The organism is Thermogutta hypogea (genome assembly GCF_055386265.1).
In genome coordinates, this window is record NZ_AP042425.1 from 2,018,503 (window position 1) to 2,941,248 (window position 922,746).

General features: G+C 62.2%; 659 protein-coding genes, 7 tRNA genes, 1 rRNA gene and 1 riboswitch (2 of these 668 cut by a window edge). Of the genes, 296 read left to right on the top strand and 371 right to left on the bottom strand.

Features of this window, described 5'->3' with window-relative positions; genetic code table 11:
* A protein-coding gene (locus ACZ5B4_RS07240) for an HpcH/HpaI aldolase family protein (RefSeq protein ID WP_464913762.1) crosses the window boundary here: on the top strand, positions 1–752 show its 3' portion. 40 nt of this gene lie to the left of the window's left edge; the window shows 752 of its 792 coding nt (coding positions 41–792); its start codon lies beyond the left edge, outside the window; its stop codon occupies positions 750–752.
* Between the two features lie 64 nt (positions 753–816).
* On the opposite strand, the gene ACZ5B4_RS07245 is transcribed toward ACZ5B4_RS07240, so the two are convergent.
* The 4 genes from ACZ5B4_RS07245 to ACZ5B4_RS07260 form a co-directional block, all read right to left on the bottom strand.
* On the bottom strand, positions 817–1,815 hold the full coding sequence (locus ACZ5B4_RS07245; RefSeq protein WP_464913763.1) for an ABC transporter ATP-binding protein: 999 nt from the start codon (positions 1,813–1,815) through the stop codon (positions 817–819).
* Between the two features lie 84 nt (positions 1,816–1,899).
* The gene (locus ACZ5B4_RS07250; protein WP_464913764.1) at positions 1,900–3,990 is read right to left on the bottom strand and encodes a hypothetical protein; all 2,091 of its coding nucleotides are present in this window, start codon (positions 3,988–3,990) and stop codon (positions 1,900–1,902) included.
* A gap of 413 nt (positions 3,991–4,403) precedes the next feature.
* Entirely contained in the window at positions 4,404–4,772 is a 369-nt protein-coding gene (locus ACZ5B4_RS07255; protein ID WP_464913765.1) for a MazG nucleotide pyrophosphohydrolase domain-containing protein, read from the bottom strand.
* Positions 4,773–4,873: 101 nt separating this feature from the next.
* Complete coding sequence (locus ACZ5B4_RS07260; RefSeq protein WP_464913766.1) at positions 4,874–5,779, bottom strand: HAD-IIB family hydrolase; 906 nt, start codon at positions 5,777–5,779, stop codon at positions 4,874–4,876.
* 501 nt (positions 5,780–6,280) lie between these two features.
* On the opposite strand from ACZ5B4_RS07260, the gene ACZ5B4_RS07265 reads away from it, so the two are divergent.
* The 6 genes from ACZ5B4_RS07265 to prmC all read left to right on the top strand — a co-directional run bounded on the left by ACZ5B4_RS07265 (position 6,281) and on the right by prmC (position 12,947).
* Complete coding sequence (locus ACZ5B4_RS07265; protein ID WP_464913767.1) at positions 6,281–7,309, top strand: diacylglycerol/lipid kinase family protein; 1,029 nt, start codon at positions 6,281–6,283, stop codon at positions 7,307–7,309.
* Positions 7,310–7,435: 126 nt separating this feature from the next.
* Positions 7,436–8,281, top strand: coding sequence for a 3-deoxy-8-phosphooctulonate synthase (gene kdsA / locus ACZ5B4_RS07270; RefSeq protein WP_464913768.1), 846 nt, complete (start codon positions 7,436–7,438; stop codon positions 8,279–8,281).
* 101 nt (positions 8,282–8,382) lie between these two features.
* Positions 8,383–10,173 carry a tetratricopeptide repeat protein gene (locus tag ACZ5B4_RS07275; protein WP_464913769.1) on the top strand — a complete coding sequence of 597 codons (1,791 nt, stop codon included), beginning with the start codon at positions 8,383–8,385 and terminating at the stop codon, positions 10,171–10,173.
* 309 nt (positions 10,174–10,482) lie between these two features.
* Positions 10,483–10,743, top strand: coding sequence for a 50S ribosomal protein L31 (rpmE, locus tag ACZ5B4_RS07280; protein WP_464913770.1), 261 nt, complete (start codon positions 10,483–10,485; stop codon positions 10,741–10,743).
* 147 nt (positions 10,744–10,890) lie between these two features.
* Positions 10,891–11,967 (top strand): peptide chain release factor 1, encoded by a 1,077-nt coding sequence (gene prfA, locus ACZ5B4_RS07285; protein WP_464913771.1) that lies wholly within the window; start codon positions 10,891–10,893, stop codon positions 11,965–11,967.
* Positions 11,968–12,068: 101 nt separating this feature from the next.
* A complete protein-coding gene (gene prmC, locus ACZ5B4_RS07290; RefSeq protein ID WP_464913772.1) occupies positions 12,069–12,947 on the top strand; it encodes a peptide chain release factor N(5)-glutamine methyltransferase in 879 nt (292 codons plus the stop codon).
* A gap of 40 nt (positions 12,948–12,987) precedes the next feature.
* Here prmC and ACZ5B4_RS07295 read toward each other — a convergent pair whose 3' ends face one another.
* Positions 12,988–14,001 (bottom strand): 3'-5' exoribonuclease YhaM family protein, encoded by a 1,014-nt coding sequence (locus ACZ5B4_RS07295; RefSeq protein ID WP_464913773.1) that lies wholly within the window; start codon positions 13,999–14,001, stop codon positions 12,988–12,990.
* 170 nt (positions 14,002–14,171) lie between these two features.
* On the opposite strand from ACZ5B4_RS07295, the gene xerD reads away from it, so the two are divergent.
* Positions 14,172–15,110, top strand: coding sequence for a site-specific tyrosine recombinase XerD (gene xerD / locus ACZ5B4_RS07300; protein WP_464913774.1), 939 nt, complete (start codon positions 14,172–14,174; stop codon positions 15,108–15,110).
* A 45-nt stretch (positions 15,111–15,155) separates the two neighbouring features.
* Here xerD and ACZ5B4_RS07305 read toward each other — a convergent pair whose 3' ends face one another.
* From ACZ5B4_RS07305 to ACZ5B4_RS07325, 5 genes are all read right to left on the bottom strand, one after another.
* Positions 15,156–15,644, bottom strand: coding sequence for an ExbD/TolR family protein (locus tag ACZ5B4_RS07305; RefSeq protein ID WP_464913775.1), 489 nt, complete (start codon positions 15,642–15,644; stop codon positions 15,156–15,158).
* Between the two features lie 3 nt (positions 15,645–15,647).
* Complete coding sequence (locus tag ACZ5B4_RS07310) at positions 15,648–16,088, bottom strand: ExbD/TolR family protein (RefSeq protein WP_464913776.1); 441 nt, start codon at positions 16,086–16,088, stop codon at positions 15,648–15,650.
* Positions 16,089–16,179: 91 nt separating this feature from the next.
* The gene (locus tag ACZ5B4_RS07315) at positions 16,180–17,025 is read right to left on the bottom strand and encodes a MotA/TolQ/ExbB proton channel family protein (protein WP_464913777.1); all 846 of its coding nucleotides are present in this window, start codon (positions 17,023–17,025) and stop codon (positions 16,180–16,182) included.
* A gap of 275 nt (positions 17,026–17,300) precedes the next feature.
* Positions 17,301–18,320, bottom strand: a complete 1,020-nt coding sequence (locus ACZ5B4_RS07320; RefSeq protein WP_464913778.1) for a tetratricopeptide repeat protein — start codon at positions 18,318–18,320, stop codon at positions 17,301–17,303.
* Positions 18,321–18,406: 86 nt separating this feature from the next.
* Positions 18,407–21,490: a tetratricopeptide repeat protein gene (locus ACZ5B4_RS07325; RefSeq protein ID WP_464913779.1), complete on the bottom strand. Its 3,084-nt coding sequence runs from the start codon at positions 21,488–21,490 to the stop codon at positions 18,407–18,409.
* Between the two features lie 303 nt (positions 21,491–21,793).
* Here ACZ5B4_RS07325 and ACZ5B4_RS07330 point away from each other — a divergent pair, with 303 nt between their 5' ends.
* Positions 21,794–22,846, top strand: a complete 1,053-nt coding sequence (locus ACZ5B4_RS07330) for a hypothetical protein (RefSeq protein WP_464913780.1) — start codon at positions 21,794–21,796, stop codon at positions 22,844–22,846.
* A 54-nt stretch (positions 22,847–22,900) separates the two neighbouring features.
* Here ACZ5B4_RS07330 and ACZ5B4_RS07335 read toward each other — a convergent pair whose 3' ends face one another.
* Positions 22,901–24,253: a Gfo/Idh/MocA family protein gene (locus ACZ5B4_RS07335; protein WP_464913781.1), complete on the bottom strand. Its 1,353-nt coding sequence runs from the start codon at positions 24,251–24,253 to the stop codon at positions 22,901–22,903.
* A gap of 483 nt (positions 24,254–24,736) precedes the next feature.
* Here ACZ5B4_RS07335 and ACZ5B4_RS07340 point away from each other — a divergent pair, with 483 nt between their 5' ends.
* The 7 genes from ACZ5B4_RS07340 to ACZ5B4_RS07370 all read left to right on the top strand — a co-directional run bounded on the left by ACZ5B4_RS07340 (position 24,737) and on the right by ACZ5B4_RS07370 (position 34,979).
* Entirely contained in the window at positions 24,737–26,527 is a 1,791-nt protein-coding gene (locus tag ACZ5B4_RS07340; protein WP_464913782.1) for an arylsulfatase, read from the top strand.
* 161 nt (positions 26,528–26,688) lie between these two features.
* Positions 26,689–28,155: a DUF4832 domain-containing protein gene (locus tag ACZ5B4_RS07345; protein ID WP_464913783.1), complete on the top strand. Its 1,467-nt coding sequence runs from the start codon at positions 26,689–26,691 to the stop codon at positions 28,153–28,155.
* Between the two features lie 45 nt (positions 28,156–28,200).
* Positions 28,201–29,229 carry a creatininase family protein gene (locus tag ACZ5B4_RS07350; protein WP_464913784.1) on the top strand — a complete coding sequence of 343 codons (1,029 nt, stop codon included), beginning with the start codon at positions 28,201–28,203 and terminating at the stop codon, positions 29,227–29,229.
* 82 nt (positions 29,230–29,311) lie between these two features.
* Positions 29,312–30,724 carry a hypothetical protein gene (locus tag ACZ5B4_RS07355; protein ID WP_464913785.1) on the top strand — a complete coding sequence of 471 codons (1,413 nt, stop codon included), beginning with the start codon at positions 29,312–29,314 and terminating at the stop codon, positions 30,722–30,724.
* A gap of 592 nt (positions 30,725–31,316) precedes the next feature.
* Positions 31,317–32,516, top strand: a complete 1,200-nt coding sequence (locus tag ACZ5B4_RS07360; protein WP_464913786.1) for a BBP7 family outer membrane beta-barrel protein — start codon at positions 31,317–31,319, stop codon at positions 32,514–32,516.
* 518 nt (positions 32,517–33,034) lie between these two features.
* On the top strand, positions 33,035–33,574 hold the full coding sequence (locus ACZ5B4_RS07365; RefSeq protein ID WP_464913787.1) for a DUF2617 family protein: 540 nt from the start codon (positions 33,035–33,037) through the stop codon (positions 33,572–33,574).
* A gap of 190 nt (positions 33,575–33,764) precedes the next feature.
* Positions 33,765–34,979 (top strand): argininosuccinate synthase, encoded by a 1,215-nt coding sequence (locus ACZ5B4_RS07370; protein WP_464913788.1) that lies wholly within the window; start codon positions 33,765–33,767, stop codon positions 34,977–34,979.
* Positions 34,980–35,121: 142 nt separating this feature from the next.
* On the opposite strand, the gene trpA is transcribed toward ACZ5B4_RS07370, so the two are convergent.
* On the bottom strand, positions 35,122–35,934 hold the full coding sequence (gene trpA, locus ACZ5B4_RS07375; RefSeq protein ID WP_464913789.1) for a tryptophan synthase subunit alpha: 813 nt from the start codon (positions 35,932–35,934) through the stop codon (positions 35,122–35,124).
* Between the two features lie 87 nt (positions 35,935–36,021).
* A complete protein-coding gene (gene trpB, locus ACZ5B4_RS07380) occupies positions 36,022–37,224 on the bottom strand; it encodes a tryptophan synthase subunit beta (RefSeq protein WP_464913790.1) in 1,203 nt (400 codons plus the stop codon).
* Positions 37,225–37,553: 329 nt separating this feature from the next.
* Between trpB and ACZ5B4_RS07385 the strand changes: the two genes are divergently transcribed.
* Positions 37,554–37,829, top strand: coding sequence for an SHOCT domain-containing protein (locus tag ACZ5B4_RS07385; protein WP_464913791.1), 276 nt, complete (start codon positions 37,554–37,556; stop codon positions 37,827–37,829).
* 406 nt (positions 37,830–38,235) lie between these two features.
* The gene (gene clpX / locus ACZ5B4_RS07390) at positions 38,236–39,540 is read left to right on the top strand and encodes an ATP-dependent Clp protease ATP-binding subunit ClpX (protein WP_464913792.1); all 1,305 of its coding nucleotides are present in this window, start codon (positions 38,236–38,238) and stop codon (positions 39,538–39,540) included.
* 122 nt (positions 39,541–39,662) lie between these two features.
* Here the strand turns inward: clpX and ACZ5B4_RS07395 are convergent, their stop codons facing one another.
* Positions 39,663–40,781, bottom strand: a complete 1,119-nt coding sequence (locus ACZ5B4_RS07395; protein ID WP_464913793.1) for a pyridoxal phosphate-dependent aminotransferase — start codon at positions 40,779–40,781, stop codon at positions 39,663–39,665.
* Positions 40,782–41,426: 645 nt separating this feature from the next.
* On the opposite strand from ACZ5B4_RS07395, the gene ACZ5B4_RS07400 reads away from it, so the two are divergent.
* Positions 41,427–43,307, top strand: coding sequence for a sulfatase-like hydrolase/transferase (locus ACZ5B4_RS07400; protein ID WP_464913794.1), 1,881 nt, complete (start codon positions 41,427–41,429; stop codon positions 43,305–43,307).
* Between the two features lie 238 nt (positions 43,308–43,545).
* Here the strand turns inward: ACZ5B4_RS07400 and ACZ5B4_RS07405 are convergent, their stop codons facing one another.
* A complete protein-coding gene (locus tag ACZ5B4_RS07405) occupies positions 43,546–43,923 on the bottom strand; it encodes a zinc ribbon domain-containing protein (RefSeq protein ID WP_464913795.1) in 378 nt (125 codons plus the stop codon).
* A 918-nt stretch (positions 43,924–44,841) separates the two neighbouring features.
* Between ACZ5B4_RS07405 and glgX the strand changes: the two genes are divergently transcribed.
* From glgX to ACZ5B4_RS07420, 3 genes are all read left to right on the top strand, one after another.
* Positions 44,842–47,034 carry a glycogen debranching protein GlgX gene (gene glgX / locus ACZ5B4_RS07410; protein WP_464913796.1) on the top strand — a complete coding sequence of 731 codons (2,193 nt, stop codon included), beginning with the start codon at positions 44,842–44,844 and terminating at the stop codon, positions 47,032–47,034.
* A 167-nt stretch (positions 47,035–47,201) separates the two neighbouring features.
* Positions 47,202–48,014 (top strand): alpha/beta fold hydrolase, encoded by an 813-nt coding sequence (locus tag ACZ5B4_RS07415; protein WP_464913797.1) that lies wholly within the window; start codon positions 47,202–47,204, stop codon positions 48,012–48,014.
* Between the two features lie 186 nt (positions 48,015–48,200).
* Positions 48,201–48,283, top strand: a tRNA-Ser gene (locus ACZ5B4_RS07420).
* A 943-nt stretch (positions 48,284–49,226) separates the two neighbouring features.
* On the opposite strand, the gene lpxA is transcribed toward ACZ5B4_RS07420, so the two are convergent.
* Positions 49,227–50,105 carry an acyl-ACP--UDP-N-acetylglucosamine O-acyltransferase gene (gene lpxA / locus ACZ5B4_RS07425; RefSeq protein ID WP_464913798.1) on the bottom strand — a complete coding sequence of 293 codons (879 nt, stop codon included), beginning with the start codon at positions 50,103–50,105 and terminating at the stop codon, positions 49,227–49,229.
* 888 nt (positions 50,106–50,993) lie between these two features.
* Positions 50,994–51,064: transfer RNA gene (locus tag ACZ5B4_RS07430), tRNA-Gln, on the bottom strand.
* A 556-nt stretch (positions 51,065–51,620) separates the two neighbouring features.
* On the opposite strand from ACZ5B4_RS07430, the gene ACZ5B4_RS07435 reads away from it, so the two are divergent.
* Positions 51,621–53,300: a SpoIIE family protein phosphatase gene (locus ACZ5B4_RS07435; protein ID WP_464913799.1), complete on the top strand. Its 1,680-nt coding sequence runs from the start codon at positions 51,621–51,623 to the stop codon at positions 53,298–53,300.
* A 32-nt stretch (positions 53,301–53,332) separates the two neighbouring features.
* On the opposite strand, the gene ACZ5B4_RS07440 is transcribed toward ACZ5B4_RS07435, so the two are convergent.
* Positions 53,333–54,118 (bottom strand): 2-phosphosulfolactate phosphatase, encoded by a 786-nt coding sequence (locus tag ACZ5B4_RS07440; protein ID WP_464913800.1) that lies wholly within the window; start codon positions 54,116–54,118, stop codon positions 53,333–53,335.
* Positions 54,119–54,335: 217 nt separating this feature from the next.
* Here ACZ5B4_RS07440 and ubiE point away from each other — a divergent pair, with 217 nt between their 5' ends.
* From ubiE to recG, 5 genes are read left to right on the top strand one after another with little or no spacing between them, the layout of a single operon-like run.
* The gene (gene ubiE, locus ACZ5B4_RS07445; protein WP_464913801.1) at positions 54,336–55,127 is read left to right on the top strand and encodes a bifunctional demethylmenaquinone methyltransferase/2-methoxy-6-polyprenyl-1,4-benzoquinol methylase UbiE; all 792 of its coding nucleotides are present in this window, start codon (positions 54,336–54,338) and stop codon (positions 55,125–55,127) included.
* Positions 55,124–55,819, top strand: a complete 696-nt coding sequence (locus ACZ5B4_RS07450; RefSeq protein ID WP_464913802.1) for a UbiX family flavin prenyltransferase — start codon at positions 55,124–55,126, stop codon at positions 55,817–55,819. The genes ubiE and ACZ5B4_RS07450 overlap by 4 nt, the downstream gene beginning before the upstream one ends.
* Before the next feature lie 52 nt (positions 55,820–55,871).
* Complete coding sequence (locus ACZ5B4_RS07455; RefSeq protein WP_464913803.1) at positions 55,872–56,837, top strand: UbiA-like polyprenyltransferase; 966 nt, start codon at positions 55,872–55,874, stop codon at positions 56,835–56,837.
* A gap of 54 nt (positions 56,838–56,891) precedes the next feature.
* The gene (gene mqnE / locus ACZ5B4_RS07460; RefSeq protein ID WP_464913804.1) at positions 56,892–58,040 is read left to right on the top strand and encodes an aminofutalosine synthase MqnE; all 1,149 of its coding nucleotides are present in this window, start codon (positions 56,892–56,894) and stop codon (positions 58,038–58,040) included.
* A gap of 55 nt (positions 58,041–58,095) precedes the next feature.
* Positions 58,096–60,177 carry an ATP-dependent DNA helicase RecG gene (gene recG / locus ACZ5B4_RS07465; RefSeq protein WP_464913805.1) on the top strand — a complete coding sequence of 694 codons (2,082 nt, stop codon included), beginning with the start codon at positions 58,096–58,098 and terminating at the stop codon, positions 60,175–60,177.
* Between the two features lie 103 nt (positions 60,178–60,280).
* Here the strand turns inward: recG and rnhA are convergent, their stop codons facing one another.
* From rnhA to priA, 3 genes are all read right to left on the bottom strand, one after another.
* A complete protein-coding gene (gene rnhA, locus ACZ5B4_RS07470) occupies positions 60,281–60,814 on the bottom strand; it encodes a ribonuclease HI (RefSeq protein WP_464913806.1) in 534 nt (177 codons plus the stop codon).
* A 237-nt stretch (positions 60,815–61,051) separates the two neighbouring features.
* Positions 61,052–62,833, bottom strand: coding sequence for a HAMP domain-containing sensor histidine kinase (locus tag ACZ5B4_RS07475; RefSeq protein WP_464913807.1), 1,782 nt, complete (start codon positions 62,831–62,833; stop codon positions 61,052–61,054).
* A 275-nt stretch (positions 62,834–63,108) separates the two neighbouring features.
* Entirely contained in the window at positions 63,109–65,400 is a 2,292-nt protein-coding gene (gene priA, locus ACZ5B4_RS07480) for a replication restart helicase PriA (RefSeq protein WP_464913808.1), read from the bottom strand.
* Between the two features lie 383 nt (positions 65,401–65,783).
* Here priA and nadD point away from each other — a divergent pair, with 383 nt between their 5' ends.
* The gene (nadD, locus tag ACZ5B4_RS07485) at positions 65,784–66,386 is read left to right on the top strand and encodes a nicotinate-nucleotide adenylyltransferase (RefSeq protein ID WP_464913809.1); all 603 of its coding nucleotides are present in this window, start codon (positions 65,784–65,786) and stop codon (positions 66,384–66,386) included.
* Positions 66,387–66,537: 151 nt separating this feature from the next.
* Here nadD and ACZ5B4_RS07490 read toward each other — a convergent pair whose 3' ends face one another.
* Both ACZ5B4_RS07490 and ACZ5B4_RS07495 read right to left on the bottom strand, forming a co-directional pair.
* On the bottom strand, positions 66,538–66,753 hold the full coding sequence (locus ACZ5B4_RS07490) for a hypothetical protein (RefSeq protein WP_464913810.1): 216 nt from the start codon (positions 66,751–66,753) through the stop codon (positions 66,538–66,540).
* Between the two features lie 159 nt (positions 66,754–66,912).
* The gene (locus ACZ5B4_RS07495) at positions 66,913–67,077 is read right to left on the bottom strand and encodes a hypothetical protein (protein WP_464913811.1); all 165 of its coding nucleotides are present in this window, start codon (positions 67,075–67,077) and stop codon (positions 66,913–66,915) included.
* Between the two features lie 13 nt (positions 67,078–67,090).
* Between ACZ5B4_RS07495 and ACZ5B4_RS07500 the strand changes: the two genes are divergently transcribed.
* On the top strand, positions 67,091–68,017 hold the full coding sequence (locus ACZ5B4_RS07500; protein WP_464913812.1) for a sensor histidine kinase: 927 nt from the start codon (positions 67,091–67,093) through the stop codon (positions 68,015–68,017).
* 110 nt (positions 68,018–68,127) lie between these two features.
* On the opposite strand, the gene ACZ5B4_RS07505 is transcribed toward ACZ5B4_RS07500, so the two are convergent.
* Positions 68,128–68,631, bottom strand: coding sequence for a hypothetical protein (locus tag ACZ5B4_RS07505; protein WP_464913813.1), 504 nt, complete (start codon positions 68,629–68,631; stop codon positions 68,128–68,130).
* A 389-nt stretch (positions 68,632–69,020) separates the two neighbouring features.
* Positions 69,021–69,476: a hypothetical protein gene (locus ACZ5B4_RS07510; protein WP_464913814.1), complete on the bottom strand. Its 456-nt coding sequence runs from the start codon at positions 69,474–69,476 to the stop codon at positions 69,021–69,023.
* A gap of 759 nt (positions 69,477–70,235) precedes the next feature.
* Here ACZ5B4_RS07510 and ACZ5B4_RS07515 point away from each other — a divergent pair.
* A complete protein-coding gene (locus ACZ5B4_RS07515; RefSeq protein ID WP_464913815.1) occupies positions 70,236–72,617 on the top strand; it encodes a VIT domain-containing protein in 2,382 nt (793 codons plus the stop codon).
* A 194-nt stretch (positions 72,618–72,811) separates the two neighbouring features.
* On the opposite strand, the gene ACZ5B4_RS07520 is transcribed toward ACZ5B4_RS07515, so the two are convergent.
* Positions 72,812–73,507 carry a hypothetical protein gene (locus ACZ5B4_RS07520; protein ID WP_464913816.1) on the bottom strand — a complete coding sequence of 232 codons (696 nt, stop codon included), beginning with the start codon at positions 73,505–73,507 and terminating at the stop codon, positions 72,812–72,814.
* A gap of 977 nt (positions 73,508–74,484) precedes the next feature.
* Between ACZ5B4_RS07520 and ACZ5B4_RS07525 the strand changes: the two genes are divergently transcribed.
* The 3 genes from ACZ5B4_RS07525 (at position 74,485) to ACZ5B4_RS07535 (ending at position 78,874) form a co-directional block, all read left to right on the top strand.
* Entirely contained in the window at positions 74,485–75,888 is a 1,404-nt protein-coding gene (locus ACZ5B4_RS07525; RefSeq protein WP_464913817.1) for an arylsulfatase, read from the top strand.
* Positions 75,889–76,143: 255 nt separating this feature from the next.
* The gene (locus ACZ5B4_RS07530; RefSeq protein WP_464913818.1) at positions 76,144–77,529 is read left to right on the top strand and encodes a transglutaminase-like domain-containing protein; all 1,386 of its coding nucleotides are present in this window, start codon (positions 76,144–76,146) and stop codon (positions 77,527–77,529) included.
* A 382-nt stretch (positions 77,530–77,911) separates the two neighbouring features.
* Complete coding sequence (locus tag ACZ5B4_RS07535; RefSeq protein WP_464913819.1) at positions 77,912–78,874, top strand: alpha/beta fold hydrolase; 963 nt, start codon at positions 77,912–77,914, stop codon at positions 78,872–78,874.
* Positions 78,875–78,892: 18 nt separating this feature from the next.
* Here ACZ5B4_RS07535 and ACZ5B4_RS07540 read toward each other — a convergent pair whose 3' ends face one another.
* The 6 genes from ACZ5B4_RS07540 to ACZ5B4_RS07565 form a co-directional block, all read right to left on the bottom strand.
* Complete coding sequence (locus ACZ5B4_RS07540; protein WP_464913820.1) at positions 78,893–79,678, bottom strand: LysM peptidoglycan-binding domain-containing protein; 786 nt, start codon at positions 79,676–79,678, stop codon at positions 78,893–78,895.
* A gap of 340 nt (positions 79,679–80,018) precedes the next feature.
* Positions 80,019–83,615, bottom strand: a complete 3,597-nt coding sequence (gene secD, locus ACZ5B4_RS07545) for a protein translocase subunit SecD (RefSeq protein WP_464913821.1) — start codon at positions 83,613–83,615, stop codon at positions 80,019–80,021.
* Positions 83,616–83,816: 201 nt separating this feature from the next.
* Positions 83,817–84,194, bottom strand: a complete 378-nt coding sequence (yajC, locus tag ACZ5B4_RS07550; protein WP_464913822.1) for a preprotein translocase subunit YajC — start codon at positions 84,192–84,194, stop codon at positions 83,817–83,819.
* Positions 84,195–84,543: 349 nt separating this feature from the next.
* Positions 84,544–86,052 (bottom strand): Gfo/Idh/MocA family protein, encoded by a 1,509-nt coding sequence (locus tag ACZ5B4_RS07555; protein WP_464913823.1) that lies wholly within the window; start codon positions 86,050–86,052, stop codon positions 84,544–84,546.
* A gap of 231 nt (positions 86,053–86,283) precedes the next feature.
* Positions 86,284–87,351 (bottom strand): DNA polymerase III subunit delta, encoded by a 1,068-nt coding sequence (gene holA / locus ACZ5B4_RS07560; RefSeq protein ID WP_464913824.1) that lies wholly within the window; start codon positions 87,349–87,351, stop codon positions 86,284–86,286.
* Positions 87,352–87,435: 84 nt separating this feature from the next.
* Positions 87,436–88,098, bottom strand: coding sequence for a bifunctional 4-hydroxy-2-oxoglutarate aldolase/2-dehydro-3-deoxy-phosphogluconate aldolase (locus ACZ5B4_RS07565; protein ID WP_464913825.1), 663 nt, complete (start codon positions 88,096–88,098; stop codon positions 87,436–87,438).
* Positions 88,099–88,546: 448 nt separating this feature from the next.
* Here ACZ5B4_RS07565 and ACZ5B4_RS07570 point away from each other — a divergent pair, with 448 nt between their 5' ends.
* A complete protein-coding gene (locus tag ACZ5B4_RS07570; protein ID WP_464913826.1) occupies positions 88,547–89,065 on the top strand; it encodes a hypothetical protein in 519 nt (172 codons plus the stop codon).
* Here the strand turns inward: ACZ5B4_RS07570 and glnD are convergent.
* From glnD to rny, 8 genes are all read right to left on the bottom strand, one after another.
* Positions 89,043–91,664 carry a [protein-PII] uridylyltransferase gene (gene glnD, locus ACZ5B4_RS07575; protein ID WP_464913827.1) on the bottom strand — a complete coding sequence of 874 codons (2,622 nt, stop codon included), beginning with the start codon at positions 91,662–91,664 and terminating at the stop codon, positions 89,043–89,045. The genes ACZ5B4_RS07570 and glnD overlap by 23 nt on opposite strands.
* A gap of 45 nt (positions 91,665–91,709) precedes the next feature.
* The gene (locus ACZ5B4_RS07580; RefSeq protein ID WP_464913828.1) at positions 91,710–92,051 is read right to left on the bottom strand and encodes a P-II family nitrogen regulator; all 342 of its coding nucleotides are present in this window, start codon (positions 92,049–92,051) and stop codon (positions 91,710–91,712) included.
* 199 nt (positions 92,052–92,250) lie between these two features.
* Positions 92,251–93,771, bottom strand: a complete 1,521-nt coding sequence (locus ACZ5B4_RS07585) for an ammonium transporter (protein WP_464913829.1) — start codon at positions 93,769–93,771, stop codon at positions 92,251–92,253.
* A 356-nt stretch (positions 93,772–94,127) separates the two neighbouring features.
* Complete coding sequence (locus ACZ5B4_RS07590; protein ID WP_464913830.1) at positions 94,128–94,712, bottom strand: cob(I)yrinic acid a,c-diamide adenosyltransferase; 585 nt, start codon at positions 94,710–94,712, stop codon at positions 94,128–94,130.
* Positions 94,713–94,981: 269 nt separating this feature from the next.
* Positions 94,982–95,632: a hypothetical protein gene (locus ACZ5B4_RS07595; RefSeq protein ID WP_464913831.1), complete on the bottom strand. Its 651-nt coding sequence runs from the start codon at positions 95,630–95,632 to the stop codon at positions 94,982–94,984.
* 73 nt (positions 95,633–95,705) lie between these two features.
* Positions 95,706–96,245, bottom strand: coding sequence for a DUF2752 domain-containing protein (locus ACZ5B4_RS07600; protein ID WP_464913832.1), 540 nt, complete (start codon positions 96,243–96,245; stop codon positions 95,706–95,708).
* Entirely contained in the window at positions 96,238–97,095 is an 858-nt protein-coding gene (locus ACZ5B4_RS07605; RefSeq protein WP_464913833.1) for a TIGR00282 family metallophosphoesterase, read from the bottom strand. The genes ACZ5B4_RS07600 and ACZ5B4_RS07605 overlap by 8 nt, the downstream gene beginning before the upstream one ends.
* 105 nt (positions 97,096–97,200) lie before the next feature.
* Complete coding sequence (gene rny, locus ACZ5B4_RS07610) at positions 97,201–98,760, bottom strand: ribonuclease Y (protein WP_464913834.1); 1,560 nt, start codon at positions 98,758–98,760, stop codon at positions 97,201–97,203.
* A gap of 962 nt (positions 98,761–99,722) precedes the next feature.
* Here rny and tilS point away from each other — a divergent pair.
* The gene (gene tilS, locus ACZ5B4_RS07615) at positions 99,723–100,742 is read left to right on the top strand and encodes a tRNA lysidine(34) synthetase TilS (RefSeq protein ID WP_464913835.1); all 1,020 of its coding nucleotides are present in this window, start codon (positions 99,723–99,725) and stop codon (positions 100,740–100,742) included.
* Between the two features lie 86 nt (positions 100,743–100,828).
* Positions 100,829–101,041 carry an FmdB family zinc ribbon protein gene (locus tag ACZ5B4_RS07620; RefSeq protein WP_464913836.1) on the top strand — a complete coding sequence of 71 codons (213 nt, stop codon included), beginning with the start codon at positions 100,829–100,831 and terminating at the stop codon, positions 101,039–101,041.
* A gap of 100 nt (positions 101,042–101,141) precedes the next feature.
* Here ACZ5B4_RS07620 and ACZ5B4_RS07625 read toward each other — a convergent pair whose 3' ends face one another.
* The 9 genes from ACZ5B4_RS07625 to mdh form a co-directional block, all read right to left on the bottom strand.
* Entirely contained in the window at positions 101,142–102,413 is a 1,272-nt protein-coding gene (locus ACZ5B4_RS07625) for a hypothetical protein (RefSeq protein WP_464913837.1), read from the bottom strand.
* Positions 102,385–103,860 carry an IMP dehydrogenase gene (gene guaB, locus ACZ5B4_RS07630; RefSeq protein ID WP_464913838.1) on the bottom strand — a complete coding sequence of 492 codons (1,476 nt, stop codon included), beginning with the start codon at positions 103,858–103,860 and terminating at the stop codon, positions 102,385–102,387. Before guaB ends, ACZ5B4_RS07625 begins: the two co-directional genes overlap by 29 nt.
* Positions 103,861–104,088: 228 nt before the next feature.
* Positions 104,089–105,147 (bottom strand): hypothetical protein, encoded by a 1,059-nt coding sequence (locus ACZ5B4_RS07635; RefSeq protein ID WP_464913839.1) that lies wholly within the window; start codon positions 105,145–105,147, stop codon positions 104,089–104,091.
* A 234-nt stretch (positions 105,148–105,381) separates the two neighbouring features.
* Entirely contained in the window at positions 105,382–107,226 is a 1,845-nt protein-coding gene (locus ACZ5B4_RS07640) for a CRTAC1 family protein (protein WP_464913840.1), read from the bottom strand.
* 65 nt (positions 107,227–107,291) lie between these two features.
* Positions 107,292–110,150 carry a multiheme c-type cytochrome gene (locus tag ACZ5B4_RS07645; RefSeq protein WP_464913841.1) on the bottom strand — a complete coding sequence of 953 codons (2,859 nt, stop codon included), beginning with the start codon at positions 110,148–110,150 and terminating at the stop codon, positions 107,292–107,294.
* 359 nt (positions 110,151–110,509) lie between these two features.
* On the bottom strand, positions 110,510–110,740 hold the full coding sequence (locus tag ACZ5B4_RS07650) for a hypothetical protein (protein ID WP_464913842.1): 231 nt from the start codon (positions 110,738–110,740) through the stop codon (positions 110,510–110,512).
* Between the two features lie 334 nt (positions 110,741–111,074).
* Positions 111,075–111,470, bottom strand: coding sequence for a hypothetical protein (locus ACZ5B4_RS07655; RefSeq protein ID WP_464913843.1), 396 nt, complete (start codon positions 111,468–111,470; stop codon positions 111,075–111,077).
* A gap of 353 nt (positions 111,471–111,823) precedes the next feature.
* Positions 111,824–112,678, bottom strand: coding sequence for an alpha/beta hydrolase (locus ACZ5B4_RS07660; protein ID WP_464913844.1), 855 nt, complete (start codon positions 112,676–112,678; stop codon positions 111,824–111,826).
* A 415-nt stretch (positions 112,679–113,093) separates the two neighbouring features.
* Complete coding sequence (gene mdh, locus ACZ5B4_RS07665; protein ID WP_464913845.1) at positions 113,094–114,041, bottom strand: malate dehydrogenase; 948 nt, start codon at positions 114,039–114,041, stop codon at positions 113,094–113,096.
* Positions 114,042–114,381: 340 nt separating this feature from the next.
* On the opposite strand from mdh, the gene ACZ5B4_RS07670 reads away from it, so the two are divergent.
* Positions 114,382–115,593 (top strand): 2,3-bisphosphoglycerate-independent phosphoglycerate mutase, encoded by a 1,212-nt coding sequence (locus tag ACZ5B4_RS07670; RefSeq protein ID WP_464913846.1) that lies wholly within the window; start codon positions 114,382–114,384, stop codon positions 115,591–115,593.
* A 118-nt stretch (positions 115,594–115,711) separates the two neighbouring features.
* Here the strand turns inward: ACZ5B4_RS07670 and ACZ5B4_RS07675 are convergent, their stop codons facing one another.
* The 11 genes from ACZ5B4_RS07675 to ACZ5B4_RS07725 form a co-directional block, all read right to left on the bottom strand.
* Complete coding sequence (locus ACZ5B4_RS07675) at positions 115,712–116,977, bottom strand: NPCBM/NEW2 domain-containing protein (RefSeq protein WP_464913847.1); 1,266 nt, start codon at positions 116,975–116,977, stop codon at positions 115,712–115,714.
* Between the two features lie 178 nt (positions 116,978–117,155).
* Positions 117,156–118,184 (bottom strand): prenyltransferase/squalene oxidase repeat-containing protein, encoded by a 1,029-nt coding sequence (locus ACZ5B4_RS07680; protein WP_464914004.1) that lies wholly within the window; start codon positions 118,182–118,184, stop codon positions 117,156–117,158.
* A 128-nt stretch (positions 118,185–118,312) separates the two neighbouring features.
* Complete coding sequence (locus ACZ5B4_RS07685; protein WP_464913848.1) at positions 118,313–119,083, bottom strand: hypothetical protein; 771 nt, start codon at positions 119,081–119,083, stop codon at positions 118,313–118,315.
* Complete coding sequence (locus ACZ5B4_RS07690) at positions 119,080–122,877, bottom strand: coiled-coil domain-containing protein (RefSeq protein ID WP_464913849.1); 3,798 nt, start codon at positions 122,875–122,877, stop codon at positions 119,080–119,082. The genes ACZ5B4_RS07685 and ACZ5B4_RS07690 overlap by 4 nt, the downstream gene beginning before the upstream one ends.
* Positions 122,878–123,003: 126 nt before the next feature.
* Positions 123,004–125,364, bottom strand: a complete 2,361-nt coding sequence (locus tag ACZ5B4_RS07695; RefSeq protein WP_464913850.1) for a hypothetical protein — start codon at positions 125,362–125,364, stop codon at positions 123,004–123,006.
* A gap of 36 nt (positions 125,365–125,400) precedes the next feature.
* A complete protein-coding gene (locus ACZ5B4_RS07700) occupies positions 125,401–127,611 on the bottom strand; it encodes a VWA domain-containing protein (RefSeq protein ID WP_464913851.1) in 2,211 nt (736 codons plus the stop codon).
* Positions 127,612–127,734: 123 nt separating this feature from the next.
* Positions 127,735–128,640, bottom strand: coding sequence for a DUF58 domain-containing protein (locus ACZ5B4_RS07705; RefSeq protein ID WP_464913852.1), 906 nt, complete (start codon positions 128,638–128,640; stop codon positions 127,735–127,737).
* Positions 128,591–129,643, bottom strand: coding sequence for an AAA family ATPase (locus tag ACZ5B4_RS07710; protein WP_464913853.1), 1,053 nt, complete (start codon positions 129,641–129,643; stop codon positions 128,591–128,593). Before ACZ5B4_RS07710 ends, ACZ5B4_RS07705 begins: the two co-directional genes overlap by 50 nt.
* 262 nt (positions 129,644–129,905) lie before the next feature.
* Positions 129,906–131,480: a glycoside hydrolase family 5 protein gene (locus ACZ5B4_RS07715; RefSeq protein WP_464913854.1), complete on the bottom strand. Its 1,575-nt coding sequence runs from the start codon at positions 131,478–131,480 to the stop codon at positions 129,906–129,908.
* A gap of 252 nt (positions 131,481–131,732) precedes the next feature.
* Positions 131,733–133,868 (bottom strand): outer membrane protein assembly factor BamB family protein, encoded by a 2,136-nt coding sequence (locus tag ACZ5B4_RS07720; protein WP_464913855.1) that lies wholly within the window; start codon positions 133,866–133,868, stop codon positions 131,733–131,735.
* A 226-nt stretch (positions 133,869–134,094) separates the two neighbouring features.
* Positions 134,095–135,129, bottom strand: a complete 1,035-nt coding sequence (locus ACZ5B4_RS07725; protein WP_464913856.1) for a uroporphyrinogen decarboxylase family protein — start codon at positions 135,127–135,129, stop codon at positions 134,095–134,097.
* Between the two features lie 409 nt (positions 135,130–135,538).
* Between ACZ5B4_RS07725 and ACZ5B4_RS07730 the strand changes: the two genes are divergently transcribed.
* From ACZ5B4_RS07730 to ACZ5B4_RS07745, 4 genes are all read left to right on the top strand, one after another.
* The gene (locus ACZ5B4_RS07730) at positions 135,539–136,186 is read left to right on the top strand and encodes a QcrA and Rieske domain-containing protein (protein WP_464913857.1); all 648 of its coding nucleotides are present in this window, start codon (positions 135,539–135,541) and stop codon (positions 136,184–136,186) included.
* Positions 136,187–136,194: 8 nt separating this feature from the next.
* Entirely contained in the window at positions 136,195–136,968 is a 774-nt protein-coding gene (locus ACZ5B4_RS07735) for a cytochrome b N-terminal domain-containing protein (protein ID WP_464913858.1), read from the top strand.
* 61 nt (positions 136,969–137,029) lie between these two features.
* Positions 137,030–138,373 (top strand): cytochrome b family protein, encoded by a 1,344-nt coding sequence (locus ACZ5B4_RS07740; protein ID WP_464913859.1) that lies wholly within the window; start codon positions 137,030–137,032, stop codon positions 138,371–138,373.
* 30 nt (positions 138,374–138,403) lie between these two features.
* Entirely contained in the window at positions 138,404–142,606 is a 4,203-nt protein-coding gene (locus ACZ5B4_RS07745) for a PDZ domain-containing protein (RefSeq protein ID WP_464913860.1), read from the top strand.
* A 57-nt stretch (positions 142,607–142,663) separates the two neighbouring features.
* On the opposite strand, the gene ACZ5B4_RS07750 is transcribed toward ACZ5B4_RS07745, so the two are convergent.
* A complete protein-coding gene (locus ACZ5B4_RS07750; protein ID WP_464913861.1) occupies positions 142,664–143,236 on the bottom strand; it encodes a flavodoxin family protein in 573 nt (190 codons plus the stop codon).
* A gap of 409 nt (positions 143,237–143,645) precedes the next feature.
* Here ACZ5B4_RS07750 and ACZ5B4_RS07755 point away from each other — a divergent pair, with 409 nt between their 5' ends.
* The 6 genes from ACZ5B4_RS07755 (at position 143,646) to purD (ending at position 149,727) form a co-directional block, all read left to right on the top strand.
* A complete protein-coding gene (locus ACZ5B4_RS07755; protein WP_464913862.1) occupies positions 143,646–144,506 on the top strand; it encodes a cupredoxin domain-containing protein in 861 nt (286 codons plus the stop codon).
* A gap of 156 nt (positions 144,507–144,662) precedes the next feature.
* Complete coding sequence (locus ACZ5B4_RS07760) at positions 144,663–145,970, top strand: c-type cytochrome (RefSeq protein ID WP_464913863.1); 1,308 nt, start codon at positions 144,663–144,665, stop codon at positions 145,968–145,970.
* Between the two features lie 74 nt (positions 145,971–146,044).
* Positions 146,045–147,115 (top strand): COX15/CtaA family protein, encoded by a 1,071-nt coding sequence (locus ACZ5B4_RS07765; protein ID WP_464913864.1) that lies wholly within the window; start codon positions 146,045–146,047, stop codon positions 147,113–147,115.
* 203 nt (positions 147,116–147,318) lie between these two features.
* Complete coding sequence (locus tag ACZ5B4_RS07770; RefSeq protein ID WP_464913865.1) at positions 147,319–147,885, top strand: UbiA family prenyltransferase; 567 nt, start codon at positions 147,319–147,321, stop codon at positions 147,883–147,885.
* Between the two features lie 3 nt (positions 147,886–147,888).
* Positions 147,889–148,266 carry a UbiA prenyltransferase family protein gene (locus ACZ5B4_RS07775; protein ID WP_464913866.1) on the top strand — a complete coding sequence of 126 codons (378 nt, stop codon included), beginning with the start codon at positions 147,889–147,891 and terminating at the stop codon, positions 148,264–148,266.
* A gap of 171 nt (positions 148,267–148,437) precedes the next feature.
* A complete protein-coding gene (gene purD, locus ACZ5B4_RS07780) occupies positions 148,438–149,727 on the top strand; it encodes a phosphoribosylamine--glycine ligase (protein WP_464913867.1) in 1,290 nt (429 codons plus the stop codon).
* Between the two features lie 33 nt (positions 149,728–149,760).
* Here purD and ACZ5B4_RS07785 read toward each other — a convergent pair whose 3' ends face one another.
* The 3 genes from ACZ5B4_RS07785 to ACZ5B4_RS07795 all read right to left on the bottom strand — a co-directional run bounded on the left by ACZ5B4_RS07785 (position 149,761) and on the right by ACZ5B4_RS07795 (position 153,059).
* Positions 149,761–150,639: an NYN domain-containing protein gene (locus ACZ5B4_RS07785; protein ID WP_464913868.1), complete on the bottom strand. Its 879-nt coding sequence runs from the start codon at positions 150,637–150,639 to the stop codon at positions 149,761–149,763.
* A gap of 117 nt (positions 150,640–150,756) precedes the next feature.
* Entirely contained in the window at positions 150,757–152,076 is a 1,320-nt protein-coding gene (locus ACZ5B4_RS07790) for a dihydroorotase (protein WP_464913869.1), read from the bottom strand.
* A 23-nt stretch (positions 152,077–152,099) separates the two neighbouring features.
* Positions 152,100–153,059: an aspartate carbamoyltransferase catalytic subunit gene (locus tag ACZ5B4_RS07795; RefSeq protein ID WP_464913870.1), complete on the bottom strand. Its 960-nt coding sequence runs from the start codon at positions 153,057–153,059 to the stop codon at positions 152,100–152,102.
* Positions 153,060–153,680: 621 nt separating this feature from the next.
* On the opposite strand from ACZ5B4_RS07795, the gene ACZ5B4_RS07800 reads away from it, so the two are divergent.
* Complete coding sequence (locus ACZ5B4_RS07800; protein WP_464913871.1) at positions 153,681–156,512, top strand: exo-alpha-sialidase; 2,832 nt, start codon at positions 153,681–153,683, stop codon at positions 156,510–156,512.
* A gap of 115 nt (positions 156,513–156,627) precedes the next feature.
* On the opposite strand, the gene ACZ5B4_RS07805 is transcribed toward ACZ5B4_RS07800, so the two are convergent.
* Positions 156,628–157,599, bottom strand: a complete 972-nt coding sequence (locus ACZ5B4_RS07805; RefSeq protein ID WP_464913872.1) for an ABC transporter ATP-binding protein — start codon at positions 157,597–157,599, stop codon at positions 156,628–156,630.
* Positions 157,600–158,164: 565 nt separating this feature from the next.
* Here ACZ5B4_RS07805 and epsC point away from each other — a divergent pair.
* The gene (gene epsC / locus ACZ5B4_RS07810) at positions 158,165–159,160 is read left to right on the top strand and encodes a serine O-acetyltransferase EpsC (protein ID WP_464913873.1); all 996 of its coding nucleotides are present in this window, start codon (positions 158,165–158,167) and stop codon (positions 159,158–159,160) included.
* Positions 159,161–159,190: 30 nt separating this feature from the next.
* Here the strand turns inward: epsC and ACZ5B4_RS07815 are convergent, their stop codons facing one another.
* From ACZ5B4_RS07815 to ACZ5B4_RS07860, 10 genes are all read right to left on the bottom strand, one after another.
* Positions 159,191–162,154 (bottom strand): hypothetical protein, encoded by a 2,964-nt coding sequence (locus ACZ5B4_RS07815; RefSeq protein WP_464913874.1) that lies wholly within the window; start codon positions 162,152–162,154, stop codon positions 159,191–159,193.
* A gap of 49 nt (positions 162,155–162,203) precedes the next feature.
* Positions 162,204–162,611: an ATP synthase F1 subunit epsilon gene (gene atpC / locus ACZ5B4_RS07820; RefSeq protein ID WP_464913875.1), complete on the bottom strand. Its 408-nt coding sequence runs from the start codon at positions 162,609–162,611 to the stop codon at positions 162,204–162,206.
* A 64-nt stretch (positions 162,612–162,675) separates the two neighbouring features.
* Positions 162,676–164,169, bottom strand: coding sequence for a F0F1 ATP synthase subunit beta (gene atpD, locus ACZ5B4_RS07825; RefSeq protein WP_464913876.1), 1,494 nt, complete (start codon positions 164,167–164,169; stop codon positions 162,676–162,678).
* 80 nt (positions 164,170–164,249) lie between these two features.
* Positions 164,250–165,128 (bottom strand): ATP synthase F1 subunit gamma, encoded by an 879-nt coding sequence (atpG, locus tag ACZ5B4_RS07830; RefSeq protein ID WP_464913877.1) that lies wholly within the window; start codon positions 165,126–165,128, stop codon positions 164,250–164,252.
* 24 nt (positions 165,129–165,152) lie between these two features.
* The gene (gene atpA / locus ACZ5B4_RS07835) at positions 165,153–166,688 is read right to left on the bottom strand and encodes a F0F1 ATP synthase subunit alpha (protein WP_464913878.1); all 1,536 of its coding nucleotides are present in this window, start codon (positions 166,686–166,688) and stop codon (positions 165,153–165,155) included.
* Complete coding sequence (gene atpH / locus ACZ5B4_RS07840) at positions 166,645–167,292, bottom strand: ATP synthase F1 subunit delta (protein WP_464913879.1); 648 nt, start codon at positions 167,290–167,292, stop codon at positions 166,645–166,647. Before atpH ends, atpA begins: the two co-directional genes overlap by 44 nt.
* Positions 167,293–167,389: 97 nt before the next feature.
* On the bottom strand, positions 167,390–168,040 hold the full coding sequence (gene atpF, locus ACZ5B4_RS07845; protein ID WP_464913880.1) for a F0F1 ATP synthase subunit B: 651 nt from the start codon (positions 168,038–168,040) through the stop codon (positions 167,390–167,392).
* 138 nt (positions 168,041–168,178) lie between these two features.
* Positions 168,179–168,535, bottom strand: a complete 357-nt coding sequence (gene atpE, locus ACZ5B4_RS07850; protein ID WP_464913881.1) for an ATP synthase F0 subunit C — start codon at positions 168,533–168,535, stop codon at positions 168,179–168,181.
* Between the two features lie 191 nt (positions 168,536–168,726).
* Positions 168,727–169,575: a F0F1 ATP synthase subunit A gene (gene atpB / locus ACZ5B4_RS07855; protein WP_464913882.1), complete on the bottom strand. Its 849-nt coding sequence runs from the start codon at positions 169,573–169,575 to the stop codon at positions 168,727–168,729.
* Positions 169,576–169,639: 64 nt separating this feature from the next.
* A complete protein-coding gene (locus ACZ5B4_RS07860; protein WP_464913883.1) occupies positions 169,640–170,068 on the bottom strand; it encodes a hypothetical protein in 429 nt (142 codons plus the stop codon).
* 946 nt (positions 170,069–171,014) lie between these two features.
* Here ACZ5B4_RS07860 and ACZ5B4_RS07865 point away from each other — a divergent pair.
* The 5 genes from ACZ5B4_RS07865 (at position 171,015) to ACZ5B4_RS07885 (ending at position 178,462) form a co-directional block, all read left to right on the top strand.
* Positions 171,015–172,280: a DUF4912 domain-containing protein gene (locus ACZ5B4_RS07865; RefSeq protein ID WP_464913884.1), complete on the top strand. Its 1,266-nt coding sequence runs from the start codon at positions 171,015–171,017 to the stop codon at positions 172,278–172,280.
* Between the two features lie 300 nt (positions 172,281–172,580).
* Positions 172,581–173,612 (top strand): riboflavin biosynthesis protein RibF, encoded by a 1,032-nt coding sequence (gene ribF / locus ACZ5B4_RS07870; protein ID WP_464913885.1) that lies wholly within the window; start codon positions 172,581–172,583, stop codon positions 173,610–173,612.
* A gap of 127 nt (positions 173,613–173,739) precedes the next feature.
* Positions 173,740–174,783, top strand: coding sequence for a DHH family phosphoesterase (locus ACZ5B4_RS07875; RefSeq protein ID WP_464913886.1), 1,044 nt, complete (start codon positions 173,740–173,742; stop codon positions 174,781–174,783).
* Between the two features lie 497 nt (positions 174,784–175,280).
* Positions 175,281–175,730 (top strand): QcrA and Rieske domain-containing protein, encoded by a 450-nt coding sequence (locus ACZ5B4_RS07880; RefSeq protein WP_464913887.1) that lies wholly within the window; start codon positions 175,281–175,283, stop codon positions 175,728–175,730.
* Positions 175,731–175,852: 122 nt separating this feature from the next.
* Positions 175,853–178,462, top strand: a complete 2,610-nt coding sequence (locus ACZ5B4_RS07885; protein WP_464913888.1) for a c-type cytochrome — start codon at positions 175,853–175,855, stop codon at positions 178,460–178,462.
* Positions 178,463–178,600: 138 nt separating this feature from the next.
* Here the strand turns inward: ACZ5B4_RS07885 and ACZ5B4_RS07890 are convergent, their stop codons facing one another.
* Both ACZ5B4_RS07890 and ACZ5B4_RS07895 read right to left on the bottom strand, forming a co-directional pair.
* A complete protein-coding gene (locus ACZ5B4_RS07890) occupies positions 178,601–179,155 on the bottom strand; it encodes a Fur family transcriptional regulator (RefSeq protein ID WP_464913889.1) in 555 nt (184 codons plus the stop codon).
* The gene (locus ACZ5B4_RS07895) at positions 179,152–179,427 is read right to left on the bottom strand and encodes a flagellar biosynthesis anti-sigma factor FlgM (RefSeq protein WP_464913890.1); all 276 of its coding nucleotides are present in this window, start codon (positions 179,425–179,427) and stop codon (positions 179,152–179,154) included. The genes ACZ5B4_RS07890 and ACZ5B4_RS07895 overlap by 4 nt, the downstream gene beginning before the upstream one ends.
* Before the next feature lie 1,233 nt (positions 179,428–180,660).
* Between ACZ5B4_RS07895 and ACZ5B4_RS07900 the strand changes: the two genes are divergently transcribed.
* Positions 180,661–180,891, top strand: a complete 231-nt coding sequence (locus ACZ5B4_RS07900; RefSeq protein ID WP_464913891.1) for a hypothetical protein — start codon at positions 180,661–180,663, stop codon at positions 180,889–180,891.
* A gap of 81 nt (positions 180,892–180,972) precedes the next feature.
* On the opposite strand, the gene ACZ5B4_RS07905 is transcribed toward ACZ5B4_RS07900, so the two are convergent.
* From ACZ5B4_RS07905 to flhA, 7 genes are all read right to left on the bottom strand, one after another.
* A complete protein-coding gene (locus tag ACZ5B4_RS07905) occupies positions 180,973–183,261 on the bottom strand; it encodes an alpha/beta hydrolase (protein ID WP_464913892.1) in 2,289 nt (762 codons plus the stop codon).
* Positions 183,262–183,610: 349 nt separating this feature from the next.
* Positions 183,611–183,754 (bottom strand): hypothetical protein, encoded by a 144-nt coding sequence (locus ACZ5B4_RS07910; protein WP_464913893.1) that lies wholly within the window; start codon positions 183,752–183,754, stop codon positions 183,611–183,613.
* Positions 183,755–183,801: 47 nt separating this feature from the next.
* Positions 183,802–184,581: a FliA/WhiG family RNA polymerase sigma factor gene (locus ACZ5B4_RS07915; RefSeq protein ID WP_464914005.1), complete on the bottom strand. Its 780-nt coding sequence runs from the start codon at positions 184,579–184,581 to the stop codon at positions 183,802–183,804.
* A 318-nt stretch (positions 184,582–184,899) separates the two neighbouring features.
* On the bottom strand, positions 184,900–185,166 hold the full coding sequence (locus ACZ5B4_RS07920; protein WP_464913894.1) for a hypothetical protein: 267 nt from the start codon (positions 185,164–185,166) through the stop codon (positions 184,900–184,902).
* 288 nt (positions 185,167–185,454) lie between these two features.
* Positions 185,455–186,327 carry a MinD/ParA family ATP-binding protein gene (locus ACZ5B4_RS07925; protein ID WP_464913895.1) on the bottom strand — a complete coding sequence of 291 codons (873 nt, stop codon included), beginning with the start codon at positions 186,325–186,327 and terminating at the stop codon, positions 185,455–185,457.
* A gap of 140 nt (positions 186,328–186,467) precedes the next feature.
* Entirely contained in the window at positions 186,468–187,676 is a 1,209-nt protein-coding gene (flhF, locus tag ACZ5B4_RS07930; RefSeq protein WP_464913896.1) for a flagellar biosynthesis protein FlhF, read from the bottom strand.
* 169 nt (positions 187,677–187,845) lie between these two features.
* A complete protein-coding gene (flhA, locus tag ACZ5B4_RS07935; protein WP_464913897.1) occupies positions 187,846–189,939 on the bottom strand; it encodes a flagellar biosynthesis protein FlhA in 2,094 nt (697 codons plus the stop codon).
* Positions 189,940–190,737: 798 nt separating this feature from the next.
* On the opposite strand from flhA, the gene ACZ5B4_RS07940 reads away from it, so the two are divergent.
* Entirely contained in the window at positions 190,738–192,063 is a 1,326-nt protein-coding gene (locus ACZ5B4_RS07940; protein ID WP_464913898.1) for a sulfotransferase family protein, read from the top strand.
* A 25-nt stretch (positions 192,064–192,088) separates the two neighbouring features.
* Here the strand turns inward: ACZ5B4_RS07940 and flhB are convergent, their stop codons facing one another.
* The 30 genes from flhB to ACZ5B4_RS08090 form a co-directional block, all read right to left on the bottom strand.
* Complete coding sequence (flhB, locus tag ACZ5B4_RS07945) at positions 192,089–193,177, bottom strand: flagellar biosynthesis protein FlhB (protein WP_464913899.1); 1,089 nt, start codon at positions 193,175–193,177, stop codon at positions 192,089–192,091.
* A gap of 72 nt (positions 193,178–193,249) precedes the next feature.
* On the bottom strand, positions 193,250–194,044 hold the full coding sequence (locus ACZ5B4_RS07950) for a flagellar biosynthetic protein FliR (protein ID WP_464913900.1): 795 nt from the start codon (positions 194,042–194,044) through the stop codon (positions 193,250–193,252).
* A gap of 63 nt (positions 194,045–194,107) precedes the next feature.
* Entirely contained in the window at positions 194,108–194,374 is a 267-nt protein-coding gene (gene fliQ / locus ACZ5B4_RS07955) for a flagellar biosynthesis protein FliQ (protein ID WP_464913901.1), read from the bottom strand.
* Positions 194,375–194,453: 79 nt separating this feature from the next.
* A complete protein-coding gene (gene fliP, locus ACZ5B4_RS07960; protein WP_464913902.1) occupies positions 194,454–195,338 on the bottom strand; it encodes a flagellar type III secretion system pore protein FliP in 885 nt (294 codons plus the stop codon).
* A gap of 94 nt (positions 195,339–195,432) precedes the next feature.
* Complete coding sequence (locus ACZ5B4_RS07965; protein WP_464913903.1) at positions 195,433–195,972, bottom strand: FliO/MopB family protein; 540 nt, start codon at positions 195,970–195,972, stop codon at positions 195,433–195,435.
* Positions 195,973–196,485: 513 nt separating this feature from the next.
* On the bottom strand, positions 196,486–197,223 hold the full coding sequence (gene fliN, locus ACZ5B4_RS07970) for a flagellar motor switch protein FliN (protein ID WP_464913904.1): 738 nt from the start codon (positions 197,221–197,223) through the stop codon (positions 196,486–196,488).
* Between the two features lie 137 nt (positions 197,224–197,360).
* Positions 197,361–197,996 (bottom strand): flagellar basal body-associated FliL family protein, encoded by a 636-nt coding sequence (locus tag ACZ5B4_RS07975; protein ID WP_464913905.1) that lies wholly within the window; start codon positions 197,994–197,996, stop codon positions 197,361–197,363.
* A gap of 229 nt (positions 197,997–198,225) precedes the next feature.
* The gene (locus tag ACZ5B4_RS07980) at positions 198,226–198,993 is read right to left on the bottom strand and encodes an OmpA/MotB family protein (RefSeq protein ID WP_464913906.1); all 768 of its coding nucleotides are present in this window, start codon (positions 198,991–198,993) and stop codon (positions 198,226–198,228) included.
* Positions 198,994–199,101: 108 nt separating this feature from the next.
* Complete coding sequence (locus tag ACZ5B4_RS07985; RefSeq protein WP_464913907.1) at positions 199,102–199,884, bottom strand: motility protein A; 783 nt, start codon at positions 199,882–199,884, stop codon at positions 199,102–199,104.
* A 3-nt stretch (positions 199,885–199,887) separates the two neighbouring features.
* Positions 199,888–200,127 carry a flagellar FlbD family protein gene (locus tag ACZ5B4_RS07990; protein WP_464913908.1) on the bottom strand — a complete coding sequence of 80 codons (240 nt, stop codon included), beginning with the start codon at positions 200,125–200,127 and terminating at the stop codon, positions 199,888–199,890.
* A gap of 123 nt (positions 200,128–200,250) precedes the next feature.
* Positions 200,251–202,704, bottom strand: coding sequence for a flagellar hook-basal body complex protein (locus tag ACZ5B4_RS07995; protein WP_464913909.1), 2,454 nt, complete (start codon positions 202,702–202,704; stop codon positions 200,251–200,253).
* Between the two features lie 119 nt (positions 202,705–202,823).
* A complete protein-coding gene (locus ACZ5B4_RS08000; RefSeq protein WP_464913910.1) occupies positions 202,824–203,273 on the bottom strand; it encodes a flagellar hook assembly protein FlgD in 450 nt (149 codons plus the stop codon).
* A gap of 55 nt (positions 203,274–203,328) precedes the next feature.
* Entirely contained in the window at positions 203,329–205,035 is a 1,707-nt protein-coding gene (locus ACZ5B4_RS08005) for a flagellar hook-length control protein FliK (protein ID WP_464913911.1), read from the bottom strand.
* A 22-nt stretch (positions 205,036–205,057) separates the two neighbouring features.
* Complete coding sequence (locus tag ACZ5B4_RS08010; protein ID WP_464913912.1) at positions 205,058–205,723, bottom strand: hypothetical protein; 666 nt, start codon at positions 205,721–205,723, stop codon at positions 205,058–205,060.
* Positions 205,720–206,172, bottom strand: a complete 453-nt coding sequence (gene fliJ, locus ACZ5B4_RS08015; protein ID WP_464913913.1) for a flagellar export protein FliJ — start codon at positions 206,170–206,172, stop codon at positions 205,720–205,722. The genes ACZ5B4_RS08010 and fliJ overlap by 4 nt, the downstream gene beginning before the upstream one ends.
* 98 nt (positions 206,173–206,270) lie before the next feature.
* Positions 206,271–207,803: a FliI/YscN family ATPase gene (locus tag ACZ5B4_RS08020; RefSeq protein ID WP_464913914.1), complete on the bottom strand. Its 1,533-nt coding sequence runs from the start codon at positions 207,801–207,803 to the stop codon at positions 206,271–206,273.
* A gap of 83 nt (positions 207,804–207,886) precedes the next feature.
* A complete protein-coding gene (locus tag ACZ5B4_RS08025; RefSeq protein ID WP_464913915.1) occupies positions 207,887–208,546 on the bottom strand; it encodes a FliH/SctL family protein in 660 nt (219 codons plus the stop codon).
* 63 nt (positions 208,547–208,609) lie between these two features.
* Positions 208,610–209,713, bottom strand: coding sequence for a FliG C-terminal domain-containing protein (locus ACZ5B4_RS08030; protein ID WP_464913916.1), 1,104 nt, complete (start codon positions 209,711–209,713; stop codon positions 208,610–208,612).
* 99 nt (positions 209,714–209,812) lie between these two features.
* Positions 209,813–211,471, bottom strand: a complete 1,659-nt coding sequence (locus ACZ5B4_RS08035) for a flagellar M-ring protein FliF C-terminal domain-containing protein (protein ID WP_464913917.1) — start codon at positions 211,469–211,471, stop codon at positions 209,813–209,815.
* A 53-nt stretch (positions 211,472–211,524) separates the two neighbouring features.
* The gene (fliE, locus tag ACZ5B4_RS08040) at positions 211,525–211,824 is read right to left on the bottom strand and encodes a flagellar hook-basal body complex protein FliE (RefSeq protein ID WP_464913918.1); all 300 of its coding nucleotides are present in this window, start codon (positions 211,822–211,824) and stop codon (positions 211,525–211,527) included.
* The gene (flgC, locus tag ACZ5B4_RS08045; protein ID WP_464913919.1) at positions 211,824–212,246 is read right to left on the bottom strand and encodes a flagellar basal body rod protein FlgC; all 423 of its coding nucleotides are present in this window, start codon (positions 212,244–212,246) and stop codon (positions 211,824–211,826) included. The genes fliE and flgC overlap by 1 nt, the downstream gene beginning before the upstream one ends.
* 87 nt (positions 212,247–212,333) lie before the next feature.
* Complete coding sequence (flgB, locus tag ACZ5B4_RS08050; RefSeq protein WP_464913920.1) at positions 212,334–212,759, bottom strand: flagellar basal body rod protein FlgB; 426 nt, start codon at positions 212,757–212,759, stop codon at positions 212,334–212,336.
* 378 nt (positions 212,760–213,137) lie between these two features.
* Positions 213,138–214,562 (bottom strand): sigma-54-dependent transcriptional regulator, encoded by a 1,425-nt coding sequence (locus tag ACZ5B4_RS08055; protein WP_464913921.1) that lies wholly within the window; start codon positions 214,560–214,562, stop codon positions 213,138–213,140.
* A gap of 96 nt (positions 214,563–214,658) precedes the next feature.
* Entirely contained in the window at positions 214,659–215,600 is a 942-nt protein-coding gene (locus ACZ5B4_RS08060; protein ID WP_464913922.1) for a sensor histidine kinase, read from the bottom strand.
* Between the two features lie 79 nt (positions 215,601–215,679).
* A complete protein-coding gene (locus tag ACZ5B4_RS08065; RefSeq protein WP_464913923.1) occupies positions 215,680–216,192 on the bottom strand; it encodes a hypothetical protein in 513 nt (170 codons plus the stop codon).
* Between the two features lie 54 nt (positions 216,193–216,246).
* Positions 216,247–218,688, bottom strand: coding sequence for a tetratricopeptide repeat protein (locus ACZ5B4_RS08070; protein WP_464913924.1), 2,442 nt, complete (start codon positions 218,686–218,688; stop codon positions 216,247–216,249).
* Positions 218,689–219,057: 369 nt separating this feature from the next.
* Positions 219,058–219,705 (bottom strand): cobalamin B12-binding domain-containing protein, encoded by a 648-nt coding sequence (locus ACZ5B4_RS08075; protein ID WP_464913925.1) that lies wholly within the window; start codon positions 219,703–219,705, stop codon positions 219,058–219,060.
* A 78-nt stretch (positions 219,706–219,783) separates the two neighbouring features.
* On the bottom strand, positions 219,784–219,939 hold the full coding sequence (locus tag ACZ5B4_RS08080) for a hypothetical protein (RefSeq protein WP_464913926.1): 156 nt from the start codon (positions 219,937–219,939) through the stop codon (positions 219,784–219,786).
* 194 nt (positions 219,940–220,133) lie between these two features.
* Complete coding sequence (locus ACZ5B4_RS08085; protein WP_464913927.1) at positions 220,134–221,339, bottom strand: uroporphyrinogen decarboxylase family protein; 1,206 nt, start codon at positions 221,337–221,339, stop codon at positions 220,134–220,136.
* A 297-nt stretch (positions 221,340–221,636) separates the two neighbouring features.
* Positions 221,637–222,116 carry a hypothetical protein gene (locus ACZ5B4_RS08090; RefSeq protein ID WP_464913928.1) on the bottom strand — a complete coding sequence of 160 codons (480 nt, stop codon included), beginning with the start codon at positions 222,114–222,116 and terminating at the stop codon, positions 221,637–221,639.
* Positions 222,117–222,343: 227 nt separating this feature from the next.
* On the opposite strand from ACZ5B4_RS08090, the gene ACZ5B4_RS08095 reads away from it, so the two are divergent.
* Entirely contained in the window at positions 222,344–223,468 is a 1,125-nt protein-coding gene (locus ACZ5B4_RS08095) for a DUF1559 family PulG-like putative transporter (protein ID WP_464913929.1), read from the top strand.
* Between the two features lie 506 nt (positions 223,469–223,974).
* Positions 223,975–224,049: transfer RNA gene (locus ACZ5B4_RS08100), tRNA-Pro, on the top strand.
* A 727-nt stretch (positions 224,050–224,776) separates the two neighbouring features.
* On the opposite strand, the gene ACZ5B4_RS08105 is transcribed toward ACZ5B4_RS08100, so the two are convergent.
* Positions 224,777–226,129, bottom strand: a complete 1,353-nt coding sequence (locus ACZ5B4_RS08105) for a transposase (RefSeq protein ID WP_464913930.1) — start codon at positions 226,127–226,129, stop codon at positions 224,777–224,779.
* A 386-nt stretch (positions 226,130–226,515) separates the two neighbouring features.
* Entirely contained in the window at positions 226,516–226,653 is a 138-nt protein-coding gene (locus ACZ5B4_RS08110) for a hypothetical protein (protein ID WP_464913931.1), read from the bottom strand.
* Positions 226,654–227,329: 676 nt separating this feature from the next.
* On the opposite strand from ACZ5B4_RS08110, the gene ACZ5B4_RS08115 reads away from it, so the two are divergent.
* A complete protein-coding gene (locus ACZ5B4_RS08115; RefSeq protein ID WP_464913932.1) occupies positions 227,330–227,881 on the top strand; it encodes an MGH1-like glycoside hydrolase domain-containing protein in 552 nt (183 codons plus the stop codon).
* Between the two features lie 1,723 nt (positions 227,882–229,604).
* On the opposite strand, the gene ACZ5B4_RS08120 is transcribed toward ACZ5B4_RS08115, so the two are convergent.
* Positions 229,605–230,003, bottom strand: coding sequence for a hypothetical protein (locus tag ACZ5B4_RS08120; RefSeq protein WP_464913933.1), 399 nt, complete (start codon positions 230,001–230,003; stop codon positions 229,605–229,607).
* 921 nt (positions 230,004–230,924) lie between these two features.
* Between ACZ5B4_RS08120 and ACZ5B4_RS08125 the strand changes: the two genes are divergently transcribed.
* The 18 genes from ACZ5B4_RS08125 (at position 230,925) to ACZ5B4_RS08210 (ending at position 256,959) form a co-directional block, all read left to right on the top strand.
* Positions 230,925–231,695, top strand: a complete 771-nt coding sequence (locus tag ACZ5B4_RS08125; RefSeq protein WP_464913934.1) for a sigma 54-interacting transcriptional regulator — start codon at positions 230,925–230,927, stop codon at positions 231,693–231,695.
* Positions 231,696–231,778: 83 nt separating this feature from the next.
* Positions 231,779–232,531: a vWA domain-containing protein gene (locus ACZ5B4_RS08130; protein ID WP_464913935.1), complete on the top strand. Its 753-nt coding sequence runs from the start codon at positions 231,779–231,781 to the stop codon at positions 232,529–232,531.
* The gene (locus ACZ5B4_RS08135; RefSeq protein WP_464914006.1) at positions 232,531–233,307 is read left to right on the top strand and encodes a vWA domain-containing protein; all 777 of its coding nucleotides are present in this window, start codon (positions 232,531–232,533) and stop codon (positions 233,305–233,307) included. The genes ACZ5B4_RS08130 and ACZ5B4_RS08135 overlap by 1 nt, the downstream gene beginning before the upstream one ends.
* Positions 233,307–233,576 carry a WXG100 family type VII secretion target gene (locus ACZ5B4_RS08140; RefSeq protein ID WP_464913936.1) on the top strand — a complete coding sequence of 90 codons (270 nt, stop codon included), beginning with the start codon at positions 233,307–233,309 and terminating at the stop codon, positions 233,574–233,576. Before ACZ5B4_RS08135 ends, ACZ5B4_RS08140 begins: the two co-directional genes overlap by 1 nt.
* A gap of 169 nt (positions 233,577–233,745) precedes the next feature.
* Entirely contained in the window at positions 233,746–234,897 is a 1,152-nt protein-coding gene (locus tag ACZ5B4_RS08145) for a hypothetical protein (RefSeq protein ID WP_464913937.1), read from the top strand.
* Positions 234,894–235,226, top strand: a complete 333-nt coding sequence (locus ACZ5B4_RS08150) for a hypothetical protein (RefSeq protein WP_464913938.1) — start codon at positions 234,894–234,896, stop codon at positions 235,224–235,226. The genes ACZ5B4_RS08145 and ACZ5B4_RS08150 overlap by 4 nt, the downstream gene beginning before the upstream one ends.
* Entirely contained in the window at positions 235,219–235,428 is a 210-nt protein-coding gene (locus ACZ5B4_RS08155) for a hypothetical protein (RefSeq protein ID WP_464913939.1), read from the top strand. The genes ACZ5B4_RS08150 and ACZ5B4_RS08155 overlap by 8 nt, the downstream gene beginning before the upstream one ends.
* Before the next feature lie 13 nt (positions 235,429–235,441).
* On the top strand, positions 235,442–238,537 hold the full coding sequence (locus tag ACZ5B4_RS08160; RefSeq protein ID WP_464913940.1) for an FtsK/SpoIIIE domain-containing protein: 3,096 nt from the start codon (positions 235,442–235,444) through the stop codon (positions 238,535–238,537).
* The gene (locus tag ACZ5B4_RS08165; RefSeq protein ID WP_464913941.1) at positions 238,531–238,998 is read left to right on the top strand and encodes a hypothetical protein; all 468 of its coding nucleotides are present in this window, start codon (positions 238,531–238,533) and stop codon (positions 238,996–238,998) included. Before ACZ5B4_RS08160 ends, ACZ5B4_RS08165 begins: the two co-directional genes overlap by 7 nt.
* The gene (locus ACZ5B4_RS08170) at positions 238,995–239,714 is read left to right on the top strand and encodes a PP2C family serine/threonine-protein phosphatase (protein WP_464913942.1); all 720 of its coding nucleotides are present in this window, start codon (positions 238,995–238,997) and stop codon (positions 239,712–239,714) included. The genes ACZ5B4_RS08165 and ACZ5B4_RS08170 overlap by 4 nt, the downstream gene beginning before the upstream one ends.
* A complete protein-coding gene (locus ACZ5B4_RS08175; RefSeq protein WP_464913943.1) occupies positions 239,707–241,074 on the top strand; it encodes a protein kinase domain-containing protein in 1,368 nt (455 codons plus the stop codon). Before ACZ5B4_RS08170 ends, ACZ5B4_RS08175 begins: the two co-directional genes overlap by 8 nt.
* Positions 241,071–244,532 carry a DEAD/DEAH box helicase gene (locus tag ACZ5B4_RS08180; RefSeq protein WP_464913944.1) on the top strand — a complete coding sequence of 1,154 codons (3,462 nt, stop codon included), beginning with the start codon at positions 241,071–241,073 and terminating at the stop codon, positions 244,530–244,532. Before ACZ5B4_RS08175 ends, ACZ5B4_RS08180 begins: the two co-directional genes overlap by 4 nt.
* Positions 244,523–246,475, top strand: a complete 1,953-nt coding sequence (locus ACZ5B4_RS08185) for a hypothetical protein (protein WP_464913945.1) — start codon at positions 244,523–244,525, stop codon at positions 246,473–246,475. Before ACZ5B4_RS08180 ends, ACZ5B4_RS08185 begins: the two co-directional genes overlap by 10 nt.
* Position 246,476: 1 nt before the next feature.
* Positions 246,477–249,347, top strand: a complete 2,871-nt coding sequence (locus tag ACZ5B4_RS08190) for a hypothetical protein (protein ID WP_464913946.1) — start codon at positions 246,477–246,479, stop codon at positions 249,345–249,347.
* Positions 249,348–249,513: 166 nt separating this feature from the next.
* The gene (locus ACZ5B4_RS08195) at positions 249,514–252,870 is read left to right on the top strand and encodes a hypothetical protein (protein WP_464913947.1); all 3,357 of its coding nucleotides are present in this window, start codon (positions 249,514–249,516) and stop codon (positions 252,868–252,870) included.
* A 593-nt stretch (positions 252,871–253,463) separates the two neighbouring features.
* The gene (locus ACZ5B4_RS08200) at positions 253,464–254,108 is read left to right on the top strand and encodes a hypothetical protein (RefSeq protein ID WP_464913948.1); all 645 of its coding nucleotides are present in this window, start codon (positions 253,464–253,466) and stop codon (positions 254,106–254,108) included.
* A 58-nt stretch (positions 254,109–254,166) separates the two neighbouring features.
* Entirely contained in the window at positions 254,167–254,670 is a 504-nt protein-coding gene (locus ACZ5B4_RS08205) for a Card1-like endonuclease domain-containing protein (protein ID WP_464913949.1), read from the top strand.
* Between the two features lie 780 nt (positions 254,671–255,450).
* Positions 255,451–256,959 (top strand): outer membrane protein assembly factor BamB family protein, encoded by a 1,509-nt coding sequence (locus ACZ5B4_RS08210; RefSeq protein ID WP_464913950.1) that lies wholly within the window; start codon positions 255,451–255,453, stop codon positions 256,957–256,959.
* 67 nt (positions 256,960–257,026) lie between these two features.
* On the opposite strand, the gene ACZ5B4_RS08215 is transcribed toward ACZ5B4_RS08210, so the two are convergent.
* Together ACZ5B4_RS08215 and ACZ5B4_RS08220 are read right to left on the bottom strand one after the other, a co-directional pair.
* Positions 257,027–258,022, bottom strand: coding sequence for a DUF1573 domain-containing protein (locus ACZ5B4_RS08215; RefSeq protein WP_464913951.1), 996 nt, complete (start codon positions 258,020–258,022; stop codon positions 257,027–257,029).
* 380 nt (positions 258,023–258,402) lie between these two features.
* Complete coding sequence (locus ACZ5B4_RS08220) at positions 258,403–259,530, bottom strand: glycosyltransferase family 2 protein (protein ID WP_464913952.1); 1,128 nt, start codon at positions 259,528–259,530, stop codon at positions 258,403–258,405.
* 414 nt (positions 259,531–259,944) lie between these two features.
* On the opposite strand from ACZ5B4_RS08220, the gene ACZ5B4_RS08225 reads away from it, so the two are divergent.
* Positions 259,945–260,454 carry a YbjN domain-containing protein gene (locus tag ACZ5B4_RS08225; protein WP_464913953.1) on the top strand — a complete coding sequence of 170 codons (510 nt, stop codon included), beginning with the start codon at positions 259,945–259,947 and terminating at the stop codon, positions 260,452–260,454.
* An 11-nt stretch (positions 260,455–260,465) separates the two neighbouring features.
* Here the strand turns inward: ACZ5B4_RS08225 and ACZ5B4_RS08230 are convergent, their stop codons facing one another.
* The 8 genes from ACZ5B4_RS08230 to ACZ5B4_RS08265 all read right to left on the bottom strand — a co-directional run bounded on the left by ACZ5B4_RS08230 (position 260,466) and on the right by ACZ5B4_RS08265 (position 270,966).
* Positions 260,466–262,259 carry a DUF7402 domain-containing protein gene (locus ACZ5B4_RS08230; protein ID WP_464913954.1) on the bottom strand — a complete coding sequence of 598 codons (1,794 nt, stop codon included), beginning with the start codon at positions 262,257–262,259 and terminating at the stop codon, positions 260,466–260,468.
* A 145-nt stretch (positions 262,260–262,404) separates the two neighbouring features.
* The gene (locus ACZ5B4_RS08235; RefSeq protein WP_464913955.1) at positions 262,405–262,713 is read right to left on the bottom strand and encodes a hypothetical protein; all 309 of its coding nucleotides are present in this window, start codon (positions 262,711–262,713) and stop codon (positions 262,405–262,407) included.
* A 193-nt stretch (positions 262,714–262,906) separates the two neighbouring features.
* On the bottom strand, positions 262,907–264,376 hold the full coding sequence (locus tag ACZ5B4_RS08240) for a carbon-nitrogen hydrolase family protein (protein ID WP_464913956.1): 1,470 nt from the start codon (positions 264,374–264,376) through the stop codon (positions 262,907–262,909).
* Between the two features lie 52 nt (positions 264,377–264,428).
* A complete protein-coding gene (locus tag ACZ5B4_RS08245; RefSeq protein ID WP_464913957.1) occupies positions 264,429–265,409 on the bottom strand; it encodes a sugar phosphate isomerase/epimerase family protein in 981 nt (326 codons plus the stop codon).
* A 138-nt stretch (positions 265,410–265,547) separates the two neighbouring features.
* Entirely contained in the window at positions 265,548–266,660 is a 1,113-nt protein-coding gene (locus ACZ5B4_RS08250) for a sialidase family protein (protein ID WP_464913958.1), read from the bottom strand.
* A gap of 276 nt (positions 266,661–266,936) precedes the next feature.
* Positions 266,937–268,373, bottom strand: coding sequence for a bifunctional folylpolyglutamate synthase/dihydrofolate synthase (locus tag ACZ5B4_RS08255; protein WP_464913959.1), 1,437 nt, complete (start codon positions 268,371–268,373; stop codon positions 266,937–266,939).
* Between the two features lie 224 nt (positions 268,374–268,597).
* The gene (locus ACZ5B4_RS08260; protein ID WP_464913960.1) at positions 268,598–270,295 is read right to left on the bottom strand and encodes a FecR family protein; all 1,698 of its coding nucleotides are present in this window, start codon (positions 270,293–270,295) and stop codon (positions 268,598–268,600) included.
* Positions 270,296–270,408: 113 nt separating this feature from the next.
* Positions 270,409–270,966, bottom strand: a complete 558-nt coding sequence (locus ACZ5B4_RS08265) for a sigma-70 family RNA polymerase sigma factor (protein ID WP_464913961.1) — start codon at positions 270,964–270,966, stop codon at positions 270,409–270,411.
* A 1,773-nt stretch (positions 270,967–272,739) separates the two neighbouring features.
* Here ACZ5B4_RS08265 and ACZ5B4_RS08270 point away from each other — a divergent pair.
* Positions 272,740–273,444: a hypothetical protein gene (locus tag ACZ5B4_RS08270; RefSeq protein ID WP_464913962.1), complete on the top strand. Its 705-nt coding sequence runs from the start codon at positions 272,740–272,742 to the stop codon at positions 273,442–273,444.
* Positions 273,445–273,951: 507 nt separating this feature from the next.
* Here the strand turns inward: ACZ5B4_RS08270 and hemG are convergent.
* The 3 genes from hemG to ACZ5B4_RS08285 form a co-directional block, all read right to left on the bottom strand.
* Positions 273,952–275,457, bottom strand: a complete 1,506-nt coding sequence (hemG, locus tag ACZ5B4_RS08275; RefSeq protein WP_464913963.1) for a protoporphyrinogen oxidase — start codon at positions 275,455–275,457, stop codon at positions 273,952–273,954.
* 30 nt (positions 275,458–275,487) lie between these two features.
* Entirely contained in the window at positions 275,488–276,684 is a 1,197-nt protein-coding gene (locus ACZ5B4_RS08280) for an alpha/beta hydrolase family protein (protein ID WP_464913964.1), read from the bottom strand.
* 209 nt (positions 276,685–276,893) lie between these two features.
* The gene (locus ACZ5B4_RS08285; RefSeq protein ID WP_464913965.1) at positions 276,894–277,754 is read right to left on the bottom strand and encodes an MBL fold metallo-hydrolase; all 861 of its coding nucleotides are present in this window, start codon (positions 277,752–277,754) and stop codon (positions 276,894–276,896) included.
* A gap of 966 nt (positions 277,755–278,720) precedes the next feature.
* Here ACZ5B4_RS08285 and ACZ5B4_RS08290 point away from each other — a divergent pair.
* Entirely contained in the window at positions 278,721–279,557 is an 837-nt protein-coding gene (locus tag ACZ5B4_RS08290) for a hypothetical protein (protein WP_464913966.1), read from the top strand.
* Positions 279,558–279,627: 70 nt separating this feature from the next.
* Here ACZ5B4_RS08290 and ACZ5B4_RS08295 read toward each other — a convergent pair whose 3' ends face one another.
* Entirely contained in the window at positions 279,628–281,730 is a 2,103-nt protein-coding gene (locus ACZ5B4_RS08295) for a bifunctional serine/threonine-protein kinase/formylglycine-generating enzyme family protein (RefSeq protein WP_464913967.1), read from the bottom strand.
* A gap of 382 nt (positions 281,731–282,112) precedes the next feature.
* On the opposite strand from ACZ5B4_RS08295, the gene ACZ5B4_RS08300 reads away from it, so the two are divergent.
* The gene (locus ACZ5B4_RS08300; protein ID WP_464913968.1) at positions 282,113–283,294 is read left to right on the top strand and encodes a Gfo/Idh/MocA family protein; all 1,182 of its coding nucleotides are present in this window, start codon (positions 282,113–282,115) and stop codon (positions 283,292–283,294) included.
* 273 nt (positions 283,295–283,567) lie between these two features.
* Here ACZ5B4_RS08300 and ACZ5B4_RS08305 read toward each other — a convergent pair whose 3' ends face one another.
* Positions 283,568–284,248: a zinc metallopeptidase gene (locus ACZ5B4_RS08305; RefSeq protein WP_464913969.1), complete on the bottom strand. Its 681-nt coding sequence runs from the start codon at positions 284,246–284,248 to the stop codon at positions 283,568–283,570.
* A gap of 463 nt (positions 284,249–284,711) precedes the next feature.
* On the opposite strand from ACZ5B4_RS08305, the gene ACZ5B4_RS08310 reads away from it, so the two are divergent.
* Entirely contained in the window at positions 284,712–285,977 is a 1,266-nt protein-coding gene (locus tag ACZ5B4_RS08310; RefSeq protein ID WP_464913970.1) for a Gfo/Idh/MocA family protein, read from the top strand.
* A 169-nt stretch (positions 285,978–286,146) separates the two neighbouring features.
* Here the strand turns inward: ACZ5B4_RS08310 and ACZ5B4_RS08315 are convergent, their stop codons facing one another.
* Together ACZ5B4_RS08315 and ACZ5B4_RS08320 are read right to left on the bottom strand one after the other, a co-directional pair.
* Positions 286,147–286,536 (bottom strand): hypothetical protein, encoded by a 390-nt coding sequence (locus ACZ5B4_RS08315; protein ID WP_464913971.1) that lies wholly within the window; start codon positions 286,534–286,536, stop codon positions 286,147–286,149.
* Positions 286,537–286,995: 459 nt separating this feature from the next.
* Positions 286,996–288,102, bottom strand: coding sequence for an isocitrate/isopropylmalate dehydrogenase family protein (locus ACZ5B4_RS08320; protein ID WP_464913972.1), 1,107 nt, complete (start codon positions 288,100–288,102; stop codon positions 286,996–286,998).
* Between the two features lie 560 nt (positions 288,103–288,662).
* On the opposite strand from ACZ5B4_RS08320, the gene ACZ5B4_RS08325 reads away from it, so the two are divergent.
* From ACZ5B4_RS08325 to ACZ5B4_RS08335, 3 genes are all read left to right on the top strand, one after another.
* Positions 288,663–289,418, top strand: a complete 756-nt coding sequence (locus tag ACZ5B4_RS08325; RefSeq protein ID WP_464914007.1) for an ABC transporter ATP-binding protein — start codon at positions 288,663–288,665, stop codon at positions 289,416–289,418.
* 226 nt (positions 289,419–289,644) lie between these two features.
* On the top strand, positions 289,645–292,959 hold the full coding sequence (locus ACZ5B4_RS08330) for a Gldg family protein (RefSeq protein ID WP_464913973.1): 3,315 nt from the start codon (positions 289,645–289,647) through the stop codon (positions 292,957–292,959).
* A 139-nt stretch (positions 292,960–293,098) separates the two neighbouring features.
* Positions 293,099–295,048 carry a DUF4340 domain-containing protein gene (locus ACZ5B4_RS08335; protein ID WP_464913974.1) on the top strand — a complete coding sequence of 650 codons (1,950 nt, stop codon included), beginning with the start codon at positions 293,099–293,101 and terminating at the stop codon, positions 295,046–295,048.
* 78 nt (positions 295,049–295,126) lie between these two features.
* On the opposite strand, the gene ACZ5B4_RS08340 is transcribed toward ACZ5B4_RS08335, so the two are convergent.
* The 3 genes from ACZ5B4_RS08340 to ACZ5B4_RS08350 form a co-directional block, all read right to left on the bottom strand.
* Positions 295,127–296,800, bottom strand: coding sequence for a CRTAC1 family protein (locus ACZ5B4_RS08340; protein ID WP_464913975.1), 1,674 nt, complete (start codon positions 296,798–296,800; stop codon positions 295,127–295,129).
* Between the two features lie 27 nt (positions 296,801–296,827).
* Positions 296,828–298,225: a tetratricopeptide repeat protein gene (locus ACZ5B4_RS08345; RefSeq protein WP_464913976.1), complete on the bottom strand. Its 1,398-nt coding sequence runs from the start codon at positions 298,223–298,225 to the stop codon at positions 296,828–296,830.
* A gap of 366 nt (positions 298,226–298,591) precedes the next feature.
* Complete coding sequence (locus ACZ5B4_RS08350) at positions 298,592–301,564, bottom strand: vitamin B12-dependent ribonucleotide reductase (protein ID WP_464913977.1); 2,973 nt, start codon at positions 301,562–301,564, stop codon at positions 298,592–298,594.
* A gap of 1,066 nt (positions 301,565–302,630) precedes the next feature.
* Here ACZ5B4_RS08350 and ACZ5B4_RS08355 point away from each other — a divergent pair.
* Positions 302,631–303,326 (top strand): hypothetical protein, encoded by a 696-nt coding sequence (locus tag ACZ5B4_RS08355; RefSeq protein WP_464913978.1) that lies wholly within the window; start codon positions 302,631–302,633, stop codon positions 303,324–303,326.
* A gap of 106 nt (positions 303,327–303,432) precedes the next feature.
* On the top strand, positions 303,433–303,852 hold the full coding sequence (locus ACZ5B4_RS08360; protein ID WP_464913979.1) for an acyl-CoA thioesterase: 420 nt from the start codon (positions 303,433–303,435) through the stop codon (positions 303,850–303,852).
* 53 nt (positions 303,853–303,905) lie between these two features.
* Here the strand turns inward: ACZ5B4_RS08360 and ACZ5B4_RS08365 are convergent, their stop codons facing one another.
* The 3 genes from ACZ5B4_RS08365 to ACZ5B4_RS08375 form a co-directional block, all read right to left on the bottom strand.
* Entirely contained in the window at positions 303,906–305,309 is a 1,404-nt protein-coding gene (locus ACZ5B4_RS08365) for a 3-deoxy-D-manno-octulosonic acid transferase (protein WP_464913980.1), read from the bottom strand.
* An 86-nt stretch (positions 305,310–305,395) separates the two neighbouring features.
* Positions 305,396–309,088: a preprotein translocase subunit SecA gene (secA, locus tag ACZ5B4_RS08370; protein WP_464913981.1), complete on the bottom strand. Its 3,693-nt coding sequence runs from the start codon at positions 309,086–309,088 to the stop codon at positions 305,396–305,398.
* Positions 309,089–309,385: 297 nt separating this feature from the next.
* Positions 309,386–309,571: a hypothetical protein gene (locus ACZ5B4_RS08375; protein WP_464913982.1), complete on the bottom strand. Its 186-nt coding sequence runs from the start codon at positions 309,569–309,571 to the stop codon at positions 309,386–309,388.
* 97 nt (positions 309,572–309,668) lie between these two features.
* Between ACZ5B4_RS08375 and ACZ5B4_RS08380 the strand changes: the two genes are divergently transcribed.
* The 9 genes from ACZ5B4_RS08380 to ACZ5B4_RS08420 all read left to right on the top strand — a co-directional run bounded on the left by ACZ5B4_RS08380 (position 309,669) and on the right by ACZ5B4_RS08420 (position 319,226).
* The gene (locus tag ACZ5B4_RS08380) at positions 309,669–310,550 is read left to right on the top strand and encodes an MBL fold metallo-hydrolase (RefSeq protein WP_464913983.1); all 882 of its coding nucleotides are present in this window, start codon (positions 309,669–309,671) and stop codon (positions 310,548–310,550) included.
* A 63-nt stretch (positions 310,551–310,613) separates the two neighbouring features.
* On the top strand, positions 310,614–312,071 hold the full coding sequence (locus ACZ5B4_RS08385; protein ID WP_464913984.1) for a UTP--glucose-1-phosphate uridylyltransferase: 1,458 nt from the start codon (positions 310,614–310,616) through the stop codon (positions 312,069–312,071).
* Positions 312,072–312,137: 66 nt separating this feature from the next.
* Complete coding sequence (locus ACZ5B4_RS08390; RefSeq protein ID WP_464913985.1) at positions 312,138–313,241, top strand: mannose-1-phosphate guanylyltransferase; 1,104 nt, start codon at positions 312,138–312,140, stop codon at positions 313,239–313,241.
* 69 nt (positions 313,242–313,310) lie between these two features.
* Positions 313,311–314,174 (top strand): segregation and condensation protein A, encoded by an 864-nt coding sequence (locus tag ACZ5B4_RS08395; protein WP_464913986.1) that lies wholly within the window; start codon positions 313,311–313,313, stop codon positions 314,172–314,174.
* A 207-nt stretch (positions 314,175–314,381) separates the two neighbouring features.
* On the top strand, positions 314,382–315,602 hold the full coding sequence (locus ACZ5B4_RS08400; protein WP_464913987.1) for a Gfo/Idh/MocA family protein: 1,221 nt from the start codon (positions 314,382–314,384) through the stop codon (positions 315,600–315,602).
* Between the two features lie 111 nt (positions 315,603–315,713).
* Entirely contained in the window at positions 315,714–316,415 is a 702-nt protein-coding gene (locus ACZ5B4_RS08405) for a HEAT repeat domain-containing protein (RefSeq protein WP_464910777.1), read from the top strand.
* Between the two features lie 144 nt (positions 316,416–316,559).
* Complete coding sequence (locus tag ACZ5B4_RS08410) at positions 316,560–317,960, top strand: HEAT repeat domain-containing protein (RefSeq protein WP_464910778.1); 1,401 nt, start codon at positions 316,560–316,562, stop codon at positions 317,958–317,960.
* A gap of 86 nt (positions 317,961–318,046) precedes the next feature.
* Complete coding sequence (locus tag ACZ5B4_RS08415; protein WP_464910779.1) at positions 318,047–318,475, top strand: hypothetical protein; 429 nt, start codon at positions 318,047–318,049, stop codon at positions 318,473–318,475.
* Between the two features lie 121 nt (positions 318,476–318,596).
* Complete coding sequence (locus ACZ5B4_RS08420; protein ID WP_464910780.1) at positions 318,597–319,226, top strand: hypothetical protein; 630 nt, start codon at positions 318,597–318,599, stop codon at positions 319,224–319,226.
* Between the two features lie 61 nt (positions 319,227–319,287).
* On the opposite strand, the gene ACZ5B4_RS08425 is transcribed toward ACZ5B4_RS08420, so the two are convergent.
* The 5 genes from ACZ5B4_RS08425 to ACZ5B4_RS08445 form a co-directional block, all read right to left on the bottom strand.
* Positions 319,288–320,799 carry a sulfatase family protein gene (locus tag ACZ5B4_RS08425; protein WP_464910781.1) on the bottom strand — a complete coding sequence of 504 codons (1,512 nt, stop codon included), beginning with the start codon at positions 320,797–320,799 and terminating at the stop codon, positions 319,288–319,290.
* A gap of 810 nt (positions 320,800–321,609) precedes the next feature.
* Positions 321,610–323,817: a LamG-like jellyroll fold domain-containing protein gene (locus ACZ5B4_RS08430; protein ID WP_464910782.1), complete on the bottom strand. Its 2,208-nt coding sequence runs from the start codon at positions 323,815–323,817 to the stop codon at positions 321,610–321,612.
* A 792-nt stretch (positions 323,818–324,609) separates the two neighbouring features.
* Positions 324,610–325,182: a DJ-1/PfpI family protein gene (locus ACZ5B4_RS08435; RefSeq protein WP_464910783.1), complete on the bottom strand. Its 573-nt coding sequence runs from the start codon at positions 325,180–325,182 to the stop codon at positions 324,610–324,612.
* A gap of 69 nt (positions 325,183–325,251) precedes the next feature.
* Positions 325,252–326,220, bottom strand: a complete 969-nt coding sequence (locus ACZ5B4_RS08440; RefSeq protein WP_464910784.1) for a sugar phosphate isomerase/epimerase family protein — start codon at positions 326,218–326,220, stop codon at positions 325,252–325,254.
* 120 nt (positions 326,221–326,340) lie between these two features.
* Positions 326,341–327,654 carry a Gfo/Idh/MocA family protein gene (locus ACZ5B4_RS08445; RefSeq protein ID WP_464910785.1) on the bottom strand — a complete coding sequence of 438 codons (1,314 nt, stop codon included), beginning with the start codon at positions 327,652–327,654 and terminating at the stop codon, positions 326,341–326,343.
* A 452-nt stretch (positions 327,655–328,106) separates the two neighbouring features.
* Between ACZ5B4_RS08445 and uvsE the strand changes: the two genes are divergently transcribed.
* Positions 328,107–329,027 (top strand): UV DNA damage repair endonuclease UvsE, encoded by a 921-nt coding sequence (gene uvsE, locus ACZ5B4_RS08450; protein ID WP_464910786.1) that lies wholly within the window; start codon positions 328,107–328,109, stop codon positions 329,025–329,027.
* 212 nt (positions 329,028–329,239) lie between these two features.
* The gene (gene queG / locus ACZ5B4_RS08455; protein WP_464910787.1) at positions 329,240–330,301 is read left to right on the top strand and encodes a tRNA epoxyqueuosine(34) reductase QueG; all 1,062 of its coding nucleotides are present in this window, start codon (positions 329,240–329,242) and stop codon (positions 330,299–330,301) included.
* Between the two features lie 135 nt (positions 330,302–330,436).
* On the opposite strand, the gene ACZ5B4_RS08460 is transcribed toward queG, so the two are convergent.
* The 3 genes from ACZ5B4_RS08460 to ACZ5B4_RS08470 all read right to left on the bottom strand — a co-directional run bounded on the left by ACZ5B4_RS08460 (position 330,437) and on the right by ACZ5B4_RS08470 (position 334,732).
* A complete protein-coding gene (locus ACZ5B4_RS08460) occupies positions 330,437–331,576 on the bottom strand; it encodes a tRNA dihydrouridine synthase (protein WP_464910788.1) in 1,140 nt (379 codons plus the stop codon).
* A gap of 35 nt (positions 331,577–331,611) precedes the next feature.
* Positions 331,612–333,066: a glucose-6-phosphate dehydrogenase gene (gene zwf, locus ACZ5B4_RS08465; protein WP_464910789.1), complete on the bottom strand. Its 1,455-nt coding sequence runs from the start codon at positions 333,064–333,066 to the stop codon at positions 331,612–331,614.
* Positions 333,067–333,229: 163 nt separating this feature from the next.
* The gene (locus ACZ5B4_RS08470) at positions 333,230–334,732 is read right to left on the bottom strand and encodes a prenyltransferase/squalene oxidase repeat-containing protein (RefSeq protein WP_464910790.1); all 1,503 of its coding nucleotides are present in this window, start codon (positions 334,730–334,732) and stop codon (positions 333,230–333,232) included.
* A gap of 976 nt (positions 334,733–335,708) precedes the next feature.
* On the opposite strand from ACZ5B4_RS08470, the gene ACZ5B4_RS08475 reads away from it, so the two are divergent.
* Positions 335,709–335,912 carry a hypothetical protein gene (locus ACZ5B4_RS08475; RefSeq protein ID WP_464910791.1) on the top strand — a complete coding sequence of 68 codons (204 nt, stop codon included), beginning with the start codon at positions 335,709–335,711 and terminating at the stop codon, positions 335,910–335,912.
* Between the two features lie 311 nt (positions 335,913–336,223).
* Here ACZ5B4_RS08475 and ACZ5B4_RS08480 read toward each other — a convergent pair whose 3' ends face one another.
* Positions 336,224–338,647: a dienelactone hydrolase family protein gene (locus ACZ5B4_RS08480; RefSeq protein WP_464910792.1), complete on the bottom strand. Its 2,424-nt coding sequence runs from the start codon at positions 338,645–338,647 to the stop codon at positions 336,224–336,226.
* Between the two features lie 421 nt (positions 338,648–339,068).
* Here ACZ5B4_RS08480 and ACZ5B4_RS08485 point away from each other — a divergent pair, with 421 nt between their 5' ends.
* Positions 339,069–340,427, top strand: a complete 1,359-nt coding sequence (locus ACZ5B4_RS08485; protein WP_464910793.1) for a sulfatase family protein — start codon at positions 339,069–339,071, stop codon at positions 340,425–340,427.
* 107 nt (positions 340,428–340,534) lie between these two features.
* Here the strand turns inward: ACZ5B4_RS08485 and galE are convergent, their stop codons facing one another.
* The gene (gene galE / locus ACZ5B4_RS08490) at positions 340,535–341,527 is read right to left on the bottom strand and encodes a UDP-glucose 4-epimerase GalE (protein ID WP_464910794.1); all 993 of its coding nucleotides are present in this window, start codon (positions 341,525–341,527) and stop codon (positions 340,535–340,537) included.
* A gap of 362 nt (positions 341,528–341,889) precedes the next feature.
* On the opposite strand from galE, the gene ACZ5B4_RS08495 reads away from it, so the two are divergent.
* The 4 genes from ACZ5B4_RS08495 (at position 341,890) to ACZ5B4_RS08510 (ending at position 347,291) form a co-directional block, all read left to right on the top strand.
* Entirely contained in the window at positions 341,890–342,924 is a 1,035-nt protein-coding gene (locus ACZ5B4_RS08495; RefSeq protein WP_464910795.1) for a hypothetical protein, read from the top strand.
* A gap of 23 nt (positions 342,925–342,947) precedes the next feature.
* Positions 342,948–344,465: a glycoside hydrolase gene (locus ACZ5B4_RS08500; RefSeq protein ID WP_464910796.1), complete on the top strand. Its 1,518-nt coding sequence runs from the start codon at positions 342,948–342,950 to the stop codon at positions 344,463–344,465.
* Between the two features lie 92 nt (positions 344,466–344,557).
* Positions 344,558–345,676: a rhomboid family intramembrane serine protease gene (locus ACZ5B4_RS08505; RefSeq protein WP_464910797.1), complete on the top strand. Its 1,119-nt coding sequence runs from the start codon at positions 344,558–344,560 to the stop codon at positions 345,674–345,676.
* A gap of 238 nt (positions 345,677–345,914) precedes the next feature.
* Entirely contained in the window at positions 345,915–347,291 is a 1,377-nt protein-coding gene (locus ACZ5B4_RS08510) for an enolase C-terminal domain-like protein (RefSeq protein WP_464910798.1), read from the top strand.
* Positions 347,292–347,369: 78 nt separating this feature from the next.
* On the opposite strand, the gene ACZ5B4_RS08515 is transcribed toward ACZ5B4_RS08510, so the two are convergent.
* From ACZ5B4_RS08515 to ACZ5B4_RS08525, 3 genes are all read right to left on the bottom strand, one after another.
* A complete protein-coding gene (locus tag ACZ5B4_RS08515; protein ID WP_464910799.1) occupies positions 347,370–347,849 on the bottom strand; it encodes a chemotaxis protein CheX in 480 nt (159 codons plus the stop codon).
* A 380-nt stretch (positions 347,850–348,229) separates the two neighbouring features.
* The gene (locus ACZ5B4_RS08520) at positions 348,230–348,748 is read right to left on the bottom strand and encodes a 6-pyruvoyl trahydropterin synthase family protein (protein ID WP_464910800.1); all 519 of its coding nucleotides are present in this window, start codon (positions 348,746–348,748) and stop codon (positions 348,230–348,232) included.
* A gap of 121 nt (positions 348,749–348,869) precedes the next feature.
* The gene (locus ACZ5B4_RS08525) at positions 348,870–349,229 is read right to left on the bottom strand and encodes an HPF/RaiA family ribosome-associated protein (RefSeq protein ID WP_464910801.1); all 360 of its coding nucleotides are present in this window, start codon (positions 349,227–349,229) and stop codon (positions 348,870–348,872) included.
* A 760-nt stretch (positions 349,230–349,989) separates the two neighbouring features.
* Between ACZ5B4_RS08525 and ACZ5B4_RS08530 the strand changes: the two genes are divergently transcribed.
* The 4 genes from ACZ5B4_RS08530 (at position 349,990) to ACZ5B4_RS08545 (ending at position 354,160) form a co-directional block, all read left to right on the top strand.
* Positions 349,990–350,916: a hypothetical protein gene (locus ACZ5B4_RS08530; protein ID WP_464910802.1), complete on the top strand. Its 927-nt coding sequence runs from the start codon at positions 349,990–349,992 to the stop codon at positions 350,914–350,916.
* Between the two features lie 42 nt (positions 350,917–350,958).
* The gene (locus ACZ5B4_RS08535; protein ID WP_464910803.1) at positions 350,959–351,582 is read left to right on the top strand and encodes an RNA polymerase sigma factor; all 624 of its coding nucleotides are present in this window, start codon (positions 350,959–350,961) and stop codon (positions 351,580–351,582) included.
* Positions 351,583–351,709: 127 nt separating this feature from the next.
* The gene (locus ACZ5B4_RS08540; protein WP_464910804.1) at positions 351,710–352,267 is read left to right on the top strand and encodes a hypothetical protein; all 558 of its coding nucleotides are present in this window, start codon (positions 351,710–351,712) and stop codon (positions 352,265–352,267) included.
* Between the two features lie 237 nt (positions 352,268–352,504).
* Complete coding sequence (locus ACZ5B4_RS08545) at positions 352,505–354,160, top strand: hypothetical protein (protein ID WP_464910805.1); 1,656 nt, start codon at positions 352,505–352,507, stop codon at positions 354,158–354,160.
* A gap of 99 nt (positions 354,161–354,259) precedes the next feature.
* Here the strand turns inward: ACZ5B4_RS08545 and ACZ5B4_RS08550 are convergent, their stop codons facing one another.
* On the bottom strand, positions 354,260–354,412 hold the full coding sequence (locus ACZ5B4_RS08550; protein ID WP_464910806.1) for a hypothetical protein: 153 nt from the start codon (positions 354,410–354,412) through the stop codon (positions 354,260–354,262).
* On the opposite strand from ACZ5B4_RS08550, the gene ACZ5B4_RS08555 reads away from it, so the two are divergent.
* Complete coding sequence (locus ACZ5B4_RS08555) at positions 354,396–355,151, top strand: metallophosphoesterase family protein (RefSeq protein WP_464910807.1); 756 nt, start codon at positions 354,396–354,398, stop codon at positions 355,149–355,151. The genes ACZ5B4_RS08550 and ACZ5B4_RS08555 overlap by 17 nt on opposite strands.
* Positions 355,152–355,518: 367 nt before the next feature.
* Positions 355,519–355,926 carry a GlcG/HbpS family heme-binding protein gene (locus tag ACZ5B4_RS08560; protein ID WP_464910808.1) on the top strand — a complete coding sequence of 136 codons (408 nt, stop codon included), beginning with the start codon at positions 355,519–355,521 and terminating at the stop codon, positions 355,924–355,926.
* Between the two features lie 24 nt (positions 355,927–355,950).
* On the opposite strand, the gene purN is transcribed toward ACZ5B4_RS08560, so the two are convergent.
* Complete coding sequence (purN, locus tag ACZ5B4_RS08565) at positions 355,951–356,634, bottom strand: phosphoribosylglycinamide formyltransferase (RefSeq protein WP_464910809.1); 684 nt, start codon at positions 356,632–356,634, stop codon at positions 355,951–355,953.
* Positions 356,635–356,989: 355 nt separating this feature from the next.
* Between purN and ACZ5B4_RS08570 the strand changes: the two genes are divergently transcribed.
* From ACZ5B4_RS08570 to ACZ5B4_RS08580, 3 genes are all read left to right on the top strand, one after another.
* A complete protein-coding gene (locus ACZ5B4_RS08570; protein WP_464910810.1) occupies positions 356,990–357,532 on the top strand; it encodes a sigma-70 family RNA polymerase sigma factor in 543 nt (180 codons plus the stop codon).
* An 82-nt stretch (positions 357,533–357,614) separates the two neighbouring features.
* Complete coding sequence (locus ACZ5B4_RS08575; RefSeq protein ID WP_464910811.1) at positions 357,615–359,357, top strand: FecR domain-containing protein; 1,743 nt, start codon at positions 357,615–357,617, stop codon at positions 359,355–359,357.
* Positions 359,358–359,405: 48 nt separating this feature from the next.
* The gene (locus ACZ5B4_RS08580; protein WP_464910812.1) at positions 359,406–360,965 is read left to right on the top strand and encodes a DUF4159 domain-containing protein; all 1,560 of its coding nucleotides are present in this window, start codon (positions 359,406–359,408) and stop codon (positions 360,963–360,965) included.
* A 27-nt stretch (positions 360,966–360,992) separates the two neighbouring features.
* On the opposite strand, the gene ACZ5B4_RS08585 is transcribed toward ACZ5B4_RS08580, so the two are convergent.
* Positions 360,993–362,021, bottom strand: coding sequence for a galactitol-1-phosphate 5-dehydrogenase (locus tag ACZ5B4_RS08585; RefSeq protein ID WP_464910813.1), 1,029 nt, complete (start codon positions 362,019–362,021; stop codon positions 360,993–360,995).
* A gap of 284 nt (positions 362,022–362,305) precedes the next feature.
* On the opposite strand from ACZ5B4_RS08585, the gene ACZ5B4_RS08590 reads away from it, so the two are divergent.
* Positions 362,306–362,983: a hypothetical protein gene (locus ACZ5B4_RS08590; RefSeq protein WP_464910814.1), complete on the top strand. Its 678-nt coding sequence runs from the start codon at positions 362,306–362,308 to the stop codon at positions 362,981–362,983.
* Positions 362,984–363,091: 108 nt separating this feature from the next.
* Here the strand turns inward: ACZ5B4_RS08590 and ACZ5B4_RS08595 are convergent, their stop codons facing one another.
* Complete coding sequence (locus tag ACZ5B4_RS08595; protein ID WP_464910815.1) at positions 363,092–364,636, bottom strand: HEAT repeat domain-containing protein; 1,545 nt, start codon at positions 364,634–364,636, stop codon at positions 363,092–363,094.
* A 347-nt stretch (positions 364,637–364,983) separates the two neighbouring features.
* Between ACZ5B4_RS08595 and ACZ5B4_RS08600 the strand changes: the two genes are divergently transcribed.
* From ACZ5B4_RS08600 to ACZ5B4_RS08630, 7 genes are all read left to right on the top strand, one after another.
* Positions 364,984–366,018 carry a hypothetical protein gene (locus ACZ5B4_RS08600; RefSeq protein ID WP_464910816.1) on the top strand — a complete coding sequence of 345 codons (1,035 nt, stop codon included), beginning with the start codon at positions 364,984–364,986 and terminating at the stop codon, positions 366,016–366,018.
* Between the two features lie 226 nt (positions 366,019–366,244).
* The gene (locus ACZ5B4_RS08605) at positions 366,245–366,679 is read left to right on the top strand and encodes an ArsR/SmtB family transcription factor (RefSeq protein WP_464910817.1); all 435 of its coding nucleotides are present in this window, start codon (positions 366,245–366,247) and stop codon (positions 366,677–366,679) included.
* A gap of 52 nt (positions 366,680–366,731) precedes the next feature.
* Positions 366,732–368,189, top strand: a complete 1,458-nt coding sequence (locus tag ACZ5B4_RS08610) for a tetrathionate reductase family octaheme c-type cytochrome (RefSeq protein ID WP_464910818.1) — start codon at positions 366,732–366,734, stop codon at positions 368,187–368,189.
* A 58-nt stretch (positions 368,190–368,247) separates the two neighbouring features.
* Positions 368,248–370,500, top strand: coding sequence for a hypothetical protein (locus ACZ5B4_RS08615; RefSeq protein WP_464910819.1), 2,253 nt, complete (start codon positions 368,248–368,250; stop codon positions 370,498–370,500).
* Between the two features lie 70 nt (positions 370,501–370,570).
* On the top strand, positions 370,571–371,230 hold the full coding sequence (locus ACZ5B4_RS08620; protein WP_464910820.1) for a cytochrome b/b6 domain-containing protein: 660 nt from the start codon (positions 370,571–370,573) through the stop codon (positions 371,228–371,230).
* A gap of 51 nt (positions 371,231–371,281) precedes the next feature.
* Positions 371,282–371,818, top strand: coding sequence for a YeeE/YedE thiosulfate transporter family protein (locus tag ACZ5B4_RS08625; RefSeq protein ID WP_464910821.1), 537 nt, complete (start codon positions 371,282–371,284; stop codon positions 371,816–371,818).
* A gap of 31 nt (positions 371,819–371,849) precedes the next feature.
* A complete protein-coding gene (locus tag ACZ5B4_RS08630; protein WP_464910822.1) occupies positions 371,850–373,136 on the top strand; it encodes a rhodanese-like domain-containing protein in 1,287 nt (428 codons plus the stop codon).
* 32 nt (positions 373,137–373,168) lie between these two features.
* On the opposite strand, the gene ACZ5B4_RS08635 is transcribed toward ACZ5B4_RS08630, so the two are convergent.
* Positions 373,169–376,660 (bottom strand): MFS transporter, encoded by a 3,492-nt coding sequence (locus tag ACZ5B4_RS08635; RefSeq protein ID WP_464910823.1) that lies wholly within the window; start codon positions 376,658–376,660, stop codon positions 373,169–373,171.
* 330 nt (positions 376,661–376,990) lie between these two features.
* On the opposite strand from ACZ5B4_RS08635, the gene ACZ5B4_RS08640 reads away from it, so the two are divergent.
* The 9 genes from ACZ5B4_RS08640 (at position 376,991) to ACZ5B4_RS08680 (ending at position 389,659) form a co-directional block, all read left to right on the top strand.
* Positions 376,991–377,920: an SMP-30/gluconolactonase/LRE family protein gene (locus tag ACZ5B4_RS08640; RefSeq protein ID WP_464910824.1), complete on the top strand. Its 930-nt coding sequence runs from the start codon at positions 376,991–376,993 to the stop codon at positions 377,918–377,920.
* A gap of 307 nt (positions 377,921–378,227) precedes the next feature.
* Positions 378,228–379,265: a metal-dependent transcriptional regulator gene (locus tag ACZ5B4_RS08645; protein ID WP_464910825.1), complete on the top strand. Its 1,038-nt coding sequence runs from the start codon at positions 378,228–378,230 to the stop codon at positions 379,263–379,265.
* A 42-nt stretch (positions 379,266–379,307) separates the two neighbouring features.
* Positions 379,308–381,569, top strand: a complete 2,262-nt coding sequence (gene feoB, locus ACZ5B4_RS08650) for a ferrous iron transport protein B (RefSeq protein ID WP_464910826.1) — start codon at positions 379,308–379,310, stop codon at positions 381,567–381,569.
* A gap of 391 nt (positions 381,570–381,960) precedes the next feature.
* Positions 381,961–383,172, top strand: coding sequence for a trans-sulfuration enzyme family protein (locus ACZ5B4_RS08655; RefSeq protein WP_464910827.1), 1,212 nt, complete (start codon positions 381,961–381,963; stop codon positions 383,170–383,172).
* A gap of 123 nt (positions 383,173–383,295) precedes the next feature.
* Complete coding sequence (locus ACZ5B4_RS08660) at positions 383,296–384,438, top strand: trans-sulfuration enzyme family protein (RefSeq protein ID WP_464910828.1); 1,143 nt, start codon at positions 383,296–383,298, stop codon at positions 384,436–384,438.
* Positions 384,439–384,648: 210 nt separating this feature from the next.
* Positions 384,649–385,893: a DUF6666 family protein gene (locus ACZ5B4_RS08665; RefSeq protein WP_464910829.1), complete on the top strand. Its 1,245-nt coding sequence runs from the start codon at positions 384,649–384,651 to the stop codon at positions 385,891–385,893.
* Between the two features lie 447 nt (positions 385,894–386,340).
* Entirely contained in the window at positions 386,341–387,198 is an 858-nt protein-coding gene (locus tag ACZ5B4_RS08670) for an SHD1 domain-containing protein (protein WP_464910830.1), read from the top strand.
* 281 nt (positions 387,199–387,479) lie between these two features.
* On the top strand, positions 387,480–388,757 hold the full coding sequence (gene cbiE, locus ACZ5B4_RS08675; protein WP_464910831.1) for a precorrin-6y C5,15-methyltransferase (decarboxylating) subunit CbiE: 1,278 nt from the start codon (positions 387,480–387,482) through the stop codon (positions 388,755–388,757).
* 134 nt (positions 388,758–388,891) lie between these two features.
* Positions 388,892–389,659 (top strand): PIG-L family deacetylase, encoded by a 768-nt coding sequence (locus ACZ5B4_RS08680; RefSeq protein WP_464910832.1) that lies wholly within the window; start codon positions 388,892–388,894, stop codon positions 389,657–389,659.
* 65 nt (positions 389,660–389,724) lie between these two features.
* Here ACZ5B4_RS08680 and ACZ5B4_RS08685 read toward each other — a convergent pair whose 3' ends face one another.
* Together ACZ5B4_RS08685 and ACZ5B4_RS08690 are read right to left on the bottom strand one after the other, a co-directional pair.
* Positions 389,725–390,741 carry an RluA family pseudouridine synthase gene (locus ACZ5B4_RS08685; protein ID WP_464910833.1) on the bottom strand — a complete coding sequence of 339 codons (1,017 nt, stop codon included), beginning with the start codon at positions 390,739–390,741 and terminating at the stop codon, positions 389,725–389,727.
* 74 nt (positions 390,742–390,815) lie between these two features.
* Entirely contained in the window at positions 390,816–391,733 is a 918-nt protein-coding gene (locus ACZ5B4_RS08690; RefSeq protein ID WP_464910834.1) for a tetratricopeptide repeat protein, read from the bottom strand.
* Positions 391,734–392,273: 540 nt separating this feature from the next.
* Here ACZ5B4_RS08690 and ACZ5B4_RS08695 point away from each other — a divergent pair.
* The 8 genes from ACZ5B4_RS08695 (at position 392,274) to ACZ5B4_RS08730 (ending at position 404,895) form a co-directional block, all read left to right on the top strand.
* On the top strand, positions 392,274–393,953 hold the full coding sequence (locus tag ACZ5B4_RS08695; protein WP_464910835.1) for a hypothetical protein: 1,680 nt from the start codon (positions 392,274–392,276) through the stop codon (positions 393,951–393,953).
* Positions 393,954–394,059: 106 nt separating this feature from the next.
* On the top strand, positions 394,060–394,923 hold the full coding sequence (locus tag ACZ5B4_RS08700; protein WP_464910836.1) for a hypothetical protein: 864 nt from the start codon (positions 394,060–394,062) through the stop codon (positions 394,921–394,923).
* 66 nt (positions 394,924–394,989) lie between these two features.
* Positions 394,990–395,694, top strand: a complete 705-nt coding sequence (locus ACZ5B4_RS08705) for a MotA/TolQ/ExbB proton channel family protein (RefSeq protein ID WP_464910837.1) — start codon at positions 394,990–394,992, stop codon at positions 395,692–395,694.
* Between the two features lie 89 nt (positions 395,695–395,783).
* Positions 395,784–396,281 (top strand): ExbD/TolR family protein, encoded by a 498-nt coding sequence (locus ACZ5B4_RS08710; RefSeq protein WP_464910838.1) that lies wholly within the window; start codon positions 395,784–395,786, stop codon positions 396,279–396,281.
* A gap of 110 nt (positions 396,282–396,391) precedes the next feature.
* On the top strand, positions 396,392–397,033 hold the full coding sequence (locus tag ACZ5B4_RS08715; protein ID WP_464910839.1) for an ExbD/TolR family protein: 642 nt from the start codon (positions 396,392–396,394) through the stop codon (positions 397,031–397,033).
* Between the two features lie 81 nt (positions 397,034–397,114).
* Positions 397,115–400,672 (top strand): PQQ-binding-like beta-propeller repeat protein, encoded by a 3,558-nt coding sequence (locus ACZ5B4_RS08720; RefSeq protein ID WP_464910840.1) that lies wholly within the window; start codon positions 397,115–397,117, stop codon positions 400,670–400,672.
* Positions 400,673–400,770: 98 nt separating this feature from the next.
* Entirely contained in the window at positions 400,771–403,257 is a 2,487-nt protein-coding gene (locus tag ACZ5B4_RS08725; protein WP_464914008.1) for an ABC transporter substrate-binding protein, read from the top strand.
* 63 nt (positions 403,258–403,320) lie between these two features.
* Positions 403,321–404,895 carry a hypothetical protein gene (locus ACZ5B4_RS08730; protein WP_464910841.1) on the top strand — a complete coding sequence of 525 codons (1,575 nt, stop codon included), beginning with the start codon at positions 403,321–403,323 and terminating at the stop codon, positions 404,893–404,895.
* A 70-nt stretch (positions 404,896–404,965) separates the two neighbouring features.
* Here ACZ5B4_RS08730 and ACZ5B4_RS08735 read toward each other — a convergent pair whose 3' ends face one another.
* Positions 404,966–405,451 carry a hypothetical protein gene (locus ACZ5B4_RS08735; protein ID WP_464910842.1) on the bottom strand — a complete coding sequence of 162 codons (486 nt, stop codon included), beginning with the start codon at positions 405,449–405,451 and terminating at the stop codon, positions 404,966–404,968.
* 416 nt (positions 405,452–405,867) lie between these two features.
* Positions 405,868–407,823 (bottom strand): methyl-accepting chemotaxis protein, encoded by a 1,956-nt coding sequence (locus tag ACZ5B4_RS08740; RefSeq protein ID WP_464910843.1) that lies wholly within the window; start codon positions 407,821–407,823, stop codon positions 405,868–405,870.
* Here ACZ5B4_RS08740 and ACZ5B4_RS08745 point away from each other — a divergent pair.
* The 4 genes from ACZ5B4_RS08745 (at position 407,737) to ACZ5B4_RS08760 (ending at position 416,454) form a co-directional block, all read left to right on the top strand.
* A complete protein-coding gene (locus ACZ5B4_RS08745) occupies positions 407,737–408,276 on the top strand; it encodes a hypothetical protein (protein WP_464914044.1) in 540 nt (179 codons plus the stop codon). The genes ACZ5B4_RS08740 and ACZ5B4_RS08745 overlap by 87 nt on opposite strands.
* A 242-nt stretch (positions 408,277–408,518) precedes the next feature.
* The gene (gene fliG / locus ACZ5B4_RS08750) at positions 408,519–409,514 is read left to right on the top strand and encodes a flagellar motor switch protein FliG (RefSeq protein ID WP_464910844.1); all 996 of its coding nucleotides are present in this window, start codon (positions 408,519–408,521) and stop codon (positions 409,512–409,514) included.
* 195 nt (positions 409,515–409,709) lie between these two features.
* On the top strand, positions 409,710–412,325 hold the full coding sequence (gene mutS, locus ACZ5B4_RS08755) for a DNA mismatch repair protein MutS (RefSeq protein WP_464914009.1): 2,616 nt from the start codon (positions 409,710–409,712) through the stop codon (positions 412,323–412,325).
* Between the two features lie 274 nt (positions 412,326–412,599).
* Entirely contained in the window at positions 412,600–416,454 is a 3,855-nt protein-coding gene (locus tag ACZ5B4_RS08760) for a secretin N-terminal domain-containing protein (protein WP_464910845.1), read from the top strand.
* Between the two features lie 1,080 nt (positions 416,455–417,534).
* Here ACZ5B4_RS08760 and ACZ5B4_RS08765 read toward each other — a convergent pair.
* From ACZ5B4_RS08765 to thiL, 3 genes are all read right to left on the bottom strand, one after another.
* On the bottom strand, positions 417,535–418,284 hold the full coding sequence (locus ACZ5B4_RS08765) for a BON domain-containing protein (RefSeq protein ID WP_464910846.1): 750 nt from the start codon (positions 418,282–418,284) through the stop codon (positions 417,535–417,537).
* A 271-nt stretch (positions 418,285–418,555) separates the two neighbouring features.
* Positions 418,556–419,059 carry a tRNA (adenosine(37)-N6)-threonylcarbamoyltransferase complex ATPase subunit type 1 TsaE gene (gene tsaE, locus ACZ5B4_RS08770; protein WP_464910847.1) on the bottom strand — a complete coding sequence of 168 codons (504 nt, stop codon included), beginning with the start codon at positions 419,057–419,059 and terminating at the stop codon, positions 418,556–418,558.
* 35 nt (positions 419,060–419,094) lie between these two features.
* Positions 419,095–420,015, bottom strand: a complete 921-nt coding sequence (gene thiL, locus ACZ5B4_RS08775; RefSeq protein WP_464910848.1) for a thiamine-phosphate kinase — start codon at positions 420,013–420,015, stop codon at positions 419,095–419,097.
* Between the two features lie 326 nt (positions 420,016–420,341).
* On the opposite strand from thiL, the gene ACZ5B4_RS08780 reads away from it, so the two are divergent.
* On the top strand, positions 420,342–420,674 hold the full coding sequence (locus ACZ5B4_RS08780; protein ID WP_464910849.1) for a HesB/IscA family protein: 333 nt from the start codon (positions 420,342–420,344) through the stop codon (positions 420,672–420,674).
* 120 nt (positions 420,675–420,794) lie between these two features.
* On the opposite strand, the gene ACZ5B4_RS08785 is transcribed toward ACZ5B4_RS08780, so the two are convergent.
* The gene (locus ACZ5B4_RS08785; RefSeq protein WP_464910850.1) at positions 420,795–422,699 is read right to left on the bottom strand and encodes an ASKHA domain-containing protein; all 1,905 of its coding nucleotides are present in this window, start codon (positions 422,697–422,699) and stop codon (positions 420,795–420,797) included.
* A 533-nt stretch (positions 422,700–423,232) separates the two neighbouring features.
* Between ACZ5B4_RS08785 and ACZ5B4_RS08790 the strand changes: the two genes are divergently transcribed.
* The 3 genes from ACZ5B4_RS08790 to ACZ5B4_RS08800 all read left to right on the top strand — a co-directional run bounded on the left by ACZ5B4_RS08790 (position 423,233) and on the right by ACZ5B4_RS08800 (position 426,074).
* Complete coding sequence (locus ACZ5B4_RS08790) at positions 423,233–423,925, top strand: OmpH/Skp family outer membrane protein (RefSeq protein ID WP_464910851.1); 693 nt, start codon at positions 423,233–423,235, stop codon at positions 423,923–423,925.
* Between the two features lie 134 nt (positions 423,926–424,059).
* Positions 424,060–424,935: a UDP-3-O-acyl-N-acetylglucosamine deacetylase gene (gene lpxC / locus ACZ5B4_RS08795; protein ID WP_464914010.1), complete on the top strand. Its 876-nt coding sequence runs from the start codon at positions 424,060–424,062 to the stop codon at positions 424,933–424,935.
* A 74-nt stretch (positions 424,936–425,009) separates the two neighbouring features.
* Complete coding sequence (locus tag ACZ5B4_RS08800; protein WP_464910852.1) at positions 425,010–426,074, top strand: Gfo/Idh/MocA family protein; 1,065 nt, start codon at positions 425,010–425,012, stop codon at positions 426,072–426,074.
* Between the two features lie 53 nt (positions 426,075–426,127).
* Here ACZ5B4_RS08800 and ACZ5B4_RS08805 read toward each other — a convergent pair whose 3' ends face one another.
* Entirely contained in the window at positions 426,128–426,574 is a 447-nt protein-coding gene (locus ACZ5B4_RS08805; RefSeq protein ID WP_464910853.1) for a hypothetical protein, read from the bottom strand.
* 514 nt (positions 426,575–427,088) lie between these two features.
* Between ACZ5B4_RS08805 and ACZ5B4_RS08810 the strand changes: the two genes are divergently transcribed.
* Positions 427,089–428,354, top strand: coding sequence for a beta-ketoacyl-[acyl-carrier-protein] synthase family protein (locus tag ACZ5B4_RS08810; protein ID WP_464910854.1), 1,266 nt, complete (start codon positions 427,089–427,091; stop codon positions 428,352–428,354).
* Here ACZ5B4_RS08810 and ACZ5B4_RS08815 read toward each other — a convergent pair.
* Positions 428,318–428,665: a hypothetical protein gene (locus ACZ5B4_RS08815; RefSeq protein ID WP_464910855.1), complete on the bottom strand. Its 348-nt coding sequence runs from the start codon at positions 428,663–428,665 to the stop codon at positions 428,318–428,320. The genes ACZ5B4_RS08810 and ACZ5B4_RS08815 overlap by 37 nt on opposite strands.
* A 301-nt stretch (positions 428,666–428,966) precedes the next feature.
* Positions 428,967–430,247: a trypsin-like peptidase domain-containing protein gene (locus ACZ5B4_RS08820; RefSeq protein WP_464910856.1), complete on the bottom strand. Its 1,281-nt coding sequence runs from the start codon at positions 430,245–430,247 to the stop codon at positions 428,967–428,969.
* Between the two features lie 1,881 nt (positions 430,248–432,128).
* Here ACZ5B4_RS08820 and ACZ5B4_RS08825 point away from each other — a divergent pair.
* Positions 432,129–432,710, top strand: coding sequence for a hypothetical protein (locus ACZ5B4_RS08825; protein ID WP_464910857.1), 582 nt, complete (start codon positions 432,129–432,131; stop codon positions 432,708–432,710).
* A gap of 175 nt (positions 432,711–432,885) precedes the next feature.
* Positions 432,886–434,460: an Nramp family divalent metal transporter gene (locus ACZ5B4_RS08830; protein WP_464910858.1), complete on the top strand. Its 1,575-nt coding sequence runs from the start codon at positions 432,886–432,888 to the stop codon at positions 434,458–434,460.
* 83 nt (positions 434,461–434,543) lie between these two features.
* Here ACZ5B4_RS08830 and ACZ5B4_RS08835 read toward each other — a convergent pair whose 3' ends face one another.
* The 3 genes from ACZ5B4_RS08835 to ACZ5B4_RS08845 all read right to left on the bottom strand — a co-directional run bounded on the left by ACZ5B4_RS08835 (position 434,544) and on the right by ACZ5B4_RS08845 (position 438,242).
* On the bottom strand, positions 434,544–435,887 hold the full coding sequence (locus ACZ5B4_RS08835; protein WP_464910859.1) for a phenylacetate--CoA ligase family protein: 1,344 nt from the start codon (positions 435,885–435,887) through the stop codon (positions 434,544–434,546).
* A 105-nt stretch (positions 435,888–435,992) separates the two neighbouring features.
* A complete protein-coding gene (locus ACZ5B4_RS08840) occupies positions 435,993–436,520 on the bottom strand; it encodes a 2-oxoacid:acceptor oxidoreductase family protein (RefSeq protein ID WP_464910860.1) in 528 nt (175 codons plus the stop codon).
* 120 nt (positions 436,521–436,640) lie between these two features.
* A complete protein-coding gene (locus ACZ5B4_RS08845; RefSeq protein WP_464910861.1) occupies positions 436,641–438,242 on the bottom strand; it encodes a thiamine pyrophosphate-dependent enzyme in 1,602 nt (533 codons plus the stop codon).
* A 322-nt stretch (positions 438,243–438,564) separates the two neighbouring features.
* Here ACZ5B4_RS08845 and ACZ5B4_RS08850 point away from each other — a divergent pair, with 322 nt between their 5' ends.
* From ACZ5B4_RS08850 to ACZ5B4_RS08860, 3 genes are all read left to right on the top strand, one after another.
* Positions 438,565–440,079, top strand: coding sequence for a hypothetical protein (locus tag ACZ5B4_RS08850; RefSeq protein ID WP_464910862.1), 1,515 nt, complete (start codon positions 438,565–438,567; stop codon positions 440,077–440,079).
* Positions 440,027–440,194 (top strand): hypothetical protein, encoded by a 168-nt coding sequence (locus ACZ5B4_RS08855; protein WP_464910863.1) that lies wholly within the window; start codon positions 440,027–440,029, stop codon positions 440,192–440,194. Before ACZ5B4_RS08850 ends, ACZ5B4_RS08855 begins: the two co-directional genes overlap by 53 nt.
* Positions 440,195–440,455: 261 nt before the next feature.
* Complete coding sequence (locus ACZ5B4_RS08860; protein WP_464910864.1) at positions 440,456–441,502, top strand: hypothetical protein; 1,047 nt, start codon at positions 440,456–440,458, stop codon at positions 441,500–441,502.
* 58 nt (positions 441,503–441,560) lie between these two features.
* Here ACZ5B4_RS08860 and rpiB read toward each other — a convergent pair whose 3' ends face one another.
* From rpiB to ACZ5B4_RS08945, 17 genes are all read right to left on the bottom strand, one after another.
* On the bottom strand, positions 441,561–442,103 hold the full coding sequence (gene rpiB, locus ACZ5B4_RS08865) for a ribose 5-phosphate isomerase B (protein ID WP_464910865.1): 543 nt from the start codon (positions 442,101–442,103) through the stop codon (positions 441,561–441,563).
* Positions 442,104–442,390: 287 nt separating this feature from the next.
* Positions 442,391–443,743, bottom strand: a complete 1,353-nt coding sequence (locus ACZ5B4_RS08870; RefSeq protein ID WP_464910866.1) for an MFS transporter — start codon at positions 443,741–443,743, stop codon at positions 442,391–442,393.
* Positions 443,744–443,997: 254 nt separating this feature from the next.
* The gene (locus ACZ5B4_RS08875) at positions 443,998–445,536 is read right to left on the bottom strand and encodes a YifB family Mg chelatase-like AAA ATPase (RefSeq protein WP_464910867.1); all 1,539 of its coding nucleotides are present in this window, start codon (positions 445,534–445,536) and stop codon (positions 443,998–444,000) included.
* Positions 445,537–445,750: 214 nt separating this feature from the next.
* Positions 445,751–447,088 (bottom strand): Gfo/Idh/MocA family protein, encoded by a 1,338-nt coding sequence (locus ACZ5B4_RS08880; protein WP_464910868.1) that lies wholly within the window; start codon positions 447,086–447,088, stop codon positions 445,751–445,753.
* A 147-nt stretch (positions 447,089–447,235) separates the two neighbouring features.
* Positions 447,236–448,120, bottom strand: coding sequence for a sugar phosphate isomerase/epimerase family protein (locus ACZ5B4_RS08885; RefSeq protein WP_464910869.1), 885 nt, complete (start codon positions 448,118–448,120; stop codon positions 447,236–447,238).
* Positions 448,121–448,200: 80 nt separating this feature from the next.
* A complete protein-coding gene (locus ACZ5B4_RS08890) occupies positions 448,201–449,022 on the bottom strand; it encodes a ThuA domain-containing protein (RefSeq protein ID WP_464910870.1) in 822 nt (273 codons plus the stop codon).
* 300 nt (positions 449,023–449,322) lie between these two features.
* Entirely contained in the window at positions 449,323–450,213 is an 891-nt protein-coding gene (locus tag ACZ5B4_RS08895) for a class II aldolase/adducin family protein (RefSeq protein WP_464910871.1), read from the bottom strand.
* A 60-nt stretch (positions 450,214–450,273) separates the two neighbouring features.
* The gene (locus ACZ5B4_RS08900; RefSeq protein ID WP_464910872.1) at positions 450,274–450,561 is read right to left on the bottom strand and encodes a EutN/CcmL family microcompartment protein; all 288 of its coding nucleotides are present in this window, start codon (positions 450,559–450,561) and stop codon (positions 450,274–450,276) included.
* Between the two features lie 39 nt (positions 450,562–450,600).
* Positions 450,601–451,413, bottom strand: coding sequence for a hypothetical protein (locus ACZ5B4_RS08905; protein ID WP_464910873.1), 813 nt, complete (start codon positions 451,411–451,413; stop codon positions 450,601–450,603).
* Positions 451,413–451,670, bottom strand: a complete 258-nt coding sequence (locus tag ACZ5B4_RS08910; RefSeq protein WP_464910874.1) for a EutN/CcmL family microcompartment protein — start codon at positions 451,668–451,670, stop codon at positions 451,413–451,415. Before ACZ5B4_RS08910 ends, ACZ5B4_RS08905 begins: the two co-directional genes overlap by 1 nt.
* Before the next feature lie 81 nt (positions 451,671–451,751).
* Positions 451,752–453,206: an aldehyde dehydrogenase family protein gene (locus ACZ5B4_RS08915; RefSeq protein WP_464910875.1), complete on the bottom strand. Its 1,455-nt coding sequence runs from the start codon at positions 453,204–453,206 to the stop codon at positions 451,752–451,754.
* Between the two features lie 147 nt (positions 453,207–453,353).
* Positions 453,354–453,677 (bottom strand): EutN/CcmL family microcompartment protein, encoded by a 324-nt coding sequence (locus tag ACZ5B4_RS08920; RefSeq protein ID WP_464910876.1) that lies wholly within the window; start codon positions 453,675–453,677, stop codon positions 453,354–453,356.
* Positions 453,678–453,679: 2 nt separating this feature from the next.
* Positions 453,680–454,867 carry an acetate/propionate family kinase gene (locus tag ACZ5B4_RS08925; protein WP_464910877.1) on the bottom strand — a complete coding sequence of 396 codons (1,188 nt, stop codon included), beginning with the start codon at positions 454,865–454,867 and terminating at the stop codon, positions 453,680–453,682.
* 144 nt (positions 454,868–455,011) lie between these two features.
* A complete protein-coding gene (locus tag ACZ5B4_RS08930) occupies positions 455,012–455,281 on the bottom strand; it encodes a BMC domain-containing protein (RefSeq protein WP_464910878.1) in 270 nt (89 codons plus the stop codon).
* A gap of 66 nt (positions 455,282–455,347) precedes the next feature.
* Positions 455,348–455,653 (bottom strand): BMC domain-containing protein, encoded by a 306-nt coding sequence (locus ACZ5B4_RS08935; protein ID WP_464910879.1) that lies wholly within the window; start codon positions 455,651–455,653, stop codon positions 455,348–455,350.
* Positions 455,654–455,780: 127 nt separating this feature from the next.
* Positions 455,781–456,446, bottom strand: coding sequence for a phosphate propanoyltransferase (gene pduL, locus ACZ5B4_RS08940; protein WP_464910880.1), 666 nt, complete (start codon positions 456,444–456,446; stop codon positions 455,781–455,783).
* 131 nt (positions 456,447–456,577) lie between these two features.
* The gene (locus tag ACZ5B4_RS08945; protein ID WP_464910881.1) at positions 456,578–457,432 is read right to left on the bottom strand and encodes a DeoR/GlpR family DNA-binding transcription regulator; all 855 of its coding nucleotides are present in this window, start codon (positions 457,430–457,432) and stop codon (positions 456,578–456,580) included.
* Positions 457,433–457,787: 355 nt separating this feature from the next.
* Here ACZ5B4_RS08945 and ACZ5B4_RS08950 point away from each other — a divergent pair, with 355 nt between their 5' ends.
* The 4 genes from ACZ5B4_RS08950 (at position 457,788) to ACZ5B4_RS08965 (ending at position 463,298) form a co-directional block, all read left to right on the top strand.
* Positions 457,788–459,284, top strand: coding sequence for a hypothetical protein (locus ACZ5B4_RS08950; RefSeq protein ID WP_464910882.1), 1,497 nt, complete (start codon positions 457,788–457,790; stop codon positions 459,282–459,284).
* Between the two features lie 411 nt (positions 459,285–459,695).
* On the top strand, positions 459,696–460,505 hold the full coding sequence (locus ACZ5B4_RS08955; protein WP_464910883.1) for a ParA family protein: 810 nt from the start codon (positions 459,696–459,698) through the stop codon (positions 460,503–460,505).
* Between the two features lie 64 nt (positions 460,506–460,569).
* Positions 460,570–461,388 carry an ExeA family protein gene (locus tag ACZ5B4_RS08960; RefSeq protein ID WP_464910884.1) on the top strand — a complete coding sequence of 273 codons (819 nt, stop codon included), beginning with the start codon at positions 460,570–460,572 and terminating at the stop codon, positions 461,386–461,388.
* Positions 461,389–461,462: 74 nt separating this feature from the next.
* Positions 461,463–463,298: an ArnT family glycosyltransferase gene (locus ACZ5B4_RS08965; protein WP_464910885.1), complete on the top strand. Its 1,836-nt coding sequence runs from the start codon at positions 461,463–461,465 to the stop codon at positions 463,296–463,298.
* Here the strand turns inward: ACZ5B4_RS08965 and ACZ5B4_RS08970 are convergent.
* From ACZ5B4_RS08970 to argH, 6 genes are all read right to left on the bottom strand, one after another.
* Entirely contained in the window at positions 463,287–464,408 is a 1,122-nt protein-coding gene (locus ACZ5B4_RS08970) for a protein-glutamate methylesterase/protein-glutamine glutaminase (RefSeq protein WP_464910886.1), read from the bottom strand. The genes ACZ5B4_RS08965 and ACZ5B4_RS08970 overlap by 12 nt on opposite strands.
* Before the next feature lie 231 nt (positions 464,409–464,639).
* Entirely contained in the window at positions 464,640–465,914 is a 1,275-nt protein-coding gene (hemA, locus tag ACZ5B4_RS08975; RefSeq protein WP_464910887.1) for a glutamyl-tRNA reductase, read from the bottom strand.
* Positions 465,911–466,990 carry a hypothetical protein gene (locus ACZ5B4_RS08980; RefSeq protein ID WP_464910888.1) on the bottom strand — a complete coding sequence of 360 codons (1,080 nt, stop codon included), beginning with the start codon at positions 466,988–466,990 and terminating at the stop codon, positions 465,911–465,913. Before ACZ5B4_RS08980 ends, hemA begins: the two co-directional genes overlap by 4 nt.
* A gap of 49 nt (positions 466,991–467,039) precedes the next feature.
* A complete protein-coding gene (locus ACZ5B4_RS08985; protein ID WP_464910889.1) occupies positions 467,040–468,179 on the bottom strand; it encodes a sigma-54 interaction domain-containing protein in 1,140 nt (379 codons plus the stop codon).
* 218 nt (positions 468,180–468,397) lie between these two features.
* Complete coding sequence (locus tag ACZ5B4_RS08990; protein WP_464910890.1) at positions 468,398–470,782, bottom strand: HEAT repeat domain-containing protein; 2,385 nt, start codon at positions 470,780–470,782, stop codon at positions 468,398–468,400.
* 404 nt (positions 470,783–471,186) lie between these two features.
* Positions 471,187–472,575, bottom strand: coding sequence for an argininosuccinate lyase (gene argH / locus ACZ5B4_RS08995; protein WP_464910891.1), 1,389 nt, complete (start codon positions 472,573–472,575; stop codon positions 471,187–471,189).
* A 538-nt stretch (positions 472,576–473,113) separates the two neighbouring features.
* On the opposite strand from argH, the gene carB reads away from it, so the two are divergent.
* The 6 genes from carB (at position 473,114) to ACZ5B4_RS09025 (ending at position 481,365) form a co-directional block, all read left to right on the top strand.
* Positions 473,114–476,407, top strand: coding sequence for a carbamoyl-phosphate synthase large subunit (gene carB, locus ACZ5B4_RS09000; RefSeq protein WP_464910892.1), 3,294 nt, complete (start codon positions 473,114–473,116; stop codon positions 476,405–476,407).
* A gap of 257 nt (positions 476,408–476,664) precedes the next feature.
* The gene (locus ACZ5B4_RS09005) at positions 476,665–477,264 is read left to right on the top strand and encodes a hypothetical protein (RefSeq protein ID WP_464910893.1); all 600 of its coding nucleotides are present in this window, start codon (positions 476,665–476,667) and stop codon (positions 477,262–477,264) included.
* A 269-nt stretch (positions 477,265–477,533) separates the two neighbouring features.
* Entirely contained in the window at positions 477,534–477,755 is a 222-nt protein-coding gene (gene thiS, locus ACZ5B4_RS09010; RefSeq protein ID WP_464910894.1) for a sulfur carrier protein ThiS, read from the top strand.
* A gap of 5 nt (positions 477,756–477,760) precedes the next feature.
* Positions 477,761–478,594 (top strand): thiazole synthase, encoded by an 834-nt coding sequence (locus ACZ5B4_RS09015; protein WP_464914011.1) that lies wholly within the window; start codon positions 477,761–477,763, stop codon positions 478,592–478,594.
* A 48-nt stretch (positions 478,595–478,642) separates the two neighbouring features.
* Positions 478,643–480,625, top strand: coding sequence for an ATP-dependent DNA helicase (locus tag ACZ5B4_RS09020; protein WP_464910895.1), 1,983 nt, complete (start codon positions 478,643–478,645; stop codon positions 480,623–480,625).
* Between the two features lie 209 nt (positions 480,626–480,834).
* Entirely contained in the window at positions 480,835–481,365 is a 531-nt protein-coding gene (locus ACZ5B4_RS09025) for a hypothetical protein (protein ID WP_464910896.1), read from the top strand.
* Positions 481,366–481,482: 117 nt separating this feature from the next.
* Here the strand turns inward: ACZ5B4_RS09025 and ACZ5B4_RS09030 are convergent, their stop codons facing one another.
* The 10 genes from ACZ5B4_RS09030 to ACZ5B4_RS09075 form a co-directional block, all read right to left on the bottom strand.
* Positions 481,483–482,445: a hypothetical protein gene (locus ACZ5B4_RS09030; RefSeq protein WP_464910897.1), complete on the bottom strand. Its 963-nt coding sequence runs from the start codon at positions 482,443–482,445 to the stop codon at positions 481,483–481,485.
* Between the two features lie 295 nt (positions 482,446–482,740).
* Positions 482,741–483,583: an NAD(+)/NADH kinase gene (locus tag ACZ5B4_RS09035; protein WP_464910898.1), complete on the bottom strand. Its 843-nt coding sequence runs from the start codon at positions 483,581–483,583 to the stop codon at positions 482,741–482,743.
* A gap of 105 nt (positions 483,584–483,688) precedes the next feature.
* Positions 483,689–485,611 (bottom strand): 1-deoxy-D-xylulose-5-phosphate synthase, encoded by a 1,923-nt coding sequence (gene dxs / locus ACZ5B4_RS09040; protein WP_464910899.1) that lies wholly within the window; start codon positions 485,609–485,611, stop codon positions 483,689–483,691.
* Positions 485,611–486,567, bottom strand: a complete 957-nt coding sequence (locus ACZ5B4_RS09045; RefSeq protein WP_464910900.1) for a polyprenyl synthetase family protein — start codon at positions 486,565–486,567, stop codon at positions 485,611–485,613. The genes dxs and ACZ5B4_RS09045 overlap by 1 nt, the downstream gene beginning before the upstream one ends.
* Positions 486,568–486,594: 27 nt before the next feature.
* Positions 486,595–486,960, bottom strand: coding sequence for an exodeoxyribonuclease VII small subunit (locus tag ACZ5B4_RS09050; RefSeq protein WP_464910901.1), 366 nt, complete (start codon positions 486,958–486,960; stop codon positions 486,595–486,597).
* Between the two features lie 53 nt (positions 486,961–487,013).
* The gene (gene guaA, locus ACZ5B4_RS09055) at positions 487,014–488,564 is read right to left on the bottom strand and encodes a glutamine-hydrolyzing GMP synthase (RefSeq protein ID WP_464910902.1); all 1,551 of its coding nucleotides are present in this window, start codon (positions 488,562–488,564) and stop codon (positions 487,014–487,016) included.
* Between the two features lie 163 nt (positions 488,565–488,727).
* Complete coding sequence (gene eno / locus ACZ5B4_RS09060) at positions 488,728–490,011, bottom strand: phosphopyruvate hydratase (protein ID WP_464910903.1); 1,284 nt, start codon at positions 490,009–490,011, stop codon at positions 488,728–488,730.
* A 400-nt stretch (positions 490,012–490,411) separates the two neighbouring features.
* Entirely contained in the window at positions 490,412–491,800 is a 1,389-nt protein-coding gene (locus ACZ5B4_RS09065) for a Gfo/Idh/MocA family oxidoreductase (RefSeq protein ID WP_464910904.1), read from the bottom strand.
* 291 nt (positions 491,801–492,091) lie between these two features.
* Positions 492,092–492,466, bottom strand: coding sequence for an STAS domain-containing protein (locus ACZ5B4_RS09070; protein ID WP_464910905.1), 375 nt, complete (start codon positions 492,464–492,466; stop codon positions 492,092–492,094).
* A gap of 260 nt (positions 492,467–492,726) precedes the next feature.
* On the bottom strand, positions 492,727–493,719 hold the full coding sequence (locus ACZ5B4_RS09075) for a PIG-L deacetylase family protein (protein ID WP_464910906.1): 993 nt from the start codon (positions 493,717–493,719) through the stop codon (positions 492,727–492,729).
* Between the two features lie 307 nt (positions 493,720–494,026).
* On the opposite strand from ACZ5B4_RS09075, the gene ACZ5B4_RS09080 reads away from it, so the two are divergent.
* Positions 494,027–495,139, top strand: coding sequence for a glycosyl hydrolase family 28-related protein (locus ACZ5B4_RS09080; RefSeq protein ID WP_464910907.1), 1,113 nt, complete (start codon positions 494,027–494,029; stop codon positions 495,137–495,139).
* A gap of 54 nt (positions 495,140–495,193) precedes the next feature.
* Here ACZ5B4_RS09080 and argS read toward each other — a convergent pair whose 3' ends face one another.
* The 13 genes from argS to ACZ5B4_RS09145 form a co-directional block, all read right to left on the bottom strand.
* Positions 495,194–497,176, bottom strand: a complete 1,983-nt coding sequence (gene argS, locus ACZ5B4_RS09085; protein WP_464910908.1) for an arginine--tRNA ligase — start codon at positions 497,174–497,176, stop codon at positions 495,194–495,196.
* Between the two features lie 11 nt (positions 497,177–497,187).
* Positions 497,188–497,598: a ribosome silencing factor gene (gene rsfS / locus ACZ5B4_RS09090; protein ID WP_464910909.1), complete on the bottom strand. Its 411-nt coding sequence runs from the start codon at positions 497,596–497,598 to the stop codon at positions 497,188–497,190.
* Positions 497,599–497,747: 149 nt separating this feature from the next.
* A complete protein-coding gene (dprA, locus tag ACZ5B4_RS09095) occupies positions 497,748–498,878 on the bottom strand; it encodes a DNA-processing protein DprA (RefSeq protein WP_464910910.1) in 1,131 nt (376 codons plus the stop codon).
* 143 nt (positions 498,879–499,021) lie between these two features.
* A complete protein-coding gene (locus tag ACZ5B4_RS09100; protein ID WP_464910911.1) occupies positions 499,022–499,600 on the bottom strand; it encodes an NAD(P)H-dependent oxidoreductase in 579 nt (192 codons plus the stop codon).
* A 97-nt stretch (positions 499,601–499,697) separates the two neighbouring features.
* Positions 499,698–500,216, bottom strand: a complete 519-nt coding sequence (locus tag ACZ5B4_RS09105) for an acyl-CoA thioesterase (RefSeq protein WP_464910912.1) — start codon at positions 500,214–500,216, stop codon at positions 499,698–499,700.
* Positions 500,217–500,310: 94 nt separating this feature from the next.
* Complete coding sequence (gene glgP / locus ACZ5B4_RS09110) at positions 500,311–502,506, bottom strand: alpha-glucan family phosphorylase (RefSeq protein ID WP_464910913.1); 2,196 nt, start codon at positions 502,504–502,506, stop codon at positions 500,311–500,313.
* Positions 502,507–502,967: 461 nt separating this feature from the next.
* On the bottom strand, positions 502,968–506,120 hold the full coding sequence (locus tag ACZ5B4_RS09115) for a flagellin N-terminal helical domain-containing protein (protein WP_464910914.1): 3,153 nt from the start codon (positions 506,118–506,120) through the stop codon (positions 502,968–502,970).
* 366 nt (positions 506,121–506,486) lie between these two features.
* On the bottom strand, positions 506,487–507,992 hold the full coding sequence (gene cls, locus ACZ5B4_RS09120) for a cardiolipin synthase (RefSeq protein WP_464910915.1): 1,506 nt from the start codon (positions 507,990–507,992) through the stop codon (positions 506,487–506,489).
* Positions 507,993–508,051: 59 nt separating this feature from the next.
* Complete coding sequence (locus ACZ5B4_RS09125; RefSeq protein ID WP_464910916.1) at positions 508,052–508,540, bottom strand: hypothetical protein; 489 nt, start codon at positions 508,538–508,540, stop codon at positions 508,052–508,054.
* A gap of 120 nt (positions 508,541–508,660) precedes the next feature.
* Positions 508,661–509,401, bottom strand: coding sequence for a sulfite exporter TauE/SafE family protein (locus ACZ5B4_RS09130; protein WP_464910917.1), 741 nt, complete (start codon positions 509,399–509,401; stop codon positions 508,661–508,663).
* Positions 509,402–509,418: 17 nt separating this feature from the next.
* Positions 509,419–510,678: a hypothetical protein gene (locus ACZ5B4_RS09135; RefSeq protein ID WP_464910918.1), complete on the bottom strand. Its 1,260-nt coding sequence runs from the start codon at positions 510,676–510,678 to the stop codon at positions 509,419–509,421.
* A 245-nt stretch (positions 510,679–510,923) separates the two neighbouring features.
* Positions 510,924–511,268 carry a 50S ribosomal protein L21 gene (gene rplU, locus ACZ5B4_RS09140; protein WP_464910919.1) on the bottom strand — a complete coding sequence of 115 codons (345 nt, stop codon included), beginning with the start codon at positions 511,266–511,268 and terminating at the stop codon, positions 510,924–510,926.
* Positions 511,269–511,677: 409 nt separating this feature from the next.
* Positions 511,678–515,313, bottom strand: a complete 3,636-nt coding sequence (locus ACZ5B4_RS09145; protein ID WP_464910920.1) for a mechanosensitive ion channel domain-containing protein — start codon at positions 515,311–515,313, stop codon at positions 511,678–511,680.
* Between the two features lie 290 nt (positions 515,314–515,603).
* Between ACZ5B4_RS09145 and ACZ5B4_RS09150 the strand changes: the two genes are divergently transcribed.
* The 3 genes from ACZ5B4_RS09150 to ACZ5B4_RS09160 all read left to right on the top strand — a co-directional run bounded on the left by ACZ5B4_RS09150 (position 515,604) and on the right by ACZ5B4_RS09160 (position 519,128).
* On the top strand, positions 515,604–517,097 hold the full coding sequence (locus ACZ5B4_RS09150; RefSeq protein ID WP_464910921.1) for an ABC transporter substrate-binding protein/permease: 1,494 nt from the start codon (positions 515,604–515,606) through the stop codon (positions 517,095–517,097).
* A complete protein-coding gene (locus tag ACZ5B4_RS09155; RefSeq protein WP_464910922.1) occupies positions 517,097–517,840 on the top strand; it encodes an amino acid ABC transporter ATP-binding protein in 744 nt (247 codons plus the stop codon). Before ACZ5B4_RS09150 ends, ACZ5B4_RS09155 begins: the two co-directional genes overlap by 1 nt.
* Positions 517,841–517,934: 94 nt before the next feature.
* A complete protein-coding gene (locus ACZ5B4_RS09160; protein ID WP_464914012.1) occupies positions 517,935–519,128 on the top strand; it encodes a flavodoxin/ferredoxin-dependent (E)-4-hydroxy-3-methylbut-2-enyl-diphosphate synthase in 1,194 nt (397 codons plus the stop codon).
* Between the two features lie 654 nt (positions 519,129–519,782).
* On the opposite strand, the gene ACZ5B4_RS09165 is transcribed toward ACZ5B4_RS09160, so the two are convergent.
* The 3 genes from ACZ5B4_RS09165 to ACZ5B4_RS09175 all read right to left on the bottom strand — a co-directional run bounded on the left by ACZ5B4_RS09165 (position 519,783) and on the right by ACZ5B4_RS09175 (position 525,558).
* Entirely contained in the window at positions 519,783–523,481 is a 3,699-nt protein-coding gene (locus ACZ5B4_RS09165) for a LamG-like jellyroll fold domain-containing protein (protein ID WP_464910923.1), read from the bottom strand.
* A gap of 138 nt (positions 523,482–523,619) precedes the next feature.
* Positions 523,620–524,438, bottom strand: coding sequence for a PIG-L deacetylase family protein (locus tag ACZ5B4_RS09170; RefSeq protein WP_464910924.1), 819 nt, complete (start codon positions 524,436–524,438; stop codon positions 523,620–523,622).
* A 100-nt stretch (positions 524,439–524,538) separates the two neighbouring features.
* Positions 524,539–525,558, bottom strand: coding sequence for an SIS domain-containing protein (locus tag ACZ5B4_RS09175; protein WP_464910925.1), 1,020 nt, complete (start codon positions 525,556–525,558; stop codon positions 524,539–524,541).
* Positions 525,559–526,012: 454 nt separating this feature from the next.
* On the opposite strand from ACZ5B4_RS09175, the gene ACZ5B4_RS09180 reads away from it, so the two are divergent.
* Entirely contained in the window at positions 526,013–527,290 is a 1,278-nt protein-coding gene (locus ACZ5B4_RS09180) for a toxin-antitoxin system YwqK family antitoxin (RefSeq protein ID WP_464910926.1), read from the top strand.
* A 27-nt stretch (positions 527,291–527,317) separates the two neighbouring features.
* Here the strand turns inward: ACZ5B4_RS09180 and ACZ5B4_RS09185 are convergent, their stop codons facing one another.
* The 5 genes from ACZ5B4_RS09185 to ACZ5B4_RS09205 form a co-directional block, all read right to left on the bottom strand.
* Positions 527,318–529,810 (bottom strand): sulfatase-like hydrolase/transferase, encoded by a 2,493-nt coding sequence (locus ACZ5B4_RS09185; protein WP_464910927.1) that lies wholly within the window; start codon positions 529,808–529,810, stop codon positions 527,318–527,320.
* Positions 529,811–529,854: 44 nt separating this feature from the next.
* A complete protein-coding gene (locus ACZ5B4_RS09190) occupies positions 529,855–530,913 on the bottom strand; it encodes a bifunctional heptose 7-phosphate kinase/heptose 1-phosphate adenyltransferase (RefSeq protein WP_464910928.1) in 1,059 nt (352 codons plus the stop codon).
* 39 nt (positions 530,914–530,952) lie between these two features.
* Positions 530,953–531,843, bottom strand: a complete 891-nt coding sequence (locus tag ACZ5B4_RS09195; protein ID WP_464910929.1) for a sugar phosphate isomerase/epimerase family protein — start codon at positions 531,841–531,843, stop codon at positions 530,953–530,955.
* A gap of 495 nt (positions 531,844–532,338) precedes the next feature.
* Positions 532,339–534,159, bottom strand: coding sequence for a sigma-70 family RNA polymerase sigma factor (locus tag ACZ5B4_RS09200; protein ID WP_464910930.1), 1,821 nt, complete (start codon positions 534,157–534,159; stop codon positions 532,339–532,341).
* Between the two features lie 693 nt (positions 534,160–534,852).
* Positions 534,853–535,947, bottom strand: coding sequence for an Lpg1974 family pore-forming outer membrane protein (locus ACZ5B4_RS09205; RefSeq protein WP_464910931.1), 1,095 nt, complete (start codon positions 535,945–535,947; stop codon positions 534,853–534,855).
* Positions 535,948–536,471: 524 nt separating this feature from the next.
* On the opposite strand from ACZ5B4_RS09205, the gene ACZ5B4_RS09210 reads away from it, so the two are divergent.
* From ACZ5B4_RS09210 to ACZ5B4_RS09240, 7 genes are all read left to right on the top strand, one after another.
* Positions 536,472–536,837, top strand: a complete 366-nt coding sequence (locus tag ACZ5B4_RS09210) for a response regulator (RefSeq protein WP_464910932.1) — start codon at positions 536,472–536,474, stop codon at positions 536,835–536,837.
* A 185-nt stretch (positions 536,838–537,022) separates the two neighbouring features.
* Positions 537,023–537,529 (top strand): chemotaxis protein CheW, encoded by a 507-nt coding sequence (locus ACZ5B4_RS09215; RefSeq protein WP_464910933.1) that lies wholly within the window; start codon positions 537,023–537,025, stop codon positions 537,527–537,529.
* Between the two features lie 160 nt (positions 537,530–537,689).
* On the top strand, positions 537,690–538,625 hold the full coding sequence (locus ACZ5B4_RS09220) for a CheR family methyltransferase (RefSeq protein WP_464910934.1): 936 nt from the start codon (positions 537,690–537,692) through the stop codon (positions 538,623–538,625).
* Positions 538,626–539,000: 375 nt separating this feature from the next.
* Positions 539,001–542,045 carry a chemotaxis protein CheA gene (locus ACZ5B4_RS09225; protein ID WP_464910935.1) on the top strand — a complete coding sequence of 1,015 codons (3,045 nt, stop codon included), beginning with the start codon at positions 539,001–539,003 and terminating at the stop codon, positions 542,043–542,045.
* Between the two features lie 102 nt (positions 542,046–542,147).
* Entirely contained in the window at positions 542,148–542,771 is a 624-nt protein-coding gene (locus ACZ5B4_RS09230) for a chemotaxis protein (protein WP_464910936.1), read from the top strand.
* 95 nt (positions 542,772–542,866) lie between these two features.
* The gene (locus ACZ5B4_RS09235) at positions 542,867–543,370 is read left to right on the top strand and encodes a chemotaxis protein CheD (protein ID WP_464910937.1); all 504 of its coding nucleotides are present in this window, start codon (positions 542,867–542,869) and stop codon (positions 543,368–543,370) included.
* A gap of 302 nt (positions 543,371–543,672) precedes the next feature.
* Complete coding sequence (locus tag ACZ5B4_RS09240; RefSeq protein ID WP_464910938.1) at positions 543,673–545,121, top strand: FAD-dependent oxidoreductase; 1,449 nt, start codon at positions 543,673–543,675, stop codon at positions 545,119–545,121.
* On the opposite strand, the gene ACZ5B4_RS09245 is transcribed toward ACZ5B4_RS09240, so the two are convergent.
* From ACZ5B4_RS09245 to ACZ5B4_RS09280, 8 genes are all read right to left on the bottom strand, one after another.
* Positions 545,110–546,243 carry an MlaD family protein gene (locus ACZ5B4_RS09245; protein ID WP_464910939.1) on the bottom strand — a complete coding sequence of 378 codons (1,134 nt, stop codon included), beginning with the start codon at positions 546,241–546,243 and terminating at the stop codon, positions 545,110–545,112. The two genes, ACZ5B4_RS09240 and ACZ5B4_RS09245, sit on opposite strands and share 12 nt — an antisense overlap.
* Positions 546,236–547,102 (bottom strand): ABC transporter ATP-binding protein, encoded by an 867-nt coding sequence (locus tag ACZ5B4_RS09250; protein ID WP_464910940.1) that lies wholly within the window; start codon positions 547,100–547,102, stop codon positions 546,236–546,238. The genes ACZ5B4_RS09245 and ACZ5B4_RS09250 overlap by 8 nt, the downstream gene beginning before the upstream one ends.
* A gap of 53 nt (positions 547,103–547,155) precedes the next feature.
* Positions 547,156–548,034: an MlaE family ABC transporter permease gene (locus ACZ5B4_RS09255; protein ID WP_464910941.1), complete on the bottom strand. Its 879-nt coding sequence runs from the start codon at positions 548,032–548,034 to the stop codon at positions 547,156–547,158.
* Positions 548,035–548,524: 490 nt separating this feature from the next.
* Positions 548,525–549,253, bottom strand: a complete 729-nt coding sequence (locus ACZ5B4_RS09260; RefSeq protein ID WP_464910942.1) for an SDR family oxidoreductase — start codon at positions 549,251–549,253, stop codon at positions 548,525–548,527.
* Between the two features lie 84 nt (positions 549,254–549,337).
* Entirely contained in the window at positions 549,338–550,108 is a 771-nt protein-coding gene (locus tag ACZ5B4_RS09265) for a 3-keto-disaccharide hydrolase (RefSeq protein WP_464910943.1), read from the bottom strand.
* Between the two features lie 177 nt (positions 550,109–550,285).
* Complete coding sequence (locus ACZ5B4_RS09270; protein ID WP_464910944.1) at positions 550,286–551,365, bottom strand: sugar phosphate isomerase/epimerase family protein; 1,080 nt, start codon at positions 551,363–551,365, stop codon at positions 550,286–550,288.
* 101 nt (positions 551,366–551,466) lie between these two features.
* Positions 551,467–552,126 (bottom strand): hypothetical protein, encoded by a 660-nt coding sequence (locus ACZ5B4_RS09275; RefSeq protein ID WP_464910945.1) that lies wholly within the window; start codon positions 552,124–552,126, stop codon positions 551,467–551,469.
* Between the two features lie 68 nt (positions 552,127–552,194).
* Complete coding sequence (locus ACZ5B4_RS09280; protein ID WP_464910946.1) at positions 552,195–552,794, bottom strand: sigma-70 family RNA polymerase sigma factor; 600 nt, start codon at positions 552,792–552,794, stop codon at positions 552,195–552,197.
* 574 nt (positions 552,795–553,368) lie between these two features.
* Between ACZ5B4_RS09280 and ACZ5B4_RS09285 the strand changes: the two genes are divergently transcribed.
* A complete protein-coding gene (locus ACZ5B4_RS09285) occupies positions 553,369–554,847 on the top strand; it encodes a sugar porter family MFS transporter (RefSeq protein ID WP_464910947.1) in 1,479 nt (492 codons plus the stop codon).
* Between the two features lie 104 nt (positions 554,848–554,951).
* Here the strand turns inward: ACZ5B4_RS09285 and ACZ5B4_RS09290 are convergent, their stop codons facing one another.
* Entirely contained in the window at positions 554,952–556,313 is a 1,362-nt protein-coding gene (locus ACZ5B4_RS09290; protein WP_464910948.1) for a TrpB-like pyridoxal phosphate-dependent enzyme, read from the bottom strand.
* Between the two features lie 486 nt (positions 556,314–556,799).
* On the opposite strand from ACZ5B4_RS09290, the gene hydF reads away from it, so the two are divergent.
* The 7 genes from hydF to ACZ5B4_RS09325 all read left to right on the top strand — a co-directional run bounded on the left by hydF (position 556,800) and on the right by ACZ5B4_RS09325 (position 565,885).
* On the top strand, positions 556,800–558,068 hold the full coding sequence (gene hydF / locus ACZ5B4_RS09295) for a [FeFe] hydrogenase H-cluster maturation GTPase HydF (protein ID WP_464910949.1): 1,269 nt from the start codon (positions 556,800–556,802) through the stop codon (positions 558,066–558,068).
* Positions 558,069–558,364: 296 nt separating this feature from the next.
* Complete coding sequence (locus tag ACZ5B4_RS09300) at positions 558,365–558,973, top strand: riboflavin synthase (RefSeq protein ID WP_464910950.1); 609 nt, start codon at positions 558,365–558,367, stop codon at positions 558,971–558,973.
* Positions 558,974–559,004: 31 nt separating this feature from the next.
* Positions 559,005–559,925 carry a 16S rRNA (adenine(1518)-N(6)/adenine(1519)-N(6))-dimethyltransferase RsmA gene (gene rsmA / locus ACZ5B4_RS09305; protein WP_464910951.1) on the top strand — a complete coding sequence of 307 codons (921 nt, stop codon included), beginning with the start codon at positions 559,005–559,007 and terminating at the stop codon, positions 559,923–559,925.
* Between the two features lie 132 nt (positions 559,926–560,057).
* On the top strand, positions 560,058–560,285 hold the full coding sequence (locus ACZ5B4_RS09310) for a hypothetical protein (protein WP_464910952.1): 228 nt from the start codon (positions 560,058–560,060) through the stop codon (positions 560,283–560,285).
* A gap of 696 nt (positions 560,286–560,981) precedes the next feature.
* Positions 560,982–562,160 carry a KpsF/GutQ family sugar-phosphate isomerase gene (locus tag ACZ5B4_RS09315; protein ID WP_464910953.1) on the top strand — a complete coding sequence of 393 codons (1,179 nt, stop codon included), beginning with the start codon at positions 560,982–560,984 and terminating at the stop codon, positions 562,158–562,160.
* Positions 562,161–562,322: 162 nt separating this feature from the next.
* Complete coding sequence (locus tag ACZ5B4_RS09320; RefSeq protein WP_464910954.1) at positions 562,323–562,868, top strand: KdsC family phosphatase; 546 nt, start codon at positions 562,323–562,325, stop codon at positions 562,866–562,868.
* Positions 562,865–565,885: a hypothetical protein gene (locus tag ACZ5B4_RS09325; RefSeq protein ID WP_464910955.1), complete on the top strand. Its 3,021-nt coding sequence runs from the start codon at positions 562,865–562,867 to the stop codon at positions 565,883–565,885. The genes ACZ5B4_RS09320 and ACZ5B4_RS09325 overlap by 4 nt, the downstream gene beginning before the upstream one ends.
* Positions 565,886–565,914: 29 nt before the next feature.
* On the opposite strand, the gene ACZ5B4_RS09330 is transcribed toward ACZ5B4_RS09325, so the two are convergent.
* From ACZ5B4_RS09330 to ACZ5B4_RS09340, 3 genes are all read right to left on the bottom strand, one after another.
* Positions 565,915–567,738 carry a S41 family peptidase gene (locus ACZ5B4_RS09330; RefSeq protein ID WP_464914013.1) on the bottom strand — a complete coding sequence of 608 codons (1,824 nt, stop codon included), beginning with the start codon at positions 567,736–567,738 and terminating at the stop codon, positions 565,915–565,917.
* Between the two features lie 581 nt (positions 567,739–568,319).
* Positions 568,320–569,342, bottom strand: a complete 1,023-nt coding sequence (locus ACZ5B4_RS09335) for a Gfo/Idh/MocA family protein (protein WP_464910956.1) — start codon at positions 569,340–569,342, stop codon at positions 568,320–568,322.
* Between the two features lie 71 nt (positions 569,343–569,413).
* On the bottom strand, positions 569,414–570,919 hold the full coding sequence (locus ACZ5B4_RS09340; protein WP_464910957.1) for a rhamnulokinase: 1,506 nt from the start codon (positions 570,917–570,919) through the stop codon (positions 569,414–569,416).
* Positions 570,920–571,063: 144 nt separating this feature from the next.
* Here ACZ5B4_RS09340 and mutY point away from each other — a divergent pair, with 144 nt between their 5' ends.
* Positions 571,064–572,305, top strand: a complete 1,242-nt coding sequence (mutY, locus tag ACZ5B4_RS09345) for an A/G-specific adenine glycosylase (RefSeq protein ID WP_464910958.1) — start codon at positions 571,064–571,066, stop codon at positions 572,303–572,305.
* Between the two features lie 23 nt (positions 572,306–572,328).
* Here the strand turns inward: mutY and ACZ5B4_RS09350 are convergent, their stop codons facing one another.
* Positions 572,329–572,784 (bottom strand): hypothetical protein, encoded by a 456-nt coding sequence (locus ACZ5B4_RS09350; protein ID WP_464910959.1) that lies wholly within the window; start codon positions 572,782–572,784, stop codon positions 572,329–572,331.
* 268 nt (positions 572,785–573,052) lie between these two features.
* Here ACZ5B4_RS09350 and ACZ5B4_RS09355 point away from each other — a divergent pair, with 268 nt between their 5' ends.
* Complete coding sequence (locus ACZ5B4_RS09355; RefSeq protein WP_464910960.1) at positions 573,053–573,994, top strand: tetratricopeptide repeat protein; 942 nt, start codon at positions 573,053–573,055, stop codon at positions 573,992–573,994.
* A gap of 584 nt (positions 573,995–574,578) precedes the next feature.
* Positions 574,579–576,051 (top strand): prenyltransferase/squalene oxidase repeat-containing protein, encoded by a 1,473-nt coding sequence (locus tag ACZ5B4_RS09360; protein ID WP_464910961.1) that lies wholly within the window; start codon positions 574,579–574,581, stop codon positions 576,049–576,051.
* An 83-nt stretch (positions 576,052–576,134) separates the two neighbouring features.
* Here ACZ5B4_RS09360 and ACZ5B4_RS09365 read toward each other — a convergent pair whose 3' ends face one another.
* Complete coding sequence (locus tag ACZ5B4_RS09365; RefSeq protein WP_464910962.1) at positions 576,135–577,292, bottom strand: peptidylprolyl isomerase; 1,158 nt, start codon at positions 577,290–577,292, stop codon at positions 576,135–576,137.
* 377 nt (positions 577,293–577,669) lie between these two features.
* Here ACZ5B4_RS09365 and ACZ5B4_RS09370 point away from each other — a divergent pair, with 377 nt between their 5' ends.
* Complete coding sequence (locus ACZ5B4_RS09370; RefSeq protein ID WP_464910963.1) at positions 577,670–582,022, top strand: family 78 glycoside hydrolase catalytic domain; 4,353 nt, start codon at positions 577,670–577,672, stop codon at positions 582,020–582,022.
* A gap of 89 nt (positions 582,023–582,111) precedes the next feature.
* Here ACZ5B4_RS09370 and pncA read toward each other — a convergent pair whose 3' ends face one another.
* Genes pncA through ACZ5B4_RS09390 form a run of 4 tightly spaced genes read right to left on the bottom strand, consistent with a single transcriptional unit; the run spans position 582,112 to position 587,128 of the window.
* Entirely contained in the window at positions 582,112–582,897 is a 786-nt protein-coding gene (gene pncA / locus ACZ5B4_RS09375; RefSeq protein WP_464910964.1) for a bifunctional nicotinamidase/pyrazinamidase, read from the bottom strand.
* Positions 582,872–583,594 carry an NUDIX domain-containing protein gene (locus tag ACZ5B4_RS09380; protein ID WP_464910965.1) on the bottom strand — a complete coding sequence of 241 codons (723 nt, stop codon included), beginning with the start codon at positions 583,592–583,594 and terminating at the stop codon, positions 582,872–582,874. The genes pncA and ACZ5B4_RS09380 overlap by 26 nt, the downstream gene beginning before the upstream one ends.
* Before the next feature lie 4 nt (positions 583,595–583,598).
* Positions 583,599–585,617, bottom strand: coding sequence for an NAD(+) synthase (nadE, locus tag ACZ5B4_RS09385; RefSeq protein ID WP_464910966.1), 2,019 nt, complete (start codon positions 585,615–585,617; stop codon positions 583,599–583,601).
* Positions 585,614–587,128 carry a nicotinate phosphoribosyltransferase gene (locus ACZ5B4_RS09390; RefSeq protein WP_464910967.1) on the bottom strand — a complete coding sequence of 505 codons (1,515 nt, stop codon included), beginning with the start codon at positions 587,126–587,128 and terminating at the stop codon, positions 585,614–585,616. Before ACZ5B4_RS09390 ends, nadE begins: the two co-directional genes overlap by 4 nt.
* Positions 587,129–587,640: 512 nt before the next feature.
* Between ACZ5B4_RS09390 and ACZ5B4_RS09395 the strand changes: the two genes are divergently transcribed.
* Both ACZ5B4_RS09395 and ACZ5B4_RS09400 read left to right on the top strand, forming a co-directional pair.
* A complete protein-coding gene (locus tag ACZ5B4_RS09395; RefSeq protein ID WP_464910968.1) occupies positions 587,641–589,413 on the top strand; it encodes an NADPH-dependent assimilatory sulfite reductase hemoprotein subunit in 1,773 nt (590 codons plus the stop codon).
* A 226-nt stretch (positions 589,414–589,639) separates the two neighbouring features.
* Complete coding sequence (locus tag ACZ5B4_RS09400; protein ID WP_464910969.1) at positions 589,640–590,191, top strand: hypothetical protein; 552 nt, start codon at positions 589,640–589,642, stop codon at positions 590,189–590,191.
* Positions 590,192–590,291: 100 nt separating this feature from the next.
* On the opposite strand, the gene ACZ5B4_RS09405 is transcribed toward ACZ5B4_RS09400, so the two are convergent.
* Positions 590,292–592,067: a peptidylprolyl isomerase gene (locus ACZ5B4_RS09405; protein WP_464910970.1), complete on the bottom strand. Its 1,776-nt coding sequence runs from the start codon at positions 592,065–592,067 to the stop codon at positions 590,292–590,294.
* A gap of 348 nt (positions 592,068–592,415) precedes the next feature.
* Here ACZ5B4_RS09405 and ispE point away from each other — a divergent pair, with 348 nt between their 5' ends.
* Both ispE and ACZ5B4_RS09415 read left to right on the top strand, forming a co-directional pair.
* Positions 592,416–593,327, top strand: a complete 912-nt coding sequence (ispE, locus tag ACZ5B4_RS09410; RefSeq protein WP_464910971.1) for a 4-(cytidine 5'-diphospho)-2-C-methyl-D-erythritol kinase — start codon at positions 592,416–592,418, stop codon at positions 593,325–593,327.
* A gap of 26 nt (positions 593,328–593,353) precedes the next feature.
* Positions 593,354–593,929, top strand: a complete 576-nt coding sequence (locus ACZ5B4_RS09415) for a SpoVG family protein (RefSeq protein WP_464910972.1) — start codon at positions 593,354–593,356, stop codon at positions 593,927–593,929.
* A 10-nt stretch (positions 593,930–593,939) separates the two neighbouring features.
* Here ACZ5B4_RS09415 and hemE read toward each other — a convergent pair whose 3' ends face one another.
* Positions 593,940–594,992 carry a uroporphyrinogen decarboxylase gene (hemE, locus tag ACZ5B4_RS09420; protein WP_464910973.1) on the bottom strand — a complete coding sequence of 351 codons (1,053 nt, stop codon included), beginning with the start codon at positions 594,990–594,992 and terminating at the stop codon, positions 593,940–593,942.
* A gap of 326 nt (positions 594,993–595,318) precedes the next feature.
* On the bottom strand, positions 595,319–596,113 hold the full coding sequence (locus ACZ5B4_RS09425; RefSeq protein ID WP_464910974.1) for a hypothetical protein: 795 nt from the start codon (positions 596,111–596,113) through the stop codon (positions 595,319–595,321).
* 642 nt (positions 596,114–596,755) lie between these two features.
* Here ACZ5B4_RS09425 and ACZ5B4_RS09430 point away from each other — a divergent pair.
* A complete protein-coding gene (locus tag ACZ5B4_RS09430; protein WP_464910975.1) occupies positions 596,756–597,115 on the top strand; it encodes a cupin domain-containing protein in 360 nt (119 codons plus the stop codon).
* A 300-nt stretch (positions 597,116–597,415) separates the two neighbouring features.
* On the opposite strand, the gene ACZ5B4_RS09435 is transcribed toward ACZ5B4_RS09430, so the two are convergent.
* Positions 597,416–597,488, bottom strand: a tRNA-Ala gene (locus ACZ5B4_RS09435).
* A 511-nt stretch (positions 597,489–597,999) separates the two neighbouring features.
* Here ACZ5B4_RS09435 and ACZ5B4_RS09440 point away from each other — a divergent pair.
* A complete protein-coding gene (locus tag ACZ5B4_RS09440; protein ID WP_464910976.1) occupies positions 598,000–598,404 on the top strand; it encodes a BlaI/MecI/CopY family transcriptional regulator in 405 nt (134 codons plus the stop codon).
* A 75-nt stretch (positions 598,405–598,479) separates the two neighbouring features.
* Positions 598,480–600,759: a M56 family metallopeptidase gene (locus ACZ5B4_RS09445; RefSeq protein WP_464910977.1), complete on the top strand. Its 2,280-nt coding sequence runs from the start codon at positions 598,480–598,482 to the stop codon at positions 600,757–600,759.
* Positions 600,760–600,927: 168 nt separating this feature from the next.
* On the opposite strand, the gene ACZ5B4_RS09450 is transcribed toward ACZ5B4_RS09445, so the two are convergent.
* The 3 genes from ACZ5B4_RS09450 to ACZ5B4_RS09460 all read right to left on the bottom strand — a co-directional run bounded on the left by ACZ5B4_RS09450 (position 600,928) and on the right by ACZ5B4_RS09460 (position 603,575).
* Positions 600,928–601,581, bottom strand: coding sequence for a TadE family protein (locus tag ACZ5B4_RS09450; protein WP_464910978.1), 654 nt, complete (start codon positions 601,579–601,581; stop codon positions 600,928–600,930).
* A 2-nt stretch (positions 601,582–601,583) separates the two neighbouring features.
* Positions 601,584–602,906 (bottom strand): TadE/TadG family type IV pilus assembly protein, encoded by a 1,323-nt coding sequence (locus ACZ5B4_RS09455; RefSeq protein ID WP_464910979.1) that lies wholly within the window; start codon positions 602,904–602,906, stop codon positions 601,584–601,586.
* Between the two features lie 126 nt (positions 602,907–603,032).
* Entirely contained in the window at positions 603,033–603,575 is a 543-nt protein-coding gene (locus ACZ5B4_RS09460) for a TadE/TadG family type IV pilus assembly protein (protein WP_464910980.1), read from the bottom strand.
* Positions 603,576–604,141: 566 nt separating this feature from the next.
* Here ACZ5B4_RS09460 and ACZ5B4_RS09465 point away from each other — a divergent pair.
* Positions 604,142–605,146, top strand: a complete 1,005-nt coding sequence (locus ACZ5B4_RS09465) for a ferrochelatase (RefSeq protein WP_464910981.1) — start codon at positions 604,142–604,144, stop codon at positions 605,144–605,146.
* Positions 605,147–605,372: 226 nt separating this feature from the next.
* On the opposite strand, the gene ACZ5B4_RS09470 is transcribed toward ACZ5B4_RS09465, so the two are convergent.
* A 16S ribosomal RNA gene (locus ACZ5B4_RS09470) occupies positions 605,373–606,900 on the bottom strand.
* Positions 606,901–607,576: 676 nt separating this feature from the next.
* On the opposite strand from ACZ5B4_RS09470, the gene ACZ5B4_RS09475 reads away from it, so the two are divergent.
* Positions 607,577–608,641 (top strand): hypothetical protein, encoded by a 1,065-nt coding sequence (locus ACZ5B4_RS09475; RefSeq protein WP_464910982.1) that lies wholly within the window; start codon positions 607,577–607,579, stop codon positions 608,639–608,641.
* A 51-nt stretch (positions 608,642–608,692) separates the two neighbouring features.
* Here ACZ5B4_RS09475 and ACZ5B4_RS09480 read toward each other — a convergent pair whose 3' ends face one another.
* Positions 608,693–610,444 carry an alpha-L-fucosidase gene (locus ACZ5B4_RS09480; protein WP_464910983.1) on the bottom strand — a complete coding sequence of 584 codons (1,752 nt, stop codon included), beginning with the start codon at positions 610,442–610,444 and terminating at the stop codon, positions 608,693–608,695.
* Between the two features lie 183 nt (positions 610,445–610,627).
* Between ACZ5B4_RS09480 and ACZ5B4_RS09485 the strand changes: the two genes are divergently transcribed.
* Positions 610,628–612,058 carry a leucine-rich repeat domain-containing protein gene (locus ACZ5B4_RS09485; protein WP_464910984.1) on the top strand — a complete coding sequence of 477 codons (1,431 nt, stop codon included), beginning with the start codon at positions 610,628–610,630 and terminating at the stop codon, positions 612,056–612,058.
* 240 nt (positions 612,059–612,298) lie between these two features.
* The gene (locus ACZ5B4_RS09490) at positions 612,299–616,234 is read left to right on the top strand and encodes a carbohydrate-binding family 9-like protein (RefSeq protein ID WP_464910985.1); all 3,936 of its coding nucleotides are present in this window, start codon (positions 612,299–612,301) and stop codon (positions 616,232–616,234) included.
* 86 nt (positions 616,235–616,320) lie between these two features.
* On the opposite strand, the gene ACZ5B4_RS09495 is transcribed toward ACZ5B4_RS09490, so the two are convergent.
* The 4 genes from ACZ5B4_RS09495 to ACZ5B4_RS09510 form a co-directional block, all read right to left on the bottom strand.
* A complete protein-coding gene (locus ACZ5B4_RS09495; protein WP_464910986.1) occupies positions 616,321–620,229 on the bottom strand; it encodes a hypothetical protein in 3,909 nt (1,302 codons plus the stop codon).
* A gap of 78 nt (positions 620,230–620,307) precedes the next feature.
* On the bottom strand, positions 620,308–620,760 hold the full coding sequence (locus ACZ5B4_RS09500) for an ExbD/TolR family protein (RefSeq protein WP_464910987.1): 453 nt from the start codon (positions 620,758–620,760) through the stop codon (positions 620,308–620,310).
* Between the two features lie 40 nt (positions 620,761–620,800).
* Positions 620,801–621,841, bottom strand: coding sequence for a MotA/TolQ/ExbB proton channel family protein (locus ACZ5B4_RS09505; protein WP_464910988.1), 1,041 nt, complete (start codon positions 621,839–621,841; stop codon positions 620,801–620,803).
* Positions 621,842–621,886: 45 nt separating this feature from the next.
* Entirely contained in the window at positions 621,887–625,057 is a 3,171-nt protein-coding gene (locus ACZ5B4_RS09510; protein ID WP_464910989.1) for a tetratricopeptide repeat protein, read from the bottom strand.
* A 398-nt stretch (positions 625,058–625,455) separates the two neighbouring features.
* On the opposite strand from ACZ5B4_RS09510, the gene ACZ5B4_RS09515 reads away from it, so the two are divergent.
* A complete protein-coding gene (locus ACZ5B4_RS09515; RefSeq protein WP_464910990.1) occupies positions 625,456–626,292 on the top strand; it encodes a M55 family metallopeptidase in 837 nt (278 codons plus the stop codon).
* A gap of 118 nt (positions 626,293–626,410) precedes the next feature.
* Here ACZ5B4_RS09515 and ACZ5B4_RS09520 read toward each other — a convergent pair whose 3' ends face one another.
* Positions 626,411–628,912: a DUF4962 domain-containing protein gene (locus tag ACZ5B4_RS09520; protein WP_464910991.1), complete on the bottom strand. Its 2,502-nt coding sequence runs from the start codon at positions 628,910–628,912 to the stop codon at positions 626,411–626,413.
* Positions 628,913–629,264: 352 nt separating this feature from the next.
* Between ACZ5B4_RS09520 and ACZ5B4_RS09525 the strand changes: the two genes are divergently transcribed.
* Positions 629,265–631,016: an amidohydrolase gene (locus ACZ5B4_RS09525; protein ID WP_464910992.1), complete on the top strand. Its 1,752-nt coding sequence runs from the start codon at positions 629,265–629,267 to the stop codon at positions 631,014–631,016.
* A gap of 99 nt (positions 631,017–631,115) precedes the next feature.
* On the opposite strand, the gene ACZ5B4_RS09530 is transcribed toward ACZ5B4_RS09525, so the two are convergent.
* Complete coding sequence (locus ACZ5B4_RS09530; protein ID WP_464910993.1) at positions 631,116–631,643, bottom strand: FmdB family zinc ribbon protein; 528 nt, start codon at positions 631,641–631,643, stop codon at positions 631,116–631,118.
* A gap of 401 nt (positions 631,644–632,044) precedes the next feature.
* On the opposite strand from ACZ5B4_RS09530, the gene ACZ5B4_RS09535 reads away from it, so the two are divergent.
* Together ACZ5B4_RS09535 and hpnH are read left to right on the top strand one after the other, a co-directional pair.
* On the top strand, positions 632,045–634,213 hold the full coding sequence (locus ACZ5B4_RS09535) for a terpene cyclase/mutase family protein (RefSeq protein WP_464910994.1): 2,169 nt from the start codon (positions 632,045–632,047) through the stop codon (positions 634,211–634,213).
* Positions 634,214–634,249: 36 nt separating this feature from the next.
* Positions 634,250–635,308: an adenosyl-hopene transferase HpnH gene (gene hpnH / locus ACZ5B4_RS09540; protein ID WP_464910995.1), complete on the top strand. Its 1,059-nt coding sequence runs from the start codon at positions 634,250–634,252 to the stop codon at positions 635,306–635,308.
* 88 nt (positions 635,309–635,396) lie between these two features.
* Here the strand turns inward: hpnH and ACZ5B4_RS09545 are convergent, their stop codons facing one another.
* On the bottom strand, positions 635,397–636,662 hold the full coding sequence (locus tag ACZ5B4_RS09545; RefSeq protein ID WP_464910996.1) for a sialidase family protein: 1,266 nt from the start codon (positions 636,660–636,662) through the stop codon (positions 635,397–635,399).
* 198 nt (positions 636,663–636,860) lie between these two features.
* Here ACZ5B4_RS09545 and ACZ5B4_RS09550 point away from each other — a divergent pair, with 198 nt between their 5' ends.
* Entirely contained in the window at positions 636,861–637,595 is a 735-nt protein-coding gene (locus tag ACZ5B4_RS09550) for a 3-keto-disaccharide hydrolase (protein WP_464910997.1), read from the top strand.
* Positions 637,596–637,604: 9 nt separating this feature from the next.
* On the opposite strand, the gene ACZ5B4_RS09555 is transcribed toward ACZ5B4_RS09550, so the two are convergent.
* Positions 637,605–639,662, bottom strand: coding sequence for a hypothetical protein (locus tag ACZ5B4_RS09555; RefSeq protein ID WP_464910998.1), 2,058 nt, complete (start codon positions 639,660–639,662; stop codon positions 637,605–637,607).
* A gap of 183 nt (positions 639,663–639,845) precedes the next feature.
* Positions 639,846–641,150 (bottom strand): prepilin-type N-terminal cleavage/methylation domain-containing protein, encoded by a 1,305-nt coding sequence (locus ACZ5B4_RS09560; protein ID WP_464910999.1) that lies wholly within the window; start codon positions 641,148–641,150, stop codon positions 639,846–639,848.
* 319 nt (positions 641,151–641,469) lie between these two features.
* On the opposite strand from ACZ5B4_RS09560, the gene ACZ5B4_RS09565 reads away from it, so the two are divergent.
* The 3 genes from ACZ5B4_RS09565 (at position 641,470) to ACZ5B4_RS09575 (ending at position 644,527) form a co-directional block, all read left to right on the top strand.
* On the top strand, positions 641,470–642,048 hold the full coding sequence (locus ACZ5B4_RS09565) for a DJ-1/PfpI family protein (RefSeq protein WP_464911000.1): 579 nt from the start codon (positions 641,470–641,472) through the stop codon (positions 642,046–642,048).
* Between the two features lie 182 nt (positions 642,049–642,230).
* The gene (locus ACZ5B4_RS09570) at positions 642,231–643,616 is read left to right on the top strand and encodes a PQQ-binding-like beta-propeller repeat protein (protein ID WP_464911001.1); all 1,386 of its coding nucleotides are present in this window, start codon (positions 642,231–642,233) and stop codon (positions 643,614–643,616) included.
* A 128-nt stretch (positions 643,617–643,744) separates the two neighbouring features.
* Positions 643,745–644,527 carry an NIPSNAP family protein gene (locus tag ACZ5B4_RS09575; RefSeq protein WP_464911002.1) on the top strand — a complete coding sequence of 261 codons (783 nt, stop codon included), beginning with the start codon at positions 643,745–643,747 and terminating at the stop codon, positions 644,525–644,527.
* A 123-nt stretch (positions 644,528–644,650) separates the two neighbouring features.
* Here the strand turns inward: ACZ5B4_RS09575 and ACZ5B4_RS09580 are convergent, their stop codons facing one another.
* The 7 genes from ACZ5B4_RS09580 to ACZ5B4_RS09610 all read right to left on the bottom strand — a co-directional run bounded on the left by ACZ5B4_RS09580 (position 644,651) and on the right by ACZ5B4_RS09610 (position 653,399).
* On the bottom strand, positions 644,651–646,612 hold the full coding sequence (locus tag ACZ5B4_RS09580; protein WP_464911003.1) for a hypothetical protein: 1,962 nt from the start codon (positions 646,610–646,612) through the stop codon (positions 644,651–644,653).
* Positions 646,613–646,767: 155 nt separating this feature from the next.
* A complete protein-coding gene (locus ACZ5B4_RS09585; RefSeq protein ID WP_464911004.1) occupies positions 646,768–647,970 on the bottom strand; it encodes a nucleotide-binding protein in 1,203 nt (400 codons plus the stop codon).
* Between the two features lie 321 nt (positions 647,971–648,291).
* On the bottom strand, positions 648,292–649,986 hold the full coding sequence (locus ACZ5B4_RS09590; RefSeq protein ID WP_464911005.1) for a type II and III secretion system protein family protein: 1,695 nt from the start codon (positions 649,984–649,986) through the stop codon (positions 648,292–648,294).
* A 283-nt stretch (positions 649,987–650,269) separates the two neighbouring features.
* Entirely contained in the window at positions 650,270–651,367 is a 1,098-nt protein-coding gene (cpaB, locus tag ACZ5B4_RS09595) for a Flp pilus assembly protein CpaB (RefSeq protein ID WP_464911006.1), read from the bottom strand.
* Positions 651,368–651,489: 122 nt separating this feature from the next.
* Positions 651,490–651,867, bottom strand: a complete 378-nt coding sequence (locus tag ACZ5B4_RS09600) for a TadE family protein (protein ID WP_464911007.1) — start codon at positions 651,865–651,867, stop codon at positions 651,490–651,492.
* 296 nt (positions 651,868–652,163) lie between these two features.
* On the bottom strand, positions 652,164–652,763 hold the full coding sequence (locus ACZ5B4_RS09605) for an A24 family peptidase (RefSeq protein WP_464911008.1): 600 nt from the start codon (positions 652,761–652,763) through the stop codon (positions 652,164–652,166).
* Between the two features lie 447 nt (positions 652,764–653,210).
* Entirely contained in the window at positions 653,211–653,399 is a 189-nt protein-coding gene (locus ACZ5B4_RS09610; protein ID WP_464911009.1) for a Flp family type IVb pilin, read from the bottom strand.
* A 286-nt stretch (positions 653,400–653,685) separates the two neighbouring features.
* Positions 653,686–653,771, bottom strand: a riboswitch (cyclic di-GMP riboswitch).
* 384 nt (positions 653,772–654,155) lie between these two features.
* Between ACZ5B4_RS09610 and ACZ5B4_RS09615 the strand changes: the two genes are divergently transcribed.
* Positions 654,156–656,528 (top strand): YfhO family protein, encoded by a 2,373-nt coding sequence (locus tag ACZ5B4_RS09615; RefSeq protein WP_464911010.1) that lies wholly within the window; start codon positions 654,156–654,158, stop codon positions 656,526–656,528.
* A 76-nt stretch (positions 656,529–656,604) separates the two neighbouring features.
* Positions 656,605–657,591 carry a histone deacetylase family protein gene (locus ACZ5B4_RS09620; protein ID WP_464911011.1) on the top strand — a complete coding sequence of 329 codons (987 nt, stop codon included), beginning with the start codon at positions 656,605–656,607 and terminating at the stop codon, positions 657,589–657,591.
* Positions 657,592–657,602: 11 nt separating this feature from the next.
* On the opposite strand, the gene ACZ5B4_RS09625 is transcribed toward ACZ5B4_RS09620, so the two are convergent.
* Together ACZ5B4_RS09625 and ACZ5B4_RS09630 are read right to left on the bottom strand one after the other, a co-directional pair.
* Positions 657,603–659,519 carry an adenylate/guanylate cyclase domain-containing protein gene (locus tag ACZ5B4_RS09625; RefSeq protein WP_464911012.1) on the bottom strand — a complete coding sequence of 639 codons (1,917 nt, stop codon included), beginning with the start codon at positions 659,517–659,519 and terminating at the stop codon, positions 657,603–657,605.
* A gap of 63 nt (positions 659,520–659,582) precedes the next feature.
* Complete coding sequence (locus ACZ5B4_RS09630) at positions 659,583–661,868, bottom strand: protein kinase domain-containing protein (RefSeq protein ID WP_464911013.1); 2,286 nt, start codon at positions 661,866–661,868, stop codon at positions 659,583–659,585.
* Between the two features lie 241 nt (positions 661,869–662,109).
* On the opposite strand from ACZ5B4_RS09630, the gene ACZ5B4_RS09635 reads away from it, so the two are divergent.
* Entirely contained in the window at positions 662,110–663,276 is a 1,167-nt protein-coding gene (locus ACZ5B4_RS09635; protein ID WP_464911014.1) for a hypothetical protein, read from the top strand.
* A gap of 229 nt (positions 663,277–663,505) precedes the next feature.
* Here ACZ5B4_RS09635 and ACZ5B4_RS09640 read toward each other — a convergent pair whose 3' ends face one another.
* Together ACZ5B4_RS09640 and ACZ5B4_RS09645 are read right to left on the bottom strand one after the other, a co-directional pair.
* Positions 663,506–664,519: a DUF1559 domain-containing protein gene (locus ACZ5B4_RS09640; RefSeq protein WP_464911015.1), complete on the bottom strand. Its 1,014-nt coding sequence runs from the start codon at positions 664,517–664,519 to the stop codon at positions 663,506–663,508.
* A gap of 79 nt (positions 664,520–664,598) precedes the next feature.
* Positions 664,599–665,084 carry a hypothetical protein gene (locus ACZ5B4_RS09645; RefSeq protein WP_464911016.1) on the bottom strand — a complete coding sequence of 162 codons (486 nt, stop codon included), beginning with the start codon at positions 665,082–665,084 and terminating at the stop codon, positions 664,599–664,601.
* A 443-nt stretch (positions 665,085–665,527) separates the two neighbouring features.
* Here ACZ5B4_RS09645 and ACZ5B4_RS09650 point away from each other — a divergent pair, with 443 nt between their 5' ends.
* Entirely contained in the window at positions 665,528–666,562 is a 1,035-nt protein-coding gene (locus ACZ5B4_RS09650) for a 3-oxoacyl-ACP synthase III family protein (RefSeq protein ID WP_464911017.1), read from the top strand.
* Between the two features lie 143 nt (positions 666,563–666,705).
* Here ACZ5B4_RS09650 and ACZ5B4_RS09655 read toward each other — a convergent pair whose 3' ends face one another.
* The 6 genes from ACZ5B4_RS09655 to ACZ5B4_RS09680 form a co-directional block, all read right to left on the bottom strand.
* Positions 666,706–667,389, bottom strand: coding sequence for a hypothetical protein (locus ACZ5B4_RS09655; RefSeq protein ID WP_464911018.1), 684 nt, complete (start codon positions 667,387–667,389; stop codon positions 666,706–666,708).
* 144 nt (positions 667,390–667,533) lie between these two features.
* Entirely contained in the window at positions 667,534–668,532 is a 999-nt protein-coding gene (locus tag ACZ5B4_RS09660; protein WP_464911019.1) for a GspE/PulE/PilB domain-containing protein, read from the bottom strand.
* Positions 668,533–668,604: 72 nt separating this feature from the next.
* Complete coding sequence (locus ACZ5B4_RS09665; RefSeq protein WP_464911020.1) at positions 668,605–670,182, bottom strand: Hsp70 family protein; 1,578 nt, start codon at positions 670,180–670,182, stop codon at positions 668,605–668,607.
* 207 nt (positions 670,183–670,389) lie between these two features.
* On the bottom strand, positions 670,390–671,361 hold the full coding sequence (locus ACZ5B4_RS09670; protein ID WP_464911021.1) for a hypothetical protein: 972 nt from the start codon (positions 671,359–671,361) through the stop codon (positions 670,390–670,392).
* Positions 671,362–671,466: 105 nt separating this feature from the next.
* Positions 671,467–671,811: a hypothetical protein gene (locus tag ACZ5B4_RS09675; RefSeq protein ID WP_464911022.1), complete on the bottom strand. Its 345-nt coding sequence runs from the start codon at positions 671,809–671,811 to the stop codon at positions 671,467–671,469.
* A 254-nt stretch (positions 671,812–672,065) separates the two neighbouring features.
* The gene (locus tag ACZ5B4_RS09680; RefSeq protein ID WP_464911023.1) at positions 672,066–673,544 is read right to left on the bottom strand and encodes a glycoside hydrolase 5 family protein; all 1,479 of its coding nucleotides are present in this window, start codon (positions 673,542–673,544) and stop codon (positions 672,066–672,068) included.
* A gap of 215 nt (positions 673,545–673,759) precedes the next feature.
* On the opposite strand from ACZ5B4_RS09680, the gene ACZ5B4_RS09685 reads away from it, so the two are divergent.
* On the top strand, positions 673,760–675,100 hold the full coding sequence (locus tag ACZ5B4_RS09685; protein ID WP_464911024.1) for an excinuclease ABC subunit UvrC: 1,341 nt from the start codon (positions 673,760–673,762) through the stop codon (positions 675,098–675,100).
* Positions 675,101–675,378: 278 nt separating this feature from the next.
* Positions 675,379–676,749: a Gfo/Idh/MocA family protein gene (locus ACZ5B4_RS09690; protein ID WP_464911025.1), complete on the top strand. Its 1,371-nt coding sequence runs from the start codon at positions 675,379–675,381 to the stop codon at positions 676,747–676,749.
* A gap of 247 nt (positions 676,750–676,996) precedes the next feature.
* Here the strand turns inward: ACZ5B4_RS09690 and ACZ5B4_RS09695 are convergent, their stop codons facing one another.
* The gene (locus ACZ5B4_RS09695) at positions 676,997–678,106 is read right to left on the bottom strand and encodes a hypothetical protein (RefSeq protein WP_464911026.1); all 1,110 of its coding nucleotides are present in this window, start codon (positions 678,104–678,106) and stop codon (positions 676,997–676,999) included.
* Positions 678,107–678,565: 459 nt separating this feature from the next.
* Here ACZ5B4_RS09695 and ACZ5B4_RS09700 point away from each other — a divergent pair, with 459 nt between their 5' ends.
* The 4 genes from ACZ5B4_RS09700 to ACZ5B4_RS09715 all read left to right on the top strand — a co-directional run bounded on the left by ACZ5B4_RS09700 (position 678,566) and on the right by ACZ5B4_RS09715 (position 685,940).
* Complete coding sequence (locus ACZ5B4_RS09700; RefSeq protein ID WP_464911027.1) at positions 678,566–681,700, top strand: TolC family protein; 3,135 nt, start codon at positions 678,566–678,568, stop codon at positions 681,698–681,700.
* Between the two features lie 89 nt (positions 681,701–681,789).
* Positions 681,790–682,353, top strand: a complete 564-nt coding sequence (locus ACZ5B4_RS09705; RefSeq protein WP_464911028.1) for a hypothetical protein — start codon at positions 681,790–681,792, stop codon at positions 682,351–682,353.
* A 378-nt stretch (positions 682,354–682,731) separates the two neighbouring features.
* Complete coding sequence (locus tag ACZ5B4_RS09710; RefSeq protein WP_464911029.1) at positions 682,732–684,672, top strand: sigma-54-dependent Fis family transcriptional regulator; 1,941 nt, start codon at positions 682,732–682,734, stop codon at positions 684,670–684,672.
* A 77-nt stretch (positions 684,673–684,749) separates the two neighbouring features.
* On the top strand, positions 684,750–685,940 hold the full coding sequence (locus ACZ5B4_RS09715; RefSeq protein ID WP_464911030.1) for a glycoside hydrolase family 5 protein: 1,191 nt from the start codon (positions 684,750–684,752) through the stop codon (positions 685,938–685,940).
* A gap of 122 nt (positions 685,941–686,062) precedes the next feature.
* On the opposite strand, the gene ACZ5B4_RS09720 is transcribed toward ACZ5B4_RS09715, so the two are convergent.
* From ACZ5B4_RS09720 to ACZ5B4_RS09735, 4 genes are read right to left on the bottom strand one after another with little or no spacing between them, the layout of a single operon-like run.
* Complete coding sequence (locus tag ACZ5B4_RS09720) at positions 686,063–686,803, bottom strand: acetyltransferase (RefSeq protein WP_464911031.1); 741 nt, start codon at positions 686,801–686,803, stop codon at positions 686,063–686,065.
* The gene (locus tag ACZ5B4_RS09725; protein WP_464911032.1) at positions 686,745–687,869 is read right to left on the bottom strand and encodes a DegT/DnrJ/EryC1/StrS family aminotransferase; all 1,125 of its coding nucleotides are present in this window, start codon (positions 687,867–687,869) and stop codon (positions 686,745–686,747) included. Before ACZ5B4_RS09725 ends, ACZ5B4_RS09720 begins: the two co-directional genes overlap by 59 nt.
* The gene (locus tag ACZ5B4_RS09730) at positions 687,835–688,434 is read right to left on the bottom strand and encodes a glycosyltransferase family protein (RefSeq protein WP_464911033.1); all 600 of its coding nucleotides are present in this window, start codon (positions 688,432–688,434) and stop codon (positions 687,835–687,837) included. Before ACZ5B4_RS09730 ends, ACZ5B4_RS09725 begins: the two co-directional genes overlap by 35 nt.
* A complete protein-coding gene (locus ACZ5B4_RS09735) occupies positions 688,425–688,967 on the bottom strand; it encodes a hypothetical protein (protein ID WP_464911034.1) in 543 nt (180 codons plus the stop codon). Before ACZ5B4_RS09735 ends, ACZ5B4_RS09730 begins: the two co-directional genes overlap by 10 nt.
* A gap of 788 nt (positions 688,968–689,755) precedes the next feature.
* Between ACZ5B4_RS09735 and ACZ5B4_RS09740 the strand changes: the two genes are divergently transcribed.
* From ACZ5B4_RS09740 to ACZ5B4_RS09760, 5 genes are all read left to right on the top strand, one after another.
* Complete coding sequence (locus ACZ5B4_RS09740; RefSeq protein ID WP_464911035.1) at positions 689,756–690,082, top strand: co-chaperone GroES; 327 nt, start codon at positions 689,756–689,758, stop codon at positions 690,080–690,082.
* A 123-nt stretch (positions 690,083–690,205) separates the two neighbouring features.
* Positions 690,206–691,822 (top strand): chaperonin GroEL, encoded by a 1,617-nt coding sequence (groL, locus tag ACZ5B4_RS09745; RefSeq protein ID WP_464911036.1) that lies wholly within the window; start codon positions 690,206–690,208, stop codon positions 691,820–691,822.
* Positions 691,823–692,877: 1,055 nt separating this feature from the next.
* Positions 692,878–693,975, top strand: coding sequence for a DUF1559 domain-containing protein (locus ACZ5B4_RS09750; protein ID WP_464911037.1), 1,098 nt, complete (start codon positions 692,878–692,880; stop codon positions 693,973–693,975).
* Positions 693,976–694,036: 61 nt separating this feature from the next.
* Positions 694,037–694,159, top strand: a complete 123-nt coding sequence (locus ACZ5B4_RS09755) for a hypothetical protein (RefSeq protein ID WP_464911038.1) — start codon at positions 694,037–694,039, stop codon at positions 694,157–694,159.
* A gap of 343 nt (positions 694,160–694,502) precedes the next feature.
* Entirely contained in the window at positions 694,503–695,456 is a 954-nt protein-coding gene (locus ACZ5B4_RS09760; RefSeq protein ID WP_464911039.1) for a sirohydrochlorin chelatase, read from the top strand.
* Between the two features lie 31 nt (positions 695,457–695,487).
* Here the strand turns inward: ACZ5B4_RS09760 and ACZ5B4_RS09765 are convergent, their stop codons facing one another.
* The 5 genes from ACZ5B4_RS09765 to ACZ5B4_RS09785 all read right to left on the bottom strand — a co-directional run bounded on the left by ACZ5B4_RS09765 (position 695,488) and on the right by ACZ5B4_RS09785 (position 700,686).
* Positions 695,488–696,954, bottom strand: a complete 1,467-nt coding sequence (locus ACZ5B4_RS09765; protein WP_464911040.1) for a pectate lyase — start codon at positions 696,952–696,954, stop codon at positions 695,488–695,490.
* A 67-nt stretch (positions 696,955–697,021) separates the two neighbouring features.
* Positions 697,022–697,900, bottom strand: a complete 879-nt coding sequence (locus ACZ5B4_RS09770) for a DUF1559 domain-containing protein (protein WP_464911041.1) — start codon at positions 697,898–697,900, stop codon at positions 697,022–697,024.
* 99 nt (positions 697,901–697,999) lie between these two features.
* Positions 698,000–698,491, bottom strand: coding sequence for an SsrA-binding protein SmpB (gene smpB / locus ACZ5B4_RS09775; RefSeq protein WP_464911042.1), 492 nt, complete (start codon positions 698,489–698,491; stop codon positions 698,000–698,002).
* Positions 698,492–698,558: 67 nt separating this feature from the next.
* Positions 698,559–699,440, bottom strand: coding sequence for a glucose-1-phosphate thymidylyltransferase RfbA (rfbA, locus tag ACZ5B4_RS09780; protein ID WP_464914014.1), 882 nt, complete (start codon positions 699,438–699,440; stop codon positions 698,559–698,561).
* A 160-nt stretch (positions 699,441–699,600) separates the two neighbouring features.
* Positions 699,601–700,686, bottom strand: coding sequence for a FemAB family XrtA/PEP-CTERM system-associated protein (locus ACZ5B4_RS09785; protein ID WP_464911043.1), 1,086 nt, complete (start codon positions 700,684–700,686; stop codon positions 699,601–699,603).
* 881 nt (positions 700,687–701,567) lie between these two features.
* On the opposite strand from ACZ5B4_RS09785, the gene ACZ5B4_RS09790 reads away from it, so the two are divergent.
* Positions 701,568–703,088, top strand: a complete 1,521-nt coding sequence (locus ACZ5B4_RS09790) for a PulJ/GspJ family protein (RefSeq protein WP_464911044.1) — start codon at positions 701,568–701,570, stop codon at positions 703,086–703,088.
* Positions 703,089–703,206: 118 nt separating this feature from the next.
* On the opposite strand, the gene ACZ5B4_RS09795 is transcribed toward ACZ5B4_RS09790, so the two are convergent.
* On the bottom strand, positions 703,207–704,100 hold the full coding sequence (locus tag ACZ5B4_RS09795) for a DUF1559 family PulG-like putative transporter (RefSeq protein ID WP_464911045.1): 894 nt from the start codon (positions 704,098–704,100) through the stop codon (positions 703,207–703,209).
* Between the two features lie 506 nt (positions 704,101–704,606).
* On the opposite strand from ACZ5B4_RS09795, the gene ACZ5B4_RS09800 reads away from it, so the two are divergent.
* A tRNA-Leu gene (locus ACZ5B4_RS09800) sits at positions 704,607–704,690 on the top strand.
* Between the two features lie 27 nt (positions 704,691–704,717).
* Positions 704,718–704,791, top strand: a tRNA-Lys gene (locus tag ACZ5B4_RS09805).
* A gap of 64 nt (positions 704,792–704,855) precedes the next feature.
* Here ACZ5B4_RS09805 and ACZ5B4_RS09810 read toward each other — a convergent pair.
* On the bottom strand, positions 704,856–705,638 hold the full coding sequence (locus ACZ5B4_RS09810) for a 16S rRNA (uracil(1498)-N(3))-methyltransferase (RefSeq protein WP_464911046.1): 783 nt from the start codon (positions 705,636–705,638) through the stop codon (positions 704,856–704,858).
* A gap of 234 nt (positions 705,639–705,872) precedes the next feature.
* Between ACZ5B4_RS09810 and ACZ5B4_RS09815 the strand changes: the two genes are divergently transcribed.
* The gene (locus ACZ5B4_RS09815) at positions 705,873–706,748 is read left to right on the top strand and encodes an ExeA family protein (RefSeq protein ID WP_464911047.1); all 876 of its coding nucleotides are present in this window, start codon (positions 705,873–705,875) and stop codon (positions 706,746–706,748) included.
* 101 nt (positions 706,749–706,849) lie between these two features.
* Here ACZ5B4_RS09815 and ACZ5B4_RS09820 read toward each other — a convergent pair whose 3' ends face one another.
* The 5 genes from ACZ5B4_RS09820 to ACZ5B4_RS09840 all read right to left on the bottom strand — a co-directional run bounded on the left by ACZ5B4_RS09820 (position 706,850) and on the right by ACZ5B4_RS09840 (position 716,739).
* The gene (locus ACZ5B4_RS09820) at positions 706,850–708,202 is read right to left on the bottom strand and encodes a Gfo/Idh/MocA family protein (RefSeq protein ID WP_464911048.1); all 1,353 of its coding nucleotides are present in this window, start codon (positions 708,200–708,202) and stop codon (positions 706,850–706,852) included.
* Between the two features lie 258 nt (positions 708,203–708,460).
* Positions 708,461–709,996, bottom strand: a complete 1,536-nt coding sequence (locus ACZ5B4_RS09825; protein ID WP_464911049.1) for a sulfatase-like hydrolase/transferase — start codon at positions 709,994–709,996, stop codon at positions 708,461–708,463.
* Positions 709,997–710,120: 124 nt separating this feature from the next.
* Entirely contained in the window at positions 710,121–711,548 is a 1,428-nt protein-coding gene (locus ACZ5B4_RS09830; RefSeq protein ID WP_464911050.1) for a methyltransferase domain-containing protein, read from the bottom strand.
* 741 nt (positions 711,549–712,289) lie between these two features.
* Entirely contained in the window at positions 712,290–712,607 is a 318-nt protein-coding gene (gene rpmB, locus ACZ5B4_RS09835) for a 50S ribosomal protein L28 (RefSeq protein WP_464911051.1), read from the bottom strand.
* A 193-nt stretch (positions 712,608–712,800) separates the two neighbouring features.
* A complete protein-coding gene (locus tag ACZ5B4_RS09840) occupies positions 712,801–716,739 on the bottom strand; it encodes a family 10 glycosylhydrolase (protein WP_464911052.1) in 3,939 nt (1,312 codons plus the stop codon).
* 403 nt (positions 716,740–717,142) lie between these two features.
* On the opposite strand from ACZ5B4_RS09840, the gene ispD reads away from it, so the two are divergent.
* Both ispD and tyrS read left to right on the top strand, forming a co-directional pair.
* Complete coding sequence (gene ispD, locus ACZ5B4_RS09845) at positions 717,143–717,883, top strand: 2-C-methyl-D-erythritol 4-phosphate cytidylyltransferase (protein WP_464911053.1); 741 nt, start codon at positions 717,143–717,145, stop codon at positions 717,881–717,883.
* Positions 717,884–717,997: 114 nt separating this feature from the next.
* The gene (tyrS, locus tag ACZ5B4_RS09850; protein WP_464911054.1) at positions 717,998–719,290 is read left to right on the top strand and encodes a tyrosine--tRNA ligase; all 1,293 of its coding nucleotides are present in this window, start codon (positions 717,998–718,000) and stop codon (positions 719,288–719,290) included.
* Between the two features lie 43 nt (positions 719,291–719,333).
* Here tyrS and fusA read toward each other — a convergent pair whose 3' ends face one another.
* Together fusA and thiC are read right to left on the bottom strand one after the other, a co-directional pair.
* Entirely contained in the window at positions 719,334–721,442 is a 2,109-nt protein-coding gene (gene fusA, locus ACZ5B4_RS09855; RefSeq protein ID WP_464911055.1) for an elongation factor G, read from the bottom strand.
* 325 nt (positions 721,443–721,767) lie between these two features.
* Positions 721,768–723,111 carry a phosphomethylpyrimidine synthase ThiC gene (thiC, locus tag ACZ5B4_RS09860; RefSeq protein WP_464911056.1) on the bottom strand — a complete coding sequence of 448 codons (1,344 nt, stop codon included), beginning with the start codon at positions 723,109–723,111 and terminating at the stop codon, positions 721,768–721,770.
* 541 nt (positions 723,112–723,652) lie between these two features.
* Here thiC and ACZ5B4_RS09865 point away from each other — a divergent pair.
* Positions 723,653–724,411 (top strand): ATP-binding protein, encoded by a 759-nt coding sequence (locus tag ACZ5B4_RS09865; protein WP_464911057.1) that lies wholly within the window; start codon positions 723,653–723,655, stop codon positions 724,409–724,411.
* 326 nt (positions 724,412–724,737) lie between these two features.
* Entirely contained in the window at positions 724,738–725,349 is a 612-nt protein-coding gene (locus ACZ5B4_RS09870) for a thioredoxin family protein (protein ID WP_464911058.1), read from the top strand.
* A 179-nt stretch (positions 725,350–725,528) separates the two neighbouring features.
* On the opposite strand, the gene ACZ5B4_RS09875 is transcribed toward ACZ5B4_RS09870, so the two are convergent.
* Positions 725,529–725,807: a PGPGW domain-containing protein gene (locus tag ACZ5B4_RS09875; protein ID WP_464911059.1), complete on the bottom strand. Its 279-nt coding sequence runs from the start codon at positions 725,805–725,807 to the stop codon at positions 725,529–725,531.
* Between the two features lie 592 nt (positions 725,808–726,399).
* Between ACZ5B4_RS09875 and ACZ5B4_RS09880 the strand changes: the two genes are divergently transcribed.
* The 5 genes from ACZ5B4_RS09880 (at position 726,400) to ACZ5B4_RS09900 (ending at position 734,974) form a co-directional block, all read left to right on the top strand.
* Positions 726,400–727,908 (top strand): sulfatase family protein, encoded by a 1,509-nt coding sequence (locus ACZ5B4_RS09880; protein WP_464911060.1) that lies wholly within the window; start codon positions 726,400–726,402, stop codon positions 727,906–727,908.
* Between the two features lie 84 nt (positions 727,909–727,992).
* Entirely contained in the window at positions 727,993–728,946 is a 954-nt protein-coding gene (gene miaA / locus ACZ5B4_RS09885) for a tRNA (adenosine(37)-N6)-dimethylallyltransferase MiaA (protein ID WP_464911061.1), read from the top strand.
* A gap of 480 nt (positions 728,947–729,426) precedes the next feature.
* Positions 729,427–731,028 (top strand): DUF1553 domain-containing protein, encoded by a 1,602-nt coding sequence (locus ACZ5B4_RS09890; protein ID WP_464911062.1) that lies wholly within the window; start codon positions 729,427–729,429, stop codon positions 731,026–731,028.
* A gap of 156 nt (positions 731,029–731,184) precedes the next feature.
* Entirely contained in the window at positions 731,185–732,606 is a 1,422-nt protein-coding gene (locus tag ACZ5B4_RS09895; RefSeq protein ID WP_464911063.1) for a DUF1501 domain-containing protein, read from the top strand.
* Between the two features lie 28 nt (positions 732,607–732,634).
* Positions 732,635–734,974: a hypothetical protein gene (locus ACZ5B4_RS09900; RefSeq protein WP_464911064.1), complete on the top strand. Its 2,340-nt coding sequence runs from the start codon at positions 732,635–732,637 to the stop codon at positions 734,972–734,974.
* 35 nt (positions 734,975–735,009) lie between these two features.
* On the opposite strand, the gene ACZ5B4_RS09905 is transcribed toward ACZ5B4_RS09900, so the two are convergent.
* Positions 735,010–736,053: a TIGR03009 domain-containing protein gene (locus ACZ5B4_RS09905; RefSeq protein ID WP_464911065.1), complete on the bottom strand. Its 1,044-nt coding sequence runs from the start codon at positions 736,051–736,053 to the stop codon at positions 735,010–735,012.
* A gap of 615 nt (positions 736,054–736,668) precedes the next feature.
* Here ACZ5B4_RS09905 and ACZ5B4_RS09910 point away from each other — a divergent pair.
* The 5 genes from ACZ5B4_RS09910 to ACZ5B4_RS09930 all read left to right on the top strand — a co-directional run bounded on the left by ACZ5B4_RS09910 (position 736,669) and on the right by ACZ5B4_RS09930 (position 745,813).
* Complete coding sequence (locus ACZ5B4_RS09910; RefSeq protein ID WP_464911066.1) at positions 736,669–737,121, top strand: DUF1844 domain-containing protein; 453 nt, start codon at positions 736,669–736,671, stop codon at positions 737,119–737,121.
* 560 nt (positions 737,122–737,681) lie between these two features.
* On the top strand, positions 737,682–739,007 hold the full coding sequence (locus tag ACZ5B4_RS09915; RefSeq protein WP_464911067.1) for a DUF1501 domain-containing protein: 1,326 nt from the start codon (positions 737,682–737,684) through the stop codon (positions 739,005–739,007).
* Positions 739,008–739,091: 84 nt separating this feature from the next.
* Positions 739,092–741,608: a PPC domain-containing protein gene (locus ACZ5B4_RS09920; protein WP_464911068.1), complete on the top strand. Its 2,517-nt coding sequence runs from the start codon at positions 739,092–739,094 to the stop codon at positions 741,606–741,608.
* Between the two features lie 205 nt (positions 741,609–741,813).
* Positions 741,814–744,276 carry a DUF1549 domain-containing protein gene (locus ACZ5B4_RS09925; protein ID WP_464911069.1) on the top strand — a complete coding sequence of 821 codons (2,463 nt, stop codon included), beginning with the start codon at positions 741,814–741,816 and terminating at the stop codon, positions 744,274–744,276.
* 79 nt (positions 744,277–744,355) lie between these two features.
* Positions 744,356–745,813 (top strand): WD40 domain-containing protein, encoded by a 1,458-nt coding sequence (locus tag ACZ5B4_RS09930; protein ID WP_464911070.1) that lies wholly within the window; start codon positions 744,356–744,358, stop codon positions 745,811–745,813.
* 121 nt (positions 745,814–745,934) lie between these two features.
* Here ACZ5B4_RS09930 and ACZ5B4_RS09935 read toward each other — a convergent pair whose 3' ends face one another.
* The 10 genes from ACZ5B4_RS09935 to ACZ5B4_RS09980 all read right to left on the bottom strand — a co-directional run bounded on the left by ACZ5B4_RS09935 (position 745,935) and on the right by ACZ5B4_RS09980 (position 758,820).
* The gene (locus ACZ5B4_RS09935) at positions 745,935–747,863 is read right to left on the bottom strand and encodes an ABC-F family ATP-binding cassette domain-containing protein (protein WP_464911071.1); all 1,929 of its coding nucleotides are present in this window, start codon (positions 747,861–747,863) and stop codon (positions 745,935–745,937) included.
* Between the two features lie 31 nt (positions 747,864–747,894).
* Positions 747,895–748,656 (bottom strand): enoyl-ACP reductase FabI, encoded by a 762-nt coding sequence (locus ACZ5B4_RS09940; RefSeq protein WP_464911072.1) that lies wholly within the window; start codon positions 748,654–748,656, stop codon positions 747,895–747,897.
* Between the two features lie 156 nt (positions 748,657–748,812).
* A complete protein-coding gene (locus ACZ5B4_RS09945) occupies positions 748,813–750,555 on the bottom strand; it encodes an acyl-CoA dehydrogenase family protein (RefSeq protein ID WP_464911073.1) in 1,743 nt (580 codons plus the stop codon).
* 137 nt (positions 750,556–750,692) lie between these two features.
* Positions 750,693–751,724: an electron transfer flavoprotein subunit alpha/FixB family protein gene (locus tag ACZ5B4_RS09950; protein ID WP_464911074.1), complete on the bottom strand. Its 1,032-nt coding sequence runs from the start codon at positions 751,722–751,724 to the stop codon at positions 750,693–750,695.
* Between the two features lie 106 nt (positions 751,725–751,830).
* Positions 751,831–752,745: an electron transfer flavoprotein subunit beta/FixA family protein gene (locus ACZ5B4_RS09955; RefSeq protein WP_464911075.1), complete on the bottom strand. Its 915-nt coding sequence runs from the start codon at positions 752,743–752,745 to the stop codon at positions 751,831–751,833.
* A 407-nt stretch (positions 752,746–753,152) separates the two neighbouring features.
* Positions 753,153–754,871 (bottom strand): sodium:proton antiporter, encoded by a 1,719-nt coding sequence (locus ACZ5B4_RS09960; protein WP_464911076.1) that lies wholly within the window; start codon positions 754,869–754,871, stop codon positions 753,153–753,155.
* Positions 754,872–755,252: 381 nt separating this feature from the next.
* Entirely contained in the window at positions 755,253–755,834 is a 582-nt protein-coding gene (locus ACZ5B4_RS09965) for a thermonuclease family protein (RefSeq protein ID WP_464911077.1), read from the bottom strand.
* Between the two features lie 100 nt (positions 755,835–755,934).
* Positions 755,935–756,237 carry a hypothetical protein gene (locus ACZ5B4_RS09970; RefSeq protein ID WP_464911078.1) on the bottom strand — a complete coding sequence of 101 codons (303 nt, stop codon included), beginning with the start codon at positions 756,235–756,237 and terminating at the stop codon, positions 755,935–755,937.
* 239 nt (positions 756,238–756,476) lie between these two features.
* Entirely contained in the window at positions 756,477–757,535 is a 1,059-nt protein-coding gene (locus ACZ5B4_RS09975) for a YhdH/YhfP family quinone oxidoreductase (protein WP_464911079.1), read from the bottom strand.
* A gap of 121 nt (positions 757,536–757,656) precedes the next feature.
* On the bottom strand, positions 757,657–758,820 hold the full coding sequence (locus tag ACZ5B4_RS09980) for a S1C family serine protease (protein WP_464911080.1): 1,164 nt from the start codon (positions 758,818–758,820) through the stop codon (positions 757,657–757,659).
* A gap of 571 nt (positions 758,821–759,391) precedes the next feature.
* Between ACZ5B4_RS09980 and ACZ5B4_RS09985 the strand changes: the two genes are divergently transcribed.
* Positions 759,392–759,919, top strand: a complete 528-nt coding sequence (locus tag ACZ5B4_RS09985) for a chemotaxis protein CheX (RefSeq protein ID WP_464911081.1) — start codon at positions 759,392–759,394, stop codon at positions 759,917–759,919.
* 40 nt (positions 759,920–759,959) lie between these two features.
* Here the strand turns inward: ACZ5B4_RS09985 and ACZ5B4_RS09990 are convergent, their stop codons facing one another.
* Positions 759,960–760,445: a thioredoxin family protein gene (locus ACZ5B4_RS09990; protein ID WP_464911082.1), complete on the bottom strand. Its 486-nt coding sequence runs from the start codon at positions 760,443–760,445 to the stop codon at positions 759,960–759,962.
* Between the two features lie 620 nt (positions 760,446–761,065).
* Here ACZ5B4_RS09990 and ACZ5B4_RS09995 point away from each other — a divergent pair.
* Positions 761,066–762,430, top strand: a complete 1,365-nt coding sequence (locus ACZ5B4_RS09995) for a DUF1598 domain-containing protein (RefSeq protein ID WP_464911083.1) — start codon at positions 761,066–761,068, stop codon at positions 762,428–762,430.
* A 196-nt stretch (positions 762,431–762,626) separates the two neighbouring features.
* Here ACZ5B4_RS09995 and ACZ5B4_RS10000 read toward each other — a convergent pair whose 3' ends face one another.
* From ACZ5B4_RS10000 to ACZ5B4_RS10030, 7 genes are all read right to left on the bottom strand, one after another.
* The gene (locus ACZ5B4_RS10000) at positions 762,627–762,944 is read right to left on the bottom strand and encodes a metal-sulfur cluster assembly factor (RefSeq protein ID WP_464911084.1); all 318 of its coding nucleotides are present in this window, start codon (positions 762,942–762,944) and stop codon (positions 762,627–762,629) included.
* A 59-nt stretch (positions 762,945–763,003) separates the two neighbouring features.
* The gene (locus ACZ5B4_RS10005) at positions 763,004–763,324 is read right to left on the bottom strand and encodes a Rieske (2Fe-2S) protein (RefSeq protein ID WP_464911085.1); all 321 of its coding nucleotides are present in this window, start codon (positions 763,322–763,324) and stop codon (positions 763,004–763,006) included.
* Positions 763,325–763,422: 98 nt separating this feature from the next.
* Entirely contained in the window at positions 763,423–764,745 is a 1,323-nt protein-coding gene (gene sufD, locus ACZ5B4_RS10010; RefSeq protein WP_464911086.1) for a Fe-S cluster assembly protein SufD, read from the bottom strand.
* A gap of 138 nt (positions 764,746–764,883) precedes the next feature.
* Positions 764,884–766,284 (bottom strand): Fe-S cluster assembly protein SufB, encoded by a 1,401-nt coding sequence (gene sufB, locus ACZ5B4_RS10015; protein ID WP_464911087.1) that lies wholly within the window; start codon positions 766,282–766,284, stop codon positions 764,884–764,886.
* A 120-nt stretch (positions 766,285–766,404) separates the two neighbouring features.
* Positions 766,405–767,223 (bottom strand): Fe-S cluster assembly ATPase SufC, encoded by an 819-nt coding sequence (gene sufC / locus ACZ5B4_RS10020; protein ID WP_464911088.1) that lies wholly within the window; start codon positions 767,221–767,223, stop codon positions 766,405–766,407.
* The gene (locus ACZ5B4_RS10025) at positions 767,220–767,828 is read right to left on the bottom strand and encodes an NADH-quinone oxidoreductase subunit B (protein ID WP_464911089.1); all 609 of its coding nucleotides are present in this window, start codon (positions 767,826–767,828) and stop codon (positions 767,220–767,222) included. Before ACZ5B4_RS10025 ends, sufC begins: the two co-directional genes overlap by 4 nt.
* 109 nt (positions 767,829–767,937) lie before the next feature.
* Positions 767,938–768,678 carry a helix-turn-helix transcriptional regulator gene (locus ACZ5B4_RS10030; protein WP_464911090.1) on the bottom strand — a complete coding sequence of 247 codons (741 nt, stop codon included), beginning with the start codon at positions 768,676–768,678 and terminating at the stop codon, positions 767,938–767,940.
* Positions 768,679–769,094: 416 nt separating this feature from the next.
* Here ACZ5B4_RS10030 and ACZ5B4_RS10035 point away from each other — a divergent pair, with 416 nt between their 5' ends.
* Both ACZ5B4_RS10035 and ACZ5B4_RS10040 read left to right on the top strand, forming a co-directional pair.
* Positions 769,095–770,717, top strand: coding sequence for a sodium-dependent transporter (locus tag ACZ5B4_RS10035; RefSeq protein ID WP_464911091.1), 1,623 nt, complete (start codon positions 769,095–769,097; stop codon positions 770,715–770,717).
* Positions 770,714–770,869, top strand: a complete 156-nt coding sequence (locus ACZ5B4_RS10040; RefSeq protein ID WP_464911092.1) for a hypothetical protein — start codon at positions 770,714–770,716, stop codon at positions 770,867–770,869. Before ACZ5B4_RS10035 ends, ACZ5B4_RS10040 begins: the two co-directional genes overlap by 4 nt.
* 16 nt (positions 770,870–770,885) lie before the next feature.
* On the opposite strand, the gene coaD is transcribed toward ACZ5B4_RS10040, so the two are convergent.
* The 4 genes from coaD to ACZ5B4_RS10060 all read right to left on the bottom strand — a co-directional run bounded on the left by coaD (position 770,886) and on the right by ACZ5B4_RS10060 (position 775,828).
* Positions 770,886–771,407: a pantetheine-phosphate adenylyltransferase gene (coaD, locus tag ACZ5B4_RS10045; RefSeq protein ID WP_464911093.1), complete on the bottom strand. Its 522-nt coding sequence runs from the start codon at positions 771,405–771,407 to the stop codon at positions 770,886–770,888.
* A gap of 388 nt (positions 771,408–771,795) precedes the next feature.
* Positions 771,796–773,538 (bottom strand): Gfo/Idh/MocA family protein, encoded by a 1,743-nt coding sequence (locus ACZ5B4_RS10050; RefSeq protein ID WP_464911094.1) that lies wholly within the window; start codon positions 773,536–773,538, stop codon positions 771,796–771,798.
* A 122-nt stretch (positions 773,539–773,660) separates the two neighbouring features.
* The gene (locus ACZ5B4_RS10055) at positions 773,661–774,716 is read right to left on the bottom strand and encodes a hypothetical protein (RefSeq protein ID WP_464911095.1); all 1,056 of its coding nucleotides are present in this window, start codon (positions 774,714–774,716) and stop codon (positions 773,661–773,663) included.
* Positions 774,717–775,165: 449 nt separating this feature from the next.
* A complete protein-coding gene (locus ACZ5B4_RS10060; protein ID WP_464911096.1) occupies positions 775,166–775,828 on the bottom strand; it encodes a tetratricopeptide repeat protein in 663 nt (220 codons plus the stop codon).
* A gap of 662 nt (positions 775,829–776,490) precedes the next feature.
* Here ACZ5B4_RS10060 and ACZ5B4_RS10065 point away from each other — a divergent pair.
* Positions 776,491–777,660, top strand: a complete 1,170-nt coding sequence (locus ACZ5B4_RS10065) for an STN domain-containing protein (protein WP_464911097.1) — start codon at positions 776,491–776,493, stop codon at positions 777,658–777,660.
* A 56-nt stretch (positions 777,661–777,716) separates the two neighbouring features.
* On the opposite strand, the gene hrpA is transcribed toward ACZ5B4_RS10065, so the two are convergent.
* Positions 777,717–781,652: an ATP-dependent RNA helicase HrpA gene (hrpA, locus tag ACZ5B4_RS10070; RefSeq protein ID WP_464911098.1), complete on the bottom strand. Its 3,936-nt coding sequence runs from the start codon at positions 781,650–781,652 to the stop codon at positions 777,717–777,719.
* A 397-nt stretch (positions 781,653–782,049) separates the two neighbouring features.
* Between hrpA and ACZ5B4_RS10075 the strand changes: the two genes are divergently transcribed.
* Together ACZ5B4_RS10075 and ACZ5B4_RS10080 are read left to right on the top strand one after the other, a co-directional pair.
* Positions 782,050–782,940: a phosphorylase family protein gene (locus ACZ5B4_RS10075; RefSeq protein WP_464911099.1), complete on the top strand. Its 891-nt coding sequence runs from the start codon at positions 782,050–782,052 to the stop codon at positions 782,938–782,940.
* A gap of 51 nt (positions 782,941–782,991) precedes the next feature.
* The gene (locus ACZ5B4_RS10080) at positions 782,992–783,306 is read left to right on the top strand and encodes a gamma-butyrobetaine hydroxylase-like domain-containing protein (protein ID WP_464911100.1); all 315 of its coding nucleotides are present in this window, start codon (positions 782,992–782,994) and stop codon (positions 783,304–783,306) included.
* A gap of 14 nt (positions 783,307–783,320) precedes the next feature.
* On the opposite strand, the gene ACZ5B4_RS10085 is transcribed toward ACZ5B4_RS10080, so the two are convergent.
* The 3 genes from ACZ5B4_RS10085 to ACZ5B4_RS10095 all read right to left on the bottom strand — a co-directional run bounded on the left by ACZ5B4_RS10085 (position 783,321) and on the right by ACZ5B4_RS10095 (position 785,946).
* A complete protein-coding gene (locus ACZ5B4_RS10085; protein ID WP_464911101.1) occupies positions 783,321–783,749 on the bottom strand; it encodes a DUF2784 domain-containing protein in 429 nt (142 codons plus the stop codon).
* A 359-nt stretch (positions 783,750–784,108) separates the two neighbouring features.
* Positions 784,109–784,954, bottom strand: a complete 846-nt coding sequence (hemQ, locus tag ACZ5B4_RS10090) for a hydrogen peroxide-dependent heme synthase (protein ID WP_464911102.1) — start codon at positions 784,952–784,954, stop codon at positions 784,109–784,111.
* Between the two features lie 593 nt (positions 784,955–785,547).
* Positions 785,548–785,946, bottom strand: a complete 399-nt coding sequence (locus tag ACZ5B4_RS10095; protein WP_464914015.1) for a response regulator transcription factor — start codon at positions 785,944–785,946, stop codon at positions 785,548–785,550.
* Positions 785,947–786,352: 406 nt separating this feature from the next.
* Here ACZ5B4_RS10095 and ACZ5B4_RS10100 point away from each other — a divergent pair, with 406 nt between their 5' ends.
* From ACZ5B4_RS10100 to ACZ5B4_RS10110, 3 genes are all read left to right on the top strand, one after another.
* Positions 786,353–786,913, top strand: a complete 561-nt coding sequence (locus tag ACZ5B4_RS10100; RefSeq protein ID WP_464911103.1) for an RNA polymerase sigma factor — start codon at positions 786,353–786,355, stop codon at positions 786,911–786,913.
* 285 nt (positions 786,914–787,198) lie between these two features.
* A complete protein-coding gene (locus ACZ5B4_RS10105) occupies positions 787,199–788,827 on the top strand; it encodes an anti-sigma factor family protein (protein WP_464911104.1) in 1,629 nt (542 codons plus the stop codon).
* Between the two features lie 466 nt (positions 788,828–789,293).
* A complete protein-coding gene (locus ACZ5B4_RS10110) occupies positions 789,294–790,817 on the top strand; it encodes a serine/threonine-protein kinase (protein WP_464911105.1) in 1,524 nt (507 codons plus the stop codon).
* 220 nt (positions 790,818–791,037) lie between these two features.
* Here ACZ5B4_RS10110 and sppA read toward each other — a convergent pair whose 3' ends face one another.
* Positions 791,038–792,102 carry a signal peptide peptidase SppA gene (gene sppA, locus ACZ5B4_RS10115; protein ID WP_464911106.1) on the bottom strand — a complete coding sequence of 355 codons (1,065 nt, stop codon included), beginning with the start codon at positions 792,100–792,102 and terminating at the stop codon, positions 791,038–791,040.
* A gap of 251 nt (positions 792,103–792,353) precedes the next feature.
* Entirely contained in the window at positions 792,354–794,573 is a 2,220-nt protein-coding gene (locus ACZ5B4_RS10120; RefSeq protein ID WP_464911107.1) for a glycoside hydrolase family 2 protein, read from the bottom strand.
* Positions 794,574–795,142: 569 nt separating this feature from the next.
* On the opposite strand from ACZ5B4_RS10120, the gene ACZ5B4_RS10125 reads away from it, so the two are divergent.
* From ACZ5B4_RS10125 to ACZ5B4_RS10135, 3 genes are all read left to right on the top strand, one after another.
* A complete protein-coding gene (locus ACZ5B4_RS10125) occupies positions 795,143–796,543 on the top strand; it encodes an OprO/OprP family phosphate-selective porin (protein ID WP_464911108.1) in 1,401 nt (466 codons plus the stop codon).
* A 103-nt stretch (positions 796,544–796,646) separates the two neighbouring features.
* The gene (locus tag ACZ5B4_RS10130) at positions 796,647–797,330 is read left to right on the top strand and encodes a hypothetical protein (RefSeq protein ID WP_464911109.1); all 684 of its coding nucleotides are present in this window, start codon (positions 796,647–796,649) and stop codon (positions 797,328–797,330) included.
* Between the two features lie 429 nt (positions 797,331–797,759).
* Positions 797,760–799,694 (top strand): trypsin-like peptidase domain-containing protein, encoded by a 1,935-nt coding sequence (locus ACZ5B4_RS10135; RefSeq protein ID WP_464911110.1) that lies wholly within the window; start codon positions 797,760–797,762, stop codon positions 799,692–799,694.
* Between the two features lie 29 nt (positions 799,695–799,723).
* On the opposite strand, the gene ACZ5B4_RS10140 is transcribed toward ACZ5B4_RS10135, so the two are convergent.
* The gene (locus ACZ5B4_RS10140) at positions 799,724–800,518 is read right to left on the bottom strand and encodes a class I SAM-dependent methyltransferase (protein ID WP_464911111.1); all 795 of its coding nucleotides are present in this window, start codon (positions 800,516–800,518) and stop codon (positions 799,724–799,726) included.
* 602 nt (positions 800,519–801,120) lie between these two features.
* Here ACZ5B4_RS10140 and ACZ5B4_RS10145 point away from each other — a divergent pair.
* The 6 genes from ACZ5B4_RS10145 to ACZ5B4_RS10170 all read left to right on the top strand — a co-directional run bounded on the left by ACZ5B4_RS10145 (position 801,121) and on the right by ACZ5B4_RS10170 (position 809,353).
* Positions 801,121–803,154, top strand: a complete 2,034-nt coding sequence (locus ACZ5B4_RS10145; RefSeq protein WP_464911112.1) for a sigma 54-interacting transcriptional regulator — start codon at positions 801,121–801,123, stop codon at positions 803,152–803,154.
* A 119-nt stretch (positions 803,155–803,273) separates the two neighbouring features.
* Complete coding sequence (locus tag ACZ5B4_RS10150; protein ID WP_464911113.1) at positions 803,274–804,449, top strand: twin-arginine translocation signal domain-containing protein; 1,176 nt, start codon at positions 803,274–803,276, stop codon at positions 804,447–804,449.
* Positions 804,450–804,764: 315 nt separating this feature from the next.
* Positions 804,765–806,129, top strand: coding sequence for a KamA family radical SAM protein (locus tag ACZ5B4_RS10155; RefSeq protein ID WP_464911114.1), 1,365 nt, complete (start codon positions 804,765–804,767; stop codon positions 806,127–806,129).
* Between the two features lie 20 nt (positions 806,130–806,149).
* Positions 806,150–806,797 carry a YkgJ family cysteine cluster protein gene (locus ACZ5B4_RS10160; protein ID WP_464911115.1) on the top strand — a complete coding sequence of 216 codons (648 nt, stop codon included), beginning with the start codon at positions 806,150–806,152 and terminating at the stop codon, positions 806,795–806,797.
* The gene (locus tag ACZ5B4_RS10165; protein ID WP_464911116.1) at positions 806,782–807,777 is read left to right on the top strand and encodes a D-alanine--D-alanine ligase family protein; all 996 of its coding nucleotides are present in this window, start codon (positions 806,782–806,784) and stop codon (positions 807,775–807,777) included. Before ACZ5B4_RS10160 ends, ACZ5B4_RS10165 begins: the two co-directional genes overlap by 16 nt.
* A 34-nt stretch (positions 807,778–807,811) precedes the next feature.
* Entirely contained in the window at positions 807,812–809,353 is a 1,542-nt protein-coding gene (locus ACZ5B4_RS10170) for a GNAT family N-acetyltransferase (RefSeq protein WP_464911117.1), read from the top strand.
* Between the two features lie 96 nt (positions 809,354–809,449).
* On the opposite strand, the gene ACZ5B4_RS10175 is transcribed toward ACZ5B4_RS10170, so the two are convergent.
* Positions 809,450–810,781, bottom strand: a complete 1,332-nt coding sequence (locus tag ACZ5B4_RS10175) for a porin family protein (RefSeq protein WP_464911118.1) — start codon at positions 810,779–810,781, stop codon at positions 809,450–809,452.
* Between the two features lie 360 nt (positions 810,782–811,141).
* Between ACZ5B4_RS10175 and ACZ5B4_RS10180 the strand changes: the two genes are divergently transcribed.
* From ACZ5B4_RS10180 to ACZ5B4_RS10205, 6 genes are all read left to right on the top strand, one after another.
* Positions 811,142–812,455 (top strand): UDP-glucose dehydrogenase family protein, encoded by a 1,314-nt coding sequence (locus tag ACZ5B4_RS10180; RefSeq protein ID WP_464911119.1) that lies wholly within the window; start codon positions 811,142–811,144, stop codon positions 812,453–812,455.
* Positions 812,456–812,764: 309 nt separating this feature from the next.
* Positions 812,765–814,291 carry a lysine--tRNA ligase gene (gene lysS, locus ACZ5B4_RS10185; RefSeq protein WP_464911120.1) on the top strand — a complete coding sequence of 509 codons (1,527 nt, stop codon included), beginning with the start codon at positions 812,765–812,767 and terminating at the stop codon, positions 814,289–814,291.
* A gap of 83 nt (positions 814,292–814,374) precedes the next feature.
* A complete protein-coding gene (locus tag ACZ5B4_RS10190; protein WP_464911121.1) occupies positions 814,375–816,009 on the top strand; it encodes an ABC transporter permease in 1,635 nt (544 codons plus the stop codon).
* The gene (locus ACZ5B4_RS10195) at positions 816,002–816,964 is read left to right on the top strand and encodes an ABC transporter ATP-binding protein (protein WP_464911122.1); all 963 of its coding nucleotides are present in this window, start codon (positions 816,002–816,004) and stop codon (positions 816,962–816,964) included. Before ACZ5B4_RS10190 ends, ACZ5B4_RS10195 begins: the two co-directional genes overlap by 8 nt.
* 137 nt (positions 816,965–817,101) lie before the next feature.
* Positions 817,102–817,968, top strand: a complete 867-nt coding sequence (ilvE, locus tag ACZ5B4_RS10200) for a branched-chain-amino-acid transaminase (RefSeq protein ID WP_464911123.1) — start codon at positions 817,102–817,104, stop codon at positions 817,966–817,968.
* A 662-nt stretch (positions 817,969–818,630) separates the two neighbouring features.
* The gene (locus ACZ5B4_RS10205) at positions 818,631–819,182 is read left to right on the top strand and encodes a helix-turn-helix domain-containing protein (RefSeq protein ID WP_464911124.1); all 552 of its coding nucleotides are present in this window, start codon (positions 818,631–818,633) and stop codon (positions 819,180–819,182) included.
* Positions 819,183–819,313: 131 nt separating this feature from the next.
* On the opposite strand, the gene ACZ5B4_RS10210 is transcribed toward ACZ5B4_RS10205, so the two are convergent.
* Both ACZ5B4_RS10210 and ACZ5B4_RS10215 read right to left on the bottom strand, forming a co-directional pair.
* Positions 819,314–820,219, bottom strand: coding sequence for an NAD(P)-dependent oxidoreductase (locus ACZ5B4_RS10210; protein WP_464911125.1), 906 nt, complete (start codon positions 820,217–820,219; stop codon positions 819,314–819,316).
* Positions 820,220–820,470: 251 nt separating this feature from the next.
* Positions 820,471–821,835, bottom strand: coding sequence for a metallophosphoesterase (locus tag ACZ5B4_RS10215; RefSeq protein WP_464911126.1), 1,365 nt, complete (start codon positions 821,833–821,835; stop codon positions 820,471–820,473).
* 411 nt (positions 821,836–822,246) lie between these two features.
* Here ACZ5B4_RS10215 and ACZ5B4_RS10220 point away from each other — a divergent pair, with 411 nt between their 5' ends.
* The 11 genes from ACZ5B4_RS10220 to ACZ5B4_RS10270 all read left to right on the top strand — a co-directional run bounded on the left by ACZ5B4_RS10220 (position 822,247) and on the right by ACZ5B4_RS10270 (position 834,787).
* A complete protein-coding gene (locus ACZ5B4_RS10220) occupies positions 822,247–823,374 on the top strand; it encodes a homospermidine biosynthesis protein (RefSeq protein WP_464911127.1) in 1,128 nt (375 codons plus the stop codon).
* 69 nt (positions 823,375–823,443) lie between these two features.
* Positions 823,444–824,763, top strand: a complete 1,320-nt coding sequence (locus tag ACZ5B4_RS10225; RefSeq protein ID WP_464911128.1) for a DUF58 domain-containing protein — start codon at positions 823,444–823,446, stop codon at positions 824,761–824,763.
* Between the two features lie 28 nt (positions 824,764–824,791).
* Entirely contained in the window at positions 824,792–827,281 is a 2,490-nt protein-coding gene (locus ACZ5B4_RS10230; RefSeq protein WP_464911129.1) for a transglutaminase TgpA family protein, read from the top strand.
* 119 nt (positions 827,282–827,400) lie between these two features.
* Complete coding sequence (locus tag ACZ5B4_RS10235; protein ID WP_464911130.1) at positions 827,401–828,429, top strand: DUF1559 domain-containing protein; 1,029 nt, start codon at positions 827,401–827,403, stop codon at positions 828,427–828,429.
* 103 nt (positions 828,430–828,532) lie between these two features.
* Positions 828,533–828,940: a peptidase associated/transthyretin-like domain-containing protein gene (locus tag ACZ5B4_RS10240; protein WP_464911131.1), complete on the top strand. Its 408-nt coding sequence runs from the start codon at positions 828,533–828,535 to the stop codon at positions 828,938–828,940.
* A 274-nt stretch (positions 828,941–829,214) separates the two neighbouring features.
* Entirely contained in the window at positions 829,215–830,270 is a 1,056-nt protein-coding gene (locus ACZ5B4_RS10245) for a DUF1559 domain-containing protein (protein WP_464911132.1), read from the top strand.
* A gap of 25 nt (positions 830,271–830,295) precedes the next feature.
* Positions 830,296–830,610 carry a hypothetical protein gene (locus ACZ5B4_RS10250; RefSeq protein WP_464911133.1) on the top strand — a complete coding sequence of 105 codons (315 nt, stop codon included), beginning with the start codon at positions 830,296–830,298 and terminating at the stop codon, positions 830,608–830,610.
* A gap of 209 nt (positions 830,611–830,819) precedes the next feature.
* Positions 830,820–831,917, top strand: a complete 1,098-nt coding sequence (locus tag ACZ5B4_RS10255; RefSeq protein ID WP_464911134.1) for a DUF1559 family PulG-like putative transporter — start codon at positions 830,820–830,822, stop codon at positions 831,915–831,917.
* Between the two features lie 103 nt (positions 831,918–832,020).
* The gene (locus ACZ5B4_RS10260) at positions 832,021–832,476 is read left to right on the top strand and encodes a carboxypeptidase-like regulatory domain-containing protein (RefSeq protein WP_464911135.1); all 456 of its coding nucleotides are present in this window, start codon (positions 832,021–832,023) and stop codon (positions 832,474–832,476) included.
* A 310-nt stretch (positions 832,477–832,786) separates the two neighbouring features.
* A tRNA-Glu gene (locus ACZ5B4_RS10265) sits at positions 832,787–832,860 on the top strand.
* A 265-nt stretch (positions 832,861–833,125) separates the two neighbouring features.
* The gene (locus ACZ5B4_RS10270; RefSeq protein ID WP_464911136.1) at positions 833,126–834,787 is read left to right on the top strand and encodes an outer membrane protein assembly factor BamB family protein; all 1,662 of its coding nucleotides are present in this window, start codon (positions 833,126–833,128) and stop codon (positions 834,785–834,787) included.
* A 25-nt stretch (positions 834,788–834,812) separates the two neighbouring features.
* Here ACZ5B4_RS10270 and ACZ5B4_RS10275 read toward each other — a convergent pair whose 3' ends face one another.
* A complete protein-coding gene (locus ACZ5B4_RS10275) occupies positions 834,813–835,490 on the bottom strand; it encodes a Crp/Fnr family transcriptional regulator (protein ID WP_464911137.1) in 678 nt (225 codons plus the stop codon).
* Positions 835,491–835,707: 217 nt separating this feature from the next.
* Between ACZ5B4_RS10275 and hcp the strand changes: the two genes are divergently transcribed.
* Both hcp and ACZ5B4_RS10285 read left to right on the top strand, forming a co-directional pair.
* Positions 835,708–837,003: a hydroxylamine reductase gene (gene hcp, locus ACZ5B4_RS10280; RefSeq protein ID WP_464911138.1), complete on the top strand. Its 1,296-nt coding sequence runs from the start codon at positions 835,708–835,710 to the stop codon at positions 837,001–837,003.
* A gap of 165 nt (positions 837,004–837,168) precedes the next feature.
* A complete protein-coding gene (locus ACZ5B4_RS10285; RefSeq protein ID WP_464911139.1) occupies positions 837,169–837,678 on the top strand; it encodes a TPR end-of-group domain-containing protein in 510 nt (169 codons plus the stop codon).
* A 4-nt stretch (positions 837,679–837,682) separates the two neighbouring features.
* On the opposite strand, the gene ACZ5B4_RS10290 is transcribed toward ACZ5B4_RS10285, so the two are convergent.
* Complete coding sequence (locus tag ACZ5B4_RS10290; protein WP_464911140.1) at positions 837,683–839,068, bottom strand: MFS transporter; 1,386 nt, start codon at positions 839,066–839,068, stop codon at positions 837,683–837,685.
* Positions 839,069–839,438: 370 nt separating this feature from the next.
* Between ACZ5B4_RS10290 and ACZ5B4_RS10295 the strand changes: the two genes are divergently transcribed.
* A complete protein-coding gene (locus ACZ5B4_RS10295; RefSeq protein WP_464911141.1) occupies positions 839,439–840,704 on the top strand; it encodes a cysteine desulfurase-like protein in 1,266 nt (421 codons plus the stop codon).
* Between the two features lie 40 nt (positions 840,705–840,744).
* A complete protein-coding gene (locus ACZ5B4_RS10300; protein WP_464911142.1) occupies positions 840,745–844,707 on the top strand; it encodes a glycoside hydrolase 5 family protein in 3,963 nt (1,320 codons plus the stop codon).
* A gap of 113 nt (positions 844,708–844,820) precedes the next feature.
* Here the strand turns inward: ACZ5B4_RS10300 and ACZ5B4_RS10305 are convergent, their stop codons facing one another.
* Positions 844,821–845,249 (bottom strand): hypothetical protein, encoded by a 429-nt coding sequence (locus tag ACZ5B4_RS10305; RefSeq protein WP_464911143.1) that lies wholly within the window; start codon positions 845,247–845,249, stop codon positions 844,821–844,823.
* A 708-nt stretch (positions 845,250–845,957) separates the two neighbouring features.
* On the opposite strand from ACZ5B4_RS10305, the gene ACZ5B4_RS10310 reads away from it, so the two are divergent.
* A complete protein-coding gene (locus ACZ5B4_RS10310) occupies positions 845,958–847,358 on the top strand; it encodes a sigma-54 interaction domain-containing protein (RefSeq protein WP_464911144.1) in 1,401 nt (466 codons plus the stop codon).
* A 158-nt stretch (positions 847,359–847,516) separates the two neighbouring features.
* On the opposite strand, the gene ACZ5B4_RS10315 is transcribed toward ACZ5B4_RS10310, so the two are convergent.
* Together ACZ5B4_RS10315 and ACZ5B4_RS10320 are read right to left on the bottom strand one after the other, a co-directional pair.
* Entirely contained in the window at positions 847,517–849,232 is a 1,716-nt protein-coding gene (locus ACZ5B4_RS10315; RefSeq protein WP_464911145.1) for a hypothetical protein, read from the bottom strand.
* Positions 849,233–849,623: 391 nt separating this feature from the next.
* On the bottom strand, positions 849,624–851,102 hold the full coding sequence (locus tag ACZ5B4_RS10320; RefSeq protein WP_464911146.1) for a glycoside hydrolase family 140 protein: 1,479 nt from the start codon (positions 851,100–851,102) through the stop codon (positions 849,624–849,626).
* A gap of 337 nt (positions 851,103–851,439) precedes the next feature.
* Here ACZ5B4_RS10320 and ACZ5B4_RS10325 point away from each other — a divergent pair, with 337 nt between their 5' ends.
* The 4 genes from ACZ5B4_RS10325 (at position 851,440) to ACZ5B4_RS10340 (ending at position 857,347) form a co-directional block, all read left to right on the top strand.
* A complete protein-coding gene (locus ACZ5B4_RS10325) occupies positions 851,440–852,897 on the top strand; it encodes an endo-1,4-beta-xylanase (RefSeq protein WP_464911147.1) in 1,458 nt (485 codons plus the stop codon).
* Positions 852,898–853,085: 188 nt separating this feature from the next.
* Positions 853,086–854,342 carry a putative sugar nucleotidyl transferase gene (locus ACZ5B4_RS10330; RefSeq protein WP_464911148.1) on the top strand — a complete coding sequence of 419 codons (1,257 nt, stop codon included), beginning with the start codon at positions 853,086–853,088 and terminating at the stop codon, positions 854,340–854,342.
* Between the two features lie 150 nt (positions 854,343–854,492).
* A complete protein-coding gene (locus ACZ5B4_RS10335; RefSeq protein WP_464911149.1) occupies positions 854,493–856,019 on the top strand; it encodes a PhoPQ-activated pathogenicity-related family protein in 1,527 nt (508 codons plus the stop codon).
* A 161-nt stretch (positions 856,020–856,180) separates the two neighbouring features.
* Positions 856,181–857,347, top strand: coding sequence for a nucleoside hydrolase (locus tag ACZ5B4_RS10340; RefSeq protein ID WP_464911150.1), 1,167 nt, complete (start codon positions 856,181–856,183; stop codon positions 857,345–857,347).
* Between the two features lie 13 nt (positions 857,348–857,360).
* Here the strand turns inward: ACZ5B4_RS10340 and ACZ5B4_RS10345 are convergent, their stop codons facing one another.
* The 8 genes from ACZ5B4_RS10345 to ACZ5B4_RS10380 form a co-directional block, all read right to left on the bottom strand.
* Positions 857,361–857,603: a hypothetical protein gene (locus ACZ5B4_RS10345; RefSeq protein ID WP_464911151.1), complete on the bottom strand. Its 243-nt coding sequence runs from the start codon at positions 857,601–857,603 to the stop codon at positions 857,361–857,363.
* Between the two features lie 89 nt (positions 857,604–857,692).
* Positions 857,693–858,796, bottom strand: a complete 1,104-nt coding sequence (locus tag ACZ5B4_RS10350; protein WP_464911152.1) for an FAD:protein FMN transferase — start codon at positions 858,794–858,796, stop codon at positions 857,693–857,695.
* A 3-nt stretch (positions 858,797–858,799) separates the two neighbouring features.
* Entirely contained in the window at positions 858,800–860,029 is a 1,230-nt protein-coding gene (gene nqrF, locus ACZ5B4_RS10355) for an NADH:ubiquinone reductase (Na(+)-transporting) subunit F (RefSeq protein ID WP_464911153.1), read from the bottom strand.
* A gap of 13 nt (positions 860,030–860,042) precedes the next feature.
* Complete coding sequence (nqrE, locus tag ACZ5B4_RS10360; protein ID WP_464914016.1) at positions 860,043–860,654, bottom strand: NADH:ubiquinone reductase (Na(+)-transporting) subunit E; 612 nt, start codon at positions 860,652–860,654, stop codon at positions 860,043–860,045.
* A 21-nt stretch (positions 860,655–860,675) separates the two neighbouring features.
* On the bottom strand, positions 860,676–861,299 hold the full coding sequence (locus tag ACZ5B4_RS10365; protein WP_464911154.1) for an NADH:ubiquinone reductase (Na(+)-transporting) subunit D: 624 nt from the start codon (positions 861,297–861,299) through the stop codon (positions 860,676–860,678).
* A 70-nt stretch (positions 861,300–861,369) separates the two neighbouring features.
* Positions 861,370–862,197, bottom strand: coding sequence for a Na(+)-translocating NADH-quinone reductase subunit C (locus ACZ5B4_RS10370; protein ID WP_464911155.1), 828 nt, complete (start codon positions 862,195–862,197; stop codon positions 861,370–861,372).
* The gene (locus ACZ5B4_RS10375) at positions 862,190–863,401 is read right to left on the bottom strand and encodes an NADH:ubiquinone reductase (Na(+)-transporting) subunit B (RefSeq protein ID WP_464911156.1); all 1,212 of its coding nucleotides are present in this window, start codon (positions 863,399–863,401) and stop codon (positions 862,190–862,192) included. Before ACZ5B4_RS10375 ends, ACZ5B4_RS10370 begins: the two co-directional genes overlap by 8 nt.
* Positions 863,398–864,825, bottom strand: coding sequence for a Na(+)-translocating NADH-quinone reductase subunit A (locus tag ACZ5B4_RS10380; RefSeq protein WP_464911157.1), 1,428 nt, complete (start codon positions 864,823–864,825; stop codon positions 863,398–863,400). The genes ACZ5B4_RS10375 and ACZ5B4_RS10380 overlap by 4 nt, the downstream gene beginning before the upstream one ends.
* A 680-nt stretch (positions 864,826–865,505) precedes the next feature.
* Here ACZ5B4_RS10380 and ACZ5B4_RS10385 point away from each other — a divergent pair.
* Positions 865,506–868,217, top strand: a complete 2,712-nt coding sequence (locus tag ACZ5B4_RS10385) for a carbohydrate binding domain-containing protein (RefSeq protein ID WP_464911158.1) — start codon at positions 865,506–865,508, stop codon at positions 868,215–868,217.
* A gap of 50 nt (positions 868,218–868,267) precedes the next feature.
* Here ACZ5B4_RS10385 and ACZ5B4_RS10390 read toward each other — a convergent pair whose 3' ends face one another.
* From ACZ5B4_RS10390 to ACZ5B4_RS10430, 9 genes are all read right to left on the bottom strand, one after another.
* Positions 868,268–868,948, bottom strand: coding sequence for a hypothetical protein (locus ACZ5B4_RS10390; protein ID WP_464911159.1), 681 nt, complete (start codon positions 868,946–868,948; stop codon positions 868,268–868,270).
* A 135-nt stretch (positions 868,949–869,083) separates the two neighbouring features.
* A complete protein-coding gene (gene uvrA / locus ACZ5B4_RS10395) occupies positions 869,084–876,235 on the bottom strand; it encodes an excinuclease ABC subunit UvrA (RefSeq protein WP_464911160.1) in 7,152 nt (2,383 codons plus the stop codon).
* Positions 876,236–876,455: 220 nt separating this feature from the next.
* Positions 876,456–877,802, bottom strand: a complete 1,347-nt coding sequence (locus tag ACZ5B4_RS10400; RefSeq protein ID WP_464914017.1) for an alkaline phosphatase family protein — start codon at positions 877,800–877,802, stop codon at positions 876,456–876,458.
* Between the two features lie 69 nt (positions 877,803–877,871).
* Positions 877,872–878,720: a sugar phosphate isomerase/epimerase family protein gene (locus ACZ5B4_RS10405; protein ID WP_464911161.1), complete on the bottom strand. Its 849-nt coding sequence runs from the start codon at positions 878,718–878,720 to the stop codon at positions 877,872–877,874.
* Positions 878,721–878,827: 107 nt separating this feature from the next.
* Positions 878,828–879,733 (bottom strand): UbiA family prenyltransferase, encoded by a 906-nt coding sequence (locus tag ACZ5B4_RS10410; RefSeq protein ID WP_464911162.1) that lies wholly within the window; start codon positions 879,731–879,733, stop codon positions 878,828–878,830.
* Between the two features lie 66 nt (positions 879,734–879,799).
* Positions 879,800–880,657 (bottom strand): sugar phosphate isomerase/epimerase family protein, encoded by an 858-nt coding sequence (locus ACZ5B4_RS10415; protein ID WP_464911163.1) that lies wholly within the window; start codon positions 880,655–880,657, stop codon positions 879,800–879,802.
* A 100-nt stretch (positions 880,658–880,757) separates the two neighbouring features.
* The gene (locus ACZ5B4_RS10420; RefSeq protein WP_464911164.1) at positions 880,758–881,594 is read right to left on the bottom strand and encodes an ABC transporter permease; all 837 of its coding nucleotides are present in this window, start codon (positions 881,592–881,594) and stop codon (positions 880,758–880,760) included.
* A 6-nt stretch (positions 881,595–881,600) separates the two neighbouring features.
* A complete protein-coding gene (locus ACZ5B4_RS10425; RefSeq protein WP_464911165.1) occupies positions 881,601–882,431 on the bottom strand; it encodes an ABC transporter permease in 831 nt (276 codons plus the stop codon).
* A gap of 84 nt (positions 882,432–882,515) precedes the next feature.
* A complete protein-coding gene (locus ACZ5B4_RS10430; protein ID WP_464914018.1) occupies positions 882,516–883,538 on the bottom strand; it encodes an ABC transporter ATP-binding protein in 1,023 nt (340 codons plus the stop codon).
* A 167-nt stretch (positions 883,539–883,705) separates the two neighbouring features.
* On the opposite strand from ACZ5B4_RS10430, the gene ispF reads away from it, so the two are divergent.
* The 3 genes from ispF (at position 883,706) to ruvC (ending at position 886,527) form a co-directional block, all read left to right on the top strand.
* Positions 883,706–884,221 (top strand): 2-C-methyl-D-erythritol 2,4-cyclodiphosphate synthase, encoded by a 516-nt coding sequence (gene ispF, locus ACZ5B4_RS10435; protein ID WP_464911166.1) that lies wholly within the window; start codon positions 883,706–883,708, stop codon positions 884,219–884,221.
* A gap of 139 nt (positions 884,222–884,360) precedes the next feature.
* Positions 884,361–885,914: a cysteine--tRNA ligase gene (gene cysS / locus ACZ5B4_RS10440; protein ID WP_464911167.1), complete on the top strand. Its 1,554-nt coding sequence runs from the start codon at positions 884,361–884,363 to the stop codon at positions 885,912–885,914.
* Positions 885,915–885,978: 64 nt separating this feature from the next.
* The gene (gene ruvC / locus ACZ5B4_RS10445) at positions 885,979–886,527 is read left to right on the top strand and encodes a crossover junction endodeoxyribonuclease RuvC (RefSeq protein ID WP_464911168.1); all 549 of its coding nucleotides are present in this window, start codon (positions 885,979–885,981) and stop codon (positions 886,525–886,527) included.
* A gap of 34 nt (positions 886,528–886,561) precedes the next feature.
* Here the strand turns inward: ruvC and ACZ5B4_RS10450 are convergent, their stop codons facing one another.
* The 5 genes from ACZ5B4_RS10450 to ACZ5B4_RS10470 form a co-directional block, all read right to left on the bottom strand.
* Positions 886,562–887,455 carry an NAD(P)H-hydrate dehydratase gene (locus tag ACZ5B4_RS10450; protein ID WP_464914019.1) on the bottom strand — a complete coding sequence of 298 codons (894 nt, stop codon included), beginning with the start codon at positions 887,453–887,455 and terminating at the stop codon, positions 886,562–886,564.
* A gap of 19 nt (positions 887,456–887,474) precedes the next feature.
* A complete protein-coding gene (gene larB / locus ACZ5B4_RS10455) occupies positions 887,475–888,272 on the bottom strand; it encodes a nickel pincer cofactor biosynthesis protein LarB (protein ID WP_464911169.1) in 798 nt (265 codons plus the stop codon).
* 101 nt (positions 888,273–888,373) lie between these two features.
* The gene (locus ACZ5B4_RS10460; protein ID WP_464911170.1) at positions 888,374–890,209 is read right to left on the bottom strand and encodes a rhamnogalacturonan lyase family protein; all 1,836 of its coding nucleotides are present in this window, start codon (positions 890,207–890,209) and stop codon (positions 888,374–888,376) included.
* A 189-nt stretch (positions 890,210–890,398) separates the two neighbouring features.
* On the bottom strand, positions 890,399–891,649 hold the full coding sequence (locus ACZ5B4_RS10465; protein WP_464911171.1) for a hypothetical protein: 1,251 nt from the start codon (positions 891,647–891,649) through the stop codon (positions 890,399–890,401).
* A 225-nt stretch (positions 891,650–891,874) separates the two neighbouring features.
* Positions 891,875–893,167 (bottom strand): S41 family peptidase, encoded by a 1,293-nt coding sequence (locus ACZ5B4_RS10470; protein WP_464911172.1) that lies wholly within the window; start codon positions 893,165–893,167, stop codon positions 891,875–891,877.
* Between the two features lie 364 nt (positions 893,168–893,531).
* On the opposite strand from ACZ5B4_RS10470, the gene ACZ5B4_RS10475 reads away from it, so the two are divergent.
* Positions 893,532–894,584, top strand: a complete 1,053-nt coding sequence (locus tag ACZ5B4_RS10475) for a thioredoxin-disulfide reductase (RefSeq protein ID WP_464911173.1) — start codon at positions 893,532–893,534, stop codon at positions 894,582–894,584.
* 85 nt (positions 894,585–894,669) lie between these two features.
* Positions 894,670–896,049, top strand: coding sequence for an asparagine--tRNA ligase (gene asnS, locus ACZ5B4_RS10480; protein WP_464911174.1), 1,380 nt, complete (start codon positions 894,670–894,672; stop codon positions 896,047–896,049).
* An 80-nt stretch (positions 896,050–896,129) separates the two neighbouring features.
* Here the strand turns inward: asnS and ACZ5B4_RS10485 are convergent, their stop codons facing one another.
* The 6 genes from ACZ5B4_RS10485 to ACZ5B4_RS10510 all read right to left on the bottom strand — a co-directional run bounded on the left by ACZ5B4_RS10485 (position 896,130) and on the right by ACZ5B4_RS10510 (position 906,960).
* Positions 896,130–898,094: an SH3 domain-containing protein gene (locus tag ACZ5B4_RS10485; RefSeq protein WP_464911175.1), complete on the bottom strand. Its 1,965-nt coding sequence runs from the start codon at positions 898,092–898,094 to the stop codon at positions 896,130–896,132.
* 289 nt (positions 898,095–898,383) lie between these two features.
* A complete protein-coding gene (locus ACZ5B4_RS10490; protein WP_464911176.1) occupies positions 898,384–899,073 on the bottom strand; it encodes a tetratricopeptide repeat protein in 690 nt (229 codons plus the stop codon).
* A 281-nt stretch (positions 899,074–899,354) separates the two neighbouring features.
* Positions 899,355–900,374: a type I glyceraldehyde-3-phosphate dehydrogenase gene (gene gap, locus ACZ5B4_RS10495; RefSeq protein WP_464911177.1), complete on the bottom strand. Its 1,020-nt coding sequence runs from the start codon at positions 900,372–900,374 to the stop codon at positions 899,355–899,357.
* 206 nt (positions 900,375–900,580) lie between these two features.
* Positions 900,581–902,500 carry a carbon starvation CstA family protein gene (locus ACZ5B4_RS10500; RefSeq protein ID WP_464911178.1) on the bottom strand — a complete coding sequence of 640 codons (1,920 nt, stop codon included), beginning with the start codon at positions 902,498–902,500 and terminating at the stop codon, positions 900,581–900,583.
* Between the two features lie 350 nt (positions 902,501–902,850).
* On the bottom strand, positions 902,851–905,496 hold the full coding sequence (locus ACZ5B4_RS10505) for a beta-galactosidase (RefSeq protein WP_464911179.1): 2,646 nt from the start codon (positions 905,494–905,496) through the stop codon (positions 902,851–902,853).
* A 147-nt stretch (positions 905,497–905,643) separates the two neighbouring features.
* Positions 905,644–906,960, bottom strand: coding sequence for a Gfo/Idh/MocA family protein (locus tag ACZ5B4_RS10510; protein WP_464911180.1), 1,317 nt, complete (start codon positions 906,958–906,960; stop codon positions 905,644–905,646).
* A 571-nt stretch (positions 906,961–907,531) separates the two neighbouring features.
* Here ACZ5B4_RS10510 and ACZ5B4_RS10515 point away from each other — a divergent pair.
* Complete coding sequence (locus tag ACZ5B4_RS10515; protein ID WP_464911181.1) at positions 907,532–908,536, top strand: endonuclease V; 1,005 nt, start codon at positions 907,532–907,534, stop codon at positions 908,534–908,536.
* 79 nt (positions 908,537–908,615) lie between these two features.
* Here ACZ5B4_RS10515 and ACZ5B4_RS10520 read toward each other — a convergent pair whose 3' ends face one another.
* A complete protein-coding gene (locus tag ACZ5B4_RS10520; protein WP_464911182.1) occupies positions 908,616–909,803 on the bottom strand; it encodes a nucleotidyl transferase family protein in 1,188 nt (395 codons plus the stop codon).
* Between the two features lie 269 nt (positions 909,804–910,072).
* On the opposite strand from ACZ5B4_RS10520, the gene ACZ5B4_RS10525 reads away from it, so the two are divergent.
* The 4 genes from ACZ5B4_RS10525 to ACZ5B4_RS10540 all read left to right on the top strand — a co-directional run bounded on the left by ACZ5B4_RS10525 (position 910,073) and on the right by ACZ5B4_RS10540 (position 914,903).
* Positions 910,073–910,906 carry a hypothetical protein gene (locus tag ACZ5B4_RS10525; protein WP_464911183.1) on the top strand — a complete coding sequence of 278 codons (834 nt, stop codon included), beginning with the start codon at positions 910,073–910,075 and terminating at the stop codon, positions 910,904–910,906.
* A 76-nt stretch (positions 910,907–910,982) separates the two neighbouring features.
* Positions 910,983–911,627, top strand: a complete 645-nt coding sequence (locus ACZ5B4_RS10530; RefSeq protein WP_464911184.1) for an FHA domain-containing protein — start codon at positions 910,983–910,985, stop codon at positions 911,625–911,627.
* A gap of 131 nt (positions 911,628–911,758) precedes the next feature.
* Positions 911,759–913,777 carry a serine/threonine-protein kinase gene (locus ACZ5B4_RS10535; protein ID WP_464911185.1) on the top strand — a complete coding sequence of 673 codons (2,019 nt, stop codon included), beginning with the start codon at positions 911,759–911,761 and terminating at the stop codon, positions 913,775–913,777.
* A gap of 97 nt (positions 913,778–913,874) precedes the next feature.
* Positions 913,875–914,903, top strand: coding sequence for a hypothetical protein (locus ACZ5B4_RS10540; protein ID WP_464911186.1), 1,029 nt, complete (start codon positions 913,875–913,877; stop codon positions 914,901–914,903).
* Positions 914,904–914,981: 78 nt separating this feature from the next.
* On the opposite strand, the gene ACZ5B4_RS10545 is transcribed toward ACZ5B4_RS10540, so the two are convergent.
* The 5 genes from ACZ5B4_RS10545 to ACZ5B4_RS10565 all read right to left on the bottom strand — a co-directional run bounded on the left by ACZ5B4_RS10545 (position 914,982) and on the right by ACZ5B4_RS10565 (position 921,822).
* Positions 914,982–916,367: a hypothetical protein gene (locus ACZ5B4_RS10545; RefSeq protein WP_464911187.1), complete on the bottom strand. Its 1,386-nt coding sequence runs from the start codon at positions 916,365–916,367 to the stop codon at positions 914,982–914,984.
* A 153-nt stretch (positions 916,368–916,520) separates the two neighbouring features.
* The gene (locus tag ACZ5B4_RS10550; protein ID WP_464911188.1) at positions 916,521–917,825 is read right to left on the bottom strand and encodes an aminomethyltransferase family protein; all 1,305 of its coding nucleotides are present in this window, start codon (positions 917,823–917,825) and stop codon (positions 916,521–916,523) included.
* Positions 917,826–918,072: 247 nt separating this feature from the next.
* Positions 918,073–918,963 (bottom strand): tRNA pseudouridine(55) synthase TruB, encoded by an 891-nt coding sequence (gene truB / locus ACZ5B4_RS10555; RefSeq protein WP_464911189.1) that lies wholly within the window; start codon positions 918,961–918,963, stop codon positions 918,073–918,075.
* A gap of 133 nt (positions 918,964–919,096) precedes the next feature.
* A complete protein-coding gene (locus ACZ5B4_RS10560; protein WP_464911190.1) occupies positions 919,097–919,573 on the bottom strand; it encodes a hypothetical protein in 477 nt (158 codons plus the stop codon).
* A 95-nt stretch (positions 919,574–919,668) separates the two neighbouring features.
* Positions 919,669–921,822, bottom strand: coding sequence for a glycosyl hydrolase family 65 domain-containing protein (locus ACZ5B4_RS10565; protein WP_464911191.1), 2,154 nt, complete (start codon positions 921,820–921,822; stop codon positions 919,669–919,671).
* Positions 921,823–922,276: 454 nt separating this feature from the next.
* On the opposite strand from ACZ5B4_RS10565, the gene ACZ5B4_RS10570 reads away from it, so the two are divergent.
* Positions 922,277–922,746, top strand: partial view of an AAA-type ATPase lid domain-containing protein gene (locus ACZ5B4_RS10570; protein WP_464911192.1) — the start only. Its footprint extends 970 nt past the window's final position; 470 of the gene's 1,440 nt are visible here — the first part of the coding sequence; it begins with the start codon at positions 922,277–922,279; its stop codon lies beyond the right edge, outside the window.

A 922,746-nucleotide genomic window follows, 5' to 3' on the forward strand; every position in this document is an offset into this window, starting at 1 on the left:
AGCCCGCCTTCGGAACTTGGCTGACGCTGGCCGACGAATACATCACGCGAATCCTCGCGAAGCGCGGTTTTGACTGGCTTACGATCGATTTGGAGCACGCCGCGGTCGACTGGAGAACCGCCGCGTCGTTGGTGGGCTGGATCGCGGAATCCGGCGCGGTTCCTTTCGTGCGAGTCCCCTGGAACGATCCGGCTCATATCAAACGCGCGTTGGATTTGGGGGCCTTCGGCCTGGTGATCCCCATGGTCAATACGGCGGAGGAGGCCGCCGCCGCGGTGCGAGCCGCGAAGTATCCGCCCATGGGCGACCGCAGCGCCGGTCGAGGGATGCAGACCTTGACGTTCCATACCTCTTTTCAAGAGTACCTACGCCACGCCAACGACGCGATTTTCATTGCGGCCCAAATCGAAAGCGGTCGGGCCGTGCAGCACGCCCGCGCCATCGCCGCCGTTCCCGGCATCGACGCCCTTTTCATCGGCCCCAATGACTTGCGACTACGTCTGAGGGAACACGAGTCGACGGTCCGGCCGGATGCCTTCGAGACGGCGGTGCGTGAAGTCATTCACGCGGCCCAAGAGGCCGGCTGCGCGGCGGGCGTTCATGCGGCCGACCCTCACGAGGCCCGCCGCTATGCGGACCAGGGCATGACGTTCATCGCGGTGGGAAGCGATCTCGCGATGTTCGAAGCGGAGGCCGACCGTTGGCTCCGTCTCTTGGCTCCGCCCGAAGGAACCTGTGAGGGCGAATCCTGATCGAAGGGCGGAATCTCCGGGGCGACGGAAGACGGCGTCTCGGGCCGCGCGAAGTTGCCGCACATCAGGCGGTGATTCCCCGCGTCAACACCATGAATGCCGTCTCCAAGTTGATCTCCTCTTCGCGGAAGAGCGTCAGCCGGAATCCCGACTGCACCAAGATCTCCGCCAATTCGCTGTAATCGACGTCGTTGGATTTCAGCGCCACGCGCAGCCGGCCGTCCCTCACGTCCAAGGACTCGAGGGCGGGATGCCCTTCCAGGCGGCGCGCGGCCCCATCGACATCGTCGCGGACGCCGATCCATAAGACGATCTTCTCGCGGACGCGGCGGAGCACCTCTTGCACATCCGCGCAAACGACCAGTTTGCCCAACTCGATCATGCCGACCTTGTTGCAAATGTCCGCCAACTCCGGCAAGATGTGGCTGGACACCATGATCGTCTTATCCATCTCGCGCAACCGTTTGAGCAGGGCGCGAATCTCGATCCGCGCTCGAGGGTCTAAGCCGCTCGCCGGTTCGTCGAGGATCAGAACCTCCGGATCGTGCAGCAATACCCGTGCCAGGCCCAGTCGCTGGGTCATACCGCGAGAGAGACTCGTGACGAAGGCGTCGCGCTTATACGTCAAATCCACCAATTCGAGCATCTCTTCGCAAACTTTTCGCCGGCGGGGGCCGTGAATACGGTAGGCGGAAGCGAAGAACTCGAGATACTCGATCACCTTCATGTCGTCGTACACGCCGAAGAAATCCGGCATGTAGCCGATCAACCTGCGGATTTCCTTCGGCTGCGTGTAGATCGAGCAATCGCATACGTAGGCCTCGCCCCAGGTCGGCTGGAGCAGCGTCGCCAACATCCGCATGGTGGTCGTCTTGCCCGATCCATTGGGTCCGATGAAACCGAAGAGGTCTCCCCGGCACAATTCCAAGGTCAATCGATCGACCGCCCGCTTTTCGCCGTAAATCTTAGTCAAGTCAACCGTCTTGACCACCACCGGCTTGACCTTTTCCTGGACGGTAGGGCCGATGGGAGCGACGGACGTTTGGGCATGTGAAGGCGTCATCTACCGTTGAACCTGCTTTACGGAAAGGATTCGTTCCAATCGAATGATGCAACGCCGTTTGGCACGTCGTGCTCGCCGCGGCGACTACTCCACACCTTGAGTAAGGGTGCCGACTTCCGCTCCTCGAACCGGCAAGACTGCGCGAACGTAGGCCAGCGAATCATACTGCGGCGGTCGCCGGCCGGCAGCGCCCCGCGGGTGAATCGCGACCGCGCCCTTCGCGGGATCAAGGTCGGCCCTTGCCAGCAGCACCGCGTTTCCGTTTTCCAGCCAATCCGTCGCGTCGAGGTAGGCGTATTGGGCATTCCACAGTCTCACATATCCGTCACCCCCTGCCGCGCGATAGAACAGCATCATCCGCAAGATATACCAGACATCACGACTCGACCGATCGTATGGCGCCACGACCTGTCTTGCTTGCTGCTGAACGCCTTCCCCCACCGTCTCCACGCGGCGATCGTTGAGCCAAGATCGCAGCTCACGGCGGTCCTCACCGACGCGGGGTCGCCATGAGGCCCCCGGCTCCAATCGCCCCACGAAATAAACCCAACCGCGATAAAGAATCACGGCATCATCCAGGGCGAAGGGAAACGTATTCGTCACGGTTCCGTTCAACAACTGTTGGCGATCGGAAAGCTCGGTTTCAAGCACAGGCTTCTCCGGTTCGCCCTCAATCACGGCCGAAACCGCACGGGTCGCCTTGGCCGCCGCCGGCAATCCCTCCAACTCGGCGAAAGGTCCTGCCTTGCGAACCGTGTAATTCCCCACAGATTCGCTGACATCCAGGGACGCCCCTTCCATTCCACCGAGTCCCCGGCCCGGCGAGGCAAACCATCCCACGGATGCGGATGTCGGACGCAAACCGAGGCCGCTCCAGCACTCCGCGCTCGGCTTCACGTCGAACAACCCCTCCTTGGGCGTGAAGAAATCAGCCCAAGCGATGGTCCGAGCCCGCCCGCCTTCGACATCGACGTCCAGCAGGCTCACCTCGTTTACCAGGACGCCGCCCCCTTTCCACTCCTCCCCGAGTTTCCAGGCAAAGAGGCAGACGGCTGTCAGCATCACGGGAAAGGTCAACCAGGTCCAGCGTCGATCAGGAAGGTACCGCCCCAAAATCAAGTAGTCCAAAGGGCCGACCAGCACCAGATACACGCCTAGTAGAATCGCCACGGTCGAAAAAGGCACGAACGTGACGCCGGGGAAACGCTCGAGTGCCGCGTGCAATTGTCCCGACAAATCATTGAACCCGTGATGCATCAAGGTCCGCTGCTCGCCGACCTGGCCGCCGTGGTTTTCCGCGCGGTCCAGCAGCCGTTCCAGCAGGCGATCCTTCTGCGACCACTCGCGGATGGCCCGATGCGACAGGTCCACCGTGCAAAGAACCACCGTGCCGAAACCGTACTGCCTCCGCAGCACCAAAGGAATGTTCCCCTCTTTGGCTGAAACGATCCCTTGAAACCCCGGAACCTGCACGGCCTTGAGGAAGGCTTCACCGCGGCGAACCACCAATGGTCGAGGGCTTTCGGCGTAGGTCTCCAAAGCCGCGGTCTTCCGCAACTGGATACTGCCCGCAATACCGCCCGGGATGGCCCAGTCCAAGACTTCCCCCGGGGCAAAGAGATGGGCGGCAGACTCATCGACGCTCAAAACCAGACGCCCACCCGAGGCCACCCATTCCCGTAAACCCTGCCACACGTCCCCGCACCGAGATGATCGTTCGCGAAATCGAGTGTCCGCTCCCATGGTGAGCAGGACGGCGGAGACCATTTGATAAGCCGCGGGGTTTTGCGGCAGAGCTTCCGGGGTCGTGATCGTCACCCAGTGAATCCCCCCCGAAATCCGCCCTTGGCGGTTCTCCGCGATCGGCGTGGGCCCAATCTGAAGGATGACCGGCTGTTCAAACGTCGGTCCTGTCGCGGCAGGGCCGACCAGCGAGCGATTCGACTGAACGCTGTGCCGTAGCGTGCGGCCGTCTTCTAGATGCCATTCGACGGTGACGGCGGCCCCAGGCCTGCCTAAGCGCACCAGCGATTCCACGGTCCGCGTTTCGCTGCCGTTGAGCTGGACTCGGCCGAAGGGATACCTGCAAACCGCTCCCTCGCTATCCGGGCAAGAGACGACCAGTTCCCCTGCCCCGCCCGTCGCTCCGCCCGAAAGCGTGACCCAAATCGGCATCCAGAAACCCGGTTTCCATACGCCGCCCCAGCCAAGCTCCACTTTCGCGAGGTGAACGTCGGCATAAATTTCCGCTTTCGCCCGTGCCTCTGGAGCAGCATTCCCCTCTGTTACCGACACGCCAGCAACAAGCAATCTCGCCCCCCCAGCAATGAGGGCAATTTCGGCAAGGAGAGCGGCAAGAAGAGGCAGGAGTTGACGAAAATTCACCGGTTTCACTTACGACCTAGTTTCATTCGGAAATTGGATTCCAGGACACCCCTCTATGGGGCGGCATGGGACAAGCAATACACGCCCCTGATTTGCGATCCATCGGCACGGAGTAATTGTCGCGGACCGGTCACCCCAACTTTACGCAAGATTATCCCCGCGGTTCAGACAAAGTCGCGTTCTTCCGGTACCACCTTGAGCGGCTACGGCTTGCCCCCGTCGGGACACACGCAGACAAACTTGCCACAGCCCGGGCAGCCGCTGCCATATTTTTTCCTCAGCGCCTTTGTCAAATCGATCTGAGCCACATTGGCGATGGTAGTCAACCAAGCAATCACGTCCGCGAACTCGGCTTCGCGTTCTTCTTGAGTACCGCTACGGAGTGCCGCTGCCAGCTCCCCGACCTCCTCCATCAGCCACATGAACGTGCCGTCGATACCGCGGGCCACATCCTTGGAATAATACATCCGCCGTATCAGCGTCTGGAAATCCGAGAAGCTGATGTTCGGGGCGGCCGATCCCTCCGGGTTGTCGGCGTTTTCACTTCGCGAAACGGCGTTCTCCGTCATCATCCCCTCCCCGTCTCTTCCATTCTTCGCCAAATCGCCCACAGCGACCATCCCGGAACCAAGGCTCACCATGGGCGATAACGATGGCCGGAAGACCGCGAAAGCTATTCCGCCTTTCCGCTCCGGGAGTTCATCCGCTCCCTGCGTGGGTGGGGGGCGGCCGGAAAAGGTCGTTCACCCAACAACCAGGCCACCACCTCCGCCAACCCCTCCTGGTCGTGAGTCGGGGCCACGTAGTCCGCGGCTTCCTTAACGACCGGCAAGGCATTGCCCATCGCAATCCCCAGCCCCGCCTCCCGGATCATCGGCAGATCGTTCACGTCATCTCCCACCGCGCAGACCGCGTCCAAAGGCACACCGCGCAGGGCTGCCACGGTTCGAACCGCCGTCCACTTGTCCACCCCCGCAGGGGCGATTTCGCAAAAGAAACCCTCATAACGCGGACTTCGCAAAACATGCGTCACATATTGAGCGGGAAACGTCTCGTGGATCGCGTGCTCCACCCCCAACATTGCATCGCGGTCGCCGATCGTAAAGGCTGCGAAGACCTCCGGCGGGGGTTCCTCTTCGATCCGCGGCCAATAACGCTCGCAATCCGGATTGGCTCGAAGGTAGTCCTGCAAATAGCCGTTGGGAGGATCCCCCGGGTCCAAATAGTAATCGAAGCCCTGATCGAAGGTATCGCCCAGGAGAACCGGCTGAAACCCAAGCCTGCGAAGGAGGCATATCAAGTCCCGCAGGCCGGCTGGGGAAAACTCAGCCCGAAAGAGCGTCTGATGGCTCACGGGGTTTTTGACGATCGCCCCGCTGGAAGCAATGACGGGCACTTCCAAGCCGAGCGATTCCACAAGGGGCAAGGCTCTGCTGTATCTTCGGCCGGTCGCCAAAACTACCTGTAGCCCCGCCGTCCCGGCACGACGAATCGCCCGGCACGTGGTTTCCGTGAGACGGTCTTGACTATTGACCAACGTACCGTCGATATCCACAGCCAGCAGACGATAATCCAACATAGCGAGCACAAAGGAGTGAAGCAAAAGGGTGAAGACGATGAGGGACGCCGACTGTGTTGGGGTATGATCGCAATATCACGACGCCGTTCGTTCCGGCAATCCAGATCGAACGCCACGTCCGGATGTTTTATGCCCCGGCCAAGTCCATGGGGAATAACCATCCGTCAATTTACGCTATGAAGCCACCCAGGAAAACGCCCCTTCCGCAAGTAGAGCGGACGTCGCTTGTGTTTCGCCCGTGCCCCGCCGGTTCGCCGGTCTCGATTTCGCGTCCGCGGTGCGCGACTCCGTCCGGAGCTTGTTCCAAAATGACAAATCGCGTACCCTGTGGAAGTCGGGAGTTGCACACACGACGCCGGACGAGTCGCATCACGATCGCTCGAGCGGATCTCCCAACAGCACGGATCGCCGCCAGCCGCGATCGTCGGCAAACATTGCGTCGCCCCTGGAGCGTCTCTCTTAGCGAAAACAGATCGACACCCAGCACCGAAATCGAAACACATGGATCACGTGTTGCCTCCGCAATCCCTGCCTTCGGACGCGGACCTCGTCATGGTTTTGCACAACCCCAGAGCGGGCAGGCGTTCTTCTCAGCGGCAATTGGACGGTCTTCTGCGAGCGATTCAGGCCTACGGTTACCGCGTCGAGGTCTCCACCGATTTGGCACAAGCGACCGAGACCGCCAATCGGCGTCACGAGCGCGGGGATTTGCGTTGCTTCGTGGGCTTGGGAGGCGACGGCACCGCGTTGGAATTGATCAATCGGTGCGCACCGGGAGTACCTTTGCTGCTCTTTCCCGCCGGAACATCCAATCTTGCGGCATTCCACCTCGGCATCAGCAAGAACCCGAACACGGCCGCCCGCCTCGTTCATGACGGCCGCATCCTGCATTTGGATGCCGGTTCCGCCAACGGTCGATTATTCTTGGTAATGGCAAGTTGCGGGTTTGACGCGGCAGCCGTGGAAATGGTCCATCGTCGACGTCTGGCGGGTTACCGGGGCGGCCACGGCAGTTTCCTCAGTTTCATCGGCCCGATTTTCCAGCTCATGCGAACCTATTCCTTTCCCGAGCTTTCGGTCACCTACACGCTCCACGACGAAAGCGAGGTCAAAGCGATCGGTCCCGTGGCTTGGGCGTTCGTCTTCAACCTGCCCAAGTACGGCTGGGGGCTGCCGCTGACTCCAAAAGCCGACGGCACCGACGGTGAATTGGATATCTGCACGTTCGAACGCCGCGGAGTCGCCCGCGGGCTTTGGTATACCGCCGTCAGCCAACTCATGCTCCACCCCAGGCTTCCAGATTGTCGTCTGGCCCGCGCGCGGCGGATTCGCATTACGGCGGCGGAGCAGGTCAGTTACCAGCTCGATGGCGACCCGGGAGGGATGCTACCCCTCGAAATCGAGGTCTTAGCGCGGCGAGTCCAAGTCGTCGTGCCGGCTCACACGGCCGCCAAGTGGAAATCGCGAACGTGGGATGCCGAATTCGTCCCTGGGCAAGCCGGTAAAATCCGTAGTGAAAAACCCGCATGACGGAACCCTCCGGGCATACGGAACCCTCCGGGCATAAAGGACTTGTGTTCACACATGCCCTTTGCGGCCGGACAAGCATGTGCCGGGTCCGGTCGCATGCCTGGCTTTTTTGTGGGAGGTGTTGAGGTGCTACGGCTTCCCGCCGAAATCGGTCCCTATCGTTGCGGCCCCGGTCAACCCTTGCTGATTATCGCCGGGCCTTGCGTCATCGAGTCGGAAGAACTGACGCTCCAGACCGCCGAGTTCCTCCGCCGGATGGGCGAAGAGCAAGGTTTGCAGGTCATCTTCAAAGCCTCTTTCGACAAGGCGAATCGCACCAGCCTTCGATCGTATCGCGGGCCCGGTTTGGAGCAAGGACTGCGCATTCTAGCGGAAGTCCGCAATGCCCACCGTTTGCCGATTACCACGGACATCCACTTGCCGGAGCAAGCCGTTCCCGCGGCGAAGGTATGCGATTTGCTCCAGATTCCCGCCTTTCTTTGTCGTCAAACCGACCTCTTGGTCGCCGCCGGAGCTACAGGCAGGCCGGTGCATGTGAAAAAAGGGCAGTTTCTAGCCCCGGCCGATATGCGGCATGTCATCACGAAACTTGCCGAAGCCGGCTGCCGTGACGTGCTTTTGGGAGAACGCGGCACTTTTTTCGGTTACGGCAGGCTCGTGAATGACATGCGGAGCATCCCGCTCATGCAGTCTTTGGGCGTACCCGTGATCTTTGATGCCACCCACAGCGTACAGGAACCCGGCGGACAGGGTGAACGATCCGGCGGAGATCGCCGTATGGTTCCCACCTTGGCACGCGCGGCGGTAGCGGCGGGTGCCGACGGCGTCTTTCTCGAAACCCATCCGGATCCCGACAACGCACTCAGTGACGGCCCCAATATGGTACCTCTGAAAGAGCTACCCAGGCTGTTACGACAACTGGCATCCATCCGCACCCTATATCTGCGCGATTTCGCGGAGGACTCGGCATGAGGCGCGTAAGCCTTCGAATATCACCTTCAACCACGAACGGTCCGCGAACAGCGCCTGCCGGTCGCCGGGGATTCCGACTGTTATACCCACGAGAGGGGCGTGTGTCCAGCACTGGTAGCTGCAACCCCGCAATTCGGGGGAACACGCTTCGTCTTCCTAAGACATGCCGGCGGACGTCGTCCGAATTCCGACTTTTATTGTGCCACCTCACCATCCTCTGGCTCACCTTGGTTCTCTCGACGACGATCGGTTGTCGCAAGCCGGCGCAAAAGGAGGAGCCGCCTCCGACCACGAATGCCGGCCAAACGGCCACGCTTCACCGCGACGAGCTGTTCGAAATTGCTATCGACACCCTCAATCGCCTCTACCAATTCGACGGAACGGATATGGCGATTCAGGTCGCCGATCGCTTGGACCAGTGGATCCGCACGCAAAAACCGCTGGAGGATTGGCAGCCCGATCCGCTTTTGGAGACCCTCCCACCCGACATGCGGGAACTGCCGGAAGTCAGGAACCTGGCCGAACTGCATTTCACGCGTGATGACGCCTTTTCGCTGCAAACCGCCGTCTGGCTGCGCGACATCGCGACCTGGGCGCGGGGCGACGGCGTGGACGAGTTATCCCGAGCAAAAGCGCTCTTCGACTGGGTTGTCTTTCACATCCAACTCGATCCGCTCGATAACTCGCCGCAGCTTTCCAACGGGGAGCTTCTCGTCCGAACGCCGTGGCAAACTCTGCTGCTGGGTCACGGTTCCGCCACCGCCAGGGCCTGGGTCTATCTGTTGCTGTGCCGCCAGGAAGGCCTCGATGCGGCCATGCTTGCGGTCAACGTCGCCGCCGAGGGCCAAGAGCCGCGCTGGGAACCCTGGGCCGTGGGCGTCGCGATCGAGGGTAACATCTACGTCTTCGAACCAAGTTTAGGATTCCCCATCCCCGCCGAAGACGGCCTCAAGATGGTCCCCGGCAGGGGCCTGGAGATCGAGCCGGCGACCCTCCAAGAACTGGCGGATAACGAATCCCTCCTCCGCCGCCTGGATGCCGATCCGCGAAATCCGTATCGCGTCAAATCTTCCATGCTACGCTCCGTACAAGTGTTGCTGGAAGGCTCCGCCGCATATCTATCGCAGAGAATGGAAATGGTCGCCCGAATGCTGGCCGGCGGGGAATCCCTCTCGCTCACGGCTCACCCCAGCGACGAAGCGGCGCGGTTCCGGGAACTGTTTGGGGTCGAGGATGTGTCGCTTTGGACGCTCCCCTATCGTGCCTCGCTCCAGCGCCAGGCATTCGCCGCCGAAGTGAATCGCTACCAGGCGATGGATATGCTGCCCTTCATGGTTCAAACGGAAAGCATGATGCCGCTATGGCGCGGGCGTGTGCTCCACCTGAAGGGCGACCTTCTCGGCGAAGAGAGCGCTACGGCGTGCTACCAAGCGGCACGCCCCTCGCAAAGGCTGCTCGACTCCTCCGGCATGAACTCCGCGCAAGAGATGATGTACATCCAAGCCAAACTCAACGCATCGTATTGGCTCGGCCTGATTTCCGTGTGGTTGGGAAATCGCAAGTCAGCCGAGGACCTCCTGATCAACCGGACCGCCTTGTCGATTCCCGGCCAGCCCTGGGAGCCGGGCGTGGCCTACGCCCTGGGACGACTCAACGAAAAACTGGGAGACTACCCCCGCGCTATCACCGCCTATCGTGCCGATGTTCACCTGCCGAGTCGATTCGGCAATCTCGTTCGGGCAAGGTGGATCGAGGAATTGACCGGCGCCAAACCGCTCGACATCGGCGGCACGAACGAGAGCGGCAACAATTCCACGGACGATTCCGCGAAAGACGAAACCGGGACAGAACAGCCGAACGGCTCAACTTCGACGGATTCCGGGAATCCGTAACGGTGACAGGAAAAGATTTTCAGGCTCGGCTGATCCCGGTCGGCTCTTCGCTTCTATCCGTTTTGAAAGCCTCGGCCGGAGTTTCATCCTGCGTCCCATCCCAGGAAACCCAATCGGGGCGATTGAGAAAATCCCATCGCGCCGCTATACTTCAGGTTTGCGGCCTTCCGAGGGACGGCCCGCTCCGGCATTGACCGGTTGAATGCCGCACCGGAGCCAAATTTGGGGGATAAAATACCCCTACACAGGTGGTTCATTCACAAGATTGTATCGATTACCATCACGCCCGATATTTCCGGAGCCTTTGCCATGAAAGAGGGCATTCACCCGAACTATGTGGAAACCAAGGTCACTTGCGGCTGCGGGAACACGTTCGTCACCCGCAGCACCAAGTCCGAGTTAAAGATTGACATCTGCAACGCCTGCCACCCCTTCTTTACCGGCAAGCTCAAATATGTCGACACCACCGGCCGGATCGAAAAGTTCCGCAACCGATTCGCGGGAGGTTATTCGAGCGTGACGAAAGGCCGCAAGAAGGGCCAACAACAGGAGTCGCAAGACGCCGGTTGATCGCCGCGCGGCCGGCTTCCTGCATAAGCTTGGATGCTTCCTACTCGGTGTTCTCCCCGGAAGCCGCTTTGATCGGTTTCCGGCTCCTTGTGGTACGTGTGGACATCCGATGCTCTTCCGAGCGTTCGGCGGCTGTGTGATATTCCCATGCGCAAACAACTGGACGAAAAGCTCGCCCGGTTCGAGGAGTTGGAGCGGAGCCTTCACGATCCCGAAGTGCTCGCCAACCCTTCTCGGATGTCCGCCGTCCTTCGCGAGCACGGCTCGCTGGCCAAATTGGCGACCCGCTACCGCCGTTTCCGGCAGATATCTCAGCAAATCCTAGAGGCCCGTGAGCTGGCCGAGAATTCTTCCGATCCGGAACTCCGCGAACTGGCCGCATCCGAATTGGAAGCACTGCGCCGCGAACGCGAAGAACTTTGGGACGAGTTGCTGGCCCTGACCGTGGGCGGCGAGGACGCCGAACGGACTCGCTGCATCATGGAAATTCGCGCCGGCACCGGCGGCGAGGAGGCCGCACTTTTCGCTCGCGATCTTTTCGAGATGTACCGCCGTTATGCCGAGCTGAAAGGCTGGAAAATCGAAATCTTGGAGATGAATCCCACGGAGTTGGGCGGATTCAAGGAGATTTCCTTCGGGCTGGAAGGTGATGAGGTCTTTCGCCGCATGCAATACGAGAGCGGCGGCCACCGCGTCCAAAGGGTCCCCGAAACGGAAGCAAAAGGTCGCATTCATACCTCTTTGGCGACGGTGGCGGTCCTCCGCGAGCCTGACGACGTCGAAATCGAATTGAGGCCGGAGGATTACCGCCGCGACACCTATCACGCCAGCGGCCCCGGCGGCCAGCACGTCAACAAGACCTCTTCGGCCATACGGCTGACGCACTACGAGACGGGAATTGTGGTGCAATGCCAGGACGAAAAGAGTCAGCACAAGAACTTCGCCAAGGCGCTCCGGGTCTTGAAAAGCCGTATTTACGAACACTATCAGCGAGCGAAAGATGAGCAGCGGGCGGAGGAGCGGCGGACGCAGATCGGCTCCGGAGACCGCAGCCAAAAAATCCGCACTTACAATTTTCCCGAAAACCGCGTCACCGATCACCGAATCAACCTCACGCTGTATCAGTTGAGCAACATCCTGGCGGGTAATTTGGATCCGCTGATTGAAGCCATCCTGGATCACGAACGGGCGGAACTCCGCAGCACGTTCGGCCAACTCGACTGAAGCCGCGACCACGTTATGGGAGCAAGAGGGGGAAGGATTCCCTCCAAAGTCCCCATCCATACAGTTCGGGACAGGGTTTCATCGCCGAGGGGACCAAAGCCATGGCCGAAACCGAAGTCTGGACGATCGGGCGGCTCTTGGCATGGACGACCGACTACCTGGAGCGACACGGCTCGGAGTCGCCCCGGCTCGACGCCGAAGTTCTGCTGGCGACAGCCAAGGGATGCCGTCGCATCGACCTCTACACGGCCTTCGAAGAGGTCGCCTCCGACGAGGTCCGCGCCAAGTTTCGCGCCATGGTTCGGGAGCGAGCGGAGGGTACGCCGGTGGCGTATTTGGTGGGCCGGCGCGAATTTTTCTCTCTCAGCTTTCGGGTCACGCCCGCCGTTTTGATTCCCCGACCGGAGACGGAAGACCTGGTCGTTCGCATGCTGGATCTGGCCAAGGAATTCCCATCCGAGTGCCCCCTGCGGGTCTGCGACGTCGGCACCGGCAGCGGTATCCTGGCCATCTGCGCCGCTAAGCACCTGCCGCGGGCGGAAATCACGGCTGTGGACATCAGCAATGAGGCCCTTCAAGTCGCCGAAGATAACGCCCGACGGCTAGGCTTTTCGGATCGCATTCGGTTCGTGCAAAGCGATCTCATGGAGGCCCTTTCCCCGCAGGATCCGTTCCATCTCATCTGTTCCAATCCGCCGTACGTCAGCGAAGAAGAATTCACCCGTCTGCCACGCGATGTGCGCGACCACGAGCCGTACCAAGCCCTGGTGGCCGGCCCGCGCGGAACGGAGGTCATCGCACGGTTGGTACCGCAGGCGGCGGAGCGGCTCGTACCGGGCGGGTGGCTCCTGGTCGAGATCAGCCCCATGATCCGTGAAGAGGTTGCGGCCATCCTCGAGGGAGAGCCGAGTCTGCAGCCCGGTCCGATGTTGAAAGATTCGGCACGGCGCTGGCGGATTGCGCAAGCTCGCCGGATCTAACCGAAACCACTCTCCTGCCGATCGCTCTGCGACGCCGGCTTTACTCGGCCGCTTCTCGCGATCCCCGGAACAATGCATGCCGCAAGACGTTACGGTCGGAGGTCAACAGTCCGTCGCCTTGATCGTCCGCCAAGATGCGTCGCATGATCGCGAATTTGGTATCAACGGCATCGGCATAGTGCACCAGGAGGGCCTCCGGAAACATGGGCGGTTTGGAGGAACCGTTTTCTCCCCCCTCCTGATGGGCGATGATCACGTGCTCCAACTTTAGTAACCGCTCTCCCGAAAACCCCACCGCTTCCGCCGCCTCGCGAACTAAGTCTCGCCCCAAAATCGTGTGGCCGAGCAAGGCACCATCCGCCGAATAGGTGGTTTGGAGCGGAGAACAATCCAGTTCTCGCAGCTTGCCGATGTCGTGCAAAATGCCGCCGGCGAGAACCAAATCGCGGTCCAGCGGCGGCTGCATGTCCGGGTATTGCCGACGATATTGGTCGGCCAAGAAGAGGCAGATCTCGGCAACGGAACGCGTGTGCTCCAGCCACCCGCCGGGGTAGACATGGTGGTACGTCCTCGACCCCGGAAGCGTCAGGAGCCTCTCCCGCTCTTGTTCGAGAATATACAAGGTAAGATCCCGCAAACCGGACGGCTCCATCTTGTCCGACGCCAAGGTCCGCAATTCCGTGTAGAGTTGCTCTTTCGGGACGGGCGAATCCGGCACGAACTTGGCGGGGTCGAAACCGGCCTCTCGGTCGCTCTCCCGCACATGTCGTATTTTGCGGATATCCAACGTCGGCCCCCACCGCGACTCGCGGAGCAACGCTCGGACCTTGAAGAAATCGCCGGCCTTCCACTCTTTTTGACATGTCGCAAACCACGGCGAATCCGCCCAAACGGCGACTTGAATCTCCCCCGTTTCGTCGCGCAAGGTCAGCAACCAGAACGGCTGGCCGGCCCGCGTCGTTCCGCTTTCTTTGGCGACCAGCAGCAGAAAAAGATCCCCCTCGTCGCCGAGGGACAATTCCCTGAGGGTGCGTATTCCTTGCGTGGAAGTCATAAGGAATCCGGGATGATATAGGGGGTTCGCCGCGATTACGGTCGCTCCGATTTCCGATAAGAGATAGGGCCGACCGCCGCCCTTTCGTTCCTTTCTGAAACGATCGCCTGGGATTTTAATCCCGATTTCGGCGGGAAGAAAGTCGTCCGCCGATCGGTACCGGAATCGCCATGAGTCCCCCGCGACGCAAACTACGACCGCAAAACATCTCGCCCGGCCAAGTCACGCGAAACTGGGAGGAGGACTTTTCGCACTATCTGTCGGCGGAATGCCACCTTTCGGAAAACACCGTGGCCGCCTACCGCCGCGATCTGCGCCGTTTTCTGCAATGGTTGGGGAACCGCTCACCCACCCGCCTCGAGATTCAAGACCTCTCCGACTACGCCGCGTGGTTGCACGGTCGGAACCTGGCCCCGGCGTCGCTCGCGCGGCATATCGTTTCGCTGCGGCTTTTCCTGCGCTATCTGCAATTGGAAGGACTGGTCACCCAAAACAAGGCCGAACTTCTGGGCGGCCCCAAGCTATGGGAACGCGTGCCGCACGTTCTGACGCCGACCCAAGTGGAAGCCCTGCTACAAAGCCCTCGGCCCTACGACCGCTGCCATCACCGCAATCGCGCGCTGCTCGAGTTTCTTTACGCGACTGGTTGCCGCGCCGGTGAAGCGGCCAACCTGCGGATGGAGGATCTTCATCTGGACGAAGCCTATTGCGTATGCCGCGGCAAGGGCAACAAGGAGCGAATCGTGCCCCTCGGGAAACGGGCGGTCGAGGCCTTTCGCGCTTACCTGGCCGAAGAGCGGCCGCTCTTGGCCGCCGCCTCAGGCGGCCATTCGCCCTATGCCTTCCTCTCCTATCGCGGCAAGCGGTTGCGACGAGAACGCATTTGGGAATTGTTGAAATTCCACGCAATACGGGCCGGGATTCCGCCCGATATCAGCCCCCACACGCTACGGCACAGCTTTGCTACGCATCTCCTGGCGGGCGGGGCCGACCTGCGGCACGTACAGGAGCTGCTCGGCCACGCGGGCATCGCCACCACGCAAATCTACACCCACGTGGACTACGCCAGATTGAAGGCCGTGCACAAGCGGTTTCATCCGCGAGGATAGCTCGCGAAAGAAGCGGCACGCCGCACGACATGACGGCGCAAAGCGTCACTCTTTTCGAGGCGGAGCGAATTTGATTTTTTCCACCAGGCGGATGATGCGACCGTCCGAGGCCACGTAACCGGAGACGGCCGTGATGGCCTTCATGACATTCTCGTAGTTGAGGTCGTAGTCGCAATCGAACTCCACCTCGGCGTCTCCGGCGCCCCCGGGGCCGGCCTGATCGCCCACCAACAGGCGAACCTGTTGGCGAAGCTCCTCGAAGCTGCCCAAGCGACGTTCCGACATATAGATTCCCGACAATCGCCCGCCCGCGGCCGCCGTCAAGCGAACCTTGATCGGCGGCAATTGCGAGTCGCTCGGCACGCCCGCGCTCGGCGCCGCCAACGGCATCTTGATAAAGAAATCTCCCTCGGGCGACACGATCTTGAAGGTCATGATGAAGAACGTCAAGAGCTGGAAGACGACGTCGATCATCGGCGTCATCATCAGCTCGATCTTGCCGCCCGTTCGGGTTCCCGAGCCGCGAAACTTCATCGTCTAAGTGCTCTCTTGTTTGGCGCGCAAGGTGAATTTTTCGAACCCAACCGACTGACACGTGCGTATCAACTCTTGCACTCGCCCGGTTTTCGCATAGCGATCGGCGCGAATGATGATGGTCGTATCGCGATAGTCGCCGCCGCGACGTTCCACCAACTGTTTTTCCACTTGCAGAATCGGTACGATGCCGTCCAACGTGTATTCCTCAACACCGTAAAAAACCGTCCCCTTGGACGTCATCTGCAAGGTGATGGGGTAAGCAGGGGCCGTATCGGGCGGCTTGGCCAACTCGCTGGCGGGAAGCCGAATGAGCTGATTTTGATCGCCCTCCGAAAAATTGATCAAAATCATGAAAAAGGCGATCAACTGAAACGTCATGTCGATCATCGGCGTCATATCGCCTTCGGCGTCGGGAATTTGTCGTCCACGCCCATAGCGCATGTGCGTCCACTCCTCAGGCAACGAACCCCCGGGGCATGCGTAGCCCTTTCAAAACCGCCGACTCCGCACGGAAAAGAATCCCGAGAGGTATTCAGGCCTTCTTAGCGCCGACGCTGGAGAACCGCGACATCAACCCTTCGCTCACGATCCCCACTTCAAGGACCAGTCGCGCGATACGATTGCGGAGAAACCCGTACACAATGATGGCCGGAATGGCAATGATCAGTCCGACCAGGGTTGTAATCAAAGCGGTGGAAATACCGCGGGCGAGATCCGCCGGCTTGGGAGTCGTGGTGCTGTTGGCGATCACGCTGAAGGATCGCACCATGCCGTCCACCGTTCCCAACAATCCCACCATGGGGCTGACGGTGCCGATCAGTCCGATGTAGCTCAGCCGGTGCTCCATGCGCATGGCCTGCTCCTCGCCGACCTCCTGCATGGCCTCCACGGCCTGGGCGTAACCGGCCGAAAGCTTCGCCAAGCCCGCCGACAAGACCTGCCCCAGAAAGGATTCGTCGTTCTTCGCCAATTCGTAGGCTTCTTGGTACCGTTTTTCGTTGAAGTGGGCCTCGAATCCGTCGATTAGCGCCGAGGGTATCACGGTTTCGCGACGGCAGCCGACCAAATTCATCACCAACAGGGCCACAAATGAGAACGAAATCGTCAAGAAGGCCAAGGTGTACGTCCAGCCCAGCGATTCGAAGAACCAACGGAGGACCGACTTCTCTTGCGGCCGGGCGGTCTCCGGCGCGGCCGGTGCCGCTTCGGACGATCCAGCGTCCGCGGCCGGCAGCGTGTCGTCGGTCGCCGCTTCCTCCGCATGGACGGCTGTTCCGGAAGCCGGGATCCACCTCGGCAAACCGCCGAGCATCACCAACAACATCACGAGTGAAGCCGCTACCGAGCCGCTCCAGGTCGACAAGAAGCCTCGCCGCATGGAAACCTCCTGGTTGAAGGTCAAAACCCTAAAATCGTGTTGGCATCCGGTACTCTGTTCCGCGATTTCGTCCGTCCCGAACACGGTTCGCTGCACACCGCCTTCAGATTCACCTCGCCGCCCGCTCGACGCGATCTTCGCCTGCGAGGGGGCGGTCCACTTTGAACCCTCTAATATACCTTGCACCGTCGGCGACCGTAAACTCCCGACCGCGGGCGATCTTGGAGCCGTCCAAGTCGCGGCCACGGGTCGTTCCTGCGAGCGGCGGCCCCTTGCTACCCGCCCGAAACGGTGACCTTGTACTGTTCCTTCAGCACGTCGACCGCCTCCGCCGCCCGCTCCGGATGTTGCAGTTGCGGCCAGAGTTCCGCTAGATTCCGCAGGGCGTCGATGTGGGACGGGGCATGGCCGAAATACAGCAAATCGACGTGCAGAAAGGCGATCACGGCATCCTTGGTTTTGCCCGCTTTACGATACGCCGCCCCCATCGTCCCGTACAATCTGCCCATCACTTCGCTGTTTTCCGTCAAGTCGGGCCGCTCCAAGATGGGTTGAAGCATGGCGATTGCCTCCTCAGCCTGACCCTTTTCCACCAGGGTCCGCGCTTTACCGATGGTAGCCAGCAATTTCGGCGAATCATCGCCGCTCAAGGGGACGGCCAAAGCCTTGTCGAAGGCCGCTTCCGCCTCCGCGAATTTGCCCGCCAAGACGTAAGTCCAGCCCGACTTTTGAAAACCCTCGACCTTGAATTCCGGCCAAGGAGCTTCGCCGATCTTACCGAAATACTCCACCGCTTTGTCGTAATTCTTGACGGCGATCAGCAGCTCCGCAATGATGCGGCAGGCGTCCCAATAGTGATAGGAATTGGGGGCCGACGCGAGAAACGTCACCATCGCCGCGCCGGCCTCCTGCGGCGAGCCGGTACCGGCCAACGCGATCTTCCCCCGGCAATAGGCCCGATAGAATTCCACGTCTTGGGCGATCTCCGGCCGCCGCAGACTGTCCGCGGCTATACGATCCAGGGCGGTCAGGGCGTCTTCGAATCGCGAGGTCTCCACGTTCGACCGGGCGGTGCCCAAAGCCGCCGGCTCCGCGTCGTACGTAATACGGAGGATCTGGTTGACGGGCACCGTTTTCGGGCCGGCCGCCGTCTCGACCGTCACCTGCTGGGGAGACATCTGCGTGATGCGTCCACGTACCTGTTCCGAGGAGGTCACCACGGTATCGACGGCGAACGCCGTCGCGTTCCAGATTCCCGCGGCTATGCATGCAAATCCCAACCAACGCATGTTCATGATCGCCAGTCTCCCTGCGCTATTCCGCTTTCCTAACCCGGCATTCGGCGAAAATGCCGCAGCCTGTCCAACCGCTCGCTCGTGCCTCACGACCGCGAGGCGGCCTGATTTGCCGATCGCTGATCGAACGCCCGCAGACCCTGCGGAGACCGTTCCCCCTGTAACTGCTGGATGGTCCTTACGAGCTTATCGTACTTGTCGTACCAATCCTTGCCTCCTAACGACGGATAAAGCAGGTAGGTGCGACGGATATCCAGCAAGGCCTCCTCCAACAATCGTGAGCGTTCATCGCCGGTCTTTTTTTGCGCCAACTTCAAGCGACATAACGCCAAGTTGTAACGGGCCTGATGAAAGACCGTCTCGAACTTCTGATACGACGCGGCTACCCGTTTGGCAATGCCGCCCCAACCCCAAATCAGATACCGCCCGCCTTTTTCGTATCCGCCGCGAATGGCATTGATGTAGTAGTCTTCCTTGCCCGGCTGCTCGGCCCATTCCTGGTAAATTGTGGCCGCCTCGATCTGGACGTCGATGCGATTCTCTTTGCCTGCCCTGTCGATCACGTACAGCACCGCCTCCAGGGCTTTATCGTAGATTCGGAGGCCGCGCAGGACGCCCGCCAGCCGTACCCGCAGGTAGATCGGCGCATCTTCCGGGGCAAAACCCGGCTCCTGATCGGTCCGCTTAATGAGAGTCACGTAACTGGCAAGCGCCTGTTCGTAAAACGACTGGGCCTTCTCCGGGACCTCGGGCCCGCCGGGATCCAGTCCCTTGCCGAGGCTGAAGTACGTTTCGGCCACCCAATTCAAGGAGCGAAAATCGGCACCTTGGGCACGCTGCGAGATGCGCCCCAACAGCGTCGTAAAACCGGACAGCACGGTCTCCAGTTGCTCCGTTTTATTCTCGCTGCGAAGTTGTTGCACTTGTTGCTCCAACTGCCGGCCCAGGCTGACATAGACGGCCGTCAGGCCCTTGCCGCCGGCGGTCTCGTCGCCCGCCGTCACCAAGGACTCGAGACGATCCAAATACTTCATCGCCTCGTCCACCTGCTGAGCAACCACATAGGCGCGAAGGGCCAGTTTCAGTACTTCCTCTTGAAACGCGCGGCGACTGACGGCGGGATTCTGACGATCGATCAATGTGAGCGGGCCGATCGCTTGATCGTTCAAAAGGTCGATCGATTTGTTCGGCTCGCCCATGGTTAAATAGGCTTGCGCCAACAGCAGCACGGAATACTCGACGAAGTAGTCCACGGCCTGTCCGCCGCTCACGGCCGTGCGAACGATCTCCAGGCCCTTTTCCAGATGCTCCCGCGCATCGTCCCGCAAGGCGGTCAACCGGTCGCCGGCCGGCGCGTTGGCCTCCGCAACGGTCTTGACGTAGTCCGCCCAGAGCGCTTGTCCCAAACGCAATTCCGCCCTGCCCCGTCCCCAAGAGTTCTCAGGCAACTTAGCGATGTAGGCCTCGGCCTCATCCATGCGTCCTAGATCGATCGCGGAATCCATCACCGACAATACGGCTTCCGCAGCCTCGTTTTGGTCCGGCCAGCGCTGGACGAGATAATCCGTCAGACGCACCATCCATTGCAGCTCCCACTCGCCGTCGCCGCCCTGCTTCGTCGAATCCAAGAAGAGCTTACGAACGGCCTTGACCGCCACCTCGCCCGCCTTGTTCGATCCCGCCGCCTGCGGGTAGCGACGCGTCAAGAACTCCCCGAGGACCGCACACTCTTCGAGGCGATCGGCATCCCAAAGCAGGTACACCAGTTTGAAGCGTACCGCATTGACCTGATCCATCACGTCCGGCGAGGCGTAACGCAGGGCCGCTCGATAAAGATCGACGGCGGCTTCCCTTGCGGTGTCGGCTTCCCGGCGGGCCTGGTCGGCGTTCGGTCCCTGTTGCACTTGGCTCATCGCGGCGACAAAACGATTCCAAGCCGCGTCTCCCCGTTCCACGGCGTCCGCAAATCCCTGAACCGGTCCTTCGGCCGGCACTTCTCCCGTCAAACCCGCCAAGGCCGCCTGGGCCTCTCCGCGATTCGGATTGGGCAGTCGGGCAGCGGCCTCCAAAAACCGTCTCGCCGTCGCTCGCAACTGCTGCGCCAGACGCGCGTCCTGGTTCTTCTCCGCGGTTTGAGCCAACTCTACCGCCGACATACCCGCCAAGAATTGAAGACGCAACCCGACTTCACCATTCCGAACGTTCGGTCGCGTGTCGTCGAGCCACTCCTGCGCGCGGGCGACAACCGCCTGGTGATTGCCTTGCTTCCGCAGGATCTCGCACAATCGGGCCAGGGCTTCGGTCCGTAACGGCTGCGTTGCCGGATCGTCCGCGGGTAGGGTCAGCGTCTCTTCGAAAATGGCACTCGCCTCTTGATCCTTGCCCAGCTCTTGCAGACAAACGCCCTGTTGCAACCTCGCAACCAAACCGGCGCCGTAATCGGCGTACTTGTCGTAGATTTTTCCGTACTCGTCGGCCGCCTCCTGCAACAATTTCTTGCGGGTCTCGTCTTCCGGAGGATAGGTCTGGGCCAGTTGATACTGTGCGCCCACGTTGTACAACCTCGCCCGCAGGTAATCCCGGTAGGCGGCCTCTCGTTCGCGACCTTCACGGGAAGTGCTGTCGATGACGCGCCCTTGATACGATTCCGCGCGCTTTCGGGTGGCTTCGAGAAATACCGCGAAGGCCTTTTGCGCCTCCTGGACGGCAGTTCGCGCCTGCTCTCGCAACCTTGCGACTTCCGCTTCCGGCTTGCCTTCGGCCGAGGCCAGCGCGGACTTCGCCCGCTCTACCAGGATTTGGGCGAGTTGTGCGTTTGCATCGCCCACCAGGGCATGTTGCGGATGTTCCTGCACGAACTTCTTGAGCCGATCCATCGCCCGGCTCAAGTACTGCTCCCGGGTCAACGTGACTCTTGTCTGCGAGGCGGCCAGAATCCACGTGGTCCCCGCCTGGTAGTCGATTTCCTCTTTCAAATCCGCCGGACAAGTCGGATCGGCCGCCAAGCCGTCGAGGTAATCCACCGCGGTATCGAAATATCCGCGTTCCCGCAAGCCGTCAAGGAATTTGCGATGATTCTCCACCGCCCAAATGCTCGAAGAGGAAGAGCACGTCAGCGACAGCCCCGCGGCCAAGAGGAAAAAAAGCAACGGCCGGCGTGAATCTCTCATCGATATCGATCTCCATCCCGAGTCTCGGAATGCCTACGGCCCTGCACCGATTATCGCCCTCAATTATGGTCGCAACGAAGCCGAGTCCGCAACACCGGTCGGTGCCTCGCATGGCTGTGCGGCCGGACGGAGCAAACGCTTGGCGGACGGCTGGGCGCAAGCTCCTGCTAGTTGCATTCCCACGGCCTGGGGGCGACGCGGGCGCCCGGCCCGCTTCATGACGACGCCGTAACACCTACCAATCACGCGGTACAATTAGAAAGAACACTGCATACCGTTCCGCTCAGCGGCGGCGCGACAAGTATGAGTAGCATGGAAACCATCGGCGTGCGCATCAGGACAGGCACATCGCGTCAGTACACCCACCCGCGCGAACAGCGGCGGCTGTTATTGCTGGTTTTTCTGATCGGCGGCGGCGTGCTTTTGGCCACATCTGCAAGCCAATGGGTGCCGCAGGCAGCGCAGCTCCTGCGGGTTTTGCGGGGGGCGCCGAGCGAGCAGACGCCGCGGTTCGGCCCAAGGAACGGCACCGCTATCGATACGCGATTGCTACCGCTTCCGGACGAGCAATCCACGCAACCTTTGGTCTCCCAGACCGAATCCGAGCAAGCTCCCGCCTCCGCGGCCGGCCATCCGGCGTCCCCGCCCGGCGGATCGGTCTCTCCACAGCCCGAGGCGGCGGAAGCGGCTTCCTCACGGCCGCCTTTTCCGACTGCCGATATCGACTTTTCATCCGTTCAAGACGACCAACCTTTTCGCCCCGCGGAAGCCGACCCCTGGTTCGCGGTCCTCTCGCGTCTCCGCCAAACGGAAGAAGAGACGATCGCCGCCGCGTCACAAGGCTGGGTGACCTTTTCCCAGCTTTATCGCCGCTCTCAAGACTGGCGAGGACGAATCGTGACGGTCAAGGGCCACGTCGTTCAAGTAGCACGGATGCCCGCCCCGAAAAACAACGTAGCGATCTCCGAATACTATCAGGTGTGGTTTCGCCCGGCCGACGAAAACAACCCGCTGGTGATCTACGCTTTGTCGCTTCCTCCGGGTTTTCCAACGGAACAACGTCTGGATGAGCCGGCGGAGGTGCACGGCGTATTTTTCAAACGCTGGGCCTATCAAGCTCGCGACTCGCTTCGCGCCGCACCCGTCTTGCTGGCGAAGGAGATACACTGGGAAGGCCAGGCGCCGGGGAGCGAGGCCGCACCGGTGCCGAATCCCTTGCCTGCCGTGGTTCTTGCGGCGGTATTCGCCGGGGTCTTTGTTTGGTACGTGTACCAAAAGACGCGCCCCAAACCGCGTGGCGCCGAACCGGGAGATTCCCCACCAGCGGCGTCTCGCGGTGTGCAGCACAAGGCTTAAGCTCCCTCGGGACGCTCCCTTGAACGCTCGGCCTTCGGCAGCCGCGGGTGGGGATCAGATTTCGCTCCACTGACCGGGCACCGGAACCGGATACATTCCCCGCTCGTCGGGTAGGACCGGCGGCCGAGATTCGGCCGTCAGGCGATCCACGTCGGGACAAAATTGAAACTCGGAGGCCGCAGCCGCCTCCCAACCGATCACCTGGCCGCTGTGCACGGCCGCACGCCCCATGATGGCCGCCAGATTGGAAAGCGCGGCACGTTTGGCCTCGTTGTGCGGCAAATCCTCGCGAATCGCCCGCAACAAGGCCTTCCACTCCGCCTGCCAAGGGGTCAACTGTTCTTTCGGGGCCTCCCACGCCACATTGTCATCGCTGATCCGTTGATCCTTGAAGATTCTCACCGTCCCGGCGTGGATGGCTCCGGAAAACTGCGCGGCGCACTTGGTGCCGTGGATGTACGTCGCAAAGTGATTGTGGCAATTCGAGGCATAGCGAACAACGTCCAGGCCTTGCGTTCCGTCGGGGAACGTCCACTCGGCGAAGTAGGCATCCAGGTTCTGGCTACGGTCGGCGCTATTGACCGCCCGACCGCCGACGCCGTGGGCGGAGACCGGCAGCGCATCCTTGATCCAGCAAATCTCGTCGATTTGATGGATGTCCATTTCGGCGAAGAGTCCGCCCGAAACCCAGAAGAAACGGAAGAAATTCCGAATCTGCCAGAAGAGTTCCGGAACGTCGGCGGGTTTCGGCCCGAGCGGCCCCACGGCCTCCATCCGATAGGCGCGAATCAGCGTGATCTCGCCAAGCTCTCCGTCGCGAATCCGTTGGATCAATTCTTGGCGGTTGACGGAATGACGGCACATCAGCCCGGCCGCGATTTTGAGGTTCTTTTTCTCGGCCTCCTCGCCTGCTCGAATGACGCGGCGGCAACCCGGCGGATCCGCAGCAAAAGACTTTTCCATGAAAACATGGACTCCTTTGGAAACCGCGTATTCCAGTTGCCCCGGGCGAAAAACCGCATAACCGGTCAACATCGCCACGTCGCCCGGTCGAAGGGCGTCGATCGCCGGGCGAAATGAATCCAGTCCCACGAAGCGACGCTCGGGAGGCACCCGCACCTGGTCGGGAAACATGTCCGCGAGGCTTTGGTGAGAAGCTTCGAGACGGCTTTCGAAGATGTCCGCCATGGCGTAGAGTTCGATCGGCCCCTCGCTGACCGAGAAGGCGTCGCGAACCGCGCCGCTGCCCCGGCCGCCGCAACCGATCAGTGCCAGGCGGATTTTCCCGTCCTCGGCGGCATGAACCGCCGGCACCCCGCCCATCAAGCCCGTACCGGCGACCGCCATGATCGAAGTCCCTGCCAACATGGTTCGTCGATCCAAGGCACGATCCGTACCGGAACTCACGGTTTTTCTCCTCTCGTTGTGCCGTTCCGCCATCTGACAGGCTCCTTTTCAAGCAAACGGGAAGGACTCGACTGGATGACCGTGCGAACGGATGTACGCGGCTTCGAAAGGTGCGTTCGAAGCGTGGGGCGTTCAACCGCCGCTCCCAGCATATCCCACCCGCCGTGCGAATCAAGAACCGGAAGCGCGGCCGGAAAGGCGGAGATGGGGGAATCCCCTGCTCCGCCCCTGAGGTCGGATGGCAGTCCGAATTCCGAGGACCGACGCGGAGCGAGCGGCGATCCGGAACACGGACGAGCCGTGAGCGGACTCCCGCAATGGTTTTCTCTCAGCTCGAACGGTATTCTAAAGGCGCGCCGTGCCGGCAACGTTTCTCATGAACCGCAACGGGCGGACGAACTCGCCGTCCGCACGTCTTGCCCACGATATCGCCGCGGCTGCTGTTCGGTATTGTTGGAACCGGCTAAGGGGAAACCTAGCACGATGGGATCCATCCGACATCCATTTCGGTTAGCGAATCGATCCGAGCCGATCATTCTGACGTTGGGGCTTTTGATCGCGGCCTCCCCGGGACACCTGATTCAAGGGAAAGAGGGGGGCGATGCGAATGCCGCCTCGCCGCAACGCCATCCCAACGTAGTCCTCATCATCACGGACGACCAAGGCTACGGAGATATCGGTTTTCACGGCAACCCGGTTCTCAAGACGCCCAACCTCGATCGCCTCGCAGCCGAGAGCCTTCGGTTGACGGACTTCCACGTAGATCCCACATGCTCGCCCACCCGAGCGGCGTTGATGACGGGTCGTTACTCGTGCCGCACGGGCGTGTGGCACACCATCATGGGGCGATCCATCCTTCGCCGAGATGAGACCACCATGGCCGACTACTTCGCGAGGGCGGGCTACGCCACCGGCATGTTCGGGAAATGGCACTTGGGCGACAACGCCCCGTATCGTTCCATCGATCGCGGCTTTGCTCATGGGCTTTGGCACGGAGGCGGCGGCATAGGTCAAACTCCCGACTATTGGGGAAACACCTACTTTTCGCCTGTGCTGCGGAACGACGGAAACTGGGAGCCGAGCAACGGTTATTGCACGGACGTCTTTTTCGATGCCGCTCGCGAATTCATTGCCCGCAACCGCACCCGCCCCTTCTTCGTTTATTTGGCAACGAATGTCCCTCACGGCCCTTGGCAAGTCGATGACCGATACGCCGCCCCGTATCGCGCCGCGGGCATCGCAAAGGATCTGGCGAACTTTTACGGGATGTTGACGAATCTGGACGAAAACCTGAGAAGATTGCTCGCCGCGTTGGATGAATGGAATCTGGCCGGGAACACGCTCGTAATCTTTATGACCGACAACGGCACCGCCGGAAACGGCTTCAATGCCGGGATGCGGGGCCGCAAAGGCTCCCCCTACGACGGCGGCCACCGAGTCCCATGCTTCCTGCGGTGGCCGCAGCGCTGGCCGCAACCGCGCGCAATCGCCGGTCTGACCGCCCACATCGACGTCTTACCCACGTTGATCGAATTGTGCGGCCTGCCGCAAGGCGACGGCATGCCTTTCGACGGCGTCAGTTTACGCCCCATTTTGGATGGCGAGTTCGCCGGAGCTCCGGATCGAACCGTCTTCGTGCAAGTCAATCGCGTCGAGCATCCCGTGCCTTGGCGGCTGTCCTCCGTGCTCACTCCTCGATATCGCTTGGTCAACGGTGCCGAACTTTATGACATCCTCGAAGATCCGGGCCAGGATCAGGACATCGCGCAATCTCATCCCGAGGTGGTGAGCGAGCTTCGTTCACGCTACGAACGCTGGTACCGCGACGTCTCGTCACGATTCCATGAGTACGTGCCGTTGATTGTGGGGGATCCGCGGGAGAACCCCTCATTGCTGACTTGCCACGACTGGCATGGAGAGCAAGTGCCGTGGGATCAGACGATGATTTCTCGCAATGCGCCCGGCAACGGGTTTTGGGCCGTCGAATTCTCACGCTCGGGCCGATATCGGATCACCCTGCACGATCGTCCGCCGTATGTCAGCCATCCCATTGCCGGCCGGCGTGCGCGGTTGGTCATCGGGGATCGTGAGTGGGTTCAAGACGTTCCATCCGGTGCAACGGCCGTGGAATTCCAGGTAAATCAAACGGCAGGTCTCGCCCGACTCCAAACCTTTTTGATGGAAGGCGATACCGAACTTCGAGGCGCTTATTTCGTCGAGATCGCCTACGTCGACGAAGCAGCGTCCCCCAATGGCGACGCGCAATCTCGGTAATTCCGTTCGTAATACAGGTGGACCACGAGCCGCTACCGGCGGAGGAAATCATCGTAGGCGACCCTGGTCGTGCCGAGCCTTTTCACCGCCCGGCACGGAACTCCGAATCCCTCGGAACTTTCGCGAAGAATTCGCAAGTTATCCAAGTGGAGGTTGGCAAAATGGTTTATCGTCCGGACCGTTCCCGTCTCTTGTTGTCGGTGCTCGCGATAGGTCTCGCATGGAGTCTGTTCACCCCGGTGTCGGCGACGGAGTCAGGTCGCATCCGCGTCGTGCCGGCGGAAATCGACGACATCCTCCCGAACCCTGGAATGGGCTGGCAGACATTCCATCGCACGGCGGATCGAGATGCCAACCTTCCTGACTGGATTCCCTCGACGGTCCACTATGCCCGTTGGGGGTGGAAGGACTTCGAACCTCGGCCGGGATCGCTGAACGAGGATTTTTTGGATGACGTGCTGCGCCGAACGCGCCAGGCCGGCCAACGTCTAGCTTTTCGCGTCATGTGCTGTTCCACAACTCCGGGAAATCCCTACCACCCGGATTGGCTGCCGGAAATCGGCGGCAGGGTCGTCGCCGTCCGCTACCAGGGCCAAGGACCGCTTGACGTACCGGATCTGGATGACCCCGCCACCCTCCGCGCTCACCTCGATTTCATCCGTCGCTTGGGGGAAAAGTACGACGGCCATCCCGACATCGATCACGTCGACCTGGGATCCGTGGGTTGGTGGGGCGAATGGCATATGAGCGGCTGCGAGGGTCTTTCCATGCCCTCCGCGGAAAACCAGCGCAAGATCATCGATGCGTACCTCGAAGCCTTTCGGACCGCGCCGCTGCTCATGCTGATGGACGGGCCGGAAATGCTGGGATACGCCGTTCGCAAAGGAACGGGATGGAGGGCTGACTGCTTGGGAGACATGGGCGGGTTCTCGGCGAATTGGTGCCACATGCGCAATCTTTACCCGCAGACTCTTGCCCGCGCCGGTGCCTTGGTGGCCTGGAAAACCTCGCCCGTGGCATGGGAAACCTGTTGGGACATTCGCAAATGGGTCCAGGAGGGTTGGTCTCTCCGCTACATCTTCAATTACGCGCTGGCCTTGCACGCCTCGTACCTCAACAACAAATCGGCTCCTTTGCCGGACGACCCCGCCGTGCACGACGAAATCCGCCGATTCTTGCGGCGATTGGGATACCGATTGGTGCTTCGCGAGTGGGAACACCCGCGGGTAGCAATCGCGGGAACCGCCCTGAGCATCCGTATGACGTGGCAAAACATCGGCTCGGCACCGTGCTATCGGCCCTATCCGGTCGCCGTCAGGCTGCGCAGCGAACAAGGCGAGAGTCACGTGCACATCTCGGAATTTGCCGTCAATCGTTTGATGCCGGGTCAAACGGCCCAGTTCTCGGGAGATTTCCTGGATCGACCGCCGGAACTACCGCCCGGCGAGCCGGTAACCATGGAAACGGACTTGAGGGTACCCGCAACGCTGCCGCCCGGCGAATATGAGGTTGCCGTAGCCGTTTTGGACGAAGATGGGCAAACTCCGGCGATAAGGCTTGCCATCGTCGGTAGGGAAGACGACGGATGGTATCCGCTAAGCCGGATCTCCATCCGAGGGAGCCGATGAGGCACCACGACGTCCCCGATCCGCGCAGACAACGAGGCAAATGCCATGTCCGAGTTCATCAAGCGGCGTGCGTTTGTGAAAAATGCCGGTGCGGCGGCCGCCGGAATCGTCTCCGCAGCGGTAGGGCGCTCAGCTAGCGCGGGCATCGTGAAAGAAAATGCCGCGACCGGCAACGCGTCCCCTTCGGTCACGGCGGGCTTCCAAGTCGGCGAGCCCGAGGTCCGATTGGAAACGCTGCGCCCGCGCGAAATCGAAGAACGCATGGCTGCCTGCGGAACGCTCTTCCTGCCGATCGGAACGATCGAATGGCACGGGCTCCATAATGTCGTGGGGCTGGATGCCGTGAAAGCACAAATGCTGTGCATCCGAGCCGCCCAACTTGGCGGAGGCCTGGTCGCGCCGCCGCTTTTCGGCGGGGTGGGAGGACTCGACCAGCCCCACACCTTCGTCATGGAGCCGGAGGATCAAACCTTTTCCGTGCTGCTCCGCCCCTGGCTCGAAAAACTCGCCATGGAAGCCGCGCGACTGGGATTCAAGGCCGTGATCATTCTGACGGGTCATTACGGTGCCGCGCAACAGATCGTGGTACGAGAGGTCGGCGCACGAATGACGCGTTGCCTGGGCATCCCGGTACTGGGCACGCCGGAGTATATTCTCGCCCTCGACGAAGGCTACTTGGGGGACCATGCCGCTTGGGGAGAAACTTCGCTCATGTTGCATTTGGACCCGCCGTCGGTAGACTTGTCCCGGCTGGGCGACGCCCCGCATCGGGGAGTCGGCGGTAAAGATCCCAAACAATTTGCAACCGCCGACGACGGAAAACGGCTTGCGGATACCATCATCCGACGATTGTCCGCACTTGGCACGGAGATGCCCAACTGGGATGGTCCGACCCTGCACGCCTTCGCCGACGCCGAAGCGGCCATCGTCCAGCGACAACAAGAGTTGGCCGCCGAGACCGGCAAAGTCTGGGCGGCGTGGCGCAACATCGGCAACGGAGTCCTTCACCGCTACGCCGAGTGCCTCATCGAACGGCGCTTCGACGAGATCAAGGCGATGGCCGAGAAACTATAGATACCGCGTTCCTTGCAGCAATCCCCCCGTTTCGTTCGGCGCGACGCCGAAACCGGAATCCCCGCAACAACAGGAGATCGCCATGTCCCACCGATATCGACGGAGATGGATTGGGGTCACGTCGCAAACGTTCCTGTTCCTCCTGGCGTTCGCCGTGTCGGCATTTGCCTGGGGACCGCATCCGGAAATCACGCGAGCCGCCTTGGACGTGGTTCCTCAATTGGAGGCCTGGGAGCAATCGTTGGGAAAAGAGAACATTGCGGCACTGACGCAGTACTGCTGGATGCCCGACTGGCGAGGTCAAGACCTCGGCCCCTACTACGCCGACGATTACCTTCTCGTTCCTCAACTACCCTATCATGTGTCGCACGTCATGCCCGCAGTCGAGCCCGCGTTCCAGGTGTACTTCTGCCGGGCATTGCAGGCGCTCAGAACGGAGACTCCCGTCAACGCGTGCCGTCAACTTGGTACGCTCCTCCATTTTGTCGAGGACGTGGGCGCACCGCCGCACGCCAAGCCGAATTGCCCCCATCATTCGGAATTGGAAAACTGGCTCGATGCAAAGCAAATCTCCATTCGCGGTTACCAACCGCAGTTGTTGGGCAGTACCGACGACGAAGCATGGCAGGGTCTGAAGCGCCGCATCGAGGGGCTGATCGCCTTTTCCGCCGAAAGGGCCGACCGGGCACTGCCGCTGGTATCCGCACCGAATCCGGACCGCAACGCCGTGGAGCCGATCATCCTGGAATCCGCTTTGGAAGCGGCGAGGGTCACCGCCGATGTGTTGTACACGGTGTTGACGCTTTCGCTTCGTCCCGCCGGCGACCAGGGAACGGCGCTCCGCGGCACGGTAGTCGTTCCTCCGCTCCCCGGTAATGATGACCAAGAGGCCCGCATCGTCCTGCTCGGCACCGATTTTGCCACCCTGGCGGGTCTGTCCGCGGACTCCCGATCGGAAGACAAAACTGAAGACAAAACTTACGTGTTTGCCTTCCGCAATTTGCCGGAGGGGCAATACCGCGTCTTGGCCTACCGCCCAGGCACCGAGGCTCAGGTCTTGGATGTGCAATTGACGCATGGTGTGCCGGCCGTGCTGCATTTTCGATTGGCCCCCACGAACCCGCCGGGCAACTTGGTTTACAATGCCGACTTCAGCCTGGCGACGCTCAAGCCCGACCTGCCTGATCGCTGGACGAAGTCGTCAGTCGACGCGTGGACCGGCACGACCATCGCAATTCAATCGGGCAAGAAGTACCGACTGGGCGCCGTTTTCAGGCAGGCCGATGCCAAGGTGGAGTTTCTCGCTCCACCGGGCAAAAGGGCTGCTGAACAGAATCTTCCGGTTCAACGCATCGTCTTGAGGCCGGCCGGCGGAAACACCTCCGAAGCACTTTTTGAAGCCCCGGCCGGCTATTCTCAGCTCACGGTTAAGATCGTGACCAAGGACGCCCCCGCAACGGCGGTGGAGCGAGTTTGGGTCTGCCTAAAAGACTAGCCAAGACCGGAACGGCGAATCTTTTCGTGTTTCCCAACTTCGGGACGGTCAGGGGACCGAGCGGGCCCGCTCACTTCGCCCAGTTTATTGTATGCGATCGGTTCTCCCGGTCTCCCGCAGGTTGCGGGATGCCGCCCGCCTGCGTATTGCTCACCGGTCCGCGCAACAGGACGGCGGGACGCCGCCACATAAAAGGTCTGTCCCCGGAAACAGCCCGCCTCATACCTCCTTATACCGCATTGCCTCCGGTTCTCCTTCAATCCCAACCGGCGTCCTTTCGGGAAACTCGTGCAGCAATGATCGCAGCGACCTCGCGAAAGTGGGACCGCAAAACTAGGCAAACCACACCGATCGGGCAATTTACTACCGTGCCGTATTGCAGTTGAATCTTCTCAAAACGCCCCAATCGCGAGTTCCGAGCGAGGGTTTCTGACAAAACGAACGTCATTTCCGTTACGGTTTGCCATTCTTTCTCAACTCGCACGAGCCGTTTGTCCGATATTTACGTCGCAACCCCATATTGACCGTTCTGGGAAGACGGCACGTCAAGGCGTCAACCGAACACTTGCGCACATCGAGGTGGACAAGAGCCATGCTATTACGACGCAGCAAACTCTGGCTGACGATCGGGGCGATGGTAGCCCTGGGCAGCATGTCGGCTCACGCTCAAGTTCCCGACATGCAGTACTTCGCCCCTGCCAATCCGAGCACCTTCGGGGGCGGCGCTCGTGCCAATGAAGGTTTCTTCATTAGCGGCGAGTATCTCCGCTGGAGCATTTCCAAGCCGGATGCAGCTTCCGTCGGCGTCGCTCCGCCCGCCTCGCGCACCGTGTACTACGATACCGACGTCTTCCGGGAACAAACGAGCACCGCCGACAACACCTGGATCGGCAGCCGCTTCACGGACGGCAGCCGCGTGGAAGCCGGGTTTATGGAAGACCATCAAGGCTTGATGTTCAGCGGCTTCTTCATGTCCACGTACGGACGCGTCCACAAGCTTTCCAACGCCGATGTGGTCTTCGACGATCCGGAATTCGGGCCGCCGCCTTTCAAACGCATGCTACAGGGCTACGTGGACGACGCCCTCACCGACATCCAGAACCTTCCGGTCACGTTCACGGCTCCCATCGTGCTCGATGACGACGATAACCCCTTGCCGTCCTGGGGGTTGGTCATGGACAACGTCGTCAAGACCTGGAACACGGAGCTGAACTACGTATACCGTTTCCACCCCACGCGTCACGGCACGTTCTGGGAAATCTACCTCGGCGTCCGTTACTTCGAATTCAACGAGGAATTCAATGTGGATGCCTTCGGCGGCATTCTCGCGGACAGCTTCTGGTATACCCGGGCGACGAACCATGTGATCGGCCCTCAGGCGGGGATTCGATTCTTCCGCACCTTCGATCGCTGGACCTTCGAAAGCACCGCCAAGTTCTTCGCCGGTTTCAATTTCCAGAATTACAATCAGTACGGCGTATTGGGCAGTCAACTGGACCCGCTGGCCGGCCCGCAAGAGGATGTGCCGTTGTACATGGGGCCGACGGCCTTCACCAATTCCGCTACGGAAGAAGAGTGGTCGCCCGCCGCGGAATTGCGAGTGGCCATCAAGTATAACGTCACCCGCAGCATGGCCCTCAGCGTGGGCTGGACCGGCATGTGGATGGACGGCATCGGCCGGGCCTCGAACGCCGTGCTGTATCGCGTGCCGAATATGGGAATTACGCTGGATCGCAACAACCAGGATCTGTTCATCAACGGCGTGACGGCCGGCGTGGAGTTCAATCGCTGAAGCGGCGCTTCCCGGAATCGGCCGGGGCAAGTGCCCGCGGTACGGTAAACCTAGAAAAGTACGGCGAGTCGCACCGCCGAAAAACTGCGACGGAAGGTTGAATGCGGCGTAAGCCGGTGTCACACGGATGTTGACGCCGTTTGCCTCGAGTTAGCGACGGAGGCTGCGAATCGACCGGGAAGGATGCCCGGTCGATCGCGTTTCTTGAACGCATCCCCCATCCGCGCCGACGTCGCGAAACCCGTTTGTCAAGCCCGGTTTCGCCGAACCGAGCCGGCGACGAGCCGACGGGGAAGCCCGGCTGGAAACGCCCTTTGTCGGCCCCCAACGCAAGTTTATAATAACGCAAAGAAACGACGTAGATGACGCGATTACGGCCGGTGAATGGCGTCGGGCGTGTACGACGAGATTCCGGCTTTCAGCCCGTGAAACCACACACCCTTTGCCCCCGACGACCGTCTCCGCAATCGCTTCGCCGATCGGGCCGCGTTTGCCAGTCCTCAATAAGGAATATACTTGTGCTGAGTGTTCGTCCCAAAGTCGCCGAATTGGCTTATGTCCTGTACGGACGGCCGCTGCATCCGGAGTTGTTCGAAGTTCATGCCTCACGGACCGTCTCTCGCGGCGACTACCAAGTCAAGATCGACATTACCAACACGGGCCATGTCGTTACGTGGCAGTACGAGGGTTTGACCTGGACCGAGGTCTCGACGGCGGTCAATCACCCCCTGCCGGTGCGTCGCCGTCTGATGTTGCATCAACTCAAGGCCAAGCACCACGACGAGTTCGTCGGCCGCGGCGGGGTCTCGTACTCGATCGACATTCAACTGGAGAACGTCCAGCCCGAGATTTTTTGGATGTTCCAGCACGAACTCAGCCGGGAAGGCCCCGGTCAGGGCTTGTTTTTTCAATTCAATCCCAGCGGCCGCATGCCCTTGGGAGCGATCAGCTTTATCGCCCATCAAGCCCGCAATAAGTCTCTGTGCATTCAGGCCTTTCACACCTTTCCCGACGACTGCGCGCTGGTGCGTAGCACGACGGTGTTCCGGCTGCCATGACGGATAGCCGCCGAACGGGTTCGAAGCGGCTTCGACCGCGCCGTCTCGCTCGTCTTTCAAAGTCCGCAGCGTCGCCTTGTCAGCCGGACGGCGGCGCTACAGAATGAATTTCTCCGCGGCGATTCCGGGACGGCTCGTCGTCCCGACCGCTTGGGCATCTTGATCCTTTCCTGCCGGCAGGGAGCGTCTCATGGCGAGTTGCGTGTTGGCATATTCGGGCGGTCTGGATACGTCGGTCATCCTGGGCTGGCTGATCGAACAAGGTTACGACGTGGACGCCGTCTATGTGGATCTCGGTCAACCGTGCGAGGATCGCGCGGCCATCCTCGCCAAAGCCCGCCTCATCGGCGCGCGGTCCGCGGAGATCATCGACGCCAAAGAAGAGCTGTGCCGCGATTTCGCCTTTCCCGTCCTGCAATGGCAGGCCATGTACGAAGGTATGTATCTCCTCGGCACGTCGATCGCCAGACCGCTCATCTCCAAAGTCTGCTTGCAGGTGGCGAAAAGACGCGGATGCAACATCTTCGCGCACGGCGCCACGGGCAAAGGCAACGATCAATGCCGCTTCCAATTGGCCGCCGAAGCCCTCCAGCCGGGGATCCGCGTCTTGGCTCCATGGCGGCGTGAAGACTTCCGTCGACGCTTTCCCGGCCGCAAAGAGATGATCGCCTATTGCGAGGAGCGGCGCATCCCGGTCAAAGCGACGACCGCCAAGCCCTACAGCTCGGATGAGAATTGCCTGCATATCAGTTACGAAGCCGGCAAGCTCGAAGATCTTTCCGTCAACGGCGTGGAGCTGGTTGAGTTCGGCATGACCGTCTCCCCCCGACAAGCGGCGGAAGAGGGCGAAAAAGTCACCATCGCCTTCGAATCGGGGATTCCGGTGCGGGTGAACGGCGAATCCTGCTCGGCCTACGAAGTCGTACGGCGGCTCAACACCATCGGCGGCCGAAACGGCATCGGCCGCATTGACATGGTGGAAAACCGTTTTGTGGGCATGAAGAGCCGCGGGGTATACGAGTCGCCCGGCATGACCCTGCTTTACTTTGCTCACCGCCAAGTCGAGCAATTGACTTTGGACCGCGACGTGATGCACCTCCGCGACCGCCTCGCACCCGAGGTGGCGGAGATGGTCTACTACGGCTTCTGGTACTGCGCGAAGATGGATGCCCTATCGGCCATGATTCGGGAGATTCAACGGCCGGTGACGGGAGAGGTGCGACTGTCCCTATACAAGGGAAACATCATGGTGGACGGTCGCTCCAGCCCGAACAGCTTGTACGACGAAGGAATCGCGACCATGGAGGGCGGCGGCGAATACGATCAGACCGACGCGGAAGGATTCCTTCGAATCCAGGGGCTGCCGCTACGGGTCCAAGCCCGGATTCGGCCGCGAGCATTTTGATAGGCCGACGCGCCCAAGCCGCCGAACGGCCGATACCCCCGGATGAAACGCGGGGAATGATCGTCCCTTGGGCGGCCATGCCTAAATGGAGAACCGCCGAAAGCCGTCTCGCCCTGATGGCGGTAGTCGGAACGGCGTCGCCTCACTCGGAAGATGGTGGCAGCGCCGCAATCAATTCCGCGACATAGTTGCGAATCTCATCCAGGACTTGCCGGCGGGACTTTTCCGCAGTCGCGGCGACGTGACGAACGATCGCGGACCCCACGATGATCCCGTCCACCACCGGGGCCAGGAGTCGCACGTGCTCCGACCGACTGATTCCGAAGCCCACGCAAACAGGGAGCGAGGTCTGCGTCCGCAACCAGGCTAGATTATCCACCAACTCCCTCGGCAATTCACGGCGTTCTCCGGTAATACCCGCAACAGAAACGTAATAGAGGAAGCCTCTGCCGGCCTGAGCGATTCGAATCGCTCGCGGTCGAGGGGTGGTAGGAGTGATTAACTGCACCAGATCCAGCCCCCGATGATCGCAGGCCTCTCGCAAAGGATCCGATTCCTCGATCGGCAAATCCGGTACGATCAGTCCCGCAACTCCGGCTTGCTCGGCCTGCTCCACGAATGCCGCCAGGCCGCGACGAAACACGACGGCGTAGCTCACCATCAGTACCACCGGGGCGCTCAGGTCCGCGGTGATGGAGGCAAGCGTTCGCAGCACGTCGCCGGATCGCACGCCCTGCGATAGTGCTCGGGTATACGACGCCTGGATGACCGGGCCGTCCGCAATGGGATCGCTGTAGGGGACTCCCACTTCGATCAAGCTGCTGCCCGCCTCGGATAGGGCCCGAACAAGCTCCTTGGTAAATCCAAGATCGGGATCTCCCGCCGTAATAAACGGCATGAAGGCCTTGCGTCCCGTCTTGCGCAATTCGCTAAAAACCTGTTCAATCCTGGACATGGGAGCCTGTTTTCTAGTTGCGTCGCCGTCCGGTGGGCGGACGAAGGTACCTCTAATCATCAACGCGCGGAACCCGCTTCCCGAGGTCTAATCCTTCATTTCCAGCAATCGGGCCACCTCTTGGGCATCCTTGTCTCCGCGGCCGGACAGACAAACCACGATGATCTCTTCCCGAGACCGCTGGGCAGCCAGCTCGATCGCCTTGGCGATTGCGTGAGCGCTTTCCAAAGCGGGCAAAATCCCCTCCAGGCGAGCCAGCGTTTGGAACGCCTCCAGGGCTTGCCGATCGCTGACGTTCGTGTAGATGACCCGGCCGGTTTCTTTCCAGTAGCTGTGCTCCGGACCAACTCCGGGATAATCGAGTCCGGCGGAGATGGAGTGCACATCGGCCGTCTGCCCATCGTCGTCTTGGAGGACGTAGGAGAAAGTCCCATGCAAGATACCGGGCTTCCCGTAAGATAGGGTCGAAGCGTGATCGCCCAATCGTCCGGAGCGGCCGCCGGCCTCGACCCCCACCAGCGCCACGGCCTCGTCCGCGATGAAGGGATAAAACATCCCCGCGGCGTTGCTTCCACCCCCCACGCAGGCCACGATTAGGTCCGGCAATCGCTCAAGCTGCTCCAAGCACTGCCGTCGCGTTTCTTTCCCGATGACCGACTGGAAATCCCGAACGATCCGCGGAAAAGGATGCGGTCCCGTGACGGAACCGAGACAGTAATGGCTGAACTCCACCGAACTCATCCAATCCCGCATCGCCTCATTGATGGCATCCCGAAGGGTTTTGGAGCCGCTTACCACCGGCACGACCTGAGCACCCAAAAGTCGCATGTTGAAAACGTTGGGGCGCTGTCGGCGGATGTCCTCCTCCCCCATGTACACCACACATTCCAAACCGAAGCGCGCGCAGGCGGTTGCGGTCGCGACTCCGTGCTGGCCGGCACCCGTTTCGGCGATTACGCGCCGCTTGCCCATGCGGACGGTCAGCAGGGCTTGTCCCAAAGAGTTGTTGATCTTGTGGGCGCCGGTATGGTTCAAGTCCTCCCGCTTCAGGTACAGCCGAGCACCGCCGCAAAACTCCGTCAAACGCTCGGCGTAATACAGAGGGGACGGCCTCCCTACATAATGGGTATATAGCCCCATCAAAGCGGCGGCGAATTCCGGGTCGGCGGCGGCGCTGGAATACTCGCGGTCCAGTTCCTCCAAGGCCTGAACCAGGGTTTCCGGTACATACCGTCCACCAAAGTTCCCAAATCGCCCCAAAGCATCGGGCACGTCAGCAAGAGAGGCCATCCGAGTAAGCCTTATGTTTCAAATCGATTTGGTCGTAATTCGCAAAAATGTTGCGAGCCGCTCGAATCCGATAGATTTAACCGGGACAATTCCCGCCCTGGCGACGTTCGCGCGAACCTCTGCGAACGACTACCGGAAATTTCGTTCGCGCAGCGACGAGTTGGAAACGGCTCAATGCTTATCGTAAAGGAGGGGCCGGTTTTAGGCAAATCCCGGTGGACCGGATGATCTCTAACGGCAATAATGGTAAGGGTTTTGGTTGGATGCCGGGGCCTACGGTGGGGAAAGCCGGCGCCATTGCCGCTAAAGCCGGCACGAGACGTCCGAGAATGCAAAGCTTCGCCCTCCTGAGCCGCTTGCTTTTCTGGTCCGTGGTGACCTTGGCCATGGTCGGAATCGCGGTCTGGCTGGTTCGACGTATCCGCGGTGATGTCCTGGCCCGAAGGGATAATCGCGATCAGGCCGAGCAAATGCTGCGGGAGTTCACTTCGATGAAGGCCGACGGTCAACTGGATGACCGCGAATACCGTGCCATCCGAGAGCGCTTGCAGTCCGTGATGGGCCCAGGAAAGGCATCGCGTCCCACGCCGGGAAGGAAAGCATGAATCCTCCGGCCTTCGACATCCCCGCATCCCCGCAAACAACCTTTTCGCGACGCGAAAAGCATGGCAAATCCTCTTGGAAACTCCCTGAACCCCGGGATTTCATGCCGGCAAGAGACATGAGGTAGACTTTAACGTACGGATGCGTCTTGATGGTTATTCGTTTGATTTGCCGAGACGGCCATAATCCGCAGCCGGTCAAACCCGGCGTCCGATGACGTTTTTAGCCCCGGCTCGACGTGAGACGGACGGGAGCCCCCCTTGCGATGATCGCAATGTTTCGGGGGTTCATGGCAAGGCGCAGTCGCATCGCGATCGACGATCGCCGCCGACCGCGCAGCCGTACGATCCGGGGGACTGATTCGAGCCCGTAATCCAACCGCCCGCGAGACTTTCAGGACGATTGATCATGCCGACAGGACGGGATTTCACCTCCGGCCGCCGAGGCACCGGTAGTACCAAGAAAAACGCCTTCTGTTCGTTTTGCCGCAAGAGTTACCGGGACGTCGGGCCGCTCGTTGAGGGTCCCGGCGATGTGTACATTTGCGGAGAATGTATCGACCTGTGCCAGTCCATTTTGGACCAGGAGCGGAAGCGACGGGGCACAACCAGACCCCTCTTCGGCAGGATTCCCTCGCCTCGCGAAATCGTCGAAAAACTGAACGAGTTCGTCATCGGCCAAGAGGAGGCCAAGAAGATTCTCGCGGTGGCGGTCTACACGCACTACCGCCGATTGATGCATCACGGATCCTCCGATGTGATGATCGATAAGTCGAATATCCTGCTGATCGGGCCGACCGGTTCCGGCAAGACCCTCTTGGCCCAGACGCTCGCCCGCATGTTGGATGTTCCTTTCGCGATCGGCGACGCCACCACTTTGACCGAGGCCGGCTATGTCGGCGAAGACGTGGAGAATCTCTTGCTGAAACTCTTGCACGCCGCTGATTTCGACGTCGAGGCGGCTCAGCGGGGCATCATTTATATCGACGAGATAGACAAAGTCCGCAAGACGGGCCACAACGTCTCGATCACGCGCGACGTCTCCGGTGAAGGCGTTCAACAAGCACTCCTAAAAATGCTGGAGGGCACTATTTCCAACGTCCCTCCCCAAGGCGGCCGCAAACATCCGGAACAACAATACATCCAGGTGGACACCTCGAACATTCTCTTCATTTGCGGTGGGACGTTCGTCGGCTTGGAAGACATCATCGCGCGGCGGTTGGGCAAGCGAGCCATCGGCTTCAGCTCCACCATGTCGGCGTCCCCTACGGGCGAGACGGTAAATGAAGAGGAACGCAACCGCTTCCTGATGGCTCACGTGACCAGCGAGGACTTGGTTGAGTTCGGGCTGATTCCGGAGTTCATCGGGCGGCTGCCCGTCCTCAGCACTCTGCGACCTCTGAATGTCGAGGCTTTGATCCGCGTTCTCACGGAACCCAAGAATGCCCTGGTCAAACAGTACCAGGAACTGTTCGCCATGGAAAACGCGGAACTGGAATTCACCGAAGCCGCCCTGAGGTTGATCGCGCGAAAGGCCTACGACCGCGGAACCGGCGCTCGGGGTCTACGATCGATCGTGGAAAAGATCATGCTGGACGCGATCTACACGCTCCCCGATCAGCCGCCGGGACTCCGTTACGTCGTAGATACGGACGTGGTGGAGGGGCGCATGCCGTTGGTAGGCCAACCCACCGCGCAACAGAAAAGCGCCTGATGCGGCGGTCCGCACCGGCGGCAGATGCAACCCGATCGTTCGTCTTACCGTCACGATCGCGATCCGGGGGGTGGTCCGCGCCTCCAACCACCGTTTTGCACGGCAGGTCGTCGATCGATGGCTCACCTCTTGACCAGCTTCCGCAGGGCCTCGATCCCGCGATGGATCGTCTCATCCGACGCGGCGTAAGAGATGCGGAAATGGGTATCGCGTCGACTGAATACCCCACCCGGAATGATCAACAGGCCGTGCCGCTCGATGGCTTCCGTGACGAATTCCGTGGCCGTCCCCCACGGAGCGCGGGGAAAGGCATAGAATGCCCCGCGCGGCATGACGAGGTCGTAGAACTCGCTTAGACCGGCGACCAAGAGATCCCGTTTCCACTTGTAGGCCTGATAGGCCGGGCGCATATCGTAATCGACGGCCCTCAGTCCGGCCCATTGCAGGGGATGCGGCGCGCAAACAAAACTGTACTGCTGTAACTTGAGCATCTGCTGCACGATTTCTCGCGGGCCGTGCGCAAAACCAAGCCGCCAGCCGGGCATACCGTGGCTCTTGCTGAAACCCGCCACCACGATCGTTCGCGGATTATACTCCGCGGGGGAAACGAAGGGTTCGTCGTAACAAAAATCGCAATAGATTTCGTCGCTGAGCAGGGCTACGTTCCGCCGCTGGGCAAGCTCCGCCAGGTCGCGGAGCGCCTGCCGGTTCAGCACGATCCCCGTCGGGTTGGCCGGGCTGTTGACGATGATCATTTTCGTCTTCGCCGTCAAGGCCGCCTCCACGCGGCCGACGTCGATCTGAAAGTCGGGGTAAGTATCGACATAGACGGGAATCCCGCCGGCCACGTGGACCAAGGCGTCGTACATCACGAAGTAAGGATCGAAGACGATCACCTCGTCACCGGGATCCACCAGCGTCAACACGGCCAGCATCAGGCCGCCGCTCGTGCCGCTGGTGATAAACAGCTCCCGATCGGGGTCGTTGTATCGCTTCGCAATCTCCGCCTGAAGCCGTTCCCGAAAAGCCGGTACGCCTTGCGTCAAGGAATAGCCGTTCCTGCCCTGTCGAATGGCCTCCGCGGCGCTCTCCTTCAATTCATCGGGGACGTCGAAATCGGGCTGCCCGATGGAAAGATTGATGGGATCCTTCAGTTTGGCCCCCAATTCAAAGACCTTGCGAATGCCTGAAGCGTCGAATCGCGTCATGCGCTGGGCGAGCCACGGATGCCTGTCTGTCATACGAAATGTCCCCAGGATGATGGGAAGGGTCGAAACGATAAATCCCGGATCCTCTTAAGCCCGGCCTTCGTCATCGGTCCCCCGCCTGAACACAGCCGAGCGTATCCAGGAATTCGCACCCGAAGTAGGGCCTTCCCTGACCATTTTCCCTGCTTCGCAGCGCACGATAAGAGCCAGTTTCGCGCAGCGCTGCAAATCCTGCAACCGGTAGGGACACGCAACACGCCCTAGCAAGGGATAGATTCCCCCATCCTGCGACCAACGTGGCACGTCGAGTTTGGCAGGCAAACTACGTGGCCGCCGGATCTCTTTGCGCGTTGAACGCCGCCTTGGGGATACCTATACTAGGCAGAGCGTATAAGCTGGGACAGTTGCTCGGAGGAACGCATCGGCACGAATCGCGAACGTCTCGTTGCCGTTGCCGTGAATCTCGGCGGCGTGCGCCGGCCGCTTGCGGAGGGCTTCCCGGATTGAAGCGGCCCCGTGGAGCCCTTTTCCGTGAGTTTAAAAAGGGGATGCGACCGAGTGATTTTCTTCACGCGACGTTTACATTCCTCAATTCCTCGATTATGAAAACCTTGCAAGGCGTTCCATTTTCGGACGGCGTCGGTGAGCAAGTAATTTTCGTGAATGTGGGAGGCTATAATGAAAACGCGGATCGCGGGACTCTTCCTTGCCCTCTTGGCGTTGCAAGGACCGGTTGTAGCTTTGGAATCGCGTACTGAGGCGACTCCTCGCCCCAATATCCTTTGGCTCACGTGCGAGGACATGGGCCCACAGATGGGGTGTTACGGTGATAGCTATTCCAATACACCCAATTTGGATGCGCTGGCCCGGCGCGGGGTACGCTACCTTCACGCTTGGTCCACGGCACCGGTTTGCGCTCCCGCACGAACCGCAATCATCACGGGCATGTACCCCAGCTCCACCGGCGCCGAACACATGAGGAGTTGGGTCCCCTTCCCACAATATCTCGCGTTCTACCCTCAGATACTGCGTGGTGCGGGCTACTATTGCACCAACAATTCCAAAGAGGATTACAATCTGATCAACAACGGCAAGATTTGGGACGAATCCTCGGGAAAAGCCCATTGGAAGAATCGCCCCAAGGAGAAACCGTTTTTCGCGATCTTCAATTTCACGATTACGCACGAAAGCCGCATTCGCGATCGGCCGCACGATTTGATCCATGATCCGAGCAAGGTCCGATTGCCCGCCTACCACCCGGACACGCCGGAGGTTCGCCGCGATTGGGCTCAATACTACGATCGAATTGCGGAGATGGACGCCCTGGCAGGGGAAAAGTTGAAGGAATTGGAAGAGGCGGGCTTGGCGGAAGATACCATTGTCTTCTTCTACGGCGACCACGGCTCGGGGATGCCGCGGAGCAAACGTTGCGTGTACAACTCGGGCTTGCAAGTGCCCTTGATCGTCTACATTCCGCCCAAGTTCCGGCACTTGGCGCCGCCGGATTATCAACCGGGCGGTACCACCGAACGCTTGGTGGCCTTCGTGGACTTGGCTCCCACGGTTCTCAGCCTCGCCGGGGTTCGACCGCCCAATTGGATGGAGGGGCACGCCTTCCTCGGGCCGTATGCCGCGGAACCCCAACCCTTTCTTTTCGGCTTACGGGGAAGGATGGATGAGCGCTACGATTTGATCCGTTCCGTAACCGACGGCCGCTACGTGTATATCCGCAACTATATGCCCTACTTACCGCTGGGGCAGCATGTCACGTACATGTTCCAAACCCCTACGACGCGAGTCTGGCGGCAATGGTACGATGAAGGCAAGCTTTCCGACCAGCAAGCGTATTTTTGGCAGCGCCCCCGCGCCCCGGAAGAGCTTTACGACCTTCAAAGCGACCCCGATGAAGTTAACAATTTGGCGGGCCGACCTGAATGCCGTGACGTCCAAGCACGGCTGGCGAAAGCTCTCCGCGATCATATTTTGGCCACGCGCGACCTCGGTTTTCTGCCCGAGCCTGAGATTCACAGCCGAGCAGGCACACGCACGCCGTACGACTACGGTCATAGCCGAGCCTGTCCGCTTCCTCGGATTCTGGAGGCGGCCGAAAAGGCGTCCCAGCTCGATCCGCGCGACGTGCCGGACTTGATCGGCTACCTGAGCGACGAAGACGCCGCCGTTCGTTACTGGGCCGCCCTGGGGCTTTTGATGCACGGCGACGAGGCGGTGAAAGCCGCTGAGGGAAGGCTCGGGGAAATGCTCAAGGACGATTCGCCCGCCGCCCGCATTGCCGCAGCCTGGGCCTTAGGGCGATTCGGCGACGACGCCCAACGCGAGCAAGCCCTGCAAACGCTCGCGCCGCTGATTCCGTACGACGACAACGGCCCTTACGTGGCGATGATGGCTTTGACGGTGGTGGACGACCTCGGCCCATTGGCCGCCGGATTGCGGGACGTAGTTCAAAAGAATGCACAACCGGACGTCTCGCCCGTTCACAATCGATTCAAGGACGGCATTCCCCGTTTGGCCGAACACTTCCTTAAAACGGTGGCGCCGTGACGCCGCAAGCGACGAGGCCGTAATTGCGGAGAACCATGGAACCCAATATCCGCGATTGGTGCGGGTTTCAATATCGCCGCGCCGGGAACGCCGGGAGTCGGTTTGCGGCTTTTCAAAAACCAATCACACCCAGCATCCGCCCAGCCCAAGAATACAGCGGAATGCGCAAAAAGGGCGGCTCACGGAAAGATGAGCCGCCCTTTCCTACGCTTTTCAAACGAACTTTTGTCCCGTCGCGCTAGTGCTGGATATTGGTCAAGATTTTATCCAGCCGCCGCAACTCGGCTTGAATCATTTCCACTTCCAGACCGCTCTGAGCCTTCAACTGAAGCACGTCATCGACCAACTGCATGGCCGCCTTCAAACCGCCATGCTGATTGGCGAACTCAATCACCTTATCTTCGGCCTCGGGGTTTGCAACCGGCCGAGCCGCTTGGCCGGGCCGATGGAAAGGGCGAACCGCAACGCGGCGCACTCCGCCCCGTTTTTGGCGCAGAAACTGGTGTCCGCAGTGCGGGCATTGAGTCGCCCTTGCCGCAATGATTTTCCCGCAAGAAGGGCACAACTTACGCCCGCGACCCAGAACCACGCTACCGACTGACGACTTCTTCGGCATGATTCAACTCCTTAAAAAACCGGGGAGCAAAGTGTACCAAAACACCGCTGAAATCCAGCACACACGACGTCCGGGCAGCGGCAAGTACCCGCCTCAAACTGTCACACCTTCCGACCCGGACGCAAGCCCTGATCCACGATTAATCGCGAACCGGAGCAGCACGCCGCGGGCATCCATCCAAATCTCGCGTTGGACCGCTGCCCCCCGATCTCGACCGAAAAAGACGCAACGGATATGCCTCTATTGAACCCGTTAAACGATCAAAACCTTTACTACTATTAATATTTCTAGCAAACTCGCCATGAAACGACAAGTAGTTCCAAGTTGAGAAATTCCCTTCCCTGCCACCTTCGACCTCGTCGGACCAACGCAACCCGTCGCCCGGCTCGCGTTCGGGTGAATGGCTCTTTGCCATCCCCCACCGCCCTTTCGACAAAGACGGCGTTTGCCGCCGCGATCTCATGGTTCCTCCTCCCGCAAGCGAGACCGATTTCTTGCATCTGTATTTCTCTCATGCGAACGGGCCCGGCAACCGGGTTCATCATTGGGCCTGGTCCGCCCTGAATCACGGATTCCGCGGAAAGCCTCGGTCATCGAAACTCTTCGGAATACTCCGATCGGTGGGTGGCCGGCCGATGCATTCTTGCCCACATGCGGCGGCAGCCGATGGGAGGAATGAGGAGCCCTCGCTTGCATTCTCAAGCCGGGCCTCCATATTCCGCCGAGACGGAAGGATTCGCTTTCAACGACCGGGAAAGAATCGGCAAGGCGTGACGGATTTGCCGCCGGGACGCCGGCGGCTCCCACCCCCTGGATCCGCCGTCTCACCGGCCTCGCATGCCGCCACAATCACCACTCACCCTGACGCCGCTGGATTTGGTTTTTTCCGCAAAGTTTCGCAATCGAAGAGCTGACAACATGGCAACAGACACGCATCAATGGTACCCTGGAGGGATTGATTACTTTCTGGGGCAGAGCGAGCAGCGGTTGACTTTATCCATGTTGGCACGACCGACGGCACTGCGATTCGCCCATTCCCTGCCGTACGGCGCCATCCTGCACGAGGACGGCGTCCAATTCGTCGTTTTCAGCCGATCGGCATCCGCGCTCCGTGTCTTGCTTTACCGCAACGTCGAAGACCGCGAGCCTTTCGATATCATCCACCTGAACAGCCAGGACCACCGCTGGGGTGATGTTTGGAGCGTTTTCGTTCCCGGACTGAAGGCCGGTCAGCTCTATCATCTTCAAGCGGATGGGCCGTGGATTCCCGAAGCAGGCCAAAGATTCGACGCCAAGGCCCGGCTCATCGATCCCTATGCCAAGGCGCTAGCCGGCGACTTTCTACCCGCCGCCGACGGGATTATTCGACCGCCCAAATGCGTGGTCGTGGACGACGATTTCGACTGGCAGGGCACGCGGCATATCCGCCGCGACATCTCGGAAACGATCATTTACGAGATGCACGTGCGGGGCTTCACCCGTTCTCGGACCAGCGGCGTCAAATTTCCCGGCTCGTACCTCGGCATCATCGAAAAGATCCCGTACCTCAAGTCGTTGGGCGTCACGGCCGTGGAGCTGATGCCGGTCCACGAGTTCCCCATCTTGGATTGCTTCGGCCGCATGCCGCCGCGCCGCAATTATTGGGGCTACGATCCCCTCGCCTTTTTCTCCCCCCATCGCGGATACGCGGTCAGCAAAGAACCGGGGGCCCAGGTTCGAGAGTTCAAGGAGATGGTCCGCGAACTCCACAAGGCCGGAATTGAAGTCATTCTGGACGTCGTCTTCAATCACACGGCCGAGGGAAACGAGCACGGCCCCATTCTCAGTTTCAAGGGACTGGAGAACCGCGTTTACTACATGTTGGAAAACGGCGGCGGAAAGTATCGCAACTACACGGGCTGCGGGAATACGGTCAATGGCAATCATCCCATTGTCCGGGAAATGATCTTCCATTGCCTGCGTTACTGGGTCCACAACTACCACGTGGACGGTTTCCGCTTCGACCTTGCATCCATCCTCAGCCGAGATCGCGCCGGCAATCTGGTGCCCAACCCACCGGTCGTGGAAACGATCGCCGAGGATCCGCTCTTGGCGGACACCAAGATCATCGCCGAGGCATGGGACGCCGCCGGGGCCTACCAAGTCGGCACCTTCGCCAGTCTGTGCTGGCCCGACGGATTCGCTCATTGCCGCTGGGCGGAATGGAACGGCCACTACCGCGACGACGTCCGGAGGTTTTGGCGAGGAGATCCGGGCATGATGCCCGCCTTCGCCACCCGTCTCGCCGGCTCCAGCGATCTCTATCAGCCGGGCGGACGGTATCCCTACCACAGCATCAACTTCATCACCTCCCACGACGGTTTCACCCTCAACGATCTCGTCAGCTACAACCACAAACACAACGAGGCCAACGGCGAAGACAATCGTGACGGCGACAATAATAACAACAGCTACAATTACGGCGTGGAAGGTCCCACCCGCCACCGCGGCATCGACCTGATCCGACTACGCCAAATCAAGAATCTGCTGGCCACGCTATTCTTGAGCCAAGGCGTTCCCATGCTCCTATTCGGAGACGAATGCCGACGCACGCAACGGGGCAACAACAACGCCTACTGCCAAGATAACTCCGTATCGTGGTTCAACTGGAAACGCGTTGCGCGACACCGAGAGGTATGGCGATTCTGCCAGGCACTGATCCGTTTTCGCCGCAGCGAACCCACGGTCCGACGGCGGGATTTCCTCACCGGCCTGCCGGTCCGACCCGGCGGACTGCCCGACGTCAGTTGGTTCAACGTCCAGGGCGGGCCGGTCGATTGGGCCAACGGTGAGCGGAGCCTCGGCTGTCTTTTGGCGGCATTTCCGCATCGCGAAGACCCCAAGCGTCCCAACCATCACATCATCGCGTTCTTTCACCCTGCGCCCGAGCCTACACGCTTTGTCTTTCCGCCGTACGCACGCAGCCTCGCCTGGCGTCTGTTTCTGGATACCGGTCGTTTTCCGCCCGAGGACATCTATCCCGACTTGGACGGCCCCCCGCCGCCCGCAGACTGGACCTTGAAACTGCCCGGCCGGACGCTCGTGGTCTACGTTTCGCCCGATCTCCTGTAGAATGAAAGCGGAACCACAGCCGTGGCTTTGATTCCGGCCTGCCGCCGGGAAAACGGCGCCTTTCGCGCACTTGCCTTGGACCCGAATGGTCAAGCCCCGGCAGCGGCCGGGAGAATGTCGGCTCGACACGCCCACTGGGCCTCGCTTCGACGGAAACGGGGTGAAACATGCAACACCTTCAAATTGCCGGAATTGATTTGGCGGTCGAGATCCAGGGCAGAGGACTGCCGGTGATTTTCGTCCACGGCTTCCCGCTGGATCACACCATGTGGGAGGCCCAGATCGCGGCATTCTCGAAAGACTTCCAGGTCTTAGCCCCCGATTTGAGAGGATTTGGTGCCAGCGGCACCACGCCGGGCGTTGTAACGATGGAGAGATTCGCAGACGACCTGGCCGAACTGTCGCACTGCCTGGGAATCACGTCGCAGGGTCTGGTAGTGTGCGGCCTATCGATGGGCGGCTACATAGCGTTCCAGTTTCTGCGCAAATATGCCGGGCTTTTGCGGGGATTGGTGCTGTGCGACACGCGTGCCGCCGCCGACACCGACCAGATCCGAGAGAACCGTTACCGACTTGCGACCGCGGTTCGCCAAGAGGGCCCCGATGTCGTGATCCATCAGATGCTGCCCAAACTGGTTTCCGAGAAAACTCGCAGAGAACACCCCGAGTGCGTCTCGCACCTCGAAACCATGATGCGACGCGCGTCGCCGGAGGGAATCGCCGCCGCCGCCCTGGGCATGGCCGAGCGCCCCGACTCTTCCGCCCTGCTACCGGCCGTCCCATGCCCCACCCTGGTGATCGTGGGAGAGTTCGATATGCTGTCACCGCCGGCGGAAATGGAAGCCATGGCCAAGAACATCCCCGGTGCACGATTCGAAGTCGTCCCCGACGCCGGGCACATGACGCCGATGGAAAAGCCGCAAGAGTTCAACATGATCCTACGCGACTTCTTGCGATCGCTCGAATCGCCGACTCGTTAGGCCTTGGGATCGGCCCACGCTCGGGGCTCGGACCCTTCTGATGAGCCATTGCAAGCGGCATGCTGAATGACCTTGCACCATGTGTCCCCGTCGGATTTCTCCGGAATGGAGCAGAATTTCACGGCCTGCTTGTCTAGGCGACCGCTGTGTGCTATCATTACGCGAACTGGGACGTGATCCCCATTCGGAGGGTATGCGAATTGGTGAGCAGCCTGACTCGAAATCAGGTGCCCCTCACGGGGTTGCGGGTTCGAGTCCCGTGCCCTCCGCTGTATTTAGGACTTCTTTTCCCTTCTATCCAACCTGTCTACTCGCTTGGCTTGCGACCTCCAGGACCTTGGTTGCGCCCTCTCCTCTCTGGTCGGCGTTTCGTCTCGCGTCTTATCCGTTTATCTGTATAACCGCCGGGGCGTACTTCAATCCGCCGGCAATGCTTAGTCGGCGGGCAGTCACCGAGCGTTTTCGCATTGAATGTCTCTATCTAGGCCGTTCCGTCGGCGACAGCGAGGCGAAACGGGCCGCCGCCTCGCCGTCTCTTCCTCAGCGCATACGCTACGGACTATGAACCATTAGTAATCACACATCACTTTCTTCACTACTCCTTTTTTGACACTCTCTTTATTCACTTCTTATCCGCCTACGGACGCTCCCATACACGCGACGCCTGCGCCTAAAAACTCTCACTCGATTCACCGCACGCGTATTTATTAGGAGGTAGAGAGAAGCCGTAGACTGCCGCCCGCAGCCGCCCGACAGGGAGGTCAGATACGACGCCGGATGGCACGCGACGTCGGCTCATTGTATTGCATTCATTAAAACGCGCCCGCATGACATGGGCTCTTACATGTATTTCTATCAAGCGATATCGCCGTCGCACGAAGGAGCGGGACCGAGTTGATATCGGCAGTCGGTTATATCCGCCCGGGGAAGCTTATTGACCGTTTATCGGCGACTATAGTTGCTCGTGTTGAGGACGCAGCTCTACGGTCTACCTTAGAACGGCCTTTAAGAAAGGGACACGCCCTGAGGAATTCGACGAAGAAGCGGCGCGGCAGCCGCCCCATCGCATCCTACCCCACGAGGATGCCGAGCCCCCCTTCCAGCCGATCTGGTGCGACGAATCGGATTCACTTCTTAGAAAAAGGATGCCCATCCGTTCTGCACAGATGAGGCGTAATCGTTCGACGGACCGTATCCGGCAGCGAGGTCAAGTCAGCCGGTGACGCGAACGCGCCATTGCCCCTCTTCGTCATCCATCGTTGCGCTGCTCCCGTCGGCTCGCCGTAGCTTGAGCGTGGCTCCTGGAGGCAGCCTGCGCTCGGGGATGATGCCGCGCGTCGTCGTGGATAGGAATTGGTAGAAGAGCGAGGCCGGCGGCGCGGCGAAGTCCGTGCGGAGATGCTCTAAGATATCGTTCCACATCAGACCGCTGCGGTAGATTAGGCGGTAGGCGGCCTTCAAATCCTCGATTGTTTCCGTGGAGAATCCGGCCCGGCGAAGGCCGATTTGATTCAGACCCACCACATGGCTGCTAAGACCGTCGATGGTTACAAACGGCGGCACATCGCGCGTGATATGGGCTTGCCCGCCCACCATGGCCAACGATCCGATGCGGCAAAACTGGTGCACCGCCACAGCGCCGGAAACATAGGCGCGATCCGCCACGGTTACGTGACCGGCCAGCAACGCGTTGTTCGCAAAAATCGTGTTGTTACCGACGCGACAATCGTGGGCGATGTGCACGTTGGCCATCAACAGGTTATTGTCGCCTACCAGGGTGGCGTCCTCTTCCTCCAAGGCGCGATGGATCGTGCAGTTTTCCCGGATGACATTGCCGGATCCGATAACGACCTTGCCCGGCCTCTCAGGCATGTGTACATGCTGGGGCATCCCCCCAAGCACGGCGCCCTCGAACACCCAATTGTTTTCACCCAGCACGGTGCCGGTCTTGATGACCGCGCGGCTTTCGAGACGGCACCGATCCCCGATCACCGTTTCCGGCTCGATGACACAAAACGGCCCGATTACTACGTCATCACCGATGGCTGCCAGGGAACTGACAACGGCAGTGGGATGGATTTTTACGGCCATGGCGCAACCTCCATGTTTCCCGCCAAGGAAAAGCAATTCTTCCAGAAGGATGCCGTGTAATGGCAAATCGCCAAGTGCCTCACTGCCGGCGATCGGCAGCCTTTCGCTCCGGGGCGACTGCGTACCGCACCCCCATGGACCTTCTTTTAGCGTCAATCGCCCCGTGCGGCAAGGCCAAATAGGCAACTCCTCGCCTCCGGAGTTCCTCGCCCAACAGCAATAAACGGATTCGAAGTCATGTACCTCTCATTCGCGACAAACGGCGTCGCATTCTTTCGACTGCTCCCGGCGGTAGCCCCTTGCCCTGGTCCAATCCCAGAAACTCTCGCGCGGCTTGCCGGTCGTGCATCCTCTCCTCCGTTCGCCTTTTCTGTTCGCCGGTCGAAGAGCGATTACCGAGGCCGGCGAGAATAGCGCCTCGACCATCCTGTTTGGCGATCTGCCGGGCCGGCCCGGCCCGGGGCGTCGCTCTTGGGCTAAAACAGATCGATAATCTTCATCAACTCGCCCCAGGGCGTGACCCGGTTCATCATTCGGAGGAACAGGTGCCGCCGGGGGATTTTGCCCCAAGCCCGAGAAGATCGCCTAATGTCCCGATGCAACCCCTCGGCCGAAGGAATTTCAGATAATTGGGGCAAAGGGAGAGACGCAATTTCAGAGCGTAACGGTCACACAAGGCAGAGGCATCCCCTTGATCTAGGGGTAGGGATTAACCCGTCCGCTGGTCATGGAGCAACCGGCCTTGCGACGGCCGTGGCGGAGCAGGAATCGGCGGCAACGGTGCCCACCCAAAGAATCGCAAAGCGACAAGGCAACTTGCCGAAGGGGCGCAATCTCACAAGTCCGCGAGATGTTCCCCTAAGACGGTTGCGAAGCAACACCAGAAAGCTGGGGTACTAGGATTCGAACCTAGACTAGCTGATCCAGAGTCAGCCGTGCTGCCGTTACACCATACCCCAAACTGTGCATCCCAACCCGGGCGGCAGGGCTACGAGCGTCTCGCCTTCATCGCAACTTTGCAAATCCAGCTGCGATACGACGCCTTCAACCTGCGCCCAAAATATCGTCGTTGGGCCCACACCTGTACCGTAACATATTCCGTGCCGTACCGTGCGTCAAGAGCAGGCATCGCCCTACGCCTGCGATCGAAGCTCGTAATCAACTATCGTTTCCCACCGCCTTTTCATCTCGCGGTTCGCGGGATCGAACGGCACATGGCTGCCTCGTCCACCCGCCGATCGGGGATCGGGCACGGCGTCCCTCTCGGACGCAACCGAATGGCATGTTTAGGTATTGTGCATCGCAGCACCGTTCTGCGGACGGTGAATTCAGGCTATAATGCGGCAAATGGCGGCGAATTGAACAACTAAATCGTTCGGCAGCGAGGACGGGTATCCGGCGACGCGCGGAACGCGGCAACCGGGGTCTCGAGGCCGGCCATAACCAACTGAAAATCTCTTTGGGTCGCCCACGCTAAGGAATGTGGCCGACCGGATGTTCCGGGCAATTCGAAGCATGGCGCAACTGAAACTGATCCAAGGCGCAGCTCAGGAATCCGTGTACCCCATCGTCAAGGATTGTACGATCCTCGGACGCCACCCGAACTGCGACATCGTCTTGGAGGTGGGAGCAGTCAGTCGTCAACATGCCCGGATCATTCGCAACGAAAGCGGATACTACCTGGAAGACTTGAATAGCCGGAACGGCACATTCCTTAACGATCAGCGGGTGATCGGCCGGCAGCCCCTCCGCAACGCGGACCGCATCCGCATGTGCGATTTGCTGTTCGAGTTCAGCGACCCCGCGACTGCCGAACCGTTGGACGAACAGGGGGCCACCCGAGCGGCGTGGGTCGACGATGAGGTCGCCCTTCGCTCGGCCTCGACGGTGATGTCCAAACTGGACGTGTCATCGGGCGCGGCGGGGGTTCGGCTGCGGGTCAACCCCGAGGCCAAGCTGCGGGCACTGCTGGAAATTAGTCAAAACCTCGGCCAAGCCGTCTCGCCGGACGAAGTCTTGGCGCGAATCCTCAAGAGCCTGTTCAACGTCTTCCTTCAGGCGGATCGCGGGTTCGTCGTGTTGAAGGACCCTCGTACGGGACGGTTGGTGCCGCGCGTCGTTCACTCGCGTCGACCGAACGCCGGCGAAGTCCGTATGAGCAAGACCATCGTCCAAGCCGTAATGGAAAGCAAGCAGGCGATCCTGTCGGCGGACGCGGCCACCGATTCCCGCTTCGACCTGAGCCAAAGCATCGCCGACTTTCCCATCCATTCGATGATGTGCGCGCCGTTGATCACCAGCGACGGCTCCGTCCTCGGCGTGATCCAAATCGACACCAGCGACCGCAAGCTGCGATTTACGCCGGAAGACCTGGAGGTGCTGGCCGCAGCGGCGGGCCAAGCGGCCGTAGCCCTGGAAAACGCCCTGCTGCATGAGGCGTCTTTGCGGGAAGAAGTCTTGCGGCGGGAGCTCTCACTGGCGCACAAGGTGCAACAGGGCTTTCTGCCCTCTTCACCGCCTGAGGTGGCCGGCTATCGCTTCTTCGACCTGTACGACCCCGCCCATGAGGTCGGAGGTGATTACTTCGACTACATCATGCTGCCGGCAAACCGTTTGGCCGTGGCGCTGGGGGACGTTTCCGGCAAGGGAATCGCGGCAGCGCTGCTGATGGCGAAGCTGTCGGCCGAAATTCGTTATTGCCTGGCGAGCGAAACGTCGCCGATCGAGGCTTTGGCCAAGCTCAATCGAGCCTTCTGCGTCAGCCGCTGGGAGGATCGGTTCATCACGCTGCTCTTGGCCGTCCTCGACCCCGTCGCTCACCGCTTGACGTTCGTCAACGCAGGCCATTGCCCCGGCTTTCTCCGCCGCGAGGATGGTTCGGTGATCCCCGTCGGGGAGAAGATCGCCGGGCCGCCGTTGGGAATCGATCCGTCGACTCGTTACACCGCCGAAACCGTCGCCGTACAGGAAGGCGATCTGCTTCTTCTGTACACGGACGGACTCCCGGACGCCATGAATAGCCGCGAGGAATTCTTCGGGCAGGATCGAATCCTGGATGTGTTGGCCAAGGCGCCGGCTTGCGCCGAGCAAGCGGGCAAGATGTTGATGGCGGAAGTTCAAAAGTTCACGGGCCATCACGAACAGATGGACGACATCTGCATGGTTCTGATGAGCCGAAAACGCTCCGGCGATTGAGCCGCCCCCCCGGAAGTTGCGCCGTGTCAGGCTCACGTCCGCGTAATCCAGCCGGTCTCGCGGCGGTATCGGGGGACGAAGTCAAACCGGTCGAAGGCGGCGGCGTCGAATATGTCTTTTTCCAATCGGGCGGCTACCAACTTTTGGGCGGCCGTGCACTTGCTCAGTTCTTGCGCCAAAAGAGCTTGCGGGATCGGCTCGGCACCGAGCGCGTAGGGTTCCGCAAAAGCCGCTCGCCAATTCTCCCGCGCGGTCAGAGCCTGCGCATTCAATTCGTATCGCAACCCGCCGGCCCGTTCCAGGCGATCCACCAAGAACCCGGCGAAGAGCGTATCGTCTCGCCCATACTCGCCGTCCGTACCGGCGCAAAGCAAGTGCACGTGGGAACTCTCGGCGGCCAATTCACGAAACACGGCCGACGCATTGACGAAAGCGCCCACGAACACGCGCTCCGCTTCACGACAGCGCCGGAACGCCAAGGTCCCGTTCGTCGTAGTAAGTAGGATCCACGCATCGGCCACTCGATCGCCGGAAAACTCCGACGGCGAATTGCCCAAATCGAAACCGTCGATGGGCAGGCAGTTGCGCTCACCGGCCAAAAGCACCGAATCTGCCGGCCGCGATTGCCTCAGCTCCGCGGCGATTTGTTCGGCCTCCGCGACCTCCTCGCAGGGGAAGACGGCCTTTGCCCCCGCGCCGAATGCGTGCACAATGGAAGTCGTGGCGCGGAGGATATCGATCACCACGACCGTACCGACCGTCAGCTCTTCCGGCTCCACAAGTCGAGGCAAGGCATGAACGAAGATTTTGGGTTGCATATTTGCGGACAATCGCTGGAGATAGGGAGCGGTCGGCCGAACGGGGAGCCGGCCGGGAAAACACACTTGCGGGCGATCCTCCGCCGGGGCGTGCCTGCGTCTGCTACCGGACGAAAACCCAGGGACCGCCGGCACGGCAAGGCCAATCGCCCCGGCGCCTCCTCATGGTAGTGAAAGGACGGTCTGAATACCACCCCAACGCAAGGCCACAATTACCGTGAACGACTCGCCCGACTCCCACCGCGAAGCCATGCAGCCGACCGAGCCGTTGGCCGGCACTTCTTCCCGCGCGTCGGCGACGCCGTCGGTTGATAAGAGGGCGTCGCGAATCCGGACGATGTTCGCCGAAATCGCACCACGATATGATTTTCTCAATCATCTGCTCTCCTTGGGCATCGATCTCCGCTGGCGGCGCAAAGCGGTCCGTTTGGCCGGCAATCCTGAGGGAGGGCCGGTTTTGGACGTCTGTTGTGGAACGGGCGATCTGGCTTTGGCCTTTCGCCGCGCGCATCCGACCGGCACGGCGATCGTGGCCGCGGACTTTTGCCGCCCCATGCTGGTCATCGCCAAGGAAAAGTCGGCTCGAAGACGTGGAAGTCCCATTCAGTTCATCGAGGCCGACGCCTTAAATCTGCCCTTCCCCGACAATACGTTCAGTCTGGTTTCCGTGGCATTCGGCCTGCGGAATGTTGCCGATACCGATCGCGGTTTGTGCGAGATGGCGCGCGTCTGTCGGCCGGGCGGAAAGGTACTGGTCCTGGAATTCACACTGCCCACAATACCCGTGGTCGGTAGACTTTATCGCTGGTATTTTCACTGGGTGCTGCCGCGGATCGGGCAAGCGGTGGCTCGGAATCGGCACTCGGCCTACAATTATTTGCCTGCCAGCGTGGAGGAATTTCCTCAAGGGAGCGCCCTGTTGCGGCGGATGGCCGCGGCGGGACTCCGCGACGCAAAAGCATTTCCCATGACCTTCGGTATCGCAACGCTGTACTCAGGGACCAAATGAAACGTCAAATCGTGGTGGCGATTACAGGCGGTAGCGGCGTGGTGTACGCCGTGCGATTGATCGAGGTCTTGCTCTCGGCCGCCTGCGACGTTCACTTGACGATCAGCCGGGCGGGCGCGACGGTACTCGAGGAAGAGTTGGACCTTTCCGTAAACCTCGAGGACTTTCAACCCAACATGCTGCTCCTGGGCGATACCCAGGCTTTGGAGGACTCCAAACTGCAATTGGTCCGATCGTTGGCCGGATTGTCCAGCGAGTCGAGCCACGTATTGTCGGTCGCCACCGGCGAGCCGGGGACTCTTCATTACCATCATTTCCAGCGTCTCACGGCCCCCATCGCAAGCGGCTCGTTCTTGACGGACGGCATGGTCATTTGTCCCTGTTCGATGAGCACGCTCGCGAACATCGTTCACGGCGGAGGAACGAATTTGATTCATCGGGCGGCCGAAGTCCACTTGAAGGAGCGACGCAAATTGATCGTCGTGCCGCGAGAGACGCCGCTATCCACGGCACACTTGCGCAACATGCTGATGGCATCGGAATACGGGGCCGTGGTGTTGCCGGCCATGCCCGGCTTCTATCACGGCGTGGTCGGCGTACGGGACTTGATCGACTTCATCGTGGCGAGGATCGCCGATCAATTGGGAATCGAAAACGCGTTGATCTCCCGATGGAACGGCAAATCACCCTGAATCCCGCGCCGCAATGCTCATCCGTTTCTACGGTCTGAGAGGACGTCGTAACGTGTCGAAGATTCAACCGGCGACAGACCGCGGATCGGCCGACGCGTGCTCCCCTAGCGCGGCGAAAGTCACCGCCGGCGTGGCGGTCGCTTCCAACTCGATGTTCCGAATCATCCGAACGTATCTCGAGCTGATTCGGTTCAGCCACACGCTTTTCGCCTTGCCGTTCGCTCTGTTGGGCGCTGCGATGGCCTGGGCCGAAACGCCTTTTCAGTGGCGGCATCTGGCGGGCATCTTGTTGTGCATGGTGTTTGCCCGAAGCGCGGCCATGGCGTTCAACCGCTTGGCCGACGCCCGTTTCGACGCCCTGAACCCCCGCACAGCCGGACGGCACCTGCCGCGCGGCATCGTGAGCCGGGCTTCGGTGGCCGCGTTCACGGCGATCTCGTCCCTCGGTTTCATCGCATCCACGCTTCTGTTTCTGCCGAATCCTTGGCCCGTCTCGGCCGCCGTACCGGTTCTCCTGTTCCTGTTGAGTTACAGCTTTGCCAAGCGTTTTACCTCGGCCTCGCATGTCTGGCTCGGCGCCGCCTTGGCGTTGTCCCCGCTCGCGGCATACGTCGCTATAGTAGGGGACTTCGCCCTACCGCCCATCTTGCTGAGTTTGGCAGTCGTGTTTTGGGTCACGGGATTCGACATCATCTACGCCTGCCAAGATACCGATTTCGATCGTCGATTCGGCCTGCGAAGCATCCCCGCTCGCTGGGGCGTGTCCGGGGCACTGCGGGCGTCGGCGATGAGTCACGTCTTGTTCTTGGGCGTCTTGGCGGTCCTCGCCTTTACCTACGCGCCCTTCGGCTCAGTTTATCGCGGCGGCCTGATCCTGGTCGGGCTGGTCTTGGCGTATGAGCATCTCCTCGTTCGCCCGGACGATCTCAGCCGACTCAATCAGGCCTTTTTCACGGCCAACGCCGTTATCGGCATCGGGCTTTTTTTGATCGGCACCGCGGACATCTTCTTCCTTTGACACCCCTTCCCCAAGAATCCAACCATTGCAACCCAAATACCAGTGAGAAGTTCTATGTACTATGCCTTGATTGACGACGATCGTGATGCGGCGATTCAGCGCGGTCTGAACCGCATTCACGATAAGCTGATCGCCGGCCGACGGCTGTCGGCGGAAGACGGCCTGCTCCTTTTTCACCCGGAAACCTCGCTCCACGTGGTGGGGCAACTCGCGGCGGAACGCTGCCGCGCCAAGCACGGTCGCACCGTGTTCTACAACCTCAACAGTCACCTCAATCCAACCAATGTCTGCGTGTATCGTTGCAAGCTCTGTGCCTTCTATCGTCCCGCCGGGCACGCGGAAGGTTACTTCCTTTCCTTCGACGAGATCTTGCGGCGCGGCCAAGAGGCGTGGGACGCGGGTTGCACGGAAATGCATATCGTCGGCGGATTGCCGCCGGACCGACCTTTCGAATGGTACGTCGAAATCCTGCGGGTCCTCCACGACGCTTTTCCCAAGCTGCATCTCAAGGCGTGGACGGCGGTCGAGATCGCCTGGTTCGCCCGAATCAGCGGAAAGTCCCCGGCTCAGGTTCTGGAGACCTTGATCCAAGCCGGCCTCGGAAGCCTACCGGGCGGCGGAGCCGAAATCTTCCATCCCGACGTGCGATCGAAGATTTCAGCGGGAAAGGCCGACGCCGACGCTTGGTTGGAGATCCATCGGACGGCCCATCGTCTCGGGCTGCGCAGCAACGCGACGATGCTTTTCGGCCACGTCGAGGAACCGCGGCACCGCGTGGATCACCTGCTGCGCCTGCGCGAGTTGCAAGACGAAACGGGCGGATTTCAAGCCTTCGTCCCGCTTCCGTTTCATCCCCACGCCACGGCATTGGCGCATTTGCCGAAACCATCCGCCATGGACAATCTGAGGACCTTGGCCGTATCCCGTCTCCTATTGGACAACTTCGATCACATCAAGGCCTACTGGATTTCCCTAGGGGTGGGTGTGGCCCAAACCGCGTTGGCCTACGGGGCCAATGATCTCGACGGCACGGTTCGCCAAGAGAGCATCTACCACGAGGCAGGCTCCGACGCCCCCGAGGTATTGACGGTGGACGAACTGTGCGGTCTGATCCGGGAAGCCGGTCGAGAACCCGTGGAGAGAGACAGCCTCTATCGCCGCGTTCGTCGAGACGGCCGGGAATGGGACATCGAGCGCGACTAGCGCGGAGGCTGAAGGAGGCTTCGGCCGGCGTCATCGCCGAGGCGGCCGGACTTTCATGACCGAGAAAACCTCCGCAGAGATACTGAGACAATCCATCCAATACGTGCCGGGAGTCGGACCTCGCCGCGCCGACACGCTTGCTCGCCTGGACATCCGTACCGTAGCCGACGTTCTATTCTTCTTCCCGCGCGATTACGAGGATCCGGGCGACGTTCGGCCCATCTCGCAATTGCAAGAGGGCGCCCTGCAATCCGTCATTGGGGAAATCTGCGAGGTGGAGGCCCGTTCCTCTTCCTCCGGACGTTTCGTCCTGGGAGTTCTCGTGACCGACGGCCGATCATTTTTACGGGCCTTGTGGTTCGATCAGCCGTATCGCCAAGAAATGTTTCGCCGCGGTCAGCGCGTGCTGTTGACGGGCCGCGCTCGGTACAAGGGCATGATGTGGGTGATGGCCCACCCCAAGGCCCACATTCTGGCCGAGGATGAAACGCCCCGGACGGCGCCCCTACCGATCTATCCGCTGACCGAGGGAATCCGGCAATGGGAACTCCGCCGTATTGTGCGGCGCGTGCTCGACGACTATGCCGACTACTTGGAGGATGTCTTCCCGGACGACTACCGGGAGCAACACGATTTGATGCCCTTGCCGGAGGCGGCGCGGACGATCCATTTCCCACCCGACCTTGCCGCCGCGGAACGGGCCCGCCGAAGATTCGTCTACCAAGAACTGTGCATTCTGCAACTGGCTCTGGCGATCCGACGGGCCCGGCAAATGGAATCGGCCACAGCGCCCTGCCTACCCCGTACGGCCAAGATCGATGCCCGCATTCGCCGCCTGCTCCCCTTTTCCTTAACGCCCGCCCAGGAACAGGCCATTGACGAAATCACGGCGGATATGGGGCGATCCGTACCCATGAATCGCCTGTTGCAAGGCGACGTGGGGAGCGGCAAGACCGTGGTGGCCGTCTACGCCATTCTGTTAGCGGTTGCACATCAGCACCAAGCCGCGCTTATGGCTCCGACGGAAATCCTCGCCCGGCAACACTTTCAAACCGTGGATCGGCTCTTGTCGCACAGCCGGGTAAGACGCGCTCTGCTGGTCGGGGGATTGCCTGCCGCCGAGCGCGCCGCATTGCTGGAGCGACTGGCCGCCGGTGAGTTGGATCTCGTGGTGGGCACGCAAGCCGTCGTCCAGGAGGGGGTGCGATTTCACCGTCTGGGTTTGGTCGTGATCGATGAACAGCACAAATTCGGGGTCCGGCAACGTGCGGCGCTCAGGGAAGCGGGCGAGGAACCGCATTACCTCGTGATGACCGCCACCCCCATCCCCCGCACGCTCACCATGACCCTATTCGGCGACCTCGACGTTTCGGTCATCAAGGAGCTTCCGCCCGGGCGAAAACCGGTAAAGACCTATTTGGCATCCCCCGAGCAACGCCCTCAATGGTGGGAATTCTTTCGCCGCAAGTTGCGTCAGGGACGGCAAGGTTACGTCGTCGTCCCCTTGGTGGAAGAGGCTGAAGCATCAGGCTTGCGCAGTGTGGAGGCGGTCCACCGTGAACTTCAAGACGGAGAATTGCGCGAGTTTCGCTTGGCGACCGTACACGGACGCATGACAGCCGAGGAAAAGGACTCCGTCATGCGTCGATTCCACCGTCACGAAATCGACGTTCTTGTTTGCACGTCCGTGGTGGAAGTCGGGATCGACGTCCCCAATGCCACCCTCATGACCATCGAAAACGCCGAGCGTTTCGGATTGGCACAACTGCATCAATTACGGGGCCGGGTTTCGCGAGGAAGATCCGTCGGCCATTGTTGCGTGTTCACGGATGCATCCTCTCCGGAATCACGGCGACGCTTAGAGGCTTTTCGCGACACGACGGATGGTTTCGAATTGGCCGAAATCGATTTCGCCATGCGCGGACCGGGAGAGATTTTCGGCACCCGACAGCACGGTCTGCCGCCGTTCCGGATTGCCGATCTGCTCCGCGACCGCGACATCGCTGAAGAGGCGCGCCGTGACACATGGCACTTGGTACAAGGCGACCCCGGCTTGCGCCGACCGGAACATGCTCGCTTGCGAGCCATGGTACTAAAGCGATACGGAAAAACGCTGGATTTGGGGGACGTGGGATAGCAGCCGGGCCGGTCGGACGGTGCTCGGTCCCCAGCCCTCGACGAGTCACCCTAAGGCTTTCGAAGCACGCCGGACCTGCCCGCGGCCCGCGCTGCCGCGAGTGCTACTCCCCTCGCATCAGTTTTCGATAGGCCTCCACGGCCAATTGGTCGCAGCGTTCATTTTCGGCGTGGCCGGTGTGGCCGTAAACGTGCCGGAATTGGACTTCGTGTTTATCCAGCAATTCGGCCAACCGCCGCCAGAGGTCGTCGTTCTTGACCGGCACCAGCTTTCCCTTGACCTTCCGCATCCAACCGTTGGCGCGCCAGCCGGGCAACCATTCCGAGAACCCTTTTCCGACATACTGACTGTCGGTGATGACGGTCACGCGGCTCCGCCGTCGCAGGGCCTCCAACCCACGAATCACGGCCGTCAATTCCATGCGGTTGTTGGTCGTTTCCCGTTCTGCACCGGATTGGACCAATTCCTTGCCGCTGGCCGGGTGTCGCAGGATGAAAGCCCAGCCCCCCGGACCGGGATTGCCCGAACACGCCCCGTCGGAATAGAGCAGCACCTGCGGGAGGCTCGCGCCCGACCGCCGATCGCTTTGTTTTTGCCGAGCCGTCTCCTCGCCATTGGTCGCCCTTGTTCCGTCCATCAGCTCATCGCCTTGACGTGATGTGGATTCTCATTCCATGAGAATTGTAAATCGACTTGCACGCAGCTCGTGGGCAGGCCTCTGGCGGATTTTTACCGAACGGTTTGGGGCCGCCGGGCGTGAGCGACCGTAGCGCCCCGCAGCGACGCCCTCCTAACGACCAGGCAAGAGGCCGCTTCTTTCGGCCGCAGCACCCGCGAGAACCGCTCCGTGGTCTCCGCCGCCTCGGTCCGGCGGTTACCGGCCTCCGGTGGTCGGAGTGCGACGCAAAGCCGCGGCATCCGTCGTCGCCGGCCGATCGCGGTCGAAACGCATCCGCGAAAAGTCGGAAAGCTCCTCTCCGACCGGCCGATCCTCCAGGTGGCTGAGCTCCAATCGCCACGGCAATCGGACGGTGAATACGCTTCCCCGCCCCAATTCGCTCTGCACGCTGACTTCCCCGCCCAGCAAGCGGCACAGTTCCTTCACGATCGACAACCCCAAACCGGATCCAGGATACTCGCGTTTCAAGGGATCGCCGTCCGGCATGGCGGTTCGCCCTTGGCGGAACTTCTCGAAGATGATCTGGCGATCCTCCTCGGCGATCCCGACGCCCGTGTCGGCGACTCGCATGACCATGCAACCCTGCTGGTCCGGATATACCGAAATGCGGATGGAACCGCCTTCCGGGGTGAACTTGATCGCATTGGAAAGCAGGTTATTGAGAATCTGGGCGACGCGGTTTTGATCTTGAAACATCGGCGGCAGATTCGGCTCGATGTCCACGCTGAGGTCGATGTTCTTCTTTTCAGTCAGGGGCCTGGCCATGTCGCATTGCGAGTGCACGATCTGATCGATGGCGAATTCGGTGGGACGGACCTCCATCCTTCCCGCCTCCATCTTGGCCAGATCCAAGATATTGTTGATCATCTCCAGCAGCATCCGGCCCGATTTTTGGATGTTTTGCACGTATCGTCGTTGTTTCTCATCCAAGGACTGGATGGAGCTGAGCACCTCGCTGAAACCTAGGATGCTGTTCAACGGCGTGCGCAGCTCATGGCTCATGGTGGCCATGAAGTCGCTCTTCACGCGGTTCATTTCGTAAAGTTGCATGTTGAGCTGGGCCACCTCATCCAGTTTGGCATCCAACTCGGCGTTCAGATCGCGAAGCTGGTCTTGCACCGCCACCAGGTGGCTCAACATTCGGTTGAAAGCGTTGGCCAGCAGCTCGAACTCGTCGCGCGTATGGATTCTCGCCCGGAGCGCCGTGTTGCCCTCGGTGATGGCTTCGCTGACCGCTCTGAGATGCCGCAACGGCCGCACGATGACGTAGCGGATCGTCACATAGAAAGCGATCATGGCCAGGAACGCGGTGATGATCGCCACGGCCAGGAGCATGCTCCAGTACTTCATCACGGCGGCCTGAGTCGGGCCGTTCGGAATCGTTACTTGCAGCACCGCCATCAAGTCGCCCTCGCGGATGGGCGCCGAGGCGGTCCCCGTCGATCCCGGCGTATAACCCTCGCCTTCCAGCAGGCGGTGACAGTCCACGCAGGAACGCTCGGCCCAGATCGGCTGATAGTATTGATATTCCCGTCCGCCGGCCACCAGACGCTCGGCAAACAGCATCGCATCCTCTTGGTCGCGTTCCTCCTCCGTCATGCGCGCGAATCGCTGCAACAGTTCCGATTCCAAGGCGTCTTGGGGCGGCCCCCCTTCCGCCGTTTCCTGAAACCGCCGCTCCGGCGGCCGGACGAAACGCCACCGATAACCCTGCAATTCCCGATTCCGAATCACTCCCGTCAGGTATTCTACGAAGTCCTTCCGCGGCTCCATCGCTCGATAATGCGTGGTCAGCATCACCTGATCGACCAACAGGCGAGCCGTGTCGGGATTTTGCCGGGTCACGACTTCTCCCGTGACACGCCAGTACAGCAACACACTGACGGCGATGACCAAGACGAGAAACAGGCCGAAGAGCGCAAGGCACTTGACCTCCAAGCTGGTTTCGATGAGGGCGCGATCCAGGCGGCGACTCATGATCTCGCCGATCCCTTATTCCCTTGCCAATGTTGCCATCGCATCCAATCCACGCGACTCGTCCCGCGACATTACCGATTCCACCAACAGTCCCATGCCTCCTTGCCTTACCCCGGAACGGACGGGCGGCGCCTGCCCAAGCCCTTCTATGATATGCGGTCGCCACCCATGGCGAAAAGCCGTTCCCAACCCTGGCTTGAACTCTCGGCGGGCGGCTACCGTCCTGCCGTCGAAGCGACCGACATGCAACTAGAGCATATCAAACCGACAAGCGATTAGAGCATATCAATCGGGTCGACATCGACGGTGCATCCAATTTCCTCCGGAAGCTTGATATCATTCAAAACCGATCGGATGACTTCCCGAAGGCGTTCGCCCTCCGACGTTTGAATCTGAAAGTGATAGCGAAACTTTCCCCGCAGCTTGGCCAGCGGTGCGGGTGCCGGGCCGAGCAGCCGAAACAACCCCTCCCCGCTTGCCGCGTGCGCCCAGGCTTGGCGAATCCGTTCCGCGAGCGTTTCGGCCGCCGCGCGCGCCGGCTCCTGCCGAGCGGCGTGAACGATGAACCTGATGACTTGCGCGAAGGGCGGATAATGCAGCGCCTGCCGATTGGGCAGCTCCCAGGCGGCGAACCGGTCGTAATCGTGCCGCACCGCCGCCAAGATGGCCGGATTCTCCGGATCGAACGTCTGCACCCAGACTTCACCGCCTTGATCCCCCCGTCCCGTCCGCCCCGCCACTTGCGTAACCAATTGGAAGGTCCGTTCCGCGGCGCGGAAATCGGGAAAGTGAAGCGCCGTGTCGGCGTTGATCACCCCTACCAGTGTGACGTTGGGAAAATCCAGCCCTTTGGCGATCATCTGCGTTCCCAATAGGATACGAATATCGCCGCGACGAAACGCCTCCAAGGCTCGTTCGTGCGACCCTCGACTACGCATCGTATCGGCGTCCATTCGCAGGCACGCCACGCCCGGATATCGAGCACGAATCTCCGCCTCCAGCCGCTCCGTCCCCAGCCCGCTAAAGCGAATACCCTCGAATCGGCATTCCGGGCAGCAAGTCGGCGCCGGCACGCGGTAGTCGCAATAGTGACACATCGCCGTCGCCTCCGAGCGGTGATGGGTGAGGGCGATATCACAATTCGGACATCGCACCACGTGTCCGCAGTGGGCACACTGGATGTGCGTCGCAAAGCCGCGGCGATTCAAAAGAAGGATCACTTGCCCCCCTTCCGCCAACGCTTGGCGCACGGCGGCATCCAATCGCCGCGTAATCGCCCCCTTGTCTCCCCGTTTGCCCTGCGGTCGGCGCAGGTCGATCGTGCGTACCGCCGGCAGGGGGCGATCCTCGATCCGGCGCGAGAGCTTGACTAGCCGATAGTGGCCCGACTGTGCTCCGTACCAACTTTCCAATGAGGGCGTTGCCGATCCCAGAACTAACGGCACGTTTTCGAGCACGGCGCGCTGCAGGGCGACGTCCCGCGCATGATAGCGCGGCGTTTCTTCTTGCTTGAAAGAGGTCTCGTGCTCCTCGTCGAGAACGATCAGCCCCAAATGCGGGGTCGGCGCGAAGACGGCGCTGCGTGCGCCGACGATCACTTGCACGTTGCCTGAAGCGATCCACTCCCATTGCTGCGCCCGCTCCACGTCGGTCAAGTGGCTGTGCAACACGGCCACACGATCGAAACGCGACCGAAAGCGGTATAGCGTTTGCGGGGTGAGGCTGATTTCCGGCACCAGCACCACAGCCTGCCTGCCGTAAGAAACCACTTCCTCGATGGCTTGGATGTAGACCTCCGTCTTGCCGCTGCCGGTAACGCCTTGGATCAACACCGTACCGTGTTTTCCGGAACGCAGCACCTCCAGGACGGCATCTCGGGCAGTACGTTGTTCCTCGGTCAGCGCCAACGGCGGTTGCCGGGCAAAGACCTCACGCCCTGGTTTTCGTTCCCGAACGCGAACCGACTCCTTGCGAATCCAACCGCGACGGACTAGGTTTTGCAGCACGCCTTCCTTGCACCCCGAAACCGCCGCCAAATCCTTCGGGTCCCAAGCCCGATCTTCCTTGGTCAGAATCTCCATAACCTTCCGCTGCTTGGCGGTGAGGTCGAGTGTTTCGAGATCAGCCTCCGTAACCGCCGCGCGGAGAAAAATGCGCCAGCGCGAGCCGGCTTGCCGCCGCACCCCCGCAGGCACGACGGCATCCAAGACTTGCCCCCACTCGCAGAGGTAACGATCCGCAATCCACGCAGTCAATCTCAGCATCGTGGGCGACAGCAACGCCCGCTCGTCCAAAACGCGGTGCACGCTCTTCAAGCGATCCCCGGGAACGCCTTGCCATAGCACCTCCACGCAGTAACCGATCCGTGGCCGGTTCCCCCGACCGAAGGGGACTTCCAGCCGCTTCCCGGGACAAACGTCGTGGACCATCTCCTCCGGCACCCGATAATGGAAGGTGCCGGGTGTCCCTTGCCCAAATACGACCACCGCCACAGGGAGCTCTTCTTGGTCTTCCCAGGGCGTTTCGAGCGGAGAGTTATCGAAGAGCGTTCTCTGTTTTTCCTTCATTCGGTCATCGCGGTGGAGTCGGTCAAGCCAAGCCGGTCCGCCTGTGGGCTGGACGCCGCCACCGCCTCTCCTCACACTCTCGCCGTTAGTTTTTCCGCACGGACTGTCTAAAGGCAGGGGCATTTCCCCATCTTTGCGACACGATACAATAGCTTTGCGGGCGGTTTGGAACGCCGACGTTTCCCTCTCATTCTGGGCGTCCAAGCCCGATTGTGCCAGGTGAAGATCAGCAGGATTTTCGTGCCTTGCCCGAATTGGTCGAAAATTTCGCCGGGCGCGGCCGCGAGGATAGGGCTGATGCGGCCGGGCTCCCTTCCCTCGGCAAGGATGTTGGGCTTTGTGATCGGCGGTGGGGCATCCCTTGCAGTTTGTGACGAAACACCATGCGCATCGGCATCTACGGCGGAACGTTCGATCCGATCCATTTCGGCCACTTGCTGCTGGCCGAAAGCTGCCGCGAGCAAATCCCTCTCGATAAGGTTTATTTCGTTCCCGCCGGTAAGCCGCCGCACAAACGCGACAACGTAGTGACCCCGGCGGTGGATCGCCTCGCCATGCTGGAGCTTGCGATCTTCGGCGAAGAGGCCTTCGCAGCGTGCCGTTACGAAATCGACCGCGAAGAAGTGAGTTACACCGTAGACACCGTGCGGTGGTTCCACGAATCCTGGCCCGAGGCGGAACTTTTCCTGATCATGGGTGCTGATATGTGGCACGACCTCCCCCACTGGCGAGACCCCGAAGAAATCTGCCGTCTGGCCACGCCGGTTGCCGTCTGCCGCCCGGGAGTCCCCGAACCTCAACCCGATGGTTTGCTGCCCCTTCTCCCCAAAGATCAACCGGGGCGGCATTTCTTGCGAGTGGAAATGCCCGCGATCGGCATTTCGTCGTCGGAGATTCGCGCGCGGGTAGCGGCGGGAAAGAGCATTCGTTACCGCGTCCCCCGTGCGGTCGAGGCGTACATCGCCATGCACCCGCTGTATCGGTGAGCCTCCGCAGGCAATTAGCAAATAAGCCGCACACCGTCCGGTCACGCTCACGCGACGTTGTTCGGGACGGCGGCAAGGCAGAGGACATCCGGAAACGCGAACCGGCAGGCCGAAGGTATTGCCAATCGTCCCGGCATAGCGGAGCTGCGGTTCAGGGCGACGGCGCGGGATCCTCTCGCCCGGGCAAGACCGCCCGTAACTGTTCCCACTGCTCCTGAGCCGAGCATGCCGAATCGATGAACACGACGGCTTTTCCCCGCAGCTCGCAAACAGAGCAACCGGCTCCGCCAAGCCATTCCTCTCTGATTTCGTAACCCATTCTTCTCGCCATATCGATCAGATCCCGCACAGCATCCACAGCACCCATCCTTAAGCTCCTGCTCCATCTTGCCCAATCCGTTCGCCGTTGGGATTTGCGGCATGCGGACAAATCTTGCTGATTGTAGCATTCGCGGGTTGAGAGCAGAAGGCAAAATCGTCGATACGATTGTCAGACCCGAACCATGTGCATGCGAAGAATGCACCTTCACCCGATCAAATTGGAGAAGGCATTCAAAGTTTTCTTTTCCAGCAAGATTGACAATACCAAGGCTTTGGCAAATCTGAATAAAACTTGCAAGATTTCGTCCGCTTCGCTTGATGTTCGACTTCGAGCGCAGCAGCGCCCTTCGCCAATATCTGTGACCAGCATCGAGGAATCCTCCGTGGCAGACACAGCTCCCGCTACGCCTGAAGTGAGTCTCGAAGAACAGGTCCGCATTTTGAACGAGCGGCTTCAACGCGCGGAAAGAATGACGGCACTAGGGGAATTGGTATCGACCACCACGCACGAATTCAACAACGTCCTCACCACGATCTTGAATTGGGCACGCCACGGACTGCGGCACAAGGACGACACGACACGAGAAAAGGCCTTGGAGACCATCATCAGCGCGGCCAACCGCGGCAGCAAGATTACGCAAACGATTCTGGGATTAGCCAGGAATCGCTCCGGCGAGATGGAGCCTACCGACCTTCGTACGTTGCTCATGGATACCCTGCTGCTATTGGAGCGGGAGATGAACAAGTATCACGTGCGGGTGGAAGTGCAGACCGAGTCCGTCCCGCCCGTGATGGCCAACGGCAACCAGATTCAGCAGGTGTTGCTCAACCTCTTGGTCAACGCCCGACAGGCCATGCCGCGAGGGGGCCGGCTGACGATCCGCCTCAGGCACGATCCCGAATCTCAAACCGTGGATTTGCAGGTTCGCGATTACGGGACGGGAATTCCACCGGAGGTACTCCCGCGCATTTTCGATCCCTATTTCACGACCAAGAAAGGCCCTGACGCCAGCGGGAAGGGTGGCAGCGGTCTCGGCCTTTCGGCGTGCCGCGACATCATCGAGGCCCATCACGGCCGCATACGCGTGGAAAGTGCCTTGGGCAAGGGTACATGCTTTACCATTCGCCTGCCCGTTGCCAAGCAACCCTTGCCGACCCCTCCCCATGACAACGCTGTAACCGAATCCGCCCCCGAATCGGCCGGCGAGATGCCCAAGTGTCGAGCCGGCGGACGCGCCACGCCGGCCGCTCCGTTCAGCCGCTCGATCGTCTCCCCCGAAACGCCGCGTTCACACTGCGGTGGAACGTGATCCCCTCCCGATCGCACTTTTGCCGGGCAGAATCCAGACAGCCGTTCCGATCCGCCCCAAATCCGCCCAAACATCGTGCGGAAAAAGAGAAGCGAATCGCCCGCAGACGGCTATTGACCGCTCTGTGACGGGATGGGGCTTGGATTCGGAGACGGAACGACCACGCCGAATCGCCCGCCGATCTCTTCGACGATGCGCTGTTCCAAGGCGGTATCTCGGCCCAACGGAATCCAACCGGCATGAGCTTGCATATCGCCGATCGGACTTTCCACCCGATTCAAGGAACCGTCATTGCGGAAAGTGGCCGTGGATGCCGTGGCCCCCGAGGGCATCGCCAAGTCCTCCAGTTCTTTGAAGACTTGTACCGAGATCCAATATCCGCCGTCGCGCGGCGACACCCGTATCTCAGCCCGTCGGCGTACGGTCTGGAAAGTCGCCTCCAGACGCGAATATCGATCTGCGGAATCCCGATGCCAAGGTTCCAACCATGTGGCCGCGATCTTCGGTCGGGTCTCCAGCCTCCCCTCCGTCACCACTCCGCCGAAATCGCGAACCGGCGACTCCGAGGCGACCTCGAAGTAATTATCCACCACATCGACCAGGTTCTCCCACAAGATAAGGGGATCCCTGGCCTGCACGAAGACTGGGTTCGGATAATATGGAGTAAGAATCTGAGGCGTCGCATCAACCAGCCACGGGCGAGCACATCCCGCGCAAATTGCGCACACCGCTAAGATTGCACAAAGCACCCTCGCCGCCACGCTGATCGCCCAGTCCTGCTATCGGCTTGACACGCTCCTGATTCGCTTGGACCGGAAATCCCCGATCCGCCCTGATTTTTCGGCGCGGAGTTTCCCCCAATCGCCCGCCCGAAGCAAGGGCAATTCCAAACACGGAGGGTAAGAGAATCAGGCCGTTCGCATCGACACGAACAACCCGGCGGGCGTTCGACGCCCGCAATCAGCCGTCATGTCGGGAGAGCCTCCCCTTTCCGGCGCAACGATCATCGGGCGTAAACCGGGCGACGAACGGATGTTTTCTGCTTGCCGGCCGTATCGTTCGCCGACAGCGCCCGCTGGGCCTTGCCGAGATCGTTCACCTTAATCACCGCGACGCCGCCCCCTTTGGCACCGATCTCCGTGCCGAAAGAATGATAAGCGTAATCGATGTTCAGCCGCTGCTCGGCCAATCGCTCGCAAATCTTGCGAAAGCCGCCCGGCTGCTTGGGCACGTCCACCAGCAGGACATCGGCCAACTCGTGCGGTAGATTCAACTTCGCCAACACGGCCGCGGCCTTATCGGCATCTTTGGGGACGAAACGCACCGTGCCGCGATCCCCCGAGTCCATAACCACCAACGCCCGGTAGCCGACCTTGGCCTTCGCCATGGCATCCAGGAGTTGGGCCAGTCGCCCCGGCTTATTGATCAACCGTACGGAAACTTGTTTGGCCGTCTCCATCGGCTTCTCCTTTGCAAACGCGAGAAGTATGGATCCACTGGGTACCATCAACGAGCCGTTTCTGATCGTAATTCAACGCCAGTCGCTTCCGCCACCTCCTTTCCCGATAGTCGATCAACTGCTTCGATTCCCCAAACATCTTCCAGCTATCGAAAACCGATTCCGACCACGCCCTGGAGGTCTCCCAGACTTTGCGGGAGAAGCCGCCCGCAGCGTTTCAGACGCCCCGGGCGCTATGTCTTCCCCCACAACAAGCATACGAAGCCCAGGCCGAAGGTCAATCGTCAAGCGGCCTTTTTGAGTCACGTCTCAATCTCCGGAGGAGTCGCTGAGCAATCGGCGAAGGGGGGCCAATCGCACACCCCAAAGTTTCTCTCGCGTCTCACCCGTGCCTGCGCCGGGGAACTCGGCTTGCTGTTGTGTCGTCTAAACTACCGAGGACGGGCGACCCGGGCGCCGCTGCATTTCATGATTCGGCCGTACTCCTGCCCCGCCCCGTCGTCCGCACCCATCTCGGCCCCGTGTTTCAACGCTTTTGCCATCCCGGAGGCCGGGAGCTCCGCACGCAGCAACGCGCTCTTCACCAGGCGAGCTTGCGGGCGCTACAACAAAGGCGACAGACCCGCCCTAAGGGTGGGAAAAATGCGCCGTACCTTGGGAAAAATGCGCCGTACGAGTTTCGTGGGACGAGCCACGATCCAATCATTTTTCGGCAGCGTCAACCTTCTTTCGCGAACGTCCTTTCAAGGAGGTAGCACAATGATGCGGAGACGAACATGGAGAACCGTCCGATGGGCGTTGCCGCTGTTCACGGCCGCGGCGCTCGCCGCTGCGTCCACGGCATCGGGACAAGGGTTCCTCATCGTATCGGACGAAGGCGCTCGGCTGCCGAGGCCGATTATCATTTGGCCTCCCTATCCCCCGCCGCCGCGACCGCCGGTTCCACCCCCTCCTCCGCCCCCGGCCGTCAGCTACAGCGTGGACTCCATTTCGGTACAGGGAAGGATCGACCGTCAGGTGGCCCAAGTGGAGGTTTCCCAAACCTTTTTGAATACCGGAAGCCGCCTGCTGGAAGCCTCCTTCGTGTTTCCTTTGCCGTATGACGGCGCCGTGGATCGCATGACCTTCATGGTGGACGGAAAGGAAATCCCCGCGCGCTTGCTGAAGGCGGACGAGGCTCGGCGGGAATACGAGCAAATCGTGCGGCGTAACCGAGATCCGGCCCTATTAGAGTGGATCGGGACGGGCATGTTCAAGACGAACGTCTTTCCCATTCCGCCCGGCCAAAAGAGGACCGTGTCGATCCACTACACGCAACTGTGCCGGAAACAGGAATCCATGGTGGACTTCATCTTCCCGCTGAGCGCCGCGAAATACACGTCCAAGCCGCTGCGTGAACTCTCCATCAGGCTCAACCTGCGTGCCGAACACGATATCAAGAACGTCTACTGCCCCAACCATGACGCCCGGGTAAAACGCCTCGACGGAAAATCCGTCACCGTGGAATACTCGGCCCGGGATATCGTGCCATTGACCGACTTTCGCCTGATGTACGACGTATCGAGCGACCCCTTGGCGGCCACGCTCTTGAGCTACAAATCTCCCGACGAAGAAGACGGTTTCTTCCTCCTTCTGGTATCTCCCGCCATTCCGGAACAAACCAAGCCCATCCCGAAGACGGTCGTCTTCGTGGCCGATCGCTCCGGCAGCATGAGCGGCAAGAAGATCGAACAGCTTCGCGAAGCCCTGAAGTTCGTGATCCAGAACCTCCGCGAAGGCGACCTGTTCAACATCGTGGCGTACGACAGCGAAGTCGAGCTGTTCCGCCCCGAACTCCAGCGCTACAACGATACGACGCGGAGAGAGGCGTTGGCTCTCGCGGAAGGATTGATCGCGGGGGGGAGCACCAACATCGATGCGGCCCTCCGCACGGCCCTGTCGCAGCTACAAGATGCCGACCGCCCCAACTACCTTCTCTTTCTGACCGACGGCCTCCCTACGACCGGCGTTACGAATGAGATGCAAATCGTGGAGAACATGAGCAAGGCGAATCAGGTCCGTGCCCGCATCTACACCTTCGGCGTCGGCTACGACGTTAACAGCCGTCTGCTGGACCGCGTGGCTCGGGTCGGGCGGGGCTATACGGCATACGTCCGGCCGGACGAGTCCATCGAGGATCATGTGGCCCGGCTGTACCGGCGGATCGAGGCCCCGGTTCTCACGGACGTGGAGCTGGAATGGGAATTCGACGGAGACGGCGGCCCTCCGCCCGTCTATCGACTCAATCCCCAGCCGCCGTTCGACATCTCGGCCGGCGAGCAGTTGGCGTTGACCGGGCGCTACCGGCGTTCCGGCACGGCCAAGGTCGTGCTCCGCGGCCGGATCGGCGATGAAGACCGGCGATTCGCTTTTCCCGTCGAATTCACGGCCCGATCTGGCGACGAATCGACCGCCTTCGTGGAACGCGTTTGGGCGATTCGCAGAGTCGGCGACCTGCTGGACGAAATCGACCTTCGCGGGCGGAACGACGAATTGATCGCGGAACTCACTCAACTTGCGCTCAAACACGGCATCGTCACGCCTTACACTTCGTTTTTCGCGGACGAGAACGTCCCGCTCCACGACTCGGCCGCCAATACGCGCCGCGCGGCGGAACGACTTCGTGACCTGGAAACGACGGAGGGTGCCGCCGGTTTTGCGCAACGGAGGGCGAAGAATGCCCTTCAGCAAATGGACCGTTTCGATGCGGCCGCGGGTTCCTATGCTTTCGCCTTGCCGGAAGCCTCGGTTCCCGCTGGGGCCGGCGCTATGGGAGGGTTGGGCGGCTTCGGCGGAGGGCTGGGACTCCCGCCGGCTCAAGCCTCCGGCCCCTCTTCCCCCGCCGCCCGCGAGATGGCTCAAGCCGCCGCCGGACAAACCATGCGGCAAATCGGGAGCCGAACGTTTTACCGTCGGCAGGGCCGGTGGATTGATTCCACTCTCACGGAACAGCAGCAGCAATCGCCGCGACGGATCAAGCAGTTCAGCGAGGAATACTTCGAGTTGGCTCGGCGTTTCGGACGACAGATCAGCCAATACCTCGTCTTCGACGAGCCGGTTCTGCTGAACGTCGAACAAGAGGCGGTTCTGATCGAACCGTAGAGGCTCGGCCGAAGCATCAAGCGGAACTCGCGTGATCCGAATAGAGAAGATCCGAATAGAGAAACCGGGCGCGGCGGCTGAGGCATATCCCGCCCGCCCGTTCTTTCTCGGCCGGATGTCTTAAGACGTTTGCGCTGGATTGCAAGTCGCCTAGTGATTGCCGGGAGGCGGTCGCGGGTGACACCGCGGCCCATTCAGTCGCAATACCCGCCGTCCATTCCCAAGCAGGTCTTCAGCTCTTCGAACCTGCGAGCATACTGATCGGTAGAGGAGTGGACGTGCTCGGCCTCCGTGATGAATCGTATCTGTTCATCGCAAGGAATGCCGCGAGCCTTGAGAATCCGCTCGAACGGACGCAAATCGGAGCCGTAGGCGATCAGCAGTTTGTGCTCGTCGAACTGGACCTCGACCGGCACGTCGGGATTGAGGACGGCGATCCCGGTACATCCGTCATTCAATAGCAAATCCTCGAACTCCCAGAGCGTGCTCTTCAGCACGGGCAAGTCGATATGCTCGCGATAGAGGTCGTTATGGCCGGGTCGATCGCGATGGTGACTCGTCTCCAACACGACATCGACCTCGGTGCCCATGGGATCGAGCATTTCGAGAAAGACCTCGAACAGTTGCTCCTTGGAAACGGCGGCCATGAGGACCGGGATGGAGGTCCGGCTTTCTTCGTCCCGGTAAACGTCGTGCCGGAACCCTTGGCACGGCACGACCTGAAGATCGTAGGAAGGGCGAACGGCATCGGTCAGCACGAAGCTGCCGTACCGGGCGATCCGCAAGTGGGCTTCCAGTTCCTCTTCGCTGAGGTTCTCGAAGCTGCCCGCGGCCGTTGCCGCGTCCCCCTCCCGCATGACGTTTCGGATGAATTTCTTCAGGAAGCCCATCGGTGCTCTCGAGTCCTGCTGCCTGCTATGTTTCAGCCCTGGAATGCCTGTTCCCACGCCGCTCCCTGAGCGCTGTTGTCCCGGGTCGACCGCACCGGCAATGTCCCACCCGCCACGGGCCGATCGTTCGTCCGATGCGGGTTCGCCTTCACTCCTAAACAAAGGTACGTCACGGTTTTGGAAAGCGCCGCGTTTTTTGCTTTGTTCGCCGGAGGCTCCGGACTTTCGGAAAAACCGTCAGAACCGGAGGCTTGCGCCACCGCACTCCGCGGCGGTGTCACGGAAACGTCCTGAACACTCGCTCAGTCAACACCGCGACCGCCGTGGTTCGTACACGTTCCTTAGTGTTACTCTAGCACCGGATTCGAGACGGTGAGCAATCGAAGGACAAAAACCTTGCCGCCGATCCCATCCTGGAAGAAGCGATGTTCTTATTCCGGCGAGTCTGCCATCCACGCAGACTATTTCCACTGCGTAACCGCACGCGAGACGACGGTCTGTTCCGCGCCGCGAGCGTCCGTTGCGGCCACGAGGAAGCGATGCCCTCGCCACGACATTGAAGTGCGTACGGCAAGCTGCTACAACAAATCCAGTGTGCAACTGCGGAAGCCGTAGCCGAGCCCATCGGAGCCTGAGCCATGTACTCACCCGCCCATCCGTCGCTTCCGCCTCGGCCGGGGTCGCCGTGCAAGCAAGGCAAGCCGATCCCCGCGGAGCGCAAATCTTCTGGGGGCCGCCGAGGTTTGCCGACCGTGCGCGTCACCGCCGTCGCGGGTGCCGCGTTCGCCAAGGCTGGGACGCTGGTCGCGGCCATCCTTTTTGGTGCATGGGCGCTAGCGCCGAGGGCGATCGACGCGGCGTCCCCCGAGTCCGCCCCCGAGTCGAGGCGTCAAACCCGGATTGCCGCAAACGACGGAGGTGCCGAGAACGCTCATTGGAGTGCGGCTCGGAATGCGGAGCAAAGAGCGCCGAACATCGTGTTCATCCTCGCGGACGATCTTGGCTACGGCGACTTGGGTTGCTACGGCCAAGAGAAGATCCACACACCGAACATCGATCGCCTCGCGGCCGAGGGGATGCGGTTTACCCAATTCTATTGCGGCGCGCCCGTTTGCGCACCGTCGCGCTGCGTGCTTTTGACCGGCAAGCACCTCGGGCATGCCGCCATTCGCGACAATTCCGAAGTACAGCCCGAGGGCCAGTTGCCCCTCCCCGCGGAAGAGACCACGCTGGGCGAACTACTCCAGGCGGCGGGTTATCGGACGGCGGCCATCGGCAAGTGGGGACTCGGCCCGCCGGGCAGCAGCGGCGACCCCAATCGCCAGGGTTTCGATCTCTTTTTCGGCTACAATTGCCAACGCCACGCCCACAATTACTACCCCACCTACCTCTATCGCAACGGCGAACGATTGGCCCTCGGAAATCCGCCCTTCGCGGCTCACCAAAAGTTCCCTGCCGATGCCGATCCCCAGGATCCACAAGCCTTCGCAGGATATACCGGCCGGGATTATGCTCCGGACTTCATGCTGGACGAAGCCGTCCGCTTCATCCGCGACAACCAGGATCGCCCCTTCTTCCTCTACTTCGCGTCGCCGATTCCTCATCTCGCGCTGCAAGTACCGGAGAGTTCCTTGGCCGAATACCTCGGCCGCTTCCCCGAGACGCCGTACCTGGGAGAAAAGGGCTACCTGCCCCACCGCACCCCGCGGGCCTGCTTGGCCGCCATGATCAGCCACTTGGATCGCCAGGTCGGCCGAATCGTGGAGACCTTGGAGGAATTGGGATTGGCGGACGACACGCTCATCATGTTCTCCTCGGACAATGGCCCGCCGGAGGACGTGGGCGGCGCGGATACCCGGTTTTTTGCCAGCAATAGCCCCTGGCGTGGTTTCAAGGGCAGCGTCTTTGAGGGCGGCGTACGGGTGCCCTTCATCGCCCGTTGGCCGGGTCGCGTTCCGGCAGGCAGCGTCAGCCGACACATCGCCATCTTTTACGACGTGCTGCCAACCGTGATGGAGGCGACGCAACAGCCGACACCTTCGGACTGCGACGGGATCAGCTTTCTTCCCGCATTGCTCGACGGAGAGCAGCCGAAACAACACGAGTTCATTTTGTACGAATTCTACGGCTACGGCGGCCAGCAAGCCGTACGGATGGGCCGTTGGAAAGGAATCCGGCTGAATTGCTACCAGAAACCGGAAGGGTCGCTCATGCTGTTCGATTTGGATGCCGACCCCGGGGAAACCACGGACGTTTCCGCCGTTCACCCCGACGTCGTCGCGCGTTTGGAGGAAATCCTGCGCACGGAACACCGCGATCATCCGTACTGGGATTTCCAGGAGAAACGGCGTCCACCCCGGCCTGCGGCGGCCGCACGTTAGGGAGCCGGGAATCTCTTGATACCGAAATTGCAGGCTTACCCCGATCGGTTTTTCTCCTCACGGTCGTGCGGCGACGGCACAATGCGGCTCGTTGCTGCGGTCCCGGCCCTTCGAACCGCGGCCTTCGCCGGCCTGTTAGCGGTCTTATGGCCGGCCATCGGCTGTCGCCCCGCAAATCCCCCTCCGGATGCACGGGACCGGCCCAGCGCTGTACGCCCGACCTCCGAGGCTCCGCTGCGGGCCGAATTGTGGTACATGCAATCGGTCTTCGGCCGGCATGTAGGTTACGAACATCAGACCATTCGTGCGGTTCGCATGCCGGAAGGAACGGTGTGGGAGATCCACGGCGAGAATCGGCTCACCGTGAACCGCTCGGGTACCACGATCGAAATCGTCATGAAATACCGCAGTACGGAGACGCCGTTGGGGGAACTGCGCGACTTCGAACTGGAAATGATTCAGGGCCCGCTCCAGACTCGCCAACGGGGCCGGCGTGAAAACAATCAATTGCTCTTGGAAATCGAGACGGCGGGCCGTCGTGTCGAGACGGCGGTGGCGATTCCGCCCCAGTGCGGCGGTTTTCTCGGCCTTCAAGCCGACTTGTGGCAGCGCCCCATGCAGCCCGGCGAAAGCCGAACGCTGAATCTGTTCCTGCCCGGTATGAACGAGGTCGGCGTGGCCCGGCTGGCGGCCGAGGATTGGGAAGCCGTGCCCGTCCGCGACGATGCTTCTCGCTTGCTGAGAATTCGCGTCGCCACCCGGATCGGCGACGCCGCGCCTCTCAACTCCGTTCTTTGGACGGACGACACGGGCCTGATTCGGCGGCAGCGCCTTGAGGCCCTCAATCTGGTTTCCGAGTTGACCGACAAGAAGACGGCGTCGGCCGATCCGGCGGCCATGCCGGACCTCGTGGATGACATTCGTATTCCGGTCGAAGCACCGCCTGAAAACCTTGCCTCCGCCCGAAAAGCGGTCTATCGCCTGCGTTTCCCCACGAACGGGATTGAGCTTACCTCGTTCGCGGATTCCCGTCAGTCAGCTCGTTTGTTGGACGATCGCACCGTGGAGCTCGAAGTCCAGGCTCGGCGTCTGAAGACGGGAGAAATCAAAACGGCGGCCTGCGGCGAAAACGCCGGCGACGACGACCGCAATCCGAATGCCTACATTCAATCCGACGCACCGGAAATCCGGGGCATGGCCGAGACCGCAATCGCAGAGGCCCACCCTGATTCCCCCCTGGCGGAAGCGACGGCCCTGGAGGCCTACGTCCATCGCGTCATGGTCAACCGCAATTACCGCAACGCCTTCGCAACGGCACTCGATGCGGCACGCAACCTTGAAGGCGACTGCACGGAGCACGCCGTACTCTTGGCGGCCTTGGCGAGGGCCCGCGGCTTTCCGGCCCGAGTCGCCATGGGACTTCTGTATCACGAAGGAGCGTTCTACTATCACATGTGGACGGAAGTATGGCTGGACGGCTGCTGGATCCCGCTGGACGCCACGCTTGGAACCGGCGGAGTCGGTGTCGGCCACATCGCGCTGGCGCGGAGCAATCTCACCTCTCCCGCCGCATTTGCCGATTTCCTCCCCCTGATGCAAGTGATCGGACGCATCAAAATCGATGTCGTCCGAGTCCAATAGCTCGGTTTCGCATGAGATCGGGGATTGCCTTGGAAAGGTACGGCACCGCTCGCAAGCTCGCCGCCGGGCCGGCCCCCGCGGACCGCGCGGCCTCTCGGCAATTTGTTCGTTCGCGCGCGGTCTCCACGTTTTCTGTTCGTTGACGGGGGGCATGCGCCAAGTTACGATTCGTAAGAGACGGCGGCCGGTGCAACGGCCGTCCTGGGACGGTTCAAGCCATGCTGAATAGGGGCGAGCGGCAGCATCATTCCGGGGCGGATGGGCGGACGATTGCAGGGTGTTCTCTGTACGGAGTCGGATCATGCGGCAAGAACGTCGGCGTACACGAGGCGGGGGCACGGCATGGCGTCGGCCGAGACCGACAATTGTGGGAGTTCTCACCTTGGGCAGTCTCATCGGCCTGACGGCATGGGAAATAGCAGCGGGACAGCAACCGCCCGCCCCGCCGGCAGCCCCGCCGGCAGCCGCTCAGGCAACTCCCGCGCCGGGTGCCACGCGCCCGCGCTTGCCGGCGCCGATCGAGGTCAGCGGAAGCGACCTCTTGACGAAAGACGGCGTGCAAATTCGTGCCACCTTTTTTCCCTCAACCCTTGGTAAAGAGGCCGTACCGGTCATTCTGCTACACGGTTGGAAAGGGAGCCGGCGCGACTTTGCCCGCTTGGCCCCCGTCCTGCAAGCGGCGGGACATGCGGTGCTGGCGCCGGACTTGCGAGGTCACGGTGACAGCACCCAGCGGATGGCGGGCGGGACTACGGCGACGATTACGGTCGATCGCATGCCCCCTGCCGAGGTCGCCCGAATGGTCCAATTCGACTTGGAGACCTGTAAGGCTTTTCTCAAGCAAAAACACAACGCCGGCGAACTCAACATCGAGAAGCTGAGTATCATCGGCATCGACACGGGGGCCACCGTGGCCTTGGATTGGGCGCGGTTGGATTGGAGTTGGCCGATCTACCCGGGGCTGAAGCAGGGCCAAGACGTCAAGGCTCTGGTTTTGATCTCGCCGCGTTGGTCCGTTCCCGGATTGTCGGTGCAGGCGGCCCTGAATCATCCGGGAGTGCGGCAGCAGATTTCGGTCTACATCATCGTCGGCCAGGAATCCTCCCGCGAGGCGGGCGACGCGCAACGTATCTACAACCTGCTCGCCCGCTATCACCGTGTGCCCGATCCCGGACAAACCGTGGAAGGCCAGGACCTCTTTTTCGTGAAGTTTGCCACCTCTTTGCAAGGCCGTGAGTTGGTGGCCCGCTTCGAGCAACCCGTTTTCGATTCGATCCTGAGCTTTCTGGATGATCGTGCCGCCAAGTTGCCGGTTCCGTGGCAGGAGCGCAGCGGCCGGAAGTAACCTGTCCTGAATGGCAACCTAGGGCCCCGTCTCAGCACCGGCAGCATTGGTGAACCTGCCGATTTCGACCGGTTCCAGCGGAGGCAACTCGGTTCCCATTGCGGTCGAGTCGGGTTCCGATCGCGACTTTGCCTGTGTGACGCTCGCGGCACGAGCGGGATCCACGATCAGCGTCGACCCCAAGGGTAGCAGGTCCGGGGACGGGATGCGGTCGCGGTTGATTTCGTAAAGGATCGGCCAAAGTGAGGCGTCCCCGAGATACCGAGCCGCAAGGGCGGGCAGCGTATCACCGTCCTCGACCCGGTGAACCGCCGCAGTTTCAGCGAGCGACGGAATCCCCGCGCCGTTCTGAATAACCGCGGGATTCGCCCTCGTCGTTACGGCGCCGAACGATCCGGCTCCTATTGCTCCTTCAGCCCTCTCTACCACGCTCGCCGTCTGCTTTCGCTCCATCGCTGCGATTGGCAATTGGCCTGTGAAAAAGCGATTCGCCCGACTCGGAAAGGCAGAAACGATTCTTGGGACCGCCTTTTCCTCCGAGAGATGCGTACCAATCGCCTGAATTTCCCGCCGCAAGTTATCAGTCGCCGGAACCATCCCTCGCGTGGTCAAGATCTCTTCCTCGGGACGGGACGCGGATTGGCCGGCCGGCAGAAGGCCGGCAGGAGGCCGTTCCGAGGACGGCTCAGCCCCCGCGCTGGAATTGGGTTCCTCCCGCATACCCCGCGGATGCATGAGGACGGCCCAGACCGTCACCCAAGACATGACGGCGACAATCAGGAATACCCATAGGCCGCGATCCACAGGGAGATCCTCGAACGGTTGTCGTTGACGACAAGCGTCTATCGGCAAACCATCCGTGAAGCTCCAAAACGCCGAGTCGTTCCTTCCGGCGTCCTACGGTCGGATTAAGGATAAGGCCGGCTCATGACGCCGGCCTTTATACCTAAGATCGGATCCGGTCGCCTGCTTAATGCAGCTCGGTACGGGGCGGCATTTTATCCGGTCCGACCGCTACCGCTTCACCAAGCGGCCTGCCCCCGGGAAATCAGCCACAACCAAATCAGCAGGATGCGTGCGCGAGGCGAGGGAGCGGCTTACGAGATCCGAGGTCCCCGTCGCGTCACTCTTTTCGTTCTCCAATTTAGGAAACGTATTGGGGTGTCTTTGCCTTGACGGCTTGCGATTCAGGAACCGCCGTCAACCACATGAGTATCGGCGACGCAATGAAGATTGAGCTATAAGTACCGACGGTGACGCCCACGAGAAGCGTAAAGGCGAAACCATGAATCCCGGCGCCGCCGCCGATGTACAACACGACAATGACGAAGAGGGTTGTCAAAGCCGTGATCAATGTGCGACTCAAAGTCTGATTGATACTATCGTTGAGCATCGAGACGGTCAGGTTAGGATTCTTTCCTTTGACTTCACGAATACGGTCGAACACCACGATCGTATCGTTGACGGAATAGCCCACAATAGTCAGCAACGCCGCCAAGACGGATAAGCCGATCTTGAACTCCTGGATGAGGAGGAACTGCAAAAATCCCGTCAGATAGGCGCTCAGGGCGATCAAGCCCACCGTGACCAAAACGTCGTGCAGCAGGGCCACGGCCGCGGCCAAACCGTAACTGAACCGCGAAAACCGCACCCAAAGATAGACGATGATGCCGATGACGCTGAGCAATAAGGCATAACCGGCCCGCACCCGGGTGCTCCCCGCTACCTTTCCTCCGATGGTGTTGGAGGACGGAAAATAGGGGATGGCTTCGAATTCGGCACGCACTTGCTCGATCACCTGCATGCCCGTCTCGGGCGGCAAGTCGATTCGAACCTCCCATTCGTTATAACCCGCCGTATCACCACGACGGTATTCACGATTGAATATCTCGTAATCCGCGTTCTTGGCCGGATCGGGAAGTTTCGCCATCTGTCGAGCGACCAAGTCGGTGACCGTATCGTAGTCGATCTTATGATCGAAGATGAGTTTTACTCGAGTCGGCCAGGAACGCGCGGATGGAGCCGCCGGCCGAGTAACCGCCTGCGAACCGGTCTCGGAACGTTGCACGGGGCCGGAGGTCGCGGCACCGCCGGCTCCGCCGTCCGTCGTTGCCGGCCCGGTTGAGACCGGAGTGGACGATTCGGTCTTGGCGTCCGCGCCGCCCGCCGGCGGTTCCGAGCCCGGGTTGTTGCCGCTGCCGTCGGCTACGGGCGCGACGGGCGCGGCGTTGGAGCCCGCTTCGGTTTCCGTCTGCCCGAAGATCCACGGCGAAAGGGCCAGCGCGCCCGGACCGGCCAAACCTTGGCCGCGCGTCGATCGAAGCGCAGCCCCGGTTCCCGTGAGCGGCTGCAACTCCAGGGAATAATGCACCAACTCATCCCCGAAGATTTCACTGATCCTCTTCTTGACCTGGTTCAAGTACTCTTGAGCCTCGACTCCCGGCTCGGCGGCGGTGTTGATCACGAAGCGCCGGTGCGGTTCCTCGCCTTCCAGGCGTACATCGCTCACGGCCAAATCCCGCAAATCCCTCAAACGGTACCGAACTTCACCGATATCCTTCGGCTCCTTGAAGAGCAATTCCACGGCCACGCCGCCCGTGAAATCGATATCCAAGACCCCCTGCCCTCGCATCAACAAGGCACCCAAACCCACGGCAATGACGGCCACGGACCCGACGATCGCATAACGAGCCATGCTCATGAAATCGTACTTGGTCGCGGAGATGACCTGCATCATGGATAACTTCTTGATCCAGCGCTTTCTCTCGAAGATTTCGAACGCCATCCGGGCCAAGAAGACGGCCGTATACAGGTTCAACACCAAACCCAAAAAGAGGGTCACCGCAAAGCCCCGCACTTGGTCGGTGCCCACGGCATACAGGACCGCAGCGGTGAGCATGGTCGTTAGGTTGGAGTCCACGATCGCGCTCATCGCGCGTTCGAAACCGTTGCGAATCGCCATCCGCAATGTGGCTTGGCGGCTCAATTCTTCCCGGATGCGTTCATAGATCAAGACGTTGGCGTCCACGGCCATACCGACGGTCAACGTCAAGCCGGCCAAGCCGGGCAGAGTAAAGGCGGCCTTCACCATGATCATGACGGCCACCAGCATGACCAGGTTGAGGACCACCGCCGCGCAGGCGATGAGCCCGGCGAAGCGGTAGTACGCAATCATGAAGGCAAACACCAGTATGCCCGCGATGATCATCGAGGTCACGCTCTGCCGGATCGTGTCCCGACCCAACTGCGGCCCCGTAATCAAACGGCTGATGGGCTGCGGGCTCAGCATGGCGGGGAGACTGCCCGCCTCCAACACTTGCAACAGGGAACGCACCTCCTCCTGCGTGAAATTGCCGGTAATCTGCCCTTGGGCCGAAATCGTCGAGCGGATGGTGGGAGCGGAATAGAGATAGCCGTCCAGGATGATGCCCAAACGGCGTTCGAAACCCGTATTGGGATCCGGACGGTTCTCGCTGGTCAGCGTGGCAAAGCGTTGCTGCGCGCTACCCACTCGAAGGACGAAGGAGACGCAGGGCCGCCCGCCTTCATCCACGCTCTCTCGGACCCGCAGCAGGTCGGCGCCCGTCACGTCGTGAGGGTCCTTCACCACCAGGACCTGGAGCCACGGTTCGCCGCGGTATTGCCCCTGCCGAACGGCCACCTCCCCGAACGCCCCGATGTTTTGTTCCTGCCCTTTCGCGATGGGAACCCACCACGCCAAGAGATTGCCTTGATCGTCGTACAGCTCCAATTCATCAGGCCCCAACGCTTGAGCCCGTTCGATGATACGACGATGATCCCGAGAATTGGCCAGAATTCGGAACTCGAGAGTCCCCACGCTGCTGATCACGCGTTCCAGCCGATTCACCTCGTCTTCGTCGACCTCCGGCACGATGATCTCGATCTGTCGCGGGCCGAATCGCCGGATGGTGACCTCTTTCACACCCGCCGGATTGACGCGTTTATTCAACGCGGCAATGAGCTGGTCCATATTCACCTCCGGCAGCTCGGCGTCGGATCGTGCCTGAGGTCCGCCGGCTTGCCGCACCGAGCCTTCCACCTCGTATACCAACGTCACACCGCCGCTAAGGTCGATGCCGAGCTTGGGGGGCCAGCGGGTCAACAGCACGAACACCGCCACCGCCAGAGTGAAAAAGAATATGGCGAGCTTGCCTCCGTAATCCGGCAGCCGCATTTGCTTGGCCACGAAGTACCCCAATACGATCGGGACCACTAAGACCAGCGCCAAGGTGCCGAAAAAGACGAGTGTGTTCAGCAGCCGCCCCACAAATCCCGGGGCCTGCTGTTCCCCGGCCGGGGCCTCGGCCGTCGTCTCGGGCATCGCCGGGGCCGGCTGGGCGGCGGGAGAAGCGGCCGGACTCGTGTCACCGGCCGGCGACGGCGGCGAAGCGACGTCTTCTGCCGGCGGTGCCGGTGCCGCGGACTCGCCCGCCTCGGCCGGGGCGGGCGTTTGCTCCGCCGTGGGCGGCGACAACTCCGGCGGCTGTGCACCGTCCTCCCGGCTCGACCCTGCGTCAGGCCCTTCGGACGGCATTTCCAACGTCGTCGCGCTCGCCTCCGAGGAATCCGGAGCAGGCGTCGTGTCGGCCTGAGTAGCCGCAGGCGTAGCGTCCTCGGCGAAGCTCACGCCCTGCCAGGGCGTCCTCATACCCGGCAGAAAAACGAATAACGCCGCGAGGACCCAAAGCTTGATACCCGAACTCAAACGTGCTTGCCGCATGTGTGGATTCTCTAACAGGTTCAATCCTCGGTGCCGCTCTCACGGAAACCGACGCCGGCCCCGTCGGCAATCCTGGAGTTTCAAAATCGGGACGATTCCCCTATCCCCTCAACCGTTCTTGAATGCAACCTACAGCCGATTTCCGACCTTGCGATCTCTCCGGCCGAAGCCGAGGCCCGGGGTCGCAAACGCGCAGCCCGGTCAGCCCTTAGACGGCGACTCCGTCGCCTGCTCGGCATTGAAGACGCGGGCAATTGCCGAAAGCGCCACGCGAATCTTGACGTTGTTGGATTCGTCCACGCGAAGCGTCACCGACGCCTCTTGGCCGTCGCGATTCACATTCGTCACCACGCCGTAGATCCCGCCGATGGTAAGAACTCGGTCGTCTTTCTTGATGCCGGCGAGCATGGCCTCGCGGCGCTGTCTCTCGCGGCGCTGCGGACGTATGAGGATGAAGTAGAAGATGACGATCAGCGGCAACCAGAGACTTAACAGGGTCAACCAAGCTCCGGCACCCTCGCCCCCGGGCGCATTAGCCGCCTCGGCAAAGATCATGAACGGGCCAAGATTACACATCATCCAGCTCTCTTGAAATGCCTGTGGGCGAGAAAAACGAACGAATCACGCACTGTTCCCACTTGCGGACCGGCACCTCCAAGAAGCAGCCACTCCGGGACTATCACTCAAGATTCGTGAAGCGGACTCTGGGAGCCTTCGGGACACCCCACCGCCGGTGTACAAGGAGCCTCCTCCGATAAGGAATCACCCACGCGATGGGCGGCCCCTTCGGAAAACTTCAGCTCAGTATCATAAATCTTCCGCCACCGGCCAACAAGGGGAGAAAGTCTCCCGCAGGCCGGGGTCGGAACGTCACACGAAGCCGGGATCGGCCCAGGATCGGCGGGATCAGCCCCCGCGTCCCACGGCGTCAGACCTTATCCGCCGTCGGGCACTCGAACCCTTCCCGGTACTCACGACGCAGCAAAGCATTTGCATCGGGGGACTCGGGGAACAATTCCTTTTCGGGATCGAACTTTAAGTGGGGGCCGATAGAGATGCGGTATTTCTCCAAATCGACTCCGTTGTCGCTCAAGTGACGCAGCGTGCGGTCCAGCGTGGCCAAGTTATCGTCCAAGCTCTTCACGCCGGCCAGGATGTTCTTGGCCTCCGCGACCGAAACCTTGTTTTGTTCGCCGAGGTAGTAAGAAATATTTCCCAAATGGCTGAGTGCAGCGGAAAGATGCCCCTCCACGGCCTGGGCGTTCAGTTTGCCGGAATCTTCCGCCAAAACGGCGTCGATGAAATTCCGATAGTGATTGCCGCTTCCGCCGAACTGCTTGATGGGCTTCAGGTTCTTGTCGAAGACCACGCAGCGCGTATATGTTTGCTGGACAAGATACCCTTCGCTCCCATAAAAGATGACGCCGATTCGGCCTTCGCCGGTAGTTTGGAACAGGGTATTGATCTCTTCGTCGGCACAATTCTCGACGGAGAGGCCTCGCGTCTCGAAAACGATGCACTTGTCGCCGTAATCGTAGATGGAGACCTCGGTATTGGCGGTGTCTCCCGCGTCGACGTAGGCATCGTCCTTGCGCTCGGCCTGATAACCCAACCGCCCGCCATAACTGATTACGGAGACGGGGTGCGAGGTGATCCCCAAGCCCCAGCGGGCGATATCCGTTTGATGCGGTCCCTGGTTGCCCAGGTCGCCGTTGCCGTAAAGTCGTTGCCAATGCCAGTCATAGTGGAACTGAGGTCGCGTACAACGAGGATTCGTGTAGACCGCCGGGCCGCTCCAGAGGTTGAAATCGACCTCGTCGGGAATCGGATAATCCCCTTTTGGACCGATGGACTTGCGTCGCTTGTAGCACAGGCCGCGAGCGAACTTGACCTCGCCGATGCCGCCTTGCCGGAGAAATTCCACGGCTTCGATGATGGCCGGATTGGATCGGCACTGAGTACCGACTTGGCAAACGCGCTGGTACTTCTTCGCCGCCGCTACGAGGGCCGAGCCTTCCGCGATATCGTGACTGATGGGCTTTTCGATATACGCGTGCTTCCCCGCCTGCATCGCCCACACGCCGCACAAAGCGTGCCAATGATTCGGCGTGGCCGTGCTGATGGCATCCACCGCCGGATCGGCGAATGCCTCGCGCATGTCCAGAACGAGCTTCGGACGATACCCCTTCTGTTTGGCGAGCCCTTCCAACCGAGCTTCGCCCACCTTGCGATCGGCATCGACCAAATAGAGGATTTGGACCCGCGGATCGTCGGCAAAGCCGCTGATGTGCTCACCTCCCCGCCCGCGGATGCCGATGATGGCCATGCCCACCTTATCGTTGGGGTTTTGCGTTCGGGCAATGCGAGGCACCGCCACTGCGGCCGCAAAAGCCCCCATCGACATGCCCACAAAACGACGGCGACTGACGCGCTGCATTTTTCGTCCTCCAATAGCCGTACCGATTTGCTGGGAAAAGCAAAAAGCTCTGACGGGAACTCCCTCATCGCGCCAAACTCCCCCCGATTATAACCACGAAAGAGGAGGCACGAAACGACGGCGCGGGATCGGCCGCGTCCGCTTCCGAAATCGGAGCGTCGTGCCGGCTGCGCCCGGGGCCGCTTCGACGGGAGAGTCAACCGGCGAGCGAAGCTTCAACCCCGAGCGTCTTCAAAGAGGCAAGAATCGGCCGCGAAAGTCCGCCAATTCCGCTTGCCCTAGCAGGCAAATGAAGCGATCCAAGAGTACTCTGGGCTCCGCCGCCGACCCGCCCTTCATCGCCAAGTCAAGCTCGCACAGCCAATCGAGGAGCCTTTCGGCCCTCTTGCGGCCGAGTCTTCGCAATCGCGCCTCTTCATTTTTCAAAGCAAACGGCGGCACCCCGGCTTCCTTCAAGGCCTGATGGAGTGCAGGTCGCGGTCGCTCCGGAGAGGGATGGGCCACTTGATAAGCGGCCATTGCGTAACGCCGCAGCGTGACCGAGACCATCCCCAACACTCCCAACGGCGTTTCGCCGGCCTGAAAAAGCAGGTTCAGTTCCTGCAAGGCGTCGGCGACACGGCCGTCCATGGCTGCGTTGAGAATGTCCCAGACAGCCTTGGTCCGCCAGGTCCCCGTCGCACGGGTCACCATTTGGGGCGTGATGGTTTTCGCCGTTCCCGTTTGGGACAGCTTTTGCAACTCTTGGTCCAGAGCGCCCGGGTTCCCCCCTACCAATTCCACCAGAACCTCGGCGGCGGCCTTTTGAAGCCGCACTCCGTAGACGGCAGTCGCCCATTCCACAAGCCAAGCGGCGATTTCGCCCGGCTTTTTCTTCGCGACGCCGCAGTCCATCAGAATGCCGGACTTGGAAGCCGCAGCAAACAAACGCGTGTTGGCGGGAAATTGATCCAAGATTAGGACGAGAATGCCCGACGCGGGCGGCGATTCCACCAGTCGTTCCAACTGGGTGCGCCACTGGCTGACGAACCAATCGGCCTCCGTCACGACGACCATGCGGGGGCCGTCGGCGAACATACTCAACGTGCTCAGCTCCATCTCCACTTCGGCGAACGATGTCTGACCGCCCTCCAACGCGCGGTAGCTCAGATCGGCGTCTCCTACGCCGAGCACGGCGCGGCGGACTTTCTCCAAGCACAGTCGTTTGAGGTACTCATCGTCGCCGAACAGGACGTAGAGCTGCGCCCGCGGCACCTGTTGCTGAAGCAGAAAGTCGAACGCGACAAGGGGTTTGCTCATGAATAGCGTTGCGAATGTCGTTGCATCGTTCCACGCCACCATGCCCTGCCTAGCGTCCTACCGCGCCGCACGGCGCAAGGACGGTCACTTTCCGCCGCTCATTTCTTCCCGGGTACGACGGACGATCTCCACGTACTGCCGTGCCAGGGCCGTGATGCGGGCGAAGTCGCGATCCTGGATCGCCTTAGCATCGACCAAGGCCCCGCCCACGCCCAAGGCGCAGGCGCCGGCTTTGAGAAAATCCGCGGCCGTGAGCAGATTGACGCCGCCGGTCGGCATGACGCGGACTTGAGGGAGCGGGCCGCGCAGAGCCTTGAGGTAAGCCGGACCCGTGATTTCGGATGGAAATATTTTGACGATATCCGCTCCGGCCTGCCAAGCGCTCAAGACTTCCGTCGGCGTGAGAGCGCCCGGCATCACGGCCTTGTCGTAGCGACGGCACAGCTCGATCACGCCGAGGTGGACGGTCGGCGAGACCACAAACTCGGCCCCGGACAAGATCGCGACTCTCGCCGTTTCCGGGTCGAGCACCGTGCCGGCTCCCACGACGACTCGACTGCCGAGGCGGCATGTCAAATCCTCCAGCACGCGATGAGCGGCAGGCACCGTAAACGTGACTTCCAGGCAAGGAACGCCGCCTTCTTCCAGCGCCGACGCCACATCCGCCAGGACCTCTCCGCTGGATGCTCGGATCACCGCCACGACGCCGCAGTCCAAGATACGATGAAGCGTCTGCTCTTTAGGCATGGGAACGTTACCTCGAAATCGCGTTTCGGACGATTCTCCGAATCCTGCCGGTTGCGAGGATGCGGATTGAAAATTCACTTTAGTGCTCCGAAACGCGGCCCGTCAAGCCGCGATTCGGAAGCGGAGCACGGCGAGAAACCACAAAGCCTTCAAACCGATGCGCCGTTCCGAGAGCTGTCGCCGGCCGTCGGGTCCGCCCGGCACAAACCATGCGACTCCCCTCTCCCTAGTCGCAGGAGTTTGCCGAATCGACACATCGTAAGCTATATCTTTTCAGAGCGGGTCGCGCGCCTATAGCGACCGCCAACTAACCCTCGATTCGAGTCACGGCTTGCGAATCGAAATCAAGCCAAGTCCGATTCCGTTTCCGAATCCATTGGTGTTACCGGCATTCGGGAGGACGTCGTAAGCCCCAATTCTCGTATCACCGCAGAACTGGATCGAAACCATGCCTACCGTGGAAGCGGCCGGTGATGCCGGTTTCTACGAATTGATTCATCGGATCGTGCGGCATTCTCACGGCACATTGCTGGAAAACCGCCGCGTGCGACGGCGCACCCAGTACGCTATGACCCAACGCATCGCTCCGGTCGAAGACGAAGCGACTCAGCGTTTGGGAGATTTCATCCCCGTTCAGTGCTACGATCTGAACGGCGGGGGCATCGCCTTTCTGCTGACCGAGCAACCCCGCTTCCAACGATTGGTCGTGGAGCTGTCTTGTCCCCGAAAAAAGGTGTTTCTGCTCGCCGAGGTAGCGCACACCGCGGCCGTGTACGTGTATTCCAACGGCGACATCATGCCCGAGGAAATGGACACCGGCGACGAAGACGAATCCCCCTACACCCCGGCCCAAGCGGAGCGACGCGTGCTCGTGGGTTGCCGGTTTCTAAGTCGCTGGGAAGAGGGAACGTCACCCGACCACGCGGCCAAGCAAGAGGGAGGAATCACGCCTCCTTCCGCTGGATGACGTCGAGCAGGCGACTCTTGATTCGGGCAAGGAGCGTGGCATCCGATATCCTAGCCCCGCCGCGGTCCGTCACATAAAACACGTCCACCGCCTGGTCCAGATACGTTCCCACCTTGGCTCGCCACACCGAACATCCCTCTTCGAACAACGTCTTGGCGATTCGGTAAAGCAAGCCTGCGCGGTCGTTGGCGAAGACCTCGATAATCGTGAAGTCCGGTAACGAAGTATTGTCGATTTCCACCCGGACGGCGGCCTGCGTGAAATCATGCGGCCGCGCACCGGGCGGCGCCCATCGTTCTCGAAAGACCGGCTCAAATCGGCTCGACGAGGAAAGCGCCCGCAAGAGTTCCGCGCGAATTTCCCGCAATCGCTCGGGCGGCGGTTCCCCGCCGTAATACGCATCCCGGACCCAAAAACGATCCAAAATCAAACCGCGGGGAAGTGTATGGATTTGCGCCGACAGAATGGAGAGGCCGCTACTGGTCAGGGCGCCCGCTAGACGATGAAATACGCCCTCCGCGGCCTTTTCTCGCGTCGCCACGGTCCACACCACGCTTTCCGTGGCGGGCACGAATTCCACGGCGATTGCGACCGGTTGATCGCCCAATCCCGCCAGCAGCTTGAGATCCTCGGCAATACGCCGCGGATCGGCGGAAAGGAGATAACCAGCCGGCAATGTCGGTATGAGTCCGCGAAACTCGGAATCGAGTTCGCGTACCGCCGGTTGAGCCAAGATTTCCTCGCGACGCTCTTCCAGGAGCTCGTCTCCCGCCAGAAGGATATCGCCGGAATCCGAGATGCAGCGCATAGCGCGTTGATACAGCTCGGCCAATAGATCGGCCTTCCAACCCGTCCAATTGCCGGGACCGACGGCCATCAGGTCGACCGCCGTCAGCACGTACAGCATGCGCAGCCGCTCCGGCGAACCGACTTCCACCGCGAAATCCACTACCGGCTTTTCCTCGCTCAAGTCGCGTCGCAAGGCCAAATGATTCATCCGCAGGTGATTCTGGACAAGATAGATCAGATGTTCGGCCCGGTCCTCCGACAAACGGAATCTTTGCGAGGTCTCTTCGGCGATCCTCGCCCCCACCGTGCAATGGTCTTCGTCGCGGCCCTTCCCCAGGTCGTGCAACAGGATCGCGGCATGCAGGATCGCCTTGTCGCGGACGGCGGAATACGTTCGACCAAGCAGGCCTTGATCACGCGACAGTTCCACGGCCCGTTCCAAAGCGATCAGGCTGTGCTGGTCCACGGTGAACTTGTGATACTGATTGAACTGCAACAACCCTCGCGCCGGACCAAAGGCCGGGATAAACCGCTCGAGCAGCCGCAGCGCGTGAAGATGGCGGAGCAGCTCCGGAAGCCGAACCGTGCTGTCAAGCAAACCGAAAAACCTTTCCCGCTCACTTCGCGAGGGTTCCGCAGGAAGTGCCTCGCGGTGCAACGCCAGCCAATGCCAGACGTTGGGAGATATCTCCGCGTCGTATTGCAGCGCGGATTCCATCAACGACAACAGCGGAAGATAATCCCGCGGCGTCCCAGTTTTGACCTCTTGCGATAAGACAATCTCTCCGCCGGCGACACGGACGAAAGGTCCCACCTTCTTCGCGAGGATTTTCCCCCAGGTACGGCGGAGACGGCGGCGAGGATCGACATGGGCGAAAACGCGGGTGCGAATGGCGTCCACTTGCTCCGTAAGGCGAAAATACTCCTGCATGAACTTCTCGACGCCCAACAACCCGCCGCCGGAGGAAAACCCCCAGGCTTCAGCCAGCGACCACTGGGCGGCTCGCGAGAGGGTGTCGTCCGCCTTGCCCGCTGCGCAATGCAGGCTCTGGCGGACGCGCAGCAGGAAATCCTCCGCTTCGCGAATGGCGGCAGCCTCCTCCTCCGTCATGGCATCCGATCGTATGAAGCCCTCCAGTCCCGTGTCCTGAAATCGAAACGCCGCCATCCATTCGATGAACTGGATATCGCGCAGCGTCCCCGGTGAGCGCTTGACATTGGGCTGGAGCAAATAGACGGTGTCGCCGTACTCGGCCCTCTCGCGACTCCGTTCGGCTTCCGCGGCAAGAATCAACCGGGACGCATTTCGCCGCAAGAATCGCCCGAAGCGTGCTCGCCAATCTTGCAGCAAATCCTCGTCGCCCCAAAGCAAGCGAACGTGCAGCAGACTCGTACAAAACCGCGGATCCTGGATTGCCGTCTCCCAAGTCCGGTCCATCGCGCGAACGCTGAACCCCACATCCAGTCCGACGTCATACAGATCGCGGAAAAACGGCTCGCAACTCTTGGCGACGGGGGTGGAATCCCGATCCGCGACGATCAGCAGCAGGTCGACGTCGGAGAAGGGGCACAGGCGTCGTTTCGCATATCCGCCCACGGCTAGCAGGCAAGCCCGCATCGGCATCGCGCCGACAACCCCGACCAAGCAACGGCCCCACAAGGCGAGCACGAGCTCATCCCGCATGGCCGTCGCCGCCGCGGCGACTTCCAACCCCGGCCGGCCGTCGCGTATCATCCTGGCAATTTCAGCCGAATGCGCGGCGGATCGCTGCCTCAAGGCTTCGATGTGCGACGCAATCCGCGTAATCATTGGGTACGATCGCCATCCGTAATCGGCATCGGAAGGCTCCCATCACTATTTCAGGGCCTGATCGTCCGTCTCGCGAGTTCGAATCCGCACGGCGCCGGTGATGTCGCTGATAAAAACCTTCCCGTCGCCCACTTGGCCGGTGTACGCCGCTTCCACCACGGCCTCGACGACCCCGTTCACATCTTCGTCCGGAACGACCACCTCGATCTTGATTTTGGGGACCAAATCCACGCTATACTCGGTTCCCCGGTAGACTTCGGTATGGCCGCGCTGCCGTCCGAATCCCCGAACCTCGACGACCGTCAAACCTTGAACGCCGCGCTTGGTAAGGGCGGCCTTGACGTCCTCCAACTTGAAGTGCCGAATCACGGCTTCGACCTTTTTCATACCGTCGCTCCTTATCAGCGGAGTTGCGAAGCAAATCGAATGAGGGTTATGCCATGCCTGCCGGGAAGACTTTCGATGCCCCGATTTCTACGCTCGAATGCGACTCGCATCCGAAGTCGAGCACGATCCGCCGATCCTCGTTCTCTCGGGGGCCGATCGCCGAATCCTGCTTGGAATATCGACCGGAAACCCGGCATCGTCAAGACGGCCGAGCGGTGGTGTACGGTCCCAAGCTCGAAGCCGACGGCCCGGATTCTACAACGAATACCTCCGGATAGGCGAGCATCCCGTGCTCCGTGATGTCCATGCCCGCCAACTCCTGCTCCGGAGAGACCCGCAGTCCGACGGTGAACTTGATTCCATAAAACAAGAGCAGCGCAAGTCCGAAGGCCCAAACAAATGCGACAACGACGCCCAGGGCTTGCACCGCCAAGAGACTCAGCCCGCCCCCGGTGAACAAGCCGCCGTCCCTGCTGAAAAGTCCCACCGCCAGCGTACCGAGGGCGCCGCAAACACCATGGACGGAAACCGCTCCGACGGGATCATCGACGCGGATTCGATCGAAGAATAGCACGGAAAAGACGACGGCGACACCCGCCAAGATCCCGGTAAGAACTGCATAAGGAACCGGGAGCACGTCACAGCCGGCCGTGATGGCGACCAAGCCCGCCAAGGCACCGTTCAAAGCGAACGTGGGGTCCGGTTTCTTAAAGAGGATCCACGAGGCGATCAGCGCCGCGACGGTACCGGCAGCGGCGGCCAGGTTCGTCGTGACGGCGATGTAGGCAAAATTGCCGCCGCCCACGGCTGTGGTGCTCCCCGGGTTGAAACCGAACCACCCAAGCCAAAGGATGAACACTCCCAGCCCGGCCAGCGGTATGTTATGCCCGGGGATGGGATTGATCCTTCCATCACGGAATTTCCCGATCCGGGGGCCGAGGGCGATCGCCCCTGCCAGACCGGCCCAACCGCCAATCGAGTGAACTACCGTCGACCCGGCGAAATCATGGAACCCCAGGTTCTCCAGCCAGCCGGAACCCTGCCACAGGCTTCCCCAGGCCCAACTTCCGAAGATGGGATACACCAACGCACTGATGACCGCGGAGTAGATCAAATAGGCATGGAAGTGGATCCGCTCAGCCACGGCACCGCTCACAATGGTCGCCGCGGTAGCGCAAAACACGGTCTGAAAGATCAGGAACGCCCACCCCCAGTTGTCCTCTCCACCATCACTGAAGAGGAAGTGGGTGGTCCCAAACAGCCCGTTGGTAACGCCGAACATCAATCCAAAACCCAGCAACCAGAAAACCAGGCTCCCAACGGAGAAATCCAGCAAGTTCTTCATCAAGATGTTGCAGGCGTTCTTCGCGCGGGTAAACCCGATCTCGACCGCCGCAAACCCGGCCTGCATGAAAAAGACGAGGAACGCCGCAAGACAGGTCCACAGGATATTCACGTCCTTAAACAACGCACCGCTCGCAACATGGCCGGTTTCATCCAGCTCCAGTGCGGACGCCGACAGGACCGCCAGCTTTTCGTCCACCGTCATTTCGTCGAAGGGTTTTGCCGTTTCGACCGCCCCTGACGATTCAGAGGGCACAACGTCGGTACCGGCCGCCTCCTCCGCCATCGCGAGGGGCGTCAAGCCCAGCAGCGCCGCCATCACATAAGCGAATCCTCGGAGGATGTTCCATCCACGGGTCTCGGGCAATAATCTCATCGTTTCGCACATCCCATTCGACAGAACGTTCGTTTCCAGTTGATCGCGAAGACGCCTTCGCACAACTCCAGAGCCGACTCGCAGTGTCGAGATGGTTTGGCAAATGCGATTCCTAAAATATCCGAACCCGCCATACGAACACATAATAGGCATTAATGCCCATTATGATCGCACTTTGTGGAGCAATCGCGTTATTGACTCCCAGCACTGGCGGGACAAAACCGCAGAGAGCAGCGAAAAGAACCACGTTCGGGAGCGGGAGCACACACGCTAGCTGAAAACCAAAAAACTGTGCTCACCGCCCCTACGCGGCCATGCCTTTTTTCTGTGCTTTTGTGCACAGTTAAGAGGCTTGCTCAGCCACTGGACGGCTTCTCGCGCGCGGGCGGATCCCAGGGGCTTTCCTTCGTCCCGGCCCGTTTATTCAGCCAACGGGCCAAGACGAAAAGCAAATCGCTCAAGCGGTTAAGAAAACCAAGCGATGTTGGAGACAAGGGAGTACCAAGCGCCAAAGCCTCTCGAATCAAGGCCACGAGGCGTCTTTCCGCGCGGCGGCAGACCGTCCTCGCCACATGGGCGAGTGCCCCGGCTCGGCTCCCACCGGGAAGAATAAACCGCGTCAAGGGCTCCAAGTCGGCATCCAGCCGGTCGATCGCTCCTTCCAATTCGCGGACATGCTCCGCCTGAATGTAGCGCGTCCCGTGGCGCTCGGCGTCCGGAGTTGCCAATTCCGCCCCCAGTTCGAAAAGACGATGTTGGATCGTTTCCAACAATCGATCGATTTCCGAGGGAATGGGCTCCGTTCGTAGCAAGCCGATCCACGAATTCAGCTCATCCACCGTGCCGTACGCCTCGATGCGCAGGCAGTCCTTGCCGACACGGGGACCACGATAAAGCCCCGTTTCCCCGGAATCCCCCGACCGCGTATAAATCTTCGCCATAACTCCGATCACTCCATTATCCTCAACCGCCGAATCAGCCGATCCGTTTCGTGCCGCAAGCCGGACGAGGCACGGCCCTCGCGTCAAACACGACGGCCTCCGGCGCTAACACGATGTGTGACGGACCCTAACGACCCATCCTAGATGGAATGATCGCCGCGATCCCGAGAATTTCAAGTTCCCGACTGCGGATTGATGAACCGCGGCTTCGGCGGCCGTGAGACAAGATGCAATCGCGTTCGCACGTAGGCATGGGAGCCGCTCGATAATCAGCGGTTCAGCGACCTGGCGTCCAACGCCACGTCTTCATTCGGGTCCCAAGAGTGGAACGGCCTCGCGGCGAACTCGGCCAAGACCGTCACGAACTCACGGCGGAAGTCCGGTTCCAAAACCTCCGCAGTGGGGACGACTCCGTTGGGCGGATACTGAATATTATTCAAACGCTTCTCATAAACGCGGTTTCCCGTCGCGCAATCATACGCCTGAACCAGCAACGAGGCCGTGCCCTGATAGACGGTCTGCCCTTTGTACAAACCGAACTCCTCAAGATCGACGCCGATCACATAATCGGCCCCGACCGCCTTGCCGACATCACTGTAGTTCTCCCACGTGTTTTCATCCAACCAGCGTTCCACCTTTTGCTGCTCAATGAATTGCACCTTGGGCAGTTCCCTCGCGAGGATCGCTCGGACGCGCCGCGCCAAATCCTTGTCCACATGAGCATCGCGGTAGGTGAGCGTCACCATCGGTCGGGCAACCACGGCGACTTTCTTCTCCTTTTGGATGGGAAACTCGGCCTGGTTCTTGTAGGCCCCCGTCACCCACATGGCCGTGGCCAAGGCGCTGCATCCGGCGGTCAGCAGCAAAACGGAGACCATCCCGGCCAACAAAGTCACCTTCGGCGTCCGTGCATCTCGCATGGCGTTTCCTTACTTGGGGAAGGACCCGAAGTCCGCTTCTGGAAGCGATCTTCGACGCCTTCTGCCTCGGTTCTCAGCTTCCCATCCAGAGGCGAACGATCCATTCGGCCAAGGCCGCAACAACGAATACCAACTGGGCTGCCACCACGCCTTGCGGCGTCGGCCTTACCAGCCGCCAGCGGCCTTCCAGGGCGGCGAGGGTCAGCCACACCCAAACCGGCAGTGCCGTAATCGCCAAGGCCGACCCCGTCACACTGGCCCGCACGGCCGCAGCCCAACGTCCCCTCACAAAATTGGCCCAAGCGGTGGACATGCCGCACGTGGGGCAACGAATTCCCAAAAGAGCCACGCTGGTGCAGGCCGGTAAACCCAATGACTGATGGCTGCCGTAGCCGCGGTCGGAAGGGACGATAATCCGCGCGACCAGGAAGAGGACCACCATGAACGCCCCTCCCAGCGCCGCCGTCCACCTCTCCGCGGACCGCAATTTCCGGGGATGCGGCGCGCCTGCCGTCACCCGCGCGGCGAGGATCGTGCCCTCGTCGCCCTGCGTGCTTCGCTGCGGCGATCCCGCTTGCGAGGCCGGAGACCCAATCGGGGCGAACTCATGCATGCCCTTTTCCCATCAGCGCGGGGAGGATATCGTTCTCGACCTTTTTTGACAAGGTCGTTTCCCGGGCATCCTCTGCCGACAAAGACAGGCGGCAAATCGCCGTCGCTTTTCCCGTCCCTGAATCGATCTCGACCACCGCCCCGTTCAGCCGCACATCTTCCGTAGCCACGTCGAAGGGGGTGGGTTCGAACGTCCGCGTGGTATGCAATACCCGGTCGATTCTGCGACCGATGATGCTTTCGTGAGGGCCGGTCATTCCCAGGTCGCACTGAAAAGCGGTGCCGCCCGGCAGGATTTGAGAATCGGCCGTGGCGACGTGCGTATGCGTCCCCAGCACGGCGGAAACACGTCCGTCCAGGTAGCGGGCCAAGACTTGCTTGTCGCTGGTCGCTTCGGCGTGGAAGTCGACGAGGATCACGCGAATCCTGCCGCTGAGCTGCTCTAACACGCGGTCCGCGGCGGCGAGATAGCAGTCCACGGGCTTCATGAAAACCCGGCCCAGTAAGCTGATCACGGCCACAGGCTCGCCGTTGGCCGCGGCGAGGATCGTGTATTCACGACCGGGAGCCTCGCGCGGGTAATTGGCGGGGCGAACGATCCGAGATTCCGCCGTCAAGACGGATTCGATCTGCTTACGCGCATAGACATGGTCGCCCATGGTAATGCAATTGGCGCCCGCCTCCACGATTTCGTAATAAAACTCCGGCGTCAGCCCGGAGCCGCCGGCGGCGTTTTCCGCGTTCACGACCACAAAATCGAGCTTGAGAAACCGCCGCAACAAAGGCATCGCGGCGCGGACGATGGATCGCCCCGGCTTCCCCACCACATCACCCACCATCAGCACGCGCACGAAAAAGCCTTTCCATTCACTACGATCATCGCCCCAAAAGCGATGCCAAGCCTCAGCCGGCGCCCCGGTGCATCCTTCCTCCGCCGGCTGCGGAATCGGCCACGCTCAACGCGCGATGTCGGTATGCCGCACTTCGCGCAAGACCGTCACCTTGATTTCGCCGGGATAGTTCAGTCGCTCTTCGAAGGCCCGCGCGATGTCGCGGCAAATCTTGGCCGCGGTCTCGTCCGTGGTCTCCTTGGCGTTGACCATGACCCGTAACTCGCGTCCGGCTTGGATCGCGTAGGCCTGCTCCACGCCGGGGAAGCTTCCGGCGATGCCCTCCAGCTCCTCCATTCGTTTAATGTAACGTTCCAAAGTTTCGCGGCGTGCGCCGGGCCGGGCCGCGCTGCACGCGTCGGCCGCCGCCACCATCACCGTGTACGCATTCTCGACCCGCAGATCGTCATGGTGGCCGATCGCCGCGTGCACGACTTCGGCGGGTTCCCCATATCGCTTGAGCAGCTCCGCGCCGATCTTGGGGTGTCCGCCCTCGGCCTCGTGATCGGCGGCTTTGCCGATGTCGTGCAGTAGGCCGCAACGCCGTGCCAAAGCCGCGTCCAACCCCAATTCGTCGGCGATCATCCCCGCCAGGAACGCCACTTCGATGCTGTGCCGCAACACATTCTGGCTGTAACTAGTCCGAAAATGCAACCGCCCGAGCAAATAGATCAGACGTTCATGCAGGCCGCGGACATCGACTTCTTGCACCGCCGCCTCACCCATGGTGCGGATGTATTGGTCCAGCTCTTGCTGGGTTTCGAGCACGATTTCCTCAATCCGGGAAGGGTGAATCCTGCCGTCGGCGATGAGCTTATTCAAGGCGAGCCTGGCGACCTCTCGGCGGACCGTATCGAAGGCGCTGACGATCACCACGCCGGGAGTGTCGTCGATGATGACGTCCACGCCCGTGGCCTTCTCGAATGCTCGGATGTTGCGTCCCTCTCGCCCGATGATCCGCCCCTTCATCTCGTCGTTGGGAATATCGACCGTACTGGTCGTGGTCTCGGCGGTGTGAGCCGCTGCATACCGTTGGATGGCCGTCAATAGAATCTCGCGACTCTTTTCGCGGCACATTTCCTGCAATCGCTGCTCGTAACGGAGCACCAAGGCCCCCGTTTCCTGTTGCAGTTGCATCTCCAAGACGTCCATGAGCCGCTTGGTGGCCTCTTCGCGGCTCAATCCGCTCACCTCGTGCAGCACCTGCCGCTGCATGTCCAGCAATTTTTGAAGCTCCTCCTTGCGCCGCCCGACCTCCTCCAAACGGTCCGTCAGCTTGCGCTGCGTCGTCTCGACGATGCGTTCCTGTTTCCGCAATTGCTCGGCCTGAGCATCGAGCTCGTCTTCTCGCTTTGCCAAAGCGCGTTCTTTTTGATACAACTCATCCCGAATCTTCTGGAACTCCGCCTCGCGCTGGGCACGCTGCTGAATGTCCTTTTCCTTGATTTCCAGATCCGCCTCGCGCCGGATGTTATCGGCCTCCAGCTTGGCCTGATCCAAGATCCGCCGAGCCTCGGATTCGGCATCTTTGCGCCGTAGGTAGTCGAGCAATTTGACCAACGTCACCGTCAGGCCCGCCACCAAAACGCACAGAACGGCAACGAAAATAGTTTGTCCGGGTGACACAGCTACGTCCTCGCGAAGCTATCGGGGCGAGAACACGGGCGACGGCCGGGCAAGATTACGGATGCGAATCGGCGTCCTCCGCTACCGGCGGACGATGCCGAGAATACGCTCATCCTTCCCCGGAAAAACTGCCGGAGGGATGAGTCATTTCGCTCCGTTTGCTTGCAATCGACAAGCACCGAGAGAGCAGTCAAGACGTGCGAGCGGGTTCCATGTTGAACCCACGCGCGGCAAGGGCACCACGGTTTTCTGGCTCCACCGGCAGAGTGCCGGCCTTTGCCCACCGAAACGGCCGTTTGAGCACAGCGCCGCCTCCGACGTGGCGATCCGGTTCGCTCTTTTGCCGAAAACCGTCGGCGAGGCCCGCGAAAATCGAGCCAGATACCGACGCCGAACTGAATCCCGAGCGGACAGCGAGAGACCCATCGCCGGCGGAGAAAGCTTGTTCTCAGCGTCCATAACTCTCCCGTGGCGATACGCCAATCGCCACAGGATGGTCACTAAGCCGCATAGAATCTGAAGCAAGCCCATCGGTTCCGCCGCCGGTCTCAAGGTCGCGCCGCGCGTTTCAACGTCAGCCAGCCAAATGCCTAATCAACCGTAGTTTGTAGCGTCCGACTCATCTCGGTTTTCCGGTCGATCCCCGGAAACCGCCATGGTTCCCGCCGCCGTTGATGCAACGATACAGCGGTCCAACCAATCCACCCAACGAAAACCTCCCCCAGGGATGACGTCCAAGACGCGCCCGGAGGGTAACCTTTATAATAAAGCTCGGCAGGATCAACAGCAACACCGCTTCAGAGCAAAAAGCGTACCAGGTTTTCCCGATGCAGAAGTCGGAAGCCTTCCGGGCGCTGACGCCTAAGGCCGGAAAGGCAACCCCATGGTGCGCGTGATTTCGCCGGCGGTTTGCCCCGATCCCGCTCTTTCGCCGCGGAGGTTTGGCGGAAAAGCGATCTGAGATGAAACATCCGTTGCAGCAAAGGTTTGAACAGTCCTTCTCGCCTGACAAGTGGCTGGGTCGGCGCATGATCTTGGCGGTTTCGGGCGGGCCGGACAGCATCGCGCTCCTTCGGCTCATCGCCGACGCTTCGCCCCTAAACGAACGCCGTCGCATCCTAGTCGTGCATGTCAATCACCAACTCCGCGGCGCGGACTCCGATGATGACGCCCAATTCACGAATGAGGCGGCTCAGCAGCACGGCTTCCCCTGTCGAATCCTCGAATGCCCTCTGCTTCCCGGGGAAGACATGCACGGTAGCTTGGAGGATGCCGCTCGGAAAAAGCGATACGCCGTGCTCTTGGAACAGACGGAATCGTGGGGGGCGCGCTACGTGCTCACCGGCCATACGGCCGACGACCAGGCGGAAACCGTGCTCTTTCGTCTGGCCCGCGGCTCCGGCCTTCGCGGTCTGGCCGGCATCCCACGAGTTCGGCCTTTCGGAGCGGCCGCCCTGACGCGACCGCTCCTCGCTTTTTTTCGCAAAGAAATCCTCGACTACCTGGAAACTCTCGGCCAAAGCTACCGCCTGGATCGCTCCAACGGAGACCCCAGGTTTCGCCGCAACGCCTTGCGTCACGGTATTTTGCCGCTGCTCCAGGCTCAAGTCTCCGGAACGGCGGCGATCCATCTCAGTCGCTTGGCCGATCTGGCGCGAGAGTGCGAAGATTTTGTGCAATCGCAGGTATCCGTCGCTTGGCCCCGAGTCGTTGCCCAAACTACCGCCGCGTCCCTTCGTCTGGATGTAACCGAACTCCGCAGACTACATCCATTCCTTATAAAGGAAGTTTTGCGTACCGCCTGGCGACATCAGGGCTGGCCGCTACGAGAGATGGGATATCGGCAATGGACGGAGCTGTTGGAAATGGTTCGCGAAGCCGGCTTACCTACCGCCAGGAAATCGCTCGTTCGCTCGCTCCCCGGAAGCATCCTCGCTCGCAGGGAAGGCGAATACCTGGTTTTGGAACATGTGACGGGGTGAGCGGACCGACCTGATCGCCATGGCGATCCTCTTACCCACTATGTCGGAGACTTCCTTCAGGCTGAATTGTAAAGGAGAAAGTATCCATGCCGTTGTACGAGTACGAATGCCCAAATTGCGGGGAACGCTTCGAGTACCTGACACACGGTAATGAATCGCCGCAGTGCCCGAAGTGTGGAAGCCGCCGTTTGACAAAATTGCTCAGCGCGGCCTCAGCGCGCATCGGCAAATCTGCGGATCCACCGCCGTGCGGCAACAACTTCGGCTGCTGCGGGGGAGGAGCCTGCGGGCTGGGATAAAAAGCCCCGCGTTTTCCATCCTCGAATATGACAGGCCGGGCCAATTCGTCCGGTCCCGGCCTGTCGTCCGTTTCCCGCCATTCCGCAACGAGCCCGAAACCTACGGAATCAAGAATGCCATGCCCGTCCAAACTCCGCCTTGAGCCAGGGCGGCACGGACGCTAAGCGGCAAGGGATCGAGAATCCAGGGAGCACAGCTCCCGGGCCGGTAATAACCCAAGGTATAGATGCATTCGTCGGGTGGTTCCAGCCCCATTTTGTACGGCAGAATCGGGACCGTGAGGAAGAAGTGCGCCCCCGAGGCAAACGGCTGGAGGATCGGCCCCAGGTTGTGGCCGTATCGTTCCACACCCACCTGCTCGAAATACAGGGGTTTGTGGCACAACCCCGAAGCTTTCCACGTGAACACCAGCGGTTGCCAATTACGGCCCTCGAATGCCGAAGCCGGCAGCGGGCACATTGTGGGAAATTTGTCGCCTTGCGGGCGAATGTCGTTCGTGATATCCGAGAGAGGCTTGATTTTCCCCTGCGGCGGGCATTCGTCCGCCGGCAGCGCCGTCTTCTGCGTGAGTTGTTCCTCCAACGGTCGCTCGTCCTTCGGGCCGGGCGGCAATTGGTCCATTAACTCCTCAAGCGACTTTTCATCAGGGCTACGCTGACCGGATCCGGGCTGAGGCTGAGAAGCCGTACTGCCGAGCGGCACCGGCGGCGGAATCACCTCCGGTTGCCCATTCGGCGCGGACTGCGAGACGGGACGCTGCGGCATGAGAAGGGGTGGAAGGCCGGCCGCCGGCCGAGCCGCATCCCCGAACGGATCGGCCAACGGATCGTCTGATCCCGCCGAGCCCCCGCCCAGCTCAGCCGGAGAAGGTACGACGAATTGCAGCGGCACCAATCCGGAAGTCGATTCCGCCCGTTCCTCCATCGCCGGCCCGCCGCCAACCGCCGGCCTCTCCGGCCCGCTGCCGTGGCCAATCTCGCTTGCTGAGTCGGCTTGCCCGGCCACCTTGGGTCGAACGGGCAACCAGCGCAATTGAGGAGTCGGCTCGACCCCCGTGTAACCTACGGAACGAACGGCATCGTCGCGTTTGCGGTCGCCCCGCCCCGAACTCCCTGCTCCTGCGCCGCTGTCGAGTGCGCCCAAGTGCCGTACTGCGATGACGCCGGAGTCACCCTCGGTCTCCACCGCGGGAACGGCCCGCTCGCATCGTATTTCGTTGTTCCCGGTTGTGTTTTCGTATCGGGACCGCCATTCGTCGCCGCAAACCGAGGCTGTTCCCACCCATCCCAGAAGCAAACCAAGGGCCAGTACCTTACCGCCTCGATGGCCCTCGTCGACAACATTACCGATCTTCTTCAGCGTACTCCACACTGTAATTGGGCGCTTCGTGCGTGATGGTAATGTCATGGGGATGGCTCTCCCGAACTCCCGCAGCAGACACTTGCAGAAACTTGGTTTTGGTTCGCAATTCGCTGATGTTTCGCGTGCCGCAATAACCCATGCCCGCCTTGAGCCCGCCTACCAACTGATAGACGAACGGGCCCAGGGGACCGCGATAGGGCACGCGGCCTTCCACACCCTCGGGAACGAGCTTGTCGGGTTGATGGCCGGCGTCCTGGCGATAGCGCTCGCTGGACCCCTTGACCATCGCTCCCAACGAACCCATTCCGCGATAAACCTTGTACACGCGGCCGTGAAACAGGATGCGTTCACCGGGGCTCTCATCGAGACCCGCGAACAGCCCACCCAACATCACGGCATGGGCCCCCGCAGCTAGTGCCTTGGTGATATCGCCGGAGTAGCGAATACCGCCGTCGGCGATCACGGGAATCCCATGTTCTTCGGCGATTTCCGTGGCGGCCATAATGGCCGTCACCTGGGGCACGCCCACCCCGCTAATCACCCGGGTCGTACAAATCGACCCCGGGCCGATACCGACCTTAACGGCATCCGCGCCGGCACGAATGAGGGCCTCGGCCCCCTCCCGCGTCGCCACGTTTCCCGCAATGACATCGATATCCCATTGCCGCTTGATTTCCCGAACCGTCTCCAAGACATTCGCCGAGTGGCCGTGGGCGCTGTCGACCACGATCACGTCAACGCCCTTGCCGATCAGGCTTTGCACTCGCTGGTAATCGTGGACGCCGACGGCCGCGCCGACCCGAAGCCTACCCAAATGGTCTTTGCACGCGTTAGGAAATCGCCTCTGGTTATCAATGTCCTTGATCGTAATCAGGCCGGTCAGTCTGAAATCTTCGTCAACCAGCAAAAGTTTCTCCACCTTTTTTTCCATCAGAATCCGCTCGGCCTGCGCCAGCGATACAGTTCCCGTAGCCGTTATAAGATGATCCTTGGTCATAACCTCACGGACTGGGACGTCAAAATTACCTAAAAACCTCAAGTCCCTCCGTGTCACTATTCCAACCAACCTTCCGGAAGCCTCCACAATCGGCACACCGGAAACATTCAACTGATCCATTAATTCCTTGGCCCGAAGTGCCGTTGCATCGGGAGTTAACGTCGCCGGACTGTCGATGATGCCGTTGGCGCTCCGCTTTACCTTCTCAACCTCCTCCGTCTGTCGCTCAATCGACATGTTCTTATGGATAACTCCAATACCCCCCTCTTGAGCGAGAGCGATCGCCATCGCGCTCTCCGTCACCGTGTCCATCGGAGAACTGAGGATCGGAATTCGCAACTCGATGCGGGCGGTCAGACGCGTCGAGACGTCCACGTCGCTCGGCACGACCTCGCTGTAAGCCGGCTCCAGAAGGACGTCATCAAACGTAATCGCCGGCGTAATCGACTTCTTGGCCATGCGCCGTACTCCTTCTACGGTCAAGCGAAAGATGGAGGCAGGAAACCTTCATTATGCGGCAGCGGATCGCAAATTCAATGCGATGCGGCCCGCCGAACAGCGAAATACACGGTCGCCTCATGCTCCGGGACCGTTCTTGTCAGATTCATCCATGCCTAAGTCGATAAGGCGCGTTCCGGAAAAGACGGAAGATCACCGCCCGCAAAGCAATCAGAGAAGTAAGACCGGTCACGGCATGAGAGAGGTGCCCGTGTCCGGCAACAGACCAGGCTCGAGCCAATCGGGAGGCAAGCGATAGATCCGGCGGCCGGAAAGGGGCCATCTCCACGGGATGCCTCTCCGCAGCGAACCTCGCAAGGCATAGTCCACTAGCTCAAAGCTCGTTCTTCGAACGAGTCGGCCGCTTTCGTCAAACTCTTTGGTGGTTTGACAGACCATACCACCGGGGATTTCGCGCACGAATACGGCCAGCGTCGTAGAGGTTCCGCCCGGAAATTTCTGTTCCGTACGAATCTGGCAACCGGAGAACATCGCGGATCCGACTTTGCATGGGATATCCACACTCACGGTCTCGGCGGTCAACTCCTCGAGAATCCGTCCTTCCAGGTCGGTCTTGACGCTCTCCCGTCGCAAAACCATGGCCGACCCTGCGAGCGTGTAAAAGATTTTCGAGCTGAGTTGGGCGGCCGAGCCTTGCACGCGGACCTCCGCCACGCGGCAGGCAAACTCCCGTCCCTGCACCGTCAGCTTTTGCTCCCCCAAATCAACCAGAATCGCATTATCGCCCGGCGGTTCTCCATACACTCCTTGCCGAATCGTCTGCGGTTCGGCCCGAAACCGCTTCCCTGCAACCTCCACCAAGACTTCCACGCGAAGGTTAACGCTTTTCTCGTCCAGCCCTTCCAGGGTGGTTCGGGTATCGGTAGTGAGTACTTCCGCAGTGCCGTCCACGCCCTCACTCGTAGCCCGAACGATCTTCCAAGCTCCGGCTTCGAACCTTCCCCAGGGATGGATTTCGCGCGGCAGATCGGCGGCGCCGACGGCTCCTGCCGGCCCCAAACCCAGCGCCCAAAGGCTGATTGCCATCCAGAAGTAAGCCACGGATGGAGACTTCACCGGCAAATCGTTCTCCGAAACAAAGAAAACCGCCGATCCCGGCACAAGACCATTCGTGCCCAGACCCGGCTTGTGATGCGAGGATTCCGTTCGGGTGGGACGCGAGAAAAATCGCTCGCGTTCGATCACTTTACTCTCGCGATTCCAGCCGTGAACGACCGGTCTCTGCACCAGCACGACTCACAGCGACGCACTGACGGGGCGAAAATGTCGCCCTCCCAACACGCCCTTCAACCGACCAATCGTACAGAGTCGCGGTTCTGCCCCTGCGACGGCAAATCCACTCGACATTATAAACCGATTCCATCCCCTCTTCCACCCCGCGTGGGGGTCTCATTCCCGCGGCGCCAATCCGCCTTCGGGATCGGGTTGCAAGCATTCGTGAGAACCGGGCATGCCATCCACCTAGGGAGTAACACCGCCCACGGCTTGAGATACCGCGGGCGAGTCGTTCTTCGTCTCCTCGGCCCGGCGCGTGACGATCAATTCCCCCTGCGGCGGCCACGAGCTCAATGTTTGCAGCCTGCCGTCCGGCCATCGGATGCGCACGCCGCGGATGAGCGTCCCCTCCGCAATGCCGAACGTGAGCGGCAACTCGACTTGGGCAAGATAGCTCCGGGTGGGCATCACGTCCCGAGACAAGGTCCCCCGATTCGTTTCGACCTCCACCACCGCCCCATAGGCATCGCGGTTCCCCTGGAGATCCCGCAGGGTCACACGCAGAAATCGCCGGGGTGGGGGAAGATCGTTTCTCAGCAACATGGGCGGCCCGTCGATTTGAGTCACCAGAATATCCAAATCTCCGTCGCCGTCGATGTCGGCATACGCTAGACCGCGTCCTACCATGGGGGTGAGAATGTCCGTGCCCACCAGATCGGCGCCCACCGCCACGAACTCCTCGGCCTGCTCCGGGCCGGCGTTCCAAAAGACCTTCGCCGGTTGACGGTAGGATTCGCTTTCCTGCACCAAATGGATGTCCTGCTCCAGGTGGCCGTTGGCGCAGATCAAATCCAAGCGACCGTCCAGGTCGTAGTCCATGAACAGCGTCCCGAAAGTCAAATCCAGCCGGGTAAGAGGGCCGAATCCCGCCGCCACAGCCTCATCGCTGAAAAACGTGCCACCGGGCAGCGAGACGTAGAGCGCCGACATCTCGTTGGCGAAGTTCCCGATCGCGATCCCCAGGCATGGATCATTGCGATAAAAAGCGGCATCGATTCCCATCGCCCCGCGGGCCCGTCCCGTGGAATCGAAGCCCACGCCGGCTATGGTCCCCACTTCCTCAAATGTGCCGTCGCGCCGATTGAGAAAAAGGAAGTTCTGCACCGTGTCGTTGGCCACGATGAAATCAATCCAGCCGTCCCCGTTCACGTCGCACGGCCGCATACCCAGACTTTTCGCCATCGGCTCGCCCGTGGCCGGATTTCGTACCCTGATGCCGGCTTCCTCCGAGACGTCGCGAAACGTGCCGTCGCTCTGATTGAGAAAGAGGCGGCAAAAAGTGCCGGCGAAAGAATGGGGGGGACCGTAGGCCCGCCCGAGACCGGTCAGCACAAAACCCTGCGCCAAGTCGATTTCCCGAGACCATTCCACGTATTGGCAGACCCAAAGATCGAGATCGCCGTCCCGGTCCACATCGGCGAAGGCCGTGGCCGTACTCCAGTCGGCGGAATCCCCGGCCGTCCCCGTCTCGTCGGTGACGTCGCGGAAGACGCCGTTCTCGTTACGAAAAAGATGATTGGGCCCCACGGCCGTCACGTACAGATCCCGCCAACCGTCGTTGTCGTAATCGCCGACCGCCACCCCCATCCCGTAGAACCGTAATCCGCCCAATCCGACCGCCTCCGTGCAATCCACGAATCGACCGTCGCCTTCGTTCCGATACAACGTCAGCGTGCCGCGAAAAGCCGCCAAAGCCTCTTCTTCATAATGGTGCCACGGCCAGGGGCAGCCGCTCACGAAGAGGATGTCCTGCCTCCCATCGTTGTTGAAATCGAAGAACGCGCACCCCCCGCCCAACGTTTCCGGGAGGAGTTTTTCCCCGTAGGCGCCGCTGAAATGGCGGAATCGAATCCCCGCCTCTTCCGTGATGTCGGTGAACGGCACCAGCGGCGGACGGACCGGCGAGGCCGCACGGAAGCTTGGGGCGGCCACGACGGGCCGTTCTAAGGGGCCGGACCGCCGCAGCCAAAGCAAATACGCCGTCCCGGCCGCAATCCCTATCACCGCCGCCGCCGTGACGACGGCCCGCACTATGATCCTCGCTCTCCGCGAGCGTGAGGATTTCAATTCAAGTTCAACAAGAGAATCGACCATCGTCAGTTTTCGCCGGACAAGGAAACCGCCGCGGCCTGCCGGTCAGCACGATCGCTCGCGGTCCCGCCGACAACGGGACGCAGCGGGTAAATCACCACGGCTTCGGCGGCCCGGTCGGCCTCCGGATACCGCCTTCGCGCAGCGGCCACGGCTCGATCGCGCGCGTTGTCGTCCACGCGATATTCCGCGTGCCGTTCGCGATGTCGCTCCGCCCTCTCCGTGTCTCCCAAGTAGCCGTAAATCAGGCTCAGGTTGTAATGGGCGGTGACGTTTTCCGGATCGAGGCTCAACGTGCGTTCGAACCAGTCCGCGGCCTCCCGCAACAAAGTCGCCCGCTCTTCCTGTCGCTCACCGCTTCGCAAACGCCTGGCCATGTCAAACAACGTCTCTCCCAAAACGTTGATCACCTCGTAGTCGCGGCGGAAATCGAAGCCGCGGGATTGCAAGTAGGCGTCGGGCGGACTGAGCACTTTTCGCAACGATCGGGCTGCCGCATCCAAGTTGCCTTGTTGGCGATCGATCAGCGCCGAGAGCCAAGCAGCGGTCCACCAGGGGAAATCGGTTTCCTGCGATTGGACGGCCCGTTGCAAGGCGGCTACGGCCTCGTCCAGATTGCCTTCCGCAAAGTACGCCCTACCCAAATTGAGCGCCCCCTCATGTCGTCCCAAAGCCTCGACCTTCCGAAAGGCCTCGGCGGCTTGGCGTAATTGCGTCTTTCCCCGCAAAAACAAGCCGATTCCGTAGTCGTTCCAGCGCTCCCACTCATCGGCGACCGGTTTCCCGACGGAGTCCTCCCAGTCATGCCCGTCCGAATCGTGTGCGACGACGGGCAATTCGACGGAGTCTTCGGCAAGCACCGCAACGGGCAGATTGTTGCGATAAACCCGGCCCGGCTGTTGACCGGGCAGCGGACGCTCACCCGGTTTCATCTGCCCGGTGACGAATTCCATGAGATCGGCGCTGAACTTGCGGTAAAGAACGGCCGCCCTTACGGTCAGCCGCTTTCCCGCCCATTCCTGGGGCAGCTCGAGCCGATAGTGAACGACCGCGGCCGCGCCCGGCGGAATTTGATTGTCGTAAAGAGGAACAAAAATATCTTGGGGATTCCGCCTCACGATTCGACGGCCTTGACGATCGAGCATGAAAATATTGATGAAATGACCGGCCGGATCGACTCGGCCATCTTCCCCAATGCCGCCGCTCTCCAACAGAAGACCTTGCTGATCCTCTACGCGGAGATGCACCCACACCTCATTCGAGTCCGCCGTACCCTGAGTGAATTGATGCCCGACCGCCAACGTTCGTACCACGACCTCGAGCAAATATGTATTCCCAGCAATCAGCTTCGGAACCCGCGGACGCAGCGGAGCCGACAATTCGCCGTCGATCGTATCCCCCGTTCTGATTCCGAATAAATCGACCCGCAAGCAACCCCGCAAGAATTCTTCATGCAGCCGCACGATATCCTCCCGCCCGCGAAAGAACGGCAGGGCCGTATTCGCGCCGCGAAAGAGATGATCCCGGACCGCTAAGCCCGATACGCCCTCGTAATACTTGGCCCCGAAATCACCGGACGGCTCCGGCGGCATGTGGCACTCGGCGCAATTCTCCTTCGCCGTCTGCGGGTAATAGAAGCTACGAGCACCGTGTCCGGAGACCCCGCTCAGCAGGAAAGAGTCATAATGGTTTTGCCCGCGGAGAAACTTGTAGTCGTTCAAAGCCTCCGGAATGTGCACTTTGTGGCACACCGAGCAGAATTCAGCCGTCTTATGAAAGGGTTTGAGAAACGTCCGCTTATGGAATTCCGGCTTTGCCCGAATCAATTGATGGTTCACCCATTTCAGCAGGGGATCGTCGCTGAAGGCGAAGGGGTAATGGAGCGGCTCCTCGATGACGTAATCCGCATTTCCGCGAACCGAATTGATCTCCACAATGCCATGACAGGCGGTGCACGTCAGACCGGCGTGGGCCGTCGGGTGAGAGACGTCGTCGTAGTTGGGATCATCGAACAGCCCGCTGAAAAAAGGAACCGGATCGTGACAGCCCGCACACCACCTCGCGCGGCGGGGCGAGCCTTCACGCTCCATGGAGAACCGGCGCGTTTCTCGCACGGCCGCAAGGTACACCGGATTATTGAACGAGCTGAAGCGATGGGCGCTCTCCGACCATTGCCGGTGGACGTCGCCGTGGCAGTCCCGGCAGTAGCGGTCATCCATCAGCATCTCGGCCGGGATGAAACCGCCGTTCGCCGTCCGCGCCAGGGAAGGCTCGAAAAAGGCTTCGCCGTCTTGCGGCCGAACGACGCGCCAGCCGCGCGGATCGAAGGGGTGAGCCAACGCGAAGAACAATAGGAAACCCAGCGCCGCGGCAATCCACGTATAGTGTCCCCATCGGCTGCTTCGCTTGCCGGCCTTGCGATGCAAAAAATACCCCACCAGCAAAGCGGCTGAGGCCAACACGTGGGCCCAATGTACCACCGAACGAAGCTCGGGACCGCGAATGACCAGTCCCACAGGTCGCCAAAGCAACAGCCCGCTGACGATCACCAAGACGCAAAGCGCCGCGGAGCCATAACCTAATCGCACTGCGCGAACATTCTTGCTCTTTTTCCCCCTCGCGCTATGTACGAAGATAAACCACGCGAGAGGGGCCAAAAGCACCAGTCCCACCATTAAATGGAGCAAGAAGGCAAACTGGTAAAAGTAGTTCTGAAGGGAGTGCTCGGTGAACCACTCCAACAGGGTGATTCCCAAAAGGTACAGGCTATTGCCGGCGATGAAAGCGAAAAGCCCGGCAACCAGCAGAAACAGGCTGCCGAGCCGGCCGTAGTTGATGCCCTGACCGTTGAGTCGCCTAATCATGACGCAAATTATTCATCCACGGATTGCGACAGATGTCGCTGGCTATATTTGCTATTATTCCTCGTTCCGACCAAGTTGCAACGGATTTGCGCGGCACTTGCCCCAACCGACTCGGATTCCTCCATCGGCAGGGGACGGCGCTACGCCGTCACCATGAGTAACCCGATCGCGCGCTTTTGGCCGGGGATATTTCGCGCCGCGCATCCGCACCGAATGCCGACGATTGTGGGCTGCTTGCTGGGTAACACGGAAGAAACCGAAGGGCCGAAACCTTTCCCGCAGAGAAGAGTAGACTCGCCCGTGGGCGGGATGGAGCCGTGTTGCCGATGATGCCGCGTCTGCGACCCGCGGATCGCCGATCAACGAGTTTGGTTGGCGGCAAGCGGCTTCAGTCCAACTTGCTCGGCCCGCGGAAAAGGATCTTTCTCCACCATTTTCTCGAAGTCACTGTCCGCCGCAAAAAAACGAAGGCGGCTGGACGGCGTCAAGAACTGACCGCTCACGAAGCCCGCACAACCGGTCGCAAAGATGAGTGCGGAAGCGACCAAACCCAGCGAGAACACTCGGTTGACTAGCGCGCTCACGGCCATGATCCTCTTTCCGTTTGCACTCGGCTGGGTCGCCGAGAACCCTCCGCCCCGGCTTTCACTCGTTTCTATTTTCCACGGATCGCGCCCCGGCAATTCGAGACCTTGTTGCTAGGGTCGGGGGCTTTCCAGCTTCATCCAGTCCTGGACCGTCTCCACTTTCGGGGGGCCGTTCTGCGAGGTCATTGCACAGCCCGCGAGGATACACAACAAGAACGCCACGGCCGCCGTGCCCCAAACACCGATCCGAAGTTCCCTTGGCCGCGTCGTCAGCTTGAACATGAACGTTTCGCACTCCGCGGAATTCAGATTGGTAAACTTGGGACTGCCGGAATCCTTACGGCCTGACCGGCTCCAGCGCCATCCAGTCACGAACGGTTTCGACCCGCTGCGGCTCCTTTTTCTTGAAAAGCCCGAAGAACGAGGATTCCTGTTTGGCGGGCTTCTTCGATTGCGGCGGATTGGGATTGTAATAGCCCGACGACTTCGGCTCCTCTTTGGCCCCGCCGAACAATCCTTTGATGCCGTCGGCCGCCTTGCGGGTACCGTTCGCCAAAGCTTCAAACGGATTGGGAAGCTTGGGCAATCGAAATCCTCCGGATGCTTCGGCGGAGCTTCCGGAGACCGAACTCTTGGACGTCGGCCAGGCATGGGCTAAGTTGCTCCACGCCATCGGCACGGCAACGCTCAAGCACAACACCAAGACGAAATACCTCTTGCCCTTGCTGTTCACGGCGCGACCATCTCCCTTACACGGACCTCGTCAGCGGCTGTCCCATCCCCGGCCGCGGGCCGTGGCATCGACCAGGGTCCACACTCCCGATCGACTCCCGAAATCGCGGCCGAAGACGAGAGTATGGATACAGAAAAGTGCGATCGGAATCCAGACCGATTCCAGGCAGCGGGCATAACACCACCGACGGCAATTGTAGCGAGAGATCGGCCCTGATGAGGCCGGAAACACGCCCAAGCCAGCACCGAACAGGCAGGGCTTCGGAGTCGGCAAGCATCCCCGCCAACGCGATTGCATTTGGGATGGTCGCACGACAAGAGGAGATCGGACGGTGCGAGGTGTAGCCCGAAACTTCAGGCTTCCTGCTGCAGCACGTCGCCGTCGGGCAGGGTGCCCTCGCCGTTTCCTCCATTGACGATATCGATCAACCAACGATTCACGTCCGCCAACATCTCGGTGGACAATTCCCGACCGCAGGGATACTGTCTGAGGACGATGTTGATGCCGACCGCGTGGAGGAAACCCAAATCCTGGGCCGCATGAGCGGGGGTATACTCGTCATCGTCGCGCCCCACGGAAATCAAGACGGGCACCTCGCGCACGCCGAAATAGTCGGCCAAGGGCCGCATTCCCCGCGGAGCCGGCCCGCAGAGGGAAATCGCTCCCGCGAATCGCCGCGGACGCCGCCATGCCAATCGCAGGGCCATCGTTCCGCCGCTCCCGAATCCGGCGAGGAATACTCGATGGCGGGCGATGCGAAATCGCCGTAACGAACCGCTGATGGCGTCGTCCACGCGACGCTCGGCTTCCTCGATGCACTCCGGGGTTTGCGGCCAATCCCATCCGGCGCTGCCCGTCGCGTCCACGGCGAAACCACGCGGCGCCACCGCCACGAAGTTCTGCAAATTGACCAGCGGCATGACGTACAGCAATTGCCGTTCATCACAGCCGCCGTGTCCATGCAACCAAATCAACAGCGGATAAGCATAATTCGGCTCGTAATGCAGCGGCGCCAGAACCGTCCTCGCATGGTGCCCCGGCGTCGCGAACCGCTCTCTCGCGAGAGCAGCGTCCTCCGAGAAAAGGGGTTCTGAAAACGACTCCGCGGACGACATCTTGGACAGAGCGCGACGATCCATGGACAGATTCGCTTCCCAATCCTTAATGGCCAAATACCAAGCAGGAAAAACGGCCCGGCGATCGAACACGTCCGGCATTCCGCCGACTGCGACGCGACGCCTGAATCAACGATTAGAAACGGTTCGACACGCAAAATCTCGCTCGCGATCTTGCCGAACGACGAGTTGCCCGGGCCGAGTATTCAAGACTGTACCCCAACGCGCGGCGACCTGTCAACCGTACTTGCGGCATCGCGGCAGCGAGCAAAATTCGCGCCGCACCCGCACGTGACGACGTTTTTTTGCCTGGCCCTTGCGGCGACCCTTCGCTCGCCGAAGTCCGGTCGGCAGCCGTTTTCGCCGTTTCCCCGCATCGACGCGGTAACACCACACGGAAACGGCCCGCCGCCTTTCGATCGCGCAGCGGGCCGCCTGCTTGCACTGCCTTCCATGCAATCGCGCTAGACTATATTCAAGAGATAGCGCGGTGAGGCGAATCCGGTCCCTAGGACCGGACCAATTTGTTCATGGTTTGCACCAGCCCCTTGACCGCCTCAACGCTCTTGCGGAATGCGTCTTCCTCATCAGGCAACATTGCCAACTCGATGATCTTCTCCACGCCTTCTTTTCCGAGGATGACGGGCACGCCGATGTAGTAGCCTCCCACGCCGTACTCCCGGTCGCAATAGGCGGCGCAGGGGAGGAGACGCTTCTTGTCTTTCACGATGGCCTCCACCATTTGCGCCGTGGCGGCGGCGGGAGCGTAGTAAGCACTTCCCTTTTGGAGCAACTTCACGATTTCGGCGCCGCCGTCTCGCGTTCGCTGCGTGATCGCGTCCAGCTTTTCCTTGGAAAGCAACTGCGTGAGGGGTATTCCGCCCACCGAACTGCAACTCGCCAGCGGTACCATGGTGTCCCCATGTCCGCCCAGCAACATCGCCGCGACATCCTCCACGCTGACGCCCAGCTCCATTGCGACGAAGGTCCGAAACCGCGCGGTATCCAACACGCCGGCCTGGCCCATGACGCGGTACGGGGGAAAGCTCGTGACCTGCCAAACGCGTTGCACCATGGCGTCCAAGGGATTGCTGACCACGATGATGATGGCATGAGGACTGGTCTTCTTGATTTGTTCGGCCACCCCGCCTACGATCTTGGCGTTCGTGGCGAGCAAGTCATCCCGACTCATCCCCGGCTTACGAGGGATCCCCGCCGTAATCACCACAATGTCGCTATTCGCCGTGTCCGCGTAATCGACGGTGCCGCGAATGTCGGCATCGAAACCCATGATGGGAGAGGCTTGCATCAGGTCCAGGGCCTTACCCTTGGGCATGTCGCCCGCCTCCGGGATATCCAAGAGCACGATATCTCCCAACTCCAAAGACGCACACCAATGCGCCGTGGTGGCCCCGACGTTTCCCGCTCCAATGATGGAAATCTTGGCACGTTTCATCGGATCGTCGTTCCTTTCTCAAGTGCTTCCCGTAAAGAATGCTTCCCAGTCCGCCGCCGAGCCCACTCGCGCGACGTGTTGCGGTCATGTGACGCCGTACCGGCAACGTCTCGTGTTCCACGACGTTGGCGATCCCTCCCGGGAGCTTGTTATTTTTGCCCACTCGTCGGGAAAAGGAAAGTCCGCGAACGGCCCGGCTCGCCCGCCCCTTGTGAGCCGACTCGCGAAAGGCCAAGATGAGAAGGATTAGACGTGGGGCGGCGGCGCTTTGGTTCGGAAAGCCGTCCCGACTCACGACGCGGCGAAGGACGCCCGGGCATCTCACGGAGAGCTTTCCCCCATGAACATCCAAGAAGTGGTATCGCAATTGAAGGAAGAGCGGGGCGGTCGCATCGTGATGATGGTCGCCGACGGTCTGGGCGGCCTCCCCCTGACGCCCGAGGGGCCGACCGAACTGGAAGCGGCCCAAACCCCCAATCTGGATCGTCTCGCCAAACGGGGAGTATGCGGGTTGATGACGCCCATCAAGCCCGGCATCACGCCGGGAAGCGGGCCGGGACACCTCGGCCTGTTCGGCTACGATCCGCTCCGGTACGTGATCGGCCGCGGCGTATTGGAGGCCACCGGCATCGGCTTTGCCGTCGGCCCCAAGGACGTCGCCATCCGTTGCAATTTCTGCACGCTGGACGCCGAGGGCAAGATCACGGATCGCCGAGCCGGCCGGATCGCGAGTGAAGAAAGCGCCGCCGTGGTCGCCACCCTACGCGCCGTCCGGATTCCCGGCGTCGAAATCTTCGTGGAACCGGTGAAGGAACACCGTTTCGTGGTCGTATTTCGCGGAGAAGGACTGGGGGCCGATGTCGCCGACACCGATCCGCAAGTGGTCGGAAAACCGCCTCTGGACCCCGTTCCGCACGACGAAGCCTCGCGCAAAACCGCCGAGATCGCCAAAGAGTTCGTCGCGCAGGCCCGCAAAATCCTGGCCTCGCAGCGTAAAGCCAACGGTTTGACCATGCGAGGGTTTTCGAAGCGGCCTCAACTCCCCAGCTACCGAGAAGCCTACGGCCTGAAGGCGGCGGCCATCGCGGTCTATCCCATGTACAAAGGCCTGGCCAGCCTGGTGGGCATGAATCTGCTAGGAAAATCGGCCACCCTCGAAGAAGAGATCGACGTCTTGGAGAAGGCGTGGAAAGAGACCGACTACGACTTCTTCTTCGTTCATTTCAAGTATACGGACAGCCGCGGCGAAGACGGCGACTTCGATGCCAAGGTCAAGATGATCGAGACGTTCGATTCCGTCTTTCCGCGCGTCGAGGCCTTGCGACCCGACGTCCTGATCGTCACCGGCGATCACAGCACCCCCGCCAAAATGAAGAGCCACAGTTGGCATCCCGTGCCGACGCTCCTGGTAGCGGATAGCTGCCGCCCCGATGCGGCCCAAGCCTTCAGCGAAAAGGCCTGTCTCCAAGGCGGGTTGGGGCACTTCGAGGCCGTTTACTTGATGCCGCTCGCCTTGGCCCACGCGGGCAGGCTCGCCAAGTTCGGCGCGTAAACCGCGTCGCCCGTCCTCCTGTCGCTCCGCAGGCGGTGTTCTGCCTCCCGCATGCCGCGGCCGGATAAGAGGGAGCGATTCGATCCGTTGCCGCATAACGGCCCACTTGCCGCAACGGTTACCGGATCAATCGTGCGTTGAGCCAGTCCACGTAATCCAACTCGTCGGCCCGCGGACCGAACTCCACGATCAAGTCCAATCGTTCGGCGTTCGCCACGTCGAGGCTGACACGAGCGGGCACCGACGTCGTCCGTAGCGTGTCCGTCCGCCAGACGGTCGATCCGTTCACCAAAATGCGGCAAGCGGCATCGCCTCGTCCCCGCGCGGCGTCGTCCATCACCACCTCGGCGCAGAACCTCCGAACCTGTTTGGCCAAGTCGTAGGTGGCGCGACACGCGCTGTAAGTCCCCAAGCCTTTCAGATACAGCGCCCCGCCGCTCCGTAAATACGCCCCGCGCGGCGTCCGGTCTCGGCCTAGCGGTTGGGGGTACGTCAAATAGGGCACATGCACGTATTCCGTAGGAGCACGATCCGATAGGTAAATCACACGTCCGCCGAACGCGTGCAGATATTTCACCGCCGCCACGAAATCCCAGGTCTCCGGTTGCGTCGCCCGTTCTGCCAAACGGATCCGATGGAGCGACTCCGTCCCGGAGGCCTTTCCCGCTTGACGCTCGATATCCAAAGGATATCTGCCGTTCACCGGTTCGCGGACGATCAGACGCGAACCATCCTGCAGCCCCAGCGCCACCGACCCGGAAACGGATCGCGGAACTCCGGACCCGCGAAACCCCACGGCCGCGATGCGAGATGCCGGCACGTCAACCGAGCCGAAATCACTCACAATCCGAACGGCGGACGCATCTCCCTGAAGGACACGTCCCCGAAGTTCATCGCCGTTGGTAAAGATCACGCGATCGTACTCGCTGTTTCCCGCGGCAATGCGATCCAGCAAACGATCTCTCGCGAGGACCGAGGACGGTGCCGCGACCATGAGGCCGGCCAACTGCTCACACGGCACTCGCAAGTCGCCGACCCGGGCGTGGCGCCAACGAAGCACACCTTTTTCCCAGCCCTGCCAACTGCCGCTCAACAACGTGCCATCGACGAAATAGAGATAATTCCCGCCCGGCTGAAGATCGGGGCACGTCCCCCAACTCACCAAGTCCTCGATGCTTTTCGTGAGGATTCGCGATTCGGGTGCGTCGGCCTCGGGAATGAGCAAACGAATCTCGCCCGCGGGATCGAAACCTGCCAGACCTGCTCGCGACGGCGGTTCGTCGACCAAAAGGCACGGCGCGACTTCCATGCCTGCGTCCGGAGAGTGACTACTTCCGGAAAAAGCGGAGCTGTAAACGGCTCCACGACCGCCCGTCACCAACATGGCCAGAACTCCGGCGACGGCCGTCCGGCGCGAGCAAGGATTCCCCTCGCTCGTCGAGCAACGCCTCTTTGCCGCGAGACGACTCCCAGCCATCAGGACATGACTCCTTGCAATCCGGTTTGCGTAACATCCGTCATGCGCGTATTCCCGGGATCGAGCGGCATCCGGACTTTTCCATTCAACGTTCAAAGATCGGCAAATAGCCGTTCGGGACCTGGAGGATCAGGCACGCCATGGCGGTGCCGTATTCGGGAGAAATGGGGTCGGCCCAAGAGCCGTCGGGGGATTGGCGGCGAATCAATTCATCGCGAATGGCCGGATAATAGCGAATCCACGCATCGCCCCCGCGTTGCCACATGGCTTGCACGGCGTAATAGTGCCCATAGAAATAATACGGTTCCTGCCGGATGACCCCCGGCTGCGGTACGAAGTCGAGCAAGTATCGAATACCGTTTTCGACTTCCGATCCCTCGTAGATTCCCGCCGAGAACAGGGCCATCATGCCGGCGGCCGATCGGGCGAAACCGCTCTCGCCGGGAGTCAGCATGTAGCGGAAACCGCCGTCCGGATTCTGCGACCTCCGCACATAATCGATACACCGATCGACGGTCTCCTTGGGGACGTGCAAGCCGGCATTCCGTGCCGCCCGGAGGGCCATGATCTGACAGACCGTCACGGAAATATCGGCATCCAGCTTCTGCGGCTGATAGCGCCAACCGCCCTCGGCATTCTGCGTGTTCACGATCAAGTTGGTCGCGGCGGCCAGTTTTTCGCGGAGCTCCGGCCGGGACGTCGACCCAAGGCATTCGGCCAGGAACAAAGTGGCGAATCCATGTTCGTACATCGGGCCGCGGCTGGCTGAAGGCGCGTTTAGAATCAGGCCGTTTTCCCGACACTGGTCGAGGATGTATCGCATGGCCCTATCCGTCACGTCCCCGTGCGGGCCGCGGTTGGGAAGACTACCCTCCGCCAGAAAGGCCATGCCGACCAAGGCCGTCACCGCCACATTGCCCCGATATGCGCCGCTGCCGAAAGATCCGTCCTCTCGCTGACGAGCGGCTAAATACTTCAGACCGCCCGCCACGGCCCGTTCCGCCGCAGGAGTCATCATGCCCGCCGCCGCAGCTTCGGCCACGTCGGCGTTACCGGCGAGTTCAGCCCGCGCCGAAGCCCCCGCACCCAACACCACGGCCAGAATCCCCACCATCCGCCACAAGACGGGTCGTCTCCGGCCACGGGTGCGACCAAGTACTCGCTCGGCCCTCGGGAGAATTCTCCCCTCGATCGACCGCGGCAGAGACAGGTCCGATATCCGTCCGGCGACCCTTCGCGTTGTCATTGCCGCCCCTCCGTCTTCGGCAACGTCATCGTCGCTCGCGGGACGGTCATGATGCGGTCCTTCCCGCTCGCGGCGCGCCCTTCCGACAAACGTCGAAAATAGGCTTCGATCATTGGGCGATACTTAGGGAGGAAGGACTCGGCCCCACGCTGCATGAGAATGTCTCGCTCCCGCTGCGGCAGTTCACCCCAAATCCGTTGCAGGACCATCCGCAGATCTTCCGCCGAGTTTTCGCCGCCGCCTTGAGTTTCTCCCCGGCCCGGTTGATTCTCCCCCGGCCTCGCGGCGGTCGCGGAATCATCCGCTTCTTCGGACGATGGCATCGGCGGGGTTTGGGATTGCCGGGCGGAAGCCGAAGCAGACGCCGAAGCCCCTTCCGCCTGGCGAATCAATTCTTCCAAACGTTTCACCACGTTTTGTTGCAATTGACGTGTACCCGGCCCCGTGTCGCCGCTATTGAGTCTCTTTTCGCTTTCTTCCATCCACTGGAGGACTTCGGCAAGCGGATCGCGCGGCTGCTCGGAGGCCGTGCTGGAACGGGTAACGGAATCCGCACTCCGCTCCGCCGCGGGCGCCGTTTCCATCGTAGCCGCCAAGCCATCACTTAGGATGAACCGTTCCATGCTGCCGGAGGGCAAACCCAGGCAAATCGTCAGATGCACGACGGCCCCCATGAACAAGGCGACATCATCTCGGAGATGCCTCCGTTTCGGGGTGATTCTCGCAGCTCCCGGCTGCCTCGGGCGTCGTGAATTTGCTGCGGTCATGGTGTCAGTAAATCCTCCAAACTGCCCGGCGAGCTTGGCGGGATCAACGCGGGCGGCTCGCGCGGCGTCGCTCGAGGCGGAGCCTCACCGGATTGCGACGGCTCCGGTCCCTCGAGGAGTAACTCCAACATGCGACGCAACTGCGATTGCCGTCGGCTCAGGCGGACAAGCTCCGCCGCCGTCTGCCCGGCGGCATCATTGCGCCGCCTCGCCTCCAATTCTTCCGTCCGCCGCAGCAGATCCGATTGCAATTCGCGCACCAATTTGAGTTCCGCCAACATCCGTTGAGCTTGTCGCGCCAACTCCGGATCGACCGGCTGTCCGGATTGTCCTTGCGGTCCCCCCTGCCCTCCGCCCAGTGTTTCCGGTTCCGAAATCGCACGATCGGCCAGCGATTGCGCAACCTTTTCGAGAGCCGCCGCCGCTTGATCCTGAAGGGTCACGGTCGTTTCGTCGAACAGTCGGCGTTCCAGTCTTTGAGCCGCGGACTCCATCGCGGCCTCGGCTTCCTCCAAGATGAAGGTGGCAAACGGCCGGTCCACCCACCGGCTGCGGAGATCCGCCGCCTCCGCAGCCAAACTCCGTTGACGCTCGTGAACCGCAGCATCCGTCCTGTCCCCGGATGCGAGTTCTCTGGTCTCTTGCATCAACTCCTTTTGCCTCGCGGTCAGTCCGCGCAAGATTTCCAATTGCTGCCGAATCTCGGCGGCGGCTTGCCTGAGGGACTCCCGCGCCATGCGTTGCGTCAAATCGGCGAGGGCGCGACGCAGTTCGGCCTCCGCATTCCGGGCCGCCGCCGCGGCGCCCTCCGCGTCCGCCTCGCGCGCGGCATCCGCCGCGCGATTCATGGCACGGGCCGCGTCGGCGGAAGCTTCAGCGGCCGATGGCGCGTTGCCCGATCGCAACTCCTGCGCTATCGACCTGGCCGCCTCAGCGTCCACCGCCTGACGCCTACTGAACTCTTGCCAAATTTCCGGTCGTTTCTCGCCCGATTGCAGGCGGCTCTCAAGTTCCGCCTGCCACTTCGATTGTCGGCCTATCAATTCTTCCAGTTTGCTTGCGGCTTCCCGCCAAACCTCCGCACCATTTTGCGAGATCCCTCCCTCTGAAAACCGCCCGAGCAATTCCCGCAAGTCGGCGATCACCTCCCGTTGCGTTTGCAGTCCTTGGCTCAAACGGTTGTCGTCGACCGCCGCCGCGGCCGTTCGCATGCGAGCCCCAATCGCCGCCTCCTTGGCGCGATCCACGATGTCACGGAATTGCCGTAAGTCCGGCCTATCGGTGTTGCTTTCGGCCGGCGGCGACCGGTCGACGTCTTCCTCCCCCGCCGACAGGGAACCATCCCTTGGTTCATCCCTGCGGTCCGCGGCATCGGCGGCGGGGCGAGCCGCAGCCGCAGTTTCCTCCATCAGGCGATCAAACTCGGCGGCCAAGGCCGACTGTTCCTGCGCGGCATCGCGCAAGCCCTCCAATTCTTTCGGCGACAAGGCTTCGCGCGAACGTCCCACAGTTTGCTGCCCCAAACGCAGCACCCGTTCCGCCAGGGCCTCCTGCCGCTGCACGATGTCTTCCAACCGCCGACGAAGCTCGAATTGTCGGCGTAACACTCCCCAGCTTTCCAGAATCCTTCGCAGCTCTCGTTCCATAATTTGCTGATGCCCGAGCACTTGCTCCAAGACACTCACGACCCGATTCGCGGCTTGTTCGTCAAGGTGAATTCCTTGGGAATCGGCAGCCGCATTCTCGCTGAGAAGGCTCCTCAAGCTCTTGACCGCCTGGGTCAGCCCTTGTTCGGCGGCCTCGCCGTGTTCTTGCTCGAGCCTGCGGAGCGACTCCGCCAACTCTTCCAACCGACGCACATCGGGATGTGCGCCCAAGCCGCCGACCACCAACTCCTGCACGATCCGGCCGATATCCGCCGGCAACCCCACGGCGGGATCGCCCAGGGCCTGTCCGATCCGGCGTTGGGACAATTCCACCGCCGCCAACGTCTCGGCATCCAGTCGGGCCAAGGGAGCGGACGACGACACGCGCCCTTGCCAAGAACGCACGTCTCCCAGTGCTTGGCGTTGAAGTTCCAACAGTTGCGAGAGCTGAGCCAAGATTCGGTTCCGATCCGTCGCCGTCAGATCCAACAATTGCCGCACATCCACGATGCGCAGCGCGATCGAAGCGCTTTCCGCCGTTTGCCCGGCATAGTCCTCCGCTACCGCTCGCACCTCGACGGTCATTCCCGCAGCGGCGTTGATCTCGGCTAGATTCAAACCGGCGCGAAGCGACCGCGATTCGCCCCACTTCTCCCATTCCGACATTCGTTCCTCTCGCTGGGGAGACGGCACGGTCCCCTGGTAAACGGTCCGCGGCGGAAACTCCGCAGGAACGGCCGGGTCCGCACAGATGTATTGAACGCTCCGCAGCGCGAGGTCGTCTCGGGCCGTGAGAAGCAGCGGCACCTCGGCCTCAGGGGTGGAGTAACGAATTCGCCCTGCCGTCTCCAGCCAGGCGGTCGGCGGTTTATCGACGACGGCCCGAATCTCCCAGCGGGGCGGGTCGGGGTTCCTCGTCCCGTCGGCGGCCTCCACGAAGAGCCGGTAACTGCCCGATTCCCGCACCAACCACGGCGAGGATGCGTCCCGGGCGGCGCTCTCCGGAGAGTGAACACCCTGCGTTGTCGCACTCTCGGACTGCGAACCGTCCGGCTTTGCGGGGGCCAAGGCGAAGGAGCGACCGTCGCGGTCGATCGCCAAATCGAACCGTTCCCCGCTGGAGACCTCGATGGTCACTTTGCTCAAGGTGCGATCCGCCCGTCCCTGGGGCAGAACTCTCGTGCCCACCACGGCCTTGATCGCGCCGTCGCTCATTTCTTCCGCCCAGCCCGTGTATTCCGGTGGAACGAGCCGCAGCGACCATTGCACGATTCGCGGTGCCTCCACTACCGTAACTTTGTGCCATTCGCCGTTGACATCGTCACCCCCGCGGATGCGGAAGGCAAAGGAAGAGCGGACGTTTTCCCGCCGGTGCCTTGCCGTCGCTCCCAGTCGTTCCATGACATACGACTCCTCCGGAAGGGAGTCACTCTCGATCCAGCGGTAGTCGATGGTCACATCGTCCGGCAATCGTCCCGACGCCTCTCTCACTAAGACCTCAAAAGTGGAACCTTTGGCCACGCGATCGCTGTACGATTGGACCTCCAAATGGGTCCGTTGCGGCCAGGGAAGATGCAGAAAAGGGTTCAGGAGGCGTGCTGCGGCCGTTCCGGTCGCAACGGGATTCGCCCAAGCCAATGCGGAAAGCACAAGGACGGCCGCCGCAGCCAAGCCGAGCGCCGACCACATTTCCCGCCAGGGTAACGGCCACGGCGGGGGGCCGGATTGCAGCAACAGCTCGGCCTCTTGCAGGGCGGCGGCGCGCAAGGCCGCGGATTCCTCACCGAGATCCCCGTCCGCTGCGGCATCCCCGGAAACGAGCCCGGCGAATTCCACCGCCGCGGCCAGTTTACCGCGAAAGCCGGGAAATACTTTTTCAGCCCAAATCGCCAGAGCGATGGGTTGGATGGACGACGCCAGGGCCGGCAGTAGCCAACGCCGCATGCTTTCACCCGCAACCGCCAGCCACGTGCCGGTCAGCAGGAAACGCATTCCGCTTTCGCGAAAACGGAAAAGATAGTCGGCCGCGCCCAAGACCAGCCCCGCGACGATCACGAGAAAGAGCGTCCAGCCGCCGGCGCGCAGGATCGCTACCCGTCTGAGACGGCGACGCAGTGTCTCGATTTCTCGAATCAGCCGTTCGCTCATGCATTTCCCGCGGCGGTCGCGCCGAAACGGAATTCAACTACCTACCGGAGGCCTCTCGCCGGCCGACGCGCACCCGAAGGCCCCCTGCGACAAGCGGTCAAACCGCACTTGCACTCCTTGTCCATTCTACGCCAGGCCGCGCAACTTTCGGATCAACCATTCGCACGTCAGAAGCCCGAACAAAAGCACGAGAACACCCGGCCGGTTCCAAAGGGTGACGGGCGGCAACCGTTCCACAGCGACGGATTGCCCGGTGGGAAGCGCACGGCTCAACTGCGATAGTTGCCAGGGGCGACAAAAAGCCCCTCCCGTCGTGTTCGCCGCCTCCTTCATTCCGGCAAAATCCGGCTCCGGTTCCTCCATTTCCCTCTTCGGAGGCTCGACCTCGAAGTTTGCCGTCGGTAAAGGCTCGGGGACGATAGGAGCGGCGAGCCATGCTCGATATTGTCCAGGCAGGAGATCCTCCGCTCTGCCCTCGAAGACATGACCGGTCACACCGCGGCGCTCCAGTCGCAATTGGGATCGGGCCGCTCCGTCGCGTTCCAGAAAGACCGTCACCGAGTCGGGCGGGACCGGAGTCCCTTCGCCGGGGCGGAAAACAGCACGCAAAATCACCGGCTCGCCGGGCGGATACACGCGCTGATTGCTTTCCAACGTGGTCCTCCGTTCGCGTTCCAACTTCCCCCGGGCCAAGAATCTCAACGTCTGAATCCAGTAGCGACTAAAGCCGGCCTGACCGCCGCGGTAGCGCCATCGCCACGTCTCGTCGATCGCGTGGAAAAGTACTCTGCCGCCGCCCGCGTATTGGAATACGATGAGCGGCACGGGGTCTCCATTCCAACGGCGTTCCGATCCATGGGCGGCCAATACCCGCGCGCCCGGCTTGAGTTCGCCGACCGGCGCATACCAATACAAATCGGGCAACGACTCCCAAAGCGCCGCGTTCTGACGAGGGTCCAACGCCAATTGCATGCCCGGGCTTCCCATTCCTATTTCGGTGGGTACTACTCGCAGCGGTCCGGGCTTGCCTGCCGGATCAGCGGGCCGAACCTGGTCGCTCTCGAACGGAAACAGAGCCGCCAAGGGAGTTTCCCGAAAGCCCGCCGGCATGAATTGCTCGCCGGCGATGAAAACAACGGCGCCGGACTTCGCCGGATCGCGAACAAACTCCGCGATGTCCTCCAAGGTGGAACGGGGAAACCAAGCGGGATCGACGTCGCCCAGCATGATCACGTCGTAGCGCCGTAACTCATCGCGTCGCATCGGTACGCCCGGCAATACGTTCTTGGCGTCCGAGGCATATTCCGGATCCGCCGACTGCAAGACGCAATCCAAGGACACGCTCGGCTCGCGCAACAAGAGATTGCGGAGATAGCGGTATTCGAATCGCGGCATGCCCTCGACGTACAGGACTCGGATCGGCTCGTCCAGCACGCGTATCGACCGCCGCAGAATATTGTTTTCCTCCCGCAACTCCCCGGCCTGGAGCGGCGTCTCCACCCGTAAGTCCAGCGTGCCCACCCGGTCCGCCTGAAATGCCAAGCGAACGCTTTCGGCGAAGGAATCGCCTTGTACGGTGACCACGGTAGAAACCAACGTTGCGTCGGCGGACTCGTCCACGATGCGAATCGGCACCGCCTGCCCCGAATAACCGTCGGCGACGATGCGGACGTCGGCGAAGACGACATCGTGAAGGAAGACGGTATCGTCCATGCGAAGATCGCTCAAACGGATATCGCGATCGGCCCCCGGGCTGCCCACCCCCACGAAGAACAACGGCGTTCCCCGCCGCTTCAATTCGGCCGCCGTCTCCTTCCAATCCGGTCCTTCGTTGCAAACCCCGTCGGAAAAAACGACCACCGCCGCAGGCGGCGATCCGCGAAGCGCATCCAGTGACGCGAGCACGGCCTCTCCAAGCGGCGAGGTCTCGCGAACAGGCTCCACCTCCGGCAGCTTCCCTTGCGGATCGGCGGGATTCCAGTCGAAACCGCGGCCGCCATCCAAAAAGAACACGCGGACTCGATATCCCCGGCTCCACTGAGCCACCGGCTCCGGCGGCGCCGAGAGAATTCGCCGGACGATTTCGAATCGCGCGGGCTTGCTCGCCAAGCCGGGAAATGCACGATCCAGCGATTCTCTTTCCGTCTTGGAATACCGGTCCTGGAGCGTCATGCTGGCCGAGTCATCCCATATCACCGCCAAGAAGGGCAAGCCGGTCCGCTCAATCATCAAAGTCCATTGCCCCAGCATTGCCAGGACGACCGCCGCAATCGCCAAACGAATCGCGATCAAACCGGCCCGGCCCGCGGGCGAAATATCGCCTTCCTCCCGGCGGTAGAGCCGAACGACGAGAATTACCAAGACGATAATTACCACAACGGTGACCCACACGGGCCACGGCCAGTGCGCGATGAGCTTGACCGCGACGCCTTCGCCCGGCGCAGTCCCTGCCCCCATCCAGCGTTGCAGCCAAAATGGAACGTCCATCTTCGACCGTTCTCTAATGCGCCGGTATTCCCGCTTTCAACCCGACCTTACGGCCAACATCATTTCGAGCACCAAGAGCAACAAGGCGAGTTGGAGCAACCACTGCGCGCCCGGGTTGTAACCGGCGACGGCCTCGCCGGCCGCCGGCCGCCGGTCCGTGCCGCTCCACATCTCGACCGGCACGCCGGGCAGCACCCGATCCGGGAACTCCTCGGGCGACCAACCGGCCGGATCGCTCTCTTCGGCGGGCGGATTGACGGCGAATCCACTCGGCATACCTCGTTCGGCGACGCCGGAAGGGCGCAAGTCCGCGCGGTAAAATCCCGCCCGCGCCGTACCGTCGAAATTCCAGCGCAACATGGCCTTTTCCACCGCGGCGCCGCGACGGATCCGTTGACCGTCCGGAGTCACGATCTCGACGTCGACCGATCCGGAGAGGTTTTTCAAATCGCGTACTTCGCCGATCGTGTCACCTACCGTCACGTTGCGGCGAGCCTGCGTCGGTTCCAATAGGTATTCCAATATCTCTTGGATCATGGGCACGTAGTCCGTCCACGTCGGAAATGCCGTCCAAGTCGCATCCGCGGTGGTCGCCGTCACGATTACCCGGCCGACCGCGACGGCCTCCGTCACGATCAGCGGATCGCCGTTATCCAAAGCCAAGGCCGTCTCCGCATTCGAATCCGAAATCTTTTCCAAGCGATAATAGGCGCGTACGGGGGTCGTCAATAATCCGGCCGATTCCTGCCCTTGAAACGCCCGTAACAGGGGATGGCGGTAACCGAGAGGGTCGTTCGAAGCGGCATCGCGCCGAATGACGGGTCCCAAACGCGCCGGCAAGATGCGCCCTGCTCCCCCCTGCCCCGCCGCCAGGACCCGATTGTAATTCTCCGCGCGCACGCGCTCTCCCAGAAAGAAAGCCACGCCGCCGCCCCGTTTCAGAAAGGCGGATAATCGAGCCGCTTCGGATTCGGTAAACTCCGCAACATCGCAAAAGAACACGGCATCGAACGGCAGCAGATCCGTTTCATCGAAGGCCGCTTCGCTCACCGTCTCGACGGCCACGCGCCGAAATCCCTCCTCTTCACTCGGCTGTAGCGCGAGACGCAGATAGTCGGAGGCACCTTGAAACGGCACATTCGAAGGCCGGCCGTCGACGCACAAGACTTGCACGGCCGGCCGTACGGGCACGACCAAGCGCCGCGCGTCATCCCCTTTCAACGCATCCGGCGAAATCCTCACCTCGACCTCGTGCTCACCCGGACTATCGAAGCGGTAGCTCAGCATCGCCTCCCTCCGCCTTTCACCGTCCCAAGGGAGGATCGATTCGCGGACCAACTTGCCGTCAAGGAACCATTGGACGGAAACGGGGGCAACAAGATCCGATCCATAGCGACGAAAGACGGCCCGCCAGGCAGCCTCCTCGCCCACCGTCATCCCCCCTGATTCCAGCTCCAAATCCGTCACCGCCGCGTTGTCCTGCCACTCGCCGGAAGAGACGGACAACACGGCGAGGCGAGCCGTTTCCGCAAGGAGCCGCGCCTCGCGCTGAAGTGTCGCGGTCACGCTCACGGGGGCCGTCCCCGCGGCCGCCGGCCACGATGCCCGTTGCAAATCCGTCAGCAAGAGCACTTCGAATTGAACGGGCCGGGACGCCTCTTGCCGCGCCGCGGTGATCAATTCCCGGCACCGCGCCAAGGCCGCGGCCCAGTCGGCCCGGCCGTCCGTCGGTTGCAATCGCTGAAGTTCCTCGCGAAATGCGCGCCGGTCGAAGATCGGCCCGGCGAGGGCGAGATCGGGAACGCCCGCCGCGAGAATCACGGAAAAGGCATCCCCCGGGGCGGCTGATTCCACTTGCCGCCCCACGGCGGCCTTGGCGGCTTCGAAGCGCGTTGTTCCTCCTTCTTCCGCCGACATGGACAAGGAAGCGTCGATCACGAAGATGCGATGAGTCCGCAACGTCGCGGGAGATCCGGCGGGAAGCCCCCGCCACACCGGCTCGGCCGCCGCCAAGACCAACAAGACAATCAAGGCAACCCTCGACAAGAGTAACAGCAGCTCCTGCAAGAACAGCCGCAACCGCCTGGGACGATAGGCGGCAAGCAGAAACTCCATCGCCGCCCACTCCGTTTCACGGTGCCGCCGGCGACTCCACAAATGGATCAGCACGGGAATGGCCGCCGCCGCCATCCAACCCAAGAGGGCGGGCTGCAAGAAGCCGAAGGCGAGAGGACGAGTTCCCCACATGCTGATCATTCGTCAAATAACCGTTTCTCACGATACTCTTGCCGATCGCACGGCGGCCGGGGTTCGAAAAAGATCCCAATCCCCGAACCGCTCCTTGAGCAAGAAGCAATTCCAACCTTTATGTCAACCGCGGCCGCGTCTGGATCTCGTCAGCAAGTATTGCGTCAACACCCGATCGAGCGGCCAATCCGTGCGAATCAATAGGTAATCCACACTCAGGCCGCGGCACGTGGCCCGCAACTGACTGAGAAACCGCCCGAATTCACGCAGATAGGCCTGCCGCAGAGATCGCGGGTCCGCCGATTTTTTCGGAAGACCTTCCAGCCCTCGAAACCGGATCGGCTCGCGAAACGAGAACTCCGTCTCTTGCGGATCCAAGACCTGCACCACGATCACGTCGTGCCTGCGATGTCGCAGATGCCGCAGCCCGTTCGAGACGTCGGCGAGCGGCGCGAAGAAATCGCTCATCACCACGATCAGGCCGCGGCGGCGGTAGCGTTCCGCGGTTTCATGGAGCACATGCCCGAGCCCCGTCCTTCCCCCCGGGGAAGCGGCCTCCAGGGCCTGCACCACATCCTTGAACCTCCCCGCTCCGGCGTCGGGTCGCAGCACCGTTTGGACCTGCTCGGCAAAGACCGTCAAGCCCACGCGATCCTGACGGTGCAGCACCAGGTAGGCCAAGGCGGCCGCCGTGCATTGGGCGCACTCCCACTTGCTCCAAGGCGCCCGCTCGCTGCGATAGCGCATGCTCTCGCTGGCGTCGACCAACAAGCCGCACGTCAAGTCCGTCTCTTCCTCGAATCGTTTGAGATAAAACTTGTCGGTCCGCCCGAAGACCTTCCAATCGAGATAACGCAGATCATCGCCCGGCGAATACTCGCGGTGCTCCGCGAATTCGACGGAAAAACCGTGATACGGGCTACGATGCCGTCCGGCCACGTAGCCTTCCACGATCGCTTTCGCCCGCAGCGTCAAGCCTTCAAGCTTTGCCGGCAGTCGGGGATCCAAGAACTTTGGGAAGTATTCCACGGGCGGTCAATTCTTCATCCGGCAAAGGGATCGTGTGCAAGAGGCGGCGAATCAGATCATCGGCACGGACGCCCTCGACTTCCGCGCTGAAGTTGAGAATGACGCGGTGGCGGAGGACGGGCAAGGCCGCAGCGCGGAGATCTTCCAACGTGGGATGTGTTCGCCCCTGAATCCCCGCACGAGCCTTGGCCGCCGATACGAGATACTGCCCCGCTCGCGGCCCGGCTCCCCAAACAACGAAATCGCGGACGAACTGCGGCGCGGTTTCGACTCCCGGGCGAGTCGCTCGCACCAGTTGCAGGGCGTAGCGGGCCACGTGATCGGGGACGGGAATCCGCCGCACCAACCGCTGCATGGCCAGGATTTGTTCCCCATCCAAAACCGGCGCGATCTCCGGCTCCAGGTCCGCCGTCGTCCGCCGAATGATCTCCAACTCGGCCTCATCATCCGGGTAGTCCACCAGGATGTGGAACATGAATCGATCGAGCTGAGCCTCCGGCAGGGGATAGGTGCCCTCCTGCTCGATGGGATTCTGTGTGGCCAAGACGTAGAAGGGCTGCTCCAAGGCATGGCGCTGCCCCCCCACCGTGACTTGATATTCCTGCATCGCCTCCAGCAGGGCCGCCTGCGTCTTCGGCGGCGTGCGGTTGATTTCGTCCGCCAGAATGATGTTCGCAAACAAGGGGCCCGGAACGAACCGAAGCTCGCGGGTGCCCGCCCTCTTGTCCTCTTGGATGATCTCGGTCCCCGTGATGTCCGAGGGCATCAGGTCGGGTGTGAACTGAATGCGATTGAACTTCAACGAAAGGGCTTTCGCCAATGTGCGAATCATCAACGTCTTGGCCAGGCCGGGTACTCCCACGAGCAAGCAATGTCCCCGCGCAAACAGGGCCGTCAACAATTCGTCGATGACGTTCTGCTGACCGACGATCACTCGTCCCAATTGGGCCTTCAGCCGGTTGGCGGCTTCCGCCAGTTGCCGCAGACTCTCCGTATCATCCATTTCGTTTTTGTTTTCCCAAATTCGTGAGGGCATGCCCCGGAAGGCATGCGTCGGTCGTATTCTCCGCTTCTCGATGTCTTCGCCTCTCCGAAGACCGGCACGCAACCTGGCGGACGGCAGAACCTTCTTCGACGCCGCCTGGAATCACGATTCCCCGATTTCGCCCCTTTCCGCTCATTCTGCAAACCCCGGCGCCGCGCTGTCAACCAATCGCACTCGTCCGCCGACCGCATTTTGCACGACCGTGAGCGTCCTGTCCGATTCACGGAGCGTGGGCGTCGATAACCGGTATCAAAGGAGCGGAAAAGTCCGGCTTTTGGTTCCGCGAGAACCACTCCTCCAAAAGCAACCGCCGCTGCGTCGGCGCGGCGGTGCGGTTGCGGTCATTGCGGTCCGGACCGTGTTCCACGCTCCAGCCGTCCCACTCGCGGAATGCGTGATAAGCCCAATCCCAGCCGTACTCCTCGAACAGCTCGATACAGTCTCGCAGATAACGGTAAGCGCTTTCATCCGGCGCCCAGCGGATGGCGCTGAATTCTCCGATATAGATGTGGACCCCGTAATCCCGTTGATAGCGAATCACAGGATCGAGGATCTGCCGCAGCACCTCTTTGTCATAGTACTTTCCGCCGATTTCGCCGGGGTAGTGCAAACCCACCGCCGAATCGTACACGCCTTGATGCGTGAAAGCGTGCGGTTGATACATATGGACGCTGTAGACGATTCCCGGCACGTCCAGGGGTTCAAACCAGTCCAGGCCTTCGGGACTTCCCCACGGCCCCGGTTCCACGATGATGGCGTGGTAGGGATCGAACTCGCGGACGCGCCGTGCCGTCACTTCCGCCAATTCACGCCAGCTCATCAGTCCCTCAGCGACCGCTCCCTCCACCGGTTCATTCACCAAGTCGTATCCCCATACGGCCGGATGCTCCCGGTACCGCGCGGCAATTCCCTCCCAAATCTCCAAGAAGGCTTCCTGAAACTCCTTTTCGTGAAACATGCGGCATTCGGCGGCTGCATTGCGTCCTCCCGGAGGCGTGTGGATATCGATGACCGCCAAGATTCCCGCCCGGCGGCAAGCCTCCAATCCCTCATCCAGACGCTGCAAGGCGGATTCCAGCCAAAGGCGATACTCCGCGACCCCGACGCTATCTGCGGGACTACGTGGGAATCCACCCCAAATCAACTGCCAACGGACGTGGTTGGCCCCCCAATCGCGCCCGAATTCCATCAGGTCTTCGTCCGAAACACGCGGTCCGATCATCGCGCCGCGAAGCCGCGGCAGAGCATGTCCTTTGAATACGACTTCCCGCGGGGATTGCGACGGCGCCGACCGTTGCCGGCCGATGACGCGCACTCGGACGTCATCGAACCACGCCTGTCCCGTGACAGCCTCCAAACCCAAGATCAGCGTCACGTTCCGGGCATTTGCGGGGACGGCAGCCACGTGTTCATGCGTCTTCCAATCCCATCCTCCGCCCGGCAGATTTCGTTGCGGCCAGAGGGTGCCGGTCGGCGTGTCGATCTTCAACATGCACTTCACGCCGTTATACGGCTGCGGCGGCTCGGCAACGTCGGCCGCCTTGATTCGGGCCGAGACCCGAACGCGCGTTCCCTGCAATTTCTCCACCGGCAAGCTCAGTTGCACGCTCCGCGAACCGCGACCGGCTTCGGGGGGAATCACGACGTGCAAACACCATCCTTGTTCGGGATCGCGAACCAAGGCCAGGCCTTCCCCTCGCTTGGGTTCCCAAGGTCCGGGCAAGTCCGCGAGGCGCGATCCATCCACGGGCGCGGACGGCTCGAAATCCGCCCAAAGAATCTCGGATTCATCCATCGCATGGGTGCTCCCGGCAGGCAGACATACCACTGGTATCCCGAAGAAAAACAGGAAGACGCAACGAAATAGCGGGACCCTTCTCACGTTCTCGACTCCTACAATATTCCCCAAAGGTACGGAGGCGGCGTTTCCCTGATCAGAAGATTACCACGTCCTCCCTCGCAACCCATGCTTTCCCCTTGCCCCCGCAGTCGTGCCCGCCGCGTCCGGCTTCCTATCCGCATTCCCAACGTGCTCTCCCGATTTCCGTCATTCAGAGGGCGGGCCCCCGGCGGAAGCCTCGCCGACATCCTCCGGCACGATCTCCGTCTCGAAAGCGGCTATTTCCGTGGCGCCGACAAGGAACAGCGTATCGCCGGCAAAAGCCATATTTCCCCCTCTCAGGCCCCAAGGTTCCAGAGACATGACTTTCACGGGACGACCGGCGGAGACGTCGAAAACATAGATCGCGTCCTCCGTCGGCCAGTAGACGCGATTACCGGCGATCAGCCCCCGTCCGACGCCCATCGGCTCCTTGCCCTCCGGCCAAACAAGCGAGACTTCCCCGGTATGCGGTCCCATCGTCTCCAAAAGATAGAGTCGATCTCCGGATGCGACCAAACGATCCCCGACCACGCCTAGAAGGTACGTAACTCCCTCCAATTCCGTCTCACTCCACCACAATACCTGGCCGTTCGCGGCGTCCAAAGCGAAGACGTAACGACTATCGCGGGGAGCCAGATACAAGACGCCGTTGTGATACAGACAGGGCGAGGGCGATCGATAGCGAAAGATTTCGTTGCGGCTCAAGTCGCCCCGAGAAATTCGTGGATAGGTCGTCAACCAGCGGATGTTTCCCGTGCCGGCCGACACCGCCGCCACGCAGCCCAGATTGGTGGACACGTAAAGCGTGTCGCCGTGGAGGGTCGGCAACAGGTGGTCCATTTCATGAAGCAGGCCCCGCCCGGGTGAATCCGCCGCGCAAAGGAACCTCTGCCAACGGTTCTCTCCTCGATCCGCGGAATAACAGGCGAGGTAAACCTGGGAGGGGATGTCCGATCGCCGCAACAACACGAACACACTGTCTTCGTGGACCAGCGGCGGCCCCTCGAAGGCCCATTCGCGGCCCGGCGGCGTCGCTTTCCACAAGAGCCGCCCTTGCTCCGCGAGATCCACGCAGACCAAGAAGTTCTCCGGCACCTCTCCGCCGCCGGTCAAGACGGGAGCAACGGTGACCGGCAAACCCATCCGAGCAAACAATCGCCTCCCGGCGATCGTGCACGAGAATCGCCCCGGTTCCAAAGTGTTGTACGGCAAGCCCTCCATCAAGCCGGGTTCCGGGAAATCCACCACCACGGGTCCCTCCAGCCCCCACAGCGGCTTCCCCGTCCGAACGTCCCATGCCAGGATTTGCCGAGATGTTGCGACCCAAACGCGATCGTCTGCGGCGGCCGCAAAGTAACTCAACGGAGCGTCCGCGGGTTCGGTACCGCTGCGGACACCGGCCGGCTGGATCCACGCATTGATGGTGCTGACAGGCGGCGGCGGCAAGCTCGCCCTCCATTTCGGTCGCACAATCTCGAAAGCGCGCGGGAGTATCTTGGAACGCGCATCGTTTCCCGCGAAGGTCGGCCAGTCCGCGGCGACCGGCGGCAGCGGTCGGGCGCGGATCTCTCCCAACAAATCCTGCAACACGTTCACATACGCCGTCTCCCGCCCCGCAAATCGTCCCGACTCCGTTGCGAATTTCGCTGTGAACTCCCGCAACTCGCGCTCGGCACGCGCGACGTCACCCTCGAGGATGGACGCCAGAACCAAACGAGCCAAGACGGCCGGCTGTTCGAAGGAACAATCCGCCGTTCCCCACCACGTGTCGCCGCCGGGCGCAGGAAGGAGACGCAGCCAATGGCTGCGGGCGGCCGCGGGATCACCGTCTTGAATCGCCCACTCGCCGAGCAGCCACAAAGCCTCATCCGCCCAACTGCTCGCAGCGCCCCATTCCACCAAGCGCGTCAATTTCTCGTGGTCGTGCTCCGCAGCCGCTTGCCGATACCATACCTCGAACGTGCCGTCCGCAGAGCGACGATACTCCCGGAGAGCCTCCGGCGGCATCCGCGACAGCAATACTTGACCGTACTGTCGCAGCGGCACATAGCGCGGCGATACCCCCGGCATATTCCGCGTGATGGGCACCAACTTGTCGTCCGCGCCCTCGATCAAACGCAGCAGATTCGGCAGGGCTTCGGCGTCGCGTCCCGCGGCAAGGGCTTCCTCCACCTGCCGCAAGCGTCCGCGCAACGCACTATCGATTTCGTCCACGCGGGGCCTTCCCGTCAGTTCATAGACCGGCCCCACCGACGGGATCACCACTTGCCCCCGGACCGATGCCGCAGCGAGGAAAGCCATACAGCAGATCCAGACCGCACAGGTCGAAAACAGGAAGCTCCGGCGACGCCGCACCGGACGAAGCGACGGAACGATAACGCGAAAGCGGCCCCCTCCCGCGACTGTTCGATAATCAGACGGCGGAATCATACTTTCCCTCGAACCAACGCAAACCGCCCTCAAGCTGTGTTTCGGCTTGCTTGCCGCTCGCCGGTACCATCTCCCCCATCGGAACGGCTAGCAGGGCTCATCCACAGGCAGTGACGGCTTCGTAAAGGGCGCGAAGATTCTCGGAGGTAACCCCCGGCGGCGTTCCCCCTCCTGCGGACCAAAGCACTCGCCGGCGGTCCTTCACGGAAGCCTTCGCCTGTTGTACCGCCTGAACGACGTCCTGCGGCGTGCCTCCCGCCAAGACATCCCTCGGCGGGATATTCCCCACCAGAACTAATTCATCCCCGGCCAGCGCACGTATTTCCTCCAACCCATGCTCGTGCGAAAAATTGAAGGCGTTGAAGCCGATGCGTTCGGCGTACTTCGCCGTAATCAGGCCGTGGGCGTCGTTGTGCAGCATTTTCACGGGCACGTCCAACGCCGCGAACACCTGCCTCATGAAAGGACAAGCGAACGTTTCAAAGTCTCGCGGCCCCACAAATCCGATCAAGTCGTCCAGAACCAGAACCCCTTCGATGCTGGGAAAGCATTCCTTCTGATAGCGAAGCCAATCCACAATAAAGCGGCTGACTTTGTCCAGCAATCGTAGGGCACGCTCCGGTTCGGACCGTAGTCCCAACAAAAATTCCGTCTGCCCCAACAGATAGGACGCGATGTTCATCGGACCGCGGCTGACTGCAAAACGGATACGATGGCCTGCCGCCTCGATGCGACCCCGGCAATGTTGCAGCCGTTTGATGACCAGCGGCAGCAGCCCATCCGTTCGGCAATCGGGAACGGTAATGCGGTCCGTTTCCTGCCAACTCAGCAAGACGCGCTCGGCGTGCGGAAAATCATTCTCGTGAAAGCGGCATTTGACACCGAAGGCGGACGGCTCCGTACACATCCCGTATTCCGCCCAGAAGCCGGGCAGAAACCACATGCCGGGAAAGTCCCGCATGACCTTCAGATTGGCGGCCAGCCACGTTTCGTCGTCCGTGAGATATTCGAGAATGGTCGTCCCGAACCACCCGGGTAGCCACGGGCAATCGATAATCAAACCGACCGGCTCCGGCACGACCGCTTCGCCGCGAACCAACCGCAACATATTCTCCCACTGATCGTCGCGCATGAGATTCCCCTTCTTCACCGGGCGGATCCCGGGGAAAGAATAACCTCCCCCGTCCCTCAATGCCCGAGACGGGTGGCGGGACGCGAGCGTCTTCAACCGCGCGCGTCCTGCCGACAGTCACTTGAGTCTCATCCTAACCCTTCGGCCGAGCGTTGCCAAACCGCACCCGGCGATTGCGCACGGCGTTGTGACAAGGATCGAGCGTCGCTTGTCCGCCGGGAACGACCATTCGGTCCGCCATGCGACGATGGGAAACTCCGTGCCGCGACAGACCCTATTGCGACGGATAGCGCGAAAGCCGCCCGCTCGGTGTAAATTAAGAAAAAGACCCCACCCCCATGCCGGGGTCGTGCGTATCAGTATTGTCCGCCGTGGGACGCCAAGTACCTGTTGCTCCGCCGAGGCCGAAATGAACCGTCACGACCAGACGGCCTCCGACGATCACGTCATGCCGGTCGATCCACACTCGAATCACACTTCCGCGGTGCAGACGCTGCGCGCCGACGAAGGCGTGCCGCGTCCTTGGTCCCGCCGCGGCTACCTTCGCACATGTCTTGCAACCATCGCCTACGCGATACCCAAGCTCAGCTTTGGGCTGGGGATGTCGATCTTGGGTTGCATCGGGGGGCTGTGGGCTTTCTTGAGCTTGCGGTTTTCCGTACCGAATACCTCCCTGGGCAATCGACTGCAATTCCGCGCCGGCCGGCTCGCGGAATTCACGGAAGAGGGCGTCCACACTCGATTTCGCGACAGCCACGGCGTTTGGATCGTCTGCCTTCGCGTCGGGGGCACCCGGCGATTGATGGCCTATCGGGCGACGTGCACGCACCTCGGTTGCTTGACCCTCTGGTCCGAAGCGGACGGCGAATTCCACTGCCCCTGTCACGGCAGCGCCTTCAATGCGGCAGGCGACAACCTCCGCGGCCCGGCGCCGCGCCCGCTGGACCTCTGTGCCATCCGAGCCACCGGGGACGGGTACGTGGAGATCGATGCATCCCGCGTCTTCCGCCGCGAGGTCGGCCGGGGCCTGCCCTCCGATTGCTACGTATTGGTCTAGACGGACTCATGCGACTGATTCAACGGATTCGCCGATCCCAAGTCTACCGCAGCGTGATACGACATCCCGCCCCCCGGGATCGTCGGAACCGCGCGGCCGTCGTTTTGACGAATCTCGTGCTCCACCTGCACCCCGTGGCGATCTCGCGCCACGCCGTACGAATCGGCTACACCTGGTGTCTCGGCGGCATCGCGTTTTTCCTCATGCTGGTGGAAACGATCACCGGCGTCCTGTTGATGCTGTATTATCGCCCCACGGCGAGCCACGCCTACGCCGACATGTTGGAACTGCGCGACGTCGTCTCTTTCGGCCTGGTCCGAGAAATCCACCGCTGGGGCGCCCACGCCATGGTGATCATCGTCATGCTGCACATGCTGCGTGTGTTTCTGACCGGGAGTTACCGGCCCCCGCGGGAGTTCAATTGGGTCGTCGGCGTGATGCTGCTTTGCCTGACGCTCTTCTTGGCCTTCACCGGGTACCTGTTGCCATGGGACCAGCTTTCCATGTGGGCGGTGACCGTGGGCACGAACATGGCGGGGGCCGCTCCCTTCATCGGCCACGAAGGCCCCGGTTCCGCATGGATCACCGCCGGCGGTGAACCGCTCATCACACCGCAGTCCGACGTCCGCTACCTGCTGTTGGGAGCGACCGACGTTACCGAAGAGACCTTGAACCGATTCTACGTGCTGCATTGCATTGCATTACCCCTAGCCGTCTTCGCCCTTTGCGGCTTGCATTTCTGGCGGGTACGCAAGGACGGCGGCATCAGCGGACCGTTATGAAGGACCCTTTGAACGGACACCGCCGCGGCATCGCCGCCTCGATCCTCGCTCCACGGCAACCATGATCGACGACCCGCTCCTGTTTTCGCCCCGATCCGCCTCAACCGTTACGGTTTGGCTTTATGCGCTCCTGGCGCTGGTCAACGCCGTTGCCGTCTTCCAAACGGGAAAGGCATGGCGGCGAGAGCGATCCACCGGCCGCTTCCCGCTCAGTCCGGTTTCCTTCGGCCTGTACGCGGCACTGGCGACGGCAGCCCTCGGACTGTTCTTGTTCACCGGGAGATTGCCCGGCCCGCCCGAATCCGTCAAGAGGCTCGTCGACTCCTCCCTTCGCGCGACAACCGTGTGTGTATTGTGGTGGGGCCTGCTGTTCGCATTGATCCTACTGAGGCGGCCGCTGACTTCCCCGAACAGCCGCCCCCACGTCTTGAACATTCCCGCCTTGGCGTTCCTCATCGCCTTGACCGACATCCGATTCTCCGAGCTGGTTTGGCAGCCGGACAACTTCGCCATCGTCCTGATGGTCGCCGCGACGCTGTTCTACTTTTATTCCGCATTGTCGTCCGCCGTTCGGAACGACGATCGAATCGCGCGAGGATTACCGCCGCTCGAAGGCGAGGCCAGGGAAAGGGAGAAGGTCCTCGTCTGGCCCGATCTCGTTTACATCGAATTGATCGCAATGATCGTTGTTACGACGGCACTATTGATTTGGTCCTTAGCGCTGCCCGCCCCGCTGGAAGCACCGGCCGATCCGCTGCATACTCCCAATCCGGCCAAGGCGCCGTGGTATTTCGTGGGACTGCAAGAACTTCTCGTCTATTTCGATCCTTGGTTGGCGGGCGTGGTCATCCCGGCAATACTCGTGCTGGGATTGGTCGCGTTACCGTATCTGGATCCGTCGCCCGAGGGCAGCGGCTATTATTCCATCGCGTCTCGCCCGCGCGTGGCGGGGGCCTTCGTCTTCGGCTTCTTCGGACTGTGGCTGCTGCTGATCGTGATCGGGGTCTTTTTTCGCGGTCCCAATTGGGCTTTCTACGGGCCGTTCGAGTCGCGCGACGTCCCTAAGATCGAATCCACGCGACCGCAGCCGCTTTCGACCCGGTTACGATCGCCCGGCACGGCATTCGATCGGCCTTCCGAAGAACAGCATCGGTCCGGTACGGTTGCGATCTTGTTACGCGAATGGCCGGGACTGGCGACTCTTGTCGCCTATTTTGTCGGCTTACCTCAGGTGCTGCTGCGCGGTCCGACGCGAGCTTTCCGCCGCCGCGTCGGCCTCGTCCGATACCATTTGGCCATGTTCTTTTTCCTTTTCATGATGTTCATTCCGATCAAGATACTTCTGCGGGATGTTCTTGCCGTAAACTACGTTTTGTATTTACCGGAATGGGGTTGGAATATCTGATCTTCTGGACGCTACGCGACGCGATCGGCCATGCATATTCGGGAGGAAACCCACTACAACCTGAATCGGCTCCACGTCATCTTTGCCGCGACCTCTTTGTTGTTGCTGGCAGTGACGGTCGTCTGGATCGTGCGCGACGCCCGCCGACCCTGGAAGCGCTACCAGGCCGAAGCCGCCCGTTTACTCGACGCGTTCGATTCCGATCATCCCCGGGCACCGGGACGGTCCCTTCCTCGCCGCGTGGGGCGGCAAGCAACTGACTTTTTCGGTGAGATACCTCGTCCTACATGGGACGGCGTCATCGGACTGCGCGGCATCAAGATACCCGGCTTCGACCGTGACGGTACGGTACGAGGTCGCGCGCCCATCGATCGTTGTGTCACCTGTCACGTCTTTATCGACTGGTCCTACGATGACCTCATCCCTGCTTTCGACGATCGCCGGGATTTCGCAGGCGTTGTCTCTCGCGACTTCCCATGGAGGGGCTTGTGGGAAATACCTACCGGCGCGGTCAAAATACGGCGCCCCGTCGTTTCGAATTCGACGACCTTGCGGCTTTGGTTGCCCCTTGTACCGCAATCCTCGGGAGGCGAGGTCTCCGCAAGTGCCGCGAACGCCGGTTCCAATGAGGATGCTTTGCCGACAGCGGTGGGCGCCGCAACAACGGCGTCGTCCGTGGAGGCGGCTTGGGCACGTTGGGGACTGGTCTTCGTCGAACCGCCGGCCGGCGCTTCCGGCGCGATGGTCGTGCAAACCGCCCCACGCTCTCCCGCCGCCCTGGCCGAACTGCGTCCCGGTGACGTCATTCTCGAAATCGGCGACACGGCGATCACGAGGGCGACGGAAGTGGTGTCGGCACTCGAAGACTGGTTGCAGCGAGCCGGCGGACCTTCGCCTTCGGGTCGGCTTCAGATGCGAGAGTTCCCGGCCGCCGCAGCCCCGCAACGCCGTGCCCCGTGGGTCCAATTGACGGTGAGGCGCGGACATCCCAATCCGCCGGCCGGTCACCCGCGACCCGATCTGTACCTTTCGGCCGAGAGCCCTCATCCACTCCCGGAATTCGGTTGCACGATCTGCCACGAGGGGCAAGGTCCGGCGACGGAGTTCGTCCACGCCGCGCATTTCCCGACATCCGCCGCACAGGCCCGGCAGTGGCAAGATGCGTATTCTTGGCATCCCGAGGAAAGCTCGCCGTACCCCATGACGCCGGGTCCCTTTCTTCAGCGGAGTTGTGTGGCTTGTCACCGGCACGTCTTCGACCTGGCGGAAACGGGAGATCCCGTGCGGCCCGCCGCGGGCAGATTGCTCGAGGGACGGCGGGCCTTTGAACGCTACGGCTGCTACGGATGCCACGACGTGACCGATCCCAATTCGCCCCATCCCAGCGATCCGGACATCCTTCGCGAACCACCGTATCGGGGAGCCGCCCTCCAACTCCTGACACTCGATTCCTTACCGCAGTCCGTACGACAAGCCGCGGTCGCCTACGTCCAGGGTGTCGAAGACGAAAATCTGCGGCAAAACCTGGCGGCGGGCGTTGCCGCTTGGTTACGATCGGCGTCGCCGGCTCGCCCGACCGCGGCGGAAGACGCGGCCGACAATGCTCACGACAGCCTCGGATCTCACGACAGCCCCGGAGAACCGTACGAAACGCGATTCGCCCTCACGGAGGCGGCGCGTCTGCTGCGGGTGCTAAGGTCCGACCGCCGTGAAGACATGATCCCGCCGCGTGGCCCCAGCCTGCGATACATTGCCCAGCGGCGCGACCTCGCGTATGTGACCCGCTACATCGCAAACCCGACGGCCGTGCGTCCGGACGCCCGCATGCCACAGTTATTCGGTTTATTGGAACACGCCGACCCTCGGCACGCTGGAAAGTTACGCGAGTACGAAGACGTTGAGATCACGGGCATGGCGGCATATCTGACGGCCGGGTCGCCCTCCCCGGAATCCATGTCAGGGGTCCATGCACCGAGCGCAACACCGCGGAGCCTTGCGTCCCAGGAAGATGTGGATGAGGCATGGGGAAGACGGCTGTTCGCGACGCAAGGTTGCCTGGCCTGCCATCGACACCCCGACTTCCCCGAGGCACAATCGACATTCGGCCCCGATCTTGCCGGCCTGTCGTCCCGCTGGAGTTCCACGACGGCTCGGCCCCGCAACGACGGCGATCGATCTTGGAGTCGGGCGGACGACCTCGAGAATCTTGTTGCGTGGTTGGATAACCCTCGGGTGTTCAATCCGCATAGCCGCATGCCGCGACCGCAATTTCGCTCCTTCCACCGGCTCGCGGAGCCGGACGGCGAAGCCAGCCTATCCGGTCTCGTGCCCGACGACGCCGCGGCCGCAGCTTCCGGAATCAGAGGCCGCGATTGGGATCCTTCCGCATTCATCGACGCTATGGCCTCCGATGCCCGGCGGCAAACGATTCTTCGCGCGTTGGCCGCGTATCTGCTGTCCCGCCCCGATTCCGCAAGCTCCGCCGGTCAGGGCGAGGATTCGCCCGGACCGAATCCGTCTCCGTCCGACGCCGCCGTCGACGGCGTCTTCCGCGAGTATTTGGAGAAGCAAGTACCGGACGAGCTTCTCGCGGAGGCTTTGACGCATGGTCTGTCCGACCGAGCATGGGACGTCGTTTCCCCCGCCGCTTGGGCCGATCTAAGGGAAATCACGGCCCCGCTCGATCGCGGCAAGAAGCTGCGGTATATCGGACGCCGCGCCCTGCGGCGCCACGGTTGCCACGGTTGCCACGACATCCCCGGCTTGGAGGACGCCGGTCCCATCGGCCCTCCGCTCGTGAATTGGGGATCCAAGCAGCCCTCCCAATTGGCCTTCGATCACATAAGCGACTATCTCCGCGAAACATCGGCCGGCCGCGAGGATACCGTCGTCCTGTCGCACCATGACGGCCTGCCTCTGCTCATGTTGGCGACCAAGCAGCGAGAGGGCTGGCTCTATCAAAAACTGATATCGCCGCGAAGTTACGACTATCGCTTGGACGACGCGAAGGGCTTCCTGGAACGCCTCCGCATGGGACGGTGGTCTTTTTCTGAGGAAGAGCGCGCGGCCTTGGTGACGTTCGTCACCGGTATCCGTCGCCCCGCCGTTCCGCCGAACCTTCGCCCCTCCGAAACGAGGACCGAGGTCCTCGCTCGCGGGCGCGCGCTGGTCGAGCGTCTCGGCTGCGACCAATGCCACGTGTTGCACCACGAGACCTGGCGAGTCGAGTGCGAACCGAAAGCCCTTCTGCAATGGAACGCTAACGGCGAGATGGATGAAGTCTCGATCGCGCGCGCCCGTTTCAACGAATCATCGTTTCTCGACCGCCGTGGTTTGCTCACGCTGGATCTTGTCGGCTCACCGCAGCGCGACGCCGCCGGAGAGATCGTAGTCGAGGAGGACGATCGGGGACGTCCGCTCTACTTCTTCCGCCTTCGACGTCCGGTCCTGATCGAGGGATCGTTGTGGCGAGTGGAGAGCGTTCCCGTACCGCTCGCCGCGCCGCAAATCACGGCGCAGTCGCCGGCAACCGGCGGTGCGTTCGCAGACCTTCTCTATCCCATGCTGGTCCGATCAGCCGCGGCGGAGGGAATAACCGTGGGCGAAAACGAGGCCTGGGGGTGGACTCCGCCTTCGCTGGCTCATATCGGAGCCGCCGTGCGGGGGGACTGGCTGCGACGGTATCTGCTCGCGCCTTATCCGATCCGCCCCAACGTCCCATTGGCCATGCCGCGCTACGATTTGACGAGTGAACAGATCGACATTTTGGTTGCTTATTTGCAGGCGATCGCTCAAGCCCCGCCTGAGCGGACGCCGCCTCGCGCCGCTCGACTGGCGGACATCGCCCGAAAACGGAGCGATCGCCCCGATTATTTGGAGAAGGCCTTCGGCATCCTGACGGACACCACGACCTACTGCGGCAAGTGTCACACGCCGGACGGACGTCCCGCCCCCGGCTCGGCGTCGATCACCGCCGCGCCCCGGCTGGATGCCGTGGCGGATCGCCTACGCCCCGAGTATCTCCGCGCATGGCTCTCCAATCCGCGAGCCGTCCTGCCCTACACGGCGATGCCGGTGCTGTTTCCCGCCGATGGAACTCCCTTGGATCGCAGCGTCATGGATGCTTCGAGCGGCGAGCAGATGGAGGCCGTTCTCGATCTGTTGGCCATATTGAGCGACTACCTGGCCGGTCTCGGTGGGCCGCACGCCCCCACCGAAAAGGCCGCGCCGTGATGCCGAAAAGAGCGTCACCGAACAAGCCCGCCGTCGTTCGCAGCCGTCGCCCGCCGTCTAGCCGTGGAGCTTCTTGAGCAGCCACGCCATGTTCTCCCCGAGGACCTGCATGGTGCGGAGGCCTTCCTCGTCGCTCCGCACATCTCCCGGCTGAAGACCGCGACCCAAATTCCAATAAATCGAGCCGACGGTAATCATCTGGCCGATCGAGAAGAAGTGGTTGAGGGTATCGAAGGTGTGCACGGCTCCGCCGCGGCGGACGGCGACCACGGCCGCCCCAACCTTTCGGCGAAACAGATCGCCCGCCGCCCTCGCGACCATCCCGGCACGCTCCATGAGCGCCTTCATGTTGGCCGTGACGTCGGCGAAATAGACGGGCGAGGCCAAAATCACTCCGTCGGCCGCCGTCATCTTCTCAATGAAGCCGTTCAGGCCGTCGTCCTCCTGATGGCAGCGTCCCTTTTCCTTGAAGCAACGGTAACAGGCGGCGCAGCCTTTCAAATGCAATCCCGCGAGTTGCACGTGCTCGGTCTCGATGCCTTCCGCTTGCAAAACCCTCAAGGCAGTCTCGACCAGGATGGCGGTGTTCCCGTCCTTGCGGGCGCTGCCGTTAAATGCCACAACCTTCATCCCTCGTCCTCCCACACGGAGTTGTTCCTTCCGGATCCCCAGATCCCGTATTTCAGCAACATAACACGCCTGGTCTCGATCGCCAATCCACGGGAAAAGGTGTCCCAACTGCCGGGGCTGTTCGTGCCGCGAAATACGGCTCCGGATGCGGCGGCTCTCTCGGCGAAGAGCTAAGGGGCGCTGATCCTCCGGGACGACCCGAAGTTGCATCCCGCTTATAATGGAGACATCAGCTCCCCGAATCCGTCGTCTGGGCGATCACGCTTTCCGGTCCGGCGGCCGGTAGCAGATTGGCGCATCGCCGAGCCGTGACGGCATCAAACCGGAAGTCCCGACGCTGGTTCCCGCCGGCTCGCGAGGCGTGTTGCGGGTCGTCCGCGGGGATCGATCCGCTTTCTTGGAGGTCAACATGCAGTTCGGAGGACGGAATCGCGTGCAGCCCAAGGGCACTCTCCGTCGTTCCCGGCGATGGTCCCGTCGGCAGTGGCTCCGCGCCACCGGCACGCTGGCGGGAATCGCAAGCGGCACCTTGATGGCACCGTGGCATTATGCGGCCGCATCGCAGCGGCACGGTTTCGCCGTTCGGGGGCGCTTCTTGTACGACGGGACTCCTCCGGAACGGAGGCAATTGACGGTCGACAAAGACGTGGACTGTTGCGGCAAGTTCGACATCCGCGACGAATCCCTGATGGTTTTTCCGCAAGGCGGCGTTGCCAATGTTTTTGTTTACGTCCGTTCGCGCGGCGTTCCCGTCGCGGTTGCGACCGCGGAAAATCCCCCGCGGCAGGTCCTGCTCGACAATCGCGATTGCATTTTCAAACCCCACTGTTTGGCGTTGTGGTACTTGCGGCAGGATCTGCACATCGTCAATTCGGACCCCATCGCGCAAAACGTGGCCTTCTCTCCGTTGGGAGACTTGCCTGCGAACATTGTGTTGGCCCCGGCCCCCGGCGAGAATACCGAAGCCACCTGGCGTTTTCGACGCGGCCAGACCCAGCCTTTCGTCGTCCTGTGCAACTACCACCCGTGGGAAAAGGCGTATCTCTTGGTCCGCGACAATCCTTACTTCGCCGTCTCCGGCGAAGACGGCGGCTTTGAGATCGCCGGTCTTCCGCCGGGAGATTGGGAATTCCAGCTCTGGCACGAACGCGTCAATTACCTGAATCTACCGGATTGGCCGCAGGGGCGGCGAAACATCAGGGTTGCAGGAGAGGATGTGGACTTGGGCACGATTCGCTTGCGTCCCAGTGATTTGGCCGTCGGCGGCTAGAAGGAAGCACGACGACTCCGACTCAGAGGCGCCGGCATTCGCTCAGGCCCGCCATGTCAACCGGTGCGGCGGACGGTCGCGGGCGGACGGGCGGCAACTCTCCCAAAACCACAGGGCGCGTTCGGGCCGCCCCCGTTCATTCCCTACAATATACGGATGCTCCATACCGATTTCTCGATCCTTGTATCGTCCGAAATGAAGCAGAAGATACCTCAAAACGGCGACTCCGCCGGTGGACGGCAATTCATTCCATGCGGCGATCACGCCTGCTTCGGCATCGTCGGCGCCCGCCGCTCGGCGGCCTCTCAAGCGGCCCTCCTGATGACGGCCATCCTGCTCTTTCTCGGCGGGTGCTCATCCTACAAGCCGCCGGCTTTCAAATTGAACCTGGAGGGGCGAGATCCGACCCGGGTCAAGCCGGCTCAGCGGGAAGCCGTCGAAGAAATGTTGACGGACCTGTTCGGCACGCCCGATGAACCCCGCGTCCCGCCCGGACTGGACTTGGATTTATCGCTGCTGCAACGCGCCGCGGGTCCCATCGGGCGAGACATCACCGGAACGGAACGCGGCCTTTTCCGCAAGCACTGCGTGGTCTGCCACGGTATCTCAGGGGACGGCGCCGGGCCGATCGCGGAAATGCTGAATCCCTATCCCCGCGACTTTCGCCAAGGGGTCTTCAAGTTTACGTCGGTCGCCGGCGGCGCGAAACCGCTCCGTTCCGATCTGCTGCGGACGTTGAAACGCGGGTTGCCGGGCACGGGCATGCCTTCCTTTTCGCCCCTTAGCCCCGAGGACCTGGATGCTTTGGTCGAATACGTCCGCTATCTCAGCATCCGCGGGGAAACCGAGTTGTTCCTATTGCGCACCGTCGTGGACGAGAACGAGCCGCTACCGCTACAACGTCGCTTCGTACTCGAGGAGGGCGTCCGACCGATTGCCGCCCTGTGGCGATTGGCGGAGGAGCAACCGGGGCAATACGTCATCGTGCCCCAACGCCCCAAATTGTCGCCGGAGGAGCTGACGGCGGCGATCGAGCGGGGAAAGGCCCTCTATCAAGAGACCCGAGCCCAATGCGTCAAGTGCCACGGCCCGGACGGACGCGGCGACGGATCCGAGACCGAGTTGTTCGACGATTGGAACAAGGCCAAAAAAGGAATTACCGACGAACAAACGCGAGCATTGGCGAAGTGGTTCGCGCTACCCCTGCAATCGCTCAGGCCGCGGAACTTTCACGACGGCTTGTTCCACGGCGGCGGTCGCCCGGAGGACATTTACTTGCGGATCTACATCGGCATCCCCGGCACTCCCATGCCGGCAGCGGGACCCGCACCGGGAACGCCCGGGGTTTTCACCTCCGACGAAATCTGGGATTTGACGTTCTACGTACTCTCGTTGGCCCGCCGCACGTCGTCCGTTCCGGAAGATGCGACAGTCCCGGCCGGCGCCTCGGCGAAGTCGCGCTGACGGGCCTCCCGATCGGAATCGCTCACTACGGCCTTGGAGCATCCAAAGCCATGCCTCAGAAAGGCGAGAAATCGGTGAAGCAGAGAGGAAATTCACCTTCGCATCGCGCGGGTTCCGCCCAGCCTCTTGACGTGCCGCGGCTGCCGCATTATTTGGCCTGGGCGCTGATGGCGACCGTATTCCCGCTCATCTGGATGGGCGGCTTGGTCACCACCTACAACGCCGGCATGGCGGTTCCCGACTGGCCCAACACGTACGGCTACAATCTGTTCCTCTATCCCCTGGAAAGCTGGCTGAAGACATGGGATGTCTTTCTCGAACACAGCCACCGCCTGATTGGAGCCACGGCGGGATTTCTCACCATCGCCTTGCTTTGGAGTCTTTGGGTTCAGGACGGCCGCCCGTGGATGCGGAAGCTGGGTATCGCGGCCTTGATCGGCGTCAGCTTGCAAGGCACCCTGGGCGGGCTCCGCGTCGTGGGTCGGGAAATCCTCCTCGCCAACATCCACGGTTGCGCGGCCCCCCTTTTCTTCGCGTTCACCGTGAGCTTGGCCGTCCTCACCTCTCCCCGTTGGCGGCGAAGGGAACGCCCCGCCGAGGACGAACCGAACGCCGACGAGAACTTTCGGCCTTTGCGGCACTCGATTCCTACGGCCGTCATCATCGCGCTGCCGGCCCTCGTGTACGTTCAGATCGTGCTTGGCGCGCAGCTCCGACACCTGCCGTCCGAATCGGCCCCCGGCTGGTCCTTTCTCTGGACGATCCTCCATTTGACCGTAGCCGCCATCCTGCCGATCTTGTGGGCCGCATGCTACCGGTTTGCCGTTGGGGTTCCGGCTGCCCTCGCCCTTCGACGGTGGCTTCAGGCCTTCGGATGGCTGCTCGCCGCTCAGATCGCGCTGGGGCTCGGCACTTGGGTCGTCAATTACAACTTCCCGCGGTGGTTTCACGATTGGGTGATGGTCATTCCGTACACCGTCGTTCAAGGCGGGTTGCTTCAAGCGATTGTCACCACGGCGCACACGGCGACCGGCTCGCTGCTGTTAGCCGTGGCCACGGCCTACGCTCTCTGGGCCTTGGCAGCCACGGAGAGTCCGCCGCCGGCTTACGGTTCCGCCACGCGCAATGCGGAGACATCGACCTGAGGCCCGTTTGCCCCGCAGCCGCCCGGAAACGCGTGCCCATACCTCCCACGGAGGACTTGCCTTCCCCGCGGAACATGATAGCAATTCGTAATAGGTGGGTTGTCGACCGCGGACCGCGGCGCGTGTTCCGCACGCCAAGACAATACTGAACAATAAACATATTTACCGGCCTGTACAGGCAGCACCGGATCGAGAGAATTCCCTTGAGTAGAGCTACTCCGAATACCCCCATCATTCAGCCGCGTGAAGCAGCTTTAGGGCAGCCTACCTTGTCGGCGGCCCCCGGCGCGATCGGCCGATGGTCCGCTGCCTGGGCCGATCTCTCTGCCTTGGTACGGCCGCGCATCGTCACGATGGTCTTGTTCACCATGGCCGTGTCCGCGCGGCTGGCAGCCGGACCGCATACCGATATCTGGTCGATCGGACATGCCGTGGTGGGCACGTTTTGGGTGATCGTCGGGGCGGTGATTTTCAACCAGTGGTTGGAGTGGGTGAGCGATGGCTGCATGCCCCGAACGGCCAACCGCCCGCTGCCCGCCGGCAGGATTCGCCCTCGAACGGCGGTCGTATTGGCAGCAGTCGCGACGGCTTTCGGACTCACCTATCTCGCCGCCTTTGGTACGTCCCGATTATTGGGTATGGCCGCCCTGAGTTGGTTCCTTTATGCCGGCGTCTATACTTCCCTCAAGCCGGTTTCCGTTTGGCAAACACCGATCGGCGCCCTGTCCGGTGCAGCGCCGATTCTATTGGGAGCGGAAGCCGCGGGCTGATTGATGAATCCGAACGCCTGGTTCTTCTTCGCCTTCCTGTATCTCTGGCAATTCCCCCATGCCATGGCCATTGCTTCGCTTTATCGCGATCAATTCGCTCAGGCCAACGTCCGTGTGGCCCCCGTTGCGGATCCCAGCGGTCGTACCACGGTTTTGATGGCTTTGGGCGGCGCGATCGCTCTCTTGGGTCTCGGCGGCGTTTGGGCGGTGACGGCCGCCATGCCGGTCTGGGCGACCGTCGTCATAACGGGTTCCTCTTTCGCCAATCTTCTCGTCACCCTGCGATTCGCCTATCGCCCGGACGAAACGGCGGCACGCATCCTGCTCCGCGCCACCGTCCTCCATTTGCCCATCGTTTGCGTGGTCCTGCTCAGCCTCTGACGTTGCGTTCTCGCCGCGAAATTGCGACGCTTCGCCGTCCATCGGCCTAGGCTTCCGTGCCATGCCGGCGAATGAGCGGCGTCGCAACTCCCCCTCGTGAACCTTCTCGTCCACGAGGCCGCGCCGTAAAATCAAGGTTTTGGTCGCTAACGCATAGGATGAGGTATCGCCATGAACGTCCTGGTGATCGGCAGCGGGGGACGCGAGCACGCCTTGGTTTGGAAGCTGAAACAAAGCCCCTCCGCCGATCGCGTCTTTGCGGCGCCGGGAAACGCGGGCACCGCCGAGGACGGAGAAAACGTCCCCATCGCAGAAACGGATTTTCCGGCGTTGATCCGCTTCGCCAAGCAAAACGCCGTGGAGTTGACGGTCGTGGGGCCCGAAGCCCCCCTCGCCCAAGGCGTCGTCGATGCGTTTCACGCGGAAGGCCTCCGCATTTTCGGCCCGACCAAGGCGGCGGCGGAGTTGGAGGCCAGCAAGGTCTTTTGCAAGAATCTCCTCCGTAACGCCAAGATTCCCACCGCGGGCTACAACGTTTTCTCCGATCCGGCGGCGGCCGTCCAGTTCCTGAACTCTCGCGAGGACGGACCGGCGGTCGTCAAGGCTGACGGTTTGGCAGCGGGCAAAGGTGTGATCGTTTGCAACAACCGCGAGGAGGCCGTCGCCGCAGTCCGCGCCATTGCCGAGCGGAAGGTTTTCGGGGCGGCGGGCAATCGCCTGGTCATCGAAGAGCGCCTGCAAGGGGAAGAGGCCAGCGTCTTGGCCATCACCGACGGCCGGAATATCGTGACGCTTCAACCCGCCCAAGATCATAAACCGGCCCACGACGGCGATACCGGCCCCAATACCGGCGGTATGGGGGCCTATTGCCCGGCCCCCGTCGTCACCGACGAGTTGCTTCACTGGGTCGAAGGCAACATCCTGGTGCCCACCGTGCATGCCATGAAACGGTCCGAGCGGCCGTTCTTGGGCGTGCTTTACGCCGGACTGATGATCACGCCCCTCGGCCCCAAGGTGCTGGAGTACAACGTGCGCTTCGGGGATCCTGAATGCCAACCCCTGTTGATGCGGTTGAAGTCGGATCTCTTGGAGATCTTAAATGCCGCGGTCGACCGGCGATTGGATCGCATCGAGTCGCTTGACTGGGACCCGCGACCGGCCGTCTGCGTGGTCATGGCGAGCGAAGGGTACCCGGGCGATTACCGCAAAGGCCACGCCATCCGCGGCCTCGAAGAAGCCGCACGGCTTCCCGACGTCAAGGTCTTCCACGCCGGGACCCAGCTCCGAGCCGGGCAAGTCGTCACCGCCGGCGGCCGCGTGTTAGGGGTGACGGCCCTGGGTGAAAACGTCGCCAAGGCCAAGCTTCAGGCCTACGCGGCGGTCAAGTGCATCCGTTGGGAGGGTGCATGGTGCCGCAAGGACATCGCGGACAAGGCGATTGCCCGCCTCGCCGCGGGCTGACCCGATCGAATTCGGAAATCTCGTTAGCAATCGTTAGCGACGGGGAGGACGCGGCCTCTTTCCGGAGCTACGGGGCCTTTCGCTTTGAGGTTCCTCCTCGCTTTCCCAAGCCTCGATCGGCCTTTCGAGATCTTCCGCGGAGAGGCCGAAGGCCGCGGCGGATTGTCCCAAGATCGACGGTCCGAGCTCTCCGCTCTCGTCCCTGGGAACGTCGCCTTCCGTCTTGACCGATGCCTCGGCCGCGTCGTCACGGGGCTTTGGTTGAGGAGATTCGCGCCCGGAGCTACGACCGACCCCAGTTTCGTGCCGCTCTTCGGGGGTACGAGGGTTCCGCTCCGACACGGCTTGCCGCGAGGCGGAGACCGCGTCCCCCTCCGCCGCGATCGGGGCCTCCGCATCCCGCCGGGAAAGCCCAAACGTCCGCAGCCAGTCTTCCACATCGGCCGCATCCAATGGCTCGCGGGTATCCGGAGCGACTTGCCGCCCCTCCCGCGATCGGTTGCGGAGGCGGCGGCATAACGCGGCGTACCAATCTTCACTGTCGATGAACTTCGCCCGACGCCGCCGTGCCGCCCGTTGCACGCGATGATCGCTGGAAATGACGGTCAATTGCTTGGGGGCCGTGTGCCGAGCTATCAATTGCTCCAAAAGCGTGTCGGCATCGGGATACTGGACGGCAAATCGCACGGTCAAGCCGCGGTAGCATTCCTCGACACGCCCCTTCCGCCACGGACCGTGGGCGTCGAAGACGACCAGCGTGCGCTCGATTTCTTCGGCGGTTAGAACTTCGGCTAGGAAGTCCAGCAATCCTTGTCGGGCACGGTCCAACTCCGGAGTGCCGGGCGGCCCCGGTGCGGCTTCCACGCCGCAGGCATTGAGAAGGTTATAGCCGTCGACCAAAAACGTGATCACGCCATCGACCTTGATGGGATCCTACCTCGCGGGCGTTCGAAACGAGGGCTTCCGCTGTGTCGCTCCCTACCGGCCATACCCGCCGTCTACGCCGGCCCCTAGCCCCCGGCATCACCCTCAACTCGCAAACGGGTAGACGATACGTCCGCCCACCAGTACGGTCTTCGCTCTGCCCTGTAGGGTCCAACCGCCGAACGGCGTGTTTCCGGACTTGGAGTAGAAGCGAGCCGGATCCACGGTCCATTCCACGTCCGGATCGATGACGGTGACGTCGGCGTCGGCGCCCACGGCCAGAGTGCCCTTGGGTATTCCGAGGATTTTTGCCGGATTGACGGTCATCTTTTCAATCGCCTGACTCCAACTGAGGATTCCCGGCTTGATCAGTCGCGTGATCACCAGCCCCAGCGCCGTCTCCAGTCCGACCACGCCGAACGGAGCGCGATCCAGCTCCTGCATTTTCTTTTCCTTGCTGTGGGGCGCGTGGTCTGTCGCAATCACGTCGATCGTACCATCGCGCAATCCCTCGATGCACTCCCGGACGTGATCCTCCGATCGCAGGGGCGGATTCATCTTGAAGTTGGAGTCGAAGCTCCGCAGCGATTCATCGGTCAAAGCGAAATGATGGGGCGTCACTTCGGCCGTCACGCGGACGCCTCGGGCCTTCGCGCGGCGAATCGCCTCGACGCTGCCCAGCGTCGAGACGTGCATGACGTGCAGCTTGCCGCCCGTCGCCTCGGCCAGGGCGATATCGCGGCTGACCATGACCGACTCCGCGGCGGCGGGAATCCCGCTCAAGCCCAGCACCAGCGAGACCTTCCCCTCGTGCATCACGCCGCGCTTGGCCAGTTCGGGAATCTCGCAGTGGTTCAGTACCGGCTTGTCGAACATCAAGCAGTACTCGAAAGCCCGCCGCATCAGCTCGGAGTTTTCCACCGGCGCCCCGTCGTCGCTGAAGGCGACGGCCCCGGCGGCCACGAGCTGACCGATCTCCGCCAGCTCCTTGCCTTCCCGATTGCGACTCACGCAGGCGATGACGAACACGTTACAACGGCGGGCCCGAGCGGCCTTTTGGCGGACGAACTCCACCGCCGCGGGAGAATCCAAGGGAGGCTCGGTGTTCGGGCAGCAGGCCACCGAGGTGAAACCGCCGGCCACGGCGGCGGCCGTGCCGGTCTCGATCGTTTCATCCTCTTCGCGTCCCGGCTCCCGCAAATGGACGTGCATGTCGATCAAACCCGGGGTCACGATGCAACCCGACGCCTCGACCACGGTCTCATCACCGCTCGGAGTAGCATCATAGCCGGCGATGTACCCGTCCTCGACCAGCAGATCGCCCACCCGATCCATGCCTTGCGAGGGGTCGATGATGCGTCCGCCGCGTATCCGTATGCGATTGCCGTTCATGCGTTTTCGCCCATCCGTATCCCACAGCTTCATCGTATGCTCGAACTTCCGGCCCCTCACGCCGCGTTGCCCATTAACAACCACAAAGCCGCCATGCGCACCGCGACCCCGTTGGTGACTTGGTCTAGGATGGCCGAATGGGAACCGTCCGCCACATCGGCGGTGACCTCCACCCCTCGATTGATCGGACCGGGGGCGAGCACCAGAATGCCTTCCTTGGTCCGCTTCAGCCGATTCGCGTCCATGGCGTACAAGCTGACATACTCGGCGACGGAGGGAAAGGGGCGACTCGTCTGACGCTCGAACTGAATCCGCAGCAGGTTCAGCACATCCACCCGGGGAAGAACGGCGTCCAAGCTGTAGCTAAACTCGACGCCCAATTGCGACCATAAGGGAGAAACCAACGTCGACGGCCCGCAGACGATGACGTGCGCCCCCAATTTCTTCAAGCCCCAAATGTTGGAGCGGGCCGTGCGACTGTGCGCAATATCGCCGACCAAAGCCACCGTAAGACCTTCGATCCGCCCCAGGCGGCGCCGGATCGTGAGGATGTCGAGCAATCCTTGAGTCGGGTGCTCGTGTGCCCCGTCGCCGGCATTCAGTACCGAGCAGCGGAGATTCTGTGCCAAAAGATGCGGAGTCCCGGGAGTTTGGTGGCGGACCACCATCGCATCGACTCCCATGGCTTCCAAATTCTTGGCCGTATCGATCACCGTCTCGCCTTTGGATAGGCTGCTGGTGGAAGCAGAGAAATCCACCACGTCGGCCCCAAGGCGTCGCGCCGCCAGGGCGAAGCTGGTTCTGGTCCGCGTGGAATTCTCGAAAAAAAGATTCACGCAGGTCCGCCCCGCCAGCAACGAGAACTTTCTCTCTCCGGCATCGAACGCCCGGCGAAATATTTCGGCCGCATCGAGCAGTCGAACAATCTCCTCGGCCGACAATTCCTCCAAACCCAGCAAATGTTTCCGTCGCCACTGCGAGGCCAATTCCCGCAACCGAGCCAGGTTTTCGTCCATACCGTTCTCGTTCATTCAGTCAGAAGCGGCGAAGCCCCTGGGAGAAACCCTGTCCGCCGCAGTCGCGATGATCGCCGCGCATTACCTGACGATGAGGCGGCATCCGTCCGGGAAAAGAGGAAGTCGCGGCGTATTCCCGTCCTTACGCGCCCTACCACCCTAGCCTTCATGATTCTAAAGCCCTAGCTTGTCACCCGCAAGCGACCGTCGAAGCGACAACCGGAATCACGACGGACAGGACCGAAAATGCTCGTCGCCCCGATCTGAAGCGGATGACTTCCCCCGCGTCGCTCTCCCGTTGCAGGGCATTTCGCCGCGTCGCAATCACCGCGTTGCCACGCCACGCGCCGGCCGCTAACATACGAGCTGCGTAAGGGCATCCGGAAACTTTCCGGCTCGGCACCGGAGGAGCCCCCCTTTTCTGGGCTCAAATGCGGCAAAAAGGAACGGGCCAGCTCAGCAGGGCGGACGTGACAACACGAGCCTCTCCGATAGGGCTTTCACAGTGTTCCGCCCCTGGATGCCCTTGAAAGGTCCGGACAATCTTGACCTTGACCTCGCGAAATCCTCGCCGGTGGGAACGGACATAACGGACGGATAGGAATCGCTGGAGACCAAGCCATGCTGTGCAAGTCTTCTTCTTGGAGCCGTTCGTACGGCCTGTCGCTCATCCTGGCCTGTTGGAGCGCTTTCTCATTCGCATCCGAACCCACACAAGACCGTGGGGCGGAATCCGCCGTCGTACGGCAGGAATTCATCTTTTCGTCGGCCCCATTCTCAAGCTGTCACGCATCGACCATCGCGGAGACCCAAGGGGAATTCGTCGCGGCTTGGTTCGGCGGCGATCGCGAGGGCGCGGATAACGTCGGTATCTGGTTGAGCCGCCTCACCCCGGAAGGCTGGACGGAACCTGTCGAAATAGCCGTCGGCTTGGCGGAAGACGGGCGCCGCTACCCTTGCTGGAATCCCGTCCTTTTCCAACCTCGGCGAGGGCCCTTGGTGTTGTTCTACAAAGTCGGTCCTCGGCCCAGCAGTTGGTGGGGCATGATGATGACCAGCGAAGACGGCGGTCGCACGTGGAGCGAGCCTCGACGTCTGCCGAACGGCTTCCTCGGCCCGATCAAGAATAAACCCTTGGAAATGGAGGACGGCACCTGGATCTGCCCCTCCAGCGAGGAAACGCCCGACTCGCCCAGCCGATGGTCCGTCCATTTCGAACGGACGCGGGACGGCGGGGCGACTTGGGAGCGGAGCGACGTACCTCAAGGCGCGGAACCGCTGGATGCCATCCAGCCCGCCGTTCTATGCGCCGCTCAAGATCGACTCGTGGCGGTCGGCCGAACAAGGCAAGGCCGAGTTTTCTTCACGGCCTCGTTTGACGGAGGCGTGACTTGGGCGCCGCTCCAGCGCACCACGGTTCCTAATCCAAACTCGGGGATCGACGCCGTCACCCTGCGGGACGGACGGCACCTCCTGGTTTACAATCACACGCTTCGCGGGCGATCTCCGCTGAACGTGGCCCTGTCGCGCGACGGTATCGCTTGGACGCCCGTCCTCACCCTGGAGAATGAACCGGGAGAGTACAGCTATCCTTCCGTGATGCAAAGCGCCGACGGTTTGGTCCACATCGTTTACACATGGAAAAGGGAGCGGATCCGACATGTCGTGCTCCATCCGGAAAGGCTCGACCTGCCCGAAGCTGACTCCCGGCAGGCGGCGACTCCGGCCCGGGATTCCGCGCCGAATCAACGGGGCCGTCCCAACGTCGTCATCGTTTTGACCGACGACCAGGGATACGGCGATCTTTCATGCCACGGTAATCCCGTTCTTTGGACGCCGCACATCGATCGCCTTGCCACGGAAAGCGTCCGGCTCACCGACTTCCACGTGGCCCCCGTCTGCACTCCGACCAGGGGGCAACTGATGACCGGTCAAGACGCCTTGAGGAACGGCGCCCGAACCGTTCCCGCCGCAAGCAATATGATTTGGCGGAATATTCCGACCATGGCCGAGCTATTCCGCCGCGGCGGTTATCGAACCGGCTTGTTTGGGAAATGGCATTTGGGAGACCACTATCCCGATCGTCCCGGCGACCGCGGCTTCGAGGAGGCCGTTTGGTTCGGCGGATGGGGCGTGGCCTCCGACGTCGAATTCGACAACGACTGTATCAAGATTCGGTACCGCCGCGGCGATCGCACCGCCGTAGCGGACCGCTATTGCACGGATTTTTGGTTCGATCAAGCTTTCGCCTGGATGGAGAACTGCCGCCGCGAAGGGCGTCCGTTTCTGTGCTACATTCCCACCAATGCCCCGCACAGCCCATTCTGGCCGCCGGAATCACACGCCCTTCCATATCGCTCCAAAGCGCCGCCGCAAGTCGCCGACTGCTTGGGAATGATTGCGAACATCGACGAGAACGTAGGCCGGCTGGAAAACTGGTTGCTGGAAACCGGGCTGCGGGACGATACGATCGTGATCTTCATGACCGATAACGGGGCAACCGTAGGGCGGCGCCTCTACGATGCCGGTCTTCGCGAGGGAAAGGGCAGTTACTACGAGGGCGGACACCGCGTGCCTTGCTTCATTCGCTGGCCCGGCGGAGGTCTCAGCGGCGGCCGCGACGTGGCGATCCCCACGCAAGTGCAAGACATCCTCCCGACGCTGCTGGATCTGTGCGACCTGCGCCCGGACGAATCGCCGACCTTCGACGGCATCAGCCTCGCACCCGTGCTGCGCGATCCCAACGCCCAACTTCGCGATCGGATGCTGGTCGTACAGTACGGCCGACGCGTCGGGGCGGAAAAAAACAATGCCTGCGTGATTTGGGGTCGATGGCGGCTCGTTAACGGGCGTGAGCTTTACGACGTTTGGGAAGATCCGGCACAAAAAAAGGACATCAGCGGCAGCTTTCCGGAAATCGTAGCGAAAATGCAAGCCTACTACGATCAGTGGTGGGCCGCCTTGGAACCGAACGTCTACGCGTATCAACCCATCCTCGTCGGAACCGATCAAGAGAATCCGGTCCTGCTTTCTCCCAACTATTGGGCCGGCGTGGACGTGGATAACCACCATCGTGTCTCGGCCGCCGAGGGCGGTCCGCAGGGCGGACCGTTCCATATCGATGTAACCCGGGCGGGACGTTACCGCATTGAACTGCGACGTTGGCCCTTTCACTGCAATGAGCCGCTCGGCTCCGACGGGCCACGGACGACGGTGGCGGGAAGAAATCTCCGAGACGTGATCCAGAACCGCCGCGCTCTCCCCATTCGCAAAGCCGTCTTGAAAGTGGGTTCTGAAGATAGGACGGCCGACGCCTCTCCGGAGGCTCTCGGTGTGTCGTTTGAACTGCCCCTGGCCGCCGGACGCACCACATTGCAAGCTTGGTTCCAAGACGAGAGGGGCACGGACCTCTGCGGGGCTTTTTACGTGGCCGTCGAGAGGCTCGGCGATTGATTACGCAACCCGCCAAGCATGAGAATCCGCGTCGGCAATGCCGGACCACGCCGCGGACCAGGGGCCCCGGCGGCACGATCCGGCCTCGGGTTGACGATCGCGGTGCCAGGTGCTTTCACGAGGAACGGGAAGAGAGGGCGGTGATATCCCCATCGTGCGAAAGCGGTTTCGTCAAACGCAGGAAAACGTCCTCCAGAGTAGGGTCCTCTTCGGCAAATGAAGTCACGCCTACGCCCGAACGAATCAGGTCGGCCAGTAGGTCGGCCGCCTCCGCATCGCCCCCACGGAGATCAAAGGTTAGTTTCCCAACCTCTTCGTGAACGTTTTCCACGCCGGGTCGATTGGCGATGATCGCGCGGGCCGACTCCAAACCGCCGGGTCCGTCAAGGCAACGCACCACGATTCGGCGAGTGGCTCGGATCGACCGTAAGACATCCTCGATGGGACCGAAACTCAGCAACCTCCCGCGATGGATGATGCCGACCCAGGTACAAAAATCCGCCAGCTCGCTCAAAATATGGCTTGAGACGAGAATGGTTTTTCCTTGCCGCCGCAACTCTCGCAACAATCGCTTCAACTCGATTCGGGCCTGCGGATCCAGACCCGCCGCGGGTTCATCCAGGATTAGGACCGGCGGATCATGAATCAACGTCTTGGCCAGATAAAGCTTCTGCTTCATGCCGCGTGAGAGGTCCGTAACGCGAGCCCGACGTTTCTCCGTCAAGTCCAGCATTTCCAGCAGCCATTCGATGCGGCCTTTGCGAACCGAGCGCGGCAGGCGGTAGGCCAATCCGAAGAAATCAAGGAACTCGTGGACGCGCATCCCGTTGTACGACCCGAATTGATCGGGCATGTAGCCGATATGATGCCGAACCTCCAGCGGTTGGCGAGTTACGCTGTAGCCCGCAACGCGACCATCACCACCGCCGGCCTTGATCAGCGTCGCCAAGAACCGGATCGTCGTCGTTTTCCCCGCGCCGTTGGGGCCGATGAACCCGAACAGCTCGCCGGCCGGAATTCGCAGGTTGAGGCGATCAACCGCCCGAAATGAACCGTAATCCTTAACGAAATCCATCAACTCGATCATGAAAGAATCCAGCGCGGATCATTGCCGAAAGATGGGATACCTGAACCTCACCATTATAGGGCACGACGATTCTGGACGGCACAACCGCCTTACAAGCTGAAACCGCCCTGCGGATCCGTTACGCAACCGGGCTCACGAATCTTCAGCGCACCGAAGCAGACATTTGGGGAAGACCGGAGAAGATAGAATACCCGGAAAGGTTTTTCAGATTTTCACTGATCAACATTTCCGAAAACAGCGCATAACCACGGGCCGCTTGTTTTCTACCCGGGTAAGGCATAGCATAAACAAGGAAGTGGTATACGTTTTGCAGGATTCGTCGCCGAAATGACACCAGTTACTCAAATCCTTGCTTCTCGCCTTTCCCCCCTGTGTTGTCCGGCCTAGCCCGGACCTCTCCGTAGTTTTCTTGTAGTTTTCTTTCCCTACGCCCCGGCAAGCACGCCGCATTTGTCAAGATTTCCGAAACGCCTCTGCTTTTACTTTTTTCACAGTTTCAGTAGGCTTAATGCACGCTGCCTCGTATCGTAAACCTTGACGTCGTCGATTCCATCGAGGTGCCGCAATGGCCACGGACTTTCAACTCAAGGAACGGTTGCCTGAGATCACTTCGAAGATGGTAGAAACCTACCGGAAGTACAAGGCGACGAACCATCTCGGCCATTGTCCGCTTCCCAACTATGACACCGTCATCGAGGCCGTGGAGTGGATGAAGGAAATCCTTTACCCCGGCTATCGGCACCGGGACGGATTGCACATGGGCAACATTGGCTATTACGTGGGCGATCTTGTGGATAAGCTGCATGATGTGCTGACCCAGCAAATCGCCCGGGCTTTACGACATGAGGCCAACCACTCGGCACAATGCGATCCCGTCCGTTTGGCCGATTTCGAAGCAGTGGGGCAGGCCAAGACCGTGGCCTTCCTGAACCAACTTCCCGAGCTGAGCAAGCTGCTGGCCACGGATGTTCAGGCGGCCTACGACGGGGATCCCGCCTGCAAGTCCCTGGACGAGGTGATTCTGTGCTACCCCGGCCTGGAGGCCGTGACGGTGTACCGCCTGGCCCACCTTTTGCACGAGCTGAATGTCCCGCTGATCCCCCGTATGATGACCGAATGGGCGCACAGCCGCACCGGAATCGACATTCATCCCGGGGCCAAAATCGGCCCGAACTTCTTCATCGACCACGGTACCGGCGTAGTCATCGGGGAGACGTGTGAGATCGGCAGCCATGTGAAACTGTACCAAGGCGTGACTCTCGGCGCGCTCAGCTTCGCCAAGGATGCACACGGTCGATTGGTCCGCGGAACGAAGCGACATCCGACGATCGAAGATCGCGTCGTGATCTACGCGAACGCCACCGTACTGGGCGGCCGTACGGTCGTCGGCCACGACTCCGTCATCGGATCCAGCGTTTGGCTCACGCGGTCCGTGCCTCCGCATACGACCGTGACGCTGGAACGTCCCAATTTGTGCATGCGCGCCGAAAACTGCGACGAGCTCTCGGCGGAGAAGAGCCTGGCTCCGGACGGCGACCCAGCCGGCTCCGGAGACGGCTGAGGCGAGACTTCTATCCCTCAAAGTTCCGGCTTAGCGACGGCCGCTACGTCGAAGCGAACGCAAGCCGATGAAGAAGAAGGTTTTGACCGTTACTCCAACCACCGCCAGCGCAAACCAGGAGATCGCCGAGATCCAAGCTCCCCATCGCAGCCCCGGTTGCTCGTAATACCATCGCACCGTCCATTCGCCCGGCGGCAGCGAACAGCCCAGAAAGAGCCGATCGACGCAAAGCGGGGCCGTCACTTGGGCCCTGCCATCTACGTTGGACGTCACTTCCACGCGCCAGCCCGGCATGTATTGCTCGGCAAGTACCAACAACCGAGGCACCGGCGTCTTCACGTGAATGAGAACGGAGCCGGGAGAATAATCCAAGCATTGCGGCGATTCCAAGACCGGTCGGCGGACCGACTGCTTGTGCTCGGGTGCTCGTACATCCCCTTCCCGATCCTGCTCCGAGAAGAGCCCCGCTATTTCCATTACCGGCGGGCTTTCCGGATTGCGAGGGGTGCCGCTGGGAAAGAAGAACTCCTCCGCGTCGTCCCAAAGCGTCCATGTCGGGTCCCCTTTTATAAGGGCTCTCGGATGTTGCTCCACGCTCGCAAAGTCGACTAGGTAAAGTCGCCGGCACCGCTGGTCCGATTGCGGGCACCTTCCCATTGCGGGAGGACTTCGTCTCGCATCATCGGCATCCGCTTTCGTCCACTCTTCAAAGCACTCGGCCCCCAACCGTTGCAAAATCTCGCCGGGCGGTTCCGTCAACCCTTGTTTGGCCATATACCCTTTCACGACATCTAGGAACGCCCGATAACGCACCGGCATCATGGTCCCATAGTGCTGAAGGTTCGCCGTCGCATAAACCATTCCCCAACGTCCGAAGAAGGTTCGGCGATCCCAATCGACCAATTCCTGTAAGCGTTCCGGGGAACTTCGCTGTTGCCAAGAGTCGGGATACCAGAAGAACGGCCGCCAAACTCGCCGCGGCGGCGCTAGCGACAAGGTGCTTGGCAGTAAAGGCGGCCGCACCGGTAAAATCAACGGCTTCGCGGCGAGGGTCAAATCCACCGCGGACAGCAGCATGCAGAACAGCCCCCATCGCCGACCTCCGGTTCCCACGCTCCCGAATCGGATGAGAGATCGCCCCCGTCGGCCCGCGTCGCTTCGAATCTCCCAATTCCAGGCGATCAACGCCGTCATCAATCCCAAGACGGCGGTCCATGAGAACGAAATCAGAACATGCCGAAACGCGCCCGCGGCGCAAAACGGGCCGAAGATCACATCCCCCGGCACCCGCATCGCATCCCACAAACCCGACCATTTCGCCGCGAGCGCCGCCGCCAAGCCGGTGACGCTGAGGATGACCGCGATCGCAGCCGACCAACGAATTCTTCGCGGTGCCGTTCGGCAAAGCTCCACTCCCATCGCCGCCAAGCAGGCAAGGGCAATCGTCAACAGGGGCAACCACTTGCCGGGATAGCGAAACATCGCATAACCCGGAACGATCCGTACCAACCACCAGTAAAGCCCTCCGGCCGGAGGATAGAATGGCCCTGTCACCCAGTCCTTCCCGGTCGTCCAAGCAATCAAGGTATTCATTACGGCCCCCGGCCCGTACCACCCCAGCGAAGCCGCGGCCGCGCTCAGCGCCAACCACGTCAGCCACACGCGCCCCGCATCGTTGTCACCGCCTTCCTTCGCTTGAATCTCAGCGTCAGACTTATGGCCTGCTCCTGAATCGCTCGCCCGGAACTCGCCCGCCGCGTTCGCGCACTGCGGTTCCATGCCGGCGGCGCGACTGGGCCGGATCCTCATTGCCGAAAGGGCCGAAAGAAAGGGAATAACGCCCAGGTACAGACTGGGCGTCCACCACCGCCCCTCATCGACGAAGGCCCGAAGATATCGCTCGTGGACCGGCACCGAAGCGCCGCCGAAGCCGGGCCATAGCAGTTCGGCCAACTCCCAAGGCGAAACGCTGAACGCGTAGGCCGTATCGGCGCGACTATTGCGCAGCGCCGACCAATTGTTTTCGGCGGCGTTCCGTTCAGATGGAGTTTCCCATAATCGGCCCACGGTCTCCTTGGTCAGCAGCATGCGATCACTTTGCCCAGCATAATGCCGGCTCGGCAGAATTTGCACGGCCGCCAGACAAAAGGCGACTCCGAAAGCCGCGGCGAGCATTCCCCCGGAGACGAAGCAAAACGGCAGGACTGCCGCCGACTTGCGCCGGTCCCGGGTCGCGGTGAGCAATCGCCTAGCGGTTACGACGGCCCAAGTGGCGAACGCAACAAGAGCGCCGTGATACGCCGTCTGGGGATCGCCGCCGAGGACGCTCATGGCCGACGCAAACGCGAGGAGCCGCGCGGCGCGGAGTCGCGAAGGCACGACAGACCGCCAAAGCCGCGTTCGGCCTTGCCCGCCGCCGTCGTCCTTCGCCCGGGGCCGAATTTCGGGACCGAGCGACGATTCTTCGGCATGGACGATCCGCCAAGTCGCGGCCAAGATCCAAGGCAGCCAAGCCCCACCCACCAGATAAATGGGATTGTGAATCTGAAATAACGTCGGTCCGGCCAGGGCATAGATCGTTCCGGCCAGGGGGCGCGTTTCCGATCGGCACCCCAGTTCCCCCGCCAGTCTCCCTGCTCCCCAGGCGGCCAAGAGCACATGCATGAGAAGAAAGGTCGCATAGGCCGCGGGATAGGGTACCGGTAGCAGGAAGAGCACGATGCCGGGGTAAAAAGCCGCCGTCGTGCCGTTGGCGAGCAGCGGCGCACCCAGGTTTTCGTACGGATTCCACAACGGCAACCTGCCGGCACGGTACTGTTGTGCCACATAGTACCAAAGGGGGTAATAGAAGTTGCCCCCGTCCCGAAATAACGGCAGCTCGCCTCGGAAGAGTACCGCGGAAAACACCACCCCGATCGAAAGCAGACACAGCGTCCAGCCGATCAAGCTCGCATTTCCGCGGAGCAAGAGATGACGTATCGCCGACCGGACCATGGCGGAGCTTCCCGGCGCGACCGAGGCGACGGAAAAGAGAACGGCGGGCTTACCGACGCGAGGCGGCCCGTCTCGCGGTACGGAGCATGGCGCGGGCCTTTCTTGCGGCATCCTCGCGACGCTGCAACATGTCATCACCGGAAGCCTTGCGTGCCATCACCGCTTCCAAGGCCTCGGCGGACGCCTCCACGTCCAACTCCTCCACCGCCTGAGCCTGCGACGTCATGACGGACACCACGTCGTTCAAGACCTCGACGAAGCCGCCGTCGACAAAGAAGGCACGCAGTTTCCCGTCCGAAAGGATTCGCAACTCACCCGCGCCCAATCTCCCGATCAGCGGCGCGTGGAGCGGAAGCACTCCCAATTCACCGTCGAACAAGGGTACGACCACGCCGTCGGCCGACTGGTCGACCAACTTGCGCTCGGGCGTCACAATAATGACTCGCAGTTTTGCCATGAAGGCACCGTGGCTTTGCGTTTCCGGGAAAGTCGCTCCGTTTCGGCCCAATCGAGACCTTTATTCAATTCTTGGCGTCCGCCTTGAGCCGCTCGGCCTGTTCCGCGGCCTGTTCGATGTTGCCCACGTACATGAAGGCCTGCTCGGGCAAATGATCCCACTTGCCGTCCACAAGCTCCTCGAAGCTGCGAATCGTCTCCGAAAGCGGGGTGATCTCGCCCGGCTTTCCGGTGAACGCTTCCGCCACGAGGAACGGTTGCGAAAGGAATCGCTCGATCCGCCGTGCTCGGTGCACGACCAACTTGTCTTCCTCGCTCAATTCCTCCACGCCCAGGATGGCGATGATGTCCTGAAGTTCGCGGTACCGCTGAAGAATGCGCTGCACCCTCCGAGCGATGGCGTAGTGACGCTCGCCGACATATTGCGGGTCGAGCAAGCGGCTGGAAGACGCCAACGGATCGACCGCGGGATAAATGCCCTTCTCGGCGATCGAACGTTCCAGATAGATGAAGGCGTCCAATTGACCGAAGGCGGCCGCCGGGGCGGGGTCGGTGGGGTCGTCCGCGGGCACGTAGACGGCCTGAACCGACGTGATCGCCCCCCGCGACGTCGAGGCGATGCGTTCCTGCAAGGCGCCCATCTCCGTCGCCAAGGTCGGTTGATAACCCACCGCCGAAGGCATCCGCCCGAGCAAAGCGGACACCTCGCTACCGGCCTGCGAAAAACGGAAAATGTTGTCGATGAATAAGAGCACGTCGGCACCGGTGGTGTCGCGGAAGTACTCGGCCATGGTGAGAGCGGAGAGTGCCACCCGCAAACGCGCGCCGGGCGGCTCATTCATCTGCCCGAACACCATGCAGGTTTGCTCGATCACGCTGCGACCCGTATTGCCGATCCTCGCCTCCTGCATTTCCAACCACAGGTCGTTCCCTTCGCGGGTCCGTTCACCGACGCCGGCGAAGACCGAAAAACCGCCGTGCGAGCTGGCAATACGGGCGATCAATTCCGTCAAGATGACCGTCTTCCCCAGACCGGCGCCGCCGAAAAGCCCGGCCTTTCCGCCGCGCACGAAGGGCGTCAAAAGGTCGATCACCTTGATCCCCGTCTCGAAGATTTCCACTTCCGTGGAAAGCTCCGTCACGTCCGGAGATTCCCTGTGGATGGGCCAGTACTCGTCGGCCTTGACCGCACCCCGATCATCGATCGGCTGCCCGAGGAGATTGAATACCCGTCCCAAGGTCGCCTTCCCGACCGGGACCTTGACCGGCTCTCCGGTATCCAAGCACTTCATTCCGCGGACCAACCCGTCGGTCGTTCCCAGCGCGACGCATCGAACACGGCCGCCGCCGAGGTGCTGCTGGACCTCTCCGGTCAGGTCGATCTTCACGCCTTTGTAGTCCTCACGCACAACGACGGCATTGTAAATTGCGGGCAGTTGATGCTCGGGGAATTCGGCGTCGAAAATCGAACCGATGATCTGCGTCACGCGACCGTAATTCGGTTGTCGGGAACCTTCAACGCCGCTTGCTTTCACGGTTTGAGCCGGATTGGTTGTCATAGTTTGGCCTCAAAAACCTTCCGAAAGTCGGGCTGGATGTGCCGCGCTCCCGTTTCCGTAGCAATCGGAACGGTAACCGGCTACTCGCCTTGCAACGCCTCCGCTCCGCTGACGATCTCCAGAATCTCCGAAGTAATTTGCGTTTGCCGAGCCCGGTTGTACGCCATGCTGAGGTTGGCAAGCATCGAGTCGGCGTTTTCGGTAGCCGTCTTCATGGCGATCATCCGCGCGATCTGCTCCGCGGCCGCCGACTCCAAAAAACAGCGAAACAGACGGATCTTGAACGTAAACGGGACGATTTCTTCCAAGATGCTTTGCGACGAAGGGAGGAACTCGTATTCGGCGTGGTGGAGGCCGCCGTTCTCCTCCTCCGCGAGCGATTGATACGGCAATAACGTCTCAACAATCGGGTATTGACGACTTACGGATTCCAGTCTTGTGTACGCCACATCCACGCGGTCGATGCGGCCGTCGAGGAAATCCTCCATATAGCGCCGGGCCAGCACTTCCACGTCCGTGAAGGCGGGCTTAGCATCAAAATGAATATATTTCTCGTCCACCGGCAACTTGCGGAACTTGAACGCCGACACCCCGCGTTTGCCTGATACCTCGACGCTCAGCTTGGCGTACTCTTCTTGCAATTTCGTTCGTTGCAACACCGCCAGACGCATCACGGCGGAGTTGTATCCGCCGCAAAGCCCCCGATTCGAGGTCAGCACCAACAGCACGGCTCGGCGCCTTTCGGCTCGAGCGTCCAGCAACGGGTGCGCCACCTCCGTTCCGCTCGCCGCCAGGTGCCCCAAGAGAGCCGTCAAACGATCCGCGAAAGCGGACCCCGCCGCGGCACGATCCATGGCCCGCTTGAACCGAGCGGTCGATATCAATTCCATCGTCCGGGTGATCTTGCGGATATTCCGCACGGAGCGACGGCGTCTATCCAGAACCTTGCTTTTTCCCATGACTGCCTAGCTCGAAATCAACGCTCAGGCCAACGCCGTAGCCGGCTCCCGTTTTTGGGCGAAACCGCGATTGAACTCCTTCAAGGCCTCGATCAATCGGGCCTCGTCGTCCGCGCTCAATTGTTTGCTATCCGTAATGCTCTGCCACACGGCCTGATGCTTTTCATGGAAGAAGGCCAGAAATTCTTTTTCCCAGCGGCGCACCTCCGCGACGGCCACCTGATCCAAGAAGCCTTTCGTGCCGGCGTAAATGACCAGGACCTGATCCGTGACGTGCATCGGTTGATACTGGCCCTGCTTGAGCAGTTCCGTCATACGGTAGCCGCGATCCAGGCGGGCTTGGGTGGCCGGATCCAACTCCGTCCCCAATTGCGCGAAGGCTTCCAATTCGCGAAATGCGGCGAGGTCCAAACGCAGGCCGCCGGCCACCTTCTTCATCGCCGGCACCTGGGCCTTACCACCCACCCGAGAGACCGAGATGCCCACGTTCATGGCGGGACGCTGCCCCGCGAAAAACAGGTCGGGCTGCAAGTAGATTTGGCCGTCGGTGATCGAGATGACGTTGGTGGGAATATAGGCCGAAACTTCGCCTTCCAACGTTTCCACGATGGGTAGGGCCGTCAATGATCCGCCGCCCAGTTCGTTGCTGAGCTTGGCCGCCCGTTCCAACAAACGGCTGTGGCAGTAGAAAATATCGCCGGGATAGGCCTCGCGTCCGGGAGGGCGCCGCATCAACAACGACAATTGTCGGTAGGCCTGGGCCTGCCGCGTCAAATCGTCGTAGATCGCCAGCGCGTGCCGTCCGCTGTACATAAAATATTCCGCCATCGCGCAGCCGGCGTAGGGAGCGATGTATTGCAACGGCGCCGGAGAACTCGCCCCCGCGACGATCACGGTCGTGTACTCCATCGCTCCGTAGCGGCGCAGCGTGTCGATGATCTGAGCGACGGTCGAATCCTTCTGCCCGACCGCAACGTAAAAACACTTGACCCCGGTCTCTTTCTGGTTCAGGATCGTGTCGATGCAAATCGCGGTCTTGCCCGTCTTACGGTCGCCGATGATCAATTCTCGCTGGCCGCGACCGATCGGCGTCATCGAGTCGATGGCCTTGATGCCGGTTTGCAGCGGTTCGTTGACCGGTTGGCGTTGGGCCACGCCGGGCGCGGGGCTTTCCACAGGACGAGTTTCCGTCGTCGCGATCGGGCCCCCGCCGTCCAAGGGATTGCCCAGGGGGTCGATGACTCGCCCGAGAACGGCCTCTCCCACCGGCACGCTGAGCAAAAGCCCCGTGCTGCGGACCTCGTCCCCTTCCTCGATCTTGAGGTAATCCCCCAAGATGATGACGCCCACGGAGTTCTCTTCCAAGTTGAAGGCCAGCCCGCGGACACCGCTGGGGAACTCCACCATTTCGCCGGCCATCACGCCCGACAAACCATAGACGCGAGCGATACCGTCGCCCACCTCCAGCACCCGGCCGGTTTCGCGAACGTCGATCTGAGCTTGATATTGCTCGATTTCACTCCGAATAACGGAAGCGATCTCGTCGGCTCTGAATCTCATGGGCACTCCTGTCGATGATTTGCTTGCGAACTCGTTCGAGTTGGACGGCCACGGACGCGTCGAACACCGTATCGCCGACTTCGATGACAATCCCACCCAACAAGCCCGGCTCGACCCTCTGTTCGATGATCGGGCGACGCTCCAACAAGGACTCCAGCGATCGTTCCAGTTCGGCAACGACCGCCGCGGTCAGCGGCACCGCCGTTTTCACTTTCACTCGTACCTGATTCCGGCGGCGAATCCACTCCTCCTGCACCGCGCGAGCGATCGCTCTCAGGCAGTCCAATCTTCCACGCCGGGAAAGAACTTGCAGGAAGTTCAACAGCCGTGCGCTTACGCGACCACCTAGGACTCGCTGCAAGATTCGCGACTTTTCTTCGTGGGAAATGACCGAAGAAGCAAGGATCGCCTCGAAGTCCGGCCAGGGATCCAGAACCTCTCGCACCAGATCGGTCAGTTCCGGCACCAGGGCTTCCGTTTCACCGGCAACCTCAGCGGCATCCAAGAACGCCTCCGCATAAACCGCGGCGATCCTCTCGACGGTGACGTCGGGCGAGAATTCGGCGGCAAATCGTGCATCTTCGGCGTGCATATCCGCGGTCATGGATACCTTCCCTCCACGGCACGGCTCCCCCCATCCTTCTTCTCACCCCGGGGAAACCCGCGCTGGGCCGACTCCTACTTGCGAACCATTATCGGCATCAATTCACGTCGGCGCCGCGAACGGCGCCCAGCGTCGCCACCGCCTGCTCGATCATTCTCACATGGGCGGCCGGATCGAGTCGCGAAGCAATGATCTTGCCGGCCAGATCGACCGCCAAATTGGCACCCAATTGGGAAATCTCCTGCACGGCGCGGTCCGCCGCCTGCTCGATTTCGGCCAACTTGCGGCGGTGCTGGGCCTCCGCCTCTTCCCTCGCCTCTTGCACGATCTGCTGCCCCAAGGCTCGCGCTTCCTGCCGTGCCTTTTCCATCATCCGTGCGATCTCTTCCTGCGCGCCGCTGAGCTTCTTCTGATATTCTTCCAGCAGCTCCTTGGCGCGGCGATGGGCCTCTTCCGCGGCCCGAATCTCCCCGCTCACGTGCTGCTCCCGATCATCCAAAGCGCGAATGATCGGCTTCCAGGCGAAGATCCACAACACGAACAGGACGCCGAGGAAGACGAAAACCGTCCACAGGGCCAGATCCGCCTTGAAATCAAGCGGATTGACGGCCTCGCCCACGCCGCCCTCGGCGGCTCCGCCGTGAGCGTCTGCCGCCGCATGCGATTCCGCCCGCGCAAACTCGCGCGGCGCGATCATCCCAAGCGTCCCCAGAACTAAAGCGGAAAGCACCAGCCAGCGCCCAAACATTTGCATCAGGCTCCTGCGGACAAATTGAGGCTCTACGCCATGGGGTCTCAGACCGCCGCCGGGGAGACGTGCGTCGTAAGGAATTCGCGCGGAAAACCTCGCACGCCGCCCCCGGCCGTCGCTATTCCACCCGGAGGATCAACCCGTGAAGAACAGGGCGATCAAGCAGACGATCAACCCGAAGAACGTCACGCCTTCGATCAGAGCCGCGGCAATAATCATGGCCGTCTGAATGTTTCTAGCCACTTCCGGCTGTCGCGCCATGCTTTCCACGGCGGCACCGCCGATTCTTCCGATACCGTAGGCGGCCCCCAGAATGATCAAGCCGGCGCCGAAGGCACCGCCCAAGAAGATGTAACCGCTGCGTCCCCCTTGCGATTGGGCCTCGGCGGCCGCCGGTTGGTCACCGGCCGGGGTCGCCGTCTCCGCAAACGCCGGCAAGGCCAGGGCCGACAATACCAACGTCATCGCCAAAACGCTCAACAACTTGTTCACGGAACGAATCTCCTTTCTTCCAGGAACACCCGTGCGCGATACCCTGCCGCCGGCGTATCGCATGTCTTTGAAATCACCTTCTCGTCACCCGAAAGCGAGCCGCAGCACGGCACGCGCTGATTCTCTCAATGTTGAGCCTCCGGACGAACCTCCCCAAACCGCCGTCCCGGCCTTGCCGCCGAAATCACGACTCAGTGCTCATGCACCGACATGCCGATAAACAACGCCGCCAGGAATGTAAAAATATATGCCTGCAAAAAGGCCACGAACAATTCCAACATGTTCAGCGCGACCTGCCCCAAAATACTCATGACCGTGACCCCCACCCACAGGATCGTCCACAAGTCGGCGACGGCCGCGATGAAGCCGAGGATCACGGCTAAGACCAGATGCCCGGCAAACATATTGGCCATCAAACGCACGGCCAAGACGGAATGCTTGATCAAGAGCCCCAGCACCTCGATCGCGAACAGCATCGGTTTGAGGATGACGGCCATCACCGCCGGTAATTCCATTTGCGGCACAAGGCCCAGCCAATAGCGGACCGGCCCGAATTGACGCATACCCGCGCCGACCACCGTCAGGAAGGTCATGGCGGCAAGCGCCCCCGTCACGCTCAATGAGCCGGTCGGCGAGCCGGCCCAAGGGATCAACCCCAGAAGATTGCAGAAAAGGACGAAGAAGAAAACCGTCCACAAGAAGGGCAAGAATCGGTCGGCATCATGTTTGCCGATGGCGGGCCGCGCCACTTCATTCCGGATGAATTCCAGCATCGCCTCGAAGAAGTTCGTCAAACGGCCGCGTGGGGGCCGTCCGCCGCGGAGACGCCATGCCAACGGCACGAAAACCAATATCATCAAGACGGCGGCCGCCGCCTCCAATACCATGAACTTGGTCACTTGCAGGCGAAGGGGAATCTCCATCCCAAGCACTTGCACGGTGCCCAAGTCGATCAGAGGCAAATCGATGTGTTTACCAAACGGCAGGTGAAACGAGACCGCATCCTTGACGTGTTCACCCGCGTGCTTGATATCCAACATGCGTTCTTACTCCTTGCGGGAGCATTCCGAGCCGCCCTCGAGACCCGAGTACCGCGGCCGGGCGTCAACGATCACGCAGCTGACCGGTACCAAAACCCTCCCTTTGAAGGGATCGCAGTGTCAGCCAAGACTCTCCGGCGAGAGCAACGACGTAAAACACAATACAATACACAAACGCGGTGATAATGACCAGACGCTCCACGAATATGGAGTATACGCCGACTACCGCCAGCGGGGCCAGTGTTCGCGGCAAGAATCCAAGTACCATGGCCCACACTTTGGCATCGGTGCCGGTCATACGACGTATGATCAGCCAGGCCGTCACCGTTCCGGACAGGCAGCCGAAGGCGGCTACCACGGCCGGCTGATACTCTCCGCTGCCGCTCCCCCGAATCCAGGAAACGGCAGGCACCAAGAGAACATAGGTCACAACAACCGGTAAGCAAAGATAAGCCGGCGCCTGCCACCCGCCGAATTGGGGTTGATTTTGCATCGGAGCCTAACCAAACGTCATTTCATTCGAGCAAATCGTCCTGATGCCGTCCGGACTGGCGATCCAGCCGACGAACGAACGCAATAAACCCGAGAATCGCTGCGGCAAGCCCGAGAATACCGCCCGCAAGTGTGGCCGCCGGCGTAGATCCCAACCATCGATCTAAGAGAAATCCCCCAAATAGAGGCAGCACGAATTGCAAGGATAACCCAACGATCTCCGAACCGATAGCCCATCCCTTTGCAAAGGGAGACCTCGTATCCCGCTTGTTTGACGAGGCTCGACTCCCGTTCTCCGGGAAACGGTTCACCGAATCCCGCCTCGGATCGGAAACCATAACTCACGTTCCCCGCTACCCCCTACCACGGAAACTCCTATTTTCCCCAAACATCCCAATCCATCATCCAGTCCCTTAGGAAAGCATTCGCTGCGGCAATTTGGTCCACGGCAATATAGGTTATTATCGCCTCCGCTTACCACGGCCGCCAACCGAATCAAAGTCGTAAGGCTTGAAATAACAACATCTTACAAATTTTGTCACGTATTTTTTCCCGGCGGCTACAGTGCGAGAAATTGGTTGCGAGTTGTGGTGCTCGTGGGTATAATCAGGTAAGATGTTGCGCTGGCGATACGATGCTGGCATGAGACGGTTTGCATCGACCGAAAAGGCACGCCGGCGGTGGTGCCGGTGGCATCATCGCGATCGGCTTCCCCCGCCGCACCGGCGAGCTGCCACTGATTGGCTTCTGGATTTCCACGGGCACGGATCGCCCCGGACATAAACGCGGTTCCGCCTTTCCGAGGACGATCACGACGGTAAGGCTGAGGGCAATGTCGATATTCGAAGCTTTCCCGAGCCTCTCCGTCCGTTGCGGTGCGGCGGAAACTTCCCTCCCTTGGTTACGCTAATCCGCAACATTTTCGCGGCGTGTTGGAGGTTTGTCCAGTGATTACGGCCTCGCAGCTCAAATTGCATACCGTGAAAGACTTGGCCGAAATGGCAAAACGAAAGGGCATCCCGGGCTGGCACGCCATGCGCAAACAGCAGTTGGTCGAGGCCCTGGTGCGATCCGCCAAACGTGACGAGCGCAAGCGAGGCGGCGTCTCCAAGAGTTCGAAATCGGCGGAAGCCAAGCCCAAGCTCCAGCGGCAACCCCGCCCAAAGGCCGCGCGCGGGGTCTCCGCCGGTCGCAAGATCGAATCATCGAAACCGTCGGAATTGCAAAACGCCTCCGGCAGGAACGGCAAGCCTACCCAAGAAGCAGTGAACCGCTCCGGCGCATCCCCGTCGCAAACCAAGGAACGGCAAAAGGTCAAGGCAAAGCGAACCAACCAACCGGTATCGGCGATTCCCACGGCCAAAATTCCCTCGGCAAAAGACTTGGCTCGCGGGGGTTCCGGGAACGGCAGACCTGTCAAAGATCGCCTGGTCGTGATGGTCCGGGACGCCTATTGGATTCAGGCCTGGTGGGAGATATCCAAATCCGCGGTGGAGCGAGCGCGAGTCGCATTAGCCCAGAACTGGCATTTGGCTCGACCCGTTCTGCGATTGTGGGAGATTCAACAAGACGGTACGAGTCGGGCGGAGCGCGTGCTGGTACGTGACATCGAAATCGACGGCCGCGCCAACCATTGGTACGTGCACGTCGGCACCCCGGACAAAACCTATAGCGTGGACATCGGCTACGCGGCTCCCGAAGGGCGATTCTTTTGCTTGGCCCGAGGCAATTCGGTCACGACGCCGCCTGCCCACTCCGCCGACGTCGTCGACCTCAAGTGGTCCGGCATTCCCGAAGATTTCGACCGCATTTATGCCCTCAGCGGCGGATATGAAGAGGGGTCGGATACCAATGACTTGCGAGAAGTCCTGGAAGAACGACTGCAACGCCCCATGGGCGGAAACGTCGTAAGCCGCTTCGGCCCCGGCGTGGATCAATCGTTGCTTCCTCGACCGCATTTCCTATTCCAGATTGATGCCGAACTGATTCTATTCGGCAGAACGCTCCCCAATTACTCTATTACCGTGCGCGGCGAACCGATTGACGTGGAGCCGGACGGCAGTTTTTCGCTGAGAATCCCCTTGCCTGACAAGCGGCACGTCCTGCCGATCGTGGCGGTCAGCGCGGACGGTTTCGAGGAACGCACGATCGTGGTTGCCGTCGAGCGAAACACGAAGATCATGGAGCCGGTGGTTCGAGAAATGGAGAACTGACCCGGCCTTCTCGTTTCAAGATTGCGGTTGACGTCGCACAACGGTGTTGGTCCGCGCGCTTCTCAACCCCGCGGCATACAGGGGTACCTTTTCCGTCTCGCCAACCTCGGCGGTATAATTGGGGATTCGCGATTGCGACCGCCCGTCACCGAATCGCCGCAAAGTCGCCCCAACTCGAGCCCGGTCGATGCGGCAATAACCTTTGGTTGCGGCAAGCAGGGGACCTTCGGGCGCTCCCCTCGCAAGCAGGCGCGCCCAAGGCGGTTTTTCCAACCAAAGTGCCGAGGATAGTATTCACCAGTGAGAGTTTTCTCGGACTGCGATCATCCCGAACTTCGCGGCTGTGCGTTGACCATCGGAAACTTCGACGGCGTGCATCGCGGTCATTTGGCGTTGCTTCGTCGCCTCCGCGAAATAGCCGACCGCGAGGGAACGCCGGCCGCAGTCATGACGTTTGACCCCCATCCCGCCGCGGTCGTATCGAGTCGTGGCGCCCCGCCGCCGCTGGTTTGGCCGGAACGCCGTACGGAATTGTTGGCGGAGGCCGGGATCGATTTCGCTATCGTCCTGCCAAGCACGCCCGCCTTGTTTCGAACGTCCGCCCGAGATTTCTTTCACGACCTGCTGCGTGGGCGACTCGCGATTCGGGCGATCGTGGAAGGGCCCGACTTCCGTTTCGGGCACGATCGCGAGGGCGACGTCCGGCTGCTGGCGGATTGGTGCGACGATCACGGGATACATTGGGAAATCGTGCCGCCCGTGGAACACGGAGGGCTGCCGATTTCCAGTTCCCGCATCCGCCAAGCGATCCGGGCGGGTCGCGTCGATCAAGCCGAAGAAATGCTTTCGCGACCCTTTGCCACAATCGGAACGGTGGTCCACGGAGCGGGTCGGGGAGCCGCCTTGGGCTACCCCACGGCGAACCTGCAAGACCTGCGAACCGTCATCCCCGGCCCCGGCATTTACGCCGGCTTGGCCAAAATCGACGGTAATACTTACGCAGCGGCCATCAGCATCGGCGGCAATCCGACCTTCGGCGAGGAACTGATCAAGTTCGAGGTTTTCCTGTGCGACTTTTCAGGCGACCTTTACGGACGCGAGCTGGAAATCGTTTTCCTGCAAAGACTTCGGGACGTGCTTCGATTCGACAGCGTCGCCGCGTTGCTCGATCGCATGGCTCTCGACGTGGAAGCTGCTCGGCAAAGGGCTGCCGAATACCTTCAAGGCTGCCGGCCCGATCAGCATTCCTCCGACGGCCGGTCGGAGCCGAGCACGGCCTCTCAATCCAGCGAGTCGTGCAGCCGGTCCGCCGTTCCGAAACAGTTGCCTTGATATTCGAGCGGCTCGGCGCCGCCGAAATCGGCCTTTCAGAAGACTATTGCGTTTAGCGACGAGAGCAAAAGAGGGCGCAACTTTCAATCCGCGGAGCAGGCCCAATCGGCCCCTGGGAGATTTTCGCATGCAAGACGGTAGCAGCCGGAATTCGAGTGCCTCGGATCTCTCACCGGACAACCAAGTGACCATCGATTGGGATCAATTGCGGCGGATCATTCACGATCATCGCTCCTTCCTTCTGACCACGCATATCAGACCCGACTGCGATGCCATCGGCAGTACGCTGGCGCTATCCAACATCCTGCGACGCCTGCACAAGGAAACCGTGTGCCTAGCCGACTTCGAAGTCCCGCCCAATCTGAAGTTTCTCGACCCGACCGGCGAAATTCATCGCCTCGGCCACCCGCGCACGGAGGAGTGGCGCCAGTCCGTCGAGGTCCTCGTCGTCCTAGATACCTCGGCGTGGGCCCAGCTTGGGGGAATGGCGGACTTCTTGCGTGCCTTCCCAGGGACGAAGATCGTTCTCGATCATCACGTGAGCGGTGACGATCTGGGAACGCAATTCTTCAAAGACACGCGAGCCGAAGCCACCGGCCGAATCGTGGCCGAGCTGGCTGAGAGACTGAACGTACCTCTCGATCCCGCATCGGCCAAGCTGTTGTTGGCGGCACTGGCGACGGATACCGGCTGGTTCCGCTTCAATTCGGTGCGAGCCGATACCTTTTCGCTCGGTGCCCGACTCGTCGCCGCCGGAGTCCGGCCGGACGAACTCTATCGGGATCTTTATGAAAACGAGCGAATCGGGCGATTTCGCTTGACCGGCCGCGCCATGCAGCGGGCCGAGACGGAACTCGACGGCAGACTGATTCATACCTACCTCATCCACGGCGACTTCGCGGAGACCGGGGCCGTTTCGTCCGACAGCGAGGATATCGTAAACACGACATTAACGGTCAGCGGCACGCAGTTGGCCGTCATCCTGGTGGAACACACGCCCGGTCGGTTCAAGATCAGCTTCCGCAGCCGTTGCCACGTGGATTGCAGCCGGCTGGCAGCGGAATTCGGCGGCGGCGGGCATAAGGCCGCCGCCGGCGCCACCGTCCTGGGAACGCTGGACGAGGCACGGGCGAAAGTTCTTGACGCCGCACGAAAGGCCTTGCAACAATAGTTAGGCGTCGGGGTGTACCAACCGCTCCCGTTCCGCAAACCCGGGCCTTGCATCGGACGAGGATCCGGGCGCGGGCGCCTTTCCATATCCGTTCCGTTTACGTGCGAGAGCGGGGGCGTTACCGTCAATTATTGCAGGATTAATTACGACGCCAGCCGGGACAATAACCTGGGCCAAAACCGCGAGATGTCGCACAATTCCCCGCCTTCGGGGCAACCCATTGCGCATTTTGCAACGTAATATTGAACGGCCCGGCGGGACAGCGTCCCCGTCATGCGTTCGGCTCGGTCGGGCAATAACCGAAGCGAAAAACCAAACCCGAGGGCAACCGTCGGCCGCCATTTCTGACATCGGGAGACACCATGACTCAAACGGAATCTTGTTGTTCTTGTTGTGGCACATCGCCCGCAGCCGCACCGGTACGCCGCGGCTTTTTGGGCAGCCTCATTGCATGGATCTTGGGGATCGTAGCGTTGCTGCCCGGAATTGGGAGCGGCATGGCGGCCTTCTTAAGTCCCTTGGGGAAAAAGGCTCAAGGCGGGTTGCGCGTGCGTTTGACCTCGCTGGACAACCTCCCTGACGACGGAACGCCCCGCAAGTTTCCCGTCGTAGCGGAGAAAGCAAACGCGTGGACGGTATCGCGTGAACCGGTGGGTGCGGTCTACTTGCGCAAGGTCGCCGCTGATCGCGTAGAAGCCTTGCACGTGGTCTGCCCTCACGCCGGTTGTTCCGTCGACTACAAGCCCGGCGAAAGCGGGTCCGAAGGGCGGTTTTTCTGCCCATGCCATTTGGCCAGTTTCTCGCTATCCGGAAAGAGATTGGATGCGGTTTCGCCCAGCCCCCGCGACATGGACTCCCTCGAAGCGGAAATCGCCGACAACGGCGACGTCTGGGTCGTCTTTCAAAACTTCCAACTGGGCACCTCCGCGAAGATTCCCATGGCGTGATCGGCACGAGTGCCCGGCGGCGGTCGGCAAGGGCAACCCACGTCACCACAAGGAACCGCAAGAGAAGCCCCCTTCGATTGCGACGCAAACAGAAAACATCCCCTCCCCCCAAGGGCCTAACGATGATGAGCAAGCTCGGAACGGGTTTTTCCAACTGGCTGGAAGATCGTATCGCATGGCGCTCTTTGGTGTCGGCAAGTTGCGGCGGCGGATGCGACGCGTACGGCCGCTGCTGGTGGCCGATCGGGCTTTCCATCCTCTTCTTTCTGCTTTGCCTCCAGGCCGTCACCGGTTTGGCGATGTGGTTTTTTTACAGCCCCTCCAGCCAGACGGCGTGGGAAAGCGTTTATTACATCCAGCATCAGTTGACCCTGGGGTGGCTTGTACGCGGCATCCATTTCTGGAGCGCCCAAGTGTTGGTCGGATTTCTCATCGTCTATGTCTTGGGATTCATCTTTCTGCGGAAATACACTGCGCCTCGAGAATTCGTATTCTGGACCGCGCTCATTTTGTTGGGGTTATCGCTGGCTGCCTGCTTGACCGGCGATCTGTTGAGCTGGGACGACGAAGCCTACGCCGCGACGCAAACGCGCGTCAGTTTCTTACTGCTTTTGCCGGGAATCGGCGCCCCTTTGTATCGCTTGGTAGTGGGGGGCCCCGCATTCGGACACCACGCGTTGACGCACTTCTTCGCCATGCACGTGGTCTGCTCCGCCGGATCCTTGATCCTGATCGCCGTAATCCACGCGCTGTTGGCGCGGCGGGCGGGACGACGCGTCGAAGAAATGCCCGACCGCTATCCCGGAGCCAAACCGGATTCCCGCGCGCCCGTCACGCTTCAGGGCGGCGTATGCTTGGCGACAATGGCGGTCGTTCTGGCCTTCGTCTTCCTGCCCGGGGCTCTAGACCCCGCCGCTTGGAAGGCACCCGACCGGCATTTCGGCGTCGAGTTGGGCGCCCCGGCCGATACCGACCCGGCCAATTTTTACGCCGCAGCTCGTCCGGAATGGTCCTTCCGCGGATTGTACGGCTTCGCCAATCTCTTCCCGGGAGAAATCAAGGTCTTGGCCATCTTCGTCATCCCTGGGATTACGGCGCTGCTGTTCTTTGCGATGCCGATTTTCGGCCGCAGTCCGGTCGGCCACGTCTGGAACGTCGTGTTCACTCTGATCATTTTCGGCGGACTGGCCTATTTCTCTTACCAATCGTGGCGGCACGATTGGCATGACGCGGAATTCGCAGCCTCGAAGCAGGCCGCCCAACGCAACGCCGAACGAACGCTGGAACTCATTCGGTTCCATGGCGGCATACCTCCCCTCGGAGCGCTGGCGCTGTTGCGGGCCGATCCCAAGACCCAAGGTCCCAAGGTTTTCGAACAACAATGCGCTAGTTGCCATTCCCTGGGCGTTGCCGGCGAGGAGGGGGCGATCCTGTGCGATAACCCTTCGGCACCGAATCTTCGCCGCTTTGCCGGGCGGGAATGGCTGGAAGGATTCTTCGATCCCGACCGAATCGCTTCCGACGAGTATTACGGCAATACCCGATTCGCCGCCGGAACCATGGTGCGTTACGTCCAAGAGCGTTTTCAAAAGCTCCCCGAGGCCGACCGCAAGGCCGTCATCGCAGCCTTGTCCGCCGAGGCCGACCTCCCGTATCAACCCGTCTCCGATTCCGACCGGGATCTGATCGCTCGCGGACGCGAATTGATCGCCGGCAAGGAGTGCGCCCGCTGCCACCACTTCCATGGCGCGGGGCCGAAAGGCACGGCTCCCGACTTGACGGGCTACGGTTCGCGCGAGTGGTTGATCGGAATCCTGGCCTCACCGCAACACGTCTCGTTTTACGGCTTGCGGAACGACCGCATGCCCGCCTACGTGGAAGATCCCGCTCGTCCCGAGGCAAATCGTATTCCCGCCGAACAATTGGCCATCTTGGCCGACTTCCTAAGAGAAGATTGGGGAGAAGAACCCTCCTCGGCGTCCGCGGACGAAGCCCCGCGGCCCGCAAAGGAACCGGTGATGTTGACACTCGGCAAGTGGCAAGCGCGGGCCGTGCCGCTCCCGGATCGTCCGAGCGGCGATAAGCGGGCCGAGGCGCGCCGGCTGTACCAAAAAGAACTGTGCTCGGTTTGCCATGCCCATTCCGCGGAGGGCGAGGATCATCTGACCGCGGTCAGTCCGTCGGCCCCGGATCTCGGCGGATTCGCCTCCCGCGAATGGATCGCGGGTTTGTTGGACCCCAAGCAGATCGCCACGCCGAAATACTTCGGCAATAGTGCCTTTGCGGACGGCAGCATGTCCAAGTTCGTTCGCGGAAATCTCCGCGAGTTGATCGAAGACATCGGGCAGGAGGAGTTCGACAAGTTGATCGATGCCTTAGCCGCGGAAGCCCTGAAGGATTACGCTTCCGGCGAGGAACCGCCGATGCCGGACGAAGACACGCTGCTCCTCTTCGAGGACTTCACGTGCGCCGACTGTCACAAGTTTTACGATCGAGGCGAGCTTGGGACGGCGCCCGACCTCACCGGTTACGGTTCGCGAACGTGGTTGGCAGAATTCATCTCCGATCCCAAGAACGAGCGGTTCTACCCCGGCTCAAACGACGGCATGCCGTCCTACCACATGTTCGCCGAGCCGGCCAAGAACCTGTTGACTAAGGAGGAAATCGATCTCCTCGCCGAATGGTTGCTGCAAAAGGCCCGTTCCGAAGCGGGCAATAAGCCGCAAGAGTAAAGGACAGGAACACGAGTCCGACCGCTGCGTCCGCCGCACGACGCGGTCCGTGAGCGCGCGTCTCGTTGCGCCGGGGCATATCAAGGGGGGAAGCGGTTTTCCCGAATTGTGATTGGGGGCCGCGGACTTAGGCGAGTGTCACCGCGCGGCGCCGTTCGGCTCGGCTGCGCATCCCGGGTCGCGACCCGGAGGTTGATCTCTCTCCGGCGCCGCATCCCTCTGCTCTTTCCCACAGTTCTCGCAAATGCCCGAAATCAAGAACCGATGAGACATCGCGTGGAAACGGTGCTCGCGGGACACGCGCTCTCGAATTTCGGCTACCAGGGGCGTAAAGAACTCGATGAGGCGGTGGCACACCTGGCAGTACAAATGATCGTGATCGGGATACCCGTAAGAGTGCTCGTACACGTAGCGATCGCGCAGCGTCATGCGGCGGAGTAAGCCCGCTTCCACCAACTCGCCCAGGGTCCGATAGACGGTCGGCCTGCTGACCTCGCGGGAGGCCATCCGGTCGCGGAGGTGAACCATCAGATCATCGGCATCGAAATGATCGTGATGGCTGAAAATAGTGGCCAGGATCAGCCGCCGCTGCGCGGTCATGCGCTTTCCCCTAGCGCGGAGAAACTTTTCGAATCGCTGCTCGGGCGATTCCGGCGCGATGACCGACTGCAAAGGAAAAGGGCTCTCGCTCACCCGATCTCATCCAACAAGCGTTCGACGGCGATCTGCAATTTCTCCTCGGTTTCGTAGACGCCGTTGGCGATTTCCGCCTTGATCTTGGCGATACGATCCCATCGCACGTCGGGCAAGTCGTGAACTTTGTCGAGAAGCCGGGCCGCGTCTGAAAGCTGTAGTTCGTCCTGAATCGGCAAACCGGCGTCGACGGCCTCCGGCCGCGTGATGCGGCCATGCGGCCCGTGCAAAGGCTGAGCACCGTGGATGTGCGACGGACCGTGAATCTGCATGAGCCATCTCCAAGAGTCACAATCCACACCCCTCCCCCCGCCAAGCCGCTTGGTTCAAGCCGCGGTCGGGAGAGGATCGGTTTGCGAGCACGGTGACGTGTCCGAAGCACCGTACTCTTTCTCCACAGGAACTATACTCTAAAACTCATTCGGCCGCCATAGCATCCGCTGAAATCCCCACCGCGGAAACGCTCGGTGAAGCCCAACGATACGATGGGGCGTCGGTCCGCGGCCGATAGAGTGTCCGGGAAAAGCCGTTCCGTGGCAGGCAGCATCTCGCTCCGCATTTACATCTTCGGCCGGACTCACGAAGTCAAAACAGCATTCCATTACGTCGCCCTGTCGTAACGGTGATTCCGCTTGGAATCACGCGTCGTGTTGCGCCGCCGCGAACGCGAATTTCCGTTCGGAGCGACCGTGCCAACCCGGTGATCTGTCGTTGCGAATGTCGGCCTCCGCCCCAACGCCGACGGCGACCGAAACCGTCACCCGTCTTCTCCGCCGGCCTCTAGGCTTCAAGACCGAAACCTTGAATGCCGAGGGGTGTTTGAACCTTTAGCGGACCGGATACCGACGCAACCAACGCCAAAAATGCCCTGCAAGCGGCCGCGTCCCGGTCCCATTATTCGGTCATTTGGTACACACCACCAGCCCGTGGTGATCAGGCCCGACGAGGCGGTTTCCGTTTCGCCGGGCCGCTTTTTTGCGACGGCCTTTTCCAGCCACCACGTCGGCAAGATTTCGAGCCGGCTGTTCTTCCCAACCGCGGGCCGAGGGGACATTTCCTCTCCCGGCCTAGTCCGAGTGCTTGTCCGCCTTGGAGGCATGGCTCCCAGGAAAAACAGCCTCTCCACCCACCATCCTTATCTTGCCCATATTCACGCAACTCATTTCAACGTGAACCTTTTGTACAATCCATCCGTCCAAAAAGCTAGAGACGGAATTCGTCGCCCTGAGCGGTCGATGACGTTTGACGGGGAAGGCATTTGCAGCTCCAACGATTGGACCTCGAAGGCTGTCGGTTTCTCCCTTTTTCTGATTGGAACCGTCCGTTGGGATTTCAGGAGTAGGCATATCGGAGTTATTCTTCACCCCCTATGAGAGGCAAGACCTGTTTTGACCACCCTCGCGGTTGTCAAACGCTATCCGAGGTCGGCTGTTTCGATTAGGATGGAAGTGGTAAGAGCACTCCCGCGGCGCGTCGTCGCCGAGGCCTCTGGCAGGTGAACGAGCATGAAGACGACCAACCACGATTTCGGCCGCCTCATCAGCCGTGCACACGAAGAGTGCGACGAGCCGATTCGCGTGTCGGCCAAGGCGTTCCTCGCCTTCCAGATTCAGATGCAAGCCGATTTAGAGAGCCTGGTGGCCGAATTCGGCAGCCCGCGCCGCCTTCTCCGCATGGAGCGAAGCAAACGACAACAGGCTTCGCAGTCTTCCGGCAAGTCGCCCGACTGGTCGTAATCGATTCGGCCGTGGTACCGCAGTGTGCACCGTTCGGATCGTACCGCTGAAGGCGGCCAGCACACCATCGGCGTTCAGCGATCATCGTTGGGAAACCAGGTTCAGCAACGCGTCCACCCAATCAGCTTCGGGCTTGGCGGGAAGCCCCTGCCAGAGGCGCAGCTTCTCCTCGCCGTCGGTAGCAGCGTAACATCGGCGGACGACGTCGAGATCCTCGGCATCGGTGACCGCGTACCAAAGGGGCCGAGGCGCCGACAGTGACAATAGACCGGGCAAATCGCCGAACTTGGCCGCGGACGGCAAAAAGTCCGGATCGTCCATTTCCGCGACTTGCAGGAAGCGGATAGAGCCGCAGTCGCACACCGCCAAGTCGACGGTCTCGCCCGCTTGGGCACGCGCGGCGGCCACCCAGTGCCCCGCCCCTTCCAATCCGATCACCCAAAGGCGGTCCGCCGGATTCCGCTCTCGCAGGTAGCGCGTCACGCTTAGCAGATCGTGGACCCGTTGTGAGAAAAGCGGAGGATTATAGCCGAAAGTGTAACCGGCGTAATCATCCTTTTTGACGAGTCTCTGCCGCTCCCACGGCTTGCCGTCGCTCGTGAACTCACCCTGACCGAACAAGTCGACGGCCGCCACGCCGATGCCCGCGCGAACCAACCGTTCCAGCAAGGGCGTCAAGCGATCTTGCTCGGCCCAAACGGCGTTCTTGCCTTCCTTCGAAACCCAGATGACGGTCACTCCCACCGGCTGATCGGGTACCAACTCCAGAACCGGGACACATTCCTTGCGGCTCAGGTTTCGCACCAAGAGTCGATCCACCCGAAATCCCCGACCGGCTTGCTCCCCAAGTTTTTCACCGGCGATTTCGTCCGCATTCGGCATGGATCGGCCGAGGATCACGTCCCATGCCCCGCCCACGATGCGCCGGTACTCCTCCCAGCTCGCCGCGTCGGCCGGGAGCAGGGCGTCCATCTGCCGCCGATTACCTTCGTGCCACCGTGCTAGGAGGGCCGCCTCCCATTCTTCTCCGCCGGGCGGGGGCGGATGGTCGGCATCCCAAACCGTTATTTCCTCTCGGGATAGCGGCTGGAAATCCTCCTCGACGATCGGCTCCTCCAGCCCTAGTTCGAGATGCCGATTCATCCAACGGTACATCACGCTCCGCGACACGTAGTTGTAGTTGTGGGGAAATTGAAGCAGCGGTTCGGCCATCACCAAATCCGGCGATCCGTACAGCGTGTAAAGCCGTCGCAACTCGGGAAGGCCCTTGGTCGCGATTTCCTTGGTCCAGTCGTCGGCCGCCGTCATACCGAGCGGTTTGGGCGCAAAGAGGGCCGCGAACTCCACGTTGCCGGAATCGATACGTAGATAGCACGCATTCTCGCAGGTACAACCCCCTTGCATGGCGGTGGACACCATGACGGCCGGAAACGACACTTTCGGTCGCGAATCCACGGCGCAAAGCAAAAAGGTTTGGGTTCCCCCGCCGCTGGCCCCCGTGACGCCGATGCGAGAGGCGTCGACGTCCGGCAGGCCGCACAAGAAATCCAAGGCCCGGATCGAATTGAACGTCTGTAACCCCAACATATTTTGTCCCAGCAACTCCGCCCGCGGACTGAAAAAGCCCCAGCGCTCTGCGGAGTTGAGGTGAGCGCGGATGCCGGGGCGATGCGGCATCTGCCGGCTGTCCGCGTATCCGATCATATCGTAGTGAAAAACGACGCAGCCCATCCGCGCGAGCTGGACGCATCGTGCCTGAATAGGGAACCGACCGCCGATCGGAAATCGCTCGGCCCCCTTTTCGATATCCCGCGCGACCTGTACCTCGCCGGCGTCGTAGAATCTGCCGTCCGGCCAATGGCCGTGCGGCGACAACACGGCCGGATAGGGCGCCTTGCCGCGCGTCGGCCGATAAAGATTGCCCGTTACGTAGAACCCCGGCAGCGACTCGAAATAAACCTTCTCCACAGAGTAGTCGCCGCGATCCACTTTTCCGTAGATCACCGGCTTCAGTTCGGGGCGATCCGGCATGGGCCACAGACCGGCCGCCACTAGGATCTGGCGTCTCACCCGTTCCCGGCGTCTTTCCCACGTCGCCAAATCATCGGGAGGCTGGAACGGGAAATAGTCGTCCAGCGTCTTGAGGTCTCCCAGTCGGGCATCCTCGCGTACCGCCGACTCCCAGTCCCCAGACCGAGCCACGTCCTCCGACTCGGTCGATTCCTCCGCCCGGCCGGTACCGAACGCCGACAAGACCAAGAGGCCGCACGCGACCGCGGCGAGGACGTGCGTCGGCAGCTTTACTGCGACTCCCCAACGCCGCGCGCCATCGCCGCGCACCACTCCCCGCAATCGATGATTCCCAGCCATGTCCCGTTCTCCGCAGAGCTTGCAATATCCGCTCGATCTGCTGCCGGCGGTTATTATGCGAAGTCCGTCGGCAGCAATCAACGGTTGAGAGCGCGGAGCCGGTTGCGTTTTCTCCACATCGCGTTGCTGTAGGACGAGAATAGCTTGGGAAAGGCGTTCCCCGCGGAGCGTGCAAGGCAGGGGGCGCCATTGCCCTGAGGCGAAGATGTTTCACGGCTCTTTGTTCGGGCTGTGAAGCGCGCGGGCAAGATGTGTCGCATCGACCGAATTCGTTCGAGAGCTCCTGGGAGCTGCGATCCGCGGAGACCGGAAAAGCACGAAATAATGGCGTCCCGGGGGAGGCGTCGAATCACGCCCCCTCATCCAAGGCGGGGCCGGCCGCGATGGCGTCCAAGCCGAAGGGCCGTCTCGCCGGGACTTTTCCTTTACCTTCTTCCGAGCCTCCGCCTTCCCCGCCCGCCGACAAGGGAGTTGCAACGCCGACGGCTTTCATGCACGTCCCGCTTCGAGTTGCGGGAAATGCTTGCCGGTTGCCGCGGTTCAGCCGAATTCGGCCTTCCGCCTCTCCAGTTGCTGTTGCAATCGCTGGACGATGGCACTGTGCATCTGGCTGACGCGGCTCTCCGAGAGATCGAGCGTCGCGCCGATCTCTTTCATCGTCAATTCCTCATAGTAGTAGAGGATGAGGATCAAGCGCTCGTTGCGATTGAGCCCCTTGGTGATGAGGCGCATGATGTCGTTTTTCTGGATCCGCCGCGTGGGATCCTCCCCTCGTTTGTCCTCGAGGATATCGACCTCGCGGACTTCCTTGTAGCTATCGGTTTCGTACCATTTCTTGTTGAGGCTGATAAGGTTGACGGCGCTGGCGTCCAGCTTCATCTTTTCCAATTCGGGAACGGAGAGTCCCAACTCCGCGGCCAGTTCGTGGTCGGTCGGCTGCCGTCCCAGTTTTGCTTCGAGGTTGCGCGTGGCCTCGTTGAGCTTGCTGGCCTTGGACCGGACCAATCGCGGCACCCAATCCATGGAGCGCAGTTCGTCGAGCATGGCCCCGCGGATGCGCGGTACGCAATACGTCTCGAACTTGACGCCGCGATCCAAATCGAAGGCATAAATGGCGTCGGTCAGGCCGAACACGCCGGCCGAGATGAGGTCGTCGAGCTCCACACCCTCCGGCAATCGGGCCCAAATCCGCTCGGCATTGTACTTGACCAGAGGCAGATAGATTTCCACCAATCGATTGCGTAGCGACTGGTTCTCGGGATTCTTCTTGAATTCAATCCATAGTTGCTCCACATCCTCGGGAGCCGCAGTGGTGGGCATGGATTCCTCCCTGAAGGTGCCGTCCTGTGTCTTCTGCAATCCATCTCGCCGAACCGCCGTGACCGCCTTCTTTCCTGCTTTACTCACGGCGAATGCACCAGCCTTGGGACGACTCATCCGTGTCTCTCCCGGGTGGTGAAATACAATCGAACCCGCCTTGCCGCAACGAATACCGGGCGGAGCCGCAAGCCCCATCACCTCGCCGCACGCTTCTTGTGCCGTTTCGGGCACCGCCCCTCAGCCCGACTCGCCCTCTCGGTTCAGCCCGGCACACCCGCAGGCATGGCAGGCCGACCAACGTATCCCGGACCTCCGCCGTTACGCGCCGCTTGCCGACGCGGTGGGTGAGTTCCGAGGGCTTTTACCCGATCGCGCCGCCAATTCGCCCCGCAAACGCTGCTCCACAGATTCGCGGATGCTCCGCTCGGCAACGGCTCCGATGATCGCTCCCAACCCTGCGAATCCCCACAGGCTAAACCAAGCTCGTAACAGGATGTCATCCGACGGAGCACCGTGGATCAGTCCGTGGATCAAGACGCACGTCATGGCCAACGAACCGAAAACCCCGGCGTAACGGCGAGACACGAACCTTCACCTCGTCCCAGGGGATATCCGACGCGGCACTTTCGGGTCACGGTCCCATTCGGCGAGACTACGCGGCGGTCGGAGAACGCTCCAACCACATTCTCATCATCCAACCGTTGCGCCCAATCATTATCGACCGAATCGGCCATCCGCTTGAACGAATTCGCAAGATCGCGCATAGCCTGTGGTATCCCGATAGTCGCTTCGTTCGTCGAATTACTCCGCGTTTTCTCCCTGCGCCGCATTCGTACTTCCCCCCGGTGACTCGGCCGCCGTACCCGCGCACGGTCAGGCGGCATCGGCGCGCGGAAGCGTATGCAAGCCGGAATCGTCCTCCCCGCGCTCAGAGGCATCCTTCGCGTCCCACGCGGTCCAAACAGAGAGCACGCGATCCGCCACGCCGTTCAGCTCCCGCAGCCATTCCGCCGCCGATATTCGCGCCGGTTGGGCCGCGTCCGATACGTCTTGTTCGTCCGGAAGCGTCCCCAAGCCCGGCCGAGCGGGAAGGAGCACGTCCTCGGTCACCCGCGGCAGCCCCGCCCAGACGGGGATCTCGACCGCGAGAAACTTTCGGGTTGCGGTCTGTACCCGAGCGGCGGCTTCCGCCAACGGCATCTCCGCCGAAACCCCGTTGAAGACGACGGCGGTCTGCTCCAAAGCCCCGGCCTTGTGGGCGGTTTTCAGCCAGGCGTACGCGCACATCAGGCCGGGCGCGTCCGCAGGTGCCACCAGCAGAATGCGACCTTCACGTAATCGTGGTCCTACGTCGGCCGGCGATCCGACGCCTCCATCCAGGATGCGGATCATCGGTTTGGGAAAACTTGCGGTGAACCCGCCCAAGAGCGATCCGCGCAGTGCACACTCCCCGGAAACTCGGCGTGCTTCGGGGGGTGGAAGCGACCGTTCCGAATCACGAATCCAGCCTGGCTCTCGGGCCGGCGGTTCCGGCAGGCCCTGGACGGCTCCGGAGGCAAGGACGGCGTCCCAACCACGCCGTCGCAGCAGGTCCGCCAGTCCGAAGGCTACGGTGGAACACCCCGCTCCCTCTCGTGCCCCGAATATCGCCAGAATCGCGCACCGCGTCTCCGCTGGAACTGTCTTTTTCAAGCCGTTCCGGCGGAGTACCATCTGTCGCAGGCGAAAGGCTTGATCTTGCTCCATGCGCACGCCGCACCTCGAAACCGCTCTTCTTGAATTGGAACAAGTTTTGGTTCGTCGTCGGCTCGATGTATCGAGTAATTCGCCCCGCCGGACGCGCCCGCGGCAATCCGCAGGCGGCCCGGCGGCGTCTTCTCTCTCCCTCACAATTCCGCGCCGGAAAGATGCTCCAATCGCAAGATCATGCGAGCCAGCTTGCCCGCGTCGGCCACCTCGATGTCGTCCGGCACGTTCTGCCCGTTCGTCAAATAACTCAAAGGCAGCCGCCCCTCGCTGAGCACCGGCAGCAGGCCGCCCAAGGACGGGGCCTCATCCAACTTGGTAAGAAGCAGCGCGGTGGGAGACGCGGTTTGGAAATGATCGATGATCTGCCGCAGCGCCCGGGCGCCGATCACGCTGCTCACCACCAGATGAACTTCGTCGGCCCGTGCCTCGGAAAGCAAGGTCCGCAGCTCCCGGATTTTGATTTCATCCTTGGGGCTGCGGCCGGCCGTGTCGATCAACACCAGGTCCAAGCCGTTGAAGCGCTGCACCGCCTCGCGCATCTCCCGCGGTGTGGAAACCACTTGCATCGGCAAGTCGATGATGTCGGCATAGGTGCGAAGCTGCTCCACGGCGGCGATACGGTAGGTATCCACGGTGATCAGCCCCACGCGGCGATTCTCTCGCAGCCGAAAATTGGCGGCCAATTTGGCGATCGTGGTGGTCTTCCCGACGCCGGTGGGACCGATCAGTGCCGCCACGCGACGTTGGCCGCGGCTCAAGCGAATGGGACCGCACACCGCCAATTCACTCTCCAACATCCGCCCGATGCGTGATTTGAGAATCGACACGTCCTCGATGCGGTCGCGAAGGGCGTCGGAGCGAACCCGTTCCACCCAATCCCGCGCCTCCTCTTCGCTCAAGTCCGCATCAATCAGATCGGTGTAGAGTCGGAACAAGGAGTCCGGCCAATCGTATCCGCTTTGCGACCCATTCCTCCGGCACAACTCGTGCAGCATGTGCTCCATGCTCTCCAGCCGATTGCGAACCTCGAGCACCGGCGTCTCGCCGCGGAAGGCCAAACTTCGGGTCTCTGCGTTGGGGACCTCCAAGGACAATCCGGCCTCGCCGAAGTCCGTCCGGTTGCGTCCCATCGCGTCGCGGGGCGGTTCGACCGGCGGCAAGCGACTGGGGACGTTGACCCCCGCCGAGGCCGTCACCTCGATTTTGCGCGGACCGGGCAACAAACCGAACAACCGAGACGTTCGAACCTCACGAGTCCGTAGGATCGCCGCGTCGGGGCCCAATTCACGTCGCACAAGAGCCAATGCCTCATGCATCGTATCAGCGCGAAACGTGTGCACTTCCATCGTCCGTATCCCACTCTCTGTTTTGCTAGACCTCACCGAATCCGGAGGCATCCCAATTCGAATACCGCAAGTATTTCCCACCACCGTTCACCGACGTCGTTCCCTCAACCCCGGCATCCGCCGTTCCGCCAAATCATCCTCCGGCATCAGGCTCCGGGCACCTCGAGTTTCAACGGATATCCGGCACCATGGCGACGGACTCGATCCTCGTGTCGCGCGTGATCTCGTTGTAGCTCAAGACCACCAATTGCGGCAGATAACCGGAAGTCATCTCCTTGAGCGCCGCGCGAATCTGCGGGTTCACCAAAACGATCGGCGGGCGCTGCGCCGACGTCAATTTGCCGATTTCCTGGGCCAAGGCCCGGCAAATCGCTTCGATCACTTGCGGAGGCATGCGGATAAACAATCCGCGCTCGGTGTGATCGAAGCCGGAACGAATCCGATCCTCCAGTGCCGGATCAAGCGTGATGACCGTCAAACGACCCTCGGCATCCCGGTAGCGGGTACAGATGGTCCTGGCCAACCTGGCCCGAACGAATTCCGTCAACAGAATCGGATCCTTGGTCCGCGGCGCATAATCCCCCAACGTCTCCAGGATCAAGCTGAGTTGGCGAATGGGTACCTGTTCCCGCAACAAGAGCTGCAAGATTTGTTGCACCTCGGCCAAACGCATCAAGTTCGGAATCAAGTCCTCGACCACGGCCGGCGAGGTCTTCTTGAGTTCGTCGATTAGGTGCTTCGTGGCGTCGCGGGTTAGGATTTCGTCGGCATGCCGCCGGATCGTCTCGGTCAAGTGCGTGGCAATGACGGCGGACGGGTCCACCACCGTGTAGCCGTACATTTCGGCGCGTTCTCTCTGCGACGGCTCGATCCACAAAGCGGGCGATCCGAACGCCGGGTCCTTCGTTTCAATGCCCTCCACTTTGCCGCCGGTCACGCCTGAATCCATGGCCAATAGCAGGTTCGGATAGACCTCTCCGGAAGCGACGGGCGCCCCCTCGATTTTGATGCGGTATTGATGCTGATCGAGCTGAAAATTGTCGCGGATGCGAACCTTGGGGAGGATGATCCCGATCTCTGCGGCCACGTTCTTGCGAATGCGGTGAATGCGTTCCAAGAGATCTCCGCCGCGTTTGGGATCCGCCAGTCGGATCAGCCCTACTCCAATCTCCACCTCCATGGGATTGACAATGAGATAATCCTCGATCTTCTCTTCGGGCGGTTTTCCCGCATCGGCTTTCTTCTTGGCCTCCTCCGATTGCTTGCGTCGGTTCGTATTACGGGTGAGCACGACAGCCATCGCGGTGCAACCTGCCGCCAGCGATAAGAGCGGCACCGCGGGGAGTCGCGTGAACACCAATAACCCGAGGAAAGCCGCGGCCACAAGGAGGGTTTGCGGCCTGCCGAACATCTGGCGGAGCAGCTCCGCCGGAAGGTTCACTTCCGTACTGCTTCGCGTCACCAAGAGACCGGCGGCCACGGAGATCAAGAACGCCGGCACTTGACTCACCAGCCCGTCACCGATGGTCAGCTTGGTGAAAATCTCGGCTGCCTCGGAAAAAGTCAACCGCAACTGAACGACCCCGATAAAGAAACCGCCGACAATATTCACTAGAGTGATAATGATTCCAGCGATGGCGTCGCCCCGCACGAACTTGCTGGCACCGTCCATGGCCCCGAAGAAGTCGGCTTGGCGTGTGATTTCTTCCCGACGCCGCTGAGCTTCATGCTCATCGATGATTCCGGCATTCAGGTCGGCATCGATGGCCATTTGCCGCCCCGGCATCCCATCCAAGGCGAACCGGGCCGCCACTTCGCTGATCCGCGTGGCACCCTTAGTAATGACCACGAACTGAATCACCACGATAATCAAAAATATGATGATTCCAACGACGATCTGATCCCCGGCGACAAACTCGCCGAACGTTCGCACGACGCTCCCGGCCGCGTTCAAGCCGTCGCTCCCGGCGCGGGTCAGAATCAGCCGCGTCGTCGCGACGTTCAGCACCAACCGCAACAAGGTGCTCGCCAACAGCAAGGATGGAAAGATGCTGAATTCCAAAGGCGCCCGCACGTACACCGTCGTCAGCAGCATGATGACGGCCAGGGTAATGTTGGTCGCCAACAAGAAATCCATGACGGGGGAAGGAAGCGTCACCAAAAGTACCAGCACGCTGACGACCAAAGCCACCGGGAACACCAGTTCCTGCGGCTTGGCGACCGCCCAAAGGCTCGCGCGGGCAATGGGACTTCCTGTAGCCACGATCCGTTACACCCAAAGAAACATCAACGGCTCCGGAAAAGCCTCGCCGGAGTGCCTGAGAAACCGATAGCGATGGACCGCCGACCACGGCGTAGCACCGCTCTTCGAATCGGGTCGGACGATACCGCAATTTGGGCAAAAAATCCAGGTGAGTTCCGCCCATCCCTCGCGCCCGCTCGCAACCCAATGCGGACCGGCTTGAGGCGGTGTTTGGGGCACGGACGGGCCTTGCCGCAAGGAATGCCCGCCGGTTCGAAAACGTTGCAACATGCTTCCTGAAGTACCCAGCGCCGACGCCCACGTCGAATTCCCTCTCCGTTCGCGGGTGCACGCCGAATCTACCGGAGGTTCCTACAAATCGGCCTTTTCTACTGGGGAACCCGACATTGCTTTGACCGATAACAGGGAATGAATCGTCTCGCGGCGACCGGAGCGAGGGAGACTCCGCGCCGAGACAATGGGGAAAATGTGTCGGTGCGCAGACCTGGCAATGGTAGCAAAGTGGGAGAGTTCGAGATTAACCATGCCGCAAGGGAGATCGGAGAAGGTTGGAAAGATTATTGTTTTTGGGTAACTTTAAGGTGATTAGCCCCCACCGCTCCAGGAAAATGGGCAAGCTAGACTCACCCTACGGCAAGGGTTCGCGCGTTCCATCTCGACGCGATGAAGCAACGACACCGACATCGCGATCGCCCTTGAGCCGCCATTGCAATCTGGGTGCGAACCGGTAGCCCGACGCCCAGTGTTTATGCCTGCCGGTTTCCCCCACACTCTTTACTTTACGGATCAGCGTGCAACATGTCGGAAGCAGGTCATCGGAACGAGAACATCGGCGGCTATCGTGATCGCCCGTGGATTCCCCGTTTTTGGGACGGCATCACCTTCTTGGCTTGGATGCGGGTGCTTGCAGCCCATCGATTCCGAATAGCCCCGAGCCGTATCGGCATGGCCGTGCTGATCGCGTTGATCGGCCTGTTCAACTCCTTTCTCGCTGCCGTGCAGCGGCTAGTCCTGGGACGCAAAATTCGCGAGACGGCGTTGCAGGGAGACCCGATTTTCATCGTCGGTCACTGGAGGTCCGGCACCACGCTCCTCCACGAGATGTTCATCGTCGATAAGCGGCATGGTTACACCGACAGTTACGCCTGCTTCGCGCCGAACCACTTTCTGATCTCGCGACGATTCTTGGCTCCCCTTGTCGGATTGCTGATGCCGAAAAAGCGGCCCATCGACAACATGCCGTTCGGCTGGGAGCGGCCGCAAGAGGACGAGTTCGCCCTTTGCAACATGGGGTTGCCCTCGCCGTACCTCAGCCTCATATTCCCCAACGAACCGCGACGTTATGAACGATTCCTGTACATGGAGGGCCTGACCGCTGACGAATTGGAGAACTGGAAACGAGGCTTCTTGACGTTTCTCAAGAGCGTCACCCTGCAAGAGCGGAGGCGGATCGTGCTCAAGTCTCCGCCGCACACGGCCCGCCTCCGCGTTCTCCTGGATATGTTTCCCAACGCCAAGTTCGTCCATATTTACCGCAATCCGTACTCGCTCTTCCCATCCACCATGAATCTTTGGCGGCGCCTCTCCCGCGACGAGGCCGTTCAGATTCCGACTTACGCTGGGTTGGAGGAATACGTCTTTGAGACGTTTGAAAAGATGTACCAACGGTTCGAGGCCGACCGTGCCCTCATCCCACCCGGCAACTTCGCCGAGGTAAGCTACGAGAACCTGGTCTCCGATCCGGTGGGAGAAATGGAACGCATCTACCGCGAGCTGGGACTGGAAGGATTTGAATCGGTCCGCGAGGGTCTGGGCCAATTCATCCGAGAAAGGTCCGGCTACCAGCGCAACCGATTCGATCTCGACTCAACGACGAAGCACAAAATCAGCCGTCGTTGGCGATTCTTTTTCGATCGCTACGGCTATCCGATCGACGATGCCCCCGCGGCAAACGAAGAGAAGCCCGCCCCGGCCGATGATGCCGCCGACAGCCCGTCACACGCCGGAGGCAACGACTGCCAAGTCCAAGCCTTTACCACGGTTCCCGGCGACACTCCCCCGCGACGCCGTCCTTTGCAGCGTCCCTGGACGGCGGACATCTCGTCGCCGCCGCCCCGCCGATAGAGGCGGCCGCAGCAAGGCGAAAGCGTCAGGCGGCGCGTTGTTGCGGGTTGGGCGGTTTTTTGCCTTTGAGCTGATACACGTACGCCAATACTTCGGCCACGGCCGCGTACAGCTCTTGCGGAATAGGCTGATTGACTTCCACGTCGCGGAAAAGGGCTTGAGCCAAGGGCTTTTTCTCGATGATCGGAATGCCGTGTTGCAAGGCCAACCGGCGGATATTCGCGGCCACCAAGCCGGCCCCTTTCGCCACCACGATCGGCGCTGCCATCTTCTCCGGGTCGTATTGCAGCGCGACGGCCAACTCGGTCGGGTTGGTCACGACGACATCCGCCTTGGGAACCGCTTGATTGACGCGGTTCAAGACCAACTGCCGTTGCACCATGCGGCGGCGAGCGGCAATTTGCGGGTCGCCCTCCAGGTTCCGCAATTCCTCCCGCACCTCTTGCGGCGTCATTTTGAGATCTTGTTCGTGCTTCCAGAACTGGAAGCCGAAATCCAAGACGGCCAACACCAACAGGGCCAAGCCCAGACGCAGCGTGACGCCCATCAGAAGGTCGCCCAAGTACCAGGCTAAAGGAAGCATCTCCAGGTCGGCCAAGCCCAGGATTTCGTCGCGGCGAGAATTGAGATACAGAGCGGCCACCGCGGCGACCGCCGCCAGCTTGACCAGCCCCAATCCCAGTCGAAAGGCGTTACTCAAAGAGAAGATTCTGCCGAATCCCTTGAAAGGGTCGATCCGGGAAAAGTCCGGCACCAGCTTGTTCGGCAGGAATAGGAAGCCGGTCTGGAGGAAATTGGCCGCCGTTGCCACGACCATAATCGCGGCCAGCACAGGCCCTAACACGAGCGCCAGTTCCCAGAGAATCTGGCGAAAGAGTGCCGTTGCGTCGGAAACGTCCATCCGCAAGAACGCTTCGGCCCCAAGATGATAGCGCGAAAGCCGCACCAAAGCCTCCCATGCGGCGCGGCCCGTCATCATCAGTGCCAAGGTCCCTCCCAACAGCACTAGGGCGGAAACCATGTCGTGACTCCGCGCTACCTGGCCCTCCTCGCGGGCTTTTTGCCGGCGATGTGGGGTAGGGTCTTGCGATTTTTCGCCGTTTTGCTCGGGCATGGGCCGCGATTCGTTTGCCTGGTTCCGGCCGAGAACGGCTGAGCGATCCCGATCTCGGCACTTGCTTCGCGATTACCCTCCGGCGGTGCCTGTCGATAGCAGCACGCCGAACATGTCGGCCACGGCCGAATCCAAATGCTGTTCGAAGACCTGGGCGATGAGGCCCACCGTCAAGAGTAAGAACCCGATCGCCACCAAGGAGTTGATGCCGAAACCCAGCATCAGCAAGTTCAATTGCGGCAGCGTGCGGCTGATAAGCCCCAGAACCAGCGTGGCCGTCAACAGGGCGGTCGCGGCCGGAGCCCCAACTCGGATTCCCAGCACGAAGCTCTGCGACACAAGATCGACCAGCAAAGCGGGGTACTGCTCTGCGTTCAGGACTCGTCCCGGCGGCAGAACACGGAAACTTTCGATCAATCCTTCGAGCAAAAGCCGATGTCCGCCTACGGCGAGATACACCATGAGGGCTAGGAGGAAGAGGAGCCGGGAAAAGACGGGCACCTCGGACTCCGCCGAAGGGTCATACACGTCGGACATCATGATGCCGCCCATGCGAGCGACCAACTCTCCGCCCAATTCGATTCCCAGCAGGATGACGGCCACGCCGAAGCCGAGCATAAATCCCAATGCCAGCTCCCCCGCCGTAAGTAGGCCGTAGCCCAGCAGCCCCTGCGACTGCGGCAGGCTTGCTTGGGTTTGTAGGGGCGTGAGGACCATCGCCAAGGAAAAGGCGAACAGCGCCCGAATTTGCAAGGGGATTTCGGACGAACCGTAGCCGGGCGCAGCGATCACCAGCCCGCTGGTACGAAAGAATACCAGCGTAAATAGGAAGAATTGCTGCAAAGCCCAATCCACCAACCAACCCATGCTAGGTCTTGTACCTCACCGGCCCGCACCCGCCGCTCCACTTCGCCTCGTTCTCCTCGCGGTTCAAAGATTGGCCGGTATCTGTTGAATCAACTGCTGCGAGTACTCGATCATGTGCGTCAAGGTCCAGGGCAAGGTCAGCAGGAATATCAACATCATGACCGCGAGCTTGGGAATGAACGCTAAGCTCTGCTCTTGGATCTGTGTTACGGCCTGCAGCAGGCCGATCAGCAATCCCACCAACATCCCGGTCACCAAGACGGGCGTGCCGATCAGGATTCCGATCCACAAGGCCTCGCGGGTCAACTCCACGGCATTTTGTACGTCCATCGAAACACCCTCGGTGCGAGCCACGCACCAATCCGCGTCTTAAACGTCGCCGACCTTCCCGGGGCACGCACGAGCTGACTCAGGCAAAGGGAGCGAAGCTCTCCATCAACATGCCGACGACCAAGTGCCAGCCGTCCAAGAGCACGAACAGGAGCAGCTTGAAAGGCAGAGACACCAGCACCGGCGGCATCATCAACATGCCCATGGAAACCATGACGGAGGAGACCACCATGTCGATAATCAAAAAGGGCAGATAGATCTGGAAACCGATCAGGAAGGCCGTCTTCAGCTCACTCAGCATGAAGGCGGGAATCAAGGCTTGGATGGGGACCTCCGCATAGGTTTGCGGCTCTTGTTCCAATTGCATGTGCCGCAGAAACAGCCATACGTCCTCGCTATTGCCGCAGCGCTCGATTTGCAGGGCCATGAATTGCCGGATCGGCCGCTTGCCGTTTTCCCATGCCTCTTCCAACGAAATCTGCCGACTCTGATAAGGTACGATCGCCTCGTCGTAGACTTGTTTCCAGACCGGGGTCATGACAAACAAGGTGATGAACAGCGCCAAGCCGGTGATCACCTGACTGGGCGGCAAGTTCTGGGTGCCCAAAGCCTGGCGCAGCAGGCCCAGCACTACCACGACCCGAATGAAGGAGGTGGTCATCAAGATGACGGCGGGAGCGAGGCTCAACACCGTCAACAGCAGCATCACTTGGAGGGTGGAGGAAAGTCCTTCGGGACTGGTCCAACGTTCCGGTCCCGCGGTCACGGCGTCCGGCACGGAGAGCTGGAGCGGCCGATTGGATCCGCCGGATTGGGCGATGGCGGGCACGCCCGGCACCAATAACGCCAATAAACAGCCCCACATCCCGATCTGCCGACGCAGAAAGGTGCGAACCGTGCCCCACCGGCTGCCGTGCCGCTCACTGTGCGCCGCGCTGATATGGGAGTTCGGCATCCCTGCCATGATGCGATTCATCTCGTAGGAACCGGGCTGAGGCCCCTCGATCTCAGCAGCCGGCGTAGGGCTGTCGCCGAGACCCTCGCCCTAATCCGCGCTGTCATCCCACATGCTTCGGCAAAGCCTCTCCGGCGGCGTATTGAGCAAAAACCTTGCGAAAGGCGTGAGAAGCGCTCGCGGGCGAGTTTCGGCGCCAAATCGCCAAAAGTTCGTCCACCTCTTCCGGGTCTGTCAACTCGGCCAGGGTTTCGGCCCCGTCCACACTGACGCACGCCAGCACCAATTTTCTTCCAAAGCGCAGGACGCAAAGCCTTTGCCGACCGTTCAGGGGAACCTGGCCCAAGATTTCCACCAATTCGCTGGGAAGGCCGGCGGCTCCCTTCCCGGAAGCTCGCCGCATCAGCCAGGCGAAAATCAGAAAGATTCCCAAAACCACGGCCAAGGCGCTGAAGGTCGTGGCAATCGGCCCCCATCCGGACGGTACGACGCCTCCGCTCCGCTCTTGTTCGGTGCCGGAACGCGGCAAACGCAAGACGCCCTCTTGTGATGCAGGGGCATCTTTACCGGCAGCCGTTTCGGTCCGTTTCGCACCGTTACCGGAAAGAGGTACCGATGACCCATCCGCAGATCCTTCCGGCACGAACGTTTCCGTACTCAGAAAGGCCGCCGGCCGTTCCGGCCGATCTGTCGCCGCATTCCCGATGCCGTAAGCCGAAGGTTGTCCGGACGCCCACGAGGCATTTCCCAGAGACCGCCCCCTTCCGCCTTCGACGGCACCATTTCCCGGTGCCAGGCGGGGGTCCCACGAGCCGGCGCTCCCGCCTGCATATTGCGACACCCCGGCAGCTTGGGATGAAGCGGCCGGTGCGGTCGGCCACGTGGGCACTTGTCCCCAAGCCGATTCGACGAGAAGCATGGCCGCGATGCACGCAACGGTCCCATAGCGAAGATTGCCGCCGACCTTCCCGATCGGTAAGCAAACCCGACGGCAGTCCGTGCCTGAGAAAAGCGTCGTGATCGCTCGCCTCTTGGATAACCGCATCCGTGCCATCCTGTTATCGGAAGTCGCCGCTCCCGTCCCGGCCCATCATGGCGGATTCTCCGGCCTCGGCCGGCCCTTGCGCCCGCACACTCGGGGCAAGCATTCTCGCGTTCACGTCTCGGCCACGGGTTCCTGCCCCGCGACCAACTCAGCGACCCGCACGCAGAAGCTGTCGTTCAACACCAGGACCTCGCCCCGCGCCACCAATCGACCGTTGATGTAGACATCCACCGGATCGCCGGCCAATTTGTCCAGAGGGACGACGGCCCCCCGCCGCAACCTCAAGACGTCTTCGAGATACATCCGTGTTCGCCCCAGTTCGATTTTGACATCCAGCTCGACCTCCTTGATTAAGTCCAAGGTGGCCGTCTCGGTCGAGGGCGGCGCTCCGGCAAATTCGGGAAGCTGGAACGCCATCACCCCCGGGGGTAGCGTCGCATCCGCACTGTTCAACGAGGCGATCGCTTGCTCCGCCTGCCGCAAGAGATACTCCAAATCCTCCCGGGGAATGTCCGCATCGGAGGCGGTCGGTGCCGGATCGGGCGACGGTTGCTTCACAGCCTTGGTCGGCGATGCGGCACGAGCCGTCTTTTGCAGCAGCTTCTCGATTTCGCTTTGGTCGAGTACTTTTTCGGCGTCCTGCTCTTGAGAACCGGCCGGGATTGCCGCGGGCTGAGCCGATGACGCGGATTTCGCCGCGTTGAACAGGGATTCGATATCGCTCTGATCGAGCGGGCTTTCCGCGTTGCCCGCCTGCCGTTCACCGCCGCCGTCGGGCGGAGGCTGCTGTTTGGCCTGAGCCAAGAGCTTTTCTATTTCCGATTGACTAAGTAGATCGTCGCCCGACATGAGAATCCATTCCCAATCCAAGGCCGACCGGTCGCATGGCGACTGACCGCCCGTTCCGTGCCCTTCGGCACCGGTAATCAGCCGCCGGACGCTCCGTAATCTCCGCCGATCCGAACCGCTTCCTCGCAGGCCGGCGATTACTGCTCGATGAACGAAAACTCGCTAAACACCACGGTCCGGAGGTAGGGTTTTCCCAGCGCATGGTTAGTTTTCTCTAAAATCTTCCTTTTGATCAACCCCAAACCGGCATCGGTCAGGTCCGTCAATTCCGCGCTGCGGACGATGACCAGGATTTGATCTCGGAGGCGATTCACGTTCTTATTCCATTGGTCCATAAACTCGGCTGACTGCTTGGAGCCGACGGTCCCCCAAAGGTGGAAGTCGATTCGCAACGTCGTTTGCGTGGCAGGCTGGAAAGAAGTCACGCTGAAGTTCCCCAGATCGACCTCCACCTCTTCTCCCGTCCCCGGAACTCCCAGATTGGCGGTGGGATCCATTTTCGTTTCGGGCACGTCCACGGCCTTGCTTTGTGCCGCGACCTGAGTTTCCGTCGCGTTCGCCAACTGTTCGGGATCCACCGTTCCCGCCGAACTCGAACCGGGAAGGAGAAAGTACGCGGCAATGGCTTCAGCGGCGACCAATCCCATCACGAAGGCCGCCAGTTTGAGCTTGCCCAATAGGTTTCCTTGAGACTTCGGCGGCGAAGCTTCCTTGGAAACCTGCTTTTCGTCGACCTCTTGGTTGTTCTTCTTGGGAGCCTCTTGTTTCGCCATAGTTCGCCCTTCGATAAGACGTCCCGAAACCGCGCCCCTGGCAGGGAGGCGGCTTCGAACTGGGAAGAGTTCTCACTACCTAATGAGAGTATAGGTCACGTCCCGGCATGGTGAGCGGGAGGAAGCGGGAGACCCACGATGCACGAGAAAGGGTAAGCTCGGGGACTAGGCCGCCCCGCCGCAGGAGGGTACGCTACGGAGACGAGGCCCGGATTTCCGATGGGGGATGCTAGGGGGTTACCGGCACGGAGAATCGCCGCAGTTTTTCCTCTCCAGTGCCGCGAAATTCGTCGGTCAACTCGTTGAGCATGGAGATTTCGACGCGGGCGTTCATCTTCCGTTTCTCCGGGGCTGGATCAATCGACAGCGGCTCATTCGGCCCCACCACCGCTATCCGGATCCGCCGCGGGTCGATACCCGCCTCGGTCAACTTTTCCATGACCTTCAAGCATTCAGCGTAGGCCAGGTCCCAGTGATCCCGGTAGGGCGAGTCCGGCGGGAGCGGTCGCGAGGACGTGTGGCCACGAATCTCGATTTTCTGCGGTTTACCGGCCAGCACGTTCGCGATCTTGGCAATCGTCTCGTCAAAGGAAGCTGTAGGTTGACTGGTTCCCTCTTCGAAAAAGATCACGCCGCCGGTCGTGGCGTCGTCACTGGGACGAATCGCGCGGACTCGACTCTCCCGTCCCTCCGGCCCCTTGATCTTGCTGGCTCCGTCGAGCGTCCGAGCCAGCTTTTCCCTGCCCTGGCTGACGGACTTCAAGGGCGTGGCGGTCGTGGGCTTATAATACATCGCGATCTCATCCAGAGAGACATACTTCCCGAATCGCTTCCGCAGGGCGTCGGCGAGAGCCTCGAATTGATCCTCCTTTTTCACTTCGCTCATGGCGGCCAACATGATGAAGAACGTTAGCAGCAGCGACATCATGTCGCCGTAGGTCAAGACCCATTCCGGAGCTCCGCCGCCGCCCGACTGCTCTTGCGCCAATTTACCCATCGCGGAAACTTCCTCTGCTTAGCATGAGCCGGCTTTATCGGGGAACCTCGCGCATCGTCGGCGGTCGGCGGCTCGCAGAGAACCGGCGGCTCCCAGAGAAGCCGTCCGTCACGCCGCCTTCGCACCGTCGGCCTGTTTTCTGAGCTTGGGTGGAACGAAAGTCCGTAGCTTCTGTTCGATGACGCGAGGGTTTTCGCCCGCCTGAATGGCCATGATCCCCCGGACCGCGATCTCCATGCGGATTTGTTCCTGTCGCGAGAGAAAGCCGAGCTTTTCGGCCATAGGGATGGCGATCAAATTGGCCACGATCGCGCCGTACAGGGTCGTTAACAGAGCCACCGCCATGCCCGGCCCAATCGCGTTGGGGTCGCTCATGTTACCCAACATGATGATCAACCCCACCAAGGTGCCGATCATGCCGAAAGCCGGTGCGAATTTGCCGATCTGATCGAGAATCAGTTTCCCGCTTTGGTGCCGCGCGGCGACGGCATCCATTTCCGTGCGGAGGATGTCCTCCATGACTTCCGGACGCGTTCCATCCACCGCCATCTGAACACCGAGGATGATGAAGGGATCGGAAATCTCTTGGAGGCGGTTCTCCAAGGCCAAAAGCCCGTCGCGGCGGGCCGTCTCGGCCAGGGAGACGATTTGCTCGATCAATTTCGAGACGTCATCCTGCTTGTTGAGAAAGACCTTCTTCGCCACGCCGAATAACTTCAGCACGTCTTTGAGCGGCATGGCGATCATCACGGCGGCGATCGCTCCCCCAATGACCATCACCACGGAAGGATAGTCGATGAACGCCTGGAAAGAGGCGCCCGGAGCGATGGCAATGGAAAGAATGATCAGCAATACGCCGCCGATCAGTCCGATTACGGAGGCGATGTCCATATCTTACGCCTTTTCCTCAGCGCCGGTCTCTTTGGGAAAGGAAGACGATTGCGGGGGCGGCATCCAGTGTTTGGCGCGGTGATAGGTAACGGCGCGCCGCACGACCTCGTCCATCGATTCCCGTACGACCACGCGCTCGCCCGTCGTCAACGTGATGTACGTGTCCGGCAGCTCCTCCACGTAGCAGATCAACTCCGCATTCAGGACGAAGGGTTCGCCGCTCAATCGCGTCAGGCGTATCATGATTCCTCCGCCGAAATGACGCCGTCGATCGAAAATGCCGGATCGTGTGCGCAACCGGCCGTGCCGCGCGAACACGGCCGGCCGGATTCCCCTTGGCAAAACATAGCTTACGTCCGGCGGCCATCAACGCCGCAAGGACAACAATTCATCCAACATCTGCTGGGCGGTGGAAATCACCCGGGTATTACCTCGATACATCGACGAGGCCAGGATCAAATCGATCAAGCTGGCCCCGATGTCGGTGTTCGACAACTCCACCGCCCCGGCGACCAAGGTACCGATTCCCTGTTCGCCGGGATTACCGATGACGGGCAAGCCCGAGTTGACCCCTTCCGCAAAAAGATTTTGACCGCGCTGCACCAAGCCGGTCGGGTTGGCGAATCGCGCCAGCACGACCTGCCCGAGGTCGCGCGTCACCCCGTTGGAAAACACACCGCGAATCAGGCCGTCCTCGCCGATGATGAAACTCGTCAAAACGCCGGGCGCGGAACCGTCCTGCCGCGAAACCATGAGCGTGCTTCTATCCGCCGCCAAGCCGGAGATCTTGGAAAAGTCCATTTGGAACTCCAGCGGCGAACGGGCGGAGACATGCCGCCGCTCGATGGAAATGCGGTTATTGGTCGCGGAGACGAAATTCCCCTCGCCGTCGAAGTAGATGAGGCCCGTACCGACTGAAATCTCGCTGCCAGAGATCGGATCATTGTCCGGCGAATCGGCAAACCAGCGATAGACGGTGGAGGTGCTGTCACGGCTTTCCAGCACCGCCGTCAGCCGCACGCGGAGCGGGATGCCCAAGGAGTCATAGACCAAGAAGTCGGTCACCGCGCTCTCGCCCACCGCTTCTTGCAGGGTGGTCCACGGCATGTTCACCGTGCTGGTGGTACCGTCGCTCCGCCGCAGCAACATTCCCGACAAGCCGATATCGATGGCGTTATCAACGCCGTTGTTCGCCGTCAAAATGATGCGGCCGTCCGTGCTGACCAATCCACCCGGGCTGGTGGCCGGTTCAGCCGGCGGGTCAGGCGGCGGCGACTTGGGAATCGGATAGGAGGGATCGTCCGTCGGCACCTGGATGCCCATGGCGTTGACCATGAAGTCGATCAAGTCCTGGACCGTGGAGGTGGAGGAGATGACGAACTCCTTCTCCGCAAGAGCACGGCCGCCTTTTCGCCCGGTAAACTCCAGCACCCCCTCCTGAAATACCGGCTCGTAGCTGGAACCGTCCCGCCGCAACACATTGACCAGCAAGGTGGAGGGAATGATCTTGGGACCGTCCATGTCCAGCGTCGGCTGCGTCGCCAACTGCGCGTCGGACATATTGTCCACCAATACCACGCTCGCATCCGTCACGCCGCTGATGGTGGTCACTAAGTGGTACTGCGTATCCGTGGGATTGTACCGATAGATGTAGCGGTTATCCCATTCCGCGGCGTCGCCCGTCGGAATGTTGGTCAGCACGACGCGGCCGTTGATCACGTTGATGGGATCGGTGATCGGACTGGGCCGGCTGATCCGCCCGTCTTTTTCGAAAGCCACGTAGTACGAGTAATTCCCGCTGAGCAACGTCGTATCCAGAGCGGGGCCCAAGCCGGCATCCGCCGTGGTGTCGGTATAGCTCGCCGTTCCCATGGCGACTTCATCGACGTATTGAAAGTCGCCGCCGCTCCCCTCCACGCGCCGATAGATTCGGATGTGCGAATACATGCCGCTACTGTCGGAGGGGAGGTTCCCCAGTACGATCGAATCCTCTCCCGCCCCGACGGTGTACGTCCGCGTGCTGGAATACACCCCCTCACTGAAAGCGGGCGGATCCGAGGGGGGAGGCGGCGAATACGCCCCCGTGGCGTATACCAAGCGGTATTCGTATGTCGTACCGGGCACCAGCCCGCCTCCGGAGGCGGCGCCGCTGAGCAGCATTCCCCCGACGCTCGGCTCGGAGGCATAGGCGACACTCGCTTTGGTAGTCGGCCGGGTATAGCGTCCGTCGCCCAGCACGCCCGTTTGGATCCGCGCGGCGGTGGTGGCCAAATCTCCCGTCGGCGACAGCGTGCCCTGCAAGTACACGTTTTCCGTGGCCTTGGCCACGGCTTCGGACCCCAAGGGAATCGTGATGGACGCAAGGTCCGTTCTCTGAACCTCGAAATTGTCGTCGATCCCGTAACCCAACACGCGATTGCCGGTAATCGTGACCAGCTCGTTGGCGGAATTCAATTTGAAGATGCCGTTGCGTGTGTACAACCGTTCATTCTGCTGCCCTTCCACGATGAAAAAACCGTCTCCTTGAATCGCCATATCCGTGGGATTGGAGCTGATTTCAATCGTGCCTTGATTGAAATTGGGAGTGATGTCGGCCACCATGGTTCCCAAGCCGATTTGCCTGGGATTGGTGCCGCCCATGTCTTCCGTGGGCATGGCCCCCAAAGCGAGTGTTTGCAGAAACTGCGTGGCGAACGCAACGTTGGAGGCCTTGAACCCCACCGTGTTCGAGTTCGCCAAGTTATTGCCGACCACGTCGATCGTGGTTTCCGACGCCGTCAGGCCGGTCAAGGCCGTCGTTAAGGCCGATGCCAATCCCATGTTCGTTCCTCCGTTTCCGTTGGTTTCCCCCTGGAATCAATCAAACCGCCCGGCGTACTCTCATGGAAAGCAAGTCTTTTCTAGGAGCCGCAGCCGCGGCGAACGGTGCTTTTCCGTCCTCACAGCCCGAGCAACTCCGCCAGTGTCGCGTCGGATTGCCGGGCAATCACCTCACTTACGTTCTTCGAAGGCACCTTCTTATCACCGATGTGCAAATAGACCTCGTTCTTATCCACACTAACGCGTTCCACTCGCCCTTCCACGGCATCGCCGGATTCCGTCAATCCGCGAATCGTCTTGTCGATCAGCCCGGCGGCCGCCGTGAGGTTCTGCGATCGCCCCATGTTTTCCAATGTGGAGACCAGGCGCAGGTTGGACTCGATTTCGCGAATCTGGCTGACCTGCTGCAAGAGCTGGGCGTTATCCATGGGATTGAGCGGGTCCTGATTTTGCAGCTCCGCGATCATCATCGACAAGAAGGAATTCAGGTCGAGATTGCGAAAGGCATCGTTCCCATTTGGGTTTTGGGCCCCAAGCTGTCCCTTGATGTTCACGGCCGACGTTTGCATGTTTCTACTCCCAATCTCCGTCGCGAGACGTTTGCATAAGCGGTCCTTCCGGCCATCAGATGAGGACGTCGATTCCATTCGCGGTCCGCACTCCCACCGCAGTTCCGTCCGCCCGGCCCGGCGGCTCGACGGCCTGCGCCCTCCGCCTGGAAGTCCCCATTTCGTGATGCCGCCTCCCCTGCCCGTCCGAGGGCGGTTGAAAGGCTTGCTGCGATGCGTCTTGTCCGCCCTGCCCCATCAAGTCCAGCTCGAACCGCTCCACGCGGATGCCGTGATCCGCCAAGCGTTGCCGCAAGAGCGGAAGGTGTTCGGCCAACAGGTCGCGAGCCGCGGCCGATTCCGCCTCCATTCGCGCCGACATCACGCCGTCGGTAATCTTCAATTCGACTCTGAGCGAGCCTAATTCGGGCGGATGCAGCCGCAACCGGACATGGCCGCCCCGCTCGTTGGCCGCGCGAAAAGCCTGAGACACCCGCTGCACAAAACGCGCGCGATCCGCCGCATCGATATTGGTCCGAGAACCCTCGCCGTTCCGCCCCGGCGGTGTCGCCTGCGATTCGTAACCCGTCGGCCCGGAGTCCGTCTTCGTATTCCCTGTCCCCGCCATCACAGGATCGGACCTCGCTGCATTCGATTCCGTGGCCGCAACCGCGGGAGCCGCGTTCGCAGCCCCGGGCGCGGCCGGTGAAGCCCCGATGTCTCCCAGAACCGGCGCGACGTTTTGCGCGGCCGCCGGCTTATCCGCAGGTCCCAGCGGCGTGCCCTGCATGACTCTCGCCGGCTGGAACCGGTCGCCGCCGTCCTCGTTTTTCACATCGCCCTTCTGAACTTGCCGTTTTCCCCGACCCCGAGCTCGCTCCGCGGTGCGTGATTCTTCGGTGGTGCCGCGCTCATTCCTTCCAAGCTGGGATACGGAGTCACCGGTCGCATCCAAAACCGGAGCCGATGGCGCTTCCGCCTTTTTTCCCGCGTCTTCCTTAACCTGAGCATCGGGGTGTTTTTCTTCGACCACGGGGTCGTTTCGATCCGTCGGAGGTCGATCGCTCCCATCGCCCTTGAGCTTCCGCCAATCCGCCGAATCCTTGGCACTGCCGACGGCTTGGCGCACGGTAGAGCTTCCCATCGCGGCGGTTTCGCTCGCAACTCCGACTTCCGTGGTCGCCGGTCCCTTGACGCCGTCTCCCTTCGTTTCGACTGCCATCGCGGGCTCCGAATCCCGCGAGGGTGAAGGCTCCGCTCGAAGCCCGCTTTCACCGTGGGAGGCGAGCCGGGTCGAATCCTCGACGGCATGGGCCGCTGTCGGCGGACGGCTCCCCTCTTCGGTCGCCGGCAGTTCGTCACGATCAACCGGGGCCGCATCCAATGCCTCCCTTAGCGACTCCGAATCTTCTCCCCGCTGTTTCGCGTCCATGGAGACGGCTTGGTCGGAAGCCTCGGAATCATCTCCCGACGTCCTCGATGACGGTTCGGCACGGACAGCTTCCGCCTCTTCCTCGTTCTCCGATTCGTCTTCGGCTTCTTCCGCCTTGCGAGGCTCGCGATCCGCCCGCGACGACGAGATGTCCGACGTCTCGGGTTGCGATCCCGTGGATCTCTCGTCCGGCCGGGCCGCGGATGCCTGCCGCGGGGAATCCTTTACGCGCGTCTGCAAGAGTTCCGCAAAGGCGGAATCCGTTCTGAATAGCTTGCCGCCCGGCTGCGCGAAGGTGACCTGTAGGCGTTCCACCCCGACCTTGCCGCGATCCACCGAGATTTCCGCCATGTGTCCGCACTCCTAACAGCAGTTACGGCGAGGTTGCCTGCGCCCCGGCGACTTCGGCCATCACGCCCCCCTCCCGCAGCAGGCGGAGCACCTCGGCAATCTTGTCCGTTTCTTCCGGGGTCCGAAACTCGGAAATGATCTTGCCGCGTTTCGAATCGTTCATCTCCGCAAGCAGTGCCACCACTTCCCGCTCCTCCCCCTTGTTCAACATGTCCAAGAGGAGCAACTTGGCTTGCGCGGGCTTGACGGTCTCCAGCGTGCGTCGCACCGTCTCGCGCCCGGCGGTGACGGATTCATCCTCAACGGCTTGGACCTTCTCTTGGAAGGACTGTTCTCGCTTGGCTAGTAGTTTTTCCTTTTCGCTAAATCGCGTCTCCTCGACCCGAAGCTGATCTTGGAGGTTTTGCAGAGCGAGGGCCTTCAGCTCCAAGTCTCGATAGGCTAGGGCGCGACGTTGCAAGATGGCTTCGTACGAAGGCTCCTCGGCGGGCTCCGCAGGCTCCGGCAGAGATGCATTCACGGCGGCGGGAAGCGACCTCCCACGAATGACGTCCAAGGCTTGCGTCACGCGCTGGGGCGTCACCTTCCAGGCCAGCCACACATGAACGCAGACGATGATCGTGCCCAGGGCCAAGGCCGCCAGGAAATACACCGCCAGCGCCCCCAGAGCCTCCACGATACGAATCACGGATCGACCTCATGCACCGCCGAACGACTTCCGACTTCGTCCAACATCTTGGTTTCCAAGCGATCCTCTTCGCGTCGGTATTCCTCGAACCGTCGATCGCGCAGCATTTCCAGCACGCGGACCTGCCGATCGGCCTCCGCCAGGCGTTCCCGCCTACGCTCGATTTCCTCCTCCACCTGCGCCATTTGCTGTTTCAGGACTTCCCGTTGGGCGGCCACCGTCATTTGATAACGGCGCAAGTGCAGCATCAGATCCACTTGGACCTCCCCGGCACGGGAACAGTCGCGGAGCCGGACGTTCAAACTCTCCCACTCGGCCGCCATCCGGCGCTCATACTCCTCCAAAACCTGCTTGGCTTGAAGTGCCTGACCCAACTCCCTGCGACGATCATCCCGCTCGTTTTCGCGTAACCGTAAGATCGTCTGCAATCGAAAACGGAAGCTCGCCATCGCGTATTCCGTTCGGCCCGGCGCACGCGTCGCTTCGGGCCTGTGTTCAGTTCTCGTAACCTCCCCTCACCCACGACTTTCGCTCACGGTTTTTCGGTTCAGCGCGGCCCGGCCGATCCCAGGGGCTGAGCATTCGGCGCGCCGGCCCCCGGCGACCGGCCTTGCCTCACGGTGCCCGCCCCGCCGCTGTCATTTCCCCGAGCGCTCGTAGGACCGTTCAGTTGCCTCGCGGTTTGCGGTCCGCCGCCGGCCGCGGTAACGGGGCCGGAATTCACGCCGCCGCCTTGCCCATTCATTTCCGGTCGCTGAGCCGCCGATCCGGCCGCGGCCTTCGCGATTTGCTCGGCCAATTGCATGAGTCGGGCCGCCGTTTGGGAGTATTCGGCGCGGTCCCCCATATCCTGCCGCAAGAACGCGTCGATGTCGTCACGCATGGCCAAGGCGGCATCGACCAGGGGATTACCGCCGCGGCGGTAAGCACCGATGGAAATTAGGTCCTCGTGATCGCGGTAGGCGGCCAGCAACTCGCGCAGCTTTAGTGCCGCACGGTTGTGTTCGGGGGGGACGATGTCCGGCATCAAGCGGCTGAGGCTTGCCGTCAGATCCACGGCGGGAAAATGCCCCTTGCCCGCCAGTTTTCGCGACAGCCAGATATGCCCGTCCAACAACCCGCGAACGGCGTCCGCCACCGGTTCGTTCGGGTCATCCCCCTCGACCAAGACGGTGTAGAATCCGGTAATGGCGCCCGCCGGACTCCTGCCCGCCCTCTCCACCAGCCGCGGCAGCAAGGCGAAGACGCTGGGAGTGTACCCCTTGGTGGTCGGCGGTTCACCGGCCGCCAACCCGATCTCGCGCTGCGCCAGGGCGAAGCGCGTGAGTGAGTCCATCAGCAGCAAGACGTCCTTCCCTTGATCGCGGAAATACTCGGCAATGGCGGAGGCGGCCAGCGCGGCCTGCACCCGAAGTACCGCCGGCTCATTGCTGGTCGCCACCACCACGACGCTCTTGGCAAGCCCCTCGGGGCCGAGGTCGCGTTCCAAAAAGTCGTTGACCTCCCGGCCCCGCTCACCGATCAGCGCGATGACGTTGACGTCGGCGGCCGTGTACTTGGCCATCATCCCAAGCAACACGCTTTTTCCCACCCCGGCCGCGGAGAAAATCCCCAGGCGCTGCCCCTTCCCGCACGTCAAGCATCCGTCGATCACGCGAATCCCCGTCGGTAACGGCTCGTCGATGCGCGGCCGGCTGCACGGATGCGGCGGAGCGGCGTCATAATGGACTCGATCGGAAAGGAGCGGCTGCGGCTTGCCGTCCACGGCGAACCCTTCGGCATTGATCACCCTGCCCAACAACCCGGGTCCTACCCGCAACCAGCGGACGGTCTTCGCCAATCGCACGACATTGCCGTGGCGAACTCCTTGTCGATCGCCATAGGGAAACAAGAGCGTCAAATCATTCTTGAATCCAACGACTTCGGCCCGGATGGGGACGGTCCCCTGGCGCTCGATCTCGGCAATCGCACCGATGGGGGCGGGAAATCCGGCCGCTGCGACGGTGATCCCGACGGTCTGGACCACCGTCCCCCGCACTTCCGCCGTCATGATCGGTCGCAATTGTTCCACCCAATCCATGGCTTACCATCCCATCCCCATCGCGACGGCATCCGCCGTTGCGACAGGCGCGACGTCTTTTCCGCATGATCTCCGGCCGTTCGTCAAGCTCCCGTCAATTCCTCTTCGATCCTGGCCAATTGCCGCTCGAATTGCTGATCGATGACGCTGAATTGAGTCTCCACGCGACAGCCTCCGCGAGTAATCGCTTCGTCGGAGACGATCTCGGCCTTCGCCGCCGGGGCCAATTCCCTCAACAGTTTTTCGGCTTGCGGTGCCAAGGCGGCATGATCGAGCGGGTGCAGTCTCAACCGCAAGTGCGGAGCGCCCGCGGCCAGCTCCAAGGCCTCGCGCACAAGCGGCCAAGGCACTTGGGGATCTCGCTCCACTTCTCGTCGCACCAATTTCGCGGCAATGGCCCCCGCCAGTCGCACCGCCCCTTTCTCCCACTGGGAAAGGAAGCTCTGCTTGGCCTCCTCGATCTGCCGCACCGCTTCGCGCAAGGCGGGGAGAAGGGTTACGAGCTTACGTTCCAAATCCGCGACGGCGATTTTTACCGACTCTTGCCGCGCGGCCGCGCGGCCCTCCTCCTCCGCGCGTTTGCGAATGGCTGCCGCTTCCTTATGAGCCGACGCGATGATCTTGGCGGCCTCCCCCCGAATGCCTTCCAGGTATTTCCTTGCTCGGACGCTGAGGTCTTCAAAATTGAAGGGCACGGTCTCTTGCGCCGCCGAGGAATCGCCCGACTTGATCACCGTCGCCATGATTGCCACCACCCATCCGATGCCCGAATCACCCGCCCCGGCCGATACCGCGGCGGGCCCAGGTCATGCGACCTCGCGCACAAAAGTCGCCCTCTCGCCCGGACGCGGACCGCCGTCGCCGCTACGATCGGCGGTCGCTCCACCCGCCGCCGCTACCGGCATGCGGAGATGTCTCAGTTCGGGCGGCACGCGGACGCGTTGCCGGGCGGCCGACCGGCGAGCGATCTCGGCGACGCGCCGCCGGGCCTCCTCGACGTCGCTCAAACGTACCGGCCCCAGTTCCGCCATTTCGCGCCGGACACGATCTGCTTGGTCCGACGGCAATTGGGCCAAGACCCGTTCCTGAAAACCCAAGGGCGTCCCCCACAAGGCCAACACCGCAACTGCCAAGTCGACTTGCTCGAAGATCAAACCCAGCGAGAGATCATCGAACCGAATCAGGTGATTGAACTCAAAAAACGGAGCCGCCGGCAGACGATCAGCCAGGTCCGGCGCCAATTGGGAGATGGTATGGAGCAGCCGGTCGCCCACCGGTTGCGGGGCGTTTTGCAAAATCCCCGCCACGGCGGACCAGCCCGCCACGCGACGGCGCTGCATGGCCACCACATCCGAGAGCTTGGCCTGCAAGGCTCGATCCACCTCCTTGAGGACTTCCGGATCCGTCTCCTCGAGATCCACCAACCGCCGCATGACCTCCACTTGCAGGGTCGGCGGCAATCGGACCAGCACCGCGCCCGATTGCTGGGGCGGAAGATGCGACAAGACCAGCGCGACGGTTTGCGGCCGCTCGTTGAGCAAGATTCCGGCCACTTTGTCAGCCTCCGCGTCGAGCAGCGTACGGAAGGGGCGATCTCGGGTCTCGCCGGTCGCAGCCTCGCCTCCTCCGGTCGCCGGCGACTCCCGTCCGGCGGTCTTCGCCGCGAACGAACCCATCGACGGCGATCGCGGCGCTTCCTTGCCTTCCAAACGGAATTGCACGATCGTCGGCACCATTTGCCGGAACTCATCCAAGACTTGCCGTCGCTCCTGCGGTGAAATCACTCCCAAGTCCATCCATGCGCTTCGTATCTTCTCGGCCTCGCCGGGAGAGAGCCGTTCCAAGAGCAAATCCGCCGCCGCAGGATCCAGCGTATCGATCAAGACGGCCGCCTTACGCAATCCCGTCATTTCCGCCTCCTCTCCGTTTCCACGCTCCTCTTCGAAAGGGCAGGCGTCGGATACTCTCGCGGCGCCATCCGCTCAAACGGCCTCCTGAGTTGCTTCGCCTCACACGGGATTGCCGATCCACGTCTTCAGGATGTTGGCGGCCGTTTCGGGATCTTCCGCGACCAATTCCGCCAGTTCGTCTCGGAGGGATTTGCTGCCGCCGTCTTTCCAGGCTTTCTTCGCTTTCGATTCTCCGCCGGCTTCCGCGGCTTCCTGCTCCTCAGCCCGCGACGCCGCCGCGAGGTTCAACGATCCGGCCGGAGGCATGGATTCGGCTCGGCTCTGAACCGTGGAACGCAGGACCACCAAACTCACCAGAGCCAGCCCCATCAGGCCCAACGTCGTCCAGTATCGACCCACGAATTCCAGTACCTGCTCGCCCATGCCGGGGGGCGTCGGCTCGACGGTCGGCATATCCATGAAATCGGTTATGGTGACGAGCTGATTGGGGTCCGTGCCGTCTTGTGCCTGCGGTAGGAGGGTCAATACGTGCGTGCGAATCTTGGCCAGTTCGTCGGTGCGAATCTTGTCCAATTCCTGGGGGGTCGGCTCCTTCGGAGCGCCGGCGTTATTCGGGTCGGCAGGTTGCGATTGCAGCCACACCTTGCGGAAGTAACCCGCGGGAACGGCCACGGACACCGAGACCTTTTTGATCGGATATCCCGCCGTCTCTTGACGCACCACCGTTTGACCCACGGCGTTTCGCTCCGTCCGCCGGGTCTCCTCTTCAGTTTCGGTAGGACTGCTCGCAGGGCCGGCGTTCAAGGATCGCGGCGTATTGCCTTGCGCCACGTATCCCACGCGTCCTCCCTGCCCTCCGTCCGATTGCCGCGTGCGACTGTCCTCGGTCACGTCCAACGGCACGACCTTGGGATCGAGTTTTACTTGCTCCTGGGTCATGGAACGCGTGGGATCGAGTTCCACATTGCAGCTCACCAGCACGCCCGGCACGTAACCCAAAGCCGCGCGGACTTGCGAGGCGAAGTAGGAATCCCACGATCGTTTGACGGCATAGAACCCGGCCGCATCTTGGGGATCGTTATCGGGCGAGGCGTAGTAATTCGCGCCGGTATCCATGTTGGTGACGACGACGTCCTCGGGCTTGAGGCCGCCGATGCTCCGCGCGACGTAGTAGCGGATGGATCTTACGACGTTGTCGGGCAACTCCTGCCCGCCCACCGGTTTGACGGCCACGCCCGCCGTGGTCACCGTTTCTCTCTGAAGACCGCCTCGCGTCGCTCGATCGAACATTACGACGGCGCTTTGCACGCCCGCCATTTGGCTGATGACCCGCGACAATTCCTTTTGCAGGGCCACCTTCATCCGCTCCTCCAGCTTGAAGCGGCTCTCGAAGGAGCCGGACTCTTTCAACGTCCGCTCCAAGATGTCGAGATAGTTGTACGGCAGGGCGTTGCCCTCGGCCAAAGCGGCCATGTATTTATCCTGCTGCGCCCGGGGGACTCGGATTCGTGTTCCCTCCACTCGGTAGTCATTCAGTCCCTTGGCGGCAAAGGCGGCTTCCATGGCGGGCAAGTCGGCCGGAGTGAAATACTCTCCGTTCAGCAGATAGCTGTCAGGCCCGGATCCGCCGTGCATGAAAAGGTAGCCCAGGCTGATCACCACCACCGCCAGAAGCAAGGCGGACGTGATTCTCGCCCCCGGCGTCATGGAGGAGAAGACGTCGCGAAGCTGATCCCAGGCCTTGTTGATGAAGTCCATCCGTGGACTCCCCTCCGTTATCGTTCAAAGATCGCCGATCGAGTCTGTATCGTTTACACACGTACGGCCTGCAACTCCTGATACGCCTGGACCAGCTTGTTGCGAATCTGCATCATCAATTTGAAGGCGATGTCGGCTTTCTGTACGGCCGTCAGCACCTCGGCGGTCGTCACATCCTCGCCTGCCGCCATGCGCTCCACGGCGGCATCCGCCTCTTGCTGAAGGGCATTCGCCTCACGCACGGACTGCAGGAGAATGTCCTTGAAGCCCTCGGCGCCGCCGCCCGGCTTCGCCTGCAACCCCGCCGCCGGGGGCGCAATCCCCGTAGGTCGCATCGGTCCAATCGCGTTCATCAGGCCAGGATCCTCAACGTCTGCTGGGCCATGTCCTTCGTCACCTCGATCGCCCCAAGATTCGCTTCGTAGGCCCGGGCGGCCTCCAGGGCGTCGGTAAACTCGGTCATGATGTTGATGTCCGGATAAGCCACATACCCTTTCCACGGCCCCTCGCGGATGGCGTCCGGATGCCCCGGCTCGTACTTATAGCGCGGCTGGACTTCCGTGTCCGCCTTGACCGCGGCTACGCGCACTCCCGCCGCGCCGTGGGCGCCGACGCCGGGATCCGCTTGGAAGACCACGTATCGGGGCTGGTAAGGTTGAGGCTCTCCCGCCTCGTTGTGCGTCGTCGTCACGTTCGCGATGTTGCCGGCGATCGCCGTCATCCGGGTACGCTGCGCCACCAAGGCGCTGGTACTGATATCAAGGGCCGAGAACATGAAGCCGCTCCCTTATCGCCGCGTCCGATCTTGCCCGGCCTACGCCGATTCGTTCCCGATCGCGCGCCTTTGCCGAGCGAACAGTCTTTACACCTTTTCGCCAATCGCCGTCAAGAGTAAACGAAACTGACTGTTCATCACCGCCAAGGCCGCGTTGTGCTGCATTTGGTTCTTTACCAACTCGCTCACTTGGTGCTCGACGGTGACGTTGTTTCCATCGTGACGGAGCAGCGTCTTGGTCTGATCGGCCCAGCGTTCGGAGGCGGGGGCCTGCTCTCGCGCGGCGTCCAAATACCGGGCGTCGCCGGGAGACAAGGCGGCGGGCCGATGCCGCGCCTCGATCTGTTTTCGCAGCTCCGCTTGGAAGGCCCCTACCGGCAGGTCTCGTGCCGTGTACCCCGGCGTGTCGATATTCGCCAAGTTCCCGGCTAATACCGTATGGCGAGCTTGAGCGAATGCAACGACTTGTTCCAAGATGGGAATCGTGGTCGATTCGAACAATTTCGAAATCATGCTCAAGTTCCCGCCTTAGCCGGGTCGAAAATCGTTCCACTCGTCGGGACATTCCGGACCGTGATTTTTCCCTCTCCGATCGACGAACGCTCCGCCCATCGCTCGCGGAGCCCGCGTGTTGCAATCCCCGTTCCCAACACGTTCGGCCGGCTCGGCATGTCCTCGCAACGCATGCCGAACCTCTTCCGAATTCAGACCTTGCGTCACCGTGAACCACGCGTTCGATCGGCCTGCTCAACCTCCGCTTCGCAGGCGAACCGGCACTTCTCGCCGAAACGAACGGCGACTTCTGCCGCATCCTCTTCACCGTCTCCGCCGATTGGGAGCCGGCCTATTTCCGAAAGGCCGGTCTCGTGTCTTCACGTAGCGAAGCCGCCTTCAACCCGCTTTCCGAAACTCTTTCGTCCGTGGAGCATAGCCGTATTGCCGCAGCCGATCCGTCAAGGTACGGACGCCGATTCCCAGTGCCTTCGCCGCCTTGGAACGATGGCCGCCGAATTGCTCCAGGGTCCTCTCGATCAATTGCCGTTCCATCTCCGGGATGGTCGTTCCCACCGGAATTTCGGGCAAGGGACCAGGCCGCGACTGCGACTCCGCCGGCAACCACTTCCGCAATCGGTCCGCGGAGATGCGAGGCGTATTCTCCAAAACGCAGAGGCGCGTGACCAGATTTTCCAATTCTCGCACGTTGCCCGGCCAATCATGCTCCGCCAGAACCTCCAGAGCGGATCGCTCGATCTCGGGAACCTCTCGCCCTAAGCGCTCTTGGCAGCGCGAGCGGAAGTGCGCGATCAATTCCGGAAGGTCTTCTTTTCGCTCGCGCAAGGGCGGCACTTCGATCGGCAAGACTGCGAGCCGATAGTAGAGGTCCGCGCGGAACGCCCCCTCCGCCGCCTCGCGTTTCAAGTCGCGATTCGTCGCGGCAATCACCCGGACGTCCACGCAACGCGTTTCACTCGATCCCACCCGTTCGAATGTCTTTTCCTGCAACACGCGAAGCAATTTCGCTTGCAGCGGCAAACCGATTTCCGTCACTTCATCCAACAGGAGCGTGCCCCCGTCGGCCGTTTCGAATCGGCCCGCACGAGCGGAATCCGCACCGGTGTAGGCGCCCCGTTCATGGCCGAACAGTTCGCTCTCCATCAAATGCGGGGCCAAAGCCGGACAATTGACACTGACGAACGGCCCGTAGCGACGTGGTCCGGCGGCGTGGATCCACTTGGCGACCAGCTCCTTTCCGGTCCCGCTCTCCCCGGTAATGAGGACGGTTTCGCTTGTTGCGGCTACCTGCTCGATCTTGGCCCGCAGCTCGATCATCGGCCGACTATTTCCGATCATCACCGGCGGTTCGACAAGGGCGACGGACTTGCCGTCGTGCTTGGTGACGCCGTCTTGCAACAACCGGGCATGGCGCACGGCTTCCGCCGTCAGCCTTTCCAGTTGTTCCAAATCGAACGGTTTCTCGATGTAGTCGAAGGCCCCCATTCGCATCGCCGCCACGGCCGACGACACACTGGCATAGGCGGTGACCATGATGATCCGTGCGCGAAGGCGGCGGCGCTCGAGATGCTTGATCAACTCCAAACCGGACATGCCCGGCATCTTCAGGTCCGTGATGATGCAATCGTAATCCGCCTTGTCGAGGGCTTGCAGCGCTTCGGCGCCGCTGGAACATTCTCCCACAAAGTATCCGCACCTGCGGAGCACGTCGGCGACCGATGCCCGAGCGGCCGCATGATCGTCCACGACCAAGACCGCTCCTCGACCGGAAGCCTCCGCCGCCAGCGCTTGTTTGCGTTTCATGGCTGCCGAACTTTCCTCATCGTTGATCCCTAGCCGATGACGGCCTATTCCTGCTTATCAATCACCGTGGCGCCTTGCTCGTAGGCAAACCGGATCTTACGCCGCACTGCGCTCCGTCGACGGCCGCCCAGCGCCTTGCGAGCCGCCGCCGTCGCAGGCAAAGCCGTGGTTGGGAAAGAGCAGCGTGAAACGCGCTCCTCCCGTGGGACGGTTCGCCACGTCCACCTCCCCGCCGTGAAGCTCCACGATCCGACTCACGATGGCCAACCCCAAACCGGTGCCGCCGTTCTTGGTCGTGTAAAACGGCTCGAATGCCCGGCGCAGAGCCTCTTCTTGCAATCCCGGTCCGGAGTCTTCGGCTTCAATACACCATGTCTCTTCGTTCTTCACCGCTCGCAGTACAAAACGCCCGCCTTGCGGCATGGCATCCAAGGCATTCAAGACCAGATTAAACACGGCGCGGCGCAACATCTCGCGGTCGACTTTGACGACGAACTCGCCCCCCGTTTGCACGATCATTTCCACTCCCTGCGCCGCCGCCTGCGGTTGCAACGCGCCCACGACCGATCTCAGAATCTCGCCGATCGACACCCGCTCCCGGCAGGGTTCTCGCTCCGCCGTGAATTGCAAGAGATCCGTGACCGTGCTTTCCGCGGCGCGATGCGAGGTCTCGATGCACTCCAAGATTTCCAAGCCTTGCGTATCCCCTTCCAAATGCCGCCGCAAGAGGCTGACGTAGAGTGCGACGGGCACCAAACTGTTCCGCAGTTCGTGAGCGATATGGGCGGCCATGCGGCCCAGGTCGGCCAGGCGATCCTTTTGGGCCAACTGACGATTCTTGCGCTCCAATTCATCCGTCAGGCGCTTGACCTCGGCGCGGAGCGCCTCGTGCGTCTTTTCCAACCGCACCGTCGCCGCCTGCCAGGCCTGCAAGACGGCCCCCAATCCGTCCTCGGCCGAGGGCAAGACCCAATCCGCGGCAGGGTTCGCCGCCGGGGTCGCTTCAGCCGCGATTCGCAGCGGGGTTTCGTCATCCATATTTCCAACCTTCCCGAAGCATCGATCGACTCTCGATACTCCCTGCAATCCGCACTTCCCGACGAACCGCACCGGGTGATCAGCCCTCCCACAAGGCGTCGGCGTCTTGGCCGGCACTTTCTTGCCGAGCGTACGCCTTTCTCGCCTCCGCGGCGTCCTGTACCTCTTGCAAGCGACGGCCGACCTCTTCTCTTCTAGCGATCATCCGTTGTTCGCAATGCCGCTCGATCTCCAGAATCTCCGCCAGGAGCCGTCGGCAGTCCTGCAACCTGCCCGCCGTCTCTCGACGCAAGTCTTCGCAACGCCACAACCGGGCCTCGGGCGACTCCTGACGATAAGGGGCCAACTCCGCCTCCAGTCTTTGGATTTCCTGCAAGTAACGCTGTTTCCAGGCGAGCAGCTCCAACAACCCCTCGATGTCGCCCGCGTCCACCAGCTCCACTTGCCTGCGACAGACGCCCAACAACTCCGCAAGGCAAGACTGCTTCCCGCGAACCAGTTCCGCCAAGCGGTCCGCGGAGTTCCAGCTTTCGATGACAATTCCAGGGGTTGGAGGCATCGCGTCCATCATCCGCACGAAAAGGTGGTTCATTTTCGCGTTCGAAATGAGAGCCGACGAAATCCCGCCCCGCCGCCGTCGGCGTATTTATTGCAAAGTCTTTTCCAAGCGTTGAAAACGCGCGATCCAGCCGGCGTTATCCAACACCGTGGCGGCCGCAAAATCCGTATCTCTCGGTAATCGCTGGAGCACGATCTTGGCCTGCTCCAAGGCGATCCGCGATTCCCCTTCCCGCCCCATGGCTTGATAGCAACGCACGATTTGGGCATACGCCTCCAAGACCTCGGGTCGGGATTGGAAGCGGTTGAGCACGGCATGATAGGCCTCCAGGGCCTCCGTGAAGCGTCCCAGCCGATAGCACACGTCCCCCAAGCCGAAATAGGCGTTTCGCAACAGGACCAACTCCTGGTTCAGCAGTTGCCGCTGATTCGCGCGGTCGTTCATCGCCTCGCGGACGGCTTCAAAATGGAACTTGGCCGCCAGGAGACGGTTCTGCGCATCGCGGCGAAGGGGAAGCCGTGCTTCGTCCGCCGTCGAGGCGGTGTCCGAAGACAATCCCAACGCCTGGACGGCCGTCCGACGAAAGATCTCGGCCAATTCGTAGCGGGCCTGCGCCGTCTGTTCGTCTTGCGGATAGCGCGTCACGGCTTCCTCCAGGCGCGGCACGGCCTCCGCATCCTTGTTTTGCTCGTAGTAGAGGTGTCCCAACGCAAAAAGGGACGCTCGCCACTCCCGGCTACTCGGCGCCAACTCGCCGTTCAGGTTTTGCAGCAGGACGCTCTCCGCCTGCGCATAGTCCGCCTTTTCCTGGTAAGCGAGCGCGGCCAGCAATCTGGCCTCGTACGAGGCGGCGTCCTTGGCGTGGAACTCGATGCACTCATTGAGCACCAAGAGGGCCTCGTCCAGCCGGCCCATGGCCAGCAGGCATTCGCCCAGCCGCAGCAGGGCCACCGAGTTCCGTTTCTTGGCCTCATTCCGCAGATACTCTCGCAGCACCCGTGATGCCCGGCTGAAGGACCATCCGGCCAAATAACTGTCGGCCGCGTCCCATAAATCGTCGGGGTAAGCCTTGGTCGCCGCCCGCGTCCTTGCCAATCGCGTAAATTCGTCACCCGCCGATCGGAAGTGCCGCCTCGCCTCCTTGAGCAACCCCTCCACCTTGCCCGCCGGCTGCCCCTCGCCTTGCCTGACCAATTGTCGCGCCCAATCGCGGTGAATTTGGGCGCGAAAGGCGTGAATCTCACTGGCGGCGAAGACCGGGGACATGGACTCCGTAAGACTCAAGGATGCGGCGAATTCTCCCTGCCCCAAATACTGGCGGAGAGCCGCCGCAGTCTCGTCCCGAACTTCATTCAAGGAGACCCAGCGGTTCACGAAGGCGTCCGCGTCGGAAATCCCGCCCAGCACGCCGCGCAGGCCTTCCACCGTTTGTTCGACGCGTCCCAGTCGCCGATTCAATTGGGCCATGCGGAATCGAGCCGCCCAGGCCTCCGGACGGCCGGCAAAGCGAATCCAAGTCTTCTCGTACCCGCTCAATGCGTCGTCGAAATCCCCGGACAACTCGGCACTCCGCGAACGCAGATACGAGGCCTGAGCGAGGAGAGCATCGTCAGCCAAAGCCTGCTTTTCCACGCCGCCCAGAATCTCTTGTGCCTCCGCCATTTTTTCGCGGTATTGCGTCTGCTTCTCGGCAGAGTCGAGCGGTTCGAGCAACTCCGCCGTCAAGAGCGCGACCTGAGCGCGCAACAGGCCGCTTTCCGCGGTCTGTGCCGCCGTGGGACTCAAGCGACGCAGCGCCTCGTCCGCCTCCTCCGGGCGCCGCATCTCGAGCAGGATTCTGGCCCGCTGGCGATAGGCCGCGTTACGGCTCTCGACCGTCAACCGGGGGATTTCCAAGAACTGACCGTTGCTCCGCAACGCCTCCTCCAGATTCGGTTGTCGATCCAGCAAGAAGGACTCGGCCAGCAGCCACAAGACCCGCGGTTGGTACGCGGGATCGAGTCGAGCCGCCTCGCGAAGCTCATTGCGACTTTCGCTGAACCGATTGGAGAAGTGCAGGCTGCGTCCCAGCAGGAACCTGCCTTCGGCTTCCCAGCCCTTGGGAAACCCACTCGTCGCCGCGGCGGAGAGATAAGCGGCACTCAGAGCATATTCGCGGTTCTGTTCGTTACCGCTGATGCGATCTCCTTCCTTGGAGTGCCAGACACCCAAGGCGAACATGGCCGCCCCATATGCCGCGTCGTCGGGATTACCGGAATCGAGGACCTTGGACGCCGACGCTTTTGCCCCGGCGTAATCTTCGGTCGCCAGTGCCTGCAAGATGCTCTCCGCCGTCACCGTCGGCTCTCGTGTCAGCAGCAAATAGGCGGTAACGCCCCCGGTAGCCAGCACCGAAACCGATCCCGCCAGGATGATCCAGCGCCACTTGCGCAGAGCACCCCTCACGACCGGCCCGGTCTTGGCCTCGCCGCCCGGCACGGCTTGAGGAACCTCTTGTTCCGGCTGTTGCTGCGTTTCCTCTTCAACCATGGTCGCCGCGAAATCCTTTCCTACGGCGCGCGATCCGAGCCTGGGACGAATTGGGGATCCCTCCCCTAGTCCGACGGAAATCCAACGGCTATCTACCGAATAGCGAGCGGAAATGTCAATGCGGTTTGACCGGGAAGAAGGCCGAGGACACGCAACCATGCGGGTCGCGTGGGCCGTCGAGAGTACCCGCCAAGGCTCAGAAGTAGCGTAACAACCTTGGTCACACCGGTTAGAAGCGGATTCCGTTCAACACGCGGCGAGCACCTTGCTGCGCCCCGGTCGGCCGGGCGCAACAACCCGTTCGGCGCGACGCGGCGAGCCGTGGCGGGCGCGAAGTCGAATTCCCTCGCGCCGAGCGTCTTGGCACCACTACACTTGGGCGATGCCCGCCGCTTGGCAAGCGAATCGGAGGCCGTCGGCGGCCGTCTTGCCGTAGAAGTCGCAACCCGCCTTTTCGGCCAGCAATTGGCTGGCCGCGGCCCCGCCGACCATCAGTGATAAGCCGTCGCGAAGCCCTGCCGCTCGGATCGCCTCCACCGTCGCCACAACCGAGGAATAGCACGTCGTCAGGAGCAGGCTCATCCCCACTACCGCCGGTCGATGTTCGCGCACGGCTTCCACGAATTTCTCCGGAGGGGCGTCCACGCCCAGATCCACCACCTTGAAGCCGGCCCCCCGCAACATCATGACGACGATGTCCTTGCCGATATCATGCACGTCATGCTGCACGGTCCCGATCACCGCGACGGCCTTGTGGGCCGTGCTCTCGGCGTCGCCCGGTCCCAATCGCGGCCCCAGCTCGGCCATGATGTTTTTCATCATCATGCCGCCGAACATCAAGTCGGGCAGAAAGCACTCTTCCCGACTGAAGCGGTTCCCCAATTCGATCATGCCGCGATTGCATTCGCTCAAGATCTCGCCCGCGGGAACGCCGGCCGCCAATTGCGTCCGCAACAATTCCATCACACGCGGCTCATCGCAGACCGCGATCGCCTCCGCCAAGCTGCTTTCCGCCATGAGAATTCCCCTCCGAAGAATAGGGCCCCCGACCCCTGATGATTCCCCTCATTCCGGATCGGCGGCCGCATGCCGGCCTCAAAACGACAGCAGTACTTGCCAGATATACATGTAACCCAGCGCGTCGATGTCCTGCCACACTCGCTTCACAAGCTCGCCGTCCCCCTGGATGGGCGGCAAGTCTTTGACCTTTTCCTCCCACGGAAAACACGTGCCCGGCGGACGCTTCAACACCGCAGTTTTGTCGGATTTTGAGATTTCGCCACCGTCCATCGCTCCCTCCTCTTAGGATCGTTTTCATGGTTCGCCCGGCGGAAAACTCGGCGACCTCTTCCGGGGCTTCCGGCATGGCCGATCCGCGCCGCGCGGCGACCTCCGCGTCCTCCCCGATTCCGCCGCGGCATGGCGCCATGCCGCGGTCGCACGTTTCAATAGACTCCGTATTCGCGTGCCGCCTCGGTCAGGGCGCGGAGATTTTCCACCTTCGTGTCGTTTTGCATGATGGCCCCCGCATCCAGGATGTAGCCGCCGTCCCGCGCCACGCCGTCCAGCACCTTCTTGCAATACGCCCGAACGTCGTCCGGCGTTCCGAATGCCAGCAGGTCGTTGGGAATGCCGCCGCTGATGCAGAACTTGTGTCCCACTTCGCGGTGCACCTCGAAGATGTCCCCGCGATCCACGTGGTACACGATGCTAAGATCCGGCAGTTGCGCGATGTACTTCAGATTCGGGTTCCACTCGCCCTCGGCGTAGAACAGAACCTGATGTCCCTTCGCCCAAAGGGCCTCGATGATCTCTTTCAGCGACGGCCAGTAGAATCGCTCGAATTGTTGCGGCGAAAGGAAGGGGACGCAGCCGCGATGCATCCACAAGCCGATCGGCACGTTCTTATCCGGGTCGGCGCCGGATAAGGCCACGTGAAACAGGTGCGGCGTCAACGCTTCGCAAGCCTTGAGGACCTTGTCGGGCTGCCGGTACATATCCATGCACAAGCCCCGGTAGCCGCGAAGCTTATCAGCGATGATGTCGAACGGGGCCTTGAGGATTCCGGAGATCGCCGACACCGTGCCGCATTCCCTACGAAGTCGCGCGACTTGGCCGCCCAACGCCCCGAAATAATCCATCATCGCCATCCCGCCGAGCAAGAACGACATGTTGTTCCGGAAGGTGTTGGGCCGTCCCTCCGGCACCACATCTCGCGACACCCGCGGAAGCCAGACGTTCAGCAGGAATCCCGTCGGATCTTCGATCAGGGCGTCGTACTCGTCGGGCCGCATCCACGCGTTATCATCCGGCGGCTCGAGGTATTGGAAGGGAACATTCGGGGGGATATCCACGCCGGGCACGCTGTAGTAGCGCAGGTTGACGGCCTGCACCAAACCCGTCCACACGTAAACCATGTTGGCCACCACGGCGTCCCAATCGAAATCTCGGGCACATTGCAGCGCCGCATCTAGGGCCTTACGGTAGTCGTGGGTCACTTCCTGGATGGTGTACCCCGCGTACACCGCCGTGAATTCAGCGACGAAGGGCCGAATCGGCACCATATCGGGCTTCTGCTTCCGCATGGCCGCCACGTAACGCTTCAGCCGCTGCTGATACCGCTCCTCGATCGCATGAGTATCGGCCGCCATCGCATTCCCCTCGCAAGCATGAAGTCCCCCAACACCACATGATCCCGCGGTTCCCCTCTCGGACACGCCCGCCGCCGGACGGAATTGCATCCGCCCGGCGCCAGGTTGCCCTAGTATGGTGTTTGCGAGTGCGGCGTGTCAACGACCCGGAAACCATGAACCGAGTGCCCAACCGGCCGACCTGACGTACTAGTGAACCGTCACCGGTGCAATTGACGCGCCGGTCGAAAAATGGGACCTCTTGTCCATTGGGGCCCTCTTCCGCCCGCTCCCTCGCGCCAAGCCTGAGAAGCCGAATTACTCGGGAATGTCGAACGAGAATTCATTGGTGCCGGAAGCCTGGACCTCGCATTCGAACGGCGTGTCCTGCCACGAGTTGTATCTCGGCGGCAGGAGCGGTTTCGGAGCCGAGGCATAGGGGTCGGCGGCGGCCTGCTGGGCCTGAAGCTGATCGTAGTCCTGGCCTTCGGGCGTCACCGGGGCCTGAATCTTGGAGACGAGCACCTTATATTTACCCGCCATCGCCCCCTCCGCAATGGCGTTCCCGTCGCCGAAGCTCTTCACCACCGCCACTCCGGAGATGTCGGTCTTGCCCTGCCCTCCTCTTCCATTGGGATCCAAGGGGTGAAGCCGCACATCCGCACCCGGCAAAGGCTGGCCCTTTTGCGTGATCGTGATCTTGACGGGATAGGTCTTGAACGTGACCTTCGGTTCCTTGGAACAACCCAAAACGACCAGGCCGACCGCCAACACCGCACACACAACGCTCGATTTCATGGCATCCCTCCTAAACCAGCGATCTGAAAACCACCCGTCCACGGACGCAAATCCGTTGACGCCGAATACCCTGTCAGTATACTAAAGTTCGTCGGGAAAATGAGACAGCTTGTCTTGCATCTCAGAATTGCTCCGATCGAAATCATTCGCGAGTCGTTCCGAAGCCTCAGGCGGGCTTCCGGTGGTTGGGTGGTGTTTTTTTCTTTATCAGAATTGGAGGTGTCGCTATGAGAAAGCGTAGACCTAGGCAAGCGGGGTTCACCCTCGTGGAACTTCTTGTGGTGATTGCCATCATCGGCATCTTGATCGCTTTGTTGCTCCCTGCCGTTCAAGCCGCCCGGGAAGCCGCCCGCCGATCGCAATGCACCAACAACCTCAAACAGATCGGTTTGGCGCTGCACAACTTTCACGATACGTACAACCGCTTTCCGGCCGCCAACTTCGATCCCTTGTTGGCCCAGCCCGCCAATTCCGGAAATTATCCCAACCAGGCTCATCGTTGGGGCTGGAGCGTATTGATTCTGCCGTACATGGAACAAAAACCAATGTACGACGACCTGTATCAAAACTACATTGGGAAGGTCGACGGCAATAACAACTCCTACAGTCCGTGGTACGGTTTTGTGTATACCCGCACCTGGATGAGCGCGTATGTATGCCCGTCGGACGGCCGTGCCCGGCAGGTGCCGCCGCAAAACAACGGTATGACCCCCATCAGCTACAAATGCAATCGCGGCGATCAATGGTTGAATTGGGATTGGCATGAATCTCGCGGCACGTTCGGTCGCGGCGACAAAGTCTTGGTCGACTTCTCGACGGTTCGGGACGGCGCCAGCAACACGATGGCAATTTCAGAGGCGATCGTGGGTGTCCAAAACAGTCGTCAAGTAGGAGAGGCGCTGGCCCGGGATGTGGGAGCCTACAACAGTGCTCCGCCGTCCTTGTGCCTCCAGCAGGTGGGGGCGAATCGACAGTTTACCGGCAACATCCAAGGGCCGGGCTGGCTGATCGGATGGCGCTGGACCGACGGAAGAAATCCCTACACGTTTTTCTATCCCATGCTGCCGCCCAACGGGCCGAGTTGCGGCAATGACGGCGAGAACTGGGCTATTGTGACGGCGAGCAGCCGTCACCCGGGTGGAGTCAATGTCTGCTTCCTGGATGGGTCCGTACGGTTTGTCAGCGAGACGATTGATGCGGGCGATCCCACCCGGACCGCAACCGCCCCGCCACCCGGCTTCCCACCGCTGGGAAACACGAGCCGACCGCAAGACTACTCCGGACCGTCGCTCTACGGCATTTGGGGCGCGCTGGGCAGCGCCAACGGCCAAGAGTCAGTGCAACTTCCGTAGCCGTCTGATTCGTACTGTTCAGAAAAACTATGTGAGGGAAAGGGTTGCTCCCTGCACGCAGGGACAACCCTTTTTTCGTTCTTGCCACACGTTGCAATGGAGCCGATCGGCCGAGCGAGCCGAAGTGACAAGCCCAGTGATTCGGACCTGCCGTTCCTTCACAACGACGATCTTCTCGGTGGTGCGCAAACTTTCTCCGTGGCATGGCGAACGATAACGACGCTGCAAGGGACCGGTGAGTTTGGTCGATTCCAGTTTCTCCCCCTTGGTCTCGGCACGGCTCCGTTCCCTATTCGCCCGCGGCCACCGGGGCCCTTCCGCATTCGCCCACGGCCATCGGGTCCCTTCCGCCCGTCTGCGAAGATACGGCTCCCATTGACCGCTCCCAACTTCATCGGTATGTTTGAGGAATCGGTGGCGGCGACGGCTTTAGGGGCTAGTTTGCCGCGTGTGCTTGTAGGGTACTGCGAAGTGCCGACACGTCAATTATTTCCCTGGGATTTCCTCGGGGCGTAGCTCAGCCTGGCTAGAGCGCTTGGTTCGGGACCAAGAGGTCGCTGGTTCAAATCCAGTCGCCCCGACTGAAGAAATGCAAGTCGTGTCTTTTCCTAGATTTCGGAATGCCTTTCCATTCTGGAGAGTGTGGGGCGAAGGTCCGTGATTTCGTGGTAAGCCTACCACGAAACCTTGTCAAGGAGTTGAATTGCGGGACTTCGAAGAATTAGATCCCGCGGTATCTTATTCATCCTGCCTCCAGCCAAGCACGTGTCCGCTTCACGGGGCGCGATTCCTGGTTCTCCTCCTACGGTTCGCCTGAAAGTAAACAGGCTTACGCCCGGTTTATGGGTCCGGCTCAGCGTCTAACAGGCGATCAGGACAGTCACGCCTTTTCAGGAATAGTGAGCGCGCGTCGCCAAGGAAGCGGTGGCTATACGACCGGTTCCCGACCATGACATTGGGCTGGTATCGCCCATCGTCTCGCCGGTAGGTGCCATGGAAAACCCTTCTTGAAGTACTGCTTAAGTCCTGGGAACGGTTCACGTCCACAAAGGAGGTGTCGACTCTGTAAATTTTGAGAGTTCGAGGCAACGCGGCGGACAACGGAAGCCGAAATAAGGACGGGAATAAAGGTGCCGGCGTGCAGCAAATCAATGAACTGACTCGCGTTAAGGTTTTTCCACCAGTTCCCCCCTGAAGTCCGATCCGCACGGACAGGAATCCCGAACGGTAAGGAAAGAGCTCGATTCCGAGGGTAGGTGTTTTAGCAGCCCGTTGAAGAACGCGGGTTTTTGTCGTGCGGTCAGGCGGTCAGGCTGCGGTTAGATAGTTCGCGATAGTGGACGAATCCGAGGGATCCCGGTCGGTCTGACGACCGCGTAGGAGGCCCGAAATGTGAATCCACACAAACCGCACAAGAAACACAAGGCCGTTCGCGGCCTGCATCCCTCGCGGCGTCCCGATCCCGAACAGCTTGCGCAGCACCAACCCCAAGTTCCGAGCCGCAGCCGCAATCAGGTAGCGCTTCTGCACCTTCTGGAGCCCTCGCAGCCAACTGCGCCGGCTACCGCCCGTGTCGCAAAGGTGGGCAAAGCTCCTCTCTACCCGCTCGCTTCGCAAACGCTGCAACCGTCGGCTCCGCGCCCGACGGGTCCGCCGCCGGTTGTTCCAGAACGCCCGGCGTGCCTCTGCCGACACCTTCTTCCACCTCCGTTTCCCCCGTGCCTGGCGCTCCGGAATGTACGTCCGCAGCCCCAACCGGTCGGCCGGCTCGAGCGTTTCGGTCGCGTGATACCCCTTGTCCGCTACCACCTCCTCGATCTGGACATCGATCTCGGCCTCGGACAAATGCGTTTGGGCCTCCATCACGCTGTCGACCATGGTCTCGGCGTCCCCTTCGTCGGCCCGGCGGATCGAGGCCGCCAGCACCACCTCCGTCTCCACATCCACCACGTGCTCCGCCTTGTACGCCAAGTGCGTCCGCCCATCCTTCATCTTCGCAATCCGGCTGTCCGGATCGGTCGCCGACACCCACTCCCCGTTCGGCACCCGTTTGTCTTCCCGCTTCCGATCAAACCGCCGCAGGTCTTCCTCCGTAGGATTCGCGACACCTTCCTGTTCTTGCAACAACCGCCGCAGATACTTCTTCCAATCCTCGCCCGTGTCGCGTCGGACGATCGACTTCATCGCCGCGTTCGCCTCCAGCGTGGTCGCATCCACCGCCACCGTCTTGCCCCGCAACAGGCCCTTCTCCGCGACCACCCGCAGCACCCACTGAAACACGTCGACGTGCAGCTCCAGCGGCAACCGGTCACGCACCCGCGTCAGGCTCGAATGGTCCGGTGTCGCCTCCGCCGGCGAGATGCCCAGAAACGCCCGCAACGAAAGACTGTCCCCGCACCGCCAGGCAATCCCCCGCTGCGAGCCGATCCCCTCGAAGTAACCCACCAGCAGCATCCGAAAATAGACTCCCGGCGGAATCGAGGGCCGGCCCAGGCTGTGGTGGTAGTACGGGCGGCACTTTTCCTCGATCCAGCGGTCGAACCCTGCCTCGTCGAGGATTTGATTGAGCCTCCGGTAGAAGACGTGTCCTTCGGACTTGGGCAGGTCGGTGGTGGCCACCCACAGCTCCTGCTGATGATCTCGCCGCTTTCCCAACGCCATCGTCCTGACCTCCTGCATCGCACGATGGCGATAGGATATTCTTGTCCACAAGCTTTTTCAACGGGCTGTTAGCAACGGACTCGCCAGAACGCCTCGTGATAATGCGCGCCCGCAACGCCTCGGCTAACGATCCTAGACCTAAGTTTCCCCAACGTCCCCTTGCGCAACAGCTGGGCAAAGGTCGCATACACGATCATCGCCGCCCCAAGGTTGGCATCTTCCCCGTTGCTCCGCGTGTTTTCCGCTCGTTCATTCCCTATCGTGTCTTGCCCCAAGTCCTACCCGGCCTCCCCCCAACTGCTCGATCATCTGTTCGAGAATCCTCTTGAGCATCGTCCGGAAACGGTCTTCTACCAAGAGGATTTTCAAAGTGGGACTAATTCCAGCTAGGGGACCTTACCTGCCGAGGAGGTTCCGATCAGGCCACAGAGGTCTGCGGCCCCTCGCAATTCGGGCGGGCAGGTCTCCATGTCGGGACGTCGCACGATGGCCCGCGGCAGCAACGTCCCCCAGAAGACATTCACGGGATAGTCGTTGCGTCCCTTGCCGCGGAGGCATGGAGCAATTGCCCATCAGGAATCGCGGCCAAGCCCTCTCGGATTGCGCTGACGGAGGTGCTGTCCTCCAGCAAGCTCCGGGAAAAGGGCTTGCGAATGGCGACCAATACCAGGGCGTTCCTTTCCGCAGCAGGGCGATATGGGACGGACGAAACAGCCTCGTTTTCGCTTCGTACCTAATGCTCGCATGACTTGCGACCTCGTCGAGAAATCGCGAACAATTCCCCCGGAATCATGAAATACCCCCAAAAAACCACGCCCCGTGCGGGGAATGTCGTTTTCACACTCACAGCAGACGAAACTTGACAACTCACGCCGCTGCGCAAAAACTTGCGTTGTCGGCATGCCGCCTAAGAGGCCAGCATTGCGACTGCATCGTCTGGACAACCGGGACACGGCACCATGACCTCTACACTGGCGACAAGGCGATCCTCCTCCCCGCCTTGGAAGTGACAAAGAACTCGGTCGCCTTTTTCTAGTAAACCCAATTTGACGCGAGCGATGAATTATTTCACGGCCCGGACTTGAGCGACGGCGTGGCGGCTCATCCGGACGCCTGCGCGGACGCCGGCGGTTCGAGCCGCATCCTTGACTGGCCAAGTCCAACCCCAATACGGTCTCGGAACCGGCGAGCGGAATCCCGATGATAGCACTTGCCACCAACTGCCAGCAGTACAACGCCTATCGGATCGCTGAGCAAATGGCAACCAAACTCGAGATCCCGGTCGATCCACAATGGTCCGTAAAACCCGAACGTCTCAAGAACGCCATCAACTCGCTGCTGTGGAATCAGGCCGAAGGTTGCTATGGATTTTTGATCGGGTCGTTCGGGACGTGCGACTCGCAAAAAGGTCTCGGCTCGTCCTACGCTTTGCTCTTTGGAGCGGCCGACGCCGGGCGGTCCGAGTCGGTCCTCGCTCATAACTACTTCACGCCAGCCGGTGTGCCTTGCAGATGGCCAAATCTCCCGCGGTACGAACTTCCGGACAGGAGATCGTTCGGCCAGCACATCGGAACGGTTTGGCTGCAAATTCAAGCGTCTTGGTCAGAGGCCGCCGCTCGGGCCGGTGGGGCCGAGATGTTTGGACATGAGTTTTTCAATCCGGCGGCCCACGGCGTGTGGAACAAACAGTTCGTGGAGATCTACCACCCGTTCACCGGGATGCCGTATGGAGGGTTCCAGGAGAACCTTTGACAGGGCATCATCCTCTGGCAGCCGACCTCACGGCAAACCTGGGCCGCGACGGCCTATCTCCGCATGGTATTGCTGGGGCTCGCGGGGTGCCGTTCGATACGGGCGGCGTTCGTTTCGAACCCTGCGTCCCAGAGGGGATTTCATCGATCGGCCTGAAAAACGTCCGATGCCGTAATGCTATTTGCGATGTGGCGATCCATGGAACGAGAACCAAGGTCACGCACTGCCCGGTGAACGGGAAGAGCGCCGATGAACCTATGATCCCCGCCGGAGCGACGGGATGCCAGGCGTTCGCGATAACGGTCGCTCGCTGAACAACGGCCGCGGCACTCGTCGCAACATTCGGCGCCGGCTTGGCGACTAGGTGCACAGTTCGGGGAGGTGGCTTGGAGCGTCTCTTTGAGCGAGGCGGTTTTTCTGGCCCGGCGGCCCAATGAACCAGGCGATTCCGGGGACGTGGTTCGGGCCGCCGCGGCTCGGAAAGCAATCAAGCTGAATGCCGGGGACGACGCACAGCAACCGATGGCCGAGGCGGGCCTATCCCTCCCGGCATTTTCCCGGTCCGTTCATCTGTTTGCCTTGTTGACCGAATGCGGGACGTGCTCCGCAGACCGGTTGGCCTATCAGCTTCGGCTTCTTAAGATGCTACATGCCGCGTCGGCTGAGCGCGTCCCGGGGAGAAAGGCAATGCTTTTCTGGATTGACGTCCGAGGCCGAGCTCTTGTTCGCGTTGGCACCGGCCGCGGCCGCATGGACGCCGAACACTGATCCCGCAGAGATCGTTGAGCCGCTAAGGGCTGCACCACTTCCATCAGAGATTGCCGCGGGATTCCTCGCGGCGGTTCAAGCAAACGATGCTTAGTCGGTGCAGGAACAGTGGCTTCGCTTGGATTAGGCGGCTCAGCGGTTCCTCGCGGGTCAGTAGGTCCCGATCATCTCGATGACGAAAGGCTGGAACGCGTCTGGAAAACCCGACGGTATATCCATGGAGGATGCGCAACTTACTCAAAACAGTACGCCGGTCGAAAGCAGGGCGACGTGCCCCCAGCGAGATAGGTCGCCACGTCGCCGGCCCCAGGGGTTCGGTAGCCGGCCCGTCCCGCGCTTGGATCTCGGCAAGGGCCATCTCGATTGTGCAGGTTGTCCACAACACGGGCAAGGTAGCACGGCCCGAATCGATAGTCAGACTTCTTAAACCCGTGTTCTACCCGGGGCACAGCGGTGATGAGGAACGCGACGCGGTTCGCTTAAACTCATCGACTGTCGGTCGCCCGCCTTGACGCGGCCCCGTGGAACCTCCGATGGTTGCAGGTCAAGTCGACTCCCCGTCCCCCCCCTGTGGCCGCGTTCGCCTTTTGCGAGTGACTCCATGAGTGAACGTCGGACGCTGCTTTGGCGAGGCTAGGTAGGTCACAGTCATCGAATGAGGCCGAAGCGCCCAACTGGTCCCCGGCCTTGTCGATGCGGGCGAATGTCGTGTTGTAAAAGTAGCCGATTTGACTGTTGTACAAGAACATGCCGGGCACGATGCAGCCGCATGTCAGTCGGTGCATCGGCTCGTCGGCCTCCGCCATCAGTCTCTTCGCAAAAGCGGCTCCCCACGCCGACGCGGCACCCATGGCGAGAGCATGCTAGATTCCATAGTTACCGTGCCGAAAAGACGCGGCGGACCGAAGAAAAATATGTCAATGTTGTGGCAGGGCTCTGCAGCCGTGTGACCTATCTACGAGGCGGGCGGCAACGATGTTGCTCTCTTTCTTACCTCATGAGCGCCCGGCCTCTGTCGGTCCGCCTCTCTAAAACGCATCATGAGCGCCCCTAACAACTCCGGCTGATTCTCCTTCACCTCACACACATAGTCGCACCCCACCGCGTGCAATGCCTCTAACAACAGCCGCTGGGCACCCAAAGCACCCCTCCTCAAAAGCTGCACATAATGATCAGCCGTCCATGACTCTCCGAGATGCTTTTGTAAACACCTCACCTCATTCTTTTTCTTCCTCTTCATCACCCACTGACTCATCGTCAGCTTCATCATCTGCCCGACTATATGCAATAACATCGGACTGGCACCATCTTTATCACTCCACTTACGACACACCTTCCCATCCACCGCCGCCATGTAGACCTCTTCACCTCCCGGAGGGTTGTTCCGCAATAACTCCTGTAAGTATTTCTGGAAGTTTCCACTCGCAAACCTGGCAAGGCCCGGGAAATCGTCATGTCACACGGCGGATGCTCACGGGTAAAGCCCCAGCGCTCTTTCTATTCCCGCCGGTGTCCAGTCTCCGAACGGGCCAAGGCCGGCATCTCTGGGATCCGACCCAGTAACCCTAGAAACACCAGAGTCAAGATCGCGCCGAAGGGATGGTGCACCCCACGTTGTTTCCGCGGGTCAGGCACCTGAGCAGACATCGCCGTGGCCTGCCGCAATCCATCCCCCACCATGGCATGGGCGTGCGTGAATCGATATGCAAAGTCAGGCCCGACAACCTCCGAAATCTTTCTCTTCTCACACTTCAACCCCGCCTATTCCCAACGCCTCCTGCCCCTCCGATTGGCGAGAGAAACGAGACTTTACACAAGAACACGTGACACGCAATCGAAATTGTTGACAACCGACTTGCGGATAGTTATGGTTACATCCTACAAGAGCCGGAAGGACTTTGCAGAGATCCTGCGAAGGTTTCTGGAGAAACACGAGAGTGAGGCTTGTTCGGGGCAGAATCGAAGGTTCTTGCAATGAAACGTGCCCGTACGACGGGAAAGCAGCTAGAGTGTAATGCTTCGCCGCGAGGGGAGGCGGTGTTGCCATTGTTAGGCATCGCCCTTTCGAGCTAGTACCTCCCGCCAGTGGACGCCGCCAAGCGGACGCGTCCCGGGCCGCCGCCTCCCATCGAGCCCCGGTGCTGGACGCGGGCGGTGATCCGCGAACGCCTGAGGAGGCCTAGGCCGCTAGCCCAACCATTCGGATTCCGCTGTGGCAGGGCTGAACCACAGGAGCCAAGGAGAAGCTGGATATCGTGGTGGCGGAGGAAGCCGCATGAGCAATTCCCGGCATCCTTGGTTGGATATAGCCCACCTCGCGCTGACGGCCGAGGGGACACGGTCCTTCCCACCCGCTACCCTACCCTATTCTTATCTGTTTCCGGCGACTGTTGAGTGCCTACCCCGAAACACCCCCACAAATTATCGACCCAAGAGACTCTACTTAAACCCCAAATCAAGACACAAGCCTCAGAAGATCTGTCTCCACGTGATTGCTGCAACCAATCGACAATTTCCGAAAGAAGTCGCCGCTCAGCGATTTCGTGAGTGCCTTTTTCATCGGCTCGTTGTCGGTGTTTTCCAGCCTCCCCTCTTGCGTGAGGGAATTGATGCTTTAGGCTCTCTGATCGACTATCTCTTCGACCGAATCAACCGGAATTGCGCCAAGCAAGCGGCATGGGTGCACAAGACTCTTTCTGCGGACGCGAGGAAGCTGCTAGCCCTGCATCTTTGGCCAGGCGATATCCGTGAACCATCGAAAACTCCGGCATTGCAAATTGGCCTACCGGCGAAGTCGTTCACACCAAGGAAATTCGTCAAGCCATGTCCCCGGTTGAGAAGGACGCCTTGGTTGCCGATTCAATCCCTACCCAACGGTCGGGCGACCTCAAACCAAGGGCGGGGCGACGACTTGAATCTCGCTGAGCTCGTCGCAGAGAGTGATCGTTATCACTTGATTCGCGAGTACGACAAGGTCGCCGGACAACATTCGGCAACGTGCAGGCTTGTGGGGCTACCGAATTGTCAGACTCTTGGTGCCAAATGAACGAATTCTGGGTACAATCGCGACGGCACCGGCTGTGCAATTAGAGACAACCTTGACCGCCAGTTTATCAAGGAGTGTGTGTAATGCAAGCTTTCGATCCATCCAAATTCACCGCCCCGGCAGCCAGACCCCTGCCTGTAATTCTCCTGCTCGACGTCAGCGGAAGCATGTCCGGTCCAAAACTCCAGAACCTTAACGACGCAGTGAAGGACATGCTAAGCACATTTTGCGATGCCGAGAACGGCGAGACCGAAATCCATGTTGCCATCATCACCTTTGGTTCAGAGGTGAAACTGCATCAGCCATTGACCAGTTCCAGTAAAATTTCTTGGCATGATTTGTCAGCATCAGGCGGCACACCCCTCGGTACCGCGTTGAAGATGGCCAAAGCTATGATTGAGGACAAGAGTGTGATTCCCTCCCGGGCTTACCGCCCGACTGTGGTTTTGGTTTCGGACGGTCGTCCAAACGATGATTGGCGGCAACCGCTGGAGGATTTCATCAAGGACGGCCGTTCTGCCAAGTGCGACCGCATGGCAATGGCCATCGGCGCAGATGCGGACGAGGGCGTTCTTGGCAAGTTCATCGAGGGAACGCAGAACCGCCTCTTCTATGCCGAGAACGCCAAACAACTGCGGGAGTTCTTCACGTTCGTCACCATGTCCGTAACGATCCGAACGCAGTCGAAAGACAAGAATGTTGTGCCAGATCCAAGCGCCATCGAGGTAAAGCCTGCCACGATTGAAGCAAGGGCAGAGAGGTCGCAGAAGCCGTCGCCGACAAAGCGATCCGACGATCCGGTTTCCGATAAAGAATCTGAAGGAGGGTATTGGTGATGTTCGACGCAAGCAAATTCACGGCACCGAAGGCAAAGCCGTTGCCGGTGTTCCTGTTGCTCGATGTCAGCGGCTCAATGAATGAAATCGTTGACCCTGAGAACGCCCGCAGAACCGGGCAAACACTGGAGAGCGATGGCAAAACATGGGAGCTGGTCGAAGGCGGAACCTCGAAGATACAGATCCTGAACGAGGCTGTCAAAGAAATGATCGAATCGTTTGCAGCCGAGGAAAGGAGTGAGACCGAGTTTCTGATCTCCATTATCATCTTTGGCGACAGCGCAACGCAACACCTGCCGCCGACTCCCGCGTCGTCTGTAAAATGGACGGACATGACGGCGGGAGGATGCACCGCGATGGGTGCGGCATTCTCAGTGGCCAAGGCGATGATTGAGGACAAGCAGGTTGTGCCATCCCGCGCTTACAGGCCCACCGTTGTCCTGGTCTCGGACGGGGAGCCGACGGACGACTGGAGTCGCCCGCTGGAGTCGCTGATTGCCGAGGGGCGTTCCTCCAAGTGCTTCTTTATGGCGATGGGTATCGGCGAGAATCCCGGCCTGCCGGTTCTTGAACGCTTCATCTCGAAGACGCCCATGTTGGCAGAAGTCAATGGAACCGCGATCCGAAATACCGTCTTCCGTGCAACGGAGGCGGACACGATCCATGAGTTCTTCCGCAAGGTCACGATGTCGGTGACGGTCCGCAGCAAGTCGAGCAATCCCAACGCCGTGCCGACATCCGCGAAGGCAAATGCAGACGAAGGGGGGTACTGGTAATGCCACAGGCAGTCGGAGACCCAGATGAACTGGAACGCTTTGCGCGTGCCTTGCAACAGTTCGTTGACTCACTCAACGATGCCGTTGGAAGCCTCGATGGTGCTTTCGCGGCGCTTGGAGACACCTGGCAAGACGAGAAACGGGCGCGGTTCGAGGAGGAATACCATGCGCTCGTCCAGCAATTGAAACAGTTTGATGCCAACGCTTCGGAACAGATTCGGTATCTGGCCGCGCTTGCGGCGCGTTTGCGCGACTATCTGCAATCCTAAAGGTACGACGATGGCGCAAGTTTCCATAGGGCAAGTCGACAACCTGGAGGACCTCATACGCGGACTGGAGTCCGTTCGCGAGGCCCTCGAGACCGCTTGCCGTGAGGAAGTCGCAGCGGCGGAAAGCCGATGCACTGCGGCACGGGAGGAGACGCAAAACAGTGAGAGCATGTTAGAGCAGGCCGAGGAGTCAGAACGGGCAGCACATCAAGTACTGTTTACAGCCCAACAGGAATTTACATCAGCTGAAGGTGTCCTGGCTGCCGCTGAATCCGCATTGTCGTCCTGCCAAGCGCAACCGCCAGATGAAAAGGGCAACGGGCCTGACTGCTCTGGCGAGGAGGCTGCTGTCGAAGCGGCGCAGGCTGCCCTAGATGCCGCGCAAGAAGTCGTAGCGGAGGCGCAATTGGCATACGAAAAGGCCACCGAGGACCGACAGCGCATGGAGGTACGTGTTGAGCGCACTAGGCAGGCATTGTCGTTATCGGAGCAAACGTTCGAACGTATTCATCAGGAATGCAGGTTGCGAATGCAAGAGGTGGACACCTTAATTTATGTCGGAAAGGCACGGCTTGCAACTGCGCAGCGCGCCTTGTACGCCTATCTCGCAACCAATCCACCTGCTGCCCGTTTCTACGAGTGGGTACGTTGGACCCCCGAACCTGGGAAACCGATAACGCCGGATGTCATTCGTGACCGCTTGAACCTCTCCCGCGAAGAGCAGCGGTTGCTGCATGAATACCTCCGCGACCGCAATCCCAGTTACCGCAGTATGGTCGACAAGTTTCGCGGCGAATGGGTAGCCGCCAATGGGGATGTCGAGCGAAACATTGTGAGCCGAAACGTTCGCATCCACATGAGTGGCGAGTTTGCGGAGCAACTGGCTCGGCATGCATTAGCCCCCCTGGGCGGGAAAATCGAGACGCAAGGCCGGACTGTGGTTGGTGATGACGGCAGATACACTAAGACGGACTTGATCGTGACCGACTTGCGCGTTCCAGTCGTCCTCGGTCGCGGTGAAGGCATGGGCGCACCGGTTGGCGGGTCACTGGCCTTTGAAGTGAAGTGCGGCAAAGCGGACTACCTCTATGCCCAAAAGGATCACATGCTCTTTCAGGCAGAGGGCCATAAGCAAGCGGATGCTCATTGCACGCTCTGCTCGCGCGACATTCATGACCTGCCGCCTGAAAAGGAAAAGGAACTGCGCGATGCCTTGCGTGCCGCTGGGTCACCCCTGGTCGGTATGATGCCCGCGAAGAACGATATTGACCACGCATGCCTCGCATTCATACAGCCTGACAAGGAACGTGATCTGCCATGAAGATACGACTTGCGGTAGTCCCGCCCGATGATCTGGCCGACGTCATGCGACTAACAGACGATCTTCGCATCGCCGTCAACGCGGGGGATATGGACGGTGTGGATACTGCCACCCAGAAGCTAATGGCGTCGACAACCAAGATGCGCTCGGCAGACATCGGTGAGGATGAATGGCGTAGATTTCTGGCCGACATCAGGGCGCACAACCCGGCGTTTCAATCCGACTACCTCATTCCCGGAGACTTGTGCAGCCGGTATCTCCCTGACGCAACGACGGACACGATGGTACTCCAAATTCCTTTTACTGAGCGGGAAAGCAATGATGTTTGACGATGCATTCGGGATGGTCGAGCTGTGTGCGGAAACGTTTCGCGGTGGTGTGCGCGACGCGTTTGGGGCATCCATCATCGCCGATGTGCTAGACCCGATCCGCAACCAAATCGGGCTACTCCGCTCCTTGCATGAAGACTTTGAAAGGGTCTCCACGAATGTTGAGCGGATATTGCAGGATGCGCGATCACTGATCCTTTAAGGGGCTTACCGCGATGAGCACAATACCGGCACATCGTGAGTTCGTCTCCACACTCTCCTGGGTTGCGGCATATTACTATGACGGGATCGCCCGGATCGACCGTGAGTGTGATAAAGAACTCAAGAACATCAGCTGCACGAAGGCCTCATACTGCTCACAGGAAGATAGGCTACGCCAAGAAGCTGCCGACCTTGAACGAGAAATCGCGGGGCTCGATCGCAGGATTCACACTCTTGAGCAGAGACTTGTACCGGTTAAAGAAGCTATTGACGCGCTGACTTGCGAGAAGAACAGTCTTGAGCGTCAAATACGGAACAGGTGGCTGATTCAGCACATTATCTACTTGTTTTTGGAGGACAAGGTTAAGCAGAGATACGAGCATTTGATTAACGAGCTCGACACACACACACGAAATAGGTCCGACCTTGAGCAGACACACGCCCGCCTTAAAGCCGCCTGCTCTACAAAAAAGAACACACAAAGCACGTTGCAGAAGCGCCTGACCGCCATCCGTGATGAGCTTGTCACACTAAATGATTTATACAATGATGTGGAACGCCGCAGGCAATCGCGCAAGCACAATCTGTTCACGACCGTCTCTTCAGCGTGGCAAAAGGCGACGCACGACATCGCCCATGAGGTGAGGCTCCTTCGACGGCAACAACCCTCCTTCACTGATCTTGCAGAGGACGATTCATGTGTCGCCGCCGAAATGCCGCATGTTCTCTTCCTCGGGGCCCAAGAGGTGGCGTTCAACCATTTTCGCTGCCTGATCCCTCACGGAGTCGCATTTCCCTTTGAGCGCGCACTCGTATTACCGGAGGACAGACAGTCGCAGCAACGCTTGACGCATCACCTTGTGCTTCGGCTGTTGCAAGCCATCCCGCCCGGGCGATTCGAACTAACGCTGATCGACCCCCTGCGGTTGGGGCGGTCGTTTGAACCCTTTCTGCGGCTCTTGGAAGTGGAGCAGCTGATGCCCCAACGGCGCGCGCTGACTCGCGCAGACGAGATTGAGCACATGCTCGGGAAATTTACGGATGAGATCGAATACCTGATACAGTACAGATTCCAAGGCAGGATTTCCAACTGGGCCGAGTTCAACGCGGCGAACATCGCGAACCCATTACGCTACAAAGTCATACTGCTATTCGATGTCCCGGAGCAGCTCTCCGATAGAAGCCTCTGGTATCTCCAACGATTGGTCGAAAGCGGACCACGATGCGGCATCCTGCCCATCATCGCCGTAAACGGTCAGCGTATCGAAGAAAGGCGTTACGAGCCCCTCTGTGCTGCGCTGAAGCATTCGACCCAACGTTTGGACGCGTACCTCCAGAGCGAGAACAGCGACGGTGGCGGGCTATCGTTCACATATGTGCCTGAGAAATGGCCGCGACAGGACGTCCTGGATACCTTTCTTGCCGCAGTTGCGACACGCTATGCTGAGTGTGGTCGCTTCAGCAAAAAACTTACGGATCTTTGGGTAGAATACGCGCCGGGCAGCACAACAGTCGATGGATTCACAATCCCCCTTGGATGGACCGCTGCTGGGGACATTGTATCGCTGACACTCGGTGCGACAACCTCTGAGCACCATGCTCTTTTGGCAGGCAAGACCGGTTCCGGCAAGTCAAACCTCCTTCATGTGATCATTCACTCGCTGTGCGAGAAGTATTCGCCGTCGGAGCTTGACCTCTACCTGCTCGACTACAAGGAATCTACAGAGTTCACCGTCTATGCAAAACCGATCCTTCCCCACGCACGGCTAGTCTCGACAGAAAGCGATCCTGAATACGGCGTAACTGTGTTGCAGCACCTTGTCGATGAGATGGAAAGCAGAGCAAGGCTCTTCAAATCGGCGGGGGTGCGTGATTTCTCTGAATACCGAAAGGCCCACCGCGCCCCGCTTCCGCGCATCCTTTTGATTATCGACGAGTTCCAGGTGCTCTTCACGGAAGGACGGCAAGTCGCAGAGACGGCAGAGAAATTGCTTACTCAACTTCTTAAACAGGGACGGTCCTTCGGTATTCATCTGCTCCTGGCGACGCAGACGCTGAGAGGCATCAACACATTGTCGTTGGGCGCTTTGATCTCTCAATTGGGCTGCCGGATCGCGCTCGCGTGCGGACAGGAGGACTCCGCATTGATCTTGGGTGGGAACAACTGGGCAGCGGCGGAACTCAAGAGCCCCCCCGAAGGCATTATCAATGACGCTAACGGCGCGATATCGGGCAATGTCAAGTTCATGATTCCACTGGCTGAGCGAGCTTTTTGTCTCGAGCATCTCCAGCGCTTGTCGAAACAGGCCGCGAAGCGCGGCATCGAAATCAAGGGCCGCGTTTTCGATGGCGCGCATTTGCCGCAGAGGCCGGACCTCGGCGAATTCCGGAGTGTCTGCGGGCAGGGCGATGCGATGCTTCTTGGCCACCGACTGACGTTCGCCGCCGATGTGCTATCGGTTCCGCTGATCACGCGACAGGCATTCAATGTTCTCTTCAGCGGCTACAACGACTTGATCCATGACGGACTGCTTGGTTCGTGCCTTGCAAGCTTGTCGTCGTCCGGTGCGTTCGATGACATCCTCTACTTCAACGGGCGGGGAATCGAACCTTCCGGGGGATATGTTGAAGCCTCATTAATGCTCGGAGAACGGTTTAGGGCCGTCAGCGATATCGGCCAACTGCCCTTGCAAGAGGTAGCGGACGCGATAGGCAAGCGGCGCATCGCTCTGATTATTGACGGATTGGATGGGGAAAAAGCTTTGCATCCCGTTCAAACGTTCAAGGCTCCACGACCGGGCGAGCCGGCCGGCCCATCCGACCTGCTGAAGCGAATCGCGGAGGAGGGGCCACGTAAAGGTACTTTCGTCTTTGCGTTCATCGACAACTGGCGGCGATGCGCTGTTCCCTGCAAGGATTTGCTCAACTTGTTCGAGTTGCGCGTGGCCTTCTGCATGAACGAGGATGACGCAGGGGCTCTGGTCAGCGGAGGTATCGGTAAGTTCAAGGGAATTGAGAAACCGAATCGGGCGGTGTTCGTCAACCGCATGACGAATGAAATCCACTGGTTCCGTCCCTACACAGTCAGACCGCAGGGTGCATCATGCTGATTCACCTGGTATGGGACATATCCGGCAGCATGGGAGAGTGGGGGAAGCTCTTGATCGCGCGCGGCGTGGCGCGCGCAATCGAGCAATATCTCCGACTAGGATACGGCACCGCCGAATTGAAGCTGGTTGCATGGAGCAACGAGGCGCGTGTAGTCGACTGGCGCTCTGATCAGGAGTTTCCGCCGGAATTGCTGGTCGCGGGAGGAAATGCAAACGCTTCCGCCCTGGCATCTCTATTCGGAAAGGAACCTGGCGGAAAGGTTTTGCTCCTCACGGATGGTTTCTGGGCGCATGCAGATGCGAAGCAACTGAAATCATGGCAGCAGAGCCTTCCCCCGGACACGCTCCGTATCATCAGAATCGGTGCGGACGCTAATCCTCAACTAAAGGGGAACGATGTTTTCGCCGTCGAAGAATTGTTTGCTGCGCTTGATGGCTGGGTGGAAGGAAGCGCGGCATGATCGTCTGGAGGAGTTTTGGCGCAAGCGTAATCGGCCCCGCTCATGTTGCAAACGGGATGCGGAACCAAGATGCATGGGCATCATTTCATCACACTTGGGGTGATGGCATCGTTGTTTCCGACGGTCTCGGTTCGAAGCCGTTTTCCGATTTGGGCAGTCGCGCTGCTTGTGTTGCGGCGGCACGCGCAATCTATAGTGTTCACGGCACGTCAGAAATAGACCGGACCGTGCTATCTGAACGGATCAAAACGAAATGGATCTCCTTCCTTGCGCCTCTCACCCCTCGCGATTGCGCCGCGACCTGCCTCTTTGCCTTCCGGCTCAACGCCGGTATGGTTCACATGGGCATGCTCGGCGATGGGCTGCTGGCTGCCGTGAGAGCCGATGGGACAATCGCGTCACTGTCCGACGACAAATCGGCAGGGTTTTCCAACATGACAGCCGCCCTTTCGCCGGATGTGACCGCTGAAAACTGGCGTTGGTTATCGATGCCGGAAGAAGATTGCCAGTGCATCTTTCTATGCACCGACGGTGTGTCCGATGACTTGTCCGACGCAACCGGCTTCGTCAGAGAGTTTTGTGCCGCGCATCGGTGTCTTTCCTCGCTATCGGCGTCTCGTCGGACCCGAGAAGCGCTGGAGAAGTGGCCGACGCCCAAGCACAGTGACGACAAGACCGTGGCCTGTCTCGTTCGAGAGGAGGTTGACGATGAATAGCACCGTCAAAGCTCCGGTGACAAGGCCGTTGGTCGACGAATACGGCAATATTCACTATCCTGCAGCAGAACTCGCCCGTGGGGGCCAAGGCGTCGTGTTTCGAACCACCGATGCCGACTTGGCGATCAAGCAACCGCTGGACGCTTCCGGCAACCCGGACAAGAATGCCAATTTGCGCGAGCGCTTCCACAATATCCGGCTTCTGCCGCTACCCTCCCGGATTCGGATTTCTCTACCGCTCGCCATCCTGCGCGATGAACCCGGCTATGTGATGCGACTCTTAAATGGCATGAAGCCTTTTGGGGCGTTTGAGATGAACGGGACGGCACAGAAACATCTCCGCGAAGCGTTAGACAATGGTAGTCTAGCCATGCCTGCGTGGTTGGTGGGAATCCCGGATGAAAAGTTGCGATTGATGCTTCTCTATTATGCCCGCACAGGTTCAACCCGGCGTCGACTCCTTGCGCTCTCGCAGTGCGCATGCATCCTTGCGCGACTCCACAGCACCGGGTTGGTGTACGGCGATGTCTCCCCGAATAACGTCTTTGTTGGTGAAGGCGATTCCGCCGAGGTCTGGTTGATCGACGCCGACAATTTACGGCTCGAAATGAGCGCAGGCGGTAATGCGGTATTCACGCCGCACTATGGTGCACCGGAGCTTGCGCAAGGCCGAGACCACGCTCGTCCCCGCACGGATTGCTGGGCGTTTGCGGTACTAGCTTTCCAATCCCTAGCCCTCAACCATCCGTTCATCGGCAAAAAAGTGCTGGAGCCTGATGGTGACGAAGGCGGTTGGGATACCGATCCGCCGGCGGTGGGGGAAGCTCCCGCCGATATATACGAGCAAGCCTATGCCGGATATCTGCCCTTCATCGACGACGAGAATGACGACTCAAACGCGGCGGTTTCCGGTTTGGGACTTCCTCGCGAAGTCGTAACAACGCATGAGCTCCGCTGCCTTTTCCAGGACACTTTCGGGGTGGGCAGGATGGAGCCGCATCGCCGCCCAACCATGGCGTTCTGGGCGTTGGAGTTGACCCGGGCTTTCGACCGTTCCCTGTCTTGCCCGGGATGCACCATGAGTTACTTCGCGGATACGCATAAGGAATGCCCATACTGCGCAACGGCGCGTCCCGTATTTGCGCGCTTTCGCACACCCAGATGGACTCTTTGTGTTCGTCATGACAGGACGGAGATAGCCCTACCGCACCGCCTCTTCTATCCCTTCTCGCTTGAGCATCACGATGACTCTGAATACGAGGCCGATCTGGACTGGACTAGAAAGATTGCTCGCCCAGTACGGGGAACGAAGCCATTTCCACCCAGCTTGTCCATCGAATTCGTGGAGGCGGTGAAATGAACTTCACAGATATTCCCACCCGGATACTCACGTTACGCATTAAGCGGAAGGATGGCGCTATCGGATCTCTTCCGGAAGGGCCGGTTTTCTCCGTGTCGCCTTGCGCGACCCGGCCAGGGGAGTTTGAGCTGCGAGTCAAAGACGCCCTCATCTTCGCCAAGCCGGTCTCGGATGCCGATGGGCGCCGACTCACTCGAGAACTCGCAACTGGCTGCGCCAATCTTGCGCAGCTTGCGAACCCGGCAAGAGACGGGAGTGTAGAATTGCAAGTTGCCTTCTTCGCCGGGGATTGCCGGGACATGGGATCCGTTGAAGTTGGCGTTGACGAGTATGTCGAAGAGATGTATGCCGCTATTACCCGTTCACACAATCCGCTGTCGGGACCACCCTTATATGAAGCGATTGCACAACGGTGTTGTTACTTTCATGGCGATCAACCCTACTTTTTCTTTTTCGCGGGCCCGGCAATTGACGACGCCCTGCGCTCGGAGGGGAACCAAGAGACTGGCCAGGAGCCGGAAGTATCGGATGGCGAAGAAATTGCGGACAGCAGCGATTTTTACAATGATGAACAGGTTAATACTACTCTAGATTCCTCCTCATGCCGACCGGAGCCGACACGCACGAATTCGTTGTGCATTATCGGTGATGGCATTCGATTTGTCGCCACGGAAGCCGTGCGTCCGGACGGGAAACCCATCTATCTCGTTACAAAATTGACCAAGAATAAGGGCGATCCCGACCGTGCCTTGCAGCTTGCCAAGGGGAAACTGACCTTCGCCGATTGGAAGCAGGCTGGTGAGATCCAGATGCTAACGAAGGCGCAGATGTTGGCCCTCACGCGGAGCGACGGAAGCTATTTAAAGAGATGGGACGAATTCGTAGCGATCGAGGGTGAAATAGTGCTCGCGAGGGCCCGCAAGATTGGCACTTTGCAGTATGCTGACATGACTCCCAACCGCGATGGGACCGTTACGGTCCGAATCGTGCAAGCATCCGACTCGGCCTTGGATGCGCTTGCGGCTCAGGAAGTGGAGTCGTTGGAGCTGGCCGACGGCTTGCCGGAGTATCTGACAAACACGAATCTGACATTTGTTCACTTTGCCAGCGTCATCGAGAAAGAAGCGGAGAACGCAGCCTTTGTCGGCAAGCATGCAAGCCAACGGAAGGAGTCGAAGCCGCACTACGACGTTGCCGACTATGATGAGATTACAAGAACCCTCACGCTGAAGACGGAAAGCTTACCCTGCTCCGGCACGCTAATCCCCTCGTTGGCCGGCCAGATTGCCCAAATTAAGCGGCGGCTGTTTGCCCGGAAGGCCATTCTGGAGGGGCGTGCTGCCAATCCACAGCTTGGGCCCCTGATCGAGGAGAAGGGCGTCATCGCGCAAATCCGTACACCCGGCAAGATCAAGCCACTCTCGGCTTTCGTGACCGATAAGGTATTCCGCAATCCGCCGACGGAGAAACAAAGAGAGGCAATTGCGGTCGCGTTGAACACGCCGGACATTGCGCTGATCCAAGGTCCCCCGGGCACGGGTAAGACGACCGTGATCGCAGCGATCATCGAACGACTGAATGAGCTGGCCGAAAAACGCGGCGCGAGCACCAAAGGGTCGGTTCTACTGACGGGGCTTCAGCACGACGCGGTGGAAAACATGATCGAACGCCTGTCGCTGAACGGATTGCCCGTTCCGAAGTTCGGGAGCCGCTCCGGCCGCGACGTGGATGACTTCAGTGTATTTGAAAGGAAACTCCAAACATGGTGTTCGGAGAGGGCAAGCGCGCTTCGGGCGAAGAACCCGCGTTTGACCGACATTGAGCTCGAGGCACAACTCAAGAACCTCTGCCTGCAATACCTGAAAGCGCCGACACGTGCCTTGGCGCTGAACATTGCCAAGCGGGTCGCCGATATTTCCATCGCCATCATCGGCGAAGAGTGCTCGCGCCGCGCCGCGAGTCTGGTGAACAGACTCACGCTGGAGGAACAACTCAATGCTCGCTGGGTTCCATTGCTGGAAGCTGTTCGGCGGCTGCGTCACCGCCCCGAAGCATTCCTTGATGATGGCCCGGAACGAGCGGCCGATGCGCTATTTGACCTAAGCGGAGTTCTAGAAGCTGATGATCGTAACTTGCTAGAAAGAGCAAGCTTGTGGCGCAGCGAAGACGGAGTCCCCCAGTTCCTCGACACGCTGGCTGCGCTGAAGAAGCGACTGCTCTCCCGTTTTACCGCGCCCCCCATATTTCGCCTCGAGAAGCACAACGACGAGGTCATTGGGTTGGTGGAAGAGGCGAGCACAAGAATCAGAACGGCAGGTCTTTCCGCCAAGGACGCGAGGGCCGCTGCGCTGGCGGAATTCCTGGCTGAGCTTGAAGGCAATCCCTACGGGATGATGGATGCGGTTTCGGACTACGCCTATGCCTTTGCGGCAACCTGCCAGCAGAGCGTCAACAGACAGATGCAAAGGCAGAAAGGAATTGCAACTGATAATCCCGCGGGGGAGTTCAGGAGAATCGAATACGAATACGTAATCGTGGATGAGGCCGCACGAGTAACTCCCCCCGACTTGATGGTTGCAATGGCGCAGGGCAGGCGGATCATCTTGGTTGGCGACCATCGCCAGTTGCCGCATATCATAGAAGAAGAAGTCGCGCGCCAGATGGATAGTGGAGAGACGGGACAGAAAGAATCCGACTGGCTCAAGAAGTCTATGTTCGAGTATCTCTTTTCGGAACGGCTGCAGGCGTTGGAGCAAAAAGACGGCATCCCACGCCGTGTTACGCTCGACAAGCAATACCGCATGCATCCCCTCTTGGGCGCATTTGTCAGTCGCAATTTCTACGAGCGATTTGATCCGTCGGAAAGGTTCGGCTCGGGCCGACAGGAGAGCGCCTTCGCGCACAGCCTAGCGGGCACGGAAGGCAAGCCAGCTGTATGGTTGGATGTTCCCGCCAAGCAAGGCAGGCACAAACGAGAGGGGACAAGCTGGATACGTCCGGCTGAAACAACCGCAATCGCGAACCAACTAACCTCCTGGATGAATTCCAAAGAAGGCCATGATCTCACGTTCGGTGTTATCTCGTTCTACAAGGCTCAAGCGGAACTGATTAGGAAGCAACTTGGCTCACTCGCGAAGTCGCAAGACAGGCTTCGCATCGGCACGGTGGACTCCTTTCAGGGGATGGAGTTCGATGTCGTGATCCTGTCCGTTGTCAGAACCATGCCGGATAATTGGCGTCCCCTTTCCGAGGATGAGGAGAAGCAGGCTAGAGCCCTCTTCGGCCATCTTTGCCTCTACAACCGTCTGAATGTCGCAATGAGCCGCCAGAAGAGGCTGCTGGCAGTAGCCGGCGACTCCGGATTGCTGCGGAACGATCTATCCGCCAGGTTCATTCCGGGCTTGGTTGACTTTTACAACCTTTGTCACACGCATGGAAGGGTTTTGCCATGCCGCTGACACTACTTGATTACGGCAGACCACATCCTTTCGGAGAGACCGTCGGCAGACCCCGGTTCCTGGCATGGCCGGTAAATGTCTATCGAGTGACGTTGCCAAGGTTGTCGGCAGACGGCGATAAGGCGAACCCCTTTGAGCGCGTCATCCTGAAACTGATCGATGCGGGGGCATCGCGCGATGCGGAGTCGCTTGCGCACGAAACATGTCTTCCAAAGGACCTCGTGCAATCCGTGCTCCTGCGTCTTCTGGACAAGGGGTATATTGACGAATACAACCAGATCATCAAACAACAGCGCGACAGGTGGGCAAGCGATGATCCCGATTCGAAAGAGTTTGTCACCGCTTGCGTATTCCGTGAGCTCGCAACGGGAAGGATTCTCCCGCATGTCCATCTTATGAAAGACAATCCGCTCAAAAGGAAGGAGGAAGGGGGAAGACACCACCTGACGATTCGCCTGGATAGAGTGCATAGAAACAACCGGCCTGCACCCCATGATGTTATCGTGGCGTTGCGTACGATGAATAAGCGATCAGTCGCATTCGGCTCCGAATGCCGTTTGCCCTCAGTGCGGCTTATCACCATCGCCCATGAGGCAGAGCTGTATCATCTCGATTGCCCGATTGCTATCCAGAGGAGCGATGGTGAGTTCCGAATCGCAGACCCGTTCGGTAATGGGTTTTCGCTTGTGCTCGAGAGTGCTTTCAGTTGCCTGCTGGAAAAAGACGAACGCGTTCGCGATTGGCTGGCCGATTGGAAGACTAGTTTGTCCACCAGAGAGCCGAACAATGTGGCAGCAGCACATCGACAATTGTATGACAGCGATGCCAACCGGGCTCGCTACCCGAAGCTCCTTGATAATCTGCGATTGGGACACAATAGACAATTCCGTACCATCGAACAGATTTTCGCGGCACTCGAGTGGTCGCTCTTCTACAGTTGCGCCCAACGGCCATACGCCTCTGCGGTGCAAAAGCTCAAGCTGACCCCCCAATCCGAACATCTATCTCTCCTGAAAAGAGCGGCGGAAGAGCTATACCTTGAGTGGCCGACGGGCGGTCTATTCCCAGTTAGGGAAGGCAAGCTGCAGGACTTCCTTACAGGCAAGGCGGAGATGGGAACCGTTCTAAGCCTGTCACTCTTGATGGCAGCCGGCGATGCGTCCCACCCGTTGCGCCAGATCGCATCGGACCACCGGAATTTCATCGTACGATTACTCAAGATCAAGAAGGACCGTGACGAATCGGGACATGGAACCGGCAGGGTGCGATCAAGCGATGTAGAGCTCCGTGATGAGGCCTTCATGCGTGAGTTCGTGACAACTCTGCTGCCTACCGTTCGATTCTCGGAAACTCCTGCCGCGGGTGCGAATCGAGAGGCGGTTTTGGACGCGATGATGGATGCCCGCACCAGCATTCAAAACGAATTCGGATTCGCAATGTTCAACCGCCTCGGGACCACTCTGCAGGATCGCATAATTGTCGCCGAGCAGTTTTGGCTGTCATGCAGTGATGGCGATGATGCACTTGCGTTCGCTTGCGACCTTTACGCTGCCCTGCAAGCTGCATTCCGCAGGTCTTTAACCGGCGCGTTATCGCCCGATATCGGGGAGTCGGAATACGTAACAATGGCGAAGAAGAACGCTGCGGAGTGCGGGCTCGGGGATCTTCCCGAATGCCTGTGTACAGTAAAGCGAACCGCGGTCCGCGACACCCTCCTTGGGAACGACCAGACGCTGCAGTCCTGCGTCGTCGCATTTCTCCTGGTCTCATCAGACGACACTTTGAAAGCAATTGCGCAGACGCATCCGTCATTTGTTGCCGATGTGGCCCACGTCATCGAACGGCGAGGCCATGGCAACGAACCACTGCCTTTGTCAAGGGATGCCATTCGGAGTCTGCGGAAGTCAGCGTACACGACGATCAAGACACTACAGGAGGCGTAACATGCGACTCTTTTGGGGGAAAAGCGAGGCCGAGCTAAAGAAGCTCGCTGCAGATCTAGAAATACGGAAGCTTGATCTGGAGAACCGCGAGAGTGCCTTAAGATCGGCACAGTCCCATGTTGATCATGAAAAGGCCTTGCTAGAGAAGGAGCGCGTGCGGTTAGACACTGAAAAAGAGCTATTTCGGAGCCTTGTAAATAGGGAGCGCGATGACTTGGCGTCCGAGAAAGCCGAGTTGGAAGCGCGTCGCCAGGACATTGCCAAACTGGAAGCCGAAGCTAAAGCAGGATTTGTACAGAAACAACGCGACGCCTTCCACGAAATAGTCGAGCAACGCATGGCGGAACTCGACGCTCGTCAGAGAGAATTGGACACAAGTGAAGAGCGGCTACAAGAACAATGGAAAGCGTTTTATGATGCTGAGGGCGCACTTGCCAGGCGTGAACTCGCTGTGACGGAGCGAGAGCAGAAGGCTGACGCCGGGTTTGCGGACATAGCGAAGGCATTGGCAGATGAAGCCGCTCGCCAGCACCAGGCGAACCGGGAAGAGGCAGAACGATTGCAAAAGCTGGCTGACTCATTGGCAAACGAACGCAAGCAACTTGAGGATCTCAAAGCCCTGTTGGCTGCACGCGAGGCAGCCATTCTCGGCGCCGAGCAGAAGCGCGATGCGGGATTCGCTGATGAACGCGCCGCCTTGGCTGCCGAATTGCGGGATCAACGAGCAACGGTGGAAACAGAGCTAGATAGGTATCGACTCCAGAGGCTTAACGCAATCGACCAGGAATTGGCTAATCTCAAGACGGAACGACTGCGGGCGATCGCCCAAGCGGAGAATGCTGAACGTGAGCGGATTCGGGCGGAGATCGCGGCGGAACGCGAGGATTGGGCCAAGCAGCATCACGCCCAGCGCAAACAGTTAGAAGCCCAGCGAACCGACCTCGAGAAGCATAAAGGCGCTGTCTTGGCCCTTCAGAGCGAACTCGAAGGTCGTCGGGTTGAACTGGAGACATTTGAAAGGACAATCGAACTCAAGGAGCAGCGTTTAGAACGCCTATGGCAGAAACGCAATGACGCACTCAATGATGAACTTGAATCGCACATCGACGAAGAGCGACGTTCGATGGAATCCGAAAGACGGGTCTTCAAGGAGGAAAATGCTCGTCTGCGCGAAAGTCTTCGCATCCAGATGGAACTGGTGAACGCGTTCGATCAACTGCGGCAGCAATTAGGCGACCGCGATCCGGCCGACGTTCTTCGGGAGCTCAATAGCAAGGCTGATGAACTGAAGCGACTGCGCGAGGAACTCGCCTCTCGTCCGACCGAGGAGATGCGCGAACGATATCAGGCGCTTGAGGCGGAAGCAAAGTATCAAAAGGCACGAGCCGATGACCTCTCGCGACAAATCGCCGAAAATAACGCATCTGTAGCCGAAGCAGCTGAACTTCAAAGGAGAGTTTCCGCACTCATCGCCGAAAACAAGTCGCTTGAACAAAAGGCCGCCATCTTCCAGGGCGCAGCCAATGAAGCTCAAGCTGAACTGGAACGTCTCCGCGCTGCATACGAGCGTCCCGCCGAGGTTGCCGCGCGCTACAAGGAGATTGAACTGCCCTATATCACCGCTGACAAAATTACACGCCCCCAAAGGGACGATGGTCTCGATGAACTCACTTGGCTCACAGCCCTTGAAAGAGCGTGCGACAATTACGGCTTGCATTTTCACCCAAGAATCCTGAAGGCATTCCACACCGCCCTGAAGACGGCGGAATGGTCACCGCTCACGATTCTCGCGGGAGTCTCCGGCACAGGTAAATCAGAACTCCCCCGCCTATACTCGCATTTCGGCGGGCTAATGTTTGAGCCGATCTCCGTCCAGCCGAATTGGGATTGCCAAGAGTCCATGCTTGGCTTCTTCAACTCCATTGATAACAAATTCGACGCCCAGCCGGTGCTACGATTTCTCGCCCAAAGTCAGAAGAGGTGGGTCCAGAAAACCGACGACGACGAGGGCTATCCAGGGCTTCAAGACGCAGTCTGCCTCGTCCTCCTCGACGAAATGAACCTTGCGCACCCAGAACTCTATTTTGCTGAGTTTTTGAGCAAACTTGAACTTCGTCGCGGAATGAAGGGAACCGATGTGCCGAAGCTGCCGGTGAAGATCGGAGCTGGAATGCCGCCTTACCAGCTTCCGCTGGGCCGCAATGTGTTGTGGGTTGGAACCATGAATCAAGACGAAACGACGAAGGCGCTATCCGACAAGGTCTTGGACCGTTCCATTATTATCTATTTCCCGCGTCCGACAGAACTTAAGCGACGCATTACACTCTCACCATTGGACGAGAAGAATCGGGGCTCTCTTCTTCACAAAGCCGCATGGCAATCCTGGCTGGCGCAAAGCAGCTCCTTTTCCGAGGACGATATCAAGCCGTTCAAGTGCTTTATCCAGGACATGAACAAGGCATTGTCGGTTGCGGGGCGGGCCATCGGACATCGGGTTTGGCAGTCCGTCGAATACTACATGGCAAACTATCCCGATGTGCGCGCAGCGCAGAGGACAGGCGATAAGGATGCACTCCATATCGCGCTCCATGTTGCCTTTGAAGACCAGCTTGTACAGAAGGTCATGCCGAAGCTTCGAGGCATCGACACTCGCGGCAAAAGCATGACCGATTGTCTCGAGAAAATACGAGACCAAATCAATCTTGGCATCGGCGGAAATCCGTTCCACCTCGCGGAGGATTTCAATCTCGCCTGTGAATTGGGATATGGTCAGTTCATCTGGCAGTCGGCGAACTACTTGACCGAGATGGAGACAGTCCCTTCCCCACCCGCTACGAATGCGCGTGGGGTCGAGGCGCGTGCTTTAAACTGACTCACGACAGTCTCGGCGGCATCCGAGTCTACCTAGGTGGATGTGCCAGACGGGCAGTCTCCATTGAAGAGGGTACTGACGTCAATCCCGTCTCCAGGCCAGATCAATGGCGTTTCGAAGCGATCCGGCAGTGTTTGTGAGAGGCCCAAATACAGAAAGACGCCAAATGAACCTGAAGGCACTCTACCGATCAGCACGCTTGGACGGGGCGAAAGGCGAGGCGGCTCGTCAACTTCTAGCTCAGACGCACTGGTTCACGGTCAATGCCAGCTTCGACCCCAAGACAGGGGACGCCCTTCCTCAACCGTTGTCGGTATACCTCACCAAGCTCGTAGAGCCACGACAACCAAAGAAGGGAGACATAACTCAAGACCGTCTGTATCGGATCGCGGAGCACGCCCGTCCCGCCATTGAACGCCTCTTCCGGACTCTCAACGAAAGCCCACGGCGAGAATGCACGATCCTGCCGGTCAGGGCCGTGCGGGAACTCGATGCAGGCAGTTTCATCAAGCTCAGCACGCGTCCGGGACGCAACATCAGGGAGAAACTGGCTGGCAAGCCCTATCTTCAAGCCGTTCGTCGCTTTCAGTCCGTTGATCTGCCCGAGAATCGCCTGCTGAAGGCCTGCGTCTTCCGGCTGGCGGAACTACTCACATTGCGTTGCGATCTGCTTGGTGAACCGGAAGACGAACTGCTCCCTAAGATCGAATCGTGGCTCACTTCCGATCAAGGGCGAGCGGTCGGGCCCTGGGAAAATATTCCGCCGAATAACACACTTCTATCCCACCGTGACTACCGCCGTGTTTGGGATACCTGGCGACGCCTGCAAAGTCTGGATGACGACATTGCACGTGATCTTACACAACTGGATAGACGCTGCGAAACCATGAAGCGGTGGCTGGACTACGGACGCATGTATCGTGAGGCGACCTACATATTTGCGGAGATGCCCGTCCTATTTGATTACGACGAATTCATAATTCGCACTTGGACTCCCGAGCCGATATTTCACAATGCCCCACACAGCTTGCGCCGGTCCAGCGAGAGTCCGGTAGTCAATACTGTGGTATGCGTTGACCTTGCGGAGATGCGTCCGACATTTGCATCTGCACATGAGACATCTCACCACTTGACTGCCAACTATGTATGGCAGCAATGGAAGAATGCCACCATCACCGTCGACATCGCACTCTTCGCCTCCGATGCTGTCTGTCTTCATCGAGATGCCCACACGGTCAGTTCACACGATCTGTTCTTCCACAATGGCAGTATCCCTGATCATCTCTTGGATCGTGCCGCCCGGGCCTTCGCCGAGCGATTGCGCACGACATTCCGGACCGACAAGCTTATTTGGCTGGTTCCAGATAGTGTCAATGATTTTGAACTGGAAGTAGTCCGGCGCAATCTCAATGCTCACTTCCCCGGTGCTGAACCTCTTCCGCGTAGCATTGCGGCGCTGTTCGAGCACTTTGACTATTCCTGCATCACAGACGACGGCTATCCCGTGGTTATCGTTGATACGATTGGCGGCATAGCCTGCGCCACGATGTTGATCGCCAGGTTTGATGCCGATCTCCAGAAGCGACTTCCGGGGACCAGGGGATACTACTGGGAGCGTTGCCCGCCGGTAAAGCTCTCCCAACGCGACACCGAGCAAGACCTACCCTACGCCATGCCCACGGTGGACAGCGACGGGGTGTGGCGCCAGAGCGGTCCCCAATCCCGGCAGCCGCAGCTCACTGATCACAAGGTACTGAAAGATGACAAGCGCGTTGGGCACTTCGAGTTTTGCATCAATGTATCGCATAGCCCCTGCGCGGGCGGCCTCCGAGTCTACGAATGGCAAACACGGGCCAGCGACATTCCCTTGTGGAGAGATCGGATTCCCGAACTTGCGATAAAGAGTTATGTCAACGGTTATTATCGACGCTTTTGCCTTGTGTCACGCGGCACAACAGTTAAGCCCGTCCGCGGAGAATCCGTCCTGATACCCATCGAGGAGCGATTCACACTGCCGGCCGGAAGACGCTTCTACCAGTTCCCTCTATCCCAAGGGGAGAACGCTGCCGAACTCAGATTCTCCGCCCGCCTTGATTCGCCTGCATTCCCGCTGAAGTCCAACACCGAATGCACACTCACTCTGACCTTTCAGTACGGAGATGATGAGCCCTACACCTTGACGTTCACCCCGCTGGACAGGTCATTCCCACCCGTCCGCGCCACCTGGGAACGTACGGTTGGAAGGATTATAACCAACGCCCCTGCGCCCAGCTACCCATCTCCGCTCTCTTGGGACGACTTACGTCGGATGCCGAAACGCGACAGCAAGGAGACGCAAGATCTGCTGAAGTGGGCTATCTCCGCAGTTGACCGTTTGGATCACGACTTGTTCATCCGTCCCCGGCGAAGGACCGTCGGCTTGCTAACGACTGCATGGCGCGTCGATAAATACGGCGGCTATTATGCTTTTGCCGAATGCGCAGAAACGAATGAAAGGGTGTTCCTGCACCAACGCAGCTTCCTTGACGGAGTCGACTACGCTTTGTTTCAGGTGGGGGCTCAGCTATCGTTCGAACTTCAGAAGCGAGATGGGGGATATTCTGGCTGGAATATTGCACAACCCGATTATCAGGAGACAACACGACTGCGGCAATATGAGGGCGATGCAGTTGATGACTTGATTAGGACTATCCGCAGACGACTCTATTTCCCCATCATACAGGTATGGGGCGATGGTCGCTCGATTCAAGACAGACATTGCCCGCCACAGTTCGCCAAAGCGGCCGAAAAGCGAATCGCGTACCTGGCTGGCCTTATTGACATCGAGGCGTTGGGGCAGAATATAAAGAGAGAGTTGTTGTTCCTGCTTGCTTGCCTTCATAGGGACGCGCCGGGCGCATGCGTCGAATGGCTTATTGAACAAGTTAACAATGAAGACATTCGCGATCCACGAGCCGTTGGCTTCGCGTTGGGTGACGTCTCTCAGGAGTGGCAGCAATACATCTTTGACCGTCTCGCTTCAAGTCCGCGCAACGATGCTGTCAGTGTATTTGCCTACGCCATCTGGCGGGAGCCGCACTTCATTGAGCGTTACTCGTTGAGTCAACTGAAGGTGTTGCTCGATGCGCTGTCGCAACGGCTAGCCAACAGCGCCCCCCCACGAATGGGGTCCGTTCGAAAAGAGGACCAACGGAAAAGACGGAGCTGGGTGCGCAAGACCGCCGAACCGTTGGAGCTTCTCCTCGGGCTGTTGCGCACCCGCGATTCGAAAGATCCCGACATCAGAATGCTTCTGCAACCTCATCAACAAATAACGAAGCAGTTTGCGGAACAGGTTGACCGAATTGAGGAGGCTCTTGCTAAGACACAAGTGTCATTGTATTCCCGCGTCCAAATCAACATCCAGAAGCCTGTGGGCATCCGCACCCCGGATTTGCTCTACGCTTTGCGTTTGTATCTCACGGGTGACGATGGTGCCAACGCCATTCATATCACCGGCATTTCAGATATTGATGACGACTGAAAGGGGTACTGTATGAAGCACTATTTGCTCACCTAGTACGGAATCACCGAAGTCCGCGTTGCACTCGGGCTGGAACCAACCGATGGCCCCATTGTGAGCGCCCTCAGGGTCAGAAAGTACTCTGTCGCTGACACACCCTTTGCAAATCCCCTAGATTTCCGGATGAAATGCGTCTGAAGGAGGAGCAGTAGGTAACTTTGGATTTGAAGACCCGCCTTTAGTTTACGCGCCACAGAGCACAGCAGATCGGGGATGCGCTGAGCAATCCGGAGCTCGGGACGCCCTTTTCACGGAACGGCTGATGACAGAACTGGCGGCCGACGGAGTATGCTGCAGCGTTCAGATTGTTCCGCTGGAATTGAGACACCTAACGACGCGCCGGGGGCCCTCGATGCCGCCGCAGCTGCGGCAAGCTCGCCATTTCGGATGCATCCGAGAAGACGATAACGACCCGCATCAGCCCAGGAGCATCGATCACGGCCTACACGTGGGCGCTGATTGCACGGGCGCATCCCCAACACAAGATCGCCGTCATCGCCAGTTCGGAGCCGCGCCTGCCACCGGAGACAATTGATCTGCCCAAAGAGTTGCTCATGCCGGATGTTGCCGGGCCCCGAACTGCCAAGGCGTCCGAGTCCGACGTGATCTTGCATCTGCTCGGACGGGAACGGATGCCCATCTATTTTGGCATGCTTCAGTTCAAGGCGGGCCTTCACGTTTTCATCACGACAAAGGATTACCAGCATGCGGCCAATGTCCTGTCGCGTTGTCTTCCCGAGGCTTGCCGGAGCAGGACCGTAAACATCCAGGATCCGTTCAAGCCAGACGATACGCGGACGGCGATCCAGCGGCAGGTGTCCAAGTTGCCGCCTGCGGCACGGGTAGCGGTGAATCTGACGGGCGGAACAAAGCTGATGTTCGCAGGCGCGTTGGCCGCCTGCTGGAAGCGTGGTCTTGAGCCGTCTTACTTTGAGATCGAAAACCACAATATCATCTTTATCCGCGACGGTGTAACCGCCCCATTCATCGGTGCTAAGTCCGTCGCCGACTTTTTTGTCCTGACTCGCTTCGACGTCATCACGAATGGCCGATGGGAAGAAGAACCCTTGCCGCGCACCACGGATGGATGTAACCAAAGAGCTGCGGGATGCCAGACAGACGCTGGGCAAGCTCTACCAGACGTCCGAGTTTCGCAAATAGCGGGTTCCTTGGGGCAAGAGGCGGAACCCGCCGTTTAGTTGGAAGTGGGGAGATTCGGAGGCGTCTTTTGACGCGAAGGATGATGCGACTCTCGTTTTGTGCGGCAGGCGCCTGGATGTCCCTGCGTGCGACAATTCTGGGCAGTATCTTGGCGGCGGGTGGCTTGAGGAGTACGTTTTCACGCTATTGCGTGATCTCGAAGAGCGAGGGCTGATCCATGATCTGCGTATTGGAATGCAGGTGGATTACACGGGAAGAAATCACCACGCCAAAGAGCCGCCTCGCGGCGAGTTTGACTATGCTTTCATCGATGGAAAGCGATTGTGGCTTGTGGAGTGCAAGGCAGGAAACGTCAAGCAGGAGGATGTTCAGAAGCTGGAGAACCGCGTGAAGACTTTCGGGGGGCATTGCTGCAAGAGGGATTCTCGTCTTATCGTTCCCCATTGTCCCCGCACTTGTGAAGCGAACCCGTCCTTCAATTGCGATCTGTGCTGCCGTCCACGCCGTAGAAGTGAGGACGGATTTACTTTAACGCACGATTGCGTCATGATAATTGTGACGTCGGGGGCAGAAGACACCAACCCACCGATTGTAAGCTAAGAGGTTGGAAACGTAACACGATAACTATGAATCCCCTTGATGTGCCACCGCGCCTTGTCACATGTCATCGCAGTCTGCGACGATTTTAGAATGCAGAAATGTCACCGTAATCCACAAGATCACCAGACTGTCAGAGCTGTTTTGCGCGGAGTGTACGATCAGATTGGGGACCAAGAGGTCGCTGGTTCAAATCCAGTCGCCCCGATTGAAACAAAGCTGAAACAACGCATCGTTAAGACTTTTTCTCCTTGGCTTGGCTGCGGTCTCCTTTCGCACCGCCGGGTTTTCATCACACGTGCCAAGTCATCAGCAACTTTTCTGAGCGGCGTCGGCCCTCGGACTCCGGAATCCGGCAGGCGATTGTTAACCATGGGCGTCGGCGGAAGCGCCAACCATACATGCCCCGCGAGGCCCCTTTTTTTCGCTTATCCCGCCGCTTCAAGGCAAGGCCGTCCACCCCAGATTCTTGGCGCTACGTCGTACATCGCAAGCCCGCTGCGGGCGCGCCAAATGACAAATCCTCTTTTCGACACGAGGCCGAGCTTTAGCCTACCCTTTCGATACGAGGCGGCGATTTCTCGCACGGTCCCCGAACGGGGACATTTCCGGTGCTCGCCCGCATGATCGTCACCGACTCTTGATTTCGCGGCGCATGTGCGTAGGCTAAGGGGACGTGCTGCATCGCGCCGTCCCGTGCCTTCCTCGTGGAGTTCCCGCATGTTTACCCGCCGTTTTGCAAGGTTCCGCTCCCCCAAAGCACGAGGCGGATTCCCTCTTTTCGTGGTTTCGGCCCTCGCGGCATTCGGAGGAACGGTCTTCGCCGCGGATCAACCGCAATGGGGAGAGCGGTTTACTCGGAACATGGTTTCGGCGGAAAAGGACTTGCCGGCACGGTTCGATCCGGAAAACGGGGAAAACGTGCTTTGGTCGGCGGACCTGGGCACGGACAACTATTCCTCACCGATCGTGGCGGCCGGGCGAATCTACATCGGAGCCAACAATGCCCGACCGCGTGATCCTCGCATCCAAGGCGACCGCGCGGTGCTTCTCTGCTTGGACGAAAGGACGGGTGAATTGCAGTGGCAGTTGGCAGTGCCCAGATTGAGCGACGACCCCTACAAGGATTGGCCCCGAATCGGCATGTGCTCCCCGCCCACCGTCGACGGCGATCGCCTGTTCACGGTCACCAATCGTTTCGAAGTGGTATGTCTGGACGTGAAAGGCCAGAGCGATGGGAACGACGGGCCGTATCAAGACGAGGGTCGTCACATGGCGCCGGACGGCGAGCCGCCTCTTGAGGTCACCGGAACGGATGCCGACATCATTTGGCTCTTTGACATGCCGACAGAGGTAGGAAGTTATCCGCACGACGGAGCGCACGCCTCGATCTTGATGGACGGACGGTTTTTGTACATCAACACGGGCAACGGGGTGGACAACACGCACCGCACCATTCGCGCCCCGGAGGCCCCCAGCCTCATCGTGCTCGATAAGCGGACGGGACGTTTGGCGGCTCAAGACGGCGAGAGGATCGGCCCGAGAATCTTTCATGCCACGTGGTCGTCCCCGGCCATGGGCGAAATCGGGGGCAAACGGATCGTTTTTTTCGCGGGCGGGGACGGCGTGCTGTACGGTTTCGAGGCGTTACCGCAAGATCTTGCGGAGGGGCCCGTTCGAACCTTGAAGCGCGTCTGGCGATTCGATTGCGACCCCCAGGCCCCGAAAACGGACGTCCATCAATACATCGGCAACCGACGGGTCAGTCCCAGCAACATCAAAAGCATGCCGGTCTTTTACAACGGCCGCATCTACGTGACGGTGGGCGGGGACATCTGGTGGGGTAAACGGGAAGCCTGGGTTCAGTGCATCGACGCACGGGAAGAAGGGGATGTCACGGAAACGGCCCTCTTGTGGTCGCATCCCCTCCAGGAGCATTGCTGCTCCACTCCATCGATTGCCGACGGCTTGGTCTTCGTTGCCGATTGCGGACGGACCGTTCATTGCCTGGACGCGGAGACCGGCCGACCCTATTGGACGCACGTGATGCGCGGCGACGCCTACGGTTCCACGTTGGTAGCCGACGGCAAGGTGTACGTTGGTTCGCGGCGCGGCGATTTCTATATCTTTGCCGCGGAAAAAGAGAAGCGCATCTTGGCCGAGATCGACTTGGGAAGTCCCACGGCTTCGACCCCGACGGCCGCGAACGGCACGCTTTATGTAGCGACTTTGACGCGATTGTTCGCGGTGCGGGAGAAGGCGGCCTCCGATGCCGCCGACCGCCGGCCGTAGCTGCCGCGTCGGCCCACGGTCGAAGATCATGCGAGTTGCCTGCCGCACGCTCCCGCCGATTATTCGACTACTCGACCTTTCCCAATACCGGCACGCGGATCGTCTCATAGCCGGCCAAATCGGTGCGAACGATGATTTCGCCGCGAATATCGCCGGCTCGGCCCGTGGCTTCAAACGTCATGGGGATGACCGTAACGCTTTTCTTGCCGGTGGGCGTCACGAATCGAAAGCGGGAATCGGGACCTTGGACCTCCAGCACTTGGAACGGCTCGCGGGCCTGGATGACGATGTTGCGAGCCAAGGTGGCACCGGACTTCACCACGCCCAGCAAGACTTGCGAAGGTTGAACGCTGACGGCAGCCACAACCGAACCTTCCACAGGCAAACTGATGCGTTGGGCGTCGCTGCGAACGTCATTGGTGGTCAAATCGATGCGTTCCGAGAAGTACCCCGCCGGGGCGTCCGCTTGCAGCGTGACCGTAATTTCGTATCGCACCTGCCCGCCGCCGCGGGCCGTCTCAACCAGCTTTGCATCCAAGAAGGGCACGCTCGGCACGGCTTGAACGATTTGCCAGTCGTTGCGGCCCGCGTAACTGAGTTGCACCTTGCGGGCGGCGGTAGTACCCGCGGGAACGCCGGAAAACAATACTTCGCCCGGCTCGAATACCACGTCGCTGCGAATGTAGACGTAGGTATGCAGTTGCACTTCGGCGGGAAAGGGTTTATCGAAGGTCACGGTGATCGTGGCATCCTTGCGGCCCATGAAGGCCCGGGTGTCCACCGTAGCGATGATCTGGCCGACCTCGTACGTCTTCAGAGTGTCTTTGGTGAACCGCGGTTGCGTGCAGCCGCAGGTCGTTCGCACGTTGGCGATGTGGACGTCCTCGACATAGAGATTCTTCAACGTAAAGACATGCTCGACCTTGGCGCCCCGGGCCACCATGCCGAAATCGTGCTGAAGGTGGTCGAACATGGCGGACGCCCACTCCTGGCTGAAGCAGAGACGCCCCGTGCCGAAAATCATCACGGCCGTAAGAGCAGCCAACCCGAATCGCGTTTTCATGGCACTTACCATCGAAGGAGGGTCATTGAGGTAGGTAATTACGGCAAGGACGCAGGACCACGAATAGCGGTCCGAATCCATGCTCAAGAGCCCGTTCCGTAACACTCCGGAGCGGCCGTAACGACCGGTTGATGAATGCGCAGCGCTCCCTCAACCGGATTATCGCCTTTCTCGGCAAACCCCTCCGGAAGCGGATGATACTGATAGCCGCAATCCCAATCAATGCCGACTGCACCGTGGGCCGGACCTCTCCTGCCCTGCCCCGATTGCAATACCGGGGCGCTTTCCCGGGGCCGCAGCGATTTCCTGACATTCCCCGAAGGCCTGACGACGCCGCGCCAATTCTCCCGCAGGCCCGTTGATGGCAATGACCGATTCCGCTAGGCGTGTGTGCCCGTACGAATCGAATCAGACCCCAACGTCGCTCCTGGGATCGGGCTTTCGAGCGGCTGATTGTGAGGAAACGGGATGACGGACGGCGGTTTCCGCGGCTGATCCGCGACCGCCGGCGAAACCAAGGTGGTATACGCGAAGCGGAACGTTTCGCCGCCGGGAACGACGACCTGGTACAAAGGCAGGATCCGCTTCCAGCCCGTCGTGCGGATCAACTGCTCGGCCAGAATTCCCAAGTTCCACATCGCCAGGGCGAAGAACCACGCGATCTCGGCGGCAATCAAGAGCGCCGCCCGAACGGTAACCCCGCCCGCCGTTCCAACGATCCCGCAAAACATCAAGCCTAGTCCGAAAACGCCGGAGGCAATCGCGGCGTGAGAAAACCGGCTCAAAGGCGTGCGGCGTCCCCGAGGGAGCGAAGCGAGAACCGCAAGGTCGCGCAAGACGCGAAACGTCCTTCGCAGTCCGTATTTGGTGCTGCCGGAACTTCGCGGACGATGCCGCACGTCGAGTTCGACCGATCTCGCCCCCAGCGCATCGGCTAAGACAGGGATGAACCGATGCATCTCGCCGATCAGCTCCAATCGTTCGGCCAATTCGCGGCGCATGGCCCGCAGGGCGCAACCCAAATCGTGAACCTCGGTGCCGGTAACGCGGCGAACCAGCCAATTGGCGACCGAGGAAGGCAAACGGCGGGTCCAAAAAGCGTCTCGCCTTTTCTGCCGCCGCCCGTGAACGACGTCGTAACCCTGCTCCAAGACACGGATCAATCGCGGAATATCGGCAGGATCGTTTTGCAAATCTCCGTCCAGGGTCACAACGATCCTTCCCGCCGTCGCGTGAATCCCCGCCGCCAAGGCCGTAGTCTGCCCGAAATTCGTCGCGAAACGCACGAGTTTGACCCGGGGATCGCCCGCGGTCACGGCGAGCAACCGCTCCCAAGTCTCGTCCCGGGATCCGTCGTCCACGAAGCAAATCTCCCAGGAGCGCCCCAGCCCCTCCAGCACGCCGACCAGTTCTTCGTACAGCGGCCGCACATTGCCTTCCTCGTTACACAACGGGATCACCACCGAGATTTCCGCTACCGCGACGGCATTGCTGAAGGACTGGTACATGCGATCTTCCTTGACAGCCGGGAGTGCAGGCCTTCTCCCGCCTCCAAAAACCCTTCCCCGCGTGTCCAGGAAACCTTCACCGATCCCCCGGAGGGTCCGAATCCGTCAAAACACGATCGAAAACGCCCCTCCCCCGGATAAGGGTATCGCTCCGGGAAATGGGGAGGGCCCGTCCGGCGGAATTGCCGACCGCCCGCATCTTACCGATTTCCGCCGATTCACGGCAACGCTGCTTTACCCCCAATAATGGCTACTGCTTTTCCTTCGTGAAAGGGTTAGACTACTCCCAGACATACCGAAAAGGACGGTATCAGAACGCCGCGTGGATTGCGTTTCTCTCGCCGTTGTCGTTTTCAAGCCCGGACTACCCGAGCGCGCGAGTGTTCAGTCTCTTTCCCCGAAAGGATCGTCGCCATGTCAGCCGGTCATAAGTTCGCTTTGGTATCGTTGGCGGCAATCGTCACAGCGTCCGCGGTCGCAGTCGTCGCCCACGCGCAACTGGGATCTTCCGCCGATGCCCGGGTCCGCAAGGTGATTGAAGCCGTCGGTTGGAAATACGAGGTTGATTCCGACGGCGACTACACGATGGTCTTTCGTTTCGACGACGACCGAACGCAACTCGTCTATGCCAACAGCAAGACGGTGGAGCTGGGTAATATGGAAATTCGGGAAGTCTGGGCGCCCGGTTTCAGAGTCCCTGCGGACGCCACGGCTGAGATGCTGATGGATCTGTTGCGAGATAACAACCGCGTGAAGGTCGGGGCGTGGCGAGTCATCAAGTCGGGTGATGACTTGGTGGCCGTGTTCACGGCCCAAATCTCGGCCGACGCCGATAAAGAGACGTTTCAAACCGTCGTCCAAGCTGTCTGCACGACGGCCGACGAGAAAGAAAAGGCGGTTACCAGCGGCAATGATGATTTTTAAACGATTCCCCTTCACTCGGCCCGGATTTCCCCCGCGGCGGCAAACACCGCCATCTCGGCCAGGCCGACGTTCGGCGTTCCCGGCTTGACGCCCGTGATCGCGAATGCCACCCACCACGCTTCGCGCGGGGGAAAGGCGATTTCCAGGCCCTCTCCCGGACCGTCGGGTAACGGCGGAACGGCGATGGTGGTGCCGTCGCTGAAAATCAGCATGCCGGCGGTGATCTGATCGAGGTCGTTCGGCCGGTCGAAGAGCCAAATCCGGTCGATCGTCTCGGGTGAATCCCAGGTCAACCGCACAAAAGCCGTCTCCGCCTCGCCCAGGCCCGCCCACTCCGTCTGCGGGCTGTCGGGAAAACCTGCCGCCGAACCATCGCACAAGGCCTCGGCCCGATAACCGGGATGCACGGAACTCACGCTGATCTTGGCACGGCGGGCGACATTCCGCGGAGACATCCAGGGCGAGTCCTCGCACGGCTCGTCCGGGGAAATCAGCCGAATCTCTTGCAGGCACATACCGTAACGACTCCCCGGCGGATTCGAGCGAATCTTCGCGTCGTTCCAATTGGGCGCAAAGTTGGCGGCGTAACAAAGCCACATCGTGCGACCATCCGCAGAGATGAACCGCGAAGGCAGATTCAAGAAGTAGGCCTGCTCGCCGAAGTGGTACCAATACTTGACCATACGATAGGGACCGGTGATGCGATCGGCTTCCAGCACGTAACTATTGAAGAAGCCCGCCGTATTCGTGCCGTCGGTGACGCACATCAAATATTTTTTCAAGGGAGCGTTGTAAGTGATCGTCACGCATCCCATATTGTCGTCCCAACGAACGATCGGCCGAATGGCGGAAAAATCTCGGCTCCAAATCGGCCGGCCGTCTTCATCGTCGCCGGCATAGAACTCGTAAGCCGCCGGATCGTTGAGGCTTTCCGGCCCCGGCGAGACGCGAAGAAGGTAGATTTCGTCACCGGTAATCCAACTGTTGTACCCGAAGCGGCGATTCTCAGGCCCTCGTGACGCCCCGTGCGAGACCAGATAGACCTTGCCGTCCGGCGAGTGCTCCAGCTCCCGACCGAAGTCCACCACATGGGCCGCGCCGATCTTGACCGGCCGCCCCTCCAGTCCCGACTCGCCGAAAAGAGGATTTGCCGGAGAGTGCGGACAAGGCGTCCAGGTCTTTCCACCGTCGCGCGAGACATGAAATCCTACCAGCGGCCCGAGCCACGGCCAGTTGTAAACGACGCCCTCTTGCTCGACCCGGCCCGAGGGCGCCAGAGCGTAGGTTCCGATGTACCACACGCCGTCGAAAAAGAGATTCGCCGAAGGATATCGCCCATGATACGGCAAGGCGGAACCCGGTATAACGCCGGGATCTATCACCTGGAGATGGAGTGGGTCGTCGCCGACGATCACCGCGTGCCCCACGACGGCCCGATCACCATTCCCCGAAATGGCGACGACATCGCCCACTCTTCCGTCCGTGAAACAAGAATAGAGCTTGTCATCTGCCGCCCAAGAGGGATACCAAGTATCGGCTCCCGTATACTCGGCGTGACGTCCGGTAAAGCCCACTTCCACGAAGTCTGAAGAACGGGTGAGCGGGCAATCCGGAGGCGGTTCCGAAGGCCAAGTGAAATACTTTGCGGGCGGCGGAGCCGCGATTGTGCGGAAGGTAGCACCGCCGGTTCGCAAGGTCGGCTCCTGCCCTGCGGCCGGCCCTCCGATCAGAAAGATCGTACACAATATCGCAACGAACACGCGCCCCAAGCCGCCGTCATCCATCGTTTCGAGTCGGTACGTCATGGCTCTTTCCCATTCCCCAAGTGAAAAGACGGTCCTGCAAATCCGGCCGTGAAAGAATACGACCAGGACTCCCCGAAACGCCATCACGGCCGCCAAGGCATTGCTAAAGAGTTCGGATCCTCAACTCCGCGAAGGGATCCGCCCCCTATTCCTGCTTGACGTCGAAGACGTCCCCTTCCGTCACGGGATGCCGGTCGGCAGGGGTTCCGCTTTCGTGTGCCTCGGTGTCCGCCGCGCCGGCGGCCGAAGCGGGCTTGGGGCCCGCGCTCGGACGTTTCAAGAAGGCGATCCAGCCCATGACGCCTTTGGCGTCTTTATAGTACTCGAAACCGACCAACTCCCAGCCGTGCTGTCCTAACTCATTCAACTCGTCTTGCAACGCCAATTCGGATCGCCGTACCGTGTAAAGGTACTCCCAGCGCTGCTGGGCCGTGATAACGGCAGTCTTGGTCATCACCGCTCCCCTCCCTTTTCATCGCCGATCACCTGAGCCAAATCTTGCCGACAAACGCTGTCTTCCCGCCGCCCCTTGGTTCTTAGCAAAAAGGATGACGGCCGCACCCCGCGACGGAGACCGACTTGCTCCTTGCGGACGGCCCGACGACGGATCGCATCAGGATTCGCGGCCGACCGGGAAAGGACACGCTCTATCGCGGAATGTCCCTCGATTCCGTCAACGGCCCATAGGTGCGCGGCATTCGATGCCGCGGTCCGATCGTTCGCCAATCGCCGACCCAAGGTAGCAGATGGCGCTCCTCCAGGTCCACTTCCGCCCAGAAAACACCTTCCCGGCCTTCATTGCGCGCCAACACCCTCCCCAAAGGATCGATCACCAAGCTGCTGCCGTCGTACACGGAGGCAACCAGGTAGAAACCGCCGTCCCTTGCTCGAACACGGAAGACGTTTTCCCCCTCTACCCGTCCCTCTTGATCGGGAAAGGTCGTGCCCCAGGTCGGCGCGAAGACGACCTCCGCACCTTGGATTCGCCACATCGCGGCGACCTCGGGGAAGAACCAGTCATAGCAGATCTGAATGGCCACCCGGCCGAAATCGGTTTCGAAGACCGGATAATCGCCGCCCGGCGTAATACCCTGCCGCCATTCCTCCCGAGGCAGGTGAACTTTGCGATACCTGCCTGCTAACTTGCCTTGGCGATCGATGAGTACGGCGGTATTGTAAAGCGTATCGCCGTCGCGCTCGTACAACCCCGCCACGATCCAAAGGCGGTTTTTCGCCGCACATCCTCCCAGGTATTCGGTGGACGGTCCCGGTACCGGCTCGGCCACGTCGGCCATGGACTTGTTCGTCCCCACGACGGTAATACCTTCGCCCAAGCACACCGCATCCAGCCCCAATTGTCCCGCTTGGTCGATGTATTGCGCGAACCGCTCCAGGTTGGATTGCGGTGAGCCGTTCCGCGGCCGGAAATGGATGGTTCCGATTTTCACGGTCCGTCCGGCCCGCGGGGCCGTTTCACGAAATACCACATCCTCCAGACGGACGCGACCGCCGCGGAGCCACTTGACCTCCAGCGAGATTTCCGCGGCATCGGCGTCCTGCGGAGCAGCGAATACGTCTTGTAGCGTGAATACCACGGTATCGGAATCGGCCGCTGACTGCCGGCACTCCCTCGCCTGCATTCCCGCCGGATGTGTCGGTTTCCCTTGCCGCAAAAACGTCACACGAGCCAATACCGCGGCCTGGATCGGTTCGCTCAGATTCCACGCCGTTCCTCGCAATTCGAGAAGATACGACCGCCCGCCCTGAACCCGCTCGACCTTTTGCGAGATCGCACCGACGGCGAACGGGCGGTCCGGTGACGCCCACAAGACGCCCTGCTCCTCGAAGACGGGCATGATCTGCGCCGGACTGAACGCAGGTTGGAAGACGCTCCAGACTTGATCGGGCTGAAGCGAACCCTGCGGCGAAAACGTCGGACATCGGAGCAGGTTGGTCGCGGCGGGTTCTTCGGCAAACGTCGCCCTACTCTCAACCGAAACACCCCACAGAAGAGTTCCCCCCAGCAGCAAAACCCAACCAGCCGGCGGGATCGCAAAGCGAGCTTTTCCGCTCCCCTCTGTTTCCCAAACTCGATCGAGCGCCGTTCCGCGCACCATGGCCCGACGTCCTCCCGCACGCATCTCGGTCCTCAACTTGCTATCGCTCGGTCTACTGCACGTATTCGAAAAGGACATCGGCCTTTCTCGCCACCTCGAACAGATAGTTTTTCGATGCCTCGTACTCGGCCGGGCCCTTCATGTGCTCGATCATCAAGGGAACGTCGGCGGGCAGCGTTGCCAGACGCCGCAGGTATGTCACGTAATCGATTTCGCCCTCGCCCAGCGTCACTTCTACGAAGTGGACGTTCATCTCCACTTCCCATTTCAGGTCCTTGGCGTGGCAACTGACGATCCAGGGTCCCAGCTTGTCGAAGCACTCGTTAAGCAAACCTGTATTGTCGTAGAACTTGGCCGGGCTGTTCACCAAGTTGCACGGATCCAAGTGCACGGCGAATGCCTCGCGATCGACCGCCCGGATCATGCGAAGATACGAGTCCGGGCTGTCCGGCAGCGACCACCCCATCATCTCGTACGCAAATTTAGCGTGCTTCGGCTTGACTGCGTCGATGATGCGGCGGGCATTCTCCACCGCGGCCTGGAAAAACTCCTCGGATAGGTTCTTGGGGTGCGGCCCGAACCAAACCGTCGGGTTAAACGAGCCGGCGATATTCACGCAGCACCGGGCGCCGACTTCCTCGGCAATCGCCAGTCCGTCCATGACGCGCTGCATGTTTTCCCCTCGCTTCTGCGGATCGGCATCCAGCAGATTGCACCAGACCCCGACTTCCGCAATCACGACGTCGTGCTGTTGGAAGCCTTCGCGAATCTCGCGAAGCCGATCCGTTTCCTGGATTCCCACCGGCGGGCAGTAAGCGGCTCGGTAGCCTTGCTCGCGGTGCAAGCGGGCCAGTTCCGCGGGGTCCTTGGGGGCATGAAACACGGGGGCTCCCAAGCGGATGGGATGCTTCGCGCCGGTCACCGGTCGGTCGCCCGCCGTGGTCGGCGGCGCCGCGCCTTCGGTCGTACGCAACATTCCCGCCGCCATCGCCGCGCCCGTCGTCTGCAAAAAGCCTCGTCGCGTGGTGCTCATCGAGCTTGATCCTTTCGATCGGTCATTCATTTCTCGCGATATACCGCTCTATTTACATGTTCCGCGAACCTCGCCAAGCGGCAGCTTCCGACCGAGTTCGGCATACCACAAAGTCGGCGGCCGTCGGTCCGGAACGTCTTACTTAGGTTCCAACCAAGAGAGATCCACGCTGGTGAACACGATCTGCTGATAGGGATGCTCCGTGCCTTTCTCCCAAAGTATGCCGAGGGTTCCATCTCTTAGAACAGTCAAATCCGAGTAGGCGGCCGGCCCGTCCCAAATCGTTCTGGGATTCTTGAATTCCGGGTCACCGTCATACGAGGTCCACAACGTCAGGCCCTTTCTCCCCGGTCCTCGCGGCCCCGAGAATACCATGCGATCGTGTCCGCCGCCGTCCGCTCGGCAGGTGAATCGTTCTATCGCGCACATCACGGGCGTAATCGCCGGCCCCGGCCCGATCGGGACCCAGGTCGTTCCGTCATCGCGGCTTTCGTACAACAAACGCCGCGGGCCGGATTGTTGGCGGCAATCCAGCCGGATCGTTCCGTCGCATTGCTGCGCCAATTGCGATTCATCGCTGCCTGCTTCGTTGGGTAGAATCGCGCCGCGCTGCCACGTTTTGCCGTGATCGTCGCTAAACAAAATGAAATTGCGATAGGGGGCGAATTTCCAGCAGGGAACCAAGAGACGCCCGCTCGTCGATTGGATGGCTCCGCCCGGTCCGGGGATGGTGACTCTCCATTGCGGATCGCCGTAGTCGCGAGCCGTGCGAGAAATGTCGATAGGCTCGCTCCAGGTGGCACCGTTGTCATCGCTGTAGCGAATCAAGTTGCGGACGTCATCCGTTCCCGCCCGAGCCGCGTGCGTGCCTCGCCCCGGTTCGCAGCGGACGTAAAACAACCACACTCTGCCCGTTTCCCGATCCAACAACGGCGCGGGATTCGCGGCGGACCAGAACTTGCCCGGGGCCTCGATGACTTGCATGGGCGACCAACTTCGCCCGTCGTCCCGGCTCCGCTTCAAGACCAGATCGATCTCTTGGCCCTGACCGCCGGGATCGGAAAGGTTGTACTTGCGCGCCTCGGCAAAGGCCAACACGGAACCATCGGCGGCCGTCAGCACGGCGGGGATGCGATAGGCGAAATAGCCGTTTTCCGCTTGGGAAAACACCACCGTTTCTCGAGGGTATTCGTCCGAAAGTACCGGCGTCGTGAGGCACAACAGGACCGCCACTATGAACGTCGCTCTCATTTTCAATCTTCCCTCCGTTCCCCGCAGAAACGGCACGCTCGTGCATGAAGGCAACCACCCACAACAATGTGATCTTACGAACGGCGAATTGCAAGCCGCAGCCGGTGTTCTACCACTTCCGAGGCAACATCGGCGGGAGGACACATCCGGCCGCAACTCGGTCGGCATCCGCAAACGCGCAGTTTTGCACGACAAGACCAGCGAGCACCGGCGAACCGCGTGCCCCGATGATGAGAGTAAATATTGGTTCGTCTGTCAGGCCATTTCGTCGGATTTCTAGATGTCCGTCTCTTGCAGGACCCGGCCCATCTCGGCGGCCAAGAAGAAGGAGCCGGTGACGCAAACCAAATCTTCGGCTCGCACCGCCGCGCGCACGGCGCGCCATGCCTCCCCGGCATCAGGGCACACGATGAAACGGCCCGGCATGATGTTTTCGGCGGCGGCCGACAAGATATCCACCGGCAGCATCCGCGGATTGCCGTGATACTGCGTGAGCACGAAATAGTCGAAATGAGATGCCAGGAGCCGCAGCATGCCCGCATAGTCCTTGCCCTGAGTGGTCCCGAACACGACCCATTTTCGACGGGCATCGAAGCACTCGCTCAGGGTTCGGCACAGCACCTCGACCGAAGCCACGTTGTGCGCGGCGTCCATCACGACGACCGGTTTCCGCCGCACGACCTCGATTCTGGCGGGAGGGGCGACGTTCGCCAAGGCCTCGCGATACGCCGTCACGGGAATGCGGAGACCCAGGTCGTGCTGCATTCGTCGCACGGCAGCCACGGCCAGCAGGGCGTTTCGGGCCTGATGCTCTCCCACCAGCCGCAACTCCGATTGGAGAAAAAACGGGCTGTCTTCCGGAAGGCGTACTTCCATTTCGACCCAGCCGCGACCATCGCCCAGTTCCAGGTGCCGCGGCGACCGATAACGATACGAAAGATGTTCCGGATAAGCGATCCACGGGGCTCCCCGTTTGCCCGCCACGCGGCGGATGACTTCTCTCGGCTCAGCATCGGTAACGCCGCTCACCACGGGAATTCCGCGCTTGATGATCCCCGCCTTCTCCCACGCAATCTGTTTCAGCGAGGTCCCCAAGATATCGGTGTGATCGTAGCTGATGCTGGTGATGACGGAGACGGCGGGTCGGCACACATTGGTCGCGTCCAATCGGCCGCCCAACCCCACCTCCAGCACGGCGAGATCGACGCCCTGCCGCGCGAAATGCAGCGCGGCCATCGCGGTTAGAATCTCGAAGTAGGTCGGGCCGCCCTCGCCCATACTCTCCCAGCCCGCATCCATCTCCCGAACCACCGGCCGGATTTCCTCAAGCAGTCGATCGAAATGCTCGGGCGGACAGGGACGCCCGTCCACCGCCAGCCTTTCCTCGACTTGCAGCAGGTGAGGCGACGTGAACACGCCCACGCGATAGCCCGCCGCTTGCAGGATCCCCGCCGCCATGCCGGCCGTCGAACCCTTCCCCTTCGTTCCCGTGACGTGCAAAATCGGATAACACCGATCGGGGTTGCCCAACCGATCGAGCAACTCACGGGTGCGGCTCAATTTGAAAACCTTGCTCCGCAGCGGTCCGCCGGGGATGGTCCTCTCGAAATTCGTACGACTGAGCAAAAACCCTCGCAACTCGGCTTGCCGCAACTCACCGAGCCGGGGATTTGCGCCCGATTGGGGCGGATAGGAGGTGGGATTTTCCGGCATCGTTTCGTGATTGAGGGAGAAGTGAACCGGAGTGCTGGAATTCGGATCGTAGCCTTGCCACGGGTATGGCCTTCGGCAAACGCGCGGCTAGGACCTACCCTTATTGTCGCGGAAAAGAATCGCTTGCCAATGAGTCCCTTTCCCGCCGGGGCCGGTAGGGAGGCGTTTCGCCGCCCGTAAAAAGACCCGACTCACAACATCGAGGCGCGGCCGGCTCACGGCGGTCACGGATTGCGGACCAGCCGAGCATGGGGTGGATAAGGCACAATCGTGGTGATCGTCTCGCCCGCCGTTTGGCTTGGCAGCCATGGCGACACGACGCCGCGCCACGTCTTGGCCAGTCGCAACTTATCGAGATACCAGCGAGACGCCGTATCCACGCGAAAGAGTACGGTATCCGGCAACGAATCAGGTGAAGCCGCGCGAAGGACCAAGTCCCAAGCGTCCGGCTCAACGTCGTTCGGCGGTTGCTCACCTGGAAAAACGCGGACGAATACCTCCGTGCGTCCCTGCTCATCCGCGGCGAGCTTGACAAGACACAAATACTCCCGCCCGGTCTCCAAGGGAAGCGCCCTGCGCACGGCTGCCTGCTCGGCCCTCGCGAAGACGAGCTGCCGATCGACCCATAGGCCGACCGTAATCGGGTCCGTTCTGGGATTATCGGCGGCGTCCAAACTGACGGAGAACCATCCGCCTTGCCCGTTCGACGCACGATCCCATTTCACGATGAACCCCAGGTAGTACACGGCATTGCGATGGAGCACCAAGGCATGCGCGAGCCGGCGGTGAAAGACGGCTTGGCCTTCCACGCTGAGGACGCCCGGTATTTGGCGCAGGCCGTTGCGAGACAAGCCGAACCACTGGTCGGCAAGAATGTTGGGCACGTCTCCCGGCCCGACCACCCAACGCCCGCTCCAGCCCAATCCATCCTCGAATTCCGCGCCCCGCGCGGCAACCAACGCAACGGGGTCCGGCGATACGGCGGAGAAATCCTCCTCGGCCAAGACATCGTCCGTGCCGGCTGTTGGAACGGCCGCCAAGGGCGCGGCAAAACGCTCGGTCTCGAACGAGACTGGGGAGCCGGATTCGGCCTGCGGCGGAAAAACCCGGGCCTGGCCGGCCACGACGGTCTCGCGAGAAAGACGCTTCCTGCCGTCCGCCGACATTCGCTCTCGGCGGACCTCTCCCAAGCGAACGTGCAGGGCGCAAGTGCCGTCCCGGCCGACTTCGACGCTGAATTCGGACGCCCGGTGGACGAAGACGGCATCGCCCGCCAGCAAGCGGAATCTCCCCGCCGACTCATCCGCCCGTACCAGGGCCCGGCCGAGGAGCAGTTCCGCATCCGTCCCGGACCGGATTCGCAGCCGTGTTTCGCCCTGCAAGAGCACCCGCTGTCCGCCGTCGAAGAGGATTTCCGCGCTCCCTTGGCTCAAAGCCAAAACGTCGTTGGGTGCGAGACGCCGTCCCTCGACCGGAATCGGCGTCCCTTCGACCGCGGCCCCCGCCCAACGCGCTATCGTGGCGACATGTTCCGCAACTTTCGGTGCCTCGGCAGGCGAGCCCCTTGCCGATAGCCTTCCGAGCAACCAGCCGGCCAAGACCGCGATTAGAACGCCGGCGGCGATGACTAGAGCCCAAGAGCGAGGAAGAGCCGCCCTGCCTCGGGAGGACCTCCTTGCCGTGGAAGTCTCCTCTTTGACCATGGCGACAATCCGCGACATCTGCGCATCTTCGTTTTGCCCCATCGCCAAGGCGCGCAGACCGGCGTGCATGTCAAGATAATCGAGGTAGATGCTGCGGGCCTCGGCGCTGTGCGTCAGGATTTCCTCCAAACGGCGATGCTGGGCGGGCGAGATCGTCTCGTTGACGACCGCCTCCAGCAACACCAGCAATTCTTCCCGCGTCTTGCCGCCAAGCATCATCGTCGTCCCTTACGGAGTCGGCATGTGTCCGACAACCGTCACCCATTCAGCGCGCACCATGGGCGCAAAATATCACCTCCGAATGCATCCACGAGAAATGCTCGGCCCGACCTTTAATTCTCGGTCAAAGCCCGCTGCATTCTTGCATACAGCTTCCTACGGATAAGATTCAACCGATTGTAGACGGTTTGCGTCGCCTTGCCGCGCTCTTCGGCGACCTCACGAATGGGGCGCTCGTCTGCATACACTTCCATGAGAAGTTTCCGTTCGGTGGACGGCAGATCCTTGAGACACTCCCGCAAAATCTCCAAACGGCGGTCGTCCGAACCGCGCCGCGCCTTTTCGACCGCCAAGGTGTTCAGCAGTTCATCGTTGAATTGCAAGCGACTGCGAGCGGAGACCCGGAAGAAGTTGCGCACCTCGTAATAGGCCACACCGCACGCCCACGCGAAAAAATCCGCTTCCGGGTCAAAGCTGGAAAACTTTCGCCACAATAAGAGGCTCACCCTTTGAAAGATGTCGCGGGCGTCCTGTTCGTGCGGCACCAGGCTGTAGATATACCCGAACAAACGTTCATGGCACCGCGAAAACCGCGCTACGAACTCCTCCGTTTCCGTCCGCGAAGAAACAGCCGATCCGTCAGCCGCCATGACATCTTGATTCCAGCCCATGGCATCGCTCCTGCTAGTCATCGGTGACTGCGTGCGCCGTGGCGCGCCGCATCATCATCTCTCGCATCCAAGCGATCCGGGCAATCCGTTACCGACGGCATGGAAGCACATGGCGATCCCTGCGCCGCTTCCAAATGTCAAGCCGTGCGTACGTCCTTGATCGGCTTCCTGAGGAATACCTGAATCCGTTTTCCACGCAGGTCAAAGGGGGAAACTGGACTTTTTGTCTTCGTCCGGCGGGTAATCGTTGGTGGGCTCACGTCACGATCGGCTCGTGCGTCACGCTTAAATCGTACTGAACCGATATCATTTTACCGGCAAATTCCCGAAAATCGACCCTTTACCCCACTACGCGGGGGATTCCGTCTCGGAGGCAAGAAGTCCCGCTCGAACCGGATCTTGGCCGCATCCTACCGGATCTCGGCCGCACCCTCTATATTTCCGCCGTTGTTTTCTTGACCGCCATTGGTCGGCCTCAGCCGGGATCACAGAATCGCGGCGAAGGCCACCGCCGCTTATCGAACCGCCATTCTCATACCAATCGCCCACAGTCGGCTACCAATCGCCCACAGTCGGCCCAGGCGGCTGCGATTGTCGTAATGAAAAAGGAATTCCCGGCGTTTTTCGGCCTTGCGGCCGCGATCTTCTTTCGGTAAATCTTGGTCCGCCTTGTACGATTTGAAAAGCGAACGAGGCAAGGATGCCCACTTTGCTTCGGTCGTCAAAAAGGATTGGGCGATACAACGCGAGTCCTCGATAGAGTTTTCCTCAACCCGACGATCCGCGTCGCCCGAAATAAAGATAAGAAGCGAACAATCGGCCTTGCGATGAAACGAACGATTCGGTACATCGCAAGCACGAATGACCGCGAGAACATGCGATTGGGCTCGATCAGCCGATACCAAACGCCTGACGCGGTCGAGATTCCCACCTGACAAAACATCCTACCAGACACAATTACCCACCTTATGCTCTCCACGCACGCGCTTGCCGACACGATTGCCCGCGCAAGCAGCACCCCGTGACCGGCAAGACACGATTGGTCGGCATCATCGCCTCGGCGATTCGGCCGACCGACGGCGGGGGAGCGAGACAGGAAGGCCCGATAGGCGGCTGGGTCGCGGAAAACCGGCCCGGCCGCGGAGTCAGCCCGACAACGCCGCGAGTGCGATGCGGTGCTGAAGCGGGCCGCTCCGGGTGGCAACCCGTGCAAAGCGAGCGTCCATCCCGGGGATGACGCCCGCCGCATCAGGGATCGGAGGAATCATTTCGCTTTGGAAGGAAATCGCAAAGGCTGACTAGAGAAAAGTTCAGGCTTTGCATCCCGAGAAAGAGTGAGTTCCCTCGAGCTGTTTCGAGGTCCGGATTGTAACTAGGGTTTTCACACTAGAAAACCTTCGTCGGAAAGGAGGTGCATCGCAAATAGAAGCGTCCTTGCGGCCTGTGCCGCGGGGGGCGAAGCGTGACACGTCGATCCCCGCCCCCCAGATCCCACCCGTATGCCTGGCCGAGCATCCAGGCGCCCCCTAAGGGAGATGCAGGCTCCCGCCGCTCCGACCGGAGCACCCACCCATAACCTGTAGCGATTCCCCGAGTGAGTCGAGCGTCCGTGAGGTCCCCTTCACGCACCGAGAGTCGATAGCGAGTAGTTCTAGTGTATTTACACTAGTCACTGCTTCGACGGATGATCTCGGGAATCGGTCCCGGAAGTGCGGAGAGCGTTTCTCCGCCGGAAGTTTGATGAGGTCTTTCGTTCCACAAAGGAGAAGTGCCATGACTCGTATCGCCGCCCGTTGCTGCCTCGCCGTCGCCGCCGCCGCCTTGATCGCCGGTCACGCCCTCGCCCAGAAGCCGACCTCCTATACCATCCAAGAGGTGCGGAACGATTCCGAGATGGTCAAAGCCCAGGCCATGCTCATCCAGGCTCAAGCGGCGATGGTCAAAGCGATCGCCGACGCCCAGGTTCAGCAAGCCCAAATCGCGAAGACCATGACCGAGGTCCAAGCCATGCGCATGGACAACGCCCTCAAGCACACCAAGACCTTCTACGAACGGCGTCAAACTCGGGACACCTATTTCGCACTGCGACAGACCCCCAGCCCCGGTGACAGCAAGCACGCCGCACAGCCCGCCGCGATGACCGTGCAAAAGCCCATGAACCGCTTGACGGTCGCCGAATTCGATCCCGTCACCAAGGTGATTCACTGGCCGGACTGCCTGCTGGGCGATCGCTACACCGCCGCTCGCAATGAGATCGAGGGGTTGTTCGCCGCCCAACGACCCGGCGAGAACGGAGCCGACAGCGTGTTCTTCGCCAAGGTCAAAACGGCCACCGATCGCATGGCGGATCTGCTGCGTGCCGAAATCCGACAACTGCCCGCAGCGGAATACCTCGCAGCCAAGCGGTTCCTGGACGGCCTGCGGAACGAAGCCCTGGCTCCCGCCGTCGGCAACCAGGTCGCCATGAACGGCAACTGAACCGCGAACCACCAAGACGATCACCCAACCAAGTTCTCACCCCACCAACACCTACCTCAAAACCCTACCTAAGCTACCTACCCAAGAGTTACCTACCCTGAGTTATCCTACCTGCAAGCGACACCATCTTCGCGGCACCTGCACGACGAGTCACCCCTGACGAACACGCGAAGAACGAAGCACCTACCTGAAGCATCTTTACCCCAATCGAGAATCCCGACCGAACAAACGTCACCCAAAGCCGAAAAGGCCGTTCCCGACGAAGCCGTGACCGAACCTTGACTCCGCGTGAGCAAGCCTGGGTCAACGCCGTGCCAAGCGTGGTAGCTCGGAAGGAACAGCCGGACCGTGGCCGGAAGTGACGGAGTCGCAAGCGAAGCCGGAATCGGTTGAGCGACACGCGGCTCGAACAAGCGGTCGGGATTTTCATTTCTTGTCGCGGTGTCGTCTCGCCACGGTCCCGCCGGCGAGGGAACGAACGCCCGTGAGAAGTCGGCAACGGAATCCTCAGAATGCGGGCGGAGGAGCGAAATCCTCCGGCCGGGCTCGGCCCATCGCCCAAGCCGCCGCCAATCGCCCGCTGCGTATGCAATGCGGCATGCCGACGCCGAAATAGCCGTTTCCGGCTAGCCCCAAACCGGGGTGCTGCGATAATTCGCGGCGAATCTCGCGCAACAAATCGAGATGCCCGACGGCGTACTGCGGCATGGCCGCCCGCCAACGAAACAGCCACGTCTTCAGGGGTGGGCCGTGAATCGCCAGGAGCCGTTCCACTTCCGGCAACAGCAACGCCCGCAAACGCGTCTCCTCCATATCAACCAGGTCCGGTCGCCGGGCTCCTCCTGCAAACACACGAAGCAGCACCGTTCCCGGCGGGGCTACATGGGGATACTTCCGGCTGCTGAAGCTGATCGCCAAGACGGGACTCTTTTCCACGGACGGGACGACGCAGCCGGAGCCGTCGAGCGGATGGCCCACGTCCTCGCGACGATAGGCCGCCGCCAGGATCGCGCTCCCCGTGTATTCGATCCGCGCAAGGAGAGCCGACAAGCCGGGCAGAAAGGCCTGCGTCAATGCCGCCGCTGCATGGGCCGGCACCGCCAGAACCACGCCGTCGAAAAGCAGCTCCCGGCCGTTCGCCAAGGTCAACCGCCATTGACGCTCGCAGGGCGAAACCGATTCCACCCGCGTGGAGAGCCGAAGAGCCTCCGGCGGAAGTCGTGCCGCGATCGCATCGAGGAGTTGGCGCAGGCCGTGCCGCAAAGTCACGAACATGCTGTACCGCGCCCCGCTCTCGCGCGTCAGCCTTGGTGATTCCGCCGCGGCCCGCGCCTGTTTTCGACGCTCGGCCGCCTGAGCCCGCATGGCTCGAATCAGACTGCCGTAGCGCTTTTCCATGTCGCGAAACCGTGAGAGCGTGGCCAGCAGGCTGAGCCTCTCCGTATCGGCCCCGTAGACCGCGCTCACAAGCGGCTCGACCAACCGCTGAAAGACTTCGTTGCCCAACCGTCGCCGCGCGAAATCAGCCATGCTCTCGTCGCCGTCGTCTCGTCGCGGAGGAAGGAAATACTCCGCGGCGGCACGGAGCTTGCCCAGCGGCGAAAGCAAGGGAGTCAAAGCCAGCGGCAACCAACGCGTCGGGGCCAGCATCTGGAACCCGTCCGGCAAAGGATGCAACTTTCCGCGATGGACCACAAAGGCGCGCCGGGCGTCGGGGTTCGTCGTCACCAGCGACTGGTCCAAGCCGAGCCGGCGGCACAGCTCCACGCCCCAAGGCAGGGTCGTGATGAAATTGTCCGCGCTGCGTTCGACCTGGAAGCCGTCCTCGCTGACGGTCCCCAGGACTCCGCCCGGCTCCGACGCGGCGTCGAAGACCTCGACGGAGCAAGGGGCGGCTGTTTCTTGCAACTCCAGCGCGGCGGCGAGCCCGGAAATACCGGCACCCACCACAGCAAAGCGCCGCGGCGGCATCTCGGGCGGGGTTCGGTCGGGAGAGGCGTTCATTTGATCCATTACGAAGCTCGCCGACGCAGGGTTCCCGGACTACGGTCCCTCAAGCCAGGACGTGCTGACCATCGCTCCGCGAGCATCCCTGACCGACAAAAACAAGGCTCGCACCGGAGCCGCCGGGATCTCGGCCACGACTCGGTCGTTCTCAATCCGCGCAGGTTCCGTAATCCAGTTGCGTTCCTGCCAGGGGCCTTCGTCGCGCGTGTAGTGCAGCTCCGCGGATACCGGCGGCACGCGACCGCGGACTGCGGCCACGGCGCGGCCCGACTCCAACCGCAAGTCTCCCAGCTCGGGCAAAGGCTCGCCGCCGCGCAGCACCGAGTCTACGAACCAACCGATCTCCTTCGGCGCCCAACCGTCCGGATGGCTGTGCTTCATCCTTACTTCGATGCGAACGGCCTTCTTACCGGCCACCAAATCGAAGGACTTTCGATAGCTATCCAGGGGGTAGGCGAAGTCATTGGTCCCGTTAAGGAAGAAAATGGGGCATCTTACCCGACCCAAGTATTGCGAAGGATCGAAATACCGCACCCAGCGGTCTCGGAGTTCCGGGTCCATACCTTGGAAGGTCTTCAACCAGACGCTGTTTTCGTGCAGAAAGCCGCACCCATAGACGGGCACGGCGGCCGCGAAGCGGTCATCGACACCCGCCGCGATGCAGGTCAAATAGCCGCCCCAACTGATTCCCGTCACCGCAATCCGCCGCGGATCGACGCCCTCTTGCGCCGCAAGAAGCGAATGGACGCGGACCACGGCCGCAATCGCATGATAGGTCCACATCCGCCCCACGTCGGCATCGTCGAACGGCGCGAACTTGTCCGCGTCCGACTGCCCCGGCCCACCGTCCGGCAGGCGGCTGCCGTCCGGACCGCAGCCGGCCAAATCCATGGCGATGGCCGCGTATCCCCGCTCCACCCACAATTGAACCCATTCGCGAAAGGCCTTTCCGCCGCCGCCGTGAACGAGCACGATTCCGGGCAGCGGCCGCTCGCCGTTATCCGGACACCCATACCAGGCGAAAACCCGCGTGGGTCGTCCTTGATAAGGCTCGCTTCGAAAGTAAACCTGGCGCAGGCCGTCGACCGTCTCTCCCCACTCGTATTCCGGAGTTTGGCGCAGCTCCGTCAGATTCCAGGGACCGACGCGATCCGATGGGCTATCCGCGACTTGAGCGATGACCGCCGCCCGCATCGTCAATAACGCGGCCCCTACCGCGACGTACCATGCCATCCTAGAACCGCGCGATCGCGCGGTCATGCTTGCGTAAACCATAGTTCATCTCCCTGGGCTGATATCCTAAGCCTACCGGCACAACGCCACGCCGCATCAAGGGACGTGATGCGGCGTAAGCGGCCGCATGCCTCGGCAGGCGTTCGCCGTAATGCCCCTCTTCAGTCCGCCTTGCCAAGGGTAGAGCTGTCCCGCGTATCGCAAGCGGCTCACAACCAAAGATACAATCGGCTGTCCAACATGTCGGGCAGTCGCTTGCGAACGTAGCGCTCTACTTGATCGGGATGATAGCGGATGCTGAAATGGGACGCCACGATCAAGGAGTTCCGAAATCGCTCGCGGCGCTCGATCAGGTCATCGAGGTGAACGTGCCCGAACTTATAGATCTTCTCCTTGCGATGTTTGGAGGCAACGAAGGTCAACTCCATAATCAGGACCTCGGCCTGGTACAGATCGGGATTGGCGTCCAACACATCGATCCGGCTATCGCCAAGGTAGGCGAGCCGAGGGATTCGCACCTCTCGCGAGACGGCCACGCCGCTTAGAGCCATCTCTCGAATCTTGGCCTCGGGCTGCCCCACCAATTCGTCGAGTAACTTCCTTCGCCGCTCCCAAACCAGGTAACCCAAGGACGGCACGGTATGGTAAGTAGCCACGGCCTGAACGACCAACTCTCGGGAAAGTTCAATCTCTTGGCCGGGAGTCAGCCCCTCGATACGGCACGGCAGTCTGCCGCGATCCAGCCTGCTGACCGCGTGGAGCACCCGCTGTACCCCCTCCACGATTTCCTCCGGCATGTAAATGGCGGGCGGCTCCATCTTCATCATCCGCCGCCGCGCCACGTAGGCGGGCAACGCAGCGATGTGGTCGATGTGCGCGTGCGAAATGAACCAGTTGGGAGTTCCCATGAACCGCCAGGGTTGGTTTCCCAAGTCGAAACCCAAGCGGAACTCCGGAATCCTCCAGTAAGTCTGGAAGGCCGCCCGGGAATAGCCTTCGATCGTGAGCGAACGATATTTCAGCCGCCGGACCGGCAAATCCTCCAACGGGTTGTCTTCGTGCTCGGACAAAATTGCCTCCTGAATTGACGGTGCCATCGAACCGCGCCGTGCGGCGAATCCTCGCAAGTCGGGGCAGTTGTCGCGAAAGCGAGGGCTGCCCGACGCGAGCACCCGGCGAAACGGTCGATTATACGATTGCGGGTCCCTGTTTGCGTAGACGCCGAGGGGGACCGCCGTTCCACGTCGTGCCGTGCGAACGACTTCGATCGAATGCGTTTGAAAAGGGCTTCACGCCGTGAGAAGCAGGACAGCGCAAAAAAAGGCCCCCGGAAGAGGCGGCGTCCCAGGGGGGAAGGACTGTTCGCATTCCGGGAGCGATTGGAGGTCGTTGAGAATCGGAAACCCACTTCGGCGGACTCCTGCCGCCGAAAGACTCACCGTGAGCGCACATCCCGCGGCAAAGCCCGGCCTCCATGCCGGTTTCCCGGCGGGAGCTCGCGGGACGACGACGCCCAAATGCAAGCCTCACCGCCGAGTGACTTCCGCCGCGGACGGGGATTCGTTCCCACGACCCGGCTGCTTTCATAAAACGCGTCGCCAAGATACCGACCATCCGGCCAAACGGTCAAGAGCGTTTTTTTCACGCGATTCGAGCGGCGAGAAGAGGTAATCCGGGGACCGATTTCGGCGTCGCGCCGGTTTCGGAGGCGATTCCCGCCTGGCGAATCCATTTCGACCGCGGCCGGGGCAAGGCCGGACGCCTTTCGCCGATTCGCCCCGATCGAAAAGCGGCTTCAGGATATTGCCTTTCTATTTTCGAGCGATATACTCAAAATCGCATCTGTGAAATTCCCTTTTTTCTGTGCCGGTCTGCGCATCGATCGACATCGGCGCGTTGATATCTTTTCTCCACATTACGGCAAGCGATGCAGGGGTTAGGTTCCCAAGCCTTTTCCCATGAGCAAGGCATGTACGGTATTCCCATGCTGCGGGTTGCGGGGGATCTTTCGGTTCTTCAAAGTGGAGGGCAGTTCCATGAATCGTGTGGTCACCGCTTTCTTGGCCGGCGTCTTGATGATGATACCTTGGGGTTTTGCCTCTGCGAGTCAGCCCGACAACGGAGCGGGCGACCAGGGGTGCAATTGTGGGCGAGAGCCGTCCGCGGAGGACTCGAGAGGCGCCACGTGTGTGTGCCTATTCTACGAGTTCGCGATCTATGTCCCCCCGCCGCCCTCCGATCCCATTTACTATTACTCCGGAATGTGCTGCAACCCGAACTGGGGGGGAACTTGTACCTATCTTGACACCATTCGGCGGCGCACCGGCACCAACCAATGTCGGGTAGAGAACGGCCAAGTGATATGTCCGACCGATCCTCCCGAAACCAGCAATTGCTTCCGGGAAGTATACAGGGCCGTTGCCGCCGCAACGGAAAAATCGCATCCCCCGGAAAAGCCCATTCCGATATCCCCACCCCATTTGGGTAAAGTCGGCGCGAAGAAGATTCCGCCCGGAAGGGATGTCGTAACGTTGATTCTTTATCCCGAATATCCCGGCAAGTTTACAGCGAGTTACGTTACGGATTTGAAAGCGGGAAGCAAGATCCTTCGCGTAAAATTGCAACTATTGGAATTGAAGGTCCCAGTTATCCCGGGCGGCCCTGAGGTGGAAACGGTGAAGATAGGGCTGGGTCGCCAGTGCGTCGGACAGCCGCCTGACGCCGTGCCCATCCATCCCGCCAAAGTAACTCCGATACCGCCAGCTGGTAATAACGCTGAGGAAACGAAGCTGGTCCTCATCGAACACGACGGAACCGTCTATACGGTCCTTCTCGAAGATTCGTTCCCGCTGAAACCGACGCCGGCCGACTGACAGCCGACCGCTGACCAAGACAGTTTCCGCTTGCGGCTGCGGGCAAACCGGCAACGGCCGCAGCTAACGGCTAAGGATTGATGATCGCCCCAAAATCTTCCGGTCGCAGGCGAGGCTTCGCGCTTCGGACACAGCGAAAGCCAAGGCCCGGTTTACGATTGCTGTCGTGCACGACCATTCGGGGCGGTGGCAGCGTCGGGTCGAAACGAATATCCGCTTGCCGCTCTAGCACCGCAGGGTCTCCCCCGAACACGATTCTCCCGGCAGGAACAGCGACCGCGACGTCTCCGCGCCCGACCTGGGGTAGCTTCATCCGGCTAAGCGTCCATTCTGCGACGTTCGACGACAGCCCGAAGATGGGATGGCGCGGGTCCACATCCAATCGGTCCCCGCAATCCACGCCGACGGGGCCGAACACCCAACTACGAGTTGCCCCGCCCTCGGACTCGGTTCGTCGGGCCTTGGGGAGCATCGATGCCAGCAGCTCATATTCCGCAGCGGTCGGCAAACGCTTGCCTAGCGACTCCGCCAAGCCCAAGGCCTGATCAAAACTCAAGCAACCCACGGCATCGTCTTGGCCAAGCTCACCGCTATAGCACCCTTCCGTAAGTCTCAAATCGAACTCCTCACTTGCCTGGCGCACCGAGAACTCGGTGGTATCGACGAAAAAGGGCGGGACTCGTTTTCGAGCGGGCAGGGCCGTCGTGGTCAAGGCCCCGAAATCCGTAACCTCGCCCCCGGGGACGTACGCCATGCCGACCGTTGCGTGACGAGGGGGGATATTGATGTCGGGCAAAACGATATTTCCGCCCTCTTTTCGCCAATAACGGTGCGAGGCCGGGGTAGGCGTATCCTCGTGCTCATCCTTCGGCACATGCCGGAAGACCTCATGGAATCTCCCATCATCCAGATAAGCAACAACCAAATAATCCCCGCCCGGCAGGAAGTTCGTAACAGGACTGACGCTCGGCCCGATCCCTTGTTCCGGTAACGGCTCCCCCGTCTGTTCGTCCAGCGGGAAAAACATCACTTTGGCACCGGATGGAATCGTCTGGATGACGACTTGCTTGAGGAGGGCGCGCGACTCACGCCAACGCTGATACGTCGCAAACATCAAACCGAACGCAAAGAGCAACACGATGCCTGCGGCCAAGGCGGGCATCGGATTGCGGCGTACCCAGCGCCACATTCTTTCCAGCCGCCCGACCCTCTTGGCCAAAATCGGTTTGCCGGCCAAGTAACGGCGGAGGTCCTCGGCCATGTCCCCGGCGGATGCATACCGTCGCTGCGGCTGCTTGGCCATCGCCGTCAGGCAAATGGTCTCCAGGTCGCGCGGAATGCGTCGGTCCAAACGCCGCGGGGGCGTCGCCTCATGGTGCTGAATTTCGTCAAACAGGCCCCGCCACGATTCCGCTTGGAAGGGGAGCCGCCCGGTCAGCATCTCGTAAAGGATGACGCCCAGCGAGAAAACGTCGCTCCGCGAGTCCGCGTCGCGCGAGCCTCCGCGGGCCTGCTCGGGCGACATGTAGGCCGGCGTGCCCAAAATCACCCCTTCCGCCGTAACCGTCGAGTCGGCCGAGTCCTGTTTCGCGATGCCGAAATCCGTAACATACGGCCTGCCCGAGCCATCCAGCAGAATGTTGGCGGGCTTGAGGTCGCGGTGGATAACGCCGGCCTGATGGGCGTGTTGGAGTGCATCCGCCACCTGAAGACAAATCTCGGCCGCTTCGCAAGGGGTGGGACGCCGCGAGGCCAGACGCTCCGCCAAAGTCGGTCCGTCGATGAAATCGGCCGCGATATAAGGCCGACCCTCAACCATGCCTACCTCGTGGACGGCGACGATGTTCGGATGGCGCAGCCTTGCCGCCGCCCGGGCCTCGCGGAGGAACCATTCCCGCGTCGCGTCGTCCATTTGATCCGTGCGGGGGACTTTCAGGGCCACCACGCGCCCCAGTTGCGTATCCAGGGCCTTGAAGACCTCGCCGAAGTGCCCCGTTCCAACGTGGAGCAACAGTTTAAAATGCCCCAGCGGCTGCAATTCCTTCGGCGAGTACGTTGCAGTCTCCGAGAGGAACGTCAATCGCTTGCCGCATTTGGAGCAGACATCGGAGTGGAGGAACTCATCGCCGTTCCATTCCACGGTCGTCGAGCAAAACGGGCAACGGACTCGCATGGCATTCGGTATCGATAGATCGGTAGGAATGACCCTTAGCCGCAGCGAGTTCCCGGGTGTCGTGCTTTCGGCGGGAGACATCCAAAGTCGTAATACCGCCAGTATTATAACAACCGCGATAACGGCAATGCAAAAGACGCAAAACGGCATTCGTCTCCGCCCTCGAAAGGCACACGTGTAGCCGTTGACATGGCCGACCGTTGGGACGCGGACTCGACGATACATGCCTCAAAGCGAAACCCGACGGGGAAAAAATCCGCGCGTCTCGGCCCCGGTGCCGCGCCGGGGTGGGACCTTGTAAACGCCGCAGGATGCGTTATAAAAGAGCATCCAGCGGTCTCGTCGGAGATTCCGGTTCATGAATCACGCGGAGGAATCAGCCATGGCAACCATCAATGTGGCCCTGATCGGCCAAGGCTTCATGGGACGCTCCCACTCCAATGCATGGGGGCAAGTGGCCAAATTCTTCAAGCCGCCCATCAAGCCCGTCATGCACACAGTGTTCGGTCAACCGGAGGAGAATCCGCAGGCCTTTGCGGCAAATTGGGGATGGCAAAACGCATCTACGGACTGGGAGGCCTTGGTAAAATCGCCGGAGATCGGTTTGGTGGACGTGGTGACCCCCAATTACATGCATGCGCCGGTCGCCAAGGCCGCCATCCTGGCGGGTAAACATGTGGCGTGCGAGAAACCGATCGCCGGGACGCTGAGCGACGCCCGCGAAATGGTCGAGGCCGCTAAGAAGGCGAACGTCAGAACTTTCGTTTGGTTCAACTACCGGCGTTGCCCCGCCGTGGCTCTCGCCCATCAATTGGTTAAGCAAGGCAAGATCGGTGAGATTCGACACGTTCGCGCCACCTATTTGCAAGACTGGGCCGACGAAAACGTCCCCCTCTTGTGGCGATTCGACAAGACCCTGGCCGGTTCCGGCGCCCACGGCGACCTGAACGCCCACATCGTCGACATGACGCGATTTGTGACGGGGATGGAGATTGTGGAGATCGCCGGCGCGATCGCCGAGACCTTCATCAAGAAGCGCAAACTGCCGACGGGAGTAGCGGCCGGCGGTATCGCCTCGGGACGGGCCGGCGTCGATCAGTGGGGCGATGTCACGGTCGACGACGCCGTGCTTTTCCTGGCAAGATTCTCGAACGGCGCCGTCGCCAGCTTCGAGGCCGCGCGCCAAGCCACCGGCAATCAGAATCGAAATACCTTCGAGATCAACGGCAGCAAAGGCTCCCTGAAGTTTGATTTCGAACGGATGAACGAGCTCTTGTTTTACGACGCCACGTTGCCCCGGGCCGTGCAGGGCTGGACCAACATCATGGTAACGCACGGCGGCGACCATCCGTATGTCGCCAATTGGTGGCCGGACGCCCACATCATTGGATACGAACACGGTTTCGTCAATCAGGCGTTCGATATCCTCAAGGTCTTGGCGGGCGAGCAACCGACGGTACCGCTCCCGGACTTCGAGGACGCGTACAATACGCAGCGGGTCCTAGAGGCGGCATTGATTTCCGCCGCGGAACGCCGGCCCGTAAACCTGGATGACGTGAAGTAACAAGCAAAGCGTCAAGACAACAGGCGGTAGGCGGTTTCTCGATTTACCTCAAACACTTCGGAATGGGGAGAACGCCGAAATCGCCGCTTCGACTTGCCGCAACCTAAGTCTTGTTGTCGCGAAAGGTTGGAATCACCACCCTGCTTAGACTCGCCACTTGGTCTTACATCCACAAGCAGGGCGTTGCCGCGAAGAGGAAGTCGCGCACTTCAGGGCGATTGGGAGGTGAGGAACACATTCCCAATCGCCCGCTTTTTTGGCCTTCTCCCGCCGTTACTCGCGGCTTCGACCGGTGACCAAGAGAAGGTAGTAGAACAAGGTCAGCACGGCCTGTAAGGTCGCCGCCACATAGGTCAGGGCCGCCGCATTGAGGACCTTGTTCACGTACGCCATCTCCTCCCGCGGTACGATTCCCAGCGCAACCAACTGCTGCTTAGCCCGGTTGCTGGCATTGAACTCCACCGGCAGGTTCACAAGTTGGAAGAGAACGACGGCCGAGAACAGAATCACACCGGCCCAAGCCAACCATTGCAGCCCCAAGCCGATCCCGAAAAGCAGGGCCAAAAGGCCGATGTTGCTGCCGAAACCGGCTACCGGCACGATGGCCTGCGTGAACACCAACGGCGCATACGCCCGCGCGTGTTGAATCGCGTGTCCCGCCTCGTGGGCTGCAATTCCCACCGCAGCCAAGGTATTTCCCCGATAGACGTCGGGGCTTAAACGAATTACCCGTTCCGCGGGGGAATAATGATCGCTCAGCTCGCCGGGCGTCACTTCGACGGCCACGTCCTGGAGTCCCGCCGAATCTAGGATATAACGCGCCGCCGCCGCGCCCGACAAAGACGCTCGCATCTGCGATGCCCGCGCATAGGTGCTCCGCACGCGATAGTTTGCCCACAACCCCAACAACAAGGCCGGGGCAATCAAGATGAAATACAGCGGATCAAAAAACATCGTTAGCTCTTTTCCCTATCGCCCGAAACCATTTTGCACGCTGCTGTCGCAGCTCCCAACACCCTTTTTCGACGAAGCCATGATAGCTGGGGCCGGAGCGAACGACCGCCACTGCGTCCACTAACCAAATCTTTTGAGGGGGAGGCTACAACTCTCATTCATTGCATTCTACGTTATCGTTGCCCCGCGGCCAGCCCTTGTTGCGTCGGCTCGTCGATCGGTCCTCTCCGTAAACCGGCTTCTTTCCGGAGGCCGCCCCCTTGCCCGCAACAACTCCCTGCGATCCCTAATTGCATCTTGCGGTGATGGAGGCTAACATTGCTGACGCAAAGGGGAACCCCCGTCACGGAACCATGGCCGCAGTTGTGCCGGTGCTGTTCCGCGCGGAGGCTCGCACGTCACCTACCCGTTCGTCAAACCCCACCGTGGTCCACCTCTACCGGTTTCGAAAGGATCGCACACCATGAAGGGTCCCCAAATCCAACGCAGGTCATTATTGCAAGGTCTGGCTGCGTCCACTTTCGTCGTGCCCTATTGGGTTTCCGGCCGGGCGTTGGGGCTGGAAGGAGCCGCACCCGCCGGCGAGCGCGTGCTGACCGGCCATATCGGCGTCGGAGGTCGCGGCAGCGATCTCTTGCGAGGCTTTCTGACCAACCCCGGTGCTCAACCCGTTGCCGTGGCCGATGCCTATCAAGATCGACGCGAGGCCACGGCGGCCGCCATTCAAGGCAAGGCTTACGCCGATTTCCGCGAATTGTTGGCCCGCGACGACATCGATGCCGTGGTGATCGCCACGCCGGATCACTGGCACGTCCCCATCGCCCTGATGGCGGCCAAGGCCGGAAAACACGCCTACGTCGAAAAACCTCTCGGCCTGACGATCGAGCAGGATTTGATCTGCCGGAACGTCTTTCAGCAAAAAAAGCTCGTCTTTCAATACGGCACGCAGCAACGCAGCTCGGCACACTGCCGATTCGGTTGCGAACTCGTGCGGAGCGGAAAGATCGGCGAATTGAAGCGGATCGAAGTGATCGCCCCTGACGGCGGCGTGGGGGGAGTGACGGACCCGACCGATCCGCCGCCCAACCTCGATTACGAGATGTGGATCGGCCCGGCTCCCATGAAGCCGTATACCCCCAGCCGCTGCGTCACCCCCGGCACGTACTGGATCTACGACTATTCGATCGGCTTCTTAGCCGGATGGGGCGCCCACCCGTTGGACATCATGGTTTGGGGCTGCGATGCCGATCTGGCCGGGCCGATGACTTTCAAGGGATCCGGCGAAATTCCCACAAAAGGCCTGTACGACACCGTCATCCATTGGGATGTCGCCGTGCAAATGGCGAACGGGGTAGAGATGACCTTCAAGCCGGGCAGCGACTCGACCAAATTCATCGGAACGGAAGGCTGGGTCGACGTTCGCCGCTCAAGCATCAGTGCCGAACCGAAGTCTCTACTGGACATCAAGTTAGGTCCCGACGACGTGCATCTCACCGTCAGCCCGCGCCACGACATCAACTTCACGGACTCGATCAAGGCCGGTAAAGAGGCGATCGCTCCCGTGGCCGACGCCGCGCGATCCGACATCATTAGTCAAATGTGCGACATCGCAATCCGCCTGGGACGCGAGGTAACTTGGGATCCCAAAAAGGAAGAGGTTGTGAACGACGCAGAGGCCTCCGCCATGATGCACCGCCCGATGCGCGAACCTTGGCGTCTGGAGGTCTGAGCCACGCGCCGGGCGGACCGATTACCGATATCCCGCAGCTAACCGGGCTTCACCGTGTTCACAAAAGAAGCGGCCTGCGCAGCGCAGGCCGCTTCTCGTTGCAACGAAGGTCAAAACGGAAGCCCATTCGCCTCGGAGGCCACGGTAGCCCTCCATCCGCGACATTCTTTTACCAACCGATCGAGAAGCCGACCCGCGGGCCGTAAATGCTTACCGAACCGTGCCCCGACGACCGATAGCGGTAGTAGTCGTACCCCCTGTAGTACGAGTGGGAATGCCCATAGTGCGGGACCGCAACGGGCGGGTGTCCCGGGAACGGAACGACCACCGGCGGGTGATGCGGAACCGGAGGCCGAATCACCACCGGCCCACCGTAGCAGCTCCCACGATAGGGCGGATAGCCGTGAGCTGCAAAATGCACCGCAGCGTGCGGGCCGGCACCGGAGCTCCGCACCACCGTCGTGCTGCGGGAACGCTGGACGGAAACCTGATCGGCCCAAGCCTGGGAACCGATCGCCAACACACCAATCACCGCAAGACTCATCGTAGCCCAACGCATCGCCGTGTCCTCCTCTGAAAAGGAACCTGGGTCATGGATTTCGCGACGCCGTCCGTCGCAAACCTGCCGTGCCAGTTCCTCCTCTGTGCAAGCGACATTCCATTGATCCAAAGAATCCATAAGTCGTTATAGAATAGTAATAAAAGAAAAATCTCCAGCATGAGCACGGCGCTCATTCTGGAGATTGCGCTATCCAATTGATGTCACAGAGAAGTCAAATCGATTGCGCACTAATACCCGGGCGGCGTCGATCCACCCCCGAGCTAACGCACAAACCGGAAAGGAGGACGAAGAACCGGCTGCCTCTCAGCAACTGCGTCGGTGCCTTCCGTGCGAGCTTCCACAGAATGTTATCGTAATCGGATGGGCCGGAATTACCGTTTTTTCCGGAATTTCCCCGCCGCTACTCGATCTCGCAGGCGCACAGGCTCCCAAGCCGCTTGCGCCCGTGGCGACCGGTCACACTCCCTCGGCGATTTTCCGGCAGATGGCATCCGCCATCTCCTGCGTTCCTACCGCCGTGGGATCATCCCGATTGGGTTTCATATCGTAGGTGACGTCTCGGCCTTCGCGAATGACTGCCGCCACCGCCCGTTCGAGTCGGTCGGCCGCGTCATTTTCGTTCAAATAGCGGAGCATCAAGACAGCCGACAAGATCAGCGCGGTCGGATTGACCTTATTCATCCCTTTGTACTTCGGCGCGCTGCCGTGCGTGGCCTCGAAGACGGCTCCTTCGTCGCCGATGTTGGCGCCGGGGGCGACACCCAGCCCTCCGATCAGGCCGGCCGCCAAATCGCTGAGGATGTCGCCGTACAGATTGGGGAGTACCAGTACGTCGTAAAGCTCCGGCTTCTGCACGAGCTGCATGCACATGTTGTCCACGATCCGATCTTCGAATTCGATCTCCGGATACTCTTGGGCAACGCTCCTCGCGACTTCGAGAAACAGACCGTCCGTGAACTTCATGATGTTGGCCTTGTGAACGGCCGTCACTTTCTTGCGACCGTTCGCCTTGGCGTATTGAAAGGCAAATCGCACAATCCGCTCGGTCGCGGAGACGCTGATCGGCTTGACCGAAATCCCGGTTTCCGCCGAGCCGGTCTTGATCTTTCGATCGGTGGCGATCCGGTTGATGACCTCGATCAACTCGGCGGTCGCCGCCGCCCCCCGCTGGAACTCCACGCCTGCGTACAGATCCTCCGTGTTTTCTCGCACAATGACGAGATCGACGGGGACGCTCTCGAAGAAGGTTCGGACGCCGGGGTAATACTTGCACGGCCGGAGGCATGCATACAACCCCAGTGCCTGGCGGAGATAGACATTGATGCTGCGAAAACCCGTGCCCACCGGAGTCGTAATCGGCGCCTTCAACGCGCAGCGCGTTCGGCGGATGCTTTCCATGGTAGCATCCGGAAGAGGAGTCCCCACTCGCTCCATCACATCCACGCCCGCCTCTTGAACGTCCCAACGAATCTCCACTCCCGTGGCATCCACGCAACGGCGAGCCGCGGCCGCCAGCTCCGGACCGACACCGTCGCCCGTAATCAACGTGACATCATGCGGCATGGATGCGTTCCTCTCCTTCCTTCGTTCTCTCGTTGCAAAAAAATCGTTGCTCAAATCGGCTTTCCGGTCCGAAGTCGGGACGCCCGACCCGATACAAGGGCCCGGAGGCCGGTTCGCGGGGTAAATCCCCTGCCGAAGCTCCGGCAAGACAATCGATTTTACCAACTGCCGACGAACAATAAACCCATCGCGCGGTGATTGCGGACCGCCCCCCGTCATTTCCGCTAGAGGAAGTAAGCAACACGGGAGCCGGTATCGGCAACAACTGCACTGTCGGGGAAGTCTGGTAAAGGCCCGTATGGGAAACTATAATCATCACTTTGTACGCCTCCGGGAACGCCACCCCGCCGGAGCCGGCGCTGAACGACGGACGTCGTTTCCCAGCAGCGCAACCGTCCATGCCGCCCGCCGATTACGCGAGCGGCCCTCAACATTTTTTCGCCGAAGGCATTCCGACGGGTCGCGTCGCCGTGGTCGAGGCCATTGCCGTAATATCGGCCTGCCGCGACCATCACCATTCGCTCGATGAGGCTTCTTTACCGCAAGGGGAGTCGAACAAGATGGCTGCAAGAGAGAGTCGGCCCATGATCGAGGCCGTCGGCCTTTCTAAGTATTACGGCGACTTCGCGGCGGTGGAAAACGTCACGTTTTCCATTCACGACGGTGAGGTTGTGGCCTTTCTCGGTCCCAACGGCGCCGGTAAGAGCACGACCATGAAGCTGCTGACGGGCTACCTGGCCCCGTCCGCCGGGACGGCGCGGATCGCCGGGTACGACATGTCTTCGCAGCGACTCGAGGGATCGCGACGACTCGGTTACCTGCCGGAAAACGGCCCCTTGTACCTCGACATGCCGCCCATCGCCTTGCTGCGATTCTTCGCTGAGGCACGAGGCATTCCTCCCTCCGAACGCACCGCCAGAATTCGCGAAGTCGTGGAGCTTTGCTCCCTGGAGGGCGTGTTGGGCAAGCCCATCGGCAAGCTCTCGCGCGGCTATCGTCAACGGGTCGGGATGGCGCAGGTGCTTCTCCACCAACCCGACGTGCTCATCATGGACGAGCCGACCGCGGGTTTGGACCCCAACCAAATTCACGAAGTCCGCGAAACCATCCGTCGCTTGATGGACCAAAACAAGACGATCTTGCTATCCACCCACATCCTGCAAGAGGTCGAAGCCATGGCCACCCGCGTGTTATTCATCAACGAGGGACGCCTGGTGTTCGACGGCTCGGTGGAGGCGGTGACGCGCGGCGGCCGCCCGCTCGATCAGTGGTTCCGCGAAATGACGACCGCGGCCGAAGAGGCGGTCGCCACGTGACGGAAGCGGGCCCCCCCGCGCCGGCCTTGCCGGGTTCAGGCGGAGGTGCCTCGCGCGGACCGCTCGGTGAATTGATGGCAGCTTCGACGCCGCTGTTTCCTTACAACTTTCGCGGCCCATGGAACGGACGAGGACGACGTTTTTCCGCCCAAGCGATCGGGAATCTCCAGCTCGCGTAGGCCACATACAACCTTGGGTGCAAACCGATTCGGAAACGGGTACGACCATGAACACGAAGGTCTTGCTTGCGGTTGTCAAACGCAACTTTCTGAGTTACTTTGCCAGCCCCACGGCTTACCTATTCATCTGCGTGTTTGTGGCTTTGAGCACCATGGCGGCCTTTTGGCCCAACGACTTCTTCGACGCCAACCTGGCCAATCTCGACCAGCTCAATAAATGGTTTCCATACGTCATGCTGGTCTTCATCCCGGCCGTGACGATGGGAATCTGGTCCGACGAGCGGCGGCAGGGTACGGACGAACTCTTGCTGACCATGCCCGCCACGGATTGGCAAATCGTGCTGGGCAAATACCTGGCGGCCGTTTCGATTTTTACCGTCTCGCTCCTGTTCTCGCTGGTTTGCAACACGGCCGTGCTGTTTTCCCTGGGCAATCCCGACGTCGGATTGTTGGTAAGCACGTACATCGGTTATTGGCTGGTGGGACTGGCCATGCTCGGCGTGGGCATGGTGGCGTCGTTCTTCACCGCAAACCTGACGGTGGCCTACATCTTGGGCGTCGTCCTTAATGCCCCCGCCGTGTTTCTCAACGCGGCCGACGCCATCCTCCGCCACGACGTAGCCCTGGAAGCCAAAGGCTGGAGCATCAGCGAACAGTTCGGCACGTTCGGTCGGGGTTTGATCACGCTGTCGGCCACCGCCTATTTCATCGCCTTGGTCGCGCTGTCGCTGTACCTCGCCATGGTGCTGATCGGTCGCCGCCATTGGCCCACGGGAGAATCGCGTCTCCCCGCCGGCCTGTTCTACGGCGTCCTTCACTTCTGCTGGATCGGCAGCGTCGTAGTCTTTTGGGTCTTTTTGCGAGACCGATTCTCGGACGTGAATCTGCTCATCGTGGTGCTGGCCGCCGCCTACTTCTTAGTGCATGCCGGCTTGCTGTACCTTTGGCAATCGCGCCCCAATCGCGGGGCCATGACCACCCTCTCGCTGGTTCCACCTGCCATGCACGTGTTGTGCGTATTGGTCGTGCTGGGTGCGGCCGCGTTCTTGGGCGGGAACCTAACTCGAGGAGAAGCAGAATCCCCTGCCACATTTTGGATTCTGCTGGGCATCTTGCTGGCGCTGCACGTCTTGTTTTTCCTAGGTTGGTGGCTCTTCCCGCGGCAGACCTCCTTGATGCCCGCCCATTTTACGATCCGCGCCGCGGCCTTCGGCACACTGGCCTTGGGGCTTGTCGCCTTGCTGCAAACGGCCGACTTGCGTCTAGACATGACCAGCGAGCGACTCAGCTCCCTTTCTCCCGAAACGGTAAATATCCTGCGATCCCTCAATCCCGAGCACCCCGTGCAAATCGAGGCCTTCGTCAGTTCGGAGGTCCCGGAGAGCTACATCCAGGTCCGTGCCAACCTGATCAATCTGCTGCGGGAATTCCAGGCCCGCGGTAAGAATCTTCGTGTGCGAATCAACAATACCGAACCGTACAGCGCCGAGGCGCAGCGAGCGGCCGACCGCTTCAACATCACGCCGCAACGCGTGATGGCCATGCAGCAGGGGCGCTACACCGAGATGCGGGTGTTCCTCGGCGTGGCCTTCACATGCGGCCTCGAGAAGGTGGTGGTTCCGTTTATCGATCGCGATATCCCGGTGGAGTATGAGCTGATCCGTTCCGTGGCCACCGTCACGCAGCAAAAACGGAAGCGGTTGGGGATACTCGATACCGATGCGAAGTTGTTCGGCGAATTCGCGATGGGCGGGGGCGAAGGCCGTTGGCCCATCGTCGACGAGCTGGAAAAACAATTCGAAGTCGTGCGGGTCGCTCCCGCCGACCTGGTAACCAATGACGAGGAATGCGAGAAGGCCGGCATGAAGGTTTTGGGCCTGGCCGACGCCGCGGAGGAAAAGATCGTCGACCGCGGCCGCGAATTGCTGAACATCAGCGAACCGCGCGAAAAGCTTTCCCCGGATCAGGTCACTCAATGCAAGGACCGCGTGCGAGAGGAGGCCTTGAAGCTGGGGCGATTGGACGTCTTGTTGGCGGTCCAACCTTCCTCGCTTTCGCCGGACGACATGAATCGGTTCCTGGCCGCGGTGAGCTACGGGCAACCCACCGTGATTTTCGAGGATCCCATGCCCATCTTCGCCTCCAGCGTCCCCGCCACATCCGATGAGCGGCGGCCGCCCATGCAGATGATGATGTTCGGGGCACGACCGCAGCCCAAGGGAGACATCACCGCTTTGTGGCGCAAATTGGGAATCGATTTCTCCGCCGACGAAATCGTTTGGCAGCAGTACAATCCTTATCCCAAATTGGAACTCTTCCAGCGCAATCCCGAATTCGTGTTCATCAACCGCAATTGCGGGGCGGACGAGCCGTTCAACCGCGAACAGGCCGTCACGGCGGCTCTGGAACAGGTGCTATTTCCATTCCCGGGTTATTTGACCCGCCTGAACAATTCCACCATGAAGTTCACGCCGTTGACGCGTACCGGCCGAGTCACGGGCACGGTTCGCTTCAACGACGTTTTTCGCATGGACTTCTTGACCGGACGGCGGCAAATCAACGATCAACGACCGCGCCGTGCGACCAAAATGGAATATGTTTTGGCCGCCTTGATCGAGGGCACGCTGCCCGAACTCAAGGTCATCGCCGGGGGAGAACAAAGCGATCCCGCCGCCCCGCCCTCCGGAAAGGTGGAAGAAGTCGCCGGCAAGACGCATCCCGTTCGTGTGGCGCTGGTGGCGGACATCGACATGCTGCACGAGACCTTCTTCCGCCTGCGACAACAGAAGGATTTGCCGGGGCTGGACGTGCGGCTCGACTTCGACAACGTCACGATGGTGCTGAATCTGCTGGACCAGATGGCGGGCGAGGACCGGTTCATCGACATTCGCAATCGCCGACCCAAGCACCGCACTCTCACGCGCATCGAAAAAGCCACTGAAATCGCCCGGCAACGAGCGGCCGAGCAACGGCAAAAACTGCAAGACGCCTACGATCAAATCGAGAAGGAAGAGCGCGAAAAGCTGGATCAAGCCGTGAAAAAGCTCGAAGCCGATATGCAGAAGCAGAACCTCAGCACGGACGAGATCGTGCGGCGCGTGGCCATCGCTCAGCAGCAGGGCGAACGGCGGATGTCCGCGCGGATGGAGGAAGAGCGTCAAAAACGCGATCGCGAATTGGAACGGATCGAAACCGAACTGGCGCTCTATGTGCGAGGCCTACAAAACTCGTACAAGATGGCGTCGGTTCTCATTCCTCCGCTGTTCCCCCTGGCCCTGGCCGCCGTGATTTTCGTATGGCGCAGGGCCAAAGAATTGGAGGGAGTCCCCACGCGGCGTCGAGCCCGTCGCGGAACGACCTGACCGCGTGAATGCCGTCCCGCTGCGAGTTTGGGCAAGGCACACGTAATTCGATTTCGGAATTTCCATTTCGCGTCGATCAGCACTCAGCCGCTTCCGCCTCGTTTTCGAGCGGAACGCCGCCCAAGAGGAGTAGTTCTCCATGACCGAAACCCGTAAGACCTTTCTTTTCGTCGGTGCGACGCTGGTCGTCTTGGCCGTTGCCTGGTGGGTGCGATACGTCCCTCCTGCCGGCGACGTCGGTGACATGCGCGGCAAAGTCCTCTTTCCCTCGTTCTCCAATGCCCTTGACGCGGCGAGTTTGGAAATCACGGAATACGACCCGAACTCCGTCGGCATCAAGACCTTTAAGGTGGCGCAGGTCAACAATCGCTGGTCGATTCCCAGCCACGACAATTATCCGGCGGATGCCAAGGACCATCTGGCTCAAGCCGCCACGTCCCTGATCGGATTGACGGTGCTCGACGTCGCGGCATCCTCGCCGACTCAAGAGGAGTTGGCGATGTTCGGCGTTGTGACCCCCGATCCCGACAAGACGACTCTCGGCACGCGCGGCATCGGCAAGAGGGTGATCATGCGCGATGCCGGCGACCGCGTCTTGGTCGATATCATCTTGGGCAACAAGCTCAAGGACGATCCGCAACTGCGTTATGTCCGCGTCAGCGGGCAAGATCCCGTCTACGTCGTCAAGCTTTCCGACGACAAGCTTTCCAGCAACTTCGGGGACTGGATCGAGAAAGATTTGTTGAAACTCAATCCGTGGGACGTCAAGGACGTGCAACTGCACGACTATTCGTTCGACAGCCTCACCAGCGGCATCGAGCCGCGATCACAAATCGTCTTGAAGTACGACGATCTCGGCAACCCGCGCTGGAGCCTGTCGCAAGACTTGGCGTTCGATCCGCAAAGTATGTCTTGGAAACCCCGTTCCCTGGCGGACGACGAGGAACTGGATACCGCCAAGTTGGACGCGCTCCGCACGGCCGTCGACGATCTGAAGATCGTGGACGTCCGCAAAAAGCCGGAAGGGCTGAGCGCTTCCTTGAGCAGCGACGGTTCTTTCGCCACGAACCAAGAGGCGCTTGCCGACCTCCAGCGGGCCGGCTTCTTCGCCACCTCGGCCGGGCAGTTCTACCGCATCTTCCCACCCCTCGGCGCACGCAAGATCGACATGAACGGGATGGAAATCATTTCCAGCGAAGGCGAAATTCGCGTGGGTATGAAGGACGGGGTACGATACCTGCTCCGGTTCGGGCGGATTCTGGAGGGTCAAGGCGGGGATGCGGAATCCGGCAGCGATCAGAACGTCAATCGCTTTCTGCTGGTCACTGCGGAGTTCGACCCGCAACTGATCCCCGAGCCGGAATTGGAGCCTTTGCCCGACCTGCCGCCCGAACAGGCCGCCCCGAGCGAGCCGCAAGCCGGGGAGACTCAGAACACGCCTCCGGACGATGCGACCGCCCAAGCCGGCGAGACCGGCGAATCCAAGGCCGAAGACGGCCAAGACGGCCAAGACGGCCAAGACGGCTCCCAGGCCGAGAAACCTGCCGGCGAAGCCGCGGAAAAGAAAACCGAGGACGTCAAAGCGGAACGCGAACGCATCGAAAAGGAGAATCAGCGGAAGCGCGACGAGTACCAGGAAAAGCTTAAGAAGGGCGAAGAGCGGGTCAAGGAATTGAACGCCCGCTTTGCCGAGTGGTACTACATCATTTCCGATGAGGTGTACCGCAAGATTCGCCTCAGCCGGCAAGATATCGTCAAGAAGAAAGAAGCGACGCCCCCCGCCCCCGGAACGCCATCCGAGAACGGCGGCGCTACGCCCGAGGAAACGCCCGGGGAAAAGGAATCGCAACCCGCGGCAGCGGATGCTTCCGCCAATGAGACGCAAGCGCCGCCCCCCGCTGCGGAGTCGACGGAGCCTCCGAGTGGCGAAATGCGTGCCCCCGAGCCGCCGTCGGAAGGGGCTTCGTCCGGCGGTACTGTTTCTCCGCCGTCGGAGGGTGGACGAGACGAGTCCGGCGGGCCTTCACAAACCCCCGGCTCCGCCGACACCCAAGGTGACACAACGCCCGGCGAGGCGAGCGTGCCTTAGTTTTGGGCTGGCCGGAGACGCCGGCCGTCCCCCCCGACAACCGCTCAGAAGGACGCCGCCCGCGGAATGACGCAGCGATCAATGTCCCTTCGAGGGACGCCATCCTGCGTCCTTTTCTACGGTGATGATTTGGTCGGCGGGGATGTTCTCAACGACTTGCGTCCCGCCGCCGTGCCATTGGATTTCGATTCGATCCACTCTGTCGCGTTCGCCTAAACCGAAGTGGAGCCGCATCCCCCAGTGGCTTTGATAGCCGCGGCCGCTGTGAACCTCGTCGTACTGCACGAGGTCGCCGGCCGTCACTTTCACGCGGCTCCCCACGCCGAACCGATTGTAATCGGAGCGGCGGAGGTCGATTTGGATCCAGTGATTACCGTTTTCCGTTTCGTTTCGCAGGACGTGGGCCGGGGCCTCCGAATTCAAAACCACCACGTCGATCCTTCCATCCGCATCGAGGTCGCTCAAGGCGATGCCGCGCGTCGATTCCACCAATCGCGGCAGGTCGCCGGCGCTCGCCGAGACGTCCGTGAACTTGCCGTTGTCGTTGCGTAACACGGCATTCGCAACGCGGTAGGCGGTGGTGTCGTCGAGCTGCTCGATCTTATCGTTGATGTGGCCGATACCGATGAAGATGTCTTTGTCGCCGTCATTGTCGAAGTCGGCGAAGCCGCAACCCCAGGTGACGTAGGGATAGGCCTTGCCTCCCGCGCCTGTATGAAAGGTCACGTCTTCGAACATATCGCCCAAATTGCGATACAGGACGGGCCATTCGCTCTGATAGTCGGTCATAAACAGATCGAGCCGGCCGTCGTTGTCGTAATCCCCGCAGTCCACGCCCATGCTGGCGTTCGGATCGCCGTACCCGTTGTAGGCGACGCCGCGTTCGACGGCCTCTTCCGTGAAGAAGCCCTTGCCGTCGTTGATGAAGAGAAAGTTTTCTCGGACGTCGTTGCCGACGAAGATGTCGGTGTCGCCGTCGCCGTCGAAATCGCCCGCAACCATGCCCATCGCCGTGCCGCGAACCGCCCCGATGCCCGAGCTTTGCGTCACATCCTCGAAGGTTCCGTCCCCGCGATTGCGATACAAGGTATCCTGGTCGGGCTGGTACTCCTCGGGACTGCCGTACACGGGAACGCCCGTCAATTGATGGAAGACGTGCAGTTCGTCGCGGAACACGATGTAGTTGCCGACGTACAAGTCCAGCCATCCGTCGCCGTCGATATCCACGAATAGCGCGCCGGCCCCCACGCGATTGCCGTTAGCGGTGCCGGTTTGCCGCGTTACATCCCGGAAAGTCCCGTCGCCGTTGTTGCGATAGAAGACGTTGGGGCCGTAGTTGTTCACGTAGAGATCCAGTAGGCCGTCGTTGTCGTAGTCAGCGGCGGCCACCCCCAGACCGAATCCCTTGTCGCCCACGCCGGCATGATCCGTGACTTCCGTAAACCGGAACCCGCCGTCATTGCGATAGAGGGCGTTGCGCGGCGGTGTCGGGAATTTGCAGCCGGGGAGCGGTGCCGCGTTCAGGAAATAGATGTCGTCGTCCCCGTCATTGTCGTAGTCGAAAAGGCAAAGCCCGGCCGTGACCGTCTCCACCAAATAATATTTGCCGCAGCCGCCCCGGGTATGAACGAAATGCACGCCGGAAGCGGCGGTCCTGTCTCGAAATACGATCGGCGCGGCGTCGTTCGCTATGCCCGGTATTGTCGTTATTCCAAGCAGGATGGCCGAAAGAAAGCAGGTCCGAACTCGCAAGCAGTTTCTCCCAATGGGGCAAAAATTTCAGCGATTTCCGCCTCGCAGCATCTCGTACAAGCGATGGGCTTCCGGGCTCTGCGGGTCGCGTTGCAAGAGTTGTTGTGCGATCCGCAATGCCGAATCCCGATCCCCCGCCTCGGCGCAAGCCACGGCCAAAACCAGGAGGTTCTCCTTGGTGGGGGCCAAGCGAACGGCGGCGTCGGCCGCCCGCAACGCTTCGGTCTTCTTATTGCCCATGGTCAGGTAGGTCTGAGCCAACAACGAATAGGCGTCCGCGGATTGCGGCGCCGTTTCGATCCAGGTTTGAAAATCCTTCTCCGCCCCGCCGTAGCGTCCGGTGCGCAAGAACAGCAGACCGCGGGCGCGGAGCAATTCCGGATCCCGAAGCTCCCATCGGCCCAGCTCGTCCAACAGACTGAACACGCGGCCGAGCCGGTTCAGATTCTGATACAGCACCCCCAGCTTCAGCCGCGGAGCGGGATCGTCGGGAACCAACACGGCGGCAAACAGCCAGCAACGTTCGGCATCCTCACTGCGGCCCTTGTTCGCCCAAATCTCCCCGGCCCGCTGGAAAACCGAAGCCACGGTCCGCCGCACGAATTCCTCGCTTTCGACCTGAAGGATCGCCGCGTTGGCCGCCATTTCGCGACCCTGCAATTCTCGAAATCGGGTTCGTGCCTGCTCGGCCTCTTCCTTTCGGCCCAAACGGCTCAAGCTGACGGATAGGGCATAATACGCACGGGTATAGTTCGGTTCCAGCCGAATCGCTTCGCGGAGGGCCGCCGTCGCCTTCTCGTGTTCTTGCTTTTTCTGATAGGCCTGTCCTTGAAAGAACAGGGCCTCCGCATTGACGGCCCCGACGGCCTGCCCCGCTAACACCGCCTCGATCGCGGCGTCGTACTGCCCTTGCTCGAACAGCACCGCAGCCAAAAGCCCCCGCGCCTCGACCTGAAGCGGATCGAGTCGCAGGCACTCGCGGCAAAGACGCTCGGCTTCAGGATAGTCCCCTTTCCGCCGGGTTACCGCAATCATCGGGACATAGGCCCGTATGAAGTCCGGGCGCAACGCCAGACACCGCTTCCAGATCTCCACGGCCTCGTCATTTCGTCCCGAGAGCCGGTGGACCGTGGCTTGCAAATCCAGAGCTTCGACGTCGTCGGCAAAGGCTTCCGCCAAACGCCGGGCTTCCTCTTCGGCCTGAGATTTCATCCAATCGCCGGTGAGCGGCTCGGGCAACGCCGGGAATGGCACAGGCTCCGCTGCCACATCGGCTCCCGCCTTTGCGGTGGGGACGGTCCCCTGTTCGTCTCCCGCCGCCCCGGCCGAAGAATCCGCCGCCGGTCGGCATCCCGCCGGCAGAAGCAGGGCGCACACCGCCGCGAATAGACCACCCCGCAAACGTACACTGGAAACGACGTCCATGATCATCGATCGCTAGGAAAAGATCGCCTTCCTCCCGCCATGAAATCAGCAAACTGTCGGACTATGTTCGCGAGTCGATACGGCATCGGGGGAGACCGCGACCGCCGGGCCGAGATCATGTACGTATTGTACCCCCGCAACCGCGATGGAAACCACGGAGCGCATCGTCCGGATCGCCATCCACGATCACCAGCCCGTCTCCCGAAGGCGACCCCGAATCGCAGCCCCCCTATGCCCCCGCGGAAGTCCAAGGCGTCCGGAACAAAAACGACCGCCGGCTGCCGCCGACGGTCTTGCTTGTGAGTTAGGCAGTATTTATCCGCCGCGGTCGATATCCCGCGAGCGGTCCGATACCGGGAACGGGGATCACGAGCAACCCATGCTGTGCCCGCAGATGGTGCAAACGAAACAGGCTCCGCTCCGGCGCGTCAATCCACCGCACTCGTCGCAAGGCGGATTGTCCGACTGCATCTCCATAAAGCCCGTCAAACGGTTGGCGGACGGCGCGGCAATCACGGTCGCATTGGCGGGATGCGCACCGTTCCCCGACTTGGCGCCGGGCTTGAACACCGCGGCGGTGCCCCGTTCTCGTTCAAGCGGCACAGTGCCGGCAGTCGCACCGGGCTTCGCCGCCCGATCCTCTCCCCCCGTTCCGGGAGCACTTTCCGCCGCGTAGCCGTTCGACTCGCCCGAGACCGGTTCCTTAACGAACTCGGCCTGCCGCTGCTGAGATTCGCGATATCCCGGCAGGAACGTGATTCCCAGCCAACGGAAGATGTAATCCACGATGCTGGTGGCGGTACGAATCTCAGGATTCTTGGTGAATCCCATCGGCTCGAACCGGGTGTAGGAAAACTTGTTGACATACACTTCCAGCGGGACGCCGTATTGCAGGCTCATCGAAACGGCGGTTCCAAAGCAATCCATGAGACCGCCGATGGTGCTCCCTTCCTTGGCCATGGTGATGAAAAGCTCGCCGGGACGCCCGTCCGGATACAGTCCCACCGTGATGTAGCCCTCGTGACCGGCCACGGAGAACTTATGGGTGATGGAATTGCGGGTGTCCGGCAATCGCTCGCGTCGGGGCGGCGGCACGGTCTTTTCGTCCTTTTCGCCCTTTTTGGTCACCAGCGGCTGGACACTCTTGGAACCGTCGCGGTAAACGGCCATGGCTTTCAACCCCAGCCTCCAACCTTCCATGTAGGCCGCCGCAATGTCCTCCGGCTTGGTCTCGCGCGGCATGTTGACCGTCTTGGAGATGGCCCCCGAGATGAACGGCTGCGCCGCGGCCATCATGAGGACGTGGGCCCGCCACGAGATCGCCCGCGTGCCGCCGCCCACCGGACAGGCGCAATCGAACACCGCGAGGTGCTGCGGATCGAGGTGAGGGGCGCCCTCCACCGTGTCATGTCGATTCACGTATTCGGTAATCTCGGCGATCTGCTCGTCGCTGTAGCCCAGCGTCTTGAGCGCCAACGGGATCGTCTGATTGACGATCTTGAGCATCCCGCCGCCGGCTAGCTGCTTGTACTTGACCAAGGCGAAATCCGGTTCGATCCCCGTCGTGTCGCAGTCCATCATGAAGCTGATGGTGCCGGTCGGTGCCAGAACCGTCGCCTGAGCGTTGCGGAAACCGAAGCGTCGCCCGCCGGCCAAAACCTCGTCCCAAATCTTGCGGGCGGCGTTTTTCAAGTAATCGGGCGCGTGTTTCAGCTCTTCCACCTTTTGCCAATGCCGCTCCATCACGTCCAGCATCGGCTGGCGGTTTTTCTCGAATTCGGCGAAGGGACCGACGGCGGCCGCCAATTCCGTGCTGGTGCGGTTGGCCGCCCCATGCATCAAGGCAGTGATGGCGCCGCAGAGACCGCGGGCCTGGTCCGAGTCATAGGGCAGCCCGCTGGCCATGATCAAGCTGCCCAGGTTCGAATACCCTAGGCCGATCGGCCTGAACATGTGGCTGTTCTTGGCGATCTTGGCGGTGGGATAGCTGGAGTGATCCACCAAGATTTCCTGCGCGATGAACACGATGCGGCAGGCGTTCACGAAGCCGTCCACGTCGAACCGGCCGTCCTCGCGACGAAACTTCATCAGATTGATACTGGCCAGATTGCAGGCCGAGTCGTCGAGAAACATGTACTCCGAGCAGGGATTGCTGGCGTTGATTCGCCCGGAGTTGGGGCAGGTATGCCAGCGGTTGATCGTCGTGTCGTACTGGATGCCGGGATCGCCGCACGACCAGGCGGACTCGGCCATCTTCTGCAGCAATTCCCGGGCACTGTAGGTGGGGCCTTCCTTGGTCGGATCGGTCACCCAGTGCGTCGTCCAAGGCCGATCCGCCTCTACCGCTTCCATGAACTCGTCCGTCACACGGACCGAAAGATTCGCATTCTGGAACAAAATGGAGCCGTAGGCCTCTTCGGGATTGTAGCCCTGCTGGATCAACAGCCGCGCTTTCTTCTCCTCCCGCGACTTGCATTCGATGAACTCCAGAATGTCCGGGTGATGGACTTTGAGCGATTGCATCTTGGCCGCGCGCCGCGTCTTACCGCCGCTCTTGACCACAGCCGCGATTTGATCGTAAACCCGCATGAAGGAAAGCGGCCCCGAAGGCTTACCGCCGCCGGAAAGCTTCTCGCGATGCGATCGCAACGTGGACAGATCGGTCCCCGTCCCCGATCCGAACTTGAAGAGCATGGCCTCGCTGCGGGCCAGCTCCATGATGTCCTCCATGTTGTCCTGGACGCTTTGGATGAAACAGGCGGAGGCCTGCGGGAATTCGTACGGATTCTCCGGCTGCACGCCCCGATTCACCGCGGGATCCCATCTCCAATTGCAGGCCGCCCCGCGAATACCGTATTGGTGATACAGCCCCACATTGAACCAGACCGGGGAATTGAAAGCCGCGTGCTGATGCAGGCAAAGCCAGGCCAATTCTCGATAGAACCGTTCGCCGTCTTCCGCTGAGTAGAAGACCCCGTCGGCGATTCCCCAGTCCGCGATGGTACGGCACACCCGATGAACCAGTTGCCGCACGCTGTTTTCTCGCTGCGGTGTGCCCAACTCGCCGTAGAAATACTTGCTGGCCACGATGTTGGTCGCCAACTGACTCCACGTTTCCGGGACCTCGCAGTCCGGCTGTTGGAAGTGGGTTCCTCCCGCCTCGTTCTTGATTTCAGCGGTGCGCCGAGTCCAAACGACGGTGTCGAACGGACTTTCTACGTCCGCCGGACAAAAGCGAGCATCGATTTTTAAGCCGAGGGGAGAGAATTTGGCCGCCGAAGTCGCGCCGCCGTGAACGTTTTCGCCGAGTGTAGCGTTTCCGCGTTCCAATTCAGCCATGCTTCTGCACTCCATGCAAAGGAAACCATTTCCGGAACACCGGAGCCGACAAGCTGCAATCACCCGCGTATCGGCTCACACCAAGTAGAATAGCCAAGGACTAGAACTCACCAGTTTTCAGCCCGGGACGGGACACCAAGCACATCCCCTCATCGAGGTATCGCTGGTTTGCTCCCAACCCGACCTAAAACCAACGTCCAATGAGCGAATCCACCCGCCGCCATCGGTCACGCCGGGGGGCGATCCCGAATTGCGTCCCCAACGCGAAACACATCCTCAAAAACTTTCCCCTCTTCAGGGAGGGTGCCTAATTCCACCCAATACAACTATAGGTAGTATTGGCCAAAGATTCAACCACTACATGCTGTGTTCGGTACAGTTTATGGCTATGGACGAGGTTGTCAACGGGCGCCCGGCAATTTGCCATAAGTTCCAGCGAGGGGCCGACAAATGGAAACGCCTCCGCACGAGCGACGCGGGCGCGCGCCCACGAGACTGAACCGTAAGTCGCTATGGCTCTTGGTTTTGGGAATTCGAGCGGGTGGAATCGATTCCCTCGCACTATTTCGAGAAAAATATTCCTACCCAAGCGACTGGGATTAGCTGGTTTCCAATACGTACTGCCTATTTTCACAGATACCCGGTTCCTTCTCTCGCCCTGAAAAGGCACTATCCGGTTGCTGGGAAGTCACCGGAATTCAAACGTCCCAAACGCGACAGGCTGACCGCCCAAACTGCCGGTAACAAACCAACGATTCACATGCAGTCGGCGACGCAGCTGCCGCACCCAGCCTGACAAGGCAAGACCGGGAGACGACTCCAAGACCGCAGCCGCGCGTAAAACTGCTCTCCTCTCGCGCCGGTTTTTGGTACTTCCGACCGTCGCCCACGGCCGGTGATGTTGTACCCGGCTACCCCAAGTAAATCCGGGGGTAATTCCGGGCGTCCTCTTTCGTTTGCTTCTCGACCCGTTAAAATGGAGCCGACACTCGCGGAGCGAACCGCCGAGTTCGGGCAACTCGGCGATGTGGTTTCACGATGAGTCTTGAGGAAAGGGGGCCGAACAATGAAACATCTGGTTAAAGGGGCAACCGGTCAAAGGCTTACCACGTCGTCGCCATCCCCCCTACTCTTCCCAGCCTTAGGTCTTTTGGGTTCCACGCTGGTGCTCGGCTGTTCTCGCGAAGCCATCGATAGCCTGCGAGCCGCGCCGCCTTCGGCATCGGAACAGATCGCAGTCCCGGAGCCGATTCCGCCGCAACAAACCGTGGGCGGACCGGCGGACCTTTTCGTGCATCGGTCGACGGAAGGTGAATCCGAGACCAGGGTTCTGCCCCCCAGCGAGAGCAGTGCTTCGGCTCCGCGCGGCCTGCCCACCGCCGATGCGCATGGACCGACGCTGGGTGAAATTGCGCCCACGATCATCGCCGCGGCCCGACCGGTTCATTCGCAACCGACTGCGGAAACCGTGCGCTGGGTCGATCTGACGTTGCCGGTCTCCCTACCACAGACCGGTCCCGAAGGTACGGTGATGAGCTTCGGCGTCGAGTACCGCCTGCTTGCCGAGGCGCCGCGCGACCAAACCTACGCGTGGATGATTCAATCCCGCACGGGAAGGGTTTTTCGCTTGGACGGCTTGCAACTCGACCGGCAGGGAAACCTTTTGACGATCGTCGCGGAATGGCGCCCCGAAGACGGTCCGTTTTGTACCTGGATCGAGGACGCCATGAGACGCCAGGTTTCACAGAAACTCGATTTTTGAGGCTCGGTGGGAGATTGCCGCATCACCGCCCTTCGCCCCCCCAAAAAAGCCTCCCGGATCGACTCGGGGAATCGGCCGTCCTATTGGAAGGAATTCAGCCGCGGACATGCTGACTGAGCACGAGATCGAAATTCGTGTGCGTTATCCGGAGTGCGACCCGGGAGGCTTTTTGCACCATAGCCGGGTCTTCGTCTATTTCGAGATGGGACGTACCGAGCTGTTGCGGGCTTCGGGCGACAATTACCGTCGATGGGAGGAGAGCGGGCTGTACGCGGTGGTCGTGCAAGCCGAATGCCGTTACCTGAAACCGGCCCGATACGACGACCTGCTACGACTTCGCACCATCGTGCGGCGCGTGACGGGCGTGAAAATCGAGCACGAATACCTCTTGTACCGCGACCAGGATCTCCTTTGCCGCGGACGAGTCGTCCTGGCCCTTGTGGACGCTGCGGGGCAAATCCAGCCCATTCCCGAAGCCATGCAGGCGGTCAACGCGGAATCTCGCCCGACCGACCGATCCCGGTAGCCCAGCCGCGTCGCAGCGACTTAACCGGGAGTCTCCCTACAACGAAACGGCCCTCATCCCGCCGCCCTGTAGGCGGGCCGATCGCGGACCTGGGTGTCCTCTTCCGTCATCCGGGCCGGCCGAGCCTCCAACCAGGGAGCCAGCAGGGCGAGCGTGCGTTCGATGGCCCCGCGATGGGACAAGACCAGTTGCCTTGCCCGATCTCCCAGCGAACGACGATAGTCCGGCGTCTCCAGGCATTGGGTGACGAATTGCTGCAACTCTCCTTGGTCACGGACGACGACGGCCGCCTCCGCCGATAAGAACTGGCGGACCACGTCGCGAAAATTCCAGGTATTCGGCCCGAAGCACACTGCCGCCCCGTAGCCGGCCGGTTCGATCATGTTCTGCCCGCCGCGGTTTCCAAAGCTGCCGCCGACAAGCGCAATATCGGCCAGCCCCCACCAAGCCGCCAATTCACCCACGGTATCGACTAGCAATATGGGGTGAGCCGGAAGACCGTCGCTCGTCGCTCTGCCGTTCGCATCGGCAGCCGCGTCCGTGTTCTCGGGCGATTCTGGGGCGGGCCCCAATCTCGAGCGACGCAGCCAAGGCAAACCGCTCCGCGACAACATCTCGGCCACCGCATCGAATCGCTCGGGGTGGCGCGGTACGATAATCAGCCTGAGTTGGGGGAAGCGCCGGTGCAGCTCTTGGAAAACGGCCAGCGAAAACTTCTCCTCTTCCACCTGAGTGCTACCGGCAATCCAGACGATCTCATCCGGCCCGATTCCCGCGAGGCGGCGGAGGCGGACCGTGGCCGGATTGTTGCGATCCGTCTGCGCTCCGTCGTACTTCATGGAACCGGTGACGTGGACGGCCGACGCAGCGGCGCCAAGTTCCGTGAATCGCCGCTCGCCTTCGGCATCTTGCACCGCAACCAGGTCGAACGCCTCGAAGATCGGCCGAAATAGATATCGGCCGCGTCGGTAGCCCGCGAAGCTCTTATCGCCCAGCCGACCGTTGATGATCGCCAAGCGGACACCTCGAGCCTTCGCCGCGCGAATGAGGTTGGGCCAAATCTCCAACTCGGTCAGCACTAGTACCGAGGGGCGGATTCGCCGGAAGGCCCGCGCCACGGCCCAAGAGAAATCGAGTGGAGCGTAGAACACGGCCAGGTCCGGAAAACGCTTGCGAGCCACTTCCATTCCGGTTCGGGTCGTCGTGGAAACGACCACTTCCCAGGCGGGATAAGCCGCCCGCAGCGCCTGAATCAGGGGAGGAAGAAGATTGACCTCGCCCACACTGACCGCATGAAACCAGATACAAGGACGACGGTTGTTTCGGCGCGGCACGGCCCCGAACAGCCGCTGGTTCCAGCCGGCTCGATACTTGCCGGCCTTGACGGCTCGGTACAGCAGCACCGGGCTGACCACAAGCAGCAACAGGAGATAAGCGGCGTCGAACAGGATCGACATGGGAATTCCCTTTCCCGGTAGGCGGCCGACGCGCCGAGGCTCACCTGGGCAGGAGGAGTGCAGGTCCCCCCCGCCCAGCGGCGCCTTCAGGCAACGCCCCGCTTCTTCATGCAGCAATGCTTGTATTTCTTTCCGCTTCCGCACGGACAAGGATCGTTGCGTCCCACTTCCTGGGTCCGTTTACGGAAGGGCTGCTTTTTCTCGGCTTGTTGCGATCCCTCGATGGCTTGCTGTTGTTGTTGGGCAATCTCGACGACGGCGTTCTTCGCCGACTCTTTTTGCGCCTCGGTCTCTTGCCACATGGAGCGGACGAATCGCTCGTCCATCTGCTCCACGCGGAAGACTAAGTCCGTGATGCGTCGGGCGGTGGACTCCCACATCGCCTCGAAAAGCCGCATCCCCTCCCGCTTGTACTCGACCTTCGGATCGACCTGAGCGTAACCTCTCAGGCCGACGCTGTTGCGGAGGTGATCCATCACCAAGAGATGCTCCTTCCACGCCCCGTCGAGCGTGTGCAGGAGCAGAAATCGTTCCATTTTCCGCATTTCCGGGGCATAGCGGTAGTTGAAGGCATCCCGGAATTCCCACTCCAGGTCGCGGCGTTCCATCCGCGTCACGTCGTCCGGAGTCAGCCGCAGGTCGAGGTGCTCCGCCGCCCAGCGACAAAAGCGATCCAACTGCGGATGGTCCGGCGGAACCTTGGCCCGAGGATCGTCCCCCATCCCTTGGAACAAGGAAAGCAACAGCGCCGTGCCTTCCTCGCGGAGTCTTTCCGCCTTCTCGAATTGGCGCTCCGAGGCGTCCAGGAGAATATCCCAGATTTCCTGCCCGGATTTATTCTTGAGATCGTCCTCGGACAACTCCACGTGGAACCGGCTGCGGGCCCAGGCCAGCAGGCCTTCTCGATCGTAGACGCGATGCCCCGAGGCGTCACGACCCGAATAGTGCGCCAATCCCGCACGCAGGGGGAACTCGATTTCCTTGCGGCGATAGGCCTCCAGGGCCTTTTCGAACACCAAGTCCTTGACCGCCGGCGGTTCCAAATCGCGCAGCTCCTCGAGGTTCAGCTCGATGCCGAACTTTCCCCGCACCCAATTGACGCTGCTTGCCAGGCCGAAGTCGGGGTCGAGAAATCTCGCGCCATCCTGAAGATCGACCTCGCGAATGGCGGCTTGCACTTTTTCCAAAAGCACATCGAGAAGTTCTTCGCGAGGAATTCGGCGAATATCGCGTTCCTTGACGTCCACCTTCCATCGAGCGGTGATGGACTTCGCCAAGGCTTCCCAATTCCAATCCTCCGGATCGGCGTCTTCGGGCAGATTCTCCTCGATCAGATCGAAAAGCTGGCTTTCCGCCATCCGCTCGGCCTGGTCACGGGCGAAGGCCTCCGCCGTGGAAAACTCCATGCCGCGGAAGTCCCGGGCGTGGAATTCGGTGGAAAGCTGTCGACCCGCCCATTCCGCGAACATCTCCGCGCCGTACATCTTGGCCAAGAAGATGCCCAAATGATGGTCGATCTGCTCTCGAATCATTCGCGTCACGAGCGCGCGGCAATCCGCTCCCTCCAGGATGTTTTGCCGATAGCTGTAGACGCGTTTCCGCTGTTCGTCCATCACCTGGTCGTATTCGAGCAGATTCTTGCGAATCTCGAAGTTGCGTTCTTCGACCTTTTTCTGGGCGCCCTCGATGCGCCGCGTGACCATGCGACTTTCGATGGCCTGGCCTTCCTCCATACCCAGGCGGGTGAGGACGTTTTTCACCCAATCGCCGGCGAAGATCCGCATCAGATCGTCTTCGAGCGAGAGGTAAAACCGGCTGCTGCCGGGGTCTCCCTGACGACCCGAGCGCCCGCGCAACTGGTTATCGATGCGGCGGGCCTCGTGCCGTTCGGTTCCGATCACGTGCAGCCCGCCCAAGGCCACGACTTCGCGTCCCTCGGCCTTCATCTGCTCGCGTTTTTCAATCTCTTGGACGAGGGCATCCCATTCTTCGCGCGGGACGTCCAAGCGGGTGGGATACTTGTGCTGCAAGACGGCCCAAGCCATGGCCTCGGGATTGCCGCCGAGGATGATATCCGTCCCGCGCCCCGCCATGTTCGTGGCGATGGTCACCGCCCCCTTGCGCCCGGCCTGAGCGATGATTTCGGCCTCCCGGGCGTGATGCTTGGCATTCAGGACCTGGTGTTTGATGCCCCGCCGGCTCAACATCTCCGAGAGCATCTCGCTCTTTTCCACCGAAACGGTGCCGACCAGGATCGGACGCCCCTTGCGCTCGACGTGATGCAACTTGGCCTTGGGAAGAATTTTCCGCTCGCCTTCCTTGGTGATGAAGACGATGGAGTCGTCGCTCTCCTGCTTGATTTCGCCGATCTCGTATTCGTAGCGCGAAAACCAGACCGTGTCCCACTTGTGCATCCGTTCGATCTCTTCGACGATGGCCTGGTATTTCTCGCGGGCCGTACGATAGATGACGTCCGGATGATTGACGCGGCGGAGCGGGCGATTGGTCGGTATGGCCACGACTTCCAGCTTGTAGATCTTCCAAAACTCGTTCGCCTCCGTCATGGCCGTACCGGTCATGCCGCAAATCTTATCGTACAGGCGAAAGAAGTTCTGGATGGTGATCGTGGCGAGGGTCTGCGTCTCCTCCTTGATCCGCACATTTTCCTTGGCCTCGACGGCCTGATGCAGACCGTCGCTCCATTGCCGTCCGTGCATCAGCCGCCCGGTGAATTCATCGACGATGATCACCTCATCCCCCTGCACGACGTAATGTACGTCGCGCTTGTAGAGGTGGTGGGCCTTCAGCGCGTTGTCGATGAGATGCGGCCACTCAAGGTTGCCCGCCGTGTAGAAGCTCTCCACGCCGGCCAATTCCTCGGCCTTACGGATGCCTTCCTCGGTAAGGTGGCAGGTGCGATCCTTTTCGTTGATCTCGAAGTGCGCCTCCGGTTTGAGCTGCCGCGCGATCTGATCGGCGCGGCGGTAGCGCGAGATGTCGTCGTGGGCCGGGCCGGAAATGATCAGCGGCGTCCGCGCTTCGTCGATCAAGATGTTATCCACCTCGTCGATGATCGCGTAGTGCAATCGCCCCTGCACTTGCTGCATTTCGGCCGGAAAGCGATCATCACCGCGGGCGGCCAATCGCATGTTGTCGCGGAGGTAGTCGAAACCGAACTCGTTGTTGGTTCCGTAGGTGATGTCGCAGGCGTAAGCCTTTTGACGATCCCGCGCGCCCATATCGTGCTGAATCGCGCCCACGGTCAGGCCGAGAAACATATAGAGCGGCCCCATCCACTCCATGTCGCGCCGGGCCAGATAGTCGTTCACGGTGACCACGTGAACGCCCTTCCCCTCCAAGGCATTCAGGTAGGCGGGCAGCGTGGCGACCAACGTCTTGCCTTCGCCGGTGACCATCTCGGCGATGCTGCCGTTATGCAAGACCATCCCGCCCATCAACTGCACGTCGAAATGGCGCATCCCCAATACGCGACGGGAAGCCTCGCGACAGACGGCGAAGGCCTCGACCAAAAGATCGTCCAGCGATTCGCCGGCCTCCAATCGCTTGCGGAATTTGTCCGTCTGTTCCCGCAGTTCCGCGTCCGTCATCTTTTGGTAGCGCGGCTCCAAATCATTGATCGCCTGCACCTTCGGTTGCAACCGGCGAACATAGCGCGCGTTGGCGGAACCAAAAACGGCGGTGACGCCGCGATCCACGGCCTGGCCGACAACCGTGATCGTGTCCGTGACCGCGTCCCAAAGGCGTTCCAACAGCTCCATCGGATTTAAGCCCTGATATTGAAAACGGCTTGGATTTCCAGGGATGGGTTATTACCACCCATTTGGGAGGGTTGTGTCAAAAAGACAGGTTACCCCGCTTTTACAGGCACAACTAGCGATTGTAGCAAACGCCGTGCCGATGCAAAATGACAGCCCGATGCCATGCCCGATTCGTCTTCGCGGCGCATCGTGTCCGTGATCGCAAATTACGAGCTGCACGCAATTTATCGGATGGCCCGCAAAGCGTCAATCACGAACGCCCGGGCAATGCTCCTGAACGTTCGTTCGGAGTCGCCGTCAGAGCGGCTCTCGCGACTTCCCAACGCCCAGATTCGGCTCCTTTTCGCCCCAACCCCGCGGCGAACCGTCGCTGAAATCGCCGAGGTACCCCGGCGGATGGAGCCTCTTGCCGCCTCCCGCCGGCGATCCACCCAAAGCGGGACGATGCACCGGATCCCGGCCCAACTCGAAACGTTTTCGCAAGCTCTCTTCGGTCGGCAGCATCGCTTCGGTTATATTGGAAGTGTTTGTCAGCGATCCCCCTCGAAGCATTCCCAGGGGCGCAGACAAGTGGGATTCGATGGATACCTATTACCGCAAGCATACCGTGACCAAGACCAGCCCCGTTCGTTCGCTGTCGCCTGGAGAAATCGTATTCCTGGGAACCGGCACCTCGCACGGCGTGCCCGTGATCGGTTGTCGCTGTCCCGTCTGCACCAGCGAGGATACGCGGAATCGGCGCACGCGGTGCTCGTTGGCGGTGGGTTTGCCGGAAGGCACGATCCTCATCGACACCCCTCCCGAATTGCGATTGCAACTCGTTCGTGAAGGGATTGCCGATCTCCGGGCCGTGCTTTACACCCACGCGCATGCCGATCACCTGTTCGGGTTGGACGACCTGCGCGTCATCCCCCAATACCTCCAGGCCCCCGTCCCCGTGTACTGCGAAGCCTATGTGCAAGCCCGCATTCGCAAGGCATTCGACTACGCCTTCGAGGAGGGTGCTCCGGCGGGCGGCGTGCCCCAGCTCGACTTCGTGACCATCGAGACGGAATCGTTCGATCTCTTGGGAGCCCGGGTGACCCCTCTGCGACTGAAGCACGGCCCGTGGGACGTGCTGGGCTTTCGCTTCGGCGACGCCGCATACTGCACGGACGTCAAACAATTCCCCGAGGAAACGTTGCAACGCCTGCGGGACCTGGACGTTTTGATCCTGGATTGTTTGCGTCACGAACCGCACCCAACGCACCTCTCCGTCGATGAGGCCCTGGCGATCGTCGAGCTTTTGCGGCCCCGTCGCTGCTACTTGACGCACCTTTGCCACCGTTTGGACCACGCCGCGTTCAGCCGCCAACTGCCGCCGGGCGTACAACCGGCCTACGACGGTCTGCGGATACAAACCGAATTGATGCTGCATCCGGACGGCGCTCGGAAGCTCTCTTTGCCGTCCGTGGAATCCTAGAACTAGAAGCTGGAATCGCAAGTCGTCCGCGGACAACTCCTGCGGATTGATGGAGTGTCAATGATGTCGGGATCCGATAGAACGGGATTCGATTCATACGAGTATTGGACGCGTCGATTGGCGGAATACGGCCAGGATCACCTTTTGGCTGCGTGGAACGACCTATCTCCGGACCGCCGCGAGAGGTTGCTCGCATCGCTTCAAGCCGTGGACTTCGACCTCATTCGCCGGCTCTATGAAGATCGCGAGAACAAGCCCGACTTCGGCTCTCTTTTGCAAAACGCGACTTCTCCGCGCGGACCGAGGCTGAGCGATCGGGCCGACGCCGCTCGGCGCAAGGCGGCCGTGGAATGCGGCGAAGAGGCCCTCCGAGGCGGACGTGCGGCCTGCGTCCTGGTCGCGGGCGGCCAAGGCTCGCGGCTCGGGTTCGAGCACCCCAAGGGAATGTTCCCCATCGGCCCCTTGTCCCGCCATTCTCTTTTTCAAATCTTCGCGGAAAAGATTCTCGCCCGAACAAGACGCTACGGCCGCCGCATTCCGCTGGCCCTGATGACCAGTCCCGTCACCTACGCCGAAACGGTCGATTATTTCGAACGGCACGAGCGTTTCGGGTTGGGCGATGATTTGCACGTTTTTTGTCAGGGAACCATGCCTTCGGTGGACGCCCACACGGGCAAAATACTGATGGCGGGACCGGACACGCCGGCTCTCAGCCCCGACGGCCACGGCGGCATGCTTGCGGCGATCCATCGCAGCGGCATCTTGCAGCAATTCCGGCAAGAGGGCATCCGCCACCTATTCTATTTTCAGGTCGACAACCCGCTTCTGGACGTGGCAGCCCCGGAATTCATCGGTTGGCACATCCTTTCCGGATCGGAGATGTCCACCTTGGTGGTCGCCAAGCGAACGCCTCTCGATAAAGTCGGCAATGTCGTCCAGGTGGGCGACCGCTTGCACGTCGTCGAATACAGCGACCTTCCCGAGGATTTGTCCACCAAGCCGGGGCCGGACGGCAATCCGTTGCTGTGGGCGGGCAGCATCGGAGTCCACGTCATCGACGTCGATTTTCTCTCGCGCGCGGCCGATTTGGCGGAATTCCTGCCCTTTCACGTCGCGCTCAAAAAAGTGACGTATTACGACCCCGTGCAAAAGGCGGAGGTGCGACCGGAAACCCCCAACGCCGTCAAGTTCGAGCGATTCATCTTCGACCTCATTCCGCACGCCAAGCATGCGATCGTGATCGAGGTGGACGAGGACGATCAATTCGCCCCCCTGAAAAACGCCCCGGGTGCCGAGCGCGATACGCCGGAATACGTGCGAGACCGAATGTCGGCCAAGTGCCGCCGTTGGCTTGGCGAAGCCGGATGTGAAACGGTCGGAGAGCCGATCGTCGAGATCAGCCCGCTTTTCGCGGTGGATTCCTGGGAGCTGTCGCAAAAACTGCCGCGAGGCACGCGAATCGCAGCACCCACTTATTTCGGCCCCGAGGGACCTATCACGGCCGCAATTCCGGCCGAATAGACGCCCTGCGGACCGTCTCGCGAGTGACCACGGGATCAAAAACGATTTGCGCGAGGACTCCCAACCATGTTGCACGCGGTAATCTTGGCGGGAGGAACGGGAACCAGGCTTTGGCCCGAGAGTCGTGCGGCCAAGCCCAAGCAACTCCTCGCGATTCGGGGAGATCGCACGTTGATTCAAAATGCCGTGGATCGGCTGGGCGACCTGGTGCCCTTGGATCGAATTCTGATTTCCACGACCCGCGATCTGGCGGGGCCTCTGCATGAGTCGTTGTCGGTGCTACCGCGAGATGCCTTCGTTTGCGAACCTTATCCCCGCAATACCGCGCCGTGCATCGGCTTGGCGGCGGTGCACCTCTTGCGGCGCGACCCGGAGGCCGTGATGGTCGTCATGCCTGCCGACCACATCATCGAACCGCCGGAGCGATTTCGCGCCGCCCTTCGCGCGGCCCAAGCCCTGGTCAGCGAGGATCCGTCCCGACTCGTCACCTTCGGGGTGGTGCCGACGTATCCGTCGCCCTCATTCGGTTATCTCCAGCGCGGCGAGGCCGTGCCCGCGCCGGCCTTGGCGGGCGTCGAAAACCCGCCGCGGGTGTTCACCGTGGCCGGCTTCCGTGAAAAGCCTGCCCCCGAGACCGCCCAGGAATACCTTGCGTCCGGGCAGTTCCTTTGGAATGCCGGAATCTTCGTTTGGCGCGCGGACACGATTTTGCAGGCCCTCCGCCGGTATCGCCCCGCAGTGCATGAGCGACTGCAACGGATCGCCGCGGCCGCGGACGGCCCGAAGTTCGCCGAAATCTTGGATGGCCAGTTCGAGGCCATGGAGAAAATCTCGATCGACTACGCCGTCATGGAAAAGGCCGACAACGTGGTCATGATCGAAGCCGATTTTCTTTGGGACGACGTGGGGGGCTGGCGGGCCATGGAACGCCTTTATCCGCAAGACTCGAACAACAACACCATCGCCGCCGAAAAGGCCCTCCTCATCGAAGCCACCGGCAATATCGTCCGCTGCCGCGATCCGCGTCGGCTGGTCGCGGTGCTGGGAGCGCATGATCTGGTGATCGTGGTCACCCCCGACGCCACTTTGGTCGCGGACAAACGGCGGGAGGAGGAAATTCGCAAGGTCTTGGCGGAACTGGAGAGGTCGGACTGGAAGGAATTCGTTTAGCGGCGTATTCTGAAGTCGTATCGTGAACGCCTCTGCGCGCCGCAAGTCCTGCCTTCCGAGCTGCAAAACATGGATTTTCGCGTACAGCTCGATGTCTTCCGCGGGCCGTTGGACCTCCTGCTTTACCTCGTCCGTAAGAACGAGCTGGAAATCACCGAGATCTCGGTCGGCCGGATCGCCGAGCAATTCCTGGAATACCTGGATTCCGGCGTGTCGCTCGACGTGGATACGGCGGCCGAATTCCTGGCCATGGCCGGCTGGTTGGCCGAGATCAAATCCCACGAGGTTCTGCCGCACCAAGAATCCGCGATCGAGGCGGAAGAGCCGGCCCGCGACGAGCTGGTCCGTCGCCTTTTGGAATACAAAAAGTATCGCGACGCGGCGTACGAACTGGAGGAGAAGGCACGGGCCTGGCAGCAGACCTTTCGCCGGCTCTCCGACGATCTGGGTAGTGTAGAACGCAATCCGGCCGAGGAGCCGCTCCAGGACGTCCAACTCTGGGATTTGGTCAACGCTTTCGTCCGCATCGTCAAGGAATTGGATTCCGCGGCTGCTCCGGCCATCGTTTACGATGACACGCCGATCCGCGTCTTCATGGAGCGTATCTATCGCCGTCTGCAAACCGAGCGGCATATCTCGTTCAGCCGGCTGTTCGAAAAAGGGATGCACAAGTCCACGCTGATCGGCATTTTTCTGGCCTGCTTGGAGCTGGTTCGCCACGGCCAGGTCCGGTTGGAACAGGGAGAACTCTTCGGTGAGATTCATCTGTACCTAAGAGAAGACGCGTCCCCGGACACATCATGGCAGGACGTTTCCGATTACCGTGCCCGGCCGGAGCACGAGGAATCGGGCGATGCGGCGTCGCCGGATCCGTCCGCGGCAGCTCCGTTGCAATCCGAAGTCGCACCCGAGGACGATCCCCCCTCCGCGTGAAGTGCCTGCGTTTCGGAATCATGGAACGCCTCACGGGCATTTCTCCGCCGTCCACGGGCGATTACCCGACGGCGTGCGAACATGCACGCGGTTATGGACTTTCCGCGGCAACGGGGCTTAAATGGATTGCTGTCCTTCCTGCCCGGTTCGGCTTCGTCTCAGCGGGAGACGCTCCGCGGCATCGTGCTTTCCGAAAAGGAGAAATCCATGGGCGTTTCATCCAGGACTAGTCGGCGGAGTTTCTTGAAGACGTCAAGCGCCGCCGTGGCGTTGCCCTATATCATCACAACAAAGGCGTTGGGCGACGGCGAGACCCCGCCGGCCGGCGAACGCATCGTGATGGGAGGTATCGGCATCGGCAACATGGGGCGCGGGGATATGGGAGCCTTCCTCGGCCGCCCCGACGTCCAATACGTGGCCGTCTGCGACGTTCGCAAGAGTTTTCGCGAACAGGCCAAAGCCAACGTCGATAAGCATTATCAGAACGGCGATTGCAAGGCCTACAACGACTTCCGCGACGTGCTGGCTCGAACCGACATCGACGCGGTGCACGTGGCCACGCCCGACCATTGGCACGCCATCATCGTGATCGAAGCCTGCCGCAGCGGCAAGGACGTTTATTGCCAAAAGCCCGAGACGCGGACGCTTCGCGAAGGGCCCTTGATGGTCCAGGCCGCCCGGCGCTACGCCCGCGTCGTGTCCGGCGGCAGCCAGCGCGTGCTCGAAGACTATCGCGACGTGGTCAACAAATGCTGGGGCGGGGAGTTGGGGACGATCCGGTGGATCAACGTCAACGTCGGCCCCCTGTCGCAGCCCTGCTATTTGCCCGCCGAGCCGGTTCCCGACGACATCGACTGGGAGATGTGGCTCGGACCGGCGCCGTGGGCTCCGTACAACAAAGCGCGCTGCGACGGAAACTTCGGCACCAGCGGCGGGAGCTGGCGATCGTACATCGACTATTCCGGCGGAGGAATGACGGATTGGGGCGCCCACCACTTCGGAGGCGCCACCTTCGCCGTGGACGTCCGCGAATTGCAACCCCAAGAGGTCATCTATCACAACGAGAACGGGCGCGAATTCCTCGAGTACCATTACCCCAACGGCATCGTGCTCTACCACAATCGTCCCGATACGGGCAACCTCCAAGTGGAGGGCACGCCCGGCGAACGCCGCGATCCCAAGCCCGTCCCCGGCTACAAGGGCACCGGCGGCATTTACGGCGATTTCATCGAGTGTGTGAAGACGCGCGAGAAACCGTTCCGAGACATCGAACTGGCGATCAACACCATGGCCGTTTGCCACTTGGGCATCATCGCCTACACGCTCAAACGGTCGTTGAAGTGGGACGCGGCGAATCAGCAATTCGTGAACGATCCCGAGGCCGACCGACTGCGCGACCGTGCCCGCCGGGAACCGTGGGTCTTGTAGTGTCCGGCATGACCACGGGTTACCACGACGGCGTGCGTCCCTTCCGGTCGAAAACCGCCTTACCGGCAACCACATCGTTTGAATCACCATTTTCCCAAGCGAGGATATGCCATGTTGGAAGACGCTTTTGAAGCCTTGAAAACGTTCGATTGGGGTTCCGACCCCAAGGTATTGAAGCCGATCGACGATACGATCGCGGCTTCCCACGGCGACGCGGCCGCGCGCCGGGAATTGGAAACCAAGCTGCTGGACTCGCTGCAAAGCGGAGTTTCTCGCGCCGCCAAGGATTTCATTTGTCGCAAGTTGACGATTATCGGGACTGCCGCAAGCGTCCCGATTCTGGCCGGCTTGCTGGCGGACGCCGAAAACTCGCACATGGCCCGGTACGCGCTGGAACGGATCGAGTCGCCCGAAGCCGCTCAAGCCCTGCGCGAAGCCTTGCCGAATCTGAGCGGGCAACTCAGGATCGGTGTGATCGGATCGCTCGGCGTGCGTCAAGACACGGCGGCGGTGCCGGCTCTGGCGAAGCTGCTGACGGATTCCGATACGGACACGGCCCGCGCGGCCGCCTTCGCCTTGGGGGATATTCGCACCGCGGAAGCAGCCCAGACCTTAACTTCCGTCGCCGTATCCGAAGGAGCGCGATCCGCGGTCGCGGACGCCGTGCTCGCCTGCGCGGAGGCTCTCTTGGCCAAAGGCGAAAAGGCCCAGGCGATCGTCCTGTACCGAAAGCTGACCGGCGAAGATCAGCCGAAACAGGTCCGCTTGGCCGCCACGCGCGGTATGTTGGCCGCCGCCGGTAAATCGGAGTAATCGTTGCCCTTGAAGTTTCCCCAGACATGGAAGACGGGTGCGGCCGACCGCGAACCGCTTCGGTTTCCGCATCGCACCGCCGCCGCGAATTGCGTCGCATCCGTCTTCCCCTCCATTCACGTATCCGGCCGGGAGTCTATTTTGATGGCGCGGTTCTTCTACGCTTGGTTGCTCGCCCCGTGTTTGATGCTTGCCGTCTCGCGGGCAACGTGTTCGGCTGAAGTTGCCGCCGGCGCCGACACCGAAGCCTTGCAAATGGTTTTGGAATTCCTGCGAGATTCGGACCGCGACATCCGGGGATTAGCCTTGGAGCAGATTCGCAGCGAGTTGAAGGGGGACGTCTTCACGCGGCGCTTTGCCGAGGAACTGCCGCGACTGGCTCCGGAAGCCCAAGTCGGCCTGCTGGGGGCTTTGGCGAATCGGGGCGACAAGGCCGCACGCCCCGCCATCCTGTCCTTGCTCCAGGGCGACCACCGGCCCGAAGTCCGGGCAGCGGCGATCCGCGCGTTGGCATTCCTCGGCGAAGCCGGCGACGCCGAAGTCATCCTGCCTTCGCTCCGGGCGGAGATTGAAGAAGAGCGAATCGCGGCCCGCTTCGCGCTGGCGAGGTTGCCCGGCGAACAAGCCGGTAAGACGATTCTGGCCGCGGTCGATAAGGCAACCGGGGACCAAGCTACGGATTTGATCCAACTGCTGGTGGAACGGCGCGACACGAACGCCGTGCCCCGGTTGTTGGAGCTAGCCGCCGGCGCGGATCCCCTCAAGCGAAATACGGCCTTGTCCGCGTTGGGCGAGCTGGCCGGACCGGAACAGCTTGCGCCGATGTTGCGAATCGTACTCGCTCTGCCGGCGGGCCGCGATCGCGAAGCGGCGGAAAAGGCCGTCATGTTCCTCTGCGGGCGAATCCCCGAAGAGCGGCGGGACACCACGCTGACCTCAGCCCTGGAGCGGTTCAGCGAGGGCGATCAACGCCTCTTGCTCCCCACGCTCGGCCGTGTGGGCGGGAAAACGGCTTTCACAAAAATCGAAGCCGCTCTGCGATCGCAAGATCCGGCTTGGCACGAGGCCGGCATTCGCGCCATCGCCAATTGGCCGAACGGCTCCGTCGCCGACCTCCTCATCGAATTGGCGGAGCGGGACCCTCATGCTTCCCACCGCACGACCTGCCTGCGGGCTTTGATTCGCGTCGCCCCTTTGGCAGACGACCGCGATAACTCCCAGAAACTCGAGTTGCTGAAATCGGCCATGAAACTCAGCACTCGGGACGAAGAACGCATCTTGGTCCTCCAACGCGCTCAAGCGATCCGGGACGTGGCTACGCTGAGGTATCTGGTCACGTTTCTGGACCAACCCGCCTATGCCCAGGCAGCGTGCGAGTCGATCGTGGAGCTGGCCCACCACCGGGAGCTCCGCGACGCCAACAAGCCCGAATTCGAATCGGCCCTGGACGCCGTCATCCGAACCAGCAAGGACCCTATCGTCGTGGAGCGTGCCAATCGGTACAAGAGGGGCCAAACTTGGGTTCGTCCCAAGGCTTCGCCATGATTCCACGGGCGGAACGAACCGCCGGACGGCATTCCACGTATCTGCCCCCTGTGGACCAAGTCTAGGTTATCACAAGGTGCATCGCCATGACTCGCATCGCCTTCCATCTGTTTCCGTGCCGCTATCTTCCTTCGCGGCGAATCGGGCCGAAAGCGGCCGGGTTCCTCCTGCTCTTGATGTTCGCGGCAATCTTTTCCGGCTTTTCCGGCTGTGACTCTCGGCCCCCGCTTGAGGACTTGGGGGAACTGGAGTTCTCGGTTCCGAATCTGCCCGGCATGGGAGAGCCGTTCGTTCTACCGAACGGGGAAAAGGTTACCCCGCGAACCGAGGAGGACGAGATGCGTGAGGCGATGATGCGGCAAAGCCCGAACTTGCCGGTACCGGCCCAGAAAGAACCTGCCGCCGACGGACCGGCGGCCGGAAGCGAGCCTTCCGCGGTGCCCGCCGGCAGCCCCTCGCAAAATGGGAGTTCCGACGATTCCGATACCCGATCTGATGCCGGCAGCGGAACTTGAGATGCGCGGAGACCTCCCACCGGAAACGATCCGCATTTGAATTCCCCGAGAACCGCAATTAGCCTGAAGAAAAGACGACTTTGCGGTGCTTTTCTCAGACGCCTTGGCGGGACGGGTTCCAATGCTGCGATTCGATTTCGCGACGCCGCTGCTGTTAGCCGCTGCCCTCTGCTGGGTCCCCGTTGATACCGGGAAGTGCGCACGGTTAGCCGCCGGAGAGCGGTTCGGCCAAGGATTCGCGGGATTCCCGATCGGCGGAGTTTCGTCGCTGGGTGCAATCCGAATCCCCGAGTTTCCCGGTTGTTACCGGGCGATTTGGCCCAACTTCACCGAGGAGTACGATTCGCGGCCGTATTTCGTACGCTACCCCGTCACGCACTACGGCTACCGAACGCTGATCTCGAACGGGCGATTCCTCTATCGTTCCGATGTCGCACGCCTGTGGCCGCCCGGGCGCCTAGCATTTTACGCCGCGCAGCGGCCGTGGTTCTGGTTTTCCCCCGACCACGCCATGCCGCTCACTCGTTCTTCCGTCACCCCTCATGAGCATCTCTCCATTGTCACGCCGCCGCGTCACGCCGTTCCTATCTTGGTTTTGAATCCGTTTGCGGAACGAGCGACGACGGAAGAACGTGATGAAGCCGGCAACATGTCGAAAGCCGGCGATCGGACCGCGGTCGTTCGCTGGGAGAACAGCGAGGCCGTCCGCCCCCTCCGTATCACGAATCCGCACGTTGTGGGTGCGAAATGAATCGCCGCACCGCCGCCGTCGCGGCGTTGGTGCGGGCCTCTCGCATGTCGCGGCTCGTCCCTCAGGGAGCGCTGCGACCGGATTCGCGGATCGTACCGAGCACGGCGCGCAATTCGGAAACGATTTCGGGCCGAGCTTGGAAAAGATTCACCTGCTCACCGATGTCGTCGCGAAGGTTGTAAAGCTGTCCCGCCGGCGCGCCATCAGGCACGCGGTTTTCGGCCAAGCTCCACCCACCGGAACCACGGCAGTCGAGGAATTTCCAATCGCCCCGACGCACGGCGAATTTGCCGTTAATCGAGTGCATCACGACGGGCGGCCGATCGACCGTACGGGCTTCACCGGTCAGCAGCGGCAAGAACCCGAAGCTGTCCTCGCCGCATGTTTCGGGCAGCGTATCCCCCACGATCTGAGCGAACGTGCCCAACAAATCGGTCAAGCAAATCGCGGCTTCGCAGGTCGTCCCGCGTTCGACCCGGCCCGGCCAGCGGACGAGAAACGGTACGCGGTGGCCGCCCTCCCAAATGTCCGACTTTTGGCCGCGAAAGTGGTAATTGGTGGCGTGTTGATACTTTTGAAAGAACGGGCGAATGGTCATCGTTGAGCCGTTATCGCTGGTGAAGATGACCAGCGTATTCTCCCGTATTCCCAAATCGTCAATCGCCTTCAGAACCCGGCCCACGACGTGATCCACTTGAACGACGAAGTCTCCGTAACTACCGGCTTGACTCCTTCCTTGGAACTCCGGAAGCGGTAACACGGGCGTGTGGGGGGCCGTCAGCGGAAAGTAAAGGAAAAGAGGTCGCTCGGGTGACTTTTTATGTGTCTCCGTCAGCCAGCCGACGGCTTTTTCCGTCAAGACGGATAGGACCTGGTCGTGTTCAAAATCGGGCGATTTCTTACCGGCACGCCAATTCATCGGAAAATCCTGCCCTTGCGTATCTTCTTCAGGGATGGCGGTAACACGGTCATTGTCGATGTAGCAGTAGGGCGCCATGTCGAGAGAAGCGGCGATACCGAAGAAATAGTCGAAGCCGACCGTCAGCGGTCCTTCTGTGATGGGACGGGTGAAATCGACGCCCGGATCGTCGGTCGTATAGTCCTTGTCGGTCACCGGCGTCCCCTGGGCCGACTGCCAACCCAGCCCCAAATGCCATTTGCCCACGGCGGCCGTTGCGTACCCGTGAGACTTCAATAACGACGCCAAGGTCGTGCGATTCGGTTCGATCAAAGGCCGATCGAACCCGTACAAGACCCCCGACTGAAGTCGCGTCCGCCACGCATACCTCCCCGTCAAAAGCCCGTAGCGGGTCGGCGTGCACACCGACGAAGGCGTGTGGGCATCGGTGAAACTCATCCCCTCTTGAGCAAGTCGGTCCAAGTTCGGTGTCCGGATCTTGGAATCCGGATTCAAGCAAGAGAGATCGCCGTAGCCCAAATCGTCTGCCAAGATGAGCACAACATGGGGCAAATCGCCCCGGCCGCCCTGCGTGTCGCTCGCCCCGGCAGAGACGGCAAAGACTGCGTTCAAGAGAACCGCGAAGGTCAAAACCTGGAATCGTGGGCTAAGCATTTTCGGCCTCCTCTTGCTGGTTATTCGCCCAAGACCTCGCCAAAGTCAATCCGAATCTCCTCGAACCGAGAAGTTTATCCTCCACCATCGGGATTGTCACCAATCGGCTCTCTCCGAAGAAAAAGTGACGGTGCTTGAGCGGCACGCAAACAATCGGAACACGAATGAAGTAAGTTGCATACGCGGGCGTCCGCGGAAGTTACCGACCGCATACACCACATTATGGCGACCGCTTTTGGTGGTGATTCATCCCGGCTTGACCAACGCGGCCATCAATTCCGGCGGGGTAAGCGGTGCATAAAGACGCGCCGCGGGCCTTCGGTCTGGCTTTGCGGGCCAAGCACGGCGTCTCCAGGATACGCTCCCCATCCTCGGCTTCTCCCTCAAGGGCTCATTTTGCAGAGGTCCTGAGGCAAAACGCACAGGGAAGTGAATTGTCACGAGGTGCATCCGTGTTTTACCGGCCGGAATTATGTCCCGACTGAGGCCGGCCGATTCTACCGATGCGGGCTTATTTCCAGCCGACAAAAGGCAAAGAGTCGCGCTTTTAGGCTATTCGCCCCATTTCTTTCCCGTGACTGGGGACAGGATTGAGTCCTCCTCAGTCCATGATGACCGCAGCGACAACGAACCAACGAGGCAGGAAATCCGCCATCGCCGACAGATAATCCCCGCGCCAGAATCCGCTGACAAGAGCGTGCCGAAATCACTACCATGGGCACCAAGCCGCGACCTTTCGCCCCCACGACGCATGAAACGCAAGGCTTGACCGCGCTATGCCCACACCGGCACAAACTCCGTTTTTCTGAGTCAATCCTCCCCCGTCTGTGCGGCTCGCGAGGCGATTTCCTCCGGTGTCAGCACGCGGCTATACAGTCGCACCTCATCCAGTTCACCCACAAAGTGGGCGGCGTGGTCCACGTCAAAGTTACCCACAACGATGGGGCGGTTGTTATTGCGGACACTCCCGGGGCGCTCCATCGTGCCGACTTCGTGACCATCCATATAAAGCCGCATGGTGGTCCCATCAAACGTGCCGGCAAGGTGGACCCAACGGCCTTGTGGCAAGGGCTGATTTCCCACCAAATGATGACTCCAGGCCGTAACCGGAATTTGCAAGCTGGGTCTCCCCTGAAGAATGCCAAGACGAAAGCCCGACGTCTCCGCACCGCCGAAGACCCGATTGATGATCCACCTGTTGTCCTGCTCCGGCTGATCGGTACGAATCCGGCATTCCACCGACAACTGCGACCAGTCCGGGAGTCGGTCGTCGGTGGGAACGATCATGCAGCCGCCGCGACAATCGAGGGCCATCCCCCGCCATCCCTTCACGCGTTCGATTTGGTGGAGCGTCCCTCCCAGGCGATGACCGGAATAGTCCAACGCTGCTACCTCATCTTGGTTTTCGTCGAACGTCCAGTAAGCGACCAGGCCTTCGTCGGTGACGATGGGTTTCACCCACCTGCGAGCCGTTTGCCGAATCTCCCGTTCCCGCTGATAATACGCGCGAATCGGCAAATCATAGGGACCAAGGCCAAGATCTTCGGGAAGGAGGTCAAGATGCGGCGCAGCGTCGCCGGCGAAAACGCGACGGACGGCATCCAAATAGCCAAAGCCGAATTCTCGATAGGGCGCGATGTAATGTCCCTCCCCCCACTCGTTCCAATTATCCAACAGGATGATGCGACTTCCCAATTGCTCGGAAGGTAGCGTCTTGGCGAAGGCTTTCGCTTCCCGCATCAGCCTTTCGAAATCCTCCGGCGGGAGTTTCCAGATGGAGCCTTCATCGCGCCAACCGCTCCATCCCTGGGAGACCGTAATTACTTGCGGCAAGATGTTCAATTCCTGCGTTTTCTTGATATAGTCCATCTGGGCGCGGAGGGCTTCCTCGGGACTGGGGTTATTCGGGATCGGCCAAACGTAGGCAAATGTGTAATCAAGCCCCAGGTCTTTCATCAGTTGCAGGTGTTTCGGGTTGGTCCCACGGTATTCGCCCAGGAGGTATACCCCGTCGAATCCCGCCCGGCGGCAGAGCTCACGGACCTTGGCAAAGGCTTGAGCGACCTTGTCGATGCTGCCCAGGTCTTGGATGAGATACTCCGGCCGATAGATGAAGAGCAAGGGCTTGTTGTCCATGACCAGGTAGTTCGGACGGCGGAAATAATTCTCGATCCAGTAGGGCAGCAGGTTTTGGAGGAGGTCCTCTTCATCGGCAACGCCGGCAATCCCCCGATTCTGGTTCTCCCACATGATGGTAAATCGTATCTTGTCTTGAAATCGGGAGTGAAATAGGGCCTCGTGAATGGCACTGGACAGCCGGGTTTCCACGGGCCCACCTTGGCTAGCTCGGTACCAACAATAGATGAAAAACGAAATCCCGTGATCCACGGCCCATTTTGTTTCCCAATCGGCAACCTCCGGTTGCTCCTGGCAATAGAATCCCAGGGCCGGCGTCCTTTCGGGATGTCGGATGACGTTTCTCCACATTTCCGGCCTGTCTTTTTCCCACAGGGGACAATTGTGGGCACCCACCAGCATGTCCGTAACCACCGGCTGTGGCTCCGGGATTTTGTCTGCTTTTTGGACGGCGAGAGCGGGCAAGAAGAGCAGACTGAGTGTTTGCCCAAGCGGCGTTCCACCTGCCGGGTTGACGTTGACCGCCAAATCGTGCCGGCCTTCTTTGAAAGCCTGCACCGTCCACGACAGGGTGACCTCCCCCGCCCCGTCGCGAAACGCAAAAGCTGTGCTGCGGTCCCCATTGATAAGTTCCACGACAGGCGGCAAGAGAAGTTCAACCGTTCCCTCTTCGTCGCGGTCACCGTCATTGCCCAGTGTCAGTTGCAAAGTGATAGGTCGCCCCGCCCGACAAACCGGTACATCCGGCTGAAACTCCGCGACCTTGATCTGAGCTGATCCGAGAGCGGGCCCCAACGAAAAGGCAGCAAGAAGGATAAACAACCGGGTTGTGGCAGCCGCACGACCCCAGGTGATTGCATGCTTCGCGGAGTCTTTCATCATGACCGTATTCCTCTCAAATTGCGGATCTTGCATGGCCGGACCAACGCTCAAACAAATTGATGCTTCCCGGGACCTCTGCAAAGTCGTTTCGAATCGCCCGGCGGTGTGAAGTTTACCCCCCGCAATCGGGATTGTCAGCAATTGGGTGAGCTGTTTGCAACCTGCCCTTTCCGCAGCCACATCCTCTCCCTCCGCAAACGCTTGCGTGAACCGGAAACCGGCAGCGAAAGCGAAGGGCGGGAAAGGTTAAGCAATCATCGGGATTGACGGCGGCTCTCGATTCACGCCGGGCCGTGCCACGGGGGGCGGCGAGGCACTGCGACGAGTAACGGCCCCGCATGGAAAGGCCCGTCCCCGGGGGGCAGGACCAGGATCGCTCGCCCACAATGCTGCGGCACGCTTCTTGAGAAAAGGTAACGGTGACCGGTTGGCGCGTGAAGAATCGGAAAACGAATGAAGTGAGTTGCGTACGATCGCATCCGCGGAAGTTACTGACGGCATACACCTGCCTGTGGGAACCGGACTTGGTGGGAGTTTCGCCAGGTTAACCGGCGCGGCCACCACAGGGATGCGACTGATGGGGTGCGTGGAGCATGGAGCCTCACCGAGAGCGCGTGGTCCTCCTATGCAGACCGATCGTCGGCCCCATGAAACCCCTCCAATACTTGATTTTCCCGTCGAAAACGGACGTTGCGGAGGTACGCAGTACTGCTCTGGCGACCTTACCGCAGCGAAACCTGCACCCGCCGGTACCGCACAAGCATGGTGGGGAACCGCCCTCGCAATTCCTGCTCAGGCATCGGCGGCTTTCCCGCGCCGGGCTTCCAGCATCCGAATCCACGGACCGATGTAATGCCCGTGATCGTGATAGGTGCGTCCGCTCACCAAGTTTCCGTCGATGACGCATGGTTCGTCAACGAAAATGCCGCCGCACACTTCCAGATCGAATCGGCATTTGGGAACGGTCGCCATTCGCCGGCCCTTCACGCACCCGGCATAGGCCGGAATCTCTACGCCGTGACAAACGCACGCGATCGGCTTTCCCGTCTCAAAGAAGTGCCGCGTGATGCGGACCAAGTCTTCGTCGTACCGCAAATACTCCGGCGCACGTCCGCCGGAGAAGAAGATGCCGGCATACTCCTCGGGCCGCACGTCACGGAAGGCAACGTCCGCTTCAATGGTGTACCCTTCCCATTCTTTTGTGATGGTCCAACCAGGCTTCACTTCGTGGAGGACCATCTGATAGCGCCGTTTCTCGGGGGCCGCCACCACGGGACGAAAGCCCGCCTCGATCAAACGGTAATAGGGATACAGCGTATCCACGGTTTCGGTGGCATCGCCGACAACAATCAGGACTTGCTCCATGAATCGAATCTCCGTCATCGCAATCTTAAAATGCGGCCTGGATATCTTCGCCGGCCACGAGCGTCGGACCTACGAATCGCAGCTCGCAAGGCATTGCTCCAAATACGCCCTCGCCCGATTCACCTCCTCCGTGACCTCCGCCACCGTCTCTCGGATCAGCCGTCCGCGGGGATAGGGGTGCATGAAGATGGAGGTAAACCCCGAGTACTTCCCATTGCGGAGGGCTTGAAGCAGAGGCCGAAAGTCCAGCGGTCCTCTGCCCGGCATCTGCAAGAGTTCGTCCTCCGGCGGCATGGCCGTCATGCAACCCTTGCCGTGCTGCCAGGCATAGAAGACGGCAATTCTGTCAGCCAAGGCACGAATCAAGTCCGCCTGCAAGTCGGCATCCTGCGGCAAATGATACGGGGCGAAAGCGATTGCCAGCCGCGGGGAGGGGGCCGACTCGGCGAGCCATTTCATCGAGTCGGGTGACTCGATCAGGCTGTTGCCGTGATTCTCAACGGCCAAGGTGACGCCGCATTTTTCAGCGACCTCAAGATGCGGTTTCATCGCTTCGACGAACTCCGCGACGGCGCGCTTCAAATCCGCGCCCGACAATCCCTTCGGCCCGGCGGCCCCCGTCACGATCAGACCGCACCCCATCCGTTCGGCCAATTCCATTTCCTCTTTCAGCCGAAACGGCCCAAGATCGTAGCGCGTGAGGCAGCCCAGCTTCACTTCGCTCCGTTCCAGCAAATCCCGAAAGCCGGATTCTCCGATCTCATCCAATTGCTCGCGCTGACTCCCGTGGACTTTGGGCCACAAGTCGAGATACCGCGCGCCGGTCTTACCGACCTCCGGCAAGATTTCCCTCACATCCGTGTAACCGTAAAGGCAGGAGGCCAGGAGATACTTGAGACGAAAGGCCCCCGCGGCGGGCGGCACCGCCTCGGCGGTCTGCGCCCTCCGGATCGAACCGACAACCAAGGCCCCGGCGGCCGTAGCCGCCGCAAACTCTCGCCTCGTCCACCTTTTCCTACCCTGCTTTTTGAGATTCATAATTCTCCGTTCCAGCACCAGGTCCGGATGCCGCCGTCGTTTAACCGAAAGAACGAAGGAAGCGAAACGCCTCCGTGCGCCGCCAACCCGCCGCGGCCGCCTTTTATGCCGCTGCGGCCGTCAAACGACCTCGAACCCCTTGCGTTGCGGCCGGGATAGCATGGCGTCGGCTTCGGCGTCCCCCACGAATGTTTCCGCTTGCGCGTCCCATCGCAAAGGCCGGCCGAGGCGAATCGCCAGGTTGATCAGGTGGCACGTCGTGGCGCTACGATGCTGGCTCTCGCAGTCGGAGATGGGGCGCCGCCGCTCGCGGACGCAATCGAAGAAATTGCCCATGTGGTTGACGATGGCGTCCAATTTTCCCACCCTTTCCGGCCGCGAGAGATTGTCGAAGTCATAGAGCCGGAATCGGTCGCGAGGCAAAGGGTCGTCTTGGAGTGCATCCACGGGCGATCCCGTGATCGTTCCCCGGTTGACGAACAACCGTCCCTGCTCTCCCTCGAACAGGACGCCGACCCGGCTTTGCTCGTCCACCAACAGTTCGACACCGCTCGGATAGCGAACGATGCCGCGAAAATCGATCGGCACGTTATAGCCGTTGGGAATGTTGGGGAGCTTGCCTTGGCCGTCGATCTCGACCGGCAACTCGTTGATACCCCATTGGGCGATATCGACGTCGTGCGCGCCCCAATCGGTCACCTTGCCCCCCGCGTATTCGAACCACCAGCGGAATGTGTAATGGCAGCGTTCTTCCACGTAGGGCACCTCCGGTGCCTGTCCCAGCCACAGATTCCAATTGAGGGCTGCGGGGACGGGCCGTTCGGGGAACGGTCCGCCCGTGGGGTTCGGGCCTACGCCCACCGATACTTTGCGGAGCTTTCCCAAGCGTCCCGCGCGCACCAGCTCGACAGCCAGGCGGTAACGCGCATCGCTCCGCTGCCATGAACCGACCTGGATCACGCGGCCCGTTTCTTCCGCCACCCGGCGAATGATCTTGCCCTCGTCGATCGTCAGCGTGATCGGCTTTTCGACGTAAACGTCTTTGCCCGCTCGGCACGCGTCGATGGTCATCTTGGCGTGCCAATGGTCGGGGGCGCCGATGAGGATGACATCCACATCCTTGCGATCCAATAATTGCCGATAATCCTCGAAGATGAGCGGCGTGCTGCCGAATCCCGCCCGGGCCTGTTCGCGTACGTTGCGGTCCACATCCGCGATGCCCACGACCTTGCCGTGGTTTTGAGCGATCAGCGTGATCACGGTCCCTTGATAGCGCATTCCGATGGCGCCGATGCCCGGTCGCTCGTTCGGCGAGCCGGCCTCCGTCATACCCAGGGCGGTTGCCGAAATGAAGCGCGGCGGCACCAAGGTACCAGCGGCCGCCGTCGCCACTCCCATCATAAATCCGCGCCGACCGGTCCTGATGTTTCCCATAATTCGCTCCAACTTGATCCAAAATGGGAGGTATTTCGTACAAAACAGGGAATGGCCACCGCATTCAATCGGATGCGGCGTTCAACCGGGGTTTGCTTGCCGAGATTGCGGCCGTCATTATGTTCCGGTATTCGAAGCCCTGTCAACGAGATGACGTGATGGAATCGATCGAAGATTGCGACGTTACGCGAAAGGCGATCATCTCGCGAGATATCCGACTCGCCGCCGAATCGGCACCGCACCGCCCAACCGCGGCGGCCCGCGGTAAGAGGGGCGGCGCAACGGCGAGATGCACCCGATGGGCTGACACCATCGCGCAACCATAGCCGTCGCGCGAACATCGGCTTCGGCCGGGTCTCCGCCAAGTGAGAAGTGCGACTCTCGTCCGGGCAGCGCAACACCGCAGGCCAACAAGCGGCTCTCGAAGTCGGACCTCGTCAGGAAAGGCGATCATGATCCGCCTGGGACTGTGCTGCATATTCCGCAAGGAACCCATCCGATTCCGTACGACCACCGCTGCGGCTGTCGCTCGCCTATCCCGTTCGGAGGCGTCGGCGCGACTCGCCGCCCTCTGCTCGGCCAATGCCGACTCGTTGATGCAGGCCTTCCGATTCTGCGTTGCAAACGGCATCGGGTGCTTTCGCATCTTGAGTCAAATCTTGCCCCTCAAAACACACCCCGATCTCGGCTACGCCGTGGAAGACCTTCCCAACGGCGAAGAGATCGTGCGTCGGCTTCGGGATTGCGGGCGATTCGCGAGCGAACACGACCTGCGAACGACCTTTCATCCGGACCAGTTCGTCGTGCTCAATTCCCCCCGGCCTGAGGTCGTGCGGAAATCTCTGGAGGAAATCGAGTACCAAGCCGAGGTGGCCGAATGGGTCAACGCCGATGTGATCAACATTCATGCCGGCGGTGCATTTGCCGATAAGGCGGCATCGTTGCGCCGGCTCGCGGACAACCTTAAGCATTTGTCACTCCGTGCCCGATCCCGCTTGACGCTGGAGAACGACGATCGGACTTACACTCCGACCGATCTCTTGCCCCTTTGCCGGGCCGAGGGGATTCCGCTCGTCTACGACGTGCATCATCACCGTTGCAACCCGGACGGTATTTCTGTGGAAGAGGCCACCGATCGTGCCGCGTCCACCTGGGACCGCGAGCCGTTGTTCCACATCTCATCGCCGCTCGACGGTTGGAAAGGAACGAAGCCCGAGCGGCATCACGATTTCATCGACGTTCGGGACTTCCCGGATTGCTGGCGCCGGCGAAGAATCACGGTGGAGGTGGAGGCGAAGGCGAAGGAGGCAGCGGTTTTGCAATTACGACAAGACCTGACGCGCCGCCGCGTCGCAATTCGAGATCCGGGTTGATCCGCCGAGTCCTCCCGGCGATGTCCCCGCCCGGCTCGGGCTGAGAGAATCACAAGCCCCTCGGCTTGTGTTATCGCCGGAACGGCCGAAGAATGAACGAAACCCGCGGTGAGGATGCCAATCGCTGAGCCGCTCTATTCCGTCTGTCTTCATGCCGATCGTTCCCAAACCGTGGGCACCCGTCATTTTCGAGTCCGTTGATGTTCGGAGATGTGAATTCACGAACGGAACGTCTCAAGGCGTTCGCAATCGAGTCGGGCTTCGTCGCGGTCGGCGCGGCACCCGCGGTTATTCCCCCGCACTACCCCGAGTTCCTAGCCTGGCTGGAAGCCGGCTACCAGGGCGAGATGGTCTATCTGTCACGTCACGCCGCCGCGAGAGAACACCCGCGACATGTATTGGACGGCGCCCGCAGTGTGCTGATGGCGGCCCTACCCTACGGCGAGGCTGTGCCGCCGGCGGCTCCCGCCGATGCCGCGACGGCACGCTACGCCCGGGGAGAGGATTATCACCGCCGCGCGCGAAGGCTGCTTCGCGCCCTGCTCGCAGAAACGCAACGATTGTTCCCGGGCGCGAAGGCACGCGGCGTCGTCGACACCGCGCCGCTCCTGGAACGCGAGTTCGCACAATTGGCCGGGCTGGGATGGATCGGCAAGAACACCATGCTCCTGCGGCGGGACTTGGGCAGTTGGCTTCTCCTCGCCGCGCTGATCACCGATGTGGAGCTGGCGTATGACGCGCCATTCTCCGCCGATCATTGCGGCCGATGCACGGCGTGCCTGGATGCCTGCCCCACCGGCGCCCTGATCCAACCTCGCGTATTGGACGCGCGGCGCTGCATCAGCTATTGGACCATCGAATTTCAGAGGAGCGTTCCGGAACAGTTGCGCGCCGCCATCGGCGATTGGTTCTTCGGCTGCGATATCTGCCAAGAGGTTTGCCCGTGGAATCACAAGGCGGGAGATCCCCTCGCCGTGCCCCCACCCGAACACGATAAGCCCGAAACCTTTACCCTTCGCGAGCTGTTCCGACTACCCGAGGAAAGATTCCAAGACCTCTTCCGCCCCACATCGCTGTGGCGAGCCAAGCGTCGGGGCATCCTCCGCAACGCCGCCATCGTGCTGGGAAACCGGCGCGACGCAAGCGCTTTGCCCGAATTGACCGCAGCCGCCCGGGACTCGGACGAGGTCATCCGTTCCGCGGCCGCTTGGGCCTTGGCCCGAATTCGCGGCACGACCGCCCCCACGGAGCCTTCGTGCCGGGTTCCGCCGTAGTGAATCGGCCGCCTCGTTCGCCGCGGATTCGCGAGGCACGCTGCGGGACGCCGCGCCGGAATGTACCGCTCGGCCGCAAAGCCGACCGCCGATTGCCGCCCTCGATGCGATCCGCCGCCCAAAACAGGTTCGCTCTCAGCCCGAAACATCGGCGGCTTCCGCAAAATCGCACGCGCTCTCGGATGGAACGGGCGGGGGTTTGCGAAGGCCGGGCAAGTCCACGCCGTACCAAATCCGCAGCAGATCGTCCCAGTCGCTTCGGGTCTTCAGGCGAGCGAGCGATGGACGGACGGCCTCGCCTTGGGGATGAATCTTGGCGTATTGAAACGCGAAGTTCCGCATCACGGACACGGCCCGATCGGGACCGTAAGCCGCAACGGCCAAGGAAAAATGCTCCTGCAAGACGTGTCGCTGCTCGAAGACCGAGGGCGGACGCGGCATCGGGCGCCCCTCGAGGACGGCCCGCAGTTCGGTGAAGAACCAGGGATAGCCCACGGCTCCGCGCCCGATCCAGAGCCCGTCCACGCCGGTCTCCTCGGCCATGCGGCAAGCACGTTCGGGAGAATGCAGGTCGCCGCTGCCGATGATCACGCGGTCGGGCCGTCGCCGCCGGAGCCGGGCCAAAAACTCCCACTCAGCCGTTCCCCGGTATCGTTGCAGGACGGTCCGCGGGTGGACGGTAATCGCCGTGACACCCAGGTCCCATACGCCTTCGACGATCCGGTGGAAATGCTCGACCGAGGCCTGTGTGTCGTCCAAGCCGCGGCGGAGTTTCAAAGTGAGGGGAATCTCCGGCGGGAGGGCATCGCGGACGACGGCCACGACGTGCAAGGCCTCGCGCGGATGTCCCAAGAACCATCCGCCCCGGCATTTCCCCAACACTTTACGCACGGGACAGGCGAAGTTGAGATCGATCCAATCGAAGCCTCGGGCGGCCAGAACGCGAGCGGCTTGTGCGAAGACCGCCGGATCGTCGCCCATCAACTGCGCGCCGCACGGATGATCTTCGTCGTCCACGCGAATGAATCGTCCCGCCTTGCTCCCCTTCGTCACGGACATCACGAACCGATCGAGGAGCACTTCCGCCACGGCGAAGCCCGCGCCGAAACGCCGGCAGAGCACTCGGAACGACCAGTCGCTATAACCCGCCAAAGCCCCCAGGCCGGCGGGAAAATCGATGCCGACGTCGCCGATCTTCAACGGCCGTTGCAACACGGTATCGTTCTCGGGTCCCTCTCCGATGGCAAGGTTTTCGAGCGGATCGCGCGGGGACATCGAGCGAGAGGCCTCCAGCACGCCCCCGCGGCGGACTAGGTCAGGACCGGGCAAACATTGAACCAAGTCCGTCCCTGCCGGTGCATCCATTCCTCGGAATACGGCGGTCCCCAACCCCCGGCCTCGTACAACTCCAATTGCGGCGGGCCGCCGGCATCCCACGCCGCTTGGATGGGGTCGATGATACTCCATGCCAGCTCCACTTCGTCCGCGCGAGCGAAAAGGCTGGGGTCCCCCATCATGACATCCAGCAGAAGGCGCTCGTAGGCCTCGGGCATTTCCCCGGCGAATTTCTCGCGGAAATTGAAATCCAAATCGGTCAAACGCATCTTCATCCCCGCGTCCGGGACTTTGGTCTGAAAGTGGATCTGAATTCCCTCGGCGGGCTGAATCTGAAGGACCAAGCGGTTGGCCTCGTGGATGCGACGCGGCCCTCCCTCGAACATCATGTGCGGCGGCTCGCGAAACTGGATCACGATCTGCGTCGTGCGGCAGGACATGGCCTTGCCCGAGCGGAGATAGAACGGCACGCCCTGCCAGCGCCAATTGTCCACGTACAGTTTGACCGCGCCGAAGGTGGCGGTCTCGCTCCCCGGAGGAACATTCGGCTCATCCCGATAGCGGCGATACTGCCCGCGGACGGTTTGCACGGCCACATCCTCCACCGTCAGCCGGCGCACCGCCCGCAGCACCTTGACCTTTTCGTCGCGAATGTCGTCGGCATTGACGCGGCTGGGCGGCTCCATGGCGGTCAACGTCAGCAGTTGCAGCAGATGGTTTTGAAACATGTCTCGTAGAATGCCGGCCGATTCATAAAACGCCGCCCGGCGCCCCACCGGCAAATCCTCCGCCGCGGTGATCTGCACGTGGTCCACGTAACGACGATTCCAGAGCGGCTCGAAGATCGTATTGGCGAAGCGCAGCACCAAGACGTTGCTGACGGTCTCCTTTCCCAGGTAGTGATCGATGCGATAGATCTGGTCCTCGGCAAAGACCTCGTGAACCTTGGCATTCAAGCGCCGCGCGGATTCCAAATCGCGCCCGAACGGCTTTTCGATCACCAAGCGACGGGGGGCCTCTCGCTCGGCCGCCATGCCCGCCGCCCCCAAATGGAGCACGGTCGGTTCGTAGAACTCGGGACTGAGCGAGAGGTAGTACATGCGGGCGTGAGGGCGTCCCTCCTCCAGTTCACCCAGATAGGTCCCCAGCCGCGCAATGTCCTCCGCACTCAACACGTCGCCGCGTTGATAGAAGACATGGGGCGAGAATTGCTCCCACATCTCTTCCGAAAAATGGCCGCCGGTGAATTGGGCGACATGCTCCCTCAACGATTCCCGCCAACTCTCGTGCGTGAATGGACTGCGGGACAGCCCGACGATGCGCGTGTTGCGAGGCAAACGGCCCTTGCGAAAAAGCTCGTATAGAGCGGGGATCAACTTTCGCTTCGTGAGATCTCCCGAAGCGCCGAAAATCACCACGGTGTGTTCCATGTTCGATCCCTCAACCCAGCCGCAAACCGCTCGATCTCCCGGCCGCCGTCTTTCTAACATGGTACGAAGAAAACCGTCGGGGGCCAGTCCTGCTCGGTCGCGAGCAGCAACGGCGGCCGCCGAAATCGCGGCGTTACCGGACCCGTCCCTTGCGAGAACCCCGTTAGGGCCCGTCGGACGGTTGAGTCAACCGCGCCGGTGCCGCGGCGGGTTCCGCCGGCTCCGTCCCCGAAGCCCCGCCGATCACGAACTGGAAGGGATTGGAATAGAGGGGGAGATGACGGTAGTACACTTCCAGGCAGTAGATTGTGAGACAGGTCACGTAAAGCCGCCCGGCCTCATTGGCCCAGGCATCTTCCGCGGGCCGCCGCGGATCCCAACTACCCGCCTCGGGTCCGGACTTGACTTGTTGATCCGGTAGCGCTTGCCGCATCACGCCGTTCCACTGTTTCCAGTGCTCGCCCTCCATGTGGTGGCAGGCTTGCGCCGCGTAGTACCAGAAGTAGACGTCGCGCTTGTTTTCTTCAAAGCTGATCAAATTGACGGGCTGGGTAATCCAATCCAGACCCTTGATCATGCGATCGTCGGTTCTCGGCCACCCCAGGTACTGCCGCATCAACAGCGCCTCGGCCGTCATGGCGAGGGTCGCCTGGCGCCCTTTCTGATAAGGGTACTTCGCCCCATTCTCCAAAGCCACGCGATCCAGGAATCGCTCCACCCGGCGCAGGTTGTCGGAAGGCACTTCCAGGCCGGCCATGCGGGCACTTTGAAGCGCCATCACGATCCAGCCGGTCACGGAGACGTCGCTGTCTGCGTTGGGGCTGTAACGCCAGCCGCCCTCGTCGCTTTGCGACCGCAACAAGTGCTCGATCGCCTTGATCGCCGGCTCGCGAAACCGCTCATCCCGCGTCATCCCCAAGATTTCACACAGGGCGATGGTGCACTGCCCCTGCGTGTAATAGCGATGGTTGAATCCGCCGGAGTGAAAGAAGTTCCCCTCGCCGTCCTGTTGCTGGAGCAACCAGTCCCATCCGCGGCGTACGTTCTCGCGGAAACGCCCCTGCTTGTGCGTATGCCCGGCGCCTTGAAAGGCCAACAGCGCCATGGCCGTCGCGGCGGCATGGTTCTCTTCCTGCCCGCCGGCGGAATACGGACCCTGCAAACTCCAAGAACCGTCTTTCAACTGCTGCCGCGCCAGCCACTCCAGCCCGCGATTCACGGCAGCTTCCGTCAAGGCCGTGCCGCCGTAGGCCGCCAATAGCGATCGCTTGCGTCCCTCTTCCCGGCCCTGGAGCGCGTAGCCGATGGCGGCGGCCTGGACGTCGCTGGTCGCCGTCACGCCGTTCTGCACCATCTCCACCGACGGCGGCGCGGCGAAGGGATTCTCGACCTCCGGCAAGTCCCGCGGCGTGAGAATCGGCTCCTCCACGTTTTCGGGATCGTTTCCCGCGAAAGGCGAATCGAATTCCAACTGCTCCCCCAATTTCTCGGCATAGATCTCCGCGGTCAGCTCCACATCCCGTCGCCACATCTGCGGCAGCATGATGAGGGCCAACACCACCATCAAAAGGGTGTGAAAGATCGCGCTGATCAGCCACGGGGGGGCATATCGAACGGCCGCTTCCGAGAGTTCTTCTTCCTCGTCGGTCGGGTTTGGAATCCCCACCAAATCCCGCCAAGTGCGACGCCGGCGCCGTTCGTTGTCCGCTTCCCGGTTCGTTGCGGCAGACTGTCCGGAATACGGCCGAACCGGTTGCCTCCCAGCGGAAAACGCCGCCGCACCCACCATCGGTTGCACACCCCGGCCCCGGCTCGGCCGTGATCGTTCCACTCCACTATTGGGGGAGATAGAATGCTGCGGAGGACTGATCCGGTCTGCGAACGATCCGCTATGGCCTCCACTATGGGCATAGGGGCTAGCATCTCCCGGCGGGTTGGGAAGGATCGGCGATTCACTCGACATCGCAAGACCGACGAAACAGACAAGCTAAAATGGATCGACAAACCGAACCCGATTTCGGGGCCGGCGCCTCGGGAAGCTTCGAATCCTCGCTTTCAATCGCGGGAAGTCAGCACACCGGGCACACGCAGATCGTCCGAAACACGGTATTAACATCACTTAATCGACCGCCCCGTCCCCCTTCGGAGTTTACCACACGCCGGAGAGGCCCACAACGCAATTCCGCGTCGCAACACACTCCAACGCTCCACGCCCCTCACTATGGAACCAAGTACCCCGAGATTCGAGCCAAGCTCATCCGAAGGTTTACATACCATAGAGGGGATTGGCTTCATGCTCTGTGGTGTATTGAAGCCTTTTACGACGAAAATCCCCTGGCAAAAGTCGTCCCCCTTGATACAATTGCGAAAATTTCGCTATGCTTGCCGTTCGATTTGTGCCGCTTCGCCCTTACAGCAACGTTCCAGGCATGCGGGCTTGGGGCGTTTGTGCGGTTTTGACCGAGCGATGTCGGCATTTATGGCGTATAAATCGTTTAGGGGTGCACGCGACGAACGGCTTGCTTGCCCCGGCCGATTGGGCGTTTTATTTTTTCTCCACATCGCAACATCGAACACTGGGTCGGCTGCCGAGATTTTCGCATTCCATGTTGTCGGCTCACCTGCAATCGAGGTTTTCGTGAATGGACGGGCGAACGGTATTCATTGAACGCGGGCCCAATGGGACCATTTTAGTTCGCGTGCCATCGCGACCGATCGGCGGGTATCAACCGCCGGACGCCGTCTTCACATTCCGCTGCGGCGATCCCCAATTCGAATACTGGATGGTGCAACTCGGCCACCAAGAATCGCCGGCACGAACCAACACGGTCACTTCGCCCTCCTGAATCCTCGGCCGGTCTCTCTCGACCGTACCGCGCTTCCGACCTCGCCCTCCTTCCGACTAATCCGCACGATCCGCATCCTTCGCGTTTCAGCTCCGCCGCCCTCTGGATTCCCGCGGGATTTTACTTGACTTGCCGGAAGCGTACCCCAGGGTTTAGTAGCGGTTACGCCATCGCGCATTGCGTGACGGCGCCCGTGTTCGGCTTTCTCACCCCCGTGTTTCAGGGCAGGAGCGTCCCGGCCGCGGATGCCCTGCCCGCCTTCGTAGATCTCCCGTGCTTTGTCGAGGGACTTCTCTACCGGGCGTTTGGGCTCAACGCGATTCGTCGCCTGCCGGCGGGAAACGCAGATGCCGCTGCAAGAAGCGGAACGTCCCCACACCGTGAATCGTGTGCGGTCCGGGAAACCATTCGATTTCCGTTCTTTCGGGGATTCCCAATTGAACATACAGGAGGCGTACCTTGGCGTACTCGTAGGCCACGGCCTCGTCACTGGACACGCCGTCGAAGTGTCCCCGTTCCACCATGAAGGGCCGCGGAGCGATGAGAGCAGCCATTTCCGCGTAGTTGAACGTCTCCCCCAAATCGAATTCAAAGATCTCGTACTCCCCCGTGCCGACATAGCTGTAGCGACTGCTCGTGGAGGCATTCTTCCAGATCCACTCATTGAAATCGGCGGAGCAGATCGACAGGCAATACTCGGGCACTACGGCGGGCACGCGCATCGCCGTCTTGCCCCCGTAGGACAACCCGTAGAACCCGATCCGGCTTGCGTCCACATAAGGCAAACTGCTCAACCATCGTAAGATTTGGCGATGCTGCGCCACGATGACGGCGAACAGCGTCTTCTTCAAGGGATACGCCTTTCTCTGGAGCGAGCGGAAGCGGTCGCCGAAAATGTAGGGATTCTGCGGCGCGAACACGACGAATCCTTGTTCCGCCAACCGTGCCGCAAAGTCGTGATAGGCCCTGTGATCTCCGGTAATGGTATCCTGGGGTCTTCCCTCCAATCCGTGCTGGCAGACCACCACAGGCCTCTTTTCGCCCGCCGCAACACCCTTGGGAACCAACAGCACTCCGTAGGCGAAGACCTCGTCGAACACGGGAATGACCACTTCGTAGCCGGACCACGTCGGCATATCATACGCGCGGCGCGACCTTGCCGCCGGCGGCGAGAGGGCGTCCTCGAAGCGACCCAACACTTCGTTTTCGAAGTAAGCACGATACCATTCCACCGTCTCGGCGTGACTCTCCAGCGAGCTGCGATCCAATCGGGCCAAAAACGCCCGCCGCACTTCAGCCGACCGCGCCAAGACTTGCTGACTGTGGCGATCCAGTTCGTGGATTTGTTGCGTCATGCGTTGCGTAGCATCGGGAAGCGGCTCTTCCGTTCGCTGCGGGGATTGCTCTTCCGGCGGAGCCTCCGCAATACCCAGCAGGCCCGCAAACCGTGCCAGGCATTCCGCCGTGGCGTATCGGCCGCGACCGTCTCCGCTGACAACAAGGTGCCGACGATCGCTCCGCGTGGGATCGGCAAGGAACTCCTCGGCTCGCTTCCACTCTTCCACAACGGCCTGCGGATCGGGCGTAGTAATGCTACCCGGAGCGCCGCCCAAGCCGGGGGGAAGGACGAAATCGGGCGCTCGACAGACTTCCACCACGCACCCTCGATCGGCCAATAAGCGGAGAATCTCCGCATCTCCAAAGCGATCCAGCCTCGCGAAGACGTTGCGATCTATCGGCTCCCGCCACATTTCCTCTCGCGGGCCGAAGTAGCCGCTGATACAGACCGCGTCGATCCGCGGGTCGACCGCCGCCGCATACATGGCCAACATCCCGCCTTCTCCCCACCCGATGACGCCGAGACGAGCCTCCGGCGAGGACACGCCGCGGAGATAATCCACGCCGGCCAGGATCTTCTGCACCTCGTATCCGATCACATGACGCCCCAACTCATAAGCCGGGCGATAGATGAATTCGCGATGGGTCAGCCGTACACTTCCCCGTGGAGCGATCTCGCGACTGATGAGCGTCGGCACCAGCACGCGGCAACCGGCGGCGGCCAATCTTGCCGCGTAACGGCATTCCGGGGGTACCCCTTCCACCAAACCCGCCGGCATCTCCGGCGTCATATCCGCATCCGGGATCGCCACCACGCCCGGCAGCGAATCCTTCCCTTCAACCGTCGGTACCAACCATAAGCCCTCGCCCGTCACGTCTTCGAAGGCGTGCCAACGGACCGCATAGATTTCATATCCCGGACCGATACCGATCCGGCCGGAACGGCCGGGCGAGGCAATCACCTGCAACTGAGGCGACTCGACCCTCGCGTCTTTCATCCCCAGAATCTTAGCCAGCGCCGCCCTCTCTTCCGCCAAAGGATCGGCATTTTCCTCCGCCGCTTCGGCCTTACGGAGTTGCTTGCCCCGCCAAACCTCATCTCGGCGGGACCTGCTCTCCGCGGTCTTTCGCGTGAGGAAGGCGTCGATGCCGTCCACCATCCGCGACGCGATATCGTCCGACCAATCCAGTAGCGTCGTTCCCGGGAGTGCGTCGCCGGACGGCAGGGCCGGCCTTGCCTCATCCGCCCAAGCCTGCCGGGACCATCCTCCCGACGCAACGGCCAGCGCTGCCGCCGTGACCGACACCAGGCCGACCCAGGCTACCAAACGGACCGGCTTGTCCGTGAGGTCGGCAATATCCGCACCCGCACCATGCCCCCCTTCGAGCAGACGCATGGACAACCTCCTATTGCGGCTCGCAAGCCGCCGCACGGGGATCAATGATACACGGAGCCAAAGACCGTGGACATCGGTCGCCGCGACCAAGGGCCGGCCGATTGGCACACTCGCGGCCGGTCGCGACCGATGCCCGATCGCTTCGCGACATCGGGCCAAGCTCGGAAGTCACGCCTTTTCTTGTTTTCTCGCTTCGGTTGGAAATTGTGCGCCGAACGGATAAGCCTTGGCAAGCGTCGGCCCCATTTCGCCGAGCGAAATCGCGCGGTTCGTTGACGAGCCGCGTTGAGTGGAGTAGTCTGAGCCTTTGGTTCCAACCGGAACGGCGGCAGGCCGAATCGGAATGTTTTGAGCGCCATCCTGGGGAGAACGCGTCGCGCTACCGCTTGGTGAACTTGTGGTTTTTCGGGGAGGCTTAACCGTGGATCGAAGAATATCTCTTGCCGGACGGCTCGTGGCGGTCGCCGCCTGCTGTTTGCCGTGGAGTTGCGTTCCGACGATGCACGCGGCGGAGCACGGGAGTGCTACCGGTCGGCTCCGTCCCAACGTCGTGATGATCATCTCTGACGATCAAGCTTGGAACGACTACGGTTTCATGGGCCATCCAGTTATCCGTACTCCGAACCTGGACCGCCTGGCCGCGCAGTCTCGCCTTTTCACCCGGGGCTACGTCCCGGCCTCCCTGTGCCGCCCTTCACTGGCGACGATGATCACGGGCCTTTACCCGCATCAACACGGCATCACGGGCAACGATCCGACCCTGCCCGACCCAAAGGTCAACAGCATGACGGGCCGCAAATTACCGCAATACGCCCGCTATTACGAGACCTTGATGCATCGCATGGAAATCCACCCGACGCTGCCCCGACTGCTTGCGCAAAAGGGCTACGTCTCGTTCCAGAGCGGAAAATGGTGGGAAGGAAATTTCGCCCGAGGCGGATTCACCGAAGGCATGACCCACGGCGACCCGGCTCGCGGCGGACGTCACGGCGATGAGGGTCTGAAAATCGGGCGGGAGGGCATGGAGCCGGTCTTTGATTTCGTACGCCGAGCCAAGGCGAGCGACAAACCGTTTTTCCTCTGGTACGCGCCCTTCTTGCCGCACGCCCCCCACACGCCGCCGCAACGCATTCTGGATCGCTATCTGGCTCTCATTCCGAGCGAGGCCGTGGCCCGATATTACGCCTCTTGCGAATGGTTCGACGAGACGTGCGGTCAGCTCTTGCAATTTCTCGAGGCTGAGGGACTTTCTTCGAATACCGTCGTCGTTTACGTCTGCGACAACGGCTGGATTCAAGATCCCGAAAAGCCGCACCACAGTTTTATGCCGCGTTCCAAGCGTTCGCCCTACGAAGGCGGCATCCGAACTCCGATCATGGTTGCTTGGCCGGGCAAGCTTGCGCCGCAACGCAATGAAACAACGCCGGTGAGCAGCATCGACCTGGCCCCGACCATTTTGCGGTTGTGCGGGGCGCCGGTGCCGGCGGACCTACCGGGCGTGGATTTGCTGGACGATCAGGCACTGGCCGCCCGATCGACCGTCTTCGGCGAAGTTTACGACCACAACGTGGCCGACGTGGACCACCCGACGAAGAGCCTGCAATATCGCTGGATCATCCATGGCGACCGGAAGTTGATCGTGCCGGTCGACCCGACCGTTCCAGCCGAGCTGTACAACGTGCTCCAAGACCCCCACGAGGAGCACCCCATTTCAGACCCGGACCTGGAGGCGAAGCTTCGCCGGGAACTCGATGCCTGGTGGAGCGGTGCGGAGGAATAGACGCGAAGAAAGTGGTTGGCGATCCTCCCGCAAGACGGCGCCGGCGGGCGCGTACCTTTTCCCCGGCGCGGACGGGAAGTGACCTTTTCGACGGCACTACCGCGGTTTCAACCGGAAGCGTAGCCTTGGGGGTGCCGCGCGAACCAGTTCCAAGCCGTGGCCATGATGGCGTCGATATCGCGATACTTCGGTTCCCACCCCAATTCCGCGCGGATCTTCGAGGCGTCGGCGTAGAGCACGGCCGGATCGCCGGGCCGTCGCGGGCCGTATTCCATCGGCACGGAACGGCCCGTCACTCGCTGTGCGGAGTCGATCACCTCGCGAACGGAGTAGCCCTTCCCGATGCCCAGGTTATAGATGCGGCGGTCTCCCGGTCGAAGCGAGGTCATCGCGGTGACGTGGGCCGCGCAGAGGTCCTCGACGTGAATGTAGTCCCGGATGCACGTCCCGTCCGGCGTGGGGTAATCCGTGCCGAAGACGGTGATCTTTTCCCGTTGACCCAAGATCGTCAACAAGATGGAGGGGATCAAGTGCGTTTCCGGATCGTGGTCCTCGCCCAGGGAGCCGTCGGCCGCGGCCCCGGCCACGTTGAAATACCGCAAGGCGGCATAGGCGAACCGGCCGTCCGCCTCGGCTTCGTCGGCAAGTATGCGTTCCACGAAATACTTGGATCTTCCGTAGGGATTGATGGGCCGCTGCGGCAACGATTCGACGATGGGCACTTGTTCGGGTTCCCCGTACGTGGCGCAGGTGGAACTGAACACGATGCGGCGGACCCCCGTTTGACGCATCGCCTCCAGCAAACTGATCGCCCCCGCCGTATTGTTGGCGTAGTACTTCAACGGCTCCGTGACCGACTCGCCCACGTAAGCCAAGGCCGCAAAATGCATGACGCAATCGACCTGATGCCGTGCGAGGATTTGCCGCAGAGTCGGACCGTCCGCCAAGTCGGCGTGGTAAAAAGGGACATCGCCGGGCACGGCCTCGCGATGGCCGCGATACAAGTTGTCCAGCACGATCGGTTCGTGGCCCGTCTCACGCAGCGCTTTCACGGCGTGCGATCCGATGTAGCCGGCCCCGCCGGTCACGAGAACTCGCATTCCAAGGTACTCCGTCGCTTACCCGAATTCGTTGCGATACCCCCGCATGGGGGCTCCGTCAACATGCCATCTCTACAAGTCTAGCTCGCGCCGAGCGCCTCCATAATGGGGATCGTTGCACACGCTGCGCGGCCGGATAACGCCGTTCATGACTCGTAACCGCCCCCAAAAATCTGCTCCGCCTCGCCCTGGCGTTCTCGGCCTAGTAAGCTACTCATCGGAGTCGGCTTCGGATCGCGCGTCAAATCAAACGGTCCAAGCGGCCCTCCGCCATTCCTGGGTTGCCCACTTGCAACCCTCACAAAGAGCAAAGGCGTTATCGACACTTCCAATAGGTCGCAGCTCGCATGGGGAACCGTCGCATGAAGGTCAGTCTATCGGTCGTACTACTCATAGTGGGAATGGTTTTGCCGCGGCCTGCCGCCGGCCGGGAGCCGGACGCCGATGCGAACGCAGACACTCCCCTTCTCATTCGCGACGGCTTGGTCGTCGAGTCTCTGGGAAAGCGATACACACCGGACCCGCGGCGCGTCATCGTGAGCCAAGACCAGGCCGATCAGGGAGGCAGCACCAGCGTCCGGAACACGGATGCCGATTATCTCGTATGGAAACCGGCCGGCTATTTCCAGCGTAATCGCGACCTCGGGCAGGTCTTCACGGCGCCCCACGACGTTCAACTCGATGCGATCGTCGTACGCACCGGGCCTTCCGATGCGGCCGTCGGCTTCGGCGCTCCCGGGGCGCCCGTTTTCGTGCAATTCTGCGAAGTCGTCGGCTCTCCCGTTCTGGACGAAAACGGAACGCCGTTCGGGACTGACGCGAAGCACGGATTTTCGACGAACCACCGTTGCGACGACGTCCTGCGAGGCGTTCAATACCGCCCCATCCAAGTCGTCTTAGGAGGAACGTTCCCCGACCTCTCACCGACTCGCGACTCAAGCGGAAAACCGACCACGGAGCTCGCCGGACGCTTGACTTACTTGCGGTGGCAACTGATCGGCGCCGCACGCCCCCGTCTTGCGGCCGGAAAACGATACGCGTTCGTGCTGGGGTTCGAAGAAGCCGCGAAAGAACGCTATTTTACGTTGGCCAATGCCAATGCCGCCGGTGTCAACGCCCCCGCGCGGCTCGGTGACGACCACGACCGATATCGCGACGGTTGGGCCGTTCGTCGGGAAGGCGATGGTTCGTGTCCGCCGACCATGATCTCCGGCCTCGCTCCGCCGCGTGATCCGACGCTCTTCGGACAACTTCTCCGAGAAGCGCTGTTTCCGGAAAATCCGCGACGCTTTTGCCTCTCTCCCACGACCGACGGCTACCCGGATGTTGACACGTACCGAGACTTGGAATTCTACTTGGAATCGAATTCGTCGGATTGTAACAAGATCTTCCGCTGACCTCGAAACAGGAATTGAGAGCCATGTCGGACCGCCGAGAATCCCCGCCGACAACGACTCCGGCCAAGTCCCGATTCCGAACATGCCTGACGGGACTCGCTTTGGCGACGATTTGTCTTTCGTCACGCTGCACCCAAGGACAAGATTTGAATTTTACGGCTGTGCGAGCGGAGGTCGATTTCGGAAGTCGCCTCCGGGAATGGGACGGATTCGGATTCAACTACGTAGAGACCGCGCAGACGAGGGATTATTCTTCGCAACCGCAGGATTACGGCGGCTTGAGCCTCCTTTCAGAAGACGATCGCCGCGAGATTATCGACTTGGTCTTCGGCGATGATGGATTACGGTGCGGCCTTTTGAAGATGTTCCTCGACCCCTTCCACCAGGACGAACCGGGCGGAAAGTACGATCATGCCCGTACGACCCAGTGGATGCGGTATTTCGCGCGGGAGGGCGTCAAGAAGGCGCGACAATCGGGCCGAGATGTCTCCATTATCACAACCCTCTACGGACCGCCCGCCTATATGACACGCCAGAAAACCTTGCGCGGCCGGGATCTCGACCCCGCGCACAAGAGCGACTTGGTGCACTATGTGGTGGACTGGGTGCGATATCTCCGCCAAACGGAAGGGCTTCCGGTGCGGTACGTTTCACTTCACAACGAGGGCGAGGACTGGCGGCGATGGACGAAGGCCGGGTTGACCGATCGTCCCAGCCATGATTACAACCTCTTCTGGCCTCCGGAGCAGGTAACCGAGTTCATTCCGTTGCTGTCTAGCGCGTTGAAGGAGGCGGGATTGGCCGACGTGGGCGTCACCTGCGGCGAGCCGACTAATTGGTACCGCTTCGACGCCTGGGGATATGCCGACGCGATCACCGACGACTCCGATGCCCTGAGGCAACTAGCCCTGATCACTTCCCACGGCTTCTACTCCGGGACCTACGGCCAATGGTTCGGCGAGCATAAGAGCGCCGGGATCGACAAATTGCGAGCCCTCCGTCCCGATCTTCACGCTTGGGTGACTTCCACGAGTTGGAGTCAAATGGACGCCCGAAATATCAAGGAACACCACGGAAACACTTACACCGCCAAAGTCAACGGCATCATCCCTTGGGCCGGCATTCAGCGACCCTCGCAATGGATCGGCGGCGATCCCAATCCCGGCTCGGCCTTCACGGTCCATGAAGACGGCTCCTGGGAGGTGCGGCGAGGCTACTGGTTTTACAAGCAAGTAACCACGGCCGGGCAACCAGGAATGGCCGTGGTACGTACGTCCGCCATGGATTCCGAGATTGCCGTCATCGCGTTCGACGACAACGGTACGGAGAACCCGGATGCATTCGTCGTGGTCAATATCGGCAGTGACAAGAAGGTCTCTCTGCGAATCAAGGGTACTTCCGCGACATCGTTCACAGCATTTCGCACCAACCAAGAGGGCACCGAAAAATTCGCCGCCCTCGGTTCGCAAGACGTGGAATCCGGAGTCTTGATCTATGATGCCCCCGGCGGTTCCACCACCACTTTCTTCGCTAAAGATTGAGCGCGTCGGCAACGTCGTCACGGCAGCCCTGCGTACAGCGTCCATTGAAGCGAGTGAACTCGATGCTCAACCTTCCGGGAGGGATGAGCCGTATGATTTGTCCTCGCTGTAAAAAGCCGCTGGAGAAAAAGGTCACCCCGAAAGGCTCCTTCTTCGAGTGCTCCGAATGTCGCGGTCGAGCGATCAACTGGGCTGTCGTCAGGAGACGTGTTCGCAAAGAGGTGGTGCGGCACATTTGGCAGGAGGTCAGGGAGAAGGCCCCTTCCTCCGCCCTCGCCTGCCCCGCCTGCCGCCGGAGCATGAGCCTCGTCGCCGTCGGCGTCGGTGACCATTCCTTGGAAATCGACCTTTGTCAGCGCTGCCAGTTGGCCTGGTTCGACGCCGGGGAACTGCAAAGCCTTCCCACGAGTGAGAGCTCCCCCGCCTTAAAGCGGGAGTTTCCGCCCGAAGTGAAAGAGAAACTCGCCCTCTTGGAATTGGAGCGGATGCGCCGTCTAGAAAGTCAGGCTGTCGCCGAGGACGAAATCCCGGACAACCCTCTGCATTGGTTGATCGGCCTGCTCGGCCTTCCCGTCGAGCTGGACGCCCCGGCCGTCCGCTGCCGGCCTTGGATCACCTGGGGACTGGCGGCGGCTTGTATCGCGATTTTCTTCGCCACCAGGCACGACACGCCCGGTTTCGCCGAGGCGTTCGGCATCATTCCCGCCGACCTCTTCCGCTTGGGCGGCTTAACCATTTTCTCCGCCTTTTTTCTGCACGCCGACATTTGGCATTTGCTGGGCAACGTGTATTTCCTCGTGGTCTTCGGCGACAACACCGAGGACCAGCTCGGGCGATTACCCTATCTCGGCCTACTGATCCTCGGCCAACTCTTCGGCGCGCTTTCCCACGCTCTATTGGTGCCGCACTCCACGGTCCCCTGCATCGGGGCCAGCGCGGCCGTCTCCGCCGTGATCGTCTCCTACGCATTGAGTTTCCCCAATGCCGCGATCGCGGTGATGTGGCGCCATTACCTTTTCTTTCGTTGGCTGCGCTTTCCCGCCGCGGTGGGGCTGATTCTGTGGATCATCCTTCAAGTAATCCTAACCTCGCTCCAAGCCCAAGACCTCACCAATGTATCGGCCGCGTCGCATCTAGGGGGCGCCTTGGTGGGCATGATAATCTGGACGATCTATCGCCTTCAACGCGGCGGTGACGGCGGGAATCTCTGACATCGAGGTCGCTAGCGCCTGCGCCCCAGTGCGAGATCCTTTGCCCGAAAACGAGCCGGCGAACAGGGCACCGACCCTCTCCCAGTTTTTGCGGCGGCGGCTTTGCCGATCTTGCCAAAGCCGCTCGTCGCGGCGCACAATAGTCTCGGGCATGCAGCCGCAGACTCACTTTCCCTGCTAGCGATCGCCCACCCACGCACAACGCAAATTCCGGCGAAGACCGCTTGAGGAGCCGATCATGGCCAAAGATACCGATGTCCGAATCGTATCCGTGGACACCGCCACAGAGGAATACGCTTACCGCACGCCGATGAAATTCGGGGGCCGCGTCGTGGAAGGCGTAATTCTTCGTAACGTGGTGATCGAGGTGGAAACTCGCCGCGGACTTCGCGGACGCGGATTCGGCTCCATGCCCGTCGGCAACGTCTGGGGTTGGCCCAGCAACGTGGTACCGGCCGAGGATACCCTGACCGCCATGACCCGAATGGGCGAGCACCTAGTCTCTCGCGTGGCGGAGCATAAAGGCTGGGGCCATCCCCTGGAGATCACGCCTGATTGGGCAGGCTATTATGACACCGCGGCCGAAGAGACCGGGCAGGAATTGCGCTTGCCGGAACCCATGCCCAAGCTCGCTCGCCTGGTCGTCGCAAGCCCCTTCGAGGCCGCACTGCACGACGCCTACGGCAAGGCCCTCGGCAGGAACTCGTACGACCTGCTGGGCAAGGAATTCGTCAGTGCCGACCTGGGACATTTCCTCTCGCCCGAATTCGCCGGAGAATACTTGGACGCCTACACGTTGCGGAGACCGAAGGATCGCATGCCGCTGTACCACCTGGTGGGAGCCTTGGATCCGCTCACCGACCAAGATATCCCGCAGCGTCTCAACGACGGCCTGCCGGAGACGCTGCCGGAGTGGATCCTTGCGAACGGCTTGACCCATTTGAAGATCAAGCTCAACGGCGATGATCTGGATTGGGATGTGCACCGCGTGGTCGCCGTGGATCGGGTCACCGCGGAAACGCAGTCACGACGGGGCTGCGACCGCTGGTTCTACTCGGCCGATTTCAACGAGCGGTGCAAGTCCGTGGATTACGTCCTCGAATTCATGGCCAAGGTGCGGGAACAGACGCCCCAAGGATTCGAGCGGCTGCAATACATCGAGCAGCCGACGCACCGGGATTTGCGTGCCCACCTGGAGAACAAAATGCACCGGGCGGCGGCGATCAAGCCGGTAGTCATCGATGAATCCCTAGTGGACTACGAGAGCCTGATGTTGAGCCGCGAATTGGGGTATTCGGGTGTGGCGCTGAAGGCGTGCAAGGGGCAAACGGAGGCCCTGCTGATGGGCGCGGCAGCCCAAAAGTTCCGCCTGTTCCTCTGCGTGCAAGACCTGACCTGCCCCGGCTATTCCTTCCTGCACTCGGCCTCCCTGGCGGCTCGCATCCCAACGGTGGCCGCCATCGAGGGCAATGCCCGGCAATACTGTCCGGCCGGCAATCGCGGATGGGAAGATGCCTATCCCTCCATGTTCCGCATCCACGAAGGTACGGTAGGCACGGGGATTTTGACCGGCTCCGGCCTCGGCTTCGAGCCGATCGCGACCGGCATTCGCTAAGGCCCTGCCGATCGCACAGACCGTCGCGGTCGCGCCGTCTCCGGCCGGGTCACAAGAGGCATCGGCACCCCGTCGCCTTCACTCCGCGGCGCAGGCGACGGGAACCGGCGCCAAACCCACTTCCAATGTGAGCGGCCCCCACTCCGTTTCGAAACTGATGCAAATAGGCGTTACATTAGAAGGAAAATGAACTTCGTGGTCTTTCCCGGTGATGACGTTGGGGAGACTGACGGCCAATTCGTAGACTTCCAGTTGGGCCTTCGCCCCGCCGGCCACCATGTTGGTCAGCTCGCCGACGGCGTCGAGAACGTCCGCATCGACCTCAGTCGTCTCGGCCAAAAGCAAGGTGGACGCGGCCCTCAGCGCCACTTCTCGCGAGAGGCTCAGGACGACCGTTCCCACCGCCTTGCCGGTTAATCCGATCACGCCGCTGATTTCATGCGACGAGCGACCGCTCTCCTTGAGACTCAGTTCACCCCGCCGGACACGGCAACTCAACATGGTCTGAAACGTGTTGTTCAGCGACGTGATGAACGGGTTGATGAACTCGGCTCGCATGGAAGGAATGCTCCCTGGTATTGCTCGTGCCGGAGAGTTGGTGCCGTCCGCGCCGTTCGTCTCGGTTTCCCGGCTCCGGCGTAGCGGAGCCACGCGCCGGCGGCCGTGGCGTCTCCGCCCCGTTCGCGACGGAAACCATAAACGACAAGGCCGTTCAGCCGCGGAAGTCGTTTGCCGCAAACAACCCTGCGACGCCCCTCGCGTCTTCGCAAACGTAGGTTTCTCCCGCCGGGGAGTCAAAGCCCTCCGGATGATGGGAAAGATTCTCGCCGGTGGGGCATGCGTGGAATCGTCAGAAAGCGCACAACCGGACTGCCGAAAGACGAGCGAGCAAGCAGGGGTTGCGGCCTCAAGGCGCTTCGTCGATCCGTCCCACCCAATCAGGGTGCTTCTTCGATGCGTCCCACCCAAACGGCCGAGAAGGCTTCGGACTCGAACAGCTCCACCCGCAGACTATCGACCCGCGCCCGCGGGAAATCCGGGGCTTGCTGCAAGGCGGCCCGAACGGCTTCACCCAAATAGGCGACGAGGTGTTCGGCCGTGGTGTTCGGGAGGGGTAGGAAACAGCAATCCTCCCGGGGCAAACAGCGCCGCTTTCCGGCGGAGACGAGTTGCACTTCCCCGTCCTTTTCCACGACGCCGATCCAAGATGAATCGCCGGGAACGAGGACGCGGTGATCGAGGGGAAGGAGGATTTCCCGGACGATCTGCTCCAGGCGGAGAAAATCAAAAAGAAGACCGGCCGGCGACGGTCGGCCGGTCAGTTCGACGACGACCCTGTAGTCGTGGCCGTGAAGCGTCTCGCACGTGCCGTCGTCAAAGCAAATAAAATGAGCGGCGCTGAACCGGAAGTGCGGCGACGCCGCACGGATGGTTGCCGATGGAACGGAATGCGTCACGAGTTCGCCCGATCATCTCCGTCGCGGGACCTGTGTTCGGACCGCCGATCCCTCGCCGACAGGCAGCGCCCGCAGCACCGCCTTGCCGTCCCATCCATCCCCGTCCCTTTTCTTACCGTAATCAAGGTAACTCGGGCGAGGCCTCCGGAAGCGTCCCGGCCGACGCAACGCCCTTTCGCTCCCGACGTTTCTCCAATTCCCGCCCCACCACCTGGTTAAGCCGGTCCGCCGCACGATTAATCACCGTGACCAGATCGGCGTCACGATCTTCAATCTTGATGAGCTTTCCTCCTTTCAGAGAAACCAGAACGCGACACTCCTTGTCAACGCCCCCTCGCGGACCATTCACGTCTTCGAGGACGACTTCCACGCTGTTGATCCACCCGTTGAACTGGTCGACGGCGAAATTGATCCGACGTTGGACCAATTCCTGCGTGGTCTCATCCAAATTGACGCGACGGGTTAAGACGCGGAGTTCCATGGTACCCTCCTCTCAAACCGCGAGAAAACGAGGACGTCCCCGCCGGACGTCCTGACGGTTGCGCAAAAGAAGCATCCATTCGGCCCCGGAAAAGAGAAAGACGGAGCAATACGGGATGCGGGACTCGGCATCGGTTCTCCCGAACTTACCCATCCCAAATGCATGGGCACCCCCGAGAAGAAAAGCCGCGCTTCCATGTCGAAAAACGGAATCCTGCATGGAGCGACCGAAGGGGCCTCTCGGTCGCACGCTATCGCGTACCATATCCTATCCGTGTTTCCAGCATAAACAAGCCTTTTCCATAATTGTAGTGCGCAGCAAGCAGGAAAACCGACTCGAACCACCATTTTGGAGGGAATCGGCGATTTTCGCCGCCCCGACATACGCCGTTTCTAAGGACGCAGGAAGATTACTTCCGGTTCGGCTTCTACTCGGCAACCTTCGAATTGGAGCTGCTTGGCGGGGTCGTTTCGATTCCCACAAGCGGCCGCCCACTAGGATCACCCTCCGGTTCCGTCTTCCAGCGCTGATCTTTAACCTAAGCCTGATCCTTAACCTAGACGCCTCCGGCGGCCCGCCTATCGTAGGCATGGACCGCATTTTGCGAAACCGCCCGGTCGAATGCGGTGTATACTGTTACGCCTGGACGTAATCCAGAGCATTATCGCGACTCGTTTGCCGGTGAGCAGTCCGGGTCTGCTATCGGAGAAGCCGGCGGCGTTCCACGTTTTCCTCAGACCCATCGAGGCCGATCCGATCCATGATGGTCACTAGCGGCGGATTATCCCGTACCGTTTTGTGCTTGGCGGTGTTCAGTGTCGCCTTGACGACGCGGCTCGCCCACGGCGATCCGCTCGATTGGGGACTGCTACCCCAGAATTGGAATTGGTGCGCGCACCTCGATGTCGACAATTTGAAAAAGTCATCCGTGGCAGTCCAAATCATCGATCAAATCGTCGATCAAAACGCTGATCTGCGCAAACTGCGCGAAATTCCGCTGATCGGCTTGAACCCCGGCGAAGACATCCAAAGCGCCACGATTCTCGGCACGGGCTTCAACCCCGAGAGGGGCATCGTCCTGCTGCGAGGACGCTTCGACCAGAAGCGTTTAGCGGCCCTGGTTTCACTTTCCCCTCGCTATGAAACGCAGTCCTTCGAGGGCAAGGTGTTGCATCGGTGGTGGGACCAGGACCAGAACTCCTACATGGTAGGCACATTTCTGAGTGAAGACCGACTGGGCTTCGGCAAGGATGAGGCCGCGCTCCGCGCGACGATCACCGCCATGGCCGCGAATCGGACGGCTCCTGACCCGTTTTTCGTAAATGATCCGCAGACGTTTTTCGTCTTCCATGCCCGGGGTCTGGACGACCTGCCCGTCCCCTTCGCCTCGCCCATCGTGAAGCGCAGCCGACGCTTGAGTCTGGCCGTCGGGCAGCGAGAAGATCAAGCGTTCGCCATTTTGGCCGCGGAATTCCAATCGCCGAGCACCGCCGCCGACGTGCGAGACGTGCTTGCCGGGCTGGCGGCTTTGGGGCGACTGCAAAACGCCGATCGACCACGGATTTACGAGTTGTTGCAGGCGATGCGATTCACGGCGGAAGGGAACGTCGTCCGCGGCGAATGGCAGGGATCGTCCGCAACCCTGCAAACGGTTTGGGAAAAGGACATCGTTCCGAAGTTGCCATAGATTTTTCTCCCCGGCAGGCGCAGAAAGAGATTGCATCACAGGATGTCCGCGGTGCAGGAATCGGAAGTGCGATGCGACCTCCAATCGCTGTCCGATGAGCAGTTGGCTCATCAGGCGCAGGAGGGCTGCGCCGCGAGTTTTGAGGAATTGGTGCGACGCTATCAGGTACCCATCCTCCACTTTTTGCGACGCAGGGCCTTCGACGCCGCCGACGTGGAGGATATGACGCAAGAGACGTTTTTGCGCGTGTATCGTAAGCTGCGGCATTATCGCGCCGACCGCGCGTTTCGGCCGTGGCTGTTTACGGTGGCCTTTCGCGTCGCCCTGAATGCGGCGCGTGACAAACGCCGAGCCGAGCAGGCTAAACCGATGGAGAGTCTCGTGATCGAGGCCCCCCCGGCGGCTCGCGACGGAGAGGAACGCGAAACACACTTGCGGCTATGGAACATCGCTGAGGACGCCTTGACCGAGCCGCAATTCACCGCTTTGTGGCTGTTTTATGTGGAGAAGTTGAGCGTTCGGGAAATCGGTTACGTCCTCGGACGAACCGCGGCGTCGGTAAAGACTACGCTGTTTCGGGCGAGAAAGCGACTGGAGCCCTATCTCCAGGAGTTTACCGCGGAATGGGAACGGCCGATCCCGCCCGCAACGGAAGTCGGCCCGTGAGGAGAAGATGGAATCGTGAATCGCTCGTCGGGAGCGGCGGGTGAGCGCGGGCCCCGGCCCACGATTGCTTGGGCCTGTATGGACGCCGTCGTTACCGTTGGTCGTTGATTTGATGAGGGAAGTTCCCATGCGGGATTCGACGTCTTCCGATGCCGATCGCGGGTCGTTCGCCGACTCGCGGTTGGCGGCGCGCCTTCGGCAAGAGGCACTCCAGGATCGCCCCGTGTTTTCGCCGTCGCTCCACGCACGGATCATGCGGGCGGTGGAAAACGAAGCGACTTTGGGGAACGGCGGCGGCCGCCTCGTCCTCTTTCGAGGCGAAGATAGCGCATGGAACCTGCGGCTGGTTTTTTGGGGCGTGATCGCCGCAACCCTGGTGATCGGTTCGGTCGTCTTGTGGTTCGGCTTCAATGGCGGTGATTTCGGCGGCGTAGCGGCTTCGGGAACCGGGGGGGCTCAAGTCGCGCAAGATGCCGCGGCTCCGCGACCGGACTCCGCCACCCCGCCGCCCGAGGTCTTGGAGACCGCGTCGTTGCTTCCCGATATCGCCATCCGGCAATTGCAGTTGACGTTGGTTCAAGTTCAAGACCGGCAATGGGCCTATCTGGATCACGATGCCGCAGTGGCCAAGCGTCTGGTCGAAAGCCAATTTCCGACCGGTTTGGCGGCGGCTGATACTCCGTGAACCTAGCCGGGACGCGCGACCGCCGCATCGCGTCCCCAAAGCTTGGCGCAAGATACGCACCAAGGTCGGCATACCCTGAGATCGGCCAAGCAAGCCGTTCTCCCCGGGGCAATCACGGGGCCTTGTCCGGCGGGGCTCGACCTTACCCGGTAACACGTTCGAGGACAAGCGTGTATCGCGACATCCGTCGCTTGGAACCCAAGTTCGCTGTCGTTTTTTCTCTGGAGGAGTCGTGCCATGAGAAGTAGATTGTCGTTCCGAATCCTGGCGGCCGCCGCCCTGGCGGGCGTGTTAACCGCCGCGGTTCCATCGGTAGCCGTGGAGCCGATGGGCGTCGTTCGATTCGCTCCGCTCGATGAGTGGAATCGAATTATGGACGGGATCGAGGAGGTGAGCGGGGATTCCGACGTCGGCAAGGCGTTGGCGCCCGCCCGAATCGGTCTCGCGATGGCTCGTGGGAGCGGGATCGACGCATCCCGTGACTGGGGCTTGGCTTGCCTGCCCGTCGGCGACACCGCCGGTGTGGTCTTGATCGTGCCCGTCAACGACGTGGAACGGCTCCATCAGACGGCGAAGCCGGCGATCGAAGAGTTTGAAGAGCTGGGCGGCGACGTGTATCGCGTGAAGATGGGGGGGCGCAACTTGTTCTGTGCCCTGGGTACCGGCTGGGTCTATGTTTCGGAAAAAGCCGAGGCTGTGACGGAGATGCCTAGCGATCCGTCCCCTTGGTTCGAAACCTTGGAAGGAGCGGGATTGGTGGCGGTTCGGGCCGACCTCGCAGCCGTGCCCCGTACGCAGGCCGAGAAGGTCCGCAATTGGCTCCGCAAGCAGGCGCGCGAAGCATTGCATCAACAGCCGGGCGAAAGCGACGCCGTGTTCGAACTTCGCAAAGCCGCGGCCAAACGCATGGAAACCCTGCTTTGGGAGGTTCTCGGACAGACCGAAACCGTCAGTTTTACCATCAACTGGGATCGTGATGCCGGCAAGGTCGTCCTGACGAGCGTCTGGAAAGCCCAAGATGGGACGGAGTTGGCGGATTGGTTCCGCAAGCAAGAGGGCCTCATCAGTCCGCTGCCGATGCTACGATCGTATCCGGGCACGCTTTCCTACCTCGGCTGGAATTACCTTTTCCCGGCCGCCTCCCATGCTGAGCTTGCCGCCGCCGGCCAGGTGATCAGCGCTGAATTACATGCCCAGCTCGACCGCAGTTTGCCCGATCCGACCGAGGCACAATTCGCCAAAGGCATGCTGGACGATTTCCTGCGGTTGTTGGGCGAAGCGGCTGCGAGCGGCCGCTCCGAAGGCGCCGTCGCCGCACTCAGCCGAGACGACGAGCTCTACCTGATCGCGGCCGGGCGCGTGCCTGATCCGAGCGGAGTCGAGGATCTGGCCGGCAAGATCGTCGAGGCGATTCAAGCCAAGGCCCCGCAGGCCGTGGTCTCCGTCCAACCCAACGCCTTTGCCGGGGAGGACTTCAAGATTCACCTGCTGAAGTTGAGCATGCCGGAGGAAGCGGCGAGGAATCCGGATCTGCAACGGATGTTCGGCCCGACGCTGAACCTTGCCATGCTCGTCTCGAAGGAATACGTGGCGGTGATCGCGGGCAAGGATGCGGAACCGATGTTGCGATCCCTTGTCGAGGAGGCCGAATCGCTCGGTCCGCAGGTGTCGCCCGCCGTGGAAATGCGGCTCAACATCGAGAAAGTCGTAGCATTCGCGTCGCGGTTCGTGCCCGAGCATCAGAAACCGAAGCTCGCCTCGGTTCTCGCTCTCTTCGGCAAAACTTCCGACGACGAGCAAGTTCGGGTCAAGGTGACGTGCCAAGGTTCCGAGGTCCGCAAGACCGTCGAGATCGATCAGGCCGTCTTCCAGATTCCGCAGGTCGCTAGGTAAGAAGATCGGCTTCGGCCCCGTTCCTGAAGGAACGGCGGCTGCATTTCGGAAAGCTCGCTCGGCCCGACTTCGGTTCATGCCGTCGTCGGGCCGCTTGCTTCACCGCGCGGAGCTTACCGACGCCGACACGCGCATCATCTTGACCACACTGAGGATGGGGCATACACTGTCAACAGGCTCTTCGACCTCGGCCGCCGCTTTTTCCAAGTCCGCTCCCCAGGGGTGATCCGATATCGTGAAACGGGCCATCATCAGCGACATCCACAGCAACCTCGAGGCGTTGCAAGCCGTCCTCGCCGACGCCCGATCCCAGGGCGTGGAAGAAGTCTATTGCCTTGGAGACATCGTGGGATACGGCCCGAATCCGCGCGAATGCGTGGATTTGGCCATGCAATGTAAGGTCTGCCTCCTCGGTAATCACGATCAGGGCGCCCTTTTCGATCCCGAGGGTTTCAACGTGGGGGCGGAACGGGCGATTTTCTGGACCCGCGAGCAGTTGGAGGACGTCAATTCGGCCTCCCCGGCGGCCTTCAAGCGTTGGGACTTTCTGGGGGAACGGCCGCGCGTCCACAAAGAAGGTCCGATCCTCTACGTACACGGCTCCATTCGCAATCCACTCAACGAGTACGTGTTTCCGGAGGATATCTACCAGCAAAGCAAAATGGAGAAGATCTTCTCCATGATCGAGTGGATTTCGTTTCAGGGGCACACCCATGTTCCCGGCATCTTTACCGAGGACCTGGAATTCTTCTCGCCGGAGGAACTGGACCGCCAGGAGTTTCGCCTGGACGAGAATCAAAAACTGATGATCAACGTCGGTTCGGTGGGGCAACCCCGTGACGGCGATCGCCGGGCGTGTTACGTAATTCAAGAGGACGGCCTGGTGCGTTTTCGCCGCGTCGAGTACCCCGCCGAAATCACGCGGGAAAAGATCCTTGCCATCCCTGAGCTGGACAACCGCTTGGGAGACCGCCTCCTCGAAGGACGATGAGCGGCGGACAAAGAGCCGACGGGGCAAGTTGGGAATCGGCCGGTAGGGCGGTTCGCGGAGGGCGTTTTCTCGCCCGTTACCATTTTCAGGCGGATTTGGATGACGGAGCGGATCGTGCTGAGCGTGTGCCTCTTTCCACATCCGCCCGCGGGCCAAGTAGGGGTACGGTCCGACGCAAAGCCGTACGTCGCGTCACGTTATCACCCGGCCGCCGTTCGGTGGAGAACTTTGCCGCCGGCCCTCTTGCCCGCCGCCCTATGATAAAGAGTCTCACCTCTCGCCTGGACGTCTCGATCATGACGTCGGCCCCGGATGAGAAACAATTTCGGTTGCGATCCGCACCCCTCAACGAAAGGAGCTTCCACGCATGTCGGACATCACCCTGGAACAGGCCCAAAAGGTTCTCGCCGCCGCCCTAAAAAAGTCCCAAGAGATGGGGGTCAAGATGAACATCGCGGTCGTGGATGCGGGCGCGAACCTCAAGGCCTTTGCCCGCATGGATGACGCTTGGCTCGGCTCCATCGACATCGCCATTCGCAAGGCCAGGACGGCCCGATTCTTCGACATGAATACCGGCGAAATCGGCAAATTGTCCCAACCCGGAGGCTCCCTCTACCATATCGAACACTCCAACGGCGGACTCATCACCTTCCCGGGCGGCGTTCCTCTGAAAGGCGCCGAGGGGCGCATCATCGGGGCGATCGGCGTGTCGGGCAGCACCGTGGAAGACGATCATGCCGTGGCCTTGGCCGGCGCCGCCGCCTTGCATGGTTGACGACACCGACAGGGAACGCCGCGACTATGCCGGCAGGGCACCGCCCCCATGCGCTACGGTCAGCACGCGACGGCCCTCCACGCGAATCCGATCCTCGGCCAAAAGTTGCAGGGCCTCGCGCAGGGCCAGCCGCTCTTCGTATAGGATGCGGCGCTCGAGTTGTTCCACCGTGTCGTCCACGGAAACCGGTACTGCCTTTTGCAGAATCACGGGACCCCGATTGTAGGACTGGTCCACAAAAAAGATCGTGCAGCCGCTCACTTTGACGCCGCGGGCCAGTACGGCCTCGTGGATGCGCCGTCCGTGCAGCGTTCGATCCGTGAAGGCGGGAGCCAGGGCCGGATGCGAGCTGATGACCCGATGCTGAAAATCTTCCGGAATCGTCAAATGGACGCTGAAACCGGCCATGACCACGATCTGCACCTCGTTGTCGCGGCACAGACCGAAGATGGCCTTGCTGTATTCGCCGCCGTCGAGGAAGCCCGTCCGCTCCAGAACCTCCACCGGGATACCCCGGAATTCGGCGTGTTGCAGTCCCGACGCGTTCGGGGTACTGGCAAGGACCAAGCGGACATCCAAATCGATCAAGCCGTTGTCCACATCATCCAATAGATCATGGAGCGTGCGACCGCTGCCGGAGATCAGAAAAGCCACGCGCAAGGGTGACCGTTCGGTCGTACGGTTGATGCGTTCTACAGAATCGGCCATCGTAACCGTCCCTCACTCGAACCGCTTTTCTTTTTCTTCTCAAGCCGCCTTCTTCTCAAGCCGCTCCGGAGTGCAGCGTCGGGGGACCGCGCGATCGCTCCGCGGCACGTCTGGCCTGCCCGGCCCCGCCGCCGAAAACGATTAGCCGATCCTCGTCAAATCCGGTTTCCCTCCATTCTAACGTTTTGTCGCGCCGCTCTGGGATAGCGACCTGCCGCGAAATCTCGTTGAATAGCCTTGGGTAACAAACCACAATCTTTTCAGGGCTTCCCAAATTTCGTGTCCGATTTTTCGTTCCCGCCCGGGATAAGAGAATAGGGGCCGGAACAGTACCTCCCAAGCGGTCCGTCCATCCATGGAGATACGTGAACCAGGCGATTCCGCCGAGGCAGGCGAGGAGTTCGTGCGGCTCTGGACGGTCGCTCAGCGGAAGGTCTTTTTGTCGATTTTCGCCCTGGTCCATAATTTGGCCGACGCGGAGGAGATTCTGCAACAGACGAGCGTCGTGCTCTGGCGGAAATTCTCCGAGTATCGACGCGATCAGGATTTTACACGCTGGGCGTGCGGCATCGCGCGGTACGAGGTCCTAAAGCACCGTCACGCGCGGGGAAAGGCCGTCCTGCCGATGTCCGACGATTTGGTTGAGCGATTGTCGGCCGCCACGATCCGCGAAATCGACCATTGGGACCGCCGCCGCGACGCCTTGCAGCAGTGTTTAGAGGAACTGCTACCCCGGCACCGAGAATTGATCCGGATGCGGTACGAAGAGGACTGCCGTCCCGAGGGCTTGGCCGTCCGTTTGGGCCGAACGGCGGATGCCATTCGCCGGACCCTCCATCGCATCCGTATGCGGCTGCTGGAGTGCATGGATCGCAAACTGGCCCACGAAGAGGCTTAACGCCTCAGCAGGCACCTAAGCAGTCGCCGCCGCCGGCGACGACGATCCCGCTGATTACGTCGTGAATGGAGGAACTCGAGTCTTGACCAGGCAGGCTTGGCAGCCATCGCCGCACGAAGAATTAGGTCGGCTCGCCGCCGCCTTGTGCGACGGCGTATGCACGGCCCAAGACTTGCTGCGCCTCGACGAATTGACGCGCGATCCGGAGGCCCTTGCGTTTCTAAGCCGCTACCTGATCTTGGTAGGCGAACTGCACTGGTCGAGTGTGGGAACGGCGCGGCCGAAAACCGGGGCCGACCGTACGGAACGGCCGCCGTCGCTTTCTCAACCTTTCGAACCCCCAGCGGCTCATTCCGGTTCCCGCGTTGTTCGGCGAGTGGCGGGAAGCATTGCGGCTGTGGCAGCCGCGGTCATGCTTGCCGTCCTGTGGTGGACATCGCCCCGCTCGGCGCCGGCGCCCGCTAGGGAGGCCGCTCGCCTGTTAGGCTCGTTCTCCTCGCTCGATTCGACCGAAAGTCCCGCCGCCCTGTCGGATTGGGCATACGGCGAGACCAAACGCATCGGCGGGGGCGTGGCCGCATGGAACCTGCCCAACGGCAATGGTTGGATCCTGGAGGGTCCCGCTGCGGCAGTTCTGGAAACCCCAAATCGGCTGCGTCTGGAGCAAGGTCGAGCCGTTTTTCAAATCGTGTCGCCCGGCGAGGGGTTCAGCGTCGAGACTCCGTTCGGCTCCTTTATTGATCGCGGCACTTCGTTCGCCGTAGCGGTGGACGAAACGGGGGCGGAAATGCACGTCTTGGCGGGTGCGGTGGAGTGCCGTTCCAGTGCAGGCACCGCCGACCGCGCCAAGTCCGATGCGAGTTCGCAAGGCGTCGCCCACGACTCGGTCCGCAGCGGGATCCCTCAGGACGATTGGCTGCACGCCGGCCAGGCCGTCCGGTTGGATGCGGAAGGGCGCCGGCGGCCGATCGCTTTCGCCGGCGGCCGGTTCATCCGGGAACTGCCTTGCCGAGGAAGCTCCGGCACGCTGCAATTCGCCGCCCTGCGCGCGGAACACGTGCTGCGGGTCTTTTCCTTCGAGTCTTTGGACGACCGTTTCCGGGATCGGATCACGGGCGAACCGCTGCTGCGAACCGTTCTCAAAGGAGGCGGCGATCCGGCAGCACTCAACCTCGTGCCGGGTTGGGGTAGCGGCGCCGAAGCCGTCCGGATCCAACGTGGAAACAACAACGCGGTCGGGGCGGCCCTCCAGACGGAGAGCGTCTTCACGCCGCCCGGCTTTTTCTCCCTCGAGGCGATCTTCCGCTACGACGGCTTTCCCGCCGGTGACGGCGCGGACGCCGTGGGAAGCCTGCTTGCCACGCGATGGAATTCCGACCGGGTAAGCTTCTTCCTGGCCACGGCCGGGGACGGCACCCTGATGCATCTCTTCGATGCCCGCGAAAATTGGTTGGTCACGGACGGCCGCCTGGAACCGGGTCACTGGTATTACGCGGCCGCGGCCTTCACCGAGCGCGATGATCGCATGATCGTGACCACCTGGCTGGCCGACTTGAGCCGTGGAGAGCGGCGATTGCGTCTCGTCCTCGACCGCGGTCAGGCCGTGGGTAGACCGGCGGCCGGTCCGCTGGCGATCGGAAAGGGCTTCGATTCGGCCGGCGCCCACGCCTACGCTTTTCCCGGCGCCATCGACGAGATCGTTCTTTACAATGGAATGGTGGGAGAAGAGGTATTTAACAAGCATTTGGAACTGCTGGTCGGCGAAAGCCCCGCCGTGCCTCCGCTACCGCAGCCGGGGGCGGGATCCACGGCCGGCAAACGATAGCGTGAGACGCTCCCAGACCGATCCGGAATTACCAGAAGAGGTGATGCCATGTTGGAAGCACGAGACCGCAAGCATTCGCGCCGCCGGTTTTTGGAGACCATGGGAGTCAGTTGGGCGGTAGGCCAGGCGGGAGGACTGGGCGTGCCCAGTCTCTTGTTCGGGGAGGAGAATTCCGGCCCCATCGATTGCGGTCCTCCCCCCAAAGCCGCTCCACAGCACCGGACGGGCGGCGAATCGTTCCCTCCCCTGCCGCTGCCGGTCACGCCCCTGCGGCGCTCGGAGAAAAAGCGGCCGCCCAGCCCGCCGGCCTTGGTCGGAAAGATGGCCCTCGGTCCCGTCCGCTGGGTCACCCGCGAAGGTCAACGGGTCATGTATCGCGACTGGATGACCGATCCCGCCGACGTAACCACGCTCTTGGAATGGACCAACGAAAAGTTGGGCATCAACTATCGGGCGATGGAAACCGATTTCGCCCACTTCTCGTATGATCCGCGGGAATTGCCGGCCCTGCTGTTCTCGGGCCACAATTCCTTCCAATTATCGGACGACGTGCGAGCCAAGCTGGCTCGTTACGTCATGGACGGCGGTACGATCATCGGCGACGCCTGCTGCGGATGGGACGACTTCGCCCAATCCTTCCGCCGCGAGATGGAGCTGATCTTCCCCGACCGGCCGCTCCGCAAAATGCTGCCGGAAGAACCGCTGTTTTCGTCGTACTACCGGCTCGGCTCCTTCACGTATCAAAAGGCTGACGGTTCGCAGTACGACGACTCTCCCTGTCTGGAGTCGATCGATTTCGGTTGCCGCAGCGGCGTCATTTTCTCACCCGCGGACATGAGTTGCGGCTGGGACGGCCACGACCACCCGCGGGGACTGCGATTGGTCATCGACGTCGCACGGCAGGTCGGTGCCAATCTGATCACCTATATCCTCGGCTCCTATCAATTGGCGAGATTCCTCAGCACGACCAAGGTGTATTACGAGGCCGACGCTCCCTCGCGTGACGATTTCGTCTTCGCTCAGATCATGCACGACGGGGATTGGGACCCCGACCCCTCCGCCGTGCACAACCTGCTCAAATTCGCGCGCGACAACTCCACGCTGGAAGTCAAGTTCAAGCGGCAAAACGTCCGCTTGAACGACCCGCGGGTGGCGACCTATCCCATGCTTTACATCACGGGCCACCGCGAGTTCGTGTGGAGCGACGAAGAAGTGGCGATGCTGCAAAGATACCTGAAGGCCGGCGGACTGCTCTTGGCCGATGCTTGTTGCGGTCGCGTCTCCTTCGACCTCGGTTTCCGCCGCGAAATCGCCAAGGTCTTTCCCGATGCCCGCCTGGAACGCATCCCGCTCGACCACCCTGTTTATCACAATTTGTTCGATATCCGGCGCGTGGAGTACACGCCGCGGGTGCGTGAGGACTTCGGCTCACTCGAAGCCCCGGAATTGGAGGGCATCAGCATCGACGGTCGCTTGGCCGTGATCTACAGCCGATTCGACCTCGGCAACGGCTGGGAGCAATTCCCGCATGCGTACTCATACGGCCTGAAGGACGAGGCTGCCCTACAAATCGGCGCGAACGCCATCGTCTACGCCGTGACGCACTGAGCGGCGATTGCGTCCCGTCGCAAACGATCACGGAGCCAGCAAGACCTTCATCAGCGGCTCGCGGCGATGGTAGAGGACGTCGAACCACTTCGGCCCTTCCTCGAGCGGAGCCGTCCGGCTGATGAGCGGGGCTACGCTGACTTTGCCACCCGCCAGCAGTTTCAGACAGCGTGCGTAGTCGGCTTGGGATGCGCAGCATCCCAGGAGGGCGTACTCTCGGGTGACCGCGGCTTGCAACGGTAAAGGCACCTGCGGGGCGAGGTTGCCGACCAACCCGCACGCGCCCCCCTTTTCCAACAAACTGAGCGAAAGGGCGAGGGATTCGGCCGTTCCCACGGCGTCGAAAACGACCTCGGCGAGCGATACGCCGAAGCAATCCTTCAAACGTTGCGGCGAGGCTTCCGCAGGAGACAAGACCGCTGCGGCCCCCAGCTCTTGCGCTAAAGCGCGGCGATATTCATCCGGTTCCACCACCGCGACCGCTCGGCAGCCGGCCGCGCGAGCCGCTTGCGCCACGAGCTGCCCGATCATGCCCCCGCCGACCACGACCGCCAAATCACCGAGTCGCGGCCGTACGCGATCCACCGCGTGAATCGCCACGCTTAGCGGTTCGATGAGGGCCGCTTCCTCGAACGTGACGGGATCGGGAATCCGGTAGACGATGAGCCCCGGCACCGCCACCAACTCGGCGAATGCCCCATGCCGTCGATACTCGCCGCACGAAACCCCCAAGACGCGCCGGTCTTCGCAAAGATTGACCCGGCCGCGCAGGCAAAACCGGCAGCGACCGCAGTAGATCGTGGAATCGAACGTCACGCGGTCGCCGGGCGCCAAACCGTTGACCCGCGATCCCGTCCGCTCCACGATCCCGGCCGCCTCGTGCCCCATGATGACCGGCGGGATGCGTCGGCCCGTACTCCCGTCCATGCCGTGCACGTCGCTGCCGCAAATACCGCAGACCTTGACGCGGATCAACACCTCGTCTTCCGCCGGCTCAGGCGGCGGCACTTCTTGCATCTCCAACCGTCCGTATTCCGTCAACACCAGGGCTTTCATGCGAAGGCCTTTCCCGTTGCAAAACATCTCTAGCATCTCTTGATGAAAGAAGCGTCGCCCTTGGCGGTATCCCAGGCCCAGGCCGCGACGCCCCTACGCCACGCGGCCCCCCTCCGAGCCGATCGGCCCTGTAGCGATGGGCCGAGTCACATCTTTTCTCGCCCACCCTCCCGCGGCAACACCGCCGCCGACTTTTCCTCACATTGACGTCGTGCCCCCTTTCCTACGAAGATGAAGCCGTGCGGAGATTTGCCGCGGCAGCTTAACGGAAGATGGAGAATTATGTGGTTAAACGGCTGATCTGGTACGGGGTCCTGACGCTCGTCGGCATCTTGCTGCTGCTCCTGATCGGCGGGGCCGTGATCTATCACCTGGCAACGCGCGTGCCCGTATTTTATCCCACTGCGAAGGCGGATCCCAAGGTCCAAGCCGCACTCAATGATCGATTCCTGCAAAAGGCCTCCGCACTGACCGGCGACTTGCAACGCGAGGGACGCTGGGACCTGCGATTGACGGAAGACGAAGTCAATGCGTGGCTGTCCGTGGATTTGCCGAAGAATCACCCCGACCTGTTGCCCTCCCATTTTCGGGAACCTCGAATCCGCATCGGGCGAGAAGAGCTGACGGTCGCTTGCCGCACTGAGTGGGCAGGCCGCTCGGCCGTGCTTTGGGTTCGAGTCCGCGCACAACTAACACGAACGGACGTGCTCCAGATTCGTCTTCGCAAGGCCGGGATCGGTCTCTTGCCGGTCTCCACGGCATCCCTCTTGCATAGCTTGGAGGAAGGTCTCCGGCGAGCGGGCGTGGACGTTCGCCGCGAAGAACACGACGGCGAGCCGGCGCTAATGATTTCTTTGGCGGCTTCGGATCCGGAAAGCCGACGCCGCGTCCATGTCGATGCTGTGGATCTCACGGACGGCCATGTCTTTATCTCGGGTACGACGGAAGAACACGGCCGCTGAACGCACGCCCACCCTGAGGCGGAAAAACGCAACTCGCCCGAATCGAGCCCCCTAATGTCACGCGGGGCCGTCTTCAAGCCCGTTCACAACCGCATCCAAGCTCGCCGCTCACCTAGTCGCGGTCGCGGCCGAGCCTCCGCGAATCCTTTCCGAAATCGCGCGAATGTCGGGCGACTCATCGGCCCGGCACGACGAAATCACCCAATCGCGAATCGAGTCGTTGGCGACGGATCCCAGCGCAATCAGCGCTTCCCGCCGAACCGCCGCGTCGGAATCGACGGCAAGTTCAAACAAGAAGGGCAAGGGATCGATGTCGGGAATCGTCCACAGTCGGGCAACCGCTTCTCGCCGCTGTTGCGGCGAGGGATCGAAGACCAAGCCGCCCGCTTGAATCACACCCGGAGAGCGTACACGAACTCGGAGGGCTTCCGCCGCGAGGCGCCGCTCCTCCAGCGCCCCGGAAACGAGCCGCAAAAACAGGTTCCGAATCTCGGGCGGAATAGCGTATTCATGAGGCAGGTCTCGCCTTCGGGCATCGACGCCGGCAAACCGACCTGACAGAGCCCGCAATCCCTCATCGAGCGGTGAGGCCGCCGCTTCGCCCTCGGGAATCGCCTCGCGCGGCAAGCCCCGGTCGCTCGACGAACGGTCGCCCGCTCCCGAGACGTCTTCGGTGGCGGACGTCACACGAACGGCGTCCCGTCCCCCCGGCCCGAAAGATCGCTGCCCCGACGAAGTCGGCAGGTCGAGCGAGTAGACAGCCCGATCAATCCCCGCCGCTCCATCCGACCGTCGTGACGGGGACGATGCACTCTCCGCGAAAGCCCCATCATTCGATAGGGAGTGCGTTGCGAGACGCGTTTTCGTCCCGGCCAATTCGGCATCCGTAAGGACTCCCGGATCGGTATCCCAAGCGGTTCCTTCGGCTCGCCCCGGCGGCCCTTCCGACCGCACGCCCAGACGTGACCCGCTTTCCAGACGCACTCGCGTCGCCGCCTCGCCCGATGCAGCGATCTCCCGGCGCTTGTCACGCTCTGCCTGGAGCGGCTCTGTCTCCCCCCCTTGATCGGGTAAACTGCCGGGTAAAGCGGCGTCGCGCCCCGCCTCGTTCTCCAGGCCGGCCGCCAAGGCCTTCAACTGCTCTAAACGGCTGGGTGAGAGCATTCCTGCTTGGCGTGGGGAATTCAGGATCACCCGCAACAACGGGCAGGCGGCGGATCGCGTCGCCTCGCCCCAATGTGGATACTCCGCCAGCATCGTCCGGACCACGGCCTCGATACGAGCGGAGCGCGATGCGACGTCGCTTTCCGTTTTCAGTTCTCGCCAGATCGCCCTTTGGGCCGCTTGGACCACGCCGTTTTCCGAACTGCCGAGTGCCCGAACAACGGACGGCAACCCTGCCGGGCCTAACTCGGCCAGTTGGGCAATGATGCCCTCCGGATCGCGACACGGCGGCGAGAGGAGCCGTCGCTCCAACGCCGCGGCACGCCTCGCGTCCCAGACATCGGGAAGTCGGGCAATCGCGGCCGCCCAAAGCATTACGAAAGCGGTCCAGAGGAGGAACCGCAGCGCACCGCGGCCGGTCGCGGGTACCGCTACAGGAGCAGCCCCCCGTCTTCTTGCCCGTTCGGCGGCGACACCCGCGTTTCGCATAAACTCCGGCTCGTGTGCTTTTTCACAGCCGCGGACAGTACGGCAACTGCGACTGCGACTCAACCGCCTCGGCAAATCGGAAAAGTCGTCGCGACCGATTCGGCGACTGAGTTCACGGCGGATTATCCCAACCGGGCAATACCGCCTCAAGAGTAAATCGGCCCACGCCAGATCACCCATGCTCGCGAGATAGCGCAGCCCACCCGTCTCCCCAGACAACGCTGTCGCTTTTTTGCTAGCCGGAATAGCCTTCCCATGCCGAATAGAATCCGTAGGTCATGAACCTTGAATCACCGTGACGTCGGCGAGTGGCCCCGCCTCGCCCTCACTGACAAAAAGGCACCGCGTTGAAGCGAAACCACCCGCCCAGCATGCCGGAACCGATGATTACGACGCGCCGCACGCATCTCGAAGCCCATACGTCATCGCCCCGGTCGCTCGCAATCCGGCATTTCGGTCGCTGGGTTCGACCCAATGCCGAATTGGCGGCCATCTTAATGACCCTCGCGTTCGCCGTCCGCGGTTTTGCCGCAGATCCACAGGCGTTCTCGCCTCACCATCCGCAGACCCGGCAGACCGCGGAAATCGGGCTAACCGGCGGGACTTCCGACCGCGACATCAAGCGCGCAGCGATCGAGCAAATACCGTGGGAAAAATTGTCCCCCCCCAACCGCGAACGCGTTCTGGAGGTAGTGAACCGCTCGGCGATGTTCCGCAGGATGCCCGGCCGCGTCATTCAATGCGAGCCGGAGTTCTATCAATTCCTGGTCGAAAACCCCAACGTCGTGGTGGGTGTATGGCAAGTTCTCGGCGTCACCAAGATGCGATTGGAGCCGCGAGGGAACGACGGCTATCTGATGGATGACGCGGCGGGCACGGTGGCCCATCTGCAATACCTCCTCAGTTCGCCCAACTGCCACGTCGTGTACGCCGAAGGACAGTACAGCGGCCCTTTGATGTTTCGACCCGTGCAAGGGCGCTGCGTCGTCGTGCTCAACAGCACCTACCTCCGCGAAAACGACGGCACGGCCTACGTCTCCGCCGACCTTGATCTGTTCGTGCAAATCGACCGCGCCGGACTAGAGCTGCTCACGAAGGCCATGAACCCCTTCTTTGGAGCGATGGCGGAAAACAATTACCGGCAGACGTTCGCCTTTCTCGGATCGCTTTATCGAACCGCGGCGGTTCGCAGCACCGCCATGCGGCGCCTTGCGGAACAGCTCACCAACGTCTCGCCGGCCGTCCGCGAACAATTCGCGAGCCTCATCGCCGATGCCGCCCGACGCGAGTCGGAGAATCAGACCCGGGAATCGGATAGCGCAACAGGGCCCGAAGTGGCGGAAACCCCCAATCAAGAGGGTCCCGTAATGAGGATTCGTTGAAATGGTGCGGAATCGTTGAACCTGGGTCGGGGGATCCGGATTTCGAGACTCCGGTGACGTACCCGGACCGGACCGGGTCTTTGATTGCACCATCAGCGTGAACGCAAACCACCCAAAATGGTAGTGCGACCGAAAAATTTTTCTTGATCCTTTATGTGCGCAGTTGCGTATGTTTTAATGTACAAGTATAATGATACTGGAATGGGGCTTTTGTAGGAATTCGGTCATGCTCCCCGGCGACGAGTGCAATTTGTTGGTCACGCTCTTCCGTGTCCTCGCCCATCCCACGCGGCTGCAATTCTTCTGCCTACTCCGCGAAGGCGAAAAAACGGTCACGGAGTTGGCTCAGGCCACGGGCGTTCCGCAACAAAACGCCTCGCAACACCTCCGGTTGATGCGAGAATGCCGCGCGGTTCGCACGCGGCGGCACGGGCAGCAAGTCCTGTATCGCCTCGCCGACAAGCGATTCGTACAGGCCACGGAGATCCTACGAGAGGCCATCCTCGGCACCATGAAAGACGATTTACCGATGGCTCTGCGGACGGAATTGGCGGCTGTGGCAAGCGTCCCCAACGAGGTTGTGGCGTCATCCTCGGACGCGGGCGCGCGCCCCTCGCCGGCGCGGGACGGAGCGCCCTTCCCCAGTGACGGCGATCCGTAACTAGGCTCGGGGGCCCGGGATGGAATTCGATTCGGCGGTGGAGGCTACCGCGATGAATCTCGTGAAACCTGCGGCAGTGGTCGTCCTAATCGCTACTCTCACAGGAGTTGCGTGGGCCGCTTTGCGACTTGTGTCTCCCGTTGAACGGCTTGGGGTTGATCAGCCCTGGCGGCACGTGCCCTCGCCGTCGCCCCACATCGATCACACAGCCTTCATACCCGACGGGTTGAAGACAGGCCCCGACGTCACGAAAACTTGCCTTGCCTGCCACCCCAAGTCGGCTCAGGAGGTTATGGCCACCAATCACTGGACGTGGGCCGGGCACCACGTGCGCGACCCCCAAACCGGACAAGTGCTGAGCGTGGGCAAACTCAACCTCATCAATAACTTCTGCATCGCCGCACTGCCCAACATCCAAGCCTGCTCGGCTTGCCATGCGGGCTACGGCTGGAAAGACCCGGAATTCGATTTCGCGCGGCAGGAGAACGTGGATTGCCTCGTCTGTCATGATCGAACCAACACCTACCAAAAGGGCTTGGCGGGCATGCCGCAGCGGGATGTCGATTTGACGGCGGTGGCTCGGAGCGTCGGTCGACCCACGCGACTGAATTGCGGCCAATGCCACTTCAAAGGGGGCGGCGCCGACGCCGTCAAACACGGTGACTTGGACGGCACGATGTACTTCCCGCCGGAACGCATCGACGTCCACATGGGCCGCCTGCGTTTCGAGTGCGTCGATTGCCACCAGACCAAAGAGCATCGCATCCCGGGCTGTGCCATGTCGGTCTGCACGGAGAAGATCGATCGCGTCGCCTGCACCGATTGCCACAGCGACCGTCCCCACGGCGACGACCGGTTAGACTTTCACACCGCTACGATCGCTTGCCAAACGTGCCATATCCCCAAAATGGCCATCGATGCCCCGACCAAGATGTATTGGGACTGGTCGGCGGCGGGACGTGACGACATCCCCGAGGACCCGCACGTGTACCTCAAGCAAAAGGGAAGGTTCGTCTACGCTCAGGAGATCGCCCCCGAGTATTACTGGTACAACGGCCGAGCCGAGCGCTATCTCACCGGTGGGCGAATCGATCCGACGCAAGTGGTTGCGATCAATCGTCCTCTAGGCGGCCCCGGCGACCCCGAGGCCAAGATTTGGCCCTTCAAGGTGCACCGCGGTCGGCAAATCTATGACCGCAAGTACGAGTACCTCCTGACACCGCGGACTTGGGGACCGGGCGGGTTCTGGACGGAGTTCGATTGGGACAAGGCCTGCCGCCTGGGAAGCCAGGACACCGGCTTGCCGTACAGCGGCGAGTATGGGTTCGTGGATACGGAGATGTATTGGCCGTTATCCCATATGGTTCAGCCCAAGGAGCGCGCCCTGCAATGCGGCGATTGCCACGGCCCCAACGGTCGCCTCGACTGGGAGGCGCTGGGATACCCCGGTGATCCGATGTTTCGCGGCGACCGCCGGGCGGTCGGTCTGCTGCCCCCGGACCGCCGCTAAGCTCCGCCGTCTCGCCGCTCGTTAGGATTGCTGATCCGATTGCCGAAGGACCCTGGGAATGCAACGCGTCGATCGTTCGCTCGGTCGTTTTGCCGCCGTCGTTGTGTCGGCGTTCGCGCCGCTCCTCGCGCTGGCGCATGCGTTCGGAGAGCAGCCGAGAACCCCTGCAATGCAGGTCCGAGCATCCCGGGAGGACTTCCACCCCGCCCTGCCGTTGCTCGACGACCAAGGACAAAACGTTCTTTCCTCCCATCGCCCGGTCTCTGCCATGAAGACCTGCGGCGCCTGTCACGACGCGGAGTATATCTCCCGACACTGCTATCACGCCGATCTCGGGCTTAACGCGCGTTTCCTCCCCGGGTCCTTACCGGGGGCCCGACATGCTTGGGATTACACCCACGGCGGAGTAGGGAGCTGGAACCCGCTCACTTACCAACGTCTTTCTCCACCGGGCGACGACAAGCCGGATCTCGGGCTTGCCGATTGGCTGCGAATTTTCGGAAACCGGTACACGGGCGGAAGGCTGGGCACCGTCGGTTTCGGCGACACGCCCCTGGCGGGCCGGTCCCCCGACTCGAGAGAAAGAACCGCCGAGGCCGGGGACTCCGATTCGAAGCAGGCATCTTCCGAATCGCCGAACACAGCTCGATCGCCGAGTCCGGACGCCGGTTGGCAGCCCGATTTGCTGACCACCGACCTAGGACGAAACGCCCCGCAGCCTTGGGATTGGTCTGCCTCCGGATCCATGGAGTTCAATTGCTTTCTGTGCCACCTCCAACAGCCCGACAACATCGAACGCGTGCGGGATATCAAGAGCGGCGCCTTTGGCTGGGCGACCACGGCCACCTTGTCTCGGTCGGGCATCGTAGCCAGGGAAGAGCACGGATGGACATACCTGCCGTCGGCCTTCGATGCGGACGGAAAGGAGCAATCCCCGACCTTTCGCTTGGTCCGGCCGACGGCTGAGCATTGCGGGCAATGTCACGGCAAGGTTCACGTTGGAAACCGACCGCTGGAAATGGACGTGTCGCTGTCCGATTGGTCCACGCTCACCAAAGGCCAGGTCTTCTCGGGCCAACGGATGTCCGATTCGGCGATCAACCTGCGCAACAAGTCTCGGCTTTCGCAGCCTTGGGACGTGCATGCCGCCGCGCTCTTGGATTGCCGGCATTGCCACTTCTCGCTCGACAATCCGGCGTTGTTCGATCCTCCTTCGAACGGCCGTCCGAAGCACCTCGCGTTCGAGCCGAGACGACTTTCCTTTGGAGAATATCTTAGACAGCCAAGCCACCAATTTGCCAAAGGTGATACGCCTCAGAGCGGAATCGCCCCCGAATTCTCCGGAACGATGCGAACCTGCCGTGATTGTCACCGCGCGGACGCATCGCATGACTGGCTGCCGTTTCGGGCCGTGCATATGGCACGCCTGGAATGCGAAACGTGCCATGTGCCCATGGTTCACGCCCCCGCCGTCCGTTCGATCGATTGGCTGACTCCCCATGACGGCCGACCCGCGATCGAATGGCGCTGTCTGGAGCAAGCGAGCGGCGCGAACCCGCAGACCATCACGGGATTTCGACCCGCCATCCTCCCCCGGCGATCGGCCGACGGACGCCTGCGGCTGGGGCCCTACAACGTCATTCTGGCAAGCTATTGGCAGGAAAACGGTCCTTACACTCGGCCCGTACGGCTGTTCGATCTAGCCGCGGCACTCGGTTCGCCTACTTCGCCTACTGTTCCCGATGATCCGGCAACCGATCGCGGCGGAGCCGCGTCGCCGCTGGAGATTGCCGCCGGGTTACCGACGCCGGCTCGGGTCGAAGACGCCGCACCGCCCGACCTGGCAGCGATCTCCCGGCGCCTGCACGAGGCGGGCGTGAAGTCGCCGACCGCTCGATTCGAGCTTTATCCTTTCGCCGTCCATCACGGCGTTCAACCGGCGCGATCGGCCGTCCGAGACTGCGCCGCCTGCCACAGTTCCCGGTCCATTCTCGGCGCAACCTTTTCGCTCCGCTCCGGCCATCTACCGGACAAGCAAGTCCCGACTTTGGTGCCCCAAACGGGCATCGCGCAGGCCTTCCGAGTGAACTTCCCGGGGCATGAAGACGGGGAAGTCAGCCTGCAACCGATACCCGAGAAGGCGGGCTTCTACGTGTTTGGCAAGAGTCGAAGCCTCTGGGCGGACATCCCCGGCGCGGCCGTCCTGCTGGGCGTCGTTATCGCCGTTCTAACCCACGCATCCTTGCGCATTCGCGCCTCGCGGCGGAACGAATCCCGCCCACGAATCGCGGCGGAAGACGCCGCCGGGTAATCATCGCCGCACGGAGGGCATCGCCGGCATCCTCCCAATCCGTAACCGAAATAATGGAATCCGAGCAATCATGGCACGCCTTCGCATCTACACGCTTTACGAACGGGTGTGGCATTGGTTTCAGGCACTGTGCATCCTCGGCCTGATCGTTACCGGCTTCCACATCCATTTTCCGGACGCGTTGGGACTGTTTTCGTTTTCCGCCGCAATTTGGATCCACAACACGCTGGGCTGGATTCTGGTTTTGAACGCCTTTCTAGGTTTCTTCTATTACCTCACTACCGGAACCATTCGCCAACTGATTCCGGAACCCCGTGAGTTTCACGTCTTGGCCTGGCGGCAGTTTCGCTACTATCTCCACGGCATATTCCAGGGCGAGCGGCACCCGCTGGAACGCTCACCTCTGCGGCGGCTCAATCCTTTGCAGCAGGCAACCTATCTGATCATTCTGAACGTCCTCTTGCCGTTGCAGATCATCACCGGACTCGGACTTTGGTTCATGCAGTTCTCCCCGGATCTTCTGGATGCCGTCGGCGGGCTGGGCATTCCGGCGGGAATCCACATGCTGGGAGCCTGGCTGTTCACCGCCTTTCTCCTGGCTCATGTGTACCTGATAACCACCGGGCCGACCCCGTGGGCCCATCTCGTGACCATGATCACCGGATACGAAGAGATCGAACCGGCCGGCGAGACCGACGCGCTCGGACCATCCGGCGAGCCAAGCACGTAATCGAACATGTCGGATCCCGCAAGCCCTGCCTTCTTCAGGAGCACAGCCACGATGGAAGAACCCGCGCGAAGCGAAAAAAAGCCGACTCCCTATTGGAATCCCTATGTCGCCGGGGTCGCCCTCGGTGCGGTCCTATTCACGGCGTTTCTGGTCTCCGGAAGCGGCCTAGGGGCCTCGGGCGGCGTCGCGCGTTTGGTGGTGCAAGGCCTCAAGTCGATCAGCCCGTCGATGGTCAACCAAAACCACTATTTCGCCGGCATGGGCGGTGGCCACACCAATCCCCTCAACAACCGCATCGTCTGGATGGTCTTTGGTGCGATGGCGGGCGGATTCGCCTCCGGCCTGTTTTCGGGACGGCTCAAGGGGGAGATCTGTCGCGGACCGCAAACTCCCCCCGGCCTGCGCTTGGTCGCCGCCTTTGCCGGGGGATGCCTAATGGGTTGGGGAGCCGCCATGGCGCGGGGTTGCACTTCCGGACAGGCCCTTTCCGGCGGAGCCGTCCTTTCGCTCGGCAGTTGGGTCTTCATGCTGATGATCTTTGCGGCCGGCTATGCGTTGGCCCATCCGCTCCGCCGTCTGTGGATCTGACAAACGGCGAGCTTTTCCAGGAGAATCCGCGATGTTTCCGCTCCAATTATCCGGCACCGTCGACGTGCTCACGACCGTTCTGATCGGTTTCGCCTTCGGATTCGTTTTGGAGAAAGCCGGCTTCGGCAATTCCCGCAATCTCGCCGCGCAGTTTTACCTCTCGGACATGCGGGTATTGAAGGTCATGTTTTCGGCCATCGTTACGGCGATGCTGCTGATTTTCTCCGCGTCGGCGCTGGGTTGGGTCGATTTCGAGAGGATCTTCGTGCCTCCGACCTACCTGGGCGCTTCCCTGGCGGGCGGGGCGGCACTGGGAGTCGGCTTCATCATCGGCGGCTATTGTCCGGGTACCTCACTGGTCGCCCTGGCTACGTTCAAGTGGGACGGGCTGGTCTTCGCCTTCGGCGTGGCATGCGGCATGTTGCTCTTCGGTCTGACGGCGCCGAGCCTGATGACCTTTTGGACTACGGCCGGTGCCATGGGCCGCGTCACCATTTTCGAGTGGTTGGGCGTCGAGGCCGGAATCGTCGTTTCCGCGGTGCTGCTGATGGCGATCGGGGCCTTCTACTTGGCTGAGATTGCCGAGGCTCGCATCGTATGGGCTAAGCCGCCCGTGGCGGGCCGCCCCAATTCCCCCACCTTTCTCCGCGCCGCGGTCGCCTGCGGCTTTGCCGCGGCCGGTGTGGCTCTCGTCTGGGGCCAACCCGACGTGCAGCGAAAGATCGCCTGGAACCAAGCCGACCTCGACGCGCGAATTCGATCACGCAGTGTCTTCATCGATCCCGCCGAACTGCTCCACCTGATCCACAACAATCAGGTGGAGCGGCTCCTGCTCGACGTCCGGGACGAAAGCGACTACAACGTCTTCCACCTCAAAGATGCCGTCCGAACCACGATCGCGGAAATCGATCAATTCTGGGTCAAGAGCATTCGACCGGAGCAGGTCATCGTCGTCATGTCCAACGACGAAGCCCGGGCGGTGGAGGCGTGGAAGCACCTGGCTGTCCATCGTGGAATCAATGCCTACGTTCTCGCGGGAGGAGTGAATCGCTGGTGCGAAATCTATTGGGCGGGCAACTTCGAGGCCCCGGGTCCGGAGTTTCCCGCAGCAGGAGACGACCGATTCCGCTACGCCGACGCATTCGCCAAGGCGGAGAATCCGGCGTCGCAGCTCCTGCTCGTCCGATTCTCGCCCGCGATGGGAGATCGCGATACCGCGGCCCGTCCCGGTGCCGAGTATCTCGCCCGGCGCGAATTCCAAACCAAGATTCGACTGCTGCGAGCGGTCAAAGCGCCTGGGGGCGGTTGCGGCGGTTGACGTTCTCGATCGCGTCCTTCACCGGTCCGGCTTCAGACTCTCCGCGTCTCCGCCGCGACGCAAGCCATCGCCAGATCCTTGAGCGCCTTGAGGTCCAGCTTTCCCGTACCGAGCACGGGGATGGTCTCCACCCGGTAAAAACTATCCGCCGAGGGAATCCAGAGCGGCGGAAGATTGCTCTCTTGCAAAGCGGCCACGATCGCTTCGGGCGAGTTTCGAAGTTCGGTGAAGAGCACCACCAGACGCTCCCCTTTTCTCTCGTCGGGGACCCCGGTCACGGCGAACGTCAAAACATCCTCATCGCCGCTTTGCTCGACCCTTCCGATCTGCTCTTCCACGGCCAGATGCGGGACCATTTCGCCCGCGATCTTGGAGAAGCGACTGAGCCGGCCGGTAATGGTGATGAATCCGTCGGCATCCAATTGGGCCAAGTCGCCGGTTCGGTACCATCCGTCACGAACGACGGCGGCGGTTTGCTCGGGTTCGTGCCAGTAGCCCTTCATTACATTCGGGCCTTTCACCCATAACATGCCGGGCTGCCCCAGTCCCAGGTCCTCGTCGGTTTCCAAATCCTTGACCTTGACGGCCACCCCGGGAATGGGTCGTCCCACCGTGCCCGGCTTGGAGGCGGTAAACCACGGATCGCGAACGCGAGACGAAGGAATGTTGGAGGACACGACCGGCGATAATTCGGTCGTCCCGTAGCCCTCGAGCGGGCGAATGCCGAATTTTTCCTCGAAGGCGTCGGCCACCTCGGGAGGCAGTTTTTCCGCGCCCGTAATCAAGACCTCCAGCGTCGCGAAGTCCTCCGGTTCGCAACGCCGGATGTACGAGCGGAGAAACGTCGGCGTCGCCACCAGGATTGTAGCCTTGTGCTTGCGGCACAGGTTTCCCACGGGGCGCGGCTCCAGGGGGCTGTAGTGATAGATCACCTTGGGCGCGAGCTGGAGCGCCGACCACAAGGTCGTGGTGTATCCGAACGAGTGGAACAGGGGGAGAATACCGCAGAGAACATCCGATCTGCGGAGATGCAGGATTTGATCGAAGGCCGTCACATTCGAGCCGACGTTGCGGTGCGTGAGCATCACGCCCTTGGGCTTGCCCGTCGAACCGGAGGTGAAGATGATCGTGAGCACGTCCTCGGGATCGATGGTATGCAGCCGCAGCACGCGTTCCAGCAGGAACGACGGCACGAGGAGCGCCGCCGCAAGAGAAGCGAGCTTGTCCCAAAATCGAATCTTCGGCCGCACGTCCTCCAAACACACGATCTCAGCGTCGAGGTCGAACGAAAATCGCTCCAGAACGCGGCGGCTGGTCAGCACGTGCTTCAGGCCGGCCGTGTGAATGCAGTGATTGAGCAACTCCGAGGAGAGCGTGTAATTCAAATTGACGGCGGTACGGCGATCGAGCGCCAGAGCCGCGTTCACGACCACCCCGCCGACCGAGGGCGGCAAGAGCACGCCCACGTTGGGTTCGTCGTGGGATAGAACTTCCCGTCGCAGAGCCCGCCGCAACACCAGCCCCATCGTCAGCAGCGCAAGCCCGCGAAGCTCGACGCCCGAGCTGTCGGCGACCTTCTTCTTCCACGGCACGGACCGCGCGGCGCGGAGGAAACGTCGCACCGGAACGATATGCCGCGGAGGTTGTCGCCGCACGGCCTCTCCGCTCAATTCTTGGACCGCGATTTGCGCTTCGAGAGGCGACTTGCACCCGAACAAGGGCTTGCCGATATATACGGTGACGCGGCGTGCCCATAGACGCGGCACTTTGAAGAAGAATCGCCCCCCGGAAAAGCTGAAAATACTTCCCCAAAGCCCGTCGATGTAAACCGGTATGACCGGGACGTCTTGCCCGCGCGCGAGTTTCAGAAACCCCGGCTGAAAGCCTCGCATTTGCCCCGTCCTGGAAATGCCGCCTTCGGGAAAGATGCCGACCAAGCCGCCGGACTCCAGAGTTTTCCGCGCCTCGCGCAAGCCCGCCGCCAAGCTTTTCGAGCCGGGGACGATCGAAATCACTCCCGCGCCCGCCCGCAGACGGCGAAGCAGCGGTGAATCGACGTACTTGGCATGCGCGATCATGCGAATGGGCCGGGGCATGGCCAAGATCATCAGAATCCCGTCCAGCCAACTGATGTGGTTGGAGACCACGACGGCCCCACCCGTAGCCGGAATATTCTCCAACCCCACCACGCGCCATCGGTACCGCAATCGAAAGGCCCATCGAAAGAGGACGCGCAGGGTATCGACGGGCGTCAAAATCACGATCGTGACGAATACCGGCGCGGTCAGGATCCCGGCCGCGACGAACATCTGCCGCGACGACAGCCCCAACCAAGAGGCCAATAGGCCGAACACCGCCGATCCCAACAGCATGCCGGAAAAGCTCAAGAAGTTGTACGCGGCGAGGATTCGCCCCCTTTCCTCGGGAGGGCTTTCGTACTGAAGCGTGGCAATCAAGGGAATGTCGTAAAGCCCCGCGAAAGAGCCGAGCAGAAACAAGAGTATACAGGCGACAAAATAGGGGTACGAATTCCAGTGACCGGTCCCCTCCGGCAACAAGGCGAAGGCCAGCGCGGTCAGCATGATACCCAGCGCCCCGACGGATACCAGTCCGCGTTCGATCGTGCCGTGCGACCATACGCCGGCCAGGAGGCTTCCCAACCCGATCCCCAAGGTAAGTACGCCGAGCATCGGTCCGACGTAAGCCTGCCCCTCGCGTCCCACCAACTCGGGCACGGCCAGCTTGTCGATGGTGAGCTGAAGGATCAAACCGAGCGTCCAAAAGTAGGCGCTGCCCAACCCGGCCAACCACAGGATGCGATGCCGGAACAACTCGCGGAGGTCGCGAAAGGCCTGAGCGAACGGTTGCCAAGGGATCGGACGGCCGGGATCGGCCGGCGGCAGCGGCCGCACCATCAGGCTCGCCAGCCAGCCCGTCGTTGCCACCCCTAACAGCACCGTGGCGTGAATCCACCAGCGATACTGCCCGGGACCGCAGCCCAATTCCGCGGCCAGGGCCTGATCGACGCACGTCGTGAGCGAATAGAGCCAATTGCCGAGCGAACCGCCGATGATGACCGCCGCCATCGTCGTCAGGCCGATGATCCCGTTGGCGGCGGAAATATACCGCGGGGCGACGATCTCCGGAATACTCCCGTACTTGGCGGGGCTGAAGAACGCACTTTGCGCCCCCATCAAGAACAGTACGACCACCAGAAATATCAAGTTGCCGGTGAGAATGGCGACGACGCCCAACCCCATCAGCACGATTTCGGCCAACTTGGCCCCCACCAGGACGCTTCGTTTGCTGAAGCGATCCGAAATGCAGCCCGCCCAACCGGCGAGCAAGATAAAGGGCAACAAGAACACGAACGACCCTACGGCCCGAGCCACGTCCGCCGACTGCTGCAACTGGCTGGAAACCAAGTCCTTGCCGATCGGGATCAGCAACCAGCGGAAGATGTTATCGTTCAGCGCCACCGTGAACTGCGTGACCAGGAGCGCGATGAAACTCCCTGACCACATCCCGGTTTCGGAAGGCGACGCATTTCCCGAGGGAGTCGGACCGTCTTTCGCTTCGATCATGCGGAAACAGCAACAAAAGGACACCAGGGAAAAGGACGGCGGGCAAAGACCGGGAAATCGGCTCGGAATTTAACGCATCCTATCAGCAGCGATTTTTCGCGGCAAGGGCCGCGAGGGCAAGGACGCGCCGCCGCATCGCGGCGCCTCGAGGCGATTCTGAGAGCCCGATCCGTGCACAATCGTCCCCGCCGCGATAAACTGCTAACATAACTTTCTAAGGACGTCGTACCGACCCGTTGAGACCGCAAACACCACCGGAGAAATCACACCATGAAACGGACGATCTACCCCCTCGCCTTGTTTGCCTGTCACCTTTCGGTTGCGTCGATCGCGCTCTCGGCCGACCGGCCGACCTCGGTCGATGAGATCGTGCCGCCGGGCACGGAAGTGCAGATACTCGGCGAAGGGTACGGCTTTTGCGAAGGTCCGGCCGCCGACGCCGAGGGAAATGTCTACTTTTCGGACGGCAAGAAAGACTCCATTCATATCTACCGGCCGGGACACGGCGTCGAACTCTTCGTCGACGACAGCACGGACGCCAACGGCATGATGTTCGACGCGGAAGGCCGCCTCCTGGTCTGCGAGGGCGCCGCATTCCGCGTCGTGGCCTTCGACGTGAAAACGAAAGAGAAACAAATTCTCGTCTCCCAAATCGACGGTACCCGCTTCAATGAACCGAACGATCTGACGATCGACCGGACCGGGGGATTCTACTTCACCGATCCCAACTACCGGCATCGCGGACAAGAGACTGTGATGAAGGAAGACGTCTACTATGTCGATCGCGACCGCCGGGTCCGCCGCGTGTCCACGGTCTGCGTTAAGCCCAACGGCATTCTGTTGACGCCCGACGAGCGGACGCTTTACCTGGCGGACAACGGGACCGGCATCATCTACAAATACCGTGTCACGTCGCCCGGAATGCTCGCCGACGAATCGAAGTGGATCGATCTCGGCGGACCGCGTCCCGACGGGATGACGCTCGATGAATTCGGCAATCTTTACATCGCTTGCGGCGGGGCGGGCATCAAAGTCTATTCCGAGACCGGCCGGCCGCTGGGCACCATCCGCGTCCCGTACGCCTCCAATTGCGTTTTCGGCGGCCCGGACTTTTCGACCCTCTACGTCACTTCCCGTGACAAATTCCTGGGCATCCCGACGCGGGTGAAAGGAGTTCCGCCGCTTTGCGCCGCCAAATAGAGCCGGGACATCCGAACCGTCTCACGATCATTCCGGTCTTTCTCGGCAGGCCAACGAACAAGCCGGCGCCGTTCCCGGCTCGCAAATCGATCAGGCCGACCGAACCGGCGACCGCCCGTACGATAGAATTGATAGGATCGGAATGCCGCAACGGGCACCGATCCGCCGGTCGTCGACGCGGGAGCGTCATTCGAACGCCCGGGCTTGTCGGCGATGATTGCGGCGCGGGGACGGCGAATTTGAGTCGAGCCGGACGTTCGTCTCCCGCGCCATGGCAATTCCATCACGGTTTTCGAGGATCACTCGGGTGTCGCTGATACCGATTCCCTCTTGGTGGAAACGCTGGAGCGAGTCTTTCCGCCCCGGCGTTCGCGAACGGGTCCTGTTCGAGGACGCACTCAAACTGTTGCATGACCGCCACTCCGAGGGATTGCCGGCGAGCGTGGATGACTTTGCTCGGTCGCTTCGCGTCTCTCGGCAAAAGGCGGAACAGGTCGTCGCGCGGCTGGAGCAGATGGGATTATTGGCTCGGGACGCCGCGGGCCGAATTCGGGCGACGGACGACGGCCGCCGTGAAGCGATTCGCATTGTGCGGATTCACCGACTTTGGGAACGCTACTTGGCCGAAGAAACGGGAATCCCTCCCGACGATTGGCATCGCCGCGCCCATGAGCTGGAACACCTGACGAACGACGAGGATCTGCGGGCGTTGGAACGCAGTCTCGGCTTCCCGCAATACGATCCTCACGGAGACCCTATTCCCTCGGCGGGCGGCAGTGTGCCTCCGCCGCGCGGCGACCGCGTCGAACTGGCCCGCCCCGGCGACACCCTGGTCATCAGCCACTTGGAGGACGAGCCGCACGCGCCGTACGCCGAATTGCTTTCGCACGGCTTGGCCGTGGGCATGCCGATCCGCTTGGATCGCGTCGGCGAGGACTCGGTGCGGTTGGAGTCGCAAGGTCAAACGGTGCAGATCACGCGCGACGCCGCGCGGAACCTCTGGGTCCGCCGCGCGGAATTGCGGCCCGACCAACAGGCCATGTTGGACGGGCGAACCTTGGCGGCGGTGGAGGTGGGGGAATCGGCCGTCGTCCGCGGCCTTTCACCCCGTGTTCGCGGTTTGCAGCGCCGGCGGCTGCTCGACCTGGGATTCGTCCCCGGAAGCGTCGTGACACCCGAGTTCCGAAGCCCGGGCGGCGACCCCACGGCCTTCCGCGTCCGGGGCACGTTGATCGCCCTGCGAAGGGATCAGGCCGCCCTGATCTTCGTGGAAACGCCCGCAGCAACGGCCGCTGCGGGAGATACGGACCGGCGCGGTCACCCCGCGGAAAAAGCCTCCGACTGACTTGGACTGACGTACGACGCGATTTCTTCGCCCGAACGACACATGAATACATCCTCGTGCGGAACCTGCTCTCAATCACGCCGTCCCCAGATTGTGCGGCTGGGCATCGAGTTGGACGGCTACGATTACGTGGCGGCTTTGGCGGGCAACCCCAATACCGGCAAGAGTACCGTATTCAACGCCTTGACCGGCCTTCACCAACACACCGGCAATTGGCCGGGAAAGACCGTCACCCGGGCCGAGGGTGCGTTCGCGTATGAGGGCCGCCGATTCAAGTTGGTGGATCTGCCGGGAACCTATTCCCTCATGGCCACCAGCTTGGACGAGGAGGTGGCGCGCGATTTCCTGCTCTTCGGTCAACCCGACGTGACCATCATCGTGGTGGACGGTTCCCGGCTGGAACGCAACCTGAACTTGGTCCTGCAAGTGCTGGAAATCACCGATCGGGCGGTCTTGTGCCTGAACCTCATGGACGAGGTCCGCCGCCACGGCATGGAGATCGACACACAGCGTCTGGCCGCGGAGCTGGGAATCCCGGTCGTTCCCGCATCCGCTCGGTTCGGAAAAGGGATCCCGGAACTCATTCAGACCGTGCACGATGTGGCCACGGGCAAGATCACGTGTCAGCCCAGGCGCGTCGGCGGACAGACACCCGGCTTGCAACGCGCGGTACAGCAGATTTCCAGCAGCCTGCGGGAGGTGTTTCCGCATTTGACGAACGCCGACTGGGTCAGCCTGCGGCTCTTGGACGGCGACCCGCGCGTGACCGAAGCCGTTCTCTGCGGCGAGTTCCGCGAGCTGAAAGACGCCGAGACGCTGCTGGGAGAAACCGCCGCGACGAAAGCCTCCGCCGTCGCGGAAGCAGAGATCCCGGCGCCCCTGCGGCAACGTCTCGAATCGATCCTGGAGCAAGCCGGCAAACTCCGCTGGGAGATCGGCATGGACTTTCATCAGGTCTTGGTGGAAGCCGTGTACGCCGAGGCCGCCCGCATCGCCGGCAACGTGGTCCGCGTCCGGCGCGAGCCCTCGGCCGAGGACTGGGATCGGCGGCTCGACCGCATCCTCACCAGCAGAATCTATGGCTATCCCATCATGATCGGGCTGTTCCTGATCGTGATTTGGCTTACCGTGCAAGGCGCGAATTACCCCTCCGCCCTGCTCTCCGCAATCCTGGTGGATACGCTCCATCCCGTGCTTCGTGATGCGGCCCTATGGGCGGGCGTGCCGGGCTGGATTCGCGGACCGCTCATCGACGGCGGTTATCTCGCCATGGCCTGGGTCGTCAGCGTGATGTTCCCCCCGATGGCCATCTTTTTCCCCATCTTTACCTTGCTGGAAGACTTCGGCTACCTGCCCCGCGTGGCGTTCAATCTCGATCGCCTCTTTCGGTGGGCCGGCGCCCACGGCAAACAGGCGTTGACCATGACCATGGGCTTCGGCTGCAACGCCGCCGGCGTCGTCGCCTGCCGCGTCATCGACAGTCCTCGAGAACGGCTGCTGGCCATCGTGACCAACAATTTCTCCCTCTGCAACGGTCGCTGGCCGACGCAAATCCTGCTCGCCACGATATTTCTGGGAGCCCTGGCGCCCCCCTACTTGGCCGGTATCGTCGCCACCCTCGGCGTCGTCGGCGTGGCCATGTTGGGAGTCGTGTTCACATTTCTCGTCTCGCGGGCGCTCAGCCGCACCGTGCTTCGCGGCGAGGTCTCCACCTTCCACTTGGAACTGCCCCCTTATCGCCCGCCGCGACTGCTTCAGACTCTGTACACCTCCTTGATCGACCGGACCCTGATCGTGCTAGGGCGCGCCGTGATGTTCGCTTTTCCCGCCGGTATCGCGATCTGGCTGCTCGCCAACATCACCCTCGCGGATCGCTCCTTGGCCGAGCACATCATCCGTGGCCTCAATCCGCTGGGCCTGGCGGTGGGGTTGAACGGCGTGATTTTGCTGGCCTATATCATCGCCATCCCCGCCAATGAAATCGTCATCCCCACGGTCTTGATGCTGACCGTCCTGACGACGAACCTGTCGGGTGTCGGGGCGGCGCCGGGCGTCTTGTTCGAACCGCAAGACGTGGCCGCCACGGCCGAAATCCTGCGGCAAGGCGGCTGGACCACGCTGACCGCCGTTTGCTTGATGCTGTTCAGCCTGCTGCACAACCCCTGTTCCACCACCATTTACACCATCTACCGGGAGACCGGCAGCGTCAAATGGACCGCCCTGTCCACCCTGCTGCCGATCGTCCTGGGATTTGCCGTCTGCTTCGTCGTCCGTGTATCGGCCGGGATTCTCCTGCCGGGTTAACAAGCTGCGACGCATGGTCGCCGGGACGAGGTCCCGCCCTCCCGAGACTCGGACGCGAGGCCGGCGAGCCTCGGCCCAACATCGCGCCCGATCGGGACGCTCCCCGAGGCGTTTCCCAAGGCGTCTGCTTGCCGCCCGACCTGCGCGATGATAGAATGCACAACCTTGGGATTTGTGGCCGCTTGCAGCCAGCTCTGCTAAAGTGCCGGCGTCGCTCTTCGGCGTGCCCGGGAGCAACGATCCAACACCGATCCAGATATGCCGCGACGGCCCGGTTGTTCGTCGCGGCTTTTGTTTTTGGATCGGTGCGGCGGAGAGCTTGCCGCGCACGTTTTTCGGGGATCGTGCCTTGATCCATGCCCTGCATCCAACCATCGAGGTGTGAACGCTCATGTCCGACTCCGCGAGTCCTCTTTCCCGGTCCGCATCCGACGCTCCTCGCTTGGCCACGCTTTGCGTGCACGGCGGCGAGGATCGCTTCAAGCCCTGCCATTCGATCACGGACCCTGTTTTCTTCACCGCCACCTACACCTTCGAGAATACCGCGGCCGTCCTGGAGTACGTGGAAAAAAAGCTGCCGCGCGACGAATACGGTCGTTACAGCAACCCCACGGAGCGCGTCTTGGAACAGAAACTGGCCGCGATCGAGGGCGGTGAATCGGCCGTCGCCTTCGCCACCGGCATGGCCGCCGTTACCTGCTATTTGATGAGCAAGGTCCAAGCCGGCGACGAAATCATCTTGTTCGATGAGTGTTACCATCGCAGCCGCGAGTTCTGCACCAAGGTCCTCGGCAAGTACGGCGTGGTCACGCATCAGATCCCGGCCTGCGACTACGAGAAGATGGAGGCGGCCATCAACCCCCGCACCAAGCTCCTCATCAGCGAATCGCCGACGAATCCCCACCTCAGCGTCGTGGACTTGGAACGATTCGCCGCACTGGGGAAAAAGTACGGCATCGAAACCATGATCGATGCCACGTTGGCCACGCCGTACAACGTTCGCCCGTTGGAATACGGCATCGATTGCGTCCTCCACTCCTGCACCAAGTATCTGGGCGGGCACAACGACCTTCTGGCCGGTGCCGTCATCGGCCGCAAGGAAGTTTTGGAGCCGGTCCGCAAGCTCCGCGGCGTGATGGGGGTGAATTTGACGTCGCAAGCGTCCTATCTGTTGCTTCGCGGCCTCAAGACCTTCGCACTTCGCATGCGGCAGCACAATCAAAACGGCCTGGCCCTGGCACAGTTCTTGGAGCGGCACCCTCGCGTGGAAAAGGTGTATTACCCGGGCTTGCCCAGCCACCGCGATTACGAGATCGCCCGGCGCACGATGCGAGGGTTCGGGGGTCTGGTAACGTTCCTGGTCCGCGACGCAGACGCCGAGGCCACGGCGCGGATCGTGGATGCCGTGCGTATTCCCCGCATCGGCCCGAGCTTGGGGGGCGCCGAATCCTTAATCGAACAGCCGATCTTCATGAGCTACCACGACTTCACCATGGATCAGCGGCGCGCCGTCGGGATTCTGGACAACATGATCCGCGTCTCATGCGGTCTGGAAGATACCGAAGATCTGATCGCCGACTTCGCCCAGGCCTTGGAACACTGATCCGCGGTTAGTACGCGCGTCCGTGCGATCGTGCCGCAACGCCACCCATGATCGCGACCGCGCGGCGACCGATGAGCCGATCGGATTGCTTTCCGGCCTCGCAGCCTTTTGAGCCAAAACCATATGCACTTTCGAACCAAAGCCATCCACATCGGTAATGAACCGGACGCCACGGGAGCGGTGGTCCCGCCGATCTATCTGGCCGCTACTTTCGTGCAACCGGGAGCCGGGGACTGGGGCGCCTTCGACTACTCCCGCAGCGGCAACCCAACCCGTAAGGCGTTCGAAACTACCCTAGCGGCGTTGGAGTCCGGTTGCGGCGCACTGGCCTTTTCCTCCGGAATGGCGGCCGTGCATTGCGTCACGATGTTGCTCAAGAGCGGCGACCACATCCTGGCCGGGCGGGACCTGTACGGCGGAAGCTTTCGCCTCTTCCACAAGATCATCGACCGCGCCGGGATTGACGTGACGCTCGTCCCTACGGAAGACCTGGACGCGGTCCGGGCGGCCGTGCGCTCGAACACCAGGCTGCTCTGGATCGAATCCCCCGGCAATCCGCTACTCACCATCACGGATATCGCCGCCTGTGCCGAGATCGCCCACCGCCACGGGGCCTTGCTTGCCGTGGACAACACTTTCGCCACGCCGGTTCTCACCCGCCCGCTGGAGCTGGGGGCGGACATCAGCATGCATTCCGTGACGAAATACATCGGCGGCCACAGCGACGTGCTGGGAGGGGCCTTGATTGTGCGTGACGAGGAGCTTTTCCAAAGGCTGTATTTCATCCAAAACGCGACCGGCGCGGTCATGGCCCCGCTGGAATCCTACCTCAGCGGCCGCGGTTTGAAGACGCTGGAACTTCGGATCCGTGCCCAATGTCAAACCGCCGAGGCGATCGCCGCGTTCTTGGCTTCCCATCCCCGCGTCCGAAGGGTCTTGTACCCCGGCTTGCCCTCCCACCCAGGCCACGAGATCGCCCAAAAGCAGATGTCGGGCGGCTTCGGGGCCATGATTAGCTTTGAGCTGCAAAGCGGCTATGACGAGGCAAAGCGGGTCGTCGAAACGACGCGTCTCTTTCAGCTTGCCGTCAGCTTGGGGGCGGTCGAATCTCTGATTGAACAACCGGCGTCCATGTCGCATGCCAGTTACGACCCCCAGGTTCGCCGCGCGAATGGAATCAGCGACGGACTGATTCGCCTTTCGGTGGGTCTGGAGCACGCGGACGACCTGATCGAAGATTTGGACCGCGCCTTGTCCGCAGCGTAATTCCCCCCAGAAAACTCCTACAAGATCCCATCCATCTCGCCCATCTTTGCAATCATTCGACTCGTTTGAGCAATCTTTTCTACTTAGGAAGACTTTTCCGAAAGTTTTGACTCTGCCGGTGACGATGTCTTTTCCGGCACATTAGGCCACGGGAGCGCTGCTCCGATGGCCGGGAAGACGATTGCCTCCGGTAATGAGAGAGATCATGTCATGCTCCGTCCGCTGAAAACCCGCCTGACAATCGGCGCCGCTCTTTTGATGCTGTGGGCTATCCCCGGAATCGGCCAAGAGACGGACTATATCGCGCGGACGCAAAGTCGTTGGGCCGATCGGGCGATTCGCTCCAATACGTCGCCCTATGAAGCCGGAGGGGGCGTCCTGTCTCATGCAGGCGAATTGCCCCCCTCGCGTGCCCGGGTCGTCTCCGACCGACCCGTTTCGACCGGCGCTCGCTATCTCCGCGCGTCTCAGGAATCAGGACCGATCGAGACCATTCCCCCCGGTGAACTATTGGAAGGGCCGATTCCGGACGACGAGTCGTCCGTGCAGTACGAAGAAATGGCCCCAGCTTGGGGCGGTCCGGCCGGCGATTACGGTCCCGGCTATTGGTACCCCGGCTATTTTCTATTTCAAGGCGCCTGGATTGACGGGCTGAGCGTCCACGCAGGCGTGCACGGGTTCAAAGGCCCCATGGACCTGGGCGGCAACGGCAACTTCGGCTTCCACGAAGGGCTGAACTTCGGCGCCCCGATCGGCGGCCCGTGGGGGATCGGTTATCAAGTCGGAGCCCAAGTAACACACAGCGATTTCGCCGGCAACCAGGCGTTGACCCTCTTCGACCCCAACGCCATCACGGATCAGGATCGCAACCAGTTTTTCCTCACCGCGGGCATCTTCCGCCGTCCCGACTGTGGGCGATGGCAATGGGCGGTCGCGGTCGACTGGCTTCACGAAGATTTCTACGAAGACGCCGATTTCCTGCAATTGCGGCACGAAATCTCATTCCTGCTGGATGATTGCCGCGAAATCGGCTACATGGGGATGTACGGTCTGAAAGACAGTGAAGTCACCATCCCACGCGAGAACATCCAAGCCGCCCCTGCCATCCTGGATCTTTCGGTACTGGATCGCTACGGCTTCTTTTACCGTCGCAAGTTCGAGGAGGGCGGAGAAGGCCGCATTTGGGCGGGTTGGTCGGGCTACGGAGATGCCTTCATCGGCGCGGATGCCGTCGTGCCGTTGGGGCGCAGTTGGGCCCTCGAAAGCAATTTCGCCTATCTCGCCCCCAAAACCGGCAGCGGCCTGGACGGCCAGATCGACGAGAGCTGGAGCCTCAACATCGGCTTGGTCTGGTACCCACGGCGTCCCGTGCAATGCGCTCTGTCCGACCCGTACCGGCCCGTCTTGGGCGTGGGCGACAACACCAGCGTCATGCTCCGCGGACGGACGCGTTAGCCGCCGGGATTGGAAACCGAAGGTCGCCGGCGGCTGGAAGCCCCGGTCCTCTCCGTCCCCATCGGCGACGCCTCCCACAGCACACCCCAGGACGGAGTCGAGTCAACTCCAACTCAGCCCTCAACCATCGCGGCCGCCGCAGAGGCGGCCCGATTGCTTTCTTGCCCTGACCTGGAGCCGAGACCCCTGCTGTTCTATTCTAGCCAAGGGGAAAGCCTCTTCCCCAGCGGCCAATCACGCTCATCCGGCCTAAGTTTCTTGAACCACCCATTCTAACAAGCTAGACTTATACATGACCTCCAGTTTGCATCTCCAACCTTTCGGTTGGAGAACGGCGTGGTTGAGCCGTGCGTTGCGATCCGGCCTCTCCCCAAACAGGCGTTCTCTGCGGAAGATCGCGACGTGATCGGCGGATTTGACTTTCCCTTTTGAGAGGAGGCTACGACGATGCGTTCCAACATGTTGTGCTTGGTTCTGTTGGCCTGCGCCGGAGTCCTTGCGGCGCGACCGGCTTACGCCTGCAAGCTTTTCGGACATAGGTTTGTCCGACTGCACTGTCCCAGCGTGGCTTGCAGCCTTCCCGTGGACTGCTGCGTCCCTCAGGATTGCGGAGTGACGAGCGAGCCGGAAGCGCAGGTCGCGACGCCCGATGAGACCACGGCACCGGCACCCGCTCCCATGGAATCCCCGTCCGACGTTGCACCGGAGGCTCCGGCCCCGGCACCTGCGGAGACCCCGGCAGCTCCGGCTCCGGCCGAAACGCCCGCTCCGCCGGCCCCCGCGGCTGAAGCGGCTCCCGCTCCGGAAGCCCCCGCCGCTGAGATGGTGCCCCCGGCCGCCGAGGCTGCTCCGCCCGCTCCGGCTGAGCCTGCCGCTCCCGCCCCGGCGGAAGCTCCTGCCCCGGCCCCGGCACCCGCGGAGACCCCGGCTCCTCCGGCTCCGGCCGAAACGCCCGCTCCACCGGCCCCCGCGGCTGAAGCGGCTCCGGCTCCGGAAGCACCCGCCGCTGAAATGGCGCCCCCGGCCGCCGAGGCCGCTCCACCCGCTCCGGCGGAAGCTCCCGCCCCGGCTCCGGCACCCGCAGCCGAAGCGGCTCCGGCTCCCAACCAGAGCGGGTATCGGATTTGGACGGACGACACGGGGATCTACCATGTCACCGCGCGATTCGTCCAAACGATCGAAGGCCAAGTCGTTCGCCTGCAAACGCCTTCCGGCGCCTTCGTCCGCGTCTCCTGGAATCGGCTTTCCCCGGCCGACCGCGACTATGTAATGAGTCTGACCGGCCTGGCGGTCAATCAGCGGTAACAAGCCTTCGCAGGTTGCCGCAACCCGGAAGCGTCGCAAAACGACTCCGCAGCATTTTCTGAGAACCGCGCCGAGCTTCGAGCGATCGGCAGCGGTTCTTTTTTTCCCGGCCTAGCATCTTGCGACTCCCACGCGGCGCCGACGGTCTAAAGTCGTCTTTTCCCGCCGAGGCCTCATTGTCCCACGGAGCGTCTCGGTCATAAAATCGACATTGTTCGCTCGGGACGGAAGAACCGCCCGAGGGTAGCGCACCATCACCGTTTCATCGAGGAGGGTACACGGTGACGCAAGTCGAATCGCCGCGGCGGATTCATATCATCGGAATCGGTGAAGACGGCTTGGCGGGCCTGACGGAGCATGCCCGGAAACTGGTCGCCTCGGCCGAACTCTTGATCGGGGATCCGGATTGCTTGGCCATCGTCCGGGATCTTTCCACGCCCAAGCTGGAAATCTCCAATAGTTTGCAAGAGATCGTCGCTCAAATCACCGCCCATCCGGAAAAACGGATCGTCCTTCTCGCGGTGGGAGATCCCTTGTTCTACGGCGTCGCCCGCTACCTGTGGGAAAAGATCGGCAAGGATCGCTTCGAGGTCGTGCCGCATGTCAGTACCATGCAGTTGGCCTTTGCCCGAGTCAAAGAAAATTGGGAGGACGCGTATCTGGCCAATTTAGCGGATCATCCGCTGGAAGAGGTCATCTCTCGCATCCGTTCGGCGGACAAGGTCGGGCTCTTCACGACGGAAGAGTTTCCGCCCAATCGCTTGGCGGAACAGCTTTTGGCCTGCGGGTTGGACTATTTTTCCGCTTACGTCTGCGAACACTTAGGGGCCCCCAACGAGCGCGTCACCTCCGGCGAACTGCACGACATCGCCGCGCACACCTATTCACCGCTCAATGTGATGATCTTGGTGCGGAAACCGGACGTCCCCGATCGCCCGCTGAAACAATGGGGCAAACGCCTGTTCGGTAATCCCGACGAGACGTTCTTGCAATCGAAACCCAAGCGGGGGCTTCTCACCCCGGCTGAAATCCGCGCCATCGCGCTGGCTAAGTTGGATGTCGGCCTGCGGAGCATCGTTTGGGACGTCGGAGCGGGCAGCGGATCGCTCTCCATCGAGGCCGCGCAAATCGCACGCGAGGGGACCGTCTTCGCCGTGGAAATGGACCCCGACGATTACGAGCTTCTCCGCGAAAACGCGCAACGGTTCGACGTCCCGAACCTGAGGCCGATCCCGGGACGAGCACCCGAGGCTTGGACGGGACTGCCCGATCCGGACTGCGTCTTCGTCGGCGGCAGCGGACGCCAAGTGGTCGATCTTTGCCAAGCCGCGTTCGGGCGACTTCGTCCCGGTGGGCGATTGGTCGTAACCATGGGCAGCGTGGACAACGTCGCTGAATGCCAGCAACGGATACGCACCCTGACTCCGCACATCGACGTCCTTATGATCAACCTCGCGCGAGGCTACTATCAGCTCGATCGCGTCCGATTCCAAGCCTTGAACCCGACGTTCATCGTGGCAGCCATCAAACCGCTGCCCGAAAACCGCAAGAATGGATGACTGCGTCTTCCATCCCCTCGGCCCCCTGCCGGATGTCTCCCGCAGAGCGACGGACGGCGATGGAACCTCCACGGAAAACCTCCGACCCGCTGTCGGAACCGTAACATCAGAGGATTTTTGCACATCAACGCCGCATGAACGAGAAGAAGACGTGGGATCAACGCGGGGAGGATGCGCCTCTGGACGTGCTTGCCGTGGGCGCCCACCCGGACGACGTAGAGATCGGTTGCGGGGGGATCGTTCACACCCTGAGCCGTCAAGGCTACCGAGTCGGGATCATCGACTTGACGGACGGAGAGCCGACGCCGCAGTCGCCCGGCCCGGAAACCCGGCTGGACGAAGCCGCGGCTGCCGCAAGGACGCTGGGGGCCTGCGTCCGCGTGACGCTCGCCTTGCCGAATCGCCGCCTATTCGATGACTTCGAGGCGCGATGCGCCCTGGCGACGGAATTCCGACGCTACCGCCCGCAACTCGTTCTCTGCTTGGGCGGCGATACGCCCTTTGCGTCTCCCGATCACGAGGCCGCTCGCCGGATCACGGAAGCCGCGATCTTCTACGCCAGGCTCTCGAAATGGGATGAGCACTTTGAGAACCTGCCGGTTCACAACATACCGCACTATTTGTTCTATTTCCTGTCGCTGCGGCAACTTGCCCCACCCGCCGAAAACCTCCTGGTCGTGGACATTTCGGCGAGCTTGGATGCCAAGCTCGCGGCTGTGGCCTGTTATCACACCCAATTCGGCCATCGTCCCGAGATCCTGGATCGCATCCGCGACGTCAATGCCCAGCAGGGCCGCACGTGCGGCTATGCGGCGGGGGAAGTGGTCGCTCATCCCACCACCTGGGGCACCCAAGACCTGATGGCTTCCGTTCTCGGACGCGCGGTTCGCCCTACTTCCTAGGCAGGGCAAGACGTCTTCCCCCGGCCTGTACCGGCCGACCGGAATGACGCCCGGAGGCGGAGCCGTCACCTCAAGCCCATGCTCCGCTTCCAAGGCCGATACCGTCGCAGCGATTCCAACACCTCGGTCATGTCGCGCGGCAACGGGGCCTCAACCGTCATCCTTCCGCCGGTGCCGGGATGATCGAAGCTCAAGCGATGAGCATGGAGCGCCTGCCGAGCTAACACAACCTCCCCGTCCGGCACGCCGGAAACCAGCTCCCCTCGCGTGATTTCGGCCCGACCGCCGTATTGGCGATCGCAGAGTACGGGACACCCCACGTGAGCCAAGTGGATGCGAATCTGATGCGTACGACCTGTCTTGGGATAGGCCGAGACCAAAGCGAAGCCCAGAAAGCGTTCCTCGACGCGGTACAAGGTCTGAGCGGATCGGGCATCGGGGTCGTGGCGGCGAATCGCCATCTTCTCCCGCTGTTGCGGATGCAAGCCGATCGGCTGATCCACCCAATCCGCGTCCCGATCGGGAACGCCGGCAGTGATCGCCAGGTATTGCTTTTCCACGGTACGCGCGGCGAACTGCTCGGCCAGCCTGCGATGCGCCAAGTCGTGCTTGGCGACCAGAATCGCCCCGCTCGTATCCCGATCCAAGCGATGCACAATGCCCGGCCGATTCGGCCCCCCCAAGCTGCTCAGGCGTCCCCCGTACATGTGTTGGATCGCTCCCGCCAGCGTTCCCGACCAATGCCCGCGGGCCGGATGGACGACCATCCCCGGCGGCTTGTTGACGACCGCCAGCCAGTCATCGTCGTAGAGCACATCCAGCGGAATCGGCTCCGGCTTCGGACACTGCCGGGGGACCTCGGGGAGCGTCACCGTGACGGTCTGTCCGGGCTTCAAACGATAGCTCGGCTTGGCTCCCTTCTCATCCACCGTCACCCCGCCTTCGGTAATAACTCGGCGGAGCACCACCCGACTATAGGCCGGAAAATGCAGGACAAGAAATGCATCGAGTCTCCAGCCGACGTGTTCCGCACCGACCACCAGACGAACCGGTTTCGTCTCGGGTGAAAAACCCGTCGTCATGGCAAGCAGACCTCAACCGGCGCAAGGCCCGGCGAAAGCAGTTGAGCCGAATTACCGGAGCCGCACGCCGTCGCTTACGGCTGCGGAGAACCGCCGGCATCGCCGCTCGGAAGAGTCGGGTTCGCGGGCGTCTTGGTGCCTTCGGCGGAGTTCCCCGGTTCAGCCGTCGGCGGCTCCATCATCGGCTCCCCGGCAGCGGAAGATGCTTCGTCGGCTTGAGGCGGCGAACTCGTCGCACCGCTCTCCCCCGATCCTTCACTTGCGGCAGGCGGCACCGTTCCGGCGGCGGGCGGCGGCGGCAAGGCCCCGGGATCGAACGGCAAGTCACCGGGAGAAAAACCGCCCGGCGGAGGACTCGGGGTCGGCTCGTAACGTGCGAAGAAATCGTAGAAGCCCTGCACGTCCTGACGCTCCAGCTCGTCGGCACGACGCCGAGCCAGCGTTGCGAAGCGCCCCTCCGGAAAGCTCTCCGCCAGTTCGCGGTAGAGCTTGACGGCCCGATCTAACTCGCCCTGCCCTTGCCGCGATCCCGCGAGCGATTCATAAGCCCGAGCCAATCCCCATAGCATCCGCTCTTTCAATTCCGGCCGCCGCACTTTGTCCCTAACCGCCAGGTAACCGTCGATCGCCTTTTGCAACTCCTGCACGGCGTCGGCTTTGTTGCTGAATAGCTGCGCACAACCGATCTCCAAGTGAACGTCCGCGGCAGCGACTTGCGCCCACAGCGCGGCTTCACTCCCGGGGTATTGCTCGGCAACGGCCTCCAAATCGGCGGCCGTGCCCTTCTGCATGGCCTGATAAAGGGCTCCCCATGCTGCTTCACGATTCGCCCGCGAACGATTCGAAAAGACATACCACGCGGCGATGATCAATACGACCAAGACAACTGCGAGCGAGAATGCCCGGGCATAGGGCGCCGCCTTCTCAGTCACATCGGCCAACCAGCGAGCCAATAGATTATCGTGCAACTCGTGACGCCGTTCGCGTTTCATGGCCTTTCCGTATCGTATGAGGACCTAGTTCCGGCCTGCGGACCGCTCGGAGAAGGTTTCCGCGTCACCGCAAAAATCGCAAAGCTAGGAAAGTTTTGAATATAGGTGAAACGAGACCGTTTCGTCAAGGCAAGGTCGGCGTTTAGGAATCCGGCCTTGTCGGGCGCTCCGTCGCCGGGCTTACCGGCCAAAATGATCTCCATCGCCATGAAGCGCCGCCGGCAGGTCTCCGGCAACCGATCTCCGGGCGTCCTCGCAGGACTGCAAGGACGGGCACGGTCGCCATTGATCGCCCGCGCCGCGAAGCCTCGCCACGTATCAAGATTTGCTTGCGTGTGGCGGGCGGGTGTGTCTGCCGCTACAATGACGGGAGCCGCGTAGGCGTGCAGGAACGGCGTGCAGGCACATAGTTCGCGCATGGGAGCGGTCCTTTCGACGGAGCGGACCGCGCGGTGCCCCTCGACGGGCGACTTTTCTCTTCGGAGCGGAAAGATGGCGCGGCGGCAACGCCCTAATCCGAAGCGGCAGGATGCGGTTCGGTTGCAACGATCCGACCGTTATCCGCCCAAGGGAAGCGACTTCCTCGGCAAGGGTGCGCGCATTGCGATCGGCGTTCTTCTTGTTGCGATGTCGGCGCTCTTGATCGGCGGCCGAGCATGCGGTGAGCGATGGACGCCCGAATCGCCCGAGGTCGTTCAGGCCGTAGAGCGGGCCTTGGCCTACCTGGAGAAGGGCCAGGATGCGAGCGGTGAATCGCGGACGGGAGCCTGGGCCTTGATCGGGTTGGCGTTCCTCAAGAGCCACCGCCCCGCCGATCATCCGCTTTTGGTGCGCGCCGCCGACGAGATTCGTCGCCGGATTCCTCCCTCCGGTCGCCCGCAAGATTTTCCCATCGGTACGTGGGATATTTATAGCACGGGCTTGTCGCTGATTTTTCTCTGCTCCTACGATCCGGTCCGGTATCGGAGCGACATTCAGGCCATCCTCGGTTATCTGGCATTTCGGCAAAAGCCGCACGGGGGATGGGGCTATCCTGCCGGCAGTCCGCACGAACTTACCGGTGACACCTCCATGACGCAGTACGCCGTGCTCGGTTGCTGGGAAGCCGTTCAGGCGGGGATCCCCGTACCGGGCGAAGTCTTGAACAAGGCCGCCGAGTGGTTGATCCGCACGCAAGACCCGGGCGGCGGCTACGCGTATCAGGGGCAGGTGAGTCCTACCGGACAATTGATCCCGCAGTCGGGCGTGCGGATCGGCATGGCCGTTGCCGGCATGTCGAGCGTGTACGTGCTGGCGTCGCTGGCCGACATGCGGCGGCTTTCCTCCGACGAGGACGAAGCCTTGCCCCCCGCCCTGCAAAGGATCGAGGAGGAACGATCGGCAGGACGGCTCCGATCGGCGATTCCCACGGCGGCTTTGCGGGGAACGATCCAACGAGGCAATGCGTACATCGAACGCAGCTTCCAAATGCCCTCCGGCATGTACAACTACTACTATATCTATTCCGTGGAGCGCTATTTCACCTTCCGCAGCTTGGTGGAAGGGAACCAGGAAGAACGCATTCCCTGGTACGATTCGGGAGTCGAATATCTGTTGAAAACGCAAGCCGCCGATGGGAGCTGGAGCCATCAGTGCGGCCCCGTTTGCGACACGGCCTTCGGCATTCTGTTTCTCGTTCGTTCCACCAAGCAAAGCGTGGAGCGCGTGCGGGATTTCGGGGCGGGGGTTCTGGTAGGCGGGCGCGGCCTGCCCAAAGACACCGACTCGGCCATCATCAAAAACGGGCAAGTGGTGGCGCTGCCGCTGAGGATCTCGGTTGAAGAGCTGGCGGCGGTGCTGGAGTCGCCCGATGCCGAACGCGCAGCCGCGGCCTTGGACGCTTTGCAAGCCATGCCTCGCGACGAGGCGCGCCTGTTCGTGGCCAAGAACGCCGAGGCCTTGCGACGCTTGGCCGGCGGCGATTCTCGCGAGGCGAAATTGGCTGCCATCGCGGCCATGGGGAACGGCGGGGACCTGAGTTTGGCGCCGGTGCTCATCGACGCCTTGAGCGATCCCGACCCCGACGTAGCCGTCGCTGCCGATCGGGCCTTGCGCCGCCTGGCGAGGCGGCCCGGCGAACCGCCGGCTTCGGGCTTCAACGATACGCAGCGACAGCTCCGCATCCGCGAGTGGAAGCAGTGGTACCAGGCTATCGCGCCGGATGCGGAATTCGACCGCTGATACTCGCACTACCGAAGGGAAAGGTACTTCAACGCGCTTGGTTCGGTGGCTGGGAGACGCAAGAATTGAGCGAATGCGGGCGGCCGAATGAGGGTACGATGACGTGGTGAGCAATCCGTCGGAATTGCAGGTCCGTCCTTGGGAAGACGCGGGCTACCAGCTTCGCGTTTCCGCCTTCGATCGCGCCGTGGCAGCGGTTCTGTCGCTGTTGGTGGTGGTCGGCCTGTGCGTTTTGGCACTCGTCATCATTTGGTGGACGGGGAGGAGTCGCGGCACACAGGCGGCCGTACCGGTCCTACTCCAAAACATCGGCACCGGCGGGGCGCCGCTCGGGGATGATCTCCAAGTGGACACCGACAATCCAGGCCAAGAGGAGGAATTGGAGGACCCCGTCCTGCAAGACAGTCTGGCCTCGGTGAGCGACATCGTGGCGGCCAAATTGGCGGATTTGGACAATCCCCTGATCGCGGACCCGAACTCCACGCAGCGGGGCGGCCCCAAAGGCGATCCGGTCCGCGGCGGCGGCACCGGCGGTTCCGGCACGCCCCGGCGATGGGAATTGATGTTCGACAAAGGAAACACCCTGGATACCTACGCCCGACAGCTCGACTTTTTCCAAATCGAGTTGGGCGTGCTGTTGCCGGGAAATCAAGTTCGTTATGTTTCTCAACTCTCGTCTCCCGCGCCTGTGGTCCGCGACGGGCCGGCGGAGGCGGAGAAACGGTTCTACTTGACCTGGCAACAAGGGGAATTGCAGGAAGCGGACCGGCAATTGCTCGCCAAAGCGGGCGTGGACGCCGGGCGGCGCATCATTCTCAAATTCCTTCCCCCGGACCTGGAGGCGAAGCTCGCGGCGCTGGAGCGGGCCCATGCCGGCGCCAAAGCGGATCAAATCCTTCGCACGCGCTTCGGCATTCGTCCGCAAGGGAACGGCTATGCCTTTTTCGTCCTGGAACAAACCTATCGCTGAACAAACCTATCGCTAGACCTGGAATCGTGCGACCCTAAACCCGGCAGGAATCTTTCGAGCAGAATCATGAAGCTGGATTTGACAAGCATCACGTATTACCTGGGAAACGCGGACTACGCAGCCTTGGCCCTGGTGGCGGTGTGGGGAGCCTTCTGTGTGGTGATGGTCCTGCGGCGCATCGCCCAGACGCGATTTCGCTCCGAAGCCGCGCAGGAAGAGTTCCTCAGCCGCGTCGAAGAGATGCTCCAGCGGCAGGAATTCGATCGTGTGATCGCGGAGTGCGAGAACGACGGCCGGGCGTTGCCGCAACTGGTCCGACTGGCCGCACTCAACCGACGTCTCGGGCTGCAACGACTTCGCACCATGTTGGTGGAACGATTCCAGCGCGATGTGCTGGGGGATTTAGACTACCGTCTGTCCTGGATTTACACCGTGATCAAGAGCGCCCCGATGTTGGGGTTGTTCGGAACCGTCCTGGGGATGATGGGGGCCTTCGCCAAATTGTCCGGCGGGGAAAAGGTCGATCCCACTCAATTGGCGGATGACATCAGTCTTGCGCTGGTGACCACGGCCGTCGGATTGGCGATCGCGATTCCCTTGGTGCTTTGCACCGCATCCGTAACCACGCGCATCCGGCAGTTGGAAGATCTGGTCGGCTCGGGACTGACCCGGTTGCTGGAGATTCTGCGGAGCGTGGGCGTGCGGAGCGATATTCCGCTCCCGCCGCCGGGCGGCTCGGCGGAGCGCGTCTTTCGGTCGGATGTCTCGTGACGGAGACGCGTCGCTCGGCCGGCCGCCGGCCACCGAGGGGAATGCAAGGAACGACGGAGACCTCCGCGGCATCCGAGGGAGGATCGTGCATGAGAGCGAACGACCAACGAGTGTCCGTGGCTTTGCCCGGCGACGCGGGCGAGCTCATCGCCTTCCGTCGTCCCAAACGGGAAGAGGTCGATCTCGACATCACTCCCATGATCGACGTGACGTTCCTGCTTCTGATCTTCTTTCTCGTTTCGGCGACGGTGGAGACGGCCAAAGCCGTGGACTTGCCGCCGGCCAAGTTCGGCAAAGGGGTCGGGGTGCAAGGTTCGCTGGTGATTACCGTGGCGGATCGCGGCCCCACCGCCCCACCCGCGGTTTATCTGGCGGACGGCAAGGTCGGCGAACCGCTGCCCGACGACCCGGACATGCAGCGAGAAATGATTCGGCAGGCCGTTACCGAAGCCTTACAAACCGGGAAGTCGAATGTGCTGATCAAAGCCGAAAGATCGCTGCGCCATCGCGAGGTGGCCCGCATCATGGAGAATGCCGCCCAATTGGAAGGTGTGAAGTTGTACATCGGCGTCCTGGAGCGAGAGTGATGAACGGGTCATCAACTTTCTACGACGCGGGAGCCGTTACGAAAACCGAACGGATGGCATTGATCCGGAGAACACGGCGCGGCGGGCGGATGGGCTGAAGAATATACAACATGGTGAAGATTCGTTGTTCCCATTGCGGCCAGGAAATCACGGTCCCGGAAACGTCGGCCGAAGGGCGGATGGTGTGTCCGGTCTGTCGAGGCGATTTGGCAAAATCCGCGGTGGGCGGCACCGGCCCGATCTCCCGCGGGCCCAAACCTCAAGCGCGAGTCCCGGACAGGGACGCCGGCTCGGAGGTCGTGGTCTTTCCTCGCACGGAAGCGCCGGAGGACGTCATGGACATGACTCCGATGGTGGATGTGGTATTTCAGCTTCTCATTTTCTTCATGATGACGGCGGCGTTCAGTCTTCAAAAGTCACTGGAAGTGCCGCCCCCCGATCCGACTGACGAGACCGCCCAATCCCAAACCCTGGAAGAACTGGAAAACGAAAATGATTTCGTCATCGTCCGGATCGACCGGGAGAACGTGGTGACGGTCGAGGGACGAGACGCCCCCAGTGAACAAGATTTGCTTACGAAGCTGAGAGAGGCTCGGAATGGAGCTGCCGGCGGGCGAGCGACCCGCTCCGGAATGTTGGTTCTGGCCGATCCGGCTTGTCGGCACGAGACCGTCGTGCGGGCCTTGGACGCCGGAAATGCCGTCGGTATGGAGCGCATCCGCTTGGCGACCGTGGAGGACACGGAGTTTTGACGTTGCAAGGTTCCGGCAGAGCCGCGCCGCCGTCCCAGACGGCGGGAGAGAGGGTGCCGATTGGTCCTGGAATGACGCTGCATGATTCCCGCTGAAGAACTGCTCAAATTGTTGCAAGAACGCGACCTCGTGCCGCCTGAGGTGATTCAGCAGTTGCGCAGGCAGGCCGCCGAGACCTCGCGCTCGCCCAAGCCCCTCTCCGCGGCGATGGCGGCCAAGATCCTCGTGGATCAAGGGTATCTCTCGCGGTTGCTGGCGCAGCGATTGATGGCGGCGGCGGAAAAGGAGTACGAGGAGAAAACACAGCGTCACCGCCCCGAGCCGGTCGTCTTGAAAAAAGTCGAACCGCCGCAAAAGAAACCGGACGACGACCGGGCGGAGTCGGGCGAGGACGAAGACCTGGAACTGGCCCCGCTGGAGGATCCGGACGATCTCTTTGGGCCCCCCTCCCGGAAGAAGACCGGACGGCAGGCCAAATCCCGTGAGTCGGCCGCCGGCGAAAAACCTGCTGCGGCAGCGGCAAAACCGCCCAGCTCAGCACCGGAGGGGACCTCCGCGGCTGCCGGGGGCGTCTCGCCCGGGCTGGATGCCGCCCTTCCCGCCGGCCCGGAGAATCTCTTCGAGGAATTGGCCTTTCCCGGCGGAGCGACGCCGACGGGGACCGCGCCCCTCGCCGCCCCCTTTGCCTCCGTGCCGCGACGGCGCAACGTCTGGGATTCGCCTCTGTTGCTCCTCGGCGGCGGGGCCTTGTTGCTGCTGGTCTTCGTGGGCGTGATCGTCCTCTTCTCGCTCAATCGGCGGAGCGGCGACGAGGTGTTGGCGGAGGCCGAGGCCGACTATCGCGCGGGATCGTACACGCAGGCGATCCATAAGTATCAGCGCTTTCTCAAGGACTTCCCCAAACATCCGCAAGCCGGGGTTACCCGGGTGAGGCTGGGACTGGCGCAAATACGGCAAACCCTGAGCGGCGACTGGATGGAAGTTTGGCAAGCCACCCGCGGCGTCTTGGAAGAGATCGCCGTGTTGCCGGATTTTCACCCGGAGGCGGACGCGGAATTGACGGCCGTCCTCCCACAGATCGGCGAGGGACTGGCGGCGTCCGCTTTTGAGCGCGCGGATGCGGCGAGAATCACGGCAGCGGAGCAGGTCTTAGCCGCCATTCGGCGATACGTGCCCCGGGAAAATAGGCCCAGCAAGAAGATCGCGGATATCGAGAACCTGCTGCAATTGGCGCAAAGACGCATTGCGCTGAACCAGGAACGCAGCACGGCGCTCGACAAGATCCGCGAGGCGCGAGCTCGCGACGCGGCCGACGAGGCCTACGAAATCCGCAGGCGGCTCGTGCGCCAATTTCCCCAGTTGGCGGATGATCAGGAAATAGCGGCGGAGATGTCGGCGATGTGCGGCCCGCTCCGCGACCGCGTCGTACGGGAGGAGCTCCCGTCCGTGCCGGCGGAAAGCGAGCCGGAAAAAAAGGTGGAGGAAACCGCCTTCTTCGCCCTCCTTCGCGAGGGTCGGGCTCCGATCGCCGAAGATCAGTTCCTCCTCGTCGAAGCCGAAGGATGCGTTTTTTGCCTGGAGGCGGCGACCGGCCGACTGGTGTGGCAACGTTACGTAGGAAGTGGGACGCCGAACGGCCTGCCGCCGACGGAATTGCCGCAGGTCGAAGCGTCGGGCGCGCGGGCCGCCGTGCTTCTCGATCACCGCCGCCAGGCGCTGATTTGGGTCGAATTGGCGACGGGCAAGGAAATCCGCGCGATCAAGATGCCCGGCGAGACTGCTTGGGGTCCGCGTCTCATCAGCGACGCGATCCTGGTCGGCGGGGCGGATTCGGGCTGGTTCGTCGTCGATGCGGCGACCGGCCAGGGACTGCGGGCAATCCGATTTCCCGTGGCCGTCCGCCTGCCTCCCGCCTACTCTTGGTCGCCCGACGCCGTCTTGGGTTCCCTGTGGTTCGCCGCCGCCGAGCACTCGTACGTCTTCGCGCTCAGCGAGTCCGGAGGCAAGTCGGCGGGGGTGATTTACACCGCGCACGATCGAGGGGCGCTGGTCCTGCCGCCCGTCACCATGGATCGCTACCTCCTGCTTCCCGAAGTCTTGAGCAACGACGCCTCGCGGATCGCGGTTTGGAAGTGGGACGCGGAGGACGGAGCCGAACGGGTGCAGCAACTTGCGTTGAGTGGTCGCTTGGCCGGGCCGTTGCAAGTCGCGGGGAATCGCTTGCTCCTCGAAACGGCCGATGCGGACGTCATCGTGTTCGAATTGCGCGGCGATCCGAAAACGCCCTTGGTACGGATCGCGGAGGGCAAGACCGCCTCGCCCAAGTCCCCGGGGACGGATTGGGAGGTCCCCCGCTACGTGCTTCTGGAGTCGGGGATTCTGTTGGCTGCGGATACGGCGCTGACGCGATTCGACCTTCAGGCGGCGGCGAGCCGGATCGTGCCGCAGTGGGTGGCCGCCGAAAATATGCCCGCCTTGCAACCGCCGCGGCTCGTCGGTGACGCCGTCCTTCATGTCTATCGACGGGTGGGGCAGGCAGGCGTTTTCGCCGCGGCTGTCTCCGTCAAGGACGGCTCGTTCTACTGGGAGACGCGGCTGGCCGATCCGATGTCGCTCCCTCCCAGACTCGAGAACGGCGCCCTGCGAACGGCCACGGTCGGCGGCTCAGTCTGTCTCCTTCCGCTCGAAGTTGAAGCGGGGTCTGCCGGGTCGATGCCCGTCCGCTTGGCCGCGCAGCAGATCGAGGGAGCGGCGGAGGCAGTTTCGCGAGGAAACCGCACGATCCATCGCACCCCGCTCCCCGCGCCGGGGATCGAGGCTGCGGCGGCCGAAGGCGATCGAGAGATCACCATCCGGGAAGCCGATGCAGCCTCCCCCAAAGTCCGCCGAATTCCCCTGCCGATGGAAGTCGCCGGCCCGATCGCCTCGCTCGGTCGGGAATTAGTGGTTCCGTTTCGCAACGGTTCGCTGGCCCGGCTTGATTGGACGGCCGGCCGATTGTCCGGCGATCCCTATCAGACGCCGGCGAATCCCGGCAAATCGGTACGCTGGACCATGGTACTCGCTTTGCCGGATCATCGCGTGGCGGCAGCGCGCGAGGATGGCCGCCTTTGGCTGCTTTCCGCCGCGGACGGCGGTTGGAAGACGCAACACGAAATCTCCTTCCAGGCCGCGCTCGTCCCGCCGGCGGCGGTGCTGACGACCCATCTTTTTGCCTTAGATACGGAGCGGCGACTGAGGGTCGTGAACTTGCAAACCGGCGAAACAGTGCTGAGTGAGACTCTCGACGAACGCCCGGTCTGGGGGCCGTTTACCGTGGGTGAACGCGTATGGCTGGGTACCGCAAAAGGGAACGTTCTCGCCTGGGACGACCAACCGGCTCGCGTCGATGACAAACCCTTGGGAGAAATGCCGTGGGTGGGGCCTCCGATTGCGTGGCGGAATTATTTCCTGACCGCCTCGAGCCACGGCGAGCTACTGTTGCTGGAGCATAATCAAGGGGCGATCGTCGAGCGGGTGACCCTCGGTGGTGTGCCGATCGCCGGTCCCGCCGTTTGGCAAAATTGGGCCATGGTCGGACTGCGAGACGGCCGGGCCGTCCGTGTGCGATTGGATCAATTCGCCGCCGCCGGACCATGATGTGCGCCGGCGTTGACGACCGTGAAGGCCGATCACAGCCGGCGTCAGGGTGACGACCTCGGCAACGCTGCGATTCGAAATACGAGAGCGTGAACGTGATGATGAGCGGCTTACCATCGGCACGGGAAACGCATCGCCGGCTCCATGCGGAGTTGGGGGTCGCGATGTGCTTCGCCGCCGTGGCCCTGATCGGGGTTATCGTCGGGGTCATCACCGGGTTCGCATGCGCGGAAGAGGCAACACCGGGGGATTCCCCGCCATCCGATATTCCGCTGTTTGAGCAACCGCCGTATGACCTGATCTTCCTCAACGCGGCGAACAATGACGCGGTTCTCAAGGTTTCGCCCCTGCCCTTCCCGGATCGCAAGAAGCCCTCGCCGCTGCCGAGATCCGGATTTTTGGAGGTCGAGCTGTTCGATCAGCCGGGCGAGCGCTTTCGCGCCGCTTGGCCGCAGATCGTTCGCATTCAATTGTTCGAGGAGATTTTGGTGGAGGAAGCCCGGCGATTGATCGAACAGAAGGACTTCTCCGGGGCTTGGGATTACATCGAGTACTTGCACGCCAACTATCCCAAGGTCGAAGGCTTGGACGCCCTGCGGCAACAATTCTGGTTCGAGGAGGCGATGGCGTCGATCAGCCGCAAGCAATTCGATCGCGCCTATGGAGACCTTCGCAATCTCTTCGCGGAGAGGCCGGACTACCCGGGATTGAGCGAGGCCGTCGGGCAAGCCGTGAACGGCCTGGTCGATCGTTATTGGGAACGCTCGGAGTATGCAGCCGCTCGCCAAGTCGTGGACGGTCTGGCGAGCCTATTTCCGGAGCACCCTGTGGTCGCGGCGCGCCGCGCGCAATTCCAGGCGGAGGCGGGGTCGCTGCTCGCGGAGGCGGAAGCGGCGTTGCAGCGGGGCGACTTTCGACGGGCCGATCTCTCGGCTCGCCGCATGATGGCCGTGTGGCCCCAATTGCCCGGCGCGGCGGATTGTCTCCGTCGCGTGCAGACGGCCTACCCGCGGCTTAGGGTCGGGGTAACGCTCGCTCATCGAGATCTCGATCCGGTCTCGCTCACGGATTGGTCGGCCCGTCGCAGCGGGCGATTGGCGGCCCGCTGCTGGGCGGAGTGGTCCGGCATCGGGCCGGAGGGCGGTATCTACGCCACTCCGTTTCACACCATGCAAAGCCAAGACCTGGGGCGGAAGCTGGTCTTTACCGTGACGGCGTCGGATCGCCAGGGAATGATTTCCGGCCCCGCCGTCTCCGACTTGGCCGAGCTTTTTTGGGCCATGGGAGACGCCGCCGATCGCCGTTTCTTTTGGCCGTGGGCCGGTCTTGCGCAAGAACTGGCCGCGGGGGCGCCGGGCGAGTTGATTGTGCAATTGCGACGCCCGCATGTCCGTCCCGAGGTCTTCTTGCGGAATACCGTTGCGAGCCGCTGGGCGGCGATGTCGGATCCGCAGACCGTTGCAGCGTCCGCGCGATTGGGCGAGGACGCCCCCGGCTCCGCGCGCCTGGAGGACGACGGAAGGGCCGCACCGGGCGGGAAGCTCGACGCAATCGGGCCGTATGTCCTTGATCCGGCAACGACCTCGGACTCGCGGTCCGAAGTCACCGTTTTTTTGGCGAATGACGCCTACGATCAGCGGACGCCGGGGCGACCGGCCGAAATCAACGAAGTCGCCTTTGCCCGCGGCCGCGACGCCTTGGCAGCGCTGCGGCGCGGCGATTTGGACGCGGTCGATCGCATCAACCCCTGGGAACGCACTTTGATCGAAGGACGGACGGATCTGGAAATCCGGAGGTATGCCGCGCCCCTGGTCCACATGCTGATTCCCAACCTTGGCCGGCCGTTCCCCGCCGACCGGGATTTCCGTCGAGGCCTACTGCTGGGTACCGATCGCGAGCGGATTCTGCGGATGCTTTTGGACGGACGATCCGAGGAGGGGTGCCGCGTCGTCAGCGGGCCGTTTCTCGCGGGTACCCGGCGGGCGGACCCGTTGGGGTACGCCTATGACGACGTTCTGGAGCCTCGGCCGTATCAGCCCGCCGCGGCTCTGGCTCTGTTGCAAGTGGCGGCGGCTCAGGCACGGGAAGCCGCCCGCAAGCAGGGCCGACCGCCACCCGAAGGCAACACGCTCACTTTGCGTCTGCCGCCCCACGAAATTGCGCGCGAGGCCTGCCGGGAAATGGCGCGGCAGTGGCGGCTCTTGGGTTGGGAAGTCCGCCTGATCGAGACGCCTCCTCGCGATTCCACGCCCGCTTCCGAGGATTGGGACTTCCTGTACGTCGAAGCGGCCATGTGGGAGCCGGCGGGCGACGTCTTTCGATTGTTTTCCTTGCCCATGTTCGGCGGCCGACTCAGTCCCTATGTAACGCTCAGCTTGGCCCGTGTTACGGAGGCCGCCGACTGGCCCGAGATGTCGGCCCGATTGCGGGCGGTGCATCGTGCCGTGTACGACGATGTCGCCGTCCTTCCGCTCTACCAATTAACGGATTATTTCGTGATCCGCAAAGGGATCGAGGAGGTTCCCGCGCAGCCCGCGGTCTTGTATCAAGACGTCGAAAAATGGGGCGTCGTACCCGGGCAGTGAGAGACACCACCGACAAGGCATGAGGGAATGTGTGACATGCGGCGGAGGTCGGGAGACGAGACGATGGGTCAGCCGAGGCGAAGCCCCGACATTGCCCGGGGGCGGTCGCCCGGACTGTTTTTATCCGCTGAGCCCGCCGATCGCCGAGCGATGGCCGGCGGCAGGTACGGGGCGGCGACGCGATTGGGGGCCGCACGGCTCGCCTTCCTCCGCCGGTGGTTGCAGCGAATCCTGATCCTTGCGTGCTCTTTTGCGGGCGGATTCGTTGAGCGTCCTCTTGGTTCCGCGGCGATGGCACAGTCCCTTTGGGAGTGGACGCCCTACCGTGTGGAAATCTACCTGGCCGTGGAGGACTGCCCGGAGCTGACTACCGCCGATGTGGTGCGATTGGCGGCCGATCTGCAATCGCGCCTCGAGTTTCGTTTGGGTGCGAGCTGGGAACCTCGCGTATCGCCGATTTTCGATGAGGCGAGCAGGTTGTTGTTGCCCGACCTTCCCGCCCTCCCGCCCGAGGAATTGCCGGCGGAATGGCGGCGACTGAAAACCGCCGACAAGATCATCGTGATGCGGCTCGGAGCGGCGTATGACGGCCTTTGCGTGTCGGCGAGGCAATGGGACGTGCGGGCCGAGCAATGGGGGCCGTTGATCCGCACGGCGGTCCCCCATGAGTCGGCCGTTCCTGAAGCGATCCTGCAAGCCATTCTAGAGAGTCATGTGCCCTTGGCCGCCGTGCAGGTCTTGGAGGACGGCGGCGTTCGGCTGCACCAACGCGGAGTCGCCCTCGCCGCGCAGCAAGGTCGGGAAGCGGAGGAACGGACCCCCGTCTACCACGTGCTGGCCCGGTATGAAGATCGAGATGGTAACGCCAGGGCGGTCGTCACGCTTCCCTGGACGATCCTGCTACCGAGGGACCGCGACGACGGGGCGGGGCTGCCCTGCGAGGTGATCTCCGGGGTACGGAATCCCCTCACGGCTCGACGCCGCGGCCGGGTGGAACTGCTGGCTTGGGGGCGACGCCCGCCGGGGGGAGCGACCGTATTGCAACTTCTGTCGCGAGATGAACGCAAGAAACCTCTGGCCGACTACGATGTGTTCGCCCAAAAACCCGAGGAGGCGACATTTCGCTGGGTGGGACGAACGGATTGGGACGGACGAGTGTCGATAACCGACCCCGAGGGGACGCCCCTCGTGCTGGCGATCAAGCACGGAAGCCGTTTACTCGCCAAGCTGCCCCTGGTGCCCGGCATGGTCTCGGAAACGGCCGTCGCGATTCCGGACGACGATCCCCGGCTGGAGGCCGAGGCCGCCCTCCGCGGCATTCAGGACGAACTCGTGGATTTGGTCATCCAACGGACGGTACTGCTGGCCAAGGTCCGCGCGAGGGTCGCCGAGGAAAAGTGGGAGGAGGCGGCCGAACTACTGGATCGAGTACGTAGGCTGAAGTCGCGCGAGGTATTCTCCAGCGAAATCATGCAGTTGCAGCAGCGCATCGACTGCCCTGAACCGACGGGCCGCGGACAAGTGGACAAGATGTTCAATGAGGTCCGACGCCTGGTGAACCAGTACCTCGATCCGTCCGAATTCGAGAGGCTGGTTCAGCAAGTGTCCAGCCGCCGGCGCAACCCTTCGTCTGGATGAGCGGAATGCGGCCCCGGGTAGGATCTCAGGGCGGCGCCCCGCGAAGGCCGCCCGCGCGGACGAGGAACTCTCACGTCATCAAGTCGGACCTGCGGCGTTGATCGCGATGGATGACTTGAACGCGACCGGCCAACCGGTCCACGGCCTCCCGCGGGGTAAGATTGAGCAAGAGTCGGTTCTCCGGCGTCCACGCCAGGCCGTCATAGCGAAAGAGGGCGACCCCGGCTCGCCGCCTCACCTCGTCGTCGTCACACGGCAACCATTCTTCCGGGCAAACCAACGAGACTGCCACGATCGCGGTAAGGCCGCCGGAACTGCGGTCGCGAATGTAGGTCACCTCGTCGTCGAACTCGAAGGCCGCGGGATCGTCCTGTCCCATATCGGCGGCGACGGCCATGGCGAAGCGGGCCTCGAGACTTTCACGGTGCCGATGGAAACGACGGCGGGCCTCGGAAAAGCGAACGCGCGCCAGCAAACGATGACCTGCCCGCACGCCCCCGGCGATCGCGAGCGATGTCGCCGCTACGGCCGTCAATAGGATCCAAGGATCGTCCATGCGCGCCCCGTCGGTCTCGTATGCGCAGGCGTGGAAATCGGCCCGATTGCCGCCTCCTCATTCCATTGTATAGCGGTGAAGACGGAAAAACGCAATCAAGTCGTCAGGGCCGCCCGGGCACTCGCCGCCCGGCTGGAGCCGGCCTCGGCCGAGTCCGAAAAGTGAAAATAGGCCGGATTCCTCCGATGATATGGGACGGCATGACGACCGAGGTGCTCGATTCCCGGCGTGCCGTTCGTTACGGTCGTGAAAACAAACGAGTCTGGGACCTCGCACCCGCGGGGTCCCAGACCGTTTCCCGAAATTGGGAGGCGTCCTTTTTCGAGCAACCGCGCGCCGCCGTGCCGCCTTCCTCTCTTTGGAGCCTTGCGACGCCGGCACGCGGCTTCCCGGCCGATCGTTTGGACCGGCGGACATCACGTCTTGAAGCCCGACACCAACTGCCGCAAGGCGTCGGCCTGCGCGCCCAACTCTTGGCTGCTGGAAGCCATTTCCTCGCTGCCGGCGGCCGACTGTTCGGCCACCAGGGCGATGCCCTCGATAGCGCGACGGACTTCTTGGGCCGTCGAGTTTTGATCGGCCGCCTTCTGGGCGATCACGCCGATTTTCGCGGCCGTTTCCTCCACGCTTTGCAGAATGCCCCGCAACGCCTCACCCATGCCGTCGCTCAATTCCGCTCCCTCTTCGACCAGCCGAGTAGATTCGCGAATCAACTGAGCGATCTCTTGGGCGGCATGATTCGACCGTTCGGCCAATTTGCGGACTTCATCGGCGACTACGGCAAAGCCCATCCCGTGTTCACCGGCCCGGGCGGCCTCGATCGCGGCGTTCAAAGCCAGCAGGTTCGTCTGCCCGGCAATCTCCGAGATCACTTGAATGATGTCGCCGATGCGCTTCGAGCTGTCCCGAATGGCGTTCATGGCGGTGATCGACTTGTCGACGGCGGCCCCGCCTTCTTTGGCGGAATGGCTGCTCTTTCGGGCAAGCTCGTCCGCCTCGACGGCCAATGCCCGCACCGCCTCCACGGAACGGCTCAATTCCTCAATGGCCGCGCTCATCTCCTCCACGCTCACCGATTGAGCTTGAGCACCCTGGGCCACGGTTTGGGAGCTTTCCGCCACGACCTTGGCGCCCTCCGTGAATTGCTCGGCACTCTCGATGACTTGGTGGATCATATCCCGCAACTTCTGGATGAAGTTGTTGAACCAATGGGCAAGCTCCCCGATCTCGTCCTTGCTATCGATCTGCAATCGCTTGGTCAGGTCGCCTTCCCCTTGGGCTATGTCCTTCAGCATATCGACGGCCCGGTGCAAGCCGGCCACGGTGCGGCGAGCCGTCCATGCGGCCACAAACGTGCACAAAACCAGAACGGCGAACCCTCCGCCCATGGTCCAAAGCATCATGCCGTTCATGGCGACGTCCACACGCTGCAAGGAGTCTTGGAAGTCATCTTCGTAGGCCCCCGCGCCGATCACCCAATCCCACGGCTCGAAGTACGTCACGGCGGCCACCTTCCAGCGGGCATGAGCGTCGCCGTCGCTTTTCCAGGCGTACCGTTCCACGGCGCATTCGCCGGGCTTGAGCTTCGACGCGGACTCCACGATCGTGCGAATGAAGTACCGACCGTCGGCGTCCTTGGCGTCCCAGATGTTCTCACCGTCCCGCTTTCCTTGTTGCGAGATGACATACTTCCCCCGTTCCTCCCCGCTGCCCTGCAACACGTATACGTAACCCGACTTGCCGACCTTGATGTTCATGATGCCTTGACGCAGCTCCGCCACACCGTCGCGCGGAACGCCCACATACAGACATCCCACGACATTCCGGCCTTCGTCCAAAATCGGTTTATAGGTGGTGATGTACCAAGCGTTCACGACAAAGGCTTTGCCGGTATACGTCTCGCCGCGGAGCAGCGCCGTCACCACCGGATTCGGCTTGCCGTCGGGATTGACGGCCGGTATGTAAGTACCGATGGCGCGTTTGCCTTCGGCCGTAGGGACATTGGTGCAAATCCGCAGCATGTCGCCTTGAGCATTCATGCGTTGAAAGATCGTGCATCTGGCCCCGGTCAGCTCATGAACTTTGTCAACAATCGGCGACGGAACGGTCGGATCCGTGTTCGGGTGGATCGGCGTCTCCCCGAGCGTCACCTGGGGCAGCTCCACGGAATGCGCAGCATTCGTAAACTGGTTGACCGCCTGCCAAGCCACCGTCTCATTCCGAAATCGAATTCCGCCGTCTTGGGCGATCAGTTCGTCGGCCAACTTCATGGAGTTGCCCCGTGCTTGCAAAAGCGACCGGTGATAGACGTTGAGCATCTGCTCCACATCGAGCGCGATTCTCTTGCAGGATTCCTGCCCCAAGGCCGTCACTTCCGTGGAGATCTGATCGCGCTATCGCCCCTTATTGGCAAACAGCAGCCCGACAATGGCGGTTGCCGTAACGACAATACCCCCGACACTCGTGGCGACGACCTTGGTTTGAAGTCTCATGGCCAGGTACCTCCAAATCCCTCCAACAAACAAAAAAGAAAACTACCGGAAGCGCAGCCGACGACGGTGCCGGCATTACAGCGCCCTTCGGAAAAGCCTCTCCGCGGCGCACGCGGGCCGCTTGCTTTAGCGGGAATGGTGGGAGGAATAGGCAAGAAAAGGAGAGAGATCCGCGAACGGGATGCCTTGCCAACGCAGCCGATCCTCCGTCTGCCCGGCGGATTTCCACACTCCTTGCGTTCCATCATGAACCACCTTCCAAGGTACCGTAGTATGCCAATTTACGCCGTCAAGCGGAGCTTTGCGCAAAACGGCAAAATTTTCGAATTGTGATAGCAAGCTGCGGTTTGAACCGCCCGAATCGATTGTAAGGATTACACGGCCCTTATAACGCTTTGCGGCGTTAGATTTTACGCGGTTTTCCGGCTCCAACCGGCGGGAAACATCGTTTCAAGCCGCACGGAGTGCATACCGATGGTGGAGATAGGGCCGCTGTATCACGACCGCACCGCCTGTGCGCCGGCGGCCATGCCCATCCCACAATTAGCGTGCCACTACCGGGAAACCGCCCAAATATGCCGGGAGACATCCGCAAGGCCGCCATCCTGTTGATGAGCCTGCCCCGCGAGCAGGCCACGCAGCTATTGACGCGGCTGGAGCCGAAGCAGGTCGAGGCGGTCACGATCGAAATCGCACGCTTGGGCCTGGTCTCGGCGGAGGATCAGGAACAGGCCCTCCGGGAATTCGCTCAGGCCAATCCCTCCTCATTGCCGGGCGGCAAAGGCGGACTCGACGTCGCCAAGGAATTGATCGAGCAGGCCCTGGGCCGCGCCGCCAACGCCACGCTGGAGACGGTGCGGCAATCCATCGAGGCCCTCCCTTTCGCCTTCCTCCAGAAGGTGGACAGCCAAAACCTGCTCACGTTCCTGATCGACGAGCACCCGCAGACGATCGCCCTGATCCTGTCGCACCTCCCTCCGCAGCACGCTTCGGAGATTCTCCGCGGTCTGCCGCCCGAAAGGCAGGTCTCGGTCATCAAACGCGTTGCCACCATGAGCCAGACCAGCCCGGACATCATCCACGAGGTCGAGGCCGGCTTGGAATCGCGGATGTCCAGCGTCATGAGCCAGCGTTTTGAGAACGCCGGCGGCGTCCCCACCGTGGCCGAAATCTTGAACGTCATCGACCGCGCCACGGGCAAACACATTTTGGAGAGCCTCGCGCAGGACGACCCCGACTTGGTCGATGAAATCCGCCGCCTGATGTTCGTCTTCGAGGACATTACCAAGCTCAGCGATCGCGATATCCAAACCCTGCTGAAGCACGTGGAAAACTCGCAGTGGGCCATGGCCTTGAAGGGCGCCAGCGACGAGCTGAAGCAGAAAATCCTCAAGAATATGTCGAGCCGTGCCGCCACGCTGTTGCAAGAAGAGATGGAGTACCTCGGCCCGGTACGCGCTTCCAACGTGGAGCAGGTGCAACAGCAGATCGTCGATATCATCCGCCGCCTGGAAGACATGGGCGAAATCACGGTTGCCGTGAACCAAGAAGAAGAACGGCTCATCCAATAGCGGGGGAACTCGCGGCACGGGCCTGATGCGCGACCGACGCTCGGGTATCCGGGCCGCTCCGTCACGGCGTCCGCTCCGCCGGTTAGAGGCGGCCCCTTCCCCCAACTCCGACGGCTCTTGTCGCCGTTCGGCGACGTTCGGACTCCCCTTGAGGCTGCCGCCGCGGCTGCTAGCATGGACTTCATGAGCGAAGCCCTGACTCCCATGATGCGGCAGTACCTGGAGGCCAAGAAGGCGTGCCCCGACGCCGTCCTTCTGTTTCGCATGGGCGACTTCTACGAACTGTTCTTCGAGGACGCCCGGATCGCCGCGAAAACGCTCAATCTGGCTTTGACCAGCCGGGACAAAGGGGAAAACGGCACGCCCATGGCCGGTTTCCCGCACCACCAGTTGGAGTCCTACCTGGCCAAGCTGATTCGGGCCGGCTATCGCGTGGCCGTGTGCGATCAGGTCGAAGATCCGCGGCAGGCCAAGGGCTTGGTTAAGCGGGATATCACGCGCATCGTCACGGCGGGAACCCTGACCGACGAGGCCCTGCTCGATCCCAGGGAACCGAACTACTTGGCTGCCGCCGTGGGGGACGATCCCGTCGGGTTGGCTTGGGTGGACCTCTCCACGGGACGCTTTCAGGCGGGGACTTTTCCCCGTTCCCAGTTTCCGGACGCGCTGGCACGTATCTCCCCGGCCGAGTGCCTCGTCCGCGAAGAGGACGACCGGCTGATCGGTGAAACCTGCGAGGGAACCCTGGTGACCAAACGTCCCGGCTGGGCGTTCGCCGCCCCGCGCGCGCTGCCCCTTTTGGAAAAACACTTCGGAACTCGCGGTTTGGAGGGTTTCGGCTTTACCGACACCGCGGAGGACATGCTCGCAGCGGGCGCGGCCGGGGCGATCCTCGACTACCTCCAGGAGACCCAGCGGACTTCTCTCGCGCACATCGACCGCCTTCAGCGGTTTCAAAGCGGGACTTACTTGGAGCTGGACGAGGCGGCACGTCGCAGCTTGGAAGTCCACCGCACACTCCGCGACGGACGCCGGGAAGGATCGCTGTTGTGGGTGCTGGATCGGGCGGTCACCGCCATGGGTTCGCGCCGGCTTTCGGAATGGCTGGCCTCGCCCCTCATGCAGTTGGAGGCCATTACCCGGCGGCACGACGCCTTGGCCGAGCTGTTGCGCCGGCCCGACGTCTTGGAGACCGCTCGTGATGAGCTCCGCACGGTGCACGACCTGGAGCGCCTCTTGGCCCGCATCACCACCGGACGCTGTAGCCCCCGCGACCTCGTCTTCGTGGCCAAGACGCTCGCCCGAATCGCGCCCTTGAAACAGCTCCTCGCCGATGCTGTTTGCCCCCTGTTGGGCGAAATCGAGGCTCGGCTGGATCCTTGCCGCGAGTTGCAGGAGGAATTGTCGGAAGCTCTGGCGGATCCTTGTCCCTTGAGCGCCACCGAGGGCGGCCTGATTCGCGACGGCTACCACCCCGACTTGGATGAATGGCGGTCGCTGGCCCAAGGCGGCAAACAGTGGATCGCCGCATATCAAGCCAAGGAAATCCAACGGACCGGCATCCCTACGCTGAAGGTGGGATACAACAAGGTGTTCGGGTATTACATCGAGGTCACCCAAGCCCATCAAGACAAGATTCCCGCCGACTACATCCGCAAGCAGACGCTGAAAAACGCCGAGCGCTTCATCACGCCCGAGCTGAAGGAATATGAAGACAAAGTCTTGAAGGCGGACGAACAGGCCAAGGCCCTGGAATATGAACTGTTTCTCCAGCTCCGCCGACGCGTCACGGAGTTCCACGCCCGTATCCGCGAAACGGCCTCGGCCGTAGCAGACCTCGACGCTCTCGCAGGCTTGGCGGACCTGGCCCGTCACCGCAACTATTGCCGCCCGGAGCTGACCGAGGAGCCGGTCCTCCAGATCATCGAGGGGCGACACCCCGTCCTGGATATCACGCAGCCGGAGGGGACTTTCATCCCCAACGACACACGTTGCGGCGGAGAGGACGGCACCATTCTGCTGATTACCGGTCCCAATATGGCCGGCAAAAGCACCTACATTCGCCAGACCGCTCTTCTTGTTCTCATGTCCCAAATCGGCAGCTTTATCCCGGCCAAGAGTGCCGTGATCGGGATTGCCGATCGCATCCACGCCCGAGTCGGCGCCGGCGATGAGCTTTCCCGTGGACGCAGCACGTTCATGGTGGAGATGATCGAGACGGCGCGAATTCTCAACACGGCCACCCCCCGAAGCCTCGTGATCCTCGACGAGATCGGCCGAGGAACCAGTACCTACGACGGCATTTCCTTGGCCTGGGCCACCGTGGAATATCTGCACCAGCGGGTCGGCTGCCGAACGCTCTTCGCGACACATTACCACGAATTGACGGATCTGGCTGAAGTTCTGCCCGGATTGCGGAACTTCAACGTGGCGGTCCGGGAATGGCGCGACGAGGTCGTTTTCCTGCACAAGATCGTGCCGGGGGCGGCGGACAAGAGCTACGGCATCCACGTCGCCCGGCTGGCCGGTGTGCCACGCGTCGTCATCGACCGGGCAAAGGAGATCTTGGCCCAGCTCGAGGACGAACACCAACTCACGCCTCTTTCCGTCGTTCCGGACCAGGCCAAAGCTCAGCCGGCGCGCGAGGTCCAATTGACATTCTTCGAGGCGGTAGACCACCCGATCGTGGAGGAGATTCGCGATTTGGATTTGACCCAGTACACGCCGCTGATGCTTTTCGACAAGGTTCGGGATTGGCAAGAGCAACTCCGGGCAGAGCGGAAACCGGCTCACCTCCGTCGCCCCCGCTGACTCAAACAGCACTTTTCACCTATCCGCCCTGTTATTCGCACCAATTGGACACGTAGCCGGCCAATCTTGCGCCTCCTGCAGTCCCCGATTTCCGGTCACTGAATTGGGCGATCCCTCCCACGCGATGCCCCGATTGCGGAGTTTTCCTGGAGGAATGGCGAAAGTTTGCCGATTCTTCTGATCGCGCGGGCTGTGCGTGTGGCGCAGAGTATTTCTGCACGAAGAGAATGGTTCAAGGACTAGAAACCATCGTTTTCCAGGCGAGATCGTCCCAATGACCCAACGAGCCGATGCCACATCCCACCGAGCGCGCCCGTCCACTCCGACTGGGAAGCTTCTTGTCTTGCTGTTCGCGGCCCTGGCGGCCCCGGTCGCCGCAGCCGAGGATACCGCTTTTCGCGCCTATCGTCTGGAACACGTCCCACCGAGCCAGGCGGTGTCCGCATTGCAAGCAGTTCTCCCCCCCGGCGCCGAGGTTATCGCTGACGAATCGGGCAACCGCGTCTTGATCGGCGGTGGTGACGCCGCGCAGCAGGTGGCGGCGGACGCCCTGCGTGCACTCGATCGCCCCGCGCTGCCCCCCCCGCCTACCGGTAATACTGCCCTCCCGTCGCCTCAAACCTTGGAGGTCAAGACGTTTCAGCAGCCGCCGCAAACGCTGGAATCGACCGCGGCCGCCCTCCAAGCGCGATTTGGAAACGATCCTCGAGTGAAGATCATCACTGACGCCCGAACTTCGCAGATTTTGGTCGTGGCACCGGCGGACGTTCAGGCGGCGGCCGCTCGCTTCCTGGCCGATCCGTCGAGATCTGCGCCGACCGTGGCGGCCGGCATGGCGTCCCCCGCTCCTTCCCCAGGGCTACCCGCCCAGGCTGATGAAATTCGGTTGCGGAACATCCCGGCTGCCGCCATGGAAAACCAACTTCAACAGATGCTCGGGACCCGCTTGGAAACGGCTGCGACCGGCGGTTCGCTTGCACAATACCGCATTACCTTGCGATCGGGGGAAACGCTGCAATTCCAAGTGAATCGCACGGCCGACACGATTCGGGCAAGCGGACCAAGCTGGGCCATGCCCGCATTTCGGCAATTGATTGCGGCGCTGGACTCGCCTGCAACGGCACCCGGAGTTACCACCCGCCTGGCCTCCTTGAGTAACATTCCGGAAGACAGCGCTCGGCGGGCCGCCGAGGCCGTCCGCATGGCCAACGCGGAGGGAGCCTCGCCGTCCGCGAATGCCGCGTCGGAAAACCGGCCCCGTCTTCGGCTTGCCCAAGCAATCGAGGCGGATACGCAAAACATCGATGCAGCCCAACCGGAGCCTTCGCAACCGGGAGAAAACGGCCAGGAAGCGGCCCCCGGCGAAGGACAACCCGGAACGGGCACGGCCGGGGAAGGCGGTCTGATCGGCCCCGTCCAGATCGAGTTCCTGGAGGGACTGGACGTCCTCGTCGTCCGCGGCAACCGTCGCGACGTCGAACGCGTGATGCAGATCATCCGACAAATCGAGCAACTGAGCACGGAGACGGAGCCGGAAATCCGAGTCGTCCCCATTCAGCACGTCGATTGTCAATCCCTTATCACCATCGTGAGCCAAGTCTACCAGCAGGTCTTCGCCACACGCCGCGGGACCGTCAGCATGACGCCGCTCGTCAAGCCCAACGCGGTCCTGTTGGTCGGCCGCCAAGAGAGCGTCCGGACCGTGCTGGAGCTGATCTGGAAACTGGACAAGCCGGTCTCTCCGGAAACGGAATTCCGGGTATTTCCGCTGCGGCACGCCTCCGCCACGGCCATGGAGCAACGCCTGACCACCTTCTACCAAGACCGCTCCGGCCTGGGAACGCAAGTCCAAGTGACGTCGGACTTCCGCACGAACTCGCTGATCGTGCAAGCCGCCCCGCGCGATATGCAGGAGGTGGCCGCGATGATCGAGCGGTTGGACGTCCCCTCCGCAGAGGCCATCAACGAAATTCGCGTCTTTACCCTCAAGAACTCTTTGGCAACGGAGCTAGCCACCGTGCTCCAGCAAGCGATCACGAATCAATTCGGGGGTCAAGGCGCGCTCCGGCAAACCGCCATCGGACAAGTAACCACGGCTCCGAGCGGAGCGGCAGGGCAGCAGACCAATGAGCTTCGGTCCACACGGCTACGATTTCTGACGCTGGACGCCGAAGGCCGCAAGCTGCTGGAGTCGGGCATTCTCACGGACGTCCGCATCACCGCCGACACTCGGGCCAACGCCGTGATCGTCACGGCCCCCGCCGACAGCATGCCCCTCATGGAGGCCTTGGTCAGCGAACTGGATCGACTCCCCTCCGCCGAGGCCCAAGTGAAGGTCTTCACCATCGTCCACGGCGACGCGCAGACCTTGGCCGACATGCTGCAATCGCTGTTCGGCCAAATCACGACCCAAGCGGCGACGCAACAGCCGGCCTTTCGGACCGGCGCTCAAGAGGGCGAAAGCTCGTTGATCCCCTTGCGGTTCGCCGTCGATCCTCGCACCAATAGCATCATCGCCACCGGCTCGGCAGGCGACTTGACCGTCGTCGAGGCCATTCTCCTCCGGCTCGACGAATCGGAGATCCAGGAACGCACCACGCGGGTCTTCCGCCTGAAGAACTCCCCCGCCAATGACGTCGCGACGGCCATCAACAACTACTTGACGAACGAGCGGCAAGTCCGGCAGTTGAACCCGGATATCTTGAGCACCTTCGAGTTCGTCAGCAAGGAGGTCGTCGTCGTCCCGGAACCGGTCAGCAACAGCCTGATCGTCAGCGCGACGCCCCAGTATTTCGACGAGATCGTAAGAATCGTGGAGGACTTGGATGAACGCCCTCCCATGGTGCTGATTCAGGTTCTCATCGGCGAGGTGCAATTGACCGACAACGATGAGTTCGGCATCGAACTGGGCATCCAGGATTCGGTGCTCTTCAATCGGAGCGTGGCGGGCGTGCCGGGATTCCTGTTCAACTCCACCGGCCCGCTGGGCAACAATACCACCGCTCCGGGGCCCGACATCGTAGGAGCACAAGCGATCTCCAATTTCGGCGTGGGTCGCGGCAACTCCACGCTGGGCTTCGGCGGCATGGTCCTGTCGGCATCCAGCGAGTCGGTCAGCGTGTTGATCCGTGCCTTGCAACAAAAGCGGCGTCTGGACGTGCTCAGCCGACCGCAAGTCATGGCCCTGGACAATCAGGCCGCCTTCATCCAAGTCGGTCAGCAAGTCCCCACCATCACCGGAACTTCGGTTACGCAGAATACGCAGGTCAACAGCGTCAGTTTCACGAACACGGGTTTGATCTTGCTGGTGCGACCCCGCATCAGCCCGGACGGCCAAGTCGTGATGGAGATCAACGCCGAGAAATCGGACGTCGGTCCCGAATCCGAAGGCATTCCGATCTCGGTTTCGGCATCCGGTCAAGTCATCCGCTCACCTCGAATCAACACGACCCGTGCCCAAACCACGGTCAGCGCGGCGGACGGCCAAACGATCATCCTGGGCGGCTTGATCACGAAGAGCGTCACTAGCACGAATCGTCGGATCCCGGGTTTGAGCGACTTCCCCATCCTCAAACACTTGTTCCGCTACGATGCCGAGGATTGCATCCGAACGGAGCTTCTCATCGTGCTCACGCCGCACGTGGTCCGGTCGGAGAGCGACGTGGAACGGATCCGTCAAATCGAAGCCGCCCGCATGCACTGGTGCCTGGCCGACGTGGCGGCCTTCGAGCCGGATATCGTCAACGGCGTTCCGACGCCGGCACCTGCTCCCGCCGCCGGTCAAGGTGTGCCGCAAGAGATGTCCCTTCCCTCGCCGCCGGGATACGCCGCGCCGGAATTGGTCCCCGTCCCTAATCCACAGACTCCCAACGGCGGGCCGAGCAACTCGACGCCTTTCCGGCCGGAGTCGTCGCCAGGCTCGTCCCGTCTGATGCCCGGCCGGGCGCCGGCTCATCCCGCCGCCGCGGCTGAAACTCCCGTCGGGAATCAGCCCGCTTGGCACGAACCTACCCTGGATTCGAGCAACGCGTTCTTCGTGGACGAGCCGCCCCCCTCGGTTTCCCAGCAGGCGTTTCCGCCCGCTCCGCTTCCGTCTTCGACCCTGCCGGGAGGCGTATCCAACCCGTGACATCGAGAGCACGAACAATGACCGCCCCCTCACGGCCCCTGGAAACGGAAAGAACGAGTATGCCGGCACAAAGTATCCGATCAAAACCCCAACTGCGATTGATTCCGGCTGCGGCCGTTTTCATCACGATTTTGTCGGGCTGCGCTCGATTCGACCTGCGACGCAATATCCCGTGGCAGCAAGAGCCGGAAGGGCCGCCCGTTTCGGTAGTCGCGTTTTGGACGGACGCCGTGCTCGAGCGGAGCGGCGGACCTCCCTACCGTGGTTTCGGAGGCCGCCTCCTGTTCTATTCCCGAGACATGACGCGCTCCATCCGCGCGAAGGGGACGTTAGTCGTCTATGCCTTCGACGACGACCTTCCTCCACCGGAAAACCTCAAACCGATTCGCAAATTCGTCTTCACGGCCGAGCAGATGGCCCAGATGGAATCCGAATCGAATATGGGACCGTCGTACAGCGTGCTGATCCCCTGGGATCAGTTCAGCCCGGAACCGCAACGCCTCAGCCTCATGGTCCGATTGATTCCGGAAACGGGCGGGTCGGTCATCAGCGAACAAGCCCGAGTCTTCCTGCCCGGCTTGGCCAATCCAGGGTTGGCTTCTCCCAAACCATATTCCCCTGACGCATACGCCGGTTCGCAGAAAGGCGATGCATCGCCCAAAATGCAAGGACCGCGCAACTCCGTCCGGCAGACTTCCTATACCGAAGCCGTCTCATGGCCCGAGGCAGCTTCGAGCGGGACCGCCCCGGTCCGCTCGGCGAGTGACTCCCTGGCGGAGGCCAATGGCGAGCAGTCGCAGCGCATGCGCACCCTGACGCTCAGCCTCGGGAACGGCACAGGCTTGGGTCATGGGTCGGGGAGCGGGCCGACCGAAGCTCCCCAAACCAACCATCCAAAGCAGACGAGCGCCGACTCGCGCGAAACCACAACAGTTCGGCTTCGGGAAGAAGAGGCCGCCGCTCCTTCACGCATCCGCATGGAGTCGACGGCGGAAGCCACGGCCGATCCGAACGGATCGAACTGGGGCTGGGCAAGTCCGACCGGCGCCGCAGAAATTCCGCCGACCCCGGGGCAAATGATTAGGGAGCCGGCACAGCAACCGTCAAGCGGTTTTCGACCCGCTCAATTCCCGGCTCCAGGAGGGCCAGCCGCTCCGCCAGCAATCGCTCCCGATCGGATGGGACGGTCCCTTGAAGCACCGCCGTTCGGCCTTGCACGCTGATTTCCACGGCCGCGCCCGGCATTCGAGAGACGGCAGATGTGAAACTCTTGGCGGCGACGGCCGCCGGCTCGATCTCACCGCTACCGGCTTCCAGTTGCGGAACATCGAACCCGATCCTCAATGCACTCCGGATCGGGTCCTGCTGATTCCGACCTGTTCGGGCTCGCGATGTCATGGTGCGGTTCCGATTGCCCGACAGACCGCTCAATCCCCGCGTGTTCAATCCGAATGATGAAATACCGCCGGTGCTGGTCCGCGTGCCGGTCCGCCCGGTATTCCCTTGCAGCAAACTCATGACGTTGCTGATATCGCTACTATCCGCCCCTACAAACCCCTGATTGGTGGTCGAACCTAGCATTTGGGACGCGGTGTTGACGTTCCCCAGGTTCATGAATTGTCCGGACGTCGTGTTCAGCCCCGGGGTTGTGGAAGTACGACCGGAGCTGCCGGAAAACCGAGAACTGCTTTGTGTCGAAAGGTTGGAACTCAAACCGCCGAGATTGCTGCTGAGTTGCGCAAACCCCGGCTCGGCCGACAAGAAAACGCATACCGCGCCCAGGGCCGCGCCGGACACCAGCCTGCTTTGAACCCATTCGTACAACCGCATGGCGAGCGGCTCCTATCGCAAATTGAGCGGCGAAGAAACGTCACGCCGACAATATCAGCGCCCGCAACCTCCCCATTTTGTAAACCCTCGTCGCGCGAAACAGTTCCGTCGCGCCTGTTCACGCAGGGGCAATACAATCCACTTTTACTGTATCGGAGGGTCTTGTCAGCCGCATTGAACGTTTACCGTCCAGACTATTTCCCTTCAAACCCGGCCAAAAGAAGGGGTCGCGTGCCTAACCGCTACGCAAGGCGGATGATACGAAAAATCATCAAGAATCTTGCAGACGCAAGGCCCTCACACTCGCCGCGTACCGGGGGTGGCAAGCGACGACTCGAACCGTACGGCTTTCCGTATCCCGTATCTCGATGAAAACGTCCACCCTCTCCGGTGGGATGCAATCAATTACCCGATCTGCCCATTCGATTGCGCAGACCCCTGATCTAGCGAAATACTCCTCCGTCCCCAAACCGATAAACTCGCTTGCGTCTTTCAGGCGGTACACATCGAAGTGGTACAGCGGCCGCCGGCCGGGGTATTCCTGGACCAAAACGAACGTCGGACTCGTGACTGATCGCGGATCACAGCCGCACCCCTCGGCCAAACCTTGCACAAACCGAGTCTTCCCCGAACCCAGCGTGCCCATCAGGGCGACCACTGCCGGATCGGGCAACAACCGTGCCAATTCGCGTCCCAGCTTTCGGGTGTCTTGCTCGCCGAGAGTGACGAATACCGCCTCGGTCACAAGGGGTGGATCGCAAGCTTTTCCCATCATCTCTGACATCGTCGCTTTTCAAGATCACCGGCTCTTCATGTGAGTACGTGCACGAAACCTTTCGGTTCCAAGACCGTGCGCTTCTGGCCCGCTTCCAGCCAAAGCCCTTTCTCCTCGACGAACTCCCCAATATCGGTCAGCGGGACGGAGAGCGGCTGGTCATGGAGCATGCGTTCGGCCTCGCTCGGCGGCACCGCCAAGATTAATTCGAAGTCCTCCCCGTCGTGCAAGGCGCGATCCAAGGCCTTCCCGCCCTTGCGCGACGTCTTCGCCAAGTCCTGCGCCGCTTTGGAGATCGGGACTTTCTCGGCGCGAATCACCGCTCCGCATTGGCTCTCCACCAAAATGTGTGCCAGGTCCGCTGCAAGGCCGTCGCTGACGTCGATCCCCGCGTGTATCTCGTACGCCCGGTACAGGTAGACGGCCTCCCAAACTCGCGGCTCGAAATCCAAGTGCTTCCCGAGAATGGATCCGCCGAACTCACCCGTAACGATGATGCGATCACCCGGTTTCGCACCGCGTCGCCGAATTCCTCCAAACGGCGGCGGTGTCCCAATGGCCGTCACGCTGAGGACCATCGGACCGTCCCAGCTATTGGTATCCCCGCCCGCAACGCCGACCTGATATTCTCGAGCAAGGCTCAAGATGCCTTCATAGACCTTTTCCGCAAGCTTCGCCCCCCCCTTACGCGGCAAGACCATGCCCACCAAACAGGCCTTGGGTGAAGCGGCCATCGCGGCCAAGTCGCTCAAATTGACGGCCAGGGCCTTGCGTCCGGCCTTTTCCGGCGGAATCTCGGACAACATAAAGTCCACGCCGTCCATCAAGACGTCCACGGTTACGACGCCGTGCTGACCGGCCAGGTCCAAAATCGCGGCGTCATCCCCAATACCCAGGCGGACGCAAGGGTACGCGGGAGTCCGCTGCCTCAATCGCTCGATTAGCTCGAATTCCATGATTCCCGATCCCGCCGGACAGATCCGAATCGACCTCGCCAAGCTCACCCTTCATTGTCGCAGTAAAGGAGCCGTCCGGCTATACCGCGTAGCGGCGAAGGAGGCGGATCTCCGACGCGAGTCCGGCACAAACCGCTAATCGAGACTTGGCCCGCCATCGGTCGTTGCGTACCATAAGAATTGATCGCGGAAGCATCCGGCCGGTCCGACCGGCGCAGCGACGTCGGTCGGGGAACGGATGGAAACAGCCGAAACAGTCTACGGTCCCAGATTGCGGGTTTAACCAGCTTACGTGTTTAGTAAGAAGCCTCGGAGGTATCCAACGTATGGCAGTGTCTTTAACTCCCACCGCCGCATCGGAAATCAAACGTATTTTCGAACAACAGAATATCGAAGAAGGAACCGTCCTACGGATGGGGATCAATGGCGGAGGTTGCTCCGGCCTTCAATACACGCTGGGCTTCGATACGGAGTACGATAGCAAGCTCGACGCCCGCTATGATTGCAACGGCGTGCCCTTGGTCACGCGAAAAAAATACGCCCTGCATTTGGACGGCACGGTGATCGACTTCATGAGCGGTCCGATGGGCAACGGATTTGTGATCGATAATCCCAACTATCCGCGCGGCGGCGGTTGCCCGGGCTGCGGCGGGCACTGACCAGACCGACGCTCCTCGCTGTCGCTTCTTGAACTGACAGCCTCTGCGAACGCCGCTCCCGGTTACCGGACCGCACCATCGGGAGCGGCGGCGAGAGCGAGTGCTTTAAGAACGTGTGCTTTACGAACCGGAGCCGGCGGGGGTCTGCGGCTGAGGGAAGATCATCGCTTCGGCGAAAGCCCAGCGGAAGTCGGGATCCAGCGACAGATCCACGTGCTCGGTCCGTTCGGCAATACTCTCTACCTCCTCCCTGGCATCTAGCGACAGGAGCGTCATCCTCGCTCCCAGCAACGACGTATTCCCGCGGTACAAGATCCGATCTCGCGGAATATCGCTGGGAAACAAACCGATCCGCTGGGCATTGCGTCGGCGGATGTAGTTCCCGAAACCGCCCGCCACATATACCGCCTGAAGATCACCGGCACCGATGCCCGCCTGTTTGAGCAGGACGGTGATGCCCGCCCGAATCGCCCCGGAAGCCAGTTGCAACTGCCGGATATCCCTCTGGGTGAGAACGATCGGCACGCCCGGACCGCGTTGTGAATCCCAACTGACCACGAAAGCCGGTTGACCTTCGAACGATGTGATCCGCTCGAGGAAACTCGGAGACAAGTCGCCGCGCGAACCGGGATCGCCCGCCAATCGGCCGTCAGGACGTAAGACGTCGGCCTCCAATAGAATCGCCAGAAGATCGATGAGCGCCGACCCGCACAGGCCGCGCGGCGCACCGCCGCCGATGACCTGGCACGCAATGTCTCGCGCGGCGGGATTCCAGATCACCCGTTCGATCGCGCCTTCGGCTGCCCGCATGCCGTGGAGAATCCTGGCGCCTTCAAACGCGGGTCCCGCCGCCGTCGCCGCCGCCCGGAGACGACCTCCGGCAAATAGCACGATCTCACCGTTGGTGCCGATGTCCACGAGGATCGCCGGCGACTCTCCCGCAAGCATTCCCGTGGCCAAAATCCCACCCGCCGTATCCCCGCCCACAAAACCGCCGATCACCGGCATGACGTAAACCTGCCCGGCCGGATGGATTTCCAACCCCAACTCGGCGGCATCCACGGACAGCCCGTGCCGCAAGACGGGCATGAAGGGATAGCGCCCCAGCGAAGAGGGATCCAACCCGCAAAACAAGTGCTGCATCGTCGTATTACCGCTGACGGCCGCGGCATAGATGCGATCTCCGGTTATCCCGTTCTTCGTCGCGACTTCACGAATCATTTCGTTGAGCGCGTCCCTCAAAACCCCTTGCAAACGGCGGAGGCCGTCCTCGCGCTCCACGGCCGTTTGGATGCGGGAAACCACATCTTCGCCGAACTGGATTTGCGGATTGAGCCGAGCGCTGACCGCGAACTCCTCGCCCCCGTTCAGATCGACCAGGGAAGCAACCAGCGTGGTCGTTCCCAAATCGACGGCCAAGCCGAAGGTGGTGCGGCGGGTGTCGCCCGGCTCGATCGCCGCAAGACGATCTTCCACCACCACGGCGGTGGCTTCGTCGCCGACGGCCCGGATTTCGCCGAGCAAGCGACGCGCGTCCGCCAACCGCCGAATCGGTGCGCCCGCCAACTGCTCCGCGAAACTCAGTTCCGCAAGGGGTGCCCCTGCCTCGCCGGGTCGGCCGTCGCCGCCGGCCTTGTGCGAAGTCCCAAACACTTTCCGTACGGGGCAGCGTCCCTCCGACCGCGAGGAGCTGGCGACCGCCGTGAGAATCTGGTGGGTTGACTTGAGGAGCGAATCCTCCGGGATTTCCACCACCATCGGGCCGTCGACCGTCAACTGACACGCCAGGCGTACGCCCCGGCTCAGCTCCTCCGCGGACAAGTTGTCGCGTTCCGCCTCGTTCGGCGGCGGGGCTCCCTCGAGCACGATCACCCGGCACTTACCGCAGACTCCTTCTCCCCCGCAAGGCAAATCCAAGTTGATTCCGGCGTCCAAGGCTGCGTCCAAGAACCGGCTGCCCGTCGCTACCGACAGTTCACGTTGCATGGGGCGCAGATGCAGCGGAACAGAATTGCGAGCAGGCATACGGCGACCTCATTCGTTGCCCCGGCGACGGCGAACTCCATTCCGGCATGGTAAGGCAGGCCGAGAGACGGGTCAATGAATCGGCATGTTTTCTCCAGGGAACCGGCCTCTCGCCCGTCGCCCCGCTGGAATATCGATTGGGCCGAAGTATCCGCATCGTCGGAGAGACACCGCAACCGAACGGGAACCGAACCAACGCCGGCGGTTCACAATCCCCAGCGGCCGTCCCGCGATCGCCGGTAAACCGGGCAATTCCTTGAAACCGGGCAAGTCCACCGACCGCCGCGGCCTGCAATCATGGGTGGTTTCCTGGATTCTGGCCTTTACGCAACCGATTTCAATCGGCAGAATACAACGGCCGAGACACAGCACGGCGGATAGGCATCCTCGGATCGGCCTTCGGAAGCGACAGGCGGTCGCTTCCAAGCCGAGCCCCGCGGCCGGAGAGACGGAAGGGACGCCTCGCTCCGAGCCCGGAGGCGTTTCGGCCCGCCGAGACGTTCCTGACAAGCCTTTTTCCAAGGAGGGAAAAAGTGTCCAAGACCAAGTGGATGGGAATCGGAATCCTCGTCGTCGGTATCTCCGTGGCCACCATGTGGAAGTTGGGGGCGCAACAGCCCGGCGTGCCGGCCCCCCAGACCCGCAGCGTTCCCATGGTGCGGAACGTGGCGGTGGTGGACATCGACTACATTTTCAAGAACCACGCCCGACACAAACAGCAAATGGAAGCGATCCGGGCCGAGGCGGCGGCGGCCGAGCAGTGGGCCCAACAGGAGCAGGCGTCCTTGAAGGCCATGGCCGAACAGCTCAAGGACCACCAACCGGGAACGCCGACCTACTCTCAGATCGACGACGCGCTCCTGCGCCGTCAGAAGGAATTCGAGGCCGACGTCCTGAAAAAACGCAAAGACTTGATGCTTCGAGAAGCCAAAGTCGTCTACGGCACTTACCAGGAGATCGTGGGCGAAATCCAGTACTTCGCCGCCGCCAACGGCATCACGATGGTGTTCCGCTTCAACGGCACCGAACCGGATCCGAATAATCCCGAAGACGTGCTCCGCACGATCAATCGCTGGATCGTTTACCAAGGCGCGGAACTGGATATCACTCCCATCATCCTACAGCGTCTCAACGCTCGGGTGCAAACGGCGACCGCCCCGGCGACATCCGGCGGAGCCGCTCCGGGTGCCGGTTACGTTCGTCCCGGATCGACGGGGCTTCGCTGAGCAATCTTGCCGCGGAGGCAAGTTCCAGGCGTGCGAAGTTTCGGCGCACGGAGGCCCGTGGTCGCGATCCGCGGCTTCGGATCCTCGAACCGCCGACGAATACCTGATTTCCTAACATTGGATGGCAACGCTTGATGTTTTCCCTGCGCAACCAGCAAACGATCGCCGCCCCCGCCGCCGTGGAAGGATTCGGTTATTGGAGCGGCCAGGACGTGCGGGTGGAGTTTCATCCCGCCCCGATCGATACGGGTATCGTGTTTGTGCGAGCAGACCTCCCGCACCAACCGCAAATCCCGGCGCGGTTGGAATACCGCATCGACCAGCCTCGCCGCAGCACGTTGGAGCGAGACGGGGCTCGCGTCGAGATGGTGGAGCACATCATGGCGGCGCTGGGCGGCCTTCAAATCGACAATTGCGAGGTCCGCGTCACGGCCGCCGAGATGCCCGGCTGCGACGGCTCCAGCCTGCCGTTTGTGCAGGCCCTCATGCGCGCCGGCATCGTTGAACAATCCGCCCCCCGGGTCCTTCGCAAAGTCACCGCCGTGGTACGTATCGACGAGGACGCGGCCTGGTTCGAGGCCAGGCCGAGCACCGGCGGCGAACTTTTTATCCGGTATCTCCTGGATTACGGCCCCCGCGGCCCGATCGGGCGACAAAGCTTCGGCCTGCTCTTGACGCCGGAATCCTTCTGCAAGGAATTGGCCCCCTGCCGTACCTTCATGCTGAAGTCGGAAGCCGATCAACTCTTAGCCATGGGCTTGGGACGCCGCACCACGCCAAAGGACTTGCTCGTCTTCGGCGAGAACGGACCGATCGATAATCGACTGCGGTTCCCCGACGAATGCGTTCGCCACAAACTGCTCGACATGGTTGGGGATCTCGCTCTGTGCGGTTGCGACCTCATCGGCCGGTTCTGCGCCTATCGCGGAGGTCACCGGCTGAATGCCCGGTTGGGAACCGTACTGCTGCAAACCACGGCGGAAACCCAACGCATTCGTCATTGTGCTTAAACCCCGGGACGCAAGGCGGGACGGATCCGCCGACTCGCCGTGCACGACCCGTTCAGACCGCGAGGTCGACTTTCGTGGAACCCTTACGCGTCATCGTAATCGGAGGCGGACGGCTGGGGCAGTTTCACGCCGCCAAGCTGGCGGCCCGCGCCGACGTCCGTCTGATCGGTATCGTGGAACCCTCAGCCGTACGCCGCGGCGAACTCAGTCAGGAGGGCTTTCCCGTATTCGCCGACGCGAGCAAGATCCCCGGCGAAGTCCAAGCCGCCGTCGTGGCCGCGCCGACGACCCTGCACGGCCGGATCGTCCGCTCCCTGCTTGCGGACGGAATCGATGTCCTGGTCGAGAAGCCGATCGCGTCGTCCGCGGCCGAAGCCCGACAAATGGTCGCCCTCGCCGAAACGGCCGGCCGCATCCTGCAAGTAGGACACATCGAACGATTCAACCCCGCATTTGCCGCGGCCGCGCAAAACCTTGCTGCGCCATGGCTGATCGAGGCCGTGCGTTGCGGTCCGTTCACGGGTCGGTCGCTCGATGTCGGCGTCGTTCTGGATTTGATGATCCACGATCTCGATCTGATCCTCAGCCTCACCAACAGTTTCCCGACCTCGATCACGGCATCCGGCCGGGCGCTCTTAGGCGGGAACGAAGATGTCGCTGAAGCCCGCATCGAGTTTGAAAACGGCTGCATCGCCGTGCTCCAGGCTTCCCGCATCACGCGTCAACCCCGGCGCGAGATGAAAATCTGGTCGCGCGGCGCGATCGCCCAGATCGATTTCGCCGCCGGGAAGGTGTCGCTCACGCGCATCCACCCGGACCTCCAGGCCGGCCGATTCCGCCCCGCCGATCTGCCCGCTGCGGAACTGCGACGGATTCAACCTGAATTCCACGAAGTGTACATGCCGGAAGAGATCGTGGTCTGCGAAAAGCGGGATGCCCTGGCCGCCGAGATCGCCGACTTCGTAGACTGCGTGCGCACACGCCGAGCCCCGGTCGTAGACGGCGCGGCAGGCCTGGCCGCGCTCCAAATCGCCGAGTCAATCCTCCAGGCGATCAGCGAGGGCGAAGTGATCCGGCCGCTGCACGGCCCGGTCGTAGCGCCCCTCGCTTCGCCCGACCGCCGCGCCGAAGCCGCCTGATCGCAAGGCCCGGCCCTTCGGTCTCCGCGCGCTACGGCCAAGACTCAAGCCGACTAATCGCGTGCCCCGAGGTCTTGAACGTAGGCCTCTTGTACCAGTTCGTTTTCGGCATGTTCGTGCCGAGCCAGCTCGTTCTTTAAATCCAAGTAACGCGCGCGGACGCGTTCCCACCAGTCGGGCGAACCGTGACCTTCGCTTTCTGCGTCAGCCGCAAGACGCTTGGCGGCCTCCACCAACGGGGCATGCTCCGCCAATATTTTGTCCGCCTTCGGCTGAAGATGCGGTGCCCGCAACATGCCCTCGTCGAAAAACCGTTCCGCTTCTTCGAAAGCGAAGTGCGCCTCCAAATGCACGGGCAACTCCGACAGCAACCGAATCACCTCCTTCGACTGCCGATCGCGATTGGCGAGTGCCGTCTCAAGCTCCGCCAAAATACTTTCGATACGCTCGTGTTCTTCAAAGAACCGTTTCGTATCCACTCGATCCCCCGGATTTCCCATGATCGTGTCCCTCCCTCAGCCCCACATTCCCGAAAACGACTCGATACGCATCCCGCGTATCAACAGCTCCCACACATTTTTCGTTTCCCGCACGGCGCGATGTTTCCCGGCATCGCTCTTGCGCCGGCTATCGGCCGATTCCGTACTCTCGCTACTTTGTTCAAAGCTATTGTAGAGAAACGCGGTATCAAAAAGAAACCCTGCGTACCTTCGCCCAAGACAAACCGTTCTCGACTTTAGGTTCGGGCACCTGGGCGTAAACCTTGAGAATTGAAAACATCTGGGAAGGAAAAACAAAACCGGAAGAATAACACGCGATTGTTGGATGCGGTGGAGAAGATATACTAATAACTTTACGCCGTTCCAGTAACCGATAATCCTACAGAGGGGTTGGATACGGAATCTCACCCTCCACACGCCGTCTTTCCGCCTTGCGTTCGGAAGACTCCCTCTTCATACGCCCCGGCCGCCTTAGACCGGCGCGCCTTTATCCTCAAAGCCGTTGAGACTTCGGATGCCCTTTCGCGAGACCGTCGTTACAGGAATTGGAATCGTATCGCCCATCGGGATCGGGCGTGACGCATTTCGTGCCTCGCTGCTCTCCGGAATCGGTGGTGTCGGGCCGATCACGCAATTCGATCCGTCGGGGCTTCCGGTCCGCTCGGCCGCGGAAGTGCGAAACTTCGATCCAAAGCAGTTCGTCCCGCAGCGGAAAAGCCTCAAGGTCATGGCACGCGACGCCCAATTGGGGGTCACGGCCGCACGCCTTGCGCAGCAAGATTCCGGGCTCGATTCTCAGCCCATCGATCCGGACCGCTTTGGAATCGTTCTGGGGGCCGATCGCATTTGCGGTTCGCTGGAAGACAGCGAGGCTCCCTATCGGGCCTGCATCGTCGACGGCCGGTTTGATTTCGGACGCTGGCCCGTCGAAGGCATGGCCGCCACGTTCCCGCTGAGCTTTCTCAAAGTCTTGCCCAACATGATCGCCTCGCACGTCTCCATTGTGCTGGATGCACGAGGTCCCAATAACACGATTCACCACGCTGAGGTCTCTTCGTTGCTGGCCCTGATCGAAGGAACGTTGTTGATCGAACGGGGCCTGGCCGACGTAGTGATGGTCGGCGGCGCGGCCTCGGAAATGACGCCTTTCGACTGGAGCCGATTTGCCGTGATGGGCCGCCTGTCCAACCGTGCCGATCAGGACGGCCAAGCTCCGCGTCCTTTCGATCGCATGCGAGACGGCGAAGTCCGTGGAGAAGGCGCCGCCGTTCTGGTCTTGGAAAATGAAAAGCACGCCCGGAAACGGGGCGCCGAGATTCTCGGTCGTATTCGCGGCAGCGGTCGCGTCTTCGCCCGGGACCAACACGGGCATGGGGTCGCCGCGGCCGTCGCGCGGGCGGTCCGCTCCGCCCTGCAAGATGCCGACGCCGATCCTCGGTCCCTGGGATATGTCAACGCGGACGGTCGTGGGGCACGTCAAGAAGACGCTTGCGAAAGCCGCGCCTTGGCCGAAATATTGCCGGACGTCCCGCTGACCGCTCCCAAGTCGTTTTTCGGGAACGCGGGCGCCGCTACCGGTGCCATGGAATTGGCCGCCAGCCTCGTCCTAGCCGCCGAGAAAATGGTACCGCGTACCCTGAACCACGAATTTCCCGATCCCGAATGCCCCGCCCAAGTCATCAGCTCGGCGGAGTATCGCACGGACAAGAATCTCTTTTTGTCGCTGAACTACACCACAGCGGGTCAGGCGGCAGCCGTCATCGTCGAGACCACCGCATGAACCCCCGGTGCCGTCACGCCTCCGCGGACGGAGCGCGCACGGGTATCCCACCGATACCGGCTCAACTCTATCGCCAGGACGATGACCGCGATCGTCAGCGCCAGGAGAGATAGCCCCAGCATCACCGTGAAAATGCTGGTCTGCTTCAGACGCGCGAACAAGCCGGGACGACGCGGCTTATCTTCCCGACTTTCCGGAGCTTCCGCTTCGCTTGCGGGTCCGGACGCCGCCAAGTCACTCGCCGTGCCGCCCGTGGGTCCGCCCAGATTGAAATCGTCGAGATTGAACGGGTTATCTCCAGCATTCGACACGGGTAATCCTCCGAAAGAACCGGGATTGTGTCGGTCCGCCCGGCACATCGCCAACCGTATTCGAAACGGTTGCTTGGGACCATCGCTTCCGGTAGCTACCCAAATGGCAGGCGAGGCCCATTCGCGATTGCGGCGCCGACCAAAACCTACACTTCGAGTATAACTTCGAAGCAGGCCCCGCGCCAAAAAATCCCGCCCCCCCTCATGGGCGCGACCCCAAAGGCCCTAGAGATTCCCTTCTCCGGCAGGGGGCAATTTCCGTCCCGAGTTGCGAGAATCGCGGTGGAGAGGGTTCGGAAAGTCACTTCTCGCCGTTCGCCCGGGCGATTGCGAAGTAACCGTAGAAAGTCTCGTTGTCCCTGAGAATGAAGAACTTTAGGGGTAGAAAGCTATCGAAGTCGGGCCGCTGGATGATGTACTCCACATTTTCCACGGACACCGTCTCCCAGAGATGCATTCCCACCAACACGTCGCCGGACCGCAAACCTTGGGCCGCCGCCGGCCCACCGCTCCGCACATCCGTAATCAACAAACCGCCGCGGTAACGGGTATTGAACTTGGCCTGGAACTCCTCCGGGGGAATGGGAGCAAGTCGCAGTCCCACCAACTCCCAAATGCGATCGCTTTTATTCCCGCCCGTGGGTCCGCCTAAGACGAGCGTCAACTCCTCCTCCGAACCGCCCGAGCGAAGGACGGCCATTTCCAGCGATTCACCGGGCCGCCGCTCCAACAAGGCCCGTTGAAAATCGAGTTCGTTCGAGATCGTCGTCTCCTTGATACTGAGAATCGTATCGCCCGGCCTCAACCCCGCCTGGTCCGCCGGACTGTTCGGAAACACTTCGGCCACAGACAGCCCGGACGTCGTCCCGCCCGACGGGGCGAAGCGGAGTCCCAGCAAAATGCTCTTTTGGTTGATTTGCGCCAATAACCGTGCGGCCGCTTGAACGACCCGATCCACCGGAATGGCGAATCCGATGCCTTGTGCTCCCGCTCGGACGGCGACGTTTACCCCGACCATCTCGCCGTTGATGTTCAACAGGGGCCCTCCGGAGTTGCCCGGATTGATGCTGGCATCGGTTTGGATCAGGTCTTCGTAAAACTGGGAGTCGCTGACCTGCACGGCCCGATGCAGGGCGCTCACGATGCCCCGAGTGGCGGTGTGTTCGTAACCGTAAGCGTTCCCCAAGGCAATGACCGACTCTCCCGGCATCAAGTCGGACGAGGTTCCGATCCGGATCGTCTGCAACGGCCGATCGGCGTCGATCTTGATGATGGCGAGGTCCGTCTCGGAATCTCGCGCGATCAGTCTCGCGATGTAACGGCTCCCGTCGTACAAATTCACTTCGATCTCGCGGACGCCGTCCACGACATGATGGTTGGTGATGATATAGCCGCGTTGATCGATGATCACGCCCGTCCCCATGCCGTTCACCCGTCGCGAGGCGTCGGTGCGGGACGCGGCAACCCCGGCCGTGGTTACCAGGGTCTTTTCCCCGCGAATGTTGACGACCGCCGGCCGAGCGTTGCGAATGGCGACCACGATCGGGGTCTCGCGCAGGTCCTCCGCACCCAAGAGCGGCATCGGAGATCCGAAACCCAAGATTGTCCAAAGAACAACGCACCTTGCGATCGTTTCGTAGCGGCGTGTGGATGGCATAGCAGGGCAGGCCGACAGTCTTGGGTTGAAGGTCCGCGCAAACGCTGTGACCGCACCGGAATCAGGTGGCGTTTCCGGCCTAGAATCGTTACATCGGAACGACGCCTCACAGCCTTGACCACGGTAACCCCATCCGGAAAACTCGAATGATCTTGCCCCGTCGATCAACTCCATGCAGATGCCACAGTATGCCGGTACCCCAATGCCGTTGACAATCCGCTCGCCTTATCAAATCCGCACACCGCTCTTGGAAATCGGCGAGCTGGAGATCCGGGGTCGCGCTCGATCCTACCGCCGGAGCTAAGAATAAGAATGCTGAGCGAAAGGATTCCGTATCGAGGTCGACTAGAACGGCTGTCGAGGAGATGTGCCGGAGTTCCAGACAGGGATGGGCACGCCGGGGCCTATTCATGACGCCGCGATGCCACGTCGGCTCTTTTTGCGAGCCGACCTCGGGGCACGTCAACGGCGTACGCCGGCTTGCCGCCGGCCTTGGTCGCCTGAATGATCGGACGAAACGGTAACCCGAGGGCCGTCGCCGACGATCGGCGCCGCAGGGAGAAAGACCCAGGCCGGACTCCCGCTCCCATCGCCGGTACGACTCTGGGATGAAGCTTCGGGAGGTGCCTGCCCGACTCGAGGAGCCCCCTTCACGACTGCGTCATCGGCGGGCCGCCATCCGGCGCTATCCCAAACCCGGGCCGTATCTTCGGCTTTCCCAGGCACGCCGCGATCCGAGGAATCCCACGAATCGCCGGGCGGAAGCGGAGCAGGCGTCGGGATCACCTCCGGCCCGGAGCGGCTCGGCAAAGCGCCGTCTTGCCTCTTTTCCACTCCTCCTCGCCCCGGGGAATTGTCGCCGGATCGCTCCGATCCGGGTGCCAAAGGTGCGTTCTGACCGTACTCAATTTCATCCGGCATTCTCGACGCATCGGCGTTATCGGACCGCGGAGGGGTGGGATTTGGATAGAAGACGGGACGGGTAGGCAGGGGGAAAAGCTCATCCAGGATCGGCGGCGGCGTCGGACCGGGGGGAATATCTTGTTCAGGCCCCCCGACGATCCCTTCCCGAATCAGCCAGCCGACATCGCCCACCAAGCCCTGGATACGGCACCGCACGCCGTACAGTCGGCATCGCCACCGCGGACACGGCGTAACACATTTGCCCGCATCACGGCAGCTCTTGGAAATGCGAACTTCGTCGGTACCGCATGGGTTGGGAAAGGCCCCCCCACTCGTGACTGATCCGCGGTGCAGCGCGCACCCGCTCACTCCGCTAATGCCCAATAGCATTAGGCAAGCGAACCATGCGGGCAGAATTCGGAGCGCCACGACGACCACGATTCTTGATCCGATGGGAGTTGCCGTACGCCGAGCCGAGACAAACCATCTCGCCATCACAACTTGCATCGGCAAATGAACCTTCGGAATCAACAAAACCAGATCAACCGAACAATTCAACGGAAACAGTTTTTATTGCGCATACATCGCACACAATCAAAACAACGCCATGCCTACAAAACCACCCATCTTTCCACAATCTCGCCCTCAGCAATCTTCCCCTGCGACGCTCTGATCCCACCCCGATGGGTGCCGAGGTCCGAAGCCGTTCCCGATCACGGAGCAATCCGCAAAATCTGGGGAAATCCTGCCGATTAATGGAAAAGTTGCGGTTATAGCAGATATTTTGCCGAAAGACATTTGGGAACGACCGCCCATGGACGCTGGAATTGAAAACACGACCGCTCCCAAACGAAAAGCACCGCCGCGGCGAATCGTTCAGCGGTAGTATTCGAGGAGTGAATTATGCAAGCCAAGGTCTGGCTGTACGTCTTGGCCACCCTGATCTTTCTGACCGGCTGCCGCATGTGCGCCAGTCCCTACGACTATTGCGGACCGACCCTGTCGGGGCGCCCGGGGCAAGCTGCCTGCGTCTCTTGCTCTCCGCTGGCGCCGAGGGCCGGATCGGCCGTCGCGCCGGCCCCGGACGAAACGTTGCTGACCTACTCGAACGATCCGAGTGACGTTCCCGTCGTCTCGGACGCGGCGACTCCTTTCGCGACGCCCGACGAGCGGTTCGAAGACCGTCCCAGGTTATCCAGCGAGCTGCCCGCCCGACGGCCCTCGCCGTTCGTGCGGTCGACCGAACCCGTGATCGATTTCGGGGTTCCGCCGGAAAACATCATTTCCATCACCGATCGCAAATTGGAGGACGCCCCGGAACTGGATGCCTCGCCATCACCGCCGGCAGCACCTCCGACCGCCTCGCGAAGCCTCGTCACCTCACGCCCTAGCGCCGGCGATGCCCCTCGTCGCACAATCCCCGCCCGGTCGGTTTCGGACGACGGCTGGACGGCACGGGGTCATCGCCCCGAACTGCTGCGATGACGCACCTCGGTATCACCCGTGAGAATCGCCGCCGTTTCCTACCGTTGTTGAGCGACGTGGTTGCACGCGCCGAGACCTCCGTGCAAAGATAGGGACATCTTTTCCGCTCTTCGCCGCGCCGACTGCGTGGGGGAGCCGAATAACCGTTCGTGCCCTATCTTGCGGAGAACCGTCCGTGAGCGTCCCGACTTCATCCTCCGCCGTCCCCCCTCCTAATTCGGACGTCCAGTCGCCGCCGACCACATTCGGCCGCATGCTCCTCAGCATGGGCCCGGGGATGATCATCGCCGCCGCCGTGGTCGGATCGGGAGAACTGATCGCCACGACACGAACGGGGGCCGAAGCCGGTTTCGCATTGTTGTGGCTTATCATCATCGGCTGCGTCAGCAAGGTGTTTGTGCAGGTGGAATTGGGACGCCACGCCGTGGTCACCGGGCAGCCCACGATGGCCGCCCTCAATTCCCTGCCCGGGCCGCGCGCTCGGGTCCATTGGATGCTGTGGTATTGGTTGGCGATGTTCGTCGTCAGTCTGGCGCAATTGGGCGGTATTGCGCACGGGGTGGGGCAGGCCCTGGCAATCGCCCTGCCGTTGAACGGGAGCTATCAACGCCTCCTCGACGCGCAAGAGGAATGGAACCGACAACAGGCCGCCCCGCCCGCGCAGGAGAACGGCCCCAAGGCGAGCGAACCGAACGCCGAATCCCTCGGCCCAAAGCAGCACCCTGCTCCAGCCCGGCCGGACTACGGCACCCAGGGGTTTCAGTTGACGGACGACATCCTCTGGGCGGCGATCATCTGTTTGGGCACGATCCCGATCCTCGTACTCGGTCGCTACGGGACCATTCAATGGGTCTGCACGATTTTGGTAGCCGCCTTTACGGCGGCCACCATCTGGTGCGTCATCGCGCTGCAATTCCAACCGGACTGGGCCATCTCCCCGGCCGATCTCGCCCACGGCCTCAGTTTTCGTCTGCCGTCCGGGGTCGATCGCTGGGTCGCGCTCGGCACGGCGCTGGCCACGTTCGGAATCATCGGCATGGGCACGAACGAATTGATTACCTATCCCTATTGGTGCTTGGAGAAGGGCTACGCCAGACACGCCGGCCGACCTGACCTATCGCCCGACTGGATAACGCGTGCTCGGGGTTGGATGCGCGTCATGCAGTGGGACGCCTTTCTCTCCATGATCGTGTACACCTTCGCCACGGCGGCGTTCTATATGCTGGGGGCGGCGGTCTTATCTGGGGCGGGCCTGAAACCGGAAGGTTCGCGATTGATCGTCACGCTCAGCGAAATGTACGCCCCGGTCTTCGGAGCGTGGACCCAGGTGTTGTTCCTGGCGGGAGCCGTGGCCGTCTTGTATTCCACCTTTTTTTCCGCCACGGCGGGTCACGCACGGGTAGCATCCGATGCGCTCGCGCTCTTCCTCGGCCGAGAGCCGCGTCCGGCTCAACCGCCGCCGACCTCTTGGGTCATCGCCTTCAGCATCGGCTTTCCCCTCTTCAGCTTGGCGACCTGCCTTCTCTATCGCGAGCCGGTGTCGTTGATCATCGCCAGCGGTTTCATGCAGGCGATCATGTTGCCGATGCTGGCCGGGGCGGCGATTTTCTTTCGCTATCGCGCCTGCCCGCCGCCCCTGCGCCCGGGCAGATGGTGGGATATTCTCTTGTGGATTTCGGCCGGGGCCTTGTTGGTGGCCGGAACCGCCGGAGCTTTTTTCGCCCTTCGGCCGTGGATTTTCCCCCGCTAGGCCGCCCGGGAATCGGGACATGAGCCGAGAATCCCGTCTCGGCAGCGCCACCGGGCGAACCGTTCGCGTCGGCCCGCGGTTCGTCAGGCTTCGCCGCGCAGATCCAGAACGCGACGCGCTTTGCCCTCACTCCGCTTGATGGTATGCGGTTCCACGAGTACCACTTCGGCCCGAATCCCGATCACGCCTTCCACAGCCCGCATCAACTTGCGGCGCAAGTCCTCCAATTCCCGAACCTTGTCGCTGAAGACGGCGGAGGTTACCTCGACTTGGACTTCCATTTCGTCCAGGCCTTTTTTGCGCCGCAAGACGATTTGATAGTGGGGCAGCGTACCCTCGACCGTCAAGAGGGCCGTCTCGACTTGCGAAGGAAAGACGTTCACGCCGCGAATGATGAACATGTCATCACTGCGATGGGAGATGCGGGCGATGCGTCGCACGGTTCGCCCGCTGGGAGACGGCTCGGTAATGAATCGCGTGATATCCCGTGTGCGATAGCGAATCATCGGCATCGCCTGCTTGCTCAACGTCGTGAGCACCAGCTCGCCCGCCTGCCCGTCCGAGACCGGCTCGCCGGTTTGAGGATCCACGATTTCGGGGTAGAAGTGGTCTTCAAAGATATAGAGGCCGTCCTGCGTGACGTCCTCTGAGGCGACTCCCGGCCCGATGATTTCGCTCAGTCCGTAAATGTCATAGGCCTTGATGCCCGTCTCGTCCTCGATGCGCCGCCGCATGTTCTCGCTCCACGGCTCGGCGCCGAAAATGCCGGCGCGAAGCGGCAGGCTCCGCATGTTCACGCCCAATTCCGCCGCCCTTTCGGCGAGATGGAGAAAATAGCTGGGCGTGCAGCAGATGGCGGTCACCGCGAAATCCCTCAAGATCATGATCTGCCGGTCGGTATTGCCGCCGGAGGTCGGAATTACCGTCGCGCCCAAGCGCTCCGCTCCGTAGTGGGCCCCCAAACCTCCCGTGAACAACCCGTAACCGTACGAGTTTTGGATGATGTCGTTTTCGTTCAAACCGACCGCGGCGAAGGTCCGCAGCATGACCTCGCTCCAGGTCTCCAGATCGCTCTTGGTGTACGCCACCACGATCGGCTTGCCGGTCGTGCCGCTGGAAGCATGAAGGCGGACGATGTCCTCCATCGGCCGAGCGAACAGACCGAACGGATAGTTGTCCCGCAGGTCGTTCTTGACCGTCATGGGCAATCGAACGATGTCCTCCAGCGATCGGATGTCTTCCGGAGCGATTCCCAGTTCGTCAAACTTGCGGCGATAGAACGGGACATGCGTGTAGGCCCGGCGGACCGTCTTCTTGAGCCTCTCCAATTGCACGGCGCGGAGCACGTCGCGCGGCACGAAGTCCATGGCGCAAGCGGGATGAATGGCTCGCGAAGTTTCGGGGGCCGAATGAGGTAGATGGTTCATCGCCACGGCTGGCTCCGTATCTTTTGCGCTGGTTCTTGTCGGCCGTTCCAAACAAAAGAAGCCGTACCACTTCCCTCCGCGTGCGACTTGCAATCGCCTCGGCGATTAGTCCGTCGATCGGAAGCGTTCTCCTCGGCGGCGTCCCAGCTCGAATGCGGCCAGGTTGACCTCGACCAACTCGGGTTTGAACTGCCGACGCAGGGCCTGATGCCAGCAATCGGTCGGAATACAGTCTTCCAGCAGCCGGCTGAGGATCCCGAGGAGCGCCGAGTTGGCCGCTCTTCGGTGCGGCAGTTCGTCCTCGGTTATCGCATCCGGTGCGATCAGGACGCCGCCGGCTCGGAGCCGTCCGGAGTTCGGCTCGACTTGGTCGGGCGCCAAGACCACCAAATAGTCGGCCTCACCCGACGGAACCATGGGGCTGAAGATCCGCGGTCCGAACCGCACGTCGCTAGTCACTCCGCCGCCGCGTTGGCTCATCCCGTGGACCTCGGCCTTTTTGACGTCGTAATGCGCCAAGAACGCCGCATCCGCCAAGATGTCCGAGGCTTTGATGACGCCTTGCCCTCCCAATCCGGCAACCACCACATTGACGACAGAATCCCCGTCCGGCTTCATGGCAACGGGCCTCATCCCTTTCATTCCAATTGCTTGAATTGCTTTTCGGCGGAAATCACTCGAGGCGAGCGATCACGGCAACGACGGCCGACGGAACTCCGACTGCGTCCCTCGGCTCTCACCCATCCCGCCTCATCACGGCGCAAGGGGCGCGGCGTCGCACGCGGTCGATCTTTGCGCGGCGATCTCGTATTGACGGATTTTTCCCGCCGCCAAAAGACAGGTTCGCCGGGCGATGATGACGGACAATTCCGAGCCGGCCAAGGCGGTTCGGATCGCGGTTTTCAATCCCTCACGATCACTCAACGGATCGATGGTGCGCACATTCGCGATTCCCAACGCCTTGCACAAGTTCTCGAAATCCACGCGTCCCGTCGGCTCGTGATTCAGGGTTCGCCCCGTGCCGGGGTGCTCCTGCATGCCGGTCATGGCCGTCGTGCCGTTATCCAAAATGAGGACCACATGGCCGGTCGGCGGCGGATTGTATACCATCTCCACCAAGCCCGGAATTCCCGTGTGCACGAACGTACTATCGCCGATGATGCTGACGACCCGCCGAGCCTGTTCCTCCGGCAGGACATGGCGCAGACCCAGGCCCATGCCGATCCCGGCGCCCATGCACATCAAGGCGTCGATCGCCTGAAAAGGCGGCAGGACGCCCAGCGAATAGCAGCCGATATCCCCCGCCACGATGCAGTCCAACTCGCGCAGGACCTCCATGGTGGCCCGGTGGGGGCAGCCGTTGCACAATTGCGGCGGTTTGACCGGCGGCGGCACGGATTCCGGTGAGACGTCGCCCGCGACGATGCGGCGAACCCGCGCCACATCCAGTTCTCCGAAGCGGTACATCTCGGGCTTGCCTTCCACCCAAATACCCGCCGTGCGGATCTGCTCGACCAGATACGGGTCGCCCTCTTCAACCACCAAGCAGCGGCGGCAACGGGCCGCAAACTCCCGGATGCGTTCCAGGGGCAGTGGGTGCGTCATTCCCAGCTTGAGAACGGCGGCCTCCGGCGCGGCCTCGCGGACGTGCATGTAGCTGATCCCGGAGGTGATGATCCCCAGATCGCCCGCCCCCGGATCCTCTCGGACGAACCGCGGCGACTCACTCAGGGTCGCCAGCGACTGGAGCTTTTCTCGCAACCTTTTATGCGCCCGGCGCGCGTAAGCCGGGATCATTACGTACTTTTCCATATCGCGGACGAAACGCGGCTCCTCCGGCGGGTTGAGCGTCTCGCCCGGCGTCACCACCGTCTTCGAGTGACACACCCGCGTCGTCATCCGCAACAGGACAGGCGTTTCCCACTTCCGCGATATCTCGATCGCCGCCAAAGTATGGTCATACGCCTCTTGCGAATCGGAAGGCTCCAGCATGGGAACGCCGGCCGCCACCGCATAGCGGCGATTGTCCTGCTCGTTCTGACTGGAGGCCATGCCGGGATCATCCGCCGAGACGATGACCAACGCCCCGGGCACCCCCGTATACGCCACCGAGAATAACGGATCGGCAGCCACGTTCAGCCCGACGTGCTTCATCGTGACAAGAGCATCGGCACGCCCCAGGGCAACGCCGATGGCCACCTCGAGCGCCACCTTTTCATTCGGCGCCCATTGAGCTTTACCGCCCAATTCGGCGAAATTCTCCAAGATTTCCGTCGATGGAGTCCCCGGGTAACCGGTTCCAAGCGACACGTGCCCATGCTTGGCCGCCAGGGCGACCGCTTCATTGCCACTCAAAAATAAGCGACCCTTGCCTGACAAGTCGTCCTCCCGGATTCCCTGAGCTCGAACCCGACCGGTCGCGCCTCCTGTCACATACCGGTCACTCGTCCCCCCGCCCGCGAATCCGGGCGTACAAGAAAACGAAAACCATGATTTTATAAAAGTTGCAGCCTGTTCGCAACGAAACGCACAAGCGGCGAAAAATAGGATATCTGTGTCAAGATTAACGAAGAACGTGACGATAACAATCTCGCCCTTCGCACGGTGGGGTGGTTTTGCGCCATGCTCCCGTTCACGGCAAGGTTCAAGCAATACCCAACACTAGGATCGAGACCTCATGGCCGCGCTTGACCCTCTTCCCTCCAAGACCGTACGGACTTTCTCCATCAGCGATCGACCGTGGTGGAAATTCGTCGCCGCTTCCCTTGCAGTCGTCTGCTCCCTTGACCCGTGGGTTTTGGGGCAAACTGGCGCAGTCATGCCCCCGTTCATGCCCGGCCAACTATACTCCGCGGCGCCGCCGGCTCAGAATATCGAACCGGAATTCGGGAACGCTGTTTTTCCCCACGGTGCCGAACCGCTCCCTTCGGCAAGCCTCGTGTCGCCCGTACCTGCGCTTCCGTCATCGCCACAGCTATGGTCTCGCTCGGAAATCGCGGTTGACCCCGCAGCTCCGCAGGGGACGCAGCCCAACGTCGCTCCAGCGGCCACCTCTCCCGCCAGTCTGTCACCCACCCAATGGATGGTACAGCCGCAGTCCCCCATCGCCGAACCCCGCTGGGAAGACGCCGCGCAAGCCGCCGCCTACGAATCGCCCTATGTCACCCGCGAAGAGTTGCAACAACAGATGCAGGGCCTCTCGTGGCGTAAGGGTGCGTTTCAAATCACGCCTTACGGTCGCATCACGGTAAGCGGTGTGTACGAAACGGAGCGCACCTATTTGGGCGACTTCGCCCTATGGGTGGAATCCCGCGACGTTCACGGCGAGAGCGGATTCTTTTTCGACGCCAAATCGACGCGACTCGGGCTGGATATCGCCGGCCCGTCGCCCGAGCAACGACCCGACATTAAGCTCGGCGGCAAGGTCGAGCTGGACTTTCAAGGCGAATGGGTCCTGAAAAACAAGTCCGGCGTGCTCTTTCGCCAGGCCTACATCGAGGCCAAGAACGAGGAATGGCGGGTTCTCTTTGGGCAAGCGTGGGATTTGATGTCACCCCTCTACCCCGGCATGCTGAATTACGTGCCCGGTTCGGGCGTCGGCAATCTAGGATACCGCCGAGCGCAATTGAGGCTGGAGCGCTATTTCGATCTCTCGGAAACCCTGCTCGTCACGGCGCAATGGTCGGCCAATTCGAACATCATCATCAATCCGCCCGCCTCCACGAATGTGGTGGGCACGGAAGGGGGTTGGCCCGATTTTCAGGGCCGCATCGCCTTTACGCTCGGCGACCGCCAGATGCCCGAATGCCGGCCGATCACCCTCGGATTCTCCGGTCACATCGGCGAGCAATACTGGGACTTTCGACCGCCCAATCCCGATCCGATCTCCAACCTGTCGCGCAAGACGTGGTCTTTCAACGTGGATTTCGATTGGCCGATCACGGACCGGTTGGGATTCCAGTGCGAGTTTTTCACCGGTGAGAACCTGGCCGCCTACATGGGCGGGATCTTACAGACCATCGACCGCGGCACGCGCGCCCGTCCTTTCCAACGGCGGTTGGTTCGACGTCCGGTTCGACTGCACCCCGCAGTGGCATTGGCATGGGGGTTTCTCCATCGACGACCCGCTCAACCGCCGCATGACTTCCGGCCGCAATTACAACCACGTCTATTACTTCAACACCGTGTATGACTTCACGAAGCAATTCAATCTGGGGTTCGAGGTGAGCTTTTGGGAAACGCATTACATCGGGCTTGCCCCGGGCGAAACGGCGCGTTTCGAACTCCAGGCCAAGTATGCGTTTTGATCCGGCATTCCTCGCAGCCTTCGCAGTGCGCTCATCTCGGCGACGTGACCCGGACGGTTTTCGATCGCCCTTCCCGCGCCGTGCCCGAGCTTCCAAGGCAGTCGCCGGGATCTGCGCAACCCTGAGCGGCCGATGGTACACTGAAGACGTATCTTCATCCGAAATCCGGCCCCCAAGACCGGGTTCCCCGGCCGGATCATCTCGGGGTGAAAAGCTCGACAATCCAAGCGCGACACGAAAACCGCTGTTGGGAGCGATGCCATGAGCGACTCCGCCGAATTGCCGGAAGAACGAAGACCGTCGGACTCGGAATCCGCAGGCGATGCGTCTCAGTCGGACCATCCCGTACCCATGTCGCCGAGCGACGCGCGCGCCGACGAAACCGACGAAGAAACTCAGGACCTGCTCTTGGAGCTTCCCGAGGACGAGTTGCTCGATTTACCTCAGGCCGAGGGCGTTACCATCACCCAGCGGACGGACGCCGGCGAAGCCGATGAGGCGTCGCGGAACCCGTCGCCGCAAAGGATGGAGGAAGACGTCCTCGATCGACGCGACGATGATCTGGCAGGTGACACGGCCATCTTCCCCCGCGGTGCTGAAGCCGGCGGTGAATCGGACGCACCGGTCGAAGAATCCCCTTCGACCGGTCCTGACGCAAGCCCCGCTCCCAGCGCAATTGCGTCCCCGGAGACCGCAGCCGAATCCGAGGAGGATCGCCAAACCGAAACCGTGGCATCCGCCGTGGAGTCGCCGGAATCCCCCATCCTGGTTCGCGCACCCGAGGGGGCCGACGTCTTCGCCTTGAGCGAATTAATCCTCGAGCCGTCGCGCCGGCCGTTAGGGGCGACTGCCGCGCGCTGGATCGGTCGACTCCTGAAAAAGCTGGAAGAAGCCTCACTCCAGACCGGCGAGACGGATGAGCCTTCTATCGACGCCTGGATTCGTGAGACCGTCGAGCCGTCCATCCAGACCGGAGAGGCTCCCGCGGAATCCCAGGAACCCTTCGTGTTTGCCGCATCCGAAGTCGCGGAAACGACCTCCGTGCGGAGTCGTCTGCAAGGAAACGGCAGGAAGAAATCCCTCCTCCGCGAGCTGCTGGGCATCGTCTTGGGCGGCTTGGGCGGGCTGCTCATCGCGTACTACGCTCTGAATTGGTTCGGCGGCCCTCAGTACGACTTCGCGAGTATCCCCTTGCCGGGCGTCAAACATACCTATCGTCACGCCCCGCCTTGGTTGAAGCCGTATCTTGAGCCGAGCAAGCATCCTGCGCCCAAGGAGACGGGAGACGCCTCCTCGCAAGATCTTTGACGACATCTTGGACGAGGGCGATTGCCTTCCCCGGTCGCGATCGAGAGACGTCGCGCCGTCATGCTCTCTTAGGATGCGGGAAGGAGGCCTCGTGACGGCCGTTCCGGCATTCCAATTCGGCGATCTTGCGAATCCGCCGCAGATGGCGATCGCCTTCGAACTCCGTACGGAGCCAGACATCCACCAGCCGGTCCGCCAACTTCGGCCCAAGAATATCGGCCGCCAGGCAAAGCACGTTCAGATCGTTGTGTCTACGACTGACCTCGGCCGTGATTTCGTCGTGACACGGCGCCGCCCGAACCCCGGGGAACTTGTTGGCCACGATGGCCATTCCCAATCCGCTCCCACAGATCAAGATGCCCCGATCGACGAGCTTTTCGCTGACTTGACGAGCCACATTGGCAGCGATCTCGGGATAATCCACGGCATGGGCGCTGTCCACCCCGACGTCCACGACGTGAACGCCCAGTCCTTCCAAGAAGACGATCACCTTGTGGCGCAGCGCGGAGCCGCGATGATCGCTGCCGACCGCGATTCGCATGTTGCTGGAAGCCGTTCCGATCAAGACCATTTCCTCCGGCAAAACCCGGCCGCGGAACACGGGAGGATTCGGCAAAGGACAGTGGACGAGCCAATATCCAAATCTATCCCGTGTATTTACATAGGGCAATGGAAAAGCCTCCTGATCCCCCAATAAAGGTTAACCCCATCGAGGGACCTTGTCGGCGCGAGCGTCTCCGCCAGGCCTTAATTAACATTTAAGCCAATATCACCTGTCATCGGTTGCGTATTAGCTTCCTCGATGGTCTCAACAGCCCAGGTAACCGGCAGGACTTGGCTCGACTGAGGAGTAATTTCAAGTGGATGGCCGTACCCGACCACCCTACGTCACGTTTGCGGCGGGCCGCGGTCGATCGAAACCAACTCCCCGTTGACGGCGGTAGTTTTAGCGGCGGCTTCGCCCGCTTCCGCCGCTACGGGGCGTTCCTGCACGGGAGCAATGAGGTGCAGCGCGCCCACGCGTCCCAAATCCGGCCACAATTTCATCACCGCGACAACCGCGAGTATCGCCCCGGCGCCGCCGAACAGCACGGAGCCGACGGGACCGAAAAGTCGGGCCGTCACGCCGGACTCCACGCCGCCCAAGTCGTTGGACAGCACGATAAAGACGGTATTGACGGCCGAGACGCGGCCGCGCATACCATCGGGAGTCAACATTTGAACCAGGGTGTGCCGTACCACCACGCTGACGTTGTCGAAGGCCCCGATCAAGAACATCATGCCGAGTGAGAGGGCGTAGTTTCGGGACAGCCCGAACACGATGGTGGCGACGCCGAATCCCGTCACCGCCAAGAGCATATTTCGTCCGGCTCGTTGCATGGGGGGCAGATGCGCCAGGAGCATCGCCATCACGATGGCGCCCGCCGCCTCGGCGGAGCGCAACATTCCCAATCCGGTCGGCCCCACACGCAAAATGTCCTCGGCGAAAACCGGCAAGAGATAGGTGACGCCGCCCAGCAACACTGCGAGCAAGTCGAGGCTGATCGCGCCGAGAATCATGCGATGGCGCAAGACAAAGCGCAGCCCTTCCCAAATGCTTCCAGCCGATTCCGATGTTGCGGACCCGCGCCCTTGAGCCCGAGGTCGGACGAACACCATCAACAGCAACGATACGCCGCGAAACCACGCCACGGCAGCCAGGGCCGTGGCGGCGTCTTTGCCGGGGCCCATCAGCAGCCCGCCCAAGATCGGTCCCGTCATGGTTCCCAATTGAAAGATGCTGCTATTCCAGGCCACGGCGTTGCTAAAGTCGGCGGTGGGTACGATTAACGGAAGGAGCGATGCCCGCGCGGGAGTCCCCATCGCTTGCGCTGCGGCGGCCAAGGCCAGCAACCCATAAATCCAGCCTACTTGCCCATTGCGAACCACCGCCCACATGGCGAGGCTGGTCAGCGTGATGACGGCCAGGGTGACGATCACCAGCAGTTTGCGATCGAAACGATCGGCGAGGTGCCCCCCGATCAAGGCCAAGAAGATCACGGGAAGCGCCTTGGCCATGCCCAGCCACCCCAGCGCTAGGGGATCGGCCGTGCGATCGTAAACGTACACGCCCAAGGCCACCAGCTCGATCTGCGAGGCGAAGACCATCGCAAACCAGGCGGGAGCGTACGAACGGTAGCTGGGAGAACGCCACGCGGCGTAGGCGTCGCGGCGGGCGTTGTCGGGCGACGAAGAGGACATGGGTTCAACGAGGTGTTTTCACGGCGAAGGAGGTCCACGGCCGGGACTGAGCATGAGCCTGGCAGGCAAGACCGCGCCGCGAGATTCAACCGACGGCACGGCCGAGAAAGCTGCCGCGTGCCGTGAGAGCCTCGGAGCGGCTCCCTGCAACGGCGGAGGCATGTTTGCATCATACCCCCGATCAAGGAGATCGTACATTGCCCCGCCCGAATGCCCGACCACGGCACCAGGGGCATGTGATGGCACGCCCGGCTTCAGCGAAAGATGTTCCGGTCCAACATGCGGTACTGAATCGCCTCGCTGACGTGGACTTCGCTGATGTCGTCGCTTCCATCCAAGTCGGCGATGGTACGCGCCACACGGAGGATCTTATCGTGAGCACGCGCGGAAAGTCCCAACTCCATCATCGCCGCCTGAAGGAGTGATTTGGCGGTGCTACCCAGCCTGCAATGCTTGCGAATCTGCTGGTGGGACATTTCGGCGTTGCATCGGGCGCGGCTCCCCTGCAAGCGCCGCTGCTGCCGTCGGCGAGCCTCGACCACGACGCTCCTCGCCTCCGCGCTGGAGGTCCCCTCTCGCCCCCCGGACAGCTCTTGGAAGGGCACCGCCGGAACCTCCAAGTGGATGTCGATGCGATCCAGCAGCGGCCCCGATATCTTGGCCATGTAACGTTCGATCTGCGGTACCGTGCAATGGCACGACCGGCGGGGATCGCCGCGATAGCCGCAGGGGCAGGGATTGAGGGCCGCCACCAACATGAAGTTCGCGGGAAAGGTCGTGCTGAAGCTCGCTCGGGCGATCGTCACCGTCCTTTCCTCCAGCGGCTGACGCAGCACCTCCAGGGTTCGGCGGTTGAATTCCGGCAATTCGTCCAGGAAAAGGACGCCGTTGTGCGCCAGGCTGATCTCGCCCGGCGTGGGCGTGGATCCCCCGCCGACGAGACCGGCATCGCTGATGGTGTGATGCGGTGCCCGAAACGGTCGGACCGCCAACAGCGGCTTGTCCGGCTGGACCTTGCCGAGAGCGCTATAAATGCGCGTCGTCTCGATGGATTCGGCGGGGGTCAAATCGGGCAGGATGGTGGGCAAACGCCGGGCCAGCATGGTCTTTCCGGAACCGGGCGGCCCCACCATCAAAAGATTGTGTCCTCCCGCCGCGGCCACAATCAGCGCCCGCTTGGCCATCTCCTGCCCGCGCACGTCCGATAAATCATCCTCGTAAGCGGCGTAGCGGTGGAACAACTCCTCCAATTGCGAGGGATGCGGCGGAATCTCCAAAGCACCGCCCAAGAATGCCACGGCCTGGGTCAAGGAATCGACGGGGACCACCTCGAGATCCTCGACGATAGCCGCTTCCGGGGCATTGTAGCGGGGAACGACCAGGCCGCGACACCGCCCGGCCTTGGCCAAAGTCATGGCCATGGACAAGGCTCCGCGAATCGGCCGAACGGTGCCGTCCAGGGCCAATTCTCCCACAACGGCATAGTCCGCCAAACGGAGGGGATCGAGCTGGCCCGCCGCCGCCAAAATGCCGAGCGCGATCGGCAAATCGAACGAGGCCGCCTCTTTCGGCAGGTCGGCCGGCGCCAGATTGATGACGGTGCGATTCTCCGGCCGCTCGAACCCCGAGTTCACAATCGCCCGATCCACGCGATGAGTGCTTTCGCGGACGGAGGCTTCCGCCAAGCCGACGATCACCGTCTTGGCCAATCCGGAAGGCGAGACATCCACTTCCACCTCCACCGGGACGGCGTCGATCCCGAGGAGGGTCAAGGTCGTAAGCTTTGCCAGCATATTCTCACAGCCCCGGCGGGTCCGGTCATGCAATCCAGCCGGTTATTCTGGACCTTTTTGGGAAGCGGAACAAGTCACAGGCTGGGGCATTTCCCGCCGCGGGAAAACACCGACTCCCGCGGAAGGCAGAAAAAAGACCGCTCGCGACGTCGGCACGGACGCCACGAGCGGCGAGATCGGCACCTCTCGCAACGCCGGAGTCGCCGCTTACGGCTTACGGCCGGCGCGGTCCGGCAATCCACTCCAGATTGGTGATGCCCGGCTTCGGCAGGGGATAATTCCCCGTCGCGTCCGGCAGCGTGGGCGGCTCCATCGTCAACGTCGTGTCCTCCGGCAGGGGCCGATAGGCGAAGTCCATGGCCGCCACTTCTTCGAATCGCAAGGGCTGGCCGGTGTAGACCGCCAGTTGCCCCAACACGGTGACCATCGTGCTCTTGGCCATGTGGTAACCGCTGTTGTAAGGCTGCCCTTTGCGCACCGAATCCATGAGCGTGTTGATCTCGGTTTGATAAGGATCGTTTTGTTGTCCCTCGAACTTCCAGTCGGTCTCGCCTTTGATCCGTTTTTGTCCCAAGTAACACACGCCCTTGCTACCCATGATGATGTCGCCGGCGTTGCCGTAGGTCCCGCTTTGGGTGCGGCACATGGCATAGACGCGAGCGCCGCTGGGGTATTCGTAGACGACGGTCTGATTGTCGTACATGTCGCCCAGCCCTTCCCCGAACGAGGCGGCCCGTCCGCCCAACCCGAATGCCCACTCGGGCATTTCCTCCTGGAGCGCCCAGGTCACGCGGTCCATGTTGTGGACCAACGATTGGGGGACGTCGTCACCGGAGAGCCAGCAGAAGTGGTACCAGTTCCAAAACTGGAATTCCAATTCGGAGTGCTCGGGTTTGCGGGCCATGACCCGGTACGGCCCGCGGAGGAACATTGCCTGAACCGCGACGATATCGCCGATGATGCCGTCGTGAATCCGTTTCATCGTCTCCTGCCAACCCACATCGAACCGGCTTTGCAAGCCCGACACGAGGCTCAGCCCCTTTTCCTTGGCCAAATCGCAAGCGGCCTGCATCCGCCGCACGCCGACCGGGTCGATCCCATGCGGTTTTTCCACGAAGACGTGCTTGCCGGCCTTGATCGCCTCCTCGGAGTACATGGGATGGAACTTGGAGGCGCAGGCGATGAGGACCACGTCGGACGCCTCGATGACCTTCCGGTAGCCGTCCAAGCCGGTGAAGCGATGATCGGCGTCCGCGACGACGCGATCCGGCGCCAAAGCCCGCAGGTTCTCGTAGGCGGCGTTGACCTTGGCTTCAAACACGTCCGCCATCGCGACCAAGCGGATGTCCGGTCCGGCATTGAGGGCTTGTGCCGCCGCGCCCGAGCAGCGCCCGCCGCAACCGATCATTCCCACCCGAATGACGTCGCTCCCGGCGGCATGGACGCCGCGTGCTAAGGCCGCTCCACTGAAGACGGCCGCCGTTCCGACCGCCGATTTTTCCAGGAAAGTACGCCGCGTCAACGAAGACTGGGGGGATGCCTGTTTTTTCATGATTCCGGCTCCGGTGAAGAAAACTCGAGTCCGCCTTCCGATCGAATCATCCCCGAACCTCCGGTTCGAGGGCCGTTTCCCATATAGCCCAAAGGGCCTCCCGCGCCTTTCCGGGGCCGTCGCGCCGCAAGCGGATCGCGGAGCGTCTCACGCGCCCCCTGGGCCGGTCTCTTCCGGAATGCCCAGCTCCCGGAGCGTGCCCCGCAGCCATTGCAAGGAACGCTCGATCATCGGCCCGCCCCGGCCTTCGCACTCCATACTCAAGGGACCGTTATAACCGTGATCGCGGAGGATCGTCAGCACCTCCCGAATGTTGTCGGCATTCACGCCCTCGCCGATCGCACAGTGACTGACCGCTATTCCCGTCTCCTGTCCGCGCACCGCCGCCGCCAACGATGGGCTCACGTCCTTGATGTGGACGTGATGAATCTTCGACGCGAACCGCCGCGCGAATTGCACGGGGTCTCGGCCCGCGATGAAGGAATTGCCCGTGTCCAGATTCAGCCGCAAGAACGGACTGTCGCAGAAATCCAGCATTTCGGCCAATCGGTCGGGATTGGTGGTGAAATAACCATGCACTTCGATGTTGATCGTGATTTCGTAGGCCTCCGCGACCTCGAGGATTTGCTCGTAACTGCGCCGCATCAGGGCCATGGCCTCGTCGTCGGAAAGCCCCTCGGGGCGATCCAGACCGTCGGTGGTGGCGATTCTGGGGCAACCGGCCAACTTGGCCCAACGAACGGCATGGAGCACGTACGGGACGCCGTAGAGCGGCCCATCCTTGCCGGACAGCGGATACGCGGCGTCGATCTGTGAAAAGGCCACGCCGTACCTTTCCATTTTGCGTCGCAGCAGCAAGGGGTCCTGGTAAAGCGCCACATGCGGCTGATAACCCAAACCGTGAATCCAGCTCACGCCGTCGATCACGCCGCACTCGATGAAATGCACGTCGTGCGCTTGCGCCCATTGCAAGCACTTCTCGAAATTCCAGTAAGAGGAGTTGAAGGCATCCGTGTGAAAACTGATTTGCATGTTCTCGCCGCTCCTGTCATGTCGTCCCCAAGTGCGCTTATCCTGCCTCGCGAGGCGATCGACGCGACTGGGCATCGCGTCTACCGCGCGGCCGACCACATGCAAGCGCGACGGTACAACTCTTGCACGTGAGAATTACGGAGAGCTTGAACGTCGTGCCCCAGAACGCAGTGAAAAACTCTGCCTTTGCCGACGTTCAGCGTAAAGGCCATGGGATAGACGCGGCCGTCCACGCGAGAAACGGCTTCCGCCAGCACATGGATGGGCGTGTCGCCGGACAGGCACGTGTACAACTCATCCACCGTCTCGAAATTCGGCAGCTCTTTGGTGATCGGGTGATTCGAATCCGCGATGACGACTTGGAAGGAACCGTGAGGATCGTGCCCGCGGAGCGTCGGATCCCAAACCCGACCGGCCAACTTCTCAAAATCGTCTTTGAATTCTTGGAACGCCCCGCAGGCGAAATGCACCAGCACCAAGCCGCCTCCGCCCTTCACGAAGCGATCCAGGGCGTCGAATGCCGCTCGGCCCGGCACATTCGGGTCGTAGTTCTTGAAGTGCATCACGACGGTATCGTAACGCGACCAGTCGATGCGATCCATTTCGGCGAGCTTGTCGAGGACCTCCACCCGAATTTTGCCGCCTTGAGACAAAGCCTCGACCAGAACGGGCGTGGTCTCTTGCCACCGATGCCCCGGATAATCTTCGCCCGTAATCACCAAGCAGCGCACGGGTGCGGAGGGAGGCGGTCCATCGTCCGCGCGGTTCGACGATTCCTGCGCGGCGGCTCGCGCCAGAGATGTGGAGATCGCCACGATCAGGACCATCCCCATGAGCTGTGCCGCGGCTCGTGCCCCGCCACGATGGTACTTTCTAAACAGTCCGCGTGAGTTGAGAGACATGGCAGGCAGTTTCCTCACCGGCAGAATCCGTGAGCCGCAGCGGCACGCACAACCGCCCTTAGCATAGCGGAGAGCAAACCGCAGTCAAGACTGCCGACCGGTGCGTCGTCGGCGGTGGAAAGGAGAACGGACGCTCGCCGGCGTTCTTGCCGTCGGAATTGTTGCCGATCGTCCGCAGCGAACACCCGCCGATGACCGCGCGGCAACGGCCGAACGAGACGGCGGCCGCCGCCGAGAAAGAAAGAAAGAAAGAAAGAAAGAAGGCGTCATCTCCGCCGGCACCGGCGGCAGAGAGCGTCTTTACGCCCGCGTCCCGGACTGCAAGGCCTGCATGACGCGATCGGTAATGGCCTGGATTAGGGCTTCACGATCGTCATCGTTTACGGCTTTTCCATCGCCGTTGGGCTGAGTCGAAGGTCCTGCACATGATGAGCCGTTCCGGAACCGCGGCGGATGGAAGACCTGCTGATCCACGCCGCTTTGCTTCCAACTATCGCGGAAGACGTCGTTGGCGCACAGCTCGCAGTTCTGGAGTTCCATGCGCGGGTCTTTGTAACCCAGCTTCTCCTTCAAATTAAGAAGTGCTTTGGCTTCGGGTTCCGTGAAGTAGTTCACGCGTCCCAGACCCTGTGCCAGCATCAACATACGGCAATACGCATCCAAGATCTCGGTGTACCAATACGCCTGCTCCACCGAGTTGCCGAAGCTGACCGTACCGTGATTCGCCAGGATGATCACGTTGCTCTTTCTCACGAAAGGCAGGATCGTATCGGCGAACTCTTGCGACCCGGGCGTGGCATAGCGTGCAATGGGGACCTCGCCCAGGAAGATCTCCACTTCGGGCAGCACGCACATGGGCACGGCCTCCCTCGCAATTCCGAAGGCGGTCGCGTGCGGCGGATGGCAGTGCACCACGGACTTGATGTCCGCCCGAGATTTCATGATCGCCAAATGGAGTTTGATTTCGCTGGTGGCCTTTCGCCTCCCCGCGATCTGCTTGCCCTCCATATCCACGATGCACAGATCGTCGGGCTTCATAAAGCCCTTGCAAATCATCGTGGGTGAGCACAACACCTCGTTCTCGCCGATGCGATACGAGATATTCCCGTCGTTGGCGGCGGCAAACCCTCGCTTATACAACCGATCGCCGATTTCGCAGATTTCTTGTTTCACCTTGTGCACGTTCACCATGGTTCCTTATCTCCGTTTTTCGTTTTTCCGATTGCGCCGCCGTCCTCATCCGGTCCGAGTTTACGGTAAAGGCCGGACCTCGATGTGATCCAGGATGGCCGCCGCATAGGCGTCGATGGGCTTCGGCTCGTCGAACGGCTGGGCCGCCTCCCGCCCCTCGCTGAACGCGACGTAACAGCCTTCGTGCGACGACATCTCGTCGTAAACGACCAACTCCTCGGCTTGCGCGGGCAGCTTGTTCAGCAAGTTGTCCAACGATAACGGCACGACCATTTTCAAGACCGCTCCGCGAAGCGAGGGATGCGCTCGATTCAAGGTCACCTTGCCGATTACGGTTCCGACTCGCACGTCCGGCCCTCCTTGGGCGATTCCGTCGCTCACGGTCGCTCAGCTCAAATGCGGGGCGAAGGCCTCGGGACATCGGCGGGGCGACCGCACGAACTCCATGATCATCCGTTTGATTTGAAAAACGCCTTGCCGCGCATCGGCCACGAGCACGTTCGCTCCCACCGCGGCGGCATCGAGGGCGACTTCGTTCGGGCGTCTACCCGCCACGGCCCGCACGCCGCCCAAGCGATTCGCCAAACAAACCCCGGCTGCGGTAAGCGAGGTCACCACGACCGCTCGGCCGCCCGGTCGACGAACCGCCTCCGCCGCCCGCTGCGAGGCCCGGACCATGCAATCCATCTCTTCCGGCGCGATCCTCAGGCCTTCGCCGCGAAACAGGCCGCTCAATTGCGCGGCCGAAATGCGCCGCGTCACCAGCACGATGGGTAGGACATCGGCCGCCGCTTCGGCGACGGCTTCGGCTCCGGCCCACCCCGTAGCGCCCCCCGGCGTGGGAACCGGACCGTACGTCACTACGATTTGCCGCTGTCGTAACAGATCCCGCGCCGAGGGCGTCAAGATCGCACCCGGCCGAACCAAGAGGCGTCGCATGCCGTGCAGCCGATCCTCCAGGAGAGTCGCCGTCACGACCCGTTCCGGAATCGCAAGTTCCCCCTCGCGCGACGAAACGATCCGAGCTTGCGGTGCCGCCGGGACTGCACCGGCCGCCCTCGGCGTCGCCGGTGCGCTCTCGGGAGCGCGATCCCGCGCCGTGCCGTCGCTGCCGCCCGCCTCCGCCCCCAGCGCAGCCAGCACCTCGCGCACGATGCGTTCCAAAGTCGCGCCGTCCGGTATGTCCTGGAACTCTTGCATCAGTCGGTAATCCCGATTACCGCCCAACGAACGGGCGTCTTTTTGTCATTGAGCACGGTTTGCGTGTGCTTGCCGTCGCTGGAAATGATGACCTGATTCCCGATACCCGCGCCCAGATGATCCACCGCCAGAACGGGATCGCCGTCCGGGGAACGGCCGTCCGCGGCCATGGGTTGAACCAACAGCAGCCGCCACCCCTTCATGGAAGGGTGCTTGATCGTGGCCGTTGCCGTTCCTACCACGCGACCCGCCAACATCCCCGAGCCTCGCCGCCTTTCTCGTCACCTGTACCGCCGGTTCCGCCATGTTCTCCGAAGCCCGCTCCGGAACCGCCGTGGTCAGCGTCCCAGAATCCGCAGGCTGTCGATCATCGCGCAACGGCGTTCTCGGGTAAACGTCAGCGGCGTCGTGATCCCTTCGCCGGTCGGGCCGGCGATGGAGAAGGACAGATAACCTTCCCCGCCGAGTCCCAACCCCGCCATGCAAGGTCCGTTCTTCACGAAGATCGTCGTGTCCAAGGCCCGACCCATCTTCGTCATGTTGACCACGTCGTGGGAATGGATGATGGCCGTATGCCGGAAACCGTGCTCGCTGAGGCGGGCCCGTTCGATGGCTTCGTCCACGTTTCGGCAGCGAACGAAGGGAATGAACGGCATCATCTGTTCGATCTGAACGAAGGGATGCTCGAAAGCCGTTTCGCCGAAGATCAATTCCACGTCGTCGGCGATGCGGCGTCCCGCCGCCCGCGCCAGCACCGCGGCATCTTGGCCGATGAAATCCTTGACGGGCACGTCGTGCCGAGCCTTGCCCTCGCCCACGGTCGTAACGGCCTTGGCGGTCAAGGCCTCGATTTCCGAGGCGTTGAGGCGGACGGCCCCGGCACGTTCCATCGCCGCCATCAAATCATCGAAGATGCTTTCCACGGCGAAAACCTGTTTTTCGCCGATGCAAAGGAGGTTGTTATCGTACGATCCGCCTTGGATGATGCACCGCGCCGCGCGATCCAAGTCGGCGGTTTCGTCGACCACCACGGGGGGATTGCCCGGGCCGGCCACGATCGCCCGCTTGGCCTGCTGCAAGGCGGCTTTGGCGACGCCGGGACCGCCCGTTACGCACAAGAGCGCGATGTTGCGATGCTTGAAGATCGCATTGGCCGTCTCCAAGGTCGGTTCCGTGATGATGCAAATTAAGTTGTCCACCCCCAGATCGCGATAGATCGCCTGGTTGTATCGCCGCACGCCCTCCGCCGCCACGCGTTTGCCGCTGGGATGCGGGTTGAAAACCACCGTATTGCCCGCCGCCAACATGCTGACGGCGTTGCCCGTGAGCGTCGGCAAGGAATGCGTGACCGGTGTGATCGCCCCAATCACGCCGAAGGGTGCATGTTCGATGACCGTCAAGCCGTGGTCGCCGCTGAAGGCCTCGCTCCGCATGAATTCCACGCCGGGCGTCCGCTCGCCGAGAGTCTTGAGCTTTTCGATCTTGTGCGGCAAACGCCCGATCTTGGTCTCCTCCATTTCCATCGTGCCCAGTTCGACGCACTGTTCGACGGAAATGCGGCGAATGTGATCGATTGCTCGCTTACGCTCCTCCATCGTGCAGCGCGACAGCCGATCGAAGGCCTCGGAGGCCGCGGCCACGGCCTCATCCACGTCCGTGAACAAACCGAGGCGGCCCTGATAACTGCGGACGGCCGGGCCGGGCGCCGACGGCATCGCTGCCGAGCCGTTGCTCTTCAGCCGGTGAATCACTTCCTCCACTACCGAACGCACGAGATTCTCATTGATTTGCATCGCACCGCTCCTCACGGAATTCGCCGCATCGCACGGCGATCGAGATCTATCGTTGCTTCCGCCATCGCCTCACAGGCCCACGTCGGAACGCCCGCCTCCCACGGAACTCCCCTCGGACGGCCGAGCCGTGCCATGTTGCAACGGCGTTCAGGCCCCACGGCCTCCGTCCTTGCTGTACACGCACGTGTCCTTGACGTGCACCTGATCCACGATCGCGATAATGACCGTATCCACGGGCAGGTTCTTGGTCTCGGGCGTCAGCCGGGCGCTGGAACCTTGCACGATCAGCACCAGTTCCCCCTCGCCGGCCCCCACGGTATCCACGGCCACGAAGGTCCTTCCGGTCCCCTTCAGGTGCCCGCGCGTCTCGGGGTCCAAGCGATACGGCTCCACGGTCAGGAGTTTGTGGCCGACCATCGAGCCGACTTTCTGCGTGGCGATCAGCGTACCTGTAACTCGGGCCAAAAACATGCTCAGCCTCCCGCCTGCAACAGGTCGCGGACTTGTCTCGCCACCATCAATTCTTCATTGGTCGGCATGGTCCAAATCCGAACACGGCTTCGCGGATCGCTGATGTCGCACTCTCCGCGCGCTTGCCGATTCTTGTCGGGCGACGGCACGATGCCCAGTTCTTCCAGGCCCTCGCAGACGGCCGCTCGCAACTCTGCGTCGTTCTCACCGATTCCGCCGGTGAAGACCACCACGTCCGCCCCGCCCAATTCCACCAGACAGGCCCCCAGGTAGTGGCGGATCGAAGCCGTGAAGACTTCGATCGCCAGGGCGGCCCGGCGGTTGCCTTGGGCGGCGGCCAGGCGGATGTCGCGCATATCCGTGCCTACGCCGCTCAACCCCAACAGCCCCGACTTGTTCGCCAAGGCTTCCAGCGTCTGCTCCAAGGTCCATCCGGCCTTGGCCATCACAATAGGGATCGCGAAGGCATCGAAATCGCCGACCCGATTGTTGTTCGGCAGGCCGGTCTGGGGACTCATCCCCATGCTGGTGAAGACGCTTTGCCCGTTTCGGATGGCGCACAGCGAACTGGACCCGCCGAGGTGGCAGGATATGACGCGAAGATCATTTCGGCCCAGCAGTTCCGCCGTGCGAGCGGCGATGTAGCGGTGGCTCGCCCCGTGGAATCCCCAACGCAGCACCTGCCATTCGGCCCACTCATAGGGGACGGCATAGTAGCGATTCCGATCGGGCACCGTGCGATGAAAATCGGTCTCGAAGGCAGCCACCAACGGGATGCCGGGGAGCCTCTCGCGGAGCAATCGCATCGCGCGGATATACGGCGGATTGTGCGCCGGGGCGGTGGACGACATTTCCTCCATGGCCGCCAACACGTCTTCCGTGACCCGCTGCACGCCCGAAATGCGGCCCCCATGCACGGCCTTGAAGCCGATGGCCGACACCTCGGCGGCATCCTTCAAACATCCTCGCTCCGGATCGGTGAGCTGGTCCAAGCAACATCGCACGGCCACGGCATGATCGGGGACGCGCATCGTGCTCTCCAAGCGTTTCCCCGCGATCTCGGCCGAAACGGGACTCGCGTCCGCGCCGATGCGTTCGATGCCGCCCCGCGCAAGCTGCCGTTCCGTCTCCATGTCGAAGAGACGGTACTTGAAGCTCGTCGATCCCAGGTTGGCCACCAAGACCTTCATGCTCCGTCCTCCTCCCAGGACATCCTATCAAGGGAAAGCCGACGCTCTCGGCGACGTCCGGCGAGACGATGCCAAAAACCCGCCGCGGCACACGGGGCCGCCCCGGTCGCGACGGCGCGAAGTCCTGCCGAAAGCCGCGCCGCTTCAGCTCAGGTAGGCGGCGATCACGCCGTCCGCGGGCCGCGGAATGATGTGGCTGGCGACCAACTCGCCGACTTGCGAGGCGGCATTCGCGCCCGCCTCGACGGCGGCCCGAACGCTTCCCACGTCTCCCCGCACGATCGTCGTCACCAATCCGCCGCCGATCTGCACGCGCTTCACAATCTGGACGTTGGCGGCCTTCGCCATGGCGTCCGTCGCTTCCATCAATGCCACCAAACCCTTCGTTTCGATCAATCCAATGGCGTCTTGCATGGGGGCAATACCCTTTCTTTTCTCAATGGTCCTGGTTCGTGTACTCTTGCGCGGCGTCATGAGCGGTCAATCCGCCTTGGATTCCTTGGTCGCGGGCGCCGGCAGCACGGCCGAAAGCTCGTCGTGCGGGCGAGGAATGACCTGAACGCTGACCACCTCGCCGATCCGCGCCGCGGCCGCCGCTCCGGCGTCGGTGGCCGCCTTGACCGCCGCCACGTCGCCCGTGACGAATACGCTCACCAAGCCGCTCCCCACCTTATCCCAGCCCAAGAACTGCACGTTTGCCGCCTTGAGCATGGCGTCGGTGGCTTCCACAAGGGTCACAAAACCCTTGGCCTCAATCATGCCTAAAGCTTCCATGGATTTCGCCATCGTCTTCTACTCCAGGGGTAGGAACCAAACCGAACTCACGTTTCCGAACCGGTACGGTACGACCAAGTCGAGAGCCGTCCGTTTTCCCATACCTTGTTTCCGTCGCGGTTTCCGTCGCGACTGCGACTCAGGGCTTGAACAACTCCACGCGAACGGCATGGTCGATGTCCGCCGCGTTGCCCTCGTCCGTGTCCAGATGCACTTCCAACTTGCTGGTTTCGTCCGCCCGAACCAGCAAACCCTCGTACACCGTCGTGCAAGAGCCGGATTCGATCCGCAAGGACATGCGATCGCCGTCCTTCACGCCGTAATAATCCGCGTCGCGGACGTTCATGTGCACGTGCCGCTCCGCCCGAATCACGCCCTGCTTCAAATCCACCACGCCGGCCGGGCCCACCAGGACGCAGCCGGGCGTGCCGTCGATCTTGCCGCTGGGACGCACCGGGGCTTCGATCCCCAGGGAGATGGCATCCGTAAACGCCAGCTCAACCTGGGTCCGCGAACGCGTGGGACCGAGCACGCGAACGCTCGGCAGCATCCGCCGCCGCGGGCCCACCAACATCACGGTCTCCTCCGCGGCGTAAAAACCGTCTTGATACAACGGTTTCATGGGCGTCAACTGATGCCCCTTGCCGAAGAGAGTCTCCACGTCCTCTTGACTCAAGTGGCAATGCCTAGCCGAAATACTGACCACCAAGTCGGGCTTGTCTTTCGGCCCGCCCAATAGCTGCACCACGATTTCGCGGACGATTTTTTCGACCTGCGAACGGTCGATCGGAGGCGCAATACTCATAGCTCTACCGTTCCCTTATCCTGGCTCTTGGCAACTCCCCGCCGGGCTGTCGCTCACCCGCCGACGACCGCCGCGACTTTCCTTGCTCCCTCTCTCACAGAACCCTCAGGCCGCGCATCGAGAGCGGGCCTTCAACCGCTCCGCACCGGCGCGTCCACACTCTCTCCGTCGCCCAAATCGGCCACGGGAATCGCTTGCCGCTCCTGCACCGCCGCCACCAGCAGCCGTACGCCCGCCGACTCGATCTTCGTCCGCCAATCGGCGCTCAAACCGTCGTCCGAAACCACGTACCGAACGGCATCCAACGGACAGAGATGGGTCAGACTACAGTGCCCGAACTTGGAGCTGTCCGCCACCACGATCACTTCGTCGGCGGCCTCCATCATGCGGCGCTCCGTCCCCACCAACAACACGTTGTTGTTGAAGAATCCCTGTTCATTAACCGCCGCGACGGACAGAATCGCCTTGCGAACACGCAACGACCCGATCATGGCGTCGGCCAGCGGCCCCTGAGCCACACCGCTCCGCGGACAAATACTACCTCCTAAGAAGACTAGGTCACTGATCGGGCTGGAGGCAAACAAATTGGCGACGGGAAGCGAGTTGGTAACGACATGCAGCGGCACGCCGGTCAACAACCGCGCTACCTCATAAGTCGTGCTGCCGCCGTCCAGCAGGATGGAATCTCCCGGCTGGATCAACTCGACGGCCGTTCGCGCGATGGCCTTCTTTTCGGCCCAACGCATGGGCTGCCGCATTTCGAAATGGGGCAGCTTGGGCGAACTGCCGGTATACAACACCCCCCCATGGATGCGGTGCGCCTCGCCTTCTTCCTCCAGCGCCTCCAAGTCCCGCCGGACCGTAGACTCCGACACTCCCAGCACTTCGGTGAGCTCGTCCAAGGTGGCGAAGTGCCGCGCGCGAATCAGCTCCAGAATCTGCTGCCGTCGTTCTTGAACGGTTAGGGTCGATTGACTGGGCGGCATTGCGTTCTTCCCGGACCGATCATCCAACCACGCAGCAAGGACTCGCAAAGTCAACTCAAACAACCCCAATTATGGCACGGTGAATGCACTCTGTCAACAAATGAGCGAAATCTATCACGATTCGCTCAAGCGATGCCACATTTCTTCCAATGAAATCTGCGATTAATCCCACCCCTAAGCTGGTGCGTCACGACGAAGCCGGGTCCAATCATTCGGCAATTCCCGTAATTTCCGAATAATCCTTAAGGTTTTCCCAGATTGCGTCCGATTGTTGCTTCCAGACGACGAACCGCGTGCATGCGCGGAGTTCGTCCTGACCGCCTCAAACGACCCCAGTCTTCAAAGCACGATGTCCATGAACGAGCAATCGAATCGTCACGGCGAGGTCTCTCAGACGCAATCCGTCGCGGCTTTCGGGCCGAATGAGGCGTCGGCAGGTCCGTGTGCGGTCCGCGTGCGATCGTCTTCCTCGGATGCCCGAGCGTTTCGTCCCAGCGTGCTCACAGAACTGCCCGACTTGAGCCGCCCGGAAAGCGATCTCGAAGAATTGGAAACCATCTCGAACGGAGGTTTTGCGATGTTGGAAAAGCCGGTTTGGCGGGGCGTCGCCCTGGGAAGCGTCGTGATCGTCCTTCTGGCGGCGGTCTGGTTCTTCTCCGGACGCGGGCGGAACGATTCGGGAGGCGTAACCGATAGCAACGGCCGCTGGCAAGTGCCCGTTCCCCAACCCGACGCCCCCGAGGCCCCGCGATGGGGCTCGGACCTGACCTCGTCCCCGACTTCCGCACAGCCGGGCGTCGGTCAAGCGACCGCCACGGCCTGGGACGGTTGGAACTCCCCAAGCACCGCCGGTCCCGTTGCTCAGACCGCGGCGCCCTCCAAGTCCCCGTTAGGTTTCGATCTGCCGCCGGGAAATCGATGGGGTGACGCGGCAATTACGGATGCGGGTTCACCCCCGACCGGCATGGCCGCCCAACAGCAGTATGCTCCGCCCGGCGCCGCCCTGCCCGTTCCCAGCTACGCCCCGCAGGGAGTATCCGCGTTTGCATCGCGGCCGCCCGCCTGGAATGATCCGGCCTCTTCGCAGCCCCCGCTTCCGGCGGCTCAGCAGCCGAGTTGGGCGAATGCCGCTTCGAACAACTTTTCCGAAACTCCATCGGCGGGTGCCGGGCAACCATCGGTCCAGGACGGGCAACCCTACACGGTTCAGAACCCGTACTATCAACCTTGGACCGGTCCGCAGGCGGTAGCCCAAAACTCCTCCGGATATGCCAACTCGACGCCGTCGTCGGGGCCGACCTGGGCCGCTCCATCGTCGCAGACCGCCGCTCCCACCATGCCGACGACTTATCCGCAGGGTGCGTACTCGCAGGCAAGTGCGCAGTCCTACGGATACCCTGCTACGCCACCCTACGCTTCACCGGCGGTCGATGAACGCGTCGCCTTTCGCGGGAACGGCCGAGACTCGGGGTCGCCGGACGCCGGCTACGTCCCTGCTTATTCTCCCAACCTGAATCGCCCCAGCGCGCCATCGTGGAATCAAAACGCGTCGCCCAATTCCGCGTACCCTGCCCCGTCGGGTGAGGCTTCCGGTTGGGGCCGACCGGCCGATCCCTCTCTACCCGCATCCGGCGGACAGCCCCAAGTGGTTGATCCGGCGGTGGTTCGGGCCGATTATGCCCGGACGAGCGTCCCCGCTGCGACGGGATACCCGGTGGTACCGAATCCGTCCAACCCAACCTACACCCCGGCCCCGTCCGCCAATTCGTCGCCGTACTACTATCCGTCCACAAGCGGGAGTCCTCCCGTTTATCCGCAGACTTCGACCTCCACGTGGAATACGTACCGTTGAGTCGCGAAGTCCGCCTAGGTGCCGGAGCATCTGACGGACCGCAAGTCCCCGTTTGGTAGGTAGCCGAACCGTTCACCCCAAGAGATCGCCGCCTTGAACGGCCGAGAAAGGTACGGCGACCCAAGGCGGGAGGATGCGACGATGACGCGTATCGATCAGGCATTCCTTCGGTCCATGCCGGCCTGCGAACCGGAATCGGCGCCGTCCGTGGGTGAATCCGGTGGGCCGAAGACCCGTCCGGCGGAATCCCACCGGCTCGCACGGAGTCGTGTAGCGGCCCCCCACTTCGCCCTTCGCGGCAACGCGGCAGCCAAGAAACAACGGGCATCCCAAGAACGGTTCAATCCCGAACCCATGGCAAATCGCGAGGAGGCACCGCCCTCCTCATCCACCTGCACGGAGAGGCAATCCATGGCTATCGACACCCGCAGCGAAGCGAAAGACATCTTACCTCTCCCCACCTCCCAAATGCCCCTCGGCCGCGGCAACTCGGAGTCGGCTTTCCGGCCGTCGCTGGAAGTGGACGCCTTTCTCGTCCCTCCGATCTGCCGCAAGATGGTGGATCGATTGGGGTCGACGGGCCTGGCTCCCGTCGCTCAGGCTCTGGCGTCGGCGGCCCGACGCGGTTGTGCCATCGGTGGCTTCGTAGGCTGGGGCGCCGCAAGCGGCTGCACCACGACGGCCCTCAGCACCGCACTCCTTTTGGCGGATCGCGGTAAACGGGTACTTCTTGTGGACGCGGCCGACGACACCGCTTTGACGTCGCTGCTGGGGCTGGACCTGGAATACGGCTGGGACACGGTCCCCGATCAATCCTTGCGAGAGCTCGTCATTCGCTCGCTCGAAGATCACTTCGACCTTTTACCGAAATCCACCCGGGCAGCGCCGAATGCGCCGGGCGACACCCCGAAACATTCCGGCCATCCTCTGTGGCGGCGTTTGGCGGATCTGACTTCCCATTACGCGTTCATCCTGATCGACGTGGGGAGCGAGCCCGCCGAGCTTCATGCCCCGCGACGAATTCCCGAGGGAAGCGCCGTGCCCCTCCCGCCTGCGCGCGGAACCGCCGATGAGACGGACCTGGCCGCCGCCTGCGACGTCCTGTTCTTCGTTCGCGACGTCCGGCGACGGCAGGAAGCCGATTTTGCGCCACCGCCCGGCACTTCGCCCACAAGGCGGCCCCGGACTTTCATCATCGATAACTTCGCGCCCGGCGCCTAATCGAGCCAACCACACCTTCGGCAAGTCTTCGCGGTCTTCGCCGGTCCATGCATGAGGTGCGACGATGTACGAGAGTTACTGGGGCTTGCGAAACAAACCGTTCGGCAACGACGCCGCGGGCGAGTTCTTCTTTCCGGCCGAAACACATCAAACGGCCATGCTCAAGTTGCGCTACGCGATCGACAACCGTCACGCCGCCGTCTTGTTGCTCGGCCCCTCCGGCATGGGCAAGAGCTTGCTCATCGGTCGGTTGCGACGATCCCTGCCCGACACGTTCCGCCCCATTATTCACCTGGCATACCCGCTCCTGTCGCCGGCGGAGATCCCGCTTTATATCGCGTCCGAGGCCGGCTGGGTTTCCCACGGCGGCGCCCTTTCCACCCCCGTCCTCTTGCAAGGCCTGGAACGCGGTCTCCGAGAAGTATCGCGCCGCGGTGAGCGGGCCGTGGTGATTCTTGAAGAGGTCCAGCTTTGGACTTCCGGGCGATTTTGGGAAACGCTGCGAACCCTCATGAATCTTCCGGCTGCCGAAGACCCCGCCTGGACCTTCGTCCTATCGGCCCAACCCGAGATCTTGCCGGTTTTGCGGAGCCTGCCGCACCTGGAAGAGCGATTCACTCTCCGCTGCCGGCTGAAACCATTCGACCCCGACGGCACGCGGCGCTATATCCGACACCGCTTGACCGCGGCGGGATCTACCCGTGAAATCTTCGTCCCGGATGCCGAGAATCTGATCCACGATCTTTCCGGGGGCATTCCCCGGCGCATCAATCGCCTCTGCGATCTGGCCCTCTTTATCGGTTTCGCCGAAAAGCTGGAGAAAATCGGGCCGGAGCATGTCGAGGCCGTGCAAGAGGAACTGACCGCAGTAACCGTCGAGTAGCCCCCGCCCGCCATACGCGCCGCCGTTTTCTCGAGGCCGAGACGGCGATCCCCGCGGCGCCGTATACTCAGGGAATGTCGACGGAGCCCTTTTTCGCCCCTTCCTTGCGACGATTCCATCGCGCCCGGTCCGACGGCATTACCGCCGTATTGACGGGGGGTATTCTCGCTGCGCTCGCCGCTTTGGTCCTGCTTGTCACCTCGCCCCTGCTACCCATGAGCTGGGATGAGGGCGACGCTTTGGACCGGGCGGATGCCATTCGCGGTTGGTTCTCGCCCGTCGCATCCCCGGAACATCTGCCGCGGCCGCTGACGGTCGAGGGTATTCGCCGGGGCTGGCCCTTCACCACGACGCGAGAAGGACACCCGGCGTTCTACGGACTCGTCATAGCCGTCGGGCACGAACTCGCCCCGCGCTGCCTCGATCCGTTGACGCGCTATCGCTTCGGCCCGATGCTGCTGTTCGCCCTTGCCTGCGGCGGCCTTGCGGCGAAGGTAGCCCGACACTGGGGACCGCTCGCCGCCGCGGCGGCCGTGCTGGGAATTCTACTACAACCCCGGTTGTTCGCTCATGTCCATTTCGCGTCGTTCGACGGCCCTCTCACGGCATGCTGGTTGCTTACCTGGTCGGCGTTGCCGGAGAATCATCCCACGCTCCCCGCATCGCACCGCCTTCCGACGGTTCGGCTACTGCTTTGCGGTACGGCGCTAGGGCTGACCATGGCTTGTAAAGCCAGCGGATTTCTCGCCGTCCTGCCGGTCGTCTTTTCCCTGGCCCTAGTTTTCGGCCGACGTGCGTACATTCCGATTTCCATCGTCACGGCGACCGCAGCGACGGTTTTCTACGCGATCAATCCGCCGCTTTGGGCTCATCCCGTAAGCGGTTTGGTTCGCTTTTTCGATCTCAACCTGAATCGCGCGGCCCAGCCCGGTCTGAATATCTCGATCTGGTTCGGTGGGAGAATGTATAACCTCGACCACCCCCTGCCTTGGTATAACACGCTCTTGTGGACCGCCATTGCCGTTCCTTTGCCTATCTTGACGTTTTTCCTTGTCGGCACGGCATGGGTTCTCACTTGCCGATCACGCCGGCGCGGGGGAGTGATCCTTGGTTTATTTTGGCTGGCGCTGATTCTCGCCCGCGCCGTGCCCGGGACGCCGCCCCACGACGGCATCCGCCAATTTCTTCCGTCTTTCGGTATGCTGGGCGTCATCGCCGGGATCGGACTCTCGGGCACGTACCGATGGTACCGCCTCGTGATTCGTCGCCGCGGTTCGGAGCGTCCCCTACGGCACGGCACGCAGGCCACGTCAACCGTGAAATCCGCGCGCTTCCCATACGCTGTCCCGGCACGCAGCCCGTCCCAGAAGCTCCGTTCGGCCGCCGGTCTCCTCGGGATCATTCTCGCCTTGTTTTATCTGGCGCCCGTATACGCCTTAGTGATATACACGCCGCAATGGTTATCGTTCTACAATTCCCTGATCGGCGGCGCGGGAGGCGCTGCCCGGGCGGGATTCGAAGCAACCTATTACTGGGATGCCCTGGACGACGAGGTGATTCGTTGGCTTAGCGAGCGGACCTCGCACGATGAGGCGGTCTTCCTAGCGACCTATCCGCGGTGGAACCTCCGCCGGTTGCGGACATGGAATCGCATCGATTGGCAAGCCGCTTCGGACCCCGAGCAAGCGGCTTGGTACGTCGTTCAAAATCGTCCCAGCGGTTGGAGCGAAATCGATCGCCTGCTTTTTGCCGAGGGTACCGCAAGCTTCGAGAAGCGAATTCGGCGACTCGGCCCCGCATCGCCGGTCCTGCTCAAGGTGTTTTCCCGGCGAGAATACCTCAAACTGCGAGAGATCGCGCCGGGGCGAGCACGGTCCCAGTCGCCGCCGCAAGGTCTTTCACCGCGTTAAGGCCGCGTGCAGAAAACGTTGCTCGACGAACTGGGTGATCATCCGCGCGCCCTCGTGCAAGGCGAACTGGCGGTCGACGTTGCCCTCGACGTAAGCGACCTTGTTCATGCCGTATACGTCGGAGGTTGCCTCATCCTGCCCGAGGACGAATCCTCCCGCCGCGCGAATGTCCCGACAGCCTTGAGCCCCATCCCGGCCCATGCCGGTCATGATGACGCCGAGCGTACTTCTGCCGAAGACTTGGGCCGCGCTTTTCATCAGGACGTCCACGGAGGGCTTGTGCCCGCTCACCGGTTCGCCGTTGAAGACGTGCAGTCGCGCCGTGCCTTTGCGCCCCCGCACGGCCATGTGGTATCCGCCCGGGGCGATGTACACGTGATTGCAACGGAGAGGGTCCCGATCGCAACCCTCCGTCACCGAGAGGGCTGAGCAGGCATTCAGCCGCCAAGCAAAGGGCTTCGTGAATTGGGCCGGCATGTGTTGCACGACCACGATCGGCGGCATGGGCGGCCGCAAGGCGGACAGCAGCGCCGTCAGCGCCGGAGGACCGCCGGTCGAAATGCCGATCGCAATGCAGGTGTTAATCAGACCGGGCGGCTCATGCGCGGTCTCCGGTTTCGGCACGCTCGATCCCGACGCGATTGCGGCGGACGCGGGCGAGCTTCGCGTCGCCATGCGCCGGCGATTGCGCACAATCCGTTCGATGTCGGCGGACGCCGCAAAGCGAATCTTACGGACGAGTTCGGCGCCCAGGACGGCGGAAGCCGCCATGCCGTTTTCCGGTTTGGAAACGTAATCGATGGCGCCGCATTCCAAGGCATCCAGCGTTATCGCGGCCCCGGCCTGCGTCAGGGAACTGACCATGATCACGGCGGTAGGACGCACTTGCAGGATGGCGTCCAGCGCCCGGAGACCGTCCATGCCGGGCATTTGAATATCGAGCGTCACGACCGTCGGCTGGAGTCGGCGGACCATCTCCACGGCTTCGCGCCCGTCCGAAGCGGTGCCCACGACTTCGATTCCGGGCGCCGATTTCAAATGATCCGTGATCATCTTCCGCATCAAGGCGGAATCGTCCACAACCAGCACTCGGATTTTCGCGCCGGCCATCGGTTACCTTCCCATTCCCCGAATCTCGATCCGCGTCACGAGACCGCCCGCCGGACGACGCGTCACGAAAAGCCGCGTCAACGCGACGCGCTCCGGCCAAGAACGGCTGCATTTTCTAAACAAACATGGCTCTTGGAACGGATCCGAGCGGGGGGGATCGACTCTCGGAGGGGTTTTCATCCGGCGGGGATAACCTCACACTCCGCATAATCGGCAGATTCACGCCTGCGTTCATTCCGGCGGCTTATGGAACAGGCCCCGCAAAGCATCCAGCAGGGCACGCGACGTCCCGCGGCGAAACTCGTCCTGAAGGCGTCGCAACGGGCGATGGAGCAGTTTGTTGAGGATGCGGTCCACCGTCTCCTCGATCTCTTCGCGACCGGACTCCGGCAGATCGGAGAGCTTGTTCCACAGGCGTTGCAATTCCTCGCGCTTGATTTCCTCCCAATCCTGCCGGATGCCGCGGATCACGGGGCCCGCTTCCCGGCCGTGCAAGCGTAACAAGAGGCTCTCCACCTCTTGCTCTACGATCCGGACGGCGGCGGGTATCTCCCGGTCGCGGAATTCGCGATTCCTTTCGCAAGCCGTCTTCAGGTCGTCCAAGCAGTACAAATAGACGCCCGATAACCTCGCGGCGCTCGGTTCGAAATCCCGCGGAACGGCCAGATCCAGGACGAAGAGAGGCCTTTCCGGTCGGGCGGCCATGGCCGATTGCAGCATAGCCGCGGTAACAATCGGACGTTCCGAACCGGTCGTGCTGATGATGAGGTCGGCGTCGGCCAGCAAGCGGGGCAGTTCCTGCCAGCTCTCCGCTCGCCCGGCCCAGCGAGCCGCCAATTGCTCGGCCCGTTCCCGGCTCCGGTTCACCACCGTAATCGTCCGCGCACCCTCTTCTCGGAGATAACGGAGCGTCTCCTCGGCCATCTCGCCCGCTCCGATGACCAGGGTTTTCTTGTCGTCGAAACGCTCGAAGACGGCGCGTGCGAAATCGCCGATCGCCACGCTGGGAATGCTCGTCCTCCGCAGTTGGATCGCCGTCTCGGCGGCCACGCGCTTGGCGGTCTTGGCCGCTGCTTGAAAGGTGAGGTGCAAGATCGGCCCGACCGTCCCTTCCTGCACGGCGATTTGATAGGCCTGTTTGACTTGGGACGTGATTTGGCTTTCCCCGAGAACCATGCTGTCCAGGCTGGAACAGACGAGGAAAAGATGCTCGACGGCCTCCCGGCCGACCATATGGTAGATTCCCCCTTCCAGGTCTTCGACCGAAATGCCGTGGAATTCCGTCAAGAAACGGATTATTTCGTCGGGCGGGGGAGCCTGCGGCAAGTCGGTGGCCGTGTACAACTCGACCCGATTGCAGGTGGACAGGAGCACCGCCTCCACCAGATCATACCGTCCCTGCCAGCGCACCAGAAAAGCCCGCGTCTGCTGAGGACTAAATGCCAGTCGCTCCCGCAGCGCGATCGACGCCGTGCGATGGTTACAGCCCACGATCTGCAAGATCATGCCGAACGATATATCAGCGCGGTTCCTGCCGTCGCCGCCTTAAGGCTGAAGGAAAATTTCGCCGGCCGCGCACGCTCGCGCTCTCCGCCGGTTGCTCTTGTTGCGCGTTCCTCCCCGGTCGCCGCGTCGGCCCAACGTCGCGGCCCCGGCCATTCGGTCCGAACGCAGTCCGCAATTCCGGCGGGGGACGACATCCACGAGGACCGATTCGCGGGGGCTTGCGGCGCTCGGCGTTCCTTGCCGTGCTGAGTCCAGCCGGAGAGCATGAGGGCCAAAGCCAACACCAAGAACACAAAGCTCAAAAACGTGAGGTAGGCCACCTTGCGACCCTCCCGCAACGGTCGATAAACGCTGCCCAGCAAAACGGTGCCGCTGAGCCAGGCGAACATGGCAAACGTGCTGACCACCACGGGATCATTCCAAGGCAAGGCGGAGTCGCCCGATTCCCCGGCGATTGCGTTCAGCACGATTCCGGAAAGAATGCCGAGCGACAAGCAGCCGATCGCCGCCAAAACGGCATGGGCGTTGGCCCTCTGCAACCACTCCAAGCTGGGCGGGCGTATCCGAGTGAAACCTACAATCCCTTTTTTCACCCTGCGGACTTGCCAGAGATAGACGCTACCGGCCACAATCGCGACCAGAATGCACAGCGTCGCCCCCATGAGGGACAAACCGTGCACGAACCCCCAAACCTTCGAGGCCGCGCCGCGTTCAAAGGGGACGGGATCCGCCAAGAAAAAGCCCACGCCGAGCAGAATCAAGACCAACGGTAGGAACAAGGCGGCGAAGGGAAAGGCGGGACGAAAGGCCATCCACGCGAGACACACCGCCGTCAGCCCCCACGCCAGGCCGAAATACCAGTCCTGTTTGACGGCCAAGAAAGCCCCCGCGCTCTGCAATTGATTCCAAATCACCACCGCGCGATAACCCAGAAACGCCGTATGCACAAGAAACCCCGCCAGGACCATCCCCACGGCGAGCCCGCGGACGGGAAAGCGCAAGATCGGCCGCGCTAATTCCAAGGCCAGTGCCAAGGCGTAAAGCAACGTCACCCAGCCGACCAAGGTTTCCATCATACGCGACGCCCTTTCCGCACTCCCCAACGCCACCTCGCCGGCCGATCCTTCACGGGAACCGCGAATCACCGGGCGGCGCATCCTCCCGGCCCTTGAACTCCGCCAAGCCGTACTGCCGCAGTTTCTTGTGCAGAGTGTTGCGATTCATTCCCAACCAAGCCGCGGCTTTGATCTGAATCCCGCGACAACGTTCCAACACCTGAGCCAGCATTTCTCGCTCGAGTTGTTCCACCATCCGATCGTAGATATCTCCGGCCTCCGGGTCGGCTTGAGCCAGAACGGCATCCACGAAGTCCCGGGCGATCGACTCCACGGTGCGACGGCGGGACCCAAGGCGCGGCCCTTTGCGGCCTAGGACGGCATGGGGCAACAGTTCCATCCCGATTTCGTCCCCGCGCGCAAGAATCACCGCGCGCTCGATGTAATTCTGCAATTCGCGGACGTTCCCCGGCCAATCGTAATTCTGCAACGCCTCCATGGCCTCGGCCGTAATATGCGGAACGTGGCGGCGATTCTTTTCGTTGTACAAACGGAGAAAATGACCGACGAGGAGCGGAATGTCCTCGCGACGTTCGCGCAAGGGGGGCAAGTAGATCGTGACCACGTTCAAGCGATAGTAGAGATCCTCGCGAAAGCGCCGCTGCTCGACCTCTTCCAAAAGATCGCGATTGCTGGCGGCGATGACGCGGACGTCGACGCGAACCGTCTTGGCGTCCCCCACCCGTTCGAATTCGTGCTCTTGCAAGACGCGCAGGAGTTTGACCTGAAGCTTGGCGGTCGTGGAATCGATCTCGTCGAGAAAGATGCTGCCGGTGTGGGCCGCCTCGAATCGCCCCGTACGGTTCTCGATGGCTCCCGTGAACGCTCCGCGGACGTGGCCGAACAGCTCGCTTTCCAACAGGCTTTCCGCCAACGCCCCGCAATTGACGCGGACGAAGGGACCGCTCTGTCGCGGGCTGAGTTGATGGATGGCCTTGGCGATCAATTCCTTTCCCGTCCCGGTTTCCCCCAGCAACAAGACCGAGGCGTCCGAGTCCGCCACCTGTCGGGTCAAGCGATAGACGTCTCGCATGGCCGCCGATTCCCCGATCAACTCCGGAATCGGCGGTGAATCCTCGCTTCCGGCCCCGCCCGATCGTCGCCCGAGCGGGCGGTCACCTCGTAATTGGATTCGCGGATCGTCCAGCATGGCGGATGCTCGGCCGGCTCCCAGCCCGGTTAACCGGCGACAGGGGATCGAAATGTCTCGCGGCTAGAAGCTCCGGGCGGGTCAGGTCCCCCGGCTCGCTCCTCGGTTTCATTGTAGAGAATCAACCCGGAGCAAGAGAAAGGGGAGCACGCATCCTTCGGCGTCGCGGACTCCGGACCGGCCCGCAGGAGCCGGCCTCTCCGGGCCGCACCGACCGCTCAAGGGCGCTCCGCCGTGGTTTCGGCGCGACCTTGACTGGGCATTTCGATGTAATCGAGGATCAATCCCAACAGCTTTTGCGTCACCCGATCCAGCCGCTCACTTTGGTTGTAGCGGTCGTACTGGCGGAGGATTTGTTGCCGGGTCAATTGGAGGCCGCGTTTCATGACCGCCTCGCCGAAAGCGGAGACGGCCTCCGCGCGGAGTTCCGGCGGCCATTCCAGACGCGAGGCGGCTTCCACCAACTCCGCCTGAGCGCGGGGAGTAGCCAATTGTCGCAAGATGGTCAGTCCGGCCCTCTCCGCTCCCGAAGTGTACAAGGTACGAACGGCCAGGTTCTCCAAGTCTTGCAGCGGCACATTCGGGCCGGAATCGCCGGCCAAAGCCGAAATCCTCTCAATTGCCGACGCCGCCAGCGCTTTCCGCCATGCGGGGCTCCCGCCGTCATAGTTCGGCAGGGCTTGCAGGCGTTCGACCATGGCCGCTACGTCACCCGGCCGATACGGTTGCGCGAACGACAGGACCATGGAGTCCGTCTCCGCCAGCCGATCGGCTTTGGGCAAGAGATCGGGAAGGGCGTAGACGCCGATCGGCAGGCGCGCCGTCCGGGGATCCGCCCGCAGCCGCTGCACCAAGAATTCGACGCGCGGATCTTGGATATCGGCTGAAATCAATACGAAGACCACGTCCGGATCGTCGGCGACGGATCGCAACAAGGCCGTGCCGCCGCCCGCCGTGTCCCCGACCTCGAAGCCGAGTTCTTTCAAATCGCCCACGATCCGCATCGCCCTGGGCTGGTCGCCGTCCGCCACGACCACCCGCCGCACCCCGCGCGAAGAAGCGAAATAGAACAATTCCCGCAGGATGGTGGAAGAATCGGGGAAACTCCCGCGCAAATCCAGGGTCATCGCCGTCTCCACCGCGGCCCAGCGGACGCGACGATCCGGAAACCGGAGGGCTTTCGGCAGAGGCGAAGCCTCGGCGAAGGCGGCCCGCACTCGTTCGGCGGGCGCTTGATGGGCATACCAAACAATACCGGCCCAAGCGCCGCCGGCCCACCCGCGGCTCAGGCAATAGTCAATCGCCTGCAAGGCCGAAGCCCCTTCGTCGCTTACCGGCTCGTCGTATTCGGCCATCGCCGCGGCGACGGCCGGGCCTGCGTCGGCGACCGCAAGCATGGGCTTCGAATTCGCATCCGCGGCGGGTGCGGCCTGCTGTTCGCGTTCCGCCGCCGTCCGAAGCAATTCGAATCCGATCTGCTCCAACCGCAGGGCCAAGGCACCCAACTCCAATTGCCGGTCGCCCGGAACCAGCTCGCTCGCCTCCGCCGCCAAACGCGCAGCCGTCCGCCGCCGGATCGCCGCCGGAGGCAGCGCTATCTCCTCCACGTTCGATGTGTTAGGGTTCCAAAAAAAGAACGGCTCCGCGATTCCCTCGTCGGACGCCGCGGTGGTCAATCGCGCCTCGGCCTCCGCGGCAAGCAGACGCGCGGCCTGCACGGCCGTAGGCAACCCGGACTGCAACCGCGACAAGGCCCCTTTGGCCGCCTGACGCACCGCGTCGTCGCGGCGATCGGACAGGGCGGGGGCGAGCAGGAACAGTGCTGAATCGCGTCCGCCGATCTCACCCAGCAGTTCCGCGGCCGCCCGTTGTTGGGCCGCATCCCGTGCCTGCAATAGCGCAATGAGGTATTGCCCGGCCTCCTTGCGCAGCCGTTTCAGCACGAAAACGCACCGGCCGCGTAATTCCCCCTGGGGGCTCTCCGCCGCCGCTCGAACCAACAGGGGCACGGCCGCCGTTCCGGCTTTGGCCAAATCCTCGGCCGCCTGGTACCACGTATTCCCGGTCCCCCTGAGTTGATCCACCCAAGCTTGCAAGACGCTCGCGTCCTGGTAGCGGCGATTGACCGCGGCGAAGATCATGTCGGAGACCTGCTTGCCCGCCGGAGCCAGCGCACCGTCCGCGCCAAATCGAAATACCATGGCCGGACCCAACTCTTGGTGCAACCGTAGCAACTCCCGCTCATCGGGTGCGGCCGCGAGAAATTGCTCCAACATCTGCTTGGCTAAGTCGGGGCGCCGGAGTGCTAACAACGCGGAAGCCGCCTTGAGCAGTTCGCGAGGAGTCTGCGGCTTGGCGGCCAACACCATGGCCACCGCCGGGTCCTCGGGCGGAGGGGGAACTTCGACCTCGCTTGCCGGTTTTTGCGCCGGCTCCCGCGGCGCGCCCGCCGCCGGAGCGCCTCCCGCTGCCGCAAACGGGTCTTCCTCCGCGGCCCCGGAAACCGCCACGACAACCTGAAAAACCCCACCGATAACGCATAACGCGATTCCCGCGACGTGCGAGACCGATCGGGTACGACGTGGGTTTCTGGACGGCGACATGCACGCTCTTCCGGTTGCTAAAATCCAGTACCACATGGGGCAAAGTAGCGCAAATCGAAAACTCGCCCCCGGCAATGCAAGACCGCTTCTCCCGGGTGTGCGGCTCGCCGGGACAAACCGTATCAACGGATCCCGACAAAGGTGCGGCTTCAGCAAGGGCGATCAGGCATATCGAGCAAACAAACCGCAACTCTTATCTAATTTAACTCGATTTTGCCACAATTTCTGCCCGAATCTCTCCGCCGACCGCAAAACGGAATCTTCGCGACACTATTCACGGCGAGAATTCCCGGTCAGGACGAAAATGTTCGCGGCCCGGCTGATCCTTCGGATTCGCCGGTCAGGGGTCCTTTTCCTGCCGGTCCACGTCGCTATTTAGGGCGAAGGCGTCCCCCCCTAGACGGCTACGTCCGATCGGATTCCAGTCGCTCTTTCCAGGCGTCAACTTGCCGCCGCACCTGTTCCGGGGCCGTGGAGCCGTAACTCTGCATGCGTCGGACCGCCTTGTCGGGCCCGAGAACCTCGCGTACGGACTCATCCAGCGACGGGATCACCTCTTGGAAGACCACGAGCGGCAAATCCGCCAAACGGCAGCCGCGTTCCATCGCCGCCTGAACCAAGCGCCCTACCGCTTCGTGCGCCGACCTCTGCGGGACGCCCCGCAGGATCAGATACTCCATGAGGGTCGTCGCATCGAGGTAGCCGCGGTCCAGTCGTTCGTTCACGGCCGGGCGGTTGATTTCGGTTTGGGCTACGAGAGGCGCCGCCAGCTCTAAACACGAGCGTACCGTGTCGCAGGCATCGAAGACGGGCGCCTTGTCTTCCTGGAGGTCGCGGTTATAGGCCAAAGGCAGGCCCTTCAGCAGGACGAGCATCTGCTGCAACGAACCGATCACCCGCGCCGTCTTGCCCCGAATCAACTCCAGGACGTCCGGATTGATCTTCTGCGGCATGATGGACGAGCCGGTGCAAAAAGCTTGCGGCAACCGCAGGAAATTGAATTCGCAGGTGGACCACAAGATCCATTCCTCGGCCCAATGGCTGAGATGCACGGCGATCAGGCTCAAGCAGAAGAGGAACTCCGCGGCGAAATCGCGGTCGCTCACCGAGTCGAGGCTGTTGGCGGTGGGTGCCGCGAAACCCAGCGCGCGGGCCGTGGAATCGCGATCGATAGGCAAACTGGTTCCCGCCAGCGCGGCCGATCCGAGCGGGCAAAGATTGACTCGCTTGCGGCAATCCAGCAAGCGTTCGCGATCGCGATCGAATTTCTCGCAATAGGCCAGCCAATAATGAGCCGCCAAGACCGGCTGAGCACGCTGCAAATGCGTGTATCCCGGCAAAATGCAGTCCCAGTCGCGTTCGCAACGTTCCACGAAGGCCGCCTGAAGCCGCCGGAGCGAAGCAAGCAAGGAGTCGATCGCGTCCCGCACCCACAATCGAAAGTCGGTCGCCACTTGATCGTTGCGGCTCCGGGCCGTGTGGAGCTTGCGTCCCGCGTCGCCGATCCGGTCGATCAACGCCCGCTCGACGTGCATGTGGATGTCTTCCAGTTCCACGCGGAAAGGAAAACGCCCCTCGGCGATCTCCCGCCCGATCTCATCCAGGCCCTGCGTGATCCGAAGGCATTCCTCCGCCGTGATCAACCCCACCTCCGCCAGCATTCGGGCATGGGCCTTGGAGCCGGCGATGTCCTGTTCGGCCAACCGCCGGTCAAAGCTGATGCTTTCGGTGAATAGCTCGACGCGCCGATCCGTCGCTTCCCGAAAGACCCCTCCCCACGGTTTGTCGGTCACCTTATTCCTCGTCGCAGCAAAGAAGGTTTCGCCGTCCGTCGCGGCGCGTTATGGTATTTCGCCGGCGAGCCGACCGCTCAAGAGTGACTCCGCCGACCGGTACGCTTATTCTTTACCACTCTAAGTGGGGCCCGACGCAACGTCAACGAACACCGCCGCCTTGCACCCGCCGCCCCAAGACCGGCTTGGAACGTTGTTCTTGCGTATGGCAACGCCGAGAGATGCCTCCGGCGGCGGTCCCGATCGTACGCGTCCCGTAAGCCCCCAAGGGGTGGTGTCACTGCACAGCGCGTTCCGATACCATGGATTCGATGCCGATTTGTTGTGAAGTTGAGCGCGCTCCCTCGACCGCAAGGCGGCCGTTCTTAACGGCAATCACGCTCCCGTGAGCTCCCGTCGATCGGTAAGTCTTCCGCCGCGGTGAAGATATGCGCGCGGGTCGGCGGCCCCAGCGATTTCGAAATCGGGCCCCGTCGGCCTTTCCCGCCTCGCCTCCCAAACGGACCTATTCGGCAAGGCACCAGGAGAACCCAACACCGTGCCACGACGTGATGACATCCGCTCCGTGCTGCTGATCGGCTCCGGGCCGATCGTCATTGGGCAAGCTTGCGAATTCGATTATTCCGGCACTCAGGCGTGCAAGGCCCTGCGAGAGGAAGGTTACCGGGTCATTCTCATCAATTCCAACCCGGCCACGATCATGACCGACCCGGAGATGGCGGACCGCACGTATATCGAGCCGGTGACGTGGGAATTCGCGGCGAAGGTCATCGAAAAAGAGCGGCCGGACGCCCTGCTGCCTACGTTGGGAGGTCAGACGGGCTTGAACGTGGCCATGGACCTCCACCGCCACGGCGTCTTGGATCAATACGGTGTGCGGATGATCGGCGCCGATTCGCAGGCCATCGCTAAGGCTGAGGAACGCGATCAATTCCGGTCGGCCATGCAAAAGATCGGACTGGAGGTCTGCCGGGGCAAGACCGTCCGATCGCTCGCCGATGCCCGGCAGACGCTGGTGGAAATCGGACTCCCCTGCGTCGTCCGGCCGAGTTTCACGCTCGGCGGCAGCGGTTCCAGCGTGGCCTTCAACTTGGAACAATTCGTCGAAAAGGTCTCCTGGGGATTGACGGCGTCCCCCATCAACGAGGTGCTGCTGGAGGAGTCGATCCTGGGTTGGAAGGAATTCGAAATGGAGGTGATGCGCGACGCGGACGACAACGTCGTGATCATCTGCTCCATCGAGAACTTCGATCCCATGGGCGTGCACACCGGTGATTCGATCACGGTCGCCCCCGCTCAAACCCTGACGGATAAGGAATACCAGCGGATGCGCGACGCATCCATCGCCGTGATTCGCGAGATCGGCGTGGACACCGGCGGTTCCAACATCCAGTTCGCGGTCCATCCCCAAACCGGCCGGATGGTGGTCATCGAGATGAATCCTCGGGTCAGCCGTTCCAGCGCCTTGGCGTCGAAGGCCACGGGCTTTCCCATCGCCAAGATCGCCGCCAAGCTTGCGGTCGGCTATCGTTTGCACGAACTGGCCAACGACATCACGCGGCGGACTCGGGCATGCTTCGAACCCACGATCGACTACGTCGTGACCAAGATTCCCCGCTTCGCCTTCGAAAAGTTCCCGGAAGCGGACCCCGAACTGGGGACGCAAATGAAAAGCGTGGGCGAGACGATGGCGATCGGTCGGTCCTTCAAGGAATCCCTGCAAAAAGCCCTCCGCGGACTGGAGGTGGGGACTTTCGGACTGGGCTGCGACGGCAAGGATCTTTGGGGCACGCCGCGGCAACCTTCGCCGGAGGAGATCCGTGCCAAGCTGGCGCATCCGAACGCGCAGCGAATCTGGTACATCCGTTACGCCCTCAAGGCCGGGATGAGCGTCAACGACATCCACGAGCTGACCGCCATCGACCCATGGTTCCTGGAAAACATTCGGGAAATCGTGGAGATGGAAGGCACGTTGCGGGGTTTCTCCGACATCCAAGAGATCCCCGACGACATGCTGCGGCAAGCCAAACGATTCGGCTTCTCGGACCGCCAGCTAGCCCACATTTGGAATCGCACGGAGACCGAAATCCGGGCTGATCGAAAAAGGCGCGGCATCGTGCCCGCTTTCAAATCCGTCGATACGTGCGCGGCCGAGTTCGAGGCCTATACCCCGTACTATTATTCGACCTACGAGGACGAGGACGAGGTTCCCGCCAAACAGCCCGGCAAGAAGCGGATCATGATCCTCGGCGGGGGGCCCAACCGCATCGGCCAGGGCATCGAGTTCGACTACTGCTGTTGCCACGCCAGTTTCGCCATGCGGGAGCTGGGCATCGAGTCCGTGATGGTCAATTCCAACCCGGAAACCGTCTCCACGGACTATGATACCAGCGACCTTTTGTTCTTCGAGCCGCTCACGTGCGAAGACATCCTGAACATTCAGGACCGCGTTCAAGCGGACGGCGTGATCGTGCAATTCGGCGGGCAAACGCCGCTCAATCTGGCCCGAGCGCTCCAAGTGGCCGGAGTGCCCATCATCGGTACGAGCGTCGATACCATCGAAGATGCGGAGGACCGGGAGCGGTTCGCGGAACTGCTGAAACGTTTGAATTTGCGGCAACCGCCGAACGCGATCGCCCGGACCATCGACGAAGCCCGATCAGCCGTCCGCCGGATCGGCTTTCCCGCCTTGGTCCGTCCCAGCTTCGTCTTGGGCGGTCGGGCCATGGAAATCTGTTACGACGATCGACAATTCGAACACTTCGTGAAAGAGGCCTTCGACGCGTCCGACGGCCAACCGGTGCTGATCGACAGTTTTCTGGAAGACGCCGTGGAGTTGGACGTCGATGCGATCTCGGACGGGCAACGGGTGATCGTGGCCGGCATCATGGAACACATCGAGGAGGCCGGCGTGCATTCCGGGGATTCGGCCTGCGCCTTGCCTCCCTACAGCCTGCCCCGGCCCATCCTCAACGAAATCATCGAGGCCACGAAAAAGATGGCCGCGGCCATGAGGGTGGTGGGCTTGATGAACGTGCAATACGCCGTCAAACGAACGGACGGGGTTCCCGTGCTCTATGTGCTGGAGGTCAACCCGCGTGCCAGCCGCACCGTTCCCTTCGTGTCCAAGGCCGTCGGCAAGCCCCTGGCCCGGGCTGCGGCCAAAGTCATGGTCGGCGTCTCCTTGGACGAGCAAGGCTGGACGGAGCCCCTCCCCCCTCGCCACGTGTCGGTCAAGGAGGCCGTCCTCCCCTTCATCAAGTTTCGCGGCGTGGATATCGTCCTCGGACCGGAGATGAAATCGACCGGAGAGGTGATGGGCATCAGCGATCGGTTTTCGGTGGCCTTTGCCAAGAGCCAGATCGCAGCCGGCACCATCCTCCCCATGAGCGGAAAGATCTTCATCAGCGTGGCCGACCGCAACAAGGTTCACATCGCCGAGATCGCACGGCGTCTGGAGAAGATGGGCTACGAAATCCTGGCCACCAAAGGCACGGCCGATCGCCTGGAGGCCGCCGGCATCCGGGTCGAACGGCTGAAAAAGATTCAGGAGGGTCATCCCAACATTCTCGATCATATCCTGAACGGGACGGTCAAGCTGGTGATCAATACTCCCAGCGGCAAGGGCGCAAGGACGGACGAAGGCCGAATCCGCGCCAAAGCCATCGCCCACGGCGTCCCGTGCATCACGACGATTCCCGCCGCGGAGGCCGCCGTACGCGCCATGGAGGCCTTGCACGAGGGAGTCTCCTTCAACGTGACCGCCCTCCAAGACCTGTTTCCCGACTACCAACGCGCGGCTGGTCGGCCGACCGACTCCGCCCTTGGATAGAAACGGCCGAGACCGGGGCGCGAGCCCTCCAAGCTGTGGCGGGGCATCGGAAGATGGGCCGCATCCATCCACGGCCGTACCGTTGAGCCGCCGACTTCGCCGGCTCGCAGCCCTCGGCGGTCCAATCGGACAATCCATCTGTTCCCGACGCGGGGAAAGCGTTACCATGACAGGGGAGTGGGAAACCCGTCCAACGGGCGCTTTTCCGATTATCTCAAGGCCTGCGTTTTGGAACTGAGCGAAGGGGAGAGAAGCCCATGTTACGCCGAGTAGGACCTTGGCTGGCGGTTTTTGTGGTGGGAACGGCGTTCGGGTTGGTGACCGCGACGCTCCGTCCCCAGGCTTCCGTGCATGCTGTGGCCACCGATCGCGCCTCGAACTTTGCGATTGCGACCGGAGCCTTGGATAACGGCGTGGAGGGCTTTTTCTTTCTGGACTTTCTCACCGGCCAGCTTCGCGGGGCGGTATTGTCCAATCAAACGCGGAGTTTTCAAGCCCTGTACGAAGCGAATGTGTACGGAGACTTGCTTTCTTTCATCCAGATGAAGAATGCCGAGATTCAAGCGGCGAATGCGCAAGCCCGGCGCTCCGGCGGTACTCCCCGCCCGGAAATCCAGGTTCCCCAGACACCGAACTATCTGATCGTGACGGGGCTGGCCGATATTCGTCGCGGTCCGTCCGTGGGCGTGCGTCCGGGGCAGTCCGTCATCTACGTGGCCGAAACGAACACCGGCGTGGTCTTGGCCTATGCCATCCCTTGGTCGCCGGAGAGCCACTCCGCCAATCGCCCCTTCAGCAGCCCGTTGCAACTGTGGGCGGCCGACCAGTTCAGCACGGTCGTGCTGCGGACGGAATAGCTCCCGCTTGCCTGACGCGATCCGCAATCGCATTGCTACCGCCGGGCGGCCGGTGTCTGCCGTTGGGTCTGCCCCCAATCCGCGCGCTTCGAACGCCGGCGGGTCTTCTCGAGCCGCACGCGGGGACGATGCAGCTCTCCCTGCCGCCCACGCCGCCGGTCTCGCCCCCCGGACCGCTCTTCGCATGATGTGTGATAGAATGCGTACAATATGACAAGTTTCTCGATCCCTGTTTTCCTTCGCCCGGTCACCCCCAATCGACTCGCCGCATGAGTGAAAACACCCCCACTGTAACCGTAGTGCTGAATGGAGAAGAGCGGGAGATTCCGGCCGGAATCACGGTCAGCGAGCTGCTCCGTAGGCTCGGCCTGGCCGGCAAACCCGTCGCCGTAGAACGGAATCTGCAAGTGGTACCGCTTGCCAAACACACCGAAACCGGCCTTCAAGCCGGGGATCGCTTGGAAATCGTCACCTTAGTGGGAGGAGGTTGAACCGCATCATGGCCGAGATTGCAATGGATGGACCGCTTACCATCGGTTCGCACACGTTTCGCAGCCGCCTGATCGTAGGCACGGGCAAGTACTCCACCTACGAAGTCATGCAACAAGCATTGGAATTGTCAGGCACCGAGTGCATCACGGTGGCGGTCCGCCGCGAACGTCTCTTGGATTCTTCCGGCAGAAACATTCTCGAATTCATCGACACGCGGCGCTACACCATCCTGCCCAACACGGCCGGATGCTTTTCAGCCGAGGACGCCGTTCGGGTGGCGAGGCTCGGCCGCGAAATCCTCTCGCAACTCGACAATCCGGGCGCCGATTGGGTCAAGCTGGAGGTCTTGGGAGACAAGAAGACGCTCCTCCCGGATCCCATCGCCACGTTGCAAGCTACCGAAATCTTGGTCAAGGAAGGCTTTCAGGTTCTGGTTTACACCACCGACGATCCCGTCACGGCCAAGCGATTGAAGCAGGCGGGGGCCGCCAGCGTGATGCCGGCGGGCAGCCCCATCGGTTCCGGACAGGGCGTGCTCAACCCCAACAATATCCGCATCTGCCTCGAGTATCTCAAGGAAAACGACCCCGATTATCCCGTGATCGTGGATGCCGGCGTGGGGACCGCGAGCGACGTCACGTTCGCCATGGAGTTAGGCGTGGACGGCGTGCTGTTGAATACCGGCATCGCTCACGCCAAGGATCCTTTGCGGATGGCGATCGCCATGAAGTCCGCCGCGGAGGCCGGCCGCTTGGCCTACTTGGCGGGCCGCATCCCCAAACGGCTGTACGCCACGGCCAGCAGCCCGACCGAAGGCGTGATCGCCGCCGGCGCCTGAAGCCTTGCAGAGTCCCGCTCGCCCGATTCGCCGATTCGCGCGCCGTTTATGTCCTCCGCACGAGAAATCCTGGGACCGCAAGGCCGCATCGCCGCCCGGCTGACGCGGTACGAGGCTCGCCCGCAACAACTTCAGATGGCGGAAGCCGTTGAAGCCGCCCTTCGCGAAGGTCGGCATCTGCTGGTGGAGGCGGGCACCGGCGTGGGAAAGAGCTTCGCCTATCTGGTTCCCGCCATTTTAAAAGTGACCGCCGGCGACGACTCCCCGACCCGATCGCGTCCCGCGGTCGTATCCACGCACACGATCAGCTTGCAAGAGCAACTCCTGCACAAGGACATCCCCTTCTTGCGGAGCGTCATGCCGTACGAGTTCACGGCCGTCTTGGTCAAAGGGCGAGGCAACTACTTGAGCCGGCGGCGGCTGGCCAATGCTTTGAAACGGGCGCGGACCCTGTTCGCCGACGAGGAGGCCGAACAACTCCTGCAAATCCAAGCTTGGGCCGAAACCACGCAGGAGGGTTCCCTGTCCGACCTACCCTTCCAGCCGCTGCACGCCGTGTGGGACGAGGTGGCCAGCGATCACCACAATTGCCTGGGAACGCGCTGCCCCAACTATAACGAATGCTTCTTCTATCGCGCTCGGCGACGGATGCTACACGCCCAGATTCTGATCGTCAATCACGCCTTGTTGTTCACGGACGTGGCGCTCCGCCGTCGCAACGTCTCCCTCCTGCCCGACTACGACGTGCTGGTCGTGGACGAAGCGCATACGATGGAGTCCGCAGCCGCCGAACAATTGGGGATGCACTGCACCTCTTCGCAGATTCTTTACCACCTGAACAAGCTCTTCAACGAACGGACGGGCCGCGGTCTGCTAGCGCGGGCGGGCATGGCCGAATCGCGGCGGACCGTGCAAGACTGCGTCTATCGCCTTGACGATTTCTTCGCCCAAATCATGGATTGGTACGAACGACAGCAGCCCGGCAACGGTCGCGTCCGCACGCCGCAACCCTTCCGCAACGCCCTCTCCGAAGGCTTGACGCACTTGGCGGGCACCGTGGCGCGGGAGGTGCCGCCGGACTTGCCCGCCGAGGAAAAACAGGATTTCCTTGCCGCCGCCCAGCGATTGGAGGACTTGGCCTTTACGATCACCTCGTGGATCGAACAACGGGAACCGCAAAGCGTTTATTGGGTCGAAGTGGAACAACGTTCCCGGCGTCCGCGAGTAACACTGGCCGCCGCCCCGCTGAGCGTGTCCGAAATCCTTCGAGAACAGCTCTTCGACGAGGTTCCCAGCGTGATTTTGACGAGCGCCACGCTGACGGTCGGCAAACAGGGGTTTACGTTCTTTCGCTCCCGCATCGGCCTGGGAAACGTGGAGACGCTGCAATTGGGCGGCCCCTTCGACTATCGGGAGCAAGCGTCCCTGATTCTGGTCAAGGACATGCCCGACCCCGCCGCGGACGCGACCGCACATCAAAAGGCTTTGGTACGTCTGTTGCCCCGCTATATCCGTCGAACGCAGGGCCGGGCATTCGTTCTCTTCACCAGTTACGACATGCTTCGCAAAACGGCCTCCGCTCTCGATCCCTGGTTCGCCGAGAACGGTTATACGCTGTTTTCCCAAGCCGAAGGCCTTCCCCGCCGCATGATGCTGGAGAAATTCAAGGTTGCCGAGCGGGCCGTGCTCTTCGGGACCGACAGCTTCTGGCAAGGGGTGGATGTTCCCGGCGAAGCCCTGCAAAACGTCATCATTACCCGACTCCCCTTCGCCGTGCCGGACCGCCCCCTCATCGAGGCTCGCTTGGAGGCGATCCGCAACGCCGGCCTCAACCCATTCAGTTCCTATCAACTCCCCGAGGCCGTAATCAAGCTCAAGCAAGGCTTCGGGCGCCTGATCCGTACGCGCGAGGACCGCGGCATCGTGGTCATTCTGGATCCCCGGATTTGTACCAAGTCCTACGGTCGCGTGTTCTTGCAGTCCTTGCCGCCCTGCCGCATCGTTGAAGAGAGTGTCTTCGATCCGCAGTAGCGTCACGCGGCTTCGACTCTCGATCGCGACAAGTCGGGCGACCGTGAACGGGACCGGGGGCAAGCCACGTTGCGGCGATTGTCGGCAAGGGCGCGGCACGCTAAATTGCCGGGTGTTGCGGCAAGTCCGATCTCCCGCCGGCGTAGGGGATCGGCGCTTGCCGCCGCAGCCGTAAACGCCTCATACACCACATTCGAGAGAAGCCGAAAATGGAATGGTTGTTCGGAGACCCGACCTATGTCTACATCGGCCTTCTGATCGTGGTCGCGATCCTCGGCGGGATGTACGTCTCGACCGTAAAAAAGGAATTCCTGTGGGCGGGCGTTAGCGCTCTCGGTTTGATCGGCTTGGTGTTCTTGGCCGATTACCTGGTGGTCACGGATCGCGAGGCGGTACGGCGGACCATCGACGCCGGCATAGCAGCGCTGGAGGCCAACGATCTGTACTCCGTCCTCGATCTTCTCGCCCCGTCCGCGGAAGCCACCCGCCAACGGGCAAGCTGGGCCTTGAATGAGGTCCGCTTCACACGGGTGCGCGTGTCCGGCGTCAAGATTACCATCCACCGCGAGCAGAACCCGCCCACCGCCGAAGCCCAATTCTTCGCCGTCTTCCGCTACGTGGATCGATCCGGGTCGACCGTGTACGGGACCTACGCCGCCAACTTCCGTGTCATCTTCGAGAAAGTGGACGATCGCTGGCTGCTGACCGATCACTACGAATGGCAAACGGCCGGCCTGTAACGGTCATCCGACCAAGCCGCGATAGCCGCCGTGATGTCCGCCGCATGCACTTCGGCCCTGGCCTCCCTTGCCCCGATTCTCTCGCTTCCGCGAATCGGGCGACGACGCGGAGGCGGATTACTTCCGTTGCGATGCGGCTCCGGGACGGGCGGCGGCGACGGGACCGGGCACGAATTCCTCCTCGAATCGCGTGGCGTAGTGCAGACGGCTGGTCTCGCCCTGAAAACCCACCACGGACCGCTCCAGGTCCATCTCCTGGGATACGATCCGCCCCGCTTCGATGTCGAAGCGGACCGTGCCCTCATTGATCCGTTGGATCAATTGCACCTCGACCAGAGGGTCGTCGATCGGCGTGAGCACGACGGTCTTCAACCCGATCTCCGCCACACCGGACTTGACCGATTGCAGGGTGAATTTCTGTTGAACCTTGATCCGTTTGATGGTCCCCGACCGTAGCGGCACTTCCACCTCATACGGGAAAGACCAGGATTCACCGACGGCGACGGGTTCTTCGGGAAGAGGGACGGTCAGCAATCCCGGCGTCTGGAAGGCCTCCGTCTCCAACTGCTCGCGCTGCCGGACCCGACCCAGCGTGTCAAGGGTGATTCGGGCAAGAGGTTTTCCGATGGTTTTGGCGACGCCTTCGAATCCGGCCGGCGGCGGATCGGAGGAGGTGCTATCGAACCGTACTTCGCTGCGCCCGCTCAATCGCTGCGTCATGCGGACGTCCCGTACCGATTGCTCGAAGACGCACGATCCGTCCGGGAGCACCTCTTGAATGCGCCAGATCTTCGTGGAGATGCTGTTGGTTTCCGCCGCCTGCTCGACGTCGGCGACGGTCGTCCGCACGTTGGCCCGATGCGTCACCCGCCACTGCAACTGTTCGCCCGGGTTAAACCGGTATCGCAGCAAATGCCGCGGAGCGGTCGCTTCCTCCGCCTTCAAAACGCGGATTCCGCCCTCGGCCGCAAACACGAAGATCGTCACTGCCAGGACGCCGATCATCGCTCCCCGATTCGGCTTCGAGATGAGCGGGACGGCCCATCCGCTTTTTCTTTCCCAGCCGTCTTGATGCAGCATCGGAATCATCTCCTTTCGATTCCCGTAGTCGGCGAGAATGCCTTCGGCTAGCATCGCCCGACGGTCGCCGGCAGCGCCGGCCGGCTCCGCACGGCGGAAACACGGAGGACCTCCCAGGAGAGCCGCCGCGCAGCCCGTGAGAGTCGTCCATCCGGCGTCTTGGGCTAACCGAAACGATGCGGCGTCAACTCACCGCTATTGGGGTTATAGGAAGAATCGGCGGATGAGCAAAGACCATTTACCCCCACATTCGGCCCGGTTGCAATGAGGCGTCGTCGGGGGGGGCAAGGTACCGTTACTCCTGCCACTTGGAGCGAATCCGACCGCCCCAACCGAGTTTTTCGCGGAGCGTTCGGTAGTAACTGTGTCCCGGCGGCCGCACCAAACGGAAGCGAGGCTCCGCCCGGGATACCCGGACGCGATCACCGGGTAGAACCGTCTCCGTGACCCTGCCGTCCACCACAAGCGTCGTATGCTCTTGCGGCCGTCGCACCGAGAACTCGTAAACGCGGTCCACCGAATCCACCACCGGACGGTTCGACAACGTGTGCGGGCTGATGGGACAAATCAAGATGGCGTCGAGATCCTTGCGCAAGATCGGCCCGCCCGCGGACAGGGAATGCGCCGTGGAGCCGACGGGCGTGGCGACAATCAACCCGTCGGCGCTGTACACGGTCGCCGCTTCCCCGTCCACGAAAAACTCGACGTCCAGAATGCTGAACGGCGGCCCATTGAGAATGGCGGCTTCATTCAACACCAACTCTTGGACCACAGGCTCCCCGTTTCGGATCAGACAGCAGTCCAACATCAAGTGCTCGACGACGGGCAGCGGTCCCTTTTCAGCCAGGGCCAAGACCGGCTCCAATTCGTCGGGCGAGACGTCCGCCAAAAATCCCAGTTTCCCGAGATTGACGGCTATGACCGGCAACTGGCGCCGCCCCATCTGGCGCGCCGCCCGAAGGATCGAACCGTCACCGCCCAAGACGATCACGTAGTCGGCGGGCAAGTCCGAAAGATCGACTTCTCCGCCGAAGTCGACCGCGGAGATGCGGGCATAGTGCTCGATCACCGGCAACAGGCGTTCGGCTTGAACCCTCACGTCTTCGCGCCCTCCAAACCCCAGCACGATTACGTTCATGAAAGGGTTCCTTTAGCCGCGGAGGTGACGAATCGCCGAGACCTGACTGCCTTAACCCGGTGCCGAACACCCGTGCCGCCCGTGTTGTCGCCGACCTCGGCAACTTCAAAGAATCGCTTCCGTCCGCGGAACGGGACCGGCTAGGCCGCGTTCGGCGGCCATCTGCGAACCCAGATCCGCGATAGCGCGGGGGGTCAGTCCCAGTGCTTCCAACTGCTCGGCCCGTTCGGCATGCTCGATGTAGCGATCGGGTATACCCAGCCGGCGGATATGCGACGTCTCCAATCCGGCGTCATTGACGGCCTCCAAAACCGCGCTGCCGAAACCGCCTTGTAGTACGCCCTCTTCGACTGTGATCACCACCGGGAATTTTCGCACGGCATCCAGAATCAATTCCCGATCCAGCGGTTTGACGAACCGAACATTGACCAAGCCAAACTCCCAGCCCTCGCTCGCCAGCAGCTCGACGGCCTGGACGCAAGCACCCAAAAGCGCCCCGCAGGAAAGGATGACGCCGTGCCGGCCGGCGCGAACCCACTCGCCTTTTCCGTGCCGCACCGGGTTCACCGGTCGCGGCACGCGTTCAGCCTTGGCCTTGGGGTAGCGAATGGCGGCCGGACCGTCATGCTGCAACGCGAACTTCAGCATCGGCAGCATCTCGGTCGCGTCTCCCGGCGCCATCACGGTGAGGTTGGGAAACGGACGGAGGTAGGCGATATCGAACACGCCGTGATGGGTGGGACCGTCGGCACCGACGACGCCCGCCCGATCCAACATGAACACGATGGGCAAGTTTTGCAGCGACGCCTCTTGGAAAATTTGGTCGTATGCCCGTTGCAGAAACGTGCTGTAGATATCCACGATCGGGCGCAAACCGGCTTTGGCCATCCCGCAGGCCAACCCGACCGCGTGAGACTCGCAAATGCCGACGTCGAAGAAGCGGTCGGGAAAGCGGTCCCGTACCGGTTCCAGCATATTGCCTTGACACATCGCCGCCGTGATGACCACCACGCGTCGATCGGACTCCATGGCGGTTAAGACGGCGTCGCGCGCCGCCTCCGTATAGGATACGGACGACCCGTTACGAAACTGCACCTCGCTGCCGTTGATGCGTTCGAAGGGGGCCGGAGCGTGAAACGTCCGCGGATCCTTTTCCGCCGGCGGGAAACCGTGCCCTTTTTCCGTGATGACATGCAGGAGGACCGGCCCGGGGTATTGTTGGACCATGCGGAGATATTTTTGCAGGGCGGCCAGATTATGCCCATCCACGGGCCCTACATAGCGGAATCCCAACTCTTCGAACAGCATGCCCCCCAACATCCCGGCTTTCACCGCGTCGCGGAGTTGGTCGAAAAGCTTCTCCATGGAATCCCCGACCAGGGGAACCTTGCCCAGCAAACGATAGAGTTCCTGCTTGAAACCCGCGTACAACGGCATCATCCGCAGCCGGTCGAGATACTCGGCGACGCCGCCGACTCTCTGACAAATGGACATCTTGTTATCGTTCAAGACGACGGTCAGGGGTTTCTTCAACCAACCGGCGTGGTTCATAGCCTCGAAAACGATGCCGGAGGGAAACGCGCCGTCGCCGATCACCGCCACCACGTGCCGCTTTTCGTCCGGCCGCAAGAGATCGTCGCCGCACTTCAGCCCCACCCCCGTGGAAATACTGCATCCAGCGTGGCCGGTCACGAACAAATCGTAAGGGCTTTCGGCGGGATTGGGATAGCCCATCAACCCGCCCTTGGTCCGAATCGTGTGGAATAGCGGATACCGGCCGGTGACCATCTTGTGCGGATAGATTTGATGGCCGGTGTCCCAAATCAGGCGATCACGTTCGAAATCGAAGACCGTGTGGAGGGCCAGCGTCAGTTCGATGACACCCAAATTGGAGGCGAAATGGGCCGAGCGCGTTCCCAATAGGCGGCACATCGCCTCGCGCATTTCCGCCGCCAACTGCTGCAATTGGGCGACCGACAGCTCTTTCAAATCCGCAGGCGACTTGATGCGAGAGAGCAAGGAATCCATCAACGCTTCCGCTCCGCGATAAAACGAGCCAGGGCCGTGAGATGGCGAGCATCGGCGCCGAGACCTTCCACGGCTCGACAGGCCTGGTCGACCGCGGCCGCCGCGCGGCGACGACTTTCGTCGATACCCAGCAGCCCCGGAAAAGTCAGCTTGCTTCGGTCCTGATCCTTGCCGAGCCGCTTCCCCACAACATCTTCCTCACCTTCTACGTCGAGAAGGTCATCCGTGATCTGGAACGCCAGGCCCAGGCACCGACCGTACTCGGCCACGGCGCGGCGCCGCCGGTCGTCGGCCCCGGCGAGGACCGCGCCCAGCACCAGCGAGACCTCAATCAGAGCGCCGGTCTTTCGCCGATGAATATGTTCCAGCAACTCCGGCGAATGCCCCCCCTTTTCGGCCAGGATATCATCCACCTGTCCGCCGACCAGCCGGCACGGACCGGCGGCCTCCGCCAACAAGGCACAACACTCCCCCGCCTTCTCCTTAGGAGAAGTATGCTTGGCGAGCACCTCAAAGGCAAGTGTCAAAAGCGCATCACCCGCCAAAATCGCCGTGGCCTCATCGAATTGACGATGGCAGCTCGGTCGTCCCCGCCGCAGGTCGTCATCGTCCATCGCGGGAAGGTCGTCATGGATCAGCGAATACGCATGGATCATCTCGACGGCACATGCTGCGGGAAGAGCGTCCGAGATGCGTCCCCCGCACGCCTCGGCGGCGAGCAGCACCAATAGTGGACGCAACCGCTTGCCCTCGCCCAAGAGGCTGTAGCGCATGGCCTCACGGAGCCGAGACGGACAATCCTCCGGCAATCGCGTGAAGCCGTCCAGCGCGGAATCGACCGACCGCCTCAATGCGTCCAGGTGGAGTTGTGTATCTTCCCAACAGACGGTGCCGGCCATGATTCCGTCGCTCCCCGGTTCCTCATCCCCGGCAGCCTCGATTCGCTTCCGCTGCATCGAGACCGTACCTTGAAGATCGTCTCCTCAGCCCGGTCCGGGCCCCTGCTCATTTCCCGAGTTTGTCCAGGTTCGTGCGTCGCGCCGTTTGCTCCGCGACTCGCGTTTTTCCTCCAACGAGGCGTCCTCCTCGCGATACGCTTGCAAGATCGGTTGGCCCTCGGCGTCGCTGCCCGTCACGATCTGAATCCGCTGCTCCGCATCCATCAGGAGCCGGTGGCAGACTCGGACCAGGCGAACGCCTTTTTCATACTCGGCCAAGGACTCCTCCAACCCCAATTCCCCGCTCTCCAGGCGGAGAACGATTCTCTCCAGATCCGCCAAAGCCTCCTCGAACGACGGCCGCCGCTCTTCGGAAGGACTCTCACCGGTCTCCGCATGATCTGGTGCCACTGCCGGATCCTCCCTGCCCTGGAACCGCCCCCGACGCCGCCGACCGGCCGCAATCATTCCCACTCGATGGTTGCCGGCGGCTTAGAACTGATATCGTACACCACGCGATTCACTCCGGAAACCTCGTTGATGATGCGGGTGGCGATTCGGGCGAGCAAATCATACGGCAAGCGGGACCAATCGGCCGTCATGAAATCCTCGGTATCCACCGCCCGGATTGCCACGACATCCTCGTAGGTCCGCGCGTCGCCCATCACGCCCACCGATTGCACGGGCAAAAGCACGGCGAAGGCCTGGGCGGTCTTGCGGTACCAGCCCGCCTTGCGAATCTCCTCCAACGCAACGGCATCCGCGCGGCGAAGAATCTCCAATCGCTCCTTCGTGACCTCCCCCACGCACCGCACGGCCAAGCCCGGTCCGGGAAACGGGTGCCTCCAAACGATGTCCTCCGGCAACCCGAGCTGCAAGCCCAATTGCCGGACTTCGTCCTTGAACAGGTCTCGCAGCGGTTCGATCAGCTCGAAGCTCATGTTTTCCGGCAGACCGCCCACATTGTGGTGCAACTTGATCGTCGCCGCCGGACCGTCTCGCAAGCCGCCGCTCTCGATCACGTCGGGGTACAGCGTGCCCTGCGCCAAGAACCTGGCATTCGGAATTTCGGCCGCCGCTTCACTGAAACAATCCACGAACACGCGGCCGATGATGCGGCGCTTTTCCTGGGGATTGACGACCCCTCGCAGGGCTTCCAGAAACCGCTCTTCGGCACGCACGACGTGCAAATCGGTGCGAAAATGTTCCGTGAATTCCCGGATGACGCTTTCCACTTCTCCCTGGCGGAGTAAGCCGTTGTCCACCAGGATGCACGCCGCTCGGTCCCCAATCGCACGGGATAAGAGCGCAGCCACGACCGAGGAATCGACGCCGCCCGACAACCCGCAGATGACTCGGTCCTCCCCTACCCTCTCGCGAATCTCGGCCGTCACCTGTTCGGCGAAATCCTCCAAACGCCAGTTGCCGCGGCAACCGCAAATATCACGGACGAAATTGCGCAGGATTTGCCCGCCCACGGGCGTGTGCGTCACTTCGGGGTGAAATTGCAACCCGTAGAGCGGCCGCTTTCGGTGACGGACGGCGGCGAGCGGGCAGCTCGCCGTGGCGGCCAACGGCACGAAATCCGCCGGAATTGCGGTGACCTGATCGCCGTGGCTCATCCACACCTGGAACTCCTCCGGCAGGCCGCGCAGCAAGTCGTTTTCCTCAAGCACGCGGCATTGCGCGCGACCGTATTCCCGGCTGCGTCCGCTTTCGACCCGCCCCCCCAAAGCCTGGCACACCAACTGCATTCCGTAACAGATTCCCAGGATCGGTATCGGCAATTGAAACAGGTCGGGATCGCAGCGGGGACTGTCTTCCCCCTGAACACTGGCCGGACCGCCCGAGAACACCAAACCGCGAGGCGCGATTTCGCGAACCCTTTCGGCCGAGATGTCGTGCCGCACGATCAGGGCATACACATTCTGCTCGCGAATCCGCCGCGCGATGAGTTGGGCGTATTGCGAGCCGAAATCCAAAACGAGAATCTTCTCTTCGGTCAGGTCGGTCATCGAGAAAAACGGCTCCGCATCGCCTCAAATGGTCCCGCTTCCCAGCACCGCATCGAAAGGAAAAAGGGCGAACCCGCCGAGGGGACCGCCCTTGATGTTCCGGAATCATGAAACCTCGACTTGGGACGCTCACGTGGAATCTCGCGTCCGCGAGGCCCTCGCTTCACCGTTTCGGGAACAGCGTTCCGCCGTAGATCGCCGTATCGCCCAGCATCTCCTCGATCCGCAGAAGTTGGTTGTACTTCGCGATGCGATCGGTACGCGAGGCGGAGCCGGTCTTGATCTGACCGGTCCCCAAAGCCACGGCCAGGTCGGCGATGGTGGTGTCCTCGGTCTCACCGCTGCGGTGACTGATCACGCAGGTGTACCCGGCCCGGCGCGCCATGTCGATGCACTCGAGGGTCTCGGTCAAGGAACCGATCTGATTGACTTTGATCAGGATGCTGTTGGCGACGCCCAACTCGATGCCTTTGGCCAGTCGCTTCGTATTGGTGACGAACAAATCGTCGCCCACGATTTGCACCTTGCCTCCCAACTGCTTGGTCATCAAGGCCCAGCCGTCCCAATCGTCCTGGTCGCACCCGTCTTCGATGGAGCAGATCGAGTATTTCTCGATCCAAGAGTCCAGCATTTCCACGACGGCGGCGGCGGAGTACTCTTTTCCACCCAACTTGTACACGCCCTGTTTGCCCTCCACGGCCAATTCGCTGGCGGCCACGTCCAAAGCGATGAAGACCTGCTTGCCCAGCTCGTAACCGGCGCGATCGACCGCCTCCTGAATGCACTTCAAGGCGTCTTCATTGCTCTTCAAATCGGGAGCGAAACCGCCTTCATCGCCCACGTTGGTGGAGAGATTGCGATCCTTCAACACCTTGCGCAGGTTGTGGAACACCTCGCAGCCGCACCGGATCGCATCGGCGAAGCTGGTAAAACCCAACGGCATGATCATGAACTCTTGGATGTCCACGTCGTTGTCGGCATGGGCTCCGCCGTTGATGATGTTCATCATCGGGGCCGGCAAGACGCGCGCCCCGACGCCCCCCAGGTAACGGAATAACGGCAAGCCGCAATAATCGGCGGCCGCGTGTGCCGTCGCCAACGACACACCCAGGATGGCGTTCGCGCCGAGCTTGCTCTTGTTGTCCGTACCGTCCAATTCCAGCATCCGCCTGTCCACGCCGACTTGGTCCAAGGCATCCATGCCGCAGATTTCGTCGGCCAGCTCTTCGTTGACGTTCGCCACTGCCTTCTCGACGCTCTTGCCGAGGTACTTGGCCGGGTCCTTATCGCGAAGCTCCAAGGCCTCGTGCGTCCCGGTACTGGCCCCGCTGGGCACCGCCGCTCGCCCCGACGATCCGCCCTCCAGCACCACGTCCACTTCCACGGTCGGATTGCCGCGGCTATCCAAGATCTGCCTAGCACGAATGTCAGCAATGGTGGAACTCATGGGTCATCCTTTCTCAAGCCCTTCGGAAGCGGAGTCGCACATTCTACACGGTGAACGCCGGATCTCTTGGACCGGATTTCTCCTAAGTTCTTTCCCACAACGGGAAAAAAACAGTCCTCCGCGACGATTGATCATTACCCCCGGTAAACTCGCCGTACTCGCATCGGCAACGCCCTTATTATGTCATCTCCCACACCGGTCGAACAGGGTGCACCCCCCTTTAGATGCAACCCATGACCGCTACGGGACAGCCGGATCGACCAGGCAGCATCGACGCTCCCATCGCCGCGCCGAAAACGAAAAAGCGAGCGTCGTGCCCGCCGGGCAGGACGCTCGCCGGATGTCGGTCGCCCGTGCGCTTTCACGCGTACTGCGCACAGCGCCGAGGGCCTAATTAAGATCAATACTCGCGGGAGGTGGTGATCCCCGGCATGGGGACGGGATACTTGCCGTCCGGGCCGGGCTGCAACGGAGCGGGAGAATCCTCGGTGAGCTGATCCAACCCCGGCGCCATCTCATGATCGCTGTTCAGGATGTCCTCGTAAGTCACCTCTTGCCCGGTATGGGCGGCCATGCGGCCCATGGAGGTCACCAAGCTGGCCCGGACGCCCCGCTCCACTTCGTTGTGCGGCTGATCTTTCAGAATCGCCGCGATCAGGGCGTTCCACTCGTTTTGATAGGGATTCTGTTCCTCGGGAGCGACCCGGGATTCCCAGACCTGCTGCGAGCGGTCCGGCAATTGACCCTTGAAAATGGCCGAGGGCATGCCGCAATCCCCGTTTCGCGACGCTATCGCCGAACCTTTCGATCCGTGGAGATAGCTGGAATAGACGTCCTGGCAACCCGTCATGCAGCGACCGTCGAAGGACATCTTGCTGCCGTCCGGATAGGTGTACTCGATCGCATAGACGTCGAAGTTCTGATCGACGTAGGGCACCCCTTCCGGACCGATGCGGTAGTGCCGTCCGCCCAGGCCCTGAGCCTTGATCGGCCAATCATTCTTAAGCCACGACAAATGGTCGATGATGTGGATGTAGAAATCGCTGTAGCAGCCGCCGCCGGCCCAAAGGAAGCTATGGAACCGCTGCACTTGGTATCTCAATTCGCTGATGCCCTCCGGCTTGGGCAACGAGGCGAAGAAGCCGATGGGCCCGTGCATCCGGTAGCCGCGTTGATGGATGATCTCGCCGATCTCGCCATCGTGCACGCGCTTCGCCAGCTCTTGCAGGGCACGGCTGTGACGCGACATCAAGCCGACGCCGACCTTCAGATTCTTCTCCACGGAGCGCTTGGCCAACTCGAACATCCGCCGGCTGGTCGGCCCATCCACCGTCACCGGCTTTTCCATAAAGACGTTCAAACCCTTCTCGATGGCGTAGGTGAAATGGACCCAACGGAAGGCGGGCGGGGTCGCCAAAATGACCACATCTCCCGGGCGCAAGCAATCCATCGCCTTGCGATAGGCGTCGAAACCGAGGAACTTCCGCTCCTCCGGCACCTCCATCTGCGAGGCGAATCGTTGATGGAGGCTTTCGTAACAACCGGTGAGTCGATTGGGGAATACGTCGGCCATGGCCACTAACTTGATGGGCACGTCCTTTACGGACATGGCATTCTCCGCCGCCCCGCCGCCGCGCCCGCCGCATCCCACAAGCGCGATCCGAATCGTGTTATCCTCGGCGGCGTGAACGCCCGAGAACGCGGCGCCGGCCAACGTCGAGGCCACCGCGACGCGACCGGTGGTCTTCAAGAAACTACGGCGAGATGCCCCGGAAAGAGGCTGACTCATGGGGAAACCTCCGACAGATGGAACGTGAGAGCGGTAACAACGACGGTGGGCGCCGCACCCAACGCGGTTTACGCGGCGCACGCCCTATTTTGACACGCCCCGTGAGGATGTCAACATGCCGCTCTCATGCCGGCAGAGGTCCTACCGCCGACAAACGCGAGCTTGGCCGGGGTGGTTGCATGCACGGCGGCTTGCGCTAACCCACCCGCCCGGCTCGCACCTCCGCGAGACCCAACCGAACGATCTTCGTAGGGTGCTTCGTAGGGGCGCGGAAGGCCCCGGCATGCCGCCTCAGCGCGGCTTCGGGGCAAAGCTCCCCATGACCGCCTCTTCAAGATCGTGGAAGGCCGGCAAAACCGTGCTCAAACCCAATCGTTCGAGCAGATCTCGATCCTTATCGGCCAAAGCGCAGAGCCGCAGCAATCCGCCGCTAGCGTCCACGAATCGATGCACCGCCAGAAGCTCGTTGATCAGAAACGCGCTCAAACTCTCCAGCCGATCCAGTTCCAAAACCACACGATCGGCGAGGCATCGGTCGATCAACTCGCACAAATCCTTGGCCAGCGGCGTGCGATCCGCGTGGCGATCGGGCGGGATGCATTGGATCACCAGCCAACCTTCGCCCCGCCGTACCTCGAAGTCCCAACCCGTCCGTACGGTCTTCATGGCATCCTCCCGGCCGAAAAAAAGAGAAACAGAGGCCTACGCTCAAGCGAAGATGCTGATCGGAGGAGATGGTCCAAGGGTTATTGTAGCCCTCGGCCGAGCCGGGCCAATCACCCGAAAGGGTTGAGCGCACGCCGCGTCGGTGCTATCGACACAATACCGCCGCGGATGCATGCAGTGACGGCACCGGAATGCCACAGAGTCGAATTCCTGGGAGCCGGTCTGCGGTGGGAGTGATGCCTCGTCCGCCCGTGTTCTTCTCACGACCCGGCCGGAAAGAACGGAAACAGCTTGCGGATTTCGTCCCGCGAAGGTTGCCGCCCGTACTCGCACACCTCGAAGGCTTCGGCATACTGCACTCGGGAGCCCGCCTCACGGCCGTAGAGTTCGATCAACTTGTCGCGGAACCTCTCGGCGGTGGCCGCAAAACGTCGACGAAAGTTCTCCCGGACGCGCTGCCTGGCCGCCTCGTATTCCTCGGGCGTCTTGGGAGCCGTTTCGGCCGACCCCAACGCCCCGCCCTCCACGAACTGCGATTCGATGGCGACGAGGGCGTCGAGCTTCTTTTCGATCACCGCGTCGATGGCAACCACCACGTCGCCGCGGAAGGGATTGGGGGTCTGAAAGCGATCCTCGGAGAAAAGATAGACGGGGTTGCTCTTCAACGGCGGAACATCCGGACAGAAGAACGGCACCGCGACCATGTAGGCGGAATCCTGCATCAGCACTCCCGTGTAACGGTGATCCGGGTGATAATCGTTGGGCCGATGCCCGATGACAATGTCGGCACCCCAGAGGCGAATCAGCCGCGTCATGGTGCGACGGTTCTCCAAGGTCGGCATCAATTCTCCGTCGTGGATGTCGAGGACTTCCGTGGTGATCCCCAGGATTTCGGCGGCCCGTTGCACTTCGCCGATTCTTCGCTGAGCCAACGGGCCGCCCGCCATACCCCAATGCCCGATGTCTCCGTTGGTCATGGAGACGAACTTGACGGCATGGCCCTGCTCCGCCCATAGAGCGGCCGTGCCGCCGGCGCGAATCTCGCAATCGTCCGGGTGCGCGCCGAAGACGATCACGCGGATGGGGCGCGGTTCTTCAGCCGCCGCCCGCGGCGAGCCCCAGAACGTCTCCAACACGAACGCGCATAACACCAAGATCCCGCCCCCCACGCTCAACAGTTTGGTGCGACGGAAGCCATGAACGCCGATCCGCCCACAACTCGGCGACGCTCGACGGATGCGCAAACTCTTCATGCAACGGTTCCCCCCAATGGACCCAACGTAACAAAGAACCCTCTCTCGATGCCGAAACTCAACCGGCCGTCGACAACGGTACAATCTATCCGCCGACACGATCCGCGGCAAACGTTTTCCCGTCTGGGAGAGGATGCCACGTTCCGCGGGGTCGTGCCGCAAGGACACCGGTTGCGGTAGGGCGTGCTTCCGACCGACGGACCGCTCCGACGGTTCCTGGTGATTGCGATTGATTGCCGCGGTGCTTACCATGACGTGCCGAACGGGACCGAACCATATTACGCTGCTTGGATGGGAGCGATGCCCGATGCAAAGGCAGATCCGTAACGCACGGAAAGGCCGGCGAGTTCTTTTGTTGGCGGCATTGGTGGGCGGCATTTCGATGGCGGCCGCTCACTTGCCGGCGGGTCGGCATCTTGCATGCGCGTACGAGGCCGCCGACACTGTCAACGTGAAAGCCGCGCCGTACGGGGCAGTGGGAGACGGCATCACGGACGACACGCTTGCCATCCAGCGGGCTATCGACGATCACGCCGCGGTATTCCTTCCCAAAGGCACCTACGCGGTCTCCAAGACGATCCGTCTCCGCCCCGAGACGCGATTGATCGGGACCCATCGCTGTTTCACGTGGTTGCAACCGATGGCCGCGCCGGGCGGTGATTTTACCGATCCGCAAAACCCTCGTCCCGTGGTGGAAACGGCCGATGACTCCGAAGCCGTGACCGCCTTGGCTTTTCTCGGCATCCGATCCTTGGCGGATTCGCAGGCGGCGTATTGCCTTCATTGGCAAGCCGGGAGACGATCGATCTTCCGCGACGTGAACATCGAATTCGCCTTTCGCGCCCGGCCGCAAGGGCTGACGGTGCCGGAAGACGAGGCCGAACTCTCGCGGCTCTTCCGCCATCCCTTGGTCTTGGTGGACGGCAACGGCGGAGGGCGATGGTACGACTTCCACCAGGAGAGTTCCTCGGGGCACGGGCCGGAGTATCGGCACATCTTGATCCAAGGCACGCGGCAACCCCTGCATATGTATCAGTGCAATCCCGAGCACGCACGCAGCCGGGCGAATCTGGAAATCCGCGACGCCGAAAACGTCTTTCTCTACGGCGTCAAGGGCGAGTATTACCGCCCCATCGTGCAAATCACGGGCAGCCGCCGCGTGGGGATTTTCGGTTACGGAGGGAACGCCGCCGCTCCGCCCGGCGGAGCGCTCTTCATCGTCGAAAACTCGACCGATTTCGTCCTGGTCAATCTCGTCGATTCACCGCGATTTCCCGGCGGACGACCGGATACCTACTTCGCGGGCGACGGCGTCGATCCGGAGCTTTGGCACATGCTCATCGAGCGGACGGCGGCAGGCCGAGAAATCCGAACCGCGCCCTTGGAACGCCCGATCCTCTACAAACGCGGAGCCTGGTAATCGAGCCGCCGCTGCCGGGGTTTTCGCGGAGAGACGGCGGCAACGCGGACCGGCCTACATCCGATCCACGGTTTCGATCCCCAAGAGTTGCAAACCGCGGCGGATGACGCGGCCCGTCACGTCGCACAACAGCAAACGACCGGCGCGGACCTCCGGCGACGAGGCCTGGAGCACGGGGCACTCCTGATAGAACGTGGAAAAGCGGTTGGATAGATCGAACAGATACGCGGTAAGTTGGTGCGGTCGATAATCCTCCAAGACCAAGTCCAGGGCCTCGGGAAAGCGGAGGATCTCCAAAATCAGCGCCCGTTCCGCCGGATGCGTCGATCGGATATCCGCCCCGCTCGCACGCAAGGCCGCGACGTCGACGCCCCCTTTGGCGAAAATATTTTGAATGCGGGCGTAGGCGTACTGCATGTACGTACCCGTGTTCCCCGTCATGGCCAACATCTTGTCGTAGCTAAAGACGTAATCGCTACTGCGATTTTGGGACAGATCGGCGTACTTCAAGGCGCCGATGCCCACGACTTCGGCCACGCGACGGCGTTCCTCGGGCGACAGCTCGGGGCCCTGCGGTTTGGCGTCGTCATTGGCGGCGACGATCGCCGCCGCCCGACGCACGGCCTCATCCAACAGCGACTCCAACCCGACGGTATCACCGGCCCGTGTGCGGAAGGGCCTGCCGTCCTCCCCCAGCACCGTGCCGAAGCTGACGTGCTCCAGCGTCACGTCACGGTAGCCCAGCATCCTCGCCGCGGCGAAAAGCTGCCTGAAGTGCAGGCTTTGGCGATGATCGACCACGTACAGCACGGCGTCGGGGTGCCAGTTCTCCATCCGCCATCGCAGCGTCGCCAAGTCGGTGGAGGCGTAGAGAAACGCCCCGTCCTGTTTGCGAATGATCATCGGGGCGGGCAGATCGTCGAAGAAGATGCAGACCGCCCCGTCGCTGATTCGGGCGATTCCCCGCCGCAATAGCTCCTCGGTCAAACCGGGCAATTGATCGTGGTAGAAACTCTCTCCCAGCGTGTGGTCGAAGCGAATGCCCAAGCGTTGATAGATGCGCTCCATTTCGTCGCGGCTGTGCGGCAAGAATTCCCGCCACAGCCGGAGATTCTCCTCGTCGCCGGCGTGCAGTTTCGCCGTTTCGGCCAACACGGCCTTGCCGATATCCGGGTGCGCGGCGGCCCAAGCGGACCACTGGGGATCCCGCTCCACCTCCTCCACCAAGGCCTTGGCGGCCTGCCAATCCCGCTCGGCATCGGTCAGCGCGACCTCGGCTCGGCGCAGTTCCTTCTCCACTTTTGCCCGAGCCTTTTCATCGGCGGCGATTTGTTCGCGCAGCTCTTGCACGGCGGCACGGCGCCGTTCCACCTCCGCCTCGCGCTCGGGCAGCGCCGCCTTGCTCTCTTGGTAGTCCATCAACCGCCGGACCACGCGGTAGATCCGGGCCAACTCGGCCACGGGATTGCTGCGGTAGCCTTGCGGGTCGAGAAAGTGCCGGTAGCCGTAAAGGATCATCCCGAATTGCGTGCCCCAATCACCGATGTGATTGTCGCTGATCACCCGGTGTCCGACGAATTCCAGCGTCCGATAGAGCGCGTCCCCGATGACCGTGGAGCGAATGTGACCCACGTGCATCGGCTTGGCGACGTTAGGAGCCGAGTAGTCGAGAACGAACGTCCGCGGCGTTTCCACCGCCGGAACGCCCAACCGCTCGTCGTGGATCAGCGCATTCACGCGGCGGATCAGATAGTCGTCGTTCAAACGGAGATTGATGAAGCCCGGCCCCGCCAATTCCGGCGGCTCCGCCAGATCGGCCACGTCCAGCCGCGCCACGATTTCGGCGGCCAGCTCACGCGGCTTTTTTCCCAGCCGCTTGGCCAGCGGCATGGCCAAATCGGCTTGGTAGTCGCCGAATCGTTCATTCTGACTGCGATGGATGAGGGCCAGGCACTCCGCCGTGGAATCGACCAGACCGCTCAGCACCGCATGAAAACGCGCACGCAGTTCGCCCAGAACACTCTTGCCTCCGGACACGCCGCACTCCTTCAGGGCATTTGGGGGGATGATGACGGGGAGAAGTCCACGCGTCGGGCGCCGGCCCAAAGGTCCTCCAACGCGTAATACGCCCGCAATTCCGGGTCGAATAAATGCACCACGACGTCGCCGTAATCCAAGAGAATCCAGCGGCTGTCGCCCACCCCTTCCAAGCCGATGCGTCGGGCGCCCTCCCGTTTGGTCAGAACATCGTCGATGTTTTCGCTCATGGCGTGGAGTTGGCGGCGACTGGAACCGGTAACGATCACGAAGTAATCGAAGAAGCCGGTTTGCTCCCGCATGTCGAGGATGACGATATCCCGGCCCTTCAGCTCCGCCGCCGTTTCCGCGGCCGCCAAGGCCCGCCGCAGCGATGCCCCGGCGGCGTCGCCCTCGTGAGATACCCTTTCCGCAAAACTCACCCGGCCGAACTCCTTCTTCGACGAAAACGTGCCATGAACCGCCGAGCTTGCGCACGCCTCGCGCCCGCCGGCATTGCGAAACTCCGCCTCGATTCTTTCATTCTAACCAAGGCCGAAATCGTGGAACACGCGGGGCGAAACCGTCTCGGCTAGAACCGCTGCACCATGGTGCCGCCCACGCGACGTACCAAGCGCCGCATTTCCAGGACGCTCAAGGTGGCCAAGACCTGGGAGGCGGACAAAGCGGTGGCATCGATCAAGCGATCGATGGGCACCGGATCGTCATCCAAGACCTGGAGGATCTGCCGCTCGATGGGATTGAGCGTCAGTTCCACCGGCTTTCGCACGACGGCATCGCCGGCCTTGACCGGCCGAACCAACGGCCCTAAATGCTCCAAGACGTCCTCCGGCGATTCCACCAGCGCCGCCCCGTCGCGGAGGAGGCGATGGCATCCCCGGGCCTGCAATTGGTCCGCGCGCCCCGGCACGGCAAAGACCTCCCGGTTCTGCTCCATCGCATGCCGAGCGGTGATCAAAGCTCCGCTTTTTTCCCCGGCTTCGACGACAATCGTCCCCAGACTCATCCCGCTGATGATACGGTTCCGTTGTGGAAACCGGCCTCCATGGGGTGCCGCGCGGGGCGGGAACTCGCTCACCAAGGCCCCTTGTTGGAGGATATCTTCCGCCAGGTTGGCATGTTCCGGAGGATAGACGTTGTCCACGCCGCTGCCGAGCACCGCCAAGGTCCGCCCCCCGACAGCCAAGGCCCCCCGATGCGCGGCGGCGTCGATGCCCCGTGCCAGGCCGCTGACCACGGTCAGCCCCGCTCGTGCCAAACCGCCCCCCAATCGTTCCGCCATCGTCAAGCCGTAGTGCGAGGCATGGCGCGTACCCACGACGGCGATCGCCAACTCGTCTTCCGGCTTGAGTTCACCGCGAACGAACAGCAGCGGCGGCGGATCGGGGATTTCCCGCAGCAAGCGCGGATACCGCGGGTGTTCCTCCCAGAGGACGTCGATCCCGAGGCGCGAGCACTCGTCCAGGACGGCGGAAGCCTCCTCGACGGCCGGCGGCTGCCGAAGACCGCGAATCAGGCGCGGCCCTACGCCGGGCACTCCCGCCAAGTCTTCCCCGGATGCCTGGAACACACCCTCCGGTGTACCAAACCGCGCTACGAGAAGGTGATACGTCCGCGAACCGACGCCCGGCACCAGCGCCAAACGCACCACCGCCAGCAGCCGCCGCCGGTAAGCATCGTCTGGAATAAACGCCGGTTCCATCGCATGCGTCCCGTCTTCCGCCGGCTCTTTCGGTCTCACCTCGCCGACCGGCCGCCTCCCCAGCGATCAAGTCCGAGGCCGCGACCGATCTCAAACGCCCATTCGACGCACGGCCGGGCGACTTCGGAAACGGCCGCGGGCCCTCACGCCGGGAACATCTCGCGGACCAACCTTTCCACCTCTTTCAGCCATTCCGCTCGCTGCTCCGGGCTGCTCATCACAATCGACTCGAAGTTGCGGCGGCGGAAATCGTGCAAGCCGCAAAAACCGAAGATGCAGTTCTTCCAAAGGTTTTCCAAGGGATCGCCGTACAACCGCAACTCGTCTTCGCGAGGCGTGTTCGAGGTCGTTATCACCAAGGCCCGCTTACCCTTCAGATAACCGATCACTCCCTCGGCCGAGATATCGTAGGCCACGCCTTGACGAAACACGCGGTCCACCCATCCCTTCAAGACGGCCGGCGGCTGCCCCCACCAGTTGGGATGGACGATCACATAACCGTCCGCCGACGCCAGTTCCTCGCAGTGGCGGCGGATTTCCGGAGGTACCTCGGCGTTCTTCGGAATCTGCTCGTGCGGAAGAATGGGATCGAATCGTTCGGCATACAGATCGTGATAGACCGTCCGATGACCGGCCTGCTGAAGAACCGCCAACGCCGTTTGCGCGATCGCGTCGCAAAAACTGCCTTGGCGCTGATGTCCCAAAATCACCAATACGTTCATGAGTATCCCTCCCGTTTCCTTATCGCCGGCATCGGCAACCGTCGGCCGCGGGGCGGGGCATGCGGGCGGCTTACCTCCTCCGCGGGCAAGAACGGCCTCATGGTAACCGATCCCGCGATGCCGCAACGGCAGTCGTGCTCGCCTCGCCCCCCTCGCCCGAACTCCGGCGGTTTCGGTCCATCACCGGCGAGTAAGGCGCCACTTCCTCTCCCGCGGCGACAAACGCGTCGATCACCTCTTGGGGAATGCGGCAGGGTTTGCCCGTGGCGTAGGCCACGTAGGCCCAATGCGTTTCCGCGCGTGCCAAGAGCAGTGCGTCCGCGGCACGGTAAATGCGGTACCGGCGCACGGAAGTCACCTTCTTGAAGCTCGCCACCCAGGTTTGCACGACGACCTCGTCACCCAACCGCGCCGGCTCCAGATACTCGATGTAATGCGACCGCACGACCCAACCGCTACCCAGGGCCAAGTGCCGCCGACCGGGCCAACCCTGGGTGTCGGAGTGGGCCACGGCGGCGTCCTGAAGCCAGCGCACGTAAACCACGTTGTTCGCGTGGCCCAGCAGGTCGATTTCGTCGGCCCGCACTCGGTGTCGATACAAGAAGACGTCCGGCATGCGTTCTCGAATTCCCCATCGCGACCTGGCAACCGCCGCCCCATACCGGCGGCACCCTTGCCGGATTACACGAACGGTCACGCAAGACCCGCCCTCAACCCATCTCGGCGCTGACGCCGCCGGCGGCAGGCAGGTATGCTAGTCTTACGTAATCCGCGACCATTCGGTGCGCGCTGAATCGCCATGCCAAGGAACTGATGGAGTTCATCATGCGGCGGAGCCACTGCTGCGGCAGGCCGTTCTCATCCACGTCATAGAACATGGGGATGACCAAGTTCTCGAGCACTTCGTAGAGGCTTTGGGCGTCCCGGCCGTCGGTCACGTTCGGATCGGAATGGCTGGTTCCGGAGCCGATCGCGAAACCGTTCGCCCCGTCGTAGGCCTCCGCCCACCAGCCGTCCAGGACCGACATGTGCAGCGCCCCGTTGAGAACCGCCTTTTGCCCGCTCGTCCCGGACGCCTCCAAGGGCCGGCGGGGATTGTTCAGCCACACGTCCACGCCCTGCACCATGTGCCGACACACGTTGATGTCGTAGTCCTCGATGAACACGATCCGGTGGGCGAAGCGAGGATCCTTCCGCAAATTCGCGATCCTCTGGATCAACTCCTTGCCGGGAACGTCGCGAGGGTGCGCCTTGCCCGCGAAAATGAACTGGACGGGCCGGTGAGGATCGTTCAATAGGCGGTTCAACCGCTCCTCGTCGCTCAGCAGCAACGTCGCTCTCTTGTACGTCGCGAAACGCCTTCCGAACCCGATCGTCAAGACCGTGGGATCGAGCACGCTCCGCGCCATTTCGATGACTTCGTCCGGTTCCTCGCGCCGGCGGCACTGGCGACTGATGCGGCGGCGGACGAACGAAATGAGCTGCGTCTTCAACGTCAGGTGCGTTTCCCATAATTCGCCCGGATCCACCCGGAAAATGCCCTGCCAGACCTCCGGTTCCCCCATGCGTTGATACCAGTCGGGCGAGAAGTAGCGGTCGTAAAGCAGCTTCATCTGCCAGGCCAACCAACTGGGAATATGCACGCCGTTGGTGATGTGCCCGATCGGTACCTCGTCCTCGATCCGCCAACTGTAGAGCCGCGACCACATATTGCGTGTGACGCGACCGTGCAGCGCGCTGACGGCGTTGGCCTTGTGCGAGCACTTCAGGGCCAGCACGGTCATGCAAAACGTCTCGCCGCCGTCGTTGGGGTTGACGCGTCCCAAACCCATGAGTTGATCGTGCGAGATGCCCAGGGCGTCGCGGAGCGGTCCCAAGTGCTCTTCGATCAAACCGCCGTCGAAACGATCGTGTCCCGCCGGCACCGGCGTGTGGGTGGTAAACACGGTGCTGTGAGCGGTTTCGCGAAAGGCATCGTGGAAGCTCAAACCGTCGTCCATCATCCTTTCGCGCATCACCTCCAATACGGCGAACGCGCTATGCCCTTCGTTGAGGTGATATACGCCCGGTTTGATTCCCACGGCCCGCAGCGCGCGCACGCCGCCCACTCCCGCCACCAATTCCTGCCGGATCCGCGTGCGATTGTCGCCTCCGTATAACCGGCTGGTAAGATCGCGATCCTCAGGACTGTTGCCGTCCACGTCGGTATCCAGCAGATAAACGCTGACCCGACCGACACGCATCAACCAGACCTTGGCCCTCAAGACGCCCGTGCGGGTCTCGATCTGCACGACGATGGGGCTCCCCTCCTCGTCCGTGGCCAGCTCCAGGGGGAGTTTCTCCACACGGACGTCGATATACTCCTCCTCCTGCAAGCCTTCGTGATTGAGATGCTGCTTGAAATATCCCTGATCGTAGAACAACCCCACGGCCACCAGGGGTACGCCCAAGTCGCTGGCGCTCTTGCAATGGTCGCCGGAGAGTACCCCGAGCCCGCCCGAGTAGATCGGTACCGACTCGTGAATGCCGTATTCCAGAGAGAAATAGGCGACCGGCTTCGATCCCAATACGCCCGCGTTCGTCCTCGCCCAAAGCGGCCGCTCACTGAGGTACTCCTTGAGCCGCCGATACGCCTGGTTGATGCGGCTGTGCAGCGAAAGCTCGGAAATGCGGATTTCCAAGCGTTCCGGCGTGATTTCGGACAGCAGCGCAACGGGGTTGTGATCCAATTGCCGCCAACGGATCGGATCCAATTCCCGAAACAGATTGATCACGTCCGGCTGCCAGGTCCACCAGAGATTCTTCGCCAAAGTCAGGCATTTCTGGTACATCGTGTCGGCGGAAAGGGAAGTCGAGATGCCTTGCATCCCGGTCTTCGACGCCAACGTATCCATGGGACCCATCATTCCGTATGCTCCTGTCTTTTTGCCGCTTGCCAGGAAACCAAGCAGGGAGAACTGATTCCGGAATTCTTACCGCGATCATCGCTCGCGTGTGCGGGCGAGAATCCATCATATCAAAGCGGCACTCCCCATGCGTGGGGAGTGCGCCGCGATTAAAGCATCTCCGAATTGTACGAAAAAGCGGGCCGAAGCTCTATACGGGAAGAAATGAAAAGAGCCGCACCTTGCCGACCAACCAATCCGGACGTCGGCCCCCAGAGGTCGGGCAAGCGTAGCGCCTTCCAATAGCAATATACCGAGCTTTGGACACGGATCGAAGGGCCGAGCGCCGCGCAGTCATGCGGACTTCAAGGCTCAAACCCGAACGGGAAGGGAGCGTCTCGGCGCTCGTAGGGCGGGTCCGCGATCCGCGCCGTCGCTCAATCGGCCGGCGGACGAAAGAAGCGGTTCGGCCGGAAGCGACATTATTGTCGCAACAAGGCGAGGACGGCTTGCGGATTCTGATTCGCGATGGACAGTACCGACACACCCGACTGAACTAGGATTTGGGCCCGAGTCAAAGCCGCGCTTTCCGCCGCAAAATCGGCGTCGCGGATGGCGCTTTCCGCCGCGGTCAGGTTTTCCAAGGCGTCGTTCAAGGAGTTGATGTTGGTCTCGACCGTGGTGCGTTGGAAGGCCCCCAGCCGCCCTCGGAGCGTGGTAATTTGGGCGATCACCTCGTCGACCACCGCCGCCGCGCCATTGACGTCGCCCGTCAAGGATTTGGGACCGCCGGATCGTAATTCGAACAGCCGCCCCGCTACACCGCCCAATTTCGCGGTGTTGACACTCTGAATCCCCAGCCGTGCCTGCTGGTTGGATACGACGTCCGGCCCTAGTTGGAACTGAGCACCGCCGCCCACGATGCGGAAACTTGTCGTCGTCCCGTCCGCAAGGGTCTCGAAGATCGAGAATGTAAGGTCCAAAGCAGCCGTATTGATGGAAGCCTGCAAGCCTTTGCCCACGGCCCGGATACCATTTACCAGAACATCCACGTCGGTTCCGGCATTACGCGTCGACACCCGATCGTCTTGATCGGTAACGGTAAAACTCGTGCCGTTGAGCGCTCGCACCGAAACAAACGCGTCGGACCCGTACTCATTCGCCTTGAAAACCAGTCCGGTCGTGGCGGCATCGCTATTGCCCAACAGGGCGGCGCCCCATTCGCTGCCGACATCCACGACGCCGCCGGAGAGTTCGGCGTAGTCGGAAATGGTCACGGCAGCCGCACCGGTACCGCCGGTACCCACCGCCGCCGTGAACAGGGCCGAGGCCGTGCTATTGTTGTTGATGGCCGTGATCACCTGGTTGGCCGTGCTCACGCCCGACTGGATGCCCACCGTCAGGGTCTTCGTGGCGGCGTCCCAGGTCACCGTCTCGGATCCGGCCGTGGCGGTATCCTCGAAGACCAGCCGCACGCCGTTGTAATCGGCCCCGGGCTGCACCGCGGTCAGTTTGATCCGGGCGTTGCGGCCGTTCACGGCGTAGGTCGTGCCGGAGGCCTGGGCGTCTTGGAGCTGGGTCCCCGCCGTGGCGAAGGCCAGATCGCTCGTGGTCGGCGCCAACAGACCGGAGCCGTCGCTCCCCTCGGCGTTGCTCACGCTGATCCCCAAGGGGGCCAGGGCGGTCGCATTGGCCGGATTGTTGAAGTAATCGATCAGGTCCTGGGCCGTGGTCGTGACCACGCCGTCGGCGGTGGTCGCCAGGTGGATCAGGATCGTCCCTTCGCTGACCACGCCGCCCGACGTCGTGGCCAAGGTGCCGGTCATCGAGGTGTGGATGTTACCCGTACCGTGGCTCGTGCCGAAGTGCGTGGCGCGGAAGAACTTGCCCGCGTAGCTGTCGTTGTTGAGCAGGTTCACCACCTGCGCCGCCGTCACGCCGCCCGTGATGTCCACGTTGAACGTCAGGGTCTTGCCTTCCGCATCCCAGACCACGGTGTTGTCCGTGCTGTCGTTGAAGACGATGTTGACGTCGTCGTATTCCTTGCCCTTGAACCGCGAGGTGATCTGGAAGGTGCTGTTGGCGTTGACGCCCTGCACCAGGGCCGAGGCGAAGCCGGTGACCTGCGGATCGGTGGCCAGATCGACGCTCAAGGCCTCGCCCGGCGTGGAGACGAAGCGGATGTTGCGGGAGCCTTCCGGCCCGAGGAACTGGAGCCGGTTGTTGGCCTCGGCGGTGCCGTAGTAGGCGTATTCCTGGAACTCGCCGACCGTGCCGTAACCGTTGTTGCCGGAGGCCAGCGAGGCCGTGACCACGGCGGCGGCGGCCGAGCTGTTGATGGCCGCGACCACGTCGTTGGCGGTGGCGATGACGTCGCCGCCGGTGACGCCCCCCGCGGTGGCGAAGCCGGCCCAGGCCCCGTCGGCGGCGGCCAGCGTGCCGGAGCCGTCGGACTCGCCCACGTGCGCGGCCGTGAAGAGGGCCGAAATCGTGGCGTCGCTATTGATGGCGTTGACGAGGTTGGCGGCCGTGGTCACGCCGTCGTTGATGCCGATGTTCAAGACCTTGGTCGTGTGATTGTAGCTGAGCGTGATCGGGCCGCCGGTGTCGGTGACGTTGAGCGTGACGCCGTTGAACTCCTCACCCTTGATGTCGGCGGTGAGGCTGATGGCGTTGTTGGTGCCGGTCGGATTGACCTCGCCCGAAGCCGCCGCCCATTGCCGCGTGCCGAGTTGCACCTCGAGCAGGGCGGGTTGCGTTCCCGTGGCGGCCGTGTACGTGGCGGTCGTAGTCGCGGAAGAACCCTTCACGTACTTCACGCGGATGTCGCCGGCCGCCTGGCCCGCCTGGTTGGCCGTGATCACCACATCGTTGTCCAGGCCGAAGCTGGACGTGGTCAGCGCGCCTTGAGTCGCCTCTTGTTGAACCTCGGCCACCACGCCGGTCGCGTCGGCCACCAGGTTGATGGCTCGGGCCATGTCCTCGACCTTGCTACCGGCCGCGAAACTGAAGGCCTCGAATCCCTGCTTTCCGCCGATCTCCAAGACTACGTTGCTCGCAACGGCGCCGAAACCGTACTTCAATTGCGCGCGGGTCGCCTGCCGCACGATCGTGACGTTGACTCCGATTTCGTTGTTGGAGCCGAAATTGGCCTGATCGATTTGCAGGTCCTTGAGAACGGTAGGGTCCAACCCTTCGGTTACGAAGTCGAGACTCCCATCCAGCAACCGCCGCCCCTGGAATTGCGTCACCTGGGCGATGCGATCGATGGCCTCCAAGGAGGAATCGATTTGCAATTGGTTGGCCTGAATCTGCTCTGCGGACATCGCCCCCTTGTTCGCGGCCTCGGAGACCAGCCCGCGGATGTCGTTCAGCAAGGAGCTGACCTGCCCCAAGGCGCTATCCGCCGTGGCGATCATCTGGTTCGCCCGTTGGCTGTTCGTGATGGCCTTTTGGATGCTGGTAATGTCGCTGCGCAGGGCTTCGCTGGCGATCAAACCGGCGGGATCGTCCTTGCCGGTGTTGATTCGCAAGCCGGTGCTCAGTCGCGTCAGGGCTTCCTGCAATTGGGCCTGCGATCTCGCCAACGTTTTTTGAGCAGTAAGGGAGCTGACGTTCGTGTTAATCCGAGTCATGGTAGAACGATCCTTCCTGCGATGCCCGCACCCTCGCGTCGATCGCCGTGAACATTACCGACGAACCAGACCGACTTTCCCTAAACGGAGAGGGTTGACGCGCGAATCCCGCTGCGACCTCCCGAGCACCTCAATCGCGCCGCAATTGGTGTTCACGATCGTGCCGCAGTCAATCCGCCATCGCCCTGAGCAAGCGCCGATACCTGAACACGATCGCTGCTTACGGTTTTATCGAAAAGAACCAAAGGTAAGATTGAGCACAATCATCCGGGTTTGCCGACATTCCGGATCCGTCGTCACAGGTAGCTTTAACATAGGAAACCTAGGGAAACTGCGCCCGCAAAACAACCTTGCGGGCACCGATCGCTACAGGAGAGGACTGAGTAGTTTCGCCAGGTTGATCCATAGGCGGCGCGGCCAAACACGATCGGGGAGCGAATTTTCCCGCAAGCGCTGCGACAGCAAGAGATACCGCTCTTGCAGGCGGACCAATTCTTCCACGGCGGCCGGAGAGTAAAGGAGGAGGTTCAGCTCGAAGTTGAGCAGAAAGGACCGAATGTCGTAGTTGGCCGACCCGAAAATCGCGAGCCGGCCGTCGATGGTGGTGGTTTTGGCGTGCAACAACCCCGGCAGGAAGTAATGAACGTTCACCCCCTCGCGAGCCAGCTTGGAATAGTAGAAGGCCGAGGCTGCATCCACCACGGGATGATCGCTCTGCTTGGGGATGACCACATCCACCCGCACGCCGCGGTACGCCGCCAGCCGCAATGCCATCATCAAGGGTTCGTCCGGAATGAAGTACGGCGTGGTCAGAATCACCCGTTCCCGAGCCAAAAACACGGCCTTCACGAAAATGTCTTGAAACAATTCCCCCGGCATGTCGGGACCGCTGGGTAGCACCTGGAGCACGGAATCGCCGGCCGCTTCCGCGGGCGGAAAATAGCGAGGCAGGTCCAACCACTCGCCCGTCTCGTGAAACCAATCTTCCAAAAACAACAGTTGCAAGTGATGGACGGCCGGACCGACGACTCGGGCTGTAATGTCGTGCCAGCGTCCCGCCTTCTTGTGGCCGTAGGACGGTTCCACGATGTTTTGCGAACCGGTGTACGCCGTACGACCGTCGATTACCGCCAGTTTTCGGTGGTTCCGCAGGTCCAATCGGGCAAAGGGAACGCGATACAATCGGACGGGCAAGGCGGGCACCAATTGCACCCCGTGTCCCCGCAGCTCGGCCCCCAGCCTGCGGAACATCCGCCGCGAGCCGACGGCATCGACCAAGACCCGGCAAGTCACGCCGCGTTTCGCCGCCCGGATCAAGGCGTCCCCCACTCGGCGTCCCAGGTAATCATCCCGGAAGATGAAGAAAAGAAGGTGCACGTGATCCCTCGCCGCGTCGATTTCCGCCGCGAGGCGATCCACCATCAATTCGGCATCGCACAAGAACGCCACCTGATTCCCCGACGAGACCGGCCAACCCGTAAACCGTTCCACCAGCGACACCATCGGCTGGAAGTCGTCGGGAATGAGCGGATTCTCGGGCGGCACATCTTGAGGGCGGTAACCCTCCGTGCCGTCGTCCTCGTCCGCAACGTGGACTTCGGTGCTTCGCCCCACTGTCCGCGGCACCGCCCGCTGATTACCTCGCAGATCGGCAAAGCGGCTCCGCCGCTGCTTCCAGCGCTTGCGTCCCAGCCGGTTTTCCCCAATCAGCAAGTAAGCGGCCAGCCCCGGCCAAGGGACAAAGAAAATCAGAGCCAACCAGGCCAAACAGGTGCTAGGGCGAGGCTTGCGAAGAACGATCACGGGCAGCATGATCAACCGGATCAGCCACTCACTGGCAACCCAAAAGATCGTCCAGCCGCCCCAATCCATGCGAGTTCGTCCGGGATTTTCTACGGCACCTCGCGAACAGGTAGTCGCATCGTGGACGCTTATTCGACGCGATCCTCCCTCCCGGTTCCGTTCTCGTCGAGAGAACGATCGCCGATCTTTTCGCCCTCGGATGGCAGCGCTTTGCTCCGCGGCTGTGCGGCGCTCTTCTCGTCGGCGCTGGTGCGCGACGAATGCGCAAGCTCGGGGGGCATCTCCGGCAGACTCACCCGAACCTCTTCGGGCGGAGCGTAAACGGGCCAATCGTTGCGGTCGTTGGTCTTGAACACGCGGTCCGGATTCAAGGCCCCGCCCTTCACGCGAACTCCCAACGGGCCGGCGTTTTCCGGAACGCAGGTCTCCGCGAGCGAGCGGGTCGCGTGTGATTCCCCGGACTCGACGGCGGAATTCCCCCGCTGCGTCGACCTCGCCTCGGCCGAGACCGTCGCGGGTTCGCGGTGAGGGGCACATCCGCCGCAAGACAGCCCCGCCAAGATGGCTGAAAAAATCCCAACCGTAACATGGATTTCGCGGATCAAGAATTCACCCATCCTCGCCCCAAAAATACCTTATCGGATTCCCGAAGTCACCCGCCGGGGGTCGATTGCCGTGTCCGCAATCCATCCAAGTGCTCCCGCCTCCGAGCGCGCGGCGGGCCGGCTTCCACGGATCTATCCCAGGAACAGCCATACCGCGGCCAGTCCCGCCAGGCAGAGGATCAGGGCATCGAAGATGCGTTGGGAAAAGCGATGGAAAGCCCATCGCCCAAGGACCACGCCGATCACGGTCATGGGAATGCCGTACATGGCAAAAGCCAGCGTTTCCGGCGTAATCATCCCCTCGATAGTATAAGGCACAACCTTGATGAGGTTCACCGTGAAGAAAAAAACGGCACATGTCCCCATGAAGCGGTCTTTAGGCAACTCTTGACTGAGCAGATAGAGGGTCATGACGGGGCCGGCCGCATTGCCCACCATCGTCCCGAACCCCGCCAAGATACCCACTCCCGACGTGAATGCCCAACCGTGCGGCACGCGATCGGAATTGAAACGGCGGCGCAGCAATTCGACGGCGAACATGATCGCCACGAGCATGCCCAACACCGGCCGGAGTTGATTCCCTTCGATCACGCGCAGAACGCCGAAACCGATTGCCAATCCGATGGAAACAGCCGGAAACAGACGCCACAAACGGGACCAAGAGGTGTATCGCCAATAGCACGCCACCGCCACGACGTCGCCGACCAAGAGGATCGGCAACATGGCGCCTACGGAAAGCTCGGCATTGTGCCGAAACGCCTGCGCCATCAAGGCCACGGCCAATACCGAAGTGCCGGGCATACCGGTCTTTGCAAAGCCCATGCAGATGGCGGCCAGCCCGCCGAAGATGTACAGCGTCCAACCCGGTGGCATGCGACCGCCCTATCGTCTCAACGGCCGGCCATGGCCTGAGCGAGAATTTGAGCGGTACTCTCACGCATAATCCGCGGGTCCACGGGACGATTCTCCCGGAGAGCGGCCCGAATCTCCTTTCCGGAAATCGAAACCGGTTTCTCGTTCGGGTGATGCTCCATCAAGTCGACCCGTCCCACCGATTCGTAATACGCCGCGAAACCCACGCACAACGGGCGAATCTTCAGTTCCCCTTTCAACCCCTCAAAGATGTGCTGGGCGTCGAAGTCTCCCCAAATAGGCGTGCCGTCGTGATAAGGCGCGTCGGCGTGCTTCCTGCCGATGATGATGTCGGTAAAACCGAAATTCTGCCGATAGATGGCGTGCATCACCGCCTCTTTCGGCCCGGCGTAGAACATCTTGATATCCAAGCCCAGTAGGATGACACGATCTGGGACCGACTCGTTGCGGGGCCCCCACAGCGACGGGTCGCTATCGCCGTCGCCCAAGGCACGCCGGGTGATCAGGGCTTCGTACGTTTGCATCCGCACCTCGGCCGGGACGTCGTCCCCCTTCGTCTCGCCGATGAGGGGATTCAGACAAGCGCCCGCGTTGTAACCCTGTCGTAAGAGCTGCTCCAGCCCGTAGACCAAGGCGTACTCGTGGGCTCGGTGCAGGGGATTCCTGGTTTGAAACGCCACCACGCGTTCCCAGCCCTTGCTCCGCAGCAGCTCGCGGACTTCGCTTGGTCGAAGGACGTATTTACCGAATCGGGGGTGCTTGGGTTGCGGCAACACCCAGATTTCCCCGCCGACCAAGTAGTCTTTGTCGGCATCCCCCTTCAGAACCATATCCCCACCCGGGTGATCGGTTCGCTCCGTAAGGTAGACCCTCGCCAGGTATTTCCGCTTGTCCCACGGAAAAACATCCGTCACTTTCAGAATGGCAACCGGGTCGCCGCCGTTCGGTGCTAGCGCCACCTCCTGGCCCGGGCGGATGCTCTCCGCCAGCTCCTTGGTAACGGGGAATGACAGCGGGATGGTCCAGGCGAACAGCTTACCCTGATAGTCAATGACCGACTCTTCGAGCACTCGGTCGTAGGCGTCCCGATCCATCGGACCGGTCAGCGGGCTAAGCGCCCCGTCGCCAAAACGATAAACGGTCGAAAGGTCGGCATCCGAAACCGGCAAACGCACCAATTGCTTGGCTCGGGCGAGAAATTCCTCACGCTGCTCTTCCGGAACAGTGCGGTTTACCGGCTCAGAAAGACCTCCGTGAACTTCGATCAGACCTGACATTCGCGACCTCAGAAACAATATTAAGATTGTAAACACACTGAACTAATGGACCAGCGATCCATTGTACCCGGCGCAGGCCGAAATTGCGAGGCGGCAGACCGCGCCCCTTGCCCGACGGCGCAATTCAGGAGGCGTCGGGCCCTACTATCGAGCTTGGAAACTGCGGGCAGGCAGCACAAATGACGTCGAGTCCAGCCCAGCCGGCAACGTCAAGCTGTTGCCCTGACCCATCGAGCCGGAGACGATCAGCCCGCGTGGATTTCTGCAATTTTCACCCGCAAATAGATCTGACGGTGGCCGCGACGGCGGCGATAGTTCTTGCGCCGCCGGAACTTCTGAATGTAGATCTTCGGCCCCATCGTCGTTTCCAAAACGTCGGCGGTGACCTCGGCTCCCTCCAAGGTCGGCTTGCCCAGACGCAAACCGTTGTCGTCTCGAACCGCAAGGACCCGCGTAAACCGAATCCTTCGCGGCGAAGCCTCGTCTCCGGCGGGGGTCACGGGTGATTCATCAGCACGATAGTCGATATCGAGGACCTGGCCCTCTTCGACCTTGTACTGCCGGCCGCCGTCTTCAATGATCGCATACATACACGAATCCTCAAAAGGCTTGTTCCAACCCCCAACGACAGGGCAAGCACCCACAGTCACTATTTTTCAAACCCACCACATCGTCCAAACCCACCACATCGCCGGTTCCCAGCCCGTGAATAACACCCCCTCCACGGGGCAGCGGACCCCGCCACCCGTCCCACAAAGCCGATGGATGGAAGCGATGATTGTCCGGAGGAACTTGAGAGAATCTTCATTTAACCCGGTCTGGGAGCACACTTCAAGGGCCATGCTTGAGCCAAGCCCCCAGTGACCGCCCTTTTTTCGCCTCTATCAGCCAGGCAATCACACAGATCACCTAAGGCTTGATGCGGTTCCCATGAGACTATGAGACTCGCGACCGTATGGAACGCCCGGTCGCCAAGCCGGTGCCGACGGCGGCCGCGCCCTAACCCTTACGGTCGTCTTCGTCGGTGAGTTTCTTTCCGTTTTCGCCGGCACCCTGGGATCCGTCATCCTTTGGCACAGCCTCCCTGCCGGCCTCACCTCCGGGAATGGTCGGATTCACCTGGTGCAAAAAGACCTCGCGGTGCGGGAAGGGAATCTGGATCCCCGCCTCCGCCAGCTTGTGCGCGGCCTGCGCGTGCAGCGAATTGATTGCCGGCAGGCGGTTTTCCAGACTGGGGAGGTAGGCAAAGAGCTTGAAGTTCAACGAGCTATCACCGAATCCCGCAAATAGGACGGCCGGCGGGATTTCCTTCGTAACGTAGGGATTCTCCTCCGCGACCCGGGTAAGTATTTCGATGACCCGTTCCGGATCCGTACCGTAGGCCACTCCGACCGCGACCTCTACTCGATTGACGGCGTCGGAAAGCGTCCAATTAAGGATGCGCCCGGTTATCAAATCCTTGTTCGGAACGATCAACTCCTTCCGTTCAAAATTGAGCAACGTGGTCGCCCGAATACGGATTCGCGACACGACTCCCGAGTACTCCCCCAGGGTCACGACGTCGCCGACCCGAATGGGGCGTTCAAACAGCAGGATCAGGCCGGAAACGAAATTGGCGAAGATTTCCTGCAAGCCGAACCCCAACCCCACCCCCACCGCTGCCACCAGCCATTGAACCTGGGACCATCCGATGCCTAGCTGACCGAACGCCCAAACGACGGCGATGATGGTCACGAGGTATCCCACCAACGTGTCGATGGCGTAGCGGAGACCGGTATCACCCCGAATCTTGGGCGGCAGGGCGATCTCCATCAGCCCGGGAATATTCCTCGCGGCGACGATGCCCGCCGCTAGGATCAACCCCGCCAGGAGTAAGTCTCCCAAGGTAATGGCCCGCAACACCGGCACATCCACCAGACCGGCGGTGCCGTCCGCGGCAGTGCGCGTTTGCTGGACTGCTCCGGCGATGTGCCACAACGTAACCTGCCGCAAGATGCCCAGGGCGGGCAACACATCGCCCCAAATCCACCCCAGGCTGATAATCGCGATCACGATTTGCACCGTGGAGAAGAGCTTTTGCGTTTGCAAACCAATCAACGTCAGGTCCGGTTCCGGTTCCGCCGGAATACTCAAAGGGCTGCCTTCCGCAACTTCCTGGGCGGCAGCGCCGGCGGCCGTTCGCCGCCAACGATCGAGCGCCAGTCTTCGTTTGCGGACCAAGGTCCAGCGCGAGAATAACCCGCCGATAACGCCCAGCCCGACCGGAACCAGCAGGGTGTTTCGCAATCGTTCGGCTAATTGAACGGCGGTGTAGTGATACCCTGCCAAGGAAGCCGCCGCCAAAGCCGCCAACGAGAGTACCGCAAAAGCGGAGAGTATGCCGCGGAAACGATAGAGCCACAGCGTCGGACTCGCCTCTCCCACCGCCTTCATGAATTTCCCGCGGGGGTGAAGAAGAAGCCCCGACATCACCGCATAAAGAAGCAAGAGAGCCGCGAACAACAGCCGTCCCGGGCCGTTCTGCCAACGCTCGTCGCCGGCGGCTTGCACGGCACGCCAAAGGAAGACCAAGATCGTCCCCGAGGGCACAAACCATTGTAGGCGCCGGTAGACGCACCGAGTCGCCGTCCCGGGCCAATCGAAATGAGCCTCGGCCAAACCGTGCTCGCGACAAAGGTGGCGCATCCAATCAAAAAGGTAGTAGAACAACGCCGCATAGCCCAAGCCGACCGCGGTCGGCCAGGCCGTCGCCACGACGAACGAGGGCGTGGCCAGCCGCCAAGCCAAGAACGACAACGGCAAGACCACCGGCAACGGCAGAAGGCAGGTAATGACCAGAGCCTTCCAAGTGGGGGAAAACCCTCGATAGGTGCTGCCGGCCGCCTGCTTTCCCGCCTCTTGCAAGCGGGCGCGCAGGGACCGGTATCCCAGGAGCAGCAACAGATAAGCGCACGCCGCCGCGCCCCACAGCCAAAGTCGGCCGACGGCGTCCGCCAGCAAGACGCCCAGCAAATCCTGCGCGGTGTCGGGCCCCAGCAACAACCGCACCACCCCCAGGGTCAAACGGAGCTGTTCCCAAAAACGCTCCGTGAAGGCCGGCGCGCTGCGAATCCATAAAATGTGCTCATCGATGAAAGAGGTGTACTCTCCGGCCCGGCGGATAATGCTCTGCTGAACGTTGTCCAGCTCGACGAGATCATCCAGGTAGTCTTGGTACAATCGCAACTGTTCTTCGATCAAGCGATATTGCTCTCGTACCAACTCGTCGATCAAAGGCCACCACCGCAAACGCAAATCGTAATCGGCGTCAGCCGGTATCCTGCTTCGCCACTCCTCAATGGTTTGTTCCAGCGGCGGCAGCGCGGCGTGATTTTCGCTCAATTCGATCGTCATCCACTGGATTCTGCGAATTTCCTCTTGCCGGTCGGCGATCTGTTTTCGCAGCGCCCTGAGGTCGGGGAGGGACGCCTTTTGGGCTTGCAGCCAGACGCCCAACGCGCCCGTCAACCCGACCTGCGCCATCCGCTCCTTGGCCGTATCGAACCGGCGACGAATGTCGTCCAGGGTGGCCCGGGCCGCGCTCAGTTGTTGCTCCGTTTTTTCCACGCGGGCGACCATGTCCCGAACATCGCTCGCCAACTCTCGATTTTTCAGCGCAGGGGCGCTCAATTGCGGCGGCAATTCCGAGAGGCGGTCCTGACTCTTGGTCAGCGTCTCTTCCGCGACTTCCTTGCGCCGCTTGGCCAACTCCTCCCTGAGGCGTCGCACCCACTCTTCCGCAGCGTTGAACTTTTGCGTCGCGACGCGTCTCCGCAGCGGCAACAAGGTCTCGTTGGCCCGATCGTAGAACAGCACCTCCTTCTGCCGCGCTTCGATCTCTGCGGTAGCGGACTCGATTTGAGCCTGGGCCAGCCGCCGTTGGGCCTGCATCAGCGCAGCGGGGCTGTCGGGAGCGGGCGGTTGGGCCAGTTGCTCGCGCGCCGCTTGGAGCCTTTTCTGAGCGGCCTCGATCAAGGCCGGCGTGTCGCGTTTCACGGCGGCGCGGCGCGGCCCCTCCGTTTCCAAAGCGTCGCGCGCGGCGCGGGCTTCCGCCAGGGCCGCCTCCGCGGTTTGCAACAGCGCTTCCATATCGGCGGGCGATGCCTCCGCCGGAATGCTTTGCGGCGGCGCGCCGGCCGCCGCCAACTCCGCCTCCCAACGCTCGATCTCGCGGGGAAGCTGATCCAGCTTGGCCTGAAAGCCAGCCGCCTGGGCGCGAAACTGGGCCGCCGCCTCCAATTCCTTCAGCGCCTGCTGGAGGACCTCCTCGGCCTGTAGCCGGGCCGTCTCCGGCAAAGACGGATCCGTCCGCACCGTCGCCAGAAGAGCATTCACACTCTCTACACTGAGGGCGGTCGGCGCCGTCGGGTCCGCCGACTCCTCCGGCGCGGGAGGCATGGGTAGCGGAAGGAGGGCCGGTTCCGCCGGATCATGCGGTCCCTTCTCCGTGCCGGTAGCACTCGGCGGCGGCTGCGCGGAGATCGCCGGTTCGGCGGCGGCCGAGCGCCGACCAAGCGGCACCATCAGCGTCGCCGACCAGAGAATCCAAAGCCAAACGGCGGTCCGTCCGAACTTGACGCCTACGCTGGCACGCATGGCACCTCGATTTCACGGAATTTGGCGACGAAGCCCCTTCGCCGAATCAGCGCGGCGATTTCCGTCGCTTTTGCCTCTCAACGCCGATTGATTATACCGCCGTGCGGCCTTCTCCCGAACGCCGAATCCGCCCCGCCGTCACGCTTGCGGTACGATTCGGCCCCAATGGGCGGGGGCAAGCGGTCCCGCCCGTCCTCGCGACGCAGAAGAAGAGAAACTATAATTCCCACGATTTTCGTCGCATTTCCCAAGCTGAGGTTCCCTTTCATCAGCAGTCGTGAGAGCCGAGCGTGGATCTCTTTCAACGTCGATTCTTCGGCCTTGCTTGTGCCGGCATGGTGTTCGTCGTCGCCTGGACCGGCTCCACCGTTCCGGCTAATGACGATCCTTTGCGATGGGCGGCCGATGCCGAGGGGGGCGCGCCGTACATTTTTTATGATCCGCAGGATCCCGGCCGCGTGGTCGGTTTCGAAGTGGATTTGGCCGAGGCGCTCGCGCAACGCCTCGGCCGGCGCATCCAATGGGTGCAATACGACTACGCCGGACTGGTCAGCGGCCTCCGGAGGGGCGACTTCGATTTCGCCATGAACGGCTTGGAAGTGACGCCGGACCGCGCCAGGGCGTTACGGCTTTCACGCCCGTACTATGTCTACACCCTGCAAACGGTGGTCCGCGCCGAAGAACGGCGTTTCTCTTCGCTCGAGGCTCTATTGGCCCTGAACGGCAGGGTGGGCACTCTCGAAGAGACGGCCGCCCAGCGACTGCTGGAAGAGATGGGGTTTCGCCCGGTACTTTACGGGAACCAAACCGAGCCTTATCTCGACCTGGAGATCGGGAGGCTTGACGCGGTCGTGATGGACCTGCCGATCGCCGTGTATTTCGCTCGGCCGAATCCGCGGCTCCGATTTCTCGGCGAGCCTTTCGGAAAGGGCTACTATGCCATCGCCTTTCGCAAGGAAGATGAGACCCTCGCAGCGGAGGTCGATCGCGCCCTGGCGGATCTGGCCGGCTCCGGAGTCTTGCGCCGCATCTACGAACGTTGGGGCCTTTGGAACTCCGCGCAAGAGGCGCTCGAATACTGGGACGCGACGGACGTGACGGCGGAGGCGGGACGAAACTGGACGCCCTCACGTTACGTGCCGCTTTTGCTGCAAGGCGCCGCTGTGACGGTGTTCTTGACGATCACCAGCATGGCCGCGGCGATCATCCTCGGCCTGCCCATCGCCCTATTGCGACTCTACGGTCCGCGGCCTCTCCGCTGGGCGGCCACCGCCTACATCGAGTTCTTTCGTGGGATCCCGGTCCTCCTCCTGCTGTTTTTCATTTACTACGGGCTGCCTTCCTTGGCCGAACAATGGGCCCTGCCTTGCTCCTTGCGGTTCAGTCCCTTTCAGGCCGCCGTGCTGGGGTTCGGGCTGAACTATGCCGCCTACGAAGCGGAGATTTACCGCTCGGGGATCGCATCCGTCGCGCACGGTCAATGGGAGGCGGCCGCATCGTTGGGTATGAGCCGCACGGTAACCTTTCGCCGGATCATCTTCCCTCAGGCCGTGCGTGTGATCCTCCCTCCCATGACCAACGACTTCATTGCGCTCTTCAAGGATACCAGCATCGTCAGCATCGTCGCCGTGGTAGAATTGACGAAGCAATATCAGATTCTGGCGAAATCGAGCCTAAAATATTTGGAGATAGGCGCCGCCACGGCGGCCTTGTATCTGGTCATGTCGGTTCCGCTCGGTTTGCTGGCCCGACGTTTGGAACGCCGATGGGGAAAGGGTCTTTGATGGCGACCGATTTGGACATCGAGATCCGCGGGCTGCAGAAGAACTTCGCGGGGCGTCCCGTTCTCTGCGGCCTGGACCTGCGCTTCACGGCGGGCGAAACCGTGGCCGTGATCGGCCCGAGCGGTGCCGGAAAGTCCACCTTTCTGCGATGTCTCAACGGCCTTTGCTATTTCGACGCCGGAGAAATCCGGGTGATGGGCCATCGCCTCCGCCCCGGCCCGCATCCCGCTCCTTTCGCGGTACTTCGCGAAGTCCGGCGGACGCTGGGGATGATTTTCCAAGATTTCCAGTTGTTCCCCCACTTCACGGCCATGCAAAACGTGATGGAAGCCCCGCGGCAGGTTCTCGGGCTGTCGGCTCGGCAGGCCGCCGAAAGGGCGGCGGCGTTGCTGGATCGCGTGGGCATGTCCCATCGCGCCCAGGCCTATCCGCGGGAACTGTCCGGCGGGGAAAAGCAACGTGTGGCGATCGCCCGGGCTTTGGCCATGGAACCCCGCGGACTGCTTTGCGACGAGATTACCAGCGCCCTCGATCCCGATTTGAAAGCGGAGGTTCTAGCGGTCCTTGAAGACCTGCGAAACGACGGCATGACCTTGATTTTGGTGACTCACGAACTGACGTTTGCCCGCCGAGCGGCCGATCGCGTCATCGTGCTCCAAAACGGCCGGGTCGCGGAAGACGGGCCGCCGATCGAAGTCCTCGGCGGCGGCCGCCGGTCCGTGGCCGCGTCCACGGCCCATTGAGTCTCATGGCGAGTCTCATGGCGAACCGGATACCCTCGGTGAAGACACCGCTACGTTGATCCTGATTCATCTTCACACGTTCATCTTCACACGCATGAACATCGACCTGAACCCCACGCCTCTCAATTCGCTTCAAAACAGGAAACGCACGCGGACCGTCCGCATCGGCTCCGTCCGCATCGGTCGCGGCCACCCCATTGCCGTCCAAAGCATGTGCGCTACAAGAACGCAGGATGTCGCCGCCACGGCGGCCCAAGCTGAGATGCTGCGAGAGGCCGGCGCAGCGGTGGTCCGGATCGCGGTGGACAGCGAGGCCGACGCGCAGGCTCTGGCCGATATCCGCCAACGGACGACCGCGTCTTTGACCGTCGATTTGCAGGAGAATTATCGGCTGGTGGTTCGCGTGGCGCCGCTGGTGCAAAAGGTGCGCTACAATCCCGGTCATCTTTATCATCATCAAAAGGAAGTTTCCTGGCAGGACAAGGTGCGATTCATTGCGGAGGCGGCCGCCCGACACGGCTGCGCGCTGCGGGTGGGCGTCAACTGCGGCTCGATCGATCCCGCCCTTCAGGAGAAATTCCCGCCGCATGACAAGCTCTCTCCCATGCTGGAGTCGGCGTTGCTGCACTGCGAGCTGCTGGATCGCTTGGGCTTCGATCAGTACTGCGTCTCGCTGAAGGATTCCGATCCGGCCAAGGTGGTGGAAATCAATCGTCGTTTCTCGGCGCAGCGGCCCGACGTGCCTTTGCACCTGGGCGTCACCGAAGCCGGCATGCCGCCGGAGGGCATCCTCAAGACGCGCACGGCCTTGTTGCCCCTCCTTGCCGAGGGCATCGGCGACACTCTTCGCGTATCGTTGACTTTGCCCAATCCTCGAAAACACGAAGAGGTGACGGCCGGGCTGGAAATCGTTCGCGACGCGGCGGCCGGACGCATCACCGCAGAGCCTTGGACGCCGGGACGACTCAACATCATCAGTTGCCCCAGTTGTTCGCGGGTGGAGAACGGGGCCTTCGTGGAGTTGGCCGAGCAAGTCCGGGAAATGACGCGGTATGCCGCCCACGCCGACGTTACGATCGCCGTGATGGGCTGTCGCGTCAATGGTCCGGGCGAGACGGATTCCGCCGACCTCGGTTTGTGGTGCGGTCCGCGCTACGTCAATCTGAAGCGCGGCTCCGAGACGCTGGGGAGCTTCACCTACGATGAGATTCTGCCGCGTCTGAAACAGGAATTGGACGCCATCCTGATGCACCGCGAGGCGGAAGGCGGCTCTCGGCCCGCCGGTTAGCCGTCGACCGAGGCCCGCGCTTGGTTTTCCCTCAGCCCCCGGTCCCGGAAAGAGGCACTTTCGGCTTAAGAAGCGACAGGGCCGCCGCACTCCCTGTGCGACGGCCCTTTCTCGTCATTGTTCACTCGCGGGCTTGACCCGACCGTCTTGATCCCATCCGTGGGGCGAGACGGTGGGAAGAAAGCCGTAGCAACCCGATCAGCACTTCTTCTTGGTTGCTTTCTTAGCGGCCTTCTTCGTGGTTGCGGCCTTCTTGGTCGCAGCGCCTTTGGCAGCCTTCTTTGCCACGGTTTGAACCTCCGTCCATTGGCTTCACGGTGAGACGGCTTCGACCACCGAAGCCGATTCAACGGGCCACCTCACCTCACCGTGTTTCGTCCCCAATCCTTCCGACTCGTTTTGCGCGGACGCCGTTCTCGTTTCAAGCCGCCGATTTCCAAGATGTTCCCGGCTTCCGTCAAAACGTTGCAACCGTGTTTTTGCGGCAACGATGCATCAACCGTCTTCCCGACTTCGCGGCATCTTGCCGCCGATAATCGTGCGCCGCCGAAACTCCCCGAGAATCACTGCAAGCAGCACTTTCATCGATTCAATAAAGTTATATCGGCGGCGCGAAAAATTTCAATCGCAAAAAGCCCCTTCAATGAAGATTTCCTATCGCGGTCGCTCGGCCTCTGCGCGAAGGCCGAGCTTCGGATCACGGACATCGCCGCTTTCCGCTGCGTCATCTACGGGTCCCGGGCGAACCATCCTTAAGGCCGTCTTGATCCGCGGGCGAATCGCCAACCAATCCACGCCTTGGAATTCGGGGTCGGGTATCTCGCGTATCTCCTCCTCGCCGCGATACGGCGTCATCGCATCGACCCAAGCTATGATCCGCAAGAGGCTGACCTCATCCACCTTGATGCCGTAATGGCGTCCGCTCGCGCAGAGTTCGACCAACGGGCTGTTGTACGAGAGAGCCGTCATCGGAGCCGGCGTGCGGTAAGCTTCCGGGTCGGTTGTGGCGTAACCCTCGACGATCAAAGGATTGGCAATGCCGAAGCCCGCCGGAATGACCTCCGGCTTGGAATACGGTTGCCCCCACGTGGGTCGGCCGATCAGCAGAAAATACGGCTCGGCGAATCCGAGGAACCCCGGTCGAGGAGTCAAGTCGAGCACGGCCGTCGCTTCGCCCTGGCCTTGATGACACGTGCCGCAATAGCGGTCCAAGACCGGCTGCACATACCGCGGATAGCTGACGGTGCGGTCTTCCCAAGGCGGCGGGGTGATCGTTCGCGGCGTCGCTCGCAAAGCCAAGCCGCCTTCGTCCGGCATCGGCGCGCGGCTGTGCGACTCATGACAACCCAAGCAACCCCGGCTCTCACCCGGCATGACGTTCGCGAAACTGCGCATGGTTTGCAGCGCGCGTTGCCGTTCATCCAGGAGTTGAAAGTGCAGCGGGATGCCGGAGGGCGCATAGAACGCCGCCGAGCCGTCCTCCTCCAAGGGAACGGTGCCCAGCAGCCGCTTCACCCCGTCGGATTGCAGCGCCGAAACGACCGGGCCGGTCGAAATATACGGCCTTTGGTGCCAATAGGTATAGGTTTTATGGTCGATGGTCCAGACCCTCAGGAATTTGGCGCGGCCGCGAAGCTCCGGCGGTGCATTTTGGTAAACGTTGCCTGTGTAGATAATTCCGTCCGATGGATGCTCTTTCGTCTCGCGAGTCGGCCACTTGACCTGGTCGGGTAGAACCTGCGGCCGCCTGCGCGGGCGGAGCGGCATCGCGTACCAAATGTTATGCGTCCCCTCATAGATCAGCTCGCGGTTGCCGTCCACGTCCATAAGATAGAGAACGAATTTCCCTTCTCGTTCTGCGGATACCAAAAACAGACGCTCGGAAAGCGGATAAGGCGAATAATAGGCCCGGTAGCGACCGTACGATTCATAGTTCTCCGATTCGCCCGGGTCGATCGGTCCGTTTCCCGATTCCGGCCAAGGCAATTCCCGCGTCACCTTAGTCAAACCGTGGGGGAAGTTGAAGCCGCGGTCCGGATCGACGATCCCCACCGCGCCGGAGAACCAATCGTGGTGCGCACTGCCGGTAAACATGACGCGGCGGCTGCCGGGAATGACTCGGGCGTCTTTGAGCAGGTCCGGCCACACGCTCTGGTTGCCCCAAAACACCTGCGTCTGGGTACCGTCCGGGCGAACGGTCCACAGACTTTGGGCGCGCCACAGCGGCTTATCCGTGTACTCCCATCGCGTGTAGAGGACGCGGCCGTCGGGCATCACGCTGGGCAAATAGTCGGGTTCGTTGTTGGCGGAAATCAAATAGATGTTTCGGCCGTCGCGATCGCATCGGGCAAGAATGAAGGCGTTGGTCGGCGGCATGCACCGCACATACGTGTTGCCCCGCGTCGTGGTGAACAGAATGTGCTCTCCGTCCGGCAGGTAGATGGGATCCAAATCGTCGTACGGACCGTCGGTCAACTGCCGACAAACGCCGCCCTCCGCTGCGACTTCGAAGATGTGGAAGGACTTTTCGTTGTGCGGTTTGAAGCAGAAGAGCACATTTCGGCCGTCGTAATCCACGTCCGGACGCCAGAACGAGCCGTGCAAAGGGGCTTGGGGGGCCAGTTGCCGCAACTTGCCGTCCGGTCCCAGCCCTTCCAGCACCAAGAGCCGACCGCCCGGCACCGCCATATAACCCAGGCGATGCCGCGTTTCATGCCGCCATTCCGAACCTTGCGGGAAGGGTTGGTCGATGAAGACGAGGCGGTCGAAGTCCACGGCGGGGTCCAGGAACATCAACTCTCGTTTCCATCGCCGCAGACGGAAATACAAGTCCGGTCGCTCTCCGGTTTCGGGAAGTTCCGACACCAGAGCATCGATTTCGCGGCGGCAAACCTCGATTCGCGACCGTTTTTCTTCGTAGCCTAATGCGGAGAGCGCAGCCGCCGTCCGTTCCGCCAAGCGCCGCGTCCGCTCCGCCTCGTGCCGAATCCGACCCGCCGCGGCCGCACCTCCCACCTGATGCAACCAGTCCCGCTCCAAAACCGCTTGAGCCTCCGCCGCCGTGAGGCTTCGCGTCTCCGGTGTCTGCGGGGGCACGTACGGCGCCACGGCCTCTTGGAGCCGCGGTCGGTAGCGAATCTCGGGACCGGCCCTCAGAATGAATTCCACCCAGGCCGGCGAATCGTCCGGCGTATGCCTGTCGACCAAGTCTTGATAGCCGCGGCCGACTTCGTCGATGTGCCTCCAGTATTCCCGCTCCGCATCGGTCGTGCGACGCCATTGCTCCTCGGTAAGGGGACGATACTCGACCAAAAGGGCGTACACGCGATCCGCCGCCTGTCGCCAAGACTTTTCGGCCGAGGGCAGGACGCAGGATGCCGGCGGTTGTTCCGTGTAACGGCTCAGGGCCTCCACCTCCTGCGGAAAATCGGCCTGAAAGCAACGGATCAACAGCGCGGTCGCATCGGCGGTAATCGCATCCTGAGCGTTTTCCGACCGCTGCCGCACGCCCGAGAGGGTCTCCAAGAATGTCCCTTCGCGGCGATAGACCGCGGTCACCCATCGGGCGGCCTCCTCCTGCCGAGCCAAGATGATCTGCAATCCTTTACGGTGCAGCGCCGCGATTTCCTCAGCCTCTAAAGCCCGATCGTAGATGCGGAGGTCGTCCAGCCGGCCCTGAAAATTCTCACCGCCGTTGAGCGAACCGATGCATCCCGGGGCATCGCCGCCGGACGTGATCGTTCCCGCCCGCTCCAATTCGCTGATCTTGCGGCCGTCGAGATAGACGCGCATCACGCGACCGTCGAACGTGGCCGCGCAGTGGTGCCAGCGGCCGTCCATCACCTCGGCGGTCCGGATCGGGGCGTCGCACTCCACATAACCGCCGATGTTCAGCCCCAAGGAGAGAATGGTGCCATCGTTTTGGAAGGAAAAGAGCAGCCGCCGGTCGCCGTCCTCCTTGCGAAAGATCTCGCGATAGCCGCGGAGATCGGTCGGCATCACCCACGCCGAAAACGCGATCGCCGTGGCGAGCCGATGCGGCATTGGGCCGACGGTGGCGATCCGATGATCCCCCTCCAAGTGCAGGGCCGTGCCGAATAGTCCGTCAACGAGGCGGACGCCCGCGCTCCGGTCGCCCGTGCATTCGGCATGCCAACCGCCTCGCCCCGAATCGCGGCAGACGAACGCACTGCCGTCGTCAAAGGTCCAATGAAAGAGCGGGGCATCAAGGCAAACCGCCTGACCGGGCCCGTCCGCGGACGGCTTGCCGAGAAGCGAGGTTTCCTCGCACCGACCCGCGCTGCCGACCACGGCCGCCGCCAGCAGAACCGTCCATCCCCAAGACCGCCGCATGAGCGCCCTCCCCTCTTATTGAGGCATTCGGCAACGGAGTAACCAGTGGGTTCCCATGGAGAGCCTCGGGCCGAAGCCGGGCCCCGGCTTACCAGGCCCGGCACGGCCGCCGCAGCGCGATCTGTTTCTTCGCTCGACTCAAAACAGGTCGGCGTACTTCTCCGGTGAATAGAAGTTGAACTCCACTTCCCGGATATATTCGACCGCCCCGGTGCGACGTTGGACCTCCACCAGGGTCTCGATCTGCTCCTGGCTCGAAAAAGCGCGAATCGCGCCTAATTTGCGTTCCAAGAATTCGGGCGGCGCCGAAATCCGAATCTGCGGCGGCGAAAGGAAATCGCAATACGTCGCATACTCGTAGACCCGCGGAACCTGGGCGATGGGCGGACCGAGCTCCGGCCAAATATTACCCTGGGCGTGAAAAAGACTAATCAGCGCTTCCTCATAGACGATGCGATGATCGGGGTGCAGATCCGTGGGAGTGGGCAGGAACACCCGGGTAGGGCGAAGACGGCGAATCACGTACGGAAAGGCGTTTTGCAGGCCGCTGGCCCCTTCCAACTCCGTCGGATCGCCGATTGTGGTGAAATGCCGGCCGCGGTACGGATTCAAATTGCAATCGGGAAAACCGAGAAACTCCAATTGCTCCAAGGGGAGGCCGAGAATCCGATAGGCTTCGCGCGACTCGTCCGCCCGAATGCGGGTGATGGTACGGCGTTGCGGCAGCCGGCAGTAACCCATCCGGCCGTCGGTCGTTATGACCACATGGGCGGCCACACCTTCGGCCAGGGCGGCCTGAAGCGTAATACCGGCACCGATCACGACATCGTCGTCATGCGGCGACACGAAGAGCCAAGTCTCGCGTCCCTCCTCCCACGGGGAGAACACGTCCGCGACCTCGTCGCCGTGGCGAGGCCCTTCCGCCGTCCGCTTGCTATAAATGATGCCGCCTGCCATACAAGACCGCCTTCTCCGAAACCTCCCATCGCCGAGTCGTCGACATCTTGCCCGCGCCTTGTCATCTTCGGCGAGCCGTCCGGCCGGAAGCCCGTTGTCGTCAACCGGGGAAAACGTTGCCGATCTTTCGCGCCCTCTCCGCCTTGTCCAGATTGATTCCCAACGCCACGCCGACCTCCACCAGCAAATTCCAACCGGCCAATAACTGCAAGATGGTGTCGTAACCGGATAGCTTAGGGATGCGAATGGTGGGGAAAGGCGTCTCCTCGGCGGAAACGGCGATCACCGTCATCCCCACGCCCTCCGCCAGCACCTCTCGAAATTTCTCCATCTCCGCTGGAAAGGGATCGATGAGTACGACGACCTCTTCCGGGCGCATGACCTCCTCGATCCCGTGCACGGCGTAGGTGCCTTCGAGATAATCGCTTTTCTTGTGGGTAATCTCGTTGGTCTTGAGCGTCAATTCCTCCGCCACGCCGGTATTGCGGCCCGCGAAGTAAATGATCGGGGCCGCCGCCACGCGATCGATCAGCTTGCCGTCCAAGGGCATCTCCAAAACCATCCGGGCGGCATCGCTCGCGGACTCCCTCTGAGCCATCAAGGGAGAATCGGTTTCCGTTTCGGCCAACATGGCCCGGTAGAACAGGGCCTGCTCGACGACGCTTTTCGTGGCGGCCACCGCGTTTTCCGACCCGCACGTCAGATAGAAGCAACGAACGGCGACTTCCTCCAACTTCACCCCTCGGTGGGCGGTCAACCCAAATCGCCGCTCATGGCCTTCCTCGGCCAACTGCGAAAAGAGCGCGATGACCTCTTTGGTGCGCCCGCTGTTACTGGCGCCGAACACGGCGAAACGGCTCAGCTCGTATTCCTGGGCTTGACGCGCCCCTTCCGTCACGATCTGCCAAGGACTTCCCAGTTTGAGATTCTCGTAAATGGTGTTCTTGGCGGGAAAGATTCGGCTGGACCCCTCGCCCGTCAACAGTAACCGACGCGCGGCGTGTACTTCCACCGCCGCCTCTTGCGCCGGAGCCGGATCGAACCTACGAATCACATCCGGCGTCTCCATCATCTCTTGAACTAGGGCGAATTCCTTATATCGCGAATCTCGTAAATTCATCGGTCCCTCCAACCTTCATCTCCCGGAGCCGGCGACGTGCGCTCTTCGATTCCGCCGATCTCCCGCCGACACGATCAGGATTTACCGTTCTCCCATGCATCTTGCCTCGCTCTCCGTCTCCTCGGCGACATTCAGCTCGTACTGAGTATAAGAGACCGGCCGTCAGCCAACAACACGCCGCCGCCGTGAATCGGAGAAGCGTGCGTTCTCACGGGCACGCAACGACGGCAGTCGCCCTCCGCCGTCCTCCCAAGGTGCCGACAACCACCTCCCCACCTCTCCCAAAACGGGTGCTTCCGGCAGATGCGTCCCTCTTCAGCGTGATTGGACCGGGGCTGTCCAACCGGCCACGATAAACTCGGTAGGGAGCGTGGGGGAAGTCGATCCCGCATCCCATGCAGCCGGTTGTACTTTCGCGTATTGGGGCACACTCATGAAGGAGGAGGGCGTCAACATGAGCAATTCGAGAACACCACGCATCAATCAATCGGGCCGCGACCCCGCCGTCGCACTGCGGAAATGCGGAGGAATGCGGCGACCGGGCATCACGCAAGCTCTCCGTTCGTGGGCGACCGGCGCAATCGTCGTCTTTGCCGCGGGGACGGGCGCGACCGGCCGCTGTTCGGAGCTCGCGACACTCGCCTATTCCGCCGATGCCTCGCCGCATGTTCGCAGCTTACCCGTGTCCCAACCTTACGGCCGATCGCCGGCCCAAGAACCGAGCTGGATTCGCATCACGTCCATGCAAATCCAATTCACGGTATTTACGCTTCCGATCAAGGACCGGAGTATCCCGATCCGCCCCCAAATGGTCACCCCCACGGTTGCCATCGAGACATTGGCGAGCCGAGTCGACACGACGCTCAAGTTCGTGCAGGCCGGGCTGAGCGGAAAACCGATGGTGGCCACTCAACCGTTGGTGTTCGTCTTCGCCGATTCGGACGCCGGAGACTCCGCCGCCCCCATCCTCGTCGTATCTTTCTTTCGGGGATATCTCCACGGCCCCCTCTGGCTTCTCAATCCGGAAACCGGCAATCCGTTGTATTTCGGGGAATACGAAAAGGGCATGCGATCCGGCCGTTTCCTGGTCTACCATCCCGAGGGTTTGGAAGGGCCGCAATTCTACGGCGAGTACAAGAACAATCGCAAGCACGGCGTTTTCCTGGTATTTGAGGCCGGCCGCCCGGTTTATGCCGCCTTATATCAAGCCGATGCGCCCCAGGGCGAATGGTTGGTGGAATGGTCGGGGAACGGGGAGCCGCAACTCATTGCCGCCGCCGCTCTGCCTCCGGAACAAGTGGAAATCTTACGGCGATGGCAACGCAAGACCAACTGGGCCGACAGCTTGATCCAAAACTCCGAGCCGCCGATCAAGCAGCTTGTGGTGCAGGTCTTCCGCAAAATCGACCTCGAAATCAAACGCGTTCTCGCAGCCTCCTTCAGCGTCGCGGCGCGCCAAAGAATCCTGAATCGTTACGAGCAGCTCGCGGCGGCGCAAAAGGCCTTTCACGCCACGGTCTTGGAAAGGGCCTCCGCGGGAACCGGGGGCTCCGCGATTTACGGCAGCATTGCAGCCGAGGCCCGCGTTCAATTGGCAAATGCAGCCATGCGCAATATGAACGCGGCCTTCGGTGCTTTGTCCGTGAGCATGGAAGCTCTCACCAATCAATTTCGGCAATCGGTGTTGATCGTGATTCGCGAGACGTATGTGCTGCTACAGGAGGATGTGTAGCGTAGCCCCCCCGAGACGTCCGAAGGTTTACTCTCCGGCAGGCTCCAAGTCGCTCAGCGTTAGACGCAGGAAGTCGATCTGCTGATACGGATGGGCCTGTCCCGTCTCGAACAGCAGGCAGATGGTCCCATCTTCCAGGACCGCCAAGTCGCTGTAAGCGGCGGGGGCGCGGGAAATCACCCGGGCGTAAGGCCAGGTTTTTCCTTCATCGTAGCTGACGCGGAGGGTCATGTTCGCCCGACCCGGCCCGCCCGGTCCGCTATGCAAGAGGACCTGCGGCTGTTCGGAAAACCCGATCATCGCCGCTTGGCAGACGGGACAATAGACCGACTCATTCCAAGTCGGTTCGGACCAAGTTTCCCCGCCGTCCGCGCTAACGGCGAAGGCCCGGCAATTCCTGCCGAGGTAATTTCGCATGGTCAGTAGCAGACGCCCGTTCTTCAGCTCCGCCGCCTGACACTCGTTCATACCCCAGGCCGTCGGTTCGCCGCGGCGAAAAGTCTTGCCGCCGTCATCGCTGTAAAACATGTGCGAACGGCCACGTTGCTTCCAATCCCCTTCTCCTCCGCGCACGCGGTGATCGCAAGGAAAGACCAACCTCCCGGCATGCGGTCCGAACCGCAACTGGATCCCATGGCCCGGCCCGGTGGCATACCAATCCCAATCCTCGGCCTTGACGTCGGCCGTGATCTCCCGCGGCGTAGTCCAAGTCAGGCCGTCGTCTTGCGTAGAGGTCACGAAGACGCGATCGTTATTGCGGCAAAACGCCAACCACAACGTACCGGTTCGGGCATCCAGGACCGGGCAGGGGTTGCCGATCGTGATCGGCGCATCCCCGCCCTCCTCGTAAATCAGCGTCGGTTCGCTCCACGTTCGTCCTCCGTCCACCGAACGGCGGAGCAAGAGATCGATATCTCCGTCATCTCGGGCGCTGCTCTTGCGGCCCTCGCAGAAGGCCAACAAAGCCCCCGTGGACCCCACCGCCAAGGCCGGAATCCGATAGGTATGGTATCCGCCCTCACCGGAGCGAAAGAGCGTGGTCGCTTCGGGGATCGGTTGCTCGCGGGGCTTCCAGGGAACGTCGCGCGACGCCGCGATATGCCGTTCCAGCAACTCTTGCATGAGCCGCAGCTCGTCGGGCCGGCGGTCGCTCAAATCCGTCGTTTCCCGCGGATCCGACGCCAAGTCGTACAATTCGTCGCGCGGCGGGCGATCCTTGGGCGGCAAAGGTCGAACCAGCTTCCAATTTCCGCGGCGGGCGGCCCAGATCCAGCGTCCTTCTTCCAATCGCACCCAGAACAAATTCCGCGGAGGAGTCTCCTCCCTCTCGCCGGCCAAGATCGACAATAAGCCGACGCCGTCCACGTCCGGCGGTTGGGGAATCCCCGCCGCGTCCAGGACCGTGGCAAACAGGTCCATCGTGACGGCCACGGCGCTGCTCTGCGTCCCCGCGGCGATCTTGCCGGGCCAACGGGCGATCATGGGCACACGGATGCCGCCCTCGTACATGGTGCCCTTGCCGTCGCGATACGGTCCGTTGTTTGCGCCGACGTTGAGTTGCCCCCCGTTGTCGCTCGTGAAAAGAACGAGCGTGGTCTCCTCCAGCCCCAATTCCCGGAGCGTGTTCAAGACCCGACCGATCCCCGCATCCAAATGTTCGATCTTGGCCGCCAATGCGGCGCGCCGGACCGGCACGTCGGGATGCCGCTGCCGATAGGCGGCCAGAGCTTCCGCGGGAGGTTGGATGGGGACATGGGGAGCATTGTAGGCAAGGTACAAGAAGAACGGCTTGCGCGACGATCCCCGCTCGCGTGCCGCCCAAGTCCGCAGGTAATCGCACGCCCAATCACTGAAAAGATCGCTCGCATGACCGACAGGATCGATGACCTGCCCGTTTTGCCGCATGTAGTTCAGTCCGTGGCGGCGATGCGTCCAATAATCATCCATCATGTCGCCCAGAAAGCCGTGAAAGAATTCGAATCCTCGGGCGTTGGGATGATCGGCAGGAGTCAAACCGAGATGCCATTTTCCGATCAGCGCCGTGGCGTAGCCGCGGCGAGCTAGAAACACCGGCAGAAGCTGAGCCTCGGGAGCCAAGCTGCCCCAAGAGTTCCGCGGATGCGTGCGGATGACGCCGGGCACGCCGACGCTTTCGGGATAACGGCCGGTCAACAAGGCGGCCCGCGTGGGTGAACACACCGGGCAGTTCGCGTAGAAATTGGTCAACCGCATTCCGCCGGCCGCCAGCCGATCGAGATTCGGCGTATCCAGATCGGCGGCTCCAAAGCAGCTCAAATCGCCCCAACCCTGGTCGTCCGTCAAGATCAAAAGGATGTTGGGAGGAGGTTCCTCGCCGCGACCGAATTCAGCCCTTCCCAGGCCCATTCCGATCGCCGAGAGCGTACAGAGCAGCGGCACCGCCACCGTTCTCAGTAACCGGCTTCTGAACATTCTGCCGCCGTCCGCAATCCGCGGGGTGCGACATGACGCCGCCGGAGACGACATTCCCGGTAATCGCATGGGTGCCTCCTCTTGGCTTTTAAGAAAACGGGGATGGTAGGCGCTTAACCGCCCGCCTGCGATGCGCGCCAAAGCTCCAAACTCGGTGCGAGTTCCTCCGGCCGGGCGGTTCCCGTCGTTGCCAACTGCCGGACGGTGATCGAGGCCGCCAAGTTTCCCAACAGGGCGGCCTCCGGCAGGGAAGCCCCGCAAGCCAAGGCGGCGACCGCCGCGGCGGTGGCGCTGTCGCCCGCACCCGTTGGGTCCACCGGCCCCGGCACCGGAACGCCTGGGACCCAGGTCGGCTCCGGATCGCTGACCAACATCCCGGCGGCGCCTAACGTCACCACCACCGGTGCGGCGTTGGCCTCTCGCAAATCGTGGAGCGCCGGCAGCAGCGTCTGCCAAGGCGGCTCCGCCGCTTCATCCATGGGAGCACGCCCTAGTAGTTCGTGCTGATTGCACTTGGCGATCAGACCGTGAAATCGGCGAATCCTTCGGCGACTATCGACCCAAAAAACGACGCTCGGCCAGATCGCCGCGCGTTCCGTCAAAAAGCGCCGCATCTCAGCCGTGACGACGCCGCAATCCTCCTCTCCGACCTGATCCAGCACGACTAGGGCATCGAGGGTCGGAAGAAGATAGTCCACGGACTGCGCAATCCGCCGCACAACCTCCTCCGGCAGCGGTTCGCGGTTCTTGTGATCGTAGCGCGAGTGCTCGCCTTGGAGCGTAGGATCACCGGCATCCCGAGGTTTGGTATAGGTGGGCGTCATGCGATCCGGAACGACATGCAAATGGCGCGTCGAGCATCGCAGAGCCGTCAAGTCTTTCCGAAGATCGTAGGCCTCGCCGTCGTCGCCCGTGAATCCGACGGCTTCGATCACGCCCACTCCCAGGGCCGACAAATTGCAGACGACCGTTCCGGCCGCCCCCGGGCTGTGTCGGACTCGAACTACTTGATGCGCCGGCTTGCCCGTCTCGACGCTGATTTCTTGCAGGCCGGGATCGACATCGAGGTACTTATCCAGGAAGAAATCGCCCAGCACGCCGATGCGGAGGTCGGAAAACCGTCCCAGCCACTCCCGCAATTGCGCTTCTTCGAAACCGCCGAATCGCCGCATATTTTTCCCCAAGATCGGCCGGCCGCGCCGAACAAGGCATCAACTCGCAACCTTGGCTCGGGCTGCGGCAATCATCCGCCGCCAGACCTCCTTTTGCTCCCGCAAGGCGGCAACGCGATCCGGCGGTTCCGTACGGCACTCCAAAAGAATCCAGCCCGCGTAGTCCATGCCCACCAACAGATTCATCAATTCCTGGTAGGGGTAGTCGCCCAGATTCAACTCGCGAACATGGACCGTATCCGCCAGTCGATCCTTGACCAGATTGAAGTTGTACTCCAATCCCTCGCCCTGCAAGTCCTCGGCATTCGAGTTCCAGCAGACCCCGACGTTCGGATGCGTCGCCGTGTCCATGATCTTCTTCATGATCGGCAGCGGGGCGCATCCGCCGTGGACCTCGAGCCGAATCTTCTGCCCGTAATCCGCGGCGAAGGCCGCCACCTCGTTGAGGGCCTCGCCGATTTGCGCAATCGTTTTCTCGGGGGGAACGTTTTTCGGCAAGTCGTTGGGCTTGACTTTCACGCCCAGGCCGCCCACGTCGTGACTCAACTTGATGAACGCTTTCGTATCCTCGATCGACTTTCGCAAGACGGCGGGATCGGGATGATGATAATCCTGGTTGCTTCCCAGGCCGACCAATACCACGGGACTATCCGCGAATCGCTTGCGGACCTCGGCCCGTTCATCGGCCGAAAGATTCGGTTCGACTTTGTGCGCGTGCTGCGTCCGCAACTCCACGCCCTCGATGCCGGTCTTCTCGCAGTTGGCGATCAACGTGGGCAAGTCCCAATCGCGCCCCCAGAGGTAAGTCACCAGCCCCAGCCGCATCTTTTCCCCCGGCGCTCCCCAGGCCGTGCGTCCGGCAGTGAGCGCTGCACATGAAGCGAGTCCCGTGGTCACCAAAAAGGTGCGGCGTGAACATTGGCGGATCATGAGATTCTCCTGCAAGGAACTTTCGCGCAGCATACCGCGGCTGCCATATCCGACGACGGTTCCCAACCGGCGGCCCACGGACACCGGGAAGTCGCTGCGCCCGGCACTGAGGAGCGTACCATCCCCTCGGACGATACCATCGCGACGACTACCAGTTTAACCGGCAGCGAGAGCAAGACAAGTTGCCGGGAGGTCCGTCGCTTGCAAAAGTGTTTTCCGCCGGAGGAAAGCCAACCCCTTCCGTGGGTCTTCAGCGAGAGGCGATTTGTTGCCGTGCCCGGAGGAAAGTTCCCCTCGCCGATTTCACCGCCGGCCCGCGCCGAAGGCTCCAGGCGGGTGGACCGTCGCGGCGGCACGGACCGACGACGAGACGAGGCGGCAAGGCGCCGCGATAACAACCGTGGGAGACTTCGTCCGCGGCGAGCCGGAAATCCGGTCCGAAAAACGATCTCGCCGATCGCGAATACGACCGGCGGGCAATGCCGCAATGACGTTTCACAGCTCGGCGTCGAGATGGGCGTCCGGCGTGCTTTGTCCGCGTGCCACCAGGGCGTCCACGAACCCGGCCAATTTGCGCGAACGCACCGGATGACGCAACTTGCGGATGGCCTTGGCTTCGATTTGGCGCACCCGTTCGCGTGTGATCTTGAAGATTTTTCCCACCTCTTCCAGCGTATAGGCGTAGCCGTCCGCCAAACCGTAACGCAAGCGGATGATTTCCCGTTCGCGATAGGACAGATCGGCCAGGGCCTCGCTCACCGACCGCTTGAGCAAATCCATGTTCATTTCGTACAGCGGATCGTCTTCGCGGTAGTCGGCCAAGAAATCGCCCAAGTAACTGTCGTCGTGCTCTCCCACCGGCTGATCGAGCGACAACGGCTGACGGCTAATCTGCAAAATGCCGCGAACGTCGTCCGCATTCATCCCCATGGCCGCCGCCGTGGCGTCCAGCGTGGGGGCGACGCCCGTCTGTTGGGTCAATTGCCTGGCGGCGGACTGGATGCGCCCGCAGACGTCGATCATGTGAACCGGCATGCGAATGGTCCGGCTTTGGTCGGCCACCGCCCGCGTAATCGCCTGCCGAATCCACCAGGTGGCATATGTGGAGAACTTGAAGCCGCGGGCATACTCGAACTTGTCCACCGCCCGCATCAAACCGGTATTCCCCTCCTGAATCAAATCCAAGAAGCTCATCCCGCGATTGCGGTATCGTTTGGCGATCGAAACCACCAGCCGAAGATTACCGGCGGAGAGGCGCCGCTTAGCCGCGTCGTATTCATCGGCATATTTCCGCACCGCGTGGAGCAGGTTCCGCAGCGTGGTCGGGCTTTCCAACGTCATGCGCATCAAATAGCGCAGTTCGCGCCGCAGTTCCTGGGCATAGGGGGTGGACCGGCCGTCTTTCAAGGCGTTCAATTCCCGACCGATATGATCCATCCGTGCCGAGATGCGATTGAGGCGATCCAGCAGCGGTTGCAACTTCTGCGTCCGCAGGTCCAGCTCCTCGATCAATCGCACGGCGCGATAACGGCGACGCATCAAGCGTTCGCGAGCGGCCCGGCGCACATCCAACGGCAATCGCCGATTCATCATCACCAGGAAGTCGGCGCGATTCTTCTTTTGAATGGCACGCAGCGTCGCCAGATTCGGCTCCAGAAGTCGCATGATCCGGCGTTTGCCCCGCAGATTGGTCACGGAGACGTCCACCGTGCGATCCAATCGGAGTTTGCCGTCGCGGACTTTTCGCAGAAGCTCGATGGCGGCGTTGAGCACGAAGTCGGTCGCCAGCATGGCGTAGCGGAAACGACGCCTTGCCCGCTCGATGTCACGGGCCGCCTCCAACTCCTCCTCGCGCGAGAGCAGGGAGATTTCGCCCATCTGCATCAAGTAAATGCGGATGGGATCGTCGATCCGGTCATCCTGCCCCGTGTGATCCACGTCCAATTCGCCGTCATCGAAGGCGGCGGCTTCCGCCCCGTCACCCTCCGCATCGGAATCGAGATCAAACAAATCATCGCCGTCATCTTCCGGATGAGAATCGGCGGCAAGCCGGACGTCGCGTTCCTCCTCGTCTTCATCCGGAAGGGCCAAGTCCGGCGCGACGGCCTTTCCACGGATCGGCAGCAACGACGTCGCGTCGTGACCATTGGTGCCGTTGCGACCATCGGCCTTGGCCCGGCCGCCCTTGCCTTTGGAAGAGACGCCGGAAGTCGCATCCTGCGAAACGCTGCTGGGTTTACGGGTGGAAGCGACGGCTTTTCTGGTCTTGGCCAAGGTTGTGTCCCCCAACAGGCGGTGATTTCGAGATGCTTGCATGGGCTGAGTGTTGCCTGATGTTTCTGGGAACGCACATCCTGTGCCGGACTCCCCTCCTTTCGGGTAAAACACCTTAAAGCCAATTTTTATAAGCACTTACAGAAAGCGCACACTTCCGACATCCCTCCGTAGCGTGCGGGTCGTGTTTCAACAACGAAACACGTCCGGCAACATGCTGCCCGACCGCGCCGAGATTCGCATCGGCGACAACCACCGGACCGAAGCCAAGCAGATGCGCTCAACGCCGCCGAGCGGCTGCCGTTCACCGGGCCTGACGTCCCGCTTTCCAAACCGCTCAATTCGATACATTTGGAATAAATGACAATTTCGGGAAAGCTTAACAATTTGAGCAACTTGGGTCAACTAGCGCATCAAGTGACTGTGCATGAAACACAGAAGGAAGAGTTTTCGCGACCCAGACGCCCACCGGCGCCGCTCTCCCCCCGGTACGGCACTGCGGGGCCCAATCGCAAAGGATCGAGGCAGCGGCGGAGGAACGAGGGGCGAGGAACCATGTCAAGAGGCGTCAAGAAACGCCGACCCCGCGAGCAAATTGCTCGCGGGGTGCGACGGGTTCCTTCAGTGGAGGTGTGGGTGTGTCAGGTTATCGTCGAGGCGACCGCGACGCCCAATCTTCCGACCGAACGCTTCGAGTCTTGGACGGCATCGCAATCCCGTCCGGCTACGTCCAACTCAGAACCGAATTTCAGCCCGACCGACCAAACCGTCAAAGGTAATGGTGTCATTGAGGTCGCTGAAGTTGTTGGCTTGCACGCCTCGAATGAAGGTATCCGCATCAACGGCGTTGAACCAAGCGCTGACCATGTATCCGGCGCTGAAGAAGCATCGGCCGCCGGGGCTGGTCCAACCGACTCCCAATTCCAAATCCAAAATCGGCACGACCTTACCGGTCCGCCAGGTCACGTCCACCACGGCCGGGTCGAACGTTTGGTTCTGCGTGTAGCGTGCACGAAAATCGCCGGCCACGAAGCTGGCGGCGCTGCGGCCGTACACCAGCCAACCGCTATTCTTGGCATGGCGTTCGCCTTCCAAGCCCAGGCGGATACCGCCGCCGTAGAAGCGAACGTCCGTCGTCACGTTCTCAATGCCGTTATTCTGGTAGGTGGCGGCGAAATCCTGCTCCAGTTGGGCGTATCGCGCACCGACCAACCAATTCAAGGAGCCGTAGCACGAAGAGCGGAAGACGTGCCGGTAATCCGCGTCGATCAATTGAAAATCGACGTCGTTGCTGGCCGCGCCGCGGAGAAAGTCGGCGGAAGCGCTGGCCATAGCAGGATGCGAAACCAGGGACCGCAGCACCAGCGGCGCGTCGGTCTCGATCGCATCGTCGGTGTGGCTCTCGAAGAAGGTGTACGACGCCCCCACGCTGGAGCATTCATCCAACGCCCGACCGATTCCGAAGCGGAAACCAAGATTGTAATCGATATCGGCATTCGCCACGCGGCCCACCTGCACCGGCACACCGTCGTTCACAATCGCACCGTTGATCGGCACGGCCCAGGGCACGTCGGCGTCGCTGGGTTTCAAGTACAGGGCTTCGCCCCACACCTGCCACAGCGGCAGGCAGGCGTTGGCGTCGGGCGGACAGACATTCATCGCCGGCCCCGACTGAGACGCGCCGTTACCATCTTGGAAGCCGGTTTGGATGACTCCGCCGTAGCCTTGCCAAGGCGGGGCCGTTTGATAACCCGGATCAGCCCATTGAGCCGAAACCAAACCCGTCATCCCAACCCAGATGACAATCGAGGGAACCAACTTGAGTCTCATACCTCGCCTCATCCTTGAAAAGCGAAACCTTCCTGCAAAACGATCCTGACCGACACCGCCCGGTGCGCGTTCATAGCTGCCGCTTGTATCGGATGTATCGCCGCAGAATACGGAGCGTAGCCAAGAAATACCTAAGCACCGACAAAGTTCACGCAAACGCCCCGTTTTGCCATCATTTGCGACGCGAACGGTCGGGCAATTCAGTGTGCGGATTGGACGTCCCGGGGTTCGGCGCTGCCGCCGATACGTTCCCTATAGCCCGCCCACAATGCCCAATATTCGATTCCAAGGAGACCAACTCCGGCATCGGCATCATTTGACAACTCCCTGATGTGACCTAGCTTTATCCAGACGGCGGTGAAAGACGCAAAACCGTTCCGGCGGTCCTTCACCGTGACTTTTCGTTTCGGCCATTCGCCAAAGGCTCATCGAGCGGCAGCGGCACTCGGGTAAAGGCGCGCCATTCTCGTCGCACGGCTTTCCCGACCCCCTGCAAAGGTCAGTTCTTTTCAAAAGGAGGTCCCATGAGCGCTCGCGTTTTAGTCGCCGACGACTCCAGCACCATGCGCAAGATCATCATTCGCTCGCTTCAGGCGGTCGGCGTGCCGGAAGCGGTGGAAGCAGCCGACGGTAACGAGGCTGTCAACCTTTTCCAGCCGGGCAAGTTCGACATGGTGTTGACCGACTGGAACATGCCCGGCAAGTCCGGATTGGAGGTGATCCAAAGCATCCGATCGCAAGACCCCAACGTACCGATCATCATGATCACCACCGAGGCGGAGAAAAGCCGCGTGCTTCAGGCCATCCAGGCCGGCGTATCGGATTATCTGGTCAAACCGTTCACCGCGGACACCCTGCGGGAAAAGCTGGAAAAGCACGGCTGCGGTTGATGATGCGCGCGTCCGGCAGGACTTCGTGCGGATGGATTCGGGCATCGCCGCCGATTTCCGTTTGTTCCTTACCCAGCGTCGTATCTCGTGACCTATGTTTCAGTAACCGCCGAATTCGGTCCGTAGTCCCGACCCATTTCGCCGGGCGGCCGTTTCGTCCAAGAAAAGAAGAAAAGGAGAAGTCCATGAGCACCGCGCTTCATGAACAAGAGGCCCTCGTTCAGGAACTTGCCCATCGCGAAGGCAGCGGCACGCTGCAACTGGTCAGTTTTCGCTTGGGGCAAGAGGAATACGGCGTTGAGATTACCAAGGTCCAGGAAATCATCCTGATGGGTGAGATCACCAAGGTACCGCAAACGCCCGAATACATCAAAGGCCTCATCAACCTGCGAAGCTCCGTCATCCCGATTGTGGACCTTCGCTTGCGTTTCGGCCTGCCTCCGCAAGACACCACGGACGAAACGCGGATCATGGTGGTCAACGTTCGCGGCAAGACGATCGGCATCATCGTCGATGCCGTGAGTGAAGTGCTGCGGATCAGCAAGGACCAAATCGCTCCGCCTCCCCCGACCGTCGCGGGCTTGGGCCGCGAGTATCTCACCGGCTTGGTCAAGTTGGACAAACGCCTGCTGATCCTCCTCGATATCGAGCGCATTTTGGACGAGCAGGGCGAATCGGTGGGCGACTTTTGATCGCGATCCGAACCGCCGGGCAATTCCCCCCACGGATTCGAGATAGTACAGCCCAAGGGCCTCCATACCGACGCGACGCACGGCGTCGGCCCGCGGCGAGGACCGTGCGGCCGACGCCCTGCCCTACCGCAGATTGGATCATCGCTCTCGGAGGATCGAGATGTCCCTGATGCCGAAGACCGGTTCGGCTTTAAAGCCGATCGCCCCGATCATCGCGCAGCCCTTGCGCCAAGTTACGGATGAAGAATTGCGGCGTTACGCCGATCTGATCTATCGTCGAACGGGGATCAAAATCTCCCCCCAGAAAAAGACGTTGTTATCGAATCGCCTGGGTCGGCGACTCCGAGAGACGGGTATCGCCACGTTCGAAGAGTATTACCGGTACTTGACCGGCCTGCCGAACAGCCACCCCGAGTGGGACGCCTTTCTGCAAGAGATCACCACGCACGAAACGTTCCTCTTTCGCGATGAGGGGCAGTGGCGTTGGTTCAAGAATCAGTTTCTGCCGTCCATCGCCGCGTCGCAACCGGAAGGCATCAAACAACTTCGCATTTGGTCGGCGGCGTGCAGCACGGGCGACGAAGCCTTCACCGCCGCCCTATGCATTGCGGCCGCCTTTCCCGATTTGAGTCGTTGGCGTGTGCAGATTCTGGGCACCGACATCGGCATCGGGGCCGTGCAACAAGCCCGGACCGCGACTTTCGGCGAACGCGCCATGCGTCTGGTCCCCGAGGAATACAAGTCTCGTTACTTCGATAAACTCCCCAACGCCGAGGTCTGGCGTGCCAAGCCCAAGCTCACGGCCATGACGACCTTTCGGCAACACAACCTCATGGAGCCGCTGCGCGAACGGCCGTTCCATCTGGTGTTTCTCAAGAACGTCTTGATCTACTTCGATCCGCCGTCCAAGCGGGTGGTGCTGAACCATGTCAAGAGCCTGATTCTTCCCAACGGATATCTGGTGGTCGGCGCGGCCGAAGGCGTCGGCGACCTGATGTCGGACATGACGCGCATCCAGCCGTGGCTTTACCAACGTCCGGCGGAGCCGCCGGCGAAAGGGATCGCGAAGCCCTTTTCTCAGGCTTCGGCCCGCTGAGCCGCCCCTCGACGGTCGCCTTATCCGCTCCGCCCGACGATTCGGACTCCGATCTTGCCGCCGTGTGTCTGCGGCTCTCCCATGCGTCCAAGTTCTCCGGTAGCGACCCGCACGAGGGGAGGCTCGGGCCGCGGAATTTCATCGTCGTTCCATTTCCCGGTCCGATCCTGAATTCGGCCTTCCCGACGGAATTTTTTTGTACACCGGCGTGCGCGCCGAGAGTGAGCTAAGTTTCCGTAGACGGCTTGCTTAGCGCCTGCCGCTTCGCGTGCCCGCCACGTTTTCAATCCGTCCGATTCCGCCCCCTTGCAGGCGGCGCGTCCTAGAATCCTCCGCACTCGTTGCCCACCACAATCGTCACCAAAAGGATTGGTCATGGCTGCAACGGATCCCCTGCCCCGCGATGAAATGTTCGAAGCCTTGCTCGGCGATTTTCTCGACGAATCCGGCCAGCATCTGGACCGATTGAACGAGAATCTCTTGCTCCTCGACGAAGGTATCCGGGAGCAAAGCGAGCAAGGGCGGACGTGCGATATCGAGGTTTTGAACGAGATGTTTCGAGCGGCCCACAGCCTGAAGGGCCTCTCGGCGATGCTCGGATTGACCGACATCAACCAACTGACTCACAAGGTCGAAAACGTCTTCGACGCCGCGCGGAACGGACAATTGGTCATCGACCGCGGCGTGATCGATTTGATGTTTCGCGCCGTGGATCGCCTGTCCGCCATGGTGGACGCCCTGCGCGAGTCGCCGGAAGAGCCCATCGACGCCGAGGCCGAGATTCATGACATCGCCGAGCTTCTCCGTCGCGCGGGCTGCGAGAAAAAACAGAGCTCGCAGAACGACGCCGAAAAGGCGTTGGCCGACTTGCAGCGAGCGGAGGCCGCCGTCGCCGAAGCCATGGGCGATGCGTCATCACCATCCGCTGAAGCCGCCGCGGTTTCCGCAAGCACGCCGGTCCCGCCGGCGGAACGGTCCGCCCTGACGGAAGCCGAGCAGCTTTTCGCCGAGGTCCGTGACGACGGCGACATCGATCCGCAATACGTCGCGATCTTGGCTGACGAACTGGATCAAGGAATCGATACTTTGACGGAGACCTTGCTCCGTGTCGAAGGCGGCGGCACCAGAGAAGACCTGGAATCGTTGCTTTGCACGGCACACCGCATCAAAGGCTCGTCCGCGGCGGTCGGCTATCAGCGAGCCGCGAAACTGGCGCATCTCATGGAAGACTTGCTGCAAGAGATGCGTGACACGGGCAAGCCGCTCATGCCCGACGTCAACGACGTACTATTGCGATGCACGGACGCGTTACGGCAATTTGCCGCAAGCCTCCGCGGCAACGGCACGGAAAGCCCGGACTTCGTCGAAGCAGCCGCCCGATTGATCGCCTTCCGCCGACCCATCAGGGCCGGCGATGCCGCGCATTCCGAGAAGTCGAGCCTGCCGCAAACCCCGGGCATTCCCGAAGAATGGATCCAAGCGGTCGCCGAGGCGGCCGGCGACGCACCCGCCGTGGTGGGCATCGTGCGATTCCACGCCGATGTTCCGCTCCCCGGATTGAAAGGCAGATTGATCCACGAAAAGCTGTGCCATGTGGGCACGGTCTGCCGGTTTGCGCCCGATCCCGACAAACTGGATCAACTGGAAAAACTGGATGCGGTCCAATTCGGGGTCATCACGGATCAACCGCTTGAGGCGATCGAGCGTGCGGTCCGCGTGGGCGGCGTGCTCAACGTCATGCTGCGCCCCGTGGGCGGCCTCGTCACCGAGGGAAGTTCCGCAACGCCCGAAACGGCCTCGATGCCGCTTCAACGCGCCGCCAAGCCGGAATCGCCTGCAATTCGGCAGGACGCCGACGGCGAGAAACCTTCGCCGGTCGCTCGGCAAACCGGAAATGACTCCCGCGCCCAAGCGCCGTCCACGGCAGCCGGCCCCCGGCCCGCCCAGGTATCCGGGAACCACTCGGCAGCCGCCGACAAGACTTCGCGGCCGGACGCCAACGGTAAGAACAAGCCGAATGATGCGGGGAAAACGGGCGAAACATTGCGGGTCGATATCGAACGCCTGGACGACCTGATGAATCTGGCAGGCCAGTTGGTCATCAGCCGGGCGCGGTTCTTCGAATTGGGGGACAAACTGAAAGCCCGCGCGGGAGACATGCGGGCCGTGCAGTTGCTCCGCAGCATCCAGGACACGCTGACTCGGGTTCTTTCCCGCAACGATCGCCGCGTCTCCGGTCTAGGGGAGGTCGAAGCCCATCTCCGCCGCATCGAGAAGGACCTCCAGGTCTTGCACGAGGAGATGGCGTCGCTGTTGGAGATTCGCGCGGCGGTCAATCAACTTTCCGAGGCGATCCATCAATTCGACCGCATCACCGATGACATTCAACGGAGCGTCATGCAGACCCGCATGGTGCCCATCGGTCCCTTGTTCCAGCGATTCAAACGCGTCGTTCGCGACGTCACTCGCGCCAACGGCAAGACCATCCAATTGGTTATCCGCGGAGAGAAGACCGAGCTGGACAAGCGGATGATCGACGAACTCGGCGACCCCTTGATCCACCTGGTTCGCAACAGCGCGGATCACGGCATCGAACCGCCCGAGGAACGCAAGAAACTCGGCAAGCCGATGGTCGGGACCATCACCCTCGATGCGTACCAACGGGGCAATTCGATCGTCATCGAAGTCATCGACGACGGCAAGGGTCTCGACGCCGATCGCATTCTCCGCAAGGCGATCGACCGCGGCCTCGTTTCGCAAGGGGACGCGGAAAAACTCAGCCGCCAGGAGATCTACCAAATGATCTTCCTGCCCGGCTTGAGTACCGCCGAAAAAGTCACGGAGGTCTCCGGCCGCGGTATGGGCATGGACATCGTCAAAAGCAAGATCGAAGAGCTGAGCGGTGTCATCGAGTTGGATAGCGCGCCGGGGGTGGGCACCAAGGTTTCCATCCGCCTGCCGTTGACCTTGGCCATCCTCCCGAGCTTGCTGGTGGAAATCGGCGCCGAGGTGTACGCCATGCCGATCGAGGTCGTGCGCGAGATCGTTTGCGCCCGGCGGGAAAACATCCTGACGGTGCACGGCCTCCGTACCGCCCGCATCCGTCAACGCGTCATTTCACTCGTGGAACTGGACGAACTATTCCGGGGGCTGGGAAGCCGCCGAGACTTCGGGCAAGATGCCGCGGAGACGACGCTGGTCGTGCTCGGCGATCAAAACCACGAGTTGGGATTGGTCGTCGATCGCGTGCTCGGAGAACAAGACGTCGTCATCAAATCGGTGGCGGAAAACTACCAGAACGTGCCGGGCATCGCCGGGGCCAGCATCCTGGGCAACGGCCGCGTTTCGCTGATCCTGGACGTCGGTGCCCTGATGCAAGCCGTGGTACGGCGCGGCGCGGGAAACTTTGCCACACAGTGACCCCCGTGAAATCCGATGTGAAATCCGAATTATCCGGAAAAAGTGCTCACCCATCCCGAAGGTATAGGCTAAGGTTTTGATGTGGAAAGGAAATTGACGACCATGACCACTCTCACCAATAACAGCCGTGCGGCGGCGTTGGAACCCGTCTTCGCGGCAGCCACCCACGAGGCCTCGACCGCCATGTGCCGTTGGACCAACGGCGAAATCCAGCTTTCGCTGGACGAGGTCTTGGAAGTCCCACTGGATCGCGTGACTCAAGTCTTGGAGTTGGGCGACGACCTGCTGACCATGGTTGCGCTGGATTTGCTGTCCGATTCCGGGACGGTCATCCTCTTGATCTTCGACGAGATCAACGGCCGACAGTTGGCTTCCACCTTGCTCCGGCAACCATGCGATCCCGGCACCGAGTGGTCGGAATTGGAGAAGTCGGCCTTGACGGAGACGGGCAATATCCTGGGCTGCGCCTACATGAACGCCCTGACGAAATTGGTGGGGCGCCCGCTCGTGCCCTCCCCTCCCTATTTCATCCAGGATTACGGCGCCAGCGTCGTCGAGCAGGCCTTGATGGCTCAAGCCATGGAGTCGGACACGGTGTTGGTGTGCCGCACCGGCTTTCACCGCCGGGACGAAGAGTTGAACTGGCACGTGCTCTTCCTCCCGTCCGTTTCATTGCGGCAAAACCTGGAACGTGTCATGGCACGTACCCCTTCGCTAAAGGGTTGACATATTCCCGCAAGACGGCAGGGTTCCCGACGGGCACGGGCCGCATCATCCGGCTGCAATTCCCACGGGACCAACGGATATTAGGAGTGGAACTCATGTCGATTTCCGCAACCGTCGCCACGGATGCCAAGCAGATAAAGACGCTGTCCGTGGGAATGGGCCAAGCGCTAGCGGGCGACCGGCAGACGCAATTGACGGCCATCCTCGGCTCCTGCATCGCGGTCGTGCTGTGGCATCCTCGCATGAATCTGGGGGCCATGGCCCACGTCGTCTTGCCCGACTCGCACGGCAAGAGCGACATGCCCGCCAAGTTCGCCGACACCGCCGTGCCTCACCTCGTGCACATGCTGGAGGGCAAGGGCTGCAACCGAAGCGGCTTGACGGCCAAACTGGCCGGCGGGGCCTGCATGTTCCGCGGCGGCGGTCCGCTTCAGATCGGCGACGACAACATCGCGGCCTGCCGCACCCACCTCCAGCGAATGGGGATTCCCATCGCGGCGGAAGACCTCGGCGGCACCACGGGACGCAAGGTAACGATGGATTTCGCGACCGGCCGTTTGACGATTGAAATCGCCGGCAAAGTCGCCCGGGTCATTTGAATCGCGACGCTCTCTCATATCAAGGCCACCGCCCTCGTCCGGCGTCGGCCGATCCACGGAACGGTTTCGCTCCGAGGCCGCGTCCCTCCAACCCTTCGGATGACGAACGAGAACGAAAGCCCCACGCCGCGGCTTTCGCACGGCTCTCATCCTTTTCTCTTCGATACCGAGATGGCGGACGACCTTCGGGCGGAGAACGCCGCGAACCCCTTGCGAGACGTTCCCCCGCGCGGTAACACTGATTGCCTATCCGGCGTAAGCCGCAGCCCGCATATTGGATTCGAAGCCAGGGAGACGCCGACATGACCCCGCCGCCTTCACGCCGCGATTTCTTGACCTGGACGGCCGGCGGTTTGACCGGCGCCATTGCCGCCCGTTCGGACCTTGCGGCAGATGGGCCGGAAGCGATCGCGGAAAGCCGTCTTTCCGAAGGTGCCGGTCTGCTGCGAGAACAAGCCCGCGACGTGCCGATCGTCGAATCCGCCGACGTCGTGGTCTGCGGTGGGGGGCCGGCGGGAGTCAGCGCCGCAATCACGGCGGCACGTGCCGGTGCCAAGGTCCGCCTGCTGGAAGTTCACGGCTGCTTGGGCGGAGTATGGACCGCGGGACTCCTCTCGTGGGTCCTCGACTACCGCAACAAGACCGGCATCATGCAGGAAATCGCCGCGCGGCTGGAAGCCCATCGGGCCGCCGTTCGCGTTCCCGAGGGCGCGGGTGCGGCGTTGGCGTATCGCCCCGAGGCCATGAAGCTGCTCCTGGAAGAGATGTGCGAGGAATCCGGGGTGAGAGTGCAACTCTTCACGCGCGTCTGCGCAGCGCACGTGGACGAGAGCGCGACGTTGCGGCTCGCGGTTTCGGAGTCCAAATCCGGACGCCAAGCTTGGCAAGGCAAAGTCTTCGTCGATGCCAGCGGTGACGGCGATCTGTCCTCCTTAGCAGGCTGCCGTTTCGACTACGGAGGCGAGAACGGCGGGCCGGCGCAACCCATGAGCATGCTCGCCGTTCTCACCGGCTTGGATCCCGATCAAATCGCGCCCTTCGTTCGGGGGCTGGCGGAACCGATGGGCGAACGGAATCCTAAGGGCAGGTTGCTGGCTGAGATTCGGCGCGGGGGACATGACCCGTCCTACCAGGCGCCCACACTCTTCTACTTGGGACGTGGGTTCTTCGCCATGATGGCCAACCACGAATACGGTGTCTGCGGGTTCGACGCCGCCCAGGTGACGGACGCCACCATGCGTGCGCGGCGCGAAGTCCACCGCATCGTCGAAGCCTTGCGGGGTCTGGGCGAACCTTGGAGCAACGTGGAGATCGCCGCCACCGCCGAGCAGATCGGAGTCCGCGAAGGGCGCCGCCCTTACGGCAGGTATCGAGTTACCGCTTCGGACTTGATCCGGGGTACGCGCCACGAAGACGGCGTGTGCACGGTGACCTTTCCGGTGGACATCCACTCCCCCGACCCGACGAAGAACAAGGCGATCGAAGCCCCCGATTTTCGTGCTCAGCCCTACGACATCCCGTTCCGCGCCTTGCTTTCGGCGGACATAACCGGGCTGCTTTTCGCGGGACGGTGCATCAGCGGCGATTTCACGGCCCATTCCAGCTATCGCGTCACCGGCAACGCCGTTGCGATGGGCGAGGCGGCGGGGGCCGCCGCGGCCTTGGCCGCCCGGCGCGGCATCCCCCCGCATGAACTTCCCTGGCCCGACGTAGCCGAACTGCGACGGGACCTCGCCCGCTCAACGGAATAGGCCCGGCAATATCCGCCCGTCGTTTTCGCCGGTGCCCGGGATTTGCGGCACGCCTTTCGTGCCCGCGTTGCGTTCCAAGGCCCCGCGTACCCCGAGCATCTCCGGATGCCGCGCGATCTTGTCGCTGAATACCCGCATATCGCTAATGATGGGACGCAAGTCTTGCGTCAACTGCTGCACGTTGCCCATCGTGCGATCCAGCTTTTCATACAGATCCGGGTCGCGAATCAAGCGCCCCAACGTGCCGTCTTCCTGATTCAGGTTTCGGCCGAAGGTCTCCAATTCGGCCATCAACTGATCGAGCTTCTGCAAGCTCCCATCCAGCCGCTGCACGATGACGGGTCCCCGCTCCGAGAGGCTGTCGGTGAAGCTGCGGAGATTTTCCAGGTTTCCGCGGGCGGCCGCGATGGTCTGATTCGTCTCGTTCAACGTCGCGCGAATGTCGTCCACCAAAGTGGGGACGCGGTCCAGGGCCTCCTTCAGCCGCGCCTTGAGCTCCGGATCGCCGACCAAGTCATTGGCGTTTCTCACGGTCGCGCGAGCTTCCACCACGGTGTCGTTGGCGTTGCGAACCAAGTCCGCCACGGCCTGGCGATTGTCGTCGATCACGCTGCTGACGGAGCGAACGGCCCGACCCAATTCGTTACTCGTGGTCGTCACCGAGTCGATCGCCGTGACGAGCCGCTCTTGGAGATTGGTAAAGACCACGACCGGATCCGGGGGAACGATCCCCTGCATCACGTCGCCCTCGCGGACGGGATCCGGGGGGGCGTTGGGATCCGATGAACGCGAGAATTCCAACATCGAGTCGCCCAAAATGGCGCGATTCAAGCGGCAAACCTCGTTGTGTCGAAGGAGGTACCGGCGCTCAATCCGGGCCGTCACCAGAACTTCGCCATCCGGCGTCAACTTGACTTCCGTTACGCGTCCGATCACGATTCCGCTCTTACGCAACGGGGTGCGTTCGGCCACCCCGGGGGCTTCCGTGAACTTGATGTAAATGGTGTATTCGGAGGGGAAAGGCCAACGCCATTCCCCGAAGGTAACGACCAGAATGGCGGCGATCATGATGCTGGCCAGCACCATCACGCCGATCCGAAATTGCATCAGCCGTTCATCCATGGCCGGCCTCTCCTAACGCGTTTTGTCGGGAGCGCATTTCCATGAGCCGCTCGCCGGCCTCCCCACGAACGAACTGGATCACGCGGATGTCGGCCGCCTCCTCGATCGCCTGAGGCGGGCCGTCATAAAGGATCTGCCTTTCCCCCGGTTCCAAGCGAGCCAAGGGGTATAACATCACGACGCGATCCGCCACCTTGACGGCCGTCCGCATGTCGTGCGTCACGATGATACTCGTTACGGAGTGCGCGGATCGCGTCCTCAGCATCAGCTCGTTGATGACGTCGCTCATGATCGGATCCAGGCCGGTCGTCGGCTCGTCGTAGAGCATGACCTCGGGCTCGAGTGCCAAGGCACGGGCCAGGCCCACCCGTTTCCGCATTCCCCCCGACAGCTCTCCCGGTTTTTTCGTCAGGACCGATTCCGGCAACCCTACCTCCGCCAAGCGCCGGAGCACGACCTCGGCGATCCGCTCCCGACTCATGTCGGTATGTTGCCGCAGGGGAAAAGCGATGTTCTCCCCGATCGTCATGCTGTCAAAGAGCGCGGCCTGCTGAAAGACGAAACCGAAGCGGGTTCGCTGCCGGGCCAATTCGGCCGCCGCCAATTGCTGGAGATTCCGGCCGTCGAAGAGCACGCGACCCATGCTCGGCCGCTGCAAGCCCACGATCGTCTTGAGCAAGACCGTCTTTCCGCAACCGCTCTCACCCAGGATCGCTACCGTCTCTCCCCGCCTTATGTCCAGGTTGATGTCGCGGAGCACCGTTTGCCGGCCGAAACAGACGTGCAACCCCTCGATTCGCAGCAAGGGCGAATCGCCGTCGGCCGACGTCGTCATGGCCTCCGCCGTGGATACCGCCATGTGCCGGCAAGCCCTCTCCCTACAAAACTCATACCCGGGCCGGCCTCACGCTCCTAGACCAAGCGAGGAGCGGTGGACCAAAGCATGCCGTAGATCGCCTCGAGCATGATCCCCAAAACCAAATCCAGCAAGAGAATCGCCACGAAGGAATGAACGAAGGCGTACGTGGCGGCGCGGCCCACGCCCTCCGCGCCCGGCTCGCAGTGAAAGCCGTGGTGGCAGGCGATCACGGCGATCGACGCCCCGAAGAAGAGCGTTTTCGCCGTCCCGGCCGCCAAATCGAACAGTCCCACGTATTGAGCGGAGTTTTGCAGATAATAATACGCATCGATATTGAGGATGTGGACGCTGTAGAAATAGCCTCCCACCACGCCCATGAAGTCGGCCATCAATGTCAACGCGGGAATCAGGAACAGGCAGGCCAGGAATCGCGGGACGACCAAGTAATGGATCGGGTCGGCCCCCATCACGGTCAGGGCGTCGATTTGCTCGGTAACTCGCATGGTCCCCAATTCGGCGGCCATGGCGCTTCCCACGCGGCCGGCCAGCATGGTCGCGGCCAGAACCGGCCCCAATTCGCGGACCAGCGACATGTTGATCACCGCTCCCAGCCGCGTCTCCAAATTCAGCATCTTGAACTGGGCGTAACTCTGGACGGCCAAGACCATGCCGATAAACATACCGGTCATGGCGACGACGGGCAGACTCAAGACCCCGATATGATAGAAATTCCAAAGGATGGTCTCCCGCTGCGGCCGCTTGCTGACCAGCCAGCGCAGCATGCGGCCGGCAAAGATCGAGACACTCCCCAAGGCTACCAGCCATTCGATCGTCCGATCCCCGACATCCGCCACCCATTGGGCGAGGTCGTTGACCAGGGATCCCGGCGCCCCGGGCAAACCGTCACCGCTAACCTGAGTTCCGGAACTCATGAAGCCTGGTTTCCTCGGCTACTTGCCGGCGAACTACCTACGGCAGGTCGAGCCTTCCGTGCTGCCCACCGTACGCGTCACTAGCGCAGCACATACCGACCGGGCATGCCCTACCGAGTCATACTTCGTCGTCTTCGGCGGTTCGACTTGAACCAATCGTGGCAGGATAATCGAATAATGCGACTAGGCTATTTAGGCCGAGATTGCCGCAGCCGGCTACCGGTAGACACAAGGCAGCCCCCATTTAGCGACCAGGCGGCTTCGCAATGCGTTCACGTGGATCGGCCGCAAGAGCGCGCGGCCTTGCACGAGATCTTCGGCTGAATCGGCCGCCGCCTCGCTGCGCGATGCCTGGAAGGACGCGCTCCCTCGCGTGCGCTTTCTGACGTAAACCCTCCGCTCGGTCGCGACTTCGGCTTGGAAGGGATCTCACCCTTCCCCCTCGCCGATCGATTCCATCTTTTGGCCACAGAGGGACGGAAGAGTCCGCTCAAGCATATTCCTGATAGAGCGGAGTCATGATCACTTCCCAGACATGCGCCCGGGGCGGCAATTCCGCGATGGTCGCCACGATTTGTGCGATGTCCTCTCCTTGCAGCATCGCTGCGCGGCGTTCTTCGGGGACGGGCGTCGGCCGCTGCTCCAAGATCGGCGTATTGACCTCGCCGGGACAGATGTTCGTTACTCGAATGCCGTTCTTCCGCTCTTCCAGCCCCACGGCGAAGCTGAGGGCCGTCACGGCGAATTTCGAGGCACAATAAGCGGTTCCCGCCAATTCCAGCGCCCGCTTGCCGGCGATCGATGAGATATTAACGATCAATCCGTCGCGCGCCGCCCGCATACCGGGCAAGACCGCTCGCATGCAATTGTAGGCGCCGGTCGCATTGACCGTCAGAACGCGATCCCAATCCTCGGGAGCCAACTCCGCCATGGCGCGGCGGACGACATTGATCCCCGCCGCATGAACCAAAATCGCAATCCCTCCCAATCGGCGGGTGACGGCCTCGACGACCCGTTCCACGGCGGCACGGTCGCCGACATCGCACGGGAAAGGATGCAGGGGTCTTTCGGGCACCGCGGTCGCCGCGGCGCGGAGCTTTTCCGCCGTCCTGCCGACAATGGCAACCTTGGCGCCCCGGTCGGCCAAACAGCGAGCCACCGCCAAACCGATCCCGCTTCCTCCCCCCGTGACCAAAACCGTCTTGTCAGTCAACGCCATCGAAGCCGGCTCCTTCTCGAGGCTGATTCCGACGTTGGAAAAAACACCGCCGGCGAGGACGGCCGACCGCGGACAAGGCCTCCGTCAGCGGCAATGGACGCGGTTTCGCAAGCGAGCGAGAAATCGGGACAACAGTCCGCACCGCTTGGCCGGGGCGCTTGCCAACGCCGTCAGGTCACGAATCCAGACGTTGCGGAACTCGACCAAATGTCCGTGGTTCTGCACCGAAATGTAGCCGCACAAGGGCTTGCCGCGAAGCTGGTCGATCTTGCTTTGATCGACGTCTTGAACCAACTCCCCGTTGAGAACGACGCGAATCCTCGGGCCTCGGGCCGTGATTTCCACGACATTCCATTCGCCCGCCGGTTTGATCGCGTTCTTCAACGGGGCCACATACCGGTAGAGCGACATACTGGAGTGGACATCCGGCGTCTTGCCCGCGTCATCGAAGATCTGCACTTCGAATCCCGATATCGAGGGTCGCGTGTCGGGCTTTTTGGGATCGTACTTATCGGCTCGAATGCCGATGCCGCTGTTGCAATTGGGCGACATACGGAATTCCAGGTGCAAGGTAAAATCGCAGAAGGTGCGGTCGAAGCGAAGGAATCCGAAGCCCTTGCCCGCGCAGACGATCTTGCCGTCCTCCACGAACCAATTGGGCTTTTCTTGGTCGCCCTCCTTAAAAGTCGCCGGACCTTCCACCACCCAGCCGGACAAGTCGGAGCCGTTGAAAATCGCCTGCCAAGCAGGCTGAAGGGGCGCACCGCAACGCGGCCGAGCCTCAATGGTCGTCGCCCAAAGCAAGGCGCCGGCGCACGCCGAGAACGTCATCCCCAACCAAATTGCATGCTTCACGGTGCCGATCCTTATGCTGCAAAAACCAAGAGCGAAAAATACTTCCGGCTGGCGCCGGTGTTTCTACCTTCACTCTAATTCAAATCACGTTTCATGTCTCGGGCCGACCGTAGCCTGAACCAAGGCGACAGGAACGGCCGCTTCGTCCCGCGGCGGGCGTCGGCACGCAGAACCTCTTCACGCTCGCGCAACGGGCGAGAATCGACCGCTGCGCGTGATCGTCGCTTGAAGATTCTTCAGCAGTCGGACCTCGCGCGAGACCGTCTCGACTGCTTGCTCCGGGGTCAGACCGCCCAGCGCCTCGTTTTCGATGCAGAGGTCGTTGGAATAGCCCGCCTTGCGGAGGATAGCGAGCACGCGCCCGAAGTCGATGTCGCCGCGGTCGATCGGACAATGGAACTCGGCGTAACGGTATCCCATCGGACGCCGCCGGTCACGATCCTCCGGCGGATAGGCGATGCTCTTGCAATGCGTGTGGAAAGCCCGGGGAGCGAAGGTCTCGTAGATTCCGTATAGCTCACTCAACGGATGACCGAACCAATAGAAATTGCCAGTGTCCAGGGTCAGGCCAAGATGGACGGAATCGACCGCGGCGAACAAGTTGTTGAGGAACTCGGGATCGTTGGTCGTATTGCCGTGGTTTTCGATCGCCCAGCGTACGCCGGTCTCCGCGGTGGCGGCGGTCACCTTCTTCATCATTTCAGCGGCAAAGGCTGGGAACTCCTCGCGGGAAAGCCGCCGCGGAACGACGTCAATACGGACGGCGGGAATGCCCATCGCTTGAGCCGCCGCCGCCGTCTTGCGGCACCACTCCAGTTCCTCTTCCGGCCGCTCGTCGAAACGATTGTGCATGCATAGAGCCGTGATCTTCCGGCCTGATTTCTGCAAGGCGTCGCGTAGCCTCGCCTGTTGATCGCCGTCCGCCAGGCCGTGCGAGGCGTCGCCCTCGAACAGATTGGGCAGCTTCAACTCCTCCGTAATATCGCATTCCACGCCGTCCACGCCGAAGGCCTCCATCGCGGCCCAGCAGTCGGACTTGCCGGTCCGGCGCAGCATCACGTCCCGGCAGGTTACCGGCCAGGCTTGGGGTGTAACGTCGGCCGCTGCGGCCATCTCTCGCCTCTCGGCCGAGACCGAACCGCCCGCCCATGCCGCGTACGCCGCCGCGCCCCATGCGGCGGACCTCAAACAAAAATCTCGGCGAGAAACACCTTGGGATTCAGACCGACTCAAGTCGTCGCGGTTCACGCTCTTCATCGCTGCGGTTCCTCAATCGGGGAGAGACGGTGTCCGTCAAACACAACCGGGCGGGCGCGGAGCCGAGGTTCTCCTTCCGAGATCGGCGCCGCATGCCCCCATTATCGTTGCGATGCCGACACGATCAATAGGATCAAGCCCCCCACGGTTACAATCGCGGCTGCGACGGCCCATTGCAACCAAAACCGTGCCGCCCGCTCGGCTTCGCGAGCCGCCCGATGCTGCTGCTCTTCTCGGTATTCCAGGCTGTTCTGAAATTCGAGGCGAAAGACCTGACTGCAAAACGGGCACATGGCGTCACGTCCCAACATATCTTGGGGCGTCTCTAGGACGTGCCCGGCGGGACATGGGATGTGAACCGGTCGCTGCCTTTCCGCCGCCTGGAAAGGCGGCCGATCCCCGAAAAAAGTCTCCGCGCTGCCCGACTTTCGCTCGGTCGTCGCCGCCTCCCCGCTCTCGAAACGATGATCCGATGCTTGTTCACCGGGCGAGTCATCGGCCACCCCCTTGCCCGACGCAAGGTCGAGAAGCGGCGACTCATCTTCCGCGCGAGAAACCGCATCGAAATCCCGACCAAGAGGCCGCCGGCGGTCGTCCTCGAACTCAGACCCAAGGACCGCCGTATCCGCCGCAAGCGAAGACGCCTTCGCCGGGGGAATACGGAGCGTTGTGTTGCAATAGGGACACACCGCCGCCCGGCCGACATGCCGCGCATCGGCCTGAAGGAGATGCCCGCTGGGACAAAAAAAGTGAAACCCCATCGCCGTCCCTGCCTTCCAAGAGTCCGAGCCTTGACACCCGGTACGCGCCCCCCGTCGGACGATCGCTTTTACTCTTCCAAGGCCTTGGCCGTGTCTTCGGATTCCAACCGCTCCCGCACCAGCGCTAAGACGCGATAGACCGTCCGCTCCGAGCACTCCATTTTGCTGCTAATCTCTTGGATGGAGTAGCCCGCCAAACGCAGCAGGCAAATCCCCCATTGCATCTCATCCAGCCCCCGTGTCACGTATTCGATCACGTCTTGCGCCGCCACCGTCTCATCCGGTAACGGTTGCTCGAGCTGAAACTCGTAGTGCCGCTCATCCAACTCGTGCGGGGGGCGACTTTCGCGCCGAATGTCGCGCCGCTGGGCGAAAAATCGGCGGCGATACTTGACGCACTTCCTCCTCGTCAGCCGAGCCAGAAGTCCCCACAATTCGTCGGAGCTTTCCAAGTCAGGCCGCTTCTTGGCCTGAATTTCCGCCAGGGTGGCGAAGACCGATTGAATGATGTCCTCTTCATCCACTTTGCGACGAACGCCCCGCCCCAAATTCCGCCGCGCAAACGCCATAAGGCGCCGCGCGAATCGCTGAAAGACGGCGGCGATCCCTTCACCGTCCTTTCCCGGTGGCTCGCGGCCCGGCTGATCGACTCGACTCTGTTCCGGCACACAAACCCCCTTTCTCACTCGGTGCAGCCTCATTCCAAGAAACGAGGGGCCTCCACCCAGTCAAATCGCAATCAAGCCCCAAGTCCACCCCTTTACAGAGGGGTATAGCAGGATTTTTCGGTTTGACGAGGATTTCCCTGGCAGGTTCTCGTCGCGTTTTGCCATTAGCAGGGAAGGAAGCACTCGCATCGATCGGGGGAAGTTCCATCGGGTTCGAGTTCAAAGCGGCCGATTTGGGCCGCGATCTCCTAACACCTGTCATTACGAACGGGGTGGGGGCGGGGCAGGACAGGTGTTAGGGGACTGCGGCCCACAGCCTGGGAATCTGCCCAGGCTTATCCCCGTCGTCTCGCTCGCCGTCGCATTTGTTCCCCACGCAAGCCTCAATCGCCCCGCCGCCGACATTCGGCTATATCGCTTGCCGTTGAGGAACTTTTCTTCTCCCCCACCGTGATGCTTGCCGCATTATGCACGCTTCCGCAGGGTCTTCGATCCGCTTGGTGATAGGCGACGGTCGATTCCCCGCGGTGATTCTCCCGGCGGTGCCCTTGCGAACCGCATCGCGGCGGCTACGATGGTTTCCATTCGGGACAACACTCCGCGGCCGGCCGAGACGCAGGGCCGCGAATCCGCACCCACGACCGGAAGGGACTTCCAGATGACCAACGATGCAGCGTCCGCGCCCTCGTCTCCTCCACCCTTCGAGGGCAGCCTGCCCTATATTCTCCTCCTCACCGTAGTTGCGGCCCTGGGCGGCCTCCTGTTCGGCTACGATACGGCGGTGATCGCGGGCGCAATCGACTATCTGCAAGAGAAATTCAACCTCTCGCCGGGCATGAAGGGCTGGACCACCTCCAACATCCTGCTGGGCTGTGCGGTGGGCGCCGCGTTCGCGGGGCCGCTTAGCGACGCTTTCGGTCGCAAGCGGCTCTTGATTTTGGCTGCCGTCTTTTTCGCCGTCTCCGCCGTCTGGTCGGCGATTCCGAACACCCTGACGGAATTCATCCTCGCCCGCTTCCTGGGCGGTTTGGCGGTGGGAGCTGCGGCCATCGTCTCTCCGCTGTATATCGCGGAGATTGCACCGGCTCACCTTCGCGGAAGGCTGGTCGCCCTCCAGCAAATCGCCATCATCTCCGGGATGGTCGTGGTCTCCATCGTCAACTGGATCATTGCGCTCCAGGGCGATCACACCTGGAATGTGGAATCCGGATGGCGTTGGATGTTCGGCTCCGAAACGCTCCCCGCCCTGCTGTTCCTCCTTTGCCTGTTGGTCGTACCGGAAAGCCCCCGTTGGCTGCTCAAACGAGGCCGCGAAACGGAGGCATTGTACGTCCTGGCACGCCTGGGCGGGAAGCTCCGCGCGGTTTGGGAGGCGGCCGAAATTCGCCGCGCCATCGCCGAAGAAACCGGCCGCTTGGATGAACTCCTGCGGCCCGGTTATCGCAGACTCCTGCTCATCGCCATCATTCTGGCTATCCTGCAACAGGTAACCGGCATCAATGCCATCGTCTATTACACGCCCACCATCTTCCGCAGCTCGGGCAGCACCGACGCCTGGGCCTTATTCTGGACCATCATCACGCAGGCCGTAAACCTCGGGTTTACGCTCATTGCGATCGCGATCGTCGATCGGCTGGGTCGGCGGCCGCTGCTCCTGCTCACTTCTGCCGCGATGGGCGTCTCGCTGGTCCTCTTGGGCACGGCGTTCTACGCAGGATTGCCGCAGCTTTGGGTGGTGGCGTTCGTCCTGCTGTATATGGCTTCCTTCGCCGTCGGGATGGGCCCCGTGGTCTGGGTCGTTTTGGCGGAAATCTTCCCCACTCGTACCCGCGGCTTGGCCATGGGCATCGCCACGGTCGCCCTGTGGCTGGCGGACTTCCTCATCACCCAGACGGCACCCATGATGTACGCCGCATGGGGACCGGCTTTCGCCTTCTGGAGCTACGCCGTGATGTGCGCGGTATGCCTGGTCTTCGTGTCCGTATTCCTCCCCGAGACCAAGGGCAAGACGTTGGAGGAAATCGAGCGGATGTTCCTCCATCGTCCCAAATGACGGTTTCCGCCGTTTTGCCCGTCCCCAGCGGCGCTCAAACGGCGTCCCTTTTGTACCGGGCGCTTGCCGGTATCGTGACAGCCGGACGGATCGTCGCCGCGACCTCAGCCGACCTGCGGGAGCTCCGCCAACGCCCGGCGAATACTCTCCTGCGGCAATTCGAAATCCTCCAACTCGCCGTTGAAATATCGGTCGTAGGATCCCAAATCGCAGATTCCGTGACCGCTGAGATTGAAGAGGATGCACTTCTCCTCGCCCGTCTCCTTGCACTTCAGGGCCTCGACGATCGCGGCGCGGACGGCGTGGGAGGTTTCGGGTGCGGGGATGACGCCTTCGGTTCGGGCAAACATCAAGGCCGCCTCGAAACACTCTCGTTGGTGCAAGGATATCGCCTCGATCAGCCCCAGCTTGGCGCCGAAGCTCACCATGGGGGCCATTCCGTGATAGCGCAGCCCTCCCGCATGAATCCCCGCCGGCACAAAGCTGTGTCCCAGCGTGTGCATTTTCAACAGCGGCGTCAGCATACTGGTGTCGCCGAAATCGTAGCGGTATTCGCCCCGCGTCAAAGAGGGGCAGGCCTTCGGCTCCACGGCAACGAAGCGGATATCCTTGCCGGCGATCTTGTACCGCACAAAGGGAAACGCCAAACCCGCGAAATTGCTCCCCCCGCCGACGCAGCCGATCACCACGTCGGGGAAGTCTCCCGCCTCCTTCATCTGCTGCTCGGCCTCCAAGCCGATGACAGTCTGATGCAGCATCACGTGATTCAACACGCTACCCAAGGTGTAGTGCGTGCCGTCGTCTTTCAAGGCCACCTCGACGGCCTCGCTGATGGCGATTCCCAGGCTGCCCGGGCAATCCGGATCCTTCTCCAAAATGGCGCGGCCGCTGTCGGTCTCCTGTGAGGGGCTGGGACGCACGGACGCTCCCCACACATGCATCATGGAGCGACGATAGGGTTTCTGGTGATAGCTCACCTTGACCATGAAGACCTTGCACTCCAAGTCGAAGAAGGAGCAGGCAAAGGCCAGGGACGACCCCCATTGCCCGGCCCCCGTCTCCGTGGCCAGGCAACGGATTCCCTCTTTTTTGTTGTAGTAGGCCTGGGCCACCGCGGTGTTGGGTTTGTGGCTGCCGGGAGGGCTATGACTTTCGTCTTTGAAATAGATGCGTGCCGGCGTTCCCAGCTCCTTTTCCAGGTTGCGCGCCCGCACCAACGGCGTCGGTCGCCAAATGGCATAGATGCGACGAACCTCCTCCGGAATCTCGATCCAGCGATCCGAGCTGATCTCCTGCCGCACCAACTCGGCAGCGAAAATCTTCTCCAAATCCCGCGGATCGAGCGGCTGTTTGGTCCCCGGGTGAATCGGCGGGGGCAGCGGCTCCGGAAAGTCGGCCAACAGATTGTACCAGGCCGTCGGCAGGTCCTTTTCGCTCAACAAAATGCGCTTTTCATTCCCCGGCATTTGGCTCACCTTCCGCTACTGGATCCGAATTCGAGAGGACAGGGAGGCTCCCCCGGACCTGCAATCATCCATTGCCGCTGTTTCCGGCGTCCGACGGGCAAAACGAATCATCACGCCGCCGGAACGCATCGCACGGCATCATCGGCCGCCAAACCTGGTCGCCGATCTCCCCGAGAACGACCTCCGATCCACAAACCTTTCAGCCTAATTCAATGCTCGGGGTTTGTCGATTGGGTGGCATCATTCCGTCGCAACCCTGTGGAAGTGCCCCGGTTGCAGGCAAAAGAGCCGCCACCGCCTGGGTCCCACGGAAGCCTTTTCAGCGTCCCCCACGACCGACAGCCTTTTTCGGCGCCTGCCACCGTCGGCACTCCGAGGTCGGCGGCGAACATGCGGCTTCTACCGGACGTAAAACCGGACGTAAAATGAAAGCATCATCCAGATTCGGCCGAAGGCAGGCGGTCCGCCGTCGCAGCGAGGAAACGCATGTCCTCTCCACGCCAAGCCCCCAAGAGCTTCCGTCTCCATATCGGGATTTTCGGCCGCCGAAACGCCGGTAAGTCGGCACTCTTAAACATGCTCACTCGGCAATACGTCTCCATCGTTTCCGACGTGCCGGGCACAACGACGGATCCCGTCGAGAAACCGATGGAGATGCTTCCGCTAGGGCCGGTCTTGTTCATCGACACGGCGGGCGTGGACGACGAGGGGACTTTGGGAACCGCCCGCGTCGCTCGCACCCGCCAGGTTTTGGACCGGACCGACCTTGCCCTTTTGGTTCTGGATGCGGGCCGCTGGGAAGCCTTTGAGGACGAATTGCTGGCGGAATTCCGAAAGCGAGGCATCCCGGTGATCGTGGTCTGCAACAAGTGCGACCTCGCCCCGCCCCCGCCCGATCTGACGGCCCGCCTGGAATCGGAACAGATCCCCTGGGTGCCCGCCGCGGCTGCCATAGGGCAGGGTCTGGAGGATATCCGGGCGGCCCTGGTCCGCTGCGTGCCGGACGACTTCATCCATACCCCGCCGTTGATCGCCGACCTCGTGCCGCCCGGCGAAACCGCCGTCCTGGTGATCCCGATCGACAAGGAGGCCCCCAAGGGCCGAATCATCCAGCCGCAAGTCCTGGCGATTCGCGAGCTTCTCGATCGCGGTTGCGTTGCCCTGGCGGTCCGAGACACGGAACTTCGGCAAGCCTTGGATCGCCTAGCGACTCCCCCCGCCCTCGTCGTCACGGACAGCCAGGCCTTTCGCCGCGTGGCGGCGGATACCCCGCCGGAAGTCCCCCTGACTTCCTTCTCGATCCTCTTGGCCCGCCAAAAAGGCGACCTCGCTCAGTTCGTGGAGGGCGCGCTGGCCATCGACGACCTGCGACCCGGCGACCGCGTCCTGGTGGCGGAATCCTGCTCCCACCACCCCATCGCCGACGACATCGGCCGCGAAAAGATTCCCAGGTGGCTGCAAGAACACGTCGGCGGAACGCTGCATTTTACGACCGTTCAAGGCCGCGACTTCCCCGATGACCTTGCGTCCTACAAGCTGCTGGTTCATTGCGGGGCCTGCATGTGGACCCGCCGCGAGGTCCTCAACCGCCTCCTTCGCTGTCGCGCAGCCGGCGTTCCCGTCTGCAATTACGGCATGACGATCGCCTACACGCTGGGCTTGTTCGACCGGGCATTGAAGCCGTTTCCGGAGGCCGAAAAAGCCTACCGTGCAGCCCGACTTCGCCGCAAGGCGTCCGTTGCGACGCCGCCATGATCGATGCGCAAAATCTTCCGGCAACCGGCGATCCTTTTTTCGCTCGGCTTGGTCGGATTCGCGGCATCTCGCCTCAGTCGAACGGGAGATCGCTTCCCCGCCAAGCCGTTTCCCGATAGCATCAAGTTGATCGGGCCGTGCGTCCCCGAACCGACGGCCGCTCCGCGGGCGCCCGACGCGACACAACGCCCGAACGCCCGTTGAGCACGAGAACGCCGCCGGGGCCGCCGGTAAGGCAACCGCGCCTTTCCATCCGTACCCCCATCGCAACAATCTTGCAGGCTGAGGAGTTTCCTATGTTTTCCGGAATCGTGGAGGCCCTGGGAACGGTCGCGGACATGCTGATGGAGGGGCCGGGCTGCCGCCTCGTCGTCCGAGAACCGCGGATCGCCGCCGAGACCAAGGTCGCGGACAGCATCGCCGTCAACGGTTGCTGCCTGACCGTCATCGACGTTGCGGGGGATACGTTCGCCTTCCAAGCCGGCCCCGAGACGTTGCAGCGAACCAATCTGGGCGAGCTGAAGAAGGGAAGCAAAGTCAATCTGGAACGCTCGCTCAAGGTCGGCGAACGATTGGGAGGCCACTTCGTCACCGGCCATATCGACGATGTAGGCTACTTGGCCGACCGCCGCGATCACGGCGAGTGGTCGTTCTTCCGCTTCCGCATCCCGCAACGCCTCAGCCTTCAGATGGCCTCGAAAGGCTCCATCGCCGTGGACGGCGTCAGCCTCACCATCGTGGATAGTGAACCCGAAATGTTCAGCGTGGCCTTGATCCCGTACACCTTGGCCGTTACGACGCTCGGCCCGCTGAAGATGGGCGACAAAGTCAACCTGGAGACCGACGTCCTAGCCAAGTACGTCGAGCGGCAATTGCAAGGCCTCGTCCGCCGCTCCGAGGGCTGAGTCGCAGCGTGATTGCGGAGTCCCGCCGTTGATGTCGGAAACGCCCTCCACTCCTTCGCCGCGTCAAACGCTGAGCTTCCTGCGGGAACGTTTCGCCGCCGAAGGCATTCGCCCCAAACACGATCTGGGACAGAACTTCCTCATCGACTTGAACCTCTTGCACTTGCTCGCGGACACGGCGGCGGTCGGTCCCGACGATATCTGCCTGGAAGTCGGCACCGGCACCGGCAGCCTCACGTCTATTCTGGCCGACCGCGGAGCCTTCGTGATCTCCGTGGAACTCGACCCGCGCATGCACCGCTTGGCCGCCGGCTTGCTGGGAAACCGCCCCAACGTGCGGCTCTTGCTGCACGACGCACTGAAAAACAAGAATCGCCTGCATCCCGCCCTCTTGGATGCCTTGGAGCAAGCGCGAGCCGAACATCCCGACAAGCAGTTCAAGCTGGTCGCGAATCTTCCCTACAACGTGGCCACGCCTCTGATCAGCAACTTGTTGACGCTGGACCTTCCCCCGCGCACGATGACCGCAACCGTGCAGCGCGAGGTGGCCGAACGACTTATCGCTCGTCCGGGAACTCGCGACTACGGCGCCCTCAGCGTCTGGGTGCAAAGCCAATGCACGGCGGCCGTTCGACGTATGCTGCCGCCTCAGGTCTTTTGGCCGCGTCCCAAGGTCTTTTCGGCCATCGTCCACTTAGAGTTTCGCTCAGCGCTGCGGGGACGAATCCCGGATCTTCCCTTCTTTCATCACTTTGTCCGCGAACTGTTTCTCCACCGCCGCAAGCTGCTTCGCGTCCAATTGGCGGCGATCTCGGGAGGGCGATTGGACAAAGCCGCCGTGGATCGAGTTCTAGCCGAGGCGCAACTCGACCCGCTTTGCCGCGCGGAACAATTGGGGGTGGAAGACCTGATCCGCTTGGGTTGCTGCTTTCAAAGGGCCTTGGAAGCATAAGGCCCCTCGTCGCGGACCGTTGACGACGCCGATTCGTTCTGACTAAGGTAGGAGATGACCGCGGCAATTGCAAAGTTCCCTTCCGCGGCCGATTCGAAACCTGCAAGTCGCACCCAAAGGCTCGGCAAAGCCATGCAGTTCATCGAGATGTCGGGAAGACAATTGTTGCGGTTGGTAACCGAGGGGGGACCCTCGCCCGAAGAGTTGGCCCGCATCGGCCTGAAAGAGGACAGCGTCGTCCGCGTCAATCGGCAAGGCGACATCGAGCTTCGCCGCCCCGACCGCTGGGACTTGATCGGCGGCTTGATCGGGGATTTTGAATCCCGAATCAAGCGTGAAACGGGCATGGACTGGGTTTGATCGACCTATTCTACGCGCGAACCCGGCATGCCGCAATTCCGGGCTCATTTAAGCCATATCATGTTTACGCAGTCATCTCAAATCGCCCAAACACACTCCCCTTGACCCAAAGCTCCCGAATTCACCATTACCCTCAAATCACTCTTTATTCGGAAGCCACCCTTCCCACTATCCTGAGTTTGGACAGCGAAGGGGTTGCGGCTGCCGACCAACTCCCCATTTTCGCAGCGCAACGCTATTTAGAATGATCGTTTGCCATCGAAAACGGCTTGCCTCGATGCCGGTTTCCGCAATGCGAGCAGCCCAACCGAAAGGGTGGTAAGAGCCTTCCGTCGGAAGACGGTTACGATGCTAAATGCTTTGTCGTCTCCGCGGCCGAAGATGGGTGTCGCTTGCGATGCCATCCCGGTATGGACGGCCCCCCCGACGAAATAATCTTCGTCGCGTCACCTTCAAGAGCAGATCGCTCCGACGTATTGCCCAAGGAACGACCCACTCCGTGGCGTTCGTCCGTAGATGTGACGTTCTCCGGCCGCTGGGTAGAAGAGCCTCGCCCGCGGCGAAAGCGAGTCGCGTTGTGTCTCCGACGCCTTCCCGCTACAATGCGGGGCGCCTGGACTGGTCGCCTTACGGTCCCCAGGCGCGTCAAGAGTCTCGAGAATCCATTTCCAACCCGAGATCAAGGATGGATCGGCGATGGGCACGGATGCGGCGCGCTCATTACGTTCGCCTTTGGAGCAGATTCGCTTTGGACGGGAAATCCTGCTCTACGAGAGCGGCATTCTAGCCGATCTTGCGCGGCGTCTCGACCTTTCTTTCAGCCGAGCTGCGGAATTGCTTTTCGCCTGCCGCGGCTGCGTGATCGTCTCGGGCATGGGAAAGGCGGGAATCATCGGCCGCAAGATCTCGGCCAGCCTGGCATCGCTGGGTACGCCCAGTCATTTCGTTCATCCCGCCGAGGCCGTCCACGGCGATCTGGGACGCATCCGCCCGGAGGACGCCGCTCTGGTCCTCTCGGCAGCCGGCGAAACGGGGGAAGTACTGCGCCTCGTGCCGATCTTGCGGAGTTGGGGGGTGCCGATCATTGCCATGACCTGCCGGGCCGGGTCCTCCTTGGCCAAGCAGGCAGACGTAACCCTCTGCTTGGGAGACATCGAAGAGGCGGGCCATCTTCGTTTGGCGCCCAGCGCTACCACCACGGCCATGCTGGCCCTGGGCGATGCCTTAGCCCTGCTTCTGAGCAAACTGCGGGGATTCCGAGCGGAAGACTTTGCACGCTTCCACCCCGGAGGCAGTCTCGGCCTGCGGCTCAGCAAGGTCGAGGATCACATGCGACCGCCGGCCGAGTGCCGCACGGCACCGGAAGACGCCACCGTGCGCGAGGTCGTGGTCGCCACGCGCCGACCCGGGCGTCGCACCGGCGCCGTGATGCTCGTGGATCGTTCGGGCCGGCTGACCGGGCTGTTCACGGACAGCGACCTGGCTCGAATCCTGGAACGCAAAGACGAGACGGCCCTCGACAGTCCGATCTCGAATTGCATGACCAAAGCCCCGATTTGCGTGCCCGCCGGCACCTTGATGTCGCAGGCCGTCCGCATCCTGGCGGAGCGCAAAATCAGCGAACTGCCGGTCGTGGACGCGGAACATCGGCCGGTCGGCATGATCGACATCACCGACATCATCGGTCTCTTCCCGGATCATTTGCGCGCGGAAGAGGGCGAGGAATACGGCGTCCCGCACCCGCCGTCGAGCTGCAAGAGGAATGAGACGGTCGCAGGAGGGAACGGAGAAAAGTGGTGCATCCGCATCCCGCTCCAGGATCCCGGTCCGAACGGTCTCGCAAGCCGTTCACCGAAGGGAGGCGACGGGGCGTGACACGGCTCGAGGGGGAGCCGACACCGCGACGCACCCCATCGGCACCGTCGCGCATGCACGATACAAGCCGCGCGAATTCCCGGCTTCGGCGGCCGAAGCCGTCGCCCGCGATGATGCTCGATCCCCGCAACCAGCACACGTTTCGTAACCGGAGCCGTTTCCATGGACCTCGCAGCGCGATGCCGCAACGTCGAAGTCATCCTTTGCGATGTGGATGGCGTACTCACGGACGGGCGGCTCCTTTTCGACAATCAAGGCATCGAGACCAAGGCTTTTCACGTCCGCGACGGCATGGGGGCGCGGCTTTGGAGGCGAGCCGGGCGACGCATGGCCTGGATCACGCAGCGCAGTTCGCAGATCGTGCGCATGCGCGCGACTGAGCTGGGCGTGGACCTTTTGCGGCAAGGCGTGCACGACAAGTTCTCGGCCTCGCTGGAGGTCTTGGCGGAATTGGGATATGCGCCCGGTCAAGCCGCGTATTTGGGCGACGATCTCCCTGACTTGCCCATCCTCCGCGAAGTCGTCCTCGGCGCGGCGGTGGCGGATGCCGCGGAAGAAGTCCGTGCCGCGGCACACTACGTGACGCGAGCGCCCGGCGGAGGCGGGGCTCTTCGCGAGCTGGTCGAGTTGATTCTCAAATCCGACGGGGAATGGGACTCCGTCCTTTCCGCGTACCAAGGCGGCTGGATACCGACGGGCGAACGATGAAGCAACGGGTTACGAGAGCCGTAATCAGCTTCGCGGCGATCGCCGTTTGCTATTCGGCGTACGCGCGCCTCGTCGTCCCGCTCATCGAGCCGCCGTTCGATCCCGCCGCGCGCAATCTCGGACAACTGGAGCCGCTCTCCGACGTGATCCTCGACGCCCGGCTGGCCGAGCTGGCGCCGCTCTTCCCGCGACGCACCGAGATGCTGAAGAACGCGAAGCTCTTGGAAAGCGATCAGGTCAAACTCCTGCTGCAAGATTACCGCAACTTGGGAGACGGTCGCGTCCTGATTCGGCCTTGCGTGTTGGTCATGTATCCGGATCGCGAGACCGTGGCGGGCGGTCCCCGCGGTTCCCGGCAGATCATTATTCTGGAAGCCCCGGAGGGGGCTGTTTTCCAATTCGATCGGCCGTTTCAGTTGGGCGCCGGACGCATCGGGCGTTTCGTCAGCGGCCAATTGCAAGGTGCCGTGGTGCTTCGCAGTGCGGGCGGCGACGGCACCGACGCGACGGCCATCCGCGTCACCACCCGAGACGTCACCATCACCGAGCGACGGATTTGGACGACGCAGCCCGTCGAATTCTCGTGGGGACGCAACCGCGGACGCGGTTCCGGCATGGAGCTGGTCTTCGCCGGCGGCAGCAGCCTATCCCAGGTCACGGATGCGGGCTGGCATTCGTTGGGACTGGAACGCTTCGTCCTGCGCCACGTGGACCGGCTGCACTTGGAAACCGTCGCCTCCGGTGAAGCCTCCTCGGGCGAGGCGGAGCGGAAGGGCGGCGATGCTCGCCGCATCGTGGAAGTCGCCTGCCGCGGACCGCTCTCTTTCTTTCCCCAACAAGGCACCCTGACGTTGCAAGAGACCGTCGAGGCGGCGTTCAGTCGCGGCGAGGGCCCAAGTAACCGTCTGCGGTGCGACCTGCTCACTGTTTTTCTCGCCAAAACACCGCCCGCCCCGGCCGCGGCCGCTGAAAGCGACGCAGCCCGCCCGCCGGCGAACCCCGCAGCGGCTGTGCAAGCGGTCGATTGGCAAATCGAAGGTGCGGTGGCCACGGGGCGCCCGACCTCGGTGACACTCGGACTCTGGAACGCGGAAATCCGCTGCGACACGCTTCGCTACGACGCGGTTCGGCAACTGCTGGAGGCCGAGGCCGGCAACGGCGTGGAGTTCACGCGGCCGGGCGGCCGTCTCCGTGCCCCCGTCGTCCGCGGCCAATGGGAGGACGGCCCGGAAGGCCCGATGCTGACCCGCGCCGTCGCCGAAGGCGGAGGAGATTTTCGCGTGGAACTGCCGGGCAAGGCGGGCGATTTCGTGGAAGGCTCATGGCGCAGCCGGTTATCCGTTCAACGTGAAGGCGAAGAGCTTGTAACGTGGATGTCCGGCAACGTCCACGTGGATTCTTCTTGGGGGAGCCTCGCCGCGAGTGATCTCTGGCTTTGGTTGGGGCGTCTCGCGGCGACGACGCCCACGGCCGCGACGCCGGCTTTCATGCCCCACCTTGCGCCCCGGCGGATGCTGGCGCGCGACGGTGTCACGATGCAATCCCCTCGGCTCGATGCCGACGTCTTCGAGCTGCAAGCCTGGTTCGTGCCGTCCCCGTCGCATCCGCCGGCCGACGGTTCCCCGGAATCGAGCGGCCCGGGCTCACCGCCCGCCGCGTATCTGCGTGCCTCTCCGGCCGGAGCCCCGGGGCAATCGCACTACAAGACGGCTGGACGGATCCTGCGCGCGGAAATCGCCCTCGCTCCGGCGACGGCCGCGCTCAACGCCGTGTCCATGGACGGCGACGTCCGGATCGAAGAGGACGTCACCCCTTCGCCGCAACTACTGCCGATTCGTCTCCGCGGCGAGCATGTGGAATTGACGGACGTTTCGGGACCGTTTCTCACGATGTCCATGACGGGCGGTCCCGCGGCGATGGAGGGCCGGGGCTTCGGACTCAGCGGGAACCAAATCTTTTTCGATCGATCCAGGAACCTCCTTTCCGTGGCGGGGCCGGGCGGCATGCGGTTGCCCCGCACCGACGGCCCGACCTCCGGCGCGGCCGGTTTTCTCGATTTGGCCTGGGACGAAGGCATGTCCTTCGACGGCCGCATCGTCTCGGTCCGGGGAAATGTTCGCGGCAACTCCCCGCCGCAGCGCATCGCGGCGCGATCCCTGGAGGCACGGCTGCGCGAGACCGTTTTCTTGGGATCCTTCGACGCCATGCCCAAACCGCAATTGGCATCGCTCTCGGCGGACGGCGAGGTTCGTTTGGAAAACGAGCGCCCGGACGAACAAGGCCGGCGGGCAGCGTTGGATATCCTTGATCTTCCTCGTGTGGAGCTCGACATGACAAGCGGCGCGATCGAATCGCCGGGGCCGGGCCTGCTCCGGACCTTACGTTCGCCGGCCGCCCTTCCCGGCTCGATGCCGCCGATTCCGGGAGGCACGACCGGCCAAGCCCGCGGCTCGGTCGGACCGACCGACGCGGCCGCCCCGAGCGACTCGGCCTTGCCGCGCGACCCCGCCGAAGTCACCGCTCTGTTCGTCCGTTTCCACCAGGCTCTTCGCGGAAATCTGCTGCGGCGAGAGATCACCTGCTTGGGGCGCGTGACCGTTACCTACGGCTCCGCGCCGTCGTGGGAGGTGACGGAATTGCCGAGCGATCCCGCGCGGCTCGGCCCTTCCGGCATGATCTTGGAATGCCGCGAACTGACCGCCCGGCAGATTCCCGACCCGGCCGCCGGTCGGCCGCAGTTGGAGCTGGAGGCTTTAGGCAACGTCACGGCGGAGGGCGCCGCGTACACCGCCCGTGCGGATCGCGCCGCCTTGAACGAATCGAAAGCGCTGTTGATCCTCGAAGGGGGCGGTCAAACGCCGGCCGAACTGTTTCGGCAAGAGTACGCGGGCGGTCCCCTTCAGAGAACGGCGGCGCGACGCATCTTTTATTGGTACGGCACGCGGACGGTGAAGATCGACGGCGCTCAATCCCTGGAGTTGAGCGGCTTCTCCGAATCCGATCGATTCCCGCGTTGAAAACGGCTCGGCGCCGATCCCGGCCCGTTTCAGGGGATCATGCGGCCGCCGGAGGAATCCCACCCCACGGCGCCCGGAGATCGCGCGACCATTCCCCGAGCGACGTTCAATCCGGCCTGGAGAACCGTGTCCTCACTCGGCGACATGGCTCCCGTTGGGTCCGCCTTGGCCGTATCTCGCCCCTCACCGATCGGTCGCCATCCATCCACGGGACGCGCCACCTGCTGGACAAGCACGTCCGGCTCCACGCCGCGATGGGCGTAGGGGCGACCTTTGGGTGAATAAAACTTGGAAGTGGTAAGTCGCACGCCCGCCTCCGAATTCGCCAGCGGAAAGATTCCCTGAATCGAACCTTTGCCGTAGCTTCGGGTGCCCACCACGGTGGCGCGACCGTTTTCCTGCAAGGCCCCGGCGAATATTTCCGCGGCACTGGCACTTTCGCGATCCACCAAGATCACCACGGGAATTCCCCAGCGGGCCGGCCCTTGCGCCGAGTAGGTCAGGTTCTCTTGCGGCACGCGACCGCTGGTGGCAACGATGATGCCTTGCGGCAAGAACCGATCCGCGGCCTCCACCGCCGCCGTCAATAGGCCGCCCGGATTTCGTCGCAAGTCGATGATCAAGGACTGCATCCCTTGCCGGATCAGCTCGCCGACGGCGTCGTCGATCTCCTTCGGCGTGCCTCGTTGGAAGCCGGCCACGCGCATGAACCCGACGGCCGCCGCCGGATCCAACATCCGCACGTCGGTCACGCTGGGAACGTCGACGCGGGCCCGCTCCACGCGCACCGATTTCAATAAACCGCCGCCCGTCCGAACCGTCAACTGCACCACGCTCCCCTCAGGCCCTTGCAGCATGTTCGCGGCTTGGTCGGTGGACATTTGAGTCACCGACTTCCCATCCACCGCGGTGATGCGGTCTCCCGCTTGGATACCGGCCTGCTCGGCGGGACTCCGCGGAATGACCCGCACGATCAAGAGCGAGCCTCCGTCCGCCTTCAATTCCACGCCCAATCCGACGAAACGCCCTTCGATCTGCGAATAGACTTCCGCAAGCTGGGCCGGCGTGAGATACGCGGAATAGACGTCCAAGGAGTTCGTAGCGCCGCAAAGGTATTCCAAAACCGCGGCCGGAACCGGCAGCCCGATCCGCCGATGCAGCCACCGCGCCGCCTGCGCCACGACCTCCCGTGCCTCCGCCCGAGTACGAACCCAATCCGCGGATGCCGCCTGCCGCAATTCGCCGGCCAAGGCGATCGCCGCGCCGGGCTCCAGCTTGACGCCGTTGCTCGACAAAAACTTCGGCTCCAACAGGGCCAGTTCCAATTCGTGGGTGCCCTGCTCCACGAGATACCGCCAGCGAGGCGATTCCACATAGTGCGATTGGATTTTCAGCAGCACCTCTTCATACAAGCTCAGGGCCGCGGCTTCGTCGATTTTGCCCACCAGCGACAAAAAGGACGGATCGCTGTAACGCCGCGCCACGTCGTGCCGCAACCGCACTTCATGGAAGCGGCTTTGCAAGACGATGCTTTCGGGGAAATCGCGAAGGGCTTCCTCGTAGATCCCCAGCGCTTCACCCCAGCGCGATTGCCGCTCCAATCGCAGCCCTTGGTCGATGACCGATCGCACCTCCGGAGGCTCGCTCTCTTCGAGCGACGGAAGCGGCGATGATGCCGCGGAAAGCGTCGGGGCGGCTTTGCCATCGGCGGATAAAATCGGCGGGAGCGGCGGCAACGCCCGCTGCTGCGCGGTCGCCGACAAGCCGCAGCTCACAATCAGCCAAACCGCGATCGCGGCCCAAAACCGCGCTCTTCCGACCCCCGTTTCCGCCGCGGAGCAATTGCCTTCCATCACGGTGTCAAATCCTTTGAAGTCCCGGCGATGGATTTGGGATCAACATCGCGTCCAACCGAGTTTGCCGAGGGGGAGACGCGGTCGGGGGGAAACACCGAACCCCGTGCTCGGCGAACCGCGCCGCCTTTTTCGCGGGATGGTCACCTGCGGATACAGCGCGATCCGGGGACCGCGTGCAAAGTCCCCTGGGGAATATAGCCCACGGTTTCGAGGCAGTCAAAAACGGGAGAGCAAGAAGCGGGCTGCAAGCTCGCCGTTACCGGCAAAACCCCGCCTCACGGGATCGCTTTTTTCGGCGGGCGCAAGGGTTGACGCGCGGCCCGCCGCGGCCGTCACCCACCACCGCCGGTCGTCATACGATGGGAGGCTTCCCGAACCGATACGCGATGAAGAGTCCGATTTTTCCGCCGGGAACGAATCTTCCAAGAGGGCGGGCTTCGCCGCGCCTGCCGCTATCCGCCGCAAGCACATCGGTCACGCCCGATCGACGTCCGGACGGAACCGCACCCTCCGGCAGCCCCGTTTCCGCGAATTGCCGAATCCTTGCAAGCTCCGGTGAAACAGGCGAGGGAATCCCGTCAGACTTTGACAGGCCGCCGCTTTACGATGGACTCCGTTTGCTTGTGGGCCAAGAGCAGGGCATCGCGGGCCAGCGTGCCGTCCAAGAATTGCGAGGGGGTGCCGGCCTTGACGCAGCGAACGACCTCGGCCAATTCCGCCGCGAAATCATCCACCGGATCGCGGGCGGGGATCTTCGGTCGTTTGACCTTGCCGTCCTCTGTCAGCACCGTCACCGGCATGTTCATCCACGAATCGAACACCAATGTGGCCTTTTCCAGATGAATCTCGTAACCGTTGGTGAAAGGCCGCCCCTGTTGCCGGATCACCCCGCTGGTGGCCGAAACCGTCCATTGCGGATCGTCATACAAGAAGTGCGAGTTGAAGAACTCGGCCACCTCGCCCCGCATCCTGCCCACGGATTGCACGCTTTTCGGCATGCCGAAGAGCAGGCGAATGAAATGGGCGTCGTGGATGTGGAGATCGACGGCCGGACCGCCGCAAACGTTGGGATCGTAGAAATCCTTGAGCCAAAGCGGATCCGAGATGACCCGGGTGAAGTGTCCGCCCAACGGTTTGCCGTACTTGCCGCTCGTCACCGCATCGTAGGCGAAGTGATAGGCGGCGAAGAAGGGCAAAACATGTCCGATCAGCAGCAGTTTACCTTTCTTCTTGGCGGTCTTGACCATCGTGTCGGCCGCGGCCGTCGTCAAGGCGATGGGCTTTTCGCAAAAGACGTGCTTGCCCGCGTCCAGGGCGGCCAACGCGGCCTCCGGGTGCAACGACGGCGGCAGACACACGTCCACCACATCCACGCCGGGATCGGCCAAAAGCTCATGCAGATCGGAATACTTGGCGATTCCGGCAAGATCCATCTTGCGGCCGGCCGGACCGAAGTTGCCTTTGATCCCGCGCCAATCGCCCGCCAATCGCTCGGGGATCTTTTCGCAAATCGCCGTGACCTTGACGCCGCGGACCTTCTGGTACGCCAAGTAGTGGATCATCCCCATGAAACCGATGCCGACAATGCCGACGCGAACCATGCGCAATCTCCTTTGAACCTAATCACGGGTTTTCCGGACCGAATCCCGATCGTGGAACATTCATCGCACCCTCATGACGTCGATCCATGCGACGTCTTCTCCAAGACCGCCAAGAACCGAGGATAGGCTTCATCCCAGGCGGCGGTGTCGCGGGGAACATATTCCTCCAGGGGAAAGCTCTCGCGGATGACGTCGCGGGCCTGAGCGATATCGGCGACTTCACCGGCCGCCACGGCCTGCATCATGATATTTCCGATGGCGGTCGCCTCGATGGGGCCGGCCAAGACTCGCCGCCCGCAGGCATCCGCCGCCGCTTGGCACAGAATACGATTCTTGGTCCCGCCGCCGACGATGTGGATGGTCTCCAAGCGGCGCCCTACCAGGGATTCGCACATACCCAGCACATGGCGGAACTTCATGGCGATGCTGTCCAAAGCACAGCGGAGGATTTCCCCTTCCGAAGTCGGAACGCGCCCGCCGGTACGCTCCACAAACGCCCGAATCGCCGCCGGCATATCGGTCGGAGCCAAGAACTCGCTCGCATCGGGATTCACGAACGCCGCCAACGAGGGCGACCGTTCGGTCAGGGCGTTGAGGTCCTCCCAATCCCAGCTCTTGCCGCCCTGATTCCAGACGCGCCGGCACTCCTGGACCAACCACAAACCGGTGATGTTCTTGAGCAGCCGGATCGTCCCCCCCACGCCGCCTTCGTTCGTGAAGTTCAGCTCCAGCGAACGCTCGTTGATAACCGGCTCGGGGACCTCCACGCCCATCAAGGCCCAGGTTCCCAAACTGATGTAGCACCAATCCAACCCTTTGCCCGACGCAGGCACCGCCATCACGGCACTGGCGGTATCGTGCGAACCGGGCAAAACGACCTGAGCGCCGACCAATCCGTTTTCCGCCACAAGGCTTTCCCGCAACGGTCCCAACACCGTGCCCGGCGGAACGATTTCTCCCAAAAAATGCGTCGGGAGACCGAGCTGCTGAAGCAGTTCCACCGCCCAACGTCGCTCCCGAGGATTGTAGAACTGCGTCGTGGTGGCGTCCGTGAATTCGTTGACTTTTTCGCCGGTCAGCATCCAGTTGAAGAGGTCGGGCATCATCAGCAGGCGCTCGGCCGAATCCAAAAGGGGCGAGCGTGAGACCTTCATGGCCAAGAGCTGATACAGCGTGTTCAACTGCATGAATTGCAGGCCCGTTTGGCGGAAGATTTCCTCACGGGGCACGGTCTGGAAAGCCAGTTCCATCATGCGGTCGGTGCGCCGGTCGCGGTAGTGATACGGATTGCCCAGCAGTTCGTCATTCCGCCCCAGCAAGCCGAAATCGACTCCCCAGGTGTCGATGCCGAGGCTCGCCACGGCGGAGCCGAATCGGGCCCCGGCGGCGTGCAACCCGTTGCGGATGTGCGTCCATTGGGCGAGCACGTCCCAATACAAACGGCCCAAGACCTCCACGGGACCGTTGGGGAAGCGGTACACTTCCTCCAAGCGGAGCCGTCCGCCGCTCAGGCAGCCTACGACGTGACGGCCGCTGGACGCACCCATGTCGATCGCTAAGAATGCCTTGTCGGCCATAACGAACCTCGATCGGCGATACCGAGAAGCGAGTCTCTTCGCCCGGCCTCGCGGAAGCATCGCCGCGGTGCGCGGGCCGATCCAACACCCATGCAACGTAGCATCAACATAAAAAAAAGCCTGTCTCGGGGAAAGCCCTACCCTATGCGCCGAACGCCCCAACGCCCTGCAAGCCGTTCGCTCACCCAGTCATGCGACCTGCCGTCGAACCCACGCCGCCGCGCTGCGTTCCAACGCCGTTTGATCGCGTGGTTTCGCCGCCACGCTCGATCGTTTCCCTGGCGAGAGACACGAGACCCCTACGCGATTTGGGTCAGCGAGATCATGCTCCAGCAAACGCAGACGGCCACGGTGGAACCGTATTTTCGCCGCTTTTTGGCCCGCTTTCCCGACGTCGCAACCCTCGCCGCGGCCCATCCGGACGAAGTTCTGCGGCTTTGGGAAGGCCTGGGGTATTATCGCCGCGCACGATCACTGCACGCCGCTGCGCGACAAATCGTCGAACTTCACGGAGGCCGGATACCGGACGATTTCGAGCGTCTGCAATCGCTCCCCGGCATCGGGCGCTACACGGCCGGGGCGATCCTCAGCTTCGCCTTCGACCGGCCCGCACCGATCCTCGAGGCCAATAGTCGCCGCGTGCTCCGCCGATTATCGGCCGCCCCCGGGCGTCCCAACGGTACGCCCGACTCCTTTCTTTGGGAATACGCGGAACGGTTGGTTCCCCGGCAACAGGCAGGCGTCTTCAACCAAGCGCTGATGGAGCTGGGCAGCCTCGTCTGTCTGATCCGAGATCCTCAGTGTCCGATTTGTCCGGTCCACGAGTATTGCAACGCATACCGTCTGGGTATTCAGGATGACGTCGCCGAAACCTCCGCGGCGTCCCGGACGACCGTGCTTCACGAACTGGCCATCGTCATTCGCCGGCGTCGGACCGTGCTTGTGCTTCGCCGAGCCGAAGGCGGACGTTGGGCCGGCATGTGGGATTTCCCAAGAGTCGACGTCACGCAGGAGATCGCTCGCCCCGAGCGGCGTTCGAATCCCATCCCTTCGCCGGATCGCGTGGAAGAATCCGTCCGAAGATCGCTGGGGCTGTCCATCCGCCTGGGATCGCACTTTCTTCGCTTGCGGCATGCCGTAACGCGATTCCGAATTACGGTCGATTGCTTCCTTGCGGAAGCGGTCTCGGCAGAGGGGACTCCGCCGAAAGTGAGCCTTATGGAACCGGGATGGAGCGACGCGACTTGGCTCGAGCCGTCGGCTTTGGAACGGCTCCCGCTGTCATCGCCCGGTCGCCGCATCGCCGCCGCTCTTCTAGCGCACATGGAATCGAGCAACGGCAATAAGCCCCGGCGGCACGTCGCTTCCCCGCGACGACGGAAGTAATATCCCCGGCTCGGACGGCCGGCTCAATCCCAAAATGACAGTTTGGGGATATAGCTCAAACAACTCGCCGTGAGCGCCTGAAAAACCCGGTCCAAGCTCTCAAAATCGCGGTCCGCCGCTTGACAAAAGAATACGAACGTGCCGCGATCGGTCCGCACTGCTTGGACGCGGGAAACACAAACCAGGTCCAGGTAGAAGAAATTCATTTCGGCGCCGACGAGTTCCCATTCGCCCACGCTTCGCACATACGGTTCCGATTCCAGGGAATCGTACTCCTGACGCATGGCCGTTACCGCCGCCTCGACCATGCCTTGCGGTTCCGCATGGCGCGGGTGGAGACTGACGGTCCAAAAGGCCCCCGTCGGGCTGTAGGCCGTCACCGAATGCTTCCCCTCCAAATACCCCTCTTCTTCCACGGACCAGTTCGTGGGGTACAGGAAGCGAATGCCGTGATGATTGAACTCGAGCGGCTCGCTCACACCAACCTCCAAAAATCGCCCCGCTCCACAGGGGGAAGCAAGCTGGCCATGCCGCCGAAAGAGAACCCCCATCAAGAAGGATGGACAGTCCACTATTAAGGTGCATCCCGCCGGTTTCGGAAACTCAACTAGCGAAGTCGCACCGCATATGTTACCATCCTGCCCCGAACGGACCAATCACGCAAGCGGCACCCCTGCGCGCGGTCGCCCCCCGCGGAGGGAGATTGCATCCTCATCCGCGGAAGGCGTCGACCAGAATAACCAACCCATGCGCTCGCGAGAAAGACTCCTGCAAAGGACGGCGTGTTGGACCGCCCTCGCGGCCTTCTGGCTGTCCGGTTGCAGTCTGGTTCAGCGCCACACGCGCCCGCTTCGGGAGCTGGAGGTCAGCCGCCAATTGACCCGCGAGGCCAATTTCGCCCTGGAACGCGGGGACCTCCAAGAGGCCGATCGACTCTTGGTCCAAGCCTTGAGGCAAAGCAGTACCGACGCCGAGGCTCGCGCACTCTATGGAGAAGTGTTGTGGCGGCTGGGCCGGCGCGAGGCGGCGCTGCAACAGTTGAAAACGGCCGTCCGGCAGGCGCCGGACCAGGCCCCCATCCACCTGCGATTGGCCGACAAGTATTTGGCCTCCGGCGACGCGGAGCTTGCCCAACGTCTCACGGAGACGGCCATCCGCCTCAGTCCCAACAGCAGCGCCGCGTGGCTCATGCACGGCAGGGTCTTACAGGCCCGAGGTCAGACCGCAGCCGCGATCAGTGCGTTGCAGCGTTGCCTCGATTTCAACCCCGAGGAGACGGAGGCCCTCGCCCGGCTGGCGGAATGTTACCAGGCCTGCGGACAACCGGATCGGGCCTTGGCGGAATGGCAGGTCGCCCTGGAAAAATGCCGCCCGGGACAAGAACCGGTCGAGTGGCTGGCGGCCGTCGCCCAAGTCTATCAATCGCTCGGTCGTCACGCCAATGCCGCGGAATACTACGCCCAAGCCGCGGAAAGAGGGAACGGCAACCCTGACCTCCTCGTTCAAGTCGCCCTGGCGCGTCTCCGGACGGGCGACCGCGTCGCCGCCCTCACCGCGTTGCATCAGGCCCTCGCGAACGATCCCCAAAATCCTGCCGCCAATAGCTTGCTTCAGCAATTGAGCGAGGACCGGGTGATCCTTACCTCCGGCGATGGACCGGCTTCCTCGACCATCATTTCAAATCCCTGAACGGAAGAGCCACGGGAACTGCTAAAACCGGTAGGGTCTTCGCCCGATTCGCGGGCCCGGAAATCCGCGGGGTTCGCACGGCGTGACCTGTTTGGCCCGTCGCGGGCGGCCATACCGTCGCAAGTCCTAACCGTAGTTTCGCCCCGGCCTCATCGAGGGACAACGGCGGGACCTACTCCTTTGACATTTCACGCCGCAGTCTCGTGCCGATAATGCAAGATAGGGAGCGATCCCGCCGTTAGCTTCGCGGTGTGTCGTCCGTCCGTGCGACGGACCGAGACTTGGGCACGAGGCGTACGCGAACATTGGAATCGAAACCGCCGCGGTCTGAAGGCCCCGAAAATGCAGCCCACCCGGCCAAACTGGCACAGGGTGGAAAGACCGCCGCGCGCCATCACAACGACTCCTCAAAGGAAACATCCCGCACCACCCAAATACCGCAGCCAACGCAGCCATCGCCAAGACCACAGACTTCCGTCCCGGAAAAGGGAGCTCGCCGAGTTTCGGATTCGGCCCGCAATGCGTCTTTCGCACCCATTGCCCCGCCTCAAGTCGGAATGCCGGTCGGCTCCCCGGCGGACGGCTTGGCACCGACATCAGCCACCGATTCGGCCGCCGAAAAACGGCCCGGTTCGCGCATCCACTGGGAGCTTCTCGGTCGCCCCTGGGCCAGTGCCGTCATCAGTGCCGTCGTCCATGCTCTGGCCGTGATCCTGCTAGCGATCATCACGATCCATATCCGGCAAGGATTGGGCGAGGTCTCGCTGGTTGCCGTGACCGAGTCACCCGGCCGGGTCGAAACGGCGGCCGAAGACCTGATTTTGGAAAGCCGGGACACGACGGACGAGTTGGTCAACCCGCGTTGGGATTCCTCGTCTTCGCAGCGCGACGTTGCCGACCTACTGGCTGTTACGGCCGATCAGACAACAGCCCCGGCCGCCGACGCCGTGATTACCGAGACCGGTTCCTTGCCGATCGATCCGCTCCGATCGTACAGCCGTCCGAGGGGCGGCGGGTTAGACGGTCGTTCACCGGAAAAACGGGCACAACTCGCCGCGGAAGCAGGCGGCACGCCCCAAAGCGAAGAAGCCGTGGAGCGCGGTTTGCGCTGGATTGCGGCTCACCAAAGCCCGGACGGCGGCTGGACCTTCGACCTGAAAAAGAGCTACTGTGCCGGCTTGTGCGCCAATGCCGGCACGGAGGCCAGCACCACGGCCGCCACGGGGCTGGCGCTGCTGCCCTTCCTGGGGGCGGGCTATACGCACACCCAAGGCGAGCACCGAGAAACCGTCCGCAAAGGCCTGTACTATTTGCTTCGTCGGGGTCGAACCACGCCGGAGGGTCTGGACCTGCGAGAGGGAACCATGTACGCCCAAGGGATCGCCGCCATCGCCCTTTGCGAGGCGTACGCCATGACGCACGACGAGGCGCTCCGCGATCCTGCTCAGTCGGCCATCCGCTTTATTCAGGCCGCCCAAGATCGCCGCGGCGGAGGCTGGCGTTACGCTCCGGGAGAACCCGGCGACACCACCGTCACCGGCTGGCAGTGGATGGCGCTGAAGAGCGGTCAATTGGCCGGCTTGGCGGTTTCGCGTTCCACGCTCTATGCCGCCGACCGCTTCCTCGACAGTGTCCAATCGGAAGGAGGCGCGCAGTACGGATACTTGACGCCCGAATCGCGGCGAGCAACGACGGCGGTGGGGCTTTTGTGCCGCATGTACGGCGGGTGGACGCGGGGACATCCCGCACTCGCCCGCGGCGTTTCCAATCTCGCGACGTGGGGCCCCTCCCCCGTGGACATCTATTACAACTACTATGCCACCCAAGTCCTACGGCATTGGGGCGGTTCGGACTGGAAATTCTGGAACCGCTCGATGCGCGACTACCTAGTTGCCACGCAAGCCGTGCAAGGCCACGAAAACGGAAGCTGGTACTTCGACGACGAACACAGCCGCGTCGGCGGCCGTTTGTACACGACGGCCATGGCGGTCATGATCTTGGAAGTCTATTACCGCTATCTGCCCCTCTACGGCGAGGAGGTCTTCCCGCCGTTTTGAGACCGCTTCGGCCCTTGCGCCGGACACAAGGCGACTTCCTCCAGAGGAAGCCTCCCTACCGCGACCGAGCCCGGAAGCAAAGCTCACGAGCCTAGCTTCTTCACGGCGTATTCGTGCGGTCGTTTGCGCAGCACCTGGGCCGAAATGATCTTGTCGGCCGGGGGTGCGTTGGGATCTTGCGGATCGCGATCCTGAAGCTTCTCCACCACGTCCATCCCCGAGATCACGCGACCGAAGACCGTGTGCTTCCCGTTGAGGTGCGGAGTAGGTGCGTAGGTGATGAAGAATTGCGAGCCGTTGGTATTGGGCCCGCTATTGGCCATGCTGAGGGCGCCGCGGTAATGGCGTCTGGCGTTGGGCGCGGCGCACTCATCGGCGAAGCGGTAGCCCGGGTCGCCCGTGCCGTCGCCCTTGGGGCAACCGCCTTGCGCCACGAAGCCGGGGATCACGCGATGGAAGGTCAACCCGTTATAGAACCCCTGCTCCACCAACTGCACGAAATTGGCCACGGTGTTCGGCGCTTCGTTCTCGAACAACTCCAGCACCACGTCCCCCTTGGAAGTTTTAAGGAGCACGCGGGGCAGATCGTCGGCCTGCGCCTCCGCCTCGCGAATCGCCTTTTCCTTGGGCCAATCGGCGCCGTACTCTTCCGCTGCTTTTTGAAAGTACTTCAATTCTTCCTCCTCGATACCGGCATCACTGAGTTTCTTGAAATAGATCCGCGCTTGCTCGAAGTCTTCCGTCGCAAAAGCCGCCTTCGCCAGCGCGAAATGGACGGGCGGCGTATCGACTCCCTTTTTCATCAACTTTTCACCGAGGGCCTTGGCCTGCTCAAACCGCCCGCTCTCCGCATGATCGACGGCCACGTCGCAAAGCAGGTCCACGATGTCGCCTTGGGTTTGCGGGGCCTCATCGAAGGCGGCTTCGGCGGCGGCGATCAATTTCGGCAAGGCGGCCTGCGCCTTCTCCACCCCGGCGTCATACTGCGCCCGCAGTTGGGCCATCTCGGCCGGACCGGCCGAGCGATACTTCAGCCTCAAGTCTTGCAGTTCGGCCAAGAGCGAGTTCCACTCCTGGAAGATCTTTTGGAATTCGGCATTTTTCGGACCGCCGGCGGGCGCAGAGGGCGCGGGTTGGGCGGCCGCTTGGGCCCATGCCGTACTCTCCGGCACGCCCCACCAAACCGTGCCCGTCACCAAAATCGAACACAACGCCGCTACGCGCAACACCAGTTCTTTCATGGGAAAAACAACCGTGATCCAAAGGAAGGAAAGCAAACGGCGCGACCGTCATCTCCCACATGAATCGGAGCGATCAGGCCGCGAACAACGCCACGCTATGCTCACGCTAACAAATATCTTCCCACGCGACCAGTCCCTGTCGCGCCGAATTGCTTTCTCCCCTCGCCTCGCCCGCATCGCGCCGGCCGGAAAAACGGACGACGCGTGGATCCACCTTTGCCGGGAGAAGTTCGCAACTCGCCGAACGCTCGGGCCTACGCTATAATCGCCAAGCATTGGCGGCCATCAGCGCGATTCGTTTTGGATGGGCCTCGCCGCGGAGTTTTCCCACCGCTACACGCCAAACGCAACATGACACCGTTAGGAGGAAGCATCGCATGCATCGGTTTCGCGAGATCAGCTCGGCCACGTGCAGACTTGTCCTACTGTTTCCATGGGCATTGCTGCTCGCTGCCATTGGAATGCCCACGCGGTGCTTGGCGGAGCCGGTCATCGTGGGAGTGGCCGATTTGCGGTGCGAGTACCGCGTCGATCCCCTCGGCATCGATCTGCCGCATCCGCGACTGAGCTGGCAGCTCGTCTCGCCGAGAAGAGGCGAAGTTCAGACCGCCTATCAGATTTTGGTCGCGTCTTCGCCATCCTTGCTGGCCGCCGATCAAGCCGATCTTTGGGACAGCGGTAAGGTCGAGTCCGACCGTTCCATCCAGGTGCCCTACGGAGGGAAACCTCTCCGCAGCGGTCAGGAATGTTACTGGAAGGTCCGCGTCTGGGATCGAGAAGGCCGACCTTCCGCATGGAGTCCCATCGCCCGCTGGACCGTCGGCTTGTTGTCTCCCGAAGATTGGAAAGGCAGATGGATCGGTAAAGACGAGTCGGAGACGGCATCCGGCCTGATCCGGGACGTAACATGGATCTGGCATGGCGACGATCCCAAGTCCCCGCCTCCCGGCAAACGATGGTTCCGCCGGGGCTTCCAACTTCCCGAGACGGCCGCTTGCCGCCAAGCCCGGCTTTGGGTGGCCGCCGACAACTTCGCCCAGATCTTCGTCAACGGCCGATCCGTCGGCCGTGCCAATAACTTTCGTGCCGCCGCCGATTTGGACGCCTTGGAGGCACTTCGCCCCGGCCGAAACGTCCTGGCGGTGGAAGTGGAGAACGCCGGCGACTCTCCCAACCCCGCCGGTCTCTTGGTCCGACTGAGCGTGGAGTTGGAAGACGGCCGCACCGTCCTCGTGGTCAGCGACGCGGACTGGAAGTCGTCCGCTCAATCGGCGGACGGCTGGCAGAACGCGGACTTCGATGACTCCGCATGGAAAACCGCCGCCGTCGTCGGACAGGCGGGCGCGGCACCTTGGGGTGAGGTCTCCGCTCCGGAAGCCGACAGCCGCCGTCTGCCCGCCCGTTGGCTCCGCAAGGAATTCTCGCTCGATAAGCCCGTGCGGCGGGCCGTGGCCCATATCTGCGGCCTGGGGCTTTCGGAACTCTATCTCAACGGCGAAAAGGTCGGTGACCACGTCCTCTCGCCCGGCTTGACGGAATACCCGAAGCGGGTGTTCTATGTGACGCACGATGTCACGCGGCAACTCCAACCGGGACAAAACGCCGTGGGCGTGGTTTTGGGAAACGGGCGTTACTTTGCCCCGCGCCTCCGCGAACCGACCCTGACCCAGACGTACGGCTTTCCCAAATTGCTGTTCCAAATGGATGTGGAATACGAAGACGGCACGCGGGAAAGCATCGTCAGCGACGCAACCTGGAAGCTGACCGCAGCCGGTCCGATCCTGGCGAACAATGAGTATGACGGCGAGGAGTACGACGCCGGACTGGAAATGCCCGGCTGGGACCGCCCCGGCTTCGACGACGAAAAATGGGAGCCGGCTCAACTCGTGGAACCGCCTGCCGGACGGCTCGTCGCCCAAAATATGGAGCCGATTCGCGTCACGGAAACGCTTCGGCCCAAGGCCGTCCGCGAAGTCCGCCCCGGCGTGTTCATCTTCGACATGGGCCAAAACATGGTGGGCTGGTGCCGGTTGCACGTGGAGGGGCCCCGCGGGCAAGTCGTCCAGCTTCGCTTCGCCGAAACGATCCGCGAGGACGGGTCGCTGTACCTCGATAACATCCGCGGAGCCAAGGTGACCGATCGGTACATTCTCAAGGGAACGGGGCGCGAAGTCTGGGAACCGCGGTTCACCTATCACGGTTTTCGCTACGTCGAAGTCACCGGCTACCCCGGTCGCCCGGAGCTCGACGCCATCGAAGGCCGCGTAGTCCACGACGACATGCCGATCGCGGGGGAATGGGCAAGCTCCAACGACTTGCTCAACCGCATCTACCGCAACGTATTCTGGGGGGTGAGAGGCAATTATCGCAGCATCCCCACCGATTGCCCGCAACGCGACGAGCGGCAGGGTTGGCTGGGCGACCGGTCGGCGGAATCCAAGGGCGAGACCTTCCTGTTCCTGAACGCCCCGCTGTACGCCAAGTGGCTGCAAGACATGGCGGACGCCCAGAAGGAAAATGGCAGCGTTCCCGACGTGGCCCCCTCCTACTGGCCGATCTATTCGGACAACGTCACTTGGCCCTCAAGCCTCATCATTATCCCGGGCACGCTGATCGATCAATTCGACGATCACGAGGCTTTGGCTCACGTTTACCCGGCCATGGTGCGATGGATGGACCACATGGCCGAGTTCTTGGAAGACGACATCATGCCGCGCGACCAATACGGCGACTGGTGCGTTCCCCCCGAGGCCCCTCACCTGATCCACTCCCAAGACCCCGCCCGGCAGACGGCCAAACCTGTTTTGGGTACGAGCTACTTCTATCACTGCGCTCGTCTGATGGCGGGTTACGCGCGGGTACTCGATCGCGCCGACGACGCCGCTCGATTCGACGCCCTGGCGGAGCGTTTGCAACGGGCATTCCAGCGTCGATTCCTGGCGCCCGAACGCGATCATTACGATAACGGCTCGCAGACCTCCAGCGTCCTTCCCTTGGCCTTCGGCCTGGCCCCGGAAGCCGATCGCCCCGCGATTTTCCGTCACCTGGAACGCAAGATCGTGGAAGAGACTCGGGAGCACGTGGGCACGGGCCTGATCGGCGGGCAGTGGCTGATGCGGACGCTGACGCGAAACGGGCGGGTCGATCTGGCCTACAAGCTGGCGACGCAAAAGACCTATCCCAGTTGGGGATACATGATCGAGAAGGACGCCACCACCATCTGGGAGTTGTGGAACGGCGACACCGCCGACCCGGCGATGAACTCCCACAATCACGTCATGCTCGTCGGCGACCTGGTCATCTGGATGTACGAACACCTCGCCGGGATCGCCGGCGACCCTGATCGGCCCGGTTTCAAACATGTCCTGATGCGGCCGGAGATGCCGGGCGACCTGGCTTGGGTGCGAGCCGTCCACCGCGGTCCCTACGGCCCGATCGTGAGCCATTGGCAGCGCGACCAAGGGCGATTCGAATGGGAGGTCGTGATTCCCCCCAACAGCTCGGCCACGCTTTGGGTGCCCGCCGGCAACGGCGAGCTTCTTGAAAGCGGTGAACCTATCGCGCAGCGCGACGGCATCCGATTCCTTCGCCGCGAAGGCGATCGCATCGTGTTGGAGATCGGGTCGGGCAGCTATCGGTTCCAATCGTCGCAAAACTCCGTGAGCCGCGCGACGCGGGACTCCGCCCGAGCCGATCAAGCGGATAACGTATCGGCATCCTATCAGTCCGGAGGGCAAGCCGCGACCCGCCGTTCTCTCCGCATCCTGCCCGCCGCTCTCGTCCTGGAAGAGGATAGCCGGCCTACCTCGCCCTCGGCGATCGGCCTGGGATGCCCGGATCCCGCGGTCATCGCCGACGAAAAAGGTGGCTATTGGATTTTTTCCACAGGCAATGGGATTCCGATTTGGTACTCCACAAACTTGAGAGAATGGAAATTGGTCGGTCGCGTGTTCGCGGAAGACGTACCCGGTTGGGCGAAAGAGCAGATCCCCGGCGCCCGCAACATCTGGGCCCCGGACATCCGGTACATGAACGGGAAGTACCACCTCTATTACTCGGTCTCGACGTTCGGCAGCCAGCGCTCGGTGATCGGGCTGGCCGTCAACGAGACGCTGGATCTCCAGTCGTCGAAGTACCGCTGGGAGGACCGCGGATTGGTGCTGGATTCGCGGCCCGGCCGGGACGACTTCAACGCCATCGACCCCGCCCTTTTTATCGACACCGACGGCGGAGCCTACCTGTTTTGGGGATCGTACTGGACGGGAATCAAGGCCGCGCCGATCGATCCGACGACGGGCAAGTTCCCCTCGGATGCACCGCAGATTACGGCCGTCGCCGCCCGGCCCTCAGCCAATCCGCCGGCCATCGAAGGGGCCTACGTCATTCACCATGACGGCTGGTACTACCTGTTCGTTTCCTACGACTCGTGTTGCGACGGCCTCCGCAGCACGTACAACATCCGCGTCGGACGCGCGAAGGCCGTACTGGGACCGTACGTCGATAGAGAAGGTCGGCCCATGCTGGAGGGCCACGCCACGCTCGTCTTGGAAAGCTCGCCACGGTGGCGAGGGACCGGCCACAACAGCTTTCTGAGCACGCCCCAAGGCGGCTGGCTGGTTCACGCCTGCTATGACGCCCAAGCCCCCCGCGAAGGCCGCATCCTCAACATCCGGCCCGTGCGGTGGGTTGACGGTTGGCCTACCGTGGGCGAACCGATCAACCGCCCCTAGTCGCACCTGTCGCAGCCGGAACCTCTCGGCAATTCCCGATCCCCATTCCGCCATCCGAACGGGGAAGACGGCCCGTTTTTGCAAAAAGATCACCGCACGTCGAGGACGGCGTCTGCGTCAACCAACTCCGCTCCCGCGGCTGCCATTTCGCGCAAGGCCTTTTCCACGTCGTCCGGCTGAAGTCCCACGCCGCGGCAGGCATCACGAATCACCGCCGCTCGGTAACCCAGCACCAAGGCGTCCAAGACGGTCCATTTGACGCAGTAATCGGTCGCCAATCCGCAAACGTACACCTGATTGACCCCCGATTGGCGCAAGAACTCGTGCAACCCGGTGCTGCGCCTTCGCTGATTGTCGAAAAAACCGCTATAGCTGTCGATCCGCGGGTCTGTGCCTTTGCGAAAGACGCGGACAAAGCGACCGGCATCCAATTGAGGGTGAAAAGCCGCTCCCGGGGAATCCTGCACGCAATGGACGGGCCAGAGAACCTGCGGCCCGTCCTCCAGCATCGCTATGTCGCCCGGCTGCTTTCCCGGATGATTGGCCGCGAAGCTGATGTGATTGAGGGGATGCCAGTCCTGCGTGGCCACCACGAGCGGGAAGCGCTCCGCCAGGCGATTGACTACGGGCACGATTTCATCTGCCTGGGGCACGGCCAACGCCCCGCCGCCGCAAAAATCGTTTTGCACATCCACCACAATCAGAGCCGCCGTGTTCGGGTTCATGCTTCCCAACGGGTATTCCGCCCGTCCTCCGCCCGCTTGAACCGCGTCCTCGATGCGTCTGATCCGCCACAATCGGGTACGAACTGCGTCTGCGGATTCCCAGCGACACCGCCCCCACTCGGCTTCATAGCCCAAAGCCCAGCCCGTCAAAGCCGAGCCTTTCCAACCTGCGATAGTTGGGGAGATTCCACCGACACCGCATGAGCGACGCCTGCTTGCCACCGCCACCTTTCGCGTGCCGAATGAGGCCGTAGCGCCGCAACCGCGTTAACAGCTCCTCCGTCTCCACCCGGCGGCCGAGAATGGCACGATAGACCCACGCCAGCGTCTCGGCCTCGAATTCCCCGGGCAGCAATTCCGCGCCGAAGGGACCGCTCCGCACGGTCCGTCGCAACGCCTGCCACGTTTCCCGCACGATGAGGTCGTGATCGAAGGCCAAAGCCGGCAGCCGACGAAGGGGGAACCAAGCCGCCGCCTCCGCATCGTCGCCCGCCGCAGGCGCATGCTCGTGTTTCCACACCACGGCCCGAAAGACCGCCGATATCGTGCGTCCGCGAGGGTCCCGGCCGGGATCTCCGTACACGCCGACGGGAATCATCCGCTGGGGAGTTATGCCCGTCTCCTCGACCAACTCGCGGCGTGCCGCGGTTTCCAGCCGCTCGTCGATCTCCACGAACCCGCCCGGCAAGGCATGGCAGCCGGCAAACGGCTCGCGGAGACGCCGAATCAGGAGCACGTTCAGCCCGGGAAAACGCCGCCTCCCAGCACACGCCGGAGGGCGAGGTATCCCGAACACCACGCAATCCACGCACACGGCGGGCCGAGGATATTCGTAGGTGAACGGCACGGAGTCAATCCCGTCTTGCTTCGGCGGCGCCGTCGGACAAATCCGCCACGACCCGTTTCAACTCTTCCAACTCGCGCTCGAATCCGCCGGAAAGGATGGGAAAACGGCACCAAGTCTTGGGATCGAGATTCTCGTCGTCCACATGGAAGGACGGTGCGTAACGTTCCCTTTTCCATTGATTGCGGCACCACAAGCGGAAGAATCGCTCCACCCAAACGCCCATTTGCGCCGAAGAGTATTCCGGAAAGTGTGCCCGCGCCAAATGGAAGACTTCCACCGGCGGCAGCTTGTCCAAGATCGAGGCCCGCTCGATGAAATCCAGCACGGGGTACGGCATCAAGTCGCCTTCGTCGGTCTGCCCCGAATCGCCGGGCCGCAATTCCGCCGTCGGGGCCAACCGATTCACCGCGGCCAGGGCGGGCACGGGATGCAATCCTTCCGGTCCCTGCCGTTCCAGCCATCGCAGCCATTCCCGCAGGTAAGTCTTGTTGATGCCTGCGATGGGGCTTAAGCTGCCGCAGGTGTCGCCGTCCATGGTGGCGTAACCGACCGCCGCCTCGGAGCGATTGCTGGTGGCCAAGAGCAGCGCTTTCTTGACATTGGCCAAGAGCCAAACGCCGGGGCCGCGCGCTCGGGCCTGGATGTTCTGCAACGCCAAATCGTCTTGTTCCCAAGTCAGCTTTCGCCCCAGCACTCCTTCAATCATCGACACGTAGCCGCGCACCAGCGCCTCCACGTCCACACAAGCCATGGACGCTCCCAACGAGCGGACCACTTCCTCGGCGGCCGCTCGGGTCGTCTCGCTGCTGTTGGCCGTGGCCTGGTACACGCAATGCACCAAACGGCTGATCCGTTCGGCGTGCGTCGCGGTCTGGCGCAAATCCGGAATATGGGCAAGGGCCCGGCAAAAGCCCTCGTGCCCCAACTCTTGATACGCAGCCTCGATCATCAAGCAGGCCAAACAGGCCACGGCGGAGGAATCGGCCCCGCCGCTAACGCTGACGACGAATCCGTGCGATCGGCTCTTGCGGAGATAATCGAACAGTCCCAGCATGATCGCCCGCGCGAACTCCTCTTCCTTGAGATGGGGGCCGCTCTCCCAAGCCGGGAGCTGGGGTGATGGCAGGTACGGCTCGATGCGGGGGAACTGCAAGGCCGCCGCCGGTTCCGCTCCCCCGGCGGAAAAGTCCGGTTCGAATCCGCCGTTCCGGGCCCGATTCATGCGGTTCACGGCGGTATCGAAAACCGCTCCCGTCACCAGCACCGGCCGGAAGGAAAAGCGCGGCCCGGCGGCCGCCAACCGCCCGCCCGTCCCGATCAACACGCCGCCGTCGTAGATGATGCGTCCGGCCTCGTTGCCCAACAAATTGGCGTACACATACGCCACATGGAAGGCCCGCGAACCCTCGGCCACGAAGCGCTTTCGTACATCGTACTTGCCGAAGGCGAAGTGGCTTGCACTGGGATTGAGGATGACGTCCACGCCCCGCCGCGCCATTTCACCGCCCGGCCGCTGCGCCACCCAGGCATCCTCGCAAATCTCGAAGCCCAGCCGCACCCCGCCCACGTCGAAAACCAAATCGCCGATGGGATAGTTTCGACCGCGGACGGCGACTTCGTCCCGCACGCCGCGCGGCCAAGGCTTGAACCACCGCGGCTCGTAATGCAATCCGCTGCCCGCCAAGTGCTGCTTGGGACGAAACCCCAAGATGCGCCCATCCACGATCAAGCAGGCCGTATTGAAAAGGGCCGTCTTGTGGTAAATGGGCATGCCCACCGAAACGGCGATCCCCTCCGTTTGCGGAACAATTTCCTCCAAGACGTCGAATACCGTCTCTTGGAGCTGCGTCCCGTGGAAGGCGTCCTCGCATCCATAGCCTGTGATGCAAAGTTCCGGCAGGCAAAGAATAGCGATGCCATCTTCCCGGGCAAGCCGAACGGCCTCCGTGATGTTGCGCGCGTTCCCGGCCCAATCCAACGGAGTCTGGTTGAGGGCCGCACCGCCGACCTTTACCCAAGTCATGGAATCTTCCTCCGTGCCATCGCCGCGGCGGCCCGTCTCCTGCGGCGCAACGCCTCGCTCAACACCACGGGATAACGATCGGGCCGCTCAAGGCGACGTACCCCCTCCGGCAAGCTTGCGAGTTGCGTCCGGGCATATTCGCGGATCGCCTCCAGCGAGCTTGAAGGCTGCACCGGTCGCCCCTCTTCCAACAGGGGAACGAGCAGGTCCTCCCCACGGCAATCGCCGCTGCGCAGCAAGTCCCGCGTCTCGACGCCGTTCCGGAAACGCCCGGCCGCGTCCGCCGCGTCCGACGGACCGTCGCGGCGGTCATAGATCACGTCGCAAACCGCCCGGTCTCCGGCGTAAAAACGGCGTACTTGCGGCAGCCCCGGCAGACTGCGTTTAACGCGATCGTTGGAGATCTTCGCCCGATCCTCCCATGCACCCTGCTCATCGGCGACTGCGGAGAGCTTGTAGACGACCGACAGGGCCGGTTCATCGAACGCCGTGACCAGTCGGGTTCCTACCCCCCAGGCGTTCACGCGGGCGCCCAGGGCCTTCAATTCGCGGATGCGATATTCGTCGAGGTCTCCCGACACCACTACCGCGGCATGGGCAAATCCGGCTTCTTCCAGACGCCGGCGGGCCTCGCGGCTCCACCCCGCCAGGTCCCCCGAATCCAATCGCACGCCCTGAATCGGAATTCCGTCCCGCCGCAATTCGTCGGCCGCGGCCAAAGCACGCGACAGGCCCGCCTCGGTATCGTACGTGTCCACGACGAAGATGCAGTTACCCGGCACGGCGCGACCGTAAGCCGTAAAGGCCTCCTTCTCGTCGTCAAAGGCCATCACCCAGCTATGGGCCATCGTTCCTCGCACGGGAATACCGAAGGCCTGTCCCGCGGCGACGTTGGACGTCCCGGCGCAGCCCGCGATGTAGGCCGCTCGCGACGCGGTCAATCCGGCATGCCACCCCTGAGCGCGACGCAGGCCGAACTCCACCACGGGATCGCCGTCGGCCGCACTGCATATCCGCACCGCTTTCGTCGCAACCAACGAGGGAAACCCCATCAGGTTGAGCAGCGCGGTTTCAACCAACTGGGCCTGCAATAAGGGACCCTCCACTTGCAGGATCGGTTCATTGGCGAAAACAACGGTCCCCTCGCGGACCGCGCGTACGTCGCACCGGAATTGCATTCGCACCAAAAACTGCAAGAATTCCGGCTGAAACAACGGGCGACCGTCGCCGCTCCGCAACGAAGCCAGGTACTCGGCATCCTGCTCGGAAAACCCAAACTGCGTCAGGAAATTTTGCACCGACTCCTGCCCGCAGGCGAGAGCGAACCCGCCGCGAAAGGGGTTGCGGCGAAAAAACAGGTTGAACACGGCCCGGCGTTCGGACCACCCCATCAGCCAATAGCCCTGCGCCATCAACAGCTCGTAAAGGTCCGTCGCCATGGCCGGGGGGGGAATGCCTCCGCCGTGGCGATCCCGAAATTCCCATTGACTTGACGGAACAGGTTGCGTCATGAGGCGTAATCCACGCAAGGTACCTCTTTACACAGCACCACAGGGCTATCCTTGCAACGTGCGCTTTGCTTGCACAATTCTAAAGCAAACCGGCAGGAGCGAGAGAGTACCTCGCCCATCGAATCGCCAAAATCACCGTCTTGCCCCACGATCATCGCGGCAGTACAATTGACAGAGCCAAATGATCACTTTCTTGATAATATCGCTAACTATTTGAAATCGGTTCGCTTCGGCATCCGCTTGGGCCGAACGCGTGGTCGAATTATCGACGCCCGTTGCCACCCCCAGGCACCCGATGTGACAATAGTTGGTTTCAGGTTGCTGCTTTTATCGTTGTATGACGGCATCGATGCTCCGCATCCCGGCGCGGTTTGGTCGTCAAGCGCCAACCATTGCGCGGAACGCGGGTATCGGTTGCGGTCCGAAGTCCCGGCAAGTGCCGCCCTTCGTCACGCTTTATCACGAAAAGATCGGACACATTCAAGACTTAACACATCCCTTGGAATCTCCCCATGAGTGAGAAATCGAAACGTAGCCGTGTGGAAGAGTTGAAAGAAGCCAGCCGCTACCTTCGCGGAAAATTGCCGGAGGAATTGGCCAACGATCAGCCCGCCTTCACGGAGGACACCGCACAAATCCTCAAACACCACGGATCCTACCAGCAGGACGATCGCGACCTCCGCAAGGCGAAAGGCCCCGACGGGAAGCCGCTCGGCAAGGCGTATTCGATGATGGTACGGGTCAAGGTGCCCGGCGGAAGGTTGACGTGGCAGCAGCTCCTCGCGCAACTCGATATCTGCGATGAACTCGGTAACGCCACCGCCCGCATCACCGACCGGCAGGATCTCCAGTTGCACGGGGTCGTGAAGGGACACCTCCGCGAAACGATTCGGCGCATCAACGAAATCCAGTTGACCACGCTGGGGGCCTGCGGCGACGTGGTGCGAAACGTCATGGCTTGTCCCGCTCCGCTTCATCACGACGGAGTTCGGGAAGAATTGCAGAAGGCGGCCCTGGAGATCACGCGACATCTGCTCCCGCGGACCCGCGCGTACCACGAAATTTGGCTTACCGACCCGGATACCGGCGAAAAGGTACGCGTGGACGAAGAACCGCAATCGCCCGCCGGAGAGGTGGAGCCGATCTACGGGACGACGTACCTCCCCCGCAAATTCAAATTCGCCCTGGGGCTGCCCGACGATAATTGTGTGGATGTTTATACGAATGATGTGGGACTTCTGGCCGTCGCCGAGCGGGGACGAGTTACCGGCTACAATGTCCTGGTGGGCGGAAGCTTGGGTGTAACGCCCAGCAACAAGCGGACGTTTCCCGCCCTGGCTCAACCTCTGGCCTACATCCCGCCCGAAAAATTGATCCCCGTTGCCGAGGCGATCGTCAAGGTACAGCGGGATTTCGGAGATCGCACCGATCGAAAACGGGCCAGGCTCAAGTACTTGATCGCGGATCGTGGGCTGGATTGGTTTCGGGCGAAGGTAATCGAATACCTGGGTGAGGAATTGGCTCCGCCTCTGCCCATCCAAGTCACCGATCACGACGACCACATCGGTTGGTTCGCGCAGGGCGACGGCAAGTGGTTCTACGGTCTCAACGTAGAGAACGGGCGGATCCTGGATCGCGACGGTTTCCGGCTCAAATCGGCGCTCCGCGCAATATGCAACCGACTGCAACCCGGGATCCGGTTCACCGCCCACCAGAGCATCCTATTCTGCGATTTGGAGGAAAGCGATCGGCCCGTGTTGGAGGAGATTCTCCGCCGGCACGGGGTCCCGCTGAGCGAGACGATTTCGACGGTGCGGCGGTGGTCGATGGCCTGCGTCGCCTTACCCACCTGCCCCTTGGCCGTCACCGAAAGCGAGCGCGTGCTGCCGGCTTTGATGGATCACTTGGAGCGGGAATTGGCGGCCCTGGGACTACAGGATGAGCGATTCACGGTGCGCATGACGGGATGCCCCAACGGCTGTGCCCGGCCCTACAACGCCGATATCGGTCTGGTGGGCAAGACGCTCAACAAGTACACGATCTTTCTAGGCGGCCGCGTGCAGGGCGACCGCCTCGCCCAGATTTACCTGGATGTCATACCCCTGGAAGCCGTCGTGCCGACTCTTGTACCCGTCTTCCGACTCTTCGCCGCGCATCGATTCCCCGACGAATCATTCGGCGATTTTTGCCACCGCTTCGGCATGGACGCGATCCGTGCGGCTTGCGCCCCCAACGAAACGATTGAGGCGGCGGCGACGGAAACGGCGACCGAATGCGAGTCGTGACCCGCGATTCCGATCCGGCGGCGGCCGCCTGCCCCGAGTGTACGATGGAGAAGGCGTCGGGATCACGGTCTGGCGCGGTTTGAACTCGGCGGCCTCGGTCTGCGTAAGGATCGCACCGCTTTAACCGCTTGACGGCGATCCGGACGACCCTTTTTCCTGGGTGTCGCCGCTCGCCGCGGCAAGCAGTGAGATCAACCGGGATCCTACGGGCGCAAGGCGACGATTCATGTCTTACCGTTTGCAGTGCGAATGCGGCCGCGAGCTTTTCGTGAATCTTCACCAAGCCGGCAGCGAAGTACGTTGCCAATGCGGTCGTACCCTGCTGGTGCCTTCGCGGCGGGCCTTGCAATCGCAAGACTCGGCCGCCGAAGACATCGCGGGAGATGAAGCGGAAGAACCCAACCCCGCGGTCGTCTGGACGCGCCGGTTTCGCGCCTTGGGTGTCGCGATTTTGCTCATCGCCCTGGCGGGAGCCGTCCTGCTTTTCTTCACCCGACCCGAGAAGCCGACGATCCTCGGCTGGCCGCCGGCCAACACCTACCGATTTTTCCGTGCGCTGCAAAGCGGTATCGACGCTCCGCTGTTCAATATCGAGGCCGATTACTTGAAGCGTCTGCAGTTCCACACGGCCATGCTCCGCGTCAACCTTCTGCTGGGGGTGATCGGCTTTCTCTTGGCCGGTGCAGCAAGTCTGGCCCTGTGGCTCGAACAACGTTCCGCCGGCCGGCAAGAGGAAACGGGAGGGACGGACCCTGCGGAGAAAGACGCCGCGAGTTAACGTTGGTGCCGGACTTCCGGACCGCCGATTACTGAGGACTCGCCCGATCCCGACAGATCGGCACCGCGCTTCGCCCATTCTTTCGCAGCGGTTCGAAATGCTATCGCCTTGAGACGCCGTCCCCCGGGCGTGGCGACGAATCGTAGATCGTCCAAACGGGAATCTCGCGGCGGAGTTTATCCAGATATTCCACGATCTTTTCCTTCTCCCGCTGCTCCTGGAGTTTCTCGCGGATTTCAGGTTGGGCTTCCTCGAACGGAATGCGCCGGGCATCCTCGCGTTGGCGAACCCGCACGATGTGGAAACCGCTTTCATCCTCCAAGATGGGGCTGAGTTGTCCCACCGGCAGCCGAAAAAGGGCCTCTTCGAGTACGTGCGAGCGAAGACTCCCCTGCACGGTCCACTCGCGAATGCCGCCCTGAGCCGCGGTCGGGCCCTCGGAACCGTTTCTCGCCACATCCTCGAAAGGCTCGCCGGACAGCACGCGATTCCCCAAGACCGCCAGCAAGTCTCTGGATTGGGCATCGCTGCGATCCGGCCGCTTGCGGATCATGAGTTGCTCCCACAGGACCCTACCGGGGCGTTCAAACTCAGCAAGATGCGTGCGATAGTATTCCAGCAGCTCCTCCGGATCGACGGCCGTCACCTGTTTGGGCTTTTCGCCGCGTTGCTGCTGAAGCCATTGCCTGGCGATTACGCTCTCGATGAACGCGGTCTTCTCTTGTTCCAGAGAACTGCCCAGGGACTGCAATTGCTGCTCCAATTGCTGCCGGGAGTTCAGCCCCAGAGACTTCAACCGCCGCGGGACTTCGCGCTCTTCGAATTCCTTGCCCAACTCTTCCCGAAAACGGTTGAGGGCCTCGGGCGGGATGCTCCGGGCCGCGTCTTGATAGATCAGCTTGGCCTCCAGACGGCGGCGGAGCAATTGCTTCATGATCATTTGCTTGTAGCGTTCTTCCTCTCCGGGAGGAATGCGATCCTTCATCTCTTCCAGGATTTCATTGGCCGCGCCGAGCAGCTCGCCCGCCAAAATCACCTCCGAGCCGACTCGTGCCAGGAGCGTCGCCCTTTCGTACGGCACATAAGCCAGGGATGGCGGTTCCGTGGATAAAGCGAAACGGTCATCTTGCGGGGCGGCGTCTCCGCTCGCTGTGACCGCGGAAACGGGCGGCGGTGCTGCGCCGTCCGCGGCTGTGAAGGCTGCCGTACCCACGATCGGGCTTCCCGCGACGGGATCGGCATTCCATGATTGGACTTCGGAAGCCGCACGACCGGGGCCGCTCGGGCTGTGCGCGCCGCGCGAGACCATTCCCGCCCCCGGCATGCCGCCGGCGGCCGCCGGCGGCGCTACGGAAGGAGTCGGCGCGGAAGCAGGAGGATACGCCGGTTGCCGCCAAGGCGGATCGGGGCGAGATGTCGCCGGATAGAGCACCGCTCCGCCGACGTCAGCCGGTTCCTCCATGGGGGCTTCAAAAACGACCTCGGGTACTTCGGCATCGCGTTCCCCGATCCACGAGGGGGCCGGGGCGGGAAGGCTTCCGCCCAAGGATCCCGCAGGGGTTCCCCCCGACGGGGATGATGCGCCCGACGAAGGCGGAATCGCATCATCGAACCGGGGAGGCCAGCTCGGGCGCCGCCAAGTGAAACCGGACTCCGCGCGGCGGTACGGGCTGAGCGACAAATTAGCGCCTTCGCCGACCCGTGGGTTGGCATCGGCCACAACGCCGCCGCTCTCCGCGGCACGTGCGGCGGCGAAGAGTCGCGGCAGGCAGCGAACGGCCCAATCAGGCGCTTGACCGCCTCGCCCCAGGATGCGCAAGCCCAGTCCCGTTGCGATCAAAATGCCTGCCAGTAGTATGCCTCGGATTCCACGCACGCCGGAACTCTTCCTGAATTTTGGTCAACGGCCGGGGTTTCTAAGCCGCGCTTGTCGATCTTGTTAGCCGCACGGTCGGTGCGATCGTCCTACCAAAGCGCAGATCGTCATCGACCGACGGAACTCCGCAGGCACCGATTCTGGGCGGGAGTATAAATTCGTCGGCCCCAACGCGCCAATGGCGAATCCCCTCATTCGCCGAACCTCCGCGAGCCGTCCCCATCCGAATGCGAGCACCGAACCACGCTCGAAATCCCCCCTTCTGTATTGACTTCGCCTCCACGTGATTGCTAGAATCCCCAATGTCTCGGGAGGGGATCGGATCGTCCCTAGAACGGCGGACAAGGAATGCAAGTCCGACGTACCGAATCAGGCTGGGAAATCGATGCTCCAGCCAAACTGAATCTCTTCTTGGAAGTGGTCCGCCGCCGCTCCGACGGCTATCACGATATTGAGACTCTTGTCTATCCGATCGATCTTTTCGATACCTTGGTTTTCCGGCGGATTCCCGAGCCGAGGATCGAGTTGACGGTGCGATGGGCAACGCACCATGCATTTTCGGGAGCCGCAACATTGGGGCATGTTCCGGCTGATGCGACCAATTTGGTGTATCGCGCGGTTCAGCGGGTTCGAGAATCAGCGGGCATCTCCGACGGGCTGCGCGTCGATATCTACAAGCGGATTCCCTCCGGCGCCGGGCTGGGAGGCGGATCCTCCGACGCCGCCGCCGCCCTCCTCGGCGCATGCTTGACGTGGGGGTTGAATCACGATCTACTACCGTTACCCGATTGGGCGGCGGAACTCGGCAGCGACGTTCCGGCATTCCTCCAAGCCGGGCCGTGCGTTTGCCGTGGACGGGGAGAACGCGTCACGCCGGTAGCGGGCGCTGGCCGTTGGCACGCCGTCGTCGTTCGGCCGCGTTTCGGCTTGTCCACGGCGGAAGTGTATCGGGCATGTCGGCCGCCTCGACAACCGCGAAACGTCGAAGACTGCTTGAACGCCCTCGCGAGGGGCGAAACATGGCGCATGGCTACGAGCCTTTTCAACCGCTTGCAAGAGGCCGCGGAGAGTCTGGCTCCGCAACTCGTCGATCTGCGTCGCCGCCTGGAGAGCGAAGGGGCATGGGCGGCACGAATGACGGGGAGCGGCTCCTGCTGCTTCGGGCTGTTTTCTCATCGGGCATCGGCTTGGGCGGCCGCTCGTCGCTTGCAGGCTGACCCTGATTTCGCCGCCGTTTTTGCCGTCCAGGGTTACTCCTAGTGCTCTCGGAGGAAGGGAGGTCGGCCGTGAAGATCACCGAGATTCGCATCAAGCTCATGGACGAACCGGGGGAACGCCTCAAGGCCTTCTGCTCCATCACCTTCGACGATAGCTTCGTGGTTCGAGATCTGAAGATCATCGACGGAGCCGGCGGTTTATTCGTCGCCATGCCCAGCCGCAAGCTGACGGCTCGCTGTCCCGCCTGCCGCACCAAGAATCACCTGCGAGCACAGTATTGCAGCCACTGCGGCATTCGGCTTAAGGAACAGCCGGTGGCCAAGGATGAGGAAGGACGGGCCAAACTCTACGCCGACATCGCCCATCCCATCAACCCCAAGTGCCGGGAAATGATTCAGTCGCGGGTCCTTCAGGCCTACGAAAAAGAAAAGGCGCGGTCCATGCTGCCCGGCTACGTCCCTTCGTACGACGACTACGACGAGGATCGCACCGCCGAGGCGGCCGAGCCGATCTCGCGACCGGAATCGCAGCATAAGGCCCACGCCGATGAACAAGCGGTTCCCCCGCCGCCGCACAAGCCGCCCGAAACCATTCCGCAACACCGGCGCGAAGGTGATTTGGGGGCCGAAAGCTTCTCATCGTAACGAGATGGTTTCACGGCAATTGCGCGGGGTCCCAGTCGTGTACGGTCTCGATCAGGGCTAGGACGTTCTCCACCGGCGTGGAGGGCAATACGCCGTGGCCGAGATTGAAGATATGGCCGGGTCGGCCGCGCGTCTCGGCCAATACCTCGCGCGCCCGGCGCCGCACGACCTCTTCCGGTCCGAGTAGCACGGCGGGATCCAGGTTCCCTTGAATCCCCCGATCCTCGCCGATCATCGCCCACGCCTCGGACAACCGAATGCGCCAATCGACGCCGATGATGCCCCCCCCCGCCTCCGCCTGGAGCGGAATCAGGGCGGGATTTCCGGTCGCGAAATGAATCACCGGGACCTCAGCCGGCAAGGCCGCCAGCAAACGCTGCGTGTGCCGCAACACGTAGCATCGATAGTCGTCGGCGGAGAGGCACCCCACCCAACTGTCGAAAACCTGCAAGGCTTGCACGCCGGACTCGCATTGGGCGATCAGATAGCGGGCGACGGATCGCTCCAACTTGCCGAGCAAATCGTCCCAGGCCTCGGGGTGGGAATACATGAAACGCTTCACGTTTTCGAAAGATCGCGAAGTGCGTCCCTCGATGGCGTAGGCGGCCAGAGTGAAGGGAGCGCCCGCGAATCCGATCAGCGGCATTGCGTCGGGTAGGCCGGCCCGTGTGCGGCGGACGGTCTCCCAAACGAAGTCCAGCGAGTCCATGTCTTCCCATTCCCGAAACCGAGCCACGTCCCTCGGCTCCCGGATGGGATTGCGCAAGGTCGGCCCTTCATCCGCCCCGAAACGGAGCTCCAACCCCATCGGCTCCAGGATCAGCAACAAATCGGAAAAGAGGATCGCCGCATCCACCGGCAGTTGCTCGACGGTGAGCAACATGACTTGAGACGCCAAACGAGGATCGCGGCACAATTGCAGGAAAGACACCTGCTCCCGAATGCGCCGATATTCCGGCAGGTAGCGTCCGGCCTGCCGCATCAACCAGATCGGCACGCGGTCGACGGGTTCCCGGCGGGCGGCCTTCATGAAACGACTGTCAAGCCAGGCGGGGGCAGCCATCGTCGCCCTTTTCCCTCCATTTCCCGGGGCCGCGGATCCCACGCCGCCGGACCGACTTGCGGTTCCGGCCGATGCCGTCTGCCGAGTTCGGCTCGCCGGCGGCCCATGATCGTATCATACCTCCCGGAATTCCCTCGGGATAGAACGCCGGATCCACGATCGTAAATCGGTACGACGCGAGACGCTTCCTTCGAGACGCCGCGTCCCGCAAAGCGTCAAGAAAAGGCTGTCGCCCACGGGCCTTGCGGCTCGTGGGCGACACGCCCGTTTTCCTCTGAAGCTCACCGGCCTTGATCTTGGTCAAGGACCGGGGCGCGAGTTACGGATCACGCATCCGGAGTCGGAGCCGCAGGCAACGGGGCCGCGCCGTTCGAAGGGGCGGCGGCGGGAGCGGATTGCACACCGCAACCGCAGTCGCTGACCGGGGCGCACGCGCCGCACTTGGGCCGCGGGCCGAACACGTTCTTCAGGAAGTTCAACACCGGACGATCGCAGGACCGGCAGCTCGGCTCGCAGGCCGGCTCGGCACAAGCCGGTTCACAAGCCGGCTTTTCGCAAGCAGGCTCGCAAGCGGCCGGGCCGCAGGCGTTGCATTCGCCCACCGACGCGATCTTACGGAGGAGGTTCCGAACAGGCTGCGGATTGCATTTCGGCGCACCGCAGGCCGGTTCGCAAGCAGGCTGCTCGCAAGCCGGTTCGCAAGCCGGTTTCTCGCAGGCAGGCTCGCAAGCGGCCGGGCCGCAGGCGTTGCATTCGCCCACCGACGCGATCTTGCGGACCAGAGCCCGAACAGGCTGCGGACGGCATTTCGCGCAGCCGCAAGCCGGTTCGCAAGCCGGCTCGGGGGTCACGCACTTGGCCGGTTCGCAGGCCGGAACTTCGCATGCCGGCGCACAGCGACGGCTGGCAAACAAGTCCTTCAGTCCCGCAAACAGATCGCAGCGGTGCCGCGGTGCGCACACGTCGCAGGCCGGCTCGCAAGCGGCCTCGCAAGCCGGCTTGGCGCACGCCGCGCAGCCCTCATCCAAACTCACCATGCGGCCGATGAGATCGGCTCCCTGGCTTCGGCCGCAAAGCATGGCGCTGACCATCAGCGCCCCAAGCAGCAGTTTCGTCTTCATTGAGCGTTCACTCCTGTACATCTAGGGGGGACGTGGTGTTCCATTCTGTCGGCCCCAACCCGAGCTCCGCACACGGCCGTTGCGCGACGCGCTCCTGATCGGTCAGTGGGTTCTCCCATGGGTTAGAACCGACTGGGATGGATTAGGGTCACAGAGCGGGAAACACCCACGTCTCTCCAACCCGATCGACGTCAGAGCCGTCGGACCAATCCATGATCCGATGAGAACCCTCGGCCATCTGACGCGTGCGAGACGGTACGTGTTGCAACCGCTTTCGACCGCTCGCGTAGGTGCCTCAGTTACCGTCATCGGCATTCCAATCGAATCCCCTTGAAGGTACGTAAGTGCTTTCCAACAAAAGGTTTAGTATTCCGTAAAGGCGATCTTTTCCGCCGCCAAAACCTAGGCATGATCGGCAATTTGTAACGCATCAAAGCACGACGAAAACGGCCGTATCGGCCACGCCTTCGGCAATGTCCAAGCATCCGTTAAATTTTGCCAAGCGTGCTATTCTTGTCGATAACGACGTATCCGCCGCGATTCCCCCAATCACATGGCCGACTCGACCGGCTCGGCGGAAGAGGAAAAGTGCGTTTCCGTGAACGATTCCGACAAGAGCGCACGTCATGTACAATGACAAGCATGGATAAACCGCCCGCCTACCGCATCGTGCAATTCGAAGACCTGCCGGGCATCCCTTGCCCTTGCGGCACGGCCCGCCGGGCCTTCACCGATCTGCCGGAATATCCCGCCACGCTCCATCGCACGCAGATCACAGGCGAAGCCGCAGCCCACTATCATCGACGCTTGACGGAAGTGTATTACGTCCTGGAGTGCGACTCGGGGGCGGCGGTGGAATTGGACGGGCAGCGGGTTCCCGTCCGGCCCGGCACTTGCATCCTCATCCCGCCCGGCGTGATCCATCGCGCGCTCGGGCGCATGACGATCTTGAATTTCGTCGTGCCGAAGTTCGACCCGGCGGACGAATTCCCGGCCGATTGAGGCTCGCGCGGCGAAACGGTTTTTTGCGTGGAATAGAACGCCACGCCTGCATCCCGTGACGCATCAGCGCAGCGCGCTACCGACCGTCCGGGAAGAGCGAAGAGAGGTATTCACCTCTCTTCGCAATTGGTGACAAGGGACCGAACGGATCCTATCCGCACGTTGCCGAATAGGTGGGAGGCCGTTACCATTTCGAAAAAAAACGCGGCGCGAAAGGGGCAACCCACTCTCGCGCCGCGTTTTGATTCCGCTATTCGCTCGCATGGCCGGGCGAGCGAACCGGTCCGAAAATTGTTCAGGTGGAGCGGAGGGGAGTCGAACCCCCGACCTCTAGAGTGCGATTCTAGCGCTCTCCCAACTGAGCTACCGCCCCGCAAGGGATTCTCGGTCGCAACCGCTGCGAGGACCGATTCGCATGGAGGGAATCGGCACATTTCTCGCACCGGCATCGACCGGAAACTTCGCGAGTCTTCTCGCAATGACAGAATCTGAAAATCTGATTCTATGCCTTTCTCCGCGGCATGTCAAAGGCGGGTGAATGCAAAAGCCGATTGCGTCATCCCCGCGCCGCGCTCATGCTCAAACTTGCGACGGCGTCTGGGATCGGTCGGTGGAACGCTGAAGGGCCACGGCTCCGTCCCCGCCATGGATCGAGCTTAAGCGCCGCGCCGAAAAGTCTTTTTCGCTTATCCCACCGGCCGCGGCAGCACTGCGTTCGCTTCGGCTGATTTGGCCATCTCCCGTGACACCGGCCGAAAATGGGATCTTGACAGGCGAAAACTACCTTGGTAGTATTACCACAGTAAACGAAAGCGCGGCTCGTCCACGCAACCGTCCGTCCCCTGACGAAGCATCGGAATCCATTCGTCTTTCAGGAGGCACTCATGCGTCCCGGAAAACTGCGGCTGGGAGACCTGCAGTTGAACATCCTTCGGGTCTTGTGGCAGCGGGGGGAGTGCGGCGTGACGGAGGTGCACCGTGCGCTCGGGCCTTCCTCCTACGCGTACACCACCGTCGCCACCATGCTGCGGAAAATGGAGGCCCGCAAGCTCGTCGCCCACCGCCTGGACGGGCGGCGGTTCGTGTATTTCCCCTTGGTAAAAGAGGACGCGGTGGCTCGATCCGCCGCAGCCGAGTTCGTGGATCGAATATTCAAGGGGAGCCTCACCGCGGCGGTTTGCCAACTGTTGGATTCGCGCGACGTCAGCCGCGAGGAACTGGAGGCCTTGGAGCGTTTGATCGCGGAACGCAAAGACTTGGAAACACCCCAGCAGCCCGAGTGTTCGTAGAGATGGGCAATCCACGGTGAATTCGACGTGCGGGAAGTCAACGCCTCCGATCGCAACTGAACGAGGTTTCGAATCATGCAAGCGGCGTGGTATCTCCCTTGGGTGTTCGCCGGCGTAACGGTGGGGACGGTTTACCTGGCGGCGATTCTCGTGGAGCGGATTTGCCCGGCGCCGGTCCGACGCCGTGTGGTGTGGCAAGTCGCTGCGGGTTGCAGCCTCGCGCTGGGGGTAGCCGCTCTGACCGGGCTGGATCGGGCGGTCGGAACCTTGCTGCTGGACAGCCTTTTCCCTCACTCGCAGGCATCCGCAACGACTTTGCATTTGCCTATCGCTTCCGGCGTCGCCGCCGATGCCGATGCCGACCCGGCGTTCACGGGCGGCACCGAAAGTGACCGGTCGGATGCGCGGTCTGGGATCCCGAACCCGACCTTCAACCATCCTGCCGCGGCAACCGACATCGGCCGCGCGTCGCCGTCGCCGGGCGAAGCGCCGGAATCGGGAGCGTATTGCAGCCCTCCTGCGCACGCCGAATCGTCAACCGAGTCGGCGGCAAGGATCATGGGGGCCGATATAACCCGCGCGTCGCTTTTGGGCGGCATTTGGTTGCTGGGCGCCTTCGCCGTGTGGCTCCGCCAGCAATCGGCCTATCTGCGGTTGAGATCGGCCTGCGTGCCGAAACGCAAACTGACCGACGGACCGATCCCCAAATTCGTGGCCGGTTGGGCCGAACAACTGCAATTGCCGCCGCGGATCCCCGTTTACCTCTTGCCGGGGCTGAAGACGCCCGCGGCGTTCGGCATCTTTCGCCCCGCCCTCGGGTTGCCGGAGCAATTCACGACGACTCACCTCGATCCCGCGGAGCAGGCGATCTTGCTCCACGAATTGGCGCATTTGGCGTCCCGGGATCCGGTTTGGCGCTATTTGGCCGGTCTCGGCTCAGCCGTGTTGTGGTGGCATCCCGCGGCCTGGGTCATCCGTCGCCGATTGCACTGGGCCTCCGAGCTTGCGGCCGATGAAGCATCGCTCCTGCTTACGGACGGCCCGCGTCAACTCGCGCGCGGCCTCTTGCGTTACGGGCGGATCGTCTGCCCCGGCCTCAGCTCGGTGGTGGGCGTCGGTGGAGACGGTTTTCGCTCGGTCCTGGCACGCCGCGTCGCGAGACTGATGAGCCTATCGCAATCCACGAGAGAACCGGATCGACGCAGCGCCATGCGGACTGCGTCGACGACCACAATCGTTGTGACCGCGCTGGCGGTCGTTTTTTCCACGGTTTGGGCGGGAGCCCTCGGGCCGCTGCCCCAGGAAGAAGGAGGAACGGTTATGACCAGATTCGCAGCATCTTGGCGAGGTTCGTTGTCGGCGGTGACGCTGGCAGCGCTCCTCTCCCCTTGGAGTGCGACGGCGGAGGAGGGCCGTCGCGAAGGTCCGCCCCCGAAGGCCGACCGGCCGCCCGCGATGGAACGGGAGCGGGATAGAGCCCCCGAGCGAGATCGCGGACCGGATCGGGAACGCGGGGATGGTGAGCGTCGTGAAGGCATGGATCGTCCCCGACCGCCTCAACCGGATGCCGTCCGAGAGGAAATCGAGCAGGCCATGCGCCGAATTCAGGGTGCCCAGGCCGAATTGAAAGAGCGAGCCCAGGCCTTGCGACGGGAAATGGCAGGGGCCTCCGATGAGGCGAAGGCCCGAATCCGGGAGGCCATGGAAGGGCTGGAACGTCAAATGCGCGAGCTTGAGGCCAAGAAACGCGAAATCATGGAGAACTTCGCACTCCGCCGGCCACCGGAAAAGCCGGACGGCTTCCCTCCGATCGAGCGGCTGGAACGTCGGCTGGACGAATTACGGAAGGAGATCGCGCGAGCCCGTGAAGAAGATCGCATGGACGCCGTGGAGCGACTGGAAAAACAGATCGCCGAAACGGAACGTCTGCTGCACATCGCTCGCGAGGGCGGTCCCAGGCCGCCGGAAGCCGGTCCTCCCGGTCCGCCTCCCGAAGTCTTGGAACGCCGCATTGCCGAGTTGCGAGAGCAACTCGGACGCGCCCTGGACGAGGGAAAAGAGGAAATGGTGCGCGAGTTGGAACGGCGCATCGAGGAATTGCATCGGCAATTGCGAGCCCGCGCGGAAGGACGTCCCCTCCCGCCGCCGGTACCACCGGAACGCATGGAGCGTGTTCGCCGAGCCGCGGAACTGCTGAGGCGAGAAGGTCTGGGCGACATGGCGGAACTCTTGCTCGAATCGGCGCGTCCGAAGCCGCCGGGGCCGCCCGCACCTCCGCCGCATCGAGACGGTCCTCCTCCTCCGCCGCCGCCCCCGCACCACGACGGCCCCCCGCCGCCGCACGAGCCGCGTTAACTCCAAGCGGCTGAAATCCGGGCAGGACGAACACGCCTTTCGGCACGAGAAGTCTCCCCAGACCCGGACGGCCGATTGATCTGCACGTATTCGCTACGGGGAGAGGACTGCGGTCCTCTCCTTTTTTTCGCGAGATTAAGCGACCGCAGCGCGCCGTGCCTCGGGACCTTAATAACAATGGCAATCCGGGCGCGGCGTAATAATGGCCTGATCCTCGAATTCGCGGTCCGCCATTGCGCTGACCGTGAACTTTCTGCCCGTAAAATCGATCGCACAATGCTTCAACGCATTGAGAAACGGGCGGTGACTCAAGGAGACGCAAAGGGTAACGCGAATCTCGCCCGGTGCTAACGTCGGCAATCCGCTGATGTCGCAAGGCAAGTCGCCGCGAACCTGTACGGGAGAATCCGATAAGGGGTCCTCCAAGACCAACGTCATGGCCGGACCGACGCTCAAGCCGTGCAAACGCAAGACGTTGTGTGCCGAGAGTACGGTGGCCTCGATGTCGGCCCCTTTGGCCGCCTCCCGCGCGGCAACCGTGGCGGCATGCACGATGGTTTGCTCGACCAGCATCAAGATTCCGAATTGGATGACGGCCAAGAACGTCAATACCAGCACGGGCAAGATCAGCACGGCTTCCAAGGTCAGCGAGCCGCCGCGCCGGCGACGCCGGCGACAACCCGGCCCGATTCCGGTTCGGCGGCCGCCCGCCTTCGCCTTCGAAGCCTGCGCCGCCGATTCCGAGCGTCCCGTTTCGGCAAATCGCCCCGCACAGGACGAAACCTCGATTGGAGGGATGATGGATTCCGGTCTGATGTTCATCCTCACGGTCCCGGGCAGATGTATTGGTCCACTCGCACCAGATGCGGCCGACGTTCAGCACACGAATAGGCGGCGATGGTGAAAGCGGTGATTCGATAAGCGGGTATCGCAAGCCCGAAAAGGCGGGAAATAGGACTGGGGACTTCCATCACGGCTTGAGCTCGGACGGCATATTGGGTTCCCCCGTTGCCAACGATCTCCACGTAGGATTGCCCGTTGTTCCCCGCCGCACTTGCCGGCGGACACGGCAAGTCGGGAATCCCCGAGGGGTGGACCGGACAGGTCCCGGAGCAATCATTCGAGGTCTCGGTATTATCGAAAAAGACCCCGGTGACGGGCGGCAACGGCGTCCCGTTGATCGCGAAGACCACCGTCACCCGCACCCGGTCTCGTCCGATTCCGTCGCCGTCATCCTGTCCGGTTCCCTGGGAAACACCCGTCGTTCCGGCTCCAAAACGGATGCGGTCCCCCGGTTCAAAGCCCAGGTCGCCGGAGTTCGGGTCGGGAAAGAAATTGATCGTCAGGGTCGGCGATGTTCCGCCGGTCGGCACGAACTGCACCTGGTTGGCGGGATCGGTGAAACCGAAGACGTCGGTTTGGCACGGCAGGATGGGAGCGGGCGAATCGTCGGAGAGGATCGGCCCTGCCGAGGTGAAATTGAAGATGCCGCTCCCCCCGCCTGCCTGAAGATCGATCGTCACCGACTGGATCGTTAACCCGGACGGGGCATCGGGATCGGGACGAAACGCAATTCCCCAGGCGTTATCTTGAGCCAAATTGCCCTGCCCCTGGGCCGAGGCGTCGATCAATACCGATCCGGGGCCGCAACCGGGCCGGATCCCCGCGTTGAACGTCAAGGGACAGTTCGGATCGTCCGTCACGATCGCGCCGAAGATCAGGTTGCCTTCCGGCAAGACCGTTCCCCCCGGCCTGAAGACCGTGGCCGTACACGTCAGGTTCTGATTGGGGTTGGCCGGCCCCGCTGCGGGATCGTAATTCAGCCCCAAGACCAGTGGAAAACCGCGAACCGTATTGCTTGCGGCATAGGCCGCGCCGGTCTGTCGCGGCATGTAGGTATCGGTACCGCCGGACTCGGCCCAACTCTGCACGGCGGCCAAGGCGGCCGATTCCAGGCCGTTTTCCAGTTCCACCCGCGCCACCCACAAATGCCCCATTTCGAAGACGAAGGCGAACAACGTCAAGAAGATGGGCAACGTAAGGATCAACCACAGCGTCGAGAAGCCGCTGCGGTCGCGGGGGAGGTGTCCGCCGCAGCCCCATCGCCGCCGTCGCCCGTCGCGCCAAGCACGGCTCGCAACAGCCACGACCGATCTTGTCGAAGTCTGACGATTCATAAGGGGTCGCCGCATGAGGCTGATATCCGGTTTCACCGCGCGATCACCGAACCACCCGGTCGGTAGCACGGCACTCTTCACAAGGCCAAGCCACGATCACAAGGTGTAATGAAAAACGTTGGAAAATGCCGTGACCTTGCCGGGCAGTACCAAGTGCAGACCGCAGAACCGCAGGAGGTCCGGCATGATCGCCGCCTGAGGTACGATCACAATCACCCGCACATACCCGCCCGGGGGCGGCGCGGAGAGGAAATCGACGTCGACGGAAACGTCCGGTGATTGGAGCAAGACGGGACTACCACCGAGATTGTGTTCCAACACGACGGCCGCAGTGTGAATACCGACACTCGCCAATTGCTTGCTCACAGCGTCCGTCACCGCGGCCGGGACGGGATCGCCGGGCACCGCGGACAGACTGCCGGCTCGAGACGCCGCCAAACCGCCGATGCGTGCCGCCAGCGAAATCTCCTGCATATTGGCGAAGTATTTTCCGAATTGGACCGCCGCCAAGATCGCAATCAAGATCAGCGGCAGCACCAACACCAATTCCAAAATCAGCGTGCCGCGCCGATGCCGCATGGCGTGAACCGCCAATCGCCCCCGGCTTCCCGCTCTTCGGCGAATTCGGGACTCATCCATCGCGAAGACCTCTCTTGCCGCGGACCGGCTCCGGACCCCATGTGCACACAACGTCCGCTCAGCGGATGTCGCTGCAAATTATGCAAGTCATGAAGTGCAATTCGTGTGCCCGACGTCTGCGTTCTAAGGAAACTTAGCTCGCGGACGGGGGACGTGCGCGGTACGATTGCCACGGATGTTCCGAGCACGTACCCGGAGCTGGTACCCGGAAATGGGCTCGGCGGTCCAAGACGCAGCCGCCAAAAACGGATCAAGCGGTCAATCCGAACCCTCGGCCGCCGCCAAAATCCGATTCCCGCGCGATCCGGGCTGAAATTTCCGTTTGGGCGGGTAATAACGTTCCGGCGCCGGCTGGAGAACGAGAGCAAAACCGACTATCCGCGCCCGCCGCCTCGATTCCGCCGACCATGTTGCGGCATTGCAACAGGAATCGCTGAGAGAAATCATCATCCCGGATTGGCTCCCGCCCGTCGCACACCCCCGCCGCCCCGCCCCGGGCGTATAATGGCTAGACGTTCCCTGACCCGAGAGTAATGTCGACCGAGAATCAGCAAAAATCACGCCCCATGACTGTGCCATGTCTCTATGACGCCGTGCTCTTGGTTTCATTCGGCGGCCCGGAAAAGCCCGAGGACGTGATGCCGTTCTTGGAAAACGTGGTTCGCGGTCGTCCCGTGCCGCGCGAACGATTGTTCGAGGTCGCGGAGCATTACCATCACTTCGGCGGTCGCAGTCCGATCAACGACCACTGCCGCAAGCTCAGGTCGGCCATCGAGCGGGAATTGGCAACCGGCGGACGCCCTCTGCCGGTATTCTGGGGCAACCGCAACTGGCACCCATTTCTGACGGACACGGTCCGCGAGATGGCGGATCGCGGCGTGCGCCGCGCCTTGGCGGTCGTCACCTCGGCGTTCGGTTCTTACTCCGGTTGCCGTCGCTATCTCGAGGACATCGAAGAGGCTCGCCGCAACGTGGGGCCTCATGCCCCGCAAATCGACCGCCTGCGTCTTTTTTTCAACCACCCCGGTTTCATTTCCGCGTGGGTCGATAGGATTGAAGACGCGAAGCGCGAACTGACGAGCGCCCGGCCGCTCCTGCTTTTCACCGCCCACAGCATTCCCACGGCCATGGCTCGTTCCGGGCCGTACGTCGAGCAACTCCGCTCGGCGTGTCGGATCATTGCGGAGCAATCCGGTCTACCGAATTGGGAGCTGGTCTATCAAAGCCGCAGCGGTCCCCCGCAAGTGCCTTGGCTGGAACCGGATATCTTGGATTTCCTCCGCGATTTGGCCGCGGTTCCTCCAGCGCCCCAGGTCATCCTCGCCCCCATCGGCTTTCTCTCCGACCATATCGAAGTGCTGTACGATCTGGATGTGGAAGCGCGAGAGCTTGCTCAACAGCTCAACATTCCCATGACGCGGGCCAGGACGATCGCGGATCACCCCGTGTTCTTGCGCGGATTGTGCGAAATGATTGAGGAGCGACTGTCGGGCTCCGACGAGCGCCGTACCGTGGGCGACCTGCCGGCTTGCCCGGACGTCTGCCCCATCGATTGCTGCGCCGCCCGCTAGCCGCGGCGAATCGCCATCACGCCCGCTCGGAGCGCAACGTATCCGGTCTGCGATACCGGAGCATGAACAGGCGAAGGGAGTCGCCCGGGCGGGAGAAATAAAAAACCCCGATGCGGCGAACCGACATCGGGGGGTATAAGCCTAGTAGCGTGCGATGAGCCGATCGTATGCCGAGCATCCGGCTCCATGTCGTCGAGCGTGAGACTCGACTAGCTGAAATCCTTAGAAAGGAGGTGATCCAGCCGCAGGTTCCCCTACGGCTACCTTGTTACGACTTAGTCCCAATCGCGGAGTTCATCTTCGGCACCTGCCTCCCTTGCGGGTTAGCTCGGCGACTTCGGATGCCCCCCACTTTCGTGGCTTGACGGGCGGTGTGTACAAGGCTCAGGAACACATTCACCGCGGCATGCTGATCCGCGATTACTAGCGATTCCGGCTTCATGCAGGCGAGTTGCAGCCTGCAATCTGAACTGGGGCGCGCTTTTTGGGATTTGCTCCCCCTCGCGGGTTTGCTTCCCTTTGTACGCGCCATTGTAGGACGTGTGCAGCCCTGGTCATAAAGGCCATGAGGACTTGACGTCATCCCCACCTTCCTCCGGTTTAACACCGGCAGTCTCGCTAGAGTACCCGGCATGACCCGATGGCAACTAACGACAGGGGTTTCGCTCGTTAAGGGACTTAACCCGACATCTCACGACACGAGCTGACGACAGCCATGCAGCACCTGTGCACGTTCCACCTCAAAGAGGCGTGGCCCCGCTTTCACGGGGTTAATCCGTGCATGTCAAGACCAGGATAAGGTTCTTCGCGTAGCCTCGAATTAAGCCACATCCTCCACCGCTTGTGTGAGCCCCCGTCAATTCCTTTGAGTTTCAGCCTTGCGACCATACTCCCCAGGCGGAGCACTTAACGGTTTCCCTACGACCAAGAGATCATGGAGAATCCCTCGGTCTAGTGCTCATCGTTTAGGGCTAGGACTACCGGGGTATCTAATCCCGTTTGCTCCCCTAGCTTTCGTGCCTCAGCGTCAGAAAAGACCCAGTGAGCCGCTTTCGCCTCCGGTGTTCCTTGGGATATCAACGCATTTCACCGCTCCACCCCAAGTTCCGCTCACCTCTATCTCTCTCGAGCTTCACAGTTTCGAATGCAGTTCCTCGGTTAAGCCGAGGTATTTCACATCCGACTTGCAAAGCCGCCTACGCACCCTTTAAGCCCAGTAATTCCGAGTAACGTTCGGACGGTTCGTCTTACCGCGGCTGCTGGCACGAACTTAGCCCGTCCTTCCTCTGAGGATAGGTCAAGCCGACCCTGAGGGCCGACATTTCCTCCCCCCTGACAGCGGTTTACAACACAACGGCCTTCGTCCCGCACGCGGCGTCGCTCGGTCAGGCTTGCGCCCATTGCCGAAGATTCTCGACTGCAGCCACCCGTAGGTGTCTGGGCAGTGTCTCAGTCCCAGTGAGCGGGGACATGCTCTCACACCCCGTACCCGTCATAGCCTTGGTGAGCCTTTACCCCACCAACTAGCTGATAGGACACGGGCCCCTCCTCGGGCGGAATCGCACCTTTGGTCCGAAGACGTCATCTGGTATTACCCGCAGTTTCCCGCGGCTATCCCAGTCCCGAGGGCAGGTAACCCATGCATTACTCTCCCTTTCGCCGCTCGAGCACCCTTGCGGGCCTCGTCGCACGACTTGCATGCCTAATCCACGCCGCCAACGTTCACTCTGAGCCAGGATCAAACCCTTCAATTGATGTTTGCTTACCTCCCGAGGAGCTTATCCTCAAGAAGATGGCTAACCGTTTGAAAGATCTGATCGACGCTGCCGTGGTCGCCCATGGCAGCTTACGTGATCCGGTCGCACCGGCACACGTATGGGGCTACATCAACACGCTACTAAGTTTTCAAAGATCGGCGGTTGCTTCTGGCTGACCAAGCCTTTCGTCAACCGGCATTTCTAATTCTATCGCGCCGCTTACGACTGTCAACGGGTGGTCCCGACGACTTTTTCCCGTTGCGGCCCCGGGTCATCCCGGCTTGCTGCGGCCGCCGCCGCGGGTGAAGGTTGAAGGCTTCCAAGTCCCACAGCGGAAAAGCTTATGTTACCTGAGCCCGCCCCGCCGTGCAAGCCCCCGCCCGAGTCGTCGGCGGTATTTTTCACTCGCGGCATCGCGCTCCACGCGTTCAGGCGTGGAATGCCGACCTGCTCAGGCCTAGCAGCCTGTTGAAAAAGTGTTTGCTAGCACAACTGGTAGCGGTTGCAATCGGCTTCCACCCACGACGGCTTGTGCAAGCGTTTTTGTTTTTCAACAGGCTGCTAGAATAACATTGATCTTCGGCAGGCAACGCCTCGGGCTTGAGTCTTTGCCGAGCGGCCGGGCGTTGCCCAAAACCTCATCCCGGCAACCTTCGGCGGGAGACGACGACCCATGACGGGACACCGCGACTCGCACTCGCCCACGTCCCACACGGTTACTATCTTTGTTACCGTGGCGGGCATTCTTGTTGCAGCTCGTTCCGTCAATGTGCTCGCCCAGTCATCCGACATCACGCCCGCCGCCCCTTCGCCGCAAGCCGCCGTCTCGGTCGGCGGCACGTCGGTTTCCGATTCCTTCTTCGAAATGCAAGGCATTTCGTGGAGCCTGACCGGTCCCAACTGGTTCGCCCGATTCGGGCCGCGGCCGCCTGTCTCCTCTCCCCCCTTCGGCAACTTTCCCGGTGATGCCGGCGCGTCCGTCGGCTTCGGGATGCGCGGCGAGCGCGTCCAGGGAGAGTTCTTCGGCCGCTGGTCCCAAGGGTACCGGAGCGCGGCGACCTTCCAAAGTCCTTCGCTCATGCTCTCCGACGGTGCGTATGGTTGGTGGTGGGACGCCTCTGCCACGCCCTTTGTGATGGGGGTCGTGCCCATTCTGGGTGATCGGCCCGGCGCAGCGACCGGGTTGCCGCCGCTCCACGAACCGCGACCGACCGTGCTCGAACGATCCGAGGCCTTGTCCGCAACGACCCCGACGGAAATGCCGCGGATTCGACCGCACAACCAGGCGACCGGGCGGAACATCGACCCAACGGCCGACGCAGTACCGCCGCGGAACGACGGGGTTGTCGATGCCGGGTTATCGGGGCCGACTGAGGAACCCGCCGGTGATGCTCACCCCGCGACTCCGGCCGCTCAGCCCCGGTCCGAAGCTCTTGTGTCGGCTGAAAGGAGCGACGCGCCCAGCCTCTCGATGGCCGGCCGCGGATGGTCCACGGCGGTCAGCGAGGGACTGGGCGTGGAAGAAGCGGAGAGACTCCGCGCGGCCGAATCTGCCGCTCAGAACCGGGAAGCGGATACCCTCCTGCGCAAGGCTGCGGCCGCTTTCGAAGCAGGTCGGATCGGGACCGCGGCGATCTATTGCCGCATGGCGTTGGCCCTCGCGAGCGGCGCGACGCGTGCCGAGGCCTTGCGACTTCAAGACCGCATCAGCAACGCCCGCCGACATCCCGGCCCGTGAGTGACGATCGTGCTTCGGGCAGCGGCGAAAGCGGGGAAGCCGACTGACCGTTCACCGCGAGGGTTTGCCGACGAGCTGAAACTCCCAAAGCGTCGGGCCCTCTGCGGCTTGGGTGATTTCGAGGCGAAAACGCCGGGCCACGACGGGCGGGAAATCGACCGCGCAATTCTCGCCCACGGTCGCGCCCTGGTGGCAGGTGATCCAATCGCCGTCCCGCTCGGCCAGGATGCGAAAGGCCCGGATTCGCCCGGGAAAGGCCTCATGCATCCATGCCCGGCTCACCTCGCACGGCGCTTGCAGATCCACTTCCAGCCAAGCTTGTTGCGTGCCCGCGTCCGTGGCCCAGCGTGTGTCCGGGTCATCATCCAGGGCCTTGTCCGGGCCGAATTGCTCGATCTTGTTTTGAAAGACGTTGGAGGCACGGGCCGGTTTTCGGACGCTGATCGCCCCGGCCGCCCCGACATTCACCGGCGGGATCGCCAAGGCATCTCCGTCGAGTTTCAGTTCGATGACCGTGATCAGGGGGTCGGCGGTGTCCAGATTGAGAGTCAGGCCCGCGTCCGTTTGCTCCCACCGCAGATTCCCGCCGGAATGGACCGTCGCCCGCACTACGCGAGCGGGAATCGGCGGCAGCGTCAGCGCACCTTCGTTCGGCCAAGCGAAGACGAAGAGGAAGATCGAATCGCCTTTGCTGGTGGAGGCACCCCATCGACCGGGCTTGAACGGTCCGCCCCGAGTGCCGTATACGCCGTCACCGTACCGGGCAAGCCAGCGGCCGATCTCGCGCAGGCGTTCCGCCTGCCGCGGCTCGATCCGGCCGTCCGGCATCGGGCCGACGTTCAGCAGCAGATTGCCGTCGCCGCCCACCGTACGAAGCAGAATCTCCAGACACTCGCGCAGCGACTTCAGTTGGTCGTCCGGTTTCCATGCCCATTGTCGGCAGATCGTCATGCACGTTTCCCATGGCCGCTCACGATCGAAGGTGCCCACCCGCTGCTCCGGCGTGTCGAAATCGCCGCGGAACTCGCCTTCGGCCGTAATCCCCTCCATGCCCTTACGGCCCTTATCGACACGATTGTTGACGAGGATATCGGGTTGGCAGCGGCGGATGTGCTCGTAAAGCGCCTTGCCGTACTCATGGGTCCACGGTTGTTCCCACTCGCCGTCGAACCACATCACGCCCAGCGGGCCGTATTTCTCGATGATTTCCCGGGTCTGATTGTGAAGGTACTCGACGTAACGCGGCATATTGGGGTTGGGTTTGGCGGTCCTGCCTCCGGGCGAGCCTAACGGATAATCCGGATGGTACCAATCGCAGATGGAATGATAAGTACAAAACATGATGCCCCCCCGGCGGCACGCGTCGGACAGCTCACGCAAAATATCGCGTGCGAAGGGCGTGGACATGATGTCGTAGTCGGTATACGCCGAATCCCAGATGCAGAAGCCGTCGTGGTGCTTGGACGTGATGACGAGATACCTCATGCCCGCCTCTTTCGCCAAGGCGACCCATTCATCGGCGTTGAACTTCTCGGGATTGAACTGTTGGTAGAGGGAATCGTACTCCTCGACGGGGACCTCCCGGCCGCGCGACCAGCCGATCTCGGTCCCCTTCAGGCTGACCGGTCCCCAATGAATGAACAGCCCGAAACGCATGGCCTGCCAACGGGCCATGGCCTCCGGATCAGGTTTGCCACCGGTCCCGGCAGCGGGGTCTTGCCCGTCAAGCCGCCCTCCGGAAAAGCTCCCAACGGACAGCACGGTCAAACTCACCAACACAAGCCACACACTTCCGGTTCGCATGATTTCCCTCCGCGGATTCTCCCCAGCGCTGAACTTATCCCGCGTCTTCGCAGAGACTTTTCAATGCGGTTAAAATACTTGCTCGCACATCCCGACGCAACTTGCGCGTCGACAGGACGCTGGAATTCGTGCTCACCCCGCGTACCAAGCGGGAAACCTGCAATCTGACACTGGGAGACCACCATGCCCCGGCGCCGCAAATCGAGGCTGATGATTCCTTTGCCGCTGATGGCCGCGTTGCTTGCCGTGCCGAACGGCTGCGGAAGGCAAACCGACACGTCGAACGCCCCCACCGTTTCCGGCGAAACAAAGGATGCCCAACGCTCGATCGGCAGCGTCGACGCCGGTAAAGAGGACACGAACCGCGAGCAGGAATGGTACCGGGCATGGCAGTCCGGAGACGAAGCCGGCGGCGAATCCGTCCCGCCGCCGTGGCCCGAGATTTTCCAAACCCTGACTGCCTCGCAAGCGGCCTTCCAGTTCGATCCCCAAGGCCGGCTCGTGGGCGTGGATATGGCGTCGCGTCGCAGGGTCGGCGGCGATACGGAGATCCGCGCGGCGATCCGAATTCCGCATTTGCGCCGTCTGGCCGTATCGGGCTTCGGCGTTACGCCCGAGGGCGTGCGGCTGTTGGCCGCCTGCACGACCTTGGAGGAGCTGGCCTTGGAAAACACCAAGATCGACGACGCGGCGCTGGCGGAATTGGCGGCGCTACCCAACTTGCGCTCCCTCAACCTGCGACGATCCGTGAACCTCACCGACGCCGCCGTCGAAACCTTGACGCGGTTTCCCAAGCTGGAACAACTGTACCTGCACGACAACGGTTTCTCCGCCGAGGCCCTTGCCAAGCTGACGGCCCTCGGGCAATTACGGCTGTTAGACCTTCGCGGTTGCCCGGGCGTGGGCGTGGAGGTCTTAACGCAGATTTGCGCGCTTCCCCGGCTTTCCGATTTGCGGATCCGCGGATACGCCATCAACGATGCCTGCATGGAGGCCGTCGCAAAGTGCCGAAACTTGTCGGCTTTCACCTTGGAGGAAGCTGCGGTGACGGGGAAGGGGCTCGCCCTTTTGGCCGGCCTCCCGCTGGAGTCCCTCACCCTCTACAAATGCTTCACCGTCCGAGAGGAGGATTTGGCCGTCCTTGCCGAATTCCCGCAGTTGTCGCGATTGTCGCTGCGGGATATGCCCCTCCGCGGCGACTTCTTACGGCATCTCAACGCCTCGCAACTCACCGAGTTGCGTTTGTACCAAACCATGGTGGGCGACGGTAGTGCGGAGCACCTCCGCCACCTGAAGACCTTACGCCGTCTCGATCTCTCCAAGACCCTCGTCGGCGACGCAGGCTTGAAGGCCGCGGCGGAACTGCCGGCCCTACGAGAACTGCTGCTTGCGGAAACGATGGTGACGGATCAAGGCGTCTCCGTGTTGGGACCATTGCCGGCGTTAGAGATCCTCGACTTGACGGGCAACCTCGGCGTAACCGATCAGAGCGTGCCGATTCTGCAAAACATGCCCAACCTCAAGACGGTCTTCTTGGACGGCACCTCGGTAAGTCGGGACGGCCTGGGTCTGTTGGGCGGCCGCGCTCAAGCCTCCCTTCCGCCGAACGAATGAATGCCGCGCGGATCACCTGCCCCGTGCAGGCCGCAACGATGAGCAAGGTCTCGCGTAAAACGCGGTTGAATGCGGTTGCCCGGCAAACCACGATTTCCGCCGTCGCCGCGCAACTCGCACTCCGCCCGCGAAGTCCGTAGCGCTTGACATGCGCGGCTCTTCGTGGACAATCGCAGTCGGTGAAACGGGCCGTGAAGAGCCGCGGCGCGGTCTCCTTTTTTTTCGAGAAAGGCACACGCTATGGCGACGCAATCGTCTCTTGCCGGGCACACCGGCGCTCTTACGACCGATACGACCCGGACTGAACGCGGTGGGAATCGCCGCAAGCCATCCCTGTTGGGAATCCTCGTAGCGGCATGTTGGGGGCTTGTTTCCGCGGCACACCCGCCGGCGACGTTCGCTCAAGCGGCTTCTCCGGCCGGCGGGGAAGTTCGGGCCTGGGAAGATCAATTGACAATCCCCACCTACACTTGGGTCGATGACATCAATCCCAAGTTTTGGGCCTTGGAGGGCGGCCCCCGACTTTCCACCACCGTACACGGCTCCATCGTCTATCCGTACACCATGCAGGATCACCTGCTCCGCGAAAAAGGCGATCGCACCTACAAGGCCCTCTGCCTCGAAAACGAATATCTCAAGGTCGTCTGCCTGCCGGAGCTGGGGGGACGCACCCATTCGGTCTTGGACAAGACCAAAGGCGAGGAGATGTTCCACCTAAACGGCGTCATCAAACCGGGAATGATCGCCATGCGGGGCGGGTGGATTTCCGGCGGCATCGAATGGAATACCGGACCGCACGGCCACACGGTAACCTGTTTATCGCCGGTCAACGCCTGCGTCGGACACCATCCGGACGGATCGGCGTACCTCTTCGTCTCCAACACCGAGCAAATTTTTCGCACCCGCTGGACGGTCCGTTTGACGCTCCGTCCCGGACGCTCGTATTTGGAAGAGGAGATCACCCTGTACAATCCCACGGACGGCGTGCATCCCTACTACTTCTGGAACTGCACGGCGTTTCCGAATCGGCCGGGTACGCGGTTCATTTTCCCGATGTCGTTGGGAACCGACCACAATGCCCGCGAGTTCTTTCGCTGGCCGATCCACGAGGGCCGAGATCTGACGTGGCTGAAGAACTATGAGACGTACGCATCGGTCTTCGCGGTGCAATGCACGCACGATTTTTTCGGGGCGTACGACGTGGATGCGGATCGGGGGATCGCCCAGTTCGCCGACCATCGCAGATTGGGCGGAAAGAAGGCCTGGACCTGGGGCGAATGGGAATTCGGCAAGGTGGCGCAGCAAGACCTCACGGATGAGGACGGGCCGTACATCGAGGTCCAAAGCGGTCCCTTGCCCACGCAGTCGGACTACGGGCGATTGAACCCGAGGGATCGCGTGACCTGGCAGGAGTGGTGGTACCCCGTTCACGGCTTGGGGGACGGTTTTGAATTCGCCACGCGCGAGGCGGCCGTCAACGTCCTGCGTTTCGCGGATCGCACTGAAATTCGCGTCCTGCCGACGGGCCGCTACCCCGACGCTCGGTACGAGGTTCGGCAAGGGGGGCAAGTGCGAGCCGAAGGCAGGGCGGACCTCGTTCCGGACCGCCCGACGGTGGTCGCGCTTTCGCCGCCCCCGGCAGCCGATCAGCCGCTGCGGATTCGCATCGTCGACGCCCAAGGCGGACTTATCCTAGAGTACGAAAGCCCGCTGACGATTCCACGGGTAGATCCGCCCGACCCCCGCACCTTCGCCGAAAAGCCGGATGCCGAAAAAACGGCCGACGACTGGTACGCGTTGGGAGCCAAGCGAGATCTGGCGACGGACCGTGCGGGGGCTCGGCAAGCGTATTCGGCCGCACTGGAACGCGAGCCGGACCACGCCTCCGCGCGGAAAGCCTTGGCCGTGCTGGATTTTGAGGCCGCGCGGTACGACGAAGCCCTCCGACACTTGGAGCGGGTGCTTCAAGCCGACCCTAACGACGGCTGGGCCTGGTTTTACGCGGGTTCCTGCCACCTCGCGCAGAATCGCCCCGAGGACGCCGCCCGCTGCGCTGAACGTGCCTCCCAATGCCCGGAAACAGCCCTGCTCGGCAACGACCTGCTAGGACGCGCCGAGTGGCGGCGAGGGAGGCGAGACCGGGCCTTGCAGGCCTTTCAACAGGCAGTTCATATTCAGCCTTCCGATTATCAGGCGCGTGTTCACCTCATGTCGGCGCTGTGGGCAATAGGGCGCAAGGACGAAGCCGAGCGAGAAGCCGGGTTGCTCTCCGAACTCGATCCTACCGCCCTCTTGCCGCGAATCATTCCGGCCCTGCGATCGCCGGAGGCTTTGGAAATCGCAGCCCGTGAGGCAAGGCTTTTGTTGGGCGAAATCGAGTTCGAGGCCCTGGAAGCGGCCCTCACGCTGCACGCCTTCGGCATGGATCACGAGGCGACGGAATGGCTGCGGGCGGCCTGCCGCACCGACGCCCCGGAAGAGGCGACCGGGTTCATGCCGCTCTACTATCTGGCCCATTTCTCGGCGTTGATCGGCGACGAGGATGCCTCGCGGCGCTACCTCCGCCGGGCCGCACACACCGCCAAAGAAGGCGTCTTCGCATCCCGACCGGAAGAGCTGGATGTCCTCCGGTACGCGGTGCGGGAGAATCCGCAGGACGCCCAGGCCCGCCTGCAACTGGGATGTCTGCTGGCCCATCTGGGACGCCCGGATGAAGCGGCGCGGTGGTGGCGTGAAGCCGTCACCCTTGCGCCGGGAAACAGCATCGCCTGGCGGAATCTAGGATTGGAGGCGGCGCATCGCAACGATCTGAAGGAAGCGGAAGCCTGTTACCGCAAGGCGATCGCGGCTCGTCCCGACGATCAGACCTTGTATCGCGACCTTGCCGAAATCCTGATTGCGTCCCAGCGCCGGCCGGAGGCGATCTCCCTGATTCAAGAAATGCCGCTCGCACTGCCGCGGCGGTCCGAAATTACCACTCTGCTGGCCCAGTCCTTGGTGGACGAAGGACGCTACGACGAATGCGTCCAACTACTGGAGGGCACGCCGTATTTCACGAATTGGGAGGGTCAAGACATCGTGTGGCGACTGTTCAATCAGGCACATATCGAGCGAGGAAAACAGCGTTTGCAAGCCGGCGACGCCGCGGGAGCGTTGGAAGACTTCGAAGCGGCCCTGACTTACCCGCCTAATTTGCACGTCGGCCGCTCCAATAAACCGATCGAGGCCCCGGCCCAGTATTGGCGAGGCACGGCCCTGAAGGCCCTCGGCCGGGAAGCTGAAGCCCGGGCGGCGTGGCAAGCCGGCGCCGAAGGGGTCGACGTCCCCGGCATCCAAAACGAATTCCGCGAAAAATGCCGCCAAGCCCTCCAGTCGCTCGGCGCCCAATCCGCGGCGGAACCGCCCGACGCCGCCGAACGAAACGTGCTCACGGTCGGGCACACGTCCGTCACGGCGGCCGCCGCTGCGACGCACGCCGCGGCCGAGGCTCGCCCGGATGACCCGGATGAAGAATTGCCCCTTTACGTCTGCCGCAAGATCGATCGCGATCTGGAAGTCTCGGGCAAGGTCGACGATCCTCTGTGGGAAATCGCTGAGGTCGCCGAGTTGCGGGATACCGTCACGGGCAAGCCGGGGCGCTACCGCACCACCGCCCGGCTGCTTTACAACGCGCACTATCTCTATCTCGCCTTTCAGTGCGAGGACGAGTATGCCTGGGCCACGCTCACCGAACGCGACGACCCGATCTACGAAGAGGAGTGCGTCGAGGCCTTTCTTTGCCCTTCCGGAAAGACGCGCCAATACTACGAAATCAACGTCAGCCCGCGGGGAACGGTGTTCGACGCCTTCATCCTCAACGGTCGGCCGGTAGGCGGAGACCGTATCCACTTCCGCGGATTGAAGGAGTACACATGCGAAGGTCTGGTGGTGAAGGTGTCCGTCGACGGCACGCTCAATCAACGCGGCGCCAAGGGTTGGTCGGCGGAGTACGCCATCCCTTTCACCTCGCTGATCGGAGCCGACGAGATCGTTCCCCGTCCGGGGGAAACATGGCGGATGAATCTCTTTCGCATCGACGCCCCGGAGAAGGAACACCCCGAATACTACGCTTGGTCGACGACCGGCGCCGTCGACTTCCACCGACCTTGGCGTTTCGGTACGCTGCGATTCCAATAGCCGCGGCGCTCCGCGGGATTGAATCGCGGCGATCACTCCATGGTCGGGCCGGCCCCGGGCCGCGAGCAGCCGCTCCGGGCAGGCCGCTAGGGTTGGTCCGCCTCTAGGGTCTTATACAGCGGCAGGTGGCGGTAGTACACTTCCAAGATCAGGGCATGGACGGCCGTCACGTAGAGCCGTCCGGCCTGTTCCGCCCAGCGATCCGGGACGGGTTGCATCGGATCCCAACTCCCGGCGAAATCCCCTTCCCGAATCTGAGTTTCCAGCAGCATGGGCCGAATGCGATCGTTCCAGGCGCGCCAGTAATCCCCTTGCATTTGGAACATCACCTGGGTGGCATAGTACCAATAATAGGCGTCGCGGAGGCGATATTGCGGAGTACCGAGGTCGGGCAGTTGACCGCGGAGGAAATCCGCGCCCTTCACAAGCGGCGGATGCGTGCGGTTCCAGCCCAGATAGATCCGCATCAGCAGCCCCTCGGCCGTCATGGCGCGGTTGGGAACGCGCCCGTGGATCTGGCTCGGCGTTTCGCCCGCATGAGGATTGTACATGTATCGGGCGCCGTCTTCCGTTTGGGCCAGATCCAGCCAATGCGAAACCTTTTCAAGGACGGGGCGCGGAACGTCGAAGCCCGCCATTTCCGCACTCTTTAGGGCCATCAGTTGCCAGCCGGTCACGGAAGTATCGCTTTCCCGTCGCGGCTCGTAACGCCAGCCTCCGTATTGGGCGTGTTGAGATCGCACGATGAAATCGACGGCCTTTTCTCCCGGCTCGCGGAGGGCGGGGTCCCGCGTCATCCCATAGGCTTCGCACAATACGATGGCGGCCAATCCGTGCCCGTAAAACCTTGTGAACGGGTCCGGATCGGCGGCGGGAGAGTAGAGTCGGCCGTCCGCTTGCTGATGGGTCGTCAACCACTTGAGACCCCGCTGAACGACGTCTTGGTATTTGCCCTCGGTATGCGTGTAGCCGGCACCCAGGAAAGCCAAGAGAACCAACCCCGTGGCCGACGTATCGCCCTGCATCGTCCCGGCGGCGAACGCCTTGATGTCGAGTCCGGATTCGGCCGGGATGGCGTGCAAACTCCAATGTCCGTCGGGGAATTGGAGCCGGGCGAGGAAGGCCAAGGCACGCTCCACCGCCTCCTCGGTCTCGGGACCGCCGCCGAACTCAGCCGCCCGTTGTCCCCGCCGCGTGGGACTGCGTTGCATGAAGGCTTCGGCCGGTTCCAAGGGAGCCGTACCGCCCAAGGCTGAGGGGACCGGCGTCGTGCGGCGAACGGCTGCAAAGCGCGATGCCGAATCCTGTACCACGTCGCTTTCCGGACGCGAGAACCTCCCCGGCAAGCCGACGCGGGTGGATGACGGGCCACCCACGCCGCCGTCGCCCAGGGAATCACTCCGCAAAACCGGCAATCCGCCTTCCCTGCGGACGGCCGTCAAGCCCGTCGCGGCAGGTTCGGCGCCGCCGCCCGGGCCGTTGCCCGGAAGACCTACCATCGCCGCTTCTTCCGCCGGCCCCGGGCCGAGGGAGGAGGGCAAGCCGGGCGTCACTTGCCCGCGACGGACCGGCCCGCTCCCGATCGGCAGCGCCGCCGTCGGCTCGATGTCCCCGCCGCCTGGAGTTCTCGGCGGTCCCGCATCACGCCCGAAGGTTCCGGACAACTCCGAAGCCGAGGCCCCTCCCGGTCCTTCTTCCACTCCCGATGCGTTGCCGCCGCGTACGGGAGCCCCGGCGGCGTTTCCACGGAACCGCAGATCGAGCGTCGCGGTCCCGTCCGAAAGGCCGTTTGCAGACGCCATGGTACCGTCCGCGCCGGAGCTCTCGCCCGGCCGCGCGGCGATGCTCTCCGCTGCCACGGCCCCCGCCGTGCCGCCGCTCAATGCGGAAGCAAGCGACGGTCCTCGCCCCTGCCCGGCCGCCACGCCGTCATCCCCGAGCACTCCCGAGAAATCTTCCATCCTTTCTCCCGAACCGCGTGGGCCGCCCATGATGCCGCTTCCCGAGGCTCGGTCACCTTCACTCCCGCCCAACCGACCGGCGGTAAGGATATCGAGAGGGCTGTCGCCGCCCAACCCGCCGCGGACCTGGGGAGCGGTCCCGCCCCCGGCGACAGCCAGGGCGCTTTCGTTGGGCACAGCTCCCATGCCGCCTAGGGCGCCGCCCCCTCCCGTGCCGCTCCCTTGAGAGACAGCCGCCGGCTGCGCATCGGCGACCATTCCCGGCTTCCCCGGAGCGGTCAGTCTCGCGCGACCCGCAGCTCGGATGCCCACCTCCCCCAGCGCGACGACGCCTTCGGTTGCGGCCGTTTCTCCGCGCCGGGCCGATACCCCACTCGTCACCCCTGAAGCGCTCAGCGAAACCAGCGGCGCATCCGTCCCGGCACTCGACGACAAAGCCCCGCCTGTGGACAAACGCGGCGTGCCGGCATCTCGGGCCAAGACGCCCGGCGACGAATCGATTCGCCCAGGATTGCTCACCGGGGCGGTCCGCGGCGACTCCGCGGCGGCCGTCGGTAAGCCTGCGGCGCCGCCCACGGCGCCCGGCGATCGCTCGCCGGTAATGCCTGCCATCAAGGGCGCTGCTCCGCGGTCTTCACCGGCGACCGTCCGACCCGGCGAATGCGGGCGGAGGTCGGCCCGGGGAGCATCCCCGATGGCTGCCCCGGCCTCTCGGAGCGGACTGCTCGCCTCCGCCCGGCGGCCGTCATTCACGGCGGGAGAGGGCGACGGTTGCGTTCGCGCGACATCCTGCGGACGAACGCCGGCAACCGTTTGGGCCGCCTCCGCCGGTAAACCTCGAACGGTAGGAGCACGAGCCGCAATCGATTCCGTCGCGGCTCTCACTTCGTACGGCTCCGAACGCGGCGACAGGACCGGCGCCGCCCGCGGCGCAGCGGGTTCCACCGCGACCGGCGATTCCTGCGTCGTAGCGATGCGGATCGGATCGGTCTGCGATGATCGTTGCGGCGGCGAAGGAGCGACCTCGAGGTTCCGCTGCGGCGTACTCACGGTCACGCGGGCTGCTTCCACCGCGGACGCCGATCGTGGCGAGGCACTCGGCGACGGTCGCGAGGTGGGCGAGGTCGGCGCAACGTCCGGGTTCGCTTCACTCCGGGCAGGCCGCCCCGCCTCCGGTATTTCCGGCCTCGGGCGATCGTCCGGTTCGCGCAGCGGTGTCCGCGGCTGGAATTCCCGGCTCGCCTCCTGACGCGCAACCTCGCTGGAGGTGGGCTGCGGCTGTCGGGCGGGCGGAGCGGGAGTCGGCCGAACCGGCGATGTGAGTAGCGGCTGATCGGCTTGCGGCTGATGCTCGAACACCTGCCGTTCGGCAGGCCGAGACGGCGTCTCCGCACGGTGCGGCGCCGTCAATTCCACGCGGGGCGGCGGCACGGCTTGCGGATCCGGCGGCATCTCGGCCTCCGTCTTGCGATCTCGCGTGGGATCCGGGACGGGCGTCAAGGGTGCGGCGGGCGACGGCGGCGTAATGTCGGGAGACGTCAGCGGCGACTCCGTGGGAATCGCCCGATCATACTCGGACGGCGCACCCTCGGCGTCGGTCGGTGCCGAGAAATACTCTCGCAAGATGACCCGTTCTTCTTCAGCCTCGGCGCCGATCTCCTCCGCCTGCCGCTGCGCCGCCAGACGCAAATACTGCTCCCGAAGCATGACCGCCAAGATCATGTGTAAAAGCAGGCTGACGATGACGCAGAATTGCACGCGGCGTGCGGCGCGGCCGCGCAGGAGAGCCGTCGCCCAAAACAATCCCGCCACCAACAAGGCCACCACCGACAACCGGAAGAAACCGTTATGGAGTAAGCGAGGATCCCAGAAATTGTCGGTGGTTGCGTAGACTATCCCTGCGGTAAAGGCGGCGAAGATCACAATCGCCAGATTCACCGGCCAGACCTGTTCATCGAAATCCGCCAACCGATCCGGCACCATCGGCCGAATCACTTGGCGAGTCTTGGGCGGCGGTGGATGGGATGCACTCATCGAAGATTACGATCGATTTCTCTGCTACAACGGTCCCGAATCGGACCGAAGATACCGAAGCGTCGGCGGCAAGACCGCCTAAGGCCCGCTTGAAGACGGCGGCCCCTGCCCGCTCCCGCCTTGCTGCGTGGCCAAGAGGTAATCCGTAATGTGCGCCTTCTTGCACGCATTGATGGCCGTGACGACGGCCTGCAAGCGGCAATTCTCATCCGCACGAATCACGACCGACGTTCTGCCGGGATTGCTGGACCAAGCGGAGAGCAGCATCTCCTCAAGTTCCGCCGACCCCATCATCCTGCCCGAAACGAAATAGCGTCCCTGCCGGTCGATATTGATGATCAATTCGCGCGGCCTGGCGATCATGGGCTGGGCCTCGCTGGCATCCGGAAGCTTGACGGGCAACTCGCGCTCCTCCTCGGCGAACTTGGCCGCCACCAAGAAGAAAATCAGCAGATTGAACACGACGTCGATCAACGGCGTCATGGTCAGGGATTCCAGGGCGCGACTTTTATTGCGGATGAGGATCGCCATCGGATGGAAAGCTCCGGCCCTCGGCGGGGCGTCGAACGATTCAGGCCTTGGTTCCCCTCGCCGGCCCGCTCGAAGCGGCGGCCGGGACCACCGGCGGAGGCGGCGGGACCACCGCGTCGTTTTCCACGTCGGGGCGCAATCGTCCCTCGAACCGCTCCAGTTGGGGCAGCAAACCGAGCAGCGATTCATCCAGCCGGCGGAGCGAATTCTGGATGCGGCCCTCAAAGTAGTGCGCCAAGACCGACGCCGGAATGGCCACGCACAAGCCCGCGAACGTCGTCACCAAAGCCGTGTAAATGCCCTGCGCCAGCATTTCGGCGCGATTGGCTCCCGGCGGCAAGTGCGAGGTGACGAAAAACGCCTGAATCATGCCCTGGACCGTGCCCAACAGTCCCAGCAGCGGCGTCACGGCGGCCGACAACGTGAGGAATCGCACGTTGGAGTACAAGCGGTCCGCTTCGCGCTCGCCGGCTTCCTTCATGGCTTGCTCGACCTCGCTGAGGGGCCGGCCGACCTTCATCAGCATCGCCTTGAGGATGTTGGCCGCCGCGGAAGGATATTGTTGGCACAAGCGGTAGGCCGCTCGGGGGTCGAAGCCTCGCTTCTCCTGCGAGATCCGGCCCAAGCCGGTAATCAGCGCGTCGGGAAGAATCTTGCGCTGACGCAATCCCAACACCCGCTCGAAGCCGAAGACCACCGTCAGCACCGACATCAGCGTGATGGGAATCATCATCACACCGCCGCGAAAGGCCAAGTCCAAGACGTTGATCTGCGGCACGGTCTGCGACTCAGGGGAATTCGGCTGAGAACCGGCTCCGTCTTCGGGCGACGGCGCGGCGAGGGCCTCCTCCGCGCGACGCTCGGCCTCGCGGAAGGCGTCCGCCGCCCCGCCCGGCGGATTCGCGGGCTCCCGCACCGGATCACTTGGAACGGCGGGAGCGACCTGATTTTCCGACAACGGCTCCCGGGTTGGAGTCGGCGGTTGCGCCAAGACATGAACCCCGCACACGGCGACGGCCGCCGTCAAAACTGCCACCGCCGCCCGACGCCGCATGGCATCCGGTATTCGCCGATCGTGCACGATCCGACCCTCCTCGCACATGACGAGCGGCGTGCGCCGCCCGCGTCACTGACGTGTCAACCCTTCCAGCTTAGCCTGCGCATCCCTAACTTTGTCGCTCTGGGGGAACTTTTCCAGCACCTCGCGGTACAACTGGGCGGCTTGCTGCGGTTTGTTCAACAATTCCAGACACAAGGCCGCCTCGAACGTGGCGTCGGCCTGGACCTTGGCCAAGTCCGGAGACTCGAACCCGTAGGCCACCCGGAAAAAGCTCTTCACCGCCTCGTCGTATTTCTTCTCCAAGAACTGCAATTCGCCGATCATGAATTGGGCCTTGGCTCCGGTCACGCCCTGGGACCGCGCCGCGGCTTGCGAAAAGTAATCCAAGGCCTTGGCGTTGTCGCCTCGGTTGCGATACACGTTGCCCAGCTCGTACAGGACCTCGGCGGCTTCCGGAACGTTCGGATAATCCTTAAGACATTGGGAAAGCAAGGCGGCGGCCTTGTCCCACTGCTTGAGCTGCGCGGCCGCTTGGCCGGCATGGAGCCGATGCAAAACGCGGAACGCGTCGCTGGAGAGTTGCGGCAGCTTTTCGTAGGCGGCCAGCGCTTCGGCGTACTTGCCCCATTGGAACAGCGATTCCGCCTCCATGAATTGGGCGTCCGTCGCGAGCGGTCCCCGCGGATAGGTCGCGCGCTGATAGGCAAACGTCTTTTGGGCGTTTTCGTACTGCTTCATCTGATAGTACGCCCAGCCCAGTCGGTGCGACGCCTTTTCCCCCAACTCCGATTGTCCCGCGGTTTGTACGGCCTTATGGAATTCCTCGGCCGCCTTGAAATAGTCGCCGGATTTGTAGAACGCTTCGCCGGAGTGATACCGCGACTCCGCCGCGTGTTCGCTCTCAGGGAATTGCGCGATTAACTTGCGGAACATCTCCACGGCCTCGTCGTTGCGGCCCTCCAACTTCCAAGCCCAGGCCCATTGATAAAGCACGCGATCGGCATCCGGATAGTCGGCATGCTCCGCGGCGAGCTTGGAAAACGTGGCGGCCGCCTCCGCGTACTGTTTCAGGTCGATTTGCACGAGGCCCAGCGTATAGAGTGCATCGGCGCGGTCCAAGGCTCCGAGGCTCCCCTGCAAGGCCGTTTGCAATTCCTGGACGGCACCGGCCGGATTCCCCAGTTTGCGGAGCGCAACCGCCCGCACATAATGCGCCTTGGCCGCCGTTTCCGCATCGGGATTCCTCGCCAACAGTTCCGCCAGCAGTTTCTCCGCGTCCTGAGCGCGATCCTGCTTCACCAGCGTGCAGGCCAATTCGTACATCGCGCCGGGTACGAGCGCCCCCGCGCCGGGCGCCTGGATGACGGCGCGATACGCCTTTTCCGCGGCTTCGAAATCGCCCAACGCGAAACAGTATTCGCCCAAACGAAATCGTGCACGATGCGCCAAGGGGCTGCCGGGAAATTGGCCGACCATCTTTTCCAGCACGGTTCGCGCATCGGCCGTCCGGCCCAACCGCCGGTAACTGGAAGCCAAGAGGAGCAACGCTTCGTCGGCGGGCGACGCATTGGGAACCTTGGCCGTCGCTTGCAGGAACGACTCGGACGCCTCTTGGACCTTGCCCGACTCCAACTGGCTGCGGCCCAGAAGGACGAACGCCGCCGCCAAATCCTCCGGCCGCGTCCACTGAGTCACTAAAGGCGTCAAGGCGGCTATCACGACCTCGTGTTTTCCCGCCAATTGCAGGGCCAACAATTGCCGCAGCCGCCATGCCACCGCTTGCGGATGCGAACCGTATTGTTTCAAGAGAGCGTCATACAGAGCCGCCGCCTCGTCGTACTGGGCCTCCAGCAACCGCGCCTCGGCCGCGATGTGCATGACCTCCGGCGACAAGGGATGCCCGGAGAAGCGTTGCAGGAACTCTTGCGTCAATTGCCAAGCTTCGGGCCCCTTCTCCACTTGCAAGGCGGCGTAAGCCGCCGCGTACAAGGCCTCGGCCGCGGCCTTGGCGTCCGGATTCTGCGCCGCTGCGCGATACTCCGCGATCGAATCGGCCCGGCGATCCGGAATCTCGTATAGGGCGTCGCCGCGATCCATGCGCAACATGGGGCGAGCCGACTCCGGGGCCGCCTGAAGCTCGGCGTCCCCCAGCAATTCCAAGACCTTTTGCGGTTGATTCTGCTTGAGGAAAACGCGCGCCGTCCAGTGCAAAGCCTCGGCACGCAGTTCCGGGACCTCCAGCGATTTCCTCAGCAACGGCAACGCCTGGTCGTACCGCCCGGCCAAGTACCAACATTTCCCTGCCGCCAACTCCGCCCGGGTCAAGAGCCGGGACTTCGGAAATTCCTTCGCCAGCGAGGCGTAGATCGCAGCCGCGGCGTCGTATTGCCGCAGTTGGACCAGGCAATCGCCCTCCCGAATCCTGGCTTCATCGGCCGCCGGAGCATTCTTGTCGGCCGCCGCCTCCGCAAAGGCTTGCCGTGCCTGCTCAAACTCTCCGGAAGCGTACAGCACCTCGCCTAAGCGGATCCGTACGTCGGTCGCCAGGGGCTGCGCGGAATATTTCTCGAGGAATTGCCGGTAGTATCGGGCGGCCGTCTCGCGATCGCCGGTCTCCTCCGCAGCGAACGCCAACGCATACGTCACGTTGGGCGCCAACTCGTGACCGCCGAAATCCTGGAGAAACCTCTGATAGGCGGCAGCGGCTTCGGCCTTCTTCCCCAGCAGATAATCGCACTCGGCGCGGTAGAAGATCGCTTCGGCCCGGAGTTTGCCTTGCTGATAAGCGGCCAGGTAGCGGTCCAGGGTCGCGGCGGCTTGCGGAAGGCGTTCGGCCTTGCCTTCCCGGCCCGCCTCCAAGAGAGAGGCCCCCAAGTATAACAACGCCGACTCGCGCAAGTCGGCATCCAATTGGGCGTCCTTTTCCGCGGCCTGAAAGGCCTCCACGGCCGGCTCGTACCGCTTGAGTTGGAAGAGACACACGCCCAAGTAGTAGCGTGCCCGCCCGGCCCGGCCGTCTTGGGGAAAATCGCGGAGAAATCCCTGCCACTCCTCCGCCGCCAGATCCCACGAGCCTAGATTGTGCAGCTTGACGGCGGCATTGTAGCGGGGCACGGCGCCGGGGGCCTCCTCGGCCCATGCCCGGGGCAGCGACGGCCGACCCATCGCACCCAACAGTCCGCAGCCCAGCAAGAAAACGCCCCCCCATCGCACAAGCCGGTGCGTTCCGCGTCTCATTCTTCGTCCTCGTCGCTCTGTTCCGCCAAAGGTGGGCACGGCCGATCCACGGTATCGGTTTCCCCAAAGTTCGGTTGGATTCCTTTCGCCCCGCACGATCGAACCTTGCGCTTATCTTATGCTCCCGCCGACCTTGGGGGAATACAAGCCGCGGCCTCAACCTCGTCATACGTTCCTCGCCTCTCTCGCCCGAACAAGCGAGCCCCGGTCGCACCAAACCGTTCGCGGGCGCCTTCGATCCTTTGTAAGCGTTGTCGGGGACGCTATAATGCCGTCGCCATGCCTGCGGGCAAGAGATCCCTTGCCGTCGCGGTCGCAACCATTGGGCTTCCGCAATGGCCCGCCCGGATGTTCCCGTTTCGGATTTGCATGACCCTGGTTATAAGGAAGAGCCGCCCATGCGCACGACACGCTTCTTCGCCTTGACGGCGATCCTGATCGCCGCAATCCTGGGCACTTCGGCAAGACGATGTTCCGCCCAAAAGATTTACATCCTGACCGATCTGGAGGGTGCCAGCGGAGTGTACAAGTTCGCCCAAACCCGAGAGGAAGGGCCGCTGAATGAGCTGGCCAAGGAATACTTGATGGGCGATATTGCGGCCGTCGTTCGCGGTCTACGAGAAGGCGGCGCCACCGAGATCGTCATTCTCGACGGCCACGGTTCCCAGGCCTTCGTGCCGCACCTGATGGAGCCGGGGGCGACCTATATCACCGGAAAACCGCGCCCCTGCTTCATGTGCGACCTGGACGAATCCTTCGCCGGCATCGTGCAATTGGGCGCCCATGCCATGATGGGGACGCCCGACGGAGTCCTCTGCCACACGCAGTCCTCGAAAACGGAAAATCGATACTGGTATAACGACGTGGAATCGGGCGAGTTGGCCCAGGTCGCCATCATCGCGGGCGCCTACGGCGTGCCCACGATCATGGTCACGGGAGACGAAGCCGCATGCCGCGAAGCCCGCCGATTCTTCGGCAACGAGGTCGTCACGGTGGCCGTCAAGCGAGGCTTATCGCGGGAGGCCGCCGCGCTTTATCCCTTCCAGGAAACGCGCGCGGCGCTGTTCGAGGGGGCCAAGAAGGCCATGACCGTCATCGGCCAGTGCAAGCCCTACCGCATCGAGGTACCGATCCGGGCCAAGAAGCAATGGTTGATCTTCGACGCCGACGGTCAGAGCCGCTTGCAAACCAAGGAGGGCATCATCGAGGATCCCCTGCAATTGCTCAACTTCTAAGCCCCGCCCAACACGCCACGACATGCGAGCAGGCACTCGCCCCATTGCTCGAAACCATAATCGCGAACCGGCGTCAGAGGCTTTCGCCGGTTTGCGATTCGGCCGGGCGACGCACGCCTCACGGGTTAGACTGCACGCCGCGGACCTCTACTTGCGCAATCAGTTTCCCGGCGGAATCCCAGCGCCCCACCGTGACCGCTCCCCGGGCTTGTAATCCACCCGCAGAGATTGCGGCGGTGTCGTCCGTCGGGAATAGGGCGGCCACGCGACCATCGGCCAATTCCGCCTCCAAGAGATAACCGCCCGGGATGCTCTTCAACTCGGCACGCCGGCCGACGGTTTGATTCGTTCGTTGCGGGCGGAAGACCGTCACGAACTCGATCCGCTGTGTCGGGTTGGGCGTCTCCGCCGTCACGTGCCATTCGCGAAGCTTGATCCGTTCCCGCGGGTTCGGGTCGTATTGATCGGTCTGCGTGAAGATCAGGCCGCGGGGCGTGAGAAACTCGACGGGACAAAGGACCGGGCCGCTCTTGGCGACCAACCGATTGTCGCCCAATTCCATCTGCTCCGGAGAATGCAACCAATACTGGTATCGGGCCGGCCGACGGGCCGCCAGCCGATCGAAGACCACCACCAGCTCCGGTTTCACGAACAGGATGGTCCGGGTATAGCGGTCGAGCAGGCGGGGATCGGCACCGGCCGCCGGCTTGGGATCGCGGTAGCAGTCTCCCGCTTCGCCCTCCACGGCGTCGATCGCGGGCGTCGTTACAAAGGCAGTGATGCGGCCCTGCGTCGCGGCGGAGTGCGGGACCTGGCCGATGCCGTCCACCGTGATGTTATTGACCGACCGCGTGCTCCACATCCAGCGGACGTGGTGATCGCTGCCGTAAACGTCGCGCCGACCGCTCGATACGAAGAGCCGTTCGCCGTAAGCACTGAGCAGGAAGGAATTGTTGGCATCGTATCCGTGCGATTGCAAACCGAACGGGCTGGACTTGAACATCACCTGGACATTCTCCCGGCCGTCCAAGAGCGTGGTATTGAGCGCCGCTTGACCGATGCCGCGAAAAACGCGAGAAGTCGGCAAATCGACGGGGGCGGCAGGCTCCACGGCCGGTAAGACACCGCGGATGAAATCCCAAAATTCCTTTCCTTCCGGCGGCCCGCCGAGCTGCTCCACGTACCACTGCCAATGCGAATTGCGAGCTTGAGCCGCCAAGACCGCCATCAGCGGCATGTTCTGAGCGGCGCGCCGATCCGGTACTAAGTCGCCGAATCCGCCTCCCACGGTATTGGGCGGCATCAAGTACAGCGCGTAGTAGCCGGCCTTGGAAAAATAGGGCTTGCGGAAGGCGTCGATGCCGAATGTCGCCCGCATTACATCCGCCCACCACGTGAAACGCTCGATGTAGCTGACCCAGTAACTCATCCCCTCGTGCCAACCGCCGTCGTCGTCGCACCAAACGGGATAGGTGTTGAAAAAGACGGTCAGAGCGAAATAGGTCCAATCGTCGGCTTCAGGGATTTCGCCGTGAAAGGTCACCCCGACCTCACCCAGAAAATGCCATGCCCGATTGCTATGGCTGGCGTACGGCTGCCACAAATGGCGGGGGCAAAGGTGGTTGTACATCTCGCGACCGCGAACCGTCATGACTTCGCGACACTTTTGCCGCTCCTCTTCCGACAGAAGGTCGTACACGAAGGTATAGGTGCGACAAAAGTAGTAGGCATAAGGCATCCCGGCTTCATCGTTGTAACGATATCCCGTGGCGCCCAGCGGATCCCATTGAGCGCAGTCCATCAGGATGCGTTTCGCCAACCGGCCATACTCGCGGTTGCCGCCGATTTGGTAAGCGAATCCCAGCCGGGCGGCCGTCGCCAAGGCCCGAATGGTGTATTCGCGATTGCCCCACCAGATCTTCACCCACTCTTCGCTCTTGGTCGTCATCCCCGGCGGATACTTGGGCGGCTCCGCGGTTTCCGGCGGGCTCTTCAGAGCGGCATCGCAGGCGCGAACCAAGCGGTCCCACAATTCCCGCTGCGGACCTTCCGCCGAGGCTCGCAGGCGAGGCAAATCCTCCGGCCGCACGAACAATCGCGGGTGCTGATCGGGAATGCGGGCCAGGAGTTCTTCCCGGTCCGGCATCGGCAACTCCACGATCCCTTCCGGAACCGCAAAGCGCCGCGTCCGGCTCCACGCCGTCTTTCGTCCCTTTGCGTCCGTACCGCGATAGCGCCAGTAATACTCGCCGGGCGGTAACGTCCGAGGCGGCGTGTGCACGTTCCAAGGGATGTTCTGGGCGGAGTAAGCGGGCCGACTGAACGCTGCATCCTTGGCCACCGACAATTCCCATGATTGGATCCCGCCTTGCGGTCGCCAAGAAAAGGCCGGCGGATTGACTGCCACCGGCGTCCCTTCGTCGGGACGAAAGCCCCATTCTCCCGGCTTGGCCGGCGACTCATCCAAGGCGATTTCCGCAGCGCCGACCGCGCTGCGTTCCGCTACCGCCACCGAAGTCCGTGCGATCCCCCATGTCGCCAACACCACCGCGAAAGCGAGGCCGGCCCGCATCCAGGCTCTGCAACAACGCGAGACGATAACCTTTGCGTGCACCTTCATGACAATCCTCAAATCTGGTCGGTCTCCGATGCCGGCCGACAACGGCCGGTCGAACGCAGCGACGACTCGAAAACGGGTGGGAGCAAGACGCAGCGGGCAGGTCCTCGAGGCAATCCTGGGGATGCCTACTTCCCGAAAACTCGAGGATACTCAGGCACCCTTCTTGAAACTCATCCCTCCCCCTGATGATTACGGCACTTCCAGCATAGCCGGAAGCGAGGCCGACGCAAGAGGACAACAAAGGCAAAGCTTGCCCCACGAACGCGTCTCGAGTATAAGGTAAACCATCCGGTGCCATCCATAAGAGACGGAAGCGGATTCCTGATCGCTAATCGGACAACGGAGAGACGACATGGCTCCGCACCCTAACGGCTCATTCCTATTCCGGGCCTTCCTTCTCGCGGCGCTGACCGGCGTACCGTGCGCCGTGCCTTTGAGCGCGGACGCTCCGCCGGACCGCATCTTCCACCACGGCCGCATCGTCACCGTGGACGATCGGTTTCGCGTGCTCGAAGCTCTGGCCGTGTCCGGTGATCGCATCGTTGCCGTGGGAAGCAACGAGGAAGTCCTGGCCCTGGCCGGCGAGCACACCGAAAAGGTCGATCTCCAGGGCCGCATGGTGCTGCCCGGCTTGATCGATTCGCACAGCCATCCGCCGCCCGCCTCGGTGTACGAGTTCGATCACGAGATCCCCACCATGAATTCGATCGAGGAAGTGCTGGCGTACATCGCCGCGCGGGCCCGCGTCGTGCCCCGAGGAAAGTGGATCGTCGTGCAGCAGGTGTTCATCACCCGACTGAAGGAACGTCGGTTTCCGACGCGGCAAGAATTGGATCGCGCGGCGCCGGAACATCCCGTGATGTTTCGCACCGGGCCGGATGCCGCCCTCAACTCTCTCGCCCTGCAAGCGTGCGGCATCGACCGGGATTTTCAGATTACCGATGGACAGCCGGGCTTCATCGAGCGCGACCCGCAGACCGGCGAGCCGACGGGCATCTTGCGAAGTTGCACCCGGCTGGTCAAATCCTCCACCGCCGACCGGACGCCTACCCGGGATGAACGCCGAGACGCCCTGCGAAAGCTGCTTCGCGCTTACAACGAGGTCGGCATCACCGGGGTCACCGATCGCGGCACCACGGATGCCTCGCTGGAGCTATACCGCGAACTTTGGGAACGCGGCGAATTGACTTGCCGCATGTTCCTCACGTACTCGGTCAATGCGCAGCAGCCGATGGAAAAGATCGAGGAGGCCATCGCACGGGCGGCGTCGCATCCATTGCACGATTATCACCCCTGGGTGTGGCTCCGCGGCGTCAAAATCTACTTGGACGGCGGCATGCTCACGGGCAGCGCCTACATGCGCGAGCCTTGGGGTGTCAGTGAGATGTATGGAATCACCGATCCGGAATATCGCGGCGTCCTCTTCTTGGAGCCGGACAAGCTCTATCAAATCGCCAAGGCCGCCCTTTCTCACGATATGCAACTGACCGCCCATGCGGTGGGCGACGGGGCGGTGCTCGCGCTGGCCGAAGCTTATGCCCGCCTGGACCGCGACTTCCCCGTCCGTCCCCACCGGCCCTGTATCTCGCACGCCAATTTCATGAGTCCGGAAGCCATCGACCTGATGGCAAGACACGGCATCGTGGCCGATTTGCAACCCGTCTGGCTGTATCTCGACGGGGCGACGCTCCAGGCCCATTTCGGTATCGACAGGCTGCGTTATTTCCAGCCCTACGCCACGCTGTTTCGGGCGGGCGTGATGGTGGGCGGCGGCTCGGACCACATGCAAAAGCTGGGGCGAACGCGATCCATCAACAGCTACGATCCCTGGCTGGGAATTTGGACGGCTCTCACGCGACTTCCCCGCTGGACCGATGCCCCCCTCCATCCCGAGGAACGCATCACCCGGGAGCAAGCGATCCGGCTTTATACGATCAACAACGCCTTCTTGACCTTCGAGGAAACCAAGAAGGGGTCTCTCGAAGCGGGCAAGTACGCCGACTTCATCGTCATCGACCGCGACATCCTGGAATGCCCGATCGACGATATCCGCGAAACGCAAGTGCTGGAGACCTGGGTCGGCGGCCGACGCGTCCATCCCTGACGCATCCCACCGGCCTTTCGTGCCGTCGCTCGGACATCTCTTCCGCTCCGCCGGCGGATTCGCGGCACGGTCCGGGTGCGACGGGAAGGCCCCCGGCGATCAGTCCAAATCGTAGATCTTTTCGTCGACGCGAGGCGGGCGGATGTGACGAACCACCTGCTTCAGGCTACCTCCGCTCTGCCGAAAGAGCGGCTCCTCCTGGTCGAGCTGATCACCCAGCTCCTCTTCGATGGCCTCAGGGTCCTCGCCGGCCTCCATGCGGCGGATGGCCTCCTCCATCGCCCCGCCGAACTCCATCCCGGTGGACTGCGAAAGCTTCCGCATCAAGCGGGCCATTTGACGGGGGTCTTCCTCGTCCAGGCTTTCCGCCTCTCCCGCCAGCTCCATCAGGGCCTGTTCCAGCTTATCCTCGTCCAAGCCCGGCGGCAGAAAATCATCGTCTCCCTCCCCGGACTCCCGATCCGGCGCATTCTTGCCGGCACGCCCCACCGCGAAACGTGAGACTCGGCGTTCCAGCTTGGGTCGGCCGCACTTGGGACAATCCGGCCGTTTCGTCGTGTTGATGCGACGCGAAAAGAAGCTGTAGACCGTGTGGCAGTCCGCACAATAGAACTCGTAGATAGGCACGGAAACAACCTCCTCGTCTCGCTGGACCTTCATGCCGAGAGGATGATCTACGCAACACCTCGCCGGTAAAGCGGCAAGTCGGGGCCGGGCCCCGACGGCGGGCGCCGCAACCGCCCCACCTCTATTTTCCTCGGGCCGCGGGAAACGGCCAAGAGCGATCGGCCGCCCCGATGATCGGCGCCCCCTCGGCTGCGGACGCTACAGGGCACGAAAACCCGGCGGCCATGCCGAGTACCGATCGGCACGAGCGCGCGGAGCCTTCGCCGCCGGAAACGCTCTCGAAATGGGCGTTCTCACGGCGACGGTTCGCGGCTTGCTCCTTGCCGACCGGCGACGAATCGCGTAAACTCATCTTGCGGTTAAGGATAGCCTCCTCCTCGTATTACAAGGACGCGCCATCCATGGGACGTTGGAACGGATACAACGGGCGGAGCGGACGGTTGCCGCCTTCTCCCCGAATGGCATTCGGCCCCGAGCCGGAAAGCGAATACGATCTGCACGCGGAGTTGCGTCGCGTCGTCTGCGGCGCGAGGCAGCAGCTCCTGACTCGGCAGAGCGCCGAGGGCTTTTGGCAGGGGGAATTGGAGGGCGACGGCATCCTCCAGAGTGAGACCATCTTGGTGCTCGCCTTCTTCGGAAAGGAGCGATCCCCGCTTGCGGAAGCCCTCGCAAGGCGGCTCTTGGACACGCAATTGCCGGAGGGCGGTTGGGCCTTGTATCCGGGCGGCCGGGCCGAAATCAGCGCCTCGGTCAAGGCCTACTTCGCCCTCAAGTTGACCGGCCACGATCCGGCGGCCGAACCCCTGCAACGCGCCCGAGAAATGATCCTCTCCCTGGGCGGAGCGGAGCGGGTCAACAGTTTCACGCGATTCTATTTGGCGATGCTGGGCCAGATTCCCTATTCGCTTTGCCCGGCCGTCCCGCCGGAACTGCTCCTGCTGCCCGCTTGGTTCCCCGTGCATTTGCACGCGCTGAGCGCTTGGTCGCGGACGATGGTGGTGCCGCTATCGGTGATTTGGGGCAAGAAGCCGGTGCGACCCCTGCCCGCGGAACTGGGGATTCGCGAACTGATCCTCCGCCCGCCCCATCAATGGCCGCCGATCCGAAAGCCGGGTGAAACCATCCGGTACGGATTCGGCTGGGGAGCCTTTTTCCGCGGCGTCGATCGCCTGTACAAAGCGATAGAGCGTCGCGGGCGGCCGCCGGGGCGCGAACGGGCGCTGCGTGCGGCCCAGGACTGGATGCTGCGCCGCATCGACGCCGGCGACGGCTTGGGAGCGATTTATCCGCCGATCGTCTGGAGTCTCATCGCGCTGGACGCCCTGGGGGTTTCCGCCGACCATCCCGCCGTCCGCAAGACGTGGCGCCAATTGGAGCGGTTGGTCATCGAGGATGAACACGGGACTCGCGTCCAGCCCTGTCTTTCGCCGGTATGGGATACGGCGATCAGCCTGCGTGCCCTTTTTGCGGCGGGCGCCGACGGCAACTGCGGAGCGGTTCGCAAAGCCGTAGCCTGGTTGATCGACCAACAGATCACCGTCCCCGGAGACTGGGCCGTGACCGTCCGCGCCGAACCGGGGGGCTGGTGCTTCGAGCACCGCAACGATTTCTACCCCGACTGCGACGATACGGCCATGGCGCTCATGGCCCTGCACGGCTTCGTCAGCGGCACCTGCAACGAGCACTTCCCTCAGCCGTTCAACGTGATCGACGAGCATAACGCCCACGCCGCGGCCGCATTCGCTCGGCGGGGCGGCGACGAAGAGGAGGACTTGTTGGAACGGGCCACAAACGCGATTCATCGCGGTTTGAACTGGCTGCTCGCGATGCAGAACGACGACGGAGGCTGGGCCGCCTTCGACCGCAACAATTGCCGGCGATTCCTTTGCCATGTTCCCTTCGCCGATCACAACGCCATGATCGACCCCAGTTCGCCGGACCTGACGGGCAGAGTCCTGGAGGCCCTGGGGATGCTGGGCCGTCGCGTAGGCTGCTTTGAAGTCGATCGCGCGGTCCGCTACCTCCGCCGCCGCCAGGAACCGGACGGGAGCTGGTTCGGCCGTTGGGGCGTCAACTACGTGTATGGCACGTGGCAGGCCATCACGGGACTCCGCGCGGCGGGCGTGCCGGAAGGCGACCCCGCCGTCCAAGCCGGCGCCCAATGGCTCATCACCCATCAACAGGCCGACGGCGGATGGGGCGAATCGCCCGATACCTACGATCATCCCGAGCGACGGGGACGCGGGCCGACGACGCCTTCGCAAACCGCCTGGGCCGTGCTGGGTCTCCTCGCCGCGGGAAAGCACACGCATCGTGCGGTCTTGCACGGTATCCGTTTTCTCGTCGATCGCTGGTCGCCTCAAGGCGGCTGGGACGAACCCTACTTTACCGGGACGGGATTTCCTCGAGTCTTCTACTTGCGTTACCACATGTACTCGCTTTACTTCCCGCTGATGGCCTTGGCGAAGTTCGCAGCATCGGCGGGCCGCGAGACGCAGCCGCCGCTTCGCCCCGGACTTCGCGTCGTCACGCCCGCCGAATCGCCGCGCGAAAACCTCCGCACGGCCTGAGCCGGTTTCCACGAACCCCGTCCCATAGGTCATTCCATGCGATTTCCCTTATCCCTGACACGTTCACTCAGCGCGTATCTTTTGCGCCAACGCCTGGCCGGACGCCGTCGTTTTCCCCTGGTCTTGATGTTGGAGCCGCTGTTCGCCTGCAACCTTCATTGCACGGGCTGCGGACGCATCCGCGAGTATGCCGATCTGATGCGAAAGCGGATGACGCCCGAGGAGTGCCTCGCCGCGGCCGAGGAATGCGGCGCCCCGGTCGTCAGCATTTGCGGCGGCGAGCCGTTGATCTATCCGCACCTGGTCGAAGTCATCCACGGACTGTTGCGGCAAAAACGACACATCTATCTGTGCACGAACGGACTGCTGATCCCGCGAGTTCTGCCCCACATTCCGCGAACGCCGCGCATCACTTGGAACGTCCACATCGACGGCATGGAGCAAACGCACGATGCCATCGTGGAAAAGCCGGGCGGATTCCGCGAGGCCGTGGCGGGCATTCGCGCGGCCAAGGAGGCCGGCTTCCGCGTCAATACGAACACCACCATCTACCGCCGGACCGACATGCACGAGATCGTGTTGCTCCTGGAATATCTCACGGAATGCGGCGTGGACGGCTTCCTGCTCTCGCCGAGCTATCCCTACGAGGTGTTCTACGGCGGGGGACGCGTGCCCCTCCCGTCCGCGAAGGGAGGCGCCCATGACTCGCCCGACCCCGACGCACTCTTTCTCACACGGCAGGAAATCCAAGCCAAATTCGCCTCCGTTCGCGATCGCCTGCGGCAATTCCGGCTCGTGACCTCCCCGCTCTATCTGGATTTTCTCTGCGGGCGACGCGAGCTTTCCTGCGCGGCCTGGGCCAGTCCCACGCGTAACTTGGCCGGCTGGAAATCCCCCTGCTACCTGATCACGGACGGGCACTACGCGACCTTCCGCGAATGGCTGGAAAAGACGGATTGGGACGCATTGGGACCCGGCCGCGACCCTCGTTGCGAACATTGCATGGTCCACTGCGGCTTCGAGACGGGGGCGGTGGTGACGGCCCAGCAATCGTTGCACGATACCCTGGCCTTGGCGATGTGGCAATTCGGCTGAGCGGCGAATCGACACATCGCGCCCCCCGCTCCCTCGCGCATTCCTCGACCAAAGGTCCGAGGCCGTGCCCCCTTGGAACCGGCTAGGGTCAGCCGCCTGGGAAGAGGCGATTGGACCGTACCCAGTGAATCCGGGCAACGAAGACGCTCCCATCGCTGCCGTAACGTTCCACCCCTTTCGGTTGCATCCATTCGGCGACGGTGACCCAAGTCTCGTCCGGGGTGACATCGACGACGCCGAAATTGCCCAGCCGGGCCCCCCGTTCCGGCACCAGAATACGCTCGGTGTCACGGATCACACAGAGTCGCCGGGGATCGACCTGGGCCATGAAAAGCGGCGCCCGATGCCGAAACACATGGTCGTTATTCGCGCCTCGGCGGGTGTAGACCAAGAACAGCCCCTCGCCGTGCGTGACCCAATGCGCCTGCGTATTGTAACTCCCCAGCTCTTGACCGTCGTCGAAGCGCCATTCGCGAAGCGGTTCAAATTGAAGCCCGTCTTCGCTGCGAGTGACGTATGCTCGCCGATCGTGCCGGATCGTGAGAAAGAAGGCCCCCTCGAATCGCGTCAAGGACGGTTCGCCGATGCCGCGGGTATCGTCCTCCACGGCCAACACATCCCCGTGGCTGCGATAGGCCAAAGTTCGTCCGTCGAACGAGCATTGCAGCACGGTCACGCGGGAGTTGCGACCCGGCGGCCTAAAATACACGGGCAAGAGAACGGTTCCGTCCGGCAAATCGAACCGCTGGGTGGATCCGGCCCCGCAGTTGGCAAAAACTGCCGGGTCCGGCATGGCCAACTTTCGCCACGCGGACCATTGATCTCGACCAGGGTCATAGACCGAGTAGGCGGTATGCCGCGGGCGCTCGCTCGCGACCTTCCAATCGGGCGTGTAAACGACGGTGTGCCCGGTTCCCAACAATCGGCCGGTCACCGCATGGTATCGCGGCCAAAAATCGCTCACCGCCACCGGCCGCGTTCGGCCCTCGATGTCCTCATGGCGCAGAGCCAGACCGGACGATTCCACGGGAGCGGTCCAAGTCTCGCCCAGGTCATCGGTACGCTGGACGTACATCGCCTTGAAGACGTCGCTGCCCGACAGATCGAGCGTGTTCATCGTCATCACGACCCGCGGAACACCATCCTTACCGGCGCCGGGAACGATTCCCGCCCGCGGGTGGCACCAACAACGCTCTCCATCGAAAAGCCGTGCGGAAACGACCCGATCCAGGCGGTAAGGCACGCCCGGACCGGAATCGAAACCCAATGCCGACGGATGCATCCCAAAGAGGAACCGTGCCGACTCCACCCCGGCTATGAGCGAGGCCTGCAAAAAGCGTCGTCGATCGGACATGGACCACCTCTTCTTCCGGCGTCGGCCGTCGCGTCCCTAGTGACGGGCTATCGTCCGCGGCTCGCAGAAGTATAATCACTTTCGGCGCGAACCGCCAAATTCCGCCTTACGGCGCGTCGTCCCTCACGATCCGGCCGGACATCGCGCGTCCGCACCCGACATCCGGCAACGTTCCATTACTACTCGCGGAGGTGAGCCATGAAGCGTGCATCGCCGGTAGTTTTGATGACGGCGGTCTGGCTGGGAGGCTGGTCGATCGGCGCATCGACCGCAGCATTGGGCGACGAAGCCGCGGAAACCGCCTGGCGTAGCCTGTTCGACGGCAAAACGACCGAGGGTTGGCGGGGGTACAAGATGGCCCGCATGCCGCCGGGCTGGAAGGTCATCGACGGGGCCTTGGTCCGCGTGCAAGGGGGTGCCGGCGGCAAGGGAGCGGGCGGAGGCGATGACATCATCACCGTCGAGCAATTCGATGATTTTGAACTCGAGTTGGAGTGGCGACTGATGGATCGGGGCGGCAACAGCGGCATCATCCTTCGCGCCTCCGAAGACGCCGTGACCTCGTGGCATACCGGACCGGAGGTTCAAGTGCTCGACAACGCGGCGTACCCCGGCCGCGATCCGCGGCAGTTGGCCGGCGCGTGCTACGACCTCTACGCCCCCGCCAAGGATGTCACCCGACCGCTGGGAGAATGGAACCAGGTTCGTATCGTGGCCCAAGGCAAGCACATCGAGCATTGGCTGAACGGCGAAAAGATCGTCGAATACGAATTGGGAAGCGACGACTGGAACCGTCGCGTCGCCGACAGCAAATTCAAGAATATGCCCCATTTCCAAGAGCCGCCCGCCAAGGGCCACATCTGTTTGCAGGATCACACAAGCCGCGTGGAATATCGCAACATTCGCATTCGTCCTTTGAAGAAGACCGAATGACGGCGGAGGTCACGGCCGTCGCGGCATGGGCACCGCATCGAAGACCGCGACCTCGAACGGCTCGAGTTCGAAACGATGCGGTTTGCCGGCCTGCACCTCGATGGGACTTTCCTCCCCATCCCGCCAAGGGCTGACAAGGCGGTAGATCTCGGGAGCATCGGGAGGAAGTTCGAAGGCCTGCGCCACGTCGATTTCGATGATTCGCGTTTCCGCTGCGGGATTGCGGAGGGCGAGCACGGCCCCGCGCGGCTGCCATGCGGCGAAACCATAAGGTTGCCCCTCGCCCGGGTCTCCGCCGACCCAATGCACGTCCACCAAGATGTCCGCGTTTTTCGCCGACCAACGGGCCCCTTCCGCCAAGACGTCCCACATTTCGGGCGTTAGCAATTGAGGTCGTACGTACAGTTCCTGCAACTGCGTGCCCGACGCGAAGAAGGACCGCACCTCGCTCTTCCAATCGGCGAGGTCGTCGGAAAGCCCGGCTGCGGTGCCGAATCGGCTGTGCACGATCCCCTGCGTCATCAGCGAATTGAGGGGATAGAGCGGCGCTCGTCCGATAACTTGCCGAAACACGATCATGTCGCGGTAGGTGATCCATTGCTGCCGCCGAGAGCCGGATCCGTGGAATCCCATGTCGTACCCGTCTCGCCAAATGGAATCCACGTACAGAAGCCAAAAAGGAGACGGCCAAGTCCCGGTCGTAGCGTTGATGAAGAGGTCCGGCCGATGCCGGCGAAGGTCGCCCGTCAGCCGGAGCAAGGCCTCCACGTCCCCCGCGAATTCATCGCCGGCGCCGCGGGAATCCAACCCCTGGGACAGGCCGTCGAACTTGAAGGCGTTGACGCCGTAGCGATCCACCATTTCCAAGCAGACGTCGCGGAATCGGGCATAATACTTGGGTCCGGCCAGCGAGAAGCCGTTGCGATTCGTCTCGAAACCTTGCGATCGGCCGTATTGCAGGCGGGCTTCTTTCCATTCTCCATAGCCGCCCCAAGGAGACAGCCAAACACCCACCGCGCCGCCCGCCCTCTCCGCCGCCGCTCGAATCGCGGCGAATCCCCGCGGAAATCCGTCGTGAAAGCCCCAAAGAGTCCGCGGATCGTCCCAGCCGTCGTCCCATAAAAAGCCGTGGAGCCGCACGCCGCGTTCCCTGACCAAATTCCGCTCGAAAAGGTCGATCACCTCTAGGCATTCCTTTTCATCCATCCTGACGCCGGCCCAAGAGATGTCGTACCAACTGTTGTAATGGAGAAAGGGCGTGTACGGCCGCGGTCGCTCCCGTTCCAGATAGTAGGTGAACGCCCGGCGTAACCGGCCGGCCGGTGATACGCCGATCACGCAGGTCCGCGAGAACGATGGAGGCCCCGCGCCGGACGGAAGCGGCGGGAGCTTGGCGGAGCAAACGACGGTGCCGTCGTCGATGACGTTGTTTGCCGTGGGGTGCTCGCATCCCACGAAGACGTTGCCTAGTAGCACCGGCGAACCATCCACGTTACCTACCGTTCGCGCACCCGGCGCGGCAACCCGCAAGAGCGTCAATGTTGCCGATTCGAGCACGTTTTCCTCGGCCCGGGCGGTGAACTCTTGGCGGACATAGTTTGCGCCGTCGCGAAGCTCGGACGCCCAGTCCAGCGCTACACCGTACTCTGGGGAACGAAGCGAGACGCTCGCCCTCCAGCCGCCCTCGCGATCTGCCGATCGCGAAGCGGCGGGGTTGGGCGTGAGTTTTTCCAATCGCATTTCGTCGGTTGCGACGAACGACGCGGCGGGGAGCATCGTGCCGTCCCCCAGCCGGAGCGAAAACGATGCATCCGGCGCAACGTCGATTCGGGTGTTCGATGCCTTGTCCTCGATCTCACTCAGGCCGAGCCGCCCGGATTCCCATCGCCAAACCACGCGGAGGGCATCGTTCTCGAGAACAAGACGCGGACCTTCGATTCGCGCCTCCGCCCGTCCCGGGGGATTTCCCGGATACGTCAGAGCCTCCACCGAGGATGCGATCGCCGATCCCAGAGCGGCGGCCAAGACTGCCATCAAGCATCCTCTGAAGCGCATACCGATTTCCATGACTCGTCTCCACGCCGCCTTTGGCTCGTTGAAATGCCGGCGATCACCGTCCAACATCGCGAGACTCAAGCCAGCGCCATGCCGCCGCCGGGTCGGCGGCGGAAACTCGTCGCCATGCATCCCGGGAAGGGAAGCTTGCGGCCTGCGCTGCATCCGCGCGTCGACGCCCGGCCAGGTGTTTTCTCAAGCAGAGGAATCCTTCGGCGGTGATTCTGCGCCCCGATCTTTGTCGTATTCCGCCGACTCATTCACGTCCTCCGCCGGCGCAAGTACATTCTCGGGCGAGGCCGCCGTCACCCGGTCGGACCGCTCGGCGATCGTCGGAAGCAGAGACTTCTTCCCGATTCGCGGGCCCAGGATCATGGCGATGGCAAACAGCCCCAACGTCTCCGCCGTAATGAGAACGCCTTGGTATTTCGGCCAAACGGCGCAAACGATGGTCGCCGCCAAGACGGCTCCGGCGGAGAGCATGATTCCGATCGCGAGTCCCCAGCCGGCGAGGAAAATGGTTCGGACTGTGACAAGTAGGATCGGCGCCGCCGCCGACAAGACCACCGCGTAGCCCAAGGGCAGGTACTCTTGGGCGTAATACATCAAGGGATAACTTCCGGCGAACAGCCCCACGGTCAGCAACAGCATCCAACGGTCAAACGCAGGCCGCTCGGCCGCCAGGGCCATCAATCCGGCAGCAAGACCGAAAAAGACGATACTCAGAGGTCCCAGCCAGCGAAGTTCCCCGAGCCGATCGACGGGAGCGATTCCCAGCACATCGAGTTGGATGGCCCGCCCGAAAAGGAGGCGATCGTATTCCCAGACGTACTCGGCCCCGCCGCCGGAAGATCCGACCTGAGTAGGCTGGAGGGAAAGCTCCATCAAACGGACGTCGGAGCCGCTCGTCCTGAGCTTGAGCGACAACTTGTTCTCGACGCCTCCGGGGGGAATATCGAGGCGAAAGACGCCGCGTCCCACGGCCGCATAGGTTACCTCCAACGGTTGGGGCGTTTCCTGGAGCGCGACCCGACATTTCAACTCACCGCTGGAAACAGCGACGGCTTCGCAAGGTTGCCCATTCAGTGTAATCTGTAGCTCCGCCAAGGAGATGATCTCGGGAGGCAAAGGCAAGGACACCAGACATTCGCTTTCGGCGTTGGTCGGCGATCGCGCTTCGATATTTCCTCGAAATCGAGCCTCATAGATGGAAACCGGCATCACGGTTCCCACGCTTAAGCGAGGAGTCAAGGTCACTTCCGCCTGAAGCGTCACGATCTTTGCCGCCGAAACCGGCGCGGCCGGTTCCGCGCCCGTTTGCTGCGTCGCAGGAGCGAACGCGGCGGCCCCCTGCTCCGGCGGCGCGGACCTCAGCGCCGATTGCCGCGCGGCCTCCCGGGCGGTCTGCACGGCGGGAAGCAAGAGTCCGATTAGTACGCCGATGATGAGAATCACCACCAGCAGTTCGACGAGCGTGAATCCCCTTATTTTCCGCCGCATGAGGACACCTCCCGATGAGAAAAGCCGACCGTCCCCTTTCCGCGCGATCCCCGCAGCGACCGTAGTATATTCCGGTCGCTCCGCACCGGCAATTTTTTCCCAGTCAAAGCGGTGCACGAAGTCGGCTGCGTACGGCGGTTAACACCGAGGTCCGTCTGGCCCTTGAGATTGCAACTTGCGCCCGCGATAATAGAATGCCCCTCGATTGAGGAGGACCGACGCCCGGATCGGCGTCCTACACCAGGAAGAACCTCCCACCCGGTCGTGCGGCTCCATCGAACGGCCGTCGACGGCCCCGGATACGCCTTAGGAGAAGCCCATGAAAATCCTGATGCTCGTCGGCGATTACGTGGAAGACTACGAGGTCATGGTCCCCTTTCAAGCGTTACAGATGGTCGGCCTGACGGTTCACGCCGTATGCCCCGGCAAGAAGGCGGGCGAGCGAGTCCGGACCGCCGTTCACGATTTCGACGGGGCGCAAACCTACTGTGAGCGACAGGGCCACGATTTCGCCGTCAACGCCGATTTCGAGGCCGTCAATCCGGACGATTACGCCGGCCTGTGCATCCCCGGCGGCCGAGCGCCGGAATATCTGCGACTGAACAAACGGGTTCTGGAGATCGTCCGTCGCTTCGCGGAGGCGAAGAAGCCGATCGCGGCGGTCTGTCACGGCCCGCAATTGTTGACGGCGGCCGGCGTCTTGAAGGGCCGGCTCTGCACATGCTATCCTGCCGTCGGACCGGAGTTAGCCGCCGCCGGAGCCACCTACGTGGAAATCGACTTAGACAAGGCCTACGTGGACGGGAACCTGGTCACCGCCCCGGCCTGGCCCGCCCATCCCGAGTGGTTGCGGCGATTCCTCGAGGTATTGGGCATCACCATCCACCTGCCCCAGTGAATCCGCATTCGGAGCTTGATTTCGCGATGCCTGGACGTTCGCTTCGCATTCCTAGGTACCGCGCGGTGCCGCGGAAGGAGTGAGCAGCCCGGCTCCGCCGCAAGGGCGGCCGTCCCGCGTCAACGATCTCCAACCGTCGTGAATCTTTCGGTCCCGGAAACCACTTTTCGGAAGAGAAGACTATGGCTGTGCAATCGCTGTTCCTCGGCTTCCTCCTAGGGCTTGCGCCCCTGGTTCTGGCGTGTTCGCAACACGCCGACGCCCCGTCCGAATCGGGGAAAGCGGCGTCGGTTCCGTCGGTAAGTCCGGCAACCTCGTCATCCACAACGTTGGGAACCGCTTCGACGTCGTCGAGTTCGGTCGCGCCGACCGGCACGTCGGCCGTCGGCGCCGCCCCAGCAACCCAGTGGTTGCGCTTCCACGGGCCGCGGGGAGATAACATCTCGGACGACACGGGCCTCCTGGAAACCTGGCCCGAGGACGGCCCGCCGTTGCTCTGGAAAGTGGAGGGCATCGGCAACGGTTTCGCAAGCGTCACGGTTTCGAACGGACGCATTTACACGGCAGGCAACGTCGAAGACCGGCTCCTCATTACGGCCCTGGACATGGACGGCAAAATCCGGTGGCAGAGGCAAAACGGCCCAGCTTGGACCAAGAATTACCCGGGCGCACGAGGGACGCCCACCTTGGACGGCGATCGCGTCTATCACCTCGGGGCATCGGGCGATCTGGTTTGCCTCAAGGCGGAGGACGGTGCGGTAGTTTGGAGCACTAACATCCTGGAGAAGTTCGGCTCGGAGCCGCCGGAATGGGGACTCGCCGAGTCCGTACTGATCGACGGAGATCGCGTGATCTGCACGCCGGGCGGCCCCAAGACCTGCATCGTTGCGCTCGACAAGATGACGGGCGAAACGGTTTGGCAGTCGGAGTCGGCCGACGGCGACGGCCCCTCCTACGGCACGCCCCAGTTGGCCGAATGGGAAGGACTGCGAATCATCCTCAATATGACGGCCAAGGCCCTGGTCGGCGTGGACGCCGTTTCCGGCAAGCTGCTCTTCCGCTATCCCCACGAAACCGCCTACGACGTCAATGCCTGCATGCCGCTCTTCCACGACGGCAAGGTCTTCGTCAGCACGGGCTACGGCAGCGGATCGGAACTGATCGGTTTGAAAAAAGAAGGCGATCGAGTCACCGCCGAACGACTTTGGGAGAACAAGGACCTCGACAACCATCACGGCGGCGTGATCTTATACGAGGGGTTTCTCTACGGATCGAACTTCCGGGGAAAATGGATCTGCCTGGACTGGAACACGGGCGAGACGAAGTATAGCGAAAACGGCGTCGGAAAAGGCTCCGCGACCCTCGCCGACGGAATGCTGTACACTTATAGCGAGCGCAAGAAGGTGGGATTGGTGCCCGCCGTGCCCACGGCCCACGAACCGGTCGGCTCCTTTACCATTCAATCGGGCGAGCGCGAGCAATCGTGGGCCCATCCCGTGGTGCTGGACGGGCGGCTCTACTTGCGGCACGGCAATTTGCTCTTTGCCTATGACATCCGCGCGAAGTGAATGCGCGGCGCCTGTACGCGGCGACGAGCACGCAGCGCGAGCCTTTCGTCGCGCTGACGCGACTCCCCTTCGCCCATGCGATTCGTTCGAGCTTCAGTCAACGGTACCCTAAAAAGAGGACTTCAGCGATGATGCAGCGACGCGAGTTCGTGGCGGGTTCGGCGGCGGCATTGGTGGGCGGCATCGCTTGGCAGGCTTCCGAAGCCGCGGAAGATCGCCCTATGAGGCAACTGATGGAATTGCGGCACTACGCCCTGGCATCGGAGGCCAAACGGGAGCAGTTGGAAAAATTCTTCGCCCAAGCCGCGATTCCCGCTTGGAACCGGATGGGAATCCAGCCCGTGGGCGTGTTTCGATCCGTGGAAGCCGACGACTTCGGTCTCCGCGTCCTGCTGGCTCACGGATCGCCGCTGACGGTGGTGACGGAGTCCGCCCGATTGATGGAGGACGCGGCTTACCTGGAAGCGAGCAAGGATATCCTGCAAGATTCCTTCGACGATCCCGCCTACCAACGGATCGAGAGCAGCCTGCTGCTGGCGTTCTCCGCGATGCCCAAGGTGGAGGTGCCCACCCAGGCCGCCGGCCGGGTCCTCCAGCTTCGCATTTACGAAAGCCATAATCTGGCGATGCACCTGAAGAAGGTGGAAATGTTCGAAGGCGGCGGGGAGTTGGAGATTTTCCGCCGGGTCGGCCTCAACCCCGTCTTTTTCGGCCGGGCCTTGATCGGTTCGAAGCTGCCGAACCTGACGTACATGCTGGCCTTCGACGACATGGACGCGCAGAAGGCGGCCTGGGATGCCTTCCTGAAAGATCCGCAATGGACGGAGCTGAAGGCTCGTCCCGAATATGCGAACACGGTCTCGAACATCACGAACATCCTGCTCGCGCCGAGTCCCGGTTCGCAGATTTGACGGCGGCATCGAAGAACGAACGGATTTCACCGCCGGCTTGATCCGGCGGTGGACGCCTCGGAGAATGCGCCGCTCGCGGCGAGAAAAGGCCGATCGCCCCGGGCGATTCGCACCCGGCCGACGCTATTCGGCTTCCCTAAACTCGACCTTACCGTGCTGCGACACGCTCGCGGAAAAGATGCGGCCGCCCGCACGCACGGTCAGCGTTCCGGAATCCCACGCTTGAGAAACAGGGGCGTCTTCGGCCTGCGCATCGAGCGCGCGATAAACGTCGAAGTGCTCCTCCGGCCGGAAGGGAATTCCATCGCGCTCCACGAAAGGCAGACTCCTCTCGCCGTCGAACCTGACGCGCAACGCCTGCCCGGAAATCGATTGGTAAAGCACTTCTCGATCGCTTTCCAACCGGCGAAGATCGAGCGAAGCGTCGCGGACACGAGAGTGAAAGGCATCCAAGTCGCTGAAGTCGGGGTTTTCGCCGACCTCCAGGATAAGGCCGCATAGGCCCGCCTTGTCCGTTTGAGCGGCCAGGAATTTTTCGTCCGCGTAGATCGGCGGCGGATTCTCCACCCACGGCTGCCACGGTTTCAGCCGAAATGTCCGGATCGCGATGAAGGTCTTTTCCAGCCCGATCGAGAATCCGTCCTCCCAAGTCCGAACGGAGGCACCCCGAGGAAATTGCAAGAAGAAGGTGTCGCCGGGCCGGGCATCTTTCATCCACACCAAAACATTGCGGTACTGCGCGGTTCGTTCATCGGCTCTGATGGCGGCATGGGAGCCGGGAGGATTGGTTTGCAGAATGACATAATCCAATCCGCGATGCGAGTTGCATGCCCCCAGGCTCATCACGCGACAGTTCTGGGAGGATGCCTCGGCCGGAAAATCCGCCGCCAGACTTCCCAATTGGTAGGTCCGAGCGATGAATAGCGTTTCCCAATATCGCGGCCGCTCTCGCCCTTGCGGCGACGACCAGTAGGCGTAGGCGGGTTTGGTATTGAGCATCTCCACGGGCCGACGAAAGTTTTTTCGCGCTAGATGCACTGCGGCTTGGGGAGGACGATAGCCGCTCGTCACGGCATGGATATCATCCTCGTAGGGGCGCGGATCCGGAAGGGGACAATCCCCAAACCACAGATGCAGCATGTGCGAGGAAATCGCACCGAAGACCACGTTTCCGCCGCCGTAATCGCGGGCACAGGGGCCGAGCATCCCGCCCCGATAGTACTTCAGCGCCGCGGCCGTGGAAAGCCAATCCAGGGCGGCCTTGGCCAAGGCCTTCATCCTCTCGTCTTTTGCAAAGTCGTAAAGGTTCAACCACGCAGATAGGCCGTGGGTGAGGTAGTTCTCCGAATCCCACTCGCTCATGCCGACGCGATAAAGTGAAGCGGCGTAATCGACCAGTTTTTGACGGTACCGTTCCTGCGTTTCTCGATTGCCGGTCTCTTCGGCGAAAAGGTAAACGGCGACTTCTCGCATGATACGGAGATTATCCGTGGACCGTTTGTCCACCCAATACCCCCGAATCTCCGGCGTCCAGCCTTCGCCGCCGCGACCGCGCCCGAATACGGGATGCGGCCGTTCGGCGGGGTCGTCTGAGGTCCAAATCTTCGCGGCCCGATACATCCGCATCCGATAGTCCGGATCGAGTTCACGGCCGAACAAGAAGTACTTGCGGACTTGATTCTTCAGAGTGAAGCAGGGATATAAGTCGATACCCAGCGTGTGGGCGTGCCATGTCTGGGCATCCGCGTCCTCGGACTGGAGGAAGGCGACGGCGAGATCACGGTGGCCGGCCAAATAATCGAACATGGCCCTGGGGTAGCAAGCCTTCTCGCTTTCGAAGAAGGTCGTACCGTAGCGGTCTTTGCCGCCGGAATCGAAGGCTCGTACGGCATGGGCCGCCCTTTCCTGAAAGGCCCGCTCCCACTCTTCGGGCCAAGAGTTGCACAGGTGTTCCGGCGGCGTAGGAAGGGGAAACGATGAGGCCTGCGGCGAGTTCGATTGTCCTCCCCAGGCAGTGACGACAAACACGAAGACACAGCCGATCGTCGCATGCCAAGCGCATGCCGCAAAAGCCTTGGCCGTCATCAGACGAGTCTCCCCGAATGGCGATGCCCGCAGCTCCAAGGCGGCTACGAGTGACTCCGCCGAGCCGCGTCGAATCGGATGATCCGCTATCGGATCGTGCGGAAGATATTTTACGAGACGGCCGAATCGAGCGACAACAGCCCGACCAATGGGCGTTAGCCGCCGCTCTTGCCGGCCCAGAGGCGGAACAGCCCTCGGCCGACCTTCTTTTCGCCCTCTTTTTCCTTTTCGCCGCAGAGGGCTTCGGCCAACTGCAAGATCGATTGCGTGACCGCGGAACGCGGCGCCTGCTCCAACAGCGGCACTCCGTTGTTGCGGGCCTCGCTACAGGCGCGGTAGTCGTTGGGAATCTGCCAGTAGATTTCCCGATTGATGATCTCCTGCGCCTTTTTCAACGTGATCTGGCCGTTCTCCATGCCCGACCGATTGACGATGATTTTTACCTTGTCCGCCATGCCCTCCATGTTCTGGAAGGACATCATTAACCGCACCACGTTCCGCAAACACGGCAGGTCGAGCTGCGTGACCAAGAGGACCTGATGCGCCATCTCCAGGGCCATCATATCGACCGGGGTAAAGGCCTTGGAAAGGTCGAGTACCAAATGCGTGAACGTGGCCTTGAGCAGACCGATGACCCGCTGCAAGTCCTCGGCACTGAGCAGCTCCACGTCTTCCAATTGCACGGGGCGGGGCAGCAAGAACAGCCCCGAAGCATGCTTCGTCAAGGACCGTTTCAAGAGCGAGTAGTCCAACCGCGTCACATTTTGCGCCACGTCCACGATCGTGTAATCGGGAATCGTATCCAGCAAAACGTCCGCGTCCCCCAAGCAAAGGTCCAGGTCCACCAAGGCCGCGGCGTTCTTTTCGTTTCGGGCGAGGGCGCATCCCAGGTTCACGGCCAAGGTGGAGACGCCCACGCCGCCGGTCACGCCGATCATGGCGATGACCTGGGAGCCGCGCGCCTTGCTCTCGCCGCGACCGAATTTCCGCTCGCTGATTCGTGCGATACCCGTCAATAAGTCCTCGATTCGCACCGGTTGGGGCAGGAATTCCTTCGCTCCGGCGCGCATGGCCTGAAGAATGAGGTTTCCATCCTTGCTGGAACTGACCACGAACACGGCGCAGTCGGGCGAGTTCTGCGTCACCCGGGCCACCAACTCCAACGCCTTCTCCGGATCATGGTCGATGGCCACGACACCGATATCGGGATTCGTCTGTGCGACGACGTCGGCGAAAAACTCGTACCGTGAGCACTCGGCATCCAACCAGATCATTTCCAGGCCGAGGAGAAGACGCTTCAGTTCCTCCCGACTCGAATCTTGAGGATCGACAATCGCCAGTCGCAGGACGTTACTCATGTGGTTCACCCAATTTCCATCGCGCGAGGCAAAGCGGCACGACCGATATGGAAAGCCGACGCGCCGATGCCGGCCCGATCCAGAGCCCGGGCAGGCCGATGCGCGCGGACCTCTCCGCCGGCCCGCCGAGGCGGTTGGGGGCGGCATGCGCGACCCGTCCTTCCCTTATCTCTTGACAAGTATGGCTTACGAATGCGTCGCGCGCAGCGGCAAAAGTCGCCGCACATCGAGTTGGGATTTGGACGCACCGGCGGTCACGACGCCATGTCGCCGTGCATGCTGTCGCTTCCCTCGTGCCGTTCCTCGCGCCGAAGAATCGTGCTATTCGTCATAACCGACCCTGCCCTTGAAACCGGGCAGCGGTTTGACGCCGCCGGCTTCGGCGGGGGCGGGCGGGAGCTTGGCCGCGGCCGGGGCGGTATTCGCGCCGGCGGACGGCCCGGCGACCGGCAACTTGGAGGGCACGCGATTGAGGACCGGGCCGCCCGGCGGAGCGGTCTCCATCACCGGCGCCGGCGTCGGCGCGGCCCCCTGCGACGGCGGAAGCACTTCGATTATCCCAGCGTCTCCGCCGGGGCAACCGCGCTGGACCTCGATCAGGCCGCCGAAGTAAAGCTCCGAATCGGTCGGACTGGAAGTGCTCATACCCGGTCCGCCCGGCGGGACCTCTTCGGGATTCATGGCCGACACCAATTCCGGCGTCACCAAGATCAACAGTTCCACATCGTTGGTCCGCTCGACGACGCGACGGAAAGGCACTCCGATGTACGGTACGTCGGAAATCCAAGGCAATCCGCGCCGCTGAGCCTCCACCCGAGTCTCCACCAAACCGGCGATCGCCAGGGTCTGGCCCGCCTTCATTTCCACACCCGTATCCACTTCCCGAACCCGCAGGCCCGGCACGGTCGTGGAGTTGATCACCACCGACCGCGCCGAATCGATCTCGCTGACCCGCGGGCGAACCTCCAAGCGAATCTTGCCGTTGCCCAACACGATGGGCACGAAATCGACCTGCGTGCCGTACTTCTTGTATTCGATGGAAACCGTTCCCAGGCTCTGCGGCACGATGATGGGAAACTCGCCGCCCACCTGGAAGAACGCCGGCCGACCGCTGACCGTCACCAGGGTAGGCTCAGCCAACACCTTCATGAGGTTGTCTTGCCGCAAGGCTTCCAGGACTCCGAAGAAGGCGTCGCTCCCGTCGATGACGCTGAAGAAGAACGTCTCGGCGCCGGAGGTTACCGCCGAGGCCGACGTCCCGGCAACGGCATCGGCCGCCGTCGCTCCGCTGATCAATCCCGAGACGCTGGAACGTACGATGTTCTGTCCCGAAATCTGCGTCCAGTCGAAGCCCAAGGCGCGCAGCTTGGTGCGGGAGACCTCCATCACCTTGACGTGCAACAGGACCTCGTGCACGCCTCCCAGAGTGAGATTGTTGATGACTCGGGGGTAGTACTCTTGTGCCAACTGCATGATGCGGCTGACATGCTCCGGCTGATCCACATAGCCCGACAGCATGACGCCGTTCGATATGGGCACCACACGAATGCTGCAATTGGGGAACTGACTCTCGATCAACAGGGACAGCTCGCGGGCATCGCCGAAGACGATCACGTCGATGGAATAGATGGCCCCCGCTTCATCCCACAGATTGACCTGCGTAACTCCGGGTTTCTTGGCGAAGATTTGAATTTGATTCGGCGACAGGGCCGTCAGTTGCAGGATCTCCGGGTTGTTGACTTGCGCTTGTGGGATTCGTTTGTCCAAAGTCAAGATGCGGCTGGTATTGACGGTCAATTCCTGCCGCTGATTGGACTCGGTGATCTTGCAGACGACGGTGCCCGAGCCGAGCGCGGCTCCCGACGGCGGACCGATCGACGCGGCGGCGGACGGCGGCAGGGGCGCGACCTCCTGGGCAGAAACCGCCCCGCGTGGGAAAGCGGCGTACAGACAAGCCGCGAAACATGCCACCGGAAGACTGAAGTTCCGGAAGAGTTGGGAAAGGCTCCGCATCATCCGTGACCATCCTTGTGTTCGGGGAACGGCTCGCGTCCCGAAAGGCCGCGTCACCGCTCCGAATTCTTGCATCCGCTGGGGCGCGGCCTTCCGTGCCTCGCCCACCATCCGCTTCGTGCGTAGTCCGTCGCACGACGCGCTCGGGGGTTCCGTGACGATCCGCGCAACCAACTCTCTCACGAGGGTCGCGCGCCCTCACGGCAACCGTTTGCCTCCCCTCCATCTCCTCGCGTTCATTGCCCTGTTCGGCGTGACTGCAACATTCCGTTGTTGTTATTTCTTGTTATTGATTTCTCGGTTCATCCGGCTGCGGCTCCGCGGGATCGGGTGCGGGATCCGGCGGCGTCGGGAGCGGCAAATCTCCGGAAATCCCGCCGGCGGGAGCGTTGGAGCCGCCGTCGCCCGTCAAGCCGGCCGAAACCACCTTCCATCGTGCGGGCACCGGGCCGGCGGTTCCCTGGTTCGGTTCCTCCTCCAGGATCAGGTCGTTCACATCCGATCCGGAGATGATTCGAACGGGCCAAGTATTGGCACCGGGGCTTGCTTGCGGCGGTGTTTGCGATTGTTGCATGGAGTCCAGGAACTGCGCAAAGGCATCCTGCGGCTGCGTCCTTTGGCCGGGCACCGTCTCCTTGTCGGGATCGCCTTCGCCCGTCGGCAGCCCCAGCAATTGCGCCGGTTCCACGCCTTTGGTCTCCGCGGATTCCACATCGCCCAAACCGCGCATCACCAGCCGTATCTGCCCCAGCTCCGAAGCCGCCGTCAAGATCTCCGCCTGCTCCGGCGTCACCAGGAGCGAGACGGTCTTGGGATTGAAGGCCTTCGCCTCGTCGTCTTTCAACTCATACTTGTCGTCGATCGCGAAAACCTTGATGTTCTGCAAGATGGTGCGCGTGAAATTCTTCACGATCCCCCGGGCTGGGTTCGCGGAGAAATGCACCACCACATCCACCCGGTCGCTGGGGCGAATCATGGCCGAGCTGCCGCTCACGGGGTCCACCTTCACCGAGACCACGCGATAGCCCTTGGGAATCCACGGCGCTGCGCCGGCGTCCACCGCGCCCTTGGCCAGCAAGTAACCGTCCAGGATCGGCGAACCCTTGAATATCTTGGTCTTGGTACGTCGATCTTCGATGCCCGACAACTCGAAGATCGCCCCCGCGGGGATTTTGCTCTTCGGCCACTCCTCCAATTTGATTTGCGTTTCCCGGATCAATTCTCCCATCGGGATGTCCTCCATGGCCACCAAGATCGCCTGCGTCTCCTCCGTCGGGGCGGCGACGACGCGGTCTCGGGTCGCAAGGACCTGCTGCACGCCGACGGCGGCCACCAGTCCGCAACCAATCGCCAGGGCGAGAAGAATCAACGATTTGGTACGCATGGGAAAATTCCGAATCTCGGGCTAGTCATGATCGGGTTACCGGCGCGTCCACCTCCTTGTGCATGCCTTCATTCCGCGTTCCGTCACGCGATGCCTCACCCTCATCCCGCGTTCCGCGGATGCTACTGAACGGTCTCGCGCCGCATGGTGGTGACGGCTGACAATTCCACTCCACCTAAGAACATTGGCGTCGGAAGCCAACTAACTTGACTGAAGGGTACACGAACCGTAACGGTCACGGGCTCGTCATAACCGGCTTGACTGGGAGGATCCGGTGTAATCGTCACGGTCGCGTTCCTCACACCGCCGCTCGTCAAATAGGCTTCCACCGCGTTCATGACGTCCGTCGTCGTGGTACCGTCGAGGACGGCAATGCGGGCTCCCTCTCGGGAGGCATTCGTGATGACCTGCTGGACCATCACCATCCGCCCGATCTCGATCATGCCCAACAGTAAGAGGAAAAAGAGCGGGGCCACCACGGCAAATTCAACGGCAGCCACACCCAACCGTTCTTTTCGGCACGATCGATACACTTTCTCCAATCCTCTGACACGTTTTATTCCGAACATACTCTCACATGACTCCACGCACCCGCCATTGGGTGGGGCTGCATTCGATATCTTGGAGCGTTTGGCACAAGCGGAAAAGACAGGCAACATACGCAGCTTCATGGCACCACCTCGGTGAAAAGCGAACTCAGGCGCGAAGAAAAGCAGTCTTGGGGTTAATCTCTCTCGGTGAATAGGGATCCGGCCCTATGTGTCCGTCGCTGCGCATCTTTCCCCTTAGTCCGACCTCATACGGGCAGCCCCACTCCAATTCCGGGAAAGAGCATGCCTCGCACAATGAAATACCCGATCGTTCCCATTGCGATCGGAATGCCATAAGGCAGCAAGAGCATCCGCGGTTTACGTTCGGCGGCAATCGCGGCCAATTTTTCCGGGTTGCGAAGCACCAGGATTTCCGTGAGGATGGCGAAGAACTGGTTTTTGTGATGTTTCCACGCCCGACGGTAGAGGACCATAATCACCGCCAGCACGGCACCGACGATGACGGTAGCGACAAAGGCCCAGAACGTGTGAACCATGCCGACCCAGGCACCGACGCCGGCCAGCAGTTTGACATCGCCGGCACCCATTCCGCCGATGGCGTAGGCAGGGAAGAGCAGACCCAGTCCGACGGCGGTCCCGGCCAGACTCCAACCCAATCCTTCCCATCCGCCAGCCCAGCCGCTGAACGCCCAGCCGGCGAGGATCATGGGGAAGGTCAACCAATTCGGCACCTTGAGCTGCCGGCCGTCGATCCAGGCCGCCACGATCAGGGTAAGGCTGACCAACCAGCACACGACCCAAACGGGCCACGGTCCTCCTGCTACTTCCGTCAATCTCTCCAACATGATGTCCGCTCCCAAGAGCTTGCTTGAAATCGACCGTCTCTGTCAGACCTGTTACCAATTCGCGGCGACGAGGCGCCAAGACGCGCACCGCCCTGCGGTCCATCGGTCCTCCGGCAAGACCGCCCGTCACGGGTCGGCGCGTCGTCGTTTCCGGGATCGCCCCTCGGTCACCAACGGACCGTGAAAAGGAATTGCAGGGCGGCGGCCGCCACCGAGATCGCGACGATCGCGGCCGGCAAGGCCTGGAGAAACAAATCCGGGGACGTGAGCCGATCCATGGTTGGCGTGCCTTTCCTCTCGTCTTTCGCCGCGTCGTTACTCCCTGAAAAAAGCATAGGTCAAAAAAACGCCCCTCGGAGAACATGAGGATCTCCGAGGGGTTGTTCCCGCTTAAACGTTCACCCGACCGATTCGGCGGGGCGCCATGCCTGGCATCCTTGCAGGGGATCAGCTCGGAGCAGCGGCGCTCACGGACTGTTGGATCGTGTCGAAGGTGTCCCGCGCGGCCGTGCCCAAGGAGCTGATGGCCGTCAGACAGACGATCACGATCAAGGCCAGCATGACGGCATACTCCACCGCGGTGGGTCCGTCTTCCGAAACGAGGAAACGATGCAACTTCTGAGCAAGCAACCTCATACAGTTCCTCCAAGACAAGCGGGTCTTTGCCGACCGATTACCGCGGCGACGCGCCGCGATCGGCAGGGAAAAGTAGGGATCGGAGGGTACCCGTCGCCTTGCGGCGACGCCGGCCTGCCGTGTACCTTCCGGACCCCGAACAAACCGAACGCTGGTGCCTCTTCCCCTTATGCCGCGATGCCCATCCGCTCGGACGGACCGAGCCGGACGGCGCCGCCGCACCGGCACGATTCCCGGTTGTCGGCAAGCGGAAGCCCGGGGTTCACACCCCGAACCGCGTCACCCTTTCGGCAGCCAGGCTGCCGCCCTCGCTGGCGAGTTCGGCCCTTGGCTTTGCGCCCCGGCCTTGCGACCGGTTTGCCCTTTCGAGGATGAGGCGTGCAGGCCGTTCGCGGCGAGTGCGGACCGGCGACGCCGAAGCATCCCGTTCACGTCCCAACTCGCCAGACAGCCTTCAGGCCGTCCTGCGGCTTGACCCTTCGGCTTGGTTTTTCTCATCGCCTTCGAGTCTCGCCTCTGTAATGAAAGCTAGGTCAAAAACGGCCGAAGTCAAATTGCAAACTTGAGCCTTTTTTCGGCGGCGGGCCGGAAAAACTCCCGGCCGGCGATGCGTGATAGCGGCTTTGCCGGGTCTGCGGCCCGGAAGAGCAACGCCGCGGCGGCATTCTATACTTGGAGAGCGCGGGCCAACATCGCGTGCGGCCGTCCTACGATTCCGTTTGCATTCCCTCGCGTAATCGCAAGGTATCCCACCTCATGTCCCTCTCGTGGATCGCCGATGTCCCACGATCGCTGCGCGGCGGCTCTCCCGGATGGCAGGCTCGCCACGGCGGCCCTCATGAGCACCTCACGGCCGTCACCGCCATCGCAGCGGCGGTCGTCGTGCTGATTCTCATGGCGCTACCGGCCGTTATGGGAAACGTTTATACCCGCGATGACCTCGGCGCCTATCACTTGCCGCTACGATATTTCTATGCGCAGCAATTAGCCGCGGGCGAATCGTTCGACTGGCACCCGGGGCTTTTCGGCGGCTTCTATCTGACGGGGGAAGGCCAGCTCGGTTCTTATCATCCGTGGCATCTGCTGCTTTACCGATTTCTTCCTCTGCCCGCCGCCTTCGCCGCGGAACTGCTTTCCTCCTATGGGATCCTGTGGGGCGGTACTTTCGTGCTTATCCGTCGCATGACCCGAGACCGCGCGGCGGCTGCCTGGGCCGCCTTGATCTTCGCGTTCGGCGGATTCTCCTTTTTGCGCTTCGTACATCCGAACGCCGTGGCCGTGGTCGCGCACCTCCCTTGGCTGCTGTGGATCGAGGATCAACTCCTGGCGGATGCGGCTCGCCTATCGCAAACCGATCGGCCGCGAAGAACGACCGCCCGGCCGCGCAGCGGAGGGCAGCGTCTGCTACGACTGTGGTTGGGATACGGCGTCCTGACCGGTTCACAGTGGTTGCTGGGATATCCGCAATATGTGTGGTACTCGTCATTGGCCGAAATTGCTTGGTTCATGGCCTGGTTCATCGCCTGGTGCCCGGCTTGCACCCGCCACCGTGAATGGTTTCGTCGGCCGAGCATGGGCCGATTCTTGGCGGTGTCCGTGTTCCTCTTGGCTTCCGCGAAGTGTTGGGGCCTGGCCCTGGGAGCCGTTCAATTCCTGCCCACCTGGGAAATGCTTCGCGATTCCGCCCGAGCCGCGGCAACTCCGGAGTTTCTCGCGAGCGGCTCGTTGCATCCCGCCAACCTCCTTCAGCTCGTCGCTCCCTATCTGTTGCGCGATCGCGTCGTGGGCGGCAACACGCACGAGATGGGTCTTTACCTGGGAGCGGGTCCTTTCTGCCTGGCCTTAGCGGGCTGGGCGATCCCTCCCAAGCGAAGACGCGACCGAATCCTTCCGGCCGCCTCCGCGATGGGGGCCATCCTTGCGATCTTGGCGGCGGTCGGGCGATATGCGCCGCTCTTCGCCCTCCAGCAGATGCTCCCCTTTCGCTGTCCCAGCCGAGCCATCGTCCTGTTTCAATTCTGCGCGGTGATCGCGGCGGCATACGGATTACAGTCCCTGCTTCGGCTTTCGCAGCGATCCGCGAAACCGGATCGCGTCCAGCGGGCCGCTTTTTGTCGCACGATTTGTGCAATTGCGGCGGCGAGTGCTTGTGCGGCCGTCTTCCGCATCTTCTTGCCGCGATGGATCGCGCTCCCTTGGTCGGAGGTCGCGGGTGCCCTGGCGGGTGCCGTGCTGTTCTCTTTGGCGGCACTGGCAATCGCGGCGGCCGCACACGGATACCGGCTCGCCTTGGTCGGGCTGATCCTGCTCACGGCCGGCGACCTGGCGGCCTACGGCCTGAGTTACGCGGTTTGGCGGCAGATTCAGCCTTTCGAAGCCTGGCGGTCACGGGCGGCGGTTCCGCCCCTCAGCGTGCCGGACGCTGATTCCTTGCCGAGCCGAGTGGTGTTTTTGCCTGATGCCGCCGGGTCGTCGCCTACCGCAGTAGGCAATGAGGGCTTGGTACAAGGGCTCCGCCGCATGGACGGATACGCCGGCTTACCGCCGCGCCGTGTGCTCGACATGAATAGCCTCGCAGCGAGAAGACTTGCCTCCGTGGGCTGGGTGGGAAGATGGAAGTCGTTCGCCCCGGGGCGCCTGACCGTAGTGTGGGAAAGGTCTCCCCATCCCCTACCGCGATTTCGCACGGTCGGCCGAGTCGTGGTAGCATCTCCGACGCCCGCCGTCATCGAGGCCGCGGTCTCCGGGCACGCCGCCGTGGTCGAAAAACCGGTGAGGGTTTCGCCGCACGCGACCGCCCGGCTCAGCATCCTCGATGATCGCCCCGGCCGCGCGGTTGTTGGCGTACAGGCATCCGGGCCGGTCTTGCTCGTCGTATCCGAGGCCTATCACTCGGGATGGCGCGCCGCCGTGGACGACCGTGAAACCGAGGTGCTCCGCGTGAACGGTGACTTCATGGGTTGTGTGGTACCGCCGGGCAGACATCGCGTCAGCCTGGCGTTTCGCCCTTGGAGCCTGACCTTGGGACGCCGCATCAGTCTCGCGGCGCTCACCTTGTCCGCCGGAGTTTTCCTCTTTTCCCTGCATCCGCCCGGTGGTCGCGGACGCAAGCAGAAGAGTTTAAATTGAAGGCGTCGCGTCGCGGAGGCCTGATTCTTTCCCAACGGCCGATACGATTTGCTGCGTTCAAGCTGGGTAAAAGGTTATGACGCTCTTCTACTACGATTCGATCTTCCTGCTTCACCAAACGGGGTCGCACCCCGAGAGCGCGGACCGGGTTCGCGGAATCCCCGATCGTTTGGAAGAGCACGGTTTGTTGCAGCGGTGCGTCCGCCCGCAATGGAAGCCCGTTCCGCGAAACGTGTTGCAACTCGTGCATTCTCCTCGCTATATCGACGAGGTCTGGTCGTTGGCCAAGGCGGGCGGCGGCGACCTGGACCACGACACGGTGTGCAGCCCCGATTCCTACGACGTGGCGATCTCCGCCGTGGGTACCGTGTGCGACGCCGTGCGGCGCGTAGTTCAAGGCGAGGACTGCCGGGCCTTGTGTTTGGTCCGGCCGCCCGGACATCACGCCTTGCGCGATCGGGCGATGGGGTTCTGCATCTTCAACAACATCGCCGTCGGCGCTGCGACCGCGGTCTGGCAGTTGGGGTTGGATCGCGTCTTGATCGTGGATTGGGACATCCATCACGGAAACGGCACGCAAGCGGCTTTTTGGGAAGATCCCCGCGTGGCCTTTCTCTCAATCCATCGTTGGCCTTTTTACCCCGGCACCGGCGACGAGGACGAAATCGGCGAGGGAGCCGGCTTGGGCTACACGCGGAACGTTCCCGTCCGCTTCGGCACCCCACGCTCCGAGTATTTGCATCGCCTGGGAGACGCCCTCGACGATTTCGCCGCCAAGATCAAACCTCAGCTCATTCTTCTCAGCGCGGGTTTCGATACGCATCGGCTCGACCCCGTGGGCAACCTGGGATTGGAGACGGAGGACTTCGGTCCGCTGACCGAAATGGTCCTGGATTTGGCGGAAGTCCATTGCGGCGGGCGCTGCGTCAGCGTCTTGGAAGGCGGTTACAACCGGCAGGTCCTGCCCGACTGCTTGTCGGTCCACCTCGGCGAAATGGTCCGCCGCGACGCTCCGACGGGTGAATCACCGAGGGAGGGCGATTCGGAAGCGGCGGCCGGCTGACCCCGCTTGGTTTACTTCCCGTCCAGCGTGATCGCCCCGTCCCAATGAGGCGGCGGCCGCCGATTGTGCCGCGCGATATGCATGGTCAAGAAGTCCGCCGCCGGATCGGCCGCGGGCAAACGATGCAGCAATTCGAAGGCCTCCTCCCACTTCCCTTCCGCAAAGGCATCCACGGCGGCGTCGCACCAGCGGAGGTGCTCTTCCTTCAGTACGGTTTCACCGCTCTCGGGCGGAAGAAGCTCGCTCACGGTGACGCGCCTCTCCATTCCGTAGGGACGCACCACCGCCAGTTTGCGCGTCCTTGCCGCGGCGGGGGCCAACCGGCGGCGAACATATTCCGCGGTCGCTTCGTCGATCAAGATCGGCACGCGGAAGACCTTGGTGATGCCTTCCAGGCGGGATGCCAAATTGACGGGCGGGCCGAAAACCGTGACCTTGGCATGATCGGGAGTACCGATCTTGCCCGCCACGGCCGGACCGTGCGCAATCCCAATCCCGACGTGGAATCCGGCCAACGGACTCTCCGCCGACTGCGAAGCGGACTCGAATTCCCGGCGAATCGCCAGGGCGGCTCGGCACGCCCGGGCAATGCCGTCCTCCTGCGGCAGGGGCCAACCCCAGAAGCCCATCGCGGCGTCTCCCTGGAAATCCCCGATGACCCCGCCTTCGTTCAAAATGCAACGCGTCATGACTTCCAGCGTCACGCTGACGCGCCGCAGCAGCGGCAGCAATTGCGCGGCGCTTCGTTCCGACTCCAAACTGAAACCGCGCAAGTCGCAGAAGAGCACGGTCACGTCCACCTCGCGCGGTTGCAACAGTTCCTCGGGATCGCCCTCCGCCAGTCCCTCCAGGACGAGGGGCGAAAAGAACTGCGAAAGCACGGCGCGGTGGCGTTGCAATTGCCGCAATTGCAGGAGCGAGGCCGTCATGGAGGCCACCAGCTCCAAGAACTTGACGTCTTCGCGGAGATCGCCGGCCCCGCCGGAGGGCGGCATGCCGTCGCTTCGGAGTCCGCCCGCCGCGTAGATCGCCCAATGCGGTAGGCCCTCCAAAAAGATGGGCGTGCAGGCCGCCCAATCCACGTTTTGGCGCGCGGTATAGACGGAAAACTCCTCCCGGCGATGACTCGGCGCCGTGCCTCCCTGTCGGTTCGGCGCGGCGCCGCCCGACCCTTCGCCGCGATGTTGGAGCCAATCTCCCGACCAGACGTGCAGCAGGCTCTGCTTCTTCTGCCAGGTTTCCAAGATCAGGCGGCGACTGGGGCGAAAATCCCCGGCCGTCAGCAAGCGGCGATCCCATTGCAAGATTTGGATGGCGGCTGCGGACCGAGCGGCGGCCGAATTCGGCGCGGCCGGCTCCCCGTTCCACGACCCGGCAGCCTTCGCCTCGTCCACGCGAACCACGGCGACCGCTTCCGCATTGGGCATCCCGGCCAAGACCAGATTCACCAAGCGGCTGCACATCTCCGCCTCGGTGGCCGCGGATGACAAGGCTTGCGTCAGCCGCGACAGCACCTCCAGGCGATGGTTGGGGTTGACGAAGACGATTTGCCGCAAATGCTGCGGCGAGAATTCTTGCTGCTGCACCGGGTCGGGATGATCCGCCGTAATCCGCGCCTCCTGCCGGACCAGGGTCAAGGAGGTCCGTCCGATGACGAAACACTCGCCCAAGGCAACGGTCGCCGTCTCCACGGCCCGGCCGCGGAAGAACACCGGGTTCCTGGCCTGGGGAAGCTTCCGCACATGCAGCCGGTCGCCTTCCAGCAACAACTCCACGTGGACACGGGAGATGTGCGGGTCCCAGGGGACGGACCAAACCCCGGCCGCCCGGCCCAGCAGTACGGGAAGGCCGGCGGGCAGCGGTCTCCGCCAGCGGTCCTCCGCGTCTTCGCCTTGCGCGATCAGATGGACGGCGGACGGTTCACCCATAGCCCATGACCTCGTCAAGCCGCTCCGACCGGCGGAGCATCCTCGTTGCCGCGCCGCCGGATCTCACGGCCCTTCCTTCCTCGCGATTTCCCAATCGTGCGTACTCTCCACGGTGCGGCGCGTCGGGGTCAAAGAATCCGCACTTCGAGTCGGCGTTCGCGGCAGCACCTCCCATTCCCAATTGTCGGCGGGGACGGGCGAGACCTCGCGCAGCAATCGCAGCGCCAACGTCCACAAACCGAGCAGAATCACCATCACCAACCCCGCCGCGATCAGGCCGAACTGGAAGAGCTTTGTCCGCATCTCTTGCAAGGGACGAGCCAGCGCGGAGTCATAATCCTCTTGCACCAGCACCCGCCAGCCCGTCGCTTGCGGAACCTCCCGGTCGACGCGTTTCAGCTCGACCTCGGCCTGCTGGGCCAGGTAGCGTCGGGCATAGGCCGCTCCCAAAGGGTCCTTGCCCAAGGGATCGCGGAAATCCACGGCCGCGGACGGAGGCTGCGCCCCCCCGTCGAACACCGGCGGCAATTCCGTCTCCGCGATTCGGTAATCCTTGAAACGATCGGGCAGGCGACCTTCGCGCCGCAGGATTTCGTCGAACAAAGGATGCTGCAAGATCATCCCCGGATAATCGCCCGGCCGCATTTCCACCAACACCGGAAACTGCGACGGGTTGCCCTGCAACTCCACGAAACGCGTCACGCGGACGGTGAGCGCCAACACGCCCAGGAACTCGCCCGTCGCCGGATCCCACACCGGCGTCGCCACGGCGGTGATCCACAGGTTGCTGGCGTCGCTGCGAAACACGGCCGAGAGCTTCGTTTCCTGCAAATGGGAATTGGGATCGCCGGGTCTCCAATTCCGTTCCTGATCCCGATCGCGGCCCGTGAAAAAGCTCCGCCACGCGTAATTACGCCCGATGGTTTGGGACCGCGGGACGCGCGTCACCGAGATGCCGCGGGCATCGCAGAAAAACCAACTCGCGACATCGTCGCTCGGCCGCTCCTCTTCGCCGTCGGCGGGCGGGCTCATCCACCTCGGCAACAGGGCCTCGAATTCGTGCTGGAATCGCAGCCGCGCCGGGTGCCCGCGGAACCGCTCCTGAAGCTCCTCCAGTTCCGTCTCGTCGGCGACGGGCCGGCTCAAGGCATCCAACAAAGGGCGGATTTCCTGATCTTGAAGAAAGTCTCGCACCGCTTGCAGAAACCGGGGATGAACGGCCAACTGCTCCACCGCATCGTAGCGACGCCGCAATTCCTTGCCCGCCAGATCGGCCACGTATTCGGCCATCAAGCGGTTGTTTTGCAAGGCGCGGACGGTCAGATTCTGCTCCGATCGCGTGACGGCGGTCGCGAACCCGCGCCAAGCGAAGACGGCAAAGACGCACAGCAACAAAACCGGACCGAGGAAACCCAGCACCAAAAGCGGCCGCCGCGTCCTTTGCAGGGACCAGGCGTCCAGCGCCGCCAGCACCGCCGAGACGCTGGGATATCGCTGCTTGGGATCGGGATTCAAACACCGCTCCACGATGGCCGCCAAACCGCGGTCCACCCCGGGCACCTTCCGGTGTTCCGTCGGCACTCCCGACTCCACGATCCATTGCCGGTACGCCGCCAGCCGTTCCTCCAGCTCCGTGATCTGCTCGATCCGCGCGGCCGCCTCGTCATCCCGGTGGGGCGGCCTACCCGTCAACATGCAGTACAATAGTCCGCCCAGACCGTAAATGTCCCAGCGTGCGTCGGGCACGGAACGCAGGTCGGCCTGCTCCGGCGCCATGTAGAACAGGGTCCCCAAGGCGGGCAATTGCTCGTGCGACAGCCGCGATTGGCCGAAGTCGCCCAGCCTCGGCTTGCCGTCCTGATCCAAAAGGACGTTGGCCGGCTTTAGGTCGCAGTGCAGCACCCCTTTGTTGTGCGCATGGAGCAACCCGATCGCCACGTCGCGAAACAGACGCACCGCCTCGGCCGGGGGCAGCGGCCCCGCCGCCAACCGCTCGGCGAGCGACCCCTGCTCCATGAACTCCATGATGTAGTACGGAGGATCGGAATCCCAACCGACCGCAATCAGTTGCACGATATAGCGGTCCGCCGAGAGGAAGACGAGCTTTTCGACCTCGCGCGACAAGAGCGACCAGTCCAGGCCGCCGCGATGGGCGTAGAACTTGACGGCCGCGCGCCGACCCGTATTCCGGTCCAAGGCCACCCAGACTTCGCCGTACGCCCCCACACCCAGCAATCGCTCGATGTCGTAGCCGGGCACGTCGGCGGGCGGCCGACGACGCTGCAAACTCATCTCTTGCGAGATGCGTCTTGCCGTTCCGTTCTGCGGTATTGTCGGTTCGTCGATCATCAAGACGGACCTACAGTGCTCTCTCCGACCCATTCGCCGCGTAGCCCGGCCGGGCAATGCCGCCCTCGTCCCGCGCAGACCTATTATCGCAAGTATATCAGCTTTGCCGAAAATACGCTTCGCGGCAGTCCGCCGGCGGCATCCTATTTGGAACCGGAAAGCCGCCCCGACGTGCTAGACTTGGCACAGTGAGGAGTAGTGATCCGTTTCCAGGCCCTCTCCCTCCCGCCGCGAAATCTCGATGAAGCCAATCCCGCCACACTCGGTGCCGCATCGGAGACGCATCTGGTTGCGGTGCGTCCAGGCGACCGTCGGCTTGGGGGCGATTGTTGTGCTCGTGTCGGCGATTCGCTGGGCAGGCCGCGATATTCCACCCGCCCCGGCCGCCACCGGTTCCCGTGGTGCAACCGCCGTAACAGCGTCCGAACGGACCGCGCGTCCCTCATTCGATCTCGCCCTTTACGAGGCGGAAGTTCGCCGCATGCAAAAGGGGGAGCCTTATTACGACGCGGCGGCGGCCGAGCTTCCCGCCCGAGGCTATCCCACCAAGAGCGTCTTCAACTGGCGACAGCCTTTGCCCATGGCTTTGATTGCCGTCTTGCCCCGCCCGGATGACGCCCGGCTCATCCTAGGAATGCTCGGCGCAGGCATCCTCTTCCTGGGTTACCATGTGGTTCGGCAGGACGCGGAACTTTCACCCGCCGCGACAGCCTGGGTCGTGCTGACCGTATTCTCCCTACTGCCGGGCATCCTGCCGACGCTGTATTACTCCTCGGAACTGTGGGCCGGGAATCTGATCCTCCTGTCGCTGCTCCTGGGGGCCTCCGGACGGACCTTACCGGCGGTATTCGTCGGCACGACGGCCCTCTTCTTCCGTGAACTCGCCCTGCCCTACTGCCTTTCCGCCGCGGTTGCCGCATGGATGGGCGGCCGGCGGCGCGAATCTCTGACGTGGTCGGCGGGGATGCTCGTTTGGGGGGCGTTTTTCGCTTGGCACCTATCGCAAGTGATGGCTCGCATCCCGCACGATGCCACGGCCTCACGCGGTTGGCTTTGCGGCGGTGGAGTCGATTTCGTTCTCTCCACGGCCCAAATGCACTTCGTTCTGGTACTCCTCCCCCGGTGGGCCACCGTGGTCTACGTCACCTTGGCCGCCGTGGGATTCGTGGGGGCTAAGAGCGAACTCGGGCGGCGCGGGGCCGCCGCATGCGCCGCCTACACGGCCTTTTTCGCCCTCGTGGGACAGCCGTTCAACCAGTACTGGGGCCAGCTTTGGGCGCCGCTGTTGTGCCTGGGCGTAACACGGTCCTTGGCGTTGGGAATCCGTTTCGGCGGCGGAATGCTTCACGGCACCTACCGCCTTCTACCGTTTTCTCGTCGCTTTTCGGGCACGAAGAGTGCGGTCTGACCGGTTTCTCGGAAATCGAGGACGCCGGCCCTTTTTCGGCCGAAACACCCGACCTGAAACACGTCCCAACAAGAAAAGCTTCCGGCAGAACCGGTGTACCGGCTTGCCGGAAGCTGCGAAACCCTCACCTGCACGGCCAAAACGCGGCCCAACAGGCGTAAGAAACGCATCCTAGCCGCAGGAACGGCGTTCGCCCGGGGTTCGTCCGCCCGTGCGAATCAATATCCGCTCAATATCCGCCGATGTTCGTTTCACCGCCCTCGCGGGTGGAAAGGGCCCGGTAAATCAAGAGGTCAATGGTATTGCTGATGAACCGGACGCTACCGTCACCAAAGGCGAAATTGCCGCCGCCGGGGTGAAAGCTGCCAAAGGCCCCGTTGTTCCGACCGGTCCCGATGCCCCCGCCGCCCGCCGGATAGGTGATGCCTTCTCCCACCGGCGTGTTGAGCGGATTATCCGTGGTTCGCAACGAATCCGCGTGCCGACCCGCGATCCACCAACGGTTGGTCCCCTCAGCCGTGTGCGATTTGATCACCTCCCCAAAGAAGAACGTGTTGCTGAGCCCGTCCAGGCAGTCCGAAAACTTCATGGATCGGATGTACATGAACATCCCCGTGTTCCCCGCTTTGACCGCCCCGCTGATTCCGTTGCTCGGGCCGATCGAACCGGAGCACAGGGCGTAAGTGCCGGTGGAGTACTCGGGGGTTCCGGTACGGAACGGTTCGTCGGTCGAACTGGGGCAGACGAAGACCGAGGGTCGGGTACGGAAAACCTTCTGATAGTTCGGGATCGTGTTCAACCAGCCGGAGGTGGAAGGCCCAAGATTGCATCCCGCCGGTTGTATCGTTCCCAATTGAAAGCCGTTGAGGGAATCGTAGAGGTTCTTTTCCTCCATGTAGGGAAGCAGCATCACGAAGCCCGAGGTCCCTTGCCGCTGGTAGTCGTATTTGATGTTTGCGCCGCTGGTGGGGGCCAATCCGTAATAGTCGGAGCAGTCGGAACCCATCCTGCCCGGCGGGATCGACTTCACCGCATCCTCATAGTTCGCCGTCGCCAGCGCGATTTGTTTGAGATTGTTGGTGCACTGGCTTCGCCGCGCGGCCTCCCGAGCGGCTTGCACGGCGGGCAGCAACAAGGCGATCAAAATGCCGATGATGGCGATGACCACCAACAACTCGACCAGCGTGAAACCGATCCGCGATCGGTTCCCCTGTGTGTTCCGGGAAAACGGTCTCGAAAACATGGCACGACCTCCTAAAGAAGGGAAACAGAAAAAGGCCAACCTCTCGCGTCGCGTAAAAACGCGGCATTCTCTTGTACACTCAGAAGATGTTCGGATCGTTCGACTCGGGCCTGACTTGACCGGCCGGCACGTTGGTCAATGGACCGGTCAGTTCGATAGTCAGTGAATCCGTCGGCTTGTCGATGGTCACCGTCAAACCGCTCCCCTGCGGATCGGAGTACTTTTCGGGAATCAGGGAGATGCTCTCCGTCCCAACCATGGCTCGCATGGTCACCACCACCTTGTGCGTCCCGACTGGGCAGCCATCCTCCTTTTCGAAGGTGGTGAGGGTGAACCTGCCGGTCTGGGGATCGATGGTGCCGGTGGCCGGCCTCGTACCCTCCGGGATCACCTGGATAAAGCCGGGCACCCCCGTCGCCAGAGGCTTGCCGTCAATCAATACTTGCCCGGAGACCTTGACCAGCTTCGGCCCGCCCGTGCCGCATCCGATGAAAACCGGGCCGACCATGGCGATCAAAGCCAGACCGGCGACCGCCTGCCAACGCACACATCTAGAACCTTTCATCCAGTTCGACCTCCCGATTGCTGACGCGTCGATACCTAAATAGCCACAAAAACGCCCACCATGGCGCAAAAACGAGGCAAAATCACACTCGTTTTTCAACCCCCGTCCAGGGAAAAAGTTTCGGCGAGGTATTTGGCAGATCTTTCTTTGCTATTTGGATTGACAGAATCGACGGAACTCGGGAGACGTTTGGTCGCGAGGGCGAACTCACCGTTTGCAAGCCTACGTTCCGGCGGGGCTCCGCCGCCAAGGCGGGGCGATCACCCGCCGGGCCCATCGGCCCATTTGCCAACAAGGCGAGTTCGGTTATACTGACGCAATGTCTCGTCCGGGTATCGGCCCCCTTGCTTGGTCAGACTTGCCTCCCGGTTTGAGTATATCAGGATTGCACCGAAATTCCAGCGATTTGCGTCTTTCCCAGCGCATTCGCCTCACGAGGTCTTATGAGTCAGGCGCCCATTCAGCGAGAAATTCCGTATGTGGCCCAACGGTCCCGAAAGGGCCGTATCACGGGGGTCAAAGTCGTCGGTTTGGGAAGCTGGGTACCCGAACAGCGTGTCCGGAACGAAGACTTGGCGTCGCAGGGTTACGATGCCGATTGGATCGTCAAACGGACCGGCGTGCTGGAACGGCGCCACGCTCCGCCGGGGATCGCAACCAGCGATATGGCGGCGGAGGCGGCGCGGCGGTGCATCGAGCGGTCGGGCTGCAATCCGGCCGACATCGACTTGATCCTGTTGGGCACTTACACCCCGGACTTCACCATGCCGGCCGCGGCGGCCCTGGTGCAAGATAAATTGCAGCTCTGCGCTCCCGCCATGGACATCCAGGCGGCCTGCACGAGCTTCATGTACGCCCTGATCACGGGCATGCAATACGTGGCGGCCGGCGGGGCCAAGCTCCCCTTGGTCATCGGCGCCGATTGCAATTCCCGGGTGTGCAATCCCGCCGACATGAAGACCTACCCCATCTTCGGCGACGGCGCCGGCGCCGTTTTGCTGGCCCCCGGCGATGCCGATCAGGGTTTGATCGCCTTCAGTTACGGGAGCGACGGCGCGGGTTGCGACCTGCTCTATCGGCCGGGCGGGTCCTACCGCGCGCCCGGTCCCGCCGAAGCCCTCAACGGCTATCCATTCCTCTTCATGGAAGGCCGGCCGGTCTTCAAGTGGGCCATCCGGATGCTTCGCCAAACCGTCCACGATGTCCTGGAGTCGGCGGGCGTGACGCTGGCCGAGGTGAGCTTGGTCATCTTCCACCAAGCCAACATCCGCATCCTCCACGCCGCCGCCGACGACCTCGGCATTCCCCATGAAAAGTTGTACAACAACCTCGATCGTTACGGTAACACCTCGTCGGGCAGCATCCCGCTGTGCTTGGATGAAGCCGATCGCGAGGGGCGTCTCCAACGCGGCGACCTGGTGCTCCTGAGCGGCTTCGGCGGCGGGCTTTCGTGGGCGACGGGCATCTTCCGCTGGTAGCCGCCTCGCGGACGCCCTGCCTTCACTCCTTTCCGCAATCACGGCGTGACCGCGTCCCGCATTCCCTCACCGCAAGGGAGGCGGCGGTGCGCGCCCCATTCCATTCCGGACCCAGAAGTCATTCTCCGTCAAGCGCCGGAACCTCATGTCGCCGTCTCGGACTTCGAATCGGCCGAAGGCTCCGTCGCGGCGTCGGTGAAGTACACGGGCGAATACGGCCGGAGCAGCCGCGGTCGGCTCGGCCTAAAAGGCTTGCGGAGAGGCACTCCGGCACGTTCCTGGCGCTGTGCTTCCAAGACGTTCGCCTTGGTGATACGGGGATGTTCCACCTTCAAAGCCGCCAGGATTTCCTCGACGTTTCGCCCGGCATCGCTCCGCATCAATCTCCGCGCGGCAATGACCCAGCGGCGGCGGACGTACGATTCCCACATGCGGCGGTACTCTTCCTTCCGCCGTGTGTTCTCTTGAATCAACGCGGCAAAGGGTTCCCGGCACGCCAGCAATACGTAGTCGGCCACGAGCACCCAATCGACGTACGGCAATCGTGACGCGGAAATCGCGGTCGCGTCCGCCGTCGCCCCGTCGAGCAGAGGCAAGTCGCACGGTTCTTCGCCGCCTTGCGACGGAGGGTCGGCCGACGCGACGGCCTGGCGGACCTCGGCGGCGATTCGGACCCGAGCCAACCCCGCGTCGCCGTTACATGCCAGATAGATTTCCCGGCCGCGCTCCCGCCAGCGGCGATACGATTCGTACGAGCGGGCGATCCATTGCAAGATCGCGGCGGTGGGATCGGCCGTCTTGACGCTTGCGGATTTCTTTCGAGCCATAGATTCACTCTCGGCCGGTTCGCGATCGCCGGGTCGAGGTCCGCCGCGGGGCGAGCGCTCGTTTCGACGGATGCGACCACGTTCGGCCGGCCGCCGACTTCGTTCCACCGCTTCCCCGCGGCCGGTTCGCCGCTCGCAGTCCGCTCAGAGCTTGCGATGCACGTAGTAGAACGTCCCTGCTCCCGCCGCGAGGCCGACGATCACCGCGACGACGATCATACCGAAGACTTTCCCCGGATCGCTCGCACCCCAAAGCAGCATCTGTACCAGCATGGCGAAAATGACCGCCATGTTGAACGCCAGGATGCCGAACTGGATGGCTTGTCGGGTCGCCGCGGCCGGATCCTGCGGCTGCCGGGCGGAGGAGGCTGCCTCGGCGGCCCGTTGCGCTTGAGCCGACGCCCTCACGGCCGCCGCCTGCTGGGCCTGGGAATAGTGCCGCGTCACGGCCGCATTGATGCTTCCCGGCGTCGTCAACAATGTCCGCACGGGCAGGCCGAATCGCAAGCGAAGCTGTTCTTCCACATCCGGGTTGATCGGGAACGGCGACGCCACCAAGACCTGGTTGTCGTCGGTCATGACGGGAATGACGGAATTCTGTCGCGCGAAGGTGGCCGGAACCTGCTTGACGAGCGCTTCATCGACCGCCGTCTCCTCGAGGTCGATGTACGGCAGCCCCTCGGATTCGGCGTAGGCTTGAATCACCACATCGGGCGGGGCCAGCTTCTGTTGCACGATGGCATCGCGAATCTCCAAGCCGACCGCCTTGGCGAAACGCCGTGCCCGCTCCAAGTCTTCCGGCGCAAGCACCTTTTCGGCGAGAAGGATCTCCTCCAGGGTGCGGCGGCGCCCCTCGCCCACGTCCTTTCGGCCTAGAACGGCGTCGTATTCCCGTTTCCGCTGGGCATCCGTCAAACAGAGCATGGCCTTGGCCAGCTCATTCAGCAACTCCTGGGACTCGAACGCGTAGTCGCCCGACGCGTATTTGCGAACATGCGCATTGAGCTTGCGGTACTGCGATCGAATCTTGCCGACGTCGTCCTCGAAAAGTTTCAGTCCCAGCAGTCGATAGTAGTTGACCGGGCGTTCCGGCTCCTCGATCCCCAACCACTCGCGATAGACGTCGATCGGCTTCTTGGCCATGCCGGTATTCCCTTCCATCTGTCACGGCGATGCGATGCCGGCGAGGGCGCCGCGACGTTCATTCGACGACGTTCATTCGACTTTGTACTGATCGGCCAGTTGCTTCAAGGAATCCACATCCTCCTCGCGCAACCCGCCGCGACGTTCGATCTCGATTTGGGCTTCGCGGCCGGTGGTCTTGTCCCGTGCGGTGACCACGACCCGCCCCTGCGCGGTGAATGCGTAGGAGACTTCGACGGGCGAACCCTTGGGCAATCCGTGCGGCAGGTCGGCGATGCGGCACTTGCCCAGCAGGGAGCAGGCGAACGGATCAGGAGCGTCTCCCTCCAGCACCTGCACCGTGATCCGCTCCTGGTCGTCCTTGGTGGTCTTGAAGATACGGCGGACCTCGATGGGAATCCGGCTGTTGCGCGGGATCATGACGTGGTTGACGGTCTTGCCGCTCTTGGGGTCCAGGGCCACGATGCCCAGACCGTGAGAGTTGACGTTCTCTTGCTGCACGATGGCCAATCGCCGCCGGATGCGTTCGGCCAGCTCGCTTTCCGTGCCGCGATACTTGGCCTCGAGGATGGCGGCGTGAATGGCGGCTCCCTGGGCCACGGCGGTGTGGGGCGAAATGCCGGTGTACGGCTCGCGCTGCAACAATTCCTTGAGCATCCGCGGGACCTGGGGCATGAGCGTGGAACCGCCCACCAGAACGACGGCCTCCAAATCCTGCGGCGAGATGCCGGCCTCGTCCAGCACCAGCATGGTGGTGTCGGACGTCCGCTGCAAGAGGTCGGCGGTCAGTTCCTCGAACAGCTTGCGCGTGACCGGAATGTCCATGGCCTTGTCGCCGAATCGCACGTGAACCACGGTCTCCTCGCGGTCCGTGAGATCGATCTTGGCCAGGTCGCAGTCGTTTCGCATGATTTGAATCTGCTGAGCCGACTCGCGAGGGTCCACGCCGTGCCGCTTCTTGAACTCCTCGGCACAGTAGTCGAGCAAGCGATCGTTCCAGTCCACGCCGCCTAATTGCACGTCGCCGTCGGTGGCCAGCACGCGGAAGTGGGTGGGCGTGTACTCGACCAAGGTCACGTCGAAGGTGCCGCCGCCCAGGTCGTACACCAAGACCTTACGGGGCGTTTCCACTTTGACGTCGGGATTGCCCAACACGCCTTCGTGCCATGCGTAGGCCAGCGTGGCCGCCGTCGGCTCATTCATGATGTCGATGACGTTCAGTCCCGCGATGCGACCGGCGTCCTCGGTGGCCTTGCGGCGGGCGTCGTTGAAGTAGTAGGGAACGGTCACCACGGCATTGCCGATCGTGCCGATCCGCCGCTCCGCGTCCTGCTTGAGTTTCTTCAAAATCAGGGCGGAGATGAATTCCGGCGAGATCTCCCGGCCGTCGAAGGTACGGCGAAAGTCGGGCACGCCCATGTATCGCTTGATCCGCTCGACGACGTTTTCCGGCGACTCGAAAGCGGCCCGTTCGCGGCGGGGCCCCACAATCACGTGGCCGCTCTCCGCCAATAGGATGACGCTCGCCGTCAGTTCATCGCCGTCGTCGTTGGGCAGCGTAACCGGATTGCCCTCATCGTTCAGAATGGCGATCTCGGAAAAGGTGGTTCCCAGGTCAATGCCGACGGTGTGGCCAGGTTCAAAGTGCATAGCGATTGTTCCCGAGAAATACGAAAAGCAGGGTATCCCGACATTGTGGACCCATGAACGCCGCGGAGACGTCGCGTCGGGCGACTCCCGGCGGCTCCGCGGAACGGGCATCCTGCCTTGGCGGTCGAGCGAGTCGTGCCCGTCCGACCCGGACGTTCCCTCGGTCGACGGTCGGGGCGTTGTCCCCCGCTCCGCCGCCGCCTTTTTCTACCTTAACAAAGAATCCACGTCTTGCAGCACGTCGTCTACCGATTTTTCCTTTTTCTCTTCCTTCTTCTCCTCTTTCTTCTGCTCTTGCGGAGCCTGCGGTTCCGCGGGCCGGGTCTCCGGCTGAGCCTCGGGCTGCGGCTGCGGTTCCGCTTCCGGCTTAGTCTCCGCCGCGGACGGCTCCGGCTGCCGCTCGGGCGTCGTTTCCGCGGGCTTGGGGGCCGGTTTGCTTTCCGCCGGTTTTTCCGGCGCTGCGGCCGGCTCGCCTTCGAGCGACTCGCCCTCCATTTCCTCCACCGCCGAAAACCTCGTACCGTTGAGGATACTCAAAAACGCCGGCTTCGCCAAATCCATGATGTCGGAGTTGGCCCACAACTGAAACCGGTAGCGTCGCCCTCCGCGAACCGTGTCGAAATAGAGCTGGTCCAGGATGGTACCGAGACTGTCTTTCACCTTGACCCGGCGTTGATAGACGACCCCGACCATTTGTCCGATGCGTCCCGGCCGAACGGTCCCGCTTCTGCCGGCGGCTTCCATCTCCGCCGCCACGAACTTCAGGTATTGCTGCACATTTTTCGCCGTCACATCGCGAAACTGATCGCAGTCCTCGGCCGTCACCACGACCGACGGATAGGGCGCCGACGGATCGCTCTGAAAACGAACGATGAATTTCGTGCTGCGAGGCGACACCGCCCAATTCTTGGGCGGAGCCATTTCCAACCGGCCCTCGTCCAACAGCGGCAGGTAGTCGCCGAGCGGCGGCATGTCGGGCTGCGCAAGGTCCGGCACGGAAGGTCCGGCGGCGTCCGGCTGCCCTGGCGAAGGTTTGGAACAACCTCCCGCGGCAAGCCCCCCCAGCCCCATCGCGGTAATTAGGATGAGGACGATCCATCGCGGCCTATGCGTCACGTTCATCCGAATCCTCGCTGCCACTACGTTGTCCGCCGGTCGATCGGCGAGATCATGCCGCATCGAGCACAGGCTCCTCGGCGACGCCCACCGGGGCGATCCGCCCCAAGTCGGGTACGACGGTCCTTGCCGGGACACGACTGACGTCCGCCGCCCGCCTCGCACGCTTCAGGATTCCACTTCGACCTGCTGCTTGACGAGCTGCACGAAATGCGGCACTTTCTTGCTTTCGGTCAGCTCTTTGGCCGCCTTTTCGGCATCGGCACGGCGGGAATAGTTGAAAGTCTGAACCTGGACCATGGTCTGGTTGAAGACTCCCCACACGGCCACCAGCTTGTACGTCTTGACGGCCTTGGCTCGACTCTTTCGGGGAGTCTTGGCGGCGGGCTTTTTTGCGGCCTCTTTTTCCGCGCCGCCCTCTTCCGACGACTTCTCGCTCTTTTCCGCCTTGCTCTTTTCCGCCGCTTCCGCCTGTTCTCGCAACGCCTTGCGATCCAGAACTCTTCGCGCCATCGCCAGTCCCTTCGCAAAAAGAAGTTTCCCATCGCGGACGAGCTAGCAGCCCCCACCCCAGCGATGGGCCGGGACACCCAGGCTTTATCATACCCTCTTTCGCCCCGAATCGCCAGTCGCAGCCCCGCTCGCAGCGGGGTGGCCGGACGGACAATGCGGACTGCGGCGGCACGTCAGGCCGTTCGGTCGCCGTCTTCAAACGGCCGATGATCGGAAGCCCAACTTTCCTCGGACGGTTCGAAGTGCCCTCCAACTCAATTCCCTTGCGCCGGCCGGTTGCCGCCTCCCTCGATGCGTACTACAAGAGAGCGTTGAAACTCCGGCAGCGCAAGAACGGCATGGCAGGCCGCGGGTTCACTCTCGCGGTCGGTCCACGGGTCGTAAAACCGCACGGTGCTCGTTCCGTTCCACTCCCCCACCGACGCCAAGTCCAACCTAGCATTCCGGATCACCTCCGGCGGGCGCTTTTCCGACAATTCCGTCCGCCAGGTGTTTTCTCGATCGCGGCACCAGAGGAGCGTCAGCCGGCGGCCTTTCAGTCCCAAGATCAGCAAACGATCGTCCGGAATCTCGAACGGCTCGAAGGCCTCGGCAATCGGATCGACGTTGCGGACGGCGCGGCGGAAGCGGCCGAATTGCCACCACAAATCGTTGCGATCGACGTACACATCCCAATGCCAGATGTGCCCGGGTCCGGCCGCTCCGGCAAAAAATGGAGCAAACAGCACGTCGTGAAGGATGATGCCGTCTCGGTCCTGGGCATAGAGTTTGAAGGGGCCGGTGTGGGACGGTTCGACGGCCCCGCTCTCCGCCAAAAGGACCGGCTTTTCGACCCCATAGGAGCGGAGCTCGCGGACGGCTTCGGCTGCCAACACGGCCGCGGGACCGTGGCACACCTCCCACGCGGCTCCGAGATCCAAATAGCGATGGACTTGCAGCACATCATTGCCCGGCAAGAGACAAAGACGGCGATATCTTTCGCGCTTATTCTCGTGATCGAAGCTCCCCAGACTCTGCATGGCCAAGTTTCTTGGAAACAGCCGATGCAACTCGGGCAGCATCTCCGCCGACCACGGTTCCCAGACATCGACCCGAACGGCGTCCATTTCGTTCCACAATTCCCAGCCGAAAACGATGGGATCATCGCCGTAGCGGTCGGCGTACCACGCCAATTTCCGTTGGTAGGCCCGACGTCCCGCTTCTCCGCGAAAGAAGTCGGCGGTATCGACGGCCGGACCGCCGTTCGCTTGCAAATGCATGGGCTTGGCCGCCCAGGCTTGCGTACCCTCGCCCAGATGCCGAAAGTGCTCCGTACACAGTTTCAGACGAATGCCGTGTTTCCGCGCTAGGGCGAACAAGGCGTCAATCCGCCGAGCTCGTTCCTCGTCGAACTCGCCGCTGCGACGATGCTCCACGTCGAAAAACGGATTGCTCAACCAGATGCGAGCGAAGTTGCCGCCCTCGACGGAGAGCTTGGCAAACCACCTCTCCAGCCCCGGCAAGCCGTCGGCCGGAGCACCGCACAGATTCAGGCCGATCGGGATGTAAGGGCTTCCGTCGGTCAATTCGAAATAGCGACTGTTGCGCGGGCTGACCCGAACGTAGTCGCGCACGGCGTCGTCGGCCGCTTCCGCAGCGGGATTCCTTGCCGCGCAAACCGCGAGTAACGCGAGTAATACGATCGGCAAGAGCGTGCCGGAGCGGGCTGCCTGGTGATTGATCGGCGCTTTCATTGCGTCATTCCTGTGTTTCCAATGCGGTCGGCGGAATCGGGATCCGTGGGGGCCGGAACCGGCGATAGGAGAAGGCCCCCGCCGACCCCGGACTGTACCGAACGTGATCATCATAATTGGCGGTTCCAAGACGCTTCAAGCGATTTCCCCGACCCCGTTCCGATTCGCGACGAGACGTATAATTACGGTATCGACGCCAGGGAGGACGGAACCCGATGTCCGATGGGGAAGCCCAACCAGAAGTGACGCCCGCCGCTCTCAAAGTACGGACTTTTCCGCACAAGCCGGGAGTCTATTTGATGAAGGACGAGGCCGGCCGGGTCATTTATGTGGGCAAGGCGAAGGACCTGCGCAATCGGGCGGGAAGTTATTTCCTCAAAGCCGCCGCCGTCGATCCCCGCACCGCGCAACTCGTCCGAGAAATCCGCGATATCGACTACTTGGAGGCGGAGAGCGAAGTCGATGCCGTCTTGATGGAAGCGCGGCTGATCAAGGACATCCAGCCGAAATTCAACCGCGAGTTGAAGGACGACAAGACCTTTCCCTATTTGGAAATCCACATCCGCGAGGATTTCCCCCGCGTCCTTTTCACTCGGGAACCGCAGGAACGAGGCACCAAGCTTTACGGTCCTTTCACCAGCCCCCGAGCTTTGCGGGGCGCGATTCAGGTTCTCCAAAAGATCTTCAAGTTTCGCACCTGTAACTTGGACATTGAGGAGAGCGATCCGCGGTGGCGGTGGTTTCGCCCGTGCCTGCTGGCATCCATCCATCAATGCACGGCGCCGTGCAACTTGCGGATCAGCAAGGAGGAATACCGCCGCTCGATTCGGCGGCTTCAACGGTTCCTGGAAGGGCATAAGCACGAGTTGCTGTGCGACATGCGGCGCGAGATGAAAGAGGCCGCCGCAGCCCTACGCTTCGAGGAAGCCGCCAAGCTGCGCGACGAGATCGAATACTTGGAAAAATTGGACGAACGCGGCAAGCTCGACGTGCATGTGCAGCCCGAGGTCTTTCACGTCGATCCCCGCAAGGGCTTGGCCGCCTTGCAGAAAGTTCTCAAGCTCCCCGAGCCTCCGCGTGTGATCGAGGGGATGGACATCGCCCACCTGGCCGGCAGCGAGACCGTGGCCGGCGTGGTGCAGTTCCTCGACGGTCTCCCCTTCAAGCCGGGCTACAAGAGATTCCGCATCCGCAGCGTGCCGGGCGTGGATGACTACGCCTCCATCCGCGAGGTCGTCCAGCGGCGTTTTCGGCGTCTGCAAGACGACGGCGAGGAGCCGTTGCCGGACGTGCTCTTGATCGACGGCGGCAAAGGGCAACTCCACGCCGCGACGGCGGTCCTGCAAGGGATGGAACGCCGCCCCGCCGCCGTTCTGGCCTTGGCCAAACGGGAAGAGGAAATCCACTTGCCCGACTCCGCTGAACCCTTGCGATTGAGTCGGCATTCGTTCGCCCTGCGGCTCTTGCAATACGTCCGCGACGAGGCCCATCGTTTCGCCCAACATTACCATCACCTGCTCCGCAAGCGGTCCACGCTGGGCGGCCCGGACCGTTGACACCGTTGACCGTATCCTTGGAGCGATCCGACGCCGAGGCTCGGCGAGGATGGCGGCGGCTTGGCAAGCCCCACCCTGGGTCCGTGAACCTCCCGGGAATTCTTGTTACACTAACGGATGGCGTCGGCGAGGGGGAAAGTGCCGGTTCGCACGCCGCGTGGGACGGGCCGCGATGGTGGCGTATCCGAACCACGATCCACGTAGCCGTCGTAACTGGAACGCCGTTGAAGACGCCTCGACGGCGGAGGTCACATTTCCGTTCAAGGGGAATGCGGGTTATGTCCAGGAATCGCACGTCACGTCGTCGTTTCTTGCAGGGTACCATCGCCTTGGGAGCCGCCGGGATGATTCTCTCGCCGCGGCGGCACTACGCGAAGGGCTTCGAATCCGCCAACGAACGGCCGGTTTTCGCGACGATCGGGCTTCGCAATCAAGGCTGGGAGATTACGCAGAAGACGTTCCGTTTCGCCGATTTCGCGGCCTTGGCCGACGTGGACGCCAAGGTGCTGGCCGAAAACGTGCAGAAGACGGAACAGCGGCAGGGCAAGAAGCCCGACGCCTACAAAGATTACCGCGAAGTGCTCGATCGCAAGGACATCGACGCGGTAATGATCGCCACCCCCGACCATTGGCATACCAAGATCGCGGTGGAAGCCATGTATGCGGGCAAGGACGTGTACTGCGAGAAGCCGTTGACCCTGACGATCGACGAAGGCAAGCTGATCGAGAAGGTCGTCCGGGAGACCGGCCGCGTCTTTCAGGTCGGCACCATGCAGCGGACCGAGTGCGATAAGCGATTCCTATTGGCGGTGGCCCTGGTCAAGCACGGTCGGATCGGAAAGGTAAAAAAGGTCACCTGCGGCATCAACGGCATGGAAAGCTCCCCGCCGATCCCCGAGGCCCCCGTCCCTGAAGGCCTGGACTGGGACTTCTGGCTCGGGCCCGCCGAGAAGGTGCCGTACCGGGCTTTGCCGGAGATGCGTACCGGCTACGGCGGCGGAGTCCCCCTCTACAGCAATTGCCACTATTCGTTCCGCAATTGGCACGAGTATTCCGGCGGCAAGCTGACCGACTGGGGGGCCCATCACGTCGATATCGCCGTTTGGGCGATCGGCGCGAGCGACACCGGCCCCAGCAAAGTCATCCCGCTCGACTACGCCTTGGCCTGCGAGTACAAGGACGGCTATCCCGTCGTCCACGACCGTTACAACGTGGCCACCCATTTCAATATTCGCGCTGAAATGCCGAACGACGTGGAACTGCTGATCACCAGCGAAGGCGACAACGGCATCCTCTTCGAGGGCAGCGAGGGCCGCTTCTTTGTGAACCGCGGTCGCATCAGCGGTAAGCCCGTGGAAGATCTCCAAGATAACCCCTTGCCGGAGGACGCCTTGGAGCAGCTTTACGGCGGACCGATCAGCGCGAACCATAGCGCCAATTTCATCGAGGCGATGCAATCCCGCAAGCAGCCCATCTCCGACGTGTGGTCGCACAATCGCATGTTGGAAATCTGCCACCTGGCCAACATCGCGATGCGTCTGGGCCGCGGGCTTCGCTGGGACCCTGTCCAACGCGAGATCGTGGGCGATGCCCAGGCCAATGCGTTCCTGGCGCGCGAGAGTCGCAAGGGATTCGAAATCAAGATTTGAACCCCGGACAAATCAATCCGACGGCGGCCGGGACCTCCTGACGGTTCCTTCGGCCTCGTCGGCGCCGGCTTGTAGTCGGCTACTCGGAAATCGGCCGGTGAAGCAATTCGCCGGCCTTTTTTCGTACCCCCGATCGAAGACCGCGGGACTCATCCGAGCGACGGAGAAACGCGGAACTCGAGTGACGGCCGACCCAGCCGGCCGAGAAGAGACTCCGTCCGCCCGCGGCCCGATCGACGGCCGACCCTTACGGCGTAGCCGCCTGGGCCATGGCTCGGGTCTGCTGCTCGATCCGTTCAATCGCCTCGGCTTGCAGTCGGGCGATTTCGAGGGCTGTCCGGCGGTTTTCCTGAATCAAAGCATCCCGCCGCACCTTGCAACACCCCAAAGCCTCCTCCACGTCCTGAAAATATTGAGCCACGGCATCGCGCTCCGTCGTGGCGCGGTCGAGATCCTGCTTCAATTGGGCAATCTCGGCGTCCCGGGCCTGCTCTTCGCGCTGGGCGTCCGCCAATGAGGCCTTCAGCATCTCGAGATTTTTGTTCGCAGCCGCCAAGGCGTCGATCAAATCGGCGCGGCGATAGTGAAGATAGGATAGCGCCCACTCATAGTCGCGGAGTTTGCGTTCGAACAGCGGCGATTGGGGATTGGTCGGATCGCCGGGCTTTCCGTCGTTCACGTATTCGTTAACGACCGACGGCGGCAACATCCGCGCCAATTCCTCGGGATTGACGCCGGCGAAAATCTCGTGGTCGTCGGTGGGCAGCAATTCCGTGACGGTGAATCCCGCCTCCGCCGCCTGAGCGCCCTGGACCGCCTGTTGAATCCGTTGCATTTCTCGCGGCGTGATCATGGAAAGGGATTCCACGACGACCTGGGCCGGCTGATCGCCTTGCCGCGGGGCCACGGCAGCCACGCGAAACTTGCCCAAGTAGCGTCCCCCGTCCTGCGGCAACCGTTCATCGAAAAGATAGACTTGGGAATCGACGGGCAGCTCTTGTACGTCGGTCAAACCCGCCAGTCCCAGAGTCTCAAAGACCAGACTGACTTGAACGATGTCACTCCCCTCGGGCGTTTTATTGACGGCCATCTGCATCGGGCGGCAATTCAACCATACGCGGCCGCGCTGCGACACGTACTTGGCCAACTCCACTTTGACCTGCCGCAGGCCCCGGCGCGTGCCGTCGCCCTCACGCAGAACCGTTGCCTCGGCCTTGAGTTGCGCCAACTGACCTTCCAACTTCTTCGCAGCCTCGCGCCATGCCCGATGCGTCGCTAACGCCCGCATCCCGAAGTACCACATGGCGAGGGACGCAATCAGGATGAGGCAGACGAGGATTTTGTTCCAAATGCTCATTGCGGTCCCACCAACCAGCGACGGCCCCAATACCGGGACGGAAAGTTTTTCCAACTGCGATGAGGCGATCCCTGCCGAGCGGACCTCGCCGAACCGACGACGCGGCACCGCGAGCGATGACAAGCGGAGAATGGTGGGCCGAAGCCCATCGGGGCCGACCCGTGCCGTCGGAATCCCCATGCCACCCAGCCTTTAGCTCGATGGTATTTAGGGGCCTCCCCGCTGTCAAGCTTTAACCATTTCTCGCACGTCTTCCCATGTTACCAAGACTGCACCGCCACTGCCACCATTTTTATCGCTACCTCGGGACCATACCAAACAATCGTTTAAGTTTACCCAGACGAAATACCGAACCAATCTCAGCAAGATACGGTTGCCATCGGGCTGGAACTACCTATTGGGCAAACTGCAACGTGCCAACGGCCGTGTCTTTCACCTCGTTTCAAACGGATCAAGCTCATGGCTGAACTGCGGAGTCACCATGTTCGACGTTTTTCAACGCTGGGATTTGCACTCCTAGCATGTGTCACCGGCGCAACACTCGGATGTCACCGCACGGCTTACCGGCAAAAAGCGGACTCGGAGGTCGCGCAACTGATCGAGCGCGGCCAAGTCGACTCGCGATGGGATTTGCAAAAGACCGGAATCTATCCCCGTCGCGAATCCCGCATGTACGACCCTTTCTGCCCGGATGCCGAACCCATGCCGCCGGACGATCCCGTCTCGCATCAGCTCATGCACCGGGTGGACGGCAAGAAGGGCTGGCCGCACTGGCATGATAACGGGGACACATTCTACGTGGAAAACCCCTTCTGGAGGGCTTATCTGCCGCGGGACGAGCGCGGCGTGGTGGTGCTCGATCGTTCCAAGGCCGTCGAGCTGGCCCTGGTCCACTCCCGGGACTATCAACGGAATCTCGAGAACCTGTATTTGTCCGCGCTCAACGTGACGGCGGAGCGATTCCGGTTCGACGTCCAATTCTTCGGCGGCAATTCCACGTTTTTCACGGCCGACGGACCGGATCGTTCGCCCGCCGGCTCCATCAGCCGAATGAACGTGGATACCGACGCCCAAGCCCGAAAACTCACCGCCACCGGCGCGGAACTCCTGGTGGGCTTCGCCAACTCCCTGGTGTGGCAATTCTCCGGCTCGGATTCCTACGCCTCGGCCTCCATCCTCAATTTCTCGATCCTGCAACCGCTATTGCGGACGGGCGGGCGAGCCGTGGTCCTGGAGAGCCTGACTCAGGCAGAGCGAGCCCTGCTCGCGAACATCCGCCAAATGGCACGGTACCAAAAAGGGTTCTATCTGCAAGTCGTGACCGGAACCAGCCCGGGAGCCGGCCCTTCGGCGGGTAATCTGGCTATCGGGTCGCTGTCGCCGCAAGTCAGTGCGGGTCGCGGGGGGGTTCTCGGCCTGCTGCAAAGCCAGGTACAAATCCGCAACCAAGAGCAAAACGTGCTCGGCCTTCAAGGGGTGTACGAGTTGTTGCTGGCCGCCCACGAAGCCGACCGCATCGACCGCTTTCAAGTGGATTTGGCCCTGCAATCCCTGTTGAACGCGCAAAACCGGCTGATGAGTCTCCGCGCGGCCTACGAAACCCAATTGGACGCGTTCAAGGTCCAACTCGGCCTCCCACCCGAGGTCGCAATGGAAATCGACGATCCCCTCCTCCGTCGATTCGACCTCATCGACCCCGATCTATTGACCGCGCAGCGGGAGGCCAACGAACTCCTCCGCCAGTTGCGAGACCCGCAGACCCCCTTGCCCGCGGATTGGACCGATCGCCTGCGTTCGATCCAAGCTTCGATCCGACAGCAAGTGGACATCGTGAAAGCGGATTTGGAGCGACTTGCCGCGGCCGTGCCGCAAAGGGAGCAGAACATCCGCGAGTTGTACAGCGGCTCCGATTCGGTCCTGGAGGGCGGGGTTGAAGTCGAGAAGGCGATCCAAGAATTGCGTTCGCGATTCAACACCGTGGTGGAGAACTACCGCCTCTTGCTGGAAGGCTCGGTGCCGGGCGTCCGCGGAGAGGTTCGCGCCGAGCGCAAGCCGATGCGCGAAACGCTCCAACAGATGCAGGAGTTTCTCGATCATCCCGACGAAGTCTCTCAAAAACTGTTGACCGACTTGGAAGCCGCGACGGCCCAATTGCGGAGTGAGTCGGAGACGGCGGCCGCCGAAGTTCAGCGATTGGAAAAACAACTGGAGTCCGCGGAAGAAGCGGAGTTGCCCCTATTGGAACAGCAATACATCGACGCGAGAGTCCGAGCGCAAACCGCGGCCGATCGCCTCGCGGAAAAGGAAAAGGAGCTGGAGGCCGCCAAGTCCCAGCCTCGGCAAGTTCTGGCCTCCGACCTCTTGGAACCGCTCATCATCCAGCTTTCCGATCTGTCCCTGATTCAGGTCCGGGCGAGATTGGACCAAGTGGCGCTCACCCCGGTCACGCTGTCGCCGGAAGAGGCCCTGGAAATCGCCCGCCGAAATCGCTTGGACTGGATGAACGCACGAGCGGCCCTGGTCGATCAATGGCGCCAGATTCAAATCGCCGCCAATCGTCTTCGCAGCGATCTGGACCTGACCTTCAGCGGCGACATGCAGACCATCGGCGACAATCCATTCGGCTTTCACAGCACGACGGGAGAGCTGCGGGTAGGCCTTCGCTTCGACGCCCCGTTGACCCGGCTGGTGGAACGGAACCAATATCGCGCCGCGTTGATTTCGTACCAGCGTGCCCGGCGCGACTATTACGCCTTCGAGGATCAGATTTCGCAGAGCCTGCGAGAGACGCTGCGCAACATTCGGCTCAGCCAGAATACCTTCGAGTTGCGGCGATCGTCGGTCTTGGTGGCTATCGCCCAATCGGACGTCGCGGGTGAACGCTTGCGTGCCCCCCCGCAGCCAGGCGAAACGCCTCGCTTCGGTGCGACCACCGCGCGCGACGTCGTCCAAGCCCTGTCCGGCCTGCTGGACGCACAAAACGCGTTCCTCGCCGCCTGGGTCGAATACGAAGTGCAACGGATGTCGCTGGACTTCCAATTGGACACAATGCAATTGGATGATCGCGGCCTGTGGATCGATCCCGGGCCGATCCGCGGCGGTCCGTTCGTACCGGAGGAGAACCCCGGCGCGGCCCAACCCCAAGTCCCGCCCGCCGAGCTTCCGAACTTCCCCGTCACTTCGACGCCTCGCCCGGCGGAAGACACGACCGGCCGCCGGGCCGCGGCGACCGCCGCGGGGACGCAACCCTCGGGCGGAGAGGACGCAGCGATCGCAGCATCTCCCACCCTGCGGAAACTGGCGGATCGCATTCAGCAGGCGCGCAGCGGCGTGCCGGCGGCGCTGGCGGTGACGGCCGCACCGTCGCCCAACGCTCCGTCGGCCGCGCCGTCTGCCGCTCAGGCAGTCTCGAATTCCTCGATCATCCCCGTGAGCGGCCGAACGGAGGTTTCCGGCGGAGTCGCAACGGCACAGGCCGTGGAAAGCAAGGCCCCCAAGGATCCCTCGCGCCTTCCCGACGAGTTCCTTCCGCCGATCGAAATGCTGCTGGATGCCCAGGAGGCCCCGGGGGATTCGATATTCGCATCGCCTTGAGAGCGGAACACGCCCCGCGGGTACCAGGTCCCGCCCGGGGCACGTTGTGAAACAACCGAAGAGTGAAAAAAGTGAAAGGAGCGCCGGCGATGAAAGTCGGGCCGAGTTTGTGGCAAGTCCTGTTTCCCGATGCCAAGGATCGCGTCCACGGCTCTTCGGGGACGGCCAAGACGGCCGCCGCGGAGATGCCCTCGCTCCTCGATGCACCGGGTGCCGCGGGGGACTCCGATTCCCCATCACCGGCCTCTCTCTGGGGACTGCTCACCTCTCCCCCGGCCAAGCCCGCCGAGATTTTGGCACGCTACGATCTGACCGACATTACGCCGCGCGAATTCTCCCAAATGCTGGATGAACTGCATCAGGCCGGGCTGCTGACCGACCAGCAATTCCAGGAACTGAGCGAAATCCGCAATGACTTGGCTTCAGCCGACGTGTTGCCCCAGGAGAAGATCGACCTGCTCGATTTTTACCGCCGGCTTTTGGAGAAGGCCGAACGCCTGGGCACCGACGACACACCCGACGAAACGGCCGGGCAGGTCGCCGATTGGCGACGGCGATTGGCCTGGCTGGAAAAGCTGGCCTCGGCACAAAGCGAAATCGTCGCCGCGAAGACGGATTCCGACGGCGTCCTTGCCGTAGACGCCTGGGTCTGAGCCGTCTTGCAAAGCGCCGAACCACTCAGGAGGGCCGGCGCCCCAACCGACTATTCCCCTATTCCCCCCGCGGTTCCCGTTTTCTTCAACACACCCGCCGGCGACCGACGGGGACTTCCGCCCGCGCGCCGAGGCTGCAAGACGGTTTACCCAGCTCTTTGCTCTTTGCCGGAGGGCTTTGAAAAGTCCCCCCATCCGGGAAGGCGGGTGATAACGCTTCGCCCTTTCGACTGGTTTGCGGCTCCGCCCAGGCTGCGATACAATACGAGCCGTGATCGCCTCCGGGGCAAGCACGGGCAATTGTGCCGGCCCATCGGGTTCAAGGAAGCGGTCGCGCTTGTCTTGAGCGTTACAAACACCGACGCGGGGAAGTCGATCATGGAAGTGCTGAAACTCGATGGCGCGCAACGGATGGAATGGGAACGCATCTTGCGACGCATTCTCGCCGCGGCTGCCGATTGCCAGGATTTCAACGAGCTGGTACGCCAGATGATCTCCTCTCTGCGCGAGGTCTTGCAGGCCGAGACGCTGAAAGTCGTGCGGCTTCGGGACGATCGCGCGGAAATCATCGCCTCCGTCGGAAATGGGGTGGAAGGCGACGAACGGACCGCGACCGAGCGACTTTTGACGTTGGACGCGGGAGAGCAATTGCGACTGCTCGCGCAGTTCCCCGGGTCCGACGCCGACGCCGCCAACGAGGAGTTGCTGGCGGAAGCGGCCGACACCCTCGGCGCCGCCTGGCGCATCATCACCCATCGTCGCCGGTTGCAAGAGGATGTGCGGCGAAAAGAGACGCTGCTGCAAATCACCAACCGGTGGTACCAGGCCCGGCAATTGCGGCCCCTGTTGATCGAGATTACGCGCGCTGTGGCGGAGTTCGTGGGCGCCGATCGCGCCACCATTTTTCTCTGGGACCGCGAAGCCAAGCAATTGGTGGGTCGACCGGCGCTGGGAGTCGATGACGAACTCCGTATTCCGGACGACCGCGGCATCGCCGGTCGCGTCCTCCGCGAGCAGCGGCCCATCCGCGTCGATCGCGATTCTCCCGCTCAGGCCTGGATCGATCAACAGGTCGGCGCCCATCTGGGCTACCGCACGGAGACCTTGTTGTGCGTGCCGCTGTCGGATCGGGCGGGCAAAACATTGGGAGTCTTCCAGGTCATCAACAAGCGCCACGGCGACTTTACGAAAGAGGACGAAGAGGCCCTTGCCCGATTCGCCGAGCAGGCCGCCGCCGCCCTGGAAAGCGTTCGCGACTACGAGGAGTTGCTCACGGCCCGGCGGCGCATCGTGGACCAAGCCGCGGAGGGTGTGCGGCTCATCGGCCATTCTCCGGCCGTTGCGGAACTTCGCAGCCTGATCGAAAAACTGGCGGCGACGGATCTGACGGTCCTGATCTTGGGAGAGCACGGGACGGGCAAGGAAGTCGCCGCCCACCTGATCCACTATCTCAGCGCGCGGCGCGAACAGCCCTTTGTGGCGGTCAATTGCGCGGCGATTCCCGAGGCCCTGGCGGAAAGCGAACTGTTCGGACACGAAAAGGGGGCTTTTACCGACGCGCGGCAGGCCAAGCCCGGCAAGTTCGAGGTCGCCGCGGGCGGAACCATCTTCCTCGATGAGATCGGCGAGCTAAGCCCGGCCGCCCAAGCCAAACTCTTGCGCGTTTTGGAGGAACGGACGATCACCCGGGTCGGCGGGACGCAGCCGATCCCCGTCCGCGCCCGACTCTTGGCCGCCACCAACCAAGACCTGGAGACCATGATCCGGGAAAAGCGATTCCGCGAGGACCTCTTTTTCCGCTTGAACGGAGTCACGCTGCGGATACCGCCGCTTCGCGAGCGAGGTGATGACATCCTCCTGTTGGCCGAGCACTTTCTGGCGGAGTTCGCCGCTCGGGCGGGGCGTCCTGTCCCCCGACTGACGCCCGCCGCCAAAGCCCGCTTGATGCAGCACCCCTGGCCCGGCAACATTCGCGAATTGCGCAATTTGATGGAGCGGGCGGCCTACCTCTGCTCGCAATCGCTCCTCAACGCCGATGATTTGGGGCTGGATCCCAAAGACGTCGCCGGGCCGCCTCGGATCGCTCCCCACCTCCCGCTATCCGAGGCCACGCGGCGATTTCAGTCCGAATACATCTTGCAAACCATCGCTTTTACCAACCGGAATCTGGCGCAAGCGGCACAAAGGCTGGGTTTGCACCGGGCCAATCTCTATCGCAAGATACGCCAGTTGGGCCTGAAAATCCCTCGCGACCAACCGAACGCCGAAACACCCGACCCCGACGCATCCGCTTCGGACGCGGCGAACGGCCAAACCTGAGACCATCGTCCGGGACGCGACCGGCACCCGGCGGCCGGGACGAACGACCGCTCCCCCAAGTGCGCAGAGGCCCTACCATGTCGCGATCATTTCTCACCTTGGTCGGCACTGCGGCGACCGGTCCCGTCCTGGCGGCGTGCCTGCTTGTCGCCGCCTTTTCCTCCGTCCATGCCCAGGAGAGCGTGCGGACGGCACCCGTCAACACAACGCCGGCAAGAGTTGACGGTCCCCGCATGGAAGCGATTCGCGTTTCTCCCGACGGCCGTGACTTCGTCTACGCACAAACGGGCCGACGCTTCATCGCCTGGGGATTCAACTACGACCATGACGCGGCCGGGCGATTGATCGAAGACTATTGGCGCGACGAATGGGACCGCGTGGTCCAAGACTTTCGCGAGATGAAGGACTTGGGCGCCAACACGGTCCGCATCCATTTGCAGGTCGCCCGATTCGTCAAGTCGCCCGACGAGATCGACTCCGCCGCTATTGCTCAACTGAAGCGGCTGGTGTGTCTGGCGGAAGAAACGCGGCTGTATCTCGATATCACGGGATTGGGCTGCTACCACAAGAGCGACGTTCCGGCCTGGTACGACGCTTTGAGCGAACAAGACCGCTGGACCGTCCAGGCGCGATTCTGGGAGGCGGTCGCGGAAGCCTCACACGACAGCCCGGCCGTCTTTTGCTACGACCTGATGAACGAACCCGTCCTGCCCGGAGAGGGACAAGTCGCAACCGAGTGGTTGCCGGGGGAATTCGGCGGCAAGCACTTCGTCCAGCGATTGACGCTCGATCCGGCGGGGAGAACGCGGGTCGAAATCGCCGAGGCCTGGGTCGCGCGGATGGTCGCGGCCATCCGAAAGCACGATCCCGAACGGCTCATTACCGTGGGCATCATCCCTTGGGCACTGGTGTTCCCCGGCTCCAAGCCGATCTTTTATTCGCCCGAGGCGGGCAAACACCTCGACTTCGTCAGCGTCCATTTCTATCCCGAGACCGGCAAGGTGGAGGATGCCCTCCGCGCCCTGGCCGTGTACGACGTGGGAAAGCCCGTGGTCGTGGAGGAGATGTTCCCCTTGCGATGTACGCTCGACGAACTGGACGCCTTCGTGGAAGGCTCACGGTCCGTCGCCGACGGCTGGATCGGCTTCTATTGGGGCGAAACCGTTCCGGAATTGAAGGAGCGTAGCGGCGATCTCACCGCAGCCGTCGTCCGCAATTGGTTGGAATACTTCTCGAAAAAGAGCGCAAGCATCCTCCCGGCCCCATGAGCAAGACGCTCCGCCGGGGAAGCGTACCGTTTCGCTTCGGCATCCCGAACGAGGCCTTGCCTTGAAGGGGAATCCGCCTGACTTCGCGCAGCTCGCGCTGTCTTGCCCGCAACTCGCGGCAATCATTTTCCGTCAATGTTTTCCTTGACGATGCGTGCCGGAACTCCCGTCACCTGCACGTGATCCGGCACGTCGTGGGTCACCACGGTCCCCGCTCCGATGACGCTATGCGCGCCGATTTTGAGGTGATCCAAGATCAAGGCCCCCATCCCGACGTAAGTTCCTTCCCCGATGCTACAGCAGCCGGCGACGTTCACCCGTGGTTGCAGCGTCACGAAATCCCCGATTCGGGTATGGTGGCCGACCATCGCGGCGCGATTCATCAAGACGTGGCGTCCGATTTCGGCGTGGGCTCCGACCAGGACGGCCGGAGCGGCAAGACAGCCTTCCCCAAGTCGGGCCTTTTTCGAGACTCGCGCCATGGGGTGGACGACGGTCGTAAAGCGGACGCCCCGCTCGGCGGCCTGTTCCACGAAGATCCGGCGATGCGTGGTTGCCAGCCCGGCGATTGCGTAGCAGCCCGGTGCACGGTCGGGCAATTCGTCGATCCAGAAGACGGGCCGGTCCTCCAGCGGCTGTTCACAATGGCTGCGGTCCATGTTTTCCACGAATCCCACCACGCGCACGCCGGGAATATCCTCCACCCAATCGCAAATCTCGACCGCCAGCGTCCGTGTTCCGAGGATCAGCAAGGGGACGGTCACGCCCGTGTCGTGGGCGGTGTCGAAGCGGCGAAGAGAACCCTCATGCGGCGCGACGCGCGGCGTCCCAGCCGGAAGCAATGACTCGCGTAACGTAGTCAATGTGTTCCTCCTTGAGCATCAAGTGCATGGGAAGGGATAGGACCTGCCTCCAAAACCGGTCGGCTTGCGGCAGCTCGCATTGCTCGAACATGGAGTAGGAATCGTTACGGCGGTAATGAACTCCCACATCCACCCCCGCTGCGCGGAGCTTCTCCACCAGCCCGTCTCGATCTTCCGCCAAAACCCAGAACAAATGATGGCTGCTCTGCCGGTCCGGCGCGTAGTCGGGCAGGCGGATGCCGGGGACGCTTCTCAGGGCTTCACGGTACATTTCCGCCAAGTGCCGACGATAGGCATTCTGTTGGTCCAGGTGCCGCAATTGCTCCAGTGCCACGGCTGCCGCAACGTCGTTCATGTGGTATTTGAAACCCAGCTCGGTGACGTCGTAGTCCCAGTGGTAGGCCCGCGGTTGCGAGCGATGGTAAGTGTCGCGGTCGATCCCCATCCATCGGAGCCGCTTCAGTCGTTCGTAGAGGTCGGGGCGACGGACCGTCAGCGCGCCGCCGTCCCCCACGGCCAGATTCTTGACGGCGTGGAATGAAAAGGCGTGCAAGTCGCCGTAGCTGCCGATGCGCCGACCGCGATAACTCGCCCCGCAGGCATGGGCACAGTCCTCGATGACGGCCAGACCATGCTTGGCGGCCAAGGCGTAAAAGGCCTCCAAATCGCAGGGATAACCGCCGAAATGGACCAACATGATCGCCTTGGTGCGTTCGCCGATGCGGGCGGACACCGAATGCACGTCCAGGTTTCCGGTACCCGGTTCCACGTCGGCAAAGACCGGCCGACACCGCTCGTACAAAATCGCGTGGTTCGTGGAGACGAACGTGATCGGCGTGGTAATCACCTCCGAGCCGGGCGGCAACGCCAGCACCCGCATCGCCAAGTGCAGAGCCGACGTGCAAGAGTTGAGCGCTACGCAGTACGGCGTTCCGACGTAATCCGCGAAGGCCTGTTCGAAGGCCGCCGTCTTCGGACCGAGTCCCAACCAGCCCGACCGCAAGACTTCCGTCACGGCGGCGACGGCCTCTTCACATACCACGGGACGAAACAAAGGAATGCGCATGAAACCAACTCCCCAGTCGGACCATGGAATGATCCCAGGAATGCTCGTTCTCCAGAAACCGGCGGGCCGCCGTGACGATCGCCGACCGCGCTGCGTCATCATGCAGGTAGTGCTCGACGGCATCCGGCAACTGCGAGACGGCGGCTTCCACGTAGTGCTCTCCCGGGCGGTAGGGGCTGGGATCGCGAATCGGCTCCGAAACGACCAATGCTCCGCAACCGACGGCCGTCAAAAAGCGGAAACCCGGCATATCCCAGGGAACGGTGTTGACGTTGAGCACGATTTTGGTGCGACTGAGAAGTCGTGTGCGCTGCAATCCGTAACAATTCCGATCCACCGCCGAAAACCGAATGCCGCGCCGCCTCAACTCCTTGCCGAGACCGTGCAGCAGCCGCACGCGTCGCGTGTGCCGCAGTGCCCCGAGAAACACCACGTCGTAATCGCGGGGACGGTCCAGGTCCCAGCCCTGCCCGCCGGCATCGTTGCCCATCGCGGGGTGAAATCCGAGCGGCAATTCCGTCACGGCGACCCCGCGGCGGCGAAGAAACTCCAGCCTTACCGGCACGGAAGCGGCACCTGATCGAGAGTGCCGCGCTGCACCTCGCGCCGAATGAAGCTCCAATACCGCGAAAGCCGAGCCACGGTCGCAGCGCCGGGTTCCACAAATTCTCGCCCGCACGGTCCCAGCCCGGCCAACCGCCGCAAGTCCCGACGATGTGCAAGTCCGATGCATTGTCTGCGGAAGGGAATCATCCCGCGGACGAAGCGTTGCAGAAACGCCGGACGATGGCAACCATCCCGGCGGGCGATTCGAAGGCCGAGCTTCTCCGCCTCGGGCGGCAAGTCCGGCGGAGGCAAGGGGTCGAGCTGCCATAGGAGAGTGGGTGGACGGTGTGTGCCCAGCCGTGCCGACGCGTCGGCGTAAGGTTCCAGCCCCTCCCCGTTACCAAGCCAAAGCAAGCCGTCCCAGGCCCGACGCAAAACGTCGGACGGCGCGATACGCTGAACCTTGAAACCCTTCGGCTCCAGACCCACCTGAATCAACCTGATCAATTCGTCCCACAGGGCGAACGGGGCCGCCGCAATGCCCAGAAGCAACCGGGTACCCCTGGGACCGAATACCCGAGGTCTCGCCTGAGTTGATTCCGGACTGGTGAAGGACATCCGAACCGCCGCGTCAAAAAATGGTAATCGATCTCGATTCGACCTCGAACAAACCGGTCGGCGGACATGCGGTTGCCGGCAGGGAAAGGAAAGCAATCTGGGACCGCACGACCAAGCCCCGGACCCCGCCCCTGACTTCACCCACGCATCCAGCGCGCTCCCATGCGGCCGGTTAAGAGGCCATGACTTGCCGCCCAATGGTGGGGCATTGTAGCGAGCTTTCCTAAAACTCGGAACGTCGATTGCTTACGTTTCGGGGCCATTTCCAAGTGCCGGCCGCGTCGTCGTTCGGACCGCTTGTTCACACGGCCCGATTTGCCATCAGCCGACCCTCACCAACGGCGGCGGGTGGATCGCTGCCAATTTGGCAGTTTTGCCTCCGCGGCACCGTCGCCTTTGGCACGCCGAGCGCCAACGAGTCGCCGGTCCGCGTAAGCGAAACAGAGATGCAAAGGCTTAAAGCATCGATATTTGTGGAGATTTCAGATTAAGGGCATGGCATTTGCAAATCGTGGAGGCTCAAACCCGTCCTCTGCGTCGGGCGTGGGGGTTTTTAGAACGGCAGGGCGTCGCGACCGGCGCCGGTTCCGCTCCTCACTATTGGATTTTGACGTCGCGGCAGTTCGGGCACTTCGGACGATATCCATTCGCCGGGTGCTCAACGGCCGACTTGGTGACACGGTTCGGATACGTTTTTTGAGCCTTTGGAGGGTATGAAACTCATGGCGAAAAAGAAGGCGGAAGGCAAACAGGACGCTGTCCTTCAGTTGCAGCCCTTGGCGGACCGCGTGGTGATCGAACGCGAGGAATCGGAGGAGACGACGCCGGGCGGTATCGTCCTGCCCGATACCGCGAAGAAGCGCCCGGCCCGGGGTACCGTGGTCAGTGTCGGACAAGGGCGGCTCTTGGATGACGGCACGCGAGCCGCCATGCAAGTCAAGGTCGGCGATCGCGTGATCTTCAGTTCGTATGCCGGCGATGACTTCAAGATCGGCGATCGGGAGCTGGTCCTTCTTCGAGAAGAAGACATCTTGGCCGTCGTGGAATGATCGAGCGGGGGCGGGTCGTCCCGCGATCTCGCCCCTTGATGGGAACAAGAACTCCGGCGGAAGAAACTTCATAGCGGTGACATCCGTCGAGGATTTGGCACGAGCATAAGGAGTACACGATCCATGGCAAAGATGATTGCATTCGATCAAGAGGCTCGCGACGCCCTGCGTCGCGGCGTGCACAAGTTGGCGCAAGCCGTGAAGGTCACGCTGGGGCCGCGCGGTCGCAACGTGATCCTGCAAAAGAGCTTCGGTTCGCCCACCGTCACCAAGGACGGCGTTACGGTGGCCAAGGAAATCGATCTCGAGGATGTTTACGAGAACATGGGCGCCCGCATGGTCCGCGAGGTCGCGTCCAAGACCAGCGACGTGGCGGGCGACGGCACGACCACCGCGACCGTGTTGGCCGAGGCCATCTTCACGGAAGGGCTGAAGGCGGTCGTCTCCGGCATCAATCCGATCGCACTCAAGCAGGGCGTGGACAAGGCGGTCGATGATATCGTCGCCAAACTCAAGTCCATGTCCATCCCCATTAAGACCAGCAAGGAAATGGCGCAAGTGGCCGCCATCGCCGCCAACAACGACATGACCATCGGCGAGCTTCTGGCTCAAGCCATGGACAAGGTCGGCAAGGACGGCGTGATTACGGTCGACGAGAGCAAGAGCCTGGAGACGCAGGTCGAATTCGTGGAAGGCATGCAATTCGACCGCGGCTATCTCTCGCCCTATTTCGTCACTGATCCCCAACGGATGGAGTGCGTCCTCGAGGACTGCTACATCCTCATTCACGAGAAGAAGATCTCCAACGTCAAGGAGCTGGTGCCGCTGCTCGAGGCCGTGGTCAATGCCGGCAAGCCGCTGCTGATCGTGGCGGAGGAAGTCGACGGAGAAGCCTTGGCGACGCTGGTCGTCAACCGTCTCCGCGGCACGCTGCGCGTCTGCGCGGTCAAGGCCCCCGGCTACGGCGATCGCCGCAAGGCCATGTTGGAGGATATCGCGATCTTGACCGGCGGTACCGCCTTGTTCGAGAGTTTGGGCCGCAAGCTGGAGCACGTCACTTTGGCGGAACTCGGCCGGGCCAAGAAAGTCGTCGTCGATAAGGACAACACGACGATCATCGAAGGCGCCGGCAAGAGCGAAGAGATCAAGGGCCGCATCGAGCAGATCCGTCGCGAAATCGAAAAGACCACCAGCGACTACGACCGCGAAAAGCTGGAAGAGCGGTTGGCGAAGCTGGCCGGCGGCGTGGCGAAATTGAACGTCGGCGCGGCGACGGAGGCCGAAATGAAGGAGAAGAAGGCCCGCGTCGAGGACGCCCTGCACGCCACCCGTGCAGCCGTCGAGGAAGGCATCCTCCCCGGCGGCGGCGTGGCCCTGCTGCGAGCGGCCGCCCAATGCAAGGGCGAAGGGCTCTCCACGGAGGAAAAGGTCGGTTACGACATCGTTTTGCGGGCTTGCCGCGCCCCGATTTCGCAGATTGCCGCCAACGCCGGCCAAGACGGCAGTATCGTCTGCGAAAAGGTCACGGAAATGAAGGGGAACATGGGCTACAACGCCTTGACCAACACCTATGAGGACTTGGTGAAGGCGGGCGTGATCGACCCCACCAAGGTCGTCCGCACGGCTCTGGAAAACGCGGCCAGCGTGGCCACGCTGATGCTCACCAGCGATGCGCTGGTTGCGGAAAAGCCTAAGAAGGAAGAGAAGACGCCTCCGCCCGGCCCCGGCGGCGACTTCTGATCCCCGAGCCGGGAATACTCCCGGTGACATTCAACCATTCCGACGGGACGCCCGATCTTCGGACGTCCCGTCCTTGCTTTTGCGTGAGCTCCGCACTATCCAAAGAATTGTCTCATCAACAGAATGGCCTAACTCCATCACGCGGCCACGTCAGGAGCATAGCTTCCCTCGCCGCTTGACTGCTTCGATCCCTGACTTTACAATATTGAGACTCAAGACCATCACGAACGCCGCAAGCTTATCTCGCGATAAAATTCTGGGAATCACGCAAACTGAGACTCGTGCTAAGCGTGTGGCTTCCAGCCTCCACGCTCGCTCTCGAGTTGCACCATTCCCTCACATGCCGAGATTCGCACCTGGGTAGTTGCGGCGGTTGCGATTATCATGTCGGACAACATGATGAGCAACGCCAATTCGCCCAGGTCGGTGCTTGTGAAAATCACGCTTGTAGTCTCCCATGCGTGGAATTCGCACCGGTCCACCAAGTGCTCGGAGCCTGTTCATCGCAAGCGACTCGCACGGAACGAATTGGTGCAGATTCTCGTTTAGACGATCAGCATGACCCCGACCGCTGCCCAATCTGCCGCTTTCTGAGAAGCCCGATAGCTCGTGGACAGCCGTCGCGTACACCTTTTCTCCACCATTGCGTCGGTTTCACATCCGCCGGCCAATCTCCCAGCCGGATCAAGCAGGACCTTCCGGCCGGAACCATTCGAGGCCCACCGCGCCGGCTTCTCAATTGGGCTTGAGTCCGGTGTGACTCTTTCTACCGGTTCTACCGGTTTTCAAGCGGCGTAGCGATTCGTTCCCGCTGGTTGGGACATCGGCAGCGCAACGGTTAGCACTGCGAGTGCGCCGCGCTTAAGGCTGTCCTGCAACCGTGTCTGAATGCACCTCCGCGGTACGCGTTGCAGACACGGAGCATCAGCATCCCTCCATTAGATCACGATCGCCAAGGTTCTCTCTCCGAGTCAACCTTGCGGCGCATGCTTTGCGATTGCAACGCGCTCCGAAGGATGCTGACGTGAGACCCAAACTCTTTGGAGATAGCTCTGATGCAATCCACCAAAACCAATCCCCGGCACAGGCTCCCAGTCGCGTCGCGACCTAGGCCGGCCGGTTCCGAAATGCGGGGCCGCGTGGTCGGGCCGGTAAAGCCCGCGTTCACGCTGGTCGAACTTCTCGTGGTCATCGCGATCATCGGCATACTGATCGCGCTGCTGTTGCCGGCGGTGCAAGCCGCCCGTGAAGCGGCACGGAGGGCCGCGTGCACCAACAATCTCAAACAGCTCGGTTTGGCCCTGCACAATTATCACGGCGTTTACAACGTCTTTCCCGGCTTGGGAACCACCTCGGCAACCAGCTTTTCCGTCCAAGCCAAGCTTCTGCCCTTTCTGGAACAAAAGCAGTTGCAAGATTTGATCGATTTCACGCAGCCGCTTTACGTCACCTATGGTAGGGGGCAAACCGTCCTGAATCCCGCGCAGGCCAATGCGGCTCGTACCGTCGTCTCGGTCTTCCGCTGTCCCAGCGATGGTGCGGAATCGATCTATGAGGAGAATCCCGGCTCGTTCGTGGCCGGGGGTAATTACATGGTCTGCATCGGCACCGGCACCGGTACCTTTTACGACCTCCGCTACAAGACCGACGGCACATTCTACTACGGCTCAAATCTGGGGATACGGGACATGATCGATGGTTCCAGCAATACCATGGTCATATCGGAGACGCTGCTGGGATCGCGGGAGCGGCACACGGGTGCCGTCACCGCGCGAAGCATGCGGGAAAGGCTGATCTGCTCCATGCGCGGCTCATTGAATCCTGCCCCGCAGCCCGGTCTGGCCGGTGTTGTGAATCCCAATCTCGAATCCATTACGAGCACCTGCACCAACTGGTTGGGGAATCGGGGATTCGGCTGGATTGCAGGAAGAACGACATCCACGACCTACACGGCGTATCTTCCTCCGAATGCTTCCGCCGCGGACGCCACCGCCCACGGCCTCGGCTTTATCGGAGCCAGAAGCCGCCACCCCGGCGGAGTCAACACGCTGATGGGTGACGGCAGCGTGCGATTCGTGGCAGAAACCATCAATCTCGCAACTTGGCGAGCCATGGCGACGCCGCACGGACACGAGGTCATGCAAGCACCCTAGTGCTCGCCCGATTGGGAGCCACTGTTGCCCGAGCCGGTTTTCCCATTAGGAGAAAACATTGATGAAAATTGCGACTCTCTTCGCCGCCGACAAGGCAAGTGCCCACAAACTCGCCGAAATGATCCTGCAACCATCCGAAGGCGACTTTCATGGCGCTGATGATGTGAGAGCTTTTTTCCAATGACCGCATCGTCGGCTCAAGCCGGGGCAAGCCATTCGCCTCCGGCCCAAAGCTAAGCCTCGGAGCTGATTGCTGCGCAATCAATCCGCCATGCGGTATGGGTTGGTACGGGTACGTTCGAAGAATGCGGCCGGTGGTAGGTCGTTGCGCAAGGCCCTGTCGAGGGAGTCCGTCGGGATGTTGATTCAGCTCCACCAAGCTCCGTCGTCAACTCCTGCGACCATTGGATCCCATTCGGACCTCAAGCTACGGTCGCCGAGACTCGCGCGAACCTATCACCCAGGCATTCCAAGGCAGGTAAGTACAGCGAGGTTTTCGAGGACTGACTTTTTGAAAGGACCATCTGATGAAGTTTTCACGAAGACGCGTTTTGCAAGCATTACCGGGTGTGATGCCGATCGGTGCGATTTCCCTGGCAGGCGTGAGCCGGGCACAAGAAACCGACCACTCGGAGAAAGTGGGGCTTCTCCTCATCGGTCACGGTTCGCGCTCGCCGCAATGGAACCAATCCTTCCTGGAGTTTGGTGATCGGGTGGCCAAGCCGGCGGTGGAAGAGAAGGGTTTCACGGCAGTCCGAACCGTGTTGATGGAGTTCGCCTCGCCCAGCATCGCGGATGGATTGCGTGAATTGCAAGACGCCGGTTGCGAGGCCGTCGTGGCCGTGCCTGTGTTCGTTACGGTAGGACACCACACCCTCTTCGACGTACCCGCGGCGTTGGGGATCTATTATTCCCGACATTCCGTCGAGCACTTGGCCGAAGGGGGAACCGGCATCGCAGCCCCCCGAGTCCCTATTCTGTATACCGCCGCGCTGGATGAGGGAGACCTTCTCGAGCTGTATGTACTCTCGGAAATCCGAAAGCTGTCCCAGGATCCCAAGAACGAAGGTCTGGTATTGCTGATCCATGGAGACGCCGAACAAAAGCCGCTCTTGGAGAGGCGACTGCGGAACCTCATGCTATGGTGTTGTGCACAATCGGGAATTACCTTCGCCAATCATGCCTACATCGGCGTCGGGCAAGGCTTCGAGCACCACGGATTGCCTGTCTTGATCGAGGCCGCCGAAAAGCGGTCGCGCGTCCTGGTGATCGGACTGTATGTATCGCTCAGCGCGGAATCGATTCTACGCCGAAGCGCCGCGAGTTCGCCGCGGATCCAAGAGCGTCTGAAGGACCGCGACATCGCCTTCTCTCAAGGAACTCTGCTGAATTTCCCCAAGACCGTAACCCATGTCTTGGAGATTGCAACACAAGCGGCGAACGCCCGTGCAAGCGCGCACGATCCGTCGCACCGGCATTGAAACGCCGCTCCCCAAACGAGCGCACTGGGCTCTACTGCGTTGCGCAGGCAATGTAGCGGGCTAGGACGCCCAGATTTCGTATGAACGTTTGGGTCCTGACGATCCGCCCGACCACGGCGTCGGGCGGAGCCGTTTTGAGCCGGCCTTGTTCCAGCCAACGGCCGGGTGCGTCGAGTTCTGCCATGACCCCTTGCGCCTCCGCCGCCGCCGAGGGCGACCAACGCGGCGGAGCGGTGTGTTGCTCCATCGTCGGCCGCGGGCCGCCTTGGATCGCTTGCGTGTATTCCCGCTCGATGGCCGCAAGCTGACTCCCCACCTTGAACGCGTAGTGCGTGGGCGTGTCGCGATCGCTGTAGGTCAATCGGTAATCCGAGGTGAAGAAGAGCGGCCGGTTGGTCTTCAGCTCGTAGAAACGGGCTAGGCTGCCGTCCGGTAGGGTGGAGCGGCGCAAGTAGTCCAAGGCGGCGGGAATGGCGGATAGGAAGCGAGGATCCCCAGTCTCGTGAAAGAGCACGATTAACGTCCGCATCGCGCCCTGGGACTCGCCGCCCGTGATAGCCGGGGGTTCGAACTTGCGTGCCCAACAGGGCTGCATCCGCGCGTCGTACTGTTGGGCCCAGGCGGGCTGAGGCTCCGGCATGTGGGCCTTGAGCAGGAACTCTCCGGCCTGACGCGCAGCCGCCCCATAGCTTGCATCTCCATAGATGCGCCAGGCTAAAAGCAAGGTCTTCAGCGTGTCGGCGTGCGCATTGTCGTTGAGCGTATAACAATCTTGGTACGAGGTCCCCGGCCATTCCCGCGACCAAGCCTCGGGATAAGAAGCCGGCACGTCCGGGTAGTCTTCGGGCCGCGGCGGCGTGGAAAACCGCTGGGGCCAACCGCCGTTGGGACGTTGGACTTTGAGCAAGGCCGCCAGACCGTACATCACGGCCTCATGCACCGCCGCATCGCTCATCGCGGTTTCCCGATCGTACTCCATCAGGAATCGCAAGGCCGACTGCGTGGTGTCATCATCGAGGGTGGATGTATCGGCGGCACAATCACCGCCCGCCGGAGCCGTTCGGTAGCGGTAACGCACCCGCGCTTGCGGGTCGAACTCGATTCGGTAGTCCCATCCGCCGGAAACGAGTTGGCCTTTCACCAGGGCTTGGGCCGTTCGCTCGGCCGCGCGAAGGCACACGTCCTCGCGAGTCCAACGATAAGCCTGGAGCAGGGACATTCCCACACTGGGAGTGCCGGGCGGTTGCACCCAAGCAGTCAGCGGCCCGGCCTTGCCCTCGCCTTCCCGCAGGCTGAGGTCCTCGGAATAGGCCCAGAGGTAGCCTCCTTCCACCGCGACCTCTTCGTCGAAGAACCGCACGGCCCTCCGGAGCGCTGCCCGAGCCTCATCGACGGAGGGAGCCTTGCCCGCCGCGATTTCCTCGGCCCAAGCGCACCTGGCTCCACCCACCCATCCGGCCGTTAAGACCACGTTTTGGCAAAACGTTCGGCGATCCATGGAAACACATCTCTCTTTCAGCTCGGCGCTTGCCGGACGCAGGCGTCGCGCGAACCGCTCTTGCCGCTCATTGAAGCTGATCGAAGCTGACAGCCTCGCCACCATTGCGCGTCAGCATCGCTCGCACGGTTTCCACCGGCGTGGAGTAGGGTAGGAAGCGGACGCTCCCGTCTGCAAACAACACATTGATTCCGAAGGGATGGCCGCGACGATGCTTCGGCTGACGGAACCAGGCTAGGAACTCTTCCACCGTGATATCTCGCGGCTCCGCCCAGCGTATTTCCGAATCCGGCCAGTCGACGCAGAGAATGGTATTGCTCAAACCATCGGTGATGTCGCCGAAAGAGACGATCTGATCCGGATCCGCGATCATACCCGGACCCACGACCCGGACGTAGTTCGTGCGTACCAGAGGCCCTTCGACCGAAGGGCAGTTGTATTCGGGCACGACCGTATTCACGACCAACGCGTTGTCGGGTGCGTCCCAGGGTTGGCTCCGGTCGTAACGCTCCAAGAGTGCCTGCTGGTCCAAGTACGGCAAAATCAAGGTTCGCCAACTGGTAACCGCCGGATCATCGGCGGCCGCCGGCGGAAAGCAATCGAACTCGTCGTGGTAAATCTGCATGGCCAGGCCGATCTGTTTCATGTGATTGAGGCACTGACCACGCCTCGCGGCTTCTCGGGCCGCCTGCACGGCGGGGAGCAGCAAGGCGATCAAAATGCCGATCATGGCCACGAGGACCATGGTCCCGGCCAGGACCACCGCCAGGATCACGACCCAGAAGGTCCGTCTTCGAGGAGAATCCGCATAGGCCGGCGTAAAACCTGCCCCGCCGGGCACTTGGACGGGTTGCCCGCACCTGCCGCAGCGACCGGTCGTCCCGGCGTATTGATCGGCGGCTTCCATGGAGTTACCGCAATGGGGGCAAAAGAACTTGACGACCATCGCCGATCCTCCCGTACTGTGACCTCATCCGAAAGCGCGACCGGCCGACCGTGGGTCGCTCTCCGCGGCCTACGGCGGCGGCGTTCATCCGAGTACGATTCAACGATAGCGATGAACGGCTCGGCGAATCTCTCGCGCCGTCTCTTCCTTCTTCAAGACTTCGCGCTTGTCGTGGAGCTTGCGGCCGCGACAAAGCCCTAGCAGCACCTTCGCTTTACCCCGCTTGAAATACATGCGCAGCGGGATCAGGGTCATCCCCTTTTGCGCGGCCTGCGCGGCGAAACGCTTGATTTCCCGGCGATGCAGCAAGAGCTTGCGCGGTCGCTTCGGCTGATGATTGAACTGGTTGGCCTCTTTGTACTCGGGGATATCGCAATTGAAAAGCCAGACCTCGCCGTCCTTGATCCTGGCATACGATTCCTCCAAGGAGGCCTTGCCGCAACGCAGGCTTTTGACCTCGCTGCCCAACAGGGCCATGCCGCACTCCAGCGTCGCCAGCACGTCGAAATTGTGCTGCGCCTTGCGGTTCCGGCAAATCAACCGCTCGTTGTCGTGCTCGGCGTCGGTCGGTTTGCGATTCTTGGCGTTCATCGATCCGTCAGGAGAGGACTTCTGCCTTGGAGCCGGGGGAACCGCCCGTCGCCCTCCGGTCGGCATGTCATGTTCGGCGTTCCATCCGCAGCATCTCGCGCAAATATTCACCATAACTGTTTTTGTAGGCCGCCGCGAGTCGCTCCACCTGGGCCGCGTCGATGAATCCCTTGCGATACGCGACCTCCTCCAAGCAGGCGATTTTGAGTCCTTGCCGATGCTCGATGGTCTCCACGAAAGTCGAAGCCTCCAGCAGCGATTCGTGCGTTCCGGTGTCCAACCAGGCGAATCCGCGGCCGAGAAGCTCCACGTGGAGCTTGCCTCGCCGCAGATAGATGTCGTTGACGTCGGTGATTTCCAGCTCGCCGCGTGCGCTGGGCTTGAGGTTCGCGGCGATTTCCACGACCTGATTGTCGTAGAAATAGAGGCCGGTGACGGCGTAGTTGGAAGGCGGGTCCTTGGGCTTTTCGACGATCCGCACGGGCCGCCCCCCCGCGTCCAACTCCACGACGCCGTAGCGCTGCGGATCACGGACCGGGTAGGCGAAGACCGTGGCTCCTTCCGCTCGCGACGCCGCGCGGATCAACATCCCTTGGAATCCCTGCCCGTAAAAGATGTTATCCCCCAACACCAACGCCACGTGATCCCCGGCGACGAAGTCCCGCCCGATGATGAACGCTTGGGCCAATCCCTCCGGCTTGGGCTGCACGGCATATCGAATCGAAATGCCGAGTTGCGAACCGTCGCTCAACAGTCGTTCAAAGAGGCCGATGTCCTCCGGCGTGGAGATCAGGAGTACGTCGCGGATCCCCGCCAGCATCAACGTGGACAGGGGATAATAGACCATGGGCTTGTCGTAAATGGGCAAGAGCTGCTTACTCACCGCCCGCGTCAAGGGATGGAGCCTTGTGCCCGCCCCGCCCGCCAAAACAATACCCTTGGTACACATCACGGCCACTTTAGTCGGCTCCTACGGAAGAGATGGGATGGACCGATCGGCAAAGAGGGACGCCTCGCCTGTTTGCGGCGGAACGGCCGCAAACGTCCCTGCCCCCAGCGAAATGATAGCACAAAGGGGCATGCCAAGCAGCCGCGCGGAAGCCCCACCGCTAGGGAATGCCCCGCACGAGCCAGGGACCGATCAGCCGGGTCAAGAACACGGGCAATCGCCGCCATGCGGCGATGAGAAGGCGGTACTTGCCGCTTTCCGGACGCATATCGGAGATCTCTCCCCGGCGCACATAGTACTGCCAAACGGCGGGAAACTCGCAAGCTCCCCACTGCCGCTTGAAACGATGTGTGGGACCGCCCACGGTGCTCCGCCCAAAATCGAAAACCGTCTGTCCCCGCTCGATCGCTCGACGCAGCAGGTGCCAATACATGAACATGTTGGCATTGGTCCAATGGAAGGGTCGGAGCGACGAGGCGCTGGGAACCTCCGTGACTCCTCGGCCGTGCAAAAGCAATCCGCATGCCAGCGCCCGGCCTTCGTGCCGGACGACGCACAGCTCGGCCTCGCCCGGAAAACGCCGCAGGATGCCGGCGAAGAGCGAGCGCGGATAGACGGGCGTCCCTAAATCGCGCATGTTGCGGCAAAACACCGCGTAAAACTCCCGCAATAGCGGTTCCCCGCCCCAGTCAACGGTCAACCCCAGCTTCTCGCCTTTGCGTACTTGATTTCGGACCTTAGGCGAAAAGGCCTTCCACAGGGCGTCCGCGGAGCCGGGCAACTCCAGCCGCATGTGAACCTTGCTCGTCAGCCGAGCAGAAAGAGCAGGATGCTCCACCGCCTGTTCATGCCGCAGCTCGAGATAGCGAACACCCAAGGAATCGGCCAAGTTCACCGCCTGATCGATGAGACGAGCCGTCGCCCCCCGTTCTCCCAACACCCCGCCGTAATTGACGTAGGGAAGGCCGACCAAGAATCGGCCGAAGATCGGTCCGCGCACCAACGCCAAGGGCAAGACTGCGCTCCACGGCGGGCTCGAATCCCCTTGCCGAACGCCGGTAAGATCCGCGGTCGATACGGCAAGACAGAACGGCCGATGGCCCAACGAGGCGTGAAGTATCCCCAGCCATGCGGGATGCCGCGAGAGCAGGACCTCGTCCGACATCCGGAAGAACCGCTCCATCTCCGGAGCCGCCGCGATCGGATCGAGGGAAATTACGGCTGGAGGATCGGCGGCATCCGGCATGGTCCGCCCTCACGCTTTGGGTGCGGATGAAAAAGCGGGCAGGCCCGGTAGAACCGGCGGGAGGCCGGCAATCCTAAAAAGAAGCGATGTCCCGGCAAAGCCGTGCCTCAAAGAGCGCGTACGCGGAAGTGTTCGGGAGGACGCGGCCCCTTTTCGTGACGCGCTGCCGCCGACAATCGCCCCAGATGGAGACCCGAGCCTGTACTTTCCCGAATCCACCCAGACACCGACCGCAGCGCCGATGCGAACGGTCACTTCTTGCGGTGCCGAATCTTGGCCCGCATCCTTCGTTTCTTGCTCCCGATCTTCCTGCGACCTTTTCCCGTCTGTTTTACACCCACGGAACGCTCCGAAATCCAGGATCCCGAACTATTGGAAAACCGACCACTCTTCGCGCACAATGAGAGGCTGACGCCTCGTGGAAACGAATCTCAAGGCGGATTGAGCAAGGGGAAGACCCAACATCCACCTTGAAGCGGCACCCCCGGCCCGGGTGAAAAAATAACGAGCCGAAGTGTTGAGTATACCACTTGCGGCTGGGGATGGGCAAGTGGCCGCGTTGTACGGTCTGCGGCTGGATTGATCGGCCAGGACGCCAATGCGGGCGGCGGACGGCGGGGAGCGACCCCGGCCGCCCGGAGCCATTCCCGGCACGTCGTCTGCATTTGCCCGCGACCCAGGCCGCAATCCACCGATCGCGAGGCAGGGATGCGGACAACCACCGGATGTCCCCGGAAGCCTACGAGCCAAACGGCATACGACAATTTCCGTCTTGAGGCAACTGCTCCGTGTACGGAACAACGAAAGGAAATATAATGTTAGAGGGCAGTCAAGCGGGCCGGCCGTGGGCAAACCGCTATCGCAGAATCTTGGAGGTCAGAATGAACCGGCCCATCCGCCGGGGGCGGCAGTTGCGCCCCGCACGTCGCGGTTTCACGCTCGTCGAAATCCTGCTCGCCACGGTAATCGCCCTCATCATGCTGGGGGCGGTGGTGACGGTCTTCGCCTCCGTCATGCAGAGCATGACCCAGACGCGGGCCGTTCTGGAAACGGCCGACCGCCTTCGGTCCGCCGCCGAACTCTTGCGTTCCGACCTCCGCGGGCTGACGGTGATCCCCGTCCCGCCGCGAGATCCGGCCCATAACGAGGGGTATCTCGAATACACGGAGGGGCCGACGGGCCAGGCCGGCGCAGCGCCGATCGCCGTGAACTTGGACGACCTCGATCCCAACGGTCTGCCGTGGCCGGATTCCACGGTGGGCGACCTCGACGACATGCTGATGCTGACCGCCAGGGCCGCCGATCGTCCGTTCGTCGGCCGGTGCCGCAACAACTTTACGAACACGGTCATTACGGTCGAATCCGATGTGGCCGAGATCGCGTGGTTCGTGCGAGGGAACCGCCTCTACCGGCGCCAACGACTGGTGGCGCCGAAAACGGCAAGCGTGGCGGACCAGAACGGGAACGGCTTTTTGGATCCCGGCGAATGGGGCGACGCACCGCAAAACTTCCATCGCTACTTCGACGTCGCCTTGCATCCGCAAGTGCTGGCCAACGGAGGCGTGGGTTGGACATTTTCCACCCTGGGCGATCTCACAAAACCCGAGAATCGTTACGCCCATCAGATCGGCAGTCCCACCTCTGCCGGCGCCTATCCCTTTCATCCGCACCGCATCGGTTGGCTTCCGCTCGGCTTGCCCACCCTGGCGGAGAGTGCATCGGCCGGCATGGCGACCACGTGGCTGGCGTCGGGTATTTTGCCTTCGCAAACCTTGAACCTCCGCCCTGCGCCGAACCACGTCTTCGACGCCTGGACGAACCCCTACCCCGCCGTGGAGATCGACGAGAGGACCGGCTTGCTGCGAAACGTGGGACAACTCTATCGAGAAGCCGAGGATCTCGTGCTCACCAACGTTCTGTCGTTTGACGTTAAGATTTGGGACCCCGCGGCGCCCCTCAACGTGGTGAACAGCGATGTCGTCAAGCCGGGCGATCCGGGCTACCCGCTCCCCCCGCCCGGTCCCGCCGCGACCGTGCCGCGCGGTGCGTTCGTGGACTTGAACTATGCCGGAGCCCCGGGCATCTCGGCATTTTCCGGTCCCGGCGACTCCGAGTTTCTAGCCCGATGGAACTGGGCACCCGGTCAAAGCTGCGTGTACGACACCTGGTCCAACCATTACGAGCGAGACGGTCTGGATCAGGACGGCGTCTTCGGCCCGGATCAGGGAACGGACGGTTTCGACTACAATTACGACGGCCGCGTCGACAACATTGTCGAACGGGAGGCTCCCGCTCCTTACAGCGAGCCTTGTCGCGGGCTGCAAATCGTGATTCGCGTCTTCGAGCCTGACAGTCGCCAGATTCGGCAGGTCACCGTGGTCCAAGACCTCTTGCCGAAATGAAGCACCCCTGCCGCGACGCTGCTTGAATGCTCACCCCGCCGCGTCTTGATGCGATGGCATGGAACGATCTTACGCTCGGGCACGCGTGTCGGATTCGCGCGTAGGCCCCCCAAGCTCCCTACGGCTGCTCCGCCGGCAATCCTGCGGCTTTGCTGTCCGGCGTCATCAAGTGCTGGTAAACCGAATAGTCGACGTCGTCCGTGATAAAATCCACATGTCCGTCACAGAAGACCACGTTGACGCCGCCCGGGTGATTACTCGAGGGTCGAGGAAGCGGCCCAGTGTTATCCTTGCAGCGGTTGATATGCCCGCACGCCCCCGGCGACGCCAGCCACCACAGGCCGACCTCGGCTTCTAAGGTCACCGGAGCGCCGGAACTGAATCGCATCCAACTTCCCGCCTGGAGGTTTTCGCTCGCCATGATCGTCCGCTGGGCACCGTCCGGAATACGATCCGTCCTGACTTTGATCTGTTGAGCCACCGGAATATCGTTCGCATCGTGATTGAAGAAGACGCCGTAAGCGGAATCTTCGGGATGCGGGCTACCGCTAGGAATGGGATTCGGCATGGTCGTCCCGTCTTCGATACCGCAATTGACGGCATAACCCAACGCGGCGTATTGGCCGGGCCGGGGATTGCTCGGGCAAACCAACTCGGCGATTTGAAAACCGCTGGTGGCGGGATCGGGAAACCCGGACGCCGGTGCGAAATCGCCCACGCGGACCAGCCGCCACATGTCTTGCCGCCCGATGTTGGGCAAAAGCACGGCCGCCCAACTCAACCCCGGCACCGCGCTGAAACTGTTCTTGTAGCCGGGCAGAAAGCCCTTTTCCGACTCGTACGTCAGGCAGGCCTTGCCGATTTCGCCGAGGCGGTTCTGGCACTGGGCCGATCGTGCCCGCTCCCGCGACCCTACGATCGCCGGCAACAGCAATGCGACCAGGATGGAGATGATCACCACAACGACGAGCAACTCGACGAGCGTAAACGCTTGACGACGCGAACGGGCCATGATCCCATACTCCTTTCCCACTCATCGCCGGCCCGGCGAGGTCCTCGCACGAGGATCCGAGGCTTGCCCCTCTAGATTGTATTGTGACAACCCGGTGATCGGGAATCCAGGAATCCGTCCGGTTATTGCAACATTTTTTCGCCGGCTTCTCCCGACACGCCGCGCCGCAGCCGTTGGATCGTCAGCGCCGGATCGCAGGCCGCGGTAAGAATTCGGCGGCATCGGCAACAGCCGATTCGGTTTCCCCCGGCACGTGCCGTGCGGCCGTTTCCCTGTTCGGCCGCGAATTCGTGAAAAGGCCGCCGACTGGAAGCTGCCCCGTTTGGCCGGCCTCAGGGAACGCCGTCTCTCCATCTCACCGTAAGTCGCAACATCGACGCGACGTTAATACAAGAATACACGCCGAACCATGCCCCCATGGGGTACCGCGGCTTGACGTCCCGGAGGAACGGGATACATTAAGATTATCCGCACTCGATCCGACGAGGAGCGGCCGGTTATTGTGCGCGGGAATGGCGGAATTGGCAGACGCGCTAGGTTGAGGGCCTAGTGGCCGCAAGGCCGTGGAGGTTCAAGTCCTCTTTCCCGCACTCCCGGCGTCGGCCTTGCGCGCCCTTGCCCCCTTAGCTCAGCCCGGCAGAGCAGCTGACTCTTAATCAGCGGGTCGTAGGTTCAAATCCTACAGGGGGCACCTTGGAGTCCGCTTTTCTCAGCAGCGTGAATCGCGCGGGGACGGTTGATCGGACGTCCGAGCTTTAGGACGTCAGTTTCACGGCCAGCACGATCGCGGCCGTTTCGGACCGCAACACTCTGGGGCCGAGATCGACCCGGCGCCACCCCAAAGAAGCCGCCGCCTGAAGCTCATCCGGCGTAAAGCCTCCTTCCGGCCCGACAACCGCGACACGTGCGGCAGGTTCTGGATACGGCCCCCCAAGCACTGCGGCGGATCGAACTTCGCTTTCCACACGGCGTGCTACTGAATTCGAAGCCTCGCTTGCGCCACCGTCTGCTATCGCTTTCGGACACGCCCCCCCCGGATGGGCGATCCATCGAACCTCAGTGCTCGCGTGATCGTGCAGAAACGATGAAAAGGCGGTCGGCGCGGCAACCTGCATCAAACGATTGCGCCCACACTGCTTGGAGGCCTCGATCACCGCGCGTTCCAACCGGAGGACGGCGGCCGCGGTAGGACGAACGACGGTCCTTTCCGTGACAATGGGCACAAGAGCCGCCACCCCCAATTCGGTCAGCTTTTCGACGAGGAATCGTTCTCGCTCACCCTTAGGGAGGGGTACGCCAAGCGTCACCCGAAACGGCGACTCTCGATCCACCTCTTTCCGATCGAGGATGCGTAAACGCACCTTCTTGGGGAGTATCTCGGCCACCTCCGCTTGAAATTCGATGCCGGTACCGTCGAAAAGCGTGCAGCGATCGCCGGGCCGAGCGCGCATCACCCTCATAAGGTGGTGCGCCTCTTCTCCCTCAAGAGTGGCATTATCATCAACGACGGGTCGATTGAGAAAGAATCTTTGAGACATTTTGCCGCGATGCTCAGGGCGTTTCCGGATGAAGAAACCGCGATGATTTTACCGAAGATGAGCGATGAGGAAAAAGTGCCGCCGGACGATTGCGAATGCCCCCAATGCTCCGGACGTCCCAGGGAATGGATTGGTAGCACGCTCCGTTCGGCGCGTACACCCTTGTAGCGCCGCCGCAAGCCGGCGTGCCGCCGAGCAGTGCGCGGATCATCGATCGAAAGGGAGCGCCGTCTCGTGACCGGATCCGAAGCCTTCACGATCCTCGACTATTGGGGCCTTACGTCTTCTCCCTTTCCCGTTCGCCCGGCCCGCGGGGGAGTCCTTTGTACGGCATCGCAGGAAGAGGCCTTGGCTCGCATGGAGTTCATCGTCCGCCACGGACGCGGCGGCGGCCTCATCGTGGGAGCGGAAGGAACGGGAAAGACGTTGCTGCTGGAAATCTTCGTGACGCGGATCCGCTCTGCCGAGGCCTTTCTACTAAGCGCGGTGGGCATGGACGATGCGGAGCTGCTGCTTCGACTGGCGGAGAAGACCGGCGGCTTGCCCTCCGCGCGCCGCGATCCGTGGTATCTGCGGCAGGCCGTCGAGAGTCGGTTCGCGGCGGCGGCCTATCAACATCGCCGTTGGGTCTTGCTCCTCGACGACGTGGCAGCGGCGTCGCCGGAGATCGCGATCGCCTTGACGTACTTGTCGCGATTGCAATGGGAAGATTGCCCGCCGCCCGGCATATTCCTCACCGCACGTCCCGACGAAATCCGCCGGATTCCGCGGCCATGCTTGAGTCTCCTGGACCTACGTATCGAGCTGGAGCCGTGGGAGCCGGACGAGGTGGAGGCGTACGTCGCCCGGCAAGTCCGAGCCGCCGGTTGCGAAGATTGGAAAGCGGTTTTCGATCCGGAAGCCGTACGGAGGATCGCGGAATTGAGCGGGGGCATTCCCCGGGAAGTCAATCGCTTGGCGGATTTGTGTCTGACCGCAGCCGCGGGCGCCGACGTGCGGCCGATCCGTCCCGAACTCGTCGACGCCGTCCATGAGGAACTGTATCCCCAACGCGAACCGCCGGACACGGCTCGGCGGCGGTCGCGCGAATGGGAAATCCGCGTACACTAAGCAGGAAAAGCCGGCGGTGATCGCTTCGTCCCACCGCCGACTCGGCGTGCTCTCGGCGGCCGATCCCAGTCCGTCTCGTCCGGACGTCCCCAAAACCGCTTTCAAAAGGCCTTGGTGAATCCGGGGAGGGCGATCGGATACCGCCCCTGGGCATCGGCCTGCACCGGCGCGGGATCGTCCAGGCTGGTCCATTTGTCCAGATCCGGGGCCAAGACCAGGTCGGAGTTCAAGGCCTCTTCGAAGGTTACCTCTTGGCCGGATTCGATGGCCATCCGGCCCAAGATGGCCGTCAGGCACGACTTGGCGCACCGCTCGGTCTCGTTATAAGGGAGGTCCTTGCGGATGGCCTCCACAAGGAGATCCAACTCATACTGATAAGCATTGGCGGGCGGCCCTTCGTACTTCCAAATCTCGTTTTCCGCGGACCGCACGTGCGTCTTGTAGAGTCGCGGGTCCGGGATCCCTTCGCCGAGGACGCCGGAGCCTTCCGCACCATGGATGATATCGCCGAAAAAGCCCCAGCAATTGGCCATGTGCCGGCCCTGAGCGAAAAGTCGGGTACCGTCGGCGAACGTGTATTCGGCCGCGTAATGGTCGAAGAGCTGATCCGGCTCATTGCGGACTTGCCGTCCCCCCTGCCCTTGGCACGAGACGGGCCAGTCGTTCTTGACCCAGCAACAAACGTCGATATTGTGGATCAGCCAATCCACGATGAAACTGCCGTTCAACCACGTGAAGCAGCTATAGTTGCGGATTTGATGGGCCAACTCGCTCTCGCCCGGTTTGCGGGGCGAAAAGCCCACCGGCCCGTGCGCCCGATAAGCCCACGCCGTGATCACCTTGCCGATCGCTCCTTCGTGGATCTTGGCGACAATCTGTTCCAGCGGGATATAGTGTCGGCTCATCAAGCCGCCGGCGATTTTGAGATTCTTCGCCTCGGCGGCCTTGCCCGCGGCAAGGACCCTGCGAATGCCCGGACCGTCGACGGCGAAGGACTTTTCCATGAAGACGTTGCGTCCCTGCTGGACGGCGTATTCGAGATGGAGCGGGCGGAAGGCGGGGGGCGTGGCCAGCAGCACCAGATCGCCGGGATTCAAGGCATCGATCGCCTTGCGATAGGCGTCGAAGCCCGTGAACTGCCGATCCGGCGGAACGTCCATCTTGTCGGCGAATTGGCTTTGCAAGTTTCGCAGGCAGGCCTGGAGTCGATCGGGGAAGACATCCGCGAGGGCGATGAGCTTGATCGGCCCGGAGGTGGTGGACAAGGCGTTGGCGGCCGCCCCCGTCCCGCGCCCTCCGCATCCTACCAATGCCACCTGAATGGTGTTGTTCTCGGCGGCATGAACGAAGCGGGCCAAGGATGCGGCCCCAAGCGTTCCCGCAGCAGCAGCCGTTCCCATGCGTAGGAAATCGCGTCGATGCGGTTGATACGGCTTAGTCGCGTCGTGAGCCATGAGAATCGCCTTTCGCTGAGACAAAATCGGGTAGGCAGGAAGTACCGGCGTCTCGCAAAGCCGGTGCGGAATGGAGCGATCCGCTCCGGATCCGCAGCCGCCGGCTCGCAATCGCCGGTTCGGCAGTTCGCACTATAACGCGTGCGGCACGGGACGACAACTCACGCGATCAGTTTAATCGCCCGGGGAAGGCGACGCAAACCAAGGCACGCCGCGAAACCTTTCGGCGGTGCTTTCGCACGCCACGGCCGACACGCTTCAAGACCCTGCGTGCGGTCCGACCACCCGCGGGAGAATGAGACGCCCCAGCTCGGACAGCGCAACCGGCTCCCACGATTCCCGAGGTTCCGATTGGCCCGGGAATTTGATGAGCAGCGGTACGTGGCGTCGTTCCGGCGCGTCAGGGTTTTTCGGGAGGAGCGGATCGCGACGCCAACTATGGTCCGAGGTGAACACGATCAATGCGTCATCGAATCGCCCGGCGGCCTGGAGATGCTCCACGATTTCGCCGACGCGGCGATCGAGCAATCGCAAGTGCCGAAGGTAGTCCTCCGGCGTGCCGTACATCGTATCGAATCGCGAGTCGTAAGGCCCCCGGTAGCGCCCTTCTTCATCGAAAACGAACGGCCCGTGCGGCAGCGGCCAGTGAAACACCGCGAAAACGTCAGTCTGATTTCGATCCAGAACCCGAAACGTCTCCTCGACGATCGTTGTTACGTGACGCCGCCAATGACGGCTAAAGTGGATCGCTTGATAGCGGCGGTAGACCCAGCGCGAGAAGGGGTCCGTGATGAACTCGAGGTTGTACATCGCCAGTTCCCAAGTCCTTCCCGGCAAATCGGCGCGCTTCGGATCGTTGGGATATCCGCGGGCGGCGAAGGGACGCCCCCGGAAGAGCGTATGATAGGGATGATAGAAGCCGATCAAAATGGATTGGTAACCCGCCCGCGCCGGCCCGTCCAACAAAGTCGGCATCTCGTCCAGGGGTCGCAACCGGGAGTCGGTCCGCCAGACGGCATTTCCGCCGCGGAGCCCCAGCTCGCCCTCCGATTCCTGTAGTAGGAATCGGGGCAGCGAAACAAAGGTCGTATCGGCGGGCGAGAGAGCCCGATGGTAGACGTTCGCCCGTCGGGCAAAAGCCGCGAGATTAGGAAGCTGGGGTAGAAACTGCCCGTTCTCCAGACTCCGTTGGTACGACCATTCGTCGAAGACGAAGATGTACACCGGCGTCCGCGCGGTAGCGGGCGAGGCACCGAGAGCCGGCGATTGCGTCGTCGCAATCGGCGGGGAGTCCTGGCGGTCCCAGGGCGTCCACGAAAGCACCAAAAAGACGTAAATCACCGGGAGGGGCCACATCACCCGGGCAAAGACGGCGGCGACCTTCCACGCGCGATCTCGCACGAAGGCCAATGCCGCGGCGATGATCGCCCACCCCAACCAAAAGACCGGGTCGTACTTGCGCGTGAACCCCACACCGACAAAGGTCGAAGTCAACCAAGAGAGTACGAGATCGGCCAAGAGCAGGACGAAAACGAGTCGGGCCGCCCGCTTGAACCATTCCGCCCGAATCTTCGATGCTCCCCAGGCTGCGAGCGCAACCGCTAAGGCGGAGCAGAAGACCCCGAGCAGGATCGCGCCGGCGTCGAGGGGACTCCAGAAATCATGATAGCGATTGCGTTCGGAAGCCCAAGAGCCGATCTGGGCCGCGTACAGCCATCCGGCGCAACCCAGCCCCAAGGCCGCCCATTTGCCGATCGGTCGCAAGGCGTCGGACAGGCCGCGAAGCCGAATCATGGATCGATCCTTTCAACTCAGTCGCACCCGTCGATTCGGTCCGGGGGTAACGCACGGCGCGCGATCGCATCCGGGCAGAAGGACCCCGCGATGCCCCGAGCCGTTCCAGCGCTCTCCCTCGGCTTCAACGTTTTCGCATCCAGAATAGGATTCGCTTGGAGTGCGGCACCGCGTACTCCTCCACGACGGCGAATCGCTCCGCGAAGACCCTGCGGCACGTCGCCGGGGTCAAGTGCTGGAAGGAGTCGTGCCGAAACCGGGTGAGACGTTGAAACATATCATCGTCGGGAGGGACGAACTCCAGCAGTAAGTGTTCCCGCGTCAGATCGTCAAATAGGTCGCACACGGCGGCCAAGCTGAGGTTGCCGCTCACGACGAGGTGGTGGATCAGGGCCAAGGCAAACACGCAGTCGGCCTGCGCCCGTTCGTAGAAGCTGGGACGTTCCGCCAGGCGGAAGCCGAGCGCCGGGCTGGGGCTGGTGACATCGACCACCAAGGGCAGGATCGACGCGGCCGCGTCCTTGGCCCGGCGATAAAGGACGTCGATCGATGCGGGGTCTTGATCGACCGCCGTAACCGCGCAACCCATCTCCGCCGCCGACAAAGAGTATGCCCCCGTGTTGCAACCCAAGTCCAAAACGGTCGCCGGAGAGGTCGCCCGCAACATCCGACGGACGAAGGCTTTCTTACCCTCTTCGGCCTCGGCGTCGTAATTGCAAAGCGTGGAGTACCTTGCCCACAATCCCGTGGGACGATACGCATTCCGGAGCTTGACGATCTTGCGGCGGAGCCGTTGCAAGTTCATCCGGACCGGCTCGCGATTCACGGAAGGCGGGGCTGCATGGGAGAGGGCGCGTCCCGGACGCCGTTCCGCAAGTCGCTCCAGCAGCCAAGGAATGGTCACGTCCAACCACAGCGAAGGACGCCAGCGACCGAACGAGCCGAAGCTCCGAACCACGGCGTTCGAATCCCGGCCGTCCAGGTTTCCCAAGAAGTACGATCGCAAATCCCAGCCCCGATGGCGATGCAAGAGCAGCGGGTACAAGAACGTGCGCTGGAACTGGCCGAGTGCATACCAAAGATCCAGCCGGTGCGGCCGCTCGATCGAAGGCAAATCGATGAAGACCGGGCGCGTGCCGCGAAACTGCACGTTGAAGGGAGTGGCATCCTTGAGGGAGTATCCGGCTTCGATCGCCTCCAACTGGAGATCAAGCGTGAGCACCGCCGCGTCGGCCAGCATCGAAAACGACCACTCGTAGGGGAAGCTGACGGGCGATATTCGTTCATGTTCCAGAAAGCGGTGATAGCCGGGATGCTCGGCTTCCAGCACCCCTCGCAGGGACGGCTCGTCCACGAACCGCGACTTCACCAGCAGGCCGCGCTCCACCCACCGCGCAAGCAAGCCCGACGTTTCCAGCTTGGACAAGGTCTCGAAACAGGCGTCATCGATGGCACGAAAAACGCGGCCTTCACGAAAGAAAACGTAACCGGACGGATCACGATAGGAACCGCGGACACGCTGAGACCGATTTACGGCTGGGCAGGTGCTCATCGTCGAAAGACCTCGAAGACGCGAAGTTCCGTGAGTGTTCCGTGAATGTCCGTCACGGCTCCGGCCTTAGCCAAGAGACCGGGGCGAGGTAAGCCGGGGAAAGAAACTTCCGTTGGAAAGTTGCGCTAGGCCGCCCGTCGTTTGGTCGCGGGTGTATCAGCGCTTGGCGGGAAAGATGGTTCCGCCGCTTGGGAGGTCCGCGATCGCGGGGAAAACAGACCCTTTACGAAGGCCGTGATCCGGCCGAGAAAGGCCACGCTGCCGATCAGGCCGGCGAGCAGAACCTGCAATAGGATTGTTCCCGAACCTGGATCGATGTACCCGAGAATGAGAAGGTCGCCCATGGCCCGTCCTTGGAAATTGCACTAATGCCTCCGGCACGCCCCCGAGAGCCGTCTCGAGGACTGCGAGAGACGGGATGAATCGGCGATCTATTAACAAAAACCGGCTGCACGGGCAACGCCGATTCGTTTTCCGCGTACCGAACGGCCCGGTTTCAAACGCGGCATCCGCCATTGGGACGCACTCCGTCCCGTCGGGAAACCGGACTGCGATGGCGGTAAAAAGTCGGCGACGGCAAGACCGACGGCACAAGAACTGTCGGAACCATCTCCGCCCATCACCTGCGAGAACGGCGGCAGGCCGACACAACGGACCGGATTTGCGGCGGCAACGAGAGCTACGCTGACAGCCGTCGCGCCGACGCCATGGCCGGGCGATCCGGAAGGGAAAAGCGGGCAACTATTTCTTCTTGCCGCCTTTGCCGGTTTTGGCCCGGGCGGCCAACAAGGCCTGGGCCTCGGCGGGAAGTTGGAAGGGCCGATTCTTGATCCGCTTGGTAATTTTTCCCGCGCGGATGCACTGCGTGCACACCCGGACACGCCGCGAGGTCCCGTTTTCGTCCGTGATGCGGACGCGTTGAAGATTCGGGCGGAACTTCCGCGGAGAAATCCCGGTCACTTTCGTACCCACGCCGCCCAGGTATTTCGCCTTACCGCGGGTGGTGACTTGGTTTCCGAAAGAGGGGTGCTTTCCGCAGATTTCGCATTTTTGAGGCATGGAAGGAATCTCCAACGCACATTTCGTGCCGTGCAAGATTCCTCATTATGGCGTAACGCGTCCGCGGCTGCAAGGGCTTCAAGATACCTGATGCGAGCTACCCCACGCTCTGCGAGACGAACCGGATCTCCGGCACCCGCTAACGCGAACGCGAGTCCGCGCGCTTTCCTCCGAGCAGAGACGCCGGAAGGTTTTAAAACCGCAACCGTTCGGGCAGCAGACCGCGAATGCGGTCCATGAATCCGGCCGTCTTCTCCGGCTGCTTTTGCGGCGGCGGGTTCCGTACTTGCGGCTGCGGCTGTGGTTCCGTCTTCCGGCCGACCATGATATCCGCACGCGGGACGTTATGAACGAGGTACTGCGGCCAAAAGCCCTCCAGCATCCGAATACAGTCCGCGATTTCACCGTTGTGGAACTTGGCTTCCAGGGGCGCAATCAGTTTGAACAGCTCCAAACGCTCCGGTTTGGTGAAGGCCAAATCGCACAATTGCACGTCGTCGATCCAGACTTCGCCGGGACCGGTCAGGGCAAATCGCAATTGCAGCGGAGACAAGCCCGTCATCGGCAGGTCCCTGACTTCGATAACGATCGGAGACCAGGCGACATCCACGGCCGGCACGCCGCGGCCGGTGGGGGAGACGCCCACCTCCGCGAACCGCACGAACGGTTCACCGCGTTGTTCCCCGGCCAAGACCACGCGCAACGGAGGCTGCCAACGAGCGTCCCGAGTGCGAACCCACAGCGAGATCGTGAGGCGTCCCGTCCGGGGCGAGGGGAACGGCCGACTGACGACGCTGACCTCGGGTCCGTTCGAGACCATATAGAGCGAACTCTCGCCGCCGTGCTTGACGGCGCGATCCAGGCGAATCTCTCCGCCGGCCGGCGCGAGAGCATTCCAGCCGTGAACGGCGGCCTCTCCGTTCCGCGGCTCGAACTCGGCGTTTTCCAACGCGACATAGGCGGGGGGAGAGCTTAAGGTCGCCGCCCGCTCATTCAGTTCTCGAACCAGCGCCTCGACGGCCTGCGTCGTTTCCGGCGGCCAAACGACTTTCACCTCTTGAAACGACACGTCCGGCGATGAGGCGCGCACCGCCAGCAAATCGTAGGGATCGAGTTCCAGCGTCCAAACGGCGGTTCCGTCCTCCCCGCGCCTCGGCGGGGCCAAGGTGCGTGCTCCGCTCAGCTCTCGAAATGCCGTTCCGGCCGGAAATCGGAGTTTCGCTTGCACGGTCACCGGAAAGGCTGCCTCATTGACGCAATAGAAAAACGATTCCGATCCCCGCCGAGCCTTGCGAATCCGCACCGGCTGTGTAGTCCCGCCGACTTCCTCCGGGGCGAGGTCCTGGAAGGGCAAATTCGGCAGGCGCCGGTAAGCGGCAAACCATGTGCGGAGGATCGGCTCCTGTCCGCGCGGTATCCGCCAACCGCCGTCGCACATGATTTGGGCATCGGTTTCCGCCAAAGCGCGGCTGAATCGGCGTCTGGCCTCCCAACCGCCCGACGTCGGCTGCGTCAAGATGGACAAATACGAGGGTTGAATCGGACTGACCGCGTCGAAGCCCGTCAACCGCAACTCTTGCGGAGGGTGGTAAAACAAGACCCCCGGCACCGGTGACTGGGAGCCTCCCTGCAAACCTAGTAGCAGTTGGGCCATCTCGTATTCCGAAGATCGCACACTGAAATCGGCAAAGCCGACCACGCGGCGCGGCTGCAAGAACACGATGTTCGGCTGGGTATAGAAGTTGCGCGGTTGCAAGCCGATCTCCAAGCCGACTTGCGTCGGGTCCGGCCGGTCCAAGAGGCTCGGCCGCAATCGATCCTCCCAATCGCGGCCGACGAACATCGTGGGCGCCAACAAAAGCAGCTTGCCGTCCGGCCGCACCGCCGCCAACTCTTGGTACACGCGGGTATAGAAGCTTTCCAGGCGTTGGGCACGCCAGCGCAGCCATTGCGAGCGGTAGCGTCCCAGCAATAATTCGGCGCGCACGGCAAACCGATTCTCGCCGGTCTCCGGGAGGTCGACGCCGGTCTCTTCCTCGAATCGCGCGGCGGTGGCGTCGTCCATGCCCCATTCCGGACCGGGCAGTTGGACATAACCGTAAGCCGAGATCTGGATTCCCAAGCCGGCCAAGGAAGGATGATCGCGATACCGTTCCAACAGCTCGCGAACCGCGGCCAAGATTCCCTCCTGGACCTCGGGCTGAAGGATGTTGTAGTACGGCGCCATGCCGCGGTAGGGAGGTTGAACCTCATGCAGGGCGCGACCGTCGGGGCCGATCCACCGCCAACCCCGCTTCGCCGTCCCGCCGCGACCGATGGCGGTCTCCAAATCCGGCAACGGCATGGAGAAGTCCACGGCCGGTATGAATGACAGGCCTTCCCGGTCGAAGAGCCGCAGGAGGACTTCCGGAAGGTCCTTTCTCACCGGATCGTCGCCGTCCGGCGCGAAGCATCCCGAGTCGAATCGTGGGGTGGGGCGCAGTACCCGGCTGGGATACAAGGCCGTCCCGTCGGCCGCTACGGACATCACCAGGCAGTTGTATCCGCCGTAGTTCAAATACTCGGTCAGGCGCGATGCGGCCAGGAAAAACGTCCGCCAATCTTCGATTCCTTGGCGACGGAACGGGCCGGGGACATCCGGGCCTTGAAACTCGGCGGCGAATAATGGGCGGTGGAGATAGGCGGCGATCCACCGCTCCGTGGGAAAGACCTCGGCGGGGAAGAGCTCGGGCAATCGCCGCCAACCGGCGTAGACCTGAATCTTGCCGCGGACCAACGGTAGGTCCGGCCGTCCGGCGGCCAAAACCAAGAGCGGATGCTCCGTCCGCGGCCAAAAGATGACATGGTGCCGGATCCAATCCGATCGGGCGGGAGCGCCGATCCCGTTCACGCCCGCATGAACTCCGCAATCCAACGTGGGCGGGTGAATCGCCCCCGCCGCGTTCGGCTCCAAAATGCTCACCGCCATGACCTGCTCGACATCGGCGGGAAGCTCGATTTCGAGGACGTGCGGCAAACCAAGCTCGCGGACCGGCAAGGAAAGTGCTTCCCAAGCCGGCTCCGCGCCGGCGGACGTCAGTTCCACCATGGCGCCGTTGGGGCCTTCACGCGTGCCGCGGCGGCCGCTACCCAAGGCGTCGCCCCGATTCCAAACTCCCAATCGCCCAAGATGCTGCGCGATCAAGGGAAGCCGCTCCCAAATGACGGGGTTGGTGGCCGGTACCGCCTCGCCGATGACCGTCAAGGTTCCCACGGGAGATTCCTCGACCGGTTTACTCCTGCCCAGCACCACGATCTGCACCCGTCGCGTCGCCAGCACCGTCGGCGCGGCGAAGGGCCGCATCACGGCTTCCGAAAGCCGCGGTCGGCCCGTGGAAACCACATCCAGGATGATCTCGTAGACGCCTTCCTCGCGCGGGGCCGTCAAGCGGATGGGTATTTTTGCGCCGGGCATGAAGGAAAAGTCGTGCTGAATCGCCGCGGCGGGTTCTCCCGTCCCGCCGAACCGCGGCAACGCGATCTGGGGCAGGACGCTCCGCGATCCCTCTTGCGCATTTCCGCTCCACCGGGGCCGCGCTAATTCCGCGCGGAGCATCAGTCTCGCCCCCGGCGCCGCCACCCCCCGCGGTTCCACCTCCAAGTCGATGGCTTCCTCGGGGTCGAACACCAAGTGCGGTCTCGAAAGAGTGACGTGCAGAGTGTCGCCCGGTATCCGCTCCACGAAGAGCCGATTGCCTTGGCCGTCCAGATCGGCATGGAAAACCGACTGCTTCGCCAGATCGCCCAACCGGAGCAACAGGGGCGAGCTTGCCGGTTCGCTTCCCGCCCCGACGGAAACGCGAACCGTGGTAGCCTCGCTTCCTTCCACCCAGATATCCACGCCGTCGAAGAATCGCGGCGAGGGAGCGCCCAACCGAAGCCGGCCGTTCAGCCAAACGACGGCTGCCGCTTCATCCACCTCCGACCCGATGGGACGCCAATCGCGAATCGAACCGTCGCTCACGGCGATCTCGCCGCGCCAGGCGAGGGGGGTTTCTCCACCCCAAGAAATGCGTAACCCCACCTCCTCCGCCCAAACCGCACCATGCCGAGCGGCCGACAGAAGCAGGACAGACCAGACCAAGAACGGCACGACGCAAGCTCGCCGGCGAGGCGCGCAACGCTCTTCCTCCGACGAGGGCGAAACGGCCTCGGCAGCAAGGGATTTGGGTCGGTGAGAGTTCGGACCTCCTTGTCCGAGCATAGTCCCCTCTGCGCTCCCTGCACGAGCGAACGATGCCGACCGTGCAAGCTACGCTTCCTTGCGAAGATCCCACCGGTTGGAAGGCAGCACGAGTCCGGCGGTGGGCGACATTCCAGCACGCGGATTATAGTGATCCGGCTCCGATCCAAGCTATCCCATTTTTTCCATGCCCGACTTGCGAGGGGCATCCTCCGGTATTGACGAGGAGCATGGGGCCATCGCCTTGACGGGTCCGAACGCTGGGGGAAAATGAAGCTTTCGCTCCACGGCGTGTGAGAAGAGAGGCTAAATCGTGTCGAAATTCGCAGTGATCTTGCCGGCGGCGGGGGCCAGCTCCCGTTTTCGCGACCGAAGCTACAAAAAACCCTTCGCCCCGTTGGCCGGTCGGGCGGTTTGGCTGCATTCCGTTCACCGCTTCCTGCAACGGCCGGATGTCGTCCAAGTCATCGTCGCCGTGTCTCCCGACGACCAGGAGTTTTTTCGCGAGAAATTCGCTTCGGAGATCGCCATTCTCGGAGTTCAGGTGGTGGAAGGCGGCAAGGAGAGGGCTGATTCCGTGCGCCATGCGCTGGCCGCCGTAAAGCCGGAGGCCGACTTCGTGTGCGTCCACGACGCCGCCCGACCTTGTCTGGCCGATCCCTGGATCGACGCCGTTTTCGCGAAAGCGGAAGAGACGGGCGCCGCCATCCTGGCGATCCCCGCCGTCGCGACCCTGAAGCAGGTGGGAGCGGATGAGGTGATCGTGCAAACGCTTCCTCGCCAAGGGATTTGGGAGGCCCAAACCCCCCAGGTCTTTCGCCGCGATTGGCTGATCGAGGCGTGCGAGAAAAGCGGAATCCAGCCCGTCACCGACGATGCCCAATGGCTCGAAAGGGCCGGCCGCAAGGTTCACGTCGTGCCCGGTTCGAGTTTGAACATCAAAATCACGACCCGGGAAGATCTGCGATTGGCGGAGAAGATCCTGGACGTGCTGCCGAAACCCCGACTCGCCGAACCGCGGCACCCTTTCGCGGATGACGATCTTTGGCGCTGACGGCCCCCAAGCGTGCTCGTTTTAGGAGCCTGTGAGCCCCGCCCGAAAGGTGTTTCGCCGCGGATTCTTATCAGCCGTCCTCGGCATCCTCAGAATCAAAAGAGCCTAACAACCATGCCCAACTTCGACGTTGTAGCGGACTTGCGTCTCCGCGGTTTGATCCACCAGACGACGGACGATGCCGGCCTGGCATCCTGGCTTCTGCAAAAGTCGCGAACGCTGTACGCGGGGTTCGATCCCACGGCGGACAGTCTCCATGTCGGTCACCTGATGGCCCTGATGATCCTGCGGCGTTTTCAAAAGGCGGGCCACCGCCCGATCGCCCTGATCGGCGGGGCCACCGGCATGATCGGCGACCCTAGCGGCAAGAGCGAAGAGCGGAAACTTTTGTCCGAGGAGCAACTGCGTCACAACGTCCGCTGCGTGGAACGGCAACTCCGCCGCTTTCTCGATTTCCAAGGCTCGGCCAATGCCGCCCTGCTGCTGAACAACTACGACTGGATGGGGCAATTCGGCTACTTGGAGTTTCTGCGCGAGGTGGGCAAGCACTTCCCCGTCAATGTGATGCTCACCAAGGATTCCGTCCGCCAGCGGCTGGAGCGGAGCGATGCCGGACTCAGCTACACCGAGTTCAGTTACATGCTCCTCCAGGCCTACGACTTTGTTCATCTCTTCCGCCGGTACGAATGCGAATTGCAAGTGGGGGGAAGCGACCAGTGGGGCAACATCACGGCGGGAATCGATCTCGCCCGGCGATTGCACGGCGTCCAGCTCCACGGGCTGACCTGTCCGCTATTGACGAAGAGCGACGGCACCAAAATGGGCAAAACGGAGTCCGGCGCGTTGTGGCTCGACCCCGCAAAGACCAGCCCTTATCGCTTCTATCAATACTGGATCAACGTCGAGGACGATCTGGTCGAAAAGTGCCTCAAGTATTTCACCGATTTGCCGGTGGAGGAGATCGACGACGTCGTTTCGCGGCATGGCGCCGCGCCGGAGCAGCGACTGGGGCAACGCACGTTGGCGACCGAGTTGACTCGGCTGGTGCACGGCGCGGAGGGCTTGGAGGCCGCCGAACGCGCGACCGAGGTCCTATTCGGCGCTCCCATCGAACGGATTTCCCCTCAAGAATTGAACGATATCTTCGCCGACGTGCCGAGCAGTGCCGTGCCTCGAGGATTGCTGGAGGGCGAGGGCTTGCCGCTGATCGACGCCTTATGCGCAGCCGGCTTGGCCAAGAACAAGAGCGATGCGCGGCGCGTGATCCAGCAAGGCGGCGCCTACGTCAACAACGTCCGCTTCGGCGACCTGGACGCCCGGCTGACGGTGCGCCATTTGGTGGGAGACGCAGCCGTGGTCCTGCGCGCCGGAAAGAAGCGCTACGCCCTCCTGCGCTTCGATTCCTAGGAACGCGTGTGACTTCGCGGTATCCGGAAGGGAATCACGGCGATCAGGAACCGACCCCCGCGGTCTGTCGTTTGCGGCGTTGAGCGATGATCTCTTCCTGAACGGAAGACGGCACGCGCTTGTACCGACAAAACTCCAGCGAGAATGTGGCCTGTCCCTGCGTCAAGCTCCTCAACACGGTGGCATAGCCGAAGGTTTCGGCCAGGGGCACTTCGCCGGTGATTCGGGCGATCGGTCCCATGACGGTGGAGCCGGTGATCAACCCCCGCCGCCCGATCAGGTCGCCCACCACGTTGCCTTGGCAGGCCTCGGGGCACTCGACCTCGATCCGCATAATCGGCTCCAAGAGGACCGGCTGCGTCCGCGGGAAGGCCTCGCGCATGACCGTCTGGGCACAAATCTGGAATGCCAGGTCCGAGCTGTCTACCTCGTGATACGAGCCGTCTTCGACGAGGACATGCAGACCGACGATGGGATAACCGGCCAGGGGCCCCTTCTCCAGCGAAGACCGCAGCCCCTTTTCGATGGCCGGGATGTACTGTTTCGGGATCCGCCCGCCGACGATCGCCTCCTCGAAAAGAAAGCTCTCTTCCGCGTCCTCGGGGAGCGGCTCCATGCGGCCGACGATGTGGGCGTACTGCCCCGAACCGCCGGTCTGCTTGCGATGGCGGACGTTGAATTCGGCGGGCTGGGTGGGCGCCTCGCGGTAATTGACCTTGGGTGCCCCAACCACCACTTCCACTTTGTATTCGCGGCGGAGGCGTTCCACGTACACGTCCAGGTGCAACTCGCCCATCCCGGCGATCAAGGTCTCGCCGCTCTCCTCATCGGAAAGGATCTGGAGAGTGGGGTCCTCGCGGCGGAATCGCGACAAGGCCTTGGCCAAGCGATCCGCTCCGCCTCGCTCCACCGGCATGATCGCCATCTTGATGACCGGCTCGGGGACGAACATGCTCTCCAGGGTGCCGAATCCGGCGAGCGAGGAATAGGTATCGCCGCTGGCGGCGTCGATACCCAGCACGCCCACGATGTCGCCCGGACCCGCCCCCTCGATCTCCTCCCGCTTATCCGCGTGCAATCGCACGATCCGGCCGAAACGCTCCCGTTTGCCGGTTCGTTGGTTGTAGTACGATTCGCCCTTGGCGATGCAGCCTTGGTAGATGCGGAACAACGTCAACGCCCCATAGGGATCCTCCACCAACTTGAAGGCCATCGCCACCAGAGGTTGATCGGGGTCGGCGGAAAGCGCCAGCGTCGGCTCGGTTCCTCCCGGCGGAATCGCCTTGACTTCCGTCTCGGCGGGCGAGGGCAGCAACCGGACGACCGCGTCCAGCAGCGGCTGAACGCCCTTGTTCTTGAAAGCCGAACCCAAAAACACCGGGGTCAATTGCAGGCTGCAAACCGCTTCCTTGGCCACACGATAAATCAGATCCAGCGACGGCTCCTCCTCGGCCAACAGTACCTCCAGCAGTTCGTCGCTGTACATGGCCAGCGATTCCAGCATCTGCCGCCGTGCCGCCAACATCTCCTCACGCATGCCGTCGGGCACCGCTTCGCGGCGGACCCGCTCGCCCTCCTCGCCGTCGAAATAGACCGCCTCCTGCGTCACCAGGTCGATCACTCCCTGGAAATTCGATTCGCGACCGATCGGCAATTGCATAAGGACCGCATCGCAGCCCAGCCGATCGTGCAACTGCTTGACGACTTTCCAAGGGTCGGCCCCCACGCGGTCCATTTTGTTGATGAAGGCCAGCCGGGGAACGTGGTAACGCCGCATCTGCCGGTCGATGGTCAGCGATTGGGCCTGCACGCCGCCCACCGCGCATAGCACCAGAATCGCACCGTCCAAGACGCGGAGGCTCCGCTCCACCTCGACCGTGAAATCCACGTGGCCCGGGGTATCGATCAAATTGATCTTCTTCCCCAACCAGGAAACCGACGTAGCCGCACTCGTGATGGTGATTCCGCGTTCCCGTTCCAGCTCCATATAATCCATGGTGGCGCCGGGCCCCTCGCCGCGGACCTCGCCCATGCGATGGATCCGACCGGAGTAATACAGAATCCTTTCGCTCAGGGTGGTCTTCCCCGAGTCGATGTGCGCAGAAATCCCGATGTTTCGGGTATTATCGATATCTTGCCTGTCAAAACCCATAAGCTAACCGTTCGACGCCAAACCACGCCCTGTTGAGTCCGCAAGCGCCTGCCGTCGGGCAAGCGCGAAACCATCAATTTTACCCGCCGGCCGCTATTCGGTCCAATACGGACACCGCGAAATTACTTGGCCGGTTTTCGCGTTTGCCGGTCCCCGCAACGAACGCCGACGGAGACGCCGCCAAATCTGTTCCGGCGCCGCGCTGCGGGTCGAGAAGAGACGCCGCGGCCATGCGATCGCGCAACGACCGCGTCTGATTCGCGTAAAAGAGGCCCGCGCCGTTCCGCCCCGCGGCAGTCCCGGATCGCCATTCAAATGATGGGCTTTAGGTGGGGAGTTGTTTCACCTCCTCGGCATCTTGGGGCAAATCGGATGCCTCCCGCAACTCCGCGATATCTTGCGAAAGCCGCATGGAACAGAACTTGGGCCCACACATGCTACAGTACTTGCTGGTCGGGCTCGTGCCAGGTCGGGCAGACTCCTGCCACAACCGCCGGGCCGTCTCCGGATCGATCGCCAGGCGGAACTGTTCCTCCCAATCAAAGCGGAATCGGGCACGACTCAGGGCGTCGTCCCAATCGCGGGCGCCCGGACGGTGCCGGGCAACATCGGCGGCATGGGCTGCGATCTTATAGGCGACGACCCCTTGCCGTACGTCTTCCAAATTCGGCAGCCCGAGATGCTCCCGCGGCGTAACATAGCACAACATGGCGGCCCCATACCAAGCCGCCATCGCCGCACCGATGGCGCTGGCGATGTGATCGTAGCCGGGCGCAACGTCGGTCACCAGCGGTCCCAGTACATAAAACGGGGCCTCGTCGCACCACTCCTGTTGCAGCCGGATGTTTTCCTCGATCTGATCCATGGGCACGTGGCCGGGACCTTCAATCATGACCTGGCAACCGCGTTCCCTGGCCCGCCGCCCCAATTCGCCCATCACCTTCAGCTCGGCAAACTGAGCCTCGTCACTCGCATCGGCCAAGGAACCGGGTCGCAACCCATCGCCCAGGCTCCACGTGACATCATATTGACGCATGATGTCGCAGAGGTCGTCAAAATGCGTATATAACGGATTTTCTTCCCCGTGGATGGCCATCCACTTGGCAATCAACGATCCGCCGCGGCTCACGATACCTGTTACCCGCTTTTCCACCAAAGGCAGGTGCTCTCGCAAGACCGCGCAGTGGATGGTCATGTAATCCACCCCTTGCGAGGCCTGAAGCTCAACGACATCCAGAAACTTCCGGACCGTCATGTCGGCGATGTCCGGGATTTCCTCCACCACCTGGTAGATCGGCACGGTGCCCACTGGAACAGGGGACGCGGCGATGATGTGCTCGCGAATGGTATTGATATCCTTGCCGGTCGAAAGATCCATCACGGTGTCCGCCCCGAGGTTGACCGCGCAGAGCACCTTGTCCAATTCGCAATGCAGGTCACTTTGCAGGGCGGAGTTGCCGAGATTGGCGTTAATCTTGGTGCGGCAGGCGATACCGATGCCGATCGGCTTCAGCCCCTTCTCCAAATGCACTCGGTTGGCGGGAATGACCATCCTTCCCCGCGCCACCTCGTCGCGAACCCGCACCGGGGTCAGCCCTTCCGACTTGGCGACATATTCCATTTCCGGGGTGATCTCACCGGCCCGGGCGGCCTCAATTTGCGTCCTCATTCCACAATCCCTAAATTCCGGGTATGCCGACTGATTCAGGCTCAGCCGACTCTCGATTTCCTCCAATTATCCGATTGCAAGCCTCGGCAGCATGTCAAACTGAGAGCTTGGTAGTTCCTTCCGTTGCTCGGCCGGCCCAAAATGTCCATCAGGCGGCGTTTCGACACGGCTCTCGAGGGACCGCAGCAGTTTCGCGCTTGGTTCAGGAGCAAGCATGGTCGGGCGAGGCGATCATGCCTCGATCCCAACCACCGACACGCCTCGCCCCTCTTCACGGCGGTGCGTCGGGAGCAGGCCGGGCCTACTTGCCCATGCACGGCGTCTTCCAGCCTTGCAGATGCTTTGCGCCCTTTTCGTCTGTACAATTCGACATAACAAACCACGCGGTCGATCTACATTCTATGCCAACCGTTTTACGCTAACCAGTCGTTCCCTCCACGCGCGGATCGGCGGGATGACTTGCGAGGCGCACAGCCGGGACTTGGCGAACGTTTTTGCACCCAATTTCTTTATTTCTTTTCAACCGGGAGCGTGTTTTCCAATGCCGCTCAGAAAAATCGTGCATATCGATCCGGAGAAATGCGACGGCTGCGGCGAGTGCATACCGTCCTGTGCGGAAGGGGCCATTCGGATCGTCAACGGCAAGGCCCGGCTGATGGCCGACGCCCTTTGCGACGGCTTGGGCGCGTGTCTGGGGCATTGCCCCCACGGCGCGATCACCATCACCGAACGCGAGGCCGACGCGTTCGATGAACGGCTGGTACACGAGCATCGGCTTTCCTCGTGTCCAAGCATCGCAATACCGACTTTGACCGTGTTGCCGCCCGCCCCCGCCCCGACCGGTCCGACTCTTCCGACGTCGGCCGCCGTTCCCGTGACGCCCGGAAAACGCATGGATTCCTCCTCTCCCGGCCTGAAAAACTGGCCCATTCAGCTTCATTTGGTTTCGCCCACGGCCCCCTTTTTCCAAGACGCGGACGTGCTATTGGTCGCCAATTGCGTGCCCTTTGCCGTGATGGATTTCCACGAGCGATTCCTGCGTGACGGTGTATGCCTGACGGCCTGCCCCAAATTGGATGATACGCGAGGCTACAGCGAAAAACTCGCGGCCATCATGCTGCATGGGCGCATTCGCTCGCTGACCATCCTCCGCATGTCGGTACCGTGCTGCGGCGGACTGCTGCGGATCACTCAGGCGGCCCGGCAGGCGGCGGGAGCCGTCACGCCCCTGCGCGAAATCAGCGTGTCCTCGCGCGGTGAGGTGACGGCCGACAAAACCTTCTCGGAACCTTGCGCCTAGAAATCGACGCGGTATCTCCCCATCTCGCACGGGCCGGCCGAAATCGGTCTGTTCCTGCGCAGACCGGCATGGCGACGAGACGTCAATCCCTCCGATTGCGAGAAATCCCCCATCGCTTTGTGGGGTTGCCGGAGGCAATCGCCGGAGTAAGATTTGCTTGCTCGTCGCCTTCCACGCCGTGAGCAAACGCATGATTCGGGCGGCAGATCCGCTCGTGCCAAAGCGCTGGAGGCAGCGGCCCGGACGGCCCACGGAAACATCGCGTGCCCGTCCGTGAACGCAGGTGCTAGTGACGTGTAAGGTTCTTTGAGATGGAGGTGATTTCGATGTCGCGCATGCTGGGTGTGATGTTGTCGGGTACCCTTTTCGCCGTGGGGCTTTCTGTTTTGACCTCCTGCGCTTTCGCGGAGGAACTCACGGAAATCAAGGTCGGCGCCGAGGCGCCCGATTGGTCCGGGATCATCGGCATCGATGATAAACAGCACTCCTTGGCCGACTACTCCAAGGCCGAAATCGTGGTGCTGGTATTTACCTGCAATCACTGTCCGGTGGCTGTGGCCTACGAAGATCGCCTCGTCGCCTTGCAACGCGACTACAAAGATAAGGGCGTGCAGGTCGTGGCCGTCAACGTCAACAACCTCCCCCAGGATCGTCTCGACCAGATGAAGATTCGGGCAAAGGCTAAGGGATTCAACTTCCCGTACCTTTACGATTCTTCGCAGAAGATCGGCCGCGACTACGGGGCTGCGGTTACGCCGCACGTGTTCGTGCTCGACAAGGATCGCAAGGTCGCCTACGTGGGCGCGATCGATGATAACATCAAAGAAAAGGAAGTGAAGCAGCACTATCTGCGTGACGCTTTGAACGCCCTGCTGGAAGGCAAGGCCCCGGCCGTAACGCACACGAAGGCCTTCGGGTGCGGTATCAAGTACGAGTGACGGGCTTCGCCCCCCGGGCGGGCCGCGCGGCACAATGATGCTCGATCGCCCCGACCCGTCCGGCTTACTGCTGCGTTCGCAGATTCTCCATGGCACCGAGCGAGCACGCTCGGTGCTTTTTTTCGCCCGCGCGCCTGCCTCCGCAACAGGCGGCCGATGGGCAACGCACGCCGCCAGAATCACATGCCCTGAGCGGACATCGAGCGATCATCGGGATCGGACTTGTCGTCCCTCCCTGGATCGGGGTTTGCCCGGGTCCTTCGCGACAGGTCTTCGATTCCCGATTGGAGGCGTTGCCGGGCATACCGGAGGAGCCGTCGCGCCCAACGAAACTCCAACCCCAAAATGCCCAGACCCAGCGGAATCACCAGGATGGCCGGTCCGGGCCCGACAACCATGATGAGTCCTATGAGCAAGACCGAAAAACCCACCAGGGCGACGACGAGGCGCCGCAGCATGCGGTATCCGTGTTGGACGGCCCATCGGACCGCCCAGTTTGCCCCAAGAACCGGCGGCGATTCGTCCGCGGACTTCGCGTCGGACGCCCGACCGTCATCCAAACGATGGGAATCCGTAGTGTGCGGTTTCGTTTCGCCTGCCGCAACGAGATCGTCACTCGAATGCTCAGAGCCGAACGATTTCACAACGTCGCCTCGGCTTGCGTTTCTTTATAGTCTCTGACGAGAAAAAGGCATCACCCGGATGGGACCGTTCCCATAAGGCATTGTAGCCGCACGCGGAGACTGCTCCGCAAGTCGCCCCGACGTCAATTCGCGACGCATACCCTCCATGGGGCAATCGGCAAGCAAATGGATTCTTTCACGCCCGACGGCGAGCCTCCGCGCTCCCGGGGATGAAAACCTTGACACCGCGGCCCAAACCGTCCATCATCGGCAAGATCGAGCGAACGGTTGAGCCCCCTTCCGCCCGCAACGCCCGATTGACCGTGCCGAGCGGCAACGCAAGGCAACTCCGCGAATCACCGAGCTTTTCGGGTATCGGGCGGCGTTTCGAAACTTCGAACCTTGAGTCCTGGGGAGGTTGTCCGTCATGCGCGGAACGTATCTTCGCGGAACGCATCTTCATTGTTCGGCCTGGTGGTTGCTTCGGCTGGGAAGTCTGGGAATCGGCGTTGCATCGCTGCTCGTCTGCGCCGCACTCGGGCCGATCCGCGCGGTGGGAAGCGAGACACCTGCCGATCGACCCAATATCGTGCTTTGCATGGCGGACGACCAAGGTTGGGGGGATGTGGGCTACAACGGTCATCCCGTGCTCAAGACGCCCAATTTGGATCTCATGGCGCGTGAGGGCTTGCGATTGGACCGATTTTACGCCGCCGCGCCCGTCTGCTCGCCGACTCGCGGCAGCGTTCTCACGGGCCGGCATCCCAATCGTTTCGGGTGTTTCTCTTGGGGACATACCCTCCGCCCCGACGAGGTCACCGTCGCGGAAATCCTAAAGCGGGCCGGCTACGCCACGGGGCACTTCGGCAAATGGCATCTCGGTTCCGTACGAAAGGACGGCCGACTCTCCCCCGGCGCGATGGGCTTCGAGCGATGGCTTTCCACCCCCAACTTCTATGACCTTGATCCTTTGATGAGCGATCAAGGCACCGTCGTTCGCAAGCACGGCGACAGTTCCATCATCGCGGCCGAGGCGGCGGCTGAGTTCATTCGCGACGCCGTCGCCGAAGGACGGCCGTTCCTCGCGGTGGTGTGGTTCGGCTCCCCGCATTCGCCCCACCGGGCGCTCGAGGAGGACCGCAACCTGTATTCCGACCAGCCCGAGGCCGTACGCGACTTCCTGGGCGAAATCACGGCCTTGGATCGGGCGGTCGGACTGCTGCGGCAGACCCTCCGCGACTGCAACGTCCGGGAAAACACCTTGTTTTGGTACACCAGCGACAATGGGGCCATTCCGCAGGGTTCAACGGGCGGCCTCCGCGGGCGGAAGGGTACGCTGTGGGACGGCGGGTTGCGGGTGCCGTGCGTGATCGAATGGCCGCGCATCATCGATCGACCACGCGTCAGCGATTTCCCTTGCGGCACCGTAGACATTTTGCCCACGGTGGCGGACGTGGCCGGCGTCCCCCTGCCCCATCGTATCCTGGACGGAATCAGCCTGCGCCCCTTGTTGCACAATCGACTCGGCGACTCCCGCCGCGAAAAGCCGCTGGGATTTTGGGTGTATCCGGTGGCTGGAATCGTGACCCCCAGCGAAAGCATCTTGGCCGACCTCCTGGCGGAGCAAACTGGAGAAAAGCCGGCCTCGCCCCCGCCGGAGGAGGAGTCTCGCCCCGCGAAGCGATACCCCGACGACATTGGGCCCGGCCATGCCGCCTGGTTGGACTGGCCGTACAAGCTGCACCGCATCCCCAATAAGAACGGCGGCGTGGATTGGGAACTCTACGACGTGCAAAAGGACCCCGCCGAGACTGCGAACCTGGCGGACGAAGCGCCGGATCGTGTGCGGAGCATGGCCCAAGCCTTGGAGGTATGGCAGCGTTCGGTCTTGCGCAGTTTGAACGGCGAGGAGGACCGTGAGAATCCGCAGCCGTGAAGGTCGGCCGGCGCGAGCCGGCCGGCGCCGCCGAGATTGAGCAGGCCGCCCTGATCTGAATTCGCAACCAACGAAAGGCCTCGGATGGAATCGGCGGGCGAACTACGGATCTCGCTGGAGAATTGCTGGTTCTTGACCGGGCCGACCGCGTCGGGCAAGACCGAGGTCGGCGTCCTGCTTGCCGAACGCCTCGGGGCCGAAATCTTGTCCATGGACTCCATGGCGGTTTACCGGGGAATGGACATCGGCACCGCCAAGCCGGACGAGGAAACCCGCCGCCGCATCCCGCACCACCTCCTCGACTTGGTTGATCCGTGGGAGGAATACAGCCTTGCCCGGTACTTGGAAGACGCAGCCGCGGCCGTGGAACAGGTACGCCGGAGGGGCAAGCCGGTACTGTTCGTGGGAGGGACTCCGCTCTATTTGAAGGCGGTCCTTCGCGGCATCTTTCAAGGCCCGCCCGCCGATCCCGAGCTGCGTCGCCGGCTCCAGAACGAGGCCGCCCGCCATCCGCCCGGATTCCTTCATGCCCGACTGGCCGAAGTCGATCCCCAAGCCGCCGCGAAGCTGCACCCCCACGATCAGCGGCGGATCGTTCGGGCATTGGAGGTGTACCAAACGACCGGGCAGCGCATCAGTCAACTTCAGGCCCAGTTCGACCGGCCCCGTTCGGAAGCGATGGGCCGCGTCTTCCAACTCCACCTGCCCCGCGAGCTGCTCTGCGCACGGATCGAGCGCCGAACCGACGCCATGTTCGCGCGGGGGTTTGTCGATGAGGTTCGGCGGCTACTCGATCACCCCAAAGGTTTGGGGCCCACGGCATCCCGAGCATTAGGATATCAGGAGGTCATCGTTTTTTTGGCCGGGCAAGGCTCGCTTGACGAAACCATCGCCCAAGTCAAACTTCGGACGCGGCAATTCACCAAACGGCAGATGACGTGGTTCCGCCACTTGGAAGAAGTGGAAGCGATTCCGGTTTCGCCCCAAGATTCCCCCCATATAATCGCAGGGAGAATCCTTCTGAAGATGGGTTTTTGATGCCGTTTGCGTGGCTTGCAATTGCCGCGGCCGGGAAGTGGAGCCGCTCCCCGCCGCTCAGTACCGCCCGATCGCCGCACGGCGGATCGTGCGCCTGTGGACTCGCCGTTCATTAAATCCATAGGGCAAGTGTTAGCGTGCGGAGCGCCGCCGGGTTATTAGGCGGAGCGCCGCCGGGTTATTAGGTTGAGAGCGGGTCGTGATCGCCTGCCGATCGCGACGTCGGAAAAACCCCACGGGCAACAGACAGCCGAGCCGCCGGCGGCTTTTCCAATGATGATCACAAGGGAGTCATCGCCTTGTGGTGCTTATCCCGTCGAGGCGACGCCGGGAAGGCGATATTGCGGCGAGGAGATCGGCGTCACCATGGTTCGCTGAGTTATTGATTCGAGCTTTTGTCCGTTTGCCGTTCTGCCCACTCCCCGTCCGCACCGGCCGCTCGGCCTATCATGACGAGGACCAAAACGAAGGACGAGGTGCATGCGTCGACTTCTCCCTTTTCTAATTTTCCTCGGTTGTGCCGGCGGCTGGAGCGAGGCCCCGGCTACACCCCGCCCCGGAGAAATCCTGCCGCCCTTCGAGTCGGCGGGAGAATTCGTTCCGGCCAACCGCATCGACGAACTGACGGCCGCGAAATGGAAGGAGCTGAATCTGACTCCTTCGCCGCTCTGCTCCGACGCCGTCTTCATACGTCGCGTCTATTTGGACTTGACGGGGACGCTGCCGTCGGCCGATGCGGTGCGGGCCTTCCTTGCCGACGGCGATCCCCAAAAACGGCAAAGGCTGATCGAATCGCTGTTCGGCACCGATGCCTACGCCGACTACTGGGCCATGCGATGGGGAGACATCCTTCGCATCAAATCCGAGTTTCCCATCAATCTTTGGCCCAACGCGGTCCAATCCTACGGCAAGTGGGTGCGAACGGCCGTTTTGGAAAACATGCCGTACGACCGCTTCGCCAGGGAATTGCTGACCACATCCGGGAGCAATTTCCGGGTGCCGCCGGTCAACTTCTATCGCGCCGCTCAAGATCGCAGCCCGGAAGGAATCGCACAAACCGTGGCCTTGACGTTTCTGGGCGCGCGGGCGGAAAAATGGCCCAAAGAACGCCTGGACGGGTTCGCCGCATTCTTCGCCCAAATTGGTTACAAACCGACGGGGGAGTGGAAGGAAGAAATCGTGTGCTGGGATCCGACCCAGGCCCTCGCCAAGCCGGGAAGCACGGCCAATCGGTCCCTGGTCGGGGTCCTGCCGGACGGTACCCGCGTGCCCTTGCCGGCCGGAAAGGACCCCCGAGAGGTCTTCGCCGAGTGGCTGATCTCGCCCGACAATCCGTACTTCGCCAAGGTGGCGGTCAACCGCGTTTGGGCCTGGCTTTTGGGGCGGGGAATCGTTCACGAGCCGGACGACTTTCGCGATGACAATCCGCCCGCCAATCCCGAATTGCTCCAGTATTTGGCCGACGAATTGGTGCGATCCCAATACGATCTGCGGCATGTTTACCGTCTGATCCTCAATTCGCGGACCTATCAGCTTTCGTCGATTCCGCGGAGCTCCGATCCACGAGCCGCGGCCCAATTCGCCTATTATCCGGTTCGCCGGCTGGAAGCCGAGGTTCTGATCGATGCCATTTGCGACATCACCGGCACCAGCGAGGATTACTGGAGCATGATCCCGGAACCGTACTCGATCATTCCGCCGGGGCAACGGGCCGTTGGCCTGACCGACGGCAGCATCACCAGCTCGTTTTTGGAATTGTTCGGCCGACCGCCGCGCGACAGCGGCTTGACCTCGGAACGCAATCCCCGGTTTACGGCGGACCAACGTCTGCATTTGCTCAATTCCAGCCACATTTACCGCAAACTGGAAAATGGGCCCGGCTTGGCCTGGCTGCGCGAGGGTACTTGGAACGAGGCGACCATCCGCCGGATGTACCTGACGATACTCTCTCGCCCGCCGACCGCAGAAGAGTTGAACGCCTTGCTCCCGGCGGGGCGCGGCCGTGCCTTCCGTTCACGGGACTTGGCCGTGGACGCTGCTTGGAGCCTCATCAACAGCACGGAATTCTTGTATCGACACTAAATTCTTGTATCGACACTAATCGGTGAGCGGAGGGGCGTTCCCCCGCGGCCGTACCTGCGTGGATGATGCACGACGAGCGACATAGAACCTGCGAACCGAGAAGACGGCAACCGCCGCAGTTGCCGCAAGGGAAGATTTCCTGACCGAGGAGGATGTATGATGCGACATGATCTGGCGCATGTGATGCTGACCACGGAGGGATCCGGAAATTGCGAGTCTGCCGGCGGGAGGCGGACGCTCGATCGGCGGGCCGTTCTGCGACGGGGGATTTTCGGCGCGGCAGGCCTGTTGTGGGGCACTCGCATGGCCTGGGGTTTCGCCCCGCACCTCGAACCGGCCTCCCAAGCGACACGGGGCAAGGCCAAGGCCGTCATCCAGATTTGGCTCTGGGGCGGACCGGCCCATACCGACACCTTCGACCCCAAGCCCGACGCCGGCTACGATTACTGCGGACCGCTCGACAAGCCCATCGCGACCAATGTGGACGGGATTCGCATCGGCCAATTGCTCCCGGAGTTGGCCAAGATGGCCGACAAGTACTCCGTGATCCGGAGCATGGCCCACGGGGTCAATGCGCACGAGACCGCCTCGTACCTCGTGCAAACCGGCCGGATGCCCGGCGATCGCTACGTGTATCCCTGCGTGGGCGCCGTGGTTTCCTATTTTCAAGGGCAACAGGCCCGCGCCGAATCCCAGGCATCTGAAAGCTTAATCCCTCCCTACATCGTGCTGACGGAACCGCAGGGCCGATTCTCCGAGGCCGGCTTCCTCGGGCCGCGATACAAACCCTTTGCCACCGGCGGCGACCCCGCCCGTACGCCCTTCGCCGTGGAGGGCATCGTTTCCACGGCCGTCTCCACCGAGCGACAGAAGAGCCGCCGCGAGTTGCTGCAAAGGCTGGACACCTTCCGCAAAGCCATGCAAGACGAACCGAACATCGCGGAATTCGTCCAAGCCGAAGAGACGGCCTACGATCTGATCCTGGGCGACAGCGGAAAGGCCTTCGAACCCGCCGAGGAGCCTGACGACGTTCGCGAACGTTACGGCCGAAATACCTTCGGACAATCTTGCCTGGTAGCCCGGCGCCTGGTCGAGCGCGGCGTCCGGTACATCACCATCAACTACAAAGGCTGGGATACCCATAAGCAGCACTTCCAAATCATGCAGCGGAAGCTGCCGGAGCTGGACCGCGGGTTGTCGGCCTTGCTTTCCGATCTGTCGGATCGCGGCTTGCTGGATTCCACGATTGTTTGGTGTTGCGGCGAATTCGGGCGAACGCCCAAGGTTCTGTGGGAACCGCCCTGGAGCGGCGGCCGCAACCACTGGGGCCGAGCCTTCTCCGTCCTCGTGGCCGGCGGGGGCTTCCGCGCCGGGCAAGTCGTCGGCTCCACCGATGCCAAGGGCGAAGAACCCAAGGACAAGCCGGTCCATCCCACCGATCTCATCGCCGCCATGTATCAGCTCTTGGGAATCGATCCGACCGCCTCGCTACGGCATCCCTCGGGTGACATGGTCCGGCTGACACCCGAACCGGAAGATGGAAAACCGCTGTGCGGGCATTTGCGAGAAATCTTGTGAGATGCGAGTTAGCTTGGAGACGATCACGATGAAAGCCATCCGATCGTGGACGGCGACGGGCATTCTGGTTTGTGCCGCGGCGTGGTGCGGGCCGACCGTTTTCGGGCAGCAGCAACGCGCGCCGGGGCTCGGTTACGTCTACCCCGCCGGAGGACGCGCCGGCACAACATTCCAAGTCACGATCGGCGGCCAATTCCTGGACGGCGTTCACCAGATCGTTTTCGCCGGCGAAGGTCTGCCGAATGACGGCATCCAGGCCAAGGTCGTTCGGCTCATCAAGCCGCTGACGCAAAAACAAGTCAACGACTTGCAAGAGAAGCTCATGCAATTGCGGGACCGCGTCCGCGAGGAGACCAATCGCCGCCGACGCATGGGCCTGCCCGCCGACTACATGTCGATCTTGATCGACGTGGCCAAGGACGCGGGCATTTCCGCGGAGGAGATCCAGGCCCTGGAAGAGTACCGTCGCATCCGCAACGACCCCAAGCGGCAGCCCAATCCCCAGATCGCCGATCGCTTGATCGTGGAGATCGCGGTTGCGCGCGAGGTTCCTCAGGGCACCTATCTGCTGCGGGCCGCCTCCCCGGCCGCCATATCCAATCCGCTGCGTTTTCAGGTGGGACCGTGGCCGGAAATCTCGGAGCAGGAACCCAACGAAGGCGACAAGGCGTACCGCATCACCGCCGCCTTTCCGCTGGTCATCAATGGCCAGATTCTCCCCGGCGACGTCGATCGCTTCCGGTTCTCGGCGAAAAAGGGGCAGCACCTCACGGCCGTCGTCTTCGCGCGGGAGTTGATCCCGTACCTGGCCGACGCCGTGCCGGGCTGGTTCCAAGCGACGCTCAGTCTGCAAACGGCGGACGGCAAGGAGCTGGCCTATGTGGACGATTATCGCTTTCACCCCGATCCCGTTCTCAGGGCCGAGATACCGGCCGACGGCGACTATGTGCTGGAAATCAAGGACTCCGTGTTCCGCGGTCGCGAGGATTTCGTGTACCGCATGGCGGTCGGCGACATCCCGTTTGCCACGGCCGTCGAACCGGCGGGACTGCGGCAAGGCGAGACGCGAACGTTCCGCCTGGACGGTTGGAATCTCTCCGCGCAAACCCTGAGCATCTCCGCGGCGGATTTGCCGCCGGGCATTCATGCCCTCTCCCCTGCGCGGATGAACGGCGCCCTGGGCCGGGTCTTGTTCGCCGTGGATACCCTTCCCGACATCCCGGAGCAGGAGCCGAATGACTCGCCCGCTCAGGCCCAAGCCGTAACGCTCGAAACCATCATCAACGGCGTGGTGGATCGCGTGGGAGATCGCGATTTCTACGTCTTCCCCGGGAAAAAGGGCGAAGAAGTCGTGCTGGAAGTCACGGCCCGGCGACTCGGATCACCCGTCGATTCGTTCGTCCGCCTTCTGGCCCCGAACGGCGAGCAGGTCGCCATGGGTGACGATTGGGAGGACAAGGGCGTCGGCTGGTTGACGCACCACGCGGATTCCTACGTGCGCGCGGTATTGCCGCAAGACGGCGACTATCGCGTCGAGGTTCGGGACATGCAGCAAGGCGGCGGGCAAGACTACATCTATCGCCTGCGGATCAGCCGGCCGCAACCGGACTTCCAATTGCGAGTCGTGCCCTCCTGCCTCAACGCTCAGCCCGGCATGACCGTTCCCGTGGACGTCTATGCCCTTCGCAGAGACGGTTTCGACGGTGAAATCCGGCTGAAGATCGCGGGAGCGAGCGACGACCTACGGCTGTCGGGCAACCTTATCCCCGCCGGCCAAGATCGCGTACGCATGACGCTTACCGTTCTTCCCTCAGGTTCTCCCGGCCTACTCAGGCCCAACCTGTTGGGAGAGGCGCAAATCGCCGGAAGGACCGTCACGCGGCAAGCCGCCGCGGCCGACGATCTGATGCAAGCGTTCTTCTACCGCCACTTGGTGACGGCCGACCCCTGGATGATCTTCGTCGGCGGTCGATCGCGCTTCACGCCTGCCTTGACGCCCGTCAACGTCCTGCCTCTCAAGTTACCGGTAGGCGGCACCGCGGCCGTTCGTTTCAACCTCCCACGTTTCGCCCGCAGCGTCAACATCGCCGCCCTCCAGTGGGAGCTGCTGGAACCGAACGAGGGAATCTCCCTCGGGAAGGTATCCGTATCGCCGGACCGCGTCTCGGTACCGGTGCAGGCGGCTGCGGAACTGACGCCTGGATTGAAGGGAAATTTGATCTTGCAGCTCTTCTCGGAGCAGAAACGGCCGAATTCCAATCAATCCTTCAAGGTCTTTGTAGGAGTACTGCCCGCGATTCCGTTCGAGGTCGTGCCCGCCGGTGACACCGCGGAAAGCTCGGACTCCCGCGACCCCGGCCGATCATAGTCCGTCGCGCCGCCGGCCCGGAAGCCGTCGCCCCCTTAGCGCGGCAGCTGCGGTGTCGGTCGCGCGCCGAGGCTGGGGGCGGCCGTTCCGCTCGGAGCCGGTCCCGACGACTCGACCGTCTGCGACCAGCTACGATCCGGCAGGTTCGGCTTGAACGGATCCTCCTTGAACATCCGCAAGGGGTCCACCGCGTTGACTTTCAGCCGCTCGAACTGATAGACCTTGCGCGCCTGCGTGCTGGGGTGGGCGCTGGGGTAGAAGAGCTGGAGGGCGAAGACCTCCATATTGGGCAGCTTCAAGATCAGCTCCGCCTTCAGGAAATTGGCGGCCTCCTGCTGATACTTGGGGTGGGCCTCCAGCCAAATCTCATCACGCACGTTGTTCGGCGTGATGATCCGCATGTAATAGCGGCGGAGCAACGACTCGGCGCTCGCCCCGAACAAAAACGGCAACGGACCTTCGGTGATGGCCTTGCCGCGGAGCTCCGGCGGCAGCACCGTCTCCACGACCTGCTTGGTTTCGAAGCGATATTCGTAAATGGAACGGCCGTCGCACAGCCATCGCTCGGGCAGCACGGCGGGCTGGAACCGTCCCTCGCGGACCTCCTCATCAACCCGGAATAAGCCCTTGTCCGGCGCCGCATAGAGAATCTTGCCGCGACTGATCCGAGCGGGTTCATTCGGGGATCCGGCCACCGGATCGAATTCCCAGCGGGTGAAATCGCACTCGAAGGTCTTGATCGCCGCGCTGCGTTCCTCCCACGCCTTCAACACGCGTTCCAGATTGGCCTGCTCGGCCGGCGAGAGGACGAATGGCGGGGGAAGGAGGGTGGGTTGGGGAGCCGCCGCCCGGCCCGGCGCCGCCGCCTCGGCTCCCGCAGCGGGAACGCCGGAGGGTTGGACGTACGGTGAAGGGCCGCCGCCCGCCGACGGCAGGCCTCCCGTCGCTCCATACTGTTGGGCCTGGGCCGATAGGCATGTCAGAGCGGCCGCCAGCATCCCCAAGGCGAAGATCGTCCTTTTCCCGTTTCGATCGCCGTCTCGGCGGCACGGTCGGTGATGTATCCTCGTGCAAGGCATCGTTGATCCTCCCTGATTCACGCGGCGCCGGGCATTTACAACGTGGGGATCGCGCGGACAAGTCCACCCAAGACCCGACGCCGGCGCCTCGAATTGTATCACGCCGACGGATTTTCACCGATAGCACTTCGACGGTCTCGCCTTTCGGCGGATTCCCACCGTCGCAGATGAAGAAATTGGGGCGCCGGCGGATCAGCCGTCAAACGACGCGACGCCGTCGCCTGCCGAAGAAATGCACGGGCAGAAACGCCACGCTAACTGTCCCAGACCGGAAACTAACATGTGCCATGAGAGAGCACCCAAGATCACAATCGATCCTAAGCCCTTAATGAACTTGCCCAGCCCAATGCATTTGACCCGGCCTAACTGTTCCGCCCTCATCATTGTTACTTAGAACTGCGATAGATGCCTGTTTTTTGCAGGCGACCACACCTTGGCATACCGCTGCACGACGCCTTGACATGCCCCGTCGCCCGGCTCGAATAATGAAGGAGGAGGCGGCCGGCACCGCCCCGCGCGGCCGCGAACGGCCCATACTCGGGTAATGTGGAGGAAAACGAGCTCGACGAAAGATTTGGCCCCTCTCGCCATTGCGCACAACAAGGAGGCAGCAGCATGGCCGACGAACCGGAAATCACGTCGTCCTTGCATTCGGCCGACCGACCGACAGGCGCGGCCGCGGAAAAGAAAATCATCGTGGACGAGGATTGGAAGGCCCAGGTCGAAAGGGAACGGGAGGAGCTTCGCGCGAAACAGACCAAACATACCTCCGGAACGGCTTCTTCAGCCCCCGACGATCCCCCGCTTCCACCACCCAGTATTACCTCTTTGGCGGGGGTGCTGGCCTTAGAAGCCATGAGCTGCCTCGGTTCGCTACCGGATCCCATCTCGGGCAAGATTCACGTTCGACTCAATCGCGCTCGGCATCTGATCGACACCATCGAGTTGCTGCGTCGCACGACCCAAGGCAATGTTTCGCCCGAGGAAACGGCTGCTTTGGAGCAAATCTTACACGAACTGCGATTGGGCTTCGTCCAAGTCCAATCCCAAGTTGCGACCGGCGGATGATTTCGGGCAAATTCATTCCGCGGCCGTAGCCGATCTCCTCCGCCCGCGCGAACAAACGGCCGAGCCGAACCCCCGAATCGACATCGACGGGGATACCGGTTGCCAAAGTGTCCATCGGGCCGCAGTCGGCGTCCGAAAAAAAGTTCGCCGGAGTCATGCGTCGGTCCCTGATCCACGGGCCCGGTTTCTCAGTGGACAACCCGCCTCTGATTCAGGCGACCGCACGGCAAAACCGGTCCCGGGCTCGCGGTCGCCTCATCCTGGGGATCTTGCTTCGCGCTGATTATTAACTACAATGGCTGACATAAATAGCGACTAAGAACTTGCTGTCCCGGTCGCCACCCCACGCTCCCCGCACGAGCCAAGCTTTCCCACCCGGTCGCAGCCATGTCGCATCGTCCACACACAGGGTCGCCGGATCGGAGTTGCTTTCAGGCCGGTCGGCCGCTCGCCGGCGTGCCCGTTCTCTCGGTCGGGAAATTCAATCAGGCTCCAACCGTCCTGCCGCGTCGTCCCGCATCAGTTTCACCGCACTTTCGTTCCACGTTTGGGAGGTTTTTATGGAACGGTCACCTTGCAAGGGAAATCCGTTTTTCGGATCGAGCCGCCGTGAATTCTTGACGGTCGGCGCCCTGGGAATGCTCGGCATCACCCTGGGGGACTTGCTCCGGGCGAGGGGTGCCGTAGCCGAGGAAAACGTACCGGAAACTTTCGGCAAGGCCAAGGGAATCATTCACATCTTTTTGCCGGGCGGCATGGCCCAGCAGGAGTCGTTCGACCCCAAGCCCTACGCGCCCTTGGAATACCGGGGTTCTTTCGGCGTGGTCAAGACCAAGCTTCCCGGGGTGGTTTTCAGCGAGACGTTACCGCGGATCGCCGACATCGCGGACAAAATCACGGTCGTGCGCTCCATGTCGCACGGCGAGGCGGCCCACGAGCGCGGGACGCACAACATGTTCACCGGGTATCGGCCCAGCCCGGCCTTGGTCTATCCATCGCTGGGTAGCGTGGTCAGCCACGAGTTGGGATCCCAGGCCGGATTGCCTCCTTACGTGTGCATTCCCAACCAGCCCGACCCGTTCGCCGGGACGGGCTACTTGGGAAGCGCCTTCGGCCCGTTCAGTCTCGGCAGCGATCCCGCGCAGCGGAGCTTTCGGGTCCGCGACCTGGGGCTTCCGGCGGGCGTGGACGAGTCGCGATTCGCGCGGCGCCGCACCGCCCTCGATGCGGTAAACGCCCATTTCGCGTCGCTGGAAAAGGCCGATGCCGTGCAAGCCATGGACAGCTTCTATCAGGCTGCGTACGAGCTGCTCAGCTCGCAATCCGCGCGGGAGGCATTCAATTTGGAGGCCGAACCGGCCGAAGTGCGGGACCGCTACGGCCGTCATGAGGCAGGGCAGCGCCTGCTCATGGCGCGACGGCTGGTCGAGGCCGGCGTGCGCGTCGTTACCGTGTCCTACGGCGGCTGGGACTTTCACCGCGGAATCGTGGACGGCACCAGGCGGTTGATGCCCGCCCTCGATCAGGCCTTTGCGGCCCTGATTCAAGATCTCGATTCCCGCGGCCTGTTGGACGAAGTCATCGTGATGCTATCCACCGAGTTCGGCCGCACGCCGAAGGTCAACGGCGATGCCGGCCGCGACCACTGGCCGCGCGTCTTCAGCATCGTTTTGGCCGGCGGCGGGATTCAACGGGGCTGCATTCACGGGGCTTCGGACGCCACTGCCGCGGAACCGGATGCGGACGCCATGAACCCGGCCGACCTCTTTGCCACGATTTACCACCTGTTGGGCGTCGATCCCCGCAAACTGCTCATGGCGCCGGGCGGCCGGCCGCAGGCCATCGCACCCGCCGAAGGTGACGTGCGACGTTCCATTTTGGTCTGACTCCCGCCCACGCAAGGAAACGGCGATTCCCGGTCTGCACGGTGTCGCCGGCCTTCCGCCGCATGACTACCAAGAGGACCCGCCATGACTCCCCGACAACGACATCCCGCGACGCAGGCAACCGACTCCCTCGCCTCCCCAACCTCTCGGGACGTTTCCATCGGCCCATTGACGTGGTCAAGGTTGCCGCATAGCCGTCCGCCGCTGCTCGTCGTATTGCTAGGACTGGCGGCATGGGTTTCGTTGACGGCCGGGACCGAGCTGCGGGCGGCCGATCCCGTCTTGCGGCGGACCGTGCCTCAAGGCGTCACCCGCGGCGGCGAAACGGACCTCGTCCTCGAGGGTGAGCGGCTGGACGACGCCCAGGAGGTCTTCTTCTACAAGCCCGGGATCACGGTGCAAAGTGTGACGGCCGAGGCCGCGAACCGCGTCAAATTACGGCTTTCGATCGCACCGGATTGCGCGCTGGGAGATGTCGGGTTGCGTTTGCGGACGGCGACCGGCATCAGCAACCTCATCACGCTGTCCGTTGGTTCGCTACCCATCGTGGACGAAACGGAGCCGAACGGAAAACCGGAAGAGGCGCAGGGCATCCCCTGGAACGTCACGGTTCACGGAGTGGTCTTGAACGAGGACGTCGATTACTTCCGCATCGACGGGAAAGCGGGCGACGTGCTGAACGTGGAGGTGGAAGGGCTGCGTCTGGGAGAGTCGTTCTTCGATCCCTATCTGGCCGTGACCGACGAACGCCGCTTCGTGCTGGCGGCCGCGGACGACAGTCCCGTGGCGAGACAGGACGCCTGCTTATCCGTCCGATTGCCTGCCGACGGAACCTATTTTATCGAACTCCGCGAAAGCGCCTTCGGCGGGTCGGAAGCCTGCCGCTATCGCTTGCACGTCGGGCATTTCCCGCGTCCCACGGCCGTATTCCCCACCGCGGCCAAACCCGGCGAAAACCTGAAGTTCGAGTGGCGGGACGGAACCGGTAACACCTGGGAGCAAGAGCTGTCGCTGCCGGCCGATGCGTCGGGCACCACGCCCGTCTTTGCGGAGCGCGAGTCCCTGCCGGCGCCGTCGCCCAATTGGGTGCGCGTTGCGAGCTGGGAACGCGTCCTCGAAGCCGAACCGAATGATGCCTTCGATCAAACCACCGCGTTCACCGCTCCGGCCGTTCTTTGCGGCAGGATCGGCACCCCCGGAGATCACGACCGTTTCCGCTTTCCCGCTAAGAAAGGCGAGTCCTGGGATATTCGCGTTTATGCCCGTGAGCTGCGCAGTCCCTTGGATTCGGTCCTGACGATCTCCCGGGCGACGGGGCAAGGCGTGGCAGGCAATGACGACGCCGTCGGGCCGGACAGCCAGCTCCGCTTTACCGCGCCCGATGACGGGGAATACGTCCTGTCGATTCAGGATCAGCTCTTAGCCGGCGGACCGGACTACATCTACTGCGTGGAAGTGGCGCCGATCAAACCGCAGTTGCTCATCACCCTGCCCGAACGCACGGTCTTCAGCGATATCACGGCGGCCGTTCCCCGCGGCAACCGCCTGGCAATCATGGTGGCCGCCCAGCGGACGGATTTCGATGCCGAAACCGTACTGCAATTCGGCGAACTGCCCGGCGGGTTGTCCGTGCAAGCCGACACCATCCCGGCGGGAGTCGGCGCCGTGCCGGTATTGATTTCGGCGGATGCGTCGGCCGAGACGAACGGTCGGCTGGTGGATCTGATAGGGCGGTCGACGGTGGGAGATCAAGTCGTGGAAGGGCGGTTGCGACAACGCACGTCCTTGATCCGCGGCCAAAACGACCGCGAAATCTGGAATTATATGTCGGATCGGCTCGCCGCCGCGGTTACGGCGCCGGCACCGTTTTCGCTGGAGATCATCCAGCCCAAGGTTCCCATCGTGCAGGGCGGCACCATGCGGTTGAAGGTCGCCGCGAAACGGAACGAGGGCTTCCAGGCACCGATCCAACTGCAAATGCTCTACAATCCGCCGGGGCTTTCCACGCCCACCAGCGTAACACTACCCGGCGACGCCCAGGAGGTCGTGGTACCGATCACCGCGACCGCTCAGGCCGCCGTGGGACGCTACAAGGTCGCCGTGTTGGGTACGGCGGACGTGGGCAGCGGCGCGGTCACGGTCTCCACGCAGTTGGCGGATTTGGAGGTGGCCGCTCCCTTCTTCGCCTGCGAGTTCCCCAACATGGCGTTGGAGCAGGGCCAAGGCGGTCCGTACCTCGTCCGTGTTCAGGTCGCGCGGGAATTTCCGGGCGAAGCCACCGCAGAGTTGGTCGGCTTGCCCCCGGGAGTAACGGCCGAACCCCAGAAACTGACGAAAGACACCACCGAGCTGAAATTCCCGCTTCAGACGTCGGCCGATAGCCCGCCGGGGCAACACAAGTCGCTCCGTTGCGTTGCGGTCGTCACCGTGGACGGTGAACCGGTCGAGCACCTGTTCGGGCCTGGGGAGTTGGTGATTCAAAAGCCCGCTCCGCCCAAGGCCGATGCCCCGCCGGTTGCGCAAGCGCCGCCGCCCGCCGCCCCGGCCCTCAGCCGCCTCGAACAACTGCGGCAAAAGCGCCAGACCGCGGCAGCCCCATGACTCGGGTTTTGATTCCGACTAACTCCCGTATTGATGCCCCGCTACCAAAGCTCCCACGATTCCGCATGAGGCCTTCGTCATGATCGCATTACCGGGTTGTCTGCCATCCCAACACGCGGCTCCAAGCCGCGACAGGTCCGCCGCATTCCCGGGTCGGTCCGGCCGAATCGCCGGCGTCGGTCGCCCTCCCTTCCAGAGCCGGGCCGTGACGTTCCGGCACTACGTCGCTGCGCTAGTAATTGCACTAGTAGTGCCGTCGGTGACGATGCAGGGGGCGTCGCAGGGCCGGGCGCAAGATGGGCCGAACGCGACTGCGAACCTCCAACTCCACGCCTTTCCTCCGGACATCCGCCTCGACAACGGCCTCGATTACCAAACGTTCATCGTAACGGCGGTTCGTCCGGACGGCGTCACGCAAGACGTTACCGATGCCGCCGAAAAGGAAATTGCCGACCCCGCCGTGGCCTCCATCGAAGGGAATCGCGTCATCCCCGTCGGCGACGGGCGGACCGCGCTGACGGTTCGCCACGCCGGCCAAGAGGTTCAGATACCGGTATCCGTGCAAAATGTGGCCGCCAAGCCTCCAGTCAGCTTCACGTTGGATGTGATGCCGGTCCTCTCCCGCGCCGGTTGCAACACGGGAGGATGCCACGGCGCAGCCCGTGGCAAAGACGGGTTCCGTCTTTCCCTCTTCGGCTACGATCCGGCCGGCGACCACTTCCGCATCACGCGCGAGCTTCCTTTCCGCCGCGTCAACCTGGCCGTCCCGGAGGAATCGCTTCTGGTCCAAAAGGCCGTGGGAGCGGTGCCGCACACCGGCGGCAAGCGATTTGAACCCGACAGCCGATCGTATCGCGTGCTGGTCGAGTGGCTCCGCGCCGGGGCGCCCTACGACGGCGACCAGGCACCCAAGGTGGCGGACCTGGAAGTCTTTCCCGCGTCCTCCGTCTTGGAGGGAACCGGCGCCTCGCAACGTTTGGTCGCACGGGCCAAGTACACGGACGGCACGGACCGGGACGTCACCGATTGGGTGACTTTCATCTCCAATAACGACAACTCGGCTGCGGTTACCGCGGACGGTCGCGTAACCGCGGGGAAGCGCGGGGAAGCCTTCGTTTTGGCTCGTTTCGAGGGCAAGACCGTCGCTTCGCAAGTGCTCGTGCTGCCCGCCGATCTGCAATACGCGCCGCCCCAAGAGACGCCCGCCAACTACATCGACGAACTGGTCCTGGCCAAACTCGCCAAGCTCCGAATCCCCCCCAGCCCGATCTGCGACGACGCCACGTTTCTCCGCCGCGTCACGCTGGATATCGTGGGCCGCCTCCCGACCGAGAACGAATGGCGAGCATTCATGGCCGACGGTTCGGCCCAAAAAAGGGCTGCGGTGATCGACCGCCTGTTGGAGCAAAAGGAGTTTGCGGAGATTTGGGGGATGAAATGGGCGGAACTGCTGATGATTCGATCCAGCAACACGGTCAGCGTCAAATCGGCCTTCCTCTATAACCAATGGCTGACGGAAGGCATCGCCAAGAACACCCCCGTCAACGTACTCTTCCGCGAAATGCTCGCGGCCGGCGGCGGAACGTTTCGCAACCCCGCCACGAACTTCTACCAGGTGGAAACCGACACCTTGAAGACGACGGAAAACGTCGCGCAGCTCTTCATGGGCGTCCGCATCCAGTGCGCCCAATGTCACAACCATCCCTTCGACCGTTGGACGATGGACGACTACTACGGGTTCGCCGCGTTCTTCGCCCAGATCGGCCGCAAAACGGGCGAAGACTACCGCGAAACCATCATCTTCAATCGCGGCAACGGGGAAGTGCGGCATCCCGTGGATAACCGCGTGATGAAGCCCAAGTATCTGGGCGGGGCTGAACCGGAGACGGCCGGCAAGGACCGCCGGGAAGTGCTGGCCGAGTGGCTCACGTCGCCGGAGAACCCCTTCTTCGCCGTGAACCTCGGCAATCGCATCTGGGCACACTTCTTCGGTATCGGCATCGTGGAACCGGTGGACGACGTCCGCGTGAGCAATCCGCCCTCCAACCCCGAGTTGTACGAAGCCCTCGGCCGAAAGCTGGTCGAGTACGACTTCGACTTCAAGCGGTTGGTTCGCGACATCTGCAACTCCAACACCTATCAACGCTCGTTGGAAAGCAATCCCACCAACGCAGAGGACACTCGCAACTTCGCCCGCGCCATTCCCCGCCGAATCCAGGCCGAAATCCTCCTCGACTGCATCAATCAAGTGACCGAGACGCAGGAGAAGTTCCGCGGCCTGCCCGCCGGGGCGCGTGCCGTGCAGATCGCGGACGGGGCCACGTCGAATTACTTTTTGACCACGTTCGGGCGATCCTCTCGCGAGTCGGTTTGCGCGTGCGATGTGAAGACTTCGCCCACCCTATCGCAAGCCCTCCACCTCATCAACGGTCAGACCGTCGAGACGAAGATCCGGCAAGGCGGCTTGATTGCACAACTGTTGCAGTCGGGAAAGACGCCGGAGGAAATCGTGGCGTCACTTTACATTCGAGCCTTCAGCCGCGAACCCACCGCTGAAGAACAGGCTCGGCTGTCCGAGATTCTCGCCTCGGCGCCCAATCCCCGGGAAGGCTTGGAAGACATCTTCTGGGCCGTTCTCAATTCCCGGGAATTCGTGTTCAACCACTGAAGCCGGACGATTGAACCGGAGACCCTTGCCGCCGCAATACGAAGGCGATCTTGCCGCGGACACATTGAGGAGCGTACCCATGCATGTTTCGTCCTCTTGCCGAGGAAACGTTCTTCGCAGGATTAATAAGCCGATCGCGACCTTCGGCGTGCTCGCCGTCGCTTGGGCGGCGATATCCCACCGCTGGGCGGCCGCGGCCGAAGGCGAGGATGCGGCTGCGGAAAAAATCACCTATGCGGACCATGTCCGACCCATCCTGCGCGAGCACTGCTTCCTCTGCCACAATCAAAACCGCGCCCAAAACGATCTCAAGTTGGACAATTACGAGAATCTCATGGCGGGCGGGGCATCCGGTCCGGCGGTGGAACCCGGCGACGCCGAGAACTCCTACCTGTACATGCTCGTCAGTCACAGCGAGCAACCCTTCATGCCGCCCAATGCGGACCGCTTGCCGGATGAAAAACTCTCGCTCATCAAACGCTGGATCGAAGGCGGGGCTTTGAAGGACGCTGGATCCACGGCCGCCAAGCCCAAAAACCAAATGGATTTGTCCCCGACCGCGGCCAATCAACCGGAAGGCACGCCGATCATGCCGGAAGACCTGCCGAAGACCCCGGTAACCACCGTGGCACGGCCCGGAGCCGTCACCGCCGCGGCTTCCGCCCCCTGGGCTCCCCTCACGGCCGTGGCTGGGCAGCATCAAGTCGTACTTTACAACAACGAATCCGGAGAGCTGCTGGGAATCCTGCCCTTTCCCGAGGGCACGCCGCATGTCATCAAGTTCAATCGAGCCGGTTCCATCCTGCTAGTGGGCGGAGGCAAGGCCGCCCTGCGAGGCATGGTCGTCCTCTTCGACGTCAAGACCGGCAACCGGCTGGCAGAGCTGGGAGATGAATTGGACGTGGTGCTGGCTGCGGACATCTCGCCCGACAACAAGCTCGTCGCCCTCGGCGGCCCGCAAAAGATCGTCCGGGTCTATCAAACCGCCGACGGAAACGAAATCTACTCCATCAAGAAGCACACCGATTGGGTGACCGCCCTGGAGTTCAGCCCGGACGGCGTTCTGCTGGCCACGGCGGATCGCAGCGGCGGCGTATCCGTTTGGGAGGCCGACACGGGACGCGAATACCAGACGCTGGCCGGCCATCCCGCCATGGTCAACGATCTGAGCTGGCGTGCCGACTCCAATCTGCTGGCCACCGCCGGACAAGACGGGACCGTGCGACTCTGGGAAATGGAGCGCGGCAGCCAGGTTCGCAGCATCAACGCCCATGCCGACGGCGCCACCGCGGTCGAGTTCTTCCGCGACGGCAGGCTCGCCACGTGCGGCCGGGATCGCCTCTGCAAGACCTGGGATGCCGCGGGACGGCAGATTCGGCAGTTCGGCCCCCTGCCCGATCTGGCCATGGTCGTCACCGTCTCGCACGACAGTGCCCGCCTGGCGGCTGGAGATTTCGCCGGCGATTTCATCCTCTGGAAGACGGAGGACGGCCAAGAGTTGGCCAAACTGGCGACGAACCCCGCCGCGCCGCAATGAGCCGGCTTGACGCTCCGCCCAGCCTCGTTTTCCGCGCCAAGCCGCCGCCGTCCGCTTCGGTCGATGTCCCTCCCGGTTTCGCCTGGGGAAAGCGGCCGCCATGCGCCGGCTCGGGTGATTCTCACGTATTGAGTTCGACCGCCTCTTCCCAATGGGCGTAGAGCCGTTGCAGCTTCTCGGCCAGTTCGTCCAATTCGGATTTGAGTTGCTTCACGCGTTCCCCGCTGCGATGGGTCTCCGGCAAAGCAAGCTCTTGATGGATGGCCGCCACCCGATTCTCATGGGCCAGGATATCCCGTTCGATGTCCTCCACCTTGCGATAGGGAAAACGTCGTTTCGGTTTGGCCTGATCTTGGTTGCCGGAAAGGGCATCCCGGCCTCCCGCTCCTGTTCGGCGCGAGTCGCGGTCGGAAGCGGAAGCGGCTTGAGACCGAGTGCTGAGCGTGCTCTCCGCCGCCGCGGCGTACGAAGAGTAATTCCCGTACACCACCCGGACGTGATCGCCCTCGAAGACCAGCAGGTGATCGGCCACCTGATCGATGAAATATCGGTCGTGGCTGACGAAGAGCACCGTCCCGTCGAAGCGACGGAGGGCCTTTTCGAGCGCCGCCCTGGCCCAAAGGTCCAAATGGTTGGTCGGCTCGTCGAGGACCAGGAAGTTGGCCTTGGCGGCCGTCAGCCGGGCGAGGGCCACGCGGCAGCGTTCTCCGCCGCTGAGTTGGCGCAGCGGCCGCACGGCCCGATCTTGCGTGATGCCGAACTTGGCCAGCAGGTCGCGACGCCGCTGTTCCACCAGGTCCGGGTTCACGGTATCGGTGGTCAGCACGGCGTCCACGGCGGGCACGTCCTCGTCCCAGTCCTCCAAGTGCTGATCGAAGTAGCCGATCTCGACGTTGTGACCGCGAACGACCCGCCCCTCGTCGGGCGCGACGCGTCCCAGCAGGCACTTGAGGAGCGTGGTCTTGCCGCAACCGTTCGGCCCCAGAATTCCCCAGTGCTCGCCCCGGGCGATCTCGAAATCCAATCCGCGAAAGAGCGGCTTCTCGAACGATTTCCCGAGGTTCTCCACGCGGAGGACGACGTCGCCGCTGCGTTCGGCGGGCGTGAAGGCGATGGGCGGAGCCTGAATCTCCCGCGGCGGAGGCACCGGCTCGATCCGCTCCAGCTTTTTTCGCCTGTCTTGGGCTTGAGCCGCCTTTTGCCCGTAGTGGTGGCGCCGGATGAACTCTTCCGCTTTGGCGATTTCCTCTTGCTGCTTGGCATACGTCCGCTTGGCCACCAGCAAGCGTTCCTCCTTTTGCTTGAGGTACGCCGAAAAGTTGCCCGTATAGCACTCCACGGTCCCGCGAAACAGCTCGGCCGTGTAATTCGTGACGCGGTCCAGGAAAAAGCGATCGTGACTGACGATGATCATGGCCGCCCGATGCTCGGACAGAAATCCTTCCAGCCAGCGAGCGGCGTCGATATCGAGGTGATTGGAAGGCTCGTCCAGCAACATCAGATCCGGCTCGGCCAGCAAGAGCCGGGCCAAGACCAGGCGATTCTGCTCGCCGCCGCTGAGCCGGGCCGCCTCCTGCTCCAGCATCGCCGGCGTAAAACCCAAGCCCTCCAGCACCCGCTCGATCTTGTGCTCCAGATGGTAAGCGTCCAGGCGGTGGAGTTCTTGCTGAAGAAGATCGAATCGCGCGGCCAAACGGCGATGTTCGTCGTCCGCCATCGCGCGGGAGAGCCGCGCGGCGGTCTCTTCCGCTTCGCGCTGGAGACGATACAACGGTTCCAGCGCGGCGGCGGCCTCCTGCCGCACGGTGCGTCCCGGCTCGAACCGCGGGTGTTGCTCCAAGTAGCCGATACGCGGTGATCCCACCGTCTCGCACACCCCGCCGTCGGCTTCCTCTTGCCCGGCGATGATCCGCAGCAGCGTCGTCTTCCCAGCCCCGTTGGGGCCTACCAGGCCGATCCTCCGCCCGGCGAAGACGTCCAGGTTCACACCGTCCAAGACCGGTTGCGGGCCGTAACGCTTGCGGAGACCTTCGATGTGAACGAGCATCATGGCGGAAGGAGACTCGGGCCGTTTCCGCCCGTCACAAGCCCACGATGTTGTAACCGCAATCGACGTGGACGACCTCGCCGGTGATCCCGGAAGATTCGGACCCCAGCAAAAACAGGCCGACGGAGGCCAGTTCCTCGAACTCGACGTTCCTGCGGAGGGGGCTTTTTTCCGCGGCATGCCGCTGCATCTCGTCGAAACCCGAGATGCCGGCCGAACTGAGCGTCCGCACCGGGCCGGCGCTGACGGCATTGACGCGAATCTTGCTCGGCCCCAAGTCCCAAGCCAGATAGCGGACGCTGTGCTCCAAGGCGGCCTTGCACACGCCCATCAGGTTGTAACCCGGCATCACCTTCTCTCCGCCGAAGTAGCTGATGGTCACGATGGAACCGCCGTCCTCCATGAGCGGTTTGGCGGCGCGGCTGACGGCCACCAGGCTGTAGGCCGAAATATCCATCGCCAAGTGCCACCCCTCTCGAGTCGTTTCGACATAGGGATTGCGGAGCTCGGACGGCGGCGCGAAGGCGATGGCGTGCAGGGCGAAATCGAGCCGGCCGTAGGCGTCGTCGATGGCCGTGAAAACCTCCGCGATATTATCGTCCGATTGGACGTCGCACGGGAGCACCAGCTTGGGTTCGTGGGACTCCACCAAGCGTTTGACGCGCCGCTCGCTGGAGGGGCCGGGCAAATGGGTATAGACCAACTCCGCGCCCTCGGCGTGCAAACGCTCCGCGATCGCCCAAGCGATGCTGCGATCGTTGGCCACGCCCATGATCAAGCCGACTTTATCTTTCATCAGAGCCATCGTTCGCTAAACCCTCGAAACGGCCGCGCACGTACCACCCGTCGCCTGGGTTGGGAATTATACGCGGCGAATCCTGCCGAGACCGAGCTTCTCCATGGGAAGCAGCGCGCCGTCCTCGGCCCGGTCGCCATCCCGTCCCGCCGTCCCTCAAGCAAGGGACGGCACCGGTCCCGCCAAGACGTCGTACTCGTCCAAAGGAGACGTGTCGCCGCTCAGGATTTGGCGGCAATTCATTTCCAGCAGGGGCATGCGGGTATCGATGAATCGCCGAGCGACCCGGCGCTTGCGGTCATTGGCTGCCGCTTGTCCCAACAGCAAATGCCCCACGATGACGATGATCGCGGAATCGACCAGGCGTCGCCCGGCAAGATCCAAGAACGCCGTCGCCTGCGATTTGGCGAACTGAACGGCCTCTTGAATCCGTTTACGACCTTCGATCAGCCGTTGCTTCAACTCTTCGAGCTGCGGATCCTCGTAGGACTTGCCTTCGTGCTCGGCCGTATAGCTCTCGAAGGATCCCGAGGCCACGCCGCGGACCGCGGCCACGATCTGCAATTGGCTAGTCCCCTCGTAGATCGTGGTGATTCGGGCGTCGCGGAGGTAACGCTCCGCCGCGTAATCCTTCATGTACCCCGACCCGCCGAGAACTTGGATCGCATCGTTCGAAACCTGGACGCACATCTCGGACGCGTAGTACTTGCTCATGGGCGTCAACATGCCGTTGATACGCTTGAGCGTACGGCTGAGCTGCTTCCGCCGCTTTTGCTCGTCGGCGGGGAGGTTGTCGACCGTTTCCAAGATGCGCAGGTTGTTGTTCTCGAAGTCGCAGATGCGGCTGGTTTCGTAGGTCAACGCGCGGGCCGCCTCGACCGCGATCTTCATCTCCGTCACCAATTCCGCCACGGCCGGAAGACGCTCGATCGGCACGCCGAATTGCTGCCGCGTATGGGCATAAACCCGGGCCAGGCGGAAGGCCGCCTCCGCAATGCCCAACGATTGCGCGGCGATTCCGACCCGGGCGCCGTTCATGAGCGCCATCACGTATGTAATCAAGCCGCGTTGACGTTCGCCGATCAACCGGGCCGGCGTATCCTCGAAGACCAACTCGCACGTCGGCGAGCCGTGAATGCCCAATTTCTCCTCCAGGTGTCGGACGCGGACGCTCTCGCAGCGTTCCGTGATGAACAGGCTCAAGCCGCGGCCGTCGTGAATGTCCGGTTCGCTCCTCGCCAGCACCAGCAGGATTTCGCCGCAACCGTTGGTGATGAATCGCTTGACCCCGTTCAACCGCCAAACACCTTGCTCGTCCTGATACGCGCGGAGGCGCACCGCCTGCAAGTCGCTCCCGGCGTCGGGTTCCGTCAGCACCATGGCGCCGGTCACCTCACCGCACGCGAAACGGGGCAGGACCTCGTCCTTGATCGTGTCGTCGGCGAAGGCGTTGATCGTCTCGGCGATGCCCTGGAGGCCGAACAGATTCATGAAGGAAGCATCCGCCCGGCTGACGATTTCCGTGGCCATCGTGTAAATGATGTTGGGACAATTCAGCCCGCCGTACTTTCGCGGCAGCGTGAAGCCCATCAAATCCGCCTGAGCCATCCGCCGCAGATTCTCGCGGACCAGGGGATGCAGGGTGACGGTCCCATCCTCGTTGAGCGTATTGCCCTCCCGATCCACGGTCTCGGCGTGAGGCGCGATGACGTCGGCGGCGACCTGGCCCACGATCTCCAAGACGCGACGGTAGTTGTCCACGGCGTCTTCCACGTCCGTGGGAACGTAATCCGCGTCACCGTTCCGGGCGTACGCCTCCTGCGCGGAAGCCACCTCCCGCAGGTCGATATGATCGAACAGGAATCGGATATCTTCGTTATCCAGGAAAAAATTACCCACGTTGGTTCTCCCTCAAGCGGGTCCCGTTTTGATGGGGCTGAACTTCGATCACCTTTCGCCAGGGCCGGCGAAGCCGACGGGAGGGCGGCTCGCGAAGGCTCCTCCTTCGTCGCATCGCCCGGCGGCTTGCCGTCGTCTCAGCGACGTTTTTCCCGCAAGGCCTTGATCATCATGGGAATGACCTTCTTCAAATCCCCGACGATTCCGTAATGGGCGACGGAGAAAATGGGAGCGTTGGGATCGGTATTGATGGCGATGATCTTGGCGGACTCCTCCATGCCCGCCCGGTGCTGCACCGCTCCGGAGATTCCCGCCGCGATGTACAGCGCCGGCCGAACGGTGGTGCCCGTCTGGCCGATCTGATGCTCCTTACCGATATACCCGCCGTCCACGGCCGCGCGGCTGGCCCCGACCGCACCTCCGATCGCGCCCGCCAACTCGTGAATGAGGCGGAAATTCTCCTTGCTGCCGACGCCGCCGCCGCCCGCCACGATCACCCGAGCGCCCTTGAGATTCACCTTCCGCGGTTCGACGTGCCTCTCCAGCAGACGCAAGGCCAGGAGTGCTTCGTCCAACTCCACGGTTTCCTCCACAATCTCGCCGTTGCGGTCGGGATTCGGGGGAAGCATGGGCATGACGCCCTCGCGGACGGTCGCCATCTGCGGCCAGCGATCATAGTTGACGATGGTCGCGATGATATTGCCGCCGAAGGCGGGCCGAATTTGCAGCAACAGATTGCGGTGCGTCTCCTTGGTCTTCGGATCGGTCACGTCGCCGATCTGGAGGTCGGTGCAATCGGCCGTCATCCCCGCCCGCAGCGCCGAAGCCACCCGGGGCGCCAGGTCTCGGCCCAGCGGCGTGGCCCCGTACATGACGATCTGCGGCCGGCGGCGTTCGACGAGCGTCGTCACGACGCGAGCGTAGGGCAGCGTCTGAAAATGGGCCAACCTGGCGTCGTCCACCACATACACCCGGTCGGCACCATGCGCGATGAGTTTCTTCGCCAGGCCCCGTACCCGATGCCCCGGCAGGACCGCTCCCACCGGAACCTTCAAGGTGTCGGCCAATTGCCGAGCCTTGCCGCAAAGCTCCAAGACGACATCGTGCAGCGAGCCGTCTTCCTGCTCCGCATAGACCCAAACCTCGCCTTGCCGGTTGACATCAATCATGGCGTTTGCCGTGTTCGTGGAAAGGACTGCTGTTTGCCTGGAACGATGATCTGACGTATTCCGAGCCGTGCTCGCCGGTGCGCGACGGCCGAAGCGTGACGCCGGGTCAACCCAAGGTGCGTTCAACGATCAGCTCGTGGATCAGTTGCCCGATGCCTTCTTCGGTCGGCGGGATCTCGGTGAACCCCTTCTTGGAAAGAACGATGGCCTGCACGCGAAAAACCTTGGTCGGCGAGCCGGGCAGACCGCAACGGTCCAGTTCGGCGTGGATGTCGTCCAGATTCCATTGCTCGATGAGCAGGCCCTGACGGCGGAATTCCTCGATGCGCCGTCCGATTTCGTCCTGGATCTCCTCGTCGGAAACGCCGCCCAGAGACTTCTTGACCTCGGCCTCGATCTCGGCGGGCACTCGTGCCCGCTTATACCGCATGACGCGCCGGGCGGCCGGAGGTCGCGGCTGATTGGCGGTGGCGATCACGGTGATCAAGGCGGGCAAACGGACTTCCACCAGTTCCCAACCGTTGCCGACGTTGCGGCGGATGCGTGCGCGGTCGCCCTCTAGATGGACCAATTCCTCGAGGTAAGTCACCTGCGGGATGCCCAGCTTTTCCGCGATCTGCGGCCCGACCTGGGCGGTGTCGCCGTCGATCGCCTGTCGGCCGCACATCACGATGTCGTAGCGCCCGATCGTCTCGATCGCCCGGGCCAAAATGTAGCTGGTGGCCAAGGTGTCGCTGGCGGCGGCCCGACGGTCCGTGAGAAGAATCGCCCGATCCGCCCCGCGAAACAAGCAATCGCGGAGGACGTCGGCGGCCTTGGGGGGCCCCATGCTGATGACCGTCACCGTTCCGCCGAACCGATCCCTCGCGTCCAGGGCCGCTTCCAAGGCGTTCAGGTCTTCGGGATTGAAAATCGTGGGGAGGGCGGCACGATTCACGGTACCGTCCTCTTTCATCGCCTCGGCCGTCACATTGGCCGTGTCCGGAACTTGCTTCACGCAAACAATGATGTCGTAAGGCACTATCCGCTCTCCACGATGCAAGGGAGCCTGCCGGATCGGAAACGTGGGAACATCGAACCTGCCGCGGCAAAAGGGATTGCTGATCGGCAATAATCCGTGCCGGCAGGATCGAAAGGCTCGGCAGCGCCGGCGCGGCGACTCCGCAATGGGGAGTACGGTTCAGCCGCCGTGCGGCACGTCGCCCAGCCCGCCACCGCATTATTCCCGGTGGTAAGATGGATATTGTAGCCTAACGAAACGGAACGCAGAACGCCAGTTGCCCCCCGAATCAACGGAAAAAGCGGGCGGTTTCCGACCAGGAAAACCGCCCGCCCGAGTGGCAAAATCCCATCCCAAAGCGTGGCCCGGTCGCTACTACCGCCTGCTCGTCGCCGGCGATTGCCGACCGGAACTCTTCACTCCCCCGATCAAAGGAACAGGAACGTGGTCAGGACAAACAGCGGGATCAGGATGCAAACACTGTAAACCATGTAGCCGAAGAAACTGGGCATCTTGATGCCGCGCTTTTCAGCGATCGCACGGACCATAAAATTCGGCCCGTTCCCGATGTACGTGTTCGCGCCCATGAACACGGCCCCCAGGCTCACCGCGACCAGCAAAGCGTGGTCCACACCGTTGCCGGGCGGAACCAGCTCGGTCCCCCCAAGCGTCCGCGCGGTCTCGAAGAAGACCACGTACGTCGGGGCGTTGTCGAGGAACGACGACAAGACACCGGTCGCCCAGAAGAATTGGGCGGGCGAATGCAGCCCCAATTGCGGCCCCACCACGTGCAGAATCTGCAAGGGCGGCTGCATGGTGATGAAGATGCCGAAGAACAAGGCCGCCACCTCGATGATCGCCGCATAGTTGAACTGATTGGCCCGGCGGGAAGCCTCGTCCCCCAAGATCAGCGATACGGCAACCAGCCCCAATTGAACGATCTCGCGGAGATACAGCGGCGGATGGAAGTCCGTGCCCGGGATCGCCTTGGTCGGATCCAGCAGCGCGACCGCCAGGACCACGCCGACCAAAAGCGGCAAATTCGGCCACACACCGCTGATCCGCATCCCGCGGACCTGCTGCGCATCCGCCGCCAGATCGGGCTTGGCCTCGTGCGGATAGAAATAGAGCGTATCCCATAGGAAATAGAAGGCCAACAAACATCCGTTCACGAACAGCCATTCCTTCCACAATTGGAAGGTCCACAGGAAAGGCACGCCGCGGAGATAGCCCAAGAACAACGGCGGATCGCCGATCGGCAGCAAGCACCCGCCGCAATTGCAGACGACGAAGATGAAGAACACCACCGTGTGTACGATGTGTTTGCGTTCGGAATTGGTGTCCAAGAGAAGTCGGATCAACAGCATCGCCGCGCCGGTGGTGCCGATGAAACTCGCCAAGACGCCGCCGACCGCGATGATGGCGGTATTGACGATGGGTTTGGGGCGCAGGTCGCCCTCGATGCGGATACCGCCGCTGATGGTGTACAAGCTGAAAAGCAGCACGATGAACGGCACATACTCGCCCAGAATGGCGTTGGCGAAGACCGCCCAGGTGTTTCCCCAATGCAGCCCGGAGGACGACGGTTCGCTCAGATAATGGGCGGGCCAGTGTCCCTCGACGGGATGCGGGTAGATGAACAGGTAATAAGCCAGGGTCACCGCCGCCAGCGCCGATGCGACATAGAAGCGGTGGAGATTGCTTTCCCACCAATGCTCGGTCCACGGCAAGAGTGGAAAGACGGCGATCACCAGTAGCAAGGCCGCAAACGGCGCCACCATCCAGTAAGGCGGATGTTCTTTCGCCGTCGCGTGCTCGGCCTGATTCTCGGCTTGCGCCGGCACCTGTTCGCCCGCGGATTCTTGTCCCGCGTGCGGCGATTCGGCGTTCGCCTCACTCTCCCCCTGCGATGCAGCGGTCGCCTGATTGTGAGGGGATTCCTCCCGGACATCCGAAGCCGCTTCGCCGTGATGCCCCTCGCTCGTCGTCGCGGCCTGATGGGTGTGACTTTCGGCATCCACGATCAAGCGCGTGGCTTCTTGCGGCCAGCCGGCCACCAAAGCCGCGGCATAAATCACAAACAACACGCCCAGGGCGTACACCAATCGCCTTTGCGCCTGGGGAGACGTCACATGTTCGTGCGACATACCGGTTCCTTTGTCTGCCGGAAGGAGGGTCGGCGGTCCCCGACTCAACCCGATGCAAGGGAAGGCGGCCCGGTCGTGGAATCTCCCAACGTGCCCGGCCGCCTCTCGCGCCCGGAAACGTAGTACTCCGCGGCCGTTCCGATACGAACGGCTCATTCCCGTGCCGCCAAGCTCAAGAAAACATAGATCGTAATTTTCGATCATTCGGCCCTGATCCACCAGCCGGGGCAGAAGGCGCGATTGAGGGAATTCCACCGAGAATGGCGATTCGATCGGCTGTACCGGCCGCGCGGGCCGCGTCGCGCGAGCCGCGAATGGATACACGCCGAGCGCGCCGTTGAGAAGGATCCGGACGTTGAGCGAGATCCGAATGGATCGCGTTTAAGGTTCGGCGGCGTCTTCCTGCATCCATATTCCGCGGCGTGCCGCCCTCGCTCGCGCTTCCGCCGCAAGGAGCCTCGCTTTGAGACTTTGGGGGTAGGAATACTGCCGATCCACGCGCGCCAGACCGGCTTCCACCAAAGCCTCGTTGATGCAGATATCACCCGCCCAGGCGACTCCCAACAGCCTTCCATACTTGTCCCGCTTGTTCTCCGTCTCCAACCGAATCCGATCGCCCGCCGCGCGGACATAATCCCGCACCGCCTGCGATGCCTCGGGACCGAACGGCTCGACGGGGCTGTTCGGCTTGACGGACTCCGGGGCGTCGATTCCCAGTAGGCGAACGCGCTCGCCGCCGGCCAACAGCAGCGTGTCCCCGTCCACAACGCGTTCCACCGCGTACTCGCCGCTTGCCGGCGGTTCGGAAGGGCTGCTCGAAAACGGATTCTCGCCGCGATGAAGCAGCCGCAACAAGAGCAGGATCAGAGCGACCAGGATGAGCGCCCCGGGCGACCAGCGACGGCGCGACCTAGGGAAGAATGTGGCGGGCGATCGGCGGGCGGAGCGACGACGAGACGCCATCAACGGCCTTCCGCGAAGGAGAAGCAACAACCAACGGACCTCGCCCCACACCGGCGACGCCCTATCGGCAAGACCGACCGACCGACCATCGAGCGGAGGCTCAATTGTCACTCATACCGAGAGCGCGAGCCGCACCGCGTCCCAGGGGATTTCGCAAGAAACGCTTGCGGCACTTGGAGCACAAATCGAACGTCAGAACCACGTGGGCCGGCTCGAACGCCTCGTCGTCGTGAATTTCGAATCGTTCCAGGAGATCGTGAATCTCTTCCAGATGATCGCGGTCGTCCGGTTCGTCCTCTTCCATCGGATCGAAGGCCGCCGCAATCTCGATCTTGACTTGGTAGCGAGTCTCGCTGACGGGATCGATTTCCCGCTTGCACAAATCGCACAGGTAGCGAATCATCGGCCGCTCTCCCTTCCAGCCCGGCTAATCCGGTCTCGCCACGAGCCCTAACCCCAACAAGTTCATAGTAATAGCCGGAACGATATGGGAGCAATAGCGGATTTCACGACTTTTTTCGCGACCCGCAACATTCCGTTACGGGCCTGGTTATCGCTTGACAAACGGCCGTGCGAACGTTCCGCGCCGAGACTTCATCACCCCTTGCACACGTGCGGGAACTGCTCAAGGTCGCCGCCGCCTTAGGCGTTATCGACATGCCCCGGCGCTACGTCACCGCCGATCTCGATCACCACGCGTCCGATCACGTCACCCGCCAAGATTCGGCCGAAATAGGGCTCCAGCGATGCGAGCGTCACCACGCACCGCAATTCCGCCAGTCGATCCACGCGCCAGGGTCCGGACAACATCGACCACATCCGCCGCTTGAATTCAGGCTCGGCATACGCGGCATCGATGCCGGCCAAGGTGACTCCGCGCAAGATGAAGGGATAGACGGTCATTTCGAGCCGATTGCCGCCCGCCAATCCGCAGGCCGCGGCGCAACCGCCGTGCTTCAACGAGCGCAGCACGGTCGTCAGAACGCGGCCGCCGACCGTATCCACGGCACCGGCCCAACGGCCGGAGAGCAGCGGTTTTTCGCTTGCATCCTGCATGTCGCCGCGAGAGAGGAACTCGGCGGCGCCCAGGCTTCTCAAGAGCGGGACGGCCTGCGGTTTTCCCGTCACGGCCGTCACGCGAAAGCCGAGCTTGGCCAAGACGGCCAAGGCGATACTGCCCACCCCGCCCGAGGCGCCGGTGACGACCACCTCGCCTTTCTCCGGTGTGATGCCGTGATCCAGAAGCGCATGGACGCACATCGCGGCCGTCAGTCCGGCGGTACCGTAGGTCATAACTTCCAAGAAAGAAAGGGCGTCGGGCAAAGGCAGCACCCATTCACGCGGCACACGAACATATTCGGCATAGCCGCCCCACCGTCCCGCGCCCAAATCGTAGCCGGTAACCACGACCGCATCTCCCGGTGCGAAATCGGACGTCTCGCACCGCACGACCGTGCCCGCGACATCGACGCCGGGTATGTGGGGAAAGCGTCGCACCACGCCGGGATGACCGTTCGCGGCGAGGGCGTCTTTGTAGTTCAGTGAAGAGTAGGCCGTACGAATTAGAACCTCACCCGGTGGCAACTCCTGCAAGGGCCGGGAGACGAGGGAACGGCGGACCGTGCCGTCCTCCGTTCGCTCGACCCAAAGACAGCGAAAGGATTCCGGCAAGGCAAAGGATTGGGCGCTGGGTTCCGTCACGGCCGTGGATTCTCCAAGCGATGTGTCGCCGTCGCGGCCGGCTGCGCAGGCGAGTAAGAACCCGCAACGCCGCGCATACCAAGATCCCCGGAAGGCACCCTTTGCATCCGGCGACGCGGTTTCACAAACCGGCCGAATCCGGCCGCGAAACGAGCTTCGTCTTCACCGTAAAGATTTGCCCCGCCCGGAACACCTGAAGCTCCACCTCCTTGCCGATCTCCGAGGTATTGACCATGTAGACCAGATGGGCGTCGTCTTCGACGATGCGCTCGCCGAAGCGTAAGATGATATCGCCGGGTTGAAGTCCCACGGCGGAGGCGGGCGAGTCCGGCGTGACCGTGACGACGCGGGCTCCCACTCGGGCATCGAGACCGGCCGCTTGCGCCGCCGCGGCGTCGAATCGCGCATCCAGCGAAACCCCGAGGAAGGCCCGCCGCACCGTCCCGGTTTCCGCCAACTGCCGTGCAACCCAAAGGAATGTGTTGATCGGGATGGCGAAGCCGATTCCCTCATTGCCGCCCGAATTGCTGGCAATCGCCGTATTGATGCCGACGACGCGACCTCGCAAATCAACCAGCGGGCCGCCGCTGTTGCCCGGATTGATGGCGGCGTCCGTCTGAAGGAAATCCTGAAGCCGCACATTGGAATCGCCCAGGTCCAAATCCCGTCGCCCTTTGGCGCTGACGATCCCGAACGTCACCGAATGGCTCAGCCCGAAGGGGCTGCCGAATGCCAATACGAAATCGCCGATATCCAGTTGGTCGCTGTCGCCGATCTCGGCCGTTACGAGATTGGGTGCGGACACCGTAAGCACGGCCACGTCCGTCGCCGGATCGCTGCGGATTTCGGTGGGTTGGATCAAGCGCCCGTCCGCCAAATGAATCCGTACCTTTTCCGGCTCGGCATCTCGCACCACATGGCGATTGGTCAAGACGCACAACCGGTCGCCGAGCTTGACAAGGATCCCCGAACCGGCCTCTTCGACGGGTCTTGCCGACCCCGATTGCAAGGCCCGGCGTCCCGGCACCTGGGCTTCGATATGCACCACGGCCGGCCCCACGATCTTCGCGACCAAGCGGACGACGGCCGATTGGGCCTCCAGGACGGCCGCCTTCTCCGACAGTTCGCGGATCAGCGCAGCCCGAGTCTCTTCGCTCACGGGTCCGTACTTCTCCAGCGCCGTGGGCACGGCCGGCCGACCGACCGCCGACTGCGCCCAAGCCGCGGACAAACCGACCATGAGCAATAGGCAAGACGAAGCCGCCGCCATCACTGCAAACCGCACGAGAAATCGAGATCGTCTTCGCGCATGTAGTGGCATAGCTCGGACCCAATCCAACACGGAACCGTTCACCGACCGTCAGCGCCCCGCACCCGTCGAAGCCGGCAATTCTCTTGTCGCCGGATCGTAGCGGGCGCAACTCCCACAACGCTCTTGTTAGGGGTGAAGTTCCGGCGAACTAACCAACCCCTCGCCGCGGTGCGAGTTCCTCTTGCACGGTGAAGCCGGCCGGAAACTTCGGACGCTTTCCCAATTGTAACCCGCCTGCGACCCGCCGACTAACCGATCGCAGGGAGAATCCAAGCGTGAGGCGTCTCGCCGGCAACCCGTCGAGATTCGACGGCGACTTCACCAAAGTTTCGACACGGACCGGATGTGAACATGCGGTTTGTAACGATCAGGAAGATTGGATCGGTGGGCGACCGCCCGGCGCGACCGCATTTCGCATTCCCGTCGAATGGAGCCGGAGAACCATAACGCACAATTGAAAAGATCCCGCACGGAAAAGACGGAGAAGGCATCCCGGTGGCTCGGATCCGTGACCGCTTTTGGCACCGCTTCAGGAAATCCCCACATGAGTACGCTGACTTTGCCCGACTCCGTGGTACCGCTACCCAGTGATCCGGTCTTAGCCCACGCCATTGCCCAGGCCGTGAAAGAATCCCTGACCATGTGCCAGGCGGAGACACGGCTGGTCGGTCTCAGCGCCGTGCCGGTCTATGAGCCGGGCAGTGTAACCGCCGTCGTCGGCCTTCACGGAAAGGTCTCCGGCTTTCTCACGTTCAACGCCTGCGAACAGGTGGCAATGAATCTCGCGGCGGGCTTTCTCCAGGAACCCATGGAGAAGCTCAACGGGCAGGTCATCGACTGTGTGGGTGAGATCGCTAACCTGATTGCCGGCGGTGTCAAGAAGCGTTTGAGCACGACCGAGTGGGCCTTCAACTCGGTCACGGTCCCCTCCGTCATCATCGGCCACAATTATCAGATTGCCTACGCCAAAGGCATCCAATACTTGGCGGTCACTTTCGAGCACCACAACGCCGACGCCCTCCTCTTGGAACATCGACTGCTGCAAGTGGCGGTGTCTCTCGTCCGGTTGTAGCCGAGGCTACCCCGAGCGGCCCGATCTCGCTCCGAGCCCGTCAACCGCCTCGAATCGGAGCGCCGGTCATGGCCGTCGATTCCGCGGGATCTTGTTTCGGGCTCAACCCCTCCCGCAGAAACTGGAATAGCTTTTGCACCGGTTGAGCACCGACCACACGGCGGAGCTTTTGACCAGAACCTTGCGGCGGAAAAATGACCACTTGCGGCAAGGCCCCGCCCCCCGTAATCGCTTGAGCCAATTTCGTATCTTGATCGTAATCGACGCGGGCAAAGACGCCGTTCTGCAAGATGGGGCTTTTGGGAAGATTCGGGAACACCGCCTCGTCCATCTTTCGGCAAGCCGGACACCACTCCGCGCCCACGAACACGACCAGCGGCAATCGCTCCTCTTGAGCGCGGCGATAGGCCTCCTTGTAAGAAGCGAACGACACCGCGGGCTCCGTAGTGTCGAACGATACAGCCGAATCGGCAGCCAAAGCCATGCTCATCGTCAGCACGAGACTCGTAACAACTCCCGGAACCATGTCTCTACCTCCGCAAAGTGCAAGAGCCGTTGCGACCTCGCGGATTCCGTTCCACAACATCGGAAGGCAACAAAGGGGGGATCGCCCGTCATGGGCCACCGCTTCCGCAAAGCCTGCGAAAGCCTCACAGTCTAAATAGATCTCTTCGCTTTGCAAGCTGAACGGATGCGCGCCCTGCTTTTGGTGCTTATCCACCTAGCCGTTTTTGCCAGGTCGATCAGCCTACTCCCTACCCCTCCCCGGGATACCCTCGATTCTCGATCGCTGACAACTCCGAAAGGGTATTCCCGATCATGGTGTAGGAAAACTGCGGTCCGAACGGGAACTCCGGCCGCATTCAAAGCGACAATTACACGGCGGCTCGCGCCGGATTCCAGTCCCCGAGAGGGTTTTCTTGGTTGCAAAGAAGCGGAGCGGGAATTAGCTTAGAGAATTGGCGAGAGATTGGATGTTTAACAAGGATACGCAATGTATTTTGCGGCCCGTTACCGCGCCGGAAACACGACGAAGTCCCACCCGATCGTGGCTTCTCGGCCGACGGGCAGCCGGAATTCGACGCTCCGTTCTAAAGTGAAAAGCTAGCTTCAAGATCGCGATCTTGTCCTGCGAGGAGAATGTCCATGTTGCGCGCGGTACGTATTCCCGGGGGTTGGGTAGCGGCGGTCGCCCTCTTGGCCGCATGCACGGCGCTGGGGTGGTCGAGCACGGCTCCGGCTCAGGTCACGTTGGACAACGGCCGAGCCGTCGGCGGTGTGCTGATCGATGCCAACGGCTTGGTGCAGAGTGCATCGCCGGACGTTCTGCGGGAGGCGCGAAAGGTTTGGGAGGAGAACCTGGCCCAGCCTCCGCAGGCATTGGCGCAGGCTGCGCCCCGCCGCAGCATCTCGCTTCGCAAACTGGATGCCGAGCTTACTGCGTGCTTGCAAACCGGACGCCCCATTCCCGACGAAATCGCCCTGTTGGGCGGACTGACGCGAATCGAGTACGTGCTGGTCTACCCGGAACGGAACGATATCGTGCTGGTGGGACCTGCCGAAGGTTGGAAGTACAATGACCGCGGCGTCATCGTGGGAAGCGAATCGGGGCGGCCGATTCTGCTTTTGGATGACCTCATGACGGTGCTCCGCGCCGTCTTCGCTCCGCAACCTTCGGTCATCAGTTGCTCTATCGACCCGACGCCGGAAGGGGTTCGGGCGGTGAATGCGGTGACGCGGGGACTCCGCGGCCCCGTCAACCCCGCCGCCGTGGCGAAGATGAGCGCCCAGGCCGCCGGCCCGCAACAGGTCACGCTCAGCGGCATCCCGGCCGACAGTCATTTTGCCCGAGTTTTGGTCGCCGCCGACTACCGCATGAAGCGGATTTCGATGGGAGTGGATCCTTCGCCGGTTCCCGGTCTGACCAGTTTCGTATCGTTGGTGAAAGGGGCCTCCCGGGCGCCCGGCGGGCCCATGCCGCGTTGGTGGCTGGCCCCGGATTACGAACCGTTGCTGAAGGATGAAGCGGGCATGGCATGGAAGCTGCAAAAGGCCGCCGTCAAAACGATGGTGGAGGCCGACATCTACTCCGCCGAAGGGGTTAGGGAAAAGACCGTCGAGGCGGCGCCGGTCCATCGTCGCTGGGCCGAAATGATGACCGGCCACTACGAAAAGCTGGCCTTGGCGGAACCGGTGTTCGGCCAAGTTCGGAACTGCATGGATTTGGCGGTCGCGGCGGCGCTGATCCGCAACGAAAACCTGCTCGGCAAGGCTGGGCTGCAACTGCCCGGCCTGATCGGCCAAGAAGTCCCCACGGCCCAACTTCCCGCCCCCAAGGCAGTCCCGGCCGAGGCGGTCTTCGCCCGCGTCGGACAAAGCTGGATGTTCGTGACCGGCGGCGTGATGATCGATCCTTGGGAAATCGCGGGGCGGTCGCAAAACGACGCCTCGCTGGCAAACGCTCGGAATGAAATCGCTTATCCCGAGGGAGACGCCTGGTGGGCTAACTGAACCCACGTTCGGCGTCTGCCTCTCGCCCCGATCGCATGGGCGACCGACCAAGAGCATGCCGCCGTGTTGCACGGCGGCTTTTTTTCACGTCCAAGCACGGCTCGTTGCAAGCGTGAGGCCTTACCCTCGCCTCAAGTCGGAGATGGGAGCGCCGCCCTACCAGCCCGGCCGAACTTTCAGCCGCCTTGGTGAAAGATCAGAACATCCCCAGGGCGTCGCGGGCATCGTCCGACATGCGATCCGGCGTCCAGGGCGGCGAGAGCACCACCTCCACCGAGACCTCACCGACTTCCTCGCCCAACTGCCGCAGGACGTCCTTGACGTCGCGGACCATTTGCGGCCCGGAGGGGCAGGCGGGACTCGTCATGGTCATCTTCACGTGGATGTCGGTTTTCTCGTCTCGCGGCGTCACCTGTACCTCATAAATCAGGCCCAAGTCCACGACGTTGATGAACAGCTCGGGATCGGTCACCTGCTTGAGCGCCTCGAATACCGTCTGCTCGCAAATCGCCACGATCGGTGTTCCTTTCTTGCCGGGTGACGGGAGATGTGCGGACTGAACGATCGGTCGCGTCAGGATTCCTCATTCAGGCGGATCCAAACTTCGTCCCCGCGAACGATGACTTCATGGGCAGGCGTGGATTTGACCGCGGGCATCGTTTTGGCGTGTCCCGTGCGAATGTCGAATTGGGCTCCGTGGCGGGGACAAATGATCGTGTGACCCCGCAAATCCCCGTCCGCCAAGGGTCCGCCGTCGTGCGTGCATACGTCGTCGATGGCCCAGAACGTCCCCGAGACGTGAAACAAGGCGATGAACCGACCGTTGACCTCGAAGGCCGCCTTACCCGGGTCGGGTAATTCGGACTTCTTGCACACGAAAACAGGCTCTCCCATGGCATGCACCTTCCGTAAGACGGATTTCGGCCGGAGCGGCGCGCCCCGGCCAATCCCCCATCATATATTCGTTTTCCGATGCTCCCGCCGCCGAACGCTCAGCGATACTCACGGACCTTCCGGCCTATCACCTCCGCCAGCGCCTCGCGGACGCTGTCGATGGAAATTCTGTCGAAAACCTGCTGGAAGAAACCGGTGACGATCATCCGAGCGGCCTCCCGCTTGGTCAAGCCGCGGGTTTGAGCGTAGAAGATTTCCTCATCGTCCACCCGGCCGGCCGTCGCCCCGTGCGTGCAGCGAACGTCGTCGGCCAGAATCTCGAGACCGGGAATGCAGTCCGTTCGCACGCGATCGCTGAGGATGAGGTTATCGTTCCGCTGATAGCCGTCGGTCTTGACGGCTCCCTCATCCACGCGAATCATGCCCCGCCAAACCAGGTGCGATTGATCTTGCAGGGCGCCCTTGTACAAGAGATCGCTGCGGGTGAACGCTTGCTTGTGATGCTGCAACGTATGGTACGCCAAGTGCCGCCGGTTTTCGGTGAACATGACGCCGTTGACGATCGCCTCGGCATTCTTTCCGTCGAGAATCAAGTGCTGATTCACCTTGGCCAAAAAACCTCCCAAGGCCCCCAGCGTCCATTCCAAATACGCCCCCTGTTGCAGCACGGCCTTTTGATGGGCGAAATGCCAAACCGCATCGTTCCAGTTCTGGAGATTCACGAACCGCAGCTTGGCCCCGGGCTTGAGAACGATCTCGATTCCGCCGCAGTACAGTCCGCTCCCACTCGGATCGACGCTCGCCGTCTCGGAGACCAAGGTAGCCTCGGCCCCTTCCTCGAGGACAACCAATAAGTGACCCAGGTCGCTCTGGTCCGAACTTAAGGCGGAGAGCAGAAACAGCGGCTCATCGACCTTGACGCCGCGGGGGATGTAGCACAATCCGCCCCCCGTCCAAAAGGCCGCGTGCAAGGCCGCGAAGCGGTCGTAGCCCACGTCCAAGATGGAGAATAGATGCTCCCGGACCAATTCCTCGTGCGGTCCGCAGGCGGAATCCTCCAAGCAATCGAAAACCACACCCCGCGCGGCCCACTTGGGAGATAGTCGGCCCGAGACTTTCCGTCCGTTCAGCGTCAGCAATCGTCCCCCGGGAGCCAGAAGCGGTTCCAAGACGGAGGCCACTTGCGGCACGGACTCGGGGGCCGGACTCAGCGGCCCGAAACGATGCAAACGGAACATCCGCAAGGGCGTCCGCCGCCACTCCTCCATGCCGGAGTCGGGAAGCGGCAGGCGTTCGCAAATATCCATCGCCCGACGTCGTAGGGCGGAAAGCCACGCCGGCTGCTTGCGCGCGACGATCCGTTCTTCGAACTGATCGCGAGTGAAGCCTTGATCCGAGACCGCGGAAGAAGTCGAACTCATGTTTGAAGTTTCTCGGCTAAAAATGCGCCACTGGGGATGCTGCCTGATCAACGCCGCCGACAGCCTTGGAACTCGCAACGGCCGAGGCCTGGGCCGCGTTCGGGAATCAACCGCCGGGAACGGCCTCCGTCGCCCCGCTCAACCGACGCTCCCCTCCATTTGCAGCGAGATGAGCCGGTTCATTTCGACGGCGTATTCCATGGGCAATTCCTTCACCAACGGCTCGATGAAGCCGGCGACGATCATCGTTCCCGCCTCGGCCTCCGTCAAACCGCGGCTGCAAAGGTAGAAGAGCTGTTCCTCGCCGATCTTGGAGACGCTGGCCTCGTGACCGACCATCACGTCCTGCTCTTCCAATTCGATGTAGGGGTACGTATCGCTGCGGCTATGCGGATCGAGAATCAGGGCGTCGCACACGACGTTGGCCCTGGACTTCCTGGCCCCGCGGTCGATTCGGACCAGGCCGCGGTAGCTGGAGCGACCGCCGCCTTTGGAGATCGACTTGGAGACCACCCGGCTGGACGTGTGGGGAGCACAATGTACCACCTTGGAACCGGCGTCTTGATGCTGCCCGCGATTGGCGAAGGCGACCGAGAGGATTTCCGCCCGAGCACCCGGCTCCAACAAATACACGGCCGGATACTTCATCGTCAGGCGGCTGCCGAGGTTGCCGTCCACCCATTCCACCAAGGCGTCGCGATAAGCCGTGGCCCGCTTGGTGACCAGGTTGTAAATGTTGTTGGCCCAGTTCTGAATCGTGGTGTAACGCACCCGCGAGCCGGCCTTGGCGATCACCTCGACCACCGCCGAGTGCAGACTCTCGCTGCTGTAAGTGGGAGCGGTGCAACCTTCCACGTAATGGCAGGAGGCTCCCTCATCCACGATAATGAGCGTCCGCTCGAACTGGCCCATCTGGGCCGCGTTGATGCGGAAATAGGCCTGCAAGGGGAACTCGATGTGCACCCCCGGCGGAACATAGATAAACGAGCCGCCCGACCACACCGCCGAATTCAAGGCCGCGAATTTGTTGTCCGCGGGGGGAATGACGGTGGCGAAGTATTCTCGCACCAGGTCCGGGTAATCGCGAACCGCGGAGTCCATGTCCGTGAAGATCACGCCCTGCTTGGACAGGTCCTCGCGCAAAGAGCCGTAAACCACCTCGCTCTCGTACTGCGCCTTGACGCCCGCCAGGAATTTGCGTTCCGCCTCCGGAATACCCAGCCGCTCGAAGGTCTGCTTGATGTCCTCCGGCACTTCGTCCCAGGTGTGCCCTTGGCGGTCGGTGGGCTTGATGTAGTAGTAGATGTCCTGAAAATCGACGTCGATCTTGCCGCCCCAAGTGGGCAACGGCTTGGACTCGAAGATCTCCAGGGCCTTCAGGCGGAATTCCCGCATCCACGCGGGCTCGCCCTTCATCTCCGAAATCTCGGCCACGATGTCCGCGTCCAGGCCTTTCTTGGCCTTGAACACGTACCGTTCTTCGCTCCGAAAGTCGTACTTATTGACTTCGCCCAATAGCGCGCGCGTTTCAGGAGTCATGGACGCCTTCCTTCCGTTTAGGTCTCGCCGCGGCGAGACGCGATACCGGCGACGCTCGATCGCCGCGATCTGATCCACGCAACCGAATTCCCCTCGTCACCTCCGCGGGCCGCGGCGCGCCTAGCGCGCGGTTTGCTCCGCCAGCATGGAGGCCTCCTCGGCCGCTGCATCCGGATACTTCCGCCGAATCTCCTCGTAACCCGATGCGTGCAGATACTCGGCCAATTCCCGACCTCCGGTTTCGACGATCCGGCCGCCCAGCATCACGTGGGTAAAGTCCGGCGGATTGTGTTCCAACAAACGTTCATGGTGGGTGATGATCAACAGACCCATCTCGTGCCCGCCGATCTCGGCGATGCTTTGACTGGCGAGCCTCACGGCGTCCACATCCAGGCCGCTATCCGTCTCGTCGAGGACGGCGAAGCGGGGACGGAGCATGGCCATCTGAAGAATCTCCGCGCGCTTCATCTCTCCGCCCGAAAACCCTTCATTGACGTAGCGCCGCGCGAACTCGGGATCCATCCGCAATTGATCCATCTTTTCCCGCAATTCCTTGCGGAACTCCCGCATCGAAATCAGCTCTTCGCCCTCTTTCCGTTGCGGATTACGAATGTTGCTGACGGCGTGCCGCAAGAAGTCGGCGACTCGTACCCCGGGGATCGCCACCGGTCGTTGAAAGGCCATGAACAGGCCCATCCTGGCGCGTTCGTGCGGCTCCAACTCCACCAGGTTGACGCCGTCCAGCTCGATCCGCCCTTGAGTGACCTCATAACGCGGGTGCCCCATGAGGGCTAGGCCGAGGGTCGTCTTGCCCGAGCCGTTCGGCCCCATCAAGGCGTGCGTCTCGCCCCGTCGAATGCGGAGGTTCACGCCCTTCAGAATGGGCTTGCCATCCACGGAAACGTGCAGATCCATGACGGAAAGTACGTCGCGATTCATTTGCTCTTCACTCTTTGGTGATGAAAAACGAGTTCAACGTCTTGAACCGGAACGAAACCCGAGTGCTGCGGCAGCAGCGGTTGCGAATCCGCTAATGGCTGAGGCGAACCCTTGCGGGGTCGCGTGATCCGCCGGTTTTGGATCATCTCTTGCAGTCGCATCAGCCCTTCCAGCAAGGACTCCGGCCGTGGAGGACATCCCGGCACGTACACATCCACCGGAACGACCAAATCCACTCCCTTGACCACGTGGTACCCGTATTCGAAATACGGCCCGCCGCCCAACGTGCACGCCCCCATGGCAATCACGTATTTGGGTTCGGGCATCATCTCGTAGAGCCGGCGGACCCGACTCGCCATCTTGAACGTGACGGTACCCGCCACGATCATCAAATCCGACTGGCGCGGCGTGGCGCGAAAGGCCCCCGCTCCAAACCGATCGATATCGTAACGGCTCGCACCCGTCGCCATCATTTCGATGGCGCAGCAGGCCAAACCGAAGGTCATCGGCCAGAGACTCCCTTGCTTGGCCCAATTGACGGCCTGCTCCAGGCTGGTGATCACCAAGCCCTCTTCGTATCTTCCTTCAATCCAGGGTTGCGTCATTTGCGGATGACCTGTTCGGTATTTCTTCGGCGCTGGGAGCCGCCGAACGGATGGTGGGACGAACCGAGGGGCACACCGGCGTACGCCCGCTCCCGTACGCCAGTATAAATCAAGCGTCGGCCGGCTCAAACCGGCAGCAAGTCCCGCCGTCCAACCGGCATTCCGTGAGCTGCATATCGGTTCCCAGCAGTTCGGAAAGATATGCCAACTCGACCTGGCAGACGTCGCGGTCGCTCTCGGCCAGTTCCGGATAAGGACACGCCCGGGCGACCAAAGTCGGCAATCCGCGCGGACCTCTGGGAGCCTCGGCCACACCGAGCGCCCCCGCGACGCCCACGCCCACCCCGGCATCGCCGGCCCTCGCCTCAGCGCGACGCGTCTCACGGCCGCCCGCGGAAGAAGATCCCTCATGCCACATCTCGAAGGGAATTCTCCGCCCTTCGAGCAGGCGGATCAGTGATCGCATCCTTTCCAAGGTGCTTCCTCCCGAAATCTGGCCCTGGTAGAGCCTCGCCAGTTCCCTCGCCACGCCCCGCAACACTTGCTGCTTGACGGTTGGGTCCTGGATGCTCTGAACGCCGCGCCAAAGCGCCACCGCCAGGTCGGTAAAATTGGACCCCACCTGGAGCATACCCTTCCGGGTCAGCTTATACACGTGTCGCGGGCGTCCCCGGCCTTCCCGGACCGAATCTCGATCCACCGCCCCATCGGCAACCAGCCGCGAGAGCCGCTGACGGATGGCCGTGTCGGTAACTTGGAAGGACTCCGCCAACTCCGAGACCGTACACGGCCCCGAAACCCGAAGCAATTCCAGAATGTCCAGATCGGACTCACCGAAATTCCAGCTCATTCCGCGACCTCCGGGGCAAGCCGACCCATCCACCACCCAATTTAAGTAGTCGATCTGCACCGCAAGGGCGGATGCAGCCACATCGCGGTCATGTCCAACCCCTGCGACCGAAGCCCGTTGGTGACAATTCCCACCTGAAGCGACAATTCCCACCTGAAGCATCGTACGCATTAAATACATTTAAGGCAAGGACAATTGCACAAAATCATTCCCGACTCGGAGCCGAGAATTCACGTGATTCGGCTTGAGAATCGCTGACGGAATAGATTATTCTGGCTGTTTCGTACCGCAGATTCCCGCCGGACGCCGCGATCGTTGGGGCGACGGCCGGGTTTCGCGGCAGGCCTACGGCGTGCGCGCAGGGAGCGTCCTAGGCGGTGAGTCGGCCCACCTTCTCGCGAATGGGATTCGCACCGATGCTGGACTTCCGACCCAGAGACAGTTGGACGAGCCGAATCGGCGTCATCCTCGCCGTTACCGGAAGTGCGGTAGGGCTGGGCAATTTCCTGCGTTTCCCCGGTTTAGCCGCCAAATACGGCGGCGGGGCCTTCATGGTCGCCTATCTCTGCGCCTTCCTCCTCCTCGGCTTGCCCATCGCTTTTGCCGAGTGGTCCATGGGGCGTTACGGCGGGAGGCACGGTTTCAATTCCTCACCCGGCATCTATCGCCTGGTCTGGAGGAACCGCGTCGCCCCGTACTTCGGCATCCTGGCCATGATCGTCCCGGTCTGCATCTACATGTATTACGTCTACATCGAGGCCTGGTGTTTGGCCTATTCCGCTCGCTACCTGTTCGGAGCGATGGACTTCGGCGCCGATCCCGCCGGCTACGAACGGTTCTTCACTCACTTCGTGGGCATCCACGCCCACGGTGAATCCCTCAGCACCCCCGGTGAAGGCCTGCTCGGCTCCGCCGTCTTCTTTCTGATCCTCTGTTTCGTGCTCAATTTCACGTTGATCTACCGCGGCTTGAGCAAGGGTATCGAGTGGTTTTGCCGCTGGGCGATGCCCGCCCTGATCGTTTGTGCCGTCCTGGTGCTGATTCGCGTTTTGACGCTGGGCACGCCCGACCCCGCCAAGCCGGACCAAAACATCCTCAACGGCCTGGGATACATGTGGAACCCGGTCAAACCCGGCACCACTTTTTGGCAAGAACTGGCCAACGCCGAAATGTGGATGGCCGCCGCGGGACAGATTTTCTTCTCGCTCTCGGTCGGTTTCGGGATTATCATCACCTATGCCAGCTACGTTAAGAAGGACGACGACATCGCACTTTCCAGCTTGACCGCCTGCGCCGGCAACGAGTTTTGCGAGGTCGCCCTGGGCGGCTTGATCACGGTCCCCGCCGCGTTCGTGTTTCTCGGGCCGCAAGTGGTCCAGAATCCGCCCGGCACGTTCGGTCTGGGATTCATGGCCTTGCCTCACGTCTTCAGCCAGATGCCCCTGGGCAACGCAGTGGGGTTCCTATTCTTCTTTCTCCTGTTTCTGGCGGCGGTCACCAGCTCGCTTTCCATGCTGCAACCGGCGGTGGCCTTCCTAGAGGAGGGTTTGGGGCTGAATCGCAAGGCATCCGTCGCCCTGCTCGGCTTCATCACGGCCTTGGGATCGACCGGCGTCGTCTTCTTCTCCAAAGATTTAATCGCGCTGGACACCCTGGACTTTTGGATCGGCACGTTCTGCCTGTACGCCCTGGCGGCCTTTCAAACCGTTCTCTTCGGCTGGGTTCTTGGAGCCAAGACGGGCATGGAGGAGCTGCGGCGGGGCGCGGAAATCCACATCCCCGAGCTTTTCCGCTATGTCATCCAGTACGTTACCCCGGTCTATCTTTTCATTGTCTTCGGATTCTGGTTACGGCAGAATATCTTCGTCGGCACGGCGGATGATCAGCCGAACCGCCTGAGGCAACTCGTCACGGACCCGGTGGTGGCGGCCGTCATGATCTTCGTGGCAGCGGTGGCCGTTCTTTTCGGGATGTTCATCGCCCAAGCCGTTCGCAATTGGCGGCGCGCCGAAGCGGCCGGAGAGGAGGTGGCGATATGACGCTGGGCGGCTGGATTGTGATGAGTCTGTCGGTCGGCGGCGCCACGGTCCTCTTGGCGTGGTGCCTCTATAAAGTTCTGAGCAAGCCGGGCAGCGAACAACACCTCCACGGTCAAGTGGACATCCACACGCCCGACATGGACGCGCCCTAGCGCCGTTCGGCGGCGCTCAACCGGCGGCCGCCCCACGGCGCTGCGCCATTTTGGCGCGCACGGCATCCACGACGCCGGGCGGGAGAAAGCGCGACAGCTCCGCGTCGGAAGCCACCGGCGCGATCTCCTTGATGAGCGAGCTGGAGACGTGGGCCAGTTCGCCGTCGGCAATCATGAACAGCGTTTCCACGTCCGGAGCCAAACGCCGGTTGGCCATCATCATCGTCAATTCGGCGGCGATGTCGGTGATGGGGCGAACGCCGCGAATCATGACCCGGGCGCCGCATTCCCGCACGAAGTTGACCGCCAAACCGCGAAACGGGCGAATCTCCACGTTGGTCAAACTCTCGGTAGCTCGGCGGATCAACTCGATCCGCTCCTCAGCGTCGAACATCGGGTTTTTGTGGATGTTCACGCCGATCCCGACGATCAAACGGTCGAAGAGCCGGCTTGCCCGCTCCATCACATTCAGATGCCCCAGCGTCACCGGATCGAAAGAGCCGGGGTAGACCGCAACTCGAGGGTTCAGCTCGGACATGGAATACGTCCCAAACAGTGACGGCCTCCTCCCCTATCTTTTCGCATTCTACGAACACGCCGCGGCCCGCCGCAATGCCGCGCGATGACCGCCCCGACGATGGGCGCGGAACGACCTTAGCCGCGACTGCGAACGCCGCCCTGCTTTGGGACTCTGAACAAGCCTGCGGAGTGCAGCCTCAACTTCCTCGCAAGGATGGGGAGCCGACGCCCGACGCAGCGCCGGCTCGCTCCAACGCTCCGCCGGCACCGTGAAGAACGCAGGAAGCCGCACATCCGGCAAACTCGCCGAAGCAGCACTGCTTACGCGAATTCGCGGGGCCCCGTCAACGCTGCACGTCCAGCAGCCGGGGAGACGCAAAGCCTGGACCGAGCATCGCGAAAGCCGGCTAAACGGTGATCTGCGGCTTGTCCCCCTCGGGCGTTTCGTCGCTGTCGGGATCGAACCAGGCGGGGTCGAAATCGATCCGCAGCCCCTGCCTCGCCGCGATGTTCGTGGTCAGTGCGATGACCGCGTCCCCCAAGGCGACCTTGGGGTAGCATCGGGGATGAATCTCGGGATCGGTGGCATTGGGGTTCTTGCGAACGCACCAAGCCCAATGCTCGATCTCCTCTTTGTAGCCGCGGCTGACCTGGGCCGTGACCATGCCGCCCAGTCCCTCGGACTTTTTCTGAGCCGGTCCGCTGGCCTGCGTGTCGAGCGTCGGCCCGCCCTTGCCTTCGCTCACGCCCACACTGGCCGAGGTATCCGATCCGGCGTAGACCATGGCTTCCTGCTCCCGCTCCAAGATCAACGTCCCCTTGGTGCCGAAGACGATTTCGCCGTAGCCGCCGAATCCATTGCCGTTGATGGAGGCATATTGCACGCCGATCTTCTTCAGCTTGCCCAGCGGATCGTTGGGATCATAACCGGGCAGCGGAAATTCGATGATGCAGTAAACGTGGTCCTCAACCTCGCGATCGAGCGGGAAGAGGGGACGGTTGCCGGCCGCGGCCACGTTCAACGGCAACTGCTTTTGGCCGCCGTGCGCCGCGGCGATGAAGATGGAAGCGGCATCGAGTTGGTGGCTTCCCAGCTCGGCCATCAGGCCGCCGCCGGTCCGCTCCCATAACCGCCAACGGATCAACTCCTCGATGGCCGGCCGGAAATACCTCTGATCCCCCGCTTCCAACGTCTTGTCCTCGTAGCCGAACTCCTTGGCGGCCTCGATGATCTCCTTATCGGCGATTTGCGCGGCCTTTTGGGCGACCAGCTTGGCCCATTTTTCGGCCTCCTTCATCCGGCCGGCCTTTTCCGCATCGGCCAAGCTCCGCTTGTAGGACTCCAACTCGCGAATCAACCGCGTGCCCGTCGCATCGTCCGGTTTGGAGCCGGGAGGCAGAGGCTGGGCCCAACTATCGTTGCCGGGCAGATTTCCGCGATGCCACTGCGCCCGAATGTAGTGCAAATCTCCCAACAATCCCCGCCGGATGGTATCGGCCGCGTTTTCGTAAAGAATGTTGTAATGACGCTGGTGGCCGACGGCCAAATGCACGCCGGCCTGCTTGGCCAACCGTGCCATGTCTTTGCACTGGGAGACCCGCTGCGCCATCAGCTTTTCGCACAGCACGTGCTTGCCCAACTTCATGGCGGCGATGGCGGCGTCATCGTGCAGATGCAGCGGCAAACCGATGATCACCCCGTCGATGTTGTCCTTCTCGTTCTCCAGCAATTCCTCGAAGGGTCCGTATACGCGAACGTGTTTGCGGGCCTCGTCCTCGGTCTTCCAGCCGTACACGCCCATCAAACCGGGTCGCGCCGCCAGCGCCGCCTCGCTGTAGTGATCGCCGTGGAATGCCCGATGCACGTTGTACGGCCGAATATCGGCGATGGCCACGATCTCGACGAACTCCGGGTTGCACGCCCCGATCAAGACCTGACCTTCATCGCCGGTCCCCAAGACCGCCACGCGAATCGGCTTCCCGAGCGTGCTTTCGTAACCGAAGTAGAACGCTCCCAGACTTCCGCCCGCCGCCAGGCCGGTCAGTACGCCCGTCTGAATAAAATCCCGCCGCGTCACTTGGATGTTGTCGCCAACCACGCGGTTGAAATTAGCGATACCCGTTTGCCGTTCTTCCGGAGTCAAGTTCATGATTACGACCTTTTCGGGATAGCGATGGTTCGAGTCGCGGGAACTTCATCGAGTCGATTATCGTCCGCAGGGTCGCATCCTGTACGCGCGAAAGGGCGCGGTGCAGGAAGCGCCGAAGGCAACTACGCGGAGGCGGCCTCCTCACCGCTCTTCTTCGAAACCGGTTTGCAGCAACATCCGCACAGGTTGCGCATCGGCAAACAAACCCAGTGATACAGAAAATAATCCAACCCCGCCCAACGTCCGACCGGTAAGGCCGCCAAAGCCAGCAGGGCCATCATTTCCACGAAATTCTTGTCCACCAACAGGGCGTGCCCGACGATCTCCGGGGTCTTGGGGACGACGGTCGGCCAAGGCCATTGCGTCATCACGACGAAGGCCAGAAAACCTGCTCCGCCCAAGGCCGCCAGCCGGGTCAAGCACCCCGCCATCAGCCCCAACCCGATCAGCGTCAAGGAGTAAGTGACCGTCTTGTTCAATAGCTCGGACCGCGTGGCGACGAACGGGACGGGTACCGGCAAGTATTGCGTCTCGACCAGCGCGGCCTTGAGGCGGCCTCTGCCCTTTTGTTGCTGCGTCAACACTTCTTCATACAGGGCGGTCCAATAGTGGTCGCCCATGGCGTCCATAGCCCGCAGCCAACCGTTGACCTCCGCCCGCAAGGCTTGCTGCCGCTCCCAGAGCCTTTCTTTCTGGAAATGGGCACCCTGGTTTCGCGACCCTCTTTCCTCGCGTTGGAAGCGGTCCAAGCTATCGAAATAGCCCAAAATGGCCTGCTGATTCTCGGCCAGGTAAACCGCCAAACTTTGTTTGTAACGGTTGCAGATTTGCTCCGCCTGCCGCCGCTGCTTCTCATCCAGCCGATAATACGTGGCAAAACGATTGAGGGCCTTGTCCCATGCCCGTGTGTACGCAGGAGCCTGCACCGTCACCCCGCCCGACTCGCCCTTCACGACCTGGAGCCGTTGCCGGCCGTCGATGTCGGGGATCATGGCATAAAACACGGGCGCGAACGGACCTTTGGCCTGCGTCAGAAACGGCTCCGCGGAAAACGTGTCCGAGTTGGCGATCTTCCAAACGCCCTCGTACAGAAAATGCCAGCCGATGGTCACTCGCAACAGCACCAGGAGGACGACGGCCGTCAAACCGATTTGAAAGCTGGAGCGGTTCAGGACCAACCTCCTTCCGTATGCGATCGGCACAAGTCCGATCATCTGTGTACAGGCTGGAAACTCTCGCGATTCAAGGGAGCAGCGAGGTTCCGATAAATGGGGCAGGATGGCAAGAACAAGCCTCTATTGTATTTCCCGTCGCGATTTCCGCTACCGGGTCGACGGAATTTTTTCGCCGAATTTCTCGTTAACCAGGTCCCCCGCCGGTTAAGACGCAAAGCTAACCCGCGAATTTCGCCCAAACTCACACGTCCCCACATCCAAGCTCAGATATTTCGCCGGGGCAAGCGGATCCCTTCGAATTTTCGCGCCCATCCTCCAGCTCAAGGGAGGAACAGCGCTCACCCATTTTTGCCAGCCCGACTGGAGGCAATTGGGGTCTGCTGGGGGAAGTGTCTCCTATTTTTACGCCGCCACCCGCGCTGGGGTTCGACGCGTGTCGGTAGCAACGGAGACTACGCATCCTCAATGAGGCGTTGGAGTCGCGCGACCTGGATCCGGACGGCTTCCAAGTCGGGATTCAATTTCAGGGCGCGGTGGAAGGATTCCAGGGCCGAGACGGGATCCTGCAATTCGAGGTAGGCTTGCCCCAAGCCCGCCGCCGCGGCGAAGTGGTAGGGATTGAGTTCCAGCGTCGTACGGCAGTCGCGAATCGTCTCCGCGAAGTCGCCCAACGAAAAGTGGGCGATGGCCCGTTGATTGTAGGCCTCCGCAAAGTTGGGTTCCTTTTCGATCAAGCGCCCGGCCCGTTGAATCACCTCTTGATACCGGTGCGCGGCGTTCAATCGCACGATCCCGGTCAATTCCCGCTGCTGCGACTCGGAACCGAACCGCATCCAAACTTTACGGATGCTGGTCTCGGCCAAGACTCGGACGTTGCGATCCGGATCGGACAAAGCCTTCCCCAAGGCGGCGTTCGATTCGTAATCTCCCAGATAACCCAATGCCAAGGCGGCGGCGCGGCGGAGTTCGCGCATGGGATGCGCCAGCAGACGCTGGAGCGTACCCTGGGTGTATCGGCGACTGACTTCGTTGACGAAACGCGCCGTTTGCTGGTGTTTGAGGTATTCCTCGTAGACCAACCCGAGCAAGGCCGTGCGGGGAAGATTGCGAGACACCGGAGCGCTCCTGAAGAAAAGCCGATTCCACCAACCGAGGGTCGTCCAACGCCGTCAGCCGCAGCGCTTCGTGCCGTTTCGACCCGCGTTCACCGCCTGCCGCCGCGGCCGCTGCCATGCAAGCACCGCGCCGGTCCGGTTGGAACGGGCGGATGGATCCGAAGCATCCATCGCGGCGCAAGGCCCATTAGCCTCGATTGTAATCACCGGCAGCACTTAGTTCCAAAAGATTCCCTCAAGTTGCACGGCCGCGGTGCCGACACGAACCCGATCCGGGCTGACTGATGATAGGGCTGAAAACGATGCCAGAGGTCGCTCCGCACAGGGCCGATCCTACGGTTCCGGCGTCTCCCCGCTGAGCCTGGATTTGGCGGGCTGCGCGGCCGGGCTGCTATATATAATCCATTGAAGGCCCCTTTCATCGCCAGGGTCGTTTCGGCTGCTTAACGGAAAGGCGTTGCTGCGACCGCCACGGCGCGGAGGCTGCGCGGGTGTAATAGTCGGTGTAATAGTCTTCGCCCAAAGGCGACCGCACGGCGCGCAACAACGCCCGCGGTTCGCCCTTTGAGTACCGGTCCATGACAAGTCGAGAGCGCGCACCGCTTGAGCATCGGCCGACCGCAGCGGAGCCCGGGTCTTTCCCGCTTGCTCGCGGCGGCACGGTGAGCATCATCCTCGTCGCCGTCCTCGGTCCCCTACTCTGGGTCGTAGCCCCTTCGCCTGCCGCCGAGCGTTCGCCTTCCGTTCCATCGGACTACGAACGGCGGCTGGATCGGCCGTGCGGCGTGTTCTGGACCGACGTGCCGCTGCGGCGGGGTCTGATGCGGCTGGGAGAAGTGCAAGGCGTGCCGATCTTTCTCGATCGCCGTGTCGATCCGGATCAGCGTTTGACGCTCTCCCTCGACGCCCCCAGCCTGCGTCAAGCCTTGGAATCGCTGGCGGAAAGGCTCTCGCTGGGCGTCTCGTATTTGGATCCGATCGTTTATCTCGGCCCTCCCACGGCTGCTTCCCGGCTGAGAACCTTGGCCGCGTTGCGTCAGGACGAGTTTGCCCCGCAGGACCGGCGTCGTACTTTGCGAAGGCCGGCCGCGTGGCCCGCGCTCGGAACGCCCCGTGAAATCCTTCGCGACTTGTGCGGCGAGGCCGGTCTTTCCCCGGAGAACTTGGAGGATATCCCCCATGACCTGTGGCCGGAGGTCCGCCTCCCGGCGATGCCCTGGACGGACCGCATGACGCTGGTCCTGATCGGCTTTGATCGCACGTTTCGGATCGATTCGGCCCGGAATACCGTCACCTTCGTCCCGATCACCGCGGAACCGACATTGACGCGGCGTCTTCCGCTGCCCGCAGGTTCATCTCCCAGTGAGATCCTCGCACAACGTTGGCAAGAGGCCGTCCCGGGCGTGCGGGCTGAGATCGCCGGAAACGAGTTGATCGCGCAAGGACCGCTGGAGTCGCTGGAGAGGTTGGGCGAATTGCTCCGCGGGGCCGACCGTGGCGTAACCAATCGGACGACGCCCGCGGTCACGACCTCGCCCGGCGGACCGCCCGCATCGGCGGCATCCGACCCCTTTCTATCCCGGCGTTTCACGGTCCGGCAGGGACAAGGGACGCTGGACGGCGTCATCCGCCAACTGGCCGCGCAACTGCAAATGGACTTGCAAATCGACACCGTCGCCCTGGCCGCCCGCGGCATTCGCTTGGATCACAAAATCACCTTCGCCGTGAACAACGGAACCGTGGACGACCTCTGGCGCGCCGTGTTGGAACCGCACGGGCTGGCCTTCGAGCGTCGCGGGCGAGCGATCCGCATCTTTCCGGCCGCCCCCTGAAAGAAAGCACGGCGACGGCGTAGCGGCTGCATCCGACGGTTCCCGGTCGCCCCGGTTTACCCCCGGACCTTCGCCCATTGCCGATCCAACCGCTGCGGCGAGACGGAGAAATCCGTCCCCAACGACTGCGCGAACAGAGAGACGCGATACTCCTCCAGCATCCACCGGAAGCGAATCAGCTCGGGATCGAAGACGTCCAATTCCTCGTGCCGTTTGCGCCGCTCGCAAAAGGCTTGCCAATAGGGGCGAAAGGCAGCCAGCGCTTGCCGGTCGCGAAACACGCCCCCCAGTTTCAAGGCTTCGATCCGGCGACAGACGGCCTTGAAATAGCGCGGATAGGCTCGCAAGCGGCTCCACGGGGTCTGGGTCAAAAACCCCGGTCGGGTGAGTTCCGCCATTTGCTCCTCCATGTCCGCCCGCGCCTCCTCCCACTGCGGCGATTCCGCGGTTTCGAGCGCTACCTTGGCTTCGTGATACCGTTCCAACAGGGGTCGGATGAGCGTCAGAACCTCTTGAACGGCCAAGGGCAGACGCTTCAGTCCGCGCCGCAGCAGATCGTCGAATTGCTCCTGCGTCCGCGGCAAGCCGCCCCATTGGCCGATCTCCCAGGGACCGACCAGGGTTTCGTCGAGGAACGCGCGGTCCGCCAACAGCAGTTTCAATTCCGCGGCGAAGTCGAACTCCGGCAAGGAAACGCTGAGCAATTGCAGACGGCGCCGGTCCGCGAATTGATCCCAATGCGGATCGAGCCGCGACTGCATGGCAAAGGCCAGCAATCGCCGAATGCCGAAGCGCGAGAGGACGGCCGCCCGCCCCGGGCTGTCCGCCAACCGCAACGAGACGGCGTCGCCGACATCGACCAAGGCCGGATAGGCCCGCACGCGGATGCCTCCTCGCATCACCTCCACCATCTCCGGCAGCACCGACCATTCCCATCGGCGGAGGCCGTCGCGGTGCCACTGGGGATCGTCCACGGCGGTGAAGGCCCGGCCGACCTCGGCCCCCAAGGACCGCCGCAGCGATTCCCAATCGCGGCCCACCGCCAAGGGTTTTCCTTCGCCGTCGACGACTCGAATGCAGAACTGCATCTCCGCGGGAAGCTTATCCAGGCGGAAATCCTGGGGCCGAATATCCTCGCCGGCCAACCGCGCCAAGACCTCCGCCACCGCCGGCAGAAACCGGCCCTCGCCGAATTGCAGCTCCCGCACCGCCCGCTCCGCCGATTCCTGAGCCGGAATCAATTTCCGCCGCAACTCCTTGGGCAACGACTTGATCAAGGCCGCCACCTTTTCTCGCAACAATCCCGGCACGAACCACGCCAAACGCTCGGGATCCAAACTGGGGAACAGCTCCACGGGTACGGTCAGCGTGATGCCGTCGTCCTCTTCGCCCGGCGCGAAACGGTACCGCAACGGCACCGGCGTCGTGCTGACCACCAGATGGTCGGGAAAGGCCTCGGGAGCAGCGGCGGGGTCTTCCCGCACGACATCCCGGGACGACATGTGCAAGATCGACCGGTCCTTCTTGCAGGCCTCGCGCCACCAGGCCAGCAGTCCGCGAAGGTCATACACGTCGTGCGGAATGCGTTGGTCGTAAAAGTCGAACTGTGCCCACGAACCGAGCAGCAGATCGACCCTCCGCAAACGAACCTGAAGCTCCTCCATTTGCTTGACGAGCCGGCGATTGTGCTCGAAGAAAGCGGCTTTGCATTCCACGTCGCCTTCCACCAGGCCGTGCTGGATGAGCATTTCGCGGGCCGCGGCGGGATCGATCGGCCCCAAAGCCATGCGCCGCCGGGGGACGACGGGGAGGCCTTGCAACGTGACCTTTTCGTGAATCATGGCCGCCCCGTAACGGCGGCTCCAATACGGGTCCACGTAATCCCGGCGGATGAGATGCGGGGCGAGATCCTCGATCCAGGCGGGGTCGATGCGGGCGCAAGTCCGCAGATAGCGGCGACCGGTTTCGACGATTTCCGCCGCCACGACCCAATGCGGTTTGGTTTCGAAGAGCGCCGAACCTGGCCAAAGATGGGCCTTGCCGCCGCCCGCCGTCTGATACTCGTTCCCTTGCTTGCGATAGGCGGTATTGGTGAGAAAACCGGTCAGGATGGCGCGGTGGATCGCCGCATAGTCCCGCGTCCGCCGCTGCGACGCCACGCCGGCCTCCCGTACCAGGGCTTGCAGCTCGCGGTAGATATCGGCCCATTCCCGCAAGCGATTATACGAGAGATAGTTCTGCGCGCAAGCCTTCTGCAATTGATTCCGCGAGAGCTTGGCTTTCAAGTTCTGATAGAAATCCCAAAGGTTGAGATAGGTCAAGAAGTCCGACTGCGGGTCGTGGAAGCGGGCGTGCGCGGCGTCGGCGTCGGCGGCCCGGTCCTGCGGTCGCAGCCGCGGATCATCGACCTCCAAGCCCGATGCGATGATCAGGACCTCGTGCAAAGAACCTTCTTCGCGAGCCGCGAGAATGATCCGCGCGATGCGAGGATCGACGGGCATGCGAGCCAATTCTCGGCCGAGGGGGGTCAGCTCGCCGTCCTCATCCAGGGCTTGCAGCTCCCAAAGCGTTTTGAAGCCGTCGCGCACCGCGTCCGAGCGCGGCGGGTCGAGGAAGGGGAACGTCTCCGGATCTCCCAGGCGCAGAGCCTTGAGCTGAAGGATGACGTTGGCCAGATTGGTCCGCACTATCTCCGGGGGCGTATAGCGGTCGCGGCGTTCGAGATCGGCTTCGTCATACAGGCGGATGCACACGCCCGGGCCTTCCCGGCCGCACCGGCCCTTCCGCTGTTCCGCCGAGGCCTGCGAAATCGGCTCGATGGGCAGCCGCTGCGTCTTCGTGCGAGGGGAATAGCGGCTGATCCGCGCCACGCCGCTATCCACCACACACCGAATGCCGGGTACCGTGAGCGACGATTCGGCCACGTTCGTGGCGAGGACGATCCGCCGGCGGCCGTGCGGGCGAAAGATCCGCTGCTGCTCGTTGACGGAGAGCCGGGCATACAAGGGGATGATCTCGGCTTCTCGCAGCCGATCATCGCCCGACATGCCTCGTGCTCGCAGCAATCGGGCCGTCTCGTGGATGTGGCGCTCCGTGGGCAAGAACACCAAGATATCCCCCCAGGTCGCCTGGAGCATCTCCTCCACGGCGCCGGCCACCTCGTCCTGCCAATTCGGTTCCAGAGCGGGATCATCCAAGACCGGCGGTCGATACCGCACCTCGACCGGGTACATCCTCCCGGAGACCTCGATCACAGGGGCCGGCACGCCGTCCAGGGCGAAATGCCCCGCAAATCGCCCCGCGTCGATCGTGGCCGACGTGACGATCACCTTCAAATCGGACCGCCTATCGAGCAACCGGCGGAGGTATCCCAAGAGAAAATCGATGTTCAACGATCGCTCGTGGGCCTCGTCGATGATCAGCGTATCGTATTGCTCTAAGAAGCGGTCGGTCTGCGTTTCGGCCAACAGGATGCCGTCGGTCATGAGCTTGATATAGGTCTCCGGACCAGTGACGTCGGCAAAGCGGACTTTGAAGCCCACCTCCTTACCCAGCGGAACGCCCAATTCCTCGGCGATGCGAGCGGCCACGGACCGGGCGGCGATCCTCCGCGGCTGGGTGTGCCCGATCATCCCCGCGATCCCGCGCCCGAGCTTCAGGCATAACTTGGGCAATTGCGTGGATTTGCCCGAGCCGGTTTCGCCGCAAACGATGATCGCCCGATGAGCCTGGAGTGCGGCCGCGATATCATCGAGGGCGTCCAGAATCGGCAGGCCGCCGGAGAATTCGAATCGCGGAACGCCGCAGGCACGCCGGGCCCGGCGGGCGGCCGAGGCCTCCGCTCGTTCGCGCAGCCGTTGCAACGCCGCCTCGCCCCGTCGGCCGCTTCCGCCGTTTCGCGCCAATCGCTCCAGAGCGCGGCGCAGGGGAAAACGATCCGCCAACATGGCATCCGCCAAGATCCCGCGGATTTCGTCGATCGAGGCATTCATGGAAACCTGGGAGAGAATAGCATGGGCGCAACACTCGCCAACCCCGCTTCGGGGCGCCGGGGAATGGAAAGATTCGCCGCTCGCCGACCGACAAACCGCCGAGTCCGCCTGCCGAACCGGCCGCCTCCTCTCGCCACGCCCGCAGCATCTTCCATGTTAACGCAATGCGGAGAAGGCGTTGCAGCCCCGCTTCGGGGGAGAAATCCACCACCGCGGTACGGCAAACTCCGTTCGAATCGCGGTTACAATACCGATTAGCCGGTTACCGATTAGCCGGTTTTCGTTTGCAGCAGCACTTCCGCAACCAAGCATTGCGGACGCCGGACATCGTTCCACGTGGGCGAAGGGTCCTCACTCGAGGCCTTCCCAACGGCGTACTACCTTTGGAATCGTCGCGATGGTCTTGCACCACTGGCTGAGATCCCAGATTCAGGCAACCGCAGGGGAAGCCTTGCGGCAAGCCCTCAGCGAATCTCTGCACGGGCCGGACCGCGAATCCGACCAGGCGGAAGCCGGCAACCGCCGTCAGGACTTGCAGGAGTTTTCAGTCCGAGTAGGCATCGTCGCGGCCCTGCCGTCCGAGGCCGACCCGCTGCGCAGGCGGATGGAGGATGCGATCGAGCTGGCCGGCGACGGTTTCGCCGCGTGGATGGGAAGGATCGGTGGGTGTCCCACGGCGATCATCACGGCCGGTCCCGGCGAAGAGGCGGCCCGCCGCGCCGCTTCCGCATTGATACTCGGGCACCGACCGCGCTATGTATTGGCCGTGGGTTTCGCGGGCGGTCTGGTCCCGCAACTGAGCCGCTACGATATCTTCATCCCGGACGTGCTCTTGCACCACTCGGGAAAAAAACTACGGCTCGATACCCCGGCCGAACCTGCCGAAGGGTCTGCCGACTCCACCGTCGCCCGAACATGGAAGACGGGACCGCTGCTCACGGTACCGCGCGTCATCCGCGAACCGGCGGAAAAACGTCGATTGGCTACCGACTTCGGGGCCTGGGCCGTCGATATGGAGACCTTTGCCGCGGCCGAAGTCTGCCGTGCCGCCAAGGTCCCCATGCTTTCCGTCCGCGTCATCACCGACACCTGGGAAGATCGTCTCTCCAAGGAGGTGGAATACCTGTTGGAAAAGCGGTATTTCGCCCAACAACTCGGGTTTGCCGCGGGGGCGGTGCTCCGCCGCTGGGCCACCTTAAAAGAGCTTTGGCGGCTGTATGAATATGCCGTAAAGGCCGGCGACCGGTTGGCCGATTTCCTAGTCGCCGTGCTGCCGAATTTTTCTTGATATTCCCGGCCGAAAGGTCGGCGGACCATTCCATGGAGGTAACCGAACAAGATGTCTCAACCGCGTCCTTTGGAACTTGGCTTGGAAGGAGCGGATCTGGTCATCGCATGGAGCGATGGGCAGCGCCGCCGCTACTCGCCTCGGCGACTGCGGGCATTGTGTCCTTGCGCCGGCTGCAACGAAGCGCGGAGGCACGCCGTACCCGCCTTGCCCCTCGACGCGCCGCTGGCCGACATCCCCGAAACCGTCACCTTCCGTCTGGTGGAACCGGTCGGCAACTACGCCTACAAGATCGGATTCAGCGACGGTCACGACACGGGAATCTATACCCTAGAGAAGCTCTACCAATGGGGCGAAACCGCGTAACCGCCGGATGCCGTTCACCGAGGGCCGGCGTTCCGTCCCGGCAGTCGCCACCAGGCGGGCCGCTCCGGTGGGACCAAGAGCGTCAACAACACCGTCACTGCCGCCACCAAGGTATACGCCGTCACGAACACCCACGGAGGCGCCTCGCAGAAAAGAATGCGGTCGATCCAATGTCCGACGAAGGAGCCGGGGTACACGTCCACGGCGGCGAGCGTTCTTAGGTGTTTTTCCAGCGTCGTCAGCGGGCATTCGATCTCCAGCCAGGCTTGATAGGCCACGATGCCGATCATCGCCAAATGGATGACGCGGGGCCAGAACTTCCGAACCCACCTCCAGCGGAAGAAGAATCCCAGGGGAATCAGGACCAAACCCAAGAGCACCGCCGCGACATACGCGAAGTGCACCGCGATCACCACATCGGCAAGGTAGGCGTAAACACGCATGTTCCCGGTTGCCCTCCGGTTGATTGCCGATCGTTCCGAACCATGGCGGAGGATCGATCGGACTCACCTCGCGGATTCGGGAGCGTGCCCAACCGGGAGATGCTCCCAAGCGGCACCGTCTTCCCCCGCTACGGCGATCGATCGCTTGCCCGCAGAAAGCCCCCAGCCGAGCACCCCCCTACGGATTAGATGCGCCGCGAGTGCCGGTTATTCCCGGCGCCGGGTCAGGGGAGGGTTTACCAGGCGTGCCGGGCTAAGCCGGGCCAAATAGAACGGCTCCGCCAAATCGGAAGCCCCAGCGGCGGGGCGGACCGCGGCAGACGATCCGAACACGGGTTCCGAGCCATCCCGGCGAAGGATCACTCCCGAATCCGGCAGCGGTCCAAGATTTCACGCGGGGGCATAAGGTAACCGCTGTAGAACGGGCCGAACTCGGCGTACTTGGCGCTCGCCTCGTCGTACCGCATGCGGTACACGATATCCTTGAGGAACTGGGGGTTGCGCGCCCAAAGAGAAACACCCCATTCCCAATCTTCCAAACCGATCCCGACGGTCACCAACTGCGTGACCTTTCCGGCAAAGGCGATGCCGCTTTCGCCGTGCTCGGCCATCAATCGCTCCCGCGTGGCGAAATCGAGCAGGAACCAGTTGGCCTCCGGTTGCCGTCGCTTGTTCATGGGGTAAAAGCAGTAGGCGGGCCAGCTCGGCAGGTCCGGCTCAAGCCGCTGGCGACGCATGTATTCCAACCGCTTGGAGTACTGAGCCAGGCGACGCTCGAATTCTTCCTCACCGCGCTTCAGCCCCTCCTCCTCCAAACGGTGGGCATACCGCTGTTCATCCGGCAGGTATTCCGACACCTCGGTCAGCGAGACGAACGACCAAACCGGGCAGATCGCCGGCCCCAACGAGCCGTACAACAGGTCCTGGTGCACGGCGTCGAGCTTGAGCGGGTCGGGGTCCAGCATCATGATGCCGAAGTCGGCCTTATGCCCCATCACCAAAAACGTCTGCATGCGAACGGGTCCGCCCTCCCGCCCCGGTGACAGCAGATCACAAAACTCGCGGCACCCGTCCGCTCGCTCCGCCGGTCCCAACGTCCGAAATCGCATCCGATCGAAACGATAGAAGACGTGCAGGCAATGCCAACCCTCGGTCGGTGTTAACGAGATTTCCGGTCGCGGCGCCGATTCCAAACGATCACTCATGATGACTTGTCTTGCTCTCTTACTAGACCACTGCTCTAAAGCCGGAAACGCTCCCGCGACCAAGAACGCGGAAGCGTCCCCCGAAGCCCCTGTCGTGCCGCGGCCGCCTCCGATTCGCGAAAAGAGACGCGATTGCCGCTCCCCGCAATCCCGGATGCGCCACGGCGTTCAACTTGTGGCAATTATTGGAGAGAACAAGCCGGCGCGACAAGCGAGCACCATTCCCGCAGCGTTCCCCGAGATATCGGGCGGCCGGAAACGCCGGACTCAAAAACCGATGCGGCAACCGAATCGACGAGGGGGCGGTGCATAATCCCCCAAGCCGTGTGAATCGGCCCAACAGCCGACCTTAAGCAGAATCGGGAATCGGTCGCCCTGTTCCCGACGGAGACTGTGCCGGCGGAATAAATGGGCGAACGCGTCGGAGCGTGCCCCGCCCGGCGATGATCGAAACGTTCGCGGGAGGGTACGTCTCGCTCCCGGAAATGGGGCTTTTCAGCGGATGCCCTCGGCGGCCATCCTCACGCCAAGGACGGAAAGAGACGGAGGCGTATTAAATCGCCCTTCCGCATCGCGCCGCCGCGAGGCGGAAGTCAGCCCAAGAGCCGTTGGACACTTTCGATCAACCGATCCATGGGGAACGGTTTGCGGATGTAGTCGTCCACGCCCAACATCTCGGCATAGGCCTTGTGGCGGTTGCCCTCGTTGGCGGTGATCATGATGACCCGAGTCGGAACCTTCCGCGTCTGGCGGAGACGCTCGAGGACCAAGAAACCGCTCCGCTTGGGCATCATCATGTCGAGGATGACCAGATCGGGATCTTGGGTGTCGGCCAGGTTCAGCCCCTGGTTACCGTCGCGGGCGACCAAGATTTCGTAACCCAACGCTCCCAGCGCGATCCGCATCGACTCGACGATCTCAGGATCGTCGTCCACGAGCAAGATGCGTCGTCGTTGGGTAGCTTTTTCGCGCGAATCCATCTCTTGCGTCATGGCGGCGTCCTCGGCGGGGCGGTCATCCGTTTCGGCGAATCTCGAGGGGGACATCGTGGCGGACCTTATTCGGTGTGGAGGGCAATCCGAGAGGACAGCCCGACGAAATGGCTCCAGCCGGAACTCCAAGGCGATCCCGCCCTGAATTCCGAAAAGCACGTCGTTCCAATCAACATCTTCCAGCATCCTAAGTCATCATGCAAGCGGAATATACCCACATTTAAGAGGGATTATGGCAACTCTCTGTGGTTAATTCTCCCTTGCCGTTAATGCACCCGCTTCACCTACCGCCGGCCGCGGAAACGGATTTGACATCCCGAGGTGGAAGGGTCATGATGTGAAATACAGACGGGCCGGGCCGCGGAACTTCTTCTCCCGAAGATGCGTCTCATTTTACGGATTGGCCGTGAACGACATCGAACAACTGATCCAGGCCACGCTGCAAGGAGACTCGGCGGCGTTCGGGCGGGTGGTGCAAAAGTACCAAGACCGCCTGTACAACACCATGCTCCACGTGGTCGGCGATCCTGATGAATGCCTGGATGTTGTTCAAGAGGCCTTCGTCCAGGCATACCTCAATCTGGCGTCGTTCGCGGGTCAGAGTGCGTTTTACACCTGGTTGTACCGCATCGCGTTCAACGTCGCGGCGACCCATCGCCGTAAGAAAAAGCCGGTCCAATCGGTGGAAGCCGTCCACCACGAGTCGGGACACGAAATTCCCGACCGGGGGCCGGCCCCCGAGATCCCTCTGGAACAGGAAGAGCGCTGCCGTCGCGTGCGGGAGGCCATCGCGACCTTAAACGAGGAACATCGGGCAATCCTCGTGCTCCGCGAGATCGACGGCTGTTGTTACGAGACCATCGCCGAAATACTGAACGTCCCTATCGGCACGGTCCGGAGTCGCTTGCACCGCGCTCGCCTCATGCTTCGCGAAAAACTCAAGGAGGCTTATGCCGACCTTCTATAAATGATTAGAAATAAAGTCGGGTATCAACTTGCTGCCATTGTCAAGAATTTACGACTCCCATATTCATCATTTCTCCGAAAAATCACGAATTTGAGGGAACTTTATAGGCAACATCGGGCATCAAAGGCGCGGATCGGTCGCGTACGCTTTGATTCGCGCCGTGCCGCCGAAGTGGGGGCCGGATTCCCGTAAAGTTATTCCGTCGCTGTAGGTCGATTTGCTTACATTGAACGGTCTGATGACAGGAAATAGGGTGGGAAATCCCCCCACCCAACGAGCCGTACCATGAAAGACGTGCCGGAAAACGAACTGTTCAGCGCCTATCTCGACGGCGAGCTTACCGCCGCAGAACAGGCCCAACTGGAGCAGTTGCTGGCCGGCAGCGAGTCCGCGCGGAAACTTCTGGAAGAGTTGCGTACGCAAGCGAACATCCTTCAGTCCTTGCCTCGGGTGAACGCCCCCGTCGATTTGGCGGATCGGGTAGGGGCCGAGATCGCACGCCGTACCGGGACAAGCGAGAAGAATCGATTCCCTTCGCAATCGGGCGAAGCGGGCTTGGCCAAAACGCCTCCCGTCGGCTCGTCCGCGCGAGACGAAAAGTTGGCGGAATCGGCTACCGGCAGTGCTTGGACGCCCACGGCGATCTTGCGCCGGCTCGCGCAACCTCGGAACCTGGGTTGGGCCTTGATCGCAGCCTCCCTCGCCTTCGTGATCTTCATGATGGACGCGGCCCGGCAGTTCCACGATCGCCGCGTCGATCAGGTCGCCCGCGCTCCGGAAACACAGAGCGATCGCGATGCGTCCGCGCCCTCCGACCTTGCCATCAAGGCGTTACCGGGCGAAATCGCAATGGAATCCGCCGACGAGCATCGTGAGGGCATGGCCGAAGCCGAGGGCGTCACGGCCGCTTCCCGCCCGGAAAGGTTGCCGGCGACACGATCGCGGCGGTCCGGCGGCGCCCTTGATTCGGCAGAGAAGTTGGCCCACAGCGAATCTCAGGCGGAAGCGGTCGGCGGGGGCGACAGCATGGGCCTGGGGGGGTTCGCGTCGCGGGGTCCGGCTGCCGGGACGGCGCCCGCGGAGGCCCAACCGGCCGACGACTCCCCGGTCGCGCGGCGCGGTTCCACTTCCGGCGATTCCGGCGTGACCATCCTGCGGCAGTACGATTTGCAAGGACCGCCTGCCATGCCGCAAGTGCCGCGCGTGGTGCCCGTCGAAATCGTCTGCCGCCTGACGTCCCAGGCCGATCCTCAAGCCGTAGTCGCGCGTGTGATTCAGCGGCGCAACTCCGTGCCCGATTCGGCGGATGCATACAGCGGCTGGGAGTTCGCGGCGGCGCAAGCTCGCGTCCCCGGCGCGGCCGTCGAGGCTTGGGAGGTCCCGTCCGACGCCATGGGGGCGCCCCTCGCCCGCTCGGCGGAGGCCGGTGCGGCCGGAGGAGCCGAACCTTCCCGCGACGCTGGGACATCCATGGGCGAACCGGAAGTCCATACCTTCGTGGAATCCGAGGAAAAAGGCGGCGCCGTGGTCGTCGAGTTCACCGGCGGATTGTCACAAGTCGAAGCGGTATTGGCTGAGCTGGAAAGAGAGCCGGAGCAGGTCGCCGACATCACGCTTCCCACCGCTTTGGGCTTTGTGCAGCGCCGGATTCGAGAATCGGCATCCGAGGCCGTGAATGGCGTCGCGCGGCGAGCATTGGCCGAGGCCGCTCCTTTGGCGGCCGTGCCGCCCGCGCCGTCGGCTCCCGGCGCTCTGCCGCAACGCGAAAAGTCCGGGGCCGCTCTCGATTCTCCCGTACAGCGCCAAGCGCCGGTGCCGACGTTGTATCGGGTAACGATTCGGCTGGTACCTCCAACCGGCTCGGAGCCGCAAGCCCCTTCCCCACCCTCCGAGCCGCCTCCTGCGAAGGAGTGACTCGCGCGGCCTTCAACAGCACGCGTCGGCCCCTATTCTCGTCGCAATGCGCCGCGATTCGCTAGGGAAACGATAGGCCGCAAAGATCCCCGCCCAGTCGCTGGCAGACTCGTGCAGCGTCGCAAACCGAGCGGCGCGCGGGCCGTGCGATGATGCCCGGAGTCCCGCCGCGCGGGCCGGACGGGACGGAGCGCGTCCCTTGGGGCGGAGCGCGGGGAATCGTCTTTCTTGAAGCGCCCTTGAAGCGCCGCAAATCGATGGCTCGCGCCCCATCACGGCCGAGATCAATGCAAACGGCCGCCGGAACTTTGCCGACGGGTAGCTTCGCCGCGGCCTCCGTGATACTCTGATGTTAGGAAGCGAGGTGGAGTCGAATGCCGCGAAGGGGCAGCACGCGGCGAGGGGAGCATGGCGGCCCTCGCCCCCGTCGGCGGAGTCCGCCCGCCGGTTTGCGGAATCCCTCACCATGACGGTCGAACAGTTTCTCGATCTCGTCCTTCGCAGCCAACTGGTGGAGCGCGACCGGTTGCAGCGATTCCTAGCGCAACTGCCGCCCGAGATCAATAAAAGCGTCCTCACTGCGGAGGAGATGGCGGACCATCTTTGCCGCGCCGAACTGCTCACCCGTTGGCAAAGCCAAAAATTGTTGGAGGGCCGCTACAAGGGCTTTTTCTTGGGCAAGTATCGCCTCTTGGATCACCTCGGAACGGGCGGCATGAGCAGCGTGTACTTGGCTGAGCATGTCCTGATGCAGCGGCGGGTGGCGATCAAGGTCTTGCCCAAGCATCGCGTCCAAGATTCCTCCTATTTGGCGCGTTTCCACCGCGAGGCGCAAGCCGCCGCGGCCCTGGATCATCGCAACATCGTCCGCGCCTATGACGTGGATAATGACGGGGTCAATCACTACCTCGTCATGGAATACGTGGAGGGACGCGACCTCCAGCGGATCGTGAGGCAAGACGGCCCCTTGCCGGCTCACTTGGCGGCCGATTATATCCGCCAAGCGGCGGAGGGACTGGCGCACGCCCATCAAGCGGGCCTGATCCACCGCGACATCAAGCCCGCCAATCTGCTCGTCGACGGCAAGGGCACCATCAAGGTCCTGGATTTGGGGCTCGCCCGATTTACGGCCGACGAGGCGGCCTCGCTGACCATCGCCTACGACGAGAACGTGTTGGGCACGGCCGACTATCTGGCGCCCGAACAAGCCATCGACAGCCACGGCGTCGACGCCCGCGCCGACATCTACAGCCTGGGGTGTACGCTGTATTTCCTCCTGACGGGCAAACCGCCTTTTCCGGAGGGATCGCTACCGCAGCGGCTGATGAAACACCAGAAAGAAAGGCCGCCGGACATCCGCCAGACCCGTCCGGACGTGCCCGAGGATCTAGTCGCCATCTGTTTCAAAATGATGGCCAAGAAGCCCGCCGACCGCTATGCCTCCGCCGAGCAGGTCGCCGCCGTGCTTACCCAATGGCTGACCGATCACGGCTTCACGATCAGCAATGGGAGCGGCCGGGGTAGCGCCATTGTACAAAGTCTCCGCGAGGAATCGCCCCCCGCGGCCGACAAACCCGCCTCGTCGAGCAAACTGCCGTCCGCCAAGCCGCTTTCGGGCGGAGGCTCGCCGAGTCGCGTCGGGCCGAAATCCCCGACCGCGGAAACGCCCGCGGCGACCGTGCGCACGAGTGGGGCCTTCCCTACCGTCCAGAAAGACGGCGGCAAGAACAAGAAGGACGATTCGGGCAAGTCTTTGCCGTTACCTGTGGCAAAGCCTCTCGCCGAGTCCCAATCGCCGTCGCAGCCTGCCGATTTCCCGGGACTCCATATCGAAGAAGACCCGCTCCTGAACCTGGTGCGGTCGGGACGGGTGACGGGCAAAGGTCGGTCCGTCGGCCCGCCCATGCCTTGGTGGCTCTGGGCGGTCGGCGGTTTGGGATTGGTCGTGTGCCTCGTGCTGGCCGCCTACCTCTTTTGGGTCCGCGGTTGAAGGGGCGGAGAGGCACCGCACCGTCTGAAAGCCGCTTCCCGCGCGACTCTCTCGCACCCGCCGGCGGGGTGTCAAAATAACGCGCCCGGCTGTTAAGTAACGGCCCGCTCTACCGCCGGTCTGCGCGGGACGCCGAGCATCGCACCGCTATCGGAGGACTGCGATGCGCAGTGACCGTCGACCGGTACCACTCCCGGAGGAACGCTCCCCCGCGTCGGCATCAATGGCTGCTGTCCACCAAGACCGGAAGTCGGCTGAAGAGATAGAACGGGCGAGGCACCGCCGCATCGAAGAGAACGCGCCAATCCCATTCCGCGTGCGGCAGCCGCGAGCTGATGGATTCTCCCAGCACCAGGTCCGCCAGCGTCGGTTCCTTTTGATACCGGACGACGTTGACCTCATCCGGGTCCAGGCCGGCCAATTCGATGGCGCGGTCCACCGCGTCCTCGAGGAAACCGATTTCGTCCACCAGGCCGGCATCCTTGGCCTGTTGAGCCGTGAACACTTGCCCCGTGGCCAGCTTGTCCAATTCCTCCGGTTTTTGCCGAAAACGGGGCCGACCCTCACGAACGATCTCCTTGAAGCGAGAGAAACTGTCATCCACCAATTGCTGGAAGATCGCCCGCTCTTCCTCCGTCATCGGGCGAAGGAAGCTGCCCATCCCTTTGAGTCGATGGCTGGCGATGGAATCCTCCTTGATTCCCAATTTGCCGGCCAACTCCGCGGCGTCGTAGTGCGGAATGATGACGCCGATCGAGCCGGTCCAGGTGGTCGGTTCCGCGAAAATGCTCTTGGCCGTATCGCCCACCGCCATCGAGATGTAATAGCCTCCACTGGCGGCGACGGATCCCATGCTCACGACGACCGGGATGTCCCGCTCGCTTCGCATCCTCTTGAGGTGGTGGAGGATGTAATCGGAGCCGGTCACCGTGCCGCCCGGCGAATCGACCCGGAGGACGACGGCTTTGACGTCCTCGTCCTTCATCACCTGATCGATTTGATCCTTGGCAAAACCCTCGCCATCCAAGATCAGACCTTCCAGGGATAGGATGGCGACTTTGTCCGCAGCCGATGCGTTGTGCGAAAAGTGTTTTTCTCGTACCTTGCTCGGCTCGAGCCCCGACAGCCCCAGGGCAGCCAACAAGACCACGTTGGCGAAGAGCGAACCCATCAAAAACAGCCCCAGAACGATGATCACCCAGGTCGGCCGATTGGAACGATTCGGTTGCGGGGGAACGACTTGCGCGGTCACGACGCCGTCCGGCGGATAGAAGGAACTCATCATGGCGTTCACCGACTAGATCGAGGGATGGCAGTTGCGGACGATGGAACCGGCCGGCGGCTCGAACGCTGCCGCGATCGCGATCGAAGTGTGCCCCTCAAAGCGATCTCGGATCCCCGATCGGGCGGCAGGCGGCCGGCAGAGCCGTGCCGGCAGGTCTATCCTACCTATTGTAGCTCAAAGAGGATCGCGCGTGCCCTACCATATCGGCGGGGGGCCGTCTCGCCGGCCGCGACCGAGGCGCCCAATCCGCCCTACGGGGCCGTCTCTTCGACGACCGCCAAACCCAGGTCGATGTACTGCCCGCCCGTGCTTTGACGGCAATGCACCGCCACGACGTTCTTTCCCGCCCTGAGCAAACCGGCCGATGCGGCGTTCAGCGGGACGACTTGATAGTTCGTCGTATAGCCGGACAAGGAGCAGACTTTTTTCCCGTTCAGAAAGACTTCGGCGTCCTCGTCATGATGGATGATGAGCTGGACTTCACCCTGTTGCGGAACGGCGGGAAGCTCGAAGGATCGCCGCAGCCGGATCTCGGCCGTCTTCCACGGGGTGCGCACGACGGCGCCGGGCGTGCCTTCCGTGCCAAAGCCGCCCGGACCGGTCTCCCAGCCTGAATCGTCGAACTCGGGGGCCGTCCAATCGGCGGGCGGGGTCTGGAGCGTGTACCGCCAGGTCTGCGGACCGTGCTCCGACGTCGGTACCAGCACGGATACTTTGGGTGGCGGCAAGTAGAGTTTGCGGGCGGCCGCGGCGGCACGGTCCACGTCCACCTTGGCCACTTCCCGATCATAGGTCATCAAACCGTTGACCTCGATCTCGACGTCCGAGGTCTGAGTATACACGGCGGCGCACAGGCCCTGCCCCACCAGGGGACGCAATTTCGTCAGCAGTTGGACATAGGCTTCGGTCAGACTCTCGCGGTCGGGATAGGCCACATAACCCCAATTCTTTTCGGCCTGCCAGGTGTGGCCGGCCAAGGGGAGTCCCAGCCCGCCGAATTCCCCGAGGACGCCGGCCCGCCGTTCTTCCACCGGTCGCATGCCCGGCCCCGGGTAATTGTGCATATCGGAAAGATCGCCGCAACCGTTATCCGTCCAACCGCTGGCCTCGTTGACCAGCCGGCTGGGATCGTATTCCTTGATCCACGAAACGACGTCGCACGTGTCATGCTGCCCCCAACCCTCGTTGAACGGCACCCAAACGATGATGCTGGGGTGATTCCACCGGGCATCGATCATGGCCTGCAGCTCGCGCCGGAAATTCGCCTTGGCGGCGGGATCGCGGCCGCTGTCGCCGGAAGGCATGTCCTGCCAAACCAGTAACCCCAGCCGATCGCACCAATAGTACCAGCGTTCCGGCTCGTACTTGACGTGCTTGCGGGCCATGTTCATGCCGTATTTCTTGGTCATCTCGATGTCGTACTTCAGAGCCTCGTCGCAAGGCGCGGTGTATAACCCGTCCGGCCACCAACCTTGATCGAGCGGACCGTACTGGAACAGGGCCTTGCCGTTGAGCATCATGCGCGGAATGCCTTGCTCGTCCTTGGCCACCTCGATCTTGCGCATCCCGAAATAGCTCCGGACCTGATCCACCGCATGATCGCCGTCAAGAAGCGTGACTCTCAGGTCATAGAGATTCGGTTCGTCCGGCCACCACAGTTTCGGGTCGTCCACTGCGACCGCAATCGCCTCGTTCGAGAGCCCCTCGGCCTGCGACACCGCGCGTCCCTCCCATAGGACTTCCACGCGGACCGGGTGCGATCCCTCGGCTTGCGCCGTCACATGAACCGCGCGGTGATCGACGTCCGGGATGATCTTCAAACCTCGGATGTAGGCGGCGGGTACCTTCTCCATCCACACCGTCTGCCAAATCCCGGTCACCGCCGTATACCAGATGCCCTTCGGCTGAAGCACTTGCTTGCCGCGGGGCTGGGAGCCTGCATCGGTCGGGTCCCACACCGACACCACCAGTTCGTTTTCCCCCGGCTTGAGGGCCGACGTGGCCTCGAACGTGAATGGATCGTAACCTCCGGTGTGATCACCAAGACGTTGACCGTTCAGCCACACGACGGCCTGCCAATCCACCGCACCGAAGTGCAGCAGGAGTCGCTCTCCCTCTTGTAGCGACGGTACCGAGAACGTGCGGCGATACCACAATCGTTGATCGGGAGAGACGGGCTTGCGGACGCCGCTAAGGGCCGACTCCACCGCGAACGGCACGAGAATCCTGCCTTCCCAGACCTCAGGCTTGCCCGACTCGCGGGGAACGATCGCGTATTCCCAAAGCCCGTTGAGATTCGTCCAATCGGACCGCACCATCGTGGGGCGAGGATACTCCGGCCAGACGTTATCCGGCGTCACTTGCTTCGCCCAACGGGTAAAGAGCGGGTTGTCCGCAGGCTTCCAATCCTGAGCCGAAACCACGCCGACGACGGCTCCCAACACCAGGCTCGTGGCCCACAGTCGCATCATACGGTTGTTCCTTGTATCTATCCTTGCGGCACGGACGACAACATCCGCCTTGTGGCGGCCCGAAAAATCTTCACAGAAATCCCAAGATAGTCGGCTGGTCTGCTCGACGCAAGCAACACTTACGCAAAGGCACATTCTTTCGGCGATCACCATCGGAATTCGGACGGTCGCGGAGATCGGCGCAGAAAAGCGACCGACCGGAGCGGAACGACCGTCCGCGGCACGAGATGCCCAGGGCGACCGCGATTTCCTCGTAACTTGCGGGCCGGCCTCCTGCGTATTGAAGGAAACCACATCACCGCTCGCATTTTCGGGGGTTTTCCCGACGAAGAAATAGGCAAGATGTATCGGCCGGGGAAAACTACTTTTTTCGCGCATACCGATTTGACCGATGCCCTAATTGTGGTCGCATCGTCTCCAAAAATTCGCGCTGGATGGGCCGCAACGCGAGACCGACCCCGTAAAAACGGAAAGGCATCCGAAAGAGTGGAAGTTTCCACTCGGTGCCAAGGTCCGGAATGGACCTGCAAAACCTCGAGAATTCTGGTTTTTCTCACGGAGGGAGTATCATGAGGCGACTCAACGGAATGTGGTGGTTTTTGGGAGGGTGTCTGGGCGCCCTGATCCTGGCCCCATGGGCCGGCGCTCAAGGCTTCCAGCAGTTGCGGCCGATCGACCCATCCTACATGGTGGGCGGAAACTACGCCGCGGAGCCGCAACAGGCGAGCGCGGACGACTTGGCCCAACGTGTGGCGGATTTGGAAAAGGCCCTCGGCGACATGAAGGCCAAGGAAGCCGAGGCGAAAAAGAAGGCCGCCGAGAAATTCTCCGTCTCGGTCGACGGTCGGGTCTTCGTCGATAGCGTGTTCTTCGGCCAAAGCGCGGGCAGCGTGACCGCCTTCGGCGACGCCCAGGACACCGTGCAATTCCGCGCCGCTCGGTTGGGCGCGCAAGGCTCCGGATTCGACGTCTTCGATTACAAGATCGAGGTCGACTTCGCCGGACGCGACAGCACCAACGACCAATCCACCGCCTTCAAGGACGTGTATCTCGGCATCAACGATCTGCCTTTCCTGGGCCGGGTCCAGATCGGCCATTACAAGGAACCGTTGAGTTTGGAAGAGTTGACCAGTTCGCGCTTCATCACGTTCATGGAGCGCAGCCTTGTGAACGTCTTCGCGCCCCAACGCAACGTGGGTATCGCCGCCTATCGCGTCTCGGAAAACGAGCGGTTCACCTTCGCTTTCGGCGGCTTCCGCACCATCGGCGACAAACCCCCTTATGTGGCGGACGACGACGGCGGCTACGCCTTCACCATGCGGGGTACCTATCTGCCCTGGTACGACGAGGCCACCAACGGCCGCGGCCTGCTGCACTTGGGGCTGGGCTACAGCTATCGTGACGTGGATGACCCGAATCAACGAATTCGCGCTCGGGCCGAGACCAACGTCGGTCCCTACATCCTGGATACGGGCGTCATCGCCGGCGTCGAGGATTACCAATTGCTCGATCCGGAAATCGCCTTCGTCTACGGGCCGTTTTCCGTCCAGGCCGAGTACATCGCCGCGTTCTACAATCGCGCGGGCAACGACGCCGACTTCCACGGCGCCTACGTGCAGACCAGCTACTTCCTGACCGGGGAACATCGCCCGTACGATCGCAAGAAGGGCGCCTTCACGCGGGTCAAGCCGTTCGAGAACTTCTTCCGCGTCCGTACCTGCGACGGCAACATCGAGATGGGCAAAGGCGCTTGGGAGTTGGCTTATCGCTACTCGTGGCTCGATCTCGACGACGCGGACGCCCTAATCTTCGGCGGCAACAGCAGCGACCACACCGTGGGCGTCAACTGGTACCTCAATCCGTACACGCGGTTGATGTTCAATTACGTTTACGCCCAAGTCAGCCCGGCGAATAACAACGCCGACAGCGACCTGAGCGTCTTCCAGATGCGAGCTCAATTCGACTTCTGACGACCGCGCATCCCGGCGTTTTTCGAAGGGGATTCGTCCAGTGAACGCAAGACATCAGCTTCGGCAGCCTGTAACGACACGCTGTCGAAAAGGAGTTCGAAAGATGAAAGCGATCGGCGTGATGGCGTTGATGGTGGGGCTGTGCTGGGGCCTTCCCGCGATGGTCCAGGCCCAAGAGGCGGATTGCGGTGCGCCCGGCCGCTGCGCGGTCTGCGGCCAACCCGGCCCCTGCCAACAAAAGGTCTGCACGATTCAGTGCGGTGTGGAGAAAGTTAAGAAATCGTGCTGGTGCGTGGAAGTTGTCGATATCTGCACGATGCGGCCGACCCTGCCCCGGCATACGGGTTGCACCGACCCGGCCTGCGGCTGTGATCCGGGAACGGATTGCGGCAACGGTTGCGAGGCGGGCGTCGCTTGCGGCGATTCCGGATGCGGCGTGTGCGGCCGAGGCGGCCTGCTGGGCCAATTGGGCAAGACTCCCAACGCCGTGATTCCTCCGCAACCGGGCAAAGCTCGAACCATCAAGAAACTGGTGAAGAAGGAATACGAGGTCGAAAAGCCGGTATACAAAGCCGTCGTGCAATGGGTCTGCGCCGACTGCCTCGCGGCCAAAGCCTGCGGCGCGTGCGCCGGCGGAAGCGAGCCGACCCCCGCCGTCGAGGAAAGCAAGCCGTTGCCTCAAGCCCCGGCACCGGACCCGGCCCCGGCGGAAAAAGCGGATCAGGGTGCTCAGCAGACGGCCCTGCTGGCTCCCATGCCGCCCCTCCCGCCGTTGCCGCCCATGTAACTCGCGGCGGAAAGGCTTAGAAATGGAACGGAGCCTTTACCCGGCTCCTCCGAAGTCCAAAATTCACGCTACGTCCTCGACCGGCGCCGGTTAGCAAACCGTCGCCGGTTCATTTTTTCTTGGCCGGTTCGTGGGGCCGGTTCTTACCCCGACGCCGGGCCGGCCGCCGAAAAATCAACGACGGGGGATGGGCGGCATTTTCGCTCTTGCCAAAATAGCCGCATTGACCTTCAATAAGGGGGCCTCAAGGATCGCCCCATTCCCGCAGCTTCGTTTCTGCGATCTTTCGAGGCCGTGCGCGGTCGCGCGGCCCGGTCGGATCGGCACCGGCCCGCCGGTCCACGCCGTCCCCCGTCGGTCGCTATTTCCCGGATGGTAAACGGCGGCCGACCAGGAAAGGATTCCGCTGGTTTTTCAGGAGGAAAGACGGTGCACGAACGGGCGCGCGTCCATCGTTCGCTCCCATTCCGCGGAGCTGCGGTCGTACTCATCACACTATTCGGCCCATGTTTGGGAACAGGCGCCGCCGCGCCGCCCCATCCTTTTGCCGGGCGGACGGTCCTGCTCGACTTCTATGCTTCGTGGTGCGGCCCTTGCCGCGATATGGTCCCCACCGTCACCGAGTTGGAGCGGCTGGGTTATCCGGTGCAACGCATCGACGTCGACCGCCAACGGGACTTGGCGGAACGATTCGGAGTCCATTCTCTCCCCACCTTCATCATGTTAGTGGACGGTCAGGAGGCGGGCAGACTGATCGGCGGACAATCCTTGGCGACGCTGACGGAACTTTGCCGGCGCGCACCTCGGACTGCGTCGCCGGTTTCCCCGGCGGAAGCGGAATCCCCTCCGCCAGGGACTGCGGTCGCGCAGGCCGAACCCGCGGCGGGCAGCGGGGTATCGGCGAGCCCGCGCACCGACTCGGCCCTCGGAACCGGTAACTTGCCCGGCCTTACGGAGGGCGTGCGCTACGCCGCTACTACCGAGGCCGACCTCACGGCGGTCACCGTTCGGATTCGCATCGCCGATGAGAGCGGCCGCTCCACGGGGTCGGGAACGATCATTGACGCCCGAGGCGGGGAGGCTCTGATCCTTACGTGCGGCCATCTTTTTCGCGAGTCGAAGGGAAAGGCTCCGATTCGCGTGGACTTGTTCGGACCGCAACCGGTCAGCGATCTGCCGGCCGAGTTGCTGGACTACGATGATCGTCTCGACCTGGGCTTGGTCACGATCCGGCCGCCCATGCCGGTGGTGGCGGCCCGAGTCGCTCCGCCCGGCTTCCCCCTTTCCCAAGGCGACCCGGTCTTTACGGTCGGTTGCAACGGCGGAGCCCCCCCCACCGTGCGACAAGGCACGATCACGGCGCTCAACCGGTACTTGGGGCCTGCCAATATCGAGGCCTCCGGGGCGCCCGTCACCGGCCGCAGCGGCGGCGGACTCTTTTCCGCGGAGGGTTTCTTGATCGGCGTGTGCAACGCCGCGGACCCCCAACTCGATGAGGGCATCTATGCCGCTCTGAAAGAGATCCACGCTCGGCTCGACCGCTTGGAATTGAGCTTCGTTTACCGGGGCCTACCGGTGGACGACGTGCTCGCCTCAGGATCGCCCTCCGCCCGATCGCCCGGCGTGGCGGCGGTGAGCGCCGTCCGCGGAGATATCCCCTCCGTTCTCGGATTGCCGCCGAGCGAGAAAACCGACGGCGGTGATCTCCCGCCGATTCAGAATCCCGCAAATACCGGCGCCGACCTCGCCGCGACGAGCCTTTCCGGCCAATCGCCCGATCGCGAGCGGGCGGCTATGTTGACCGTGCAAAACGGCATGCCGCTGCCGATTCCCCTGAATGACCCGCCGCTGCAACCCGTCCAAGGTATCGAGCGAAACCGCGAGCCTGGGACGACGGCGCTGGTCCCTCCCTCGCGAAGTCCGGCCGTCGGCTGGAATAGCGTCGCCTTGACGCGAGAGACGCCCCCCGGATCCGGCGTCGCAGCCGTTCCGGCTCGGACGGCACAGCCCGGCTTGGACGGCCTGACGGCGGAGGAACGGGCCGCGCTCGAGGAAATCGCGCGGCGTCGCGCGCAGGGGTACGAAATCGTCTGTGTCGTGCGTCCGACGGATGATGCGACCGGGCCGAGTGAGGTCATCGTCTTGCGGGACGCCTCGCCCGCCTTTCTGGCCGCCTTGCAAAGCACGGCAAGTCCGGCCTCGGACCGTTCCGCAACCGCAAACCGGCAGGTGGGCGGTACGTCCGTCCGCAACGGCACAACCTCCGCACCGGGAGGAGAATCGCTCGCGGTCACCACCGGCAATCGGCCCACGAGCTCGACGGTCGTCCTTCCCGCGGTCGTATTGCCGGGACCGGCAAGGTAGCGCGATCTCGCTTTCGTTTCTCGCGCCTTTCAACGCGATCCACAAGCCAGGACCCAGCCGTTGGCGCGGACGGATCCGAAAAACCATGCCGCGGCGAGCGGCCCATTGCGTTCCACGCTGAGCGGCACCACCTGCTTGACGACCAAGCCCGCGCTTCGCAGGTCACGGCGCAGCTCGCGCCAGGTGAATGCGTGAACGTAGACGTTCGCCACGCCGTGATACTCGAAGAAGCGATCGCCGAAGTCTCCCCGCCGGAGCAATCGGGTTTGCAGCCAATGCCGCCACAGCCAACTGCGACCGGCGGGCGTCAGGAGGTTGTACCAAACGTTGTGGACGTGCAAAATGAACGTCCCGCCGGGCTTCAAGATGCGTCGGACGTGCGCCAACACCCGCCGACGATGCTCTCGCCCGTAGATCATCCCAAGCGTGCTGAAAAGGCAGAGAACATAGTCCGCCGACCGGTCGGCCAGGAATCCCAGCTCTACCAGGTTGGCTCGCACGGTCTGAACCGTGACGTTGGCTGCGCGGGCTTTCGCCCGCACAATCCGCAACATGTGGGGCGATAGATCGACGCCGACCGCGCAAAACCCCCGTTTCGCCAAAGGAATCAACACTCTGCCCGTGCCGCAACCCAAGTCCACCACGACTCCCGGTTTTCGGCAGTGCCGGGCAATCACCTGCTCGTCGAACAAGAATAACCGGCTGCCTGCGATCGTGTCGTCGTATTCCTCAGCGATGTGGGCGGCATGGGCATAATCCCACACCCCCTTCGCCACCCCCGGCGGAAGAAGCCATTCCGGACGTGATCCATCCTTCTCGGTCACGGGGGCGCTCCGATGCTGCGACAAGTCGATTCACGCGTCAGAATTGCGAGGAATTTCGCGAGTAGCTCCTCCCGTCCCGGGCAACTCGGGAGAAACGATTTCAGCGACCGTACGGCTTTCGTTCTCCTGCCGACGCGGGCGCGGATGCCATTTCCCGACAACGCCACCGCTTCCCTTTCAGTGTACATCGAAACCCATGCTTTCGCTTCGAGGTGTCAGCTTAGAGCAAGCGGCTCGGCCGGTCGAGCATCTCCCCGAAAAACGGCACCTTTTGTGTTGATTTCCTCCTTGACGGAGCGCGGCCCTTAATCGCGCGGAACGCCTTTGGCTAAAACGCAGACTCAGTCCTTGCGTACCCTCAAGCAACGCGGTATTTCCTTCATGCGACCTGCCGCCCCAAACGGGACTTGCTCCGCACATCCGCGCAGCGTTCCCCTGCCTTGCATGCGGCTTTCGTCCCTGCCCAAGCACGGCGCTCGCGGCTCGCCGAGAACTGGCGTCCGCCGCGGACTTTTCGGTAGAATGAAGGAGCGGCCGAGACACGCATGCCGCCGCAAGGCGGTCGGGCTTTCGCGTCATCCGCAAACTGTGAGGGATGAAGGTTGACTGAAATCGCTTATCTGGTCATCCGGGAAGGTTCGAAATGGACGGACGTATTTCGCCTCGTGCCCGGCCAGGTCATCACGATCGGCCGAGCGCCGACGAACCAGATCATCATCAAAGATGACCGTTGCAGCCGCAGTCACGCGGAGTTATTCCTTTCGGAGGGCCGGTGGGTCATCCGCGATTTGGAGAGCCGCAACGGCACTGTGGTGGGAACGCAGCTCATCAAGAAGGATTGGCCCTTGGAATCCGGAGACGTCATCCGGATCGGGCGCTCGCAACTAGTCTTCGTCCGCAATCTGAGCGACGCGTTTCCCGAGGGGGGAACGGTGCCCGGCCGAGAGGCCTTCGATCTCCCACCCGCCGTCTCTAACGAGCCCTCCGAGAGCGACGTGGATGTCTTGGGCGGGTATGAACCCACCACGATTACGCATCGGAGAACCCGCACTTCGCTGCTGGATGCGGATGAGAGCAATGAACCCGCCGTGGCGGAGGCGGGTCGGGCCGCCGCTCGTCTCTGCCGCCTAGCCTTCGAAATGGGAAAGGCCCCCGATGCTCCCACCATCGCCGGCCTGGCTCTCGACGTGCTATTCGAAATGACGCACGCCGACGGCGGCGGGGTCCTGTTGCGGCCGCGCGGCTCGGGGCGAATTTCCGGCGGAAGCGACCTGAAATTGGTGGCCTCCAAAACCGGCTCGCAGTGGGCGTATCATCGCGTCTCCAATTTCCTTGCCGCCACGGTGCTCCGCGAAGGGGAGGCGGTCCTGGCTCGCAACGTCCTCGACGACAGCGCCATCGCCAGCCGGGACAGCAAAGGCGAAATCCACGCCGCCAGCGTGATCTGCGCCCCCATCCGGCGCGGCCCCGAGACGCTGGGCCTGATCCACTTATACACGACCGATGCGGCTGCGGCCTTCACTCCCGAAAACTTGGAATTCACCCTCGCGGTCGCCGAGACGGCCGCCGTCGCCCTGAACAATCTCAACCGGCAAGAGGAGTTGGCCGAAAACCTGACCCAGGCCAGGACCGAGAACGTCCAACTCCGCGAGCGGCTGGGCGTGCAGAGCGAGTTGGTGGGCCGCAGCCCGGCCATCCGCACCATTAACGAGGAGATCGCCCGCGCCGCCGCCACCCGGGCCACCGTGTTGATCCGCGGCGAAAGCGGCGTCGGCAAGGAACTCGTCGCTAGGGCCGTCCACTATTCCAGTCCCCGCAAGGCCGGACCCTTCGTCTGCATCAACTGCGCGGCTTTGTCCGAGGAATTGCTCGCCAGCGAGCTGTTCGGGCACGAAAAGGGGTCCTTCACCGGCGCCTTTGAGCGGAAGGTCGGCAAGTTCGAGTTGGCCCATCAAGGGACGCTGATGCTCGACGAAATCGGCGAAATGAGCCCCGGCATCCAGGCCAAGTTTCTTCGTGTCCTGGAAGGGCACCCTTTCGAGCGGCTGGGCGGCAGCAAGCCGATCCAAGTCGACGTCCGCGTCATCGCGGCCACGAATCGGGATCTCGAAAAGGAGGTCATTCAAGGGCGATTCCGCCGCGACTTGTTTTTCCGCTTGCGGGTACTCGAGATCGTCGTCCCGCCCTTGCGGAAACGCCTGGAGGACGTACCCGAGCTGGCCTACTACTTTCTCAATAAATTCCGCGAGGAGACCGGCCGCAAGATCAAGGGCTTCACTCCCGCCGCCATGGATCGGCTGACCGCCTACCGCTGGCCGGGAAACGTCCGCGAGCTGAAGAACGTCATCGAGCGGGCCGTGGTCCTGTGCCGAGCCAACCTGATCGACGCCGACGACCTCCTGCTTTCGAACCTGAGCACGAGCGGGGACACCGCCGATGCCGCGTCGCAGGAGCGCGGCTATCGCCCCTGCTCCTTGGCGGACATGGAACGCGCCCACATCTTGGCCACGCTTCGCCATACCGGCTGGAACAAGAGCCGCGCCGCCTATATCCTGGGGATCGAGCGATCGACGTTGGATCGCAAGATCCGCCGTTACAACCTGGAACCGGAGTCGCGGTCCGCCGCGTCGCCGTGAGACCCGGCGACTCCGCGGCGACTCCGCGCGGGCCGAACGGACGGGAGCATCCTCGCCCGCTCCGCAGCCGGAGCGAGCGCGTCGGCATTCCTTTCCCCGTTAGTCTTGGAAGAAAAGCCATGAAACCCGCTTGCTGCTCTCGGCGCTCCTTCTTGGGAGCCGCGGCTGCCGGAGGCCTGGCCGTAACGTTCGGCAAGTGCCTGGCCGCTCCGGATGCCTTGGTCATTGAGGAACCGGTGTCGGGCGCCGTCCTCCACCGGCGACACGGCCGCCAAAGCGACGACGGACTGGAAATCGAAGTCCGCGGCACCGCTCCCCTGGAACAATCGGTGCTGGTCAACGGACGGCCTGCCCGACGGGCCGGAAAATCGTTTCGCGCCTCCGTCACCCTCCGCGAGCACGAAAATGAAATCCTGGCCGTCACGGAGGGCTTCGCCGGGCGGCAAGAACACCGCATCCGCGTCATTTGGGATCGGCACAGCCGGCCCCGCTACCGTTTCTCCATCGACGACAACAGTTTCTTCCTCCGCGACATCGCGCAGCAGCAATATGCCTCGCTGTTCGACTGCTGGTATCTCGCGATGCTCCGCGACCTGAACAAGAAGTACGGCAGCAAATTCGTACTGAATATCTACTTCACCACCGGCGACGACTTCGATCTGACGCAGTTCCCCGACCGATACAAGTCGGAGTGGGCCGACAACGCGGATTGGCTCAAGCTGGCCTTTCACGCCCGAGCCGACAAGCCGGACCGCCCGTACCAACATGCCTCGCCCCAGCAATTGGCCGCCGACTTCGACGCCGTGGCCGAGCAGATTCTGCGTTTCGCGGGCGAGCAGACCTATACCCCGCCCACGGTGATCCATTGGGGCATGGTGTTGCCTGCCGCCCTGCCCGTCCTTCGCGAGCGCGGCGTCCGCGTTCTGAGCGGTTACTTCCAAAAGATCGGCGACCTTTGGGACGTGAACTATCACTTCGACGCCGAGCGTAGCGAGTACCTGTCGCGCCACGACGCTTGGATGGACTTCACAAGCGGCATTGTGTTCTCTCGCGTGGATATCGTCTGCAACAGCGTCCCCGTCGAACAGATCGTGCCCACCCTCGCGCCGCTGGCGGAAGATCCCAACACCGCCGAGATCATGGACATCTTCACCCACGAGCAATACTTTTGGCCCTTCTATCAGCGATACCTGCCGGACCATCCCCAGCGGCTGGAGACGGCCGTACGTTGGTTGACGGAGCAGGGTTACCAGCCGGTGTTCTTCCACGAAGGTTTTCTGGGCGGGCCGGTGTAAGAGCTTCGGGGAATCGGCGGCAACCGCAATCGGATCCGCTCGCCGGGGCCGAGACACCGACCCTTCCCGGCGGTTGGCGGTTCGGTATCGAAAGCCGTTTCCGCCGTTCCGCCCGCCGCAGTCCGCCGCCGTTTCGCGGAGAGGTGAAAAAGCGAAGAAATCTCCGGCTTCTGCCGATTTGTACCTCTTGACAAAACAAGGGCAGGTTGCAATCCTTCTTGGGATCAACAACATCACCGGCTATGCAAGGCCGACCCGCGAGTCGGAGCACGGGCAACGAAGGAACTAGCCGCCTTCACGCCGGTGAGGTGCAGGATGTCATCACCTATGGCCGCCGTGGATGCCGACGCAATGCCGTCGCTCCCGGGTGATGAGGAACCTCCCGGTTCCCAGATCACCATCGAGACGATTTCCCTTTCCCCCGCCGCTACTCGCGGCACGTTCCGCCGCCTTCCCCTGATAGGCGAGCCTTCCACCGAACCGGCCGCAGAGCCGGCGGTCTCCCGTCGCCCCAAGACGGACCCCCGTGTTCGACAATTCCGTCGAACGTTCTATCGCGACGTTCCGGACAAACTGTGGAACGACTGGCACTGGCAAATCAGCCACCGCGTTCGCACCTTGCAGCAGATCGAGCGTTTGCTGGTGCTATCACCGGATGAGCGAGAAGCTTTGGTGCGGGCGGGCACCAAGCTGCCGGTGGGCATTACGCCCTATTACATGGCCCTGATCTCGCCCCACGACGCGAATCAGCCTCTCCGCCGGACCGTGCTCCCCAGCATGGCGGAATTCGAGGCCTCGCCCGGCGAGGCCCAGGACCCCCTGGCAGAAGACGACGACAGCCCCGTGCCGGGATTGGTGCATCGTTATCCGGATCGGGTGCTGCTCTTGGTACACGATTTCTGCTCGACCTACTGCCGCTACTGCACGCGGAGCCGCGTCGTGGGCCACGGCGAGATCGCGTCCACCCAAGCCCGGTTGCAGATGGGATTGGATTACATCCGCCGCACGCCCCAGATTCGGGACGTGCTCCTGTCGGGCGGGGATCCCCTCACGTTGAGCGACGAAAAGCTCGGCTGGATTCTGTCGGAATTGCGACGGATTCCCCACGTCGAGTTCGTACGATTGGGCACCAAGGTGCCGGTCGTTTTGCCGCAGCGCATCACGCCCGCCCTGTGCCGCATGCTGCGCCGTTTCCACCCCTTGTGGATGAGCATCCATTTCACGCATCCGGACGAATGCACGCCCGAGACGTTCCAGGCTTGCGGCCGTTTGGCGGACTCCGGAATCCCGCTCGGTTCGCAGACCGTCCTCCTCAAGGGCGTCAACGACGACGTGGAGACGATGAAACGGCTGATGCACGAACTGCTCAAGATGCGGGTGCGTCCGTACTATCTGTACCAGTGCGACCCCATCCTCGGCTCGGCCCACTTTCGCACTTCGATCGCCAAGGGGCTGGAGATCATCGGCGGTCTGCGGGGCCATACGACGGGTTACGCCGTGCCGCATTTCGTGGTCGACGCGCCGGACGGCGGCGGCAAGATCCCTTTGTTGCCCGACTACGTGGTCGGCCGCGAAGGCGACGATCTGCTCTTACGGAACTACGAGGGCAAAGTCTTCCGCTATCCCGATCCGGTGGAAGCCTGCTCCCCCACGAACGCGGAATCGAACGTGGAATCGTAAAGCGCCGAGGAGCCGCTGCCATGAGCCGCAAAGAACCGCTGTGCGTCCGCTGCGCGCAGACGCAGCGAACGTGTTGCCAAATCTGCGAAATCTACATCACGCCGGGTGATCTCGAGCGCATCGCCGCCTACACCGGCGAAAGCGACTTCCATGAGTATCGCCGGCCCGTCGATCCCGAGTATCTGGACCAAGACGACGATCCCCTTTGGGCGGCCTGCGTCTTTCGACCGGACGGCACGCGTCGCGTTCTCCGCAGGACCGACTCCGAAGGTTGCGTCTTCCTCGGGGCGAACGGCTGCCGTTTGCCGCTGGATGTTCGGCCGTTGGTTTGCCGCCTTTACCCCTTCGAATACACGGAACAGGGCTTGCAATCGGTGCGCGGCAGGATGTGTCCGACCCGGTTGCTCGCCGCCGGGGAAACGCTGCTCGAATCGTTGGACATGGACGCGGAGACGGCGGAGGTGTGGCGACGGCAGCTTTACGCGGAAATCCGCCGTGAATTGCCCGCGTCGGCCGACCTCCCGGCAATCACCGCCCATGCGGCAGGGCCGCCACCGGCGCCGCGTCCGCACATTTCGTCCCCCGAATCCACCGCGGTCGCCTCGTCGGGGTCGATTCCCAAAGCCGAGGCCGTCCCGAAAACACCCTCGCCATGCACATCGGTTTGACCTACGACCTCCGCAGCGAATACCTGGCCGAGGGTTGGAGCGAGGCGGAAACGGCCGAATTCGATCGTGACGACACGATCGAGGCCATCGACCTTGCGCTCCGTCAGAACGGTCACACGACGGATCGCGTAGGGCGGCTGGGCAAACTGGTGACCCGGCTCGCCCGCGGCGACCGTTGGGACCTGGTATTCAATATCGCCGAAGGAATGGTCGGAGTCGCCCGGGAGGCCCAGGTGCCCGCCCTCCTCGACGCCTACCGCATTCCTTACACCTTCGCGGATCCCGCGGTGCTGGTGCTGAGCCTGGACAAGGCCTTGTGCAAACTGGTGGTGCGCGGGGCGGGTCTGCCCACGCCGCCCCACTGGGTCGTCAAGACGCCGAGCGACGCGGACCGAATCCCGCCGCGGTTCCCCCTCTTCTGCAAACCGCTGGCGGAGGGAACGGGAAAAGGCGTCTCGGAAGATTCCCTGGTCTGCACCCGCGAGGCCCTTGCCAACCAGTGTCGCCGCCTGTTGGCAGAGTTCCGCCAACCCGTGCTCGTGGAGAAATACCTGCCCGGGCGAGAGTTCACGGTGGGCCTCCTCGGCACGGGAGAGGAAGCGACGGTCTTGGGCACCTTGGAAATCATCCTCCTTTCCACCGCCGAGCGTCATGCGTACTCCTACATCAACAAGGAGTTTTGCGAGCAGCACGTCCAATACCGTTTCGTCTCGTCTCGCGATCCCGAGGTGGCGCAAGCCGAACAAATCGCGCTGGCCGCCTGGCGCGTGCTGGGCGGACGGGACGGCGGGCGCGTCGACCTGCGATCCGACGAGGAGGGCCGGCCGCAATTCCTCGAAGTCAACCCACTCGCCGGTTTGCACCCCCAGCACTCCGACCTGCCCATGATCGCCGCGGCGGTGGGAATGCCGTATCACGAATTGATCGGCCGGATCGTCGATTCCGCGGCCAAGCGAGTCGCCGGTCCCGCGCCGTCCTAACGCCCGCCGCCCCGTCGGCCGAGAGAACGTCACCGTGCGAGTGCTGATCGTTCACCACGCCCTGTCCCCGCATTCTTCCCCGGATGACCACGACGTGCTGCGTCAGGCGGAGTTCGTACGTCACGGCCTGTTCCGCTTGGGACATGCCGTCGATATCCTGACGACGGATCTGAATTTGCGGCGATTCAGCGAAGACGTCCTCCGCCTCGCGCCGGATGTCGTGTTTCACTTGGTCGAGTCGCTGGGAGGCACCGACCGGCTGCAATACCTTTCGGCGGGCGTCTTGGATGCGCTCGCCGTTCCCTATACCGGAAGCCCCACGCAAACCCTGTTTGAGACCAACGATAAGCTGCTGACGAAAGCGCGGCTCCGCACGGCGGGTTTGCCCACGCCCGACTGGATCGACCCGGCCCGGCCCGAGCCGTTCGCGACCGCGGCCCGTTCCGGGAAAGGCTATTTGATCAAGAGTGCGTGGGAGCACGCCTCGGCGGGCATCGAAGAAGCCGTCCGCCCCGCGGCTACGGCCGAACAGTATCGCAACCTCCTGGACGCCCTCGACCGCATCACCACGCAAACGCGACGCCCTTGGTTCGCCGAGGAATTCATCGAGGGCCGGGAATTCAATCTCTCGATCTTGGGCGGCAACGATCGCCCCGAGGTGCTTCCTCCCGCCGAGATCGATTTCTCGGCCTTTCCTCCGGAGAAGCCCCGCATTGTCGGCTACCGGGCCAAGTGGGACGAAGACTCGTTCGAGTATCAGGCCACGCCCCGCCGCTTCGATTTTCCCGCTTCCGATCAGCCTCTCTTGACGGAGCTGGAGCGTTGGGCCGCCGCGTGTTGGGACCTGTTCCGATTGCGGGGATATGCCCGGGTCGATTTCCGCGTGGACCCGGCCGGCCGCCCCTTCATCCTGGAGATCAACGCCAATCCCTGCCTTTCCCCCGACGCGGGCTTCATGGCGGCGGTGGCGGCGGCAGGCTACCGGCCCGAGGACGCCTTGGAACGCATCCTGGCCGACTCGCTCCGCCCCGACCCAAAACCCTCCGCACGCGACATCGCCCGCGTCCCGGATGCCGGGCGGGATCCGCCCGACGACGATCGAACCCGCTTTCGCCGCGAAGTCCTCCCCACCGACGTCGAGGGCGTACGGCGCCTCGTTGCCTCCACCGGTTTCTTCCATACGGACGAAGTGGCCCTCGCCGCCGAATTGGTGCAAGAGCGCCTGGCCAAAGGCCCCGCATCCGGCTACGAATTCATCTTCGCCGACGATTCCCGGGGACCGGTGGGCTATACCTGCTTCGGGCCGATCCCTTGCACGCGGCATAGTTGGGATCTGTACTGGATCGCGGTGGCGCCGGATCGGCAGGGATGCGGATTGGGAAAGCGTTTGATGAACGAAACCGAGGCCGCCGTCCGCGCAGCCGGCGGAGAACGCATCTACATCGACACCTCGAGCCGCGAACAATACGCCCCCACACGGGCCTTCTACCATCGCTGCGGTTATCGTACGGCCGCAATCTTAGAGGATTTCTATGCCCCCGGCGACGGCAAGGTGATCTTGGAGAAGCGGCTGTAGCCCCTGAACTATTCGCATTCCGTGAGACGGCTGTGCTCGGCTTGAGTATACAAACACGAGGCTTCGGCCGAGGTCGGGAGGCAAGCCACCGTGACCTCAGTAGCCCGGGTTCCAGGGCCAGTACCGGCGACGCGGACCGCCCCAGCGAAACTCCAGACCCGCCGTCAGCGCCAGATGATGCGTCACGTTGAACCGGCTGGGAAACATGATATTGTCCGTAAACTCCAGCCGGAAGACGGGGTCCGTGAGGCGGCGGAACTTGATGCCGAAACCCACCGGCATGGTAAAGTACGTCCCCTCGTACGACTCTCCGAAGCGGTCGGTGAAGTCCATCCGCGTCAGGCCCGCCCCCCACAGCAAATAGAATCGGGCGGGGTGGTAGTCGGTGGGATAGTAGAGCAGGCTCACGTCCCATTGAAAGGCGGTCGCATTACGATCCGTGAATTGCCGCCGCAAGGGGTCGGTGACGCTCAGCCCGGCCGCGTCGTCGGCGGCGGAACGCGCGACCACGGCAGCGAAGCTGTCGCTCAGTTCCAAGCTGCCGAAGGAAAGCCGGGTCTCAAGGCCCAGGTTGGGAGCGAAGTCCCAGCCCAGTCGCCCGGTCCCCACCAAGCCCGCCTTCTCTTGCACCCAGTCGTCGATCAAGGCCGTCCCTTGGAAATACCCCACCGCCATCCCGCCCGAAATCGGCTCCTCCAGCCACGAACGCCAAAACTCGGGGGATTCCGGGGGCGCTGAACGGCCTTTCAGCCACCGGCGCAAGGGGCCGGGCGGCGGCTCCTGAACCACAAGTCGATAATTAGAATCCTCGCCGCGATCGGCCGACGATCGGCCGCTGGGGAAATGCCGTTCCACAACGCCCGTCACCTCACCCTCGACTTCGCCGACCGCATCCTCGCCGATGGGTGTCCGCCCTGAAATCGGCGACGTCGGGTCGGGAGCGAAAAAGGGCCCGTCCTCGGACTGCCAATCCACCGTAGCGAAACCTGCCACCGGCGGCCTGCGTGCAATATCGGCCGACTGTGGTGGCGGCAGAGGGCGAACGGTTGCGCCCGGAGAGGACGTGGTGATCCCCTCCGCGTCCCTCTCGGCCGAACGGCCGGCGGTCTCACGGGAATGCGTCGCAGGGTACTCGGGCGACGCAAAATCCGGGGGAAACGGGGCGGAGCCGCCGGATGAATCCAATCCGTCGCCGGGATCGGGCTCGGGAAAGGCCGGCAGCGGAAATGACCAATCCGCACCCGCCGTGACCGAAATCGCCGGGAACCACGTCGCCGCCAGCACGGCCAATACCGCCGCCGCGGCCAAACGGCCCGTTCGGCAAGCCCAATCACCCTGCGGCGAGAGTCCCGGGCAACGGCGCGTCGCCGCTTTGCGGCGGGTTCCCGCCGAAAAGCAACGTCCGCGCTGTAACTGAATCGTTCTCACCGGGAATCCTCTTGCCGGGAAAGGCGAGCGAGTGCTCCCCGATCCGATACGTCTCCCGAATCTGCCGCGCACAGGCCCCCCCGCCTGAACGACGGAATCCGTCCCGGGAGCAGCATGGCACGCGCAGTCGATGACCCGCGGGACCATGAGGCGGGGGATTATCGGCAAGCCCTTACCGCGTGTCAATCCCACATCGCGGCGAATGCCGAGCGGCAACAGCTTGAAGTTCCTCCGTATGCTATGATTCCTTGTCCTGAAAATCGCTAACGGCATAGCGCGGAGGCGGGTATCCGCCGGCATCGGAATCCAGGCCGCCCGGGCTGAGCCGGCAAGACCTAACCCATTTGGAGGAGTCTTTCGGTGAAGATCGCCATCGTCGGGACGGGTTACGTGGGTTTGGTGACGGGGACCTGTTTCGCCGAAACGGGCAACGAGGTCGTCTGCGTGGATTGCGACGCCGAAAAGGTCCGCACGCTCCAATCGGGGAGGTCCACGATCTACGAGCCGGGCCTGGAGGAGCTGCTGAAACGCAATCTGGCCGCCGGGCGACTGCGATTCACGACCGACCTGGCTTCCGCCGCCGGCTGGGCCAAGCTCGTGTTCCTTGCGGTGGGAACGCCCCCCAAGGACGACGGCTCCGTGGACCTCTCGTATCTGTGGACCGCGGTGGAACAGATCGCGCCGCACCTCCGCCCGGATGCCGTCGTCGTTCTCAAGAGTACGGTCCCGGTAGGCACCAACGCCTCCGTCACGGCACGACTTCGCGAATTGACCGGGCGCCACATCGACGTGGCAAGCAACCCCGAGTTTCTCAAGGAAGGCGCGGCGGTGGAAGACTTCATGAAGCCGGATCGCGTGGTCATCGGGGCGAGGCGGGAGGAGGTTTGCGAGCTGCTTTGGGACCTTTACCAGCCCTATCTGCGGACGGACAAGCCGCTGCTCTCCATGTCGCCGGAGAGCGCCGAGATGACCAAGTACGCCGCCAACTCCCTCTTGGCAACCAAGATCAGCTTCATCAACGAGATCGCGGCGATCTGCGAGCGGACGGGGGCCGACATCAACGACGTGCGGCGGGGCATCGGGCACGACAGCCGGATCGGTTTCGCGTTCTTGTTCCCCGGCGTGGGCTACGGCGGGAGCTGCTTTCCCAAGGACGTGCAAGCCCTCGCCGCGGTGGCCAAGGCCCACGACGTCCAACCCCGCATTCTCGAAGCCGTCCACCAGGTCAACGAATTCCAGAAGGGCACGCTGATGCGGAAGATCCGCGAGCATTTCGGCGGGGCCTTGTCGGATAAGACCATCGCCGTTTGGGGATTATCTTTCAAGCCCGCCACGGACGACGTTCGCGAGGCCCCGTCGCTGGTGCTCATCGACGCCCTGCTGCGGCACGGCAGTACGATTCGGGTGTTCGACCCGGAAGCCATGGAGAACGTCCGGCGGCGTTACGGCGAGCGTCTGATTTACGCATCGCAGCGCGATGAAGCCCTGGACGGGGCGGACGCGCTGGCCGTAGTCACGGAGTGGAAGCAATTCGTGCATCCGGACTTCGACGAGATCAAGCGGCGGATGAGACAGCCCGTCATCTTCGACGGACGCAACATCTACAACCCCTACCGGATGCGAGACCTGGGATTCACGTACTACAGCATCGGCCGCCCGCCGGTCCGGCCGTGACCCGGCATCGCGACGCCGACGCATCGATCTCGCGGCGCCGGCGAGAAACCGCAACGGCCGAGCTTGCCATCCGCCATGATAGTTACGGCGCTATCACACCGATACGGTTTCTTGCGGCCGCACTGGCACGTCGATGGCTCCACCCTCTATCGGCGGGTTTCCTCGCCGTTCACCTTTGCCGCACCGAACATTTGCGGTATGGTTGATTTTTTGAGACCAATCGGCAAAACCGGCCCGGTTGCAGCACCCGCCGCGCCGTAACTCGGGCGGCGAAAGCGACACCGCCTTTTTTGGACAAGGAGCCTTACCTTGAGCGTTTCCGGCCATACTTCCGGGGGGAACGACAACGAACTCAGCCCGTTGGAGGCCGCCAGACGCGAGAAAATGCGGCGTCTGGAGGAGCTGGGAATCGACCCGTGGGGACATCGTTTCGACGGGCATCAGGCCATTGCCGCCGTTCGCGCTCGCGAGAGTGAGATCGAGGCCGTCCCGGCGGGCGATTGCGCCGTCGGGCAACCGCCGGAGCTGCGCGGTCCCCAAGTCCGCGCCGCCGGCCGAATCATGCTCCTCCGCCGTGCCGGCAAGATCATGTTCTTGGATCTTCGGGACTGGTCCGGAAGAATCCAAATCCTGATCGGCAAGGCTCAGGTGGGCGAGACCAATTGGGAATTGGCCCAGTGCCTCGATTTGGGCGACCTGTTGGGCGTGGACGGGGAACTCAAACGCACCAAGACCGGCGAGTTGACGATCTTCGCCCAAGACCTGACGTTCCTCGCGAAGTCCCTCGAAACGCCGCCCGAAAAATGGCACGGCTTGACCGATCCGGAACTTCGCAACCGCATGCGCTATTTGGATCTGGCGTACACGGAAGGGGTGATGCAGCGGTTTTTGCGGCGGACCAAGATCGTGCAATCCATCCGCCAAACCCTGGGCGAGGAAGGTTTCGTCGAGGTGGAAGGGCCTACCCTGCACAGCGTGGCGGGCGGCGCCGCGGCGCGCCCCTTCGTCACGCACCACAACGCCCTCGACATGGACCTCTTTCTCCGCATCGCCTTGGAACTGCACCTCAAGCGGCTGTTGGTGGGCGGCGTCGAGCGGGTCTACGAGCTGGGCCGCGTCTATCGCAATGAGGGCATCAGCCCCCGGCACAATCCCGAATTCACCATGCTCGAGGTCTATCAGGCCTACGGCGACTATCAAACCATGATGGACCTGACGGAGCGTCTCATCGTCCGCGCGATCCAGGCTACCGATCAGCCCCTGCAATTGCCGTGGGGAGAAGCCGTGATCGACTTCACGCCCCCCTTCGCTCGGCGGCGATACGACGATCTGCTTCGGGAATACCTGGAAGTCGACCCGAGCGATCCGGCCGCGCTGAAAGAGTGTGCGCGGAGTCGCGGCTTGGAGGTCGGCTTCAAACACCCCGACGTGTTGAAGAATGAACTGTTCGAGGAATTCGTCCAGCCCAAGCTGGTCGGACCGATCTTCGTCATGGATTATCCGGCGTCGATCTGCCCCTTGACGAAGCGGAAACCGGGGTCGCCGGAAATCGCCGAGCGATTCGAGCTTTTCGTGCAGGGCATGGAGCTGGCGAACGCCTACACCGAGCTGAACGACCCGGACCTCCAGGAGCGGCTTTTCAGCCTGCAATTAGAAGGTCTGCCCGAGGAAGAGTCGATGGCGCGGATGGATCGCGACTTCATTCGGGCGTTGCGATACGGAATGCCACCGGCGGGGGGACTGGGAATTGGTATTGACCGCTTGGTGATGCTTCTTACAAACTGTCAGAGCATTCGGGAAGTCATCCTGTTTCCGCTTTATCGCCCCGAGGCGTAGTCGGGCGAAACGGGACCTTTGCCGAAAACGCCCGCGCCGCCGCACGGCTTCCCAGAGCGCCGCCGCGGTCGAAACGCCGTCAAATGGTCACGGAGGACCGTGCCGCGATGTACGTCTTGATGCTTTGCTGGCGGTACCTACGGACGCGGTATATCGCCTTGGCGTCCATCATCAGCGTGATGCTAGGCGTGGCCACCATGATCGTGGTGAACAGCGTCATGCTGGGCTTCACCCGCGAGATGGAGAACCGCCTGCACGGCATCCTCTCGGACATCATCTTCCAGTCGCGGAGCTTGGAGGGATTCCCGGACGCCGAGTGGCACATGGACCAGATTCGTCGCGTGGCCGGCGAGGACATCGAGGCCATGACGCCCACGGTTCTTGTGCCCGCCATGGTCAACCTTCAAGTCGGCGAGCAGTGGATCACCCGGCCCGTGCAACTCATCGGGATCGACGCGGCGACCCAAGGGCGGGTCAGCGATTTCGGGCATTACCTCCAGCACCCGGAAAACCGGCGACAACTGAGCTTCGAGCTTCGCGACGGCGGTTACGACGTTCGAGATCACCAGGGCGGACCGAATGATCCTACCCGTCCCGAAATGGCCGATGCCGGATGGAAATACCGCCGCCGCATGGCTCAGCTTCGCAAGATCATGCGGGACATCGAATCGTCGTCGGCGGAGGTACAGGCGGTCGGCGGAGGCCCAGCGGCCGACCTCGCCGCGGATTCCGCGCCGGTCCCCGCGGCCGTAGCCGGCGCCGGCGAGACGACGGGCGGACCGGCCGACGCCGTCCCCACCAACCCCTTCGCCCGATTCGGTCCGCGCGAGGAGGAGTACGTGCCGGCCTTCGATCCGGCCCAATCGCAATATACCGGCATCGTCTTGGGAATCGGCCTGGCCACCTATCGCAAGGAGGGACGGGATCGCTTTCTGGTGTTGCCGGGCGACGATGTCACCGTGACCTTCCCCACCGCCGGATCGCCGCCCCGCATCCATCGCGACTATTTCACGATCGTGGACTTCTACGAAAGCAAGATGAGCGAGTACGACTCCAATTTCGCGTTCGTGCCCATCGAGACGCTCCAGCGGCTCCGCGGCATGATCGACCCTTCGACGGGACGCAGTTACGTCAACGCCATCAGCATCAAACTCAAGCCGGGCCGCGACATGAACGCCGTCCGTGACCGGCTCCGCGCAGCCTTCGCCCCGCAGTACTACTCCATCGACACCTGGCGCGATAATCAAGGCGCTCTGCTGGCCGCCGTACACATGGAGACCGCGATCCTCAACGTCCTGCTCTTCTTGATCATCTGCGTGGCGGGGTTCGGAATCCTGGCCATCTTTTTCATGATCGTGGTCGAAAAGACCCGCGATATCGGCATTCTCAAGGCCCTGGGCGCGTCGTCCGGCGGCGTGATGAGCATCTTTCTGGGCTACGGATTGCTGCTGGGATTGGTCGGCTCCGGCGTGGGATTGGTCATGGGGCTGCTGTTCGTTCATTACATCAACGAAATCGCGGACATCCTGGGGCGTCTGACGGGCCGGCCCGTGTTCGACCCGGACATTTACTACTTCTACAAAATCCCGGCCATCGTCGATCCCTTCACGGTGGCGTGGATCGTGGGCGGAGCCATGGCGATTGCGGTATTGGCGGGAATCCTTCCCGCCTTGCGCGCCGCGCGCTTGCACCCGGTGGAGGCACTGCGATATGAATGATATCCGCGCTGCGCGACGTGATACCGACTCGGCATCGCCTGCCATCTCCTATCCGGCCGGGTCCGCGGCCGAGACCTTGTTGCCGGACGGCGGCGCACCCGCTCGTATGACGAACATCGGCTTGGAAGACGCGACCTCGGATAGCGGATCGGCTACGAAGCGCCCGCCCACCGTGCCCCCCGCCCCGCACCTCCGCCGGACCGACCGGGAGTGCGTTGCCGCCGCGCCCCGCGAGCAGCCGGAAAACGCTTTGCCCCACGTCGAGCCGCAACTCCGCACGACGGGCTTGGCCAAAGCCTATCGCAAGGCCGCGGTGGAAATTCCCGTTTTGCGCGGCGTGGACCTCGAGGTCCATCCGGGGGAATTTCTGGCGATCGTGGGCCAGAGCGGATCGGGAAAGAGCACGTTGCTGCACCTCTTGGGTCTGCTGGATCGCCCCGACCAAGGAAGCATCCGGCTGGCCGGTTCCCGGATCGACGACTTGCCGCCGACGAAACGCGATCACCTGCGGAACCGGTGCTTCGGAATGGTCTTCCAGTTCTACCATCTTTTGCCGGAACTGACCGCCCTGGAAAACGTCATGATGCCGGCCATGATCGCGACCAAACCCTGGACGGGATTTCGCGAACGGTCGCGACTGAGACGCCGGGCGATGGAACTCCTGGAGCTGATGGGTTTGTCTCACCGCGTGAGGCACCGACCGCGAGAACTATCCGGCGGTGAGATGCAGCGCACCGCCATCGCTCGGGCATTGATGAATCGTCCGCAAATCCTCCTGGCCGATGAACCGACGGGAAATCTGGATCAGGCGACCGGCCGGGAAATCTTGAAAACCCTGCGAACCTTGAACGGTAGCGAGAACCTCACTATAGTCATGGTTACGCACGATCCCACCATTGCGGCGCAGGCGGATCGCGTCGTACGTCTTCGCGAAGGCCGGGTCGTACCGGCCTGATGTCGCATCATATCGATCGAGGCAGGCCCCCGAATACGCGGACGCCCCATGTCTCGGATAAAGCTCCGGGGCCGGCCGCGTGAAGCTTCGTCCGGCCTAGTGCAGAAAACATGCTTCAGAGGGATGGAACGCGCGGAATGGCTCTCAAAGTCTTCATCAGCGGGAAGTTTTACGACAAGGACGACGCCAAGATCAGCGTCTTCGATCACGGTCTGCTCTACGGAGACGGCGTATTCGAAGGCATCCGCAGTTACGCGGGCAAGGTCTTTCGCATGCAGCAACACTTGGATCGGCTTTGGGACTCCGCCAAGGCCATCTGGCTCCAGATCCCCATGAGTAAAGAGGAGATGGCCGCCGCCATCGAGGAGACCTTGCGGATCAACGGAATCGAAGACGGTTACATTCGCGTGGTCGTCACCCGCGGTGCCGGGACCTTGGGTCTAGACCCCAACCGTTGCAGCCATCCCCGGGTCATCATCATCACCGACCACATCTCGCTCTATCCGAAGGAACTGTACGATCAAGGTTTGGAGCTGATCACCGTCAGCACGATTCGCAATCACCCGGCGGCGCTCAGTCCGCGCATCAAATCGCTGAATTACCTCAACAACATCCTGGCCAAGATCGAGGGCCTCCAGGCGGGCTGCATCGAGGCCTTGATGCTGAACCACAAGGGCGAGGTGGCTGAGTGCACCGGCGACAACATCTTCCTCGTGCGGAAAGGGGAATTGCTGACGCCGCCGAAGGAGGCCGGCATCCTGGAGGGAATTACCCGCGACGCCGTCATCGAGTTGGCCTGCGAGTCGGGGATCGCGGTCCGGGAGATTCCGTTGACTAAGCACGACGTGTACATCGCCGATGAGTGCTTCCTTACCGGAACGGCGGCGGAGGTCGTTCCCGTGGTGAAGGTGGACAGCCGTCCCATCGGCGACGGCAAGCCCGGCCCCGTCACCCGCGACCTCATGGCGAAGTTCCACCGATTGACTCGCAATCACCGCTCTTAGAACGGCAAGTTTTCGCCGGGCGATAAGGCCGCTCGCGTGAGAAAAATGCCGAGCTTGTCGACCGGCCCGGGTCGATTATAATGATGGTGTGGGCGAAGCCGTATTTCGGTCGGTCGCCCATTCGTCCAAGGGCTATAGCGTTTCGATTATTCCCAGCTCCGGCACGCTATCCGATCGGTACGTGCCGAGCCGCCTCCGCTTTTTTTCGGTCGACGGCGAACCGTAATCGCCGACGCCATATTCGTGCGTTCTGTTGCGTGTACGACAGAGTCGGTCCCAAGGTTCGTGCAACGGTGGAGGTGTGGTCGAGTTCGCGCGATGGATGACGTTCGTCGGCAGTGATCGTTCCCGTTTCCGTTATCTTAAATCTCTTTTATATTTTGCTCGTTTATCCACTGCCGCTTGAGGAAATCGGTCTCATTAGCGTGTCTTGACCGCGTAAGCGAAATGCACGGAGTGCATGCCGTTCGCCCTTAAAACGGTGCAGCCGTTCTGCGGCGAACAGGTCTGCGATCCCCCCATCACCGTGGCCGATTCGGAACGGCCGTCTCCGTCGGGAAGTGGTCTCCGCCGACTAACTTTTCATGGCGTCTGACTCCGCTTCCTTTCATTCTTTTCTTGCGTCGCCGGTTTGACGTTGTGCCGGCGACAAGGAGGGTCTTATGCGCCTCCTCAATTCCGTGATGACGGGGCAATCGATATCGCCGCCCGTCGTCCCAGCCGTGATCAACCACGATACGGCCCAACTTTCCGGTGGTTCCCAGCTCTCCTGCCCGCCCCGGCTTCACCGCCTGTCCGAGGTGCGTCTTCGCCAAGGCGTCTCCTTGCGGACCATGGCGCGGCGGATGAACGTGGATGTCCGCACCGTGCGCCGCGAAGAAGATCCCGCCAACGATCTTCCACTATCGGTCATTTACCGCTGGCAACGGGCGCTGGAGGTCCCTCTGACGGAGCTGCTGTCGGAGATCGAGGAACCCCTCTCCGCGCCGGTTCTCAAGCGGGCCAGGCTGTTGCGCTTGATGAAAACGACGATGTCGATCCTTCGCCGGACGCGGCAACGGTCGGTGCGACTGCTGGCTCAAATGCTGGCGGAACAACTGATCGAAATCATGCCGGAGTTAAAGGACGTGAATGCTTGGCATTCCCGCCGCCTACGCCCCAAGCAGGCGAAGCTCGGCCGGTCGGCGCTCCGCCGCTACCGATTTCGAGCTTAGCGCGGCCGACCGCGAAAGGATTGCGACCGGCACCGTCACCGGGCTGAAAGTCGGGGGCCCGGTATTGCCTCCGTATGGTGCGAGCCGCATCGGGCCCGCGCCGAACGTGCCTTATGCCGCCTAGGCGCCGCTCATAGAAGCGCCGCTTGGCGGCGGATTTCCAATACGATGGCGGTCCAATCCCAGTCGCCTCGTCCCTGGGCCAACGACGCCAGGTAACGGTCGCGGATCAGGCTCAACAGCGGCATGGGCGTCCGGGTTTCCGCGGCGGTCTGGGCCACCAGGGACATGTCCTTCGCGCCCAAGGCTAACCGAAAGAGCGGTTCGCGGTGTTCGCCGCTCAAGAGGTGCTTCCCGTAGCCTTTGTAGATGAAACAATCGAATAGAAACTCGGTAATGGTTTCGAAAAAGGTCTCGGCGGGCAAGCCGCTCTTTTCGACGAAGGCGAAGGCTTCGCCCAACGACTCCACGACGGCCGCGATCAGAAAGTTAGACGCCAATTTGGCCGTATGAGCGGCCTCCGGTGCGTCGCCCAGCTCCAAAACCCGCCTGCTGATGCACTGCAAAATGGGCTTCACGGCCTCGCGCGCGGCGGGGGGACCGGAAATATAAAATGTCTGCCGTTTGGCGGCCACGGTGTCCGGTCGGCCCATCACGGGACAGGCCAAGTAAGTGCCGCCCTCCTCGCGGTGCCGCGAGGCAAGTTCAGCCGCCGTCTTGGGAGAGATCGTACTCATCGAGACGTGGATCCCCTGTCGTCCCAGTCGGCGAAAGACGCTGCCGTCGGCAAAAAGCCCTTGCAAAGCCGCGTCATCCGAAACGCATGTCATCAGAATACCGCTCGGCGGAACCGCGTCGGCGGGCGTATCCACGCGGACCGCGCCGAGTTTTACCAAAGGTTCCGTCTTTTCCGGAGTTCGGTTGTACACTCGCACGGAATAGCCCTCGGCCAACCAATTGGCGACCATGGCGGCCCCCATCTGGCCGATCCCGATGAACCCCAATGAAAGCGACTCCTTGGAAAGCGAAGTGTCCACCGCGTCATCTCCTCAAAACCAGGGAAATCTCGCCGTTCACCCGGCGGCCGGCTTCATACCCACACGATTCGCCCTGCGGACGGGCCTTTTTCACCAACGAAAAACCCCCGCGTGCACCCGGCCGGGGCCATGGGTCATTCTGAACCTTCATCCGGCGGAAGAAAACCCCACCGCACCAACGCAGGGGCATCGCCCCCGCCTTGAACCGATCGCCGAGATCTTCCCTAGCGAATCGCCGCCGGGCGGCCGCCTTAGATAGACTCGGAGGCCATGACCGAAAACGATCGGGCTTCGTCGATCATTGATCCTTGCGTCGGGGCGATGCTCGCAAACGGCGACGTGCTCGCCGCGTGCAGGACGATGCAAGCCACCTCGGGAGGGCAGAAATAGCGAATGGGAAACTCACCGCCGACGCCCCGGGTCACGTACATCGCGGTCGGCGGACGGTAGAACGCTCCCGCCGAATAGCGGATGCCCGACGCACACGGCGTCAGGATGGGTCCCAGCCACGGCATGCAAATCTGGCCTCCGTGCGTATGCCCCGCCAAGACCAAATCCACGTCGTTGCGGGCGGCCCAGCGGAGCTGATCGGGCGTATGGGCCGATAATAGGCGGAACGGCCGGTGCGGATCCCCGTTGACGGCGGCATGAAAATCCGGAGCGCCTCCCCACCACGGCCGCTCGTCTCCGCCCAGCAGAAGTACGTCGCGACCGATCACCAGACGCTCCACCCGCCCGCCCAAATCGACCAAACCGGCCCGGATCAGCCGGTCACGAATTCGCGCGGCATTCAAGCGAAAATCGTGATTGCCGAGGATGAAATAGACGCCGTGCTTGGCTTGGAGGCGGGCCAAGACCTCCGCGGCATGTTCAAGACAGTCCTCGTGGTCGACGATGTCGCCCGTAATCACGGCCAGGTCGGGCTGCCGCGCGTTGGCGGCGTCCACGACCGCTTCGTAGAAATCCAGGTGGATGCGGCCGCTGAAGTGCAAGTCGGAAAGATGCAGCACCGTCAGGCCGTCGAGACCGGGCGGCAACCGCTCGAGCTGAAAACCCACGTCCGTGAACTCGCAGAGCGAGGACTCGTTGCCCGGCAAACGCAGGACGCGGCTATGGGTCTGCACGCGGGAGCGGGCAGGCCGCCGCGGGTAATCCGGCGCACGGGCGCTGCCCGACAGTTTCGGACGCACGGCCTTCAACGGCCGGGAACCGTTCTCCGGAGTAGGCGCGGGCACCGCCACCCTGGCGCTGAGCCGATGATAGCGGACCACGGGCGGATGCCCCTTCAAGCGGCGAAAGACGCGGACCGCAAGGGAGTACGGCAAAATCGCCCAGCAGAGCAATACGTACGCATTGGCGACCCAGGCGATCAGCGTGTCGGCGGACGTCGGCCAACCCGCTCCGCCCGGCCAGGTCCAAAGCGGCAGATCGCCGCGGACGAGACCCACCGTAAACGCGGATGGGATCGCTGCGCCTACGATTACCAAGAAGGCCGTGGTTTTGCTACACACGCCGTAGGCCAAACCGCAACCGTGCAGTCGGTTCCAGAGGACGGCCCACAACACGACGTGCCCCGCCATCGCAACCAGGGCACCGACGAGAACCCAAATGTGCATGATTCCGAAAGAAGCCTGGCTGTTTGCTAAAAAAAGAAAAACGTCCGCGCGGGATGAACGAACCGGGACTTGCGGCCTGATCAGCCGGTCGATTTCACCGAAGAAGCTCGCCTCGGCCTTTCCGCCGCTCTCGGGCTTCGAAAACCGAATGCTATGCGCGGAGGCATCCGCTCCGTGCCGCGCAACAATACTATGATTATTGTCGGCGCCCGGTCGCGAGAAAAGCGTGAAAACCGGTCCGCAGCTAGTCAAGAGGCGATCGCCGCGTCGCGCCTCCATCCCGCACCGGTTCTATCGTCGGCTTTCCTGTGCCGCCGGTTTGCAAGGCCTTTTCTTTCCGTTACCCTTGAAAGTCTGTATCGCGACGGGTTGCTGGCCCATTCCATGGGAAAGGTAGGGAGATTGGCTCTGATGAAATGCCCCCGGCAAGAACGACATCCCCGGCACGATGATTTCCTTTCCAGTCGGCGCATTTTCCCCCCGGGTTTGACCGGCAAGGAACCGCTGGCGGACGTGTTGGACACCGTTTTCCTGGCCTACAACGGTGCGCGTCTCCGTGAAGGCGCCCAACTTTTCGTCCGGAAGATGCTGGAACCGGAGGTGACGGTCGGGATGTCGCTGGCGGGCGCCCTGACTCCGGCCGGATTGGGTGCGTCCTGCGTGGTTCCCCTCATCGAGGCGGGTTTCGTGGATTGGATCGTCTGCACGGGCGCCAATCTCTACCACGATTTGCACTTCGCCTTCAACTACCGTTTGGTGGCGGGCGACTTTCGCATCGACGACCGAACCCTTCACGAGGTCGGCGTGGTCCGCATCTACGACGTGCTGCTCTCCCTCGACGAATGCCTGATCGAAACGGACCGCCGGGTCCAAGAAATGCTCAATCGGCCCGAGTTCCAGCGGACTCTCAGCACCGCCGAGTTGCACTACCAGATGGGCAAGTACGCGGCCGAGGCGGAGGAAAAGGCGGGGTTGCCGCACGTCTCGGTTCTTGCGGCGGCCTACCGCAACGGCGTGCCGATCTACACCAGCTCGCCGGGAGACTCCACCATCGGCATGGTCGCCGCCGAGCGTTGGCTGCACGGCAGCGCCCTGCGACTCGATCCCTTGGCGGACGTCAACGAGACGACGGCCGTCTACTATTGGTCCAAGACCGAGTACCGCAAGTCGGCCGTCCTCATCTTCGGCGGCGGCAGCCCCAAGAATTTCGTGCTTCAGACCGCGCCGCAGGCTTCGGACATCTTGGGCCTGGATACGCCGGGCCACGATTACTTCCTGCAATTCACGGACGCCCGGCCCGATACCGGCGGCCTGTCCGGCGCAACCCCCCAGGAAGCGGTGAGTTGGGGGAAGGTCGATCCGGAACATGTACCCGACTCCGTGGTTTGTTATATCGATTCGACCGTGGCCATGCCCCTGGTGACGGCTTACGCCCTTGCGCGGCGGCCTCCGCGCCCGCCGAAACGCCTTTACGATCGGCGAGCCGAGCTGTTGGAACGACTGCGGCAGGCGTGCTTGCAAGCGAAAGCCGGCGATTGACCGATCGGAGCGAGTTTTCGTTTCCGGCCGGCGGCCGCAGGCCATGCGTGCGCCTACAATAAGAGGCATATGGATTCCGCCGTATCCCGCGTCCGCGTCCGACCCACTCGTCAGGGGCTTTACTATCTAGCCCTGGCGATCGGGATTTTTTTGGCGGCCTGTTCGCGCCAGGTCAACATCCTGCTCTTAATGGCGGGCTTCGTGGCCGGCCCGTGGATTTTCGGCTGGTGGCCGGCTCGAAACAATCTGCGGGGCTTGCGCTTACGCCGGCGTTTGCCGCGGGGAATTTGTGCGGGCGATCTTCTGGTCGGACGGTTCGAGGTCGAAAACGCGCGACGCCGCCCACGCTGGTCGATCCGCATCGAGGATACGGTCCGGAGAACGGCTCCCAACGGCGATTCGCTGAGCTTACCCGCCGCCGTGGACGTCACGGCGCTCCTCCGCTTCGTCGCCGGCATGGAAACCCGGAGCGCAACCTTCCAGGGGCGTTTGCCTGCCCGCGGGCGTTACGAATGGGGGCCCCAGCGTCTCAGCAGCCGATTCCCCTTCGGCCTCTTTGAAGCCTCGTGCACGGTCGAGAGCCGCGAATCTATTCTTGTTTACCCTTGCCTGGGCAAGCTGACGCGGCAGTGGTTCCAACGGGCCCACCCCGATTACGACGGCCGCGCCCGGCGCGAAACCCGGCGCCAGCGCATGTCCGGCGATTTCTTCGGCCTCCGCGAGTGGCGGTCGGGTGACAGCCCGCGGCATATCCACTGGCGCAGCTCCGCGAGACTCCAGCAGTTGTTGGTGAAGGAGTTCGATCAACCGCGCAACGAGGATGTGGCGATTCTCTTGGCCTTGTGGGAGCCGGTAGCGCCCACCGCCGTGGAGCGCGAACGCGTGGAGGAGGCCGTCAGCTTCGCCGCCACCGTGCTCGACGACCTGTGCCGCAGAGGCGGCGGCAACGTAAGCCTGATCCTATCGGGCGCGGAGGTGGAACGCATCACCGGTCCCGCTTCGCCCGGCTTGCTCGATCGCGCCATGGAGAGCCTGGCCGTGGCGACGGCGACGCATCGCGATCCGCTGCCGCCGCTCCAAGCGGCCTTCCGCTCCGCCCACACCGCCGCCGAGGTCATCTTGGTCACCACGTATCCGCTTGCCGTTACGGCGGACGGCGGCAACGGCTCGCCGACGAACGGCATAAAGCCGGACCTCCGGTTCGCGGCGCCGGGCCGATCCGTTCGGGTGCTGGACGTCGCCGAGGGGGGACTGCGGAAGTACTTCCAATTCCAGCCGGGAGCGGCGCTCACGGCGGCGAGTGGAGACGGCGGCTTTGCAGCGGCCCATGCGACTGCGGATGGCGAGGCGTCGCATCACCCGGCCGCCGCCTCGTCCTCCGGAGATTGACCGCGCCATCATCGTTCCGAGATCTGCCATGCACCGGTGGGAGCTTGCCAAAATCGAACGGCTGTTGCAAGCGTGCACGGCCCTTTTGGCGGCCCTCGGCACCACGCTTTTGGGCATGGGTGAGCAGAGCGCCCTGCTGCCGTCGGCGGCCGCGACGGCCTCGCTCGCATCGTTCGTTCTGACGGATCGCCTAGGGCTGCTCCGCCCGCCGCGCTGGCTGACGAACACGGCCATGCTCGCCGCCCTGTTCTTGGTCGCCTCCGAGGTCTTCCGCTACCAAGGCACCATGCAGGTCCTGGTCGTGGCGAATTTCCTCGTCTATCTCCAAATCATCTTGCAATTCCAGAAAAAGGACGTGCGGATCTACCGCTACCTTCTGGTGATCAGCCTGTTCCAGGTCGTCTCGGCGGGAGCGTACTATCAGAGTTTTCCCTTCGCCTTTCTGCTCACGTTGTACTTGGCCGTCGGCCTGACCGCGTTGATGCTGCTGACGATTTACGAGCAGGCCCTGCGAACGCCGCCAATCGCCGCCGCGGGCAGCGCCTCCGCGGGTCGGGATGCGAACGAGCCTGCCTTTATCTCTCAACCTGCCGAGTTCGCCGGGTCTGCCCCACGACGCGGTCTGGTCGAGCTGAACCGCTCGCTGCTGATAAGAATTTTGCTGTTGGCAGGGGGCACGATCGCGTTCGCCGTGCTGCTTTTCGTTGCCGTGCCGCGTCTCAGCGGCGGGGCCTGGCAGGGAGCCGGAGGGCGCATGGTCCGCGGCATCGGTTTCTCCGACCAATTACGGTTGGGAGAGGTCGGTTCCCTCTTGGAGGACTCTTCGCCCGTCATGCGTGTGCAATTGGAGGACGCCTTCACGGGCGAGCCGGTCTCGCGCGGCGGCGCCATCTACCTCCGCGGCGCTTCGTTCGCCCGTTACGCCGACCGGCGCTGGCTGGACCCCTTTGCCCCCTGGTCTCCGGTCATGACTTCGCTAGCGCCGTTGCGTCCGCAACCGGGTCGCCGCTTTGTCCGCCAACGCATCACCTTGGAACCGATCGAAACGCCGGAATTGTTCGGCATTTGGCCCTACGGGGCGGCCGGAGACGGCGAGTTCATGTACGACCCCGTGCAGACGCGGATCTTTCGAATCTCCGGCAGCGCCGAGCAGCGGACCACCTACGTCTTGGACACGACGGCTTTCTCCGGCGAAACCCTAGCCGACTGGGCGCCGGCCTTGGAACCGGTCCACGTGCCGCTTTTCCTTCAGGTCCCCGAAGACATTTCACCCGAGGAGTGGAATCGCCGCATGGAACGGCGGAGCCTGCCCTACGGTTTTTGGGGAGCGCCGCCGCGAGTGCCGCCGCCGCCCCCTCCGCCCCCCGGCGGCTGGGACCGGCTGCGACGCCTGGCGGACGATTGGGCGGCGGAATTCGCCCGCGAATCCCCCGAATCGCCCAACGACCATTACCGCCTAGCCTTGTTTTTCGAGCGCAACCTGGCCTCATCCGGACAATTCCGCTACAGCCTGGACTCTCCGCCCCGCAACCCTGTCTTGGATCCCGTCATCGACTTCCTGACCGACCACCGGGAAGGCCATTGTGAATACTTCGCCACGGCCCTGGCCTTGTTGCTCCGCTGCCGCGGTGTTCCTACCCGCGTGGTCATCGGTTTCAAATGCGACGACTACAACCCCCTGGGCGACTTTTACCAAGTGCGGCAGCAGGATGCCCACGCCTGGGTAGAGGTCTATTTGGCTCCCGACAAGATTCCCGAACGATTCCGAGCCGAGGCCCCGGCCGAGTGGTTCGCGAACGGGATTTGGCTGCGTCTGGATCCCACGCCGCCGGATCGGGACGCCATGTCCGCCGCTCGCAACCCCTGGAACCGATTCTCTCAGACCTTCCACTGGCTCGACTTCGTGTGGCTGAAATACGTGGTGCAGATGGATCGGCCCCGTCAACGCGAGGCGGTCTATCAACCGGCGGTCGCCAAGTCGCGTCAACTGTGGCAAACGATTTGGGATCGCACCTTGGGGCGAGAAGAATTGGCAGCTCGACGGCGAGCCGCGTTTGCGGCCCTGACTTCCCCTGTCGGCCGAACCGTAACCGTCTTGGCCGCGACGGCGTTCGCTCTCATCGCCCTCGGCCTGTGGATTTTGTGGCGGTTTCCCATCCGCCGCGCGAAACTGCTGCGCAGGCTCGGCGTGCGCTCCGGTTATTTGATCTCGCCCAAACGCTTGGGGCTGGAGTTCTACCACGAATTCGAGAAGATGTTGGCCGCCCACGGACGCCGACGCCCGCCAAGCCTTACGCCGCGACACTTCATGGAAGAGGCCGCCGCCGCAATTTCCCCACACCCCGAAGCAGCCGACTGCCACGCGGGGCTGCTGGAATCGGGCAACCGAATCGTCGATCTCTATTACCGGGGAAGGTACGCCGGGCGCTTGCCCGGGCCCGACGAAACCGCCCTGGCTCTGGACGCCCTGGACCGGTGGCGGTCGGCGCTGCGCCGCACCTCGCAACCCCAACCATAGCGGTGGCCGCTGCCGTTCCCAAGTACGGCAAGCCATTTTATTGACAACAATATAAATCCAGTCTAGAATCCGGCGGGGAGCGATCGAAGCTACATTATTTTTTCTCAAAGGAGAGTGACATGATCGAGCACCCGTCCCGGTTCAACCGACCTCGGCATGGTTCCCGCCCGAGGGCGTTCACTCTGGTGGAGCTGTTGGTGGTGATCGCCATCATCGGCATTTTGATCGCGCTGTTGCTCCCGGCCGTGCAGGCCGCCCGGGAGGCCGCTCGCCGGTCCCAGTGCACCAACAACCTTAAGCAGATCGGCCTCGGCCTCCACAATTACCACGACGTCTTGAAGACGCTGCCGCCCGGCTCGTTCAATCTCCGCGAGGCGTGGCCCTCCAACGGCACCAACTGGCGATGCATGATTCTGCCCTACCTCGAGCAGAAACCTTTGTACGATGCTCTTCAATTCCGCAGCGATCAGCCGTACACCTTCATGGGCGGGGGGGCGGCCGGCGCCAATGCCCTGTATGGCAATGAGGTCCTGCGGCGGCTTCTAATTCCCGTCTATCGCTGCCCCTCCACCAACATTCCGCAGTTCGACAATCAGAATGATCCCGTCGTTAACAATGAACAAGAAACCATGATGATTACTTACGCCGGCATTCAAGGGGCGGCTCGACCCGTTCCGGGGCCGGATCCTGCCGCCGGTACGCGGGACTGCGGACACGGTTGGTCGTGCAACAATGGCATGATGCCCGCCAACGAATGCTACGGTCTGGAGTATTGCCGCGACGGCACCTCGAACACCATGTTGGTGGGTGAGCAATCCGGCTTGGTGCAGCGGAAAAACCGTACCTCCAACTACTACGGCGGATGGTACGGCAGCCGACATCCGCGCCCGATCGGCGCCTCCTCGTGCGGCGACCTCTGGCAGACCGGCACCACCTGCGTGAGGTTCGGACCGAATTCCCAGATCGTTCAGACCGGCGCCACCGAAAACAAGTATCGCAACAACACCATCTTGAACTCCGAGCACCCCGGCGGCATCAACGTCCTGTTCACGGACGGCAGCGTCCGCTTCATTACCGATACCATCGACTTGATGGATTTGAAGCGATTGGCTTGCCGCTTGGACGGCGAGCCGACTCCCAACTTCTGAGTTCAATCCGTCGGCCAGGCGGAATCAGCGCAGGGCCGGCTTTTCGGGCCGGCCCTGTCTTATACCTTAGTTCCTGCATCTCGGTTTTCAGGAGAAAAGCGCTATGACGCGGGGGAACGCGTACGCAGCGGTCGTGGTTTTTTTAGTCATCGGCTGCCTCGTAATCGGGTGCGGACGCCGGTCCAAGCCGACGGGCACGGTATCGGGTACCGTCACCTTGGACGGGAAGCCTTACGTCGATGCCTCAGTGATCTTCTTCAGCCCCGCCACCGGCCAGGGTGGTTCCGCCAACATCAACCCCGACGGAACCTTCCAGCTCTCCAAGCCGATCGAGGTCGGCGAGTACATCGTCTATCTGGCACCGCGTCTGGAGGAAGACCCGGCGGCCGAACCCAAACCCGTCTCCATCGACAGTACCGTGCCGGAAAAATACTGGAGCGAGGCCACGAGCGACATCCGATGCGAAATCAAACCGGGCACCAATCAGATTCCAGTGGAACTGCGTCGCTAGCCGGAGCAATGTCGCGGTCATCCCGACCAGGTTTGCCTCCGGCAACGGCAATGCGCAAATCGAGTGTACCAATTCGTTGACACGACGTTGTCGCAGGGGTAGTATCATTCATTAGAGGGGGCTAGCAGCCTGTTGAAAAAGTGTTTGCTAGCACAACTGGTAGCGGTTGCAATCGGCTTCCACCCACGACGGCTTGTGCAAGCGTTTTTGTTTTTCAACAGGCTGCTAGGCGTGGTGGTTGTGTTTTTGCTTGTTCTCATTCAGGAGAAGTGTCATGTGCTCACTCATCGATATCGTTCGGCGCCGGAAGTGGTTGCCGGGTAAGGAGGGATTCACCCTCGTGGAGCTGTTGGTGGTGATCGCCATCATCGGTATTTTGATCGCGCTGTTGCTCCCGGCCGTGCAGGCCGCCCGGGAGGCCGCTCGCCGGTCCCAGTGCACCAACAACCTCAAGCAATTGGGGCTGGCTTTCCACAACTATCACGATGTGTACAAGGTATTCCCGGCCTATCAATACATGAATACCCCGACGACCTGGAACTCGTGGCGGGGTCACGGGGCGCTGACGATGATCCTGCCCTACATCGAGCAGCGGGCGTTGTACGACCAAATGGATTTCCGGTTCGAGTGGGATAACAACAACGAGTCCAGCATTCCCACTGCGTCCGCTCCCACGAATTTCTGGATTTCCCAACGCAAAATCGACGCTTTCCTCTGCCCCAGCGATTCGCCGTACCCGGATCGTGCTTACGGGGGCAACAACTACATGGTGTGTGGGGGTGCCCGCCGAGGGTTCTACGACACCGGAGCGGCCGTGCCGGCCAGCGGAGTCTTTTTACGGCGAGTGGAAACCGCCATGGCCGAAATCTTCGACGGCTCCAGCAACGTCATCATGCTGAGTGAACAAATCAAGGGGGACAATCAGGGAGGTTCCTTGACCCTCCGTCGCGACTTCACCAACAATAACCCGCTGACTCAAGATCAGTTCCCGCCCGCTGACGCCATCGAGGCCGCCGGGGTCACTTGCGACTCGAACGCGACGGCGTGGCATCAGAGCAATGCGGGACGGCAATGGAATGCCAGCTTCCCGGGCTTCATCGCCATCAATACCATCGCCCCGCCCAACTGGAAGCACATCAGTTGCTGCGACGGCGGAACGTTCGGCTACGCCTGCGACCGCAACGGCATCGTCCCGCCCAAGAGCATGCATCCCGGCGGCGTCAACGTCACTGTGGCGGACGCGTCCGTGCGTTTCGTTTCCGAGACGATCGATCTCACGACCTGGCAACGTTTGGGCGGCCGGGCCGATGGCAATCCCGTAACGTGGTAACGCTCGACGGAAGGAAATACCGACTATGCTTACTTTGCGATGGTTCGTCGCCGGGCTCCTGGCGGCGACGGTTTTCGTGGGCTGCGGGCAAAGCACTCCGGCAACCAAGGTGCAACCGCCCGATCCCAACCAAGAAATCCGATCGGCCTTGCAGCAAGTGGCCGAAACGGGCATCGTCGATAGCGGCCTGATGGTCGTGCGCGAGCGTTTGGAGGCGATGCGGGAAACGGACGCCCCCAAGGCCCAAGCCTTACTCCAAGACCTATCGCAGCTCGAATCGATGACCGGCAACCCGAACCAAGCCAAGGCCAAGGCCGCGGAAATGCTTGGAAAATTGTAGCCGCTCTTTCGGCGAAGAATCGATGAATTTTCTTGTGAAGCGAGCTGCAAGCATGCGATTACAGCTCCCTTTTTTCTAAACCTTTCATACACCTGACGATTTCCTTGAAAAAATTCGCTGAATATCGTACGTTTGAAAAGGAGATGGAGCTTCAGCGGATATAAAAGAATTTGCGTTAGTTTTTCTAATTTTTTTAAGGATGTTTTGCTATGACGCATTTCACTCATGCACAAGAAGCCGGAGTTTGGAAACGAAGGTCGAAGGGATTCACCCTCGTAGAATTGTTGGTGGTGATCGCCATCATCGGTATTTTGATCGCACTGTTGCTCCCGGCCGTACAAGCCGCCCGGGAGGCCGCTCGCCGGTCCCAGTGCACCAACAACCTCAAGCAGATCGGCCTGGCCCTCCAGAATTACCACGATACCTACAAGGTCTTTCCGGCCTTAGGGGTGCGAACCTGCCGAGGACGCTACTACTCGTGGGCCATGATGATTCTGCCCTATGTGGAACAGGCCCCGCTGTACCAGGCATACATGGCCCAGGCGATGACTCCAGCCGGCCTTCCCGAACCGTGGACGACCGATCCCAACCACGCCACTTGGGGCCCCTTCGTTCGCGATTATTGGCTGAAAGACATTCCGGCCTACCGCTGTCCTTCGGATCAACGGGTGACGAACCGTGGGGAAAGCCCTTCGCTTCTCAATTACAAGGGCTGCGTCGGCGACGATTACCACCAAAATCACTTCCGGCCGGACCAGAACGGGCGCGACAACCGCGGCGTATTCCAATGCGAGCGGTGGATCGGCATGGAATCCATCACGGATGGCACTTCGAACACGGTAGCGCTGGGTGAAATGGTTGCGGGCGGCGACCCCTACGACGTCTTGGGGGGTGTCGCACTCAACATGACCGCCTGGAATCCCGCGGCCTGCCTTGCCCGGGTCGATCCCACCAACCCCAAACGTTTGATCGCGCCGGTCCGCGCCGATTTTCGTCCGACGGGCGGTCGGGCTTGGGACGGCCGGCCTTATTTCGTCGGTTTCGCCACCATGGTGCGTCCCAACGGTCCAAGCTGCCACTGGGGCGGCGTGGACGGCAATGAACACATGGGCACCCTCTCCAGCTTCCATCCCGGCGGCGGAAACGTAGGCTTGGCGGACGGCTCCGTCCGTTTCATCTCCGAGACCATCGACACCGGCAACCAGGCCGTCGATGACGTCGATTCGCCCGGCTCCCGCCCGTCGCCCTGGGGCGTCTGGGGCGCGCTCGGCAGTCGCACCGGCGGCGAGACGGTGCAGATGCCGTGATCGTGGGTTTGATCACGCGGACTTCCCGTAGCCTTCGGCGGCGTCCTTGCACGGCGTCGCCGAGGGTGCTCTCCCGAATTACTCTCACTGGAAGGCTGGTACCATGCTCCAATTACGTTGGCTCAGCGTGCTGTGCGTTGCGGCATTATTGGTGGGATGTCAAAAAGGTCCCAAGACGGGAACCGTGGAGGGCATCGTTACCCTGGACGGCCAACCCCTCGCCGATGTCATGGTTACCTTTACGCCCGTCGAAGGCGGCATGGCTTCCACCGGAACGACGGATAATTCCGGCAAGTACACCTTGGTGTACCCGGGCGGCAAAGGCGCGGTGCTGGGAAAACATAAGGTCTCGGTGAGAACTCTGCCCAAGGCCCAAAACCCGGCCGAGGTCTCTTCCGATGATCCCAGCTACGAGGCCGCGTACTCGGGCGGCGCACAAAGCCCGAACACCACGGCCTCGGTCGAACCGATTCCGCCCAAATACAACGTCCAAACCGAGCTGGAGTTCGAGGTCAAGGCCGGGCACAACAAGATCGACCTGCCGCTGACCACGAATTGATCCCTTCCAGGCCGTGCGGCGGCTGGACGATCGACTGGGCGGGACGGCGCGAGGATGCCGCGCAACAGGCCCGAAAAGCGACCGCCCGCCTCCCATGACTGCCCGACCGGCAAGCGTCCGGTGCCGAAGCCTCGCAACAGGCCCGAAAAACCATCGGCCGCCTCATACCCATCACGACCAAGAACCCGGCCCCGCACGCTCGGGGCCGGGTTCTTCATTTCCATTCGCCGGTCCGGGGACGCCGTTGACGCCTCCCCTGGTAATTGCGATAATTAGGGTTCCATGCCTTCCGTGAAACGGAAAGCATCGCGGCCCCGTCGTCTAGCCAGGTTAGGACACAGGCCTTTCAAGCCTGCAACACGGGTTCAAATCCCGTCGGGGTCACTTTGAGTGATCGCACTGCTGCACTCTAGCGCGCGACGTCTTCTGCGGCGACCGCGCGCGTCATGCCGTCGTACTCCCAATTCGCTCGCTTCTTGCGGTTCCGACCTCGCTCTGAGGTGCCGCCTTGTCCGCTCGCTGAGCCGCGCTATCGCGCTGGTGGCATGCTTCTCCTCGGCAGGCGATAATTCATGAGCGCGGACGGTGCCGTGCTTTCCCGCTGCAACATTCGCCCGCTTTCAAGCCCCACGATCAAGGCGATGACACGATGCGCGACTTGATACCCGATGCTCTCTCCCCGGCGGTGTTTCGGCGGCTTGCGGCGATAAGCCTGCTTTTGGTCGGCGGGGCCGCAATGGCCGAGCCGCCGAGCCTTCCGGAGGGCGCTTGGCTGCCGCCTTTGGACCGCAACCACGTTTCCGCCGCCCGCGGGCTCCCCGACCGTTGGGCTGTCGGCGAGATCGACCGGAAGACCGGGGAATGGAAAGGTGGAGACCGGGCGGAAAACATCCTCTGGGCGTCGCGTCTGGGGAGCGAGACGTACGGTTCGCCCGTCGTTTGGAGGGACAAGGTCTTTTGCGCGACCAATAACGGGGCGGGCTACCTGCCGCGGTTTCCCGCCGAACAGGACCTGGGCTGCCTATTGGCGTTTTCGCGGGAAGACGGCCGCTTTCTGTGGCAATACTCGGCCGAGGTCCTTCCCGACTCGCAGCGCAACTGGCCGCTGCAAGGCATCTGCTCGACGCCGTGGATCGAGGGCGATCGGCTATGGATCGTCACGAACCGCGGAGGCGTGGCATGCCTGGATACCGAAGGATTTCTCGACGGCGAAGACGACGGCCCGACCGCCGACACGACACGGGACGACCACGAAGCGGACGTAGTCTGGGAGTTCGACATGATCGGCCGGCTGGGAGTCGTCCCGCGATTCATGACGTCCTCGGCACCCGCGGCGGTCGGACCGTGGATCTTCGTCGCCACCTCCAACGGCACGGACGACAAGGGGCGGGTCGCGAATCCCGATGCTCCCAGCTTGATCGCGCTGGATAAGACCGGCGGCGAACTGCAATGGGCGGATGCCTCGCCCGGCGCCAACATCTTGGAAGGGCAGTGGTCCAGCCCGGCCTTTGCCGTCATCGCGGGCGTGCCGCAGTTGATCTTTGGAGGAGGCGACGGGTGGGTCTACGCCTATGAAGTCGATACGGCGGGGAAGCGACCGCCCTCGCTCTTGTGGCGATTCGACGCGAACCCCAAGGCCGCACGATTTCGCGAGGCCGGGCTGGGAGATCGCGACTACTTGGTGGCTCCGCCGGTGGTTTGCGGGGATCGCGTTTACCTTGCGACCGGGTGCGATCCGCAGTGGGGCGAAGGGCAAGGGCGGCTGTGGTGCATCGATGCTCGGAAGCGCGGCGACCTCAGCGCGGAATTGGTCTTGGACTCCGCAAATCGGCCGGTACCGCCCCGCCGCGAGATCGCCGTGGACCCCGCGGCCGGTGAAAAGGTGGTGCCCAATCCCAACAGCGGAGTGATTTGGCTGTACACGGGCGACGACTTGGACGGCGACGGCAAGCGGGACGTGGAGGAAACCTTTCACCGCGCGCTCGCCGCGCCCGTCGTGACCGAAGGCCTGGTGTTCGCCGCGGACGCGACGGGTATCGTGCATTGCGTCGACGCGGAGAACGGGCGGCTGCTGTGGAGCCACGACATGTTCGCCGCCGTTTGGGGTACGCCGCTGGCCGCCGATGGAAAGGTGTACGTCAGCGACGAAGACGGCGATACCGTGGTTTTCGCCCTGGCCCGTGAAAAGACGGTCTTGGCCGAGAACGCGCTCGGCGAACCGATCTACACGTCTCCCGCCGCGATCGACGGCATCCTCTATTTCGCGGCGCAAAAGCACCTCTTCGCCATCGGGGCTCCGCCGCAGCGGTAGTCGGCATCAACAGCGGCAAACGGAATCATACGTTACCCGCGGCCTCCGCTTCCAATGCAGGGCGATCCAGAATGCGAATGGCGCCGCGACCCGCCGCCGCGATGATACCGGCGTCTTCCAGACGTTTGAGCGTGCGCGAGAGGGTTTCGCTCGTGATGTTGAGTTGCGACGCCAAGTGCTTTTTCAAGGAGGGCAGGCGAATGATCCCGCCGTCTGCCGCCGCCGCGAGCAGCCATCGGGCCAGGCGTCCGGCCGCGTCGCGGAGCGTGACGTCCTCCAGCAATCCCACCAGGTGCCGCGTCCACACGGTCAAACCGAGGAGCAGTTCCAGGCAGAGTTCGTGATCCTCATGCATCCAGCGGCGAAACGGATCCTGCGGCACCAGGGCGCAGAGGGCGGCGGTGACGGCCTCGGCGTTGGCCGGGCACTCGAATCCGCCGATGGCCGCCACCTCGGCGAAAGTCCCGCCGGGACCCACGATATGCAGCACCTGTTCCCGGCCTTGCGGCCCGCGCTGGAAGATGCGCACCAGGCCGCTTCCGACGATGTAGATACCCGGGCACGCCTGCCCCTGCCGGAAGATCAATTGTCCCTTGCGGAACTTGGCCAAACGCGACATCGCGAAGAGACGTCCGAACCGCTGCTCGTCCAGGCGGGAAAAAAAGGGGCAATTTTGAAGGATGTCGACCAGTTGCGACGCCATCGTCAGGTTCCGCGACTTTTTTTGAGAGAAATCGACGGCCGCTTGATCTAGATCAATTACCGGCCGGACGGCAAACCGTATTATACGAAAGAGCAGGCGGAACCGCGGTCGGCGATTCATCGTGCGAATCAACGCCGTTCCGCAAGCAGCGACCGACACGGGCCGCGCCTCGGCCCGAGGATTACCGGATTTCACGTTTTTGGAAAGGAGTATCGGGATGTTCTGCAACCAATGTGAACAGACGGCGAATTGCTCCGGCTGCGTGGTCAGCCCGGGGATTTGCGGTAAGGACCAGGACGTGCAGTCGTTGCAAGAGACGCTGCTGTACGGCCTGAAGGGTATGGCGGCGTACGCCAACCACGCGCGGCGCTTGGGCATGACCGATGAGTCGGTCAACGCCTTCATCGAGGAGGCCCTCTTCGCGACCATGACCAACGTCAATTTCGACCTGGAGAGCCTCTTGGAGTTGGTGCTGGAGTGCGGCAAGCACAACCTGCGCGTCATGGAGTTGCTGGACGAGGGCCATGTGCGGCGCTACGGCGAACCCTCCCCCACGACGGTGCAAGAGGGCACGCAAGCCGGGCCGGGGATCTTGATCACCGGGCACGACCTCCGCGATCTGGAGGACTTGCTGAAGCATTGCGAGGGGACCGACATCAAGGTCTACACGCACGGCGAAATGCTCCCCGCCCACATGTACCCCAAGCTCCGCGAGCACCCCAATCTGGCGGGTCACTACGGCGGGGCGTGGCAGAAGCAACGCCGCGAGTTCGAGGACTTCAGCGGTCCCATCGTGGCCACCACGAACTGCATCTTGATACCGAAGGACAGCTACAAGGATCGGGTCTTTACGACGCGGGTGACGGCCGTGCCGGGAGGCAAGCGGCTGAAGGGCGACGACTTCACGCCGGTGATCGAGGCCGCCAAGCGGTGCCCGCCCTTGCCCGATCACCGCACCGGCAGTTCCGTCGTGGGCTTCCATCACAACGTCATCCTGGGAATGGCCGACACCATCGTGCAGGCCGTCAAGGACGGCAAGATCAGCCGCTTTTTCGTGATCGGCGGTTGCGACGGGGCGGAGGTCGGCCGCAACTACTTCAGCGATTACGCCCGCGCCACGCCGCCCGACTCCTTCATCCTCACCCTGGGATGCGGCAAATACCGCATTCGCAACCACGATTACGGGACGTTACTGGGGCTGCCGCGGCTGTTGGACATGGGACAGTGCAACAACGCCTACGGGGCGATCAAGGTCGCGGTCGGGCTCGCCCAGGCCTTCAACTGCGGCGTCAACGACCTGCCGCTCACCCTGGTCGTGTCGTGGTTTGAACAGAAGGCGGTCGCCGTCCTGCTCACCCTGCTTTATCTGGGAGTGAAGGGGGTGACCATCGGCCCCAAGCCGCCGGCTTTCATCACGCCGAACGTGTTCCGCATCCTGCAAGAGAAATACGACCTGCGATTGATCGGTACCAACGCCGAGGCCGACTTGAAGCAGGTATTGGTCGCGGCGTAACGCGAATCGCCGTTCCCGAACGTTTCATCGTCACGGTCATGGGGGCGAATCGACCACGGTTCGCCCCTTTTCTGTGCTGCGGGCACCGCCTAAAGTTATGGCAGGACCGTGATGAGGTGAGACAGGGATTTTCTGGAGGCGGCCGGCCCGGTAGGAGATTCCGCCATGGCGGCTTCGCGCGAGAGCATCGTCCGCAGCAAAACACTGCGGGAAGCCGAGGGCTATTTGAGCCTGGGGATGCCGGAGCACGCGCTGCGAACGCTGGACCGAATCACCCCGAAGGAAGACGATTGGCTGTGGCGTCTGTTCCGCGGCGAGGCCCTTCGCGATTTGGGCCGCTTCGCCGAGGCCGTGCCCTTTTTGGAAGAGGTGATACGCCTCCGCCGCGATCGCCCGGAGGCCTATTTGGCTCTCGGATGGTGTCACAAACGTCTCGGCCGGATCGACTTGGCCTGCGCCGACTTGGAAGCGGCCTTGGCCGTGCGACCCGATCACGTCTTGGCGATCTACAATCTCGCCTGCTATTACAGTCTGGCGGGCAAGGTGGAGTCCGCCCTGGATTATTTGCGCCGGGCGCTGGAGTTGGAACCGGAGCTTCGGCTCGCCGTTCCCGAGGAAAGCGATTTCGATCCCATCCGCGACGACCCCCGCTTCGCCGCGCTCTTGAACGGCTAGATCGTTAGGGGCGCACCATCGCCTCCCGAACTGCGGCACGGCGAATCGCTTGGCGGAGGACGGCCGCGGTGACGACCAAAAGTCCCGCCGCAGACCAAAAGGGAAGCGAGGCCGCCAGTCCGCGTAACTGGAAGGCCGCCAAGACGCCGACAATACGGGCAACCGCGGAGAGGCTATTGGCCAAGCCGAACACGCGTCCCTGCCGCTCTTGGTCCGACTGTCGCGAGAGGAGTCCCTGGACGGCGGGTACGACGAAGGCCATGCCGGCCGCTACGACTCCCGCCGCCAGGATGACCAACACCGCGTCGGCCCAAGGTCCGTCCGCTCCCAGAGCCATCAACACGAACCCGCCCACGGCCGTAATCAGTCCGACCGCCGCCAAGCGACCTTCCGACCAACGGCGGGCCAGCGGCCGGACGACGACTCCCTGCATCACGGTCTGGATCAATCCGATCAGGGAGAACACCGCCAGCAAGGGCGCGCCGCCGTACTCCAAACCTAAAAGCGCCGCCAAAGTCACCGAGAGCGTGGCCTCGAATCCGGCGAGCGCGAAGACCGCGATGAACGTCGTCAGCAACAGCAGCAAGACGACCGGTTGCCGTGCGGTCTCCCGCCAAATCTCGAGATCCAGGATCCGGAACAGCCCGGCCTCCGCGGCGGATTCGACGGCGGTCGGCTCGGAGGCATCCGGCGAGGGCGCGGCCGAGGTGCGTCGGGCGGAGAGCGATTCCCGTAGCTTGAAAAACGCCAGCACCAGGGCCAAACCGGAAAACGTCGCGCCCGCCAGGCCCGGCCAGGGACTGAGCGCCGCGTTCCGGGCATCACTCAACAGCAGCGTGCCCGCCCCCAGCAAAGGCCCAAACGTGAAGCCGAGACCGAAGGCGGCGCCGATCAGGGCCATGCCGCTCGCCCGCCGTTGCGGCGGCGTGACGTCCGCGATGTAGGCTTGCGCGGTGCCGATGGTCGCGCCCATGATACCGGCCCCGATCCGTGACAAAAACATCCCCGGCAGGCTGCCGTAAAAACACGCCAAACCGAAGAGACCGTAACAGATCGTCGAGCCGGTCAGGCCGAGCAAAAGGACGGGACGGCGCCCCACGCGATCGGATAGCTTGCCCCAGTACGGGCTGAAGACGAACTGCATCAGGGAAAAGCAGGTCATCAGCAGGCCGAGTATCGCATTGGCGGCCGCCTCGGAATAGCCCTGCAAGAGATGCTCGGCATACACCGGCACCAGCGGAAGGACCATGCCGAAACCCAGCAGGTCCACAAAGACCACCAAAAATACGATCAGCAAACCGGTTCGATCGCCGTTGCGCCGGGCATCCGACCGGCCGCACGACGCGACGGACGAATCCGCGGTATCGGATTCAAGCGCACTGAAAACCATGTTGCAACCATTGCCTTTGCGACTTTGGGAACGTGAGAACCGGAGCATCCGCTCCACACCGACGTGTCGGCGGTTCGAATCGCTTCGGATCAAGGCCGGCTCGGCATCGCCCCGGATGTAAGGCGGTGAACGGCCGGCATTGGACCGGCATTGGATTCGAAACCCAATTTTACGCAAGACGCCGAACTCCGGCACGCTTGGGCGGGGATATTGTTCTCGCGCGCCTGCCGGACGACAATCGGCGAAGAGCATCCAAGAACCGTGCCGTCGACGTTTGGCATCGGGCGGACACGTCGTTCCGCCGCGCGCCGTGCTCGGAAACCGGCAGCCGCCCCCGGCCGGCGGCGAAAGAACTTGCCGGAGACTCGCCATGGACCGTGATTCTTCTCTGCCTCGCCCGCTGGACGTTTGGGAATGCCGGCGTCAATTTCCCGCCTTGAGCAAGCGTGAAAACGGCCTGCCGGTGACTTTCTTCGACGCCGCGGCCGGAACGCAAGTCCCGCACGAGGTTCTCGACGCCGTCGTCCGTTACCTCGTGGAAACCAACGCCAACCACGGCGGCATGTTCGCCACCAGCCGGGAAAGCGACGCCCTCTTGCTTGCCGCCCGAGCCGCCCTGGCCGACTTCCTGGGAACGGATGATCCCGACACGATCGTATTCGGCGCGAACATGACCACCTTGACGTTCGCGTTTTCCCGGGCGCTTGCCCGCACATGGAAGCCGGGCGATGAAATCCTGTTGACCCGCCTGGAGCACGATGCCAACTTCACCCCTTGGGTCCGAGCGGCGGAGGAGGCCGGCGTGCAGGTGCGCGTCGCGAATATTCGGCCGGAGGAAGGCACGTTGGACCTGGACGATTTCGCCCGAAAGCTCACCCCGCGGACGCGTCTGGTCGCGGTAACGGCGGCCTCCAACGCCATCGGGACGCTCACGCCCATCCCGGATATTGTTCGGCATGCCCACGCCGCGGGGGCCTTGGTCTTCGTCGATGCCGTGCATTACGCGCCCCACCGATCGATCGACGTGGCCGGCTGGGACGCCGATTTCCTCGTCTGTTCGGGATACAAGTTCTTCGCCCCGCATATGGGTGTTTTGTGGGGCAAGCGTCGGTTCTTGGAGTCCTTGCCGGCGTACAAAGTGCGTCCCGCTCCGAACGGGCTTCCCGATCGCTGGATGACCGGGACGCAAAATCACGAAGGAATCGCCGGCGCGGCGGCGGCCGTGGAGTATTTGGCGGAAATCGGACGACGGTGCGATCCCCTCGCAACAGGCCGCAGGGCCGCCCTCCAAGCAGCTTTTCATGCCATTGCCCAACACGAACAAGGGTTGGTCGCGGCCCTGCTGCAAGACCTGGCCGATTGCCCGGGGATTCGTGTTTGGGGTATTCCCACGGCCGACGCCGAGCGCCGTGTGGCGACCGTCTCGATCACGCACAGCCGGTTGCGTGCCCGGGAACTGGCAGAATACCTGGCCGCGCGGTCGATCTTCACCTGGCATGGTAACTTCTACGCCTTGCCGTTGACGGAGGTCTTGGGCGTGGAGCCGGACGGCTTGCTGCGGATTTCGATGGTGCACTACAATACCCACGAAGAAGTTGCCCGCCTGATTTCCGCCCTCCGTGAACTCGGCCCTTGACTGAGCGAATTTCCCTTTCCGTGCCGCCGAGGTTTCCGCGATGTTGAGCTCAAACCGGTTGATGTTTGGTATCGCCGCGCTGTTGTGTACCTGCACGACGGCTCCGGCTTGGGCCGGCGACGCCGAAGGCGGTACCACTTCCTGGACCGACTGGAGTCTCCGGAACGCCGCGCTCGTTCCAAACGCCGACTCGGACCAACCCCCCGCCCTGCTCTGCCAAGACGCGGGAGCCTCGGCCGTTCGCACGTTCCTCGCCTGGCCCAACACGCCGTTCCGCGCGAAGGTGCGCGTTCGCATGGAGGACGTGCAGCCCATGGCGGGCGGCGGCTTTGCCTATGCCGCGGTCTACGAATTCGACGAAAACGGCGAACTGATCGCGTTTCGTGATTTCGTTCAGACGACGGGTACCCACGACTGGACCGAGTTGGAGACCGAAGGAAAGACCCACGAACACACGTTTTCCGTCGAGTTGCGCCTGGGGCTTTATCAGGCGACGGGAAAGGCCTGGTTCGAACCGGCACGTTGGACCTGGATGACCGATCCGAACGCCATCACCGATGAGCGCAAAGGCTCGCATTTCCCCAATACGGCGCTAATCCTGGATGAGCCGGAATTCCCCGGCAATCCCGCCGCTCCCGATCCCCGGGGCTTGGCCGATCTGCTGGCGCAGGCGGGCTACCGGCCCCGTTTCATCCGGGCGGAGGACCTGACCTCGGCCGCGGCGTGGGAAAAGGCAACCGCCGACGCCGCCTTGCTGGTCCTCCCCAACGGACCCTGTTTTCCCATCGAGGCACGACGAGGGTTGCTCGCCCTTTTGTGCCAAGGCGTTGACCTGCTCTCCTTCGGCGGTTATCCATTCGACATGCCCTTGCGGCACACGGAACAGGGCTGGGAAATTGTCGATTTGACGCAGCCCAGCAGGATCACGCTTCTCAACCGCGATCCCGGCTTCGAAACGGTTTCCGAGCCGGGACGCCCGGCGGCGTGGCACGACGCGACGGGCAACCCTTGCCCCATCGTAACCGGCGAAGCGGCGGAAGGGGTTCGCTGCGCCCTGGTTCAAGGGCAAGACGGTGAAGGCCTGAGCTACACGCAAACCGTGACCGCTGTCAAAGCGGGTCAATGGCTGCGACTTTCCGGCCGGATCAAGGCCGTGGACATACAAGGCGCCGGCTACGCCTTTCTCGCTTATTACCCCATGGCCGGAGGCGAGTGGCGATCACCCGGGGATATCGCCCAAGTGCGAACCGCCCGTGATTGGCGGTCATCGACTCGCCAGTGGCAGTCGTTCACCCAAGACTTCCGCGTTCCGCCGGGCGTGGACCGAGTGGAGATTCGGTTCGGGCTGTATCGCGCCTCCGGGACGGCCTATTTCGACGACATTCGGCTGGAGGAGGTCGAATACGCGCCGCGTTTGAACACGCGATACGGACGTCCGAGTGACGGATTGCTCGTATCGCCTTGGCAACTTGGCATGTGCGATGCGGATTACCCACTGCGGCGAACGGCCCGCCTGACCGCGCCCGGCTGGGAAGCCGCCGTCGCCGCCGGAGGCTTTTCCGCAGTGGGCGTCTTGAACGGGAATGCCCGCTGGATCCCGCTCGCGGCTGCCGAAGATCGCTTCGGTCGACAATGCGGCACGGCGGGCGCGATGATCGTGCACGCCGCGGGGCGATTCCCCGGTTCGACGTGGACCTTTTTCGGCGTGGACAACGTGGACCTCACTCAACTTCCCGGCTTCGGGGAACGTGTCCTTCTGCCGGCCCTATCGCGTATGCGACGCGGCCTCTTTCTCCACCGCGTGCAAAGCCGCTTGGCCTGTTATCGTCCGGGAGAACCGGTGGAAATCTCCTGTTCGGCCCGGCATCTTGGAACCGAGGCTTTCGCCGGATTCCTGACGTGGCGCTGCTCCGCGGAAGACTCGGCCGAGGTGTTGGACGAAGGACGGCAGGAGGTCCGCCTAACGCCGGGAGAGACCGCCGTGTGGACGATCCCGCTGGAAAAGGCCGCGGCTTCCTCCGGATTGCACCGCGTCGCCGTCCGCTTGCAAGACGCTTCCGGCAACATCTGGGACGAGCTGTCGGCCGGGTTCGTCGTTTGGGACGGAAAAAACTTTGCCCACAACATATCGTTCAGCTACGCCGACAACTATTTTACCTGGGACGGCCGGCCCGCATTTCTCTGCGGCACCACCACGTGGTCGAACTGGTTCTTCTCGCCGTCGCAATCGGACCCGCTCTTTTGGGCCGCGGAACTCGCCCGGATGGCCGACTACGGAATACGCATCAACGCCAACTTGCAGACCTGGTGGACTCCGCCGTACGAACTGACCGAGCAAGATTGGCGGAAGCTGGACGCCGCGATCTATTTATCCCACCGCGCGGGCGTGATTCATCGAGCAGGGCTTTTCATCGGACAGGATGTGGCCGTCGATGACGCCCTCTTGGAGCGGCAGGCACAATTTACGGCCGCCTTTGCCGCGCGCTATCGTCAAGCCGAAGGACTGATCTACTATCTCAACGGGGATTATCAACTCCGACCGCAGTCGCCGGAACAACAGCAACTGGATTGGCAGCTAGCCCAAACGCGCCATTGGAATGAGCGATTGACCGGCGCCCTACGGTCGGTCGATCCTCGCCATCCGATCGTTAGCGAATACTATCAGAATCCGAGCGGCGGACTGGACGTACGGCAAACCTTGGACGGCCTGGACATGGCCGAGATCGGCTATTTCGACAAGCCGGACCGCGACCTGAGCCGATTCCCCGCCGTGTTCAAAATGACCGATCATCGCCTTCGGGGAAAATCGGCGGCCGTCGGCGAATTCGGGGTCAAGACGCATCCCGCTTGGGAGCCCAGCCTCGGCGGCGGGGGATACCACATACGGCGGAGCGTGGAACAGCAGAATCGCTTATTCCTGACACTGCCGCAGCTCACCTTCGGCTTGGGCGGAGCTACCGCCCGAAATTGGTGCTGGCGGGACGATGATGATCGCATCTTTCCCTGGGGTTTAACCCACACCTGTGACGGAGTCCCCAGAGACGCCCTGCGGTACTACCGCGCCGCCGCCTTGTTGCTCCTCCGGCTGCAACCGCGATGGACGAAGCCGGAAGTCGTGCTGGTGGCCTCCGATAGCTCACGGCGGACGGTCAACGACGGGTTCTCGCCGTACGATTTGGCCGCGGCCGATGTGCTTGTCCGCCTGGGCGTCGATTTTGCCGTCGTCAGTGATTTGGATCTTCGGGAAGGGGATTTGCGCGGGGTCAAGGCGGCGTTCGTCCCCAGCGAAACCGTCTCCGACAGTGCCGCACAAATCCTCAACTCTCTGGAGCAAGCCGGAAGCCTCACGGTGTGCCGTCAGCATCCGGCGGCAATGGCCGATTCGCCCACCGATCAGCAAGCGGAATCCCTGTTTCTCCCGCTGCCCGAGGTGCGACGGCGTTGGGCCGATCTGCTCGACCGAGCCCGTGTGGCGCGTGTGCGGGTGCGACCGGACGACCCGGCCATAGCCGTGATGCCCGTCGCATTGCAAGACGGTGCCGCCGTAGTGCTGGTCAACACCGGCGAACAAATGCAGCGGTTGCAGGCCGCCTTCCCCGATGGAAAATCGGTGGAAATGAGCCTGGCCCCCTGGGAGCCGGGCTTGGCGGCGTGGAACTCGGCAGGCGACGTCCTCGCCCTGGAAGGCGGATCGGTGCTAAGTTGCGACGGGCGGCAAGTGGCTGAATCCGACGGCCACCTCTTACTGTGGTCGGTGGAAACGCCGCATGATCGCGATACCGACGTTCGCACCGCCCCGGATATCTTTCTCGTCCCCACGACCGCCCGCAACATCCATCTGATGCGTGCCGACGATGGTTTCGACACGGCCGAAGTGGGTGAATTCCGAAAGGGAAGCTGGCACCGACTGGAGGAGATTCCACTCCAGGCCGCTGAAGGCGGAATCCGCCTACAAGTCCCTGCCGATTGCCGGGGCGAGTTGATTCGCATCCGCAGGCGCTGACCGTCTCGGCGATCCGTCGAGGAACACGGGCCCATGCGGCGCTCGCCGCGACGCATCGCTTGCTGATCAGGCGAGATCGTGGCAAGCCGAGCGGGAAAAGCCTCGCCCGTCGATCATTCGGCGTGCATCTTAGGATCGGGGAGCGGGACGATGCTTTCCGTTACGACGGCCGCACCCCCGACCGCAAAGGCTTGCGGTTCGTGGGGTTCCGCGTGCCACGGATACTCGAAGTAGTGGCGGTAGTTATACGGCGCCCGATAGTAGTATCCGTGAAAGGCCGGGTAACGGTGGATGGTTCGTGGGTTGCCGGGATAGCAGCCGAATCGCGGCTGATAGCAGGTCTGCGGCATCGGGCCGAACCAATCGCCCAGCCATGTCTTGCCGGTAGCCGAGTTGAGGTGCCCTGCTTTGGCAACGGGCACGGCCGCCGAACCGTCGCCGTAAACTGCCTCCTCCGTCGCAAGGTATCCGGACGAAACCGACTGGCCGTACGCCTCGGTTACGCCGAGTAAGATGGCCAAAGTGATGACGGCCGCTCGCATGAAATCGTCCTTTACCGTTCTTGATCCAAACCGCTGTGGAAGTTTCAACGTGGGAGCACTCACCTGCCGCGCAAGCGCGGCACCACCCCGCCCTATGGTATAGCCCGCAAAACAGCCCGCGCTGCCGCGGACAGAGTTTTCGTTTCTACTGACAAAAATCGGCTTGGAGAGGCCCTGCGGACAGAAAATCACTCCGCCGCCGTCAAAGATTCGCATAACCACGGAACCCAGCATTAAAGCAGGTATCAACCCCCTATTAAGAGTATGTTTCCGTGCGAATGCCTAACCGGCGGTGAACGCGCAAGGTCGGATTGTTCCGGTTTTGCGTTCCAAACCGCCGACAATCACCACCCGCGACACCCAAAACGTGGAGAAAGTAAGGATCAAGGTTGAAGAAATGGGTTGGCTAGGTAATATGGAAAACCAAGCAAGCGACGTTGTCGCAGCTTAACAGAGCGACGGCCGTTGTACCGCATCGAAAACATGATGGTGTTCGCCGCTTATTACACTCGTTTGGGGAATTCGCGAGATACCGCCTCGTCAAGCGACTGATTCTTTTCTCTTCACGTCGGTAAGGCGATCCGGCGGATGGCGAGCAGCCGTCGCGCCCGTTCGGCCCGGCACTGCGGCTGTAACCACCAAGAGTGCGGCCGAACGCTTCCGCCGGAGAGGCTTCGTCGAATAGAACTTGCCGGAGACGATCTGCTCATGGATTCCGCTCTCGTCGTCATCTCCAAAGACCGTGCGTTGGTGGAAGAGCTGCGTCAAGCGACCGCGGATCGCTTCGACGTGATCGCCATCGACTCGCTCGAAGCCGGCTGCACGGTCCTCCCCGCGGAAATCCGTCCCGCCGTCGTGGCGCACATCTCGCGCAACATGGTCAACGGCTATCGTCCGCAGGAATTCTTCCGGCGATTGCGGGAGGTCGAATCCGCCGCGCCGATCCTTGCCGTTCTGGACGACGGCTGCCCCCCGGAAATCCGAGAGAAGGCCGCGGAAAACGTCCAAGCCTTTTTGCAGCGGCCGTTTCAAACGGAGCGGCTTTTGAGCTTGATCCGGGCGCACTCGCCGCTGGAATACGAACTCGCGGAGTACTTGCGTCGGCGTCCGCACCGGGTTCTTCGTGGAAGGTGCCGGAGCTACGCCACCTTTTCCCCGCGCATGTTCGACATGATGGACGAGCTTCGCGTGGCCGCTCAACACGACGTGACGATCCTCTTAAGCGGCGAGACGGGTTCCGGAAAGAGCAGCCTTGCCCGGGTCATTCACGATATGTCGGGTCGTTCCGCCGGTCGCTGCCTGACCGTGGCCTGCGGCGCCTTGCCGCCCAATCTCATCGAGAGCGAGCTGTTCGGTCACGTCAAAGGGGCGTTCACCGGCGCGGACGGCGAACGGCAAGGAAAATTCGCCGCCGCCCAAGACGGAACCTTGCTCCTGGACGAAATCGACGTCCTGCCGCCCGACCAGCAAGCCAAACTCTTGCGGATCATCGAGACGGGCGAGTACGAACCAGTCGGAAGCAACGACACGCGGATTTCCACCGCCCGACTCATCGCGGCGACGAACACCGATCTGGAACAGCTCGTTCGAGAGGGCAAATTCCGTCGCGACCTCTACTACCGGTTGAATATCCTGAGTTTTCGCATTCCTCCGTTGCGGGAGCGCCCGCACGATGTGGAATACCTGGCTCTCCGCTTTGCGGCCCAGCACTCCAAAGCTCTCAAAGTGCGTATCGAATCCATCGAGCCGAGATTCACGGCCGCATTGCTGGCCCACTCTTGGCCCGGCAATGTACGCGAGCTGGAAAACGTCATGCGCCGGGCCGTCTTGTACTGTCGTGACGGGGTTTTGCGCCCCTGCGACCTGCCCAGCACCATCCGCGGCGCACTCGAGGAAGAACCGAGCCTTGCCCCGGACTTCGGCTGGACGGCGGGGGGAACTCTGGCGGAACAACTGGAGGCCGCCGAGCGCCGCATTCTTGCGGAAACGCTGCGACGCAACGGCTATCACCGCCAGGACACCGCCCGAGAATTGGGTATCTCCCGTATCACGCTCTACCACAAAATGCGGAAGTACGGCCTATTCGAATGCATGGCGGAGACGGCGTGAGTCGGAAAGCGACCGAACCGCCGGACCGACGAGAACCAGCTTGCGGATTGTCGACAAAAAGGCCCGAGCGTCCCGCAACGACGGCAGGGACCCTCGGGCCGTGCACTCTTCTTGGGCCGCGCCCGCCCGAAGGCCGACGCGATGCCCCGCATGTGGGATCAGAAGCCGTCCGGAGAGAACCCTTGGCCGGCCCCCGCCATCCTCTTCCGTACGGCGGCGCCGATCAGCTTCAGCACGTCCTCGCCGATTTCGATTCGCGTGAGCGATCCGTTGGCGATCAGCTTGCCTTCGGCGCGAATCTTGTCTCGGTCGCCGCTCATACCGCTGAGCAATTCCTCGAGCTCAGCCCCGTCGGGGCCTTCATCCGAAAGAGCCAACGCAAACTCCAAGAGCGGCTTCAGCGCGATCCGCAACCGCGTTGAGACATCCACAGGCTGCCGATCCACCGACGCATCGAGCGCGGCCTTCAGGTCGTCGACCGCGTTGCTCCCCGCCGCAAAGTAGATCGCATGTTCGCCCACGCCGAGCACCGCTTGCATGTCCTTGCCTTCGAGGAACTCGGCGAATTGCGGCGATTCCTCGGCGATCGCCGCATTGGGCAATTGGAGAACATGGAAGCGAACGCCGGCATGGGTTTCGGCATCCAACTTCACAATCTCGGCCAATTCGGGGTTCTGCTGCTTGGCCTCGTTGAAAAACTCCTTCACCCGCGTCTCCAGGGCAGCAGGATCGTCGAGCACGATACCGCCCACGATCGCGAGTTTCTCCCCGGTCAGGGAGCCGGACAGGGCGATATCCGCCCCCTGCTTCTCCATCGTGGCCGCCAACTGCGAGAAGACCTGATCCACGATCTCCATGACCAGCTTGCGCTCCTTGGCGTTCAGGTCACCGTCCTTTTTCAGGCCGGCGGAGATCAGTTTCTTGTAATCTTCCAATTGTTGCTTCATCAATTGCACGGACTCGGGGGTGTACTTGGCGACGGTCTGCAAGACCAACGTGTCGTCCGATCGGAGGAAGCCCGCCAAGGCGGTCGTCAAATTGTTATTCGCTTCCAACTGCCGCGACATCTTCGTGTTGGGCAGGACGGTCATTTGCAAATCCAGGCCGAGGGTGCCGGCCGAACCGTCTAAGTTCATACCGACCGTGATCGTATCGAGTTCGTTGAGGGCGTCTTGCACCTGTGCCAGCGACTGCATGGCCATCCGCTGTTGCAGTTCGAACTCCTCCGGCGACTGCCCCGGCTCCGGTTGCATGCCCTGCTGCATGCCCTGTTGAATCATGGCCAGGCCGAGCTGCCGGTACATCGGGGGGATGCTCTGGATGTTGACCTTGACGGCTACATCGTAGCTGCCGGCCAACTCTTGCAACACGGCGGGATCGGCCGGGACCGCCGCCAGCGACTCTTTGCTCATACCCAGCACGACCCAACCGTTCCTCTCGACCGCGAAAAACGTCTGCTGCGGCCCTTGAACGGCGTAGACATCCCCTTGTTTCTGGGCCGTGATACCGAGCTGCGACAACAGCTTCAAAAGATCGTCGAGCTTGGTGACGGGCACCAGTCCGAAAACGTGGAAGTCCATGCCGTCGGTCTGGACGACGACGCCGGCCGGTCGCTTGGCGTCCAGACCGGGAATGCCATCACCACCGCCGGTCTGGGCGGCGATCATGGCCTTCATCATCTGGCCCAGTTCCGGATTGCCCGCCAATTTCCCGACGTATTCCGCATCCTCCATCAGCCGATCCACGCCGCCGATCGCCACGGCGCCCACCGTTTGCACGGCGGTATTCTGGGCCGCGGCAACAGCGGGCAGGCCCAACAGCGCAATCGCGCCGCAGACTGCGGCCGCGCCAAACATAGCCTTCAATCGAGACATTGCGGTTTCCTTTCTACATCCATTTCACCAAAAGCTACGGCCGCATGCCCATTCGGGCAACATCCATACGCATTCCGATTCAACGTCTACACCTTTTCTCGCCGGACGGTTACCAGAAGTTTTTCCCAATATCCGATCCGGCAACATCGCGTGCGTTCGCCCAATCCTTTCGGCGGTCACCCCATTTCCAGCACGCAGCGGGGCAGACTCGCACGCCTCGCGCGGGCGGATATCATTCCTTCGAAAAAGCCGGGGCAATATTTCACTCGCGGAACAGAGAAAACGCGCCGGTCCGGACACCCTTGGATTATACGAAGTCTAGGTCGCCGGGACGACCAAGGGCCTCGGTTCCTCGAGCGGCAGCCCATCGCGGTGGTGCGCGGCTTGCCCCTCACTTTCCGCCGTTGACGTCGGCCTGCCTCAGGGGCGGCAGTTCGACGGAGGCGTCATCGAGAACCAACAACCAATCACGGCCCCTTCCCTTGCCGGGGGCGGAAAACGACATCGTTCCTTCCCACTTTCGTTTGTCGATCGGACGCACTTGCCCGTTACGCGGATCAAACCACCAGCCTCGGATTTCGCGGCCGGCCGGTTCCCACCGCACCGTCACGTCCCCGCCGGTCGGCAAGTAAATCAGGGCAAAGGAACCGTCCGACGCACGAGCCGCACGGCGATGGTCGGCGCCCTGCCCTTCGTGGCCGCGAATCAGTGACTGATCGGGAACAAGTTTGTAATACGGTCGTTGCAAGAGAACGGAACGCATCAGCCCCATTTGTCCACTACCGGGGTGACGCAAGGCTTCCTTCCACGGCGTGCGGGCATGCGAAATCGGCTTGCGCGGCTGTTCGAACATCTGCCAAATGTTATGATCCCCGTACGTGTGCCCGCACGCCCCGCTCAGCATGGACCAATAGGCCGCTTGCCGCACGTCCCAATCGTCGAACCAACCTGCATCCGCTCTCCAATTCACGGGATGATCCTCGTACCGAGGCTCACCGTCGAGTACGGGCTTGACCGGTTGGAGGTCGCGCAGGGCTAGGGTGGTCCGATAATTCGGCAGATTGGGAGCGGAATGCCCTGACTGGAACATATTGAAATCCAGCCAATCGTCAGCATGGAACCATTGCGCGGAATGCGACCCGCCCATGGGGTGGTACGTCAGCAAGTGACGCCCGCCGTCGCCCTCCTTAAGGCCTTCCGCCATCGCCCGAATCACGGCCAAGTGGCGAGGATTCTCCGGGTTACGATCCCCGCCCAGAATCCAGATGATGGGCTTGTCCCGGTAACGGGAACCGAGCCATCGCCCGTACGTGCGGGCATTTTCCGGCGTGAAGATTTCCGGGCCGACTCCCCATTTCTTATTCCATTTGTCGCCCCATGTCGGCAACATTCCGATGAACAATCCCAGCTCCTCCGCCCGGCGGACAATCCAATCGACGTGGTCCCAATAATCGTTTTCGGGGCCTTCTTGTACGGCGGGACGCGTCGGATCATTGTCCACCAGCGGCTTGTGTCCGTAGGCGTTCGGCGTGTGTAGGCCGTCCAGCTCGGCCAGCGCCACGGCCTGTATCACCGTGAAGCCTTTCCTCGCACGGTCGCTGAGGTACAGATCGGCCTCTTCGCGGTTCAAACGATGGAAAAGCTCCCAGGCCGTATCGCCCAAATAGAAAAATGGTTGCCCCTCCGCCGTGACGATGTATCGGCCGTCGGAGCTGACTTTCAGTTCCGGCGATCCGTTCGACGCGACGGCGGCAGGCGTTGCCGCAAGCGCCGCGAGCAAGGCAACCAAGGCCGCCGAATACGGCCGCCCTCCTTGCCGCCTTCTGGTGTGCTTGCAAATACTCCAACCGCCATTCAGGAACTTCACCATGTCGGACTCCCAATCCCCAATGTCCTCAAAACGCCTTCGCTTTTTGCCGCCCGTTCGTTGCGGCCCCTTCTACCCCTATCCCGAGCAAACGCAATTTTCTCGACAACCCGTCTCGCGAAGAAGCGGAGTTTTGCGGAGGAACGGATCCTCTTGCGGCCGAATCGCCCGGAACGGAAACCGAATCGCCCGGAACCGAAAAGTTCTCGCGGCATGTAGGTGCACGAACATCCGCAAACACGGTACGATTATACCCGAGGGCTGCCCCCAAACAACGCTGCCCCCAACCAAGCGGAACTCGTGATCTTGCAAAAGCGCACTATCTAAAAGGAACTGAGCGATGAAACGCCGCCCCAACACGGCTGACCGAAGTCAACGGTTCTTCCTGTGCCTCTTGTGGCTCATTTCGCTTGTGCTCATGCCGCGGCGGATTGCCGCCCAAGACGTTCCGGCTCCGCCGCATGACTCCCCGGATTTGGCCGCCTATCGCGCGCGATGGCAGACCCCCGAAGTGCAAAGCCGTATCGCGGAGAACATCGAGCGGCATCGTAAAGAAAACGTTTCCTGCCGGGTGCTCGGAGCCGACGGCAAGCCGCTGCCGAACGTCGACGTCGAAGCTCGGCAAGAATCCAACGCATTTCTATTCGGCTGCAATGCCTTCGTCCTCGGGCAACTGGATTCACCCGAGAAAAACCGCAAGTACGAAGAGGCCTTTGTGCATATCTTCAATTTCGCTACCGTGCCGTTCTATTGGGGAGGCGTGGAACCGGTCGAGGGCGAGTTGCGTTACGCGGAGGGCAGCCGCGACATTTGGCGCCGCCCCCCGCCCGATCGGTATATCCCCTGGGCGGAAAAGCACGGTTTGACTCTGAAGGGTCATCCGTTGCTTTGGCACGCCTACAATCCGCCGTGGCTCCCCAACGACGCAGAGAAGTTGAAGACGCTGTACCAAGAGCGTTTTCGCCAAATCGCGTCGCGTTACCGCGACCACATTCCCATCTGGGATGTCGTCAACGAATCCCTGGTCTGCCCGGCTACCTACCCGCTATACGATCCGGATCGGTCGTACGTGGCCTGGGCGTTCAACCAAGTCGCCGAGCTGTTTCCCCAGGAAACGATCCTGATGATCAACGAGGTTACGTCGTTCAATTTCCCGCCGGCCTCCCGCAAGTACGAGGAGCAAATTGCCGGGCTATTGACGGCGGGAGTGCCGGTCCGCGGCATCGGCCTGCAATTTCATTACTTTCGCCGCTCGGCCCTGGACGCCTATGTGAAAAGCCCCCATTGCGACCCGCGCGTGCTGCTGGAGGTTTACGACCAACTGTCGCGATTCGACTTGCCGCTATATATCACCGAGATCACTATTCCCTCGGCGGGAGAAGGGGGCGAGGCTTTGCAAGCCGAGGTCGTCCGCGACCACTATCGTCTGTGGTTCAGCGTTCCCAAGATGGCCGGCATTACCTGGTGGAACCTGGGCGACGGCACGGCAGTCCAAGGCGAGAATGAGGCCCGGGGCGGCCTGCTCGACGAGAACCTCGACCCCAAGCCTGCGTACCGCGAGTTGGAACGCCTGATCCGCACGGAATGGCGAACTCACGTGCGCACCAAGACCGACGAGAACGGTCGGGCGGAGTTCCGCGGATTTGCCGGGAAATACTCGATCCAGGTCGTTGCCGACGGAACCGCCGTTTCCACCGTCATCGACGTCCGACCCGCTCACTCGAATCGATACACGATAACCCTGCCGCGGCATGCCGACGGATTGGCGGTCGTCCAACAGGAAGCGCGAACCGACTGAATCGAAGGATTCACAGCCGCCGAGGAATCGCGATCGGCTTTGACGGGATTGCGCAGAATAAGGTACTTTTACATATCCCGTTTGTCGCACGGGGGCCGGCTCGGTCTCGGCCTCGCCCGGGAGCGATCGGGCCGCGGTCTCGGGTGCGACGCAGTCCGTCCAGTTGGAAGGGCCTTTCGAAAATAGCCATGGAAATCGTCCTCTTCGAAGATTCGGTGGTAGCGCAACTGTATCCGATCACCGTGGGGCGTCCGGCCTTCGGCGTGACGGTGGGGGCTTACCGTTTCGTGGATTTGGCGCGGCGGCTGGGGGGACGCTTGTCCGCCCTGGTACGGCCGCACCTGGCCGAGATTACAAAGCTCGATTACGATTTGCCCCAGGCCGACCTCTCCGCCGATTCCATCTTGTTTCTCAACGCGCGGGCCGTCCCGTCCGTTTCCGCCATGCGGCAGTTGGAGCAACGCGTGCGGACGGGGGCTTCCGGCGTCGTCACGTGGGAGGGTCAGGTCGTGGCCGCCAAGATCGACCGTTCCTCCGCGGCCGACATCCCCCTGCCTTCCTTGGCCTCGCTCACGGGCGCCCCGCCCTCCGATTGGAAGCGGTTGGCCGAATCCCTGGCCCTGCCGGACTGGGATATCGCGTGGCCGCTCATGGAATATCCCCACCACGTGGTTCAATACCACATGGAGATGATCACCGAGCATTTGCACGACCGCATCGCCGGCGGCAATTATCGGCAGTTGAAGGACGGCCTTTTCACGGCGGACAACGTTCACATCGGCGAGTACGGTACGGTGGACGCTTCGCAAGGCCCCATCGTCATCGAATCCGGCGCCGTTATCGGGCCGTACTGCCTGCTCCGCGGGCCGGTCCACATCGGAGCCAACGCCAAGGTCATCGAATACGCGGCGCTGAAGGACAAGGTTACCGTCGGCCACACCACCAAGATCGGCGGTGAAATCGAAGCCGCGGTCATCGAGCCCTATTCCAACAAGCAACACCACGGCTTTATCGGACACAGCTATTTGGGAAGCTGGGTGAATCTCGGCGCGGGCAGTTGCAACAGCGATCTGAAAAACACCTACGGCCGTGTGAGCATGGAATACGACGGCAAGCGCGTCGCCACGGGCATGCAATTCCTCGGCTGCATCATCGGCGACTATTCCAAGACGGCGGTCAATACGGCCGTGTTCACCGGCAAGGTGATCGGCGTTTGCTGCATGGTGTACGGGTTCGTCACCACGAACGTGCCCAGCTTCACGAATTATGCCCGGGTCTTCGGCCAAATCAGCGAGGTTCCCGTGGACGTGGCCGCCGCCGGACAGCAGCGGATGTTCCTGCGCCGCAACGTCACTCAACGCCCGTGCGACGTGCAACTGATTCGCGACATGTACGAACTGACCCGCCACGAGCGTCGCTTGGGCAGCGAACCCTTGGTCCTCTGAAGGCGCTCGGAAGCGGCGCGCCGGCGGGCCGCCGACTTCGCGCGCTGTACCGTTCTCGCCGCTTCGTCTATAATGCCCGTCTGCTTCGGTGACCCTCTCGCGGTCCCGTCTTGGATTTGCACCGATCGTAGCCTTGGGAGAATGCTGCTGATGACGACCTTGACCGCCCCGCCGCGCGTTTTTTTTCCGCCCCCCGCTTCTCACGGATCGACCAAGCGGACGGCCCGTCCGCGCGTTCGCGCGCGTACCGCCGCAGGGCTTCTCGCGATCGTCGTGATACCGGCGGTCTGGAGCCTGCTCGATACGACGCGCTCGGCTTCGGCCGCACCGCCGCAGGTCGATTTGCCTGAGAGGACCGCTTTGGACGATTACGTGGCCGAACCGGACGCGGCTTACGCTTGGCGGGTGGTCGGTACGCAAAAAGTGCCGGGCGGCACGGTTTTCACCGTGGAGATGACTTCGCAGACCTGGCGCACGGCCGACGAGGTGAGTCGGCCCGTCTGGACGCATTGGCTGCTCGTCGCCAAGCCCGACGTAGTTCGATACTCCACGGCCTTCCTCATGATCGGCGGGGGCCGAAACGGCGGCTCACCGCCCGACGCCGCAAATAGTCCCATCCTTGCCGTGGCAGCCGCCACGGGAACCGTCACTGCCGAATTGCGCATGGTCCCCAATCAGCCGATGATCTTTTTCAATGACGGCAAGGAACGATTCGAGGACGACCTGGTCGCCTACACTTGGACCAAGGCGTTGGAGACGGGCGACCTCACATGGTGTGCCCGCTTTCCCATGGTCAAATCCGCCGTGCGGGCGATGGATACGATCCAGGCCCTTCTCCGCTCCGAGCAGGGCGGCGGCGTCGAGGTCCGCGATTTCGTCGTGGCGGGCGGCTCCAAGCGGGGCTGGACGACCTGGCTGACCGCGGCCGTGGACCCCCGCGTCAAAGCCGCCGTTCCCATCGTCATCGACGTCCTCAATTGCGAGCCTTCGCTGCGGCACCATTACGCCGCTTACGGTTTTTGGGCGCCCGCCGTCCACGACTACGTCGAGCACCGGATCCTTCAGCGATTGGGGGATCCCAAGGTGACCGAATTCTTGAAGGTGGAAGACCCCTATTTCTACCGCCACCGCGTGAAGATGCCCAAGTACGTCGTCAATGCCGCGGGCGATCAGTTCTTCCCTCCCGATTCATCCCAGTTCTATTTCGACGATTTGGAGGGCGAAAAGTACCTTCGGGTCGTTCCGAATGCGGACCACGGCCTGAAGAACAGCGACGCGCTGCCGTCGATCATCGGCTTTTACCGCCTGATCTTGGACGATGCCCCACGACCGCGATTCTCGTGGCGGTTTCACGGCGAGGATACCGTGGAGTTGGAATGCACGGATCGGCCGGGGAAGGTGCTGCTTTGGCAGGCCACGAATCCCGATGCGCGCGATTTCCGCTTGATGACCATCGGCCCCGCTTTCACGTCGCGGCCGCTGGAGTTGCACGACGGCCGGTGCGTCGCAACGGTAACTCGCCCCGAAAAGGGCTGGACCGTCTATTTCGTGGAACTGACGTATCCGGGCAAGGACGGCTTCTACTTCAAGGTCACGACGCCGCCGCGAGTCGTGCCGGACACGCTCCCCTTTGCCGACGCGATCCTGCCGAGCACGAACGGCCGCGCCGGGGAATGAGCCTCCGGAACGCCCTGCAACCGATCAGCAACCGATCAGGAACCGCCCGGCGCGAGAACGTTGCCGAAAGGCCCCGGCAATCCGCAGGTTCCGACCGGCGGGCCACGTTCGGCCGTGGACGACGCCCTCGGTTGCGGCGTATCCGCTTTGCGAGGTGAATCATGTCGCGTCTGCCCTTGCGTATCCCGGCTCTGCTCGCGGCCATGTTGGCCGGCTCCGCGATCCATTCCTTGGGATATTGGGCAACGGCCGATGAGCCGGTCCCCATGATCCACGTCACGGACTTATATCGCCCGCACAACGACCCCGACGATCATTGGGATTTGGCCTGCGTCTATGCCTTGGCATTTCAATCACGCGCGGAATTGCTGGGCGTCCTGATCGACTATCCGCTGCCGGGAGCGGCCCACGATCCCGACGTTGCGGCCGTAGCCCAAATGAATTATGTGACGGGCAAGTCCGTGCCGGTCATGGTCGGATCGCCGCGGATGCATGATGCGCCGGCCGCGGAAACCCCGGCGAGCGAGGCCGATCTCCGAGGCGTCCGCGCCCTGCTGGACTGGATGCGTCGCTCGGCCCGGCCGGTCGTTATCAATATCCTCGGGTCTTGCCGCGACGTGGCGATCGCCGGCCGATTGGAACCGCAATTGTTCGCGGAGAAGTGCCGCGGCATCTACCTGAATGCAGGCAGTGGAACCCGTGATCCGCGGAAGGCCGCCGTCCTCGAGTGGAACGTGCGTCTCGATCCGGCCGCCTATCGCGCCATCTTCCATCTTCCCTGTCCCATCTACTGGATGCCCTGCTTTGAAGAGGTCCCGACCCGGCCGGGGGAAGCCTTCAGGGTGGGCGAGTTCGGCACATTCTATCGGTTTCGGCAGGGTGAGATCTTAGCGGATGTCTCTCCCTCCGTGCAGAACTTCTTCCTCCACATGTTCCTTCACGGCGGCCTCCTCCGCGACGACCAAGGTACGCCCTTCGTACCGCGGACCGACTGGCTGCGATTCCTGACTTCTCAACCCAATCCCGACCTCGTCGCCCGAGTCGCCGCGATGGATCGCAACATGTGGTGCACGGCCGGATTTTTCCACGCGGCCGGCCTCACGGTAACCCAAGACGGCGAGATCGTCCCCGAACCCGAAGCCGCCGCACCGGTTTTCACGTTCGATCGCGTCACGGTGTCCTGCTCCGAACAGGGCGTGACGCACTGGGAAAACGCTGAAGAGACGGCCGGGCAACCGCCCCGGTTCATCTTCCACGTGCGCAATCCGTCGCGTTATCCGGCCGCCATGACGGCCGCCATGCGATCGCTGCTCCTCACCTTGCCCTGAGCGAGGTCGCCCGTCACGTCTGTTCCCGTCCGGCACTGCACGCGCCGCAATGCCCCGCAGCCTGCCGGACCGGAAGCCGCGGACCGCCGGCCGGCACCTCGCCGCCGCAAGGGCGGTCTTGCCGCCGCCGGGATTCCAATATCTCGGCTGCCGTCCGACAATGGCAGCGGCCTCGTCCCGAGGATCGGATCTGAGCCCACGCCAAGCAGAGAAAGACGGCCGAGAACACCGGCAACGTCACAAGAAACGTCATCATGGCCGCCCTTTCCGTCCTCCCGAGGTGACGGACTTCCCGCCTTTCAGGCCGCCCGGCGATCGCACCGACGACCATCCGGAGCCCGATTGTCATTTCGTTTCGCGGAGGACGAGTCCGCCGCGGGCGGGCGAGGCCATGCGCGCGGCAAAGCCGGGGGTCATGCGGCTTTCAAATCCCGCCCCCTTCCGTTCGATCAACAGGACGTCCAAGCCCTCCCGTTGAGCCGTCGCCCAGGCCTCCTCCGGTCCCATAATCATCAGCGCGGTGGCCCAAGCGTCGGCCGTCATGCATGACGGATGCAGGACGCTGACCGAGGCCAAACGATGATCGATGGGCCGGCCCGTCCGCGGATCAATCAAGTGACTGAACCGCCGCCCCTCGCTTTCGAAATAGTTGCGGTAATCCCCGGAGGTCGCCAGCGCCGCGTCTTCCAATCGCAAAACGGCTTGGGTTTGACGAGCATCGAGCCGCGGCGCCTCGACGCCCACGGCCCACGGTAATCCGTCGGGGCGACGTCCTTTGGCGCGAATCTCGCCGCCGATTTCGACCAAGTAATGCTCAATCCCAATCGCTTCCAAGCATTCCGCCACGCGATCCACACCGTAACCCTTGGCGACGGCAGCCAAATCGACGGCACCGCCCTCGATCCCGCGGCGGACGGCGGGCGGACGGCTCCGCAATTCGATACGTTTCCAATCGACCCGCTCCCGCGCGGCCCGAATCGATTCCGCATCCGGAATCGCCGCCTTCCGTCCCGCTTCGGCTTCGCCTCCCGCTGGGCCGAAATGCCAAAGGCGAACCAACGGCCCGACGGTGATGTCGAGTGCGCCTCCCGATCGCTCGCACACCCGCAAGGCCTCCTTCAAGACGGTCGCGGTATCCGGGGAGATCGGTTGCCAAACATCAGCGGGCGCCGCGTTCCAGCGAGAGATCTCCGATCGCGGATCGAACGCCGACATCTTGGCGTTGATCTCTTCCAGGACTCGCTCCACCTCGGATTGCACTTTCTCCAAGGCAACACCGGCGGGTAACTTGTGCAATTTGATGGAATACGTCGTGCCCATGGTCGTGCCGCTCCAGGAGACGGCGGCGTGGGGCGAAGGCGGCCGCATGAAAGCCGACCACACCGCCGCGATGATGAGGCCCGACGTTACCACGCCCGCGCGTCGCCAAGGCCGCGTTCGGTCCGCCATGGTTCATCCCCCGAAATCGTCGAAGGCGATGTTTTCCCGTTCCACGCCCAGATCGTCCAGCAATCGCAGCACGGCCTTGTTCATCATCGGCGGCCCGCAAAGATAGTACTCGCAGTCTTCCGGAGCGGGGTGATCCTTCAAGTAGCAGTCGTACAAGACCTCGTGAATGAAGCCCGTGGGGCCGGCCCAGCGGTCCTCCGGTTTCGGTTCCGAGAGCGCCGGATGCCAACTGAAGTTGGGGAACTCTCGCTCCAGGGCCTCGAATTCCTCCATATAAAAGGCCTCCCGCAAGCTGCGAGCGCCGTACCAGTATGAGATCTTTCGGACGGTACGCCGGCGTTTCAACAAGTCGAAGATGTGCGATCTCAACGGCGCCATGCCCGCACCCCCGCCGATGTAGATCATTTCGGCGTTGCCTTCCCGGGGGAAAAAGTCGCCGTAGGGGCCTGAAACCAGCACGGCATCGCCGGGCTTGAGGTTGAACAGATAGCTCGACATCAGTCCCGGCGGCACACCGTCGCTCCCCGGCGGCGGCAAGGCAATCCGCACGTTCAGCATGATGATGCCTCGCTCCTCCGGATAGTTGGCCATGGAGTACGCCCGCGTTACCGGCTCCCGGGTCCGCACGCGATACCGCCACAGATCGAGCCGGTCCCATTCCTCGCGAAATTCCGCGGGAATATCGAAATCCCGAAAACGAATCTCATAGGGCGGAGCCTGGATTTGCACATAGCTTCCGGCACGAAACTCGAACGGCTCGTCGGCCGGCAGCTCCAAGACCAACTCCTTGATGAACGTCGCCACGTTGCGGTTGGAACAAACCGTGCACGTCCATTGCCGGACGTCGAGGATCTCCTTGGGGATGGAGAGCCTCAAATCTTGTTTGACGGTCACCTGGCAAGCCAACCGCACCCCCTCGCGCATCTCGCGGCGGGTCATGAAGGGGATCTCGGTGGGCAGTATCTCGCCGCCGCCTTCCAGCACTTTGACCTTGCACTGCCCGCAGCTGCCGCCGCCGCCGCAAGCCGACGGAACGAAGATGCGATGTTCGGCCAAGAGCGGCAGCAGCTTGGCCCCCGGCCGGGCATGGAAGGAATGCGTGGGAGATCCGTCGATGTCGATCTCGACCTCGCCCCGCGGAAGCAACATCGCCCGGGCGATCAAGATCACGGTCGTCAAGGCCAAGACGACGGTCGAGAACATGCCCACACTGAGACCGATTTCGATCAACATGGCTTGGCCTCGTTCACAGTTGAATTCCCGAGAAGCACATGAACACCATGGCCAGCAGCCCTACCGTGATGAACGTGATTCCCAGGCCGTCCAGACCTCGCGGCACGCGGGCGTACCGCAACCGCTCGCGGACCGCCGCCAGCATCACGATCGCCGCCGCCCAGCCGGCGCCCGATCCAAAACCGAACGTGACGCTTTCGGCCCACGTGTAATCTCGCTCCACCATGAACAGCGACCCGCCGAGGATCGCACAGTTCACGGTAATCAGCGGCAGGAATACGCCCAACGCGTTGTAGAGCGAGGGAAAGAACCGATCGAGGACCATCTCCAAAATCTGCACCATCGCAGCAATGACCCCGATGAACGTGATCAGCGAGAGGAAGGACAAATCCAAATCGGGGAACCCGAAACGGGTCCAGGCCCCGGCGCGGAGGAAGTTCTGATAGACCCATTGATTGACGGGGACCGTGACGGTCTGCACCACGATAACGGCAATCCCCAGCCCCACGGCCGTATCGACTCGCTTCGAGATCGCCAAATACGTGCACATGCCGAGAAAAAAGGCCAGGGCCGGATTCTCGACGAACATCGCGCGAACCAACAGGCTCAGATGGTGTTCCACCATGGCTTCCCCCATGCTCGCCTTCTAGGCATGATCTCGGATCAACTTCTTGCCTCGCGAATTCAGCGCCCAGATCAGCAGCCCGATCAGAAAGAACGCGCTGGGCGAAAGGAGCATCAATCCGTTCGGCACGTACCATCCCCCGTCGGCGGCCAAGGGCAGGATCGTATGCCCCAGCAGCGTTCCCGAGCCCAGAAGCTCGCGGACGGCGCCCACCGCCGCCAGGACCGCGCCGTATCCCAAACCGTTCCCGAGGCCGTCCAACAGGCTGGGCAGGACCGGGTGTTTCATCGCGAAGCCCTCCGTCCGCCCCATGATGATGCAATTCGTGATGATCAGGCCCACGAAAACCGATAACTGCCGACTGATGTCGTACGCGAAGGCCTTGAGAAACTGATCCACGACGATCACCGCCGAGGCAATGACGGTCATCTGCACGATCATACGAATGCTGCCGGGAATCCAATTCCGAATGAGAGAGATCAGCGTGCTGGAAACGCCGGCCACGAAGACGACCGCTGCGGCCATCGTCAAAGCCGTGGACAACTTCGTCGTCACGGCCAGGGCCGAACAAATCCCCAAGATCTGGACCGTGATGGGGTTATTGCGAATGATGGGATCGGTGAGCGTCCGCCAATGCTTCCCCATGACCGATGTCCTCCCTCACCAAGCGATCCGCCCCGTTGCTTTTCCCTTCGCCGGGGTCTCGCCGCCGTCTTTATGGCGCCGAATCCGCCGACTCCGCCGAGTCCTCCAATTCCGCCGACTCCGCCGCCCGCTCTCGCCGCAGTCGCTCCAAGAGCGGCCCGTACCCTTGCTCCCCCAACCAGAACCGCACCAGATTGGTGACGCCTCGCCCCGTGAGCGTTGCTCCGGAGAGACCGTCCACCTGATGCTCGGCATGGGGTGCGTCGGGGGGAACGCGACCCTTCACCACTTCCAGTCGAGGCTGCCCCGACGCATCGAAGACCCGTTTGCCGATCCATTGCCCTTTCCAACGTGGATTATCGACCTCACCGCCTAGGCCGGGCGTCTCCGCATGTGCGAAAAAGCCGAAACTCTCCACCGTGTTCAGGTCCGGCCCCAGAGCGATCAAGCCGTACATCGTGGACCACAACCCTTTGCCGTAAACCGGCAGGATCACCCGACGTAAGCGGCCGTTTTCTCGCAAGAAATAGACGACCTGCCGATTGGGACGGCGGCGAATGCCTGCGATGTCCTTTTCCGCGGGGAGCGATCGTGCGCCCGACGGCTCGCGCAAGAGCACCGCCGGATCGAACGATTCGGGATCCTCGCCCGGCACCGGCTCGCCCGTCTCCAGGTCCACGACCTCCGCTTCCAAGCGGGCGAACAGGGCATCGATATCGGCCTTTTGATCGGGTTCCAACAACCCCGCCGCCAACAAGACGTTGCGTTTGCGGTCCAGCCGGCTATTGCGCTCCTGGATCGGGCGGAGGGTGACGACCGCGCCCGCCACCATCATCGAGCATATGAGGCACACTCCCAACGCGACGGCAACCGTCTTGACGATCGAATCGTTAGGCATGGCGCAGCTTCCTTCTTCGAACGTGCGCTCGAACGACGTAGTAGTCGAACAGCGGCGCCGTGATGTTGCCGAACAAAATGGCCAGCATGGTGCCCTCGGGAAACGCCGGGTTGACGACGCGAATGAGGATCACCAGGACGCCGATCGTCAGCCCGTAAAGCCACTGCCCCAAGGAAGTCATGGCCGCGGTCACGGGATCGGTGGCCATGAAGACCAGCCCGAAGGCGAATCCGCCCAGAACCAAGTGCCAATGCGGAGGCAGGGAGTACATGGAATCGGCGGCGGTCCCCAGGCTGTAGAAGAAGGCCGCCGCTGCCATCGCACCGAGCAACATGCCGGTCATGATGCGATGCGAGGCGATGCCCGTCGCCAAGAGGACGGCCGCCCCCAATAGGCAGGCGGCCGCGGAGGTCTCGCCCATCGATCCGGGAATCGTGCCGATGAAGGCATCCAACCACGTCGTTTGAGCCGCCACGGCCGACATGCCCCCCGTCGCCGCCGCGCTGAGCGGCGTTGCCCCGCTAAAGCCGTCCACCGCCACCCAAACTTCGTTCCCCGAGATGGCGGCGGGATAGGCGAAAAACAGGAATGCTCGAGCCGCCAAGGCGGGATTGAGAAAGTTCCGCCCCGTTCCCCCAAACATCTCCTTCGCAAAGACGACGCCGAAGGAAATACCCACCGCGACCTGCCACAGCGGAATGGCGGGAGGCAAGGTCAGCGGGAAGAGAAGCCCCGTGACGAAAAAACCTTCGTTAACCTCATGTTTGCGGAGAATCGCGAAGAGGATCTCCCAGCTCAACCCGACGACCATCGTGACCGCATAGGCGGGCAAGAAGTAGGCGGCCCCATGCGTCACGTTGGCCCAAAAATCGGCCGGGTCGTAACCCGCTCCGACGCGATCCAAAATTTGGTATCGCCATCCCTCGGGTGGAGCGCCGCCCCGTGATTGCAGCACGCGATTGGCTTGCAACCCCGTGTTGTACATCGCCATCAAGACGCAGGGCATCAAGGCCACAAGCACGACGCTCATCAACCGCTTGTAATCCAAGGCGTCGCGGACGTGGCACGTTCCATCATTCGGTTCTCCCGGCGTGTAGAAGAAGCTGTCCACGACTTCATAGACGGGATAGAGCGGATGGAGACGCCTTCCCGGCGCGAACCAAGGCCCCATTCCATCCAGCAGCTTGCGGAGCAGTCGCATCATTCGTCCCTTTCGATGGCGGTCAACACGCTGCGGAGCATGGTCCCGTAATCCTGCTTCCCGGGACAAACGAAGCTGCACAAGGCCAGATCCTCTTCTTCCAATTCCAGGCACCCCAAGGCCTCGGATTCTTCCGGGTCGCCGTTTTCCAAGGCGCGCAAGAGGAACGTCGGCAGGATGTCGAGCGGCATGACCTTTTCGTAATTGCCGATCGGAAAGACGGCCCGCCTTCCTCCGTGCCTGCCCGCATCCATGGCGAATAAGCGATCCTTGCCCAAGACCGCCCCCACGGTGACGGGGCTGACGGAGAACTTGCCGAATCCCGGGGCCAGCCAACCGAAGAATTCCCGCTTCACGGTGCCGGGCAGGACGCTGATTTGCGTGTGATACCGGCCCAGAAAGGGCGCCGCCGGATCGAGCAGCCGACCTCCCAAGACGGAGCCCGAGATCACCCGCGGATGGGCTTCCCGCAATTCCCCCCGCAATAGTTGCGAAAGGTCGGCGCCCAGGCGAGTCCGTAATAACCGCGGTCGTGCAACCGCCGGCCCGCCCAGGGCCGCAACGCGCGTGTGGTCCGGCATGCCCGTGGTAAACAGCCGTCCGATGGCGGCCACGTCTTGATATCCCAGGTACCAGGCCGTCCTTCGCCGACCGACCGGCGACAGAAAGTGGATGTGCGTGCCCGGCAAGCCGGCCGGATGGGGTCCCGCAAAGGCCACGCTCTCCCAACCCGGCACGTCGGTACCCGGGATGTCCTCATCGGGCGCAACGCACACGAATTTGCGGGGCACCGCCAAGCGACCCAAGACGCGCAGGCCGCAATGAAAGTCCCACGCCCGGTCCTTCAACACCACGGAAGGTCGCGCGCTCAACGGATGGGTGTCCACGGCCGTCACGAACAGCGCGTCGGCGGTCGAATCGGGCGAGGGAATGCGGCCGAAAGGTCGCATCCGCAAAGCGGTCCACATGCCCGACGTTTGGAGCACGATGCGGACCTCCTCCTCGTCCAGCAATTCCAAACGTCGATCATCATAGATGGGGAATTCGAGCGGGCGATCATCCGTCACTTCGATCACGACGGCGATCAAGCGCCGCTTTTCCCCCCGCAGCACGGCCGAGACGAAACCGCCGGCGGGAGCGGCGAAGCGGATTCCCGGATTCGTCTTGTCAATCCATAACGTTTGCCCCTCCCGTACCCACTCGCCCTCCGTCACCAGCAGCCGCGGCTTGAGGCCGTGGTAGTCCATGCCCATCAGAGCCACGCGGGTGACCGGACCGGCCTCGTCGATCCGCTGCGTGGGAACGCCCGCGATCGGTATATCCAGACCGCGCCGCACGACGACCGTTCGCGTCGGGACCGCCTGCCGAGTCGGCACCCTCGTTTCCACGGGAGAGGTTATTCGCTCGTCCAAAAGCCGAAGCATCATCGTCTTGCCCTCCCGATTCCGAACCTCGGCGCGCAATCCAAGCCGAACTCCAAGCGTGACCGACAACCACCGGAAGCGGCGTTGCCGCGGGCGACGGTTCGCGAACGGGCGAACCGTGATGCGGACACCTGCGGAAGGTAAAGCGGCGGGGCTTCCTCGCGAAAACACTCTACGAAGAAGCGATACAGGACGCCGTGACCAAGCGGCCGTTGCCGCCCTCCTCAACGCGTCACGGCGGAGCCGAGAGGCCGGCGAATCCACCGATTCGCACACTCGCCTTCGACTCACACTTTCTACGTGCCACGCCGCAACGGAGTTCGCGTAAAGGCGCGAACTGTGGGCCGAGAACGCACGCCAAGGAATTCCGGCGGAATATCGACAAGGCACGGCGGCGTAATGCTATGCCGCGATTATCGGCGTTCGAAGAAACGACCTGCGGTAAGTGCCGACCGCACGGGGCCGTCCTGTCGATGATTGGCTGCGACCGGCCGAAACGTCGATCGCGAAAGAAGAGATCCTGCCTCCCCGGCGCGATGCGGAAAAGCGTTTGCGGCAAGGCTTGCCGGGCATTAAACTGCGCGACGCGCTAGCGTTCGAGCCGACGCGTGCAGGTCGCCCGTCTTCATTTTGCCCGACCCCAACCGTCACAAAAACCATCCTACCCGCCTGGGAGATCCCACATGATGTGCCCACAACCGCGGCATTGGATCCTTATGCTTTCGGTGATCTCCGCGCTCTCCCTTGCGTGCCCGGCTCGCAACGCCTCCGTCCTCGGCGAAGAGACGCAGGGCGTCTTCAATGGAGCCTTCGAGCAGGACGCGAACGGGGACGGCATCCCGGACGGATGGACCACGGCCGGGCGAGCCGGCGTCCGCCAAGAGCTGCGGATCGTGGAGGATGCCCGGCGGGGAAAAGTCGCCCGCCTGACCTGCACGGCGTTCGAGTCCGGATTCCCCGACAGCCACGTCATGCTGGCCCAGCTCGATCGCGTGGCACTCCGGCGCGGTCAGTGGTATCGGTTGAGCCTCTGGGCCAAAGGAAGCGACATCGAATCCGGCTCCGTGAATGTGGCGATCGTCAATCGCCGCGTTTGGCGCGAGAGCGGATTGCAGGACACCTTTACGCCCTCGGAAGACTGGGAGCCGTTCGCCTTCGACTTCCGCGCCGCGGATGACCTGGCTGCGGCCGACAGCCGGTTGCAAATCTACTTCACGGGCACCGGCGTGCTGTACTTGGACGACGTGGTGCTCGAACCTTCCGACGGCCCCAAGTACGATCGCGAGCCGATCCTCCCCTTCGAGGGCAACGTCAATACGCTGCCCAATAGTTCGTTCGAGTGCGGTTCCGGCGGTTGGGGCGGTTACTCCGTCATCAGCGGCGGGTGGGCGGCCAACTTATTCTTCCTGCCGGGCGCATGGGACCGATCCGAAGCGTATCACGGTCAAGCCGCATGGCGATTGACGCTGGATCCCAACGATCGTCCCACGGCTTACTTCGACTACTTCGACCCGCAGGTTGCGCCGCTGAAAAACCCCATGGTCGCACCCGTCGGGTGGATTCCCGTCGAGAAGGGAGCCAAATACGCGGTCTCGGCCTACGTCAAGGCCGACGCCGAGGATCTGCCGGTCGGCATCGTCGTCCGCTACGGTAACGGGCGGACGTCTTCCCGCTTCTTTCGAGTAGGAAAAGATTGGCGGCGGATCGAAGCCGCGTTCGAAGCCCAAGACGGCTACGCCTTTCCCGCCGTGGGTTTCGCCTTTTCGGACGAGCCTTCGGCGCGTGCAACGCTGTGGATCGATGCGGTGCAATGGGAACGCGGCGATCGTGCCGGCCCCTACCGCCCGCGAAGCGCCGTCGAGGCCTGCCTCTCGACCGAACAGGTGGGGAATATCTTCGCGGAACCTTCCGCCGGGCTTTCCTTCCAGCTTCGGGCCGCCAATTCGACCGACGCCCCCGGCGTCCTGCGCGGCGTGCTCAGCATCACCGATTTTCGCGACCGCGAAGTTTATCGAGAAGACGTTCACCTCGCCTTGCCGTCGCGGGAATCGTCCTGCTTACGATGGACGCACATCCTGCCGGGCAGGAAGGGGTTCTACCGCATCCATTGGCAACCCGAAGCTGATGCGTCCCAATCGCTCCGCGCGGCCGTGGTCGCCGCGTTTTCCCGAGAGGATACGCGGTTCGGCATGAACCACGCCTTTCCCTGGAGATTTCTGCTGGAACTGTCCCACACGGCCGGCGTGGGTTGGTGGCGCGATTGGTCGACCCAGTGGCGGTTGGTCCAAAGCGCCCCGAGCGCACCGTTCGATTTTCGCATCCCCGACGTTCAAATCGATCGCGTAATAGCGGCGGGCGGCAAGGTCGTCGCCCTGCTGCCCTTTCCCTCCGCCCCTTGGTCGGCATCCGCAGATACGGACAAGATCGAATCCGAGACGCGCGGAAACGACTACCTCCGTCGGCGTCTCTTGGTCGCTCAGAAGCCGCGCGACCTGAACGAGTTCGCCGATTATGTCCGGGCGAGCGTCTTGCATCTTCGCGGCCGGGTGGAGGTGATCGAAATCCTCAACGAACCGATTTACACCGATTACGCCCTGCCGCAAAGCTACGGATACACGACCTCCGACTACATCGAGCTGCTGCGCACGGCGTATCAGGCCGCCAAGGCCGCCGATCCCGGCTGCACCGTGGTGGGCGGAATCGCGGCCCCGCCCGACCATCGATTCGTGCGCGAATTCATCGATCAAGGCGGGCTGCAATGGTGCGACGTCATGAATCTGCACATGTACCCGCACCGAGGCGATCCGATCGCCTACCAGGCCGCATTCCGCGACTGCCGCGAGCAGATGGCGGCGGCGGGGCACGCCCGCGACGTCTGGATGACGGAAATCGGTTGCTATGCCGACGACGACCCCGCCGTGCGGCCGTTCCGCGTCGGCGATTCGGCCATGCATCGCGCCCTGCGCCCCAGCGAATTGCGGGGCGCGGTCGATCTGGTCAAGTTCGCCGCCGTACTCGGATCCGGCAACGTCACCAAGGTGTTCTACCACGCGGGAACTTGCGGCGCGTTGAATGAAGACACGGCCGGGAACGTATTTTTCGAGTACGGAGGTGCGCCGCGCAAAATGTATGCCGCGCAGGCCGCGCTATCGCACTTGCTGCCCGCCGACGCCCGCTTCGTCCGCAAGTGGACCGATCCGCCGGGGCTGCATGCCTTCGAGTTCCAATCGCCGCAAGGTACCACGGTGATCGCTTGGTCGGCAGGCAAGGAGGAAACGGCCTACACCGTGCCCGAGGGTTGGACCGCCTTCGATTTGATGGGGAATGCGATTGCGGGTAAGACCGTCGCCATCGGCCCGATTCCCGTCTACCTGGCGAATACGCCGGGACCTTGAACCATCCTTTGCCCGCGCCACGCCGCCCTAACACGAGGCTTGGGGGACGCTCAGAATACCAAGTCCACGGCGGCCCAAAGGCTGGGGTCGGAAGCGTAAGGCAACGGCTCGCCCGAAGAGAAAACGCGCGTCCCCACATCCGGGTCGTACACGACGTATTGCAAGCCGATCCGAGAAAACTCCTGGGGCTCGTATCCGGTCAGCGCCGATCGAGAGACGAATACCTCCAGCGACCAACCATCGTCGAGGGGCTTGGCAACGGCCTCCAACGCATCCGGCGGGACCGCGTGCGGCATGGCCTTGGCGTTGGGCACGGGCACCCACGATGCCGTCGGAGCCAATCGCCCGGAGGCCACGCGACGCATGCGGAAGTCGAAGCGGTGGCAAAATTGGCCGGCTCGGTGCACGTTGCGGACGTCCCGCGTATCGATATAGAGCTGGACCGAAGGGCCGTCGGACGAACCGGATCGAGCCGGCGAGGGCACGGTTCCCCGCCCACGCCGAAGCTCGAAAGCGAACGCCAGCCCCTCCTCGCTCCAAGCCGCGCGAACATCCAAGCCGGATGGGGAATGGTCAAGACTCGGCAAATCGGGCAGACGATAGCTCTCATCCAGTCGGGCGCCGGACGACGTCCACAGGGGAGACTTCCGCCGGCAACAGACGGTAAAGCGAAACAACTGCCGTGCCGGCAGGTGGAGTTCCGCGATCGCTCTCCGCAAGTCATCCGTCATGGAATCACTCGATGATTTCGATGCCGAACCGTATTCTTCGGAGGGTCACTCGATTCGCCGCGTCGTAACTTCCGCAAATGCAGTCTGAGAATCAGGCATGGCAATATCCGCTATGTGGACGATCACGCCGACCTCTTATGCGTCTTCGAACGGTAGTGTGGATTGCCGAGCCGGAGCGGCCAGCCAGTCCCTCGCCGTCGATACCGCTTCCCGCAGAAAGGCCGCCAATTCCGGGTCGGACAGTTGCGCCCTATGCGTAAAGATTACCCGCACCCGATCTTCTAATCGATGCTGAGCACGCAATTCCGTGTCGAAGGGGAGGGCCGTCAACCGCCCCTGCGTGAAATGCGATTTGGGTGCGCGAAACACCAGATCGAGCGATTCCGATCGCTTCGTGAGAAGGTGGCCGAAAATCGGGCCCGATTCACCGAACCGGAAGGGAATGGACAGCCGATTTCCCGGGATGGGCACCAGGGTGGAATCCAATCCCAATAGGAGGTTCAACACGCCCTCCACCAAGCTGATCTCCCATTGCAGGCGTCTGCGGCTGACGAAGCCCCGGGGAGAGGTGTGCCAAGCCAACCCCAGCTTACCCCAAGGACGCAAGGCGTCGCCGAGCGATCCCTTGCCGCCGTCGCCGATGCGGAAATAGCCCTCGATCGCCTGATCCAGGAACTGCCGGAATTCGGGCCGATCGACTTCGCTCCACGACAGGATCCCCAATTCCACCTCTTGACGCGGTCGAATCAAGGTGACCTTGGTGCGGTTCTCGGTGCCGTACACCGGGATATCGGGGATGAGGTTGAACGGTTTGAGGTCCAAACGGGCCGTCAGCTCATCGCGCCGGAAGGTGTTCGCGGCCACGCGGAATTTGAGCTTCAGCAGCCACTCCTCGGCGGTCATGGCATGGAGAAACCAACCGCGCGAAACATCGGGGCCGATGATTTCCACGATGCTGCGGTGATTCCAATTGACCGGGGCGAAGCGGCCCGTCGCTTCGATCCATTCCACCACGGCTTCGAGGATGCGTCCTTCCCAACGGCGCGGTCTGCCGTTGCGGGCGATTCCGCCGTGGATATGCCACCGCGGACCGTCCACCTCCCACGGGGCCTTGGCGGATCGGCCGACCTCCTCGATCTCCATATCATCCGGGTTGCTCCGCATCTCCGCCTGGGGATCGAACCTCGCGCGCTCTTCGCAGGGACCGGCCGCCAGGACCGGCTCCAAGACCTCCGCCGTATAGGAACGGAAGGGCGGCCCTGCCGTGCCGGCTCTCTTGCGGCCGTTGCGTCCCGTTCTTTCCCGCCGGGCCTGTTCGTGGCGCACCACGTCCTCGGGGGTCCCCACGGCCACGACGTGCCCGCCCTCGTCGCCGGCCTCCGGTCCCAGATCGATGATCCAATCGGCCGTCTTGATGACGTCCAGGTTATGCTCGATGACCACCACCGTGTTGCCGAGGTCCGCCAACCTTTGCAACACGTTCAACAAGCAGCGAACGTCCTCGAAGTGCAAGCCGGTGGTCGGTTCATCGAGCAGATAGAGCGTGCGTCCGGTGTCGGGCCGGGCCAGTTCGGCGGCCAATTTGACCCGTTGGGCCTCCCCGCCCGACAGCGTGTTCGCCGGTTGACCGAGCTGCAAATAGCCCAGCCCCACATCGCAGAGCAGTTGCAGGATGCGGCGAATGCGCGGGATGTTGAAAAACAGCTTCAGGGCGTCGGCGCACGGGAGATCGAGTACGTCGGCGATCGACATGCCGCGATACCGCACGGCCAGCGTCTCGGCGTCGAATCGCCGCCCGCCGCAGGCATCGCAGGGGATCCAGACGTCCGGCAAGAAGTGCATCTCCACGCGAACCTTGCCGGCGCCCTCGCATTTCTCGCATCGCCCGCCCGGCACGTTGAAGCTGAAACGCCGCGGCGAAAAGCCGCGGAGCCGGGCCTCCGGCAACCGGGCGAAGAGTTCCCGAATCAGATCAAAAACGCCGGTAAACGTAGCCGGCGTGGAAGTCGGCGTCTGCCCCAACGGCTGCTGATCGACGCGAATGACCTTGTTGATCGCCCGCACGCCGCGAATCGAATCGTGGGCGCCGGGCGCCGTCTGCGCCCCGTGCAGCCGGCGAGCCAGGGCCTTGTACAAGATATCCTCCACCAGCGAACTCTTGCCGCTGCCGCTGACGCCCGTGATGACCGTCAACGTGCCCAACGGGATTCCCACGTGAATCCGTTTGAGATTGTTTTCCCGCGCGCCGACCACTTCCAACCAACCGTCCCCCGGCGGCCGTAACGACGCCCACGGGGGCGACTTCCTGACGCCGCCGCTCGTCCAATCCTGGACCGGATCAGGGAGCACGTCCTCGAGACGAGGCATCCGGCGATTGCTGGGAATGGGGACGGCCTTCTTGCCGCCGAGATAGGGTCCGGTCACGGATCGCGGAGATTCGGCCACGCTCCGAGGCCGGCCCTGGGCGACGATGTCGCCGCCGTCGCGACCGGCCCCCGGCCCGAAATCGACCAGATGATCCGCCGCCGCAATGACCTCGCGATCATGCTCCACGACCAGCAGCGTGTTGCCCATGTCGCGCAGCTTCTTCAGGGCCGACAGCAAGCGCCCGTTGTCCCGCGGATGCAGGCCGATCGTCGGTTCATCCAAAACGTACAGCACTCCGCACAGGCCGCTGCCCGCCTGCGCCGCCAAACGTATTCGCTGCGATTCTCCGCCCGAGAGCGTGGGAGCCGGGCGATGCAGCGTCAAATAGTCCAGTCCCACATCCACCAAGAATTGCACGCGCGAGCGGATTTCCTTCACGATTTCGCCGGCGACCTGCCGCTCACGGGCATCGAGCCGCCAGCCCGCAACCTCCGCCAGGAGCTTTCCCAAGGGAAGACGGCACCAGCCGTCGATCGTTCGGCCGCGAAATTGGACGGCCGCCGCATCCTCTCGCAGTCGGCTCCCGCCGCACACGGCACACTCCATTTCGCCCGTGAACGCATCCAGCTTGCGCCGCAATTGCGGGCTGCCTCGCGTCAGTTCGTCGAACGCCGGAACGATCCCCAGGAATTGAAAGCGAAAGATCTCCGGATCGCGTTCGTCCTCGCTCTCGGCCGCGGAGCCGTTCACATCCGATCGACGCACCGCGAACCAGCGCATTCCCGTCCCGCGGTAGAGCACGCGGCGGTGGTCGCTCGACAGCTCTGCGAAGGGGATATCGACCGGAACGCCGGTTTCCCGCCCGAGCACGGTCCAGGCCGCGCGGAGCAGCGGCGGCGGGACCTCGGGACCGAAAAGCAAGGCACCGTCCCGCAGACTGAGGCGAGCGTCCCGGATGAAAAGCTGGGGATCGGTCCCGGATTGCACGCCGAGTCCTTCGCAGGCGGGACACCAACCGAGGCGACTGTTGAAGGAGAAATGCTGCGGCCCCAGCGGCTCGAAACTGCGCCCGCACGATCCGCAAACCGCCGACCTGCTGTGAATCTCGGTCTTCCAGCGCGGCTCCGGCAAACGGTCATCGACTTCGGCCAGAACCAGCACGCCTTTCCCCAAGGCGAGGGCGTTTTCCACGCTTTCCGCCGTGCGGCTGCGTTGGTCTTCGGCCACCACGATGCGATCGACCACGGCCTCCACGCGATGGTTGCGGCGGCGGTCGAGGGTCGGCGGCTGATCGAGGGAATAGGTGACGCCGTCCACGCGGATGCGGGCATACCCCGACGCCCGCAACTCCCGGCACAACGACTCGAAATCATCGCCCGGCCCCAGTTCCAAGGGCGCCAGCAGCAGGATCCGCGTCCCCGCCTTGCGGCGCATCACCTTGTCCGTGATCTCATCCGTGGTCTGCGTGCCGACGGGCAAGCGGCAGTCGGGGCAGTGGGCTTGACCCAGCCGGGCCATCAACACGCGGAAGTAGTCGTACACTTCGGTCACCGTACCGACCGTGGAGCGCGGCGTATTGGCGGCGTGCTTCTGCTCGATGGCGATGGCCGGCGAAAGCCCCTCGATGTGCTCCAGCCGCGGTTTCTGCATTTGATTGACGAACTGCCGCGCGTACGTGCTCAAGCTCTCCACGTAACGGCGCTGCCCTTCGGCATAGATGGTATCCATCGCCAAGGAGCTCTTGCCGGAACCGCTCAATCCGCAAAAGACGGTCATGCGATCGCGCGGGATCTCGACGTCGATATGCTTCAGGTTGTGCTCGGCGGCGCCGCGAATCACGATCTTACGATGCGCCGCGGCTTGCTTGCCGTCGGCCTTCAAGCTGCGGAAGAAGTCGTCGCGGCCGGCGCCGTCCCGGAGGGCGGGAAGGGTGTGCCCCGCCAGCAGCGGCCGCAGAAACTTGCCGGTGTACGAAGCGGGATTTTGCGCGACCTGCTCCGGTGCGCCTTCGGCCACAATCCGGCCGCCGTCCTCGCCGCCTTCCGGTCCTAAATCGATGATCCAGTCGGCGGTCTTGATGACTTCCAAGTTGTGCTCGACGACCACCACGGTGTTGCCGCCGTCGACAAATTGGTGCAGGACCTTGAGCAGATTCTCGATATCGGCGAAGTGCAAACCGGTGGTCGGCTCATCGAGGAAGTAGATGGTGCGTCCGGTGCTGCGTTTGGCCAGTTCGCGAGCCAGCTTGACGCGCTGCGCTTCGCCCCCGGAAAGCGTCGGCGAAGGCTGCCCCAGCTTGAGATAATCCAACCCCACCGCCCGGAGCGTCTCCAACTTTTGGCGAATGGGCGGAATGTTCTCGAACAGCTCCATCGCCTGCGGGACGTCCATTTCCAGCACGTCGGCGATCGACTTGCCCTTGTACGTAACCTCCAGCGTTTCCCGATTGAACCGCTTGCCCTCGCAAACGGAGCAGGTGACCCAGAGATCGGCCAGAAAGTCCATCTCCAGCTTGACGGCGCCGTTGCCTTCGCAGGCCTCGCAGCGCCCCCCCGGCACGTTGAAACTGAATCGGCCCGGCGCGAAACCTTTGGCCCGGGCCGCCGGGAGCTGCGAAAACAATTTCCGGATTTCGTCGAAGAGCTTGGTATAGGTGGCGGGATTGGACCGCGGCGTACGACCGATCGGCGATTGGTCGATGGCGATCATCTTGTCCAGATGCTCCAACCCGTCGATCGCGTCGTGCCTCCCCGGCGTTCCCTTCCCTCCGTTGAGCCGAATGTTCAACGCCTCGACCAGAATATCGTTGACCAACGAACTCTTGCCCGACCCCGAGACTCCCGTCACGCATACCAACAACCCGAGCGGAATCCTGACGTCGATTCCCTTGAGGTTATTGTGCCGCGCGTTGCGCACGACGAGAAAGCGATCTTGCGGCGTACGCCGGGCGGCGGGCACCGGAATGCAGCGACTCTTCCCCAGGTACCGGCCCGTCAGGCTGCGGGGATTCTGCGTGATCTCCTCGGCGGTCCCCACGGCGACGACCTCCCCGCCGCGAACGCCGGGCCCCGGTCCGAAGTCCACGATCAGATCCGCCGCCCGCATCGTGTCCTCATCGTGCTCCACCACCACCACGGTGTTGCCTTGATCGCGGAGCCGGGCCAGGGTTTGCAGCAGGCGATCATTGTCGCGGGGATGCAGCCCGATGGACGGCTCGTCGAGAATGTACGTCACGCCGACCAGACCACAGCCCACTTGGCCGGCCAAGCGAATCCGTTGCATTTCGCCGCCCGACAACGTCGGGGCGGGCCGCGCCAACGTCAAATAGTCGAGTCCCACGTCCGCCAGGAATCGCAGCCGACCACGAATCTCCTTCAGCGGCTCTTCGGCGATGCGCCGAGAGATCTCGTCGAGTTCCAGGTCGCTGAAGAACGCCTGGGCGTCTTTGATGGAAAGTCCGCACACTGCCGGTAGACTCAGGTCGGGCGTTTCGGCAAAACCCGGAGCGCGGGTGCGAATCTTCACGGATCGCGCTTGCGCGTTCAGTCGCGCCCCGCCGCACGCCCGGCACGGCAACTCCTCCATGTATCCCGATAGCCAAGCTCGGAAGACGGGATCGTGCGTCCCGTACCAGTAGTCCTCCAAATCCGGAAGGATGCCGCGGAATTCCACCGTTTTCTTCGACACGCGGCGACCCGATTTGAAAGTGAAGGTGACGGCGAGGCCTTCTTCCAGCCCGTACAGAAAGGCATGTTGCACTTCGGGCGGCAAGTCCTCCCATGCCGTTTCCAGCGCCGCGCCTTTTTCCAGGCCGTAGCGTTTTTCCAAGTGCTCAGCGACGTACTCGAACGTCCGCCGCATGACCGGATCGATTTCCCGCCACGGCGGCAAAATCGCGAGGCACCCCTGCTGCAAGGACTTCGCGGAGTTCTTGATGACCCGCTCCGGCACCAGCGCTTGCGTCACCCCCAGTCCGTGACACGTGGGGCACATACCCTCCGGACTGTTGAAGCTGAAAAGCTGGGGACTCGGGGGGACGAAACTGAGTTGGCACGGGACGCAGGCATACTGGGTCGAAAACATCATCTCGACCGGACCGGTCCTGCCGTTCACCGAACCTTGCCCACGCGACGCTCGCCGGCGGGCAGCAGGCGACTCGGCCGCCGCGCCGTCTCCGTCGCTTTCCCCCGGCAGGTCTTCCTCCTCTCGCAAGACAAGGACGGTGCCGTTTCCCACCTTTAGGGCCGACTCCACGGCCTCGGCTAAGCGTCCCCGGGTCGCCGACTCCACCTTCAATCGGTCGATAACCACCTCGATATGGTGCTTCATGTGCCGCTGGAGAGAGATCTCCTCATCCAGCCGCATGACTCGGCCGTTGATCCTGGCTCGGTTGAATCCTTGCTTCGCGAGGTCGGAAAGCACATCGCGGTGTTCGCCCTTTTGTCCCGACACGACCGGCGCCAAAACCAGAACGCGACACCCGTCGGCGTCCACGCGGATGCGTTCCACGATCTGCTGCCGTGTCTGCGTGGTAATCGGGCGACCGCACTGCGGGCAATAACCGGTCCCCGCCCGCGCATAAAGAACGCGCAAGTAGTCGTAGACTTCGGTGATGGTACCGACGGTGGACCGGGGATTCTGCCCGGCGGTCTTCTGGGCGATGGAAATGGACGGGCTGAGCCCCTCGATACGATCCACATTGGGCTTGGGCATTTGGCCCAAGAACTGCCGCGCGTAGGTGGACAGGCTTTCGATATAGCGCCGCTGCCCCTCGGCATACAGCGTATCGAACGCGAGCGAGCTTTTTCCCGAGCCGCTCACCCCCGTCATGCAAATCAAGCGATTGCGCGGCAATTCGAGCTTCACGTCCCGCAAGTTGTGCTCGCGGGCGCCGTGAATCGAGATATGGGTAGCAGCCATGCCGGAAACGTACCTGCGGACGTAAGCGGGTTTCAGAGGAGGCCGGACCGAATCGTCAATTATAGGGACCGTGCCCGAGAGGCAACAAGGACGCAATTTGCGGGATGGAAATACCTTGGCGCCATGGTCCAAGGCGTGAGGCGTCCGCCGGTACTGCGCCGGGTTTACACGAGCCCCTCCTCAAGGCGAACCACGCCCCCGGCGTGCGGCGGAGTCGATTTCACACCCCCGGCATCGTCATGCCGAATGCCTTGAGCACCATGTGAAACACATCCCGATCACGAACCTGCCCCTCCGGTGCCAGCCCGGGTTGCGACGCCACGACGACCGTCTTTTGCGTTGCGTCCCGCGCGGGCGCCCCGTGGGATCCTTTCACAAGAGTCGCATCCAGCGGTATGCCCCTGATGGTGGGATCGAAGAACAACTCCACCGGATCGTAGCCGGGCTTGCGGTGGATGTCGACCTTCCGCGCGAATGGGGGGGCTCGGCGGTCGTCCAGCCAGTAGTAGTAGGCCTGCCAGCTTTCGGGGCTGGAGACGACGACGACCTCGCCGCTGCGAGGATGGTCGATGTGGTAGCGGCCGAGTCCTGCGCCGGCCAAGACTTCGGCCACACCCTCGCGCCCTTGGAACAGCTCAACGACCCGTCGCACAACGTCCGGTTCGCCGTGCCGCACGAAGATATGCGAGCACTGGTGGTCGGCCAAGGCCCAGGCTTCGCTTTCGGCAGTGTCTAGATATTCCCCGTCGCTCCCTTCCAAGACTTTCAGCAGGCCCGCCTCCCGCAAAATGCGGTTCGGATATAGGACATGCCGCACCGGGGTCATCGCGTATTCGCCCGCCACGATCCATAGCGGATTCACCCCCAGGACCTCGCGCATTCCCTCTTGGAGGCGTCCCAAGGCCGCGTCCAACTCTTGCACGGCCTCGTCGGCTTGCGGGGAATCCGGCCCATGCTTTTGGGCCGCATAATCGAGATGCGGCACGTAGATGTAGAACAAAGCGGGCCGATACAGCCGGGCCGCTTCGATCGCCGACTCGAATATCCACTGCGTGGATTCGATGCCGGCCAGCGGGCCCCAAAAGCGGTGCAGCGGAAAATCCCCGAACCGCTCGCGAAGACTCGCATAAAGTTCCTCCGGACGCGTGAAACACCACATCTTTTCCGACCCGTCCGGGAGGTGGATGGGCGCGGGCGTGCAGACGTAATCCGCCCCGCATTCCTTGCTGTGCAAGGGGAACCATACGGCCGTGGGAATGCCCTGTTCGTGGTGATAAAGCAGGTCCCACAATTGCGGCGCCTCGATGCACTCGTTGGGCGAGGTCCACATCTCGACCTCGTCCCGATCCCGCCAATAGAACCCGTTAGCGATGACGCCGTGGTCCGCCGGTGCGCGGCCCGTCGTCATGTTGGCCTGCACGGGGCAGGTCAGAGCGGGAAAGCCGGGCGTCAAGTCGGCGATCTCGCCCCCCGCCGTCATCTCGCGGAGATTCCGCATCTTCTCCACGTCTCGCTCGCGGAGGTTGGCAACCGACAGCAAGACCACGTATTCCGCGCGGGTGTTCATCACGAACTCTCTCCTAACCACATCCCGGATACCTCTTGTTCCACGTCGCACGTTCGCCACGTTGACGTGCTACGCCCTCGGCAACGAATCGAGCCGCGGTTTGAGAAAGGCGTAGGCTTCCGCCGCCGCCTGCAATCCCAAATGCCCATGGCGGCTCAACTCCACGGCCAATGCCCCTTGATAACCCATTTCGTGAAGGCTTCGCAAGACTTCCGTCCAATCGACCTCACCTTGCCCGAGCATCAAGTGCTCATGGGTGCCGCGCCGCGCATCGTCCAGATGGACGTGGATCAACCGCTCGCCGCAAAGGCGGAGGTATCTCCCGACGGGCAATTCACCCTGGCATTGCAGATGGCCGATGTCCAACGTCAAGAAAAGGTTGGGATGCCGTACGCGGTCCAAGAGCCGCAAACCTTTTTCCGTAGTGTCGATCCACATGTCGGGTTCCGGCTCGAAGGCTATCTTGATGTTGTGATCGGCCGCATACTCGCAGGTTTCCCTTAGCCCTGCCGTCAAACGTTCCCAAAGCGCGGACTCGGAGGACGGGTCGTCGGCGACGCGGCCGGACCAAAGCGAAACGCAACGGCTGCCGAGCGCGACCGCACAATCCACCGCATGGCGATAGAAGTCGAGCCGTCGCCGCCTTTCTCGGGAATCCGCCGTCATCAGGGAAGGTTCATGTTTTCGCCAAGGATCGAGCAGAAAACGGCCGCCCGTCTCGATGGCGGAATCCAAGCCGTAACGATCCAAGACGGCTTTCAAGTCGGCGAGTTGCCTCGGAGAGTGCGGGTGATTCGGGGCGAGCAGGTAGTGATCCACGGTCAAAGCCACGCCTCGGTAGCCGATCCGGGCCAGGCCGGCGACGGCAGCCAAGGGGTCGTGATGCGGCAGCCCATTGGTGTTGTACGCGGGGAACATGACTTCGTCTCGCAAGGATCGCGGATGGAACGCCGCAACGTGGGCCGCGAACACGGTCCGTTGAAGCACGCCGGTAGGCACGGCCGATGCGTGCCTGCGGCCATCCTTCACGTGGAGTACAGCCAACGGCCCAGCCATCCGGCGGGCAAGATCAAGGCCAAGACCGGAATCGCGAGTACCGGCCCCGCTACTGCGAAAACCGCCGCGGCGTCCAAGACCACGACGGCCAAGATCGCCTGCGTGACCACCAGTTGCACCCGTCGCGGTTGCGGGTTCTGGACCGCCCACAGGGTTCGCACGGTCAGCCACAGCGCGATCAGTGCCAGCAACGCCGCCCAACGCCAACGATCCACCGCCACGTTTTCGTAAACCATCCCGAAGATGCCGAATACGGCGATTCCCACCAGCCAATGCGTCCAGCCCAACGCCAGGTAGAAGCGTGACGAAACGGCCGTCTCCTGCCTCGCGAACCAACTGATGCCCGCGATGTAAATCCCCATTCCGACGGGCAGCGCCCAGTGCGGCAGGGTCCACACTAGGGCGGCGGGACTCATGGCCAAGAGCCAGTTCAGGCAGCGGCACAGCCCCATGGCGGCGGGGCCGAAAAGCCGATTCTTGGCAACCAAATTGTAGAAAACGATGCTCGACGTTAAGCAAACGGCCGTCACGGCGGTCGCCGCGGAGGACAGCACCAAAGCCACCGCGAAGGCCGCCAGCGTTCCGCCCGTCAACAGGACCACGGCAAGACGGAGGGCCGCTCGGGCGGAGACCGCCCCCGACGGGATCGGCCGATGCGGCGCCTCGCGAGCATCCCGATCGCGATCGACCCAGTCGTTCAGCGCCACCCCGCCCGCGTAGAGGCACAGCGAGGAAAGCACCAAACCCAGGAGCGTGTACTCGTCACCGCCCGTTCCCGCGGCGGCGGCCACCGCCGTCCCGGCCAAGACGTCGGCCGCCGTCGTAAACAGATTGGGCAGGCGGATCAACTGCAAATAACCGCGGATAGGATTCATGGGTATCCTCTTCCGCCGCGCGCCGAGGTCCATGCGAAAACTGCGTGGGCCGACATGCTGACGGCTTCAACCTCCCGCCGAGGAGTCGCCAAGCAACCGCTTCAAGTACGCCAGGGACTCGGCACCCGCCTCGTCCGGTTGATCGAGATACGGATACAGCTCGACGGTGACCCAGCCCTGATACCCGGAGTCACGGATGGCGCGCAATACGGCCGCCAAGTCGATCGCCCCCCGGCCGGGAACCAAATGGCGATGTCGCCGGTCGGGCGGGATGTCCTCGATGTGGTAGTGCCGTGTGTGGGACGCCAGTAGGGGGACCCAGTGCTGCGGCTCTTCGCCCACGCAGAAAAAGTGCCCGATGTCGAAGTTCAAGCCCAATCGAGGCGAATCGACCCGCTCCGCAAACTCCAGGTATTGCTCCGGCCGTTCGATGAGGAGTTCCGGCTCGGGCTCGATCAAGAGATCGACGCCCAACCGCTCGGCGGTTTCGACGCAAGGCATCAACTCATCGTAGAAGATTTGGAGGGCATGGCGTCGGGAATAGCCCGGCGGAATCGGACCGCCCGGCTCCGTCTGAAGCCCCGGCGCGCCCAGGGCCGCCGCCAGCTCGATCGCCCGCTTGGTATGCTCTCGGCGAATCGCCCGATACTCCCAGCTCGGCTCGATCCACGAGGGGTGCCAATACGGCTGCCGAGGATCCGCGACGGCATTCATCATGAAGGCGTTGATGTTGGCGATTTGAAGGCCGTGGCGATCCAGGGTTTCACGGATCGCGTCGGCGGTGCGAGGAAGCAGCCCGGCAGGCCAGGCATGCGGCACGTCCGCCAACAGTTCCAGGCCGGCGAAACCGAGGGCGGCGATGCGCCGCGCCGTCTCCTCCAGGGAAAACCTCATGTAAGCGTTGGAGCTGTAGGACCATTTCATCGAGCGAAATACCTTCTTGCGAGCAAGGACGCCTTTTCACCGGCGTTCCAGGGTGAAATTCCGGATCGAGGCGCCGTTCGGATATCGCCGAGCATCTCCCCTAGCTGCTCGCGCTGCGGTAACTCCGCAGGGCAAGGGTGAAGATCCAGCGACAGACGGCGAAACTCGCGGCCGCGGCGACCGGAGCGCCGAGCGCGAACAACCAGTCTCCCGTTGCCTGCGGATAGAGCGGTCGCACCAGTACGCGGGCCGGCACGTTGACGGCCACCAACACGGGAATGATAAACGAGAAAAACCAGCGGATCGGACTTCCCAGCCGGCCCTGGTAGATCTCCATGGGATAGCGGCTGAAGCTCACGATGTAAAACCAAAAATCCAAAAGCGAGGTATTCCGCCCCAGCCATACGCTCACCGCAGCAAAGCTGAATAGCAGACTGTACAGAATCACCACCCCGCAAATCAAGAACATCCCGTAGAGGGCCGCTTGCAACGGCCCGATGGGGGCTTGGATATGGGACGCGGAAACCAGCACCAAGGCAATCCCCACCAATAAGTTCCCGCTGCTGGACCATTCCACCCGCTGCAAGGAAACCAGGAACTGTGTATCGATGGGCTTGAGCAGGGCGAAGTCGAGCGTGCCCGTGCGAATCATCTCGCCGAATTCGTCGCCGTTGGTCATGAAGAACATGCCGGTCACGCTGTTGATGATCAGGCCCGTGCCGGCGAAGGCGAAGAACTCCCATTTCCCCCAACCCGTACCCGCGCCGATGGAGGGTGTATATTGGAAAATCAACAGATAAAAACCCAGGTTCATGAAGACCCACGACAGCGACGAGGCGAGTTCGATCAGGAAGTTGGCGCGAAAGGTCATGTCGCGGATCAGGCTGTTCCGCGCGAAGGTCAGGAAGACGGCCCAGGGACGAGCGAAGCGCGTCATCGACGATCACCCTCCGAAGGCGCTATAGCGGCGGGTGCCGCACCGCCAAGCCCAACGAGCCGACAAGAAGAAAACCAGCGTCCAGACCGCTTGCACGGCCAACCCTTGCGCCAAGGCCGCGCCCTGCACCTTCCCCAAGAACACCGCCGCCGGAAAATACGCCAGATATTGCAGCGGAATCATTTTCACGGCCGTCGCCCAAGGCTGCGGCAGCATGTCGATCGGGAACATGTGGCCCGAGAAAAAGAAACTGAGCAGCATATAGATGAACAGCAGCGAGCTGACCTCCAAGAACCAGAACCCCAACATGCCGATCGTGGCTTCCAGAAAGAAGCCCAGCAGGAACGCCATCAGCAGCGAGGCCGCGTACGCCGCCCAAACCCAACCCTGGGGAGTCTCCACGAAAAAGCCGCGGCACAAGTAAAACACCAAGGCGAACGGGATCAATGCCACGCCGTAATAGACCAGCTTGTGCGCGGTCCTGTACAGAAACAGGAAAAGCAGCATATCGACCGGCTGTACCAAGAATCGCTTGATGGTCCCGGAACGAATCTCGCGCGCGATGCCGGAGGCCAACCCCGGCATGCTGGAGAAGGCGCGGCTGAGCATGGTCAGCAAATAATAGGCCACCATGTCGTGATAGCGGTATCCGGCCACGGTGACGTCGCCGGTCATCACGGCCTCCATCGCCGAGAACACGGCCGCCCAGAGGAAGATTTGGGTGACGATCGGCAAGAACCGCATCAACGTCCCCAGCATGAAGTCACCCCGATAAACGAGGCGCTCTTCCATGCTGATGCGAAGGATCGTCCAGGCGGTGGATGCCGTGTTTGCCATTGGTACTTTGAAAAACCGGCTCGGCACGGGGTCGAGGATCTCGGAGGGTTCCGCAACACCCGGCGGGCCTTCCGGCGACGGGGCTTATGAATGGGCAAGCGACACCGAAGTCGCCGCTTCGTCCGCCCCTTGAGCGGCCGAAGCGAACAGCGACGAAACGACTTCTTCCAAAGGCGGATCTTCGACGCTTACGTCGTCGGCGGCGTACCGGGCCAACAGTTCCCGCAACGTCGCCGTGACCACCTGCCGATCGACGCGCAAGCGTACCCGCGGCGGCTCCTGCGACACGATCCGCCCGAATCGCTCCAAATCGCCGGGAATCTCGCCGTCGCTGAACAGCACCGAGATGATCTTGTATCCGCCGAAGCGCTCCACCAATCCGGCCAAGGAACCGTCGTAGATCAATCGCCCGCCCGCGATCACGATCACGCGGCGGCACAGCGCGGCCACATCCTTCATGTAGTGGCTGGTGAGGAGGATGGTCGTCCCCCGCGTCTGCTGGTAGTGCCGCAAAAACTGGTGGATGGTGAACTGCGCCGTCACGTCCAGCCCGATGGTCGGCTCGTCCAAGAACAACACGTCGGGAGAATGCAGGAGTGCCGCGATCAATTCCATGCGCATCCGTTCGCCCAGCGAAAGCTCGCGAACCGGCCGGTTCAAGAGCGACTCGACCTGCATCATGCCGGTCAGCTCGTCCAAGGTACGGCGAAAAACCGCTTCCGGGATGTCGTAGATTTGCTGATGCAGCCGAAAGGACTCCGCCGCCGGCAAATCCCACCAAAGCTGGTTTTTTTGGCCCATCACCAGGGCAAAACGCCGCCGATAGGCGTTCTCACGCCTCCAAGGGGTATATCCCAGTACCGAGGCCGATCCGGACGTCGGCGTGATGATTCCGGATAACAGTTTGAGGGTCGTGGTCTTCCCCGCCCCGTTCGGCCCCAAGAACGCCACGAACTCCCCCGGCTCCACTCGCAGGTCGATTCCCCGGACGGCCTCCACGTCGCGATATTCACGGCGAATCAACCCCACCAGAGATGGAAGCAGGCCTTCTTTTTTGGAGTAAACGCGATAATGTTTGGTGAGTTTGTTCGTCTCGATGGCATACATCATGCCCTGATTATAGTGGGCCGTCGAAAGCGGCGGAAAGTGGTGCGATTGTACGACCGGCCGGGCGGCGATATAATCCGTTTCGCGTTGCGGCCGCGACGATGCCGCATTTTTGCCGGTCGCTACCGCTTGCGGCGGGGCATCACCGGCATCCAAGTGGAAGTTGAATGGACGCTCCAAGAGAGGGAAACGTTTTGGAATTCCGTGTAGGGCTGGGGCATGACACCCACCGCCTGGGTGGGTCCGGGCCGATCATGATCGGAGGCGTCGCCGTTCCCTTCGACCGCGGGGCAGTGGGACACAGCGATGCCGACATCTTGCTCCACGCCGTGACGGATGCGCTGCTGGGAGCCGCCGGGCTGGGGGACATCGGACAATGGTTCCCGGACACCGATCCCGCCAATAAGGGTAAGGATTCCGCCGACATGCTTGCTTCGGCCTGGGCGGCGGTGCGGCAAAAGGGCTGGAGCCTCGTCAACCTCGATGCCATTGTCTTCGCCCAGCGACCCAAGATCGCCCCGTATCGGCAGGCAATCCAACGTCGCATTGCGGAGATTTTGGGCGTGGAACCGGAACAAGTCTCGGTAAAAGGAAAGACGGGAGAAGGAGTCGGTCCGATCGGAACGGAAGAGGCCGTCGCCGCGGAGTGCGCGGCCCTATTGATCCGTGAGGAACGGCGGTGATCCTCCGGCGCGTCATGGATTGCCCGACTTCCCGGCGCGGTCGCCGGACTCCTTGGCTTTCCACTCCCCGGACGACGATTCGGCGGAAGGTTCTCCGCGAAAAACAGGAACAATAAGACTCGCCGCTCAGGTGCCGCGTATGATCCAGGTTTACAACACGCTGACCCGTCAGAAAGAGCCGTTTCAAACGATTCGACCGGGAAAGGTCGGCATCTACCTATGCGGCCCCACGGTGTACAAGCCGAGCCACATCGGTCACATGGTCGGACCCGTCATTTTCGATGCCATCAAGCGATTCCTTCGTTACTGCGGGTACGACGTGACCTGGGTCGTCAACATCACCGACGTGGACGACAAGTTGATCGCGGAGAGTCAACGCCGGGGGATCGCGATGTCGGCGCTGGCCGAGGAAATGATCGCCGATTATATGCGGAACCTCGATGCGATGGGGATCGATACGATCGACCATTTCCCCCGAGCCACGGAGAACATCGAAAACATCATCCGCTTCGTACAGGATTTGATCGACCGGGGATTCGCCTACGAATCGCAGGGGGACGTCTATTTCGATGTGGGTCGTAAGGCGGACTACGGCAAGCTGAGTCGCCGCAGCCTGGACGCCATGATCCACGACGGAGGCGAAGGGGCGGACCGCAAACGATCCCCGTACGACTTCGCCCTTTGGAAAGGCGCCAAGCCGGGCGAACCGTCCTGGCCCAGTCCCTGGGGGCCGGGCCGGCCGGGTTGGCACATCGAATGCTCGGTCATGAGTTGCGGCCTGCTGGGCGAGACCTTCGATATCCACGGCGGCGGCTTGGACCTGGTTTTCCCCCATCACGAAAACGAGATCGCCCAAAGCGAAGCCCGCCACGGCAAGCCGATGGTTCGATATTGGCTCCACAACGGTTTGATGCAGGCCGCCGACGAAATCGGCAAGGTGGGCGGGCGCGCCACCCGACCGGCGGAAGACGATTTGGACGCCCAATCGGCGGGCAAGATCAGCAAATCCAAGGGTGCCGCTCCGTTTCGAGAATTGCTGCAAGAGTTCTCGGCCGAGACGATCCGGCTGTTCATCCTGTCGTCGCACTATCGCCGCCCGATCGAGTTCAGCGAACGCCGTCTCCGCGAGATCGAGACCGCCCTCGATGCGTTCTACCGCTTTTTCGAGCGGTTCGAGCGAATCACCGGCCGATCGTTCTACGTCCTGCCGGCTCCGACGCGCCGCGAAGACGGGGATCGGTCGCCCGGTGAAGACCCCTTCCTGCGCGACGTCGCCGAACGCCGAAAGCGTTTTCTGGAGATGATGGACGACGATTTCAACACGGGCGGCGCGATCGGTGAACTCTTCGAGCTCCTCCGGCGCTTGAACCGCTTCGTGGACGAGCATCGGCTGGAAGAGCCGACACGACGCTGCGCCGACTTGCTCGAGGCCTTGACGCGCGGGGCGACCGTGCTGCGGGAATTGGGCGCGATTCTCGGCATGTTCCGCAAACCGGCCGTTTCGGAGAAAGACAAACGCCCCGACGACGGCTTGACGCCGAAATTGCTGGACCTCTTCGTGGCGATCCGCTCCGAAGCCCGTAAAGCCAAGAATTTCGCCATGGCCGACCGCATCCGGGACGGCTTGGCCGAGCTGGGAGTCACACTGGAAGACCGCCCCGACGGGACGCTATGGCGTCTGCGCAACGACTAGCACTCCACGGGCGGCCCGCCACCGTTCACGCCGGCGACGCGAAACGAGCGAGGAGAATTCTCCCTTGGCCCAGGATCTCAACGGCCGATATCAAATCTTGGGGGTGGATCCCGGCCTCAACGTGACCGGCTACGCCGTGATCGAATCATCGCCGGAGGGGCTGCGTTTTTGCGAGGCGGGCGTCATTCGGGGCGGCAACGGAGGCTTGGGACCGCGGCTGGCATCCCTGTACTCCGGCCTGCGCGAACTGATCGAGACATATTCTCCTCGCGTGATGGCCCTGGAAGAGTTGTATTCCCACTACGACCGTCCGCGAACGGCCATCTTGATGGGCCATGCCCGCGGTGCCCTCTGTTTGGCGGCGGCGCAAGCCGATGTGGAAATCGTGTCCTACGCCGCCACGCAAATCAAGCGGCTTCTGACCGGTTCCGGCCGTGCACCGAAGAATCAAGTGCAACGGGCGATCCAGCGTGAGCTGGGGTTGCCGGCGCCGCCCGAGCCTCCCGACGTGGCGGACGCCCTGGCCATCGCCATCTGCCACCACTATCTGCGGACGAAAACGGAGTGGATGCAGGCGGCCGGTTTGTCGGGCCATTTGCCCGGCAAACGTTGACGCGCACGACCGACATCCGCCGTCGGCCCGAAGGTCAACCACCTTCCGTCGCGCGGAGAAAGGCGCGGGGCAAGAACCGCACCAGATCGGAGGCGATCATTCCTTGGTGCCCCAGCTCCGCGGCCGCCAGGTCGCCCGCCGTTCCGTGCAAATGGACTCCCAATTGCGCAGCGGAGAAGGGATCGAAGCCTTGCGCCCCGAGGGCGGCGATCAGACCGCACAGGACATCGCCCGACCCGCCCGTGGCCATGCCGGGGTTGCCGGTTCGGTTGAGGTAGCGCCGCACGCCGTCGGTCACGAACGTCCGGTGCCCCTTCAAGACCAAGACGACCCGCCAACGCGACGCGCAATCAGCCGCCGCCTCCCATTTTTCGTCCCAGGAGCGGACGCAGGCGGCCGAGGGAACCAAGCGGCGGAATTCGCCGGGGTGCGGAGTCAATACCCGAGGGCCGCCGGGCTCCGGAAGCGTGCCGTCGCCCCGTGCCAGGGCGTTCAGGGCGTCGGCGTCCACCACCATGGGCAGGGGACACTCTCGGTAGAGCCGTCCCACGAGTACGTCCAGCCCGAGCGACCTTCCCAAACCGGGCCCCAGGACCACCCAGTCGCATCCCGCCGCGCGGCGACGAATCAGGTCGTAGGCCGCCGCCCGCACCCGACCCTTCCGATCCGCGGGGAGAGGAAAGACCATATAAGAAGGCTCGAAACCGGCGGTGATTGCCAAACAAGGCTCGGGGACGGCTACCCGCACCAGACCGGCGCCGCCTCTCAAGGCCGCCATTCCGGCCAAGGCCGGGGCGCCCGCCATGCCCAGGCTGCCGCCGATGACGAGCACGGTCCCGAAATCCCCCTTATGCGACTCGGGCTGCCGCGGCGGGACCTTCGGCAGCGGTTCCCAACGTGCGGCGTCTTGCGGCTCTGCCGGGATCATCACGGCCTTTCTCCGCTACTCAACCGGTCGCCGCGCCCTGCTTGCTCCGCCGCAGCGCGGCATTCTTCGCAATCAAGCCGGCCACGTAGCCGCCCTTGAAGCCCGCGTCGATATTGACCACGACCACATTCGCCGCGCAGCTATTGAGCATGCTGAGCAAGGCCGAGACGCCGCCGAAGTTGGCGCCGTAGCCGACACTGGTGGGAACGCCGATGACGGGACAGGCCGTGAAACCGCCGACGACGCTCGGCAGCGCGCCCTCCATGCCGGCCACCACGACCACGGCGTCGGCATCTCGCAGCAGATGCAAATTCGCCCGCAAACGGTGCGGCCCCGCCACGCCGACATCTTGCACGAACCGCACCTCCGCCCCGGTCCAAAGAACCGTCTCCTTGGCCTCCTCCGCCACCGGCAAATCGCTGCTCCCGGCCGTGACGACGGTTACGATCCCGCGCACCTTATGCTCCTCGGCCGAGGACGCGAGCGGAACGCGAAACGTCCGCGCCACCGGGTTATATCGGGCTTGGGGAAATCGTCGCAGCAGGACCTCCGCCTTCTCTGCGGACACGCGCGTGGCAAAAGCATCGGCTCCGTTGGCGATCAACACGGCGAGAATCTTTTCCAACGCTTCCACCGTCTTTCCCTCGCCGTACACCACCTCGGGAAAGCCGCAGCGCCCGGCCCGGTCCAAATCCACCTGCGCCTCGCCCACATCGGCGATCCCCCACGAGGTGGCCCGATTCACGAAGTCTTCCACCGGCATCCGCCCGGCGACCAACTGCTCGGCCAATTCGCGGAGTCTTGCAGCGTCGAACATGTTCGCCTTTCGGGAAATGGAAACCTTCGCCCGGCCGAGGGCGCGTATCTCCCCTGCCAACCCGACCGAAACGTTCGGCGATGGACTCCCCACCCGCCGTGTCAGCGGGCGGGCGTGCTCGCCATGTCGTAACTGAGCATGGGGCACTGATAGTAGCCCATCGCGCCCATGACCACGTTGAGCCGATAGATCGGGTCTTGCAGCAGGCAGTCGCGGCGGTCCTGGGCGGGAATGGTCGTCACGTAAACCCTCAACTCGCCCGGCAGCGACATGATGATCTCTTCTCGCCAGTCACCGATCAAATCGACCGTCGCCACATACGAGCCTTCCAGCCGGGGGGCAAGCTCCGCTCCTCCATAATCGCGGATGGCCCGACCGAGGATCAATTCTCTTTGCGGGTCCGCGTCCCAATAGACGACCCGCGGACCGAACCCACCCAAATTCTCCTCGCTGATCACCTCGCCCTTGGCGCTCCAAAGCTTGGCCCAGGCGAACTTCTTCTCTTGGTCGGTGTCGGCGCTGTAGCATTCGGCGCCGGGATAGCGGGCATCGATGTCGCTGCACATCCCGTAGCTGTGCACATGCCGGGTGGGGCCGTCGTAACCCCACAGAATCTTGCCCGTCGCCGCCTCCACCATGCACATGCCGTTCTTGGGCTGTCGGGTTTCGATGCCGTAGTACATCTCCAAACCGGGCAGCGCGGGATCGAGATCGCCGACGTAGAGATGGTCGGGATGCCCCAAGCCCACCGACCACAGCGGCCGCCCGTCGTCATCGAGGACCACGGAACCGAGAATCACCTCGTCTTTTCCGTCGCCGTCCACGTCGGCGGCCTGGGTCCAATGGGCGCCCTGCCCCCACCACAGCTTTCGCGCCGCGGCGTCGTTACCGGCTTCGCGATTATCCCAGCGCCACTGCTCCTCCAGCTTTTGTTCCCGGTAGCGATACGCCACGACGATCATGCGGTTATAGGTACCGCGGAGGACCAAAAGCGACGGCGTCTTGCCGTCCAGGTACGCCACCGCCAACTGGTTGCGGGAGGCGTAGTTGTAACTGGGGAACTCTTCGCGGGCGGGCCAAGCCGTTCGAGTAACCTCGCGGCCGGTCGCGCCGTCCAAAATCGTGCAATACTCAGGCCCGCTCTGGACGCGGCCGTCGGAATCTCGGGGATCGCCCTCGCCCGTCTTGACCGCGACTTCAGCCTTACCGTCGCCATCCAGGTCATGGACCACGTACGGCGAATACCAGATTCCCCGCTCGATGGCCCAGCCCAGATCGTAACGCCAAAGCCGTTTGCCCTGTAGCGTGTACGCGTCGAGTTTATAAGTATCGGGGCTGGGCTTCCAATACTGCTCGTAGGGGTCGATGTTGTCGGCGGGGTGCTTGATCACAAGGTCGAGCGCCCCGTCGCCGTCCAAGTCGGCGATCCCGACTTTTTGAACCGTGACGCCTTCATCGAGGGGGATGGAAACATACGGTCTCGCCCCTTCCGCCACCACGACCGCCGCGGCTTCGCTCGGCCTCTGCTCCGGGCGACCCACTACCGCCCGCACGAAATAGCGCAGGTTTCCCCGGGGCGCGTTGATGTCGCGAAAGTCGGTGGTTTTCGTGACCGGCCTCGCGGTCAAACGAACCGCTCTGGCTTGACCGATTTGCCGGAAAACGTGAAACCCCACTCCGGAAGGATCGCTCTTCAACAGCCGCCAACTGACGTGCACTTGCCCCTGCTCTGCCGCAACGGCAACGACCCCGCGGTTCAGGTCTTCTCGCTCGGCGGCGGATACCGGCAGCGGGGAGAAAGCCCCAAGCAGGCCGACCGCGGTAAGGACCGCGGCGACACCGAAACTCAAACGGGATGGGGAACCACACATTCCCGCGTGGGAAACCGTTTCCACGAACGTCGGAAGCGACTGCGGCCGTCGGCGGGCAGAGAACATGGCGGGACCCTCCCAGGCTAAAGGCTGGAACACATCACGTAGCCACGGCTACCACGGCAACTTGGGATCGCCGCCGCCGAATCCAGCGCCCGACGGCGGCGGTTCACGTATTACAACATCCCCTGCGATTCCCGGAACCGGAGGGAATTCAGTGTGCAATTCGGTGTGCATCGACGCCGCGAACGGCCGTCAACCTCGCTTGTACTCGCCTACGTTGGGGACGCGGGGATGGACGTCCGGGCCGAAATACCGCAAGCCGACCAGCGGCTCGGTCCCGGTGTTTTCGATCACGATGCCGGCTCGGGCCGCTTCGTAAGTGATGAAGACCTCGTCGTCCGGCTCCTCACCGAAGCGGATCATGACCGGCGTCTGCAAGCGGAGCGAGCCCATCTTTCCGCAACCCTGGACGGTGATCCAACCGCTGGCCCCGGGATCGCGGAGGACGCACTTGGCTCCCGGCATGACCGTCAGCTCCTTGGCCGAGAAGAGCTGCTTCCCGTCCACCAAGCCGTACACGATCCATTTGTCGACGTATCCGTCTCCGGAATTCTCCTCGTCCACGATCGGTTCGAGGTAATTGTGCTCCTTGAAGTACGGATCTACGTTCTTTTCCCAATCGAGTTGGCTGATGATGAAGTCCAAATCGTGGTGCTTCTCCTTGGGAACGTCCTTGACGCACAGTTCCCAAGGCACGGCACGTCCTTCCACGAGGGACTGAAACATGCCGAAGACGTCGGAACCCCATTGCGGCTCGTAGGTGCAGCGGGACCCGGGGGCGTGCAGCACCCCGGCGGGAATGAGCCAGCCCGTCCCCGGCTTGAGCCGATACGCCCGCGACAGGTCCAGAATGCCGTTATCCCCCTTGTTCCAATCGGCCAGGCATTTCTTGACCTGATCCTTGGTGGTCCCCGGCTCCAAGCCCATGAAGGTGTAGTCGAAGTGGTTTTCGGCCGCATTCAACTGGGGCGGGAAGTAGTAGGCTTCGGGCTTGCCCTCTTGCCCGGTCAATTTGGCGAATTCCTGGGTTTGATGCATGTGATGGGGGATCGGCCCCGCATTGTCGAAGAACTTGGAATAGACGGGCCAGCGATGATACTTTTCCCAGATAGCCGGTCCGACAATCTTGGCTTGTCCTTCCTCGACCGCATCACGAAGCAGGAACTTCTGACCGTTGCAGCGGACCCAGCTCAAGCCCTCGTCCCAATTCCGGTTGTCGTTGGCGGCCTCAGTGGTGCTGGCAAACCATCGCTCGTCAATGCCGCCGCGATGGGCGCCCAGGGCGTACAAGTCTTCGTTCGCCAACTTGATCCGCCGACCGGGGTGAAGGAAGCTCCGCGGGACCCAGGTCGGAATCAACCGCAGCAAGCCTCCGCCGACATCCATGGCCTCTTGCAGAACCTTTCCCACATTGTCCTTTTTCACGATCGTTGACGTGGCCATCGTTCCAAAGCTCCTTTAAGATGCCGGTAGTACGACTTTCCGCACGCTGACCGATTCGAAACCTCCCCTCGCGCTCGAAAAGCACGGGAAGATAGCCGCACAATCTACCGCCGGTGCGCTATGAGCGAGCCCGCCGGCGGCCGATCAAGCCGCCCGATACGGCGTTCCGACATTATTATGCCGAGAACCCGTCGCGGGCAAGCATGGTGACCGTCCTTTTGGGGATTACGCGCCGCGTCCGCTCCGGTCGAAGTATTCCAAGGCCTTTTCGACATGCCGATCCCGGAAGTCATCCGGCACGTTCTCGAATCCCACCGGTTTGGAACTTCCCGCGGTGCGATACATGCCCCGCAGCGCCCGGGCCAGAATCTGCAATTCCACCTCCTTCTCATCCAATGCGACTTCGTAACCGGGATCGGGTTTGACGCCCCAATCGTCCTCGGGTCGAGCGTGGACCGAACGGTGAATATTCTTCCCGCTGGGCCGCCGGTACGAAGCCGTCGTGAGCTTCAGCCTTCCCAAGCCGGGCTCCATGTCGAGCAGCTCCTGCACCGTGCCTTTGCCGAAGGAACGCTCGCCGATGATCACCGCGCGTCCGTGATCCTGCAAACAGGCCGCGACGATCTCGCTGGCGCTGGCGCTGAAGCGGTTGATCAGTACGGCCAAGGGGGTGTCCGGGCAAATCGCCTTGCCCGAGGCGGCAAACCGTTCTTTGACGACGCCGGTGCGCGTCTGCGTCGTGACGATCACGCCGGAACGGACGAAGGCATCGCAGACTTCGACCGCCACGTCGAGCCTGCCTCCGGGATCGCTCCGCAGGTCCAGGATGATGCCTCGAACGCCCTGCTCCATCAGCCGTTGCAAGACCTCGCGGAGCCGGTCGTCCGTCTCGTCGGCAAAGGTGTCGATGCGGATGAACCCGATGTCGGGACGCTCCGGCAGCGTGTAATTCCATGTGCCGTCGGCATTGCGGGTATCGCCCAGCACGGTTTCGCCTTGAATGATTTCACGGGTCAAGGACAAGCGTCGCGGTTCGCTTTCGCCGCGCGATTGGACGGTCAGCACGACCTGCGAGCCCGGCTCTCCGCGGACGAGGCGGCTGACTTCATCCAAATTGGCGTTGGAAACATCGTGGTCGTCCACCGCCAGCAGGCGATCACCGGGCCGAATACCCGCTCGCTGCGCGGGCGTCCCCGGCAGGGCCGTCGTGACGATCACGCCCCGCGTATCGGGGTCTACGTGAATCTCGATTCCCACCCCGCCGAATTGGCGGTCCAGCTCTTCGTCGAATTGGGCCAGCTCTTCGTCGCTGATGTAGGCGGAATAGGGGTCCAGCTCGTCCGCCATTCCTCGCAGGGCCGCCTCCGCGAGTTCCTTTTGCGACCGCGGCTCAAGGGCCTTCTGATGTATCTGCTCCAAGGCGTACATCAATGCCCGGCCGTAGGGCGAGCTGCGAAACGCACACAACAGCGAAAAGACGACCGTAAACAACAGAATCTGAAGATTGCGTCGCGGCATAATTCAAGACGCTGGAATGAATCGTATTCAGGAAGGATCGCAACGACGTTCCCCGACATCAGGCAGCACCGCGAGAAACCGCGAGGCCGCGCCCGACTATCTTGACGGAGTCTCCCGTCTCGCCGACGAAGGCAATCGCCCGCCGGGTCGGGCGCCCCGCCGAGCAAAACGGCCGCTTGCCTCTTATAATACCGTTTTCGCGGAAGAATTTTGCCCGGTGCGCCGACGTTCAGGACCGGAACCGTCCGAGGAGGACCGCGGCGAAGCCCGCAGAAAGGGAAGAGCGGCCTCCAGCCCGCGCGTCTCCCTCGCGCAGAGACGCCGAGCGACGGACTCAGAAGCCGAACTTATAGGAGAACGAATCGTGGCGGATGTCGAGCGTGTGATTATTATCGGCAGCGGACCGGCCGGCTGGACCGCAGCAATTTACGCCTCCCGCGCCGCACTGCAACCTCTTCTCTTCGAAGGCGCGATTAGCGAAAAGAATGCGCAGCAGGGCACCCTGCCGCTGGGCCAGTTGGCCCTGACCACCGAAGTGGAGAACTTCCCCGGTTTCCCGCCGGGCGACCTGTCCTCCTTCTTGGAAAGCTCTCTGCCCGAGGAACGCCGAGGCTATCTGCCGCCGCACGGCAAGCACGGGGTGAGCGGCCCCGAGTTGATGGAGCTGATGCGGGCTCAAGCCGTCCACTTCGGTACCCGCGTCATCACGGAGGACGTCACGCGCGTGGATTTCTCCGGCCGACCCTTCCGCCTGCAAGCCTCGGACGGCAAGGAATACCAAGCTCAGGCCGTGATCGTGGCGACGGGCGCTCGGGCCAACTATCTAGGCTTGCCGTCCGAAGATCGATTCAAGAATCGCGGGGTCAGCGCCTGCGCCGTCTGTGACGGCGCCCTGCCGCGATTCCGCAACCAACCGGTGGCCGTCATCGGTGGAGGCGATTCCGCCGTCGAAGAGGCGACCTATCTGACGCACCATGCCTCCAAGGTCTATTTGGTGCATCGGCGCGACGCCCTGCGGGCATCCAAGATCATGGCCCAACGCGCCATGGACAATCCCAAGATCGAGATCATCTGGAATCGTGTCGTGGGCGAAGTCTTGGGCGATGACGAAAACGGTGTTACCGGTGTCCGATTGACGAGCACGGTGGGGGAAGAAGACCTGACGCTGGAGGTCCGCGGGATGTTTCTGGCCATCGGCCATACCCCCAACACCGACTTCCTGCGAGGACAACTCGAACTGACCGAAAAAGGCTACGTCAAATGGACCAAGCCCTTCCGCACCTACACCAGTGTGGAAGGCGTCTTTGCGGCGGGAGACGTGGGCGACGACTATTACCGACAAGCGGTGACGGCGGCGGCGAGCGGCTGCATGGCGGCCTTGGACGCGGAGCGCTGGTTGGCCGCCCAGGGCATTTGACCCCAATCGGCCGCGCTGCCCAACAGCGACGACCGCCGACGACCGAGGCAATCCAGCCGCTGCATCACCAGGAGGATTCCCGGACATGGAGACCCTCACTGTACGCGAGGCGCGATCGCCCTCGGCCGTGGGGCGCGAAGTCCGCCTGCAAGGCTGGGTTCGCACCCGACGCGACTCCAAGGGAGGCTTCAGCTTTTTGGAATTGAACGACGGTTCGTGCCTGGGCAACCTCCAAATCGTCGCACCCGGCGAATTGCCCAACTACGAGTCCGAGATCAGACGATTGACCACCGGTTGCAGCATCCTGGTGGAAGGCGTGGTCCAGGCGTCGCCCGGTGAAAAGCAGGCCGTGGAGGTCCTTGCCCGCCGGATCGCCGTCCTCGGCTGGGCGCCGCCCGAATCCTATCCCCTCCAGAAGAAACGGCATTCCTACGAGTTTCTGCGAACCATCGCCCATCTCCGCCCGCGCACGAACTCCTTTGGGGCGGTGATGCGGGTCCGCAATACCGTCTGCCGTTCGATCCACGAATTCTTCCAGGAGGAGGGGTTCCTCTACATCCACACGCCGATCATCACCGCCTCGGACTGCGAAGGGGCGGGCGCCATGTTCCGCGTCACTACCTTGGATCCCACCGCCGCACCGCCCGCTAAACCCCAGGACGACTTCTTCGGCAAACCCACCTATCTCACCGTCAGCGGACAGCTCGAAGCCGAGGTCTTCGCCTGTTCCTTAGGCAAGGTCTATACCTTCGGGCCGACGTTTCGGGCGGAAAATTCCAATACCACACGGCATTTGGCCGAGTTTTGGATGGTCGAACCGGAGGCCGCCTTCTTCCAACTGGCCGACAACATGGATCTCGCCGAGCGGTTCCTCAAACGCATCTTCCGCGACGTGCTGGAACGCTCCTCCGAGGATATGGAGTTCTTCGCCCGCTGGGTGGAGCCGAGCGCCGTCACGACCTTGGAGCACGTCCTGCAAGAGGAATTCGTCCGTCTTACGTACACGGAAGCCGTGGAGATCCTGCGGCAATCGGGCCAAGACTTCGAGTTTCCCGTCGAGTGGGGCCGGGATTTGCAAGCCGAGCACGAGCGCTACCTCACCGAAACCCACTTCCGCAAGCCGGTCATTCTGACCGACTATCCGCGGACCATCAAACCGTTCTACATGCGACTCAACGAGGACGAGCGGACGGTCCGCGCGATGGACGTCCTTCTTCCCCGCGTGGGAGAAATCATCGGCGGCAGCCAGCGCGAAGAGCGTCTCGACGTTCTAACCCGTCGCATGGAAGAGCAAGGGCTTCGCGCGGAGGATTATTGGTGGTACTTGGACCTGCGGCGATTCGGCACGGTACCGCACAGCGGTTTCGGGTTGGGATTGGAACGGGCCGTTCAATTCATCACGGGCATGGGCAACATCCGCGACGTCATTCCCTTCCCTCGCACGCCGGGCAGCGCAGAGTTTTGATTTTCCGCCCCTGCGCACCGCCGACCGCGTCCGCGCGACGCTGTGCCGACGATCGAGCCAGGTCGTCGGGCGCCCCGGCTTCAACGCACGATGGACCGCGCGGGCGGTTCGGCGAAACGGACGGGCGATTCCTCGCCTGCCGGTACGGGAGCGGGCGTCGGCCGCTGCGAATCCAAGACCGCCACGTGCTCGGCGGTAAGCAATCGCCGCTCCCCGCTGCCTGAGAATTTGCCCATGACTCCCACCGTTCGGCCGACGTACGAGCGGACGACCGTGCCCGGCGCCGGATTGAGATAGGCCAGGACGCGGCCGTCCTCATCGGTCAAGGCGTAGGGCGGATCGCCCGGCCGCCGCACGTGTGCCCGAATCAGTCGGCCGACCGCGTCGAATCGCCGCCGGCGAAGTTCCATGAGTTCGCGAGCGATTTCCTCGCGGGTGGGAATGGGACGGGATGCCTCGGCCGCCGGTGACGTATCGACCCCGGCGACTCGATTCGTCGAAACCCCGTCGGCGGCGGCCCCTACGGCCGCACTCGCTCGGACCACGCCTTCGGAAGCGAAACCATTCGACGGGATTCCCGCGGTCGTGCTCCCCGGCGGGGGTGATGACGGCCATGCCATCGCGGTGGGCGGCGGGGCAATGCGCGTCGGCCTTTCGGCGACGGGGAGCGGCGGAAGCAACATTCCCGAGGGGACGGGGCCTCGCCCATCCGACGCCGCACGCACTTGGGACGACGGCCCGGCCGCGACGCTCGCTTGCCCTCGCCCGGCGTCTTGCATCACGCCCCGCGACTGCGCCGCAACCCTCTCCGCCTGCGCGATTTTCTCGGCGAGCTTGGCGGCCCGATCACGAGCCTCACCGTCGGGGGCCGCCGCCCGCAAATCCACCGCCCGCTGCTGCAAGTCCGACAGATTCCAATCCTCGGGCCGTTCCGTCAATCGGGCGGCCAAATCCAATTCCAGGGCCTGAGCCTGCCGTGCGAATTCCTCCGGCGTCCAAGGCGCGATGTTGCGACTGGGTACGACCGGCCGGCTGAATCGCAGGTCCGGGGAAAGCCCGCCGGCTTCCCGGCCGAACGCCGCCGAGGAACGTTCCCGCATCGATCCCGGCGACTCTCCCGGCCCGGTCATGGGACGCCAGCCGCCGGCCCCGCCATCCGCCGGCAAGACGCCCGATGTCGCGACCACGCCCGAGCCCGATCCGTCGGCGGAATTCTCGGACCGCGAATCGTACGCGGCCGCGATCGGACGGGAGCCGACCGCCGTGCTCGCCGCGACGGACGAGAGCTCCAACGTTGCCGGGTCTCCCGTGCCGTCGGCCCCGGCATTCCGGCCGGGATCGCGCGGAATGGGAACCGTGGGAATGCGTTGCGGCTTAGGCTCCAGGGATCGGCTCGTCAATTCCGTTTCGCCGCCGCTACGGTCGGTGACGGCCGGCGTTTGCGCATAGGTCCCCGCAAGAGACCGCTCCGCAGCAAGCGGAAGACCGGATCCCGCGGCGGCAGGCGGCAAAGGCTCGCCGCTTCCAGCCGCTCGCAGCGATGAGCTATGAATCCACCGGAACTCCCCCGAAGGCGGGCGAATCTTTAACCAAGTTTGCTCCGCGGACACTCCGTCGCGAGAGGCGTCCCCTACTCGGCGAGCGTCCAGCACTTCCAACAATTCTCCCTCTTGCAAGGTTACGTGCGAGAGGCTGCGATCGGGCACGTCCACGCCGCCCACATAGCAGGCCACCCCCGGCCGGATTATCTTCGCCAAGCCGTTGGGCAAGAGTTGCGCGGCATCGGCGAGCACCCAACTGTAGCTGCCATCCGGCGGACGGATGGCACACCAACCCCCGGGATCGTGCCGATACACATCCACCTCCGACCCGAACGCCAGGTAACCCGTCACCGGATAGGCCTGACCGGGACCGCCGCGCACCCGCGCCTCGTGGCTGACCACATAGGCCTTGTAGGGAAAAGTCGCGGCGACGGCTTCCACGGCGACGATCACCGTCGACGCGAATATTACAGGCACCACCCAGGCGAAGCGCCGAGTCTTCATCACGGGACCGTCCTCTCACCTTGGAAAGGCACACGGCGGCGGAAAAACGCCGTCAGCCGAATGCGCGCAGGACCCTCGAGGTTTCCCGGCTCCAACCGCCATGATCCGTGCGCCTCCCCGCGCGGGACCGCGATCGTCCGGGAATCCGCCTTGACGGCGGCTTATACGTGATCCGGGAGGATTGGGCAAGAGCGATCCGCCGGGCGAAGGACGCGGCGAAGGACGCGGCTGGAAGTGATGCCAAAAGGCGGAGGGAAGAGAAACTTGCCGCAAACCGTAGCATGTCGGCTCAGGCAGCGGCGCGGCGGGCTCCTCCTCCGTCCCGCACGGCAGACAACGTGGGCGAAGCCGGCTCATCGTCGCCGGAGGGTGATTCCAACTCGTCCGATTGCAAGGGAACCTTCCGAGCTTCGGCGGGCGGGGAAACCGGCGTCCGAACGTCCGCCGCCGCGATGGCGACCCGCTTCTCCTCCAACAGCCGTTTTTCCCGCTGGATTTCGGCATACCAGGGTCTCGCTGCATCCAGCTTTTCCAATTCGCGGAGCAAACGGCCGGCCTCATCCAGGCGACCTGTCCGCCGCCACAGCGAGACCAAGAGGAGCAGGGCTTCCGCATCGCGGGGGTTGCGGTGCAAGAGGCGGCCCAACAGATGCTCGGTTCGCGACCACTCACCGCGAAGATAGGCCTGCAAAGCCGTGGGGAAAAGGTCCTCGCCGGGCAAGGGCGCGGCGGCCCGGCGTCGGCGCCGGTCGCTAAGAACCGCCCAATACACGGAATAGGCCCAGCCTGCCGCCAAGAAGAACCAAGCCCCGCGGGTGAGCAAGGACGGCCAAATCTCCGGCCAAACGAACGTCGCCACGAGACAGAGATGAAACAAACAGGCGAAGGCCGCGGCTACGAGAAAGGTCCCCCAGCCCGGTTCCAAAATCAGGGGCACGGCCCCCGGCCACAAATAGAGGAGCCAGGTCCTCCTGACCATTCCCCACCGCTCCTTGCCAACGCGAAACCGTCCAGCCGAAGTGGATTTTAGCCGCTTGAATCCGGGCAAGCAAGGCAGAAAAGGCAAGCCGCTCACGTGCGATCGGTCAAAGCAAAACGATTTCCGCCACGCCGCCGGGACCGACGGCCGTCGCACCCCCGCGTCAAAGAAAGACAGCGACCGAGACCTTTGCCTCGACCGCTGTCTTTTCGTCGAAAACATTATCCCTCGCCGCCCGCGCGGTTCGCGGTAGGCTTTGGGATGCGGGGTATCGCCGCGACTTATAGTTTCGCCAGCCGTTCCACCAAGTCCACGGTCCGGCAGCTATAGCCCCACTCGTTGTCGTACCAGCTCACCACCTTGACCAGGCTGCCCTCGATCACTTGGGTCCAGGGGGCGGCAAAGATGGAGCTGTACGAGCAGCCGATGATGTCGCTGGAGACGATGGGGTCCTCGGTGTAGAGCAGAATGCCCTTCATCTTGCCCTCGGCAGCCTCCTTGACGGCGGCGTTGATCTCGGCGGCTTCCACCGGTCGCTTCAATTCCGCCACCAAATCCACCACGCTGCCGGTGGGGACGGGTACCCGCATCGCAATGCCGGTCAGCTTGCCCTTCAATTCCGGAATCACCAACCCGACGGCCTTGGCCGCCCCGGTGGAGGTCGGAATGATGTTGGCCGCGGCCGCCCGGGCGCGATACAGGTCCTTGTGAGGCAAATCCAGGACCCGCTGATCATTCGTGTAGGCGTGAACGGTGGTCATCAAGCCGCGGACGATGCCGAACTTGTCGTTGAGCACCTTGGCGACCGGGGCCAGGCAGTTCGTGGTGCAACTGGCATTGGAGATGCACGTGTGCTCGGGCTTCAGTTGGTCGTCGTTCACGCCCAACACGCAGGTGAGGTCGGGCGTATCCTTGGCGGGAGCGCTGAGGACGACCTTTCTGGCACCGGCCTTGAGGTGGGCGCCGTAGCCCGGCTTGGCGTCGTCGCCGCGGGCCGTGAACACGCCCGTGCTCTCGACCACGACCTCGGCCCCCAGGTCCTTCCAAGGCAGCTTGAAGGGGTCCTTTTCCGCACAGACCGGGATCTTCTTGCCGTCGATGATCAGATTCTTGTCATCGAAGTCGACGGTCCCCTTGTACATGCGGTGGACGCTGTCGTACTTGAACAGCATGGCCAGGGTCTTCACGTCCGTAATGTCGTTGATGCCGACGATTTGGAACAGGTCGGGCTTTTCCATCATGCGGCGCGCGACCAACCGACCAATACGACCGAACCCGTTGATACCGACGCGAATGGCCACAGGATACTCTCCTTACTCCAAGAACCCCAGAAATGCACCCGACCGCCTAGTGCGAGCCGGGTCCCTCCAAGACGGAATCCGACGACTACAGGATACGAGCGCAACCCCGCTCCCGGCACGTCGGTCTTAACCATCAGAGAATACCGAATTCCCGGATTATATCGGCTTGCCGACTTGCCCACAACCGCCGGAGCTTCGGGAAACCGTCATCGGAGGGCGACGGTTTCGGCAGGATCGGCATCCGCCACAATCGGATCAGGCTCCGGCTCACTGTGTGGTACGGGGCCTCGCAAGAACGCCAGGACGCCCTCCACCACCAGCCACACCGCCATGGCCAGCACGATCACCGTGGTTACGAATAGCGACCACTTCTGCTGATGGTAGAACTGGATCAAGTTCCAACCCATGGCCCAGGTGGTCATCTCCAACATGAAAAGCATGGGGATCAGCGTGTACCACACCACGCGGCGCTGTTGATAGAGATAGACGCTGACCACTAACAAGGCCAACCCCGCCAAGAGCTGGTTCGTCGTGCCGAAGAGCGTCCACAAGGCCTTTCCCGCGGGCACGACGGCAAAGAAGCCGATGCCCAGCACCGCCGCCAGGGAGGCCGCGACGCGATGCGTCAGCAGGGAAACGCGCAACGATCGGCCGATCTCCTCGACGTTGAATCGCAGGAGCCTCGTTGCCGAGTCCAGGGTGGTTAAGGCGAAGGCGGTCACGGTCACGGCGATGAAGGTCCGGCCGAGCGGGACGGGAATACCGACTTGCGACATGAGATTGGCCCCGCCGCGCACGACCGCGTTGAGTTGCTTGGCCAATCCCCCGCCGCCGATGGCGCTCCAGCCGGCGTACAGGCCCCCGTCGCCCCAATCGGCTCGGCTCAAGGCCGCCGTGCACGCCGCGATCACCAGGACCGCAAGGGCGGCCTCCGTCAGCATGGCGCCGTAACCGATCGGCACGGCGTCCGATTCTCGATTCAATTGTTTGACCGTGGTCCCGCTGGAGACCAGTGAGTGAAAACCGCTGGCCGCCCCACAGGCGATCGTCACGAAGAGCAGCGGAAACATGGGCGGAGCGTCGGGGACGTTCCAGCGGATCATGGGGGCGTCGATTTGGGCGAACTCGCTCCCGGTGAACGCCGCCATCGCCAAGCCGAACCCCAAGAGCAGCAGCGCCACGTAGAGCTGAAAGCTGTTGATGTAGTCGCGCGGTTGCAGCAACAGCCAGACGGGTAGGACGGACGCCAGGAAGGCATATCCCAGCAACGCCGCGATCCAGGCGTAATTGATTTTCCACAGCACGGTTCCCGGCCGGTTGATCGCGCCCAACTCGGCGACGGCTTCGCTTTCGCCCCGGGCCTCGAAAAAGTCCACGGCCGCCCGCGCGCCATAGGGGCGATCGAAGCCGGGGCGACCCATTTCCGGTTTGGCGGCCTTGGCCTCTTCCAGCAAGGATTGGGTTTTCGGCGAGCAAAGCCAGGCGTAACTCAAGATCGGTCGCTCGACGCCGTAAACGATCAGGCCCGCGAAAATCGCCAGCGCCACCACCGTGGCGGGAACCAGGGGCACCTTGAGCCGATAAACGGTCAGGCCGAAGATCACCGCCACCACCATCAACCCCGCCGCCGGAATGACGGCATCGGGATTGTAGTTGACGAACATGTCGGCCAACGTATTGCAGAACGCCCCCATGGCCAACGACATGAGAAAGAAGATGATCAGCAGGGCCAACAGCCTCGCCCGTGAACCCATCAGGTAGTACGCCACCTCGCCCACGGATCGTCCCCGATGCCGAAGGCTGATCAGAAGCGATCCCAAATCGTGAACCGCCCCGATAAGGATGGAACCGAAGACGACCCAAAGCAAAGCGGGTACCCAGCCCCAGATGACGCCGATGGCCGGCCCGAGGATCGGCCCCAACCCGGCGATCGAGGCGAAGTGGTGCCCGAAAAGGATGGGGATTCGGGTCGGCACGTAGTCCACGCCGTCCTGCATCGTATGCGAGGGCGTGGCGCGACGCGGGTCGAGTCCGAAGACGCGTCCCAAGAAGCGTCCGTACGTGAAGTAAGCCGCCACAAGCACGGCGATTGCCGCCAGCGCCGTCACTGCCGCGTTCTCGAACATGGCCGACCTCCACGAAACGCCTCACCGCACCGGCGGGGTTACGGACGAAGCTGCGAAGAAGGGGCGCGGTCTACCATCGACGATGGGCTACATACGACCCCGACAAACCCGGCCGCGCGCCTTCCAAAATACAGCGCGCCTCAGTAACCGGCAACAGGTATTCGACGGCGTATCCCGACGCCGATCGAAACGGATCTGGGAAAATTGCTGCAACACCGCCCGGCATCGGTGACGAGCATTGCTGCCGCAAGAGGACGGCCCCACCGTCGAGAGCGCCCTCGCTCGCCAAGCACGGCTCCGCGGTACGGCGAAGCGATCGCAAGCCCCGAAGCAACGTCGATCCGCCGCGTTTAAGGTGAGCCGATGCGGAGGACCCGGGTAACGCCCGGCTGCAAGTCCAGGGTTATCCTCGGTCCGATGCCCACGGCTTGCCCCGTCAAGAGGTCGATCACCGGCCCCTGGGTCGCGGTGTCGATCTCTACCGGGCCGTCGGCGGCCGCATGGAGCACGACAAACGGGCCGTTCGCGTAGACGTTGCAATCGGTCCGGGTAAACAGGTGAACCCCGGCTTGCCTTGCAACCAGACGGACCAGCTCGCTCGTCAAACCCGGCGGCCCCACGAACAGCGAGCAACCGCTGCCGGTTCGGCGCAGGGCCACGGCCGGCGTTCCGTCCGGATACACGAATAGGGTTTCCTCCGGCTTCGCATCGACCGGCGCAAACAGCGGCCGGACGGCTTGTCGGACACCGAAGTCTTGGCCTAATCCGAGCCGTTTTCCCGCCTCGGTCGGCACGGCCCAGGCCTCCGCTTGGACGGTCTCTTGCAGGCGGAATCCGGTCAACTCTTGCATCGCCTCGGGCGGGGCGATCCGGTCCGGTTCCTGATAACCCGGCGCGTAGCACCAGATTCTCGCGGCCCCTTCCGTCTTGGCGATCAGCGCCCGGCGCTGCTCGGGAGACAGGCACCAGGGGGTGAGGAACACGTACATTTTGGCCTGCACGCGTCCCGTCGCCACGTCGTCCAGCAAGTATTGGCCGTAGGGAGCTCCCATGCGTCCCAGGGGTCGGCGGACTTCGTACACGGCCGGCCGAGTCAGCGCGTTGCCCCCGGCGGCGACGCGAATCATGCTTTCCTCGTCGATGACGGCGGCGACCTCGGGCCGAAAGGCCCTCGGCCGTTGCAGCAAGGCTTCATCGAGAGGTCGCAGGGCCTTCATTTGAGCCCACAGGGCCGGTTCGTCGAACCACCCGCTCGCGCCCAGATCCATCCACCAGGTCCCGAAATTGCGCACGGCGCATTGGCCGGTGTTGCGAAGCAGCATGGCGTTGGTTTGCTCCAAGGTATCGGCGCCGTCCTGCCAACCGGGAAAACGGCCGGTAGCGATGTGGGTGCGCGTGTCGTCTTCGTAGAGCCACATCTTTCCGGCCAAAGCGACGCTTTCGGCCGCCGTCATGGCCGGACCGCTCTGCCCCAGACCGCGATCGAAATACGAGATGGGGGAACAGAGCACGTCGATATCGGGGCACTGGAGCACTTGCCGCAGCGCATAGTGCCCCGAGACGGCCGCTCCGTTGGCAATCGCGCCGAACTCGAACACATAGCCGTAAAAGAATACGACCAACTTGCGTCCTTGCGAAGCCTCGCGGACCGTTCGCGCGAAATGGCCGACGCATTCGGCCATCATTTCCTGCTGGAATCGGGCGAAGTCGATCAACGGTCGCTCGCGGGCCGGGTCGCGCAGGACGCCGGCGGGCGCAGCGCGGCGCGACTCGGGCGACGGCACCACCGCCTCGGCGCAACGCGCGGCCGGATCGCCCCACGCCGCCTGCAATGCGGCGTCCGATCCGTAGCGTCCCTGAAGCCAACGCCTCCAGGCGATTTGCGATGCTTTCGAGTAGCCGTTGAGCGGCGAGAGCCACGTATCTTCGTAAAACCACTCGCCCGTGTTCTGACCGCACGGGTGATAGCCGGCCACATGCTCGCCGAACCGTGCTTCCAGGTATTCGACCAAAGCGCGGAGACGCTCCGACGCATCCGCGCGATATTTCGGCGAGGCCGGCACGGCCGGTCGCCGCCGTTGATCGCCGCGATCCCACAACATCACGTCATCGGGATTCGCCTCGCACCACCAAGCGGGCGGATCCATGGGAATGCGGGGCAACAGCATGGCCTGCGGATTCGCCTCCAGCACCCGGCGGCAGGCCTGATCCACCGAAGACCAATCCTCCGCTTCGCCCGGCTTCGGCCACGGCATGTCGATGGGAAAACTCACGAAATCGACTCCCGCATCCGCCGCCAAGCGGATTTGCGAGGCGAAATGACCGGGCGGTCCGCCTAGGTACATATAGCGTTGTCCCGGCCGATACAAGGCGATGTTCAACTGCCGGGATGGCTCGGCTCGGGCCCAAAAACTCACCTCATAGCGGCGACCTTTGTGCAACGTGAGGTTGGGGTGATGGTAGATGTGAAAGTCGGGCCAATTTCCATCCGCCGGGGCTTTCAGCTCAATTCTCAACCCGGCGCTCCCGTCTTGACCGGCGTCGGGCGCGACCTCGATCGACCCCACCGTGTTGCGTTGATCCGGAGGCCAAACGGACCATTCCCGCGTGAAATCGGCCATTCCACCCTCGAAGCGGCAAGGCGGCAGCACGTCTTTCCCGCCGGTCAGATCGACGATGCGAACGTCGTCCAAGGCCACTGTCCCCGGCTCCGTCCCAAAGCGGAAATGGAGGGTTGCCCGCCCGGGCTCGTCGTCCTCGGCTGTGAATTGAAAGGCGACGCGTCGGGCCTCGGGCCCCACAGGTACAAGGCCGGGGCCGGGCGCCCCCCAAAACATGCGAGCGCGGACGGGCTTACCGTCGACCACCAGCCGAGGCGCGCCGTCCACCACCTCCACCCGCACCGACTCCGCGGCTTGGCCGGCTCCCGCCCCAACAAACATCGCGGAAAGAACGCGAAGGCAGATCGCCCCGAACTTCGGGAGTGCTCGAATCATGGATGAATCCCCTCGCAAACGCAATTCACGCATCCGCGCCGGGCATCGAGGAACGGCGCGCAGACCGCGGGCGGGAGGCTCGAAAACGCATGCCCTCCCCGTCAAGCTTCACGGATCAGCAACTATGTCGCCGCTGGAAACGGCGGATTACGCCGCGGCGAAGGGATCACGCTCCGGCCGCGACCGCAGCAGGTCGGCCTCCTCGTCGCCGGGAAATTCCGCCTTCAGCGGGTCGAAGGTCAGTTTTCGGTTCAGAATCCAGGCGATCGCCGCGGCATGGCAGGCCGTGTGGGAGTGATACATCACGTCCTCATTGCAAACCGGCTTGCCGCGGCTCTTGACGCAATCGAAGAAGTTGCGGGCATGGGCGGTCACATCCAAGCCCTTGACGCGAGCCAGCTCCTCGGGAATCTCGCTCTTCAGCGATTCCGGCTGAATTTCCACGCCGCCTTCGTCGCCCGTCTCGATCCAACCCTTGTCTCCCACATACCGTACGGGACAGGTCCCCAGCGCGGTAATGAACTTGGGTGCGCGGTCGCCGAACGGCGTCTTCAAGAAGTCGAGGATGACCGTCAATCCGTCGGCGTAACGACAGATGATCTTGTCTTGGGCGGGTTCGTACTCGACGGGCATGGTGTCGTCGGCTCCGGCCGCCCATTGGCAAAGGTCGAGGGTGTGGGCGCCCCAATCCAGCAGCTTCGCGCCGGAATCGAAATCGAACTGCCCGCGCCATCCGCCTTGTACGTAGGCCTTGTTGTACGGCCGCCACGGTGCCGGACCCAACCACAGATTCCAGTCGACCACCTCTTTGGGAGGCGTTTGCTCGCGCGGCAACCAGGTGTTGTCTAGTTGGGGTTCGTAAACGGAGGCGTACAAGGTCTGGAGTTTTCCCAGTTTGCCGCTTCGCGCCAACTCCGCGGCAAAGCGAAAGTTCGGCACGCTGCGGCGCTGTGTACCGGCTTGAAAGACGCGGCCGGTTCGCTTGGCCGTATCCGCCAGTTGGCGGCACTTGGCGATGGTGATTCCGCAGGGCTTTTCGCTGTACACGTCCTTGCCCGCCTCCATGGCCAGCATCGAGCCGGGGGCGTGCCAGCGATCTCCCGTCGCCACCAGCACCGCGTCGATATCCTTGCGGTCCAGCAGCTCGCGCAGGTCGCGGTAGGTATCGCAACGCGTGTTGGGGAACAATTCCTCGATCAATTTCTTTCCCGCCTCGCGCCGCTCAGCCTGGACGTCGGCCAAGGCCACGCAACGGACATCGGGTAAGTTGGACATCGATCGCAAGTCGTACGTCGCTCGGGGCCCGATACCGATGACGCCGAAACGGATCGTCTCGCTGGGAGCGGCGGTTCCCGCCGCGCCCGCCGCAGCCGGAGAAATCAACCACGGCATGGCCGCGGCCGCGCCGGCCGCCAACGATTGACCCAAGAACTCGCGACGATGACCGGGGAATGCAAAAACCATGGTTGGAACCTCCACAAATCGCGTTGGAGAAAGTTGGGTGGGCAAGGGAAACGGACACTCCTCCCGTCGCCGGATCGAGCGATTTCTTTTCCTACGCCCGATCGCCATGTCCGCACGGGAAGGAAGCGCTGTTCAGAATAGCCGCCGGAGGGAGTCTCGGCAACCGTTCACGGACGACCCTGCCGGCGATTGCAGGAAACGCCTGCCGTGGCGGCCGGAAATCGCGTCTCCATCGCCGAACGCTGGCAAGGCGTCCCCTCCCGAGCCGCAAGGGAAATAGTCTCGCTGCGACACGCACGCAGTACGACGGAGGCCGGGCAAGATCCTGCGACATGGAAGGCCGGCGTGCAGCGGCGGAGGCGGCAGGCACTTGCGGGGAAGTCGGGCCGCGGCACCGTCCCTAACACCGGATGCCGTCCTGCCCGAGGGGAAGAAGCGGCGGTTTCGTCGTACAATCGGGGATTGCGTCGCATCGCGCCAGCTTCCCAACCGGCAACGTGGTCGAGTGCTGACGTCGCCGCGGGGTGCCGCCGTGCTTTCAGCGTTCTTACGTGCCGAGCCCGTTCTTGCCGTGTCCGAGACTTTCGACCTCCCCGAACTGCCCGACTTGGAAGCCGACCTTCGCCGTTTGATCGCGGCGATTCCGCCGGGTCGCTTGACAACCCCCGGGGGATTGGCCGCGTTGCTGGGCGATCGCTCGGCCGCGGTCTGGATCGGTCATTGGCTCCTGAACCATGCCCATGCGGAGGACTGCCGTTGCCACCGCGTGGTGCGTGCCGGCGGGCTTCTCGGCGGGTATGTCGCCGGCGAAGAGACCAAGCGCGCCCGACTGCGAGCGGAGGGGGCGCTGTCGCTTGACGGCACGTGGAAACCCCAAGCCGTGCTTTCCGCGGACGACCTGCGATCGCTTCTGCCCGTTGCGCCGCTGGCGAAGCTGCGGGAACGACAAGAGGCGGTGCGCCGGGCCGTCGCCTTGCGCCCGTTGGATCGACCGCCCGACTTCTTGGGCGGCGTGGACGCAAGTTACGCTCCCAACGGCGAGGCGGTCGCAGCCTACTGTCACGTCCGCCGTCGCGACGGTCGGCTGCTGGAGCGGGTCGTGGTTCGGCGGGAGTGCCGATTCCCGTACATCTCGGGCTATTTGGCTTTTCGGGAATTGCCCGTCATGCTGGCGGCGGTGGAAGCGGCACGGCAGTCGGGACTGCACCCGGACCTGTTGTTCGTGGATGGGGCGGGCATCCTGCACCCGCGCGGGGCAGGCTTGGCATCACACTTGGGAGTGACGCTCGGCCTACCCACCGTCGGCGTCACCAAGACCTTGCTCTGCGGCAGCTTGCCGGAAGGCGAGCCGCGGCTGCCGGGTACCGGTACGCCCATCGTCTTGCACGGCGAAGCGGTCGGCACTTGTATCCGCTCAAGGTCGGGCCATGCGCGGTGCATCTATGTTTCACCGGGCCACCTCATCGACCCGGCGGATGCCGCTACCTGGACGCTCGCCTGCTTCCACCGCCGCCTGCCCGAACCGATCTATTGGGCGGACCGCCTGAGCCGCCGGCAGAGCCGCGGCACGGGATGAATTCGCTCCTTGCCGGAGAAATCCTCGCGTCCCTTGGGCGGCCGACCGTGATCCCCGAGACCGCCCGGCAGGCTCATCGCTAATCCAAGAAGTCCGGCGCGTCGTGTCTCCCCGTCCGAAGATCGCTCGACGATAGGTCCTCGCGAAACTGCTCGCGCGGTACTCCTTGGCATAGGGCACGCAAGGCGGGTGGAAGTTCCAAATCCTCAAGATCCAAGCAGCGGCCCTCTACGCAACGAGCGAAGACCAAAAATCGGCATCCGCGATCGGCGATTCGGGCGATGGCGGCATCGCGGGCCGCCGCATCGTTGCCATAGTAATGCGTGTCCGCGATCCGCCGAATGGTGTCCGCGCCCACGATGAACACCGCACCGGGAAAGCGGCGCGATTTTTCCTCGAACGTGGGCGCACGGGTCAACCAAACGCTCTCCTCCAACGAAAACTGGGCGACCCGGCGACGTAGCTCCGCGTAGTCCAACGGCGGTTTATCCACGTTCACGATCGAAATCTCGAACTCGACGGGCACGCCGAGGATTTTCTCCGCCAACTCGGCCATCCTCTGGTGGCCGGCGTGCAGGGGATTGAACGCCCCGGGAAAGATGGCCGGCGGCGCGGGACCGGTCCAATCGGCGGGCACGCCTAAACGCACGGCATCCGTTTCCCCTAGCAAAAGCTGCTGCCAAGCAGGCGGCGCCTCGGCTCGGTGCGTAAAGACGGCCTCGCCCGACAAGAGCGGCAACGCCAGTTCCGCCGAGATCCCTTTGACTTCGGCCACGGCATTCAAGATCATTCGGGCGGCGATGTCCTCTTCTTCCGGGCGCGTGCGTTTGCCTTTCTCAAGCTCCAAAGACCAGCTCACGGTGGCGGCGATGCTCTGGGCGGCCACGTGAATCCGGTGAGGCCCTCGTTTGGGTCGATCCGTGGCCAGCGAGGCCGTGCACGACACGCCCGCAACGGGAACATCGTTGTGGGAGGCGGATGCCTCGGCCCCGGCCTCCTCGCGGTGCAGGTCCAGGGCGCGGAAGAATGCCGCCATCGCGAGCCCGCGGGCGGTAGGTTCGGCACAGAACTGGTCGGGCGGAGCGCCGAGATACCGAATGACGGCACGTCGGCAGTAGGGGACGACGGCCTCCAGGACGGTCCGCGAGCCTCCCGGCACGGACAGCAGCGCGGCAAGGGCCTGGCCCCCTCCACCGGTGCATACGATTGCCACCCGGCCCCTACCCGCGTGGATGCGCTGGATCAACGATTCCGTGGATTCACGCATGGAGCTACCGCTGGATCGTAATGGTTACGAAACACGCCCTGTCGGGGGTCCACATGCCCCGCGCAGGCGTACCCGCGCGACGGAGCGCGAATTGTCTTCCCAAATGGATTGTCTTCCAAGATTCGGTTTCGGCGAGCGAATAACCTAGCGAGGTCGGGTTCCCCCGGCAGCCCATCGCCGGTGAATGCGAGCCGAGAAAAACGACCTCTCCAGTTTATGTCGCGGTCAAGGGTCAAGTCCATCGGCGCCCCAGTGCGGAGGAACGAACCATGTTGAAGAAGATTCTGATCGGGTCGGGAGTGTTGTTATTGACGGGGACGTTTTTCTTCGGGCGCGACTTCGTGAGCTATGTCCGCACCTCGGCCGGCTTGGCTCAGGAGGCGGTCGTCGACGCCGTTCCACTCGAGTTCCAGATTCGTCGAGCGCGGACGATGATCGACGGGTTGATTCCCGAAATTCGCAAGAATATGCACGCCATTGCCAGAGAAGAAGTGGAGGTCGAGCGTCTGGACCGGCAGATCGCGCAGATGCGGGAGAGCCTGGCCTCCGAAAAGGCGGCCATTGCCCGATTGCGGGATGATGCCGCCTCCGGGAAGACGAAGGTGGTTTACGCCGGTCGCGAGTACAGCGCGGACCAGGTACGGGCCGACCTGACCGCCAGGTTCGAGCGCTACAAGGTCAACGAAGCCACTCTGGCGGGCATGGAGCAGATTCACGCGGCTCGCACCCGCACTTTGCAGGCGGCACGGGAGAAAATGGAAGGCATGCTGGCCGCCAAGCGACAATTGGAAGTAGAAGTCGCCAACCTGACGGCGCGGTTGCAGATGATCGAGGCCGCCCAAACCGCGTCCTCCCTGCAAATCGACGGCAGCCGACTGGGCCGCGTCCGCGAGCTGATTATCGATTTGCGTACCAAGCTGGACGTGGCCGAGCGGATGGTGGCGGCCGAATCGCAATATCGCGGGGAAATCCCCGTGGAGCAGGCCGACAAACCGGATATCGTGGATGAAGTGACCCGCTACTTCGGCGATGAGCAACAGACCGAAACCGCGGCGGCGGAGGGCGAAGGCCTGCCGCAAGGCGACGTGGCTCAAGTGCGCTGATGGGGGAGGCACGAGAGGAGGGCTGCTTTTCCAACAGGCACTCTCCGCCTCGGCGTACGACCGCGGGAGACCCGATATGTGGTTGTTCGGCGAAAAGGACCGCATCGTCATGCCGACCCTGGACTGCTCGAGCTGGGAACGTTTCCTGCTTTGGGTGGACGGGGTCGGCGGCTATTTGGTCTGCCTGAAGTCCTCGGTAACCCTCGGCCGAGCGGAGCCGGCGGGCGGGGCGGATGTGCCCTTGATCGCGGACCTCTCCGGCAGGCATGCCCGCATCCTGCGCGAGGACGAAGGCTACTGCATCGAGGCATTTCGACCGACTTGGCTGGACGGGCGCTTGGTGGAAAGGACGACGCTGTTGCCGGACGCCTGCGAATTGCGTTTGGGAACGGCGGTGCGGCTGCGATTTCGGCGCCCCCATGCCCTCAGCGCCTCCGCTCGGCTGGAGTACGTGAGCGGACACCGCACGCTGCCGACGACCGACGGAACGCTTTTGATGGCCGATCATCTGCTGCTGGGAGCCAAGCCGCGGTGCCACGTGTTTTGTCGCGATTGGACACGGGAGGTGGTCCTGTTTCGCGAGAACGATCGCCTCTACTGCAAGACCCGGGGACGCTTCACGGCCGATGGGAAGACGGTGGAGGACCGCACCCCGCTCAGCATCGCCTCTCATGTGCAAGGGGAAGATTGGTCGTTCACCATGGAGCCGCTGACGGATTGAACCGTGCGCCGCATTCAACCCGGCGGTCGCATCGCAAAAAACGCCAAGAAGTTTGGTCGTGCGACGAATGACGGTAGAATGAAGGGGCGACGTTGGGGACATCCCGCCGAGGCGGGAGGATGGAGGATCTCATGTTGGAGACCGATATCGCCGTGGCATACCGTTCACCGAACCAGTCCGGCAGCTCCCCTCCGCCCGACGCCGCTCCCGCCGGTCGCCGCTTCTTCTATTCCAGCGGAGCGCGACCGCTGGAGGGTTATACGATCAAGCGGGGCATCGGCCACGGCGGCTTCGGAGAAGTCTATTACGCCGTCGCCGATTCGGGCAAGGACGTAGCCCTCAAACTCATCCGGCGCAATCTGGAGGTCGAGCTGCGGGGAATCGCGCACTGCCTGAACCTCAAGCATCCCAATCTGCTGGCGATCTACAACGTCCTGCAAGACGCGGACGAGAACTACTGGGTGGTGATGGAATACGTCGCCGGGAAATCGCTTCAGGATGTCTTGGCCGAGCACCCGCAAGGGCTGCCCGTCTCGGAAGCCATGGCCTGGTTCCACGGCTTGGCGGCGGGAGTCGGCCATCTGCACAAGCACGGCATCGTGCATCGCGACCTCAAGCCCGGCAATATCTTCTGCGAGGAAGGCGTGGTCAAGGTGGGCGACTACGGCCTGTCCAAGTTCATCGCGTGCAGCCGCCGCAGCGGTCAGACGGAAAGCGTGGGAACGGTACATTACATGGCTCCCGAGATCGCCAACGGCCGCTACGGCAAGGAAATCGACATCTACGCCCTGGGCGTGATGCTTTACGAAATGCTGACGGGTCGGCTGCCGTTCGAGGGCGAGACGGTCGGCGAGATTCTAATGAAGCATCTCACGGCAACGCCCGACCTGAGCGCCCTGCCCGGGGAGTTTCGGCCCGTGGTGGCCCGAGCCTTGGAGAAAGACCCCGAAAAACGCTTCCACGACGTGGGAGAAATGCTGAGCTTATTGCCGGCGCCTCCGGCGGGAGGATACTGCGGACCGACCTTCACCGCCGCATCCAGCGGTCAGGCGACGGACCGATCTCGGCAGGAAGGGAGTGGGGATGCGGAAACCGCCTACGTGCAAGCCGAGTTGGCGGAACCGCCCGACGAAGAGCCCATCTATCGCGGCGTGAAACGCGGCGTCCGTAAGCTTCGGCAGGTCTGGGAATCCCGTGAGATGACCACTCCCGTCAAGGTTCTCGTCCTGGCGGGTTTGGCGGTGCTCTTGTTTTTCAATGCCGGATTCATCTTCCCCGCCGTGGCCGGGTTACTGATGCTGTATGCCTGTTACTGGGTCGTTCGGGCCTTGGTGGTCAAGCCGCAGGCGGCGGCGACGCAGTTCCCCGGCGGGGGGCGAGCAGGCGGCCGGTTGTCGCCGGGGTTGGCGGCAGGAGAGCGGGAAACGATCGTCCATCAATATTACAGTGCCGGCACGCGCCGCCGGATGCTGCGGGCGGAATTGAGCCGGCGGCCCCTGCGACTCCGCGTCATGGAACTATTCGGCTCGATGCTGGCGTCCAGCGCCGTCGCCGCCATCGCCGTGCTGATCCTCGCCCTGCTGCGGAGCTTTCAGCAGGATATCCCTTCTTTGCCCCAGGCGGCATGGGTTTATTCCGTGGCGGTGTTCGCTTCGTGGAGCATCCTTATCGCGGGCAAATTCTGGGAGGATCGCGAGGGGGATACCGCCCTGCGGCGCTTCATCATGTTGGTGGTAGGCCTCCTGCTGGGCGTGCTCGGCTTCACCTTGATGAAGTTCTTTTTGGCGGACTTGCCTTTCGATCCCCGCGGCTTCCGCGCGATGAGCGGCAATCTCCGCTTGCCCTGGAGCGTACCCTCCGGCTTCTACGACGGCGGGGAGCCGATGCTGCCGGCCATGATCGCCGTCTTCGGCACGCTGTTTTTCATTCTGCGTTGGTGGCGACTGTGCGATCCCATGCGATCTCAACGGGTGACCATCGGTTCGCTCATCATCGCGGCCGTAGCCTCGGCCGTCGTCGCCACGGTATGGGAGTTTCCGCTCCACTGGTTGATGATGCCGGCCGTGGCGACCAGCCTTACCGTTCAAATGGCCGCCCCGTGGTTCACGCCCTTGCTCAAGCGCGAATCCCAACCTCGTTGGGACGAATAGTACGAATAGACGGATGGGGCGAGTGTGATCCGGCAGGGAGCGCGTAGCCCGGTCGGCTTACCCGGCTCGGCCGTCCCGGCCATGCTCCAAAGCTAACATGAGGCGAAATGCCATGTTTGGTTTCGCGGAACTCTTGATTATCGCCGCCGCGCTGGGATTTCCGGCAATCCTGGGGGGCATCACGTGGGTCGCCGCCCGATCTCGCGGATTTTCCGCCGTTCTGGCCGCTGTCTTCGGGGGCGTCTGCCTGATCTTGATCGGCCTGGTCGGAGTCGCGGCGGTCTTTTGGTTTCAAGTTCGGTCGGAAGTGCAGAGTCAGGTGACCGGCATCGCCTACGGACCGCCGGAGGGACTTGCAGCCGAAGCTACCCCGTCAACGGATTCACCGGTGCCGCCGAGTCCGCCGGATGCGCCGTCGCCGCCGCGCTCACCCGTCCCTATCGCACCAAACGCGGAGGCCTCCGAGGAAGCCGCGGGTGATGGGGCCGATCAGGCCGCCTCGTCTCCGTCTCCCGCCCGAAGTCCGACGCCGCTGCATACCGCACAGGCCTCTCCCCCGCCCACCTGGGTCGATGAGCGAGCGGCTCGCGTGGGCGGCGAATATCACTTTCCGATCCGCGTCGGTCCTTACACCACGCCCCTGGAGTGCGAACAAAACCTGCTCTTCGCCGTCAACCAAGCCGTGGACGAATACGTCGCCTTGTATCTCGGCGAGCAAGCCAGAGGACGGGTGCGGTTGCCTCGGGCTTTCATCGAAGAGCGGTTGATCCGGGAACGCTGGTACGAAAACCGTCCCTTTCTCGTCACCAGCACCGAGCAGGCCGAAATGACCGTCCTGCACGCCCTCCTCGTCTTCGACTCCGCGACCAACGACTACCTCAAATCGCTGTGGCGGTCCGTCCTGAGCCTGTATCGGGTGGGCGTCTTCGCGGCGGGCTTCGCGGGCGTCCTGTGGCTGCTGGCCGTAGCTTGGTCGTACTTGAAGCTGGATCAGACGTCGGCGGGTCGATTCCGCGGCCGCCTGCGGGCGGCGGCCGTCATCGCGGCCGTTCTGCCCCCCGTGCTGTTGACGCTCTTGCTAGGTTTGGGGGGGAATTGGGCCGCCACCTTGGCGGCAGGCACCTGAGGCGCGACGCGCCGAACCTGCCGTCGCACGTCTCGCACAACGACGCCGAACTCGGCCCTCGTTCCGCGGCAACACCGCCTACGCGAAGGTCTCCAGCAGCTTTTCCTTCAGCTCCCGAATCTCCTCGCCCCGGAAGCAGTACTGCATTTCCAGGAATCGTTCGCGGAATCGTGCCACCGCGTCGGCAACGTCCCGATTGCGCAGGATGACGTCCGCCATCAACTCCGCCAACTCGCCGAAGTCCTTTTCCTTCATGCCGAAGCGGGTCATCTCGGCCACGCCCAATCGCAGACCGGAGCTGACCGTGAAATTGGCGTCGCGCGGCAGGGCCTGGTAATTGACGATGATGTGATTTTTTTCCAATCGTTCGGCGACGGCTTGGCCTCGGCCTTCGCCCACGTGGACCAGCACTTGATGCGTTTCGGTAAAGCCCAAGGCGGGATCTCCCTCCACTCCGACGCCGGCCTCATGCAGGGCCTTGGCCAAGGCCTTGGCGTTGGCGACGACCTGCTTTTGGTATGCCTCGCGAAAGGCGTTCATTTCCACGGCGGCCATGAGCAAGCCGAGCATCGTCCCCAGATGATGATTGCTGAGGAAGCCGGGAAAGGCTCGGCGGCGAACCGTCTGCCACAGCTCATTCCAGGGCGAGTCCTCCTCCAACGACGCACCGATGATGCCTCGCTGGGTGCCGAAAAACGTCTTGTGCGTGGAGCCGGTCACCAAGTCCGCGCCCTCCGCGATGGGGTCTTGGAAGTGGGGCCCGAGGATGCCCAGCACGTGCGCCGCATCGAACATGAAGAGCGGCCGCTCGGCCCGATCCGCAAAAAGCTTGCGGACTTCGGCCACCGGCTCCCGTTCGATGAACATGCTCTTGCCGAAGATCACCAGCTCGGGCGTCTTGTCGGCTACAAGATCGGCGAGGGCCTGAACGTCCACACGGTAGGGATTGTCCTTGCAAACCGGGAAATGCACCACGGCGAATTTCCCGGTGGCGGGATCCTTGGCCACGTAGTCCCGCATCGGGCCCATCGGCTGGGCGCTGAGGTGGCCGCCCAGGCCGAGGTGATGGTTCAACACCAACCGAATCCTCTCCACTTCCCGCGCGGAATCACGGCGGTTTCGGTACGCCACCAAGGCGCTGAAGACCGCCATGTTCGCCGTTTGACCGCTGATCAACCGCGGCTCGACCTGCCGGCAGCGGAGATACGCGGCCATCTCTTGGATCAGTCGTTCTTCGACCCAAGCGATGAAATCCGTGCCTTGGTAGTAGTAAACCTCGCGATTGACGCTGGAGAGAAAATTGTGCTCCGCGTATCGCCCCACCGGGTCGGTCACTTGCAGGAGGCGGACCAAGGGCGAAGGCGTCATCTCCGACGGGATCAAGTTGATGCACCGCCGCTGCCGCCACTGGTGATTGCTTACCGCCCGTTCCAAGATTTCGATGGCCGCTTGTTGGTAGGACATGGTTCCGTTCTCGTAACGTCAAAAAAACAGAGTCATCTCGAAATTACCTGCGACGCATGTTTGCGAGCCGCGGCGGTCTCCGGACGGATCGCCTCCGCCGGCGAAGCGGTCGCTCCGCCGCCGCTCTCCTCAACAAGGAACGTGGATGCGACATCACGCCGTCGGCAAAATGGGCCGAAAATACGGTGGAACGTCACTTCGCCCATGACGATCGACCCATTTTGCACGTAACCGCCTGCCTCGGCTGAGGACCTCCGGAGGAAGGCCTTCATCGAGCCGGACGTCCACGTAAGCCAAGGCCACGGGCCGTTTTCCCGTTTGCGACGCCCCGTCCTGTTCCTCCCACGTTTCAGCCGAAACGGGGTTTGCGGCGGGCGGCGGCGCATCTTGCTCGTCCGAGAGGACGGCCCAGTTCCAGTACGGCGCCACGCTCCCGCTGGTAATCCAACCCACGGCTCGATCGCCGAGCACAACCGTATCGCCGTGACGGGCCACGCCGGGGTCCAAGACGGCCAACGGTCGCACCCGACGCGGCAACGCCTCGACGTCCGGCTTTCCCCCGTCGCGGAGCGCTTGCACGGCCGCGAATTGACGCGCCAGCGCCGAGCGTCCCACGAAATCGCGTCGTGCATCGTCCCAGCTCACGCCGAAGCGAGAGGTGGGAACGGCCAAAATCGGCATCGGTCGGCCCTCGGGATCGATACCGCCTTCATGTCCGAAGAGCGGCAGCGAGGCCTCCAACCGCAGCGTGTCCCGAGCACCCAATCCGATCGGTCCCAACCCCAGGGGTCTCCCGAGCTCGATCAACCGGGTCCAAATCGCCTCGGCCTGCTCGGCCGGCAGAAAAATCTCGAATCCGATCGGCTCCCCCGTATAACCCGTCCGGGAGACCAGGCATTGCGTTTGCAAGAGGGAGACCGTAAGCGAGCGATTCCGACCCGGCATGGGGTCGGAGAGCGTCGGCTGCAAACTGCGAAGGATTTGCCAGGCAGCGGGCCCTTGCAGGGCGAACATGGCGGTTGCCGCGGTCCGGTCTTCGATCTCCACCCCGAACTCATCCGCGATTGCCTGCAAGTGCGAGGCATCCGCGGAGGCGTTGGCGGCGTTGACGACCAGCACGTATTCCCCCGACTCGAAGCGATAAAGAAAGGCGTCGTCCAGGGCGGAGCCGTCTTCCTTGGGAATCAGCGTGTATTGGGATCGGCCGACGGACAAGGCGGCGGCGTCATGAGTCAAGGCGTAGCGGAGAAAGTCCGGCGTCCGGCCGCCCCGGAACCAAAATCGGCCCATGTGGCTGACATCGAACAGCCCGGCCCAGGCACGCGTTCGCAGGTGCTCCTTCAAGATGCCCGCGGGATAAAAGAGCGGCATGTTCCAGCCGCCGAACTCCGTCATCCGCGCACCATGATGCCGGTGCCAGGCGGCGAGCGGCGTTTCTTTCAGCGAATGGTCGGTCATCAGTGGATTTCAGGTCTACGGCGGCGCCCCCAACGGCACCGCATCACGAAAAGCGGCTTCCCTTGCGTCGCCGACCCGCACGAGTCCGACGGCGCTCGACAAAACCTTGATCTTGACGGTTTTGTGCGGCGATGACCAGACCCACCGAGGGAAAACAGCCGGCGCGGCCCCTCTCCGGCTGCCGTCCGGCGGCCCGTCGCCGCGCGGGCAGGAGGGTGCAGCGCTGCGCGACAAGCACGTTCCGCCCTCACGAGCCGCCTCCGCTTTCCGCCCGAAAATTGATGAGCGGTTTAGCGATATTTCGCGCAATCACCCCGCAAATGCCGACGAGTTCGTCGCGTTCATCGAGGACGGCGACGCGGACCCCGATCGGGAACGTCGGATCGATCGCGATCATGCCGCCGTTTCGCAGCCGTCGCAGGTCGTCCGCGGGCGGCCGCAGCGTGGGCAAGTGCCGAACCGCGTCGCGAGCCGGACGCAAGCAGCCCCGCCAGTTGTCGCGATCAAGGGCCCGGGGATCGACCGCCTCTTCCACCCGAAAATCACCGACGGCCGTGCGAAGCAGAGCGGCCATGACGGCCCGCGTCCCCAAGGCGATCGCCAAATCGCGCCCCAAGGCCCGGATGTAGGTCCCCGATCCGCACTCGATGCTCAGCTCCAGTTCCGGGTAATCATAGCGCACAAGGTCGATCCGGCGGACTTCCACGGTTCGCGGGGCGAGTTCCACAGCTTTGCCGCGTCGCGCCAAGTCGTAGGCCCGGCGACCGGCGATCTTCACCGCCGAATAGTCCGGCGGGCGTTGCTCAATGCGGCCGAGGAACCGCGGCAAAGCGGCCCGTACCGCATCCGGCGTGGGGATACTCCCGTCCTCGAACAGCGCGACTTCGGAATCCAGGTCGTCGGTGGGGCTGGAACGTCCCAGCAGAAACGTTGCCACGTACGACTTGGGGAGTTCGTGGATCAAGGGAATCAGCCGAGTCGCCGGACCGACGCAGACGACGAGGACGCCCTGCGCCGCCGGGTCCAGCGTGCCCGCGTGGCCGACCTTGAGCGGCCGGGCGAAACGCTGCACGATGTTCACCGCATCGCGCGAGGTTATGCCCGGCGGTTTGTTCAGGCAAAGGATTCCGGCATGCACCGCCGCAACTCCGTCATCACTTGGGACAGGATGCCGTGCCGGTGCCGTAAAACATGCTTGCCGGCTTTCGGCGACCGGGCCGTCGATGTCGTTCCGCTGCCGGGCGGGGCGCGGACCGGCGCCCCATCCCCACTCACTTGGGAGACCACTGCGGATATCGCAGCTTCAAATACTCACCGTACGCGAACTCGCACTCGGCGCGACGAAATTCCCACAAGGCCTCCTCTTCCAGCATAGTCGGCTTTACGGCGACGGGGTTGTTAAGCTCCGGCAGGAGCAAGCGATATGCCGCCGCGAGATCGGCGAATAGCAAACCGGCCTCCAAGTGCTTCCCTTCCTCGATCAGTTGACGCCCCTGCTCTTGCGACTCTTGCAAACGGTGCAAGATCGCCAATTGCAGCCATGCCTGCTCGAACGGCTGGGGCTTGCGAAACATCGCATTAATCTGGAGCCCGAGGGAGGTGTAAATGCCGAGGATCAGGACTATGAGAGGGAGCAAGAGCGAGCATCCCGATGCGTCATTTTGCCCGGTGGGCGCAGGCGGGGAACTGAGACGCGGTTCAACCGGCGCCATGCCGTCATGGGAACCAGAAAGAGAAGGTTCGCTCATTGCTTCGACCTCCAAGCAAGAGCGGCACGCAGACCCGGGCCGGCACGCCGCCCATCTTGCATGAGAGCCGCTCTCCCGACCGACGGCCGTCGGGCTCAGGGATCGACTTGGAATCGCACGGCGAAGTCCCTCCCCGGCGCAATACTCCAAACGTGCTCCGGCCCGCCGTCGCTCGGGACCGGTGCTTGCGATCCACCGCCCTGCAACGTCTCGGCCCGCCACTTCCGTTGCGGGAGAATCAGGCGCAGCGGCTGCTCCAAAGTGCCTTGCGAACGAATCTCGATGCGGTCTCGGCTCGCATTGATTTGCAGCAGGATATTGTGGTAGCGAACGCGGTCGATCGTCAATTCCGGCCAATCGTCGGGGAGCCGCGGGTTCATCGCAAAACCGTCGCCGCGAGGCTGGAAGCCGAGAAAACCGTACAGCATGATCTGGGGCACGAGGACGCTTTCGAAGAATTCGCGATCCAAGCCCAAGCCGCCCGCCGTTCCCCCGCCTTGCAGCGTTCCGTCGCGCGTCCCGTCGTAATAGGCACGGTATCCGCCGGCCGTCTGAACCTCTTGGAACCAGCGCAGGATCTCCCGGAGCCGCTTCCAAGCGTTGTTCGGTCCCAGCACGCTCAGCCTAGCGGAAAGGTCGTGATACGAGAATCCCAGCACCGCGCCGCCGTCCTGGACCTGTCCGCCGAAAGGGATCGATTCCGGGTTGCTCCAAGCCCAAAAGTACCAGTCGATATTGCGCAGCGTGGTGGCGCGCGGGGCGAAACGCCAGTGGTAGATGTCGTCCCCCTGGGAGGTGTCGCCCTCCACGGTCCGCTTGCCGTCGATCCACGACAGGACGGCCTCGGCGTGTTCGGGAGTTGCGAAGCCGTAGTGCACCGCCTCGAGGTTGAGAAAGGTGAAGCCGTAGTCGTGCGTCTTTCCTTCGGCGTCGACGCAGGCGACGAATCGTTCCGTGGTCGGGTTCCAAAACAGGGTGTTGCCCGTCTCTTTCACTTCCGCCGCGTGCCGTTCCAGCTCGTCGGGCGAAAAGGCGAGGAAGCCGCGGGGGATGTTCCACTCGGGATGGGCCAGGATTTCACGCTCCAACTCGGCCATCGTCCGCACGGCGTCGTAGTACTGCACGGTGGCGTAGCAATCCTTTCCGCCGAACGGCAGCAGGTCCCAATAGTTGTTGCCGATGCCGCGCCCCGTGAGGATTTCCTTGCCGTCGGCGGTGCGTCGTATCCCGGAACGACCGTCGTGCCCGACCCAATCCGTTACCACGACCTTGGCCTCCAAGGTGTGATGGTCCTGCATGATGTAGCGGAGCGCGGTTCGCATCCGCTGGATATTCGCCCTCAAGAAGGTGAGGTCTCCGGTCCAGAAAAAGTATTTCGCGCAGCCCCGGATGAAGTTTTGCCCGTTGATGTTGTGTCGGGTATCGTACTGCGAAAAGAAGGCCTGAAGGACGATCTTGCCCGGTCGGGTGTTGCCCAGGCCGATGCGTAGCCGGCGCACCTCTCCCGACCAAGCCGGGTGGCGATACATGGGAATCATGGCGTATTCGACGGCGGCGCCTGCGGGAGGGTCGAAGTACATCCTCCGCTCGGAATCCTCCGTTTCGTCGCCGGGCGCGGTCCACGCGATGTACGGCCGCGTTTTTCCCAACCCCTCCGTACGCCAACGAAGTTGCAGGAAAGGAACCTCGAAGGCGTCGCAGAGCCGAGCGGGCGCTGCGATCACGGCGTCGGGCTCCTGCACCACGATCGTCCAACCGTCCTCGCCCAGACCGCCGTCCGCGGCCCCTCGCAACTCCCAGCCGTCGGTCGTACTCAGGTTATTGGGGCGCCATCCGGCGCCGACCGTGTTTTTGAAGGAGAAGTGCCAACCGCAACCCCGCCGTCCTTGATTCCAGAAGGGAAAAGGCCAGCCCAACTGGTGGGCGATGCTGGCGTGCTGATGGGTGGCGACGTAACCCTCGGGGTCGAGTATCCGGCGGGATAGGGCCTCGCTCCAACGGAGCCGCATTTGCTCCGCCGCGTCGTTCGTATCGACGGCCGGCCACAGGGCCGCATCCGGCAGCCATTCGTCCCACAACGTCGCCTTCGGCCCCGCGCCCGGGTAATGCAACCAAAAGAGGTCGCGCAGGGTGACCATCTCTTGCTCGGCACCGGGAACGACAAAGCGGGGAAAATCGGCCGGCGGTTCGGCGCCGTCAGCGCCCGCCGCCGCGCAAAGCAGCAGCAACAGTCCATACGGGTTCGTCATGCGGAAAGCTCCAACTACGGCAGGCGGACTGAAGGCGTGGGCATGTAAGCGCGGTGTGCCTAGGAGGGCGGGGTTCGGGCCGCGCGTGCGACTTGCGGCTCATTATGCCATGTCCCCGGACAACGTGCCAGACTGCGATCTTCGAGAACGCACGGGCACCGCTTGCGATGGTCTAGCGAATAGGGACGCGGTGATCGGTTCGCCGGCGATCCGTCTTTGAGAAGCGATTCCCGCCGCGCACCCGCACGCGACCCGGATAGTCCCCGACCATCGGTTGGCATGCCGTGCCGGAGGCTTCCGGACGACCTTGAGATCGCTTCGGAATCGGAGACAATACGAGTCAGGGCGACCGCGCCGAATTCGGGCATGTCCCAGCGCGTGAGATGTGTCCGATGTCCCGGCGGCGGCAGTCCTTGGCAGCAACGGCGGCACGCGTTGAGGGACGGCCATATCGATGCCCGGCAAACGACGGCGTTTCACCAACTTGATTCGCATCTTCGACGGCGTGGAGCAGCCGGTCTTCCTGGTGGATGCCGCGTGGCGGATTCGCTACTGCAATCAGGCCTTGTTGACGTGGTTGGGATGTTCGGAAGAGGCGATTTTGGACCGGCGCTGCGCATTTCACAGCGGGGCCGTCGATCCCGGCGATGCCTTGGCGGCGGGGCTGTGCCCGCCTCCCGGAGCCATGGAACGCCCGCGAACGCCGGGCGAGATCGCGTGCTTGACCGGAGAGGGCCGGGTCCGACGCAGAGCCGTGCAATTCCTCCGGTTGGACGCGCAGGGCGAGCCTCGCGCCCTCCTGGCCGTCGCCGAGGGGCAGGATCTTTCCGAGACATCATCCGCCGGCGGCAGGGCGGCCGACCGGGCGCCCGATTCCGCGATGCCCGCCGATCGGGACGAGCGGAACGCGCAACGGCTTCATCA

Excerpts from the sequence above, each read along its gene's own strand:
- ACZ5B4_RS07245 (WP_464913763.1), bottom strand. The coding sequence starts at position 1,815 with ATGACGCCTTCACATGCCCAAACGTCCGTCGCTCCCATCGGCCCTACC.
- ACZ5B4_RS07250 (WP_464913764.1), bottom strand. The coding sequence starts at position 3,990 with ATGCCGATTTGGGTCACGCTTTCGGGCGGAGCGACGGGCGGGGCAGGG.
- ACZ5B4_RS07255 (WP_464913765.1), bottom strand. The coding sequence starts at position 4,772 with ATGATGACGGAGAACGCCGTTTCGCGAAGTGAAAACGCCGACAACCCG.
- ACZ5B4_RS07260 (WP_464913766.1), bottom strand. The coding sequence starts at position 5,779 with ATGTTGGATTATCGTCTGCTGGCTGTGGATATCGACGGTACGTTGGTC.
- ACZ5B4_RS07265 (WP_464913767.1), top strand. The coding sequence starts at position 6,281 with ATGGATCACGTGTTGCCTCCGCAATCCCTGCCTTCGGACGCGGACCTC.
- rpmE (WP_464913770.1), top strand. The coding sequence starts at position 10,483 with ATGAAAGAGGGCATTCACCCGAACTATGTGGAAACCAAGGTCACTTGC.
- prfA (WP_464913771.1), top strand. The coding sequence starts at position 10,891 with ATGCGCAAACAACTGGACGAAAAGCTCGCCCGGTTCGAGGAGTTGGAG.
- prmC (WP_464913772.1), top strand. The coding sequence starts at position 12,069 with ATGGCCGAAACCGAAGTCTGGACGATCGGGCGGCTCTTGGCATGGACG.
- ACZ5B4_RS07295 (WP_464913773.1), bottom strand. The coding sequence starts at position 14,001 with ATGACTTCCACGCAAGGAATACGCACCCTCAGGGAATTGTCCCTCGGC.
- xerD (WP_464913774.1), top strand. The coding sequence starts at position 14,172 with ATGAGTCCCCCGCGACGCAAACTACGACCGCAAAACATCTCGCCCGGC.
- ACZ5B4_RS07305 (WP_464913775.1), bottom strand. The coding sequence starts at position 15,644 with ATGAAGTTTCGCGGCTCGGGAACCCGAACGGGCGGCAAGATCGAGCTG.
- ACZ5B4_RS07310 (WP_464913776.1), bottom strand. The coding sequence starts at position 16,088 with ATGCGCTATGGGCGTGGACGACAAATTCCCGACGCCGAAGGCGATATG.
- ACZ5B4_RS07315 (WP_464913777.1), bottom strand. The coding sequence starts at position 17,025 with ATGCGGCGAGGCTTCTTGTCGACCTGGAGCGGCTCGGTAGCGGCTTCA.
- ACZ5B4_RS07320 (WP_464913778.1), bottom strand. The coding sequence starts at position 18,320 with ATGAACATGCGTTGGTTGGGATTTGCATGCATAGCCGCGGGAATCTGG.
- ACZ5B4_RS07325 (WP_464913779.1), bottom strand. The coding sequence starts at position 21,490 with ATGAGAGATTCACGCCGGCCGTTGCTTTTTTTCCTCTTGGCCGCGGGG.
- ACZ5B4_RS07330 (WP_464913780.1), top strand. The coding sequence starts at position 21,794 with ATGAGTAGCATGGAAACCATCGGCGTGCGCATCAGGACAGGCACATCG.
- ACZ5B4_RS07340 (WP_464913782.1), top strand. The coding sequence starts at position 24,737 with ATGGGATCCATCCGACATCCATTTCGGTTAGCGAATCGATCCGAGCCG.
- ACZ5B4_RS07345 (WP_464913783.1), top strand. The coding sequence starts at position 26,689 with ATGGTTTATCGTCCGGACCGTTCCCGTCTCTTGTTGTCGGTGCTCGCG.
- ACZ5B4_RS07350 (WP_464913784.1), top strand. The coding sequence starts at position 28,201 with ATGTCCGAGTTCATCAAGCGGCGTGCGTTTGTGAAAAATGCCGGTGCG.
- ACZ5B4_RS07355 (WP_464913785.1), top strand. The coding sequence starts at position 29,312 with ATGTCCCACCGATATCGACGGAGATGGATTGGGGTCACGTCGCAAACG.
- ACZ5B4_RS07360 (WP_464913786.1), top strand. The coding sequence starts at position 31,317 with ATGCTATTACGACGCAGCAAACTCTGGCTGACGATCGGGGCGATGGTA.
- ACZ5B4_RS07370 (WP_464913788.1), top strand. The coding sequence starts at position 33,765 with ATGGCGAGTTGCGTGTTGGCATATTCGGGCGGTCTGGATACGTCGGTC.
- trpA (WP_464913789.1), bottom strand. The coding sequence starts at position 35,934 with ATGTCCAGGATTGAACAGGTTTTTAGCGAATTGCGCAAGACGGGACGC.
- trpB (WP_464913790.1), bottom strand. The coding sequence starts at position 37,224 with ATGGCCTCTCTTGCTGACGTGCCCGATGCTTTGGGGCGATTTGGGAAC.
- ACZ5B4_RS07385 (WP_464913791.1), top strand. The coding sequence starts at position 37,554 with ATGCAAAGCTTCGCCCTCCTGAGCCGCTTGCTTTTCTGGTCCGTGGTG.
- clpX (WP_464913792.1), top strand. The coding sequence starts at position 38,236 with ATGCCGACAGGACGGGATTTCACCTCCGGCCGCCGAGGCACCGGTAGT.
- ACZ5B4_RS07395 (WP_464913793.1), bottom strand. The coding sequence starts at position 40,781 with ATGACAGACAGGCATCCGTGGCTCGCCCAGCGCATGACGCGATTCGAC.
- ACZ5B4_RS07400 (WP_464913794.1), top strand. The coding sequence starts at position 41,427 with ATGAAAACGCGGATCGCGGGACTCTTCCTTGCCCTCTTGGCGTTGCAA.
- ACZ5B4_RS07405 (WP_464913795.1), bottom strand. The coding sequence starts at position 43,923 with ATGCCGAAGAAGTCGTCAGTCGGTAGCGTGGTTCTGGGTCGCGGGCGT.
- glgX (WP_464913796.1), top strand. The coding sequence starts at position 44,842 with ATGGCAACAGACACGCATCAATGGTACCCTGGAGGGATTGATTACTTT.
- ACZ5B4_RS07415 (WP_464913797.1), top strand. The coding sequence starts at position 47,202 with ATGCAACACCTTCAAATTGCCGGAATTGATTTGGCGGTCGAGATCCAG.
- lpxA (WP_464913798.1), bottom strand. The coding sequence starts at position 50,105 with ATGGCCGTAAAAATCCATCCCACTGCCGTTGTCAGTTCCCTGGCAGCC.
- ACZ5B4_RS07435 (WP_464913799.1), top strand. The coding sequence starts at position 51,621 with ATGGCGCAACTGAAACTGATCCAAGGCGCAGCTCAGGAATCCGTGTAC.
- ACZ5B4_RS07440 (WP_464913800.1), bottom strand. The coding sequence starts at position 54,118 with ATGCAACCCAAAATCTTCGTTCATGCCTTGCCTCGACTTGTGGAGCCG.
- ACZ5B4_RS07450 (WP_464913802.1), top strand. The coding sequence starts at position 55,124 with ATGAAACGTCAAATCGTGGTGGCGATTACAGGCGGTAGCGGCGTGGTG.
- mqnE (WP_464913804.1), top strand. The coding sequence starts at position 56,892 with ATGTACTATGCCTTGATTGACGACGATCGTGATGCGGCGATTCAGCGC.
- recG (WP_464913805.1), top strand. The coding sequence starts at position 58,096 with ATGACCGAGAAAACCTCCGCAGAGATACTGAGACAATCCATCCAATAC.
- rnhA (WP_464913806.1), bottom strand. The coding sequence starts at position 60,814 with ATGGACGGAACAAGGGCGACCAATGGCGAGGAGACGGCTCGGCAAAAA.
- ACZ5B4_RS07475 (WP_464913807.1), bottom strand. The coding sequence starts at position 62,833 with ATGAGTCGCCGCCTGGATCGCGCCCTCATCGAAACCAGCTTGGAGGTC.
- priA (WP_464913808.1), bottom strand. The coding sequence starts at position 65,400 with ATGAAGGAAAAACAGAGAACGCTCTTCGATAACTCTCCGCTCGAAACG.
- nadD (WP_464913809.1), top strand. The coding sequence starts at position 65,784 with ATGCGCATCGGCATCTACGGCGGAACGTTCGATCCGATCCATTTCGGC.
- ACZ5B4_RS07490 (WP_464913810.1), bottom strand. The coding sequence starts at position 66,753 with ATGGGTGCTGTGGATGCTGTGCGGGATCTGATCGATATGGCGAGAAGA.
- ACZ5B4_RS07495 (WP_464913811.1), bottom strand. The coding sequence starts at position 67,077 with ATGCTGGTCACAGATATTGGCGAAGGGCGCTGCTGCGCTCGAAGTCGA.
- ACZ5B4_RS07510 (WP_464913814.1), bottom strand. The coding sequence starts at position 69,476 with ATGGAGACGGCCAAACAAGTTTCCGTACGGTTGATCAATAAGCCGGGG.
- ACZ5B4_RS07515 (WP_464913815.1), top strand. The coding sequence starts at position 70,236 with ATGATGCGGAGACGAACATGGAGAACCGTCCGATGGGCGTTGCCGCTG.
- ACZ5B4_RS07520 (WP_464913816.1), bottom strand. The coding sequence starts at position 73,507 with ATGGGCTTCCTGAAGAAATTCATCCGAAACGTCATGCGGGAGGGGGAC.
- ACZ5B4_RS07530 (WP_464913818.1), top strand. The coding sequence starts at position 76,144 with ATGCAATCGGTCTTCGGCCGGCATGTAGGTTACGAACATCAGACCATT.
- secD (WP_464913821.1), bottom strand. The coding sequence starts at position 83,615 with ATGCGGCAAGCACGTTTGAGTTCGGGTATCAAGCTTTGGGTCCTCGCG.
- yajC (WP_464913822.1), bottom strand. The coding sequence starts at position 84,194 with ATGATGTGTAATCTTGGCCCGTTCATGATCTTTGCCGAGGCGGCTAAT.
- ACZ5B4_RS07555 (WP_464913823.1), bottom strand. The coding sequence starts at position 86,052 with ATGCAGCGCGTCAGTCGCCGTCGTTTTGTGGGCATGTCGATGGGGGCT.
- holA (WP_464913824.1), bottom strand. The coding sequence starts at position 87,351 with ATGAGCAAACCCCTTGTCGCGTTCGACTTTCTGCTTCAGCAACAGGTG.
- ACZ5B4_RS07565 (WP_464913825.1), bottom strand. The coding sequence starts at position 88,098 with ATGCCTAAAGAGCAGACGCTTCATCGTATCTTGGACTGCGGCGTCGTG.
- ACZ5B4_RS07570 (WP_464913826.1), top strand. The coding sequence starts at position 88,547 with ATGCCTACCGTGGAAGCGGCCGGTGATGCCGGTTTCTACGAATTGATT.
- glnD (WP_464913827.1), bottom strand. The coding sequence starts at position 91,664 with ATGATTACGCGGATTGCGTCGCACATCGAAGCCTTGAGGCAGCGATCC.
- ACZ5B4_RS07580 (WP_464913828.1), bottom strand. The coding sequence starts at position 92,051 with ATGAAAAAGGTCGAAGCCGTGATTCGGCACTTCAAGTTGGAGGACGTC.
- ACZ5B4_RS07585 (WP_464913829.1), bottom strand. The coding sequence starts at position 93,771 with ATGAGATTATTGCCCGAGACCCGTGGATGGAACATCCTCCGAGGATTC.
- ACZ5B4_RS07590 (WP_464913830.1), bottom strand. The coding sequence starts at position 94,712 with ATGGCGAAGATTTATACGCGGTCGGGGGATTCCGGGGAAACGGGGCTT.
- ACZ5B4_RS07595 (WP_464913831.1), bottom strand. The coding sequence starts at position 95,632 with ATGCGAGATGCACGGACGCCGAAGGTGACTTTGTTGGCCGGGATGGTC.
- ACZ5B4_RS07600 (WP_464913832.1), bottom strand. The coding sequence starts at position 96,245 with ATGCATGAGTTCGCCCCGATTGGGTCTCCGGCCTCGCAAGCGGGATCG.
- tilS (WP_464913835.1), top strand. The coding sequence starts at position 99,723 with ATGAAACATCCGTTGCAGCAAAGGTTTGAACAGTCCTTCTCGCCTGAC.
- ACZ5B4_RS07620 (WP_464913836.1), top strand. The coding sequence starts at position 100,829 with ATGCCGTTGTACGAGTACGAATGCCCAAATTGCGGGGAACGCTTCGAG.
- guaB (WP_464913838.1), bottom strand. The coding sequence starts at position 103,860 with ATGGCCAAGAAGTCGATTACGCCGGCGATTACGTTTGATGACGTCCTT.
- ACZ5B4_RS07645 (WP_464913841.1), bottom strand. The coding sequence starts at position 110,150 with ATGATTAGGCGACTCAACGGTCAGGGCATCAACTACGGCCGGCTCGGC.
- ACZ5B4_RS07650 (WP_464913842.1), bottom strand. The coding sequence starts at position 110,740 with ATGGCCGTGAGCGCGCTAGTCAACCGAGTGTTCTCGCTGGGTTTGGTC.
- mdh (WP_464913845.1), bottom strand. The coding sequence starts at position 114,041 with ATGAAACGTGCCAAGATTTCCATCATTGGAGCGGGAAACGTCGGGGCC.
- ACZ5B4_RS07670 (WP_464913846.1), top strand. The coding sequence starts at position 114,382 with ATGAACATCCAAGAAGTGGTATCGCAATTGAAGGAAGAGCGGGGCGGT.
- ACZ5B4_RS07675 (WP_464913847.1), bottom strand. The coding sequence starts at position 116,977 with ATGTTGGTGACGGGCGGTCGTGGAGCCGTTTACAGCTCCGCTTTTTCC.
- ACZ5B4_RS07680 (WP_464914004.1), bottom strand. The coding sequence starts at position 118,184 with ATGGTGGGGATTCTGGCCGTGGTGTTGGGTGCGGGGGCTTCGGCGCGG.
- ACZ5B4_RS07685 (WP_464913848.1), bottom strand. The coding sequence starts at position 119,083 with ATGACCGCAGCAAATTCACGACGCCCGAGGCAGCCGGGAGCTGCGAGA.
- ACZ5B4_RS07690 (WP_464913849.1), bottom strand. The coding sequence starts at position 122,877 with ATGAGCGAACGGCTGATTCGAGAAATCGAGACACTGCGTCGCCGTCTC.
- ACZ5B4_RS07695 (WP_464913850.1), bottom strand. The coding sequence starts at position 125,364 with ATGGACGTTCCATTTTGGCTGCAACGCTGGATGGGGGCAGGGACTGCG.
- ACZ5B4_RS07700 (WP_464913851.1), bottom strand. The coding sequence starts at position 127,611 with ATGTGGGGAACTCGTCCTCTCGCCTTCGGCTTCTTGCAGCCCGCCCTC.
- ACZ5B4_RS07710 (WP_464913853.1), bottom strand. The coding sequence starts at position 129,643 with ATGGATGATACGGAGAGTCTGCGGCAACTGGCGGAAGCCGCCAACCGG.
- ACZ5B4_RS07715 (WP_464913854.1), bottom strand. The coding sequence starts at position 131,480 with ATGGATGAATCCGAGATTCTTTGGGCGGATTTCGAGCCGTCCGCGCCC.
- ACZ5B4_RS07720 (WP_464913855.1), bottom strand. The coding sequence starts at position 133,868 with ATGGCTTTCCTCGCTGCGGCATCGGTCCGGGGGCAAGTGGTGATCCCG.
- ACZ5B4_RS07725 (WP_464913856.1), bottom strand. The coding sequence starts at position 135,129 with ATGCGCGACGATCAGTGGGAGAATATGTTGCGGTTGGTTCGCGGCGAA.
- ACZ5B4_RS07730 (WP_464913857.1), top strand. The coding sequence starts at position 135,539 with ATGAACCGTCACGACCAGACGGCCTCCGACGATCACGTCATGCCGGTC.
- ACZ5B4_RS07735 (WP_464913858.1), top strand. The coding sequence starts at position 136,195 with ATGCGACTGATTCAACGGATTCGCCGATCCCAAGTCTACCGCAGCGTG.
- ACZ5B4_RS07740 (WP_464913859.1), top strand. The coding sequence starts at position 137,030 with ATGATCGACGACCCGCTCCTGTTTTCGCCCCGATCCGCCTCAACCGTT.
- ACZ5B4_RS07745 (WP_464913860.1), top strand. The coding sequence starts at position 138,404 with ATGCATATTCGGGAGGAAACCCACTACAACCTGAATCGGCTCCACGTC.
- ACZ5B4_RS07750 (WP_464913861.1), bottom strand. The coding sequence starts at position 143,236 with ATGAAGGTTGTGGCATTTAACGGCAGCGCCCGCAAGGACGGGAACACC.
- ACZ5B4_RS07755 (WP_464913862.1), top strand. The coding sequence starts at position 143,646 with ATGCAGTTCGGAGGACGGAATCGCGTGCAGCCCAAGGGCACTCTCCGT.
- ACZ5B4_RS07760 (WP_464913863.1), top strand. The coding sequence starts at position 144,663 with ATGCTCCATACCGATTTCTCGATCCTTGTATCGTCCGAAATGAAGCAG.
- ACZ5B4_RS07775 (WP_464913866.1), top strand. The coding sequence starts at position 147,889 with ATGAATCCGAACGCCTGGTTCTTCTTCGCCTTCCTGTATCTCTGGCAA.
- purD (WP_464913867.1), top strand. The coding sequence starts at position 148,438 with ATGAACGTCCTGGTGATCGGCAGCGGGGGACGCGAGCACGCCTTGGTT.
- ACZ5B4_RS07790 (WP_464913869.1), bottom strand. The coding sequence starts at position 152,076 with ATGAAGCTGTGGGATACGGATGGGCGAAAACGCATGAACGGCAATCGC.
- ACZ5B4_RS07795 (WP_464913870.1), bottom strand. The coding sequence starts at position 153,059 with ATGGACGAAAACCTGGCTCGGTTGCGGGAATTGGCCTCGCAGTGGCGA.
- ACZ5B4_RS07800 (WP_464913871.1), top strand. The coding sequence starts at position 153,681 with ATGCTGTGCAAGTCTTCTTCTTGGAGCCGTTCGTACGGCCTGTCGCTC.
- ACZ5B4_RS07805 (WP_464913872.1), bottom strand. The coding sequence starts at position 157,599 with ATGATCGAGTTGATGGATTTCGTTAAGGATTACGGTTCATTTCGGGCG.
- epsC (WP_464913873.1), top strand. The coding sequence starts at position 158,165 with ATGGCCACGGACTTTCAACTCAAGGAACGGTTGCCTGAGATCACTTCG.
- ACZ5B4_RS07815 (WP_464913874.1), bottom strand. The coding sequence starts at position 162,154 with ATGGTCCGGTCGGCGATACGTCATCTCTTGCTCCGCGGAAATGCGAGC.
- atpC (WP_464913875.1), bottom strand. The coding sequence starts at position 162,611 with ATGGCAAAACTGCGAGTCATTATTGTGACGCCCGAGCGCAAGTTGGTC.
- atpD (WP_464913876.1), bottom strand. The coding sequence starts at position 164,169 with ATGACAACCAATCCGGCTCAAACCGTGAAAGCAAGCGGCGTTGAAGGT.
- atpG (WP_464913877.1), bottom strand. The coding sequence starts at position 165,128 with ATGGGAAAAAGCAAGGTTCTGGATAGACGCCGTCGCTCCGTGCGGAAT.
- atpA (WP_464913878.1), bottom strand. The coding sequence starts at position 166,688 with ATGAGATTCAGAGCCGACGAGATCGCTTCCGTTATTCGGAGTGAAATC.
- atpH (WP_464913879.1), bottom strand. The coding sequence starts at position 167,292 with ATGACCGCGGATATGCACGCCGAAGATGCACGATTTGCCGCCGAATTC.
- atpF (WP_464913880.1), bottom strand. The coding sequence starts at position 168,040 with ATGTTTGGGCGCTGGCTGGTGCTTTCCGCTTTAGTTCTGGGGACGCTT.
- atpB (WP_464913882.1), bottom strand. The coding sequence starts at position 169,575 with ATGTTGGATATCAAGCACGCGGGTGAACACGTCAAGGATGCGGTCTCG.
- ACZ5B4_RS07860 (WP_464913883.1), bottom strand. The coding sequence starts at position 170,068 with ATGCAAAATCAACCCCAATTCGGCGGGTGGCAGGCGCCGGCTTATCTT.
- ACZ5B4_RS07875 (WP_464913886.1), top strand. The coding sequence starts at position 173,740 with ATGCAAGACGGTAGCAGCCGGAATTCGAGTGCCTCGGATCTCTCACCG.
- ACZ5B4_RS07880 (WP_464913887.1), top strand. The coding sequence starts at position 175,281 with ATGGCGGCCTTCTTAAGTCCCTTGGGGAAAAAGGCTCAAGGCGGGTTG.
- ACZ5B4_RS07885 (WP_464913888.1), top strand. The coding sequence starts at position 175,853 with ATGATGAGCAAGCTCGGAACGGGTTTTTCCAACTGGCTGGAAGATCGT.
- ACZ5B4_RS07895 (WP_464913890.1), bottom strand. The coding sequence starts at position 179,427 with ATGCAGATTCACGGTCCGTCGCACATCCACGGTGCTCAGCCTTTGCAC.
- ACZ5B4_RS07900 (WP_464913891.1), top strand. The coding sequence starts at position 180,661 with ATGAAGACGACCAACCACGATTTCGGCCGCCTCATCAGCCGTGCACAC.
- ACZ5B4_RS07905 (WP_464913892.1), bottom strand. The coding sequence starts at position 183,261 with ATGGCTGGGAATCATCGATTGCGGGGAGTGGTGCGCGGCGATGGCGCG.
- ACZ5B4_RS07910 (WP_464913893.1), bottom strand. The coding sequence starts at position 183,754 with ATGAAAGCCGTCGGCGTTGCAACTCCCTTGTCGGCGGGCGGGGAAGGC.
- ACZ5B4_RS07915 (WP_464914005.1), bottom strand. The coding sequence starts at position 184,581 with ATGCCCACCACTGCGGCTCCCGAGGATGTGGAGCAACTATGGATTGAA.
- ACZ5B4_RS07925 (WP_464913895.1), bottom strand. The coding sequence starts at position 186,327 with ATGGAGCAAGATCAAGCCTTTCGCCTGCGACAGATGGTACTCCGCCGG.
- flhF (WP_464913896.1), bottom strand. The coding sequence starts at position 187,676 with ATGGAAGTGCACACGTTTCGCGCTGATACGATGCATGAGGCATTGGCT.
- ACZ5B4_RS07940 (WP_464913898.1), top strand. The coding sequence starts at position 190,738 with ATGTCGGAAGCAGGTCATCGGAACGAGAACATCGGCGGCTATCGTGAT.
- flhB (WP_464913899.1), bottom strand. The coding sequence starts at position 193,177 with ATGCCCGAGCAAAACGGCGAAAAATCGCAAGACCCTACCCCACATCGC.
- ACZ5B4_RS07950 (WP_464913900.1), bottom strand. The coding sequence starts at position 194,044 with ATGGGTTGGTTGGTGGATTGGGCTTTGCAGCAATTCTTCCTATTTACG.
- fliQ (WP_464913901.1), bottom strand. The coding sequence starts at position 194,374 with ATGGACGTACAAAATGCCGTGGAGTTGACCCGCGAGGCCTTGTGGATC.
- fliP (WP_464913902.1), bottom strand. The coding sequence starts at position 195,338 with ATGGCAGGGATGCCGAACTCCCATATCAGCGCGGCGCACAGTGAGCGG.
- fliN (WP_464913904.1), bottom strand. The coding sequence starts at position 197,223 with ATGTCGGGCGACGATCTACTTAGTCAATCGGAAATAGAAAAGCTCTTG.
- ACZ5B4_RS07975 (WP_464913905.1), bottom strand. The coding sequence starts at position 197,996 with ATGGCGAAACAAGAGGCTCCCAAGAAGAACAACCAAGAGGTCGACGAA.
- ACZ5B4_RS07980 (WP_464913906.1), bottom strand. The coding sequence starts at position 198,993 with ATGGGTAAATTGGCGCAAGAGCAGTCGGGCGGCGGCGGAGCTCCGGAA.
- ACZ5B4_RS07985 (WP_464913907.1), bottom strand. The coding sequence starts at position 199,884 with ATGGACATCGCCTCCGTAATCGGACTGATCGGCGGCGTATTGCTGATC.
- ACZ5B4_RS07990 (WP_464913908.1), bottom strand. The coding sequence starts at position 200,127 with ATGATACGCCTGACGCGATTGAGCGGCGAACCCTTCGTCCTGAATGCG.
- ACZ5B4_RS07995 (WP_464913909.1), bottom strand. The coding sequence starts at position 202,704 with ATGGGATTGGCATCGGCCTTAACGACGGCCTTGACCGGCCTGACGGCG.
- ACZ5B4_RS08000 (WP_464913910.1), bottom strand. The coding sequence starts at position 203,273 with ATGCAAACGTCGGCCGTGAACATCAAGGGACAGCTTGGGGCCCAAAAC.
- ACZ5B4_RS08005 (WP_464913911.1), bottom strand. The coding sequence starts at position 205,035 with ATGGCGGAAATCTCGGTGGATCGCGGCAAGGTCGGGGTGGAACGCCTA.
- fliJ (WP_464913913.1), bottom strand. The coding sequence starts at position 206,172 with ATGGCGAGCTTCCGTTTTCGATTGCAGACGATCTTACGGTTACGCGAA.
- ACZ5B4_RS08020 (WP_464913914.1), bottom strand. The coding sequence starts at position 207,803 with ATGGATTGGGTGGAACAATTGCGACCGATCATGACGGCGGAAGTGCGG.
- ACZ5B4_RS08025 (WP_464913915.1), bottom strand. The coding sequence starts at position 208,546 with ATGGCGACGGTGATCAAGTCGGGCGATTCCTCGGCGGCGCAAGAGACC.
- ACZ5B4_RS08030 (WP_464913916.1), bottom strand. The coding sequence starts at position 209,713 with ATGACGGGATTGCGTAAGGCGGCCGTCTTGATCGATACGCTGGATCCT.
- ACZ5B4_RS08035 (WP_464913917.1), bottom strand. The coding sequence starts at position 211,471 with ATGGACTTCATCAACAAGGCCTGGGATCAGCTTCGCGACGTCTTCTCC.
- fliE (WP_464913918.1), bottom strand. The coding sequence starts at position 211,824 with ATGAACGCGATTGGACCGATGCGACCTACGGGGATTGCGCCCCCGGCG.
- flgC (WP_464913919.1), bottom strand. The coding sequence starts at position 212,246 with ATGTTCTCGGCCCTTGATATCAGTACCAGCGCCTTGGTGGCGCAGCGT.
- flgB (WP_464913920.1), bottom strand. The coding sequence starts at position 212,759 with ATGATTTCGAAATTGTTCGAATCGACCACGATTCCCATCTTGGAACAA.
- ACZ5B4_RS08055 (WP_464913921.1), bottom strand. The coding sequence starts at position 214,562 with ATGAAACGCAAACAAGCGCTGGCGGCGGAGGCTTCCGGTCGAGGAGCG.
- ACZ5B4_RS08060 (WP_464913922.1), bottom strand. The coding sequence starts at position 215,600 with ATGGATGACGAAACCCCGCTGCGAATCGCGGCTGAAGCGACCCCGGCG.
- ACZ5B4_RS08065 (WP_464913923.1), bottom strand. The coding sequence starts at position 216,192 with ATGAACCACCTTTTCGTGCGGATGATGGACGCGATGCCTCCAACCCCT.
- ACZ5B4_RS08070 (WP_464913924.1), bottom strand. The coding sequence starts at position 218,688 with ATGGTTGAAGAGGAAACGCAGCAACAGCCGGAACAAGAGGTTCCTCAA.
- ACZ5B4_RS08075 (WP_464913925.1), bottom strand. The coding sequence starts at position 219,705 with ATGGCGGAAAGCAGCTTGGCGGAGGCGATCGCGGTCTGCGATGAGCCG.
- ACZ5B4_RS08085 (WP_464913927.1), bottom strand. The coding sequence starts at position 221,339 with ATGGCGGCCGATACTCATGCGATCGAGGAGCGGTATCAGCAGCGGCTG.
- ACZ5B4_RS08090 (WP_464913928.1), bottom strand. The coding sequence starts at position 222,116 with ATGAAATCGAGCGTTGTGTGTGCGGTGTTGGCGGTCGGCCTGGTCGTT.
- ACZ5B4_RS08095 (WP_464913929.1), top strand. The coding sequence starts at position 222,344 with ATGAGAAAGCGTAGACCTAGGCAAGCGGGGTTCACCCTCGTGGAACTT.
- ACZ5B4_RS08105 (WP_464913930.1), bottom strand. The coding sequence starts at position 226,129 with ATGGCGTTGGGAAAGCGGCGAGATCATCAGCAGGAGCTGTGGGTGGCC.
- ACZ5B4_RS08115 (WP_464913932.1), top strand. The coding sequence starts at position 227,330 with ATGATAGCACTTGCCACCAACTGCCAGCAGTACAACGCCTATCGGATC.
- ACZ5B4_RS08120 (WP_464913933.1), bottom strand. The coding sequence starts at position 230,003 with ATGGCGGCGGTGGATGGGAAGGTGTGTCGTAAGTGGAGTGATAAAGAT.
- ACZ5B4_RS08125 (WP_464913934.1), top strand. The coding sequence starts at position 230,925 with ATGAGCAATTCCCGGCATCCTTGGTTGGATATAGCCCACCTCGCGCTG.
- ACZ5B4_RS08130 (WP_464913935.1), top strand. The coding sequence starts at position 231,779 with ATGCAAGCTTTCGATCCATCCAAATTCACCGCCCCGGCAGCCAGACCC.
- ACZ5B4_RS08135 (WP_464914006.1), top strand. The coding sequence starts at position 232,531 with ATGTTCGACGCAAGCAAATTCACGGCACCGAAGGCAAAGCCGTTGCCG.
- ACZ5B4_RS08140 (WP_464913936.1), top strand. The coding sequence starts at position 233,307 with ATGCCACAGGCAGTCGGAGACCCAGATGAACTGGAACGCTTTGCGCGT.
- ACZ5B4_RS08145 (WP_464913937.1), top strand. The coding sequence starts at position 233,746 with ATGTTAGAGCAGGCCGAGGAGTCAGAACGGGCAGCACATCAAGTACTG.
- ACZ5B4_RS08150 (WP_464913938.1), top strand. The coding sequence starts at position 234,894 with ATGAAGATACGACTTGCGGTAGTCCCGCCCGATGATCTGGCCGACGTC.
- ACZ5B4_RS08155 (WP_464913939.1), top strand. The coding sequence starts at position 235,219 with ATGTTTGACGATGCATTCGGGATGGTCGAGCTGTGTGCGGAAACGTTT.
- ACZ5B4_RS08160 (WP_464913940.1), top strand. The coding sequence starts at position 235,442 with ATGAGCACAATACCGGCACATCGTGAGTTCGTCTCCACACTCTCCTGG.
- ACZ5B4_RS08165 (WP_464913941.1), top strand. The coding sequence starts at position 238,531 with ATGCTGATTCACCTGGTATGGGACATATCCGGCAGCATGGGAGAGTGG.
- ACZ5B4_RS08170 (WP_464913942.1), top strand. The coding sequence starts at position 238,995 with ATGATCGTCTGGAGGAGTTTTGGCGCAAGCGTAATCGGCCCCGCTCAT.
- ACZ5B4_RS08175 (WP_464913943.1), top strand. The coding sequence starts at position 239,707 with ATGAATAGCACCGTCAAAGCTCCGGTGACAAGGCCGTTGGTCGACGAA.
- ACZ5B4_RS08180 (WP_464913944.1), top strand. The coding sequence starts at position 241,071 with ATGAACTTCACAGATATTCCCACCCGGATACTCACGTTACGCATTAAG.
- ACZ5B4_RS08185 (WP_464913945.1), top strand. The coding sequence starts at position 244,523 with ATGCCGCTGACACTACTTGATTACGGCAGACCACATCCTTTCGGAGAG.
- ACZ5B4_RS08190 (WP_464913946.1), top strand. The coding sequence starts at position 246,477 with ATGCGACTCTTTTGGGGGAAAAGCGAGGCCGAGCTAAAGAAGCTCGCT.
- ACZ5B4_RS08195 (WP_464913947.1), top strand. The coding sequence starts at position 249,514 with ATGAACCTGAAGGCACTCTACCGATCAGCACGCTTGGACGGGGCGAAA.
- ACZ5B4_RS08200 (WP_464913948.1), top strand. The coding sequence starts at position 253,464 with ATGCCGGATGTTGCCGGGCCCCGAACTGCCAAGGCGTCCGAGTCCGAC.
- ACZ5B4_RS08215 (WP_464913951.1), bottom strand. The coding sequence starts at position 258,022 with ATGAAAACGCGATTCGGGTTGGCTGCTCTTACGGCCGTGATGATTTTC.
- ACZ5B4_RS08220 (WP_464913952.1), bottom strand. The coding sequence starts at position 259,530 with ATGTACCAGTCCTTCAGCAATGCCGTCGCGGTAGCGGAAATCTCGGTG.
- ACZ5B4_RS08225 (WP_464913953.1), top strand. The coding sequence starts at position 259,945 with ATGTCAGCCGGTCATAAGTTCGCTTTGGTATCGTTGGCGGCAATCGTC.
- ACZ5B4_RS08230 (WP_464913954.1), bottom strand. The coding sequence starts at position 262,259 with ATGACGTACCGACTCGAAACGATGGATGACGGCGGCTTGGGGCGCGTG.
- ACZ5B4_RS08235 (WP_464913955.1), bottom strand. The coding sequence starts at position 262,713 with ATGACCAAGACTGCCGTTATCACGGCCCAGCAGCGCTGGGAGTACCTT.
- ACZ5B4_RS08240 (WP_464913956.1), bottom strand. The coding sequence starts at position 264,376 with ATGGTGCGCGGAACGGCGCTCGATCGAGTTTGGGAAACAGAGGGGAGC.
- ACZ5B4_RS08245 (WP_464913957.1), bottom strand. The coding sequence starts at position 265,409 with ATGAGCACCACGCGACGAGGCTTTTTGCAGACGACGGGCGCGGCGATG.
- ACZ5B4_RS08250 (WP_464913958.1), bottom strand. The coding sequence starts at position 266,660 with ATGAGAGCGACGTTCATAGTGGCGGTCCTGTTGTGCCTCACGACGCCG.
- ACZ5B4_RS08255 (WP_464913959.1), bottom strand. The coding sequence starts at position 268,373 with ATGCCGGAAAATCCCACCTCCTATCCGCCCCAATCGGGCGCAAATCCC.
- ACZ5B4_RS08260 (WP_464913960.1), bottom strand. The coding sequence starts at position 270,295 with ATGATGCTTGGCGGCAAGACGCGGGAAGAATTGCTGGTGTTGCTGGAG.
- ACZ5B4_RS08265 (WP_464913961.1), bottom strand. The coding sequence starts at position 270,966 with ATGGGCTGGAATCAAGATGTCATGGCGGCTGACGGATCGGCTGTTTCT.
- ACZ5B4_RS08270 (WP_464913962.1), top strand. The coding sequence starts at position 272,740 with ATGACTCGTATCGCCGCCCGTTGCTGCCTCGCCGTCGCCGCCGCCGCC.
- hemG (WP_464913963.1), bottom strand. The coding sequence starts at position 275,457 with ATGGATCAAATGAACGCCTCTCCCGACCGAACCCCGCCCGAGATGCCG.
- ACZ5B4_RS08280 (WP_464913964.1), bottom strand. The coding sequence starts at position 276,684 with ATGGCATGGTACGTCGCGGTAGGGGCCGCGTTATTGACGATGCGGGCG.
- ACZ5B4_RS08290 (WP_464913966.1), top strand. The coding sequence starts at position 278,721 with ATGAATCGTGTGGTCACCGCTTTCTTGGCCGGCGTCTTGATGATGATA.
- ACZ5B4_RS08295 (WP_464913967.1), bottom strand. The coding sequence starts at position 281,730 with ATGCGAGTCCGTTGCCCGTTTTGCTCGACGACCGTGGAATGGAACGGC.
- ACZ5B4_RS08300 (WP_464913968.1), top strand. The coding sequence starts at position 282,113 with ATGGCAACCATCAATGTGGCCCTGATCGGCCAAGGCTTCATGGGACGC.
- ACZ5B4_RS08305 (WP_464913969.1), bottom strand. The coding sequence starts at position 284,248 with ATGTTTTTTGATCCGCTGTATTTCATCTTGATTGCCCCGGCCTTGTTG.
- ACZ5B4_RS08310 (WP_464913970.1), top strand. The coding sequence starts at position 284,712 with ATGAAGGGTCCCCAAATCCAACGCAGGTCATTATTGCAAGGTCTGGCT.
- ACZ5B4_RS08315 (WP_464913971.1), bottom strand. The coding sequence starts at position 286,536 with ATGCGTTGGGCTACGATGAGTCTTGCGGTGATTGGTGTGTTGGCGATC.
- ACZ5B4_RS08320 (WP_464913972.1), bottom strand. The coding sequence starts at position 288,102 with ATGCCGCATGATGTCACGTTGATTACGGGCGACGGTGTCGGTCCGGAG.
- ACZ5B4_RS08325 (WP_464914007.1), top strand. The coding sequence starts at position 288,663 with ATGGCTGCAAGAGAGAGTCGGCCCATGATCGAGGCCGTCGGCCTTTCT.
- ACZ5B4_RS08330 (WP_464913973.1), top strand. The coding sequence starts at position 289,645 with ATGAACACGAAGGTCTTGCTTGCGGTTGTCAAACGCAACTTTCTGAGT.
- ACZ5B4_RS08335 (WP_464913974.1), top strand. The coding sequence starts at position 293,099 with ATGACCGAAACCCGTAAGACCTTTCTTTTCGTCGGTGCGACGCTGGTC.
- ACZ5B4_RS08345 (WP_464913976.1), bottom strand. The coding sequence starts at position 298,225 with ATGGACGTCGTTTCCAGTGTACGTTTGCGGGGTGGTCTATTCGCGGCG.
- ACZ5B4_RS08350 (WP_464913977.1), bottom strand. The coding sequence starts at position 301,564 with ATGGCTGAATTGGAACGCGGAAACGCTACACTCGGCGAAAACGTTCAC.
- ACZ5B4_RS08355 (WP_464913978.1), top strand. The coding sequence starts at position 302,631 with ATGAAACATCTGGTTAAAGGGGCAACCGGTCAAAGGCTTACCACGTCG.
- ACZ5B4_RS08360 (WP_464913979.1), top strand. The coding sequence starts at position 303,433 with ATGCTGACTGAGCACGAGATCGAAATTCGTGTGCGTTATCCGGAGTGC.
- ACZ5B4_RS08365 (WP_464913980.1), bottom strand. The coding sequence starts at position 305,309 with ATGTCGATCCTGTTCGACGCCGCTTATCTCCTGTTGCTGCTTGTGGTC.
- secA (WP_464913981.1), bottom strand. The coding sequence starts at position 309,088 with ATGGAGCTGTTGGAACGCCTTTGGGACGCGGTCACGGACACGATCACG.
- ACZ5B4_RS08380 (WP_464913983.1), top strand. The coding sequence starts at position 309,669 with ATGGATACCTATTACCGCAAGCATACCGTGACCAAGACCAGCCCCGTT.
- ACZ5B4_RS08385 (WP_464913984.1), top strand. The coding sequence starts at position 310,614 with ATGTCGGGATCCGATAGAACGGGATTCGATTCATACGAGTATTGGACG.
- ACZ5B4_RS08390 (WP_464913985.1), top strand. The coding sequence starts at position 312,138 with ATGTTGCACGCGGTAATCTTGGCGGGAGGAACGGGAACCAGGCTTTGG.
- ACZ5B4_RS08395 (WP_464913986.1), top strand. The coding sequence starts at position 313,311 with ATGGATTTTCGCGTACAGCTCGATGTCTTCCGCGGGCCGTTGGACCTC.
- ACZ5B4_RS08400 (WP_464913987.1), top strand. The coding sequence starts at position 314,382 with ATGGGCGTTTCATCCAGGACTAGTCGGCGGAGTTTCTTGAAGACGTCA.
- ACZ5B4_RS08405 (WP_464910777.1), top strand. The coding sequence starts at position 315,714 with ATGTTGGAAGACGCTTTTGAAGCCTTGAAAACGTTCGATTGGGGTTCC.
- ACZ5B4_RS08410 (WP_464910778.1), top strand. The coding sequence starts at position 316,560 with ATGGCGCGGTTCTTCTACGCTTGGTTGCTCGCCCCGTGTTTGATGCTT.
- ACZ5B4_RS08415 (WP_464910779.1), top strand. The coding sequence starts at position 318,047 with ATGACTCGCATCGCCTTCCATCTGTTTCCGTGCCGCTATCTTCCTTCG.
- ACZ5B4_RS08420 (WP_464910780.1), top strand. The coding sequence starts at position 318,597 with ATGCTGCGATTCGATTTCGCGACGCCGCTGCTGTTAGCCGCTGCCCTC.
- ACZ5B4_RS08425 (WP_464910781.1), bottom strand. The coding sequence starts at position 320,799 with ATGCTTAGCCCACGATTCCAGGTTTTGACCTTCGCGGTTCTCTTGAAC.
- ACZ5B4_RS08430 (WP_464910782.1), bottom strand. The coding sequence starts at position 323,817 with ATGATGAAAGACTCCGCGAAGCATGCAATCACCTGGGGTCGTGCGGCT.
- ACZ5B4_RS08435 (WP_464910783.1), bottom strand. The coding sequence starts at position 325,182 with ATGGAGCAAGTCCTGATTGTTGTCGGCGATGCCACCGAAACCGTGGAT.
- ACZ5B4_RS08440 (WP_464910784.1), bottom strand. The coding sequence starts at position 326,220 with ATGAATCTCAAAAAGCAGGGTAGGAAAAGGTGGACGAGGCGAGAGTTT.
- ACZ5B4_RS08445 (WP_464910785.1), bottom strand. The coding sequence starts at position 327,654 with ATGGGAAACATCAGGACCGGTCGGCGCGGATTTATGATGGGAGTGGCG.
- uvsE (WP_464910786.1), top strand. The coding sequence starts at position 328,107 with ATGATCCGCCTGGGACTGTGCTGCATATTCCGCAAGGAACCCATCCGA.
- ACZ5B4_RS08460 (WP_464910788.1), bottom strand. The coding sequence starts at position 331,576 with ATGTCCCCGCGCGATCCGCTCGAAAACCTTGCCATCGGAGAGGGACCC.
- zwf (WP_464910789.1), bottom strand. The coding sequence starts at position 333,066 with ATGGAACACACCGTGGTGATTTTCGGCGCTTCGGGAGATCTCACGAAG.
- ACZ5B4_RS08475 (WP_464910791.1), top strand. The coding sequence starts at position 335,709 with ATGGACGGGCGAACGGTATTCATTGAACGCGGGCCCAATGGGACCATT.
- ACZ5B4_RS08480 (WP_464910792.1), bottom strand. The coding sequence starts at position 338,647 with ATGCGTCTGCTCGAAGGGGGGCATGGTGCGGGTGCGGATATTGCCGAC.
- galE (WP_464910794.1), bottom strand. The coding sequence starts at position 341,527 with ATGCGAGTTCTCGTGACCGGCGGGGCCGGCTACATCGGATCGCACGCC.
- ACZ5B4_RS08495 (WP_464910795.1), top strand. The coding sequence starts at position 341,890 with ATGAAGGTCAGTCTATCGGTCGTACTACTCATAGTGGGAATGGTTTTG.
- ACZ5B4_RS08500 (WP_464910796.1), top strand. The coding sequence starts at position 342,948 with ATGTCGGACCGCCGAGAATCCCCGCCGACAACGACTCCGGCCAAGTCC.
- ACZ5B4_RS08505 (WP_464910797.1), top strand. The coding sequence starts at position 344,558 with ATGATTTGTCCTCGCTGTAAAAAGCCGCTGGAGAAAAAGGTCACCCCG.
- ACZ5B4_RS08510 (WP_464910798.1), top strand. The coding sequence starts at position 345,915 with ATGGCCAAAGATACCGATGTCCGAATCGTATCCGTGGACACCGCCACA.
- ACZ5B4_RS08515 (WP_464910799.1), bottom strand. The coding sequence starts at position 347,849 with ATGCGAGCCGAGTTCATCAACCCGTTCATCACGTCGCTGAACAACACG.
- ACZ5B4_RS08525 (WP_464910801.1), bottom strand. The coding sequence starts at position 349,229 with ATGGAACTCCGCGTCTTAACCCGTCGCGTCAATTTGGATGAGACCACG.
- ACZ5B4_RS08530 (WP_464910802.1), top strand. The coding sequence starts at position 349,990 with ATGATGGTCACTAGCGGCGGATTATCCCGTACCGTTTTGTGCTTGGCG.
- ACZ5B4_RS08535 (WP_464910803.1), top strand. The coding sequence starts at position 350,959 with ATGTCCGCGGTGCAGGAATCGGAAGTGCGATGCGACCTCCAATCGCTG.
- ACZ5B4_RS08540 (WP_464910804.1), top strand. The coding sequence starts at position 351,710 with ATGCGGGATTCGACGTCTTCCGATGCCGATCGCGGGTCGTTCGCCGAC.
- ACZ5B4_RS08545 (WP_464910805.1), top strand. The coding sequence starts at position 352,505 with ATGAGAAGTAGATTGTCGTTCCGAATCCTGGCGGCCGCCGCCCTGGCG.
- ACZ5B4_RS08550 (WP_464910806.1), bottom strand. The coding sequence starts at position 354,412 with ATGATGGCCCGTTTCACGATATCGGATCACCCCTGGGGAGCGGACTTG.
- ACZ5B4_RS08560 (WP_464910808.1), top strand. The coding sequence starts at position 355,519 with ATGTCGGACATCACCCTGGAACAGGCCCAAAAGGTTCTCGCCGCCGCC.
- purN (WP_464910809.1), bottom strand. The coding sequence starts at position 356,634 with ATGGCCGATTCTGTAGAACGCATCAACCGTACGACCGAACGGTCACCC.
- ACZ5B4_RS08570 (WP_464910810.1), top strand. The coding sequence starts at position 356,990 with ATGGAGATACGTGAACCAGGCGATTCCGCCGAGGCAGGCGAGGAGTTC.
- ACZ5B4_RS08580 (WP_464910812.1), top strand. The coding sequence starts at position 359,406 with ATGTTGGAAGCACGAGACCGCAAGCATTCGCGCCGCCGGTTTTTGGAG.
- ACZ5B4_RS08585 (WP_464910813.1), bottom strand. The coding sequence starts at position 362,021 with ATGAAAGCCCTGGTGTTGACGGAATACGGACGGTTGGAGATGCAAGAA.
- ACZ5B4_RS08595 (WP_464910815.1), bottom strand. The coding sequence starts at position 364,636 with ATGCGAAACGCGGGTGTCGCCGCCGAACGGGCAAGAAGACGGGGGGCT.
- ACZ5B4_RS08605 (WP_464910817.1), top strand. The coding sequence starts at position 366,245 with ATGCTCCCCGGCGACGAGTGCAATTTGTTGGTCACGCTCTTCCGTGTC.
- ACZ5B4_RS08610 (WP_464910818.1), top strand. The coding sequence starts at position 366,732 with ATGAATCTCGTGAAACCTGCGGCAGTGGTCGTCCTAATCGCTACTCTC.
- ACZ5B4_RS08615 (WP_464910819.1), top strand. The coding sequence starts at position 368,248 with ATGCAACGCGTCGATCGTTCGCTCGGTCGTTTTGCCGCCGTCGTTGTG.
- ACZ5B4_RS08620 (WP_464910820.1), top strand. The coding sequence starts at position 370,571 with ATGGCACGCCTTCGCATCTACACGCTTTACGAACGGGTGTGGCATTGG.
- ACZ5B4_RS08625 (WP_464910821.1), top strand. The coding sequence starts at position 371,282 with ATGGAAGAACCCGCGCGAAGCGAAAAAAAGCCGACTCCCTATTGGAAT.
- ACZ5B4_RS08630 (WP_464910822.1), top strand. The coding sequence starts at position 371,850 with ATGTTTCCGCTCCAATTATCCGGCACCGTCGACGTGCTCACGACCGTT.
- ACZ5B4_RS08635 (WP_464910823.1), bottom strand. The coding sequence starts at position 376,660 with ATGTGGTCAGGGAGTTTCATCGCGCTCCTGGTCACGCAGTTCACGGTG.
- ACZ5B4_RS08640 (WP_464910824.1), top strand. The coding sequence starts at position 376,991 with ATGAAACGGACGATCTACCCCCTCGCCTTGTTTGCCTGTCACCTTTCG.
- feoB (WP_464910826.1), top strand. The coding sequence starts at position 379,308 with ATGAATACATCCTCGTGCGGAACCTGCTCTCAATCACGCCGTCCCCAG.
- ACZ5B4_RS08655 (WP_464910827.1), top strand. The coding sequence starts at position 381,961 with ATGTCCGACTCCGCGAGTCCTCTTTCCCGGTCCGCATCCGACGCTCCT.
- ACZ5B4_RS08660 (WP_464910828.1), top strand. The coding sequence starts at position 383,296 with ATGCACTTTCGAACCAAAGCCATCCACATCGGTAATGAACCGGACGCC.
- ACZ5B4_RS08665 (WP_464910829.1), top strand. The coding sequence starts at position 384,649 with ATGCTCCGTCCGCTGAAAACCCGCCTGACAATCGGCGCCGCTCTTTTG.
- ACZ5B4_RS08670 (WP_464910830.1), top strand. The coding sequence starts at position 386,341 with ATGCGTTCCAACATGTTGTGCTTGGTTCTGTTGGCCTGCGCCGGAGTC.
- ACZ5B4_RS08680 (WP_464910832.1), top strand. The coding sequence starts at position 388,892 with ATGAACGAGAAGAAGACGTGGGATCAACGCGGGGAGGATGCGCCTCTG.
- ACZ5B4_RS08685 (WP_464910833.1), bottom strand. The coding sequence starts at position 390,741 with ATGACGACGGGTTTTTCACCCGAGACGAAACCGGTTCGTCTGGTGGTC.
- ACZ5B4_RS08690 (WP_464910834.1), bottom strand. The coding sequence starts at position 391,733 with ATGAAACGCGAACGGCGTCACGAGTTGCACGATAATCTATTGGCTCGC.
- ACZ5B4_RS08705 (WP_464910837.1), top strand. The coding sequence starts at position 394,990 with ATGAAGCTGGATTTGACAAGCATCACGTATTACCTGGGAAACGCGGAC.
- ACZ5B4_RS08710 (WP_464910838.1), top strand. The coding sequence starts at position 395,784 with ATGAGAGCGAACGACCAACGAGTGTCCGTGGCTTTGCCCGGCGACGCG.
- ACZ5B4_RS08715 (WP_464910839.1), top strand. The coding sequence starts at position 396,392 with ATGGTGAAGATTCGTTGTTCCCATTGCGGCCAGGAAATCACGGTCCCG.
- ACZ5B4_RS08720 (WP_464910840.1), top strand. The coding sequence starts at position 397,115 with ATGATTCCCGCTGAAGAACTGCTCAAATTGTTGCAAGAACGCGACCTC.
- ACZ5B4_RS08725 (WP_464914008.1), top strand. The coding sequence starts at position 400,771 with ATGATGAGCGGCTTACCATCGGCACGGGAAACGCATCGCCGGCTCCAT.
- ACZ5B4_RS08730 (WP_464910841.1), top strand. The coding sequence starts at position 403,321 with ATGGGTCAGCCGAGGCGAAGCCCCGACATTGCCCGGGGGCGGTCGCCC.
- ACZ5B4_RS08735 (WP_464910842.1), bottom strand. The coding sequence starts at position 405,451 with ATGGACGATCCTTGGATCCTATTGACGGCCGTAGCGGCGACATCGCTC.
- fliG (WP_464910844.1), top strand. The coding sequence starts at position 408,519 with ATGCCGGGAGACATCCGCAAGGCCGCCATCCTGTTGATGAGCCTGCCC.
- ACZ5B4_RS08760 (WP_464910845.1), top strand. The coding sequence starts at position 412,600 with ATGACCCAACGAGCCGATGCCACATCCCACCGAGCGCGCCCGTCCACT.
- ACZ5B4_RS08765 (WP_464910846.1), bottom strand. The coding sequence starts at position 418,284 with ATGCGGTTGTACGAATGGGTTCAAAGCAGGCTGGTGTCCGGCGCGGCC.
- tsaE (WP_464910847.1), bottom strand. The coding sequence starts at position 419,059 with ATGATGGGAAAAGCTTGCGATCCACCCCTTGTGACCGAGGCGGTATTC.
- thiL (WP_464910848.1), bottom strand. The coding sequence starts at position 420,015 with ATGGAATTCGAGCTAATCGAGCGATTGAGGCAGCGGACTCCCGCGTAC.
- ACZ5B4_RS08780 (WP_464910849.1), top strand. The coding sequence starts at position 420,342 with ATGGCAGTGTCTTTAACTCCCACCGCCGCATCGGAAATCAAACGTATT.
- ACZ5B4_RS08785 (WP_464910850.1), bottom strand. The coding sequence starts at position 422,699 with ATGCCTGCTCGCAATTCTGTTCCGCTGCATCTGCGCCCCATGCAACGT.
- lpxC (WP_464914010.1), top strand. The coding sequence starts at position 424,060 with ATGTTTTCCCTGCGCAACCAGCAAACGATCGCCGCCCCCGCCGCCGTG.
- ACZ5B4_RS08805 (WP_464910853.1), bottom strand. The coding sequence starts at position 426,574 with ATGGGAAATCCGGGGGATCGAGTGGATACGAAACGGTTCTTTGAAGAA.
- ACZ5B4_RS08810 (WP_464910854.1), top strand. The coding sequence starts at position 427,089 with ATGCCCTTTCGCGAGACCGTCGTTACAGGAATTGGAATCGTATCGCCC.
- ACZ5B4_RS08820 (WP_464910856.1), bottom strand. The coding sequence starts at position 430,247 with ATGCCGCTCTTGGGTGCGGAGGACCTGCGCGAGACCCCGATCGTGGTC.
- ACZ5B4_RS08825 (WP_464910857.1), top strand. The coding sequence starts at position 432,129 with ATGCAAGCCAAGGTCTGGCTGTACGTCTTGGCCACCCTGATCTTTCTG.
- ACZ5B4_RS08835 (WP_464910859.1), bottom strand. The coding sequence starts at position 435,887 with ATGAACCATCTACCTCATTCGGCCCCCGAAACTTCGCGAGCCATTCAT.
- ACZ5B4_RS08840 (WP_464910860.1), bottom strand. The coding sequence starts at position 436,520 with ATGAGGCCCGTTGCCATGAAGCCGGACGGGGATTCTGTCGTCAATGTG.
- ACZ5B4_RS08850 (WP_464910862.1), top strand. The coding sequence starts at position 438,565 with ATGGCCGCGCTTGACCCTCTTCCCTCCAAGACCGTACGGACTTTCTCC.
- ACZ5B4_RS08855 (WP_464910863.1), top strand. The coding sequence starts at position 440,027 with ATGACTTCCGGCCGCAATTACAACCACGTCTATTACTTCAACACCGTG.
- ACZ5B4_RS08860 (WP_464910864.1), top strand. The coding sequence starts at position 440,456 with ATGAGCGACTCCGCCGAATTGCCGGAAGAACGAAGACCGTCGGACTCG.
- ACZ5B4_RS08870 (WP_464910866.1), bottom strand. The coding sequence starts at position 443,743 with ATGTCCTCTTCGTCGCCCGACAACGCCCGCCGCGACGCCTACGCCGCG.
- ACZ5B4_RS08875 (WP_464910867.1), bottom strand. The coding sequence starts at position 445,536 with ATGCTGGCAAAGCTTACGACCTTGACCCTCCTCGGGATCGACGCCGTC.
- ACZ5B4_RS08880 (WP_464910868.1), bottom strand. The coding sequence starts at position 447,088 with ATGAAAAAACAGGCATCCCCCCAGTCTTCGTTGACGCGGCGTACTTTC.
- ACZ5B4_RS08885 (WP_464910869.1), bottom strand. The coding sequence starts at position 448,120 with ATGCAAATCAGTTTTCACACGGATGCCTTCAACTCCTCTTACTGGAAT.
- ACZ5B4_RS08890 (WP_464910870.1), bottom strand. The coding sequence starts at position 449,022 with ATGTCTCTCAACTCACGCGGACTGTTTAGAAAGTACCATCGTGGCGGG.
- ACZ5B4_RS08895 (WP_464910871.1), bottom strand. The coding sequence starts at position 450,213 with ATGGTGAACGTGCACAAGGTGAAACAAGAAATCTGCGAAATCGGCGAT.
- ACZ5B4_RS08905 (WP_464910873.1), bottom strand. The coding sequence starts at position 451,413 with ATGCAAGAGTTCCAGGACATACCGGACGGCGCGACTTTGGAACGCATC.
- ACZ5B4_RS08910 (WP_464910874.1), bottom strand. The coding sequence starts at position 451,670 with ATGTTGGCGGGTCGCGTGGTAGGAACGGCAACGGCCACGATCAAGCAC.
- ACZ5B4_RS08915 (WP_464910875.1), bottom strand. The coding sequence starts at position 453,206 with ATGCAAATCAATGAGAATCTCGTGCGTTCGGTAGTGGAGGAAGTGATT.
- ACZ5B4_RS08920 (WP_464910876.1), bottom strand. The coding sequence starts at position 453,677 with ATGTTTTTGGCCCGAGTTACAGGTACGCTGATCGCCACGCAGAAAGTC.
- ACZ5B4_RS08925 (WP_464910877.1), bottom strand. The coding sequence starts at position 454,867 with ATGAAGGTCTTGGTGGCCAACCTGGGATCGACGAGCTTCAAGTACCGT.
- ACZ5B4_RS08930 (WP_464910878.1), bottom strand. The coding sequence starts at position 455,281 with ATGCAAGACGCCATTGGATTGATCGAAACGAAGGGTTTGGTGGCATTG.
- ACZ5B4_RS08935 (WP_464910879.1), bottom strand. The coding sequence starts at position 455,653 with ATGGCGAAATCCATGGAAGCTTTAGGCATGATTGAGGCCAAGGGTTTT.
- pduL (WP_464910880.1), bottom strand. The coding sequence starts at position 456,446 with ATGAGTATTGCGCCTCCGATCGACCGTTCGCAGGTCGAAAAAATCGTC.
- ACZ5B4_RS08945 (WP_464910881.1), bottom strand. The coding sequence starts at position 457,432 with ATGCCGCCCAGTCAATCGACCCTAACCGTTCAAGAACGACGGCAGCAG.
- ACZ5B4_RS08950 (WP_464910882.1), top strand. The coding sequence starts at position 457,788 with ATGAACGAGCAATCGAATCGTCACGGCGAGGTCTCTCAGACGCAATCC.
- ACZ5B4_RS08955 (WP_464910883.1), top strand. The coding sequence starts at position 459,696 with ATGGCTATCGACACCCGCAGCGAAGCGAAAGACATCTTACCTCTCCCC.
- ACZ5B4_RS08960 (WP_464910884.1), top strand. The coding sequence starts at position 460,570 with ATGTACGAGAGTTACTGGGGCTTGCGAAACAAACCGTTCGGCAACGAC.
- ACZ5B4_RS08965 (WP_464910885.1), top strand. The coding sequence starts at position 461,463 with ATGTCGACGGAGCCCTTTTTCGCCCCTTCCTTGCGACGATTCCATCGC.
- ACZ5B4_RS08970 (WP_464910886.1), bottom strand. The coding sequence starts at position 464,408 with ATGGCCGGCGCGAAAATCCGAGTGCTGGTTGTGGACGATTCCGCCTTG.
- hemA (WP_464910887.1), bottom strand. The coding sequence starts at position 465,914 with ATGATCTTGCAGATCGTGGGCTGTAACCATCGCACGGCGTCGATCGCG.
- ACZ5B4_RS08980 (WP_464910888.1), bottom strand. The coding sequence starts at position 466,990 with ATGATGGAAACCTTGGTCGGCTGGGTGACGTTGCTTTACGCCTTGGCA.
- ACZ5B4_RS08985 (WP_464910889.1), bottom strand. The coding sequence starts at position 468,179 with ATGCTGGACGATCCGCGAATCCAATTACGAGGTGACCGCCCGCTCGGG.
- ACZ5B4_RS08990 (WP_464910890.1), bottom strand. The coding sequence starts at position 470,782 with ATGTCGCCGTCCAGAAACCCACGTCGTACCCGATCGGTCTCGCACGTC.
- ACZ5B4_RS09005 (WP_464910893.1), top strand. The coding sequence starts at position 476,665 with ATGTTACGCCGAGTAGGACCTTGGCTGGCGGTTTTTGTGGTGGGAACG.
- thiS (WP_464910894.1), top strand. The coding sequence starts at position 477,534 with ATGAGTGAAAACACCCCCACTGTAACCGTAGTGCTGAATGGAGAAGAG.
- ACZ5B4_RS09020 (WP_464910895.1), top strand. The coding sequence starts at position 478,643 with ATGTCCTCCGCACGAGAAATCCTGGGACCGCAAGGCCGCATCGCCGCC.
- ACZ5B4_RS09025 (WP_464910896.1), top strand. The coding sequence starts at position 480,835 with ATGGAATGGTTGTTCGGAGACCCGACCTATGTCTACATCGGCCTTCTG.
- ACZ5B4_RS09030 (WP_464910897.1), bottom strand. The coding sequence starts at position 482,445 with ATGCTGCATCAAGACGGCTGGGAAAGAAAAAGCGGATGGGCCGTCCCG.
- ACZ5B4_RS09035 (WP_464910898.1), bottom strand. The coding sequence starts at position 483,583 with ATGAACGTAATCGTGCTGGGGTTTGGAGGGCGCGAAGACGTGAGGGTT.
- dxs (WP_464910899.1), bottom strand. The coding sequence starts at position 485,611 with ATGGATTCCTTGCTCTCTCGCATCAAGTCGCCTGCGGATTTGAAAGAG.
- ACZ5B4_RS09045 (WP_464910900.1), bottom strand. The coding sequence starts at position 486,567 with ATGCAGCGGAAGCGAATCGAGGCTGCCGGGGATGAGGAACCGGGGAGC.
- guaA (WP_464910902.1), bottom strand. The coding sequence starts at position 488,564 with ATGACCGACCTGACCGAAGAGAAGATTCTCGTTTTGGATTTCGGCTCG.
- eno (WP_464910903.1), bottom strand. The coding sequence starts at position 490,011 with ATGAGTTCCACCATTGCTGACATTCGTGCTAGGCAGATCTTGGATAGC.
- ACZ5B4_RS09065 (WP_464910904.1), bottom strand. The coding sequence starts at position 491,800 with ATGAGTCAGCCTCTTTCCGGGGCATCTCGCCGTAGTTTCTTGAAGACC.
- ACZ5B4_RS09070 (WP_464910905.1), bottom strand. The coding sequence starts at position 492,466 with ATGAAGACCGTACGGACGGGTTGGGACTTCGAGGTACGGCGGGGCGAA.
- ACZ5B4_RS09075 (WP_464910906.1), bottom strand. The coding sequence starts at position 493,719 with ATGAAGAGTTTGCGCATCCGTCGAGCGTCGCCGAGTTGTGGGCGGATC.
- ACZ5B4_RS09080 (WP_464910907.1), top strand. The coding sequence starts at position 494,027 with ATGCAAAGGCAGATCCGTAACGCACGGAAAGGCCGGCGAGTTCTTTTG.
- dprA (WP_464910910.1), bottom strand. The coding sequence starts at position 498,878 with ATGGAACCGGCGTTTATTCCAGACGATGCTTACCGGCGGCGGCTGCTG.
- ACZ5B4_RS09100 (WP_464910911.1), bottom strand. The coding sequence starts at position 499,600 with ATGAACGTATTGGTGATTTTGGGACATCAGCGCCAAGGCAGTTTTTGC.
- ACZ5B4_RS09105 (WP_464910912.1), bottom strand. The coding sequence starts at position 500,216 with ATGCCGGACGTCTTCTTGTATCGACACCGAGTGCGGGCCGACGAAATC.
- glgP (WP_464910913.1), bottom strand. The coding sequence starts at position 502,506 with ATGATGGGTCCCATGGATACGTTGGCGTCGAAGACCGGGATGCAAGGC.
- ACZ5B4_RS09115 (WP_464910914.1), bottom strand. The coding sequence starts at position 506,120 with ATGACTCGGATTAACACGAACGTCAGCTCCCTTACTGCTCAAAAAACG.
- cls (WP_464910915.1), bottom strand. The coding sequence starts at position 507,992 with ATGGATTGGGGCGGCTGGACGATCTTTTGGGTTGCCAGTGAGTGGCTG.
- ACZ5B4_RS09125 (WP_464910916.1), bottom strand. The coding sequence starts at position 508,540 with ATGGGTGAATTCTTGATCCGCGAAATCCATGTTACGGTTGGGATTTTT.
- ACZ5B4_RS09130 (WP_464910917.1), bottom strand. The coding sequence starts at position 509,401 with ATGCCACCGGGTTGGACGCTGTACATCTTCGGCGGGCTGGCCGCCATC.
- ACZ5B4_RS09135 (WP_464910918.1), bottom strand. The coding sequence starts at position 510,678 with ATGTCAGGTCTGATCGAAGTTCACGGAGGTCTTTCTGAGCCGGTAAAC.
- rplU (WP_464910919.1), bottom strand. The coding sequence starts at position 511,268 with ATGTATGCGATCATTGAAGACGGCGGCCGGCAGTACAAGGTCGAAGAG.
- ACZ5B4_RS09145 (WP_464910920.1), bottom strand. The coding sequence starts at position 515,313 with ATGCGTGCCAGCGTAGGCGTCAAGTTCGGACGGACCGCCGTTTGGCTT.
- ACZ5B4_RS09155 (WP_464910922.1), top strand. The coding sequence starts at position 517,097 with ATGGCGACCGATTTGGACATCGAGATCCGCGGGCTGCAGAAGAACTTC.
- ACZ5B4_RS09160 (WP_464914012.1), top strand. The coding sequence starts at position 517,935 with ATGAACATCGACCTGAACCCCACGCCTCTCAATTCGCTTCAAAACAGG.
- ACZ5B4_RS09165 (WP_464910923.1), bottom strand. The coding sequence starts at position 523,481 with ATGCGGCGGTCTTGGGGATGGACGGTTCTGCTGGCGGCGGCCGTGGTC.
- ACZ5B4_RS09170 (WP_464910924.1), bottom strand. The coding sequence starts at position 524,438 with ATGGCAGGCGGCATCATTTATAGCAAGCGGACGGCGGAAGGGCCTCGC.
- ACZ5B4_RS09175 (WP_464910925.1), bottom strand. The coding sequence starts at position 525,558 with ATGAATTTACGAGATTCGCGATATAAGGAATTCGCCCTAGTTCAAGAG.
- ACZ5B4_RS09180 (WP_464910926.1), top strand. The coding sequence starts at position 526,013 with ATGAGCAATTCGAGAACACCACGCATCAATCAATCGGGCCGCGACCCC.
- ACZ5B4_RS09185 (WP_464910927.1), bottom strand. The coding sequence starts at position 529,810 with ATGCGATTACCGGGAATGTCGTCTCCGGCGGCGTCATGTCGCACCCCG.
- ACZ5B4_RS09190 (WP_464910928.1), bottom strand. The coding sequence starts at position 530,913 with ATGCGGCGATTCGGCGGTTTCGAAGAAGCGCAATTGCGGGAGTGGCTG.
- ACZ5B4_RS09195 (WP_464910929.1), bottom strand. The coding sequence starts at position 531,843 with ATGATCCGCCAATGTTCACGCCGCACCTTTTTGGTGACCACGGGACTC.
- ACZ5B4_RS09200 (WP_464910930.1), bottom strand. The coding sequence starts at position 534,159 with ATGCAAGCATCTCGAAATCACCGCCTGTTGGGGGACACAACCTTGGCC.
- ACZ5B4_RS09205 (WP_464910931.1), bottom strand. The coding sequence starts at position 535,947 with ATGAGACTCAAGTTGGTTCCCTCGATTGTCATCTGGGTTGGGATGACG.
- ACZ5B4_RS09210 (WP_464910932.1), top strand. The coding sequence starts at position 536,472 with ATGAGCGCTCGCGTTTTAGTCGCCGACGACTCCAGCACCATGCGCAAG.
- ACZ5B4_RS09215 (WP_464910933.1), top strand. The coding sequence starts at position 537,023 with ATGAGCACCGCGCTTCATGAACAAGAGGCCCTCGTTCAGGAACTTGCC.
- ACZ5B4_RS09220 (WP_464910934.1), top strand. The coding sequence starts at position 537,690 with ATGTCCCTGATGCCGAAGACCGGTTCGGCTTTAAAGCCGATCGCCCCG.
- ACZ5B4_RS09225 (WP_464910935.1), top strand. The coding sequence starts at position 539,001 with ATGGCTGCAACGGATCCCCTGCCCCGCGATGAAATGTTCGAAGCCTTG.
- ACZ5B4_RS09230 (WP_464910936.1), top strand. The coding sequence starts at position 542,148 with ATGACCACTCTCACCAATAACAGCCGTGCGGCGGCGTTGGAACCCGTC.
- ACZ5B4_RS09235 (WP_464910937.1), top strand. The coding sequence starts at position 542,867 with ATGTCGATTTCCGCAACCGTCGCCACGGATGCCAAGCAGATAAAGACG.
- ACZ5B4_RS09240 (WP_464910938.1), top strand. The coding sequence starts at position 543,673 with ATGACCCCGCCGCCTTCACGCCGCGATTTCTTGACCTGGACGGCCGGC.
- ACZ5B4_RS09245 (WP_464910939.1), bottom strand. The coding sequence starts at position 546,243 with ATGGATGAACGGCTGATGCAATTTCGGATCGGCGTGATGGTGCTGGCC.
- ACZ5B4_RS09250 (WP_464910940.1), bottom strand. The coding sequence starts at position 547,102 with ATGGCGGTATCCACGGCGGAGGCCATGACGACGTCGGCCGACGGCGAT.
- ACZ5B4_RS09255 (WP_464910941.1), bottom strand. The coding sequence starts at position 548,034 with ATGAGTTCCGGAACTCAGGTTAGCGGTGACGGTTTGCCCGGGGCGCCG.
- ACZ5B4_RS09260 (WP_464910942.1), bottom strand. The coding sequence starts at position 549,253 with ATGGCGTTGACTGACAAGACGGTTTTGGTCACGGGGGGAGGAAGCGGG.
- ACZ5B4_RS09270 (WP_464910944.1), bottom strand. The coding sequence starts at position 551,365 with ATGAAGAGCGTGAACCGCGACGACTTGAGTCGGTCTGAATCCCAAGGT.
- ACZ5B4_RS09275 (WP_464910945.1), bottom strand. The coding sequence starts at position 552,126 with ATGGGGTTTCACTTTTTTTGTCCCAGCGGGCATCTCCTTCAGGCCGAT.
- ACZ5B4_RS09285 (WP_464910947.1), top strand. The coding sequence starts at position 553,369 with ATGGTTTCCATTCGGGACAACACTCCGCGGCCGGCCGAGACGCAGGGC.
- ACZ5B4_RS09290 (WP_464910948.1), bottom strand. The coding sequence starts at position 556,313 with ATGCCGGGGAATGAAAAGCGCATTTTGTTGAGCGAAAAGGACCTGCCG.
- hydF (WP_464910949.1), top strand. The coding sequence starts at position 556,800 with ATGTCCTCTCCACGCCAAGCCCCCAAGAGCTTCCGTCTCCATATCGGG.
- ACZ5B4_RS09300 (WP_464910950.1), top strand. The coding sequence starts at position 558,365 with ATGTTTTCCGGAATCGTGGAGGCCCTGGGAACGGTCGCGGACATGCTG.
- rsmA (WP_464910951.1), top strand. The coding sequence starts at position 559,005 with ATGTCGGAAACGCCCTCCACTCCTTCGCCGCGTCAAACGCTGAGCTTC.
- ACZ5B4_RS09310 (WP_464910952.1), top strand. The coding sequence starts at position 560,058 with ATGCAGTTCATCGAGATGTCGGGAAGACAATTGTTGCGGTTGGTAACC.
- ACZ5B4_RS09315 (WP_464910953.1), top strand. The coding sequence starts at position 560,982 with ATGGGCACGGATGCGGCGCGCTCATTACGTTCGCCTTTGGAGCAGATT.
- ACZ5B4_RS09320 (WP_464910954.1), top strand. The coding sequence starts at position 562,323 with ATGGACCTCGCAGCGCGATGCCGCAACGTCGAAGTCATCCTTTGCGAT.
- ACZ5B4_RS09325 (WP_464910955.1), top strand. The coding sequence starts at position 562,865 with ATGAAGCAACGGGTTACGAGAGCCGTAATCAGCTTCGCGGCGATCGCC.
- ACZ5B4_RS09330 (WP_464914013.1), bottom strand. The coding sequence starts at position 567,738 with ATGGAAGGCAATTGCTCCGCGGCGGAAACGGGGGTCGGAAGAGCGCGG.
- ACZ5B4_RS09335 (WP_464910956.1), bottom strand. The coding sequence starts at position 569,342 with ATGGTTCGCGTCGGCATTGTCGGCATCGGTTTCATGGGGATGATCCAC.
- ACZ5B4_RS09340 (WP_464910957.1), bottom strand. The coding sequence starts at position 570,919 with ATGGCCGACAAGGCATTCTTAGCGATCGACATGGGTGCGTCCAGCGGC.
- mutY (WP_464910958.1), top strand. The coding sequence starts at position 571,064 with ATGCGCCGAACGCCCCAACGCCCTGCAAGCCGTTCGCTCACCCAGTCA.
- ACZ5B4_RS09355 (WP_464910960.1), top strand. The coding sequence starts at position 573,053 with ATGCGCTCGCGAGAAAGACTCCTGCAAAGGACGGCGTGTTGGACCGCC.
- ACZ5B4_RS09365 (WP_464910962.1), bottom strand. The coding sequence starts at position 577,292 with ATGAAAGAACTGGTGTTGCGCGTAGCGGCGTTGTGTTCGATTTTGGTG.
- ACZ5B4_RS09370 (WP_464910963.1), top strand. The coding sequence starts at position 577,670 with ATGCATCGGTTTCGCGAGATCAGCTCGGCCACGTGCAGACTTGTCCTA.
- nadE (WP_464910966.1), bottom strand. The coding sequence starts at position 585,617 with ATGACTTGGGTAAAGGTCGGCGGTGCGGCCCTCAACCAGACTCCGTTG.
- ACZ5B4_RS09390 (WP_464910967.1), bottom strand. The coding sequence starts at position 587,128 with ATGACGCAACCTGTTCCGTCAAGTCAATGGGAATTTCGGGATCGCCAC.
- ACZ5B4_RS09395 (WP_464910968.1), top strand. The coding sequence starts at position 587,641 with ATGAGTGAGAAATCGAAACGTAGCCGTGTGGAAGAGTTGAAAGAAGCC.
- ACZ5B4_RS09400 (WP_464910969.1), top strand. The coding sequence starts at position 589,640 with ATGTCTTACCGTTTGCAGTGCGAATGCGGCCGCGAGCTTTTCGTGAAT.
- ispE (WP_464910971.1), top strand. The coding sequence starts at position 592,416 with ATGCAAGTCCGACGTACCGAATCAGGCTGGGAAATCGATGCTCCAGCC.
- hemE (WP_464910973.1), bottom strand. The coding sequence starts at position 594,992 with ATGGCTGCCCCCGCCTGGCTTGACAGTCGTTTCATGAAGGCCGCCCGC.
- ACZ5B4_RS09425 (WP_464910974.1), bottom strand. The coding sequence starts at position 596,113 with ATGAAGACGAAACTGCTGCTTGGGGCGCTGATGGTCAGCGCCATGCTT.
- ACZ5B4_RS09430 (WP_464910975.1), top strand. The coding sequence starts at position 596,756 with ATGGATAAACCGCCCGCCTACCGCATCGTGCAATTCGAAGACCTGCCG.
- ACZ5B4_RS09440 (WP_464910976.1), top strand. The coding sequence starts at position 598,000 with ATGCGTCCCGGAAAACTGCGGCTGGGAGACCTGCAGTTGAACATCCTT.
- ACZ5B4_RS09445 (WP_464910977.1), top strand. The coding sequence starts at position 598,480 with ATGCAAGCGGCGTGGTATCTCCCTTGGGTGTTCGCCGGCGTAACGGTG.
- ACZ5B4_RS09450 (WP_464910978.1), bottom strand. The coding sequence starts at position 601,581 with ATGAACATCAGACCGGAATCCATCATCCCTCCAATCGAGGTTTCGTCC.
- ACZ5B4_RS09460 (WP_464910980.1), bottom strand. The coding sequence starts at position 603,575 with ATGGATGAGTCCCGAATTCGCCGAAGAGCGGGAAGCCGGGGGCGATTG.
- ACZ5B4_RS09465 (WP_464910981.1), top strand. The coding sequence starts at position 604,142 with ATGACTGTGCCATGTCTCTATGACGCCGTGCTCTTGGTTTCATTCGGC.
- ACZ5B4_RS09475 (WP_464910982.1), top strand. The coding sequence starts at position 607,577 with ATGACGGGACACCGCGACTCGCACTCGCCCACGTCCCACACGGTTACT.
- ACZ5B4_RS09480 (WP_464910983.1), bottom strand. The coding sequence starts at position 610,444 with ATGCGAACCGGAAGTGTGTGGCTTGTGTTGGTGAGTTTGACCGTGCTG.
- ACZ5B4_RS09485 (WP_464910984.1), top strand. The coding sequence starts at position 610,628 with ATGCCCCGGCGCCGCAAATCGAGGCTGATGATTCCTTTGCCGCTGATG.
- ACZ5B4_RS09490 (WP_464910985.1), top strand. The coding sequence starts at position 612,299 with ATGGCGACGCAATCGTCTCTTGCCGGGCACACCGGCGCTCTTACGACC.
- ACZ5B4_RS09495 (WP_464910986.1), bottom strand. The coding sequence starts at position 620,229 with ATGAGTGCATCCCATCCACCGCCGCCCAAGACTCGCCAAGTGATTCGG.
- ACZ5B4_RS09500 (WP_464910987.1), bottom strand. The coding sequence starts at position 620,760 with ATGGCGATCCTCATCCGCAATAAAAGTCGCGCCCTGGAATCCCTGACC.
- ACZ5B4_RS09510 (WP_464910989.1), bottom strand. The coding sequence starts at position 625,057 with ATGAGACGCGGAACGCACCGGCTTGTGCGATGGGGGGGCGTTTTCTTG.
- ACZ5B4_RS09515 (WP_464910990.1), top strand. The coding sequence starts at position 625,456 with ATGCGCACGACACGCTTCTTCGCCTTGACGGCGATCCTGATCGCCGCA.
- ACZ5B4_RS09520 (WP_464910991.1), bottom strand. The coding sequence starts at position 628,912 with ATGAAGGTGCACGCAAAGGTTATCGTCTCGCGTTGTTGCAGAGCCTGG.
- ACZ5B4_RS09525 (WP_464910992.1), top strand. The coding sequence starts at position 629,265 with ATGGCTCCGCACCCTAACGGCTCATTCCTATTCCGGGCCTTCCTTCTC.
- ACZ5B4_RS09535 (WP_464910994.1), top strand. The coding sequence starts at position 632,045 with ATGGGACGTTGGAACGGATACAACGGGCGGAGCGGACGGTTGCCGCCT.
- hpnH (WP_464910995.1), top strand. The coding sequence starts at position 634,250 with ATGCGATTTCCCTTATCCCTGACACGTTCACTCAGCGCGTATCTTTTG.
- ACZ5B4_RS09545 (WP_464910996.1), bottom strand. The coding sequence starts at position 636,662 with ATGTCCGATCGACGACGCTTTTTGCAGGCCTCGCTCATAGCCGGGGTG.
- ACZ5B4_RS09550 (WP_464910997.1), top strand. The coding sequence starts at position 636,861 with ATGAAGCGTGCATCGCCGGTAGTTTTGATGACGGCGGTCTGGCTGGGA.
- ACZ5B4_RS09555 (WP_464910998.1), bottom strand. The coding sequence starts at position 639,662 with ATGGAAATCGGTATGCGCTTCAGAGGATGCTTGATGGCAGTCTTGGCC.
- ACZ5B4_RS09560 (WP_464910999.1), bottom strand. The coding sequence starts at position 641,150 with ATGCGGCGGAAAATAAGGGGATTCACGCTCGTCGAACTGCTGGTGGTG.
- ACZ5B4_RS09565 (WP_464911000.1), top strand. The coding sequence starts at position 641,470 with ATGAAAATCCTGATGCTCGTCGGCGATTACGTGGAAGACTACGAGGTC.
- ACZ5B4_RS09570 (WP_464911001.1), top strand. The coding sequence starts at position 642,231 with ATGGCTGTGCAATCGCTGTTCCTCGGCTTCCTCCTAGGGCTTGCGCCC.
- ACZ5B4_RS09575 (WP_464911002.1), top strand. The coding sequence starts at position 643,745 with ATGATGCAGCGACGCGAGTTCGTGGCGGGTTCGGCGGCGGCATTGGTG.
- ACZ5B4_RS09580 (WP_464911003.1), bottom strand. The coding sequence starts at position 646,612 with ATGACGGCCAAGGCTTTTGCGGCATGCGCTTGGCATGCGACGATCGGC.
- ACZ5B4_RS09585 (WP_464911004.1), bottom strand. The coding sequence starts at position 647,970 with ATGAGTAACGTCCTGCGACTGGCGATTGTCGATCCTCAAGATTCGAGT.
- ACZ5B4_RS09590 (WP_464911005.1), bottom strand. The coding sequence starts at position 649,986 with ATGATGCGGAGCCTTTCCCAACTCTTCCGGAACTTCAGTCTTCCGGTG.
- cpaB (WP_464911006.1), bottom strand. The coding sequence starts at position 651,367 with ATGCGTACCAAATCGTTGATTCTTCTCGCCCTGGCGATTGGTTGCGGA.
- ACZ5B4_RS09605 (WP_464911008.1), bottom strand. The coding sequence starts at position 652,763 with ATGTTGGAGAGATTGACGGAAGTAGCAGGAGGACCGTGGCCCGTTTGG.
- ACZ5B4_RS09610 (WP_464911009.1), bottom strand. The coding sequence starts at position 653,399 with ATGAGGTTGCTTGCTCAGAAGTTGCATCGTTTCCTCGTTTCGGAAGAC.
- ACZ5B4_RS09615 (WP_464911010.1), top strand. The coding sequence starts at position 654,156 with ATGTCCCTCTCGTGGATCGCCGATGTCCCACGATCGCTGCGCGGCGGC.
- ACZ5B4_RS09620 (WP_464911011.1), top strand. The coding sequence starts at position 656,605 with ATGACGCTCTTCTACTACGATTCGATCTTCCTGCTTCACCAAACGGGG.
- ACZ5B4_RS09625 (WP_464911012.1), bottom strand. The coding sequence starts at position 659,519 with ATGGGTGAACCGTCCGCCGTCCATCTGATCGCGCAAGGCGAAGACGCG.
- ACZ5B4_RS09630 (WP_464911013.1), bottom strand. The coding sequence starts at position 661,868 with ATGATCGACGAACCGACAATACCGCAGAACGGAACGGCAAGACGCATC.
- ACZ5B4_RS09635 (WP_464911014.1), top strand. The coding sequence starts at position 662,110 with ATGAAGCCAATCCCGCCACACTCGGTGCCGCATCGGAGACGCATCTGG.
- ACZ5B4_RS09640 (WP_464911015.1), bottom strand. The coding sequence starts at position 664,519 with ATGTTTTCGAGACCGTTTTCCCGGAACACACAGGGGAACCGATCGCGG.
- ACZ5B4_RS09645 (WP_464911016.1), bottom strand. The coding sequence starts at position 665,084 with ATGAAAGGTTCTAGATGTGTGCGTTGGCAGGCGGTCGCCGGTCTGGCT.
- ACZ5B4_RS09650 (WP_464911017.1), top strand. The coding sequence starts at position 665,528 with ATGAGTCAGGCGCCCATTCAGCGAGAAATTCCGTATGTGGCCCAACGG.
- ACZ5B4_RS09655 (WP_464911018.1), bottom strand. The coding sequence starts at position 667,389 with ATGGCTCGAAAGAAATCCGCAAGCGTCAAGACGGCCGATCCCACCGCC.
- ACZ5B4_RS09660 (WP_464911019.1), bottom strand. The coding sequence starts at position 668,532 with ATGGCCAAGAAGCCGATCGACGTCTATCGCGAGTGGTTGGGGATCGAG.
- ACZ5B4_RS09665 (WP_464911020.1), bottom strand. The coding sequence starts at position 670,182 with ATGCACTTTGAACCTGGCCACACCGTCGGCATTGACCTGGGAACCACC.
- ACZ5B4_RS09670 (WP_464911021.1), bottom strand. The coding sequence starts at position 671,361 with ATGCGGCATGATCTCGCCGATCGACCGGCGGACAACGTAGTGGCAGCG.
- ACZ5B4_RS09675 (WP_464911022.1), bottom strand. The coding sequence starts at position 671,811 with ATGGCGCGAAGAGTTCTGGATCGCAAGGCGTTGCGAGAACAGGCGGAA.
- ACZ5B4_RS09680 (WP_464911023.1), bottom strand. The coding sequence starts at position 673,544 with ATGAAAGCGCCGATCAATCACCAGGCAGCCCGCTCCGGCACGCTCTTG.
- ACZ5B4_RS09685 (WP_464911024.1), top strand. The coding sequence starts at position 673,760 with ATGTCCGATGGGGAAGCCCAACCAGAAGTGACGCCCGCCGCTCTCAAA.
- ACZ5B4_RS09690 (WP_464911025.1), top strand. The coding sequence starts at position 675,379 with ATGTCCAGGAATCGCACGTCACGTCGTCGTTTCTTGCAGGGTACCATC.
- ACZ5B4_RS09695 (WP_464911026.1), bottom strand. The coding sequence starts at position 678,106 with ATGAGCATTTGGAACAAAATCCTCGTCTGCCTCATCCTGATTGCGTCC.
- ACZ5B4_RS09700 (WP_464911027.1), top strand. The coding sequence starts at position 678,566 with ATGGCTGAACTGCGGAGTCACCATGTTCGACGTTTTTCAACGCTGGGA.
- ACZ5B4_RS09705 (WP_464911028.1), top strand. The coding sequence starts at position 681,790 with ATGAAAGTCGGGCCGAGTTTGTGGCAAGTCCTGTTTCCCGATGCCAAG.
- ACZ5B4_RS09710 (WP_464911029.1), top strand. The coding sequence starts at position 682,732 with ATGGAAGTGCTGAAACTCGATGGCGCGCAACGGATGGAATGGGAACGC.
- ACZ5B4_RS09715 (WP_464911030.1), top strand. The coding sequence starts at position 684,750 with ATGTCGCGATCATTTCTCACCTTGGTCGGCACTGCGGCGACCGGTCCC.
- ACZ5B4_RS09725 (WP_464911032.1), bottom strand. The coding sequence starts at position 687,869 with ATGCGCATTCCTTTGTTTCGTCCCGTGGTATGTGAAGAGGCCGTCGCC.
- ACZ5B4_RS09740 (WP_464911035.1), top strand. The coding sequence starts at position 689,756 with ATGGCGAAAAAGAAGGCGGAAGGCAAACAGGACGCTGTCCTTCAGTTG.
- groL (WP_464911036.1), top strand. The coding sequence starts at position 690,206 with ATGGCAAAGATGATTGCATTCGATCAAGAGGCTCGCGACGCCCTGCGT.
- ACZ5B4_RS09750 (WP_464911037.1), top strand. The coding sequence starts at position 692,878 with ATGCAATCCACCAAAACCAATCCCCGGCACAGGCTCCCAGTCGCGTCG.
- ACZ5B4_RS09755 (WP_464911038.1), top strand. The coding sequence starts at position 694,037 with ATGAAAATTGCGACTCTCTTCGCCGCCGACAAGGCAAGTGCCCACAAA.
- ACZ5B4_RS09760 (WP_464911039.1), top strand. The coding sequence starts at position 694,503 with ATGAAGTTTTCACGAAGACGCGTTTTGCAAGCATTACCGGGTGTGATG.
- ACZ5B4_RS09765 (WP_464911040.1), bottom strand. The coding sequence starts at position 696,954 with ATGGATCGCCGAACGTTTTGCCAAAACGTGGTCTTAACGGCCGGATGG.
- ACZ5B4_RS09770 (WP_464911041.1), bottom strand. The coding sequence starts at position 697,900 with ATGGTCGTCAAGTTCTTTTGCCCCCATTGCGGTAACTCCATGGAAGCC.
- smpB (WP_464911042.1), bottom strand. The coding sequence starts at position 698,491 with ATGAACGCCAAGAATCGCAAACCGACCGACGCCGAGCACGACAACGAG.
- rfbA (WP_464914014.1), bottom strand. The coding sequence starts at position 699,440 with ATGTGTACCAAGGGTATTGTTTTGGCGGGCGGGGCGGGCACAAGGCTC.
- ACZ5B4_RS09785 (WP_464911043.1), bottom strand. The coding sequence starts at position 700,686 with ATGCCGGATGCCGCCGATCCTCCAGCCGTAATTTCCCTCGATCCGATC.
- ACZ5B4_RS09790 (WP_464911044.1), top strand. The coding sequence starts at position 701,568 with ATGAACCGGCCCATCCGCCGGGGGCGGCAGTTGCGCCCCGCACGTCGC.
- ACZ5B4_RS09795 (WP_464911045.1), bottom strand. The coding sequence starts at position 704,100 with ATGGCCCGTTCGCGTCGTCAAGCGTTTACGCTCGTCGAGTTGCTCGTC.
- ACZ5B4_RS09810 (WP_464911046.1), bottom strand. The coding sequence starts at position 705,638 with ATGTCTCAAAGATTCTTTCTCAATCGACCCGTCGTTGATGATAATGCC.
- ACZ5B4_RS09820 (WP_464911048.1), bottom strand. The coding sequence starts at position 708,202 with ATGGCTCACGACGCGACTAAGCCGTATCAACCGCATCGACGCGATTTC.
- ACZ5B4_RS09825 (WP_464911049.1), bottom strand. The coding sequence starts at position 709,996 with ATGATTCGGCTTCGCGGCCTGTCCGACGCCTTGCGACCGATCGGCAAA.
- ACZ5B4_RS09830 (WP_464911050.1), bottom strand. The coding sequence starts at position 711,548 with ATGAGCACCTGCCCAGCCGTAAATCGGTCTCAGCGTGTCCGCGGTTCC.
- rpmB (WP_464911051.1), bottom strand. The coding sequence starts at position 712,607 with ATGCCTCAAAAATGCGAAATCTGCGGAAAGCACCCCTCTTTCGGAAAC.
- tyrS (WP_464911054.1), top strand. The coding sequence starts at position 717,998 with ATGCCCAACTTCGACGTTGTAGCGGACTTGCGTCTCCGCGGTTTGATC.
- fusA (WP_464911055.1), bottom strand. The coding sequence starts at position 721,442 with ATGGGTTTTGACAGGCAAGATATCGATAATACCCGAAACATCGGGATT.
- thiC (WP_464911056.1), bottom strand. The coding sequence starts at position 723,111 with ATGAGGACGCAAATTGAGGCCGCCCGGGCCGGTGAGATCACCCCGGAA.
- ACZ5B4_RS09865 (WP_464911057.1), top strand. The coding sequence starts at position 723,653 with ATGCCGCTCAGAAAAATCGTGCATATCGATCCGGAGAAATGCGACGGC.
- ACZ5B4_RS09870 (WP_464911058.1), top strand. The coding sequence starts at position 724,738 with ATGTCGCGCATGCTGGGTGTGATGTTGTCGGGTACCCTTTTCGCCGTG.
- ACZ5B4_RS09875 (WP_464911059.1), bottom strand. The coding sequence starts at position 725,807 with ATGCTGCGGCGCCTCGTCGTCGCCCTGGTGGGTTTTTCGGTCTTGCTC.
- ACZ5B4_RS09880 (WP_464911060.1), top strand. The coding sequence starts at position 726,400 with ATGCGCGGAACGTATCTTCGCGGAACGCATCTTCATTGTTCGGCCTGG.
- miaA (WP_464911061.1), top strand. The coding sequence starts at position 727,993 with ATGGAATCGGCGGGCGAACTACGGATCTCGCTGGAGAATTGCTGGTTC.
- ACZ5B4_RS09890 (WP_464911062.1), top strand. The coding sequence starts at position 729,427 with ATGCGTCGACTTCTCCCTTTTCTAATTTTCCTCGGTTGTGCCGGCGGC.
- ACZ5B4_RS09895 (WP_464911063.1), top strand. The coding sequence starts at position 731,185 with ATGATGCGACATGATCTGGCGCATGTGATGCTGACCACGGAGGGATCC.
- ACZ5B4_RS09900 (WP_464911064.1), top strand. The coding sequence starts at position 732,635 with ATGAAAGCCATCCGATCGTGGACGGCGACGGGCATTCTGGTTTGTGCC.
- ACZ5B4_RS09905 (WP_464911065.1), bottom strand. The coding sequence starts at position 736,053 with ATGCCTTGCACGAGGATACATCACCGACCGTGCCGCCGAGACGGCGAT.
- ACZ5B4_RS09910 (WP_464911066.1), top strand. The coding sequence starts at position 736,669 with ATGGCCGACGAACCGGAAATCACGTCGTCCTTGCATTCGGCCGACCGA.
- ACZ5B4_RS09915 (WP_464911067.1), top strand. The coding sequence starts at position 737,682 with ATGGAACGGTCACCTTGCAAGGGAAATCCGTTTTTCGGATCGAGCCGC.
- ACZ5B4_RS09920 (WP_464911068.1), top strand. The coding sequence starts at position 739,092 with ATGACTCCCCGACAACGACATCCCGCGACGCAGGCAACCGACTCCCTC.
- ACZ5B4_RS09930 (WP_464911070.1), top strand. The coding sequence starts at position 744,356 with ATGCATGTTTCGTCCTCTTGCCGAGGAAACGTTCTTCGCAGGATTAAT.
- ACZ5B4_RS09935 (WP_464911071.1), bottom strand. The coding sequence starts at position 747,863 with ATGATGCTCGTTCACATCGAAGGTCTCCGCAAGCGTTACGGCCCGCAA.
- ACZ5B4_RS09940 (WP_464911072.1), bottom strand. The coding sequence starts at position 748,656 with ATGAAAGATAAAGTCGGCTTGATCATGGGCGTGGCCAACGATCGCAGC.
- ACZ5B4_RS09950 (WP_464911074.1), bottom strand. The coding sequence starts at position 751,724 with ATGATTGATGTCAACCGGCAAGGCGAGGTTTGGGTCTATGCGGAGCAG.
- ACZ5B4_RS09960 (WP_464911076.1), bottom strand. The coding sequence starts at position 754,871 with ATGTCGCACGAACATGTGACGTCTCCCCAGGCGCAAAGGCGATTGGTG.
- ACZ5B4_RS09965 (WP_464911077.1), bottom strand. The coding sequence starts at position 755,834 with ATGGCGTCTCGTCGTCGCTCCGCCCGCCGATCGCCCGCCACATTCTTC.
- ACZ5B4_RS09970 (WP_464911078.1), bottom strand. The coding sequence starts at position 756,237 with ATGATTCGCTACCTGTGCGATTTGTGCAAGCGGGAAATCGATCCCGTC.
- ACZ5B4_RS09985 (WP_464911081.1), top strand. The coding sequence starts at position 759,392 with ATGAGTACGCTGACTTTGCCCGACTCCGTGGTACCGCTACCCAGTGAT.
- ACZ5B4_RS09990 (WP_464911082.1), bottom strand. The coding sequence starts at position 760,445 with ATGGTTCCGGGAGTTGTTACGAGTCTCGTGCTGACGATGAGCATGGCT.
- ACZ5B4_RS09995 (WP_464911083.1), top strand. The coding sequence starts at position 761,066 with ATGTTGCGCGCGGTACGTATTCCCGGGGGTTGGGTAGCGGCGGTCGCC.
- ACZ5B4_RS10005 (WP_464911085.1), bottom strand. The coding sequence starts at position 763,324 with ATGGGAGAGCCTGTTTTCGTGTGCAAGAAGTCCGAATTACCCGACCCG.
- sufD (WP_464911086.1), bottom strand. The coding sequence starts at position 764,745 with ATGAGTTCGACTTCTTCCGCGGTCTCGGATCAAGGCTTCACTCGCGAT.
- sufB (WP_464911087.1), bottom strand. The coding sequence starts at position 766,284 with ATGACTCCTGAAACGCGCGCGCTATTGGGCGAAGTCAATAAGTACGAC.
- sufC (WP_464911088.1), bottom strand. The coding sequence starts at position 767,223 with ATGAATCGCGACGTACTTTCCGTCATGGATCTGCACGTTTCCGTGGAT.
- ACZ5B4_RS10025 (WP_464911089.1), bottom strand. The coding sequence starts at position 767,828 with ATGACGCAACCCTGGATTGAAGGAAGATACGAAGAGGGCTTGGTGATC.
- ACZ5B4_RS10030 (WP_464911090.1), bottom strand. The coding sequence starts at position 768,678 with ATGAGCTGGAATTTCGGTGAGTCCGATCTGGACATTCTGGAATTGCTT.
- ACZ5B4_RS10035 (WP_464911091.1), top strand. The coding sequence starts at position 769,095 with ATGCTGGACTTCCGACCCAGAGACAGTTGGACGAGCCGAATCGGCGTC.
- ACZ5B4_RS10040 (WP_464911092.1), top strand. The coding sequence starts at position 770,714 with ATGACGCTGGGCGGCTGGATTGTGATGAGTCTGTCGGTCGGCGGCGCC.
- coaD (WP_464911093.1), bottom strand. The coding sequence starts at position 771,407 with ATGTCCGAGCTGAACCCTCGAGTTGCGGTCTACCCCGGCTCTTTCGAT.
- ACZ5B4_RS10050 (WP_464911094.1), bottom strand. The coding sequence starts at position 773,538 with ATGAACTTGACTCCGGAAGAACGGCAAACGGGTATCGCTAATTTCAAC.
- hrpA (WP_464911098.1), bottom strand. The coding sequence starts at position 781,652 with ATGAATGCCTCGATCGACGAAATCCGCGGGATCTTGGCGGATGCCATG.
- ACZ5B4_RS10075 (WP_464911099.1), top strand. The coding sequence starts at position 782,050 with ATGGTCTTGCACCACTGGCTGAGATCCCAGATTCAGGCAACCGCAGGG.
- ACZ5B4_RS10080 (WP_464911100.1), top strand. The coding sequence starts at position 782,992 with ATGTCTCAACCGCGTCCTTTGGAACTTGGCTTGGAAGGAGCGGATCTG.
- ACZ5B4_RS10085 (WP_464911101.1), bottom strand. The coding sequence starts at position 783,749 with ATGCGTGTTTACGCCTACCTTGCCGATGTGGTGATCGCGGTGCACTTC.
- hemQ (WP_464911102.1), bottom strand. The coding sequence starts at position 784,954 with ATGAGTGATCGTTTGGAATCGGCGCCGCGACCGGAAATCTCGTTAACA.
- ACZ5B4_RS10095 (WP_464914015.1), bottom strand. The coding sequence starts at position 785,946 with ATGACGCAAGAGATGGATTCGCGCGAAAAAGCTACCCAACGACGACGC.
- ACZ5B4_RS10105 (WP_464911104.1), top strand. The coding sequence starts at position 787,199 with ATGAAAGACGTGCCGGAAAACGAACTGTTCAGCGCCTATCTCGACGGC.
- ACZ5B4_RS10110 (WP_464911105.1), top strand. The coding sequence starts at position 789,294 with ATGACGGTCGAACAGTTTCTCGATCTCGTCCTTCGCAGCCAACTGGTG.
- sppA (WP_464911106.1), bottom strand. The coding sequence starts at position 792,102 with ATGATGAGTTCCTTCTATCCGCCGGACGGCGTCGTGACCGCGCAAGTC.
- ACZ5B4_RS10120 (WP_464911107.1), bottom strand. The coding sequence starts at position 794,573 with ATGATGCGACTGTGGGCCACGAGCCTGGTGTTGGGAGCCGTCGTCGGC.
- ACZ5B4_RS10125 (WP_464911108.1), top strand. The coding sequence starts at position 795,143 with ATGAGGCGACTCAACGGAATGTGGTGGTTTTTGGGAGGGTGTCTGGGC.
- ACZ5B4_RS10130 (WP_464911109.1), top strand. The coding sequence starts at position 796,647 with ATGAAAGCGATCGGCGTGATGGCGTTGATGGTGGGGCTGTGCTGGGGC.
- ACZ5B4_RS10150 (WP_464911113.1), top strand. The coding sequence starts at position 803,274 with ATGAAACCCGCTTGCTGCTCTCGGCGCTCCTTCTTGGGAGCCGCGGCT.
- ACZ5B4_RS10155 (WP_464911114.1), top strand. The coding sequence starts at position 804,765 with ATGTCATCACCTATGGCCGCCGTGGATGCCGACGCAATGCCGTCGCTC.
- ACZ5B4_RS10160 (WP_464911115.1), top strand. The coding sequence starts at position 806,150 with ATGAGCCGCAAAGAACCGCTGTGCGTCCGCTGCGCGCAGACGCAGCGA.
- ACZ5B4_RS10165 (WP_464911116.1), top strand. The coding sequence starts at position 806,782 with ATGCACATCGGTTTGACCTACGACCTCCGCAGCGAATACCTGGCCGAG.
- ACZ5B4_RS10190 (WP_464911121.1), top strand. The coding sequence starts at position 814,375 with ATGGTCACGGAGGACCGTGCCGCGATGTACGTCTTGATGCTTTGCTGG.
- ACZ5B4_RS10195 (WP_464911122.1), top strand. The coding sequence starts at position 816,002 with ATGAATGATATCCGCGCTGCGCGACGTGATACCGACTCGGCATCGCCT.
- ilvE (WP_464911123.1), top strand. The coding sequence starts at position 817,102 with ATGGCTCTCAAAGTCTTCATCAGCGGGAAGTTTTACGACAAGGACGAC.
- ACZ5B4_RS10205 (WP_464911124.1), top strand. The coding sequence starts at position 818,631 with ATGCGCCTCCTCAATTCCGTGATGACGGGGCAATCGATATCGCCGCCC.
- ACZ5B4_RS10215 (WP_464911126.1), bottom strand. The coding sequence starts at position 821,835 with ATGCACATTTGGGTTCTCGTCGGTGCCCTGGTTGCGATGGCGGGGCAC.
- ACZ5B4_RS10220 (WP_464911127.1), top strand. The coding sequence starts at position 822,247 with ATGAAATGCCCCCGGCAAGAACGACATCCCCGGCACGATGATTTCCTT.
- ACZ5B4_RS10225 (WP_464911128.1), top strand. The coding sequence starts at position 823,444 with ATGGATTCCGCCGTATCCCGCGTCCGCGTCCGACCCACTCGTCAGGGG.
- ACZ5B4_RS10230 (WP_464911129.1), top strand. The coding sequence starts at position 824,792 with ATGCACCGGTGGGAGCTTGCCAAAATCGAACGGCTGTTGCAAGCGTGC.
- ACZ5B4_RS10235 (WP_464911130.1), top strand. The coding sequence starts at position 827,401 with ATGATCGAGCACCCGTCCCGGTTCAACCGACCTCGGCATGGTTCCCGC.
- ACZ5B4_RS10240 (WP_464911131.1), top strand. The coding sequence starts at position 828,533 with ATGACGCGGGGGAACGCGTACGCAGCGGTCGTGGTTTTTTTAGTCATC.
- ACZ5B4_RS10245 (WP_464911132.1), top strand. The coding sequence starts at position 829,215 with ATGTGCTCACTCATCGATATCGTTCGGCGCCGGAAGTGGTTGCCGGGT.
- ACZ5B4_RS10250 (WP_464911133.1), top strand. The coding sequence starts at position 830,296 with ATGCTTACTTTGCGATGGTTCGTCGCCGGGCTCCTGGCGGCGACGGTT.
- ACZ5B4_RS10255 (WP_464911134.1), top strand. The coding sequence starts at position 830,820 with ATGACGCATTTCACTCATGCACAAGAAGCCGGAGTTTGGAAACGAAGG.
- ACZ5B4_RS10260 (WP_464911135.1), top strand. The coding sequence starts at position 832,021 with ATGCTCCAATTACGTTGGCTCAGCGTGCTGTGCGTTGCGGCATTATTG.
- ACZ5B4_RS10270 (WP_464911136.1), top strand. The coding sequence starts at position 833,126 with ATGCGCGACTTGATACCCGATGCTCTCTCCCCGGCGGTGTTTCGGCGG.
- ACZ5B4_RS10275 (WP_464911137.1), bottom strand. The coding sequence starts at position 835,490 with ATGGCGTCGCAACTGGTCGACATCCTTCAAAATTGCCCCTTTTTTTCC.
- hcp (WP_464911138.1), top strand. The coding sequence starts at position 835,708 with ATGTTCTGCAACCAATGTGAACAGACGGCGAATTGCTCCGGCTGCGTG.
- ACZ5B4_RS10285 (WP_464911139.1), top strand. The coding sequence starts at position 837,169 with ATGGCGGCTTCGCGCGAGAGCATCGTCCGCAGCAAAACACTGCGGGAA.
- ACZ5B4_RS10290 (WP_464911140.1), bottom strand. The coding sequence starts at position 839,068 with ATGGTTTTCAGTGCGCTTGAATCCGATACCGCGGATTCGTCCGTCGCG.
- ACZ5B4_RS10295 (WP_464911141.1), top strand. The coding sequence starts at position 839,439 with ATGGACCGTGATTCTTCTCTGCCTCGCCCGCTGGACGTTTGGGAATGC.
- ACZ5B4_RS10300 (WP_464911142.1), top strand. The coding sequence starts at position 840,745 with ATGTTGAGCTCAAACCGGTTGATGTTTGGTATCGCCGCGCTGTTGTGT.
- ACZ5B4_RS10305 (WP_464911143.1), bottom strand. The coding sequence starts at position 845,249 with ATGCGAGCGGCCGTCATCACTTTGGCCATCTTACTCGGCGTAACCGAG.
- ACZ5B4_RS10310 (WP_464911144.1), top strand. The coding sequence starts at position 845,958 with ATGGATTCCGCTCTCGTCGTCATCTCCAAAGACCGTGCGTTGGTGGAA.
- ACZ5B4_RS10315 (WP_464911145.1), bottom strand. The coding sequence starts at position 849,232 with ATGTCTCGATTGAAGGCTATGTTTGGCGCGGCCGCAGTCTGCGGCGCG.
- ACZ5B4_RS10320 (WP_464911146.1), bottom strand. The coding sequence starts at position 851,102 with ATGGTGAAGTTCCTGAATGGCGGTTGGAGTATTTGCAAGCACACCAGA.
- ACZ5B4_RS10325 (WP_464911147.1), top strand. The coding sequence starts at position 851,440 with ATGAAACGCCGCCCCAACACGGCTGACCGAAGTCAACGGTTCTTCCTG.
- ACZ5B4_RS10330 (WP_464911148.1), top strand. The coding sequence starts at position 853,086 with ATGGAAATCGTCCTCTTCGAAGATTCGGTGGTAGCGCAACTGTATCCG.
- ACZ5B4_RS10335 (WP_464911149.1), top strand. The coding sequence starts at position 854,493 with ATGACGACCTTGACCGCCCCGCCGCGCGTTTTTTTTCCGCCCCCCGCT.
- ACZ5B4_RS10340 (WP_464911150.1), top strand. The coding sequence starts at position 856,181 with ATGTCGCGTCTGCCCTTGCGTATCCCGGCTCTGCTCGCGGCCATGTTG.
- ACZ5B4_RS10345 (WP_464911151.1), bottom strand. The coding sequence starts at position 857,603 with ATGATGACGTTTCTTGTGACGTTGCCGGTGTTCTCGGCCGTCTTTCTC.
- ACZ5B4_RS10350 (WP_464911152.1), bottom strand. The coding sequence starts at position 858,796 with ATGGCGGACCGAACGCGGCCTTGGCGACGCGCGGGCGTGGTAACGTCG.
- nqrF (WP_464911153.1), bottom strand. The coding sequence starts at position 860,029 with ATGTTGATCGAAATCGGTCTCAGTGTGGGCATGTTCTCGACCGTCGTC.
- nqrE (WP_464914016.1), bottom strand. The coding sequence starts at position 860,654 with ATGGTGGAACACCATCTGAGCCTGTTGGTTCGCGCGATGTTCGTCGAG.
- ACZ5B4_RS10365 (WP_464911154.1), bottom strand. The coding sequence starts at position 861,299 with ATGGGGAAGCATTGGCGGACGCTCACCGATCCCATCATTCGCAATAAC.
- ACZ5B4_RS10370 (WP_464911155.1), bottom strand. The coding sequence starts at position 862,197 with ATGCCTAACGATTCGATCGTCAAGACGGTTGCCGTCGCGTTGGGAGTG.
- ACZ5B4_RS10375 (WP_464911156.1), bottom strand. The coding sequence starts at position 863,401 with ATGATGCGACTGCTCCGCAAGCTGCTGGATGGAATGGGGCCTTGGTTC.
- ACZ5B4_RS10380 (WP_464911157.1), bottom strand. The coding sequence starts at position 864,825 with ATGATGCTTCGGCTTTTGGACGAGCGAATAACCTCTCCCGTGGAAACG.
- ACZ5B4_RS10385 (WP_464911158.1), top strand. The coding sequence starts at position 865,506 with ATGATGTGCCCACAACCGCGGCATTGGATCCTTATGCTTTCGGTGATC.
- ACZ5B4_RS10390 (WP_464911159.1), bottom strand. The coding sequence starts at position 868,948 with ATGACGGATGACTTGCGGAGAGCGATCGCGGAACTCCACCTGCCGGCA.
- uvrA (WP_464911160.1), bottom strand. The coding sequence starts at position 876,235 with ATGGCTGCTACCCATATCTCGATTCACGGCGCCCGCGAGCACAACTTG.
- ACZ5B4_RS10400 (WP_464914017.1), bottom strand. The coding sequence starts at position 877,802 with ATGAACACCCGCGCGGAATACGTGGTCTTGCTGTCGGTTGCCAACCTC.
- ACZ5B4_RS10405 (WP_464911161.1), bottom strand. The coding sequence starts at position 878,720 with ATGTTCCCCGCGTACAACACCAATGGGCTGCCGCATCACGACCCCTTG.
- ACZ5B4_RS10410 (WP_464911162.1), bottom strand. The coding sequence starts at position 879,733 with ATGAATCCTATCCGCGGTTATTTGCAGTTGATCCGCCTGCCCAATCTG.
- ACZ5B4_RS10415 (WP_464911163.1), bottom strand. The coding sequence starts at position 880,657 with ATGAAATGGTCCTACAGCTCCAACGCTTACATGAGGTTTTCCCTGGAG.
- ACZ5B4_RS10420 (WP_464911164.1), bottom strand. The coding sequence starts at position 881,594 with ATGACGCGCTTCGCTCGTCCCTGGGCCGTCTTCCTGACCTTCGCGCGG.
- ACZ5B4_RS10425 (WP_464911165.1), bottom strand. The coding sequence starts at position 882,431 with ATGGCAAACACGGCATCCACCGCCTGGACGATCCTTCGCATCAGCATG.
- ACZ5B4_RS10430 (WP_464914018.1), bottom strand. The coding sequence starts at position 883,538 with ATGTATGCCATCGAGACGAACAAACTCACCAAACATTATCGCGTTTAC.
- ispF (WP_464911166.1), top strand. The coding sequence starts at position 883,706 with ATGGACGCTCCAAGAGAGGGAAACGTTTTGGAATTCCGTGTAGGGCTG.
- cysS (WP_464911167.1), top strand. The coding sequence starts at position 884,361 with ATGATCCAGGTTTACAACACGCTGACCCGTCAGAAAGAGCCGTTTCAA.
- ACZ5B4_RS10450 (WP_464914019.1), bottom strand. The coding sequence starts at position 887,455 with ATGATCCCGGCAGAGCCGCAAGACGCCGCACGTTGGGAACCGCTGCCG.
- larB (WP_464911169.1), bottom strand. The coding sequence starts at position 888,272 with ATGTTCGACGCTGCAAGACTCCGCGAATTGGCCGAGCAGTTGGTCGCC.
- ACZ5B4_RS10460 (WP_464911170.1), bottom strand. The coding sequence starts at position 890,209 with ATGTTCTCTGCCCGCCGACGGCCGCAGTCGCTTCCGACGTTCGTGGAA.
- ACZ5B4_RS10465 (WP_464911171.1), bottom strand. The coding sequence starts at position 891,649 with ATGGCCACGTCAACGATCGTGAAAAAGGACAATGTGGGAAAGGTTCTG.
- ACZ5B4_RS10470 (WP_464911172.1), bottom strand. The coding sequence starts at position 893,167 with ATGCCGCGACGCAATCTTCAGATTCTGTTGTTTACGGTCGTCTTTTCG.
- asnS (WP_464911174.1), top strand. The coding sequence starts at position 894,670 with ATGGAGACCCTCACTGTACGCGAGGCGCGATCGCCCTCGGCCGTGGGG.
- ACZ5B4_RS10485 (WP_464911175.1), bottom strand. The coding sequence starts at position 898,094 with ATGAAGACTCGGCGCTTCGCCTGGGTGGTGCCTGTAATATTCGCGTCG.
- ACZ5B4_RS10490 (WP_464911176.1), bottom strand. The coding sequence starts at position 899,073 with ATGGTCAGGAGGACCTGGCTCCTCTATTTGTGGCCGGGGGCCGTGCCC.
- ACZ5B4_RS10500 (WP_464911178.1), bottom strand. The coding sequence starts at position 902,500 with ATGTTCGAGAACGCGGCAGTGACGGCGCTGGCGGCAATCGCCGTGCTT.
- ACZ5B4_RS10505 (WP_464911179.1), bottom strand. The coding sequence starts at position 905,496 with ATGATTCGAGCACTCCCGAAGTTCGGGGCGATCTGCCTTCGCGTTCTT.
- ACZ5B4_RS10510 (WP_464911180.1), bottom strand. The coding sequence starts at position 906,960 with ATGGTTTTTGCATTCCCCGGTCATCGTCGCGAGTTCTTGGGTCAATCG.
- ACZ5B4_RS10520 (WP_464911182.1), bottom strand. The coding sequence starts at position 909,803 with ATGCGTGAATCCACGGAATCGTTGATCCAGCGCATCCACGCGGGTAGG.
- ACZ5B4_RS10525 (WP_464911183.1), top strand. The coding sequence starts at position 910,073 with ATGTTGAAGAAGATTCTGATCGGGTCGGGAGTGTTGTTATTGACGGGG.
- ACZ5B4_RS10530 (WP_464911184.1), top strand. The coding sequence starts at position 910,983 with ATGTGGTTGTTCGGCGAAAAGGACCGCATCGTCATGCCGACCCTGGAC.
- ACZ5B4_RS10535 (WP_464911185.1), top strand. The coding sequence starts at position 911,759 with ATGTTGGAGACCGATATCGCCGTGGCATACCGTTCACCGAACCAGTCC.
- ACZ5B4_RS10540 (WP_464911186.1), top strand. The coding sequence starts at position 913,875 with ATGAGGCGAAATGCCATGTTTGGTTTCGCGGAACTCTTGATTATCGCC.
- ACZ5B4_RS10545 (WP_464911187.1), bottom strand. The coding sequence starts at position 916,367 with ATGTCCTACCAACAAGCGGCCATCGAAATCTTGGAACGGGCGGTAAGC.
- ACZ5B4_RS10550 (WP_464911188.1), bottom strand. The coding sequence starts at position 917,825 with ATGACCGACCATTCGCTGAAAGAAACGCCGCTCGCCGCCTGGCACCGG.
- ACZ5B4_RS10560 (WP_464911190.1), bottom strand. The coding sequence starts at position 919,573 with ATGAGCGAACCTTCTCTTTCTGGTTCCCATGACGGCATGGCGCCGGTT.
- ACZ5B4_RS10565 (WP_464911191.1), bottom strand. The coding sequence starts at position 921,822 with ATGACGAACCCGTATGGACTGTTGCTGCTGCTTTGCGCGGCGGCGGGC.